This is a genomic window from Agrococcus jejuensis, assembly GCF_900099705.1.
Classification (GTDB): Bacteria; Actinomycetota; Actinomycetes; order Actinomycetales; family Microbacteriaceae; genus Agrococcus; species Agrococcus jejuensis.
On the sequence record NZ_LT629695.1, the window covers coordinates 2,584,513 to 3,400,078 of the forward strand.

General features: G+C 72.6%; 810 protein-coding genes, 12 tRNA genes, 3 rRNA genes, 1 other RNA gene, 5 pseudogenes and 2 riboswitches (1 of these 833 cut by a window edge). Of the genes and pseudogenes, 482 read left to right on the forward strand and 349 right to left on the reverse strand.

All coding sequences use genetic code 11. The features are described from left to right. Positions 1-723, forward strand: partial view of an LCP family protein gene (locus BLQ67_RS12160; protein WP_231945043.1) — the 3' portion only. The gene continues 657 nt to the left of window position 1, outside the view; the window shows 723 of its 1,380 coding nt (coding positions 658-1,380); its start codon lies off the left edge, out of view; the stop codon is at positions 721-723. A gap of 23 nt (positions 724-746) precedes the next feature. Here BLQ67_RS12160 and BLQ67_RS12165 read toward each other — a convergent pair whose 3' ends face one another. From BLQ67_RS12165 to BLQ67_RS12195, 7 genes are all read right to left on the reverse strand, one after another. Then, positions 747-2,444 (reverse strand): polysaccharide pyruvyl transferase family protein, encoded by a 1,698-nt coding sequence (locus BLQ67_RS12165; RefSeq protein ID WP_092505425.1) that lies wholly within the window; start codon positions 2,442-2,444, stop codon positions 747-749. Further along, on the reverse strand, positions 2,441-4,798 hold the full coding sequence (locus tag BLQ67_RS12170) for a glycosyltransferase family 4 protein (protein ID WP_157674829.1): 2,358 nt from the start codon (positions 4,796-4,798) through the stop codon (positions 2,441-2,443). Before BLQ67_RS12170 ends, BLQ67_RS12165 begins: the two co-directional genes overlap by 4 nt. A gap of 9 nt (positions 4,799-4,807) precedes the next feature. Continuing rightward, on the reverse strand, positions 4,808-5,782 hold the full coding sequence (locus tag BLQ67_RS12175; RefSeq protein WP_092505428.1) for a glycosyltransferase family 2 protein: 975 nt from the start codon (positions 5,780-5,782) through the stop codon (positions 4,808-4,810). After that, entirely contained in the window at positions 5,782-6,900 is a 1,119-nt protein-coding gene (locus tag BLQ67_RS12180; RefSeq protein ID WP_092505430.1) for a glycosyltransferase, read from the reverse strand. Before BLQ67_RS12180 ends, BLQ67_RS12175 begins: the two co-directional genes overlap by 1 nt. Then, positions 6,897-7,742 carry a dTDP-4-dehydrorhamnose reductase gene (gene rfbD / locus BLQ67_RS12185; protein WP_092505432.1) on the reverse strand — a complete coding sequence of 282 codons (846 nt, stop codon included), beginning with the start codon at positions 7,740-7,742 and terminating at the stop codon, positions 6,897-6,899. Before rfbD ends, BLQ67_RS12180 begins: the two co-directional genes overlap by 4 nt. A gap of 1 nt (position 7,743) precedes the next feature. Further along, entirely contained in the window at positions 7,744-8,727 is a 984-nt protein-coding gene (gene rfbB, locus BLQ67_RS12190; RefSeq protein ID WP_092505434.1) for a dTDP-glucose 4,6-dehydratase, read from the reverse strand. A 94-nt stretch (positions 8,728-8,821) separates the two neighbouring features. Beyond that, a complete protein-coding gene (locus BLQ67_RS12195) occupies positions 8,822-10,213 on the reverse strand; it encodes a cell wall-binding repeat-containing protein (RefSeq protein WP_172802323.1) in 1,392 nt (463 codons plus the stop codon). A 114-nt stretch (positions 10,214-10,327) separates the two neighbouring features. On the opposite strand from BLQ67_RS12195, the gene BLQ67_RS16630 reads away from it, so the two are divergent. Both BLQ67_RS16630 and rfbA read left to right on the forward strand, forming a co-directional pair. After that, entirely contained in the window at positions 10,328-11,257 is a 930-nt protein-coding gene (locus BLQ67_RS16630) for a glycosyltransferase (RefSeq protein ID WP_172802324.1), read from the forward strand. Positions 11,258-11,329: 72 nt separating this feature from the next. Continuing rightward, positions 11,330-12,193 (forward strand): glucose-1-phosphate thymidylyltransferase RfbA, encoded by an 864-nt coding sequence (gene rfbA, locus BLQ67_RS12205; protein ID WP_092505440.1) that lies wholly within the window; start codon positions 11,330-11,332, stop codon positions 12,191-12,193. Positions 12,194-12,244: 51 nt separating this feature from the next. Here the strand turns inward: rfbA and BLQ67_RS12210 are convergent, their stop codons facing one another. Continuing rightward, the gene (locus tag BLQ67_RS12210) at positions 12,245-13,156 is read right to left on the reverse strand and encodes a glycosyltransferase (RefSeq protein ID WP_092505441.1); all 912 of its coding nucleotides are present in this window, start codon (positions 13,154-13,156) and stop codon (positions 12,245-12,247) included. 132 nt (positions 13,157-13,288) lie between these two features. On the opposite strand from BLQ67_RS12210, the gene BLQ67_RS12215 reads away from it, so the two are divergent. The 6 genes from BLQ67_RS12215 (at position 13,289) to BLQ67_RS12240 (ending at position 22,631) form a co-directional block, all read left to right on the forward strand. Next, complete coding sequence (locus BLQ67_RS12215; protein ID WP_092505443.1) at positions 13,289-15,124, forward strand: rhamnan synthesis F family protein; 1,836 nt, start codon at positions 13,289-13,291, stop codon at positions 15,122-15,124. Continuing rightward, on the forward strand, positions 15,121-16,371 hold the full coding sequence (locus BLQ67_RS12220; RefSeq protein WP_157674831.1) for an acyltransferase family protein: 1,251 nt from the start codon (positions 15,121-15,123) through the stop codon (positions 16,369-16,371). Before BLQ67_RS12215 ends, BLQ67_RS12220 begins: the two co-directional genes overlap by 4 nt. Then, on the forward strand, positions 16,368-17,564 hold the full coding sequence (locus BLQ67_RS12225) for an alginate O-acetyltransferase AlgX-related protein (RefSeq protein ID WP_172802325.1): 1,197 nt from the start codon (positions 16,368-16,370) through the stop codon (positions 17,562-17,564). Before BLQ67_RS12220 ends, BLQ67_RS12225 begins: the two co-directional genes overlap by 4 nt. Before the next feature lie 76 nt (positions 17,565-17,640). Beyond that, positions 17,641-18,495, forward strand: coding sequence for an ABC transporter permease (locus BLQ67_RS12230; RefSeq protein WP_157674833.1), 855 nt, complete (start codon positions 17,641-17,643; stop codon positions 18,493-18,495). Continuing rightward, complete coding sequence (locus BLQ67_RS12235; RefSeq protein ID WP_092505449.1) at positions 18,495-19,694, forward strand: ABC transporter ATP-binding protein; 1,200 nt, start codon at positions 18,495-18,497, stop codon at positions 19,692-19,694. Before BLQ67_RS12230 ends, BLQ67_RS12235 begins: the two co-directional genes overlap by 1 nt. A gap of 96 nt (positions 19,695-19,790) precedes the next feature. Continuing rightward, positions 19,791-22,631 carry a hypothetical protein gene (locus BLQ67_RS12240; RefSeq protein WP_157674834.1) on the forward strand — a complete coding sequence of 947 codons (2,841 nt, stop codon included), beginning with the start codon at positions 19,791-19,793 and terminating at the stop codon, positions 22,629-22,631. 75 nt (positions 22,632-22,706) lie between these two features. Here the strand turns inward: BLQ67_RS12240 and BLQ67_RS12245 are convergent, their stop codons facing one another. The 3 genes from BLQ67_RS12245 to BLQ67_RS12255 are packed head-to-tail and all read right to left on the reverse strand — an operon-like array spanning position 22,707 to position 26,129. Beyond that, positions 22,707-23,552 (reverse strand): NAD-dependent epimerase/dehydratase family protein, encoded by an 846-nt coding sequence (locus BLQ67_RS12245; protein WP_092505453.1) that lies wholly within the window; start codon positions 23,550-23,552, stop codon positions 22,707-22,709. A gap of 46 nt (positions 23,553-23,598) precedes the next feature. Next, a complete protein-coding gene (locus BLQ67_RS12250; RefSeq protein WP_092505455.1) occupies positions 23,599-24,870 on the reverse strand; it encodes a hypothetical protein in 1,272 nt (423 codons plus the stop codon). Beyond that, on the reverse strand, positions 24,867-26,129 hold the full coding sequence (locus BLQ67_RS12255) for an O-antigen ligase family protein (RefSeq protein WP_092505457.1): 1,263 nt from the start codon (positions 26,127-26,129) through the stop codon (positions 24,867-24,869). The genes BLQ67_RS12250 and BLQ67_RS12255 overlap by 4 nt, the downstream gene beginning before the upstream one ends. A gap of 102 nt (positions 26,130-26,231) precedes the next feature. On the opposite strand from BLQ67_RS12255, the gene BLQ67_RS12260 reads away from it, so the two are divergent. Further along, positions 26,232-26,993, forward strand: a complete 762-nt coding sequence (locus BLQ67_RS12260) for a polyprenol monophosphomannose synthase (RefSeq protein ID WP_197674604.1) — start codon at positions 26,232-26,234, stop codon at positions 26,991-26,993. 37 nt (positions 26,994-27,030) lie between these two features. Next, a complete protein-coding gene (locus tag BLQ67_RS12265; RefSeq protein WP_157674835.1) occupies positions 27,031-29,058 on the forward strand; it encodes an acyltransferase family protein in 2,028 nt (675 codons plus the stop codon). On the opposite strand, the gene BLQ67_RS12270 is transcribed toward BLQ67_RS12265, so the two are convergent. Genes BLQ67_RS12270 through BLQ67_RS12280 form a run of 3 tightly spaced genes read right to left on the reverse strand, consistent with a single transcriptional unit; the run spans position 29,055 to position 32,194 of the window. Next, the gene (locus BLQ67_RS12270; RefSeq protein WP_092505460.1) at positions 29,055-30,743 is read right to left on the reverse strand and encodes a rhamnan synthesis F family protein; all 1,689 of its coding nucleotides are present in this window, start codon (positions 30,741-30,743) and stop codon (positions 29,055-29,057) included. The genes BLQ67_RS12265 and BLQ67_RS12270 overlap by 4 nt on opposite strands. Further along, complete coding sequence (locus BLQ67_RS12275) at positions 30,743-31,000, reverse strand: hypothetical protein (RefSeq protein WP_092505462.1); 258 nt, start codon at positions 30,998-31,000, stop codon at positions 30,743-30,745. The genes BLQ67_RS12270 and BLQ67_RS12275 overlap by 1 nt, the downstream gene beginning before the upstream one ends. Before the next feature lie 18 nt (positions 31,001-31,018). Beyond that, positions 31,019-32,194, reverse strand: coding sequence for an acyl-CoA dehydrogenase family protein (locus BLQ67_RS12280; RefSeq protein ID WP_092505464.1), 1,176 nt, complete (start codon positions 32,192-32,194; stop codon positions 31,019-31,021). An 81-nt stretch (positions 32,195-32,275) separates the two neighbouring features. Between BLQ67_RS12280 and manA the strand changes: the two genes are divergently transcribed. From manA to BLQ67_RS12305, 5 genes are all read left to right on the forward strand, one after another. Next, entirely contained in the window at positions 32,276-33,415 is a 1,140-nt protein-coding gene (gene manA, locus BLQ67_RS12285; protein ID WP_231945044.1) for a mannose-6-phosphate isomerase, class I, read from the forward strand. 127 nt (positions 33,416-33,542) lie between these two features. Further along, complete coding sequence (locus BLQ67_RS12290; RefSeq protein WP_092505466.1) at positions 33,543-33,875, forward strand: WhiB family transcriptional regulator; 333 nt, start codon at positions 33,543-33,545, stop codon at positions 33,873-33,875. An 84-nt stretch (positions 33,876-33,959) separates the two neighbouring features. Continuing rightward, positions 33,960-35,183: a glycosyltransferase family 2 protein gene (locus BLQ67_RS12295; protein WP_092505468.1), complete on the forward strand. Its 1,224-nt coding sequence runs from the start codon at positions 33,960-33,962 to the stop codon at positions 35,181-35,183. 60 nt (positions 35,184-35,243) lie between these two features. Next, positions 35,244-37,982 carry a glycosyltransferase gene (locus BLQ67_RS12300; protein ID WP_092505470.1) on the forward strand — a complete coding sequence of 913 codons (2,739 nt, stop codon included), beginning with the start codon at positions 35,244-35,246 and terminating at the stop codon, positions 37,980-37,982. After that, complete coding sequence (locus BLQ67_RS12305; protein WP_092505472.1) at positions 37,979-39,574, forward strand: DUF5719 family protein; 1,596 nt, start codon at positions 37,979-37,981, stop codon at positions 39,572-39,574. Before BLQ67_RS12300 ends, BLQ67_RS12305 begins: the two co-directional genes overlap by 4 nt. 15 nt (positions 39,575-39,589) lie before the next feature. Here BLQ67_RS12305 and BLQ67_RS12310 read toward each other — a convergent pair whose 3' ends face one another. Continuing rightward, positions 39,590-40,006 (reverse strand): metallopeptidase family protein, encoded by a 417-nt coding sequence (locus tag BLQ67_RS12310; protein ID WP_092505474.1) that lies wholly within the window; start codon positions 40,004-40,006, stop codon positions 39,590-39,592. Between the two features lie 29 nt (positions 40,007-40,035). Here BLQ67_RS12310 and BLQ67_RS12315 point away from each other — a divergent pair, with 29 nt between their 5' ends. The 5 genes from BLQ67_RS12315 to rrf all read left to right on the forward strand — a co-directional run bounded on the left by BLQ67_RS12315 (position 40,036) and on the right by rrf (position 47,460). Further along, positions 40,036-40,239, forward strand: a complete 204-nt coding sequence (locus tag BLQ67_RS12315) for a DUF3499 family protein (RefSeq protein WP_092505476.1) — start codon at positions 40,036-40,038, stop codon at positions 40,237-40,239. Positions 40,240-40,268: 29 nt separating this feature from the next. Further along, positions 40,269-41,669, forward strand: a complete 1,401-nt coding sequence (locus BLQ67_RS12320; RefSeq protein WP_092505478.1) for a phosphomannomutase/phosphoglucomutase — start codon at positions 40,269-40,271, stop codon at positions 41,667-41,669. A gap of 512 nt (positions 41,670-42,181) precedes the next feature. Next, a 16S ribosomal RNA gene (locus BLQ67_RS12325) occupies positions 42,182-43,705 on the forward strand. Between the two features lie 415 nt (positions 43,706-44,120). Beyond that, a 23S ribosomal RNA gene (locus BLQ67_RS12330) occupies positions 44,121-47,241 on the forward strand. 102 nt (positions 47,242-47,343) lie between these two features. Then, positions 47,344-47,460: ribosomal RNA gene (gene rrf / locus BLQ67_RS12335) — 5S ribosomal RNA — on the forward strand. The 16S, 23S and 5S rRNA genes sit together here, the layout of an rRNA operon. A gap of 103 nt (positions 47,461-47,563) precedes the next feature. Here rrf and BLQ67_RS16720 read toward each other — a convergent pair. After that, the gene (locus BLQ67_RS16720) at positions 47,564-48,913 is read right to left on the reverse strand and encodes a hypothetical protein (protein ID WP_197674605.1); all 1,350 of its coding nucleotides are present in this window, start codon (positions 48,911-48,913) and stop codon (positions 47,564-47,566) included. Between BLQ67_RS16720 and BLQ67_RS16475 the strand changes: the two genes are divergently transcribed. From BLQ67_RS16475 to ahcY, 3 genes are all read left to right on the forward strand, one after another. Further along, positions 48,863-50,005: a hypothetical protein gene (locus BLQ67_RS16475; RefSeq protein WP_197674606.1), complete on the forward strand. Its 1,143-nt coding sequence runs from the start codon at positions 48,863-48,865 to the stop codon at positions 50,003-50,005. The two genes, BLQ67_RS16720 and BLQ67_RS16475, sit on opposite strands and share 51 nt — an antisense overlap. Next, a complete protein-coding gene (locus BLQ67_RS12345) occupies positions 50,002-50,988 on the forward strand; it encodes an HAD-IIA family hydrolase (protein WP_092505480.1) in 987 nt (328 codons plus the stop codon). Before BLQ67_RS16475 ends, BLQ67_RS12345 begins: the two co-directional genes overlap by 4 nt. Positions 50,989-51,091: 103 nt before the next feature. Continuing rightward, a complete protein-coding gene (gene ahcY, locus BLQ67_RS12350; protein WP_092505482.1) occupies positions 51,092-52,537 on the forward strand; it encodes an adenosylhomocysteinase in 1,446 nt (481 codons plus the stop codon). A gap of 83 nt (positions 52,538-52,620) precedes the next feature. On the opposite strand, the gene BLQ67_RS12355 is transcribed toward ahcY, so the two are convergent. Together BLQ67_RS12355 and BLQ67_RS12360 are read right to left on the reverse strand one after the other, a co-directional pair. Further along, positions 52,621-53,259: a hypothetical protein gene (locus BLQ67_RS12355; protein ID WP_092505484.1), complete on the reverse strand. Its 639-nt coding sequence runs from the start codon at positions 53,257-53,259 to the stop codon at positions 52,621-52,623. A gap of 4 nt (positions 53,260-53,263) precedes the next feature. Next, entirely contained in the window at positions 53,264-53,767 is a 504-nt protein-coding gene (locus BLQ67_RS12360) for a MarR family winged helix-turn-helix transcriptional regulator (RefSeq protein ID WP_092505486.1), read from the reverse strand. Between the two features lie 145 nt (positions 53,768-53,912). Here BLQ67_RS12360 and BLQ67_RS12365 point away from each other — a divergent pair, with 145 nt between their 5' ends. The 9 genes from BLQ67_RS12365 (at position 53,913) to BLQ67_RS12405 (ending at position 62,497) form a co-directional block, all read left to right on the forward strand. Beyond that, positions 53,913-54,476 carry a small multidrug efflux protein gene (locus tag BLQ67_RS12365; RefSeq protein WP_092505488.1) on the forward strand — a complete coding sequence of 188 codons (564 nt, stop codon included), beginning with the start codon at positions 53,913-53,915 and terminating at the stop codon, positions 54,474-54,476. Positions 54,477-54,534: 58 nt separating this feature from the next. Next, positions 54,535-54,606, forward strand: a tRNA-Gln gene (locus BLQ67_RS12370). Between the two features lie 22 nt (positions 54,607-54,628). Then, positions 54,629-55,408: an alpha/beta fold hydrolase gene (locus tag BLQ67_RS12375; RefSeq protein WP_092505490.1), complete on the forward strand. Its 780-nt coding sequence runs from the start codon at positions 54,629-54,631 to the stop codon at positions 55,406-55,408. Further along, positions 55,405-55,923, forward strand: a complete 519-nt coding sequence (locus BLQ67_RS12380; RefSeq protein WP_092505492.1) for a hypothetical protein — start codon at positions 55,405-55,407, stop codon at positions 55,921-55,923. The genes BLQ67_RS12375 and BLQ67_RS12380 overlap by 4 nt, the downstream gene beginning before the upstream one ends. Before the next feature lie 180 nt (positions 55,924-56,103). Then, positions 56,104-57,582, forward strand: a complete 1,479-nt coding sequence (gene glmU / locus BLQ67_RS12385; RefSeq protein WP_092505494.1) for a bifunctional UDP-N-acetylglucosamine diphosphorylase/glucosamine-1-phosphate N-acetyltransferase GlmU — start codon at positions 56,104-56,106, stop codon at positions 57,580-57,582. Between the two features lie 7 nt (positions 57,583-57,589). Next, positions 57,590-58,567, forward strand: a complete 978-nt coding sequence (locus tag BLQ67_RS12390) for a ribose-phosphate diphosphokinase (protein ID WP_231945045.1) — start codon at positions 57,590-57,592, stop codon at positions 58,565-58,567. Between the two features lie 22 nt (positions 58,568-58,589). Next, on the forward strand, positions 58,590-59,942 hold the full coding sequence (locus BLQ67_RS12395) for a hypothetical protein (protein WP_092505498.1): 1,353 nt from the start codon (positions 58,590-58,592) through the stop codon (positions 59,940-59,942). Positions 59,943-59,950: 8 nt separating this feature from the next. Further along, a complete protein-coding gene (locus BLQ67_RS12400; RefSeq protein WP_092506928.1) occupies positions 59,951-61,072 on the forward strand; it encodes a methyltransferase domain-containing protein in 1,122 nt (373 codons plus the stop codon). A 72-nt stretch (positions 61,073-61,144) separates the two neighbouring features. Further along, positions 61,145-62,497, forward strand: a complete 1,353-nt coding sequence (locus tag BLQ67_RS12405; protein ID WP_092505500.1) for an APC family permease — start codon at positions 61,145-61,147, stop codon at positions 62,495-62,497. A gap of 110 nt (positions 62,498-62,607) precedes the next feature. On the opposite strand, the gene BLQ67_RS12410 is transcribed toward BLQ67_RS12405, so the two are convergent. Next, positions 62,608-63,972 (reverse strand): cation:dicarboxylate symporter family transporter, encoded by a 1,365-nt coding sequence (locus tag BLQ67_RS12410; protein WP_092505502.1) that lies wholly within the window; start codon positions 63,970-63,972, stop codon positions 62,608-62,610. Positions 63,973-64,104: 132 nt separating this feature from the next. On the opposite strand from BLQ67_RS12410, the gene BLQ67_RS12415 reads away from it, so the two are divergent. The 3 genes from BLQ67_RS12415 to BLQ67_RS12425 all read left to right on the forward strand — a co-directional run bounded on the left by BLQ67_RS12415 (position 64,105) and on the right by BLQ67_RS12425 (position 67,944). Further along, on the forward strand, positions 64,105-65,832 hold the full coding sequence (locus BLQ67_RS12415; RefSeq protein ID WP_172802326.1) for a sensor histidine kinase: 1,728 nt from the start codon (positions 64,105-64,107) through the stop codon (positions 65,830-65,832). Next, positions 65,829-66,515 (forward strand): response regulator, encoded by a 687-nt coding sequence (locus tag BLQ67_RS12420; RefSeq protein WP_092505506.1) that lies wholly within the window; start codon positions 65,829-65,831, stop codon positions 66,513-66,515. Before BLQ67_RS12415 ends, BLQ67_RS12420 begins: the two co-directional genes overlap by 4 nt. Positions 66,516-66,726: 211 nt before the next feature. After that, entirely contained in the window at positions 66,727-67,944 is a 1,218-nt protein-coding gene (locus tag BLQ67_RS12425) for a mechanosensitive ion channel family protein (RefSeq protein WP_092505508.1), read from the forward strand. Here BLQ67_RS12425 and BLQ67_RS12430 read toward each other — a convergent pair. The 4 genes from BLQ67_RS12430 to gndA all read right to left on the reverse strand — a co-directional run bounded on the left by BLQ67_RS12430 (position 67,934) and on the right by gndA (position 71,332). Beyond that, the gene (locus BLQ67_RS12430; protein WP_092505510.1) at positions 67,934-68,440 is read right to left on the reverse strand and encodes a phosphoribosyltransferase; all 507 of its coding nucleotides are present in this window, start codon (positions 68,438-68,440) and stop codon (positions 67,934-67,936) included. The two genes, BLQ67_RS12425 and BLQ67_RS12430, sit on opposite strands and share 11 nt — an antisense overlap. Positions 68,441-68,527: 87 nt before the next feature. Continuing rightward, positions 68,528-69,064 carry an RNA polymerase sigma factor gene (locus tag BLQ67_RS12435; protein ID WP_092506929.1) on the reverse strand — a complete coding sequence of 179 codons (537 nt, stop codon included), beginning with the start codon at positions 69,062-69,064 and terminating at the stop codon, positions 68,528-68,530. Beyond that, the gene (locus BLQ67_RS12440; protein WP_157674836.1) at positions 69,061-69,726 is read right to left on the reverse strand and encodes a hypothetical protein; all 666 of its coding nucleotides are present in this window, start codon (positions 69,724-69,726) and stop codon (positions 69,061-69,063) included. Before BLQ67_RS12440 ends, BLQ67_RS12435 begins: the two co-directional genes overlap by 4 nt. 163 nt (positions 69,727-69,889) lie before the next feature. Next, entirely contained in the window at positions 69,890-71,332 is a 1,443-nt protein-coding gene (gene gndA / locus BLQ67_RS12445; protein ID WP_092505514.1) for an NADP-dependent phosphogluconate dehydrogenase, read from the reverse strand. Positions 71,333-71,485: 153 nt separating this feature from the next. Here gndA and BLQ67_RS12450 point away from each other — a divergent pair, with 153 nt between their 5' ends. The 6 genes from BLQ67_RS12450 (at position 71,486) to BLQ67_RS12475 (ending at position 78,050) form a co-directional block, all read left to right on the forward strand. Then, positions 71,486-72,391, forward strand: coding sequence for an SMP-30/gluconolactonase/LRE family protein (locus BLQ67_RS12450; protein ID WP_092505516.1), 906 nt, complete (start codon positions 71,486-71,488; stop codon positions 72,389-72,391). Further along, positions 72,388-73,173 (forward strand): IclR family transcriptional regulator, encoded by a 786-nt coding sequence (locus BLQ67_RS12455; RefSeq protein ID WP_172802327.1) that lies wholly within the window; start codon positions 72,388-72,390, stop codon positions 73,171-73,173. The genes BLQ67_RS12450 and BLQ67_RS12455 overlap by 4 nt, the downstream gene beginning before the upstream one ends. After that, the gene (locus BLQ67_RS12460) at positions 73,170-74,657 is read left to right on the forward strand and encodes a sugar ABC transporter ATP-binding protein (RefSeq protein ID WP_092505520.1); all 1,488 of its coding nucleotides are present in this window, start codon (positions 73,170-73,172) and stop codon (positions 74,655-74,657) included. The genes BLQ67_RS12455 and BLQ67_RS12460 overlap by 4 nt, the downstream gene beginning before the upstream one ends. Next, on the forward strand, positions 74,654-75,793 hold the full coding sequence (locus BLQ67_RS12465; RefSeq protein ID WP_197674607.1) for an ABC transporter permease: 1,140 nt from the start codon (positions 74,654-74,656) through the stop codon (positions 75,791-75,793). Before BLQ67_RS12460 ends, BLQ67_RS12465 begins: the two co-directional genes overlap by 4 nt. Next, complete coding sequence (locus tag BLQ67_RS12470) at positions 75,790-76,965, forward strand: substrate-binding domain-containing protein (protein WP_092505524.1); 1,176 nt, start codon at positions 75,790-75,792, stop codon at positions 76,963-76,965. Before BLQ67_RS12465 ends, BLQ67_RS12470 begins: the two co-directional genes overlap by 4 nt. Before the next feature lie 128 nt (positions 76,966-77,093). Further along, the gene (locus BLQ67_RS12475; protein ID WP_092505526.1) at positions 77,094-78,050 is read left to right on the forward strand and encodes a TIGR03557 family F420-dependent LLM class oxidoreductase; all 957 of its coding nucleotides are present in this window, start codon (positions 77,094-77,096) and stop codon (positions 78,048-78,050) included. Between the two features lie 16 nt (positions 78,051-78,066). On the opposite strand, the gene BLQ67_RS12480 is transcribed toward BLQ67_RS12475, so the two are convergent. Further along, on the reverse strand, positions 78,067-78,945 hold the full coding sequence (locus BLQ67_RS12480) for an NAD(P)-dependent oxidoreductase (protein WP_092505528.1): 879 nt from the start codon (positions 78,943-78,945) through the stop codon (positions 78,067-78,069). Between the two features lie 98 nt (positions 78,946-79,043). Between BLQ67_RS12480 and BLQ67_RS12485 the strand changes: the two genes are divergently transcribed. The 16 genes from BLQ67_RS12485 (at position 79,044) to BLQ67_RS12560 (ending at position 94,981) form a co-directional block, all read left to right on the forward strand. Further along, entirely contained in the window at positions 79,044-80,087 is a 1,044-nt protein-coding gene (locus tag BLQ67_RS12485; protein WP_092505530.1) for a D-2-hydroxyacid dehydrogenase, read from the forward strand. Beyond that, positions 80,087-80,869, forward strand: a complete 783-nt coding sequence (locus BLQ67_RS12490) for an IclR family transcriptional regulator (protein ID WP_092505532.1) — start codon at positions 80,087-80,089, stop codon at positions 80,867-80,869. Before BLQ67_RS12485 ends, BLQ67_RS12490 begins: the two co-directional genes overlap by 1 nt. 93 nt (positions 80,870-80,962) lie before the next feature. Beyond that, complete coding sequence (locus BLQ67_RS12495) at positions 80,963-82,390, forward strand: MFS transporter (RefSeq protein ID WP_092505534.1); 1,428 nt, start codon at positions 80,963-80,965, stop codon at positions 82,388-82,390. After that, positions 82,387-83,181 (forward strand): SDR family oxidoreductase, encoded by a 795-nt coding sequence (locus BLQ67_RS12500; protein WP_092505536.1) that lies wholly within the window; start codon positions 82,387-82,389, stop codon positions 83,179-83,181. The genes BLQ67_RS12495 and BLQ67_RS12500 overlap by 4 nt, the downstream gene beginning before the upstream one ends. Continuing rightward, positions 83,181-83,939: a fumarylacetoacetate hydrolase family protein gene (locus tag BLQ67_RS12505; RefSeq protein WP_092506930.1), complete on the forward strand. Its 759-nt coding sequence runs from the start codon at positions 83,181-83,183 to the stop codon at positions 83,937-83,939. The genes BLQ67_RS12500 and BLQ67_RS12505 overlap by 1 nt, the downstream gene beginning before the upstream one ends. 29 nt (positions 83,940-83,968) lie before the next feature. Beyond that, complete coding sequence (locus BLQ67_RS12510) at positions 83,969-84,982, forward strand: zinc-binding dehydrogenase (RefSeq protein ID WP_092505538.1); 1,014 nt, start codon at positions 83,969-83,971, stop codon at positions 84,980-84,982. Between the two features lies 1 nt (position 84,983). After that, positions 84,984-85,508 carry a gluconokinase gene (locus tag BLQ67_RS12515; RefSeq protein ID WP_231945046.1) on the forward strand — a complete coding sequence of 175 codons (525 nt, stop codon included), beginning with the start codon at positions 84,984-84,986 and terminating at the stop codon, positions 85,506-85,508. A gap of 53 nt (positions 85,509-85,561) precedes the next feature. Continuing rightward, positions 85,562-86,977: a GntP family permease gene (locus BLQ67_RS12520; RefSeq protein ID WP_092505540.1), complete on the forward strand. Its 1,416-nt coding sequence runs from the start codon at positions 85,562-85,564 to the stop codon at positions 86,975-86,977. 11 nt (positions 86,978-86,988) lie between these two features. Then, positions 86,989-87,840 (forward strand): NAD(P)H-binding protein, encoded by an 852-nt coding sequence (locus BLQ67_RS12525; RefSeq protein WP_092505542.1) that lies wholly within the window; start codon positions 86,989-86,991, stop codon positions 87,838-87,840. A gap of 191 nt (positions 87,841-88,031) precedes the next feature. Further along, the gene (locus BLQ67_RS12530) at positions 88,032-88,679 is read left to right on the forward strand and encodes a 50S ribosomal protein L25/general stress protein Ctc (RefSeq protein WP_092505544.1); all 648 of its coding nucleotides are present in this window, start codon (positions 88,032-88,034) and stop codon (positions 88,677-88,679) included. 21 nt (positions 88,680-88,700) lie between these two features. Further along, a complete protein-coding gene (gene pth / locus BLQ67_RS12535; protein WP_092505546.1) occupies positions 88,701-89,276 on the forward strand; it encodes an aminoacyl-tRNA hydrolase in 576 nt (191 codons plus the stop codon). Positions 89,277-89,341: 65 nt separating this feature from the next. Then, entirely contained in the window at positions 89,342-89,836 is a 495-nt protein-coding gene (locus tag BLQ67_RS12540) for a hypothetical protein (protein WP_157674837.1), read from the forward strand. Then, complete coding sequence (gene mfd, locus BLQ67_RS12545) at positions 89,833-93,417, forward strand: transcription-repair coupling factor (protein WP_092505550.1); 3,585 nt, start codon at positions 89,833-89,835, stop codon at positions 93,415-93,417. Before BLQ67_RS12540 ends, mfd begins: the two co-directional genes overlap by 4 nt. Before the next feature lies 1 nt (position 93,418). After that, entirely contained in the window at positions 93,419-94,108 is a 690-nt protein-coding gene (locus BLQ67_RS12550; RefSeq protein WP_092505552.1) for a MazG family protein, read from the forward strand. Next, on the forward strand, positions 94,105-94,551 hold the full coding sequence (locus BLQ67_RS12555) for a hypothetical protein (protein ID WP_092505554.1): 447 nt from the start codon (positions 94,105-94,107) through the stop codon (positions 94,549-94,551). The genes BLQ67_RS12550 and BLQ67_RS12555 overlap by 4 nt, the downstream gene beginning before the upstream one ends. A gap of 52 nt (positions 94,552-94,603) precedes the next feature. Continuing rightward, the gene (locus tag BLQ67_RS12560; protein ID WP_092505556.1) at positions 94,604-94,981 is read left to right on the forward strand and encodes a hypothetical protein; all 378 of its coding nucleotides are present in this window, start codon (positions 94,604-94,606) and stop codon (positions 94,979-94,981) included. 29 nt (positions 94,982-95,010) lie between these two features. Here the strand turns inward: BLQ67_RS12560 and BLQ67_RS12565 are convergent, their stop codons facing one another. The 3 genes from BLQ67_RS12565 to ykgO all read right to left on the reverse strand — a co-directional run bounded on the left by BLQ67_RS12565 (position 95,011) and on the right by ykgO (position 97,491). Further along, positions 95,011-96,480 (reverse strand): HNH endonuclease signature motif containing protein, encoded by a 1,470-nt coding sequence (locus BLQ67_RS12565; protein WP_172802328.1) that lies wholly within the window; start codon positions 96,478-96,480, stop codon positions 95,011-95,013. Positions 96,481-96,608: 128 nt separating this feature from the next. Continuing rightward, positions 96,609-97,310, reverse strand: coding sequence for a Pr6Pr family membrane protein (locus tag BLQ67_RS16635; RefSeq protein ID WP_172802329.1), 702 nt, complete (start codon positions 97,308-97,310; stop codon positions 96,609-96,611). Between the two features lie 58 nt (positions 97,311-97,368). Then, the gene (gene ykgO, locus BLQ67_RS12570; RefSeq protein WP_092505560.1) at positions 97,369-97,491 is read right to left on the reverse strand and encodes a type B 50S ribosomal protein L36; all 123 of its coding nucleotides are present in this window, start codon (positions 97,489-97,491) and stop codon (positions 97,369-97,371) included. Between the two features lie 60 nt (positions 97,492-97,551). Between ykgO and BLQ67_RS12575 the strand changes: the two genes are divergently transcribed. Further along, a complete protein-coding gene (locus tag BLQ67_RS12575; protein ID WP_157674838.1) occupies positions 97,552-98,502 on the forward strand; it encodes a GTP-binding protein in 951 nt (316 codons plus the stop codon). Here the strand turns inward: BLQ67_RS12575 and BLQ67_RS12580 are convergent. Further along, positions 98,457-99,206 (reverse strand): Pr6Pr family membrane protein, encoded by a 750-nt coding sequence (locus BLQ67_RS12580; protein WP_092505564.1) that lies wholly within the window; start codon positions 99,204-99,206, stop codon positions 98,457-98,459. The two genes, BLQ67_RS12575 and BLQ67_RS12580, sit on opposite strands and share 46 nt — an antisense overlap. A 75-nt stretch (positions 99,207-99,281) precedes the next feature. On the opposite strand from BLQ67_RS12580, the gene BLQ67_RS12585 reads away from it, so the two are divergent. The 5 genes from BLQ67_RS12585 (at position 99,282) to BLQ67_RS12605 (ending at position 104,524) form a co-directional block, all read left to right on the forward strand. Then, positions 99,282-100,529 carry a histidine--tRNA ligase gene (locus BLQ67_RS12585; protein ID WP_092505566.1) on the forward strand — a complete coding sequence of 416 codons (1,248 nt, stop codon included), beginning with the start codon at positions 99,282-99,284 and terminating at the stop codon, positions 100,527-100,529. Positions 100,530-100,604: 75 nt separating this feature from the next. Continuing rightward, the gene (gene eno / locus BLQ67_RS12590) at positions 100,605-101,885 is read left to right on the forward strand and encodes a phosphopyruvate hydratase (protein ID WP_092505568.1); all 1,281 of its coding nucleotides are present in this window, start codon (positions 100,605-100,607) and stop codon (positions 101,883-101,885) included. A 19-nt stretch (positions 101,886-101,904) separates the two neighbouring features. Then, positions 101,905-102,453 carry an FtsB family cell division protein gene (locus tag BLQ67_RS12595; RefSeq protein ID WP_092505570.1) on the forward strand — a complete coding sequence of 183 codons (549 nt, stop codon included), beginning with the start codon at positions 101,905-101,907 and terminating at the stop codon, positions 102,451-102,453. Between the two features lie 69 nt (positions 102,454-102,522). Further along, complete coding sequence (locus BLQ67_RS12600; RefSeq protein WP_092506932.1) at positions 102,523-103,017, forward strand: DUF501 domain-containing protein; 495 nt, start codon at positions 102,523-102,525, stop codon at positions 103,015-103,017. A 70-nt stretch (positions 103,018-103,087) separates the two neighbouring features. Continuing rightward, positions 103,088-104,524 (forward strand): NAD(P)/FAD-dependent oxidoreductase, encoded by a 1,437-nt coding sequence (locus BLQ67_RS12605; RefSeq protein ID WP_092505571.1) that lies wholly within the window; start codon positions 103,088-103,090, stop codon positions 104,522-104,524. A 144-nt stretch (positions 104,525-104,668) separates the two neighbouring features. Here BLQ67_RS12605 and BLQ67_RS12610 read toward each other — a convergent pair whose 3' ends face one another. Continuing rightward, complete coding sequence (locus BLQ67_RS12610; protein WP_092505573.1) at positions 104,669-105,619, reverse strand: alpha/beta hydrolase family protein; 951 nt, start codon at positions 105,617-105,619, stop codon at positions 104,669-104,671. A 76-nt stretch (positions 105,620-105,695) separates the two neighbouring features. Continuing rightward, positions 105,696-107,192, reverse strand: a complete 1,497-nt coding sequence (locus tag BLQ67_RS12615; protein WP_092505575.1) for an MFS transporter — start codon at positions 107,190-107,192, stop codon at positions 105,696-105,698. A gap of 192 nt (positions 107,193-107,384) precedes the next feature. On the opposite strand from BLQ67_RS12615, the gene BLQ67_RS12620 reads away from it, so the two are divergent. Genes BLQ67_RS12620 through BLQ67_RS12630 form a run of 3 tightly spaced genes read left to right on the forward strand, consistent with a single transcriptional unit; the run spans position 107,385 to position 110,237 of the window. Beyond that, the gene (locus BLQ67_RS12620) at positions 107,385-108,530 is read left to right on the forward strand and encodes an alanine racemase (RefSeq protein WP_092506933.1); all 1,146 of its coding nucleotides are present in this window, start codon (positions 107,385-107,387) and stop codon (positions 108,528-108,530) included. A gap of 24 nt (positions 108,531-108,554) precedes the next feature. Further along, positions 108,555-109,850 (forward strand): D-arabinono-1,4-lactone oxidase, encoded by a 1,296-nt coding sequence (locus BLQ67_RS12625; protein WP_092506934.1) that lies wholly within the window; start codon positions 108,555-108,557, stop codon positions 109,848-109,850. A 24-nt stretch (positions 109,851-109,874) separates the two neighbouring features. Beyond that, on the forward strand, positions 109,875-110,237 hold the full coding sequence (locus BLQ67_RS12630) for a hypothetical protein (protein ID WP_092505577.1): 363 nt from the start codon (positions 109,875-109,877) through the stop codon (positions 110,235-110,237). 11 nt (positions 110,238-110,248) lie between these two features. On the opposite strand, the gene BLQ67_RS12635 is transcribed toward BLQ67_RS12630, so the two are convergent. Next, positions 110,249-111,457, reverse strand: a complete 1,209-nt coding sequence (locus BLQ67_RS12635) for a winged helix-turn-helix domain-containing protein (RefSeq protein ID WP_092505579.1) — start codon at positions 111,455-111,457, stop codon at positions 110,249-110,251. 95 nt (positions 111,458-111,552) lie between these two features. Here BLQ67_RS12635 and BLQ67_RS12640 point away from each other — a divergent pair, with 95 nt between their 5' ends. Both BLQ67_RS12640 and ilvA read left to right on the forward strand, forming a co-directional pair. After that, entirely contained in the window at positions 111,553-112,704 is a 1,152-nt protein-coding gene (locus tag BLQ67_RS12640; protein WP_092505581.1) for an AI-2E family transporter, read from the forward strand. Beyond that, on the forward strand, positions 112,701-113,948 hold the full coding sequence (ilvA, locus tag BLQ67_RS12645) for a threonine ammonia-lyase (RefSeq protein ID WP_092505583.1): 1,248 nt from the start codon (positions 112,701-112,703) through the stop codon (positions 113,946-113,948). Before BLQ67_RS12640 ends, ilvA begins: the two co-directional genes overlap by 4 nt. Before the next feature lie 66 nt (positions 113,949-114,014). Here ilvA and greA read toward each other — a convergent pair whose 3' ends face one another. Beyond that, positions 114,015-114,506, reverse strand: coding sequence for a transcription elongation factor GreA (greA, locus tag BLQ67_RS12650; RefSeq protein ID WP_092505585.1), 492 nt, complete (start codon positions 114,504-114,506; stop codon positions 114,015-114,017). 55 nt (positions 114,507-114,561) lie between these two features. Continuing rightward, on the reverse strand, positions 114,562-114,954 hold the full coding sequence (locus tag BLQ67_RS12655) for a DUF4307 domain-containing protein (protein ID WP_092505587.1): 393 nt from the start codon (positions 114,952-114,954) through the stop codon (positions 114,562-114,564). Between the two features lie 63 nt (positions 114,955-115,017). Here BLQ67_RS12655 and mca point away from each other — a divergent pair, with 63 nt between their 5' ends. Both mca and BLQ67_RS12665 read left to right on the forward strand, forming a co-directional pair. Then, positions 115,018-115,875, forward strand: a complete 858-nt coding sequence (mca, locus tag BLQ67_RS12660; RefSeq protein ID WP_172802330.1) for a mycothiol conjugate amidase Mca — start codon at positions 115,018-115,020, stop codon at positions 115,873-115,875. Between the two features lie 5 nt (positions 115,876-115,880). Then, on the forward strand, positions 115,881-116,153 hold the full coding sequence (locus tag BLQ67_RS12665) for a hypothetical protein (RefSeq protein WP_092505589.1): 273 nt from the start codon (positions 115,881-115,883) through the stop codon (positions 116,151-116,153). Between the two features lie 16 nt (positions 116,154-116,169). Here BLQ67_RS12665 and BLQ67_RS12670 read toward each other — a convergent pair whose 3' ends face one another. After that, positions 116,170-116,580: an Rv3235 family protein gene (locus BLQ67_RS12670; RefSeq protein WP_092505591.1), complete on the reverse strand. Its 411-nt coding sequence runs from the start codon at positions 116,578-116,580 to the stop codon at positions 116,170-116,172. A gap of 164 nt (positions 116,581-116,744) precedes the next feature. On the opposite strand from BLQ67_RS12670, the gene BLQ67_RS12675 reads away from it, so the two are divergent. Beyond that, positions 116,745-117,326: a hypothetical protein gene (locus tag BLQ67_RS12675; RefSeq protein WP_092505593.1), complete on the forward strand. Its 582-nt coding sequence runs from the start codon at positions 116,745-116,747 to the stop codon at positions 117,324-117,326. Between the two features lie 25 nt (positions 117,327-117,351). On the opposite strand, the gene BLQ67_RS12680 is transcribed toward BLQ67_RS12675, so the two are convergent. After that, on the reverse strand, positions 117,352-117,630 hold the full coding sequence (locus BLQ67_RS12680; protein ID WP_231945048.1) for a helix-turn-helix domain-containing protein: 279 nt from the start codon (positions 117,628-117,630) through the stop codon (positions 117,352-117,354). Between the two features lie 121 nt (positions 117,631-117,751). Between BLQ67_RS12680 and BLQ67_RS16480 the strand changes: the two genes are divergently transcribed. From BLQ67_RS16480 to BLQ67_RS12690, 3 genes are read left to right on the forward strand one after another with little or no spacing between them, the layout of a single operon-like run. Then, a complete protein-coding gene (locus BLQ67_RS16480; RefSeq protein ID WP_157674839.1) occupies positions 117,752-118,354 on the forward strand; it encodes an SAF domain-containing protein in 603 nt (200 codons plus the stop codon). Next, positions 118,351-119,580: an AAA family ATPase gene (locus BLQ67_RS16485; protein ID WP_157674840.1), complete on the forward strand. Its 1,230-nt coding sequence runs from the start codon at positions 118,351-118,353 to the stop codon at positions 119,578-119,580. Before BLQ67_RS16480 ends, BLQ67_RS16485 begins: the two co-directional genes overlap by 4 nt. A 5-nt stretch (positions 119,581-119,585) precedes the next feature. Then, entirely contained in the window at positions 119,586-121,067 is a 1,482-nt protein-coding gene (locus BLQ67_RS12690) for a sensor histidine kinase (protein WP_092505595.1), read from the forward strand. A gap of 119 nt (positions 121,068-121,186) precedes the next feature. Here BLQ67_RS12690 and BLQ67_RS12695 read toward each other — a convergent pair whose 3' ends face one another. After that, a complete protein-coding gene (locus tag BLQ67_RS12695) occupies positions 121,187-121,435 on the reverse strand; it encodes a WhiB family transcriptional regulator (protein ID WP_092505597.1) in 249 nt (82 codons plus the stop codon). 147 nt (positions 121,436-121,582) lie between these two features. Here BLQ67_RS12695 and BLQ67_RS12700 point away from each other — a divergent pair, with 147 nt between their 5' ends. Genes BLQ67_RS12700 through BLQ67_RS12710 form a run of 3 tightly spaced genes read left to right on the forward strand, consistent with a single transcriptional unit; the run spans position 121,583 to position 124,280 of the window. Beyond that, positions 121,583-121,996 (forward strand): hypothetical protein, encoded by a 414-nt coding sequence (locus tag BLQ67_RS12700; protein WP_092505599.1) that lies wholly within the window; start codon positions 121,583-121,585, stop codon positions 121,994-121,996. Then, a complete protein-coding gene (locus BLQ67_RS12705) occupies positions 121,993-123,669 on the forward strand; it encodes an ABC-F family ATP-binding cassette domain-containing protein (RefSeq protein ID WP_092505601.1) in 1,677 nt (558 codons plus the stop codon). Before BLQ67_RS12700 ends, BLQ67_RS12705 begins: the two co-directional genes overlap by 4 nt. Before the next feature lie 23 nt (positions 123,670-123,692). Further along, positions 123,693-124,280: a GNAT family N-acetyltransferase gene (locus BLQ67_RS12710; protein ID WP_092505603.1), complete on the forward strand. Its 588-nt coding sequence runs from the start codon at positions 123,693-123,695 to the stop codon at positions 124,278-124,280. 27 nt (positions 124,281-124,307) lie between these two features. Here BLQ67_RS12710 and bcp read toward each other — a convergent pair whose 3' ends face one another. Further along, positions 124,308-124,769: a thioredoxin-dependent thiol peroxidase gene (gene bcp, locus BLQ67_RS12715; RefSeq protein WP_092505605.1), complete on the reverse strand. Its 462-nt coding sequence runs from the start codon at positions 124,767-124,769 to the stop codon at positions 124,308-124,310. Positions 124,770-124,843: 74 nt separating this feature from the next. On the opposite strand from bcp, the gene BLQ67_RS12720 reads away from it, so the two are divergent. Continuing rightward, positions 124,844-124,919: transfer RNA gene (locus BLQ67_RS12720), tRNA-Lys, on the forward strand. A 208-nt stretch (positions 124,920-125,127) separates the two neighbouring features. Beyond that, positions 125,128-125,904 (forward strand): hypothetical protein, encoded by a 777-nt coding sequence (locus BLQ67_RS12725; RefSeq protein ID WP_092505606.1) that lies wholly within the window; start codon positions 125,128-125,130, stop codon positions 125,902-125,904. A 22-nt stretch (positions 125,905-125,926) separates the two neighbouring features. Here BLQ67_RS12725 and BLQ67_RS12730 read toward each other — a convergent pair whose 3' ends face one another. The 4 genes from BLQ67_RS12730 to BLQ67_RS12745 form a co-directional block, all read right to left on the reverse strand. Continuing rightward, positions 125,927-127,150 (reverse strand): pyridoxal phosphate-dependent aminotransferase, encoded by a 1,224-nt coding sequence (locus tag BLQ67_RS12730; RefSeq protein WP_092505608.1) that lies wholly within the window; start codon positions 127,148-127,150, stop codon positions 125,927-125,929. 131 nt (positions 127,151-127,281) lie between these two features. Next, positions 127,282-128,154: a carbohydrate kinase family protein gene (locus BLQ67_RS12735; protein ID WP_092505610.1), complete on the reverse strand. Its 873-nt coding sequence runs from the start codon at positions 128,152-128,154 to the stop codon at positions 127,282-127,284. 19 nt (positions 128,155-128,173) lie between these two features. Continuing rightward, the gene (locus BLQ67_RS12740) at positions 128,174-128,383 is read right to left on the reverse strand and encodes a hypothetical protein (RefSeq protein WP_092505612.1); all 210 of its coding nucleotides are present in this window, start codon (positions 128,381-128,383) and stop codon (positions 128,174-128,176) included. Positions 128,384-128,445: 62 nt separating this feature from the next. After that, positions 128,446-129,237 (reverse strand): sugar phosphate isomerase/epimerase family protein, encoded by a 792-nt coding sequence (locus BLQ67_RS12745; RefSeq protein ID WP_231945049.1) that lies wholly within the window; start codon positions 129,235-129,237, stop codon positions 128,446-128,448. 95 nt (positions 129,238-129,332) lie between these two features. Between BLQ67_RS12745 and ilvD the strand changes: the two genes are divergently transcribed. The 4 genes from ilvD to ilvC are packed head-to-tail and all read left to right on the forward strand — an operon-like array spanning position 129,333 to position 134,438. Further along, the gene (gene ilvD / locus BLQ67_RS12750) at positions 129,333-131,024 is read left to right on the forward strand and encodes a dihydroxy-acid dehydratase (RefSeq protein ID WP_092505616.1); all 1,692 of its coding nucleotides are present in this window, start codon (positions 129,333-129,335) and stop codon (positions 131,022-131,024) included. A 32-nt stretch (positions 131,025-131,056) separates the two neighbouring features. Then, positions 131,057-132,844 carry an acetolactate synthase large subunit gene (locus BLQ67_RS12755; protein ID WP_092505618.1) on the forward strand — a complete coding sequence of 596 codons (1,788 nt, stop codon included), beginning with the start codon at positions 131,057-131,059 and terminating at the stop codon, positions 132,842-132,844. Further along, positions 132,844-133,353, forward strand: a complete 510-nt coding sequence (gene ilvN / locus BLQ67_RS12760; protein ID WP_092505620.1) for an acetolactate synthase small subunit — start codon at positions 132,844-132,846, stop codon at positions 133,351-133,353. Before BLQ67_RS12755 ends, ilvN begins: the two co-directional genes overlap by 1 nt. A 59-nt stretch (positions 133,354-133,412) precedes the next feature. Further along, a complete protein-coding gene (gene ilvC / locus BLQ67_RS12765; protein WP_092505622.1) occupies positions 133,413-134,438 on the forward strand; it encodes a ketol-acid reductoisomerase in 1,026 nt (341 codons plus the stop codon). Between the two features lie 103 nt (positions 134,439-134,541). On the opposite strand, the gene BLQ67_RS12770 is transcribed toward ilvC, so the two are convergent. Further along, positions 134,542-135,720, reverse strand: coding sequence for an ROK family protein (locus BLQ67_RS12770; protein WP_092505624.1), 1,179 nt, complete (start codon positions 135,718-135,720; stop codon positions 134,542-134,544). A gap of 158 nt (positions 135,721-135,878) precedes the next feature. On the opposite strand from BLQ67_RS12770, the gene BLQ67_RS12775 reads away from it, so the two are divergent. From BLQ67_RS12775 to BLQ67_RS12830, 12 genes are all read left to right on the forward strand, one after another. Next, positions 135,879-136,637, forward strand: a complete 759-nt coding sequence (locus BLQ67_RS12775; RefSeq protein WP_092505626.1) for a sugar phosphate isomerase/epimerase family protein — start codon at positions 135,879-135,881, stop codon at positions 136,635-136,637. A 98-nt stretch (positions 136,638-136,735) separates the two neighbouring features. Beyond that, positions 136,736-138,040 (forward strand): extracellular solute-binding protein, encoded by a 1,305-nt coding sequence (locus BLQ67_RS12780; RefSeq protein ID WP_172802331.1) that lies wholly within the window; start codon positions 136,736-136,738, stop codon positions 138,038-138,040. A 56-nt stretch (positions 138,041-138,096) separates the two neighbouring features. Next, positions 138,097-139,089, forward strand: a complete 993-nt coding sequence (locus BLQ67_RS12785; protein ID WP_092505630.1) for a carbohydrate ABC transporter permease — start codon at positions 138,097-138,099, stop codon at positions 139,087-139,089. Beyond that, a complete protein-coding gene (locus BLQ67_RS12790) occupies positions 139,082-139,921 on the forward strand; it encodes a carbohydrate ABC transporter permease (protein ID WP_092505632.1) in 840 nt (279 codons plus the stop codon). The genes BLQ67_RS12785 and BLQ67_RS12790 overlap by 8 nt, the downstream gene beginning before the upstream one ends. 17 nt (positions 139,922-139,938) lie before the next feature. Then, positions 139,939-141,069 (forward strand): Gfo/Idh/MocA family protein, encoded by a 1,131-nt coding sequence (locus tag BLQ67_RS12795; RefSeq protein WP_331711972.1) that lies wholly within the window; start codon positions 139,939-139,941, stop codon positions 141,067-141,069. After that, entirely contained in the window at positions 141,066-142,166 is a 1,101-nt protein-coding gene (locus BLQ67_RS12800; RefSeq protein ID WP_269457084.1) for a Gfo/Idh/MocA family protein, read from the forward strand. Before BLQ67_RS12795 ends, BLQ67_RS12800 begins: the two co-directional genes overlap by 4 nt. Next, positions 142,163-143,188, forward strand: a complete 1,026-nt coding sequence (locus BLQ67_RS12805) for a sugar phosphate isomerase/epimerase family protein (RefSeq protein ID WP_172802332.1) — start codon at positions 142,163-142,165, stop codon at positions 143,186-143,188. Before BLQ67_RS12800 ends, BLQ67_RS12805 begins: the two co-directional genes overlap by 4 nt. Before the next feature lie 72 nt (positions 143,189-143,260). Continuing rightward, positions 143,261-144,262, forward strand: coding sequence for a DUF2332 domain-containing protein (locus BLQ67_RS12810; protein ID WP_092505634.1), 1,002 nt, complete (start codon positions 143,261-143,263; stop codon positions 144,260-144,262). A gap of 32 nt (positions 144,263-144,294) precedes the next feature. Further along, positions 144,295-144,711 carry a hypothetical protein gene (locus tag BLQ67_RS12815; protein ID WP_092505636.1) on the forward strand — a complete coding sequence of 139 codons (417 nt, stop codon included), beginning with the start codon at positions 144,295-144,297 and terminating at the stop codon, positions 144,709-144,711. Then, complete coding sequence (locus BLQ67_RS12820) at positions 144,708-145,190, forward strand: hypothetical protein (protein WP_092505638.1); 483 nt, start codon at positions 144,708-144,710, stop codon at positions 145,188-145,190. The genes BLQ67_RS12815 and BLQ67_RS12820 overlap by 4 nt, the downstream gene beginning before the upstream one ends. 8 nt (positions 145,191-145,198) lie before the next feature. Then, positions 145,199-145,498 (forward strand): cold-shock protein, encoded by a 300-nt coding sequence (locus BLQ67_RS12825; RefSeq protein ID WP_092505640.1) that lies wholly within the window; start codon positions 145,199-145,201, stop codon positions 145,496-145,498. Positions 145,499-145,636: 138 nt separating this feature from the next. Further along, the gene (locus tag BLQ67_RS12830; protein WP_092505642.1) at positions 145,637-146,908 is read left to right on the forward strand and encodes a malic enzyme-like NAD(P)-binding protein; all 1,272 of its coding nucleotides are present in this window, start codon (positions 145,637-145,639) and stop codon (positions 146,906-146,908) included. A 47-nt stretch (positions 146,909-146,955) separates the two neighbouring features. Here BLQ67_RS12830 and BLQ67_RS12835 read toward each other — a convergent pair whose 3' ends face one another. Beyond that, positions 146,956-147,351, reverse strand: coding sequence for a DoxX family protein (locus tag BLQ67_RS12835; RefSeq protein WP_092505644.1), 396 nt, complete (start codon positions 147,349-147,351; stop codon positions 146,956-146,958). A 42-nt stretch (positions 147,352-147,393) separates the two neighbouring features. After that, a complete protein-coding gene (locus BLQ67_RS12840; RefSeq protein ID WP_092505646.1) occupies positions 147,394-147,879 on the reverse strand; it encodes a YbjQ family protein in 486 nt (161 codons plus the stop codon). A gap of 123 nt (positions 147,880-148,002) precedes the next feature. Between BLQ67_RS12840 and serA the strand changes: the two genes are divergently transcribed. The 3 genes from serA to BLQ67_RS12855 all read left to right on the forward strand — a co-directional run bounded on the left by serA (position 148,003) and on the right by BLQ67_RS12855 (position 150,762). Beyond that, the gene (gene serA / locus BLQ67_RS12845; RefSeq protein WP_092505648.1) at positions 148,003-149,598 is read left to right on the forward strand and encodes a phosphoglycerate dehydrogenase; all 1,596 of its coding nucleotides are present in this window, start codon (positions 148,003-148,005) and stop codon (positions 149,596-149,598) included. 67 nt (positions 149,599-149,665) lie between these two features. Beyond that, positions 149,666-150,394, forward strand: coding sequence for an alpha/beta fold hydrolase (locus BLQ67_RS12850; RefSeq protein ID WP_092505650.1), 729 nt, complete (start codon positions 149,666-149,668; stop codon positions 150,392-150,394). Next, a complete protein-coding gene (locus BLQ67_RS12855) occupies positions 150,346-150,762 on the forward strand; it encodes a hypothetical protein (protein WP_092505652.1) in 417 nt (138 codons plus the stop codon). Before BLQ67_RS12850 ends, BLQ67_RS12855 begins: the two co-directional genes overlap by 49 nt. A 1-nt stretch (position 150,763) precedes the next feature. Here BLQ67_RS12855 and BLQ67_RS16975 read toward each other — a convergent pair whose 3' ends face one another. Then, positions 150,764-151,303, reverse strand: coding sequence for a TetR/AcrR family transcriptional regulator (locus BLQ67_RS16975; RefSeq protein ID WP_092505654.1), 540 nt, complete (start codon positions 151,301-151,303; stop codon positions 150,764-150,766). 45 nt (positions 151,304-151,348) lie between these two features. On the opposite strand from BLQ67_RS16975, the gene BLQ67_RS12865 reads away from it, so the two are divergent. Beyond that, entirely contained in the window at positions 151,349-152,914 is a 1,566-nt protein-coding gene (locus BLQ67_RS12865) for an MFS transporter (RefSeq protein ID WP_092505656.1), read from the forward strand. A gap of 18 nt (positions 152,915-152,932) precedes the next feature. On the opposite strand, the gene BLQ67_RS12870 is transcribed toward BLQ67_RS12865, so the two are convergent. Further along, entirely contained in the window at positions 152,933-153,322 is a 390-nt protein-coding gene (locus BLQ67_RS12870) for a VOC family protein (RefSeq protein ID WP_092505658.1), read from the reverse strand. Beyond that, positions 153,322-153,576, reverse strand: a complete 255-nt coding sequence (locus BLQ67_RS12875) for a DUF6458 family protein (protein ID WP_092505660.1) — start codon at positions 153,574-153,576, stop codon at positions 153,322-153,324. Before BLQ67_RS12875 ends, BLQ67_RS12870 begins: the two co-directional genes overlap by 1 nt. 198 nt (positions 153,577-153,774) lie before the next feature. Between BLQ67_RS12875 and BLQ67_RS12880 the strand changes: the two genes are divergently transcribed. The 4 genes from BLQ67_RS12880 to BLQ67_RS12895 are packed head-to-tail and all read left to right on the forward strand — an operon-like array spanning position 153,775 to position 157,693. Next, on the forward strand, positions 153,775-154,821 hold the full coding sequence (locus BLQ67_RS12880; RefSeq protein ID WP_092505662.1) for a 3-isopropylmalate dehydrogenase: 1,047 nt from the start codon (positions 153,775-153,777) through the stop codon (positions 154,819-154,821). A gap of 9 nt (positions 154,822-154,830) precedes the next feature. Continuing rightward, positions 154,831-155,928, forward strand: a complete 1,098-nt coding sequence (locus tag BLQ67_RS12885) for a branched-chain amino acid aminotransferase (RefSeq protein ID WP_092505664.1) — start codon at positions 154,831-154,833, stop codon at positions 155,926-155,928. Further along, positions 155,928-156,692, forward strand: coding sequence for a fumarylacetoacetate hydrolase family protein (locus BLQ67_RS12890; RefSeq protein ID WP_092505666.1), 765 nt, complete (start codon positions 155,928-155,930; stop codon positions 156,690-156,692). Before BLQ67_RS12885 ends, BLQ67_RS12890 begins: the two co-directional genes overlap by 1 nt. Before the next feature lie 8 nt (positions 156,693-156,700). Next, positions 156,701-157,693 carry a YeiH family protein gene (locus BLQ67_RS12895; RefSeq protein ID WP_157674842.1) on the forward strand — a complete coding sequence of 331 codons (993 nt, stop codon included), beginning with the start codon at positions 156,701-156,703 and terminating at the stop codon, positions 157,691-157,693. A 142-nt stretch (positions 157,694-157,835) separates the two neighbouring features. Here BLQ67_RS12895 and BLQ67_RS12900 read toward each other — a convergent pair whose 3' ends face one another. Then, on the reverse strand, positions 157,836-159,101 hold the full coding sequence (locus BLQ67_RS12900) for a glutaminase (protein WP_092505670.1): 1,266 nt from the start codon (positions 159,099-159,101) through the stop codon (positions 157,836-157,838). A gap of 117 nt (positions 159,102-159,218) precedes the next feature. Between BLQ67_RS12900 and BLQ67_RS12905 the strand changes: the two genes are divergently transcribed. Both BLQ67_RS12905 and BLQ67_RS12910 read left to right on the forward strand, forming a co-directional pair. Next, a complete protein-coding gene (locus tag BLQ67_RS12905; RefSeq protein ID WP_092506941.1) occupies positions 159,219-159,878 on the forward strand; it encodes a DUF937 domain-containing protein in 660 nt (219 codons plus the stop codon). A 142-nt stretch (positions 159,879-160,020) separates the two neighbouring features. Beyond that, positions 160,021-160,596, forward strand: a complete 576-nt coding sequence (locus BLQ67_RS12910; RefSeq protein ID WP_092505672.1) for a dihydrofolate reductase family protein — start codon at positions 160,021-160,023, stop codon at positions 160,594-160,596. Here the strand turns inward: BLQ67_RS12910 and BLQ67_RS12915 are convergent. Genes BLQ67_RS12915 through BLQ67_RS12930 form a run of 4 tightly spaced genes read right to left on the reverse strand, consistent with a single transcriptional unit; the run spans position 160,578 to position 163,048 of the window. After that, entirely contained in the window at positions 160,578-161,165 is a 588-nt protein-coding gene (locus tag BLQ67_RS12915; RefSeq protein ID WP_092505674.1) for a hypothetical protein, read from the reverse strand. The genes BLQ67_RS12910 and BLQ67_RS12915 overlap by 19 nt on opposite strands. Then, on the reverse strand, positions 161,162-162,307 hold the full coding sequence (locus BLQ67_RS12920; RefSeq protein WP_092505676.1) for a cytochrome ubiquinol oxidase subunit I: 1,146 nt from the start codon (positions 162,305-162,307) through the stop codon (positions 161,162-161,164). The genes BLQ67_RS12915 and BLQ67_RS12920 overlap by 4 nt, the downstream gene beginning before the upstream one ends. Position 162,308: 1 nt before the next feature. Next, positions 162,309-162,596: a hypothetical protein gene (locus BLQ67_RS12925; protein WP_092505678.1), complete on the reverse strand. Its 288-nt coding sequence runs from the start codon at positions 162,594-162,596 to the stop codon at positions 162,309-162,311. A 2-nt stretch (positions 162,597-162,598) separates the two neighbouring features. Next, positions 162,599-163,048 carry a hypothetical protein gene (locus BLQ67_RS12930; protein WP_092505680.1) on the reverse strand — a complete coding sequence of 150 codons (450 nt, stop codon included), beginning with the start codon at positions 163,046-163,048 and terminating at the stop codon, positions 162,599-162,601. A gap of 137 nt (positions 163,049-163,185) precedes the next feature. Between BLQ67_RS12930 and BLQ67_RS12935 the strand changes: the two genes are divergently transcribed. Beyond that, positions 163,186-164,310 (forward strand): sensor histidine kinase, encoded by a 1,125-nt coding sequence (locus BLQ67_RS12935; protein WP_092505682.1) that lies wholly within the window; start codon positions 163,186-163,188, stop codon positions 164,308-164,310. Continuing rightward, positions 164,307-164,981, forward strand: coding sequence for a response regulator (locus BLQ67_RS12940; RefSeq protein ID WP_092505684.1), 675 nt, complete (start codon positions 164,307-164,309; stop codon positions 164,979-164,981). The genes BLQ67_RS12935 and BLQ67_RS12940 overlap by 4 nt, the downstream gene beginning before the upstream one ends. Here the strand turns inward: BLQ67_RS12940 and BLQ67_RS12945 are convergent. After that, positions 164,933-165,187, reverse strand: coding sequence for an alpha/beta hydrolase (locus BLQ67_RS12945; RefSeq protein WP_269457114.1), 255 nt, complete (start codon positions 165,185-165,187; stop codon positions 164,933-164,935). The two genes, BLQ67_RS12940 and BLQ67_RS12945, sit on opposite strands and share 49 nt — an antisense overlap. Positions 165,188-165,189: 2 nt before the next feature. Here BLQ67_RS12945 and BLQ67_RS12950 point away from each other — a divergent pair, with 2 nt between their 5' ends. Genes BLQ67_RS12950 through BLQ67_RS12960 form a run of 3 tightly spaced genes read left to right on the forward strand, consistent with a single transcriptional unit; the run spans position 165,190 to position 168,382 of the window. Next, entirely contained in the window at positions 165,190-165,936 is a 747-nt protein-coding gene (locus tag BLQ67_RS12950) for a MerR family transcriptional regulator (protein WP_092505688.1), read from the forward strand. Between the two features lie 26 nt (positions 165,937-165,962). Continuing rightward, the gene (gene gltX / locus BLQ67_RS12955; RefSeq protein ID WP_092505689.1) at positions 165,963-167,468 is read left to right on the forward strand and encodes a glutamate--tRNA ligase; all 1,506 of its coding nucleotides are present in this window, start codon (positions 165,963-165,965) and stop codon (positions 167,466-167,468) included. Positions 167,469-167,470: 2 nt separating this feature from the next. Continuing rightward, on the forward strand, positions 167,471-168,382 hold the full coding sequence (locus BLQ67_RS12960) for an NAD(P)/FAD-dependent oxidoreductase (protein ID WP_331711973.1): 912 nt from the start codon (positions 167,471-167,473) through the stop codon (positions 168,380-168,382). A gap of 196 nt (positions 168,383-168,578) precedes the next feature. Here BLQ67_RS12960 and BLQ67_RS12965 read toward each other — a convergent pair whose 3' ends face one another. Then, positions 168,579-170,585 (reverse strand): acyltransferase family protein, encoded by a 2,007-nt coding sequence (locus tag BLQ67_RS12965; protein WP_092505692.1) that lies wholly within the window; start codon positions 170,583-170,585, stop codon positions 168,579-168,581. 119 nt (positions 170,586-170,704) lie between these two features. Here BLQ67_RS12965 and BLQ67_RS12970 point away from each other — a divergent pair, with 119 nt between their 5' ends. From BLQ67_RS12970 to BLQ67_RS12985, 4 genes are all read left to right on the forward strand, one after another. Further along, the gene (locus BLQ67_RS12970; protein WP_092505694.1) at positions 170,705-171,460 is read left to right on the forward strand and encodes a hypothetical protein; all 756 of its coding nucleotides are present in this window, start codon (positions 170,705-170,707) and stop codon (positions 171,458-171,460) included. Then, the gene (locus BLQ67_RS12975; RefSeq protein WP_092505696.1) at positions 171,457-172,251 is read left to right on the forward strand and encodes a hypothetical protein; all 795 of its coding nucleotides are present in this window, start codon (positions 171,457-171,459) and stop codon (positions 172,249-172,251) included. The genes BLQ67_RS12970 and BLQ67_RS12975 overlap by 4 nt, the downstream gene beginning before the upstream one ends. Continuing rightward, positions 172,248-172,973: a hypothetical protein gene (locus BLQ67_RS12980; protein WP_092505698.1), complete on the forward strand. Its 726-nt coding sequence runs from the start codon at positions 172,248-172,250 to the stop codon at positions 172,971-172,973. The genes BLQ67_RS12975 and BLQ67_RS12980 overlap by 4 nt, the downstream gene beginning before the upstream one ends. A gap of 77 nt (positions 172,974-173,050) precedes the next feature. Then, positions 173,051-173,122, forward strand: a tRNA-Gln gene (locus BLQ67_RS12985). Positions 173,123-173,493: 371 nt separating this feature from the next. Here the strand turns inward: BLQ67_RS12985 and BLQ67_RS12990 are convergent. The 6 genes from BLQ67_RS12990 to BLQ67_RS13015 all read right to left on the reverse strand — a co-directional run bounded on the left by BLQ67_RS12990 (position 173,494) and on the right by BLQ67_RS13015 (position 180,171). After that, positions 173,494-174,012 carry a hypothetical protein gene (locus BLQ67_RS12990; protein ID WP_092505700.1) on the reverse strand — a complete coding sequence of 173 codons (519 nt, stop codon included), beginning with the start codon at positions 174,010-174,012 and terminating at the stop codon, positions 173,494-173,496. Positions 174,013-174,097: 85 nt separating this feature from the next. Continuing rightward, a complete protein-coding gene (locus tag BLQ67_RS12995; protein WP_092505702.1) occupies positions 174,098-176,011 on the reverse strand; it encodes an FAD/NAD(P)-binding protein in 1,914 nt (637 codons plus the stop codon). Next, entirely contained in the window at positions 176,011-176,796 is a 786-nt protein-coding gene (locus tag BLQ67_RS13000) for an ABC transporter ATP-binding protein (RefSeq protein ID WP_092505704.1), read from the reverse strand. The genes BLQ67_RS12995 and BLQ67_RS13000 overlap by 1 nt, the downstream gene beginning before the upstream one ends. Beyond that, the gene (locus tag BLQ67_RS13005; RefSeq protein WP_092505706.1) at positions 176,793-177,893 is read right to left on the reverse strand and encodes a FecCD family ABC transporter permease; all 1,101 of its coding nucleotides are present in this window, start codon (positions 177,891-177,893) and stop codon (positions 176,793-176,795) included. Before BLQ67_RS13005 ends, BLQ67_RS13000 begins: the two co-directional genes overlap by 4 nt. Continuing rightward, entirely contained in the window at positions 177,890-178,954 is a 1,065-nt protein-coding gene (locus BLQ67_RS13010; protein ID WP_092505708.1) for an ABC transporter substrate-binding protein, read from the reverse strand. The genes BLQ67_RS13005 and BLQ67_RS13010 overlap by 4 nt, the downstream gene beginning before the upstream one ends. Before the next feature lie 56 nt (positions 178,955-179,010). Continuing rightward, positions 179,011-180,171, reverse strand: a complete 1,161-nt coding sequence (locus BLQ67_RS13015) for a peroxidase-related enzyme (RefSeq protein ID WP_092505709.1) — start codon at positions 180,169-180,171, stop codon at positions 179,011-179,013. Positions 180,172-180,297: 126 nt separating this feature from the next. Here BLQ67_RS13015 and BLQ67_RS13020 point away from each other — a divergent pair, with 126 nt between their 5' ends. Both BLQ67_RS13020 and BLQ67_RS13025 read left to right on the forward strand, forming a co-directional pair. Further along, complete coding sequence (locus tag BLQ67_RS13020; RefSeq protein WP_092505711.1) at positions 180,298-180,546, forward strand: type II toxin-antitoxin system Phd/YefM family antitoxin; 249 nt, start codon at positions 180,298-180,300, stop codon at positions 180,544-180,546. After that, a complete protein-coding gene (locus tag BLQ67_RS13025) occupies positions 180,543-180,950 on the forward strand; it encodes a type II toxin-antitoxin system VapC family toxin (RefSeq protein ID WP_092505713.1) in 408 nt (135 codons plus the stop codon). Before BLQ67_RS13020 ends, BLQ67_RS13025 begins: the two co-directional genes overlap by 4 nt. A gap of 122 nt (positions 180,951-181,072) precedes the next feature. Here BLQ67_RS13025 and BLQ67_RS13030 read toward each other — a convergent pair whose 3' ends face one another. Next, positions 181,073-181,957, reverse strand: coding sequence for an aldo/keto reductase (locus BLQ67_RS13030; RefSeq protein ID WP_092505714.1), 885 nt, complete (start codon positions 181,955-181,957; stop codon positions 181,073-181,075). Positions 181,958-182,034: 77 nt separating this feature from the next. Between BLQ67_RS13030 and BLQ67_RS13035 the strand changes: the two genes are divergently transcribed. The 6 genes from BLQ67_RS13035 to BLQ67_RS13060 all read left to right on the forward strand — a co-directional run bounded on the left by BLQ67_RS13035 (position 182,035) and on the right by BLQ67_RS13060 (position 186,125). Beyond that, the gene (locus BLQ67_RS13035; protein ID WP_092505716.1) at positions 182,035-182,439 is read left to right on the forward strand and encodes a DUF1304 domain-containing protein; all 405 of its coding nucleotides are present in this window, start codon (positions 182,035-182,037) and stop codon (positions 182,437-182,439) included. A gap of 47 nt (positions 182,440-182,486) precedes the next feature. Next, complete coding sequence (locus BLQ67_RS13040; protein ID WP_092505718.1) at positions 182,487-182,867, forward strand: DoxX family protein; 381 nt, start codon at positions 182,487-182,489, stop codon at positions 182,865-182,867. Further along, on the forward strand, positions 182,864-183,868 hold the full coding sequence (locus BLQ67_RS13045) for an aminoglycoside phosphotransferase family protein (protein ID WP_157674843.1): 1,005 nt from the start codon (positions 182,864-182,866) through the stop codon (positions 183,866-183,868). The genes BLQ67_RS13040 and BLQ67_RS13045 overlap by 4 nt, the downstream gene beginning before the upstream one ends. Before the next feature lie 79 nt (positions 183,869-183,947). Then, positions 183,948-184,523: an LURP-one-related/scramblase family protein gene (locus BLQ67_RS13050; RefSeq protein WP_092505722.1), complete on the forward strand. Its 576-nt coding sequence runs from the start codon at positions 183,948-183,950 to the stop codon at positions 184,521-184,523. A 62-nt stretch (positions 184,524-184,585) separates the two neighbouring features. Beyond that, positions 184,586-185,518: an NAD(P)-dependent oxidoreductase gene (locus tag BLQ67_RS13055; RefSeq protein ID WP_092505724.1), complete on the forward strand. Its 933-nt coding sequence runs from the start codon at positions 184,586-184,588 to the stop codon at positions 185,516-185,518. Between the two features lie 46 nt (positions 185,519-185,564). Further along, the gene (locus BLQ67_RS13060) at positions 185,565-186,125 is read left to right on the forward strand and encodes a hypothetical protein (protein ID WP_092505726.1); all 561 of its coding nucleotides are present in this window, start codon (positions 185,565-185,567) and stop codon (positions 186,123-186,125) included. Positions 186,126-186,204: 79 nt separating this feature from the next. Here the strand turns inward: BLQ67_RS13060 and BLQ67_RS13065 are convergent, their stop codons facing one another. From BLQ67_RS13065 to BLQ67_RS13095, 7 genes are all read right to left on the reverse strand, one after another. Then, entirely contained in the window at positions 186,205-186,993 is a 789-nt protein-coding gene (locus tag BLQ67_RS13065; protein WP_092505728.1) for an HpcH/HpaI aldolase family protein, read from the reverse strand. Continuing rightward, positions 186,978-187,784, reverse strand: a complete 807-nt coding sequence (locus BLQ67_RS13070; protein WP_231945052.1) for a 2-keto-4-pentenoate hydratase — start codon at positions 187,782-187,784, stop codon at positions 186,978-186,980. The genes BLQ67_RS13065 and BLQ67_RS13070 overlap by 16 nt, the downstream gene beginning before the upstream one ends. Next, positions 187,781-188,896 (reverse strand): 3,4-dihydroxyphenylacetate 2,3-dioxygenase, encoded by a 1,116-nt coding sequence (gene hpaD, locus BLQ67_RS13075; RefSeq protein ID WP_092505730.1) that lies wholly within the window; start codon positions 188,894-188,896, stop codon positions 187,781-187,783. Before hpaD ends, BLQ67_RS13070 begins: the two co-directional genes overlap by 4 nt. Positions 188,897-188,945: 49 nt before the next feature. After that, positions 188,946-190,436: a 5-carboxymethyl-2-hydroxymuconate semialdehyde dehydrogenase gene (gene hpaE, locus BLQ67_RS13080; protein WP_092505732.1), complete on the reverse strand. Its 1,491-nt coding sequence runs from the start codon at positions 190,434-190,436 to the stop codon at positions 188,946-188,948. Between the two features lie 25 nt (positions 190,437-190,461). After that, a complete protein-coding gene (locus BLQ67_RS13085; protein ID WP_092505734.1) occupies positions 190,462-191,133 on the reverse strand; it encodes a GntR family transcriptional regulator in 672 nt (223 codons plus the stop codon). Next, a complete protein-coding gene (locus BLQ67_RS13090) occupies positions 191,130-192,653 on the reverse strand; it encodes a fumarylacetoacetate hydrolase family protein (protein ID WP_407922472.1) in 1,524 nt (507 codons plus the stop codon). Before BLQ67_RS13090 ends, BLQ67_RS13085 begins: the two co-directional genes overlap by 4 nt. 92 nt (positions 192,654-192,745) lie before the next feature. Continuing rightward, a complete protein-coding gene (locus tag BLQ67_RS13095) occupies positions 192,746-193,708 on the reverse strand; it encodes an AraC-like ligand-binding domain-containing protein (RefSeq protein ID WP_092505738.1) in 963 nt (320 codons plus the stop codon). A 204-nt stretch (positions 193,709-193,912) separates the two neighbouring features. Between BLQ67_RS13095 and BLQ67_RS13100 the strand changes: the two genes are divergently transcribed. From BLQ67_RS13100 to BLQ67_RS13125, 6 genes are all read left to right on the forward strand, one after another. Then, positions 193,913-194,344 (forward strand): carboxymuconolactone decarboxylase family protein, encoded by a 432-nt coding sequence (locus tag BLQ67_RS13100; protein ID WP_231945053.1) that lies wholly within the window; start codon positions 193,913-193,915, stop codon positions 194,342-194,344. Next, the gene (locus BLQ67_RS13105; RefSeq protein WP_092505740.1) at positions 194,341-195,207 is read left to right on the forward strand and encodes an NAD(P)-dependent oxidoreductase; all 867 of its coding nucleotides are present in this window, start codon (positions 194,341-194,343) and stop codon (positions 195,205-195,207) included. The genes BLQ67_RS13100 and BLQ67_RS13105 overlap by 4 nt, the downstream gene beginning before the upstream one ends. Then, positions 195,204-195,746, forward strand: coding sequence for a TRAP transporter small permease (locus tag BLQ67_RS13110; protein ID WP_092505742.1), 543 nt, complete (start codon positions 195,204-195,206; stop codon positions 195,744-195,746). Before BLQ67_RS13105 ends, BLQ67_RS13110 begins: the two co-directional genes overlap by 4 nt. After that, entirely contained in the window at positions 195,736-197,076 is a 1,341-nt protein-coding gene (locus BLQ67_RS13115; protein ID WP_092505744.1) for a TRAP transporter large permease, read from the forward strand. Before BLQ67_RS13110 ends, BLQ67_RS13115 begins: the two co-directional genes overlap by 11 nt. Positions 197,077-197,129: 53 nt before the next feature. Then, positions 197,130-198,266, forward strand: coding sequence for a TRAP transporter substrate-binding protein (locus BLQ67_RS13120; protein ID WP_157674844.1), 1,137 nt, complete (start codon positions 197,130-197,132; stop codon positions 198,264-198,266). A gap of 259 nt (positions 198,267-198,525) precedes the next feature. Continuing rightward, the gene (locus BLQ67_RS13125) at positions 198,526-199,959 is read left to right on the forward strand and encodes an MFS transporter (RefSeq protein WP_092505748.1); all 1,434 of its coding nucleotides are present in this window, start codon (positions 198,526-198,528) and stop codon (positions 199,957-199,959) included. Between the two features lie 63 nt (positions 199,960-200,022). On the opposite strand, the gene BLQ67_RS13130 is transcribed toward BLQ67_RS13125, so the two are convergent. Next, positions 200,023-201,222 carry a RimK family alpha-L-glutamate ligase gene (locus BLQ67_RS13130; protein ID WP_092505750.1) on the reverse strand — a complete coding sequence of 400 codons (1,200 nt, stop codon included), beginning with the start codon at positions 201,220-201,222 and terminating at the stop codon, positions 200,023-200,025. 36 nt (positions 201,223-201,258) lie between these two features. Between BLQ67_RS13130 and BLQ67_RS13135 the strand changes: the two genes are divergently transcribed. From BLQ67_RS13135 to BLQ67_RS13145, 3 genes are read left to right on the forward strand one after another with little or no spacing between them, the layout of a single operon-like run. Further along, complete coding sequence (locus tag BLQ67_RS13135) at positions 201,259-201,747, forward strand: ATP-dependent zinc protease family protein (RefSeq protein WP_092505752.1); 489 nt, start codon at positions 201,259-201,261, stop codon at positions 201,745-201,747. Continuing rightward, on the forward strand, positions 201,740-202,690 hold the full coding sequence (locus BLQ67_RS13140; RefSeq protein WP_231945054.1) for a succinylglutamate desuccinylase/aspartoacylase family protein: 951 nt from the start codon (positions 201,740-201,742) through the stop codon (positions 202,688-202,690). The genes BLQ67_RS13135 and BLQ67_RS13140 overlap by 8 nt, the downstream gene beginning before the upstream one ends. Then, complete coding sequence (locus BLQ67_RS13145) at positions 202,687-203,739, forward strand: FUSC family protein (protein ID WP_092505754.1); 1,053 nt, start codon at positions 202,687-202,689, stop codon at positions 203,737-203,739. The genes BLQ67_RS13140 and BLQ67_RS13145 overlap by 4 nt, the downstream gene beginning before the upstream one ends. 72 nt (positions 203,740-203,811) lie before the next feature. Here the strand turns inward: BLQ67_RS13145 and BLQ67_RS13150 are convergent, their stop codons facing one another. Beyond that, positions 203,812-205,239, reverse strand: coding sequence for an aldehyde dehydrogenase family protein (locus BLQ67_RS13150; protein ID WP_092505756.1), 1,428 nt, complete (start codon positions 205,237-205,239; stop codon positions 203,812-203,814). Between the two features lie 264 nt (positions 205,240-205,503). On the opposite strand from BLQ67_RS13150, the gene BLQ67_RS13155 reads away from it, so the two are divergent. Further along, the gene (locus BLQ67_RS13155; protein WP_092505758.1) at positions 205,504-205,806 is read left to right on the forward strand and encodes an EthD family reductase; all 303 of its coding nucleotides are present in this window, start codon (positions 205,504-205,506) and stop codon (positions 205,804-205,806) included. Positions 205,807-205,845: 39 nt separating this feature from the next. Here BLQ67_RS13155 and BLQ67_RS13160 read toward each other — a convergent pair whose 3' ends face one another. Then, on the reverse strand, positions 205,846-207,147 hold the full coding sequence (locus tag BLQ67_RS13160) for an MFS transporter (protein ID WP_231945055.1): 1,302 nt from the start codon (positions 207,145-207,147) through the stop codon (positions 205,846-205,848). A 69-nt stretch (positions 207,148-207,216) separates the two neighbouring features. Here BLQ67_RS13160 and BLQ67_RS13165 point away from each other — a divergent pair, with 69 nt between their 5' ends. Beyond that, positions 207,217-207,810 (forward strand): TetR/AcrR family transcriptional regulator, encoded by a 594-nt coding sequence (locus BLQ67_RS13165; protein WP_092505762.1) that lies wholly within the window; start codon positions 207,217-207,219, stop codon positions 207,808-207,810. A gap of 3 nt (positions 207,811-207,813) precedes the next feature. On the opposite strand, the gene BLQ67_RS13170 is transcribed toward BLQ67_RS13165, so the two are convergent. Genes BLQ67_RS13170 through BLQ67_RS13180 form a run of 3 tightly spaced genes read right to left on the reverse strand, consistent with a single transcriptional unit; the run spans position 207,814 to position 210,268 of the window. Further along, the gene (locus BLQ67_RS13170) at positions 207,814-208,527 is read right to left on the reverse strand and encodes a type 1 glutamine amidotransferase (protein ID WP_092505764.1); all 714 of its coding nucleotides are present in this window, start codon (positions 208,525-208,527) and stop codon (positions 207,814-207,816) included. Further along, on the reverse strand, positions 208,524-209,786 hold the full coding sequence (locus tag BLQ67_RS13175; RefSeq protein WP_092505765.1) for a DUF1727 domain-containing protein: 1,263 nt from the start codon (positions 209,784-209,786) through the stop codon (positions 208,524-208,526). Before BLQ67_RS13175 ends, BLQ67_RS13170 begins: the two co-directional genes overlap by 4 nt. A gap of 11 nt (positions 209,787-209,797) precedes the next feature. After that, positions 209,798-210,268 carry a hypothetical protein gene (locus BLQ67_RS13180; RefSeq protein ID WP_092505767.1) on the reverse strand — a complete coding sequence of 157 codons (471 nt, stop codon included), beginning with the start codon at positions 210,266-210,268 and terminating at the stop codon, positions 209,798-209,800. 212 nt (positions 210,269-210,480) lie between these two features. Between BLQ67_RS13180 and BLQ67_RS13185 the strand changes: the two genes are divergently transcribed. Both BLQ67_RS13185 and BLQ67_RS13190 read left to right on the forward strand, forming a co-directional pair. Continuing rightward, the gene (locus tag BLQ67_RS13185) at positions 210,481-214,347 is read left to right on the forward strand and encodes a Pls/PosA family non-ribosomal peptide synthetase (protein ID WP_172802333.1); all 3,867 of its coding nucleotides are present in this window, start codon (positions 210,481-210,483) and stop codon (positions 214,345-214,347) included. A 9-nt stretch (positions 214,348-214,356) separates the two neighbouring features. Next, positions 214,357-215,679 (forward strand): M1 family metallopeptidase, encoded by a 1,323-nt coding sequence (locus BLQ67_RS13190; protein WP_231945249.1) that lies wholly within the window; start codon positions 214,357-214,359, stop codon positions 215,677-215,679. Between the two features lie 202 nt (positions 215,680-215,881). Here the strand turns inward: BLQ67_RS13190 and BLQ67_RS13195 are convergent, their stop codons facing one another. The 5 genes from BLQ67_RS13195 to BLQ67_RS13215 all read right to left on the reverse strand — a co-directional run bounded on the left by BLQ67_RS13195 (position 215,882) and on the right by BLQ67_RS13215 (position 219,135). Next, positions 215,882-216,358: a 4'-phosphopantetheinyl transferase superfamily protein gene (locus tag BLQ67_RS13195; RefSeq protein WP_092505773.1), complete on the reverse strand. Its 477-nt coding sequence runs from the start codon at positions 216,356-216,358 to the stop codon at positions 215,882-215,884. Further along, entirely contained in the window at positions 216,355-216,834 is a 480-nt protein-coding gene (locus BLQ67_RS13200) for a hypothetical protein (RefSeq protein WP_092505775.1), read from the reverse strand. The genes BLQ67_RS13195 and BLQ67_RS13200 overlap by 4 nt, the downstream gene beginning before the upstream one ends. Positions 216,835-216,889: 55 nt before the next feature. Next, positions 216,890-217,639, reverse strand: coding sequence for a sulfite exporter TauE/SafE family protein (locus BLQ67_RS13205; protein WP_092505777.1), 750 nt, complete (start codon positions 217,637-217,639; stop codon positions 216,890-216,892). A gap of 7 nt (positions 217,640-217,646) precedes the next feature. Beyond that, positions 217,647-218,342, reverse strand: a complete 696-nt coding sequence (locus BLQ67_RS13210) for an IclR family transcriptional regulator (RefSeq protein ID WP_092505779.1) — start codon at positions 218,340-218,342, stop codon at positions 217,647-217,649. A gap of 220 nt (positions 218,343-218,562) precedes the next feature. After that, complete coding sequence (locus BLQ67_RS13215; protein ID WP_092505781.1) at positions 218,563-219,135, reverse strand: TetR/AcrR family transcriptional regulator; 573 nt, start codon at positions 219,133-219,135, stop codon at positions 218,563-218,565. A 76-nt stretch (positions 219,136-219,211) separates the two neighbouring features. Here BLQ67_RS13215 and BLQ67_RS13220 point away from each other — a divergent pair, with 76 nt between their 5' ends. After that, positions 219,212-219,781: a dihydrofolate reductase family protein gene (locus BLQ67_RS13220; protein WP_092505783.1), complete on the forward strand. Its 570-nt coding sequence runs from the start codon at positions 219,212-219,214 to the stop codon at positions 219,779-219,781. A gap of 151 nt (positions 219,782-219,932) precedes the next feature. Here BLQ67_RS13220 and BLQ67_RS13225 read toward each other — a convergent pair whose 3' ends face one another. Continuing rightward, positions 219,933-220,565 carry an MBL fold metallo-hydrolase gene (locus BLQ67_RS13225; protein ID WP_092505785.1) on the reverse strand — a complete coding sequence of 211 codons (633 nt, stop codon included), beginning with the start codon at positions 220,563-220,565 and terminating at the stop codon, positions 219,933-219,935. Between the two features lie 59 nt (positions 220,566-220,624). Here BLQ67_RS13225 and BLQ67_RS13230 point away from each other — a divergent pair, with 59 nt between their 5' ends. The 4 genes from BLQ67_RS13230 (at position 220,625) to BLQ67_RS16905 (ending at position 222,544) form a co-directional block, all read left to right on the forward strand. Continuing rightward, positions 220,625-220,891 (forward strand): hypothetical protein, encoded by a 267-nt coding sequence (locus BLQ67_RS13230; protein ID WP_092505787.1) that lies wholly within the window; start codon positions 220,625-220,627, stop codon positions 220,889-220,891. Positions 220,892-220,900: 9 nt separating this feature from the next. Beyond that, positions 220,901-221,797, forward strand: a complete 897-nt coding sequence (locus BLQ67_RS13235) for a diacylglycerol/lipid kinase family protein (protein ID WP_092505789.1) — start codon at positions 220,901-220,903, stop codon at positions 221,795-221,797. Between the two features lie 121 nt (positions 221,798-221,918). Then, positions 221,919-221,994 (forward strand) — tRNA-Glu (locus BLQ67_RS13240). Positions 221,995-222,145: 151 nt separating this feature from the next. Then, positions 222,146-222,544 carry a TFIIB-type zinc ribbon-containing protein gene (locus BLQ67_RS16905; RefSeq protein WP_092505791.1) on the forward strand — a complete coding sequence of 133 codons (399 nt, stop codon included), beginning with the start codon at positions 222,146-222,148 and terminating at the stop codon, positions 222,542-222,544. A gap of 69 nt (positions 222,545-222,613) precedes the next feature. Here BLQ67_RS16905 and BLQ67_RS13250 read toward each other — a convergent pair whose 3' ends face one another. The 3 genes from BLQ67_RS13250 to BLQ67_RS13260 all read right to left on the reverse strand — a co-directional run bounded on the left by BLQ67_RS13250 (position 222,614) and on the right by BLQ67_RS13260 (position 225,148). Next, positions 222,614-223,813 carry a cobalamin-independent methionine synthase II family protein gene (locus tag BLQ67_RS13250; protein ID WP_092505793.1) on the reverse strand — a complete coding sequence of 400 codons (1,200 nt, stop codon included), beginning with the start codon at positions 223,811-223,813 and terminating at the stop codon, positions 222,614-222,616. A 64-nt stretch (positions 223,814-223,877) separates the two neighbouring features. Continuing rightward, the gene (locus tag BLQ67_RS13255; RefSeq protein WP_092505795.1) at positions 223,878-224,453 is read right to left on the reverse strand and encodes a PH domain-containing protein; all 576 of its coding nucleotides are present in this window, start codon (positions 224,451-224,453) and stop codon (positions 223,878-223,880) included. Between the two features lie 32 nt (positions 224,454-224,485). After that, positions 224,486-225,148, reverse strand: a complete 663-nt coding sequence (locus BLQ67_RS13260; RefSeq protein WP_231945056.1) for a TIGR00645 family protein — start codon at positions 225,146-225,148, stop codon at positions 224,486-224,488. 145 nt (positions 225,149-225,293) lie between these two features. On the opposite strand from BLQ67_RS13260, the gene leuC reads away from it, so the two are divergent. The 7 genes from leuC to BLQ67_RS13295 all read left to right on the forward strand — a co-directional run bounded on the left by leuC (position 225,294) and on the right by BLQ67_RS13295 (position 232,270). Beyond that, positions 225,294-226,733: a 3-isopropylmalate dehydratase large subunit gene (leuC, locus tag BLQ67_RS13265; protein WP_092505797.1), complete on the forward strand. Its 1,440-nt coding sequence runs from the start codon at positions 225,294-225,296 to the stop codon at positions 226,731-226,733. Then, on the forward strand, positions 226,733-227,341 hold the full coding sequence (gene leuD / locus BLQ67_RS13270) for a 3-isopropylmalate dehydratase small subunit (RefSeq protein ID WP_092505799.1): 609 nt from the start codon (positions 226,733-226,735) through the stop codon (positions 227,339-227,341). The genes leuC and leuD overlap by 1 nt, the downstream gene beginning before the upstream one ends. Positions 227,342-227,439: 98 nt before the next feature. Continuing rightward, a complete protein-coding gene (murA, locus tag BLQ67_RS13275; RefSeq protein ID WP_407922493.1) occupies positions 227,440-228,699 on the forward strand; it encodes a UDP-N-acetylglucosamine 1-carboxyvinyltransferase in 1,260 nt (419 codons plus the stop codon). A gap of 2 nt (positions 228,700-228,701) precedes the next feature. Further along, positions 228,702-229,442: a lysophospholipid acyltransferase family protein gene (locus tag BLQ67_RS13280; RefSeq protein ID WP_092505801.1), complete on the forward strand. Its 741-nt coding sequence runs from the start codon at positions 228,702-228,704 to the stop codon at positions 229,440-229,442. Then, positions 229,435-230,445: an NAD(P)H-dependent glycerol-3-phosphate dehydrogenase gene (locus BLQ67_RS13285; protein ID WP_092505803.1), complete on the forward strand. Its 1,011-nt coding sequence runs from the start codon at positions 229,435-229,437 to the stop codon at positions 230,443-230,445. The genes BLQ67_RS13280 and BLQ67_RS13285 overlap by 8 nt, the downstream gene beginning before the upstream one ends. Next, entirely contained in the window at positions 230,442-231,530 is a 1,089-nt protein-coding gene (locus BLQ67_RS13290; protein ID WP_092505805.1) for a D-alanine--D-alanine ligase family protein, read from the forward strand. Before BLQ67_RS13285 ends, BLQ67_RS13290 begins: the two co-directional genes overlap by 4 nt. Continuing rightward, positions 231,527-232,270, forward strand: coding sequence for a CPBP family glutamic-type intramembrane protease (locus tag BLQ67_RS13295; protein WP_092505807.1), 744 nt, complete (start codon positions 231,527-231,529; stop codon positions 232,268-232,270). Before BLQ67_RS13290 ends, BLQ67_RS13295 begins: the two co-directional genes overlap by 4 nt. Here BLQ67_RS13295 and BLQ67_RS13300 read toward each other — a convergent pair. Both BLQ67_RS13300 and BLQ67_RS13305 read right to left on the reverse strand, forming a co-directional pair. Beyond that, positions 232,267-233,424 (reverse strand): VOC family protein, encoded by a 1,158-nt coding sequence (locus BLQ67_RS13300; protein WP_092505809.1) that lies wholly within the window; start codon positions 233,422-233,424, stop codon positions 232,267-232,269. The genes BLQ67_RS13295 and BLQ67_RS13300 overlap by 4 nt on opposite strands. Positions 233,425-233,449: 25 nt before the next feature. After that, positions 233,450-233,719 carry an acylphosphatase gene (locus BLQ67_RS13305; protein ID WP_092505811.1) on the reverse strand — a complete coding sequence of 90 codons (270 nt, stop codon included), beginning with the start codon at positions 233,717-233,719 and terminating at the stop codon, positions 233,450-233,452. 91 nt (positions 233,720-233,810) lie between these two features. Here BLQ67_RS13305 and BLQ67_RS13310 point away from each other — a divergent pair, with 91 nt between their 5' ends. Next, positions 233,811-234,209 (forward strand): VOC family protein, encoded by a 399-nt coding sequence (locus BLQ67_RS13310; RefSeq protein ID WP_092505813.1) that lies wholly within the window; start codon positions 233,811-233,813, stop codon positions 234,207-234,209. After that, on the forward strand, positions 234,206-234,598 hold the full coding sequence (locus BLQ67_RS13315; protein ID WP_092505815.1) for a PPOX class F420-dependent oxidoreductase: 393 nt from the start codon (positions 234,206-234,208) through the stop codon (positions 234,596-234,598). The genes BLQ67_RS13310 and BLQ67_RS13315 overlap by 4 nt, the downstream gene beginning before the upstream one ends. Before the next feature lie 80 nt (positions 234,599-234,678). On the opposite strand, the gene BLQ67_RS13320 is transcribed toward BLQ67_RS13315, so the two are convergent. The 3 genes from BLQ67_RS13320 to BLQ67_RS13330 form a co-directional block, all read right to left on the reverse strand. Beyond that, positions 234,679-235,086, reverse strand: coding sequence for a Rid family hydrolase (locus BLQ67_RS13320; protein WP_092505817.1), 408 nt, complete (start codon positions 235,084-235,086; stop codon positions 234,679-234,681). A gap of 28 nt (positions 235,087-235,114) precedes the next feature. Further along, a complete protein-coding gene (locus BLQ67_RS13325) occupies positions 235,115-235,615 on the reverse strand; it encodes an AAA family ATPase (protein WP_231945057.1) in 501 nt (166 codons plus the stop codon). A gap of 108 nt (positions 235,616-235,723) precedes the next feature. Then, positions 235,724-236,407: a DsbA family oxidoreductase gene (locus BLQ67_RS13330; RefSeq protein ID WP_092505819.1), complete on the reverse strand. Its 684-nt coding sequence runs from the start codon at positions 236,405-236,407 to the stop codon at positions 235,724-235,726. A 138-nt stretch (positions 236,408-236,545) separates the two neighbouring features. On the opposite strand from BLQ67_RS13330, the gene ychF reads away from it, so the two are divergent. Then, positions 236,546-237,619: a redox-regulated ATPase YchF gene (gene ychF / locus BLQ67_RS13335; protein WP_092505821.1), complete on the forward strand. Its 1,074-nt coding sequence runs from the start codon at positions 236,546-236,548 to the stop codon at positions 237,617-237,619. Here the strand turns inward: ychF and BLQ67_RS13340 are convergent. Beyond that, positions 237,571-238,629, reverse strand: a complete 1,059-nt coding sequence (locus BLQ67_RS13340) for a LacI family DNA-binding transcriptional regulator (RefSeq protein WP_092505823.1) — start codon at positions 238,627-238,629, stop codon at positions 237,571-237,573. The genes ychF and BLQ67_RS13340 overlap by 49 nt on opposite strands. Before the next feature lie 72 nt (positions 238,630-238,701). On the opposite strand from BLQ67_RS13340, the gene BLQ67_RS13345 reads away from it, so the two are divergent. Genes BLQ67_RS13345 through BLQ67_RS13355 form a run of 3 tightly spaced genes read left to right on the forward strand, consistent with a single transcriptional unit; the run spans position 238,702 to position 241,996 of the window. Continuing rightward, positions 238,702-239,715: an alpha/beta hydrolase gene (locus tag BLQ67_RS13345; protein WP_092505825.1), complete on the forward strand. Its 1,014-nt coding sequence runs from the start codon at positions 238,702-238,704 to the stop codon at positions 239,713-239,715. Continuing rightward, on the forward strand, positions 239,712-240,680 hold the full coding sequence (locus tag BLQ67_RS13350) for an alpha/beta hydrolase (RefSeq protein WP_092505827.1): 969 nt from the start codon (positions 239,712-239,714) through the stop codon (positions 240,678-240,680). Before BLQ67_RS13345 ends, BLQ67_RS13350 begins: the two co-directional genes overlap by 4 nt. Before the next feature lie 38 nt (positions 240,681-240,718). Continuing rightward, entirely contained in the window at positions 240,719-241,996 is a 1,278-nt protein-coding gene (locus BLQ67_RS13355; RefSeq protein WP_092505829.1) for an MFS transporter, read from the forward strand. A gap of 21 nt (positions 241,997-242,017) precedes the next feature. On the opposite strand, the gene BLQ67_RS13360 is transcribed toward BLQ67_RS13355, so the two are convergent. Then, on the reverse strand, positions 242,018-242,563 hold the full coding sequence (locus BLQ67_RS13360; RefSeq protein WP_197674608.1) for an SMI1/KNR4 family protein: 546 nt from the start codon (positions 242,561-242,563) through the stop codon (positions 242,018-242,020). Between the two features lie 290 nt (positions 242,564-242,853). Further along, positions 242,854-242,997, reverse strand: a complete 144-nt coding sequence (locus BLQ67_RS16490; RefSeq protein WP_157674845.1) for a hypothetical protein — start codon at positions 242,995-242,997, stop codon at positions 242,854-242,856. A 123-nt stretch (positions 242,998-243,120) separates the two neighbouring features. Here BLQ67_RS16490 and BLQ67_RS13365 point away from each other — a divergent pair, with 123 nt between their 5' ends. Further along, positions 243,121-245,694, forward strand: a complete 2,574-nt coding sequence (locus BLQ67_RS13365; protein ID WP_092505833.1) for an excinuclease ABC subunit UvrA — start codon at positions 243,121-243,123, stop codon at positions 245,692-245,694. 2 nt (positions 245,695-245,696) lie between these two features. Further along, positions 245,697-246,290, forward strand: a complete 594-nt coding sequence (locus BLQ67_RS13370) for an IMPACT family protein (protein ID WP_092506948.1) — start codon at positions 245,697-245,699, stop codon at positions 246,288-246,290. Here the strand turns inward: BLQ67_RS13370 and BLQ67_RS13375 are convergent. Further along, the gene (locus BLQ67_RS13375) at positions 246,280-246,909 is read right to left on the reverse strand and encodes an FMN-dependent NADH-azoreductase (protein WP_092506949.1); all 630 of its coding nucleotides are present in this window, start codon (positions 246,907-246,909) and stop codon (positions 246,280-246,282) included. The two genes, BLQ67_RS13370 and BLQ67_RS13375, sit on opposite strands and share 11 nt — an antisense overlap. Positions 246,910-247,085: 176 nt before the next feature. Between BLQ67_RS13375 and BLQ67_RS13380 the strand changes: the two genes are divergently transcribed. After that, positions 247,086-247,487 (forward strand): GlcG/HbpS family heme-binding protein, encoded by a 402-nt coding sequence (locus BLQ67_RS13380; protein ID WP_092505835.1) that lies wholly within the window; start codon positions 247,086-247,088, stop codon positions 247,485-247,487. 30 nt (positions 247,488-247,517) lie between these two features. Here the strand turns inward: BLQ67_RS13380 and BLQ67_RS13385 are convergent, their stop codons facing one another. Genes BLQ67_RS13385 through BLQ67_RS13395 form a run of 3 tightly spaced genes read right to left on the reverse strand, consistent with a single transcriptional unit; the run spans position 247,518 to position 249,551 of the window. After that, positions 247,518-247,883: a hypothetical protein gene (locus BLQ67_RS13385; protein WP_157674846.1), complete on the reverse strand. Its 366-nt coding sequence runs from the start codon at positions 247,881-247,883 to the stop codon at positions 247,518-247,520. Next, positions 247,880-248,320 carry an alternative ribosome rescue aminoacyl-tRNA hydrolase ArfB gene (arfB, locus tag BLQ67_RS13390; RefSeq protein ID WP_092505839.1) on the reverse strand — a complete coding sequence of 147 codons (441 nt, stop codon included), beginning with the start codon at positions 248,318-248,320 and terminating at the stop codon, positions 247,880-247,882. Before arfB ends, BLQ67_RS13385 begins: the two co-directional genes overlap by 4 nt. A gap of 55 nt (positions 248,321-248,375) precedes the next feature. Continuing rightward, on the reverse strand, positions 248,376-249,551 hold the full coding sequence (locus BLQ67_RS13395; protein ID WP_157674847.1) for a N(5)-(carboxyethyl)ornithine synthase: 1,176 nt from the start codon (positions 249,549-249,551) through the stop codon (positions 248,376-248,378). A gap of 159 nt (positions 249,552-249,710) precedes the next feature. On the opposite strand from BLQ67_RS13395, the gene BLQ67_RS13400 reads away from it, so the two are divergent. After that, a complete protein-coding gene (locus BLQ67_RS13400) occupies positions 249,711-249,926 on the forward strand; it encodes a hypothetical protein (protein WP_092505843.1) in 216 nt (71 codons plus the stop codon). A gap of 15 nt (positions 249,927-249,941) precedes the next feature. On the opposite strand, the gene BLQ67_RS16495 is transcribed toward BLQ67_RS13400, so the two are convergent. The 4 genes from BLQ67_RS16495 to BLQ67_RS13415 are packed head-to-tail and all read right to left on the reverse strand — an operon-like array spanning position 249,942 to position 251,865. Further along, positions 249,942-250,112 carry a hypothetical protein gene (locus BLQ67_RS16495; protein WP_157674848.1) on the reverse strand — a complete coding sequence of 57 codons (171 nt, stop codon included), beginning with the start codon at positions 250,110-250,112 and terminating at the stop codon, positions 249,942-249,944. 53 nt (positions 250,113-250,165) lie between these two features. Further along, positions 250,166-250,504: a TraR/DksA family transcriptional regulator gene (locus BLQ67_RS13405; RefSeq protein WP_092505845.1), complete on the reverse strand. Its 339-nt coding sequence runs from the start codon at positions 250,502-250,504 to the stop codon at positions 250,166-250,168. A gap of 37 nt (positions 250,505-250,541) precedes the next feature. Beyond that, positions 250,542-251,336 (reverse strand): hypothetical protein, encoded by a 795-nt coding sequence (locus BLQ67_RS13410; RefSeq protein WP_092505847.1) that lies wholly within the window; start codon positions 251,334-251,336, stop codon positions 250,542-250,544. Beyond that, a complete protein-coding gene (locus BLQ67_RS13415; protein WP_092506950.1) occupies positions 251,329-251,865 on the reverse strand; it encodes an RNA polymerase sigma factor in 537 nt (178 codons plus the stop codon). The genes BLQ67_RS13410 and BLQ67_RS13415 overlap by 8 nt, the downstream gene beginning before the upstream one ends. 214 nt (positions 251,866-252,079) lie before the next feature. Here BLQ67_RS13415 and BLQ67_RS16910 point away from each other — a divergent pair, with 214 nt between their 5' ends. After that, positions 252,080-253,306 carry a CHRD domain-containing protein gene (locus BLQ67_RS16910; RefSeq protein ID WP_231945058.1) on the forward strand — a complete coding sequence of 409 codons (1,227 nt, stop codon included), beginning with the start codon at positions 252,080-252,082 and terminating at the stop codon, positions 253,304-253,306. Between the two features lie 69 nt (positions 253,307-253,375). Here BLQ67_RS16910 and BLQ67_RS13425 read toward each other — a convergent pair whose 3' ends face one another. From BLQ67_RS13425 to BLQ67_RS13440, 4 genes are all read right to left on the reverse strand, one after another. After that, positions 253,376-253,720, reverse strand: coding sequence for a hypothetical protein (locus tag BLQ67_RS13425; protein ID WP_157674849.1), 345 nt, complete (start codon positions 253,718-253,720; stop codon positions 253,376-253,378). A 177-nt stretch (positions 253,721-253,897) separates the two neighbouring features. After that, positions 253,898-254,233 carry a hypothetical protein gene (locus tag BLQ67_RS13430; protein WP_092505851.1) on the reverse strand — a complete coding sequence of 112 codons (336 nt, stop codon included), beginning with the start codon at positions 254,231-254,233 and terminating at the stop codon, positions 253,898-253,900. A gap of 108 nt (positions 254,234-254,341) precedes the next feature. After that, positions 254,342-254,665 (reverse strand): hypothetical protein, encoded by a 324-nt coding sequence (locus tag BLQ67_RS13435; RefSeq protein ID WP_092505853.1) that lies wholly within the window; start codon positions 254,663-254,665, stop codon positions 254,342-254,344. Positions 254,666-254,772: 107 nt separating this feature from the next. After that, positions 254,773-255,621 (reverse strand): SDR family oxidoreductase, encoded by an 849-nt coding sequence (locus BLQ67_RS13440; protein WP_092505855.1) that lies wholly within the window; start codon positions 255,619-255,621, stop codon positions 254,773-254,775. Positions 255,622-255,742: 121 nt separating this feature from the next. On the opposite strand from BLQ67_RS13440, the gene BLQ67_RS13445 reads away from it, so the two are divergent. The 5 genes from BLQ67_RS13445 (at position 255,743) to BLQ67_RS13465 (ending at position 261,097) form a co-directional block, all read left to right on the forward strand. Beyond that, complete coding sequence (locus BLQ67_RS13445; RefSeq protein WP_092505857.1) at positions 255,743-256,111, forward strand: winged helix-turn-helix transcriptional regulator; 369 nt, start codon at positions 255,743-255,745, stop codon at positions 256,109-256,111. 41 nt (positions 256,112-256,152) lie between these two features. Next, on the forward strand, positions 256,153-257,457 hold the full coding sequence (locus BLQ67_RS17020; protein WP_092505859.1) for an SRPBCC family protein: 1,305 nt from the start codon (positions 256,153-256,155) through the stop codon (positions 257,455-257,457). A 191-nt stretch (positions 257,458-257,648) separates the two neighbouring features. Beyond that, positions 257,649-259,793: a DEAD/DEAH box helicase gene (locus BLQ67_RS13455; protein ID WP_092505861.1), complete on the forward strand. Its 2,145-nt coding sequence runs from the start codon at positions 257,649-257,651 to the stop codon at positions 259,791-259,793. A gap of 90 nt (positions 259,794-259,883) precedes the next feature. Next, complete coding sequence (locus BLQ67_RS13460; protein ID WP_092505863.1) at positions 259,884-260,492, forward strand: ClpP family protease; 609 nt, start codon at positions 259,884-259,886, stop codon at positions 260,490-260,492. Beyond that, on the forward strand, positions 260,489-261,097 hold the full coding sequence (locus tag BLQ67_RS13465; protein ID WP_092505865.1) for a ClpP family protease: 609 nt from the start codon (positions 260,489-260,491) through the stop codon (positions 261,095-261,097). Before BLQ67_RS13460 ends, BLQ67_RS13465 begins: the two co-directional genes overlap by 4 nt. 18 nt (positions 261,098-261,115) lie before the next feature. On the opposite strand, the gene BLQ67_RS13470 is transcribed toward BLQ67_RS13465, so the two are convergent. Beyond that, complete coding sequence (locus BLQ67_RS13470) at positions 261,116-261,499, reverse strand: helix-turn-helix domain-containing protein (RefSeq protein ID WP_092506952.1); 384 nt, start codon at positions 261,497-261,499, stop codon at positions 261,116-261,118. A gap of 104 nt (positions 261,500-261,603) precedes the next feature. Here BLQ67_RS13470 and BLQ67_RS16505 point away from each other — a divergent pair, with 104 nt between their 5' ends. Then, positions 261,604-262,176, forward strand: coding sequence for a hypothetical protein (locus BLQ67_RS16505; protein WP_157674850.1), 573 nt, complete (start codon positions 261,604-261,606; stop codon positions 262,174-262,176). Positions 262,177-262,229: 53 nt separating this feature from the next. Further along, entirely contained in the window at positions 262,230-262,808 is a 579-nt protein-coding gene (locus BLQ67_RS13480; RefSeq protein ID WP_172802336.1) for a DinB family protein, read from the forward strand. Positions 262,809-262,812: 4 nt separating this feature from the next. On the opposite strand, the gene BLQ67_RS13485 is transcribed toward BLQ67_RS13480, so the two are convergent. The 3 genes from BLQ67_RS13485 to BLQ67_RS13495 all read right to left on the reverse strand — a co-directional run bounded on the left by BLQ67_RS13485 (position 262,813) and on the right by BLQ67_RS13495 (position 266,183). Next, a complete protein-coding gene (locus tag BLQ67_RS13485; RefSeq protein ID WP_092505871.1) occupies positions 262,813-264,210 on the reverse strand; it encodes an HNH endonuclease in 1,398 nt (465 codons plus the stop codon). An 80-nt stretch (positions 264,211-264,290) separates the two neighbouring features. Next, positions 264,291-265,346: a Glu/Leu/Phe/Val dehydrogenase family protein gene (locus tag BLQ67_RS13490; protein ID WP_092505873.1), complete on the reverse strand. Its 1,056-nt coding sequence runs from the start codon at positions 265,344-265,346 to the stop codon at positions 264,291-264,293. A gap of 261 nt (positions 265,347-265,607) precedes the next feature. Beyond that, the gene (locus BLQ67_RS13495) at positions 265,608-266,183 is read right to left on the reverse strand and encodes a CDP-alcohol phosphatidyltransferase family protein (RefSeq protein WP_092505875.1); all 576 of its coding nucleotides are present in this window, start codon (positions 266,181-266,183) and stop codon (positions 265,608-265,610) included. Between the two features lie 211 nt (positions 266,184-266,394). Here BLQ67_RS13495 and BLQ67_RS13500 point away from each other — a divergent pair, with 211 nt between their 5' ends. Beyond that, on the forward strand, positions 266,395-267,882 hold the full coding sequence (locus tag BLQ67_RS13500; RefSeq protein ID WP_092505877.1) for a DHA2 family efflux MFS transporter permease subunit: 1,488 nt from the start codon (positions 266,395-266,397) through the stop codon (positions 267,880-267,882). A gap of 42 nt (positions 267,883-267,924) precedes the next feature. Beyond that, on the forward strand, positions 267,925-268,650 hold the full coding sequence (locus BLQ67_RS13505; protein WP_092505879.1) for a hypothetical protein: 726 nt from the start codon (positions 267,925-267,927) through the stop codon (positions 268,648-268,650). Positions 268,651-268,653: 3 nt separating this feature from the next. On the opposite strand, the gene BLQ67_RS13510 is transcribed toward BLQ67_RS13505, so the two are convergent. Further along, positions 268,654-269,757 (reverse strand): LOG family protein, encoded by a 1,104-nt coding sequence (locus BLQ67_RS13510; RefSeq protein ID WP_092505881.1) that lies wholly within the window; start codon positions 269,755-269,757, stop codon positions 268,654-268,656. A gap of 93 nt (positions 269,758-269,850) precedes the next feature. Between BLQ67_RS13510 and BLQ67_RS13515 the strand changes: the two genes are divergently transcribed. Together BLQ67_RS13515 and BLQ67_RS13520 are read left to right on the forward strand one after the other, a co-directional pair. Then, positions 269,851-271,416 carry an APC family permease gene (locus BLQ67_RS13515; RefSeq protein ID WP_092505883.1) on the forward strand — a complete coding sequence of 522 codons (1,566 nt, stop codon included), beginning with the start codon at positions 269,851-269,853 and terminating at the stop codon, positions 271,414-271,416. Between the two features lie 33 nt (positions 271,417-271,449). Then, positions 271,450-271,929 (forward strand): glutathione peroxidase, encoded by a 480-nt coding sequence (locus BLQ67_RS13520; RefSeq protein ID WP_092505885.1) that lies wholly within the window; start codon positions 271,450-271,452, stop codon positions 271,927-271,929. 22 nt (positions 271,930-271,951) lie between these two features. On the opposite strand, the gene BLQ67_RS13525 is transcribed toward BLQ67_RS13520, so the two are convergent. Continuing rightward, positions 271,952-272,542, reverse strand: coding sequence for a hypothetical protein (locus tag BLQ67_RS13525; RefSeq protein ID WP_092505887.1), 591 nt, complete (start codon positions 272,540-272,542; stop codon positions 271,952-271,954). 224 nt (positions 272,543-272,766) lie between these two features. On the opposite strand from BLQ67_RS13525, the gene BLQ67_RS13530 reads away from it, so the two are divergent. From BLQ67_RS13530 to BLQ67_RS13575, 10 genes are all read left to right on the forward strand, one after another. After that, on the forward strand, positions 272,767-275,643 hold the full coding sequence (locus BLQ67_RS13530; RefSeq protein WP_092505889.1) for a Na+/H+ antiporter subunit A: 2,877 nt from the start codon (positions 272,767-272,769) through the stop codon (positions 275,641-275,643). Then, a complete protein-coding gene (locus tag BLQ67_RS13535; protein ID WP_092505891.1) occupies positions 275,640-276,185 on the forward strand; it encodes a Na(+)/H(+) antiporter subunit C in 546 nt (181 codons plus the stop codon). The genes BLQ67_RS13530 and BLQ67_RS13535 overlap by 4 nt, the downstream gene beginning before the upstream one ends. Then, positions 276,185-277,681 (forward strand): Na+/H+ antiporter subunit D, encoded by a 1,497-nt coding sequence (locus tag BLQ67_RS13540; RefSeq protein WP_092505893.1) that lies wholly within the window; start codon positions 276,185-276,187, stop codon positions 277,679-277,681. The genes BLQ67_RS13535 and BLQ67_RS13540 overlap by 1 nt, the downstream gene beginning before the upstream one ends. Continuing rightward, positions 277,681-278,223: a Na+/H+ antiporter subunit E gene (locus BLQ67_RS13545; RefSeq protein WP_092505895.1), complete on the forward strand. Its 543-nt coding sequence runs from the start codon at positions 277,681-277,683 to the stop codon at positions 278,221-278,223. Before BLQ67_RS13540 ends, BLQ67_RS13545 begins: the two co-directional genes overlap by 1 nt. Next, entirely contained in the window at positions 278,220-278,513 is a 294-nt protein-coding gene (locus BLQ67_RS13550; RefSeq protein ID WP_092505897.1) for a monovalent cation/H+ antiporter complex subunit F, read from the forward strand. Before BLQ67_RS13545 ends, BLQ67_RS13550 begins: the two co-directional genes overlap by 4 nt. Beyond that, entirely contained in the window at positions 278,510-278,845 is a 336-nt protein-coding gene (gene mnhG / locus BLQ67_RS13555; RefSeq protein ID WP_092505899.1) for a monovalent cation/H(+) antiporter subunit G, read from the forward strand. The genes BLQ67_RS13550 and mnhG overlap by 4 nt, the downstream gene beginning before the upstream one ends. A 63-nt stretch (positions 278,846-278,908) precedes the next feature. Beyond that, a riboswitch (glycine riboswitch) is annotated at positions 278,909-278,997 on the forward strand. A 67-nt stretch (positions 278,998-279,064) separates the two neighbouring features. After that, the gene (gcvT, locus tag BLQ67_RS13560) at positions 279,065-280,165 is read left to right on the forward strand and encodes a glycine cleavage system aminomethyltransferase GcvT (RefSeq protein WP_092505901.1); all 1,101 of its coding nucleotides are present in this window, start codon (positions 279,065-279,067) and stop codon (positions 280,163-280,165) included. After that, a complete protein-coding gene (gcvH, locus tag BLQ67_RS13565; protein WP_092505903.1) occupies positions 280,162-280,518 on the forward strand; it encodes a glycine cleavage system protein GcvH in 357 nt (118 codons plus the stop codon). The genes gcvT and gcvH overlap by 4 nt, the downstream gene beginning before the upstream one ends. After that, positions 280,518-283,331, forward strand: coding sequence for an aminomethyl-transferring glycine dehydrogenase (gcvP, locus tag BLQ67_RS13570; RefSeq protein WP_092505905.1), 2,814 nt, complete (start codon positions 280,518-280,520; stop codon positions 283,329-283,331). Before gcvH ends, gcvP begins: the two co-directional genes overlap by 1 nt. A gap of 92 nt (positions 283,332-283,423) precedes the next feature. Then, on the forward strand, positions 283,424-285,187 hold the full coding sequence (locus BLQ67_RS13575; RefSeq protein WP_157674851.1) for an ABC transporter substrate-binding protein: 1,764 nt from the start codon (positions 283,424-283,426) through the stop codon (positions 285,185-285,187). Between the two features lie 7 nt (positions 285,188-285,194). On the opposite strand, the gene BLQ67_RS13580 is transcribed toward BLQ67_RS13575, so the two are convergent. Beyond that, a complete protein-coding gene (locus tag BLQ67_RS13580) occupies positions 285,195-286,004 on the reverse strand; it encodes a CPBP family intramembrane glutamic endopeptidase (protein ID WP_092505909.1) in 810 nt (269 codons plus the stop codon). Next, complete coding sequence (locus BLQ67_RS13585; RefSeq protein WP_197674609.1) at positions 286,001-286,399, reverse strand: thiol-disulfide oxidoreductase DCC family protein; 399 nt, start codon at positions 286,397-286,399, stop codon at positions 286,001-286,003. Before BLQ67_RS13585 ends, BLQ67_RS13580 begins: the two co-directional genes overlap by 4 nt. Before the next feature lie 250 nt (positions 286,400-286,649). Here BLQ67_RS13585 and BLQ67_RS13590 point away from each other — a divergent pair, with 250 nt between their 5' ends. The 3 genes from BLQ67_RS13590 (at position 286,650) to BLQ67_RS13600 (ending at position 291,326) form a co-directional block, all read left to right on the forward strand. Continuing rightward, positions 286,650-288,482 carry an ABC transporter family substrate-binding protein gene (locus BLQ67_RS13590; RefSeq protein ID WP_231945059.1) on the forward strand — a complete coding sequence of 611 codons (1,833 nt, stop codon included), beginning with the start codon at positions 286,650-286,652 and terminating at the stop codon, positions 288,480-288,482. 129 nt (positions 288,483-288,611) lie between these two features. Next, positions 288,612-290,180 (forward strand): ABC transporter permease, encoded by a 1,569-nt coding sequence (locus BLQ67_RS13595; protein ID WP_092505913.1) that lies wholly within the window; start codon positions 288,612-288,614, stop codon positions 290,178-290,180. A gap of 3 nt (positions 290,181-290,183) precedes the next feature. Continuing rightward, positions 290,184-291,326: an ABC transporter permease gene (locus BLQ67_RS13600; protein ID WP_092505915.1), complete on the forward strand. Its 1,143-nt coding sequence runs from the start codon at positions 290,184-290,186 to the stop codon at positions 291,324-291,326. Between the two features lie 7 nt (positions 291,327-291,333). Here BLQ67_RS13600 and BLQ67_RS13605 read toward each other — a convergent pair whose 3' ends face one another. After that, the gene (locus tag BLQ67_RS13605; protein WP_157674852.1) at positions 291,334-291,936 is read right to left on the reverse strand and encodes a PH domain-containing protein; all 603 of its coding nucleotides are present in this window, start codon (positions 291,934-291,936) and stop codon (positions 291,334-291,336) included. 59 nt (positions 291,937-291,995) lie between these two features. Here BLQ67_RS13605 and BLQ67_RS13610 point away from each other — a divergent pair, with 59 nt between their 5' ends. Next, positions 291,996-293,693, forward strand: coding sequence for an ABC transporter ATP-binding protein (locus BLQ67_RS13610; RefSeq protein ID WP_092505917.1), 1,698 nt, complete (start codon positions 291,996-291,998; stop codon positions 293,691-293,693). Positions 293,694-293,871: 178 nt separating this feature from the next. After that, positions 293,872-295,788: a translational GTPase TypA gene (typA, locus tag BLQ67_RS13615; protein WP_092505919.1), complete on the forward strand. Its 1,917-nt coding sequence runs from the start codon at positions 293,872-293,874 to the stop codon at positions 295,786-295,788. 108 nt (positions 295,789-295,896) lie between these two features. On the opposite strand, the gene BLQ67_RS13620 is transcribed toward typA, so the two are convergent. Beyond that, the gene (locus BLQ67_RS13620; protein WP_092505921.1) at positions 295,897-296,784 is read right to left on the reverse strand and encodes an endonuclease domain-containing protein; all 888 of its coding nucleotides are present in this window, start codon (positions 296,782-296,784) and stop codon (positions 295,897-295,899) included. A 186-nt stretch (positions 296,785-296,970) separates the two neighbouring features. After that, positions 296,971-298,365 (reverse strand): LLM class flavin-dependent oxidoreductase, encoded by a 1,395-nt coding sequence (locus tag BLQ67_RS13625; RefSeq protein WP_092505923.1) that lies wholly within the window; start codon positions 298,363-298,365, stop codon positions 296,971-296,973. Between the two features lie 119 nt (positions 298,366-298,484). On the opposite strand from BLQ67_RS13625, the gene msuE reads away from it, so the two are divergent. From msuE to BLQ67_RS13655, 6 genes are all read left to right on the forward strand, one after another. Then, the gene (msuE, locus tag BLQ67_RS13630; protein WP_092505925.1) at positions 298,485-299,063 is read left to right on the forward strand and encodes an FMN reductase; all 579 of its coding nucleotides are present in this window, start codon (positions 298,485-298,487) and stop codon (positions 299,061-299,063) included. Between the two features lie 182 nt (positions 299,064-299,245). Continuing rightward, positions 299,246-300,298 (forward strand): PIG-L family deacetylase, encoded by a 1,053-nt coding sequence (locus BLQ67_RS13635; RefSeq protein WP_092505926.1) that lies wholly within the window; start codon positions 299,246-299,248, stop codon positions 300,296-300,298. Between the two features lie 96 nt (positions 300,299-300,394). Then, complete coding sequence (gene fdxA, locus BLQ67_RS13640) at positions 300,395-300,712, forward strand: ferredoxin (RefSeq protein ID WP_092505928.1); 318 nt, start codon at positions 300,395-300,397, stop codon at positions 300,710-300,712. A gap of 23 nt (positions 300,713-300,735) precedes the next feature. Continuing rightward, positions 300,736-301,827, forward strand: a complete 1,092-nt coding sequence (gene dapC, locus BLQ67_RS13645; RefSeq protein WP_092506955.1) for a succinyldiaminopimelate transaminase — start codon at positions 300,736-300,738, stop codon at positions 301,825-301,827. 24 nt (positions 301,828-301,851) lie between these two features. Further along, on the forward strand, positions 301,852-303,138 hold the full coding sequence (locus BLQ67_RS13650) for a citrate synthase (protein ID WP_092505930.1): 1,287 nt from the start codon (positions 301,852-301,854) through the stop codon (positions 303,136-303,138). A 47-nt stretch (positions 303,139-303,185) separates the two neighbouring features. Beyond that, complete coding sequence (locus BLQ67_RS13655; RefSeq protein ID WP_092505932.1) at positions 303,186-304,634, forward strand: NCS2 family permease; 1,449 nt, start codon at positions 303,186-303,188, stop codon at positions 304,632-304,634. Positions 304,635-304,646: 12 nt separating this feature from the next. Here BLQ67_RS13655 and BLQ67_RS13660 read toward each other — a convergent pair whose 3' ends face one another. Next, complete coding sequence (locus tag BLQ67_RS13660; RefSeq protein ID WP_092505934.1) at positions 304,647-305,312, reverse strand: Type 1 glutamine amidotransferase-like domain-containing protein; 666 nt, start codon at positions 305,310-305,312, stop codon at positions 304,647-304,649. Positions 305,313-305,375: 63 nt separating this feature from the next. On the opposite strand from BLQ67_RS13660, the gene BLQ67_RS13665 reads away from it, so the two are divergent. Then, positions 305,376-306,326 carry a hypothetical protein gene (locus BLQ67_RS13665; RefSeq protein WP_331711975.1) on the forward strand — a complete coding sequence of 317 codons (951 nt, stop codon included), beginning with the start codon at positions 305,376-305,378 and terminating at the stop codon, positions 306,324-306,326. Positions 306,327-306,350: 24 nt separating this feature from the next. Here BLQ67_RS13665 and BLQ67_RS13670 read toward each other — a convergent pair whose 3' ends face one another. From BLQ67_RS13670 to BLQ67_RS13680, 3 genes are all read right to left on the reverse strand, one after another. Next, on the reverse strand, positions 306,351-307,928 hold the full coding sequence (locus BLQ67_RS13670) for a hypothetical protein (RefSeq protein WP_092505936.1): 1,578 nt from the start codon (positions 307,926-307,928) through the stop codon (positions 306,351-306,353). Then, on the reverse strand, positions 307,910-308,671 hold the full coding sequence (locus tag BLQ67_RS13675; protein ID WP_092505938.1) for an ABC transporter ATP-binding protein: 762 nt from the start codon (positions 308,669-308,671) through the stop codon (positions 307,910-307,912). The genes BLQ67_RS13670 and BLQ67_RS13675 overlap by 19 nt, the downstream gene beginning before the upstream one ends. 75 nt (positions 308,672-308,746) lie before the next feature. After that, positions 308,747-309,685 (reverse strand): DapH/DapD/GlmU-related protein, encoded by a 939-nt coding sequence (locus BLQ67_RS13680; protein ID WP_092505940.1) that lies wholly within the window; start codon positions 309,683-309,685, stop codon positions 308,747-308,749. A 24-nt stretch (positions 309,686-309,709) separates the two neighbouring features. On the opposite strand from BLQ67_RS13680, the gene dapE reads away from it, so the two are divergent. The 3 genes from dapE to BLQ67_RS13695 all read left to right on the forward strand — a co-directional run bounded on the left by dapE (position 309,710) and on the right by BLQ67_RS13695 (position 312,262). Beyond that, positions 309,710-310,798, forward strand: a complete 1,089-nt coding sequence (gene dapE, locus BLQ67_RS13685; protein ID WP_092505942.1) for a succinyl-diaminopimelate desuccinylase — start codon at positions 309,710-309,712, stop codon at positions 310,796-310,798. Further along, complete coding sequence (locus BLQ67_RS13690; protein WP_092505944.1) at positions 310,798-311,961, forward strand: hypothetical protein; 1,164 nt, start codon at positions 310,798-310,800, stop codon at positions 311,959-311,961. Before dapE ends, BLQ67_RS13690 begins: the two co-directional genes overlap by 1 nt. 127 nt (positions 311,962-312,088) lie before the next feature. Further along, positions 312,089-312,262, forward strand: coding sequence for a DUF3117 domain-containing protein (locus tag BLQ67_RS13695; protein ID WP_092505945.1), 174 nt, complete (start codon positions 312,089-312,091; stop codon positions 312,260-312,262). 75 nt (positions 312,263-312,337) lie between these two features. On the opposite strand, the gene BLQ67_RS13700 is transcribed toward BLQ67_RS13695, so the two are convergent. After that, complete coding sequence (locus BLQ67_RS13700; protein WP_231945060.1) at positions 312,338-312,970, reverse strand: O-methyltransferase; 633 nt, start codon at positions 312,968-312,970, stop codon at positions 312,338-312,340. Positions 312,971-313,081: 111 nt separating this feature from the next. On the opposite strand from BLQ67_RS13700, the gene BLQ67_RS13705 reads away from it, so the two are divergent. The 3 genes from BLQ67_RS13705 (at position 313,082) to BLQ67_RS13715 (ending at position 316,319) form a co-directional block, all read left to right on the forward strand. Then, a complete protein-coding gene (locus BLQ67_RS13705; protein ID WP_092505949.1) occupies positions 313,082-313,465 on the forward strand; it encodes a Sec-independent protein translocase family protein in 384 nt (127 codons plus the stop codon). Positions 313,466-313,548: 83 nt separating this feature from the next. Then, positions 313,549-314,904 (forward strand): MFS transporter, encoded by a 1,356-nt coding sequence (locus tag BLQ67_RS13710; RefSeq protein WP_092505951.1) that lies wholly within the window; start codon positions 313,549-313,551, stop codon positions 314,902-314,904. Beyond that, the gene (locus BLQ67_RS13715; RefSeq protein WP_092505953.1) at positions 314,901-316,319 is read left to right on the forward strand and encodes a pyridoxal phosphate-dependent decarboxylase family protein; all 1,419 of its coding nucleotides are present in this window, start codon (positions 314,901-314,903) and stop codon (positions 316,317-316,319) included. The genes BLQ67_RS13710 and BLQ67_RS13715 overlap by 4 nt, the downstream gene beginning before the upstream one ends. 14 nt (positions 316,320-316,333) lie before the next feature. On the opposite strand, the gene BLQ67_RS13720 is transcribed toward BLQ67_RS13715, so the two are convergent. Genes BLQ67_RS13720 through BLQ67_RS13730 form a run of 3 tightly spaced genes read right to left on the reverse strand, consistent with a single transcriptional unit; the run spans position 316,334 to position 319,210 of the window. Continuing rightward, positions 316,334-317,416 carry an Mrp/NBP35 family ATP-binding protein gene (locus tag BLQ67_RS13720; RefSeq protein ID WP_231945061.1) on the reverse strand — a complete coding sequence of 361 codons (1,083 nt, stop codon included), beginning with the start codon at positions 317,414-317,416 and terminating at the stop codon, positions 316,334-316,336. Beyond that, entirely contained in the window at positions 317,413-317,985 is a 573-nt protein-coding gene (locus BLQ67_RS13725) for a DUF1003 domain-containing protein (RefSeq protein ID WP_407922473.1), read from the reverse strand. Before BLQ67_RS13725 ends, BLQ67_RS13720 begins: the two co-directional genes overlap by 4 nt. Further along, positions 317,978-319,210 carry a magnesium transporter MgtE N-terminal domain-containing protein gene (locus tag BLQ67_RS13730; RefSeq protein WP_231945062.1) on the reverse strand — a complete coding sequence of 411 codons (1,233 nt, stop codon included), beginning with the start codon at positions 319,208-319,210 and terminating at the stop codon, positions 317,978-317,980. The genes BLQ67_RS13725 and BLQ67_RS13730 overlap by 8 nt, the downstream gene beginning before the upstream one ends. Positions 319,211-319,286: 76 nt before the next feature. On the opposite strand from BLQ67_RS13730, the gene BLQ67_RS13735 reads away from it, so the two are divergent. Further along, entirely contained in the window at positions 319,287-319,826 is a 540-nt protein-coding gene (locus tag BLQ67_RS13735) for a general stress protein (RefSeq protein WP_092505955.1), read from the forward strand. Here BLQ67_RS13735 and BLQ67_RS13740 read toward each other — a convergent pair. Further along, positions 319,771-320,694 (reverse strand): LysR family transcriptional regulator ArgP, encoded by a 924-nt coding sequence (locus tag BLQ67_RS13740; protein ID WP_092505957.1) that lies wholly within the window; start codon positions 320,692-320,694, stop codon positions 319,771-319,773. The genes BLQ67_RS13735 and BLQ67_RS13740 overlap by 56 nt on opposite strands. Positions 320,695-320,778: 84 nt before the next feature. Between BLQ67_RS13740 and BLQ67_RS13745 the strand changes: the two genes are divergently transcribed. Continuing rightward, positions 320,779-321,423 carry a LysE/ArgO family amino acid transporter gene (locus tag BLQ67_RS13745; protein ID WP_092505959.1) on the forward strand — a complete coding sequence of 215 codons (645 nt, stop codon included), beginning with the start codon at positions 320,779-320,781 and terminating at the stop codon, positions 321,421-321,423. A 7-nt stretch (positions 321,424-321,430) separates the two neighbouring features. Here the strand turns inward: BLQ67_RS13745 and BLQ67_RS13750 are convergent, their stop codons facing one another. After that, entirely contained in the window at positions 321,431-322,921 is a 1,491-nt protein-coding gene (locus BLQ67_RS13750) for an aminopeptidase P family protein (RefSeq protein WP_092505961.1), read from the reverse strand. 69 nt (positions 322,922-322,990) lie between these two features. Here BLQ67_RS13750 and BLQ67_RS13755 point away from each other — a divergent pair, with 69 nt between their 5' ends. Together BLQ67_RS13755 and BLQ67_RS13760 are read left to right on the forward strand one after the other, a co-directional pair. Further along, positions 322,991-323,800, forward strand: coding sequence for an alpha/beta fold hydrolase (locus BLQ67_RS13755; protein WP_092505963.1), 810 nt, complete (start codon positions 322,991-322,993; stop codon positions 323,798-323,800). Continuing rightward, positions 323,800-324,513, forward strand: coding sequence for an esterase/lipase family protein (locus BLQ67_RS13760; protein WP_092505965.1), 714 nt, complete (start codon positions 323,800-323,802; stop codon positions 324,511-324,513). Before BLQ67_RS13755 ends, BLQ67_RS13760 begins: the two co-directional genes overlap by 1 nt. Before the next feature lie 118 nt (positions 324,514-324,631). Here the strand turns inward: BLQ67_RS13760 and BLQ67_RS13765 are convergent, their stop codons facing one another. From BLQ67_RS13765 to BLQ67_RS13775, 3 genes are read right to left on the reverse strand one after another with little or no spacing between them, the layout of a single operon-like run. Beyond that, positions 324,632-326,299, reverse strand: a complete 1,668-nt coding sequence (locus tag BLQ67_RS13765; RefSeq protein ID WP_092505967.1) for an FAD-binding oxidoreductase — start codon at positions 326,297-326,299, stop codon at positions 324,632-324,634. Then, the gene (locus BLQ67_RS13770; RefSeq protein ID WP_092505969.1) at positions 326,296-326,997 is read right to left on the reverse strand and encodes a lysophospholipid acyltransferase family protein; all 702 of its coding nucleotides are present in this window, start codon (positions 326,995-326,997) and stop codon (positions 326,296-326,298) included. The genes BLQ67_RS13765 and BLQ67_RS13770 overlap by 4 nt, the downstream gene beginning before the upstream one ends. Before the next feature lie 9 nt (positions 326,998-327,006). Then, complete coding sequence (locus tag BLQ67_RS13775) at positions 327,007-327,762, reverse strand: SDR family NAD(P)-dependent oxidoreductase (RefSeq protein ID WP_092505971.1); 756 nt, start codon at positions 327,760-327,762, stop codon at positions 327,007-327,009. A 78-nt stretch (positions 327,763-327,840) separates the two neighbouring features. Between BLQ67_RS13775 and BLQ67_RS13780 the strand changes: the two genes are divergently transcribed. The 3 genes from BLQ67_RS13780 to BLQ67_RS13790 are packed head-to-tail and all read left to right on the forward strand — an operon-like array spanning position 327,841 to position 331,773. After that, complete coding sequence (locus BLQ67_RS13780) at positions 327,841-328,644, forward strand: hypothetical protein (RefSeq protein WP_157674853.1); 804 nt, start codon at positions 327,841-327,843, stop codon at positions 328,642-328,644. Next, complete coding sequence (locus BLQ67_RS13785) at positions 328,641-330,935, forward strand: HAD-IB family hydrolase (protein ID WP_092505975.1); 2,295 nt, start codon at positions 328,641-328,643, stop codon at positions 330,933-330,935. The genes BLQ67_RS13780 and BLQ67_RS13785 overlap by 4 nt, the downstream gene beginning before the upstream one ends. 43 nt (positions 330,936-330,978) lie before the next feature. Further along, positions 330,979-331,773, forward strand: a complete 795-nt coding sequence (locus tag BLQ67_RS13790; RefSeq protein ID WP_092505977.1) for a ferritin family protein — start codon at positions 330,979-330,981, stop codon at positions 331,771-331,773. 231 nt (positions 331,774-332,004) lie between these two features. On the opposite strand, the gene BLQ67_RS13795 is transcribed toward BLQ67_RS13790, so the two are convergent. Continuing rightward, positions 332,005-333,012 carry an endonuclease/exonuclease/phosphatase family protein gene (locus BLQ67_RS13795; protein WP_092505979.1) on the reverse strand — a complete coding sequence of 336 codons (1,008 nt, stop codon included), beginning with the start codon at positions 333,010-333,012 and terminating at the stop codon, positions 332,005-332,007. Between the two features lie 53 nt (positions 333,013-333,065). Here BLQ67_RS13795 and BLQ67_RS13800 point away from each other — a divergent pair, with 53 nt between their 5' ends. Both BLQ67_RS13800 and BLQ67_RS13805 read left to right on the forward strand, forming a co-directional pair. Continuing rightward, positions 333,066-333,950 (forward strand): PHP domain-containing protein, encoded by an 885-nt coding sequence (locus BLQ67_RS13800; protein WP_092505981.1) that lies wholly within the window; start codon positions 333,066-333,068, stop codon positions 333,948-333,950. A gap of 89 nt (positions 333,951-334,039) precedes the next feature. Continuing rightward, complete coding sequence (locus tag BLQ67_RS13805) at positions 334,040-334,693, forward strand: suppressor of fused domain protein (protein ID WP_092505983.1); 654 nt, start codon at positions 334,040-334,042, stop codon at positions 334,691-334,693. Positions 334,694-334,759: 66 nt separating this feature from the next. Here BLQ67_RS13805 and BLQ67_RS13810 read toward each other — a convergent pair whose 3' ends face one another. Next, positions 334,760-336,238: a DEAD/DEAH box helicase gene (locus BLQ67_RS13810; protein WP_092505985.1), complete on the reverse strand. Its 1,479-nt coding sequence runs from the start codon at positions 336,236-336,238 to the stop codon at positions 334,760-334,762. Positions 336,239-336,371: 133 nt separating this feature from the next. Between BLQ67_RS13810 and BLQ67_RS13815 the strand changes: the two genes are divergently transcribed. Next, entirely contained in the window at positions 336,372-337,088 is a 717-nt protein-coding gene (locus BLQ67_RS13815) for a ferritin-like fold-containing protein (RefSeq protein ID WP_157674854.1), read from the forward strand. Between the two features lie 30 nt (positions 337,089-337,118). Here BLQ67_RS13815 and BLQ67_RS13820 read toward each other — a convergent pair whose 3' ends face one another. Continuing rightward, positions 337,119-337,412, reverse strand: a complete 294-nt coding sequence (locus BLQ67_RS13820) for a hypothetical protein (protein ID WP_092505989.1) — start codon at positions 337,410-337,412, stop codon at positions 337,119-337,121. Next, positions 337,412-337,630, reverse strand: a complete 219-nt coding sequence (locus tag BLQ67_RS13825; RefSeq protein ID WP_092505992.1) for a DUF3107 domain-containing protein — start codon at positions 337,628-337,630, stop codon at positions 337,412-337,414. The genes BLQ67_RS13820 and BLQ67_RS13825 overlap by 1 nt, the downstream gene beginning before the upstream one ends. 103 nt (positions 337,631-337,733) lie before the next feature. On the opposite strand from BLQ67_RS13825, the gene BLQ67_RS13830 reads away from it, so the two are divergent. Beyond that, positions 337,734-340,754, forward strand: coding sequence for a UrvD/REP family ATP-dependent DNA helicase (locus BLQ67_RS13830; RefSeq protein WP_231945251.1), 3,021 nt, complete (start codon positions 337,734-337,736; stop codon positions 340,752-340,754). Then, the gene (locus tag BLQ67_RS13835) at positions 340,751-343,921 is read left to right on the forward strand and encodes an ATP-dependent helicase (protein ID WP_172802338.1); all 3,171 of its coding nucleotides are present in this window, start codon (positions 340,751-340,753) and stop codon (positions 343,919-343,921) included. The genes BLQ67_RS13830 and BLQ67_RS13835 overlap by 4 nt, the downstream gene beginning before the upstream one ends. 4 nt (positions 343,922-343,925) lie before the next feature. Here the strand turns inward: BLQ67_RS13835 and BLQ67_RS13840 are convergent, their stop codons facing one another. Further along, complete coding sequence (locus BLQ67_RS13840; protein WP_092505998.1) at positions 343,926-345,011, reverse strand: phosphotransferase; 1,086 nt, start codon at positions 345,009-345,011, stop codon at positions 343,926-343,928. 66 nt (positions 345,012-345,077) lie between these two features. On the opposite strand from BLQ67_RS13840, the gene nudC reads away from it, so the two are divergent. Together nudC and BLQ67_RS13850 are read left to right on the forward strand one after the other, a co-directional pair. After that, the gene (nudC, locus tag BLQ67_RS13845; protein ID WP_092506000.1) at positions 345,078-345,980 is read left to right on the forward strand and encodes an NAD(+) diphosphatase; all 903 of its coding nucleotides are present in this window, start codon (positions 345,078-345,080) and stop codon (positions 345,978-345,980) included. Then, a complete protein-coding gene (locus BLQ67_RS13850) occupies positions 345,977-347,662 on the forward strand; it encodes an ATP-dependent helicase (RefSeq protein ID WP_092506002.1) in 1,686 nt (561 codons plus the stop codon). Before nudC ends, BLQ67_RS13850 begins: the two co-directional genes overlap by 4 nt. 726 nt (positions 347,663-348,388) lie before the next feature. Here the strand turns inward: BLQ67_RS13850 and BLQ67_RS13855 are convergent. Beyond that, entirely contained in the window at positions 348,389-349,765 is a 1,377-nt protein-coding gene (locus BLQ67_RS13855; protein ID WP_092506004.1) for a zinc-dependent metalloprotease, read from the reverse strand. Positions 349,766-349,849: 84 nt separating this feature from the next. Between BLQ67_RS13855 and BLQ67_RS13860 the strand changes: the two genes are divergently transcribed. The 4 genes from BLQ67_RS13860 to BLQ67_RS13875 all read left to right on the forward strand — a co-directional run bounded on the left by BLQ67_RS13860 (position 349,850) and on the right by BLQ67_RS13875 (position 354,705). Then, positions 349,850-350,914: a YlbL family protein gene (locus BLQ67_RS13860; protein WP_092506006.1), complete on the forward strand. Its 1,065-nt coding sequence runs from the start codon at positions 349,850-349,852 to the stop codon at positions 350,912-350,914. A 114-nt stretch (positions 350,915-351,028) separates the two neighbouring features. Beyond that, on the forward strand, positions 351,029-354,133 hold the full coding sequence (locus BLQ67_RS13865; protein ID WP_092506008.1) for a UPF0182 family membrane protein: 3,105 nt from the start codon (positions 351,029-351,031) through the stop codon (positions 354,131-354,133). 63 nt (positions 354,134-354,196) lie between these two features. After that, positions 354,197-354,273, forward strand: a tRNA-Met gene (locus BLQ67_RS13870). 90 nt (positions 354,274-354,363) lie between these two features. Continuing rightward, positions 354,364-354,705 carry a CHY zinc finger protein gene (locus BLQ67_RS13875; RefSeq protein WP_092506010.1) on the forward strand — a complete coding sequence of 114 codons (342 nt, stop codon included), beginning with the start codon at positions 354,364-354,366 and terminating at the stop codon, positions 354,703-354,705. 2 nt (positions 354,706-354,707) lie between these two features. Here BLQ67_RS13875 and BLQ67_RS13880 read toward each other — a convergent pair whose 3' ends face one another. After that, positions 354,708-355,307: a TetR/AcrR family transcriptional regulator gene (locus BLQ67_RS13880; protein ID WP_092506012.1), complete on the reverse strand. Its 600-nt coding sequence runs from the start codon at positions 355,305-355,307 to the stop codon at positions 354,708-354,710. Between the two features lie 86 nt (positions 355,308-355,393). Between BLQ67_RS13880 and BLQ67_RS13885 the strand changes: the two genes are divergently transcribed. Next, the gene (locus BLQ67_RS13885; protein ID WP_092506014.1) at positions 355,394-356,188 is read left to right on the forward strand and encodes a carbonic anhydrase; all 795 of its coding nucleotides are present in this window, start codon (positions 355,394-355,396) and stop codon (positions 356,186-356,188) included. A gap of 54 nt (positions 356,189-356,242) precedes the next feature. Here BLQ67_RS13885 and BLQ67_RS13890 read toward each other — a convergent pair whose 3' ends face one another. Both BLQ67_RS13890 and BLQ67_RS13895 read right to left on the reverse strand, forming a co-directional pair. Continuing rightward, positions 356,243-356,950: an AIM24 family protein gene (locus BLQ67_RS13890; protein ID WP_092506016.1), complete on the reverse strand. Its 708-nt coding sequence runs from the start codon at positions 356,948-356,950 to the stop codon at positions 356,243-356,245. After that, complete coding sequence (locus tag BLQ67_RS13895; protein WP_092506019.1) at positions 356,947-357,267, reverse strand: thiamine-binding protein; 321 nt, start codon at positions 357,265-357,267, stop codon at positions 356,947-356,949. Before BLQ67_RS13895 ends, BLQ67_RS13890 begins: the two co-directional genes overlap by 4 nt. 188 nt (positions 357,268-357,455) lie before the next feature. Here BLQ67_RS13895 and BLQ67_RS13900 point away from each other — a divergent pair, with 188 nt between their 5' ends. Continuing rightward, a complete protein-coding gene (locus BLQ67_RS13900; protein WP_092506021.1) occupies positions 357,456-358,277 on the forward strand; it encodes a carbon-nitrogen hydrolase family protein in 822 nt (273 codons plus the stop codon). A 17-nt stretch (positions 358,278-358,294) separates the two neighbouring features. Here BLQ67_RS13900 and BLQ67_RS13905 read toward each other — a convergent pair whose 3' ends face one another. Beyond that, positions 358,295-359,503 (reverse strand): aminotransferase class I/II-fold pyridoxal phosphate-dependent enzyme, encoded by a 1,209-nt coding sequence (locus tag BLQ67_RS13905; protein WP_092506023.1) that lies wholly within the window; start codon positions 359,501-359,503, stop codon positions 358,295-358,297. A gap of 92 nt (positions 359,504-359,595) precedes the next feature. Here BLQ67_RS13905 and BLQ67_RS13910 point away from each other — a divergent pair, with 92 nt between their 5' ends. Together BLQ67_RS13910 and BLQ67_RS13915 are read left to right on the forward strand one after the other, a co-directional pair. Then, a complete protein-coding gene (locus BLQ67_RS13910) occupies positions 359,596-361,239 on the forward strand; it encodes a S1C family serine protease (RefSeq protein WP_092506025.1) in 1,644 nt (547 codons plus the stop codon). A gap of 96 nt (positions 361,240-361,335) precedes the next feature. After that, a complete protein-coding gene (locus tag BLQ67_RS13915; protein ID WP_172802339.1) occupies positions 361,336-364,026 on the forward strand; it encodes a CDP-glycerol glycerophosphotransferase family protein in 2,691 nt (896 codons plus the stop codon). 18 nt (positions 364,027-364,044) lie between these two features. On the opposite strand, the gene BLQ67_RS13920 is transcribed toward BLQ67_RS13915, so the two are convergent. Beyond that, the gene (locus BLQ67_RS13920) at positions 364,045-365,109 is read right to left on the reverse strand and encodes a glycosyltransferase family 2 protein (RefSeq protein WP_269457085.1); all 1,065 of its coding nucleotides are present in this window, start codon (positions 365,107-365,109) and stop codon (positions 364,045-364,047) included. 64 nt (positions 365,110-365,173) lie between these two features. Between BLQ67_RS13920 and BLQ67_RS13925 the strand changes: the two genes are divergently transcribed. Continuing rightward, positions 365,174-366,466, forward strand: a complete 1,293-nt coding sequence (locus BLQ67_RS13925) for a CDP-glycerol glycerophosphotransferase family protein (RefSeq protein ID WP_092506030.1) — start codon at positions 365,174-365,176, stop codon at positions 366,464-366,466. A gap of 80 nt (positions 366,467-366,546) precedes the next feature. On the opposite strand, the gene BLQ67_RS13930 is transcribed toward BLQ67_RS13925, so the two are convergent. The 4 genes from BLQ67_RS13930 to BLQ67_RS13945 are packed head-to-tail and all read right to left on the reverse strand — an operon-like array spanning position 366,547 to position 369,757. Next, positions 366,547-367,446, reverse strand: coding sequence for a hypothetical protein (locus tag BLQ67_RS13930; RefSeq protein ID WP_092506032.1), 900 nt, complete (start codon positions 367,444-367,446; stop codon positions 366,547-366,549). Beyond that, positions 367,443-368,180 (reverse strand): ABC transporter ATP-binding protein, encoded by a 738-nt coding sequence (locus BLQ67_RS13935; protein ID WP_172802340.1) that lies wholly within the window; start codon positions 368,178-368,180, stop codon positions 367,443-367,445. Before BLQ67_RS13935 ends, BLQ67_RS13930 begins: the two co-directional genes overlap by 4 nt. After that, a complete protein-coding gene (locus BLQ67_RS13940) occupies positions 368,180-369,007 on the reverse strand; it encodes an ABC transporter permease (protein WP_092506034.1) in 828 nt (275 codons plus the stop codon). The genes BLQ67_RS13935 and BLQ67_RS13940 overlap by 1 nt, the downstream gene beginning before the upstream one ends. A 60-nt stretch (positions 369,008-369,067) precedes the next feature. After that, positions 369,068-369,757: a phosphocholine cytidylyltransferase family protein gene (locus tag BLQ67_RS13945; RefSeq protein WP_092506036.1), complete on the reverse strand. Its 690-nt coding sequence runs from the start codon at positions 369,755-369,757 to the stop codon at positions 369,068-369,070. Positions 369,758-369,947: 190 nt separating this feature from the next. Between BLQ67_RS13945 and BLQ67_RS16740 the strand changes: the two genes are divergently transcribed. From BLQ67_RS16740 to BLQ67_RS13965, 3 genes are read left to right on the forward strand one after another with little or no spacing between them, the layout of a single operon-like run. Beyond that, on the forward strand, positions 369,948-371,471 hold the full coding sequence (locus tag BLQ67_RS16740; protein WP_197674610.1) for an ABC transporter ATP-binding protein: 1,524 nt from the start codon (positions 369,948-369,950) through the stop codon (positions 371,469-371,471). Then, positions 371,447-372,889 (forward strand): hypothetical protein, encoded by a 1,443-nt coding sequence (locus BLQ67_RS13960; RefSeq protein ID WP_092506037.1) that lies wholly within the window; start codon positions 371,447-371,449, stop codon positions 372,887-372,889. The genes BLQ67_RS16740 and BLQ67_RS13960 overlap by 25 nt, the downstream gene beginning before the upstream one ends. Positions 372,890-372,893: 4 nt before the next feature. Further along, positions 372,894-373,166 (forward strand): DUF3039 domain-containing protein, encoded by a 273-nt coding sequence (locus tag BLQ67_RS13965; protein ID WP_092506039.1) that lies wholly within the window; start codon positions 372,894-372,896, stop codon positions 373,164-373,166. Positions 373,167-373,185: 19 nt separating this feature from the next. Here the strand turns inward: BLQ67_RS13965 and BLQ67_RS13970 are convergent, their stop codons facing one another. After that, complete coding sequence (locus tag BLQ67_RS13970; protein ID WP_269457086.1) at positions 373,186-374,475, reverse strand: nicotinate phosphoribosyltransferase; 1,290 nt, start codon at positions 374,473-374,475, stop codon at positions 373,186-373,188. Between the two features lie 35 nt (positions 374,476-374,510). Between BLQ67_RS13970 and BLQ67_RS13975 the strand changes: the two genes are divergently transcribed. Genes BLQ67_RS13975 through BLQ67_RS13995 form a run of 5 tightly spaced genes read left to right on the forward strand, consistent with a single transcriptional unit; the run spans position 374,511 to position 377,939 of the window. Further along, positions 374,511-375,074, forward strand: coding sequence for a GNAT family N-acetyltransferase (locus tag BLQ67_RS13975; protein ID WP_092506041.1), 564 nt, complete (start codon positions 374,511-374,513; stop codon positions 375,072-375,074). Between the two features lie 10 nt (positions 375,075-375,084). Further along, a complete protein-coding gene (gene murI / locus BLQ67_RS13980; protein ID WP_092506043.1) occupies positions 375,085-375,921 on the forward strand; it encodes a glutamate racemase in 837 nt (278 codons plus the stop codon). 3 nt (positions 375,922-375,924) lie between these two features. Then, entirely contained in the window at positions 375,925-376,647 is a 723-nt protein-coding gene (gene rph, locus BLQ67_RS13985) for a ribonuclease PH (RefSeq protein WP_092506045.1), read from the forward strand. Further along, the gene (rdgB, locus tag BLQ67_RS13990; RefSeq protein ID WP_092506047.1) at positions 376,644-377,243 is read left to right on the forward strand and encodes an RdgB/HAM1 family non-canonical purine NTP pyrophosphatase; all 600 of its coding nucleotides are present in this window, start codon (positions 376,644-376,646) and stop codon (positions 377,241-377,243) included. Before rph ends, rdgB begins: the two co-directional genes overlap by 4 nt. Positions 377,244-377,252: 9 nt before the next feature. Further along, positions 377,253-377,939, forward strand: a complete 687-nt coding sequence (locus BLQ67_RS13995; RefSeq protein WP_092506049.1) for a metal-dependent transcriptional regulator — start codon at positions 377,253-377,255, stop codon at positions 377,937-377,939. A gap of 381 nt (positions 377,940-378,320) precedes the next feature. Here BLQ67_RS13995 and BLQ67_RS14000 read toward each other — a convergent pair whose 3' ends face one another. From BLQ67_RS14000 to BLQ67_RS14025, 6 genes are all read right to left on the reverse strand, one after another. Further along, positions 378,321-379,688 (reverse strand): HNH endonuclease signature motif containing protein, encoded by a 1,368-nt coding sequence (locus BLQ67_RS14000; protein ID WP_092506051.1) that lies wholly within the window; start codon positions 379,686-379,688, stop codon positions 378,321-378,323. Positions 379,689-379,837: 149 nt separating this feature from the next. Next, positions 379,838-380,095, reverse strand: a complete 258-nt coding sequence (locus BLQ67_RS14005; RefSeq protein ID WP_092506053.1) for a hypothetical protein — start codon at positions 380,093-380,095, stop codon at positions 379,838-379,840. Positions 380,096-380,127: 32 nt separating this feature from the next. Further along, on the reverse strand, positions 380,128-381,402 hold the full coding sequence (locus tag BLQ67_RS14010) for a glycosyltransferase (RefSeq protein WP_092506055.1): 1,275 nt from the start codon (positions 381,400-381,402) through the stop codon (positions 380,128-380,130). A gap of 45 nt (positions 381,403-381,447) precedes the next feature. Then, positions 381,448-383,655, reverse strand: coding sequence for a glycoside hydrolase domain-containing protein (locus tag BLQ67_RS14015; protein ID WP_092506057.1), 2,208 nt, complete (start codon positions 383,653-383,655; stop codon positions 381,448-381,450). A gap of 99 nt (positions 383,656-383,754) precedes the next feature. Next, complete coding sequence (locus BLQ67_RS14020; RefSeq protein ID WP_157674855.1) at positions 383,755-384,510, reverse strand: DedA family protein; 756 nt, start codon at positions 384,508-384,510, stop codon at positions 383,755-383,757. A 76-nt stretch (positions 384,511-384,586) separates the two neighbouring features. After that, positions 384,587-384,670 (reverse strand) — tRNA-Leu (locus BLQ67_RS14025). 81 nt (positions 384,671-384,751) lie between these two features. Here BLQ67_RS14025 and BLQ67_RS14030 point away from each other — a divergent pair. From BLQ67_RS14030 to BLQ67_RS14040, 3 genes are all read left to right on the forward strand, one after another. Then, a complete protein-coding gene (locus BLQ67_RS14030; protein ID WP_092506061.1) occupies positions 384,752-385,498 on the forward strand; it encodes an SDR family NAD(P)-dependent oxidoreductase in 747 nt (248 codons plus the stop codon). A gap of 70 nt (positions 385,499-385,568) precedes the next feature. Continuing rightward, complete coding sequence (locus BLQ67_RS14035; RefSeq protein ID WP_197674611.1) at positions 385,569-386,288, forward strand: flavodoxin family protein; 720 nt, start codon at positions 385,569-385,571, stop codon at positions 386,286-386,288. 106 nt (positions 386,289-386,394) lie between these two features. Then, entirely contained in the window at positions 386,395-387,222 is an 828-nt protein-coding gene (locus BLQ67_RS14040) for an alpha/beta fold hydrolase (protein WP_092506065.1), read from the forward strand. A gap of 47 nt (positions 387,223-387,269) precedes the next feature. Here the strand turns inward: BLQ67_RS14040 and BLQ67_RS14045 are convergent, their stop codons facing one another. Beyond that, positions 387,270-387,950 (reverse strand): potassium channel family protein, encoded by a 681-nt coding sequence (locus tag BLQ67_RS14045; protein WP_092506067.1) that lies wholly within the window; start codon positions 387,948-387,950, stop codon positions 387,270-387,272. An 81-nt stretch (positions 387,951-388,031) separates the two neighbouring features. Between BLQ67_RS14045 and BLQ67_RS14050 the strand changes: the two genes are divergently transcribed. Genes BLQ67_RS14050 through BLQ67_RS14075 form a run of 7 tightly spaced genes read left to right on the forward strand, consistent with a single transcriptional unit; the run spans position 388,032 to position 392,543 of the window. After that, positions 388,032-389,264: a CpaF family protein gene (locus tag BLQ67_RS14050; protein ID WP_092506069.1), complete on the forward strand. Its 1,233-nt coding sequence runs from the start codon at positions 388,032-388,034 to the stop codon at positions 389,262-389,264. Continuing rightward, positions 389,261-390,121, forward strand: coding sequence for a type II secretion system F family protein (locus tag BLQ67_RS14055; RefSeq protein WP_092506071.1), 861 nt, complete (start codon positions 389,261-389,263; stop codon positions 390,119-390,121). The genes BLQ67_RS14050 and BLQ67_RS14055 overlap by 4 nt, the downstream gene beginning before the upstream one ends. Next, positions 390,118-391,053, forward strand: coding sequence for a type II secretion system F family protein (locus BLQ67_RS14060; RefSeq protein WP_092506073.1), 936 nt, complete (start codon positions 390,118-390,120; stop codon positions 391,051-391,053). The genes BLQ67_RS14055 and BLQ67_RS14060 overlap by 4 nt, the downstream gene beginning before the upstream one ends. Positions 391,054-391,098: 45 nt before the next feature. Next, positions 391,099-391,266, forward strand: a complete 168-nt coding sequence (locus BLQ67_RS16640; RefSeq protein WP_172802341.1) for a hypothetical protein — start codon at positions 391,099-391,101, stop codon at positions 391,264-391,266. Next, the gene (locus tag BLQ67_RS14065) at positions 391,266-391,658 is read left to right on the forward strand and encodes a TadE/TadG family type IV pilus assembly protein (RefSeq protein ID WP_172802342.1); all 393 of its coding nucleotides are present in this window, start codon (positions 391,266-391,268) and stop codon (positions 391,656-391,658) included. Before BLQ67_RS16640 ends, BLQ67_RS14065 begins: the two co-directional genes overlap by 1 nt. Further along, positions 391,633-392,082, forward strand: coding sequence for a hypothetical protein (locus BLQ67_RS14070; protein ID WP_092506075.1), 450 nt, complete (start codon positions 391,633-391,635; stop codon positions 392,080-392,082). The genes BLQ67_RS14065 and BLQ67_RS14070 overlap by 26 nt, the downstream gene beginning before the upstream one ends. Further along, on the forward strand, positions 392,079-392,543 hold the full coding sequence (locus tag BLQ67_RS14075) for a pilus assembly protein TadG-related protein (protein WP_157674856.1): 465 nt from the start codon (positions 392,079-392,081) through the stop codon (positions 392,541-392,543). Before BLQ67_RS14070 ends, BLQ67_RS14075 begins: the two co-directional genes overlap by 4 nt. Positions 392,544-393,007: 464 nt before the next feature. Here BLQ67_RS14075 and BLQ67_RS16510 read toward each other — a convergent pair whose 3' ends face one another. From BLQ67_RS16510 to BLQ67_RS14135, 12 genes are all read right to left on the reverse strand, one after another. Next, the gene (locus BLQ67_RS16510; RefSeq protein ID WP_157674857.1) at positions 393,008-393,895 is read right to left on the reverse strand and encodes a hypothetical protein; all 888 of its coding nucleotides are present in this window, start codon (positions 393,893-393,895) and stop codon (positions 393,008-393,010) included. A 615-nt stretch (positions 393,896-394,510) separates the two neighbouring features. Beyond that, the gene (locus BLQ67_RS14085) at positions 394,511-395,353 is read right to left on the reverse strand and encodes a hypothetical protein (RefSeq protein WP_092506081.1); all 843 of its coding nucleotides are present in this window, start codon (positions 395,351-395,353) and stop codon (positions 394,511-394,513) included. 78 nt (positions 395,354-395,431) lie between these two features. Then, a complete protein-coding gene (locus BLQ67_RS14090; protein ID WP_092506083.1) occupies positions 395,432-396,655 on the reverse strand; it encodes an MFS transporter in 1,224 nt (407 codons plus the stop codon). Between the two features lie 52 nt (positions 396,656-396,707). Beyond that, positions 396,708-397,094, reverse strand: a complete 387-nt coding sequence (locus tag BLQ67_RS14095) for a hypothetical protein (RefSeq protein WP_092506085.1) — start codon at positions 397,092-397,094, stop codon at positions 396,708-396,710. A gap of 115 nt (positions 397,095-397,209) precedes the next feature. Further along, positions 397,210-398,346: a hydroxymethylglutaryl-CoA synthase gene (locus BLQ67_RS14100; RefSeq protein ID WP_092506087.1), complete on the reverse strand. Its 1,137-nt coding sequence runs from the start codon at positions 398,344-398,346 to the stop codon at positions 397,210-397,212. Continuing rightward, positions 398,343-399,392 (reverse strand): hydroxymethylglutaryl-CoA reductase, encoded by a 1,050-nt coding sequence (locus BLQ67_RS14105; RefSeq protein WP_092506089.1) that lies wholly within the window; start codon positions 399,390-399,392, stop codon positions 398,343-398,345. The genes BLQ67_RS14100 and BLQ67_RS14105 overlap by 4 nt, the downstream gene beginning before the upstream one ends. Further along, the gene (gene fni, locus BLQ67_RS14110) at positions 399,389-400,459 is read right to left on the reverse strand and encodes a type 2 isopentenyl-diphosphate Delta-isomerase (protein ID WP_092506091.1); all 1,071 of its coding nucleotides are present in this window, start codon (positions 400,457-400,459) and stop codon (positions 399,389-399,391) included. Before fni ends, BLQ67_RS14105 begins: the two co-directional genes overlap by 4 nt. After that, positions 400,452-401,537, reverse strand: coding sequence for a phosphomevalonate kinase (locus tag BLQ67_RS14115; protein WP_092506093.1), 1,086 nt, complete (start codon positions 401,535-401,537; stop codon positions 400,452-400,454). The genes fni and BLQ67_RS14115 overlap by 8 nt, the downstream gene beginning before the upstream one ends. Next, positions 401,534-402,499, reverse strand: a complete 966-nt coding sequence (gene mvaD / locus BLQ67_RS14120) for a diphosphomevalonate decarboxylase (protein ID WP_092506095.1) — start codon at positions 402,497-402,499, stop codon at positions 401,534-401,536. The genes BLQ67_RS14115 and mvaD overlap by 4 nt, the downstream gene beginning before the upstream one ends. Further along, positions 402,496-403,446, reverse strand: a complete 951-nt coding sequence (mvk, locus tag BLQ67_RS14125; protein ID WP_157674858.1) for a mevalonate kinase — start codon at positions 403,444-403,446, stop codon at positions 402,496-402,498. The genes mvaD and mvk overlap by 4 nt, the downstream gene beginning before the upstream one ends. Positions 403,447-403,640: 194 nt before the next feature. Further along, on the reverse strand, positions 403,641-405,380 hold the full coding sequence (locus BLQ67_RS14130) for an L-aspartate oxidase (RefSeq protein ID WP_092506099.1): 1,740 nt from the start codon (positions 405,378-405,380) through the stop codon (positions 403,641-403,643). Further along, positions 405,377-405,778, reverse strand: a complete 402-nt coding sequence (locus BLQ67_RS14135) for an SIP domain-containing protein (RefSeq protein WP_092506101.1) — start codon at positions 405,776-405,778, stop codon at positions 405,377-405,379. The genes BLQ67_RS14130 and BLQ67_RS14135 overlap by 4 nt, the downstream gene beginning before the upstream one ends. Positions 405,779-405,889: 111 nt before the next feature. Between BLQ67_RS14135 and prfB the strand changes: the two genes are divergently transcribed. From prfB to smpB, 5 genes are all read left to right on the forward strand, one after another. Next, positions 405,890-407,011, forward strand: a complete 1,122-nt coding sequence (gene prfB, locus BLQ67_RS14140) for a peptide chain release factor 2 (protein WP_092506103.1) — start codon at positions 405,890-405,892, stop codon at positions 407,009-407,011. After that, the gene (locus tag BLQ67_RS16515; protein ID WP_172802343.1) at positions 407,008-408,423 is read left to right on the forward strand and encodes a 4-hydroxyphenylacetate 3-hydroxylase N-terminal domain-containing protein; all 1,416 of its coding nucleotides are present in this window, start codon (positions 407,008-407,010) and stop codon (positions 408,421-408,423) included. Before prfB ends, BLQ67_RS16515 begins: the two co-directional genes overlap by 4 nt. A 79-nt stretch (positions 408,424-408,502) precedes the next feature. Further along, positions 408,503-409,237 (forward strand): cell division ATP-binding protein FtsE, encoded by a 735-nt coding sequence (gene ftsE, locus BLQ67_RS14155; RefSeq protein ID WP_092506105.1) that lies wholly within the window; start codon positions 408,503-408,505, stop codon positions 409,235-409,237. Beyond that, positions 409,234-410,148, forward strand: a complete 915-nt coding sequence (ftsX, locus tag BLQ67_RS14160) for a permease-like cell division protein FtsX (RefSeq protein WP_092506107.1) — start codon at positions 409,234-409,236, stop codon at positions 410,146-410,148. The genes ftsE and ftsX overlap by 4 nt, the downstream gene beginning before the upstream one ends. A gap of 68 nt (positions 410,149-410,216) precedes the next feature. After that, positions 410,217-410,693: an SsrA-binding protein SmpB gene (smpB, locus tag BLQ67_RS14165; protein ID WP_092506109.1), complete on the forward strand. Its 477-nt coding sequence runs from the start codon at positions 410,217-410,219 to the stop codon at positions 410,691-410,693. A 15-nt stretch (positions 410,694-410,708) separates the two neighbouring features. Here smpB and BLQ67_RS16980 read toward each other — a convergent pair whose 3' ends face one another. After that, a complete protein-coding gene (locus BLQ67_RS16980; protein ID WP_092506111.1) occupies positions 410,709-412,139 on the reverse strand; it encodes a hypothetical protein in 1,431 nt (476 codons plus the stop codon). A gap of 138 nt (positions 412,140-412,277) precedes the next feature. Here BLQ67_RS16980 and BLQ67_RS14175 point away from each other — a divergent pair, with 138 nt between their 5' ends. The 3 genes from BLQ67_RS14175 to BLQ67_RS14185 all read left to right on the forward strand — a co-directional run bounded on the left by BLQ67_RS14175 (position 412,278) and on the right by BLQ67_RS14185 (position 415,050). Next, positions 412,278-413,306 (forward strand): 6-phosphofructokinase, encoded by a 1,029-nt coding sequence (locus tag BLQ67_RS14175; protein WP_092506113.1) that lies wholly within the window; start codon positions 412,278-412,280, stop codon positions 413,304-413,306. Positions 413,307-413,424: 118 nt separating this feature from the next. Then, positions 413,425-413,796: a transfer-messenger RNA gene (ssrA, locus tag BLQ67_RS14180) on the forward strand. A 108-nt stretch (positions 413,797-413,904) separates the two neighbouring features. Next, complete coding sequence (locus tag BLQ67_RS14185; RefSeq protein WP_157674860.1) at positions 413,905-415,050, forward strand: MBL fold metallo-hydrolase; 1,146 nt, start codon at positions 413,905-413,907, stop codon at positions 415,048-415,050. A 12-nt stretch (positions 415,051-415,062) separates the two neighbouring features. On the opposite strand, the gene BLQ67_RS14190 is transcribed toward BLQ67_RS14185, so the two are convergent. Further along, the gene (locus BLQ67_RS14190) at positions 415,063-415,353 is read right to left on the reverse strand and encodes a rhodanese-like domain-containing protein (protein ID WP_092506115.1); all 291 of its coding nucleotides are present in this window, start codon (positions 415,351-415,353) and stop codon (positions 415,063-415,065) included. A gap of 87 nt (positions 415,354-415,440) precedes the next feature. Here BLQ67_RS14190 and BLQ67_RS14195 point away from each other — a divergent pair, with 87 nt between their 5' ends. Then, positions 415,441-415,917: a VOC family protein gene (locus BLQ67_RS14195; RefSeq protein ID WP_092506117.1), complete on the forward strand. Its 477-nt coding sequence runs from the start codon at positions 415,441-415,443 to the stop codon at positions 415,915-415,917. On the opposite strand, the gene BLQ67_RS14200 is transcribed toward BLQ67_RS14195, so the two are convergent. The 3 genes from BLQ67_RS14200 to BLQ67_RS14210 are packed head-to-tail and all read right to left on the reverse strand — an operon-like array spanning position 415,859 to position 417,710. After that, positions 415,859-416,437, reverse strand: coding sequence for a hypothetical protein (locus BLQ67_RS14200; protein ID WP_092506119.1), 579 nt, complete (start codon positions 416,435-416,437; stop codon positions 415,859-415,861). The two genes, BLQ67_RS14195 and BLQ67_RS14200, sit on opposite strands and share 59 nt — an antisense overlap. A 1-nt stretch (position 416,438) precedes the next feature. After that, positions 416,439-417,209: an inositol monophosphatase family protein gene (locus tag BLQ67_RS14205; protein ID WP_231945064.1), complete on the reverse strand. Its 771-nt coding sequence runs from the start codon at positions 417,207-417,209 to the stop codon at positions 416,439-416,441. Positions 417,210-417,248: 39 nt separating this feature from the next. Beyond that, entirely contained in the window at positions 417,249-417,710 is a 462-nt protein-coding gene (locus BLQ67_RS14210; protein ID WP_092506965.1) for an Lrp/AsnC family transcriptional regulator, read from the reverse strand. Positions 417,711-417,804: 94 nt separating this feature from the next. Here BLQ67_RS14210 and BLQ67_RS14215 point away from each other — a divergent pair, with 94 nt between their 5' ends. Further along, positions 417,805-418,248 (forward strand): rhodanese-like domain-containing protein, encoded by a 444-nt coding sequence (locus BLQ67_RS14215; RefSeq protein ID WP_092506123.1) that lies wholly within the window; start codon positions 417,805-417,807, stop codon positions 418,246-418,248. 12 nt (positions 418,249-418,260) lie between these two features. Here the strand turns inward: BLQ67_RS14215 and BLQ67_RS14220 are convergent, their stop codons facing one another. Genes BLQ67_RS14220 through aroA form a run of 4 tightly spaced genes read right to left on the reverse strand, consistent with a single transcriptional unit; the run spans position 418,261 to position 421,562 of the window. Then, the gene (locus BLQ67_RS14220) at positions 418,261-418,761 is read right to left on the reverse strand and encodes a DUF3817 domain-containing protein (RefSeq protein ID WP_092506125.1); all 501 of its coding nucleotides are present in this window, start codon (positions 418,759-418,761) and stop codon (positions 418,261-418,263) included. Between the two features lie 20 nt (positions 418,762-418,781). Then, positions 418,782-419,210 (reverse strand): MarR family winged helix-turn-helix transcriptional regulator, encoded by a 429-nt coding sequence (locus BLQ67_RS14225; RefSeq protein ID WP_231945065.1) that lies wholly within the window; start codon positions 419,208-419,210, stop codon positions 418,782-418,784. Further along, positions 419,207-420,235: a ribosome small subunit-dependent GTPase A gene (rsgA, locus tag BLQ67_RS14230; protein ID WP_092506127.1), complete on the reverse strand. Its 1,029-nt coding sequence runs from the start codon at positions 420,233-420,235 to the stop codon at positions 419,207-419,209. Before rsgA ends, BLQ67_RS14225 begins: the two co-directional genes overlap by 4 nt. A gap of 16 nt (positions 420,236-420,251) precedes the next feature. After that, positions 420,252-421,562 carry a 3-phosphoshikimate 1-carboxyvinyltransferase gene (gene aroA / locus BLQ67_RS14235; RefSeq protein WP_231945066.1) on the reverse strand — a complete coding sequence of 437 codons (1,311 nt, stop codon included), beginning with the start codon at positions 421,560-421,562 and terminating at the stop codon, positions 420,252-420,254. A gap of 70 nt (positions 421,563-421,632) precedes the next feature. Between aroA and BLQ67_RS14240 the strand changes: the two genes are divergently transcribed. The 4 genes from BLQ67_RS14240 (at position 421,633) to BLQ67_RS14255 (ending at position 424,817) form a co-directional block, all read left to right on the forward strand. Beyond that, positions 421,633-422,202: a sigma-70 family RNA polymerase sigma factor gene (locus BLQ67_RS14240; protein ID WP_231945067.1), complete on the forward strand. Its 570-nt coding sequence runs from the start codon at positions 421,633-421,635 to the stop codon at positions 422,200-422,202. Continuing rightward, on the forward strand, positions 422,202-422,447 hold the full coding sequence (locus tag BLQ67_RS14245; RefSeq protein WP_092506133.1) for a zf-HC2 domain-containing protein: 246 nt from the start codon (positions 422,202-422,204) through the stop codon (positions 422,445-422,447). The genes BLQ67_RS14240 and BLQ67_RS14245 overlap by 1 nt, the downstream gene beginning before the upstream one ends. Positions 422,448-422,694: 247 nt before the next feature. After that, positions 422,695-423,759, forward strand: a complete 1,065-nt coding sequence (locus tag BLQ67_RS14250; protein WP_092506135.1) for a hypothetical protein — start codon at positions 422,695-422,697, stop codon at positions 423,757-423,759. Beyond that, positions 423,756-424,817 carry a hypothetical protein gene (locus BLQ67_RS14255; RefSeq protein ID WP_092506137.1) on the forward strand — a complete coding sequence of 354 codons (1,062 nt, stop codon included), beginning with the start codon at positions 423,756-423,758 and terminating at the stop codon, positions 424,815-424,817. Before BLQ67_RS14250 ends, BLQ67_RS14255 begins: the two co-directional genes overlap by 4 nt. A 23-nt stretch (positions 424,818-424,840) precedes the next feature. Here the strand turns inward: BLQ67_RS14255 and aceB are convergent, their stop codons facing one another. Continuing rightward, positions 424,841-426,451, reverse strand: coding sequence for a malate synthase A (aceB, locus tag BLQ67_RS14260; protein WP_092506139.1), 1,611 nt, complete (start codon positions 426,449-426,451; stop codon positions 424,841-424,843). Between the two features lie 55 nt (positions 426,452-426,506). Then, the gene (aceA, locus tag BLQ67_RS14265) at positions 426,507-427,817 is read right to left on the reverse strand and encodes an isocitrate lyase (RefSeq protein WP_092506141.1); all 1,311 of its coding nucleotides are present in this window, start codon (positions 427,815-427,817) and stop codon (positions 426,507-426,509) included. Between the two features lie 105 nt (positions 427,818-427,922). On the opposite strand from aceA, the gene BLQ67_RS14270 reads away from it, so the two are divergent. Further along, positions 427,923-429,401, forward strand: coding sequence for an XRE family transcriptional regulator (locus BLQ67_RS14270; RefSeq protein WP_092506143.1), 1,479 nt, complete (start codon positions 427,923-427,925; stop codon positions 429,399-429,401). Positions 429,402-429,567: 166 nt separating this feature from the next. Here BLQ67_RS14270 and BLQ67_RS14275 read toward each other — a convergent pair whose 3' ends face one another. Both BLQ67_RS14275 and BLQ67_RS14280 read right to left on the reverse strand, forming a co-directional pair. Further along, positions 429,568-433,377 (reverse strand): multifunctional oxoglutarate decarboxylase/oxoglutarate dehydrogenase thiamine pyrophosphate-binding subunit/dihydrolipoyllysine-residue succinyltransferase subunit, encoded by a 3,810-nt coding sequence (locus tag BLQ67_RS14275; RefSeq protein WP_092506145.1) that lies wholly within the window; start codon positions 433,375-433,377, stop codon positions 429,568-429,570. Positions 433,378-433,453: 76 nt separating this feature from the next. Further along, positions 433,454-433,960, reverse strand: coding sequence for an HNH endonuclease (locus BLQ67_RS14280; protein WP_092506147.1), 507 nt, complete (start codon positions 433,958-433,960; stop codon positions 433,454-433,456). Between the two features lie 139 nt (positions 433,961-434,099). Here BLQ67_RS14280 and BLQ67_RS14285 point away from each other — a divergent pair, with 139 nt between their 5' ends. The 5 genes from BLQ67_RS14285 (at position 434,100) to BLQ67_RS14305 (ending at position 440,848) form a co-directional block, all read left to right on the forward strand. Next, positions 434,100-435,650, forward strand: coding sequence for a bifunctional 3'-5' exonuclease/DNA polymerase (locus BLQ67_RS14285; RefSeq protein WP_231945068.1), 1,551 nt, complete (start codon positions 434,100-434,102; stop codon positions 435,648-435,650). Positions 435,651-435,703: 53 nt separating this feature from the next. Continuing rightward, the gene (gene guaB1 / locus BLQ67_RS14290) at positions 435,704-437,137 is read left to right on the forward strand and encodes a GMP reductase (RefSeq protein ID WP_092506151.1); all 1,434 of its coding nucleotides are present in this window, start codon (positions 435,704-435,706) and stop codon (positions 437,135-437,137) included. 179 nt (positions 437,138-437,316) lie between these two features. Further along, positions 437,317-438,639: a hemolysin family protein gene (locus BLQ67_RS14295; protein ID WP_092506153.1), complete on the forward strand. Its 1,323-nt coding sequence runs from the start codon at positions 437,317-437,319 to the stop codon at positions 438,637-438,639. Continuing rightward, positions 438,636-439,673 carry a hemolysin family protein gene (locus BLQ67_RS14300; protein ID WP_092506155.1) on the forward strand — a complete coding sequence of 346 codons (1,038 nt, stop codon included), beginning with the start codon at positions 438,636-438,638 and terminating at the stop codon, positions 439,671-439,673. The genes BLQ67_RS14295 and BLQ67_RS14300 overlap by 4 nt, the downstream gene beginning before the upstream one ends. A gap of 29 nt (positions 439,674-439,702) precedes the next feature. Next, positions 439,703-440,848 (forward strand): glycosyltransferase 87 family protein, encoded by a 1,146-nt coding sequence (locus BLQ67_RS14305; RefSeq protein WP_092506157.1) that lies wholly within the window; start codon positions 439,703-439,705, stop codon positions 440,846-440,848. Here the strand turns inward: BLQ67_RS14305 and metX are convergent. The 3 genes from metX to BLQ67_RS14320 all read right to left on the reverse strand — a co-directional run bounded on the left by metX (position 440,845) and on the right by BLQ67_RS14320 (position 444,696). Next, positions 440,845-442,041, reverse strand: coding sequence for a homoserine O-acetyltransferase MetX (metX, locus tag BLQ67_RS14310; RefSeq protein ID WP_092506159.1), 1,197 nt, complete (start codon positions 442,039-442,041; stop codon positions 440,845-440,847). The two genes, BLQ67_RS14305 and metX, sit on opposite strands and share 4 nt — an antisense overlap. Positions 442,042-442,154: 113 nt before the next feature. Next, positions 442,155-443,486 (reverse strand): bifunctional o-acetylhomoserine/o-acetylserine sulfhydrylase, encoded by a 1,332-nt coding sequence (locus BLQ67_RS14315; protein ID WP_407922494.1) that lies wholly within the window; start codon positions 443,484-443,486, stop codon positions 442,155-442,157. A 31-nt stretch (positions 443,487-443,517) separates the two neighbouring features. Further along, positions 443,518-444,696, reverse strand: a complete 1,179-nt coding sequence (locus tag BLQ67_RS14320) for an acyltransferase family protein (RefSeq protein ID WP_157674861.1) — start codon at positions 444,694-444,696, stop codon at positions 443,518-443,520. Positions 444,697-444,760: 64 nt separating this feature from the next. Between BLQ67_RS14320 and BLQ67_RS14325 the strand changes: the two genes are divergently transcribed. Both BLQ67_RS14325 and BLQ67_RS14330 read left to right on the forward strand, forming a co-directional pair. Then, positions 444,761-445,531 carry an SDR family NAD(P)-dependent oxidoreductase gene (locus BLQ67_RS14325; RefSeq protein WP_172802345.1) on the forward strand — a complete coding sequence of 257 codons (771 nt, stop codon included), beginning with the start codon at positions 444,761-444,763 and terminating at the stop codon, positions 445,529-445,531. A 46-nt stretch (positions 445,532-445,577) separates the two neighbouring features. Then, entirely contained in the window at positions 445,578-446,498 is a 921-nt protein-coding gene (locus tag BLQ67_RS14330; RefSeq protein ID WP_231945069.1) for a DMT family transporter, read from the forward strand. 189 nt (positions 446,499-446,687) lie between these two features. Here the strand turns inward: BLQ67_RS14330 and BLQ67_RS14335 are convergent, their stop codons facing one another. Beyond that, positions 446,688-448,172 carry an MFS transporter gene (locus BLQ67_RS14335; RefSeq protein WP_092506167.1) on the reverse strand — a complete coding sequence of 495 codons (1,485 nt, stop codon included), beginning with the start codon at positions 448,170-448,172 and terminating at the stop codon, positions 446,688-446,690. 66 nt (positions 448,173-448,238) lie between these two features. On the opposite strand from BLQ67_RS14335, the gene BLQ67_RS14340 reads away from it, so the two are divergent. Genes BLQ67_RS14340 through mutM form a run of 4 tightly spaced genes read left to right on the forward strand, consistent with a single transcriptional unit; the run spans position 448,239 to position 450,573 of the window. Continuing rightward, a complete protein-coding gene (locus BLQ67_RS14340) occupies positions 448,239-448,790 on the forward strand; it encodes a YceD family protein (RefSeq protein WP_231945070.1) in 552 nt (183 codons plus the stop codon). A gap of 2 nt (positions 448,791-448,792) precedes the next feature. Further along, positions 448,793-448,996 (forward strand): 50S ribosomal protein L32, encoded by a 204-nt coding sequence (rpmF, locus tag BLQ67_RS14345; protein WP_092506169.1) that lies wholly within the window; start codon positions 448,793-448,795, stop codon positions 448,994-448,996. Further along, positions 448,996-449,700: a ribonuclease III gene (rnc, locus tag BLQ67_RS14350; protein ID WP_092506171.1), complete on the forward strand. Its 705-nt coding sequence runs from the start codon at positions 448,996-448,998 to the stop codon at positions 449,698-449,700. Before rpmF ends, rnc begins: the two co-directional genes overlap by 1 nt. Before the next feature lie 12 nt (positions 449,701-449,712). Beyond that, positions 449,713-450,573 carry a bifunctional DNA-formamidopyrimidine glycosylase/DNA-(apurinic or apyrimidinic site) lyase gene (gene mutM / locus BLQ67_RS14355; RefSeq protein WP_092506173.1) on the forward strand — a complete coding sequence of 287 codons (861 nt, stop codon included), beginning with the start codon at positions 449,713-449,715 and terminating at the stop codon, positions 450,571-450,573. Between the two features lie 23 nt (positions 450,574-450,596). On the opposite strand, the gene BLQ67_RS14360 is transcribed toward mutM, so the two are convergent. From BLQ67_RS14360 to BLQ67_RS14375, 4 genes are read right to left on the reverse strand one after another with little or no spacing between them, the layout of a single operon-like run. Further along, positions 450,597-452,003, reverse strand: a complete 1,407-nt coding sequence (locus BLQ67_RS14360; RefSeq protein WP_092506174.1) for an aldehyde dehydrogenase family protein — start codon at positions 452,001-452,003, stop codon at positions 450,597-450,599. 10 nt (positions 452,004-452,013) lie between these two features. Next, positions 452,014-453,132, reverse strand: a complete 1,119-nt coding sequence (locus BLQ67_RS14365; protein ID WP_157674862.1) for a GNAT family N-acetyltransferase — start codon at positions 453,130-453,132, stop codon at positions 452,014-452,016. Beyond that, positions 453,129-454,214 (reverse strand): GNAT family N-acetyltransferase, encoded by a 1,086-nt coding sequence (locus BLQ67_RS14370; protein WP_092506177.1) that lies wholly within the window; start codon positions 454,212-454,214, stop codon positions 453,129-453,131. Before BLQ67_RS14370 ends, BLQ67_RS14365 begins: the two co-directional genes overlap by 4 nt. Further along, a complete protein-coding gene (locus BLQ67_RS14375; RefSeq protein WP_092506179.1) occupies positions 454,211-455,305 on the reverse strand; it encodes a GNAT family N-acetyltransferase in 1,095 nt (364 codons plus the stop codon). The genes BLQ67_RS14370 and BLQ67_RS14375 overlap by 4 nt, the downstream gene beginning before the upstream one ends. A 149-nt stretch (positions 455,306-455,454) precedes the next feature. On the opposite strand from BLQ67_RS14375, the gene smc reads away from it, so the two are divergent. Next, positions 455,455-458,937, forward strand: a complete 3,483-nt coding sequence (gene smc / locus BLQ67_RS14380) for a chromosome segregation protein SMC (protein ID WP_092506181.1) — start codon at positions 455,455-455,457, stop codon at positions 458,935-458,937. 6 nt (positions 458,938-458,943) lie between these two features. Here the strand turns inward: smc and BLQ67_RS14385 are convergent, their stop codons facing one another. The 3 genes from BLQ67_RS14385 to BLQ67_RS14395 form a co-directional block, all read right to left on the reverse strand. Then, the gene (locus BLQ67_RS14385; RefSeq protein WP_092506183.1) at positions 458,944-459,597 is read right to left on the reverse strand and encodes a hypothetical protein; all 654 of its coding nucleotides are present in this window, start codon (positions 459,595-459,597) and stop codon (positions 458,944-458,946) included. Positions 459,598-459,612: 15 nt separating this feature from the next. After that, positions 459,613-460,290, reverse strand: coding sequence for a hypothetical protein (locus BLQ67_RS14390; RefSeq protein WP_092506185.1), 678 nt, complete (start codon positions 460,288-460,290; stop codon positions 459,613-459,615). 91 nt (positions 460,291-460,381) lie between these two features. Further along, positions 460,382-461,710, reverse strand: coding sequence for an FAD-binding oxidoreductase (locus BLQ67_RS14395; protein ID WP_092506187.1), 1,329 nt, complete (start codon positions 461,708-461,710; stop codon positions 460,382-460,384). A gap of 42 nt (positions 461,711-461,752) precedes the next feature. Between BLQ67_RS14395 and BLQ67_RS14400 the strand changes: the two genes are divergently transcribed. Next, a complete protein-coding gene (locus tag BLQ67_RS14400; protein ID WP_092506189.1) occupies positions 461,753-462,859 on the forward strand; it encodes a class I SAM-dependent methyltransferase in 1,107 nt (368 codons plus the stop codon). Next, a complete protein-coding gene (locus BLQ67_RS14405; protein ID WP_092506191.1) occupies positions 462,852-463,757 on the forward strand; it encodes a DUF817 domain-containing protein in 906 nt (301 codons plus the stop codon). The genes BLQ67_RS14400 and BLQ67_RS14405 overlap by 8 nt, the downstream gene beginning before the upstream one ends. Before the next feature lie 126 nt (positions 463,758-463,883). On the opposite strand, the gene BLQ67_RS14410 is transcribed toward BLQ67_RS14405, so the two are convergent. The 4 genes from BLQ67_RS14410 to BLQ67_RS14425 are packed head-to-tail and all read right to left on the reverse strand — an operon-like array spanning position 463,884 to position 467,325. Beyond that, the gene (locus BLQ67_RS14410) at positions 463,884-464,306 is read right to left on the reverse strand and encodes an NAD(+)--rifampin ADP-ribosyltransferase (RefSeq protein WP_092506193.1); all 423 of its coding nucleotides are present in this window, start codon (positions 464,304-464,306) and stop codon (positions 463,884-463,886) included. Continuing rightward, positions 464,303-465,133, reverse strand: coding sequence for an SDR family NAD(P)-dependent oxidoreductase (locus BLQ67_RS14415; RefSeq protein ID WP_157674863.1), 831 nt, complete (start codon positions 465,131-465,133; stop codon positions 464,303-464,305). The genes BLQ67_RS14410 and BLQ67_RS14415 overlap by 4 nt, the downstream gene beginning before the upstream one ends. Before the next feature lie 60 nt (positions 465,134-465,193). Beyond that, a complete protein-coding gene (locus tag BLQ67_RS14420; protein WP_092506197.1) occupies positions 465,194-466,018 on the reverse strand; it encodes a DNA-3-methyladenine glycosylase 2 in 825 nt (274 codons plus the stop codon). Further along, a complete protein-coding gene (locus BLQ67_RS14425; RefSeq protein ID WP_407922474.1) occupies positions 466,015-467,325 on the reverse strand; it encodes a TerC family protein in 1,311 nt (436 codons plus the stop codon). The genes BLQ67_RS14420 and BLQ67_RS14425 overlap by 4 nt, the downstream gene beginning before the upstream one ends. Before the next feature lie 208 nt (positions 467,326-467,533). On the opposite strand from BLQ67_RS14425, the gene ftsY reads away from it, so the two are divergent. Continuing rightward, entirely contained in the window at positions 467,534-468,403 is an 870-nt protein-coding gene (gene ftsY / locus BLQ67_RS14430) for a signal recognition particle-docking protein FtsY (protein ID WP_092506199.1), read from the forward strand. On the opposite strand, the gene BLQ67_RS14435 is transcribed toward ftsY, so the two are convergent. After that, positions 468,400-469,089 (reverse strand): ASCH domain-containing protein, encoded by a 690-nt coding sequence (locus tag BLQ67_RS14435; RefSeq protein ID WP_092506201.1) that lies wholly within the window; start codon positions 469,087-469,089, stop codon positions 468,400-468,402. The genes ftsY and BLQ67_RS14435 overlap by 4 nt on opposite strands. Continuing rightward, a complete protein-coding gene (locus BLQ67_RS14440) occupies positions 469,089-470,252 on the reverse strand; it encodes a class I adenylate-forming enzyme family protein (protein ID WP_157674864.1) in 1,164 nt (387 codons plus the stop codon). Before BLQ67_RS14440 ends, BLQ67_RS14435 begins: the two co-directional genes overlap by 1 nt. Before the next feature lie 52 nt (positions 470,253-470,304). Here BLQ67_RS14440 and ffh point away from each other — a divergent pair, with 52 nt between their 5' ends. The 4 genes from ffh to BLQ67_RS14460 all read left to right on the forward strand — a co-directional run bounded on the left by ffh (position 470,305) and on the right by BLQ67_RS14460 (position 473,990). After that, positions 470,305-471,855, forward strand: a complete 1,551-nt coding sequence (gene ffh, locus BLQ67_RS14445; protein WP_092506205.1) for a signal recognition particle protein — start codon at positions 470,305-470,307, stop codon at positions 471,853-471,855. A gap of 39 nt (positions 471,856-471,894) precedes the next feature. Next, on the forward strand, positions 471,895-472,710 hold the full coding sequence (locus tag BLQ67_RS14450; RefSeq protein ID WP_092506207.1) for an LLM class F420-dependent oxidoreductase: 816 nt from the start codon (positions 471,895-471,897) through the stop codon (positions 472,708-472,710). 177 nt (positions 472,711-472,887) lie between these two features. Continuing rightward, positions 472,888-473,322, forward strand: coding sequence for a VOC family protein (locus tag BLQ67_RS14455; protein WP_172802372.1), 435 nt, complete (start codon positions 472,888-472,890; stop codon positions 473,320-473,322). Further along, positions 473,322-473,990, forward strand: a complete 669-nt coding sequence (locus BLQ67_RS14460; protein WP_092506211.1) for a winged helix-turn-helix transcriptional regulator — start codon at positions 473,322-473,324, stop codon at positions 473,988-473,990. Before BLQ67_RS14455 ends, BLQ67_RS14460 begins: the two co-directional genes overlap by 1 nt. 3 nt (positions 473,991-473,993) lie before the next feature. Here the strand turns inward: BLQ67_RS14460 and BLQ67_RS14465 are convergent, their stop codons facing one another. Next, positions 473,994-475,091 (reverse strand): YbdK family carboxylate-amine ligase, encoded by a 1,098-nt coding sequence (locus tag BLQ67_RS14465; RefSeq protein WP_092506213.1) that lies wholly within the window; start codon positions 475,089-475,091, stop codon positions 473,994-473,996. 204 nt (positions 475,092-475,295) lie between these two features. Here BLQ67_RS14465 and rpsP point away from each other — a divergent pair, with 204 nt between their 5' ends. The 12 genes from rpsP (at position 475,296) to dprA (ending at position 483,725) form a co-directional block, all read left to right on the forward strand. After that, on the forward strand, positions 475,296-475,748 hold the full coding sequence (gene rpsP / locus BLQ67_RS14470) for a 30S ribosomal protein S16 (RefSeq protein WP_092506215.1): 453 nt from the start codon (positions 475,296-475,298) through the stop codon (positions 475,746-475,748). Positions 475,749-475,751: 3 nt separating this feature from the next. After that, positions 475,752-475,988 carry an RNA-binding protein gene (locus BLQ67_RS14475; protein ID WP_092506217.1) on the forward strand — a complete coding sequence of 79 codons (237 nt, stop codon included), beginning with the start codon at positions 475,752-475,754 and terminating at the stop codon, positions 475,986-475,988. Beyond that, entirely contained in the window at positions 475,981-476,679 is a 699-nt protein-coding gene (rimM, locus tag BLQ67_RS14480) for a ribosome maturation factor RimM (RefSeq protein WP_092506970.1), read from the forward strand. Before BLQ67_RS14475 ends, rimM begins: the two co-directional genes overlap by 8 nt. Before the next feature lies 1 nt (position 476,680). Continuing rightward, entirely contained in the window at positions 476,681-477,400 is a 720-nt protein-coding gene (gene trmD / locus BLQ67_RS14485) for a tRNA (guanosine(37)-N1)-methyltransferase TrmD (protein ID WP_092506219.1), read from the forward strand. Between the two features lie 85 nt (positions 477,401-477,485). Continuing rightward, positions 477,486-478,064, forward strand: coding sequence for a hypothetical protein (locus BLQ67_RS14490; RefSeq protein ID WP_092506221.1), 579 nt, complete (start codon positions 477,486-477,488; stop codon positions 478,062-478,064). 152 nt (positions 478,065-478,216) lie between these two features. After that, entirely contained in the window at positions 478,217-478,564 is a 348-nt protein-coding gene (rplS, locus tag BLQ67_RS14495) for a 50S ribosomal protein L19 (protein ID WP_092506223.1), read from the forward strand. Positions 478,565-478,768: 204 nt separating this feature from the next. Then, a complete protein-coding gene (gene lepB, locus BLQ67_RS14500; protein ID WP_092506225.1) occupies positions 478,769-479,485 on the forward strand; it encodes a signal peptidase I in 717 nt (238 codons plus the stop codon). Positions 479,486-479,498: 13 nt separating this feature from the next. Continuing rightward, positions 479,499-480,155 (forward strand): ribonuclease HII, encoded by a 657-nt coding sequence (locus BLQ67_RS14505; protein WP_231945072.1) that lies wholly within the window; start codon positions 479,499-479,501, stop codon positions 480,153-480,155. Positions 480,156-480,165: 10 nt separating this feature from the next. Then, a complete protein-coding gene (locus BLQ67_RS14510; protein WP_092506227.1) occupies positions 480,166-480,489 on the forward strand; it encodes a DUF2469 domain-containing protein in 324 nt (107 codons plus the stop codon). 130 nt (positions 480,490-480,619) lie between these two features. Then, positions 480,620-480,982, forward strand: coding sequence for a YraN family protein (locus tag BLQ67_RS14515; RefSeq protein ID WP_092506229.1), 363 nt, complete (start codon positions 480,620-480,622; stop codon positions 480,980-480,982). After that, entirely contained in the window at positions 480,979-482,508 is a 1,530-nt protein-coding gene (locus tag BLQ67_RS14520) for a YifB family Mg chelatase-like AAA ATPase (RefSeq protein ID WP_092506231.1), read from the forward strand. Before BLQ67_RS14515 ends, BLQ67_RS14520 begins: the two co-directional genes overlap by 4 nt. Continuing rightward, a complete protein-coding gene (gene dprA / locus BLQ67_RS14525) occupies positions 482,505-483,725 on the forward strand; it encodes a DNA-processing protein DprA (RefSeq protein WP_092506233.1) in 1,221 nt (406 codons plus the stop codon). The genes BLQ67_RS14520 and dprA overlap by 4 nt, the downstream gene beginning before the upstream one ends. Positions 483,726-483,750: 25 nt before the next feature. On the opposite strand, the gene BLQ67_RS14530 is transcribed toward dprA, so the two are convergent. Then, the gene (locus tag BLQ67_RS14530; RefSeq protein WP_092506235.1) at positions 483,751-485,985 is read right to left on the reverse strand and encodes an LLM class flavin-dependent oxidoreductase; all 2,235 of its coding nucleotides are present in this window, start codon (positions 485,983-485,985) and stop codon (positions 483,751-483,753) included. Between the two features lie 71 nt (positions 485,986-486,056). Between BLQ67_RS14530 and BLQ67_RS14535 the strand changes: the two genes are divergently transcribed. Continuing rightward, entirely contained in the window at positions 486,057-486,548 is a 492-nt protein-coding gene (locus tag BLQ67_RS14535; RefSeq protein WP_092506237.1) for a MarR family winged helix-turn-helix transcriptional regulator, read from the forward strand. A 6-nt stretch (positions 486,549-486,554) separates the two neighbouring features. Here BLQ67_RS14535 and BLQ67_RS14540 read toward each other — a convergent pair whose 3' ends face one another. After that, positions 486,555-487,439, reverse strand: a complete 885-nt coding sequence (locus BLQ67_RS14540; RefSeq protein WP_092506239.1) for a bile acid:sodium symporter family protein — start codon at positions 487,437-487,439, stop codon at positions 486,555-486,557. Between the two features lie 131 nt (positions 487,440-487,570). On the opposite strand from BLQ67_RS14540, the gene BLQ67_RS14545 reads away from it, so the two are divergent. Further along, entirely contained in the window at positions 487,571-488,464 is an 894-nt protein-coding gene (locus BLQ67_RS14545; protein WP_092506241.1) for a metallophosphoesterase, read from the forward strand. Between the two features lie 20 nt (positions 488,465-488,484). Then, a complete protein-coding gene (locus tag BLQ67_RS14550) occupies positions 488,485-489,384 on the forward strand; it encodes a tyrosine recombinase XerC (RefSeq protein WP_092506972.1) in 900 nt (299 codons plus the stop codon). A gap of 5 nt (positions 489,385-489,389) precedes the next feature. Here the strand turns inward: BLQ67_RS14550 and BLQ67_RS14555 are convergent, their stop codons facing one another. Next, a complete protein-coding gene (locus BLQ67_RS14555) occupies positions 489,390-489,956 on the reverse strand; it encodes a murein hydrolase activator EnvC family protein (RefSeq protein ID WP_092506243.1) in 567 nt (188 codons plus the stop codon). 279 nt (positions 489,957-490,235) lie between these two features. On the opposite strand from BLQ67_RS14555, the gene rpsB reads away from it, so the two are divergent. The 10 genes from rpsB to BLQ67_RS14605 all read left to right on the forward strand — a co-directional run bounded on the left by rpsB (position 490,236) and on the right by BLQ67_RS14605 (position 498,256). Continuing rightward, positions 490,236-491,192, forward strand: coding sequence for a 30S ribosomal protein S2 (gene rpsB, locus BLQ67_RS14560; protein WP_092506245.1), 957 nt, complete (start codon positions 490,236-490,238; stop codon positions 491,190-491,192). 14 nt (positions 491,193-491,206) lie between these two features. Then, positions 491,207-492,031 (forward strand): translation elongation factor Ts, encoded by an 825-nt coding sequence (gene tsf / locus BLQ67_RS14565; RefSeq protein ID WP_092506247.1) that lies wholly within the window; start codon positions 491,207-491,209, stop codon positions 492,029-492,031. A gap of 126 nt (positions 492,032-492,157) precedes the next feature. Beyond that, positions 492,158-493,213, forward strand: coding sequence for a hypothetical protein (locus BLQ67_RS14570; protein ID WP_157674865.1), 1,056 nt, complete (start codon positions 492,158-492,160; stop codon positions 493,211-493,213). Between the two features lie 53 nt (positions 493,214-493,266). Next, the gene (locus tag BLQ67_RS14575; protein ID WP_092506251.1) at positions 493,267-494,310 is read left to right on the forward strand and encodes a hypothetical protein; all 1,044 of its coding nucleotides are present in this window, start codon (positions 493,267-493,269) and stop codon (positions 494,308-494,310) included. An 83-nt stretch (positions 494,311-494,393) separates the two neighbouring features. Then, a complete protein-coding gene (gene pyrH / locus BLQ67_RS14580; protein ID WP_092506253.1) occupies positions 494,394-495,113 on the forward strand; it encodes a UMP kinase in 720 nt (239 codons plus the stop codon). A gap of 42 nt (positions 495,114-495,155) precedes the next feature. Next, complete coding sequence (frr, locus tag BLQ67_RS14585; protein WP_092506255.1) at positions 495,156-495,710, forward strand: ribosome recycling factor; 555 nt, start codon at positions 495,156-495,158, stop codon at positions 495,708-495,710. A gap of 27 nt (positions 495,711-495,737) precedes the next feature. Next, positions 495,738-496,673 carry a phosphatidate cytidylyltransferase gene (locus BLQ67_RS14590; protein WP_231945073.1) on the forward strand — a complete coding sequence of 312 codons (936 nt, stop codon included), beginning with the start codon at positions 495,738-495,740 and terminating at the stop codon, positions 496,671-496,673. Positions 496,674-496,721: 48 nt separating this feature from the next. Continuing rightward, the gene (locus BLQ67_RS14595) at positions 496,722-497,267 is read left to right on the forward strand and encodes a DivIVA domain-containing protein (protein WP_092506257.1); all 546 of its coding nucleotides are present in this window, start codon (positions 496,722-496,724) and stop codon (positions 497,265-497,267) included. A 64-nt stretch (positions 497,268-497,331) separates the two neighbouring features. Then, positions 497,332-497,967: an aggregation-promoting factor C-terminal-like domain-containing protein gene (locus BLQ67_RS14600; RefSeq protein ID WP_092506258.1), complete on the forward strand. Its 636-nt coding sequence runs from the start codon at positions 497,332-497,334 to the stop codon at positions 497,965-497,967. 43 nt (positions 497,968-498,010) lie between these two features. Beyond that, a complete protein-coding gene (locus BLQ67_RS14605) occupies positions 498,011-498,256 on the forward strand; it encodes a hypothetical protein (protein ID WP_092506260.1) in 246 nt (81 codons plus the stop codon). A 51-nt stretch (positions 498,257-498,307) separates the two neighbouring features. On the opposite strand, the gene BLQ67_RS14610 is transcribed toward BLQ67_RS14605, so the two are convergent. After that, complete coding sequence (locus BLQ67_RS14610; protein WP_092506262.1) at positions 498,308-499,375, reverse strand: AI-2E family transporter; 1,068 nt, start codon at positions 499,373-499,375, stop codon at positions 498,308-498,310. 131 nt (positions 499,376-499,506) lie between these two features. Here BLQ67_RS14610 and BLQ67_RS14615 point away from each other — a divergent pair, with 131 nt between their 5' ends. Together BLQ67_RS14615 and BLQ67_RS14620 are read left to right on the forward strand one after the other, a co-directional pair. Then, positions 499,507-501,426, forward strand: a complete 1,920-nt coding sequence (locus BLQ67_RS14615; protein WP_092506264.1) for a hypothetical protein — start codon at positions 499,507-499,509, stop codon at positions 501,424-501,426. Continuing rightward, complete coding sequence (locus BLQ67_RS14620; RefSeq protein WP_092506266.1) at positions 501,423-502,373, forward strand: tetratricopeptide repeat protein; 951 nt, start codon at positions 501,423-501,425, stop codon at positions 502,371-502,373. The genes BLQ67_RS14615 and BLQ67_RS14620 overlap by 4 nt, the downstream gene beginning before the upstream one ends. Before the next feature lie 7 nt (positions 502,374-502,380). Here BLQ67_RS14620 and BLQ67_RS14625 read toward each other — a convergent pair whose 3' ends face one another. From BLQ67_RS14625 to BLQ67_RS16750, 3 genes are all read right to left on the reverse strand, one after another. Further along, positions 502,381-502,887, reverse strand: coding sequence for a TIGR03086 family metal-binding protein (locus tag BLQ67_RS14625; protein ID WP_092506268.1), 507 nt, complete (start codon positions 502,885-502,887; stop codon positions 502,381-502,383). A gap of 67 nt (positions 502,888-502,954) precedes the next feature. After that, on the reverse strand, positions 502,955-505,108 hold the full coding sequence (gene glgB / locus BLQ67_RS16745; protein WP_092506270.1) for a 1,4-alpha-glucan branching protein GlgB: 2,154 nt from the start codon (positions 505,106-505,108) through the stop codon (positions 502,955-502,957). Beyond that, a complete protein-coding gene (locus BLQ67_RS16750) occupies positions 505,105-507,153 on the reverse strand; it encodes an alpha-1,4-glucan--maltose-1-phosphate maltosyltransferase (RefSeq protein WP_407922495.1) in 2,049 nt (682 codons plus the stop codon). The genes glgB and BLQ67_RS16750 overlap by 4 nt, the downstream gene beginning before the upstream one ends. Positions 507,154-507,787: 634 nt before the next feature. Between BLQ67_RS16750 and glgP the strand changes: the two genes are divergently transcribed. Then, a complete protein-coding gene (glgP, locus tag BLQ67_RS14640) occupies positions 507,788-510,325 on the forward strand; it encodes an alpha-glucan family phosphorylase (RefSeq protein ID WP_092506274.1) in 2,538 nt (845 codons plus the stop codon). A 28-nt stretch (positions 510,326-510,353) separates the two neighbouring features. Here glgP and glgX read toward each other — a convergent pair whose 3' ends face one another. Continuing rightward, entirely contained in the window at positions 510,354-512,477 is a 2,124-nt protein-coding gene (gene glgX, locus BLQ67_RS14645) for a glycogen debranching protein GlgX (protein WP_092506276.1), read from the reverse strand. 22 nt (positions 512,478-512,499) lie between these two features. Between glgX and BLQ67_RS14650 the strand changes: the two genes are divergently transcribed. The 8 genes from BLQ67_RS14650 to BLQ67_RS14680 all read left to right on the forward strand — a co-directional run bounded on the left by BLQ67_RS14650 (position 512,500) and on the right by BLQ67_RS14680 (position 521,913). Continuing rightward, positions 512,500-513,627 carry a cysteine desulfurase family protein gene (locus BLQ67_RS14650; protein ID WP_092506278.1) on the forward strand — a complete coding sequence of 376 codons (1,128 nt, stop codon included), beginning with the start codon at positions 512,500-512,502 and terminating at the stop codon, positions 513,625-513,627. Between the two features lie 184 nt (positions 513,628-513,811). After that, positions 513,812-514,915 (forward strand): tRNA 2-thiouridine(34) synthase MnmA, encoded by a 1,104-nt coding sequence (gene mnmA / locus BLQ67_RS14655; RefSeq protein ID WP_092506280.1) that lies wholly within the window; start codon positions 513,812-513,814, stop codon positions 514,913-514,915. A 211-nt stretch (positions 514,916-515,126) separates the two neighbouring features. Next, positions 515,127-517,496 carry an NAD-dependent DNA ligase LigA gene (gene ligA / locus BLQ67_RS14660; RefSeq protein WP_092506282.1) on the forward strand — a complete coding sequence of 790 codons (2,370 nt, stop codon included), beginning with the start codon at positions 515,127-515,129 and terminating at the stop codon, positions 517,494-517,496. Beyond that, on the forward strand, positions 517,496-518,002 hold the full coding sequence (locus BLQ67_RS14665) for a mycothiol transferase (RefSeq protein ID WP_092506284.1): 507 nt from the start codon (positions 517,496-517,498) through the stop codon (positions 518,000-518,002). The genes ligA and BLQ67_RS14665 overlap by 1 nt, the downstream gene beginning before the upstream one ends. Beyond that, positions 517,999-519,138, forward strand: coding sequence for an AAA family ATPase (locus BLQ67_RS14670; RefSeq protein ID WP_092506286.1), 1,140 nt, complete (start codon positions 517,999-518,001; stop codon positions 519,136-519,138). Before BLQ67_RS14665 ends, BLQ67_RS14670 begins: the two co-directional genes overlap by 4 nt. 20 nt (positions 519,139-519,158) lie before the next feature. After that, the gene (locus BLQ67_RS16520; RefSeq protein WP_157674866.1) at positions 519,159-520,109 is read left to right on the forward strand and encodes a phosphotransferase enzyme family protein; all 951 of its coding nucleotides are present in this window, start codon (positions 519,159-519,161) and stop codon (positions 520,107-520,109) included. Positions 520,110-520,171: 62 nt separating this feature from the next. Then, on the forward strand, positions 520,172-521,359 hold the full coding sequence (locus BLQ67_RS14675) for an NAD(P)/FAD-dependent oxidoreductase (protein WP_157674867.1): 1,188 nt from the start codon (positions 520,172-520,174) through the stop codon (positions 521,357-521,359). Positions 521,360-521,463: 104 nt separating this feature from the next. After that, positions 521,464-521,913: a GyrI-like domain-containing protein gene (locus BLQ67_RS14680; protein WP_092506290.1), complete on the forward strand. Its 450-nt coding sequence runs from the start codon at positions 521,464-521,466 to the stop codon at positions 521,911-521,913. A gap of 18 nt (positions 521,914-521,931) precedes the next feature. Here the strand turns inward: BLQ67_RS14680 and BLQ67_RS14685 are convergent, their stop codons facing one another. Further along, positions 521,932-522,996, reverse strand: coding sequence for an Rv2578c family radical SAM protein (locus tag BLQ67_RS14685; RefSeq protein WP_092506292.1), 1,065 nt, complete (start codon positions 522,994-522,996; stop codon positions 521,932-521,934). Positions 522,997-523,056: 60 nt separating this feature from the next. Between BLQ67_RS14685 and BLQ67_RS14690 the strand changes: the two genes are divergently transcribed. The 6 genes from BLQ67_RS14690 to BLQ67_RS14715 all read left to right on the forward strand — a co-directional run bounded on the left by BLQ67_RS14690 (position 523,057) and on the right by BLQ67_RS14715 (position 528,941). Next, positions 523,057-523,983, forward strand: a complete 927-nt coding sequence (locus tag BLQ67_RS14690; RefSeq protein ID WP_092506293.1) for a YdcF family protein — start codon at positions 523,057-523,059, stop codon at positions 523,981-523,983. 31 nt (positions 523,984-524,014) lie between these two features. Beyond that, on the forward strand, positions 524,015-525,058 hold the full coding sequence (locus tag BLQ67_RS14695; RefSeq protein ID WP_092506295.1) for a YdcF family protein: 1,044 nt from the start codon (positions 524,015-524,017) through the stop codon (positions 525,056-525,058). Positions 525,059-525,135: 77 nt separating this feature from the next. After that, positions 525,136-525,435, forward strand: a complete 300-nt coding sequence (gatC, locus tag BLQ67_RS16755; RefSeq protein WP_092506297.1) for an Asp-tRNA(Asn)/Glu-tRNA(Gln) amidotransferase subunit GatC — start codon at positions 525,136-525,138, stop codon at positions 525,433-525,435. Next, on the forward strand, positions 525,432-526,946 hold the full coding sequence (gene gatA / locus BLQ67_RS14705) for an Asp-tRNA(Asn)/Glu-tRNA(Gln) amidotransferase subunit GatA (protein ID WP_092506299.1): 1,515 nt from the start codon (positions 525,432-525,434) through the stop codon (positions 526,944-526,946). The genes gatC and gatA overlap by 4 nt, the downstream gene beginning before the upstream one ends. After that, positions 526,943-528,457, forward strand: coding sequence for an Asp-tRNA(Asn)/Glu-tRNA(Gln) amidotransferase subunit GatB (gene gatB, locus BLQ67_RS14710; RefSeq protein ID WP_092506301.1), 1,515 nt, complete (start codon positions 526,943-526,945; stop codon positions 528,455-528,457). The genes gatA and gatB overlap by 4 nt, the downstream gene beginning before the upstream one ends. A gap of 208 nt (positions 528,458-528,665) precedes the next feature. Beyond that, the gene (locus tag BLQ67_RS14715; protein ID WP_092506303.1) at positions 528,666-528,941 is read left to right on the forward strand and encodes a GlsB/YeaQ/YmgE family stress response membrane protein; all 276 of its coding nucleotides are present in this window, start codon (positions 528,666-528,668) and stop codon (positions 528,939-528,941) included. 66 nt (positions 528,942-529,007) lie between these two features. On the opposite strand, the gene BLQ67_RS14720 is transcribed toward BLQ67_RS14715, so the two are convergent. Then, positions 529,008-529,913 (reverse strand): LLM class F420-dependent oxidoreductase, encoded by a 906-nt coding sequence (locus BLQ67_RS14720; protein WP_092506305.1) that lies wholly within the window; start codon positions 529,911-529,913, stop codon positions 529,008-529,010. A 57-nt stretch (positions 529,914-529,970) separates the two neighbouring features. Between BLQ67_RS14720 and BLQ67_RS14725 the strand changes: the two genes are divergently transcribed. From BLQ67_RS14725 to BLQ67_RS14735, 3 genes are read left to right on the forward strand one after another with little or no spacing between them, the layout of a single operon-like run. Then, a complete protein-coding gene (locus BLQ67_RS14725) occupies positions 529,971-531,005 on the forward strand; it encodes an LLM class F420-dependent oxidoreductase (protein WP_092506307.1) in 1,035 nt (344 codons plus the stop codon). A 2-nt stretch (positions 531,006-531,007) separates the two neighbouring features. Continuing rightward, a complete protein-coding gene (locus BLQ67_RS14730) occupies positions 531,008-531,847 on the forward strand; it encodes a DUF3097 family protein (RefSeq protein WP_092506309.1) in 840 nt (279 codons plus the stop codon). 54 nt (positions 531,848-531,901) lie between these two features. Further along, positions 531,902-533,152 (forward strand): MFS transporter, encoded by a 1,251-nt coding sequence (locus BLQ67_RS14735; protein WP_231945074.1) that lies wholly within the window; start codon positions 531,902-531,904, stop codon positions 533,150-533,152. Between the two features lie 14 nt (positions 533,153-533,166). Here the strand turns inward: BLQ67_RS14735 and BLQ67_RS14740 are convergent, their stop codons facing one another. From BLQ67_RS14740 to BLQ67_RS14750, 3 genes are read right to left on the reverse strand one after another with little or no spacing between them, the layout of a single operon-like run. Further along, positions 533,167-534,099 (reverse strand): cation diffusion facilitator family transporter, encoded by a 933-nt coding sequence (locus tag BLQ67_RS14740; protein ID WP_092506311.1) that lies wholly within the window; start codon positions 534,097-534,099, stop codon positions 533,167-533,169. Beyond that, positions 534,099-534,416, reverse strand: coding sequence for an ArsR/SmtB family transcription factor (locus BLQ67_RS14745; protein ID WP_092506313.1), 318 nt, complete (start codon positions 534,414-534,416; stop codon positions 534,099-534,101). Before BLQ67_RS14745 ends, BLQ67_RS14740 begins: the two co-directional genes overlap by 1 nt. A gap of 40 nt (positions 534,417-534,456) precedes the next feature. After that, positions 534,457-535,218: an SGNH/GDSL hydrolase family protein gene (locus BLQ67_RS14750; protein ID WP_092506315.1), complete on the reverse strand. Its 762-nt coding sequence runs from the start codon at positions 535,216-535,218 to the stop codon at positions 534,457-534,459. Between the two features lie 29 nt (positions 535,219-535,247). Continuing rightward, positions 535,248-535,356, forward strand: a riboswitch (TPP riboswitch). 20 nt (positions 535,357-535,376) lie between these two features. Here BLQ67_RS14750 and BLQ67_RS16925 point away from each other — a divergent pair. From BLQ67_RS16925 to BLQ67_RS14775, 5 genes are read left to right on the forward strand one after another with little or no spacing between them, the layout of a single operon-like run. Continuing rightward, the gene (locus tag BLQ67_RS16925; protein WP_092506316.1) at positions 535,377-536,000 is read left to right on the forward strand and encodes an ECF transporter S component; all 624 of its coding nucleotides are present in this window, start codon (positions 535,377-535,379) and stop codon (positions 535,998-536,000) included. Continuing rightward, positions 535,997-537,445 carry an ABC transporter ATP-binding protein gene (locus BLQ67_RS14760; RefSeq protein ID WP_231945075.1) on the forward strand — a complete coding sequence of 483 codons (1,449 nt, stop codon included), beginning with the start codon at positions 535,997-535,999 and terminating at the stop codon, positions 537,443-537,445. The genes BLQ67_RS16925 and BLQ67_RS14760 overlap by 4 nt, the downstream gene beginning before the upstream one ends. Beyond that, positions 537,442-538,221: an energy-coupling factor transporter transmembrane component T family protein gene (locus tag BLQ67_RS14765; RefSeq protein WP_092506318.1), complete on the forward strand. Its 780-nt coding sequence runs from the start codon at positions 537,442-537,444 to the stop codon at positions 538,219-538,221. Before BLQ67_RS14760 ends, BLQ67_RS14765 begins: the two co-directional genes overlap by 4 nt. Then, positions 538,218-538,694, forward strand: a complete 477-nt coding sequence (locus BLQ67_RS14770; protein WP_092506320.1) for a nucleoside/nucleotide kinase family protein — start codon at positions 538,218-538,220, stop codon at positions 538,692-538,694. The genes BLQ67_RS14765 and BLQ67_RS14770 overlap by 4 nt, the downstream gene beginning before the upstream one ends. Positions 538,695-538,732: 38 nt before the next feature. Further along, positions 538,733-539,758, forward strand: coding sequence for a Gfo/Idh/MocA family protein (locus tag BLQ67_RS14775; protein ID WP_092506321.1), 1,026 nt, complete (start codon positions 538,733-538,735; stop codon positions 539,756-539,758). 12 nt (positions 539,759-539,770) lie between these two features. Here BLQ67_RS14775 and BLQ67_RS14780 read toward each other — a convergent pair whose 3' ends face one another. The 8 genes from BLQ67_RS14780 to BLQ67_RS14815 all read right to left on the reverse strand — a co-directional run bounded on the left by BLQ67_RS14780 (position 539,771) and on the right by BLQ67_RS14815 (position 544,627). Next, positions 539,771-540,118 carry a metallopeptidase family protein gene (locus BLQ67_RS14780; RefSeq protein WP_092506976.1) on the reverse strand — a complete coding sequence of 116 codons (348 nt, stop codon included), beginning with the start codon at positions 540,116-540,118 and terminating at the stop codon, positions 539,771-539,773. Between the two features lie 41 nt (positions 540,119-540,159). Further along, positions 540,160-541,254 carry a fatty acid desaturase family protein gene (locus BLQ67_RS14785; protein WP_092506323.1) on the reverse strand — a complete coding sequence of 365 codons (1,095 nt, stop codon included), beginning with the start codon at positions 541,252-541,254 and terminating at the stop codon, positions 540,160-540,162. Between the two features lie 162 nt (positions 541,255-541,416). Beyond that, on the reverse strand, positions 541,417-542,493 hold the full coding sequence (locus BLQ67_RS14790) for a cell wall-binding repeat-containing protein (protein WP_092506325.1): 1,077 nt from the start codon (positions 542,491-542,493) through the stop codon (positions 541,417-541,419). Between the two features lie 83 nt (positions 542,494-542,576). Further along, positions 542,577-542,652: transfer RNA gene (locus BLQ67_RS14795), tRNA-His, on the reverse strand. Between the two features lie 36 nt (positions 542,653-542,688). Next, positions 542,689-543,327, reverse strand: coding sequence for an oligoribonuclease (gene orn, locus BLQ67_RS14800; protein ID WP_269457088.1), 639 nt, complete (start codon positions 543,325-543,327; stop codon positions 542,689-542,691). 10 nt (positions 543,328-543,337) lie between these two features. Beyond that, entirely contained in the window at positions 543,338-543,856 is a 519-nt protein-coding gene (locus BLQ67_RS14805) for a pyridoxamine 5'-phosphate oxidase family protein (protein WP_092506327.1), read from the reverse strand. A 43-nt stretch (positions 543,857-543,899) separates the two neighbouring features. Further along, entirely contained in the window at positions 543,900-544,553 is a 654-nt protein-coding gene (locus tag BLQ67_RS14810) for an HAD family hydrolase (protein ID WP_092506329.1), read from the reverse strand. Position 544,554: 1 nt separating this feature from the next. Further along, positions 544,555-544,627: transfer RNA gene (locus BLQ67_RS14815), tRNA-Arg, on the reverse strand. Between the two features lie 93 nt (positions 544,628-544,720). On the opposite strand from BLQ67_RS14815, the gene BLQ67_RS14820 reads away from it, so the two are divergent. Both BLQ67_RS14820 and BLQ67_RS14825 read left to right on the forward strand, forming a co-directional pair. After that, positions 544,721-545,416, forward strand: coding sequence for a DedA family protein (locus BLQ67_RS14820; protein WP_231945076.1), 696 nt, complete (start codon positions 544,721-544,723; stop codon positions 545,414-545,416). A gap of 181 nt (positions 545,417-545,597) precedes the next feature. Beyond that, the gene (locus tag BLQ67_RS14825) at positions 545,598-546,155 is read left to right on the forward strand and encodes a YceI family protein (RefSeq protein WP_092506331.1); all 558 of its coding nucleotides are present in this window, start codon (positions 545,598-545,600) and stop codon (positions 546,153-546,155) included. A gap of 129 nt (positions 546,156-546,284) precedes the next feature. Here BLQ67_RS14825 and BLQ67_RS16525 read toward each other — a convergent pair whose 3' ends face one another. After that, complete coding sequence (locus BLQ67_RS16525) at positions 546,285-546,524, reverse strand: hypothetical protein (protein WP_157674869.1); 240 nt, start codon at positions 546,522-546,524, stop codon at positions 546,285-546,287. Positions 546,525-546,744: 220 nt separating this feature from the next. On the opposite strand from BLQ67_RS16525, the gene BLQ67_RS14835 reads away from it, so the two are divergent. From BLQ67_RS14835 to BLQ67_RS14860, 6 genes are all read left to right on the forward strand, one after another. Continuing rightward, complete coding sequence (locus BLQ67_RS14835; RefSeq protein WP_092506334.1) at positions 546,745-547,266, forward strand: single-stranded DNA-binding protein; 522 nt, start codon at positions 546,745-546,747, stop codon at positions 547,264-547,266. Between the two features lie 136 nt (positions 547,267-547,402). Continuing rightward, complete coding sequence (locus tag BLQ67_RS14840) at positions 547,403-547,840, forward strand: DUF6993 domain-containing protein (RefSeq protein ID WP_092506336.1); 438 nt, start codon at positions 547,403-547,405, stop codon at positions 547,838-547,840. 63 nt (positions 547,841-547,903) lie between these two features. Beyond that, entirely contained in the window at positions 547,904-549,586 is a 1,683-nt protein-coding gene (gene ettA / locus BLQ67_RS14845) for an energy-dependent translational throttle protein EttA (RefSeq protein WP_092506338.1), read from the forward strand. Position 549,587: 1 nt separating this feature from the next. Beyond that, complete coding sequence (locus tag BLQ67_RS14850; RefSeq protein WP_092506340.1) at positions 549,588-550,058, forward strand: acyl-CoA thioesterase; 471 nt, start codon at positions 549,588-549,590, stop codon at positions 550,056-550,058. 73 nt (positions 550,059-550,131) lie between these two features. Beyond that, entirely contained in the window at positions 550,132-551,658 is a 1,527-nt protein-coding gene (locus BLQ67_RS14855; protein ID WP_092506342.1) for a CoA-acylating methylmalonate-semialdehyde dehydrogenase, read from the forward strand. A 160-nt stretch (positions 551,659-551,818) separates the two neighbouring features. Further along, positions 551,819-552,739, forward strand: coding sequence for a hypothetical protein (locus tag BLQ67_RS14860; RefSeq protein ID WP_092506344.1), 921 nt, complete (start codon positions 551,819-551,821; stop codon positions 552,737-552,739). Between the two features lie 3 nt (positions 552,740-552,742). Here BLQ67_RS14860 and BLQ67_RS14865 read toward each other — a convergent pair whose 3' ends face one another. Together BLQ67_RS14865 and BLQ67_RS14870 are read right to left on the reverse strand one after the other, a co-directional pair. Continuing rightward, positions 552,743-553,318 (reverse strand): GNAT family N-acetyltransferase, encoded by a 576-nt coding sequence (locus BLQ67_RS14865; RefSeq protein ID WP_197674613.1) that lies wholly within the window; start codon positions 553,316-553,318, stop codon positions 552,743-552,745. 2 nt (positions 553,319-553,320) lie between these two features. Further along, on the reverse strand, positions 553,321-554,184 hold the full coding sequence (locus BLQ67_RS14870; protein ID WP_407922496.1) for an acyl-CoA thioesterase: 864 nt from the start codon (positions 554,182-554,184) through the stop codon (positions 553,321-553,323). 104 nt (positions 554,185-554,288) lie between these two features. Here BLQ67_RS14870 and BLQ67_RS14875 point away from each other — a divergent pair, with 104 nt between their 5' ends. Further along, complete coding sequence (locus BLQ67_RS14875) at positions 554,289-554,903, forward strand: hypothetical protein (protein ID WP_092506346.1); 615 nt, start codon at positions 554,289-554,291, stop codon at positions 554,901-554,903. Between the two features lie 11 nt (positions 554,904-554,914). After that, entirely contained in the window at positions 554,915-555,484 is a 570-nt protein-coding gene (locus BLQ67_RS14880) for a hypothetical protein (protein ID WP_157674870.1), read from the forward strand. Here the strand turns inward: BLQ67_RS14880 and BLQ67_RS14885 are convergent. Genes BLQ67_RS14885 through pepN form a run of 4 tightly spaced genes read right to left on the reverse strand, consistent with a single transcriptional unit; the run spans position 555,477 to position 561,074 of the window. Further along, the gene (locus BLQ67_RS14885; protein ID WP_092506350.1) at positions 555,477-557,126 is read right to left on the reverse strand and encodes an FAD-binding dehydrogenase; all 1,650 of its coding nucleotides are present in this window, start codon (positions 557,124-557,126) and stop codon (positions 555,477-555,479) included. The two genes, BLQ67_RS14880 and BLQ67_RS14885, sit on opposite strands and share 8 nt — an antisense overlap. A gap of 9 nt (positions 557,127-557,135) precedes the next feature. Then, positions 557,136-557,537, reverse strand: coding sequence for a globin (locus BLQ67_RS14890; RefSeq protein ID WP_172802350.1), 402 nt, complete (start codon positions 557,535-557,537; stop codon positions 557,136-557,138). 1 nt (position 557,538) lies between these two features. Continuing rightward, positions 557,539-558,531 carry a mechanosensitive ion channel family protein gene (locus BLQ67_RS14895; protein ID WP_092506354.1) on the reverse strand — a complete coding sequence of 331 codons (993 nt, stop codon included), beginning with the start codon at positions 558,529-558,531 and terminating at the stop codon, positions 557,539-557,541. Then, positions 558,531-561,074 (reverse strand): aminopeptidase N, encoded by a 2,544-nt coding sequence (gene pepN, locus BLQ67_RS14900; RefSeq protein WP_092506356.1) that lies wholly within the window; start codon positions 561,072-561,074, stop codon positions 558,531-558,533. Before pepN ends, BLQ67_RS14895 begins: the two co-directional genes overlap by 1 nt. Before the next feature lie 77 nt (positions 561,075-561,151). On the opposite strand from pepN, the gene BLQ67_RS14905 reads away from it, so the two are divergent. From BLQ67_RS14905 to BLQ67_RS14915, 3 genes are read left to right on the forward strand one after another with little or no spacing between them, the layout of a single operon-like run. After that, positions 561,152-561,742 carry a mycothiol-dependent nitroreductase Rv2466c family protein gene (locus tag BLQ67_RS14905; protein WP_092506358.1) on the forward strand — a complete coding sequence of 197 codons (591 nt, stop codon included), beginning with the start codon at positions 561,152-561,154 and terminating at the stop codon, positions 561,740-561,742. Between the two features lie 10 nt (positions 561,743-561,752). Continuing rightward, positions 561,753-562,235 (forward strand): ribose-5-phosphate isomerase, encoded by a 483-nt coding sequence (locus BLQ67_RS14910; RefSeq protein ID WP_092506360.1) that lies wholly within the window; start codon positions 561,753-561,755, stop codon positions 562,233-562,235. 18 nt (positions 562,236-562,253) lie between these two features. Continuing rightward, positions 562,254-563,228 (forward strand): Fpg/Nei family DNA glycosylase, encoded by a 975-nt coding sequence (locus BLQ67_RS14915; RefSeq protein ID WP_092506362.1) that lies wholly within the window; start codon positions 562,254-562,256, stop codon positions 563,226-563,228. Positions 563,229-563,260: 32 nt separating this feature from the next. On the opposite strand, the gene BLQ67_RS14920 is transcribed toward BLQ67_RS14915, so the two are convergent. After that, the gene (locus BLQ67_RS14920; RefSeq protein ID WP_092506364.1) at positions 563,261-563,881 is read right to left on the reverse strand and encodes a hypothetical protein; all 621 of its coding nucleotides are present in this window, start codon (positions 563,879-563,881) and stop codon (positions 563,261-563,263) included. 78 nt (positions 563,882-563,959) lie between these two features. On the opposite strand from BLQ67_RS14920, the gene BLQ67_RS14925 reads away from it, so the two are divergent. The 3 genes from BLQ67_RS14925 to BLQ67_RS14935 all read left to right on the forward strand — a co-directional run bounded on the left by BLQ67_RS14925 (position 563,960) and on the right by BLQ67_RS14935 (position 566,638). Then, positions 563,960-565,357, forward strand: a complete 1,398-nt coding sequence (locus tag BLQ67_RS14925) for a GH1 family beta-glucosidase (RefSeq protein ID WP_092506366.1) — start codon at positions 563,960-563,962, stop codon at positions 565,355-565,357. A gap of 16 nt (positions 565,358-565,373) precedes the next feature. Then, on the forward strand, positions 565,374-565,862 hold the full coding sequence (locus BLQ67_RS14930; protein WP_092506368.1) for a hypothetical protein: 489 nt from the start codon (positions 565,374-565,376) through the stop codon (positions 565,860-565,862). A gap of 77 nt (positions 565,863-565,939) precedes the next feature. Further along, the gene (locus BLQ67_RS14935; protein ID WP_092506370.1) at positions 565,940-566,638 is read left to right on the forward strand and encodes a Pr6Pr family membrane protein; all 699 of its coding nucleotides are present in this window, start codon (positions 565,940-565,942) and stop codon (positions 566,636-566,638) included. A 35-nt stretch (positions 566,639-566,673) separates the two neighbouring features. Here the strand turns inward: BLQ67_RS14935 and BLQ67_RS14940 are convergent. From BLQ67_RS14940 to BLQ67_RS14955, 4 genes are all read right to left on the reverse strand, one after another. Beyond that, positions 566,674-566,744 (reverse strand) — tRNA-Gly (locus BLQ67_RS14940). Between the two features lie 78 nt (positions 566,745-566,822). Beyond that, entirely contained in the window at positions 566,823-567,362 is a 540-nt protein-coding gene (locus tag BLQ67_RS14945) for a hypothetical protein (RefSeq protein WP_092506372.1), read from the reverse strand. After that, positions 567,359-567,895: a hypothetical protein gene (locus BLQ67_RS14950; protein ID WP_092506374.1), complete on the reverse strand. Its 537-nt coding sequence runs from the start codon at positions 567,893-567,895 to the stop codon at positions 567,359-567,361. The genes BLQ67_RS14945 and BLQ67_RS14950 overlap by 4 nt, the downstream gene beginning before the upstream one ends. Beyond that, positions 567,888-568,571 (reverse strand): TetR/AcrR family transcriptional regulator, encoded by a 684-nt coding sequence (locus BLQ67_RS14955; protein ID WP_092506376.1) that lies wholly within the window; start codon positions 568,569-568,571, stop codon positions 567,888-567,890. Before BLQ67_RS14955 ends, BLQ67_RS14950 begins: the two co-directional genes overlap by 8 nt. 149 nt (positions 568,572-568,720) lie before the next feature. Between BLQ67_RS14955 and BLQ67_RS14960 the strand changes: the two genes are divergently transcribed. Genes BLQ67_RS14960 through BLQ67_RS14970 form a run of 3 tightly spaced genes read left to right on the forward strand, consistent with a single transcriptional unit; the run spans position 568,721 to position 571,238 of the window. Next, a complete protein-coding gene (locus tag BLQ67_RS14960) occupies positions 568,721-570,298 on the forward strand; it encodes a molybdopterin-dependent oxidoreductase (protein ID WP_092506378.1) in 1,578 nt (525 codons plus the stop codon). Between the two features lie 38 nt (positions 570,299-570,336). Beyond that, the gene (locus tag BLQ67_RS14965) at positions 570,337-570,816 is read left to right on the forward strand and encodes a MogA/MoaB family molybdenum cofactor biosynthesis protein (RefSeq protein ID WP_092506380.1); all 480 of its coding nucleotides are present in this window, start codon (positions 570,337-570,339) and stop codon (positions 570,814-570,816) included. Beyond that, positions 570,813-571,238 (forward strand): molybdenum cofactor biosynthesis protein MoaE, encoded by a 426-nt coding sequence (locus tag BLQ67_RS14970; RefSeq protein ID WP_092506381.1) that lies wholly within the window; start codon positions 570,813-570,815, stop codon positions 571,236-571,238. The genes BLQ67_RS14965 and BLQ67_RS14970 overlap by 4 nt, the downstream gene beginning before the upstream one ends. A gap of 27 nt (positions 571,239-571,265) precedes the next feature. Here the strand turns inward: BLQ67_RS14970 and BLQ67_RS14975 are convergent, their stop codons facing one another. From BLQ67_RS14975 to BLQ67_RS14990, 4 genes are read right to left on the reverse strand one after another with little or no spacing between them, the layout of a single operon-like run. After that, positions 571,266-571,499 (reverse strand): MoaD/ThiS family protein, encoded by a 234-nt coding sequence (locus BLQ67_RS14975; protein WP_092506383.1) that lies wholly within the window; start codon positions 571,497-571,499, stop codon positions 571,266-571,268. Then, the gene (moaC, locus tag BLQ67_RS14980; RefSeq protein ID WP_092506385.1) at positions 571,499-571,978 is read right to left on the reverse strand and encodes a cyclic pyranopterin monophosphate synthase MoaC; all 480 of its coding nucleotides are present in this window, start codon (positions 571,976-571,978) and stop codon (positions 571,499-571,501) included. Before moaC ends, BLQ67_RS14975 begins: the two co-directional genes overlap by 1 nt. Further along, the gene (locus BLQ67_RS14985; protein WP_092506387.1) at positions 571,975-573,207 is read right to left on the reverse strand and encodes a molybdopterin molybdotransferase MoeA; all 1,233 of its coding nucleotides are present in this window, start codon (positions 573,205-573,207) and stop codon (positions 571,975-571,977) included. Before BLQ67_RS14985 ends, moaC begins: the two co-directional genes overlap by 4 nt. Beyond that, positions 573,204-574,319: a ThiF family adenylyltransferase gene (locus BLQ67_RS14990; protein ID WP_092506389.1), complete on the reverse strand. Its 1,116-nt coding sequence runs from the start codon at positions 574,317-574,319 to the stop codon at positions 573,204-573,206. The genes BLQ67_RS14985 and BLQ67_RS14990 overlap by 4 nt, the downstream gene beginning before the upstream one ends. Positions 574,320-574,430: 111 nt before the next feature. Between BLQ67_RS14990 and BLQ67_RS14995 the strand changes: the two genes are divergently transcribed. The 5 genes from BLQ67_RS14995 (at position 574,431) to moaA (ending at position 578,734) form a co-directional block, all read left to right on the forward strand. Then, positions 574,431-574,823: a TOBE domain-containing protein gene (locus BLQ67_RS14995; RefSeq protein WP_092506390.1), complete on the forward strand. Its 393-nt coding sequence runs from the start codon at positions 574,431-574,433 to the stop codon at positions 574,821-574,823. A 3-nt stretch (positions 574,824-574,826) separates the two neighbouring features. Continuing rightward, the gene (gene modA, locus BLQ67_RS15000; protein WP_092506392.1) at positions 574,827-575,621 is read left to right on the forward strand and encodes a molybdate ABC transporter substrate-binding protein; all 795 of its coding nucleotides are present in this window, start codon (positions 574,827-574,829) and stop codon (positions 575,619-575,621) included. Further along, a complete protein-coding gene (locus tag BLQ67_RS15005) occupies positions 575,618-576,439 on the forward strand; it encodes an ABC transporter permease (protein ID WP_172802351.1) in 822 nt (273 codons plus the stop codon). The genes modA and BLQ67_RS15005 overlap by 4 nt, the downstream gene beginning before the upstream one ends. Continuing rightward, positions 576,415-577,530, forward strand: coding sequence for a sulfate/molybdate ABC transporter ATP-binding protein (locus BLQ67_RS15010; protein ID WP_092506394.1), 1,116 nt, complete (start codon positions 576,415-576,417; stop codon positions 577,528-577,530). Before BLQ67_RS15005 ends, BLQ67_RS15010 begins: the two co-directional genes overlap by 25 nt. Before the next feature lie 121 nt (positions 577,531-577,651). Beyond that, complete coding sequence (gene moaA, locus BLQ67_RS15015) at positions 577,652-578,734, forward strand: GTP 3',8-cyclase MoaA (RefSeq protein WP_092506396.1); 1,083 nt, start codon at positions 577,652-577,654, stop codon at positions 578,732-578,734. A gap of 176 nt (positions 578,735-578,910) precedes the next feature. Here the strand turns inward: moaA and BLQ67_RS15020 are convergent, their stop codons facing one another. Next, entirely contained in the window at positions 578,911-579,582 is a 672-nt protein-coding gene (locus tag BLQ67_RS15020) for a fasciclin domain-containing protein (RefSeq protein ID WP_092506398.1), read from the reverse strand. Positions 579,583-579,905: 323 nt separating this feature from the next. On the opposite strand from BLQ67_RS15020, the gene BLQ67_RS15025 reads away from it, so the two are divergent. After that, positions 579,906-581,363: an HNH endonuclease signature motif containing protein gene (locus tag BLQ67_RS15025; protein WP_157674871.1), complete on the forward strand. Its 1,458-nt coding sequence runs from the start codon at positions 579,906-579,908 to the stop codon at positions 581,361-581,363. A gap of 19 nt (positions 581,364-581,382) precedes the next feature. Here BLQ67_RS15025 and BLQ67_RS15030 read toward each other — a convergent pair whose 3' ends face one another. The 3 genes from BLQ67_RS15030 to sigK form a co-directional block, all read right to left on the reverse strand. After that, a complete protein-coding gene (locus BLQ67_RS15030; protein WP_092506402.1) occupies positions 581,383-582,042 on the reverse strand; it encodes a DUF6226 family protein in 660 nt (219 codons plus the stop codon). 97 nt (positions 582,043-582,139) lie between these two features. Then, entirely contained in the window at positions 582,140-582,937 is a 798-nt protein-coding gene (locus BLQ67_RS15035) for an anti-sigma factor (protein ID WP_092506404.1), read from the reverse strand. After that, complete coding sequence (gene sigK, locus BLQ67_RS15040) at positions 582,937-583,536, reverse strand: ECF RNA polymerase sigma factor SigK (protein ID WP_092506406.1); 600 nt, start codon at positions 583,534-583,536, stop codon at positions 582,937-582,939. The genes BLQ67_RS15035 and sigK overlap by 1 nt, the downstream gene beginning before the upstream one ends. A gap of 161 nt (positions 583,537-583,697) precedes the next feature. Between sigK and BLQ67_RS15045 the strand changes: the two genes are divergently transcribed. From BLQ67_RS15045 to BLQ67_RS15060, 4 genes are all read left to right on the forward strand, one after another. Beyond that, positions 583,698-583,772: transfer RNA gene (locus tag BLQ67_RS15045), tRNA-Pro, on the forward strand. A gap of 43 nt (positions 583,773-583,815) precedes the next feature. Continuing rightward, entirely contained in the window at positions 583,816-585,168 is a 1,353-nt protein-coding gene (tig, locus tag BLQ67_RS15050; RefSeq protein WP_157674872.1) for a trigger factor, read from the forward strand. Between the two features lie 125 nt (positions 585,169-585,293). Next, on the forward strand, positions 585,294-585,890 hold the full coding sequence (locus BLQ67_RS15055; RefSeq protein ID WP_092506410.1) for an ATP-dependent Clp protease proteolytic subunit: 597 nt from the start codon (positions 585,294-585,296) through the stop codon (positions 585,888-585,890). Continuing rightward, complete coding sequence (locus BLQ67_RS15060; RefSeq protein WP_092506412.1) at positions 585,887-586,549, forward strand: ATP-dependent Clp protease proteolytic subunit; 663 nt, start codon at positions 585,887-585,889, stop codon at positions 586,547-586,549. The genes BLQ67_RS15055 and BLQ67_RS15060 overlap by 4 nt, the downstream gene beginning before the upstream one ends. Positions 586,550-586,626: 77 nt before the next feature. Here the strand turns inward: BLQ67_RS15060 and BLQ67_RS16650 are convergent, their stop codons facing one another. Then, on the reverse strand, positions 586,627-587,343 hold the full coding sequence (locus BLQ67_RS16650) for a copper resistance CopC family protein (RefSeq protein ID WP_172802352.1): 717 nt from the start codon (positions 587,341-587,343) through the stop codon (positions 586,627-586,629). A gap of 114 nt (positions 587,344-587,457) precedes the next feature. On the opposite strand from BLQ67_RS16650, the gene clpX reads away from it, so the two are divergent. From clpX to BLQ67_RS15090, 4 genes are read left to right on the forward strand one after another with little or no spacing between them, the layout of a single operon-like run. Further along, positions 587,458-588,735 carry an ATP-dependent Clp protease ATP-binding subunit ClpX gene (gene clpX / locus BLQ67_RS15075; RefSeq protein ID WP_092506416.1) on the forward strand — a complete coding sequence of 426 codons (1,278 nt, stop codon included), beginning with the start codon at positions 587,458-587,460 and terminating at the stop codon, positions 588,733-588,735. 56 nt (positions 588,736-588,791) lie between these two features. Continuing rightward, the gene (locus BLQ67_RS15080; RefSeq protein WP_269457089.1) at positions 588,792-589,601 is read left to right on the forward strand and encodes an ABC transporter ATP-binding protein; all 810 of its coding nucleotides are present in this window, start codon (positions 588,792-588,794) and stop codon (positions 589,599-589,601) included. A 55-nt stretch (positions 589,602-589,656) separates the two neighbouring features. Further along, positions 589,657-590,631 carry an ABC transporter substrate-binding protein gene (locus BLQ67_RS15085; RefSeq protein ID WP_092506418.1) on the forward strand — a complete coding sequence of 325 codons (975 nt, stop codon included), beginning with the start codon at positions 589,657-589,659 and terminating at the stop codon, positions 590,629-590,631. Further along, a complete protein-coding gene (locus BLQ67_RS15090; RefSeq protein WP_092506420.1) occupies positions 590,628-592,706 on the forward strand; it encodes an iron ABC transporter permease in 2,079 nt (692 codons plus the stop codon). The genes BLQ67_RS15085 and BLQ67_RS15090 overlap by 4 nt, the downstream gene beginning before the upstream one ends. 6 nt (positions 592,707-592,712) lie before the next feature. Here BLQ67_RS15090 and BLQ67_RS15095 read toward each other — a convergent pair whose 3' ends face one another. Next, the gene (locus BLQ67_RS15095; protein ID WP_092506422.1) at positions 592,713-593,525 is read right to left on the reverse strand and encodes a helix-turn-helix transcriptional regulator; all 813 of its coding nucleotides are present in this window, start codon (positions 593,523-593,525) and stop codon (positions 592,713-592,715) included. A 48-nt stretch (positions 593,526-593,573) separates the two neighbouring features. On the opposite strand from BLQ67_RS15095, the gene BLQ67_RS15100 reads away from it, so the two are divergent. Further along, complete coding sequence (locus BLQ67_RS15100) at positions 593,574-594,032, forward strand: DUF6157 family protein (RefSeq protein WP_092506424.1); 459 nt, start codon at positions 593,574-593,576, stop codon at positions 594,030-594,032. On the opposite strand, the gene BLQ67_RS15105 is transcribed toward BLQ67_RS15100, so the two are convergent. Next, on the reverse strand, positions 594,010-596,040 hold the full coding sequence (locus BLQ67_RS15105; protein WP_092506426.1) for a M3 family metallopeptidase: 2,031 nt from the start codon (positions 596,038-596,040) through the stop codon (positions 594,010-594,012). The two genes, BLQ67_RS15100 and BLQ67_RS15105, sit on opposite strands and share 23 nt — an antisense overlap. 53 nt (positions 596,041-596,093) lie before the next feature. Here BLQ67_RS15105 and BLQ67_RS15110 point away from each other — a divergent pair, with 53 nt between their 5' ends. Together BLQ67_RS15110 and BLQ67_RS15115 are read left to right on the forward strand one after the other, a co-directional pair. Next, positions 596,094-596,891, forward strand: a complete 798-nt coding sequence (locus BLQ67_RS15110; RefSeq protein ID WP_092506428.1) for a methyltransferase domain-containing protein — start codon at positions 596,094-596,096, stop codon at positions 596,889-596,891. Positions 596,892-596,985: 94 nt separating this feature from the next. Continuing rightward, positions 596,986-597,621, forward strand: a complete 636-nt coding sequence (locus BLQ67_RS15115; RefSeq protein ID WP_092506430.1) for an ArsR/SmtB family transcription factor — start codon at positions 596,986-596,988, stop codon at positions 597,619-597,621. A 161-nt stretch (positions 597,622-597,782) separates the two neighbouring features. Here the strand turns inward: BLQ67_RS15115 and BLQ67_RS15120 are convergent, their stop codons facing one another. From BLQ67_RS15120 to BLQ67_RS15145, 6 genes are all read right to left on the reverse strand, one after another. Further along, complete coding sequence (locus BLQ67_RS15120) at positions 597,783-598,010, reverse strand: hypothetical protein (protein ID WP_092506432.1); 228 nt, start codon at positions 598,008-598,010, stop codon at positions 597,783-597,785. Positions 598,011-598,023: 13 nt separating this feature from the next. Further along, complete coding sequence (gene valS, locus BLQ67_RS15125) at positions 598,024-600,591, reverse strand: valine--tRNA ligase (protein WP_092506433.1); 2,568 nt, start codon at positions 600,589-600,591, stop codon at positions 598,024-598,026. 93 nt (positions 600,592-600,684) lie between these two features. Beyond that, positions 600,685-600,894, reverse strand: coding sequence for a hypothetical protein (locus tag BLQ67_RS15130; protein WP_092506435.1), 210 nt, complete (start codon positions 600,892-600,894; stop codon positions 600,685-600,687). A 39-nt stretch (positions 600,895-600,933) separates the two neighbouring features. Continuing rightward, the gene (locus BLQ67_RS15135) at positions 600,934-601,638 is read right to left on the reverse strand and encodes a maleylpyruvate isomerase family mycothiol-dependent enzyme (RefSeq protein ID WP_092506437.1); all 705 of its coding nucleotides are present in this window, start codon (positions 601,636-601,638) and stop codon (positions 600,934-600,936) included. Continuing rightward, positions 601,635-602,036 carry a hypothetical protein gene (locus BLQ67_RS15140; RefSeq protein WP_092506439.1) on the reverse strand — a complete coding sequence of 134 codons (402 nt, stop codon included), beginning with the start codon at positions 602,034-602,036 and terminating at the stop codon, positions 601,635-601,637. The genes BLQ67_RS15135 and BLQ67_RS15140 overlap by 4 nt, the downstream gene beginning before the upstream one ends. A gap of 45 nt (positions 602,037-602,081) precedes the next feature. Next, positions 602,082-603,413, reverse strand: a complete 1,332-nt coding sequence (locus BLQ67_RS15145) for an MFS transporter (protein WP_231945079.1) — start codon at positions 603,411-603,413, stop codon at positions 602,082-602,084. Between the two features lie 64 nt (positions 603,414-603,477). On the opposite strand from BLQ67_RS15145, the gene BLQ67_RS15150 reads away from it, so the two are divergent. Continuing rightward, positions 603,478-604,023 carry a TetR/AcrR family transcriptional regulator gene (locus BLQ67_RS15150; RefSeq protein ID WP_092506443.1) on the forward strand — a complete coding sequence of 182 codons (546 nt, stop codon included), beginning with the start codon at positions 603,478-603,480 and terminating at the stop codon, positions 604,021-604,023. Positions 604,024-604,134: 111 nt separating this feature from the next. After that, positions 604,135-604,992: a hypothetical protein gene (locus BLQ67_RS15155; protein WP_092506445.1), complete on the forward strand. Its 858-nt coding sequence runs from the start codon at positions 604,135-604,137 to the stop codon at positions 604,990-604,992. 12 nt (positions 604,993-605,004) lie between these two features. Here BLQ67_RS15155 and BLQ67_RS15160 read toward each other — a convergent pair whose 3' ends face one another. The 3 genes from BLQ67_RS15160 to BLQ67_RS15170 form a co-directional block, all read right to left on the reverse strand. Next, entirely contained in the window at positions 605,005-605,856 is an 852-nt protein-coding gene (locus tag BLQ67_RS15160; protein WP_092506447.1) for an aminotransferase class IV, read from the reverse strand. A gap of 31 nt (positions 605,857-605,887) precedes the next feature. Continuing rightward, positions 605,888-606,346 (reverse strand): hypothetical protein, encoded by a 459-nt coding sequence (locus BLQ67_RS15165; RefSeq protein WP_092506449.1) that lies wholly within the window; start codon positions 606,344-606,346, stop codon positions 605,888-605,890. A 68-nt stretch (positions 606,347-606,414) separates the two neighbouring features. Continuing rightward, entirely contained in the window at positions 606,415-606,972 is a 558-nt protein-coding gene (locus BLQ67_RS15170) for a hypothetical protein (RefSeq protein WP_092506451.1), read from the reverse strand. A 290-nt stretch (positions 606,973-607,262) separates the two neighbouring features. Here BLQ67_RS15170 and ileS point away from each other — a divergent pair, with 290 nt between their 5' ends. Genes ileS through ndk form a run of 4 tightly spaced genes read left to right on the forward strand, consistent with a single transcriptional unit; the run spans position 607,263 to position 612,881 of the window. Next, a complete protein-coding gene (ileS, locus tag BLQ67_RS15175; RefSeq protein WP_092506453.1) occupies positions 607,263-610,529 on the forward strand; it encodes an isoleucine--tRNA ligase in 3,267 nt (1,088 codons plus the stop codon). Then, the gene (locus BLQ67_RS15180; protein WP_092506455.1) at positions 610,526-612,103 is read left to right on the forward strand and encodes a bifunctional folylpolyglutamate synthase/dihydrofolate synthase; all 1,578 of its coding nucleotides are present in this window, start codon (positions 610,526-610,528) and stop codon (positions 612,101-612,103) included. The genes ileS and BLQ67_RS15180 overlap by 4 nt, the downstream gene beginning before the upstream one ends. Then, positions 612,100-612,444 carry a DUF4233 domain-containing protein gene (locus BLQ67_RS15185; protein ID WP_092506457.1) on the forward strand — a complete coding sequence of 115 codons (345 nt, stop codon included), beginning with the start codon at positions 612,100-612,102 and terminating at the stop codon, positions 612,442-612,444. The genes BLQ67_RS15180 and BLQ67_RS15185 overlap by 4 nt, the downstream gene beginning before the upstream one ends. 26 nt (positions 612,445-612,470) lie before the next feature. Then, positions 612,471-612,881, forward strand: a complete 411-nt coding sequence (gene ndk, locus BLQ67_RS15190) for a nucleoside-diphosphate kinase (protein WP_092506459.1) — start codon at positions 612,471-612,473, stop codon at positions 612,879-612,881. A gap of 76 nt (positions 612,882-612,957) precedes the next feature. On the opposite strand, the gene BLQ67_RS15195 is transcribed toward ndk, so the two are convergent. Next, a complete protein-coding gene (locus BLQ67_RS15195; protein ID WP_157674874.1) occupies positions 612,958-613,620 on the reverse strand; it encodes a vitamin K epoxide reductase family protein in 663 nt (220 codons plus the stop codon). 355 nt (positions 613,621-613,975) lie between these two features. Between BLQ67_RS15195 and BLQ67_RS15200 the strand changes: the two genes are divergently transcribed. Then, entirely contained in the window at positions 613,976-616,423 is a 2,448-nt protein-coding gene (locus tag BLQ67_RS15200; protein ID WP_331711979.1) for an Rne/Rng family ribonuclease, read from the forward strand. A 60-nt stretch (positions 616,424-616,483) separates the two neighbouring features. Here BLQ67_RS15200 and BLQ67_RS15205 read toward each other — a convergent pair whose 3' ends face one another. Continuing rightward, positions 616,484-616,747 carry a DUF4031 domain-containing protein gene (locus tag BLQ67_RS15205; RefSeq protein WP_092506465.1) on the reverse strand — a complete coding sequence of 88 codons (264 nt, stop codon included), beginning with the start codon at positions 616,745-616,747 and terminating at the stop codon, positions 616,484-616,486. Positions 616,748-616,801: 54 nt separating this feature from the next. Next, complete coding sequence (locus BLQ67_RS15210) at positions 616,802-617,905, reverse strand: DNA glycosylase AlkZ-like family protein (RefSeq protein ID WP_092506467.1); 1,104 nt, start codon at positions 617,903-617,905, stop codon at positions 616,802-616,804. A 158-nt stretch (positions 617,906-618,063) separates the two neighbouring features. On the opposite strand from BLQ67_RS15210, the gene rplU reads away from it, so the two are divergent. The 20 genes from rplU (at position 618,064) to BLQ67_RS15310 (ending at position 636,648) form a co-directional block, all read left to right on the forward strand. Continuing rightward, positions 618,064-618,372, forward strand: a complete 309-nt coding sequence (gene rplU, locus BLQ67_RS15215) for a 50S ribosomal protein L21 (protein WP_092506469.1) — start codon at positions 618,064-618,066, stop codon at positions 618,370-618,372. A 10-nt stretch (positions 618,373-618,382) separates the two neighbouring features. After that, a complete protein-coding gene (rpmA, locus tag BLQ67_RS15220; protein ID WP_092506471.1) occupies positions 618,383-618,640 on the forward strand; it encodes a 50S ribosomal protein L27 in 258 nt (85 codons plus the stop codon). An 82-nt stretch (positions 618,641-618,722) separates the two neighbouring features. Further along, entirely contained in the window at positions 618,723-620,303 is a 1,581-nt protein-coding gene (gene obgE, locus BLQ67_RS15225) for a GTPase ObgE (protein WP_092506473.1), read from the forward strand. Continuing rightward, entirely contained in the window at positions 620,300-621,100 is an 801-nt protein-coding gene (proB, locus tag BLQ67_RS15230) for a glutamate 5-kinase (protein ID WP_231945080.1), read from the forward strand. The genes obgE and proB overlap by 4 nt, the downstream gene beginning before the upstream one ends. Further along, complete coding sequence (locus tag BLQ67_RS15235; RefSeq protein ID WP_092506475.1) at positions 621,097-621,528, forward strand: GNAT family acetyltransferase; 432 nt, start codon at positions 621,097-621,099, stop codon at positions 621,526-621,528. Before proB ends, BLQ67_RS15235 begins: the two co-directional genes overlap by 4 nt. Before the next feature lie 9 nt (positions 621,529-621,537). After that, complete coding sequence (locus BLQ67_RS15240; protein WP_231945081.1) at positions 621,538-622,770, forward strand: glutamate-5-semialdehyde dehydrogenase; 1,233 nt, start codon at positions 621,538-621,540, stop codon at positions 622,768-622,770. 29 nt (positions 622,771-622,799) lie between these two features. After that, positions 622,800-622,985: a hypothetical protein gene (locus BLQ67_RS15245; protein ID WP_092506479.1), complete on the forward strand. Its 186-nt coding sequence runs from the start codon at positions 622,800-622,802 to the stop codon at positions 622,983-622,985. A gap of 11 nt (positions 622,986-622,996) precedes the next feature. Then, positions 622,997-623,593: a nicotinate-nucleotide adenylyltransferase gene (gene nadD / locus BLQ67_RS15250; protein WP_092506481.1), complete on the forward strand. Its 597-nt coding sequence runs from the start codon at positions 622,997-622,999 to the stop codon at positions 623,591-623,593. Then, positions 623,590-624,876, forward strand: coding sequence for a hypothetical protein (locus BLQ67_RS15255; protein WP_092506483.1), 1,287 nt, complete (start codon positions 623,590-623,592; stop codon positions 624,874-624,876). Before nadD ends, BLQ67_RS15255 begins: the two co-directional genes overlap by 4 nt. Positions 624,877-624,881: 5 nt before the next feature. Then, entirely contained in the window at positions 624,882-625,250 is a 369-nt protein-coding gene (gene rsfS / locus BLQ67_RS15260) for a ribosome silencing factor (RefSeq protein ID WP_092506485.1), read from the forward strand. Between the two features lie 123 nt (positions 625,251-625,373). Then, positions 625,374-626,363 (forward strand): LacI family DNA-binding transcriptional regulator, encoded by a 990-nt coding sequence (locus tag BLQ67_RS15265; protein WP_092506487.1) that lies wholly within the window; start codon positions 625,374-625,376, stop codon positions 626,361-626,363. Continuing rightward, positions 626,360-627,289 (forward strand): carbohydrate ABC transporter permease, encoded by a 930-nt coding sequence (locus BLQ67_RS15270; protein ID WP_092506489.1) that lies wholly within the window; start codon positions 626,360-626,362, stop codon positions 627,287-627,289. Before BLQ67_RS15265 ends, BLQ67_RS15270 begins: the two co-directional genes overlap by 4 nt. Then, positions 627,286-628,116: a carbohydrate ABC transporter permease gene (locus BLQ67_RS15275; RefSeq protein WP_092506490.1), complete on the forward strand. Its 831-nt coding sequence runs from the start codon at positions 627,286-627,288 to the stop codon at positions 628,114-628,116. The genes BLQ67_RS15270 and BLQ67_RS15275 overlap by 4 nt, the downstream gene beginning before the upstream one ends. Positions 628,117-628,139: 23 nt before the next feature. After that, a complete protein-coding gene (locus tag BLQ67_RS15280) occupies positions 628,140-629,432 on the forward strand; it encodes an ABC transporter substrate-binding protein (RefSeq protein ID WP_092506492.1) in 1,293 nt (430 codons plus the stop codon). Positions 629,433-629,479: 47 nt separating this feature from the next. After that, on the forward strand, positions 629,480-630,628 hold the full coding sequence (locus tag BLQ67_RS15285; RefSeq protein ID WP_092506494.1) for an ADP-ribosylglycohydrolase family protein: 1,149 nt from the start codon (positions 629,480-629,482) through the stop codon (positions 630,626-630,628). Beyond that, a complete protein-coding gene (locus BLQ67_RS15290) occupies positions 630,628-631,974 on the forward strand; it encodes an ADP-ribosylglycohydrolase family protein (protein WP_092506496.1) in 1,347 nt (448 codons plus the stop codon). The genes BLQ67_RS15285 and BLQ67_RS15290 overlap by 1 nt, the downstream gene beginning before the upstream one ends. Further along, the gene (locus tag BLQ67_RS15295) at positions 631,971-633,983 is read left to right on the forward strand and encodes a hypothetical protein (protein WP_092506498.1); all 2,013 of its coding nucleotides are present in this window, start codon (positions 631,971-631,973) and stop codon (positions 633,981-633,983) included. Before BLQ67_RS15290 ends, BLQ67_RS15295 begins: the two co-directional genes overlap by 4 nt. Continuing rightward, positions 633,980-635,167, forward strand: a complete 1,188-nt coding sequence (locus BLQ67_RS15300; RefSeq protein ID WP_092506500.1) for a CaiB/BaiF CoA transferase family protein — start codon at positions 633,980-633,982, stop codon at positions 635,165-635,167. The genes BLQ67_RS15295 and BLQ67_RS15300 overlap by 4 nt, the downstream gene beginning before the upstream one ends. Continuing rightward, a complete protein-coding gene (locus tag BLQ67_RS15305) occupies positions 635,164-635,967 on the forward strand; it encodes an HpcH/HpaI aldolase/citrate lyase family protein (protein WP_092506502.1) in 804 nt (267 codons plus the stop codon). The genes BLQ67_RS15300 and BLQ67_RS15305 overlap by 4 nt, the downstream gene beginning before the upstream one ends. 9 nt (positions 635,968-635,976) lie before the next feature. Then, entirely contained in the window at positions 635,977-636,648 is a 672-nt protein-coding gene (locus BLQ67_RS15310) for a hypothetical protein (protein WP_092506504.1), read from the forward strand. 4 nt (positions 636,649-636,652) lie between these two features. Here the strand turns inward: BLQ67_RS15310 and BLQ67_RS15315 are convergent, their stop codons facing one another. Genes BLQ67_RS15315 through BLQ67_RS15335 form a run of 5 tightly spaced genes read right to left on the reverse strand, consistent with a single transcriptional unit; the run spans position 636,653 to position 641,788 of the window. Further along, the gene (locus BLQ67_RS15315; RefSeq protein ID WP_231945083.1) at positions 636,653-637,501 is read right to left on the reverse strand and encodes a VOC family protein; all 849 of its coding nucleotides are present in this window, start codon (positions 637,499-637,501) and stop codon (positions 636,653-636,655) included. A 49-nt stretch (positions 637,502-637,550) separates the two neighbouring features. After that, positions 637,551-638,675 (reverse strand): bifunctional 2-methylcitrate synthase/citrate synthase, encoded by a 1,125-nt coding sequence (locus BLQ67_RS15320; RefSeq protein WP_092506506.1) that lies wholly within the window; start codon positions 638,673-638,675, stop codon positions 637,551-637,553. 25 nt (positions 638,676-638,700) lie between these two features. Continuing rightward, positions 638,701-639,621: a methylisocitrate lyase gene (gene prpB / locus BLQ67_RS15325; protein ID WP_092506508.1), complete on the reverse strand. Its 921-nt coding sequence runs from the start codon at positions 639,619-639,621 to the stop codon at positions 638,701-638,703. Beyond that, positions 639,621-641,129: an MmgE/PrpD family protein gene (locus tag BLQ67_RS15330; RefSeq protein ID WP_092506510.1), complete on the reverse strand. Its 1,509-nt coding sequence runs from the start codon at positions 641,127-641,129 to the stop codon at positions 639,621-639,623. The genes prpB and BLQ67_RS15330 overlap by 1 nt, the downstream gene beginning before the upstream one ends. Then, the gene (locus tag BLQ67_RS15335; protein WP_092506512.1) at positions 641,126-641,788 is read right to left on the reverse strand and encodes a GntR family transcriptional regulator; all 663 of its coding nucleotides are present in this window, start codon (positions 641,786-641,788) and stop codon (positions 641,126-641,128) included. The genes BLQ67_RS15330 and BLQ67_RS15335 overlap by 4 nt, the downstream gene beginning before the upstream one ends. A gap of 351 nt (positions 641,789-642,139) precedes the next feature. Between BLQ67_RS15335 and BLQ67_RS15340 the strand changes: the two genes are divergently transcribed. Beyond that, positions 642,140-642,676, forward strand: coding sequence for a hypothetical protein (locus BLQ67_RS15340; RefSeq protein ID WP_157674875.1), 537 nt, complete (start codon positions 642,140-642,142; stop codon positions 642,674-642,676). 34 nt (positions 642,677-642,710) lie between these two features. Here BLQ67_RS15340 and BLQ67_RS15345 read toward each other — a convergent pair whose 3' ends face one another. Further along, positions 642,711-643,181: an Lrp/AsnC family transcriptional regulator gene (locus BLQ67_RS15345; protein WP_092506516.1), complete on the reverse strand. Its 471-nt coding sequence runs from the start codon at positions 643,179-643,181 to the stop codon at positions 642,711-642,713. Between the two features lie 160 nt (positions 643,182-643,341). Between BLQ67_RS15345 and BLQ67_RS15350 the strand changes: the two genes are divergently transcribed. The 11 genes from BLQ67_RS15350 (at position 643,342) to BLQ67_RS15400 (ending at position 655,572) form a co-directional block, all read left to right on the forward strand. After that, positions 643,342-644,484 carry a thiamine pyrophosphate-dependent dehydrogenase E1 component subunit alpha gene (locus BLQ67_RS15350; RefSeq protein WP_092506518.1) on the forward strand — a complete coding sequence of 381 codons (1,143 nt, stop codon included), beginning with the start codon at positions 643,342-643,344 and terminating at the stop codon, positions 644,482-644,484. Continuing rightward, positions 644,481-645,533, forward strand: coding sequence for an alpha-ketoacid dehydrogenase subunit beta (locus BLQ67_RS15355; protein WP_092506520.1), 1,053 nt, complete (start codon positions 644,481-644,483; stop codon positions 645,531-645,533). The genes BLQ67_RS15350 and BLQ67_RS15355 overlap by 4 nt, the downstream gene beginning before the upstream one ends. Continuing rightward, positions 645,530-646,825: a dihydrolipoamide acetyltransferase family protein gene (locus tag BLQ67_RS15360; RefSeq protein WP_092506522.1), complete on the forward strand. Its 1,296-nt coding sequence runs from the start codon at positions 645,530-645,532 to the stop codon at positions 646,823-646,825. Before BLQ67_RS15355 ends, BLQ67_RS15360 begins: the two co-directional genes overlap by 4 nt. Before the next feature lie 14 nt (positions 646,826-646,839). Further along, a complete protein-coding gene (locus tag BLQ67_RS15365; RefSeq protein WP_231945084.1) occupies positions 646,840-648,447 on the forward strand; it encodes a carboxyl transferase domain-containing protein in 1,608 nt (535 codons plus the stop codon). After that, on the forward strand, positions 648,447-650,393 hold the full coding sequence (locus BLQ67_RS15370; protein WP_092506524.1) for an acetyl/propionyl/methylcrotonyl-CoA carboxylase subunit alpha: 1,947 nt from the start codon (positions 648,447-648,449) through the stop codon (positions 650,391-650,393). The genes BLQ67_RS15365 and BLQ67_RS15370 overlap by 1 nt, the downstream gene beginning before the upstream one ends. Then, the gene (locus BLQ67_RS15375) at positions 650,390-650,878 is read left to right on the forward strand and encodes a MaoC family dehydratase (protein WP_092506526.1); all 489 of its coding nucleotides are present in this window, start codon (positions 650,390-650,392) and stop codon (positions 650,876-650,878) included. Before BLQ67_RS15370 ends, BLQ67_RS15375 begins: the two co-directional genes overlap by 4 nt. Next, positions 650,875-651,759, forward strand: a complete 885-nt coding sequence (locus BLQ67_RS15380; RefSeq protein ID WP_269457090.1) for an HpcH/HpaI aldolase/citrate lyase family protein — start codon at positions 650,875-650,877, stop codon at positions 651,757-651,759. Before BLQ67_RS15375 ends, BLQ67_RS15380 begins: the two co-directional genes overlap by 4 nt. Further along, the gene (locus BLQ67_RS15385) at positions 651,756-652,979 is read left to right on the forward strand and encodes an acyl-CoA dehydrogenase family protein (RefSeq protein WP_092506528.1); all 1,224 of its coding nucleotides are present in this window, start codon (positions 651,756-651,758) and stop codon (positions 652,977-652,979) included. The genes BLQ67_RS15380 and BLQ67_RS15385 overlap by 4 nt, the downstream gene beginning before the upstream one ends. A gap of 70 nt (positions 652,980-653,049) precedes the next feature. After that, positions 653,050-654,492 (forward strand): YibE/F family protein, encoded by a 1,443-nt coding sequence (locus tag BLQ67_RS15390; protein ID WP_231945085.1) that lies wholly within the window; start codon positions 653,050-653,052, stop codon positions 654,490-654,492. Positions 654,493-654,595: 103 nt separating this feature from the next. Further along, positions 654,596-655,468 carry an ROK family protein gene (locus tag BLQ67_RS15395; protein WP_172802221.1) on the forward strand — a complete coding sequence of 291 codons (873 nt, stop codon included), beginning with the start codon at positions 654,596-654,598 and terminating at the stop codon, positions 655,466-655,468. 28 nt (positions 655,469-655,496) lie between these two features. Then, positions 655,497-655,572: transfer RNA gene (locus tag BLQ67_RS15400), tRNA-Ala, on the forward strand. A 42-nt stretch (positions 655,573-655,614) separates the two neighbouring features. On the opposite strand, the gene BLQ67_RS16535 is transcribed toward BLQ67_RS15400, so the two are convergent. Together BLQ67_RS16535 and BLQ67_RS15410 are read right to left on the reverse strand one after the other, a co-directional pair. Next, entirely contained in the window at positions 655,615-656,877 is a 1,263-nt protein-coding gene (locus BLQ67_RS16535) for a hypothetical protein (RefSeq protein WP_157674876.1), read from the reverse strand. Positions 656,878-657,042: 165 nt separating this feature from the next. Beyond that, on the reverse strand, positions 657,043-657,735 hold the full coding sequence (locus BLQ67_RS15410) for a type 1 glutamine amidotransferase domain-containing protein (RefSeq protein ID WP_092506534.1): 693 nt from the start codon (positions 657,733-657,735) through the stop codon (positions 657,043-657,045). Positions 657,736-657,781: 46 nt separating this feature from the next. On the opposite strand from BLQ67_RS15410, the gene BLQ67_RS15415 reads away from it, so the two are divergent. After that, a complete protein-coding gene (locus BLQ67_RS15415; RefSeq protein ID WP_092506536.1) occupies positions 657,782-658,123 on the forward strand; it encodes a YciI family protein in 342 nt (113 codons plus the stop codon). Between the two features lie 18 nt (positions 658,124-658,141). Here BLQ67_RS15415 and BLQ67_RS15420 read toward each other — a convergent pair whose 3' ends face one another. The 11 genes from BLQ67_RS15420 to BLQ67_RS16985 all read right to left on the reverse strand — a co-directional run bounded on the left by BLQ67_RS15420 (position 658,142) and on the right by BLQ67_RS16985 (position 666,886). Beyond that, on the reverse strand, positions 658,142-659,575 hold the full coding sequence (locus BLQ67_RS15420) for an HNH endonuclease signature motif containing protein (RefSeq protein WP_092506537.1): 1,434 nt from the start codon (positions 659,573-659,575) through the stop codon (positions 658,142-658,144). A 90-nt stretch (positions 659,576-659,665) separates the two neighbouring features. After that, positions 659,666-660,034 (reverse strand): DUF2200 domain-containing protein, encoded by a 369-nt coding sequence (locus BLQ67_RS15425; RefSeq protein ID WP_092506538.1) that lies wholly within the window; start codon positions 660,032-660,034, stop codon positions 659,666-659,668. Positions 660,035-660,071: 37 nt separating this feature from the next. Further along, positions 660,072-660,725 (reverse strand): HAD-IA family hydrolase, encoded by a 654-nt coding sequence (locus BLQ67_RS15430; protein ID WP_231945086.1) that lies wholly within the window; start codon positions 660,723-660,725, stop codon positions 660,072-660,074. Beyond that, positions 660,722-662,653, reverse strand: a complete 1,932-nt coding sequence (locus tag BLQ67_RS15435; protein WP_092506539.1) for a BglG family transcription antiterminator — start codon at positions 662,651-662,653, stop codon at positions 660,722-660,724. The genes BLQ67_RS15430 and BLQ67_RS15435 overlap by 4 nt, the downstream gene beginning before the upstream one ends. Beyond that, on the reverse strand, positions 662,650-663,300 hold the full coding sequence (locus BLQ67_RS15440; RefSeq protein ID WP_092506540.1) for an AAA family ATPase: 651 nt from the start codon (positions 663,298-663,300) through the stop codon (positions 662,650-662,652). Before BLQ67_RS15440 ends, BLQ67_RS15435 begins: the two co-directional genes overlap by 4 nt. 8 nt (positions 663,301-663,308) lie before the next feature. Then, positions 663,309-664,166: a class II fructose-bisphosphate aldolase gene (locus tag BLQ67_RS15445; protein ID WP_092506541.1), complete on the reverse strand. Its 858-nt coding sequence runs from the start codon at positions 664,164-664,166 to the stop codon at positions 663,309-663,311. A 50-nt stretch (positions 664,167-664,216) separates the two neighbouring features. Continuing rightward, on the reverse strand, positions 664,217-664,609 hold the full coding sequence (locus tag BLQ67_RS15450; protein WP_092506542.1) for a hypothetical protein: 393 nt from the start codon (positions 664,607-664,609) through the stop codon (positions 664,217-664,219). 22 nt (positions 664,610-664,631) lie between these two features. Beyond that, the gene (locus tag BLQ67_RS15455; protein ID WP_092506543.1) at positions 664,632-665,936 is read right to left on the reverse strand and encodes a PTS ascorbate transporter subunit IIC; all 1,305 of its coding nucleotides are present in this window, start codon (positions 665,934-665,936) and stop codon (positions 664,632-664,634) included. After that, on the reverse strand, positions 665,936-666,241 hold the full coding sequence (locus tag BLQ67_RS15460; protein ID WP_092506544.1) for a PTS sugar transporter subunit IIB: 306 nt from the start codon (positions 666,239-666,241) through the stop codon (positions 665,936-665,938). The genes BLQ67_RS15455 and BLQ67_RS15460 overlap by 1 nt, the downstream gene beginning before the upstream one ends. Before the next feature lie 67 nt (positions 666,242-666,308). Then, the gene (locus tag BLQ67_RS16540) at positions 666,309-666,758 is read right to left on the reverse strand and encodes a PTS sugar transporter subunit IIA (RefSeq protein ID WP_157674877.1); all 450 of its coding nucleotides are present in this window, start codon (positions 666,756-666,758) and stop codon (positions 666,309-666,311) included. Next, positions 666,755-666,886 (reverse strand): hypothetical protein, encoded by a 132-nt coding sequence (locus BLQ67_RS16985; protein ID WP_269457091.1) that lies wholly within the window; start codon positions 666,884-666,886, stop codon positions 666,755-666,757. Before BLQ67_RS16985 ends, BLQ67_RS16540 begins: the two co-directional genes overlap by 4 nt. 144 nt (positions 666,887-667,030) lie before the next feature. Here BLQ67_RS16985 and BLQ67_RS16545 point away from each other — a divergent pair, with 144 nt between their 5' ends. The 5 genes from BLQ67_RS16545 to BLQ67_RS15485 all read left to right on the forward strand — a co-directional run bounded on the left by BLQ67_RS16545 (position 667,031) and on the right by BLQ67_RS15485 (position 671,176). Next, the gene (locus tag BLQ67_RS16545; RefSeq protein WP_157674878.1) at positions 667,031-667,189 is read left to right on the forward strand and encodes a hypothetical protein; all 159 of its coding nucleotides are present in this window, start codon (positions 667,031-667,033) and stop codon (positions 667,187-667,189) included. Further along, on the forward strand, positions 667,147-667,485 hold the full coding sequence (locus BLQ67_RS15470; protein WP_092506546.1) for a GNAT family N-acetyltransferase: 339 nt from the start codon (positions 667,147-667,149) through the stop codon (positions 667,483-667,485). Before BLQ67_RS16545 ends, BLQ67_RS15470 begins: the two co-directional genes overlap by 43 nt. 110 nt (positions 667,486-667,595) lie before the next feature. Beyond that, a complete protein-coding gene (locus BLQ67_RS15475; RefSeq protein WP_231945087.1) occupies positions 667,596-668,171 on the forward strand; it encodes a PadR family transcriptional regulator in 576 nt (191 codons plus the stop codon). A 50-nt stretch (positions 668,172-668,221) separates the two neighbouring features. Then, on the forward strand, positions 668,222-669,913 hold the full coding sequence (locus tag BLQ67_RS15480; RefSeq protein ID WP_092506547.1) for an ABC1 kinase family protein: 1,692 nt from the start codon (positions 668,222-668,224) through the stop codon (positions 669,911-669,913). Positions 669,914-669,988: 75 nt separating this feature from the next. Next, complete coding sequence (locus BLQ67_RS15485; protein ID WP_092506548.1) at positions 669,989-671,176, forward strand: alcohol dehydrogenase catalytic domain-containing protein; 1,188 nt, start codon at positions 669,989-669,991, stop codon at positions 671,174-671,176. Positions 671,177-671,182: 6 nt separating this feature from the next. Here BLQ67_RS15485 and BLQ67_RS15490 read toward each other — a convergent pair whose 3' ends face one another. From BLQ67_RS15490 to BLQ67_RS15500, 3 genes are all read right to left on the reverse strand, one after another. After that, a complete protein-coding gene (locus BLQ67_RS15490) occupies positions 671,183-672,148 on the reverse strand; it encodes an SDR family NAD(P)-dependent oxidoreductase (protein WP_157674879.1) in 966 nt (321 codons plus the stop codon). A gap of 62 nt (positions 672,149-672,210) precedes the next feature. Beyond that, entirely contained in the window at positions 672,211-673,005 is a 795-nt protein-coding gene (locus tag BLQ67_RS15495) for an energy-coupling factor transporter transmembrane component T family protein (RefSeq protein WP_092506550.1), read from the reverse strand. Beyond that, complete coding sequence (locus BLQ67_RS15500) at positions 673,002-674,735, reverse strand: ABC transporter ATP-binding protein (RefSeq protein ID WP_092506990.1); 1,734 nt, start codon at positions 674,733-674,735, stop codon at positions 673,002-673,004. Before BLQ67_RS15500 ends, BLQ67_RS15495 begins: the two co-directional genes overlap by 4 nt. A gap of 90 nt (positions 674,736-674,825) precedes the next feature. On the opposite strand from BLQ67_RS15500, the gene BLQ67_RS15505 reads away from it, so the two are divergent. From BLQ67_RS15505 to BLQ67_RS15545, 9 genes are all read left to right on the forward strand, one after another. Beyond that, positions 674,826-675,308 carry a DUF1648 domain-containing protein gene (locus tag BLQ67_RS15505; protein WP_092506551.1) on the forward strand — a complete coding sequence of 161 codons (483 nt, stop codon included), beginning with the start codon at positions 674,826-674,828 and terminating at the stop codon, positions 675,306-675,308. Positions 675,309-675,381: 73 nt separating this feature from the next. Then, positions 675,382-676,575, forward strand: a complete 1,194-nt coding sequence (locus BLQ67_RS15510; protein WP_092506552.1) for an amidohydrolase family protein — start codon at positions 675,382-675,384, stop codon at positions 676,573-676,575. A gap of 138 nt (positions 676,576-676,713) precedes the next feature. Next, positions 676,714-677,655 carry a MaoC family dehydratase gene (locus tag BLQ67_RS15515; protein WP_197674614.1) on the forward strand — a complete coding sequence of 314 codons (942 nt, stop codon included), beginning with the start codon at positions 676,714-676,716 and terminating at the stop codon, positions 677,653-677,655. A gap of 110 nt (positions 677,656-677,765) precedes the next feature. Continuing rightward, positions 677,766-679,115 (forward strand): MFS transporter, encoded by a 1,350-nt coding sequence (locus tag BLQ67_RS15520; protein WP_092506554.1) that lies wholly within the window; start codon positions 677,766-677,768, stop codon positions 679,113-679,115. Beyond that, positions 679,112-680,119 (forward strand): MaoC family dehydratase, encoded by a 1,008-nt coding sequence (locus tag BLQ67_RS15525; RefSeq protein ID WP_092506555.1) that lies wholly within the window; start codon positions 679,112-679,114, stop codon positions 680,117-680,119. Before BLQ67_RS15520 ends, BLQ67_RS15525 begins: the two co-directional genes overlap by 4 nt. 14 nt (positions 680,120-680,133) lie before the next feature. Then, positions 680,134-681,822, forward strand: coding sequence for a thiamine pyrophosphate-binding protein (locus BLQ67_RS15530; protein ID WP_092506556.1), 1,689 nt, complete (start codon positions 680,134-680,136; stop codon positions 681,820-681,822). A gap of 37 nt (positions 681,823-681,859) precedes the next feature. Next, complete coding sequence (locus tag BLQ67_RS15535) at positions 681,860-683,062, forward strand: CaiB/BaiF CoA transferase family protein (RefSeq protein ID WP_092506557.1); 1,203 nt, start codon at positions 681,860-681,862, stop codon at positions 683,060-683,062. Then, entirely contained in the window at positions 683,062-683,778 is a 717-nt protein-coding gene (locus BLQ67_RS15540) for a GntR family transcriptional regulator (protein WP_092506558.1), read from the forward strand. The genes BLQ67_RS15535 and BLQ67_RS15540 overlap by 1 nt, the downstream gene beginning before the upstream one ends. After that, positions 683,775-685,193, forward strand: coding sequence for a xylulokinase (locus tag BLQ67_RS15545; RefSeq protein ID WP_092506559.1), 1,419 nt, complete (start codon positions 683,775-683,777; stop codon positions 685,191-685,193). Before BLQ67_RS15540 ends, BLQ67_RS15545 begins: the two co-directional genes overlap by 4 nt. Before the next feature lie 69 nt (positions 685,194-685,262). On the opposite strand, the gene BLQ67_RS15550 is transcribed toward BLQ67_RS15545, so the two are convergent. Further along, positions 685,263-685,832 carry a DUF3043 domain-containing protein gene (locus BLQ67_RS15550; RefSeq protein WP_197674615.1) on the reverse strand — a complete coding sequence of 190 codons (570 nt, stop codon included), beginning with the start codon at positions 685,830-685,832 and terminating at the stop codon, positions 685,263-685,265. Between the two features lie 64 nt (positions 685,833-685,896). On the opposite strand from BLQ67_RS15550, the gene BLQ67_RS15555 reads away from it, so the two are divergent. From BLQ67_RS15555 to ctaF, 5 genes are all read left to right on the forward strand, one after another. Next, positions 685,897-687,282, forward strand: a complete 1,386-nt coding sequence (locus BLQ67_RS15555) for a dipeptidase (RefSeq protein WP_092506561.1) — start codon at positions 685,897-685,899, stop codon at positions 687,280-687,282. 57 nt (positions 687,283-687,339) lie between these two features. After that, positions 687,340-687,711: a HesB/IscA family protein gene (locus tag BLQ67_RS15560; RefSeq protein WP_092506562.1), complete on the forward strand. Its 372-nt coding sequence runs from the start codon at positions 687,340-687,342 to the stop codon at positions 687,709-687,711. A 183-nt stretch (positions 687,712-687,894) separates the two neighbouring features. Continuing rightward, positions 687,895-688,818 carry an aa3-type cytochrome oxidase subunit II gene (gene ctaC, locus BLQ67_RS15565; RefSeq protein ID WP_092506563.1) on the forward strand — a complete coding sequence of 308 codons (924 nt, stop codon included), beginning with the start codon at positions 687,895-687,897 and terminating at the stop codon, positions 688,816-688,818. Further along, entirely contained in the window at positions 688,818-690,536 is a 1,719-nt protein-coding gene (gene ctaD, locus BLQ67_RS15570) for an aa3-type cytochrome oxidase subunit I (RefSeq protein WP_092506564.1), read from the forward strand. The genes ctaC and ctaD overlap by 1 nt, the downstream gene beginning before the upstream one ends. A 3-nt stretch (positions 690,537-690,539) precedes the next feature. Continuing rightward, positions 690,540-690,959: an aa3-type cytochrome oxidase subunit IV gene (gene ctaF, locus BLQ67_RS15575; protein ID WP_092506565.1), complete on the forward strand. Its 420-nt coding sequence runs from the start codon at positions 690,540-690,542 to the stop codon at positions 690,957-690,959. A gap of 60 nt (positions 690,960-691,019) precedes the next feature. On the opposite strand, the gene BLQ67_RS15580 is transcribed toward ctaF, so the two are convergent. Genes BLQ67_RS15580 through BLQ67_RS15585 form a run of 3 tightly spaced genes read right to left on the reverse strand, consistent with a single transcriptional unit; the run spans position 691,020 to position 692,038 of the window. Next, a complete protein-coding gene (locus tag BLQ67_RS15580; RefSeq protein ID WP_092506566.1) occupies positions 691,020-691,580 on the reverse strand; it encodes a P-loop NTPase family protein in 561 nt (186 codons plus the stop codon). A gap of 43 nt (positions 691,581-691,623) precedes the next feature. Next, positions 691,624-691,755, reverse strand: a complete 132-nt coding sequence (locus tag BLQ67_RS16990) for a hypothetical protein (protein ID WP_269457092.1) — start codon at positions 691,753-691,755, stop codon at positions 691,624-691,626. A gap of 37 nt (positions 691,756-691,792) precedes the next feature. After that, positions 691,793-692,038 carry a hypothetical protein gene (locus BLQ67_RS15585; RefSeq protein ID WP_172802222.1) on the reverse strand — a complete coding sequence of 82 codons (246 nt, stop codon included), beginning with the start codon at positions 692,036-692,038 and terminating at the stop codon, positions 691,793-691,795. Positions 692,039-692,078: 40 nt separating this feature from the next. Here BLQ67_RS15585 and BLQ67_RS15590 point away from each other — a divergent pair, with 40 nt between their 5' ends. Next, a complete protein-coding gene (locus BLQ67_RS15590; protein WP_092506568.1) occupies positions 692,079-692,540 on the forward strand; it encodes a MarR family winged helix-turn-helix transcriptional regulator in 462 nt (153 codons plus the stop codon). A 47-nt stretch (positions 692,541-692,587) separates the two neighbouring features. Next, positions 692,588-693,169: a hypothetical protein gene (locus tag BLQ67_RS15595; RefSeq protein ID WP_092506569.1), complete on the forward strand. Its 582-nt coding sequence runs from the start codon at positions 692,588-692,590 to the stop codon at positions 693,167-693,169. 14 nt (positions 693,170-693,183) lie between these two features. On the opposite strand, the gene BLQ67_RS15600 is transcribed toward BLQ67_RS15595, so the two are convergent. The 5 genes from BLQ67_RS15600 to ctaE are packed head-to-tail and all read right to left on the reverse strand — an operon-like array spanning position 693,184 to position 698,376. Next, complete coding sequence (locus BLQ67_RS15600) at positions 693,184-694,212, reverse strand: LLM class flavin-dependent oxidoreductase (protein ID WP_092506570.1); 1,029 nt, start codon at positions 694,210-694,212, stop codon at positions 693,184-693,186. A 7-nt stretch (positions 694,213-694,219) separates the two neighbouring features. Then, a complete protein-coding gene (gene qcrB / locus BLQ67_RS15605) occupies positions 694,220-695,839 on the reverse strand; it encodes a cytochrome bc1 complex cytochrome b subunit (RefSeq protein ID WP_092506571.1) in 1,620 nt (539 codons plus the stop codon). Then, complete coding sequence (gene qcrA, locus BLQ67_RS15610) at positions 695,836-696,912, reverse strand: cytochrome bc1 complex Rieske iron-sulfur subunit (RefSeq protein ID WP_231945088.1); 1,077 nt, start codon at positions 696,910-696,912, stop codon at positions 695,836-695,838. Before qcrA ends, qcrB begins: the two co-directional genes overlap by 4 nt. Positions 696,913-696,929: 17 nt before the next feature. Next, positions 696,930-697,727, reverse strand: coding sequence for a cytochrome bc1 complex diheme cytochrome c subunit (gene qcrC, locus BLQ67_RS15615; RefSeq protein WP_092506573.1), 798 nt, complete (start codon positions 697,725-697,727; stop codon positions 696,930-696,932). A 13-nt stretch (positions 697,728-697,740) separates the two neighbouring features. Continuing rightward, on the reverse strand, positions 697,741-698,376 hold the full coding sequence (ctaE, locus tag BLQ67_RS15620) for an aa3-type cytochrome oxidase subunit III (RefSeq protein ID WP_092506574.1): 636 nt from the start codon (positions 698,374-698,376) through the stop codon (positions 697,741-697,743). Positions 698,377-698,449: 73 nt separating this feature from the next. On the opposite strand from ctaE, the gene trpD reads away from it, so the two are divergent. Both trpD and BLQ67_RS15630 read left to right on the forward strand, forming a co-directional pair. After that, on the forward strand, positions 698,450-699,517 hold the full coding sequence (trpD, locus tag BLQ67_RS15625) for an anthranilate phosphoribosyltransferase (RefSeq protein ID WP_092506575.1): 1,068 nt from the start codon (positions 698,450-698,452) through the stop codon (positions 699,515-699,517). Between the two features lie 2 nt (positions 699,518-699,519). Next, positions 699,520-700,497: a hypothetical protein gene (locus tag BLQ67_RS15630; RefSeq protein ID WP_092506576.1), complete on the forward strand. Its 978-nt coding sequence runs from the start codon at positions 699,520-699,522 to the stop codon at positions 700,495-700,497. Between the two features lie 69 nt (positions 700,498-700,566). Here the strand turns inward: BLQ67_RS15630 and glpK are convergent, their stop codons facing one another. Both glpK and BLQ67_RS15640 read right to left on the reverse strand, forming a co-directional pair. Continuing rightward, positions 700,567-702,081 carry a glycerol kinase GlpK gene (glpK, locus tag BLQ67_RS15635; protein WP_092506577.1) on the reverse strand — a complete coding sequence of 505 codons (1,515 nt, stop codon included), beginning with the start codon at positions 702,079-702,081 and terminating at the stop codon, positions 700,567-700,569. Between the two features lie 107 nt (positions 702,082-702,188). Further along, positions 702,189-702,902: an MIP/aquaporin family protein gene (locus BLQ67_RS15640; protein WP_231945257.1), complete on the reverse strand. Its 714-nt coding sequence runs from the start codon at positions 702,900-702,902 to the stop codon at positions 702,189-702,191. A gap of 239 nt (positions 702,903-703,141) precedes the next feature. On the opposite strand from BLQ67_RS15640, the gene dhaK reads away from it, so the two are divergent. The 5 genes and pseudogenes from dhaK (at position 703,142) to BLQ67_RS15655 (ending at position 706,299) form a co-directional block, all read left to right on the forward strand. Beyond that, a complete protein-coding gene (dhaK, locus tag BLQ67_RS15645; protein WP_092506579.1) occupies positions 703,142-704,143 on the forward strand; it encodes a dihydroxyacetone kinase subunit DhaK in 1,002 nt (333 codons plus the stop codon). After that, entirely contained in the window at positions 704,143-704,754 is a 612-nt protein-coding gene (gene dhaL, locus BLQ67_RS16655; protein WP_172802353.1) for a dihydroxyacetone kinase subunit DhaL, read from the forward strand. Before dhaK ends, dhaL begins: the two co-directional genes overlap by 1 nt. Continuing rightward, positions 704,751-705,419, forward strand: coding sequence for a dihydroxyacetone kinase phosphoryl donor subunit DhaM (gene dhaM / locus BLQ67_RS16660; RefSeq protein ID WP_172802354.1), 669 nt, complete (start codon positions 704,751-704,753; stop codon positions 705,417-705,419). The genes dhaL and dhaM overlap by 4 nt, the downstream gene beginning before the upstream one ends. 32 nt (positions 705,420-705,451) lie before the next feature. Beyond that, positions 705,452-705,841 (forward strand): annotated as a pseudogene (locus BLQ67_RS17035) (acyltransferase domain-containing protein); the annotation flags it as partial. Positions 705,842-705,873: 32 nt separating this feature from the next. Beyond that, the gene (locus tag BLQ67_RS15655) at positions 705,874-706,299 is read left to right on the forward strand and encodes a hypothetical protein (protein ID WP_407922497.1); all 426 of its coding nucleotides are present in this window, start codon (positions 705,874-705,876) and stop codon (positions 706,297-706,299) included. A gap of 45 nt (positions 706,300-706,344) precedes the next feature. Here BLQ67_RS15655 and BLQ67_RS15660 read toward each other — a convergent pair whose 3' ends face one another. Next, positions 706,345-706,638, reverse strand: a complete 294-nt coding sequence (locus tag BLQ67_RS15660; protein WP_092506992.1) for a GNAT family N-acetyltransferase — start codon at positions 706,636-706,638, stop codon at positions 706,345-706,347. Positions 706,639-706,708: 70 nt separating this feature from the next. Further along, positions 706,709-707,410 carry an aspartate/glutamate racemase family protein gene (locus BLQ67_RS15665; protein ID WP_092506581.1) on the reverse strand — a complete coding sequence of 234 codons (702 nt, stop codon included), beginning with the start codon at positions 707,408-707,410 and terminating at the stop codon, positions 706,709-706,711. A 76-nt stretch (positions 707,411-707,486) separates the two neighbouring features. Between BLQ67_RS15665 and BLQ67_RS15670 the strand changes: the two genes are divergently transcribed. Next, entirely contained in the window at positions 707,487-708,368 is an 882-nt protein-coding gene (locus BLQ67_RS15670; RefSeq protein ID WP_231945089.1) for a LysR family transcriptional regulator, read from the forward strand. Positions 708,369-708,383: 15 nt separating this feature from the next. On the opposite strand, the gene BLQ67_RS15675 is transcribed toward BLQ67_RS15670, so the two are convergent. Beyond that, a complete protein-coding gene (locus tag BLQ67_RS15675) occupies positions 708,384-709,739 on the reverse strand; it encodes a protealysin inhibitor emfourin (protein WP_092506582.1) in 1,356 nt (451 codons plus the stop codon). Between the two features lie 141 nt (positions 709,740-709,880). On the opposite strand from BLQ67_RS15675, the gene BLQ67_RS15680 reads away from it, so the two are divergent. After that, positions 709,881-710,543 carry a DsbA family protein gene (locus BLQ67_RS15680; RefSeq protein ID WP_092506583.1) on the forward strand — a complete coding sequence of 221 codons (663 nt, stop codon included), beginning with the start codon at positions 709,881-709,883 and terminating at the stop codon, positions 710,541-710,543. 45 nt (positions 710,544-710,588) lie between these two features. Beyond that, entirely contained in the window at positions 710,589-710,873 is a 285-nt protein-coding gene (locus BLQ67_RS15685; RefSeq protein WP_092506584.1) for a DUF1905 domain-containing protein, read from the forward strand. An 18-nt stretch (positions 710,874-710,891) separates the two neighbouring features. Here the strand turns inward: BLQ67_RS15685 and BLQ67_RS15690 are convergent, their stop codons facing one another. The 6 genes from BLQ67_RS15690 to BLQ67_RS15715 all read right to left on the reverse strand — a co-directional run bounded on the left by BLQ67_RS15690 (position 710,892) and on the right by BLQ67_RS15715 (position 717,064). After that, the gene (locus BLQ67_RS15690) at positions 710,892-711,497 is read right to left on the reverse strand and encodes a DUF305 domain-containing protein (protein ID WP_092506585.1); all 606 of its coding nucleotides are present in this window, start codon (positions 711,495-711,497) and stop codon (positions 710,892-710,894) included. 23 nt (positions 711,498-711,520) lie between these two features. Next, on the reverse strand, positions 711,521-713,605 hold the full coding sequence (locus BLQ67_RS15695) for a copper-translocating P-type ATPase (RefSeq protein ID WP_092506586.1): 2,085 nt from the start codon (positions 713,603-713,605) through the stop codon (positions 711,521-711,523). 452 nt (positions 713,606-714,057) lie between these two features. Further along, positions 714,058-714,357: a DUF1905 domain-containing protein gene (locus tag BLQ67_RS15700; protein ID WP_092506587.1), complete on the reverse strand. Its 300-nt coding sequence runs from the start codon at positions 714,355-714,357 to the stop codon at positions 714,058-714,060. 18 nt (positions 714,358-714,375) lie between these two features. Further along, a complete protein-coding gene (locus BLQ67_RS15705; RefSeq protein ID WP_092506588.1) occupies positions 714,376-715,398 on the reverse strand; it encodes an NAD(P)H-dependent flavin oxidoreductase in 1,023 nt (340 codons plus the stop codon). A 25-nt stretch (positions 715,399-715,423) separates the two neighbouring features. Then, positions 715,424-716,677: a serine hydrolase domain-containing protein gene (locus BLQ67_RS15710; protein ID WP_092506589.1), complete on the reverse strand. Its 1,254-nt coding sequence runs from the start codon at positions 716,675-716,677 to the stop codon at positions 715,424-715,426. A gap of 66 nt (positions 716,678-716,743) precedes the next feature. Further along, positions 716,744-717,064 carry a hypothetical protein gene (locus BLQ67_RS15715; RefSeq protein ID WP_092506590.1) on the reverse strand — a complete coding sequence of 107 codons (321 nt, stop codon included), beginning with the start codon at positions 717,062-717,064 and terminating at the stop codon, positions 716,744-716,746. 124 nt (positions 717,065-717,188) lie between these two features. Between BLQ67_RS15715 and BLQ67_RS15720 the strand changes: the two genes are divergently transcribed. The 5 genes from BLQ67_RS15720 (at position 717,189) to BLQ67_RS15740 (ending at position 719,934) form a co-directional block, all read left to right on the forward strand. Continuing rightward, entirely contained in the window at positions 717,189-717,581 is a 393-nt protein-coding gene (locus BLQ67_RS15720) for a VOC family protein (RefSeq protein ID WP_092506591.1), read from the forward strand. Positions 717,582-717,654: 73 nt separating this feature from the next. Further along, positions 717,655-718,029, forward strand: coding sequence for a GntR family transcriptional regulator (locus BLQ67_RS15725; protein WP_231945090.1), 375 nt, complete (start codon positions 717,655-717,657; stop codon positions 718,027-718,029). Continuing rightward, positions 718,026-718,877, forward strand: coding sequence for an ABC transporter ATP-binding protein (locus tag BLQ67_RS15730; protein ID WP_092506592.1), 852 nt, complete (start codon positions 718,026-718,028; stop codon positions 718,875-718,877). The genes BLQ67_RS15725 and BLQ67_RS15730 overlap by 4 nt, the downstream gene beginning before the upstream one ends. Beyond that, the gene (locus tag BLQ67_RS15735) at positions 718,874-719,512 is read left to right on the forward strand and encodes an ABC-2 transporter permease (protein ID WP_092506593.1); all 639 of its coding nucleotides are present in this window, start codon (positions 718,874-718,876) and stop codon (positions 719,510-719,512) included. Before BLQ67_RS15730 ends, BLQ67_RS15735 begins: the two co-directional genes overlap by 4 nt. A gap of 8 nt (positions 719,513-719,520) precedes the next feature. Then, entirely contained in the window at positions 719,521-719,934 is a 414-nt protein-coding gene (locus tag BLQ67_RS15740; protein ID WP_092506594.1) for a DUF1801 domain-containing protein, read from the forward strand. Positions 719,935-719,937: 3 nt separating this feature from the next. Here BLQ67_RS15740 and BLQ67_RS15745 read toward each other — a convergent pair whose 3' ends face one another. The 3 genes and pseudogenes from BLQ67_RS15745 to BLQ67_RS16930 form a co-directional block, all read right to left on the reverse strand. Beyond that, a complete protein-coding gene (locus tag BLQ67_RS15745) occupies positions 719,938-720,465 on the reverse strand; it encodes a YdeI/OmpD-associated family protein (protein ID WP_092506595.1) in 528 nt (175 codons plus the stop codon). Positions 720,466-720,470: 5 nt separating this feature from the next. Continuing rightward, on the reverse strand, positions 720,471-721,577 hold the full coding sequence (locus BLQ67_RS15750; protein WP_092506596.1) for a hypothetical protein: 1,107 nt from the start codon (positions 721,575-721,577) through the stop codon (positions 720,471-720,473). Positions 721,578-721,698: 121 nt separating this feature from the next. After that, a pseudogene (locus BLQ67_RS16930) lies at positions 721,699-721,809 on the reverse strand (AraC family transcriptional regulator); the annotation flags it as partial. Between the two features lie 93 nt (positions 721,810-721,902). Here BLQ67_RS16930 and BLQ67_RS15755 point away from each other — a divergent pair. Further along, the gene (locus BLQ67_RS15755; protein ID WP_092506597.1) at positions 721,903-722,862 is read left to right on the forward strand and encodes a DNA-3-methyladenine glycosylase family protein; all 960 of its coding nucleotides are present in this window, start codon (positions 721,903-721,905) and stop codon (positions 722,860-722,862) included. A gap of 7 nt (positions 722,863-722,869) precedes the next feature. Here the strand turns inward: BLQ67_RS15755 and BLQ67_RS15760 are convergent, their stop codons facing one another. Next, a complete protein-coding gene (locus BLQ67_RS15760; protein WP_092506598.1) occupies positions 722,870-723,475 on the reverse strand; it encodes a GNAT family N-acetyltransferase in 606 nt (201 codons plus the stop codon). Between the two features lie 163 nt (positions 723,476-723,638). On the opposite strand from BLQ67_RS15760, the gene BLQ67_RS15765 reads away from it, so the two are divergent. Genes BLQ67_RS15765 through BLQ67_RS15780 form a run of 4 tightly spaced genes read left to right on the forward strand, consistent with a single transcriptional unit; the run spans position 723,639 to position 725,942 of the window. Then, a complete protein-coding gene (locus BLQ67_RS15765) occupies positions 723,639-724,196 on the forward strand; it encodes a dihydrofolate reductase family protein (protein ID WP_092506599.1) in 558 nt (185 codons plus the stop codon). Between the two features lie 51 nt (positions 724,197-724,247). Then, positions 724,248-724,904 (forward strand): hypothetical protein, encoded by a 657-nt coding sequence (locus BLQ67_RS15770; RefSeq protein ID WP_092506600.1) that lies wholly within the window; start codon positions 724,248-724,250, stop codon positions 724,902-724,904. Positions 724,905-724,910: 6 nt separating this feature from the next. Next, on the forward strand, positions 724,911-725,273 hold the full coding sequence (locus BLQ67_RS15775; protein ID WP_092506601.1) for a hypothetical protein: 363 nt from the start codon (positions 724,911-724,913) through the stop codon (positions 725,271-725,273). Between the two features lie 9 nt (positions 725,274-725,282). Beyond that, positions 725,283-725,942, forward strand: coding sequence for a dihydrofolate reductase family protein (locus tag BLQ67_RS15780; RefSeq protein WP_092506602.1), 660 nt, complete (start codon positions 725,283-725,285; stop codon positions 725,940-725,942). A gap of 15 nt (positions 725,943-725,957) precedes the next feature. Here the strand turns inward: BLQ67_RS15780 and BLQ67_RS15785 are convergent, their stop codons facing one another. Both BLQ67_RS15785 and BLQ67_RS15790 read right to left on the reverse strand, forming a co-directional pair. Beyond that, positions 725,958-726,287: a DHCW motif cupin fold protein gene (locus BLQ67_RS15785; protein ID WP_092506603.1), complete on the reverse strand. Its 330-nt coding sequence runs from the start codon at positions 726,285-726,287 to the stop codon at positions 725,958-725,960. Between the two features lie 61 nt (positions 726,288-726,348). After that, complete coding sequence (locus tag BLQ67_RS15790) at positions 726,349-726,789, reverse strand: hypothetical protein (RefSeq protein ID WP_157674880.1); 441 nt, start codon at positions 726,787-726,789, stop codon at positions 726,349-726,351. Positions 726,790-726,795: 6 nt separating this feature from the next. Here BLQ67_RS15790 and BLQ67_RS15795 point away from each other — a divergent pair, with 6 nt between their 5' ends. Together BLQ67_RS15795 and BLQ67_RS15800 are read left to right on the forward strand one after the other, a co-directional pair. Then, positions 726,796-727,554 carry a hypothetical protein gene (locus tag BLQ67_RS15795; protein ID WP_157674881.1) on the forward strand — a complete coding sequence of 253 codons (759 nt, stop codon included), beginning with the start codon at positions 726,796-726,798 and terminating at the stop codon, positions 727,552-727,554. Positions 727,555-727,607: 53 nt separating this feature from the next. Next, complete coding sequence (locus tag BLQ67_RS15800) at positions 727,608-728,159, forward strand: hypothetical protein (RefSeq protein WP_092506606.1); 552 nt, start codon at positions 727,608-727,610, stop codon at positions 728,157-728,159. Between the two features lie 282 nt (positions 728,160-728,441). Here BLQ67_RS15800 and BLQ67_RS15805 read toward each other — a convergent pair whose 3' ends face one another. The 4 genes from BLQ67_RS15805 to BLQ67_RS15820 all read right to left on the reverse strand — a co-directional run bounded on the left by BLQ67_RS15805 (position 728,442) and on the right by BLQ67_RS15820 (position 732,560). Beyond that, entirely contained in the window at positions 728,442-728,789 is a 348-nt protein-coding gene (locus BLQ67_RS15805; RefSeq protein WP_092506607.1) for a hypothetical protein, read from the reverse strand. Continuing rightward, positions 728,789-728,995, reverse strand: a complete 207-nt coding sequence (locus BLQ67_RS15810) for a hypothetical protein (RefSeq protein WP_092506608.1) — start codon at positions 728,993-728,995, stop codon at positions 728,789-728,791. The genes BLQ67_RS15805 and BLQ67_RS15810 overlap by 1 nt, the downstream gene beginning before the upstream one ends. Positions 728,996-729,029: 34 nt before the next feature. Beyond that, positions 729,030-731,393: an ATP-binding cassette domain-containing protein gene (locus BLQ67_RS15815; protein ID WP_092506609.1), complete on the reverse strand. Its 2,364-nt coding sequence runs from the start codon at positions 731,391-731,393 to the stop codon at positions 729,030-729,032. A gap of 108 nt (positions 731,394-731,501) precedes the next feature. Next, a complete protein-coding gene (locus BLQ67_RS15820; RefSeq protein WP_092506610.1) occupies positions 731,502-732,560 on the reverse strand; it encodes a trans-sulfuration enzyme family protein in 1,059 nt (352 codons plus the stop codon). A gap of 101 nt (positions 732,561-732,661) precedes the next feature. Between BLQ67_RS15820 and BLQ67_RS15825 the strand changes: the two genes are divergently transcribed. Next, entirely contained in the window at positions 732,662-733,576 is a 915-nt protein-coding gene (locus BLQ67_RS15825; protein WP_157674882.1) for a diacylglycerol/lipid kinase family protein, read from the forward strand. Further along, positions 733,573-734,676, forward strand: coding sequence for a phosphatase domain-containing protein (locus BLQ67_RS15830; protein WP_092506612.1), 1,104 nt, complete (start codon positions 733,573-733,575; stop codon positions 734,674-734,676). Before BLQ67_RS15825 ends, BLQ67_RS15830 begins: the two co-directional genes overlap by 4 nt. Positions 734,677-734,680: 4 nt before the next feature. On the opposite strand, the gene BLQ67_RS15835 is transcribed toward BLQ67_RS15830, so the two are convergent. From BLQ67_RS15835 to BLQ67_RS15855, 5 genes are read right to left on the reverse strand one after another with little or no spacing between them, the layout of a single operon-like run. Next, positions 734,681-735,706 carry an NUDIX domain-containing protein gene (locus BLQ67_RS15835; RefSeq protein ID WP_092506613.1) on the reverse strand — a complete coding sequence of 342 codons (1,026 nt, stop codon included), beginning with the start codon at positions 735,704-735,706 and terminating at the stop codon, positions 734,681-734,683. After that, positions 735,699-735,899, reverse strand: coding sequence for an LPXTG cell wall anchor domain-containing protein (locus tag BLQ67_RS15840; protein WP_092506614.1), 201 nt, complete (start codon positions 735,897-735,899; stop codon positions 735,699-735,701). Before BLQ67_RS15840 ends, BLQ67_RS15835 begins: the two co-directional genes overlap by 8 nt. Before the next feature lie 48 nt (positions 735,900-735,947). Beyond that, on the reverse strand, positions 735,948-736,886 hold the full coding sequence (locus tag BLQ67_RS15845) for a TAXI family TRAP transporter solute-binding subunit (protein WP_092506615.1): 939 nt from the start codon (positions 736,884-736,886) through the stop codon (positions 735,948-735,950). Beyond that, entirely contained in the window at positions 736,886-738,277 is a 1,392-nt protein-coding gene (locus BLQ67_RS15850; RefSeq protein WP_092506616.1) for a sensor histidine kinase, read from the reverse strand. Before BLQ67_RS15850 ends, BLQ67_RS15845 begins: the two co-directional genes overlap by 1 nt. Continuing rightward, positions 738,274-738,942, reverse strand: a complete 669-nt coding sequence (locus tag BLQ67_RS15855; RefSeq protein WP_092506617.1) for a response regulator transcription factor — start codon at positions 738,940-738,942, stop codon at positions 738,274-738,276. Before BLQ67_RS15855 ends, BLQ67_RS15850 begins: the two co-directional genes overlap by 4 nt. Positions 738,943-739,056: 114 nt before the next feature. Here BLQ67_RS15855 and BLQ67_RS15860 point away from each other — a divergent pair, with 114 nt between their 5' ends. Beyond that, positions 739,057-740,415: an MFS transporter gene (locus BLQ67_RS15860; protein ID WP_092506618.1), complete on the forward strand. Its 1,359-nt coding sequence runs from the start codon at positions 739,057-739,059 to the stop codon at positions 740,413-740,415. Between the two features lie 64 nt (positions 740,416-740,479). Here the strand turns inward: BLQ67_RS15860 and BLQ67_RS15865 are convergent, their stop codons facing one another. Both BLQ67_RS15865 and BLQ67_RS15870 read right to left on the reverse strand, forming a co-directional pair. Further along, positions 740,480-742,453 (reverse strand): S9 family peptidase, encoded by a 1,974-nt coding sequence (locus BLQ67_RS15865; protein ID WP_092506619.1) that lies wholly within the window; start codon positions 742,451-742,453, stop codon positions 740,480-740,482. Further along, positions 742,453-743,217 (reverse strand): SDR family oxidoreductase, encoded by a 765-nt coding sequence (locus BLQ67_RS15870; protein WP_231945091.1) that lies wholly within the window; start codon positions 743,215-743,217, stop codon positions 742,453-742,455. Before BLQ67_RS15870 ends, BLQ67_RS15865 begins: the two co-directional genes overlap by 1 nt. A 136-nt stretch (positions 743,218-743,353) precedes the next feature. On the opposite strand from BLQ67_RS15870, the gene BLQ67_RS15875 reads away from it, so the two are divergent. The 4 genes from BLQ67_RS15875 (at position 743,354) to BLQ67_RS15890 (ending at position 746,385) form a co-directional block, all read left to right on the forward strand. Next, the gene (locus BLQ67_RS15875) at positions 743,354-743,812 is read left to right on the forward strand and encodes an NfeD family protein (RefSeq protein ID WP_092506621.1); all 459 of its coding nucleotides are present in this window, start codon (positions 743,354-743,356) and stop codon (positions 743,810-743,812) included. Positions 743,813-743,864: 52 nt separating this feature from the next. Then, positions 743,865-745,121 (forward strand): SPFH domain-containing protein, encoded by a 1,257-nt coding sequence (locus BLQ67_RS15880; protein ID WP_092506622.1) that lies wholly within the window; start codon positions 743,865-743,867, stop codon positions 745,119-745,121. Beyond that, a complete protein-coding gene (locus tag BLQ67_RS15885; protein WP_092506623.1) occupies positions 745,118-745,858 on the forward strand; it encodes a glycerophosphodiester phosphodiesterase family protein in 741 nt (246 codons plus the stop codon). The genes BLQ67_RS15880 and BLQ67_RS15885 overlap by 4 nt, the downstream gene beginning before the upstream one ends. A gap of 65 nt (positions 745,859-745,923) precedes the next feature. Then, positions 745,924-746,385 carry a VOC family protein gene (locus tag BLQ67_RS15890; protein WP_092506624.1) on the forward strand — a complete coding sequence of 154 codons (462 nt, stop codon included), beginning with the start codon at positions 745,924-745,926 and terminating at the stop codon, positions 746,383-746,385. A 33-nt stretch (positions 746,386-746,418) separates the two neighbouring features. Here the strand turns inward: BLQ67_RS15890 and BLQ67_RS15895 are convergent, their stop codons facing one another. The 10 genes from BLQ67_RS15895 to BLQ67_RS15940 all read right to left on the reverse strand — a co-directional run bounded on the left by BLQ67_RS15895 (position 746,419) and on the right by BLQ67_RS15940 (position 756,807). Beyond that, positions 746,419-747,147, reverse strand: a complete 729-nt coding sequence (locus BLQ67_RS15895; RefSeq protein ID WP_092506625.1) for a glycosyltransferase — start codon at positions 747,145-747,147, stop codon at positions 746,419-746,421. Next, complete coding sequence (gene lnt / locus BLQ67_RS15900; protein WP_092506626.1) at positions 747,140-748,693, reverse strand: apolipoprotein N-acyltransferase; 1,554 nt, start codon at positions 748,691-748,693, stop codon at positions 747,140-747,142. The genes BLQ67_RS15895 and lnt overlap by 8 nt, the downstream gene beginning before the upstream one ends. Beyond that, positions 748,690-751,128, reverse strand: coding sequence for a DEAD/DEAH box helicase (locus tag BLQ67_RS15905; protein WP_092506627.1), 2,439 nt, complete (start codon positions 751,126-751,128; stop codon positions 748,690-748,692). Before BLQ67_RS15905 ends, lnt begins: the two co-directional genes overlap by 4 nt. Continuing rightward, positions 751,125-751,928 (reverse strand): twin-arginine translocase subunit TatC, encoded by an 804-nt coding sequence (gene tatC, locus BLQ67_RS15910; protein ID WP_231945092.1) that lies wholly within the window; start codon positions 751,926-751,928, stop codon positions 751,125-751,127. Before tatC ends, BLQ67_RS15905 begins: the two co-directional genes overlap by 4 nt. A gap of 3 nt (positions 751,929-751,931) precedes the next feature. Beyond that, on the reverse strand, positions 751,932-752,135 hold the full coding sequence (locus BLQ67_RS15915; RefSeq protein WP_092506628.1) for a Sec-independent protein translocase subunit TatA/TatB: 204 nt from the start codon (positions 752,133-752,135) through the stop codon (positions 751,932-751,934). Positions 752,136-752,221: 86 nt separating this feature from the next. Further along, positions 752,222-753,169: a helix-turn-helix transcriptional regulator gene (locus BLQ67_RS15920; RefSeq protein ID WP_092506629.1), complete on the reverse strand. Its 948-nt coding sequence runs from the start codon at positions 753,167-753,169 to the stop codon at positions 752,222-752,224. After that, complete coding sequence (locus BLQ67_RS15925; RefSeq protein WP_092506630.1) at positions 753,169-754,167, reverse strand: helix-turn-helix transcriptional regulator; 999 nt, start codon at positions 754,165-754,167, stop codon at positions 753,169-753,171. Before BLQ67_RS15925 ends, BLQ67_RS15920 begins: the two co-directional genes overlap by 1 nt. Then, complete coding sequence (locus BLQ67_RS15930; protein WP_092506631.1) at positions 754,164-755,141, reverse strand: FKBP-type peptidyl-prolyl cis-trans isomerase; 978 nt, start codon at positions 755,139-755,141, stop codon at positions 754,164-754,166. Before BLQ67_RS15930 ends, BLQ67_RS15925 begins: the two co-directional genes overlap by 4 nt. After that, positions 755,138-756,142 carry a tRNA (adenine-N1)-methyltransferase gene (locus BLQ67_RS15935; protein WP_092506632.1) on the reverse strand — a complete coding sequence of 335 codons (1,005 nt, stop codon included), beginning with the start codon at positions 756,140-756,142 and terminating at the stop codon, positions 755,138-755,140. Before BLQ67_RS15935 ends, BLQ67_RS15930 begins: the two co-directional genes overlap by 4 nt. Further along, on the reverse strand, positions 756,139-756,807 hold the full coding sequence (locus BLQ67_RS15940; protein ID WP_092506633.1) for an HAD family hydrolase: 669 nt from the start codon (positions 756,805-756,807) through the stop codon (positions 756,139-756,141). Before BLQ67_RS15940 ends, BLQ67_RS15935 begins: the two co-directional genes overlap by 4 nt. 91 nt (positions 756,808-756,898) lie before the next feature. Here BLQ67_RS15940 and BLQ67_RS15945 point away from each other — a divergent pair, with 91 nt between their 5' ends. Next, entirely contained in the window at positions 756,899-757,837 is a 939-nt protein-coding gene (locus BLQ67_RS15945) for a PAC2 family protein (protein WP_231945093.1), read from the forward strand. Between the two features lie 4 nt (positions 757,838-757,841). Then, positions 757,842-758,828: a phosphotransferase enzyme family protein gene (locus BLQ67_RS15950; RefSeq protein ID WP_157674883.1), complete on the forward strand. Its 987-nt coding sequence runs from the start codon at positions 757,842-757,844 to the stop codon at positions 758,826-758,828. Between the two features lie 18 nt (positions 758,829-758,846). Here BLQ67_RS15950 and BLQ67_RS15955 read toward each other — a convergent pair whose 3' ends face one another. Genes BLQ67_RS15955 through BLQ67_RS15965 form a run of 3 tightly spaced genes read right to left on the reverse strand, consistent with a single transcriptional unit; the run spans position 758,847 to position 762,196 of the window. Next, positions 758,847-760,061 (reverse strand): cysteine--1-D-myo-inosityl 2-amino-2-deoxy-alpha-D-glucopyranoside ligase, encoded by a 1,215-nt coding sequence (locus tag BLQ67_RS15955; RefSeq protein WP_092506634.1) that lies wholly within the window; start codon positions 760,059-760,061, stop codon positions 758,847-758,849. Continuing rightward, the gene (locus BLQ67_RS15960) at positions 760,058-760,888 is read right to left on the reverse strand and encodes an undecaprenyl-diphosphate phosphatase (protein ID WP_092506635.1); all 831 of its coding nucleotides are present in this window, start codon (positions 760,886-760,888) and stop codon (positions 760,058-760,060) included. Before BLQ67_RS15960 ends, BLQ67_RS15955 begins: the two co-directional genes overlap by 4 nt. After that, positions 760,889-762,196, reverse strand: coding sequence for a M20/M25/M40 family metallo-hydrolase (locus BLQ67_RS15965; RefSeq protein ID WP_092506636.1), 1,308 nt, complete (start codon positions 762,194-762,196; stop codon positions 760,889-760,891). Between the two features lie 134 nt (positions 762,197-762,330). Here BLQ67_RS15965 and BLQ67_RS15970 point away from each other — a divergent pair. From BLQ67_RS15970 to BLQ67_RS15985, 4 genes are all read left to right on the forward strand, one after another. Next, positions 762,331-762,416, forward strand: a tRNA-Leu gene (locus BLQ67_RS15970). 106 nt (positions 762,417-762,522) lie between these two features. Then, on the forward strand, positions 762,523-762,942 hold the full coding sequence (locus tag BLQ67_RS15975; RefSeq protein ID WP_092506637.1) for a hypothetical protein: 420 nt from the start codon (positions 762,523-762,525) through the stop codon (positions 762,940-762,942). A gap of 97 nt (positions 762,943-763,039) precedes the next feature. Further along, entirely contained in the window at positions 763,040-763,279 is a 240-nt protein-coding gene (locus BLQ67_RS15980; protein ID WP_092506638.1) for a PspC domain-containing protein, read from the forward strand. 29 nt (positions 763,280-763,308) lie between these two features. Further along, the gene (locus BLQ67_RS15985; protein WP_231945094.1) at positions 763,309-763,779 is read left to right on the forward strand and encodes a hypothetical protein; all 471 of its coding nucleotides are present in this window, start codon (positions 763,309-763,311) and stop codon (positions 763,777-763,779) included. Between the two features lie 13 nt (positions 763,780-763,792). Here the strand turns inward: BLQ67_RS15985 and dinB are convergent, their stop codons facing one another. Then, positions 763,793-765,025 (reverse strand): DNA polymerase IV, encoded by a 1,233-nt coding sequence (gene dinB / locus BLQ67_RS15990; protein ID WP_231945095.1) that lies wholly within the window; start codon positions 765,023-765,025, stop codon positions 763,793-763,795. Between the two features lie 105 nt (positions 765,026-765,130). Between dinB and BLQ67_RS15995 the strand changes: the two genes are divergently transcribed. After that, positions 765,131-765,925, forward strand: coding sequence for an SGNH/GDSL hydrolase family protein (locus BLQ67_RS15995; RefSeq protein ID WP_092506639.1), 795 nt, complete (start codon positions 765,131-765,133; stop codon positions 765,923-765,925). A 6-nt stretch (positions 765,926-765,931) separates the two neighbouring features. On the opposite strand, the gene BLQ67_RS16000 is transcribed toward BLQ67_RS15995, so the two are convergent. Further along, complete coding sequence (locus BLQ67_RS16000) at positions 765,932-767,173, reverse strand: D-alanyl-D-alanine carboxypeptidase family protein (protein WP_092506640.1); 1,242 nt, start codon at positions 767,171-767,173, stop codon at positions 765,932-765,934. Then, positions 767,170-767,973, reverse strand: a complete 804-nt coding sequence (locus BLQ67_RS16005; RefSeq protein WP_092506641.1) for a TrmH family RNA methyltransferase — start codon at positions 767,971-767,973, stop codon at positions 767,170-767,172. Before BLQ67_RS16005 ends, BLQ67_RS16000 begins: the two co-directional genes overlap by 4 nt. A 50-nt stretch (positions 767,974-768,023) precedes the next feature. Between BLQ67_RS16005 and BLQ67_RS16010 the strand changes: the two genes are divergently transcribed. Next, entirely contained in the window at positions 768,024-768,845 is an 822-nt protein-coding gene (locus tag BLQ67_RS16010) for a Sir2 family NAD-dependent protein deacetylase (RefSeq protein ID WP_092506642.1), read from the forward strand. Between the two features lie 13 nt (positions 768,846-768,858). On the opposite strand, the gene BLQ67_RS16015 is transcribed toward BLQ67_RS16010, so the two are convergent. Together BLQ67_RS16015 and BLQ67_RS16020 are read right to left on the reverse strand one after the other, a co-directional pair. After that, a complete protein-coding gene (locus tag BLQ67_RS16015) occupies positions 768,859-769,926 on the reverse strand; it encodes a glycosyltransferase family 4 protein (RefSeq protein WP_092506643.1) in 1,068 nt (355 codons plus the stop codon). Then, positions 769,923-770,804: an alpha/beta fold hydrolase gene (locus tag BLQ67_RS16020; RefSeq protein WP_092506644.1), complete on the reverse strand. Its 882-nt coding sequence runs from the start codon at positions 770,802-770,804 to the stop codon at positions 769,923-769,925. Before BLQ67_RS16020 ends, BLQ67_RS16015 begins: the two co-directional genes overlap by 4 nt. Positions 770,805-770,866: 62 nt before the next feature. Here BLQ67_RS16020 and BLQ67_RS16025 point away from each other — a divergent pair, with 62 nt between their 5' ends. Beyond that, positions 770,867-771,751, forward strand: coding sequence for a 3'-5' exonuclease (locus BLQ67_RS16025; protein WP_331711980.1), 885 nt, complete (start codon positions 770,867-770,869; stop codon positions 771,749-771,751). Further along, positions 771,748-772,338, forward strand: coding sequence for a uridine kinase family protein (locus BLQ67_RS16030; RefSeq protein ID WP_231945096.1), 591 nt, complete (start codon positions 771,748-771,750; stop codon positions 772,336-772,338). Before BLQ67_RS16025 ends, BLQ67_RS16030 begins: the two co-directional genes overlap by 4 nt. A gap of 90 nt (positions 772,339-772,428) precedes the next feature. Here the strand turns inward: BLQ67_RS16030 and BLQ67_RS16035 are convergent, their stop codons facing one another. The 3 genes from BLQ67_RS16035 to glgA form a co-directional block, all read right to left on the reverse strand. After that, positions 772,429-772,677: a type B 50S ribosomal protein L31 gene (locus BLQ67_RS16035; RefSeq protein ID WP_092506645.1), complete on the reverse strand. Its 249-nt coding sequence runs from the start codon at positions 772,675-772,677 to the stop codon at positions 772,429-772,431. A 148-nt stretch (positions 772,678-772,825) separates the two neighbouring features. Further along, positions 772,826-773,608, reverse strand: coding sequence for an ABC transporter ATP-binding protein (locus tag BLQ67_RS16040; protein WP_092506646.1), 783 nt, complete (start codon positions 773,606-773,608; stop codon positions 772,826-772,828). Positions 773,609-773,666: 58 nt separating this feature from the next. Next, a complete protein-coding gene (gene glgA, locus BLQ67_RS16045) occupies positions 773,667-774,863 on the reverse strand; it encodes a glycogen synthase (protein ID WP_092506647.1) in 1,197 nt (398 codons plus the stop codon). A gap of 76 nt (positions 774,864-774,939) precedes the next feature. On the opposite strand from glgA, the gene glgC reads away from it, so the two are divergent. Together glgC and serB are read left to right on the forward strand one after the other, a co-directional pair. Next, positions 774,940-776,178 (forward strand): glucose-1-phosphate adenylyltransferase, encoded by a 1,239-nt coding sequence (glgC, locus tag BLQ67_RS16050; RefSeq protein WP_092506648.1) that lies wholly within the window; start codon positions 774,940-774,942, stop codon positions 776,176-776,178. Next, on the forward strand, positions 776,175-776,828 hold the full coding sequence (gene serB, locus BLQ67_RS16055) for a phosphoserine phosphatase SerB (RefSeq protein ID WP_092506649.1): 654 nt from the start codon (positions 776,175-776,177) through the stop codon (positions 776,826-776,828). The genes glgC and serB overlap by 4 nt, the downstream gene beginning before the upstream one ends. Before the next feature lie 415 nt (positions 776,829-777,243). Here the strand turns inward: serB and BLQ67_RS16060 are convergent, their stop codons facing one another. Next, positions 777,244-778,365 carry a benzoate/H(+) symporter BenE family transporter gene (locus tag BLQ67_RS16060; protein ID WP_231945097.1) on the reverse strand — a complete coding sequence of 374 codons (1,122 nt, stop codon included), beginning with the start codon at positions 778,363-778,365 and terminating at the stop codon, positions 777,244-777,246. A gap of 90 nt (positions 778,366-778,455) precedes the next feature. Next, a complete protein-coding gene (locus tag BLQ67_RS16065) occupies positions 778,456-779,160 on the reverse strand; it encodes a beta-ketoacyl-ACP reductase (protein WP_092506651.1) in 705 nt (234 codons plus the stop codon). Positions 779,161-779,246: 86 nt separating this feature from the next. Between BLQ67_RS16065 and BLQ67_RS16070 the strand changes: the two genes are divergently transcribed. From BLQ67_RS16070 to BLQ67_RS16080, 3 genes are read left to right on the forward strand one after another with little or no spacing between them, the layout of a single operon-like run. Further along, positions 779,247-779,507: a DUF3099 domain-containing protein gene (locus BLQ67_RS16070; protein WP_092506652.1), complete on the forward strand. Its 261-nt coding sequence runs from the start codon at positions 779,247-779,249 to the stop codon at positions 779,505-779,507. Next, positions 779,504-779,740 (forward strand): hypothetical protein, encoded by a 237-nt coding sequence (locus BLQ67_RS16075; protein ID WP_407922475.1) that lies wholly within the window; start codon positions 779,504-779,506, stop codon positions 779,738-779,740. Before BLQ67_RS16070 ends, BLQ67_RS16075 begins: the two co-directional genes overlap by 4 nt. After that, positions 779,740-780,555, forward strand: a complete 816-nt coding sequence (locus BLQ67_RS16080; RefSeq protein WP_092506654.1) for an SURF1 family cytochrome oxidase biogenesis protein — start codon at positions 779,740-779,742, stop codon at positions 780,553-780,555. The genes BLQ67_RS16075 and BLQ67_RS16080 overlap by 1 nt, the downstream gene beginning before the upstream one ends. Positions 780,556-780,569: 14 nt before the next feature. Here BLQ67_RS16080 and BLQ67_RS16085 read toward each other — a convergent pair whose 3' ends face one another. Beyond that, positions 780,570-781,238, reverse strand: coding sequence for a trimeric intracellular cation channel family protein (locus tag BLQ67_RS16085; protein ID WP_092506655.1), 669 nt, complete (start codon positions 781,236-781,238; stop codon positions 780,570-780,572). A gap of 37 nt (positions 781,239-781,275) precedes the next feature. Continuing rightward, on the reverse strand, positions 781,276-782,886 hold the full coding sequence (locus BLQ67_RS16090; RefSeq protein WP_092507002.1) for an ABC-F family ATP-binding cassette domain-containing protein: 1,611 nt from the start codon (positions 782,884-782,886) through the stop codon (positions 781,276-781,278). A 157-nt stretch (positions 782,887-783,043) separates the two neighbouring features. Between BLQ67_RS16090 and BLQ67_RS16760 the strand changes: the two genes are divergently transcribed. The 6 genes from BLQ67_RS16760 (at position 783,044) to BLQ67_RS16120 (ending at position 788,874) form a co-directional block, all read left to right on the forward strand. Further along, on the forward strand, positions 783,044-783,646 hold the full coding sequence (locus tag BLQ67_RS16760; RefSeq protein WP_092506656.1) for a PadR family transcriptional regulator: 603 nt from the start codon (positions 783,044-783,046) through the stop codon (positions 783,644-783,646). Between the two features lie 41 nt (positions 783,647-783,687). Further along, positions 783,688-785,220: a DHA2 family efflux MFS transporter permease subunit gene (locus BLQ67_RS16100; protein ID WP_092506657.1), complete on the forward strand. Its 1,533-nt coding sequence runs from the start codon at positions 783,688-783,690 to the stop codon at positions 785,218-785,220. A gap of 87 nt (positions 785,221-785,307) precedes the next feature. Further along, on the forward strand, positions 785,308-786,165 hold the full coding sequence (locus BLQ67_RS16105) for an ABC transporter ATP-binding protein (RefSeq protein WP_092506658.1): 858 nt from the start codon (positions 785,308-785,310) through the stop codon (positions 786,163-786,165). Next, a complete protein-coding gene (locus BLQ67_RS16110; RefSeq protein ID WP_092506659.1) occupies positions 786,162-787,019 on the forward strand; it encodes an ABC transporter permease in 858 nt (285 codons plus the stop codon). Before BLQ67_RS16105 ends, BLQ67_RS16110 begins: the two co-directional genes overlap by 4 nt. A 59-nt stretch (positions 787,020-787,078) precedes the next feature. After that, positions 787,079-788,245, forward strand: a complete 1,167-nt coding sequence (locus BLQ67_RS16115; protein WP_157674884.1) for a sensor histidine kinase — start codon at positions 787,079-787,081, stop codon at positions 788,243-788,245. Continuing rightward, positions 788,242-788,874, forward strand: a complete 633-nt coding sequence (locus BLQ67_RS16120; protein WP_092506661.1) for a response regulator — start codon at positions 788,242-788,244, stop codon at positions 788,872-788,874. The genes BLQ67_RS16115 and BLQ67_RS16120 overlap by 4 nt, the downstream gene beginning before the upstream one ends. Positions 788,875-788,883: 9 nt before the next feature. Here the strand turns inward: BLQ67_RS16120 and pnuC are convergent, their stop codons facing one another. Further along, positions 788,884-789,588, reverse strand: coding sequence for a nicotinamide riboside transporter PnuC (gene pnuC / locus BLQ67_RS16125; RefSeq protein ID WP_231945098.1), 705 nt, complete (start codon positions 789,586-789,588; stop codon positions 788,884-788,886). A gap of 116 nt (positions 789,589-789,704) precedes the next feature. On the opposite strand from pnuC, the gene BLQ67_RS16130 reads away from it, so the two are divergent. The 4 genes from BLQ67_RS16130 to BLQ67_RS16145 all read left to right on the forward strand — a co-directional run bounded on the left by BLQ67_RS16130 (position 789,705) and on the right by BLQ67_RS16145 (position 793,614). Further along, entirely contained in the window at positions 789,705-790,301 is a 597-nt protein-coding gene (locus tag BLQ67_RS16130) for a biotin transporter BioY (RefSeq protein WP_092506662.1), read from the forward strand. A 28-nt stretch (positions 790,302-790,329) separates the two neighbouring features. Beyond that, a complete protein-coding gene (locus tag BLQ67_RS16135; RefSeq protein WP_157674885.1) occupies positions 790,330-791,244 on the forward strand; it encodes an alpha/beta hydrolase in 915 nt (304 codons plus the stop codon). Between the two features lie 47 nt (positions 791,245-791,291). Further along, entirely contained in the window at positions 791,292-793,115 is a 1,824-nt protein-coding gene (locus tag BLQ67_RS16140) for a DEAD/DEAH box helicase (RefSeq protein ID WP_092506664.1), read from the forward strand. Positions 793,116-793,257: 142 nt separating this feature from the next. Then, positions 793,258-793,614 (forward strand): tryptophan synthase subunit alpha, encoded by a 357-nt coding sequence (locus BLQ67_RS16145; protein ID WP_092506665.1) that lies wholly within the window; start codon positions 793,258-793,260, stop codon positions 793,612-793,614. 75 nt (positions 793,615-793,689) lie between these two features. Here BLQ67_RS16145 and BLQ67_RS16150 read toward each other — a convergent pair whose 3' ends face one another. Genes BLQ67_RS16150 through sufB form a run of 5 tightly spaced genes read right to left on the reverse strand, consistent with a single transcriptional unit; the run spans position 793,690 to position 797,735 of the window. Continuing rightward, the gene (locus BLQ67_RS16150; RefSeq protein ID WP_092506666.1) at positions 793,690-794,022 is read right to left on the reverse strand and encodes a metal-sulfur cluster assembly factor; all 333 of its coding nucleotides are present in this window, start codon (positions 794,020-794,022) and stop codon (positions 793,690-793,692) included. After that, on the reverse strand, positions 794,022-794,780 hold the full coding sequence (sufC, locus tag BLQ67_RS16155; protein ID WP_092506667.1) for a Fe-S cluster assembly ATPase SufC: 759 nt from the start codon (positions 794,778-794,780) through the stop codon (positions 794,022-794,024). Before sufC ends, BLQ67_RS16150 begins: the two co-directional genes overlap by 1 nt. Next, the gene (locus BLQ67_RS16160) at positions 794,777-795,136 is read right to left on the reverse strand and encodes a non-heme iron oxygenase ferredoxin subunit (protein ID WP_092506668.1); all 360 of its coding nucleotides are present in this window, start codon (positions 795,134-795,136) and stop codon (positions 794,777-794,779) included. Before BLQ67_RS16160 ends, sufC begins: the two co-directional genes overlap by 4 nt. Then, the gene (sufD, locus tag BLQ67_RS16165) at positions 795,133-796,317 is read right to left on the reverse strand and encodes a Fe-S cluster assembly protein SufD (RefSeq protein ID WP_092506669.1); all 1,185 of its coding nucleotides are present in this window, start codon (positions 796,315-796,317) and stop codon (positions 795,133-795,135) included. Before sufD ends, BLQ67_RS16160 begins: the two co-directional genes overlap by 4 nt. Continuing rightward, positions 796,317-797,735, reverse strand: coding sequence for a Fe-S cluster assembly protein SufB (gene sufB, locus BLQ67_RS16170; RefSeq protein WP_092506670.1), 1,419 nt, complete (start codon positions 797,733-797,735; stop codon positions 796,317-796,319). The genes sufD and sufB overlap by 1 nt, the downstream gene beginning before the upstream one ends. Positions 797,736-797,919: 184 nt before the next feature. On the opposite strand from sufB, the gene BLQ67_RS16175 reads away from it, so the two are divergent. Together BLQ67_RS16175 and BLQ67_RS16180 are read left to right on the forward strand one after the other, a co-directional pair. Further along, positions 797,920-798,816 (forward strand): COX15/CtaA family protein, encoded by an 897-nt coding sequence (locus BLQ67_RS16175; RefSeq protein WP_231945099.1) that lies wholly within the window; start codon positions 797,920-797,922, stop codon positions 798,814-798,816. Between the two features lie 34 nt (positions 798,817-798,850). Then, positions 798,851-799,771 carry a Ppx/GppA phosphatase family protein gene (locus BLQ67_RS16180; RefSeq protein ID WP_092507004.1) on the forward strand — a complete coding sequence of 307 codons (921 nt, stop codon included), beginning with the start codon at positions 798,851-798,853 and terminating at the stop codon, positions 799,769-799,771. A 33-nt stretch (positions 799,772-799,804) separates the two neighbouring features. Here the strand turns inward: BLQ67_RS16180 and BLQ67_RS16185 are convergent, their stop codons facing one another. Next, on the reverse strand, positions 799,805-800,716 hold the full coding sequence (locus tag BLQ67_RS16185; RefSeq protein WP_092506672.1) for a heme o synthase: 912 nt from the start codon (positions 800,714-800,716) through the stop codon (positions 799,805-799,807). Between the two features lie 146 nt (positions 800,717-800,862). Between BLQ67_RS16185 and tkt the strand changes: the two genes are divergently transcribed. Genes tkt through pgl form a run of 6 tightly spaced genes read left to right on the forward strand, consistent with a single transcriptional unit; the run spans position 800,863 to position 808,927 of the window. Beyond that, complete coding sequence (tkt, locus tag BLQ67_RS16190; RefSeq protein WP_092506673.1) at positions 800,863-802,998, forward strand: transketolase; 2,136 nt, start codon at positions 800,863-800,865, stop codon at positions 802,996-802,998. Positions 802,999-803,003: 5 nt separating this feature from the next. Next, positions 803,004-804,119: a transaldolase gene (gene tal, locus BLQ67_RS16195; RefSeq protein ID WP_092507005.1), complete on the forward strand. Its 1,116-nt coding sequence runs from the start codon at positions 803,004-803,006 to the stop codon at positions 804,117-804,119. Next, the gene (locus tag BLQ67_RS16200) at positions 804,116-805,705 is read left to right on the forward strand and encodes a glucose-6-phosphate isomerase (protein ID WP_092506674.1); all 1,590 of its coding nucleotides are present in this window, start codon (positions 804,116-804,118) and stop codon (positions 805,703-805,705) included. Before tal ends, BLQ67_RS16200 begins: the two co-directional genes overlap by 4 nt. After that, on the forward strand, positions 805,702-807,237 hold the full coding sequence (zwf, locus tag BLQ67_RS16205) for a glucose-6-phosphate dehydrogenase (RefSeq protein ID WP_092506675.1): 1,536 nt from the start codon (positions 805,702-805,704) through the stop codon (positions 807,235-807,237). The genes BLQ67_RS16200 and zwf overlap by 4 nt, the downstream gene beginning before the upstream one ends. Further along, positions 807,234-808,211, forward strand: a complete 978-nt coding sequence (locus tag BLQ67_RS16210) for a glucose-6-phosphate dehydrogenase assembly protein OpcA (RefSeq protein ID WP_092501421.1) — start codon at positions 807,234-807,236, stop codon at positions 808,209-808,211. Before zwf ends, BLQ67_RS16210 begins: the two co-directional genes overlap by 4 nt. Further along, a complete protein-coding gene (pgl, locus tag BLQ67_RS16215) occupies positions 808,208-808,927 on the forward strand; it encodes a 6-phosphogluconolactonase (RefSeq protein ID WP_092506676.1) in 720 nt (239 codons plus the stop codon). Before BLQ67_RS16210 ends, pgl begins: the two co-directional genes overlap by 4 nt. A gap of 75 nt (positions 808,928-809,002) precedes the next feature. Here pgl and BLQ67_RS16220 read toward each other — a convergent pair whose 3' ends face one another. From BLQ67_RS16220 to BLQ67_RS16260, 9 genes and pseudogenes are all read right to left on the reverse strand, one after another. After that, positions 809,003-809,362, reverse strand: a complete 360-nt coding sequence (locus BLQ67_RS16220) for an RNA polymerase-binding protein RbpA (protein WP_092501422.1) — start codon at positions 809,360-809,362, stop codon at positions 809,003-809,005. Then, positions 809,362-809,613 carry a preprotein translocase subunit SecG gene (gene secG, locus BLQ67_RS16225; protein WP_092501423.1) on the reverse strand — a complete coding sequence of 84 codons (252 nt, stop codon included), beginning with the start codon at positions 809,611-809,613 and terminating at the stop codon, positions 809,362-809,364. Before secG ends, BLQ67_RS16220 begins: the two co-directional genes overlap by 1 nt. Before the next feature lie 78 nt (positions 809,614-809,691). After that, positions 809,692-810,474, reverse strand: a complete 783-nt coding sequence (gene tpiA, locus BLQ67_RS16230) for a triose-phosphate isomerase (RefSeq protein WP_092501424.1) — start codon at positions 810,472-810,474, stop codon at positions 809,692-809,694. Then, a complete protein-coding gene (locus BLQ67_RS16235; RefSeq protein ID WP_092501425.1) occupies positions 810,468-811,679 on the reverse strand; it encodes a phosphoglycerate kinase in 1,212 nt (403 codons plus the stop codon). Before BLQ67_RS16235 ends, tpiA begins: the two co-directional genes overlap by 7 nt. Further along, positions 811,679-812,682: pseudogene (gene gap, locus BLQ67_RS16240) on the reverse strand (type I glyceraldehyde-3-phosphate dehydrogenase). The gene BLQ67_RS16235 and the pseudogene gap overlap by 1 nt, the downstream one beginning before the upstream one ends. A gap of 75 nt (positions 812,683-812,757) precedes the next feature. Then, complete coding sequence (locus BLQ67_RS16245; RefSeq protein WP_092506677.1) at positions 812,758-813,375, reverse strand: superoxide dismutase; 618 nt, start codon at positions 813,373-813,375, stop codon at positions 812,758-812,760. 88 nt (positions 813,376-813,463) lie between these two features. Then, positions 813,464-814,432: pseudogene (gene whiA, locus BLQ67_RS16250) on the reverse strand (DNA-binding protein WhiA); the annotation flags it as partial. Position 814,433: 1 nt separating this feature from the next. Continuing rightward, a pseudogene (gene rapZ, locus BLQ67_RS16255) lies at positions 814,434-815,260 on the reverse strand (RNase adapter RapZ). Between the two features lie 29 nt (positions 815,261-815,289). Next, the coding region (locus tag BLQ67_RS16260) for a helix-hairpin-helix domain-containing protein (protein WP_231945100.1) at positions 815,290-815,566 on the reverse strand (277 nt) is incomplete at its 5' end.

Below are 815,566 nucleotides of genomic sequence, written 5' to 3' on the forward strand. Positions count from 1 at the left end.
TTCCCCGAGGGCTCGATCATGGCGTCGCAGTACCCGGACGGCTTCATCTGCGCCGACGGCGACCCCGCGTTCTGCTACATCAACGCCGCGTACACGTACGGCGAGAGCAACCCCGAGCTGTTCCCCGACGCGGAGGCGGAGGGCTCGAGCCCCGGTATCGAGGCGACGCGCGAGGCGGTCGAGGGCGCGACGGGCATCCCCATCCAGTTCTTCGTCATCGTCGACATGCAGGGCTTCGACGACCTCGTCGACGCGCTCGGCGGCATCACGATCGACATCCCCTACGACGTGCCGATCGCCATCGAGGGCGGCCCCGTCGAGGAGTGGATCCGCGCGGGACAGGGCGTGAGGCTCGACGGCTACCACGCGCTCTGGTACGCCCGCAGTCGCGCGGGTGCGAACGACTACGAGCGCATGGAGCGGCAGCGCGTCGTGCAGGAGGCCGTCATCGCCCAGTTCACGCCGCAGACGCTGCTCACGCAGTACGCCGCGCTGTCGACGGCCGGCCAGGACCTCGTGCAGACCGACATCCCGCAGTCGATGATCGGCACGCTCACCGACCTCGCCGAGCGCACGCGCACGCTGCCGATCACGAACCTCGAGCTCGTGCCACCGCAGGTCGTGACGTACGACCCCGACTTCCCGGCCGTGCACGCCATGGTGGCCGAGGCGATCGCGACGGCCGCGACCGTCGACGATCCGAGCCCGTCGCCGACGCCGTAGCGTCGGCGACGAGGCCCTCGCGGTCAGCGCCCGCGCATCGCGCGGTACGCGCGGCGTGCGCCGCTCGTCCAGCGCATCATGCGCGTGCTGAGGACGGCTGCGAGCTCGGCCTCCATGAGGTTGCGCTGCACGAACGCCTCGTCGCGCTGCGCGATGGCGTAGGCGAGCTCCTCGCCGGGCAGGTGACGGCGCGAGCGAGTCTGCGCCCACATGCGCTCGATGACGGGCTCCGCGACGTCGCCGAGCCGCTCGTGCGCCGCCGTGAGCGCCTGCTCGTGCTCCTGGGCGCGCAGCACCGCCTCGACGCGAGCGGCCTCTGCCTCGCCCAGCGCGTTCTCGAGCACGCGCACGCGCTCGGTGTGGCGAGCGAGCACCCGCTCGAGGTCGTCGGCGATGAGCAGCGAGCCGACGAGCGCCTGCGACTGGTGCCGCTGCCACGCGGCGAGGCGGTCGACCTCGGCGCGCAGCGCCTCGTCGACGACCGGCAGGTGCTCGGCGTACGCGATCGACGGGGCGGGCACGTCCTCCGTCGCGGTCGCGGCGACCGCATCCCACCAGCGCTCCATCTCGGCGCGGGCGTGCTCGCCGCGGGCGACGAGCTCGGCGCGGTCGATGGCCATGGCGGCGTCGACGATCGCGGCGGCGTCGCCCGTCGCGGCGGCGATGACGGGCACCGTGAGGTCGCCGAGGCCGTGCGCCTCGAGGGCGCCGGCGATCTTCGTCTCGGTGTACTCGTCGACCGTGACGCCCACCGAGGGGATGCCGGAGGCGAGGCCGAAGACGACGGGGTGGTAGCGGGCCGACACCACGAGGCTCGACGCGGCGACGACCGCGGCGGTCTGCGCGGGCTCGACGGGGCCGAGCGAGGTCACGCGCTGCGCGTGCCGCATGGCGCCGACGACGTCGGCGTGCGTCGCGGCGTCGGCGTCGAGCGATCCGTCGAGCGGTGCGACGTGCGGCACGAGCACGACGTCGAGGTCGTGGCGCTCGACGACGTGGTCGAGCAGGGCGGCCATGGCCTCGACGACGCGGTCGCGCGGCCACAGGCCCGTGCTGGGCGGCACGGTCGCGGCGCAGAAGCGCTCGGGGAGCCCCGCGGGCGCCTCGCCCGCGATGGCCAGGGCGTCGTCGTACGTCGCGGCGGGCGCGAGTGCGTCGTCGAGGCGGGCGAGGAGCGCGGCGGATGCGGCCTCGCGCACGCCGACGAGGCGCGCGGCGCGCAGCATCTCGCGCACGAGCGCGCCGTGGCGCTCGGAGAGCGTGGGGCCGACGGTCTGGCCCGAGACGACGACGGGGCGCGACAGCGCCGTGGCGATGCGCACGATCGCCGCGCGCTCGTAGACGTGGTGCGGCCAGAGCGACGACAGGTTGCCGGCGCCGGCGACGACGACGAGGTCGCACGTCGCGACGGCGTCGAGCACCGCGTGCGCCGGGTCGTCGCGCTGCAGCGCGCCGCGCTCGCCCTCGCCGGCACGCGTGAGCGCGTCGAGGCGAGCCTCGAGCTGCGTCTCGTCGGCCTGGCGCGCGAGCGAGAAGCCGAGCCTCGGCAGGGCGACGACGCCGTAGCGGGCGGCGGTGTCGTCGGGCGTCGACGACACCGCGAGCACCTCGGTCGCGCCGCGGGCGCGCAGCTGGCGCACGGCCTCCGCGAGCATCGCCTCGTCGCCGGCATGCAGCGCGCCATCCTGCACGCCGACGTCGCCGATGATCAGGACCCTCATGTCGTCTCCTCGCCGAGCAGCAGCGAGGCGATGGTCGCCGCGCTCCGCTCGAGTCCGTGGTTCGCTCGGATGTCGTCGATCGCACGCTGCGCGATCGACGTCTGCAGGCTGCGGTCGTCGAAGAGCCTGCGCATCGCAGCCGAGGCGGCCGCGACGTCGGGATCGGCCCAGACGGCCGTCGGCGAGTACGGGTCGGCGCCGCGGCCCACCTCGCGCAGCTCGTACGGCACCAGCAGCGCCGTCTCGTCGGTCTGGAAGTCCATGTTGCCGGAGTAGGCCGTCGCGATCACGGGGGTGCGGCGCGCCATGGCGTCGGCGAGGTTGAGGCCGTAGCCCTCGGCACGGTGCAGCGAGACGTAGCAGTCGGCGAGCTCGAGCATGCCGAGCATCTGCGCCGACGACAGGTAGCCGTCGACGAACAGCACGTCCTTGCGGCCGCGCGCATGGGCGCGCACCCGTTCGGCGGCGTCGGGCTGCAGGGCGCCGTTGATCGACTTCACGATGAGCGCGGCACCATCGTCGGGGCCGAAGGCGTCGACGTACGCGTCGATGACGGCCGTCGGGTTCTTGCGCTCGGGCACCGAGAGGTAGTCGAAGCTCGCGAGCAGCACGAAGCGGTCGTCGGGCATGCCGAGCACGCGTCGCGTGAACGACGTGGGCTCGTCGGGCACGGGGATCGCGAGGGGCGCGACGTGCACGGGGAGGTCGGTCACGGCGGCGATGGCGTCGCGCGTGAACGTCGTGGCCGTCCAGATCTCGTCGACCGCCGTGAGGCCCGGCGCATCCTCGGGGAACTCCGCGAGCTCCCAGAACCAGTAGCCGATGTGCTTGCCCTCGATGCGCTCGAGCTGCAGGCGATCCGAGAGCATCGCGACCTGGTCGGCGTTGACGCACGTGATGACGTTCTCGAACCCGCGATCGCGGCGCACGGTCGCGCGCGGCACGTGCTTGCGGCGGGATGCGCTGCCGAACGACGTCGCGATGAGCTCGGTGGGCAGGCCCGTCGCGCGCATCGACGCCGACACGCGCCTGCCGGCCTCGCCGACGCCGAGCTCCGACGCCGCGTAGGCGACGACGCTCCAGCCGAAGCGCCGCAGCGACTCCTCGACCGTCGCGACGGGCGTCTGGCCCTGCGCGATGTCGCGCAGGCGCTCGGCCGTCGCCGGGTCGTGCTGGCACCAGCTCGAGAACGCCTCGGCGTCGCGGCCGAGCACGTCGGGGAACGCTGCCTGCAGGTCGACGCGCACGCTCCACGTCGCATGCGCCGCCCGCGACAGGCGCACGGGGCCGTCGCCGATCTCGGGCTCCGAGAGCCACGCACGGAACGCGGTGGGGTCGCTGAACGGCATGGGCACGCCGCCCCACTCGTCGCCGCGCGCGATGGCGTCGATCCACGTCGAGCGCACGAGCCTGCGCAGCACGGGGTCGAGGCGCAGGCCGTCGGGCAGCTCGTCGAGCCCGTACGCCTGCGTGCGGGTCTCGAGGTGGCCGACCTCGCGCAGCTCGTCGCCGTACGCCGTGCAGAGCTCGTGGAGCTCGGGATGCGCGCTCAGCAGCGTGCGCGGTCGGTCGCCCATGTGCTTCGACAGCATCCAGCCGCGCGTCGGGTCGTAGCCCGAGAAGTGGTAGAACCGCAGTCGGTCGGGGCCGGCGTGCCAGACGCCGTCGACGCGGTGGATCGGGCGCTCGTGCACGTTCCAGTAGGCGGCGTTGAGGCCGCGGTCCTTGAGGATGACGTGGCCGAAGAGCGACGGGGCCCAGTCCATCCACCGCTGGTCGGTGAAGAGCGCGTTCGCGAGGTCGACGACGGCGTCGGTGCGCAGTCGCTCGTGCCACCACGACGTCGCCGCGAGGGCGCGGGCGCCGATGCACACGAAGCCGAGGTTGTAGATGCCCGACACCATGATGTCGCGCTCGTCGAGCCTGCGGCCGTCGCGCGGCATGGGGTCGAGCGTGTGGGGCGTGAGGGCGATGCCCTCGCGCTCGGCGGCCTCGAAGACGTCGTCGATCGCGTCGTAGAAGCGGATGTCGGGGTCGATGTACGCAGCGGAGCGCGCGCCGCCGCGCAGCAGCATTCTGAGCGTCGCGGGCTTGAGCGCCGTCGCGAGCTCCATGACGTCGTAGATCGTCTGCATGAGCTCGAGCTCGCGCGGATCGAGGCCGATGTCGACGGGCAGCAGCACGTCGCCGACGCCCTGCAGGTCGCGATCGCGCTCCTCGCCGTCGATGACGAGGGTCGAGAACCCGACGTCGGGATGGTGCTCCTGGAACGATCGGGCGAGCACGCGAGCCTGGCCCGTGTAGTTCCTCGCGACGATCGTCACGGCATGGCGACGAGGGGGGCGACCGGGCATCCTTGTACCCTACTCAGCGCTTCCTGGGCGATCCCTACGCTCGAGGAGGTCTCGGGCGACGTCGAGCGTGCCGCGCGACAGGCGGGCGTACCGGCCGCGCGCGACGCCGGCGAGGATGCGCGGGATGCGCAGCGCGCGAGCGCGCGGCAGCCCGGCGCGCAGGCGCTCGTGCTCGGCCTTCTCGTCGAGGATGCGGCGCTGCTCGGGGGTGCCGAGCCCGCGCTCGTGCGCGACCCGAGCGAGCGACTCGGCGCGGCGCGCCTTGCGGTCGTGCGAGCCGTCGTCGTCGGCCAGCAGTCGGCCGACCTTCTGCGCGAGGCCGAGCCTGCGCACGCCGATCTGGTTCGCGCCGTGCTGGCGGTAGTCGATCGTCGCGTCGGGCACGAGACGCACGCCGCCGCCGATCGCCGCCGTCATGGCGAGCCACTCGTCGTGGATCCAGCCGTCGGGCACCGGCAGGGCCGCGACGGCGGCGGAGCGGCGCACGATCGTCGTCGCGCCCGTGACGAGGTTGCGGCGCAGCAGCGCCTCGAACGCGCCGCCGTGCGCCATCCGCTCGCGCTCCCACGGCGAGGCCTCGAGCGAGTCGAGCAGCGTCGCGCCGGTCGGGCGACCGTCGGCGTCGACGAGCCTGGCGTCGGAGTGCACGAGGTCGACGCCGTCGAGCGCGGCGACGAGCGTCGCGATGCGGTCGGGGTGCCACACGTCGTCCTGGTCGCTCAGCGCGACGACGTCGCCCGTCGTGCGGGCGATGGCGTCGGCGAAGTTCGCGGCCACGCCGAGCGGCGGGTCGTGCCGCACGACGGCGACGGGCACGTCGGTCTCGGCGGCGATGCGCTCGATCGTCGCGATCGTGCCGTCGGTCGACGCGTCGTCGCCGACGACGATCTCGGCCACGGGATGCGTCTGGGCGAGGATGCTGCGCAGCTGCTCCTCGACGTACCGCTCGCCCTCGTGCGTGCAGAGCGCGACGCTGACGCGCATCAGAGGTCTGCGTGCAGCCGCCAGAGCTGCGACGCGGTCGTCGTCCAGTCGAAGGCGCGCGCCCGGTCCTGGCCGAGCAGCGCGAGCCGCGCGCGGAGGTCGTCGTGCTCGACGAGGTGCGCGAGCGCGTGGGCGAGCCGATCGGGGTCGGAGTCGTCGCCCGTGAGGGTCACGGCGAGCGAGGCCTCGGCGGCGATCTCGTCGGACGCCGCGGTCGAGGGGTGCACGACGGGCGTGCCGTGCGCGAAGGCCTCGAGCATCGGCAGGGCGAAGCCGAGCTCCTCGCCGACGAGCAGCAGCGCGTCGGCGCGCGAGACGACGACGGCGCGGTCGGCGGCGTCGAGCTCGCCGAGCGGCACGATGCGCGACGGCGGCAGGCCCGCCTCGACGGCCATCTGCGCGAGCGTGACGTCGCCCCAGGCGACGGGACCCGCGACGACGATCGGGAGGTCGGGCATCGCCCCGCTCGCGACCGTCGCGACGAGCCGGTCGGCGCGTGCTCGGCGGCCGCGGTCGGTCGTGGCGAGCAGGTATCGGGCGGGCAGCCCCAGCCGCGTCGCACGCGCGTCGGCGTCGGCGGGCACGACCGACGCCGGGTCGACGCCCGCTCCGACGACGCGGATGCGGTCGCCGAGGTCGTGCAGCTCCTGCAGCCGCGCGGCGGTGGCGTGCGTGGGCACGACGACGGCGTCGGCATGCTTCCACGCGCGGCGCAGCGCGCGGCGGAACCAGCGGGCCGTTCGCGAGTCGCGCTCGAGCGCCTCGAGCCCGTGCACCGTCACGACGACCTGCCTGCCGGCCTCGCGGTCGTCGCCGCGCATGGGCGCGAGCAGGCTCGAGCCGTGCAGCAGGCCGTCGAACGCGGTCGTCGAGAACGAGTGCAGCCACGCCTCGCGCAGCTCGCGCCTGGGCATGCGGGCGAACTCGACGCCGTCGAGCCGCTCGAGCGTCGTCGTCACGTGCGCGCGCGCCTCGGCATCCGAGCCCGCGGCGAACGCGACGACGTCGATGCCGCGCGGTGCCGTCGCATGCATCGCCTGCGCGAGCTGCAGACCGTACCTGCCGACGCTCGAGGCCTGCTCGCCGACCCCGTCGAGGACGACGCGCAGCGTGGTCATGCGTGCAGATCCCCGCGTGCGACGGCGTCGGCGAGCGCCTCGCGCCAGTCGCGGATGGGGGAGAGGCCGTGCGCGGCCCACGCGTCGTGGCCGAGCACCGAGTAGGTGGGGCGCGGCGCCGGGCGCTGGAACGCCGTGGAGTCGGTCGGCAGCACGCGCTCGGGGTCGAGGCCCGCCTCCTCGAAGATCGCGCGAGCGAAGCCGAACCAGGTCGTCTCGCCCGACGACGTGCCGTGCAGCACGGCGCGCTCGACGCCCGCGTCGATCACGGCGGCGATCTGCTCGGCGAGGTCGCGCGTGTACGTCGGCTGGCCGCGCTGGTCGTCGACGACCTGCAGGGTGTCGCGCTCGCCCGCGAGGCGCAGCATCGTGCTGGCGAAGCTCGAGCCGTTGCGGCCGTAGAGCCACGCCGTGCGCACGACGACCGTCTTGTGGTTCGCGGCGAGCGCGCGCACCTCGCCGTCGGCCTTCGAGCGGCCGTAGGCGGAGAGCGGGTTGCGCGGCGCGTCCTCGGGGTAGGGGCTCGTGGCGGTGCCGTCGAAGACGTAGTCGGTCGACACGTGCACGAGGCGCGCACCGGCGGCGGCGGCCGCGAGCGCGAGGTGCTCGGGGCCGTCGCCGTTCACGGCGCGGGCGCTCGTGTCGTCGGCCTCGGCGGCGTCGACGCCGTTCTCGGCGCTCGCGTTGACGATGACGTCGAAGCCCTCGGCGGCGGTGACGCACGCGGCGGCGTCGCGCACGTCGAGCTCACGGCTGCCGACGGGCACGACGTCGTGGTGCTCGAGCGCGCCACGGAGGTCGTGGCCGAGCATGCCGTTCGCGCCGACGAGGAGGATCCTCATCTCAGAGGGCCGCCCGCTCCTTGAGCGGCTCCCACCATGCGCGGTTGTCGCGGTACCACTGCACGACGTCGGCGAGGCCCTGCTCGAACGGCACCTGGGGCTCGTAGCCGAGCTCGGCGCGGATCTTCGAGATGTCGACCGAGTAGCGCAGGTCGTGGCCGAGGCGGTCGGCGACGCGGTCGACGTACGACCAGTCCTTGCCCGTCGCGTCGAGCAGCAGCTGCGTGAGCTCCTTGTTCGTCAGCTCGGTGCCGCCACCGATGTTGTAGATCTCGCCGGCGCGGCCCTTGACGAGCACCATCGCGATGCCGCGGCAGTGGTCGTCGACGTGCAGCCAGTCGCGGATGTTGTTGCCCTCGCCGTAGAGGGGCACGTGCTTGTCGTCGATGAGGTTCGTGACGAAGAGCGGGATGACCTTCTCGGGGAAGTGGTACGGGCCGTAGTTGTTGCTGCAGCGCGTGATCGACACGTTGAGGCCGTGCGTGCGGTGGTACGAGCGTGCGAGCAGGTCGGAGCCCGCCTTCGACGCCGAGTACGGGCTGTTGGGCTCGAGCGGGCGCTCCTCGTCCCACGAGCCCTCGGCGATCGAGCCGTAGACCTCGTCGGTCGACACGTGCACGAAGCGCTGCAGGTCGTGGCGCAGGGCGGCGTCGAGCAGGCGCTGCGTGCCGACGACGTTCGTCTCGACGAACACCGAGGCGTCGCGCACCGAGCGGTCGACGTGGCTCTCGGCGGCGAAGTGCACGACGGCGTCGACGGTGGGGATGAGGCGGTCGAGCAGCGCGTTGTCGCGGATGTCGCCGTGCACGAACTCGAGGCGCGGGCTGTCGGCGACCGGCGCGAGGTTGGCCTGGTTGCCCGAGTACGTCAGCGCGTCGAGGACGACGACCTCGGCACCCTCGAGCCCCTCGTACTGGTCCTGGAGCGTGCGACGGACGAAGTTGGAGCCGATGAATCCGGCTCCGCCGGTGACGAGGATCTTCACTGCTGCTGGTCTCTTTCGTGGTCCGGGCGCGCCGCATCGACGGGCGCCTGCGAGAGTCTACCGATCCGCGCGCCGGGCACGGCCCTCCGGTCGGTCAGCCGCCGAAGTTCTGCGTCCAGTACCAGCGGCCGTCGGTGCCCTGCGCGATGCCGACGCCGATGTACGTGAGGTTCGGGTTCAGGATGTTGTTGCGGTGGCCCTCGGAGTTCATCCACGCGTTCATGACGCCGCTCGCGCTGGGGCTGCCGGTGCGGGCGATGTTCTCGGCGCAGCGGCGGAAGCCCATCTGGAACGTCTGGTCGCAGAACGTCGTCGAGTGCACCATCTGCTGCTGCGACGCCATCTGCTGGCTCCACGAGCCCGCCATGGACATGAGGCCGCCGTGGGCGGTGAGGGCGCCGACGCCGGCAGCGGCGCGCTGCTGGTTGACGAGGCTCACGAGCTCCCACTGGATGGCGCCCAGATCGGGGCAGCGCTCGAGCTGCGCCGAGATGTTCGTGACGGTGCCGGTGCCGCCGATCACGGTGGTGTCGCGGATGCCGAGGCGCGAGGCCTCGCTCTGCACGCCGCCGTCGAAGTGGCACGCGCGCGGCACGAGGTAGAGGGGGTAGCCCTGTCGGCCGGCCAGCACGCTGGCGACGAGGCCGTCGGGGAACGTCTCGCCGCTCGCGAGCAGCATCCGGTTGCTCGTGGCCCACCCGGTGAACGCCGAGTTGATGACGACGGACGTGGCGAAGCGGTTCGCGCCGGCGTAGCGCACGGTCGAGACGAGGCTCGAGGCGAGCTGCTCGACGTCGGTGCCGACCGACGACGGGCCGCCTGCGATGTCGATGCGGTTCACGCCGCCGAGGCGCTCGCGCAGCATCTGCGCGAAGGCGGGATCGGCGCCGTTCGTCAGCACGATGCCGTGGCGCAGTCGCGCGGCGACCGCTCCTGCGGCGAGCGCGTCGGGGAACGAGGAGGCGCTGACGATCCACACGTGCGTGGGCTGCGTCGTGCGGCGCAGGCGGTCGAGCAGCAGCATCGACGTCTCGATGCGGTTGCCGCCCGCGATGCGCGTCACGGTGCCCGCGAGCGATGCGGCCTCGGCGCGCACGGCGTCGTCGAGCGTCGACTCGCCGCCGACGATGACGATCTCGCGCGGGGCGACGCGACGGATCTCGGCCGCGATGACGTCGGGGATGTCGTTCGGCTGCGAGAGCAGGAGCCTGCCCGACTCTGCGGCCGCGACAGGGGCGGCGGCGAGCGCGTCGGGGAACGAGAGGCCGCTTGCGAGGAACACGACGCCGCCGGAGCTCGTCGGCAGCGCACGCGACACCTGCACGGCGGTCGCGAAGCGGTCGGCGCCCGCCATGCGGTCGATGGCCGCCTCGGCGGCGGGTGGCTGCTGCACGGCGACGAGCGTCGTGGCGATCGACGCGATGGCGATCGCGAGGCCGGCGATGCGGCGGTGGCCGCGACGGTGCTGCTGCGTGTGCTGATGCACGGCGTGCTCCCCAAGGTCGAGCGCAGGGCCCGGTCCTCGGCGGTTCCTGAGCGCGTTCGTACCCCATGCATAGCCGGTCTGGGGTACAGGAGCAAGCCCCCTAGGCTTTCTGGCGTGGACCTGCTCGATCGCCTCGGACGTGCCGTCGGTCGATCCGCTCGCCGCATCCGCACCGCGGTGGCGCGCAGGAGACACGGCGACGCCTTCCGCTACGACGACGCCCCGAACCCCGAGGTCGTCGCCCGCATCGACTGGCTGCGCCGTCGCAACCGCACGTCGCACGAGCCGGTCGTCGACGCCGCATCCGACGTCACCGTCACCATGACGACGTTCGGCAGGCGCCTGCGCACGGCGTGGACGTCGCTCGAGGCCATCGCCGACGGCGACGTGCTGCCCGGGCGTCTCGTGCTCGCCCTCGGCCCCGCCGACGCCTCCCGACTGCCCGCGAGCATCCGCAGGCTGCAGCGACGGGGCCTCGAGGTGCTCGTCGTCGAGCGCGAGCAGGAGCTGCGCGTGCACACGAAGTGGTACCCCGTCGCGCAGACGATCGCCGGGCCGCTCGTCACGAGCGACGACGACCAGGTCTACCCGCGCGAGTGGCTCGCCGACCTCGTGCGTGCGCACGCAGCGCATCCCGACGACGTCATCGCGCACCGCGCCCATCGTGTGGGCATGGACGACGGCGTGCTGCGGCCCTACACGCACTGGATGCCGTGCATCACGACCGAGCCGAGCGCCCAGCACTTCGGCACGTCGGTGTCCGGCCAGCTGCTGCCGCTCGCGGTCGTGCAGGAGGCGACGGCGCACGGCACGCGCTTCCTCGAGGTCGCCCCGACGGCCGACGACGTGTGGCTGCACCGGTCGGCGCTCGCGGTCGGCGCCTCGGTGCGGCAGGTCGGCGACGCCCCGCAGAACTACCCGTTCGTGCCCGACACGCAGGACGGCGGGCTCTACCAGGTGAACGTCATGGGTGGGCGCAACGACGAGCAGATCGTCGCCACCTACGACGGCCTCGCACTGCAGCGCCTGCTCGCCGGGCCCTAGACTCTCCTGTCGGCGCGGCTCCGCACGACGGGCGCCCGCCTGCAGCACGTACGCGACAGAAGACGAGGGACCATGCGCGGCATCATCCTGGCCGGTGGCTCGGGCACGAGGCTCTGGCCCATCACCAAGGGCATCTCGAAGCAGCTCATGCCCATCTACGACAAGCCGATGGTCTACTACCCGCTGTCGACGCTCATGATGGCCGGCATCCGCGAGGTGCTCATCATCACGACGCCCGAGTACAACGACCAGTTCCGCGCGCTCCTCGGCGACGGCAGCGAGCTCGGCATGGACATCCAGTACGCCGTGCAGCCGAGCCCCGACGGCCTCGCGCAGGCCTTCATCATCGGCGAGGAGTTCATCGGCGACGAGTCGGTCGCGCTCGTGCTCGGCGACAACATCTTCCACGGCGTCGGCCTCGGTGCGAGCCTGCGCGCCAACGGCGAGATCCAGGGCGGCCTCGTCTTCGCGTACCACGTGGCCAACCCGAAGGCCTACGGCGTCGTCGAGTTCGACGCCGACATGCGCGCCATCTCCATCGAGGAGAAGCCGACGCAGCCGAAGAGCAACTACGCGGTGCCCGGCCTCTACTTCTACGACAACGACGTCATCGAGATCGCGAAGTCGATCCGCCCGAGCGCGCGCGGCGAGCTCGAGATCTCGACGGTCAACGAGCGCTACCTCGCGGCGGGCCGCCTGCAGGTGCAGATGCTCGACCGCGGCGTCGCCTGGCTCGACACCGGCACCTTCGAGTCGATGATGCAGGCGAGCGAGTACGTGCGCGTCATCGAGGACCGTCAGGGCTTCAAGATCGGCTGCATCGAGGAGATCGCCTGGCGTGCCGGCTGGATCGACGACGCCCAGCTCGCGCAGCTCGCCGCACCGCTCGTGAAGAGCGGCTACGGCGCCTACCTGCAGAGCCTGCTCGAGGGCTGACGCCCCCGTCGATCGAAGGCTCCGTCGCGCTGCGGCGGGGCCTTCGCCGTGCTACCAGCCGCCCGTGAGCAGCAGCGCGCGCAGCGCGATCCGGTCGCGCGCGCTCCTGCGCAGCTGCGGCACGCGCGCGGCGAGCGCGCGGCGGGATGCGGGGGATCCGTCGCCCAGCAGGTGCGCGAGCGCGAGCAGCTCGTCGCGCCGCCCGTCGTCGGCGACGCGCGCCGCGATCCTCGTGATGTGCGCCGCCTGCCTGCGGAACTCGCCGCTGCGCAGCTCGCCGAGCCGCGCCGACGCCTCGCGCACGCCCACGTTGGCGCCGCGCACGTTGGCGCCGTGCTGCCGGTAGTCGACGAGCGACGCCGAGTCGATGTGCCACGTTCGGCCGCTCGCGCGCACGAGGGCGTAGATGAGCCAGTCGTGGATCGCGGCGTCGACGACCTCGGGGTCGTGGTCGACGACGTCGCGCACGAACGCGAACGTCGACGCGCTGAGCACGAACGTCGAGCCGGGCCCCGCCGACTCGAGCACGAAGTCGAAGTCGCGCTGCGGCTGCGCCTTGTCGATGCGCACGCGCCGCGAGCCGAAGACGGCCGTGACGTTGCCCGAGACGGCGTCGTACCGGTCGAGCTGCGCGAGCTGGCGCGCGAGCCTGCCGGGCGTCCACACGTCGTCCTGGTCGGAGAAGCCGATCGCGTCGGCGCCGTCGACGGGCGCGTCGCGCACGAGGCGCAGGAAGTTGGCGTGCGCGCTGCCGTGCACGCCGGCGGGCAGCAGCACGATGCGCGCGTCGTCGGCGGCGCGGCGCTCGAGCAGCGCGAGCGTGCCGTCGGTCGACCGATCGTCGGAGACGACGAGGCGCACGTCGACGCCCTCCTGGTCGAGGATCGAGTCGATCTGCGCGTCGAGGAAGGCGGCTCCGTCGTGGGTCGCCATGAGCACGGCGACCACGGCGCGATCGGTCACGCGTCCTCCCTCGACTGACGATCCAGGCTACCCCGGCGTCGAGGTGCGCCGCGGCGGGCCGGTACGCTGTCATGCGGTCGCGGCTCGTCCGTGACCATCGGACGTGGACGAGCAGCGAAGGGACAGCGAGGGATGCGTCGAGCCGTCTTCTATCTCGTCTACGACGGGGCGGGCGAGGTCGGCGACTACGCGCTGCACCACCTGCGCGCGATCCGCGACCACGCGGACCACGTGTTCGTCGTGTCGAACTCGCCGCTGTCGCCCGGCTCGCGCGTCGCGCTCGAGCGCGTCGCCGACACCGTGTGGGAGCGCGAGAACGTCGGCTTCGACGTCTTCGCCTACCGCGACGCGCTGCGGCACTTCGGGCAGGCGCGCCTCGAGGACTTCGACGAGATCATCCTCATGAACTACACGTTCTACGGACCGATCGGCTCGTACGCCCCGCTCTTCGAGCGCATGGACGCGCAGCAGGTCGACTTCTGGGGCGTCACCGACCACGCCGAGATCCGTCCGAACCCGTACACGCACACCGGCGTCATGCACCGCCACATCCAGTCGCACTGGATCGCCGTGCGCCGCCCCATGGTGCGCAGCGCCGAGTGGAAGGCGTACTGGGACGACATGCCGCCCGTGCGCTCGTACGCCGACTCGATCCAGCTGCACGAGTCGCGCTTCACGCACCACTTCGAGCAGGCGGGCTTCTCGTCGGCGACGGCGTTCCCCGCCGCCGACTACCCCGCGGTGCACCCGATCTTCGACCTGCCGGCCCGACTCCTCGACGAGGGGCTGCCGATCATCAAGCGGCGCCTCTTCTTCCACGACCCGCTGTACCACGACGCCCACGCGATCGTGGCGCGCGACGTCGAGGACCGGATGCACGACGCCGGGTATCCGATGCAGATGCTGTACGACGACCTGTCGCGCTCGGCGAAGCCCCGCGACCTCAACGCCGTGCTGTCGATGATGGAGATCCTCCCCGACGTCTCGGTCGGCGACGAGGACGTCAGCCACCTGCGCGTCGGCATCCTCGCCCACGTCTTCTACGACGACATGATCGACGAGATCGCCGACCTCGCAGAGGCGCTGCCGCAGGCGCGCCTCGTGATCACGACCGCCGACGAGGGGCGCAAGGCGCGCATCGAGGAGCGCCTCGCCGCGCGCGGCCGCGAGGCCGACGTGCGGGTGCTGCCCTCGAACCGCGGCCGCGACATCTCGGCCTTCCTGCTCGGCTGCCGCGACGTGCTGCTGTCCGGCGAGCTCGACCTCGTCGTGAAGCTGCACTCGAAGCGCAGCCCGCAGAACGGCTTCAGCGTCGGCCAGCACTTCAAGCGCCACCTGTACGAGAACCTGCTCGGCTCGCCCGGCTACGCCGAGAACCTGCTGCGCCTGTTCGTGCGGCACGAGACGCTCGGCATGGTCTTCCCGCCGATGATCCACATGGGCCTGCCCACGATGGGTCGCGCGTGGTTCGCGAACCGCGAGCCCGCGAAGGAGATGCTCGCGCGCCTCGGCCTGCGCGTGCCGCTCGACGACGTGAGCCCGCTCGCGCCGTTCGGCTCGATGCTCGTCGCCCGCCCCGAGGCGCTGCGGCCCCTGCTCGACGCCGACTTCCTCTGGGAGGAGTTCCCCGACGAGGGCGGCTACGGCGACGGCGGCATGGCGCACGTGCTCGAGCGCATGTTCGCGTACTCGGCCATCGGCTCCGGCCACCACGTGCGCACCGTCATGACGACGCGCAACGCGGCGATCTCGCACACGATGCTCGAGTACAAGCTCAACGCGATGGACGACGGCGTGCCCGGCGAGCAGCGCGAGCAGATCGCCTGGGTGCAGGACCGCGTCGCGGGCCGCATCGGCGTCGCGACCGTGAAGGCCGCGATCGTCGAGCGCAGCCCCGCGGCGGCGCGCGTGCTCAAGCCGATCTACGTCGTCGCCCGCGGCGTGCTCAGGAAGGTGCGCGGACGATGAGCGCCGCCGCCGTGCGCGTCGCGCCGCCGAAGGCGAGCATGCTCTCGGAGGTCTTCGACCCCCGTGCCAACAGCATCGGCTTCCTGCGCTGGCTCATGGCGTTCCTCGTGATCTTCAGCCACGCCGGCCCGCTCGCGGGCTTCTACGGCGGCGCCGACCTCGGCGTGCAGATCTCGAGCGAGCAGTCGATCGGCGGCGTCGCCGTCGCCGGCTTCTTCTTCTTCTCCGGCTTCCTCATCACGCAGTCGCGCATGGGGCGGTCGTCGATCTTCCGCTACTTCTGGCGCCGCGCGCTGCGCATCTTCCCCGCCTTCTGGGCGGCGCTGCTGCTCACGGCGTTCGTGCTCGCCCCCATCGCCTGGTGGCGCGAGACGGGATCGTGGGGCGGCTTCTGGTCGGCAGGCACCGACTCGCCGTGGACCTACTTCTCGAGCAACATGTGGCTCGAGCTCGGCCAGCGCAACATCGCCGAGATGGGGCAGTCGCTGCCGCTCGCGTCGCACGGCGGGTTCGACTGGAACGGCTCGGCGTGGACGCTGCGCTACGAGTTCCGCGCCTACATCCTCGTCGGCATCCTCGGCCTCGTCGGCGTGCTCGCGTACCGCTGGCTCACGACGGTCGTCGCGGTGGGCATCATCGTGCTCAACGCGCTGCAGTGGTCGGGCGCCGGTCAGGTGTCGACGTTCTTCCCGCGCCTGTTCGACGACCCGTTCATGCTCATGTTCCTGTCGCCCTTCGCGCTCGGCATGCTGTTCGCGATCTGGCAGGACCGCATCCCGATCGACGACCGGCTCGCGATCGCGGGCCTCGCGATCGCCGGCGCGACGTACGCGTTCGGCGGCTGGAACATCTGGGGCGTGTACGGCTTCTGCTACGTGCTCATGTGGTTCGCGATCCGCGCCACGCGCCTGCAGCACTGGGAGAAGCACGGCGACCTCTCGTACGGCGTGTACATCTTCGCCTGGCCGCTCATGCAGTTCGGGGCGTACTTCGACCTGCAGGGCGCGGGCTGGCTGGTCTACCACGTCGTCATCGTCGCGGGCGTGCACGTGCTCGCGTTCCTGTCGTGGCACGGCATCGAGAAGCCGGCCATGAGCCTCAAGGGATGGACGCCGCGCTGGCTCGCATACGTGTGGGATCGCGGCGTCCTGCCGACGTGGGACGCGGTCATGGACCGCGTCGTCGATCCGCGCTTCTCGTCGACGCGACGCGCGGCGGCGATGCGCGAGCGGAAGGCGGCATCGTGAGCGACTCCCTGCGCGAGCTGCCCCCGGACCAGGAGATCCGCGGCAGCCGCTGGAAGCGACTGCGGCTCGTGCCGCTGTCGATCCTCGTCGTGCTCGCCGTCGCCGCGGCCGCGGCCGGCGGCATCTGGCACGCGCAGCATCCGCTCGGCAGCGGCGTGCCCGTGTCGACGGGGGAGCCCGGCACGGGTCTGCCCGACGCGTGCACGCCCGCGTTCGACCGCGCGCTGCCCGGCGGCGACCCGTGGGGCGCCGACGCCGACGCGTCCGAGGCCGTCTTCCAGAGCCACGCCGCCGAGGTCGAGGGCCCCGCGGTCGCCGGCCAGGACGGCCAGTGGTTCTTCGGCGATGCCAACTGGCACGACTTCTCGCAGTCGCTCGGCCGCGAGCCGCTCTCCGACGAGCGCATCGAGGCCTGGTACGCCTACCTCAACAACATGCGCTCGGAGCTCGATGCGATCGACGTGCCGCTCTACGTCGTCGTCGCCCCGGCGAAGTGGGAGATCCTGCACGAGGACCTGCCCGAGTGGGCGCAGCCGCTGCGCGGCGAGGTGCGCATCGACCAGCTCATGCAGGCGCATCCCGACCTGCCGTTCGTCGACGTGCGCGCCGCGCTCGCCTCGGCGCAGCAGGAGACCGACACGTACACGCCGCTCAACAGCCACTGGACGCCGTTCGGCGCCTACGCGGCGTTCCAGACGGTCGCCGACTGCCTCGGTGCCGCCGACGAGCGCATGGACGCCATCCAGCCGCCGACGATCGAGGGCGTCACGTTCTCGAACGACTACGACGAGTTCGGCCCGCTCGGCCAGCAGGTCACGGTGGGGCAGGACTGGACGACGCCCATCTACGCGGAGTCGCGCGGCGAGATGACGGCGACGCTGAACGACGGCTCGGTGCAGCAGCTGCCCGTCGAGTCGCCGCTCGACATGCTGCAGCTGCCCGCGACGACGCAGAACCCGAACGCGCAGGTCGACCTGTCGGCGCTCATGATCCGCGACTCCACGGGCAACGCCATGGGCCCGATGCTGCAGGATGCGTTCGCCGAGACGACGCAGATCCGCCACTTCCTCGACGAGCCGGCGAACATGCCCGACGTCGTGCAGGCGGCCACCGACTCGGGCGCCGACGTCGCGATCCTCGTGCTCACGGAGCGCTACCTCGACATCGTGCCCGGCGTGGGCATGGCGCCGTGACGGTCGGAGCGCGGAGGACCTCGGTGGTACCGTCGGAGGCTGGCCGAGCGGCGTCGGACGACGCGGAGTGGGGATCATGACGTCGACGAGACAGGAGCGGGCCGCCGAGCGCGCGGTGACGCTCAACCTGCTGAAGAACCTGACGCTGCGCGAGATCCGCTCGCAGTACAAGCGCACGGCGCTCGGCCGCATCTGGTCGCTCATCAACCCGCTCGCGCAGATCGCGATCTTCTCGCTGGTCTTCGGATTCCTGTTCCAGATCCCGGCCCCCGTCGGCACGAACTCGGGCCTCGAGATCTTCCCCGTGTGGATCGGCATCGGCGTCATCACGTGGGGCTTCGTGTCCGGTGCCATCTCGGCGGGCATGGGCAGCCTCGTCGACAACGCGGGCCTGCTCACCAAGGTGTACTTCCCGCGCTCGGTGCTCGTCACCTCGACCATCCTCTCGAGCGCCTTCACGTACGCGACGGAGCTGCTCGTGCTCGTCGCCGTCGTCGTGAGCGTCGGCGGGCCGCAGGTGCTGCTGTACGTGCTGCTGCTCGTGCCGCTGCTGGCCCTCACGGTCTGCTTCGTGCTCGGCATCGCGTTGCTGCTGTCGGTCGCGAGCGTCTACTTCCGCGACCTGCGCCACCTGTGGGGCATCTTCACGCAGGTGTGGATGTACGGCTCGGGCGTCATGTTCCCCGTCGCGCTCGTGCGCCAGGCCGAGGAGCGCATCGCCACCGAGCAGGGGCTGTCGATCCCGCTCGTGACGATCTTCGAGGCGAACCCCGCCGAGCGGTTCCTGTCTGCGTACCGCAACGTGCTCTACGACTTCCAGGTGCCGCCGCTCGACACGTGGATCACGATCATCCTGTGGGCGGCGATCGCCCTCGTGGGCGGCATGCTCGTGTTCCGCCGCCTGGCCCGCGACATCGTCGAGGAGATCTGATGACCGACCCCGCCGTGCGCGTCGATGACGTGTCGAAGTCGTTCCGCGTCTACCGCGACCGCAACCAGTCGCTCAAGGCCACGATCCTGCAGCGCCGTCGCGCGCAGTTCGAGGTCTTCGAGGCGCTCAAGGGCGTGTCGCTCGAGGTGCCGGAGGGCACGACGTTCGGCCTGCTGGGCCACAACGGCTCCGGCAAGTCGACGCTGCTCAAGGTCATGGCGCGCATCCTGCGCCCCACGTCGGGCAGCATCACGACGCGCGGCCGCGTCGCGGCGATGCTCGAGGTCGGCTCGGGCTTCCACCCCGAGCTCTCGGGTCGCGAGAACGTGTACCTCAACGCGTCGATCCTCGGCATGTCGCGCCAGGAGGTCGACCGCAAGTTCGACCAGATCGTCGACTTCTCGGGCGTCGAGGCGTTCATCGACCAGCCGGTGAAGAACTACTCGTCGGGCATGTACGTGCGCCTCGGCTTCGCCGTGTCGATCCACGTCGAGCCCGAGGTGCTGCTCGTCGACGAGGTGCTCGCTGTCGGCGACATGGAGTTCCAGGACAAGTGCCTCGACAAGTTCGCGCAGTTCCGCGACGAGGGCCGCACCGTCGTCGTCGTGAGCCACGGCGTCGAGCAGATGAAGACGTTCTGCGACCAGGTCGCCTGGCTCGACCACGGCGTGCTGCAGGACGTCGGCGACGCGACGAAGATCGTCGAGAAGTACACCGACGTCAGCCACGAGGCCGAGCAGGTCGAGGGCGGCGGCACGCGCTTCGGCACCGGCGAGGTGCGCATCGACCGCGTCGAGCTCGTCACGGCCGACGGTCGCGTCGTCGAGGAGGCCCGCACCGGCGAGGCCGTGCGCATCCGCATGCACTACGAGGCATCCGAGAGCGTCGAGCGCCCCATCTTCGGCCTCAGCGTCGCCACGGCGGGCGGCAAGCACGTGTGGAGCCAGGACGGCCGCGTCTCCGAGACCGTGCCCGACCGCATCCCCGCCGGCTTCGGCCACGTCGACGTGACGGTCGACCGCCTCATGCTCATGCCCGACCTGTGGGACGTGTCGGTGTCGGTCACCGACTTCCACAAGACGCGCGTGATCGACAGCCACCAGCGGGCCATGCGCTTCGCCGTGCTGTCGGGTCACGAGAAGGCATCCGGGGGCTCGATCGTGCTCGACGCGCGCGTGCTCTCGCCCGTCGTCGACTGATCTCCGCATGCGACGCGTTGGCGCGGCGCACTCCGCTCTGCGCGAACTGTCTGTACCCTGAACCAGACCTGGATGGGTGACGGAGGGGATCGCACCATGGGCTGGATCCGACAGGACGGCCAGAGTCGTGCGCCCCGGCGTCGTGCGCCCCGGATCGCGGTCGCCGCCATGGCGGTGTTCGCGACGATGGCCTCGCTGCTCATGGTCGTCGCGTCGCCCGTCGTCGAGGAGGCCGAGGCCGCAGACGCGTCGGGCTTCCAGTCCGGGCTCATCGTCAGCGACGCGAACTTCTACGACGGCGGCGCGATGTCGGCGTCGCAGGTGCAGTCGTTCCTCGACGGCCAGATGCGCCAGTGCGCCTCGGGCTACACGTGCCTGCGCGGCTACGCGCAGAGCACCCCCACCATGGCGGCGAACGCGTACTGCGGCGCCATCCAGGGTCAGGGGAGCGAGTCGGCGGCGAGCATCATCGCCCGCATCGGCGCAGCCTGCAACATCTCGCAGCGCTTCCTGCTCGTGCTGCTGCAGAAGGAGCAGTCGCTCGTCACCTCCACGGCCCCCGTGCAGCGGCAGTACGACCGCGCGACGGGCTTCGCGTGCCCCGACACCGCACCCTGCGACTCGTCGTACGGCGGGTTCTTCTACCAGGTGTACTACGCGGCGCGGCAGTTCAACGTCTACAAGCGCTTCCCGACGAGCTACAACCACCAGCCCGCCGCGTGGAACAACGTGCTGTTCCACCCCAACGCGGCGTGCGGCTCGTCGCGCGTCTACATCCAGAACAGCGCGACGGCTGGCCTCTACAACTACACGCCGTACCAGCCCAACGGCGCGGCGCTCGGCAACCTGTACGGCACGGGCGACGGCTGCTCGTCGTACGGCAACCGCAACACGTGGCGCATGTGGACCGACTGGTTCGGCGACCCGTCGCGCGCGCAGGCCGCGGCGTTCATGCGCAACGCGTCGACGGGGCAGATCTTCCTCGTCGCCAACGGCCGCAAGCACTACGTCGGCGACCCCTCGCTCTTCACCGACTTCGTGCCCCTCTACGTCATCGAGACGCGCGACGCCTCGTACCTCGACGCGCTGCCGACGGGGGCGAACCTGTCGAACGTCGTGCGATCGACGTCGGGCGCGGTCTACCTCGTGCGCGCCGGCGTGCGGTACTACTTCCGCAGCTGCGCCGACATCCAGGCGTGGGGCTACTCGTGCGGCGACTCCGCGTACCTGAGCGACGACCAGATGACGCGCCTGCAGGCGGGCGGCGACGTCGAGATGACGGTGCGCGCCTCCGACGGCACGAACTGGCTCGTCCAGAGCGGGTCGCGCCGCCAGCTCTCCGACCTCGACCTGCCGCCGCAGTTCGGCTACTCGACGCGGACGCTGGCGCTCGCGCCGAACGCGATCGCGCACCTGCCCGTCGGCGCCCCCGTCATCGGTCAGGGCGACGTCGTGCGCAGCGCCGACTACTCCCAGTACCGCCTGCAGGCGTCGACCGGCACCTGGTCGGTGCCCGGCGCCACGATCGGCCTGCGCTTCCTGTGGTTCGCGCCCGTCTTCACGGCGGAGTCGCTGCGACTGCTGCCCGCGTCGGCAGGCACGCTGCCCATCCGCTTCGCCGACTCGTCGGGCGCGTACGTCATCGCCGACTCCGGCATCCTGCGCGTGCGCGAGTCCGAGTACGGCGGACTGCCCTTCACGCGCGTGCCCGACGGCACCGGCCAGTCGCTGCCCGCGACGTCGGCCGCGGCGACCGCGCCGCACTTCGCGACCGAGTACGGCGGCGACGGCCGCTGGTACCTCGTCGCGAACGGCACGCGCGCCCACGTGCAGAACATGGACTGGTACCGCCAGATCCAGGCGCAGCAGGGCGTGCCCTCGACGGTCTGGGTCGTCGCGCGCGGCGTGCTCGACGGCATCCCCGAGCGCTCGAGCTACTCGGACGGCACGCTCGTGCGCGGCCCGAGCGGCGCGGTCTACCTCATGTCGGGCGGCAACGGCATCCACGTCGCGAGCATGGACATCGTGTCGGCGCTCGGCCTGTCGACCTCGATCACCGAGGTCTCGCAGAGCATCATCAACGGCCTCGCGAGCCGCACGGGCGTGCTGAACGACTACGGCATCCAGTGCAACGGCGTCTCGTACCTCGCCGCGAACGGGCAGCTCATGCCCTACGCGTCGGCGGCCGTGCGCGCCGAGTGGGGCCGCACCGACATCGCGCTCGGGTCGCTGTGCTCGCGCCTCACGATCTCGTCGCAGGCCGCGGGCGTCTTCGCCTACGACCAGACCGGCCGCACGTACATGGCCGACGACGGCGCGCTGCGCTACATCGACTCGGCCGCGACGTACGCGTCGGTCAACGGCACGAGCGACCGCGTGCGCATCACGCGCGCCGGCGCCCTCGCCATCGGCCAGGGCCCGTGGGTGCGTCCCGTCTACCGCCCCGGCGCGCTCGTCTCGACCCCCGGCCGCAGCGAGGTCTGGATCGTCGACGGCACGACGCTGCGGCACCTCGGCAGCTTCGCCACCTCGACGTCGATGGGCCTCGGCACCGCCAACACGCAGGTGCCGAACGAGGCCATCGCCTCGTACGGACAGTGGAGCACGCTGCCGACCTCGCTCGTCGTGTGCGGCTCGACCGCGTACGTCGCCTCGGGCGGCAGGCTGCTGCCGATGTCGGCGCAGGTGCGCGCGCAGTTCCCCGCATCCGCGTTCACGAGCCTCTCGGGTGCGCTGTGCGGCGCGATCCCCGTGGGCTCGCAGGCGACGCAGCTCATCCGCGGCACCGACGGTCGCGTCTACTGGGTCGAGAACGGCCAGCGGCACTGGCTGGGCGGCGCGGCGCTGCAGCGCCTCGGCGGCTCGAACCCGCAGATCACGGCCGTCGACGCGACCGTGCTGGGCGCGATCCCCGTCGGCGCGACCTGGACGCAGTAGCGGCACCCACCGCACGACAGGAGGCCCGCAGCCATCGGCTGCGGGCCTCCTCGCGTCGTGTCGACGTCGTGGGGGTCAGGACCTCGCCATGAGCGCCTGGATCTCGGTCGCGTCGCCGTAGACGACCTTCGAGTCGTAGGGGCGGTCGGGGTATGCGCCGTACTGCAGCGCGATGTCGAGGCCGTGGCTCTCGATGAACCGCTCGACCTGCGTGCCGAGCGCGACGGGCTCGCCCGAGCACACGTTGAGCACGCCGTGCACCTCGTCCTGCAGCGCGACCGTGGCGATCTGGCGGCCGAGCTCGTCGACCTGGATGAAGTCGAACTGGGCCTTCCCGCTCGTGAACGGGAACGTCGTCTTGCCGGCCTCGGCGGCCTCGAGCAGCTTCGTGAAGATCGACTGGTTCTGCCGGTCGTCGCCGAGGATGTAGAACGCGCGCAGCCACTGCACGGTCGTCGTGGGCGCGATGTGCGCGAGCACCGCGCGACGCAGGGCGTCCTTCGCGATGCCGTAGAGCGACAGCGGGTTCGTGGGCGTCTCGGCCGTGATGGCGCCCTCGTGCCTGCCGATCTCGTGCATGGTGCCGAGCGCCGCGATGCGACCCACGCCCGCGCGCGAGAACGCGTCGAGCACGCGGAAGTGGTCGGAGAGCCGCAGCATGTGCTGCGGGGCGTTGTGGGCGAAGCCCGCCTCCCACGCGAGGTGCACGAGCGCGTCGGCGGGCGGCTCGAGCAGCGTCGACAGGTCGGACGCGGGGTCGAGGAGGTCGAGCTCGGCGATGCGAGCGCGCTCGTCGACCCGATCGCCGCGGCCCGGCCGCACGACCGCCGTGACCTCGGCGCCCGCGTCGAGCAGGGCGGTGACGACGTGCCTGCCGACGTAGCCGGCGGCTCCTGTGACGATCACGTGCTGCGCAGTCATGGCTTCCGATCCTAGCCCGCCGCGCCGATCCTCCCGGCCCCGCGGCTCAGCGGCCGGGCTCGAGCGCGCCGCGCCACGTGATCTGGTGCGAGGCCTTCACGGCGCACACGACGACGAGCAGCCAGCCGAGCTCGTAGAGCAGGATGCTCGACGCGAAGCCCGACACGATGACGACGGCGAGCACGAGCGCGGGCCACACGTAGACGACCGAGCGGCGGCGCGACGCGAGCAGCCACGACCGCGCCGCGGCGGCAGCGAGCGCGAGCACGAGCGCCGCGAAGCCGATGACGCCCACCTGCACGAGCGCGTCGATCCAGGCGCTCGAGGCGTCGACGACCTGGCGCGACTGCACGTTCGCGATCTCGGAGTACGGGGCGACGTCGAGGTTCCACCTGCCCACGAAGCCGCGGCCCTCGAGCCACTGCGACTGCAGGCGCTGCAGCGCGAGCACCTGGCGCCACACGTCGATGCGGTAGAGCGCCTCGGTCGTGCCGCCGAGCAACGTCACGATGGGCCAGCGCGCCGCGTAGGCGACGACGCCGACGGCGACGATGGCGAGCACGACGACGACCTGCCTGCTCGTGCGCAGCGCGGTGGGGGCGGCACGGATGAACGCGAGCGCGCCGTACGCGGCGATCGCGACGATCGCGAGGGCGATCGCCATCGACGAGCGGCTCAGCAGCAGCGCCGCGACGGCGCCCGCGATCCAGCCGAGCGCCGGCAGCAGGGGGAGCGAGCGCATCCGCAGCTCGACGACGAACGTCACGAGGGCGAGCACCGCGACGACGCCGAGCAGCTCCGCGCGACCCATGAGGCCCTGCACGGGGCCGAGGCGCAGCAGGTTGCCGTGCACGCCGAGGCCCGGCAGCGGCATGTCCAGCACGACGCCCAGCAGCATCTCGACGACGAACGAGGCGGCGAGCACGAGGCGCAGCACGGCGCCGAACGCGCGCACGATCTGCGAGATGTCGCGGGCGAGCGCGATGTACGCGCCGAGCACCGCGAAGGCGACGAGCTCGAGCACGCCGCCGAACGCCGCGGCCGGATAGCGCGACCAGACGATCGTGAGCGCCGCGTACACGACGAACGTCGCGAGCGTCACGGGCACGTGCCGCACCTCGAGCTCGAGCCGCAGCGACCACAGCGAGCCCGCGCACAGCAGCACGAGCACGGCGAGCACGCCCGCGAGCCCCGCCCATCCCGACAGGCGCACGATGAGCGGCGCGAGCACCGCGGTGCCGATCGCGACGGTCGAGAGCGCCTGCACGAAGCGGGCCTGGCCGAGCACGTGCTCGACGGTCTCGATCAGTCGTGTCATGCGGACGCCCGCTCCCGCTCGCGGACGGGCGTGCGCCCGACCGCGAGGGCGACGAGCAGCACGAAGCCGAGCTCGATGAGCGGGCGCGACTCGGCGAGGCCCTGCACGAGCAGGGCGACGAGCAGCAGCACGGGCACGGCGGCGAGCGCGGCGTCGCGTCCCGACGCGGCGGCGAGCCCGCGGCCGGCGCGCACGAACGCGACGACCTGCAGCGCCACCCACACGACGAGGCCGACGACGCCGAGCTGCATGAGCACGTCGAGCACGACCGAGTGCGCCTGCAGGTACTGCACGCCGTCGACGATCGCGAGCGTGTCGAACGGCGGCACCCACGGCTGCCAGTAGCCGAGCCAGCCGACGCCCACGACGGGGCTCGTCGACCACAGGTCGACGACGGCCGACCAGATGCCGAGCCTGCCCGTGAGGTCGGCGTCGCGGCCCACGAGGGCCAGCACCGTGTCGCGGGCGAGCACGAGCGTGAGCGCACCGGCGACCGCGGCGCCCGCGATGCCGACGACGAGCGCCCGCCGGTGCGCGCGCAGCCCGCGCCACGCGACGAGCACGAGCGCGACGGCGACGACGGCGGCGAGCGCCGCGAGCACCGTGGCCGAGCGCGTGAGCGCGATCGTCACGAGCGGCAGCGCGATCCACGCGGGCCACGCGCGCAGCCTGCCCGCGAGCGCGAGGCCGCACGCGAGCACGAGCGCGACGAGCGCCAGCATCGCGAGCAGGTTGGCGTTGCCGGGCAGGCCCTGGATGCGGCCGCCGTCGAGCAGCAGTCCGCGCGACCAGGCGAAGGCCGCAGGCACGTCGCCCGAGTAGTCCGCGCCCGGCGGCGGCACGAGCGGATACACGCGGCCCCCGACCGCGACGGCCACGACGAGCTCGAAGAGCAGCGACGCGGCGAGCACGCCCTGCAGCACGAGGTGCAGCAGCGCGAGCATCCGATCGCGCTCGATCGTCGCGAGCAGCAGGCCCGTCGCGATCGACGCGAGCTGGATCGCCGCGCCCAGCAGCGTCGCGGGCGGCGAGATGGCCCAGATCGCCGACAGCGGCATGAGCACGGCGAGCGCGAGCAGGGGACGGGGGAGCGCGAGCACGCGCACGCGAGCCTGCACGAGCGCGACGACGATCACGATGGCGCCGACGGCGCACAGCGCGCCCCACGCCGGGTAGCCGATGAGGTAGCGCACCCCGTCGCCGAGCGCGAGCACCGCGACGACGCACAGCGCGAGCGTCGTGCTCGTGCGCTGTCCCATCGTCCCATCGTGGCATGCGCGAACCTCCCATCCATCTCGACGCGACGTCACGGACACCTCGGTGCTGTACGGTGCAGCCGTCCGGCAGAAGGAGCCCCATCCGTGACGACGACGCTCGTGCTCATCCCGACCTACGACGAGGTCGAGTCGCTGCCCGTGACGCTCGCGCGGCTCTTCGCCGCAGCGCCCACCGTCGACGTGCTCGTGATCGATGACGCGAGCCCCGACGGCACGGGTGCGCTCGCCGAGTCGATGGCGGCCGACGACCCGCGCATCTCGGTGCTGCACCGGCCGGGCAAGCAGGGGCTCGGCGCCGCGTACGTCGCCGGGTTCCTCGAGGGTCTCGCGCGCGGCTACGACGTGCTCGTCGAGATGGATGCCGACGGCTCGCACCCGCCCGAGCGGCTGCCCGCGATGCTCGACGCCGTGGCTGCGGGCGCCGACCTCGTGATCGGGTCGCGGTGGATGCGCGGCGGCTCGGTCGTCGACTGGCCGCTGCGTCGCGAGCTGCTGAGCCGCGGCGCCAACGTCTACGCACGCGCCGTGCTCGCGACGCACGTGCACGACATGACCGCCGGCTACCGCGCGTACCGCGCCGACCTGCTGCGCTCCATCCCGCTCGACGAGGTGCGCAGCCAGGGCTACGGCTTCCAGATCGAGATGACGCTGCAGGCGCTCGACGCCGGCGGCAGCGTCGTCGAGGTGCCGATCGCGTTCCGCGAGCGCGAGGCGGGCGTCTCGAAGATGTCGGGCGCCATCATCGGCGAGGCGTTCACGAAGGTCGCCGGCTGGGGCGCGGGGCGCGCGCTCGCCCGCATCCGCGCGCTGCTGGGCCGCCCGGAGCGCGTCACCGCCCCTCGCTGAGCGCGGCCGGGTGCGCCCGGGTGGGACGATGGAGGCGATGACGTCTCCCGCGGCGCGGCCCATGCGCCGCGACATCCAGGTGCTGCGCGCCGTCGCCGTGGGCGTCGTGCTGCTGTACCACCTGTGGCCGAACCGGTTCCCGGGCGGCTTCGTGGGCGTCGACGTGTTCTTCGTCGTGTCGGGCCTGCTCATCACGTCGCACCTGCTGCGCGAGGCCGAGACGCCGCGGGGCATCCGCCCCGTCGCGTTCTGGGCGAACCGCGTGCGACGACTGCTGCCGCTCGCGGTCGTGGTGCTCGTCGCGACCATGCTGGGCGTGCTCGCGTGGGCACCGGCGTCGCAGGTCGCGCCGTCGATGCGGCACGCGATCGCCTCGATGCTGTCGGTCGAGAACTGGATGCTCGCCTCCGACGCCGTCGACTACCTCGCGCGCGATCAGCAGGCGCTGCCGACGCAGCACTTCTGGTCCCTGTCGGTCGAGGAGCAGTTCTACGTCGTGTGGCCGCTGCTGCTCGTCGCGGCCGTGGCCATCGCGATGCGCGCGCGGCGGGCGCGGGCGACGGCGCGTCCGATCGTCGCGCGCGACGCCGTGCGCGTGACGGTGCTCGTCGTGCTCGTCGCCTCGTTCGTCGCGAGCATCCTGCAGACGTGGCTCGCGCCCGGCCCGGCCTACTTCGCCACGACGACGCGCGCGTGGGAGCTCGCGGCGGGGGCGGCGCTCGCGGTCGTCGCGCACGACGGCGGCGCCCTGCCGGCCGCGGCGCGCGCTCGCGCCTGGCGCGCCGCGGCGTCGTGGGCTGGCCTCGCGCTCATCGTCGGCACGACGCTGCTGCTGCCCGCAGGCACGCCCTTCCCGGGGGTCGCGGCGCTGCTGCCGGTCGTCGCGGCCGTGCTGTGGCTCGTCGGCGGCGAGCACGACCGCTGGTGGTCGCCCGCCGCGCTCGGTCGCGTGCGCCCCGTCGTGTGGATGGGCGACGTGTCGTACGGCATCTACCTGTGGCACTGGCCGCTCATCGTGCTCGTGCCGTTCGCGATCGGCGCCGACCTCACGTCGCCGACCAAGGTCGGCATCGTCGCCGCGACGCTCGCGCTCGCCGGCGCGAGCGCCGTGCTCGTCGAGCGGCCGTTCCGCTTCGGTCGCGTGTGGCGCGCGCGGCCGTGGCGAGCGTTCGCGCTCGGGGCCGCGGGCGCGGTGCTCGTCGTCGCCGTCGCCGGCTCCTCCCTCGTCGCGATCGACCGCGAGCGGGCGGATGCGGCTGCCGCGGCCGAGCAGGCGCTCGCGGACTCCGACCTCGACCCCGGGCCGCTCGACGCCATCCCGCCCGCCGACCCCGACGCGACGCTCGTGCCGACGATCGCGGGCCGCGCCGACGACCGCGGCGTCATGTACGACTGCTTCGACAACGAGCACCTCGGTCCGCGCACGTGCACCTACGGGCCCGACGACGCCGACGTGCGCGTCGCGATCGTGGGCGACTCGCACGCCGCCCACCTCATCCCGGGCATCGTCGCGGCCGCCGACGCCGAGGGCTGGCGCGTCGAGACGTACGTGGGCAGGAGCTGCGACGCCGTGCTCGTCGAGGGCTGCACGGGCGGCGCGAGCATCCTCGCCGACCTCTCCGGCGGCGACTACGACCTCGTGGTCGCGTCGGGGTTCCGCGACACCTACCTCGAGCCCGCCGTGCTCGCCGAGTCGTGGCAGGCGCTGCGCGACGCGGGGCTGCCGCTCGTGCTCGTCGGCGACGTGCCGCTGCACCCGCAGGCGACGTTCGCGTGCGTCGACGCGTCGCAGGGCGACCCGGTCGCTGCGACGGCGTGCACCACGTCGCGCGCCGAGGCGATCGACGCGCTGCCGTCGACGCAGCTGACGTGGGCCGCGGAGCACGACGTGCCGACGATCGACCTCACGGCGCCGTTCTGCGATCCCGAGGCGTGCGCGAGCGTGCTCGACGGCGTCGTCGTCTACCAGGACTCGCCGTCGTCGCACCTCACGGCCACGATGTCGACGCGGCTCGCCCCGTTGTGGCGCGCCGAGCTCGGCGCGATCCTCGCCGCCGGCGGCTAGGCAGCGCCGGCGGCGCGCTCGCGCTCGACGCGCGCGAGCACCTGCGACAGGGCCTCGCCGTCGCTCGCGCCGAGGGCCTTCGCCATGCGCCGCAGCACGGCGTGCATGACCGAGAGCTCCGACTCGGCGCGGTCGACGGTCGTCGCGATGCGCGGCCGCAGCCCCGCATCCTGCACCGCGAGGGCGATGACGTCGCCCCACGCGTCGATGCCCATGCGCTCGCGCGAGCTGCCGAGACGCTCGGCGAGCGGCACGAGGCCGTCGCGGCGCACCCACGCCGTCGCGCCCTCGGGGCGCAGGGGAGCGGCGGAGCGGCTGCGGACCTGCAGCGCGAACAGCTGCTCGCCCGTCGCGACGCCCTCGTGGCCGAGCCTGCCGAACCAGCCACGATGCAGGGCGGGCGGCGCGACGAGCATGCCGAGCGCCGGCTCGTCGTCGAACGCGGCCGGCGCACCGCCGCGGCCGAGCGCGAGCGAGGCGACGAGCGCCTCGCGGCGCGAGTCCGCGTCGATGCCGAGCGGCGCATCCACGGGGAAGCCGTCGACGCCGAGCAGCAGCACGATCGGCTCGTCGACCCCGGCGACGGCCTCGACGTGGTGGTGCTCGACGATCGCCACGTCGACGCCGTCGAGCAGCGTCGCGGCGTCGCCGCGGGCGCGCAGCAGCTCGACGCGGTTGCGCGTGCCCGCCACGACGACGCGGTCGGCGCTCGACCGCGCGAGCGCGAGGCGCTCGACGAGGCGGTCGCCGAGCTCGACGATCGCGACCGACGCCTGCTGCGACACGGCCGCGTCGGGCAGCACGAGCCAGTCGTGCATCGTCTCGAGCGTCTCGCGCTGGTCGGCGGAGCGGGCGAGGTGCGCGTCGAGCACGCGCACGTCGTACGCGCCCGTCTCGCGCAGGAAGTCGTAGAGCTCGCGCGCGTTGCGCGTCGCGTGCTCGTCGAGCACGCTCGCGACGCCCGCGAACAGCGTCTTGCGCTTCACGATGGGGGAGCCGCGGCGGATCATCTCGACCGGCAGCGAGTTGAGCGGGTACAGCGTCGTGCCGAGCAGGTCGGACGTGTCGACGTAGACGTCCCATGTGAAGCCGATGCGCTCGAAGTGCTGCGTGAAGCGCGCCTCGTGCTTCGCGACGGCGTGCGCGTAGTCGGGGATGGGCGGCAGGTCGTCCCAGTAGGCGCGGAACACCTCGGAGGCGAGCATCGAGCGCCGCACGGCGATCCAATGCGACTGCAGGTGCAGCGGCAGGTAGGGCTGCTCGAGCAGCCCCCACGGGTCGAACGGGGCGCCGTGGTGCACCGTCACGCCCCAGTAGTCGAGGTCGCGCGCATCCATGTCGTCGAACATCGCGCCGAACGACGCCGTGGGCCCGAGGATCGTGAAGTTGAACATCACGAGCTCGTCGGTCTCGGCGAGCTCGTCCCAGCCGACGTGCTCGATGGCCGTCTTGTACGCCCACGAGTCGAAGCCCTCGTTCGAGCGCTGCACGACGTCGGCCCCCAATGCCTCGAAGCGGGCGCGGGATGCGTCGTCGAGCGCGCCGTTCACGACGACCACGAGGCGCGTGAGGTGCGGCATGACGCCGTCGAGCAGCGTGAAGACCGTCTCGTCGGCGACGCCGTCGGCGTCGTAGAAGAAGAAGACGCCCGTGCGACGCACGGCGTCGACGTTCGACAGCCGCATCAGCCTCTCCGCAGGCCCACGCGACGCAGGGCGCGGCCCGCGAGGCTGCGACCCTTGCGCAGCACGCGACGCGGCAGCGTCACGCGGGCGCCGAGGTGCGCGTGCGCCTCGTCGAGGTCGGCCTGCAGCGCGAGCGTGCGGCCCTGCGACGAGCGCAGCTGCGCCCGCTCGGTGGCCCGCTCGCGCTCGAGCCGCGACAGCTCGCCGCGCAACCGCTCGTTCTCGGCGCGCAGGGTCGCCAGCTCCGACTCGCTCATGCCCACGAGCCTACGGCGTCACGCGAAGGCGGCCCGCCCCGTGATGGCGCGGCCCACGATGAGCTGGTTCATCTGGAACGTGCCCTCGTACGAGTAGAGCGCCTCGGCGTCGGCGAAGAAGCGCGCGACGTCGTGGTCGGTGACGATGCCGTTGCCGCCGCACACCTCGCGGCACCAGCCCACGACCTCGCGCATGCGCGCGGTCGTGAACGCCTTCGCGAGCGCCGAGTGCGCATCCTCCTGGGTGCCCTCGTCCTGCATGCGCGACACCTGCGCGCACAGGGCGATGGATGCCGTGATCGCGCCGAGCGACTTCGCGAGCAGGTCCTGCACGAGCTGGTGGCCGGCGATGGGCTGGCCGAACTGCTCGCGCTCGCCCGTGTAGCGCACGGCGGCCTCGTAGGCGCCGGCCATGACGCCGACGGCGGCCCACGCGACCTCGGCGCGCGTGAGGCGCAGCACGCGCGCGGTGTCGCGGAACGAGTCGGCGCGCTGCAGGCGCAGCGACTCGGGCACGCGCACGCCCTCGAGCACGATGTCGGCGTTCTGCACCATGCGCAGCGCGATCTTGCGCTCGATCTTCGTCGCCGAGAAGCCCGGCGTCGTCGTGGGCACGATGAAGCCCTTCACCTGGTCGTCGGCGACGTCCTTCGCCCAGATGATGACGACGTCGGCGAACGTGGCGTTGCCGATCCACCGCTTCGCGCCGTCGAGCACCCACGCGTCGCCGTCGCGGCGCGCGGTCGTGCGCAGGCCGCGGGCCGAGTCGGAGCCCGAGAGCGGCTCGGTGAGGCCGAAGGCGCCGATGACCTCGCCCGACGCGAGGCGCGGCAGCCATTCGGTGCGCTGCTCGGGCGAGCCGCACGCGCCGATCGAGCCGGCGGCGAGGCCGTTCTGCACGCCGACGAAGGTCGAGAGGGACGCGTCGACGCGGGCCATCTCGAGCGCGGCCCAGCCGCGGTAGACGGCGGAGGCGGGGAAGGTCTGCGTCTCCTCCCACGAGTGCCCGAGCACGCCCGTCGCCGCGATGGCGGGGATGACGTCCATGGGGAACTCGTCGCGGTGCCAGTGCTCGTCGACGACGGCGCGCATGGGCTCCATCGCGGCGCGCAGGCCGGCGATGGCCTCCTGCTCGCGCTCGGTGAGCTGCGACTCCATCCCGTAGAAGTCGCTGGGCAGCTGGGTGAGGGTCATGGGGCTCCTTCGGCGCACGAACGGCTCGCAGCCTACGCACGGCGGCTGCGAGCGCGCACGCGTGTTGTAGCGTCGCTCACCATGAGCGACGGCACGTCCCCGGTCGGCTTGGCGCGCATCGCCAACGCGGTGCGCGACTACGCGTGGGGCAGCGAGACGCTCGTGGCCGAGTACCTCGGCACCGAGCCGTCGGGCGGTCCCGAGGCCGAGGTGTGGCTCGGCGCCCATCCCGCATGGCCCGCACGGCTCGACGACGGCACGCCGCTCGACGCGGCGCTCGCCGCCGCCGGCGCCACCCAGCCTGGCATCCTGCTGAAGGTGCTCGCGGCCGCGCACGCGCTGTCGCTGCAGGTGCATCCGTCGCCGGCGCAGGCGCGCGCGGGGTTCGCGGCCGAGGAGGCGGCGGGCGTGCCGCTCGACGCGTCGCACCGCTCGTACAAGGATCCGCGCTCGAAGCCAGAGCTCATCGTGGCCGTGACGCCGTTCGAGGCGCTCTCGGGGTTCCAGCCCGCGGCCCGCACGCTCGCGGTGCTCGACGCGCTCGCGGCGATCGACGTGCGCGTCGCCCCGTACGCCGAGCGCGTGCGCGCGTCGACGCGCGAGGCGCTCGCGTGGCTGCTCACGGGAGGCGACGACGTGGATGCGGTCGTCGCGGGCGTCGTCGCCGCCGCGCCGTCGCTGCCCGCCGAGCACGCCGCGGCCGCCGACACCGTCGCGCGCCTGCACGCCGACTACCCCGGCGACGCGGGCATCGCGACGGCGCTCATGCTGCACCGCGTCTCGCTCGCGCCCGGCGAGGGCGTGTTCCTGCCCGCCGGCAACCTGCACGCCTACCTCTCGGGTCTCGGCATCGAGCTCATGGAGGCGAGCGACAACGTGCTGCGCGGCGGCCTCACCCCCAAGCACGTCGACCGCGACGAGCTGCTGCGCATCGTCGACGTGACGCCCGTCGACGACCCGATGCTGCATCCCATCGCACTGTCGGGAGCGACGGCGTACCGGCCCGACGCGGCCTTCGAGCTGCGCCACGTCGAGGGCTCGCACACGGCGGATGGCGCGGCGTGCGCGATCGTGCTCGCGGCGTCGCCGACCGTCGTCGAGGTGGCGGGGGAGCGGCTGGCGCTCGCTCGCGGCGAGGCGGCGTTCGCCGCGGCACCGGCATCGATCCGGGTCGACGCGCCCGACGCATGGCTCGCCCTCGAGGTGCGCGACACGCCGTGAGCGCGGGCTCCCGGCAGTGTCGTCGGCGCGCCGTAGGATTCGCGACTTGACGCGAGGGGAATCACAACGGTGTAATTGTCCAATCACGCCGCAGGCCGAGCGGCGTCACTGGGAATTGGAGCACCGCATGCGCGACGCGAACCGCCGCAGCGTTCCCGAAGACTGGTTCATCGACCCCATCCAGCTGGGTGTGCCCGGATCCCCGCTCCGCCGGACCACACCCGTCGAGTCCGACGAGGATGGGCAGCTCGCATGGCAGGTCGACGCACTCTGCGCACAGACGGACCCCGAGGCGTTCTTCCCCGAGAAGGGCGGCTCGACGCGTGATGCGAAGCGCATCTGCGAGGGATGCGACGTGCGCGCGCAGTGCCTCGACTATGCGTTGCAGAACGACGAGCGCTTCGGCATCTGGGGCGGGCTCTCCGAGCGCGAGCGCCGCCGCCTGCGCCGTTCCGCCTGAGCACGTCGCAGCACCCTCCTCACCCGTGTCCCGCACCGGGGCACGAGGGCTTCGAGCGATGCTCAGCGCGCGTAGGCTGAGCGCATGCTGGCAATGACCATGATGGTGCGCGACGAGGCCGACGTCATCGCCGCCACCGTCGAGCACCATCTCGCGCAGGGGTTCGATCACCTCATCGTGACCGACAACGCCTCGACCGACGGCACCCGCGAGATCCTCGAGGAGTACGCGCAGCACGCACCCCTCACGCTCCACCACGACCCCGAGCACCGCAAGCAGCAGGCGCGGGTCGTCACGTCGATGGCGCGCGAGGCCGCGCGCATGGGCGCGACGTGGGTCGTGAACGGCGACGCCGACGAGTTCGTGCTGCCCGTCGACCGCTCGACGACCGTCGCCGCCGTGCTCGCCGCGATGCCCACGTCGCTGCGCGCGTTCACGGTGCCCGTCGTGAACATGGTCGGCCCGATCGCCGAGACCGGCTCGGGCATCGGCAGGCTGCGGATGCGCGACGAGCGATCGCTCGAGGCGCTGCAGGCGGCGGGCGTGCTCGCGCACCCCACGCCCAACGCCATCCACGTCGGCGACCCCGAGGTCGAGGTCGCGCACGGCAACCACTTCACGTCGATCGAGCAGCACGGGGAGGTGCCCGACGAGCTCGCGCTCGAGGTGCTGCACCTGCCGTGGCGCTCGGCGACGCAGTTCGCGCGCAAGACCGAGAACATGGGTCGCGGCTACGAGGCCAACCCGCAGCTGCGGCCGAGCGCCAACCACCACGGCATGCGCGACTGGCGTCGCATGCGCGCCGGCGTGCTGCTGCCGTTCCTCGCGCTGCGCATGCCCACGAGCGACGACCTCGCCCAGCAGGGCTTCGTCGAGGACGACGCGCTCGTGACGGCGCTGCAGCTGGATGGCGTGCGCCCCGGGCTGCTCGCGGCCGCGCTCGCCGACGGCGAGGCGTACGACGACGCCGAGATCGAGCGCCTGCGCGCGCTCGCCCACGTGCTGTCGCCGCTCGACGTCGAGGCGCAGCGCGACATCGTCGTGCTGCGCGAGGAGGTCGACGACCGCAACACGCGCCTCTACGAGGCGCAGCAGCGCATCCAGCAGCTCGAGATCGCGCTGGGCGTCGCCGCCGAGGACGGCCTGCGCGAGCGCATCGCGCTCGAGGGCGCCGTCGTCGACGCGCGCGGCCAGGCAGACCGGGCGCGTGCCGAGCTCGCGGGCGTGCAGCAGGCGCTCGAGGCGCTCGAGGCGCAGCCCGTCATGCGGGCGAGCCGCGCGGTGTCGCGGGCGCTGCGCTCGCGCTGACTTCGCGGCGCACCGACGTCGTTGCCGCTGCGCGCGCCCATGCGTGCCTAGCCTTGCCGGGTGCGTCAGCGTGTCCTCGTCGTGCTCGCCGTGCGGAACGGCGCCGACTCCCTCCAGCAGACGCTCGATGCGATCGCGGCGCAAGCCGTGACCCCCGAGCGCGTCGTCGTCGTGGACGCGCGCAGCACCGACGCGTCGCGCTCGCTGCTGCAGGCCGCGGGCAACGCGATCGTCGACGCGCCGTCGACCGCGTCGTTCGGCGACGCGGTGCGGGCAGGCGTCGCCGTGCTGCCCGAGGCTGCCGAGGGCGACTGGCTCTGGCTGCTCGCGCACGACTCCGTGCCGCATCCGCGCGCCCTCGAGGCGCTGCTCGGCACGGCGGAGACGAGCCCGTCGGTCGCGGTCGTCGGCCCCAAGGTCATGCGCGGCGCGCAGCCCGACACCTTCGCCGAGTACGGGCAGACCGTCACGCCGCTCGGCCGCAGCGTGCGCCTGCACGACGGCGAGCTCGACCAGGGCCAGCACGACGGCGACTCGGATGCGCTGGGCGTGGCCGAGGCGGGCGTGCTCGTGCGCCGCGACGTGCTCGACGCGCTCGGCGGCTTCGACCCCGCGCTGCCGAGCGTCGACGCGGGGCTCGACCTCGGCATCCGCGCGCGCCTCGCCGGGCACCGCGTCGCGCTGCAGCCGGATGCGCGCGTGCGGCGCGACGGCGGGCCCGAGCACTTCCGCCTGCGTCGCGTGTCGGAGGCGCGGCGCACGCGCATCGCGCGGTCGGCGCAGCTGCATCGCCGGCTCGCGTACGCGCCCGCGGCGCTCGTGCCGCTGCACTGGCTCGCGCTCCTGCCGCTCGCGCTCGTGCGCTCGCTGGGCCACGTGCTCGCGAAGCGGCCGGGCAGCATCCCGTCGGAGTGGGCGGCCGCCGCGACCGCGGCCGTGCGCCTCGGCCGCGTCGCGCGCGCCCGCCGCCGCATCCGCCGCACTCGCGTCGCGACGTGGAGCGACCTGCGGCCGCTGCGCGTCACGTGGCGCGCGCTGCGCGAGCACCGGCAGCGCGTGGGCGACGACGTCGACCACAACGCGCGCGTCGTCGACGAGCGCGTCGGCTTCGTCGAGGGGGCCGCGCTGTGGGTCGCGGCGCTCGCCGCGGTCGTCGGCGTGCTCGTGCTCGCACCGCTCATCGGCTCCGGCGGCCTCACCGGCGGGGCGCTGCTGCCGCTCGACGGCTCGGTCGCGCGCCTCTGGGCCGACGTGACGTGGGGCGTGCGCGACGGTGTGGGCTCGGTCGTGGGGCCCGCCGACGCGTTCGCGCTGCTCGTCGCGACGCTCGGCTCCCTCACGCCGTGGTCGCCGTCGGTCGCGATCATCGTGCTGCTGCTCGCCGCCGCGCCGCTGTCGGCCGTGACGGGCTGGGCCTTCGTGCGCTCGATCACGACGAGCAGGTGGATGCCGACGGCCGCCGCCGCGGTCTGGGCGTTCGCGCCGACGCTGCTGCTCGCGGTGCACGAGGGCCGCATCGGCGCCGTCGTCGCGCACGTGCTGCTGCCCGTCGCCGCGGCGTGCGCGCTGCAGGCGTGGTCGTCGTGGCGTGCGACGGGCGGCGCGGCGCTCGCGATCGGGCTCGTGGTCGCGGGGGCGCCGTCGCTGCTGCCCGCCGTCGCGGTGGGCGTCGTCGCGATCGCCGTCGTGCGGTGGCGCGCGCCGCGCGTGCTGCTCGCGCTCGTGCCCGCCCTGCTGCTCGTCGGCCCGACCGTGGCGTGGCAGTGGCTCGCGGGCACGCCGCTCGCCGCGCTCGCCGACCCCGGGGTGCCGCACGCGAGCGAGCAGGCGACGCCGTTGCAGCTGCTGCTGGGCATGCCCGTCGGCGACCTCGGCGGCATCGGCGTCGTCGCCGACGCCGTGGGCCTCGACGCCAGGTGGATCGCCGTCGTGCTGGCGGCGCCGCTGCTGCTCGTCGCGATCGCCGCGCCGTTCCTGCGCGCGCGCGCGCTGCTGCCGATGGCCGTCGCGGCGCTGGGCCTCGCGACCGCCATCGGGCAGACGCACGTCGCGGTCGCCTCCGACGGCACCGAGGTCGTGCCCCTGTGGGCCGGCAGCGGCGTGAGCCTGCTGCTGCTCGGCCTGCTCGCGTCGGCGACGCGCACGATCGACGTGCTCGACGCGCGCGGCGGCGTGCCGATGTCGGCCGTCACGCTCGTCGCCGCGGTCGGCGCCGCCCCCGCCGTCGTGCTCGGCATGCTCATGCCGGCGCTCGAGCCCGCGCCCGAGCGCTCGCTGCCCGCCTTCGTCGTCGCGGATGCCGACGCGAACGTCGGCACCCTCGTCATCACGCCCCTCGACGACGGCACGGTCGCCGCGCGCATCGAGCGCGGCGTCGGAGCGTCGCTGACGGATGCGTCGACGCTCGTCGAGACCGTGGGCGTCGGACCGCGTGCCGAGCAGCTCGCGGTCGTCGCCGCCAACCTCGTCGCTGGCGGCGGCGACGTCGACGCCGACCTCGACGACTGGTCGGTGCGCTACGTGCTGCTCGCCGACGGCGACGCCGCGCTCGGCGCCGTCGTCGAGTCGAGCCTCGCCGAGCGCGACGGGCTCGCGTCGATCGGCGACACCGCGCTCGGCGTGCTGTGGCAGCGCGACGTCGAGGTGGCGCCGGCCGAGCCGACGACGACCTGGTCGTGGGCGCTGCTCGCCGCGCAGCTGCTCGCGGTCGCCGCCGCGATCGTGCTCGCGCTGCCGTCGGCGCGCAGGGGAGCGCGCGGACGATCGCGACGCTCGAGGATCGTGAAGGACTGGGCATGAGCGACGACCGCACGGCACCCGACGAGCACGGCGACGAGCCCGTCGAGGAGACGCCCGCCGAGGCGGCCGCCGAGCAGGCGCCGTCCGAGGACGCGCCCGCCCACGACGCGCCGATCGACGAGACGTCCGCCGACGATCCGTCGACCGAGGAGACGCGCGGCGACGACGCCGACGAGCCGACCGTCGACCTCGCGACCGACGTCACCGCGACCGACCGCGAGGCCGCCGCGATCGAGGCCGCCGAGCGCGCCCGCGGCGTCGAGCCGCGCTCCGTCGGGCTCTGGGGCCTGCGGGCGACGGCCGGCGTCGCGGTCGTCGCGCTCGGACTGCTCGGCGTCGTCGCGGCACCGAGCCTGCCGATGGTGCAGGCCGACCCGCGCATCGCATCCGTCGCGCCCGACGCGCCCGAGGAGGTGCGCACGTGCGCCGGCCCGCTCCTCGCGATCGGCGACGCGAGCGGCGACGCCGGCGCCATCGGCGTGCTGGCCCAGGCGCAGCTGCAGGCGGCGTCCGACGAGCAGGACGCCGCGAGCGTCGCAGGCGTCGACGCGACCGCGACCGTGCTGCGCGGCACCGACGTGTCGGGCGCCGAGTGGCTCTCGGTCGACGACGACACGGCGTTCGGCGCGGCCGCGAGCGCATGCGTCGAGCCCGCGACGACGCAGTGGCTCGTCGGCGGCTCGACGACGACGGGCCGCTCGAGCGTGCTCACGATCGCGAATCCCGGCACGACCGCCACGTCGGTCGACGTCGAGGTGCACGGCACCGACGGGCGCATCGACGCCGTCGGCAGCACGGGCATCGCGATCGCGGCCGGCTCCGTCGTGCTCGTCGACCTCGCATCCCTCGCGCCGGGCGTGGCCTCGCCCGTCGTGCACGTGACGTCGACGGGCGGCCCCGTCTCCGCCCACCTGCAGCACCGGGTCGTCCGTACGCTGCAGCCGGGCGGCGTCGACGTCGTCGACCCGTCGCAGGCCAGCCGCTCCATCGCGATCCCGGGCGTGACGATCGGGGATGCGACGGGCCTGCAGACGCAGGCGGGCTTCGAGGATGCCGTGCCGGCGCTGCGCGTGCTGGCCGGCGAGTCCACGCAGGTCACGATCACGACGATCTCCGACGGCGGCGATCCCATCGCGTCGACGCTCGACCTCGTGGGCGATCAGGTCTCGGAGGTCGACCTCTCGGGCCTCGCGCCGGGCACGTACGCGTTCACGATCGAGTCCGACGTGCCGATCGTCGCCGCCGCGCGGCAGATCCGCGTCGACGGCGACCGCATCGACCTCGACTGGGTGCAGGGGCAGAGCGCGCCGATCGAGGGCTCGACGACCGTCGCGATCGCCGCGGGCCCGTCGCCGCGCCTCCACCTGCTCAACGTGGGCGACGACCCGCAGACCGTCACGATCGGCGGCGGCTTCGAGGTCGTCGTCGCGCCCGACGAGCTCGCGACCGTCGAGGTCGGCGGTGGCGTCACGACGACGATCGAGGCCGACGACGTCGTGGCTGCCGTGACGTACGCGGGCAGCGAGGGCATCGGCGGCTACGCCATCACGCCGCGCATCGCGGCGCGCGAGGGCATCGACGTCGTGCTCTGACGCGACGCCGACGCGTTAGTGGTGCCGGTAGCGGTCGGGCGCGATCTCCCACGGCTCGCGGCCGATGAGCTCGGCCGCCGCACGGAAGATGCACGACTCGATCGCCACGCGCTTGTGCCAGTCGTCGTCGACGTGCAGCTGCACGAGCCGTTGGATCGGCAGGCGGAAGACCGTGATGGTGCGCTCGCGGTGGTCGACCCACCACTGCGGCACCTCGCGCGCGAGCGGCGCGAGCTCCGACGGCGGCATGTCGGCCCAGCGGAACCGCACGCCCGCGAGCTCGTCGGGCCACTGGCCCATGAGGTACTCGGCGGCGTCGGCCAGCACGTCCTCGAAGCGCGTCTGCCGCGACTCGAGCAGTGGCAGCACGGGACCCGCGATCGACGATCGCGCCCCGCGATCGTGGCGTCGACGGGTGCGTGCTCGGGGCATGGCTCCATCGTACGAGTAGCCTGGGCCGGATGGACGGCAGGATGTGCTCCAGGCCCACGTGCCGCAACTACGCCGACCGCACGCTCACGTACGACTACGACGACCGGATGATGGCGATCGGACCCCTGCTCGACGCGCGGCAGGAGGGCGGCTACGACCTGTGCGACGTGCACGCCGCCCGCATCCAGCCGCCCGCGGGGTGGACGATCGTGCAGCACCGCGCCGACGCGTGACCGACCGCCGACGAAGGATTGGATCGACCATGACCGACGCCGACGCCCTCCACGCCATCGTGAAGGCCTACGACGTGCGCGGGCTCGTCGACGGCCAGCTCACGCCCACGGTCGTGCGCGCCCTCGGCGCCGCGTTCGCCGACGAGGTCGGCACCGAGGCTCCGATCGTCATCGGCTTCGACATGCGCCCGTCGTCGCCCGAGCTCGCGGATGCGGCCGCCGACGGCATCCGCGCCCGCGGCGGCGACGTCGTGCGCATCGGGCTGTGCTCGACCGACGAGTCGTACTTCGCCTCCGGCAGCCTCGCGGCGCCCGCGATCATGTTCACCGCCTCGCACAACCCGGCGGCGTACAACGGCATGAAGCTGTCGCGCGCCGGCGCGCAGGCCATGAGCCTCGACACGGGCCTCGCGGCGATCCGCGACCGCGCCGCCGCGTACCTCGAGTCCGGCATCCCGTCGGTCGACAGCCCCGGGTCGCTCGTCGAGCGCGACGTGCTCGGCGACTACGCGGCGCACCTGCGTGCGCTCGTCGACCTCTCGGGCATCCGCCCGCTCAAGGTCGTCGTCGACGCCGCGAACGGCATGGGCGGCATGACGGTGCCCGCCGTGCTCGGCACCGAGGCGGGGCTCGCGGCGCTGCCGATCGAGATCGTGCCGATGTACTTCGAGCTCGACGGCACCTTCCCGAACCACGAGGCGAACCCGCTCGAGCCGAAGAACCTCGTCGACCTGCAGGCCGCCGTCGTGCAGCACGACGCCGACCTCGGCCTCGCGTTCGATGGCGACGCCGACCGCTGCTTCGTCGTCGACGAGCACGGGGCCGCCGTGTCGCCGTCGGCGATCTCGGCGATCGTCGCGCTGCGCGAGGTGCGTCGCGTGCGGGCCGAGGGCGAGACCGACGTCGTCGTGCTGCACAACCTCATCTCGTCGCGCATCGTGCCCGAGACGATCGTCGCCGCCGGCGCGACGCCCGTGCGCACGCGCGTCGGCCACTCGCTCATCAAGGGCGAGATGGCGCGCACGAACGCGGTCTTCGGCGGCGAGCACAGCGCCCACTACTACTTCCGCGACTTCTACGGCGCCGACAACGGCATGCTCGCTGCCATGCACGTGCTCGCCGAGCTCGGCGCATCCGCCGAGCCCATGTCGGCGCTCGGCGACCGATTCACGCCCTATGCGGCGTCGGGCGAGATCAACTCGACGGTGCACGACGTGCCCGCCGCGTACGCCCGCATCGTCGAGGCGTTCGCGCACGATGGCGTGCTCGACGAGCTCGACGGGCTCTTCATCACGGCGCACGACGGCACGTGGTGGATGTCGGTGCGCCCGTCGAACACCGAGCCGCTGCTGCGCCTCAACGTCGAGGCGGAGGAGATCGCCGTCATGGAGCACCTGAGGGACGCCGCGCTCGAGCTGATCCGCGCCTAGACACGCCCGGGATGCGCCCGATTGGGCGAGAGCCCGGTCGGCACCGTACTGTTCTAACTCGTCACCCCAAAGGTGCCGGCCCCGGTAGGGGTCCGGGCCTCAAGTGGGGGCCACCTCTTCTGCAGCTCCTTCGCAGTCCGGACTCGTGCCGTGACGCTGGGTCGCCGCAGAGGAGAGTCACTCGACTGCGTCGAGGCTTCGCGTCGGTTCGTTCCGGCCGCAGGCCGCGACACGCCGGATTTGCTCCGGCCCGGTCGCGGTGGTAATCTTCTCAGGTTGCCATCTCGCGGAGAGTCGCGTGGCAGCCAAGTAGGGCCTCGATGCAATCCCGGGAGGGTGCGGTCGGGAGCGCCCGATCCTTGAGAACTCAACAGCGTGCACAATGTCAAATGCCAAATTACCTCGTCGTGTCTTCGGATGCGTTGAGATTCCTTTGGACACATTGAGATTGTCAGTGACAATCCACTTGTCAGATTCAAACTCGCTGCCACTTCGGTGGTATGCAAATTTTCTTTACGGAGAGTTTGATCCTGGCTCAGGATGAACGCTGGCGGCGTGCTTAACACATGCAAGTCGAACGATGAAGGGGGAGCTTGCTCCTCTGGATTAGTGGCGAACGGGTGAGTAACACGTGAGCAATCTGCCCCTGACTCTGGGATAAGCGCTGGAAACGGCGTCTAATACCGGATACGAGCCGAGCAGGCATCTGCATCGGTTGGAAAGAACTTCGGTCAGGGATGAGCTCGCGGCCTATCAGCTTGTTGGTGAGGTAATGGCTCACCAAGGCGACGACGGGTAGCCGGCCTGAGAGGGTGACCGGCCACACTGGGACTGAGACACGGCCCAGACTCCTACGGGAGGCAGCAGTGGGGAATATTGCACAATGGGCGCAAGCCTGATGCAGCAACGCCGCGTGAGGGACGAAGGCCTTCGGGTTGTAAACCTCTTTTAGCAGGGAAGAAGCGAGAGTGACGGTACCTGCAGAAAAAGCACCGGCTAACTACGTGCCAGCAGCCGCGGTAATACGTAGGGTGCGAGCGTTATCCGGAATTATTGGGCGTAAAGAGCTCGTAGGCGGTCTGTCGCGTCTGCTGTGAAAACCCGAGGCTCAACCTCGGGCTTGCAGTGGGTACGGGCAGACTAGAGTGCGGTAGGGGAGATTGGAATTCCTGGTGTAGCGGTGGAATGCGCAGATATCAGGAGGAACACCGATGGCGAAGGCAGATCTCTGGGCCGTTACTGACGCTGAGGAGCGAAAGCGTGGGGAGCAAACAGGCTTAGATACCCTGGTAGTCCACGCCGTAAACGTTGGGAACTAGATGTGGGGACCATTCCACGGTCTCCGTGTCGTAGCTAACGCATTAAGTTCCCCGCCTGGGGAGTACGGCCGCAAGGCTAAAACTCAAAGGAATTGACGGGGGCCCGCACAAGCGGCGGAGCATGCGGATTAATTCGATGCAACGCGAAGAACCTTACCAAGGCTTGACATATACGAGAACGCACTGGAGACAGTGAACTCTTTGGACACTCGTAAACAGGTGGTGCATGGTTGTCGTCAGCTCGTGTCGTGAGATGTTGGGTTAAGTCCCGCAACGAGCGCAACCCTCGTCCTATGTTGCCAGCACGTCATGGTGGGAACTCATGGGATACTGCCGGGGTCAACTCGGAGGAAGGTGGGGATGAGGTCAAATCATCATGCCCCTTATGTCTTGGGCTTCACGCATGCTACAATGGCCGGTACAATGGGCTGCGATACCGTAAGGTGGAGCGAATCCCAAAAAGCCGGTCTCAGTTCGGATTGAGGTCTGCAACTCGACCTCATGAAGTCGGAGTCGCTAGTAATCGCAGATCAGCAACGCTGCGGTGAATACGTTCCCGGGCCTTGTACACACCGCCCGTCAAGTCATGAAAGTCGGTAACACCCGAAGCCGGTGGCCTAACCCTTGTGGAGGGAGCCGTCGAAGGTGGGATCGGTAATTAGGACTAAGTCGTAACAAGGTAGCCGTACCGGAAGGTGCGGCTGGATCACCTCCTTTCTAAGGAGCTTCTCGCAGGATTCGTCTTGCGCAGAGCCACCATGGTCGCGAATGTCGACCGGTGGATGCTCATGGGTGGAACATTGACATTGGCGCTCCTCGAGCGCTGTTGCCTTCTAGTACGGCCGGCTTTGGTCGGCAAGGAACGAAGGCGCAGCGTAGACGGGGGCGCATGCACGCTGTTGGGTCCTGAGGGACCGGACGAGTCGCTTCGGCGATCCGTGCTGACCCTCGGACCATCATGATCCAGCCAGGAGGCTGTGGGAGTGGTGGGACCGACCGTATGTTGAGAACTACACAGTGGACGCGAGCATCTTAGAGCTTCCGGACTTTCGAGTTCGGATGTTCTGATCAAAATTATTTGGTGCACCTGCTCTTGGCGGGTGCTTCCGATGACCAACAATACTCATGTTGTGATCAAGTCTTTAAGAGCAAACGGTGGATGCCTTGGCATCTGGAGCCGATGAAGGACGTAGTAATCTGCGATAAGCCTCGGGGAGCTGATAAACGAGCCTCGATCCGAGGATTTCCGAATGGGGAAACCCCGCTGGGCGGCGTGCCGACCCAGTGACTCCCGCCTGAATATATAGGGCGGGTAGAGGGAACGTGGGGAAGTGAAACATCTCAGTACCCACAGGAAGAGAAAACAACCGTGATTCCGTTAGTAGTGGCGAGCGAAACCGGAAGAGGCCAAACCGATCATGTGTGATAGCCGGCAGGCGTTGCATGGTCGGGGTAGCGGGACCCTTCAGTCGATCTGCCGATCGGCAAGCATTACAGCGCGACATAGACGAACAGCTTGGAAAGGCTGACCACAGACGGTGACAGTCCGGTAGTCGAAATGTCGTTATGGTGCGAGGGGGATCCCAAGTAGCACGGGGCCCGAGAAATCCCGTGTGAATCTGCCAGGACCACCTGGTAAGCCTAAATACTCCCAGATGACCGATAGCGGACAAGTACCGTGAGGGAAAGGTGAAAAGTACCCCGGGAGGGGAGTGAAATAGTACCTGAAACCGTTTGCTTACAAACCGTCGGAGCAGCCCTGGTAGCTGTGACGGCGTGCCTTTTGAAGAATGAGCCTGCGAGTTAGCGATATGTGGCGAGGTTAACCCGAGTGGGGTAGCCGTAGCGAAAGCGAGTCTGAATAGGGCGATTCAGTCGCATGTCCTAGACCCGAAGCGAAGTGATCTATCCATGGCCAGGTTGAAGCGAGGGTAAGACCTCGTGGAGGACCGAACCCACTTAGGTTGAAAACTGAGGGGATGAGCTGTGGATAGGGGTGAAAGGCCAATCAAACTTCGTGATAGCTGGTTCTCTCCGAAATGCATTTAGGTGCAGCGTTGCGTGTTTCTTGCCGGAGGTAGAGCTACTGGATGGCCGATGGGCCCCAAAAGGTTACTGACGTCAGCCAAACTCCGAATGCCGGTAAGTGAGAGCGCAGCAGTGAGACTGTGGGGGATAAGCTTCATAGTCGAGAGGGAAACAACCCAGACCATCAACTAAGGTCCCTAAGCGTGTGCTAAGTGGAAAAGGATGTCGAGTTGCTTAGACAACCAGGAGGTTGGCTTAGAAGCAGCCACCCTTGAAAGAGTGCGTAATAGCTCACTGGTCAAGTGATTCGGCGCCGACAATGTAACGGGGCTCAAGCACACCACCGAAGTTATGGGATTCGCGCAACAGCTCGGCAGCCACTTGATGGCTGTCCAGGCGTGCGGATCGGTAGGAGAGCGTCGTGCAGCGAGTGAAGCGGCGGTGGAAACCAGCCGTGGATGCTGCACGAGTGAGAATGCAGGCATGAGTAGCGAAAGACATGTGAGAAACATGTCCTCCGAAAGACCAAGGGTTCCAGGGTCAAGCTAATCTTCCCTGGGTAAGCCGGGACCTAAGGCGAGGCCGACAGGCGTAGTCGATGGACAGCAGGTTGATATTCCTGCGCTGGCGAAGAACCGCCCAAGTCAATCCAGTGGTGCTAAGAGTCCGAATTCTTGGACCCGATCCCTTCGGGGTGACGGTCCTTGAGCTAGCACTCGACCCCATGCTGGTGCGGCTAGCGTATTAACAGGTGTGACGCAGGAAGGTAGTCGAACCGGGCCGATGGTTGAGTCCGGGCAAGGTCGTAGGGGTGCAGATAGGCAAATCCGTCTGCAACATTCCCTGAGAGCCGATGCCGAACCCTAGAGGGAAGTCGACGATCCTATGCTGCCGAGAAAAGCATCGACGCGAGGTTCAAGTCACCCGTACCCCAAACCGACTCAGGTGGTCAGGTAGAGAATACTAAGGAGATCGAGAGAATCGTGGTTAAGGAACTCGGCAAAATGCCCCCGTAACTTCGGGAGAAGGGGGGCCTGAGGCGTGATGGGACTTGCTCCCTGAGCGTTTGACGGCCGCAGAGACCAGTGGGAAGCGACTGTTTACTAAAAACACAGGTCCGTGCCAAGTCGCAAGACGATGTATACGGACTGACGCCTGCCCGGTGCTGGAAGGTTAAGAGGAGGGGTTAGCGCAAGCGAAGCTCTGAATTTAAGCCCCAGTAAACGGCGGTGGTAACTATAACCATCCTAAGGTAGCGAAATTCCTTGTCGGGTAAGTTCCGACCTGCACGAATGGCGTAACGACTTCCCAGCTGTCTCAACCGCGAACTCGGCGAAATTGCACTACGAGTAAAGATGCTCGTTACGCGCAGAAGGACGGAAAGACCCCGTGACCTTTACTATAGTTTGGTATTGGTGTTCGGCGTGACTTGTGTAGGATAGGTGGGAGACTGTGAAGCTTGGACGCTAGTTCAGGTGGAGTCATCGTTGAAATACCACTCTGGTCACTCTGGACATCTAACTTCGCACCGTGATCCGGTGCAGGGACAGTGCCTGATGGGTAGTTTAACTGGGGCGGTTGCCTCCCAAAAAGTAACGGAGGCGCCCAAAGGTTCCCTCAACCTGGTTGGCAATCAGGTGTCGAGTGTAAGTGCACAAGGGAGCTTGACTGTGACAGTGACAACTGGAGCAGGGACGAAAGTCGGGACTAGTGATCCGGCAGTGGCTTGTGGAAGCGCTGTCGCTCAACGGATAAAAGGTACCTCGGGGATAACAGGCTGATCTTGCCCAAGAGTCCATATCGACGGCATGGTTTGGCACCTCGATGTCGGCTCGTCGCATCCTGGGGCTGGAGTAGGTCCCAAGGGTTGGGCTGTTCGCCCATTAAAGCGGCACGCGAGCTGGGTTTAGAACGTCGTGAGACAGTTCGGTCCCTATCCTCTGTGCGCGTAGGAAGTTTGAGAGGATCTGACCCTAGTACGAGAGGACCGGGTTGGACGAACCTCTGGTGTGTCAGTTGTTCCGCCAGGAGCACCGCTGATTAGCTACGTTCGGGATGGATAACCGCTGAAAGCATCTAAGCGGGAAGCCGGCCTCAAGATGAGACTTCCATGCCTTCGGGCGAGAGGCCCCCAGCCAGACGACTGGGTTGATAGGCCGGATGTGGAAGCGGGGACTAACGACCCGTGGAGCTGACCGGTACTAATAGGCCGATGACTTGATAACTCATCACATGACTGTTGTGATGCTTGCGTCCACTTTGTGGTTCTCGATGGACGGTCGAGAACGAAGAATCCGCTAGGATTCAGACTGAAACATCCATAGTGTTTCGGCGGCCATAGCGTGAGGGAAACGCCCGGTTACATTCCGAACCCGGAAGCTAAGCCTCACAGCGCCGATGGTACTGCAGGGGGGACCCTGTGGGAGAGTAGGACACCGCCGGACTTCTTTTCGAAAGGGGCCCCAGCCATGACGCTGGGGCCCCTTTCGCTTTTTCGGGAGGATTGCCATGGCTGAGAGCTCGGACCGCGACCGTCGACGGGACGGATCACCGACCGGAGGCCGGCCCGATGGAGGCCGCCGCGACGGCTCGAGCCCGCGGCAGCGTGACGACCGCGACGGCGGCGGCCCGCGCCGCGACGGCGACCGTCGGTTCTCGCGCGAGAGCGGCGGTCCGCGCCGCGGAGCTCCGCGTGATGGCGAGCGTCGTCCGTACGAGCGCGATGACCGTCGTCCGCAGCGTGACGGCGAGCGTCGTCCCTTCAACCGTGACGACCGTGGTCCGCGCCGTGACGATGACTGTCGTCCGCAGCGTGACGGTGAGCGTCGTCCCTTCAACCGCGATGACCGCGGTCCCCAGCGCGATGGCGAGCGTCGCCCCTTCAACCGTGACGATCGCGGTCCCCAGCGCGATGGCGAGCGCCGTCCGTACCAGCGTGACGACCGCGGTCCTCGTCGCGATGACGACCGTCGTCCTCAGCGCGACGGCGAGCGTCGTCCGTACCAGCGTGACGACCGTGGCCCTCGTCGCGATGACGACCGTCGTCCCCAGCGCGATGGCGAGCGTCGCTCGTTCGACCGTCCCCAGCGAGACGGCGAGCGCCGTCCCTTCAACCGTGACGACCGCGGTCCCCAGCGCGATGGCGAGCGTCGTCCGTTCAACCGCGATGACCGTGGCCCTCGCCGTGACGACGACCGTCGTCCGCAGCGCGATGGCGAGCGCCGTCCCTTCAACCGTGACGACCGTGGTCCGCGTCGTGACGACGACCGTCGTCCGCAGCGTGACGGCGAGCGCCGTCCGTTCAACCGTGACGACCGGGGCGCCCAGCGCGACGGCGGTGAGCGTCGTTCGTTCGACCGTCCGCAGCGCGATGGCGAGCGTCGTCCGTTCAACCGTGACGACCGCGGCGCCCAGCGCGACGGCGGTGAGCGTCGTTCGTTCGACCGTCCGCAGCGCGATGGCGAGCGTCGTCCGTTCAACCGTGACGACCGCGGCCCTCGCCGCGATGACGACCGTCGTCCCCAGCGCGATGGCGAGCGTCGCTCGTTCGACCGTCCCCAGCGTGACGGTGAGCGCCGTCCGTTCAACCGTGACGACCGCGGCCCGCGTCGCGACGACGACCGTCGCCCGCACCGCGACGGCGAGCGCCGTCCGTTCGACCGCGACGACCGCGGTGCGCGCGGGGGCGACGACCGTCCGCGTCGGGCACCCGCGCGCGAGGGTCGCGAGGAGTACGGCTCGCGCGGCACCGGCACGGGCGAGAGCTTCCGCCAGGTGCGCGACGACTTCGACGCGCCGCTGCTGCCCGCCGACGTCGAGGCCAGCGACCTCGCAGGCGAGGCGCGCATGCAGCTGAAGACCCTCGACAAGGACAACGCCGACGTGGTCGCGCGTCACCTCGCGATGGTCGCCAACCTCATCGACGACGACCCGAAGGCCGCGCACCAGCACGCCCTCGCCGCGTCGCGTCGCGCCGGCCGCATCGGCGTCGTGCGCGAGACGCTCGCGATCACCGCGTACCAGCTCGGCGACTTCGCGCTCGCGCTGCGCGAGCTGCGCACGTTCCGCCGCATCACGGGCAGCGACGAGCAGCTGCCGCTCATGGTCGACTGCGAGCGCGGCCTCGGCCGACCCGAGAAGGCCCTCGAGCTCTCGCGCAGCGTCGACGCTGCGACGCTGCCGACGCCCGTCCGCGTCGAGCTCGCGATCGCCCGCTCGGGCGCCCGCCTCGACCTCGGCCAGACCCAGGCGGCGCTCGACGAGCTGCGCATCCCCGAGCTGCAGCGCGACGTCGCCCACTCGTACAGCCCTGCGCTCTTCGCGGCGTTCGCGACGGTGCTCGAGGATCTCGGCAAGGCCGACGAGGCTGCCGAGTGGCACGAGCTCGCCGAGCGCGCCATCGACGCGCTGCAGGCAGCCGCCGACCCCGGCGACGCCGAGACCGTGCACGTGTCGGAGGAGTGGATCGACGTCGACGACGACGCATACGACGTCGACGAGCTCGACGACGTCGCCGCGGTCGACGCTGACGCGGATGCCGACGCGGACGCCGACGACGCGTCGGTCGAGGTCGAGCCCGTCGACGAGCTGGAGCCCGCCGACGAGGTCGCTTCCCTCGAGGACGGCACCGAGCCCGACGGCACCGAGCCCGTCGGCACCGAGCCCGTCGGCACCGAGCCCGACGGCACCGAGCCCGACGGCACCGAGCCCGTCGACACCTCGGCTGCGGCGATCGAGGCCGAGGTCGAGGCGCTGCTCGCCGGCGTCGCGGACACGACCGACGACGCGGCCCAGGCGGGCGCGGACGTCGATGCGTCCGACGACCACGATGCGCTGTTCGCGATCGAGCCCGAGGATGCGGGGGAGTCGGCGAGCGACGTCGCCGAGTCCGAGGCGTCGCAGTCCACCGACGCGACGCCCGACGCGCCCGCGCACGAGGCCGACGCATCCGACGCCGACGCATCGGACGATCAGGCCCCGCGCGCATGACGACGCTGCTCGACGGCGTCGATGCCGTGCTGTTCGACCTCGACGGCGTCGTCTACGCGGGCCCCGCGGCGATCCCGCACGCCGTCGAGTCGATCGCGGCGATCGCGCAGCCGGTGCTGTACCTGACGAACAACGCGTCACGCACCGACGCGCAGGTCGCCGCGCACCTCAGCGAGCTCGGCATCGCGACGACGCCCGAGCAGGTCGTCACGAGCCCGCAGGCCGCGATGCCGCTCATCGCGAAGCACGCGAAGCCCGGCGACCCCATCCTCGTCGTCGGCGGCGACGGCATCACGGTCGAGCTCGAGGCGCGCGGCTACCGCGTCGTGCGCACCGCGGCCGAGCATCCCGTCGCCGTGATCCAGGGCTTCGCGCCGCACGTCGGCTGGAAGGACCTGGCCGAGGCGACGTACGCGCTGCACACGGGCATCCCGTGGGTCGCGACGAACATGGACTGGACGATCCCGCAGGCCGGCGGCATCGCTCCCGGCAACGGCACGCTCGTGTCCGCCGTGCACACGGCCGTCGGCCGCATGCCCGAGGTGGCCGGCAAGCCCGAGGTGCCGATCTTCACGGCGGCGATGGAGCGCGTCGGCGCGGCCACGGCCATCATGGTCGGCGACCGCCTCGACACCGACATCCGCGGCGCCAACCGTGCCGGCATCCCGAGCGTGCTCGTGCTCACGGGCATCGACCAGGCGCGCACGGTGCTGACCGCGATCGCCGAGGACCGTCCGACCCACGTGATCGCGGATCTGCGCGAGCTGCACACGGACTACCCCGAGACGCGCGAGACGTTCGAGCGGTCGACGGGCGCGACGTACGCCGAGGCCGGTCGTGCCGCGGTGCGTCGCCTCGGCGCCGAGCTGACGCTCGTGCGCGCGGGCGAGGGCGCCGACACCCTGCGTGCCGCGCTGCACCTCGTCGCGTCCTCGGAGTTCGGGCCGGCGGCGATGCGCATCGATCCCGCGCTGCTGGCCTGACGCAGGTCGATCGCCGAGCACGAGCGCGTCGAGCGCTGACGGACCCCGCCGAGCGCGGGGTCCGTCGTCGTCCGGGCACGCGCCGGGTGGGAGGATGGATGCCATGACCGTGGATGCAGCCAGCCGACTCGACTTCCAGGTGCGCGACCTCGCCCTCGCCGAGGCCGGACGCCACCAGATCCGCCTCGCCGAGCACGAGATGCCCGGCCTCATGGCGCTGCGCGAGCGGTATGCCGCCGAGCAGCCGCTCGCGGGCCAGCGCATCGCCGGCTCGCTGCACATGACCGTGCAGACGGCCGTGCTCATCGAGACGCTCGTCGCGCTCGGTGCCGAGGTGCGCTGGGCATCGTGCAACATCTTCTCGACGCAGGACGAGGCCGCCGCGGCCGTCGCCGTCGGCCCGACCGGCACCGTCGACGCCCCCGCTGGCGTACCCGTGTTCGCGTGGAAGGGCGAGACGCTCGAGGAGTACTGGGCCTGCACGCAGCAGATCTTCGCCTTCGAGGGCGGCCCCACGCTCATCCTCGACGACGGTGGCGACGCCACGCTGCTCGTGCACCGCGGCCGTGCGCTCGAGCAGGCCGGCCGCCTGCCCGAGACCGCCGACGACGCTGCCGAGGAGGAGCGCATCGTCGACGCCGTGCTCACCGCATCCATCACGGCGGACGACCGCTACTGGTCGCGCATCGCCGACGGCCTGCTCGGCGTCACCGAGGAGACCACGACGGGCGTGCACCGCCTGTACGAGCTCGCGAAGGAGGGGCAGCTGCTCTTCCCCGCCATCAACGTCAACGACGCCGTGACGAAGTCGAAGTTCGACAACCGCTACGGCATCCGCCACTCGCTGCCCGACGGCCTCAACCGCGCCACCGACGTGCTCATCGGCGGCAAGATCGCGTTCGTCGTCGGCTACGGCGACGTGGGCAAGGGCGCTGCGGAGTCGCTGCGCGGCCAGGGTGCGCGCGTGATCGTGTCGGAGATCGACCCGATCTGCGCGCTGCAGGCCGCGATGGACGGCTACCAGGTCGCCCGGGTCGAGGACGTGCTCGACGAGGTCGACATCTGGGTCACGACGACGGGCAACGAGCACGTCATCACGACCGAGCACATGCTCGGCATGAAGCACCTGTCGATCGTGTCGAACGTCGGCCACTTCGACAACGAGATCGACATCGCCGGCCTCGCCGCGACCGGTGCCGAGCGCGTCGAGATCAAGCCGCAGGTGCACGAGTGGCGCCTGCCGACGGGCCGCTCGATCCTCGTGCTGTCGGAGGGACGCCTCATGAACCTCGGCAACGCGACGGGTCACCCGTCGTTCGTGATGTCGAACTCGTTCTCGAACCAGGTGCTCGCGCAGATCGAGCTCGCGCAGCGCTCCGCCGAGTACGCGACCGACGTGCACGTGCTGCCGAAGGTGCTCGACGAGGAGGTCGCCCGCCTGCACCTCGACGCGCTCGGCGTGCAGCTGACGACGCTCACCGACCGCCAGGCGAAGTACATCGGCGTGCCGGTCGAGGGCCCGTTCAAGCCCGACCACTACCGGTACTGATGCTGCGCGTCCTGGTGTGACGCTGAGCGGGCCGTCGAGGGAGATCTTCCCTCGGCGGCCCGCTCTGCGTCACACGGTGCCCGTCAGCGCCACCACGGCCACAGCAGCGCTGGGGCACCGAGCGACGTCAGTCCCAGGAAGCCGAGCACGAGCACGGCGACCGTCGCGAGGGATGCGGCGACGCCGATCGCGACGGCGGCGCGCGGATGCCGCACGTCCCACGGGGCGTCGGCGGGTACGAGCGCCCGCATCCTCGCCTCGTGCAGCGACATCCATGTGCCGGGGAGCGCCCGACGCACGGCGCGGAGGTCGTCGGCCGCGAAGCCGCGACCGTCGATGCGCGCGACCGTGAGTCCGTCACGACCCACGAGCACCCAGCGTTCGACGTCGGCACCCGTGCGGATGCCGCGCGTCGTCGCGCCGGCGGTGCGCTGCACGATGCCGCCCGCGACGTCGGCGAGCGCGACGGTCTCCTGCGCGAGCGGGCCGTGGCGGAGGCGCGCATCAGGGCCGGGCGCATCCACGACGAGGCGACGTCGGGGGATGCGCCACGACTGCCACGCGAGCAGGCCCAGGACCGGCAGCCCGATGATGGCGCCGAGCGGGCCGATCGCGATGCCGATGGCGAGGATGACGAAGCCCAGGCCCGCGAGCGCGGCGGCGAATCGCGACGCGAAGAGGTGCCGCACGGCGCCGCGCACGTCGATCAGGTTCGCGGGCATGCGGTCAGGGGAGCGCGGGACCGGGCTCGAGGCCCTCGCCGACGGCGCGCAGCAGGCGCGCGAGGCGGCGGCGGTCGTCGTCGCTCATGCCCGCGAGCACGCGGTGCTCGGCGTCGAGCAGCGCGTCGAGCGCCGAGTCGACGCGGTCGAGGCCGTCGTCGGTGAGGCGGATGCGCGTCGAGCGGCGGTCGGAATCGTGCGCGATGCGCTCGACGAGGCCGCGGGCGACGAGGTTGTCGATGCGGTTCGTCATCGTGCCGCTCGTCACCATCGTCTGGGCGATGAGCTCCTTGGGCGTGCAGGCGCCGTCTGCGCGGCGGAGGGCGGCGAGCACGTCCCACTCCCACGCCTCGATGCCCGCATCCGCGAATGCCGCCGCCCGCACGCGCTGCAGTCGGCGGGCGAGGCGCGTGAGGCGCGAGAGCACCGCGAAGGGGGCGACGTCGGCGTCGGGGCGCACGTGCACCCACTGCGCGATGATCTCGTCGACCTCGTCGGGCGTGGGCATGCACCCGAGTCTGCCATCGGCCGCTGCGCGAGCGTCCCTCATCCCAGCGGACCGGCTCGACGCCGCTTGACTCGGCCCCGAGGGCACGGTCTGTGATGGATGCATCGAGCGCGATCGGCGCTCGCGATCGATCCAGGAGGATCCCATGTCCAGCCCGCTCGACGACCTCGTCGCAGGCTTCCAGCACCTCGCCGCCCAGGTGCCCGAGTGGCTGCAGCCGCTCGTGATCTCGCTCGCGGGCGCCGTGCCGTTCGTCGAGGGCGAGGGCTCGGCGGCGATCGGCGTCGTCGCCGGGCTGCATCCCGTCGTCGCGGGCGTCGCCGGCGTCATCGGCAACCTGGTGGCCGTGACGATCGTCGTGCTGCTGGGCTCGCGCATCCGCGAGGCCGCCGTCGCCCGACGTCGTCGCACCGCCGCCGTGCGCGAGCGCGAGCTCGTCGGCGCCGGCGGCGTCGCGGTGGCTCCCGAGCCGGCGAAGCCCGAGTCGAAGGGACGCCGCCGCGTCAAGCAGTGGCTCACGCGCTTCGGCGTGCCCGGCGCGAGCCTCCTCGCGCCCATCGCCCTGCCGACGCACTTCACGGCCGCGACGCTCGTCGCCTCCGGCGTGCCGAAGGGCTGGGTGCTGCTGTGGCAGGCCATCGCGATCGTGCTGTGGACGACGCTCGTCGTCGTCATCGCGTCGGGCGTGCTCGCGGCCGTCGCCAGCTGACCGCAGCGCTGGCCGCGGCACCCTGGATCGCGTCCTCCGCCTAGGCTGGAGGGCGCGATCCGCCATGGTGTAACGGCAGCACGCCGGCCTTTGGAGCCGTGCAGTCCAGGTTCGAATCCTGGTGGCGGAGCGCCTCTCGGTACCCTCGCAGCATGCGCATCGTGGGGGAGTCCGGACCGGTCGTGCTGCTGCTGCCCGGCGGCGCGGAGGCCGTCGAGGGCTTCTTCCCCGGCCTCGTCGAGGGGCTCGTCGCCGATCCCGGCTGCCGCGTGCTGCTGCACGATCGCCCGGGCGTCGGCACGAGCACCGTCGACGGCAGGCTCGAGGATGCGGCGGATGCGCTGCACGCCACGATCGCCGAGGCGGGCGTCGGCCCCGTGGTCGCGATCGGGCAGAGCCTGGGCGGCGCGACGGCGCTGCTGCTCGCGACCGCGCATCCGGGCGACGTCGCCGGCATCGTGCTGCTCGACGCGACGCCCATCAACGACCCGGCGCTCGCCGACATGGTCGAGACGCGGGCGACGCAGACCGTGCGGCTCGCGCAGGTGCCGGGCATCGGGGCCGCGGTGCGCGGGCTCCTGCGGCTCACGGCGCGACGGTCGGCTCGGCGGCACCGGGTCTCGGCCGAGGCGCGGGCGGCGTACGACCGCATGACCGACCTCGACTTCGCGCGGCTCGCCGACGCCGTCGTGGGCATCCGCGCCATCGGCACGACGTTCGACGAGGCCGCGATCCCCGTCGTGCCCGCCGCCGTCGTCACCGCCGACCGGAGGACGGCCGACCCGATCCGCGCCGCGCACCAGCGCCTCGCCGACCGGCTCGGCGTGCCGCTGCGTTCGTGGCCCGGCGCCGAGCACGCCGTGCACCTCACGCACGAGCGCGAGGTGCTCGAGGTCTGCCGCGACGTCGTGCGCCGCGTGGCCGCCGCATGAGCGACGACGCCGTCGACGGCGTGCGCGCCGCGATCGCGGATGCCGTGCGTCGCCTCGCCGCCGCGGGCGCGCGCGAAGAGTGGCTCGGCGAGGTCGTGGTGCCGCGGCGCGTGCTCGGCGTCGGCCGGCCCCCGCGCATCGATCGGCGCGGCACGGTGTGGCGCGTCGGCACCCTGCTGATCGCCCGCGACGGGGCCGTGCACGCGACCGGGACGACGACGCGCGTGACCGATCCGGGACGACCGCAAGGACTCACGGCGTCCGTCGAGCTGCGGCGCGCAGAGCGAGCCGCCGCGCTCGCGGGCGGCTTCGCGCTCGGCGAGGTCGTGAACCACGGCACGGCGCCCATCGCGATCGACGCATCCCTCGTCGACGCGCCCGCCGATGCCGTGCTCGCGATCCGTGACGGCGTGGCCTGGGTGCGGTGGGGCCGCACGCCCGCCGAGCGCACCCGCCTCGACGCGTACCTCGCCGACCAGCTCGACCTGCTCGAGCATCCGCCGCAGGGCGCCTGACCCGCCCACGGAACGTGACTGGTCGCAGTTGCACCGGACTGGTCGCAGTTTCGGTGCAATAGCGACCAGTCATGCGTGCATCTGTGACCAGTCGAGTGCATCTGTGACCAGTCGGACCGCGTGCCGCAGCGCACGCGCGGAGCGGTACGGTGGAATCCGGTCTGACGAGGGAAGGTGCGGATGCCCGAGATCGCCGTCGTCGTGCTCGCCGCAGGCGCAGGCACGCGGATGCGCAGCGCGACCCCGAAGCCGCTGCACGCGCTCGCGGGACGCTCGCTCATCGCCCACGTGCTCCACACGGCGCACGAGCTGCAGCCCGCGCACCTCGTCGCCGTCGTGCGGCATGAGCGCGACCGCCTCGTCGAGGAGATCGCCCACCACGCGCCCAGCGCGCGCATCGCCGACCAGGACGACGTGCCCGGCACCGGCCGCGCCGTCGAGGTCGCCATCGCGCAGCTGCCCGCCGACTTCGACGGCCTCGTCGTCGTGCTCTCGGGCGACGTGCCCCTCATCGACGCCGACACGCTGCGCGAGCTCGTGCGCGAGCACGAGACGGCGCAGAACGCCCTCACCGTGCTGTCGACGCGTCTGCCCGATCCGACGGGCTTCGGTCGCATCATCCGCAACCGCGCCGGCCACTTCCAGCAGATCGTCGAGGAGCGCGACGCCGACGCCGCGACGAAGGCGATCGACGAGGTCAACGGCGGCATCTACGTCTTCGGCGCGGCGCAGCTGCGCACGGCGCTCGCGGCCATCGGCCTCGACAACGACCAGGGCGAGAAGTACCTCACCGACGCCGCCCTCGGCATCCAGGCGTCGGGCGGCCGCATCGAGGCCGTGCCGATCGACGACCACTGGCTCGTCGCCGGCGTCAACGACCGCGCCCAGCTGAGCGACATCGCGCTCGAGCTCAACCGCCGCATCGTGCGCCGCCATCAGCTGGCCGGCGCGACGATCGTCGACCCCGCGTCGACGTGGATCGATGCCGACGTGTCGCTGGAGGAGGACGTCACGATCCTGCCGGGCACGCAGCTGCACGGCGCCACGAGCATCGCGCGCGGCGCGACCATCGGCCCCGACACGACCGTCACCGACACCGAGGTCGGCGAGGATGCGGTGATCCGCCGCTCCGACGTGACCCTCGCGGTCGTCGGCGCCGGCGCATCGGTCGGCCCGTTCTCGTACCTGCGCGCGGGCACGATCCTCGGCGCGGGCGGCAAGATCGGCGCCGCCGTCGAGACGAAGAACGCCGTGATCGGCGACGGCTCGAAGGTGCCGCACCTGTCGTACGTCGGCGACGCCGAGATCGGCGAGGGCGTGAACCTCGGCGCCGGCCTCATCACCGCGAACTACGACGACGTCAGCAAGCACCGCACGATCATCGGCGACCACGTGCACACGTCGTCGCACACCGTGCTCGTCGCGCCCGTCGAGCTCGGCGCCGGCGCGAAGACCGCCGCGGGCGCCGTCGTGCGCAAGGACGTGCCGCCCGGCGCCCTCGCGATGACCGTCGCACCCCAGCGCAACGTCGCCGGCTGGGTGCAGGAGAAGCGCGCAGGCACGGCCGCCGCCGCAGCGGCCGATGCCGCCATCGCCGCCCAGCAGGCCTCCCAGACCCCGGCAGATCCCGCCGGCCCCACCGACGCACACCAGCAGTAGGAGCATCGTGTCCTCGATCGTCGCCAAGAACCGGAAGCACCTCGTGCTCCTCTCCGGTCGCTCGCATCCCGCCCTCGCAGAGGCGGTCGCGCAGGAGCTCGGCACCGACCTCGCAGGCATGGACGCCCGCACCTTCGCGAACGGCGAGATCTACGCCCGCATGATGGACTCGGTGCGCGGCGCCGACGTGTTCGTGCTGCAGTCGTACGGCAAGCCCGTGAACGAGTGGCTCATGGAGCAGCTCATCATGGTGGATGCGCTCAAGCGCGCCTCCGCGAAGCGCATCACCGTCGTGATGCCGTACTACCCGTACTCGCGCCAGGACAAGAAGGGCCGCGGCCGCGAGCCCATCTCGGCCCGCCTCGTGGCCGACCTGTTCAAGACGGCCGGCGCCGACCGCATCATGTCGGTCGACATCCACGCGTCGCAGATCCAGGGCTTCTTCGACGGCCCCTTCGACCACCTGTTCGCGATGCCGGTGCTGCTCGAGCACTTCCGCGACACCCTCGACCCGTCGACGCTGACGGTCGTCTCGCCCGACATGGGTCGCGTGCGCGTGGCCGACGTCTGGTCGGACAAGCTCGGCGCGCCGCTCGCGATCATCCACAAGCGTCGCGACCCGCTCGTGCCGAACCAGGTCTCGGTGCACGAGATCGTCGGCAACGTCGCGGGCCGCACGTGCCTGCTCGTCGACGACATGATCGACACGGGCCGCACGATCCTCAAGGCCGCAGAGGCGCTCAAGGCGAACGGTGCGACCAACGTGATCGTCGCGGCGACGCACGCGATCTTCTCGAACCCCGCCGCCGAGCTGCTCGGCTCGGGCGTCATCGACAAGGTCGTCGTCACCGACTCCATCCCGCTGAGCGACGATCAGCGCTTCGACTGCCTCGAGGTGCTGTCGATCGCGCCGCTGCTCGCGCGCGCGATCCGCGAGGTGTTCGAGGACGGCTCCGTCACGTCGATGTTCGACGGCGCCGCCTGATCCGGATGCGTCGGGGCCGCCCGTGACCCGCATCGCGCCGGCGCCGATGACGCCGGCGCTCGCGGTCGCCGTGGGCGTCGGCGCGCTCACCCGCGGCGCGCTCGTCGTCGTCGGGCTGTGGCTCCTCGTGGGCGTCTTCATCATGGTGGGCGTCGAGGAGATCGTCGGCACGCTGCCCGGGCCGGTCGACGTCGCGTCTCGCGCGACGATCGCCGGCCTCGGCGCGCTCGTGGTGGTCGGCGGCGTCGGCGAGCCGCTGCGGCTGTCGCTCGAGCGTGGGTTGCGGATGCGCTCGGCGCGTCGGCTCGCCGCTGCCGGCGCACCGATGCCGCCCGCGGCCGAGCGCGCACAGCTCGTGCGCGGCGCGATGGGACCGCTGCGCGTCGTGCTCGGCATCGTCGGCGGCACGTGCCTGCTGATCGCGCCGCTGCTGCTGGCGTTCGCCGACGACGAGACGAGCATCAGGATCGCAGGCGTCGTGCTGCTCGTCGCGGGCCTGCTGCTCGTGCCGTCGGCGATCTGGCTGCTGGCGCCGGCGTCGCGCCGGTGGCGCGAGCACATGGCGGAGCTCGAGCGCGCGTGGCCGCGGTTCCATCGCACCGATCGGCCGATCGGCGTCCGCATGGCGCGCGAGCGTCGCGCGCAGGTCGGGGCGGCGAGGGCCGCGGGGTCCTCGGTGCCTCGGCAGCGCCGCACGCTCGCGCAGCGGCTGGATGCCGCGCTCTACGCGGGGCTGGGCGTCGCGTTCGCGATCGTGCTCATCGGACTCTTCCTGCGCCAGCAGTGCCGACGCTGCGAGCCGGTCAGCTACGACCCGTGGGGCGAGCGCCTCGTCGACGGCGTCGCGACGGTCGGGCTCGTGCTGTTCGCCGGCACCGTCGCGCTGCTCATGCTGCGTGGGCTCGCGTCGATCGTCGAGCACGCCGTGCGAGAGGTGCTCGCAGCGCGGGCCGCCGACCGTGGCACGCTCCGCCGATCGGCGTGGCTCGATGGCGCCGTGGGCTCGGCGTCGTCGCTCGAGCTCGTCGCGCTCGTCGTCGGCGTCGTCGGCATGGCGGTCGCCGGCCTCGTCGTCGCGTCGGGCATCGACCCGGAGGTCATGAGCGAGCGCGAGGACCAGCTCGTCATCGTGCGAGGCTGGGCGGCGCTCGCGCCGGCGGCGGCCGTGCTGCTCGGTGCCGCAGCCATGCTCGGCATCGCGGGCGCCGTCGTCACTCGCGCGTGGCGGGCCGTCGTCTGGCCGCATCTCGGGGCCGACCCGTTCGCGGGACGCCTCGACGGGGCGTCGGGTAGCGGGTCGGGCAACGATGCGGATGCCGGCGGGAGCCTCGACCGCGGCGGCGACGGCGATGGCGGCGGCGGAGGCGACTCGTGACGACGCCGATGCTCGCCCCCGCCCTCGACTGCGCCTACCACCGCGCAGGGCTCTGCGACTCGTGCACGCGCATCGACACCGGATACGACGCGCAGCTGGCGCGGAAGCAGGCGGGTGCCGAGGCGGCGGTGCCGGATGCGGCGTGGCTGCCGCCGCACGCGTCGACGGTCGAGGCGTTCCGCAACAAGGCGAAGATGGTCGCCGGCGGCACGATGGAGGCACCGACGCTCGGCATCCTCGACGGCGAGCGCCTCGGCGTCGATCTGCGCGCGTGCCCGCTGCACGAGCGGCCCATCCGCGACGCCCTGCCGCACCTCGCGGAGCTCGTGCGCGAGGCGCGCATCCCGCCGTACTCCGTGCCCGACCGGCGCGGCGAGCTCAAGCACGTGCTCGTGACGTCGAGCCCCGACGCCGAGCTCATGGTGCGGTTCGTGCTGCGGTCGACGGAGGCCGTGCCGCGCATCCGCAAGCGCCTCGACTGGCTGCGGGAGCGCATCCCGGGCCTCGTGGTGGCGTCGGCGAGCATCCTGCCCGAGCACAAGGCCGTCGTCGAGGGTGACGTCGAGGTGCCGCTCACCGAGCGGCAGACGCTCACGATGCGGCTCAACGGCGTGCCGCTCGCGCTGCAGCCCGGCGGCTTCTTCCAGACGAACTCGGCCGTCGCCGCCGCGCTGTACCGCGAGGCGGCGGCGTGGATCGACGACGTCGACCCCGCCTCGGTCGCCGACCTCTACTGCGGCGTCGGCGGCTTCGCCTTCCATGCGGCGCGGCCGGGCCGCGACGTCGTGGGCGTCGAGACGAGCGCCGAGGCCATCGCGGGCGCCATCGAGACGGCGGCGGCCATCGGCTCGTCGGCGCGCTTCGCGGTGGGGGATGCGACGGCCGCCGACGACACGGCGGTCGACGCCGAGGTCGTCGTCGTGAACCCGCCGCGCCGCGGCATCGGCTCGCTCGCGGCCCGGCTCGAGGCATCCGCCGCGCGCCACGTCGTGTACTCGAGCTGCAACCCGACGACGCTCGCACGCGATCTCGCGGCGATGCCGTCGCTGGAGCCCGTGCGGGCGCGGATGTTCGACATGTTCCCGCACAACGACCACGCCGAGGTGCTCGTGCTGCTCACGCGGCGCTGACGCGGGTCGCTGGGCGTCGCGCGTCACGTCGCCCTGCTAGCGTGCGCGCGTGCCGAACCTCCGCTTGACCTCGTGACGACCCTCGAGCGCCGCCTCGGCGTGCCCGGCGCCATCGTCGTCGGATTGTGCGCGATGCTCGGCGCCGGCGTCTTCTTCGTGTGGACGCCCGCCGCGTTCGTGGCGGGGGAGTGGCTGTGGCTCGCCCTCGTGCTCGCGGCCGTCGTCGCGATCGCCAACGCGCTCTCGACGGCGCAGCTCGCGATGCGCCACCCCGTGTCGGGCGGCGGCTACGCGTACGCGCGCGCCGAGCTGTCGCCGACGGCGGGCTTCGCAGCCGGGTGGCTGTTCCTCACGGGCAAGACGTGCTCGGCGGCGGCGATCGCGCTCGTCGCCGCGTCGCACCTGTGGCCCGGATGGGAGCAGCCCGTCGCGATCGCCGCGGTCGTCGTGCTCGCGCTGCTGAACGCGCAGGGCATCCGCACGACGGCGTGGGTGTCGTGGGTCGTCGTGTCGCTCGCGCTCGCGGGCATCGCGACGGCGGTCGTGTGGTCGGTCGTGGCCGGGCCGCAGGTCTTGTCGTTCGGGTGGACGGCGTACGCGCCGCTGTCCGACGAGGTCTTCGTCACGAGCGGCGGCCAGACGTGCTCGTTCGGCGGCATCGGCGGATCGGATGCCGCCGCGGCCGCGTGCAGCGACGTGGGCGCGCTCGCGACGCCGCCCGGCCCGCTCGCCGTGCTGCAGGGCGCGGGACTGCTGTTCTTCGCGTTCGCCGGCTACGCGCGCATGGCGACGCTCGGCGAGGAGGTGCGCGACCCGCGCCGTACCCTGCCCATCGCGATCCTCGGCGCGCTCGGCATCGTGCTCGCCCTCTACGCGCTCGTCGCCTGGGCCACGACGACCGCCTACGCCGACGCCCTCGTGTGGCCCGAGACGCCCGTCGCGTCGCTCGTCACCGACCCGATCGCGCACCGCGTGCTGCTGACGATCGGCGCGATCGCGTGCCTCGGGTCGCTCATGGGCATCCTCGCTGGCCTCTCGCGCACGAGCCTCGCGATGGCGCGCGACGGCGAGCTGCCCGGCGTGCTCGCGCGCATCTCGCCGCGCACGCACGCGCCCGCCGTCGCCGAGGGGGCGATGGCGGTGCTCGCGATCGCGCTCGTGCTCGTGGCGCCGCCCGTGCTGCTCGTGGCGCTGTCGTCGACGTCGGTGCTCGCGTACTACGCCATCGGGCACGTCGGGGCGCTGCGGATGCGGCGCGCGGCGCCCGAGGAGTCCTGGGTGCCTCGGTGGGTCTCGATCCTCGGCCTCGCGCTGTGCACGCTGCTCGTCGTCACGCTGCCCTGGTACGGGGTCGTCGCATCCGCGCTCTGGCTCGGCATCGCGCTCGCGATCCGCGCCATCCGCCGCCGCACCGCATCCCGCTGAGAACGCCGATTGGGCAGTAGATGCTGTCCCGACGGCGTGTCGGGAGCATCTACTGCCCAATCGATCGCATCGACTGCCCAGTCAGGGGGAGAGCCTCTGGAGGGACGGGATCAGCGCTTGACGCCCGCGCTCACGCGCACCGCCTCCGTGGCGGTCTGCGGGATCTCGGTGCCCGAGCCGTGCGTGTCCTCCATCGTCGTCTCGTCGAACGGGTCGCGCTTCGCGAGCACGTTCGTCACGCGACCGTGGTCGATCTGCTTCGTCCACGTGCCGATGAGCACCGTCGCGACCGCGTTGCCCGTGAAGTTCGTGAGCGCACGAGCCTCCGACATGAAGCGGTCGATGCCCACGATGACGCCGACGCCGTCGACGAGGTCGGGGCGGTAGGTCTGCAGACCGGCGGCGAGGGTCGCGAGACCCGCACCCGTGACGCCCGCGGCACCCTTCGACGCGATGATCATGAAGAGCAGCAGGCCGATCTGCTCGGGGATCGACATGGGCACGCCCATGCCCGTCGCGATGAACAGCGACGCCATCGTGAGGTAGATCGCCGTGCCGTCGAGGTTGAACGAGTAGCCGGTCGGCACCGTGATGCCCACGACGGGCTTCGAGACGCCGAGGTGCTCGAGCTTCGCCATGAGGCGGGGGAGGGCCGACTCCGACGACGACGTCGACACGATGAGCAGGTACTCGCGGCCGAGGTAGGCCATGAGCTTGAAGATGTTCACGCGGGCGACGACCCACAGCAGGGTGCCGAGCACGCCGACCACGAACACGATGCACGTGGCGTAGAAGGCGAACATGAGCGTCGCGAGGGCGCCGATCGCGGCCCAGCCGGTCTCGCCGACGACGCCGGCGATGGCGCCGAACGCGCCGACGGGCGCGAGCCACAGGATCATCGTGAGGATGCGGAACACGAGGGTCTGCACGAGCGCGAGGCCCTCGAGCAGCGGCTTGCCGCGCTCGCCCATGCGCTGCAGGGCGAAGCCGACGAGCAGCGCGACGAACAGCACCGGCAGCACGTGCGTGCCCGTGAAGGCCGACACGAGCGTCGTCGGGATGATGCCGAAGAGCGGGCCGCCCTCCTCGGAGGCCGGCGCCTCGTACTCGGCCGACGCGATGTTGAGGCCCTCGCCCGGGTGCACGAAGTTGCCGACGACGAGGCCGATCGCGAGGGCGAACGTCGACATGACGATGAAGTAGCCGAGGGCGAGGCCGCCGACCTTGCCGACGGTGGCGGCCTTGGCGATGGAGCCGATGCCGAGCACGATGGTGCAGAAGATGACCGGCGCGATCATCATCTTGATGAGGGCGACGAACGCGGTGCCGATGGGCTTGAGCGCGACGCCGACCTCTGGCCAGATGAGGCCGACGGCGGCGCCGAGCACGACGGCGATGATGACCGCGACGTACAGGCCGTGGGTGGCGAAGCGCGAGTGGCGCTTCGATGTGCTGGTGGTGGGCGACGTCGCCATGGTGCTCCTCCTGGGCGCGTCGCCACGATGCGACGCTGCTTCGGATGCGAGCATCCTCGCCGGCGCACGACGATGCCTCCTTTCGTGCATAGTGTTCGCAGCGGACGACGGTCTGCGGCGAGGGGGAGCGGCATGCGCCGACGGTGGCGCGATGCGAGCATCGCGACGCGGCTGTTCGTGCAGTCGACCGTGCTGCTCGTCGCCAGCGCCGTCGCGGCGTTCGCGCTGCTCGCGTTCGACGCGCAGGCGGATGCGGAGCACGAGGCGACGGTGCTGAGCCGCGACGTCGTGCTGGCGCTCGCGACCGATCCGACGATCGAGACGGCGACGGCTGCGGCGTTCGCGGAGTGGTCGGTCGACGAGGATGCCGCGATCGCGGATGCCTCGGCGCAGCTGCAGCCGTACGCGCTCGAGGTCGTCGACCGCACGCGGCTCGACTACGTCACGATCATGCATCCGTCGGGCATCCGCTACACGCATCCCGACCCCGACCAGATCGGGCAGCGCTTCCTGGGATCGACGGCGGAGGCGCTCGCGGGCGGCGTCGTGACCGAGACGTTCGAGGGCACGCTCGGCCCGTCGGTGCGCGCCGTCGCACCCGTCGTCGTCGACGGCGAGGTCGTGGGACTCGTGTCGGGTGGCGTCACGATCGCGCAGGTGACGAGCGAGGTCGTGACGCGGCTGTGGGTCGTGGCGCTCGTGCTGCTGGGCGCCGTGGTGCTCGCGGCCGTCGCGGCGTGGCTGCTCGCGCGCAGGCTCAAGGTCGCGACGGGCGGTCGCGGCGTCGAGGAGCTCGCACATCTCTTCGCGGCGCACGAGGCCGTGCTGCACTCCGTCGACGACGGGCTGCTGCTCGTCGAGGGCGACGCGATCGTGCTCGCGAACGACCGCGCGCGCACGCTGCTGGCCCTGGGCGACGTCGTGCTGCCCATCGCGGTCGCCGACGCGGCCCTGCCGCGCACGGTGCGCCGCGTGCTCGCGCAGCCGGGCGACGGCGTCGCGCCCGTGCTCGTGGGCAGGCGCTCGCTCGTCGTCGAGCGCGAGGCGGCCGACGTGCCGGGCGCGCGTCGGGCGGGCACCGCGACGATGCTCACGATCCGCGACCGCACCGAGCTCAGCAGGATGGCCGGCGAGCTGGATGCGGTGCGCACGCTCGCGACGGCGCTGCGGGCGCAGACGCACGAGTTCGGCAATCGCATGCACACGATCGCGTCGCTGCTGTCGCTCGGCGAGCCCGAGCGCGCCCTCGAGGTCGCGGCGTCGGAGCGCGACCTGGGGCAGCGCCTCGCCGACCGCGTCGTGGGCGCTGACGAGGAGCCCGTGATCGCGGCGCTGCTGCTCGGCAAGACGGCGCAGGCGCGCGAGCGCGCCGTCGACCTGCACTTCGAGACGCGCCTCGACCCCGGCACGCACTGGGTCGACCCCATCGACTTCGTCACGATCCTCGGCAACCTCGTCGACAACGCGATCGACGCCGCCGCATCCGCCCGCGCCCGCACCGGGGCGACGTCGCGCGAGCTCGGCGAGCGCTGGGTCGCCGTCTACCTCGGCGCCGACGACGACGGCGCCATCGTCATGCAGGTGTCGGACTCGGGCGAGGGCGTGCCCGACGACGCGCGCGAGCTCGCGTTCGAGCAGGGGTGGACGACGAAGGAGCACGGCGGCGACGGCCGCGGCTTCGGCCTCGCGCTCGTGCGGCAGACGGTCGAGCGGCTCGGCGGCACGATCGAGCTCGGGCGCGAGCTCGGCGCGGTCGTCACGGTGGTGCTGCCTCGGCCCGACGCCGAGCCGCCCGCCGACGACGACGCCGACGTGCGCACGTCGACCGACCGCAGCCTGCAGCCGCGGAGGCGCTCGTGATCCGCGTGCTCGTCGTCGAGGACGACCACGGCACCGCCGACGCGCACGCCGCCTACGTCGGCAGGTGCGAGGGCTTCGAGGTCGCGGGCGTCGCGCACTCGGCGACCGCCGCCATCCGCGCGCTGCGGGATGCGCAGCAGGGCACCGACCGCATCGACCTGCTGCTGCTCGACATGAACCTGCCCGACGGGCACGGCCTGCAGGTGTGCCGCGAGCTGCGCGCGGCCGGCCTGCTCGTCGACGTCATCGCCGTCACGGCGGTGCGCGAGCTCGACATCGTGCGCGAGGCCGTCGCCGTGGGCGTCGTGCAGTACCTCATCAAGCCGTTCGGCTTCGCGGTGTTCGCCGAGCGGATGCGGCAGTACCGGGCGTACCGCGACGAGCTCGAGGGCGCGTCGAGCCTCACGCAGCAGGAGGTCGACCGCGCGATCGCCGCGCTGCGCACGACGAACGCGCCGGGCCTCGCCAAGGGACTCTCGGCCGAGACGCTCGAGTCGGTGTCTGCGCTGCTCGCGTCGGCGGGCGACGCTCGCAGCGCCACCGAGGTCGCCGCCGACCTGGGCCTGTCGCGCGTCACGGCCCGCCGGTACCTCGAGCACCTGGCGGATGCGGGCGTCGCCGAGCGCAGCCCCCGCCGCGGCACGCGCGGCCGCCCCGAGCTCGAGTACCGCCGCCGCGCCTGACCCGCCCCGCTCCCCCGACATCCGGGTTTGCGTTCTGCAGGCGATTCCGCCTCTTGAGGGGAATGTTCCCTTGAAGGACGGAATCGCCTGCACAACGCGATCCACCGAACCCGCGACACGGCTTCGCGCACCGCGGAACCGACCCGCCGGGATACCTCGCTGACACGTTCGCGTGGCATCGTGGCCCGCTCCACGAGGAGGGAGTGGCTCCATGCCCGAGGTCGTGTCCGAGGACGTGACGCAGTCCATCGACCTGCTGCTGCAGCTGGCGATCGCCGCCGGCATCGCGGTCGTCGCCGCCATCGCCGCGAGCATCGTGCTCGTCGGAGTCGTCGCCGCCATCACGCGGTCGCGCACGCGGATCGTCGCCGTGCGCCGGCCGCTGCGCTGGCCCGTGGCGACGCTCGCCGGCACGATCGCCTTCGCGATCGCGTTCGCGTCGCTCGGCATCCAGACCGAGCTCGGCACGGCGGGCGACGTCATCGCCCACGCGCTGCTCATCGCCACGATCGCGCAGGGTGCCTGGCTCGTCGTGCGCATCCTGGGCGTCGCGGGCGATGCGGTGCTCGCGCGCTACGGCGCGACCGAGGGCGACCGCCACCGCCGCAAGGTGCACACGCAGATCGCGATCATGCGCCGCGTGCTCGTCGTCGTGATCGTGGTCATCGCGATCGGCGCCGCGCTCTTCACGTTCGAGGGCGCCCGCGTGGCCGGCACGAGCCTGCTCGCGTCGGCGGGCGTCGCGTCCCTCGTCGCCGGCCTCGCCGCGCAGTCGGTGCTCGGCAACGTCTTCGCCGGCCTGCAGCTCGTCGGCTCGGATGCGCTGCGCGTCGACGACGTCGTCGTGGTCGAAGGGCACTGGGGCACGATCGAGGAGGTCACGCTCACGTACGTCGTCGTGAAGATCTGGGACGACCGTCGCCTCGTGCTGCCGTCGACGTACTTCACGTCGACGCCGTTCGAGAACTGGACGCGCACGTCGAGCGAGCTGCTCGGCGGCGTCGAGCTCGACGTCGACTGGCGGGTGCCGGTCGATGCGATGCGCGCCGAGCTCGTGCGCGTCGTCGAGGGCAGCGAGCTGTGGGACGAGCGCCTGCAGCTGCTGCAGGTCACCGACGCCGTCGGCGGCATGGTGCGCGTGCGCGTGCTCGTGTCGGCGGTCGACTCGGCGGCGCTCGCCGACCTGCGGTGCCTCGTGCGCGAGCGGCTCGTCGACTTCCTGCGCGCCGAGCATCCCGAGGCCCTGCCGCTGCAGCGCATCGAGGTGGCGCAGCAGCGCGCGCCCGAGCCGCGGCGGTCGGAGCCGGCGACGGGCGACGTGCCCGGCCTGTTCTCGGGCGACGCGGAGGCGGAGGCGCGGCGCGAGGAGTTCACGCATCCCATCGACATCGTGCGCCCCGAGAGCGCCGACGCCGACGTCAGGCGGTGACGGGCGGCAGCGCCGACCAGGGGAACACGATCCACCGGTCGGTGCGCCGCCACACGAAGTCGGGGTCGACGACCGACGTCGGCTTGGCGTAGAGCACGGCCGACCGCGCCTCGGCGCCCATGCCGCGCAGCAGGTCGAGCACGAGCGCGAGCGTGCGGCCCGAGTCGGCGACGTCGTCGACGACGAGCAGGCGGCGGCCGCGGATGGCCTCGACGTCGAGCATGGGCTCGAGCAGCACGGGGTCGGGCAGCGTCTCGTGCACGTCGGTGTAGAACTCGACGTTGATGGCGTCGGCGAGCTTGAGGCCGAGCGCGTACGCGAGGTGGCCGGCGGGCAACAGGCCGCCGCGTGCGACGGCGATCACGATCTCGGGCCGATACCCGTCGGCCGCGATGGCGGTGGCGAGCTCGCGCCCGGCGTCGCCGAAGCCCTGCCAGGTGAGCACCTCCTTGTCGGGCTCCGCGAGGTCGGATGCGTCGGCGTGGAAGGCGCTCATCCCTCGATCGTGCCACGCACGGCGGGTGCGGGCGGCAGGCGCACGAGCACGGCGCCCGCCGCCGCCCACGCGTCGCGCACGCCGTCGTCAGCGGGCATCGTGCGCCGTCTCGAGCGCATCCGTGCGCGCGGCGCCCGACGGCGGCTCGAGCGCCGCCCGCAGCAGCGCCTTGGCCCGCGCATGCCTGCCGCGCGCCGTGGAGGCGGGGATGCGCAGCAGCGTCGCCGCCTGCTCGAGCGAGAGGCCGTCCCAGTGCACGAGCCGCACGAGCTCGGCGAGCTGCTCGGGCAGCGTCTCGAGCGCGGCGCGCACGTCGCGCGCGTCGTCGCCGTCGGCGGGCGCGGGTGCGGCGGCGAGCGCCTGGCCGAGCGCGACCGTCGCGGCCGTACGGCGGCGGTGCGACCGCTCGTGGTGCCGCAGCACGTTGCGCGCGACCCCGAAGAGCCACATGCGTGCCTGCTCGTCGTCGGCAGGCATCCGTCGTCGGGCCCGCCAGGCGGCGACGAACGTCTCGCTCACGAGGTCGGCGGCGTCGTGCGGGTCGGTCGTGCGGCGCACGAAGTAGCCGAGCAGCGTGGGCGCCGCAGCCTCGAGCACGCGCTCGACGTGCCCAGCACCGGTCACGGCTGGTCCACCGTCGGCGCCGACGTGCACTGCGTCTCGAATGCTGCGCCGAAGCCGCCGGGCAGGGCCTCGGGATGCTCGTCGAGCAGCTGCGTCGCGAGCGGCGTCTGGATGGTCTGCATGAGCGCGTCCTGCAGGATGCGCTCGACGGGGTAGATCGACGCGTCGACGAGCTCGCCCTGGTGCTGCACGTCGAAGTCACCGGGCTCCGCACCCGCGACGAGCGTGCCGATCTCGTCGAGCCTGCCGATCGAGTTCAAGCCAGCCGCGATCGCCTCCGGGTCGGGATCCATCGTCGCGACGTCGAGCGCGTCGAAGTACGCGACGGCGTCGGCCCGCACCTCGTCGGGCAGCTCCTGCGTCTCGAGTCGGCTCTCGCACGTGCCGATGGGCGTGCCGTCGACGGCGAACCAGTCGCGAGCGACGACGAGGTCGGGATCCTCGAGCGTCCACGGCCCCCACTGCGTCGCGGCCACGGCGACGGGTGCGGCCAGCACGAGCACGGCACCGAGGCCGATCACGGGGGCGAGGTGGCGGCCACGGCGACGCGGACGGGTCGTGCGCGCCTCGGCGACGACGGCGTGCAGCGCCTCCTCCGTGGCGTCGTCGTCGATCGCGACGCGGCCGGCGTCGCGCAGTCGCGCCTCGAGCGGATCGGTCATGGTGCGCCCCTTCCTGAGCATCTGCATGTGCATGCCCGCTCGGCGGCGATCCGTCCACGCATCCGTCAGATTCGTGGATGCGCGCGGCGAGACTCGAACGGCGCGCCGCCCGCGAGGGGCGACGCGCCGCGCGTCAGGAGTCAGCGACTCGGTGCTGGCCGAGTCAGTGCGTGTCCTCGGCCTCGATCTCCGAGCGGTCGCCCGACCACAGCGTGTGGAAGGTGCCCTCGGCGTCGATGCGCTTGTACGTGTGCGCGCCGAAGAAGTCGCGCTGGCCCTGCACGAGCGCCGCGGGCAGGCGCGGGGCGCGCAGGCCGTCGTAGTACGCGAGCGACGACGCGAACGCGGGGATCGGGATGCCCGACTGCGCCGCGCCGGCGACGATGCGGCGCCACGAGTCCTGCGCCGTCGCCATGACGTCGGCGAAGAACGGTGCCGTGACGAGGGCGACGAGGCCCGGGGCGGCCGCGTACGCCTCGGTGATGCGGTTGAGGAAGCGGGCGCGGATGATGCAGCCGCCGCGCCAGATCTTCGCGACCTCGCCCTTGTCGATCGCCCAGTCGTGGTCGAGCGCGCCCTGGATGATCGCGTCGAAGCCCTGCGAGTACGCGATGACCTTCGAGGCGTAGAGCGCGAGGCGCACGTCCTCGACGAACGCGTCGGCATCCTGCACCGACCACGGCGACGACGGGCCGGGCAGCGCTGCGCCGGCGGCGCGCTGCGCGGGCTTCGACGACAGCGAGCGAGCGAAGACGGCCTCGGCGATGCCCGACACCGGCACGCCGAGGTCGAGGGCGGTCTGCACCGTCCACGCACCCGTGCCCTTGGCGCCGGCGGCGTCGAGGATGACGTCGACGAGCGGCTGGCCCGTCTTCGCGTCGACCTGGCGCAGCACCTCGGCGGTGATCTCGATGAGGTACGACTCGAGGTCGCCCTCGTTCCACTCGGCGAAGATGTCGGCGATCTCGGCCGGCGACTTGCCCGTGGCGTGGCGGATGAGGTCGTACGCCTCGGCGATGAGCTGCATGTCGGCGTACTCGATGCCGTTGTGGATCATCTTCACGAAGTGACCCGCGCCGTCGGCGCCGACGTGCGTCACGCACGCCTCGCCCTCGGCGACGGCGGCGATCTTCTCGAGGATCGGGCCGAGCGTCTCGTACGACTCGACGGTGCCGCCGGGCATGAGCGACGGGCCGTTGAGCGCGCCTTCCTCGCCACCGGAGATGCCGCAGCCGACGAAGTGGATGCCGGTCTCGCGCACCTTCTTCTCGCGCGCGATCGTGTCGGTGAAGAGGGCGTTGCCGCCGTCGACGATGATGTCGCCGGGCTCGAACACCGAGACGAGCTCGTCGATGACGGCGTCGGTGGGGCGGCCGGCCTTGACCATGATGATCGCGGTGCGCGGCGTCTGCAGGCTGTCGGCGAGCTCCTGCATCGTCGCGGCCTTCACGAACTCGGCCTCGGGGTGGGCCTCGATGAGGGCGTCGGTCTTCGCGGTGGTGCGGTTGTAGACGGCGACGGTGTTGCCCTCGCGGCTCGCGAGGTTGCGCGCGAGGTTCGACCCCATGACGGCGAGTCCGACGACGGCGATGTTGGCGGTGGGCATGCTGCTCCAGTCCTGTAGCGGGGATGCCTCCCCAGGCTACCGAGGGCGCGATGCCGTTCCGAGAGGGCTCCGAACGTCGTCCAGGATTTCGAACGCCCCGCTTTGTTCGACCCAGTGGACGTGGTTTCCTGTGCTGAACGCAAGGAGGCGGTCATGGCAACGACGCCGAACCACCCGCAGCACGTCGACGAGACGCTCGTCGCCATCGACGCCGAGCTCGAGCAGCTCGCGAGCGGTGCGACCTGGAGCGAGGGTCCGCTGTGGATCCCCGACGCACGCGTCGTGCGCTGGAGCGACATCCCCGGCGATCGCATCCTCGAGTGGGATGCCGCGACCGGCGAGCAGCGCGTGCACCGCACGGGCGTCGAGTTCACGAACGGCCGCGCGCTGCTGGCAGACGGCGCCGTCGTGCAGTGCTCGCACGGCCGCCGAGCCCTCGAGGTGGAGCGCGCAGGCGCCGTCGAGACGCTCGTCGATCACCACGGCTTCGCCCAGCTGAACTCGCCGAACGACGTGCTGGTGCACGACGACGGCAGCATCTGGTTCACCGACCCGCCCTACGGCATCGTGCAGCCGCACGAGGGGCACCCCGGCGAGCAGGAGTACGGCGGCTGCGCCGTCTTCCGGCTGCACGAGGGCGTGCTCGCCGTCATGACGCTCGACATCCTGCGCCCCAATGGCATCGCATGCTCGCCGGACGGACGCACGCTCTACGTCACCGACACGTCTGCGGCGCTCGACGACGGCCCGGAGCACTGCATCTGGGCGTTCGCGATCGTCGGGGACGGCGCCGACGTCGCGCTGCGTGACCGTCGCGTGCTCGCCGAGATCGTCCCGGGCGTGCCCGACGGCATCGCGGTCGACGTCGCCGGCCGCATCTGGTCGTCGGCGGGCGACGGCGTGCACGTGCTCGCGCCCGACGGCACCGAGCTGCTGCGCATCCCGGTGCCCGAGGTCGTCGGCAACGTATGCTTCGGCGGCGACGACGGCGACGAGCTCTTCATCGCCGCCACGACGAGCCTCTACCGCATCCGCACGACCACGCGGGGCCTGCGATGATCGCGCGCACCGACCTGCGGCGCGGCGCCATCCAGGCGACCGACACGCCGGCGCCGGCGGCGTTCCGCGCCGTGCAGGTGCTCGACGTGCTCAGCCAGTCGCCGGAGCCGATGACGCTCACGGCCACCGCCGTCGCGACGGGCCTGCCGAAGTCGTCGGTCGCGAACCTGCTCGTCACCCTCGAGGCGACCGGCATGGTGCGCCGACGCGGCTCGGGATGGGTCGTGGGCTATCGCGCGATCGAGATCGGGCAGTCGGTGCTGACGCACACCGACGTCGTCACCGAGTTCCGGCGTCGTGTGCGCACGCTGCCGACGCTCGCGGGCGAGACGGTGCTGCTCGCCGTGCGCGACGGCCTGCAGATCGTCTACGTCGCCAGGCATGACGGCGCGCAGACCGTGCGGCTCGCGAGCGACATCGGGCAGCGCATGCCCGCCGTCGTCACGAGCCTCGGCAAGGCGATGCTCGCGCAGCTGCCCGACGACGAGCTCGACGCGCTGCTGGCCACGCTCGGCGAGCTGCCGCGGCCCACGCGGCAGTCGCATGCGACGGTGGCGGCGCTGCGCACCGACCTCGTCGCGACGCGCGAGCGCGGCTTCGCCGTCGACTTCGAGCAGAACACCATCGGCATCTCGTGCGTCGGCGTCGCCGTCGACGATGCCGCGGTGCCCACCGCGGTCTCCACCACCTTGCTGTCGCAGCGCATGAACCCCGGCCTCCACGCCAGGCTCGTGGCCGACCTGCGCGATCTCGCGGCGACCCTCGCCGTCTACGCCCGATGAACGCCCGGCTGCTCGAGGTCGAGCACCTCGACAAGCGCTTCTTCGCCACGCACGCGGTGCGCGATGTGTCGTTCGCAGTCGACGAGGGCGAGATCGTGGCCCTGCTCGGCGAGAACGGTGCAGGCAAGTCGACCGTCATCAAGATGCTCGCGGGCGTCTACCGACCAGACGAGGGCAGCATGCGACTGCTCGGCGACGACATCGCGACGAACGCCGCGCGCTCGTCGGTCGCGTTCATCCATCAGAACCTCGGGCTCGTCGAGTGGATGACGGTGGCCGAGAACATCGCGCTCGCGATCGGCTATCCCCGCCGTGCGGGCTTCATCTCCCAACGGGCCATGCGCGCCCAGGCGGAGCGCGTGCTGGACGCCGTGGGCGGCGGCATCGACCCCGATGCGCGCATCTTCGATCTCCCGCGCACCGAGCGCAGCCTGCTCGCGATCGCACGCGGGCTCGTGCAGGAGCCGCGGCTGCTCGTGCTCGACGAGCCCACGGCGTCGCTGCCGCAGGCCGACGTCGAGCGCCTGTTCACGGTGCTGCGGCGGCTGCGCGACGACGGCGTCGGCATGATCTACGTCTCGCACCGTCTCGACGAGATCTTCTCGATCACGTCGCGCGCCGTCATCATGCGCAACGGCGCGAAGGTCGCCGACCGGGCCGTCGACGACCTGAGTCACGGCGAGCTCGTCGACCTCATCGTCGGCCGCGAGACGCACGTCGCCGCCTTCGCCGAGCCGAACGCCGACGAGGCGCTGCGGCTGGACGGCGTCACGGCAGGCGGCGCTGGCCCCGTCGACCTCACGGTGCGCGGCGGCGAGGTCGTCGCCCTGTGCGGGCTGCGTGGCAGCGGCCAGGACGCGATCGGCCGAGCCATCGCGGGAGCGCTGCGCATCGACGGCGGCGCCATGCGGCTCGACGGCGAGCCGTACGCCCCGCGAGACCCGCATGGCGCGGTCGCACGCGGCGTCGGCTTCGCCACCTCGAATCGCGAGGCCGAGGCCGTCGCGGCGGGCATGTCCATCCGCGAGAACCTGTTCCTCAACCCGCGCGTGTGGGGGAGTCGACTGTGGTCGACCCTGCTGCCCGGGGCGGAGCGGCGACGCGCGGCCGAGATCGTCGACCGGTTCGACGTGCGGCCCCGCGATCCCGAGATCGCCCTCGACACGCTCTCGGGCGGCAACCAGCAGAAGGTGATCCTCGCGCGCTGGTTCGGCGTCGGGCGCCGGCTCGTCGTGCTCGAGGAGCCGACGATGGGCGTCGACGTCGGCGCGAAGGCCGACATCTACGGCATCCTCCGCGACGCCGCGGCCGACGGCACGGCCGCCGTCGTGGTGTCGACCGACATGGAGGAGGTCGCACGCATCGCGCACCGGGCGATCGTGTTCGGGCGCGGACGCATCGTCGCCGAGCTCTCTGGCGACCGCCTCACCATCGCCGCGCTCGTCGCCGCGGCTTCCGACCTCGATCGACAGGACGCAGCATGACGATGAACACCTCGGTGCGCTCGACGGCGCTCGAGCCGGGCAAGGGCGCCTCGCTCTGGAACCGCATCACCTCGAACTACGGCATGGTGATCCTCACCCTCGCGCTGTTCGCGGTGTTCGCCGCGCTCCGGCCCGACACGTTCGCGTCGCTGCTGAACTTCCAGCTGCTCGCCTCCGGCAAGGCCGTGCTGCTCGTGCTCGCCCTCGCCGTGACCATCCCGATGGTCGCAGGCAAGATCGACCTGTCGATCGGGTACGGCGTCGGCATGTGGCAGGTCATGAGCCTGTCGTGGCAGCTGCAGGGCCTCGACTACCGCCTCGTCATCGTGCTGAGCCTCGTCGGCGGTGCCGTGGTGGGACTCCTCAACGCGCTGCTCGTCGAGCTCGCGCAGGTCGATGCGTTCATCGCGACGCTCGCGACCGGCCAGGTGATCTACGCGATCACGTACTGGTACACCGGCGGGCGCCAGATCACCGACGCCTCCGGCGATCGCGCCGCGGCGTTCGATGCCATCTCGACGTGGTCGCTCGGCCCCATCCCGGGCCCGTTCATCATCGCGATGGCGTTCGCGGTCGTGCTGTGGCTCGTGCTCGACTTCACGCCCGTCGGCCGCTACCTGTACGCCGTCGGCGCGAACCCCGCGGCGGCGCACCTCACGGGCATCCCGCGGCGTCGCTTCGTCGTCGGCGCCATGATGGCGTCCGGCGTGCTGACCGCCGTCGCCGGCATCCTGCTCGCCTCGCGGCAGGCGGGCGTCGCGCAGGCGAACATCGGCCCGGAGTACCTGCTGCCGGCGCTCGCCGCCGCGTTCCTCGGGTCCACGACGATCCGGCCCGGCCGCGTCAACGCGCTCGGCACGATCCTCGGCGTCGCGATCGCGACGATCGGCATCTCGGGCCTGCAGCAGCTCATCCCCGGCCAGTTCTTCCTCGAGCCGCTGTTCAACGGCCTCACCCTCGTGGCGGCCATCACGATCGCGTCGGTCGCCTCGCGGCGACGCGTGCAACGCGCGGATGCCGTGCCGGTCGCCGATCCAGGAGCCGGCTCCGCCGCATCATCCCCAGACCCGGGCGCACCGATGCCCGACCCCGGCCACGACGACGTCGAGGCCGCTGCAGAGAGGAACCCATCATGATCCGACGTCATCGCATGCTCGCGATGCTGGCGCTGCCACTGGCAGCCGGCGTCGTCCTCAGCGGATGCTCGAGCGAGTCCGTCGGCGGCGACGACGCCCCCGACGCCTCGGGCGGCACGAGCGACACGGGCGACTTCGCCTCGATCATCCCCGACGGCGACATCGTCGCCGCGAGCCAGGAGATCGTCGACGCATCGCTCGACGCGACCGAGGGCTTCACGCCGCCGTCGGAGGGACCGCAGGCCCAGCAGTCAGGTGCCACGATCGCGTTCGTCGGCAGCGACCTCACGAACGGCGGCATCAACGCCGTCGCCGAGGGCGTCGAGGAGGCGGCCGAGGCGATCGGCTGGACGGTGAACGTGTACGACGGCCAGGCGACGGCGCAGGGCCGCTCGGACGCGATGGCGCAGGCGATCGCCTCCGGCCCCGCAGCCATCGTGGTCGGCGGATTCGACCCGACCGAGCAGGCGACTGCGATCCAGCAGGCGGGCGACTCCGACATCCCCGTCGTCGGCTGGCACGCCGGCGCCGAGGCCGGTCCGGGCAACGGCCTGTTCACGAACGTCACGACCGATCCGCTCGACGTCGCGCAGCTCGCAGGCGCCTACGTGGTCGCCGACTCCGACGGCACGGCGGGCGTCGCGATCTTCACCGACGGCCAGTACGACATCGCGGTGCTCAAGGCGGATGCGATGCAGGCGTACGTCGAGGCGTGCGACGGCTGCCAGGTGCTCGACTACCAGGACTCGCCCATCGCCGAGAGCGGCCAGCGCATGCCCGGCCTCATCTCGAACCTGCTCCAGACGCACGGCGACGACCTCACCTACCTCATGGCCATCAACGGCAACTACTTCGGCGGTGCGCAGCAGGCGCTGAGCGCGGCGGGCACCGACCCGGCGGGTCCGCCGTACGCGGTGGCCGCCGGCGACGGCGACGCGGCGGAGTTCCAGCGCATCCGCAACGAGGAGTACCAGGCCGCGACGGTCGCCGAGCCCCTGTACCTGCAGGGCTGGCAGATCGTCGACGAGGTGAACCGTGCCCTCGCGGGCGAGGACCCGTCGGGCTTCGTGCCCGCTCCCGGGCTCGTGACGGTCGAGAACGTGCCCGACGGCGACGTCTTCGACCCCGACTCCGGCTACCGCGACGTCTACCGCTCCGTCTGGGGCGTCTGACGACAGACTCGCGGCGGGGAGGCGAGTTCCGGTGCGACCCGGGCCTCCTCGCCGCGACCCACGTAGCGGCCGCGGTCGCTCGGGTCCACCCCGAGCGGCCGCGGCCTCCCGCTGCATAGCGTCCAGGCATGCAGATCGGATACAAGCTCTTCGCCGAGGACGTCGCTCCCAAGGAGCTCATCCACCGAGCCGTCGAGGCCGAGCGGGCCGGCTTCGACTTCGTCGAGATCAGCGACCACTTCCACCCGTGGCTCCCCGAGCACCAGCACTCGTCGTTCGCCTGGGCGATCCTCTCTGCGATCGCCGCGCAGACGACGACGCTGCGGCTCGCGACCGGCGTCACCTGCCCGTCGATCCGCTACCACCCGGCGATCGTCGCGCAGGCGGCGGCGACGCTGCAGATCATCTCCGACGGCCGCTTCACGCTCGGCGTCGGCGCGGGCGAGCGGCTCAGCGAGCGCATCGTGGGGGAGGGCTGGCCGGAGGTCGGCGATCGGCACGCGCGCTTCCGCGAGGCGCTCGAGATCATCCGACTCCTGTGGTCGGGCGGCACGCACTCGTACCGGGGCGAGCACCTGCGCCTCGAGGACGCCCGCGTCTACGACCTGCCCGAGCGGCTGCCCGAGATCGTGGTCGCGGCGGGCGGACCGCAGGCGGCGGCGCTCGCGGCCGAGCTCGGCGACGGGCTCTTCTCGACCGACCCCGACGCGTCGCTCGTCGAGGCGTGGACGTCGGCCGGCGGCAGCGGCCCCCGCTACGCCGAGGCGCCGACGGCGTACGCGGCCGATGCGCGCGCGGGCGCCGAGGCAGCGCACCGCCGCTTCCGCTTCGGGTCGCTCGGCTGGAAGGTGCTCGCCGAGCTGCCCGATCCGGCCGCCTTCGACCAGGCGACGCAGGCCGTGCGCGTCGAGGACATGCAGGAGTCGTTCGCGTGCGGACCCGACGTCGAGCGGCACGTCGAGGTCGTCTCGCAGTTCGTCGACGCCGGCTTCGACCACGTCGCGCTCATGGATGCGAGCGAGGACCCGGATGCGTTCATGACCTTCTTCGCCGACGAGCTCGGGCCGCGGCTGCGCGGGCTCTGACTGTCTCGCGCCCGGCTCAGCGCTCGGCGACGAAGCGGCGCGCGACCGAGAGGTCGTCGTCGCCGAGGCCCGCGTCGACGAGCTCGACGTAGGCGGCGCGCAAGGCTGGCAGCAGCGTGGCGTGCGTGCCGGTCGCGTCGGCGACGTCGGTCGCGAATCCGAGGTCCTTGACCATGTACCTGGCCAGCCCGCCGGGCTCGTAGTCCTCGTCGACGAGCCTGCGGTGGTTCGCGCGCAGCAGGTTCGACCCCGCGTAGCCGCCCTGCAGCAGCGTCCAGAGCGCGTCGACGTCGATGTCGGAGCGCTCGGCGAGCACGGTCGCCTCGGCGATCGCGAGCATCGTCGCGCCGACGACGAGCTGGTTCGCGGCCTTCGCGACCTGGCCCGCGCCGAGCGGACCGAGGTGCACGGCCGTGCCGCAGGGCGCGAGCGCGGCGGTGGCCTCGGCGGCGTCCGTCTCCGACCCGCCGAGCATGATCGAGAGCGTGCCGTCGGTGGCGCCGCCGACGCCGCCGGACACGGGGCAGTCGACCACCCGGACCCTGCCGCCGGTGTCGCGCGCGAGTCGCTGCGCGAGCTCGCGCACGCCCGTCGGCGACGACGTGGAGGCGACGAGCAGCAGCAGGGGGCGCTCGGCCGCGAGGATGCCGTCGGGTCCGTCGAGCGCGGCCTCGAGCTGCGGCAGGTCGGGCAGCATCGACAGCACGACGTCGACGTCGGCGGCGAGCGCGCGCGGCGTGTCGGCCCACGTGGCGCCGAGCGCCTCGAGATCCTCGTGTCGGCGCGTGCGTCCCGTGATCACGAGGCGCCCGTGGGCGCGGAGGAGATGCTCGGCCATGGGTCGCCCCATCGCGCCGAGCCCGATCACGCCGACGGCGGCGTCGTGCTGGCTCATGCGTCCAGGATACGGGCGTCCACTGGGCAGAACCATGTCCACAGTGCTGGATGGTCGGTAGGCTGGACGGACGTGCCACCGATCGAAGGGGATGGGCCATGGATCGACTCCGCGTCGCGATCATGACGGGACTGCCGGAGGCGCTGTGCGCCAGGATCACCGAGCTCGAGCCACGCGTCGAGCTCCTGCGCGACGAGCGGCTCGCTCCGCCTGCGCGCTCGATCGCCGAGTGGGCACGCCCGAGGTGGCCGGAGCGATCGGCTGCCGACCAGGCTGCCTTCGAGGCGATGGCTGGGGAGGCGGATGCCCTGTTCGGCATCCCGGACTCGCCTGCGACCCTCGCGCGCGTGCTCGCCGCATCCGACTCCGTGCGGTGGGTGCACACGATGGCTGCGGGTGGTGGCGGTCAGGTGAAGGCGGCCGGCCTCGACGCCGACACGCTCGAGGAGGTCGTCTTCACGACGAGCGCGGGCGTGCACGGCGCCCCGCTCGCCGAGTGGGCCGTGCTCGGCGTGCTCGCGGGCGCGAAGGACGTGCCGCGCCTCGAGCGCCAGCGCCGCGAGCGCAGCTGGGACGACGGCTGGGCCATGCGCCACGTCGAGGACATGACGGTGCTCGTCGTGGGCCTCGGCGGCATCGGGCAGCAGGTCGCCGCGAAGCTCGGCGCGCTCGGCGCGACCGTCTGGGGCACGACGCGCTCGGGCGAGCCCGTGCCGCACGTCGACCACCTCGTGGCTGCGGACGACCTCGCGGCCGCGGCAGCCCAGGTCGACGCCATCGTGCTCACGCTGCCCGGCACGGCGCTCACCGAGCGGCTCGTGGGCGACGCCGTGCTCGCGAACGTGCGCCCGGGCACGATCCTCGTCAACGTCGGTCGCGGCACCGTCGTCGACGAGGGCGCGCTGCTGCGTGCGCTCGACGACGGCCGCATCGGCTACGCCGCCCTCGACGTCACCGCCGTCGAGCCGCTGCCCGCCGACAGCCCGCTGTGGAGCCACGAGCGCGTGCTGCTCAGCCCGCACACTGCGGCCCTGCATGAGGATGAGCCCGCGCGCATCGCCGCGCTCTTCGCGGACAACGCCCGGCGCCTGCTCGACGGCGAGCCCATGCGCAACGTCGTCGACACCGTGGAGTTCTACTGATGGCCGGCGACGGCGCCGATCAGCGCGATCCGGCTCCCGCGGTCACGCGCGGCCTCGGCATCCTCGGGCTGCTCGCGGCGTCCGACGGCCCCATGACGCTCACCGAGCTGTCGAAGGCGCTCGGCATCGCGAAGTCGTCGGCGTCGAACCTGTGCCTCGCGCTCGAGGCCGGCGGCGTCGTCGAGCGAGTCCCGCTCGGCTTCCGGCTCGGACGGGGCATCGCCGAGCTCGGTGCGGCCTACACGTTCCAGTTCAACCAGGTGCGCGAGCTCTTCTCGGTCTGCGAGCGCTCGACCGTGCTGCGCCGCGAGGTCGTGCAGATCGCGATGCTGGCCGACTCCGACGCGCTCTACCTCGCGCGACACGAGGGACGCGCCCACGGCCGCATCGGCACGCCGCTCGGCTCGCGACTCCACGCAGGCCTGTCGGCGACGGGCAACGCGCTGCTCATGGCCCTCGACGACGACGAGGTGCGGGCGCTCATGCTCGCGGCTCCCGCGCCGAGGCTCACGGCGCGATCGGCCGGCGACGTGGATGCGGTGGTCGCCAAGGTGCGGCGTGCGCGCGAGCGCGGCTACGCGGTCGACGAAGGGCAGTCGTTCGAGGGGATCACGGGCGTCGCGGTGCCGCTGCCCGCGTGGACGCCGAGCGATCCGGCGCTCGCGATCGGCGTGGCGCTGCCCGCCGACGTCGCGACGCCGGAGCACGTCGCCGCGGTGGGGCTGGCGCTGCAGCAGGCGGCGACGGCGCTCACGAACCCGCTGGGGCGTCCCGCGCGCTGACCTGTTCAGCAGGTTGGACTCTGTTCACCATGCTGCTACCGTGACCTGCACGAGCGTCCCCGGAGCGGTGGACGCGGGCTCGAAGGAGAGATCGTGACCGACGCGCACACCCCGGCGCAGGCGAACCCCGCCGCCCGACCCAGCGACGACCCCGAGTACGCGGCCAACCTGCGCCGCGCCACGCTCGCCTCCAGCGTCGGCAGCGCGCTCGAGTACTTCGACTTCGCGCTCTACGGCCTCATGACGGCCCTCGTCTTCAACGTGCTGTTCTTCGACCAGACCGACCCCGCCGTCGGCCTCGTCGGCGCGTTCGCGATCTACGGCGTCGGCTTCGTCGCTCGCCCCATCGGCGGCCTGGTCTTCGGCATCCTCGGCGACCGCCTCGGCCGCAAGTGGGTGCTCGTCGTCACGATCGTGCTCATGGGCGGCGCTTCCACCGCCATCGGCCTGCTGCCGACCTACGAGCAGGTCGGCCTCCTCGCACCGATGCTGCTCGTGCTCATGCGCATCCTGCAGGGCTTCGGCGCCGGCGCCGAGCAGGCGGGCGCCACGGTGCTCATGGCCGAGTACGCGCCCGTCGCGCGCCGCGGCTTCTTCTCGGCGCTGCCCTTCGTCGGCATCCAGGCGGGCACGCTGCTCGCGGCGCTCGTCTTCTCGGGCATCGCGCTGCTGCCCGAGGAGCAGCTGCTGTCGTGGGGCTGGCGCGTGCCGTTCCTCGGCTCGTTCGTGCTCATCCTCGTCGCGCTCTTCATCCGCCTGCGACTGCGCGAGACGCCGACGTTCGTCGAGCTCGAGCAGCACGACCAGATCGCCGAGCGTCCGCTGCGCGAGATCTTCACGCGCGGCCTGCCCGGCGTCATCACGGGCATCGGCCTGCGCATGGCCGAGAACGGCGGCTCGTACATCTTCCAGAACGTCACGCTCGCGTTCGTCGCGACCGCGGGCGCCGGCGCGTTCCTCGCGAGCCCCATCGACCGCGGCGTCGCGACGTGGGGCGTCACGGTCGGCTCGCTCATCGGCATCTTCTCGGTGCCGCTCACGGGCCACCTCTCCGACCGCTTCGGCCGCAAGGCGGTGTACCGCTTCGGCGCCGTCTTCATGCTGCTCTACGCGTTCCCGGCCTGGTACGCCCTGTCGCTCGGCATCGGCTGGCTCGCGATCGCGGTCATCGCGATCGGCATCGGCGTGGCCGTCAACTCGATGCTCGGCCCGCAGTGCGCCATGCTGCCCGAGCTCTTCGGCAATCGGCACCGCTACCTCGGCGTCGCGATGGCGCGCGAGATCTCGGCCGTGCTCGCCGGTGGCCTCGCGGGCGTGCTGGGCGTGTGGCTGCTCACCCTCACCGACGGCACGTGGCAGGTCATGGCGCTGTACGTCGCGACGATCGCGGCCATCACGACCGCGGCGACCTTCCTCGTGCCCGAGACTCGAGGCAGGGACCTGCTCCGCATCGAGGATGCCGTGCGCATCTCGACCAGCGAGGAGCACACGGGCGTCATCATCACGGAGGCACGCGCATGACCGCAGACCACGATCGACCCGCAGGGCTCGCCGCGTTCGACCTCACGGGGCGCGTCGCGCTCGTCACGGGGTCGAGCCAGGGCATCGGCCGCGCGCTCGCCGAGGGGCTCGCCGGCGCGGGCGCCACGGTCGTCGTGCACGGCCGCGACCGGGCGAAGGCCGAGCGCGCCGCCGCCGAGATCGCCGCGGCGACCGGCTCGCCGACGCACGTGTCGACGTTCGACGTCACGGATGCCGCGGCGGTGGATGCGGGCATCGGCGCGCTCGAGGCCGAGCTCGGCACGCCCGACGTGCTCGTGAACAACGCCGGCATCCAGCGGCGGAACCCCATCGCCGACTTCACCGACGACGACTGGCACGCCCTGCTGGCGACGAACCTCACGAGCGCCTTCCTGCTCTCGCGCCGCGTCGCGCGCGGCATGATCGCGCGCGGCTCGGGCCGCATCGTGTCGATCGGCTCGGTGCAGTCGCAGCTCGCGCGCCCGTCGATCGCGCCGTACTCGGCGACGAAGGGGGCCATCGTCATGCTCACGAAGGGCCTGTGCGCCGACCTCGCACCGCACGGCATCACGGCCAACGCCATCGCGCCGGGCTACTTCGCGACCGAGCTCACGGCGCCGCTCGTCGCCGACGAGCAGTTCTCGTCGTGGGTGCGCGGCCGCACGCCCGCCGGTCGGTGGGGCGACGTGCGCGACCTCGTGGGCGCCGCGGTGTTCCTCGCCTCCGACGCCTCCGCGTTCGTCAACGGGCAGACGCTGCACGTCGACGGCGGCATGACGGCGGTGGTGTGATGCGCATCGCACGCACGCTCGTCGACGGCGTCGCCACCTGGATCGGGGCGGAGGGGCCGGATGCGCCGTGGCGACCGATCGCCGATCCCTACGCGGCGTTCGCCGCCGGCGCCGACCCCGCCCCGCTCGGCGAGGCGCTCGCCGGCGTCGCGGCGGACGGGCCCGAGCTGCTCGCACCGTGCGCGCCGCTCGCCATCGTGGGCATCGCGCAGAACCGCACGCAGAACGACCACCCGCTGCCCGTGCAGGGCTGGCTGAAGTCGCCCCGCACCGTCGTCGCGAGCGGCGTGCCCGTCGACGCGCGCCGCGACGCCGGGCGCCTCGTCGTCGAGGCCGAGCTCGCGCTCGTCGTCGGCAGCGACCTCTTCCAGGCGAGCGTCGACGAGGCGATGGCGGGCATCCTCGGCTACACGGCCGTGAACGACGTGTCGTATCCCGACCGCTCGCTCGTCGACCAGCGCAACTTCGAGGCGAAGGGCGGCATCGGCGCGACGCCGCTCGGACCGTGGATCGAGACGGGTCCGATCGGCGACGTGCCGATCCGCATGACGGTCGGCGGCGTCGACGTCGTCGACACGACGAGCGGCGCGCTGCCCGTGTCGCTCGCCGAGTGCGTCGCGTACGTGTCGCACTGGCTGCCGCTCGGCCCCGGCGACGTCATCATGACGGGCGCGCCGTTCTCGAACGCGCCCGCGCAGCCCGGCGATCGCGTCGACATCCGCGTGGGCGACGTCTCGCTCACCACGCAGCTCCACTGACCCCACCCGCACCGAGCATCCGAGGAGCCATGGCCAGCATCGCCGTCGTCGCCCACGCCGCATCCGACGTCCGCGTCGAGGAGGTGCCCGAGCCGACGCCGGCCGCCGACGAGGCGGTCGTCGCCGTCGCGTACGGGGGCATCTGCGGCTCCGACCTGCACTACTGGCAGCACGGGGCGGCGGGGGAGTCGATCCTGCGCGAGCCCATGGTGCTGGGCCACGAGGTCTCGGGCGTCGTCGCCGTCGCGGCGGCGGATGGCTCGGGGCCGGCGGTCGGCACGCCCGTGACGGTGCACCCCGCGACGCCCGACTCGTACCTGGGGTCGGCGGCGCGACTGCCGCACCAGGACGGCGCGTTCGCGACGCACGTCGCGCTGCCCACGCGGATGCTGCGCCCGCTGCCCGTGGGCCTCGACCTGCGCACGGCGGCGCTCGCCGAGCCCGCCGCGGTCGCCTGGCACGGCGTGGGGCAGGCGGGCGACGTGCAGGGCCTCCGCGCCCTCGTGATCGGCTCCGGCCCCATCGGCGCGCTCGCGGTCGCGGTGCTGCGGCACCACGGTGCCGCCGAGGTCGTCGCGAGCGACCTGCACGAGCTGCCGATGCGCATCGCCCGCGAGGTCGGCGCCGACCGCACGATCGACGCGCGCGACGCCGAGGCGCTCGCGGCCGTCGAGGCCGACGTCGTCATCGAGTCGTCGGGCACGCTGCCGGGGCTGCACTCCGCCATCCGCGCCGCCCGCCGCGGCGGCACCGTCGTCATGCTGGGTCTGCAGCGCTCCGGCGAGGTCGCCGTGCCGATCGCGACCGCCATCACGCGCGAGCTGCGGCTGGTGGGCTCGTTCCGCTTCGTCGACGAGATCGACGACGTCGTGGCCGCCCTCGCCGACGGCTCGCTCGCCGTCGCCCCCGTCATCACGCACGTACTCGATGCGGCAGCCGCCGTCGAGGCCCTCGACGTCGCCCGCGACGCCTCGGCATCCTCGAAGGTGCTGCTGCGCTTCGCCGCCGCCGACACCGCTGCCGACGACGACCCGAGAGGCTGACATGCCCGTCACCTACCCGCCCATGATCGTGATGGGTGCGCAGGGCACCGGCAAGTCGACGATCGGCGCCGCGCTCGCGGCCCGCCTGAACGTGACGTTCCTCGACGGCGACGACCTGCACCCGCCCGCCAACAAGCAGAAGATGGCGGGCGGCACGCCGCTCACCGACGAGGATCGGGTGCCCTGGCTCAAGACGATCGGCGAGCGCATCGCCGAGGAGCGCGCCGCCGGCCGCATCGTCATCGTCGCGTGCTCGGCGCTCAAGCGCTGGTACCGCGAGCTGCTGCGCTCGAGCGTGCCCGACCTGCTCTTCGTCCACCTGGTCGGCGACCGCGACCTCCTCGCCGAGCGCCTCGCAGGCCGCGACCACGAGTACATGCCGACGACGCTGCTCGACAGCCAGCTCGAGACGCTCGAGCCGCTGGCGGACTGGGAGGGCGGCGTGCGCGTCGACATCGAGCGCACGCCCGAGCAGATCGTCGACGACCTGCAGCGTCTGCTGCAGCGCCGCGCTCGCAGCGACTGACGCCGCGCCCCGCGCGGGCATCCACGCACGACACGACACGGAACGAGCAGCACATGACCGACCTCGTACTCGCATGGGACCTGGGCACGGGAGGGCTGCTGCTGCTCGCCGCAGCCTCCGTCGCCCTGCTGCTCGTGCTCATCATGGCGCTCAAGGTGCACGCGTTCCTCGCGCTCATGCTCACGAGCATCCTCACGGCGATCGCCGCCGGCATCCCGTTCGAGCGGCTCGTCGAGGCGCTCGGATTCGGGTTCAACTCGACGCTCGGCACCGTCATGCTGCTCGTCGCGCTCGGCGCGATGCTCGGGCGCATGATCGAGGCGTCGGGCGGCGCGAAGGTGCTGTCGGATGCGATGATCGCCCGGTTCGGCGAGCACCGGGCCGGACTCGCCCTCTCGGTCGCGAGCCTGCTCATGGGCTTCCCGATCTTCTTCGACGCGGGCCTCGTCGTGATGATGCCGATCATCTACGCCGTCGCGCGCCGCGTCGGCGGATCGTTCCTGTCGATCGCGTTCCCCGCCGCCATCGCCTTCTCGGCGATGCACATCTTCGTGCCGCCGCACCCCGGCCCCGTGTCGGCCTCGGCGATCTACGGCGCCGACGTGGGCCTCGTGCTCATCCTCGGCCTCGTCGTCGCGCTGCCCATCTGGTACGTCGCGGGCGTCGTCGTGGGCTCGCGCATCGGCAACCGCTTCGACATCCCGGTGCCGACGATCCTCGACGCGACGGCGGGCGACGACGATGCCGACGCGTTCCGCTCGTCGCCGTCGGTCGGCCGCATCGTGGGCCTGCTGCTGCTGCCGCTCGTGCTGATCCTGCTGAACACGGGCCTCAACATGGCCGCGTCGTTCCAGCCCGACCCGGATGCGTTCCTCGCGCAGCCGCTCGTCGCGGTGCTGCGCTCGCTCGGTGAGACGCCCATCGCGCTGCTCATCACCGTGTTCGTCTCGATGGGCGTGCTCGGCTGGGGCATGGGCAAGCCCGGATCGCTCGTCGAGCGGCTCGCCGACTCGGCGCTCGGCCCCATCTGCTCCGTCGTGCTCGTGACGGGCGCCGGTGGCATGTTCGGCGGCGTGCTGCGCGCGACCGGCATCGGCGACGCCGTGGCCGAGTCGATGGGCGCCATCGGGCTGCCGGCGATCGTCGCCGCGTTCCTCGTGTCGCTCATCGTGCGCATCGCGCAGGGCTCGGCGACCGTCGCCCTCACGACGGCGGCGTCGCTCATGACGGGCGTCGTGGCCGCGGGCGACTACACGCCTGTGCAGATCGCGGCGATCGTGCTCGCGACCGCGGCCGGATCCGTCGGCTTCAGCCACGTCAACGACTCCGGATTCTGGCTCGTGAGCCGCTTCTTCGGCATGGACATGAAGCAGACGCTGTCGACGTGGACGCTGCTGCAGGGCCTCATGGCCGTGCTCGGCTTCGGCCTGTCGCTCGCGATCTACGCCGTCGGCGGGCTCGTGGGGTAGAGGATGAGCGCATGACCTCCCCCTCCGCGGCGCACGAGCGCGGCGTCCTCGCACTGACGGGCGTCACCGGCACGCTCGGCGGCCTCGTGCTCGAGCAGCTCGCCGACCTCGCTCCCATCGTCGTCGTGCGCGACGCGGCCCGCGCGCCCGAGGGCTTCGAGGTGCGCGTCGCCGCCTACGCCGACGCCGACGAGTGCCGCGCGGCGTTCGCGGGCGTCGAGACGCTGCTGCTCGTGTCGGCATCCGAGTCGCGCACGCGTCGCCTCGACCACGCCACGGTGATCGCCGCCGCCGCCGCGGCGGGCGTCGGGCACGTCGTCTACACGTCGTTCCAGAGCGCGGCGCCCGACGCCACGTTCACGCTCGGCCGCGACCACCACGACGCCGAGCAGGCGCTGCGCGCATCGGGGATGCGGTGGACGTTCCTGCGCGACGGGCTCTACCAGGAGTCGCTCGTGCGGTTCGCCGACGCCGACGGTCTCGTGCGCGGCCCCGCGGGCGACGGGCGCATCGCCGCCGTCTCGCGGCAGGACATCGCCGACGTCGCCGCCGCCGTGCTGCGCGACCCCGCGCCGCACGCAGGGGAGACGTACACGCTCACGGGCCCCGAGGCGCCGACGATCGCCGACGCCATCGCGCGCGGCGGCGTCGCGACCGGGCGCACCCTGCGCTACGAGGACGAGACCGTCGAGGATGCGTACGCGTGGCGCCGCGACGCGTGGGGCGCCGAGGACTGGCAGCTCGACGCGTGGGTCACGACGTACACGGCCATCGCCGACGGCTCGCTCGGCGAGGTCTCGCCCGACGTCGAGCGCGTGCTCGGCCGCCCCGCGCGCTCGATCGAGCAGACCTTCGCGGGCTGAGCGCGGCTGCCGCATCCGACCCGCGACACGCCCGGCACGTCGTCGCTGGTAGCATCGTCGGTCGAGACCTCGGCGAGGGGCGCCCGGCGCGCCCGTGATCGACGCGGTGGCGAGCCACAGGCTGCCTCCCGCGTGCGAGTCGAGGACCGACGACCACCCGGCCCATCGGGTCGAAGACAGGGAGCATCACCATGAGCAGCGACGACAACACGCTCGCCACCGAGATCCGCACGCAGTTCGGCAAGGGTGCGGCCCGCCGCCTCCGCGCCGCAGGCAAGATCCCCGCGGTCCTCTACGGCCACGGCACCGAGCCGCGCCACCTGGCGCTCGACGGCCACGCCGTCTTCCTCCTCGTGCGCAAGGCCAACGCCGTGCTCGACCTCCAGATCGAGGGCGAGTCGCAGCTGGCGCTCGTGAAGGACATCCAGCGCAACCCCGTGCTCCAGGGCATCCCCGCGCTCGAGCACCTCGACCTCATCGTCGTGCGCCGCGGCGAGAAGGTCCAGGTCGACGTGCCCGTGCACGTCGAGGGCGAGTCGGCTCCCGGCACGATCCACAACCTCGAGAACACGACGCTGCTGCTCGAGGTCGAGGCGCTGCACATCCCCGAGAACGTCGTCGTCTCCGTCGAGGGCCTCGAGGAGGGCGCGCAGATCCACGCCTCCGACGTCGCGCTGCCCAAGGGCGCCGAGCTCGTCACCGACCCCGAGACGCTCGTCGTGGGCGTCACGGTGCCGCCGGCCCCCGTGCTCGAGGACGAGGACGCCGCCGAGGCGCCCGCCGAGGGCGAGACGGCCGAGGCTGCCGACGAGGCCGCCGAGTCGACGGACGCCGAGTAGCACTCGTCTCGCACGACGCGCATGGCTGACGCGTGGCTGGTGGTCGGGCTCGGGAACCCCGGGCCCGACTACCAGCGCACGCGCCACAACGTGGGCGTCGACGTGCTCGACGAGCTGTGCTCGCGAGCCGGCGTCACGCGTTCGCGGCACCGCAAGGCGGTCGCGAGCGTGGGCGAGCGCCGCATCGTGGGAGGCCCGAAGGTCGTCTTCGCCTTCCCCGAGACCTACATGAACCGATCCGGCGGACCTGTCGCATCGCTCATGGACTACTACTCGGTGCCCATCGAGCAGGTCATCGTCGTGCATGACGAGCTCGACCTGCCGCTCGGCACCGTGCGCCTCAAGCGCGGCGGCGGCGCCGGTGGCCACAACGGCCTCAAGGACGTCATCGCCGCCCGCGGCGCCGACTTCATCCGGGTGCGCGTCGGCATCGGCCGCCCGCCCGGCAGGCAGGATCCTGCCGACTTCGTGCTCAAGCGCTTCAGCGGCACCGAGCAGCAGGAGCTGCCGTTCATGGTCGACGCCGCCGCCGACGCCGTCGAGCACGTGCTGCGCGACGGGCTCGTGCCGGCGCAGCAGGCCCTGCACTCGCCGTAGCGGCGACTCGTCGTCGGTGCATCGCGGCCGCGACTAGCATGGAGCGTCGACCGGGAGGGGATCGGATGCGTCTTCGACAGCGTGCGGTGCGCGGCATCGCCGCGTCCGCTGCCGCAGCGGCGCTCGTCGTCGGGCTCGCCGGCTGCGTGGGCGGCGACACGAACGACGGACCCACGGGGCCCAACGGCTACGACCTCGGTGCCACGATCGGCGACGACGTGCGCGTGTGGTGGGACGTCAGCGAGACGACCGGCACGACCGACGTCATCCTCGAGCGCGCGGGCGAGTCGCAGCCGCTCGGCGTGTGCCTCGGCTCGAGCGGCACGATCTGCGTCATGGGCGACCCGGCCGTCGAGCCGTACGTCGCGTTCTTCGGCCCGCAGGGTGCCGCAGCGCAGATGTCGTTCAACGGCCAGGTCATCGACATGGCCGTCGTCGAGGGCACGCCCGCCGACGGTGCGGGCATCTACGTCGCGGCCGGCCTGCCGGTCGACCCGTCGACGCTGCAGCTGGGCTTCACGATCACGGACGCTGCGGGCGCGGTGGTCTGGCAGCAGTGAGCCTCGCGCCACTGCTCGCCGTCCTCGAGGAGACGGCGCTCGCCGACGCTCGTCGCCGCATCGCGGTCGGTGGTGCGTTCACGGTCGCGGAGGGCATGCGCTCGCCGCTGCTCGCCGCGATCGCATCCACCGATCGTCCGCTGCTCGTCGTCACGTCGACGAAGCGCGAGGCGGATGCGCTCGTCGCCGAGCTCGGCGCGTGGGTGCCTGGCGCGACGGTCGTGGGCTTCCCCGCGTGGGAGACGTTGCCGCACGAGCGGCTGAGCCCGAGCCCCGAGACGGTCGGCCAGCGGTGGCGGGCGCTGCACGACGTGCGCACGCGGCCGGCGGGCACGCCCGCCATCGTCGTGGCCTCCGCCCGTGCGGCGCTGCAGCCGACGCCCCTCGGCCTCGCCGACACGCAGGCGATCGTGCTCGAGTCGGGGCAGCGCGGCGTCGACCTCGCCGACCTCACGCGTGCCCTCGTCGCCCACGCCTACCAGCGCGTCGACATGGTGACGCGGCGCGGCGAGTTCGCCGTGCGCGGCGGCATCCTCGACGTCTTCAGCCCCGCCGAGGAGCACCCGATCCGCGTCGACCTGTTCGGCGACGAGGTCGAGCAGCTGCGGTGGTTCCGCGTCGCCGACCAGCGCTCCGATCCCGAGGTCGTGCCGCTCATCGAGCTGCCGCCCGCGCGTGAGCTGCTGCTCACCGACGACGTGCGCGCCCGCGCCGAGCGGCTGCAGCGCGAGCTGCCCGCGATGGAGGGCATGCTCGAGAAGATCGCGAACGGCATCGTCGTCGAGGGCATGGAGTCGCTCGCGCCGCTGCTGCTGCCGCAGCTCGTGCCGCTCACGCACCACCTGCCCGACGTCGCGGTCGCCGTGATCGGCCCCGAGCGCGTGCGCGACCGCGTCGCGATCCTCGACGACACGAACCGGGAGTTCCTCGAGGCCGCGTGGTCGGCGGCCGCGGCGGGCGCGCAGGTGCCCGTCGACCTCGCAGCCGGCGGCTTCCTCGAGCTCGGCGACCTGCGCGACGCCGCCGACGGCCCCTGGTACGCGCTCTCGGCGTTCGGCACCGACCTCACCGACGACGGCGCCGAGCTCATCGCGAGCATCCCGAACCCCATCGGCCAGGGCGCGGACGCCGCGGTCGACGCCGTCGTCGCGCTCGCACGCGACGGCTGGCGCGTCGTCGTGACCGCCGCCGGCCACGGCACGGGCGAGCGCGCCGCATCCGTGCTCGCCGAGCGCGGCGTCGCCGCCCGCCAGGCCGACGAGCTGCCCGCCGACCTCGAGGCCGGCGTCGTGCACGTGGCGAAGGCGAACGTCGAGCACGGCTTCCGCGTCGCCGACGCACGCATCGCGCTCGTGAGCGAGGCCGAGCTCTTCGGCCGCGCCGTCGGCGTCGACTCCCGCGCCCCGCGCCGCCTCGCGACACGCCGCGGCACCGTCGTCGACCCGCTGCAGCTGAAGCCCGGCGACCTCGTCGTGCACGAGACGCACGGCATCGGCCGCTTCATCGAGCTCACGCAGCGCACCGTCTCCTCCGGCGGCCGCAACCCCACGCAGACGGTGCGCGAGTACCTCGTGCTCGAGTACGCGGCGTCGAAGCGCGGCCAGCCCGGCGACCGCCTGTCGATCCCCACCGACCAGCTCGACCAGCTGTCGCGCTACGTCGGCGGCGAGAGCCCGCAGCTGTCGCGCATGGGCGGCAGCGAGTGGCAGGCCGCGAAGTCGAAGGCGCGAAAGGCCGTGCGCGACATCGCCGTCGAGCTCGTGAAGCTCTACGCGGCGCGCATGGCGTCGAAGGGCCACGCGTTCGGCCCCGACACCCCGTGGCAGCACGAGCTCGAGGATGCGTTCCCGTACGCCGAGACCCCCGATCAGCTGACGACGATCGACGAGGTCAAGCGCGACATGGAGCGCGAGGTGCCCATGGACCGCCTGCTGTCGGGCGACGTCGGCTTCGGCAAGACCGAGGTCGCCGTGCGCGCGGCGTTCAAGGCCATCCAGGACGGCAAGCAGGTCGCGATGCTCGTGCCGACGACGCTGCTCGTGCGCCAGCACCACGAGACGTTCACGGCGCGCTTCGCCGGCTTCCCCGTGCAGGTCGCGGCGCTGAGCCGCTTCCAGACGAACGCCGAGGCGAAGGCCACGATCCAGGGGGTCATCGACGGCACCGTCGACATGGTCGTCGGCACGCACCGCATCCTCACGGACGCCGTGAGGTTCAAGGACCTCGGCCTCGTCATCATCGACGAGGAGCAGCGCTTCGGCGTCGAGCACAAGGATCTGCTCAAGCAGATGAAGACGAACGTCGACGTGCTGTCGATGTCGGCGACGCCCATCCCGCGCACGCTCGAGATGGCGGTCACGGGCATCCGCGAGATGTCGACGCTCGCGACGGCGCCCGAGGCCAGGCACCCCATCCTCACGTTCGTCGGTGCGCACTCCGACCAGCAGGTCGCGGCCGCCATCCGCCGCGAGCTGCTGCGCGAGGGCCAGGTGTTCTTCGTGCACAACCGCGTCTCGTCGATCGCCCGCACGGCGGCGCGCATCTCGGAGCTCGTGCCCGAGGCGCGCATCGCCATCGCGCACGGCAAGATGAACGAGCACCAGCTCGAGCAGGTCATCGTCGACTTCTGGGAGCGTCGCTTCGACGTGCTCGTGTCGACGACGATCGTCGAGACGGGCCTCGACATCCCCAACGCGAACACGCTCATCGTCGACCGCGCCGAGCGCTACGGCCTCAGCCAGCTGCACCAGCTGCGCGGCCGCGTCGGCCGTGGCCGCGAGCGCGCGTACGCGTACTTCCTCTACGACGCCGAGACGCCGCTGTCGGAGACGGCGCACGACCGCCTCGAGACCATCGCGGTGCACAACGAGCTCGGCGCCGGCATGCAGGTCGCGATGAAGGACCTCGAGATCCGCGGCGCCGGCAACCTGCTCGGCGGCGAGCAGTCGGGCCACATCGCGGGCGTCGGCTTCGACCTGTACCTGCGGATGGTGGGCGAGGCGGTGTCGACGTTCCGCGGCGACGCCGAGGACGCGCCGCGCGAGCTGCGCCTCGAGCTGCCCGTCGACGCCGTGATCCCCGAGTCGTACCTCGACGCCGAGCGCCTGCGCCTCGAGGCGTACCAGAAGCTCTCGGCCGCGGCATCGTCGGCGTCGGACACCGCGATCGACACGGTCGCCGACGAGCTGCAGGACCGCTACGGCCCGCCGCCGCAGCAGGTCACGACCCTGCTCGCGATGGCGCGCCTGCGCCGCCAGGCGATGCAGGCGAGGCTCTCGGAGGTCATCACCGTGGGCCCGAACCTGCGCGTCGGCCCCGCCGACCTGCCCGAGTCGCTGCAGCTGCGCCTGCGCCGCATGTACCCGACGGCCAAGTGGAACGCCTCCGCGCACTCGCTGCTCGTGCCCGTGCCCACCGCCGGCGGCGGACGGCTCGCGGGCACGCAGGCGCAGCCGCTGCCCGACGCCGAGCTCATCGACTGGGTGTCGCAGCTGCTCACGGCGCTCTTCCCGCCGCCGAAGGCAGACGCGCCCGTGCGGCTGGACGCCGACGGGCACCCCATCGAGGCCGAGGAGCGCTGACGTGACCGACGACGCGACGACGGATGCCGTGCCCGGTGCGGCGGAGGCGTTCGGCGAGCTCGTCGACGTCGTCGCGCGGCTGCGCAGGCCGGGCGGCTGCCCGTGGGATGCGGAGCAGACCCACGAGAGCCTCGTGACGTACCTCGTCGAGGAGGCCTACGAGCTCGTCGACGCCATCGAGTCGGGCGACGTCGCGGGCATCCGCGAGGAGCTCGGCGACGTGCTCTACCAGGTGCTCTTCCACGCCGACATCGCCGCGGTCGACGAGGGCTTCGACGTCGCCGACGTCGCGCGCGACACGGCCGAGAAGATGCGCTCGCGGCATCCGCACGTCTTCGGCGACGCGCAGGTGTCGGGGGTCGACGACGTCGTGGCGTCGTGGGATGCGCTGAAGAAGGCCGAGAAGTCGCAGCGCGAGAGCGCGCTCGACGGCATCCCGCCGGGTCTGCCCGCGCTGGCGCTCGCGCAGAAGACGCTGCAGCGGGCGCGCAAGGGCGGGCTCGTGACGCCGCCCGAGGCTTCGACTGCCGCGCCGGCGACCGAGGCCGAGCTCGGCGCCGCGCTGCTCGCGATCGTCGAGCAGGCGGGCGCCCACGGCCTCGACGCCGAGCGTGCGCTGCGCCTCGCGGTGCGTGACCGCGACGCGGCGCTGCGGGCGCAGGAGCGCGCCGCGCGCACCGCCGAGGCATGACGCCCGAGCGAGCGCGAGCGCTCACGATGCGCGCGCACGCGGCGTTCGTCGTGTGGATCGCGACGTGCGGCCTGCTCGTGCTCGTGGCGGTGCTCATCGTCGCCTCGGTGCTCGCGGGATCGATCCACACGCCGCCGGCGACGTTGCTGGCCGCGCCCGCGCTCCTGTGGATCGCGACCTGGGTGGGTCTGACGTTCGGCACCGTGTGGTGGTATCGCCGGGGCATCGCCGCAGCGGCGGCATCGCCCGACCTCGAGCAGCGCGAGCGCGCGGGGCGGCTCATGCAGGTGCGACCGATCTTCGTCGGCAGGAACCTCTCGGGCGTCGACCTGGCGGGGCTGCCCGAGACGCGCGTCGCGCGGTGGCTGCACTCGTGGTGGCCGATGGTGTGCCATCTCGTCGGCCTCGCCCTCGTGCTGCTCGCGGCGGCTGGCTCGCGCTGACGGCGCCCGGGCGCGCTCGCTAGGGTCGGTGGACCGAACGGGGGAGGCGCGGATGCCGTGGCTGGAGGTGCTGCTCGCCGTCGTCGGCGGCGTCGCGCTCGGCGGCCTGCTGCTGCTCGGCCGCACGCGGCTGTCGCGCAACGGCATCGGGCTGGCCTGGATCCTCGTCGCCTTCGGCGGCGCCATCGTCGTGCTCGCGTTCGCGTCGCAGCCGCTGCTCGTCATGCTCGTCGCGACGGCCGTCGCCGCCGTCGTCGCGCTCGTCTGCGCGCCGTGGGCGGTCGGGCTGGTCGATCCCGAGCTGCGCGCCCTGCCGTACTGGTCGCGCCTGCGCACCGACGCGCGCCTCCGCGCCGACGAGATGCGCCGTGCCGCGCGCCCCGAGCACGACCTGCCCGAGCGCCGCGACCTCTCGACGCCCGACGACTGAGTCGGCGGCTCGCGGGTTGCGGGCCGCGATCACCTGCGCAGGGGTGTGCGGGTGCGGTGCCGCCTGGGGTAGGCAGAGGTGACGCGCCAGCGTCGGGGCCGGGTGCGTGGTCGGCGGCCACGTGTGGTCGGCGGTGTCGACGGGTCGGTGGGGTGGTCGGCGGGCTCGGTGATCGTCGGCTGCGGTGCGCGCGTGATCGTGAGGGCACCGCGGTGGAGCTCGGTGTGGTGGTGCTGGCAGAGCAGGATGCCGTTGTCGACGTCGGTGTCGCCGCCGTACGACCACGGTGTGACGTGGTGCGTCTCGCACCATCCCGGCGGCGCGGTGCAGCCGGGGGCTCGGCAGTGGCGGTCGCGAGCGACGATCGCGCGGCGTTGGGACTTGGAGAACAGGCGCCGCTTGCGGCCCATCCGCAGCGGCTGACCGGCGTCGTCCTGCACGAGGATCTGCACGAAGGAGTCGCAGAGGTATCGGGCGGCGATCGAGACCGGCACCGTCTCGCCGGTGCGGGACAGGGTCGGGAGGTCCTCGAGCGTCGTCGCGGGCTGCCCGGCGAGGACGTCGGCGGCGACGGTGATCGTGAGCGTGGGCGCCTCGCCGCAGATCCGCGGCGCGGACGCCTCCGCGTGCCGGTTCACGATCGCGACGAACGCGTCGAGCCGCCGCTGCTCCATCGTGCGGTCGTCGATGGGCTGCTCGATCGGGTTGCCGTCCGCATCGAGCACGGGCTCGTCGGTCGCGCCGCACGCGTCCTCGAACACGACTCGGCGCGGCTTGACCTCCGCGTCGAAGCACGCCGCGATGACCTCCTGCTGGTCGTCGGTGCAGTGCCCGCGAATGTCGTACCCGCCACGACTCGACCTGGTGAAGGCGAGGTAGCGGTCGGCGAGCTGCTGCTCGTACCGGGGCTCGTCGCCGTCGGGGTCGATGTGGTCGAGGCACCGCTTCGCCAACACGGTCAGCGTCTCGGGGACGGCCGGCTCGACATCGTCGACGTGCGTGCCGCAGCCGACGGACACGAGGAGGCGCTCCGCATCCTCGACGTCCTCCGCCGACGCGCGACCGTGGTGCTTGTCGAGGCCCGACGTGATCGCGTGCGCCTGCGGCACCGACAGCCACCCCTGTGCCAGCGCTGCCGCGACCTCGGGGTACCGGATGGGGATCGTGCCGCCGGAGATCGCGACCATCTCGCTCGTCGCCGACGCCACGGCACGCAGCTGCTTCGCCTCCGACCAGCGCACGCCGATCTTCGCCTGCAGCATCCGCTCGACGGAGCCGTAGCCCGCGCAGCGCACGAGGGACTCGTCGGCCGGCCGGTGGTCCGATCTCGCGGCGGCCTCCGCGGCAGCGCGCACGATCGCGGCGTCGATGGCGCGGCGGCGAGCAGCGAGCTCATCGATCGCGACGAGCAGCTCGGCGTCGGGCAGCGACGCGAAGGAGGCTTCGAGGGCGATCAGCGCGTCGACGACTCCCGTCTCGACCTGCCCCTGATCGCGCATCCCGACACCGCCTTCCGATGCCTCCAGTATACCATCGAATCGAAGATATGTTCGAAGGATCGGGCTCTTGTGGACAACGCAAGGCGACCCGATTCCAGGTGTCCTGCACCGATCGGGGATCGGTCGCGTCAGTCCGAGGCCGACGCCCCGACCCCGATGCGCGGCACCGGCCGCTCGAGACCCTCGCGCGGCCGCCAGCGCGCCCGCCCGACGATCGCGACGAGCGCGATGCCCACGACGAACGCGAGCAGCACCTGCCCGGTCGGCACGACCAGCTCGCCGATGCCGCCGTGCACGGCCGGGTCGAGGAACGGGTAGGGGATCCATCCGTCGAGCAGCCCGCCGCGCACCCACGACAGCGCGAGGTACGCGATCGGGTACGCCATCCACGCGGGGATGCAGCGGCCCACGCGCAGCGGCCGCTGCGTCGGCACGAGCAGCCAGTCGAGCGCCATGAGCACCGGGATGAGCCGGTGCTGCACGAAGCTCGGGTACTCGACGGTGAAGCCCAGCGCCTCCTCGGGCGACGCGAGCAGCACGGCCCACACGAGGCCCGTGAGCACGATGTACGCCGTCGTGGCGCCGCGCAGGGCGTCGAACCAGCGCGGCCGACCCTCGGGGCGCAGCAGCATCCAGGCGACGACCGCGAGCACGAGCAGGTTCGACTGCACCGTGAAGTAGCCGAGGTGCTCGCTGATGCGCTCGCCCTCGCCGGCGACGGTCACGAGGTTCCAGACCTCGGCCGAGATGCCGGCGAGCAGCACGGTGGTGCGCAGCGCGACGACGAGCGTCGAGCGGTCGGTGAGTCCTCGCGACGTCGTCGTCATCATGCGCTCATCGTGGCACGCGCGACGGCGATCGCCGCGTCACGCGCACCCCGACTCGCGCCTAGCCCTGGCGGCCCTTCATGCGCGGGTTGCGCTTGTTGATGACGAAGACCGTGCCGCGGCGGCGCACGACCTGCGCGCCGGGCTGCTTCGCGAGCGACTTGAGGGATGCGCGCACCTTCACGAGTGCCTCCGATTCCGTGTCATGATGAGAACGGTTATCAGTAAAGCAGGTGGAGCCAGCATGCATCCCGACGTCGCCGTCATGGTCCTCGGCGTGAGCGACGACGTGCGCGCACGGCACGCCACGAGGCTCGCCGCCGCCACGAGCACGCCGCTCGTGCCCGCGCTCGCGATCGAGCACGCCGCGATCGACGGCATCGCCGAGGCGCTCGTGCCCGGGGGAGGCGTCGTCGTCGACGTGCCCACCGACGTGCAGCCGATGCACGTCGTCGGGATGCTCGCCGACGCCGACCAGCCCGGCGCGATCGAATGCGTCGTCGACGCCCCGACGCTCGTGCGGCTGCTCGGCCTCGACGGCGGGCCGCCGTGCGGCTGCGGCCGCGCCCAGCGGCTCGTCGAGCAGCTCGAGCAGGCCACCATCGCGACGATCGTCGGCTGGCACCCCATCGACACCCCGATGCTCAGCACGATCATGGCGCTCGTCGCGCACGTCGCGCCCAGGGCGCGGCTGCGCCTCGACCGCGGCGTCGTCGACCCGCCCGCCGGCACGCGCATCCGCGCCGTGCACGACCATCCGGGGTGGACGTGCGTGCTGAACGGCGACCACGACCCGCACATGACCGACCCGCGCGTCGCCGCGATGCGCTTCGAGCACGTGCGCCCGCTGCATCCCGCCCGCCTCGTCGCCGCGCTCGAGGCGCTCGGCAGCGGTCGGCACGGCGTCGTCGTGCGCTCGGCCGGCTTCGTGGCGCTCGCGACCCGGCCCGGGCGCACGGGGTGGTGGGATCAGGCGGCCGGCTCGTTCGCGGTGCACGCGCTCGAGACCGACCCCGACGACCCGCTCGCGCTCGGCCAGGACCTCGCGATCATCGGCGTCGACCTCGATCACGCAGGCGTCGCCGCGATCCTCGCGGCGGCGGCGCTCACCGACGACGAGCTCGCCGCAGGCCCGCATGCGTGGGCCCGCTACGCGGATCCGCTGCCGGCGTGGACGCCGGCCTCGACCGGCTGAGCCGGCGCGGCCTGGTCCTCGGGCGGCACGGCGGGGCCCGCATCCCGCGTGCGCAGCCGCGTCGTCGGCCCCGACCCGGGTGGCCCGAGCAGCGCCACGAGCACGACGAGCCCCATGAGGATGCCGAGCACGCCCGTCGTCTGCACGGCGACGCCGAGCCAGCCGTCGGCCGCGACGGGGTTGAGGAACGGGTAGAGCCACGCGCCGATCTGCTGCGCGACGATGACGGCGACGACGGCGTAGATCGCCGGGTAGATGAGCCACGTCCACGCGCGACGCCGCCTCGTGCGCGTGCGACCGGGCGTCAGCGCCCAGTCGAGCACCATCGCGAGCGGCACGAGCTGATGCTGCACGAGGCTCTGGAACGGCTCCGCCGGGTTGAGGAACGACCCCGGCTCGAGCACCGTCACGTACGTGACGCCCGCGAGCAGCACCCACGTCGTCACGGCCGCGCGCAGCCAGTCGAACCACGCCGGGCGATGCGTCGCGGGCTGCGCCACGAGCCAGATGGCGACGACGCCCGACAGCACGCTCGCCTGCGTCGTGAAGTACGAGAAGTGCACGACGAGCGAGGCGCCCAGGTCGAGCAGCACGCCCACGCGCCGCGCCTCCGCCGCCACGACCATGCCGACGATCGCGAGCCGCAGCAGCTGCGACGCGACGCCGTGGTCGCGCAGGAGCGGTCTGCGGAGGCGGAAGGCCATCCCTCCATCCTTGCAAGGTCTCGGCGGCTCCGCAGACGGCGCGGGTCGGATGCGGGATGCGGGAGGATGGAGCACGTGGCATCCCAGGTGAACCCTCCCCGCGGCATGCGCGACATGCTCCCCGCCGAGCAGCGTCGCCGTGCGCACGTCGCCGACGTCATCCGGGGCGCGTTCTCGGACCACGGGTTCGAGGAGATCGAGACGCCCGTCGTCGAGCTCGCGGAGCGTCTGCATGCCGGGCTCGGCGGCGACAACGAGAAGCTCGCGTTCGGCATCCAGCGCCGCGGCCTCACGGTCGACGACCTGCGCGGCGCCGAGAGCCCGGCCGACCTCAACGACCTCGGCCTGCGCTTCGACCTCACGGTGCCGCTCGCCCGGTACTACGCGACGAACCGCGCCGAGCTGCCCACGGTGTTCCGCTCGATCCAGATCGCGCCGGTGTGGCGCGCCGAGCGCCCGCAGGCCGGCCGCTACCGCCAGTTCGTGCAGTGCGACATCGACATCGTCGGCGAGCCCGGCATCCAGGCCGAGCTCGAGCTCGTCGCCGCGACGGGCGACGCGCTGCAGCGCCTCGGCCTCGCCGACGCGTTCGTGCGCGTCAACGACCGCCGCATCCTGCACGCGATGCTCGAGGCCGCGGGCGTCGCCGACGGTGCACGCGACGGCGCGCTCATCACGATCGACAAGCTCGACAAGATCGGCCGCAACGGCGTCGCGACCGAGCTCGACGGCCACGGCATCGACGGCGCCGCCGTGCTGGCGCAGATCGACGCGGTCGCGGCGGGGGACTGGTCGAACCTGCCCGACGAGGCGACCGAGGCCATCCGCACCCTGCTGGCCGTCGACGCCGCCGACCTCGGCGTGCGCCTCGAGCTCGACCCGTCGCTCGTGCGCGGCATGGGCTACTACACGGGCGTGATCATGGAGATCGCGCACCCGGCCGTGCCGTACTCGATCGGCGGCGGCGGCCGCTACGACGGCATGGTGGGCCGCTTCCTCGGCACCGACGTGCCGGCCGCGGGCATCTCGTTCGGCTTCGAGCGCCTCATCGACCTCGTCGACCTGTCGGCGGATGCGGACGAGGAGGTCGTGGGCATCCTGCACGACCGCGACGTCACGCCCGCGCAGCTCGTCGCGGCGAAGCGCCGCATCGTCGCCTCGGGCCGCGCGGTGCGCGTCGCGAAGCGCACGAAGAACGTCGCGCGCGTGCTCGACGCGCTCGCCGCATCCGGCGCCACGCACGTGCTGACGCTGCGTGCCGACGCCGACCCCGCGGGCGCGCTCGACGTCCAGCCGGTGCGCCCCGCAGACCCGACGACGTAGGCTCTCATCGGGTCACGCGCAGGCTGGTGCGAGACCCGCGAGAGAGACACCACCACCCCAAGCAAGGAGTCCCACGTGGCATCCATCGACGCACTGCTCGCCCGCGAGATCCTCGACTCGCGCGGCAACCCGACCGTCGAGGTCGAGGTGCTGCTCTCCGACGGCGCCGTCGGCCGCGCCGCCGTGCCGTCCGGCGCATCCACCGGTGCCTTCGAGGCCTACGAGCTGCGCGACGGCGACAAGGACCGCTACCTCGGCAAGGGCGTCGAGCAGGCCGTGGAGTTCGTGAACGGCGAGATCGCCGACGCGATCGAGGGCCTCGCCGCCGACGACCAGCGCATCATCGACCAGACGCTCATCGAGCTCGACGGCACCGCGAACAAGTCGCGCCTCGGCGCCAACGCCATCCTCGGCGTCTCGCTCGCCGTCGCGAAGGCCGCCGCCGACTCGGCTGCGCTGCCGCTCTTCCGCTACCTCGGCGGCCCCAACGGCCACGTGCTGCCCGTGCCGATGATGAACGTCATCAACGGTGGCGCGCACGCCGACACCGGCGTCGACATCCAGGAGTTCATGATCCTGCCGATCGGCGCGCCCACGTACCGCGAGGCGCTGCGCTGGGGCACGGAGACGTACCACACGCTCAAGAAGATCCTCAACGAGGGGGGCCTGTCGACGGGCCTCGGCGACGAGGGCGGCTTCGCCCCCGACCTGCCCACGAACCGTGCGGCGCTCGAGCTGCTCGTGCGCGCGATCGAGAAGGCCGGCTTCACCCCGGGCAAGGACATCGCCCTGGGCCTCGACGTCGCCGCGAGCGAGTTCTACGAGAACGGTGCCTACCAGTTCGAGGGTCAGTCGCGCACGAGCGCCGAGATGGCCGAGTACTACGCCGACCTCGTCGCGTCGTTCCCGCTCATCACGATCGAGGACCCGCTCGACGAGTCCGACTGGGACGGCTGGGCGCAGATCACCGAGCTGCTCGGCGACAAGGTGCAGCTCGTCGGCGACGACCTGTTCGTCACGAACCCCGAGCGCCTCTCGGAGGGCATCGCGAAGGGCGCGGGCAACGCGCTGCTCGTGAAGGTCAACCAGATCGGCACGCTCACCGAGACGTTCGACGCCGTGCGCATCGCCACGGCGGCGCGCTACGCGTCGGTGCTGTCGCACCGCTCGGGCGAGACCGAGGACACGACGATCGCCGACATCGCGGTCGCCCTCAACGTCGGCCAGATCAAGACGGGCGCCCCCGCGCGCTCCGACCGCGTCGCGAAGTACAACCAGCTGCTGCGCATCGAGGAGGACCTCGCCGAGGCCGCCGTCTACGCCGGCGCCGCGGCGTTCCCGCGCTTCCAGGGCTGAGGCTCGTAGCCTGAGCCCCATGGACGACCGGCCCGGCGGCATCCGCGGCCTCGGACGAGCCCTCGCCTCCACGGCGAGGGCTCGTGCCGAGCGCCGCGGCGCCGAGCCGCGCCGTGCGTCGGATGCGCAGGTCGGCCGCCTGCGCGTGTCGTGGACGCTGCTCGTCGTCGCGAGCCTCGTCGTCGTGGGCGCCTTCACGCTCGCGCCGTCGATCGGCCTGCTGCTCGAGCAGCGGCAGACGATCGCCGACCTGCAGCAGCAGGTCGCCGACCAGCAGGACTCGGTCGACGACCTCGGCGACCAGGTCGCCCAGTGGGACGACCCCGCGTACATCGAGGCGCAGGCACGCGACCGCCTCTTCTACGTCTACCCGGGCGAGACCGCCTACGTCGTCATCGACGACCGCGGCCCCGCCGAGTCCGTCGAGCAGGCGCCCGCCTTCACGACCGACCTCGTCGAGTCCCAGGGCGACTGGGTGCAGGCTGGCATCGCCTCGGTCGTGCTCGCTGGCCTCACCGACGCCGGCGCCGACGACCTCACGTCGGGCACGCCGCTCGACGCGCGCTGAGCCGCGCGCATCCCCCCTTCCTTGGAGCACCTCGTGATCGAGCACGCCACCGACGCCGACATCCAGGCGATGACCGAGCAGCTCGGCCGACCCGTGCGCGACGTCATCGGCGTCTCCGCGCGCTGCGGCTGCGGCAAGCCCGCCGTCGTCGTCACGAAGCCGCGACTGGCGAACGGCACCCCGTTCCCCACGTTCCACTACCTCACGCATCCCGACGCGACCATCGCGATGTCGCGCCTCGAGGCCGCGGGCGCCATGGTCGAGCTGCAGGAGCGGCTCGCCGACCCCGAGGTCGCAGCCGCCTACCAGCGGGCGCACGAGGCGTTCCTCGCCGAGCGCGCCGAGCACGGCGACGTACCCGAGATCGACGGCATCAGCGCCGGCGGCATGCCGACGCGCGTCAAGTGCCTGCACGCGCTCCTCGCCCACAGCCTCGCGGCCGGGCCGGGCGTCAACCCCATCGGCGACGCCGCCCTCGCGATGAGCGACTGGCAGCCCGAGACCTGCACGTGCAGCCGCCCCACGGCGGCGGGCGAGGCGGATGCGGTAGAGGGCGCGTCCTGAGCCGCTCGCCAGCAGGAGTAGCATCGTCAGTGCTGTCGCAACCCCTCCCGAGCAAGAGAGCTACTGCATCGTGACCACTCGCATCCTCATCGTCGGCGGTGGCTACGCCGGCTTCTACACCGCACGCGGCCTCGAGAAGATCCTCGGTCGTGGCGAGGCCGAGGTGACCGTCGTCGACCCGCTGCCGTACATGACGTACCAGCCGTTCCTCCCCGAGGTCGCGGCCGGCTCGATCGAGGCCCGCCACTCCGTCGTCTCGCTGCGCAAGCACCTGAAGCGCACCGCCGTCATCACCGCCCGCGTCACGGCGATCGACCACACGGCCAAGGTCGCCACGGTCACGCCCGAGGACGGCGACGAGTTCCAGCTCGAGTACGACGAGCTCGTGCTCACGGCCGGCGCCGTCTCGCGCACCTTCCCGATCCCGGGCGTCGCCGACGTCGCGATCGGCATGAAGACGATCGAGGAGGCTGCCGCCGTGCGCGACCGCCTCATCGCGAACTTCGCCCGCGCCTCCGTGCTGCCCGAGGGTGCCGAGCGCACGCGCCTGCTCACCGTCACGGTCGTCGGCGGCGGCTTCGCGGGCATCGAGGTCTTCGCCGAGCTGCGCTCGCTCGCGACGAGCCTCGTCGAGCTGTACCCGTCGATCGTCATGGACGACATCCACTTCCACCTCATCGAGGCGATGGGCCGCATCATGCCCGAGGTCAGCCTCGAGACGGCGAAGAAGGTCATCGCGCAGCTCGAGGCGCGCGACGCGCACGTGCACCTCGACACGCAGCTGAAGTCGGCCGTCGACGGCGTCATCGAGCTCTCGACCGGCGACACGTTCGAGTCGGACCTCATCATCTGGACGGCCGGCGTCATGGCCAATCCGATGGTGCGCAAGACGGGACTGCCGCTCGACGAGCGCGGCCGCGTCGCGGCGAACACGCACCTGCAGGTCGTCGACGGCGACGAGGTCGTGGCCCACGCGTGGACCGCAGGCGACGTCTCGGCCGTGCCCGACGTCTCGAAGACGCCCGGCCCCGGCGGCTTCTGCGTGCCCAACGCGCAGCACGCCGTGCGCCAGGGCAAGCTGCTGCCGAAGAACATCGTCGGCTCGCTGCGCGGCGAGGGCACCCGTGCCTACGTGCATTCGAACCTCGGCGCCGTCGCGGGCCTCGGCCTCGGTCAGGGCGCGTTCCAGAAGGGCAAGATCGGCTTCACCGGTCCGCTCGCCTGGATGGCGCACCGCGGCTACCACGGCATGGCCATCCCCATGTGGGAGCGCAAGCTGCGCGTGTTCGGCGGCTGGTGGAACAACTTCTTCCTGGGCCGCGACGACGTGCAGCTCGCCATGCGCGAGACGCCGCGCGAGGTCTTCGAGGAGTTCGCCTCGCGTCCGAAGCCCGCAGCCGACGCCGTCGAGGCGCCGAAGGCTGCCCCGGCCGTCGAGCCGGCGACCGCTGCCGAGCAGAAGGTCGCGGCCGACGCCGCCGACGAGAAGGCCGAGTCGAAGGCCTGATCCGCTCCTGACGACGAAGGGCCGGCACCGCGAGGTGCCGGCCCTTCGTCGCGTCCGGCCGGATGTGACGCTCAGCGGCGCACCGAGGGCGATCTTCCCTCGAGGGCTCGCTGAGCGTCACATCCTGCCCGCGCGGGCCGCGTCTCAGCGTCGCTGCTCGGCCAGGAACGACGCGACGAGCGGCAGGTAACCGGGCGCGAGCTGCGAACGGCGGTCGACGCCCTCGATCGGCTCGGCCACGAAGAGCCCGTGGTCGGCTTCCGGCAGCACCGCCGCGCCCGAGCGGGCGTTGGGCGGCAGCAGCCGCGAGTAGCCCTCGATGCTCGCGCGCACGGGGATGATCGGGTCGGCAGCGCCGAGCAGCACGAGCAGCGGGCACCGCACGAGCGGCAGCACGTCGGCCGGATCGAAGTCGAGGATGCCGCGCAGGAATCGCAGCGATGGCGCATCGTCGTACGGGTAGAGCGTCGGCGCGTACCAGGGCTCGCGCGCATGGGTCTGCTGCACGGCGATGACGTCGGCGATCGGCGCGTCGCTCGTCACGAGCCGCGCGCGCTCGTCGACCCACGCCATCGCGTCGTCGAGCTGGTGCCCCTCGAAGCCCTCGCGACGCAGGGTGCGCTCGAGCCGGTCGCGCTCCTGCGCGGCCGGCGTCGTCGCGGGCGTCGACTGCACGATGACGAAGTCGATGGCGGCGGGCTCCATCGCGGCGGCGAGCATCGCGACCCAGCCGCCCTGGCTCACGCCGTAGAGGCCGACGGGCTGCCCCGCAGTGGCAGGCCGACCGCGCAGCGTGCGCACGGCGTCGAGCGTCTCGCGGGCGCGGTCGTCGAGCGTCTGCGCCATCCAGTCGCCCGGCGAGCCGCCGCAGCCGGGCTTGTCGTGGCGCAGGACGACGGCGCCGGCGTCGGCGAGCCAGGTCGGTCGCCCACCCCACGCGTTGCGGTCGCCGTCGCCCGATCCGTCGACGAGCACGAGGCCGGGGAGGGGCGTCCCGTCGGGCACGCGGATGATCGCGTTGAGGTCGCCCATCTCGGTGGGCACGACCGCGTGGAGCTCATGGGCGTCGTCGACGACGCTCGCGCTGGCGCGCATGATAGGCACGCTATCAGCGCATTCGGCCCGCGCACAGAGGTCGTCCAGGATCGTCCCCCGGGGCGTTCCGCACCGGTCAGTCGCTGCGGCGCGACGATCCCGGCTCGGCGTCGTCGGGCGTCACGCCCTCCTCGGCCTCCTGCACGAGCGAGAGCGGCGACGTGACGTCCTCGAGCGACCGCCCGGCCGCGCTCACCCCGAAGATGCCGCAGATCACGCCGCCCGCGATCATGACGCACGACCCGAGCACGTAGCCCCAGAAGAGCGGGTCACGGTCGGTGCCGTCGCCGATGAGCGCGCCGTAGAGGGCCGGGGCAGCAGCGCCGACCAGCTGTCCGATCGAGAAGACGTACGAGATGACCTGGCTGCGCAGCTCGAGCGGGAAGATCTCCGAGACCGTGAGGTAGGCGGCGGATGCGCCTGCCGACGCGAAGAAGAACGAGGCGCACCAGAAGATCGTGTGCGTCGTCGCATCCAGCACGCCCTCGCGGAAGAGGAACGCCGAGACGAGCAGGATGAGTCCGGCGAGCACGTACGTGCCGAACAGCATGCGCCGCCGGCCCCAGGTGTCGAAGAGCCGACCGAGCACGAGCGCACCGGTGAGGTTGCCGACCGCGAAGGCGATGAAGTACTGCGAGGCCGTCGCAGGCGGGGTGTCGTAGAAGTTCTCGAGCACGAGCGCGTACGTGAAGAAGATCGCGTTGTAGAGGAACGACTGCGTCACCATCATCGTCACGCCGACGAACGTGCGGCGCGGGTACTCGCGGAACAGCACCTTCGCGATCGTGAGGAAGGGCACGCGGCCGATCTCGCGCACCGTGATGGCCTTCGACTCGTCGACGTCGGGGATCTGCTTGCCCTCGGCGCGGATGCGCTCCTCGATGTCGTCGACGCCCCGCTCCGCCTCCTGCTCGCGACCGTGCGTCATCTGCCAGCGGGGGCTCTCGGGGATGTGCCGACGCAGGTAGATGAGCGCGAGACCCAGCACGGGGCCGATGAAGAACGACAGGCGCCAGCCGACGTCCTGCGCGAAGAGGTCGGTGTTCAGGAACACCGAGGATGCGACGGCGCCGAGCGCCGCGCCACCCCAGTAGGTGCCGTTGATGGCGATGTCCACGCGACCGCGGTACTTGGCGGGGATGATCTCGTCGATCGCGGAGTTGATGGCCGCGTACTCACCGCCGATGCCGGCGCCGGCGACGAAGCGCCACAGGTAGAAGAACCACGGCGCGAACGACAGGCCCGCGATGGCCGAGCCCAGCAGGTAGACGCCGAGCGAGATGAGGAAGAGGTTCTTGCGGCCGAGGCGGTCGGCGAGCCTGCCGAAGAACAGTGCGCCGAACACCTGCCCCAGCAGGTAGAACGTGCCCGCGAGGCCCACCTGGGCCGCATCCATGCCGAGCGTCTGCGCGTAGCCGTTCGCGGCGACGATCTGCACCTCGAGGCCGTCGAGGATCCATGAGAACCCGAGGCCGACGACGATCATCCAGTGGAACCGCGACCACGGCAGCCGGTCCATCCGGGCCGGCACCAGCGACCGGTGCTCCTTCGGCTTCGCGCTCGTCGGCGACATGCGTCTCCCCGTCCTCTCGGCGGGCGTCGCCGGGCAGCGGCGTCCTCGTCTGTCCTATCGGGAGGGCACGGATGCGCGGCGGGGCGTTGACCGGGCGCTGGCGACAGGAGTAGGGGCGCGCGGGCGTAGGGTGCGAGGGTGCTCGACCTCGCCTCCGCGTCGCCGTTCGACGCCGCCGCGCACTGGCCGTCGATGGATGCGGCGACGCGGGGGCTCGACGCGCCCCTCGCCGCCCTGTCGCTGCCGGCGCTCGCCGCCAACGCCGCCGACCTCGTGCGCCGCGCGGCGGGCGTGCCGATCCGCGTCGCGTCGAAGTCGGTGCGCTGCCGCGCCGTGCTCGACGCCGTGCTCGCGCAGCCGGGCTGGCGCGGCATCCTCGCGTACACGCTGCCCGAGGCGCTGTGGCTGGCCGAGACGTGCGACGACGTCGTCGTGGGATACCCGAGCGTCGACCGTGCCGCGCTCGCCGCGCTCGGAGCATCCGAGGCGCTCGCGCAGCGCGTCACGATCATGGTCGACGACCCCGCGCAGCTCGACCTCGTCGACGCCGTCGTCGCGCCGAGCGCGCGGGCGACGATCCGCGTCGCGATCGAGCTGGATGCGTCGTGGCGCGGCCCGCTCGGGCACATCGGCCCGCGCCGCTCACCCGTGCACGCCGTCGCCGACCTCGAGGCGCTCGCGCGCGTCGTCGCCGACCGGCCCGGCTTCGACCTCGTGGGGCTCATGGCGTACGAGGGGCAGATCGCGGGCGTGGGGGATGCGGGCAGCCCGGTCGTGCGCGCGATGCAGCGCGCGTCGGCCGCCGAGCTCGCCGAGCGTCGCGCGGACGCCGTCGCCCGCGTGCGCGCCGTCGCCGACCTGCAGTTCGTGAACGGCGGCGGCACGGGCTCGCTCGAGCGCACGAGCGCCGAGCCCGCCGTCACCGAGGTCGCCGCCGGCTCCGGCCTCTTCGGGCCCGGCCTCTTCGACGGCTACCGCGGCTTCCAGCCCGCGCCCGCCCTCGGCTTCGCGTTGCCGGTCGTGCGCCGCCCGACGGCCGACGTCGCGACGCTGCAGTCGGGCGGATGGATCGCCTCGGGACCCGTCGGCGCCGACCGGCAGCCGACGATCGCGTGGCCGACGGGCCTGCGCACGCTCGCGCGCGAGGGCTTCGGCGAGGTGCAGACGCCCGTGCAGGGCGCCGCGGCGCGCGACCTGCGCATCGGCGATCGCGTCTGGATGCGCCACGCGAAGGCGGGCGAGGTCGCCGAGCACGTGGATGCGCTGCACGTCGTCGACGGCGGCGACGTCGTGGACACGATCCCGACCTACCGCGGCGAGGGCCGCACGTTCCGATGAGGCGCGCGTGACGTGGCGCACGGCATGATCTGGCGCAACTGGGGCAGGTCGCAGCGCTCGACGCCCACCGCCGTGCTCACCCCGGTCGACGCCGAGGAGGTCGCGGGCATCGTGCGCTCGGCGCACGAGCGCGGGCTGCGCGTGAAGCCCATCGGCGCCGGCCACTCGTTCTCGGCCGTCGCGGTCGCGCCCGGCATCCAGCTCGACCTCGCGAGCCTCTCGGGCCTCCTCGCCGTCGACGCGGCGACGCGCGAGGCGACGTTCGCCGCCGGCACGCCGCTGCATGCCGTCGGCGACTTGCTCGCCCCGCACGGCCTCGCGTTCGAGTCGATGGGCGACATCGACCGCCAGACCATCGCGGGCGCCGTCTCGACGGGCACGCACGGCACGGGCCTCGCGTTCGGCTCCATCGGCGCCACGATCGCGGCCGCGACGCTCGTCACCGGCACGGGGGAGGTGCTGCGCGTGAGCGCCACCGAGCACGCCGACCTGCTGCCCGCCGTGCGCCTCGGCCTCGGCGCGCTCGGCGTGCTCGTCGACGTCACGCTGCGCTGCGTGCCCGCGTTCACGCTCCACGCCGTCGAGCGCGTCGAGCCGCTCGAGGAGGTGCTGGAGGCGTGGCGCGAGCGCGCGGCGGGCGCCGACCACATGGAGTGGTACTGGTTCCACGGCACCGACCGCGCCATCACGATGACGCGCACGCGCGGACCCGCCGACGCCCCGCGCATCGGCCCCGGCCGCATCCGCCACCTCGCCGAGCGCGAGCTGCTCGCCAATGGCGCGTGGGGCGCGCTCTGCGGGGCAGCGTCGTCCGTGCCGGCGCTCGCGCCCGGCATCGCGCGCATCGCCGCGACGCAGTTCGCCGGCCCCGAGGTGCGCGACCGCTCCGACCGGGTCTTCGTCGCACCGCGCCGTGTGCGCTTCCGCGAGATGGAGTACGGCATGCCGCTCGACGCCGTGCCGAGCGCGTTCCGCGCCATGCGCGCGCTCGTCGAGCGCCGCGGCTGGCGCATCACGTTCCCCGTCGAGGTGCGCGCCGTCGCCGCCGACGACGCGCTGCTGTCGACGGCCCACGGCCGCGAGACCGGCTACCTCGCCGTGCACCGCTACTGGCGCGAGGACCCGCGCGAGCACTTCGCCGAGGTCGAGCGCATCCTGCTCGACCACGACGGCCGCCCGCACTGGGGCAAGCTGCACACGCAGACCGCCGCCGACCTCGAGCTGCGGCTGCCGACGCTCGCGGCGTTCCGCGTCATCCGCGACCGGCTCGACCCCGATCGCACGTTCGACAACCCGTACCTGCGCCGCACGATCGGCTGACGCGTCGCCGGTAGCGTGGTGCGCATGATCGATCCCGTGACCCTGACCTTCACGATCGTCGGCGCGGCTGTGGCCGTCATCGTGCTCGCGCTCGTCGTGTGGATCGTGCTCGGCGCCCGCAAGGTGGGGCGCGCCGTCACCGAGATCGAGCGGTCGCGCGCCGCGCTCGCGACCGCCCGCACGCAGCGCGACGCGGCGACGGGCACCGAGGTCGCCGCGGCCGAGGACGCCGTGCAGGCCGCCCGCCGCGCGAGCAATGCCGCGACGCGCGAGGGCGAGGCGCTGCGCCGGCGCTTCCCGACGTCGATGTTCGCCGGCCGCATCCCCGCAGCCGCATACGAGGAGTCGGGCGGCGGCACGGCCGAGCCGCCCCGCATCGCGTTCTAGTCGGGCCGCCCTCAGACGGTCAGCGCCGCCCGCACGTCGGCCGCCCACGTGCCCGGCCCCGTCACGTCGACGGCGCCCAGCCCCTGCCACGCCGCGGCCTCGTGCACGCGCGGCGCGATGCGCGCCGCGAGCTCGCCCGAGCGGTCGGCGAACGCCGGCTCGACGTGCGCGTGCTGCACGCGCAGCACGCCCGCGCGCCGATCGCTCTTGAGGTCCATGCGCCCCACGATCTCGTCGCCCACGACGACGGGCAGCACGTAGTAGCCGTGCTCGCGCTCCTCGGGCGGCGTGTAGATCGAGATCCGGTAGTGGAAGTCGAACATGCGCAGCGCGCGCGGCCGATGCCACGCGATCGGGTCGAACGGCGACAGCAGCGCCGTCGCATCCATGCTGCGCGGGATGCGCTGGCTCGCGTGCAGATAGGCGGGCGCACCCCAGCCGGCCACCGTGACGGGCAGCAGCTCGCCCGCGTCGACGAGCTGCTCCACGGCCCGCTTCGCATCGGCGAGGTAGGCGAGGCGGTGGTAGTCGCGCAGGTCGTCGACCGTGCCGACGCCGAGCGCGATCGCCGCGCGCCGCACGAGCTCGACCGTCGCCTCCTCCTCGGGCACGACGTGCTGCAGCGTCGCGGGCAGCGCGCGCTCGGCGACGTCGTACACGCGCTCGAAGCGCCGACGGCCCAGCACGACGAGCTCGCCGGCCCGGAACATCGCGTGCACCGCGTGATACGCGTCGCCGCGGTCCCACCAGCCGCCAGGGCCGCGCACGTTCGCCGGATGCTCGAGCTCGCCGACCGTCGACGGCCCGCGGTCGCGGATGATGGCGTGCAGCTCGGCGACGAGCGTCGCGTGGGCGTCGAACCACGCCGCGTGCTTCGCGCGGAACCGGTCGGCGCGGAAGCGCAGCAGCGGCACGTCGTCGACCGGCACGATCGCCGCCTCGTGCGCCCACAGCTCCGTCGTGCGACCGAGCACGCGCGGCCTGCGGTCGTGCGTCACGAGCCGATCGAGCAGGGCGCGGTCGTACGTGCCGAGGCGCGCGAGCATCGGCAGGTAGTGGCTGCGCTCGAAGACGTTGACGGTGTCGAGCTGCAGCAGCCCGAGCCGTGCGAACGCGCCGGAGAGCTGTCGCGTGCCGACGACGGGCGGGGGAGCGCCGAAGCCCTGCGCCGCGAATGCGATGCGTCGTGCCTCCGCCGCCGACAGCCGTGCTCGAGCCATGCATCCGACCCTACGGCGACCCTCCGACGCCCATCGTGCGCGCACAGCGGACGCATGTGCCGATCGGGGCACCCGCGTCGCTAGGCTCGACCCCCATGAGGCTGTTCGGCGGGCGCGAGCGACGCGACGTCGACGTGCGCCCGACCGCCGACGCCGTGCCGCCCGCGCTGAAGATCGCCAGCGCCTGGTCGTGGCGGCTGCTCGTCGTCGCCGCGGCCCTCGCCGTCGTCCTCTTCCTCATCGCGCAGCTGCGCATCATCGTCATCCCGCTCATGGTCGCGGCCCTGCTGACGGCGCTCATGATCCCGCTCGTCGAGTGGCTGCAGCGGCACCGCTGGCCCCGCGGCCTCGCGGTCGCGCTCGCCGTCGTGCTGCTGCTGTCGGTCGTCACCGCGCTGTTCTGGCTCGCGGTCTCGCAGATCCGCGACGGCTATCCCGCGCTGCAGCAGCGCGCGATCGACTCGTACGCCGGGCTGCGGCAGTTCCTGCTCGAGTCGCCCCTGCACCTCACCGAGCGCGACATCTCGCGCTACACCGACGCGCTCGTGCAGGCGATCCAGCAGGACACGCAGCAGATCCTCTCGGGCGCGCTGTCGGTCGGCTCGTCGCTGGGCCACCTCGTCGTCGGCCTGCTGCTCACGATCTTCGCCACGATCTTCCTGCTGTTCGACGGCGCCCGCATCTGGCGCTGGATCGTCGGCATCTTCCCGCGCCGCGCCCGACCGGCCGTCGACGGCAGCGCACGCGCCGGCTGGGTCACGCTCGGCAACTTCGTGCGCGTGCAGCTCGTCGTCGCCGCGATCGACGCCGTCGGCATCGGCCTCGGCGCGTTCATCCTCGGCCTCTTCTACGGCGGCATGCCGCTCGTCGTGCCCATCGCGGTGCTCGTGTTCCTCGGGTCGTTCATCCCCGTCGTCGGCGCCATCGCGACCGGCACGATCGCGGTGCTCGTCGCGCTCATCGCCCTCGGGCCCATCCCGGCGGTCATCATGCTCGGCATCGTGCTGCTCGTGCAGCAGATCGAGGGGCACGTGCTGCAGCCGTTCATCATGGGCACGGCCGTCAAGGTGCATCCGCTCGCCGTCGTGCTCGCCGTCGCCGGCGGCTCGATCGTCGCAGGCATCCCCGGCGCGCTCTTCGCCGTGCCGGTCGTCGCCTTCCTCAACGTGGCGATCAAGACCGTCGCGACGGGCTCGTGGCGCACGAATCCTCGACCGACCACGTTCTCGGAGGTCCCGAACGCATGACGTCGCTCGACGCGCTGGGCACGATCCCCGGCCCCACGCTCGCGGAGTTCCGCGAGGCCCAGGTCACGGTCGCGGCGGCGATCCAGCGCACGCCGCTCGAGCTCTCACGACACCTGTCGGGCATGCTCGGCTCGACCGTGCACCTCAAGTGCGAGAACCTGCAGCGCACCGGCGCGTACAAGCTGCGCGGCGCGTACAACATGCTGTCGAAGCTCACGCCCGAGCAGCGCGAGCGCGGCGTCGTCGCCGCCTCGGCGGGCAACCACGCGCAGGGCGTCGCGTTCGCGGCCTCCGAGCTCGGCATCCAGTCGACGATCTTCATGCCCATGGGCGCCGCGCTGCCCAAGGTGCAGGCGACGCGCGACTACGGCGCTCGCATCGAGCTGCGCGGCCTCGACTTCCAGACGGCGCTGCAGGCGGCCATCGCGCACGTCGCCGAGACCGGCGCCACGTTCGTGCCGCCGTACGACCACCACGACATCATCGCCGGCCAGGGCACGCTCGGCCTCGAGATCCTCGACGAGCAGCCCGACGTCGAGACGATCCTCGTGCCGATCGGCGGCGGCGGCCTCGCCGCGGGCGTCGCGTCGGCCGCCAAGCAGCGCGCCGCCGAGCTCGGCCGCGACATCCGCGTGATCGGCGTGCAGGCAGAGGGTGCCGCCGCCTACCCGCCGTCGCTCGCGCACGGCGGCCCCACGACCATCCAGACGCTCCCGACGATCGCCGACGGCATCGCCGTCGCGCGGCCAGGCGACCTGCCGTTCGAGATCATCCGCGCCTGCGTCGACGACGTCGTCACGGTCGCCGACGACGACATCGCCCGCGCGATCATCGCGCTGCTCGAGCGTGCGAAGCTCGTCGCCGAGCCCGCTGGCGCCGTGACGACCGCCGCGATCATGACGGGTGCGGTGCGGGATGCGGGCTCGACCGTCGCGATCCTGTCGGGCGGCAACGTCGACCCCATGGTGCTCGAGCGCGTCATCGGCCGCGGCCTCGTGGCGTCGCAGCGGTATCTGCGCATCCGCATGGACCTGCCCGACCGTCCCGGCCAGCTCGCGATCATCGCGCAGATCCTCTCCGACGAGCAGGCGAACGTCGTCGAGGTCATGCACACGCGCCACAACGAGTGGACGCAGATCAACGACGTCGCGATCGAGCTGTCGGTCACGACGCGCGGCCCCGAGCACGCGCAGCGCCTGCTCGCCGCGCTGCGTCGTGCGGGCTACGAGCCGCACGAGGTCTGACCCCGCGCACGACGAAGGGCCGCCCGCGATGCGGGCGGCCCTTCGTGCTGCTGCGGGGGAGGCGCGTCAGGCGCCGCGGTACGTCTCGACGTCGAGGATCTCGACGGCGATCTCCTTGCCGCTCGGCGCCGTGTACGTCGCGGACTCGCCGATCTTGAGGCCGAGCACGGCTGCGCCGATGGGGCTCGACTCCGAGTACACGTCGAGGTCGTCGCCGGCCTCGTGGATCTCGCGGTTGCCCACGAGGAAGGTCTGCTTCGAGCCCGCGATCGTCGCCTTCACGACCGTGCCGGCCTCGACGACGCCGTTGGCCGCGGGGGCCTCGCCGACCTTGGCCGTGCGCAGCAGGTGCGTGACCTGCAGGATGCGCGCCTCGATCTGCGCCTGGTCGTCCTTGGCGGCGTGGTAGCCGCCGTTCTCCTTGAGGTCGCCCTCGTCGCGGGCCTCCTCGATGCGCTTCGCGATCTCGACGCGCACGGGCCCCGTCAGGTTGTCGAGCTCGGCCTGGAGGCGGTCGAACGCCTCCTGGCTCAGCCAGGTCTCCGTCGTGTCGGGCATGAGGTCTCCTGATATGCGGGAAGCCGGCCCGAGCGGGCCGGCAGTGCCCGCGAGCCTATCGCAGCCAGCAGCGGTAGACCAATCCGCCGATGGCCTCGTCGGCGGTGCGCACGACCACGCTCTGCGGGGTCGTCCACTGCTCCGAGGGGTCGACGTCGAGCTCGACCCAGCCCACGGTGGAGTGGTGCCGGTCGAAGGCGTTGACGGCGCAGCGCACGGGCGTGCCGGGCTCGACCGTGACGGTGAAGTCGATCTGGATCGAGTGCGCGTCGATGCGCGTCGAGCCGGTGTCCTGCGTGTCGATCGTGCCGCGCGGGTCGGCGAGACCGCCCCAGATCACCCACGCGAGCATGACGACGACGATGCCGGCGGCGACCGAGATGCCGATGATCCGGTCGCGACGTCGACGCTCGGGCGTGCGGCCGTAGCGGGCGGCGAGGTCGGTCATGTCGGCGGTTCCGTGGGAGGATCGATGGGTCCCGTGACCAGCCTACTTCCGAGCGGAGGAGCCATGCGCCGCCTGCTGAGCGTGCACGCGCATCCCGACGACGAGTCGAGCAAGGGAGCGGGCACCGTCGCCAGGTACGTCGCCGAGGGCGCGCAGGTCACGGTCGTGAGCTGCACGGGTGGCGAGTCGGGCGACATCCTCAACGAGGGCTTCGTCGACACCGTGCACGCGGCCCGCGACATGGCGGGGCTCCGCCGCGTCGAGATGCGCCGCGCGCAGGAGGCGCTCGGCGTCGACCACCTCTGGCTCGGCTACCTCGACTCGGGCCTGCCCGACGAGGGCGAGCCCGTGCGGCCGCTGTCGTTCGCGACCATCCCCATCGAGGTCTCGGGTCGCGTGCTCGCGCGCATCATCCGTCGCCTGCGCCCGCAGGTCGTCGTGACGTACGACGAGCGCGGCGGCTACCCGCACCCCGACCACATCCGCTGCCACGAGATCACGATGTGGGCCGTCGAGCACGCCGCCCGCGCCGACGATCCCGAGCTCGGCGAGCCGTGGACGGTGTCGAAGGTCTACTACGACCGCATGTCGTCGTCCGACAAGGTCTCGGCCTTCCTCGCCGACTACGAGCTCCACGACCCCCACTCCGACCGCCTCGAGGGCATCCGCGAGATGGCGGAGTGGATGAAGGGGCGCACGCCGCGCATCACGACGCGCGTCGACGTCAGCGACCACCTCGACGCCCGCGACGCCGCGCTGCGCGCGCACGCGAGCCAGGTGGCGCCCGACACGCCCTTCTTCTTCTGGCCGCACGACGTCATCCGTCGTGCGTGGCCCACCGAGGACTTCGAGCTCGTGCGCTCGACGGTCGGCGAGGCCCTGCCCGAGACCGACCTGTTCGCAGGGATCGACGAGGAGTGACCCCCATGCTCGCCATGCTCGCGCAGGCTGCGCCCGCCTACGATCCCGAGTCGGTGACGCCGGGCGTCATCGGCTTCGCGGCCACGGCCATCGTCGCGATCGCGGTCTGCTTCCTGCTGTTCGACATGAACCGCCGCGTGCGCCGCCTCAAGTATCGCGAGGAGGTGCGCGCCGAGATCGCCGCCGAGCAGGCGGGGTCGGCGGAGGATGCGACGGGCGAGGCGGATTCGTCGGTGAGCGAGGCCACCGCTCCCGAGCAGGGCGAGCAGCAGCGCTGAGCGCCGCCGTGCTCGGTCAGAGCACGTGCACCGCGGTGGCGCGCCACCGGTCGTCGAGGCCTTCGAGGCGCATGGCGACCGCGCGGGTGCGGCCGGGGGAGCGCACGATCGCCGTCGCCTCGACGATGCCGTCGGCGGGATGCGTCACGACGAGCGGCCCGATCTCGTAGTGCGCCCGGATGGGCTGCTGCTTGCGCAGCGCCCGGGTGCGGCGGGCGGCGATCGACCGGCGGGCGAGGTGCAGGTAGGTGTCCTCGGTGACCCAGCGCGCGACCTGCTCGACCTCGCGGGTGCCGAGCAGCACCTCGATGACGCAGCGCGTGAGGTTGTCGACGAGCGGCGTCGGGTCGGGCAGATCCCGGGTCGAGCACGGCTGGTAGTCGAAGTACTCGTCGACCTCGGCGGTCGACATCCTCGCGCGTGCCATGGCCTGTGCTCCCTGTCCGGATACCGTGCCGGCAACCGTAGACCGGCATGAGTTCCCTGGGAATGGGCAGAACTCCCCATCTGTGGAGAACCCCGACCTGTGGCATGGCGGCGGGCTGTGGACAGCGTGCTGGCCACGCGCGCGCGTGGGGCTACCGTCGGCGCGTGCGCTTCGACGACCTGTTCGACGACCTCGAGAGCCAGCTCGAGGCCGAGCTGGGCGCGCACGAGCGGGACACGCTCGCCGAGGAGGAGCGCTTCCGGGTCGGCAGGCTCGAGCTGCAGGAGCGGCTGCGCGCCGCGCCGAGGTCGCTCGACCTGCGGCTGCGCTCGGGGGAGCGGCTGCGCATCGAGCGGCTCGCGATCGGCAAGGACTGGCTGAGCGGCACGATCCGCGACGGCGCCGCCGACGGCGCGGGCTGCATCGTGCCGACGCGCTCGATCGCGGGCGTGCGGCTCGACGAGGACGCTGTCGTGCGCTCGCTCGAGTCGGCGGAGCCGCGACCCGGCGAGCAGCCGTCGCTCGCCGCCCGGCTGAGCCTCGGCTTCGCGCTGCGCGACCTGTCGCGGCGGCGCACGCCCGTCGAGCTGCGCTGCCCGGCACGGCTGCACGGCACGATCGACCGCGTCGCGCGCGACCACCTCGACCTCGCGATCCACGAGCCCGGCACGTCGCGGCATCCGCGGCACGTCACGGGCGTGGAGCTCGTGCCGTTCGCCGCGATCGACTGGGTGCGACTGCCGTAGCGGTCGCGCGCTCCTCTGCCGCGCGTCAGCGGCGCTTGAAGTGACCGAAGAGGTCGGCGATCGACGCCGTCTGCGACTCCTGCCACAGCGCGCCGCGGCGCTGCGCCTCGTACTGCTCGTCGATCCACGACTGCAGCACCGAGAGCTCGATGCGCCAGCCGCCGGCCACCCGGATGCCGGGCAGCGAGCCGGAGTCGACGAGGTCGACGACCTCTCGCGGCTCGACGCCCAGCACCTCGGCAGCGTCTGCTGCGCTGAGGAAGCGTCGCTCGTTCACGGGGTCCATGATGCTCTCGGTCGCCATGGGCGCGATCCCTGCCTGTGGAGAGTCGGTCTCCTGTGGAGAGCGGGGGCCGCCGCCGCGCGGCATCTGCCACGGTACCTGCACGCACCCGGCCGGGTGCACGGATTCCCAGGAGGTTCGGATGCGACGCGCGTGGCTCGACCCCAGGCTCGCCATCGGCGCCGTGCTCGTGGTCGTCTCGATCGTGGGCGTGTGGCTCGTGATCCAGTCGACGAGCCGATCCACGACGGTGTGGGTCGCGAGCGAGACGCTGCTGCCCGGCGACGTCATCGGCGCCGGCGACGTCGAGGCCGTCGAGCTGCGCATGGAGGGCGCGACGGATGCGTACCTCGCGGGCGAGGCGACGCCCGAGGGGCTCGTGGTCGTGTCGCCCGTGGGTGCGGGGGAGGTGCTGCCGCTCACGGCGCTGGGCGACGCCGACTCCGTCGACCTCGCGACGGTCGTGCTCGCGCTCGACGGCGGCATCGCGTCGACGGTGGCCGAGGGCAGCGTCGTCGACGTGTGGGCCGCGCCGCCGGGCGAGCAGGGCACGTTCGAGGCGGCGACGGTGCTCGTGGGCGACGCGATCGTCGTGGGGCTCGTCGCCGACGAGGGCATCATCGCCGACGACGCCGTGCGGCTCGAGGTGCTCGTGCCGCGCGAGGACGTCGCGGGCGTGCTCGACGCCGTCGCCAACGCCCACGCAGTGCACGTCGTGCCCGTCGCGACGCCGGTGACGCCGTGACGGTCTTCGCGATCTCGGCGCCGCTCGAGCGCGAGGATGCGCTCGCCGACCTCGCGCAGCGCCACGGCCACCGCGTCGCCGTGCGGGCGGCGCGGGCGAGCGAGCTCGTGCAGCGTCTCGCGCACGTCGAGGTCGACGCCGTGCTCGTCTCGCCGGACGAGCCGCACCTCGACGCCGAGCTCGTGCGCGTCTGCGATGCGGCGGGCGTGCGCGTCGTCGCCGTGGTCGACGACGCGGCGCAGGCGGGCAGGGCTCGTGCGCTCGGCGTCGAGTCGGTGCGGTTCGCCGACGGCTTCCCCGCGATCGAGTGGGCCATCGTGACGCCGACGGCCGAGCGCGAGCAGCGCCCGCGGGGCCGCGTGCTCGCCGTCTGGGGTCCCGCGGGCGCCCCGGGCCGCACCACCGCCGCGATCGGCCTCGCGACCGAGCTCGCCGCACGCGGCCAGCGCGTCGCGATCGTCGACGCCGACAGCCACGCCGCATCCGTCGCGCCCGCGCTGGGCCTGCTCGACGAGGCGCCGGGCTTCGCCGCCGCCGCGCGTCTCGTGCGCACGGGCAGCCTCACGGTCGACGAGCTCGATCGCGTCGCGCAGACCGTCGAGTCGTCGGTCGGCACGCTGCGCGTGCTCACGGGCATCACGCGCGCCGGCCGCTGGCCCGAGCTCGCCGCGGATCGCGTCGCGGGCGTGCTCGAGGCGTGCCGCGACTGGGTGGACTGGACGGTCGTCGACGTCGCCGCGAGCCTCGAGCGCGACGAGGAGATCTCGAGCGACGTCTTCGGCCCGCGGCGCAACGCCGCGACGATCGCGGCGCTGCGTGCCGCCGACCGCGTCGTCGCGCTCGCCGGCGGCGACCCCGTCGGCATGATGCGGCTGCTGCGCGCCTACCCCGACCTCGTCGACGTCGTGCCGTCGGATCGCATCTCGGTCGTCGTGAACAAGGTGCGCACGGGCGCGTCGGGCCTCGCGCCCGAGACGGGCGTCGCGCAGACGTTGCAGCGCTTCGGGGGCATCGCGCCCATGGCGCAGTGGCCGCTCGACCAGGGCGCCGCCGACGCGGCGCTGCTGTCGGCCAGGCCGCTCGTCGACGTGGCGGGCCGCTCGCGCCTGCGTCGTGCGATGCAGGCGACGGCCCTCACGCTGCTGCCCGCCGAGCCGACGCGCGCCGCGGCACGCGCCGCATCCCGCGCGACGCGCAGGAGAGGGCTGCGGTTCGCACTACGCTGACGGGGGTGACCACCCTCGCGACCCTCGTCGAGCAGCACGCCCGCACCGATGCGCCGGACGTGCCCTGGTTCCACCGTCTCGTGGGCGACTGGCAGCTCATCGCCGACCTCGCGTTCGCCGACGTCGTGCTGTGGCTGCCCACCCAGGGACCCGACGGCTTCATCGCCCTCTCGCATGCCAGGCCGTCGTCGTCGGGCACGCTCTTCTACCGCGACTTCATCGGCCAGCCGGTGCGGAACGCGTGGCGCGGGCAGGTCGACGACGCGTTCTCGTCGCACCGCATCGTCGAGGCGACGCATCCCGAGCCCGGCACCGACGGCGACACGCGCGTGCGCGCCGTGCCCGTCGCCCGCCGCGTGGGCGGCGACCTCGTGACGGTCGCGGTCATCACGACGCACTCGAACGTCGCCGAGCGCACGCCGAGCCGCCAGGAGCTCACGTTCAAGCAGTGCGCCGACGACCTGCTGCGCATGATGACGGTCGGCGACTACCCCGACGAGTCGGCGCCCACGGGCCCGCGTCGGGGCGCGCCCCGCGCATCGGACGGCCTCATCCGCCTCGACAGCGCCGGCGTCGTGACGTTCGCGAGCCCCAATGCCCTGTCGGCGTTCGTGCGCCTCGGGTTCCGCGAGGAGCTAGAGGGCCGGTCGCTCGCCGAGGTCACGACCGAGCTCATCGACGAGTCGCACGACGTCGACGAGACGCTGCCGCTCGTCGTCACGGGCCGCGCGCCGTGGCGCACCGACATCGAGACGCACGCCGTCACGATCTCGCTGCGCGCCGTGCCGCTGCGCAGGGGAGGCGACCGCATCGGCGCGATCGTGCTCGCGCGCGACGTCACCGAGCTGCGGCACCAGGAGCAGTCGCTCATCACGAAGGATGCGACGATCCGCGAGATCCACCATCGCGTGAAGAACAACCTGCAGACCGTCGCGGCGCTGCTGCGCATCCAGGCGCGCCGCACGCACTCCGACGAGGCGCAGCAGGCGCTCGTCAACGCCGAGCGTCGCGTCGCCTCGATCGCGGTCGTGCACGACACGCTCTCGGAGGGGCTGAGCCAGTCGGTCGACTTCGACGCCGTCTTCGACCGCACGCTCAAGCTCACGAGCGAGGTCGCCTCGGTGCACAACGCGACGGTGCGCACCGAGCGTCGCGGGTCGTTCGGCGTGCTGCCGTCTGCCTACGCGACGCCCCTGGCGCTCGCGCTCACCGAGCTCGTGACGAACGCCGTCGAGCACGGCCTCGAGGGCCGTCGCGACGGGCTCGTGCGCATCAACGCCGACCGCGACGACGACACGCTCACCGTGCGCGTGTGCGACAACGGATCGGGGCTGCCCGCCGGTCGCGTCGGCTCCGGTCTCGGCACGCAGATCGTGAAGACGCTCATCACGGGCGAGCTCTCGGGCGCGATCGACTGGGGTCAGCGCGTCGATCAGGGCACCGAGGTCACGATCTCGGTGCCGCTGCGCTTCCTTGACCGCGACTAGACGCCGCGATCGGGGGACGCGCGCGGCTCGACCGTGCCGAGAGCGGTGCTCTCAGCAGGCGCAGACGCGACGACGGGCCGACCCCGTGGGGTCGACCCGTCGATCGTGCGTGCGTCGCGTCAGCTGGCGCGGCGAGCGCGGGCGGCGCGGCGCTTGAGCGCGCGACGCTCGTCCTCGCTCAGCCCGCCCCAGACGCCCGAGTCCTGGTTCGTCTCGAGGGCGTACTGGAGGCACTGCTCCGTCACGGGGCAGCGAGCGCAGACGGTCTTGGCCTTCTCGATCTGGTCGATCGCAGGACCCGTGTTGCCGATCGGGAAGAACAGCTCCGGGTCGACCGTCAGGCATGCGGCGTCATCGCGCCAATCCATAGAGGCACTCCTTGTAATGTGGTGAGAGGTGTACGCGTGCGCGAACGCACGTCAAGACTCAGATGGGGCGGCGTCTTCGCCAGCGACCCAAGGAGCGATTCTCCCACACCGGTCGAAGGCAGGGCAAGAGGTCTGATGGATGCAGCGATGAGCGAACGGCCGCGGGCGGCGGGGATCCTGGCGATCATCGTCTTCCTCGAGGCCGTCGCGGTGCTCGGCGTGGCGATCTGGTCGGTGGTCACGGTGATCGGCGGCGAGGCGCGCGAGGTCACGGCGGGGCTGTTCTGGGGCGCGTGCCTCGTCGGCCTGTCGTTCTTCCTGCTGCAGGCCGGGCGCGGCGTGCTCGACGGCCGCTCGTGGTCGCGCGCGGCGGTCGTCGTGTGGCAGGTCCTGCAGCTGGGCATCTCGTTCGGCACGTTCAACGGCGCCGAGGGCCCCGTGCCGCTCGCGCTCGCGATGTTCGTGCCGGCGCTCGCCGCCCTGATCATCGTCTTCCGCAAGCCCACGCGGGAGTGGCTGGCGCGCGAGCGCCAGGAGAAGCTCGACGGCGACGCCGGATGAGCGCGCGCCTCGTCGCGAAGGAGCTCGCGGGCGGCCACGGCCACCGCACGCTGTTCGAGGGGCTCGACCTCACGGTCGCGCCCGGCGACGTCGTGGGCGTCGTCGGCGCGAACGGTGCCGGCAAGTCGACGCTGCTGCGCATCCTCGCCGGCGTCGACGCGCCGCAGGCCGGCTCGGTCATGACGGATCCGGCGGATGCGTTCGTCGGCTGGCTGCCGCAAGAGCACGAGCGCGTCCTCGGCGAGACCGTCGCGGAGCACGTCGCGCGCCGCACGGGCTGCGCGCAGGCGACGGCAGAGATGGACGAGGCCGCCGCGGCGCTCGGCGACGCGACGCCGCGCGCGGACGGCCGCGACGCGAACGACGTCTACGCCGTCGCGCTCGACCGCTGGCTCGCCTCGGGCGCCGCGGACCTCGACGATCGCCTGCCCGAGGTGCTCGCCGACCTCGGACTCGCATCCGGCGCCGGCGTCGGCCCCGACTCGCTCATGACGGCGCTGAGCGGCGGCCAGGCGGCGCGCGTGGGACTCGCGGCGCTGCTGCTGTCGCGCTTCGACGTCGCCCTGCTCGACGAGCCGACGAACGACCTCGACCTCGACGGCCTCGATCGGCTCGAGCGCTTCGTGCAGGAGCAGCGCGGCGGCATCGTGCTCGTGAGCCACGACCGCGAGTTCCTCGCGCGCTGCGTCACGAAGGTGCTCGAGCTCGACATCGCGCAGTCCACGAACCGCGTGTACGGCGGCGGCTACGACGCGTTCCTCGAGGAGCGCGCGACGGCCCGCAGGCACGCGCGCGAGGCGTACGACGAGTTCGCCGACAAGAAGGCCGACCTCGTGGCGCGGGCGCGCACGCAGCGCGAGTGGTCGAGCCAGGGCGTGCGCAACGCGATGAGGAAGGCGCCCGACAACGACAAGATCCGCCGCAAGGCCGCATCGGAGTCGAGCGAGAAGCAGGCGCAGAAGGTGCGCCAGATGGAGTCGCGCATCGCGCGGCTCGACGAGGTCGAGGAGCCGCGCAAGGAGTGGCGGCTCGAGATGTCGATCGCTGCCGCGCCGCGCGGCTCGAGCGTCGTGTCGACGCTGTCGAGCGCCGTCGTGCGGCAGGGCTCGGGCGACGACGCGTTCGAGCTCGGCCCGCTGACGCTCGAGGTGCGCGCGGGCGACCGCATCGGCATCACGGGGCCGAACGGCGCCGGCAAGTCGACGCTGCTGCGCCTGCTGCTCGGGCGCCAGGAGCCGGATGCGGGCTCGGCGTCGCTCGGCGCATCCGTCGCCATCGGCGAGATCGACCAGGCGCGTGCCGTGCTCGCGGGATCCACGCCGCTCGCGGACGCGTTCGAGGCCCAGGTGCCCGACTGGTCGCAGGCCGACGTGCGCACGTTGCTCGCGAAGTTCGGCCTGCGCGCCGATCACGTCGGCCGCCCCGTCGACGAGCTGTCGCCCGGCGAGCGCACCCGTGCGGGCCTCGCGCTGCTGCAGGCGCGCGGCGTCAACGTGCTCGTGCTCGACGAGCCGACGAACCACCTCGACCTGCCTGCGATCGAGCAGCTCGAGCAGGCCCTCGAGTCGTACGCGGGCACGCTGCTGCTCGTGACGCACGACCGCCGCATGCTCGAGGCCGTGCGCGTCGACCGCCGCTGGCGCGTCGAGGACGGTCGGGTCGCCGAGGCCTGACGGACGGCGGCTAGCGTGGTGCCGTGAGGATCGCATCCGAGGACGTGCGTATCCGTCCGCGATCCGCGCGCGACGTCGATCCGCTGATCGAGGTCCTCTGGGCGCAGCAGCCCGCGACCCGGTACCCGGTGCGCAGCAGCCTGCCGTTCCCTGCCTCGCAGTTCCTGCATGCCGACGACGCCGTGGCCGCGTGGACCGCCGAGGTCGAGGGCCGGCCCGTCGGCCACGCCTGCTGGCTCCGATCGCTCGACGCCGCCGCGCAGGTGGGCGTCGACCGCGCCACGGGACGCTCCTCGACGGCTGCCGAGGCGTGCGCGACCGCCCATGGCTGCACCGTCGACGAGCTCGGATGGGTGTCGGCGCTCTTCGTCGACCCCGCGGTGCGCGGTCTCGGCGTCGGCTCGCGACTGCTCGCCGCGGTCGTGGCCGACATCCGACGCTCCGGCATGCATCCGTGTCTCGAGGTGGTGGACCTCAACGAGGCAGCGCTGCGGCGCTACCGCGCTGACGGGTGGCGGGAGGTGCTGCGAGCGCGGCCGGCCTGGCTCGCCGAAGCGGTCGACGATGCGGCGGTCGGGACCACGACCATGGTGCTGCGCTCGGCCGCCTGAGCGAGCGCGAGCGCCGCAGCGCGCCCGTCAGAAGCCGAGGCGCTTGCGCAGCATCTCGACGTGGTTCTTCGCCTTCGTGTTGTAGAACGCGTGCTCGATGCGGCCCTCGGCGTCGACGACGAGCGTCGTGCGGCGCACGCCCTGCACGGTCTTGCCGTAGAGCTGCTTCTCGCCGAACGTGTCATACGCGAGGTGCACCTGCAGGTCCTCGTCGCTGAGCAGCGGGAACGGGATCGCGTCGCGCTCCGCGAAGCGCGTCAGGCGCTCGACCTTGTCGCGCGAGATGCCCAGCACCGTGAGGTCCTCGGCGGCGAGCGCCTCGATGGAGTCGCGGAACCCGCACGCCTGCTGCGTGCATCCCGGCGACATCGCCTCGGGGTAGAACCAGAGGATCACGCGCTGGCCGCGCAGGTCGGACAGCCGCACCTGCGAGCCGTCGTGGGCGGGGAGGACGAAGTCCGGAGCGAGGTCACCGACGGCGAGAGGCATGCATCCATCTTCGTGGTCCGACACGCCCTCCGTGTCGTGCTAGTGTGATTCCTCGGTTCGCAGTGATGCGCCGAGCACCTCTAGCTCAATTGGCAGAGCAGTTGACTCTTAATCAATTGGTTCCGGGTTCGAGTCCCGGGGGGTGTACCAACGAAGAGGCCTCGTCGACAGACGGGGCCTCTTCTGCGTCTCCAGTGTTGAGGATTTCGGCCCGATGTGACCTCGCATCGGGCCGAAAACCTCAACTCTGGCGGATGCTGGAGGGGTGCGGACGGTTCGAGCAGGTGTCGCGGTCGCCCTGGCGATCGTGCTCTCGGCGTGCGCGAGCGGAGGCGGCGACGGCGGGACGAGCGGGGGCATGGGTGCCTCGGAGACCCAGGACCCGCCCGCGCTCAGCGCCGAGATCGTGCAGGAGCGCGGCGACGTGCGCGACGGGGTCGTGGGCATCGTGGTGACGAACGAGTCCGACGTCGACGTCGTCGTCGACCACGCCGAGTACCGCTCGTCGGCGCTCGTCGAGCCGCTCGTCGGCGGCGACGACTCGAGCATCCCCGCCGGCGCCACGCGGGCGTTGCGCGGCGAGCTGCCCACGCCGACGTGCGACGACGGCCCGATCGTCGACGAGGTCGTCGTCGTGCTCGACGACGGCACCGAGGTGACGCTCGACCCCGGCGACCCCTACGACCAGATCCCGACGCTCACCGAGGCGCCGTGCACGCGCCTCGACGTCGAGGCGGTCGTCGACGTCGAGTGGCTGCCCATCGAGGTCCCAGAGCCGGCGCTCGGCGCCGACGCGACCGTCTCCATCCGTCTCACGCCGACGGGTGCGGGCGAGCTCGCGGTGCAGTCCGTCGACGCGACCGTGCTGCTCGCGGTCGTCGACGCCGCGGGGGAGCGGGCCACGACCGTGCCGCTCGGGGCGACGATCACGGCAGACGGCGACGCGCAGACCATCGCCTTCACCGTGCGCCCTGGCCGCTGCGACGCGCACGCGATCGCCGAGGACAAGCAGGGCACGATCTTCGTCTTCCAGGTCATGGTCGACGGCGAGCCGCGCACGCTGCAGCTGCCGAGCGACGACGCGACGCGCGACGCCCTGCTCGGCTACGCCGCCGCATCCTGCGGGCTCGACTGAGCCCGCACGACGCGACAGCGCGCTACTGGCGGTACGACGCCAGGAAGTTGCCGATGCGCTCGACGGCGACCGTGAGGTCGTCGGCGTAGGGCAGCGTCACGATGCGGAAGTGGTCGGGCTGCGGCCAGTTGAAGCCCGAGCCCTGCACGACGAGGATCTTCTCGCGCAGCAGGAGGTCGAGCACGAGCTGCTGGTCGTCGTGGATCTGGTGCACCTCGGGGTCGAGGCGAGGGAACACGTAGAGCGCGCCGCGCGGCTCGACGACCGAGACGCCCGGGATCGACCGCAGGCCCGTCACGGTGGCGTCGCGCTGCTCGAGCAGGCGTCCACCGGGCTCGATGAGGTCCTCGATCGACTGGTGGCCCGTGAGCGCCGTCTGGATGCCGTACTGCGACGGCACGTTGGGGCACAGGCGCGTGGAGGCGAGCAGGTCGATGCCCTGCAGGAATCCGCCAGCGTGGTGCTTCGGACCCGAGATCACCATCCAGCCGGCACGGAAGCCGGCGGCGCGGTAGGTCTTCGACAGGCCGTTGTACGTGATGCACAGCAGGTCGGGCGCGAGCGACGCGATCGACGTGTGCTGCGCGTCGCCGTACAGGATGCGGTCGTAGATCTCGTCGGCGAGCAGCAGCAGCGAGTGCTTGCGGGCGAGGTCGACCATGCCGCGCAGCACCTCGGGCGTGTAGACGGCGCCCGTGGGGTTGTTGGGGTTGATGACGACGAGCGCCTTCGTGCGCGGCGTGATCTTGGCCTCGAGGTCGGCGAGGTCGGGCTGCCAGCCGTTCTGCTCGTCGCACAGGTAGTGCACGGGCGTGCCGCCGCCGAGGCTCGTCATGGCCGTCCAGAGCGGGTAGTCGGGGGCGGGGATGAGCACCTCGTCGCCCTGGTCGAGCAGCGCCTGCATCGTGATGGTGATGAGCTCGGAGACGCCGTTGCCGAGGTACACGTCGTCGACGGTGAGCTGCGGGAAGCCCGGCACGCCCTCGTAGCGGGCGACGACGGCGCGGCGTGCCGAGAGGATGCCCTTCGACTCCGAGTAGCCCTCGGCGTTGCGGATCTCGGCGATCATGTCCTGCACGATCGTCTCGGGCGTCTCGAAGCCGAACGGCTTGGGGTTGCCGATGTTGAGCTTGAGGATGCGGTGGCCCTCTGCCTCGAGCCGCGCGGCCTCCGCGTGCACGGGTCCTCGGATCTCGTAGAGGACGTGCTTCAGCTTCGACGACTGGTCGAGGGACTTCAGAGCCATTGCACCATGCTAGGTCGGCGCGGATGGCGGGATGCGCGACCACTGGTGGGTCGGCGGACCGGCGGGCACCTTTCGAGGCTCGCTTCGCTCGCACCTCAAGGAGCGGTCCTCGGGCGGACCGCAGCGCCGCGTCAGCGGGCGGGCAGCTGCAGCAGGCCGCCCTCGACGCGGCACGTCGCCGCCGCGATCGCCATGGCGTCGTCGAGCACCTCGCGCCACCAGTCCTCGCCCACGTCGGTGCCGGTGATCTCGGCCTCCGCGAGGGCTGCCGCGACGGCGGCGATCGTCGCGTCGCCCGCGCCGATCGTGTCGACGATCGGCGCGTCCATCGCGTGGATGGGGGCGTGGATGCTCGCGGTGCGCGCGTGCGCCGTGGCGCCGTCAGGCCCCTCGGTCACGAGCACGGCGGCGGCGCCGAGCGACAGGAGGCGCGAGGCGACGGCGTGCGGCTCGGTGCCCCACACGAGCTCGGCATCCTCGTCGCCCACCTTCACGACCCGCGACCGGGCGCCGATGCGCTCGACGGCCTCGCGGAAGCGCACGACGTGCTCGGGCGTCGGCAGGTAGCCGGGGCGCGGGTTGGGGTCGACGACGAGGCGGCGCTCAGGCTCGGCGATGCGCAGCAGCGGCTCCGCCTGGCTCGCGTCGTCGAGGGCCATGCACGACACGACGACTAGGTCGGCTGCGTCGAGCAGGGGCAGCAGAGGCGTCACGTCGACGTGCCGGCGCACGCCGGCCTCGTTGAAGACGTAGCGCATGGTGTCGCCGTCGCGCGTCGCGGTGGCGGTCGCGGTGCCGAGCGGCGCGGGCGTGGGCGCGAGCCGCACCCCGTGGGATGCGGCGTGCGCCACGAGCAGGCGGCCGGGCTCGTCGTCGGCGACCATCGCGACGAGGTCGACGTCGGCGCCGAGGCGCGCGAGGCCGACGGCGACGTTGAGCGCCGCGCCGCCGGGCACGCTGCGGCCGTCGACCACGTCGACGAGCGCGTCGCCGACGACGGCCATGCGAGTCACTGCCAGAGCCCTACAGGCCCAGCGAGCGGTCGAGCTCCTCGGCCCGCACGCGCTTGTCGTCGTCGATCACGGCGCCGACCGCGAGGGCCACGCCGATGCCCCACGACGCCCACAGCAGGCCGAGCCGCCAGTCGCGCGGCCCCTCGCGCGTCATCTTCACGACGCCGATGCCGCTCGCGACGGCGGCGATGAACCCGGGGTTCAGGATGAACTTGCGCACGAGCCCACGCTACCCGGCGAAGCCTGCGCACCCACAGGGGTCGCGCGACGGCCGAGCGGCGACTAGGCCTGGCCCAGGTGCTTCCTGGCGAAGTCGATCGTCTCCTGGATGAGCGCGCGGCGATCCTTCTCGGTGCGCACGTTGCGCGTCTTGATCTCGGCGATGATCTGGCCGCCGAAGTCGGTCGCGGCGAGCATCTGCAGCACCTCGGCGACGGGCTCGTTGCCGCGGCCGGGCACGAGGTGCTCGTCGGAGGTGCGGTTCGACTTGCCGCCGATGCCGTCGGTGAGGTGCAGGTGGCGCAGGCGCGAGCCGAGGTCGTTCGCGAGCTCGAGCGAGTTCCGACCGGCGAGCGCGCAGTGCGAGAAGTCGAGCGTCGCGTGCCGCACGTCCATGAGGCTCGGGTCGATGCCCGGCAGGTACGCCTTGCGGTCCTTGCCGCCCGTGCGCCACGGGAACATGTTCTCGACGGCGATCGCGACGTCGTACTTGTCCTCGGTGCGGCGCACCGACTCCTCGAACGTCGCGGCGTACTTGCCCTGCCAGCGGAACGGCGGATGCACGACGACCGTCTCGGCGCCCGTGTCGACCGCGAGCTGCGCGGAGCGCTCGAGCTTCACGAAGTGGTCGTTGCCCCACACGAACGACGTGAGCAGCAGCGTGGGCGCGTGGATCGCGAGGATCGGCTGGTCGTACGCCTTCGCGAGCACCGTGAGGCGATCGGCGTCGCGCGTGCGCGCATCCGTCGTCACCATCACCTCGACGCCGTCGTAGCCGCACTCGGCGGACAGGCGGAAGCCGTCCTCGAGCGGTCGAGGGAAGACGCTGATGGTGCTGAGTCCGACGGGGATCACTCGCGCCACGCTAGCGCCATCGCGCGTCGCGCACGTTGCGGGGGTGGGACGCGCGGATGCCATGGAGGGTTCGCGACGCTCATAGACTCAGGCGCATGGCGATCGACATCAAGCCGCGTTCGCGCGCGGTCACGGACGGCATCGAGGCGACGACGAGCCGAGGCATGCTTCGCGCCGTCGGCATGGGCGACGACGACTGGGAGAAGCCGCAGATCGGCATCGCCTCGTCGTGGAACGACATCACGCCGTGCAACCTCTCCCTCGACCGGCTCGCGCAGGGCTCCCGCGAGGGCGTGCACGCCGGCGGCGGCTACCCGCTGCAGTTCGGCACCATCTCCGTCTCCGACGGCATCTCGATGGGCCACGAGGGCATGCACTTCTCGCTCGTGAGCCGTGAGGTCATCGCCGACTCCGTCGAGACCGTCGTCATGGCCGAGCGTCTCGACGGCACCGTGCTGCTCGCCGGCTGCGACAAGTCGCTGCCCGGCATGCTCATGGCCGCAGCCCGCCTCGACCTCGCCTCCGTCTTCGTCTACGCCGGCTCGATCGCGCCGGGCTGGGTGAAGCTCTCGGACGGCACCGAGAAGGAGCTCACGATCATCGACTCGTTCGAGGCGGTCGGCGCGTGCAAGGCCGGCACCATGAGCGAGGAGGACCTCAAGCGCATCGAGTGCGGGTTCGCCCCGGGCGAGGGCGCCTGCGGCGGCATGTACACCGCCAACACCATGGCGTGCGTCGCCGAGGCGCTCGGCATGAGCCTGCCCGGCTCGTCGACGCCGCTGTCGGCCGACCGCCGCCGCGACATGTACGCGCACCGCTCGGGCGAGGCCGTCGTCGAGCTGCTGCGCAAGGGCATCACGGCCCGCGACATCCTCACGCGCAAGGCGTTCGAGAACGCCGTCACCGTCGCCATGGTGCTCGGCGGCTCGACCAACGCCGTGCTGCACCTGCTCGCGATCGCGCACGAGGCCGGCGTCGAGCTGACCCTCGAGGACTTCCGCGAGATCGGCGCACGTTCGCCGCACCTCGCCGACGTCAAGCCGTTCGGCCGCTTCGTCGCGCAGGACTTCGACCGCGTCGGCGGCATGCCCGTCGTCATGGCCGCGCTGCTCGAGGCCGGCCTGCTGCACGGCGACGCCCTCACGGTCACGGGCAAGACCGTCGCCGAGAACCTCGCCGAGCTCGCGCCGGCCCCGCTCGACGGCACCGTCGTGCGCGCGATCGACGACCCCATCCACGCGACCGGCGGCCTCACGGTGCTGCACGGCTCGCTCGCCCCCGAGGGCGCCGTCGTGAAGACGGCCGGCTTCGACGCCGAGATCTTCGAGGGCCCCGCCCGCGTGTTCCAGCGCGAGCGCGCCGCCATGGATGCGCTCACGAACGGCGAGATCGAGAAGGGCGACGTGGTGGTCATCCGCTACGAGGGCCCCAAGGGCGGACCCGGCATGCGCGAGATGCTCGCCATCACCGCCGCCATCAAGGGCGCAGGGCTCGGCAAGGATGTACTACTGTTGACGGACGGACGATTCTCAGGCGGCACAACCGGCCTGTGCATCGGACACATCGCGCCCGAGGCCGTGGACTCCGGTCCCATCGCCTTCGTTCGCGATGGCGACACCATTCGCGTCGACATCCCGGCTCAGCGCATCGACCTACTGGTCGATCCTGCAGAGCTCGCATCCCGCCAGGAAGGCTGGGAGCCGCTTCCGCCGCGCTACACGCGGGGAGTCCTCGCAAAGTACGCCCGTCTCGTGCGCTCCGCCGCACAGGGGGCCGTCACGGGCTGACGCTCGCATCCGCGTCGCCCAGGGAGATCGCCATGACCATCGCGCCACGTCCGACCCCACCGAGGGTGCAGGGACCTGAGGTCCTCACCGGCTCGGGGGCAATCCTCCGCTCGCTCGAGCTGCTCGGCGTCACCGACGTCTTCGGGCTGCCCGGCGGCGCCATCATCCCCTTCTACGACGAGCTCATGCAGCAGTCGGCCGTGCGCCACGTGCTCGTGCGCCACGAGCAGGGCGCCGGCCACGCCGCCGAGGGCTACGCCTCGTCGTCGAACAAGGTCGGCGTCGCCATCGCGACGAGCGGCCCCGGTGCCACGAACCTCGTGACCGCGATCGCCGACGCCTACATGGACTCCGTGCCGTTCGTCGCCATCACGGGGCAGGTGTTCAGCCACCTCATGGGCACCGACGCCTTCCAGGAGGCCGACATCACGGGCATCACGATGCCCATCACGAAGCACTCGTTCCTCGTGACCGACGCCGCCGACGTGCCGAGCGTGCTGCAAGCGGCCTTCCACATCGCCTCCACGGGCCGGCCCGGCCCCGTGCTCGTCGACGTGACGAAGGATGCGCAGCAGCAGTCGGCGCCGTTCGTGTGGCCCGACCGCGTCGATCTGCCCGGCTACCGCCCCGTCACGAAGGCGCACGGCAAGCAGATCCAGGCTGCGGCCGCGCTGCTCGCGCAGGCCGACCGCCCCGTGCTCTACGTCGGCGGCGGCGTCATCCGCGCCCAGGCGTCGCAGGAGGTGCGCGAGCTCGCCGAGGCGATCGGCGCGCCCGTCGTGACGACGCTCATGGCGCGCGGCGCCTTCCCCGACTCGCACCCGCAGCACCTCGGCATGCCCGGCATGCACGGCACGGTGCCCGCGGTGCTCGCGCTGCAGGAGTCCGACCTCATCCTCGCCCTCGGCGCGCGGTTCGACGACCGCGTCACGGGCAAGGCATCCGAGTTCGCCCCCGGCGCCAAGGTCATCCACGTCGACGTCGACCCCGCGGAGATCTCGAAGATCCGCACGGCCGACGTGCCGATCGTGGGCGACGTGCGCGACGTGGCCTCCGACCTGTCGGTCGCGTTCCAGGACGCCGTCTCGGATGGCCGCCCCGACCTCACCGACTGGTGGGAGCGGCTGCACGGCCTGCAGGCGGAGTTCCCGCTCGGCTTCGCGCCGACGACCGACGGCAAGCTCGCGCCGCAGCAGGTCATCCAGCGCATCGGCGAGCTCACGGGCCCCGAGGGCATCTACGCGGCCGGCGTCGGCCAGCACCAGATGTGGGCGGCGCAGTTCATCAAGTACGAGCGCCCCAACGCGTGGCTCAACTCCGGCGGCGCCGGCACGATGGGCTACGCCGTGCCCGCCGCCATGGGGGCGAAGGTCGCCGAGCCGCAGCGCCACGTGTGGGCGATCGACGGCGACGGCTGCTTCCAGATGACGAACCAGGAGCTCGCCACGTGCGCGCTCAACGACATCCCCATCAAGGTCGCCATCATCAACAACTCGTCGCTCGGCATGGTGCGCCAGTGGCAGAACCTCTTCTACGAGGGTCGCTACGCGTTCACCGACCTCGAGACCGGCGACGACGCCCGCATGATCCCCGACTTCGTGAAGCTGGGGGAGGCGTACGGCTGCCTCGCCATCCGCGTCACGAGGGAGGACCAGATCGACGACGCGATCCGACTCGCGCTCGAGACGAACGACCGACCCGTCGTCATCGACTTCATCGTGTCGAAGGATGCGATGGTGTGGCCGATGGTGCCGCAGGGCGTCTCGAACTCGTTCGTGCAGTACGCCAAGGACCACAGCCCGGAGTGGGGTGACGAGTGATGACGACCCACGTGCTCTCCCTCCTCGTGGAGGACAAGCCCGGACTGCTGACGCGCGTCGCCGGGCTCTTCGCCCGACGCGGCTTCAACATCGACTCGCTCGCGGTCGGCAAGACCGAGATCCCGGGGCTCTCGCGCATCACGGTCGTCGTGGACGTCGACGAGCTGCCGCTCGAGCAGGTCACGAAGCAGCTGAACAAGCTCATCAACGTCGTGAAGATCGTCGAGCTCGAGCCCGCGGGCTCGGTGCAGCGCGAGCACATGCTCATCAAGGTGAAGGTCGACCACTCGACCCGCTCGCAGATCCTCGAGGCCACGAACCTCTTCCGCGCCCGCGTCGTCGACGTGACGACAGATGCGCTCGTGATCGAGGTCACCGGCGACTCCGCGAAGTGCCAGGCGCTGCTGCGCCTGCTCGAGCCGTACGGCATCAAGGAGATCGCCCAGTCGGGCCTCCTCGCCATCGGCCGCGGCGGCAAGTCCATCTCGGAGCGCGTGCTGCGCGCCTGAGCGCCGCCCGCATCCATCCAGACCATCCAGAACCAGAACACATCAAGGAGCGATCCCCCATGACCGAGGTCATCTACGACGACAAGGCCGACCTGGGCCTCATCCAGGGCAAGAAGGTCGCCGTCATCGGCTACGGCTCGCAGGGCCACGCCCACGCGCAGAACCTGCGCGACTCGGGCGTCGACGTGCGCATCGGCCTCAAGGAGGACTCGAAGTCGCGTCCCAAGGCGACCGAGGCCGGCTTCACCGTCGGCACGAACCGCGAGGTCGCCGAGTGGGCCGACGTCATCGTCATCCTCGCGCCCGACCAGCACCAGCGCGGCATCTACGCCGACGACATCGCCCCCGTGCTGACCGAGGGCAAGACGCTGCTCTTCAGCCACGGCTTCAACATCCGCTTCGACTACATCCAGGCGCCCGAGGGCGTCGACGTCGTGCTCGTCGCCCCCAAGGGTCCGGGTCACACCGTGCGTCGCGAGTACGAGGCCGGCCGTGGCGTGCCCGTGATCGTGGCCGTCGAGGTCGACGCGACCGGCACCGCGTGGGACCTCGCATGGTCGTACGCCAAGGCGATCGGCGGCCTGCGCGCCGGCGGCATCAAGACGACGTTCACCGAGGAGACCGAGACCGACCTGTTCGGCGAGCAGGCCGTGCTCTGCGGTGGCACCTCGCAGCTCGTGCAGTACGGCTTCGAGACGCTCATCGAGGCCGGCTACCAGCCCGAGATCGCCTACTTCGAGGTGCTCCACGAGCTGAAGCTCATCGTCGACCTCATGTGGGAGGGCGGCATCGCCAAGCAGCGCTGGTCGATCTCCGACACGGCCGAGTACGGCGACTACGTCTCGGGCCCCCGCGTCATCAGCCCCGACGTGAAGACGAACATGCAGGCCGTGCTCGCCGACATCCAGTCGGGCGCGTTCGCGAAGCGCTTCATCGACGACCAGGACGCCGGTGCTCCCGAGTTCAACGCGCTGCGCGAGAAGCAGGCCGGCCACCCCATCGAGGCGACCGGCAAGCAGCTGCGCTCGCTCTTCGCGTGGGAGCAGCCGGACGCCGACTACACCGACGGCTCGGCGGCTCGCTGACGCTCGCGCTCACCTGAGAGCAACGATCTGAGGTTTTCGGCCCTTTCTGACATCAGAAAGGGCCGAAAACCTCATATCTGTGTGCGCGGCGGGGCGCGCGCGGTCAGCGGGCGAGGTGGGCGTCGACGAGGGCGGGGGAGAGCACGTGCTGGCGCACGAGGATCGCCGCGCCTCGGGCACCCGCGAGGGCGCCGCCCTGCGACTGCACGATCGACAGGTGCTGCGTCGCCAGCGGGATCGAGCGCCGGTAGACGACCTCGCGCACGCCCGCGAGCAGCTGCTCGCCCGCGCGGGCGATCGAGCCGCCCAGCACGATGACCGCGGGGTTGTGCAGGCTCACGACGAGCGCGAGCGCCTCGCCGAGCACGCGGCCGGCCTCGCGCGTGATGTCGAGCGCATCCGCATCCCCGGCGCGCAGCAGCGCCACGACGTGGTCGCTCGACGTCGCCGCGATGCCGCGCGCGACGAGCGCCTCGGCGATGGCCGTGCCGCTCGCGATCGCCTCGAGGTCGCGCTCGTCCTCGGGCGTGCGCAGCGGCGACGGGCTGTAGGGCACGCGGATGTGCCCGAGGTCGCCCGCAGCGCCGTCGGCGCCGCGCTGCAGCACGCCGCCCGCGATGATGCCGGCGCCGATGCCCGTCGCGACCTTCACGTACACCAGGTCGTCGTGGCGGCCGCCGCTCGCGGCATGCTCGCCGAGGGCGAGGATGTTCACGTCGTTGTCGACGAGCACGGGCACGGGGAACGCGCGCTGCACGTGCGCGGGGATGTCGAAGCGATCCCAGCCGGGCATGATCGGCGGGTTCACGGGTCGGCCGGTGGCGTGCTCGACGGGGCCGGGCACGCCGATGCCGACGCCGACCACGTGGCTCGCGTCGCGGCCGGCGGTCTCGAGCAGCGTGCGCGCGTGCGAGCAGGCGGCGTCGAGCGCCGCGACGGGGCCGTCGGCGATGTCGAGCGCGAGCGACACGGAGGCGACGGCCGTCGCCGAGAGGTCGGTGATGGCGATGTTCGCGTGCCGGGCGCCGAAGTCGAACGCCACGATCGTGCCGCCGGAGGGGTCGAACGCGAGCATCGACGGCGGACGTCCGCCCGTGGACGTCGTGGCGCCGGCGGCGCGCAGCAGGCCGGCGGCGGCGAGGGCGTCGATGCGCGCCGCGACCGTCGCGCGGCCGAGGCCCGTGGCCTCGACGAGCTCGGCACGCGTGCGGGCGCGGCCGTCGAGGAAGTGCTGCAGCAGCACGCCCGCGCTCGTCGGATGCGGGGGGATCGCCAGCGACATCCGGCCTCCTCGCCTGGCGTCGCAGGGATGCGACGGGCTTCCACGCTACTGCACGCGACTTGAGTCCGCTTCATGTTCGACTTTTGCTTGGTGAGCAGCAGAAGTGGTGCTACGTTCATCCCGAACCCGGAGCAATCTCGATGAGGAGACCCGAGCCGATGAGCGACATCGCACTGCAGCTGTACTCGATCCGCGAGCGCATCGAGAGCGACGGGCTCGCCCCGTCGCTCGCGCACGCCGCATCCGCGGGCTTCGACCGCATCGAGCTCTACAACCTCATGGGGTGGGCCGAGGAGCTGCGCACCGAGCTGCCCGCCAACGGCCTCACGGCGACCACGGCCCACGCCCGCCTGCTGGGCGAGGACCAGTCGGCGATCTTCGCCACGGCGGCTTCGCTCGGCGTCGAGACGATCATCGACCCGTACACCGACCCCGCGCTCTGGACGACGCGCGACGACGTGCTGCGCATCGCCGACCACCTCAACTCGTCGGCAGCCGGCGCGCGCGAGCACGGCCTCGCCCTCGGCTACCACAACCACGCGTGGGAGGCCGCGGCCCTCGGTGACACGACGGCCCTCGAGGTGCTCGCCGACGCGCTCGACCCCGAGGTCGTGCTCGAGGTCGACGCGTACTGGGCCGCCGTCGGCGGCGCCGACGTGCCCGCCCTGCTCACGGCCCTCGGCAGCCGCGTCGTCGCGCTGCACCTCAAGGACGCGCCGCTCGTCGACGGCGCCCTCTCGCAGGACCGCCACGACCAGCTGCCCGTGGGCGAGGGCGCCATCGAGTGGACGTCGATCCTCGACGCAGCCCCCACGGCACGCCTCCTCGTCGTCGAGTTCGACGAGTTCCGCGGCGACATCTACGACGGCGCAGCCACCAGCCTCGCCGGCATCCGCACGCTCACCACCGCGCGCTGACCAGACAGACCCATCACCACATCGTCGGCTCGCCGACACCCGCCCGCCCGGCTGCGTCGCCGGGAGGGATGCACGCACCACAGGACGAAGGAGTTCCGATGACGCGCATGAAGACCATCGCGGGGGCAGCAGCCGCCGCAGCCGTCGTACTCGCCGCGAGCGGCTGCTCGGCAGGCGGCGACGCCGGCGCCGAGGGCGGCTCGATCACCTGGTGGGCCACCCAGCAGACCGCCACGATCGGCGACTCCGAGGCGGCGTACCAGGCGGCGATCGACCGCTTCACCGACGAGACCGGCATCGAGGTCGAGTTCGAGGTCATCCCGTGGGCCGACCTCTACAACCGCATCCTCACCGCCGTCTCCTCGGGCACGGGTCCCGACGTGCTGAACATCGGCACGACGTGGACGGGCTCGCTGCACGACACGGGGGCGCTCTCGACGATCGAGGGCGAGTCGCTCGACTGGCTCGGCGGCTCCGACCGCTTCGTGCCCGCCGTCTACGAGGCCGCGCAGGTGCCCGGCGAGACGCAGGATGCCGTGCCGTTCCTCTCGAACGTGTACTCGCTGTACTACAACCCCACCCTCTTCGCCGCGGCCGGCATCACCGAGCCGCCCGCGACGTGGGAGGAGTTCGTCGAGGTCGGCCAGCAGCTCACCGTCGACACCGACGGCGACGGCGCGATCGACCAGTGGGGCTACTCGGGCGCCGCGGCGAACGTGCAGCAGAACGCGCACATGGCCTTCATCCTCGGCCAGCAGTTCGGCGGCGACTTCGTCGATGACGAGGGCGAGTCGACGCTCGACAGCGACGAGCAGGTCGAGGCCGTCGAGGCCTACGTCGGACTCATGACCGACTCGCAGATCATGGCACCGTCGAACGCCGAGATCGACCTCGGCGCCGACGCCGTCGACCAGTTCATCAACGGCGACGCTGCGATGATCCTGCAGCAGAACCCCATCGAGCAGTTCACGTCGCGCGACTTCGCCGACTGGGCCATCGCACCCACGCCCGTGCTGTCGGACGGCGAGGACGTGGAGTCGATGATCGCCGGCACGAACATCACGGTGCTCGTCGACTCGCCCAACCAGGAGCAGGCGTTCCAGTTCGTCGAGCACATGACGAGCGTCGAGGAGCAGGCCGAGCTCGCCTCCGCCTTCGGCCTCCTGCCCGTCGTCACCGACGCGTACGACGAGCCGCTGCTCGCCGACTCGGGCGACACGACCCTCGAGGTGCGCCGCGACGCACAGGCCAACGCCTCCGCCCCGTTCCCGCTCGTCGGCAACATCGGCGAGATCGAGGCAGCCGTCGGCAACGCCGTGCGCGAGTCGTTCCAGGCGTACGCGACCGGCGGCGACGCCGACGTCGCCGGCCGCCTGGCCGCCGCCAACGGGCAGGTCCGCTGACACCACCCCGCCGGGGCCGGCGCGCGAGCGCCGGCCCCGACCGGGAGGTCCGCACCATGACCACCACCGCCACCCGCCCCGACACCGCGGCGCCCTCCCCGGCACCCGCGAAGTCGCAGCTGCCGCGCCGCGGCACCCAGCAGCGCAAGGACCGCAGGCTCGCGTACCTGCTGATCCTCCCCGCCGTGCTGCTCGAGCTGCTCATCCACATCATCCCGATGGTCCTGGGCGTGTGGATCGCCTTCATCGAGCTCGACCAGCGCTCCCTGCGCAACTGGCTGCAGGCGCCGTTCATCGGCCTCGACAACTTCATCCGCGGCCTCGACCCCACGAGCGCCATCGGCTCCGAGTTCCTCGGCTCCGTCGGCCGCACCGCGTTCTACGTCGTGCTGACGCTCGGCGTCTCGTGGGTGCTCGCCATGGCCGCCGCCGTGTTCCTCACGTCGAGCTTCAAGGGCCGCGGCCTGCTGCGCACGCTCTTCCTCGTGCCCTACGCCATCCCCACGTACGTCGGCACCCTCGCCTGGGGCTTCATGCTCAACCAGCAGGACGGCGTCGTGAACCAGGTGATCGTCGACGTGCTCGGCCTCACGAACGACCGGCCGTACTGGCTCATCGGCGACAACTCGTTCATCTCGCTCGTCGTCGTCTCGATCTGGTCGATGTGGCCGTTCGCGTTCCTCATGCTGCTCGCGGCGCTGCAGAACGTGCCGACCGAGGTCTACGAGGCCGCGTCGCTCGACGGCGCCTCGAACTGGAAGCAGTTCTGGACGATCACGCTGCCGATGATCCGCCACGCCAACGCAGCCCTCGTGCTCATCCTCGGCCTGTGGCTCTTCAACCAGTTCAACATCCCGTACGTGCTGTTCGGGCCGCAGTCGCCCGGCCAGGCCCTGCTCATCTCGCCGCTGATCTACCAGAACTCGTTCCTGCTGTGGGACTTCGGCGCCGGCGGTGCCATGAGCTTCCTGCTGCTGCTCGCGCTGCTCGTCGTGTCGGTGTTCTACATCCGACTCGTGCTGCCGAAGGGAGGCGAGCTCGATGATTGAGACTCGCGGATTCAAGATCGCGCGGGCGATCACGCTCACGCTGCTGTCGATCTTCGTGCTCGTGCCGCTGTGGGTCATCGTGACGACGGCGTTCAAGCCGCTCTCCGACGTCTCGGGCACGTTCGTGTGGTTCCCGACGACGTGGACGATCCAGCCGTTCATCGACATGTGGTCGACCGTGCCTCTCGCGCGCTACTTCACGAACTCGCTCGTCGTCACCGTCGTCGCCACGGCGTTCTCGGTGATCGTGTCGATCCTCGCGTCGTACGCCCTCGCGAGGCTGTCCTTCCGCGCCAAGCGGCCCTTCAGCCTCGTGATCCTGTCGACGCAGATGTTCCCCGGCATCCTGTTCCTGCTGCCGCTGTTCCTGATCTTCACGCAGATCCAGCGCACGATCGGGCTGCAGCTCACCGGCAGCCTGCTCGGCATGATCGTCACCTACATGACGTTCACGCTGCCGTTCTCGATCTGGATGCTCACGGGCTACATGCGGGCGATCCCGCAGGCGCTCGAGGAGGCGGCGATGATCGACGGCACCGGCAGGCTCGGCGCCCTGTTCCGCGTCATCCTGCCCGTCGCACGGCCCGGCATCGTCGCGGTCGCGGTGTACTCGTTCATCACGGCGTGGGGCGAGGTGCTGTTCGCCGCGGTGCTCTCGAGCAACGCGACCCGCACCCTGCCCATCGGCCTCCAGGCGTACTCGTCGGAGTCCGACGTGCTCTGGAACCAGCTCATGGCGGCGTCGATCGTCGTCTCGATCCCCATCCTCGTCGGCTTCCTGCTCGTCCAGCGGCACCTCGTCGCCGGACTCTCGGCAGGAGCCGTCAAGTGACCGCAGAAGGAGGCAGCGTGGCGCTGCAGACCCCCGTCGGCATCGGCTTCATCGGTGCGGGCATGATCAGCGAGCAGTACCTCACGAACCTCGCGCAGTACCCCGACGTGCGCGTCGTCATCCTCGGCGACCTCGACGTCGACCGCGCGAGGGCGCAGGCCGACAAGCACGGCGTGCCCTTCGCGGGCACGCCCGCCGAGGTGCTCGCGCACCCCGACGTGCAGCTGATCGTGAACCTCACGATCCCGGCGGCGCACGTCGAGGTGTCGCTGCAGGCGCTCGAGGCCGGCAAGCACGTGTGGAGCGAGAAGCCCATCGGCGTCGACATCGCGTCGGCCCGCGGGCTGCTCGCGCGCGCCGACGAGCTCGGCCTGCGCGTGGGCATCGCGCCCGACACCGTGCTGGGCCAGGGCGTGCAGAGCGGCCTGCGGGCGATCGAGCGCGGCGTCATCGGCACGCCGATCGGTGCGACGACCGTCATGCAGTACGCGGGCCCCGACCTGTTCCACCCGAACCCGGAGTTCCTCTTCGCGCCCGGCGCGGGGCCCGTGTTCGACATGGGGCCGTACTACCTGACGACGCTCGTGAGCGCTCTCGGCGCCATCCGTCGCGTCTCGGCGGTCGGCCGCACGCCGCAGACGACCCGCACGATCAAGGTCGGCGACCGAGCGGGGGAGTCGTTCCCCGTCGACGTGCCCACGCACGTGCACGTCAACATCGAGCTCGAGCGCGGCGTCGCCCAGTCGACGTTCTCGTGGGACACCGCCTACCGTCGCGCGGGCATCGTCGAGATCTCGGGCTCCGAGGGCACGCTGCGCATCCCCGACCCCAACATGTTCGAGGGCGACCTCGAGGTCACGCGCGTCGGCGAGGACTTCCGCGCCGACTCCGCATGGGAGCCCGTCGAGGTCGAGGGCGCCGTCGGCGGCCGGGGCATCGGCATCGTCGACATGGTGCGCGCCATCCGCGAGGGCCGGCCGCACCGCGCGTCGGGCGAGCTCGCGCTGCACGTGCTCGAGGCGATGATCGCGATCGACGAGTCGATCCGCACGGGCCAGCCCGTCGCGCTCGACTCGTCGGTCGAGGCCATGGTGCCCGTCGAGACCGACTTCGACCCGACGGCTGCGCACGAGGCGGTGCGAGCGTGAGCAGCGCGCCGAGAGTCGGCATCCTCGGCGGCGGGTTCATGGCGCGCGTGCACGCGCACGCCGCCCGCTCGGCCCGCGCGGAGCTCGTCGCGATCGCGTCGTCGTCGGCGGCTCGTGCCGCCGACGCGGCCGCCGCGCTGGGCGTCGCGCAGGCGCTGCCGGATGCCGCATCCCTCGTGGCCGCCGACGTCGACGTCGTGCACGTGTGCACGCCGAACACGACGCACGCGTCGTACGCGGCGCAGGCCATCGCGGCCGGCCGCCACGTCGTGTGCGAGAAGCCGCTCGCGACGTCGGTCGACGAGGCGCAGGCGCTCGTGGACGCGCTCGACGAGGCCGGCCTCGTGGGCGCCGTGCCGTTCGTGTACCGCTACCACCCGATGGTGCGCGAGGCGCGAGCGCGCCTCGCGGCCTCGGGCGAGGCGCTGCTGTCGGTCGACGCCGCCTACCTGCAGGACTGGATGCTGCTGCCCGACGACGAGAACTGGCGCGCGGGCGCCGAGCTCGGCGGCCCGTCGCGGGCGTTCGCCGACATCGGCTCGCACCTGCTCGACCTCGTCGAGTTCGTCGCGGGTCAGCGCATCGTGTCGCTCTCGGCGACGACGCGCACGGTCTTCGACCAGCGCGGCGACGCGTCGGTCGCGAACGAGGACATCGCGGCCGTGCTCTTCCGCCTCTCGGGCGGCGCCGTGGGCACCGCGCTCGTGACGCAGATGGCGCCCGGACGCAAGAACGCCCTCACGATCGAGTGGCACGCGGCCGACGCGAGCTACCGCTTCGAGCAGGAGCGGCCCGACGAGCTGTGGATCGGCGAGCGGGCAGGGTCGCGGCTGCTGCAGCGCGATCCCGAGTCGCTCTCGCCCGACGCCGCGCGCCTGTCGCGCGTGCCCGGCGGCCACCCCATGGGCTACCAGGATGCGTTCGACGCGTTCGTCGCCGACGCGTACGCTGCCATCGCAGGCGCGGCGCCCGACGGGCTCCCCACCTTCCACGACGGCGTCCGCGCCGCCGTGCTCACGGACGCGGTGCTGCGGTCGGCGGCCTCCGGCGAGTGGATCGACACGACCGCACGAGCGCGACGGAGCGTGGCCGCATGACCGACGGATCCTTCCAGGCACGACACCCCGTGACCCTGTTCACGGGGCAGTGGGCCGACCTGCCGTTCGAGGAGGTCGCTCGCCTCGCCGCCGAGTGGGGCTACGACGGGCTCGAGATCGCCGCATCCGGCGACCACCTCGACCTCGCGCGCGCCGACGAGGACGACGCGTACGTGCAGTCGCGCCTCGACATCCTCGACCGGCACGGCCTGCAGGTCTTCGCGATCTCGAACCACCTCGCGGGCCAGGCGGTGTGCGACGACCCGATCGACTTCCGTCACCAGGCGATCCTGCGCGACTACGTCTGGGGCGACGGGGATGCGGAGGGCGTGCGCCAGCGCGCCGCGGAGGACATGCAGCGCTCGGCGCGCGTCGCGCGCAAGCTGGGCGTCGACACCGTCGTGGGCTTCACCGGCTCGTCGATCTGGCAGTACGTCGCGATGTTCCCGCCCGTGCCCGCCGACCGCATCGACGCCGGCTACGAGGACTTCGCGAAGCGCTGGAACCCCATCCTCGACGTGTTCGACGGCGAGGGCGTGCGGTTCGCGCACGAGGTGCACCCGAGCGAGATCGCGTACGACTACTGGACGAGCGTGCGCACGCTCGAGGCCATCGACCGCAGGAAGGCGTTCGGGTTCAACTGGGATCCGTCGCACATGCTGTGGCAGGGCGTCGACCCGGTCGCGTTCATCTGGGACTTCCAGGACCGCATCTTCCACGTCGACTGCAAGGACACGCGCCTGCGCCCCGCCAACGGCCGCGCGGGCATCCTCGGCTCGCACCTGCCGTGGGGCGACCCGCGCCGCGGCTGGGACTTCGTGTCGACGGGCCACGGCGACATGCACTGGGAGGACGCCTTCCGCGCCCTCTCGGCGATCGGCTACGACGGCCCCATCTCGATCGAGTGGGAGGACGCCGGCATGGACCGCCTGCACGGCGCGGCGGAGGCCGTGACGCGCATCCGCGAGCTGCTCTGGAAGCTGCCCACGGCATCCTTCGACGCGGCGTTCTCGAACCAGTAGGGCTCTGCACAGTTGAGGGTTTCGGCCCGATGCGACCTCGCATCGGGCCGAAACCCTCAACTACGTTGGGGCGTGGAGGACGAGACTGCCGAGGCGGTCATCGCGACGCGGTGGCTGTGGTTCGCCGAGGTCGAGGGCGACCTGCGCAGCCCGCGGTACGCCGACTGGGCGCGTGGGCTCGCGGGCGACGAGGACCTGCTCGCGAGGCTCGCACCGCTGACCCGCATCGAGCAGCAGCCGAACCTCGTGCTGTCGGCCATGCGCTTCGCGGGCGTCGACCCGCTGCTGCCGTGGACGTGGGCGCAGGCGGTCGTGCACGAGCGGTGGGATGCGATCGAGGCGTGCGTGCGCACCCGCCGCACGCAGACGAACGAGGCACGGCGCCTCGCGACGCTGCTGCCGGCGTTCGCGTCGCAGCCGCAGCCGCTCGCCATCGTCGAGGTCGGTGCATCCATGGGGCTCTGCCTGCAGCCCGGCCGCTGGTCGTACGCCTACGAGACCGCGGCGGGGGAGCGTGTGCTCGGCGACCCGGCCGCGCCACGGCTCGAGGCGCGCCTCGACGGAGCCGTGCCGCGCATGCCCGACATCGCTTGGTCGGCCGGCCTCGACATCCACCCGCTCTCGGCGGCGAGCGACGACGACGTGCGCTGGCTCGAGACGCTCATCTGGCCGATCGGCGACGGCGAGCCCAACGCCGAGCGGCTCGACCGCCTGCACGCGGCCGTGGCGATCGCGCGCGCGCACGGCCCGACGGTGCGCGACGGCGACCTGCTCGACGGCACGATGGCGCTCGTCGACGAGGCGCGCGACCGTGCGGCGACGACCGTCGTGTTCCACACCGCCGTGCTCGCCTACGTCGCCGCCGAGGGCCGCGCGGCGTTCGCCGAGACGATGCGCGGCAGCGATGCGACGTGGATCTCGAACGAGGGCCTCGGCGTGCTGCCCGAGGTCCGTGTACGGCTCGACGCCCTCGACGCGGGCCCGGGTGCCGCCGACTTCTGCATCGCGGTCGACGAGCAGCCGTTCGCGCTCGCCGACGCGCACGGCGGATGGGTGCGCCTGCTCGAGCGGTGAGCGGGCATAGCGCCGAGCGGTAGGGTTCCCGGGTGCCCGACGACGATCGCGATGCCCTCAGCTGGGACGGTGACGCCGACGACGAGACGCTCGTGACGAACGAGCCGGAGGCGCCCGCAACCACCGCCGCAGCGGCGAGCGCAGCTCCTGCGGCCGTCGCGATCGCCGCCGACCCCGCCCAGCGCATCCGGGCCGTCGCCGGCCTGCTCTTCCTGCTCATCGCCATCGCCGCGGCGGTCGGCTGGGTCGTCGTGATGCTCGAGAACCCCGCGCAGCAGCAGACGATCCTCGGTCTCGCGATGTACCAGCTCGGCGAGCTGCTCGCCGTGCTCGCGCCCATCGGCTGGTGGCTCGCCGCGCGCCGCCTGTCGACGCAGCCCGTGCCGTGGTGGATCGCCGGCGTCGTCGTGACGGCACCGTGGCCGCTGCTCGTGGGGGTGCTCGCATGACCGACCGCGCCGAGACGAACGAGCCCGAGGGGGCCGAGGTCGTGGAGCCCGAGACGCCCGTCGCCGACGACGTCGAGACGGATGTCGACGAGGTCGACGAGCCGAGGGATGCCGCGGACGAGCAGGCGGAGGACGACGAGTCGACCGAGCGCGTCGAGCGTCGCAGCGACGTCGTGATCGTGATGGCGGTCTTCGTCGTGCTGTTCGGCTACCAGCTGTACGCGGCGGTCTCGAACCTCATCGGGTTGCCCGAGGTGTACGCGGCCGCCGGCATCACCGATGCCGTGCCGTGGGCGATCCTCGTCGCCAACGTGGCCGCGCCGGCCGTGGCGTTCGCCGCAGCCTCCGCCGTCGCGCGCGGCCGCCGGCTCGCGGCCCGCGCGGGCATCCTGCTGCTCGGCTTCGGCGTGAGCGCGCAGCTGAGCCTGCTCTGCGAGGAGCTCGCGCGGCAGGCGGCGATCGCCGCCTTCTCGCACTAGGCGGGCCCGTGATCGCCGATGCCCTCGCCACCGTGCAGGAGTGGCACGCGGACGAGCGATGGGGACGCGTCGTGGTCGAATCCGGCGATGCGGTCTGGGTGCACTTCTCGGCGATCGAAGGCCGTGTCCTCGGTGCGCTGGAGGTCGGCGAGCAGGTGCGCGTCTGGTGCGAGCCCGGACTGCAGCAGGGCGAGCATCAGGCAGAGCGCGTCGTGCCGATGACGGGCTACGACCCGAATGCGACGAGGCCGACGCCGCCGAGCGAGGCCTACCGATCCAGCCTGACGATCGTCGACGACCCGGAGTAGGGCCGCCGTCCGGTGGCGCGCGAATCGCGCGTTGGCCGTTTCCTGAACGAGCCGAAGGATGGGCGATTCTTTCGCCGACGCCGTGACGCCGCGAGGTCGACCCGCCTGATCGACTGCTCGGTGGAGAGGCGAACACCGATGACGATGGATCTGCACGAGGCCGCACTGGCCTATCACCAGCACCCCAGGCCGGGGAAGATCAGCGTCGAGCTGACGAAGCCGACCGAGGACGCCCGCGACCTCGCACTCGCCTACAGCCCCGGCGTCGCGGCGCCCGTGCGCGAGATCGCGAAGGATCCCGAGAACGCATACCGGTACACCGGCAAGGGCAACCTCGTCGGCGTGATCACCGACGGCACCGCCATCCTCGGCCTCGGCGATCTCGGTCCGCTCGCGAGCAAGCCCGTCATGGAGGGCAAGGGCGTGCTGTTCCGCAGGTTCGCGGGCATCGACGTCTTCGACATCGAGGTCGACGCGCGCGATCAGGACGCGTTCATCGAGACGGTCGCGAGCATCGCGCCGACGTTCGGTGGCATCAACCTCGAGGACATCGCCGCCCCCGCGTGCTTCGAGATCGAGCGCATCCTCAGCGAGCGCTGCGACATCCCCGTGTTCCACGACGACCAGCACGGCACGGCGATCATCGCTGCCGCGGCGCTGCTGAACGCGCTCGAGCTGACGGACCGTGCGATCGCCGACGCTCGCGTCGTCTGCGTCGGCGCCGGGGCCGCCGGCATCTCGACGCTGCGCCTGCTCACGGCGCTCGGCGTGCGCGCCCAGAACCTGCTGCTCGTCGACTCCCGCGGCGTCGTGCACGCGGATCGCACCGATCTCAACGCGTACAAGGCCGAGTTCGCGCATGCGGGCCCCGAGCGCACGCTCGCGGATGCGCTCGCCGGTGCCGACGTCTCCATCGGCGTCTCGGGCCCCGGCATCCTCACGCCCGAGCTGCTGCGCTCCATGGCGCCGGCCCCGATCGTGTTCGGGCTCGCGAACCCCGACCCCGAGATCGACCCGAGCCTCGCGCACGCGACGCGTGCCGACGTGATCATGGCGACGGGGCGCAGCGATCACCCCAACCAGGTCAACAACGTGCTCGGCTTCCCGTTCATCTTCCGCGGCGCCCTCGACGTGCGCGCCGCCCGCGTGAACGAGGAGATGAAGCTCGCGGCCGTGCATGCGATCGCGGCGCTCGCGAAGGAGCCCGTGCCCGCCGAGGTGCGCGCCGCGTACGGCGGCGTCGAGCTCGCGTTCGGCCCCGACTGCATCATCCCCAAGCCGCTCGACCCGCGCCTGCTGGGCGTCGTGTCGGCCGCGGTCGCACGGGCTGCGGTCGACTCGGGCGTGGCCAGGCGTCCGTATCCGAGCCACTACCCGCTGACGTCGTTGGAGGACATCGTCTACCACTGACGGCGGGGCGCCACCGGGTCAGCGCGGCACGAAGGCCCGCGCCCGCATCAGATGGCGGCGACCAGCACGAGCGCCGCGAGCACGACCTGCCCGATCGCGCGCGGCACGAGCGGCACGGCCATCGGGCCGAAGCGGTCGGGGTGACGCGCGGCGTAGGCGTTGGCCGGGAAGACCGCGATGAGCAGGGCGATGAGGCCGATGCCGGCGGCGAAGCGCACGGGCATCCACGGCGCGAGCAGGCCGATGCCGCCGAGGATCTCGGCGATGCCCGAGATGATGACGAGCGAGCGCGCCGAGCGGATGCCGGTGCCCTTGATGCCCGGCGGGATCATCGCGCCCATGCCGCGAGCGACCTTCGGCACGAAGTGCAGCGCGCCCATGGCGACGAAGACGACGGCGAGCACGATCCGCAGCACCCACTGCACGACTTCGAAGGCATCCATCGCCTCCATCCTCCCGCACGCGGGGAGGCGCGGAGACCAGGGTCAGCGCGGCGGCATGGGCGCGCCGGGCGGCGGCCACGGCACCTGGCCCTGCACGGGCGGCACCATCTGCGGGGCGCCGTAGCCGTGCGCGGGCGGCTGCGGCTGCAGCTGCGGCACGGGCTGCGCCACGAGCTGCTGCGACTGCGCCGTCGAGCCGGGGCCGTCGGCGATCGGCTCGACCGTCACGGCCGTGCCGTACGCGCAGATCTCGGTCCACGCGCTCGCGATCTCGTTGGCGTCGAAGCGCATCGCGAGGATGGCGTTGGCGCCGCGGCGCTGCGCCTCCTCGACCATGCGCCCCATGACCTGCATGCGCGACTCCACGAGCATCTGCGTGAACTCGGGGATCTCGCCGCCGCCGATCGCACGCCATCCGGCGACCCAGTTCGTGGCGGCGTCGCGGCTGCGCACCGTGAGGCCCATGACCTCGCCGTGCACCGCGAGCACGCGGAAGCCGGGGAGGTCGTTCGTGGTGACGATGATCATGCGCCCGAGTCTGGCGCGTGACGCTGCGAGTCCGCCATGCCTCGAGGCGCCGCGGATGCTCGGTAGGCTCGTCGAGGCACCGCGACGTGCCGAGCCCCCGCCACGCAATCGAGGAGCATCCGCGTGTCCAAGCCCGTCGTCCTGATCGCCGAGACGCTCTCGAGCGCCACCATCGACGCCCTCGGCCCCGACTTCGAGGTCCGTCACGTCGACGGCACCGATCGTCCCGCGCTGCTGTCGGCGCTCGCCGACGCGAACGCGCTGCTCGTGCGCTCGGCGACGCAGGTGGATGCGGAGGCCCTCGCGGCCGCGCCGCACCTGCAGGTCGTCGCCCGTGCCGGCGTCGGCCTCGACAACGTCGACGTGCCCGCCTCGACGAAGGCCGGCGTCATGGTCGTGAACGCGCCGACGTCGAACATCATCTCGGCTGCCGAGCTCGCGATCGCGCACATCCTCGGCCTCGCCCGCCACCTGCCCGAGGCGCACGCCTCGCTGAAGGCGGGGGAGTGGAAGCGCAGCCAGTTCACCGGCGTCGAGCTGTACGAGAAGACCATCGGCATCGTCGGCCTCGGCCGCATCGGCGTGCTCGTCGCCGAGCGCCTCGCCGGGTTCGGCGTCAAGCTCGTCGCCTTCGACCCCTACGTGAGCCCCGCGCGCGCCGCGCAGCTGGGCGTCGAGCTGCGCACGCTCGACGAGCTCATGGCCGAGTCGGACTTCATCACGATCCACATCCCGCGCACGCCCGAGACGACGGGCCTCATCGCCGCGCCGCAGCTCGCGCTCGCCAAGCCCACGCTGCGCATCGTCAACGCGAGCCGCGGCGGCATCGTCGACGAGGCTGCGCTCGCGGATGCGCTGCGCGAGGGCCGCATCGCCGGCGCCGGCCTCGACGTGTTCGTCTCGGAGCCGCCGAAGGACGACGCGCTCACGTCGCTCCCGACCATCCAGGTCACGCCCCACCTCGGCGCCTCGACCGACGAGGCGCAGGAGAAGGCGGGCGTCGCCGTGGCGAAGTCGGTGCGCCTCGCGCTCGCCGGCGACCTCGTGCCCGACGCCGTCAACGTCGCCGGCGGCATCATCGACCCGTACGTGCGCCCGGGCATCGGCCTCGCCGAGCAGCTCGGCCAGTTCGCGGCGGGCCTCGCGGCCGGCCCCGTGGAGTCGGTCGACGTCGAGGTGCACGGCGACCTCGCCCAGTACGACGTGAAGGTGCTGCGCCTCGGCGCGCTCAAGGGCTTCTTCTCGCGCATCGTCAGCGAGCAGGGCGTCACGTTCGTCAACGCGCCCGTCATCGCGCAGGAGCGTGGCGTGACGAGCGAGCTCACGGTCGACGAGCGCAGCGACGAGTACCGCAACACGGTCTCGGTCGTCGCTGCGACGAGCGACGGCCAGCGCGTCTCGGTCACGGGCACGCTCACGGGCCCGAAGCAGGTCGCGAAGATCGTCGCGATCAACGGCCACGACGTCGAGGTGCCGTTCGCGTCGCACCACGTCGTCATGACGTACGAGGACCGTCCCGGCATCGTCGCGATCTACGGTCGCGCGCTCGGCGAGGCCGACATCAACATCGCCGGCATGCAGATCGCGCGCACGAACGCGGGCGGCAAGGCGCTGTCGATCCTCACGATCGACCAGGCCGCGCCCGAGGCGCTGCTCGCGGAGATCGGCGAGGCCATCCAGGCCGACTCGATCCGCGAGATCGACATCGTCGAGCTCTGACCCGCGCCGCGCCGCGTCGGGCTGCGTGCCTGGCGCGGTGTCGGAGGTCGCGGCTAGCGTCGCGGGCATGACCTCCACGCAGACGGATCAGCACTCCTCGGAGAACGACCAGGCTCGCATCGTGCTCGTCCCGGGCTTCTGGCTCGGGGCATGGGCGTGGGACGACGTCGCCGAGCGGCTGCGCGCCGCGGGGCACGAGGTCGTCGCGCTCACCCTGCCGGGGCTCGAGCCCGGCAGCGACCCTTCGACGGTCACGGTCGAGAGCCACGTGCAGGCGATCCTCGACGCCGTCGGCGAGGGTCCGGCCGCGCTCGTGTCGCACTCGGGGTCGGCGTTCGCGGCGACGGCCGCGATCGATCGTGCACCGGATGCCGTGCGCCACGTCGTGTGGGTCGACACGTGCCCCGTCGTCGACGGCGCGGCGATGGATGCGAGCCTCGAGGGCCCTGGCCTCGCGATCGACGCGGTGTGGGACGACGAGCTCGAGGGCGGCTCGATGCGCGACCTCACCGACGAGCAGCTCGCCACCTTCCGCGAGCGCGCGGTGCTCGAGCCGGCCGCGATCGTGCGCGACCCCGTCGCCCTGCACGACGACCGCCGACTCGACGTGCCGCAGACGCTCGTCGCGACGGCGTTCACGGGAGACGAGTACCGCGCGTACGCCGAGCAGGGCGTGCCCTTCCTGCGCGGCCTCGGCGAGCAGCGCGCGCTGACGATCGTCGACCTGCCGACGGGCCACTGGCCCATGTGGTCGAAGCCGGCCGAGCTCGCGGCGCTCATCGCCGAGCGCGCCTGACGGAGTCGTCGATGCGCGCGGCGGTCGCGACGATCATCGTCGCCGTGCTCGCGTGCGGCCTGCTCGCCGGGTGCGGAGGCTCGGATGCCGAGGCGCCCACCGTCGCTCGCTACGAGCCGAGCGGCGAAGGCGGTGACGCCGCGCTGCTCGGGGGAGTCGTGCGCATCGAGCACGGCTGCCTGGTCATCGAATCCGATGGCGCGCTGCACCTGCCGATCTTCGCGACGACCGACGTTCGCCCCGATGGCTGGGAGGACGGTGACGCGGTCGAGCTCGGCGGCGGGTTCGCGCCAGGCGTCGACGCGACGGTGCCCGACGCGTGCGCGGGGCTCGGCCTCGATCGCTTCGTCGTGGCCGCGCCGGAGTGAGTCAGTCGCGGGCGCGGCGCACGATGTCGTCGACGGCCGCGACGATGCGCTCGACGTCGTCGTCGCTCGGCGCCCATGCGGGGTCGAGGCCCGACCGCAGGTAGATGCCGTCGCTCATGAGCGCGACGACCGGGGCGAGGTCGTCGCCGATCGCGTCGGCGATGACGCCGCGGTAGCCGTCGTCGACGCGCTGCAGCGCCTCGCGCAGCGACGGGTGCTGCTCCGACTGGATGAGGCGGAACGCCGCGACGAACGCGCGGTCGATCGCCGTCTCGCGCACGATCGAGCCGCGGATGAACCGGGCGACGGGATCCGCCTCGCCGCGCAGCGCCTCCGCATCCTCGGCGCCCAGCGCATCCAGGCGCTCCGCGAGCCCCTCGACGAGGGCCTCGCGCGAGCCGAAGTGGTACAGCAGGCCGCCCTTCGAGACGCCGGCGTGCTCGGCGACGGCCTGCAGCGTCGCGGCGCGCTCGCCCTGCTCGACGACCACCTCCACGAAGGCGTCGAGGATCGCTTCGCGGGCGGTGGGTCGCTCGGGCATGCCTCCAGCATACGTTGCCAACTGTACCGTCTGGACGGTACAGTGATGGCCATGTCCACGATCCAGACCCAGACCTCGCGTGCCGGTGTGCGTGAGTGGATCGCGCTCGCCGTGCTCATGCTGCCCGTGCTCCTCGTCGCGATCGACAACACCGTGCTCGCCTTCGCCCTGCCCGAGATCGCCGGAGCGCTCGAGCCCACCGGCGCGCAGCAGCTCTGGATCGTCGACGTCTACCCGCTCGTGCTCGCGGGCCTGCTCGTGCCCATGGGCGTGCTCGGCGACCGCTTCGGCCGGCGCCGCCTCCTGCTCATCGGCGCCGTCGGCTTCGGCGTCGTCTCGGTGCTGTGCGCCTTCGCGCCCACCGCCGAGCTGCTCATCGCCGGCCGCGCCCTGCAGGGCCTCTTCGGTGCGACGCTCATGCCGTCGACGATGTCGCTGCTGCGCAGCCTGTTCGTCGACCGCGTGCAGCGCCGCCTCGCCATCGCCATCTGGGCGACGGGCTTCTCGGTCGGCTCGGCGGTCGGCCCCGCCGTCGGCGGCCTGCTGCTCGCCCACTTCTGGTGGGGCAGCATCTTCCTGCTCGCGATCCCGCTGCTGCTGCCGATGCTCGTGCTCGTGCCGCTGCTCGTGCGCGAGAGCCGCGACCCGAAGGCGCCGAAGGTCGACCTCGTCGGCATCGTGCTCGCGATGCTCACGCTCACGCCGCTCGCCGCGGCCGTGAAGCACGTCGCGACCGACGGCGTCGATGCCGTCGCGATCGGCCTCGCGGCCCTCGCCACCGCATCCGGCGTGCTGTTCGTGCGCCGCATGCAGCGCGTCGAGCACCCGATGCTCGACCTCGCGCTGCTGCGCGACCGCGCGTTCTCGACCGGCGTGCTCGTGAACCTGCTGTCGGTCGTCGCGCTCGTCGGCTTCCTGTTCTTCCTCACGCAGCACCTGCAGCTCGTCGTCGGCATGTCGACGCTCGAGGCGGCGCTCGTGCTGCTGCCGGGCACCGCCGCGATGATCGTCGCGGGCCTCGGCTCGGTGCGGCTCGTGCGTCGCATCCGTCAGGAGGTCGTCATGGTGGGCGCGCTCGTCGCGTCGACCATCGCGTACGTGACGGTGGCGGTGCTCGGCGCCGACATCTCGGTCGCGGCCATCGCGGCGGCCTTCGCGCTGCTCGGCGCCGGCATCGGCGCTGCCGAGACGCTGTCGAACGACCTCGTGCTCGCGAGCGCACCCGTCGACAAGGCCGGTGCCGCGGCGGGCGTCTCCGAGACGGCCTACGAGCTCGGCGCCGTGCTCGGCACCGCCGTGCTCGGCGGCATCCTCACGTCCGTCTACCAGTCGACGCTCGTCGTGCCGAGCGGCATCGCCGCCGACGACGCCGCGCGAGCGGGGGAGACCCTCAGCGGCGCGCTGCACGTGTCGGATGCCGTGGGCGGCGAGGCGGGACTCGCGCTCGCCGAGGCCGCGCGCCACGCGTTCGACGCCGGCGTCGTGTGGACCGCGGGCGCCGGTGCCGTGCTCATCGCATCCGCCGCCGTGCTCACGTGGTGGCGCCTCGTGCGCGGGCGCAGCGGCGGGCCGACGACGGCCGCCGTCGCGATCGCCGCGGCCGAGCGCTGACCGGGCCGTCGGGCGCGCTCAGGCTCCGACGAACAGCTCGAGCGCGACGCCGTCGGGATCCTTGAGGCTCAGCGCCGACCCGTACTCCACGTCGACGATGCCGTCATGGGCGATGCCGACGGCGTCGAGGTGCTCCACCCACGCCTCGAGGTCGTCGCGCGACGCGACGCCCAGGCCGAGGTGATCGAGGCCCGGTCGGAACGGGCTGAAGTCGCCGTCGGCCCGTGTCTCATGCTGCGTGAGCCCGAGGTTCGTGCCGCCCGGCAGTGCGAAGAGCCGGCGGAGGAGCCCCTCGCCTGCGAGCGAGGCGACGGGTGGTGCTCCGAGCAGGCGCTCGTAGAACGCGACGCTCGCGTCGAGATCCCGCACCGTGATGGCGACGTGGTGGACGCCGTCGATCGTCGGCATCAGACGACGTCGTCGCGGCGCTCGACGCGGTCGACCCTGGCACCCGTGCCGGGGTCGACGCTCGTCGAGCGCACGGTGCGCGAGCCGCTGCGGCGCGCCATCTGCACGGCGCCTGCGATCGTGACGAGCAGTCCGGCACCCATGAGGATGTAGCCGATCAGCATCCAGTCGACGCCCGGCACCTGCGCCAGGCCGGGCACGGCGAACGCGACGATGGCGCCCGCGGCGAGCAGGAAGATCCCGAATCCGAGCATGGGTGACTCTCCGTTCCCGTCGAGCTGGGGATGGGGGAGCGCTCGACGATCGACGCCCGACGCTAGCCCGAGCGGCGCATCCGCGTCCGGCCCTGGACGCCACCGCATCCGGTGTGCTTGCCTCGCCGCCACTCGCCGCGAACCGGCGTGCTCGCGCGCACGCACGCCGCCGATAGGCTCGGAGGTCGGGAGGTACGTGTGGAGCAGCTGCAGCTCGCCGTCATCGGCGGGGATGGCATCGGACCCGAGGTCACGGGCGAGGCGAGGAAGGTGCTGCGCGCTGCGCTCGCAGGCGCCGTCGACCTCGTCGAGACGGAGTTCGCGCTCGGCGCGGCCCACTACCTCGAGACCGGCGAGATCCTCCCCGAGGACACCATGGCCGAGATCGCGACGCACGATGCGATCCTGCTGGGTGCCGTCGGCGGCGATCCCACGGATCCGCGCCTCGCGGGCGGCATCATCGAGCGCGGGCTGCTGCTGAAGCTGCGCTTCGCGTTCGACCACTACGTCAACCTGCGCCCCACGGTCGTGCACCCCGCGGTCGAGAGCCCGCTGCGCGAGCCCGGCGACGTCGACTTCGTCGTCGTGCGCGAGGGCACCGAGGGCCCGTACGTGGGCAACGGCGGCTCGATCCGCGTCGGCACGCCCCACGAGATCGCGAACGAGACGAGCGTCAACACCGCCTACGGCGTCGAGCGCGTCGTGCGCTTCGCGTTCGAGCTCGCCGAGACCCGTTCCAAGCGCGTCACGCTGGTGCACAAGACCAACGTGCTCGTGAACGCCGGAGGCCTGTGGCGTCGCATCACCGACGCCGTGGCCGCCGACCACCCCGACGTGTCCGTCGACTACCTGCACGTCGACGCCGCGACGATCTTCCTCGTCGACCGGCCGAGTCGCTTCGACGTCATCGTCACCGACAACCTGTTCGGCGACATCCTCACCGACCTCGCCGGCGCGATCGCCGGCGGCATCGGGCTCGCAGCCTCGGGGAACATCAACCCCGACGGCACCTTCCCGAGCATGTTCGAGCCCGTGCACGGCTCCGCGCCCGACATCGCGGGCACCGGCACGGCCGATCCCACCGCGGCGATCCTGTCGGCCGCCCTGCTCGCAGAGCACCAGGGCTACGCCGACGCCGCGAGGCGCATCCGCGACGCCGTCGATCAGGACGTCGCGAGCCGCCCGGCATCCACCACCACCTCCGCGACCGGCGATCGCATCGCCGCACTCGTCGCAGCAGCGTAAGGAGCCACCATGGCCCTGCAGTTCACGACCACCGCATCCACGAGCGCGAAGTCGGAGGCCGAGCGCGCCGCCGTGCTCGCCGCCCCCGGATTCGGCAAGCACTTCACCGACCACATGGCCGTCATCGACTGGACGGTCGAGGACGGCTGGCACGACGCGCGCATCCAGCCGTACGGCCCGTTCTCGGTCGACCCCGCCTCCGCGGTGCTGCACTACGGCCAGGAGATCTTCGAGGGCCTCAAGGCGTACCGCCGCGAGGACGGCTCGGTGTGGACGTTCCGCCCCGACCAGAACGCGGCCCGCATGCAGCGCTCGGCGCAGCGTCTCGCGCTGCCGCAGCTGCCGACCGAGGACTTCGTCGAGTCGCTGCGCCAGCTCGTCGGCATCGACGAGGCGTGGGTGCCGACGGGCGGCGAGGACTCGCTGTACCTGCGGCCGTTCATGATCGCCAACGAGGTCTTCCTCGGCGTGCGCGCGGCGCAGACGGTGCTGTACTCGGTCATCGCGAGCCCCGCGGGCCCGTACTTCCCGGCCGGCGTGAAGCCCGTGTCGATCTGGCTCTCGCGCGAGTACGCGCGTGCAGGCAAGGGCGGCACCGGCGCGGCGAAGTGCGGCGGCAACTACGCCGCGAGCCTGCTGCCGACGCAGGAGGCGTTCGCGAACGGATGCGCGCAGGTGCTCTTCCTCGACGAGTCGGGCGACGCGAACCTCGAGGAGCTCGGCGGCATGAACGTCGTGCTCGTGAAGGCAGACGGCACGCTCGTGACGCCGAAGTCGGAGTCGATCCTCGATGGCATCACCCGCAACTCGCTGCTCGAGATGGCGCGCGACCTCGGCCACGCCGTCGAGCACCGCACCGTGACGCTCGCCGAGTGGCGCGACGGCGTGGCTTCCGGCGAGATCGTCGAGGCGTTCGCGTGCGGCACCGCCGCCGTCATCACGCCCATCGGCGCCATCAAGGCGAAGGACGCGGCGGATGCGTTCGGCGACGCCGACGCGCCTGCGGGCCCCGTGACGCTGGCGCTGCGTGCGGCGCTCACCGACCTGCAGTACGGCCGTGCCGACGACCCGCACGGCTGGATGACGCAGCTCACCGAGGCGCGCTGATGCGGATCGTCCGCGCGTCGCACGACGGCCGCATCGTGTTCGGCGTCGTCGACGAGACCGACGTCGTCGTGCTCGCCGGCGACCCGCTCTTCGCTGGGTTCGACACGACGGGGGAGCGCATCCCGCTCTCGCAGGTGCAGCTGCTCGCACCCGTGATCCCGCGCTCGAAGGTCGTCGGCATCGGCCGCAACTACGCGGCGCACGCCGCCGAGCTCGGCAACGACGTGCCCGAGTCGCCGCTCGTGTTCCTGAAGCCGAACACGTCGGTGATCGGCCCGGGCGACCCGATCGTGCTGCCGCCGGAGTCGACGAACGTGCACTTCGAGGGCGAGCTCGCGCTCGTCGTCGGCCGCGTCTCGCGACGCGTCGCGAAGGCGGATGCGCTCGACCACGTGTTCGGCTGGACGATCGCGAACGACGTGACGGCGCGCGACCTGCAGCAGTCCGACGGCCAGTGGTGGCGGGCGAAGGGGTTCGACACGTTCTGCCCGCTCGGCCCGGGCATCGAGACCGACCTCGACGTCGCGGACGTGCTCGTGGAGACGCGGCTCGACGGCGAGACCAAGCAGTCGGGCTCGACGAAGGACCTCATCTTCGACATCCCGACGCTCGTCGAGCACGTCACGGCGGCCATGACGCTGCTGCCGGGCGACGTCATCCTCACGGGCACGCCCGCGGGCGTCGGCCCCATGGTGGCCGGCCAGACCGTCGAGGTGTCGATCGCCGGACTCGGCACGCTGCGCAACCCCGTCGTGCAGGGCTGACGCGCCCCGTGGCGCTCGTGCCGCGGTCGGCGCTCGCCGGCGTCGCCGCGTGCGTCGGCGTCGCGCTCGCGGGGCTCGGCATCCACCACGCCCTGCTCGCGGCGGGCGTCGACGTGCCGTGGCTCACGCTGTCGGTGCTGCTGGGCCTCGCGCTGGGGCAGACGCCGCTCGCGGCGGACGCGCGGCTCGTGCCGGGTGCGAAGGTCGCTGGTCGCACGCTCATGCGCGCGGGCATCGTGCTGCTGGGCCTGCAGGTCGTCGTGGCCGACGTCGTGGCGCTCGGGCCCGTGCTCATCGTCGCGGTCGTCGCGCTCGTGGGCGTGGCGTTCGTGCTCACGTGGTCGCTCGCGCGGCTCGCGGGGATGTCGGCGGATCAGCGCGTGCTCATGGCAGCGGGCTTCTCGATCTGCGGCGCCTCGGCGATCGGCGCCGTCGCGCAGGCGCGCGGCGCCTCGGAGCGCGACCAGGCGACGCCCGTCGCGCTCGTGACGCTGTGCGGCACGGCGGCGATCGGCGTGCTGCCGCTGCTGCGCGTGCCGCTGGGCCTCGATGACGCCGCGTTCGGCGCGTGGACGGGCGCCAGCGTGCACGACGTCGGCCAGGTCGTCGCGACGGCGGCGATCGCGGGGCCGGGCGCGCTCGCGCTCGCCGTGGTCGTGAAGCTCGTGCGCGTCGTGACGCTCGCGCCCATGACGGCGCTCGTCGCGGCGCAGCGCCGCCGCTCGGGCGACGGCGCGGGCGAGCGACCGCCGATCGTGCCGCTCTTCGTCGTCGGCTTCCTCGTCGCCGTCGCCGTGCGCGCGCTCGTGCCGCTGCCCGACGCCGTGCTCGACGTCGTGGGCTTCGTGCAGCAGCTGCTGCTCGCATCCGCGCTCGTCGGCCTCCTGTCGCGCGTGCGCATCGTCGACCTCGTGCGGCAGGACTGGCGCGGCGTGCTCGTGGCGGTCGGCGCATCCACGGGCATCGCGGCGATCGCGCTCGCGATCGTGCAGCTCGTCTAGCCTCTGCGGTCGCCCGGCTCAGCCGTCGATGGGCCACCTTCTGCGCGATTGGCCACCTTCTGCGATCGATTGGCCAGCTTCTGCGCCTTGGAACGGTCCATTGGCGCACATCGGCGCCAATCGATGACCCGGCGCTCGCGCGTCAGGGCCGGGAGTCGCGCTCGCGCATCACCTGCGCCTCGGGGCCGTCGCCGACGTCGATCACGCCCGCGTCGCCAGTCTCGAGCATGTCGTCGGGATCGACGAAGGTCACCGAGTGACCGTCGAGGACGAGGCGCCTGGCACCCTCGAGCAGCATGCGACGACCGACGTCGCGCACCTCGTGCACGCGGGCGAGGTCGAGCACGATCTCGCGCGCACCCTCGTCCTCCTGCTCGAGCTCGACGAGCAGCCGCTCCATGCCGACGAAGTCGACGGACCCCTGTAGCTCGTACACCGACTCCGTCTCGCCGTCGCCGTCGTGGTCGGCGGATGCGTGCCCGTGCGTGAGCGGGCGCGCGGCGGGCGGCACCTCCATGAGGTGCATGCCCATGTCGCCCGAGAGGCGCTCGAAGATGCGCACGCCCCGCGTCGAGTTGCCGTGCCGATCGAGGCGCGGCGACAGCGCGGCGAAGCCGCCCTTGCCGGGGAGCGCGCCGATGAGGCCGCCCGAGACGCCCGACTTCGCGGGGATGCCGACGGTCGTGAACCAGTCGCCGGCCGCGTCGTACATGCCGCACGTCGTCATCACCGCGAGGGTCTGGCGCGCGACCCAGCGCGGCACGACCTGCTCGCCGGTGACGGGATGCGTGCCCGCGTTCGCGAGCGTCGCGGCCATGACGGCGAGGTCGCCGACGTCGACGAGCAGCGAGCACTGGCGCGTGTAGCCGTCGACGACGGCGTGGGGGTCGGCGTCGATGATGCCGTGGTTGCGCAGCATGTAGGCGATGGCGTGGTTGCGGTCGGCGGTCGCGAGCTCGGAGGCGTAGACCTGCTCGTCGACCTCGAGGTCGCGGCCCGCGAAGGCCGCGAAGCCCGCGGCGACGCGGTCGGCGTCGAGCAGCGAGTGCACCGTGATGGCACCGGCGTTGATCATGGGGTTCAGCGGCCGGTTCGTCGACGGGTCGAGCGAGATCTCGTTGAACGCCTCGCCAGACGGCTCGACGCCCACGTGCTCGAGCACGGCATCCAGCCCGTGGTCGACGAGCGCGAGCGCGTACGCGAACGGCTTCGAGATCGACTGGATCGTGAAGCGCACGTCGGCGTCGCCGACGGCGTAGCGCGTGCCGTCGGGCGTCGCGAGCGCGAGGGCGAGCCGCGACGGGTCGGCCTCGGCGAGCTCGGGGATGTACGCGGCGAGCTCGCCGTCATCCTCGTCGGAGCAGGCCTCGAGGACCTCGGTCATGTAGTCGGGCAGCGGTGAGCGCACGCATCCACCCGACCACACTCCCGGTCGACGTCGCCATGTCGGGGCTGTCGGCGCGTCGAGCGCCGGGGCTATCCTGACCGCGTGCCGGCGCCGGCGCCGCACGGAGAGGTGGCGATCGTGTCCGAGATCCAGGAGCTCATGGCGCAGCTGCCCGTCGCGCAGATCGCGCGGCAGGCGGGCGTCGACGAGGCGGATGCGCAGCGCGCGATCCAGTCGGTGCTGCCGGCGCTCGTCGGCGGCATGCAGGCGAACGCGCAGGACGACGCGGGTGCCGCGTCGCTCGAGCGGGCGCTCGGCAAGCATGCGGGCGCGCTGGATGCGCGGCTCGGAGGCGACGTCGACGCCGATGACGGCGAGCGCATCGTGCAGCACGTCTTCGGCGGCCAGACCGACCAGGTCGCTGCGGCGCTCGGCGGCGCGAGCGGCGGCGGCGCGATGGGCGACATCGTGAAGAAGATCCTGCCGATCGTCGCACCCATCGTGCTCGCGTGGCTCGCGCAGAGGCTGTTCTCGGGCGGCGGCCAGGCCCAGACGCAGCCGTCGGGAGGCGGCGCCGCGCTGCCGACCGGCGGCGACAACCCGTTCGCGAACTCCGGTGGCGGCGCCGGTGGCACGCTGCCGCGGACGAGCGGGCAGGCTCCGCAGCAGTCAGGCGGTGGCGGCCTGGGCGACCTGCTCGGCGGCATCCTCGGCAATGGCGATGGAGGCCAGCAGCAGGCTGGCGGGAACATCCTCGGCGATCTGCTGGGCGGGCTGCTGGGCGGCGGTCGCCGCTAGTCGGGGCCGGCTCGCCGTGCGCACGCGGCGAGCGCGACACGCCCGGGATGCAGCGTGCTCGGCCGCCGTCGATCCGCGCGCGGCAGGGTCGACGCATGAGTGAGGCGTCGAGTCGCGATGCCCGAACCAGAGGACACGAACCATGGCACGCGAGCTCGTCTACACCGGCTTCATCACCGTCGACGGATCCATCGACTCCCCGGGCGGCACCGCCGAGGGGCACCCGAACGGCGGCTGGGTCTTCGAGACCCCGTTCTCGCCGGAGGCCTACTCGCTGAAGGGCGAGGAGCTCGGCGAGACGAGCGCACTGCTCTTCGGGCGCCGCAGCTACGACGCGTTCTCGCGGTTCTGGCCCGGCTCCGAGGACCACGCGGCGTACAAGGCGCTGCCGAAGCACGTCGTCTCCTCGTCGCTCGCCGAGGCCGACCTCGTCGACGGATGGGGCGAGCAGACCATCCTGCGCTCGCTCGACGACGTCGCGGCGCTCAAGGAGACCGACGGCGGCGCGATCTTCATCCACGGCTCCGGCGACCTCGCCCGCCAGCTCGGCGCCGCGGGGCTCATCGACCGCTACAACCTGCTGATGTTCCCGTTCCTGCTCACGGGCGGCAGGAGCATCTTCGGCGACGCCGCGCAGTCGCGCACCGACCTGCGGCTGCGCGACTCCGCCGCGTACGACAACGGCGTCGTGAAGCTCGTCTACGACGTCGTGCGCTGAGCGCTCGCGCGCTCCCGATGCGTCCAGTCGAGCATCGGGATGCGCGCTCCCCGCAGCGCCAGCAGCCATACGAGCTGCAGCGCGACGCCGAGCGCGAGCGCGACGGGCAGCACGGCGTGCAGCACGGCGGTCGCGAGGGGCGACGATGCCGCCTCGGGCGACCACGGCGGAGGTGCGCCGGACGCCCAGGCGAGCGCGACGGCGCTCGCGACGAGCGCTGTGCCGCACCCCTGCACCGCGGCACCCGCCGCGACGAGCAGCCGCCAGCCCGCTCCCGGGCCGAAGCGCGGACCGAGCCACAGCCCGGCGTCGCGCACCACCCACCCGACGAGTGCGACGGTCGCGGGCACCGTGATCCACGGCACGAGCGCGTGGAGCCCCGGCCCCACGAGCCCGTGGGCGGCGCCGAGCAGCCCGATCGTCCACAGCTCGCCCGCGAGGAACCCGGCGCCGAGCGCCGTGAGATGGCGGGCACCTCCCGGCGCGAGCCCCGCGAGGCACCTGGCGATCACGCATCCCTCGACGACCACGGATCCGGCGGCGAGCGCCGCGAGCAGCGCGATCGTCACGACGGCGCTGCCAGCGCGTCGACCGCGAGGGGCGTCACGCGGTCGACCGCGAGGATGCGGTGCATCGCGACCCACGCGAGCACCGTCGCCGCGATCGAGATCGCCATGAGCACCAGCCCGCCGGGTACGAGCGCCCACGCGGGCGCGAGCGACGCGGCGTCGGCGGTGCGCACGACGCCGACGACGAACCACGGCTGCCGCGCCTCCTCGCGGTACACCCATCCCATGAGCGTCGTCGCGAGCGGCACCCACACGAGCGCGACCATGCAGCGTTGCAGCCATCGTGCGCGAGCGATCGCCGTGCGCACGAGCATCGGCACCATGACGAGCCAGGTGGCGCCGAGCACGAGCACCCCCACGAGCATCATGAGCGCGAGCAGCAGCCCCCACGCGCCCTCCTCGGCCTCGGTCGCGCCGACGCGGGCCACCGCGAACTGCGCGAAGCCCGCGACGATCGCCACGGGCGCGCCCAGCGCGACCTGCCAGACCCCGGCGCGCACGAGCGTTCGCGCCACCTCGAAGTCGGCGCGCCGCAGCATGAGGTGGGCAGCGGCGGCGGCGATCCAGAAGCCGCCGACGACGGCGGACGCGCCGGCCACGTGCCAGGTCGCCGCGACGCCCGAGGGGTTCAGCAGCATCGCGACGGGGTCGACGAGGGCCCCGTCGGCCGCGACGCCCTCGGGGCGATGGAGGGAGCCGTTGGCGGCGAGCACGATCGCCGCGGATGCGTACGCCGCGACCGCGACGCCCCACAGCAGCAGCGCGCGCACGCCCGCCGGCCACCGGCCGGCCGACGCGAGCCAGAGCCCCAGCAGCGACGTCTCGACGAAGAAGGCCAGCACCGTCTCGATCGCGAGGGCCGTGCCGATCGCGTCGTACGCGCCCGACGGCCCGCCCGACCAGTTGAGGCCGAGCTGCACCTCGACGACGATGCCCGAGACGATGCCGAGCCCGTAGCCGACGACGTAGAGCCTCGCGACGTGGTCGGTGGCACGCGCGAGGTGCGAGCGGCCCGTCGCGGCGTGCGCCGTCGAGAGCAGCGCGAGCATCGGGGCGAGACCGAGCGTCGTCGCGACGAACAGGAAGTGCAGCCCCGCCGACACCCCGAACTCGACGCGGGCGAACGTCAGCAGCGCATCCACGTCAGCGACCGGGATCCCGGGCCTCGCCGATCCGCGCCTCGCCGCTGTCGTGCGTCGGGCGGCGGGCGAGCGTCAGCACGACGCCGAGGCCCGCTCCGAGGAGGGCGCAGACGGGCACGACGAGGGCGATGCCGACCGCTGCTGCGAGCGACAGGTCACCGGCCGCGACGAGCGCGGAGGCGACGAGATCCTGCACGACGACGCCCGCGAGCCCGCCGCCGACGAGGCCGAGCACGGCCGCGCCGATCGTGCCGAGCACCGAGGGGCGACGCGGCTCGTCGACCTGCACGATCAGCGCCCCATCGGCGTCACGACGCGACCCTGCGACGCCCGCGGTCGACGCATGCGCTGCACGAGCAGCGCGAGCGCGCCGGCGACGAGTCCCCACACGGCGTTCATGAGCAGCATCGGCACGATGGTGATCGGGTTCGCGATCGGACCCTGCAGCGTGCCGGTGAGCACGGGGGAGAGGATGGCGCTCGCGACGATCGCGAGCACGGCGTAGGTGACGCCGGCGAGCATCAGCGTCGGGATCGCGGGCGCGCGGGTGAGGCCCACGACGACGATCCAGACGAGCGTGACGACGATCGTGAGGCCGATCGCGAGCACGGGGCCCGCGTCGGCACCGAGCTGCGACTCGAGCGTGCGAGCGAGTGGGCGCACGAGCGCGAAGGCGCCGAGGGCGACGCCCAGACCCCAGGAGGGTCGGAGACGGGATGCGGGTGCGGGTGCGGTGTCCATGCCGACGAGCGTCGTCGCCGGCGGGCTTCCGCACGTCCGTCGCCGGGCGCGTTCGACGTCGCCTCGCGTCTCGACCCGCCTACGTCGAGAGGCGACGATCCCGCCCACCGCGCCGATCGCGAACCTAGGGTGGGGGCGTGGCCGCCGCACCGCGTTCGATGCGCCTGGCCGACGTCGCGCTCGCGATCGTCGTCGCCGGGGCGCTCGCGCTCGTCGTGGCGCTCGCAGGCGCCGCGTCGCCCGTGGCGTTCGCGCTCACGACGGGCCTCGGCGCCCTCCTGCTGCTGCGCCGGCGCCTGCCGCGCACCGTGCTCGCGCTCAGCGTGCTCGCGACGTGCGCGTACTACACGCTCGACCAGCCGGCGATGGGCGTCGCCGTGCCGGTCGTCGCGGCCGTGTGGGCGGCCTCCCGTGCAGGGCACGTGCGCACGTCCGTCGTCGCATCGGCGGCGCTGCTCGCGCTCGCGACGTTCTTCCGCATCCGCGACGGCGTGGAGCCCGTCGGCGTGCTGCTGGGCTACGAGACCGTGTCGAACCTCGCGCTGCTCGCCGCCGCGATCGCGCTCGGCGCCGCGATGCGCAGCCGTGCGATCGCGGATGCGCAGCGCGCACGCATCGACGAGCTCACGCGTGCGCAGGCGGAGCGCGAGGCCGACGAGCTCGTGCGGCTCGAGCGGGCCCGCATCTCGCGCGACCTGCACGACACCGTCGGGCACGCCATGGCGGCGATCGCGATGCAGGCGAGCGTCGGCGAGGAGGCGGTGGGCGGCGACGACGACGCTGCTCGCGCTGCGCTCGGACGCATCCGCCGGCTCGCGTCGCGGTCGCTGCGCGACGTGCGGCAGACCGTGCGCGCCGTGCGCGACGACGACGCGCCCGCGCGCACCGCGACGCTCGCGGCGCTCGACGACGTGCTCGACGTCGTGCGGTCGGGGAGCGTCGCCCTGCGCGCCGAGGTACGCGGCGATCTGGATGCGCTGCCCGCTGCGGTCGACGCGGCCGCCTTCCGCGTGCTGCAGGAGGCGCTCACGAACGTCGTACGGCACGCGAGCGCCCACGCGGTCGAGGTGCTCGTCGAGGTGCTGCCGACGTCGGTGCACGTGCGGGTCGCCGACGACGGCGTCGGAGCGAGCGGCGTCGCGGCGGGTGCGGGCCTCGCCGGCATGCGCGAGCGCGTGCGGCTGCTCGGCGGCACCCTCGAGACCCGGGCGGCCGACGGCTTCGTCGTCGACGCGCGCATCCCCGTGGAGCCGACGCCGTGATCCGCGTCGTGGTCGTCGACGACCAGGCGGTCGTGCGCGAGGGACTACGGGCGATCGTGCAGCGCGACGGCGACGTCGAGGTCGTCGCCGAGGCGGCCGACGGCCGCGCCGGCGTCGAGGCCGTACGCGCCCATCGGCCCGACGTCGTGCTCATGGACCTGCGCATGCCGCGCATGGACGGCGTCGCCGCGACGCGCGCGCTCGTCGACGACGCGCGGCTGCCCGACGTGCGGGTGCTCGTGCTCACGACGTTCGACGACGAGCCCGATGTGCTCGCCGCGATCCGCGCCGGCGCCGCCGGCTACGTGCTCAAGGACGTCGCGCCCACTGAGCTGCGGCAGGCCATCCGTGCGGTGGCGGCCGGCGGGGCGACGCTGTCGCCCAGCGTCGCGACCACGGTGCTCGGCGAGGTGGCGGGCTCGCCGACCGCGCGCATCCGGCCCGAGCTCGTCGACGGGCTCACCGAGCGGGAGCGCGAGGTGCTCGTCGAGGTCGGCCGTGGGCGCACGAACGACGAGGTGGGCCGCGCGCTGCACATCAGTCCCGCGACGGCCCGCACCTACGTGTCGCGGCTCCTCGCACGGCTCGGCGCCCGCGATCGGTCGGCGCTCGTCGCCATCGCCTACGAGGCAGGGCTCGTGCGCCCCGGAGCGGGGACGTTCGAGCCCTGATCGGCGTCGCTGCCCGTGCTGGCAGGCGACCCCTCGTCGGGCAGCGTGCCGTCGACGAGGGCGGCGGCCACGCTCGCGTCGGCGCACGGCGTCATGCCACCGAGGATCGTCGTGCGCTCGTGGCCCTCGACGGTCAGCAGGGGGCTGTCCATGCGCAGACCACGCCGTGCCCTCGGGGCACGCTCGAGCGGCGTGGGACCCTCGATGCATGGCGTGGAGCACGAGGGAGCTCGCGGAGCTCGCGGGCACGACCCTCAAGACCGTGCGGCACTACCACTCGGTGGGGCTGCTGCCCGAGCCCGAGCGGCGCGTGAACGGCTACAAGCAGTACGGCGCGGCGCACCTCGTGCGACTGCTGCGCATCCGCAGGCTCGTCGACCTCGGCATCCCGCTCGCCCGCATCGGCGACATGGTCGACGACCCCGGCAGCGGCACGGATGCGCTGCGTGCGCTCGACGAGGAGCTCGGCGAGCAGATCGCCAGGCTGCAGCGCGTGCGCGACGAGGTGTCGTCGATCGTCGAGCACGGCGCGCCCGCCGACCTGCCGGAGGGCTTCAGCTCGGTCGCCGGCAACATGAACGCCGCCGATCGCGCGCTCATGCTCGTGTACTCGCGGCTGTACGACGACGAGGGCATGCAGCAGATGCGCGAGATGGTCGGCGCGCTGGGGCGCACGCCGCTCGACGACGAGCTCGAGGCGCTGCCCGACGACGCCGACGACGCGACGCGGCAGGAGCTCGCCGAGCGGTTCGCGCCGTACCTCGCCGACATCCGTGCGCGGTGGTCGTGGGTCAACGATCCGAGCTCGCACGCATCCCGCAGCCCCGCCGAGATGCAGGCGACCGTCGTGCGCACGATGCTCGAGATCTACTCGGTGGCGCAGCTCGACGTCATGGCGCGGGCCGACGCGATCCTGGGGGAGCAGCAGCCGGAGGCGGCTGCCGACGACGCATAGGCGGTGCGGCACGCCCGCCGCCTAGGATGGAGCACGCCATGAGCGTCCCCTTCTCCACTGCCACGGGCGCCGACGTGCGCGTCCGCTTCTGCCCCTCTCCGACCGGCACCCCGCATGTCGGCCTCATCCGCACCGCCCTGTTCAACTGGGCGTATGCGCGGCACACCGGCGGCAAGCTGGTGTTCCGCATCGAGGACACCGACACGGCGCGCGACAGCCAGGAGTCGTACGAGCAGCTGCTCGAGGCGATGCGCTGGCTCGGCATCGACTGGGACGAGGGCGTCGAGACCGGCGGCCCGCACGAGCCGTACCGCCAGTCGCAGCGCGGTGACATCTATCGCGGCATCATCGACCGCCTGGTCGAGGCCGGCCACCTCTACGAGTCGTACGCGACCGCGGAGGAGATGGAGGAGCGCAACCGCGCCGCCGGCCGCGACCCCCGCCAGGGCTACGACAACCACGAGCGCGACCTCACCGATGAGCAGAAGGCCGCGTTCAAGGCCGAGGGCCGTCAGCCGAGCCTGCGCCTGCGCGTGCCCGACGAGGACCTCTCGTTCACCGACCTCGTGCGCGGCGAGATCACCTTCCCCGCCGGCTCGTCGCCCGACTTCGTCGTCGTGCGCCCCAACGGCCAGCCGCTCTACACGTTCGTGAACCCCGTCGACGACGCGCTCATGGGCGTCACCCACGTCCTGCGCGGCGAGGACCTCCTGTCGTCGACCCCGCGTCAGATCGCGCTCTACCGCGCGCTCGCCGACGTCGGCGTCGTCGACGCCATCCCGAACTTCGGCCACCTGCCCTACGTCATGGGCGAGGGCAACAAGAAGCTGTCGAAGCGCGACCCGCAGTCGAACCTGTTCCTGCTGCGCGAGGCCGGCTTCATCCCCGAGGGCCTGCTCAACTACCTGTCGCTGCTCGGCTGGGCGCTGTCGGCCGACCGCGACGTCTTCACGCGCGACGAGCTCGTCGCCGCGTTCGACGTCGCCGACGTGCTGCCGAACCCGTCGCGCTTCGACGCGAAGAAGGCCGAGTCGCTGAACGGCGACCACGTGCGCGCCCTCGAGCCCGCCGACTTCGCGCAGCGCCTCGTGCCGTACCTCGGCGACGCGCTCTCGACGCCGCCGACCGAGGCCGAGCTCGCGCTGCTCGCCGAGGCCGCACCGCTCGTGCAGGAGCGCATGCAGCTGCTCGGCGAGGCCGACGGCATGCTGCGCTTCCTCTTCCTGGGCGCCGAGGAGCTGCACTACGAGGAGGACGCGCTCGGCTCGCTGCGCGACGACGCGCACGCGACGCTCGCCGCCGCATCCGCCGCGCTCGCCGACGAGTCGGTGCCGTTCACGATCGAGGACGTCGAGCGCGTGCTGCGCGAGGTGCTCATCGACGGGCTCGGGCTCAAGCCGCGCCTCGCGTTCGCGCCGCTGCGCGTGGCCCTCTCGGGTCGCCGCATCTCCCCGCCGCTGTTCGAGTCGATGGTGCTGCTCGGCCGCGACGAGACCGTCGCGCGCCTGCAGCGCCTCATGGGTCGCATCTGAGCGTGGACGTCGACGTCGTCGTGATCGGCGCCGGGCCCGCAGGGCTCGCGGCGTCGCTCAACCTCGCGCGTGCGCACCGCCGCGTGGCGCTGCTCGACTCCAACCGTCCGCGCCACGCGGCGACGCTCGTGAGCCACGGCTTCCTGAGCCGCGACGGCATCTCGCCGCTCGAGCTGCGCACGCTCGGCCGCGACGAGGTGCTCGCGTACCCGACCGTCACCTACGAGCGCACGATCGTGCACTCCATCTCGCCCGTGCCGGGTGGATTCGTGACCGTGGCGAAGCGCCCGGGCAGCGACGAGCAGACCGAGGTGCACAGCCCCGCCGTGCTCATCGCCACCGGTCTCACCGAGGCGCTGCCGCTGCCGTCGATGGTGCGCGCCTGGTACGGCACGAGCCTGCACTCGTGCATGGACTGCGACGGCTACGACAAGCGCGGCAAGCCGCTCGCCCTCATCGGCGAGACCGACGACCTCGCCGAGCGAGCGCTCGTCATCCGCAGGCACACCGACGACCTCGTCGTCTTCACCAACGGCGTCGGCGACGTGTCGGCCGACGACGAGGCGCGCCTCGCCGCCCTCGGCATCCCCGTGGAGCGCGCGCCGATCGCGGCGATCGAGGGCGACCGCGAGGGGATGCAGGCGGTCGTGCTCGACGACGGCCGCCGCTCGACGCGCACGGCGGGCTTCGTGCGGCCGCAGTGGCACGCGAGCATCGGCTTCGCCGATCTGCTCGGCCTCGAGCGCGACGCCGACGGCCTCGTCGTCGTCGACGGCTCGCAGCGCACGAGCGTCGCCGGCATCTACGCCGCAGGCGACATCACGCCCGGCTTCCGCCAGCTCGCCGTCGCGGCGGGCGAGGGCACGATCGCGTCGTCGGTGATCAACCGCGACCTGATCGCGGCGGGGCGGTAGCTCGTCGCGTCTCACGGGTGCGGTGCGCATCCGATGGGTCACTTCCTGCCGCTGATCGGTCACTTTCGCCCGCTGAGGGGTCAGTACCTGCCGAAGTGAGCGGCGTGTCTCGGCAACAAGCGACCCCTCCTGTACGGAAGTGACCACTCCCCGTCAGGAAGTGACCACTCCTGTCGATGTCGTGGGGTCGGTGAACTCAGGCCAGCGCGTCGCGCGCCGCTGCGCCGACGAGCGGCGCGAGCGCCTGCGACGCCATCCACGACAGGTGCGAGCCGTCGGCGGTCACGAGCATGCCGTCGATCGTCGCGGGGCACACCGCGGAGTCGTCGGCGCACAGCCAGTCCCGAGCGTCCACGAACGTCGTGCCCGGCAACGTCGCGGAGGCGGCCGCGAGCGCGTCGACGCGCGCGTCGAGCGCCGTGCCGTCGACCGTGCAGCGAGCGGTCGCCGACTCGAGCGCATGCGGCGTCGCGCACGCGGCGAGGGATGCGAACGGCGGGGGAGCGTCGAGCCAGAGGATGCGCGCGCCCGCGTCGGCGAGCGGCGCGAGGCGCTCGGCGGTACCGGCGGCAGCGGCGATCGGCCCCGCACCGGCGGGCACGACGCCGTCGGCATCCACGAGCCGCTCCGACCGCAGGCCGTTCGCGACGACGACGAGGTCGGGCGGGTCGGCGAGCAGCCGCTCGGTCGCCCAGTCGCCGTGCGCCGCGCAGGCGTCGCGGGCGATGTCGGGCACGTCGGTCGTCACGGTCGAGAAGGCGCACGAGCCCATCGTGAGCACCTGGATGCGCGCGTCCGGCAGCCCGAGCCGCAGCGCCGGCATCCACGAGATCGCCTGCGAGTCACCGACGACGGCGACGTCGAGCGTCGCGTCGGCGGGGCCGTAGACGCAGCGGTCGGCACGGTCGGGGCCGGCGTCGAGGCAGTCGTCGACGACCCACTCGGGCGCCTGCGATGCGCTGCCGATCGCCTCGGTGCCCGCGAAGGATGCGCCGGCGAGCGTCGCGTCGATCGCGGCCTGCGCTGCGGCGGGGGAGTCGATGCGGGCGACGTGCGCCGACGCGGGCGAGGCCGCGCCGACCGTGACGACGGCGACGAGCGTCGCGGCCGCCGCGACGGGCGCGAGGAGGCGCGACGGTCGCCAGCGGGCGAGCAGGTCGAGGCCGTGCAGCACGTGCTGCGAGAGCCACGCGAGCGCGACGCCGCCGGCGACGAGCAGCAGGCCGTCGACGAGCGGCGTCGCCGACGCGCGGTCGGGCGCCATGAGCCGGTAGGCGACGAGCAGCGGCCACGACCACAGGTACAGCCCCCACGAGAGGCCGCCGAGCACCACGAGCGGTCGCCAGCCGAGGGCGCGGGCGACGACGGTCGGCGCGCCGGCTGCGCCCGCGACGAGCACGGCGACCGCGCCTGCGACGGGCACGAGCGCGATCGCGCCCGGGTAGGCGCCGAGCGTCGAGAGCGCGCCGGCACCGAGCACGAGCGCGATGCCCGCGCCCGCGAGCGCCGTGCGCGCGACGGATGCGAGCCGCAGCGACGGCGCGAGCAGGCCGGCGAGCGCGCCGACCGCGGGCTCCCACAGGCGAGCGGCGGTGTCGAAGTACGCGGCATCGGGCTCGAGCGCCACGTGCACCTGCGCCCACGCGAACGAGGCGAGGCCGACGCATCCCACCGCCGCGAGCACCCGCCGCCGCGCACCCGCGCGGGCACCGACGAGCGCGGCGGCCAGCACGACGAGCACGAGCGCGATCGTCGCCTGCAGCTGCACCGACGTCGCCCACAGGTGCTGCACGGGCGAGGCGGTCGCGGTCTGCGCGAGGTAGTCGGTGCTGCGATCGACGAGCCGCCAGTTGATGGTCCACGTCGCCGCCGACAGCACGTCGAGCAGCACGCCGCGGCGCAGATGCGGCGGCCACAGCGTGAGCACCGCCAGCGTGACGACGCCCAGCACGAGCCCGGCGAGCGGCAGCTGCCGCACGATCGCACGCCGCACCGTCGACGCGGCCGCGCGCGGCCCACGGTCGGCGATGGCGGCGACGAGCGGCGGCACGAGCAGGAATCCCGCGACGACGAAGAACACGTCGACGCCGCCCGACACCCGCCCCGGCCACACGTGGTAGATCGCGACGAGCAGCGACGCGACCGCGCGCATCCCCTCGACGTCGGGGCGTCGGATGCGGGGGCTGGGCTGCTGCGATGCCATGCGTGTGCGCCCATCGGCCGGGCACGTGGACGATAGCGGCGGCAGGCATCCGGCAGGTGAACGATCCAGGGCGCTCTCGGGCGCCGCTGGTATCGTGGACTGCCCTGGGGAGGTGTGCGATGACGCTGCTGGACGAGCGCGAGACGAGCGCCTCGAACGACGTTGCGATGAGTCCGCAGGAGCGCAAGGCGCGCCGCGCGCGCATCCGCCGCTGGATCTTCCCGGCAGTCTCGCTCGTCGTCATCATCGGTGTCGTCGTGACGACGGTGCTGCTCATGAACAGCGGCATCACCGAGGATCGTCCGCCGACCGCCGACGAGATCTCGGCCGACAACACGTCGCAGATGACGGATGCGGGACGCGCGTACATCGCGCAGCGGCAGACGGCGTCGTTCAACCTCTCCGACCTGCCGCTCACGGCCGACGAGGTCGGCATGGCCGACGACGACACGGTCGTCGCGTCGAGCAGCATCGGCCTCATCCAGACGACGTTCTTCGTCGGTCGCGGCGGCGGCATCGACGGCGAGGGCTACTTCCGTTCGCTCATGCGCCAGATGACCGTGACGACCGAGGGTGGCGTCGTGACGAGCATCGCCGCCGAGCTCGACACGTTCGGCTGGGCGGAGTTCCCGGCGATCGTGCGTGCGATGCAGGACGGCACGACGCAGTTCGGGTGGGAGTTCACACCCGCGATGCAGGCGCAGCTCGAGGACGAGGTCGGCGCCGCGGTGCGCGACGGCGAGTCGTACGCGACGTCGTTCGACGCCGGCACGGCGATGGGCATCCCCGTGGGTGCCGAGGTCGCGTGCGACGGCGGCGGCAACTGCAGCCTCGTCTACGTGCTCGAGCCGACCGAGGTGGCGACGGGGTCATGATCGCCGAGCTCGAGGGCCGCGACGCGCAGCAGCGCGATGCTGGCGAGTCCTCGAGTCGGAGGTGGCGGCGACCACGCCGCGAGCTGTCACCGCAGCAGCTGCGTGCCCGCCGCGAGCGGCGCAGGGGATGGATGATCCCGTTCGGCGGCCTGTTCGGCGTCGTGGGCGCCTACGTGACGTTCGTGCTCGTGACGGGCGCCGGCACGCACACGGTCGAGCCGCCGACGCCCGACGAGGTGTCGGCCGCGGGCACGACGCAGTTCGGCGAGGCGGGGCTCGCGTACGTGCGCGAGTGGCGCATCGTGCACGTGAACCTCGAGCACGGGCCGCTCACCGCCGACGACGTGGGGCTCGACGACGACGCGACCGCCGTGGCCGAGGCGCCGCCCGGGCAGGTCTGGGCGATGGTCGTGGGCATGGATCAGGGCGGTCTCGCGGGCGACGGGGCCATCCGCCTCGTCGTCGACAGCGTGGCGGTGACGACGGAGGACGGCATGGTGACGAGCCTCGACGTGGCCCGTGCGCCGTACGTCTGGGCGTCGTATCCGACGGTCATGAACGATCTGCAGCAGGGCGTCGCGGCGTTCGGCTGGCAGTTCGATCCCGAGGTGCGTGCGGAGATCGACGACATCGTGGGCGACGCGGTGCGCGCCGGCGAGGCCGTGACGGTCGCGGTCGATCCCGGCATGGTCTCTGGCGTCGAGGTGGGCGCCGAGATCGTCTGCCGCGACGATGGCCACTGCGGCATCACGTACGTGCTCGATCCCTCGGTGACGGCGACGACGACATGACCGTGCTCGCGCCTCCTCGACCGCCGCGCGCGGCGGAGGTGCGGCGCGGCCTCTCCGCCCCTGAGCGGCGCACGCGGCGCCGGCTCGTCGTGCGGTGGGTGTCGATCGGCGTCGGGCTGCTGCTCGTGGCCGCGACTCCGGTCGTGACGAGCATCCTCGCGAGCCATGCGCTGCAGGAGGCGTCGGCGCCACCGTCGCTCGCCGAGGTGTCGCGGCTGGGGCAGACCCAGATGACGCCGGCGGGCATGGCGTACGCGCAGCTGCACCAGCAGGCCTCGTTCAACCTGCTGCACCTGCCGCAGCCCGCATCCGAGCTCGGCATGCAGGAGAACGCGACCGTCGTGCTCGAGCCGTCGGCCGGCGGCATCCAGACGACCGTCGTCGGCCCGTCGGGCGGCGTGGAGGCGTGGGCGTCGAGCATCGCGGCGACGAGCGAGCGCGGCGACTGGGTGCGGCTCGAGGTCACCGAGGATGCGCTGGGCTTCGGCGACTTCACGCGCCTCATGCAGCGCGTCGACGTGCTCGCGCAGATGCTGGACTGGCGCTGGTCGGATCGACTGGCGGATGCAGCCGCGTCCGCGGTCGCGGAGGGTGTGCGCACGGGGGAGACGACGCTCGTGACGGTCGAGGGCAGCGACGCGTTCGGCGTGCCGACCTCCGGCCGCATCGAATGCACCGCTCAGGGCGCGTGCACGCTGACGACGGTCTTCGACGTCGGCTGACGCGCGCCACGCGGGCCTGCGCCGATTCGCGCGAGGGCCGTGCGTCGGCTATGCTCGATCACTGGCCCGAGGGCCATTGGGGTATGGTGTAATTGGCAACACGGCGGTTTCTGGTTCCGTTGTTCTTGGTTCGAGTCCAGGTACCCCAGCAAGCGAAGCGTCACCCGAGAGGGTGGCGCTTCTCTCGTTCTAGGGGGACCAGCGGAGCCCGACGTGTCGCTCAGCGCGCACGACGGGGATCTCGCCTCGGCGTCGGGCTGTTGTAGTGAGTGCCGAGGTTCGACTCGGTCGTCGTATCGTCCTCGGTCTCGTCGGGATCGTCATCGTACTCAGGACGGCTCATGGGGCTCCTCAACTCGAGTCGCTCGAAGACCGCTGATGTTGGAGTCGCCGGAATGGGTGAGCTTTGTGACGTTTCCATCGGCTGAGGTATCGGCGCCGAAGTAGGCATTGTCGATCGAAGTGCCTACTTCGACGTCGGAAACGTCCTCGGCGTCGTACTCGAAATCTGGACGTCCCACTAGCGCGCTCCCAACAGCTCCGCGCTGAACACTGCAGCGAGGCAAACAGCCGCGACGGCGCTCGCGCCAAATCCGGCCAGCACCCAACGGCCACGGTTCTTCAGATCGTCCTCGATTGCGTCGAGCACGGTTGCTTTGTCCCTCACGATCTCTGTCTCGACGTGCGCTGCGAGGTGATCGCAATCGATGTGTCGGTCCACGAGTCGGCGAGCGTTGATCCCAGGACGCGTGCCCGGACGAAGCGCGATTGCGGCGCATGCAAGCGCTGCGCAGGCAAAGCCGAGCGAGACCACTCCGTAGAGCGGTGCCTGCGTCCACAGTTGGACGGTGGCAGCAGTGAGCAAGATTCCCGCCGTTACGGCGAGGAATGAGCCCTTGTTGCTCACGCCAGCAGACCTCGTGGCCGCGTCCGTCGACAACCGATCCAACTCTTCGTTGAGAAGCCTGACCCGATCGAATCTCTTCTGAGCGCGCGCGGCATTGCGCTTAGCTTCGGCCTTCGCTCTCCGCTCTTTCACCTTCTCAGGCTAAGGAGAGCCACTGACACGCCAGCGCGCCACGCGCGTGAGCCGCATCGTCCGTTGGTTCCGTTCCCCAATGAAATCAGCGGCGGAGGAGGATCTGCTTCGCCGCGACGTCGGCCCCTGCGAGCAGGGGCGAGGGTTTGCCTGGGGTAGCGCCGATCGCTGAGCCCGGCTGCGTCGTCGAGGCAGGGATGCCGAGGACGACGACCGACGGGTCGAGGTCGCCCGACGCGCTGACCAGGTTGTGACCCGTCGAGGACTCCTCGTCCACAAGCGCGGGGGAGGTGTCGAGGCCGTCGCCCTCCACGCCCGCGAAGGCGTGCAGGCGGGCTGCGCCGCGGGCGAGCAGCGACTGGAGCAGCGGGTCGGAGGTCGAGCCCACGCGGCCCTTCGACATGCGGGTCTCCACGAGCACCGGCGCTGACTCGCTGCGGCCCGAGATCGGGGAGGTCGCCACGAACAGGCCCGACGACTCGTCGCGCTCGATCGTCAGCTCGGGGCCGAGCAGGTCGAGCACGCCCGCCTCGATGAGGGCGAGCACTTCGCGGGTGCGGCCAGCGGGCGGGCCCGACGCCAAGAACAACCCGTCACCGTCGAACCAGCCGAAGACGTCGTGCACCGCGGACTTGCCGGTGAGGGCGCCGCGCAGCGCGAGCCGCACGACCTGGCCGCGCAGCGCCTGCATCATGCGGTTCACCGCCGCGCGCGGGCTCATCGCCGACTCGGTCATCGAGGCGAGCTCGTCGTCGACGTGGCGCTGCACGATCTCGGCCCAACCCTCGGCCGAGACAGGCTTGCCGCGCGTCGGACGGCGCAGCCAGTCGACGTGCCACAGCTCGCGCTCGTCGAGCGTCCACTCGCCGAGCACCCGCTCGATCGAGGGGAGATCCGTCGCCGCATCGAGGGCGTCGAGCCAGCCGGGTGCGACCGCATCCGGGCGAGCGCGGGCGAGCGCGTCGAGGTGGGCGAACGCGAAGTCCCGCGCCAGCACCGGCCACACGTCGCGGCGCAGGTTGAAGCCCGTCGACGCCTCCCAGCGGGCGAAGCGCTCGGGCGTCGCGTAGCGGGGCGTGCCCGGCGCGACGCGGCCGCCGTCGGGCTTCGCACGGTAGGGGAGGCCGCGGCCCGAGCTCGCGACGAGGCGCGGCTCGCGGCCGCTCGGCACGTAGCGGAGGCGGCCGTGCGGGTCGCCGGGCACCGCAACGAACGAGCCGCCCCACCGCCCCACGAGGTCGCCGACGACATCGAAGAACGTCGCGCCCAGGCCGCGCACGAGCACGACGGGCCGTTCGGTGCCGGGAGCAGCAGACGGCACGAGCGTCCAGTCCTGCTCGCCCGGCATCCCCGGCCCGACGTAGGCGAGCCCGTGCCGCTCGGCGAACGCCGTGAACGCCGCGACCTCGGTCGTCGGCTGCGCCTGCACCATGCCCTGCGCGAGCACGACGGTCGGCGCCGACAGCTCGCGACCGTCCTCGAGCACGACCGTCGCACCGCCGTCGTGCGAGCGCACGTCGATCGCGAGACCGATGGTCTCGTCCACCGTCACGCGGCCGGAGGCGATCGCCGCATCGAGCTGGTCGCGGAAGTACGCGCCCTGCAGCCGTCGGGTCGGGAAGTCGTCGCCGTGCAGCGTCGCAGCCTCGTCGACGACCCACGCGCCCGTCGCGTGCTCGCCCGCGTCCACCACCGATGCCGCCCACGCCACGAGGTCCGGGCCGGGCGCCGCCGGACCTGACATGGGCGTCGACTCGTCGGGATGGATCGTCGTGGTCGCCGCCGTCGTGTTGTTCAGGTAGGCGGCGGGCTGGTCGGTGCGCCACGTCGCCCCGGCGCCGATCTCGACGGCGTCGACGATGGCGACGCGCACGGGCGGCGCATCCGAATCGACGCGCGCCGCGAGCCGCAGCACCGTCGCGACGCCGCGCGGGCCACCGCCCACGATCACGGCATCGAACGACGCAGCGCCGTCCGCCGACCCCGCAGACGCAGCCATCAGATCTTGTACTCGATGGCGTCGTCGACCGCCGGTCGCACCTCCACCGAGCCGTCGCGCTGCTCGACCGTGATCGGCAGGCCGTAGACGTCGGTCAGCGCATCCGCCCGCAGCGCCTCCTCGGGCGTGCCATCGGCGACGATGCGGCCACCGTGCAGCAGCACGATCTGGTCGCAGTAGCGCGCAGCGTGGTTGAGGTCGTGGATGGCGATGAGCGCCGTGACGCCCTTCTCGCGGGTCAGGCGGCGCACGAGGCGCAGCGTCTCGATCTGGTACCGCAGGTCGAGGGCGCTCGTGGGCTCGTCGAGCACGATCACCGGGGTGTCCTGCGCGACGGCGCGGGCGATGAGCGCGCGCTGCGCCTGGCCGCCCGACAGCTCGGAGACGTTGCGGTCGACGAGGTCGCCGAGGTTCAACAGGTCGATCGCCTCCTCCACGTGCTGCCAGTCGATCGCCCGCGGCGCGAGGCCGAAGTGCGGCGTGCGGCCCAGCAGCACCGCCTCGCGCACCGTGAGGTCGAACGGCGCCTCGCCGCTCTGCGGCACGTACGCCACTGTGCGCGCGTGGCTGCGGCGGTCGAGGCTCGACGCATCCGTGCCGTCGAACGCGATCGCTCCGCCGGAGGCGCGATGCACCTGCGCGAGCACCTTCACGAGGGTCGACTTGCCGGATCCGTTCGGGCCCAGCAGGGCGCAGAACGATCCGGAGTCCACCTCGAACGAGACGCCGCCGAGCACCTCGCGCTTGCCGTACGAGAACCGCACGCCATCGATCGTGAGGGTCATCGCAGCGACGTCTTCCTGGTGAGGATGAGGTTGATGAAGATCGGCGCGCCGATGAACGCGACGACGATGCCCACGGGCACGACCGCCGGCGCGAGCACCGTGCGGCCCACGGTGTCGGCGACGAGCAGCAGCAGGCCGCCCGTGAGCACCGAGAACGGCACGAGGGATCGGTGGTCGGCGCCGATCACGAGGCGCGCGATGTGCGGCCCGACGAGGCCGACGAAGCCGATGACGCCGCAGAACGACACGATGACGGCGGCGAGCACGACCGCGACGACGACGAGGCCGACGCGCAGCTGCGTCACCTTCACGCCGAGCGACCGGGCGGCGTCGTCGCCCGCGAACGCGATGGCGTTGAGGTCCTTCGCGAACCACAGCGTGATCGGCACCGCGAGGGCCACGATGATGCCGACGACGCGCACGTCGTCCCAGTTCGCGTCGTTCACCGATCCGAACGTCCACCGCACGATCGCCTGCAGCGTGTTCTCGCTCGCGAGGAACTGCAGCCCGGCCGTCATCGCCTCGAACAGCTGCGTCACGGCGATGCCGAGCAGCAGCAGCGTCGCGACGGCCATGCGCTTGATCGTCGCGACCGACAGCACGATCGCCGACACCGCGAGCGACACGACGAGCGCGCTCGCGATCGTCGCGATCGGCGGCAGCGTCGTCGTGCCCGCGATCGTGATCGCGAGGGCGGCGCCGAACGCGGCGGCGGGGGAGACGCCGAGCGTGAACGGGCTCACGAGCGGGTTGCGCAGCAGCCCCTGCATGATGACGCCCGACACCGACAGGCCGGCGCCCGCGAGGAACGCGAGCAGCACGCGCGGCAGACGCAGCTCCTGGATGATCGGGTAGTACGTCGTCATGTCGCCCGAGATCGTGCCGCCGAAGGCGCTGAGCCACACCGTCTGCGCCACGTGCCCGAGGTTCGCGCCCGACGTGCCGATGATCACGGCCGTCGCGAGGGCGAGCACGCTCACGGCGGTGCCGCCGATGAGCAGCACCGCCTTCGCGCCGCCCCGACGGCGGGCGTCGGCGACGAGGTCGTCGTCGACGCCCGGCGCGGGGCTGGGAGTGGTGGATGCGGTGGTCGTCACTGGCCGAACGGTCCCTGCACGTAGGCGTCGGCACCCTCGAACTCGGTGTCCTGGAACTCCGTGACCCACCGCTCGAGGTACGCGTCGGCATCCACGTCGGCGAACGCATCCGGGTGCAGCCACGTCGCGAGGTAGAGCGCGCCGAGCGACTTCGCGAGCGCGCTCGTCGCCCAGCCGTTCGTCACGTAGATCTGGCCGTCCTGCACCGCCTGCACGCCCGCGAAGCCGGGGCGCGCGGCGACCTCGTCGGCGATCGTCTGGAAGCGGTCGACCGGCGCGGCGCTCGGCTCGAACTCGTGCAGGATGACCGCGGGGTTGCGCGTGACGATCTCGGCCGGGTCGACCGTGATCTCCTCCTGCGCGTCGCCGCCCGCGGCATCCGCGAACACGTTCTCGCCGCCCGCGGCCTCGATGAGCGCGTGGAAGCCGGATCCGGGCAGCACGCTGAGGTACGGGTCGACGGTCTCGAGGTACACCGACACGGGCTCGAGGCCCTCGGTGCGCTCGGCGAGCAGGTCGTCGATCTCGGTGTGGAAGGCGAGCAGCTCGTCGGCACCTTCCTGGGCGCCGAAGACCTCGCCGAGCAGCTCGACGGTCTCGTCGAACGCCGAGTAGTCCCACGCGGTCGCGACGACTACGGGGATGTCGAAGCCGTCGAGCTGCTCGACGGCCTCCTGCCAGACGGCGTTGCGCGGCAGCACGACGACGTCGGGGTCGAGCTCGGCGATCGCCTCGTAGTTCAGCTGGTCGAGGCCCTCGGCGATGACCGCCGAGTCGTCGACGGGCAGGTACGGCAGGCGCGTGAGCGACGTGCGGTCGACGCCCACGACGGTGTCGCCGGCGCCGATGGCGCGCACGAACTCGTTGGCGTAGCTGTTGAGCACGACGGCGCGCTCGACGGGGCCGGCGATCTCGACCTCGCGGTCCTGGTCGTCGACGACCGTGAAGGCGCCGTCGGCGTCGCCCGTGGGCTCCTCGACCGTGACGGTGCCGCAGCCCGTGAGCACGAGGGCGGCGGCCGTGAGGGCCGCGAGGGCGGGGATGCGTGGACGTGCGTGCATGGTGGTGCTCCTGATGGGAGGGGTGGTGCGGGAGGGGAGGGGGATGCGGGCGGCGCTCAGCGCGTCGCGGGCACGGGGAGCGCGGGCTCGCCGAGCGTGAGCATGAGGCGGTTCGCCCAGGCGAAGAACGCCGTGGCGTCGACGAGGTCGCCGAGCGCGGCGTTGTCGACGCCGAGCGCGCGGAGGCGGTCGAGGTGCGCGGGCGCGAGGCTCGGGCGCAGCGTCGACAGGTGCGCGGCGGCGTCGACGATCGCGGCCCAGCGCTCGTCCTGCCCGGCGCTCAGCGGGGCGACGTCGGTCGGCTGCCAGTCGGCGTCGCGCTCGAGCTCGGCGGCGAGCAGCAGGTCGACGTCGTCGGAGCGCTTCGACTGGAACGTCGCCTTGCGAGCGTGCACCGACGCGCAGTAGATGCAGTCGTTGACCTTGCTCGCGACGGCGGCGGCGAGCTCGCGCTCGGCGCGCGGCAGGCCGTGATCGCCGAGGAAGACGGCGTTGTCGATCGCGGAGCGCGCCTTGAGCACGGCGGGCACGCGCGACAGCAGTCGGAAGTAGACGCTGTTCGTCGTCGCCTTCGCGGCGAACGAGTCGACCTGCTCGGGCGTGAGATCGTCCTCCTCGGGGGCCGCGACCCACGGGATCCACCGCAGCTGCTCCTGCGTGTACGCGATGGGCTTCTGCTCGCCGCCGATCGTGCGGCCACCGAGGTCCTTCTCGCGGCCGCGCGTGTGCGGCGTGCGGGCCGGGGCTGCGGCCTCGGGCAGCGTGCGGCCGTCGATGGCGGCGTAGCCGGCGAGGACGCGGACGACGTGGCTCGTCGCGGCGACGAGCTGGCTGATGAGCACGATCTCGTCGGGCGTGATGCCGCCGATCGCGAGCACGTGCTGGTCCTCGTGCGTGCCGAGCGCCGGCGCGACGGTGACGATGTCGAGGTGCTCGACGAGCAGGCGCAGGCGGGAGTCGGCGGGCAGGTCGTCGCCGAGCAGCGCCGGGTCGGCGCCCTGCGCGACGTGCCAGTCGGCGAGTGGGCCGCTGCCCTGCCAGCGCGCGACGATCGCCGCGAAGGCCTGCAGCGTCGCGGTGGGCAGCACCTGCGGCGTCGCGAAGAGGCCGTCGTAGGCGGCCTGCGTCTGCGCCACGACCTCGGGTCGGGCCGCGCGCGCGGCAGCGGTGGAGGGGCTCGCGGCGAGCAGATCGCCGAGGACGTCGCGAGTAGACATGGTTATGGGGGCTCCAAGCAGAGGTTTGAGCCAACCCTAGTCGACCGTCGACACTGCTCCCGACCATGTGACGGGGCGTGACGGCGATGCGCGGTACGATGTGCCTACCGTAGGTACGGAGGTGCGATGACCACGATCACGAGTCGCGAGTTCAACCGCGACGTGTCGGCCGCGAAGCGCGCCGCCGAGCACGGACCCGTCACGATCACCGACCACGGGCGCCCGTCGCACGTGCTGCTGACGGCTGCCGAGTTCGCCCGGCTCTCGGGTGCGCTCGAGGCCGTCGGCGATCGCCTCTGGGCGCGCGACGGCATCCAGATCGACCTCGACCTGCCCGCCCGCACGGTCGAGCCGCCGCGCGAGCTCGACCTGTGAGGCACCTGCTCGACACGAACGTGCTCAGCGACGCGCGCCGACGCCGCTCGCCGAGCCTCGAGACCTGGATCGCGGCGCAGCCGGTGGGTGAGCTCGCGATCAGCGCCGTCACGATCCTCGAGCTCGAGCGGGGCATTCGCCGCCTCGAGCGCACGGACGCGGACGGAGCGCGACCGCTGCGACGCTGGCTCGACGACGACGTCGTGCCGCTGTTCGACGGTCGCATCCTGCCGGTCGACGCCCGCGTCGCCGCGGCTGCGGCCGCACTGCACGTGCCCGACCCGATGCCCGAGATGGATGCGCTCATCGCCGCGACGGCCCTCGTGCACGACCTCACGCTCGTCACCCGCAACGTCGGCGACTTCCGTCGCACGACGCTGCGGGTGCTCGACCCGTCGGCGTAGGGCTGGCCGTTGCGAGGTGCGCTTCTCGCGTTGAGGTGCGGTTGTAGCCGCACCTCAACGCGAGAAGCGCACCTCGCAATCACGAAGCGCACCTCAACGCGAGAAGCGCACCTCCGAACGGGCTACGCCTCGGGGATGGGGCGCAGCATCTCGGGCGTGAACTCGCGCTCGGGCTCAGGGCCGCTCGGCGAGCCCGTGTCGAGCGCGTCGATGCTCGCGAGCTGCGCATCCGTCAGCGCGAACCCATCCACGTCGAGGTTCTGCGCGATGCGCTCGGGGTTCGTCGACTTGGGGATCGCCTGGCGACCCTGCTGCACGTGCCAGCGCAGCATCACCTGCGCAGGCGTGACGCTGTGCTCGGCGGCGATGGCCTGCAGCGTCTCGTCGTCCATGACGCTGCGTCGGTCGCCCCACGGCCCGGGGTAGAACGTGATGCCGCCGATGGGCGACCACGCCTGCGTGAGGATGCCGTGCTCACGGTGGAACGCCTGCAGCGCCGGCTGCGAGTGGTACGGGTGCAGCTCGACCTGGTTGAGGTGCGGCACGACCTCGGTCGCGTCCATGAGCTGCTCGAGGCGGTGGATGGGGAAGTTGCTGACGCCGATCGCCCGCACGCGGCCGTCGGCGAGCAGCCGCTCGAGGGCCTCGTAGGAGGCGATGGTGCGGTCGAAGAGGTTGGCGGCGACCTGGTGCAGGATCAGCACGTCGAGCTGCTCGAGGCCGAGCTTGCCCGTGGCCTTGTCGAACGCGTGCAGCGTCTCGTCGTAGCCGTAGTCGGTCGCCCAGATCTTCGTCTCGACGACGACGTCGGCGCGGTCGACGCCTGAGGCGCGCAGGCCCTCGCCGACCTCGCGCTCGTTGCCGTACGCGGCGGCGGTGTCGACGTGTCGGTAGCCGACGCGCAGGGCGGTCTCGACGGCCTCGGCCGTCTCGGCGGGGCTCGACTGGAAGACGCCGAAGCCGATGGCCGGCAGCGTGACGCCGTTGGAGAGCGTGAAGGTGTCCATGCCCTCGACGCTACGGATCGGCGCGATGCCGGAGGAGGGTGCGTCGGTACCCGTCTCGACGGGAATAGGGTCGGGCCATGATCGTCGTCGCCGCCGTGCTCGCCGCCCTCGCGGCCCTCGTGCACGTCTACATCTTCGTGCTCGAGACCATCCGCTGGACGGAGCCCGCGACGCGGCGCATCTTCGGCACGACCGAGGAGACCGCGGCGATCACGAAGCCGCTCGCCGCGAACCAGGGCGTCTACAACCTGCTGCTCGCGATCGTCGCGGCCGCTGGCGTCGTGCTCGTGCTCGTCGCCGACCCGACGTCGGGGGAGCGCGCGGCGGGGGATGCGCTGCTCACGGCCGGGCTCGGATCCATGCTCGTCGCCGCGCTGTACCTCGTGACGACCGACCGGTCGAAGCTGCGCGCTGCCGCTGTGCAGGGCACGTTGCCGCTGCTCGGGCTGCTGGCGCTGCTCGTGGCGACGCTCACCGCATAGGCGCAACCCGATGCCGTCGCCGGGCGCGCGCGGGTAGCGTGGCCCGCATGCGTCGCGCCGCCAAGGTCCTGCTCGGTCTCGCCCTCGTCGGGGCGGGCATCAGTCACCTCACGGTGGCCCGGCGCGAGTTCCAGGCGCAGGTGCCCGCCGCGATCCCGATGGATGCCGACGACGTCGTCGTGTGGTCGGGCGTCGCCGAGATCGCGCTCGGCAGCGCGCTCGTGCTCGCCCCGGCACGCGCCGAGCGCACCGTCGGCACGGTCGCGGCGGGGTTCTTCACCGCGATCTTCCCCGGCAACGTCGAGCAGTTCGCCGACGGCCGCGACGGCTTCGGGCTCGACACCGACGGCAAGCGCTTCGCGCGGCTGTTCTTCCAGCCGGTGCTCATTGCATGGGCGCTGTGGTCGACCCACGGCCCGCGCCGGTGACGGACGGGCGCCTGACCGTCGACCATCGCGCGCGGTGGACGAGCGACGCCTGGCGCGCCGACATGCACGCCTGGATCCGCGACGCGCTCGCAGCCCGCGGCGAGACCGTGACCGCGATCGCCGAGCATCGCGTGCGCATCTGGTCGGCGGTGCTGCGCATCGAGACGGATGCGGGCGTGCGATGGGCGAAGGAGAACCACCCGGGGTCGGCGAGCGAGATGGCGGCGACGGCGATCGCGCATCGCGTCGCGCCGACGCTCGTGCTCGAGCCTCTCGCGGTCGACGCCGCCCGCGCGCGGATGCTCACGGCGGATGCTGGGCTGCTGCACGAGGGCGGCGAGGCGCCGCTCGCGACCCGCATCGAGCTCGCCGAGACCGCCGCGGCCCTGCAGCGCGCGCTCGTGCCGCACGCCGACGAGCTCGTCGCGGCGGGCGTGCCCGACATCCGACCCGAGCGGCTCGTCGAGCACCTGCGCGAGCGCGTGGCGCAGGCGGGCGCGCTGCCGGTCGAGCATCCGCTGCACCTCGACGCCGGCGCCCGTGTGCGCATCGCCGCGCTCGAGCCGCGCATCCACGACCTCCTCGCGGAGCTCGCCGACGCGCGCGTGCCTGCGAGCCTCGAGCACGACGACCTGCACCTCGGCAACGCGTTCGAGGTCGACGGACGCATCCGCATCGGCGACCTCGGCGATGCCGTGGTCGCGCATCCGTTCGGCACGCTGCGCGTCATGCTCGGCGTCGCCCGCGCTCGCGACGTGCCCGCCGACGATCGCGCCCGCATCCGCGCCGCCTACCTCGACGGGTTCGCCGACCTCGCCGACCGGGCGACGCTCGAGCGCGCTGCCGACGCGGCGATCGCCCTCTCGGGCGTGCAGCGGTGGGAGGCGTGGTGGCGCCTCATGCGCGACGCACCCGTCGCCGCGATCGACGAGTACCGCCCGTTCGTGCAGCCGCTGCTGCGCACGCTCGGCGACGTCGACGCCGCGATCGCGAACCACTGATCGCGGCGCCCCGATCGCTCCAGCGTCCTGCCAGCGCGCCCTCAGGATGGGATGCCGCCAGCCGCATACGCTCGCGAGCGTGACCGACTCCCAGCAGTACGACCGCATCACCGTCCGCCAGAAGCTCAGCCTCACGGTGAACCGCTTCGAGATCCGCGGAGGCGGCAAGGACGGGCCGATCCTCGGCATCGCCCAGCAGAAGCGCCTGGCGCTCAAGGAGCAGGTGACCTTCTTCGCCGACGAGGCGCGCACGCAGCCCGTGTTCGCGTTCAAGGCCCGCCAGATCATGGACCTCGGCGCCACCTACGACATCACCGACGGCGCCGGCAACCCCATCGGCTGGTTCCAGAAGGACTTCGGCAAGAGCCTGCTGCGCTCGACGTTCAACGTCGGCGTGCCGAGCCAGGGTCTCGAGGGATCGGGCCACGAGCGCAACCAGGTGCTCGCGATCCTTCGTCGCGTCATCGACATCGGTTGGCCGATGCACTTCGACTTCGCGGCCAACGACGGCACGCCGATCCTCTCGGTCGAGCGCGCGTGGGCGGTGCGCGACGTCTACGACGTGCAGCTGCCCGCCGCACCCAACGGCGCGCGCCTCGACTGGCGCGTCGGCGCGGCCCTCGCGGTGGGCCTCGACGTGCTGATGCAGCGCTGACGCAGCCTCGACAGCACGACGGCACCGGCACCGTCGCGTCGACCTCTGCGAGGATCGACGACATGAAGGTGCTGGTGCCGTCGTCCGTCTCCCTCGACCTGCCTGGTCACGACGTCGTGGTCTTCGACCCCGCCGAGCCGATCCCGGTCGAGCATCGGGATGCGGAGGCGCTCGTCGAGTGGGTGCTGCCCGCCGACCGGCTCGCCGAGGCCGCGCGCGACCTGCCGCGCCTGCGGCTCGTGCAGACGCTGTCGGCCGGACCCGACGCCATCGCCGGTGCGGGCTTCGGCGCCGACGTCGCCCTCGCATCGGGCCGCTCGCTGCACGACGCGACGGTCGCCGAGCACGCGCTCGCGATGCTGCTCGCCCTCGTGCGCGACCTGCCGCGCCTCGCCGCTGCGCAGGCCGAGGGGCGGTGGGACGACGCGTACCGCACCGACCAGGCCGACCCCGAGACGGGCGGATGGTTCACGCTCGACGGCGCGCACGTCGCGATCTGGGGCTTCGGCGGCATCGCGCAGCGCCTCGCGCCCATGCTCGAGGCGCTCGGCGCCCGCGTGACGGGCGTCGCCCGCTCGACGGGCGAGCGCGGCGGCTACCCGGTCGTCTCGCACGACCTGCTGCCCGAGCTGCTGCCGCGCGTCGACGTGCTCGTGTCGATCCTGCCCGCGACGGCCGCGACCGACGGCGTCGTCGACGCCGGCATCCTCGCGGCGCTGCCCGACCACGCGCTCTTCGTCAACGTCGGCCGCGGCGCCGTCGTCGACGAGCCCGCGCTGCGCGCCGCGCTCGAGCAGCGCAGCATCCGCGCCGCCGCGATCGACGTCACGCGCGTCGAGCCGCTGCCCGCAGGCGACCCGCTGTGGACGACGCCGAACCTGCTCATCACGCCGCACGTCGCGGGCGGCCGGCCGCGCGGCGCCGCAGCACTGGTGCTCGAGAACCTCGCGGCGATCGCCGCCGACGAGCCCGTGCGCAACCGCGTCGAGCGCTAGAGCGGCGGGCGGCGTTCATCCCAGCCTCGCTCCGTAGGGTGCAGGCATGACTCGACGCGACGTCGCCCTCGCCGCTGCCGCACTCCTCGTCGTGACCCTCGCCGGCTGCTCGAGCACCGACCATGACGGGGTCCCCGCACCGACGCCGTCGCCGAGCGTCGCACCGATCGAGGTGCCCGTCGAGCCGACCCACGTGCAGTACGTGCCGTCGGACCTCACCCCGCCGGGCGTGCAGGGGCCGGGCATCTGGAACGGCGATCAGGCGCAGGTGGTGATCGCTGCGAGCATCGACGGCCTCGCGCTGCCGCTCCCGCCCGGCGCCGAGTACGACTTCGACGACATCGACGCCGACGTGGGCTGGGAGATCGGCACACTGGAGTCGGCCGTCGCGTTCCAGTGGCACTGCGCGTGGCTCGCGGAGTGGGACGCCGCTCGCGATGCCGGCGACGACGCCCTCGAGGCCGAGATCGCCGCCCTCACCGACCGGTTCTGGACGCTGCCGCACATCGACCTCCTCGAGGTCGACGGCGTCACCTTCCGCGACCAGCAGGTCGAGGCGGCTCCCGAGGGCGCCGACCTGCGGGTCTGGTCGCTCCGCAACTGCTGACGGCGCAGGATCCGCACATGACAGGGGCCCTCAGGTGCAGCGCGCACCTGAGGGCCCTGTCCCGCGCAGGTCCGACGCGTCAGTACGTGCCGGTCTCGCCGTCGGTCGGCACGAGGCGGCCCACGGCGGCGCGGGCGCTCGCGGCGAGCAGCGTGACGTCGGCCGCGACGACCACGAACGCGGCGCCGGCCGCGAGGTAGTGGTCAGCGTCGGCGGGCGCGAAGGCGTTGACGCCGACGGGCGTGCCCGCCGCACGACCGGCCTCGATGACCGAGACGACCGCATCTCGTACCTCGGACGCGGGCGGGAAGCCCATCGACCCTGCGAGGTCGGCGGGGCCGACGAAGATCGCGTCGACGCCCTCGACCGCCGCGATGGCGGCGGCGTTCGCGACGCCCTCCACGGTCTCGATCTGCACCGCGAGGGCCACGAGCTCGTGCGCCGTCGCGACGTAGTCGGGCACGGCCGACCAGCGGGATGCGCGGGCGAGCATCGAGCCGATGCCGCGGATGCCGCGCGGCGGGTACCGCATGGCCTGCACGGCGGCGATCGCCTCGGACTCCGTCGACACCATCGGCACGACGAGGCTCTGCGCGCCCGCATCCAGCACCTGCTTGATGATGACGGCGTCGTTCCACGGCACGCGCACGACCGCGGTCGCGTCGTACGGCTCGATCGCCTGCAGCACGCCCATGAGGCCGTCGATGCCGATGGGGGAGTGCTCGCCGTCGACGAGCACGAGGTCGGCGCCCGACCCGGCCATGATCTCGGCCGTGATGGGGCTCGACGCCGCCGTCCACACGCCCACGAGCGCGCGGTCGGCGCTCGTCAGGCGATCGGCGAACGTCGGCTTCAGTCGAATCGGCACGTGATGACTCCAAGATCGCGGTAGTCGCAGGCGATCTCGTCGCCGCGCTCGACCCACATGGGCTTCGTGAACGATCCTGCCAGCACGATCTCGCCCGCCTCGAGCCGGTCGCCGTGCGCGCCGACCTTGCCGGCGAGCCACGCGACGCCGCGCGCGGGATGCCCGAGCACGGCGCCCGAGACGCCCGAGTCCTCGATCTCGCCGTTCCTCGACAGCATCGCCCCGACCCAGCGCAGGTCGACGTCCGCCGGACGCACGCGCGTGCCACCCACGACCATCGCGCCGAGCGCCGCGTTGTCGCTGATGGTGTCGACGATCGTGCGCCCCTCCATCTGGATGTGCGAGTCGAGCACCTCGAGCGCCGGCACGACCCACTCGGTCGCGGCGAGCACGTCGGCCTCCGTCGCGCCCGCGCCGAGGGGCGCGCCGAGCACGAACGCGAGCTCGACCTCGATGCGCACGTTCGAGTACCGGTCGAAGTCGAGCACGGATCCCGACTCGAACACCTGGTCGTCGAAGATCACGCCGTAGTCGGGCTCGGTGATGCCGGTCGCCACCTGCATGACCTTGCTCGTGAGCCCGATCTTTCGACCCACGACGCGGTGGCCGTCGGCCTCGCGCCGCGAGCGCCAGATGCGCTGCACCGCGTACGAGTCGTCGACCGTCATGCCCGGATGCCGTGCCGAGAGCCGCTCGACCGTGCCGCGCGTGCGCGTGGCCTCGGCGAGCTCGTCGGCGAGCGTCGTGACGGTGGCGTCGTCGAGACCCCGGCCCGAGGCGGGCGTCGTCACAGCTGGTTGCCGATCTTGAAGCCCTTCGACGCCTGGCCGCGGTACGTGCCGTCCTCGTCGTCGGCGCGCGTGTACGAGAAGCCGTCGGCGCCGATCGTCACCTCCATCTCGGAGGAGTCCGTGCGCTCCACGGTCTCGACGACGTTGCCGTCGAGGTCGAGCACGAACGAAGCCTCGGTGTACCAGGACGGCACGACGGGGTTGCCCCACCAGTCGCGGCGCTGGTTGTCGTGCACGTCCCACGTGATCGTGGGGTTGTCGGGGTCGCCCGTCCAGTAGTCCTGGGTGTAGATCTCGATCCGGTGTCCGTCGGGGTCGGTGATGTAGAGGTAGAACGCGTTCGAGACGCCGTGGCGGCCGGGGCCGCGCTCGATGTGGTCGCTCATGCGCAGCGCGCCGAGCTTGTCGCAGATCTGGATGATGTTGTGCTTCTCGTGCGTCGAGAACGCGACGTGGTGCATGCGCGGGCCGGCGCCGCCCGTGAGCGCGGTGTCGTGCACGGTGCCCTTGCGGTGCATCCACGCGGCGTACGTGACGCCCTGGTCGTCCTTGATGTCCTCGGTGACGCGGAAGCCGAGGTCCTCGAGGTAGCCGCGGCCGCGCGGCACGTCGGGCGTGACCTGGTTGAAGTGGTCGAGGCGCACGAGCTCGCCGGCCGAGTACAGGTCGTAGCGCATGTGCAGGCGCTCGACGTGCTCGACCTCGTAGAAGAACTCGTAGGGGAAGCCCAGCGGGTCCTGCACGCGCACGCTGTCGCCGAGGCCCTTGACGAAGCCGTCGCGGCGGCGCTCGGTGCGGCATCCGAGCTCCTGGAACCACGCCTCCGCCTTGTCGACGTCCTCGGGGGTGCGCACGCGGTACGAGAACGCGGCGACGGCGGCGACGGGACCCTTGCGCAGGATGAGGTTGTGGTGGATGAACTCCTCGAACGAGCGCAGGTAGATCGCCTCGTCGTCCTCCTCGGTCACGTGCAGGCCGAGCACGTCGACGTAGAACGCGCGGCTGGCGGCGAGGTCGGTGACGACGAGCTCCATGGATGCGCAGCGCACGATGTCGGGCGCCGGAGCCGTGGGCGTGGGGATGGGGTTCGGGTTGGCCGTGATGGCGGTCATGGTCTGCTCCTCTTCGAGCGGGATTCGCGGGGTCGGTGGCGCCGAGGCGTCAGTGGGCGCCGAAGCGAGCGGTGTGCACGTCGCCGAGCGTGATGTGCACGGCCTGCTGGTCGGAGTAGAAGTCGAGCGAGCGGTAGCCGCCCTCGTGGCCGAGGCCCGATGCCTTCACGCCGCCGAATGGGCTGCGCAGGTCGCGCACGTTGTGGCTGTTGAGCCAGACCATGCCGGCCTCGATCGACTGCGCGAACGTGTGCGCGCGGGTGAGGTCGTTCGTCCACACGTAGGCGGCGAGGCCGTAGCGCGTGTCGTTCGCGAGGGTGAGCGCCTCCTCGTCGGAGTCGAACGGCGTGATGCCGACGACGGGGCCGAAGATCTCCTCCTGGAAGATCCTCGCGGTCGGTGGCACGTCGGCGAACACCGTGGGCGCGACGTAGTTGCCGGTGTCGAGGCCCTCGGGGCGGCCGCCGCCGGCGACGAGGCGACCCTCGCCCCTGCCGATCTCGACGTACGACATCACCTTGTCGTAGTGCTCGGGGTGCACGAGCGCGCCCACCTCGGTCCTGGGGTCTGACGGGTCGCCCACGACGATGCGCTTCGCGCGCTCGGCGTAGCGCTCGACGAACTCGTCGTACACGGCACGCTCGACGAGGATGCGGCTGCCTGCGGTGCAGCGCTCGCCGTTCAGCGAGAAGACGCCGAAGAGCGTGGAGTCGATCGCGGCGTCGAGGTCGGCGTCGGCGAAGACGACGGCCGGGCTCTTGCCGCCGAGCTCCATCGACATGGCCTTGAGGTGCTCGGCGCAGTTGCGGAAGATCAGCTGGCCCGTCGACGACTCGCCCGTGAACGAGATGAGCGGCACGTCGGGGTGCTTCACGAGCGCGTCGCCCGCATCCTCGCCGATGCCGTGCACGAGGTTGAAGACGCCGTCGGGCAGACCCGCCTCGGCGAAGATGCCCGCCCACAGCGAGGCAGACAGGGGCGTGAACTCGGCGGGCTTCAGCACGACGGTGCAGCCGGAGGCGAGCGCGGGCGCCAGCTTCCACGACTCGAGCATGAAGGGCGTGTTCCACGGCGTGATGAGGCCCGCGACGCCCTTGGGCTTGCGGTTGACGTAGTTCAGCTGCTGCCCGGGCACCTTGTAGGCGTCGTCGCGCTGGGCGACGATGAGGTCGGCGAAGAAGCGGAAGTTCTCGGCGGCGCGCTGCGCCTGGCCCTTCGCCTGCGTGATGGGCAGGCCCGAGTCGAACGACTCGTACTGGGCGAGCTCCGCGTCGCGCGATGCGACGACGTCGGCGATGCGCATGAGGATGCGGGCGCGCTCGCGCGCCTTCATGCGCGGCCACGGCCCCTCCTCGAACGCGAGCGTGGCCGCGGCGACGGCGGCGTCGACGTCGGCCTGCTGGCCGGCGGCGGCGGTCGCGTAGGGCTCGTTCGTGACGGGGTCGATGACCTCGAACGTCTCGCCGCCGATCGAGTCGACGGCCTTGCCGCCGATGTGGTGCTGCAGGTGGGTGGGCAGGTTCGCAGGACGGTTCGTCATGGCTCCTCTTCCGTGAGGCGTGGGGTCAGTGGATCTCGGGCGCGCGGGCGTCGTCGCTCGTGCGGTCGAGGTAGGCGTGGAGGGAGGCGAGGCGGTGCTCGCGCACGGCGAGCTCGACGTCGTGCGCGGGGGCGCCGGTCTCGAGCAGGTGCAGGATGCGCTCGTGCTCCTCGACGGAGTCACGGGCGCGGCCGGGCACGAATCCGAACGTCGACTGGCGCAGGCGCGAGAGGCGCCGCCAGCCGTCGTCGACGAGCCCCTTGAGCTGCTCGTTGGGGCACGGGTCGGTGAGCGTGCGGTGGAAGGCCTCGTTGAGGCGCGTGAGCCGCACGGGGTCGAATGCGGCGAGGCTCTCGCGCATCTGCTCGTTGAGCGAGCGCGCCTCGGCCACGTCGGCCTCCGACAGCGACGACACGGCGAGGCCGATCGCGGCGCCCTCGACCATCGCGAGCGTCTCGGTGGTGTCGTGCAGGTCGGCGGGGTCGATCTCGGTGACGCGGGCGCCGACGTTGCGCTCGAACGTCACGACGCCCTCGGCCTCGAGTCGGCGCAGCGCCTCGCGCACCGGCACGACCGACATCTCGAGCTCGCGCGCGATCGCGTCGAGCACGAGGCGGTAGCCGGGGCCGTACACGCCGCGCTCGATGCGCTCGTGCAAGTGCTCGTACGCGCGCTGCGACTTGCTCGACTCGCTCATGCGCCGGCCCCCTCGGTGCTGGACTGCTCGGTGCTGGCCCGCTCGGTGCTGGCCTGCTCGGCCTCGAAGCGCGCGCGCCACGACGCATCCATCGGGAAGAGCCCGTCGACCGGGTGGCCCTCCTCGACCATGCGGGCGATGAACGCCTCCTCGGCCTCCTGCACCTCGGCCTCGTCGACGAGCTCGCCGATGATGGCGGGCGGGATCACGAGGATGCCGTCGTCGTCGGCCACGATCACGTCGCCGGGCTGCACCGTGGTGCCGCCGCACGCGATCGTCTCGTCGACGCCCCACGGCACGTGCCAGCGGCCGAGCACGCTGGGGTGCGCGCCCGAGTGGTAGGTCGGGATGCCGATCTCGGTCACGGCGCCGAGGTCGCGCACGCCGCCGTCGGTCACGATGCCGGCGGCGCCGAGCGTGCGGGCGCGCAGGGCGATGATGTCGCCGAGCGTGCCCGAGCGGGTCTCGCCGCGCGCATCCATGACGAGCACCTCGCCGGGCTGCAGCGAGTCGACCGCGCGCTTCTGCGCGTTGTAGCCGCCGCCGTGGGCCGTGAAGAGATCCTCGCGGTTCGGCACGTAGCGCAGCGTGCGAGCGACGCCCGTCATGCGGGTGCCGGGCTGCGACGGGTGGAGGCCGTCGATCGTCGCGTTCACGATGCCGCGCTTGCGCAGCAGCGACGACAGCGTCGCGGTGGCGACGCGCTCGATGCGCGCGATGAGGGCGTCGTCGAGCACCGGTGCGGTGGGTGCCTGGAAGTCGGCGACGGGACGGCCGGATGCGTCGGCCCACTGCTCGGGCGTGGCCTTGGGCTGCGCCGAGTAGGCGGGCAGGGGAGCGGTGCCCTGCACCGCGGTGGTCGTGAGCCGACCGGTGGTCAGTCCGCCGCCCGTGACCTCGACCTCAATGGTCTGGCCGGGTGCGAACGTCGACGCGCCCGCGGGGGTGCCGGTGAGGATGACGTCGCCGGGCTCGAGCGTCATGAGCTGCGAGAGGTCGGAGACGATCTGGGGCAGCGAGAACAGGAGCGTCGAGGTGTCGTCGGCCTGCACGAGCTCGCCGTCGCGCCACACGCGGATCTCGATGGCGTGCGGGTCGAGGTCGGCGGCGGGCAGCAGCGCGGGGCCGACGGGCGTGAAGCCGTCGCCGCCCTTCGAGCGCACGTTGGCGCCCTTGTCGGCCCAGCGCAGGTCGAAGACGCCGAGGTCGTTCGCGGCGGTCACGAACGCGACCGCATCCCACGCCTCCGCCTCGCTCACGCGGCGCACCTCGCGGCCGATGACGAGGGCGATCTCGCCCTCGAAGCCGAGGATCTCGCAGCCGGCGGGCAGCTCGACGGCGCCGCCGGTCGTGAGCGACGTCGCGGGCTTGAGGAAGTAGCCGGGCGCCTCGGGCGTGCGACCCTTCTGGGCCGCGCGGGCGGCGTAGCCGATGTGCATCGCCACGACCTTGCCCGGCTTGGTGCCCAGCAGGTCCCATGCGGCGCCTGCGGCAGCCGCGCTCGTCGTCGAGTCGCTCATGTTCGTCATCGTATACGATCCGGCGATCCGCGCAAGGGGCGAGTCGCGCGCTGCGCGGATCGTCGAGTCGCGTGCGCTCGGCGACAGGCGCGTCAGCCGGCGAGGCGCCGCAGCTCGCGCGGCGACGCGCCGAACGCGGCCTTGCAGACGCGGCTGAAGTGCGCCGCATCCGTGAAGCCCCATCGGTGCGCGATCTCGAGCACCGACGTCGACTGCTGCGCCGCATCCTGCAGGTCGGTGCGGCACCGTTCGAGCCTGCGCTCGCGCACCCACGTCGACACGGTCGTGCCCTCCTCGCTGAAGAGATACTGCACCGTGCGCGACGAGAGGAAGCACGCGCTCGCGACCTGCGCCGTGTTGAGGCCCGCGTCGCCCAGGTGCTCCTCGACGTACGAGACGCAGCGCTCGAAGTCGCGCCGCGTGCCCGCGACCTGCCGGTCGAGCTCCGCAGAGATGAGCGCCGTCACGAGGTCGAGCGCGCTGCGCAGGATGCGCACGCCCGCTGCGCCGCGCAGCTCGTCGAGGTGCGCCGCCATGTGCTGCATGAACGGGCAGATCACGGTGCCGATGCCCTCGTCGCCAGGCAGGCGCACGGCGGTCATGCGGTGGATGTGCTGGGCCGAGAGCCCGAGCATGCGGTGCGGGAACATCATGACGAGCGAGCGCGTGCCCGTCTCGAACTCGAGCGTGTACGGGCGCGACGTGTCGTAGATCGCGACGTCGCCTGGCTGCAGCACCGCCTGCCTGCCGTCCTGCGCGACGATGCCCGTGCCCTCGAGCTGCAGCGTGAGCTTGAGGTGGTGCGGGTCGTCGGGGCTGATGCGCGTCGCCTCGCGTTCGACGCGGTGCGGGTCGGCGACGATCTCGGTGACGCACGAGTCACCGACGTGCAGCGCGCGCAGCGTGCCGTGGAAGGCGCCGGCGGGCGACGAGATGTCGAGCGGCACGAAGCGATTGCTCACGAGCTGCCGCCACTGCTCGAAGGTGCGCGCCTCGCCCGTCTCGAGCGTGCCCGAGCCCGACGGCTCGCGGCGCAGGATCGTGGTGGGCTCCATCGCCGACCTCCCGTCGCATCCCCGCACGGTCGTCGTCGACCGAGGGTGCGGCGAGCGTAGCAGCGGCCTCACGCGCGCCGGGCGGCTCGGCGAGGGAGCGTGCGCCGAGGGTCGGCTGCGCTGCGCGCTCGGTCAAGAACCGAGGGAAGCTCCGCCGACAGGATGGGCGCACGGCCCACCGTGGTGCCGCAGCAGGAGGATCCAGTGCTCTACGACGACCTGTACGACGTCGGCATCGCCCAGCGCCGCCGCATGTTCGGCCCCGAGGGTGCCGAGGGGCAGACCGAGGCGACCACCGACCTCGACGACAAGCTGCAGGAGGTCGTGACGCGCATCTGCTTCGGCGACATCTGGCAGCGCGAGGGCCTCGCGGTCGTCGACCGGTCGAAGATCACCGTCGGCATGCTCGTGGCGCTCGGCAAGGCGCACGAGATCCGGGTGCACCTGCGCGGCGCGCTCGCGAACGGCGTCTCGCCGGTCGAGCTGCGCGAGATCGTGCTGCACGCGTTCCTGTACGCGGGCATCCCCGCCGCCGTCGAGGGCATGCGCGCCCTCAAGGAGGTGCTCGCCGAGCGCGGCGTCGACCTCGACGTCGAGGGCGGCCTCGCTGCCGCCACGAGGGAGGCCCGCGCATGACCGTCGTCGGCTTCATCGGGCTCGGGGTCATGGGCGACCCCATGTCGTCGAACGTCGCGAAGGCGGGCTTCGACCTGCGCCTGCACGACGCCGACCCGCAGGTGTCGGCGGCGCTCGCCGAGCGCATCGGGGCGACGGCCGTCGACCGCGACGGGCTCGCCGCGTGCGACGTCGTCGTCTGCATGCTGCCCACGAGCGCCATCGTGCGCGCGGTGCTCGTCGACGGCGACGCGCTCGCGGCACCGCTGCGACCCGGCACCGTCGTCGTCGACATGTCGTCGTCCGACCCGTCGGAGACCGTCGAGACCGGCCGCGCCCTCGCCGCCCACGGCGTCGTGCTCGTCGACGCGCCCGTCTCGGGCGCTCGCGAGCGCGCCGTGGCCGGCACGCTAGCGATCATGCTCGGCGGCGACGACGAGGATGCCATCGCACGGGCCATCCCGGTCATCGAGGCCATGAGCTCGACGATCACGCGCACGGGTGCGCTCGGCACCGGGCACGCGATGAAGGCCCTCAACAACTTCGTCGCTGCCGCTGCCTACGCGGCGTCCTCGGAGGCGCTCGTCGCCGGCGAGCGCTTCGGCCTCGACCGCCGCGTCATGCTCGACATCCTCAACGTGTCCACGGGCATGAGCTGGGTCACCCAGAACGTCACAGGCCCGCAGATCCTCGACGGCGCGTTCGCGTCGGGCTTCGCGCTGCCGCTCATGACGAAGGACGTGCGCATCGCCCAGCAGGTGCAGCGCGCCGTCGGCCACGAGGCGCCCGTGTGCGACGCCGTCGCAGGCGCGCTCGGCGACGCGCTCGACGCGCTCGGCACCGTCGACCACACCCGCGCCTACGAGTTCTGGGAGCAGCGATGACGACCTCGGCCGTCGAGCGCATCGTGCGCCCCGTGGACCGCGTCGTGCGCCGCATCGCCAGCGCCCTCGCGGTGCTCGCGGCGCTCGCGATCGTCGTGCTCATGCTCGCGATCTGCGCCGACGTCGCCGTGCGCACCGCGACGGGCGCCAGCCTGCCCGGCATGGTCGAGCTCGCGGAGTCGAGCCTCGTCGTCGCCGTCTACCTCGCGATCGCCTGGGGGCTCGTGCGTGGCGAGCACGTCGTCGTCACGCTGCTCACCGACCGCCTCGGCCATCGCGCCAACCACGTGCTCGCGATCATCGCGGGCGTCGCCGTGGTCGTGCTGCTCGCGTGGGCGACCGTCGCGACCGCCGAGCGCGCCGCCGAGGCCACGCGGGTCGGCGAGGAGCGCTTCGGCCTCGTGCGCTGGCCGCTGTGGCCGCTGCGCTGGGCCATCGTCGTCGGCTTCGGCGTCACGCTCGTCGTCGCCCTGGTGCAGCTCGTCGACGCCGTCCGCGGCCGCCTGCCGCATCGCGAGGGGGTGCAGCATGACGCCTGAGGCAGGGGTCGCGACCCTCGTGGTGCTCGTCGTGCTCATCGGCGCGCTCGCCATCCGCATCCCGGTCGCGTTCGCACTCGGCGGCGCGGGCCTCGTCGGACTCGTGCTGCTGCGCGACGTCGACTACGCGACGAGCGTGCTCGGCGCGACGCCGTTCACGACCACGGCGAGCTTCTCGCTCACGATCGTGCCGATGTTCATCCTCATGGGCATGTTCGCCGTGCGTGCCCGCATCGCCGAGCACGTGTTCGCGATCGCGAACCGCACCGTGCGCCGACTGCCAGGTGGCCTCGGGGTCGCCACGGTCATGGCCTGCGCCGGCTTCTCGGCCGTCTCGGGGTCGAGCATCGGCACCGCCGCGACGATGGCGAGGCTGTCGGTGGGGGAGATGCGCAAGGCCGGCTACCCCGCGCACCTCGCGACCGCGCTCGTCGCCGTCGCGGGCACGCTCGGCGTGATGATCCCGCCCTCGACGTTCCTCGTGCTCTACGCGATCATGGCGAGCCAGTCGGTCGCGCAGATGCTCGCCGCCGGCATCGTGCCCGGCCTCATGTCGGCAGCCGCCTACATGGCGTACATCATGCTCATCGGCTCGCGGCAGGTGCGCACGCCCGAGACGCTCGAGGATGCCGTCGCCGACGCCGCATCCGGTGCCGCGCGTCCGCGGCTGCCGTGGCGCGGCCTCGTGCGCGTCGTCATCCTGTTCGCCATCGTCATCGGCGGCATGTACTCGGGGCTGTTCACGTCGACGGAGTCGGCGGCGATCGGCGCGGTCGCCGCGCTCGCGATGCTCGTGCTCGAGCGTCGCCGCGACGGCGGCAAGGCCATCCTCGAGCACCTGCGCGGAGCCCTGTCGGAGGCCGGCTCGACGACCGCGATGGTGTTCCTCATCATCGTCGGCTCGGCGATCCTCTCGGCGTTCTTCGTCGTCGCTCGCGTGCCCGACGCCATCACGGCGGCGGTCACCGACCTCGCCCTGCCGCCGATGGTCACGATGGCGCTGCTGCTCGTGTGCCTCATCCCGCTCGGCATGGTGCTCGAGTCGCTGTCGATCCTCGTGATCACGGTGCCGATCCTGCTGCCGATCGCGGATGCGCTCGGGTTCGACGCCATCTGGCTCGGCGTGCTGATCGTCAAGCTCATCGAGATCGGCATGGTCACGCCGCCCGTCGGCATCAACTGCTTCGTCGTCGCGGGCACGACGGGGGAGCGGCCCGAGACGGTCTTCCGTGGCGTCGCGCCGCTGTTCGGCGTCGACCTCGTCGTCACGACCATCCTCTTCCTCTCGCCGGCGCTCGTGCTCTGGCTGCCATCCCTCGTGCGGCAATGACCGCCGTCACCGACCAGCACCCCACCACCCAGCACCTCACGGAAGGACGAACGATGACGTTCACCCCCACCACCCGCGCCACCCGTCGCGCGACCATCGCGGTCGCACTCGTGGGCGCCCTCGCGCTCGGCGCCTGCTCGAGCGGCGGCGGAGCATCGGCCGACGGCGGCGACGACGCCATCGAGCTCACGCTCGCCACGTCTGCGATCGCAAGCACCCCGAACGCGGCGGCGCAGGACTGGTTCCTCGACGCCGTCGAGGAGGCGACCGACGGCTCGGTCACGTTCGACCGCACGGCGCCCGAGGCCATCTGCACCGCGGCCGAGATCGTCGAGTGCCTGCGCGACGGCCGCGCCGACGTCGGCGTGACGATCCCCGACTACACGCCCCAGTACTTCCCGACCGTCTCGGTCGTCGGCATCCCGTTCGTCGGCCAGAACTCGGCGGCCATCACGGCGAGCCTGTACGACGTGCACACGAACGACGAGCAGGCGATCGCGCTCATGGAGCAGAACGGCCTGCACTTCGTGAGCGCGTGGCCGGTCGGCCGCCTGCTGCTCGGCACCGATGCGCCCGTCGAGTCGGTCGCCGACCTCGAGGGCATCTCGGCGCGCGCGTCGGGGCCCGTCGTGCAGCAGGTGCTGTCGGATGCGGGCATGGCGATCACGGCTGTGACGGCGAGCGAGTCGTACGAGGCCGTCGAGCGCGGCGTCATCGACGGCGTCGGCGGCGCGATCGACTTCGCCGTGAACTACCGGATCATGGAGCTGCTGCCGTACTGGACGGATCCGGGCATCGGGCAGTACTCGACGTTCGGCATGTGGTTCTCGGCCGACGCGTGGGACCGACTGAGCGCTGAGCAGCAGGAGGCGATCTCGGCCGTCGAGCAGGAGTTCAACGACGGCGCCGCCGTCGAGGCCTTCAACGCGCAGGCCGCCGAGCAGTGCGACGCCATGCTCGAAGCGACGACGGTCGAGGACCTCTCGGCGTGGAGCGACGACGCGACCGCGGAGTGGGTCGACCAGGTCGGCGACACGGCGCGCGACACGTGGACGAGCGTGGCGGGCGACTTCGGCCTCGACGACCCGGACGCATTCCTCGACGCGTACGAGTCGGCGCTCGACGAGCACGCCGACCTCGAGTACGTCGACGCGACGACGTCGTGCGTGGAGGCGTTCGCAGACCGCTGACGCGCCGCACGCGACGCGGCCGCCCGGGAGACCGGGCGGCCGCGTCCTGCGTGCCCCGCGTGGTTGCGGATGCGCGCACGGGTCTTGACGGATCGTGCACACGATCGTATATGCTCGCGCCGTCGGGCCTCGGCCCGGCGAAGGACGAGGGCGTCACGAGCGATCGGGCCGCCTCTCGGCAATTCCTGACCGATCGTTCGGGAAGTGGGCTAGGCTCCCGCTTGGTCGATGACGATCCCTCACGGACGAAGGAGTCCACGTGTCCAGCACATCCCACGCGCGCACCTCAGCGCGTGAGCGCAACAAGGTCCTCGGCGCAGTCGTCGTCGGCACCACCATCGAGTGGTACGACTTCTTCATCTACGCCTTCATGGCGAACCTCGTGTTCGCCCAGCTGTTCTTCCTGCCCGCCGGCCCCGACGTCGCCTCGATCCTCTCGCTCGTCACGATCGGCATCTCGTTCCTCTTCCGCCCGCTCGGCGCCTTCCTCGCCGGCCACTTCGGCGACAAGATCGGCCGCCGCCCGATGCTCGTCATCACGCTGCTGCTCATGGGCCTCGCGACGACGCTCGTCGGTGCGCTGCCGACCTTCGAGCAGGCGGGCGTGCTCGCGCCGATCCTGCTCATGCTGCTGCGCATCCTGCAGGGCCTCTCGGCAGGCGGCGAGTGGGGTGGCGCCGTGCTCATGGCCATCGAGCACGCGCCCGCCAACCGTCGCGGCATGTACGGCTCGTTCGTGCAGGCGGGCGTGCCGCTCGGTCTCATGCTCGCGACCGGCATCCTCGCCGCGATCCGCGCGCTGTTCCCGGGCGACGCCTTCCTCGAGGTCGGCTGGCGCATCCCGTTCTTCGTCTCGATCCTGCTGGTCGTCATCGGCTTCGTCGTGCGCCGCTCGGTCGACGAGTCGCCCGTGTTCCAGGAGATCAAGGAGACGTCGCAGGAGCAGTCGGCACCCATCGTGCAGGTGTTCCGCAAGTACGGCCTCATCGTGCTGACGTGCGCCATGATCTTCTGCGCCAACAACGCGGCCGGCTACATGACGACCGGCGGCTACGTGCAGGGCCTCGCCTCGCGGCCCACCGACGGCACCCCGCCCGGCCTCGGCTTCGACCCGGTCGGCGTGCAGCTCGCCGCGTTCGCGGGCTCGGTCACGTGGCTCGTCTTCACCTTCCTCGCCGGCTACCTCTCCGACCGCATCGGCCGCAAGCGCGTCTACCTCGCCGGTTGGATCGTGCTCGCGCTCGGCATCCTGCCGCTGTTCGAGCTCGTCTACACGGGCGTCGAGGGCGTCGCGATCGCGACGATCCTGCTCGGCGTCGGCCTCGGCCTCACGTACGGCGCGCAGGCGGCCTGGTACGCGGAGTCCTTCCCCGCGTCGGTGCGCTTCTCGGGCGTCTCGATCGCGTACGCGCTCGGCGCCATCATCGGCGGCGCGTTCGCCCCGACGATCGCGCAGGCGCTGCTGCAGTCGACGGGCACGACGTGGGCGATCGTGGGCTACCTGCTCGTGACCGTCGTCGTCTCGATCGTCGGCACGCTGCTGACGAAGGACCGCACCGGCATCCCGCTGTCGGTCGAGTTCGAGCGCTCGGGCAAGTGGGATGGCTGGCGCCGCGGCGACGCCGTCGACGCCACCGACCTGTCGGCCGTCGACCGCGAGGCCATCGCGCAGGCGGAGGCCGTCTCGAAGTAGGCGACCGCATGCACGGAGCCCCCGTCGACCATCGGTCGGCGGGGGCTCCGTCGTGCGGGCCGCTCAGTCCTCCTGCAGCGACTCCATCGCGTCCTTCGGCAGGCGCTTGACGCGCTTGCGACGCTTGGGGCGCTCAGGGATCATCGAGCGCATCTCCTCGAGGCGGCCGAAGCACAGCAGGCGGTCCTCGGCCTCCAGCACCTCGCGGCCCTTCGCGTTGGGGATGACCGACGTGCCGCGGTGCACCGTGAGCACCGTGATGTCGCGCTCCCAGAGGCCCGACTCCTTGATGGTCTTGCCCACGAGCTCCGCGTCGCCGTGCACGACGAGCTCGGCGACGCCGTAGCCGGTCGAGATCGACAGGCGCTCGCGCACGTCGATCTGCGGGAACGCCACCTGGTCGCCGATGTAGTCGACGATCGCGCCCGCGATGTCGAGGTTCGTCGCCCGCTCGATGCCCTCGAGGCCGGGGGAGGAGTTGACCTCCATGACGAGCGGTCCGTCGTTGCCCTCGAGCATGTCGACGCCGGCGACCTTGAGACCCATGATCTGCGCGGCGCGCACGGCGACGCGCTCGTACTCGGCATCGAGCGTGACGGCCTCCACCGATCCTCCGCGGTGCACGTTCGAGCGGAACTCGTCGCCCTGCGCCACGCGACGCATCGCCGCGACGACGCGGTCGCCGACGACGAGGGCGCGGATGTCGCGGCCCTTCGACTCCGTCACGAAGCGCTGGATGAGCACCTGCTGCCGCGTCGACTGCAGCGTCTCGATGATGGCCTCCGCCACCTTGATCGTCGGCGCGAGGATGACGCCGATGCCCTGCGTGCCCTCGAGCAGCTTCAGCACGACGGGCGCGCCGCCGACGCGCTCGATCGCCGGGATGACGTCGGCGCGGTCGCGCACGAACGTCGTCGCCGGCATGCCGATGTCGTGGCGGGCGAGGATCTGCGTCGCGCGCAGCTTGTCGCGCGAGTTCGTGATGCCGTTGGCCGTGTTCGGCGTGTAGACGTCCATCTGCTCGAACTGCCGCACGACGGCGGTGCCGAAGTACGTGATCGAGTTGCCGATGCGCGGCAGGATCGCGTCGTAGTCGCGCAGCTGCCGACCGCGGAACTGCAGATCGGGCGCGTCGCCGGACAGGTCGATCGAGAACCGCAGCGTGTTGAGCACCTTGACGTCGTGGCCCCGATCCACGGCCGCCGCCCGCAGGCGTCGGGTGCTGTACGAGCGCGGGGCGCGGGAGAGGATCGCGAGCCTCATCGAATGTCCACCTGGCTTCCCTGGTTGGATGGATGCATGACCGCCGACCATCCTGCCAGCCCCCTCGCGGCCGGCTGGCGCGAGTGGGTGGGGTTGCCATCGTTCGGCGTCGAGCACGTGAAGGCGAAGCTCGACACCGGCGCCCGCTCGTCGGCGCTGCACGCGTTCGACCTCGAGGAGCACGAGGTCGACGGCATCGCGCGCGTGCGCTTCGCGATCCACCCGTGGCAGCGCTCGACGAGCGACTCCGTCGACGTCGACGTGCCGATCCACGACCGCCGGATCATCCGATCGTCGAACGGCACCGAGCAGGAGCGCATCGTCATCGTGACGCCGATCCGCCTGCTGGGCCGCACGATCGAGACCGAGATGACGCTCACGCGCCGCGACGAGATGGGCTTCCGCATGCTCGTGGGCCGCGAGGCGCTGCGCCAGGGGTTCCTCGTCGACTCGGCGAGCTCGTACCTCGGCGGGCGCCCGTCGCGCGACGTGCGCTCGCGGAACCGGAGGCGCGAGGGTGCGTGAGTCGTTCGCGATCGGCACCGTGCGCGTGCGGGCCGGTCAGCGGCAGGAGGTCGAGCTGCCGATCACGCGGCTCGTGACCGGCGGCGACGCAGGCCTGCCCGTGCTCGTCGTGCACGGCCGCGAGCCCGGACCCACGGTGTGGGTGGACGCGGCGATCCACGGCGACGAGGTGCTGGGCGTCGAGATCGTGCGCCAGGTGCTCGCGCAGGTGTCGCCGAAGACGCTGCGCGGCACGCTGCTGGCCGTGCCGGTCGTGAACGTGCTGGGCTTCATGACGGGCGACCGCTACCTGCCCGACGGCCGCGACCTCAACCGCTCGTTCCCCGGGTCGGCGCGCGGGTCGCTCGCGAGCCGCATCGCGCACCTGCTCATGACCGAGGTCATCAGCAAGTCCGACGTCGGCATCGACCTGCACACCGCGTCCGCGCGCCGGGCGAACCTGCCGCAGATCCGCGCCGACCTCGAGGACGCCGAGACGCGCAGGCTCGCCGAGGCGTTCGGCGCACCCCTCATGCTGCACGCGCGGCTGCGCGACGGCTCGCTGCGCCAGGCCGCGCGCGAGGCCGGCGGCACGGTGCTGCTGTACGAGGCGGGCGAGGCCATGCGCTTCGACGACGAGTCGATCGCGGTCGGCGTCGCCGGCGTGCTGCGCGTGCTCGCGGCGCTCGACATGCTCGACGGCGAGAGCTTCGACGACGAGCCGCCGCTCGCGAGCTTCTCGAGCGGCTGGGTGCGGGCGCGCGGCTCGGGCATCCTGCGCATGGAGGTCGACCTGGGCGCGCTCGTCGAGGAGGGGCAGCGGCTCGGTCGCATCGCCGACGCGTTCGGCAGCAACGCGCGCATCGTGCGCGCCGACCGCGACGGCATGATCATCGGGCTCACGCGGGCCCCCATCGTGCAGGCGGGCGACGGGCTCGTGCACATCGCGGCGCTCGGGGAGTGACCGCCGTGCCCGGCCCGCTGCACCACGTGCGCGGGGTGCTCGGCGAGAGCGTGCGGCTCGGCCCGGCACCGGGGGCGCACCGCGTCGCGATCCGCGGCGCCATCGTGCTCGCCGTCGCGCTCGGCACGCTGCTCGCGGTCGACCGACTCGACCTCGGCATCGCAGCGGCGTTCGGCGCGTTCGCGTCGATCTACGGCGGGCGCCGGCCGTCGCGCACGCGCTGGCGTGCCCAGGCGTGGATGGGCGCGCTGCTCACCGCGACGGCTGCGGTGGGCGCGCTCGTGGGCATGACGCCGTGGAGCACGTGGCTCGCGATCCCGCTCGTCGCGGTCGTGGCGGGGCTCGCGACGTGGGCGTCGGATGCCCAGGGCTGGCGCCCACCGGGCCCGTTCTTCCTGGTCTTCGCAGCCGGGGCGTGCGCGTCGGTGCCCTTCGCGCCCGCCGACGTGCCGCTCGTGCCGCTCGTGTCGGCGGCGACCGCGGCGCTCGCGGTCGGGCTCGGCGCGCTCGAGCAGCTCGTGCTGCCGACGCGCAAGGCGCCCCCGCCCGCGCCGCCGCGGGATCCGGCGATCCGCTGGCAGGTCGCGCGCGCCGTCGTCGGCGTCGGCGCCGCGGGTGCGCTCGCGACCGCCGTGTCGGGCTGGCTGCCCGGCGGCGACCATCCGTACTGGGCGATGCTCTCGGCCGCCGTCGCCTTCGCGGTGCCGCACGTGCACGGGCAGCTCGCGCGCGGCGTGCAGCGCGTCGTCGGCACGTTCGTGGGTCTCGGCGTCGCCTGGCTGCTGCTGTCGGCGGGGCTGCCGCCGCTCGCGACCATCGCGGTCGTCGTCGCGCTGCAGTTCGTGATCGAGCTCGTGATCGGTTGGAACTACGCCATCGGCCTCGTCGCCATCACGCCGCTCGCGATGCTGCTCGTGCACCTCGCGGCACCCGCACCGATCGACGCGCTGCTGCTGTCGCGCCTCGTCGAGACGGCGCTCGGCGTCGCCGTGGGGTCGCTCGCGATCGTGGCGATCCGGCCGCGGGGACGCGGGCGCGGCACGAGGTGACGCTGAGGATGCCTTGGGCTGCGATCTGCAGACGAACCCACCCTCAGCGTCACCTCGTGCCGGGTCCCGGCTTCAGCCGTTGATGACGTGCGGCACCGCGACGGCCTTGAGGCCCTCGACGCCGAACTCGAGCCCGTAGCCCGAGCCCTTGATGCCGCCGAACGGCACCATCGGGTGCACGCCACCGTGCGAGTTGATCCACACCGTGCCGGCCTGGATGCGCGCGGCGATCTCGCGGGCTCTCGCGGCATCCGCCGACCACACGGAGGCGCCGAGGCCCACGTCGAGCCCGTTGGCGAGGCCGATGACCTCGTCGAGGTCGGAGTAGCGCACGATCGGCAGCGCCGGGCCGAACTGCTCCTCGACGACGAGCGGCGCGTGCGCGTCGATGTCGGCGACGAGCGTCGTCGGGTAGAAGTTGCCCGCTGCGGCGCGGTCGGGTTCGCCGCCCAGCACCACGCGGGCGCCGCCGGCCTTCGCGTCCTCCACGAGACGGTCGACGATCGCCAGCTGGTCGGCGGTCGTGAGCGGGCCGAGCGCGCTCGACTCGTCGACGCCGTAGCCCATCGGCACCTGCGCCGCGACGGCGCGCAGCGCCTCGACCACGTCGTCGTAGACGTCGTCATGCACGTACAGGCGCTTGAGCGCCGCGCACGTCTGACCCGTGTTGATGAACGCGCCCCAGAACAGATCCTGCGCGATCGCCTGCGCATCCACGTCGGGCAGCACGATGCCCGGGTCGTTGCCGCCGAGCTCGAGCGTGAGGCGCGGCAGGTTCGCGGCGCTCGCGGCCACGATCGCCTTGCCCGTGCGGGTGGAGCCCGTGAACATGAGCTTGCCGAACGCGTCGTGGCCGGTGAGGGCGACGCCGAGGTCGCGGTCGCCCGACAGCACGGTGAGCACGCCCGCGGGCAGCACCTGGTTGAGGATGGCCCCGACGGCGAGCACCGAGAGCGGCGTGTGCTCGCTGGGCTTCATGATCACGGCGTTGCCCATGCGCAGCGCCGGAGCGAGCTGCCACGCGGCGATGAGCGCTGGCCAGTTCCATGGGCCGATCGCGCCGACGAGGCCGACGGCGCGGTACGCGATCGTGGCGCGCGGCTCGTCGAGCAGCGTCTCCTCGGACAGCTCGGTCGCGGCCGCGGTGCGCAGCCACGCCGAGACGCCGCCCGCCTCGAACCGCGAGCCCGGCCCGTTGAGGGGCTTGCCCTGCTCGCGCGAGATGAGCTCGGCGAGCGCTGCGGCCGACCGGTCGACGGCATCCGCGGCCCCGACGAGGATCTCCGAGCGGCGCGCGTGGCCGAGCGCCTCCCACGCGGGCTGCGCTGCGCGCGCCGCCGCGACGGCCGCGTCGAGGTCGGCAGGCGTCGCGATCGGCGCGTGCGCGATGACCTCGTCGGTCGCCGGGTCCGTCACGGGTGCGCCGTCGGCGACCGAGATCGCGGCCAGCAGGCCCTCGTACGTCTCGAGCGACCCGGTGGTCGTCTGCTCCAGGGTCATGGCCCCACCTCTCCATCGAACGGGGTGCGCGCGAGGGCGCCGATGCCCGAACCGTAGCCGCGGAGGCGCCCGTGCGTCGCGGGCACGGGCACCATGCGGCGCGAGCCGACAACACGGCAGCGCCGTGCGTCAACTCGTGCCGTCGTGGCCGCGCGACTTGACCCTCGGCGCCGAGGACATGGCGCGGAGTGCACGGTCGGCTCGGTGCGCCCGCGCTCGTGCCACGCTGGCCGTGCCGCATGCCCGAGACCGCAGGAGCCTCCGATGCACCGACTCGTCGTCCTCTACCCGCAGCCGATCGATCCCGCCGCCTTCGCCGACCACTACGTGTCGACGCATCTGCCGCTCGCCGACCGGCTGCCCGGACTCCTCGCATCCCGATACAGCCTCGAGGTGCACGGCGAGGGCAGCCCGTACTTCGCGGTGTTCGAGGCTGACTTCGCCGACCCCGCCGCGATGGCCGCCGCCATGGCATCGCCGGAGGGGCAGGCGGTCGCAGCCGACGTGCCGAGCTATGCGACAGGCGGCGCGGTCGTCATCGACTATCCGGTGACCGAGCGGACGTAGCCGCACCATCCGGCAGCGACCAAGCGCCGCTCGCTCGGCTCACGAGCCGACGACCGTCGAGGTGGCTGCGGGCGACGCTGCGAGGCTGGTCGCATCGACCGTCGCACCCGGGTGCCGCGCCGCATCCACGATGTGCGCCCGCAGCACGACGACGATCGCGACGACCATGATCGCGGCGCCGAGCCAGTAGGGGGCGGCGTGGCTGACGCCGGCGTAGAGCGCGCCGGCGACCAGCGGGGCGATGGCGCCCATCGCGGCGCTCACCGACTGCGTCGAGCCGCCGAGCCATCCCTGCTCGTCGTCGGCGACGGCGTTCGACATCGCGCCGTCCATCGTCGCCTGCGATGCGCCCTGGCCGGCCGCGAGGGCGAGGGCGCCGAGGATGAAGAGCCACGGCTCCGACACCGCCGAGGCGACGATCGCGAGGGCGGCGAGGCCGAGCGTCTGCGCGACGATGCCGGCGACGATGACGCCGCGCTCGCCCATGCGCGGCAGCAGCAGGCCCAGCAGCACGCCCTGCACGACGATGTCGATGATGCCGACGGAGGCGATGAGCAGGCCGATGGCCGTCGGGCCCCACGAGATCGCGTCGAGCGCGAGCACCGAGAAGTTGTTGACGAAGAAGCCGAACGGCAGCGCCAGCAGCGCGAACGCGAGCATCAGGCCGCGCAGCTCGGGGCGGCGGAACGCCATCGACACGGCGGCGAGCGGGTGCACGTCGCGCAGCGCGATGCGCTCGATGCGCTTCGCGGCGGGCAGCGACTCGGGCAGCAGCACGAGGCTCAGGATGGCGATGACGAGCGAGATGCCTGCGGTGACGAGCACGGGCAGCTGCACGCTCACGGCGGCGAGCAGGCCGCCGACGGCGGGGCCGACCATGGTGCCGATGCCGGCGAGGGCGCCGAGGAGGCCGAAGCGCTTCGCGCGGTCCTCGGGCTTCGTGATGTCGGCGAGGTAGGCGAAGAGGGCGGGGAGGTCGCCGGCGGTGAGCCCCTGCACGATGCGGGCGAGCAGCAGCACCCACAGCGAGCCGCCGAGGCCGAAGAGCGTCATCGAGAACGCGGCGCCGAAGGCGGCGACGACGATGACGGGGCGGCGGCCGAAGCGGTCGGACAGGCGGCCGAGGAAGGGTGCGACGAGGAATGCGCAGAGGCCGTTGACGGCCTCGAGCACGCCGACCCACACGGCGAGCTCGTCCTCGCCGCCGACGTGCTCGAGCACGACGAAGGGGAGCACGGGCAGCACGACCGTCATGCCGGCGGTCGTGAGCGTGGTGAGCACGATGAGCATGGCCCAGGCGCGGCGGGCGTCGCGCGGGGCGAGGGTCTGAGGTGAAGTCACGCCAAAACTGTACTCACTACAGTTTCGGTGTCAAGTCATGAATGGAGCGAATTCGGATAGGGTGTGCGCATGAGCACGACGGAGCCCCTCGGCAGGCGCGAGCGCAAGAAGGCAGCCACCCGCAAGGCGATCTCCGACATGGCGACGCTCATGTTCATGGAGCACGGCTTCGACGCCGTGAGCGTCAAGCAGGTCGCCGACGCGGCCGACGTGTCGCCGACGACGGTCTTCGCGCACTTCCCGCAGAAGGAGGCGCTCGTCTTCGACGAGGACGACGAGCAGCGCGAGCAGCTCGTGACCGCCGTGCGCGAGCGCGAGCCGGGCACGAGCATCCACGACGCCCTGCGCGCCTTCTACGACCGCGAGATCCGCATCAACCTCGACGAGCACCGCGACGAGGGCACGAAGCGGTTCCTCGCGCTGCTCGACGAGACGCCCGCGCTGCGCGACTACGGCGCGCGCATGTGGCTGCGGCACGAGGACGCGCTCGCCGACGTCATCGCCGACGAGCTGGGGGCGGATGCGCCGAGCCCCGCCGTGCGCGTGTACGCACGCTTCGTGCTGCAGATGCAGACGCTCGTCTCGGCCGCCGACGATCCGCTCGCGGTGCTCGCCGCCGGCTTCGACCTGCTCGCGCCGGGCTGGGCGGCCGTCGAGGGCTGACGGTCAGCGAGGGCGCTTCGCCGCCACCTCGGCGGCCTGCAGCGCGAGCGCGTCGTCGAGCGGCGCGAGCTCGCCCGAGTCGCCGCGGCGCTCGAGCGCGCGGCGCAGCAGCTCGTCGGCGAACCGCGGCGACTTCGCGAGCACGGGCCCGTGCAGGTACGTGCCGAACACGTTGCCCTGCACGCATCCCTCGGTCGAGTCCTGCCCGTCGTTCCCGCGGCCGGGCACCGTGCGCGCGAGGGGCGTCGCGGCGGAGCCGAGCGTCGTGAGGCCCGAGTGGTTCTCGTAGCCCACGAGGCGACCCCAGTCGGAGTCGACGGCGTGGTTGCCGATGAGGCGCGTGTCCGAGCCGTTCGTCACGACGTCGAGCACGCCGACGCCGGCGATGCGCGCGCCGCCGATGGTGTTGAACTCGTGGCCGAGCAGCTGGTACGCGCCGCAGATCGCGAGCATGACGACGCCGTCGTCGGCCGCCGCGCGCAGGTCGGCGCCGCGGCGCTGGAAGTCCTCGCCGATCTCGCCCTGCGCCGCATCCTGGCCGCCACCGCCGAGGATGAGGTCGACATCGGTCGGCAGCGCATCGCCGACGCCCACGGGCACGATCTCGACGGGCAGGTCGCGCCACTCGAGGCGCTTGCGCAGCACCACGACGTTGCCGGTGTCGCCGTAGATGTTCATCTCGTGCGGGTACAGGTGCACGATGCGCAGCGGCGTCATGCGCGCACCTCCTTCGCGCGGGCGACGAGGTGCCGGTGCAGGCCCCACATCGCGGTGTAGGTCGAGAAGATCAGCAGGCGCTCGCCCGGGGCCGTCGCGGCGAGCGCGCGGTCGACGGCCGGCGCGAGGGCGGCGTCGACCGCGGCAGCCTCGACGCCGTCGTAGCGCAGGCGCACGGCCATGTCGGCGGCGCGCACGCCGGCGGTCGACACGGGCACGCCATCGGCAAGGCCCGTGAAGTCGACGTCCCACAGCCACGACACGTCGCGGCCGTCGGCGTCGTCGTCGTTGATGACGATGCAGATGCGCGCCGGGTCCTCGACGCGGGCGGCGGCGAGCGACTGGCGGAAGCCGGCCGGGTTCTTCACGAGGTGCAGCGACACGTCGCGCCCGTCGATCTCGAACGACTGGCCGCGCCCGAAGGCGGGCTCGACGGCGCGCAGGCCGCGGAAGATCTCGTCGGGCGTGAGGTCGAACGTGCTCGCGATCGCCGCGGCGGCCGTGGCGTTCTGCGCGTTGTGGGCGCCGGATGCGCGCAGCGGGAAGGTCTGCTGCGTCTCGCCGATGCGGATGGTCGTGGCCTGCGCATCCCACGCCACGAGCTCGGCGGCGGCGCCGTCGGAGGCGCGGGCTGCGCGCGAGGCGCCGCCGTAGAGCTCCTCGTCGGTGGGGAAGAGGTGCCGCAGCTCCTCGGCGACCTGGTACCAGACGGGCTCGGCGTCGATCGTGCCTGCGATGGCCGCGATGCGGGCGTCGTCGCGGTTGAGGCCGACGGCGACGGTCGCGGCGCTCGCGACCTTCTGCAGCAGTCGCGCGGTGTGGTCGATCTCGCCGAAGCGGTCGAGCTGGTCGCGCATGACGTTGAGCAGCAGCACGCGCTCGGGCTCGTACCGCTCGACAAAGCGCACGGCGTGGGCCTCGTCGAGCTCGAAGACGGCGACGTCGGCGTCGAGCCGGCCGGTCCACGTCGACGACGAGACGGCGGCGCCGATCGTGCCGCGCACGAAGTTCGAGCCCGTGTCGTTCGTGAGCACGCGGAACCGCTCGGCGAGGATCGCGGCGACCATCTTCGTCGTCGTCGTCTTGCCGTTCGTGCCCGACACGACGACGACGCCGTGCGGCAGCGCGGCGAGGGTCTTCGCGAGGTACTGCGGGAACAGCCGCTCGACGACGAGGCCGGGCAGCGCGTTGCCGCTGCGGCCCAGCAGTCGGAGGCCCGCGAGGGCGAGCTTGCCGGTCACCACGGGGAGCATCGCCATGGTGCTCGAGTCTACGAGGGCTCGGCGGGGTCTCCTGCGGCGCTCGGCTGCGCGTCGCGTGCCCGATGCAGCGCCGGCACGACCGCGAAGGCTGCGACGAGCGTCGCGGCACCGGCGAGCAAGGCGTGGTCGAGGTAGACGACGCCCTGCGCGAGCCCGATGACGAGCACGGCCGCGGCGTTGACGACGACGCCGATGGCGCACGCGACGAGCACCGCGACGCGACCCGGCCGTGGCCGACCGCGCCGGGCGCGCATGCCGAGCACGACGAGCGCGACGATCCACGCGCCGAGGCCGACGTCCATGAAGAGGAACAGCAGGCGCGCGCCCTCGAGGAACCCGGCGAGGCGGTCGTCGAGCACCACGGCATGCCACGCGGTGAGCAGCACGAGCGCCCCGACGATCGTGAGCACGACGTCGAGCGCGAGCGTGGTCGCGTGCCGCCGCGTCATGCCGGCGGCGTCGCTCGGAGAGGTCGCCATGGATGCCGAGTCTACGAACGCACGCTCGTCGTCCCGCCGTTGACGATGTGCGTTTTGCAGGCGATCCGGGGTGGCAGAGGGGTATCTTCCCTCCGACCCCCACGATCGCCTGCAAAACGCACATCGTCGACGCGCGCACTGCCCACATGGACGGCAGATGACCGGCAGGTGACCGGGCGGATTCGCGCTCGCGCGTGGGGAAGGATGGGCACGTGAGCAGCCCGAGCATCCCCGACGCGTTCCTCGCCTCGCACCTCGCGGCACCCGAGCGCACGCTCGCCGACGTCGTCGCGGCGACGGCCGAGGCGCATCCCGACGCGCTCGCGCTCGACAACGGCTCCGAGCAGCTCACGTACGCCGAGCTCGTCGACGCGGCGCAGGCGTTCGCCGACCGGCTCGCCGAGCAGGGCGTGGGCCGCGGCGACCGCGTGGGCATCCGCATCTCGTCGGGCACGACCGACCTGTACGTCGCGATCCTCGGCACGCTGCTCGGCGGCGCCGCCTACGTGCCGGTGGATGCCGACGACCCCGACGAGCGCGCCGCGACCGTCTTCGGCGAGGCGGCCGTGCAGGCCGTCGCGGCGACGGGCCTCGAGGTCGCGCTCACCGAGCACGCGCGCGGCGACGGTCCGCGCGACGTCGCGCCCCCGACGCCCGACGACGACGCGTGGATCATCTTCACCTCCGGCTCGACGGGCACGCCGAAGGGCGTCGCGGTGACGCACCGCTCGGCGGCCGCGTTCGTCGACGCCGAGTCGCGCCTCTTCCTGCAGCACGAGCCCATCGGTCCGCACGACCGCGTCATGGCGGGCCTCTCGGTCGCGTTCGACGCGTCGTGCGAGGAGATGTGGCTCGCGTGGGCGCACGGCGCGTGCCTCGTGCCCGCGCCGCGCTCGCTCGTGCGGTCGGGGGTCGACGTGGCGCCGTGGCTCGTCGCGAACGGCCTCACGATCGTGTCGACGGTGCCGACGCTCGTGTCGCTGTGGCCCATCCAGTCGCTGGATGCGGTGCGCATGGTCATCCTCGGCGGCGAGGCCCTGCCGCCCGAGCTCGGCCAGCGTCTGCAGCGCCCCGGTCGCGAGGTGTGGAACACGTACGGCCCCACCGAGGCGACCGTCGTCGCGTGCGCTGCGCTCGTCGACGGCACGGATCCCGTGCGCATCGGCCTGCCGCTCGACGGCTGGGACCTCGCGGTCGTGGATGCCGACGGCCAGCCCGTCGGGGTGGGGGAGACGGGCGAGCTCGTCATCGGCGGCGTCGGCCTCGCCCGCTACCTCGACGCCGCGAAGGACGCCGAGAAGTACGCGCCCATGCCCACGCTCGGCTGGCAGCGCGCGTACCGCTCGGGCGACGTCGTGCGCAACGACCCCGCGGGCCTCGTGTTCGGCGGCCGCGCCGACGACCAGATCAAGCTCGGCGGCCGCCGCATCGAGCTGGGCGAGATCGACGGCCAGCTGCTGCGCGTGCCCGGCGTCGTCGGTGCTGCCGCGGCGGTGCGCTCGACGTCGGTCGGCAGCCAGGTGCTCGTCGGCTACGTCACGGTCGACGAGACGTACGACGCCGGCGTCGCCATGACGCTGCTGCGCGAGCGCATGCCGGCCGCGCTCGTGCCGCGCCTCGCGATCGTCGACGACCTGCCCACGCGCACGTCGGGCAAGGTCGACCGGGATGCGCTGCCCTGGCCGCTGCCGTCGGCCGCCGCCGCGCACGACGGCTGGAGCGAGACGCAGACCTGGATCGCCGCCATCTGGCGCGACGTGCTCGCCGCCGACCCCGAGCGGCTCGCCGCCGACTTCTTCGACCTCGGCGGCGGCTCGCTCACCGCCGCCCAGGCCGTGGGCCGCATCCGCGAGCGCCACCCGGAGGTCGTCGTCGGCGACCTGTACCAGCACTCCACGGTCGGCGACCTCGCGGGCCACCTCGACTCGCTCGGCGCCTCCGCCGCGCGCACGAACGCCGAGACCCACCCCATCCGCCCGCGCACGCAGGTGGCGCAGGCGCTCGCCGCCTACCCGCTGCACGCGCTCGCCGGCGCGCGGTGGATCGCGTGGCTGCTGCTCGCGAGCGCGCTGCTGCATCCGCTCGCCGCCTGGCTGCCCGCGCCGCCGTGGCCGCTCGTCGTCGTGCTGGTCGCCGTGTTCGTCGCCCCGCCCGGGCGCATGCTGCTCGCCGCGTCGATCATCCGCGTCGCGCTGCGCGGCGTCACGCCCGGCACGTACCCGCGCGGCGGTCGCGTGCACCTGCGCATCTGGCTCGCCGAGCAGGTGCAGTCGCAGCTCGCCGCGACGTCGCTCGCGGGCGCCGCGTTCATGCCCTGGTACGCGCGCCTGCTGGGCGCGAGCGTCGGCCGCGACGTGCAGCTGCACGCGCTGCCGCCCGTCACGGGTCTCCTGCGCCTCGCGCGCGGCGCCTCCGTCGAGTCGGAGGTCGACCTCTCGGGCACGTGGATCGACGGCGACGTCGTGCACGTCGGTGCCGTGCGCATCGGGCGGGATGCGCGCATCGGCGCCCGCTCGACGCTCGGCCCCGGCGCGCGCGTCGCGGCCGGTGCGGAGGTCGCGCCCGGCTCGTTCGTCGGCGACCGCGTGAAGCCCGGCGCGCTCGTGTCGGGCTCGCCCGCGGTGCGCGTGGGCAAGGCGCGTGGCGCGTGGGAGGGCCGGCACGCGCCCGGGCCGCGCCGCTGGGCCGCGATCTATGCGCTCTCGGGCGTGCTCGTCGCCGGGCTGCCGTGGATCGCCGCCGCGATCGGCGCACTCGTGGCGCTGCCGGCGCTGCTCGACGCCGAGTCCGCCGCGGATGCCGTGCTCGCCGCGGCGCCGTGGCTGCCCGTCGCCGCGGTCGTCGGCTACGTCGCGCTCATGCTGCTCGTGCTCGTGATCGTGCGGCTCGCGGCGCTCGCGATCCGCCAGGGTCCCGTGCCCGTGCGCTCGGCGGCGGGCCTCGCCGCATGGCTCACCGTGCGCGTGCTCGACGACGCCCGCGCGTGGCTCTACCCGCTCTACGCGGGCGCGCTCACGCCGTGGTGGCTGCGCGCGCTCGGCGCGAAGGTCGGCCGCGGCGTCGAGGCCTCGACCGTCGTGATGATCCCGTCGCTCACCGAGATCGGCGACGAGGTCTTCCTCGCCGACGACACGCTCGTGGGCGGCTACGAGCTCACGGGCGGCTGGCTGCGCGCCGAGCGCGTCAAGGTCGGCAAGCGCGCCTTCCTCGGCAACTCGGGCATGGCGGCGCCCGGCCGCCGCATCCCCAAGGCGTCCCTCGTGGCCGTGCTCTCGGCGGCGCCGCAGCGCGGCACGGCGAAGGCCGGCTCGTCGTGGATCGGCAGCCCGCCGACGCAGCTGCGCCGCACGGCCGACGAGGTGGATGCGAGCCGCACCTACGCGCCGTCGACGCGCCTCAAGGTGCTGCGGGGCCTCGTCGAGACCGGCCGCGTCGTGCCGATGCTGCTCGCCGTCGCGCTGCCGTTCGGCGCCGCTGCCGCCCTGATCGCGCTCCTCGGCGACGCGTGGACGTGGGCCGGATTCGTCGCCGCCGCGCTCGTCGCCCCGCTGCTGCTCATGGCCGTCGGCATCGTCTCGGCGCTCGTCGCCGTCGCCGCGAAGTGGGCGCTGGTCGGCCGCATCCGCGAGGGCGAGCATCCGCTGTGGAGCGGCTTCGTGTGGCGCAACGAGCTCGCCGACACCTTCCTCGAGCTGCTCGCCGCCCGCTGGTTCGCGGGTGCTGCATCCGGCACCGTCGCCATGGTCGTGTGGCTGCGCATGCTCGGCGTGCGCGTGGGCCGCGGCGTGTGGTGCGACACGTACTGGCTGCCCGAGGCCGACCTCGTCGTGCTCGGCGACGGTGCGACCGTCAACGCAGGCTGCGTCGTGCAGACGCACCTCTTCCACGACCGCGTGCTGTCGCTCGGCACCGTCACGATCGACGCGGGCGCGACGCTCGGGCCGAACTCCGTCATCCTGCCCGCCGCCACCCTGGGCCGCCATGCGACCGTCGGCCCCGCATCCCTCGTGATGCGCGGCGAGCTCGTGCCGAGCCGCACGCGCTGGCTCGGCAACCCCATAGGTCCCTGGGAGGACTGAGACGTGGGCATGATGGAGGGGATGCTGCACCACGCCGACCCGTACATGCCGGGCCACGGCGACCTCTCGTACGACGTCGAGCACGCGAGCGTCGACCTCGACTACCGGCCGTCGTCGAACCTGCTCGAGGGCTCGGCGACGCTCACGATCGTCGCGGCCGAGGCCGTGCGGCGCATCCGCCTCGACCTCGCGCACCTGCGGGTCAGCAGGGTGCTCGTCGACGGCGCTCGCGCGAAGCACAGCCACGTGACCACGCACCTCACCGTGACGCTGCCCGCGCCCGTCGACGCCGGCGCGCGCCTGACGGTGCAGGTCGACTACCGCGGCAACCCACGACCGCTGCGGATGCGCGCGTTCGGCGAGGCCGGATGGGAGGAGCTCGAGGACGGCGTCATCGTCGCCGCCCAGCCCCACGGCGCGCCCACGTGGATGCCCTGCAACGACCGCGCCTCGTCGAAGGCGACGTACGACCTGTCGGTGAAGGTGCCGTCGGAGTACGCCGTCGCCTGCTCGGGCGAGCAGACCGGCGTCGAGCGGCGCGGCGCATCCCGCACCTTCCGCTTCGCGCAGCGCGCGCCCATGGCGTCGTACCTCGCGACCGTGCAGATCGGCCGCTACCAGGAGGTGCGGCAGCAGTCGTCGGTGCCGATGCGCGTGCTGCGGCCCACGGGCATGACCGGCGCCGCGTACGAGGCGTCGTTCGGCCTGCAGCCGCAGATGATGGCGTGCTTCGAGCACGAGTTCGGGCAGTACCCGTTCGACGACTACACGACGGTCGTCACCGACGACGAGCTCGAGATCCCGCTCGAGTCGCAGAGCCTGTCGACCTTCGGCCGCAACTTCTGCCGCCCTGAGTGGGATGCCGTGCGGCTCATCGCGCACGAGCTCGCGCACCAGTGGTTCGGCAACGCCGTGACGGCGCGCACGTGGCGCGACATCTGGCTGCACGAGGGCTTCGCCTGCTACTCGGAGTGGGTGTGGTCGGAGGCTGCCGGCGGGCTCACGATCGACGAGCAGGCCGCGCTGCACCACGCGCGCCTCACGGGGCTGCCGCAGGACCTCGTGCTCTCCGACCCCGGCGCCGCCGACATGTTCGACGACCGCGTCTACAAGCGCGGCGCCCTCACGCTCGTGGCCCTGCGCCGCACGATCGGCGCCGACGCCATGCGCACCCTGCTGCACGCGTGGGTCGACGAGCACTCGGGCGGCACGGTCGAGACGGCCGACCTCGTCGCGCTCGCGTCGCGGGTCTCCGGGCAGGACGTCGCGCCGCTGCTGCGCGCCTGGCTCGACGAGCCGGCGCTGCCGGCGCTCCCGCCCGTCGCGGGCTGACGGCTCTCGGCGCCCCTGGGGATTGCGTTTCGCAGGCGATTCCGGGTCTTGAGGGGAATGTTCCCTTGAGAGGCGGAATCGCCTGCACAACGCAACGGCTCGGGATGCGGTCGGTTGCGTTTCGCAGGCGATCACGGGTGGCAGAGGGGTATCTTCCCTCCGCCCACCCTGATCGCCTGCGATACGCGAGCCTCGGAGCGCGTCAGGACGTCGCGCGGCCCGTGCAGACCGCCGCCACGTAGCCTGCGGGGGCCGGGATGCGGTGCACCGCGAAGTCGGCGACGCGGATGCTCGCGGGGTCGGTGCGCAGGCCGGTGCCGAGGTGCTTGAGGATCGCCTCCTTCGCGACCCACGCCCACAGCGGCTCGAGGTCGGCCTCGGAGGGGTGCAGCACGACGGCGGCCTCCACCAGCGCATCCGCAGGCTCGACGTCGACGCCGAGCGCCGCCGCACCGGGACGGGTCGCGACCACGAGGTGCGCCCCGGCGCGCGACGCCGACGCCGCCACCGGCGCGCCCGCGACGCGCGCCCACGGCCGCCCGTGGTCCGAGCCGCCGCAGCGCGGGCACACGTGGCCCGCGGCATCCGCATCCGTGGCGAGCAGCGCATCCACCGTCGCGACCGACGACGGCAGCCACGCCACCGCGACGTCGTCGGGCAGCGACGCCCGCGCGGTCACGCCGAGGGCTCGGGGAACGTCAGCGGCTGCCACGACGCGCGCAGCCAGTCGAGGTCGCCGGGGAAGCCGGTCACGCGGGCGAGCAGGCGCCCGAGGCGCTCCTCGTCGAGCGGGCCGTCGGCCTCCTCGGGCAGGGGAGCACCCGTCTCGTCGGCCAGCGCGCCCTGGCTCCACACGATGCGGCGCTGCGCGCCCGGCACGTCGAGCTGGAAGAGCCACGTGTCGCTCGTCGAGCCGAACAGGGCCGTCGCGACGGGGTGGCCGATGCCGCTCGCGACGCGCTCGCCGAGGTCGATCCACGCGTAGCCGGCGTCGAGCAGCACCGTGTGCGCGTCGTGCTGCAGCGCCGAGAGCTCGGCGCGCGACGACGTCGCGACGTCGCCCGGGATGGGCATGCCGGTGGGCCGGTAGCCGAGCGGCGCGAGGTCGGCGACGCGCGCACCTCGCACGACCATCACCGCCACGTTCACGCCCACGGCGCCGACGGTAGCAGCGGCGTCGCCGCGCTCGCTGGGCGTGCTGCGAGCCGCGTCAGGACGCGAGGCCGACGATGCCCGTCACGAGCACCGCGATGCCCGACAGCAGCGAGAACACGATCACGGCGCGGCGGGCCATCGCCTGGTCGATGCGCGCCGCGATGCGCTCGCCCGCGAGCACGCCCACGAGCACGGGAGCGATCGCGACGAGCCACATCCACCACTCCCACGGCGGCGCGCCGCCGGGTGCGACGAGCTGCCGCGAGACGACGGTCGAGAGGCTCAGCAGGATCCAGAACGGCTGCATCGTCGCGGCGAAGACGCGGTGGTCCCACTTCGACAGGATCGCGAACATGCCGATGACGGGCGCGCCGAGGCCGACCGACGAGTTCAGCGCACCGACGAGCGCGCCCGACGCCATGCGCAGCGGCGGCCCGTCGAGCGACCGCTCGGTCTTCGCGAAGCCCGCCGACACGACCACGCCGACGAGCGCGAGCACGCCCACGGCGACCTTGAGCGCATCCGCATCCGACGCCTGCGCCAGCAGGATGCCGGGGATCGTGAGCGCGATGGCCGGCAGCACGAGCCAGACGAGGCCGCGCCAGTCGATGTCGCGCCACACGCGGCCGATGATCATCGCGCACGCGACGATGCCGAACACGTTGACGACGAGCACGGCCTCGACGGGGCCGACCGCGAGCACCATCGTCGGCGTGACGACGAGGCCGAAGCCCATGCCGACGGTGCGCTGCGCGAGCGCCCCGATCGCGAGGGCGACGAGCGCGACGACGAACGACCACTCCACGGGCGGCTCAGCCCAGGTCCGCGGCGATGGCGCGGGCCGCGTCGGCGGATGCGGCGCCCAGAGCGTCGAGGTCGGCGGCGCCGACGGTGACCACGCCCACGGCGGCGCGCGGCGGCAGCGGATGCCGGATGGGCGCGGCGACCCCCGAGAGCCCCGGCACGACCTCGTCGGTGCTCGTCGCGTAGCCGCGCTCGGCGGCGATCGCGACCTCGGCGCGCATGGCGTCGTCGTGCCCGAGCGCAGCCCACTCGCGCGCCGACAGCAGCGTCTGCAGCGCGATGCCGGGCGCGCCGAGCGCGAGCGGATGCCGCGTGCCGGGCCGCTGCGCCACCGACGCGCGGGCGCCGCGCGACTCGACGCTCACGAGCGTCACGACGTCGTCGCCGTCCTGCACCGCGACGAACGCCGTGCATCCCGTCGTCTGCGCCAGCGCCGTGAGGTGGGGGAGCGCAGCGCCGCGCAGGTCGCGGTCGACGGACTGCGCGAGCACCGCGAGCTGCGCGCCGAGCTCGAGCCGGCCGCCCGCATTCCGCACCACGAGCCGGTGCGCCTCGAGCGTGCGCACGATGCGGTAGGCGATCGAGCGGTGCACGCCGAGCTCGTCGGCGAGCTGCTGGATGGTCAGCGGCGACTGCTCGGCGAGGATCTCGAGCGCGCGGATGCCGCGCGACAGGGTCTGGGCTCCTGCGAGCTGCTCGGCCACGAATCCTCCGTCGGTCGTCCTGCTCGAGCATAGGTCGCGACGTTCACATGGCGAACGTCGGCGCGTGGTCGTGTGGCGCCGCGTCGGCCTGCCGCCGAGTGGTCACTTTCGTGCGATGAGTGGTCACTTCCTGCCGCCGAGTGGTCACTTGCGTGCGATGAGTGGTCACCTGATGCCGCGACACGCCGCGCGAAGCGGCAGGAAGCGACCCCTCCTCGGGTCACGAGGCGGGCAGGAGCCGCTCCACGAGCGCATCCATCGCGGCGTCGACGGGGATCGTCGGGTCGATGGAGGTCGTGAGCCGGTCGAGCATGAGCCCGTCGACCGCGTAGTGCAGCAGCGCGATCTCGAACGCGCCGCCCGGCAGGCCGGCCGCCTCGTTGAACGCGACGTCGCCTGCGAATCCCTCGCGCATCCATGCCCCGAGCGTCTCGGCGACCTCGGGGCGTCGCGCGGCCTCGAGCCGCAGCTCGAGCAGCGCGAGCGTGATGTCGCGGGATGCGGTGAGCCTTGTGACGATCTCGCGGATGTGCGCGGCGAAGCGCTCTCGGTCGGGCACGCGCGCGGCGAGCTCGGCCTGCACGGCGGCGTCGGGAGCGAGGCGCTCGCCGATGCGCGCGACGAGCAGCGCCACGAGGTCGGCGCGCGTGCGGCAGTAGTTGGAGGTCGTGCCGGCGGGCACGCCGGCCTCGGCATCGACGGCGCGGTGGGTGAGGCCGCGCGCGCCCTCGCGAGCGAGGATCGCCAGCCCGGCGTCGCCGAGCGCGCGGCGACGGTCGTCGTTGCGTGCCATGGCGAGAGGCTAGCGCATCCACGACATCTGTCGTAGTCTCATCGCAACCACGACAGCCATAGTGAATGGAGCGACCATGCGCGAGCTCACCTACTGCGTCGCTACGAGCCTCGACGGCTGCATCGCCGCGCCCGACGGGTCGTTCGACGCCTTCCCGATCGAGGGCGACCACATGCACGTGCTCATGCACGAGTTCACCGACACGATTCCGGCGCACGTGCAGCGAGCGGTGGGCGTCGAGGCCGACGCGTCGCGCTTCGACACCGTCGTCATGGGCTGGCGCACGCTCACGCCGGCGCTCGACGTCGGCATCGCGAGCCCGTATCCGCATCTGCGGCAGATCGTCGCGACCCGCCAGGAGCGCGAGGTGGATGCGGCGATCGCGCTGACCGCGGATCCCGTCGCGACCGTGCGCGCGCTCAAGCGCGAGTCAGGCGCCGGCATCTGGCTCGCGGGCGGCGGTGAGCTCGCGGGTGCGCTGCTGCCCGAGATCGATCGACTGGTGCTCAAGGTGAACCCGCTCGCGTTCGGCTCGGGCATCCGCCTCTTCGGCGACGCGGGCTACGACCCCACGGCGTTCGTGCGCACCGCGGTGCGCTCCTTCGACTCGGGTGTCACGATCCTCGAGCTCGAGCGCCGCCGCTGAGCGAGAGGCCACTTCCGTGCCGGGGAGTGGTCACTTCCTGACGGCAGTGGTCACTTCCTGCCGCGACACGCCGCGCACAGCGGCAGGAAGTGACCCCTCATGCGTTCGGAAGTGACCAGTCGGCGGCAGGAAGTGGCCAATCGGCGAGCCGTCACACCGTCAGCACCGACCCCGGCTCCACCACGTGGTGCGTGCCGCCGCCCTGCTCGACGGCCCAGCGGATGCGGTCGTTCGCCATCTGCCTGCCGAAGTCGGAGATCGGCTGCTCGTGCGTCGCGAACGTGGCGCGCGGCGCGACCTCGAGCACGAAGTCCATCGCCTCGCCGATCTTCAGCCACGGTGCACCGCACGGCGTCGCGAGCAGCGCGACGGGCCGATCGGGCACCGCGTACGAGTCGCCCGGGTAGTAGAGGGCGTCGTCGACCATGACGCCGACGTTGTCGACGAGTGGGATCGACGAGTGGATCTCGGCGTGCGTGCCGCCGAAGAACCGCAGCGCGAACGACCCGAGCGTGCGCTCGTCGCCCGCATCCACGACGTCGACGTCGAAGTCGGATGCGGCCGCCGCGACCCCCGCGGGGCCCACGATCGGCACGCCCCCGGAGGCGTCGAGCAGCCGCCGGAGGTGCTCGGGCGTCCAGTGGTCGGCGTGCTCGTGCGTCAGCACGATGCCCACGAGGCCGTCGACGTCGAAGTCGGGCGTCAGCACGCCCGGGTCGACCACGAGGGTCTCGGCACCCTTGCGGATCGTGAGGCAGGCGTGCACGTGCTTCGTGATCTCCATGATCGTCACGCTACGCCTGCGTGGGGTGGGCATCCAGCGGTCGCAGCCATGCTCCGTGCATGACCTACGACCCGCTGCGGATCCCGACCCCGACCGATCTCGCGACCGACGGTCCGGTGCCCGACCATCCCTTCGATCGATCGACGCTGCACTGCCCGGTCTACGGTGCGCAGCGCTTCCGCTGGAACCGCATGCAGCAGTTCCTCGACGACCAGCGCTTCACGGAGTTCGAGCTCGCCGCGCAGCGCCTGTCGTTCGAGCTCGCGATCTGCACGCACTGCCGCCACGTCATGTGGTTCGAGGCGTCGTGGCATCCGGGCACATAGGCTCGCCCCGTGCTCGTCGTCGTCGCCTCCAATCCGCAGGCTCGCTTCGGCCGCTCCGGCCCCGTGGGGGAGCGCGTCGTGCAGGCGCTGCGCGCCGCCGGCCACGAGGTCGTGCACCGCACGGCCCCCGACTTCGCCGCGCTGCAGCGAGCGGCGCGCGCCGCGGCGCAGCGGGCGGATGCGCTCGTCGTCGTGGGCGGCGACGGCATGGTGCACCTGGGCGTGAACGCGGTCGGCGGATCGTCGACGCCGCTCGCGATCGTGCCGGCGGGCAGCGGCAACGACTTCGCGACCGAGATCGGCATGCCGGGCGTCGAGGAGGCCATCGCGGGCCTGCCCGCGCTGCTCGAGACCGAGCCGGCGCGCTGCGACCTCATCCGCATCCGCCACCCCGACGGGGAGGCGTTCGCAGCCGGGATCGTGTCGGTGGGCTTCGACGCCGACGTCAACGTGCGCTCGTTCCGCATGACGCGCGTGCCGGCGCGGCTGCGGTACCAGGCGGCGATCCTCGCGACGCTCGCGAGCCTCACGCACCGCACGTTCCGCATCCGCATCGACGGCGGCGAGGAGCGCACGTGGCGCACGGTGATCGCGGCGATCGCGAACCATCGCGTGTTCGGCGGCGGCATCCCGATCGCGCCGACGGCGTCGACGGTCGACGGGCGCCTCACGGGCATCCTCGCCGACGAGCTCTCGCGGCCGCAGTTCCTCGCGCTGCTCGCGAAGGCGCTCAAGGGACGCCACCTCGCCGACCCGCGCGTGCACGTCGAGGACATCGGCACCGTGACGATCGCGAGCGACGACGCGACGGTGCTCGCATGCGCCGACGGCGAGATCGTGGGGCGCCTGCCCATCGAGTGCAGCGTCGCCGTGGGAGCGCTGCGAGTGTTCGGCACGCCTCGCTGAGGGCGTTCGACGGGTGTGCGAGACCCCCGGGATTCCGGGGCGACACGCCGTGCTGACCGGCGAGCATGCCTCGTTTTGCATCGCGGGTCAGGCGTGTGGCATCCTTGTCAGGTTGCAATGCGGCCCCATCGTATAGCGGCCTAGTACGTCGCCCTCTCACGGCGGTAACGCGGGTTCGAATCCCGCTGGGGTCACCAACATCCACGAAGGCCCGGGCTCCCATGCCCGGGCCTTCGTCATGTCCGGGATGCGCGTGCTCGAGGCGCGCGTCGGCCGACATAGGTCGCGCATGGGATGCCCCGTCACGATGACCCTCGGCCCGCTTCCGGGCCCCGAGAGGAGACCCTCATGCAGTGCCCCACCGACGGCGCGACGCTGGTCATGAGCGAGCGCAGCGGCATCGAGATCGACTACTGCCCCGACTGCCGGGGCATCTGGCTCGACCGCGGCGAGCTCGACAAGCTCATCGAGCGCTCGTACGGCGAGCCCGAGCAGCCGGCGGACTCGTGGCAGCAGCGCCAGAGCCAGCAGCAGTGGCCCGGCCAGCCGGTCATGGGCGGCCAGCAGGGCTACGGGCAGCAGCAGGGCTACGGCCAGCAGGGCGCGGGCCAGAGCGGCACCGCCGCGATGGTGGGCAAGGTCGCCGATCAGGTCATGAGGCAGGTGCAGAAGCGCTCCGGCGGCCAGCAGCACGGCTACGGCCAGCAGCAGGGGCGCCGTAGCTGGCTCGGCGACATCCTGCGCTGACCCGCCGTCAGCAGCGTTGAGGGTTTCGGCCCGATGTGACCTCGCATCGGGCCGAAACCCTCAACTGCGTCAGGGGCGGGCCAGCGCGGCGCCCTCGCCGATCGCCGCGAGCTTCGCCCACGCGATCTCGGGATGCACGCGGCCGCCGAGCCCGCAGTCGGTCGAGGCGACGACGCGCTCGGGGCCGACGATCGCCGCGAGCCGCTCGATGCGGTCGGCGACGAGCTGCGGATGCTCCACCACGTTCGTCGCGTGGCTCACGACGCCCGGCAGCAGCCGCACGTGGTCGGGCAGCGACACGCGCTCCCACACGCGCCACTCGTGCTCGTGCCGCACGTTCGCCGCCTCGAACGAGATGGCGCCCGCGCCGATCTCGAGCACCTGGTCGACGATGTGCTCGAGCCCGAGGTCGGTGACGTGCGGCCCGTGCCACGATCCCCAGCACACGTGCAGCCGCACGCGCTCGGGCGGGATGCCGCGCAGCGCGTGCCGCAGCGCATCCACGCGCACCTGCAGCCACGCGCGGTAGTCGTCGACCGACGGCTCGGGCGAGATCTGATCCCAGCTCTCGGCGAGCGACGGGTCGTCGACCTGCACGGTGAGGCCGGCGTCGACGATCGCGAGGTACTCCTCGCGCAGCACGTCGGCCCACGCCCACACGTGCTCCTCGTCGGTCGCGTAGTGGTCGTTGGCGACGCGCGCGCCGGAGCCGGGGGAGAGCGCCGTGAGGAAGCCGTCCTCGACGCCCGCCGCATCGACCGCGGCGCGCAGCGCGCGCGCATCCGCAGCGACGGCCTCCTGCCCGACGTACGAGAGCGCGCCCGTCGTCGCGGGGAACTGCACTGCGCGACGGCCGGCGAGCACGCCGTCGGCGTCGCCGTACGCGCCGGGGAACAGCACGCGGTCGCGGCGATGCGGGAACGACGTCAGGCGGATGCGGCCCGGCTCGCTCTCGACGTGCGCCGACCGGTACACGTCGTCGTCGGTGAGCGAGAGCCCTGCGACGCGCTGGAACGCGTACGACCACCATGCGCCGTAGTCGACGGCCGTCGACATGGCCTTGCCGTACTCGCCGTCGTTCACGAGGCGGATGCCGGCGTCGCGCTGCCGCACGACGACGTCGGCGACGGCTGCGGCGACGAGGGCGTCGTGCTCGTCGGAGCGCTCGAGCGTGAAGCCGTCGTCGGCGACGCGCCGCGCGGCGTTCGCGGCGAGCAGAGCGGGCGTGCGCGGGAGCGAGCCCGCGTGGGTCGTGAGGATGTCGGCCATCGTCGCCAGCCTCGCACCGGCGCCGCGCAGCGCGCCAGCGTGCGACGCCGCGTGACGGCGGCGGTCAGCGGCGCTGCGGCACGACGCGGCCGGCCGTGCCCGCTGCGACGGCGTTCGCGAGCGCGGCGATGCCCGGCTGCATGCCGACGGCCCCGAAGGCGAGCCCCTTGGACGCCACGATCCGTCGGTGGCGGTGGGAGAGGTCGCCCACGAGGGCGCTCGCGTCGACGTCGAGCCGAAGCACCTCGCTGCGACCGGCGCCCGTGATGCGAGCGCCGTGCACCGCCGACCACGGCACCTGCACGCGGCCGACGGGCAGCTGCATCCGCATGCCGGACCCGTCGGCGACGACGCGCTCGCCGATCGACCGCAGCACGCCCCACTGGTACGCCGTGAGCGCCAGGAACGCCGCCACGAGCACGACGAGCACGATCGACAGCGCCGCCATGCCGACGGCGATGCCGACCGCCGCCCCTGTGGGCGACGCGAGCGACTGCCCGACGAGCACGCCGGCACCGACGACGACGAGCGACACGAGCACGACGGGCACGACCATCACGATCACGAGCGGTCGGTAGACCCGGTCGATCGCGGCGCGGTCGGTCGTGATGACGAGAGGAGCGGCCTCGGATGCGTGCACGAGCCGATCGTCGCGCATCCTGGCTGGGAGCGTCAGGCTCCGGGCGTCTCGCCCGACGACCCTGCCGCGGCGTTCGCCATCCCGCGACGCGTCGGCGGCACCGCATCCGCCGGGATCATCTTCGCCACCTGCATGCGATCGATCACCGCGAGGGCGACGGCCGACAGGATGAACGTCAGGTGGATGATCACCTGCCAGAACGCGCCCTCCGACGTGATGCCCTGCGCCTCGCCGTCGACCATGGGTCCGACCTCGATGAAGGTGCGCAGCAGGTGGATCGACGAGATGCCGATGATCGCCATCGCGAGCTTCACCTTGAGGATGTTCGCGTTGACGTGGCTGAGCCACTCGGGCTCGTCGGGGTGCTCGCGCAGGTCGATCTTCGACACGAACGTCTCGTAGCCGCCGATGATCACCATGATGAGGAGGTTCGCCACCATCGCCACGTCGATGAGGCCCAGCACCGAGAGCATGATCGTGGCCTCGTCGATGTGGCCCGTCTCGAGCAGCTCGTGCCACGTCTCGTCGACGACGAGGTGGTAGAGGTCCACGACGAACACGACGACGTACACGAGCTGCGCGATGACGAGGCCCGCGTAGATCGGCGCCTGCAGCCATCGGCTCGCGAAGATGAACCGCGCGATGGTGCGCGCGAACGGCTTGTCGTTGTAGCGGATCGGGGTGCCGTCGGACACGGATGCTCCTGGATGCGTCGGCCGGGGGAGAGCGTCAGGATATCGGCGCTCGCCGGGGGCGCCGCATCCGTCGAACGGCGGACCCCAACGGGCACGGATGGGGTGCGGGCGTAGACTGGCGGACTGGAGCAGGAGGGAAGGGTCGATGGGCAGGACGCTGGCTGAGAAGGTCTGGGACGACCACGTCGTCGTCAAGGGGGAGGACGGCTCGCCCGACCTCATCTACATCGACCTCCACCTCGTGCACGAGGTCACGAGCCCGCAGGCCTTCGACGGCCTCCGCCAGGCCGACCGTCCCCTCCGTCGTCTCGACCTCACGGTCGCGACCGAGGACCACAACACCCCGACGATCGACATCGACAAGCCGATCCAGGACCCGACGAGCGCGAAGCAGATCTCGACGCTGCGCGAGAACGCCGCCGAGTTCGGCGTGCGCATCCACTCGCTCGGCGACAAGGAGCAGGGCATCGTGCACGTCGTCGGCCCGCAGCTGGGGCTCACGATGCCGGGCATCACCGTCGTGTGCGGCGACTCGCACACGTCGACGCACGGCGCGTTCGGCGCGATGGCGTTCGGCATCGGCACGAGCGAGGTCGAGCACGTCATGGCCACGCAGACGCTGCCGCTCAAGCCGTTCAAGACCATGGCGATCACGGTCGAGGGCGAGCTGCGTCCCGGCGTGACCGCGAAGGACATCATCCTGGCCGTCATCGCGAAGATCGGCACGGGCGGCGGCGCCGGCTACGTGTTCGAGTACCGCGGCTCGGCCATCCGCGCGCTGTCGATCGACGGCCGCATGACGATCTGCAACATGTCGATCGAGGCCGGCGCCCGCGCGGGCATGGTCGCGCCCGACCAGACGACGTACGACTACATCCAGGGCCGCGACCACGCGCCGAAGGGTGCGGACTGGGATGCGGCGGTCGCCTACTGGGACACGCTGCCCACCGACGACGACGCGGTGTTCGACGCCGAGGTCTTCATCGACGCGAACGAGCTCGAGCCGTTCGTGACGTGGGGCACGAACCCCGGCCAGGGCTCGCCCCTGTCGGAGGCCGTGCCGGCGCCGGAGTCGTTCAGCGACCCCATCGACCGCGCCGCTGCCGAGAAGGCGCTCGCCTACATGGATCTCGCACCCGGCACGCCTCTCAAGGACGTCAAGGTCGACACGGTGTTCATCGGCTCGTGCACCAACTCGCGCATGGAGGACCTGCGCGCCGCCGCCGACATCCTGCGCGGCAAGCGCAAGGCCGAGGGCCTGCGCGTCATGGTCGTGCCCGGCTCGGCGCGCGTGCGCCTCGAGGCCGAGGCCGAGGGCCTCGACCAGGTGTTCAAGGACTTCGGCGCCGAGTGGCGCTTCGCAGGCTGCTCGATGTGCCTCGGCATGAACCCCGACCAGCTCGCGCCCGGCGAGCGCTGCGCATCCACCTCGAACCGCAACTTCGAGGGCCGCCAGGGCAAGGGCGGGCGCACGCACCTCGTGTCGCCGCTCGTCGCGGCCGCGACCGCGATCCGCGGCACGCTCTCGAGCCCGTGGGACCTCGCGCAGGACGACCTGCGCGCCGCAGAGGAGGCGGTGGCCTGATGGAGAAGATCTCGACCCTGACCGGCCCGATCATCCCGCTGCGGTCGTCGAACACCGACACCGACCAGATCATCCCGGCCGTGTTCCTCAAGCGCGTCACGAAGACGGGCTACGACGACGCGCTGTTCTACCACTGGCGCCAGGACGAGTCGTTCGTGCTGAACCAGGAGCCGTACCGCCACGGCGGCATCCTCGTGACGGGCCCCGACTTCGGCACGGGCTCGAGCCGCGAGCACGCCGTGTGGGCGCTGCGCGACTTCGGCATCACCGCCGTGCTCAGCCCCCGCTTCGGCGAGATCTTCCGCGGCAACTCCGGCAAGCAGGGCCTGCTCACCGGCATCATCCCCGAGGAGGCCGTCGAGCGCCTCTGGGCGGCCGCCGAGGCGAACCCGGGAATGCAGACCACCGTCGACCTCGTTGCTCGTACCGTGACGATCGGCGACGAGACGATCGACTTCCAGATCGACGACTACACGCGCTGGCGCCTCCTCGAGGGCCTCGACGACATCGCGCTCACGCTGCGCGACGAGGAGCGGATCACCGCCTTCGAGGCCTCCCGTCCCTCGTGGATGCCGAGGACCCTGCCGGTGCAGACGGGAACCAAGTGAACGCCGACCAGCTCTCCGCGACCTCCGCACGCGCCATCGGCCTCGACGTCGACGCGCTGACCGTGCGCGGCGGCAAGCCGCTCGACGGACGCATCGAGATGAAGGGCGCGAAGAACCTCGTCACGAAGGCGATGGTCGCGGCGCTGCTCGCCGACACCCCGTCCGAGCTGCGCTCGGTGCCCGAGATCAGCGACGTGCGCGTCGTGCGCGGCCTGCTCGAGATCCACGGCGTCGCCGTCGAGACGCTCGGCGACACCATGCGCCTCGACCCCGCGAACGTCGAGCGCGCCCACGAGACGTCGATCAACGCGCACGCGGGCTCGAGCCGCATCCCGATCCTCTTCTGCGGACCGCTGCTGCACCGCCTCGGCGAGGCGTTCATCCCCGACCTCGGCGGCTGCCACATCGGCGACCGCCCCATCGACTACCACCTCGAGGTGCTGCGCAACTTCGGCGCCGTCGTCGACAAGCTGCCCACCGGCATCCGCATGACGGCGCCCGACGGCCTGCACGGCGCCAAGGTGCGCCTGCCGTACCCGTCGGTCGGCGCGACCGAGCAGGTGCTGCTCACCGCGACGCGCGCCAAGGGTCGCACCGAGCTGTCGAACGCGGCCGTCGAGCCCGAGATCCTCGACCTCATCGCGATCCTGCAGAAGATGGGCGCCGAGATCCAGGTCGACACCGACCGCACGATCCGCATCGAGGGCGTCGACCACCTCGTCGGCTACAGCCACACGGCGCTGTTCGACCGCAACGAGGCCGCATCGTGGGCCTGCGCGGCCCTCGCGACCGGCGGCGACATCTTCGTCGGCGGCGCGCGCCAGCAGGAGATGACGACGTTCCTCAACGTGTACCGCAAGGTCGGTGGCGCGTTCGAGATCGAGGACGACGGCATCCGCTTCTGGCACCCGGGCGGCGACCTCAAGCCCGTCGTCGTCGAGACCGACGTGCACCCGGGCTTCATGACCGACTGGCAGCAGCCGCTCGTCGTGGCGCTCGCGAAGGCCAAGGGCATCTCGATCGTGCACGAGACCGTCTACGAGCAGCGCTTCGGATTCACGGAGGCGCTCGTCGACATGGGCGCGACGATCCAGATCCACACCGAGTGCCTCGGCAGCCACGCGTGCCGCTTCGGCCAGCGCAACTACCAGCACTCCGCCGTGATCGCCGGTCCCGTCTCGCTGCGCGGTGCGGACATCGTGGTGCCCGACCTGCGCGGCGGCTTCAGCCACCTCGTGGCGGCGCTGACGGCCGAGGGCGAGTCGCGCATCTCGAACGTCGGCATCATCGCGCGCGGCTACGAGCGCTTCATCGAGAAGCTGCAGGTGCTCGGAGCCGACTTCGACGTCGACGGATGACCATGCCCCGCCGCAGCGAGCGCACGCCCGCGTTCCGGGTGCTCGCCGGCGCGGTCGTGCCCTTCATCACGGCCGTCGCCGACGTGCGCCTGCATCACGCGGAGCGGCTGCCGCAGACGGGCGCGTTCGTGCTCGCGCCGAACCACTTCAGCGAGATCGACCCGCTCGTCATCGGCACTGCCGTGTGGAAGGCGGGGCGCGCGCCGCGGTTCCTCGCCAAGGAGAGCCTGTTCCGCGTGCCGGTGCTGGGCCGCATCATGCGCGCCACGGGGCAGATCCCCGTCGACCGCGGCGGCATCGCTCGCGGCGCCGACCCCATGGCCGCCGCGCGAGCACTCGTCGCCGACGAGCTCGCCGTCATCATCTACCCCGAGGGCACGCTCACCCGCGACCCGGAGCTGTGGCCCATGCGGGGCAAGACCGGTGCCGTGCGCATGGCGCTGCAGGCCGGCGTGCCCGTCATCCCGGTCGCTCACTGGGGCGCCCAGGAGCTCATGCCCAGGTACGCGAAGGGCATCCGACCGTTCCCGCGCAAGCGCATCGACGTCGTCTTCGGCGAGCCCGTCGACCTCGACGCCTTCCGTGGAGGACCTCTCGACCAGGCGACGCTGCTGCGCGCGACCGAGACCGTCATGCAGGCGATCACGCGCATGCTCGGCGAGCTGCGCGGCGCCGAGCCGCCCGCCGAGCGGTGGGACCCCGCGAAGCGCGGACAGAGCGAGACGGGACGATTCGATGGCTGACGTCGCGGTGCTCGGAGCCGGATCGTGGGGCACGACGTTCGCGAAGGTGCTCGCCGACGGCGGCAACGCCGTGACGATGTGGGCGCGCAGGCCGGAGGCGGCGCGCGAGATCGCCGAGTCGCGGCGCAACACGCGGTACCTGCCCGGCATCACGCTGCCCGACTCGCTCACGGCGACGTCGGACGCGGCCGCCGCGGTCGCGGGTGCGCAGCAGATCTACCTCGCGGTGCCGAGCCAGCAGCTGCGCGCCACGCTCGCCGACCTGCTGCCGGTGCTGCCAGACGGCGTGCCGCTCGTGAGCCTCATGAAGGGTGTCGAGGCCGGCTCGCGCCTGCGCATGAGCGAGGTCATCGCCGAGGCCGCGCACGTCGGCCCCGAGCGCGTCGCCGTCGTGTCGGGCCCGAACCTGGCGCTCGAGATCGCGCAGGAGCATCCGACGGCCGCCGTCGTCTCGTGCAGCGACCTCGACACCGCCATGGCCGTCGCCCGCGTCGCCCGCAACGACTACTTCCACTCGTTCGTCAACGACGACGTCATCGGCACCGAGTTCGGTGGCGTGCTGAAGAACCTCGTCGCCGTGGCCATCGGCATCGTCGACGGCGTCGGCTACGGCGAGAACACGAAGGCGTCGATCATCACGCGCGGCCTCGCCGAGCTCACCGCCTTCGCCGTCGCGCACGGCGCGAAGCCCGAGACCATGCAGGGGCTCGCCGGCCTCGGCGACCTCATCGCCACCTGCGCGTCGCCCCTGTCGCGCAACTTCACCGCAGGCCGCCTGCTCGGCCTCGGCTACTCGAGGCAGGACGTCGTCGCGCGCATGAACCAGGTCGCAGAGGGCCTGTCGTCGATCGCGCCCGTCGCCGAGCTCGCCGCCGCCCGCGGCATCCCGATGCCCATCCTCGAGCAGGTGCGGCTCGTGATCGACGAGGCGATGGACCCCAAGGACATCGCCCCGCACCTCACGACCGACGACGCCGAGCCCACCCTGGAGATGCTCTCGTGACCGACCGCATCCGCGTCGCCCTGCTGTTCGGCGGCCGTTCGAGCGAGCACGCGATCTCGTGCGCCACCGCTGGCAGCGTGCTCGCCCACATCGACCGCGACCGCTTCGACGTCGTGCCGATCGGCATCACCCGCTCGGGCGCGCTCGTGCTGCAGCCCGACGCCCCCGAGTCGATGACGCTCGACCGCATGCCCGAGGTGGGCGACGGCGACCGCGTGCTGCTACCCGCCACGACCGACTCGCGCGAGCTCGTCGCCGTCGATGCCGAGGGTGCGCTGCGCTCGCTCGGCGACGTCGACGTCGTGTTCCCGATCCTCCACGGCCGCTTCGGCGAGGACGGCACCGTGCAGGGCATGCTCGAGCTCGCCGGCATCCCGTACGTCGGCAACGGCGTGCTCGCGAGCGCCGTCGGCATGGACAAGCACTTCACGAAGACCGTGCTCGCCCACGCGGGCATCACGGTCGCGCCGTGGATCACGGTGCAGCGACGCGAGTGGGACGCCGACCCCGAGGCGATCCGCACGCGCCTGGGCGACCTCACGCTGCCGCTGTTCGTGAAGCCCGCCCGTGCCGGCTCGAGCGTCGGCGTCTCGCGCGTCACGTCGCTCATCGACCTCGACGGCGCGATGCGCGAGGCGTTCGCCGAGGACTCCCGCGTGCTCATCGAGGCCGGATGCCCCGGCCGCGAGGTCGAGGTGGCCGTGCTGCAGGGCCGCGACGGCGCGATGCCGCGTGCGTCGCTGCCCGGCGAGATCGTGCTGCGGCCCGGCGAGTTCTACGACTTCGACGCGAAGTACGTCGACCCCGACCGTGCGAAGGTCGTGTGCCCCGCCGACCTCGACGAGCACACGCTCGCCGCGGTGCAGCAGACGGCGATCCGCGCGTTCGAGGCCATCGAGGGCTCGGGCCTGTCGCGCGTCGACTTCTTCGTCTCCGACGAGCACGGCGTCGTGGTGAACGAGATCAACACCATGCCCGGCTTCACGACGATCTCGATGTTCCCCCTCGCGTGGGGCGCGTCGGGCATCGGCTACGGCGAGCTCATCACCGAGCTCGTCGAGCTGGGGCTCGCGGAGGAGCGATGAGCCCCTGGTGGGCGGTCGCGACGTACGTCGTCGCGCTGTTCACGGCCGGCGGCCTGCTGCGCCTCGTCGATCCCGTCGCGCCGACGGGATCGCCGTCGCTGCTGTGGCTCGCACCCGCGATCGCCGCGGGCCTGACGTGGCTCGTCGGGCGCCGAGCGCTCGGCATCATGCTGCCGGCGCCCGTGCGACGCCAGCAGGTCATCGCGCACACGATCCTCGGCGTCGCCGCCGCGGGCCTGCTCGTGGCGCTCGTCGCCCTCGGCGTCGTGCTGCTGCCCGGCGACGACGTCGTGATGGGCCCGACCCTGCAGACCCTGGCGCTCGCCGTGCCGCTCGCGTTCGCGCTCGAGCTCGGCTGGCGCGGCGTGCTGCAGCCGCTCGTCGAGTCGCGCATCGCCCGCATCTGGGCGTGCGTCGCCGTCGGCGTCGTGTGGGCCGCATGGCGGCTCGAGGTCGACGACGAGGCGACGAGCATCGTCGGCACGCTCGTCGCATCCATCGCGCTGTCGGTGCTGCTCGGCTACCTCGGCAACGGCTCGTGGTGGCAGCGCTGGATCACGGCGGGCGTCGTGCAGTCGATCCTGTCGATCGGCCTGGCGCTCATCGCGGGCACCGACCCCACCGGCTCGGCATCGCTCGTCGTCGCGGGCGCGTCCGTCGTCGTCGCGGTGGCGTGGATGCTCATGTTCCGCGCCGCGCAGCGACGCCGGGCGGCGCGGGCGGTCGAGCAGGGCTCCTAGCCCGCGACCACGACCGCGATCGCGCCGTCGGCGTCGGCGATCGTTGCGCGCCCGTCGCGCTGCTCGAGCACCCGCCCGCCCGCCGCGACCACCGCGTCGAGCCGCGCCTCGAGCGCGTCGGCAGGCACGAGCACCTCGACCCGCACGCGTGGCCGCTGCGCGCGGCGCTCGGCTTCGTGCGCATCCATGTCCTGCACGAAGAGCACGTGGCCGAGGCCGAGCGGGTCGACGAGGTCGGTGACGTGCTCGCGCGGGTCGCGCTCGGCGGCGAGCACCGCGCGCCAGATCGCGCGGGAGCCGGCGACGTCGACCGCGTCGAAGCCCAGCTGCACGAAGCGCAGGTCGGCGGGCAACGACGCCGCGCCGAGGTCGTGCGCTGCCCGCTGGATCGCGGCGGCGAGCGCGACGAACGCTGGGCGGGCACCTGCGTCGTCCTCCCACGCGTCCTTGCCCCCGTCGAGCGTGACCGAGCCGGGGCGCACGTCGATGCCGAGCCGCTCGTCGGCCTCGTCGGCGAGCCCGGCGGCTCGCTCGGCGAGCGCCACCGTCTGCTCGGTCGTCGTGGCGTAGCGGGCGACGGCGGCGAAGAGCGTCCACCAGTCCTCGGCGCCGGCGAGCGGCTCGCCTGGCACGGCGTCGACCTCGATGCCGTCGGGGTCGGCGTGCCGAAGCCCGTACGGCCCCGACGCGGGGCCGAGGGCGTCGACGATCGTCTGGATCGCCGCCGCCGGGCGCACGACGTCGACGTGGATGCGGTCGCGCAGCGGCCGCGCCTCGCGGTCGTGCTCGAGCACGAGCGGCAGGTCGCGACGCCACGGATCGCGCAGCACGGCCCGGTCGCGGTCGTAGCCGAGCGCGAGCGCCCAGAACGGCGCCGCACGGTCGGGGTCGGGCGTCTCGAGCACGACGCGCAGCGCCTGCAGCGACGCGGGAGCGGGGGAGAGGCCCAGGTCGTCGGCCGCCGCGGAGATGGCGGGCGCGAGGCTCGCATCCTCGCGGTCGAGCCGCACGCGCACGCCGCCCGCGCGCACGTCGACGTCGACGACGCGCCCCGCCATCGCGACGATGCGCGGCAGCAGCGCGGCACCCGCCGAGTGCGTCGGCGCCGCGAACCACGCGTTCAGCCGGTCGTCGATCGTGCGCCACGCATCCATGCGAACCTCCTCGATCCGACCGCGCTCAGGCGATCGTGAACCCCGTCGCGCCTCTCGGCGCCTCGTCGACGACGTCGACGTGCGAGACGCGCGCCGACGGCGGGCCGAGCCGCAGCCAGGCGACCATCGCGTCGACCGCATCCGCCTCGCCCTCGACGACGGCCGCGACCGTGCCGTCGACGAGGTTGCGGGCGCTGCCCGCGACGCCGAGGCGCTGCGCCTCCTGCTGCGCCGACCAGCGGAAGCCGACGCCCTGCACGCTGCCGTGCACCGTCACGCGTCTGCGGGTCGCCATGCCCCCGACCCTAGGCCTCGGCGCCGACACGGTCGCAACAGGTTGCGCGTCGCCGCCTGCAAGGGGAGGGTCGAGGCAGGAGGTGGCTCCCATGCCCGACTACATCGAAGGCTTCAGCGGCTTCGCCGTGCCCGACACCGACGCCGCAGCGACGTTCTACCGCGACGTGCTCGGCCTTGTCGTGAAGGAGGACCACGGCATGCTCATGCTCGCGCTGCCGGGCGGCGGGCACGTGCTCGCGTACCCGAAGCCCGACCACGAGCCGGCCGCGTTCACGATCCTCAACCTCGTCGTGCCCGACCTGCCCGCCGCGATCGACGACCTCGTCGCGAAGGGCGCGGAGTTCCTGCGGTACGACGGCTTCCATCACGACGAGCGCGGCATCGTGCACGGCGGCGGCCGGGGCCCCGACATCGCGTGGACGACCGACCCGGCGGGCAACGTCATCGGCGTCATGGAGGGCTCGCAGGAGCCCGAGGGTGCTGCGTGAGCGGCATCCGCATCCCGGATCAGGCGGCCGACCTGCTCGACGAGCCCAACGTCGCGGCCCTCGCGACCATCGAGCCCGACGGGTCGCCGCAGGTGACGGCCGTGTGGGTGGGGCGCGACGAGGACACGCTGCTCATCCCCATGAAGCGGCACCTGCGCAAGACGCAGAACATCCGCCGCGACAACCGCGTCAGCGTGCTCATCACGTCGCGCGTCGACCCCGAGCACTTCCTCGAGGTGCGCGGCACGGTCGAGCTCGCCGACGACCCGACGTCGTCGCTCGCGACGCAGCTCGCCGTGAAGTACGACGGCGAGCCGCTGCCGCCCGACGACGAGGGGCATCTGCGCATGATCGCGCGCGTCACCCCGACGCGCGTGCGGGTGGGCTAGCCCGTCGAACCTGCACGGCAGCGGGGCCTCAGGTGCATCCTGCACGCGAGGCCCCGCTCACGTGCAGGTTCGATCAGGGGTCAGTCGACGACCGCGGCGACGGCCTCGATCTCGACGAGCTGGTCGTCGTAGCCGAGCACCGTCACGCCCAGCAGCGTGCTCGGCGGATCGTGGTCGCCGAACGCGTCGCGCACGACCTCCCACGCGGCGACGAGTTCGGCCTGGCTCGTCGTCGCGACGAGCACGCGCGTGCTGATGACGTCGTGCAGCGTCGCGCTGGCTGCTGCCAGCGCCCGCGTCAGCGTCTCGACGCACGCGGCCGCCTGGCCGGCGACGTCGCCGACCGCGGCCGTCGAGCCGTCGTCGCGCAGCGGGCACGCGCCGGCGAGGAAGACGAGCCGCGCCTCCTTCGGCGCCGTCGCGGCGTACGCGTACTCGGCGACGTCGGACAACGTGGACGCGCGGATGAGCTGGACGGCGCTGGGCATGCCCCGATGGTGCCAGCGCCGGCTGCGATCAGGCTCGATCCGAGCCCACCGCGATGGTGAGCACCGCGGCCACGACGACGTCGAGCGGCTGCGTCGCGTCGATCTCGTGCGTCGCGCCGGCGCGCAGCAGCGGCTCGACCTCGGCGAGGTCGCGCAGCACCTGCGCGCGCTCGTCGGCGTGCTTGCCGAAGTCGTTCGTCGTGCGGGTGCGCAGGCGCTCGAGGATGACGTCGGCGGGCGCGGACAGCAGCACGATCGCGTCGAAGCGGTCGTACAGTGCGCCCTGGTTCGCGACCGTGCCCTGCACGACGAGGGGCTGCGAGCGGGGCTGGTCGAGCAGCGCGCGGATGCGGTCGAGTCGCCAGAGCGGCTCGCCGTCGACCGTCTCGATCCAGGCCCCATCGGGGCCGGGCTCGTCGGTGTCGACGGCGTCGCACCCCAGCCCGGCGAGCGCGCGGAGCACCGTGGACTTGCCGGTCGCCGACATGCCCGTGACGAGGGTCGTGCGGTGCGTCATCGCTGTGGGCATGCGTCGAGGGTAGGGGCCGCGCCTGCACATGGCGCGCCGTGACGCTGAGCGGGCCGCCGAGGGAAGAAACCCCTCGGCGGCCCGCTCAGCGTCGCATCGTGGCGGCGATCAGGCGCAGCCGTCGGGGCCGCACACCTCGCCGTCGGCGGCGCCGACGGTCTGCAGCGGGTGGGCCTGGGTGAGGGCGTTGAGGAAGACCTCGGTCGGCTGGGCGCCCGAGACGCCGTACTTGCGGTCGAGCACGACCATCGGCACGCCTTGGATGCCGAGCGCGCGCGCCTCGGCGATGTCCTGCTGCACCGCGGGGATGCGCGAGCCGGAGCTGAGCTCCTGCTTGATCGCATCCGCAGGCACGCCCTCGGCCGACGCGACGCACTCGAGCATCTTCTCGTCGCCGATGTCGCGGCCCTGCTCGAAGTGGGCGGCGAGCAGCGCCTCCTTCACCTCGGACTGCACGCCGTGCTCCTTCGCGAGGTGCAGGATCTGGTGCGCCTTCATGCTGTTGGCGACGACGAGCGCCTCGAAGTCGTAGGCGAGGCCGACGGTGCGCGCCTGCTGCGTCACGTGGGCGAACATCTGCTCGGCCTGCTCCACGGCGATGCCCTTGCGGCTCGCGAGGTACTCGGCCTCGGTGCCGTCGTAGTGCTCGGGCAGCGTCGGGTCGAGCTGGTACGACTTGTACGACACCTCGACGTCATCCCGGTGCGGGAACTGCGCGAGCGCCTCCTCGAAGCGGCGCTTGCCGATGTAGCACCACGGGCACGCGATGTCGGACCAGATCTCAACCTGCATGTCGTCAGTCAACAGGGGTCAACCTGTGAGCATTCCTCGCGATTCCGTGTCGCAACACGGGTTGCGCCCGCTGGCGCCGGACCGGAGCTTCGCACGCGCGTCTGCATGCGCGCGGTGCCGCCGGTAGGCTCGACCCTCGTGGCACTCACGATCGGCATCGTCGGACTCCCCAACGTGGGCAAGTCGACCCTCTTCAACGCACTGACCAAGAACCAGGTGCTCGCCGCGAACTACCCGTTCGCGACGATCGAGCCCAACGTCGGCGTCGTCGAGCTGCCGGATGCGCGCCTCGACCGGCTCGCCGAGATCCACGGATCCGCGAAGATCCTGCCCGCCACGGTGTCGTTCGTCGACATCGCCGGCATCGTGCAGGGCGCGTCGGAGGGCGAGGGCCTCGGCAACCAGTTCCTCGCGAACATCCGCGAGGCCGACGCGATCGCGCAGGTCGTGCGCGGCTTCGCCGACGGCGACGTCGTGCACGTGGCGGGCGCCGTGAACCCGGCGAGCGACCTCGAGACGATCAACACCGAGCTGGCGCTCGCCGACATGCAGACCCTCGAGAAGGCGATCACGCGTCTCGAGAAGGAGGTGCGCGGCAAGAAGGCCGACCCGGCCGTGCTCGCTGCGGCTGAGGCAGCGAAGGCTGCGCTGGATGCGGGCACGCTGCTGTCGGCGGCCGACGTCGATCTGACGCTGCTCAAGGAGTTCGGCCTCATGACGGCCAAGCCCATGCTCTTCGTCTTCAACGTCGACGAGGCCGTGCTCACCGACGACGCGCGCAAGGCCGAGCTGGCCGCGCTCGTCGCGCCGGCGACGGCCGTCTTCCTCGACGCGAAGGTCGAGTCGGAGCTCGTCGACCTCGAGCCCGACGAGGCGCTCGAGCTGCTGCAGTCGCTCGGCCAGGACGAGTCGGGCCTCGACCAGCTCGCCCGCATCGGCTTCGACACGCTCGGCCTGCAGACCTACCTCACGGCGGGTCCGAAGGAGTCGCGCGCCTGGACGATCCGCAAGGGATGGACCGCCCCGCAGGCGGCCGGCGTCATCCACACGGACTTCGAGAAGGGCTTCATCAAGGCCGAGGTCGTGTCGTTCGACGACCTGGATGCGGCCGGCACGATGGCCGACGCGAAGGCCAAGGGCCGCGTGCGCATCGAGGGCAAGGACTACACGATGGTCGACGGCGACGTGGTGGAGTTCCGCTTCAACGTGTGAGGTTCGTGCGGCGTCGCCTCACGCCCACCCGTGCTCTCCCGCACCACGAGCGACGGCACGAGATCGACGCGGCGCACCGCCGCCCCCGTGCCGGCGATCGCGCCGAGCAGCAGGTCGAGCGCTGCGCGGCCCGTCTCCTCGAGCGGCTGGCGGATGGTCGTGAGGCCCATTCCCGCGGCGAGCGGGCCGTCGTCGTAGCCGACGATCGCGACGTCGTCGGGCACCGACAGCCCCCGCGCTGAGAGGCCCCGGTACGCGCGTGCCGCGAACTCGTCGTGGTTCGCGACGATCGCCGTCGGCGCGCGTGACCCCCGCAGCGCGTCCAGCAGCACGGGCGTGGGATCGGCGGCCGGGTCGCAGCGCACGACCTCGACGTCGACGTGCTCCGACAGCCCGCGGATGCGCAGCATCCCAGCCGAGATGTAGTCCTCCGAGCGCTGCGGCTCGCCGAGGAACAGCACGCGCTCGTGCCCGCGCTCGCTCAGGTGCGCGCCAGCGAGGCGTCCGCCCTCCTCGTCGTCCACGAGCACGACCGGCACGTCGTCGCCCACCGGGCGGGCGCGCAGCACGTCGATGAGCACGAGCGGCAGCGCCGCCTCGCGGCTCGCGCGCAGCGCGGCGCTGCCCAGCGGCACGCCCATGACGATGAGCCCGTCGATGCCGCGACGCGCCGGGAGCGCGTCGAGCAGGGGAGCGGCGGCGCTCGCCGCCGAGTCGAGGTCGTGCGCCGTGAGGTCGATCGCCGTCTCGCGAGCGCGCACGAGCATCCCCGAGAAGCGACGGAAGTACGTGGCGTAGCTGCTGAACGGCGCAGCGACCGCGACGCGCGTGCCCGCGGTCGGCCCCGTGCGGTCCCGTCCGCCCGTGCGGTAGCCGAGCGCTCCCGCCGCGGCGACGACTCGGGCGCGCGTCGCGTCGCTCACGCGGTGCGGCGCGTTGATCGCGAGCGACACCGTCGAGATGCTCACGCCGGCCTTCTCGGCGACGGTGTAGATGGTCACCTTCGACATGCGAAGAAAGTACTTCATCGAAGTGCTTCGACGCTCGCATGATGGTCGACAGACCGAAGGAGGTCGTCGACGATGACGTACACGAGACCGCGACTCGACGCGTTCGCCGCAGCCGTGGATGCGCGCCTGAAGCCCCTGGCGCCGAAGCAGGGGAAGACGGCGCAGGCCCGCCGCGCCGACGCCGAGGCGTTCGATCCGATCATGTGCCGCGAGCTCGGCATCGAGCCCGTCGACGTCGCGACCGAGGAGCACACGCTCACCGTGCCGAACGCGCCCGACGCCCGCCTGCGTGTCTACTGGCCCACGCCCGAGCGCGCCGCGGCCGCCGACGCGGGCGGGCTGCCCATCCTCGTCGAGTTCTTCGGCGGCGGCTTCGAGATCGCCGGCATCGACTGGGTGTGGTGGGATGCGCACTTCCGCGAGCGCGCACGCGACGCGGGGATCATCGTGGTCGCGGGGGAGTACTCGCACGCGCCCGAGGTGCGCTTCCCGGCGCAGCCCGAGCAGTGCTGGAGCGTCTTCGAGTGGGCGGCGGAGCACGCTCGCGAGCTCGGCGGCGATCCCGAGCGCATGGCGATCGGTGGCGGCTCCGCGGGCGGCAACCTCGCCGCGGCCACCGCGATGATGAACCGCGACCGCGCGAGCCGGCCGGTGCGCCTGCTGCTGCTCGAGGTGCCGCTGCTCGACCTCACGACGCAGCACCTGGGGAGCCAGCCGGGCGTGCCGAGGCTCGTGCTCCGCCAGCTCGCCAAGACGCTCGTGCGCCAGTACCTCGGCCCCGATCGCGCGCTGCGCCGCAACCCGTACGCGTCGCCGCTGCGGGCCACGTCGTTCACGGGCATGCCGCCGACCGTCATCTACACAGCCGAGCTCGACGCCCTCCGCGGCGACGGCGAGGCCTACGCCCGCGCGCTCGGAGAGGCGGGCGTGCCCGTGTCGTGCATGCGCATGATCGGCCAGAGCCACGGCTCCGCCGGCTACCGCAGGGCCGTGCCGATGTCCGACCACCAGCACCGCGACGTCGTCGCCACCCTCCGCACGCTCCACGACGCCCCCGTCGACTACCCGAAGGCAGCCTCACGATGACCGCACTCACCGACCTCGACCTCGAACCCGGCATCCAGCACTGGGTGCGCCGCATCGGCGAGCTCGCCGCCACGCTGCCCGACATCGCCTCGCCGGACCCGACGGTGCAGCGCGTCGCGGCCCGCGAGCTCTCCGACCTCATCGCGATCGAGTGCACGCTGCCCATCCCCGACGGCATCGAGCTCGAGGACTTCGAGATCGAAGGACCCGGCGGCACGCTCGTGCTGCGCCGCTACCGCCCGACGGGCGCATCCGGGCCCCTGCCGACGCAGGTCTGGCTGCACGGCGGCGGGTTCTACGCCGGCGCGATGGTCGAGATCCTCAACGACCGCCTGTGCGCTCGCCGCACGCTCGAGAGCGGCGTGCAGCTGTGCTCGCTCGAGTATCGGCTCGCGCCCGAGCACCGCTATCCGGCACCCATCGAGGATGCGATCGCTGCGCTGCGGGCGCTCGCAGACGAGCCCGAGCGCTTCGGCGTCGACGCCTCGCGGCTCGGCATCGGCGGCAACTCGGCGGGTGCGGCGATCGCCGCGAGCACCGCGCTGCACCTGCGCGACGTCGCGCATCCGACGCTGCACCACGTCGACCTCGAGGTGCCGCCGACGGCGATGCGCAAGGTCGGCGCCTCGAGCGTCGACTTCTCGCAGGGCTTCGGCCTCGACGAGATGGAGACGATCGTCGACCTGTACCTCGGCCCCGACGGCGCGACGGATGCGTACGCGTCGCCCCTCGACGTCGAGGACCTGACCGGGCTGCCGCCGACGCTCATCATGGCGGCGGAGTTCGACCCGCTGCGCGACGCCGGCGTCGAGTACGCCGAGCGCCTGCGCGAGGCGGGCGTGCCCGTCGAGCTGCTCGTCGTGCCCGGCCACCTGCACGGCTCGCCCGGCCAGACCGCCGCATCCCCTGCCGCGTTCGCCTGGCAGCAGGAGCACTCCCGGCGGCTCGCCGCCGCCTACCGCTGACCCGCACCTCCACCCCGCACCCACGTCAGGAGACGACGATGTCCCAGACCACAGCCCTCGACCCGATCGGTGCCGTCGGACCCGACGAGATCCCCGGATCGCCGCAGCCGCGCGGCTTCCTGCCGCTGTTCGTGCTCGCCTGGTTCGGGCTCAGCATCGTGCTCGGCACCCTCGGCAGCGCGTCGATCCCCAAGGTCTTCGCCTTCCTCGACGACGCGACGAAGGGCCTGCACCTCTCGATCGTCGCCGCGATCGGCGGCATCGTCGTCATGGTCGTGACGCCGCTGTTCGGTCGCATGAGCGATCGCACGATGTCGCGCCTCGGCAAGCGTCGCCCGTGGATCCTCGGCGGTGCGATCGCGGGGCTCGCCGGCGTGCTCGTGCTCGCGGTCTCGACCGAGCTGTGGCAGGTCATCGTCGGCTGGTCGATCGTGCAGATCGGCTACGGCGCCACGAACTCGGCCGTGCACGCCCTGCTCGCCGACCAGATCCCGAAGCGCACGAGGGCGCGCGTCTCGGCAGCGGCCAGCGCGGCGAACGCGTTCGCGCTCATCGCCGGATCGCTCATCATCGCGGCGCTGCCGAACGACCAGCAGTGGGCGTGGTTCGTCGTGCCGGGTGCGATCGGCAGCGTGTGCAGCGCGCTGCTCTTCCTGCGGCTGCGCGACATCGTGCGCACCGACCCGCCCGCGCCGTGGCACTGGAGCGACGTGCTCTCGACGTACTGGCTGAACCCGCGCGTCTACCGCGACTTCTTCTGGGCCTTCGCGTGCCGGCTGCTCGTCACCATGTCGATCGTCACCGTGACGCTCTACCTGCTCTTCATCATCATCGACCGGCTCGGGGTGTCGAAGGAGGAGGCATCGGCGTCGTTCGCGACCATCCTCATCCTCTTCACGCTCTCGAGCATCGTGACGTCGATCGCGTTCGCGATCGTGTCCGACCGCACGGGCCGTCGCAAGGCGATCGTGTGGGTGTCGGCGCTGCTGTCGGCGGGCGGGCTGGTCGTGGCGCTCATGGCGCCCGACATGTCGGTGTTCCTCGTCGCGATGGCGCTCGTGGGCGCCGCGCAGGGTGCGTTCGTGTCGGTCGACGTCGCGATGATGACGGAGGTGCTGCCGACGTTCGACGAAGCGGGCAAGGACCTCGGCATCGTGTCGCTGTCGTACCAGATCCCGCAGGTGCTCGTGCCGGTCGTCGCCATCCCACTGCTCGCGATCGGCGGCGGCGAGAACTACTCCGCGCTGTTCGTCGCCGCGATCGTGTTCGGCGTGCTCGGCGGTCTGGCAGTGCTGCCGATCAAGGGCGTGCGGTAGCGGCTCGCGGGCGCGGCGGCGTCAGTCGGCGGGATCGACCTCGCCGTTCGCGAGCCGCTCGGCGACGTCGACGAGCCACGCCCCGTACGACGGTGCGACCGGCGCGGGCGTCGGACCGTCGATCGGCAGCCAGATGACCTGACCGCGCGTCCCCGCGGGCAGCGGATCGAGGTCGATGGCGTGGCCGGAGCCCTGGAAGTCGGTGAACGGCAGCCAGCCGCGGCTGTTCATGACCGTGCGCACGCGGTCCGGCGTCATCCACTCGATCGGCTCGTCGCCGTCACCGAGCGCCGAGAGGCGCAGCGCGTGGGCCTCGAGCATCGCGTCGACGCCCAACCAGCTCAGGACGTCGTGGATGCCGAGCTGCCAGGCAGGGTCGTCCTGCCCGTCGTGGATGCGCAGGCTCGCGACGAGGTCGTCGGGCAGGTCGCCGACGACGGCCGCGAGCCGGGCCAGCTGCTCGTCGGTCGCGGGTGGACGCAGCGAGGCGGCGATGTCCGGCCGCTCGGCCTCGAGCACGGCCTCGATCGTTGCCCACGCGCGTGCGACGTCGGAGGCATCCGTCACGCGCGGCCCTGCTCGTCGTGCTGCAGCGCGGGCGTCAGTTGTAGCCCGGGATGCAGATCGTCTCGGTGGGCGGCTCGGTGCCGACGGGCAGCGGGCCGGTGCGGGCATCGAGCAGGGCGTCGAGCTGATCGAGGTCCATCGGCGTCCATCCATTCGTTCCGTGTCGTGCGCGATCGGTGCGCCCAGTGTGGCGGGCGATCGCAAGCGAAGCCTCCAGCCTGCCCGGCGAGTCTCGGTCGCACGCGGCGCGGACCTCTGCATCGCCTACGAGAAGCGGCGCGCAGCGCGCGTCAGCTCGTCGGCGACTGGAACTCGTCGGGCTCGACGTCCTCCTCGCCCTCCGGCGTCTCGGGCTCGGCCGTCTCGGGATCGGTGGGGAAGTCGGGGTCCGAGCTCGTCGGGTCGCCGATGCTGCCGCTGATGGTGTCGCTCATGCTCGTCAGCGTGGGGGATGGGCATCGAGCGCGCCAGGCGGTTGACGACGTCGGGCCGCGCGGTCTCGCCTCGCGCGCGTAGCGCACGCGAGCCGCGTCGTACGGGTCGGAGAGACTGGATGGATGGCATCCTCCGACTCGACCGCGACAGGCGACCTCGGGCGCGTGCGCATCCGCGGCGCGCGGGAGCACAACCTCCGCGACGTCGACCTCGACATCCCGCGCGACGCGCTCGTGGCCTTCACCGGCGTCTCCGGCTCTGGCAAGAGCTCCCTCGCGTTCGGCACGATCTACGCGGAGTCGCAGCGGCGCTACTTCGAGTCCGTGGCCCCCTACGCGCGCCGACTCATCAGCCAGGTGGGCGTGCCCGACGTCGACGTCGTGGAGGGGCTGCCGCCGGCGGTCGCGCTGCCGCAGCAGCGCACCGGGGGATCGGCGCGATCGACGGTCGGCAGCGCGACGACGATCGCCAACGTCGTGCGGATGCTCTACTCGCGCGTCGGCACGTACCCGGAGGGTGCGCCGATGCTGTTCGCGGAGGACTTCTCGACGAACACGGTGCAGGGCGCGTGCCCGACGTGCCACGGCCTCGGCCGCGTCTACGACGTGCCCGAGGAGCTGATGGTGCCCGACGACGGGCTCTCGATCGACGAGGGTGCGCTCGCGGCATGGCCCACGGCGTGGCACGGCAAGCAGCTGCGCGACAGCCTCATCTCGCTCGGCTACGACCCGCACGTGCCCTGGCGCGACCTGCCGGCCGAGCAACGCGAGTGGGCGCTGCGCACCGACGAGTCGCCGCAGGTGCCGATCTTCCGCGACCTCACGCCCGCTCAGGTGCGCGCAGCGGTCGCGAACGGGCGCGAGCCCTCGTACATGAGCACCTTCCTCGGCGTGCGGCGCTACGTGCTCGACACGTTCGCGAGCTCGAAGAGCGCTCGGATGCGCGAGCGCGCCGCCTCGTTCATGCGGAGCGTCGAGTGCCCCTCGTGCCACGGCAGGCGACTCAAGGCCGACGCGCTCGCCGTGACGTTCGAGGGTCTCGACATCGTCGAGCTCGCCGCGATGCCGCTCGACGACGTCGCCGACGTGCTGCGGCGCGCGCAGGATCCCGACTGGGGCACCGGATCCGCCGCGTCCGTCAGCGCCGAGCGACGACTCGCGGCGCGGCGCCTCGTCGACGAGGCGCTCGCGCGGCTCGCGCCCATCGCCGACCTCGGCCTCGGGGCGCTGTCCCTCGACCGGCCCACGTCGACGCTGTCGGCGGGCGAGCTGCAGCGGATGCGCCTCGCGACCCAGGTGCTCTCGCAGCTGTTCGGCGTCGTGTTCGTGCTCGACGAGCCGTCGGCGGGGCTGCACCCTGCGGACGCCGAGTCGTTGCTCGGCATCCTGCGGCGCCTGCGCGACTCCGGCAACACCGTCTTCTTCGTCGAGCATTCGCTGGGCGTGATCCGCGAGGCCGACTGGATCGTCGACGTCGGGCCGGGCGCCGGATCGTCGGGCGGTCGCATCGTGCACTCGGGTCCGCTCGAGAGCCTGCGCGACGTGGACGAGTCGGTCACCCGCCGGTACCTGTTCGAGGCGCCTCCCGCCCACGACACGGCGCGCGCACGGCGCGCGCCCGACGGCACCATCGAGCTCGTCGACGTGCACCGCAACAACCTCCACGGGCTGACGGTCTCGATCCCCGTCGGCGCGCTCACGGCCGTGACGGGGGTGTCGGGCTCCGGCAAGTCGACGCTCATCGATCAGGCGCTGCCTGACCTGCTGCAGGCGGGCGGGGCGAGCGAGATCGACGCCCACGCGTCGGGCGTCGACACGCAGACCGCCCCTGACGACCCGTTGGCCGAGGCTGCGGCGATCGTCACGCGCGGCGACGCGACGGCACCCGCAGACCGCCTGCGCCGGATCGTGCAGGTGAGCCAGCGCCCCATCGGGCGCACGCCGCGCTCGAACGTCGCGACCTACACCGGGGTGTTCGACCGCATCCGCGCCGCCTTCGCCGCGACGCCCGAGGCGCGCAGGCGTCGCTACGGCGCGAGCCGCTTCTCGTTCAACGTCGCTGCGGGTCGCTGCCCCACGTGCAAGGGGGAGGGCACGGTCGAGGTCGAGCTGCTCTTCCTGCCGTCGGTCTCGTCGCCGTGCGCGACGTGCGGCGGCACGCGGTACAACCCCGAGACGCTCGAGATCGAGCTGCACGGGCGCACCATCGCCGACGTGCTGGCGATGAGCGTCGAGGATGCCCGCGCGACGTTCGACGGCGACGTCGAGATCGAGCGGCACCTCGATGCGCTGCTCGACGTCGGACTCGGGTACGTCGCGCTCGGCCAGCCGGCCACCGAGCTGTCGGGCGGTGAGGCGCAACGCGTGAAGCTCGCGTCCGAGCTGCGGCGCGCGCAGCGCGGCGACACGCTCTACCTGCTCGACGAGCCCACGTCGGGGCTGCATCCCGCCGACGCCGATCGACTCATGGCGCACCTCCAGCGCCTCGTCGACGGCGGCAGCACCGTCGTCATGGTCGAGCACGACATGCGCGTCGTCGCCGAGGCGGACTGGGTGATCGACATGGGCCCGGGATCCGGCGAGGCCGGTGGACGTATCGTGGCCGAGGGCACGCCCGAGGAGGTCGCGGCGTGCGACGCGAGCCGCACGGCGCCCTTCCTCGCGGCGGCGCTGCAGCGCCGAGCGTCGTCGAGCTGACGATGCCGGTCTCTCTCGCGGGCGTCGCCGACAGCGAGCTCGTCATCAAGAAGAGCCGCTTCCTCGGACGCATCGAGCCCGTCGCCGGGCGCGACGAGGCCGTGGGCATCGTCGGCGACCTGCGCGCGCGGCATCCGGATGCGGCGCACGTGTGCTGGGCGCTCATCGCGGGCGGGGAGTCGGCGGCGGTCGACGACGGCGAGCCCTCGGGCACGGCCGCGCGCCCGATGATGGACGTGCTGCGCCACAACGACCTCGAGGGCGTGCTCGCCACGGTCGTGCGCTACTACGGCGGCGTGAGGCTGGGAGCGGGCGGGCTCGTGCGCGCCTACTCGACGGCCGTGTCGACGGCGCTGCAGCAGGCGACGCTCGTGCCCATGCGTCGCACGGTCGACCTCGTCGTGACGGTGCCGTACGCCCTCGAGGGCGCCGTACGACGCGAGCTCGACGCGCACGACGCGACGCTCGGCGACGTCGCGCACGGCAGCGACGTGGCCATCGCGTTCACGGTCGACGAGGACGCGGCCGCCGCGATCCGGTCGCGCGTCGACGACCTCGCGCAGGGCGGCGCGGTCTGGGGATCGCCTACGGCGTGAACGCCGTCGCGTGCTCGCGCGCCGCGGCGAGCGCCGCATCCAGCTCGACCTGTGCGAGCTCGGCGTCGAACTCGGGCTTCATCGCTGCGATCGTGCGGTTCGTCGCGATCGTCGACACGTGCATGCCGAGGCCGCGCTCGAGCACGATGCGCACCGGCGGGATGGCGTGGTCGAGCAGCGCGAGCGACTCCTCGTCGTAGACGGCGCCGCGCGCCGTGACGAGCACCGCCGTCTTGCCGGCGAACGGCTGCGGGTTGCCGTCCGACGGGGCCGTGAGGCCGGGCACGTGCACGAGGTCGAGCCACGACTTCAGCTGCGACGGCAGCGAGAAGTTGTACATCGGCACGCCCACGAGCAGCACGTCGGCCGCCTCGATCTCGGTCAGCACGCGCTGCTGCAGCGCCTCGTGGTCGGCGGGCGCCTGCATGTCGCCGCGCAGCCGCTCGGGCCAGTGCAGCGCCGTCGACGTCAGATGCGGCAGCGGGTCGGCGACGACGTCGCGCACGTGCACCGTCCACTCCGGCCCGCGTGCCCGCCACGCGTCCTCGAACGCATCCGCGATGGCACGCGTGCGGGACTCGGGGCTGATGGATGCGTCGATGCGCAGCAGGTGGGGCACGCATCCATCCTCGCGCAGCGTGCGCGCGTCGGTCGATGCCACTGCCTCGCGCGCGTGCCGCCGCCGGACGACACGCGCAAGGCGTCGCATCCGAACGCATGGCTCGCGACCCTGGTTGCGCAACGCATCGGTGCGGGGCCCCGCCTCGCACCGGAGCATCCGACGAGAGGAGCATCATGCACACCGTCACCCTCGAGGACGCACGCCGCATCGTCGCGGCCGCAGAGGCCAAGGCAGACGAGCTCGGGCAGCCCATGAACGTCGCCGTCGTCGACTCGGGCGGCAACCTCGTCACCCACGTGCGGCAGGACGGCGCCTGGATCGGCAGCATCGCGATCGCGCAGTCGAAGGCGTGGACGTCGCGAGCGTTCGACATCTCGACGCACGATCTCGCGAGCAACGCGCAGCCGGGCCAGCAGTTCTACGGCATCCACACGACCAACGGCGGCGAGGTCGCGATCTTCGCCGGAGGCGTGCCGCTCGAGCGCGACGGCGCCATCGTCGGAGCCATCGGCGTGAGCGGCGGCACGGGCGATCAGGATCAGGCGGTCGCCGAGGCGGGTGCCGCGGCGCTCTGACGCGGGACGGGAGGGCCGGCGGCCCTCCCGTCAGCGATCGTCCGGTGCGCGCCGCTGCTCGGCCGCCCACGTGTGCTCGGCGATCGCGCCGCCGACGGCGTCGCGCCAGGCACGCCCATCCTCGCCACGGTGCAGGTCGCGCGCGTGGAAGCGCGAATCCTCCCGGTACGGAGCACTGTGGTGGATGCGCTGCGCGAGCCGCGTCATCGCATCGTGCCCACCCTCGGCGTACGCGCGCCGCTCGGCGTCGTCGAGGCGGATGAGCGCGGAGTCGTCGATGACGGCGCTGTACGAGTACCGCGCGTCGAGCAGCAGGTCGTCGCCGTGCTGGGCGACGAGGAACCACATGCCCGGCTCGTGGTCGACGTACCGGAGGCCGCTCGTATCGTCGCTCACTCCGACCCCGGCCTGCCGCGCCCGCGCTTCACCTCGGCGCGACGGCGCTTCTCGTCGAGTCGGCGGCGACGCGAGCCGAGCGTCGGCCGCGTCGCGCGCCTGGGCGTCGCGGGCATGATCGCCTCGCGCAGGAGCGCCGTGAGTCGCTCGCGGGCGGCGACGCGGTTCTGCCGCTGCGAGCGCTGCTCGGCCGCCGCGATCGTGAGCATCGAGCCCGCGAGGCGTGGCTCGAGCCTCGCGAGGGCACGGGCGCGCTGCGTGTCGGTGAGCGCGCTCGTCGTCGCGAGGTCGATCGACAGCTGCACGCGCGAGTCGGTCGTGTTCACGCCCTGTCCGCCGGGACCCGAGGCGTGGGAGAACTGCTCGCGCAGCTCGGCCGCGGGGATGCGCAGGCCGTGCGGTGCGCCCGGGCCGGGCGGCACGTGCAGATCGTCCATGGTTCGAGCATGCACCACCCGCGCCGCGGCCCGCCGCCGCGCACCGCTCGGTCCGCTAGGCGGCGCCGACAAGCGGGTGCGGGAAGGCCGCCTGCCGCCCCTGGAAGTCGAGGATGCTCGGGTTCACGACGACGCCGTCGCGGATCTCGATCGCCCGAGCGATCGTGCGATCCTCCGCCCACGCGTCGGGACCCTCGAGCACCGTGCGCAGGAACGGCAGCAGCGCCTCGCTGATCTCCCACGTCGCCGAGCTCCACAGGTACGACGGGCTGTGGTCGACGGCGTAGTAGTGCACGCCCTGGCCGACGGTCAGCATCGGCTCGTCGAACGTCGTGGGCGTCGCCCACTCGAACCCCATGCCCTCGTCGCACGAGACGTCGACGATGAGGCTGCCGGGCGCGAAGCCGGCGAGGTCGACGGTGCGCAGGTACGTGAGGGGCGCGGCGACGTCCTGCAGCGTGCAGTGCACGACGATGTCGTGCGACGCGAGGAACTCGGGCAGCAGCACCTGCCCGCCGGGCGTGAGCACCGTGCTGCGATGCAGCGGTCCGTCGTCGGCGTGCAGCTGCACGATGTTCGCGGCGTGGATGGGCGAGCTCACCGCGGCGATCTCGCGCTGCGTCAGCACCTGCACGTCGTGCACGCCGCTCGCCCGCAGCGCCGTGACCGCGCCGCGCGCCGTGGCGCCGAAGCCGATCACGACGGCGCTGAGTCGCGGGCCGTAGTCGCCCGTGGCGCCGACGAGCTGCATGGCGTGCAGCACCGAGCAGTAGCCGGCGAGCTCGTTGTTCTTGTGGAACACGTGCAGGCCGAACTCCCCGCGCCGGTTCCAGTGCTGCATCGCCTCGAACGCGATGAGCGTGAGCCTGCGGTCGATCGCCGTCTGCGTCACGACGGCGTCCTGCACGCAGTGCGGCCAGCCCCACAGCACACGGCCCTCTGGCAGCGCGGCGACGTCGTCGGGCTGCGGCTTCGGCAGCAGCAGCACGTCGGCCGCCTCGAGCACCTCGGCGCGCGTGCCCATGCGGCCGACGCGCGATGCGACGTGGTCGGGGGCGAGCTGGAAGTCCGCGCCGTAGCCGTGCTCGACGATCATCGCCGCGCGCACGTCGGCGTCGATGCGGTCGAGATGCTGCGGATGGATGGGCAGCCGCTGCTCGTGCTCCATCGACGACGTCGCGAGCAGCCCGAGGGTGCGCAGGGTGGTGGTGGATCGGGTCGAGCCGGGCATCCGGGCTCCCATCGTCGGGGAACCTCGTGGACCAGCTCCTGCGTCGAGCGTACGCCGCCCGCCTATGCACGACGACGTCCGGTCGGCGAGACGCGTCCGCCGACGCCCGCGCGACGGCGACCGGTCGGCGCGTTCCGCGCGACCTGTCATGCTTCGCAGATGGGCGACCACTACGACACACGCGACCAGGCAGTCGAGGCGCTCCACAGGCAGCTCGCCCGTCTGGGCTTCGACCACGCACGCATCGACCTCCCGGCGCTGGAGTCGGAGGTGCTGCGCACCGACCTGCGCCGGCCTGCACGCACGCCGGGGTGGACGTTCGACCCCACGCGCGGCGAGCCGCTGCGCCGCATCGCCTCGCGACATCGGCGCTGACGCGCGCCGCTCGGCTCAGTCGCCGCGACCCTCGCGGTCGTCCTCGCGCATGGCCTCGAGGTCGGGCATGATGCCCTGGGCTCGCAGGGCCTCGGCGCGCTCGTCGACCGCGGCGTCGTCGGTGCCGCCGAGGCGTGCGTCGTCGGGATCGTGCTCGGGCTCGGTCGGTCGTGCGTCGGTGGACATGCGACGACGGTAGGGGAGTCGCGGTGCCATCCGCGCGGGGTGGACAGCGGCGATCAGGCCGCGCACTCCACGCACGTGCGCGCATGCGGACGCGCCGCGAGCCGGCCGGCCGGGATGGGCGCGCCGCAACGCACGCACGTCGGCACCTCGCCGCGCGCGGCGGCGGCAGCGGCCGCATCCAGCTCGGCGAGCGTGCGCACCGCTGACTCGCGCAGCCCCTCGAGGCGCGACCACTCCTCCGACAGCGGCACGCCGTCGGGGTCGTGCTCGTCGTCGTCGGACTCGCCCGACCGCAGGGCGCGCAGGTCGACGAGCTGCTGCTCGAGCGACGCGAGGCGCGTGGCTGCGGCCACGCGCTCGGCGGCGATCCGCTCGGCGTGCGTCGGCTCCATCACGCCAGCGAACCACCGACCGCCGACACCGACCGACTCACACGTCGACGACGTCGGCGTGGGCGATCTCGTCGCCGGAGGCCGCGCGGATCTCGACCGCCGCCACGTCTTCGCGCAGCACGGCCGCGTTGAGGCGGCAATCGATCGTCACGTCGCTGCCGAGCATCGCGCCCGACTCGTACTCCGTGCCGTCCTCGCCCACGACGACGACCGTGAACGCCTCGCCGGCAGGCAGGCCGTCGATCGTCAGCACCGTCTCGGTGCCCCACGTGTGCGCCACGAGCGCGCCTGTGATCGCGAGCCCGGCGGGCGCCCCGACGAATGCGACGTCCTCGACGGCGCCGAGCGTGCCGGGCGGGCCTTGCACGACGGGCACCGGTCGCTCGCCGAACGCCGCGGCGCCGATGCCGACGCCGATGGCGAGGCACGCAGCGGCCCCCGCTGCGAGCGGCAGCAGCAGGCGGCGGCGACGGCGACGCGCGTCGAGGGATGCGGGCGGCGCGACCGGTGCCGACGCTGCGACGGGGCGCGTGGCAGCGTCGTCGGTGGCGCGACCGGGCGCGGCCGACGCGACCGACGCGACCGACGGAGCCGCCTCCGCCGCGCCGATCTCCGCGATCCGTGCCTCGAGCTCCGCCGACGGCTCCACGTCGCTCCACGCATCCACGCCCGAGAGGCGCGCGACGAGCGCCTCCATGTCGGCGCGCTCGGCGGCCAGGTCGGGGTGCGCGGCGTCGAGCGCTGCGAGCTCGGCCTCCTCGGCTGCCGTCAGGTCGCCGGCGAGCGCCGCGGCGATGAGCGCCTCGTGCCGGTCTGCGGTGTCGTCATGCATCGTTCGTGTCCACCTCGTCGAGGATGCCGCGCAGCGCGCGGAGTGCGGAGAAGACGCGGGTGCGCAGCGTCGCGGCGGGCACGCCCGTCGCCGCCGAGTGCTCCGCGTACGAGACGCCGTGCAGATGGATGGCGACGATCGCCTCCCGCTGCGGGGCGCTGAGCCGGGCGAGCGCCTCGACCATGCCGAGCCGCTCGAGCGGGTCGGCGACGTGGGCGATGGGCTCGGGATGCTCGTCCTGCGGCACGAGCCGGGGCCGCCGGGCCCGCGCGCGATGCGCGTCGATGACGACGCGGCGCGCGATCGCGAACAGCCAGGTGCGCTCGCTGCCGCGCTCGCCGTCGAACGTCGCCCGGGCGCGCCATGCGCGCAGGAACGTCTCCTGCACGCAGTCCTCGGCGAGCGGTCGGTCCTGCAGCGCGTTGACGGCGAAGCCCAGCAGTGCCCCGCCGTGCGCCGCGAACGCCTCCTGCGCGTCGAACGACGCGGCAGCGACGGCGGGCGCGGCATCGGCGGGTCGCTCGTGCATGCGCCCCCATCCGACCGTCCGTCGCGGCATCGCGATCGTCATCGCCGCCTCCTCACCAGGGTGCCACGCCGTGCAGCACGTCCGCAGGGGGATACGTCGCGCGAGCCTCGCGCGTTCACGACGGATCCGAGATCGCGATGAACGCACGCGCCTCCGCCGTCGTATCCCCTCGCGAGGGCCGCATCCGGGCGGCCCCGAGTCGAGGGAGCACGGCATGTTCGACCGCAGACCCATCCGCGCGATCGCGATCGGCGGCATCGCCGCTGCCGCGCTCGCCATGACGACGCCCGTCGTGGCGCAGGCGGCGACCGACGTCGCCGAGCCGAGCGAGTTCACGAGCGCGTTCGTCGTCACCGCGACGCCCGCGACCGTCATCGCCAACGACGGCACGCCCACGCCCGGCCAGGAGGGCGCGACCGGCCGCTTCGAGTACCGCGTCAACGCCGACGAGGAGATCATCTGCTTCGCGATCCGTCTCACGGGTGTCACGGGCGACTATCAGAGCCCCGCGCTCACGGCGACGCACATCCACGAGGCCGAGGCCGGCCAGCCCGGCCCGCCGCGCATCGCCTTCCCCGACCCGGTCGACGACGGCTCGGGCGTGCGCGTGAGCGAGGGATGCCTGCAGGGCCCGTTCGAGACGGGCGTGCTCGACGACGCCGGCGTCGACACGGGCGAGGGCTTCTCGCTCGCCGAGCTCGAGGCGAACCCCGCGGGCTTCACGAGCGACTCGCACACGGTCGACTTCCCCGCGGGCATCGTGCGCGGCCAGCTCGCGCGGGGCGCGCTCGAGGTCGAGGAGCCGGATGCGTTCACGAGCGCGTTCTCGGTGTCGGCGACGCCGGATGCGGTGATCGCGAACGACGGCACGGCAGCGCCGGGCGAGCCGGGGGCGACGGGCGACTTCCAGCTCCGCATCAACGCCGACGAGGAGATCATCTGCTACGCCATCACCCTCACGGGCGTGACCGGCGACTACCAGAGTCCCGCGATCACGGCGACGCACATCCACCAGGCGGCCGAGGGTGCTGCGGGTCCGCCGCGCATCGCCTTCCCGAACCCCGAGGGCTCCGGCGACACGCGCACGAGCGAGGGCTGCCTGCAGGGCCCCTTCGCGACGGGCGTGCTGAGCCCCGAGGGCGTCGACACGGGCACGGGCTTCACGCTCGCCCAGATCGAGGCCGACCCGGCCGGCTTCACGGGCGACTCGCACACGGTCGACTTCGTGCCGGGCGTCGTGCGCGGTCAGCTCGCCGAGGTCGACCTCGGCGAGGCGGCGCCCGCACCGTCGGAGGCCGAGGACGCGCTCGACGAGGCGGCGGGCTCCGACGCCGACGGCGCCGGTGCGCCGATCGGCATCGTCGTGGCGATCGTCGCCGCGCTCGCAGCGATCGTCGCGATCGCGATCGTCGTCATCCGTCGCCGCGGCGCGCGCGGCTGACGCAGCACGGGATGGGGGAGTCCGCCGCGAGGCGGGCTCCCTCGTTCTCGTGGTGGGCGCCTCGAGGCGTCAGGCGCCGCAGCGCCGCCGGCTCGTGTGCTCGTGCGCGCCGCGTACGCGACGCGGCGAGCGCGGCAGGTGCAGCACCTCGGCGAGCTGCTCGGTGACGGCCGCGGTGGCCACGGCATCGTGCTCGACGCTCGCGAGGCGCACGGGCAGCGAGCGCACGAGGCGCTCGAGGTCCCGGCGGGCGGCGGGGTCGACGTCATCGTCGTCGAGCGCTCGAGAGAGCAGCTCCACCGCGTCCCACAGTCCTGCGAGGGCGAACGCGACGGCCTTGTCGGGGTCGCGCTCCGCCCGCATGCGTCCCATCGAGCGCTCGCGGATCTCGCGAACGGTCAGTTGGGTGCTCATCGGAAATACCTCCTGCGACATAGGGTTTTCCGTTGGCGTCGATCGTACGCCCCTCGAACCACCCGGGCACTCGGCTCGCGTCCAGACGCGACGATCGTGACCCGATCGTGCACAGACGACTGCACAGACGACGATGCCCGGACCGCGAGGGTCCGGGCATCGGCGGGAAGCAGGGGGTCAGGCGGCGAAGCGCTTGCGCACGCGCTCGGCGTCCTCGGGGCCGAGGCTCCAGTGCTTGTGCTTCGTGTGGCCGAACGAGGGGCCGCCGTCGTCGGGCTCGCGCAGGAAGGCGCGGATGCGGCGGTCGGGCTGGCCGAGCTCGCGACCGAGCTCGCGCGGCGTGATGCCGTCGCCCGAAGAGGCGCGTCCACGCGAGTCGACGGCGATGGCGATCTCGTCGAGCGCCGCCCAGATGCCACGCATGGCCTCGGTCATCTCGTCGGACATGTCGCCGCGCAGCGCGCGTGCAGCGGTCTCCTCACGGATCGCCTGCAGCTTCTTGGCCGTGGACACTTCGCCTCCTCAAGTGGAGCATTCGTCATGCTTCGGAGCGATCGTACGATCCACAGGGTGAGAGGCCCGCTACCACCTCACGGGTGCGTGTCGTGGTGTATGGCCATGTCATGTCCGCGACGACTGTCGACCGACGCGCGCGACCGTGCTCGGCTCGCGCTCGCCGGGCGGCGGCTTCATCGGCACGAGCGTCGTCGCCGCGCCGCCGAGCGGTCGCCCGGTGCGCCGCTCGAAGAGCGCGAGCACGCCGCGGTGCGCCTCGTCGGGCGACGCCCAGTAGCCGATGAGGGTGCGGCGCGACCGCTCGGGCTCCGGCGTGACGGCTCGCGCGTACCACTCCTTCCGTGGCCCGAGGGCGACGACGCGGAGGATGGCGATGAGGTCGCCGGAGACCGGGTGCCGGATCTCCCACTCGACGGGCCGCATCGTCATGGGCGCGAGCGTAGGCGCAACCGTCGACACGACCGACTCGTTCGACGATCGAACGATCTGGGTGCGGGATGCGCCTGCGACGCATCCCGCATCCCACCCGATCCGGGTCAGGCGATGGCGCGCAGGCCCTCGACGAGCGGCGTCGTGGGACGGCCGATGAGCTGCGCGAGCGTGCCGTCGGTCGAGTCGAGCGCGCCCTGCGCGATGCCGGCGTCGAGCGCGGCGACGAAGCCCGCGGTGCCGGCGTCGAGGCCGGCGGCCTGCAGCGCGGCGACGTGCTCGTCGGTCGTGAGGTGCACGTACGTGACGTCGCGGCCGACGACCTCGCCGATCGCGGCGGCGAGCTCGTCGAAGGTCCACGCGACGTCGCCGGCGAGCTCGTAGGTCGTGCCCGCGTGCGCGTCGTCGAGCGCGACGACGGCGGCGGCGTCGGCGTAGTCGACGCGGCTCGCGCTCGCGACGCGACCCGTGCCTGCCGAGCCGGCGATCTCGCCGGTCTCGCGGGCGCGCGCGACGTCGGCGACGTAGTTCTCGGTGTACCAGTCGTTGCGCAGGATCGTGGCGGGGATACCCGATGCGGCGAGCAGCGCCTCGGTCTCGACGTGCTCGGGCGCGAGGGGCAGCGGCGAGGCGTCGCCGCCGTAGATGCTCGTGTAGACGATGCGGCCCACGCCTGCGGCGACGGCGGCGTCGATGACGGCCTTGTGCTGGGGGACGCGCTTGCCGGGCTCGGAGGCCGAGACGAGCACGACGGTGTCGACGCCCTCGAGCGCGGGGGCGATGGTCTCGGGGCGGTCGTAGTCGACGACCGCGGTGCGCACGCCCTCGGGGGCCTCGACGCGCTCGGGGGAGCGCGCGCCGGCGACGACGTCGGCAGGGGCTGCGCCGCGGGCGACGAGGCGCTCGACGATGAGGTGGCCGAGCTGGCCGGTGGAGCCGGTGACGAGGATGGTCATAAAGAGTCCCTTCGATGAGGCGAGCCGCGCGGTCTGCTGGCGGTCCATCGGCGTCCAGCGACGCAGCGGCACACAGCATTCCCGATCGGTGGTACCCACCTTCTGGTACGGTACTGACCCGATGGTGAGTCTTGCGGAGATCCGGGCCGAACGGCCGGGTGCGTTCACGCACGCGTGCCCGACGCGCACGGTGCTCGACCACGTCATGAGCCGCTGGGGCGTGCTCGTGCTGTGCGAGCTCGGCGAGGGAACGCGGCGCTGGAGCGAGCTGCGTCGCGAGGTCGACGGCATCAGCGAGAAGATGCTCGGCCAGACCCTGCGCATCCTCGTCGCCGACGGGCTCGTCGAGCGCGAGTCGCGCCCCACGGTGCCGCCGCACGTCGACTACCGCCTCACGCCGCTCGGGCGCGAGCTCGTCGACCGCATGCTGCCGCTGCTCGCGTGGATCGGCGACAACGCCGACGCGATGCTCGTCCCCAGCCGCGACTGACCGCAGCCGCCGCAGCCGTCTCGCTGCGTAGGCTCGATCGCATGGACGAGCGCATCGTGCACGCGTCACGCGTGGTGCAGGCACCGGCGGCGACGATCTTCGAGCTCATCGCGGATCCCGCGCGCCAGCCCGAGTGGGACGGCAACGACAACCTCGCCATCGCAGCGCCCGGCCAGCGCGTGCACGCCGTCGGCGACGTGTTCGTCATGACGATCTCGAACGGCGCCGACCGTGAGAACCACGTCGTCGCGTTCGAGGAGGGGCGCGCGATCGCATGGCGGCCGTCCGAGCCGGGTGCGGCGCAGCCCGGGCACGAGTGGCGGTGGGACGTCGAGGACCTCGGCGACGGCACGACCCGCGTGACCCACACCTACGACTGGACCGACCTGCACGACGAGCAGCGCATCCCGCGTGCGCAGGCGACGACGAGCGAGCGGCTGCTCGCGTCGGTCGAGCGGCTCGCGGCGCTCGCGGAGGCGATCGGGGATGCGGATGCCTCGGCATGGACCGAGGGCACGTCGACCGGCCCGACCACCCTCGCGCGCATCGTCGTGCTCGTGCCCGCCGACGACGCCGACGTCGTCGACGTGCTCGTGCCCGAGCTGCTCGGCACCGCCGAGGGTGCGGAGCTCGACCTCGAGGTCGTCGTCGTGCCGTCGTCGACGGTCGTCGCCGACGCGGCGAATGCGCACGCGGCCGACGACGAGCGCGTCGACGTCGCGCCGGTGCCGGTCGCATCCATCGCCGCGACGACGCTCGCCCGTGCGCTGCGCGAGGCGGCGCCGCGCGCCGACGTCGTCGTGACGGTCGGCGCCCATGGCCGCAACGATCCCGCCGAGCTGCCCGCGCTGCTCGTGCGGCTCGACGAGGGCGACGTCGACGTCGTCGTGGGTCGCGGCCTCGCGCAGGCGGCGGCACCCGGCTACGTCGCCATGCGCGCGCCCGCGGCCGCGGCGATCGCGAGCCGCGTCTCGGGCGGCGTCGGGCGCATCCCCGTGGTCGCCGCCTCGCTGGGCCTCGCGGTCGCGGGCGTCGACGTCGAGGATCGGGATGCGGGCGCGCTCGACGACGTCGTCGACGGCTGGCACGAGTGGCACGACCGCGTCGTGCTGGGTCTCCTCGACCGCCGCGTGCTGCGCATCGTCGCGGCGGTCGGCGTCGTGCTGCTCGTCGCCGGCGTGCTGCTGGGCCTCGCGCTCATCGTGCCCGCGATCCTCGGGCTCGGGGTGCTGCACGGCGCCATCGCCGCGGCGGCGCTCGTCGTCGTGGGCGTCGTCGTGACGGCGACGGGGCTCGGCCTCGACGCCGTCCGCGTCGCAGGGCGCATGCGCTCCCGCGACTCCTGAGCGATGCTGCGGGCATTCCCGACCGCGACGCGGTAGCATGGCGGCAGCACCGGCGTCCGGCCGGTCGTCGCCGTCATCTCTGGCACGACCGATCCCGCCCCTCGCCCGTCGCAGCACTCGCCGATCCGCTCCTCGCGGATCCGCCGGGCATCGACGGCGATCTCGACGCCCAGTGCGGATCACGACGACGCATGCGCGTCGAGAGGAGAGCAGTGGCAGACAGCCAGGGTGCAGGCACTGCGACGGCCGAGCGGCCGGAGCAGCGTCAGCAGCAGCAGCAGCGCCGCGAGGGCGGCATCATCCCGAGGCTCGCGCGTGCCGCGCGCGAGGTCGAGGGCAGCGTGCAGCGCGGTGCGGCGAGCCGCAGCGCTCGCGCCAAGCTCCAGGCCGCCGCGATGCTCGTGCGCGAGGAGCGCGCCCGCGTCAAGGCCGATGCCACGCTCGGCCACGAGCGCCGGGCCGAGGAGCTCAAGCGCCTCGACGGCGTCGCCCTCATCCTCGGCAAGGCCGCGTCGCGCGACCCCTCACTGCTGCCCCTGCTCGGCGAGGGCGCCCCGCCGTCGGCCGCTGCGCAGGACGCGCGCCGCACGATGCTGCAGGCCGCGGGCATCGAGGTCGAGCCCGAGCCGCAGCCCGAGCCCGACCCCGTCGTCACGATCGAGCTCGAGCGTCAGGTCGTGCCGACGTCGGTGACGGCGCAGCAGCTCGCGAACCCGTTCCTCGCGCCCGACCTCGACTCGCCGCGTCGCGCGCCGAAGCCCGACCGGCTCGCGGGCTTCGACCTGCTCGACCCGCTGTTCCACTCGTTCGAGTACGGCGCCGACGGCACGGCAGCGACGATGGAGCTGCCCGACCGGGTCGACCGCTTCACGCCGCGCGGCCTCGAGCTCATGCAGCACCAGGCGCAGCTCATCGGCGCCGTCTCCGACGGGCACCGATCGTTCCTGCTCGCCGACGAGCCAGGCCTCGGCAAGACGGCGCAGGCGCTGCTGTCGGCCGAGGCGGCGAACGCCTTCCCGCTGCTCGTCGTGAGCCCCGCCGTCGTGAAGATGAACTGGGCGCGCGAGGCCGAGCGCTGGATCCCGGGTCGCACGGTCTCGATCGTGCAGGGCGACGGCGCGGCGCTCGACGGCTTCGCCGACGTCATCGTCATCAACTACGAGGTGCTCGACCGTCACGTCGGCTGGCTGCGCAAGCACGGCTTCCGCGGCCTCGTCGTCGACGAGGCGCACTTCATCAAGAACACCACCTCGAAGCGCTCGCGCCACGTGCTCGACATCGCCTCGTCGATCCGCGCCCGCCACGCGCAGCCGCTGCTCATGGCGCTCACGGGCACGCCGCTCATCAACGACATCGAGGATTTCCGCGCCATCTGGCAGCTGCTCGGATGGATCGACGGCCGCCAGCCGAACGCGCAGCTCACCGACGCGCTCGAGGCCACGCACCTCACGCCGATGGACTCGGCGTTCTACCGCGCCGCCCGTCACGCGGTCGTCGACATGGGCATCGTGCGTCGCCGCAAGGTCGACGTCGCCGCCGACATCCCCGCCCGCACGATCGCCGACCTGCCCGTCGAGCTCGAGGCGGCAGCGGCGCGCTCGATCCGCGAGGCCGAGCGCGAGCTCGCCGCGCGCCTCGTGCAGCGGTACGACCGGGCGGTCGCGAACCGTGCCGAGCCGACCCACGGCATCGATCACGACCTCGTGCGCCGCATCGCGACGAGCGAGGTCGACGGCGACGACGGTGCCGGCACCGGCGAGAACGTCTTCCGCCTCGTGCGTCAGATCGGCACGGCGAAGGCGGCCCTCGCGGCCGACTACGCCGCGCAGCTCGCGCGCAGCGCCGGCAAGGTCGTGCTGTTCGCGAAGCACGTGGATGCGATGGACATCGCCGAGCGCACGCTCGCCGAGCGCGGCATGAAGACCGTGTCGATCCGCGGCGACCAGACGCCCACGGCTCGCCAGGCGGCGATCGACGCGTTCGTGAACGACGACTCGGTCTCGGTCGCGGTGTGCTCGCTCACGGCTGCCGGCATCGGCATCAACCTGCAGGTCGCGTCGAACATGGTGCTCGCCGAGCTCTCGTGGACCGATGCGGAGCAGACGCAGGCGATCGACCGCATCCACCGCATCGGCCAGTCGATGCCCGTCACGGTGTGGCGCATCGTCGCCGCGCACACGGTCGACACCCGCATCGCCGAGCTGCTCGACTCGAAGGCCGGCCTCGCGCAGGCAGCGCTCGACGGGATCGAGCAGGACGCGACGAGCGTCGACATGCGCCTCGAGACCCTCGTGGGTCTGCTCGAGCAGTCGCTGCGCGAGCGCGGCGACGCCTAGCCGCAGCCTCCTCGCTGCTCAGGGCTGCGCACCGCAGCCCTGAGCAGCGCCGGGTGGATGCGCACGCCCGGCCCGCGCGAGCGTGGGCGCATGGCAGACGCATCCAACCCCGCATTCTCGCCGCAGCTGCGCGCGCAGCTGCTCTCGCGCCGCGTGCTCGTGCTCGACGGCGCGCTCGACGACGACGACGGCGCCATGCTGCAGGCGCAGCTGCTGCAGCTCGCGTTCGACGATGCCCGCGCCGACATCGCCCTGTGGATCCACTCGCCCGGCGGCTCGGTGCCGTCGATGCTCGCGATCCGCGACCTCATGCGGCTCGTGCCGAACGACGTCGCGACCGTCGCGCTCGGGCTCGCGTGCTCGGCCGGGCAGTTCCTGCTGTCGGCGGGCACGCCGGGCAAGCGCATGGCGCTGCCGCACGCGCGCATCCTCATGCATCAGGGCTCGTCGGGCATCGGCGGCTCCGCGGCCGAGGTCGACGTGCAGGCCGACGACCTGCGGCACATCCGCGACACCGTGCTCGCGTGCATCGCCGACGACACGGGCCAGCCGATCGAGCGCATCTTCGAGGACTCGCTGCACGACCGCTGGTACACGGCGCAGCAGGCGCTCGACTACGGCTTCGTCGACCGCATCGTGACGTCGATCGACGAGCTGCGCCTCGATCGGGCGCCCATGGGCATCGGAGGTGCGCGATGAGCACGTACGCCATCCCGAACGTGATCGCCGAGAGCCCGCGCGGCGACCGCGTGCTCGACGTCTACTCGCATCTGCTCGCCGAGCGCATCGTCTACCTCGGCACGGGCATCGACGCGGGCGTCGCGAACGCGCTCATCGCGCAGCTGCTGCACCTGGATGCGGTCGGCGCCGAGCGCGAGATCCAGCTGTACGTGAACAGCGAGGGCGGCGACCCGCAGGCGGCGCTCGCCGTGTACGACACGATGCGGTTCGTGCGCTCGCCGATCGCGACGACGTGCGTCGGCCAGGCCGTCGGCCCCGCGGCAGTGCTCCTCGCGGCGGGCACGCCCGGGCGGCGCGCGGCGCTGCCGCACGCGCGCATCGTGCTGCACCAGCCGGCGACGAGCGCGCGCGGCACGATCCCCGACCTCATCCTCGAGGCCGACGAGCTGGGCCGCGTGCGCGGCGACCTCGAGGCGATCCTCGCCGAGCACACGGGGCAGGATGCGGCGGCGCTGCGGCACGACACCGATCGCGACCGCGTGCTCACGGCCGAGCAGGCCGTCGCGTACGGCGTGCTCGACCGCGTCGTCGAGCGGCAGGCGACGCGCGGCGTCGACCCATAGGAGGCGGGTACGGCGCGGTCAGGCGGCGAGCGCCAGCACGGCGCCGCCGCCGGCCTGTCGCGGCGCGGCGATCGGCGGCAGGGCGCGCACGGGCCGGGCGGCGAGGTCGAGCACGACGGCGCCGGCCCGCTCCGCCTCGAGCGAGCGGGCGACCTGCACCGTGAGGTCGAGCAGCGTGACGCCGAGCGCGCCCGCGATCGCCGCGACCATCTCGCTCGACGCATCCTTGCGGCCCCGCTCGACCTCCGAGAGGTACTGCGGTGCGATGCCGGCGCGGGCGGCGACGTCGGCGAGCGTCGCACCGCGGCGGATGCGCAGCGCTCGCATGCGCCTGCCGAGCACCTCGCGCCACAGCGCCTCGCGCTCGTCGGTCGCCGGGCCGTGGGTGAGGTGCGCGCTCATGCGCTCATCCCACCAGGGCGGGCGCGCGATCGACCAGTGCATCCGCTCTGAGCAGAAGGCGGCTTCGCCAGCGCCACGACGACGTTTGGTGCACGATTTGGTCCATGAGGTTCTTCGATCACTACTTCTCGGGAGATAGGCGTCGCACGCGTGAAGCAGTGAGACGTGAACGATTCGAGAGAGACCACGAGGCCGCGACGGCGCAGCACTACAGGACGGGGCCGTACACCGAGGCGCTAGTCGCAGCGAGTCATTCGCTGCGATGGTCGCTCCCGCTTGATTCTGGAACCTTTGGGCTCCTCAACTTGTCACGCGAGCGAGGGCACGCAGCAGCAGCGCTAGTGCAAGCCGCGTACTCCATCCTCTACGAGGATGGTTGGGAAGATGAGGCGTCTCGAGCGGTTCTCAGAGAGCTCACGTCGCCGGATCTGATCGAAGCGCAGCTTCTCCTTCCTGCGTTCGATGACTACGCGGATGAAGAGCTCGAGCTCCTAGCGCAGGGGGTTATTTTCTACCGGGCTGGTCAGATCCCGCTCATGGTTTCAAAGAACTCACGTGCCGCCGATGCTGAAGAGCCCGGGTTGGCGGTCCTCGTGCGCGTCGCACGCCACTACGGCCACGACGAGTTCGCGCAGAAAGTCCTCGCCTACTTCAGGCGCCTGCTAGTGGGTTACTAGGAGTCTCGACCGTCTGTGGACCGCGCGTCGGTGGCATGCGGCATCCTCGACGCATGGACGACGAGAAGGCGACGCTGCACCGCTACCTCCGCACGCATCGCGAGGCGATGCTCTGGAAGCTCGAAGGCGTCTCGGAGCGCGACGCGCGCATGCCGCGCACGGCGACGGGCTCGAACCTGCTCGGCATCGTGAAGCACACGGCGTCGGTCGAGGCGGAGTACCTGGGGCTCGTGTTCGACCGGCCGTGGCCCGAGCCCATGCCGTGGATGGACGGTGGACCCAACGAGGACATGTGGGCGACGCCCGACGAGACGATCGACGTCGTCGTCGACCGCTGGCGACGCATCCACGCGCACGCCGACGCGACGATCGACGCCCTGCCGCTCGACGCGGTCGGCCGCGTGCCGTGGTGGGGCGACGACGGCATGGACGTCACGCTGCACCGGATCCTCGTGCACCTCACGTGCGAGATGGCGCGGCATGCGGGCCACATGGACATCCTGCGCGAGGAGATCGACGGCGCCGCGGGCTTCCGCGTCGACGCGCCGAACCTGCCCGGCGAGGGCGCCGACTGGTGGACGGGCTACGTCGCGCGCCTGCGCGAGGTCGCCGAGGCTGCGCCGGCCGACTGACCGTTCAGTACCCGAGTTCTGCCCGGCGCCGAAGCTTGCTCGGGTCGGGCTGCACGGCGAGGCCGGCGGCGACCTGAAGGTCATCGATCCGCTGGAGTTCCTCACGCAGCGGGTCATCTTCGCCGACGCGCTCCCAACGAACCTTCGTCCTTAGATCCGGAGTGATCGTGAGGTATCCAGTGTCGAATGCTCGATCCACGAAGGTCGACAGGCAAATGCCGTTCGATGGGTCAGCGCGGACCTGGTCGTCCTTGCTCCAGGGAATGATGTGCGAGGCGACGAGAAACTCCTTCGTGCCGATTCCCGTCACCGCGCAACGCCAACCGAAGTTGCTCTTCACCATTCGCGCGAACACTGCCTGAGTGCTCCCGCGAACTTTCGTCGTTGCGAACCGGTCTGGGACCGAGAAGTCTCCTCCGTCTACCCGGGCCTGGATCTCGGCGACGAGTACCGGGTCGAACTCAGAGCGCTCGGCGAGTTGGTCATCGTCAACGGCCAACGATGCAACCTCGAAGGCATACGCGCCCTGACCGTCGAAGGTGATCGAATCGGAAAGCCGGCGGTGGACCCAGACGGCATCGTTCGAGACGTCGTCTGCTCGCTGGAAGACTCCGAGGAACTTGTAGTAGCGCCGGCCGCTGCGAGGCTTCACGTGCCCGAAGGCGATGACAATGTCTCGATTGCGTTGTTGCATCACATCCGAGAAGCGTCCGTTCTCCCGGGGGCGCATCTCGATCTCATTGCCATCGGAGGTGAGGACGTTGTCCCAATCGCCGTTCGGGTAGATCTTCGGGAACCAGAGGTCGACGTTGGCGTCGATGGTGATGATTGCCCGCTGGTGACCGGCGTAGTCCCGCCCGAAGAGGCGCGCGACTTCGACGTGCGTGGGAAAGGGAACGTTGTCGTCTACGTGGAGGACGCCGCGATCGAGCAGATCTCCGATCCATCGTTCGTCAGTCCTGGTCCTCAACTCATGCTCGGGGGTGAGCGTCGGTCGGCCACCGTCGATCGGCAGTCGATCAGCGAACATCTTGTAGCACTCCCAGCGATCGAGCGCCGCTTGCTGTTCGACGTCTTCCAGCGTGGCCGTCCGGATGCGAGGGGCGCGAAGGTATCCATCACCGATCGTTCCGTTCTTGCGAACGCACAACGCGGAGAGCGAAGGCTGCCCGTGTGCGACGGCGATACCCGCGACGTCCTCGAGCACACGCCCGATCCAGCTGGGGAGCCGCTTTCGCGTGAACAGTCCGGTCTCACGCTGGATCTCGTCGGCGAGCTCGGCGTACGTGATCGTCCGGTTGTACTGCCTGGCGATGGCGGTCAGGCGAGTGTGCGCCGCAAGCGCCCAGGCATCGAACGCTTGAGCTTCCGGGACTTGCGTTCCATCGAGTCGTTCCGCCACTGACTACGCTCCCTCGTCGAGCAACACCGTGTTGCTCGGTCGAAGGTAGCGCGCAAAATCGTTGATTGCCTGGGCGCTCGTCAGGCGTGCACGAGGCGCGCAGCCTCGATGCGCTCGCGCGCGATGGTCTCGGCCGCCTCGAGCGGCGTGATGCCTCGCTCCCGCGCGGTGGCGAAGACGCGCCGCGCCGTGTCGCCGATGCCGAGCAGCCGCTGCTCGACCTCGACAGCAGGTGCGCCCGCGTCGAGCAGGGTGAGGTGGATGACGCCGCCCGCATTGACGACGAAGTCGGGCGCGTAGACGATGCCGCGCTCGGCGAGCTCGAGCGCGCCGACGCGCTCGTCGAGCGGGTTGTTCGCCGGGCCGACGACGGCCCGCACGGGCAGCGTGCGGATTGCGGATGCCGTGAGCACGCCGCCGAGGCCGGCGGGCACGAAGACGTCGGCGGGCGTCGTGAGCGCGTCCTCGGGCGCGATCCAGCGAGCGCCGAGCTCGTCGGCGAGCGCGCGCTTCGTCGGCACGACGTCGGTGACGATGAGGTCGGCGCCGGCGTCGGCGAGCATCCGCGCGAGGCGGCCGCCGACCTGGCCGAGGCCCGAGACGACGAACGAGCGGCCGGCGATCGTCGCGTCGCCGAACGCCTCCTCGAGCGTCGGCGCGACGGAGGCGAAGACGCCGAGCGCCGTGCCGACGGCCGGTTCGCCGACGCCGCCGGCCTCAGCGGGCAGGCCCACGACGTGGGCGGTGCGCTCGCGCACCACGAGCATGTCGTGCTCGGTCGTGCCAACGTCCTCGGCCGTGCGGTAGCGGCCGTCGAGCGTCTCGACGAGGTCGCCGAGGTCGAGGAGCGCCGCGCGGCGCAGGTCGTCGCTCAGCACCGTGCCCATCGGCAGCGCGATCACCGACTTGCCGCCGCCCGCATCGAGGCCCGCCGCCGCGTTCTTCAGCGTCATGGCAGCCGACAGCCGCAGCGCATCCGCCTGCCCATCCGCCCATGTCGGGTAGGTCCACATGCGGCAGCCGCCGAGGGCGGGGCCGAGGACCGAGGAGTGGAGGGCGACCGTGATGGCCAGGCCCGACCTCGATCCGGATGCGGTGACGACGTGCTCGTGGGCGAGCTCGGGGATGGCGCTCATGGCGTTCGCTCCTGGTGCTTCGGGTCGCCGCGGATCGCGCGGCGTGCACCCATCGTGGTCCCGCCATGCCAGGCGCGCAATCGAGGCGCGCCGGAGTGTGCAGGATGCGCCGCAACCCTGACCGCGCGACGCATCCTGCGCATCCTCAGCGGGTCGTGACGGCTCCAGCGTCGTGCACGACCTCGCCGCCCACGATCGTCGCGCCCACGCGCACCTCCGAGCGGCTGCAGCGCGTCGCCCGCGCGCTCGAGGAGTGACGCGTCAGCGCGCGGCGGCGCGACGGGCGATGCCCTGGCGCACGGCGGAGATGCTGTAGCCGACGGTCGAGATCACGTGCAGCACGAGGCCCACGACGAGCAGCACGTACGCCGGGATCGTCAGCCACGGCAGCACCGTGACGGCGGCGACGAGGAAGACGAGGCCGAAGAACAGCACGGCCGTGCGGATCTTGCCGATCCACGTGACCGGCAGGCGCCCCTCGGCCGCCGCCTTCACGCCGAGGATCGTCGCGAGCAGGTCGAAGGCGATGAGCACGGCGAGCATCCACCACGGCAGCGCGCCGATGACGGCGAGCGTCACCGCGATGACGGCGGTGCCGAGGCGGTCGACGAACGGGTCGAGCTTCGCGCCGATCACCGACACCTGATCCAGACGCCTGGCGAGCTGCCCGTCGATCCAGTCGGTCGACGCCCACACGCCAAGCAGCACGACCGGCAGCCAGTCGCCCTCGCCGCCCTGCAGCAGCACGACGACCACGGGCACGATGAGCAGGAACCGCATCACCGTCACGAGGTTCGGGATCGTGGCCCAGCCCGCATCGCGCTGCGTCGACTCCATGGCGCCAGTCTGGCAGCATGGGGCACCTGCCTGCGGCACGTGCCGCGGACCGTGTCGCCCGATCTCGGCGACAGGGGAATGCTCGCCGCCGACGCCGCGTTGCCCCACCCGTCGTCGCGCGCGCCCTCGTGCGTCGACCCCGGCACACCGAACCAGGCGACCGGCCCCACGCATTCGACGCTCGCGCGTCGCCCAGCCCCGCGGAGCATCCATGGCATCCACCGACGCCCCCGTCACCGGCTCGCAGCCGACCCAGGCGCGGCTCGATCCGCGCGACAAGGTCACGATCACGGTGCTGCTGCTGTCGGCGTTCGTCGTGATCCTCAACGAGACGGCGATGAACGTCGCGCTCGACGCGATCATCGACGACCTCGGCATCACCGAGCGTCTCGCGCAGTGGCTCACGACGGGCTTCCTGCTCACGATGGCCGTCGTCATCCCGATCACGGGATGGCTGCAGCAGCGGCTCACGACGCGGCAGACGTACGCGCTCGCGATGGGCCTGTTCGTGCTCGGCACGATGGTCGCCGCGTCGTCGTTCGGCTTCTGGATGCTGCTCGCCGGTCGCGTCGTGCAGGCGGCGGGCACGGCGATCGTGTTCCCGCTCATGATGAAGACCGTCATGGACCTCGTGCTGCCCGGCCTGCGCGGCCTCGTCATGGGCAACGTGTCGATGGTCATCGCGTGCGCGCCCGCGCTCGGCCCCACGCTGTCGGGCGTGATCCTGCAGCACCTGCACTGGCGGTTCGTGTTCATCGTCGTGCTGCCGATCGCCATCGGCTTCGCCGTCGTCGGCCTCTCGCGCCTCCGCGACGTCAACGAGGTGCGCGCTGCGCGTCTCGACTGGCCGTCGGTGCCGCTCGCCGCCCTCGGCTTCGGTGGCGCGGTCTACGCGCTCGCCCTCATCGGCGACGGCGAGGCGCCCGCGTGGGAGCTGCCACTCGCGGCCGTCGTCGGCGTCGCGGCGCTCGTCGCCTTCGTGCTGCGGCAGCGCATGCTGCAGCGCACCGACGAGGCGCTGCTCGACCTGCGCACCTTCCGGTACCCGCTGTTCACGCGCGCCCTGCTCGTCATGGCGATCGCGATGATGGCGATGTTCGGCGCGATCATCGCGCTGCCGCTCGTGCTGCAGCGCGCGCTGGGCTTCGACCCGCTGCTCGTGGGTCTCATGACCCTGCCGGGTGCGCTGCTCATGGGCCTGCTGGGACCGATCGTGGGCCGCATCTACGACCGCCGCGGCCCGCGCATCCTGCTCGTGCCCGGCTCGGTCGTCGTGCTCGCCGCGCTCGGGGGCTTCGCGCTCCTGCTGTCCGTCGACATGCCGCTGTGGATGGTGCCCGCGCTCCACATCACGATGAGCCTCGGGTTCGCAGCCACGTTCCCCGTGCTGTTCACGGTGTCGCTCGGCGCCGTGCCACGCCGGCTCTATGGCTACGGCTCCGCGATGGTGTCGACGCTGCAGCAGGTCGCGGGCGCCGCCGGTACCGCGCTGTTCGTCACGGTGCTGGCGAGCCAGTCCACCGCGCTGCAGGCGACGGGCATGCCGTTCGACGAGTCGTTCGTCGCTGGCGCGCGCATGGCCTTCCTGGGCGCTGCGGCGCTCTGGGTCGTGGGCATCGTGCTCGCCATGACCGTGCGTCGCCCCGACGACGTCGTGGCAGACCTCGACCATCCCGCCGAGGAGCCCGTGCGGGCGTAGCGCCGGGGCATCCGTGGAGGCTGCGGGGCTAGGGTCGGCGGCGTGGATGGCTTCTTCGACTTCCTCGGGAACTACTGGTGGCTCGTGTTCCCGTTCGGCGGGTTCATCTGGGCAGGCATCGGCGGCATCGGTCACTACCTCGAGCGCGGGCGGCGCGAGCGCCACGAGCTGCGCATGGAGCGGCTGCGCCTGCGGCACGGCGTCGCCTCGGGGGCGCCCGTGCCCGCCGTCGGGGTCGCGAACGCGCCCGCGCAGACGTCCGACGGTGCGGCGCGCGAGCTCGAGCGCGTGGTGGCGCAGCACGACGCCGTCTCGCGCCGCTGGCTCGACCACGAGCTCGACGCGGCGAAGGTCATCGACTTCCCGCTCATGACCGACATGCGCGAGCCGCTCACGCGCGACTTCCACCGTGCGAAGCGCAAGGCGGATGCGCTGCGCCCCGACGAGGCCGACCAGCTCGACGCGGCGCAAATCGCCGAGTACCGGGATGCGGTCGAGCGGTTCGAGGACGCGTTCGAGGTCGCGCTCGCCGAGGCGCGCAGACGGGCGCAGCACGACTTCACCGACGTCGAGCGCAAGCGGCTGCAGACGGCGCGCATGCTCGTGGGCATCGCCGTCGACGACGCGGCGTCGTCGGCCGAGCGGCAGAGCGCCTACCGCCGCGCTCGCGCCGAGCTCGACGGCCTCATCGTGCTGCCCGACGCCACCGCCGCCGACATCGAGCAGCGCATCGCGGGCGCGATCGAGCGCGGCACGACGACGGCCTGACCCTCACCGCTCCAGCCGCAGCAGCGTGTCGACCGCCTCGTCGACCGTGTCGACGAGCGCGATGCCCTGCGCGCCGGGGCGGCCGAGCATGACGGCCTCGAGCAGCTGCCACGCGGGGTAGCGCTCGGTCCAGTGGTCGCGGCCCACGAGCACGATGGGCGTCCACCCGGCCTCGTCGGCGTACGACACCTCGCACGCATCCTGGAAGATCTCCTGCACCGTGCCGCCCTCGCCGGGCAGCACGACGAGTCCCGCCGTCGCGACGCGCAGCAGCAGGTCCTCGCGCACGGAGTTCTGGAAGTACTTCGCCGCCACGGTCTGGAAGACGTTGGGCGGCTCGTGGCCGTAGTGCCACGTCGGCACGCCGAGGGTGTCGGATGCGGGCGCGAGCAGCGCGCGGGCGTCGAGCCCCGTGCGCAGCCAATCGGCCATGGCGCCGGCGTACGACGGCACCCGCGCGACGATCGCGAGGGCCTCGGCGAGCACGGCATCCGAGACGCCCGCCGATCGCGCGCCGAGGTTCGCGGCCTCCATCGCGCCGGGTCCGCCGCCCGTCGCGACCGTGCGGCCGGCGAGCGTGAGCGCGCGCCCCATCCGTGCAGCATCGGCGTACGCCGGCTCGTCGCGCTGCACGCGATGCCCGCCCATCACCCCGACGATGCGGCGGCGGCGCACCCACGCCGCGAGCGCGTCGTCGATCGCGTGGTCGTGCATGGCGGCTGCGAGCGCGTGGGCGACGTCGCGCGAGCGCTGCCGCGACCACGCGTACACGCGCGCGTCGAGGCTGCGCTCGTAGTCCTCGGGCGCGACGTCGAGCAGCTCGTCGGGGGAGTAGAGCGTCGACCGGTACGCGTTGAACGGCGTCTCGGGCACGTCGCGGAACACGAGCGCGCCGCCCGCGACGAGCCACGACTCCTGCGCCGGCGTGAGGTCGCAGCCCAGCAGCACGGCGCCGCGCGGGTCGAGCTGGCGCAGCTGCGCGTCGCGCTCGCGCAGGTCGAGGTCCTGCAGGCGCCAGCCGCTCATCGCCCGGGCGCCGCGCACGAGCAGTCGATCGAGCTGGTCGAGGGAGTCGACGTCGACGATCCGTCCGTGCTCGGCGCGCATGGGCGCGAGCCTAGCGATGGGGGACCGTGCACGAGCCGAGGGTGCTCGCGCCGATCGAGGGTGCAGAATCGGCACACGAGCGAAGGAGGCGCCATGTCGGCATCCGACGAGCCCACGAGCGCAGCGGCACCCGCGACGGAGCCCGAGCGCGGCGGCAAGGGCCTCAAGGCCAACGCCATCGGCTTCTGGGACGGCCTCGCGATCGGCCTCGACTCCACGGCGCCCGCGTACTCGCTCGCCGCGGTGCTCGGCTCGATCGTCGTCATCGTGGGCGTCAAGGCGCCCGCGGTGCTGCTCGTGTCGTTCATCCCCATGTTCCTCATCGCGGGCGCGTTCTCGTACATGAACCGCGCCGACCAGGACTGCGGCACGACCTTCTCGTGGGTGACCCGCGCCATGGGGCCGTGGGTCGGATGGATGGGCGGCTGGGCCATCTTCACGACCGGCGTGCTCGTGATCGGCGCGCAGGCCGACGTCTCGGCGTACTACCTGCTCGACATCGTGGGCCTCCACGACCTGCGCGACACGCGCTGGATCGTCGTGGCGCTCGCGGTCGTGATCATCGTGGTCATGACGCTCATCTGCGTCATCGGCACCGAGCTGTCGGCGATGGTGCAGCGCGTCATGGTGCTCGCGCAGGTCGGCGCCGTGCTGCTGTTCGCGGGGCTCGGCATCGCGGCGATGGCGACGGGCAACGTCGCCGCCGACGCGCCGACGTTCTCGCTCGACTGGCTCAACCCCGTGGGCGTCGAGCCGAGCGCGCTCATCGCCGGCATGCTGCTGGGCGTCTTCATCTACTGGGGCTGGGAGTCGGCGGTCAACCTGTCGGAGGAGTCGAAGGACTCCGCGACGGCGCCGGGCCTCGCGGGCGTCGTCTCGACGGTGCTGCTGCTCGTCACCTACCTCACGACGGCGATCGCGATCATCGGCGTCGCGGGTCTGTCGGCCGTCGAGGCGTACGACGACGACGCCGGCCTCTTCGGCGCCGTCGCGAGCCAGGTCATGGGGCCGTTCGGCTGGATCCTCGTGCTGTCGATCATCATCTCGGGGCTCGCGTCGACGCAGACGACGATCCTGCCCGCATCCCGCACGTCGCTGTCCATGGCCGTCGCCGGCGCGTTCCCGAAGGCGTTCGGCAAGGTGCACGAGCGGTTCGAGACGCCCGCGTTCGGCACGTGGGTCATCGGCATCGTCGCGATCGTCTGGTACGTCGTCGCGTCGATCGTGAGCGAGAACTTCCTGTTCGACTCGCTCACGGCGCTGTCGATCGTCGTCGCCTTCTACTACGCGCTCACCGGCATCGCGTGCGTCATCTACTGGCGCCACGCGCTGCTGAAGAGCGTGCGCGGCTTCCTGCTCGTCGGCCTCGGGCCGGCGGTCGGCGCCGTGACGCTGCTCGTGCTGCTCGTCGCGGCCGCGATCGAGCAGGCCGACCCCGAGGCGTCGTACTCGGGCACGCCCATCCTCGGCGTCGGAGCCCCGCTCGCGATCGCGATCGGGCTCTTCCTCATCGGCATCGTGCTCATGATCGTCTGGTACCTCACCGAGGGCCGTGCGTTCTTCGCCCGCAGGGGAGGGGAGGCGGTGTCGCAGGAGGTCGCGACCGCCGCGCTCGGCCCCATCGAGCTCGCGAGCTCGGGCACGCGCGACCGCGCATAGGCGACGCAGAGGAAGCGGGAGCAGGCTGGCGCCATGACGACGATCGCGGACTTCAGCATGACCAGGAACGACGGCACCGAGCAGCCGCTCGCCGAGCTCGAGGGCAAGGTCGTGGTCGTCGTGAACACGGCCTCCTCGTGCGGCTTCACGCCCCAGTACGAGGGCCTCGAGCAGCTGTACAAGCAGTACGGCGAGCAGGGCCTCGTCGTGCTCGGCTTCCCCTCCGACCAGTTCAAGCAGGAGACGGGCGACGACGCGGCCATCGCGGAGTTCTGCCAGGTCAACTACGGCGTCACGTTCCCGCTGTCGAAGAAGGTCGCGGTGAACGGCAAGGATGCGCACCCGCTGTTCCAGTGGCTCCGCAAGGAGAAGGGCGGCATCCTCGGCGACGCGATCAAGTGGAACTTCACGAAGTTCCTCGTGGGTCGCGACGGCGCCGTCGTGAAGCGCTACGCGCCGACGGTCGAGCCGAAGGACATGGCGGCCGACGTCGAGCGCGCGCTCGCGGCCTGACGCGCGCTCGACGCGGCGCGCGTCACTCCGAGAAGGGGAACTCCCGCACGTCGTCGCCGTAGCGCGAGATGACGAGGAACGACCCGCTCGTCGTGCCCGCAGGCACCGCGACGATCGCGCGGCCCTCGGTGAACGACTCGCTGAGGAAGTACGTGTCGTTGACGGCGGTGACGCCCGACGAGGCCTCGTCGCCCGAGCTGTAGGTGCCCGACGCCGTCACGACCTGCACCTCGAAGCACGTGTTGAACGACGCGGATCCCGCGTCGTGCGTCGCGTCGATGAGCAGCGACACGGCCTCCATGCCCGCGGGCACGGATCCCGACTCGATCTGCGTCGGCAGCTCGTAGCCCGTGACCGTGTAGGTCCAGGTGTCGCCTGCACCGTCGTCGACCGTGAACGGGCCGAGGCCACCCGCGCCGGGATCGGGCTCGTCGGTCTGGGTCTCGGTCGGCGTCGGTGCCGCGGACGTCTCGGGCGCGCTCGACGTCGGCGCGGCCGAGGTCGGCGCCGGCGATGACGCGACTGGCGCGATCGAGGGCAGCTGGATGCAGCCGGCGAGCGCAGCGGTGAGCACCGCTGCGAGGCCGACGGCGAGGACACGGCGCTGGGACATGGCGCCTCCTTCCACGCGGATGAGCGAAGCGTACGACCGTCGAGCGCACGACGCACAGGGGTTGGCGAGGAGGCGCGTCCCCCGGTGCGGCTCGCACGGGAATGCGTCGTTCGCCAGGAGCGTGCCGCGATCGCCGCGCTGTCCGTCCGCTCGCATGCCGCTGACGGTATGCTGGGAGGACACTCCGACCCCATCCGCGTCGTGCAGACGCGAGAGAGGCCGCCGTGCTCGCACTCGTCGCCGCCTACGCCATCGTCGCGTTGCTCGCGAGCGCGCTCAGCGCACGGCTCGGCCGACGGGTGTTCCTGGTCCCGGCAGCGCTCAGCGCGGCTGGTGCCGCGTGGTTCGCCATCCAGGCGCCCGCCGTCGCAGCCGGCGAGGTGCTGCAGGAGCGGCTCGAGTGGATGCCGACGCTCGGCATCGCCCTCGACCTGCGACTCACGCCGCCCGCGTGGCTGCTCGCGATGGTCGTCACGGGCGTCGGTGCCCTGATCTTCGCGTACTGCGCCTGGTACTTCCGCTCGAAGACGCTCGCGCCGCGCACCGTCGGCCTGCTCACCGGATTCGCGGGCAGCATGCTCGGGCTCGTCCTCTCCGACGACCTCGTGCTGCTCGTCGTGTTCTGGGAGCTCACCACCGTCTTCAGCTACCTGCTCGTCGGCCTCAACCACCACGTGCGCAAGACGCGCATCGCCGCCCACTCGGCGCTCGTCGTCACGACGATCGGCGGCCTCGCGCTGCTCGTCGGCGTGCTCATGGTCGGCCACGAGGCCGGGTCGCTGTCGCTGGCCGCCGTGCTCGCCGACGCGCCCCAGACGACCGTCGCGTCGATCGGCATCGCCCTCGCCGTCGTGGGTGCGCTCGCGAAGTCGGCGATCGTGCCGTTCCAGTTCTGGCTGCCGGGCGCCATGGCGGCGCCCACGCCCGTCTCGGCCTTCCTGCACGCGGCCGCCATGGTCAAGGCCGGCGTCTTCCTCGTCGCCGTGCTCACGCCCGCGTTCGCCGACCTGCCGTGGTGGCGTCCGTCGCTCATCGTGCTCGGTGCCGCGACCATGCTGCTCGGCGCGGCACGTGCGCTGAAGCAGACGGATGCGAAGGTGCTGCTCGCCCACGGCACCGTCAGCCAGCTCGGCCTGCTCATCACGATCCTCGGCATCGGCACGGCGCAGGCGATGCTCGCGGGCCTCGCGATGCTCGCGGCGCACGCGATGTTCAAGGCGGCGCTCTTCATGGTCGTCGGAGCCGTCGACCGCACGTACGGCACGCGCGACCTGCGCAGGCTGGGCGGCGTCGGTCGCGAGCACCCCGCGCTCGCCGTCGCGGCGTTCGTCGCCGCCGCCGCCATGGCGGGCGTGCCTCCGGCCCTCGCGTTCGTGGCGAAGGAGTCCGGCCTCGCCGCCGCGGAGCACGCATCGCACATGGACGGTCTCGACCCGTGGGTCGGCTACGTCGCGCTCGTCGCGCTCGCCGTCGGCGCCGCGATGACCGTCGCCTACACGCTGCGCCTCACCGTCACGGTCTTCCTCGGTCGTCGACGCGACGACGCCACGGTGTCGGGCGACCTCGCGTGGCCCATGATCGCGTTCCCCGCGACGCTCGCCGCCGCCGGCCTCGCGCTCGGGTTCGCGGGCGAGGCCGTGACGCGCGTGCTCGAGCCGGCCTTCCAGCCCGCGCTCGGCGCCGACGACATCGAGCGCCTCGCGCTCTGGCACGGCGTCACCGTGCCGCTGCTGCTCACGCTCGCCGCGCTCGTCGTCGGCACGCTCGTCTGGCTCAGCCTCGGCCGTCGCCTCCGCGAGCACGAGCTCGTCGACCCGTTCGAGCTCGGCTTCCGCGGGCTCATCCGCGGCATCGACCGCCTCGCCGTCGAGGTGACGGGTCGCACCCAGACGGGCTCGCTGCCCCTGCACGTCTCGACGATCCTCGGCGCCGTCGTCGCGCTGCCCGGCGTCGTCGTGCTCGCCACGGGGTCGTTCATCCAGCCGGTGCGGCTCGCCGACAGCCCGGGGCAGCTCGTCGTGGTCGCCGCCGTCGTCGTTGCGGCGATCTTCGCCGCCAACACGCGCGGCCGCCTCAAGACGTTCATGCTGCTCTCGGTCGTCGGTTACGGCGTCGCGCTGCTCTTCCTGCTGCACGGCGCGCCCGACCTCGCGCTCACGCAGGTGCTGTGCGAGACCGTGCTGCTCGTGCTGCTCGTGCTCGTGCTGCGCCGACAGCCGAAGTACTTCACGAACCGTCCGCTGAAGTCCGGGCGCTGGCTGCGCGCCGCGCTCGCCGTCGGCGTGGGGGCCGTCGCCTCGCTCATCGCCGTCGCGGCGGCGGGCTCGCGCATCGACACCCCCATCTCCGATCGCTTCTACGAGCGCGCGTACGACTTCGGCTACGGCTCGAACATCGTCAACGTCACGCTCGTCGACATCCGCGCCTGGGACACGCTCGGCGAGATCGCCGTGCTGCTCGTCGCGGCGACCGGCGTCGCGAGCCTCATCTTCATCCGCACGCGCTCCGCCGATCCGCGCGGCACCCTGCGCGGCGACCGCGGCCGGCCGGATGCGAGCGGCGGCCGAGCCAGCGCGTTCCTGCGCGGCGGCAACGGCATCGACGCGTCGGAGGCCGCGCCCGTGCTCGAGATGATGACGCGGCTCATGTTCCCCGTCATGATCGTCGTCTCGATCTACCTGCTGCTCGTGGGCCACAACCTGCCGGGCGGCGGCTTCGCTGGCGGCCTCGTCGGCGGTCTCGCCATCGCGCTGCGATACCTCGCAGCGGGCCGCGACGAGCTCGCGAACGCCGCGCCGTTCGACGCGGGTCGACTGCTCGGCGTCGGCATCGCGACCGCCGCCGCGAGCATGCTGTGGCCCGTGCTCCTCGGTGGACGCATCGGCGAGTCGTACCGGATCGACCTCGACCTGCCCGTGCTGGGCGAGTCCTACCTCGTGACGACCGTCGTGTTCGACGTCGGCGTCTACCTCATCGTCGTCGGCGCGATGCTCGACTTCGTGCGCAGCCTCGGCGCCGGCATCGACGTGCAGGTGCGCCAGGGCGTCGCGCCCGTGCCCGTCGCATCGTCCGATCGAGCCCGGACGGGAGAGTCGTCGTGATCCCGAGCCTCGCCCTCGTCGTCGCAGGCGGCGTCCTCATCGCCAGCGGCGTGTACCTCATCCTCGAGCGGTCGATCCTGCGCATCATGGCGGGCGTCATCCTCGCGTCGAACGGCGTCAACCTGCTGTTCCTCGTCGCGAGCGGGGCAGCGGGGCGCGCGTCCATCATCGGCGAGGGTCGCGACGAGATCGCCGACCCGCTGCCGCAGGCGTTCGTGCTCACGGCCATCGTCATCTCGCTCGCGGCGAGCGCCTTCATGCTCGCCCTCTCGTACCGTTCGTTCCAGCTCGACGGTCACGACGAGGTCGCCGACGACGTCGAGGACGCGCTCGTGCGTCGTCGGGCCGAGGCGGACCTGACGTCGGCGTCGTTCGCAGAGCGGCCCGGCGTCGACGACGACACCGAGTCCGGAGGCGTGCAGGCGCCCGACGCCGTGCCCGAGGACCCGCTGCCCGACGACGCCACCGACGAGCACCTGCCCGAGCAGGGCGCGGACCACAGCGACAGCGACCACACGATCGAGCCGGAGGGGAGAGGCTGATGGATGCCGTGAACCTCATCCCGCTGCCGGTGCTGCTGCCGCTCATCGGCGCCGGCATCGCCATGTGCTTCCCGCGCAGCCCGCGCGTGCAGCGCATCGTGTCGGCGACGTCGCTGACGCTCGTGCTCGTCGTCGCCGCGCTGCTCGTGTGGCAGTCGACCGAGGGACCGCAGGCGCTCTGGGTCGGCGCGTGGCCCGAGGGGCTCGGCATCGTGCTCGTCGCCGACCGGCTCTCGTCGCTCATGGTGCTCGTCTCGAGCATCGTCACGATCACGGTGCTCGTGTTCGCGACGCGGCAGGACCAGGATGCGGGCACGTCGCAGGCGCCGGTCTCGATCTTCCACCCCACGTACCTCGTGCTCTCGGCCGGCGTCGCGAACGCCTTCCTCTCCGGCGACCTCTTCAACCTCTTCGTCGGGTTCGAGATGCTGCTGTTCGCGTCGTACGTGCTGCTGACGCTCGGCGCGCCCCGAGAGCGCGTGCGGGCCGGCAGCACCTACATCGTCGTGAGCATCGTCTCGTCGACGCTGTTCCTCATCGCGATCGCCGTGGTCTACGCGGCCGTCGGCACGGTGAACTTCGCGCAGATGTCCGAGCGGCTGCCCGAGCTCGGCGAGGGCATCCAGCTCACGATCCAGCTGCTCCTGCTCACGGTGTTCGCGATCAAGGCGGCCATCTTCCCGCTGTCGTCGTGGCTGCCCGACTCGTATCCGACGGCCCCGGCATCGGTCACGGCGGTCTTCGCGGGTCTGCTGACGAAGGTCGGCGTGTACGCGATCATCCGCCTGCAGACGCTGCTCTTCCCCGACAGTCCGCTCACCGACCTGCTGCTGTGGGCCGCCCTGGCCACGATGATCGTCGGCATCCTCGGTGCCCTCGCGCAGAACGAGATCAAGCGACTGCTGTCGTTCACGCTCGTGAGCCACATCGGCTACATGGTGCTCGGCATCGGCCTCGCGAGCGAGGCGGGGCTCGCGGGCTCGATCTTCTACGTCGCCCACCACATCCTCATCCAGACCGCGCTGTTCCTCGTCGTGGGGCTCATCGAGCGCGCTGGCGGGTCGACGTCGATGTCGAAGATCGGCGGGCTGGCGGCCGTGCCGGTGCTCGCGGTGCTGTTCTTCGTGCCGGCGATCAACCTCGCCGGCCTGCCGCCCTTCTCCGGCTTCCTCGGCAAGGTCGCGCTCTTCCAGGCGGGCATCGCCGAAGGCACGCCGCTCGCGTACGCGCTCGTCTTCGGCGGCATCGCCACGAGCCTGCTGACGCTGCTCGCGATCATCCGCGTGTGGCACCGCGCGTTCTGGGAGCCGGAGCGCGAGGAGCACCCCGAGCACCGCAGGCTGCCCGCGTCGTGGCTCGTGACCGCGGGGGCGCTCGTCGCCATCACGTGCGCGATCTCGGTCGTCGCCGGACCGCTCTCGACGTTCGCGACGGATGCGGCCCACGACCTCCGCGACCAGACGTACGTCACCGCCGTCGAGGAGGCGATGCCCTGATGCGACGCGTGCACAGGCGCCTGAAGGCGCGACTCTCGTGGACCGCCACCATCGGCCTCACGATCGTGTGGATGGTGCTGTGGGGCGATCTCTCGATCGCCGCCGCCGCGCTCGGGCTCGTCGTCGCGCTCGTCGTGCAGGTCGCGTTCCCGCTGCCCGACGTGCCCGAGATGGAGCGGTTCCGGCCCTTCGCGCTGCTGCGGCTCGTCGCCTGGGCGGGCTGGGGCCTCATGCGCGCGAGCGTCGTCGTGTCGATCGGCGTGCTCGCGGTGCGTCGACCGGTGCAGCACGCGCTGGTGCGCGTGCCGCTGCACAGCGACAGCCCGTTCGTGAAGGCCATGACCGTCGAGGTCGTCACGCTCATCCCCGGCTCGGTCATCGTCGACCTCGATCGGCACGAGCTCGTGATGCACGTGTTCGACGCGTCGAGCCCCGAGTCGATCCAGCGGGCTCGCGACGAGGTGCACGAGGCCGAGCGGCTGCTCGTGCGCGCGTTCGCGTCGCGCGAGGAGCGCGCACGCTACGAGGAGGTGACCGCATGAGCACATGGGTGCTCGTCGTCGCGGGCGTGCTGCTCGCCATCGCGGCCGTCATGGCCATCATCCGTCTCGTGCGCGGCCCGTCGCCCATCGACCGCGTGCTCGCGACCGACGTGCTCATCGCCGTCGTCGTCGGCGTGCTCGCCATCGAGGCAGCCGTGTCGCAGCACTCGTACACCGTGCCCGTCATGCTCGTGCTGTCGCTCGTCGCGTTCGCGGGCACCGTCGCGATGGCGCGCTTCGTCGCCGGTCGTGCCGCGGCCGTGCGCGGCCGCGAGGAGGATGACGCATGAGCCCGCTCGACACCGTGCTCACCGTCGCAGGCGCGGTGCTCATCCTGCTGGGGGCCGTGCTCACGGTCGTCGCCGCCTTCGGCCTCCTGCGCCTGCCGGACGCCCTCGGCCGCATGCACACGGCGTCGAAGCCGCAGACGCTCGGCATCGCGCTCATCGCCATCGGCCTCGCCCTCGAGCTGCGCGACCCGCTCGCGACGGGGATGCTGCTGCTCGTGGCGCTGCTGCAGCTGCTCACGGCGCCGGTCGCGAGCCAGATGATGTCGCGGTCGGCGTACCTCGCAGGCCAGTACCGCAAGGACCTGCTCGTGGAGGACGAGACGCAGGACTGAGCACGGGTCGGCGCGAGCCCGACCGTCGGCTACGATCAGAGCACAACTGCAGAACCGGCCGTCGCAGCCCATGCGGAAGAGCCGCCTCGAGCGGCACCGAAGGAGCAAGCACTCCCCGCCAACCTCTCAGGTCCGAAGACCGCATGCGCAGGCCGCTCAGGAGCATCGTCGACCGATGCGACTGAGGGGGAGTCCCGACCCTTCACGACCCGAGGACTCATGCCCGAGATCTTGCACACCCCGCTCGAGGCCCGGCACACGGCCGCCGGCGCGCAGCTCACCGAGTTCGGCGGCTGGATGATGCCGCTGCGCTACGGCTCCGACCTCGCCGAGCACGCCGCCGTCCGCGAGCAGGCCGGCCTCTTCGACCTCAGCCACATGGCCGAGCTGCGCGTGCGCGGCGCCGAGGCCGGGGCGTTCCTCGACCACGCGCTCGCCGGTCGCCTCTCGGCGCTCGAGCTGGGCCAGGCGCGCTACACGCTGCTGCTCGCCGAGTCGGGCGGCATCCTCGACGACCTCATCGTCTACCGCCTCGGCACCGCCGAGTGGCTCGTCGTCGCGAACGCCGGCAACCGCGCCGTCGTCGTCGACGCGCTCACCGAGCGCATCGCGGGCTTCGACGCGACGCTCGTCGACGAGACCGACGACACGGCGCTCATCGCCGTGCAGGGCCCGGCGTCGCAGGCGATCGTCGAGGCGATCGGTCTCGAGTCCGAGCCGCTCGACGACCTCGGCTACTACCGCATCCTCGAGGCGATCTTCGAGGGCGAGGACGTGCTCGTCGCCCGCACGGGCTACACGGGCGAGGACGGCTTCGAGCTGTACGTGCCGAACCACGCTGCCGAGGACCTGTGGGACGCGCTCGTGCGCGTCGGCACGCCGCTCGGCCTGACCTACGCGGGCCTCGCCGCCCGCGACACCCTGCGCCTCGAGGCGGGCATGCCGCTCTACGGTCACGAGCTCTCGACCGAGACGCTGCCCGCGCAGGTGGGCGTCGGCCGCTCGGTCGCGCTCAAGACCAAGGGCGACTTCGTCGGCCGCGCCGCCGTCGAGGCCGGCCCCGCCGCCGACGCCCCCGTGCTCGTGGGCCTCGTCGCCGAGGGCCGCCGCGCCGGTCGCGCGGGCTACGCCGTCGTCGACGGCGACGCCGAGGTCGGCGTCGTCACCTCCGGCGCGCTGTCGCCGACGCTCGGCCACCCCATCGCCATGGCGCTCGTGACCCCCGGCCACTCCGGGTCGCTCGCGATCGACGTGCGCGGCACCCGCATCCCCGTCACCATCGTCGACCTCCCCTTCTACCGCCGTCAGGAGCGAGCATGACCACGCAGTACACCGCAGACCACGAGTGGGTGCGCGCCGAGGGCGACGTCCACGTCATCGGCATCACCGAGCACGCGCAGCAGCAGCTGGGCGACGTCGTCTACGTCGACCTGCCCGAGGTCGGCCGCACGTTCGCGGCTGGCGAGGCGATCGGCGAGATCGAGTCGACGAAGTCGGTCGGCGAGCTCTTCGCGCCCGCCGACGGCGAGGTCGTCGAGGCGAACGACTCGGTGTCCGACGACCCGACGCTCGTGAACCAGGACGCCGAGGGCACGGGCTGGCTCGTGAAGGTGCGCTTCACGTCGGAGCCCGAGCTGCTCGACGCCGCCGCCTACCAGGCCTCGCTCGCCTGATGCGGGCCTTCCGCGACCGCCACATCGGCACGGGAGCGGCGGCGCAGCAGACGATGCTGCAGCTGCTCGGCCACGACTCGCTCGAGGCGCTCATGGATGCGGCGGTGCCCGCAGGCATCCGCTCGACGCCCGAGGGCATCGGCGCGGCGCTCACCGAGCGCGAGGCGACCGAGCGGCTCAAGGAGCTCGCGGGCCGCAACACCGTGCGCCGCAGCGCGCTCGGCCTCGGCTACCACGGCACGATCACGCCCGCCCCGATCCGCCGCAACATCCTCGAGAACCCGTCCTGGTACACGGCGTACACGCCGTACCAGCCCGAGATCTCGCAAGGCCGCCTCGAGGCGCTCATCAACTTCCAGACGATGGTGTCCGACCTCACGGGCCTCGACACGGCGAACGCGTCGATGCTCGACGAGTCGACGGCGGTCGTCGAGGGCATGCTGCTCGCCCGCCGCGTGTCGAAGTCGAGGTCGAACGTGTTCCTCGTGGATGCGGATGCGCTGCCCCAGACGAAGGCGCTGCTCGCGCACCGTGCGGAGGCCGTGGGCATCGAGCTCGTCGTCACGGCGTTCGGCGACGACCTGCCCGAGTGCTTCGGCGCGTTCGTGCAGTACCCGGGCGCCTCGGGGCGCGTGTGGGATCCGCGCCCGGTCATCGACGAGGTCAAGGCATCGGGCGGCGTCGTCGTCGCCGGTGCCGACCTGCTGGCCCTCGCGGTCATCGAGTCGCCCGGCGAGCTCGGCGCCGACATCGCCGTGGGCTCGACGCAGCGCTTCGGCGTGCCGATGGGCTTCGGCGGCCCGCACGCCGGCTACCTCGCGGTGCGCTCGGGCCTCGAGCGGCAGATGCCGGGTCGCCTCGTGGGCGTCTCGAAGGACGCCGACGGCTACCCTGCCTACCGCCTCACGCTGCAGACGCGCGAGCAGCACATCCGCCGCGAGAAGGCGACGAGCAACATCTGCACCGCGCAGGTGCTGCTCGCCGTCATGGCGTCGATGTACGCCGTCTACCACGGGCCCGAGGGCATCCGTCGCATCGCGGAGGACGTGCACCTCGCCGCCCTGCGCCTGCAGGCCGCGGCCCGTGCGGCGGGCGTCGAGGTCGTGCACGACGACGTCTTCGACACCGTGCGCCTGCGCCTGCCCGGCCGCGCGCGACAGGCGGGCGAGCAGGCCCGTGCCCGCGGCGTGCTCGTGCACGTCGTCGACGAGGACACGCTGCAGGCGTCGGTCGACGAGGTGTGGGCCGAGACGGGCATCGGCGACCTGCTCGCCGCGCTCGACCTCGAGGACGCCGGTGCCGTCGCGCCGTCGATCGCGATGCCGCGCACGACCGAGTACATGACGCACGAGGTCTTCGCGACGCACCGGTCGGAGACGTCGCTCATGCGCTACGCCAAGCGCCTCGCCGACAAGGACTACGCGCTCGACCGCGGCATGATCCCGCTGGGCTCGTGCACGATGAAGCTCAACGCGGCGACCGAGATGGAGCCCGTCACGTGGCCGGCGTTCGCCGAGCTGCACCCGTACGCGCCCGTCGCGGACGCTGCGGGCACGCTCGCGATGATCGACGAGCTGTCGTCGTGGCTCGCGTCGCTCACGGGCTACGACGTCGTCTCGCTGCAGCCCAACGCGGGCAGCCAGGGCGAGCTCGCGGGCCTCCTCGCGATCCGCGGCTACCACCGCTCGCGCGGCGACGAGGCGCGCGACGTGTGCCTCATCCCCGCATCCGCGCACGGCACGAACGCCGCGTCCGCGGTGCTCGCGGGCATGCGCGTCGTGGTCGTGGCGACCGACGAGTCGGGCGACGTCGACCTCGCCGACCTCGAGGCGAAGGTCGCGCAGCACGCCGAGCACCTGTCGGCGCTCATGATCACGTACCCGTCGACGCACGGCGTGTACGAGGCGAGCGTGCGGCGCGTCTGCGACGTCGTGCACGAGGCGGGCGGCCAGGTCTACATCGACGGCGCCAACCTCAACGCGCTGCTCGGCCACGCGTCGTTCGGCGACGTGGGCGGCGACGTGAGCCATCTCAACCTGCACAAGACGTTCTGCATCCCGCACGGAGGTGGCGGCCCCGGCGTGGGCCCCGTCGCGGCGAAGCAGCACCTCGCCGAGTTCCTGCCGCGCGACCCGCGCGAGGCGCCGATCACGGTCGACGGCCTGACGCTGGGCGCCCAGCCGGTGTCGGCGGCGCCGTGGGGCTCCGCGTCGATCCTGCCGATCTCGTGGAGCTACGTGCGCATGATGGGCACCGAGGGCCTCACGGCGGCGACGGGTGCCGCGGTGCTCGCGGCGAACTACGTCGCGGCGCGCCTGCGCGAGCACTTCCCCGTGCTCTACGCGGGCCCGGGCGGCCTCGTGGCGCACGAGTGCATCCTCGACCTCCGTCCGCTCAAGGAGGCGACGGGCGTCACGAACGACGACGTCGCGAAGCGCCTCGTCGACTACGGCTTCCACGCGCCGACGATGTCGTTCCCCGTCGCGGGCACGCTCATGGTCGAGCCGACGGAGTCGGAGGACATCGGCGAGCTCGACCGGTTCTGCGACGCGATGATCGCGATCAAGGCCGAGGCCGAGCTCGTCGCGGCGGGGGAGTGGGAGCTCGAGTCGAGCCCCCTGCGTCGCGCGCCGCACACGGCGGGATCGATCGTGCGCGACTGGGACCGCCCGTACACGCGCGAGCAGGCCGTCTTCCCCGTGCCGGGCGTCGAGCACGCGAAGTACTGGCCGCCGGTGTCGCGCATCGACCAGGCGTTCGGCGACCGCAACCTCGTGTGCGCGTGCCCGCCACCGGAGGCGTTCGCCGACTGAGCCGCAGGCTGGCAGCCACCGTCAGGGTGCGTCCGTAGGATCGACGGCGCACCCTGGCGAGGCACGCCGGGATGCGAGAGGTGGAGGTCGCCATGCGCCGTGCGCGCCCGCTCGTCGCCATCGTGGCGGCGTCCCTGCTGCTCACGGGATGCGGCGCCTCGCTGCCGCCGTCGGTGATCGCGGGCTCGGAGATCGCGATCGGCTGGCAGGGCGAGCTCACGAGCGTCAACGCCGCGTCGCGCGAGGGTGCGACGGCGGCGAACCTCGACGTCGCGGCGGCGACGCGGTCGCAGTTCGCGTCGATCGCGAACGACGGCACGCTCGCGCCGAACCGCGACCTCGGCGAGGTCGAGATCGTCGACGACGCGCCCTTCACGGTGCGCTACGACCTGGCCGACGACGTCATGTGGTCGGACTCGGTGCCGCTCGACGCGGCCGACCTGCTGCTCGCGTGGGCGGCGGGCTCGAACGCGCTCGCGCCCGAGGGCTTCGACGCCGACGCGGCGATCGACGACGCGGGCGAGCTCGCGGTGCCCGAGGGCGTCGCGTGGTTCGACGTCGCCGACGCCGGCGGGCTCGCGCTCGCCGACGGCCTGCCGGAGGTCGACGAGTTCGCCCGCGCGATCGAGGTGCCGCTGTCGGCATCCGTCGCCGACTGGCAGACGATGCTCGACGTCGCGGTGCCCGCGCACGTCGTCGGCCGCCTCGCGCTCGGCATCGAGGACCCCATGGAGGCGAAGCAGGCGGTGCTCGAGGCCATCCGCATCGGCGACCCCGAGCGGCTCGCGGCGATCGCCGACGCGTGGAGCACGGGCTTCACGGTGTCGGGCTCGCCGGATGCGTCGCTGCTCGTCTCGAGCGGCCCGTACGTCGTCGACGCGGCCGACGAGGGCGGCGTCACGCTCGTCGCCAACCGTCGCTACGCCGGCACGACGCCGACGATCGAGACCGTCGAGCTCGCGGCGCTGAGCCCGGACCGGCTGCTCACGGCCGTCGGCTCCGACGTCGAGGCGGTCGAGGTCGTGCCGACGGAGGAGAACTGGGAGGCGATCCGCGACCTCACGCGCGACGACTTCGTGATGACGGCGACGCAGACCGGCCGCATCTGGACGATGCAGTTCCGCGGCGATCGCGGCGTGCTGCAGTCGACGCTCGCACGGCAGTCGCTGCTGCACGCCATCCCGCGCAGCGACGTCGTCGCCGCGGCGACGGGCGCGTGGAGCGCCGAGATGTCGTCGACCGACTCCGTGCTGTTCCCCACGAGCAGCGACGGCTACACGATCTCGCTCCAGGACTCGGGGTTCGACGACCGGTGGGGCTCGCCCGACCCCGAGGTCGCCGCCGTCGAGCGCGACCAGGCGGGCGTGCAGGCGGGCACGGCCGTGTGCGTCGTCTACGACCGCGACGAGCCCTACGCCGTACGTGCCTTCCAGGCGATCGCGGCGGGCATCGCCGAGTCGGGCTGGGCCGTGACCGACTGCGGCGCCGACGACCTCGACGCGCGCATCGCCGAGGGCGGCTGGGACGCCGTCATCACCCAGGTCGCACTGCCGACGAGCGCCGCCGAGGCGGCTGCGCAGTGGGGCACGGGCGGCGCAGCGAACCTCACGGGCATCGGCGACGCCGCGCGCGACGAGGCGATCGCGGCCTCGGGGGCGGCGACGGAGACGAACGACGTGCGCGACCAGCTCGTGCTCGCCGAGACGTCGATCGTGGCGCAGGGCGTCGTGCTGCCGCTGTCGAACGTCGTCGTCGCCGACGTCGTCGCGCCGGGCATCGAGGGCGTGCAGCCCCGCAACGGCCCCGACGCGCGGCTCACGTGGCAGCTGCCTGCCTGGGCGCTGCCCGAGGAGTAGACCGGGCTCAGTCGAGACCGAAGAGCGCAGGCCAGGCGCCCGCCGCGAGCGGGTAGCCGACGAACGCGACGACGTCGATGAGGATGTGCGCGATCACGAGCGGCAGCAGGCGGCCGAAGCGCGTGTAGAGCCAGCCGAACAGCAGGCCGAGCAGCAGGTTCGAGAAGAACCCGCCGACGCCCTGGTACAGGTGGTAGGTCGCGCGCAGCACGGCGGCGGCGACGATGATCTGGTACCTGCCCCATCCGAGGCTCCGCAGGCGCTCGAAGAGGTAGCCGATCACGATGACCTCCTCGGTGACGCCGGCGCGGAACGCGGCGATCAGCAGGATCGGCACCGTGAACCACTGGGCGTCGAGGGGGCTGGGCGCGAGGGCGGCCGTGACGCCGAGCGCGCGGCCGGCGGCGAAGATCGCGAGGCCCGGGATGCCGACGACGAGCAGCAGCACGCCCGCCCAGCCGAGGTCGCGGCCGGGGCGGTCGAACGTGATGCCGAGGCGGGCGAGGTGCGGACGGCGCGCGCGCCACAGCAGCCAGCACACGAGCACGACGGGCACGAGGTCGAGCAGGTGCCCGGTCAGCTGGTACGCGAGGTCGAGCCACGCCCGATCGCTGCGCGAGGGGTTGAGCGACACGACCTGCTCGCCGATCGGGTCGGGGCGCGTCGCGAGGTCGGCGATCTGGATGATCGAGTAGATGGCGCTCGCGCCGAGCGACACGAGCAGCACGCACGCGATCTCGACCCAGCGCGAGCGGCGGGAGCCGACGAGCGGGTCGACGACGGGGAACCAGGTGCGGGCATCCGTCGTCGTGGTCACGAGGCGTCCCCCTTCGCGTCGGGCGCGGGGAGCGCGCACGCGGGCGTGCCGCCGGGCAGCTCGTGCCGATGCGCCGAGATCCAGTCGTAGCCGAGCGCCGCGACGTCGCGCACGCCGGGGGCTGCGAGCACGGCGCCTGCGAGGCGGGGGAGCGCGCCGCGCTGCCCGCGCAGCAGCGCCGCGAACGTCTGCGCGCCGTGCCAGCGGCGCCCGGAGGCGCGGTCGACGAGCCACGCGTACGTAGTGACGTCGTCGATCGTGAGGTCGAGGGATGCGAGGTCGAGCCGCTGCCACGGCTGCGCCTCCGGGAAGCGGGGGAGCACGGCCCGAAGGCGGTCGACCGTCGTCGTGCAGAAGCCGCAGTCGCCGTCGAACACGAGCAGGGCTGGGGTCACGAGCGCCAGTCTAGGCGCGTCCCCGCGCGCGCAGCCTGATGCATCCAAGCGTCGCGGATGCGCATAATGCGCGCGAACCCTGCGCAGATCGCAACGATCGTGCATAGCCTCCAGAAAGGCTGCAGCCGTTCGGATACGCCTTGGTAACGATCATCCATCTGTGACGCAGCGCTCAGTCACCCATCCCTACGCTTGGGGCATTCATGGACGCGCGGCCTCGGCCGTGCGCCCACCCTGCACAGGAGGAACAGTGAGAATCAACCGATTCGCAGTGGGCGGTGCCGCACTGGCCGTCGGCGCACTGGCGCTCTCCGCCTGCACCCCCACTCCCGGGGGTTCGGGCGAGGAGATCGTCGAGGGCTCGTCGATCACCGTCGCGTGGAACCAGCCGTTCTACTCGGCGAACGGCAACACGTCGTTCGGCAACGCGACCGCCAACAACAACATCAACTACATGACGTACGGGGGGTTCAACTTCTACGACGCGACCCCCGAGCTGCAGCAGGACGAGTCCTTCGGCACGTACGAGCTGCTGTCGGATGACCCGCTCCAGGTGCAGTACACGATCAACGAGGGCGTGCAGTGGTCCGACGGCGTGCCCGTCGACTCCGCCGACATGCTGCTCAACTGGGCGGCGCTCTCGGGCTTCTACAACACCGAGGACTTCGACGCCTCGGAGTTCCAGGACCCCGAGACCGGCGAGTTCACCACCGAGTTCCCCGAGAACACGGTGTTCTTCGACTCCGGCGCATCGCCGACCGAGGGTCTCGGTCTCGTGCAGGAGGTGCCCGAGGTCAACGAGGACGGCCGCGGCGTGCAGCTGAACTACTCGTCGTTCTACGTCGACTGGGAGCTCGCCTTCCAGGCCGGCCTGCCCGCGCACGTCATCGGCCAGCAGGCGCTCGGCATCGAGGACCCCGAGGAGGCCAAGGCCGCCGTCGTGACGGCGATCCAGGATGGCGACCTCGAGGCGCTCTCGGCGATCTCGGCCTTCTGGAACAACGGCTTCAACTTCACCGAGATGCCCGAGGACGAGTCGATCCTCGTCTCGAGCGGTCCGTACCAGATCACGGACTTCGTGCTGAACGACTACATCACGCTCTCGGCCAACGAGAACTACGTGGGCGACCACCAGCCGCAGGTCGAGCAGGTCACGGTCCGCTTCATCACCGACCCGCTCGCCGCCGTCCAGGCGCTCCAGAACGGCGACGTCGACGTCATCGCACCGCAGGCCACGGCCGACGTGCGCCAGCAGCTCGACTCGCTCGACGGCATCACCGTGCAGTACGGCGACGATGCGACGTACGAGCACGTCGACCTGCAGTTCGACCAGAGCCGCAACCCGGGCGTCTTCTCGACGCTCGAGGCGCGTCAGTCGTTCCTGCACACGATCCCGCGTCAGGAGATCGTCGACACCCTCATCGTCCCGCTGAACCCCGAGGCCACCGTGCGTGACTCGGCCGTGTTCCTGCCGGGTGCCGAGGGCTACGACGAGTCGGTCGCGAACTCGGGCATCGACGCGTACGCAGAGGTCGACATCGACCAGGCGATCGCGCTGCGCGAGCAGGCCGGTCTCGCCGAGGGCACGGAGGTCTGCCTCCTGTTCGCATCGACGAACCCCCGCCGCGTGCAGGAGTTCCAGCTCATGCAGCAGTCCGCTGCGCTCGCCGGCTGGAACCTGACCGACTGCTCGAGCCCCGAGTGGGGTGGCCTCCTCGGCACGCCCGGCGCGTACGACGCGTCGCTCTTCGGCTGGCAGTCGACGTCGCTCGGCGTCGCCTCGTCGGGTCCGAACTTCTCCACCGACGGCATCAACAACATGTCGTTCTACTCGAACCCCGAGATGGACGACGTCGTCACGCAGCTGAACGGCGAGGCCGACCCGGCCGAGCAGCTCCGCCTGCAGCAGGAGATCGACCGCATCCTCGTCGAGGACGCATTCGGCATCACCATCTTCCAGTTCCCGGCAGTGTCGGCCTGGAGCGACCGCATCACGGGTCTCGACCCGTCGCCGCTCGCCCCGACGATCTTCTGGAACATCTGGGATTGGGAGCCGACCGAGACGAACGTCACGGAGTCCTGACCGACACAAGAGGGGAACACGACCCTGCTAGGGTCTGACCTCTGACACGGGGAGGCGCTGGGCTGCACCCGCAGCCCAGCGCCTCTTCGCGTGAACACTGAACTGAATCTCTCCAACAGAGAGGCCTTCATGGCGACCTTCATCATCCGGCGCCTCATCGCAGCGATCCTCATCCTGCTCGCTGCCACGTTCCTCGTGTACAACATGGTCGCCCTCTCGGGTGACCCCCTCGAGGATCTCCGAGGCTCCCAGGCGCCGAACGTCCAGCAGCTCATCGAGGCGCGCATCCGCCTCCTGCACCTCGACGTTCCGCCGCCCCTTCGATACTTCATCTGGCTCAGCGGCATCGGTGGATGCTTCATCGGCCAGTGCGACTTCGGATTCACGATCCAGCAGCAGCCCGTCGTCGTGCTGCTCGAGGCCGCGATGGGTCAGACCATCCAGCTCGTGACCATCTCGAACGTCGTCGCGATCATCCTCGGCATCGTGATCGGCATCACGACCGCCCTGCGCCAGTACAGCGCGTACGACTACGGCATCACGTTCGTGTCGTTCCTGTTCTTCTCGCTGCCGATCTTCTGGGTCGCGGTGCTGCTGAAGGAGTTCGGCGCCATCGGCCTGAACGACTTCCTGCAGGACGGTGGCACGGTCTCGCCGGTCTTCATCGTCGTGTTCACGGTGATCACGGGCCTCATCTGGGCCTCGCTCATCGGCGGCGACCTCAAGCGCAAGGCGGCGACGTTCGCCATCTCGGGCGTCGCGACCGCCGGGGTGCTGCTCTACATGAGCACCACCGGCTGGTTCCTCGACCCGCGCTTCCGCATCGGCGGCGCCGACCTGTCGATCGTCATGGTCGGCGCGTTCATGATCGCCGCCGCCGTCGGCGTCACCGCGATCCTCTCGGGCTTCAAGCGCAAGCGTCCGCTCATCATCGGCCTCGCCGTCGCGGCCCTCGGCATCGTGCTCTACGTGCCGCTGCAGTACACGCTGCTGAACCCGTCGGTCTTCGTCATGTCGATCCCGTTCCTGCTGCTCCTCGCGGTCGTGACGGTGCTCGTGGGTGTCGCGATCGGCTGGATCTTCGGAGGCGAGCAGCGCTCGCAGACCATGAAGATCGGTGGCTGGGTCGCATTCCTCGGCGGGTTCGTCATCATCGTCGACCGCATCCAGCAGGTCTGGATGCCGTACTCGGAGTCCGGCCGCATCCGCGGTCGCCCGATCGCGACGATCGGTGCCTCGACGCCGAACATCGAGGGCTCGTTCTGGGTGCTCAGCCTCGACACGCTCACGCACCTGCTGCTGCCGTCGATCGCCCTGCTGCTCATCTCGTTCGCGGGCTTCACGCGCTACACGCGCGCGTCGCTGCTCGAGGTGCTCAACCAGGACTACATCCGCACGGCACGCGCCAAGGGCCTCACCGAGCGCACCGTCGTCGTGCGTCACGCCTTCCGCAACGCCCTCATCCCGATCGCGACGATCATCGCGTTCGACATCGCCGGCCTCATCGGCGGCGCCGTCATCACCGAACGCGTCTTCGGGTGGAACGGCATGGGCACCCTCTTCCAGACAGGATTGGACAGGACGGATCCGAACCCCGTGATGGCGTTCTTCATCGTCACGGGTGCGCTCGCGCTCCTCTTCAACCTCATCGCCGACCTGGCCTACGCGGCCCTCGACCCCCGGATCCGGGTGAGCTGAGCCATGACACTCCAGACCCAGCCCAACGAGCCCCACGCCACCGACGCCGAGTCCAACCTCGAGCTGAAGGAGGTCGAGGGCCTCAGCCAGGGGCAGATCGTCCGCAAGCGGTTCTTCCGCCACTTCGGCGCCGTCGCGGCCATGGTCGTGCTCGCGCTCGTCATCGTGCTCGCCTTCACGTCCGTCGGCATCTCGCTGTGGGGCATCCGCATCCCCGGCTGGTGGCAGTACAGCTGGAACGACATCCCGCCCGTCGTCGACGGCGGACGTCCGTCGCCGCAGCACCCGTTCGGCCAGGACACCGTCGGCCACGACATCTTCGCCGTCGTCATGCGCGGCACCCAGCAGTCGCTCATGATCATGGTGATCGTCGGCGTCATCGGCGCCACGATCGGCATCGTGCTCGGCTCGCTCTCCGGCTTCTTCCGCGGCTGGGTGGACTCGCTCATCATGCGATTCACCGACGTGATCATCACGATCCCGTTCATCATCGCGGGTGCCGTCATCGGTGCCACGTTCGGCAACCTCGGTGCCGCGATCCTCGGCCTCGTGCTCGGACTGTTCTCGTGGACGGGCCTCGCGAGGCTCGTGCGCGGCGAGTTCCTCACGCTGCGCGAGCGGGAGTTCGTCGATGCGGCACGCGTCGCAGGCGCCTCGAACGGCCGCATCATCTTCAAGCACATCCTGCCGAACGCCATCGGCGTGATCATCGTCAACACGACGCTGCTCATGGCCGGCGCGATCCTCGCCGAGACGGCTCTGTCGTACCTCGGCTACGGCGTGCGCGCACCCGACACGTCGCTCGGCCTCGTCATCTCCGACAACCAGACCGCGTTCCAGACGCGTCCGTGGCTGTTCTGGTGGCCCGGCCTGTTCATCATCATCATCGCCCTGTGCATCAACTTCATCGGCGACGGTCTGCGCGACGCGTTCGACCCGCGCCAGAAGCGCATGCCCTCCGAGCGTGCGATGCGTCGCCGTGCGAAGGTCGCGGCCGACGCGGCGGTGCTGCGCGGTCACGAGTCCGACGACCCGGCGCAGGCCGCGGTCGACGAGTCGGTCGTCGACGAGACCCCCGCCGAGGCGGGCGGCGACGACGGCGAGCCGCCGATCGTGCGCGGCGACGACCCCGCGACGGGTCGCTAGGAGCGGATCAGTGGAGCAGCTGACCGACGAGCGCGAGCACGCCGAGACCGGCGAGCGCGGCGATGATGCGTGGATGCCACGTGCGCGTCGCCCGCTCGCCCTCGGCGAGCTCGCCCGCGTCGCGCAGCTCCTCCCAGTGGGTGCGCGTCACGTGGGCGGCCGCGCCGGAGATCGACTCCACGGAGTCGCCGGGGCGGATCGAGTCGCCGACGAGCGACGACTCGCGCGCGAGGCGGATGTCGTCGCGCGTGACCTTCGCCACGCCGTACCGGCTCGGTGCGGGAGCGGCGAAGGCCGTGACGCGACCCTGCTCGGTCGTCAGCTCGAGCGCCCACTTCGTGTCGATGCGCTGGATGGCGCCCCACGGCACATGCCACGTGGACACGAGGTTCACGACCTCCACGCCGCCGTGGTCGACGACCACGTGCGGACGCCACATGATCGCCCACGTCAGGACCGCCGCGAGGATGGGCGTCCAGACGAGGCACACGCTGCCCCACAGGTCGTTGGTCGCGACGATCGCGCCGACCGCCGCTGCCATGAGCACGGCCATCACGACCGTCATCACACGTCCGAACACCGAGCGGAACACCGCTCTCGAGTAGGCCATGCCGTCGAGTCTCCCAGAGTCGCGACGACCCGCCTGCCAGGCATGGAAGGAGCACGGCTGTGACCCAGTCCGTCCCCACCGCATCCGCACCGAAGTCGACCGAGGTCGTGCTCGAGGCGTCGAACCTCAACGTCGACTTCTGGGTCGACGGCACCTTCTACCCGGCCGTCAAGGACGTGTCGTTCGAGGTGCGCCGTGGCGAGGTGCTCGCGATCGTCGGCGAGTCCGGCTCCGGCAAGTCGACGACGGCGATGGCGCTGCTCGGCCTGCTGCCGTACAACGCGCGCGTCTCCGGCTCCGTGCAGCTGCTCGGCCGCGAGATCCAGGGCATCGACCCCAAGGAGCTCCGCAAGGTGCGCGGCAACGAGATCGCCGTCATCTTCCAGGAGCCCATGACGGCGCTCAACCCCGTCTACACGATCGGCTTCCAGATCGTCGAGGCGCTGCGCAGCCACTTCGACCTGAACCAGGCGCAGGCCAAGGAGAAGGCGATCGAGCTGATCACGGCCGTCGAGATCCCCGACCCGCCGACGGCGTTCAACAAGTACCCGCACCAGCTCTCCGGCGGTCAGCGCCAGCGCGCCATGATCGCGCAGTCGCTCGCGTGCGACCCGGTGCTGCTCATCGCCGACGAGCCGACGACGGCGCTCGACGTGACGGTGCAGGCCGAGATCCTCGAGCTCATGCGCAAGCTGAAGGACGACTTCGGCTCCGCCGTCATCCTCATCACGCACGACATGGGCGTGGTCGCCGACCTCTCCGACCACATGATCGTCATGAAGAACGGTGCCGTCGTCGACCGCGGCACGTCGCTCGACATCTTCCAGCGGCCGACGCACGAGTACACGAAGGAGCTGCTCGCATCGGTGCCGTACCTCGGCATCGACGAGGACCGCACGGGTCGCCTCGTCGAGGCGACGAAGGAGATCGAGGGCGTCGAGCCCGTGCTCCACTTCGACAACGTGGTCATCGAGTACCCGAAGCGCGGCCGCGTGCCCGCCTTCCGTGCGGCCGAGGACATCGACCTCAAGGTGTTCCCCGGCGAGATCGTCGGCCTCGTCGGCGAGTCCGGCTCGGGCAAGACGACGCTCGGCCGCGCCGCGATCGGCCTGCTGCCCATCACGTCGGGCCGCCTCGTCGCCGCCGGCGTCGACATCTCGGCAGCCACGATGAAGGAGCTGCGCCCGCTGCGCCGCCGCACCGGCATCGTCTTCCAGGACCCGTCGTCGTCGCTCAACCCGCGCATGCCCATCGGCGAGTCGATCGGCGAGCCGCTGCTGCTCGCCGGCGAGCTCAAGGGCAAGGCGCTCGACCAGCGCGTGCAGGAGCTGCTCTCGAGCGTCGAGCTGCCCACGTCGTACCGCAACCGCTACCCGCACGAGCTCTCCGGCGGCCAGAAGCAGCGCGTCGGCATCGCCCGCGCGCTCGCGCTCGCGCCCGAGCTGCTCATCGCCGACGAGCCCACGTCGGCGCTCGACGTGTCGGTGCAGGCGCGCTTCCTCGAGCTGCTCACCGGCATCCAGCAGGAGCTGCAGTTCGCGTGCCTCTTCGTGACGCACGACCTCGCCGTCGTCGACTCGCTCGCGCACCGCATCGCGGTGATGCGCAAGGGCCGCATCGTCGAGCAGGGCACGCGCGACGACATCCTGCGGCGCCCGCAGGACCCCTACACGCAGCGCCTCATCTCGGCCGTGCCGCTGCCCGACCCCGTCGCGCAGCGCACCCGCCGCGAGGAGCGCATTCGCGCGAAGGGCTGACGCCCCGCGCGGCCATGCCCTGCATCCCTGCCTCGACGCGGTAGCATCGAGGCAGGGATGCGTGCGTCGGCGCGCCGTCCCGACATCCGTCCCGCAGCGAACTCCGCGCGGCGGTGCCGCCCGCGACCTCGTCGCGACGGTGCCCTGCGAGCCGCATCCCGAGCCCGAGAGGCTGAGCATGGCCACTGCCACGCGTCCAGACATCCGCAACGTCGCCATCGTGGCGCACGTCGACCACGGCAAGACGACCCTCGTCGACGCCATGCTCAAGCAGACGAACTCCTTCGCCACCCACGGCACGGTCGACGACCGCGTCATGGACTCGAACGAGCTCGAGCGCGAGAAGGGCATCACGATCCTCGCGAAGAACACGGCGGTCCGCTACGCGGGCAAGCACGTGCCCGCGGGCGCCGACGGCGTGACGATCAACGTGATCGACACCCCCGGCCACGCCGACTTCGGCGGCGAGGTCGAGCGCGGCCTCTCGATGGTCGACGGCGTCGTGCTGCTCGTCGACGCCTCCGAGGGCCCGCTGCCGCAGACGCGCTTCGTGCTGCGCAAGGCGCTCGAGGCGTCGCTGCCCGTCATCCTGCTCGTCAACAAGACGGACCGCTCGGATGCGCGCATCGACGACGTCGTCTCCGACAGCCAGGACCTGCTGCTGGGGCTCGCCTCCGACCTCGCCGAGGACCGCGAGGACCTCGACCTCGACGCCGTGCTCGACGTGCCCGTCGTGTACGCGTCCGGCAAGGCCGGCCGCGCCGACGGCGTGAAGCCCGCCGACGGCGAGCTGCCCGCCAACGAGGACCTCGAGCCGCTGTTCGAGGCGATCCTCGAGCACATCCCGGCGCCGACGTACGACGACGAGGCACCGCTGCAGGCGCACGTCACGAACCTCGACGCGTCGCCGTTCCTCGGCCGCCTCGCGCTGCTGCGCATCTTCAACGGCACGCTGCGCAAGGGCCAGACGGTCGCGTGGGTGCGCCACGACGGCTCCGTGCAGTCGGCGCGCGTCACCGAGCTGCTCGTGACGAAGGCGCTCGAGCGCGTCCCCGCCGAGTCCGCATCCGCGGGCGAGATCGTCGCCGTCGCCGGCTTCTCGGACATCACGATCGGCGAGACGCTCGCCGACCCCGAGGACGTGCGACCGCTGCCGCCGATCTCGGTCGACGACCCCGCCATCTCGATGACGATCGGCACGAACACGTCGCCGCTCGTCGGCAAGGTGAAGGGCTCGAAGCTCACGGCCCGCATGGTGAAGGACCGTCTCGACCGCGAGCTCATCGGCAACGTGTCGCTGCGCGTGCTCGACATCGGCGCGCCCGACTCGTGGGAGGTGCAGGGCCGCGGCGAGCTGGCCCTCGCCATCCTCGTCGAGCAGATGCGACGCGAGGGCTTCGAGCTCACCGTCGGCAAGCCGCAGGTGGTCACGAAGCACATCGACGGCCAGCTGCACGAGCCGTTCGAGCACCTGACGATCGACGCGCCCGAGGAGTACCTCGGCGCGATCACGCAGCTGCTCGCGGCGCGCAAGGGCCGCATGGAGACGATGTCGAACCACGGCACCGGCTGGATCCGCATCGAGTTCACGGTGCCGAGCCGCGGCCTCATCGGCTTCCGCACCGAGTTCCTCACGGTCACCCGCGGCACGGGCATCGCGAACGCGATCTCGGCTGGCTACGAGCGCTGGGCGGGCGTCATCGTGACCCGCAACTCCGGCTCGCTCGTCGCCGACCGCTCGGGCCCCGCGACGTCGAACGCCATCATGACGCTGCAGGAGCGCGGCGAGTTCTTCATCAAGCCCGGCGACGAGGTCTACGAGGGCATGGTCGTGGGCGAGAACTCGCGCGGCGACGACATGGACGTCAACATCACCAAGGAGAAGAAGCTCAACAACATCCGGTCGGCGACCGGTGACGAGCTCGAGCGCCTGACGCCTGCGCGTCTGCTCTCCCTGGAGGAGTCGCTGGAGTTCGCGCGCGACGACGAGTGCGTCGAGGTCACCCCGACGGCGGTGCGCATCCGCAAGGTGGAGCTCGACCAGACGCTCCGCGCGCGTGCGGCCTCGCGCCTGAAGAAGCAGTCCCAGTCCTGACCCGATTGGTCACTTCTGAACGATGAGTGGTCACTCCCTGTCGGGGAGTGGCCACTTTCGTTCGATGAGTGGTCACTTGATGCCGCGACACGCCGTGTGGAGCGACAACTACTGACCACTCCTCGCACGTGCCGCGCGAACGAGCGGGAGGATGCGCTGCCCGCGGTCGAGGATGTCATCGTGCGTGACGCGAATCACGCGCCAGCCCAGCGCCTCGAGCCTCGCGTAGCGAGCGATGTCGTAGGTGAACTGGCTGCGCTCCATGTGATGCGCTCCCTCGTACTCGATGCCCACGAGGCGGTCCGGGTACGCGAGGTCGAGCGTGCCCACCAGCCGACCGCTGCCATCCCGGACCTGATGCTGCAGCGTGAGCTCGGGGAGGCCGGCCCTCCGCAGCAGCAGGCGCGTGCGCGTCTCTCCCGGCGAGTCGGCACCGACGCGGATGAGCGGCACGGCCGCGAAGACTGCAGCCATGCCCCGCGCTCCGGCGAACTCGCGAGCGCGTAGCAGCAGGTCCGCGGTCGTCAGTCGTCGCTCGCGCTTCGGATGCACGATCCAGTCGCCGACCTCCACGAGCTCGGGCAGCGACAGCACGCTCGTACCGAGATGCACGAACGTGTCGGCGATGCTCTCGACGCGGACACCGCCGACCTCGACGACCTCGGCCTTGATGCGATGCCCGACCACCCCCTTTCGTCGAACTCGAACGGTTCGCGTCGGGGACGCGAGATGGATCGGTCCGTCGTCGAGCCGAGCCGGCAGCGGCATCCCGTGCAGTCGCGCGGCGGTCGTGTGCGAGAAGAACTGGTCTCGTCGCGCGAGCAGACGAAGCGAGTCGACGAGGGCTGCGCGCGGATCCGCCTCGTGGCGCAGGAGGCCGATTCGCACGCCGCGCGTGGGCGTCACGAGGTCGGGACCTCTGAGCCGACGTGCGGTGAGGCCGAGGTCGAGCGCATCGCGAGCGAGCATCGGGTCGGACAGGGGATCGAAGTGCATGCGCGCATGGTGGTGCGCCGTGCCGACCTCGTCGGCGCACGATCGCTCGGCTGTGGACGGATCCGACCTGTGGAACCGCCCTCGCCCTGGGGAGGGGTCACTTCCTGCCGCTTCGTGCGGCGTGTCGCGGCAGGAGATGACCTCTCAGCGGTCGGAAGTGGCCCCTCAGCGGCAGGAAGTGACCAATCAGGTGGGGGAGGCGCTGGTGGCCGCGGGGACGAAGCGGTAGGCGGCGGCTCGGTGCGTGTCGGGGACGCGCGGGCCGGCGCCGTGCAGCTTCTCGCGGAGGGTGCCCGGAGCGTATGACGAGGGGTAGGCGCCGCGAGCGCGGAGCACGGGGATGACGTGCTCGATGACGTCCTGCCACGTGCCCGGGGTGACGGCGTAGGCGAGGTTGAAGCCGTCGACGTCCGTCTCGTCGACCCACGACTGCAGCTCGTCGGCGATCTCCTCGCCCGAGCCGACGATCGTGGGGCCGAGGCCGCCGATCGCCGAGTGGCGGCCGAGGTCGCCGACGGTCCACTCGCGGCCGAGCGCCGCCTCCTCCTGCAGGTGCTGCACGGTCGACTGGATGGCGTTCGACTCGACGTCGCCGACGGGCTGGTCGGACTCGTAGGCGGCGAGGTCGACGCCCATCCACCCCGACAGGAACGTCAGCGCGCCCTCCTCCGACGCGTACGAGCGGTAGTCGGCCTCCTTCGCCACCGCCTCCTCGTGCGTCGCCGCCGTGATGACCGTCAGCAGCGTGTAGATCCTCGCCGAGTACCGGTCGCGCCCCTCGGCCTCGAGCGCGTCGCGGATGCGCGCGACGGTCGACGCGAGCACCTCCTTCGAGCGCGCGGCGACGAAGATCGCCTCGGCGTTGCCCGCCGCGAACCGGATGCCGCGCGGCGACGCGCCCGCCTGGTAGATCACCGGCGTGCGCTGCGGCGACGGCTCGGAGATGTGGATGCCGAGCACCTTGAAGTGCTTCCCCTCGTGCTGGATGGGGTGCACCTTCGCCGGGTCGGTGAAGATGCCGCGCTCGCGGTCCTCGACGACGGCGTCGTCCTCCCACGAGCCCTCCCACAGCTTGTAGAGCACCTCGAGGTACTCGTCGGCGTGGTCGTAGCGGTCGTCGTGCGCGAGCTGGTCCTCCTGGCCCATGTTCCGCGCCGCCGACGGCAGGTAGCCCGTGACGACGTTCCAGCCGACGCGACCGTTCGTGAGGTGGTCGAGCGTCGTGAGTCGGCGTGCGAACGGGTACGGATGCTCGAACGCGGTGCCGGCGGTGATGCCGAAGCCGAGGTGCTCGGTGACGGCCGCCATGGCCGACACGAGCAGGATGGGGTCGTTGACGGGCACCTGCGCGCCGTTGCGGATCGCCGCCTCGTTCGTGCCGCCGTACACGTCGTAGGTGCCGAGCACGTCGGCGATGAAGATGCCGTCGAACGTGCCCGACTCGAGCAGGCGGGCGAGCGACGTCCAGTACTCGATCGTGTTGTAGTGCCGCGAGCGGTCGTCGGGGTGGCGCCACAGGCCCGAGGACTGATGGGCGACGCAGTTCATGTCGAACGCGTTGAAGCGGATCTGCCTGGTCATGCAGGCATGCAAGCGAGGTGCTGCGAGCCTGTCGACCCCCGACCGTCGCATGACGCAATGCGTCGTCACACGACGCAACGCGCGCGCATCCGACCCGTGCGCCGACCTAGCCTGCCTGCATGAGCGACCTCCCCGAGACCCCGCTGCGCGTCGTCGGCGTGAACGGCAGCCTGCAGACCGTGTCGAAGACCGGTGCGCTGCTCGACGCCGTGCTCGCGACGATCGGCGACCGCACGTCGGTCGACCTGCGCCGCATCGACCTCGCGACGATCGCGTCGGGCTTCGCAGGTGCCGTCGACCGCACGCAGCTGTCGGTCGAGGTCGAGGATGCGCTCGCGGCCGTCGAGGAGGCTGACGTGCTCGTCGTGGGCACGCCGGTCTACCGCGCGTCGTTCACGGGGCTCTTCAAGCACTTCTTCGACTTCGTCGAGCAGCGCGCGCTCGTCGACACGCCCGTGCTGCTCACGGCGACGGGCGGCAGCGATCGGCACACGCTCACGATCGAGCACCAGCTACGGCCGCTGTTCGGCTTCTTCCAGGCGCTCACGCTGCCGACGGGCGTCTACGGCTCGTCGGCCGACTTCGCCGACGGCCGCGTGGCGTCGCCCGACCTGCTCGCGCGCATCGACACGGCGGTCGATCGCTCGCTGCCGTTCGTGCTGCAGCGGGTGCGACCCACGGTGCCCGCGCGCTGGTAGCGCCCTCCTCGGGCAGGAGGGGTCGCTTCCTGCCGCTGCGCGCGGCGTGTCGCGGCAGCAGGTGGCCACTGATCGCACGGAAGTGACCACTCCGCGTACGGAAGCGACCTCTCGTCGGCGGATGGGCGGCGGCGGGGAGGTGCGCGCACGAGCGGGCGCCGCACGGATGCGAGGATGGTGCGATGGACCTCGGCGAGCACGTGCTCTTCGTGCATGCGCACCCCGACGACGAGACGCTCTCGACCGGCGCGGCGATCGCGACGATCGCGCAGGCCGGCACCGCGTCCGTGCTGACGCTCACGCTGGGGGAGCGCGGCGAGGTGCGCCCCGAGCGCGCGCAGGCAGCCCAGGACGCCGGCAGCCTCGCCGCCCTGCGCAGCGTCGAGCTCGACCGCGCGATCGTGGCCCTCGGCGCGACGCGCGTCGAGCCCGAGGCTCGCTTCGAGGACTCGGGGATGGCGTGGGTCGACGGGGTCGCGGCCCCGTCCGCCGACGTCACGGTGCACGCGCTGACGTCGCAGCGCGACTCCGACGTCGAGCTGCTCGTGCTCGACGCCGTGCAGCGCGTGCGCCCGGCGGCGCTCGTCACGTACGACGAGGACGGCGGCTACGGCCACCCCGACCACCGCGCCGTGCACCGCGCGGTCGTCGCGGTCGGCCGCGACCTGCGCATCCCCGTCTACGTGCGCGCGCAGGAGCCCGCCGACGTCGCCGTGCCGCTCGCACCCGTCGCCGATCGCGTGCGCGAGGCGCTCGCGGCCCACGCCAGCCAGCTCGCCGTCGACGGCGACGCCGTCGTGCACGTGGGCGGGCAGCGCGAGCCGATCGCGCAGGTCGAGCACTACCGCGCCGTGCGCTCCTCGACGCCGCTCGGCTGGGGCTCGACGGTCGTCGTGGGGCTCGTCGCCCTCGTCGTCGGCACCGTCGGCACGTTCACGTTCCGCGCCGTCGAGCCGTGGGGGCTCGTGCTCGCGCTCGCGGCTGCGGTCGGCATCGTCGTGGGCCCGCGCCTGCTCGGCTCGCGCATCGCGTCGATCGCTGCGTCGGTGGGCGTGCTCGTGCCGATCGCGATCGTGGCGCTCGACCCGTTCCGCACGGCGGGCAGCGCCGGGCTGCTCGAGGCGGACCTCGCCGGCTGGCTCTGGGTGCTCGTGCCCGCAGCCGCCGCGCTCGTCGCGATGGGCTGGCCCACGGAGGCGGGCATGGCGCGCATCCGCGAGGCCGCGCGCGGCTGACGCCCGCCGAACGTCGCGACACGCTGCGTCGCGACGCGCCTTGGTCATCGACGGCATGCGCCGCCGGTAGTCTGGATCGGTCGGAAGGACCCCCTCGTGACCTACGTGATCGCGCTCCCATGCGTCGACGTGAAGGACCGCGCGTGCGTCGACGAATGCCCCGTCGACTGCATCTACGAGGGCGAGCGGATGCTGTACATCCACCCCGACGAGTGCGTGGACTGCGGCGCGTGCGAGCCCGTGTGCCCCGTCGAGGCCATCTACTACGAGGACGACGTCCCCGAGGAGTGGGCCGAGTACTACGACGTCAACGTGCAGTTCTTCGAGACGCACGGGTCGCCGGGCGGCGCCGCGAAGGTCGGCGTGATCGCCGACGACCACGCGGTCGTCAAGGCGCTGCCGCCCCAAGCCTGATCTGCGCAGGCACCAACCGAAGGATCCTCGTGGACCAGCTGCCCGCCTTCCCCTGGGACTCGCTCGCCGACGCGAAGGCCACGGCCTCCGCGCATCCCGGCGGCATCGTCGACCTGTCGGTCGGCTCGCCCGTCGACGCCACGCCGCAGGTGATCCAGGATGCGCTCGCCGACGCGACGAACGCCCCGACGTACCCGACGTGCTGGGGCACGCCGGCGCTGCGCGACGCGATCGTCGACTGGTTCGCACGCGTGCGAGGCGTGCCTGGGCTCGGCCACCCCAACGTCATGCCGACGGTGGGGTCGAAGGAGACCGTCGCGGGCCTGCCGTTGTGGCTGGGTCTCGGCCCGGGCGACGTCGTCGTGCACCCGACGGTCGCGTACCCGACGTACGACATCGGCGCGCGCGTCGCGGGCGCGACGCCGTGCCCCGCCGACGACCCCGACGACTGGCCAGAGGGCACGCGCCTCGTGTGGGTGAACTCGCCGTCGAACCCCACGGGCGACGTCGCAGGCGTGGATGCGCTGCGCCGCATCGTCGAGCGTGCGCGCGAGATCGGCGCCGTCGTCGCGAGCGACGAGTGCTACGCGCTGCTGCCGTGGGACGCCGACGAGGTGCCGTCGATCCTCGACCCGCGCGTCGCGGGCGACACGCGCGCGAACCTGCTCGTCGTGCACTCGATGTCGAAGCAGTCGTCGATCGCCGGCTACCGCGCCGCGTTCGTCGCCGGGTGCGCGAAGGTCGTCGGCCAGGTGCTCGAGGTGCGCAAGCACATCGGCCTCATCCCGCCGGCGCCCGTGCAGCACGCCATGACGGTCGGCCTCGCCGACGACGCGCACGTGGCCGAGCAGCGCGAGCGCTACCGCGCCCGCCGCGCCACGCTCAAGCCCGCGCTCGAGGCCGCAGGCTTCACGGTGCGCGGCGAGGCGGGCCTGTACCTGTGGTCGACCGACGGGCGCGACGCGCGCACGCAGGTCGATGCGCTCGCCGAGCACGGCATCCTCGTGGCCCCCGGCGACTTCTACGGCGACGCCGACCACGTGCGCGTCGCGCTCACGGCATCCGACGAGCGCATCGCCGAGGCCGCGCGCCGTCTCGCCGGTTTTCGACGCTGACTGCGTACGCCATAGGGTGTGAGGGTGACCCATGCTGACGAGACGCCCAAGACGGCGAACCTGACGGTCGATGGTCGCACTGTCGAGCTGCCGATCCTCCCCTCCACCGAGGGACGTTCGAGCATCGACGTGTCGAAGCTGATGCGTGAGACGGGCCACACCACCCTCGACTACGGCTTCGTGAACACGGCGGCGACGCAGAGTGCGATCACCTACATCGACGGCGACGCAGGCATCCTGCGCTACCGCGGCTATCCCATCGAGGAGCTGGCGGAGCAGAAGTCGTTCCTCGACGTCGCCTACCTGCTGATCTACGGCGAGCTGCCGAGCGCCGACGAGCTCGGCGAGTTCGACACGCGCATCCGCCGCCACACGCTGCTGCACGAGGACCTGCGACGGTTCTTCGACTCGCTGCCGCGCGACGCGCACCCGATGAGCGCGCTCTCGTCCGCGGTCTCGGCCCTGTCCACGTACTACGCGGCCGACCACGACCCGCACGACCCGCGGCGCGTCGAGCTGCAGACGATCCGTCTGCTCGCGAAGCTGCCGGTCATCGCGGCGTACGCGCACAAGAAGTCCATCGGCCAGGCGTTCCTCTACCCCGACAACTCGCTGTCGTTCGTCGAGAACTACCTCAAGCTGAACTTCGGCCTCATGGCCGAGGAGTACGAGCTCAACCCCGTGATGGTGAAGGCGCTCGAGCGCCTGCTCATCCTGCACGCCGACCACGAGCAGAACGCGTCGACCTCGACCGTGCGGCTCGTGGGCTCGACCGAGGCGAACCTGTTCGCATCGGTGTCGGCCGGCATCCACGCGCTCTCGGGCCCGCTGCACGGCGGCGCCAACGAGGCCGTGCTGACGATGCTCCGCTCGATCCAGGAGTCGGGCGAGGGCGTGCAGCGCTTCGTCGAGCGTGTGAAGCGCAAGGAGCAGGGCGTGCGCCTCATGGGCTTCGGCCACCGGGTGTACAAGAACTACGACCCGCGCGCGAAGCTCGTGAAGTCGTCGGCCGACGAGGTGCTCGAGGCGCTCGGCGTCTCCGATCCGCTGCTCGACATCGCGAAGGAGCTCGAGCAGGTCGCCCTGAACGACGACTACTTCATCGAGCGCAAGCTCTACCCGAACGTCGACTTCTACACGGGCGTCATCTACAAGGCGATGGGCTTCCCCGAGCGGATGTTCACGGTGCTGTTCGCGATCGGTCGCCTGCCGGGCTGGATCGCGCACTGGCGCGAGATGATCGACGACCCGCAGACGAAGATCGGCCGCCCGCAGCAGCTCTACGTGGGCCCGGGCGAGCGCCACATCTAGCCACCACATCTGCCGCAGCGACGCGGTCCGTTCCGAGGAGAGACACCATGGCGCGCACCGCGATCGCTGGCAGGCTCGACGGGTACTTCAAGATCCGCGAGCGCGGGTCGACGATCCCGCAGGAGGTCCGCGGCGGCCTCGTGACGTTCTTCGCGATGGCGTACATCATCGTGCTGAACCCGCTCATCATCGGCGGCTTCTCCATCGATCAGGCGGCGGTCGACGTCGAGGGCGGCTGGCTGCCCAACGGTCAGGTCGCGGCCGTGACCGCGTTGATCGGCGGGCTCATGACGATCGCGATGGGCGTCGTCGCGAACGTGCCGTTCGGCCTCGCGGCCGGCCTCGGCATCAACTCGTTCCTGGCGTTCACGCTCGTCGGCGAGCTGACGTGGCCCGAGGCCATGGGCCTCGTCGTCATCAACGGCGTCCTCATCGTCGTGCTGAGCGTCACGGGGCTGCGGCGTCGCATCTTCGACGCGATCCCGGCGGAGCTCAAGAGCGCCATCGCGGTGGGCGTCGGCCTCTTCATCGCGTTCATCGGCTTCGTCGACTCGGGCTTCGTTCGTGCGACGGGCAACCCGTCGCCGCCGCTGCAGCTCGGTGAGGGCGGCTCGATCGTGTCGTTGCCGACGGGCATGTTCCTGCTCGGCGTCGTGCTCATGGGCATCCTCGTCGCGCGCAAGGTGCGCGGCGCGCTGCTCATCGGCATCGTCGCGACGACGGCGGTCGCGATCGTGCTCGAGGCGATCTTCCAGGTCGGGCCGTCGCTCGGCCAGGACCCGAACGCGTGGAACCTCAACGAGCCGGTGCTGCCGACGACGCTGCTCGCCCTGCCCGACCTGTCGCTCGTGGGCCAGGTGGATCCGTTCGGCGCGTTCGCGCGCATCGGGCCGGTCGCGGCGTCGATGCTCGTCTTCACGTTGTTCTTCCTCAACTTCTTCGACGCCATGGGCTCGATGACGGGCCTCGCCAAGCAGGCGGGCATCGCCGCGCCCGACGGCACGTTCCCGGGCCTCAAGCGCGCGCTCATCGTCGAGGGCGTCGGCGCCGTCGCCGGCGGTGGCGCGAGCGCCTCGTCGAACACGGTCTTCATCGACTCCGCCGCGGGCATCGGCGAGGGCGCCCGCACGGGCCTCGCGTCGGTCGTGACGGGCGTGCTGTTCCTCGCGGCGATGTTCCTCACGCCGCTGACGCAGGTCGTGCCGCTCGAGGTCGCCGCGGCGACGCTCGTGATCGTGGGCGCGCTCATGATGAGCCAGATCCGCGAGATCGACTTCAGCGACTTCCGCGTCGCACTGCCCGCGTTCCTCACGATCGTCGTGATGCCGCTGACCTACAACATCGCGAACGGCATCGGCGTGGGCTTCATCGCCTGGGTGCTCGTGCACGCCGTCTCGGGTCGCGCGAAGACCATCAGCCCGCTGCTGTGGATCGTCGCGGGCCTCTTCGTCGTGTTCTTCGTGCGCGGTCCCATCGAGGCGCTGCTCGGCCTGTAGGGCCGCGCCGCGTCAGGCGGGGATGCGCTCCCAGCGTCCCTCCGACACGACCTCCACCGCGTCGCCGTCGACGACGATCGCCGTCGCGTCGTCGATCGCGTACGCGTCGCACGGCACGTCCCTCGCCCACGCGCGGATGGCGTCGATGCGGGTGTCGTCCATGTCGGGATCCTCGAGGTGCGGGTACGGCGCCAGGTCGACGAGACCCAGCGGTGCCTCCGGCCCCGTCGGGTCGAGGTCGCGGTCGTTGTACGACAGGCCGAGGCTCGCGCCCACCGCCTGGCTGCCCGCCGAGAGGCCGACGTACACGAGGTCGTCGCCCAGGGTCGGCAGCGCGTCGACGAAGCCGGAGCGGCGCATCCAGCCCGCGAGGTAGGTCGGGTCGCCGCCGCCCACGAGCAGCACGTCGGTCTCGCGCAGCCGTGGCAGCCACGCGTCCTCGGGGATCGTCGGCAGCGCCGTGAGCTCGAGCACGCCGATCGAGCGCCAGCCGAGCGTCGTCATCTGCCCGCCGCGCGCATCCGTGAGCAGGTTCGAGGCGATGCTCGCGTCGAACCAGTGCCCGGCGGTGGGGATGACGAGTGCCGAGCACTCGGCGATGGGCCGGGGGAGCAGCCGCTCGAGCGCGGATCGGATGCTGGCGTTCGTGACGCCGGAGGAGGTGAGGAGGAAGCGCATGCCCGGACGCTACCGCGCACCCCCGTCGCCGAGCGCGTCGGTGGGGCGTCGTACCCTTCGGGCATGGACATGGATGCGCGCGTGACCGACTGGCTGCTCGAGGGCGACCCTGGCGTGCGATGGCAGGTGCTGCAGGACCTGCTCGACGCCCCGGCCGACGAGGTCGCCGCCGAGCGCGCGCGGGTCGAGCACGAGGGCGTCGGTGCTGCGCTGCTCGCGGCGCGCGGCGACGACGGCCTGTGGGCAGGCGGTGCGTGGGCGCCGAAGGGCTGGTCGTGGGACGACGGCACGCCCCAGGCGTGGACGGCGACGTCGTGGGTGCTCGAGTCGCTGTGCGACGTCGGCATGCCCGCGGACGCGCCCATCATGGCCGAGACCGTCGCGCTCATCGCTGCCAACGGGCGCTGGGAGTACCACGACGGCCCGTTCTGGGATGGCGAGGTCGACTCGTGCATCAACGGCCGCACGATCCGCGCGGGTGCGCGGTTCGGCGCCGACGTGTCGGCGATCGTCGCCTACTGCGTCGAGGATCAGCAGCCCGATGGCGGCTGGAACTGCTTCCGCCTCGAGGACGAGGGCTCGTCGCGATCGTCGTTCGCGAGCACGCTCTCGGTGCTCGAGGGGCTGCTCGAGCACGAGCAGCGCACGGGCGTCTCGTCGGCCGACATGCGCGCGAGGGGCGTGGAGTTCCTGCTCGAGCGCTCCCTCATGCGCGGCCTGCGCTCTGGCGAGATCGTCGACGAGCGGTACCTGCGCTTCCCGTTCCCGCCGCGATTCCGCTACGACGTGCTGCGCGCGCTCGACCACCTGCGCCTCGCGGGCGTCGCCCCCGAGCCGCGCATGCGCGAGGCGGTCGAGGCCGTCCGCGCGAAGCGGCAGGCGGATGGGCGCTGGCTCGCCGAGTACGACGACCCGGGCGCCGAGACGTTGCGACTCGACGCGCCCGTCGGCGAGCCGAGCCGGTGGACCACGCTGCGTGCCCTGCGCGTGCTGCGCTGGGCCGACGAGGGCTGACCCGAGCGCGCTCGGCGCGCAGCCTCAGTCGCTCGACACCGCCGCGAGCACCTCGGGCCACGCCCGATCGAGCCGGTCGCCGCCGATGCGGATGCCGAGCCACACGGCGACGCCGCCGATCGCGAGGCCGGCGGGCAGCGCGAGCCAGCCGAGCCACGGCATCCACACGACGCCGAGCACGGCGAGCACCGTCGCCGGCGCACCCGCCACGGCGATGACCGGCAGCATGATGCCCATCGCGGCGAACGACTGGGCGCCGCCCGACGAGCCACGGCCGAACGGCCCCTGCTCGGGTGCGGGCGCCCTGCCTGGCAGGAACGCGCCGACGGCGATGCCGACGCCCGCAGCGACGAGCGACGTCGAGACGGATGCGCCGAGGCTCGCGGGCAGCAGATCCCAGCGGCCCGTGATCCCCGACACGAGCACGCTCGCGAGCACGATCGACGGCCCCAGCACGATGGCCATCGCGAGCAGCCGGCCGGCGCGGTCGGCGCGCCCGGGGACGCCCGTGAGCACGTGCAGGGCCAGCGCATCCTTGTCGTAGGCGAGCGCCAGCTGGGCGATCTGGCCCACGATGAGCGCCATGATGAGCGGCAGGAACGCCGCGAGCTCGGGCACGAGCACGCCGGAGGCGACCTGCGTGCCGACGAGGATGAGCGGCAGCACGAGCGTCGCGATCGCGTTGAGCAGGTGCCGGGGGTCGCGGCGGAAGAGGCGGATGCTGCGCGCCGCGACGGCGCCGGTGGGCGTGGCGGGCACGAGGCGGTCGACGATGCCGCCAGACCGCACGCGGCCGCCGCCGGAGGCCTGCACGGGCTCCACGAGGCGAGCGGCGAGCTGCGCGCCCCACGCCCACCACAGCAGCGCGACGGTGCCGAGCGCGATGACGAGGCGGATGCCGGCCGCGAGCCAGTCGCCCGTCGCGATGGCGGCTGGCACGCCTGCCGTGGCGCCGAGCGGCGTCCACGCGAGCACGCCGGCCGCCTGCTCGAGCAGCGCCTGCACCGACGCCGACTCGGCGATGGCGCGTGCGACGACGCTGAGCAGCAGACCCGACGAGATGAGCAGCACCATGAGCACGACGGTCGCGACGTCGCGCGTGCGGCGCGACGCGAGCGTGCGGGCGAGCACGCCCGACAGCACGCGGGCGCCGAGCATGCACGTGAGCAGCGCGACGGGCAGCATGACGATCGCGGCGACGAGCGCGGGCACGGAGGCGCTCCACGCGATGAGCAGCAGCGCGAGCGCGATGGCGGTGGCGACCCCGCCGATGCCGAGCAGCTGCGCGAGGGCGAGCCCCGGCAGCAGCTGCCGCGCGCGCACGGGCAGCAGGGCGAAGCGCTCGGGGGCGAGCGACTCGTCGGTGCTCGACAGCAGCGCCCCGACGGCCCAGCCGACGACGGCGACGCTCGTGACGAGCACGAGCACGAGCGGCGCGACGCCCTCGGGCGCGAGTCGCAGCCCGACGGCGCCGACGGCGACGAGCCCGAGCATCCACAGGGCGCCGAGCGCGCCGAAGACGAGCCCCACGATGTGCCACGGGCTGCGCGTCAGCGACCGCCCGAGCTGCTTGAGGCGCAGGCCTACGAGGAGCGCAGCCACGAGAGCGTCCCCTCTCCGAGCTCGTGCACGCCGACGAGCTGCAGGAAGCGCTGCTGCAGGGACTCGCCCGCGCGCACCTCGTCGAGGGTGCCGTCGGCGAGGATGCGGCCCTCGGCGACGATCGCGACGCGGTCGCAGAGCGACTCGACGAGCTCCATGACGTGGCTCGACAGCACGACGGTGCCGCCCGAGCCGACGAAGCCGCGCAGGATCGAGCGGATCGCCTCGCCCGACACGGGGTCGACGGCCTCGAACGGCTCGTCGAGCACGAGGAGGCGCGGTGCGTGGATGAGCGCGCAGGCGAGGCCGATCTTCTTGCGCATGCCCGCCGAGTAGTCGACGACGAGCGTCGAGCCGGCCTCGTCGAGGCCGAGGGCGGCGAGCAGCTCGCCGGCGCGGGCGGTCACGTCGGCCTCGGCCATGCCGCGCAGCAGCCCCGTGTAGCGCAGCAGCTCGGCGCCGGTGAGGCGGTCGAACATGCGCACGCCGTCGGGCAGCACGCCCATGCGCGCCTTCGCCGCGGCGGGATCGCGCCACACGTCGACGCCGAGCACGTGCGCCGTGCCGCCGTCGGGTCGCAGCAGCCCCGTCGCCATCGACAGCGTCGTCGTCTTGCCGGCGCCGTTGGGGCCGAGGAGGCCGAGCATCGAGCCGGCGGGCACGTCGAGCGACAGCCCGCCGACGGCCACCTTCGGCCCGAATCGCTTGTGCAGGGATCGCAGGGACAGCACGGGATCGGTCATGCATCCATCCCACCAGCGACACCCTGGACGCGTCATCCGTCGCCAGGGGGATGCCGAGCGACGGAGGCGACCGCCCTAGTGCAGCGCCGCGTTGAGCGCGACGCCCGCGCCGGTGCGGGGGAGCACCTCGACGGCGCCCGTGACCGAGTTGCGGCGGAAGAGCAGGCCGGGCACGCCCGAGAGCTTCGCCGCCTTCACCTGCTCGTCGGCGCCATCCGGGCCCGTGCCCAGCACCGTGACCTTCGTGCCCGCCGTGACGTAGAGGCCGGCCTCGACGATCGAGTCGTCGCCGATCGAGATGCCGACGCCCGCGTTCGCGCCGAGCAGCACGCGCTCGCCGATCGTCACCCGCTCGGTGCCGCCGCCCGAGAGCGTGCCCATGATGGATGCGCCGCCGCCCACGTCGGAGCCGTCGCCCACGACGACGCCCTGCGAGATGCGGCCCTCGACCATCGAGGTGCCGAGCGTGCCGGCGTTGTAGTTCACGAAGCCCTCGTGCATCACGACGGTGCCCGGTGCGAGGTGAGCGCCGAGGCGCACGCGCGACGCGTCGCCGATGCGCACGCCCTCGGGCAGCACGTAGTCGGTCATGCGGGGGAAGCGGTCGACGAGCTGCACCTGCACGCCCGCGGCGCGCAGCGCCGGCACGTTCGCGCGGGCGTGCTCGGGCGTCGTGGGGCCGTGCGTCGTCCACGCGACGACCGGCAGCAGGCCGAAGACGCCGTCGAGCACGATCGTGTTCGGCTGCACGAGGCGGTGGCTCAGCAGGTGGAGGCGCAGGTGCACGTCGAGCGCGTCGACCGGGGTGGCGTCGAGGTCGATCTCGGTCGTCACGACGCGGCGCTCGACGCCGAGCGCGGCGACGGGGCCGGCGTGCTCGTCGAGCGAGCGTGCGGCGAGCCAGCGGGCGTCGCCCTCCGGGGCCGCTCCGAGGGCGGGTGCGGGGAACCAGGCGTCGAGCAGCTGGTCGCCTGCGAACGTCGCGAGGGCATGGCCGTGGGCGAGGCGGGTCATGCCCTCCAGCCTAGGCTGGGAGCCATGGCTGCCCTGACGCTCGACCTCTCCGCATCCGCCGTGGATCTCACACGGCAGCTGCTCGACATCCCCTCGGTCTCCGACGACGAGGGCCCGCTCGCCGACGCGATCGAGGCGGCGATGCGCGACGTGCCGCATCTGCACGTCACGCGCGTGGGCGACACGGTCGTCGCCCGCACCGACCTCGGTCGCGACCGCCGCGTCGTCATCGCCGGCCACATCGACACCGTGCCGATCAACGACAACGTGCCGTCGCGCTTCGAGACGCTCGGCGCCGTCGACTACCTGTGGGGCCGCGGCGCCGTCGACATGAAGTCGGGCGTCGCCGTGCAGCTGCTGCTCGCGGTGCAGCTCGCCGAGCCCACGCTCGACGTGACGTGGATCTGGTACGACCACGAGGAGGTGGGCGAGGACCAGAACGGCCTGCGCCGCCTCGCGGCCGAGCGTCCCGACCTCATGCAGGGCGACTTCGCGATCCTCGGCGAGCCGTCGAACGGCCACATCGAGGGCGGCTGCAACGGCAACCTGCGCTTCGAGGTGCGCACGCGCGGCGTGCGCGCGCACTCGGCGCGCTCGTGGGTGGGTCACAACGCCATCCACGACGCCGCGCAGGTGCTGCAGGTGCTGCAGGACTACCGGGCGCGCGAGGTCGACGTCGACGGCCTCGTCTACCGCGAGGGCCTCAACGCCGTGGGCATCGTCGGTGGCGTCGCCGGCAACGTCATCCCCGACGAGTGCCGCGTCCACGTGAACTACCGCTTCGCGCCGTCGCGCACGGTCGCGGAGGCCGTCGAGCACGTCACCGAGCTCTTCGAGGGCTTCGACGTCGAGGTGCTCGACTCGGCGGAGGGCGCCCGCCCGGGCCTCGACGCGGCGCTCGCGAAGGAGTTCGTGGAGGCCGTGGGCGTCGAGCCGCGCCCCAAGTACGGCTGGACCGACGTCGCGCGCTTCTGGAGCCTCGGCATCCCCGCCGTGAACTACGGCCCCGGCGACCCGCTCAAGGCGCACGCCGACGACGAGCGCGTCGAGCTGCAGCAGATCGTCGACGTCGAGCGCGGCCTGCGGGCGTGGCTCACGGGCACCACGGCCTGATGCGCCTCTGGGCGCGGCTCCCGTGGTGGGGGCACGCGCTCGCGATCTGGGCGGCGAGCCGCGTCGTGTCGACGGCGCTGCTCGTCGCCTTCGCCGCAGCGCAGCCCGCGAACGTCTACACGGGCGCGTCGCCGTCGTTCGTCGACTTCTCGACGATGTGGGATGCGCGCTGGTACGAGCACGTCGCGACGCACGGCTACCCCGACGTGCTGCCGCGCGACGCGTCGGGCGCGATCGACGACAACGCGTGGGCGTTCATGCCCGTGTACCCGATGCTCATCCGTGCGCTCGTGCGCGTGGGCGTCGACTGGCAGGTGGCGGCGCTCGTCATCGCGTGGGCGGCGTCGGCGGCGTTCGCGGTGCTCGCGTACCGACTGCTGCGCGAGACGATCCCGCAGCACGCGGCGTTCGCCCTGGCGCTCGTGCTGCTCGGGCCCGTGTCGCCGCTGCTGCAGGTCGGCTACGCCGAGTCGCTGCACCTCGCGCTGCTCGCCGGCGCGCTGCTCGCCCTGCGGCATCGGCGGTGGGGGATGCTCGCGGCGCTCGTGCCGCTCATGGCGCTCACGCGGCCGTCGGGCCTCGCGTTCGCGCTCGCGCTCGGCATCGTCGCCGCGTGGGCGTGGTGGCGCGAGCGGCCGGCGTGGCCGGCGCGCGACCTGCGCATCCTCGTCGCCCTCGCGGCGTGGGCGCTCGCGTGGGGGCTCGCGTGGCCGGCGTACGCGGCGCTCCGCACGGGGGAGCCGGGCGCGTACGTCGCCACGGAGCTCGGCTGGCGCGCCCCGTACGTCGGCGCGATGCAGCTCGTGCCGGGCACGGGCTGGGTCGCGGGTGCGCAGTGGTGGCTCGGCGGCGTGGGTGTCGGGTTGCTCGTGCTCCTCGTCGGCGGCCTCGTCTGGGTGCTGGCGCGGCGCACGAGCCGGGAGGCGATGGGGGTCGAGGCGTGGGCGTGGACGATCGCGTACCTGCTGTACCTGCTCGCGGTGTGGTTCCCGCAGTCGTCGACGTTCCGCATCCTGCTGCCGGCCTTCGCGCTCGCCACGGTCGTCGCGGTGCTGCCCGGCCGGTGGTGGCGTCCGCTGGTGCTCGCGCTCGGCGTCGCGGGCCAGGTCGCGTGGCTCTGGGCGTGCTGGTGGCTCATGGGCGTCGACTGGACGATCCCGTAGGCACCCCCGTGGAGGCCTCGCTGGTCACGGTCCGCCATCGATTCCGTGACGATCATGTTGCGAACCCAGGGTCCGCTCCCAAGGACATGGGATACTGGAGGTCTTGGGAACGAGAGGGGAACCCCTGATGGCTGCGATGAAGCCTCGCACTGGTGACGGTCCGCTGGAGGCAGTGAGGGAGGGACGGCTCATCGTCGTGCGCGTCCCCCTCGAAGGCGGCGGTCGCCTCGTCGTGTCCGTGAACGATGCCGAGGCGGCGGAGCTGCACGCTGCGCTGAGCGAGGTCGTCGTCTCGGCGTGATGCGTCGAACGTGAGGAAGGGCGGGCCTGCGGGCCCGCCCTTCGTCGTCGCTGGGCGCGGTCGCGCCGCGGATGCCTACGGCTCGGGCAGGCGCGTGACGTGCAGCAGGCCGTCGCTCGCGGGGCTCACGGCGATCGCGACGGCGTCGGATGCGCTGAGCTCCTTGAGCAGCGCGCGGGCGTCGGCGACGACGTCGCCGCGCTGCGCGGGGTCGGCGACGCGGCCGCCGAGCAGGGCGTGGGCGACGAGCACGGTGCCGCCGACGCGCACGAGGCGCAGCGCGTGCTCGACGTGCTCGATGCGGTCGGCGGGGTCGGCGTCGACGAGCACGACGTCGTAGCTGCCCTCGTTCATGCGCGGCAGGATCTCGTTCGCCGAGCCGGTGATGAGGCGCACCTTCGCCTGCGCGTACCCCGCGCGCGTGAATGCGGCGCGAGCGTGCTGGTGGTGGTCGAGCTCGGTGTCGATCGACGTGAGCGTCGCGGCGGGGGCGCCCTTGAGCAGCCAGAGGCCGCTGACGCCCGTGCCGGTGCCGATCTCGAGGATCGCGGAGGCGCCGAGCGTCGCGGTCGTGAGCGCGAGCAGCGCGCCGACCGACGGGGCGACGGTCGTCACGCCGAGCTCGTCGGCCGCGTCGCGTGCGCCGGCGACGATCGCATCCTCGATCGCGAGCTCGTCGATGTACTTCGACGTCAGTGCAGTCTCCACGTGGGCCTCTCCGGCTCCGAGGCTAGCCGCGCGCATGACGCCCGGCGTCGCGCCGCGCCGCGCACCCTGCGTGCGCAGGTACGCTGGAATCCCCGTCGAGAGGAGAGGGTCGTGACGTTCCTCGGGTTGACCCTCGACAAGCTCATCGTCATCGGCGTCATCGCGGCGATCATCCTCGGCCCCGAGCGCCTGCCGGCGGCCGCCGAGCGGCTCGCAGGGCTCGTGCGCGGCATCCGCGACCTCGCGAACGGCGCGAAGGATCGCATGCGCGAGGAGATGGGGCCGGAGTTCGACGACGTCGACTGGCGCAAGCTCGACCCGCGCCAGTACGACCCGCGGCGCATCGTGCGCGAGGCGCTCATGGACGACGCGCCCAAGGCTGCGGCAGCCGCGAGCACCGTCGCCGCGACGGCGGCGGCGGGGCGTGCGCGCCGGCGCACGACGCCGCGCGATCCGCTGCCGGACGGCGCCCCGTACGACGTCGAGGCGACCTGACGCGCGGCGCGCTCGCAACACGGGTTGCCCCCAGCGACGCAATGTCGTGACGATGTCTCAACTTTTGCCGTAGAGTCACCTGCATGCCGCAGGACCGGATCCCCTCCTCCACGGTCGTGCGCTACTCCACGGGAGCGCTCGGCACGGGAGGCTTCAGCACGCTTCCCGGACTCGTGCTGCTCTACTTCATGACCGACACGCTCGGCATCGCCGCGCTCTGGGCCGGCCTCGTCATCGGCGTCGTGCGCGTGTGGGACGTCGTCGCCGACCCCGTCATCGGCGCGCTCTCCGACGACGACGACGCCCGCACCGGCTCGCGCCGCCGCTGGATGCTCGTGGGCGGCATCGCCCTGCCCGTGCTGTTCGTGCTCATGTTCGCCGTGCCCGCCGACCTGCCGCCCATCGCATCCGTGCTCTGGGTCGGCATCGCGTACCTCGGCGCCGCGACGGCGTTCAGCGTCTTCCAGGTGCCGTACATGGCGCTGCCCGCCGCGATCTCGCACGACTACGACGAGCGCACGCGCCTGCTGACGGCCCGCGTCATCGTGCTCACGATCGCGATCCTCGCGTTCGGCGGCGGCGGCCCCGCGCTGCGCGGCATCGTCGACGACGCCCACGTCGGCTACCTGCTCATGGGCATCGTGTGCGCGATCCTGCTCGCGATCGGCTGCCTCGTCGCCGTGCCGAGCGCGCCGCGCCACGCGCCCTACGCCGCGCAGCGTCGCTCGATCGCCTCGATCTATCGCGAGACGTGGGATGTGCTCGCGCACGGTCCGAGCCTGCGCGCGCTCGTCGTGCCGTTCTTCCTGCAGGCCCTCGCGACGGGCCTCATGCTCGCCGGCGGCCAGTACGTCGCGACGTACATCCTGCGCGACGAGGACGCCATCACGTTCCTGTTCGTCGCGCTCATCGCGCCCGCGATCGTCGCGGCGCCCGGCTGGCAGTGGCTGTCGGCGCGCACGTCGAAGCGCTTCGCGTTCCAGCTCTCGTCGATCGTCTTCATCGTCGGCGGCGTGCTGCTCGTGCCCGCGCTGCTCGTGCCCGACGGCTGGGTCTACGCGCCCGTCGCGCTCGCGGGCCTCGGCTACGCCGGCATGCAGTCGCTGCCGATGGCGATGCTGCCGGATGCGATGGCGCACGACCGCAAGCGCACGGGCATCGACCGCTCGGGCGTCATCGGCGGCGTGTGGACCGCCATGGAGACGACGGGCTTCGCGCTCGGCGGCCTCGTGCTGTCGCTCGTGCTCGCCGCGACCGGCTACGTCGCGAGCCGCGGCGGCGCCGAGCAGCCCGAGGGCGTCCTCGTCGGCATCGCCGTCGCGTTCAGCGTGCTGCCCGCCCTCGTCGTGCTCGTGTCGCTCGCGCCGCTGCGCGGCTACCGCCTCACGCGCGCCGTCGTCGACGCCGACGTCGCACCCCAGCAGGAGACCCAGGCATGACCTTCGCCATCCAGCCCGACGAGGTGCTCGCGCGGCTGCGCTCGCTGCGCGCCGACCGCGACGCCCCCACGAAGGGTGGTCGCGTGCTGTCGTACGTCTACGACCCGGGCGTGCCCGAGCTGCACCGTCTCGTCGAGGAGTCGGCGCTCGAGGTGCTGCACCTCAACGGCCTCGACCCGTTCGTGTACGGCTCGCTCGCCGTCGTCGAGCGCGAGATCGGCGCGACGATGAAGCAGCTGCTGCACGGTGGCGAAGACGTCGTGGCCACCTGCACGTCGGGCGGCACGGAGTCGGTCATCCTCGCCGTGCTCGCCGCCCGCGAGGCGAACCCCGGCAAGCGCCGCATCGTGGCGCCCTCGACGCGTCACCCCGCGTTCGCGAAGGCCGCGCACCTGCTGGGCATGGACCTCGAGGTCGTGCCCGTGACGCCCGACGGGCGTGCCGACGTGGATGCGTTCGTCGCAGCCCTCGGCGACGACGTCGCGCTGGCCGTCGTGTCGGCCCCCAGCTACCCGCACGGCGTCGTCGACCCCATCGCCGAGATCGCCGCCGCGTGCGCCGAGCGCGGCATCGACGTGCACGTCGATGCGTGCTTCGGCGGCATGGTGCTGCCGTTCCTGCCGGACGTGCCCGCGTGGGACCTCGCGGTGCCCGGCGTCACGTCGATCTCGGCCGACCTGCACAAGTACGGCTACGGCCCCAAGGGCGCGTCGGTGCTGCTGCAGCGCGGCCCCGACCGGCAGCGCGGCATGATGTTCGCCGACGCCGACTGGCCCGGCTACCCCGTCGCCACCTCGACGCTGCTCGGCTCGCGCCAGGCCGCAGGCCTCGTCGCCGCGTGGGCCGTGCTGCAGTCGCTCGGCACCGTCGGCTTCGGCGAGCTGCAGTCGCAGTGCAGGCGCATCTCCGACGCCATCCGCGCGACCGTCGAGGGCATCGACGGCCTGCGCGTCGTCGGCGACCCCGTGGGCGTCGCCCTCGCGATCGCGACCGACGACGCATCCGACTCGCTCGTCGACCCGCTGCGCCTCGGCGACGCGCTCATCGCACGCGGCTTCCTCGCCCAGGCGCAGCCCGGCCTGCGGCAGCAGGGCCAGCCCGACCTGCCGTCGACGCTGCACCTCACGGTGACGCCCGCGCTCGGCCAGCACCTCGACGCGTTGCTCGAGGCGCTCGTCGAGGCGTCGGAGGAGGTGCGCGGCGTGCCGAAGGCCACGGGCGAGGCCGCGGCGCCGCTGCAGGCGCTCGACGGCGTGCCGCTCGACTCGGCGACGGCGGGCGCGATCCTCGCGCAGGTCGGTGCCGAGGACCTCGGCGCCGAGCGCGCCGAGCTCATCGCGATCATCGAGGCCACGCCTCGCAGCGTCATCCACCGCCTGCTCGTGGAGCTGCTCGCGCGCGAGCTCGGCGACTGACGCCGGCTCGGCGACTAGGGCGTCGAGAACGGCAGCGCGCGGCCCGCGAGCCCGCGGCCGCCGCGCAGCCGCTGCGCGAGCGCCGCGATCGCCTGCGCCGCCGGATCGTCGGGATGCGTGACGACGACGGGGCTGCCGGCGTCGCCGTCCTCGCGCAGCGCCATCGACAGCGGAACGCTCGCGAGCAGGTCGACGTCGAGGCGCGCGGCAGCCTCAGCGCCGCCGCCCGAGCCGAAGAGCTCGAGCACCGAGCCGTCGGGCTGCACGAGCCCCGCCATGTTCTCGACGACGCCCACGACCCGCTGCCCCGTCTGCCGCGCGACCTCCGCCGAGCGCTCGGCGACGTCGGCCGCCGCGCGCTGCGGCGTCGTCACGACGACGACCTCGGCGTGGGGGAGCAGCTGGCCGAGCGAGATCGCGACGTCGCCCGTGCCGGGCGGCATGTCGATGAGCAGCACGTCGAGGTCGCCCCACCACACGTCGGTGAGGAACTGCTGCAGCGTGCGGTGCAGCATGGGCCCGCGCCACGACACGGCGCGGTTGCCCTCGACGAGCATGCCGATCGACACGACGTGCACGCCATGCTTCGACGGCGGCATCATGAGGTCGCCGACGCGCGTCGGCACGTCGTCGACGCCGAGGATGCCGGGGATCGAGTAGCCGTGCACGTCGGCGTCGACGAGCCCGACGCGCAGGCCCGACTGCGCGAGCGCGACGGCGAGGTTGGCCGTGAGCGTCGACTTGCCGACGCCGCCCTTGCCGCTCGTGATCGCGAGGATGCGCGTGAGCGAGTCGGGCCCGAACGCCATCGTGCGCTTGCCCCGCAGCCGCTCGACGAGCGCCTGCCGCTCCGAGGGCGTCATGACGCCCACGGCCACGTCGACGGCGTCGACGCCGGCCACCGAGAGCGTCGCGGCGCGCACGTCGGCCTCGATGCGGTCGGCGGCGGGGCATCCGACGATCGTGAGTCGCAGGTCGACGTGGGCTGCGCCGTCGACGAGCGTGACGTCGCCGACCATGTCGAGCTCGGTGATGGGCCTGCGGATCTCGGGGTCGACGACGCGCGCGAGCGCCCCGCGGATCGCGTCGGTGCTCACGGCCTCGGCTCGGACGCGGCGTCGGGCTCGCCGGCCGCCGCCTGCGCCTCGGCCTTGCGCTGGTCCTCCATGTCGTCGAGCAGGCTCTTGAGCTCGGCGCGGATGAAGTCCTTCGTCGCCATGTCCTTGATGGCGAGGCGCAGCGCGACGACCTCGCGGGCGAGGTACTCGGTGTCGTTGAGGTTGCGCTCGGCGCGCACGCGGTCCTGCTCGATCTGCACGCGGTCGCGGTCGTCCTGCCGGTTCTGCGCGAGCAGGATCATGGGGGCCGCATAGGACGCCTGCAGCGAGAGCGCGAGCGTGAGCAGCGGGAATCCCTGGTCCTGCGGGTCGAACTGCGCGTCGTGCGGCGCGATGGAGTTGAAGCCGAGCCAGAACACGACGAAGACCGTCATGCCCACGAGGAACCACGGCGTGCCCATGCCGCGCGCCATGGCCTCGCTGAAGCCGCCGAAGCGGTCCTTCGACTCGCGCTTGCCGCGGCGTCGCCCCAGCAGCCCACGGCCGGCGCCCTTCGGCGTCGCGAGGCGGTCCTGGCGCTCGTCGCGCTCGTCCCTGCGGTCAGCCACGGCGTACCTCGTCGTCGTCGCGACGCCAGTCGTCGGGGAGGATGTGGTCGAGCACGTCGTCGACGGTCACGACGCCCACGAGCCGCGACGCGTCGTCGACGACGGGCACGGACACGAGGTTGTAGGTCGCCATCGTGCGCGTGAGCGCCGCGGCCGACTCGTCGACCCGCACGGGCTCGATCGCCGGGTCGAGCAGCGTGCCGAGACGCTCGTTCGGCGGGTAGCGCAGCAGCCGCTGGAAGTGCACGACGCCGAGGAACGCGCCGGTCGGCGGCTCGTACGGCGGCAGCGTGACGAAGACGGCGGCGGCGAGCGCCGGCGCGATCTCGTGCTTGCGGATGGTCGCGAGGGCCTCGGCGACCGTCGCGTCGGACGCGAGGATCACGGGCTCGGTCGTCATGAGTCCGCCCGCGGTGTCCTGGCCGTACGCGAGCAGCATGCGCACGTCCTCGGCCTCCTCGGGCTCCATGAGCTCGAGCAGCGCCTCGCCGCGCTCGGCGGGCAGCTGCGCGATGAGGTCGGCGGCGTCGTCGGGCTGCATCTGGTCGAGCACGTCGGCGGCGCGGTCGTCGCCGAGGGCGTCGAGGATCGCGACCTGGTCGTCCTCGCTCATCTCCTCGAGCACGTCGGCGAGGCGCTCGTCGGGCAGGTCCTCGGCGACCTCGAGCATGCGCTGCGACGGCAGGTCGAGCAGCGCCGTCGCGGCGTCGGCGGCGTTGAGGTCCTGCAGCTGGGCGAGGATGTGGTCGGACTCCTGCTCGCCCGCGTGGTCGTGCACGACGTCCATCCAGCGCGCGAGCGTCGTGGGGCCCTTGCCGAACGGCGACGTGCGGGGCTTGCGCAGGAAGACCTGGTCGACGAGCCACTCGCCGGGCGCCTGCTCGACGATCGAGAGGTCCTCGAGGCGCGCCTCGGTGCCGTCGCGCAGCGTGACGCCGCGACCGAGCACCTGGGCGAGCACGAGCTGCTCGCCGCCGCGCTGCTCGAACCGGCGCAGGTTGATGAGGCCCGTCGTGATGAGCTGGCCGCCGCCGATCGACATGACGCGGCCGATCGACAGGAACACGCGGCGCTTGCCGGTGACCTCGACGACGAAGCCGACGATGCGCGGCGCCGCGGTCTCGCGCGGCACCATGACGACGTCGCGGACCCTGCCCACCTTGTCGCCCTGGGGGTCGAAGACGGGGCAGCCCACGAGCCGTGCGACGAACGCCTTGCTGCTCACGGTGCAACGCTACCTGTGGGCTTCGCGGGTCGCGAACGCCCCACGCGGGCGAGCGTCGACGTGGGACCATGGAGACGTGAGCATCCTCCAGCCCTCCGACCGCGGCGAGCAGCGTCTGCCCGACGGCGTGGTCGTCGCGTCGTTCGCCACCTACGCCGAGGCGCAGGCTGCGGTGAACAAGGTGTCGGAGGCCGAGGCGGAGATCCGCGGGCTCGCGATCGTCGGCAACGACCTCAAGCTCGTCGAGCGCGTCATGGGCCGCCTGACGTGGGGCAAGGTCGCGTTCAACGGCATGCTGCGCGGCCTCATGTTCGGCGTGTTCTTCGGCCTCGCGATCTACCTGCTCATGCCGGAGTCGCTGCAGTCGGCGTTCATCCTGCCGCTGCTGGGTGCCGCGATGGGCATCATCCTCGCCATCGTGACGCACGCGATGACGCGCAAGCGCCGCGAGTTCTCGAGCGTGCAGCAGGTCATGGCGACGCGCTACGACATCGTCGCGCCGCAGACGATCGCGGGCAAGACGATGCACGTCATCGGGCAGCGCGCGGCCGCCGCGCCGGTCACGACCCCCGCGGAGGCGCCGGTCGTGCCCGCGCCGGAGTCGCCGCAGGCGTAGCGACGATGTCGGTCGCCTCCTTGGCGGCCGCGACGACGGCGTCCGTGATGGCGTCGAGCAGCGTCGACGACAGGTTCCACCGCTGCCAGTGCAGCGGCACGTCGATGGGGTCGCCGTCGAGCGCGACGAACGCGCCCGTCTCGAGCTGCGACGGCAGCAGCATGCCCCAGCCGAGGCCCAGCTCGATCGCGTGGCCGAACTCGGCGGATGCCGAGACGAGGTGGCGCGGCGGCGTCCCCGTGACGCCGCGCGCGGCGAGGTGCCGTGCCTGCAGCACGTCGGAGTCGTCGAAGTCGACGTAGGGCGCGCGGGCGAGCTCGTCGGCGGTGCCGCCGTCGGGCAGCCAGCGCGCGGCGAACGCGGGGCTCGCGGCGGCGACGTAGCGCATGCCGCCGATGGGGGAGGAGACGCAGCCGGGCACGGGCTCGCGCTGCGCCGTGACGGCGCCCATGACCGTGCCCGACTCGAGCAGGGCCGCCGTGCGCTCCTGGTCCTCGCGGTGCAGCTCGACGACGACGTCGTGGTCGCGGGCGACGGCGGCGACGGCGGGCAGGAACCAGCTCGCGAGGGAGTCGGCATTGACGCCGAGGCGCATGGTCGCGGTGCCCTGCTCGGCGCCGAGCTCGGTGAGCGCCTCGTGCTCGAGCAGCGCGAGCTGCCTGCCGAGCCGCAGCAGCACCGTGCCGTCGGGCGTGGGCCGCACGGGGCGCGTTCGGGTGAGCAGCACGCGGCCGAGCTGCCGCTCGAGGGCGCGGATGCGCTGGCTCACGGCCGAGGGGGTGAGGGCGAGCGCCTGGGCGGCGCCGTCGAGCGTGCCCGCGTCGACGGCGGCGACGAGGGTGCGCAGCAGGTCGCGAGGCAGCTCCATGCCTCGACGCTACCTGAAGCGATGCTTCAGGTCATGCAGGAACGTGCGCTGGTGCTGCAGGTCGCCTGGCCGTAGCGTCGACGCGTGCTCTCCTTCGCCGCCTTCCTCGCCGGACTCGCCATCTGCCTCGGCCTCATCACCTCGATCGGGGCGCAGAACTCCTACGTGCTGCGCCAGGGCATCCGTCGCGAGCACGTCGGCGCGATCGTCATCGCGTGCATCGCGAGCGAGATCGTGCTGCAGACGGCCGGCGTCGCCGGCGTGGGCGTGCTCGTGACGCACGTGCCGTGGCTCGACGGCGTGGCGCGGTGGGCGGGCGCGATCTTCCTCGTCGGCTACGCCTTCGTGTGCGCGCGACGCGCGTGGCGCGGTGGCGGGTCGCTCGTCGCGGCGCCCGACGAGACGGCAGCGGGCGAGGGCGGCGTCGCCGTGCGGCAGCGCACCTCGCGGCGCACGGCCGTGCTCACGATCCTCGCGCTCACGTGGCTCAACCCGCACGCGCTCATCGAGACGACCCTCGTCATGGGGTCGATCGCCGCGACGCACGGCGACGCGCGCTGGTCGTTCCTCGTCGGCGGCCTGCTGGCCTCCGCCATCTGGTTCGTCGGCTTCGGGTACGGCGCGAGGTTCCTCGCGCCGATCATGCGCACCGAGCGCGCGTGGCGCATCCTCGACGGCGGCATCGCCGTCGTCATGCTCGTCATCGCGGTCGCGCTCGTGGCGCTGTAGCCCCGGGCTACGCGCGCAGCGACGCCATCCACGCCTCGACCTCGTCGACGGTGCGGGGGATGCCGCCCGAGAGGTTGCGCACGCCGTCGGCGGTCACGACGACGTCGTCCTCGATGCGCACGCCGATGCCGCGCAGCTCCTCGGGCACCGTGAGGTCGTCGGGCTGGAAGTAGAGGCCGGGCTCGATCGTGAAGACCATCCCCTCCTCCACGATGCCGTCGTGGTAGAAGTCGCGACGCGCCTGGGCGCAGTCGTGCACGTCGAGGCCGAGGTGGTGGCTCGTGCCGTGCACCATCCACCGGCGGTGCAGCTGGTTCTCGGGCTCGAGCGACTCCTCGGCGCTCATCGGTAGCAGGCCCCACTCGGCCGTGCGGCGCGCGATGACCTCCATGGCGGCGGCGTGGATCTCCTTGAACACGATGCCGGGGCGCGCGACGGCGAACGCGGCGTCGGCGGCCTCGAGCACGGCCTCGTAGACCTTGCGCTGGATGGGGCTGAACGTGCCCGAGATCGGGAGCGTGCGCGTGATGTCGGCCGTGTAGAGGCTGTCGACCTCGACGCCGGCGTCGAGCAGGATGAGGTCGCCGTCGCGCACGACGCCGTCGTTGCGCGTCCAGTGCAGGATGCACGCGTGCGCGCCCGACGCCGCGATCGTGTCGTAGCCCACGGCGTTGCCGTCGATGCGAGCGCGGCGGTGGAACGTGCCCTCGACGACGCGCTCGCCGCGCGCGTGGGCGCGGGCGGCGTCGAGGTCGCGGATGACGTCGTCGAACCCGGCCTTCGTGGCGTCGACGGCGCGCTGCACCTCGGCGATCTCCCACGCGCTCTTCACGAGGCGCAGCTCGGCGAGGTCGCGGCCGACGACGTCGTCGCCGTCTGCGGAGGCGTTGGCGTGGTCGCCGAGGCGGTCGACGATCGCGGGGTCGCCCTCGCTCGTCACGAGCACGGGCACCGAGGCGTCGGCGAGCACGGCCTCGACGTCGGCGAGGTCCTTCGTCGCGAGGCCGAGGTCGGCGGCGACGTGCGCGAGCGAGGGGCGGGCGCCGATCCAGAACTCGCCGATCTCGGCGTTCGCGAAGAACTCGGTCGTGTCGCGGCCCGCGGGCTGGCGGAAGTAGAGCGTCGCATCGTGGCCATCGGCGGTCGGCTCGAGCACCAGCACGGAGTCGGGCTCGGCGTCGGCACCCCAACCGGTGAGGATCGCGAAGTCGGGGGCGGCGCGGTACGGGTAGTCGGTGTCGTTCGAGCGCTGCTTGCGCGGGCCGGCAGGCACGACGATGCGCGCCCCCGCGTGCTTCGCCGACAGGGCGGCGCGACGGGCGGCGGCCTCGGCGGCGGCGGCGCGCGGCTCGGGCAGCACCTCCTCGCGGTCGGCCCAGCCCTGCTGCACGTGCTCGACGAAGCGGCTCGACAGCGGCGTCGTCGACCGGCCGGCGTTGCGCTCGCTCGCCTGCGGCTCCGCGGTGGTCTCGGCTGCGGTCGTCTGCGTCTCGCTCATGGCATCCATCCTCCCACCGCGCGCGCCGCCGTGCAGGGTGAGCGTTCCTCGCCGACCTAGGATCGAACGGTGGCAGACGGCACGCGACTCGGACGACGCTCGTGGCGCGTCGAGAACCGCGGTCGCGACGGCGGCGTCCGCAGCGAGCACCGCTTCGGCGAGGACGTCGTGGTCGCCTGGACGTGGCACGCCGGCCACGAGCGCACGGTCGTGCTCGTGCACGGCATCGGCATGGGGCAGCAGTACTTCGGGCTGCTGCGCGCGGAGCTCGCGAAGACGTTCGACGTCGTCGCGGTCGACCTGCCCGGGTTCGGCGAGTCGCCGGAGCCCACGAAGGCGGCGAGCATGGAGGAGTGCGGCGCCATCGTGGGCGGCGTCATCCGCGACCTTCGCCTGGCCCCGGTCGTCGCGGTCGGGCACTCCATGGGCACGCAGGTCGTGAGCGAGCTCACGGCGCAGCATCCCGAGCTCGTCGACGCGCTCGTGCTCATCGCCCCGACCGTCGACCGCAAGCGGCGCAGCAAGCGCACGCAGTCGGCGCGCCTCCTGCTCGACCTCGTGAACGATCCGCCGATCGTCGGGCTCGTGGGCCTCAGGATGTACGCGCAGGCCGGGCCGCGCTGGTTCCTCAAGCAGTTCGACATGATGCTCGCGCACCGGCTCGAGACGATCGCGCCGCGCATCCAGCGTCCGACGCTCGTGATCCGTGGGTCGCGCGACGTCGTCTGCCCGCGCCGCTGGGTGCGCGAGATCGCGGGCCTCATCCCCGACGCCACCTTCCGCGAGGCGAAGGGCAAGGGACATGAGGCGATGATCACCGGTGCCGAGCCCGTCGCCGACATGATCGCCGAGTTCGTCGCCGCTCGGTCGGAGGACTGATGCGCCGCGTGCTCGGTCGCGCGGCGACGTGGGCGCGCGACTACGTGGATGCGACGCGCGGTCAGGCTCGCGCGTTCGTGCGCCGGACGACGCCGCTCGACGTCCCAGCGCCCGACGGCGGCGTGACGGTCGTGCTGCTGCCGGGCGTGTGGGAGCCGTGGCGCTACCTCGAGCCGCTCGCACGCCGACTCGCGGCGCGCGGCCTCGGCGTGCGCGCCGTGCCCGCGCTCGGGTGGAACCTCGCACCGTTCGTGGACGCCGTGCCGCTCGTGCGCGCGGCGATCGACGACCTGCGCGGTGACGTCGTGCTCGTCGCCCACTCGAAGGGCGGGCTCACGGGCAAGCACGTGCTCGTCGACTGGGCGCGCGACGCGATCGCGGGCACGACGCCCGCCGGTGTGCGGCTCCTGGGTCTCGTCGCGGTGGCGACGCCGTTCGAGGGCACGGCGAGAGCGCGGCTGGTGCCGTGGTGGCGGTCGCTGACCGAGCTGCGCGACGGCTCGCCGGCGCTCGTGGCGCTCGCGGCCGAGACGGCGGCGAACGCGAGCATCGTCGAGCTCGTGCCGTCGTGGGATCCGCACGTGCCGTCGCACGCGCCGCTCGCGGGCTCGGAGGTCGTGCGGCTGCGCGCCGCCGGCCACTTCTCGAGCCTCGAGTCGCGCGAGACGTTCGACGAGGTGCTCGCGGCGATCGCGCGCCTGCGCGCCCGCTGACGCGCCGCGGTCATCCGGGCATCTGCGTTGTGCAGGCGATCAGGGGTGGCGGAGGGAAGATACCCCTCCGACCCCCGTGATCGCCTGCAAAACGCAAACGGCGGAGAGCGTCAGTCCGTCAGTCGGCGACGATCGCGCCCGGGTTCAGGATGCGCTGCGGGTCCGACGACGCGAAGAGGCCGCGCATCACCGCGACGCCCTCGGCCGAGATGTCCTGCTCGAGCCACGGCGCGTGCTCGAAGCCGACGCCGTGGTGGTGCGAGATCGCGCCGCCGTGGTCGACGAACGACTGCTGGATCGACGCCTTCACCGTCTCGTACTCGGCGATCTCGTCGCCGCCCGCGACCCACGCGAACGTGAAGTACAGGCACGCGCCCGAGTGGTACGAGTGCGACAGATGGCACATGATCCAGCCGGGCTGGCCGATCTCGTCGTACGCGGCGTTCGCCGCGGCGACCGTCGCGTCGTAGAGCTCGAGCAGGCGCGACCAGGGCGCGACCGTCTCGGACACGTCGGCGACGGCGCCGCGGTCGAGCAGGAAGTCGCGCAGGTAGGGCGTGTCGAACTTCTTCTGGTCGTAGAGCACGCCCGGACCGGTGCCCACGCCCATGCCGCCGTACGCCTTGACGATCTTCTCGACGGCGGCGCGCTGACGGCGCACGTGCGCGGGGGAGCCCTCGTAGCCGATGAACGACATGCAGATGTCCTCGAGGTCCCAGCCCTTGGACTTCATGATCCTGGGCAGCACCTCCTCGGCGAGGATGCGCGACGTGCCCGTGCGCACCTTGCTCGTCGACATCGAGAACGCCGTCTCTCGCGCATCCGACACGCGCGTGATCGACGGCGCAGCATCCGACGCCGCGATGGCCTGCATCGCGCCGAGCGCCACGTTCCACCTCGGGAAGAAGTACGCGTGGATCACGCGCTCCTCGGGCACACGGTGCACCTGCACCGACACCTCGGTGATGATGCCGAGGCGGCCCTCGGAGCCGAGCACCATCTCGCGCACGCTCGGACCCGTGGATGCGTTGGGCATCGGGCGGATGACGAGGGTGCCGTCGGGGCGCACGACGCGCAGTCCGCGCGTCATCTCGGCGATGTCGCCGTACTTGTCGGACTGCATGCCGCTCGAGCGCGTCGCGACCCAGCCGCCGAGCGTCGAGTGCGTGAACGAGTCGGGGAAGTGGCCGAGCGTCCAGCCCTTCGCGTTGAGCTGCGCCTCGAGGTCGGGGCCGAGCGCGCCGGCCTGGATGCGGGCGATCTGCGCGGGCTCGTCGATGTCGACGAGCAGGCGCATGCGGCCCATGTCGACGGAGATGATCGGGCGCGTCTCGGTCGCGGTCGGCTCGAGCGAGCCTGCGATGTTCGAGCCGCCGCCGAAGGGGATGAGCACGGCGTTCGCGGCGCTCGCCACCTGCACGATGCGCGTGACGTCGTCCTCGTCGCCGGGGTAGGCGACGACGTCGGGGATGCGCGGCAGGATGCCGGCGCGCACGCGGATGAGGTCGCGGATCGACTTGCCGTAGGTGTGCACGACGCGGTCGAGGTCGTCGACGACGACGTGCTCCTCGCCGATCGCGCCGCGCAGCTCGCCGAGCAGCGCATCCGGAGCCTGCGACGCGGGCACGTCGATGTCGGCGAAGTCCGGCGTCGCGACCGCGGGCGCCGAGTGCAGGTCGAGGCCGACCGCGTGCTCGACGAACGGGGCGAACGCGGGCTTGTCCTCGAAGTGGAATCCGACGCCCTCGCGGCCCCAGCCCCACCACTTCATGTGCTCGACGGTCATGCGGGCAGCTCCTTCGCGTCAGGACCGCCGTGGACGGTCACGAGTCTCACGACCTCCGCCTGCACGCGGGCGGTGAGGTCACGGGCGTTCTCGCCCTCGATGGGGGCGATCGGGTCGCCGAAGACGACCGTCACGGGCAGGCGTCCCGGCTTCGGCCACGACGAGCCGCGGGGATGCGCGTGGTGCGCGCCGATGAGCGCCACGGGCAGGATCGGCACGTCGAGGGTCGTGGCGAGCGCCGCGGAGCCGGGGCGGAAGTGCGCCATGCGTCCCGACTTCGAGCGCGTCCCCTCTGGGAAGAGCAGCACGGGGATGCCGCGCTCGAGCAGGCTCCGTGCGGAGACGACCTGCTTGCGGCGGCCGGAGCGCTGCACGGGGAAGGCGTTGAAGAACAGCGCGGTGAGGCCGCGGCGCCACCACACGTCGAAGAAGTAGTCGGCGGCGGCGCCGATCGCGAGCGTCTTGGCGATGCGCCAGGGGAGCGCCGAGAGGATCGACGGCGCATCGAGGTGGCTCGAGTGGTTCGCGACGAGGATGAAGGGCTTGCCCTCGAGCGCTGCGGCCTTCTCGGAGTCGACGGCGGTGAGCGTCACCGTGGCGTGCACGGCGGTCTTCAGCACGCCGCGTTGCGCGCCGAAGCGAGCGACCTCATGCGCCTTCGAGTCGAAGCGGTCGCGGGGATGCGGGGCGTCTGCCACCCGTCGACCCTACCGATCGCGCCGGGATCGGAGTGCACGCGACACTGCCCGCACGCCGGAGCGCGGCATGATGCGCAGCAATCCCGCGAAGGCCTTGTATCGAACGCTCGGTATGGACAGCACCTTGCCGCGATCGACGTCGCGAAGACATGCGGCCACGACGGCGTCGGGCTCGAGCCACAGCACGTCGGGCAGCCCGGAGGCGGCCATGCCCGCGCGCTCGTGGAACTCGGTGCGCACCCAGCCGGGCAGCAGCGCCGTCACGGTGACGCCCGAGCCGTGCAGCTCGTTCGCGAGCCCCTCGGTCATGGTCGTGACCCACGACTTGATCGCGGCGTACGCACCCATGGCCGTGAGCCCGGCGGTCGACGACACCGTGATGATCGCGCCCTCGCGGCGCGGGCGCATCGTGCGGGCGGCCGCGGCGGCGAGGCGCTGCGTCGCGCGACCCATGACCTCCCACGCGCGGTCGTGCTCCGACGGGTCCTCGGAGAGGATCTGCGCATGCATGCCGAATCCGGCACACGTCACGACCATGCCGATCGGCGACGCCTCGGACTCGATCCTGGCGGCGACGCGCTCCTGCTCGTCGCGCACCGACAGGTCGGCGGGCAGCACCTCGACATCGACCGGCAGCTCGGCAGCCATGGCCTCGAGTCGGGATCGGTCGCGAGCGACGAGGACGAGGTCGTGACCTCGGGCGGCGAGGGCACGCGCGAAGGCGGCTCCGATGCCGGAGGACGCACCGGTGACGAGCGCACGCATGCGCCCCACCCTAGCCGCGGCGACGCGCGGCGCGGCGCAGCCCCGGAGAGCCATGCCGACGCGGGTATCGTCGAGACGATGAGCCGCACCACTGCCCCCGAGCGGGCCTTCGACGTCCGCGCCTTCGCGCGCGACGCGCGCGGCAGCCACCGCGACGCCCTCGACCTCGCCGCCTTCGTGGACGCACCCCTCGACGACGTCGCGCTGCGCCTCGTCGCGGTGCTGCACCACGTCGAGGCCGCCACGATGGGGCGCCTGCGCGACATGCTCGTGACCGCGACGCACAAGGACGCCCGAGTGACGGCGTTCCTCGTGACGTGGGCGTACGAGCGGTTCTGGATCGCCGACGCCTTGAAGGCGATCCTCGACGCGCACGACCACCCCACCGAGCTGCACGGCCGCACCCGCTTCCGGCCGCGCGAGCTCGCCGAGCGCCGCGGCCCCGTGCGCCGCGCGATCCTCGCGAACCTCACCGGCACCGACGTCATCGCCGTGCACGCATCCACGGGGCTCGTCGACGAGTGGATCATCGGCGAGGCGTTCGGGGCGCTCGCACGCCACGCGAAGCACGCGACGGTCGACGTGCTCGCCGGCATCGTCGACGACGTGCAGTCGCGCCACCTCGAGTTCCTGCAGCAGGAGGCCGAGCGCCGCCTCGCCGCCTCGCCCCGCGCCCGTCGCCTGTCGAGGCGCGCGATCCTCGGCGGCGCCTGGCCCATCGGCGCCATCCACGTGCCGGCCCGCGCCCGTCACCTGCTCGAGCGCCTCACCTTCGCAGGCGCCCACGGCCGCCTCGCGCTCGAGCGCGTGCGCGACCGCGTCGCCGCACTGCCGGGCATGGATGCGACAGCGACGCGTCTGGCTGCCAGGCTGGTCGCATGAGCCCCACCCCGAAGCCGCACGACCTCGGCGACGCCCACGTCCTCCTGACCGGAGCCACGGGATTCGTCGGCCAGGCCATCCTCGAGCGGCTGCTGAGCTCGTTCCCCGACACGACGATCGCGATCCTCGTGCGCGGCAAGGGCGACGAGACGGCCGAGCACCGCGCGGCGGCGCTGCTGCGCAAGCCCGTGTTCGACGCGTGGCGGGCCAAGGTCGGCGACGAGGTCGCGGATGCTGCGATCGGCACGCGCATCACGGTCATCGACTCGGGGCTCGACGAGGTCGCCCCGCTGCCGACGGGGCTCGACGTGGTCATCCACTCGGCGGCGAGCGTGTCGTTCGACCCGCCGATCGACGAGTCGTTCGACACGAACCTCGGTGGCGCCGTGGGCCTGTACGAGGCCGTGCTCGCGACGGGTGCGAACCCGCACGTCGTGCACATCTCCACCTGCTACGTCGGCGGCCTGCGCAAGGGCGTCGCGCTCGAGCAGAGCCTCGACCACGACGTCGACTGGCGCCTCGAGCACAAGGCTGCGCGCCAGGCCCGCGAGCGCGTCGAGATCCAGTCGCGCATGCCCGAGCTGCTCACGGGGTTCCTCGACGCCGCCCGCGCCGAGCACGGCAAGGCCGGCCCCCTCGCCGTCGCGTCCGCGAGCGAGGAGGCGCGTCGCGCCTGGGTGACCGAGCAGCTCGTCGAGGCCGGTCGCACGCGTGCGCAGAGCCTCGGCTGGACCGACGTCTACACGCTCACGAAGGCGTTCGCCGAGCGCGCCGCCGAGCAGCTGTGGGGCGCCGAGCGCCGCCTGTCGATCGTGCGCCCGTCGATCATCGAGTCGGCCGCGCAGCACCCGTACCCGGGCTGGATCGACGGCTTCAAGGTCGCCGACCCGCTCATCGTCGCCTACGGCAAGGGCCAGCTGCCCGAGTTCCCCGGCTCGCCCGACTCGGTGCTCGACGTCATCCCCGTCGACCACGTCGTCAACGCGGCGATCGCGGCGGCGACGCAGCCGCCCGCCGCAGGCAGCCCCGCCTACTACCAGGTGGCCTCCGGCCGTTCGAACCCGCTGCCGTACCACGAGATCTTCGAGGCGGTGCGGACGTACTTCACGGCCCACCCCATGCAGCAGGGCGACGCGCCCGTGATCGTGCCCGACTGGACGTTCCCCGGCGGCATGCGCGTCGACCGCCGGCTCGCGCAGCAGCAGCGCCTCGTCACTGCGGCGCAGAGCGCCCTGGGCGTGCTGCCTACCACCGACCAGACGCGCCGGTGGAAGACGTCGACCGACAAGGCCGTGCGCGACATCGGCCGCCTGCGCCAGTTCATCGCGCTCTACAAGGTCTACGTGCAGTCGGAGATCATCTTCGACGACGCGAACACGAAGGCGCTGCACGCCTCCCTGCCCGCCGAGATCGCCGCCGACCGCGGCTTCGACATCACGGCGATCGACTGGGACCACTACCTGCAGCGCGTGCACCTGCCGGCCGTCACCGAGCTCGCGACGTCGTTCTCGGCGCGCCGCCGCGCCAAGGCGAAGGCTGCGATCGCCGAGTCGGCAGCCGGCCTGCCGCAGCGCTCCGACGTGCTCGCGGTGTTCGACCTCGAGGGCACGCTCATCGACTCGAACATCGTCGAGCAGTACCTGTGGGTGCGCACGAACGGCGTGCGCCGCACCGCGTACCCGGCCGAGGTCGTGCGCATGCTGCGCGACGTGCCCCGCTACCTCGCGGCCGAGCGCCGCGACCGCGGCGAGTTCATCCGCGAGTTCATGCGCCGCTACGAGGGCGTCTCGGTCGAGCGCCTGGAGCGCATCGTGCAGGGCGCGGGCTACCGCGACCGGATGCTGTCGCACGCGAGCGCCGACGCCATCGAGCGCGTGCTGCAGCACCGCGCCGCCGGCCACCGCACCGTGCTCGTCACGGGCTCGTTCGATCGCCTCGCGGCGCCCGTCGCGGCGCTGTTCGACGAGGTCGTCGCCGGCAGCATGCACGAGCGCGACGGTCGCCTCACCGGCTACCTCGCGACGCCGCCGCTCGTCGACGAGGCGCGCGCGTCGTGGCTCGCGCAGTACGCCGACGAGCACGGCGCCGACCTGTCGGCGTCGTACGGCTACGGCGACAGCCACGCCGACCTGGAGTGGCTGCAGCTCGTCGGCACGCCGACGGCCGTCAACCCGGACTCGCGACTCGCCACGGAGGCGGACCGTCGTGGGTGGACGTCGGTACGCTGGCGTCGAGGTCCGGCAGTCCGTTCGCGGTCGCTGCTCCGAACCATCCCGGAGACGACCGCCTAGGGCGGTCGCCGCATCATCTAGAGGGGAACGGGCGAGACCGCACATGGCCTTCGACATCGACAGGTACACGAAGCAGTCCGAGGGCGTCGAGTGGGGCGACCTCGACCTCGACGTGTTCGACGAGCAGCCGCTCGACGAGCCGACGCTGCGCACGCTGCGCTACATGTGCGACGTCGAGTACCACACGGTCTGCTACCTGCGCGATCTGCTCACGACGCCGTCGCACAAGGAGCCCGAGGTGGGCGCCTTCATGACGATGTGGAACCGCGAGGAGTTCTGGCACGGCGAGGCGCTCGCCGCCGTGCTCGCGAAGCACGACATCACCGTCGACTACGACGTGCTCAAGGCGCGCCGCGTGAAGCTGGGGTGGAAGGACCGCCTCGACCCCATCAAGCAGTCGCTGCTCGGCAACGTCGTCGGCCACGACTTCGTCGCCGTGCACATGACGTACGGCGCCGCCAACGAGTACTCGGCGAACGCCGCGTACCACCGCCTCGCGAAGATGGTCACGCATCCCGTGCTCACGCCGCTGCTGAAGCGCATCGCGATCCAGGAGTCGAAGCACATCGCCTTCTACGCGACCCAGGCCCGCAAGCGCCTCGAGGCGTCGAAGAAGGCGCGCGTCATCACGCGCTTCGTCATGTCGAAGGTGTGGCAGCCCGTGGGCTCCGGCATCAACTCCGACGACGAGGTCACGCACGTGATGACCCACCTCTTCCAGGGTCCCGACGGCCGCAAGCTCATCCGCGACCTCGACACGAAGATCTCGGCCCTGCCGGGCCTCGAGGGCCTCAAGATCGTGGAGAGGTCCATGGACAACCGGGGCGTCCCGGCCTGACCCGCCTTCGGCGCGTCAGGCCGGGACGCGCCGGTCGGCGACGCGTTCTTCATGCTGACGGCTGCACTCGCACCACCTGGCCTCGACGCAGCCCGGCGAATGGTCGACCGCTCCTGCGTGCGCCTCTGCGGGGGTGCTTCGAGAGACCGGTCCTTGAGGTGCGAGCGGAGCGAGCCTCGAACGGTGCCGTCGTGAGCTGCTGCTCCGCGGGGCGTCCCCGCCCGACGGCGCCTAGCGCTGGCGCAGCACCGCGACCACCGGACGGTGGTCGGTGCCGAGGTCGTCGTAGCCCGTGAGCACCTGCGCGTCGACCGCGCGCCAGTCGGGGGAGGCGACGACGTGGTCGATCTGCGCGCCGAGCCACGCGGGCGCCCACGTCGGCCACGTGCCGACCGCGCCCGAGCCCGCCGCGCCGGCCGCATCCACGCACGTGCCGAGGTCGCCCGTGCCGACGCCGAGCGACGTCCAGTGGTCGAGCGTCGAGTTGAAGTCGCCGCCGACGATGATCGACTGCCCCTGCGTGCACAGGCTCGCGACGAACGCGAGGTCCTCGCGCCAGTTGCGCATCTGCTGCGGGATGGGCGCGACGGGATGCGTCGCCACGAGGATCGGCCCCTCGCGGTCGTCAGGCGTCGCGATCACGGTCGGCAGCGTGTTCGTCTGCCCCACGTCGACCGACGGCTGCGCCGTGTAGGTGCCCATCGACGTCGACACGAGCATCGTCGTGTTGAGCGCGCCGTACTCGGCGTTCGCGAAGTCGGTCGTGAGCGCGAAGAACGGGTTGCCCTGCGCGCCGAGCAGCACCGCGACCTCCGTGCCCATCTCGATCGTCGTCTCGGGCAGCATCACGACGTCGGCGCCCGAGTCCTGCACGACGCCCGCGATCGCCTCGGCGCCCGGCGCATCCCCGAGCGTGTTCCACGTCAGCACGACGACGTCGCCCTCCTCGGCGACGGCCGTCGAGTCGTCGACGCCGCGGCTCAGGTGGATGCCCGACGACGCGACCATGAACACGAGCAGCAGCACGACGACGGCGCCTGCGAAGCGGCGGAGGCGTCTCGCGCCCAGCATGAGCAGGAACACGACGGCGAGCACGGCGGCGATGCCGACGACGCCCATGCGCATCGAGACCACCTGCGCCACGATCGGCGCCTGCTCGAGCCCAAACGTCTGCGGCCACGCCGCGATCAGCAACGCGGCGGCGACCGCGATGCCGAGCAGCCAGCCGAGCACCTTCATGCCCTCCAGGGTAGGTGCCGCTCCTATGCGTCCGCGGCTCCTACGATGGAGGGATGAGCGCCGCCGACACGTCCCGAGCAGGCGCGTCGTGGGGCCGCATCGACCTCCATGCGCACTCGACGGAGTCCGACGGCACGGAGTCGCCGCGCGAGCTCGTGCTGCAGGCGCACGCCGCCGGCCTCGGCACCGTCGCGATCACCGACCACGACACGACGGCCGGCTGGGCGGATGCCGCCGCAGCGGCCCGAGAGGTGGGCATGGGGCTCGTGCCCGGCGTCGAGTTCTCGGCGCAGCAGCAGTGGGCCAGCGTGCACGTGCTCGGCTACCTGCTCGACCCCGCGGCACCCGCCTTCCTCGCCGAGCGCGAGCGCATCCGCGTCGAGCGCGTCGAGCGGGCGCAGCGCATGGTCGAGCGCATCGGCGCCGACTACCCGCTCACGTGGGCGATCGTGCAAGACCATGCGGCGCCCGGCGCCACGATCGGTCGCCCGCACATCGCCGATGCCCTCGTGTCGCTCGGCATCGTCGCCGACCGCTCGGCCGCGTTCGACGGCATCCTGCACTGGCGCGGCGGCTACTATCAGCCGCACCGCGCTCCGGCGCCGACCGAGGCCGTGCGCATCATCCGCGCCGCCGGCGGCGTGCCCGTCATCGCGCATCCCGCCGCCCGCGGCCAGGCGACCATGGACGAGCGCGTCATCGCCCAGCTCCTCGACGCCGGGCTCATGGGCCTCGAGGTCGAGCACCGCGACAACCCGCCCGAGGCGCAGGAGTGGCTGCGCGGCCAGGCGCGCCTCCACGGCCTCATCACGACGGGCTCGAGCGACTGGCACGGGCGCGGCAAGCCCAACGTGTTCGGCGAGCACACGACGACCGCCGAGGCGCTCGACGCGATCGTCGAGCTCGGCACGGGCGCCGAGCCGATCCTGCCCGCCTGACCCCACGCCGCACGCCCCGGGGTACGAGCCGGGGCCGATCCCTCGATAGCCTGGCGAGCACGCACCCGCCTGAGAGGACTTCACTGCACATGGACGACCTCCGAGCGGGCGACCTCCACGCGCAGGCCCTCATGGGCCACCTCGCGCAGCACCTGGGCGAGCCCTCGACCGTGCTGGCCGAGGCCGTGCCCGACGAGCTGCGCATCGACCTCGTCGTCTACCCGCCCGCCGAGGGTCGTCCGTTCGTGACGCTCGCGACCGTCGGCATGTCGGCGCTGCCGATGCACGTGCCGTCGGAGCTCGAGGACCGCGCGCTGCAGGAGCTGCTCATCGGCCTGCCCGCCGACTGGCCGGGGCTCGCGGATGGCGTCGCCGACATCGAGGGCGCGCTGCAGGACGACGCCGCGTACTGGCCCATCCGCCTGCTCAAGGGGCTCGCGCGCTACCCGCGTCGCAGCAGCACGTGGGTGTCGTGGGGCCACACGATCCCGAGCGGGTCGCGCTTCCACGACGACGTGCCGTTCTCGACGGCGCTCGTCGCCCCGCCGCTCGGCCTGCCCGCCGAGGTCATGACGGCGCACACGCCCGCGGGCCGGGTGGCGTACCTCGCGGTCGTGCCGATCACGGATGCCGAGACGCAGCTCGCGAAGTCGACGGAGCGCGGCTCCGACGAGCTCATCGACCGTCTCGAGGCCGCGGGCGTGACCATCGCGGTCGATCCGGGCCGCGCCTCCGTCGCCTGACGCGGCACCCCGCACGCACGAGACCCCCTCGACCGGATGGTCGAGGGGGTCTCGTCGCTGGATGCGTCACGCCTGCGGTGCCGCAGCGGCGCCTGCGCCGCCCGAGCCGCCGCCGGAGCGGCGGCGACGGCGCCTGCGGCGCGCGGGCGCCGCGTTCCCGTCGTGGTGCTCGGTGCCGCCGCCGTCGTGCGTGCCGCGGCCCTCGGCGGGCTTCGCCTCGGTCGCGGACGCGTCGGCGCGGGGAGCGGAGTCGCGGCGCTCGCCGCCGCGGCCGCCACCCTGACCACCGCGTCCGCCGTCACGGCCGCCGCGGCTCGAGCCGCCGCGTCCGCCGTCGCGCCGCGCACGCTCGCGGTCGCGCTCGACCTCGCGCTTGGCGATGCGGTCGGGCGGCGTCGCGCGCAGGCGACCCTTCGAGCCGGCCGGGATCGACAGGTCCTCGAAGAGGTGCGGCGACGACGAGTACGTCTCGGCGGGCTCGGCGATGCCGAGCTCGAGCGCGCGGTCGATGAAGACCCACTTGTGCAGGTCCTCCCAGTCGACGAACGTCACGGCGATGCCCGTGCGACCGGCGCGGCCCGTGCGGCCCACGCGGTGCAGGTACGTCTTCTCGTCCTCGGGGATCGTGTGGTTGATGACGTGCGTCACGTCGTCGACGTCGATGCCTCGCGCGGCGACGTCGGTCGCGATGAGCACGTCCTTCTTGCCGGCCTTGAACGCGGCCATGGCGCGCTCGCGCGCCTCCTGGCTCATGTCGCCGTGCACGGCAGCGGCCTCGAAGCCGCGGTCGATGAGCTCCTCGCACAGGCGCGACGCCGCACGCTTCGTGCGCGTGAACACCACGGTCTTGCCGCGGCCCTCGGCCTGCAGGATGCGGCCGATGACCTCGTCCTTGTCGAGCGAGTGCGCCCGGTACACGAGGTGGCGGATGTTCGCCTGCGCGATCGTGTCGTCGGGGTCGGTCGCGCGGATGTGGATGGGGCGCGACATGAAGCGACGCGCGAGCGCGACGATCGGGCCGGGCATCGTGGCCGAGAACAGCATCGTGTGGCGCACGGGCGGCACGAGCGAGAAGATGCGCTCGATGTCGGGCAGGAAGCCGAGGTCGAGCATCTTGTCGGCCTCGTCGAGCACGATCTCCTGCACCTTCGAGAGGTCGAGGATGCGCTGGTTGGCGAGGTCGAGCAGGCGTCCGGGCGTGCCGACGACGATCTGCGCGCCTGCCTTGAGCTGCTCCACCTGGCCCTCGTAGGCCTTGCCGCCGTAGATCGAGGCGATCTGCGTCGGGCGGTTGCCGGTGATGAGCACCATGTCCTCGGTCACCTGCACGGCGAGCTCGCGCGTCGGCACGACGACGAGCACCTTGACGCCGGGCTCGGGGTCGGCACCGATGCGCTGCGCGATCGGCAGGCCGAACGCGAAGGTCTTGCCGGTGCCGGTCTTGGCCTGGCCGATGATGTCCTGACCCGACAGACCGAGGGGGATGGTCTGCTGCTGGATCGGGAAGGGGTCGTGGATGCCGTGGGAGGCGAGGGCCTCGACCATGTCGGCATCGATGTTCAGTTCTGCGAACGTCAAGTCTGGTCCGTCTGTCGGGAAGCGTCGTATTCCCCGCCAGTCTACCGGCGGGTCGCCTGGATGCCGGGCGACGGCACCGGGGATGGCTAGGCTCGTCGCCGTGGTCCGATGGTTCGATCGCACGCCGCGCGAGGTGACGAGGTCGCTGCTGCGACCCCGCAAGGTGGTCGCCGAGGGCGATCGGGTGCTCCTGCAGGACCTCGAGCCGCGCCTCGACCAGTACCTCGGGCAGCTGCTCGCGCTGCAGCTCGTCGTGCTGCAGCAGGCGGGCCAGGCCGTCGCGGAGGCGCCGACGCTCGCCGCGAAGGCGAACCTCGTCGAGGCGCTGCGCATCGTCTCGACGCGCTACCGCGACCTCGTCGAGCTGCTGCCGCGCGACGTCGAGCCGCTCGTCGCGATGGAGCCGTTCTACGCGTCGAGCGAGCGCTTCGCCAAGGAGGTCGCGGGCGCCGACTGGTACGAGCAGGTGCTGTCGCTGCACGTCACGACGGGGCTGCTCACCGACTTCTTCGCCGCGTACGGCGGCGGACTGCACGACGACGACCGCGACGCGGTGCTGCGCGTGCTCACGCGCGAGACCGGCCAGCCGCTGCTCGCTCGCGAGCTGCAGCGAGCCATCCAGCAGAACCCCCGCCTCGCCTCGCGCATGGCGCTGTGGGGGCGTCGCCTCGTGGGCGACACGCTGCTGCAGATGTACCTCGCGGTGCACGGACCCGAGGATGCGTCGCCCGCCCCGGCGCAGCGGCTGGAGCCCGCGTTCAACGACATCGTCGCGGCGCACACGCGCCGCATGGATGCGCTGGGCCTGACGGCCTGACAGCCCGCCGAGCCGCGATCGCGGCTGCGATCAGCGGGTCGCGAGCAGCTGGTGCAGGCGCTGCTCGTCGCGCGCCGGGCGCACGCGAGCGAGCACGAGGGCCGCGATCGTGCACGTCACGATCGGGGCGACGAGCGCGAGCGTCCAGATCCACGGCTCGCCGAGGCTCCAGCCGGTGACGACCATGACGACCCACGCCGTCGCGGTCGTGACGGCGCCGAGCGCGGGGAGCAGCAGCAGGCCGTGCGTCTCGCGGCCGGGGATGACGTAGCGCAGCAGCGCGCCGACGGCGGCGCCGAGCACCGGCATCCAGATGAGCTCCATCAGGCCACGAACCCGACGCGCCGCGTGGACTCCGAGCCGATCTCGACGTAGGCGATCTGCGCGCTCGGCACGAGGTAGCGGCGGCCCTTGGCGTCGTCGAGCGACAGGTGGCCGCCGTCGAACGCGGCGGTGACGGCCTGCTCGACCTCGGCGACGGTCTGCGCGGAGTCGAACGCGATCTCGCGCGCGGTGTCCTTGATGCCGATGCGGATGTCCATGTCGTCAGGATATGGGATCGACATGCTCGCTTCGTGCGCGTTCGCCGACAGCGGCGGGGCATCGATCCATGTCGGCGGAGCGCCCTAGCGTCGAGGGGTGCCCATGACCCTCGACGCCTCCCAGCGCGCCGTGCTCGACCTGCCCGACGACGCGAGCGCCATCGTGCTGGGAGTCGCGGGCGCCGGCAAGACCACGACCGTCGTCGAGCTCGTGGCCGAGCGGATCGCGCGGCCCGGGTGGACGGGTGGCGACGTGCTCGTGCTCGCCGGATCGCGCGCGGCGGCGACGCGGCTGCGCGACCGGCTCGCGGCGCGCGTCGACGTCGTGACGCCTGGTCCGCTCGCCCGCACGGCGGCGTCGTTCGCGTATGCGCTGCTGGGCGAGCAGGCGCTCGCGCTGGGCGTCGACCGGCCGCAGCTGCTCTCGGGCGCCGAGCAGGACGGCATGCTCGCCGACCTGCTCGAGGGGCACGTCGACCTCGGCTCGGGGCCCGCGTGGCCCGAGCACCTCGGCCCGGGCGTGCGCGAGCAGCAGGGCTTCCGCACCGAGCTGCGCGACGTGCTCGCCCGGGCGAGCGAGCAGGGCCTCGACCGCTCGGCGCTCGAGGCGCTCGCGCGCGAGCACGACCGCCCGGAGTGGGCGGCGGCGGGTGCCGTGCAGCACGAGCTCGACCAGGTGCTCGCGCTCGCGCACCGCGACGGCGTGGGGGCCGTCGACGCCGCGAGCCTCCTCGCGCGCGCCGCCGAGATCGTCGCGACGGGGGAGCGGCGGCTGCGCCTGCTCGTCGTCGACGACGCGCAGGAGCTCACCGAGGGCGCCACGCGCCTCGTCGCGGCCCTGCACGCCACGGGCACGGCCGTGATCGCGTTCGGCGACCCCGACACCGCCACCGACATGTTCCGTGGGGCCGACCCGTCGATCGTCGGCTCGCTCGGCGCTCGGCTCGGCTTCTCGCGCCGCATCGACCTCGCGATCGACCACCGCCACGGCACGGCGCTGCGCGCGGCGATCGGCGACCTCTCGGCGCGCATCGGCACCGCGCTGGGCGGCACGCATCGCGCGGCCGAGGCCGCGGGCGGCGACGGCGCGATCGCGGTGCACCGCGTCGACGGCGCCGTCGAGCAGGCCAGGCGCATCGCGCGCATCCTGCGCCGCAGGCACCTCGTCGACGGCGTGCCGTGGGGCGAGATGGCCGTCGTGACGCGTTCGGGCAGGCTCGCGGCCGAGCTCGAGCGCTCGCTCGCCGACCTCGAGGTGCCCACGCTGCGCGAGGGCGGCGGCTCGGCCGTGCGCGGCTCGAGCGTCGCCGACGACCTCGTGGCGATGCTCGCGGTCGTCACGGGCGTCGAGACCATCGGCCCTGAGCACGCGCGCCGCATCCTCTCGTCGCCGCTCGTCGGCCTCGACGCCGTGGGCCTGCGCAGGCTGCGCCGTGCCGTGCGGCACCGGGCGATCGCCGAGGAGCGCGTGCCCGGCTCGGGCGACGAGCTGCTGGCCGAGGCGCTCGCCGACGACGCGGCGCTCAACGGCGTCGGAGGGCCGGAGGCGCGCATCGCTCGCGCGGTCGGCTCGCGGCTGCGGTACGCGGCCGAGCTCGCGGCGTCCGACGACCCCGACACCGCCGTCGAGCTGCTGTGGCGGCTGTGGGACGGCGCGGGCGTCGCGGATGCGTGGCGCGAGGCGGCGCTCGGCGGCGGCAGCGACGCCGCGTGGGCGCATCGCAGGCTCGACTCCGTCGTCGCGCTGCTCGACCATGCCGCGCGGCACGCCGAGCGGCACGCCGACGTGCGCGCCGACGAGTTCGTGCGGTCGTGGCGCTCGGCGGCGCTCGAGCTCGACTCCCTCGCGGGCCGCCAGGTCGCGGCGTCGGTGCGCATCGGCACGCCCTCGCAGCTGGTGTCGGTCGAGCTCGACACCGTCGTCGTCGCCGGCGTGCAGGAGGGCGCGTGGCCCAACCTGCGGCCGCGCGGCTCGCTGCTGGGCGCGCAGCTGCTGGGCGCCCACGCGCTCGGTGGCGTCACGACCGTGACCGACGTCGCCGACGACGAGCTGCGCATGCTCGTGCACGCCGTCTCTCGCGCTCGCGCCGTCGTGCACGTCGTCGCGATCGAGACCGAGGAGGAGCGGCCGGCGCGCTGGCTCGCCGTGCTGCCCGACGCACCCGACGAGGTGGATGCGCGCGGCCGCACGCTGCGCGAGCTCGTCGGCACGCTGCGCCGCCTGCTCGTGGACGACCAGGCGGCGGCGTCGACGCGCGCCGACGCGGCGGCGGCGCTCGCACGCCTCGCCGCCGAGGGCGTGCCGGGTGCCGACCCCGCGCAGTGGGCCGGTCTCGCAGACGCGACGACCGACGCGCCGCTCGTCGACGAGGGCGAGCCCGTGCGCGTCTCGCCGTCGGCGCTCGAGGGCTTCGAGTCGTGCGCGGTCGACTGGGCGGTGAGCAGGCTCGCGCCGACGGGATCCGCGACGCCGCAGGCGATCGGCACGATCGTGCACGCCGCGGTCGAGCACGCCGATGCCGCGGATCCCGCCGCGCTGCTCGCGGCCGTCGAGGCGCGATGGGCCGAGCTCGCGTTCCGCTCGCCGTGGGAGTCGGCGCGCGAGCGCGGGATCGTCGAGCAGATCGTCGTCGCGATCGCCGACTACGTGCGCACCGAGCGCGCCCTCGGCTGGCGCATCGACGTCGGCGACCACGAGCGCCGGTTCGAGCTCGCGATCGGCGACGTCGTCCTGTCGGGCTCGATCGACTGGATCGAGCGGCGCGGCGACGAGGTGCGCATCGTCGACCTCAAGACCGGCAGGGCGAAGCCGAGCGGTCCGGCGATCGCCGAGCACGCGCAGCTGCGCGCCTACCAGCTCGCCGCCGACCGTGGCGCGATCGCGACCGTCGCGCCCGAGACGACGTCGGCGGGTGCTCGCCTGCTGTACCCGCGCGATCCGAAGCCCATCGGCGACCAGGCAGCCCTCGACGCGACAGAGCTCGCCGAGTTCGAGACGCGCGTCGTCGACGTCGCCGCCCGCATGGCGGCGGCGACCTTCACGGCGGTGCCGCTCGAGCACTGCCTCAACGAGTTCGCGCACGGCCAGTGCGAGATCCATGTGCGACGGCAGGTGACGGAGTGACCCCCGACGAGACCGCGACGAGCGTCGGCACCGCGCTGATCACCCCCGCCGAGATCGCCGAGCGCCTCCACGAGGCCTCGGGCGCCGAGGGCAGCGCGCGCATCCCCACCGACGAGCAGGCGGCCGTCATCACGGCGCCGCTCGAGCCCGCGCTCGTCGTGGCGGGCGCCGGCTCCGGCAAGACCGAGACGATGTCGATGCGCGTGCTGTGGCTGCTCGCGAACGGCATGGTCGAGCCCGAGCGCATCCTGGGGCTCACGTTCACGCGCAAGGCGGCGAGCGAGCTGCGCGTGCGCCTCGTCGAGCGCATCCAGCAGCTCGTGCGCGCGGGCCTCGTCGACGAGGCAGCAGCGGCAGTCGAGCCCACGGTGTCGACGTACAACGCGTTCGCGAGCCAGCTGTACCGCGAGCACGCGCTCGTGCTGGGTCGCGATCCCGACGCCGACCTGCTCGGCGACACCGCCGCGTGGCTGCTGGCGCGCGACGTCGCGCTCGGCAGCGACGACCTGCGGCTCGCGGCGCTGCGGTCGAGCGACGTCGTCGTCGACGGCCTGCGACGCCTCGCGTCGGAGCTCGGCGACAACGCGCTCGAGCCGAGCGTGCTCGACGGCTTCGGCGACGCGTTCGAGCGCATCGCGGCGATGGAGGTCGGCAAGGGCCAGATCGGCATCGGCCGCGAGCGCGACAAGGACGTGCTCGCGATGCGCGCGCTCGAGCCGCTCGCGGCGCTCGCCGGCACGTACGACCGTCGCAAGCGCGAGCTGGGCGTCATCGAGTTCAGCGACCAGGTGCGGTTCGCGCTGCAGGCGCTGCAGGCCGCGCCGCGGCTCGTCGACGAGGTGCGCGCGCGCCACGGCGTCGTGCTGCTCGACGAGTACCAGGACACGTCGGTGTCGCAGGTGCGGCTGCTCACGACGCTGTTCCGCGGCGACCCCGTCATGGCGGTCGGCGACCCGAACCAGTCGATCTACGGCTGGCGCGGCGCGAGCGCCGGCACGCTCGCGCGCTTCCACGAGGACTTCGGCGGCGCCGAGCGCTTCGCGCTGTCGACGAGCTGGCGCAACGCCGCGGGCGTGCTCGACGTCGCGAACCGCATCGCCGCGCCGCTGCCCGCCCACGGCGTCGAGCGGCTCGCACCGCGACCGGGCGCCGCCGCCGGCGAGGTGGCGCTCGAGCTCTTCGAGACGCAGCACGACGAGGCCGAGGCGCTCGCGACGTGGATGGCCGAGCGCGGCGCGGGTCGTGTGCCCACGACCGCGGCGGTGCTGCTGCGCGTGCGCGGCCGCATGTGGACGTTCGCCGACGCGCTCACGCGCCGCGGCATCCCGTGCCACGTCGTGGGCACCGGCGGCCTGCTCGCAGAGCCCGAGATCGTCGACATGCGCTCGGCGCTGTCGGTGCTCGCCGACCCGCGCGCAGGCGGGCACCTGCTGCGACTGCTCGCGGGCGCGCACTGGCGCGTCGGTCCGCGCGACCTCGCGGCCCTTCGCGACCACGCGCGCATCGTCGCGACGCGCTACGTCGCCCAGCGGGCGCGCGAGGCCGACCGCGAGTCGACCGACGACGACGCCGCGGCGTCGCTCGTCGACGCGCTCGACGACCTGCTCGACCTCGGCGCCGACGCCGCCGTCTGGCAGGCGCTCTCGGAGGCCGGCGCCGAGCGGCTGCTCGCCGCCGCCCGCACGTTCCGCCGGCTGCGGTCGCAGCGCGCGCTGCCGCTGCCCGAGCTCGTGCGGCTCGTCGAGCGCCAGCTGCGGCTCGACGTCGAGGTGCTCGCGAATCCCGCCCGCGCACCGCGCCGCTCGCTCGACGCGTTCGTGGCCGAGGTGCAGCAGTTCGCGCTCACCGACCCGGCCGCGACGCTCGAGGCGCTCGTCGGCTGGCTCGAGCGTGCCGCGCGCGACGACACGCTCGACGCGCCCGCACCCGAGCCCGAGCCCGGCGTCGTGCAGCTGCTGACGATCCACGCGTCGAAGGGCCTCGAGTGGGATCTCGTGGCCGTGCCGTCGCTCACCGAGGGCACGCTGCCGATGCAGCGGCAGGATGCGCGCGGCTGGCTCTCGGTCGGCGCGGTGCCGTACGCGCTGCGCGGCGACGCGAGCGAGCTGCCGCACTTCGACCCGCGCGGCGTCGCCGACCTCAAGGAGTACGGCGTCGAGCGGTCCGCGTACGTCGACGGGCTCGCCGACCAGTTCCACGCGGAGGAGCGCAGGCTCGCGTACGTCGCCGTCACGCGCGCCCGAGCGTCGCTGTGGATGTCGGGCGCGTGGTGGATCGGTCGCAACAAGCGCATCGCGAAGCCGTCGCGCTTCCTGCGCGACGGTGCCGACGTGCTGGGCGTCGAGCTGGCCGACGCGCCCGAGCACGCCGAGAACCCGACGGTGCTCGAGCTCGAGCAGTCGGTGTGGCCGCCCGATCCGCTCGGCGCCCGGCGGAGCGCGGTCGAGCGCGCCGCCGAGGCCGTGCGCACGGCCGACGCCGCCGCATCCACGCGCTTCGACGACGAGATCGCGCTGCTGCTCGCCGAGCGCGACGCGCCCGCGCACGCCGTCGCACCGAGCCGCATCTCGGCGTCGACGGCGAAGGACTGGCTCGCCGATCCCGCAGCGCAGGCGCTCGCGCGCGTGCGACCCATGCCGCGTCGGCCGTTCCGGGCCACGCGCCTCGGCACGCTCTTCCACCAGTGGGTCGAGCGCCGCGGTGGCACGGGCCTCGCCGATCTCGTCGACGGTGACCTCGACGACGAGCTGGGCGGCGACCTCGTGGCCGTCGACGTCGAGCGCCTCGAGCGGCTGCAGGCGACGTTCCTCGCGTCGCCGTACGCGCGCATGGAGCACGTCGCGACCGAGCTCGAGGTGCACCTGCCGCTCGGCTCGACGTCGGTGGTGTGCCGCATCGACGCCGTGCTGCGCGACGGCGACCAGCTCGTGCTCGTCGACTGGAAGACGGGTGCGCTGCCGCGCTCGCGCGCCGACGTCGCCGAGCGAGGGCTGCAGCTCGCGCTCTACCGCGCCGCGTACGCGCTGCACGCCGGCATCGACCCCGAGAGCGTGCGCGCCGAGCTGTACTTCGTCGAGCACGACGAGGTCGTGCGGCCCGAGCACGTGCTGAGCCTCGACGAGCTGCGCGAGGCGTGGGAGGCGGCGCGGGCGACGCTCGAGGGCTGAGCGACTAGGTGCGGGTCGACGAGGGCAGGTCGGCGTCGATCTCGACCGTCTCGTCGTCGAACGCCGACTGGCCGCGTCGCTGCGACTCCTCGCGCGCGACCGACGTGCCGCGCTCGTCGAGCATGTGCTGCACGTCGGCGAGGTCCATCGTGTGGAGGCGCTCGGGCTGCAGCGCCGTCGTCGAGTCGTCGTCGGCGACTCGGTCGGCGAGGCGCGCGAGCATGCCCTCGGCATCCGTCACGACCGCGGCGTCGCCGGCGTCGACGCCGTGCAGCAGCCAGCGGGCGACGTCGAGCTCGGCATGCAGCATGGCGCGGCGGCGCAGCTGGCGGTCGGCGCCGCGCACGCCGGCGTAGGCGACGAACGCCTCGTCGACCGACGAGCCGTGCTCGTTGCCGAGCAGCCAGGCGAGGTCGACGGCGGGGTCGCCGAGGCCGAGCGCGTGCCAGCCGTCGATGCCCGTGATCGTGGAGTGCTCGCGGCGGAACGCGGGGGACTGGAGGTCGCCGTGCACGACGCGCGGCTGGAACTGCCACAGCGCGGCATCCTCGAGCGCGACCTCCCAGCGGGCGAGCAGCGGCGCGGGCACGCGGCCCGTGGCGGCGACGCGGTCGAACACGGCCGTGAGCGACTCGCGGATCTCGGCGGTCGAGCGGTGCGGCAGGCCCGCGTCGAGCACGATGCTCGTCGGCAGGTCGTGCAGCGCGGCGATGGCCTCGCCGATGGATGCCGCGAGGCCGACGTGCGCGGGCGACACGTCGGCCAGGCGCAGCGTCGTGCCTCCCAGACGCGTCGACACGACGACGGCGGTGCGCTGCAGGGGAGCGGTGCCGAGCGTCTCGGGCACCTCGAACGGCAGGCGGTCGCGCACGGCGTGCGTGAAGACGTGCAGCGTGACCGCCTGGTCTCGCAGGCGCTTCAGGGCGTCGGGCGTGCGGGGCACGACGACGCGCACGACGCGGCCGTCGGAGGTGCGTGCCGCGACGGCCTCGAGGTCGTCGCCCGAGCCGTCGTCGACGGCTCCCACGACCTCGATGCCGGGCACGGCGGACGTCGCCAGCGCGGCTAGAGTGAACGGGTTCGCAGCCATGATGCGAGGGTACGGCGGGCATCGCCGCCTCCCGCGTCGCCACGCGCTGCGACGGGAAGGACGCTCGTGACCGACTCGCCCGCCATCCCGCCCCTCTCGCGCGCCTCGCTCGATCGCGACCACGCATCCCGCATGCGCGAGGGGTCGCTCGAGCAGGCGCTCGCCGATGCGTCGACGCGCGTCGTGCTCGTCGACGGCGACCGCACGCTCGTCGCCGACGGCGCGATCGTGCGCGTGCCCGTCGATCGCGTGCCGCACGGCGCGCGGTTCGCGTGGCTCGGCCGCTCGGCGGGGCACCTCGACCAGCAGCAGGGCGCGGTCGTGCTCGCCGCGACGGTCGACGGCGCGGTCGTCGATGGCGCGGGCGACGGCCGCGAGCTGGGCGACTGGCGCAGCCTGCGCGAGGTCGGCGCCGAGCTCGACGACGAGGATGCGGGCATCCTCACGCAGGCCGTCGCGCTCGCCAGGTGGCAGTCGCAGACGGCGTTCTCGGGCGTCGACGGCTCGCCGGTCGCGTTCGAGCAGGGCGGCTGGGTCGGCGTCGACGCCGCGGGCGCGCAGCACTTCCCGCGCATGGACCCCGCCGTCATCGTGCTCGTGACCGACGCGACCGACGATCGCATCCTGCTGGGCCGCAACGCGGCGTGGACCGACCGCTTCTCGCTCTTCGCGGGCTTCGTCGACCTCGGCGAGTCGTTCGAGGCGACGGTCGTGCGCGAGGTCGCCGAGGAGTCGGGCGTCACGGTCGAGGATCCGACGTACGTCGCGAGCCAGCCGTGGCCGTTCCCGCGCAGCATCATGGTGGGCTTCGAGGCCGTCGCGCTCGACCCCGAGGCGGCGCGGCCCGACGGCGAGGAGATCGTCGAGGTGCGCTGGCTGACGCGCGACGACGTGCGGAACGGCGTCGTGGGCCTGCCCGGCAACGCGTCGATCGCGGCGTACCTCATCCAGCGCTGGCTGGATCGGTGACGCCCGACGCGATCCTCGAGCGCCTCGACGACCAGCAGCGCGAGGTCGCGCTCGCCGTGCAGGGCGCCGTGTGCGTGCTCGCCGGCGCCGGCACCGGCAAGACGCGTGCGATCACGCACCGCATCGCGTACGGCGTGTCGGTCGGGGTCTACGACCCGCGTCGCGTCATGGCCGTGACCTTCACGACGAAGGCTGCCGGCGAGATGCGCACGCGCCTGCGGGCGCTGGGCGCCGAGGTGCAGGCGCGCACGTTCCACTCGGCGGCGCTCGCGCAGCTCGCGCACTTCTGGCCGCGGCTCGCGGGCGGGCGCATGCCGGAGGTGCTGCCGACGAAGGCGCGCACCATCGCGGACGCCGCGCTGCAGCTGAAGCTGAGGGTCGACACGGCGCAGCTGCGCGACCTCGCCGCCGAGGTCGAGTGGCGCAAGGCGCGCGCGCTGACGCTCGAGCAGTACGCCGCGGGCGCGCACGGCCGCGCGCTGCCCGGCGACATGCCGGTCTCGACGATGGTCGAGCTGCACGAGACGTACGAGCGGCTGAAGGACGACCGCAGGCAGATCGACTTCGAGGACGTCATCCTCGCCACGACGGGCATGCTCGAGCGCGAGCCCATCGCGGCCGACACGGTGCGCGGCCAGTACCGGCACCTGACGGTCGACGAGTACCAGGACGTCTCGCCGCTGCAGCAGCGGCTGCTGGATGCGTGGCTCGGCGGACGCGAGGAGGTGTGCGTCGTCGGCGACCCGAGCCAGACGGTCTTCGCGTTCGCTGGCGCGAACGCGCGCAGCCTGCCCGAGTTCATCGGCAGGCATCCCGACGCGACGGTCGTGCGCCTCGAGCAGTCGCATCGCTCGACGGCGCAGGTCGTGGGCGCGGCGAACCGACTCATGCGCGGCCGCGACGCCATCCACCTCCGCACCGAGCGCACGGGGCCCGAGGTCGAGGTGTCGATGCACCCGTCGGATGCGGCGGAGGCACGCGCGGTCGCCGAGCGCTGCCGTGCGCTCGTCGCGCGCGGCGCGAAGGCATCGGACATGGCGGTGCTCGTGCGCTTCCACGCGCAGTCCGCGGGCGTCGAGCAGGCGCTCGCCGACGCAGGCCTGTCGGTGCGGCTCGCGGGCTCGCAGCGCTTCTTCGAGCTGCCGGCCGTGCGGCAGGCGATGCTCATGCTGCAGCAGACGCCCGACGACGGCCGTCCGCTGTTCCAGGCCGTCATCGACGTCGTGCATCCCATCGGCTACTCGCACGAGCCGCCCGCGACGCAGGGCGAGGAGCGTGCGCGCTGGGATGCGCTGCACGCGCTCGTGACGCTCGCGGAGGAGGCGCCGCCCGGCGCGACCGCCGCGGGCTTCGCGGGCGAGCTCGCTCGTCGCGCCGCGACGGATCACGAGCCGGGCGTCGAGGCCGTGACGATCGCGACGCTGCACGCGGCCAAGGGCCTCGAATGGGAGCACGTGCACATGGTGGGGCTCTCGGAGGGGTTGCTGCCGATCTCGTACGCGACGAGCCTCGACGCCATCGACGAGGAGCGCCGCCTCTGCTACGTCGGCATCACGCGGGCACGCACGACGCTGCACCTCTCGCATGCCGCCGCGTCGGGTCGGATGCCCCGGACGCCGTCGCGCTTCCTGGCAGAGCTCGACAGCCGCACTGCGGGTGCGGGCTCCAGCGCTCGGCGCTGAGCGCCCCCGAGTCGAGGTCGATGCTCGCGCCGACGCCCGCCTCGGCGAGGCCGAGGGCGTGCAGGTTCACGAGCACGGCGACGTGCGCGACGGTCTGCGCCACGGCGGCGGCGGGCACCTCGCGGATGGGCGGCAGACCCTGGGGCACGGCCGCGTGGGTGTCGGCGAGGTCGGCGCAGCGCGGGCACGCGCCCTCGCCGGGCACGGTCCACGGGCCGACGACGATGCGCTGATCGCCGACGATCACCGGCACGTGCACGCGGTCGCGGCGCAGCAGCCGCTGCCGCTCGAGGTCGGGCAGCCGCCAGTCTGCGACCGAGATCGCGACGTCGAGGCGGCGCTGCGCGATGCGGTGCCCGTCCTCCTCGAGCACGCGCCGCACGGTCCCGGCGACCGGTCCCGCGCCGCGCACCTCGACGCGCAGCCTGGGGCGCTCGCGGTGGTCGAGCGCCGGGGCCAGCACGGCGAGCAGCGCGGCGGCGCGCTCGTCGCCGAGCACGACGGCGGGCTCGGTCGGCACGACGCCGCGCTGCATGCGGTCGAGCAGCGCGGCCGTGTCGTCGTCGACGTCGTCGAGCGTCGCGATGGCCCGCTGCGCGCCGAGGCGCACGCTCCTGGGCGACGTCCAGATGATCGGCAGGGCGGGGTCGAGGCGCAGCATGCCCGAGAGGATGCCGTCGCGGGCGACGGGCGGTGCGCGACTGTCCACAGCCGCGCGGGCGGGCGTCAGTCGGCGGTGCCGTCCTCGCGCTCGTGGGGGCGGTCGTCGCGGTCGTCGGCGAGCAGGTCCTCGAGGGCGCGGTCGACGTCGTCGGGCTCGGGCGTGCCGCCCTGCAGCACGGCGATGATGCGCGACGGGTCGTCGATGTCGTCGCTCGTCGGCAGCAGGTCGGGATGCGCCCACAGCGAGTCGCGCGCCTCGGCGCCCACGGCCTCCGTCACCTGGCGCCAGAAGGCGGATGCCTCGCGCAGGCGGCGCGGGCGGATCTCGAGGCCGACGAGCGTGCCGAACGCGCGCTCGGCGGGGCCGCCGGTCGCGCGGCGACGGCGCACGGCCTCCGCGATCGCGTCGCGGCGGGGAAGCCGGGCGGTCGCCTCGGTCGTGACGGCGTCGACCCATCCCTCGACGAGCGCGATCGTCGTCTCGAGGCGGGCGAGGCTCTGCAGCTGCTCGTCGGTCTTCGGCGGGATGAGCGAGCCCGACGAGAGGGCCTCGCGCAGCGCCTCGGGATTCTGCAGGTCGCTCATGTCGAGGTCGGCGGCGAGCTCCTCGAGCCGCTCGACGTCGATGCGGATGCCCTCGGCGTACTCGCGCACCTGCGACAGCACGTGCAGACGCAGCCACTTGGCGTGGTGGAAGAGGCGTGCGTGGCCGAGCTCGCGCACCGCGAGCCAGATGTGCACCTGGTCGGCGGGGATCTCGAGGCCCTCGGCGAGGCCCTGCAGGTTGACGGGCAGCATCGCCGCCTGCTCGTCGAGCAGCGGGAAGCCCACGTCGCCGCCCGAGAGCACCTCGCTCGAGAGGCGGCCGACGACCTGGCCGAGCTGCATCGCGAAGAGCGTGCCGCCGACGTTGCGCAGCAGCCGCGAGGCGCCTGCGATCATCTCCTGCGCCTCCTCGGGCGCCTGCTGCCGCATGGCGTCGGTGAGCGCGTCGGCGATCGAGGACGCGACGGGCTCGCTCATCTCCTGCCAGACCGGCATCGTCGCCTCCGCCCACTGCTGGCGGGAGAGGAGGGTGATCTCGGAGATCGTGCCGATGTCGGTGGCCTCGTCGAGCCAGATGGCGCCGAGGCGCGCAGCCTGCTGCACCGCCTCCCGTTCCTCGGCCGAGACGGAGCCGGGGTCGCGGCTGATGACCTGCAGCGCCTGCTGCCGCGCGACCGACCAGTCGATGCCGTCGCCCGTGCGCTGCAGCGCGCTCTGCAGCTGCGCCATGAGCTGCTGCAGCAGGGCCGGATCGGCGGGGATGCCCGCGGCAGCGCCGAGCTGCTGCGGGTCGATCTGCCCGCCGAGGAACTGCTGCAGCATGTCGCGCAGCTCGGCCTCGGGATCGCGGTCGTCGTCGCGGTCCGGGCCCTGGTCGGGGGACTGATCGGCCATGCGACTACGCTAGCGCCGGGCTCGCGCCGGGCGGGCCGATCGTGGGCATCGGAGCCTGCGCCGACGGCGAACAGGAGGCCCACGATGCTCTTCCCGCGTCGACGCGATCGTGCAGCGTTCGGTGGCTGGGCCGCCGTCTTCGTGTCCCTCGGCGCGCTGCTGGGCATGGCCTTCCTGCCGTCGCCGTTCGTCGTCGAGCAGCCGGGCCCGACGTTCGACACCCTCGGCGAGACGGATGCGGGACCGCTCATCACCGTGCCGGCCGACCTCGACCATCCCGACACCGAGGGCTCCCTCACGCTGCTCACGGTCTCGATCGCGGGCAACCCGCAGCGACCGCTCACGTGGGTCGACGTCGCCGGCGCCTTCCTGGACCCGGCCGACGAGATCCTGCCGATGGACCTCGTCTACGCGCCGACCGAGACGATCGAGCAGTCGAACGAGGCCGGGCGCATCGAGATGGAGTCGTCGCAGGCGGCCGCGATCGCCGCGGCGCTGCTGCACGAGGGCTACGAGATCGACGCGGAGGTGACGATCGCCGACGTCCTCGCCGACAGCCCCGCCGACGGCGTGCTCGAGGAGGGCGACCGCATCCTCTCGGTCAACGGCGACCCCGCGTACGACGTCTCCTCGATCCGCGAGTCGATCGCGGCCGTCGACGGCGCCTCGACGTTCGACATCGAGCGCGACGGCCAGCCGATGACAGTCACGGTCGAGCCGATCGAGTCGCAGGGCCAGCGGCTCGTGGGCATCGTGCCGCAGAACGCCTTCACCTTCCCGATCGACGTGTCGATCGAGCTGCCGAACGTCGGTGGCCCCAGCGCCGGCATGATGTTCGCGCTCGGCATCGTCGACCGCCTCACCGAGGGGTCGCTCACGGGCGGCGTCGAGTGGGCGGGCACGGGCACGATCTCGGCGACGGGCGACGTGGGCCCCATCGGCGGCATCGAGCAGAAGATGCACGGCGCGCTCGCGGCGGGCGCCGAGTGGTTCCTCGCCCCGGTCGAGAACTGCGGCGAGGTCGTGGGCAACGTGCCCGACGGCCTGCACGTCGTCGCGGTCGACACGCTCGACGACGCCATGACGGCCATCGAGACCGTCGCGTCGGGCGGCGACACGAGCGCGCTGCCCACCTGCACCGCGGGCTGACGCGAGGCTGCCGGATCCCTCACGGGATCCGGATGCGCCGTGGGCGGACGCACCGGGGGAGGCCATAGCCCCCGCGGGTAGGATGCGTGGACCCCCCGTCGACCCTGGAGACTCGTGTCCGACACCGCTCGTCCTGCGCAGACCGCTCTGCGCCGCTCGCCCCTCATCATCACGCTCGCGGTCGTCGCGGCCATCGTGGTGGGCTTCATGCTCTTCTCCGGCTTCTACGCCGACGTGCTCTGGTTCGACCAGCTCGGCTTCGTGCAGGTGCTGCAGGTGCGCTGGGTCGCGATGGCGGCCATGTTCGCCATCGGATTCCTCGCCATGGCCGTGCCGCTCGCCGTCGCGATGCAGGTCGCGTTCCGCTCGCGCCCCATGTACGCGCAGCTCTCGAGCCAGCTCGACCGCTACCAGGAGCTCGTCGCACCGCTGCGCCGCCTGGCCATGTGGGTCGTGCCGGCCGTCTTCGGCCTCTTCGCGGGCCTCGCGTCCGCGTCGCGCTGGGACACGGCGCTGCTGTGGCTCAACCGCCAGTCGTTCGGCGAGACCGACGCCCAGTTCGGCCTCGATGCCGGCTTCTACGTGTTCGAGCTGCCGATGTACCAGGAGATCGTGTCGTTCGCGCTCGCGGTGCTCTTCGCCTGCGGCCTCGCGACCGTCGCCACCGCCTACCTCTACGGCGCCGTCCGCATCACGGGTCGTGAGCTGCGCATCTCGCGCAGCGCGCGCATCCAGATCGGCATCGTCGTCGCGCTGTGGATGGCGACGTTCGCCGTGAGCCAGTGGCTCGCGCAGTACATGACGATGACGTCGACGTCGCTCGGCGGCGAGGTCTACACGGGCCCCGGCTTCACCGAGGCGAACGCCGGCATCCCCGGCATGCAGATCCTCGCGGGCATCGCGGCGCTCGTGGCCATCTTCTTCATCGTCACGGCCGTCATCGGCCGCTGGCGCCACTCGATCGTCGGCACGGCGCTGCTCGTCGTCGCCTCGGTCATCATCGGCTTCGGCTACCCGGCGATCATCCAGCGCATCCAGGTCGACCCGTCGGCCGGCACGCTCGAGCAGCCGTACATCCAGGACAACATCGACGCGACGCGCTTCGCGTACGGCGTCGACGCCATGACCGAGGTCGACGTCGACATCGCGACGAACCCCGAGGCGGGCGCGCTCGCGGCCGACCAGGCGACGACCGCGAGCATCCGTCTGCAGGACCCCGAGGTCGTGGGCGTGACGTTCTCGGCGCTGCAGGGTCTGCGCCAGTACTACGCCTTCGACGAGTCGCTCGACGTCGACCGCTACGAGATCGACGGCGTGACGCAGGATGCCGTCGTGGCGCTGCGCGAGCTGAACCCCGAGTTCCTCGCGGAGCAGGACTGGTACAACCAGCACATCATCTACACCTACGGCTACGGCCTCGTGGGTGCGTACGGCAACCAGCGCGCCGCCGACGGCCGCCCCGTCTTCCTGCAGTCGGGCATCCCGGCGCAGGGCGAGCTGGGCGACTTCGAGCAGCGCATCTACTTCGGCGAGAACAGCCCCGAGTACTCGATCGTCGGCGGTGGCACGCAGGAGGACGAGACGGCCGAGGCGGTCGTGCCCTCCGACGAGCCCGTGCCGTCGGACGATCCCGCGGCATTGGAGGATCCGGCGGCGTCGGACGACCCGGCGGCGTCGGAGGACCCGGCCGCGTCGGAGGACCCCGCTGCGACCGACGCACCTGCGACGGATGGCGCAGAGGGCAACATCGGTGCAGGCACGGTGACGCCGTACGAGGGCGAGGGCGGCCCCGAGGTCGGCGGCTTCCTGTCGCGCCTCGTGTACGCCATCAAGTTCCAGTCGGAGCAGATCCTGTTCTCGAACGCCGTCGCGGACGACTCGCAGATCCTCTACAACCGCGACCCGCTCGCGCGCGTGCAGCAGGTGGCGCCGTACCTGACGCTCGACCAGGACCCGTACCCCACGGTCGTGGACGGCGAGATCGTGTGGATCGTCGACGGCTTCACGACGACGGCGCAGTACCCGGGCTCGTGGCAGACGTCGATCGCGAGCGCGATCCAGGACTCGTCGAACACGAACCCGACGCCAGGCGCCGGCGACACGATCAACTACATCCGCAACTCGGTGAAGGCCGTGGTCAACGCGTTCGACGGATCGGTCACGCTCTACGCATGGGATCCCGAGGACCCGATCCTGCAGGCGTACGACCAGATCTACCCCGGCACGCTGCAGCCGATCAGCGAGATGTCGGGCGAGCTCATGGCTCACGTGCGCTACCCGGCCGACCTGTTCAAGGTGCAGCGGGCGATCCTCGGGCAGTACCACGTGACGAGCGCGAGCGAGTTCTACTCGGGCACCGACGTGTGGCGTACGCCCGACAACCCGACGAACCCCGACGGCGACGACACCGCGCAGCCGCCGTACTACCTGACGATGGCCGTGAACGGCGAGGCGCCGGCGTTCTCGCTGTACTCGACGTTCATCCCGCCGTCGACCGGCCGTGAGCTGCTCTACGGCTACCTGTCGGTGAACTCCGACGCCGGAGCGACGGCTGGGGAGGTGTCGGAGTCCTACGGCCAGCTCACCTTGCAGAACATCCCGGAGGATCAGCAGATCCCAGGGCCGGGCCAGGCGCAGAACAACTTCAACACCGACTCCGCCATCGGCCAGGTGCTCAACCTGCTGCAGGACGGCCAGTCCGACGTGGTCTACGGCAACCTGCTGACGCTGCCCGTGGGTGGCGGCATGCTCTACGTGCAGCCGATCTACCTGCAGTCGACGTCGGGCACGACGTTCCCGGTGCTCGACAGCGTGCTCGTGTCGTTCGGCGATGCGATCGCGTTCCAGCCGACGCTCGACGAGGCGCTCGACGAGCTCTTCGGCGGCGACTCCGGTGCGCAGGCGGGCGACGAGGGCGTGCAGCCGATCGACCCCGAGACGGGTCTGCCCATCGAGGGTGGCGGCGACGGCACCGGCGGCGATGCGGGCTCGGGCACCGGCTCGGGCGAGGGCGACCTGCAGACGCAGCTCGCCTCGACGCTGCAGGCCGCGGCGACGGCGCTCGACGAGCGTGAGGCGGCCTACGCGGCCAACGACCTCGTGGCGGCCGCGGAGGCCGACGAGCGCCTCCAGGAGGCCGTGAACCAGGCGAACACGCTCATCGGGCAGATCACGAGCGCTGGCGACGAGCCCGCGCCCAGCGAGGAGCCTTCGCCCTAGGCGAACCCATCCACCCCGTGGTTCGAGAGGGCCTCGAAGCCGTGCTAGAGTCATATCTCGTGCCGCGGGGTGGAGCAGTTCGGTAGCTCGCCGGGCTCATAACCCGGAGGTCGCAGGTTCAAATCCTGTCCCCGCAACCAGTGTGAATCAGAAGGCCCGCCAGATGGCGGGCCTTCTGCATTGGCGCAAGGGTCCTCGAGGGCCTGGATCTCGGTCGGACGGGGGAGCGGATGTCGCAGCAGCGCCCGCCCGTGCTCGGTCCGGTCGTCGACGACGAGACCCGCTGCATCCACTGGTCGTCGCCGCTCGACGTCGTCGCGATGCGCTTCGCATGCTGCCGCGCGTACTACCCGTGCGACGCCTGCCACGAGCAGGCTGCCGACCACCTCATCGCGACGTGGCCGGCGGATGCGCGCGACGAGATCGGTGCGATGTGCGGCGTCTGCGGCCACGAGCTGACGATCGCGGAGTACGGCCTCGCGGCGGCCTGTCCGGCTTGCTCGGCGCCGTTCAACCCGGGCTGCGCCTTGCACTGGCCCCGGTACTTCGACGGCCCGCCTCCGGCCGCCTGAGCTCAGTCCTCGGCGACCACGACCCGCAGCGAGGCGAGGAAGCCGTCGACCGTGATGGCATCGTCGGCGCCGGTGCGGATCACGAAGGCGCGCGCCGTCGTGACGATGCCGGCGATCGCGAGGTCGACGGCGGCCGTCGGCGTCGGGGCGTCGGCATGCTCGCTCCACGGTGCGAGCATCGCGGCGAGGTGCGCGCGGATCTCGGCGAGGTGCGCCTCGATGGCCTGGGTGAGGGCGGGGTCGACCGTGCCGGGCGTCGACAGCTGCGCCATCGCGGGCAGGTAGGCGCGGCGGGCATCCAGCCGCTCGACGAGCCAGCGCGTGAGCGCCGCCGGCGTCACGACGGGGCCATTGGCCGTGCGCTGCTCGCCGAACGCCTCGAGGTCGTCGAGCAGCACGCGGTGGGCGCGCTCGACGACGTAGCGCGCGAGCGCCTCCTTGCTCGCGAAGTGCGAGTAGACCGAGCCTGCCGACAGCCCCGACTCGGCGAAGACGTCGGCCATCGTGAGCCGCGCCCAGCCGCTGCGCTGCATGACGCGGAGCATGCTCGTCGCGATCGTCGTCCTGCGTGCCTCGCGGGTGACGTCGGTGAGGCGAGGCATGCGCCGATCGTATCGCCGCTCGGTTCATACGGAATGAGTATTCTGCTTGCGCGTCACCATCGACGCGACCCAGCAGAGAGGCACCCATGCATCGCTCCATCCGTCTCGTCGCCCCGTCGGCGCTCGCCGTCGCCGTCGCGCTCACCGGCTGCGCCGCATCCGGTGACGACTCGACCGCCGTCGAGGAGTCCCCGGCGGCATCGGCCGTCGCCGTGCACTGGTCGTACGAGGGCGAGGAGGGGCCCGACCACTGGGGCGAGCTGTCCGCCGACTTCGGCATGTGCCAGGACGGCACGCAGCAGTCGCCGATCGACCTGCACGCCGACGATCAGGCCGGCACCGACGAGCTGTCGGTCGACTACGGCACGATCGCCGAGCACGTGCACGACACGGGCCACACGTTCCAGATGGATGCCGACGACGACGCGACCCTCGAGTACGAGGGCACGGAGTACGCGCTCGTGCAGATGCACTTCCACGACCCGTCGGAGCACACGGTCGACGGCGAGGCCGCGCCCGTGGAGTTCCACTTCGTGCATGCGGACGACGACGGCGACCTGCTGGTCGTGGGCGTGCTCGCGGTCGAGGGCGCGCACGCCGCGGCGTTCGACGACTTCATCGCGGCGACGACGCAGGAGGGCGACGTCGCGGGCGACATCGACGTCGCTGCGATGCTGCCGACGTCGACGGCGCACTACGCGTACGAGGGCAGCCTCACGACGCCGCCGTGCTCGGAGGGCGTGCAGTGGCTCGTCATGCAGGAGGCCATCGAGCTCGACGCCGAGCAGATCGCCGCGCTCGAGACGGCCTACGCCGGCAACGCGCGCCCCGTGCAGGAGCTCGGCGGGCGCCTCGTGACGAGCGTGGCGTCGCTCGGCTGAGCCGAGCCGACGCAGCGCGCGTCGCCGGCGCATCGCCGGGCGACGCGCGCCCCCTCAGCCGAACAGGCTGACGCCGCTCGAGCCTCCGCCGTTCTGGCCCGACGTCTGCGGGCGGCCTTCGGAGGGCTGCACGATGACGAAGCCCGGACCGTGGAAGGCGAGCTGGAACGCCTCGCCCGTGCCGCCGCGCAGCAGCGATCGCATGTTCATGGAGTTCACCACCTGCGGCTGCAGGTTGGCCGACCAGCACACGGCGGCCTGCGGGTCGACGAACGTGGGCTGCACCGAGCAGTCGAGCAGCAGCGGCTCGCCGTCGCACGTGACGGCGACGGTGCCGTTGCCGCCGATCTCGAGGTTGAAGAGGCCGCCGGCCATGAAGCCGCCGCCGCGCAGCATCTTGATGTCCCACTGCAGCGTGTGGTCGAACGCGAGCAGGCTCTCGCCGTTGACCGTGAGGCCCTCGTTCTCGAGCGTGACGGTGAAGATGTTCTGCGCGTCGCGCGCGAGGAACACCTCGCCCTGGCCCTGCATGCGCATGAGCGGCGCGCCCTCGCCCGTGAGCGCCTTCTTCAGGAACTTCTCGACGGATCCGGCACCCTCGTGGTGGAACTGGATCTGCCCCTGGTACGCGACCATCGAGCCCTTGGCGGCGATGACGTCGGTGCCGGTGACGTTGACGCGCATCATGCGGTCGGACTGCTTGACCCAGCGCTCCTGGGTCTGCTTCTCGTGGTACGCCTGCGCGAAGAGCTCGCTCTTCATCGGTCCTCCTCGTGTGCGGGCTCCTCGAGCGCCTGCTCGAGTCGGTCGACCTTGCCGTCGAGCTCTCCGGCCCATCCTGGCCGGATGTCGGCCTTCAGCACCAGCGATGCGCGGGGCGAGGCCTCGAGGATGGCGTCGGTCGCGGCCTTGACGACCGCCATGACCTCGTCCCACTCGCCCTCGATGGTCGTGAACATGGCGTCGGTGCGGTTCGGCAGGCCGGACTCGCGCACGATGCGCACCGCCTTGGCGACGGCGTCGTGCACGGATCCGTCGGGTCCCGCCGTGCCGGGCGCGACCGAGAATGCGACGAGCATGTCGCTCCCTTCGTGTGGTTCGCGCTCATCCTCTCGCGCCGGGTCTGGGAAGGAGAGGTCACTTCCGGCCGCTGCACGCGGCGTGTCGCGTACGGGAAGTGGCCACTCATCGCACGGAAGTGACCACTCCGCGTTCGGAGGCGACCACTGCAGGTGGATGGGGGAGTCCGCTGCATAGGCTGGGGCGCATGGCCACGCCGTCGACCCTCCTCGCCGCCGCCGTCCAGTGGGCGCCCGGCGCCGACCCCGCTGCGAACCGTGCGGAGGTGGCGCGGCTCGTCGCCGAGGCGGCGCAGCGGGGCGCGCGGCTGATCGTGCTGCCGGAGTACTCGCAGGCGTTCGACGCCGACATGGCGGCGCTGGCGCCGACGATCGCCGAGCCGCTCGACGGCCCGTTCGTCGTGACGCTGCAGGAGTCGGCCGCCGCAGCGAGCGCCGTCGTCGTGGCGGGCATGGTCGAGCGCCTCGACGACGACGCCGACGGCACGCCCCGCGTCGCCAACACCGTCGTCGCGGTCGACGGCGAGCGCGTGCTCGCCGCGTACCGCAAGGTGCACCTGTACGACGCGTTCGGCGCCCGGGAGTCCGACTGGCTCACGCCCGGCGACCCCGCGCAGCGTCCTGTGATCGACGTCGACGGCCACGCCATCGGCCTCCAGACCTGCTACGACGTGCGGTTCCCCGAGCAGTCGCGCCTGCTGGTGGATGCAGGTGCTGACGTGCTCGCGGTCCCCGCCGAGTGGGTGCGCGGGCCGCTCAAGGAGCACCACTGGGTCACGCTCGTCACGGCGCGCGCGATCGAGAGCACCGTGCACGTCATCGCGGCCGACCACGCGCCGCCGATCGGCGCCGGCCGATCGCTGATCGTCGACCCGATGGGCGTCGCGCTCGCGCAGCTCGGCGAGGCCGAGGGCATCGCGGTGGCTCCGATCGATGCCGCTCGCACGGCGAGCGTCCGCGAGCGCAACCCGTCGCTCGCGAACCGTCGACACCGCGTCGTCGGCGGCTGACGCCAGCGGACGCGCGGCTATGCCGTCGGCGCCTCCGCGAGCCCGCGCAGCGCGCCGAGGCGGTCGACGGCGTCGCGCAGCACCTCGTCGCGCTTGCAGAACGCGAACCGCATCCACGGCTTCAGGTCGTGGCGGGAGGCCCGGGCGAACGGCGCGAGCGGCACGCCCACGACGCCCGCGAGCTCCGGCAGGCGACGCGCGAGGTCGGTGGCGTTCGCGAACCCGAGGCCCGAGCCGTCGGCGAGCACGAAGTAGCCGGCCTGCGCATCCGGCACCGTGAGGCCCACCGAGCGCAGCCCGCGCGTCAGCAGGTCGCGCTTGCGGGCGAACGTGGCCGCGAGGGTGTCGAACGCCTCGTCGTCCATGCGCAGCCCCGCGGCAATCGCCGGCTGGAACGGCGCGCCGTTCACGAACGTCAGGTACTGCTTCACCGACAGGATCTGCGTGACGCGCTCGGGCGTCGACACGAGCCAGCCGACCTTCCAGCCGGTGGTCGAGAACGTCTTGCCACCTGAGCCGATCGACACGAGCCGATCGCGCGCGCCGTCGATGGATGCGATGGGCACGTGCCGTCCGTCGTACACGAGGTGCTCGTAGACCTCGTCGGTCACGATGAGCGCATCGCGGCGCTCGGCGCAGCGCACGACCTCGCGCAGCACGTCCTCGTCGAACACGACGCCCGTGGGGTTGTGCGGCGAGTTCACGATCACCATGCGCGTGCGCGACGTGAAGGCGCGCTCGATGCGGTCGACATCGGGTTCGAACGTCGGCGGCGACAGGGGGATGGGCACGATGCGCGCGCCCGCGAGACCCGCGATCGCCGCGTAGGCGTCGTAGTACGGCTCGAAGACGACGACCTCGTCGCCCGGCTCGAGGTAGGCGAGCATCGTGGCGGCGAGCGCCTCGGTCGCGCCGGCGGTGACGAGCACCTCGGCGGTCGTCGTGCCGAGGCCGTACCAGCGGCGCTGATGCTCGGCGACGGCCTCGAGCAGCTCGGGGTGCCCGCGGCCGGGGGAGTACTGGTTGACGCCGTCGCGGATGGCGCGCTGCGCCGCGTCGAGCACGACGGCGGGGCCGTCGAAGTCGGGGAAGCCCTGCCCGAGGTTGATGGCGCCCGTGCGCGTCGCGAGGGCCGTCATCTCGGCGAAGATCGTCGGCGCGATCTCGCCCGTCGAGCCCAGCAGCCCTGCGGCTGCCGCCGTCCTCCGCCACGGTGCATCGGTCATGCACCCCACGGTAGCCGACGTGCAGGGGGCGCTCAGGTTCCGAATCCGCGTCTTGGACAGCGCATAGGGATCGCACTGACTCGAGGCGTGACATGGTGCCCATGACGAACGACGAGCGCGGCCAGGTGCCGCCGGACCACGCGACCGGTTGGCCGCACGAGCCTCAGCAGGAGGCCGCCTGGGGGCAGGCCTCGCGCGAGGTGCCCCCGCCGCCCACGGCGCAGCAGCAGTCCGCGGCCGCGCCCGAGCAGTCGGCACCGCAGCAGGCATCGCCCCAGGCAGCCCAGCCCGCGGCATCCGCGCCGCAGGCGCAGCCCGGCCCGTCGGTGCCGCAGGCGCCGCAGGTGCCGCAGGTGCCGAACCCGTGGCAGCAGTCGGCCACCGCGCCCCAGCCGCAGGCGCAGGGCCACGTGCCCAACCCGGCAGCGCAGGCGCACGCGACGGTCCAGCAGCCTGCCTGGCAGCAGCCCGCATCCACGCCCTTCGGCCCGCACGCCCCGCAGGGCGCGCACGCCGGCTCGGCGTTCGCGCAGGCTCCCGGCACCGGCGCGTCCGCACCCGTGAAGCCCCGCAGGCGCCGCCGCCCCATCGCGGCGCTCGCGCTCGCGGGCCTGCTCGGCGGCACGGTGCTCGGCGGCGCGGCGGGCGCGACGGCTGCGACCCTCGTGGCGCAGCACGGCGGCTCGTCGACGTCGGCAGCGAGCGACGTGACCATCACGGGCGCCTCGGCGACCGACCCGCAGACGATCGCCGACGTGGCGCAGACGGCGTCGCAGTCGGTCGTCACCGTCGAGGCCGTGTCGTCGGCCGGCTCGGGCACGGGCTCGGGCGTCGTCGTGGGCGACGGCGGCATCATCGTCACGAACAACCACGTCGTCACGCTCGACGGCGCCGCGTCCGACGCGACGATCACGGTCGAGACCTCGGATGGCCAGCTGCTCGAGGCCACCGTCGTCGGCACCGACCCGACGGTCGACCTCGCCGTGCTGCGCGTCGACGCCGACCTGCCCGTCATCACGTTCGTCGACTCCGACTCGGTGTCGGTCGGCGACACGGCGATCGCGATCGGCGCCCCGCTCGGCCTGTCGAACTCCGTCACCGACGGCATCGTGTCGGCGGTCGACCGCGGCCTGCAGATCTCGCCGAGCGCGACGCAGGACGACAGCTCGGCGCAGTCGCAGCAGTCGCCCTTCGGCTTCTGGAGCCAGGGCGGCGCCCAGGCGGCGCAGGAGACCATCTCGATCCCCGTGATCCAGACGGATGCGTCGATCAACCCCGGCAACTCCGGCGGTGCCCTGCTGAACGCGGCAGGTCAGCTCATGGGCGTCAACGTGGCCATCGCGTCGATGTCGTCGAGCGACTCGTCGTCGCAGGCGGGCTCGATCGGCATCGGCTTCGCGATCGAGGCGTCGCTCGTGCAGCGCGTCGTCGACGAGATCGTGTCGACCGGCACGGCGACGCACGGCCTGCTCGGCGCCTCGGTGGGCGACGTGACGGACGCGAGCGTCGGCCACACGGGCGCGCAGCTCGCCGACATCACGGCGGATGGCGCGGCGGCGGCCGCCGGCCTGCAGTCAGGCGACGTCGTGACGGCCGTCGACGGCACGCCCGTCACGAGCGCGACCGACCTCACCGCGCAGATCCGCGCGGAGGCGGGCGGCGCGTCCGTCACCCTCACGATCCTCCGCGGAGGGTCGGAGCAAGACGTCGACGTGACGCTCGGCACGCTCTCGTAGCGCGCCGCTCCATGACGCGGCGCGTCCCACCATCCGGTGGGACGCGCCGCGTCCTCGTATGCTGGCGGCATCGCACTCCAGGTCTCGCGGCGCACGTTGCGCACGCTGCTCGCCCTGCCGGCCGTCGCGCTCGGCGCAGCGGCATCGCTCGTCGTCGCGCGCGACCGGCACCGCTGGGTCGTCGGCTGCGGCTCGGGCGTCGGCGAGGGCGCGCTGCCGCTCGCGCTCGCGGCGCAGGCGCGCGGCGACGACGTCGCCTGGGTCGTGCGCACCGACCGGGATGCGGCCGACGCCGCCGCGCACGGCATCCGCACCGTGCGGGGCTGGGGCGCGTTCGTCGCGACCCTCCGCGCGGGCGTCGTCGTGATCACGCACGGCTTCGGCGACGTGTCGCGCGCCGGCGTGCACGGCGCGTACCTCGTGCACCTGTGGCACGGCATCCCGCTGAAGCACCTGCACCGGGATGCGCCGGGCTGGCTGCGCATCGCGGGCGTGCCCGACGTCGCGCCCGTGCGGCGGCTGCTGCGCGAGGCGCATCGACGCTCGGCGTCGCGCATCCGCCTGCTGCCCGTCGCGTCGGAGCGGGCGGCGAGCCGCATGCGCTCGGCGCTGGGCCTCGGCGCCGAGACCGTGCGCGTGCTCGGCGATGCACGCGTCGACGTGCTCGCCCGTGGCGACGAGCCCGCGGTGCGTGCGGCGGCGACGGCGCTGCTCGACCGGTCGGGTGCGCTCGGCCGCGCGACGGTGCTCTACGCGCCGACGTGGCGCGACGGCAAGCCCGACCCCGCGGTGCCGACGGCCGACGAATGGCAGCGCATCGCCGCGTGGCTCGAGGCGCACGACGCGCGCCTCGTCGTGCGCTCGCACCCGCACGGCCTCGGCGACTACGCCGCAGGCGCGGCGACGAGCGATCGCATCGGCCTGCTCGGCCACGACCGGCTCGCCGACGTCACGCCCGCCCTGCCGGGCGTCGACCTGCTCGTCACCGACTTCTCGTCGATCGCGTACGACGCCGCGACCCTCGACATCCCCACGCTGCTGCTCGCCCCCGACGTCGCCGCCTACGCCGCCTCGCGCGGCCTGTACGACGCGTACGCGACGTTCTCGGGCGGGCGCCACGAGCGCACGTGGGATGCCCTGCTCGCGTGGGCGAGCGACGTCGCCGAGCCGGGTGCGGCGCGCGACGAGCGGCTCGCGCACGCGCGCGTGCTCGTCGCCGACCACGTGACGGCGTTCGGGGGGTCGACGCAGCGCGTGCTGCAGGCGATCGACGCGGCGCTCGGCCACGGCGAGCCGCCGGCGGAGCCGTCGGCACCCGCGTCGGTCGTCGCCGCGTGGCGCGACGGCGAGCGGCTGCGGCTGCGGATCGACGCGGGCGCGACGACGCCCGTCGCGGTGCGGCTGCGGGGTGCTCGCGAGACGATCGCCGGCGAGCTCGCGGTCGGCGAGACGATCGAGGCATCCGTGCCGCTCACGCGCTCGCGGTGGGGCGGCCCGAGGCTCGTGCTGCCGAGCGACGCGTACGTCGTCGAGGTGCTCGACGTCTCGGGAGCCCGCATCGAGCTGGCGCCGCCCGCATCCCTGCCCAAGCCGGAGCTCGCGCTCGATGCGCGCATCGCGATCGAGCCGCGCGAGGCGTCCCTCGCCGTCGTGCTCGCCCCGCCGCTCACGGATGCCGAGCGTGCGCCGGGTGCGCAGCGCGCGCTGCAGCGCCGCCACCTCGGCAGCCCCGAGCCGCAGCGCGCCGTCATGCTCGAGGCGTTCTACGGCACCGCGGCGTCGTGCAACCCAGCAGGCATCGACCACGCGCTCGCGACCATCGCGCCCGACGTCGTGCGCGCGTGGTCGACCGTCGACGGGTCGGTGCCGATCCCCGAGGGCACCGTGCGCGCCGTCGAGGGCACCGAGGCGTGGTGGCGCATCCGTGGCGGTGCTCGCGCGCTCGTCGTGAACGACTGGCTGCGCAAGCGCCACCGCCGCATGACGCATCAGAAGGTCGTGCAGACCTGGCACGGCACGCCGCTCAAGCGCCTCGCGCTCGAGCGCGGCGGCCAGAGCCTGCGCACGCGCATCGCCTCGCGGCTCGAGGGCCGCCGCTGGGACGTGCTGCTGGCGCAGAACCCGTTCGCCGCCGAGCACCTGCGCGCCGCCTACGCGTTCCGCGGCGACGTGTGGCAGCTCGGCTACCCGCGCGGCGACGTGCTGCAGACGGGCGACCGCGCAGCGATCCGCGCCCGCCTCGGCGTGCCCGCCGACGTCCGCGTCGCGCTCTACGCGCCCACGTGGCGCGACGACCGCATCGCCGTGGTCGACCACGTCGACGTCGCTGCGCTCGCTACCCGGCTGGGGGATGGGTGGCGCGTCGTCGTGCGCGGCCACGCGCGCTCGCACGCGGGCGGCGGGCTCGAGCTGCACGGCGAGGGCGTCGTCGACGCCACGACGTATCCCGACGTCGCCGAGCTGCTCGTCGCCGCCGACGTGCTCGTGACCGACTACTCGTCGGTCATGTTCGACGCCGCGGGCCTCGAGCTGCCGACGGTCTTCGCGGTGCCCGACCTCGACGACTACCGCGACCGCCTCCGCGGCTTCACGTTCGACCTCGCCGAGCTCGCGCCCGGTCCGTTCGCGCGCACGCTCGACGAGGTCGAGGACGCCGTGCTCGCCGCAGGTCCCGGCGACGGCTGGGACGAGCGCAGGCGGGCGTGGCGCGAGCGCTTCGCCCCGCTCGACGACGGGCACGCGGGGGAGCGGGTCGTGCAGCGGATGCTCGCGGAGGGCATCCTCTAGACCGGTCGGTCGACCGGCTCAGGCCGTGAGCCCGCCCTCGCTGCGAGACGTGTCGCGGTTCGTGCCTGCACCGCGCACGACGCCCTGCAGGAATCCGGTGCCCCACGCGAGGTGCATGACGGCGACGACGCCCGCGAAGCGCAGACGGTCGCCGAGCGAGCCGGGCGTCGTCACGACGGCGCCGAGGAGCAGCACGAGGTAGGCGGCGGGCGCGAGGCCCAGCAGCGCCGAGATGACGGCGAGCCACGTCGGCACCGTGGCGACGAGCGCGACGAGCGCCGTCGCGAGGCCCACGAGCACCGACAGCGCGACGGCAACGACGAGCGCGGGCGGCACGAAGAAGCGGATGCCGTTGCTCGCACCGATGCGGCGCACGAGCTCGCCGCGCCACACGCCCGTCGAGTGGAACTGGCGCGCGAGCTTCGGCCACGTCTCGCGCGGCCAGTACGTGACCTGCAGCGCGGGATCGAACCACACGAGGTGGCCCGCCTGGCGCAGACGGTAGTTGAGCTCCCAGTCCTCGCCGCGGCGCAGGGACTCGTCGTAGCCGCCGACGGCCTCGAGCGCGTCGCGGCGGAAGACGCCGAGGTAGGCGGAGTCGGTCGGACCGGCCTCGCCACCCAGGTGGTACGAGCCGCCGCCGAGGCCGATGCGCGAGCGGTAGCCGCGCGCCACGGCGCGCTGCAGGGGCGTGTCGCCCGTCGCGAGCATGAGGCCGCCCACGTTGGCGGCGCTCGACGTCTCGAGCGCGCGCACCGCGAGGCGCGTGTAGTCGGCGGGGATCTGCGTATGCGCGTCGACGCGCACCACGACGTCGTGGCGGCTGGCGGCGATCGCGAGGTTGAGGCCGATGGGGATGTCCATGCCCGGGTTCGGCACGAGGCGGATGCGCGCATCCTCGGCCGCGAGCCGCTCGGCGACCGCGTCGGTGCCGTCGGTCGAGGGGCCGAGCGCCAGCACGAGCTCGCGCTCGCCGGGGTAGTCCTGCGCCATGACCGTCGCGACGGCGCCGGCCAGGTAGCGCTCCTCGTTGAGCACGGGCATGACGTAGGAGACGCCCGGCCATGCATGCTCGTCAGTCACCGAGCAAGCATGGCAGAGAGCGCCCGTGCGATCGCTCACCGGCGACCGCCGTAGGCTGGAGACCATGCCGCTGCGCCGCGACCTCGCCGCTGCCCGCCGTCTCTTCCGGAACGGGCTCACCTCCCGACGGAACCGGGCGGAGGTCGCGCGCATCCGAGCGCAGCACGAGACGACGCATCCGGGCGACGTCGAGATCGTCGTCTACTACGCCGACGGCCCCGTCAACATGTACCAGCTGCGCCAGTGGTACGAGCCGCTGCGCGAGCTCGCGAAGACGCACCCCGTCGGCATCCTCGCGCGCAGCCCCGGCGCCGCGCTGCAGCTGTGGCAGGAGACCGACCTGCCCGTGTGGTCGGTGACGCAGGTCGGCGACATCGAGGCGTTCCTCGAGCACCGCGGGCCGCGGCTCGTGCTCTACGTGAACCAGAACGCCAAGAACTTCCAGATGCTGCGCTACGGGCGCATGTGGCACGTGTTCATCAACCACGGCGAGTCCGACAAGATGTACATGACCACGAACCAGTTCAAGGCGTACGACTACGCGCTCGTCGCCGGACAGGCCGCGCGCGACCGCCTCGGCGCGAAGCTGTGGGACTACGACCTCGAGCGCCGCACGCTCGAGATCGGCCGCCCGCAGGCCGACCACTTCGCCGCGCCCGTGCCGTACCCGTCGGATGGGCGACGGGTCGTGCTCTACGCGCCCACGTGGGAGGGCGACCGGCCCGCCGCCGCGTACGGGTCGATCGCGACGCACGGCGTCGACGTCGCCACCGCGGTGCTCGCGAGCGACCAGCACCGGCTCGTGTACCGCCCGCATCCGCGCTCGGGCGTGCGCGACGAGGCGTACAAGGCGGCGCACGAGCGCATCGTCGCGATGATCCAGGCGGCGAACCGCCGCGACTCGAGCGCCCACCACGTCTACGACGACGGCCCGCAGCTCGGCTGGCAGCTCGCCGACGCCGACGTCGCCATCACCGACGTGTCGGCGATGGTCTACGACCGCCTCGCGGTCGGCCGCCCCATCCTCATCACGCGCCCCGCGGCCGAGGAGGCCGACGTCGACGAGCGCGGCTACCTCGGCGCGTGCGAGTGGCTCGAGGCGGGCATCGCCGACCCGCTCCCCGAGATCGACCGCGTCGCCGAGGACGGCGAGGCGCTCGCGCGGCTCGAGCGCTGGAGCACGCACTACTTCGGCGACACGACGCACGGCAGCGCCACGACGCGCTTCCACGCGGCGATCGAGCGGCTGCTCGCCATCTGGGCGCAGCACGCCGAGCGCCACCGCACCGACGCCTTCGAGGTCGAGGTCGACGACGACGAGCCCGCGGTGGGCGAGGAGGACGGCCCGACGCCGTAGCCTCGGGCGCTGCCGAGGTCGACGACGACGAGCCCGCGGTGGGTGAGGAGGACGGCCCGACGCCGTAGCGCCGACCCGACCTACTGCGTGGGCTCGTCGCCCGGCTGGTCGCCCTCGGGCGCGCCGTCGTCCTTCGGCTTCCGCCGCAGGCGCTCGAGCGCTCCGCCGAATCCCGGCTTCCTGTTCGCGTCGTAGCCCTGCTGCATCCGATCCCGCGCCGAGCGGGGGAGGCGCTTGGGCCGCTGCGCCTTCGGCAGCGGCTCGAGGTCGGGGTCGTACCAGGCGGGCGGCGGGCCGAACGCGTCGCGCGCGTTGCGCACGATGTGCCGGCCGAGGATGTGGTTGCCGACGCCGCCGACGACCGCGCCGATGCCGAACGGCAGCGCGCGGCCCAGCATCGACTTGCCGGTCTGCGCCGTCATGCGCTTGAGGAACGCGCGCTTGAGGTAGTCGACGATCGTGTTCGCGACGAAGCCCGACGGCAGCGTCGTCGTGATGAGCTGCCCCCAGAACGCGTCGTTCGCGGCACCGCGACCGAGCGACTGCTCGGTGACGCGGCGCACGAGCGACGAGCCCTCCGAGCCGAGCATGAGCGACATCACGAGCGCCTTCGAGCGCTCGGGGTCGCGCACGTGCAGGCCGTGCACCTCGGTGACGGCCTGCGCGAAGAACGCGCTGGCCTCGAGGAAGGCCACCGTCTCGGCGACCGTGAGGCCGAGGGAGGCGGCGGTGCCGACGCCCGGCGCGACGGCGGAGGCACCGACGGCGGCGCCCGACGCCGACACGGCGGCGAGGTACTGCTTCTCGAGCCGCGCGATGAGCTGCTCGGGGGTGATGTGCGGGTTGCGCCTGCGCACCTCGCGCAGATGGTTGACGACGAGCGGCCGCTGCTTCGCGACCACGGCGTCGATCGTCTTCACGAGCCAACCCATGTCCTGCTGGGCCTGCGGCTCGTGCTGCTGGTGGCGTCCGTCGGTCATGCCTTCCCCCCGTGCTCTCGTGCGTATCGCTCCAGCACATCCTCGATGGGACCGTCCACGACCAGACCCCCCTTGTCGAGGTACAGCCCCCTGGTGCAGAAGCGCTTGAGGTCGCGCTCGTTGTGCGAGACGAGGAAGAGGGTACGGCCTTCGGCCAGCAAAGCCTCGATGCGGCGGTAGCACTGCTCTCGGAATGCCTTGTCGCCCACGGCGAGCACCTCGTCGACGAGCAGGATCGGCTCGTCGAGGCGCGAGACGACCGAGAACGCGAGGCGCACCTTCATGCCGCTCGACAGGTGCTTGTAGGGCGTGCCGACGAAGTCCTCGATGCCGGCGAAGCCGATGATCTCGTCGAACGCCGCGTCGATCTCGGCCTTGGTCATGCCGTGCAGGCCGGCCGTGAGGTACACGTTGTCCTTCACCGTGAGGTCCTGCACGAAGCCGCCGGTGATCTCGATGAGCGGCGCGACGCCGCCGTGCACGTCGACGGTGCCCTCGTCGGGCAGCACGACGCCGGCGACGAGCTTGAGCAGCGTCGACTTGCCCTGGCCGTTGCGGCCGACGACGCCGATGGCCTCGCCCGCCTCGACCCGGAACGTCACGTCGCGCAGCGCCCAGAACTCGCCGGGCCGCGTGCGACGCGCACGGCCGGCGAAGAGGTCCTTGAACGAGCGCCGCGACGAGCGCGTGCGCTTGAACCGGATGCCGAGGCCTGCGACCTCGATGACAGCCATCAGACCTCCTTCAGCACGGCGTGGATGCTGCGCCGGAAGACGAGCGTGCCGACGACGAGCAGCAGCGCGGTCACGCCGGCCGAGATGCCGACGGCCGTCCAGTCGAGCGCCTCGGGGAAGAACGTCGCACGGTAGAGCGACAGGATGCCCGCGAGCGGGTTGAACGCTCCGAGCGTCTGGAGGTTCGCGGGCAGGTCGCCGAGGTCGTAGACGATGGGCGTCGCGTAGAACGCGAACCGCAGCACGAGCTTCACGGCGCGCTCGAGGTCGCGGAAGAAGACCGTGAGGGGCGCGACGATGAGGCCGATGCCGAGCACGAGCGCCGCCTGCAGCACGATGCCGAGCGGGAAGAGCACGATCTCCCAGCCGACGTGGACCTTGTCCCAGCCGAGGGTGATCCCGGCGACGATCGCGAAGAGCGCGAGCACCGGCAGCGATGCGACGAACTCGATGCCCTTCGCGAGCGTGAGGCGCGCGACCCAGATGGTGGGCGGCACCTTCGTCGATCGGATGAGCCGCGCCTCCTTGATGAAGGCGCGCGTCGAGTCCGAGATCGCCCCGCTCATCCACATCCACGGCAGCAGGCCGCCGAGGAGGAAGAGGATGTACGGCTCGAAGCCCACGTCGCGTCGGAAGACGACCGTGAACACGAAGAAGTAGATCGCGCTCATCGCGAGCGGGTCGAGCACCGACCACAGGTAGCCGAGGAACGACGTCGAGTACCGCACGCGCAGGTCGCGCGACGTGAGCAGCCAGAGGCTGTGGCGGTAGCGACGGGCCCGAGACCAGGAGTCGCGGGCGTGCGTCGGAGCGGTCACGCTCGTCATCCTAGGTCGCCGGACACGCAGCGACGCCGGTCGCCACGAGGCGACCGGCGTCGGATGCGATCAGACGTAGAGGTTCGCTCGGTCGAGGTCCTCGGCGAAGTCGACCTCCACCGCGAACAGGTCGGAGATGTCGAGCGGCTGCACGCGGATGCCGGCCTCTGCGATCGCCGTCTCGATGCCGCGCTCGAAGTAGTCCTGCGCGTCGCAGCGCTGCAGGTGACGGATGAGCGTCGCCTTGTCGGTCGACGAGATGAAGTTGATGCCGATGGCCTCGCCGAGGCCGCCCTTGACGACCTTCGACAGCTCCGCGATGTTGCCGCGAGCGTCGAGCGTGTACTTGACCTCCTCGTCGGAGACCTTCGAGGTGTCGACGGCGACGGTCGACTGGTCGGCGGCGACGCGCTCGGCGACGCGGGCGAGCAGACCGGGGTGGAAGACGACGTCGCCGTTCATCCACAGCACGCCGCCGGGCTTCGACGCGCGGAGCGCGCGCAGCAGCGACTTCGACGTGTTCGTCACGTCGTACTCGTCGTTGTAGACGTACGTGTTCTCGGGGAACGCGTCGATGATGTGGTCGGCCTTGTAGCCGACGACGGTGGTGATGCGGGCGTCGTCGAACGCGGCGTGCACGTTCTCGACCTGCTGCTGCATGATGGTGCGGCCGTCGTTGAGCACCGTCAGGCTCTTGGGCAGCGAACGGCCCAGGCGCGAGCCCATGCCTGCTGCGAGGATCACGATCTGCGTGGTCATTGCCTTCTCCAATGCGGTGGTGCGGGACGGCCCCAGGATGGCCTGTTCCCCTGACGTTCACCCAGGTCACACCTGGGAGACACCTCACTGTGCCGTCCTCCAGAGTACCAAACGCTCGTTCAGCAGGTCCAGGACGTGTGGATGGGGATCGTTCCGTGCGCTCGCGCGAGCCCTTGCGTACGCTCGATCCATGGAGCCGGTCGACGGGCAGCAGCACGGCGTGTCGCAGCCGCGCGGGCTGCGTGGCGCATGGCGGTCGCTCGTGTCGGGCCGCGGCGGCGGTGCGTCGCCGGGCGTCCAGGCGGAACCCCATACGGTGGATGGCGTGGGTGCCGGAGATCAGAGACGACCGTTCGCGGAGCTGAGTCCGGAGGAGCAGGCCGAACGTCGCCGCGAGGCGGCGCGCAAGGCTGCCGCGACGCGGGCTCGCAATCGTGCGCGCCAGGCGACGCAGGCGAAGGCCCAGGCGCACGCGCAGGCGGCCGCGCAGGCGGCGCCGCAGCCTGTCGTGGAGGCACCCGAGGCACCCCTCGAGGTCGAGCCCGAGGCGCCCGTCGAGGTCGAGCCCGAGGCGCCCGTCGAGGTCGATGCATCCGACGAGGTCGAGTCGTCGGTCGCCGGCGAGCCCGAGGTCGTCGTCGAGCACGTGCAGACGGCGGAGCCCGAGGCCGTCCCTGAGCCGGAACCCGAGCCCATCGTCGAGCCGGAGCCCATCGTCGAGCCGGAGCCGGAGCCGGAGCCCATCGTCGAGCCGGAGCCGGGCCCGGAGGCCGAGCCGATCCCTGAGCCTGAGCCTGAGCCCGAGCCCGAGCCCGAGCCAGCACCCGCCGTCGACCACCTCGACGACGCCGCCGACGAGCCCGTCGAGGTCGTCGGCGTCCAGTCGGCCGACGACGAGCAGCCCGTCGCCACCCCGGCGACGACCGCCGTGCCCGCATCCGCGAGCACCGCATCCGCCGACCCGTCGGTCGTGCTGCGCCTCTCGGGCGTCACGCGTCGGTTCGGCTCGACGCTCGCGGTCGACGACGTGCACCTCGAGGTGCGCGCGGGGGAGTGCCACGGCATCGTGGGCCCCAACGGCGCTGGCAAGTCGACGACCGTGTCTCTCGCGGGCGGCCTCATGCGCCCCTCGTCGGGCACCGTCGAGGTGGGCGGCGCCGACGTGCGCTCGCGCGGCGTGCAGACGCAGCTCGGCGTCGTGCCCGACCGCATGCGCCTCTTCGACCGCCTCACGGGCCGCCAGCTGCTCGTGCACGCCGCGCTGCTGCGCCGCGTGCCGCGCAAGGAGGCCATCGTGCGCGCCGCGACGCTGCTCGAGCGCTTCGACCTCGCGCCCGACGCCGACCGCCTCGTCTCCGACTACTCCATCGGCATGCAGCAGCTCGTGGGCATCGCCGCCGCCCTCATCCATGCGCCTCGCGTCGTCGTGCTCGACGAGCCGTTCGAGTCGATCGACCCCGTCGCGACCGACATGATCCTGTCGATCCTCGGCGACCTGCGCCGCCGCGGCGGCGCCGTCGTGCTCACGAGCCACGACATGGCGCTCGTCGAGCGCGCGTGTGACCACGTCGTCGTGCTGCAGGACGGCGTCGTGCGCGCGTCCGGCGCCATCGACGACGTGCGCGACGGCCTGAGCCTCGAGGACCGCTTCACCCGACTCGTCGGCTCGTCGCCGCACCAGGAGCTGCCGTGGCTCTCGCCGTCGCTCGACTGAGGCTCGCCGCCGTCGCGGCGCTGCGGCACGACCCTCGCGGGGTCGTGCGCGCCGTGCTGCCGTGGCTCGTCGCGCTCGTGCTCGCCGCCGCGGCCATCGCGCTCGCCGTGCGCTCGACGTTCCCGTCGGTGCTCGCGACGACGCTCATCGTCGTCACGGCAGCGGGCGTCGGCCTCGTCGGGGCGAAGGACGCCGCGCTCGATCCGCGCGCATTCCGCGGCATGGCGACGCCCGGCGCCGTCGCGCTCGGCACCGCGCTCGGCGCGCTCGTCTCGCCCCTCACGGTCGTGGCGCTCGGCGTCGGCATCGCCTGCGGCATCGACCAGGGCACCGGGCTCGCGGCGATCGCCGCGCCGCTGCTCGCCACCACCATCGCGCTCGTGCGGCTCGTCGCCGACGTCGGCGCCGCTCGTGACACCTGGCCCTGGACGGCGGGCGCCGTGCTCGTCGTCGTCGCGATCCTCGCGCTCGCGCCGCTGCTCGGCGGCATCGACGCCGGCATCGCCTCGCTCGCCGCGTCACCCTTCGCCGCCGCGACGGCGTGGATGCTCGTGCCCGAGCGCATCCTCGTCGCCCTCGGCACCGTCGTCGTGCTCGCCGCCGCGTGGCTCGCGATCGTCGCGTCGCGCATGAGCCGCGTCGGCCGCCCGCGCCTGCGCGACCACCTCGGGCTCCTGCGGGCCGCGCCCGCGCAGCCGTGGGCCGTCGTCGTCGCCCGCACCGTCACCGGCTGGGCGCGCGACCGCCGCTACCAGGCCAATGCCGTCGTCATCGTCCTGCTGCCGGTGCTGCTCGCGATCCCGCTCTGGCTCGCCGGCCTGCCGCGCGAGACGTGGACGCTGCTGCCCGTCGGCGTGCTCGCGCTCTTCGCCGGCTGGTCGATCCACGACGACACCGCCTACGACGGCTCGGCGTGGTGGATGCACCTCGCCGCGCGCGTGCCCGGCTGGCAGGACCGCCTCGGCCGCGTGCTGCCGCTCGCGGTCGTCGCCGCCGTGCTGGTGACCGGCGCCGCCGTGCTCGGCGTGCGGCTGCACGGCGATCGCGACCTGCTCGCGCCCGTGCTCGGCGCATCCCTCGCGCTGCTCGGGTCGGCCCTCGCGGTGTCGTCGGTCGTGAGCGCGCGTTGGCCGTACGCCGTCTCGGGTCCCGAGGCGAGCGTCTTCCAGGCGCCCGCGGCGCAGACGTGGACCGCGCCGCTCACGCAGGCGGGCGCGCTGCTCGCGTCGGCGGCGCTGTCGGCGCCGATCCTCGTGCCCGTCGTGCTCGAGGCCATCGACGTGCAGGTGCCCGACTCGCAGTGGGGATGGATGGGTGCGGGCTACGCCGTGCTCGTCGTCGCCGCCGGCATCGCGCTCGGTGGCTGGATCCTCGACCGTCGCGGGCCCGAGGTGCTCGCCGCGGCCATGCGAGACTGAGCACATGAGCGATCCCTCGACCCCCGGCACGCCTGGTGGCACCGACGTGCTCGACCGCGAGCTCGAGGAGCTGCTGCGCCAGGAGCAGGTCGACGACGGCGATCACGACCGCTTCTCGCACTACGTGAAGAAGGAGAAGATCCTGCAGTCGGCGCTCACGGGCAAGGCCGTGCGGGCGCTGTGCGGCAAGAAGTGGACGCCGGGGCGCGACCCCGAGAAGTTCCCGATCTGCCCCACGTGCAAGGAGATCTACGAGGGGCTCAAGGGCGACGACTGACGCCCTCGGGGCGCCCGCGTCAGCGGAAGACCGTCGGGATGACGGGCTCGCCACGAGCGAGGCGCGTCGCGTCGCTCGGCAGCTCGGCGATCGCCGCAGCGCAGCGCTCGCGGGCGGCTGCGACGCCGGCCGCACCGCGGTGCTCGTCGACGATCGCGCCCTGCTGCACGAGCGGCACCTGCAGCGCGCGGCCGATCGACGCATCCGCGTTGCCGCCCACGAACACCGTCTCCTCGGTGGCGACGCCGCCCACGAGGGTGCGCACTGCCGTCTTCTCGCCGCCGTGCGACGCCTTGCCGTCGGAGCGCTTCGCGACGTCGACCCACGAGCCGTCGTCGGCCTGGTGCGCCACGAGCTTGTAGACCATGCCCGCGGCGGGGGAGCCGGAGCCCGTCACGACGCTCGTGCCGACGCCGTACGCGTCGACGGGGCTCGCGCCGAGACCCGCGATCGCGTACTCGTCGAGGTCGCTGGTGACCGTGATGCGCGTGTCGGTCGCGCCGAGCGCGTCGAGCTGCGCGCGCACGCGCTGCGCCGTCTCGACGAGGTCGCCCGAGTCGATGCGCACGCCGCCGAGGCCCGTGCCCGCGACGCGGATGGCCGTGTCGACGCCCTGCTCGATGTCGTACGTGTCGACGAGCAGCGTCGTGCCGACGCCGAGCGCGTCGATCTGCGCCTGGAACGCCTCCTCCTCGCTGTCGTGCAGCAGCGTGAACGAGTGCGCGGCGGTGCCCATCGTGGGGATGCCCCACGCGGCACCCGCTGCGAGGTTCGACGTGGCGCGGAAGCCTGCGATGTACGCGGCGCGGGCGGCGGCGATCGCCGCATCCTCGTTGGCGCGGCGCGAGCCCATCTCGGCGAGCGGGCGGCCCTTCGCGGCCTGCACCATGCGCGTCGCGGCGTTGGCGACGGCGGAGTCGTAGTTGAGCACCGACAGCGCGACCGTCTCGAGCACGACGCACTCGGCGAACGAGCCCTCGACGACGAGCAGCGGGCTGCCGGGGAAGTACGCCTCGCCCTCGCCATAGCCGCGCACGTCGCCCGTGAAGCGGTAGTCGGCGAGCCAGTCGAGCGTCGCGTCGCTCACGACCCGCTCCGACCGCAGGAACGCGAGGTCGGCGTGGTCGAAGCGGAACTGCTCGATCGCATCCAGCAGCCGCCCCGTGCCTGCGACGACGCCGTAGCGGCGCGCGCCCGGCAGGCGACGTGCGAACACCTCGAAGACGCTGGGCCGCAGCCCCCGCCCGTTGGCGAGGGTCGCGTCGATCATCGTCAGCTCGTACCGGTCGGTCTGCAGTGCCGTGGTCACGGGGCAAGCCTATGCATGCCTAGGCTGGATCGGTCATGCATGCGTCGCCCTCCGTCGAGCCCCTCGTTCCCTCCGTCGAGACCCTCGACCCCGCCGACGCCGCCGCGTGGGCGCGGTTCGTCGCGATCCAGCGCGCGCGGACGTACGAGGGCATCGTGCACGACGGGTTCCTCGAGGGGCTGCTCGCGCACCTCGACGGCGAGGCTGCGGAGATCCGCGAGGAGCTCGCATCCGGCGTCGGCCGCTACGCCGTCGCCTGGCTCGACGGCGCGATCGTCGGCGCGGCGTCGTCGACGGCCGTGCCCATGGCGTGGGAGGAGGGGCTCGGGTTCGGCCCCGTGCCCGCCGAGCGCGCGCTCGACGCCCTCTACGTCGCACCGTCGGCGCACGGCTCGGGCCTCGCCGACCGCCTGCTGACGCTCGTGCTCGACGACGCCCCGACGATGCTGTGGCTCATCTCGGGCAACGAGCGCGCCCGCCGCTTCTACGAGCGCCGCGGCTTCGCGATGTGGGGCGACGAGCACTCCACCGGACCGACGTGGAACCACGTGCCGATGCGACGGATGCTGCGGGCCGAGGCGCCCGCGGCCCGCGGCTAGGCTGGTCGGCGTGCAGCAGCGCCCGATCGGAGTCTTCGACAGCGGGCTCGGCGGCCTCACCGTCGCCCGCGCGCTCATCGACCAGCTGCCGAACGAGTCCATCACCTACATCGGCGACACCGCGAACGGACCCTACGGCCCGCGCTCGCAGGACGACGTGCGACGCCTCGCGCTCGCCGCGCTCGACACGCTCGTCGAGCAGGACGTCAAGATGCTCGTCATCGCCTGCAACACCGCATCCGCCGCGATGTTCGACGTCGCGCACGAGCGGTACGAGCAGGGGATGGGCATCCCCGTCGTCGAGGTGATCCAGCCCGCCGTGCGCGCGGCGATCCGTGCGACGCGCACCGGCGCGATCGGCGTCATCGGCACCGTCGGCACCATCGGCAGCCACGCGTACCAGCGCGCGTTCGCGACCGCGGGCATCCACCACGTCGACGCCGAGGCGTGCCCGCCGTTCGTCGACTTCGTCGAGTCGGGCGTCACGACCGGCGACGACGTGCTCGCCGCGGCCCGCGAGCACCTCGAGCCGCTGCGCAGCGCCGGCATCGACACGCTCGTGCTCGGCTGCACCCACTACCCGCTGCTCGCAGGCGCGATCGGCTACGTCATGGGACCCGACGTACGCCTCATCTCGAGCGCCGAGGAGACCGCATCCGACGTGTATCGCCGGCTGTCCGACACGGGGCTGCTCGCTCCGCCAACGACGCAGGCCACCTACGCCTTCGAGGCGACGACCGAGGCGCAGGAACCCTTCCTGCGTCTCGCTCGTCGCTTCCTCGGCCCCGAGGTGACGCACGTCGAGTTCACGCAGACGGGGGTCATCGAGCTCCCGGAGAGGATCTGACGCATGGCACGCAAGGACGGCAGGACGGCGGATGCGCTGCGCCCCGTGACGATCGAGCGCGGTTGGTCCGCGCAGGCCGAGGGCTCCGCGCTCATCTCGGTGGGGAGCACGAAGGTGCTGTGCACCGCGTCGGTGCAGCCGACCGTGCCGCGCTGGATGGCGGGCAAGGGCAAGGGCTGGGTCACCGCCGAGTACTCGATGCTGCCCCGCTCGACCAACGAGCGCATGGACCGCGAGTCGGTGAAGGGCCGCATCGGCGGCCGCACGCACGAGATCTCGCGCCTCGTCGGCCGCTCGCTGCGCGCCGTCGTCGACATGAAGGCGCTCGGCGAGCTGTCGATCGTCGTCGACTGCGACGTGCTGCAGGCCGACGGCGGCACGCGCTGCGCATCCATCACGGGTGCCTACGTCGCGCTCGCCGAGGCCATCGAGTGGGCGAAGGCGCAGAAGCGCATCCCCGCATCCGCGAACCCGCTCATCGACTCGGTGTCGGCCATCTCGGTCGGCATCGTCGACGGTGCGCCGATGCTCGACCTCGCCTACGTCGAGGACTCCAAGGCCGAGACCGACATGAACGTCGTCGTCACGGGCCGCGGCCTGTTCGTCGAGGTGCAGGGCACCGCCGAGGGTGCGCCGTTCGACCGCACCGAGCTCGGTGCGCTCCTCGACCTCGCCACGGGCGGCTGCGACGAGCTCGCCGCCATCCAGCGCTCGGTGCTCGCATGAGCGGCGCGCTCGGTCGCGTCGTCGTCGCGACGCACAACGCCCACAAGGTCGCCGAGCTGCAGCGCATCCTCGCCGAGGACCTGCCTGGCGTCGTGCTCGAGGCGTACGAGGGCCCGGAGGCCGTCGAGGATGGCGTGACGTTCGCCGAGAACGCGCTCATCAAGGCGCGCGAGGCGTTCGAGGAGACGGGCGTGCCCGCCATCGCCGACGACTCGGGCATCGCCGTCGACGCGCTCGACGGTGCGCCGGGCATCTTCTCGGCGCGCTACGCGGGCACGCGCGACGACCGCGACAACCTCGAGCTGCTGCTCACGAACATGCAGGGCGTCGCCGACCGCGGTGCCGCCTTCGTGTGCGCCGCCGCGTACGTCGACGGCGAGCGCGAGCTCGTCGAGCTGGGCGTGTGGCGCGGCTCGGTGCTCGAGGCTGCGGCCGGCGAGGGCGGGTTCGGCTACGACCCGATCTTCCAGCCCGACGACGCCCCCGTGTCGGCGGCGGAGCTGACGGCGGAGCAGAAGGATGCGCTGAGCCACCGACGCCGTGCGTTCCGTGCGCTCGCGGCGACGCTCGCGGCTCCAGCCGTCTCGCAGGGCTAGCCTCCTCGCATGCAGACCACGGCCGTCGAGGACTACGTGAAGGCGATCTACGCCTACACGGAGTGGCAGCCCGAGCCCGTCACGCCGTCTCGCCTCGCGACGAACCTGGGGCTCGCGGCGTCGACCGTCACCGAGATGGTGAAGAAGCTCGCGGCGCAGGGGCTCGTCGACCATCGGCCGTACGGCACGATCGCGCTCACCGACGAGGGGCGTGCGCTCGCGCTGCGTCAGGTGCGCAGGCACCGCCTCATCGAGACGTGGCTCGTCGAGCAGCACGGCTACTCGTGGGACGAGGTGCACGACGAGGCCGAGGTGCTCGAGCACGGCATGAGCGACCGACTCGTCGAGTCGATCGCGCACGCGCTCGGCGATCCCGAGCGTGACCCGCACGGCGACCCCATCCCCGCGGCCGACGGCACGACGCGGCAGCCGTCGGCGACGCTGCTCGCCGATGCCCATGACGGCTACCTGGGCACGGTCGTGCGCATCTCGGATGCCGACCCCGAGCTGCTGCGCTTCCTCGCCGACCAGGGCGTCGAGCTCGACGAGCGCATGCGCTACGTCGGCCGCGGCCGATTCACCGGCGGTCTGACGATCGAGGTCGACGGTGCCGAGCACACGGTCGGCGACGACGTGGCGGCGTCGATCTGGCTCTCGGCGCCGTGCCAGGAGACGTCGCACCACCACGAGGGCTGACCGACGTTGCCCGCGATCTCGTGCTCGTGCACGGTGCGGGGCGGGCAGGCACCGCAGCGTGGCGACAGCGATGCGCTGGGGATGCCGGTGCTGCGCGCGTGGTGCTGCCCGGTGCTGGTCACCGGCCGCACGACCTGCCCGCGTTCACCGACGTGGTCGAGCGCATCGCAGGCTGAGCGATCCGTCGCTCGACGGAGGCGGGGCGCGTCCGGCGCCCGTAGCGTCGACCGTATGGACCCCGTCTCGATGATCATGGGCGGCGCGATCGCGTCGATCTTCTGGATCGCGATCTCGGCGAACCGTGCGAAGCCCGCGCCCGAGCCGTGCGCGCGGGAGCACGTCGACGACTGAGCGCGGCGGGACGGCGCGCCCGGGGAAGCGTCAGAACGGTGCGTCGGAGGGCGGGGCAGCGCCATGGCCCCGGGTACCGTCGTCAGGTGGCGGGATGACTCCTTCGCGTGGAGCTGCCTCGACGAATCGCGGTCCGATGGGCGGTGGTCGGTCGACGTAGTCGTGGCCGAGCGGCGAGCGCCAGTGGAGCACGCCGGGCGTCGGTTGGCTGACCGTCCAGGCGGTGGCGTGCTTGAGGGTGTGGTGTCGGCGGCAGAGGTGGGCGAGGTTGCCCAGCGAGGTGCTGCCGCCGTCCTCCCACGCGATGGTGTGGTCGGCGTCGTCGTCGCGAGCCTTGGCGCCGCAGCCGGGGAACCGGCAGTGCTGGTCGCGGGCTCGTAGGAGTCGGCGCTGCGCCTCGGTGGGTGCGTGGGTGTCGACCTCGACGACGGTGCCTCGGATCGGGTCGGTGAGGAGGCGCTGCCAGGTGGCGGCGACGCCGGCGAGGATGCGCGCCGTATCGGCATCGACCGGCTGCGCACCGTCGAGCGATCCGGGCGCCGCGCTCGCACCCGTGAGCGTCGTCACCGGCATCGACACCTGCACGATGGGCTTGATCGTCGACAGCAACCCCGCGTGCTCGACCTCGGCGCCGCCGGGCGTGCGCTCGATGGTCGGCTGACCGGAGCCGGCGAGCAGCAGCTCGCAGAACGCGTCGGCCTGCCACTGCTGCATGCTGCGCGGGTCGTCCTTCGACTTCGCCTTCGCACCCGCCCGGAACCGCGCCTGGATGCCGTGCGCCAGCACCGATGGCACGAGGGCGCCGATCCACGACATCCCGTCGTCGAGGTCCTCGCACGTCACGCGACGGTCGTCACGGGCTGCGCGATGGCGTTCGACGAGCGGCTCGGTCAGGTGCTTGTCGGCCTCTCGGCGGGCGACCTTCTTCACACGGGCAGGCGTGGTGGTCTCGGCGAGCGTCACCATCGCCGTCTCGAACTCGGCACGCTGCTCCGGAGTCACGTCGCTGCTGGCAAGCACGCCACCGGCCTCGGTGATCGCCCGCACGTGCCCGCGCCCGATCCGGCCCTCGGCGAACGCCTCGAGCAGCACGGGCCAGGAGTCGACGAGGGTCATGGCGTCGCCGATCTGCCGCTCGACGGTGCGATCGGACACGCGAGCCTGCAGGCCGATCTCGGCGGCGACCACGCGCATCTCCATCGCGATTCGCTCGCTCGACCGGCCACCCGAACGCTCGACAGCGAGATGGCCGAGGGATGCGAGGAGGCGGAGGCGGTGCGCCTCGAGCGCCTGCATGCCGGCGTCGACCGCGGTGAGCTGCGACAGGGCGTTGGCTTGGGTGGCGTCGAGCGCGGCAGCGTCGGGACCCTGTCCCGTGCCTGCGATCTCCTGCGCCATGTCCTGACTCTGCCACCAACCACTGACACGAAAGGCGGCGGTCGCGGGCTGGGTAACGAGGGTCGGGTGCCCCTTTCGAGGCTCGCTTCGCTCGCACCGCAAGGAGCGGCTCGGAGAAACGACGGAGCGAGGCCGGCAGCTCGCAGTCCTCAGCGCGGCGGCGCAGCCGCCGGTGGGGCCGAGGCATCCGGCGCCACCGTCACCGCGGGCGCGGGACGGAACGCCACGCTTGCCACCATCCACGCGATCCCGAACAGCGCGAAGATGCCGGCCATCTCGATGTGGCGCGCGCCGTCGGCCTCGACGCTCACGTCCAGGACGCCGCGGACGCCGAAGCCTGCCATGAGCACGAACACGCCGGAGATCGCCATGGCGAGCACCCCGAGGACCAAGCAGACGATGCGCATGCGCCCACGGTAGCCCTTCGCGCTGGACGCCCCTACGCCGGCTGCAGCACCCGCTCGAAGAGGTGGTCGAACACCGCGAGCCGGTCGAAGCGCATCGCGTACGCGCGCGCCCGCACGACGTGCGCGGCGAGCTCGCTCTCCGACATCGACAGCGCCTCGTCCAACGCGGTCGCGATCGCCGCCGACGATCCCGCCTCCACGATGATCGCCGTGTCGCCGACAGCCTCGAGCGTGCCGCCGCAGTCGGTCGTGATCACGGGCCCACCGCCGGCGAGCATCGACTCCACGAGGGTGATGCCGAACGTCTCGACGAACTGCTCCGTGGGCTTCGTCGCGAGCACGTACGCGGCCGACGCCGACATGATGTGCGGCTTCTCGGCATCCGACACGTCGGTGAGGAAGTGGATGCGCGAGGCAGCCGGCGACGCGGCCGCGACGGCACGCAGGTCGGCCTCCGACGGCCCGCGCCCCACGATGGCGAGGTCGAGCCCTGCGGCCGACTCCGACGACGAGAACCCGGCGATGAGGTCGTCGATGCCCTTCGCGGGCATGAGGCGCGACAGGGACAGCACGTAGCGCCCGGCGGTGAGGCCGTGCCGGGCCAGGACACGGGACGTCTCCGCCGGGTCGAGCGCGAGCCACGACGTCGTGTCGATCGCCGGGTACGAGATCGAGATGCGGCGGCGGCACTGCTCGGCGAAGTCGGTGCCGTGGCGCGCATCCACGGCCGCGGCCTCCTCGATGATGACGTCGCGCGTGTACTCCGACACGGCCACGGGCACGTCCTGCGAGAGGTACGACGCCAGCACCTGCGCGGCGGCGCCGAAGCGGTCGTCGGCGACGGCGGCGCGCACGACGTTCGTCACGTCGCTGCCCACGGCCTCGGCGATCGTCGCGAGCCGCACGGGCAGGCCCGTCGACTGCGCGATGCGCACGGCCTCGGCGACGCACAGCGTGTGCGGCGACAGGTACAGCGACATGCAGACGGTGGGCACGCCGTCCGTGAACAGCTCCACGAGACGCCCCACGACGCCCGACGTGTAGCGGCCGTCGACGATCTTGTAGTCGCCGATCGGCGCCGGGCGCTCGACCGTGATGCCGGGCGAGTAGGGCGAGATCGTGTCGAGCGGCTTGAGCGGCAGCCCCGCCGACTCGAGCAGGTCGATGGGCCACGTGACGATGCGCACGTCGTCGAATCCGCGCTGCAATGCGGCCTCGGCGAGGTTGCGGGCCTCGACGGAGTGGCCGCAGATCACGGGATCGGCGCGCACGACGATGACGAGGCGGCGGTGGGTCTGGTGCGACATGGGTTCCTCCTGTGGGTCGGAAGGAGCGGGTGACGGGTGGATGGGTCAGGCCGTGTCGGGTCTCGACGGCGGTCGGTGCACGGTGCCCCAGCCATTCGGCTCGGGTCCGAGGTCGATGCGCAGCCGACCACCGCGGTGGAGGGCGCGCGTGGAGATCGAGGAGCCGCGCAGCTCGACCCCGTCGAGGTGCACGGCCTGCACGTGCTGCGCGGGGGAGTCGCGGGTGGGCTCGACGAAGCCGGTGGTCTCGAGGTGCAACGCGCCGCCCGGCATCTGCATCGTCGCCTCGCGCACCGACGGCGTCGACAGCAGCGTCACGTTCTGGCCGGCGACGGGCAGCAGCCCGAGCGTCGCCCACACGTACCAGCTCGAGATGCCGCCCGAGTCGTCGTTGCCCGGCAGACCGCCCGGCCCGGTGCCGAACTGGTGCTCGAGCGCCGCGTGCACGACCTCGGCCGTGCGGTCGGGGCGGCCGGCGTAGTGGTACGCCCACGGCGCATCCATGTCGGGCTCGTTGTTGAGGCCCTCGAAGCGGCCGAGGGCATACCCGGCGAGCAGCTCCTCGGCGCCGGGCGCGACGCCCGGCTGTCGCACGGCATCGCCTCCGAATCCGAAGAACCGGTCGAGCAGGCCGACGAACGGATCGTCGCCGCCCGCGATCGCGATGCGCGCGGCCATGTCGTGCATGAGGCGGAACGAGTAGTTCCACTTGCCGCCCTCGTAGTACGTCGAGTCGACGGCGAGACCGGTCTGCGGGTCGTACGCGTCGACCCAGCGCGCGGCGACGTCGTCGAGCTCCCTCGCGAGCCGACGGTCGCCGCGCAACCGCGCGACGCGGGCCGTGCAGTGGTAGCCGAACGCGAGGTCGAGGTGGTGCGTGATGGGATGCGCGACGCCGCCGCGCAGCAGATCCTCGCCGTAGCCGCGACGCAGATCGGCGAGCATGTGCACGATCGCCAGCTCCCAGTCGACGCCCTCGAGGCCCAGCTGGGCGAGGTCGGCGATGAACGTGTGCGCGAGCGCCGAGCCCTGCCTCGCGAAGCGGTCGGCGCCGCGTGCCATGCGGTAGCCGATGGGGAAGTTGCCCTCCTCCTCGGCCGTGACGATGAGGGAGTTGGCGAGCGCGATCGCCCGGTCGGGTGCGAGGGCCGTGAGCAGCGGCAGCTGCGTGCGGTAGATGTCCCACATCGTGCACAGGTCGAACACGAAGTCGCCGTCGCGCGGCGAGAAGGGGTTCTCGTCCTCTGCGAACGCGGGCTTCACGAGCGAGTGGTAGAGCGCGGTGCCGAAGATCTGCTCGCGCCGCTGCGTGCCCGCGTCGATCTCGATGCGGCCCAGCGCATCCGACCAGAGCGTCTCCGTGGCGGCCAGTCGCTCGTCGAAGCGACCCTCGAGCGTCGTGCCGCAGTCGGCGTAGAGGTTGGCGCGCGCCTGCTCGGGGCCGCGCAGCGAGAAGCCGATCGCGACCTCGATCTGGTCGCCCTGCTCGGTCGGACCGGCCCACATCATGCCGAACGGCCGCAGCGTCGTGGGGCGGATGGAGTCGAAGTCGAGCCGCGAGCCGCCGGGCATGAGGCGGCGGTCGTACCAGAGCAGCTGCCGCCAGCGGGGGCTGCGCACCTCGACGTGCACCACGAGCGGCGCGCCCTCGACCACGATCTCGCCCTGCGCGACGCCCGGGGCGACGAGCTGCAGGTGCGCGCGCAGTGGCACGGTCTCGCCGAACGGGATCTGCAGGCCGCCGATCGAGCAGTCGATGACGACGCGCGCATCCTTGTGCCTGGGGAACGTGTACCGGTGCACGACCGACTTCGGTCCCGCGGTGAGCTCGGCGAGCACGCCGTTGTCGAGGCGTGCCGAGTAGCGGCCGGGGGAGGCCTGCTCGTCGAGCAGCTCGAACTGGCGGCCGAGGCCGTCGAGCGGCTCGGTCAGCGGCGTGACGCGGAAGTAGTTGTAGTACTTGCGGATCGCACCCGTGCCCGACTGCTGGAAGTGCGTGAATCCGCTCGCGACGTGGTCGGGGCGGATGGCGGGCGGGATGCCCTCGGTCGACAGGTCGAAGCGGCCGTAGCCCGTCGGGTACGCGCCCGAGTAGGCGCACGCCGACACCATGCCGAGCGGTGCCGTGGCGCCGGGATGCGTGTTGCCGATCTGCGGCTTCGGCCACCACCACGTGGCGGCGAGGCCCGACGGCGCCGGCAGGTCCGTCGGCGCTGTCCCGAGGAAGGGGTCGACGTCGGCGATGCGCACCATGGAGTCACTGTGACCCGTGGCTGTGTCGCTCGTGTTACGTGGGCATGACCATCTGGAGCGCCCCGGTCGGAGGGTCCTGTGAAGGTGCGGGGAGGCGCGTCAGGCGCGCTGGTCGCCGGGCTCGTCGCGCTCGCGCAGCACCGGGTCGACGCGCACGTCGTCGCTGAGGTCGAGCGTCGCGACGTGGCCCGAGTCGGTGCCCGAGCGGCGCTCCTCCTGCACCTCGCGGCGCGACTGGATGGCGTGGACCACGATGAAGCACAGCGCGATCGCCACGACGCCGATGAGCACGAGGTCGATGTACTGCGTCACGATGTCGGCGACGCCCGGGATGTGCGCGACCGCCCAGCCGAGGAACGTGAGCCCCGCGCCCCACAGCAGGCCGCCGACGATGTCGTAGCGCAGGAACCGCCGGTACGGCATCCGCCCCACGCCTGCCGCGACGGGCATGAACGTGCGCACGATGCCGATGAAGCGGGCCACGATGACGGCCCACGGCCCGTACTTCGTGAAGAAGCCGTTCGTGCGGGCGATGGTCTTGTGCGAGAAGAGGCCCGAGGACTTCCGTTGGAAGATCGGTGGCCCCGCCTTGTAGCCGATGTAGTAGCCGAGCTGGTCACCGGCGACGGCGCACAGCCAGATCGCGAGCATGCACAGCCAGACGGGCTGGTGGATGACGCCCGAGTACGACAGCACGCCCGTGATGATGAGCAGGGTGTCGCCGGGCAGCAGGAAGCCGACGAGCAGACCGGTCTCGACGAACACGATCGCGCACACGAGCACGAGCGCCCAACCGCCGGCGCCCGTGATGAGGCCCTCGACGTCGAACAGCGCGTTGGCTGGCAGGTGGTGCACCCCGACTCCTTCGACGTTGGATGCTGGCGGCTGTCCGTCGTCGCGTGGCGGACGGCGGTGGTGGTGCGGCAGACCGTGCGGGAGAGGGGACTCGAACCCCCACGCCCGTCAGGGCACAGGAACCTAAATCCTGCGTGTCTGCCAGTTTCACCACTCCCGCGGTGATGGCTCATCGTATCGGCGATCCCTCTGCCTTCCCTATGGCGGCGCGCGCTCGGGATGGGCCTGGTTCGATGGACGGATGCGTCACACCGCCTTGGTCACGGGAGCGTCGTCCGGCATCGGGCTCGCGATCGCTCGAGAGCTCGCCCGCGTGGGCGTCGACGTCGTGCTCGTCGCCCGCGACGAGGGGCGGCTGCGCGAGGTCGCGGCATCGCTCGACACCGGCACCGAGGTGCTCGCAGCCGACCTGCTGACGCACGAGGGGCTCGAGGCCGTCGCCGAGCGCGTGGCGCTGCCGGATCGGCCGATCGACATCCTCGTGTCGAACGCGGGCTTCGGGCTCGCGGCGCCCTTCCACGAGTCGTCGATCGAGGACGAGCGCCGGCTGCACGAGCTGCTGTCGTTCGTGCCCCTTCGGCTCGCGCACGCGGCGCTGCCCGGCATGCGGGCGCGCGGGCGGGGCTGGATCCTCACGGTCGCGTCGTTCGCGGCGTTCATCCCGTACGGCTCGTACTCGGCGTCGAAGGCGCACGCCGTGAACCTGTCGCGCTCGATCCGCTCGCGCTACGCCGGCGACGGCATCCGCGCCACCGCGCTGTGCCCGGGCTTCGTGCACACCGAGTTCCACGAGCGCATGGGCATCGACGAGGACGGCCCCGACTGGATGTGGGCGAGCGCCGAGGACATCGCGCGCAAGGGCGTGCGCGGCCTGCGCCGCAACCAGCCCGTCGTGCACTCGAACCTCGCGTTCGCGGCGATCGCGAAGGGGCTGCAGCTCGTACCCGACACGTGGCAGGGATCGCTCATCAACTCGTACCGCGACTGAGACGCCGAACCATCTCGCGCGATCCGTCAAGGCCGCGCGGGGTGGCGGTCGAATGAGCGAGCGTGGAGCCATGGCATCACGCTTCGACGGACTGAAGGCCCTCTACATCAACGGCACGCTCACCCCATCGCCTGCGGAGAGCCACACCGACACGCTCATCGAGGCGAGCGCGCACGTGCTGCGCGAGCAGGGCGTCGAGGTCGACGTCGTGCGGCTCGTCGACCACCACGTCGCGCCGGGCGTGCAGCCCGACATGACCGAGCACGGCGCCGAGCGCGACGACTGGCCGCAGATCTGGCAGCGTGTGCAAGCAGCCGACATCCTCGTGCTCGCCGGCCCGATCTGGCTCGGCGACAACTCCAGCCAGACGCGCCTCGCGATCGAGCGGCTCTACGCGCACTCCGGCGAGCTGAACGACAAGGGCCAGGCCGTGTTCTACGGCAAGGTCGGCGGCGCGCTCATCGGTGGCAACGAGGACGGCCTGAAGCACTGCACCGGCGTCATCCTGCACGCGCTGCAGCACCTGGGCGTCGCGATCCCGCCGAACGCCGAGGCCGGGTGGATCGGCGAGGCCGGTCCCGGGCCGTCGTACGGCGACGAGCTCGACGACGGCACGCGCGCGGGCTTCGACAACGACTTCACGCAGAAGAACATCACCTTCATGGCGTGGAACCTCATGCACCTCGCCGCGATCCTGCGCGACGCGGGCGGCATCCCCGCCGAGGGCAACCTGCCCGAGGAGTGGGAGCAGGGCTCCCGCTGGGGCTTCCAGAACCCCGAGTACCGCTAGCCCGTACTCGCGCGACGGTGCACGGTCAAGGCCTCGGGGCCCGCCAAACCCCGTGCGCGCCCGGCACGAACCACCCCAGACCCATCCATCCGGAAGGAGCATCACCATGACCGATGTCCGACTCCACATCACCGACTCCGGCGGCGAGGGCCGCCCCGTCGTCCTCATCCACGGCTGGCCCCTGTCGGGCGAGTCCTGGAAGGCGCAGCGCCGTGCGCTGACCGCTGCCGGCTACCGCGTCGTCGACTACGACCGCCGCGGCTTCGGCGAGAGCGACAAGCCCGAGACGGGCTACGACTACGACACGTTCGCCGACGACCTGCAGTCGGTGCTCACCGACCTCGACCTCGTCGACGTCACGTTGGTCGGCTTCTCGATGGGTGGTGGCGAGGTCGCCCGCTACCTGTCGCGCCACGGCGAGAGCCGCGTGCGCTCGGTGGTCTTCGCAGCCGCGGTGACGCCGTACATGCACAAGACCGACGACAACCCCGATGGTCCGCTCGACGACGAGCTGTACGGGCAGCTGCGCGGCGGCCTCGTGGAGGATCGCGACGCGTTCTTCGACGACTTCGTGCACGGCTTCTTCTCGGTCGGCGACGACCTGAAGGTCGGCGACGGCGAGATCAAGGACGCCAGGGAGCTCGCGCAGCAGTCGTCGCAGACGGCCGCCGTGGGCGCGATGGATGCATGGGCGACCACCGACTTCCGCCCCGACCTGCCGCTCGTGACGGTGCCGACGCTCGTCATCCACGGCTCCGGTGACGGCACCGTGCCGTTCGAGGGCTCGGGTGCGCGCACGCACGCGGCGATCCCGCACTCGCAGCTCGTCGTCATCGACGACGCGCCGCACGGTCTCAACGTGAGCCACGCCGATGAGTTCAACGCGGCGCTGCTCGCGTTCCTCGGCGACGAGGCGCCCGGCGTCGACGCATAGCGACGACGTTCGACCGAGGGCGGCGACCTGCGGGTCGCCGCCCTTCGTCATGCGTCGCTGCGTTCGAGGGCGGCATCCCCCTCGGCTCGCTGCGCGCGACCGATCTGCTCGACGAACCACGATGCGAAGGTCGCGGTGACGGATCCGATGAGCGCGATGCCGGCGATCATGAGGCCGACGGCGATGAGGCGACCCGCCCCGGTCACGGGGTAGAAGTCGCCGTAGCCGACGGTCGTGATGGTCACGAACGCCCACCAGATGGCGTCGGCGAAGGTCGTGATGTTGGCGCCCTGGGCGTTCTGCTCCGCATCCAGCACCGCGAGGCCTGCGATGAGCACGAGCAGCCCCGCGGAGGCGACGACATAGAGCGTCACGCGTCCGCGGAACGCCCACCCGGCGGCGCGCTGCAGCACGGTGACGACCGTGATGAGGCGGAGGAGCCGGAGCGGGCGGAGGAACGGGAGGACCACGATCGCCAGCTCGTGCAGATGGCGCACGAACCAGCGTCTGCGGGGCTCGGCGAGCACGAGGCACACCACGTAGTCGACCGCGAACGCTGCCCAGACGGCGACGAGCGCGATCTCGATCGGCATCGCATCACGTCCCTGCAGATTCCCGATCACGGAGATCGCGTAGAGCACCACGAACACGACCGCGAGAGCGAACATCGGCCACTCGAGCGCCGCCTCCCAGCGCGCGAGACGGGCACCGTAGCGAGGGGTCTGCACCCCCGCATTCAAGCAGCGCCGCCACGTCGCCTGTGGACAGATGAAGCCTGCTCACCCGGCTCTGTGCTGTGCTCTCGTGCCATGAGCCGGGCCGTGGTCGCGATCACCGAGATGGTGCGCGACCGTGTGCGGCGCGACGGGGTCGACCTGCGAGCGGGCGGCGACCTCGCCGATCGGTACGTGCGGGATGCCGTGCGCAACTACTCCGAGCGGGCGCTCGGCGGCGCGCATCCGCTGCTCGACGACGAGCAGGCCGCGACGCGGTCGGTGCTCGCCGCCATCACGGGCTTCGGGGTGCTGCAGCCGTACCTCGACGACCCGGCGATCGAGGAGCTGTGGGTCAACCAGGGCTCGCGCGTCTTCGTCGCGCGCGGCGGCGCGAGCGAGGAGCTCGACGTGCGCCTCACGCCGCAGGAGACCCGCGACCTCGTCGAGCGGATGCTCTCGACCACGGGCCGCCGCGTCGATCTCTCGATGCCGTTCGTCGACGCCTCGCTGCCCGACGGCTCCCGACTCCACGTCGCGTCGGGAGACGTGGCACGCGGGGCGATGAGCATCAACATCCGCAAGTTCTCGCGGCGCCTCGCCTCGCTCGAGACGCTCGTCGAGCTCGGCACGCTCAGCCATCAGGCGGCGACCTTCCTGCAGCGGTCGGTGCTCGCGGGCGCGAACATCCTCGTGTCGGGTGCGACGCACTCGGGCAAGACCACGCTGCTCGGCGCGCTCATGGGCGCCGGCCGGCCCCGCGATCGCGTCGTGACGGTGGAGGAGACGTTCGAGCTCGACCCGCAGGTCGCCGACGTCGTCGCCCTGCAGTGCAGGCAGCCGTCGCTCGAGGGCACGGGCGAGATCACGCTGCGGCAGCTCGTGAAGGAGTCGCTGCGCATGCGTCCCGATCGCCTCGTGGTCGGCGAGGTGCGCGGCGCCGAGGCGCTCGACCTGCTCATCGCCCTGAACTCGGGCGTCGCCGGCGCGGGCACGATCCACGCGAACACGGCGCGGGATGCGCTGCAGAAGCTCACGACGCTGCCGTTGCTCGCCGGACGCAACATCGACGCCGGCTTCGTCGTGCCGACCGTCGCCGCGTGCGTCGACCTCGTCGTGCACTGCGCGATGGATGCGCGCGGCAACCGCCGCGTTACCGAGATCCTCGCGCCCACGGGCACGACGCACGGCCATGTGATCGAGGCGTCGCAGATCTTCCACACGGTTGGCAGCCTGCTGCGGCCCACGGGCGGGCACCCGTCGCGGCTCGCGAAGTACGAGGCGGCGGGCATCGACATGCCGGCGCTGCTCGCGAGGGACGACGCATGACGTGGGTGCTCGGCGCGCTGCTCGGACTCGGGCTCGTGCTGTGCGCGTCGCCGTGGCTCTGGCCGCGCACCGAGCGCGCCGAGACCGAGGAGCGGCGCGCGTCGCGCATCCGCGACCGGCTCACGCAGGCGGGGCTGCACGAGGTGCCGCTCGCCGCGCTCATCGTCGTCGCCGTGCTCGCCGCCGTGGTGGCGGCGGGTGTCGCGCTCGCGGTGAGTCCCGTCGTGCCCATCGCGATCGCCGCGGGCCTCGCCGGGCTCGCGACGCCGTTCGCGGCGGTCGCCTGGCGCGCACGTCGGCGGCGCCGCTCCCGCTCGCTCGTGTGGCCCGACGTCGTCGACCACCTCGTCTCCGGCGTGCGCAGCGGGCTCGCGCTGCCCGACGCCGTCGCGGCGCTCGCGACCTCCGGACCGGCGCAGACGCGCGATGCGTTCCGCGCGTTCGAGGCCGACCACCGGGCGACGGGCTCGTTCGCCTACGCGCTCGACCGCCTCAAGGACCGGCTCGCGGATCCCGTCGCCGACCGCATCCTCGAGACCCTGCGCATGGCGCGCGACGTCGGCGGCTCGGAGGTCGCGCACGTGCTGCGCGACCTCGCCGCGTACCTGCGGTCGGACCTCGCGGTGCGCAGCGAGCTCGAGGCGCGGCAGTCGTGGGTCGTCAGCGCGGCCCGGCTCGGCGTCGTCGCGCCGTGGCTCGTGCTGCTGCTCCTGTCGTCGCGCCCGGAGGCGGCGTCGGCGTACAACACCGCAGGCGGCCTCGCGATCGTCGCAGGCGGCCTCGTGGTCACGATCGTCGCCTACCGAGCGATGGTGCGCCTCGGTCGGCTGCCCGAGGACGGGCGGTGGTTCGCATGACCGGCGAGGTCGGCCTGTCGCTCGTGCTCGGCGCGACGCTGGGGCTCGGGCTGTGGATGCTCGTGAGCCTCGTGCCCATCCTGCGCCGCCCGCGGCTCATGCATCGCGTCGCCCCGTACGTGCTCGACGTCTCGGCCGGCGCTCGCGACCTCGTCGCGCGCCGCGTCGTCGATCCGACGCGCGTCGTCGGTGTCGTCGCGGCACCGGTGAGTGACCGCCTGGCACCGGTCGTGCACGCGATGCTCGGCACGCCCGCGACCGTCGCCGCGCGCCTGCGCCGTGCGCGCAGCCCGCTCACGCTCGAGCGCTTCCGCGCGCGACAGCTCGTGTGGGGCGTCGTCGGCGCGATCGTGGGGGGACTCGTCGGCACGCTCGCGGTCGTGCGCGGCGCATCGCCCATCGTGCCCATCGCGCTGCTGGTGGTGACGGCAGCCAGCGGTGCGCTGCTCGCCGACTGGCTGCTGCAGCGCGCCGTGCGGCAGCGCATGGCGCGCATCTCGAGCGAGCTGCCGACCGTGCTCGAGTTCCTCGCGCTGAGCCTCGCGGCGGGCGAGGGGCTCGCGGATGCGCTGCGCCGCGTCGCGCGCATCGGCACGGGCGAGCTGGCGCGCGAGCTCGGCACTGTCGTCGCCGACGCTGCATCCGGCACCTCGCTGTCCGATGCGCTCGAGCGCCTCGGTGGCGAGCTCGACCACCCGGGCGTCACGCGCTGCGTCGACCAGATGCGCGGCGCGCTCGAGCGCGGCACGCCGCTGGCGCAGACGCTGCAGGCGCAGGCGCAGGATGCGCGCGATGGTGCGCGGCGCGACCTGCTCGAGGCCGCGGGCAAGAAGGAGATCGCGATGCTCGTGCCGCTCGTCTTCGGCCTGCTGCCGACGACGGTCGCGTTCGCGCTGTGGCCGGGCATCCACGTGCTGCAGGTGGGGTTCTGACGGCCGTGCGCTCGCGCGGTCGAGGTTCGAGGAGAGGAGGCGGCGATGCGCCGCATGTGGAGTCGACTGGTGGAGGAGGAGCGCGGCGACGTCCCCGGCTGGGTGCTCGTGACGCTGATGACCGCGGGTCTGGTGATCGTGATCTGGGGCGTCGCGGGGCCCGCGCTCACGCAGGTGTTCCAGCAGGCCATGGAGCGCGTGACGGGATTCTGATGCGTCACGTGAGGTCGCTGCGCCACGATCGCGGCTCGGCGGTGGCCGAGTTCACGATGGTCGTCGGCCTCCTCACGCTCGTCGTGCTCTCGGTCATGCAGCTCGCGCTCGGGCTGCACGTGCGCAACGTGCTGCAGGATGCGGCCGCCGAGGGTGCGCGCTACGGCGCGCTCGCCGGGTCGTCGCCCGCCGCGGGCGTCGACCGGGCGCAGACGCTCATCGAGACGGCGATCGGCAGCGACTACGCGCAGTCGATCACCGCGGCGACCACGACGGTCGCGGGGCATCCGGCGCTGCAGCTCACGGTGCAGGCGCCCCTGCCGGTGCTCGGGCTCATCGGCCCGACGACGTTGGAGGTGCAGGGCAGTGCCGCGCTCGAGACGCTGGACTGAGCTCGCCGCCGACGAGGGCTCGGTGTCGATCGAGTTCCTCACGGTCGGCATGCTGCTCACCATCCCGCTCGTCTACCTCGTGCTCGCGATGGCGCAGCTGCAGGCCGCGACGCTCGCGACCGAGGGGGCCGCGCGCCAGGCGGCGCGCATGGTCGCGACGGCCGACTCGCACGGCGAGGGACTCGCCGCGGCGGATGCGGCGATCGCCGTCGCGCTCGCCGACCTCGGGCTCGAGCCGACGGCGGTCGACGTCGCCTGCGGGCCGACGCCGTCCGACTGCACGACGCGCGGCGGCACGGTGCAGGTCGCCGTCGAGGTGACGGTCCCGCTGCCGCTCGTGCCGCCGGTGCTCGACCTCGACGTGGGACTGTCGGTGCCGATCACGGCGCAGGCGGCGCAGCCCGTGTCGGAGCTGCGGCCGTGAGCGGGGGATCGGTGCGCACCCGGATGCGCTCGCTCGCCCACGACGACGACGGGTCGACGCTGCTGCTCACGATCTTCTACGGCGCGCTCGCCCTGGCGCTCATCGTCGTGGTCGTGGGTGCGACGGCCCTGCTCGTCGAGCGCCGTCGCCTGTTCACGCTCGCCGACGGCGCGGCGCTGCACGCGGCGGAGTCGTTCGCGCTGTCGCAGATCGCGTTCGACGGCGAGCAGCCGTCGCCGCAGCTCGCCGACGACGCTGTCGAGGCCGCAGCGGCCGACTGGATCGCCGCATCCCCGACACCGCTCGAGGGCGTGCAGCTCGTCGACGCGCAGTCGCTCGACGCGCAGACCGCCGAGGTCACGGTCGCGGCCGTGTGGCGCCCGCCGATCGTGTCGTTGCTGCTGCCCGAGGGCATCCCGCTCGACGTGACGGTGACGGCGCGGTCGGTGTTCGTCGATTGACGTACTCGCCGGGGGCCGCGCTACTGCAGCGCGATGAACGACGTGCGTCTGGCGGCCGTGATGGCCAGCACGCGCTCCGGGCGGCGCGATGTAGGACGCCCACACATACCCGATCGACGCATACGCGGGCGTCGTCGTCCCACGGCCGTGCTGATCGACCACGATACGCCCGGGCGGCTAGACCAGGGCCCGTGAGCACCGTTGCCTCGGCGTAGAGGTTCGCCGAGGACGGCACCACCAACCACCATTTGGTTCGAGGGCTACGACGATCGACTCTCGAACGAGGGCAATGAGCTCGAAGTGCGATTACCTTCCGGCAGACAAGACTTGAGGAACGGATGGACCACATACAGCAGCCCGAGCGACGAAGGGGTAAGGCGACGCGCTCGCGCGGCGGCGGACACGCGGCGGCTCGTGCTGGACGTGCGTCTCGACGATGAGATCACGTCGAAAACCCGGGCAGTTTACGGCAGCCGTGCTGCGCGCTCAATTGCATCCTTCACAGCACTCGCGTCTTGAGGGCCTTGCCACCGGACCGCGACAGCCGAATATTCAGCCGCTTCCGCCTCGGTTAGCGCTGGCTCAATCGGGGTGACCAGCACGTATCGTTCGTCAGTTTGGTTCCTTGCGCGTAGGCGCCGAAGCACATCGAGGCTGACCTGGCGCAGTCGATTGGCATCTCGGACCATCTTGATTTCAATGACGACCCTTCGCTGCCCGACGTTCACCACGCCGTCCGCCTCTCTACCGTCGTAGAGCATGCCCGGCCACTCGAAAGAGAACGTCGGATCACGCCATGCCAGTGCCATGAGTGACTTCGCGAGCTCATTCTCGTAAACGACTCCCTCGGCGATCGATGAGGAAGCAGCGGTGTCACGACTCGTCGCGACATAGGAAGCGAGCGCGCGGACGGAAGAACCGGTCTTGCCTTCAGGGTCTGAGGCTGTCAGATCGATGGCTGGTGTGATGCTCTCACTCAGTGAGTCGATCACGCGTGCACATGCAGTGCGTTGGATTTCCGTCGTGGCTTCGTCCGCAAGTCGTTCGAGTGTCGCGATTGTCACGCTCGGAGGAAGCGGCTGGTCATGTCGGCTCGCCGGGAGTGCTCTGTCGGCCGCCCACTCGAACATCGACCACCACGAGTTGGCCTTCGCCGTTTCCTCCTGGTGAGTGAGCTGACCACGGGACACTGCCACTTGAGAACTGATTCCGCCGAACGCGATGGCCGCGGCGATGACCGCCGCGACACCCGCAGCTCCAGGACTGCGGAGGAAGTCCCGCGACCACTGGCCAGCATTCTCAAGATTGGCCGATGCCAATGAGAGCGTCAGGAGCACGGTGACGACGGCCACGAGCGCGCATACCGCAAGCATCCATCGGACCGGTACCGCACGTCGTCGAGGCATTGGCTCAGCCATTGAGCCACGCTAGCGCATGGCGAAGAGGGCAAGGCGGATGGCCGTCGCGTTCCTCACGCCGTGCTCCGATTCTGACGCGCTTGCTTGCGGAGAATTATGGTGCGACGCCCGGTGTAGTCTTTCTCGTCGCTGGCTGGCGATGCTGGACGCGCCTGAATAGCGCGGGCTCGGTGCCCGGTTCGCTACCGCAGTCGGATCAACGCGTGAGGCTGGCCGTGGTGATCGACAAGACGCTCACACATCGATGGTCGACGCGCTGGCCGCAGTCGTCGACACTTGCACGACCGTGCTGAGCCCGCCGCTGGCGATGACCACCGATTCCGCGTCGAGCTTGGTAGCGGAAACGATGACCGACTACTCGCCGCCCATGAGATCGGCGCCGAGCGGGAACGGAGTGCCTGCCCAGCCTTCCTCGCCAGTGGCCGTGATCGGGCGGACGTTGTCAGTCGCGTCGGGGCTTCGGCGGTCGGGTCTTGGGTTGGGGCCGACACGTCGGCGGTCGGCTGCGCTGTTCAGCCCGAGCACGGCGACGGCGCGTGTCGAGGCCTCCTAGAAAGGCGCGTCGTCTCGATTGAGGATCTCGGCAGTCATGAGTGTCTGATTTAGTTCGTCCGCGTCAGCCTCGGGGTCCAACTCGACCACTCGAGCAAGAACCTCGCGCGCCCAACGATCGAACTCAGTAGAAGTCGAATCCGTGATCACGCTCGACATATCAGCCGGGGAGAGGGCTCCACGACGAGCCGCCCGATCTGCAATGGTTCTCAGGGACCGGTTGTCCGCGCTGCGGGTGATGGAAGAGGCGGATGAAGGCCGCGAGGGGTTGCTCCGTGAAATGCTCCTGCGAACCTCGACCGCGAGGGCATCGATAGCTTCGATGACTCGGACGTTGCTCTCCGCGACCGGGTCAGTGCTCTCGGTGACTTGCGCAAACCTCGACGCAGACGTGAGCGGGTTCTCGACCTTCTCGGGCGAGGTAGTCGCGAAGTGAGCTGAGTCCTTCAATCGCTTCTGAGCGGCCTCAAGATCATCAGGGTCCGCGAGGTTATACCTCACGATGCGCATATCCTTAACGTCGAACGCAGCTCGCTCACCATTCTTTTGAATGTGCACGGTTGGCTTGGCGTATCCGTGAGCGATGGCTAGTTCGTAGTAGACGTTCGGATTGAAACCGCTCAGATCGGCAACGACGAGATCAGCTTCCATGATCGAAGCAACAATGGTTGGGGTAATAGCTCCAGGGTTCGAATCGCCGTCGCTGCGGCGTACGTCGTACTCGCTCCCGATCGCCTTCCGAATCAAATGCTTGATGACCTTGTCGGCGTCCGACCGTTGCTCGCTACCGTCTTCACCAATCGGCGAGATGACGAAACAGACGCGCTTCTCGTCAGCCATGTCCCGTGGGTCCTTCCTCGCTGTTGTCGGCAGCCTACGGTTGGCATCGGCAGCACGGTCCTGCGACACGCTGTCTGCCTAGCCGCCCGGCTTGCCGCGCGGCAGCGTCTTCACGAGCACCACGACGCCGATCGCGCACGTCGCCACGAGGGCGAAGCCCGCCGTGACGATCGACGACGCCTGGATGAGCGCCGCGACCCCGAGCGGTGCGATCGCGCCGCCCGCGTTCGTCGTGAGCCTCCACGCACCGAGGAACGGCGCGGGATTCATGCGGTCGGCGAGGTCGGCGCCGAGCGTCATGAGGATGCCCGACGACATGCCGTTCGCGACCGCGAGCAGGCCCGCGCCCACGAGCAGGCCGACGAGCGCCGCCGTGCCGTCGTGCGTCGCCGCGAGCGTCGCGAATCCGGCGCCCATGAGGATGAGCGACGGCACCACGGCCCACAGGCGGCCGAACCGATCCATCACGAGCCCCGACACGAAGAAGAGCAGGAAGTCGACGGCGCCCGCGATGCCCACGATGAGGCCGGTGGTCGCGGCGTCGACGCCGATCGACACGGCCCACAGCGGGATGATGACGTCGCGGCCCTTGCGCGCGAGCGCGAGCATCGCCGCACCGACGCCGACGGTGCCGAGCGTCTTCGCGTAGCGCCGCAGCGTGTCGCCGAGGCGCACGGTCTCGCGCTCGACGGTCTCGGCACCCTCGTGGCCCTTGCCGGACTCGAACGTCGACTGCGGGTCGGGCAGGAAGAAGAGCACGACGACCGCGGCGAGGCAGCCGCCCACGAAGAGCCAGATCGTGACCTGCACCGGCGCGCCGAGCGCGATGATGCCGGATGCGAGCAGCGGCCCGATGAACAGGCCGAGGCGGAAGGTGCCGCCGAGCGCCGACAGCGCCCGCGCGCGATAGCGGTACGGCACGTACGTCGTCATGAACGCGTGCCGCGCGAGCGCGAAGATCGCCGTCGCGACGCCCGTGACGAGGATCGCGAGGCCCAGCATCCACGGCTCCGTCGCGAACCACGCCAGCGACAGCGCGAGGATCGTCGCGAGGCCCGCGTAGATCATCGTCGCCCGCTCGCCGAGGCGCCCGACGAGCATGCCGCCGGGCACGCTGCCCGCGAGCTCGCCGACCGTCATCATCGCCGCGACGAGGCCTGCGACCGCGAGGCTCGCGCCCAGGTCGCCCGCGATGACCGGGATGTACGGGATGATCGCGCCCTCGCCGATGGCGAAGAGGATCGTCGGCAGGTACGCCGCGACCGCGACCTTCTTGAAGGGGAACCGCTCCGCGTCGCTCACGCGGCCGAGCCCTGCACGAGGGCGTGCGCGATCGACGCCGGCGCCACCCGGCTCAGCCGCCGACGGCGGGGGAGAGCAGCACCACGAGGCCCACGAGCGCCATGCCCGCGAGGTTCGAGCAGATGCCGATGCGGATGGAGTGCTTCTTCTGCGTGTACGCCTGGTCGACCGTGTACGCCATGACGGGGCAGCCCGCCCACATCAGCAGGCCGAGACCCGCGGTCGCGACGAGCGTGCCGATCCAGAACACCAGCTCGACGCCTCCCGACAGGTCGGCGGGTCGCCAGCCGGCCGCGACGAGCGGCCCGAGACCCAGCACCGGCGCGAGCATGCCCGCGGCCGTCCAGATCGTTCCCGTGCGCATGATGCGCTGCACCTCGACGGGCACGGAGTCGACGGTCGTGACCATCTGGCTCTGCTGCTCGACCTGATCGCCCATGGAGACTTCCCGTCAGAATCGGTAGAACTTGCAGTGACTGCACGATGCTACTCCTCCTCGACGGATGCTCATGACCGGTTCGCCGACAGCGAGCCGGGGTGATACGGCCCCGGGCTCAGACCCGCTCGTAGCGGCGCGCGCCGCCCTCGACGCCGGCCATGCGGAACGGCCCCGTGGTGACGCGCGGCAGCGTGCGATCCTCGCTCGACGCCGAGTGCTCGGCGTGCAGCTGCTCGTACGTCGCGACGTCGAGCGGCACGCGGCCGTCGATCGCGCGGCGCACGCCCGCGTCGTGCACGCCCGCATCCGCGCGCACGACGCCCGTCATCCACTCGCCGACCGAGCCCGAGCCGTACGAGAACATGCCGACGCCGTCGCCCGAGCGGTCGCCCGACTCGAGCAGGCCCGCGAGCGCGCCCGGCAGCGACGCCGAGTAGGCGTTGCCCAGCTGCGCGCCCACGTCGAGCGAGGCCTCGTCGAGCGCGCCGATCTCGCCGTCGACGAGCGAGGCGAGGCGCGCGTGCGCCTTGCGGGCCATCTTCGTGAACGGCTGGTGGTACAGCAGGTGCGCGACGTCGGCGAGCGAGCGCCCACCGCGCGCGACGAGGTCGCGCCACGCGCCCTCGAGCGAGTCGAGGTACGCGGAGGTCGACAGGTGCCCGTCGACGAGCGCGGTCGTGCGGTCGTTCGGGCGCCAGAAGTCGTCGACGTCGAACGTGTGCAGGCCGCTGACGGCATCGAGCTCGACGAGGCGCGGGTTCGCCGACACGAGCATCGCGACGGCGCCGGCGCCCTGCGTCGGCTCGCCTGCGGATGCGAGGTCGTAGCGGGCGACGTCGGTCGCGATCACGAGCGCGAGGTCGTCGGGCCGCCGCGCCACCTGGTCGGCGGCCAGCTGCACGCCGGCGATGCCGCCGTAGCAGGCCTGCTTCAGCTCGACGACGCGCGTCGTCGAGGGCAGGTCGAGGAGGCGGTGCACGAACACGCCCGCCGCCTTCGACTGGTCGACGCCCGACTCCGTCGCCACGAGCACCGAGCGGATGCGGCTCGCGTCGACGCGCTCCACGATCGGCGCGGCGGCCGCAGCAGCCATCGTCACGATGTCCTCGTCGGGCGCGAGCACGCTCATCGCGAGCTGCCCGAGCCCGATCGACAGCTTCGCGGGCTCGATGCCGCGCGCCTCCGCCAGCAGCGACATGTCGAGCACGTGGTGCCCCGTCGCGATCTGGATGTCGTCGATGCCGACGCTCATGCGGTCCTCCGCTCTCCACGCTCCAGCACGCGATGCGTCGCCATGAGCTCTCCCGGATTGGTCTGGGCTGCCAGCAGCGACAGCTCGCCGCACAGCACGGTCGCGCCGATGAGCGCGGCCAGTCGGCGCGCGTCGGCGCCCGGCTCGCCGCCCGAGCGGCAGCCGATGCGCTGCAGCGCATCCTCGACGACGGGCAGCCCGCCGCCCTTGCCGTTGCCGACGGTGCCGACGATGAGGTTCGGCATCGTGCACGAGAAGTACACGCCCGCCTCGCGCGCCTCGACGTAGGTGATGCCCTGCGAGCCCTCGACGATGTTCGCGGCGTCCTGGCCGGTCGCGAGGTAGAAGCCCAGCAGCATGTTCGCGTAGTGCGCGTTGGCCGAGCGCAGCGCGCCCGCGATCGTCGAGCCCACGAGGTTCTTGCCCGTGTTGAGCGCCTCGAGGCGCTCGGGCGTCGTGCGCAGGCCCGTCTCGACGAGGTCGCGGGGGATGAGGATGTCGGCGACGACCGAGCGGCCGCGGCCGAGGATGCCGTTGACGGCCGTGGCCTTCTTGTCGGAGCACCAGTTGCCCGAGATCGAGCCGTACTCGAGCTCGGGCGAGAACGCGAGGATCGCCTCGATGAGCGACTCGGCGGCCGCGGTCGCCATGTTGTGGCCCGAGGCGTCGCCGGTCGAGAACGCGAAGCGCACGAACAGCAGGCTGCCCACGACCTCGGTGTCGACGTCGATGAGCTTCGCGAACCTGCTCTGCGCCTCCACGACCATCCGCAGGTCGTCGATGCGGTCCGTGATGGTGCGCGACGCGGCGACGGCGGTGGCGGCGTCGTCGGCGCGCAGCAGGATCGAGCGCGTCATGCGCTCGTCGACGACGGTCACCTGGATGCCGCCCTCGACCTGGCGCGAGATGCGCGCGCCGCGACCCACCGAGGGCCACAGTGGCGACTCGTACGTCGCGAGCGGCACGGTGACCTCGTCGGTCACGGCGTTGCCCGAGATGCGGATGGGCCCGACCCACGACGTGGGGATGGGCGTGAAGTCGGTCATCGGAGCCTTCCGTCGACGGCGCGGCGGCGCGCCAGGGTCGTCACGTCGATGCCGCGCAGCTCGGCGAGCTCGCGCAGTCGGCCGCGCACGAGCACGTCGGCGTGCACGGCGTCGGCAGGGGATGCGGCGCCCACGAGCGCGAGGATCGCCCGCACGTGGTCGCGCCACAGGCGCATCTCGTCGACGAGCGCCTGCTCGCCGCCCTCGACCGCGACGGCGAGGAAGCGGCTCGCGACGCCCACGGCGCGGGCGCCGAGCGCGAGGGCGCGCACGACGTCGAGCGGATGCCGGATGCCGCCGGATGCGAGCAGCGGCAGCCCCGCATCCTGCGCGTCGAGCAGGCACGCGGGCGTCGAGAGGCCCCAGCCGCCGAGGTAGGCGAAGTCGCGGGCGGCGCGGCGGTCGTTCTCGACGCGCACGAAGTCGGTGCCGCCCGTGCCGCCCACGTCGGCGACGTCGACGCCGAGGTCGCGCAGGCGGGCGACGGTGCGTCCCGAGAGGCCGGCGCCGACCTCCTTCACGATCACCGGCACGTCGACGGCCTCGCAGATCGCGGCGATCGACGGCGCCCACGTGTCGAAGCGCGTCGAGCCCTCTGGCATCACGAGCTCCTGCGCGGCGTTCAGGTGCACCTGCAGCGCATCCGCGTCCAGCAGCGCGACCGCGCGACGTGCGTCGTCGGCCGAGCGGTCGGCGCCGACGTTGGCGAGCACGAACCCGTGCGGGTGCTCGTCGCGCAGCACGCGGAAGTACGGGGCGCGCGACGGGTCGTCGAGCGCGATCGACACCGAGCCGGAGGCGATGGGCAGGTCGGACTCGCGCGCCGCGATCGCGAGCGTGCGGTTGACGTCGCCCGTGTGCGCCGTGCCGCCGGTCATGCCGTTGACGTAGACGGGGGAGCGCCACGCCATGCCGGCGACGTCGATGTCGAGCGTCACCCGCGCGGGATCGATGCCGTCGAGCGCGTGGTGCACGAGCTCGACGTCGTCGAGATCGCTCGGCCTGCCGCGGCGGTCGCGCTCGTGCTCGAGCGCGATGCGCACGTGGTCGTCCTTGCGCTCAGCCATCGACGTCGCTCCGCGGCGGCGTGACCGAGATCGTCAGGTGCCGCACGTCGTCGGCCTCCCACGCTCGATGCATCGCCTGCACGTCGGCGTCGGGTGGCGCGAGCGCGATGCCGCAGTCGCCACCACCCGCACCCGACGGCTTCGCCGCGGCGCCCGCGCGCTCTGCGGCATCGCAGAGGGCCCGCAGGCGGTCGGTCTCGATGTCGATGCCGGCAGCGTCGCCGAGATCGCGCAGCAGGGAGCGGCAGGAGCGGATGGCGTCGAGCGCCGTGGGCACGTCGTCGGTCTGCAGCGCCGTGGTGAGCAGGGTGACCTGGTCGCGGCTCGCGGCGAGGAAGTCGCGGTGCACCTGCGCGCCGGTCTCGCGCATCACGAGCACGCGGTCGACGAGGCGCTCCGTGGATGCCGGCGCACCCGTCCAGCCCACGAGCAGCCGCGCCGAGGCGGGCGGCTCGATGCGCGTGACGTCGAGCCCCTCCCACGGCTCGGCGAGCAGCTCGCCGATCGGGGCACCGCTGCGCAGGCGCCGCACGAGCGCCTCGCGGTCGGGGGAGGAGTAGCCGATCCAGCCGCCGAACGTTGACGCCGCGAGGTCGCCGCCCGACGCCGTCGGCACGACCGAGACCGTCGCGAGCATCGCGAGGCGGAAGCGCTGCATCGCCGTGAGGCGCAGGTCGTAGAACTCGTCGAGCGCCGCGACGGTCGCGACCGTCACGGCCGCCGACGAGCCGAGCCCGAACTTGCGCCCGCCGCGGTCGTCGAGCTCGCTCGAGATGCGCAGGTCGAAGAACGAGTCGCGCCTGCCGAGCTCGGCACGCAGCCGGTCGACGAGCGTGATGGTCGCGAGCACGTAGTCGTACGGCGTCTTGCGGTCGATGCGCACGCCGGTCGCGTCGCGCGTCCACGTCACCGGCAGCTGGCCGTACGCCTCGGAGTGCACCTGACCGAACGCATCCGACTGGTCGACCGACACCGTGAGGAAGCGGTCGACGGCGACGAGCACCGACGGCTGCCCGGGCTCCACCACCGCGTACTCGCCTGCGACGAAGAGCTTGCCGGGCGCGCGCGTCGTGATCACGCGACCGCCTCCACGAGGCGGGCGCCGGGGCCGGGGCGCGCGACGACGGTCGAGGCGACGGCAGCGAGGTCGTCGGCGATGCGCGGCGCTTGCGCGGGGTCGCACAGCACGACGACGTTCGGGCCGGCGTCGATGGTCGCGTAGGCGAGCACGCCGTCGGCGCGCAGCGCCTCGATGCGGTCGAGCACCGTGAGGCTCGCGCTCGTGAGGTATCGGATGGGCGGGTCGCACGACTGGATGAGCGCGTGCATGCGCAGCGCGTTCGTCTCGGCGATGCGGCCCACGAGGTCGAGGTCGCCCGCGGCGCACGCGTCGACCATGCGCTCGAGCGTCTCGGCCGTGCTCGTGACCCACGCGGGGTAGAACGGCGACGTCTCGGCGGTGCGCACCATGGCGACGCGGCTCGAGACGGGCTTCTCGCGCTCCTCGACCGTCGCGATGACCATCGCCATGTCGGGGGCGGCGGTGGGCTCGGCGAACGACGTCTCGTCGTCGTCGCCCGCGTGCCACACGGCGACGCCCGACACGATCGAGCGGGATGCGGATCCCGAGCCCCGGCGCGCGAGGCGCGAGAGCTCGCGCGGCGTCAGGTCGAGGCCGTACGCGGCGGAGGCGGCGACGGCGAGCGCCGCGAAGCCCGATGCCGACGACGCGAGGCCCGCGCCCGTGGGGACCGCATTCGTCGTCACGACGCGCGCGTGCGCGCTCGCGCCCGCGAGACCGCGCACGATGTCGAGGAAGCGCGCGACGCGGTCGAGCGGCGTGCCCTCGAGCGTGCAGCCGTCGAGCTCGAGCGAGTCGGCGGCGAGGGTCTCGTCGACCGTGACGGTCGTCGTGGTGGGGAAGACGTCGAGCGTCATCGACAGGCTGCCCGTCGCGGGCAGGTTCATCGTCGCGTCGCGCTTGCCCCAGTACTTCACGAGCGCGATGTTCGGATGTGCGACGGCCGTGGCCTGGGTCATGTCGTCTCCACGGTCGCGGTCCACGTCGCGCGCGCGCCGGCGGCGCGCATCGCGGCCGCGATCGCGGGAGCGTCGTGCACGGTGGGGGCGAGCGCGAGCACGCATCCGCCACCGCCTCCGCCCGTGAGCTTCGCGCCAGCGGAGCCCGCAGCCATCGCGGCCTCCACGAGGGTATCGAGGTGGGGCGTGCTCACGCCCAGGCCGCGCAGCTCGACGTGCGCCGTCGACATCGCGGTGCCGAGCGCCGCGACGTCGCCCGTGGCGAGGCCCTCGGCGAAGTCGTGCACGACCTGCGTGAGCGTGGCGATCGCGGCGTCGAGGTGGGCGGGGTCGGTGCGGCGCAGCTCGGCGACGTGCGCGACCATCTCGCGGGTCGAGCCGCGCGAGCCGGAGTCGGCGACGACGATCGTGACGGGCGCGCCGACGGGCAGCGGGCGGGAGGCGCCGGACTGGAACCAGATGGGGCCGGCGGCGACGACCGTGCGGGCGTCGAGGCCCGACGGGCGGCCGTGCGCCACCTGCTCGGCCTGGTGCACGAGCGACTGCAGCGTGGCGTCGTCGAGGTCGACGTCGGCGCACCGGGCGATGGCGCGCACGATCGCCGCGGCGGTCGCGGCGCTCGAGCCGAGCCCGGCCGACAGCGGCACCTCGTTGCGCACCTCGACGTCGAGCGGCGCGGCGTGCACGTGATCCATCGCGAGGCGCACGGCCGCGACCGTCGGCGCGAGGCCGACCGGTGCGTCGTCGAGCGCACCCGTGTAGTCGTCGGTCGTGAGCGTCGTCACGCCATCGCGCGCGAGCGATGCCGTCGCCGTGATCGTGAGGGCGTCGAGCGGCGTCGCGATCGCAGGAGCGCCGTGCACGACCGAGTGCTCGCCCACGAGGATCGCCTTCGCGTGCGCCGTGGCGGTCGCGGTGTCGCGGACGCCGCTCGAGACGTTCGTCATGCGATGCCACCGACGACGGACGCGCCCGACGTGCTCCGGAGGGCCGGGACGAGGGCGACGCAGTCGCGGATGAGGTGGTGCATGCGAGTCGAATCGTAGCGCGCGGTGCATTGCCCACCGCATGTGCCTGCGGTCGGTGCGACCGCGGTGTATGTCCGGACCCCGAGGCCGCATCGGATGGTTCGACGAGCGCGCTACTCGACGAGCTTGCCGGCGACCGAGACCTCGCGCATGAGGCCGCCGATCTCGGCGGGCACGTCGGGGATCGGCTCGTGCACGATCGACCCGTCCGCCGACCACACGAGGTTCACCTGCAGCGACGGATCGGTGTCGGGGAAGTCGCTGCGGTTGTGGCAGCCGCGCGTCTCGCGCCGCTCGCGCGCCGCCTCGAGCGTCGCGCGCGCCGCGAGCGCCGACGACCTCAGGTCGAACGCGTGCGCGAGCGCCTGGTACCCCGACACGTCGGGGTGCACGCCCACGTCGCCCATCGCGGCCTCGACGTCGGCGATCGCCGCGATGCCGGTCGTGAGGCCCTCCTCGTCGCGCACGACGCCCGCGTGCTCCGTCATCGCGTTCCGCAACGAGCGCTGCAGCGAACGCACGTGCTCGGGGCCGTCGACGGCGAGCAGCGCATCCACCTCGTCGCGCGCCTGGGCCACGGCATCCGCCGACCGATCCTGCGCGGGCAGCGACGCGGCGTGCCGCGCGGCGGCCTCGCCGACGATGCGCCCGTAGACGAGCAGCTCGATGAGCGAGTTGCCGCCGAGGCGGTTGGCGCCGTGCAGGCCGCTCGATGCCTCGCCGATGGCGTAGAGGCCCTCGACGCCCGTGCCGTGGTCGTCGGGCCGCACCCACACGCCACCCATCGAGTAGTGCGCCGTCGGCGCGATCTCGATCGGCTCGCGCGTGATGTCGCGCATCTGCAGGTCGAGCACCGTCGCGTAGACGCGCGGCAGGCGGTCGACGATGCGCTGCCTCGGCAGGTGCGACACGTCGAGCCACACGCCGCCCTTCGCGGTGCCGCGACCCTCGCGGATCTCGGTGAACGCGGCGAGCGCGACGCGGTCGCGCGTCGACAGCTCCATGCGCTCGGGGTCGTACCGCTCCATGAAGCGCTCGCCGACCGCGTTGCGCAGGATGCCGCCCTCGCCGCGCGCCGCCTCCGAGATGAGCGTGCCGGCGTGCGCCTTGGGCTCGAGGATGCCCGAGGGGTGGAACTGCACGAGCTCGGGGTCGCGCAGGCGCCCGCCGGCCTCGACGGCGAGGCGGAAGGAGTCGCCCGTGTTCTCGTCGCGGCGCGACGACGTGCGCCGCCAGATGCGGTTGTGGCCGCCGGCGGCGAGGATGACGGCGTCGGCGTGGATGCGCTCCCGCGTGCCGTCGACGAGGTCGAAGCCGTACGCGCCGAACACGGCGCCGCCCGACACGAGCAGGCGCGTGACGTAGACGCCGTCGAGGATGGTGATGCCGAGCTGCTCGGCGCGGCGCACGAGCGTGCGCTGGATCTCGAGGCCCGTGTAGTCGCCTGCGAAGGCCGTGCGGCGGTAGGTGTGCGCGCCGAAGTAGCGCAGCGAGATGCGGCCGTCGCCCTCGCGCGCGAACGGCATGCCATAGCGCTCGAGGTCGGCGATGCCGCGCTCGGCGCCCTCGCACACCGTCTGCACCGTGTGCGGGTTCGCGAGCATGTAGGACTCGCGGATGGTGTCGGCCGCGTGCTGCTGCCACGTGTCCTCGTCGTCCATCGTCGCGAGGGCGGCGTTGATGCCGCCGGCCGCGAGCGACGTGTGCGCGTCGTGCCGCGGGCGCTTGCCGAGCAGGAGCACGTCGACGCCGCGCTCGGCGAGCTCGATGGCGGCGCGCAGGCCCGAGCCGCCCGAGCCGATCACGAGGACGCTCGTGGAGCGCAGCCGCTCGGGTGCCCGAGTGCCGATCATCGGGCGTCCCCCTCGCCGCTGAGCGCGGCCTCGTGCGACTCCGGGTGCTCGCCGCCGCAGCCGCAGCGGGGGAGCGCGCCGCCTGCGACGGCGCGCACGCTGCGGCCGATCCACACGAGGCGGGGCATGAGGGAGTCGTGGCCGGCGTCGTGCATCCACTCGGCCGACCACGTGCGCACGGCGACGGCGGCGCGGGCGCCGACCTCCTCGCCGTCGCGGCGCAGCAGCCACGACACGGCCATGCGCTCGGGGGCGGGGATGGCGTGGACGGTCTCCGACGCGGTCTCGACGTAGACCTGGCCGTACTGGTCGGCGGGCAGGTCGGCGAGCACGGCGCGCAGCGCCGGCAGGTCGCGTTCGGCGGCGACGCACAGCAGCACCGAGTCGGGGCTCGTCATCCGGTCTCGCACCGTGGAGCCTCTCGTCGTCGGCAAGGTTAGGCAAGCCTAACCAAACATCGACACGGAACGCGAGTGGAGGCGACGCGCGCATCGGTAGGCTGGGCGATCATGGCCGACCTCGACATCGCCGGCGAGATCGCCGACCTCCGCAGCACCCACTCCGACATCGCCACCGTCGCCGACCTCCCGCGCCTCGAGCGCGAGATCGCCGTGCTCAGCGAGCAGGCGGGCGCGCCCGACATCTGGGACGACCCCGCGAAGGCGCAGCAGGTCACGACCGCGCTCAGCCACCGCCAGTCGCGCCTCAAGCGCATCGAGGGCGTCGCGAGCCGCATCGACGACCTCGAGGTGCTCGTCGAGCTCGCGAACGAGGAGGACGACGAGGACTCGCGCACCGAGGCGCGCAAGGAGCTCGCCGCCCTGCAGAAGGTCGTCTCCGAGATGGAGGTGCAGACGCTGCTCGACGGCGAGTTCGACGAGCTGCCCGCCGTCGTCACCATCCGCGCCGGCGCCGGCGGCGTCGACGCCTCCGACTTCGCCGAGATGCTGCTGCGCATGTACCTGCGGTACGCCGAGCAGCACGGCATGAGCGTGACGGTGCACGACACCTCCTACGCCGAGGAGGCGGGCATCAAGTCCGCATCGTTCGAGATCGACGCGCCCTACGCGTTCGGCAACATGTCGGTCGAGGCCGGCACGCACCGCCTCGTGCGCATGAGCCCGTTCGGCGCCGCCGGCAAGCGTCAGACGTCGTTCGCCGCCGTCGAGGTCGTGCCGCTCTTCGACCAGGTCGACGAGGTCGAGGTGCCCGAGGGCGACATCCGCGTCGACGTGTTCCGCTCGTCGGGCCCCGGCGGCCAGTCGGTGAACACCACCGACTCCGCCGTGCGCATCACGCACCTCCCGACCGGCCTCGTCGTGTCGATGCAGAACGAGAAGTCGCAGATCCAGAACCGTGCCGCTGCCATGCGCGTGCTGCAGTCGCGCCTCATGCTGCTGCAGCGCGAGGAGGAGGCTGCGCGCAAGAAGGAGCTCGCCGGGAACATCACGGCGTCGTGGGGCGACCAGATGCGCTCGTACGTGCTCGCGCCGTACCAGATGGTGAAGGACCTGCGCACGGAGCACGAGGTCGGCAACCCCTCGAACGTCTTCGACGGCGACCTCGACGGCTTCATCGCCGCGGGCATCCGCTGGCGCAAGCAGCAGCAGCAGGAGCAGGCCGACTCGTGACGGCCGGACCGCAGACCGGAGCCGAGTACCTCGCGTCGCTCGGAGACGGTCGTGCGGTCTTCCTCGACGGTGAGCGCGTCGATGCGGTCGCCGGGCACCCCGCGCTCGCGGGCACGGCAGCGACGATCGCGTCGCTCTACGACCGCCTGCACGGCCCCGACGCCGACGTGCTGCTCGCGACGACGCCAGACGGCGTGCGCACGCATGCGTTCTCGGCCATCCCGCGCTCGCGCGACGACCTGCGGGCGCAGCGCGAGGCCATCCGCGCCTGGCAGCGCGAGACCCACGGCTGGCTGGGCCGCACGCCCGAGATGCTGGCGTCGGTGCTCACGTCGATGGGGGCCCACGCGTCGTTCTACGGGGCGCAGGCGGATGCGGTGCGCTCGACCCTCGCCGCGCACCAGCAGCACGTGACGCACTACGCGCAGGCGCTCGTGAACCCGCCCGTCGACCGCGACCTGCCGCCCGACGAAGTCGGCGACGTCTTCCTGCACGTCGTGCGCGAGACTGCGGACGGCCTCGTGCTGCGCGGCGCGAAGGCCGTCGTCACCGGCGCTGCGACGGCGCAGCGCCTGCTCGTGTCGCACTTCGGCGGCGAGGTGCAGACCGACGGCTTCGCCATCGCCTGCACGGTGCCCGTGGGTGCGCCGGGCCTGCGGCTCTACGCCCGCACGGTGCCGGCACGCGCCGACCAGCCGCTGGCGACGCGCTTCGCCGAGCACGACGCGCTCGTCGTGTTCGACGATGTGCTCGTGCCGTGGCAGGACGTGCTCATCCGCGACGCCGCGACGATGCTCGGCCACAATCGCGGCGCCGTCGGCTGGAACGCGCGCCTGGCCTTCCAGTCCGCCACGCGGCTCGAGGCGAAGCTCGAGTGGATCGCGGGCCTCGCCGTGCGCGCCACCGAGATCATGGGCACCGCCTCCATCCGCGGCGTGCAGGCGGCGCTCGGCGAGACCATCGCGTTCCGCCACGTCGTCGCCGGCATGCGCGACGCCATGATCGAGCAGGCGGCACCTGTCGGCGACGAGGACCTCCTCGGCGGCCGGGCATGGGGTCCGGGCGTCGAGCCCGCGCTCGCATTCTCGGCCTACGCGCCCGACGCCTACAGCCGCATGCGCGTCACGCTCGAGACCGCCGTCGCCTCGGGGCTCGCGCACCTGCCGATCCCCGCCGACGGCCTCGGTGCGCATCCCGAGCTCGCACCGCTGCTGCGCGGCTCCGGCGGCGCCGACGCCGACGAGCGCCTCGCGATCATGGGCGCGCTGTGGGATGCGGTCGGCACGGGCTTCGGCGCCCGTCACGAGCTGTACGAGCGCAGCCACTGGGGCCAGCCCGAGCGCACGCACGTCGGCATCCTCGGGCTCGCGCAGGCGACGGGTCGCGTCGCCGAGTGGCGCGCCCGAGGCTGAGACTCCCTCGACGCACAGCATCCACGCCGCGCCGACGCGGTGCCGGGGTACGGCGCGCACCCGGTCGTAGCCTCGACGAGTGATCCGGTTCGACGCGGTCTCCAAGACCTACCCCCGCTCGGCGCGGGCGGCGCTCACCGACGTCTCGCTCGAGGTGGCGAAGGGCGAGTTCGTCTTCCTCGTCGGCGCCTCCGGGTCGGGCAAGTCGACGCTCATCCGCATGGTGCTGCGCGAGGAGCAGCCCTCGAAGGGCGAGATCCACGTGCTCGGCCAGCGCCTGCGCTCCATCCCGAGCCGCAAGGTGCCGTACTTCCGCCGCAACCTCGGCGTCGTCTTCCAGGACTTCCGCCTGCTGCGCTCGAAGACCGTCTACGAGAACGTCGCCTTCACGCTCCAGGTGCTCGGGAAGAGCCGCGGCTTCATCTCGGAGGCCGTGCCCGACGTGCTGAAGGTCGTCGGCCTCGCCGGCAAGTCGTCGCGCCTGCCGCACGAGCTGTCGGGCGGCGAGCAGCAGCGCGTCGCGATCGCGCGCGCCGTCGTGAACAAGCCGCCGATCCTGCTCGCCGACGAGCCCACCGGCAACCTCGACCCCGCGACGAGCGCCGGCATCATGGCGCTGCTCGCGCGCATCAACGAGAGCGGCACGACCGTCGTCATGGCCACCCACGACTCGTCGATCGTCGACGCGATGCAGAAGCGCGTCGTCGAGCTCGACGCCGGCCGCGTCATGCGCGACGAGCTCGTCGGCTCGTACACGACGACGTCGCCCGTGCCCGTCGTCTCCGAGCCCACGAGCCTGGGGGTCGCCCGATGAGGGTCGCGCTCGTGCTGCAAGAGGTCTGGACCGGCCTCCGCCGCAACATGTCGATGGCCGTCGCCGTCGTGCTCGTGACGTTCATCTCGCTGACGTTCGTCGGCGCCGCGGTGCTGCTGCAGATGCAGATCAACCAGATGAAGGGCTTCTGGTACGACCGGGCCCAGGTCGCCGTGTACTTCTGCAACGACATCGACCAGACCGAGACGTGCTCGCAGGCCGCTGCGACGCCCGAGCAGATCCAGGCCGTCGAGGATGCCCTCGCGGGCGCCGCGGTCGCGCAGTACGTCGACGGCGTGGAGTTCGAGGACCGCGACGCCGCCTACGCGCGCTTCATGGAGCAGTTCGGCGGCACGACGACCGCCGAGTTCGCGACGGCCGACACCATGAACGAGGCGCTCTGGGTGAGCCCCGTGACGCCCGCCGACGCCGACGTCATCGCCGAGGCGACCTCGGGGCTGCCCGGCGTGCTCGAGGTGCGCGACCAGCGCGCGCTGCTCGAGCCGATCTTCTCGGTGCTCAACACCGCGAGCCTCGCGGCCGTCGGCATCGCCGTGCTCATGCTCGTCGCGGCCGTGCTGCTCATCGCCACGACCATCCGACTCTCCGCGTTCTCGAGACGCCGCGAGCTCGGCATCATGCGCCTCGTGGGCGCGTCGAACCGCTTCATCCAGACGCCGTTCATCCTCGAGGGCGTCGTCGCGGCGCTCGTGGGATCCGTGCTCGCGGCGGGTGCCATCGTCGCGCTCGTGCAGGGCGTGCTGCAGGGCTACGTCGCGCAGACGCTGCGCACGGTCGCGGTCGTGGGCCTGGACGACGCGCTGCTCGTCGCGCCGGGTCTCATCGCGTTCGGCGTGCTGTTCGCGGGCCTCGCGGCAGCCGTCGCCATCCGCAGGTACCTCAAGGTCTGACCCGCGGCGAGCGCTCGCCTGCGTGCTAGGCTGACGGGCTGCCCACCAGTCGATTCCAGGAGGCGATCATGGCACGCGAGCAGGGTCAGAAGGTCGTCGCCCAGAACAAGAAGGCCCGCCACGACTACACGATCGAGGACCGCTACGAGGCGGGCCTCGTGCTCACCGGCACCGAGGTGAAGTCGCTGCGCGCCGGCCGTGCATCGCTCGTCGACGGCTACGCGTACGTCGACAGGGGAGAGGCGTGGCTCGACGCCGTGCACATCCCCGAGTACGGCCAGGGCACGTGGACGAACCACACGCCGCGCCGCAAGCGCAAGCTGCTGCTGCACAAGCACCAGATCGAGAAGCTGCAGGCTGCGGTGTCGCAGGGCGGCTACACGCTCGTGCCGCTGTCGCTGTACTTCCTCGACGGCCGCGCGAAGGTCGAGCTCGCGGTCGCGAAGGGCAAGCGCGAGTACGACAAGCGGCAGACGCTGCGCGAGCGCCAGGACAAGCGCGAGGCCGACCGCGCCATGCGCACGCGCAACCGGATGGGCGAGTAGCCAGACCCTCGCGGGTCAGCCGCGTGCCGCCGAGGCGGCGTCGCGGATCGTCTGGCCCTCGGTGCGCACGAGTGCGGCGATGGCGCCGAGCATCGTCGACGAGCCCGTGGCCGACGACGTGGCGTCCGACGCCGAGGCGTAGGCGGTCTCGTCGCCGCTGATGAACGCCTCGAGCGCGGCCGTCGCATCGGGCGCGGGGATGGTGTCGCCACCGTAGGCGGCGCCGCCCGTCACGTCCTCGTCGCGGTAGGCGGCGCTCACGGCGCTGGCGAGCTGCACGGCCTGGTCGTGCATCCCCGCCCACGCGTCGCACGTCGACTGCAGGTCGGCGGTGGGGCAGTGGTCGCGGTACGACTGCGCCATCGACTGGTTGTAGGCCACGAACGCCGCGTCCCACGCCGTCGCGGCGTTCGCCCGCGCCGCGCGGTCGACGAACGACGCGCAGCCGATCGGCGCGTTGCACGTGAACTGGATGTAGCGAGACGCGTCGACGTCGAAGCGCTCCGTGCCGCCCTGCGCCAGCGTGAGCGTGGCGAGGTAGTCGGCATACGCGGTCGTGAAGGCAGCGTCGGCGTCGGCCTGCGCGAGCACGAGCGAGCACGCGGAGCCGATGGCGTCGAACGGGCCGGCGACGGCGTCGGCGAGCCCAGCAGCGGCCTCGTAGCGGGCGCCGTCGGCCGCTGCGGCCGCAGCCGCCTGCGCGTAGGCGTCGTTGCGCTCGCCGCCATCGACGACGCGCAGCGCGGGCGCCGACGCCGTGAGCATCGCCGCCTGGCCCGAGAGGCCGCTCATGGCGTCGCACGCGGTGCGCACGCCCGACGCATCCGCGGCGACCTCGTCGTACGAGCCGGAGCCCATGCTCGGTGCCGCCGTCGCGAGGCCCGTGTCGAAGGATGCGGTGTCGAGCTCGGCGAGCGGCTGCAGCGCGGCGTCGGAGTAGACCGACTCCCACTCGGCGACCTGGGCCGCGTAGTCGTCGGCCGCCGCCTGCGCGTCGCGGTCGAGCAGCACGCCAGGCACGACGAACGCTGCGACCACCCCGCCGATCGCGAGCATCGCGACGGGGATCGAGATGCCGAGGATGAGGCCGAGGCGCGGGCCGCGGCGCTGGCCGGGCTGCGGCTGGCCCTGGGGAGGGGGCGTGAACTGCGGCTGCGGCTGCTGCATCCACGGCTGCGGCGGCTGCACGGGCGTCGGCTGCGACGGCGTGCTGAGCGGACGTCGCGGCTGCGGGTAGGCGCCGCCGGGCGCGGCGCCGTCGCTCGGGTGCACCTCGACCGTCCACGACCCGTCGGGGTTGCGCACGGGCGCACCGGGCTGCGGTGCCTGCGGCACGGGAGGGCCCTGCGGCGGCTGGCCCTGCTGCGGGGCGCCCTGGCCGGGCTGCTGCTGGCCGTTCCACGGGTCGTACGCGGGGCTCGGCCCCGGTGCGTGCTCGTCGGCCATGCGCATCCATCCGTCGGGGCCGCGACGGCGGCCGGGTGATCCCACCAGGCTAGGCAGGTGCCCCTGCGAGCGCGATGGGGAGAAGTGCCCGTGCCGCGCCGGTTCGACACGCTCGCTGGCGCAGGGTTGGATGGACCCATGCGCATCGGCATCCTCACCTCCGGCGGCGACTGCCCGGGTCTCAACGCCGTCATCCGAGCAGCGGTGCTCGGCGGCATCAAGCAGCACGGGCACGAGTTCGTGGGCATCCGCGACGGCTGGCGCGGCCTCGTCGCCGGCGACGTGCGCGTGCTCAACCGCTCGTCGGTGCGCGGCATCTCGCGCGTCGGCGGCACGATCCTCGGCACGAGCCGCACGAACCCCTTCGAGGGCGACCAGGGTGGCCCCGCGAACATCGCAGCGACGATGGAGCGCCTCGGCATCGACGCCGTGCTCGCCATCGGCGGCGAGGGCACGCTCGCGGCGGGCAAGCGCCTGAGCGACGCCGGCATCCCGATCGTGGGCGTGCCGAAGACGATCGACAACGACCTCGACGCCACCGACTACACGTTCGGCTTCGACACGGCCGTGCAGATCGCGACCGAGGCCGGCGACCGCCTGCGCACGACGGGCGACTCGCACATGCGCTGCATGGTGCTCGAGGTCATGGGCCGCCACGTCGGCTGGATCGCGCTGCACGCCGGCATGGCCGTGGGTGCGCACGCCATCCTCATCCCCGAGCAGCCGCGCTCGATCGACGAGATCTGCGACTGGGCGCAGCAGGTGTACGACCGTCGCCGCGCGCCGCTCATCGTCGTGTCCGAGGGCTTCCGCCTCGAGGGCATGGAGGAGGCGCACTCGCACAAGGGCCTCGACGCGTTCAACCGTCCGCGTCTCGGCGGCATCTCCGAGCTCATCACGCCCGAGATCGAGGCCCGCACGGGCATCGAGTCGCGCTCGACCGTGCTCGGCCACATCCAGCGCGGCGGCGCCCCCACGGGTGCCGACCGCGTGCTCGCGACCCGCTTCGGCCTCGCGGCCATCGAGGCGGTGCACCAGCAGGCGTGGGGCCAGATGGTGTCGCTGCGCGGCACCGACATCGTGCGCGTGCCCTTCGCCGACGCCCTGGTGGGTCTCAAGGTCGTGCCCGAGGAGCGCTACCACGAGGCCGAGCTGCTCTTCGGCTGAGGGCGGACACGCCGTCGTTGCCCCGCGGCGGCCGAGCCCCGTAGCATGGAGGGCTGCCGCAGGTCGAGAGGTCGAGGCGGCTTGGCAACTCCACAGCGCGTGACACGCACCGCAGCACGGGGATGATCGGTTTCGACATCGCCTCAGTCGCTGCGGGAAGCGAGTCGAGGACCCAGGGTCATCTCGTCAACGATCCCTGGAACACCATAGGTGCCAACGCAAAGCGCACCGACTTCGCCCTCGCTGCCTAAGCGAGCCTGAAGTCCGTCGAACCAGGTCTGCCCCCGCCCTGGACCTCGGCGTCATCTAGGGGGATTGCTGCGAGCTTGCGTCACAGGGACTCGTGGGACTTGCACTGTGACTGGGCCCGTCTACCTAGATGTCTGGGGCAAAGGTAGGGGCCGAGCAGAACGACCAAGCTCAGACTGCACTCGGAGAAGCCGCACGGTCCGAGCGATGGACGGGGGTTCGATTCCCCCCATCTCCACCACTCAGCCGGTGCGTGTCACGCGTAGGAGTCCACGAAGGGCCCGCAGACCTCGGTCGCGGGCCCTTCGTCATGCAGGAAGCCTCGCCGGGCCGCTGCGATCATGGACAGATGTCCGCGATCACATCAGTCCGCATCACGCAGTGGGGCGTCGGACACGGTGGCTTTCACACTCAGTCGATCGACGTCAAGGGTGAGCGGGTTCACGTGGTGTACGACTGCGGGAGTTCGGATTCTGCGCGTCGAGTGGAAGACGCTGCCGACGAGTACGCGCGATCGATCGCGGGCGAGAGAGTGGAGCGCCTGGTGCTCTCCCACTTCGATGACGACCACATCAACGGGCTCAGGTACCTTGCCGATGCGTTCCGCAAGAATGACGTCACGGTGGGTCGCATCGTCGCCCCGCTCCTGACCCCACTTGATCGCCTAGTGCTTGCCCTCGCCTCAGAAGGCGACCGATCACTTCGCCGGCTGATACTTGAGCCTGAAGCCGTTCTCGGCGAGGAGTTCGGTGCAGAGATTCAGTTGGTCGCAGGGAACGACCTGGGCCCTGTCAACAACGCACCGCTGGGCAGCGACAGCGATTCGACTGGGCGTCGAGTACGCGGTCGGGTCGATGGTGGCTTCGATGTCAACGAGGATGCGGGTACGCCGAGTCTGGTCTGGGAGGTCGTGCCTTACGTGTACCCGGCGATATCGAATGAACGCGGCCGTTACTGGTCCCGTCTCTGTGAGAAGCTGCCGGACCTGAGCGACGTCGGGGTGCCATCGAACGCTGATGTCAGCATGGTGTTGACCGAACACATCAAGGTAGCTCGCGAGACACGGCCGAATTCAAGGAAGTCCGACTGGACGAACTTCTCCTCGATCACGCTGTACTCCGGGCCAACTGGACCGTCTACCGTCGGCTGGATTCACGCCCCTCGAGGAAGGCCGATCGCCGGCGCCATTGGCTGGCTCGGGACCGGCGACTCGCGCTATGGCCAGAAGCGAACTGTGGACGCAATGAGTAATGCGCTCGGGCTGCACCGTCTGAAGAACGTTGGCGTGGTCGGGGCCCCTCATCATGGTTCGGCGAAAAACTCGTCCGCACACTTCTGGAGTCAGCTGCCCAATGTGATGGTGGCGACGTTTCACGCATCAGGTAGGCACGGGCACCCGACCATCCAAGCCATGCGGCAGGCAGCGGACTCAGGGGCCGCTGTCGTCCCCGTGAACGACCGATCGTACGAGCAGTGCGCAGTTACTTTGCGGTAGCTGCGCGAGCGGTCAGCGGGCGACGTCGTGGCCGGCCGCGATCCACGCCGACGTGCCGCCGACGACGTTCGCGGCCGTGTAGCCCTGCGACTCGAGGTACTGCACGACGCGCGCCGAGCGGCCGCCGGAGTGGCAGATCACGGCGACGCCGTCGGGCACCTCCGAGAGGCGCTCCACGATCTCGCCCATCGGGATGTGGATCGCGTGCGGCACGTGCCCCGCATCCCATTCGTCCTGCTCGCGCACGTCGACGACGGGCACGGCGGTGTCGGCGGCGATGGCGTCCACGGAGATCTCGCGCATGCCTTCGACCCTAGCCGCGCGTCGGCGGCCGGGCGTACGCTCGCGAACGCACGGGCACCACGGCTCGGCATGCGAGAGGGGTCCACGATGACGAGGGTCGCGACGAGCCTGTGGTTCGACGGAGGCATCGAGGAGGCGGCGGCGCTGTACGTGTCGCTCATGCCGGGCAGCGAGATCCTGCACACGAGCAGGTACCCCGACGACGCCGCGTTCCCCGGCGACATGGCTGGGCAGGCGCTCACGGTCGACATGACGATCGGCGGGCACTCGGTCACGCTGCTCAACGGTGGGCCGGCGTTCCCGCTGACGGAGGCGGTGTCGCTCGTGCTCGAGGTCGAGGGGCAGGCCGAGATCGACCGGCTGTGGGATGCGCTGCTCGAGGGCGGTGGGCGCGAGAGCCAGTGCGGGTGGCTCGTGGATCGGTTCGGCCTGTCGTGGCAGATCGTGCCGACGGCGATGGGTCAGCTGATGTCGGGGCCGAACGCGGGCGCCGTGACGGCGGCGCTCATGACGATGGCGAAGATCGACGTCGGCGAGCTCGAGCGGGCGAGCGCGGGTTCGTGACGACCTTCCGCGGCGTCGGCACGGGGAGCGCCGCCTCGGCGGCAGCCTTCGCCGCGACGTCCTCGACGGTGCGCCACCTCCACCAGACGTAATGCCCCTCGTCCTCCGTGACGTCGTAGCGCTGCCCGCAGGCCGTGCACGCGCAGATGCGTCGCGGTCGCCAGGGGCTCCCGCCGACGATGACGGGGATCTCCTCGACGAGGGTGACGTGGCCGAACGCCACCTCCTGCGCGGGGTCGTACATCTCGTGATCGCGGTATGCCCGACACAGGCACTCGCCCCGCCAGTGCATGCGCACGCGGTCGATGGCGTGCGTCACGTGGCGCCCGTTGCTCGCGAGCATCCCACCGAGGTCGACCTCGTCGACGGCGTCCTCGACCTCGGCGAGTCGCTTCCGGACCGCGTGCAGCGCGGCGTCGTCGCGCGCGCGGATGATCGCCCACACGGCATCGAGGATGCGGGAGCGGTCGCGCGACAGGAGGTCGTCGACGAGCGCGGGCCCGTCGCGCGCCTCGGCCACGTCAGCGCGCCAGACGCCCGAGCAGCTCGTCGTGCAGCACGCCGTTCGTCGCGAGGGCCGAGCCGTGCCAGGGGCCCGGCTGGCCGTCGATCGACGTGAAGCGGCCGCCGGCCTCCTCGACGATCGGCACGAGCGCCGCCATGTCGTACGGCTTGAGGTCGAACTCGCCCACGACGTCGAGCGCGCCCTCGGCGAGCAGCATGTAGCTCCACGCGTCGCCGTACGAGCGGGCACGCCACACGTCGCGCTGCAGCGCGACGAGCTCGTCGAGGTAGCCTGCGCCATCCCAGCCCTGGATCGAGTTGTACGAGATCGCGGCGTCGGCGAGCGCGCCGAGCGCCGAGACCTGCAGGCGCTGCTCGCCCGGCGACGTCCACGCGCCCTCGCCGCGCGCCGCCCACCAGCGGCGGCCGAGCGACGGCATCGAGCAGACGCCGACGACGACCTCGCCGTCGACCACGAGGGCGATGAGCGTCGCCCACACGGGCGCGCCGCGCAGGAAGTGGGCGGTGCCGTCGATGGGGTCGACGATCCACTGGCGCGGGCTGTCGCCCGTCGTGCCGGTCTCCTCGCCGAAGAAGGCGTCGTCGGGGCGCTCGGCCTCGACGAGCTCGCGGATGCGCGCCTCGACGGCCTTGTCGGCGTCGGTCACATGCGTCGCATCGGGCTTCGTCGTCACGTGCAGGTCGCTCGCGCGGAAGCGATCCATGGAGATCGCGTCTGCGGCGTCGGCGATGCGGAGGGCGAGGGCGAGGTCGTCGGCGTGGCTCACGGCATCCACGCTACCGACCGGCGGCGTGCGTCGGGCGAGTCACGTGGGCGGCAGCACCGCGCGCGACGGCAGCGGCGACGAGTAGACGACGCTCGTCGTGACGCTGCCGAGCGTGCCGACGCGGCCGCTCACCTGCTCGAGGTGGCGCATGCTCGTCGCGACGACCTTCATGATGAAGCAGTCGTCGCCCGTGACGTGGTGCGCCTCGACGACCTCCGGCAGGTCGGCGATGAGCGCGTGCAGCGGCTCGTACACCGAGCTGGGGTAGCGCAGCCGCAGGTAGGCGAGGATCGCGTAGCCCAGTCGCTCGGGGTCGACCTGCGCGCCGTAGCCCGTGATGACGCCCGACTCCTCGAGTCGGCGCATGCGCTCGGCGGTCGCGCTGTGGCTCATGCGGATGCGACGCGCGAGGTCGGCGATGCTCTGCCGGCCATCGCGCTGGAGGGCGTCGAGGATGGCGGTGTCGACCGAGTCGGGCTCGAACGGGATCTTCGCGGGCATGTGGCGATGATTCCACGAGATCGACGGCATGGTGGCGAGAACGCCGTGGAACTCCTCTGGATCGGCGTCGATCGTCGGCATATCGTCTCCTTCCATGACGACAGCACCCTCCGCGAGCGACCTCCGCGTCGCCCACTTCGCCTCCCGCCTCGCATTCGAGACCGACGCCTCGGACGTGCACGCCGACCAGGAGGCGGGCGCGCGCTTCGTGCTGCTCGACTCCCGCGCCGAGGTCGCGTGGCTGCAGGGCCACGCCGTGGGTGCCGTGCACATGCCGACGGCGCAGATCGCTGCGCGCGCGCCGCTCGAGATCCCCATCGACGTTCCCGTCGTCGCCTACTGCTGGGGTCCGGGTTGCAACGGTGCGACGCGCGCGGCGCTCGAGCTCGCGCGGCTCGGCTACGAGGTGCGCGAGATGCTCGGCGGCTTCGAGTACTGGGCGCGCGAGGGATACCCGGTCGAGGATGCGCACGGACCCGTCGTGCGCGAGAAGGACCCGCTCACGGCGCCGCTCGGCGCCGTCGCCTGCGCCTGCTGAGACGCCGTGCGATCAGTGCTCGCCGCCTCCGGGCGGGCCGACGACGAGCAGCGCGACGAAGACGACGACCACGAGCGCTGCGGCCGCGAGGCCGAAGGCGATCGGATGCCGCAGCAGCGTGCGCACGGCGCGGTCGAGCGGGCGCTGGTCGCGCGGGTCGCTCGTCGCCTCGAGGCGCCAGGTGCCCGCGAGCCGACCGGAGCGGCTGAGCCACAGCTCTGCGGGGATCGTGGCGAACGGCACGATCGCCGAGCCGATCGACAGCGCCCACGTGCCGGCGGCCCAGCGCTGGTGGATGCCCACGAGCACGACGGTCGCGACGTAGGCGAGGAACACGAATCCGTGCACGCCGCCGCCGATCGAGACGCCGATGCCCTCGCCCGTCACCGCGCGCAGGATCATGCCACCGATGAGCAGCGCCCACGTGATCGCCTCGGCGATCGCGACGACGCGGAACAGCGCGAGCGGGGTGGAGAGCGGGGATCGTGAGGCGGTGGGCGCGGCGGCGGTCATGCCTTCAGTCTAACTGAAGGTCAGGCGTCGGCGTCGATCGGCGTGTCCGCCGTCGGCGGACGCGCCGCCGCGAGGGCGGCGGCGAGCGCCGGCTGCTCGGCGGCGAGCGCCGCGTCGAGGGTCGCGACCCGCTCCTGCGCCTCGACGAGCGCCGCGCGGCCGCGCTCGGTGAGCCGCAACGCCGACCGCGCGCCCGCGTGCGCCGTCGCGTCGTCGACGAGCCCGTCGGCGGCGAGCTGGCGCACGGCCGTGTGCGCCGACTGCACCGTGATGCCCGTGCGGCGCGCGAGCTCCGAGAACGACAGGTCGGGGAGTGCGTCGAGGTGCGCGAGCAGGCCGAGCCTGCGCGTCGTGAGGCCCAGGTCGCGCAGGTCGGCCGTGAGCCGCGCCTCCCACGATCCTGCGGACGCGATCAGCGCGACCACGGGGCTCGGGCGTCGCTCGGTCACCAGCGGTCCTCGACCGTGAGCGTGCCGAGCAGGCCCTGCACCGACTCGACGCGCGTGCGGTCGAGCTCGCCGCGGTCGGCGGCCTCCTGGATGGCGCAGTCGGGCGCGTCGGCGAGGTGCGTGCAGCCGCGCGGGCAGTCGTCGCTCGCTGCCTGGATGTCGGGGAACGCCTTGAGGATCGACGCGACGTCGATGTGGCCGAGGCCGAACGAGCGCACGCCGGGGGTGTCGATGACCCAGCCGGAGCCGAGCCGGTACGACTGCGTCGACGACGACGTGTGGCGGCCGCGGCCCGTGACGGCGTTGACGTGGCCGACGGCGCGGCCCGCCTCGGGCACGAGGGCGTTGACGAGCGTCGACTTGCCGACGCCCGAGTGGCCGACGGCGACGGTCACGTGGCTGTCGAGCCGCTCGCGCAGCGCCGCGGCGGGCGGGTCGTCGGAGCGCGAGCGCCACGTCTCGATGTCGAGGCCCTCGAAGTGCGCGAGCAGGGGCGCGGGGTCGGCGAGGTCGGTCTTCGTCACGACAAGGATGGGGGTGATCCCCGCGTCGTACGCGGCGACGAGGTAGCGGTGGACGAGGCGAGGGCGCGGCTCGGGATCGCGTGCGGCGACGACCATGAGCATGAGGTCGGCGTTCGCGACGATGACGCGCTCGAACTCGTCGGAGTCGTCGGCAGAGCGCCGCAGCACCGTCGTGCGCGGCTGGATGCGCACGATGCGCGAGAGGGTCCCCTCGTCGCCCGACGTGTCGCCCACGACGTCGACGCGGTCGCCCGCGACGATCGCCTGCTTGCGCAGCTCGCGCGCGCGCGTCGTCGTGATGATCGCCTCGTCGGGCTGACCGTCGCGCACGACGACCGTGTAGCGGCCGCGGTCGACCGCCGTCACGAACCCGTCGACGGAGTCGGCGTGCTCGGGCCGGATCTTCGTGCGCGGTCGGTTCGCCTTGGGGTTCGGTCGCTCGCGCACCGAGTCGCCGTACTCCTCGTACGGGTCGTCGGGCTCGTCGCTGAGCCAGCTCATGCGCGCGCCGCCCGCATCAGCCGGCCAGCATCCGCTGCCAGAGCTCGGGGAACTCCGGGATGGTCTTGGCGGTCGCGGCGATGTCGTCGACCTCGACGCCGGGCACCGCGAGGCCCAGCAGCGCGCCGGCCGTGGCGATGCGGTGGTCGGCGTACGCCGCCCACGGGCCGCCGTGCAGCGCGCCCGGCTGCACCGTGATCGACTCCGCGTCGCCCGTGGCCGAGCCGCCGAGCAGCGCGAGGTCGTCGACGAGCGCGTCGATGCGATCGGTCTCGTGGCCGCGGATGTGGCCGATGCCGTCGATCGTGAGGGGCGCGTCGGCGAAGACGCCGAGCGCCGCGATCGTCGGCGACAGCTCGCCCGCGTGGGCCATGTCGATCGTGCCGCCCGCGAGCGGCGCGACGGCGACGCCCGCGCCGCCGTCGACGGTGCAGCGGTCGCCGTCGATCGAGACGGATGCGCCGAGCCGCGTGAGCAGCGCGGGCAGCTCGGCGCCCACCTGGGTCGTCGACGCGGGCCAGCCGGCCACCGTGACGCGGCCACCCGCGACGAGCGCGGCGGCGAGGAACGGCGCAGCGTTCGAGAGGTCGGGCTCGATCGCGACCTCGAGCGCCGCGATGGGGCCGGGCTCGACGCGCCACACGCCCTGCTCGGGCGACGACGCATCCACGCCGCGCGCGCGCAGCGTCGCGATCGTCATGTCGATGTGGGGCAGCGACGGCAGCCGCTCGCCCGTGTGGCGCAGCGTGAGGCCCTGCGCGAAGCGCGGCGCCGCGAGCAGCAGCGCCGACACGAACTGGCTCGACGCGCTCGCATCGATGGCGAGCTCCCCGCCGCGCACCGCTCCCGTGCCATGCACCGTGAACGGCATCGTGCCGGTGCCGCCGTCCTCCACGCGCACGCCGAGCGCCCGCAGCGCCTCGATCGTCGTCGCGTTCGGCCGCTTGCGCGCATGCGGATCGCCGTCGAAGTCGACCGCGCCCGTCGCGAGCGCCGCGACGACCGGCAGGAAGCGCATGACCGTGCCCGCGAGGCCGCAGTCGACCGAGGCCGCGCCGAGCGGTCCGGGCGTCACGCGCAGGTCGGGTCCGAACGGTCCCGAGCCCACCTCCTCCACGCCCACGCCCAGCGCGCGCAGCGCGTCGACCATGAGCGCGGAGTCGCGCGAATGCAGGGGAGCGCGCAGCAGGCCGGGCCCGTCGGCGAGCGCCGCGAGCACGAGCTCGCGGTTCGTCAGCGACTTCGAGCCGGGCAGGTGCACGGTCGCGTCGAGCGGGCCGGTGGCCACCGGAGCCGCCCACGCGCGGGAATGCGGCGCCTGAGTCATCGGTTCCATCCTACGAAGGGGAGGGTGCATGACCAGGACCAGCGTGCTGACGCGCGTAGGATCGTCGCCGATGGCAGACGACTCCGACGCGTTCATCGCCGAGGCCCTCGAGTACACCGACCAGCTGTACGCGGCCGCGATGCGCATGACGCGCAACCCGCAGGATGCGGCAGACCTGGTGCAGGAGACGTACGCGAAGGCGTACGCCGCCCGCGACTCCTTCACGCCCGGCACCAACCTTCGTGCCTGGCTGTACCGCATCCAGACGAACACGTACATCAACCAGTACCGCAAGAAGCAGCGGCAGCCCTTCGAGGCGCCGCTCGACGATCTCGAGGACTGGCAGATCGGCGTCGGCGAGTCGACCACGGCCACCCGGTCGCGGTCGGCGGAGGCCGAGGCCATCGACCGCATGCCTGCAGGCGTCGTGCGCGACGCGCTGCAGTCGATCCCCGAGGACTTCCGCATGGTCGTCTACTGGGTCGACGTCGAGGGCATGTCGTACGCCGAGACGGCGGAGATCATGAAGACGCCTGTCGGCACCGTGATGAGCCGCCTGCACCGTGGCAGGCGACAGCTTCGCGAGCTGCTGGCGGACTACGCCCGTGAGCAGGGCATGACGGCAGGGGAGAAGCGCTGATGGGCGACTGCGGTTGCGACAAGGCCAAGGCCGAGCTCGAGGAGTACCTGCACGCGGAGCTGTGCAAGGAGGATGCGGCGGACATCCGCGCGCACCTCGACGGCTGCACCGACTGCGCCGACGAGCACACCGTCGGCGTGCAGCTGACGATGGCGCTCAAGCAGGCGTGCAAGGAGACGGCGCCCGAGCAGCTGAAGGACCAGGTGCTCGCGCGCCTGCGCGCCGTGCAGGCGACGCACGGCTGAGGCGAGAACCCTCCACCTTCACGTCGTCGTCGAGACGACTTGGCACCCGCCTCTTGCGGTGCCGCGGACGCGGCCCCATGATGATCGAACCTCCTTCGGGAGGCGCCCCTCACCAGAAGGGCCCAGGCCTCGGCCAGGGCGCTGGAGACGGGGCGAAGGGCCCCGGCGACTCATGCTCTCCGGGGCCCTTCTCCATGTGCGGGCGGCGCGGCCGAGGCACGCGGTCGCGCGGCCATAGGCTGACGGGATGCGCGGCATCCACGTGGGCAGGACGCGGTTCGACGGTCGTCGCGCCGAGGTCGACGTCGACGTCGCCGGCAAGCGCATGACGATCGGCATGACGTCGCTCACCGGCCGCGTGCGCCGCCCGCGCGCCTTCGGCGACGTGTGGCTGCCGCTCGCGATCTTCCCCGCCATGCGGCTCGGCCTGCCCATCACGCTCGAGGATCCCGTCTCGCCCGTGCGCAGGCACGGCATGCGCGAGGTGCAGCGGCTGCTGGCCGTGTGGGATCCCGAGCTGCAGGTGCAGCCCATCGACGCACCCGTCGCGGCGCGCGGCTGGCGCCGCACCGCACCGCCCATGCAGCTCATGACGGGCGGCGTCGACTCGGCGCATGCGTTCCACGCGCGGCCCGAGGTCGCCGACCTGCTGTACCTCCACGACCTCGACCACGAGCCCGCCGCGGTGCGCGCCGAGGTGACGACGATGCTCGCGTCGCTCGAGTCCGAGACGGGCAGACGCGTGCGGCGCGTCGAGAGCGACGCGCGTCGACTCGTCGAGCCCTACGGCGAGTGGGGCACGCAGACGCACCTGGCGGTGCTGGTCGCCACGGCGAGCCTCGTCGCCGGCGCTCGTCGCCGGCTGCACGTGCCGTCGACCCTGCCGTACGGCGCGCTCGTGCCGTGGGGCTCGCATCCGATGCTCGATCCGCTCTACTCGAGCGACGACGTCGCCGTCGTGCACGTGGACGCCCATCTCACCCGGTTCGAGAAGGTGCGGGGACTGCGCGACGCCGACGTGCTGCTGCGGCACCTGCGCGTCTGCTACCGCTCGCAGGACAGCCTCAACTGCGGTCGGTGCGAGAAGTGCGTGCGCACGATGGTCGCGCTCGACCTCGTCGGTGCGCTGCCGCGCGCGACGGCGTTCACGGAGCCGCTCACGATCGACGCGATCCTCGCGCTCGACGTCCACGACGACGTGCAGCGAGCGTTCGAGGCCGACGTGCACGCAGCGGCCGTCGCGGCCGGTCGGACCGACGTCGCCGACGCGATCGCGACCGTCCTCGCTCGGTACGACGAGCGCGCCGCATGACGACGGTCCACGTCGGGCGCACGCGCGTCGACCGCCGCAGCGCGGCGACCGTCGTCGACGTCGCCGGGCACCGCATCCCCGTCGGCATGCGCGTCGTGGGCGACCGCATCCGCCCGCCGCGCGCCCTCGGCGACGTGTGGCTGCCGCTCGCCATCTTCCCGGCGATGCGGCTCGGGCTGCCGATCGTGCTCGAGGATGCGGTCTCGCCGACGCGGCTGCACGGCATCCGCGAGGTGCAGCGACTGCTCGCCACCTGGGATCCCACGCTGCAGGTGCAGCCGATCGAGGCCCCCGTGTCCACGCGCGGGTCCCGGCGCTCCGCGCCACCGATCCAGCTCATGACGGGCGGCGTCGACTCCGCCTTCGCCCTGCTCGACAACCCCGAGGCCACCGACCTCGTCTACATGCACGACCTCGACCTCGAGCCCGCCGCGGTGCGCACCGAGGTGGCGACCATGCTCGCGTCCCTGCAGCGCGAGACCGGCAGGCGCGTCCTGCGCGTCGACAGCGACGTGCGCCGCGTCGTCGAGCCGTACGGCGACTGGCTCACGCAGACGCATCTGGCCGTGCTCGCGTCGGTCGCGACGTTCGTCGCCGGCGCCCGCCGCAGCCTGCATGTGCCGTCGGCGCTGCCGTACGAGTCCGTCATCCCGAACGCCTCGCATCCGATGCTCGACGCGCACTACGCGACCGACGACCTGCGCGTCATGCACGTCGGCGCGCATGTCGACCGCTTCCAGAAGGTGCGCGCGCTCTCGCGCGACGACGTGCTGCTGCGCCACCTGCGCGTCTGCTACCGATCGCACGACGCGCTCAACTGCTCCGCCTGCTTCAAGTGCACGCGCACCATGGCGTCGCTCGAGGTGTGCGGCGTGCTCGACCGGGCCGTCACCTTCACGCGACCGTGGACGCCCGAGCTGCACGCGAGCCAGGAGGTCTTCAACGACGTGGCACGCGCCTTCGAGGTCGAGATCCGCGACGCGGCGCGCGACGCGGGGCGCACCGACGTCGCCGACGTGAGCGACGCCGCGATCGCACGCTACGACGCCCGGGTCTGACGACCCGGGCGTCGCGTGCGCGCTCACGCCGCGATCGGCGTCTCCTCCGCGAGCGGCGACAGGTACCGCTCGGTGCCGGCGAGCGTGAAGAACGCCGGGTACGTCGGCCGCAGCGCCACCTCGTGGAACAGCGTGACGGCCTCGTCGAAGCGGTCGCCGTCGAAGCGCTCGAACGACGCCGACAGCTCGCGCACGATGCCCTTCACGCGATCCCGCGAGATCGTGTGGCCCTCGACGGTGCGCGCCTCGACGTGGATCCACTGCCACACCTGCGAGCGCGAGATCTCGGCCGTCGCCGCGTCCTCCATGAGCGAGTGGATGGCGACGGCGCCCTGGCCGCGCAGCCACGCCTCCATGTACCGGATGCCGACCTCGACGTTGAGCCTGAGGCCCGCCTCGGTGATGTCGCCGGGCGTCGTCGACAGGTCGATGAGCGCCGCCTCGTCGGGCACGACGTCGTCGCGGCTGCGACCCAGCTGATGCGGGGCGTCGCCCAGCACGGCGTCGAACTCGGCCTGCGCCGTCTCGACGAGGCCGGGGTGCGCGACCCACGAGCCGTCGAAGCCGTCGGCCGCCTCGCGGCGCTTGTCCTCGGCGACCTGCGCGAGCGCGACCTGCGTCGCCTCCGGGTCCTTGGCGCTCGGCACGAACGCCGCCATGCCGCCGATCGCGTGCGCACCACGGCGGTGGCACGCGCGCACGAGCTGCTCGGTGTACGCCCGCATGAACGGCGCCGTCATCGTGAGCGCCGAGCGGTCGGGCAGCACGAAGTCGGGCCCGCGGAAGCGGAAGGCGCGGATGATCGAGAACAGGTAGTCCCAGCGCCCAGCGTTGAGCCCAGACGAGTGCTCGCGCAGCTCGTAGAGGATCTCCTCCATCTCGAACGCGGCCGAGATCGTCTCGATGAGCACGGTCGCGCGGATGGTGCCGCGGGGGATGAGCAGCATGTCCTGCGCCGCGACGAACACGTCGTTCCACAGTCGCGCCTCGAGGTGGCTCTCGAGCTTCGGCAGGTAGAAGTACGGGCCGCGACCCGACGCGATGAGCGCGTCGGCGTTGTGCAGCATGTGCAGGCCGAAGTCGACGAGCGACGCGCTCATCGGCTCGCCGTCGACGAGGATGCGGCGCTCGTCGAGGTGCCAGCCGCGCGGCCGCACGACGATCGTCGGCGTGCGCTCGGCCGTGACGCGGTACTCCTTGCCCTGCGGGCTCGTGAACTCGATGGTGCCGCGGATGGCGTCCTGCAGGTTCGCCTGGCTCGCGATGACGTTCTCCCACGTGGGGGAGGAGGCGTCCTCGCAGTCGGCGAGCCACACGCGGGCGCCCGAGTTGAGCGCGTTGATGGTCATCTTGCGCTCGATGGGGCCGGTGATCTCGACGCGGCGGTCCTCGAGCCCGGGCGCGGGCGGCGCGACCTGCCAGGTGGCGTCGTCGCGGATGTGCCGCGTCTCGGGCAGGAAGGTGGGCGTCGCGCCGTCGGCGAGCGCCGCGCGACGGGTGCGGCGCAGGCGGCGCAGCTCGCGGCGGCGTCGCTCGGCGAGGTCGTGCAGCGACAGCAGGAACTCGAGGGCCTGGGGCGTGAGCACGCGCTCCTGGCCTGGGGCGTGCTCGGTGATGCGGATGCGGTCGGTCATGGTCGTCTCCGATTCATGGTGGCCGTCGCCGCTGCGGGCGGCGGCAGCCAGAGGATCAGTGGAACTGCGCGGTCTCGGTGGAGCCGGCGAGGGCGAGGGTCCCCGAGTCGGGGTTGAGGGCGGAGGCGACGAGGTCGAACCATCCGGTGCCCACCTCGCGCTGGTGGCGCGTGGCGGTGTAGCCCTGCGACTCGGCAGCGAGCTCGCGCTCCTGCAGGTCGACGTAGGCGGTCATGTGCTGCTCGGCGTAGCCCTTGGCGAGGTCGAACATCGAGTGGTTGAGCGCGTGGAAGCCGGCCAGGGTGATGAACTGGAACCGGAATCCCATCGCGCCGAGCTCGCGCTGGAACGACGCGATCTGGTCGTCGTCCAGGTGCTTGCGCCAGTTGAACGACGGCGAGCAGTTGTACGCGAGCAGCTGGTCGGGGAACTCGTCCTTGATGCCCTCGGCGAAGCGGCGGGCGGTGTCGAGGTCGGGCTTCGACGTCTCCATCCACAGCAGGTCGGCGTACGGGGCGTACGCGCGGCCGCGGGCGATGCACGGATCGATCCCGTTCCGCACCTCGTAGAAGCCCTCTGCCGTGCGGCCGCCGGTGAGGAACGGGCGGTCGCGCTCGTCGACGTCGCTCGTGATGAGCGTCGCCGCCTCGGCGTCGGTGCGAGCCACGATGACGGTGGGCACGCCCTCGACGTCGGAGGCGAGCCGCGCCGCGTTGAGGGTGCGCACGTGCTGCTGCGTCGGGATGAGCACCTTGCCGCCGAGGTGGCCGCACTTCTTCTCGGACGCGAGCTGGTCCTCCCAGTGCACGCCCGCCGCGCCGGCGGCGATCATGCCGCGCTGCAGCTCGAACGCGTTGAGCGGACCGCCGAAGCCCGCCTCGGCATCCGCGACGATCGGCACGAGCCAGTCGTCGACCGAGCGGGTGCCCTCGGCGTGCTCGATCTGGTCGGCGCGCAGCAGGGCGTTGTTGATGCGGCGCACCACGTTCGGCACCGAGTTCGCCGGGTAGAGGCTCTGGTCGGGGTAGGTCTGGCCCGCGAGGTTCGCGTCGGCGGCGACCTGCCAGCCCGAGAGGTAGATGGCCTCGAGGCCCGCCTTCACCTGCTGCACCGCCTGGTTGCCGGTGAGGGCGCCGAGCGCGCGCACGGGCTCGGGCTGCTGCAGCCGCTCGAAGAGGCGCTCGGCGCCGCGGCGGGCGAGCGTGCGCTCCTCGACGATCGAGCCGCGCAGCCGCACGACGTCGGCGGCCGAGTAGTCGCGGGCGACGCCGGTCCAACGCGTGTCCGCATCCCACTCGAGCTGCAGCGCCGCTGCTGCCTGCTCCTGGGTGTGCTGGTGCTGGTGCTGGTGCTGGTGCTCGGTCATCGATGGCCTCCTCCGTCGGGGTCTGGCACCACTCTCATCGCAGGACTGCACTCCTGGATCGGATTCATCGCGTGAAGTTCTGCACTCCTGCCATATGCTGCAGCGATGACGATGTCGTCCTGGAATCGCTCCACGAGCGCCCCCGAGCCGCCGGATGCCGACGCGACGGATCCGCTGCAGCTCGGCAAGGCGATCCGGCACCATCGCAAGGCCGCGGGGCTCACGCTCGACGCGGTGCACGACGCCATCGGCCTCGCACCCTCGCAGCTCTCGGCGATCGAGACCGGCAAGCGCGAGATCCGCTTCCAGACGCTGCAGCGCCTCGCCGGCCTGCTCGGCGTCTCCCTCGACGCCCTCACGGGCGAGGCGCCGCCCAGCGAGCGCGCCGCGCGCGAGCTGCGGCTCGAGCGCGCGATGCGGTCGCCGCTGTGGGTGCAGAAGCAGCTGCCCACCATGCGGGTCGGCCCGCGCACGCCCGACGACGTGCTCGAGACGATGCTCGCGCTCGTCGACGAGCTCGAGCGGCAGGCGGAGGAGCGCATCGCGACGCCCGAGGAGGCGCGGCGCGCCAACGCGCAGCTGCGCGGCGAGATGCGGGCGCGCGACAACCACTTCCCCGAGATCGAGCGCGAGGCCGCCGGCATCCTCGCCGACGTCGGCTACGCGCAGGGGCCGCTGTCGCAGCACCTCATCGCCGCGATCACCGAGCGTCTCGGCTTCACGGTGCACCACGTCGGCGATCTGCCGCACTCCACGAGGTCGGTCACCGACCTCAAGCGCCGCCGCATCTACCTGTCGCGCTCGACGCGCGGCGACCACGATCCGCGCTCCGTGCTGCTGCAGGCGCTCGGCCACCACGTGCTCGGCCACGACGTGCCCAGCGACTACGGCGCCTTCCTGCGCCAGCGCGTCGAGACGAACTACTTCGCCGCAGCGCTCCTCATGCCCGAGGCGACGGCCGTGTCGTTCCTCGCCGACGCGAAGGCCGAGAGGCAGCTCGCCGTCGAGGACCTGCGGGATGCGTTCGCCGTCTCGTACGAGATGGCGGCGCACCGGCTCACGAACCTCGCGACGAAGCACCTCGGCATCCCGCTGCACTTCCAGAAGGTGCACGAGTCGGGGATCATCTACAAGGCGTACGAGAACGACGGCGTGACCTTCCCCGCCGACCACACGGGCGCGATCGAGGGCCAGCCGGTGTGCAAGCGATGGACGAGCCGCGAGGTCTTCGACGTGCCCGACAAGGTCAACGCGTTCGAGCAGTACACCGAGACGCCGGCTGGCACGTTCTGGTGCACGGCCATGACGGAGCGCTCGGCGCAGGGGGAGTTCTCGCTGTCGATCGGCGTGCCGTTCGCGCAGGCCCGCTGGTTCCGCGGCCGGGCGACGAAGGAGCGCTCGGCGTCGCAGTGCCCCGACCCGTCATGCTGCCGCACGCCGCCGACGGAGCTCGCGGATGCGTGGGCCGGCCAGGCGTGGCCCAGCGCTCGCGCGCACTCGCACCTGCTGGCGGCGCTGCCGCCCGGCGCCTTCCCCGGCGTCGACGAGACCGAGGTCTACACGTTCCTCGCGGCGCGCGACTGATCAGCTCCCCGCGGGCTGTTCGCGCATTGCAGGCGATCAGGGGTGGCAGAGGGGTATCTTCCCTCCGACCCCCGTGATCGCCTGCGAAACGCAGACGACCGTCCCCTCAGACGCGAGAGAGCCCGCCGTCACCAGCGGTGACGACGGGCTCTCGACGCGGCAGGCGTCAGGCGCCCAGCGCCTCGTCGAGGATCTGCGCCAGCTCGGCGGCCGAGCGCTTCGGGGAGCCCGTCGCGGGGCTCGCCGACGCGGCACGACCGATGGCGCGCAGCGTGCGGCCGTGGTGCAGGTGGCGCGGCAGCGTGTAGTGCACCGATGGCCATGCGCCCTGGTTGAGCGGCTCCTCCTGCACCCACACGAGCTCGGCGCCGTCGTAGCGGTCGAGCGCGGCGTTGAGGGCGTCGACGTCGAGCGGGTACAGCTGCTCGAGGCGCACGAGCGCCACGTCGTCGATCTCGCGCTTCGCCATCTCGGTCGCGATGTCGTAGTGGATCTTGCCCGAGTGGATGAGCACGCGGCGCACCTTCGACGAGTCCACCTTCGCGTCGTCGATGACGGGCTGGAAGGTGCCGGTCTCGAAGTCCTCGACCGGGCTCACCGCGTCGCGCAGACGCAGCATCGCCTTGGGCGTGAACACGATGAGCGGACGACGCGGGCGCTGGTACGCCTGGCGACGCAGCAGGTGGAAGTACGACGCGGGCGTCGACGGACGCGCGATGATCATGTTCTGCTCGGCAGCGAGCTGCAGGAAGCGCTCGATGCGCGCCGACGAGTGGTCGGGTCCCGCACCCTCGTAGCCGTGCGGCAGCAGCAGCGTCAGCGACGAGAACTGGTTCCACTTCTGCTCGGCGCTCGAGAGGAACTCGTCGACGACGATCTGCGCGCCGTTCACGAAGTCGCCGAACTGCGCCTCCCACAGCACGAGCGCGTCGGGGCGCTCGACCGAGTAGCCGTACTCGAACGCCATCGCGGCGTACTCCGACAGCAGGGAGTCGTAGATCGACAGACGCGCCTGGTCCTCGGAGAGGTTCGCGAGCGGCAGCCACTCCTGGCCGTTCACCTTGTCGTGCATGACGGCGTGGCGCGACACGAACGTGCCACGGCGGGCATCCTGGCCAGCCATGCGCACCGCCGTGCCCTCCATGAGCAGCGAGCCCAGGGCGAGCAGCTCGCCGAACGCCCAGTCGACGCCGCCATTGCGGCTCATGTCGAGGCGCTTCTTCAGCACCTGCTGCACCTTGGTGTGCACCGTGAAGCCCTCGGGCGAGTTCGCGTGCGCGTCGCCGATCGCCTCGATCGCAGCGCGCGAGATGCCGGTGTCGGCGGGCGTGCCGACCATCGTGGCCTCGGGCGTCTGCGTCGGGATGGGCATCGAGCCCGTCGCGGCGGCGTGGGTCTCCATGAACGCGCGCTCGAGGCGGTCCTGGAAGTCCTTCTGCGCGTCCTCGTACTCGTCCTCGGTGATGTCGCCGCGACCCACGAGGTTCTCGGCGTACAGCGTGCGCACCGAGCGCTTGCGCTCGATGAGCGAGTACATGAGCGGCTGCGTCATCGTGGGGTCGTCGCCCTCGTTGTGCCCGCGGCGGCGGTACGTGATGAGGTCGATGACGACGTCGCGCTTGAACTCCTCGCGGTACTGGAACGCCAGCTCCGCGACGCGCACGACGGCCTCGGGGTCGTCGCCGTTCACGTGGAACACGGGGGCGCCGATCGCCTTGGCGATGTCGGTCGAGTAGATCGACGAGCGCGACTCCGACGGCGGGGTCGTGAAGCCGATCTGGTTGTTGACGACGAGGTGCACCGTGCCGCCGGTCGTGTAGCCGCGCAGCTGCGACAGCTGCAGCGTCTCGAACACGACGCCCTGGCCCGCCATGGCGGCGTCGCCGTGCACGAGCACGGGCAGCACCGAGCGACGACCGTCGCCGATGCGGTCCTGCTTCGCGCGGGCGATGCCCTCGAGCACGCCGTTGACGGCCTCGAGGTGCGACGGGTTCGCGGCGAGGTACACGGGGATCTCGGAGCCGTCGGCAGCCACGAAGGTGCCCTCGGTGCCGAGGTGGTACTTCACGTCGCCCGAGCCCTGCATGACGGCGGCGCCCTCGAACTCCTGGAAGATCTGGCCGTACGTCTTGCCCGCGATGTTCGTGAGCACGTTGAGGCGGCCGCGGTGCGGCATGCCGATCACGACCTCCTCGAGGCTCGCCTCCGCAGCGCCCTGGATGAGCGCGTCGAGGAAGGCGATCATCGACTCGGAGCCCTCGAGCGAGAAGCGCTTCTGGCCGACGTACTTCGTCTGCAGGAACGTCTCGAACGCCTCGGCCTCGTTGAGCTTGCGCAGGATGCGCATCTGCTCGTCGTGCGTCGGCTTGACGTACGGCACCTCGAGGTGGTCCTGGAACCACTTGCGCTGCGCCGGGTCGGCGATGTGCATGTACTCGACGCCCATCGTGCGGCAGTACGTGTCGCGCAGCACGCCGAGCACGTCGCGCAACTGCGCCGAGCGCCGGCCGCCGAAGCCGCCGGTGACGAACTCGCGGTCGAGGTCCCAGAACGACAGGCCGTGCTGCTCGATCTCGAGGTCGGGGTGCGTGCGCTGCACGTACTCGAGCGGGTCGATGTCGGCCATGAGGTGGCCGCGCACGCGGTACGAGTTGATGAGCTGCGCGACGCGAGTCTGCTTCGACAGCTCGTCGGACTCGTGCACCGAGACGTCCTGCGCCCACGCGATCGGCTTGTAGGGGATGCGGAGGTCGGCGAAGATGCCCTCGTAGAAGCCGTCCTGGCCCTGCAGCAGGGCGTGCACGACCTTCAGGTACTCGCCGGAGCCCGCGCCCTGGATGACCCGGTGGTCGTACGTCGACGTCAGCGTGATCGTCTTGCCGATGCCCGCATCCGCGAGACGCTCGACGCTCGCACCCTGGAACTCGGCCGGGTAGTCGAGCGCGCCGGCGCCGATGATGCATCCCTGGCCCTGCATGAGGCGCGGCACGGAGTGCACGGTGCCGATGCCGCCGGGGTTCGTGAGCGAGATCGTCGTGCCTGCGAAGTCGCCGGCCTCGAGCTTGTTCGCACGAGCCTTCTTCACGAGCTGCTCGTACGCGCCGATGAACTCCGCGAAGTCCATCGTGTCGGCCTGCTTGATGCTCGGCACCAGCAGGGCGCGCGTGCCGTCGGGCTTCGGCAGGTCGATCGCGATGCCGAGGTTGACGTGCGGATGCGCGACGAGCGACGGCTTGCCGTCCACCTCGGCGTACGACACGTTCTGGCTCGGGAACGCCTTGAGCGCCTGCACGAGCGCGTAGCCGATGAGGTGCGTGAACGAGATCTTGCCGCCGCGCGTCCTGCGCAGGTGGTTGTTGATCACGATGCGCTGGTCGATCATGAGCTTCGCGGGCACCGTGCGCACCGACGTGGCGGTCGGCACGGCCAGCGAGAGGTCCATGTTGTGGGCGAGCGCCTTCGGCATGCCGCGCAGCGGCGTGACGGTGGGCTCGTCGGCCTTCGACTCGGCCTTCGCGTCTGCCTTGTCGCGGTCGGCGGGGACCGGCGCGGGCTTCGCGGGGGTCTTCGTCGTGCGCGCGGCGATCGTGCCGTCGGGTCGCTGCGCCGGCTTCGCCGGTGCCGGGGGAGCGGGCGGTGCCGACTGCGCGGGGGCCGCGCCGGCGTTGGCCGGAGCCGCGGGGGCCGCGCTCGGCGCCGTCGGCGCCGAGGGGGCGGCGGGCGGCGGTGGCGGGGTCGCCGGCTGCGCGGGAGGCGCTGCGGGCGTCTCAGCCACGGGCGGCGCCGTGGTCGTCGCGGTGGTGGTGCCGCCTCCCAGCTGCGCTGCATAGCGCTCCAGGATCGGCCACCAGGACTGGGCCACCTTCGACCTGTCCTGCTTGAAGAGCTCGTACTGCTCCTCCACCAGCCATTCGTTCGCTCCGAAGTCGCTGCTCGCGGCTGCCACGGATCCTTCGCCTCTTCTCACCGGGGGCATGCTTGCGTGTCGGTCATCGACACCGTCGTCCATCCTACGCGCCGAAGATGGCGCTGGGTGCCTTCTGGAGGTTGTGTCAACGCGCGAGGCCGAGCGCGACGAGGTCGACCCCCGCCGCCTCGACCGCGAGCATCACGACCTCGCGTCGCCAGACGACGCGCGGCTCGAACTGCAGCGGCATCGACGCCTCCGTCGGCGTGCGGTTGCCCTTGCGGCCGTTGCAGTCGACGCACGCCGTGATCGTGTTGAGCCACGTCGACTCGCCGCCTCGCGACACCGGCTGGATGTGGTCGATCGTCGAGCCCGCGCTGCCGCAGTAGGCGCAGCGTCGGCGGTCGCGCTCGAGCACGCCGCGGCGCGTCCAGGGCATGCGATCGTACATGCGCGTGTGCGGCACGGCGACGTAGTCGTTGAAGACGACGACCTTCGGCACCGGCATCTCGAAGCTCTCGGAGCGGATCGTGCCCTCGGACGCGAGCATGATCTGCGCGCGCTCCTTCACCACGAAGGCGACAGCGCGCTGCAGGGAAGCGACGCCGATCGGCTCGAGCGTCGCGTTCAGCACCACCACCTGGGCCTGCATCGCGCCTCCTTGACCCCATCGTGCACCACGAAGGGTTCGGAATCACGGCATTGCGCGGATGCGTTCACGGCGTGTTCACCGGGCGTGTCCCCTTCGCGACGGTCGGGGGACGTCGGTGGTGCCGCCTAGCGTGGGAGCCGTGGATGCGGTGATCGCGCCGGTCGGCGACGCATGGGAGGTCGCGGTCGTCGGCGACGACGGCGCCGTGCGCGACCGTCGCACGATCGACGATCTGCCGGCCGCGGTCGCCGCGCTCGAGCCCGAGCGGCCGCGCTGGGTGTGGCAGGACTCGACGCGCGTCGCGCCCGTGCTGCTCGCCGCGGGCGTCGCCGTCGAGCGGGCGCGCGACCTGCGCCTGAGCCACCGCATCCTGGCCGACGCCGGCCGCATGCCGCTCGACGCGCGCTGGCTGCGGCGGCTGCGCGCACCCGACGGCGCGCTGTTCTCGATGGACGAGGCACCCGAGCCCGTCGACGCGCTCATCGCCGAGCTCGCGCGGCAGGAGGCCGCGGTCGGCGACGACGCGTCGCTGCGCCTGCTGCTCGGCGCCGAGTCGACGGGCGCGCTCATCGCCGAGGAGCTGCTGCACGTGGGCCTGCCGTGGTCGTCGGCCGAGCACGACCGGCTGCTCGCCGACGCGCTCGGTCCGCGGCCGATGGCGGGCCGGCCCGCGCTGCTGCAGGCGCTCGCCGACGACGTCGACCGCATCCTCGGCCACCGCGTGAGCATCGACTCGGCCCCCGAGCTGCTGCGCGCGCTGCGCGGCGCCGGCCTCGACGTGCGCTCGACGTCGCGGTGGGAGCTGCGCGAGATCGACCATCCCGTCGTCGAGCCGCTCATCGCCTACAAGCGGCTCTACCGGCTGTGGACCGCGAACGGGTGGCAGTGGGCGGACGAGTGGGTGCGCGACGGGCGGTTCCACGCCGAGTACGTGCCCGCGGGCGTCGTCACGGGTCGATGGGCGACGGCGGGCGGCGGCGCGATGCAGATCGCGAAGCAGGTGCGCGGCGCCGTCGTCGCCGATCCTGGCTGGCGGCTCGTCGTGGCTGACGCGGCCCAGCTCGAGCCGCGCGTGCTCGCGGCCATGGCCCGCGACGAGGCGCTCGCCGAGGCCGCCGTCGGCGACCTCTACGAGGGCCTCGTCGACGACGGCGTCGTCGAGTCGCGGCCCAAGGCGAAGGTCGCGATGCTCGGCGCGCTCTACGGCGGCACCTCGGGCGACTCCGGCAGGCTCGTGCCCGCGCTGCGGCGCGCGTACCCGCGGGCCATGCGCGTCGTCGACGACGCGGCGACGACGGGGGAGCGCGGCGGCGTCGTGCGCACGTGGCTCGGCCGCACGAGCGCGCCGATGCCGCCCGCGCGCTCGGGGATCGCCGACCGGGATGCCGTGTCGCGCGAACGCGCGTGGGGCCGCTTCACGCGCAACTTCGTCGTGCAGGGCTCGGCCGCCGAGTGGGCGCTGTGCTGGATGGCGCTCCTGCGTCGCAGCCTGCGTGCGGGCGGCGGCGAGCTCGTGTACTTCCTGCACGACGAGGTCATCGTGCACGCCCCGGCCGAGCGCGCTGAGGCCGTCGCCGACGAGATCCGTGCGGCCGCGGCGGGCGCCGGCCGCATGCTCTTCGGATCGTTCCCCATCACGTTCCCCGTCGACGCACGCATCGTCGGCGACTACGGCGCCGCGAACGACTGACGCCCGTGGCGGACACGCGCCTCGCGCGAGCGCGCGCGGCGTAGCGTGGAGGCATGCGCTTCCTGCAGCCGCCGCCTCCGCACGACCTCACCTACTCGGACGTGTTCCTCGTGCCGAGTCGCTCGGACGTCGGCAGCCGCATGGCCGTCGACCTCGCGCCCGACGACGGCACGGGTGCGACGCTGCCGATCGTGGCGGCGAACATGAACTCCGTCACGGGTCCGCTGCTCGCCGCGACCCTCGCACGACGCGGCGGCCTCGCGGTGCTGACGCAGGACCACGAGATCGACGACACCATCGGCGCGATCGCGTGGGTGAAGGAGCAGCCCGTCGACCTGTCGTCGGCGCAGCTCGCGACCGAGGACGAGCTCGTGGCCGACGTGCTGCTGCGCGTGCCGGCCGTCGAGGGCCACGGCATCGTCGTGGTGCGCGACGACGTCTACGTCGGCGCCATCGGCGCGCGGCGACTCGGGCAGGCGCTGCCGGATGCGCGCATCGGCGACCTGCTGCACGGCACGATCGAGCCGCTGACGCCCGCCGACGTCGTCGATGCCCGCACGGCGTTCGACGCCGTGCACGCGCGCGGCGTCGACTTCGCCGCCGTCGTCGACGACGGTCGCGTGCTCGGCACCGTGAGCCCGCGCACCGCGCTGCGCTCGGCGCTGTACCAGCCGGCGCTCGACGCCCAAGGGCGTCTGCGCGTCGCCGTCGCCGTCGGCATCAACGGCGACCCGGCCGCGAAGGCGAGCGCGCTCGTCGACGCCGGTGCCGACGTCGTCGTCATCGACACCGCCCACGGCCACCAGGGCGGCATGCTCCGCGCGATCGAGGCCGTGCGCGGCGCCGTCGACGTGCCGATCGTCGCGGGCAACGTCGTCACGGCATCCGCGGTGCGCGACCTCGTGCAGGCGGGCGCCGACATCCTCAAGGTCGGCGTCGGCCCCGGCGCCATGTGCACGACGCGCATGATGACGGCCGTCGGCCGCCCGCAGCTGTCGGCGGTGCTCGAGACGGCCGAGGAGGCCATCGGCCTCGGCGCGCGCGTGTGGGCGGACGGCGGCGTGCGCTACCCGCGCGACGTCGCACTCGCGCTCGCCGCCGGTGCGTCGAGCGTCATGATCGGCTCGTGGTTCGCGGGCACGATCGAGGCGCCCGGTCGCCTGCAGCGCGACGAGCAGGGCCGCCTCTACAAGGAGTCGTGGGGCATGGCGTCGACGAAGGCCGTGCGCGGCCGCTTCGGCGACCTGCCGGCGTTCGAGCTCGCGACGAAGACGCTCTTCGCCGAGGGCATCTCGTCGTCGACGATCCTGCTCGACCCCAACCGCCCGAGCGTCGAGGACCTGCTCGACATGATCACGTCGGGCGTGCGCTCGTCGGCGACGTATGCGGGCGCCTCGTCGATCGCGGAGTTCCGCGAACGCGCCGTCGTCGGCGTGCAGTCGGCGGCGGGCTACGAGGAGGGCAAGGCGCTGCCGGTCTCGTGGTGACCACGACGCCCTGATCGCCCACGGCGAGCAGGCAGCGATCCGTAGGGCCCGCGGCTGTACGATGCTGCGGTGAGCGACGAGCACCATAGTCCTTGGGGCGCCAGCCCGAGCCCTGACCGGCACCGCGGCACCAGCCCCAGCCCCTGGCACCAGGCCCTCCTGCCCATCGGACGCATCCGATGATCGAGCAGCTGCCCTGGCTCTTCATCCTGATCGGCGTCGTCCTCACGGTCGGCACCGGCTACTTCGTCGCGAGCGAGTTCTCGCTCGTGAACCTCGACCGCTCCGAGCTCGAGGCGCAGCAGGAGCGCGGCGAGGGCAACCACCCCGGCGTCATCGCGGCCCTCAAGCAGACGTCGACGCACCTGTCGAGCGCGCAGCTCGGCATCACCCTCACGACGCTGCTCACGGGCTACACGATGGAGCCGGCGATCTCGCACCTCCTCGCGCCCGTGCTCGAGGGCTGGGGCATCCCGGATGACATCGCGCCCGCGGTCTCGCTCACGATCGCCATCGTGATCGCGACGCTCCTGTCGATGATCGTCGGCGAGCTCGTGCCCAAGAACTTCGCCCTCGCCGTGCCGCTGCGCACCGCGAAGATCGTCACGCCGTTCCAGCGGGCCTTCACCTTCGTCATGAAGCCCGCCGTGCTGCTGCTCAACGGCTCGGCCAACGGCATCCTGCGCTCCATCGGCATCGAGCCGAAGGAGGAACTCTCGGGCGCCCGCACCGCCGACGAGCTGTCGTCGCTCGTGCGCCGCTCGGCGCTGGAGGGCCTGCTCGACGCCGACCAGGCGACGCTGCTCTCTCGCACGCTGCGCTTCTCGGAGCTCACGGCCGGCGACGTCATGACGCCCCGCCCGCGCGTCGAGGCCATCGACCGCGAGCGCACCGTCGCCGACGTGCTCGAGCTCTCGCGTACGACGGGCCTGTCGCGCTTCCCCGTCATCGACGACGACCTCGACCGCGTCGTCGGCATCGCCCACGTGAAGCAGGCCGTGTCGGTGCCGCGCGACCGCCGCGCCGACGTGCCCGTGCTCGCGATCGCCGAGGAGCCGCACCGCGTGCCCGAGACCGTCGGCCTGCCGCAGCTGCTCGCCGACCTCAAGGAGCGCGGCTACCAGATGGCGATCGTCGTCGACGAGTACGGCGGCACCGCCGGCCTCGCGACGCTCGAGGACCTCGTGGAGGAGATGGTCGGCGAGGTGAGCGACGAGCACGACCGTCTGCGCCCCGAGATCGTGCACGCACCCGGATGGGTCGCGTTCCCCGGCCTGCTGCGCCCCGACGAGCTGCGCGAGCGCGCCGCCGTCGAGATCCCCGACGACGGCCCGTACGAGACCGTCGCCGGCTACGTCGTCGCCGAGCTCGGCCGCCTGCCGATCGTCGGCGACGAGGTCGCGATCGACGGCGGCGTGCTGCGCGTCGAGCGCCTCGACGGCCGCAGGATCGACCGCATCCGCTACGTCGTCACGACCGAGTCCGAGGAGGTGGCCCGATGAGCTCCGACTGGGTGGGCCTGATCTGGCTCGTGGTGCTGCTCGTCATCAACGCGTTCTTCGTCGGCGCCGAGTTCGCCGTCATCTCCGCGAAGCGCTCGCAGGTCGAGCCGCGCGCCGAGCGCGGCTCGCGCGCCGCGAAGATGGCGCTGTGGGCGATGGAGCACGTCTCGCTCATGCTCGCGATGTGCCAGCTGGGCATCACGGTGTGCTCGCTGCTCATCCTGCTCGTGAGCGAGCCGGCCATCCACCATCTGCTCGCCGTGCCGCTCGGCGCCGTCGGCCTGCCCGAGGTGGCCGTCGACGGCATCGCGCTGGGCCTCGCGATCCTCATCGTCACGTACCTGCACGTCGTGTTCGGCGAGATGGTGCCGAAGAACGCCGCGTTCACGCTGCCGACGGCCGCCGTGCTGCTGCTCGCGCCGCCGCTCGTGCTCATCTCGCGCGTGTTCAAGCCCGTCATCTGGGTGATGAACTGGATCGCGAACCACATCCTGCGCCTGTTCCGCGTGGAGCCGAAGGACGAGGCGGCGAGCGCGTTCACGCTCGACGAGGTCGAGACGATCGTCGAGACGTCGAAGCGCGAGGGGCTGCTCGTCGACCCGACGGGCGCGATCTCGAAGATGTTCGAGTTCACCGAGCGCACCGTGGGCGACGTCGCGATCCCGCTCGACGGGCTCGTGACGCTCAGCGACGAGGCGACGACCGACGACGTGGAGGCGGCGGTGCGCGAGCACGGCTTCTCGCGCTACGTCATCGTCGACGAGGCGGGGGAGCCGACCGGCTACATCCACCTCAAGGACGTGCTGACCGCCGAGGATCCCGAGGCGCAGATCCCCGCGAAGCGCATCCGCCAGCTCGCGTCGCTCTATGCGGGCGGCGAGCTCGAGGATGCGATCCAGCGGATGCGCTCCTCGGGCAGCCACGTGGCGCGCGCGTTCGATCAGTCGGGTGCGACGACGGGCGTGCTGTTCCTCGAGGACTGCATCGAGGAGCTCGTCGGCGAGGTCCGCGACGCCACGAGGCGGCTGAGCTGACGCTCCGCGCGGCGCTGCGGTCGCCCTGGATGCTGTGGGCCGCCTTCATGGCGGTCCACGGCCTCGTCGCGGCCCTCAACCATCCCGAGGTGTCGACGGCGTTCGGTGACGTGCGCGGCGTCTACCCCTGGTGGGTGTGGCGTGCCGAGCAGGGCGACGTCGTCGGCATCGACGAGCCGTGGGTCTACCCGATCCTCGCGTGGCTGCCGATCGCGGCGTCGGCGATCGCGGGTGCGGCGGCGCTGCCGGGCACGTGGCTCGTGGTCGTGACGGTGCTCGACGGGCTCGCGTTCTGGCTGCTGCTGCGGCATCCGCGGGGCGTCGCACCCGCGTGGACGTGGCTCGCGCTCATGGCGCTGCTCGGACCCATCGTCGTCGGCCGCATCGACTCGATCACGATGCCGATCGCGATCGCGGGCGTCGTCGCCACGTGGTCGGGACGCCATGCGCTCGCGGCGCTCGCCTTCACGGTCGGCGCCTGGACGAAGATCTGGCCGGGCGTGCTGTGGATCGCGCAGCTCGTCGTGCGTCCCGGGCGGCTCGTGACGCTCGCGGTCGGCGCGGCCGTCACCGCGGTCGTGATGCTCACGGCGCTCGCCCTCGGCTCCGGCGGCAACGTGCTGTCGTTCCTCACGTGGCAGGGGGAGCGCGGCCTGCAGATCGAGGCGGTGCTCGCGACGCCGTTCCACTGGGCGGGCGCGCCGCTCGGCTACGACGACGTGCAGCTGACGTACGAGCTGCAGACCGAGGCGGCGGATGCGGTCGCGGCCGTCGCGACGCCCGTGCTCGTCGTCGTGACGCTGCTCGTCGCGGCGCTCGGCGTGCTCGCGGTGCGACGCGGTGCGGATCGCGACGTGGCGGGCGCATGGCTCGCGACGGCGATGGTCGCCGCGCTGATCGTGACGAATCCCGTCGGCTCGCCGCAGTTCGCCATCTGGCTCATCGCGCCCGCGCTGCTGCTCGTCGGCATCCGCGCGTGGGAGGGCGTGGCCGTGATCGTCGTGCTCTGCGGCCTCACGCAGCTCTGCTATCCCTGGCTGTACGGCGAGGTCGTGGGGCAGGAGCCCATCGGTCTGCTCGTGCTCACGCTGCGCAACGCGGGCTACGTCGTGCTGCTGGGCCTGGCGGCGTGGCGGCTGGTGCGGCTGCCCGACCGGGTCGCGGTCGCCGTCTAGCCCACGAGCTCCCGCAGCAGCGCGCCCACCGCATCCGTCTCGATGAGGAAGCCGTCGTGGCCGAACTCGCTCGACAGGACGACGGGCGCGTCGCCCGACACCGACGTCGACAGCCCGGCGGCGATGCGCTGCTGGTCGGCGACGGGGAAGAGCCGGTCGGAGTCGATGCCGACGACGAGCGTCTCGGCGGTGATCCTCGACAGGGCGGCCTCGACGCCGCCGCGGCCGCGGCCGAGGTCGTGCGACGACATCGCGAGCACGAGCCGCACGTAGCTGCCGGCGTCGAAGCGGCGGGTGAAGCGGTTGCCGTGCACGTCGAGGTACGACTCCACCTGGTACCGGCCGCCGTGGTCGGGGTCGACCGACGACTGCCACCCGCGGCCGAAGCGGCGGTTGAGCTCGTCGGGGGAGCGGTAGTTCACCATCGCCATGCGGCGCGCGAGCGCGAGGCCCTTGTGCGGCCCCTGTCCGTCGGGCTGGTCGTAGTACTCGCCGCCGAGCCAGTGCGGGTCGGACTGCACGGCTTCGAGCTGCAGGCCGTTGAGCGCGATCTGGTCGGCGCTCGAGATCGGCGGCGCGGCGAGCACGGCAGCCTTGCCGAGGCGCTCGGGATGCGTGACGGCCCACTCGAGCACGTGCATGCCGCCCATCGAGCCGCCGACGACGGCGTGCCAGCGGTCGATGCCGAGGTGGTCGGCGAGGCGGCGCTGCGCCTCGACCTGGTCGCGGATCGTGACGCGGGGGAAGCGCGAGCCGAGCTCGCGGCCGTCGGGTCCGATCGTCGCGGGACCCGAGGAGCCCTGGCAGCCGCCGAGCATGTTCGGGGCGACGACGAACCAGCGGTCGGTGTCGAGCGGCAGGCCCGCACCGACGACGCCCGCCCACCAGCCGCTCGTCGCGTGCCCGGGGCCCGCGGCGCCGACGACGTGGCTGTCGCCCGTGAGCGCGTGGTTCACGAGGATGGCGTTGTCGCGCGCCTCGTTGAGCGTGCCCCACGTCTCGTACGCGACGACGGTCGAGGGGATGGTCGCGCCGTGCTCGGTCGTGAGGTCGCCGAGCCGCGCGAACAGACGCTCGCCGGGGTCGTCGCCCGGACGCCAGGCGCCGGTGACGGGCACGGGCGTGGGGTCGAGCAGCAGGTGCGCGGGGACGCGGGCCGACGGCTGCACGTCGTCGCTCAGCTGCCAGTCCATGCATCCATCCTCGCCGGTCTCGGAGCCGTGTTACGACATCCCCCGGGTGTCGAGCCCGTGGACGACGGATGCCCCGCACCCGACGTGGGCACGGGGCATCCGACGGACGATCGTCAGGCTGCGGCGCGGTTCGTCGCCTGCACGGCCTCGAGGCCGGCCGAGAGGTCGGCGATGAGGTCGTCGACGTTCTCGATGCCCACCGACAGGCGCACGAGGCCGGGCGTGACGCCCGTCGTGAGCTGCTGCTCGGGCGTGAGCTGCGAGTGCGTCGTGGATGCGGGGTGGATGACGAGGCTGCGCACGTCGCCGATGTTCGCGAGGTGGCTGAACAGCTGCAGCGACTCGACGAACGCGCGACCCGCGGCGACGCCGCCGACGAGCTCGAACGACAGCACGGCGCCGACGCCCTTCGGGGCGTAGCGGTCGGCGGCGCCCTTGTAGGGGCTGGAGTCGAGGCTCGCGTAGTTGACGCTCGCGACGGCCGGGTGCGCCTCGAGGAAGCCGGCGATGCGCTCGGCGTTCTCGACGTGGCGCTCGATGCGCAGGCTCAGCGTCTCGAGGCCCTGCAGGATCTGCCACGCGGAGTCGGGCGAGATGGATGCGCCGATGTCGCGCAGCAGCTGCACGCGCGCCTTGATGACGTAGGCGATCTCGTCGCCGACGGCCTGCGCGAAGACGGCGCCGTGGTAGCTGGGGTCGGGCTCGGTGAGGCCGGGGAAGCGGTCGGACTCCGACCACTTGAACCTGCCACCGTCGACGATGACGCCGCCGATGACGGCGCCGTGGCCGCCGATGAACTTCGTCGCCGAGTGCACGACGATGTCGGCCCCGTGCTCGAGCGGACGGATGAGGTACGGCGTCGCGATCGTGTTGTCGACGATGAGCGGCACGCCCGCCTCGTGCGCCACCGACGAGACGCCGGCGATGTCGAGGATGTTGATGCGCGGGTTGCCGATCGTCTCGGCGAAGAACAGCTTCGTGTTCGGGCGCACGGCGCGGTGCCACTCGTCGAGGTCGTCCTGGTCCTCGACGAACGTCACCTCGATGCCGAGCTTGCCGAGCGTGTACTTGAAGAGGTTGTAGGTGCCGCCGTAGATCGACGTCGACGACACGATGTGGTCGCCGGCCTGCGCGATGTTCAGCACCGCGAACGTCTCGGCGGCCTGGCCCGACGACACGAGCAGCGCTGCCGTGCCGCCCTCGAGCGCGGCGACGCGCTGCTCGACGACGTCCTGCGTCGGGTTCATGATGCGCGAGTAGATGTTGCCGAACTCCGACAGGCCGAAGAGGCTCGCGGCGTGCTCGGTGGAGTTGAAGACGTACGACGTCGTGCGGTAGATCGGCGTGATGCGTGCGTTGGTCGTCGGGTCGGGCTGCGCACCCGCGTGGACCTGCTTCGTCTCGAATGCCCACTCGCTCATGGCTGCCTCCTCGGTGCCGTCGATGCCTCGACCGTACGGATGGTGTCGCGGCGCCTCAACGCGCCGCGTCACCATCCGTCACAGTCGTGGCCGGTGCTGCTGGTGCTGCGGATGCCTCTGCACCGGCGGATGCTGCGGGCTGCGCGGGCAGCGTGCCGGTGCGTGCCGCATCCTCGTCCTTGTCGCGCCTGCGCATGAGCCATCGCACGTTCGGCTCGACGAGCCAGCGCGTCGCGACGCGCACGGGCTTCGTCGACAGCACGACCGTGAGCAGGAAGCCGCCGACGAGCGTCGCGGGCAGCGCCCACCACTCGTCCGCCACGTCGCGCAGCCAGTCGAACTCGCGCGGCCAGTAGAGCACGAACGTGTGCAGCAGGTAGATGAACATCGTCGCCGAGCCCCACGCCGTGAAGAACGTCTTCCGACGCGGCACGAGCACGAGCGCGGCGGCGATGAGGATCGTCGTGACCGCCATGATCGCGAGCCGCACGGTGCCGTAGTACCAGGCGACGCCGCTCTCGCCGATCGCGGGCACCTCCGCGTACGCGCGGTCGAGGAACAGCCAGTGGCGGATGGCGATGTCGCGCCACAGGTCGGGCAGCAGCGCGACGACGGCGGCGACGATCGCGAACGCGGCGACGGCGGCGATGCGCGGGCCGACGATGCTCGGCCGGTCGAGCCAGGCGCGCATCACGTCGCGGCGCCGCAGCTCCCAGCCGAGCACGAAGAACGGCAGCATCTGGATGGCGCGCATCATCGAGAAGGTCTGGTCGACGTCGTCGAAGTAGCCGATGACGATCGCGAGCAGCACCGTCCACAGCAGCGGCCAGCGCAGGCGCGCGAGCACGGGCAGCACGATGCGGAAGCCCGCGAGCGCCAGCAGGAACCACAGCGTCCACGACGGCGTCACGGGGTTGAACGAGGGCGTGCCGGTGACGAGCGACTCGACGACCGACCAGATGGTCTCGAAGATCACGTACGGCACGAGCAGGTCGCCGATGACGCGGCCGTACTGCTTCGCGCCGGGCTTGTCGGTCGTGAAGTAGCCCGAGATGACGCCGAAGAACGGCATGTGGAACGCGTAGATCACGAGGTACGGCACGAGCGCGAGGTCGTTGTCGAGCGCGATCGGCTGGATCGTGTGGCCCACGACCACGAGCACCATCGCGAGCCACTTCGCGTTGTCCCAGTAGGGCACGCGGCGCTTGGGCTTCGCCTGGGGAGCGTCGGTCACGCATCCATCCTGACAGCGGATCGGCTCGCCCTCCGACGGCTTGCGACCGTGATTGCATGGGGGCATGGAGCAGCGGATCGTCGTCACGGGAGCATCGAGCGGCATCGGACGGGCGGTGGTCGAGCACGCGGTGCGCCGCGGCTGGCACGTGCTCGCCGTCGCACGCCGCGAAGAGCGGCTCGCGTCGCTCGCGGCCGACACCGGCTGCGAGACGATCGTCGCCGACCTCACCTCCGACGACGACGTCGCCCGCCTCGTCGACGCGGCGACGGCCTTCGGCGCCAACGGCCTCGTGCACGTCGCCGGTGGTGCGCTGGGCGTCGGATCGGTGTCGACGACGACGCTCGACGACTGGCAGGGCATGTTCGACATGAACGTGCTCTCGACGAAGCGCGTGCTCACGGGCCTGCTGCCGCAGCTGCGTGCCTCGACCGCCGGCGGCACGTACGCATCCATCCAGGTCGTCACGTCGATCGCCGCGACCATGCCCTACGTGGGCGGCTCGGGCTACAACGCGGCGAAGGCGGCCGAGAAGGCGCTCGTCGACGTGCTGCGCCTCGAGGTGCACGGCGAGCCCATCCGCGTCATGGAGGTGCGCCCCGGCATGGTCTGGACCGAGGAGTTCTCGCTCGTGCGCTTCAAGGGCGACCAGTCGAAGGCCGACGCCGTGTACGAGGGCGTGCAGGATCCGCTCACGGCCGACGACGTCGCGCAGGTGATGACGGACGCGCTCGCGCTGCCCGGGCACGTGTCGATCGACGAGGTCGTCATCAAGCCCGTCGCGCAGACGCACGCGTGGATGGTGCACCGGGGGCCGCTGCAGGCCAAGTCCTGACGGGTGGATGCCCGCGCGCGTCGGTGGTGCGCGGGACGATGAGCGGGTGACGTCGCCCGCCCCTGCCTCCTCCACCGCCGCCCGCCCGCTCGTGCTCGTCGCCGCTGCGGTGACGGTGCTGCTGTGGGCGTTCGCGTTCGTCGCGATCCGCGCCGTGGGCGATGAGCTGTCTCCCGGTCCGCTCGCGCTCGTGCGGCTGGGATCGGCGCTGCCGGTGCTGCTCGTGATCGCCGCCGTCGTGCGCCCGGCGTTCCCGCGCGGGCGCGGCCTCGCGCTCGTGCTCGCGTACGGCGTCGCGTGGTTCGCGGCGTACACGGTCGTGCTCAACTGGGCCGAGCACCACCTCGACGCCGGCACCGCTGCGATGCTCGTCAACGTGGCGCCGTTGCTCGTCGCCGTCGTCGCGGGCTTCACGTTCGGCGAGGGCTTCCCTCGGCCGCTCGTCGTCGGGCTCGTCGTCGCGTTCGCGGGCGTCGTGCTCATCGCGCTCGGCTCGCGCGGCGCCCCCACGATCGACGGGCTCGGCATCGCGCTCGGCCTGCTCGCCGCCGTGCTCTACGCCGCGGGCGTGCTCACGCAGAAGGTCGCGCTGCGCACCGTCGAGCCCGTCGCGGCGACCTGGGTCGGCTGCGCCGCGGGGCTGCTCGCGACGCTGCCGTTCGCGCCGCAGGCGTTCGGCGAGCTGCAGTCGGCGTCGACGGGTGCGATCGTGGCGGCCCTCGCGCTCGGCGTCGGCTCGACGGCCATCGCCTTCTCGACGTGGGCGTACGTGCTGCAGCACTCCGGCGCGGGCCCCGCCGCGGCGACGACCCTCGTCGTGCCTGCGCTCGCGACGCTCATCGCGTGGCTCGTGCTCGGCGAGGTGCCGACGCTGCTCGCGCTGATCGGCGGCGCGCTCGCGCTCGGCGGCGTGACGATCTCGCGGCTGCGCCCACGGCGTCGTGCGCGCGGGGTCGTCGCGCCCTGAGCCGCCCGTTGGCCCCCACCAGCTGGTCGAGGAGGCCCCGAGCCCTAGGGCGAGGAGCCGTTACGAGACCACGCGACGTGCTCGCTCGAAGCGACCACGCGCATGGCTGGGCAGGAGCGGCGTTCGCGTGGTCTCGTGACGCGTGCTCGCTGCGCTCGCACGCTCCTCGACCGGCTGGTGGGGGGACGGTCAGCGGGCGGGCGTCGCCGCGGGCGGCTCCTCGGCGGCCTCGGCGACCGGCTCCGGGTCTGCGAACGCCAGGCGAGGCACCGCCACGAGCGCTGCCGCCGCGATGAGCGCCGTGACGCCGCAGACGATCCACACGGTCACGTAGCCGCCGATCGACGCTGCAGTGCCCACGGCACCCGCGGCGAGCACGATCGCGAAGATCGACGACGCGAACGAGCCGCCGATGGTCTTCGTCGTGTTCGTGAGGGCCGTCGCGACGCCCGTCTGCCCACGCGGTGCCGCAGCCGCTGCAGCGGCGGGCATGGCGCCGACGAGCGCACCGCATCCGATGCCCGCGACGACGAGGCACGCGAGCACCTCGACGAGCGTGCCGTGGAAGGCGACGAGGGCGAGGTAGCCGACGCCGACGAGCGCCGCAGCGACGATGAGCAGCAGCCGCGGGCGGATGCGCCTCGAGAGCACCGCGAGCAGGATCGCGCCGACGATGAGCGCCAGCAGGTACACGCCGATGACGATCGACCGGCCGCTCGCGTCGAGGCCGAGGCCGTAGCCGACCTCGTCGGGGTCGGTGCCTGCGTACGTCGCGAGCGGCGTCTGCGCGCCGAGCAGGCTCACGCCCACGAGGCCGGCGGTGAGCTGCACGGGCCACATCTCGGGGCGTCGCAGCACGCGCAGGTCGATCGCGGGGTCGGGGCGACGCAGCACCCACCGACCGAAGGGCAGCACGAGCAGCAGGCCGACGCCCACGAGGATCCACGGCACGGGGGAGCCCGCACCCATGAGGCGCAGGAACGTGAGGCCCGACGTGACGGTGAGCAGCGACAGGGCGAGCAGCGAGAAGCCGACGGCGTCGAGCGACCGGTCGGGGAGGGGCTCGGACTCCGGCACGCCGAACCAGATCGCGGGCAGCAGCAGCGTGACGAACACGGCGGGCACGAGCAGCGTCGGCACCATCGCCTCGCCGAATGCCGCGTGGGCGCGCGCGGCGCCGAGCGCGCCGAGGATCGCGCCGGTCTCGAGGCCGACGACGAGCAGGCCCGCCGCGCGCCGCGTCTCCGACGCGGCACGGCCCGTACGGCGTCCGCGATCGAAGATGAGCGCGATCTCGAGCGGCAGCCACACGGCGTAGATGCCCTGCAGCGAGAAGGCGATGAGGTAGCTCCAGAAGTCGCCAGCGAACGCCATCCACCAGCTCGCGCCCGCGACGACGATCGTCGAGCCGAGCAGCACCTTCTTGTGCCCGTGCATGTCGCCGAGCTTCGCGAGCACCGGCACCATGAGCGCCGACAGCAGCAGCTGCCCGGCCTCGAACCAGTTGAGGTCCGCATCCGCGATCGACAGATGCCGGGCGATCTCCGTCGAGATCGTCACGTAGTAGCCCTGCAGCATGCCGCTGACGAGCTCCACGCACACGAGCCAGCCGACGAGCGCGACCGGGATGGCGGTGCGGAGCGACGATCCCCGCAGCGACGTGCCCCTCACCATGCGCGCATCCTCGCACGCCGTGCGGCGGTGCACCTGGAAGGGCGCGCGGCCTCGTAGGCTGGTCACGTGTCCGCACATGCAACGCCCTTCCAGATCGGCATCCGCGATCTCGTCGGCAAGCCGGGCCAGATGCGCGAGCACGAGCTCGAGGCTGCATTCGCCGACCGCGTCGGAGAGGGGCTCGCCGCCGTGGCGACCTCCGAGACCGTCGCGATCGACGTGCGTCTCGAGAGCGTGCACGAGGGCATCCTCGCCACCGGCGTCGCGAGCGTGACGGCCGATGCCGAGTGCTCTCGATGCCTGGTGCGATTCCGCCTGCCTGTCGAAGTCGACTTCATCGAGCTGTTCGCGTATGATCGCTCGGAGGATTCCGAGTTCCAGGTAGTCGATGATGCCATCGACCTGGAGCAGGTCGTCCGGGATGCGGTGGTGCTGGCACTGCCGTTCAACCCCGTCGACCGGCCTGACTGCGCAGGTCTCGACCCCGTCACGGGGGAGCGACTCGCGCCTGGGACGGAATGGAGCCCGCCCGAGCAGCTCGACCCGAGATGGGCTGCCCTGGCTGGACTCCTCGATGACGAAGAGGCCGCGCAGACGCGCGCGCCCGAGAAGGAGTAGCCATGGCAGTTCCCAAGCGGAAGAAGTCGCGTGCCAACACGCACTCGCGCCGTTCGCAGTGGAAGGCTTCGGTCCCCACGCTCGTGAAGACGGTCGAGAACGGCCGTACGGTCTACAGCCTCCCGCACCGCGCCCGCGTGGTCGAGGACTCGGCTGGCACGCCGCTCTTCATGGAGTACAAGGGCCGCAAGGTCGCCGACGTCTGATGACGTCTGATCGGGTGGACGCCCACGCCGATCTCCACGCCTGGCTCGGGGTCGACATCGACCCCGAGCTCTTGGCGTTGGCGCTGACGCATCGTTCGTACGCGTTCGAGCACGGCGGCATCCCGACGAACGAGCGTCTCGAGTTCCTCGGCGACACGATCCTCGGACAGGCGATCACGATCGAGCTGTTCGATCGGCACCCCGACGTGTCGGAGGGCGAGCTCGCGAAGCGCCGCGCCGGCGTCGTGTCGACCGTCGCGCTCGCCGACGTCGCCCGCACCATCGGCCTCGGGCAGCACCTGCTGCTCGGCCGCGGCGAGGAGACGACGGGCGGTCGCGACAAGTCGTCGATCCTCGCCGACGCCCTCGAGGCGATCTTCGGCGCGGCGTTCCTGTCGCTCGGCCACGAGGCGTCGGCGCAGCTCGTGCTGCGCCTCGTCGGGCCGCTGCTCGACGACCCCGAGCGCTCGGGCGCCGCGCTCGACCCGAAGACGCACCTGCAGGAGCTCGCCGCCCGCCTCGAGCGCGGCAGCCCCGAGTACGCGATCGACGCGACGGGTCCCGATCACGCGCGCACGTTCACGGCGACGGTGAGCCTCGACGGCGAGCCGATCGCGACGGGTGCGGGCACGAGCAAGAAGGCCGCCGAGATGTCGGCTGCGCTCACGGCGTGGACGCAGCTGCACGACGCCGTCGACGCGTGAGCGTCGGCCAGCATGCCTGAGCTGCCCGAGGTCGAGGTCGTGCGCCTCGGGCTCGCTCCCGCAGTCGACGGCGCGACCGTCGCGGGCGTCGAGGTGCTCGACGACCGCTCCGTCGCCCGCCACGACTCCGGCGCACGCGACTTCGAGGCGACGCTGCTCGGCCGCACCATGGCGACGCCGCAGCGTCGCGGCAAGTTCCTCTGGGTGCCGCTCGACGACGACCGTGCGCTCTCGATCCACCTCGGCATGTCCGGTCAGGTGCTGCTGCGCGAGCCCGGCGCTCCGCTCGATCGGCACACGCGCGTGCGGATGCTGCTCGAGCATCCGCTGCACGGCACGCTCGCGGTGCACTTCGCCGACCAGCGCATCTTCGGCTCGATGTCGGTGCGCCCGCTCGTCGACGGCGTGCCCGACCACGCGACGCACATCGCGCTCGACCCGCTCCACGCCGACTTCGACGCGGATGCGGTCGTCGCGCGACTGCGCACGCGCAGGCAGGGCGTGAAGGCGGCGATCCTCGACCAGCAGCTCGTGTCGGGCGTCGGGAACATCTACGCCGACGAGGCGCTGTGGCGTTCCCGTCTGCACTACCTGACGCCCGCCGAGCGGCTCACGCGCGGCCGGGCGCGCGAGCTGCTCGCGGAGGTGCAGGGCGTGCTCGAGCGCGCGCTCACCGAGGGCGGCACGTCGTTCGACGCGCAGTACGTCAACGTGAACGGCGAGTCGGGCTACTTCTCGCGCAGCCTGCAGGCGTACGGCCAGGAGGGCCGCCCGTGCGCGCGCTGCGGCACCCTCATCGTGCGCGAGTCGTGGTCGAACCGCTCGTCGTACCGCTGCCCGCGCTGCCAGCGCCGGCCGCGCGGCATCGCCTGACGACGCGCAGAGCCGGACACGCGTCAGCGGCGCAGCAGCAGCCTGCGGATGACCTCGCGCTTGCCGTCGGTGATCGGCGGGAAGACGAGCGCGAGCGTCTCGGGGTGCGTCGGCTTCGCCAGCACGGCCTTCGCGTGGCTGAAGAGGTCGAACGAGCGACGGCCGTGGTACGCGCCGTGGCCGCTCGCACCGACGCCGCCGAACGGCAGGCCGCGCACCATGATGTGCGCGACCGCGACGTTGCGGCCGAACGCGCCCGACGTCGTCACGCGCTCGAGGCGATCGAGCACGCTGCGGTCGCCGAACGCGTACAGGGCGAGCGGCTTCGGGCGCTCGCGCTGCAGCGCGACGAACGCATCCACGCCCGCGAGCGGCACGATCGGCAGGATCGGGCCGAACGTCTCCTCGGTGACGGCGGGCGCGTCGAGCGCGACGTCGCCCAGCAGCGTCGGCGCGACGTAGCGGTCGGCGGCGTCGACGTCGCCGCCCACGATCGCCGTGCCGTCGCCGAGACGCTCGGCGACGCGCTCGAGGTGCGCCTGCGACACCATGCGGCCGTAGTCGGGGGAGGTGCGCGGCTCGGGATGCTGCTCGGCGATCGCCGCACGCAGCTCGGCGACGAGCGCATCCCGCACCGAGGCGTCGACGAAGACGTGGTTCGGCGCGACGCACGTCTGACCGGCGTTGAGCAGCTTCGCCCACACGATGCGTCGGGCGGCGATCGCCAGGTCGGCCGTGCGGTCGACCCACACGGGGCACGCGCCGCCGAGCTCGAGCACCGTCGGCGTGAGGTGCTCGGCCGCGGCATGCGCCACGATGCGGCCCACGCGCTCGCCGCCCGTGTAGAAGATGTGGTCCCAGCGCTGCGCGAGCAGGGCGGATGCGACGTCGGCGCCGCCCGTGACGACGCGCACGGCGCGCTCGTCGAGGTAGGCGGGGGCGAGCTCGGCGAGCAGCTGCGCCGTCGCGGGTGCGAGCTCCGACGGCTTCATCACGACGGCGTCGCCGGCCGCGAGCGCACCGACGACCGGCGCGAGCTGCAGCTGCAGCGGGTAGTTCCACGGCGCGATGATCAACGCCACCCCGAGTGGCTCGGGTCGCACGTGCGCGAGCGCCGGCTGCAGCGAGAGCGGAGCGACCACGGGCTTCGCGCGCATCCACCGACCGACGTTCGCACGCGCGTGGCGCGCCTCGTCGAGCACGAGGGCCACCTCGCTCACGTGCGTCTCGTCTGCCGACTTGCCGAGGTCGGTCGCGAGCGCGCGCTCCCACAGCGACAGGTTCTGCGTGAGCATGCGCGTCAGGCCGTCGAGCTGGGCGCGACGCCACGCCGCAGAGCGCGTGCGACCGCTCGTCACCGCCTCGCGCAGGTCGGCCGCGAGGGTCGGCGACACGGGCGGCGCGGCGGGGGCGGGGGCCTTCGGCGTCATGGCGACGATGCTAGGCGGCGCTGCCCTGCGCAGCCTGTGTCCCGGCGGGCGGCGACGCGGCGACGCGCTGCCAGCCCGCCTCGTAGCCGATGGCGCGGAATCCCATCGCCTCGTTGACGGCGAGCATCGGGCGGTTCTCCTCGGCGTTCCACGTCATGACGCGCGCGCGCTGCGGCTCGGCCGCCACGACCTGGCGCAGGTTCGCGATCTTCACGAGCATCCCGAGGCGGTGCCCGCGGTGCTCGGCGTGCACGAGCGTGTCCTCCTGGTCGATCGGCCGCTCGGGCTCGACGGGCGTCGACAGCGACGAGTAGGCGGCGAGCACGCCGGATGCGCGGTGGCGCGCGACCGTCGTCCACATCGTGCGGCCCTGCGCCGCATCCGCCGCCTCGGCGCGCACGAGCCGGTCGGCATCCCACGCCTCCTCGTCGACGTCGAGGTCGGCGCTCGGCGCATCCGTCGACATGCGGGCCCGCAGCGCCGCCATGGCGTCGCGATGCTCGGGCGGCGTCGACCCGCGCCAGGCGAGGAGGTCGTAGTCGGTGGCGTGCGGCCGGGCCGCGGCCTCGAGCGCGTCGAGGTCGGCCGCGCCGTCGAGCCGCAGCTCGCTCACCCGCTCGACCTGCTCGAGGCGGAAGCCGCGCGCGAGCGCGAAGCGCGTCTCCGCCGCGTCGGCAGGGATGGCACCGAATCCCGTCGGCGGCGCGATCGTCGCACCCGTCGCCGGACGGTGATCGATCCACGCCTGGATCGTCGTGCGCCCCTCGGCCTCGAGCCGCGCGAGCGCCGCATCCCACAGCGCCGCGCCCACGCCGCGACGGCGCGCGCTCGGCAGCACGAGGATGCTCGCCGAGCCCACGTGCAGCCCCTCGTGCACGCCCCACGACAGCACGGCGCGGCCCACGTGCTCGCCATCGAGCCACGCGCCGAGGAACACGAGCCGCTCGTCGTCCTGATGCTGCGCCTGTCCCAGCGACTCGGCAGGCGTGAGGATGAGCGCGTCGTCGCCGTGCCACGTGTCCACGACGACGGCGTTGCGCACTGCGATGGATGCGCGCAGCTCGCGCCCCGCAGCCGACTCCTCGTCCCACGTGGCGGGCAGCGCGAGCTCGCGGACCTCGATCGTCACGGCGTGCCTCCCCGCACGAGCTGCCATGCGCCGCCGTACCCGATCGCGCGGAAGCCGAGCGACTCGTTCACGCCGAGCATGGGGCGGTTCTCCTCGGCGTTCCACGTCATGACGCGGGCGCCGTGCGGCACGCGCTCGGCGAGCGCGAGCAGGTTCGCGACCTTCACGAGCATCCCGAGGCGACGGCCGCGGTGCTCGCCGTGCACGAGCGTGTCGTGCTGGTAGACGGGGCGGTCGGGGCTCGCGACGACGAGCGTCGTGAACGCGACGAGCTGCCCCGTCGCCTCGTGGATGGCGACGGCGCGCAGCATGTCGCGACCGCGGCGCTCCTCGATCTCCTCGATGCGCTCGACGCGTCCCGCATCCCACGCCTCCTCCTCGTGGTCGAGGCCCGCGGCCGGCGCGTCGGTCGACATGCGCTGGTGCAGCACGGCGAGCTGCTCGAGCAGCTCGGGCGGCGTGCGACCCGTCCACGTGCGGATGGCGTAGCCGCGGGCGTGGGGGAGCGCGTCGGCCCGCAGGCGCTCGAGCTGCTCGATCGCGTCTCCGAGACGCAGCTCGCTCATGCGCTCCACCTGCTCGAGGTGGAACCCGAGGCCGGCGAGGAATCGCACCTCGGGGGCGTCGAGCGGCACGCTGCCGAAGCCCGTCGGCGCCTCGAGCACGGGACCGTCGGCGGGGCGGTGGTCGACCCACGCCTGCACGGTCGTGCGCCCGTCGGCGTCGAGGATGCCCTCGATCGCGCGCCACACCGCCGTGCCGACGCCGCGGCGGCGCGCGTCGGGCAGCACGAGCACGTCGACGCCCGCGATGTGCAGCGCCTCGCGTCGCGACAGCTCGACGTAGCCGCGAGCGACGAGCCTGCCGTCGAGCCACCCGCCCAGGTAGACGAGTCGCTCGTCGACCTGGCTCGACGCCGTGCCGAAGGCCTCGCGCGGCGTGATGGCGTGCGTCGTGTCGCCATCCCACCGGTCGGCGATCACGGCGTTGCGCACGCCGATCATCTCGGCGAACGTCGCCCACTCCTCGGTGCCGTCGTCGTAGGCGGCGGGCACCGCGAGCTCCCGGACCTCGATCGTCACGACTGCTCCTTCGACTGGCGCCGCTGCCACACGGCCTCGTACGCGATGGGTGCGAAGCCGACCGCCTCGTTCGTGGCCAGCATCGGTCGGTTCTCCTCGGCGTTCCACGTGGTCACGCGGCGGTGGCGTGGATGGTGCGTGGCGAGCTCCGCGAGGTTCGCGAGCTTCAGCAGCATCCCGAGCCCGTGCCCGCGGTGCTCGCGCACGACGAGGGTGTCGTGCTGGCGTGCGACGTCGCTGTCGCCCGCGAACAGCCGCGAGTAGCCCACGAGCTCGCCGTCGGGCGTCGCCGCGGCGACGGTGCGGATCGTGCGCCCGCCGCGCGTCTTCTGCTCCTCGAACTCGGCGAGCCGCTCGTCGCTCCAGATCTCGGGCTCGAGCGCGAGGTCGCCGACGGGTGCATCCGTCGACATGCGCTCGTGCAGCGCGCGCACCGCGGCCCGGTGCTCGGCGGGGGTCGCGCCCTCCCAGGCGACGACGCGGTAGCCGGCCGATCGCTCGTGCGCGGCGGCGAGCCGCTCCGGCAGGTCGGGCAGCGCGTCGAGGTCGACGAGGCTCACGCGGTACACCTGCTCGAGCGCGAAGCCCGCCTCGACGAGCGGCGCGGCCTCGGCGTCGGCCGGGTCGGCGGCGCCGAATCCCGTCGACGCCGCGATCGCCGCGCTGCCGGGCGCAGCCGTCGCGAGACCCGGCGAGCCGCCCATCACGACGATGCGCCCCTGCGCCTCCGCCATCGCGAGCACGTGCGCGACGAGCGTGCGGTGCACGGCGCGGGCCTCCGCGGCGTCGAGCGCGGGGTCGGATGCGGTGCCGAAGTCGAGCACGTCGGTCGACTCCTGCATCGGCAGCCACAGGTCGGCAGCGCCGAGCAGGCGGTCGCCGTCGACGGCCTCGAGCCGCACGTGGCGCTCGCTCGGCGACGAGGCCCACGCCGCGAGGCGCTCGTCGGGCCGCAGGTCGAGGACGCCGGGCGCGTATCGGGCGTCGGCGACGCGGATCGCGAGCTCGTGATGGCGACGGAAGCGGTCGCCGCGCTCGCCGACCTCGTCGGCAGCGTCGGGGAGGTCGACGGTGCGCACCTCGACGGTCATGGCTGTGCCCTCTCGCCGCACCGCGATCGCAGGGCAGCCTTGCAGCGTAGCCCGCACCGGCTCGCGCGGCAACGCGTGCCCGGCCCGCCTGCGCGGCAACACGCCCGGTCGGCGCTACCTTGGGAGCGATCCATCCACCCGGGAGCCGCGTGTACCTCAAGAGCCTCGACGTCAAGGGCTTCAAGTCCTTCGCACGCGCGACGACGTTCCGCTTCGAGCCGGGCGTCACCGCGGTCGTCGGCCCGAACGGCTCGGGCAAGTCGAACGTCGTCGACGCCCTCGCGTGGGTCATGGGCGAGCAGGGTGCCAAGACGCTGCGCGGCGGCAAGATGGAGGACGTCATCTTCGCCGGCACGGCGACGACCGGCCCGCTGTCGCGCGCGCACGTCGAGCTCACGATCGACAACGCCGACGGTGCGCTGCCCATCGAGTACGCCGAGGTGCAGATCTCGCGCACGCTGTTCCGCAGCGGCGGCAGCGAGTACGCCATCAATGGCGAGTCGTGCCGTCTGCTCGACGTGCAGGAGCTGCTGTCGGACTCGGGCCTCGGCCGCGAGATGCACGTCATCGTGGGGCAGGGGCAGCTGGATGCGCTGCTGCAGGCGAGCCCCACCGATCGCCGCGGCTACCTCGAGGAGGCCGCGGGCATCCTCAAGCACCGCCGGCGCAAGGAGAAGACGCTCCGCAAGCTCGATGCGATGCAGCAGAACCTCACGCGTCTCTCGGACCTCGCGGGCGAGCTGCGCAGGCAGCTGAAGCCGCTCGGCCAGCAGGCCGAGATCGCGAAGGAGGCGCAGTCGATCCAGGCGGCCGTGCGCGAGGCGAAGGCGCGGCTCATCGCCGACGAGGTCGTGCGGCTGCGCGACTCGCTCGCGTCGGCGGCGCGCAGCGAGTCGGAGCGCAAGAGCGAGCGCATCGTGCTGCAGGAGCAGCTCGACCAGGCTCGCATGCGCGCGACGCGGCTCGAGGAGACGATGGTCGGCGACGACGTCGACCGCGCGCGCCAGGTCGTGCACGGTCTCGAGCGCGAGCGCACCCGCCTGCATTCGCTCTCGACGCTCGCGCACCAGCGGCTCGCGCTGCTCGGCGAGCCCGTCGAGGCGCAGGATGCGTCGCGGCTCGTGACGGCCGACCAGGTCGAGGCGGTGAAGGCCGAGGCGCAGTCGCTCGTCGAGCGCGTCGGCACGAGCGAGCGCGAGCTCGGCAGCCAGGCGGCGAAGGTCGCCCTCGCGCGTGCAGCCCTCGACGCCCTCGACGAGGAGATCGCCCGCCAGTCGGCGCTCGTGTCGAAGCACGACCTCGAGCTCGCCGCGCACCGCTCGCGCGTCGACGTCGCCGCCTCCACGCGCACGGCGCGCACGACCGAGGTCGAGCGCCGCGGCGAGGCGCTCGCGAACGCGGAGGCCCGCATCGTCGAGGCGCAGCAGGCGGTGGATGCGCTGGGCGACGACGAGGTCGAGGCCGGCGACGCCGAGACGCTCGGCTCGCGCTGGCGCGCCGCCGACGAGGCCGTCTCGGGCTTGCAGGCCGCGCTCGAGCAGGCCCGCGACACCCTGCACGCCCGCGAGCGGGAGCGCGAGTCGCTCGCCGCCCGCTCGACGGCCCTGTCCCTCGCGCTCGACGCGCAGAACGCCTCCGCGGCGCTCGCGAACGCGGGCCTCGACGGCGTCGACGGCATCGTCACCGACCACGTGCGCGTGCGCTCCGGCTACGAGGCCGCGATCGCCGCCGCGCTCGGCGCGCTCGGCGAGGCGCTGCTCGCGTCGACCCGCGACGCGGCGATCGCCGCCGTGGCCCACGCGCGCGACGGCGGCCACGGCCGCGTCGACGTCGTCGTGGGCGACGCGTCGCGCGGCGCCGTCTCGCTGCCGGCCGTCGCGGGCGCCACGCTCGCCGTCGACGTCGTCGACGCGCCGGCCGGCGTGCTCGGCATCCTCGCGCGCACCGTGATCGTCGACGATCTCACCGCAGCCGCATCCGTCGTGGGCGAGCTCGCCGCCGCCGATGCCCTCGCGACGATCGTGACGCGCGACGGCGACGTCATGACCGAGCACCGCCTGCAGGGCGGATCGAAGGATGCCGCATCCCGGCTGGAGCTCATCGCCGACCGCGATGCCGCGCTCGAGCGGCTCGAGGCGCTCAGCGCCGAGATCGAGCGCGAGGCGGGCATCGTCGAGGAGCAGCGCCAGTCGCTGCAGACCGGCCGCAGGGATGCGCAGGAGGCGCTCGAGGCGCTGCGCGCGCACGACGCCGAGTCGGCCGCGCGCGGCCAGGAGCGCTCGCGCGTGCGCACGCGGCTCGAGGCCGCGACGGCCGAGCGAGAGCGCGCCCAGGCTGCCGTCGCCGAGGCGCAGGCGGGCCTCGCCGAGGCCGGCACGGCGTTCGAGGCCGCCGAGCGGCGGCTCTCCGACTTCCAGGAGACGCCGCGCCCCATCCTCGACGCGTCGGCACGCGACGGGCTCGTCGAGGAGATCGACGCCGAGCGCGGCATGGAGACCGAGCTGCGCATCGACCTCGAGACGGCGCGCGAGCGCGTGCGCGTCGAGCGCGAGCGCGCCGCATCCCTCGAGCGCGAGATGGTCGCGCAGCGCCAGGCGGCCGAGGAGGCCGCACGGCGCGCCGTCATCCGCGAGCGCCAGCGCGCAGCCGCCGAGCGCGTCGCGGGCGCGCTGCCGCCCGTGCTCGAGGCCGTCGACCGCTCGCTGTCCGAGGCACGCCTGCGGCTCGCGGAGCGCGAGACGTCGCGCCGCGAGAACTCCGAGGCCCTCGGCACGCTGCGCCGCCAGGAGACCGAGCTGCGCGACCGCCTCCACGCCCTCACGGAGCGCGTGCACGGCCTCGAGATGGAGACGTACGAGCAGCGCCTGCACCTGTCGTCGCTCATCGAGCGCGCCGCCGCCGAGCTGGGCGTCGACGAGGACGTGCTCGTGGCCGAGCACGGCCCCGACGACGACTTCGACCGTCCGACGTGGCAGAAGGCGCTCGCCGAGGCCGAGCGCAAGCTCGCGCGCCTCGGTCGCGTGAACCCGCTCGCGCTCGAGGAGTACGCGGCGCTCGAGCAGCGCCACGCCTTCCTCACCGAGCAGCTCGCCGACCTCGCGACGACGCGCAAGGACCTCGAGCAGATCATCGCCGACCTCGACGAGCGCATGGAGGGCATCTTCGCCGCCGCGTTCGAGGACACGAAGGCCGCGTTCGCCGAGATCTTCCCCGTGCTCTTCCCCGGCGGCTCCGGCAGCCTCGCGCTCACGGATCCCGACGACATGCTCGAGACGGGCATCGAGGTCACCGTGCGCCCCGCAGGCAAGAAGATCGACCGCCTGTCGCTGCTGTCGGGCGGCGAGCGCTCGCTCGCGGCCGTCGCGCTCATGGTCGCGATCTTCAAGGCCCGGCCCAGCCCGTTCTACATCATGGACGAGGTCGAGGCGGCGCTCGACGACGCGAACCTCGGCCGCCTGCTGCAGGTGTTCGAGCAGCTGCGCGAGACGAGCCAGCTCATCGTCATCACGCACCAGAAGCGCACGATGGAGATCGCCGACGCGCTCTACGGCGTCTCGATGAAGCAGGACGGCGTCTCGGTCGTCGTCGGCCAGCGCACGACGCGCGATGTCGAGGAGGCACAGGCCTCCTAGCCGGCGTCAGCGCGTGACGTCGACGAGCGCGCTGCGCACGTGCACGACGTCGGTGCCGTAGACCCCGTCGAGATGCTCCTGCAGCGAGCCGTCGTCGTAGAGCACGAAGAGCTCGAGCCTGCCGTCCTCGGGGAAGCTGCCGAGCCAGCGGTCGCCGAGCGGATCCCACAGCAGCTGCTGGATCTCGTCGAGCACGGCCTCGTCGGTCGTGCCGGGCGCGAGCGGCTCTTCCGAGACCGGCATCGGGTCGTAGAGCGCGAGCATGATCGGCGGGCTCGTCACCGCGAAGCGCGTGCCGTCGAACGTGCCCTGCACGGCGTACGAGCCCCATCGCGAGCCCGACGACTCCTCCCAGCCGTCGATCGTCGACCAGTCCCAGCCGTCGATCGCGGGCCCGCTGCACTGCGGCGGGTACGACTCGGCGATGGCGCCGAGGCACAGCTCGGGGCCGTCGCCGCGATCGATCACGGTGCCCTGCCCGATGACCTCGCCGAGCGGGATCGCCTCGGGCAGCGTGCCGAGGTCGGCGGCGGGGTCGGCGGAGGCGGGTGGTTGCGGAGCATCGCTGCCGGCGCCCGTCGGGGTCGCCGCGCATGCGACGAGCGCGAGGGACGCGGCGAGCGCGACGACGATGCCGGAGGCGAGGGGAGTGCGGCGCACGATGGTCTCCTTCGATCAGTCGATGGGCTGCAGGGCGCTGACGACGTGCACGACGCCCGGACCGTAGACCCCGTCGAGGTGCTGCTGCACTGTGCCGTCGTCGAACACGACGGTCGTCTCGAGATGCCCGTCGGCGACGCCGCTCGAGAGCACGCGATCGCCGAGCGCGGCGTGCAGCACCTGCTGGATGCGCTGCAGCTCGTCGCCGCTCGTCGTGCCGGGCGTCGGCGCGGGCTGGTCGATCGGCGCCGGGTCGAAGAGCGCGAGCGAGACGGGGTCGCTCGTCACCGTGAGCGACTCGCCGTCCCACGTGCCCTGCACGGCGTAGGAGCCCCAGCGCGTGCCGCCGCGCGACTCCCAGCCGTCGAGTGCCGCCCAGTCCCAGCCGACGAGCGGCTCGCCGCCGCATGTGGGCGGCAGCGAGGCGCCGACGTCGCCGAGGCAGAGGATGGGCGTGCCCGCATCGAGCACGAGGCCCTGACCGAGCACCTCGCCGGCCGGGAGCGGCTGCGGCACCGTGCCGAGCTCCGTCGTCGGATCGGGCGTGCCCGGGCCCTCGGTCGGGGCATCGGACGCGGTGGGCGTCGGCGTCGGCTGCGTCGCAGCCGACGTCGCGCATCCCGACGTGCTCGCGAGCGCGAGCGCGGCGAGCGTCAGCGCTGCGATGCGTGCGACGGGGAGCGTGCGGTGCATGCCTCGATCCTGCTCCGGCCGTCGCCCGAGCGCGACACAACCGCACCCGCGACTGGTTCGTCAGCCTCCGTCGCCAGGGTCGTGCCGGGCCTCAGCGCGGCAGCCTGCTGGGATGCAGCACGTCGCCGCCGTGGGCGTCGCGCCACGCGTGCAGCTCGGCGACCGCCGCGGGCGGCAGCGCCCGCGACAGCGGCCCGCCGGCGAGGAACGTCGGCAGCGTGCGGTCGTTCGTCACGGGCGCGAGGCGGTCGGCGAGGCTCGCCACGGCGGCGCGCTGCGCCTCGCCGTCGGTGCCGGGCGGCATGGGCGCGATCGACGAGAGGATCCACGGCTCGCTCGGCTGCGGCACGAGCGACGGGCGCTCGGGCGCCGTGCCGCCGAGCAGCCGCACCTCGATCGCGACGACGGGTGCGAGGGCGGGCTCGGCGCGGGCCGCGACGAGCGCGTCGATCGTCGCGTCGTCGAGCCGCGGCACGAGCGCCGACCATCCCGTGCCGGCGCCGGGCTGCTCGGGGTCGCCCGCGATCGTGTGGAGCGCGCCGGGCGCGATCGGGGCGACGTCGTCGCGGAGGGGCTCGGGGACGGCGCGCAGCGGCGCGAGCGCCGCCTCGTCGACGTCGGCGAGCACGACGTGCACGCTGCACCAGCTGCGGCCGCGGATGGCCTCGGGCAGCACGGGGGAGTCGGGCATCGCGAGCAGCGCGACCGACAGCGCGAGCCCCGGCGCGGCGTCGACGAGCGTGGCCGCGGCGCGCAGCATCGCCGCCGAGTGCTCGATCGGCACGTCGATCGTGCCGCCGCGGAGGTCGGCGACGGGCTGCAGCGCGAGCTCGAGCTCCGTTGCGACGGCCACGAGCCCGGCGCCGCCGCGCAGCAGGCGCAGGGCCTCGTCGTCGTCGGCGATCCAGGCCGTCGTGCCGCCGGGCAGCACGACGTGCGCGCGCACGAGCCACTCGCCGCCGAGCCCGCCGAGCCGCGAGAACCAGCCCTGGCCGCCGCCCAGCACGAGACCCGCGACCGACACGATGCGGCTCGACCCCGACGGCCCCACGAGGCCCGTGCCGTCGAGCGCTGCCAGCAGGTCGCCCACGAGCACGCCTGCGCCGACGCGGGCCGTGCGCGTCTCGGCGTCGACCACGATCGCGTCGAACGCATCCATGCGCAGCACGATCGCGCCCTCGAGCGCATCGACGGCCCCGTGGCCCGTCGGCTGCACCGCCACGGTCGCGCCATGCTCGCGTGCGACGGCGAGCACCGCGGCGACGTCGTCGGCGTCGACGGGCGATGCGACGGCCGCCGGCCGCTGGGCGACGGCGCGCGCCCACGGCAGCCTCGCCTCCGCCCACGCCTGGTCGGCGGCGGCCACGACCGCACCCTGCATCCGATCTCGCAGCGCTGCGACGAGCGCGATCTCATCCATGCGGACGACGGTAGCCCCCACCCCGACGCCTACGCTGGAGGGATGCTCGACCTCGACGCCCTGCGCCGCTGGCCCGACGTCGAGTCGCCCGACCTGCAGGCGCACGACTCGGCCGACGCGCTCATCCTCGCCGAGGCCACCGCCGTGCCGGAGGGCGTCGCCGGCCGCGAGGTCGTCGTGATCGGCGACCGCCACGGTGCGCTGACGCTGGGCGCGCTCGACGCGGGTGCGACCCACGTGCGCGTGCACCAGGACCCCATCACGAGCGAGCGCGCGCTCGACGCCAACGCCGATCGCGTGGGTCTCGACGGCTTCGCCCACCACGCCCTCGACGCCGACCTCGTGGCGGATGCGCACCTCGTGCTGCTGCAGCTGCCGCGCTCGCTCGACGCGCTCGACGAGATCGCGGGCCTCGTCGCCCGCCACGCGTCGCCCGACGTGCGCATCGTCGCCGGCGGCCGCGTCAAGCACATGACGCGCACGCAGAACGACGTGCTCGCGCGGCACCTGGGGACGGTGACCGCGACGCTCGCGCACCGCAAGGCGCGCGTGCTGCACGCGAGCGCTCCGCGCCCCGACCTGCCGCCCCTCGACTGGCCGCGCAGCGTGCGCCACGACGACGTCGGCCTCGCTGCCGTCGCGCACGGCGGCGTCTTCGCAGGCTCGACCGTCGACCGCGGCACGCGCCTGCTGCTCGACCGCATCCGCGATCTGCCCCGCGCGGATGGCGTGCTCGACCTGGGCTGCGGCTCGGGCCTGCTCGCCACCGCGGTCGCGCTCGCGCAGCCGCACGCCACGGTGACGGCGACGGATCGGTCTGCCGCCGCCGTGCGCTCGACCGCCGCGACCGCCGCGGCGAACGGCGCGACGGTGCTGACGCTGCGCGACGACGCTGCCGCATCCGTGCCCGACGCCTCGATCGACGTCGTGCTGCTCAACCCGCCGTTCCACGCCGAGTCGGCCGTGCACACGGGCCTGGCGCACCGCATGTTCGAGGCCGCCGGCCGGGTGCTGCGGCCCGGCGGCGAGCTGTGGTGCGTGTGGAACGGGCACCTGCGCTACCGGCAGGCGCTCGAGCGGGCCGTCGGCGCCACGCGGCAGGTGCATCGCGACGCCACCTTCACGGTCACGGCGTCGACGCGTGCCTGACCGGGCACCGCGCGGCGACGCTCGCGAGTTCACCGCCGTCGAGCGGTGGATCGACGACCGAGCCAACGCGGTGCTCGCGCGCGGCTCGGGCCGCTGGCGCCCGTGGGTCGTCGACGCCGTCGTCTTCCTGCTCAAGCAGGCGTGGGCGTGCGTCTTCGGGTTCCTCATCCTCGTCGCGATCGTCGCCGTGCGCCTGTGGTGGCCCGCCGACGCGGCCGTCGCGCCGAACGACGCGCTCGTGCTCATCGCCGTCGGCATCCAGGTGGGGATGCTCGTCGCGAGGCTCGAGACGGTGCGCGAGCTCTGGGTCGTCGTGCTCTTCCACGTCGTCGGCACGATCATGGAGCTCTTCAAGACCGACGTGGGCTCGTGGACGTACGCGGCCGACGGCATCCTGCGCATCGGCGGCGTGCCGCTGTTCTCGGGCTTCATGTACGCGGCGGTCGGCTCGTACATGGTGCGGTCGATGCGCATGTTCGACCTGCGCTTCACCCGCTACCCGCCGCTGTGGGCGACGGTCGTGCTCGGCGCCGCGATCTACGCGAACTTCTACACGCACCACTTCGTGTGGGATGCGCGCTGGGTGCTCGTCGTGGCGGTGCTCGTGCTGTGGGCGCGCACGGTCATGCACTTCCGCGTGCACGTGCGCGTGTGGCGCTGGCCGCTGCTCGTGCCCTTCGTGGGCGTCGCGGCGTTCATCTGGATCGCCGAGAACGTCGGCACCGCCGTGGGCGCCTGGACGTATCCGAACCAGGCCGACGGCTGGGAGCCGGTCTCGCCGCAGAAGGTCGTGTCGTGGTTCCTGCTCATGATCATCTCGGTCGTGCTCGTGACGCTCGTGCACCGTCCGCGCACGCCGGATGCGGTGGCTGCGCCGGGCGACGCTCGCGCCCGCTGACGCGCGTTCGCCGACACGCCGCCGACCGTCCACGCCCGCGTCATGCGGGCACGGCACGCTGGCAGCAGTCCCGGCCGGGACATGAGCCGGCCGGGGCTTTCGCATGTCCGGCCGGCGCCGGCCGCGTCAGTTCAGGATCTCGCCGCGATCCTCGGGCGCCTTCGCCACGATGCGCTCGCGCCAGGCGTGCAGCGCCTCGGGGCTCAGCCGCGTCCAGTCATCGACCTCGCGCACGATGCGCACGGGCTCGGTCGTGCGGAACGACCGCGTCGGGTTGCCCGGGAACCTCGTGTCGGTGACGTTCGGGTCGTCCTCGAGCGCGCCCGTGGGCTCGACCTCGTACACGTGCGGCGTCGCGCCGCGACCCACGAGCTCGGCCGCGAGCTCGGCGGCGAGGCCCGCCCCGTCCCGCTGCGCCGTCACGTAGACGTGGCGCATGACGACGTCGGGTCGGTAGTTCGAGCGGAACCCGGCCGTGAGCATCGCGCCAGGAGGCAGCTCGGCGGCGGTGCCGTGGAAGAGCGGGCGGTCGTCGATCGGCGCGGTCACCCGGACACGGTACTGCCGCGCGCCGCGAGGCGCTCGGCGGCGACGGGCGCGATGCCCGCGAGCGCACCGCCCACGCGCGACCACCACGGCGCCACGATGCGCGGCCGGTCGACGATGGCGCCGAGCACGAGGGTCGCGGCCTCCTGCGCGCTCAGCGATGGCATCCGCGAGCCCGCGTACGACGACGCCATCGCCGTGCGCACGAGCGGCAGCCGCACGCTCGTCACGGCGACGCCGCGGCCGCGCAGCTCGGGCGCCGCCGACGCGAGCCACGCCTCCATGCCCGCCTTCGACGCCGCGTACGCCGCCCAGCCGGGCGTCGGCACGACGCTCGACGCCGACCCCACGTGCACGAGATGCCCGCCACCTGTGCGCGCCATGGCGTCGACGATCGGCAGCGCGAGCGCGACGGGACCGAGCAGGTTGACGCCCGCGAGCCTGCGCAGGTCGTGCGCCCGGTCGACGGAGTCGGCGAGCGAGCGGCGGATGCTGTGCCCCGCGTTCGAGACGAGCACGGCGGGGGAGCGCGCGGCGAGCGCGTGGGCGGCGGCGTCGGTCGCGTCGGCGTCGCGCAGGTCGAGGGGCAGCGTCGTCGCCGTGCCGCTGGCAGCGCGCACGGCCTCCGCGGTGCGTTCGAGTCCATCGACGCCGCGTGCCACGAGCACGACGTCGGCGCCCGCGAGCCCCAGCACCCGGGCGACCTCGGCGCCCACGCCGCGCGACGCGCCCGTCACGACGACGGTGCGCCCGGCGACGCGGGCTCGCAGGCGCGGCAGCGACACGGGGCGACCGACGGTGCCGGCGAGGTGGCGCGCGAGCGAGGTCACGAGCGTCACCCTAGGCTGCGCTCCCGAGCGGCGACCGGCTGGCGAGCGACCGCGCCGGCGTCAGGCCGACGCGCGCCAGCAGTGCAGCATGAGCTGCGTGCGCCACGGGGTGACGTCGGCCGCGAGGCCGGGCAGGTCGTCGATGCCGAGTCGTCGCGCACCCGCGCGCACGGCGGAGTCGCCCAGCAGCAGCACGTCGGGGTCGCCGAGCCGCAGCGACACGTAGCCGGCCGTCCACGGCCCGATGCCCTTGAGCGCGACGAGCTGCGCGCGCATCCGCTCGAGGTCGACCCCTTGCTCGACCACGACGGTGCCATCGTCGAGCGCCGCCGCGACGCGAGCGACCGCCTCGGACTTCGCGACCGGGCCGCGCAGCACGTCGACGGCGCCGGCCGCGACCTGCGCGTCCGTCGGGAACACGCGGTCGAGCCCGTCGACCGGCGAGGGCAGCACGTCGCCGAGCGTCGCGAGCAGCCGCAGCTGCCCCGTCGCGGCGGCGACGGAGATCTGCTGGCCGACGACGGCGCGGAACACCATCTCGTGCGGGTCGGCGCAGCCGGGCGCACGCAGCAGGGGAGCGGCGGCGACCGACGCCGCGAGCAGCGGCACGTCGTGCCGTTCCGCGGCCCAGACGAGCCGCGCGTCGGCCTCGGCCGTGTCGAGGTCGACCGCGAAGACCGCGCGCATCGCCGCCTCGGCATCCGCCCCGCCATCCAGCGAGACGCCGGACGCCGAGCCGGCGTCGACCGCGGCGGAGGCCACGGCGACGCCGCTCGGCGTCAGCAGGGTGCGTCGGTAGCCCGACGCGTCGACGTGCTCGATCCCGGCGATCGCGCGCGGCGCGAGCCACGCGAGGATCGGCGCGGGATCGAGCGCCGTCGTCATCGGCGCGAGTCGGACCCGTCGTCGGTCACGGCGTCGGCCGCGGCAGCGCCGTCGGCGCGGTCCTTGGCCTCGAACTCCGCAGCGGCGTCGTCGCGGATCGCGGCGCGCGCCTCCTCGGGCATGTCCTCGACGGCGGCCTCGCGCAGCACGTCGCGGTCGAAGTCCGTGATCGGCGCGTGCTTGCCGTCGGCATCCACGACCATGAGGCCCTGCGTGCGGGGCTCGATCGTGAGCGGACGTGCGAACGACGAGCCGGCGGCGTCGACGATGTGGAAGTGGCCGTCCTCGCCGAGCTCGGCACCCGAGGGGCCGATGTGCAGCGAGCCGTCGCCGCCCTTGCGAGCATCCATGCGCAGCTTGATGAGCGACGCGACGACCGAGACGACCATCGACACGAGGATGACGAGCAGCGAGTGCCACGTCTCGATGTGCGGCACCCAGGCGATCGGCTCGCCGCTGTTGATGAACGGCAGGTCGTTGGCCTCCATGGCGTGGAAGACGAGCTTGACGCCGATGAAGCCGAGGATCGCCGCGATGCCGTAGTGCAGGTACACGAGGCGGTCGAGCAGGCCGCCGAGCAGGAAGTACAGCTGGCGCAGGCCCATGAGGGCGAAGATGTTGCACGCGAAGACGAGGAACGGGTCGGTCGTCACCGAGAAGATCGCGGGGATCGAGTCGATCGCGAAGAGCAGATCGGTCGTGCCGAGCGCGACGATCACGAGCAGGAACGGCGTCACGTACTTCACGCCGTTCTGCGTGATGGTGGCCTTGCCGCCGTTCCACGTGTCGGTGACGTTGACGCGCCTCTTGAGGAGGCGCGTGACGAGGTTGTCCTTCTCGCCCGCGTCGTCCTCGCCGCCGAACGCCTGCTTGTACGCGACGTACACGAGGTAGGCGCCGAAGATGTAGAAGACCCACGAGAGCTGCTCGACGAGCTGCACGCCGACGAGGATGAAGATGCCTCGCAGCACGATCGCGATGAGGATGCCGATCATGAGCACCCGCTGCTGCATCTCCTTCGGCACCGAGAAGCGCGCCAGGATGATGATGAAGACGAACAGGTTGTCGATCGACAGCGAGTACTCGAGCAGCCAGCCCGTCACGAACTCGCCTGCGTGCTGGGCGTCGCCCATGAGCAGCAGCACGCCCGCGAAGACGAGCGCGAGCGACACGTAGAGCACGACCCAGCCGGTCGCCTCCTTCATCGACGGCACGTGCGGGCGCTTGACCACGATGAGGAGGTCGGCGACGAGGATGGCGACGAGGAGCGTCAGCGAGACGATCTCGAAGATCTGATACGGGGTCACAGAGGGCCTTTCGAGAGGCGTGAGGGTGCGTTCGTGTGACGAACGTCTCTCCCACGTGCTGACGCACGCCGCCGTGACCGGAGCCCCGGGGCTCGTACTGACGAATCACGGCGAAACCGGGATACTCCCCTTCGCATGGACGATCGTACCGCCTCGCGCGGCCCCTGCGCGCGACCTGTGCACGAATGCGACCGCCTACGATCGAGGCATGGCACAGCGATGGTCGATCTCGAACGCGCTCCGAGGCATGTTCCAGCGCGAGACGATCACCGACGAGACGTGGGACGACCTCGAGACGGCGCTCATCACGGCCGACTTCGGGCCCGACATCGCCGAGGAGGTCGTCGAGGCGCTGCGCGCCGACGTCGACCGGCTCGTGATCGACGACCCGCGCGAGCTCAAGCGGATGCTGCGCGAGCGGCTCGAGGAGCGCTTCGCCGCCTACGACCCCACGCTCACGCTGCAGGAGCGCCCCGCGGTCATCCTCGTCGTCGGCGTCAACGGCGTCGGCAAGACGACGACGATCGGCAAGCTCGCGCGTCTCCTCGCGAGCCACGGCCAGTCGGTCGTGGTCGGCGCTGCCGACACGTTCCGTGCCGCAGCCGTCGAGCAGCTCGCGACGTGGGCGCAGCGCGCCGGCGTCGAGCTCGTGCGGCCCGAGCGCGAGGGGCAGGATCCCGCATCCGTCGCCTTCCAGACGGTCGAGCGGGCGAAGACGGGCGACATCGCGATGTGCATCGTCGACACCGCCGGCCGCCTGCAGACGAAGGGCGGCCTCATGGACGAGCTCGGCAAGATCCGCCGCGTCGTCGAGAAGCAGGCGCCCGTGTCGGAGGTGCTGCTCGTGCTCGACGCGACCACCGGGCAGAACGGCGTCGCGCAGGCGCAGGCGTTCATCGAGCACGCGGGCGTCACGGGCCTCGTCATCACGAAGCTCGACGGCTCGGCGAAGGGCGGCTTCGTGCTCGCCGTGCAGGAGCGCACCGGCATCCCCATCAAGCTCATCGGCCAGGGCGAGGGCATCGACGACCTCACGGGCTTCACGCCGCACGTGTTCGTCGAGCAGCTCGTCGGCTAGGCGGTGCGCTTCGGCGCCATGGCCGTGACCCGGAAGCACACCACGTCGAGCACGGCGTCGTCGGGCATCCGCGGGTAGTACCGCGAGCGCAGGAGGTCGACGTACTCGCGCATGTCGGTGCCGTTCGGCGCGTGCACGGCGGCAGGCGTCAGGTCGGCGATCGCGACGCGCGTCACCGACCGCACGTGGGCGGCGACCCGCTCGTCGCCGCCGTCGAACGTCAGCGTCGCCGGCCCTGACGCGATGGGCTCGCGCCAGCGCACCGTGACCGCCTTCGACCCGTCGAGCACCGCGTCGCGATGGCGGGCGGCGAACGCGATCGTCTGCGGTGCGACCGTCGCGAGCAGGTGGGCGACGAGCGCGTCGAGATCGATCGGTGCGCGGAGTCGGGGATGGTGCGCGGCAGCGAGTCCCGACGCCACGACCTCGAGGCTCGGCGCCGCGACGCCCCGCTCGGCGCACAGCTCGCGCAGCGCCTCCAGGTACGGCTCGACGAGCTCGGTCGCCGCAGCGGGCTCGACGGCGAACGCATCCGCGACGAGCATCGCCATCGACGGCCCGGGCCCGCCGTACGCGCCTGTCGCGACGATCTCGGTCGCCGACGCCTCCGCGAGGTCCTGCCCGGCGGCCAGCAGCAGCTGGCGGTAGTGGTCGCGGGGGATCGCGACGGCGGCGGGAGCGGGCATCAGGTGCCGATCGCCAGATCGTCCTCGGGCGACATCCGCCCGAGCAGCGTGAGTCGACCGTCGTCGATGCGACCGCGGTCGTCGGTGATGACCGTGCGGCCCGCGCCGCGCAGCCACACGCGACCCTCGGCATCCGACCCCCTCGCGTGCCCGACGATGCCGATCTCGGTGCCGGGCAGCGGTCGACCGACGGATGCGGGATGCGCTGCGACCTCGTCGGGGCTCGCGACGGCGACGGTGCCGGTCTCGGTCGTGCCGTACGCGTTCATGACGATGGGCCCCCACGCGGCGTGGAGGCGCACGACGAGCTCGGGCGTCAGCGGCTCGGAGCCCGCGACGATGCGGCGCAGGCTCGGCGCCTCGCCCGACTCCTCGACGTAAGCCACGAGGCGCTCGAGCTGCGTCGGCACGCCGCTCACCATCGTCGCGCCGCGCTCGCGCATGAGCCGCACCCGCGTCGCCGGGCGCGTGTACGGCGACGACACGAGCGTCGCGCCCGTCATGAGGGTCGCCGCGAGCAGCTGCAGACCGTGGCCGTGGTGCAGCGGCGAGCAGCCGAGCACGGTGTCGGTCGACGCGATGCCCACCCGGCGGTGCAGCCCCTCGAGCTGCCGCATGCCGCGCACGCCGAACGGCTTCGTCACGTGGGGCGCCGGCGTGCCGGTCGTGCCCGCCGTCATGAGCACGAGGCGGCCGATGCGGCGCGTGCCGGCGAGGCGCGGCTGCGGCACCCGCGCCTGCTCGAGCGCATCCTTCGCGGCGACGGTCGGCCCCGCGTGCCACTCGGGCGCGTCGCCCTGGTGCACGAGCAGCGCGTCGCGCGGGATGACGCGGTCGAGCGCCGTGTCGCGGCGCGGGTTCGCGAGCCACGCGTCGAGCCCCAGGCGACCGGCGGCGAGCACCGACAGCACGAGCGACGGCCCCTCGCACGCCGCCACGACGGCGCGCGGATGGTCGAGCACCTCGCGATGCCAGTGCGCCGCGAGCCGCTCGGCGTCGCCCCACAGATCGGCGAACGACCACGCTGCATCGCCCACGACGAGGGCCGTGCGCGACCCGAACCGATGGGCGCCCGCCTCGGTGAGCGCCGCGAGCGTCGGCCCCCTCCGACGCAGCGCTCGGGCGAGCGCGCGAGCGTCGCGCGGCGACAGGGGGAGGCGCATGCGGTCAGGGTAGCGATGGCACATGGGCGACGCCGGTACCATCGGAGGCACCATGGCAGCGTTCGGCTCTCTCTCCACCCGGCTCACCGACTCCCTCGCGAAGCTGCGCACGAAGGGCAAGCTGACGCCGTCGGACATCGACGGCACCGTCCGCGAGATCCGACGTGCGCTGCTCGACGCCGACGTCGCGCTCGACGTCGTCAAGGACTTCTGCGCCCGCATCCGCGAGCGCGCCCTCGGAGCCGAGGTCGCGTCGTCGCTCAACCCGGCGCAGCAGGTCGTGCAGATCGTCAACCAGGAGCTCGTCGCGATCCTCGGCGGCGACCAGCGCCGCCTCGAGCTCGCGAAGACCCCGCCGACCATCATCATGCTCGCGGGCCTGCAGGGTGCCGGCAAGACGACCCTCGCGGGCAAGCTCGCGAAGCACCTCGCGGGCGAGGGGCACACGCCGATCCTCGTCGCCGCCGACCTCCAGCGCCCCAACGCCGTCACGCAGCTCGAGGTCGTCGCCGGCCAGGCCGGCGTCGCCGTCTACGCGCCCGAGCCCGGCAACGGCGTCGGCGACCCCGTGAAGGTCGCCCGCGACGGCGTCGCGCTCGCGAAGAGCCGCCAGCACGACATCGTCATCGTCGACACCGCCGGCCGCCTCGGCGTCGACGCCGAGCTCATGCAGCAGGCCGCGAAGATCCGCAAGGCGATCGACCCCGACGAGGTGCTGTTCGTCATCGACGCGATGATCGGCCAGGACGCCGTCGCCACCGCCAAGGCCTTCCAGGAGGGCGTCGACTTCACGGGCGTCGTGCTCACGAAGCTCGACGGCGACGCGCGCGGTGGTGCCGCGCTGTCGATCCGCGGCGTCACGGGCCGCCCCATCCTCTTCGCCTCGACGGGCGAGCGTCTCGAGGACTTCGAGCCGTTCCACCCCGACCGCATGGCGAGCCGCATCCTCGACCTCGGCGACATCCTCACCCTCATCGAGCAGGCGCAGAAGTCGTTCGACGAGGAGGAGGCGCGCCGCGTCGCCGAGGCGATGCTCACCGACTCGTTCACGCTCGAGGACTTCCTCAAGCAGCTGCAGCAGGTGCGCAAGGCCGGCAACTTCAAGCAGATGCTCGGCATGCTGCCTGGCGCTCGCGGTCTGAAGGATGCGATCGACGGGTTCGACGAGGGCGAGTTCGCCCGCACGGAGGCGATCATCCTGTCGATGACGCCGCGCGAGCGGAAGCAGTCGAAGATCCTCAACGGCTCGCGTCGTCTGCGCATCGCGAAGGGTGCCGGCACGACCGTCACCGAGGTCAACCAGCTCATGCAGCGGTTCGACCAGGCCGCGAAGATGATGAAGACCGTCGCGAAGGGCGGCATGCCGAACATCCCCGGCATGGGTCCCGTCCCCGGTGCGCACGGCATGGGCAAGCGCCAGCCGAAGCAGCAGGTGTCGAAGGGCAAGCGCTCGGGCAACCCCGCGAAGCGCGCCGCGACGCCGGTGCAGGCACCGGCGCAGCAGGGCTCCGTGTTCGGCGGTGGCCAGGCCGCGCCCGACCTCGCGAACATGAGCCCCGAGGACCAGGCTGCCCTGCAGAAGATGCTCGGCGGCGGGCGCTAGCCCTCCAGCGACCCGCGGTGGCGCGCCTAGGCTGAGGCCATGGTCGCCACCGACATCCCCACCCGCATCGGCGTGCAGGTCTCGCCGCAGCACGCCACCTTCCAGCAGTCGATCGACGCCGTGCGTCGCCTCGAGGACATGGGCGTCGACGCCGTGTTCAACTGGGATCACTTCTACCCCCTGTCCGGCGAGCCCGACGGCGCGCACTTCGAGTGCACGACGCAGCTCGCGGCGTGGGCGCAGGCGACGGAGCGCGTCGAGCTCGGCCCGCTCGTGTTCTGCAACTCGTACCGCAACCCCGACCTGCTCGCCGACGTCTCGCGCACGCTCGACCACATCTCGTCGGGCCGCTTCATCCTCGGCATCGGCGCCGGCTGGTTCGAGCGCGACTACGACGAGTACGGCTACGAGTTCGGCACGCCCGGCACGCGCATCGGCGCGCTCGCCGAGGCCATGCCGCGCATCGAGGCGCGGTTGGCCAAGCTGAACCCGGCGCCCGTGCGCGACATCCCCGTGCTCATCGGCGGCGGCGGCGAGCGCAAGACGCTGCGCATCGTCGCGCAGCACGCCGACATCTGGCACTCGTTCGCCGGCCCCGACGAGCTGCAGCACAAGCTCGACGTGCTGCAGGGGCACGCGGATGCGGTCGGTCGCGACATCTCCGACATGGTCGTGTCGAACGGCGCCAGCATCCGCCAGGGCGTCGGCGGCCGTGGCTGGGAGCGCCTCGAGGCGCTGCACGCAGCCGGCACGCGCTTCTTCACGCTGTCGATCTCGGGCGACGACGGCCCCGACGGCTACGGCGTCGACGCCATCCAGCAGTTCGTCGACTGGCGCGACGCGAAGAACGCCTGACGCGACGCGACGGGATGTGCGCGAATCCGGGCACTCGAGGCGCTCAGCGTCACGAGGCGCTGGATTCGCGCACATTCCACCGCGCCGCCTCTTGACGAGTTACTTGCTTTTTGCAAGCATCGTGGCAGACGACCCGACGACGGGCCGCTCGACCCGATCGGAGCCCCCGTGTCCACGATGATCTTCGTCAACCTCCCCGTCACCGACCTCGACCGCTCGAAGGCGTTCTACGAGGCGCTCGGCTGGAGCATCAACCCGCTCTTCACCGACGAGAACGCCGCGTGCGTCGTCGTGTCCGACGAGATCTACCTCATGGTGCTGCGTCGCGACTACTTCCAGACGTTCACGACGAAGCAGGTCGCCGACCCCGCCACGACGGCGCAGGCGCTGCTCGCGATCAGCCAGCCGTCGCGCGAGGCCGTCGCCGACATCGCAGGCAAGGCGCTCGCCGCGGGCGGCAGCCAGGCGCGCGAGCCGCAGGACTACGGCTTCATGGTGCAGCACGCCGTGCAGGACCCCGACGGCAACGTCTTCGAGTTCATGTGGATGGACCCGAAGGCCGCCGAGCAGGGCCCCGAGGCGTACATGGCCGAGGGCGGCCAGGAGGGCTGATGGCTGCCCGTTCCTACGGGCAGCACGACGGCGTCACGAGGGCTCTCGAGCTCGTCGGCGATCGATGGGCGCTGCTCGTCGTGCGCGACCTGCTCGTGGGCCCTCGGCGCTACGGGGATCTGCGCACGGGCCTGCCGCGCATCCCCACGAACATCCTCGCGACTCGGCTCGCCGAGCTCGTCGAGGCGGGCGTCGCCGTGAAGACGCCCGTGAAGCGCATGGGCACCGTCTACGAGCTCACGCCGCTCGGCCGCGACCTCGAGCCGATCGTGCTCGGGCTCGCGCGATGGGGGATGCGGTCGCTCGCCGAGCCCGCGCCCGACGAGGTCGTGACGTCGGACGCGCTCACGACGGCCCTGCGCGCCGCGTTCGTGCCGGGCGACGCGGCGTTCGTCGTCGACGTGCTCGCCGACGGGGTCGCGCTGCGCGTGCGCGTCGCTGGCGACCGCCTCGACGTCGCGACCGTCGCGCTCGAGCGCCCCGAGACGGGGGAGGCGGGCGTCGCGGCCCGCGCGCTGCGCGAGCTCGCCCCGGATGCGGTGCTGCGCGCGACCGACGCGCTGCAGCGCGCGCTGGCGGGCAAAGCGGCGATCGACGACGCGCTCACGCTCGTCGAGGGCGACGAGAGGGTGCTGCGGGCGTTCACGACGGCGTTCGCCCGGGCCTGATCCCTACGCCCGCATCGTCTCCACGAGGTGCTCGAGCACGCCCTCCATGCCGCCGGCGATCATCGCCTCGCGCTGCTGGGCAGCGGAGCCGCCGTCGGCGAGCACCTGCACCGCCGCGGCGATGCCCTCGGTCGCGCCGAGCTCCTCGGCGATCGGCTCGAGGCGCTCGAGCGTCGAGTGCAGCACCTCGGCGACGCGCATCGTCGCGCCGTCGGCCGTCGTGATCATGACGGCGTCGAGCCCGAAGCGCGCGGTGCGCCAGCGGTTCTCGCGCACGAGCCACGACGGGATGCGCTCGGGCGCGTCGCCGGCGTCGATCGCGCGCATGCGCTCCTCGACGAGGCAGTGCGTGAGCGCCGTGACCGCATGGATGTGGGCGAGCGACGGTGCACCGTCGGCGATGCGCGCCTCGACGGTGCCGAGCCGAGGCGACGGTCGCACGTCCCACCGCAGCTCCGTGAGCCCATCCGCGGCGCCCACGTGCACGAGGTCGTGCGCGACGCGCTCCCACGTGGCCCAGTCGGGCATCTCGGGCGGCAGGCCCGCGTTCGGGATCTGCTGGAAGAGCATGGCGCGCTGCGACGCGTAGCCCGAGTCGTGGCCCGCCCAGTACGGGCTCGACGCCGACAGCGCGAGGATGAGCGGCAGGTGGTCGAGCAGCGCATGCAGCACCGGGATGGTCTGCCGCTCCGGGCGATCCATGCCGACGTGCGTGTGCACGCCGAAGATCAGCAGCCGCTCGGCCCACGAGCCGCCGTGCTCGATGAGCCTGCGGTACCTGGGGGAGTCCGACACGGGCTGGCCGCGCCACTGCGCCGTCGGGTGCGTGCCCGAGCCGATCACGTCGACGCCCTCGGCATCCGCCGCGTCGAGCACGAGGTCGCGCAGCTCGCGCACCTCGGCGATCGCCGACTCGGTGGAGTCGTGGATGCCCGTGACGAGCTCGACGGTGTTCTGCAGGAACTCGCCCTTCACGCGCTCGTCGTCGATGCGCGCGAGCACCGCGGGCGCTGCGGCCACGAGGTCGCGCGACGACCGGTCGACGAGCTGCAGCTCCCACTCGACGCCGAGGGTGCCACGCTTCGAGGGGGCGAAGTCCATGGCGCCAGCGTAGGGGCGCGCGTGCCCGGCGACGCACGGTGCGCGTCACGGGACGCAAGGATGGCCCCGGATGTGCCAGAATGGTGGGTCGAGTCCGGTCCTTCCACCCTCTACGGGAAGGGCGGGCTCCCACCGCCTTCCCTCCCCACGTCCCCGCCGTGGCCCGAGGGGTGCACACACCTCACGAGAACCACCAGGAGAACTGTGGCTGTCAAGATCCGACTCAAGCGCCTCGGCAAGATGCGCGCGCCGTACTACCGCATCGTCGTGGCCGACTCGCGCACCAAGCGCGACGGCCGCGTGATCGAGGAGATCGGCCTGTACCACCCGACCGAGAACCCCTCGCGCATCGAGGTCGACGGCGAGCGTGCGCAGTACTGGCTCGGCGTCGGCGCGCAGCCGACCGAGCAGGTCGCCGCGATCCTCAAGCTCACGGGCGACTGGGGCAAGTTCCAGGGCGACGAGAACGCCGTCTCGACCGTGCAGCAGCCCGAGGCCAAGGTCGCGTTCGTCGCCGACGAGAAGAAGGCCACGGTCCTCAAGCCCAAGGCCGAGAAGAAGGCCGAGCCCGTCGCCGAGGAGCCCGCGGCTCCCGCCGACGACGCTGCAGCCGACGAGGCGACGGCCGACGCCGACGCCGAGACCAAGGGCGAGTAGCACATGCTCGCTGCGGCGCTGAAGCACCTCGTCTCGGGCATCGTCGATCGCCCGGACGAGGTCGCCGTCGCGTCGCGCGAGACCCCGCGCGGCGAGGTCCTCGAGGTGCGCGTGCACCCCGAGGACCTCGGCCGCGTCATCGGCCGTGGAGGCCGTACCGCGACCGCGCTGCGCACCGTCGTCGGTGCGCTCGCGCAGGGGCGCCGCGTCCGCGTCGACGTGGTGGACACCGATTCCTGAGCGCACCCGCACCCAGCTGCGCGTCGGTCGCCTCGTCAAGGCGCACGGCCTCAAGGGTGCGCTGAAGATCGAGCTCTACACCGACGAGCCCGAGCGCCGCTTCACCGCTGGCGCCGAGTTCTCGCTGCAGGTGCCCACGTCGTCGAAGTGGCACCGCAAGACGCTGACGATGACCGACTTCAAGGTCTTCAACGGCAACCCCGTCGGCTTCTTCGAGGGCATCGACGACCGATCCGAGGCCGAGACCCTCGTGAAGGCCGTGCTCTGGGTCGAGCAGGACGCCACCGAGCTGCCCACCGAGCCCGACGCCTGGTACCAGCATCAGCTCGCGAACCTCGAGGTGTGGCGCGACGGCGTCATGGTGGGCCGCATCGCCCGCATCGACCCCATGCCTGCGCAGGACCTGCTCGTGATCGCCAACGGCGACACCGAGGTGCTGCTGCCGTTCGTGCGCGCGTTCGTGCCGACGGTCGACCTGCAGAACGGCCGCGTCGAGATCACGCCGCCGAACGGCCTCTTCGAGGACCCCGACCCTGCCGACGCCGAGCCGGAGCCCCAGGGCGCCGGTCGTCGCGCGGATGCGGCGGAGGCCGATGCGGATGCGCCCGCAGGCGACGAGCCCGAGGTGCCCGAGGCCGACACGGATGCCGACGCCGAGCCCGCGTCCGAGGCCGACCCCGCGAAGGACTGACGTGCGCATCGACGTCGTCACGATCTTCCCCGAGTTCTTCTCGGTGCTCGACGTGTCGCTGCTCGGCCGCGGCCGGCAGAAGGGCCTCGTCGAGACCCACGTACACGACCTGCGCGACTTCACGTACGACCGCCACCGCACCGTCGACGACACCCCGTACGGCGGGGGAGCCGGCATGGTCATGAAGCCCGAGCCGTGGGGCGAGGCGTTCGATCGCGTGCTCGGCGAGCACGACGAGTCCGCGCCGCCGTCGGAGGCGATCGTCGTGTTCCCCTCGCCCGCCGGCGAGCGCTTCACGCAGGCCGTCGCGCACGAGCTGGCCGACGCATCCCACCTCGTCTTCGCCTGCGGACGCTACGAGGGCATCGACTCGCGCGTCGCCGAGCACGTCGCGTCGCGCGCGATGGTGCGCGAGCTGAGCCTCGGCGACTACGTGCTGAACGGCGGCGAGGTCGCGGTCGTCGCGATGCTCGAGGCCATCACGCGCCTCGTGCCCGGCATGGTCGGCAACCCCGAGTCGATCGTCGAGGAGAGCCACGGCGACGGCGGCCTGCTCGAGTACCCGATCTACACGAAGCCTGCGTCGTGGCGCGGCCTCGACGTGCCCGACGTGCTGCGGTCGGGCGACCACGGCAAGGTCGCCGCCTGGCGCCACGCGCAGGCGGTCGAGCGCACGCGGCGCGTGCGGCCCGACCTGCTGCCGGGCGCCGACGCGTCGTGACCGCCGTTCGCCGGGCCTGCGCCTCATAGGTCGCTGAGGGCGAACGCACGGGCGCGCCGACGCCCGCGGTCGCTACGCTCGCGCCATGCGCCGCGCGTTCCTGTGGATCATGATCGCCTCGGTCGTCGTGCTGCCCGTCTGGGTGCTCGTGGGTCGAGCGCTGTTCGGCGCCCCGCTCGCGCAGGCGATCCTGCCGCTCGCCCTCCTCGCCCCGTTCCTCGCCGCGCAGATCGGCGTCGTGACGGGGCTCACGTACGCGCGCAAGGAGGTGCGCGGCCCCAAGGCCGTCACGTGGCACGACGTGCGCGTCGTCGGGCCGTGGCTCCTCGCGATCGTCGTGCTCGGCATGCTCGTCGTCGACGGCACGGGGGCGGGCGCCGCGAGCGCGCTCACGGCCCTCGTCGGCGCCGGCGCGCTCACGGCATCCAACGCCCTCGCGGCCGTGCTCGGCCTGCTCGTCGTGCTCGGCGGCCTCGTGATCGCCTACGTGCAGCTGCGCATGCTGCTGCTCGAGACGCGCGCCCGCGTGCAGGCCTACGTCGACGAGGTGTCGCACCGGCCGATCGTCGCGCCGGACGCCGTGTTCGAGAAGGCCACGTTCGAGCGCGCCGACGGCCCGCAGGCGGGGCGCACGATCCGCATCGAGCGCACCACCACCGACTGACTCGCGTCCGCGAGTGGCGACCGTGCGTCGCCGTATGGCAAGATGGACGCTTGTGCCATGCGCATCCTCTGCCACAGGGGAGCGAGCAGGCGCACTCTGACATCCACTCTCCTGAGCGGTCGACCTGTGGCGGCCGCGGATTGCGAACGATCATGCACATTCTCGACCACGTCGACGCGGCCTCGCTGCGCTCCGACGTCCCCGACTTCCGCCCCGGCGACAACGTCAAGGTGCACGTGAACATCATCGAGGGCTCGCGCTCGCGCGTCCAGGTGTTCCAGGGCCACGTCATCGCCCGTCAGGGCCGCGGCGTCGGCGAGACCTTCACGGTCCGCAAGGTGTCGTTCCAGGTCGGCGTCGAGCGTACGTTCCCCGTGCACTCGCCCGTCATCGACAAGATCGAGGTCGTCACCAAGGGTGACGTGCGTCGCGCGAAGCTGTACTACCTGCGCAAGCTGCGCGGCAAGGCAGCGAAGATCAAGGAGAAGCGCGACCGCTGAGTCGACGCAGCATCCACGAAGGGGGCCGGTTCGCCGGCCCCCTTCGTCGTGTCCGGGGGCTTGTGCGCAGGTCCGCGCGACGCGCCCGGATGTGAGCGATGCTCGAACAGCACGGTTGCGCAACGAAGTGGGCGGAAGCATGGTCGCGCCGTCGATCGTGCATGGGTTCCGGCCCTAGGCTTGGAGGCTGGCGAAGGGCGGGACATGGCGACGACTGCCGACAGGCGCGGATCCAGGACGATCGTCCTGTTCCTTCGAGACCTCGCGGTCATCTTCCTCGCGGCCCTGCTGATCTCCTTCCTCGTGAAGACGTTCCTCGTGCGGCCGTTCTACATCCCGTCGCCGTCGATGGCGACGACGCTCGAGGTCGACGACCGCGTCATCGTGAGCCTGCTCACGCCCGAGCTCGTGCAGCTCGAGCGCGGCGACGTCGTGGTGTTCGAGGATCCGGATGCGTGGCTGCCCGACCCGCAGGTCGACCAGCCCGACGGCCTCGCGGGCGGCGTGGACTGGTTCCTGACGTTCGTGGGCCTCGCGCCCGACGACAGCCACGGCTACCTCATCAAGCGCGTCATCGGCCTGCCTGGCGACCACGTCGTCTGCTGCAACGACTTCGGCCAGATCACGATCAACGACGTGCCGATCGACGAGACCGACTACATCACGCTCGACCAGGCGGGGCTGCCCGCGTCGGGCACCGACTTCGACGTCGTCGTGCCCGAGGGGCACCTGTGGGTGCTCGGCGACAACCGCTACCACTCGGCCGACTCGCGCGCCCACATCGACGAGCCCACGGGCGGCTTCGTGCCGATCTCCGACGTCGTCGGCCGCGCGATCGTCGTGTCGTGGCCCGTCGGGCGCTGGCAGTGGATCGACGACCACGACGACGTCTTCTCGGGCGTCGGCGCGGGCGGCCAGTGATCCTGAGGCACGCGTGAGCGTCGCCCCGACCCTCGAGGTCGAGACGGCGCTGTGGGATCGGCGTCCGCTCGTGATCGGCATGGACGAGGTGGGTCGCGGTGCCCTCGCGGGCCCCGTGAGCGTCGGCGCGTTCGCGCTCACGCGCTGCGACGTCGTGCCCGAGGGGCTGCGCGACTCGAAGGCCATGACGGCGAGGGCACGCGAGCGCACGGCGCCGATCGTGCGCGAGTGGGGGATCGCGGCCGTCGGGCACGCATCCGCCGCCGAGATCGACGCCGTCGGCATCATGGCCGCGTTGGCGATCGCCGGTCGTCGTGCGCTCGAGGAGCTGCACGCCGCGGGCGTCGACGTCGTCTCGAGCGCGCTGCTGCTCGACGGCTCGCACGACTGGCTCAGCCCGCGCCTGCGGCGGCCGCTCGCCATCACGCTGCGCCCGAAGGCCGACCGCGACTGCGGCTCGGTCGCGGGCGCCGCGTGCGTCGCGAAGGTCGAGCGCGACGCGCTCATGGTCGCGCACGACGCCGAGCATCCCGGCTACGGGTGGGCGTCGAACAAGGGGTACGCCGCCGCCGTGCACATGGATGCGATCCGCACGCTCGGCCCCACGCGCCTCCACCGTCGCACGTGGCTGAAGTCCGATGGTGCCGTGAGCGCCTCCGCCGCCGCGTAGGATCGACTCCGTGGAGCCAGAGGACATCGACGACTACGACCGTGAGGTCGAGCTGCAGCTCTTCCGCGAGTACCGCGACGTCGTCGGCACGTTCAAGTTCGTGGTCGAGACCGAGCGCCGGTTCTACCTCGCGAACGACGTGAAGCTGACCCGCCAGGACGCGGGCAACGACTTCTACTTCGAGCTCGAGCTCACCGACGTGTGGGTGTGGGACATCTACCGCGCCGACCGCTTCGTGAAGAACGTGCGGGTGCTGACGTTCAAGGACGTCAACGTCGAGGAGCTCTCGGACCGCGACCTCGAGCTGCCGAAGGACCTCGCGATCGAGGGCTGACGCTCCGGCGTCTCCGCACCTGCGCCCCCACGGCCCGACTGGGCGAGCGCGGTTCCACAACGCGTGATCCGCGCGCCCCGCGCACACTCGCGCCGGGGCAGCGGTCCCGCGGTCGGCGGCGCACGGTGGGATGCTCGGCATGCATCCCAAGGATCGACTCGGACGAGCGGGCGAAGACGCGGCCGCCGACCTGCTGCGGCAGGCCGGCATGCGCATCGTCGACCGCAACTGGCGCTGCCGGCAGGGCGAGCTCGACGTCGTCGCACGCGACGGCGTCACATGGGTCTTCGTCGAGGTGAAGACGCGGCGCGGGCGGCGCTACGGGCATCCGCTCGAGGCCATCACGCGCGAGAAGCTGCGCAGGCTGCGCACGCTCGCGACGCTGTGGATGCAGGCGCACGACGTGCGCGGACCCATGCGGCTCGACGCCATCGCGGTCGACGCACCCCACGACGCGCCCATGCGCCTCGAGCACGTGCGAGGCATCCGATGACTGCCATCCTGCGCGTCGTCGGCGCCGCTCGCACCGTGGCGCTGCAGGGCCTCGCCGGCCGGCGCGTCGACGTGGAGGTCGACGTCGCGAGCGGGCTGCCGAGCGTGCGCGTCGTGGGCATGCCGGATGCGGCGATCCGCGAGGCGCAGCACCGCACGCAGTCGGCGATCGAGACGTCGGGGTTCGAGTTCCCCAGCACGCGCGTCGTCATCAACCTCACGCCCGCGTCGCTGCCGAAGGCCGGCACGCACCTCGACCTGCCGATGGCCATCGCGGTGCTGCGCGCCATCGGCGTCGTGCCGCCCGAGCGCGACGCCGCCCTGTTCGGCGAGCTGGGCCTCGACGGTCGCCTGCAGCCGTTGCGCGGCGTGCTGCCGCTCGTGCGCGCCGCCGCGCTCGACGGGGCCGAGGAGGTGCTCGTGCCGCACGCGAACGCCGACGAGGCGTCGCTCGTCGAGGGCGTGCGCGTGCGCGCCGTCGCGAGCCTGCGCGAGGCCGCGATCGCGCTCGGCGCCGAGGTCGAGCCGGTGCCCGTCGAGCCCGCCACGTTGCGCGTGCCGCCCGAGACGACGCGGGCCGTGCCCGACCTCGCCGACGTCATCGGCAACCTCCACGCCGTCGAGGCGCTGCAGGTCGCCGCCGCCGGCGCGCACCACATGCTCATGCTCGGCCCGCCCGGCGCAGGCAAGACCATGCTGGCCTCCCGGCTGCCGGGACTGCTGCCCGAGCTCGACGTCGACCAGGCGCTCGACGTCGCCTCCATGCGCTCGCTCTCGGGCATCGCGTGCGCGACGCTCGATCGCACGCCGCCGTTCGAGGCGCCCCACCATTCGGCGACGGCCGGTGCGCTCGTCGGCGGAGGTGGGGCGCTCATCCGTCCCGGGGCCGTGTCGCGGGCATCGCATGGCGTGCTCTTCCTCGATGAGAGCCCCGAGTTCTCCCGTGTCGTGCTCGACGGGCTGCGCGAGCCGCTCGAGTCCGGCGTCATCGAGATCCATCGCGCGTCGGCGACCGCGGTGTTCCCGGCGGCGTTCCAGCTCGTGCTCGCGGCGAATCCATGCCCGTGCGGGCACCACGGCACCGGCCAGTGCCGATGCGTGCCGCAGCAGCGCCGCCGCTACCTCGGCAGGCTCTCGGGCCCGCTGCTCGACCGCGTCGACCTGCAGGTGACCGTCGACCGCGTCAGGCCGGTCGAGGCAGCCATGCGTGCCGACGAGCCGCGCACGTCGACCGCCGTCGCCCGCGAGCGCGTCGCCGCTGCCCGCGAGCGGGCGGCGCACCGGCTGCGTGGCACGCCGTGGCGGGCGATGGGGCAGGTGGATGGGCCGTGGCTGCGCCGCACGCATCCGCTGCCGCCCGCCGTCGTCGGTCCGCTCGACGACGCCCTCGCGCGCGGCGCGATCTCGATGCGCGGGTACGACAGGACCCTGCGCGTGGCCTGCACCGTCGCCGACCTCGACGACGCATCCGTGACGCGCGAGCACGTCGGCCGCGCGCTCTTCTACCGACAGGGAGTGCCCTCGTGACCCGATTCCGCCTGCCGGAGGCCACCATCCGCGAGCTCGTCGAGGGCGTCGCGCCGCCGAGCCTCGAGCAGCTCGACGGCGACGCGGCCGTGCGGCTGTTCGCCGCGGCGGCGTGGTCGTGCATCCCCGAGCCCGGCGACGCCGTCGCCGGCACCGCGCGCGAGGCGCTCGGCGACGTGCGCGCGCTCGAGCTGCTCGTCGACGGCGCAGCGCCGTCACGGTGGCTCGCCGAGGCCGGCGACGTGGCGCCCGACCTCGTGCGGCACATGGATGCGGCGGTCGATCGCTGGCGTCCCCGGCTCGACGACGCCCGCGTGCGGCGCGCGTTCGAGCAAGGTGCCGCGTGGGGCCAGACGCTGCTGTCGCCGCTCGCCGACGAGTGGCCCGCCGGCCTCGACGACCTCGGTCCGCACGCGCCCGCGGCGCTGTGGGTGCGCGGATCGCTCGCGGCGCTCGCCGAGACCCGGCGATCGATCGCGCTCGTCGGCTCGCGCGCGGCGAGCGGCTACGGCGAGCACGTGGCGATGGAGGCCGTCGAGGGGCTCGTGCGCCACGGCTTCGCCACGGTCTCGGGCGCGGCGTACGGCATCGACGCGTGCGTGCACCGCGCGACGATGGCCGTCGGCGGCACGACCATCGCGGTCATGGCCGGAGGCCTCGACCGGCTCTACCCGCCCGGCAACGACGACCTGCTGCGCCGCGTCGAGCGCGAGGGTGCCATCGTGGCCGAGGTGCCGTGCGGGTCGACACCCTCGAGATGGAGGTTCTTGGCGCGAAACCGCTTGATCGCCGCGCTGGCGCAGGCGACGGTCGTCGTCGAGGCGAGCGTGCGCTCGGGCTCCATCAACACCGCGGGCCACGCAGCGACGCTCGGCCGTCCGCTCGGCGCCGTGCCCGGCCCGGTCACGAGCGGCGCGAGCGCCGGCTGCCACCGGCTCATCCGCGACTACGGCGCGCAGCTCGTGCAGGGTGCTGACGAGATGCGCGCGCTCGTCGACGGCGACGCGATGCCCGTCGGCCTGGATGCGCGCGCGGGCGCCGAGGAGACGCGCGTGCTCGACGCCCTCAGCATCCGTCAGCCCCGCGACGCCGACGACCTCGCCGCCCGCGCCGGCATGTCGCTCGCCGAGGTGCGCGCGACGCTCGGCCTGCTCGACCTCTCCGGCGTCGTCGAGCAGCGGGGGAGCGGCTGGGTACGCCGGGCGACGCCGGCGTGACGCGGCTCGGTCGGCCTGGGGCGACTCAGGCTGCGTCGCTCGCCGCCGCCGCCTCGACGCCCACGAAGAAGTTGTCGCGGAAGAGGCCTGCCGGGTCGACCTCCGCCTTGATCGCACGCAGGCGCGCGAGCGTGGCGGGCGGGAAGGCGCGCTCGAGCAGGTACTGGTCGGTGCGCTGCTCGAAGCTGAGGTAGAGGCCGTCCATGACGTCCTCGAGCTCGGTCCAGAGCACGTCGAACGTGCCCGAGGCGCCGATCGCCGTGATCGAGAAGCGCGCCTCGCGATGTGCGAAGGCCGTCGCGTCGGCGGGCACGCCCTCCGTCGCCCCGCCCATCGAGCGGATCTGGAACCACGGCGTCGAGCCCGAGCCGACGAGCGCCGCCGATCGGCGCGCGACCTCTCCGCCGAGCGATGCGACGAGCCCCGAGCGGAACCGCGGCTCGCCGACAGCGGGCGCGCGGTCGCCGACGAACGTCGCCATGACCTGGTCGTACGTCGCGAGCACGACCTGCTGGCTCACGAGCGGCGCGAGCGCCGCGAACGCGTTGAGTCGCTCGAGGATCGTGTCGGGGTCCTCGGCGTCGACGACGCCGTAGACCTGCGCGATCGCCGGTCGGCCCTCGCCCGCGCGTCCGAGCGTCGCGAAGAGGGTCGTGTCGCGCGGGGATGCCTCCATCGTGCGGCCGAAGTCCTCGAGCCAGCCGGCGACGTCGTCGATCTGGAACGCCAGCTGCGCGAACCCCACCTGCCCCACCTCGGCGGCGCGCACGTCGAACGACGTCACGACGCCCACGTTGGCGCCGGCGCCGCGGATGGCCCACAGCAGCTCGGGTCGCTCGGTCTGGGACGTGCGCACGACCGAGCCGTCGGCGAGCACGACCTCGGCGCCCACGACCGAGTCGATCGTGAGGCCGTGCGCGCGCCCCATGAGGCCGACGCCGCCTGCCGTCGCGAGCCCGCCCACGCCGACGCCGCCGTAGTCGCCGCTCGAGATCGCCCAGCCGCGGGGCGCGAGTGCCGCGGCGACGTCGACCCACGTCGCGCCCGGGCCGAGCCGCACGATGCGCTCGGCCTCGTCGATCACCTCGATGCTCGCGAGCGCGCCGACGTCGAGCACGATGCCGCCGTCGTTCGTCGACCGCCCGCTCACCCCATGCCCGCCCGAGCGGATGCCGAGCGGCACGTGCGCGTGCTCGCGGGCGAACGCGACCGCATCCACGACCTCGGCGACCGACTGCGGGCGCAGCACGAGCCCGGGGGAGCCGCCGCGCATCGCCGACGACCGCACGCTCGCGTACGCGAAGTCGCCCGGCTCGACCGCGTGCTCGCGCAGCGACTCGGGCAGCGCGTCGTACGCGATGCCGTCGCGGCGCGCCGCGAGCGCCACCGACGAGCGACCCGGCGCCTGCACGCCCGACGCGGCTCGACCTGTGGCGACGGCGTCGCGCAGCGCGGCGCCCGTGCCCTCGGCGAAGCCGCGGATCGTGCGCTCGTCGTCGGCCATGACGATGAACGTCGAGACGCCGTCCTCGAGCGCCAGGCGCACGAGCTCGTCGAGCGGCTCGTCGCCGCGGATGTTCAGCAGCCGGCGGATCTCGCGCGGGTCGCGGCCGACGCCCTCGGCCGCAGCGTCGATGCGCGCGTTGCCCGCGGCGACGTCGCCGGGCTGCATGTACGGCAGCGACGGCAGCCAGCCGTCGCCGACCTCGCCCGTGAGGCGCAGCATGCGCGGCTTGTACGCGCCGACGTGGATCGGGATGCGGTGCGCGGGCGCGGGCCCGCGCTTCGCGCCGGCGACGGGGTAGTGCTCGCCACCGCGCACGGCGCCGCGCCCCTCCGCGTCCCACAGCTCGCGGATGAGGTCGATCCCCTCGCGCAGCGCATCGATGGACTCGCCGGCCGTCAGTCGGCGCCCGCCCATCGCGGCGATGGCGTCCCAGAACCCGCCTGCGCCGATGCCGAGCTCGAATCGGCCGCCCGACAGCAGGTCGAGCGATGCGGCGGCGCGCGCAGTGACGGGCGCGGGGCGCAGCGGCAGGTTGAGCACGTTGGGGGAGAGCAGCACGCGCTCGGTCTCGGCGGCGACGAACGACAGCAGCGTCCACGTGTCGAGGAAGGCCGCCTGGTACGGGTGGTCCTGGAACGTCACCATGTCGAAGCCGGCGTCCTCGCTCGCCTGCGCGAGCGCCACGACGCGGTCGGGATGCGCTGCCGTCGGCGTGATGAACGTGCCCAGCTGCAGCGGGTGGCCGTAGTCCACGGGATGCCTCCTCGATTCGTGTTGTGAGACAACCTATCTGCCGAGCCACGCATTCCCGCTAGCATCGGGGCATGGCGGACGACCTCGAGCTCGGATGGTCGCTCGGCGTGCTCTTCCGCGAGTGGCAGCGGCGCGCGCAGGAGGCGACGGCGTCGGTGCCGCACGGCCCGCGCGGCTTCCAGATCCTGCAGACGCTCGATGGCGCGACGCCCAGGCAGGGCGCGCTCGCCGCGCACCTCGGCATCGACCGCACGGTGCTCACCTACGTCGTCGACGACCTCGTCGCAGCGGGGCTCGTCGAGCGTCGCGTCGATCCCAGCGATCGGCGGGCGCAGCTGTGCGCGCTCACCGAGCTCGGCGCATCCACGCTCGCGACGCTGCGCGATGCCGTCGCCGCGAGCGAGCGCTCGCTGCTCGACGGCGCGACGGGCGACGAGGCGGCGCTGCTCGAGCGCCTCGTGCGCCAGGCGGCCATCCGCCTCCACGCGGGCGACGATCGCGACGCATGTCGCGTCGTCGAGGACGTCGTCGACGTGCTCGGCGCCGCGCCGCAGCGCTCGTAGGCGGGACTAGGCCGCGACGGGCTCCGCCGCGTCGCTCGCCGCGCGCCGGTCGCGGATGAGCCAGCCGAAGCCGCCCGCGATGAAGAGCATGAGCACGCCGTAGACGCCCGCGGGCAGGCTGACCTCGATGGATCCGAGCACCGTCTGCGCGATCACGATGGCGAGCACGGCGTTGTGGATGCCGATCTCGAACGACGACGCGACGGCCTGGCGTCGGCCGACGCCGAGCCAGCGCGGCACGAAGTAGCCGATCGCAAGGCTCGCGACGCAGAAGAGCGCCGTGATGAGCGCGAGGCTCGCGACGTTGGCGACGAGGATGTCCCAGTTCGAGATGACGGCGCCTGCGATGACGACGACGAGCACGACGAACGAGCCGACGCGCACGGGCTTGTCCATGCGGTCGGCGAAGCCCGGGGCGAGGCGTCGCACGAGCATGCCGAGCGCCGCCGGTCCGAGCACGACGAGGAAGACCTCGACGGTCTTCGACAGCTGCAGGCCCAGCTGGTCGTCGAACGGGTCGAAGATCGCGATCGCGAGGTTCGTGATGAGCGGCAGCGACACGACGGCGATGACGGAGTTGATCGCGGTCAACGAGATGTTCAGCGCGACGTCGCCGCGGAACAGGTGGCTGTAGAGGTTCGCGACGGTGCCGCCGGGCGATGCGGCGAGCATCATCATGCCGACGGCGAGCAGCGGCGGCAGCTGGAAGAGCGCAACCAGGCCGAGGCAGATGGCGGGCAGCACGAGCAGCTGGCAGGCGAGGGCCACGATGACGGCGCGCGGATGCTTCGCGACGCGAGCGAAGTCGGCCAGCGTGAGCCCGAGGCCGAGCCCGAACATGATGATGCCGAGCGCGACCGGCAGGCCGACGGTCGTCAGTGCAGATCCCATGGGGACAGTGTGCGGCAAACGGTGAGGGATGCTCGGCGCACGCGCCGTACCTGTGGAGAGCGCGTGCGGACACGCCGCACTCGGCAGCGAGCCGCGACTCCGTGACGGAGGGGCCGCCATAGCCTGGGGGCATGCACGACGGACTGGGGCAGCATCCCGCGCCGACGCACGTCGTCGCCCATCTGAGCGACACGCATCTGCTCGCGGGCGGCGCGCTGCTCGGGGGCGCGATCGACACGGCCGGGCACCTGCGCGACGCGCTCGCTCGGCTCGAGCTCGCGGCGCCGAGCGCCGACGCGCTCGTCGTCTCGGGCGACTGCACCGACCTCGGCGAGCCCGAGGCGTACGCGCTGCTGCGCGAGCTCGTCGAGCCCGTCGCCGAGCGGATGGGTGCGACGATCGTGTACGCCGCCGGCAACCACGACGAGCGCGCGCCGATGTGGCGAGCGCTGCACGACGTCGAGTCGGCCGCGCCGTACGACCACGTGCACGAGGTCGCCGGCCTGCGCATCGTCTCGCTCGACACGAGCCTCGCGGGCTTTCACCACGGCGCCTTCGACGACGGCCAGGCCGAGTGGCTCGCCGACGTGCTCGCCACGCCCGCCGAGCACGGCACGCTGCTCGTGATGCACCACCCGCCGCTGCCGTACCGCGCGCGCATCATGCAGGTGCTCGAGTTCCGTGACGAGCCGCGCCTCGCCGAGGTGCTCGCCGGCTCCGACGTGCGCGCGATCCTCTCCGGCCACCTCCACGTCAACGGCTCGGGCACCTTCGCGGGCATCCCCGTGATCCTCGCGAACGCCACGTCGTACGCCGACGATCTCGCCGCCGGCCCGACGGGCTTCGAGGGCGTCGACGCCGCGCAGTCGGCGAACGTGCTCGAGGTCTACCCGCACACGATCGCGCACTCGGTCGTGCCCGGTCGCGCGCACGCGTCCCTCGCACCGCTGCCCGCCGACCTGCACGCGCAGCTCGCCGCGCTCGACCCGCAGGGGCGCACCGACCGGTTCAGCAGGAAGCCCTGACGCTCGTGGCCGTCGCGACGATGCGCGTCGAGGAGGCGATCGACGCCTACCTCGCGCACCTCGAGCGCGAACGCGGCGCGAGCCCCCGCACGGTGCGGTCGTACGGCGCCGACCTGCGCAGCCTGCGCGCGCACTGCGACGCCGCGGGCGTCGACGACGTCGCCGCGCTCGACCTCGAGGTGCTGCGCGACTGGCTCTACGCGGCGAGCGAGCAGGGGCTCGCGAAGTCGACGCTCGCGCGGCGCAGCTCGACCGTGCGCGGCCTGGGCGCGTGGCTCGAGCGCGAGGGCGTCGCGATCGGCGCGTCGCGCCTGCGCACGCCCAAGCGCGACGCGCACCTGCCGCGCGTGCTCTCGCGCGGTGCGATCGACGGCATCGTCGCGCGCCTCGAGGACGCCGCCGAGACGGGCGATCCCGTGGCGAGGCGCGACCTCGCGATCGTCGAGCTGCTCTACGCGAGCGCCCTGCGCGTCTCGGAGCTCGTGGGCCTCGACGTCGACGACGTCGACCTCGAGCGCCTCACGGTGCGCGTGCTCGGCAAGGGCGCGAAGGAGCGCGTCGTGCCGTTCGGCGTGCCGGCGCTCGATGCCGTGCACGACTGGATCCGCATGGGGCGACCCGCCCTCGCCTCCGGTCGCGAGTCGCGGGCGCTGCTGCTGGGCGTGCGCGGCGGGCGGATGGGGCAGCGGGCGGTGCACGCGCTCGTCGCGCGCCTGCTCGAGGACGTGCCCGGCTCGGGCCCTGCGGGCCCGCACGCGCTGCGGCACACGGCGGCGACGCATCTGCTCGACGGCGGCGCCGACCTGCGCGCCGTGCAGGAGCTGCTCGGTCACGCGAGCCTCGGCACGACGCAGATCTACACGCACGTGTCGCTCGAGCGGCTCACGGAGTCGTACCGCACGGCGCACCCTCGCGCGTAGGCGGCTCATCCCGAGCCGCGCGCGAGCGGCAGCAGCACGGCGCGCTCGGCGCCGAGCAGCGCCATGGGGTTCGCGTACGCGTCGTCGATGCGCACGCCGAGGTGGATGCACGCACCGCATGGCCGGTGCCCGCCCACGACCGTGCCGATCGGGTCGCCGGCCTCGACGACGTCGCCGGCGGCGACGAGCGGCGCGACGGGCTCCGCCGTCACGAGCACCTCCCACGGCACGCCATCCATCCGCACCGTCACGACCGGCCGATCGACGACCGTGCCCGCGAACGTCACGGTGCCCGACGTCGCGGCGACGACCGTCTCGCCGGGTGCGGCGGCGACGTCGATGCCGCGATGCCCGGCGCCCCAGCGCGTCGATGGCGCCGCGAACGCGCGCAGCACCTGTGCCTGCGGCACGGGCCACGCGAGCGACCCCTCGAGCTGCTCGGGCACCTCGGCGGCGGTCGTGCCACCGCCGCGGTCGTCGGTCGCGGCGGCGGGAGGCGCCCCGCCCACGACGAGCACCGCGCAGAGCGCTGCCAGCACGAGTCGCGATGCGGGCATGCGGCGGTCGGACATGCGTCGACCCTCCACCCGACGAGAGCCGGCGCGATGCCGCGCGCGACCACCTGGGGATGGCGCAGTCCTGTGAGGGAGCCGCGACCCGCGACCGCGCGCGCGTCCGCAGGCTCCGAGCGTGTAGCATTGCCGGAGCACCTCCGCTTCGGGGGTGACTTCGCGCGTCCGCGAACGCGACAGCCTCCACATGGTCCGGCACTGCCGGCGGGGCTCTCGCAGGACGCCAGGGGAGCGGTCGCCGATCGCTCCGCCAACCGCAACAGAATCAGGAGATGGCTCATGGCCGTCGTCACCACTCGCCAGCTGCTCGACAGCGGCGTCCACTTCGGGCACCAGACCCGTCGCTGGAACCCCAAGATGAAGCGCTTCATCTTCACGGAGCGCTCGGGCATCTACATCATCGACCTCCAGCAGTCGCTCGCCTACATCGACAAGGCGTACGACTTCGTCAAGGAGACCGTGTCGCGCGGCGGCTCGATCCTCTTCGTCGGCACGAAGAAGCAGGCGCAGGAGCAGATCGCCGAGCAGGCGACCCGCGTCAACCAGCCCTACGTGAACCAGCGCTGGCTCGGTGGCCTCCTCACGAACTTCCAGACGGTCTCCAAGCGCCTCGCGGTGATGAAGGAGCTCGAGGAGATCGACTACGAGAACGTCGCGGGCTCGGGCTTCACGAAGAAGGAGCTCCTCCTCAAGCAGCGCGAGCTCACGAAGCTGCAGAAGTCGCTCGGCGGCATCCGCAACCTCCAGCGCACGCCGTCGGCCCTGTGGGTCGTCGACATGAACAAGGAGCACCTCGCGATCGACGAGGCGAAGAAGCTGGGCATCCCGGTCATCGCCATCCTCGACACGAACTGCGACCCCGACGACGTGCAGTACCCGATCCCGGGCAACGACGACGCGATCCGCTCGGTGGGCCTGCTCACGAAGATCATCGCCGACGCCGCGGCCGAGGGCCTGCGCGAGCGCCACGAGGGTTCGTCGGACGCCGACGTCGAGCCGATGGCCGAGTGGGAGCGCGAGCTGCTCTCCGAGGGTGCTGCCGCTCCCGAGGCGACCGAGGTCGTCGCGGAGCAGGCTGAGGCCGCCGCGACCGAGCCCGCCGCCGAGGAGGCTGCGGTCGAGGCCGAGGCTGCTGCCGAGACCACCGAGGCCGCCGTCGAGGCGACCGAGGAGCCCGCCTCGGAGGCGACGCCCGCCGCCGAGACCGAGGACGCCACCGCGTCCGCCAAGCAGTAAGGACCAGTCACCACATGGCAGTCAACATCGCTGACCTGAAGGCGCTGCGCGAGCAGCTCGGCACCGGCATGTCCGACACCAAGGCAGCGCTCGAGGAGGCCGGCGGCGACGTCGAGAAGGCCACCGAGATCCTGCGCCTCAAGGGTGCGAAGGGCAACGCGAAGCGTGCCGACCGCACCACGAGCGAGGGCCTCGTGGCCGTCGCCGAGGGCACCGGCTCGATCACGATGATCCAGCTCGCCTGCGAGACGGACTTCGTCGCGAAGAACGACAAGTTCATCGCGCTCGCCGACAAGGTCGTGGCTGCGGTCGCCGCCGCTGGCGCGTCGACGCTCGAGGAGGCCCTCGCGGCCCCCGCCGAGGGCTCGACCGTCCAGCAGGTGATCGAGGATCAGGCTGCGACGATCGGCGAGAAGATCGAGCTCGCCAAGGTCTCGACCCTCACGGGCGACGCGTTCGCGACGTACCTGCACCGCACGAGCAAGGACCTGCCCCCGCAGGTCGGCGTGATCGTCGCCTTCTCGGGCGACGACGCGGAGACCGCTCGCGCCGTGGCGCAGCACATCGCGATGTTCGACCCCACGGTCGTCAGCCGCGACGACGTGCCGGCCGAGCAGGTCGAGAAGGAGCGCGCGCTCGTCACCGAGATCGCGCTCGGCGAGGGCAAGCCCGAGGCTGCCCTGCCGAAGATCATCGAGGGTCGCCTCACGGGCTTCTTCAAGCAGATCGTCCTGGTCGACCAGGACTACGCACGCGACAACAAGCAGTCGGTCGGCAAGGTCCTCGAGGCCGCCGGTCTGACGGTGTCGGCGTTCTCGCGCTTCAAGGTCGGCGCGTAGCCAGCACCTGAGAGCCACGATGCACCTCGAAGGGGGCCGGAGCGATCCGGCCCCCTTCGTCGTGTCCGGCGGTCGTCGTGTGACCCCGGCGCGGTGCCGGACATGACGGGCAGACCAGGAGGATCCGTGACCCGAACCCGCGCCATGCTCGCGCTCCCCGCCGCCCTCGCAGCGCTCGTCCTCGTCGGCTGCGCCGACGCCGTACCGGCGCCGTCGCCGACGCCCAGCGCGAGCGAGAGCCCGACCCCCATCCCGACGCCGACCCCCGAGCCGCTGACGCGCGAGCAGACGCCGATCAACTGCCTCAACGTCGTGTCGGCGGAGCTCCGCGCGCATCTGCTGGGCGCGACGGCGACGACCAGCGTGACCGGCCGTTCCGGCCCCTGGCCGATGGGGGCCGTCGGCGGAGAGCTCCCGCTGCCCGAGCAGACGCGATCGACGGCGTGCGGGTTCGCGATGCCCGACGGCTTCGTCGAGGGCGTGACCTACATGGAGTTCTCGCGGTCGGACACCGCGCAGCTGCTCGTCGACCTCGCGGACTTCGGCGACCGCGGCGAGATCTCCCAGCCCCCGGGCACGGACCTGGTGCTCGAGCCTGCTCCCGGAGTCGAGGCTGCGCAGCAGCTGGTCATCCCGTTCGACGGATACGTGAAGGCGTGGATCGTCGGCGATGGCTGGATGCTCGCGCTCGACACGGCATCCGGGGTCGACGCGCTCGCGGCATCCGCTCCGGATGCGACGGTCGATGCCGCGATGCTCACGGACCGCTTCCCGCCGCTCGATCAGACGTGCGAGCCGGTGCTACCGATCCCGACCGCCGACCTCGACCTCATGGCGCGTCACGGGTTGGGCAGCGGGACCACCGTCGCGTCTCGGGACACGCCCATCTGCCACGCGAACGAGGCGAGCGGCTACGAGCGCGTGCTCTGGTGGGAGGACGTGACCGCTGCCGACCGCGAGCAGCTGCTCGACGATGCGGCGGCCGGCGTCGACGGCATGCGCCTGCAGGGCTCGACGCTCGACGGCGGCGGTGCGATCGTCGCGCTCGCCGACGACACGCGGCTCGTCGTCTTCGACGCCGTGGTCGTGCACCTCGCGATCCCCATCGACGGTGAGCTGGCGCTGCAGCTCGCACGGCACGTCCACGCCCCCGCGTGGCTCGACGTGCCGCCCGTCGCATGACCTCCGCCGCCGACGCCGCTGACGTCCAGCACCGCCCACGAAGGATGGTCCCCATGCACCCACGCCACGCACTCGCCCTCGCCGCACTCGTGCTCGCGACCACCCTCGCCGGCTGCAGCACCGCCTCGCCGACGCCGGCGTCGAGCGGCTCGCCGCCCGCGACGGCATCCGCCGAGCCGACGCCGTCGCCCGAGCCGCTCGCCTACGACGAGGTGCCGGTCAACTGCCTCAACGTGCTCTCGCCCGAGCTGCGCGAGAGGCTGCTCGGCATGACCGACGTGGCCGTCGCGAGCGTCACGACGCGGCAGGGGCCGTACGGCACGTCGTCCGAGCTCGGGTTCGACGCGTTCGATCGCTGGGTCACGTGCGAGCTGACGTCACCGGATGCGGTCCTCTCGACGGGCGCCGTGAGCATCCAGATGTACGAGTTCGACCCGTCGCAGACCGCGTCGGCGGCCGCCGCGCTGCTCGCCGGCGTCGTCGAGGGCGACGGGGTCGAGGTCGGCACGGTCGACGGCATCGCCGACAGCACCCTGGTGCGCATGACGGGGGAGGATCGGGAGTACGTCGGCATCGTGCTGCCCGGGCGCCGCTTCGACATCGGGGGCGCACCGGTCGTCGAGTGGTACGTCGCCGAGACGCCCGACCCGACGTTCGACGCGGCGGCCTTCATGGCGGCCCTCGGACCCGTCGGACAGGACTGCGCGACGATGCTCCCGCAGGACGCCGGCGTCGGCACGGACGCGTCGGGCGCGGCGTGGCTCCTCACCGACTCCTACGGCACGGGCCCGTATCCGCTGTCGTGCCTCGGTCAGGTCGCCGGAGGGTTCACCGAGGATGCGCTGTCGTGGTCGCCCCTCGATGCGACCGCCCGCGACGCGCTGCTCGCCGACGCCGATGCAGGCACCGACGGCATGGCGAGGCAGGGCACGACCGACGACGACGAGGGCGAGCTCGTCACGAGCGCCGGCGCCGTGCTCGTCGCGTTCGACGACGCGCTCGTGTCGCTCACGCTGCCCGTCGACCAGTCCACGGCGCTGACGATCGCCAGGGGCCTCCACGCCCCCGCGTGGCTCGACGTGCCGCCGCTCGCCTGAGCGCATCCGCACGCCCTCGGCGCGGTAGGGTCGATGGCGGCCCTGGCACGACCTGCTGGGCTGCACGACTCGACGGAGGACCCATGACCGACGCCCCCCGCACGAATCGCCGACGCGTCCTGCTGAAGCTCTCGGGCGAGGCGTTCGGCGGCGGCTCCCTCGGCGTCAACCCCGACGTCGTGCAGGGCATCGCGGCGCAGATCGCCGATGCCGCGAAGGACGTCGAGATCGCGATCGTCGTCGGCGGCGGCAACTTCTTCCGCGGCGCCGAGCTCTCGCAGCGCGGCATGGATCGCGGACGCGCCGACTACATGGGCATGCTCGGCACCGTCATGAACGCGCTCGCGCTGCAGGACTTCCTCGAGCAGGCGGGCGCGGCGACGCGCGTGCAGTCGGCGATCCAGATGACGCAGGTCGCCGAGCCGTACATCCCGCTGCGCGCCGAGCGCCACATGGAGAAGGGCCGCGTCGTGATCTTCGGCGCCGGTGCCGGCCTGCCGTACTTCTCGACCGACACCGTCGCGGCGCAGCGCGCGCTCGAGATCGGCGCGGCCGAGGTGCTCGTCGCCAAGAACGGCGTCGACGGCGTGTACACCGCGGATCCGAAGAAGGACCCGACGGCGACGCGCATCGACGACATCACGTACCAGGAGGCCCTCGTGCGCGGCCTCAAGATCGTCGACGCGACGGCGTTCAGCCTCTGCATGGACAACGCGATGCCGATGCTCGTGTTCGGCATGGAGGGCGACGCCATCGCGCGAGCCATCCGTGGCGAGCGCCTCGGCACCGTGGTCCACGGCTGACCCGCGCGCACACCTAGACTGCAAGAGACGCTTGGAGGCGCCATGATCAGCGACGTGCTCACCGAGGCCAAGGACAAGATGGCCCAGTCGATCGAGGTCGCGAAGGATGACTTCGCGACGGTGTCGGCGGGACGCGCCAACCCGGCGCTCTTCCAGAAGCTGCTCGTCGAGTACTACGGCACGCCGACGCCGCTCGTGCAGCTCGCGGGCTTCCAGCAGCCCGAGGCGCGCGTGCTCGTCATCACGCCGTTCGACAAGTCGGCGCTCAAGGACATCGAGAAGGCCATCGTCGGCGCACCCCACCTGGGAGTGACCCCGAACAACGACGGCCAGCTCATCCGCATCACGATGCCCGAGCTCACGGCCGAGCGTCGCAAGGACTACGTGAAGATCGTGCGCGACAAGGCCGAGGCCGCTCGCGTCGCGATCCGCAACGTGCGTCGCGCGGGCAAGACCGACCTCGACGCCCTCACGGGCGAGGTGAGCGACGACGAGATCGCACGCGGCGAGAAGGACCTCGACGCGGCGACGAAGGCGGCCGTCGAGCAGATCGACGAGGCGCTGAAGAAGAAGGAAGCCGAGCTGCTCGAGGTCTGAGCGACCCGACGTCGAGGAGAGGCACGCGTGGCAGAGCGCGACCCGCATCGGATCGAGGCGCAGATCCAGGCGCAGATCCACGCGGCCCGTGAGCAGATCGAGGCTGCGAACGAGCGCGCCAACGCGCGCGCCGGTCGCAACCTCCCCGTGGCGATCGGTCTCGGCGTCGTGCTCGGTGTGCTGCTGCTCGCGAGCCTGCTGCTCTTCAAGGGCCTCTTCGTCATCTTCTGCAGCGTGCTCGTCGCGTTCACGCTGTACGAGCTCGCGAGCGCGCTGCGCTTCGCCGGTCGCGACGTGCCGCGCATCCCGCTCGTCGTGCTCGGCGTGGGACTGCAGGGCGCGACGTGGTTCTGGGGCGCTGCCGGCCTCTGGTACGGCACGCTGCTGGCGATCGCCGTCATCGCGCTCTACCGCCTCGCCGAGGTCGCGGTCGCGCCGTCGACGCGCACGGGCGCACGCGCGATCGCGACCGACATCTCGGCGAGCGCCTTCTGCATCGCCTACTGCGGCGTGCTCGGCGCGTTCTCGGTGTTGCTCACGAAGCAGGAGCACGGCGAGTGGTGGACCCTCGGGTTCCTCGTGCTCGCGATCGTGAACGACACGGGCGCGCTCGCATCCGGCGTGCTGTTCGGTCGCACGAAGCTCGCGCCGCGCATCAGCCCCGGCAAGACGTGGGAGGGCTTCGCGGGCGCAGGCGTGCTCGTGGTCGCCGCCGCGATCGCCTACGGCATCCTCGCGCTCGACGTGCCCTGGTGGTACGGCGTCATCATCGGCCTCGTCATCCTCACGACCGCGACGGTCGGCGACCTCGCGGAGTCGCTCATCAAGCGCGACCTCGGCATCAAGGACATCGGCACGTTCCTGCCTGGCCACGGCGGGTTCCTCGACCGTCTCGACTCGAGCCTGCCGAGCGCCGTCGTCATGTACGCGCTCTACGAGATCGCGCGCCTCGCGGGCCTGTGATGCGGTCGGGCGGCGGCGACGCATGACGATCGTGAGAGGATGCGAGGCATGAGCGCCACGTTCCCGAAGGTCCGTCGTGGGCAGCTCGGCTACGACATCGAGCAGGTCGAGGACTTCCTCGAGGATGCACGCCGCGCCTACGCGAGCGACTCGCCGACCGCCCTCGACTCCTCGCAGATCCGCCAGGCGTCGTTCGCCCTCGCGAAGTCGGGCTACTCGCCCGCGCACGTCGACGCCGCGCTCGAGCGGCTCGAGGAGGCGTTCGCGAACCGCGAGCGCGAGCGGGGGATCGCGTCGAAGGGCGAGGCCGCCTTCTTCGAGGGCATCCGCACGCAGGCGGAGGAGACGCTCGCGCGTCTGAAGCGCGTCGACGGCGAGCGCTTCCGCCGCGTCGGCTCGCTCACGAAGGGCTACCGGGTCGCCGAGGTGGATGCGTTCGCCGCACGCCTGGCCGACTACCTCGAGGACGGGCCGGAGATCACGCCCCGAGAGGTGCGCACGGTGCAGTTCACGGCGCAGCGCGGCGGATACGACGAGGATCAGGTCGACCTCGTGCTCGACTCCGTCGTCTCGCTCATGCTCGCCGTGCGCTGACCGACGCTCGCGAGCCGAGGCCGGGCTGGGCCGTCGTTACCTGGTCGTGATAGTCTCGACCCCCATGTTCTCTCGTACCGATGCCCCTGCGCGCCGCACGCGGACGCGCGGCATCGTCTCGATCGCTGCGCTCGTCGCCGCGAGCGCCTTCGTGGCCGTCTCGATCGTCGACCCGAACGTCGCGTCGTACGCCGAGGACAGCGGCCTCGCGAGCGAGAACCAGCTCGCGCAGGGCATCGGCGAGGTCACGGGCTCCGGCGACGCCGTGCAGCGCGACGACCTCGTCGTCGAGAGCCCCACGCCGACCCCGACGCCCACACCGACGCCGACGGCCGCGGCATCCACCGGATCCTCGTCGGCCTCGACCTACGTGCTGCCAGCCGTCGCCGCACCCGACCCGGGCTCGGCGCAGGCCATCGCCCGCGACATGGTGCTCGCGCGCGGCTGGGGCGACGATCAATACCAGTGCCTCTACCTGCTGTGGCAGCGCGAGTCGAACTGGAACGTCTACGCCCACAACGTCTCGAGCGGTGCGTACGGCATCCCGCAGTCGCTGCCCGGCTCGAAGATGGCCACGGCGGGCGCCGACTGGCAGACGAACCCCGCCACGCAGATCACGTGGGGCCTCGGCTACATCGCCGGCCGCTACTCCACGCCCTGCGGCGCGTGGGCGCATTCGCAGTCCGTCGGCTGGTACTGAGGCCGTGGCCGGGCGCAGGCCCAGGCGTTGTCCGACCGATCACGTGCCGCTCGACGTCGACCGCATCCTGCTCGGCTCCCTGCGCACCGAGACCCGCATGGGGTTCGCCTGGAAGGTGCAGCCGATGAGCGCGTCGAACGCGCAGAAGGCGTACCGGTGCCCGGGCTGCGAGCAGCTCGTCGAGCCCGGCACGGCGCACGTCGTCGTCTGGCGCGACGACAGCCTGTTCGGCGACCGCGCGGTCGAGGACCGTCGGCACTGGCACAGCGCCTGCTGGCGCATCGCCTGACGCCGACGGAGCACGAGCGCGTCGGAGCGCACGAGCGCCCGCAGGGGAGCGCTAGAGCGCGTCCTGGCGTGGGATGACGACTTCCTTGAGGATGAGCTGGATCGCCGCGGCGACCGGGATGGCGACGAGCGCGCCGAGGATGCCGAGCAGCGTGCCGCCCGTGAGGGCCGCGAGCACGACGACGACACCCGGCACCTTCACGGCGCGGTTCATGATCTGCGGGCTCAGCACGTACGCCTCGAACTGCATGTAGACCGCGTAGTAGATCGCGACGGGCAGCGCCGTCTGCGGGCCGTCGAGCAGCAGCACGAGCAGCGAGATCGTGACCGAGGCCGTGATGGTGCCGACGAGCGGGATCGTCGAGGCGAGGAAGGCGATGAACGCGTAGACGACGGCGAGCTCGGAGCCGACGATCGACAGCATGACGAACGACAGGATGCCGTTGCAGAGGCCGAGCGCGAACTGGCCCGTGACGAACTTGCCGACCGCCGACATGATCTGCTCGGCGATGCGGATGAACGTGGGGCGCTTCGACGCGGGCACGAGGCGGTACATCGCCGACTTCAGCGCGGGCAGCGAGCCCATGAAGTAGAGCATGAGCACGAGCACGATGAAGCCGCCGAAGAGCGCGGCGACCGTGGCGCCGACTGCGCCGATGACGGTCGTGACGACGCTGCCGAGCTGCGGCGGCAGCGACGCGTACGTGTTGGGGTCCTGCAGCGCCTGCAGGGTGTCGTCGATCATGCCCTGCCAGTCGACGCCCGGGAACGTCGTCTGCGCCCAGTCGAGCACGTCGTCGAGCAGGCCGGCCTGGAACGTCGCGACGACGCCCTGGATCAGCGTCGAGAACTGGTCGACGATGCGCGGCACGATGAGGAAGACGATGCCGACGAACGCGCCGAGGATGGCGACGATGACCGTGAGCACCGCGAGCCACCTTGGGAAGCGGTGGCGCGTGAGGAACTGCACGATCGGGTCGACGCCGAGGGCGAGGAAGATCGCGGCGAAGGCGTAGACGAGCACGGACGAGATCTGCCCGACCGCACCGGCGATCGCGATCGCCAGCAGCACGCCGAGCCCGCCGAGCAGGCCGATCTGGAATGCACCCTTCACCCTCATCCCGCCAGCATAGGTGGCGCATGCCGGGTGCTCGGCGCATGCCGACTGGAACGCGCCGGTGGCCCTCGGGTACCCTGGATGGTCGGACGTGCGCGGCTCGACGGATCGGTCGCCGCGCGGAGGGAACCTGCATGCGATATCTGCTCTCGGTGATCAGCCTCGTGCTCGCCGTGGCCTGCTTCGCGCTCGCCATCGGCCAGCGCACGATCTGGGCACCGCCGCAGACGATCACCGAGCAGCTGCAGCAGGCGGTCGACTCGCCCGTCGTGGTGCTCGGCGGCGACGTGCTCGCGACCCATGAGGGTCGCCAGACCATCACGATCACGGGCGACGGCGCCATCACGGCCGTCGTCGGCCGCACGAGCGACGTGCTCGGCTGGATCGGCGAGGCCGACCACGCCGTCGTCGTCGACCAGGACGGCGAGCTCGGGCTCGACGTGACGAACGGCGGCGAGGAGTCGGTGCCCGCCATCGCGGGCAGCGACCTGTGGGTGCAGGAGGCGACGGGCGAGGGCGAGGTCTCCCTCGAGCTCGCTGCGCCGCTCGACTACTCGGTCGCGATCGTGTCCGACGGCACGGCCGCCGCCCCGAGCGACATCCGCGTCGAATGGCCCAACGAGCGCTCCATGCCGTTCTTCGGTCCCCTCATGACCGCGGGCTTCGTGCTCGCTGCCCTCGCGCTGCTCCTGCTGCTGCTCGCGGTGCGCAGGCACCGCAGGCACCGCGGCCCGCAGCGACGCCTGTCGCCGGCGCCGTCGCGTCGTGAGCGGCGCGAGATCCAGCGCGGTGCGAAGCGCGGCCTGCCCGTCGCGCCGCCGCAGCAGGCGATCGAGGCCGGCTCGGCACCCGATCCCGATGACGCCGCCTCCGGCGAGACGGCGACCGACGCGTCGACGACCGGCGAGACGCCGGCCACCGACGCACCCGAGACGCCCGCCGACGACGCCCGCCGCACCGAGCGCCGCGCGACCCCGCGCCGCCGCGCGACGCTGCGCCGTGTCCGCCTCGTCGTGCCCATCGCGATGGGCGCCGCGCTGCTCACGGGCTGCGGCCCGCAGTACTGGCCCGACCTCGCGCAGCCCTCGGCGACGCCGTCGGGCTCGCCCGAGCCGACGAGCCTCGAGGACACGCTGCCGCCGGCCGCCGTGACCGTGCGCCAGTTCGAGCGCATCCTCGCCGACACCCGCGAGGTCGTCGCGCAGGCCGACTCGACGCTCGACGCGAACCTCGCAGCAGAGCGCCTCGGCGGCCCGCAGCTCGACGCGCGCACCGTCAACTACACGGTGCGCGGGCAGGACGGGAGCATCGCCGCCGCGACGGGCATCCCCGACGGCGACATCCAGCTGCTGCTGCCGCAGCAGAGCGAGGTCTGGCCGCGCTCGGTCATGGCCGTCGTCGGCTGGCAGGACGAGACGCAGGCGCAGTCGGCGCTCGTCTTCGTGCAGGACTCGCCGCGCGAGGACTACCGCCTCGTCTACCAGTTCCGTCTCGAGTCGGGCAACCAGCTCACCGGCGCCTCCGCCGACGTCGGCGCACCGGGCCTCCCGGCGAACACGCCGCTGCTCGAGGTCGCGCCCGAGTCCATCGCCGCGGCGTACGGCGACGTGCTCATCAGCGGCCCCAACTCGTCGTGGGCGCCGCGGTTCCCCGCCGAGAACGACTCGCTGCAGGAGCAGGTCGGCTACGACGACAAGCAGGAGACGCTCGCGCTCGAGACGAGCCAGACGGTCGACATGACGTTCGCCGACGCCGAGGACGACCAGGCACCCGTGACGCTCGTCGCGGACGCCGACGGCGGCGCGTACGTCGCGACGTCGTTCGTCGAGTCGACCACGTCGATCCCGCGCGAGGAGGGCGTCACTGTGCGCCCCGGCGTGGGCGCCCAGACGGCGCTGTCGCCCGTCGAGAGCTCGACGACCGGCCTCACGGCCTCGTACCAGATCCAGGCGCTGTTCTACGTGCCGCCGAAGTCCGACGACGGCTCCGAGCAGCCGCTCGTGCTGCTCGGCTACGCCTACGCGCTCATCGACGTCCAGGAGGTCCAGGGATGACCGATCGTCTGCCCGCGTCGATGGCCGGCGCCGTCGACCTCTCCGGCCTCGCGGCGCGCCACGCGCGTCCGGCGGCACCGCAGCAGGCAGCACCCGCCGACGGCACCGCGGCACCGCAGGGCGGCGTCGGCGTGATCGTCGACGTCGGCGACGCCGACTTCGCGCAGATCGTCGAGCTGTCGCGCACCGTGCCCGTCGTCATCGACATCTGGGCCGAGTGGTGCGGGCCGTGCAAGCAGCTCACGCCGATCCTCGAGCGGCTCGTGACCGAGTACGCGGGCCGCATCGTGCTCGCGAAGGTCGACGCCGACCAGAACCCGCAGCTCGTGCAGGCGTTCCAGGCGCAGTCGATCCCGACCGTCGCCGCCGTCATCGGCGGCCGACCCGCCGCGCTCTTCACGGGCGCGATCCCCGAGGCGCAGGTCGTCGACGTGCTCGAGCAGGTGCTCGCGTTCGCGGCCCAGGAGGGCGTCACCGGCCGCCTGCCCGTCGGCGAGCCGGGCGAGCCGCCCGAGGAGCCCGCGGAGCCGCCGCTGCCGCCGCTGCACCAGGAGGCGCACGACGCGCTCGACCGCGGCGACCTCGCCGCGGCAATCGACGCGTTCGAGCGGGCGATCGTCGCGAACCCGCGTGACGGCGAGGCCGTCGCGGGCCTGGCGAACGTGCGGCTGCTCGAGCGCCTGCAGGGCACGACGGCCGACGGCATCCGCCAGGCGGCCGCCGAGGCACCCGACGACGTCGCGGCGCAGATGCTCGTCGCCGACCTCGACGTCTCGGGCGGTCACGTCGACGACGCGTTCGCGCGCCTGCTCGACCTCGTCGCGGCGACGACGGGGGAGCAGCGCCAGGACGTGCGCCTGCGCCTCGTCGACCTCTTCGAGATCGTCGGCGCCGACGACCCGCGCGTCGGTGCGGCGCGTCGCCGCCTGACGACGCTGCTCTACTGAGCGCGGCCTAGGCGCTGCGGCCCGCGAACGCCGCGAGCCTGCCGTACGCATCCGCGTCGGCAGCGGGCTCGACGGCGGGAGCGAACGCCGAGCCGCGCCGCTCGTCGGTGAGGTTCGCCGAGACGAACGCGAGGCCGCGCTCGGCCGCGGCCGGGTCGAGGTCGCTCGTCGACGTGCCCGTCGCTGCCGCGAGGTCCCACGCGTGCGTCGCGAGCTCGCCGAGCTGCCAGTCGACCTGGGCGTCGAGGCCGTCGGCGTAGGCGGCGCGCAGGTCGTCCGCTGCCTCGGCGAACGCGGCCGCGCGGTCGTCGTTCGTCGCCGTCGCGGCCGCCCAGTCGACCTCCTCGCCGCGCATCCCCGCGGCGAAGTTGCGCAGGTCGACGACGAGGTGGTCGACGAGCGCGCCGGCATCCCACTCGGCGCACGGCGTCGCCGCATGCCAGTCGTCGACCGCGCCGATCATGCGCTGCAGGTCGTGCAGCAGTCCGTCGAGGGTCGCGTCGATCGTCGTCATGCCGCGATGCTGCACCCGACCGCCGACGCGGCGCCAGCCCTTGGCGCGACGTCGGCGGTCGTGTGCGTCAGCGAGCGGGCGTGAGGAGCAGACCGGCGAGTGGCGGGATCGTGAGCGTCGCAGACGCCGGACGGCCGCCGAACGCCTCGTCGGTGGCGTGCACCGTGCCGAGGTTGCCGACGCCCGAGCCGCCGTACTCCGTCGCATCCGAGTTCACGAGCTCCGTCCACGCGCCAGCCTCGGGCAGGCCGATGCGGTAGTCGTGCACGGGCTTGCCCGAGAAGTTGTGGATCGCCGCGATCGGCCGGCCGTCGTGACCGTGGCGCAGGAACGCCACGACGTTGTCGGACGAGTTGCCGCCGTCGATCCACTCGAAGCCCGCGGGCTCGGAGTCGCGACCCCAGAGCGCCTCGTGCTCGCGGTAGACCCGGTTGAGGCGCCCCACGAGTCGCAGGAGGCACTGGTGCGCCGGCTGGTCGAGGATCCACCAGTCGAGGCCGCGCGCCTCGCTCCACTCGCTCGGCTGCCCGAACTCCTGCCCCATGAAGAGCAGCTGCTTGCCGGGATGCGCCCACATGAACGTGAGGTACGCGCGCACCGACGCGAGCTGCTGCCAGTGGTCGCCGGGCATCTTGCCCAGCAGCGAGCCCTTGCCGTGCACGACCTCGTCGTGGCTGATCGGCAGCGTGAACGCCTCCGAGAACGCGTAGAGGAACGAGAAGGTGATGTCGTGGTGGTGGTGCGACCGGTACATGGGGTCGACCTGCATGTACCGGAGCGTGTCGTGCATCCAGCCCATGTTCCACTTGAGCCCGAAGCCGAGCCCGCCCTGGTCGGTCGGCCGGGTGACGCCCGGCCACGACGTCGACTCCTCGGCGATCATCACGATGCCGGGGCAGCGCTTGTACGCGGTGGCGTTGACCTCCTGCAGCAGCGAGATCGCCTCGAGGTTCTCGCGCCCGCCGTGCTCGTTGGGCAGCCACTGCCCCTCGGCGCGCGAGTAGTCGAGGTAGAGCATCGATGCGACGGCGTCGACGCGCAGGCCGTCGACGTGGAACTCCTCGAGCCAGAACACCGCGTTCGCGACGAGGAAGTTGCGCACCTCGCTGCGACCGAAGTCGAAGACGTTCGTGCCCCAGTCGAGCTGCTCGCCGCGGCGGGGGTCGCCGTGCTCGAACAGCGGCGTGCCGTCGAAGCGCGCGAGCGCCCACTCGTCCTTCGGGAAGTGCGCGGGCACCCAGTCGACGATGACGCCGTAGCCGGCGCCGTGCAGGCGGTCGACGAGGTACTTGAGGTCGTCGGGATGCCCGAACCGGCTCGTCGGCGCGTAGTAGCCCGTGACCTGGTAGCCCCACGAGCCGCCGAACGGATGCTCTGCGAGCGGCAGGAACTCGACGTGCGTGAAGCCCGTCTCGTCGAGGTAGGCGATGAGCGGATCGGCCATCTCACGGTACGAGAGGCCGGGGCGCCACGAGCCGAAGTGCAGCTCGTACACCGACATGGGGCCCGTGTGCGGGTCGGACTGCGCGCGAGCGTGCATCCACTCGTCGTCGCTCCACTCGAACGTCGAGACGCCCGTCTTCGACGCCGTCGCGGGCGGCACCTCGGTGAAGCGCGCGAACGGGTCGGCGCGGCGCACCCAGCCGTCGTGCGTGAGCAGCTCGTACTTGTACGCGTCGCCGGGGCCGACGCCGGGCACGAAGAGCTCCCAGATGCCGCTCGCGCCCATCGAGCGCATCGCGTGCATCGTGCCGTCCCAGCCGTTGGCGTCGCCGATGACGCGCGCCGCGCGCGCATTGGGCGCCCAGACCGCGAACGACGTGCCCGCGACGCCCTGGTGCTCGCGCACGTGGCTGCCCAGCACCTCCCACGCCTGCTCGTGCCTGCCCTCGTGCCACAGGTGCGCGTCGAGCTCGCCGACGGTCGGCAGGAAGCGGTACGGATCCTCGGCCTCGTGGCCGACGCCGTCGTCGTACGTCGTGCGCACGCGGTACGGCACGACGGGGCCGGGCACGGTGCCCTCCCACACCCCGTGGGCGACGTGCGTGAGCGGCACGGCATCCGCGCCCTCGGGCAGCGCCTCGACGGTGCGGGCGAGCCTGCGCACGACGCGCACGACGTGGTCGTCGCCGTCGGGATGCGCGCCCAGCAGGTCGTGCGGCGCGGGGTGCGAGCCGACGCTGAGCTGCTCGAGCGTGGCGTCGTCGATCGTCGTCGTCATGGGTGCCTCACGTGCAGGATGTGGACGGGCTCGACGAAGGCGTCGAGGCGCACGAACGCGTCGTCGCCCCACTCCCACACCTGATCGGTCACGAGGTCGTGGACCTCGAAGGTCGAGCCGGGCTCGAGGCCCAGGGCGGCGAGGTCGAGGTGCACCATCGTCTGCCGCACCGAGTGCGGGTCGACGTTGGCGACGACGACGATGGTGTCCGGCTCGCCCGACGGGGTGAAGCGGCCGTCGAGATGCTTGGAGAACACGAGCACGCCGTCGTCGTCGCTCCAGTGCACCGTGAGGTTGCGCAGCTGCTGCAGCGCGGGATGCGCGGCGCGGATGGCGTTGAGTCGCGTGAGGTACGGCGCGATCGACGTGCCGAGGCGCTCGGCCCTGGCCCAGTCGCGCTCCTTGTACTCGTACTTCTCGTTGTCGACGTTCTCCTCGGAGCCGGGGCGCGCGACGTCCTCGATGAGCTCGTAGCCGGCGTAGACCGCCCACGACGGCACGGCCGTCGCGGCGATCGCCGCCCGGATCTTGTACGCCGGCACGCCGCCGAACTGCAGGAACTCCGTGAGGATGTCGGGCGTGTTCGTCCAGAAGTTCGGGCGGAACCACGCCGCCTGCTCGCCCGACACCTCGGCGAGGTACTCGGCGAGCTCCTCCTTGGTGTTGCGCCACGCGTAGTACGTCACCGACTGCTGGAAGCCGACCTGTGCGAGCGTCTGCATCATCGCAGGGCGCGTGAACGCCTCGGCGTGGAACATGACGTCGGGGTGGCGGTCGGTCATCTCGCGGATGACCCACTCCCAGAACCACACGGGCTTCGTGTGCGGGTTGTCGACGCGGAAGATCTGCACGCCGCAGTCGACCCACTGCTCGAGCAGGCGCACGGTCTCGTGCGCGATGCCGGCGGGGTCGTGGTCGAAGTTGACCGGGTAGATGTCCTGGTACTTCTTCGGCGGATTCTCGGCGAACGCGATCGTGCCGTCGGGCAGCTGCGTGAACCAGTCGGGGTGCTCGACGACCCACGGGTGGTCGGGTGCGCACTGCAGCGCGAAGTCGAGCGCCACCTCGATGCCGTGCGCCTGCGCCTCGGCGACGAAGTCGCGCAGGTCGTCGATCGTGCCGAGGTCGGGGTGGATGGCGTCGTGGCCGCCGTCCTTCGAGCCGATGGCCCACGGGCTGCCGGGGTCGCCGGGCGCCGGGGTGAGCGTGTTGTTCGGTCCCTTGCGGTTCACCTCGCCGATCGGGTGGATCGGCGGCAGGTAGAGCACGTCGAAGCCCATGGCGGCGACGCCGGGGATGCGCGCCTTCGCGGTCTGGAAGGTGCCGGACACCCATCCGTCCGCCGTCTTGCGCGCGCCCTCGGAGCGGGGGAAGAACTCGTACCAGGAGCCGACGAGCGCCTTCGTGCGCTCGACCTTGAGCGGCACCTCGTCGGAGGCCGAGACGAGCGCTCGCGGCGGATGCGCCTGCAGCTGCGCGCGCACGGTCGCGGTGGTCGCGGCGGCCCAGCGGTCGTCGGGCACCTGCGTCTCGTCGCGCAGCACGGCGGCGACGTCGGCGAGGCTCGCGGGGCCGTCAGCCTCGGCGATCGATCGCTCCATGAGGCGGGCGCCGATCTCGAGCATGAGCTCGACGTCGATGCCGGCGCCGATCTTGATCTCGGCGTCGTGCAGCCACGTGCCCCAGTCGTCGCTCCAGCCCTCGACGTGCCACGTCCACATGCCCTGCTCGTCGATCGCGGCGAGCGCCGAGTAGCGGTCGGTGCCGGGCGCGACGAGGTGCATGGGCTCGCGGTGCACGGCGCCAGAGGGGGCCGTGAGCACGAGCGTCGCGCCGATCTGGTCGTGACCCTCGCGGAACACCGTGGCCGAGAACGGCACGACCTCGCCGACGACGGCCTTCGCCGGATGCGGCGAGCCGGGGATGACGGGGAACAGGTCGCGCACGGGGATGCGGCCCGTGTGCACCTGCGTGCGCGGGTCGGGCGAGGCGGCGGGCGCGGCTGTCGTGGCCCCGGACGCGGGCCGCGGTGCCGACGGCGGCAGCGGCGCCGAGGCGTAGGCGGGCGGCGTCGGCGCCGAGATGGGCTCGTCGTCGGCCGGGGGCAGCGCCGCGACGGCATCGGTCACGGTCGTCGGCGGTGCCGGGGCCGATGCCGGGGGAGCGGGCGGGGCGCTGGGCGTCGACGGCGCAGCGGGCGGCACGGGCGTGCTCGGCGGCTCGGTCGCGGGCGGCAGCGGCGTCACGGGCTCGGCGGGCACGCTCGGCTCGGCGGGCACGGGCGGCAGCGACGACGCGGCGGTCGTCGCGGTCGAGGCGGGGCGCGGCGCCGATCCGGGGCGGCGCAGGCCGAGCGTGGGCTTCGGCGGCTCGACGAGCGCCGGCGGCTCGGCCGGCGCGGGGGATGCGACGGATGCCGGGGGATCGACGAGCGAGGGCCTCGGCGGCTCGACGAGCGCGGGCGGCTCGGCTGACGGCTCCTGCGCCTGCACGGGCTCCGGTGCTGCTGCCCGGGGCGGCACGGCCGCATCCTCGGGCTTCCTCCTGCTGAACGCGCCTCGGCGCTTCTCCTTCGCCACGGAGCCCACGCTACCGAAGCCGCGCATCCGCCCGAGCACCGTCTCGGGGGATCGCGAGTCGCCATCGCCTGTGCTATCCCGGCGTCGCTACGCTGCACTCGTGAAGGCCATCCGCACGTTCACCGTCCGATCGTCGCTGCCGGAGTCGCTGCGCCCCCTCGAGGCGCTCGCGACGAACCTGCGATGGTCGTGGCACGAGCCCACGCGCGAGCTGTTCCGCGAGGTGTCGCTCGACGCCTGGCGCGGCGCCGGGCACGACCCCATCCAGCTGCTCGGACGCGTCGGCCAGGAGCGCATCGCCGAGCTTGCCGCCGACGAGGGATTCGTCGGCCGCGTGCACGCACTCGCGCAGGACCTCGACGACTACCTCAGCCAGGCGCGCTGGTACCAGTCGCTCGACGGTGCCCCGCGCTCGATCGGCTACTTCTCGCCCGAGTTCGGCATCACGAGCGCCCTGCCGCAGTACTCCGGCGGCCTGGGCATCCTCGCCGGCGACCACCTGAAGGCCGCGAGCGACCTCGGCATCCCCATCGTGGGCGTCGGCCTGTTCTACCAGGCGGGCTACTTCCGCCAGGCGATCTCGAGCGAGGGCTGGCAGCAGGAGTCGTACCCCGTGCTCGACCCCGATGGTCTGCCGCTCACGGTGCTGCGCGGCGACGACGGCGCCCCCGTGCTCGTCACGCTCGCGCTGCCAGGCGGTCGCACGCTGCACGCGCGCATCTGGGAGGCGCGCGTCGGCCGCGTGCCGCTGCTGCTGCTCGACACGAACGTGCGCGACAACGCCCCCGAGCTGCGCGGCGTCGCCGACCGGCTCTACGGCGGCGGCGGCGAGCACCGCCTCGTGCAGGAGCTGCTGCTGGGCATCGGCGGCGTGCGCGCGCTCGCGGCCTACGCCGAGCGCACGGGCGGCGAGATGCCCGAGGTCTACCACTCGAACGAGGGCCACGCGGGCTTCCTGGGGCTCGAGCGCATCGGCGCGCTCGTCGCCGACGGCCTGTCGTTCGCCGAGGCGCTGCGCGTCGTGCGGGCGGGCACGGTCTTCACGACCCACACGCCCGTGCCCGCCGGGATCGACCGGTTCGACGCATCCCTCGTGCGCGCGCACTTCGCCACCGGCGAGCTCGTGCCCGGCATCGACGCCGACGACGTGCTCGCGCTCGGCGCCGAGGCGACCGAGGGCGTGTTCAACATGGCGCACCTCGGCTTCGCGCTCGCGCAGCGCGCCAACGGCGTCTCGAGGCTGCACGGCAGCGTCTCGCGCGAGATGTTCGGCGCGCTGTGGCCGGGCTTCGACGCCGACGACGTGCCGATCGGCTCGGTCACGAACGGCGTGCACGCCGCGACGTGGACGTCGCCGCACCTCAAGCGCCTCGCCGCCGAGGTGCTCGGCGCGAGCGACACGACGAAGGCCGACTGGGGCTCGGAGGCGCTCGCCGACGACATGCTGTGGGCCGTGCGCCGCGACATGCGGCAGCAGCTCGTCACCGAGGCGCGCACGCGCACGCGGCGCCAGCACGAGCGCAACCAGGGCGCCGCGCCGGCGTGGGTCGACCGGCTCCTCGACCCCGACGTGCTCACGATCGGGTTCGCGCGCCGCGTGCCGACGTACAAGCGGCTCACGCTCATGCTCCACGACCGCGAGCGCCTGCGGGCCCTGCTCACGCATCCCGAGCGCCCCGTGCAGCTCGTCATCGCCGGCAAGTCGCACCCTGCCGACGAGCAGGGCAAGCAGCTCATCCAGGAGCTCGTGCGGTTCGGGCAGGACCCGGCGGTGCGCGAGCGCATCGTCTTCCTCGAGGACTACGACATCTCCATGGCGAAGACGCTCTACCCGGGCTGCGACGTGTGGCTCAACAACCCGCTGCGGCCGCTCGAGGCGTGCGGCACGAGCGGCATGAAGGCCGCGCTCAACGGCTCGCTCAACCTGTCGATCCTCGACGGCTGGTGGGACGAGTACCACGACGAGCAGAACGGCTGGGCGATCCCGTCGGCCAACGAGCGCGTGGATGCGGCGACGCGCGACGCGCTCGAGGCGACCGCGCTGTACGACCTCATCGAGCACCAGGTGGCGCCGCGGTTCTACCGCCGCGACGAGCGCGGGCTGCCGCGCGACTGGATCGCCTCGATCCGCCACACGCTCGAGACCATGAGCCCCGAGCTGAGTGCCGAGCGGATGCTGCAGCAGTACGTGCGCGACCTGTACGCGCCCGCCGCGGTGGCAGAGCGCGCCGTGTCGGCCGATGACTACGCGCCTGCGCGCGAGCTCGCGGCGTGGACGGCTCGGGTGCGCGACGCGTTCGGCGGCGTGCGCGTGCTGCACGTCGAGATCGACGGCGTCGACAGCCCGCCGGTCGTGGGCGACTCGATCGACGTGCGCGCCTACGTCGAGCTGGGCACGCTGCAGCCCGACGACGTGCGCGTCGAGGTCGTGGGCGGCCGCATGGGCGACGGCGGCGAGCTCTACGACACGCGCCGCTTCGCGCTGGCGCACGAGGGCGCGTCGGCCTCGGCCGACCGCTTCGCCGCCACGCTGCCGGTGCTGCGCGCCGGCACGTTCGGCTACGCCGTGCGCGTCGTGCCCGCGCACGACCTGCTGTCGTCGCCCGCCGAGCTGGGGCTCGTGGCGGTCGCGGGCTGACGGTCGGGCCGGTCCACCTCGACCGGCGTCAGCCGATCGTCGGCGGCGGGGGAGGCGGCGGCGTCGACCGCGAGCGCATGACCACGAGCTCGGCCTCGGGCTCGCCCGACTCGGGCACGCCATCCACGCGGTACACGCGCAGGCTCATCGGCTGCACCGTCACGGTGTCGCCCGGCACGTGCACCTCGCCGTCGTGGCGGTCGTCGGCGCTCGACCACAGCAGCTCGAAGCCCTCGACGCCGTCGGCGTTCGGCACCGTGACCTGCGCGTCGCGCGGCGAGCCGTGCAGCACGACGAGCACGCGCGAGTACGGCTCGTCGATCGGCGTCGACTCGGCCATGTACTGCACCGTGCGGTCGTGGGCGTGGTCCCAGTCCTCGATCGTCATCGGTGCACCGAACGCGTTGAACCACTCCATCTGGCTCGACCCGGCGACGCGGAGGTCATCGCGGCCGAACTCGAGCGGACGCAGCGCCGGATGCTCGCGGCGCAGGCGGATGAGCCTGCGCGTCTGCTCGAGGAACTCGTCCTGCCACGGCTTGCGCAGCCACGGCATCCACGTGAGCGCCGAGTCGATGCAGTACGCGTTGTTGTTGCCGCGCTGCGTGCGGCCGAACTCGTCGCCCGCCGTGATCATGGGGATGCCCGCCGACACGAGCAGCGTGCCGAGCACGTTGCGCATCGAGCGGCGGCGATCGAGCTGCACGTCGACGTCCTCGGTGCGGCCCTCGACGCCGTGGTTGTACGAGCGGTTGTCGCTCGTGCCGTCGCGGTTGTCCTCGCCGTTCGCGAGGTTGTGCTTCTCGTCGTACCGCACGAGGTCGGTGAGCGTGAAGCCGTCGTGCGCGGTCACGAGGTTGACGCTCGCGAGCGGGCCGCGGCGGCCGGTGAACGACCCCTGGCTGCCCGAGATCGCATGCGCGATGGGTCCGACCGACGTCGTCGCAGCATCCCCGTGCCGCAGCCTGCGGTGGTCGGCGAGCCAGAACTCGCGCACGCGGTCGCGGTAGCCGTCGTTCCACTCGCTCCAGCCGTCGCCGAACTGGCCGACCTGCCAGCCGCCCATGCCGACGTCCCACGGCTCGGCGATCATCTTCACGCCGCGCAGCGTCGGATCGGTCGCGATCGCGCGCAGCAGGGGGTGGTCGGGGGAGAACGACGCATCCTCGCCGCGTCCGAGCGTGACGGCGAGGTCGAAGCGGAACCCGTCGATCTGCACGTCGTGCGCCCAGTACCGCAGGCTGTCGAGCACGAGCGCCTGCGCAGCGGGCAGCGAGTAGTCGACGGTGTTGCCGCAGCCCGTGACGTCGATGTAGTGGCCCTCGTCGGTCTGCCGGTAGTACGAGGCGTCGTCGATGAGGCGCAGGCTCTGCGCGGGGCCGCCGGGGCCCTCCTCGGCCGTGTGGTTGTAGACGACGTCGAGGTAGACCTCGAGGCCTGCCTCGTGCAGCAGGCGCACCATGCCCTTGACCTCGCGCAGCACGCCGCCCGTGCCGTCGAGCCGGTTGGCGCGCGACGCGTAGTCGCTGTGCGGCGTGAGCCACGAGAGCGTGTTGTAGCCCCAGTAGTTCACGCGACCCTGGCCGAGCAGCCGCTGCTCGGAGAGGAAGTAGTGGATGGGCAGCAGCTGCACCGCCGTGACGCCGAGGTCCTTGAGGTAGGCGATGGTGCTGGGATGCGCGAGGCCCGCGTACGTGCCGCGCAGCTCGGCGGGCATGTGGGGCGAGAGGCGCGTGAGGCCCTTGACGTGCGCCTCGTAGATGACGGTCTCGTCGAGCGGCGTCGCCGGGCGCCTCGAGTCGCCCCAGTCGAAGGTCGAGTCGATGACCGTCGCGCGATGGTCGCCCGAGCGGGTGCGCTGGATGCCCTTCGCATGCGGCGGCAGCGCGTGCCTGCTGGGGTCGAAGCGATGCGTGGGGCCGCTCGGGCCGTCGACGCCGATCGCGTACGCGACGCCCGGCTGCAGCAGGTCGGACTCGACGCTCCACACGTCGCCGTCGTGCCGCACCATCGGCACGCGGTGGGTGACGAGGTCGAGGTCGTGCGCGTCGAAGATGCGCAGCTCCATCGACGTCGCGTTGCGCGACCACACGCGCAGGCTGTGGCCCTGCTCGGTCTGACGGAGACCGAGGTCTCCGACGAACCCATCCATGCTCCATAGGCTAGGCGACGCCATGCGGTACCTCGACCACGCTGCCACGACGCCCCTGCGGCCGTCGGTGCTCGCAGCCATGGCCGAGGCGCCCGCGCTCGCGAATCCCGCATCCACGCATCGTGCGGGCCAGCGGGCGGCGGCGCTGCTCGAGGAGGCGCGCGAGCGCATCGCCGAGGCGCTCGACGCGCACCCCACCGAGGTCGTGCTGACGTCGGGCGGCACGGAGTCGACGAACCTCGCGCTGCAGGGCATCGCGAGGGTGCGGCCCGGTGCGCTCGTCGTGCCCGATGGCGAGCATCACGCGACGCTCGACACCGCCGAGGCGCTCGCGGCCGCGGGGCGCGAGGTGCGGTGGGTGCCGATCTCGTCGTCGGCGGTCGTGGACGCGTCTGCCTTCGCTCTGGCGTTGGAGGGGGCGGCGCTCGCGACCACGATCTGGGTGTCGAACGAGATCGGCACGGTGCAGGACGTGGCTCTGCTCGGTTCACTGGCTGCTGCCGCAGGCGTGCCGATGCACGTGGATGCGGTGCAGGCGCTCGGACACGTGCCGCTGTCGGCGCGATCGCTCGGACTGGGCGCCGCGGGGGTCACGACCATCGGGCTCTCGGCGCACAAGGTCGGCGGCCCCGTCGGCGTCGGCGTGCTGCTCGTCGCGCGCGACGCGCCGATCGCGCCCATCGTGCACGGCGGCGGGCAGCAGCGCGGGCTGCGCTCGGGCACGCAGGACGTGCTCGGCGTCCACCTCGCGTCGATCGCGATCGCGGAGGCGGTGGACGAGCTCGCGTCGGAGTCCGCGCGTCTGGCTGCGCTGCGGGATCGGGTGCTCGCGGCGGGGACTGCGGTGCCGGGCGTGCGGGCGACGGCTGCGGGCGTCGAGTGCGCACCGCACATCGCGCACCTGGCCCTCGCCGACGTCGATGCCGAGACCGTCGTCTTCGCGCTCGACCGGCTCGGCTTCGCGGTGTCGAACGGCTCCGCCTGCACCGCGGGCGTGCAGGAGCCGTCGCACGTGCTGCGGGCGATGGGCCTCGGTCACCTTGCGCCGCTGCGCGTCTCGCTCGGCCGTACGACGACCGCCGACGACGTCGACGCGCTGTGCGCCGCCCTCCCGCCAGCGATCGCGACGGCGCGCGCGGCGTCGGCGTAGGCAGCGCCTCCGCTCGCCGCGTCCGTGACTGGTCACAGATGCACGTGACTGGTCGCAGTTGCACGTGACCGGTCGCAGATGCGCGCATGACTGGTCGCTATTGCACCGAAACTGCGACCAGCGTGGTGCAACTGTGACCAGTCCTGGCTTCGGAGGGACGCGCGCGGCTCGGTACCGTGGAGGCATGCAGGTGCTCGCAGCGATGTCGGGCGGCGTCGACTCCGCCGTCGCCGCTGCGCGCGCCGTCGAGGCCGGCCACGACGTCGTGGGCGTGCACCTCGCCCTCAACCGCAACGCGGGCACGCTGCGCACCGGATCCCGCGGCTGCTGCACCGTCGAGGACGCGATGGATGCGCGCCGTGTCGCCGACCGCCTCGGCATCCCCTTCTACGTGTGGGACTTCTCGGAGCGGTTCCAGGAGGAGGTCGTCGACGACTTCCTCGGCGAGTACGCCGCCGGCCGCACCCCGAACCCGTGCCTGCGCTGCAACGAGCGGATCAAGTTCGCCGCGCTGCTCGACCGGGCGATCGGGCTCGGCTTCGACCGCGTCGCCACCGGCCACTACGCGCGCGTGGTCGATACGGCATCCGGCCCCGAGCTGCACCGCGCCGCCGACTGGGCGAAGGACCAGTCGTACGTGCTCGGCGTGCTTGACGCCGAGCAGCTCGCGCACTGCATGTTCCCGCTCGCCGACACCCCGTCGAAGGCCGAGGTGCGTGCCGAGGCCGAGCGCCGCGGCTTCACCGTGGCGTCGAAGCCCGACAGCCACGACATCTGCTTCATTCCCGACGGCGACACGCGCGGCTTCCTCGCGGAGCGGCTGGGGGATGCGCCGGGCGCGATCGTCGAGCGCGACGGCACGGTGGTCGGCGAGCACGCCGGCGCGCACGGCTTCACCGTCGGGCAGCGTCGCGGCCTGCACCTGGGCGTGCCGAGCCCCGACGGGCGCCCGCGCTTCGTGCTCGAGGTCAAGCCGGCGACGCGCGAGGTCGTCGTGGGTCCGCGCGAGGCGCTCGCGGTCGTGGAGCTCGGCGGCCGCCGCATCTCGTGGGCGGGGGAGCAGCACCCTGGCCTGGCGAACGGTCTCGCGGTCGAGGTGCAGATCCGCGCGCACGCCGACCCGGTGCCCGCGACCGCATCCCTCGTCGGGGCTGAGCTCGTCGTGCGCGTCGAGGAGCCGCTCTCTGGCGTCGCGACCGGCCAGTCGGCCGTGCTGTACCTCGGCACGCGCGTGCTCGGCCAGTGCACGATCGACCGCACGGTCGCCGCGGAGCCCGCGCCTGTCTGACGCTCGCGGCTGCCCTGGATCATGACTGGTCGCAGTTGCACCACACTGGTCGCAATTTCGCTGCAATGGCGACCAGTCATGCGTGCATCTGCGACCAGTCGCGTGCATCGCTGACCAGTCGAGGTGCAACTGCGACCAGTCCCGGCCCGACATCGGCGCGGGCGTCGCAAGGGGCCGGATGCGTGTGGGCGGATGACGGCAGGATGGGGGCATGACGACGACGCTCGACGCGGCCAACGACCGCGCACAGCAGCTCCGCGAGCAGATCGAGCGAGCACGCGACGCCTACTACCAGCAGGACGCGCAGGTGCTCTCCGACGCCGAGTACGACGCGCTCGTGCACGAGCTCGAGGCGCTCGAGGCCGAGCATCCCGAGCTGCAGTCGCAGGACTCGCCGACGCAGACCGTCGGCGGCACCGTCTCCGCGCTCTTCGACCCCGTCACGCACGCCGAGCGGATGCTGAGCCTCGACAACGTCTTCTCGATCGACGAGCTGCGCGAGTGGGCGGCCAAGACCGTGACCTCGGCCGGCCGCGAGGGCGCGTGGCTGTGCGAGCTGAAGATCGACGGCCTCGCGATCGCGCTGCGCTACGAGCACGGCACGCTCGTGTCGGCGGCGACGCGCGGCGACGGCCGCGTGGGCGAGGACGTCACCGAGAACGCGCTGCGCGTCGCGGGCATCCCGCGCGAGCTCTCGGGCACGGGCCATCCCGCGCTCGTCGAGGTGCGCGGCGAGGTCTTCATCCCGTCGGCCGAGTTCGAGGCGCTCAACCAGCTGCAGGAGCGGTTGCGCGCGCGCCAGCTCGACCTCACGCGCGAGCGGTGGGCATCACGCCCCGAGGCGAGCCGCGGCGAGTTCGACGAGCAGAAGGCCATCGACTCGGCGCTGCGCCGCTTCCCGGCGTTCGCGAACCCGCGCAACGCCGCATCCGGAGGCCTGCGCCAGCAGCTCGACAAGAAGGACGGCCTCGACCGCGAGGCCGGCGACGCGCGCGTGCAGGCGCTGCGCCTCTACGTGCACGGCATCGGCGCGTGGCAGGACCCGCCCGTCGCGACGCAGTCCGAGGTCTACGGCCTCCTCGCCGGCTGGGGTCTGCCCACGAGCCCGTACCTGCGCGTCGTCGACGACGTGGATGGCGTGGTCGAGTTCGTCGAGCAGTACGGTCGCGAGCGGCACTCGGTCGAGCACGAGATCGACGGCATCGTCATCAAGGTCGACGAGCTCGCGCTGCACGACGAGCTCGGTGCCACGAGCCGCGCGCCGCGCTGGGCCATCGCGTACAAGTACCCGCCCGAGGAGGTGCACACCAAGCTGGTCGACATCGTCGTGAGCGTGGGCCGCACCGGCCGGGCGACGCCGTTCGCGATGATGGAGCCCGTCAAGGTCTCGGGCTCGGTCGTGCGGCAGGCGACGCTGCACAACCAGGACGTCGTGGTCGCGAAGGGCGTGCTCATCGGCGACACCGTCGTGCTGCGCAAGGCCGGCGACGTCATCCCCGAGGTGCTCGGCCCCGTGGCCGAGCTGCGCGACGGCTCCGAGCGCGCCTTCGTGATGCCGAAGGAGTGCCCCGACTGCGGCACCGAGCTGCGCCCCATGAAGGAGGGCGACATCGACCTGCGCTGCCCCAACGCGCGGTCGTGCCCCGCGCAGGTGCGCGGTCGCGTCGAGCACATCGGCAGCCGCGGCGCCCTCGACGTCGAGGCGCTCGGCGAGGTCACCGCGGCCGCGCTGACGCAGCCCGAGGTGCCCGCCGAGCCGCCGCTCGAGACCGAGGCGGGCCTGTTCGGCATCACGCTCGAGCAGCTCGTGCCGATCGAGGTCGTCGTGCGCGACGGCGAGACGGGCGAGCCCAAGCGCGACCCGAAGACCGACGAGATCGTGCGCCGCGCGCCGTTCCAGCGCAACCCGACCGCCGCCGAGCGCAAGGAGGGGCTCGAGGGCAAGCAACCGTCGAAGCAGGCGCTCACGCTCGTCGCCGAGCTCGAGCGCGCCAAGACCGCCGACCTGTGGCGCCAGCTCGTGAGCCTCAACATCCGCCACGTCGGCCCCGTCGCGTCGCGGGCGCTCGCCGGCTGGTTCGGCTCGCTGCAGGCGATCGAGGACGCGACGCGCGAGCAGCTCGCCGAGGTCGAGGGCGTCGGCCCGATCATCGCCGACGCCTTCAAGGACTGGCTCGAGGTCGACTGGCACCGCGAGATCGTGGCGCAGTGGCGTGCCGACGGCGTGCGCTTCGCGACGCCCGACCACCCCGGACCGGGCGCCGCCGCTGCCGCGGGCGGCGTGCTCGCGGGCCTCACGGTCGTCGCGACGGGATCGCTCGAGGGCTACAGCCGCGAGGGCGCGCAGGAGGCGATCATGAGCGCCGGCGGCAAGGCCGCGTCGAGCGTGTCGAAGAAGACCGACTACGTCGCCGCGGGTCCGGGCGCCGGATCGAAGCTCACGAAGGCCGAGACGCTCGGCGTGCGCATCATCGACGCCGCGCAGTTCCACCTGCTCGTGACCGAGGGGCCGGATGCGATCGCGCTGCCCGACGAGGCGGGCGAGGCCGACGCAGCGTCCACGACCGACGAGGAGGCCTGATGGACGCCATCGCCCTGCTGCACGAGCTCTACGGCCGCATCCCCGGCGAGGTGCGCCGCGCCGTCGAGGGCCTCACGCCCGAGCAGCTCGTCGCGCGCCCCGCCGATGGCGCGAACACCATCGGCTGGCTCGTGTGGCACCTCACGCGCGTGCAGGACCACCACGTGTCCGAGCTGCTCGACGAGCCCCAGCTGTGGCAGTCGGGCGACTGGGCCGCGTCGTTCGGCCTCGACGCCGACCCGCACGACACGGGCTACGGGCACGACGCCGCCGACGTCGCCCGCGTGCGCCCCGCATCCGCCGACGCCGCGCTCGCGTACTTCGACGCCGTGCACGCTCGCACGACGGCCTACCTCGCGACGCTCGCCCCCGCCGACCTCGACCGCGTCGTCGACGAGCGGTGGGATCCTCCCGTCACGCTCGGCGTACGGCTCGTGAGCATCGCCGACGACGACGTGCAGCACGCCGGCCAGGCCGCCTACGCGCGGGGGCTGCTGGGCGCATGATCCGCCGCCTCGCGATCGACGGGTACCGGTCGATCCGGTCGCTCGTCGTCGACCTCGGCGACCTCACGGTCGTCACGGGCGCCAACGGCAGCGGCAAGTCGAACCTCTACCGCGCGCTGCGACTGCTCGCCGACTGCGGCGAGGGTCGCATCATCGGCTCGCTCGCGGCCGTCGGCGGCATGGATGCCGTGCGCTGGGCCGGCCCCGAGCAGGGCTCGAGCCGCGGCCGCGCCGTGCAGGGCACCGTGCGCTCGGGGCCCGTCGCGCTGCGGCTGGGCGTCGCGACCGACGAGCTCGGCTACGCCATCGATCTCGGCATCCCCGTCGCCGCGCGCAGCGCCTTCGACCTCGATCCCGAGATCAAGCAGGAGCACGTCTTCGCCGGGCTCGATCCGCGACCGGCGGGCGTGCTCGTCGAGCGCGTGCGGGGCCTCGCCCGCATGCGCGGCGACGACGGCTGGCAGCAGCTCGCCACGAACATGCATCCGTGGGCGTCGGTGCTCGACGAGCTCGCCGGCCACGAGGAGGCCGCCGAGCTCGCGGGCACCAGACGCATGCTGCGCGGCTGGCGGTTCCACGACGCCCTGCGCACCGACCGTTCCGCGCCCGCGCGACAGACGCAAGTCGCGACGCGCGCCGTGCGGCTCGACGACGACGGGGCGAACCTGGCCGCCGTGCTGCAGACGGCGATCGAGGCCGGCTGGGATCGCGAGGTGCACGCCGCGATCGACCGCGCGTTCCCCGGATCGCGGCTGCGCCTGCCGATGGCCGACGGCCGCATGAGCGTCTCGCTCGAGCAGCCCGGCCTCTTGCGTCCGCTCGCGGCGCCCGAGCTCTCCGACGGCACGCTGCAGTACCTGCTGCTCGTCGCCGCGCTGCTGTCGGCCGAGAAGCCGAGCCTCGTCGTGCTGAACGAGCCCGAGCGCAGCCTGCACGTCGACCTCGTCGAGCCGCTCGCCGCGCTCGTGCGGCAGGCCGCCGAGGCGACGCAGGTCGTGGTCGTCACGCACCAGCAGCGGCTGGCGGATGCGCTCGGCGGCACGCGCGTCGAGCTCGAGAAGCACGACGGCGAGACGCTCGTCGCCGGCCGCGAGGGGCCGCTCGACCGACCGGCCTGGCACTGGCCGAAGCGCTGACGGCCCGTAGCGTGGAGCGCATGAGCGTCCACGCGAGCGTCAGCGCAGCCTTCGGCACGCACGTCACGATCGACGGCACCGACTCCATCCATGCATACGCGCTCGTCTGGTGGGCGCGCGTGCACGGGCCGGAGGGCGATGTCCCCGCGGTCGTGAAGCGCACCTGGGGCTCGGGGCAGCATGCCCTCGAGGCGTGGCAGCGGGCGCTCGTGGCGCGCGGCATCCGCACGGTCGAGCCGCTGCTGTCGCCCGTCGCGGTGCAGGTCGACGGCGACGACGAGGCGCGCACCGAACGGTGGGTCGCGTACCCGCGGCTCCACGGACGCGGCTGGGACGGATCCGTCGACGACGTCCGGGCGGCCGGCAGGCTGCTGGGCGCCATGCACGCCGCATCCGCCGACCTGGTCGTCGACGACTTCCCCGCCTTCGAGTGGGGATCGGATGCGCCGGCGTCGATCGCCGACGACGTCGAGGCCGTCCGTGCGTCCGCCGCGGAGCATTGGCCGAGCGCCGACCCTGCCGCATGGATCGCGGCGCTGCGCCGATTCCCGACGACGCTCGCGACCGTGCGAGACGCCGCGCTGCCGCTCATGCCCTGCTCGCTCGACCACCGTGCCGCGAACCTGCTCTTCGATGCCGAAGGTGCGCTGACGTTCGACCTCGAGAACGCTGCGCTGGCACCGCGGATCCTCGACCTCGCGGTCGCGGTGCTGCTGTTCCCGCTCGAGGACGCGGGCTCGGCGGGGCGGTCGCTCTCACGAGACGAGTGGCGCGCGTTCCTCGCCGCCTACCTCGAGCGAGCGCCTCGGCTCACGAGCCTCGAGCGCGACCTGTGGCCGATGGCGGTCGAGTACATGCGGCTGGAATGGGGCACGTGGCACCTGACCGAGGGCGTCGAGCCCGAGCCGGCGAACCTCGGCTACCTCGAGGACCTGCTCACGCTCGACGGCGACCGGTACGCCCTGCCCTGAGGTCGCGGCGCGACTGCGTCAAGGCCGCGCGCGCCGAACGGCATCGCCGTAGCGTCGCGGAGATGGCAACGCATCGACATGACGTCCTGGTGATCGGCGCCGGCAACGGCGGACTCGCGACGGCGGCACGGCTGCGACGCAAGGGGTGCCCTGACGTCGGGCTCGTCGAACCGTCGACGCGGCACGTGTACAAGCCGCTGCAGAACTACGTGGGCCTCGGCCTCGCGGATGCGAGCGAGCTCGAGCGCCCGCAGGCCGACCTCATCCCCGATGGCGTGACGTGGCATCGCACGGCGGCGGTCGCGATCGATCCCGTGACGCGCGTCGTGACGTGCGCGGACGGCACCGAGGTCGCGGGCGCCGACGTCGTGCTGGCGCCCGGCATGGCGATCGACTGGGATGCGATCCCCGGCGCGGCCGAGGCGCTGCAGCAGGGCTGGGCCATCTCGACGTTCGACGACGCGCTGCTCGATCGCGCATGGGAGCGCATCCGCACGATGCAGCGCGGCACCGCGATCTTCACCCTGCACGGCCAGCCTGCGTCGGGCCGCGAGACGGCGATGAAGCCGCTGCTGCTCGCGTGCGACCTCTGGCGACGCACGGGCGTGCTCGACGCCATCGACGTCACGCTCGTGCACGACGAGCCGCAGCTGCACGCGATCGCGGCGATCGACGCCGAATGGCGCAGGCACCTCGACGACCTCGGCGTCGAGGTGCGGCTCGGCACACGCGTCGCGGCGATCGAGGGCGACGAGGTCGTGCTCGCGACCGATGGCGTCGAGACGCGGCAGCACGTCGACCTGCTGCACCTGCTGCCGCCCTACGTCGCCTCGCCGCTCGTCGCGGCATCCGGGCTCGATGCCCCGAGCACCGACGGCTTCGCCGACGTCGACCCCGAGACGCTGCGGCACCGCACGCATCCGCGCATCTGGACGATCGGCGACACCGCCGCGCTCGGCGACGCGCGCACGGGCGGGGCGCTGCGGCACCAGACGCGCATCGTGGTGGAGAACATCCGCCGCCAGCGTGCCGGCGACGACCTCGACCGGTACGACGGCTACACGGTCGCACCGGTCGCGACCGCGAAGGGCCGCCTCTCGTTCGCGGAGTACGACCGCAGCGGTTCGCTGCGCAGGTCGCTGCCCGCGCGCGTCCGCGACGAGCTGCGCGCCCACCGCGCCTGGTACGTGCTCGACCGGCACGTGCTGCCGCGGCTCTACTGGCGCGGCATCGTGCGCGGCCGCGCCTGACCGTCGATGCGCCTGACCGTCGATGCGCCTGACCGTCGACGCCCCTGAGCGCCGAGGCACCGCGCGCGATCGCTAGCCTGGCGGCACCGAAGGAAGGTGCCCGCGTGGCCGACATCGACATCCGCCCCCTGCCCGCCATGCGCATCGCCGCGGCGACCGACGTCGTGCCCGTCGATGCCGTCGCGGGCGTCGTCGAGGCGCTGTTCCAGGAGGTGCAGGCCGTCTTCGGGCATGCGCCGGGTGCGCAGGACGTGCCGATCGCGACGTACGCGTTCGACGGCGACCGCATGCGCGTCGCCGCCGGGTACCTCGTGGGCATGCTCGTGCCGGAGGGGCTCGAGGACGTCGAGCTCGACGCCGAGGAGCAGGTGGCGACGCTCGAGCACCACGGCCCGATGGCGGGCGTGACGGCGACGTGGGAGGCGCTGCACGGTGCGATCGCCGAGCGCGGCCTCGTGCCGAGCGGCGTCGCCCGCGAGCGGTACGTGCGCGCCGCCTCCGCGGATCAGGCCGACTGGATCGTCGAGCTGCAGCAGCCGGTGCGCCCCGCCTGAGTCGGTGGCCTGCGAGCCTCAGAACAGGGGAGCGGGTGCGTCGACGGGCTCGACGGGCCGTGACGGCAGCTGCTGCGCGCCGCGTCGGGGCGCGTTGCGCACGAAGTTCGTGCCCAAGCCCTCGGACATGCGCGTGCGCAGCAGGCCGTGGCGCCGCGCGAGCGGCACCGTGCGCTCGCGCAGCCAGTCGCGATACTCACGGCACGCGTACGCGCCGCCGCCGTAGATGCGGCGGTACTGGTCGACGAGGTGCGGGTGCTCGGCCTCGAGCCACTGCAGGTACCACTCGCGCGCGCCGGGACGCAGGTGCAGCGACGTGGTGGCGACGCCCGTGGCACCCGCATCCGCGATCGCCGCGTACGCGCGCTCGAGGTGCGCGCGCGTGTCGGTGAGCCCGGGCAGCACGGGCATGAGGAAGACCTCGCAGTCGAGCCCCGCCTCGCGCACGGCGCGCACGGTCGCGAGCCGCGCCGACGTCGAGGGCGTGCCGGGCTCGACCGACTGCTGCAGCGCGTCGTCGAACACCGCGATCGACATGGCGATCGACACGGGCACCTCCTTCGCGAGCTCGGCGAGCAGCGGCACGTCGCGTCGCAGCAGCGTGCCCTTCGTGAGGATGGCGATGGATGCGCCGTGCTCGGCGAGCGCGCGCAGGATGCCCGGCATGAGCCGGTAGCGGCCCTCCGCCCGCTGGTACGGGTCGGTGTTCGTGCCGAGGTGCACGCGGTCGACGTCGCGCCTCGTGGTGCGCAGCTCGCGCTCGAGCACCTCGACGACGTTGGCCTTCACGACGATGCGCGAGTCGAAGTCGCGGCCCGAGTCGAGGTCGAGGTACCGATGCGTGTCGCGGGCGAAGCAGTAGACGCACGCGTGCTGGCAGCCGCGGTACGGGTTGATGGTCCACGCGCCGCCCATGAACCCGCCGCCCGCGACGTGGTTGAGCGCGCTGCGCGCCGTGACCTCCATGAACGCCATGCCGTCGAACCCGGGCGTCGGCCACGACTCGAGCGTCGCGCTGCGCTCCTCGAATCCGGGCAGCGCGTCGGCGTCGACGTGCGTCGCCTGCTGAGCCTCCCACCGCATGGCAGCGATTCGAACATACGTTCGAACGATGCGCAAGGCGGCGCGCCGTAGGCTCGACGGGTGCTGGGGCGACGCTTCGAGGTGTGGGGCGTCGCCGTCGCATTCGCCGTCGCTGCGCTCGCCACCGCGATCGGCGTGCGCGACGGCTGGACCGGCGTCGTCGATGCGGCGGCGTGGATCTCGGCGGTCGCGACCGTGCCGACGCTCGGCGTCGCAGGCTTCGCGCACGCGATCGCGATGCGGCGCATGCAGCGCGTCAAGGTGCACGACCTCGCGATCGCGGGCGTCGGCATCCTCGCCACCGCGATCGTCGTCGTGGCCATCGTGCTCGCGCCGACGCGCCCCGATCTCGCGACGGGGCTGCTGCACTGCTGCTGGCCCGCGTGGATCCTGGGCCTCGCGTTCGCGGCGTACCTGCTGCACGCCGCGACCTCCCGGCCGCTCGCACCCGGCATGACGCCGCGCACGATCGTGGTGCTGGGTGGCGCCCTCAAGGGCAGGCACGTCGGCCCGCTGCTGCGCCGGCGCGTCGAGCGCGCCGCGACCCTCTGGCACGCAGGAGACGCGAACGTGCGGATGGTCGTGTCGGGCGGGCAGGGCCGCGACGAGCCGCGCAGCGAGGCCGAGGCGATGGCCGAGCACCTCGTGGAGGCGTGCGGCGTGCCCGAGGATGCGATCGACCTCGAAGACCGGTCGACGTCGACCGAGGAGAACCTCGCGCTCACGCGTGCGCTCGGCGCCCCAGAGCCGTGGCTCGTCGTGACGAGCGAGTACCACGTGCCCCGCACGCGCGTGCTGCTGCAGCGTCTCGGCATCGCGGGCGACGCGATCGACTCGTGGTCGAGCCCCGTCTACCGACCCGGCGCGCTCGTGCGGGAGCTCGCCGCGACCGTGCGGCCCGCGCGCGGCACGCTGCTCGTGCTCGGCGGCCTCGCGGTCGCGACGACGATCGTCGGCGTGGCCCGCACGGCCGGGCTCGTCGGCTGACCGGCTGGCACGGCGACCGTAGGCTGGACGGATGCCCGGGCCTCTCACGCTGGCGCTCGCGATCGTCGGCGTCGTGCTCGCCGCACGCGACGCTCGCCGGCTCGCGCCCGGCATCCTGCTGACCCTCGCGGCGACGTCGCTCGTCACGACGCTGGCCTCGACGTTCGTCACGGCCCTCGGCGACGTCGGCGACGTGCTGGGGGTCGACGACGGCACGAACCTGCTCGTGCAGGCGGCGCTCGTCGTGGGCGTGCCCGCGCTCGCAGGGCTCGTGCTCGGCGCGGCGCTCGTCGTGAACGGCGTGCTCATGCTGCTGCGCGAGCGTCGCTCGCCCGCGCACCTGCTCTCGCTCGCGGGCGGCGTCGCGATCCTCGCCCTCTACGCGCTCGGCTGGGTCACGATCGCCGGCGAGCTCGGCGGCGTCGTCGTGCTCGTGGTCGTGCTCGCCGCGCCGATCGGGTACCTCGGCCTCGTGCTGCTCGCCTACCTCCTCTGGTCGCTCGTCTACGCACGCATCGCCTCCCGCGCGCCCGTCGCCGCGGCGGTCGTCGTGCTGGGCGCGGGCCTCGTCGACGGTCGCGTCTCGCCGCTGCTCGCCGCCCGCGTCGCGCGCGGCGTCGCGCTCGCCGACGAGGACCCGCGCACGCTGCTCGTGCTGTCGGGCGGACAGGGGCCCGACGAGCCGCGCAGCGAGGCGTCGGCGATGACCGAGCACGCCGAGTCGCTCGGCGTCGCCCGCGAGCGCATCCTGCTCGAGGATGCGTCGACCACGACCGAGGAGAACCTGCGCCTCACGAAGGCGCTGCTCGAGCAGCGCGGCGTGCTCGGGCCGATGACGGTCGTGACGAGCGACTACCACGCGTTCCGCGCCGCGACGCTGCTGCGCACGCTCGGCATCCGGGGCCACGCGCGCGGTGCCCGCACGGCGCGCTACTACCTGCCGAGCGCGCTGCTGCGCGAGTACGTCGCGCTGCTGCGCGACCACCTGCGCGTGCACGCCGCGATCGTCGGCGTGCTGCTCGTGCCGTTCGCGGCGCTGCTCGTGCTGACGCTCGTGCGCCTCGTCGGCGGCTGACGCCGGCACGACGCCGCGACCGTCGACGCGATCCGCTCGTAGGATGGACGCATCCCCTTCCTCCGAGCTGGAGACGCATGTCCGACATCACCCGCGAGCAGGTCGAGCACCTCGCCGGCCTCTCGCGCATCGCCCTCACCGACGAGGAGATCGAGAGCCTCACGACCGAGCTCTCGGCCATCGTCGACGCCATCGCGACCGTCTCGGAGGCCGTCGGCGACGACGTGCCCGCGACGAGCCACCCCGTGCCGCTCGCGAACGTGACGCGCGCCGACGTCGAGGGCGCGACCCTCAGCCACGCCGAGGCGTTCGCCGGGGCGCCGAGCCACGACGGCGAGCGCTTCCGCGTCTCCGCGATCCTGGGGGAGGAGCAGTGACCTCGCAGGACCTCACGCGCATCTCCGGCGCCGACCTCGCCGGCCTCCTCGCCGCGGGCGAGGTGTCGAGCGTCGAGGCGACGCAGGCGCACCTCGACCGCATCGCCGCCGTCGACGGCGAGCTGCACGCCTTCCTGCACGTCAACGCCGGCGCCCTCGACGAGGCGCGCGCGATCGACGAGCGCCGCGCGGCCGGCGAGCAGCTGCACGAGCTCGCGGGCGCGCCCGTCGCCATCAAGGACGTGCTCTGCACGATCGGCATGCCGTCGACGTCGGGCTCGCGCATCCTCGAGGGCTGGGTGCCGCCGTACGACGCGACGCCCGTCGCGCGCCTGAAGGCCGCGGGCCTCGTCGCGCTCGGCAAGACGAACATGGACGAGTTCGCCATGGGCTCGTCGACCGAGCACTCGGCGTACGGCCCCACGCGCAACCCGTGGGACCTCGAGCGCATCCCCGGCGGCTCGGGCGGCGGCTCGGCCGCAGCCGTCGCCGCCTTCGAGGCGCCCTTCGCGCTCGGCTCCGACACCGGAGGCTCGATCCGCCAGCCCGCTGCAGTCACCGGCTCGGTCGGCGTGAAGCCCACGTACGGCGGCGTGAGCCGCTACGGCGCCATCGCGCTCGCGTCGAGCCTCGACCAGGTCGGCCCCGTGTCGCGCACCGTGCTCGACTCGGCGCTCATCCACGACGTCATCGGCGGTCACGACCCGCACGACTCCACGTCGCTGCAGCGCGAGTGGCCGTCGTTCGCCGCCGCCGCACGCGAGGGCGCCGCATCCGGGTCGCTCGCGGGCCTCAAGGTCGGCGTCATCCGCGAGCTCGACACCGACGGCATCGCCTCCGACGTCGCACAGCGCTTCCACGAGACCGTCGCGCTCATCGAGCGCGCGGGCGGCGAGGTCGTCGAGGTGTCGATGCCGAGCGTCGAGCACGCCGTCGCCGCGTACTACCTCATCCTCCCCGCCGAGGCCTCCTCGAACCTCGCCCGCTTCGACTCCGTGCGCTTCGGCCTGCGCGTCGAGCAGGGCGGCACGGTCGAGGACGTCATGGCCGCGTCGCGCGAGGCCGGCTTCGGCCCCGAGGTGAAGCGCCGCATCATCCTCGGCACGTACGCGCTGAGCGCCGGCTACTACGACGCCTACTACGGCTCGGCCCAGAAGGTGCGCACGCTCATCCAGCGCGACTTCGACGCGGCGTTCGCCGCCGCCGACGTGCTCATCTCGCCGTCCGCGCCGACGACGGCGTTCAAGCTCGGCGAGAAGATCGACGACCCGCTCGCGATGTACGCCAACGACATCACGACGATCCCCGCGAACCTCGCGGGCATCCCCGGCATGTCGATCCCCATGGGCCTCGGCGACGACGGCATGCCGGTCGGCCTGCAGCTGCTGGCACCGCACTTCGAGGACGTGCGGCTGTACCGCACGGGCGCGACGATCGAGGCGCTGCTCGCCGAGCAGTGGGGCGGCATCCTCGCCGCGAAGGCACCGGAGCTGACGGAGGTCGCACGATGAAGGACCGCCTGATGGACTTCGACGAGGCCCTCGAGCGCTACGAGCCCGTGCTCGGCTTCGAGGTGCACGTCGAGCTCGGCACGCGCACGAAGATGTTCTCGGCCGCGCCGAACCCCGCGCATCCCGACCACCACGACGCGGCGCCGAACACGCTCATCGACCCGCTGAGCCTCGGCCTGCCCGGCAGCCTGCCCGTCGTGAACGACGAGGCCATCCGGTACTCGATCTCGCTGGGGCTCGCGCTCGGCTGCGAGATCGCCGAGTCGAGCCGCTTCGCGCGCAAGAACTACTACTACCCGGACACGCCGAAGAACTACCAGATCTCGCAGTACGACGAGCCCATCGCGTTCGAGGGCTCCGTCGAGGTGCAGCTGGCCGACGGTCGCCTCATCGACATCCCGATCGAGCGCGCGCACATGGAGGAGGACGCCGGCAAGCTCACGCACGTCGGCGGCGCCACCGGCCGCATCCAGGGCGCCGAGTACTCGCTCGTCGACTACAACCGCGCAGGCGTGCCGCTCGTCGAGATCGTCACGAAGCCGATCATGGGCGCCGAGCACTCGGCACCCGAGATCGCGAAGGCCTACGTGGCGGCGGTGCGCGACATCGTGCTGTCGCTCGGCATCTCCGAGGCACGCATGGAGCGCGGCAACCTGCGCTGCGACGCCAACGTGTCGCTGCGCCCGCGCGGTCAAGAGAAGCTCGGCACGCGCACCGAGACGAAGAACGTGAACTCGATGCGCTCCGTCGAGCGCGCCGTGCGCTACGAGATCCAGCGGCAGGCCGCGATCCTCGCCGCCGGCGGCTCGATCCGCCAAGAGACGCGCCACTGGCACGAGGACACCGGCACGACCAGCCCCGGTCGCCCGAAGTCCGACGCCGACGACTACCGGTACTTCCCCGAGCCCGACCTGCTGCCCGTGCAGCCGAGCCGCGAGCTCGTCGAGCAGCTGCGCGCCGCGCTGCCCGAGCAGCCCGCCGTGCGTCGTCGCCGTCTGCAGGCCGACTGGGGCTTCACCGACCTCGAGCTGCAGGACGTCGTCAACGCCGGCCTGCTCGACACGATCGAGGCGACGGTCGCCGCGGGCGCGACGCCCGCTGCGGCGCGCAAGTGGTGGACGGGCGAGCTCGCTCGCGTCGCCAACGAGCGCGGCGTGGATGCGTCGAGCCTCGTGACGCCCGAGCACGTGGCCGAGCTGCAGCGGCTCGTCGACGAGGGCACGCTCACCGACCGACTCGCGCGCCAGGCGCTCGAGGGCGTCGTCGCGGGCGAGGGCTCGCCGACGGAGGTCGCCGCCGCCCGTGGGCTGCAGGTCGTCTCCGACGAGGGCGCGCTCGTCGCCGCCGTCGACGAGGCCCTCGCGGCCCAGCCCGACGTGCTCGCGAAGATCCAGGACGGCAAGGTGCAGGCCGCCGGCGCCGTCATCGGCGCCGTCATGAAGGCGATGCGCGGGCAGGCCGACGCCGCCCGCGTGCGCGAGATCGTGCTGGAGCGCGCCGCGCAGTCGTAGCGCGCAGCGCATCCGCGCACCGATGGGGCCTCGGCGACACGCCGAGGCCCCATCCGCGTCTCGTACGGGTTCCGAACCACCTTCTTGCGTGTTCGTCAAGGGCCTCCGCCCGCTTCGTCATAGGCGGCGCCAAGGTGCGAGGGTCGTCTGTGACGGGGCACCCCCGAGCGGCTCATGAGGCCGCGGCCCCCAACGGAAGGAACGCACCATGGGAATCATCGGTTGGATCGTCCTCGGCCTCGTGGCCGGCGCCATCGCGAAGCTGATCCTCCCCGGCAAGCAGGGTGGCGGCTGGATCGTCACCCTCATCCTGGGCATCGTCGGAGCGCTCCTCGGAGGCTTCCTCGGCTCCGTGCTCTTCAACGCACCGCTCGAGGACTTCTTCTCGATCCAGACGTGGCTGCTGGCCATCGGCGGCTCGATCATCGTGCTGCTGATCTACGGCCTCCTCACGCGAGGCAGCCGCGGCAAGACGCGCGCGTAGCCTGCAGAGCACGAAGGGGGTCGACCGGATGGTCGACCCCCTTCGTCGTGTCTGGAGCGCGTCTGCTCAGGCGAGCGCCGCCAGCTCGTCGACCATGTCGAGGTCGGTCATGTCGAGGCACTGCAGGTAGACGCGCTCGGCCCCCATCGCGCGCACCTCGGCGAGACGGTCGGCGGCCTCGGCGGGCGTGCCGGCGATGCCGTGCTCGCGCAGCTCGGCGGGCTCGCGGCCGATGGCGGCGGCGCGGCGCACGAACTGCTCCTCGGTCTGGCCGATGCACGCCACGAGCGCGACCGAGTACGTCATGGGCGCCGTGCGCTCGGCGGCCTCGACCGCATCCCGCACGCGCGCGAACGTGCCCTCGATCGCGTCGAGCTCGGGGAACGGGATGTTGAACTCCGTCGCGTACCGCGCCGCGATCGCGGGGGTGCGCGTGGGGCCCTGGCCGCCGACGAGCACGGGCACGGGCGACTGCACCGGCTTCGGCAAAGCGGGGGAGTCGGTGAGCGAGTAGTGCTCGCCCGCGAACGAGAACGTCTCGCCCTTCGGCGTCTCCCACAGGCCCGTGACGACGGCGAGCTGCTCCTCGAGCAGGTCGAACCGCTTCTTCGGGAAGGGGATGCCGTACGCCGCGTGCTCCTGCTCGAACCATCCGGTGCCGAGGCCCAGCTCGACCCGGCCGCCCGACATCGCATCGACGTTGGCCACCTGGATCGCGAGCACGCCCGGCAGGCGGTACGTCACCGACGACACGAGCGTGCCGAGGCGGATCGTGGAGGTGTCGCGCGCGAGGCCCGCGAGGCTCGTCCACGCATCCGTCGGCCCGTAGCCGGGGTCGCCGTCGCCCATCCGCAGGTAGTGGTCGGAGCGGAAGAAGGCGTCGAACCCGGCTGCCTCGGCGCGCAGCGCGATGGCGAGCAGCTCGTCGTACGAGGCGCCCTGCTGGGGTTCGGTGAAGATGCGGAGGGTCATGCTTCGAGCCTAGGCGCGCCCCGTCGCGCGCCGAGCCGGCGGCCATACGCTGGTCGGATGGAGTTCGGCTACTCGATCGGCTACTGGCGCCAAGGACCGCCGCCCAAGGCTCTCGAGACGATCCAGGCTGCGGAGCGGCTCGGGTTCGACTCGGTGTGGACGGCGGAGGCGTACGGCTCGGATGCGTTCACCCCGCTCGCGTGGTGGGGTGCGGGCACGTCGAGCATCAGGCTCGCGACGGGCATCGCGCAGCTGTCGGCGCGCACGCCCGCCGCGACGGCGATGCAGGCGATGACGCTCGACCATCTGTCGGGCGGCCGCGTGATCCTGGGCGTCGGCGCCTCGGGGCCGCAGGTCGTCGAGGGCTGGTACGGCCAGCCGTATCCGCGCCCGCTGGCCCGCACGCGCGAGTACGTCGCGATCCTGCGCGCCGTCATGGCTCGCCAGGCGCCCGTGACCGCGCCCGGTCCGCAGCTGCCGCTGCCGCTCGCGGGCGAGGGCACGACGGGGCTCGGCAAGCCGCTGCTGTCGACGCTGCATCCGTCGCGCGAGCACATCCCCATCCACCTCGCTGCCGAGGGACCCAAGAACACGGCCCTCGCGGCCGAGATCGCCGACGGCTGGCTGCCGTTCCTGCTGTCGCCGGCGCTCGACGGCGAGGCGCGGAGCAACCTGGCTGAGGGGTTCGCGCAGCGCGACGCCGCGCTGCCCGGCCCCGAGGCGTTCGAGGTCTCGCTGCCCGTGCCCGTCGTCGTCGACGACGACGTCGAGCGCGCCGCCGATCAGGTGCGGCCGATGATCGCGCTCTACGTCGGCGGCATGGGCGCGAAGGGGCAGAACTTCCACCTCGACGCCGTCGCGCGCCTCGGCTACGAGGCCGAGTGCGAGGTCATCCAGGAGCGCTACCTCGCAGGCGACAAGGCCGGCGCGATCGCGGCCGTGCCCACGCGGCTCGTCGAGGAGATCGGGCTCGTCGGTCCGCTGGCGAAGCTGCGCGACGACCTGCAGCGCTGGGAGTCGACCGTCGTCACCCGCATGCTCGTGCAGGGCGACGTCGCCGCGCTCGAGGCCGTCGCCGAGCTGCGCTCGTGACGATGGACTGGGGCGCGTGGGGCGGCGACGTGCTCTCGCCCGAGGCGAAGGCCGCCCGCGCGCCCAAGGCGCCGAGGCAGGTGCCCGCCGACCGCGACCTCGTCGTCGAGACGGGGGAGGGATTCGTCGGCGCCGTCGTGGGCATCGAGACCGGCCACGTGCAGCTCGAGGATCGCCGCGGCAAGGTGCGGCTCTTCCCGCTCGGCCTCGGCTTCCTCGTCGACGGCGAGGCGATCGAGCTCGTGAAGCCCCGCGCCGCCGCGACGCAGGCGCCGACGCGCACGGCATCCGGCTCGCGCGCCGTCGTCGACCATCGCGCACGCGTGGCGCTGCCGAGCCGCATCCTCGTCGAGGGCACGCACGACGCCGAGCTCGTCGAGAAGGTGTGGGGCCACGACCTGCGCGTCGAGGGCGTCGCGGTCGAGCCGCTCGGCGGCATCGACGACCTCGCGGCCCTCGTCGCCGAGCACCGTCCGAGCGCCGAGCGTCGCCTCGGCATCCTCGTCGACCACCTCGTGCCCGGCTCGAGGGAGTCGCGCATCGCCGCCGAGGTCGAGCGCGGCCCGCACGCCCGACACGTGCGCATCGTCGGCCACCCGTTCATCGACGTGTGGCAGGCCGTGAAGCCCGCCCGCGTCGGCCTCGAGCGGTGGCCCGACGTGCCGCGCAGCGAGGACTGGAAGCGCGGCACGCTGCGCCGCCTCGGCCTGCCGCACGACGACCAGGAGGACGTCGCGCGCGGCTGGCAGCGCATCCTCGCGCGCGTGCGCGACTGGAACGACCTCGAGCCCGTGATGCTCGCGCGCGTCGAGGAGCTCATCGACTTCGTCACCGCGCCCTGACGCCGCCGCCGCTCGCATGCATCGCGAGCGGCGGATCGGGTGCATGCTGAGCACGTGACCGTGCCCGCAGCCGCAGCGACGTCGCCTCGCGCGATCCAGGCGACCTACCTGGGCCTCACGGCGTCGACGACGCTCGCCACCAGCATGATCTGGGGCATCAACACGATCTTCCTGCTCGACGCCGGGCTCACGAACCTCGAGGCGTTCGCCGCGAACGCGTTCTACACCGTCGGCCTGCTGCTGTTCGAGATCCCCACGGGCGTCGTCGCCGACCTGCGCGGCCGGCGCCTGTCGTTCCTGCTCGGCTCGGCGGTGCTCGCCGCATCCACGGCCCTCTACGTGCTGCTGTGGGTGTGGGAGTCGCCGTTCTGGGGCTGGGCGGCGGCGTCGGTGCTGCTCGGCTTCGGCTACACGTTCTTCTCGGGCGCCATCGAGGCGTGGGTCGTGGATGCGCTGCGCTCGGCCGGCTACGAGGGCTCGCTCGACGGGGTGTTCGGGCGGGCGCAGGCGGCGTCGGGCGCCGCGATGCTCGTCGGCTCGGTGCTCGGCGGCGTGCTCGCGCAGGTCGCGGGGCTCTGGCTGCCGTTCGTGCTGCGGTCGGCGCTGCTCGTCGTGAGCCTCGTCGCCGCGGCGATCTGGATGCACGACCTCGGCTTCTCGCCCATGCGCGAGCGCGCGGGCGCCGCGATGCGCGACCTGCTGCGCGTCTCGGTCGACGTCGGCCTGCGCGACGGCAGGCTGCGGTGGCTCATGCTGGCGGGCCCGTTCATCGGCGGATCGATGGGCTACGTGTTCTACGCGGCGCAGCCGTACCTGCTCGAGCTGTACGGCGACGACCGCGCCTTCGCGCTCGCGGGCATCGTCGCGGCGCTCGTCGCGGCCGCGCAGATCGTCGGCGGCATGCTCGCGGCGCCGCTGCGTCGCGTCGTGCACCTGCGCACGACGCTCATGCTCGCATCGCTCGTCGTGTCGACGGCTGCGCTCGTCGTCGCGGGACTCACGTCGTCGTTCTGGGTCGCCGTCGCCGCCCTCGCGGTGTGGGGCCTCGCGCTCTCCACGCTCATGCCGGTGCGGCGCGCGTACCTCAACGCGTGCATCCCGTCGCAGCAACGCGCGACGGTGCTGTCGTTCGACTCGCTGCTGGGCAGCGTCGGCGGCTTCGTGCAGCCTGCGTTCGGGCGCGCGGCCGATCTGCAGGGCTACGGCGTGACGATCGTCGCGTCGTCGGTGCTGCAGGCGATGGCGCTGCCGTTCGTCGTCGCCACGAGGCGCCGGCGCGATCCCGTGGATGCGGGCGAGGTCTAGCCAGGCCGGCACCGCTACGCGTGCGCCTCGGGCTCCCGGTGGCTCACGGGCTCGACCTGGATCGTCGAGTGCTCGACGTCGAAGTGCTCGGCGATGCACGTCTGCACCTGCGCGAGGATCGCGGCGCCGTGCCCGTCTCGGAAGCAGCCGTCGGCCACGACGACGTGCGCCGTGAGCACCGGCAGCCCCGTGGCGATCTGCGACGCGTGCAGGTCGTGCACGGCCGTGACGTGGTCGAGCTCGAGGATGTGGCTCCGCACGGCGTCGAGGTCGATCGCGTCGGGCGTCTCCTCGAGCAGGATGCGACCCGACGCCCGCAGCAGCATCGCCGCCCTCGGGATGATGAGGCACGCGACGACCATCGCGGCGAGCGCATCCGCCTGCAGGAAGCCCGTGAGCGCGATGACGATGGCCGAGACGATGACGGCGACCGAGCCGAGCGCGTCGTTCACGACCTCGAGGAACGCGGCACGCAGGTTGAGGTTCGCGTCGCGCGCCGACACGAGCACGAGGATCGCGATGACGTTGGCGACGAGGCCGAGGATGCCGAAGACGAGCAGCGGGCCGCCCTCGACCTCGGGCGGGTCGAGCAGGCGGCGCACGCCCTCGATGAGGGCGAAGACGCCGATCGCCAGCAGGATGCCGGCCTGCGCGGCGGCGCTCAGCACCTCGGCGCGGGCGAAGCCCCACGTGCGGCGCGACGTCGGCGGGCGCATCGCGAGGGTCGCGGCGACGAGCGAGAGCGCGAGCCCGCCGACGTCGGTGAGCATGTGGCCCGTGTCGACGAGCAGCGAGAGCGAGCCGGTGACGACGGCGCCGACGGCTTGGATGACGAGCACCGCCGCCGTGATGCCGAAGGCGATCGCGAGGCGGCGGCGGTTGGCGACGGCGCCGTGCGCATGCCCGTGATCGTGGCCGCCGTGGCCGTGGCCGTGCCCGGCGCCCATCAGGCGGCTCCGTGGTGGTGCTCGGCGTCGCCGTCGACGCGGGCGGCGAGCGCTGCGGCGGCGTCGAGCAGCACCGTGACCTCGTCGGGAGCGACGATCGAGTGCCACGAGGCGCGGCCCTCTGGCCTCGACGTCACGAGCCCGCAGTCGCGCAGGCACGCGAGGTGCGCGCTCACGGTCGACTGCGCGAGGTGCAGGTGGTCGGTGAGGTCGCGCACGCGATGCTCGCCCTCCATGAGGTGCGTGAGCAGGCGGATGCGGCCGGGGTCCGAGAGCGCGTGCAGCACCGTGGCCACGCGCATCCGATCCATCGTCATGTGGCGATGATAGCGCCAGTGGACGATTCGACGGAAGGAGTCAGGCGAGCGGCTCGACCTCGACGGGCAGCGCGATCTTCGCCGTGCGGCCGTCGCCCGACGAGCGTCCCGTGAGCCGGCGACCGATCCACGGCAGCACGTGGCGGCGGTAGTAGAGGGCGTCGCGTCGCCCCTCGGCGGTCGTGACGGGCACGAGGTCCTCCCACGCCGCCGGCGCGTCGACGCCGAGCGCGTGCAGGAAGGTCGTCGCTGCCCGCGCGTGGCCCGCGGCGTTGAGGTGCAGCCGGTCGTCGGTCCAGAAGCGCCCGTGCTGCAGCTCGACGTCGGTCCAGTTGTCGACGAACGGCACGTCGAGCGCATCCGCCCACGAGCGCACCGCGTCGCGCAGCGCATCGCCGCGCCGCAGCATCACGCCGCCGCCCGCCATGACCGCCGACGGGTTCGCCCCCGACACCATCACGGGCACGATGCCGGCGTCGAGGATGCGGTGCACGGCCGTCTCGAGCTGGCCGCTCACCCAGTCGATCGTGACGCGCGGGCGCAGGATGTCGTTGCCGCCGCCGTTGATCGACAGGTGGCTCGGGCGCAGCGCGATCGCGGCGTCGAGCTGCTCGTCGAGGATCGGCCCCAGCTTGCGGCCGCGCACGGCGAGGTTCGCGTACTCGATCGACTCGCCCTGCGCCGTCGCGAGCCCCACGGCGGCGAGGTCTGCCCAGCCGCGCACGGCATCCGATCCGGCGACCACGTCGCCGTAGCCCTCCGTGAACGAGTCGCCGATCGCCACGAGCCTCGAGACATGCACGACCCCAGGCTAGGCCGGGCGTAGCATGGGCTTCAAACCACGGGAGTCCGGTGCGCCGGGCTGAGAGGAAGGCCGAAGCCTTCGACCGTCGAACCTGATCCGGGTCATGCCGGCGCAGGGAGCGATCTCACCCGTGCCCTTCCCTCGAGAGGCACACCATGTCCACCATCACCGCGCCGTCGGGCGCTCCCACCGTGTCGCGCTTCCGCTGGCGCGTCGTCGACATCGTCACCGCATCCGTGCTCGCCGTCGCGTGCGGCCTGCTGTTCGTGCTCTGGAACGGCGTCGGCGGCGCCTGGTTCGCGGTCGCGGATGCGTTCACGCCCGGCTTCGGCGGCATCGCCGTGGGTCCGTGGCTGCTGGGCGGCGTCATCGGCGGCCTCGTGATCCGCAAGCCCGGCGCTGCGATCTTCGTCGAGGTCGTCGCCGCCAACGTGTCGACGCTGCTCGGCAGCCAGTGGGGCATCGAGACCGTGTACTCGGGCCTCGCGCAGGGCATCGGCGCCGAGCTCGTGCTCGCCGTGCTGCTGTATCGCCGCTTCGGCGTCGTCGCCGCGATGGCGACGGGCATCGGCGCCGCCGTCGGCGCATGGACGCTCGAGCTCTTCCTCTCTGGCAACCTCGCGAAGGGTCCGGAGTTCCTCGGCATCTACCTCGGGTCGCTCGTCGTCTCGGGCGCGCTGCTCGCCGGCCTCGTCGGCTGGCTGCTCGTGCGCGGCCTCGCCGCGACCGGCGCGCTCTCGCGGTTCGCGGCCGGGCGCGAGGCGCAGCGGCGCGCGTGACCGCCGCCTCGATCCGCGCCGACGGATGGGGCTGGCGACACGCTGCCCGCACCCGTCCGGCGGTCGCGGGCCTCTCCTTCAGCGTCGAGCCGGGGGAGCGCGTGCTGCTGCTCGGGCCCTCGGGCGCGGGCAAGTCGACGCTGCTCGCGGGGCTCGCGGGCGTGCTCGGCGACGCCGAGGACGGCGAGGAGAGCGGATCGCTCGCGGTCGACGGCGCGCATCCCGCGACGACGCGCGGCACGGCCGGGCTCGTGCTGCAGGATCCGCAGGCGAACACGATCCTGTCGCGCGTCGGCGACGACGTGGCCTTCGGGGCCGAGAACCTGCGCGTGCCGCGCGACGAGATCTGGACCCGCGTGCGCGAGGCGCTCGACGCCGTGGGCCTCGCCGTCGACCTCGAGCGCTCGACGGCGGCGCTGTCGGGCGGCCAGCGGCAGCGGCTCGCCCTCGCGGGCATCCTCGCCATGCGCCCCGGGCTCGTGCTGCTCGACGAGCCGACGGCGAACCTCGACCCCGAAGGCGTCGTCGAGGTGCGCGACGCCGTCGTGCGCATGCTCGACGCCACGGGGGCGACGCTCGTCGTCGTCGAGCACCGCGTCGACACGTGGCTGCCGGTCGTCGACCGCGTCGTCGTGCTCGACCCGGGCGGCGGCGTGCTCGCCGACGGGCCGGCGGATGCGGTGTTCGCGCGCCACGGCGACGCTCTCGCCGAGTGCGGCGTGTGGGTGCCTGGGCACCCCGTCTCGGTCGAGCGCCGCGAGGTCGCGGCGGGCGACGAGCTGCTGCGTGCGTCGGGCCTCGTCGTCGGCCGCGACGCGCCCGTGCGCCCGCCCGTCGACCTCGCGCTCGCCGCGGGCACGTCGACGGTCGTCACGGGGCCGAACGGCGCGGGCAAGTCGACGCTCGCCCTCACGATGGCGTCGCTGCTGCCGCGGCTCGGCGGTACGCTCGCCGCGTCGCCGACGCTCGCGGGCGGCCTGTCGCCCGACCCGGGGCGGTGGCGCTCGAGCGCCCTCGCGACGCGCATCGGCACGGTGTTCCAGGAGCCCGAGCACCAGCTCGTGGGCCGCACGGTGCGCGAGGAGCTCGGCATCGGCCTGCGCGCCGTCGGCGTGCCGCGCGCCGTCCACGCCGCGCGCATCGACGCGCTGCTGCAGCGCCTGCGCCTCGACCACCTCGCCGACGCGCATCCCTTCACGCTCTCGGGCGGCGAGCAGCGCCGCCTGTCGGTCGCGACGGTGCTCGCGACGGGCCCGCGCGTCGTCGTGCTCGACGAGCCGACGTTCGGGCAGGACCGCCGCACGTGGCGCGAGCTCGTGACGCTCATGGCCGACCTCGTGGCCGACGGCGCCGCGCTGCTGTCGGTGACGCACGACGCCGACGTCGTGCGCGTGCTCGGCACGTCGACGTCCACCGACCGCGTCGTCGGGCTGGACGCCGCATGATCGGCACCCGTCGCGTCGCGCCGCCGACGCACCTCGATCGCGTGAACCCCGTCACGCCGTTCCTCGCCGCCATCGTGCTGTCGCTGCCGCTGCTCGTCACGATCGACGTCGTCAGCGCCTCCGTCGCGCTCGTGCTCGGCATCGCCGGGCTGCTCGCCGCCGGGCTCCGACCCGGCACGATCGTGCGCCGCACGTGGCCCGTGCTCGTCGCGGCGCCGCTGTCGGGCATCAGCATGCTGCTCTACGCGCAGCCCGCAGGCCGCATCCACCTGCGCGTGTGGCTCGCCGTGATCAGCGACGACTCCATCGCCCTCGCCGTCGCGATCGTCGTGCGCGTGCTCGCGATCGGTGTGCCGACGCTCGCGATCCTCGCCGGCATCGACGCGACGCGGCTCGGCGACGGGCTCGCGCAGGTGCTGCGCCTGCCCGCCCGATTCGTGCTCGCGGCGCTCGCGGGCATCCGTCTCTTCGGCGTGCTGCGCGAGGACTGGGATGCGCTCGCCGCCGCCCGCCGTGCGCGCGGGCTCGGTGACGGCGGCCGCATCCGCCGCTGGCTCGGCATGGCGTTCACGGTGCTCGTCATCGCCGTGCGCCGCGGCGGCAGGCTCGCCACCGCGATGGAGGCGCGCGGCTTCGGCCACGGCGAGCGCACGTGGGCGCGCGAGTCGCGGCTCGGTCGCGCCGACGCCGTGCTGCTCGGCGCCGCCGTGCTCATCGTGGTCGCGGCGCTCGGCGCCGCCATCGCGACGGGATCGTTCCGGCTGGTGGGCACATGAGCCGCATCTGGCTGCTCGACGGCCGGTCGGGCTCGGGCAAGACCGTGCTCGCCGACGCCCTCGCGGTCGAGCTCGGCGGCACCGTCGTGCACATGGACGACCTCTACCCGGGCTGGGGCGGCCTCGACGCGGGCTCGGCGTACGCGCTCGAGCGCATCGTGCTGCCGCTGTCGCGCGGCGAGGGCGCCGAGTGGCGCCGCTGGGACTGGGCCGCGGATGCGCGCGCCGAGCAGCACCGGTTGCCCGCGGGATCCGCGCTCGTGCTCGAGGGATGCGGTGCCCTGTCGCGCGCTGCCGCCGCGGTCGCGGAGCGCGCGATCTGGCTCGAGTGCGACGAGCGCACCCGCCGCGCTCGGGCGCTCGCGCGCGACGGCGCCGACGACTGGTGGGAGGCGTGGCGCGACCAGGAGGACGCGTTCTACGCCCGCGAGACGTCGGCGGCGCTCGCGTCGGAGGTGCGCGGCTGCCGCTGAGCCCGCCACGGCGGGCGCAGCCGTGCCACGATGGCGACATGGCTCAGCGACGACTGCCGACCGCCCGCACGATCGACCCGCGCGACGCGCCCTCGTTGCGCTGGGGCATCCTCGGCCCCGGGTACATCGCCGCCGAGATGGTCGCGGCCCTGCAGCAGGGCACGGGCCAGCAGGTCGTCGCCGTCGGTGGCCGATCCGCCGAGCGCGCCGCGGCGTTCGCGACGCAGCACGGCATCCCCGCCTCGGGCGACCAGGACTGGCTGCTCGCGCAGGACGTCGACGCCATCTACGTCGCGTCGCCGCACTCGGCGCACCACGAGCAGGCGCTCGCCGCGATCGCCGCTGGTCGCAGCGTGCTCGTCGAGAAGGCGTTCACGCGCAACGCGGGCGAGGCCGTCGAGGTGCTCGAGGCCGCACGGCACGCGGGCGTCTCGGTGGCCGAGGCGATGTGGTCGCGGTTCCTGCCCGGCTACGACGTCGTGCGCCAGGCCGTCGAGCAGGGCGTGCTCGGCGAGCTGCGCTCGGTCACCGCCGACCACGGGCAGCTGCTCTGGCCGAACGGCCCCGCGCGCCTCGCCGAGCCGTCGCTCGCGGGCGGTGCGCTGCTCGACCTCGGCGTCTACCCCATCCACCTCGCGGCCATGCTGCTGCCGAAGGTCGAGGCCATCCACGCCGTCGGTGCGCGCACCGACCTCGGCGTCGACGAGCAGGAGGTCGTGACCCTCGCGGGCGCCGGCGGCGTGCTCGCGACGTGTCAGGCCTCGATGTCGGCGAAGAGCCCCACGACCGCCGTGATCGCGGGCACCCAGGCGCGGCTCGAGCTCGCGGGCGACTTCTACCGGCCCACGACCATCCGCCTCGTCGCGCCCGACGGCGACGTGCTCGACACGTACGAGCCCGAGGAGCGCGAGCACGGCCTGCGCTACGAGGCCGTCGCCCTCGCCCGAGCGATCGCGGCGGGGGAGCAGGAGACGCCCGAGCTGCCGTGGAGCGAGACCCTGCGCGTCATGCGCATCATGGACGACGTGCGCGCGCAGCTCGGGGTCGTGCTGCCGGGGGAGTAGCGCCCGAGCCGCTCAGGCCCAGCCGAGCCGGTGCAGCTCGTCGTCGTCGATGCCGTAGAAGTGCGCGATCTCGTGCACGAGCGTCGTGTGCACCTCGTCGCGCAGCTCGTCCATCGTCGAGCACCGCTCGAGGTGCGCCTCGCGGAACACGACGATGCGGTCGGGCAGCTCGCCGAAGCCGTAGGTGCCGCGCTCGGTGATCGCGACACCCTCGTAGATGCCGAGCAGGTCCTCCGTCTCGTAGCGGTCCTCGACGAGGAACACGACGTTGTCCAGCCCGTCGACCATGTCGTCGGGCAGCTCGTCGAGCTCGTCGGTGACGATCGCCTCGAACTCCTCGGGGCTGATCGGGTAGGGCATCGGCATCCCCGTCACGCTACCCGGCTGCGCAGCGCGCCGCGTCAGCGGCGACGGAACCGCTGCACGAGCGGGCAGTCGAACGGGTCGCGCGCCTGCAGGCCGACCTCGTTGAGGTAGCGGATGACGATGGCGTACGACTCGACGAGGTTCGCCTCGGTGTACGGGATGCCGTGCGTCTTGCAGTGCGCGCGCACGAGGTCGCGCGTCTTCGCCAGGTGCGGGCGGGGCATGCTCGGGAAGAGGTGGTGCACGACCTGGTGGTTGAGGCCGCCGAACAGGGCCGTGGCCCACCAGCCGCCGCGGATGTCGCGCGAGGTGCGCACCTGCTTCGTGAGGAAGTCGAGACGCTCGTCGGCGCCCACGAGCGGCATGCCCTTGTGGTTCGGCGCGAACGACGCGCCCATGTAGACGCCGAACACGGCCAGCTGCACCCCGAGGAACGCGAACGCCATGCCGATCGGCAGCATCGTGAACAGGGCGCCGAGGTACAGCGCCCAGCGCGCCGCCATCATGCCGAGCTCGATCCAGCGGCCCGTCACGGGCTCGCGCGACACCAGCAGCTGCAGGCCGCGGAAGTGCAGGTTGGCGCCCTCGAGGGTCAGCAGCGGGAAGAACAGCGCACCCTGCCTGCGCGTGAGCGCTGCGAGGAAGCCGGTCTGGCGTGCGGCGTCCTCGGGCAGGAACGAGACGGTGTCCCACTCGACGTCGGGGTCGTGACCGCGTCGGTTCGGGTTCGCGTGGTGGCGCGTGTGCTTCGTCATCCACCAGGCGTAGCTGATGCCGACGATGCCGACGGCGAGCACGCGGCCGAGGCGGTCGTTCGCGGGACCCGACGCGAGGATCTGGCGGTGCGAGGCCTCGTGGCCGAGGAACGCGAACTGCGTCAGCAGGATGCCGAGCGCGCCGGCGACCGCGAGCTGCCACCAGGAGTCGCCCAGCAGCACGAACGCGACGCCGAGGCCGACGAGCGCGAGGCCGAGGCCGGCGCACAGCAGCACGTAGAACGTTCGGGTGCGGTTCAGCAGGCCGCGATCCTGCACGCTGGCGCGCAGCGACGAGAACGTGGACGGGCCGCGGGCAGCGCCGCTGGCCTTCGTCGTGCGGACGGGCCCGAGGCCGTCGAGTGCGATCGTCATCCGTGGGCTCCCGCCGGTCGGTTGCACCGATCCGATCCCCGCCGAGCCGATGGCTCCACGGTACGCGACTGCGTATGCCCTACGCAGACTGCATCGCCGATGCATGGCGGATGCATGGGTGCGCGTCGCGACGCCGGTCGGTCTCCTGCGGGCGCCGTCGCGTCAGGGACGCGGGCGGATCGGGCTCGGCGCCGGCGCGAGGATCGGGCAGTCGAGCATCGCCGTGGCGTGCAGCCCGAGCGCGGAGTCGTCGCCCAGGGCGAAGACCGTGTGGATCGCTCGCTCGTCGCGCTCGGTGCGCAGCATCGCCGCGACCTCGGTGTTGCACGCACGCGGGGCGAGGTAGAGCGGCGTGTGGCCGTACGCGGCGAGCACGGATGCGGCCATCGCGTCGGGGAAGGACTCGCCCGTCGCGAGCAGCATCGTGCCGTTCCACGTCTGCTGGGAGAACTGATCGTGGATCCGTCGCGCGGTGTCGTACCGGTTCTCGCCCGCGTACCGCCAGACGCCCGCGGCGCCCGTGCCGCGGATCCAGTCCGCCGCCGCCTGCGACACCGACGGCCAACCGCCGGCGATGTTCACGCCGATCCCCTGATAGGCGGGCCGCACGCGATCGATCCATCGGAGCAGATCCGCCTCCGACGAGCCGTGATAGCTCAGCACGATCGCGCCCCGGTTGCGGCCGGCGACGGAGCCTGCGACGAGGGCGTCGGCGAACGACCAGCCCGAGACGACCCAGATCTCGCTCACGGGGCCGCTGCTGCGCAGGCGGTCGAGCAGCCGCATCGACGTGTCGACGCGGTCCACGCCAGCGATCCGGTCGACCTGGTGGCCGGCATCCGCGAGCTGCTGCCGCACCGCATCCGAGATCGATGCCTCGCCGCCGACGAGCACGATCGGGATGGGCGTGACGGGCGAGAGGCGCGCGAGCTCCTCGAGCACGACCTGCGGCACGTGGCCGCGCGCCGTGAGCAGGAGGCGAGCCTGCTCTGCAGCCGCCACGGGGCCGGCGGCCAACGCGTCGGCGAAGCCCTCGCCCGACGCGAGGAAGACCGTGCGCGACTCGTACGGGGTGCGCTGCGAGACCTGCACGGCCGTCGCGTAGCGATTGGAGCCGGCGATGCGCTGCACCTCGTGCGCCTCGGCAGGCTGCGCTGGCGCGAACGGGGCGAGCACGCTCGCGGCGATGGCGACCACGGTCGCGACGACGAGGATGCGAAGGTGAGCGCGCAGCGCCATGGGGATCCGTCTCGATCGAACGACGCCCGCAGCCGAGTGGCTGCGGGCGGGGCGTCGACGACCGGTCCGACGGGGTCATGCAATGGGGTGAGTAACGGGGCTTGAACCCGCGGCCTCCTAGACCACAACCAGGCGCTCTACCAGCTGAGCTATACCCACCATGCGCCGCTCCCTCGCGGGAACAACCAGGACAGTCTACGACAGATCCGAGCCCTTCGATGACAGTGCCTCCGCGAACGACGCGACGACCTCCTCGGAGGCCTGACGAGCCGACTCGCTCGTCACGTCGTCCTGCGTGAACACGGCCTTGCGGTAGTACTGCAGCTCGCGCACCGACTCGAGGATGTCGGCGAGCGCGCGGTGGCCACCCGCCTTCTCGGGCGACTGGAAGTAGGCGCGCGGGTACCAGCGACGCGACAGCTCCTTGATGCTCGACACGTCGATCGAGCGGTAGTGCAGGTGCTTGTCGACGCGCGGCATGTAGCGCGCGAGGAACGTGCGGTCGGTGCCGATGGTGTTGCCGCCGAGCGGGGCCGAGCGCTCGAGCGGCACGAACCGCTGGATGTACTCGAGCACCTGCGTCTCGGCCTCCTCGAGCGCCATGCCGTGCGGGATGAGCTGGTCGAGGCCGCTCGTCGCGTGCATGTTCCGCACGAAGTCGTCCATGTTCGCCATCGCGGCGTCCGACGCCTTGATGACGAGCTCGATGCCCGGGTCGATGACCTCGAGCTCGAAGTCGGTCACGAGGACGGCGACCTCGACGAGCTCGTCGATCGACGGGTCGAGGCCCGTCATCTCGCAGTCGATCCAGACGATGCGGTCAGCGGCAGGCACGTCGACGAGCCTAGTCGCCGCCTGCGAGCCGGAACCGCGTGCAGTCCCTGGGGAAGTCGAACCATGCGAGCGCCCGGTGCGGCGTCACGACGCGCAGGCCACCGCCATCGTCGCCCGACCACGCATCCGCCTCGGGCGCGTAGCCGTCGTCGTGGTACTTCGCGAACGCGGCGGCGAGCCGGGCGCCGACCCCGTCGGCATCGGCGCGCGTCGCCGTCGACCGACCCTCGACGATCACGACCTCGGTGCCCGACTCGAGCGTGAGGGTGACCGCCGGGTTCGCCTCGGCGTTGCGCGCATGCCGCGTCGTCGGCGCTCCGTCGTACCAGAACGCGCCGTCGACCCACACGCCCCAGCGGGGCACGACGTGCGGCGTCGCGTCGGGCCGCACGGTCGCGAGCCAGTAGTGCTTCGACGCGACGAGCCGCTGCTCGACCGCCGACCACGGCAGCACGCCCTCGGTCGTCTCGGGCAGCCCGTAGCCCTCGGGCATCGTCGGGCGATCGGCGGTCGGGCTCGCTGCGCTCATGCGCGCATCGTCGCAGCGACCACCGACAGCGGCGGGGCTGTGCTCAGTCGCGCGCTGCGAACGCCGCGAGCACGTCGTCGACCGTGACCTCGGCGAGCGATGCGACCGAGTGCGTCGGCGCGAACCCCGGATCGGGGGAGTGGCTGCGCACGAACCACAGCGTCATGCCCGCTGCGACCACCGCCGCCGAGCCGGGCCCCGAGTCCTCGACGCCGATCGAGCGCTCGGGGTCGACGCCGAGCAGCGCCGCCGCCGTGAGGTATGCCTCGGGGTGCGGCTTCGGATCGGTCACGTCGTCGCTCGTCACGACCACCTCGAGCGAACCCGCAGGCGCTGCGCGCACGAGCGCGTCGGCGTTCGCGCGCGCGGCGTTCGTCACGAGGGCCGTGGGGATGCCGGCGTCGGCGAGCGCCACGAGCAGCTCGTGCGCGCCGGGCAGCCACGGCACGTCGTCGCCGACCGCATCCGCCACCATGCCCACGGCGCGCGCCCGCAGGTCCGCGTCGCTGCCCGGCATGCCGCGCGAGCGCATGTCGGCCGTCCACCACTCCATGGGCTTGCCCACGTAGCGATCGCAGTCGGCCTGCGTCCACTCCACGCCCTCCGCGGCGCACATCGCCATGAGCGATGCGTGCCACACGGGCTCGGTGTCGACGAGGGTGCCGTCCATGTCGAAGCAGATGCCGCTGCGTGTCATGCGCCCCCGGCGCGACTCGAACGCGCAACCGTCGGATTAGAAGGCCGATGCTCTATCCATTGAGCTACGGGGGCAGTGCCTCGATCCTACGAGTCGCCGATGCACGGTGGCCGCGCGCCGCGCGTGCCCTTCGGCCTGCGCATAGGGCGCTCGCCTAGGGTTGCCGCGTGCTGATCACGACGCTCGCCGCCGCCTCGACCGCCGCATCCGACGAGCTCACGGGCGTCGCCGCGTGGGCGGTGGGTCTCATGGAGACCATCGGTGCGCCCGGCGCGGCGGTCGCGATCGCCGCCGAGAACCTCTTCCCGCCCATCCCCAGCGAGGTCATCCTGCCGCTCGCGGGCTTCACGGCCGCGCAGGGCGGGTTCTCGCTCGCGGAGGCGCTCATCTGGACCACGGTCGGCTCGGTCGTCGGCGCCCTCGCGCTCTACCTCGTCGGTCGCATCCTCGGCCACGACCGCGTCGTGTGGGTCGCCGAGAAGATGCCGCTCGTGCGCGCCGACGACGTGCACAAGACCACGGCGTGGTTCCGCAAGCACGGCGGCAAGGCCGTGCTCCTCGGGCGCGTGCTGCCGATCTTCCGCAGCCTCATCTCGATCCCAGCGGGCATCGAGCGCATGCCGATCTGGAAGTTCCTCGCACTCACGACGATCGGCTCGGGCGTGTGGAACACGATCTTCGTCATGGCGGGCTTCACGCTCGGCCGCAACTGGCACGCGGTCGAGCCGTACGCCGACGTGCTGCAGTGGGTCGTCATCGTCGCCGTCGTCGCCGTGCTCGCCGTGTGGGTGCTGCGCCGCGTGCTCGACGACCGCAGGCGCCGCACGGCCGGCCTCGACCCGGAGACCGGCGAGCCGGTCTGATCGGCGCCGCCGGCGCACCGGTCTGAGTCCGGGCTCGGACACGCCCGGCCACGCGCTCGGAAGTTCTTCGCGCGGATCGGGAATGGATGCGCCGCATCCTGAGTTGTTCGAATTCGAAGCAGATGGCGGCGCGCCCCGCGTTCGCCGCCGCTCCCACCACGAACCCCCTCGAGGAGTCACCATGACCGACACCATCACCGTCGCGCAGATCCCCGGCTACGTCGCAGGCACGTACGCGATCGACGCCAGCCACTCGACCGTGAGCTTCTCGGTGCGCCACGTCGTCGCCAAGGTGCGCGGCGTCATCGAGCACATCGACGGCACCATCGTGCTCGCCGACGACCCGGCCGCCTCGACGGTGACCGCGAACGTCGACCCCGCGACGATCAACACGCGCAACGCCGACCGCGACGCGCACCTGCGCTCGGGCGACTTCTTCGCCACCGACGAGCACCCGCAGTGGACCTTCCGCTCGACGGGCGCCCGCGTCGTCGACGGCGAGTACCTCGTCGACGGCGTCATCCAGCTGCGCGGCATCGAGCGCGAGATCACCCTCGCCCTCGAGCTCGGCGGCTTCGGCATCGACGGCTTCGGCAACCCGCGCGTGGGCGCCACGGCCACGTTCACGATCAGCCGCGACGAGTACGGCATCTCGTTCAACACGACGCTCGAGACCGGTGGCCTCATGCTCGGCGACGACGTCAAGGTCGAGGTCGAGATCTCCGCGGTCAAGCAGTAGCGACCAGCGAGCCGGCGCATCCGGCGACCGACGCCCGGCAGGCTCGCCCTGCCGGGCGTCGTGCTGCCCGAGACGTCAGCCCTGCCCGCGGCGTCAGCCCTGCCCGCGGCGTCAGCCCTGCCCGCGGCGTCAGCCCTGCCGGAAGCAGTCGATCGCGTCGTCGATCGACCAGAACTCGCCCAGCGAGAGGTACCGGTGGCTCCGCGGCAGCAGCCGGCGCGCGCGGAAGCGATCGCCGTCTGCGCCCGGCAGGCGCTCGATGTGGCCGACGACGTCGCCGCTCGCGCGCGACACGCGCCACATCGACTCGTTGACCTGCGCCATGGCGATGCCGAAGCGCGCGGGCAGATACGCGGTGGTGGTGGACATCCCTGCCTCCTTCGTGATCGCCGGCCGGCCCCGGATGCCTCGAACGTAGGTGCGACCACCGACACGCCGAGCGCGACCGTCGCGCGGTGCGGCGCTGACGGACGCCTCGGCGTGCGATGCCGCGCCGGCGCGCGGCGATCGCGGCTCCACAGCCGGCGCCTCTCCACAGCCATCCCGGCGGCGTCGCCCGACCGTCGGCGCCGACCGCGATGGTGCTCGCATGACCGATCGCATCACCATCGAGGGCACCGCCGGCTCGACGCCGCAGCTGCGCACCATCCCGTCCGGACGCCAGGTCGCGAACCTGCGCGTCGCATCCACCCTGCGCAAGCAGGATCCGTCGACGGGCCAGTGGTCCGACGCCGGCACCAACTGGTACTCCATCGCCGTGTGGGGCGACCTCGCCGCGCACGTCGCGCAGTCGATCCGGCAGGGCGACCCCGTGCTCGTCACGGGCAGGCTCCGCATCACGACGTGGGGCGACGACGATCGCCCCGCGACGACCGTCGAGATCGAGGCCGACGCCATCGGCCACTCGCTGAGGTGGGGCACGACGGCGTTCCAGCGCGCGTCGCGCGCGGCGTCGGAGTCCGCGAGCGTCGCCGCGCCAGCGGCCGCCGCCGCGCCGGCCGTCGATGCGCAGGGCTGGGCGACGCCCGGCGCTGCCGCGTCCGCGACCGACGTCGAGCCCGCCGCGCTCCAGCCGGTGCTCGCCGGCGTCGACGACGACGTGCCCTTCTGACCCCCGCGCGCCGACGTGGCAGGCGCGTCGGCGCGCGGGTCCTCCCGGCGCGGCGTCGATAGGCTGGCGCGGGTCGCATCGCGACCGCACGGCCGTCGGGGAGACCGCGCCGTGCCACGGACTCAGGGGGAGCGCGATGCGTCGCCAGGCAGCACTGCTCGCAACCGGGATCGCCGCGGTGCTCGCGCTCGCAGGATGCGGCGGCGACGCTGCACCGGCGCCGTCGCCCAGCGCCTCCGCGGCGCCGAGCGAGTCGGCACCACCCGCCGAGGAGCTCACGGGAGCGGCCGCGCTGCAGCAGCAGTTCGCCGACGTGCTCGCCGCGAACGACGTCGCCGGCCAGCCCGATGGCGAGGCGCTCGTCGCCGCGCTCGTCGCCGCCGGCTTCGACCAGGCCGCCATCGAGCGCAGCGACGACGTCGACGTGCAGGGCAACCCCGTCGCGCTCATGACCGTCGCCGTGCGCGTCGACCAGGAGTGCCTGCTCGGTCAGGTCGGGCACGGCGCACCGACGTCGACGATCGTGCCGGTGCTCGGCACGGGCACGTGCCTCGTCGCACCCTTCACGCCCTGACGCATCCCCGCGCGACCCCGGCCGCGGCATCCGAGCCCCTCGCGGGCCCGTAGACTCGACACCATGGCCGAGTACGTGTTCTCGATGGTGCGCGCCCGCAAGACGGTGGGCGACAAGGTGATCCTCGACGACGTGACCACGGCGATCCTGCCGGGCGCGAAGATCGGCGTCGTGGGTCCCAATGGTGCGGGAAAGTCGACGATCCTCAAGATCATCGCGGGGCTCGACCAGCCCTCGAACGGCGAGGCCAGGCTCTCGGCCGGCTACTCCGTCGGCATCCTCATGCAGGAGCCCGAGCTCGACGAGTCGAAGACCGTGCTCGAGAACGTCCAGGAGGCGTTCGGCGAGATGCGCGGCAAGATCGACCGCTTCAACGAGATCTCCGCCGAGATGGCGAACCCCGACGCCGACTTCGACGCCCTCATGACCGAGATGGGCACGCTGCAGGAGGAGATCGACGCCGCCGACGCGTGGGACCTCGACTCGCAGCTCGAGCAGGCGATGGATGCGCTGCGCTGCCCGCCCGGCGACTGGTCGATCGAGAACCTCTCGGGTGGTGAGCGCCGCCGCGTCGCGCTGTGCAAGCTCCTGCTCGAGAAGCCCGACCTCCTGCTGCTCGACGAGCCCACGAACCACCTCGACGCCGAGAGCGTGCAGTGGCTCGAGCAGCACCTCGCGAAGTACCCCGGCGCCGTCATGGCCGTCACGCACGACCGCTACTTCCTCGACCACGTCGCGACGTGGATCTGCGAGGTCGACCGCGGTCGCCTCTACCCCTACGAGGGCAACTACTCGACGTACCTCGAGAAGAAGCAGGAGCGCCTGCAGGTGCAGGGCAAGAAGGACGCCAAGCTGCAGAAGCGCCTCTCGGAGGAGCTCGAGTGGGTGCGCTCCAACGCCAAGGGCCGCCAGGTCAAGTCGAAGGCGCGTCTCGCGCGCTACGAGGAGATGGCTGCCGAGGCCGAGCGCACGCGCAAGCTCGACTTCGAGGAGATCCAGATCCCCGTCGGCCCGCGACTGGGCTCGCTCGTGCTCGAGGCGAAGGGCCTGCAGAAGGGCTTCGACGACCGCATCCTCATCGACGGCCTGTCGTTCTCGCTGCCGCGCAACGGCATCGTGGGCGTCATCGGCCCGAACGGCGTCGGCAAGTCGACGCTCTTCAAGACGATCGTGGGCCTCGAGCCGCTCGACGGCGGCGACCTGAAGATCGGCGAGACCGTGAAGATCTCGTACGTCGACCAGGGCCGTACGAACCTCGACCCGCAGAAGACGCTGTGGGAGGTCGTGTCCGACGGGCTCGACTTCATCCAGGTCGGCGCGACCGAGATCCCCAGCCGCGCGTACGTGTCGCGCTTCGGCTTCAAGGGCCCCGACCAGCAGAAGAAGGCCGGCGTGCTGTCGGGTGGCGAGCGCAACCGCCTCAACCTCGCGCTCACGCTCAAGCAGGGCGGCAACCTGCTGCTGCTCGACGAGCCGACCAACGACCTCGACGTCGAGACCCTCGGCAGCCTCGAGAACGCGCTGCTCGAGTTCCCTGGCTGCGCGGTCGTCGTGACGCACGACCGGTGGTTCCTCGACCGCACGGCGACGCACATCCTCGCCTACGAGGGCACCGACGACGACCCGTCGAACTGGTACTGGTTCGAGGGCAACTACGAGGCGTACGAGGAGAACAAGATCGAGCGCCTCGGTCCCGACGCTGCGAAGCCGCACCGCTCGACGTACCGCAAGCTCACCCGCGACTGACATGGGCGAGCCCGTCGGTGCGCGCATGCGCGTCGCCGTGCCGATGCGGTGGCGCGACCAGGATGCGTTCCAGCACGTCAACAACTCGACGATGCTCACGATCCTCGAGGAGGCGCGCGTGCGCGCGTTCTTCCGCACGGGCGACGAGGATGCGCCGCCGACGGCGATCCTCGACCCGGGCCTCGACGCGGGCACGCTCACGCTGATCGCGAGCCACCACATCGAGTACCTCGCGCCCGTGCCGTACCGGCGAGCGCCGCTCGAGGTCGAGATGTGGTTCTCGCGCATCGGCGGCTCGAGCGTCGAGCTCTGCTACGAGGTGCGCGACGAGCCCGCGGGCCGCATCGCGGTGCGGGCGGCGTCGACGTTCGTCATGGTCGACGTCGACTCGGGGCGGCCGCGCCGGCTCACCGACGACGAGCGCGCCGCGTGGGCGCCCTTCGTGGGCGAGCCGCTCGCGTTCCGGCGCTGACGCGGCGACGCAGACCCGCTACGCGGCGTCGGTGCGGCCACTACGCTGGCGAGCACCGACGGAAGGATCCGCGATGACCCAGACTGCCGAGCAGGCCGCGTCGACGACGACGATCGAGCCCATCCCGCATTGGATCGGGGGCGAGCCGCGCATCGCCACGGGTGGGCGCACGGCGCCCGTGTTCGATCCGGCGCTCGGCAGGCAGATCCGCGAGGTGCCGCTCGCGTCGGCCGACGAGCTGGGCGAGGCGGTCGCAGTGGCGAAGGCTGCGGCTGCCGAGTGGCGCGACACGTCGGTCGCGAAGCGGCAGCAGGTCATGTTCGCGTTCCGCGAGCTCGTGTCCGCACGTCGCCAGCAGATCGCGGAGCTCATCACGAGCGAGCACGGCAAGGTCGTGTCGGATGCGCTCGGCGAGGTCGCGCGCGGCCTCGAGGTCGTGGAGCTCGCGACGGCGTTCCCGCTGCTGACGAAGGGCGAGTTCACCGAGAACGTGTCGACGGGCGTCGACGTGTACTCGCTGCGCCAGCCGCTCGGCGTCGTCGGCATCATCTCGCCGTTCAACTTCCCGGCCATGGTGCCGCTGTGGTTCGCGCCCGTCGCGATCGCCGCGGGCAACGCCGTCGTGCTGAAGCCGAGCGAGAAGGATCCGTCTGCGGCCGTGCTGATCGCCGAGCTGTACCGCGAGGCGGGGCTGCCTGACGGAGTCTTCAACGTCGTGCACGGCGACAAGGAGGCGGTGGATGCGCTGCTGACGCATCCCGACGTCGCGGCGATCTCGTTCGTCGGCTCGACGCCCATCGCGCAGTACGTCTACGAGACGGCGTCGCGCGAGGGCAAGCGCGTGCAGGCCCTCGGTGGCGCGAAGAACCACATGCTCGTGCTGCCGGACGCCGACCTCGACCTCACGGCCGACGCCGCGGTGAACGCGGGCTTCGGCTCGGCGGGCGAGCGCTGCATGGCGATCTCCGTCGTCGTCGCGGTCGAGTCGATCGCCGACGAGCTCGTCGAGCGCATCGCCGCGAAGATGGCGGGCATCCGCACGGGCGACGGTCGCCGGTCGTGCGACATGGGCCCGCTCATCACGCAGGTGCACCGCGACAAGGTCGCCGGCTACCTCGACGTCGCGACGGCCGACGGCGCGACGCTCGTCGTCGACGGCCGCGAGGCGGAGTTCGACGGCGAGCCCGACGGCTTCTGGCTGGGCCCGACGCTCGTCGACCACGTCGAGCCGTCATCGGCCGTCTACCGCGACGAGATCTTCGGCCCCGTGCTGTCGGTCGTGCGCGTCGCGTCGTACGAGGAGGGCATGGCCCTCATCGCGTCGAACCCCTACGGCAACGGCACCGCGATCTTCACGAACGACGGCGGCGCCGCGCGGCGCTTCCAGCACGAGGTCGAGGTCGGCATGGTCGGCGTCAACGTGCCGATCCCCGTGCCCGTCGGCTACTTCTCGTTCGGCGGCTGGAAGTCGTCGATCTTCGGCCAGGGCAAGGCGTACGGCCCGCACGGCTACCAGTTCTTCACGCGCGAGAAGGTCGTGACGAGCCGCTGGCTCGACCCGAGCCACGGCGGCCTGAACCTGGGCTTCCCGCAGAACTAGCGGGGTCCGCCGGCCGCGGTCGTACGACCGCCGTCGGGGGACGAGGGCGGCCGCGTGCGCAGCCCGCTCTCGACGGCGCCGTACGCCGGTGGCAGGGTGACACCACGCCGGGCGGACCTTCGACGCATCGCGCCGACCGACCCGACATGAGGACGGGCTCATGGTCGAGGACACGCCAACGCACGCACGGCACGAGCCGGCACCGCACGAGGGGCCGCACGACGTCGATGCCCACGCGGTCGCCGTCGACCTCGTCGACGCCGACGACGCCATCCACCTGGAGCTCGAGCGCGAGCTGATGATCGACCCGTCGAACGTCGAGGCCGTCACCCGCCTCCGCAAGCAGACGTTGGCGCTGCTGCGCCCTGCGCCGCTGCGCTCGTATCGGTGGCCGGACTCCTGGTACATCCCGGGCGGGGCCGACTACCGCGAGCATTGGATCCTGCCGCCGGAGCTCGACCACCGATACGCCTGGCAGGCGAAGAACCTCATCGGTGGGCAGTCGGCGGGGAGCTTCGGGGATGCGCAGTCGGGTGCGGTGTTCGGATGGAGCAACGCGTCGAGCCTCGACGCAGACACGATCGGATTCGGCCGGGTCGGCGCCTACGTGCGGCCCGCGACCACCCTCGCGACCTACGAGCTGTCGGCGAGCATCGAGGCCCTGAGCGAGTGGAGGTGGCAGTTCCTGCCGAGCGCGGGCGCGAGCCCGTGGGCGAGCTTCCACTACCGATGCACGGCGTACGTGCTCGCGTGGCTCGTGAGCCCTGTCGACGGCAGCTGGGAGCTGCTGCGACCGTTCGGTGCGCGCACGCTCCTGCGGCAGCAGGCGAGCGGCCAGGGGGAGTTCGCGGTGCAACGTCGGTCGCACGCGTTCTCCGACCTCAGCGTGCGCGTGCAGCTCGAGGGTGGTCGCACCTACGCGGTCGGCGTCTCGTTCGAGGCGCAGGCGACGCCGTCGGTCGTCGATCGGGACGGGAGGCCCTACGTGCGGCGGCCGGAGGACAGGACGCTCGCGTACGCGGGACTGTCGGGCCGCGTGCCGAGGATCGTCGCGCGTCGCGTGGTGACGCACATCGCGTAGCGCTCAGCGCTCGCGCTCGAGCACCGCCCAGATCTCGGTCGAGCCGTACTCGCCCGTGAAGCCGTTGACGCCGTCGTCGACCATGACGGCCTCGCGGCGCATGCCGAGGCGCTCGGCGATGCGCGCCGACGACTGGTTCTCGTGGTCGAGCACCGCGGTGACGCGGTGCGCGCCGATCGCCCACGCGAGCTCGAGCGCCGCGCGCCCGGCCTCGGCGGCGTAGCCGCGGCCGCGGTGCTCGGGCGCGAGGATCCAGCCGATCTCGGCCTGCCTGCCCGCGGCATCGGTCAGCTTCACGACGGTCTCGCCCACCAGGGTGCCGTCGTGCTCGATCGCGATGCCGTACGCGTCGCCGTCCTTCGCGAGCGCTGGCGTCTCCGACATCCGGGCGCCCATCTGCTCGGGCGTGAGGATGGGCCGCCACAGGTACCGCACGGTGTCGGGGTCGGACTGGTACGCGCGGAACGCATCGAGGTCGTCGGTCGTGAACCGGCGCAGCACGAGCCGCTCGGTGCGCAGCGGCAGCGCAGCGTCGATCGTCGCGGTCGCGACGGCGGGGTCGATGGGGGAGACGGGCACGCTCACCCCTCGACGGGCAGGCGCACCATGCCCTCCTGCGCGATCGTCGCGACGTGGGTGCCGTCCTGCGCGTGCACGCGCGCGAGCGTCAGGCCGCGGCCGCCGCCGGTCGACGACACCTCGAGCGACATGAGCAGCCACTCGTCGACGCGCACGGGGCGGTGCCACCACACGGCGTGGTCGAGGCTCGCGACCTTGATGTCGCGCGACGACCAGCCATACCCGTGCAGGCGCAGCACCGGCTCGAGGATCGCGTAGTCCGACAGGTAGGCGAGGGCGGCGCGGTGGATGGCGTCGTCGCCGTCGAGCGGGCCGATCGCCCTGATCCACACGTGCTCGACGCCCGAGCGCGGGCGGTCGCGGTCGTGCAGGTACACGGGGCCCTCGACGTGGCGGATGTCGAACGGGCGCCCGCGCGACCAGTGCTGCGCGACGGGGTGGTCGATGCCGCCGAGCAGCTCGGCCGCCGACGGCAGCGACTCGGGGTCGGGCATGCCCTCCGGCATGGGCGACTGCGACTCGGCGCCGCCGTCGTCGTCCTGGAACGACGCGATCATCGACAGGATCGGCACGCCGCCCTGGTAGGCCTGCGTGCGCCGCGTGGCGAACGAGCGGCCGTCGTGGATGCGGTCGACCGAGAACGTGATCGGCTGTGCGACGTCGCCGGGGCGCAGGAAGTAGCCGTGCACCGAGTGGATGCGACGGTCGTCGGCGACGGTGCGCTGCGCGGCGACGACGGCCTGCGCCATCACCTGCCCGCCGTACACGCGGCCGAGCGGCATCCAGTGGCTGGGACCCGTGAAGATGTCCTCGCTCGTGCGGGCGCCGGTGTCGACGAGGTCGAGCGTCTCGCGCAGCAGGGCCATGGGGTCGGCCGGGGGAGGCGGGGGCATCTCGGGGGCGGCGCTCACGGCTGCCAGCCTAGCCAGCGCGCGGGCGCGCCCAGGACGCGCGCGCGTACGCTGGAGCCATGCCCTCCCTGCTGGCGGTCGACGACCGTGCTCGCGCCGACGTGCGCACGCTGCTGGGCCGCGCCGGCCGCTTCGGCGAGACGAGCGTGCGGCTCACGGCGCACGGCGACGTCGTGCTCGTGACCGTGCCGCTCACGGTGTCGAGCGGCCTGCTCGACGCAGGCCCGACGATCCTCGGCATGCGCGCCGTGCGCATGCGCGACGCGGCGGAGTTCGACGCCGTCGTGCCGGCCGACGCCGTGATGGATGCGCTGGGCGAGGGCGCGGACCTCGACGTGCCGGCCGCGGCGACCCTGCCGGCCTGGGCGTCGCTCTCGGCGCCGCGAACGGGCTGGCAGCCGCTCGGCGACGTCGCGGCCGACGACGTGCGGCTCGGCGCGAGCGCCGCCGCCGCCCGCGTGGAGCGCGAGCTGCCCGCGAGTCCCGGCGACGCCGTGGTGCGCAAGGTGCGCCGCTCGGTGTGGAGCCAGGGCCTCGACGGCCACCCGCTCACGCTCGGCCACTGCGCGGCGCTCGAGGGCCTCGGCTTCCTCGGCACCGACCGCGTCGCCGTCACGGGCGTCGGTGCCTGGACGCGCGCCTCCACGCGCCTCGGCGACGTGCTGGTGCGCTGATGCGCTCGCTGGTGCCCGACCCCACGAATCCGTGGCCGCACGACATGGTGCTGCGCAGCGCGCGCGCCGAGCCGCAGGTGCTCGCGACGCTCGCTGTGGCGGAGGCGTGGCGCATCGACCTCGGCATCCCCGCGCTCGTGCCGGCACCGATCGGGGTGGTCGTGGGGGACCGTCCGCTCGATGCGGCGCCCAGGGCGCTGACGGCCTGGCGCGACGCACTCGTGCCGACGCGGCTGCCGGGCGTCGAGATGCCGTACGGCGTGCGCGGTCTCGGGATCGGTGACGATCGGCTGCGGGCGCTGGGGGTCGACGTCGACGCCCTGCATCGCTGGACGGCGAGCATGCCCGCCGAGCGTGACGACGTGCCGCTCGACGAGCAGCCCGAGCGCCGCGACATCCCCTCGACGGTGCTCGCGTGGGAGGCCGGCCTGGTCGACGTGCTGACGTTCCCGCTGGGTGGCGGCTGGGCGGCGCGCGCCGACTCCACGCTGCTCGTCGACGAGACGACGCGCCGCGACCCGGCCCGCTACGTCGACGTGCTGCTCGCGTTCGCGGGCGACGCGCTGCCGCGCATCAGCTGACGCGAGCCTCCCGCACGATCGCACGCCCGGCCCGCAGGCCCGAGTGCAGGCATCCGCCGAGGAACGTGCCCTCGAGCGAGCGGTAGCCGTGCACGCCGCCGCCGCCGAAGCCCGCGGCCTCGCCGACGGCGTAGAGGCCGGGGATGGGCCCGGTCGTGCCGTCGGCGCGGGCGCTGAGCACGCGCGAGTCGAGGTCGGTGAGGATGCCGCCGAGCGACTTGCGCGTGACGGTGCGCAGGCGGAAGGCGACCATGGGCGCGTGGCCCTCGTCGGTGAGCCGGTGCGGGGGAGCCGTGCGGATGATCCGCTCGCCCACGAGCTCGCGCGCCCGCTCGATCGCCACGATCTGCGGGTCGGTGCCCGGCGCGTCGATGCCGCGGTCGCGCTGCGCGACGGCGCGGCGCACGCGGTCGGCGTCGAGGCCGGGCTCGAGCGCGCGCATGCCGTCGAGCAGCGCGTCGAGGTCGGGCGCGACGACGACGTCCTCGCCGTGGTGCAGGAAGCCCTGCACGCCCACCGACCCGTTGCGGATGCGGTCGAGCACGAGCCGCAGGCTGCGATCCGAGAAGTCGGGGTTCTGCTCGGAGCCCGACAGCGCGATCTCCTTGCGCAGGATGGTCGAGGTGAGCACGAACCACGAGTGCTCGTGGCCGCCGTGCCGCAGGTGCTCGAGCGTCGAGAGCGTGTCGAAGCCGGGATAGAGCGGCGCGGGCAGGCGATCGCCGACCGAGTCGACCCACAGGCTCGACGGGCCGGGCAGGATGCGGATGCCGTGGTGCGGCCACACGGGATCCCAGTTGGCGAGGCCCTCGGTGTAGTGCCACATGCGGTCGCGGTGCACCACGGAGGCGCCGGCCGCCTCGGCCACGTCGAGGCCGCGGCCGTCGACGTGCGCCGGCACGCCGACGAGCGGCGCGGTCGGCATGGCGCCGAGGCGCTCGGGCCAGTCGCGGGCGACGGAGGCGAGCGCGCCGCCCGTGCCGCCCGTCGCGACGACGACGTGGTCGGCCGTGAGCGCGAACTCGCCCACGACGTCGCGGCTCGACGACTCGCCGCGCACGGCGACGTCGGGCGCGAGCACCGCGCCGCGCGCACCCGTCACGCGGCCACCGTCGACGGTGAGCGCATCCACGCGGTGGCGCATGCGGATCGTCACGAGTCCCGCATCCACGCCGTCGCGCACGGCGCGCGTGAACGGCGCGACGACGCCCGGCCCCGAGCCCCACACGATGTGGAAGCGCGGCACGGAGTTGCCGCGTGTGCCGTCGCCGCGCTCCGCGTGCCCGATGACGGGGAAGAACCGCACGCCCAGGCCGTGCAGCCACGGCCGCGCCTCGCCCGCTGCGAACTGCAGGTACGCCTCGGCCCACTGTCGACCCCACTCGTCGCCCGCGTCGTCGAAGCCCGCGGTGCGGAACCAGTCGTCGCGCGCGAGCTCGAGCGAGTCGCGGATGCCGAAGCGCCGTTGCTCTGGCGAGTCGACGAGGAAGACGCCGCCGAACGACCACCACGCCTGCCCGCCGAACGACGCGGCGGGTTCCTGGTCGACGATCGTGACGGTGCGGCCGGCGCGCACGGCCTCGCGCGCGACGACGAGGCCGGCGAGGCCGGCGCCGATGACGAGCACGTCGCTGTGCGGCACGGCAGGCTCCTAGAGGGTCGCGGGCGGGTCGGCGCGGAACGCGGGGTTGCGGTTCACCATCGCGTGGGCCGCACGGTCGAGGTAGTCGAGCAGCTCCTCGCGCAGCAGCGGCGGCGGGCCCGCGACGTCGACGGCCGCACGCATGTGGTGCAGCCAGCGGTCGCGCGCCTCGGGGCCGATGGGGAAGGGCGCGTGGCGCATGCGCAGACGCGGATGCCCGCGCTCCTGCGAGTACGTGCCGGGGCCTCCCCAGTACTGCTCGAGGAAGCCCGTCAGCCGCTCCTTCGCCCCGTCGTAGTCATCCTGCGGGTACATGGGCCGCAGCAGCTCGTCGGTCCACACGCCCTCGTAGAACGCGTCGACGAGTCGCTCGAAGAACGCGCGTCCGCCGACCTGCTCGTAGAACGTCACGTCAGTCCTGCCTCGGCAGCTCGGCGGTGCGCGGCGGGCGGGCGCCCGAGACGCTCGCCGCACCCTCCATGCCCTCGAGCACGACCTGCTCGAGGGAGGGGAGCGGGATGCCGGCGGCGCGCAGGTCGCGCGTGAGACGCGCGCGCAGCTCGCGAGCGACGTCGTCGCGCGACGCCGTCTTCACCTTCATCGTCACGCGCACGACGATGACGTCGGCCGACACCGACTCGATGCCCCACAGCTCGGGGTCGCCGATGACGCTCGCCGTCCACTTCGGCTCCTCGGCGAGGCTCCGCGCCGTGCGCAGGATGCGCTCCTGCGCACCGTCGACGTCAGCCTCGTACGGGATGCCGAGGTCGACGACGACGCGGGCCCAGCCCTGCGACATGTTGCCGACGCGGTTCACCTCGCCGTTGCGCACGTACCAGAGCGTGCCGTTGACGTCGCGCACCTGCGTGACGCGGATGCCCACCTGCTCGACGACGCCCGTCGCCATGCCGAGGTCGACGATGTCGCCGATGCCCAGCTGATCCTCGAGCACCATGAGCAGGCCCGTGAGCACGTCCTTCACGACGTTCTGCGCGCCGATGCCCAGCGCGGCGGCGAAGAGGCCGGCGGCGGTGATGAGCGCGGAGCCCGAGATGCCCAGCAGCGACAGGATCGCGATGATCGTCACGATCACGATGACCCACGCTGCGACGGTGCGCAGCACGCCACCCATGGCCTTCGTGCGCTGCACGATGCGCACGTGGTACAGCGGCGAACGCTGCAGCGCCTCGGTGTCGGCGACCGATGCCTTCCGCTTCGCGCCCGAGACGATGTTCTTCACGACGCGGTCGATCGCGCTCCGCACGATCCACCACGCGAGCGGCGCGAGCAGCAGCACGACGACGATCGCGACGAGCTGCCACCACACGCCGAGCGCCTGCTGGGCGAGGCCCAGCAGGTCGCTCGGCGAGTCGGGGTTCGCGGCCAGCGCGAGCGATGCCGTCATCAGACCCGGTCTCGCTCCTGTACGCGCAGCGCGCGCTCGACGCCGGCGAGCTGCTCCTGCACGAGGCGGCGCAGCGCGGGCACGTCCTGGTGCTCGGCGAGCCACTGGCGCGTGGCGGCGGCGAGCTCCTCGGTCGCGACGACCGACGGGTAGAGGCCCACGATGAGGCCCTCGGCGATCTGGTACGTGCGCGACTCCCAGATCGGGATGAGCGCCGCGTGGTACCGCTCGATGAGCGTCGCGAGATCGGCGGGGTCGTTGACGTGCTGCAGACCCATGCCCGTGTAGCGCACGATGAGGTTCGAGGCGCCCGCGGCGTCGGCGACCGACGCGAACGCGCGCTCCTTGGCCTCGGCCGTGGGGATCGTCGCCCGTGCACGCGCGGCGAACTGGCGACCCGTCGCCGTGTCGTCGGTCGCGAGCAGCGCGTCGATCTCGGCGTCGCCCGCGGCGCCGTTCAGCACGACGCCGTCGAGGATCTGCCAGCGCAGGTCGGCGTCGACCTCGAGGCCCTTGAGCGCGACGGAGCCGTCGAGCAGCCCCTGCAGCGCGGCGACGTGGCTCGCCGACGACGCGAGCCCTGCGAACGCCTGCACGAGCTGCAGCTGCAGGTCGGAGCCGGCCTTCGCGGCGTTCGCGAGCTCCCACAGGCGGTCGCCCGTCGTCTCGATGAGGCCCGCGCGACGCTCGGGGGCGACGTACGTGCGCACCGACTGCGCGAGCTGCGCGAGCGCGAGGCGCACGGTCGTCGACTCGGTCTCGGCGCCGATGTTCGCGAGCACGAGCTCGACGTAGTCGCTCGCCGGCGTCTCGCCGTCACGCGTCGCATCCCACGCGGCACCCCACACGAGGGCGCGCGCCAGCGGGTCCTCGATCTTCGACAGGCCCGCGAGCGCGACCTTCGTCGACTGCTCGTCGAGGCGGATCTTCGCGTACGCGAGGTCGTCGTCGTTGATGAGCACGAGGTCGGGGCGCTGGTGGCCGACGAGCTGCGGCACGGCCGTCGAGGCGCCGTCGATGTCGAGCTCGACGCGGTGCACGCGCTGCAGCTTGCCCTTGCGCTCGGCGTAGAAGCCCACGGCGATGCGGTGCGGGCGCAGCGTCGGGTAGTCGGCCGTCGCGGTCTGCGCGATCGCGAACGACGTGATGATGCCGTCCTGCGTCGTCTCGAGCTCGGGGCGCAGCGTGTTGACGCCCGCCGTCTCGAGCCACTGCGACGCCCAGCCCGACAGCTCGCGGCCGCTCGCCGCCTCGAGCTCGACGAGCAGGTCCGACAGGTCGGTGTTGCCGTACGAGTGCTTGCGGAAGTACTCGGCGAGGCCGCGCATGAACGCTTCCAGGCCCACCCAGGCCACGAGCTGCTTCAGCACCGAGCCGCCCTTGGCGTACGTGATGCCGTCGAAGTTGACCTGCACGTCCTCGAGGTCGCGGATCTCGGCGACGATCGGGTGCGTCGAGGGCAGCTGGTCCTGGCGGTACGCCCAGGTCTTCTCCATGGCCTGGAACGTCGTCCAGGCGTGGGTCCACTCGGTCGCCTCGGCGGTCGCGAGCGTCGACGCCCACTCGGCGAACGACTCGTTGAGCCACAGGTCGTTCCACCAGCGCATCGTCACGAGGTCGCCGAACCACATGTGGGCCAGCTCGTGCAGGATCGTGACGACGCGACGCTCGCGGATGGCGTCGGTCACCTTGGAGCGGAACACGTACGCCTCGGTGAAGGTCACGCAGCCCGCGTTCTCCATGGCGCCGGCGTTGAACTCGGGCACGAAGAGCTGGTCGTACTTGTCGAACGGGTACGGCGTCTGGAAGTGCTCCTCGTAGAACGCGAAGCCCGCCTTCGTCGTCGCGAAGATCGCGTCGGCGTCCATGTGCTCGGCGAGGGAGGCACGGCAGAAGATGCCGAGCGGGATGTCCTGGCCGGATGCGCTCGTGAGCGAGTCGCGCGTGACCCAGTAGGGGCCGGCGACGAGCGCCGTGATGTAGGAGGAGATGCGGGGCGTCGCGCCGAAGCGCCACGTGCCGGTCTCGCCGTCGATCGTCGGCTCGGGCGTCGGCTGGTTCGAGACGACCTGCCAGCGCGCGGGCGCCGTGATCGTGAACGTGAACTCGGCCTTGAGGTCGGGCTGCTCGAACACCGTGAAGACGCGGCGCGAGTCGGGCACCTCGAACTGCGAGTAGAGGTAGACCTCGCCGTCGACGGGGTCGACGAAGCGGTGCAGCCCCTCGCCCGTGTTGACGTAGAGCGCGTCGGAGACGACGGTGAGCTCGTTCTCGGCCTGCAGGTCGGCGAGCGCGATGCGCGGGCCGTCCACCACCGACGCGACGTCGAGCTCGACGCCGTTGAACGTCACCGAGAGCACCTCCCGGGCGATGTGGTCGATGAACGTCGACGCGCCCGGGGTGTGCGCCTGGAAGCGCACGGTGGTCGTCGAGCGGAACACCTCGTCGCCGGTCGTGAGGTCGAGGGCCACGTCGTACGACTGCACGGCGACGAGCGCGGCGCGCTCCTGGGCCTCCTGGCGGGTGAGGTTCTCTCCGGGCACGCTCGTCCTCCATTGCTTCGTGGGCGTGCTTGCCAGCGTAGTCGCGCGGATACGCTTGCCCTGTGACTCAGGTACGCATGTGGTTCGATCCCACGTGCCCGTGGGCGTGGATGACGTCGCGGTGGCTCGGCGAGGTGGCCGGCACGCGAGGATTCGACGTCGACTGGCGCGTCATGTCCCTCGCGATCCTCAACGAGGGTCGTGATCTCCCCGAGGAGTACGCGAGGCGCATGCCGCGCTCGCTGCGCCTCACGCGGCTCGTGATCGCCGCCCGCGAGACCGCGGGCGAGCAGGTCGTGAAGCCCCTCTACGACGCGCTCGGCTCGCGCATCCATCCCGGCGAGCAGCGCGACTTCGACGCGATCGTCGTCGAGGCGCTCGCCGAGGTCGGCCTCGACCCGGCGCTCGCCGAGGAGACGGATGCGTACGACGCGCAGCTGCGCGCGAGCCACCAGGAGGCCATCGACCTCGTGGGCGACGACGTGGGCACCCCCGTCGTGTCGGTCGACGGCGTCGCGTTCTTCGGTCCCGTCGTGAGCCCCGCGCCGACCGGCGACGAGGCGCTGCGCCTCTTCGACGGCATCGTGGCCGCGGCGAGCGTGCCCGGCTTCTTCGAGCTGAAGCGCTCGCGCACCGTCGGCCCGCTTCTGCATGAGGGTGCACGGTGAGGGGGGCGCAGTGAGGATCCACGTCGCCACCGACCACGCGGGATTCGAGTACTCGAAGACCCTCGTCGCCCACCTGCAGGCCGCCGGTCACGAGGTGCTCGACCACGGCCCCACGGCATACGACGGCGACGACGACTACCCGTCGTTCTGCATCGCCGCCGCACAGGCGGTCGTCGCCGACCAGCGCGCGGGCGTCGAGGCGCTCGGCGTCGTCTTCGGCGGCTCGGGCAACGGCGAGCAGATCGCCGCGAACAAGGTCGAGGGCGTGCGCGCTGCGCTCGTGTGGAACGTTCCCACGGCCGAGCTCGCCCGCGAGCACAACGACGCGAACGTCATCGCGATCGGCGCCCGCCAGCACGACGAGGCCGAGATGCTCGCGCTCATCGACCGGTTCATCGCGACGCCCTTCCCGGGCGTCGAGCGGCACGCGCGGCGCATCGCGCAGCTCGCCGAGTACGAGACGACGGGCCGCATCGCCGGCCTGCTCGACTGACGCCGGGCCGCACGCAGCATGCCCGAGGGCCATTCCGTCCACCGCATCGCGCGGCAGTTCGACGCGAACTTCGTCGGCGACGCGTGCGCGCTGTCGTCGCCGCAGGGGCGCTTCGCCGACGGCGCAGCATCGCTCGACGGCCGCACCATGACGGCGTCGCGCGCGATCGGCAAGCACCTGCTGCTCGACTTCGACGGTCGCTGGCTGCACGTGCACCTCGGCATCTACGGCGCGTGGGACTTCGCGGGCCGCATCGCCGAGGACGCCACGCTGCGGTCCGCAGGCGGCCGCGCCGGCCAGACCGGCATGCGCGGCACGGTCGCCGACGGTGGGTTCGAGCACTCGCTCTCGTCGATCGGCGCCCCGCGGCTCGCGAGGCTGCGGATGGGGGAGTCCGAGTCGACGCTCGAGGTCGACGAGTTCCCGCCCCCGCCCGTCGGGGCGGTGCGCGTACGCATCCTCACCGCCACGGCCGTCGCCGACCTGCGCGGCCCGACGGTGTGCGAGGTGCTCGATCCCGACGAGGTCGAGGCCGTCGCCCAGCGCCTCGGCCCCGACCCCGAGGCGCTCTTCGAGACGAAGGCCGCCGCCGAGCGACGCTTCGTCGAGCGCGCCGGCCGCTCGCGCCAGCCCATCGGGCAGCTGCTCATGGACCAGGCGGTCGTCGCCGGCATCGGCAACGTCTACCGCGCCGAGCTGCTCTTCCGCGCCCGCATCTCGCCGCACCGCACCGGGCAGTCGCTCGACGGCGACGAGCTGCGCGGGCTCTGGAAGGACTGGGTGCGGCTGCTGCGCATCGGCGTCGAGACGGGGCAGATGCTCACGATCGACGGCCTGCGCGGCAAGCGCCTCGAGCTCGCGATGGCGAGCCGCGCCGACCGGCACTGGGTCTACAAGCGCGAGGGGCTCCCGTGCCTGCGCTGCGGCACGACCGTCGCGCTCGAGGTCATGCAGCAGCGCAAGCTGTACTGGTGCCCCGGCTGCCAGTCATGACCGCCTGCCAGCTCTAGGCAGCGTCCGCCGGGTCAGCGGAAGCGGTACTCGCTCGTGCCGTCGCCGATGACCCACGAGCCCTCCGGCGCGTTCTCGGGCACCTGCACGACGATCTCGGCCGTCACCGACTCGCCGATGAAGATCTCGGGGTAGTAGCCGAGGTCGTCGGGCGCCGCGATGAGCGCGCCCGAGTTCTGGTCGTACCGGGGCGCGTTGTCGGGCTGGTACGCGAACGCCATGTCGTAGTACGGGTGCGTCGTGACGACGCCGACGTTGCGGATCGTGAGCTCGAGGATCACGGCGCGCTGCCCCTGCGTCGGCTGGTAGCCGTTCGCCTGCACGATCGAGTCGGCGGGGTCGATCGACTGCAGCGGCGTGATCTCCCACGTCGTGCCCTGATCGGTGTGGATCGTGATGGTGTCGCCGTACGTGAACTCGCCGGGCGCGGTCGTGGGCACGGGCGGGATGCTCGGGCCCGCGGTCGTCGGCGGGTTCGTGAGGTTCGGGAACGCGGGCGTCGACGACGCGCCGGGGATGTCGGGGTCGCTCGGCGCGACGACGGGCGCGGGCACGCACGCGACGATGAGGCCCACGGCGACGGCGACGATGCCGAGTCCTGCGAGCCGGCTGCCGGCGGACGGGCGGGTGCTCACGCTCACATGCTCCAGACGTTCGTGGGCCGTCGCGATGCGCGACTGCCCGCCTCCACGATAGGTGGGTAGCCTGAGCGCGTGCGTCAGCTTCCTGAGGACTTCACGCTCGGCGTCGCCACGGCGGCCTATCAGATCGAGGGGGCTGCGACCGAGGGTGGTCGCACCGACTCGATCTGGGATGCGTTCGCCCGCGTGCCGGGCGCCGTGATCGACGGCCACGACGGCGCGGTCGCGTGCGACCACTACCACCGGTACCGCGACGACGTGCGGCTCATGGCCGACATGGGCGTGCAGTCGTACCGCTTCTCGACGAGCTGGTCGCGCGTGCGCCCCGACGGCGGCGACGTCAACGAGGAGGGCCTCGACTTCTACCGCCGCCTCGTCGACGAGCTGCTCGAGCACGACATCGCGCCGTGGCTCACGCTGTACCACTGGGACCTGCCGCAGGCGCTCGAGGCGAAGGGCGGCTGGACCTCGCGCGACACCGTCGAGCGCTTCGTCGAGTACGCGACGAGCGTCGTGGAGGCCGTCGGCGACCGCGTGCCCACCATCACGACGCTCAACGAGCCGTGGTGCTCGTCGTTCCTCTCCTACACGGCGGGGGCGCACGCGCCCGGCCGCCGCAGCGTGCGCGACGGCCTCGTCGCCGGCCACCACCTGCTGCTGGCGCACGGCCTCGGCGTCGACGTCATCCGCGGCTCCGCCCCCGACGCGTGGGTGGGCGTGACGCTCAACCTCACGGTCGCCGATCCCGTCGACCCGTCGAGCGAGCGCGACCGCGACGCGGCCCGCCGCATCGACGGCCAGTTCAACCGGTTCTTCCTCGACCCGATCTTCCGTGGCGCCTACCCCGACGACCTCATGGAGGACGTCGGCCACCTCGGCCTCGCCGACGCGATCCAGCCCAACGATCTCGGCTCGATCTCCGCGCCGATCGATCTGCTGGGCGTGAACTACTACCACGGCGACGCCGTCTCGTACGAGCCGCCTGCCGTGCCGCTCGAGCAGGATGCGCCGACGTCGCGCGAGGTGGGCTCGCCGTATCCGGCGGCGGATGGCGTGCATGCGCATCCGCGCGGCCTGCCCGTGACGTCGATGGGCTGGGAGGTGCAGCCCGAGGGGCTCACGCGCCTGCTGCAGCGCGTGCACGAGGAGTACGCCGGCCCCGCGCTCGTCGACCTGTGGGTCACCGAGAACGGTGCCGCGTACGACGACGTCGTGGCCGAGGACGGCGCGGTGCACGACGGCGAGCGCGTGCAGTTCCTCGAGGCGCACCTCGGCGCGATCCTCGACGCGGTCGACGCCGGCGTGCCCGTCGAGGGCTACTTCTACTGGTCGATGATGGACAACTACGAGTGGGCGTGGGGCTATCACAAGCGCTTCGGCCTCGTGCGGGTCGACTACGAGACGCAGCAGCGCACGCTCAAGGACTCGGCGCTCGCGTTCCAGCGCATCGCGCGCGACCGGGCGCTCTGACGCGATCGAGCCTGCCGTGACGGTCGTGCTCGTCGAGGGCGAGAGCGACCACGTCGCGCTCGAGGCGGCTGCGAGCCTGCTCGGGCGGCCGATGCCGCGCGTCGTCGTGCTGGGTGGCGCGCACGCCGCGCGCCGCGTGACGGCCGAGCTGCGGTCGTCGGCACCCGGCGAGCGGCTCGTCGCGCTCGTCGACGCCAACGAGCATGATGTCGTCGCGCCGTGGGTCGACGTCGTGCACGTGTGCGATCGCGACCTCGAGGACGAGGTCATCCGGGCGCTCGGCGTCGAGCGGGTGCTCGCGGTGCTGGATGCGGCGGGGGAGCGGGAGAGCTTCGGCACGCTGCAGCGGCAGCCCGCGCAGCGCGATCGCTCGACCGTCGACCAGCTGCGCCGCTTCCTCGGTGGACGCAGCGGCAACAAGGCGCGCTACGCGGCGCTGCTCGTCGACGCGCTGGCGCCAGACGAGGTGCCTGCGCCACTGAGCGCGGTGCTCGACGAGCGCTGACGCCCGCGGTCGAAGATCGTTCATCCGCTGCACGCGTCCGTCACGGGATCGACGCATCCGCGGGCTATGGTTCCCCCATGACGTCCCATGCCGCCGCGAGCTCCACCTCGCGCACGCTCGCCATCGTCCTGCGCCTCGGCGGTGCCACCCTCTCGATGTTCGCGATGCTGTACCAGCTCTTCGCGATCCACATCCCGGCCGGCTACAGCGTCGTGAACTTCTTCGTGTACTTCACGAACCTCAGCAACATCATGATCTCGGTGGTGTTCGTCGTGAGCGCCATCCGCCTCATCAACGGACGCACCGACCCGTCGTCGACCGACGTCGCCATCCGCGGCGGCATCGTCGTGTACATCGCGTTCGTCGGGCTCGTCTTCAACACGCTGCTCACCGACGCCGACCTGGGCGACCTGCTGCCGTGGGTCAACGGCATCATGCACTTCCTGCTGCCGGTCCTCGGCATCGTCGACTGGATCCTCTGGCCGCCGCGTCGACGCCTGCCGCTGTCGGTCGTCGGCTGGTGGATGATCTGGCCCGCGTTCTACGCGATCTTCTCGGTCGTGCGTGGCGCCATCGACGGCTTCTACCCGTACCCGTTCTTCAACCCCGCCGCATCGGGCGGCTACGGCGGCGTCGCGCTGCTGTGCCTCGCGATGGTCGTCGGCTTCCTGGTGCTCGCGTTCGGCGTGCGCGCCATCGGCAACTGGCTGAGCGCACGTCGCTGGCAGGACGAGGCCGAGGAGACGCCCGAGGACACGGTGGCGGGTCTCGCTTGAGGCAGGGCCAGCGCGGCACTCGCGCGGCCATTCGGAGGGGGTGACGGGAATCGAACCCGCGCCACCAGTTTGGAAGACTGGAGCTCTACCATTGAGCTACACCCCCGGCGCTGCGCAGCCAGGCTGCGCGACCTCTCAACGGTACACGGTCGGCGGCGCGCCGTGGCCACCGTCGCGCGTCGGCTCACGACGACGCCGCCGGATCGGTCGGGCCGAGTGCTCTGTCGATGCGGCGCACCGCCCAGAGCTTCGCGACGATCCTGCCCGTGAGCGAGGCGGCGACCGCGTACGGTGCCGTGAACGTGAACATGCCGAGGCCGCCGAAGATCGTGCCGAGCAGCCACGCGCCGAGCAGTCCGGCGGCGAGGAACGCTGCGAGATGCACGGGCTCGCAGCGCACCCGTCGCAGCAGCATCGAGAGACCGATCGCGACGGGGATGCCGAAGATCGTGAGCACGCAGCCGCCCGCGACGATCATGATCACCGCCCATGCGACACCCCCGCCAGGATCGCCGCGGACGACCCCGTGCACGAGCGCGACGACGGCGAGCGCCATGAGCGCTGCCACCCAGCCGACGCCGATGTCCGACGGCGTCCATTCGTTGCGGCGCGGATCCGGCCAGCCGTAGCGCTCGGCGAGGTCGGCGTGCGTGGTCTCGGGATGGACGTCGTCGCGGTCGTACGCATCCTCGTGCCACGCGTCGTCGCGCGCGCGGCCGCTCACGGGGCGTCGCCTCGCGCGACGAGGCGCTCGCGCAGCGCGCCGTCGCGAGCGATCGCGAAGCGCTTGCCGGCGAGGCGACCCACGACGGCTGCGACGATCGCGTACGGCAGCACCTCCAGGATCGGCCTGTCGACCAACGACGCCGCTGGCCACGCGACGATGGCGCCGAGCGCTGCGAAGCACGCGAGGTGCACGACCTCCCATCGCATGCGCAGCACCGAGAGCAGCACCGCCAGCGCGACGGCGGCGGGCACGCCGTAGATCGTCAGCGGCACGCCGCCGATGACCACCGCGAACATCGCCGTGAGCCCGGCGCCGCCGAGCGACTCGACGGCGAACTCGCTCGCGACGCCGAGCGGCGCGATCGTCGTGACGATGGCGGTGACCGCGAGCGACATGATCGCGACGACCCAGCCCACCGCGACGTCGAGCACGGTGCACTGGTTCCTGCGCGGGTCGAGGCCGACCGCGAGCCCCAGCAGGGCGAGCGCCGGATCCTCGATCCAACGCAAGCCTCCGTCGTGCTCACGCATCGCCGAGCTCCCTCGCCATGCGCGCGAGCGCCAGCACGCGGCGGGCCTGGCCGCGCAGCACCGGCAGGCGGCTCGCGCGGGCGAGGTCGTCGACGAGCGGCACGACCTCGGCCACGAGGGCCCTGGTGCGGCGCTGGTCGTCGCTGCGATCCATCGACCACGCGAGCATCACGGCCATGACGGCGGCCCAGAGCAGCTCGGGCAGGGCCTCGAGCACCTCGGCGTCGGCGCGCAGGTCGGAGCCGGCGACGACGGTGCCGAGGGCCGCGATCATGCGGTCGCGCGTCTCGGCGCTCGCGTCGCCGAACGGGCTCGTGGGGGAGGCGGGGTCGAGGGATGCGCCGAGCATCTCGACCGCGACGGCGTGGTGCGGAGCGATCTCGTCGAGCACGATCGTCATCGCCGCGTCGAGGCGGCGGGCGAACGCACGCGTCGTGCCGAGCTCGCTGGCGAGCCGCTCGACGATGCGCTCGGTGACGGCGTCGTAGACGAGGTGCACGAGGTGCGCCTTCGAGGGCACGTAGAGGTAGATCGTGCCGGGCGCGACGCCCGCGCGCTGTGCGATGCGCCGCATGGAGGCAGCCGCATATCCGTCCTCCGCGAGCGTCGCGAGCGCTGCCTCGACGACGCGCGCGCGGGTCCGCTCGCCTTTCGTGTCCCGCCCGTCCGGTGTCATGGCATCACCATACCTGAACGTGTTCAGTTGTGACGGAGCACGTGTCGCGAGCACCCAGGGCCGGCGCCGAGGTGCACGATGGCCGCATCCGTTCGTCGCGCGGCTCCGAACCCTTCGAAGGGCCGACAGCGGCAGGGAGGCGGCACATCATGGCGAGGCACGGCAGCGGCATCGAGGGCAAGCGCTTCATCGCCTGGGCGGCACTCATGGGCGTCGCGAGCGGCGCGGTCTTCCTCGGCGTCGCCGAGCTGATCGCGTGCCTGTTCGCGCGCACGGCGAGCCCGATCCTCGCGGTGGGCTCGTTCGTCATCGACATCGTGCCGCAGCCCCTCAAGGAGTTCGCGATCGCGACGTTCGGCGAGGACGACAAGGTCGTGCTGCTCGGCAGCCTCGGCCTCGCGGTCGTCATCGCCTCCGCGCTCGGCGGCGGGCTGCAGCTCATCCGGCCTCCGCTCGGCGTCGCCGTCGTGCTGCTGGCGGGCGCCCTCGCGACGGCGGCCACCGTGACACGCACGGGCGGCTCGCCGCTCGGCTTCCTTCCACCGGTCGTCGGCGCGATCGCGGGTGCCGTCCTGCTCCTCATCCTCGCTCGTCGCCTGCGCGCATGGCGCGACGGCGCGGGCACCGGATCGCAGCGTTCGACGCCCGGCTCCGCGGTCGACCGTCGCCAGTTCTTCCTCATCGCCGGCATCTCGAGCGTCGCGGCCATCGCGGTCGGCGTCGGCGCGCGCGTCACGTCCGCGGCGACGGCGTCGCTCGAGGCCATCCGCGACGCGCTGCAGCTGCCGACGCCGAACAGCACCGTCACGATCCCCGACGGCGCAGAGCTCGACGTCGAGGGCGTGTCGCCGCTCTTCACCCCCAACGAGGACTTCTACCGCGTCGACACGGCGCTCACGGTGCCCGAGGTCGACCCCGAGACGTGGACGCTCGTGATCGACGGCATGGTCGATGAGCGCGTCGAGCTGACGTTCCAGGACCTCCTCGACATGGGGGTCGACGAGTACGCCATCACGCTCACGTGCGTGTCGAACGAGGTCGGCGGCGGCCTCGTCGGCAACGCGAAGTGGCTCGGCGTGCCCATCCGCGACGTGCTCGCGATGGCGGGCGTGCAGGACGGCGCCGACATGGTGCTGTCGACGAGCGTCGACGGCTACACGGCCAGCACGCCGCTCGAGGCCGTGACCGACGAGAACCGCGACGCGATCCTCGCGATCGCCATGAACGGAGAGCCGCTGCCGCTCGAGCACGGCTTCCCCGTGCGCATGGTCGTGCCCGGCCTCTACGGCTACGTCTCGGCCACGAAGTGGGTCACCGAGCTCACGGTCACGACGTTCGCCGACGATGAGGCGTACTGGACGCCGCGCGGCTACAGCGCCGAGGCGCCCATCAAGTTCTCGTCGCGCGTCGACACCCCGAAGTCGGGCACGCCCGTCACGGCCGGCACGGTGCCGATCGCGGGCATGGCGTGGGCGCAGACGGTGGGCATCGACCGCGTCGAGGTGAGCATCGACGACGGCGACTGGCAGCAGGCGACGCTCTCGACGGCCGTCAACGACGACACGTGGGTGCAGTGGTTCCTCGAGTGGCAGGCGGAGCCCGGCACGCACTACATCGCCGTGCGCGCCGTGAACAAGGCGGGCGAGACGCAGATCGAGGAGCGCGCACCCATCGCGCCCGACGGCTCGGCCGGCTGGCACCGTCCGCTCATCACGGTCACCGGATGACCGGCGCGCCCCGCGCCGTCGCCGCGTAGGGTGAGCGCATGCCGACCACCGTCGCCGTCATCACCGTCTCCGACCGCTCCGCGAGCGGCGCTCGCCGCGACGCGGGCGGCCCGATCGCCGTCGAGGCGTTCCGCGCGGCCGGCTTCGACTGCCCCGACGCCACGATCGTGCCCGACGGCGCCGAGAGCGTGGCGGATGCGCTGCGCACGGCGATCGCCGCGGGCGCTCGCGTCGTCGTGACGACGGGTGGCACGGGGCTCGCGCCGCGCGACGAGACGCCGGAGGGCACGGCGCTCGTGCTCGAGACGCACGTGCCGGGGATCGCCGAGGAGCTGCGCCGCATCGGCACCGCCGAGCTGCCGCAGGGCATGCTCTCGCGCGGCCTCGCGGGCATCGCGCAGGGCGCCCTCGTCGTCAACCTGCCGGGGTCGCCGAACGCCGTGACCACGGGCATGCCCGTCGTGCTGTCGGTCGCGGCGCACGTCGTGCACCAGCTCGACGGCGCCGACCACCCGTGAGCGTGCCCGTCGCCCGCGTCGTCGACGCGCCGCTCGACGTCGCGGCCCACCTCGACGCCGTCGACCAGCCCACCGCGGGCGCGACGACGTCGTTCGTCGGTCGCGTGCGCGACCACGACCCCGATGCCGCAGGTGCCGTCGTCGGCCTCGAGTACTCGGCGCATCCCGACGCTGAGGCGACGCTGCGGGCCATCGCCGAGCGTGCGATCGGCGACACGCAGGCGAGCGTCGCCGTGAGCCACCGCATCGGCAGGCTCGGCGTGGGCGACGTCGCCGTCGTCATCGCCGTGTCGTCGCCGCACCGCGCGGAGGCCTTCGAGGTGTGCCGTGCCGTGATCGAGACGATCAAGACCGACCTGCCGGTGTGGAAGCGCCAGATCGAGGCCGATGGCACGACGGCGTGGAAGGGCATCGGCGGCTGAGTCGACCCGGGCGTCAGCGCCGGGCCGTCACCCGCCCGCGAAGGGCGGCAGCACGTCGACGAGCACGTCGTCGGCGAGCGGCGTCTCGTCGCCGACGCGCGCGCCATCCACCAGCACGGCGCAGCGCGGCAGGATGCCGCCGAGGCCGGGACGCTCGGACGCCAGCGCTGCGCGCAGCGCCCCGAGCGTCGGCTCGTGCCGCTGCTCGCTCGCGGTGCCGGCGAGCTCCTCGGCCGCGGCGAAGTAGCGCACGCGCGCCATCAGGCCTCGTCGTCCTCGCGCGTCCACGAGCCGGAGCGGCCGCCCTCCTTGGCGGTGATGCGCAGACGCTCGATCGACGTCGAGCGATCCATGCCCTTCACCATGTCGACGATCGCGAGGGCCGCGACCGACACGGCCGTGAGCGCCTCCATCTCGACGCCCGTGCGGTCGGCCGTGCGCACCGTCGCCGCGACCTCGACGCCCTCGTCGACGATCTCGAGGTCGACGACGGCGCCGTGCACGCCGATCACGTGCGCGAGCGGCAGCAGCGTCGCCGTGTGCTTCGCGGCCTGGATGCCGGCGATGCGCGCGACGGCGAGCACGTCGCCCTTCGGCGCGGTGCCGTCGCGCAGCGTCGCGATGACGGCGGGGGAGCAGCGTACGAAGCCGCGTGCGGTCGCCGAGCGCACGGTGGGCTGCTTCGCCGTGACGTCGACCATGCGGGCGTGGCCCGCGGCATCGAGGTGCGTGAGGCTCATGCGACCAGCATGACATCGACGAGGTCGCCGACCGCGACGGCCTCGACATCTGCGGGCACGATCGCGTACGCCTCCGCACGTCCGAGCCCGCCGGCCATGTGCGAGCCGGATCCGCCTGCCGTCGCGGGCGCGACCGTCCAGCGTGCGGGATCCGAGCGGTCGATCGCCGCAGGCAGGTATTGACGGCGTCCGGGAGGCGTCCGCCACGCGGCGGATGCGGGGAGCACGATGCGCGCGCGCTCGCCGCCGACGCGGCCCTGCATCGCCAGGAGCGCCGGTCGCACGAACGTCTCGAACGACACGGCCGAGCTCACGGGGTTGCCCGGCAGCCCGAAGAGCAGCGTCCCGTCGGGCAGGCGCCCGAAGCCCTGCGGCTTGCCGGGCTGCATCGCGACGCGCACGAACGCCATCGCTGCGGCGAGCTCGGTGCGCACGACCTCGTACGCGCCCGCGCTGACGCCGCCCGAGAAGACGATCGCGTCGACGGACTCGAGGTCGGCGAGCAGCGCATGCAGCGACGACCCCTCGTCGTCGATCGACCCCCGGTGCACGACGATCGCGCCCGCGTCGGTCGCGAGGGCAGCGAGCAGGATGCCGTTGGAGTCGGGGATCTGCCCGCGGCGCAGCGGCGTGCCGGGCTCGACGAGCTCGGAGCCGGTCGAGACGATCGCGACGCGCGGCGCCCGCGAGACGACGACGACGTCGACGCCCGAGGCCGCAGCGGCGGAGCACTGCAGCGGGCCCATCCATGTGCCCGCCGCGAGCACCTCGTCGCCGCGGCGCGCATCCTGGCCGCCGCGGCGCACGAAGACGCCGGCCGCGGCGGGAGCCGCGACGACGGTCGTCGTGCCGAGCGAGTCGGCGAGCCCGCCGACGGTGTCCTCGAAGGGCACGATGGCGTCGGCGTCGGCGGGCACGGCGGAGCCCGTCATGATGCGCGCCGCCTGCCCGGCCGCGAGCCGCGGGTCGTCGGGGCTGCCCGCGGGGAGGTCGGCGACGACGGCGAGCGTCACGGGCGCATCCTGGCTCGCCGTCGCGACGTCGGCGAAGCGCACGGCGAAGCCGTCCATCGCGGAGTTGTCGAACGCGGGGATGTCGTTGGCGGCGAGCACGGGTGCGTGCAGCACGCGGCCGTGCGCCTCCGCGATCGCGACCGTCTCGGCGGGGAGCGGTGCGACGGCGGCGAGCACCTCGGCGAGCTGCTCCTCCACGGAACGCATCGCGCTCATGCCGGGTCCTCCTCGGGTCGCAGGGCGTCGTCGGGCCGCAGTGCTTCGATGCCGCCCGCGAGCACGGATGCCTCGACGCCGAGGTCGCGCAGCGCGCGCGCCGCCTGCAGCGCCCTCGCGCCGCGCTGGCACACGACGACGACCGGGCCGTCGCCGACGGCGGCGGGGTCGGCGAGCAGGGTGTCGAGCGGCAGCAGCACGGAGCCGGGGATGCTGCCCGCGGCGGTCTCGTGCGGCTCGCGCACGTCGAGGATCGTGGCGCCCGCGGCGCGCGCCGTCGCCGCGTCGGCGGGCGTGAGGTGCGGCACGGGCGCGGGCGTCGTCGGCGTCGCCGCGGGCGTGGCGCCGGCCGCGCGCAGCGGCACCTCGGTCTGGCGTGCACGCAGCGCGTCGATCACGGCGACGCGGCCCAGCAGCGGCTCGCCGATGCCCGTCACGAGCTTGACGGCCTCGAGCGCCATGAGGCCGCCCACCTGCAGGCACAGCGCGCCGAGCACGCCCACCTGCGCGCACGTCGGCACCTCGCCCACGGTGTCCGGCGGGTAGAGGTCGGCGAGCGTCACGGGCGACGCGTCGACGGGCGGGGCGGACCACAGCACGGTGACCTGCGCGTGGAACTCCTGCACGACGCCCCAGACGAGCGGCACGCCCAGCCGCTCGCACGCGGCGGCGACCGCCGCGCGCGTCGCGAACGTGTCGGTGCCGTCGACCACGACGTCGGCGCCGGCGAGCAGCGTCGCGGCCGAGTCGGCGTCGACGCGGCGGCGCACGGCCTCCACCCGCGTCTCGGGCGAGAGGTCGGCGGCGGCGCGCACGGCGGAGTCGACCTTCGGCCGGCCGACGTCGGCGAGTCGGTGCAGCACCTGGCGCTGCAGGTTCGACGCCTCGACGACGTCGTCGTCGAGGATCGTGATCGTGCCCACGCCTGCGGCGGCGAGCGCGAGGACGACGGGGGAGCCGAGCCCGCCGGCGCCGACGACCGCCACGTGCGCCGCGGCGAGCCTGCGCTGCCCGACCTCGCCGAACCCGGCGAGCACGGCGTGCCTGGCCGTGCGCAGCTGCTCCTCGGCGCTGAGGTGCTCGACCGGCTCGACCAACGGGGGGAACGGCATGCTGCCCAGGCTAGGCCGCGGTCGCTGCGGGCCGAGGGACGCGCCGGAGATCGCCGCAATCGCGGAGTTCGACGGCTCCGAACCCCGTGCATGCGGATACGCTCACGAACCATGGACACGTTCCGCGTCGCCGAGGCCGCCCGACTGCTCGGCGTGAGCGACGACACCGTGCGCCGTTGGATCGACCACGGCACGCTGCCGACGACCGGCGACAGCCCCGCGCGCATCCCCGGCGCGGCGCTCGCGGCGCACGCCGTCGAGCTCGCGAAGGCCGCCGACGATCCGTCGTCGACGCTCTCGAGCGCCCGCAATCGGTTCGTGGGCCTCGTGACGCGCGTGCAGCGCGACGGCGTCATGGCGCAGGTCGACATCCAGGCCGGCCCGCACCGCGTGGTGTCGCTCATGTCGGCGGAGGCCGTCGACGAGCTCGCGCTCGCCCCAGGATCCCTGGCCGTCGCAATCGTGAAGGCCACCACCGTCATCGTCGAAGCACCGAAGGGCTGACCCATGCGCATCTCCCGACTCTCCTCGGCAGGCATCGCCCTCGCTGCCCTCGTGCTCGCCGGCTGCGCCAGCGGCGACGCGGCGCCCGACGGCTCCACCGAGCCGGCCGCATCCGACGATGGCCTCTCTGGCGAGCTCACGATCTTCGCCGCCGCGTCGCTCACCGCCGCGTTCGACGAGCTCGCCGTCGAGTTCGAGGCGCTGCACCCCGGCGTCGACGTGCAGCCCATCACCTACGACGGGTCGTCGACGCTCGCGACCCAGATCGAGGAGGGCGCGCCCGTCGACGTGTTCGCCTCGGCCGACGAGGCGAACATGCAGCGCGTCGTCGACGCGGGCCTCGCCGCCGACCCGCAGGCGTTCGCGACGAACACGCTCGTGCTCGTCGTGCCCGCGGGCAACCCCGGCGGTGTGGAGGGGCTCGAGGACCTCGCCGACCCCGACCTCACGGTCGTGCTCTGCGCGCCCGAGGTGCCCTGCGGCGCCGCCTCCGAGCGCCTGCTCGAGGCCGCGGGCGTCACGGCGGCCATCGACAGCGCCGAGCAGAACGTCACGGCCGTGCTCACGAAGGTCGCGACGGGCGAGGCCGACGCGGGCCTCGTCTACGTGACCGACGCCGCCACGACCGACGACGTCGAGACCGTCGAGACGGAGGGCGCCGACGCCGTCGTGAACACCTACCCGCTCGTCGCGCTCGACGACGCGGCCAACCCGGATGCGGCTGCCGCGTTCGTCGAGTTCGTGCGCAGCGACGAGGGCCAGGCCGTGCTCGCCGAGCTCGGCTTCGGCGCACCGTGAGTCGCGCCGAGCGCGACGCGAGCGTGCCGCGCGGCTTCGTGCCGCAGGTGCTGCTCGTCCCGGCCGCGCTCGGCCTCGCCCTGCTCGTCGTGCCGCTGCTCGCGCTCGTCGGACGCGTCGAGTGGTCGACGCTCGTCGCCGACGTCACGGCGCCCGCCGCGCTCTCGGCGCTCGGGCTCTCGCTGCAGACCGGGCTCGTCGCGACGCTGCTGTGCGTCGTGCTGGGCGTGCCCATCGCCCTCTGCATCGCACGATCCGGCGACCGCGTGGCGGCGCTGCTGCGCGCGGTCGTGACGGTGCCGCTCGTGCTGCCACCCATGGTCGGCGGCGTCGCGCTGCTCTTCCTGTTCGGCCGCACGGGCTGGCTCGGCCCGCTGCTCGCCGAGTGGGGCATCCGCATCCCGTTCTCGACGCCCGCCGTCGTGCTCGCGCAGACGTTCGTCGCGCTGCCCTTCCTCGTGCTCGCGGTCGAGGGGTCGCTGCGGTCGGTCGGCGTCGGCTACGAGCAGGCGGCGGCGGCGCTCGGTGCTGGTCGCTGGCGCATCCTGCTGCGCATCACCCTGCCGCTCGCGGCGCCCGGCCTCGTCGCCGGCGTCATCCTCTGCTTCGCCCGCGCGATCGGCGAGTTCGGCGCGACGGCGCTCTTCGCAGGCAACGCACCGGGCACGACGCAGACGATGCCGCTCGCCATCTACACGGCGTTCAACGGCGCGGGCGTCTCGCAGGGCACGGCGGTCGCGCTGTCGCTGCTGCTGCTCGCCACCTCGGTCGCGGTGCTGCTGCTCGTGCGCGCGTGGCGTCCGGGAGCCGCGCGATGACGGCGGCGGCGCTCGACGCGCACGTCGTCGTGGCGCGGCGCGAGTTCACGCTCGACGCGGCGATCCGCGTCGACGCGGGCGAGGTCGTCGCGGTCATGGGACCGAGCGGCGCAGGCAAGTCGACGCTGCTCGGCGCGCTCGCGGGGCTCGTGCGCCCGACGGGCGGTCGCATCCGCCTGGGCGACGCGGTGCTCGACGACGGGACGCGGCGCGGGCACGTCGCGCCCATGCACCGCGGCGTCGTGCTGCTCGGCCAGGACCCGCGGCTCTTCCCGCACCTCACGGCGCTCGAGAACGTGGCGTTCGCGCTGCACGTCGGCGGCAGTCGCGGCGCACGGGCGAGGGCGGATGCCGCGACGTGGCTCGAGCGCGTCGGGCTCGGAGGGGCTGGAGACCGACGGCCCGATCGGCTGTCCGGCGGGCAGCAGCAGCGCGTCGCGCTCGCTCGCGCCCTCGCGGCGGCGCCGCAGGCGCTGCTGCTCGACGAGCCGCTGACGTCGCTCGACCCCGAGACGGCCGCCGACATCCGCTCGGTGCTCGCCGAGCAGGTGCGTGCGACGGGCAGCACGACCGTCGTCGTGACGCACGACGCGATCGACGCCGTGACGCTCGCCGACCGGCTCGTCGTCGTGGAGGGCGGGCGGATCGTGCAGCAAGGCGCGGTGCGAGTGGTCCTCGGGGCACCCGCGACGCGCTTCGCCGCCGCGATCGCCGGCGTGAACCGCCTCGAGGGCGTCGCGCGCGGCGGAGGATGGGCGTCGGCCGCGGGCGACGTCGCGCTGCCCGCGGTCGACGGGGCGCGCGTCGACGCTGCCGTGCAGGAGGGGCAGCCGCTCGTGGCGGTGTTCGCGCCCTCGGCAGTGGACGTGCGGACGAGGGTCGACGCCTCCGCCGACGATGCGTCCGCGTGGCCTGCGCGCGTCGCGCGGCTCGAGGCGACGCTCGGCGGCGTCCGCGTCGTGGCGGATGCCCACGGCCAGCTCGTGTCGGCCGAGCTCGCCGTCTCGCACGCTGCCGACCTGGGTCTCGCGCCCGGCGTCGCCGTGACGTTGTCGGTCGACCCGCGGGCGGTGCGGCTCCTCGCGGCGTGACGCGCTGCGGAACGACCGGGCGACCGGATTGCCGGTTCTGCCATCGGCGGAAGCCCCGCCAGCCTCTCGTCGCCATGCGACTCGGCCAGTAGCGTCGGAGGATGCAACAGGAGCGCCGCCCGTGACGGCGACGCCGGTCTCGATCGGGCGTCGCCCCAGCATCCTGCCCGGCGACGAGGGCGCCTCCGGACCGCTCGTCGACGGCTTCGGCCGCGTGCACCGCGACCTGCGCATCTCGCTCACCGACCGCTGCTCGCTGCGCTGCACCTACTGCATGCCCGAGCAGGGCATGGAGTGGCTCGCCCGTACGAGCATCCTCACGCTCGACGAGATCGAGCGCGTCGCGCGCGTCGCGGCCGCCGCGGGCATCACGACGCTGCGGCTCACGGGCGGCGAGCCGCTGCTGCGCCCCGACATCGTCGAGGTCGTCGACCGGCTCGCGCGCATCCGCGGCGTCGACGGCGAGCCGCTGCACGTGGCGATGACGACGAACGGCATCCGCCTCAAGGAGCTGCTGCCGTCGCTCGTCGACGCGGGGCTGCGCCGCCTCAACATCTCGATCGACACCATCGATCGCGAGCGGTTCGCGACGCTCACGCGACGCGATCGGCTCGACGACGTGCTCGAGGGCATCGAGGCCGCGCGCGCGTCGGGACTGCGTCCGCTCAAGCTCAACGCCGTCGCCATGCGCGGCGTCAACGACGACGAGCTCGTCGACCTCGTCGCGTTCGCGATCGCGCACGACGCGCAGCTGCGCTTCATCGAGCAGATGCCGCTCGACGCCGGCCACACGTGGGATCGCGCGACGATGGTGACGCGCGAGGAGATCCTCGAGACGCTCTCGGCGCGCTGGGACCTCGAGCCCGTGCCCGGCCGCGGCGGTGCTCCCGCGGAGCGCTGGACGCTCGCGGGGGAGACGACGAGCGACGGCGAGCCCTGCACCGTTGGCGTCATCGCCTCGGTCACGGCCCCGTTCTGCGGTGACTGCGACCGTCTGCGTCTCACGGCCGACGGCCAGCTGCGCAACTGCCTGTTCTCGACGAGCGAGTACGACCTGCTGCCGGTGCTGCGCGGCGACGCGTCCACCGACGCGGCGATCGACGCCGTGCTGCGCGCCTGCATCCGCGGCAAGCTGCCCGGCCATGCCATCGACGACCCGGGCTTCCTGCAGCCCGCGCGTGGCATGAACGCCATCGGCGGCTGAGCCGCGCGCATCCCCGCCCGTCCTTGCCACGCGAGGACGGCATCCGCCTGCCCTTCGGCCGCCCGCGGATGCCGCCGCACGCACGAACGACGGGGCCGGCCCGAAGGCCGACCCCGTCGCATCTCCCGTGTCGATCTGACGATCGATCCGAACCGATCCGAGGATCGGGTGCCCGATCACATCGGGGGCATCAGCACCGAGTCGATGAGGTAGACGGTCGCGTTCGCCGTCTGGACGCCGCCGCAGATGACTGCCGCGGTGCCGTTCACCGTGATGTTGTCGCCCGAGCCCTCGACCGTGAGGGTCGCGCCGTTGACCGTGGTGTGCTCGCCGTCGATGTCGTCGGGAGCGATCTGGCCGGGGATGACGTGGTACGTCAGCACCGAGGTCAGCGTCGCAGCACCCTCGGGCGTCTGCAGCGCAGCGACCGTGTCAGCCGGCAGCGCCGCGAAGGCGTCGTCGACCGGAGCGAAGACGGTGAACTCGTCGCCGTTGAGCGTGTCCACGAGGTTGACGTCGGGGTTCAGGCCACCCGACACGGCCGCCGTGAGCGTCGTGAGGAGCGGGTTGTTGGAGGCCGCGACCGCGACCGGGTCCTGGGCCATGCCCTCGACCGAGCCGGAGCCGTCCGGCACTGCCTCCGCGTACGCGGCGCAGCCGGAGCCGACGAGGTTCGCTGCGGGGTCGGCCGCGGCCGACGTCTCAGGAGCCTCCGAGGCCGAGGTCTCGGGGGCCGACGACTCGGACGAGCCGCTGTCGGAGGTGCCGGTCGAGCAGCCGACGAGCGCGAACGTCGCGACGCCTGCCAGCACGAGTCCTGCGGTGAGCGGGTTCCTACGGGTGAGCATCACAGCTCTCCTTCCACTGTCCATCACTGGAACGGTCTCCCGACGTTCGCCGGGGCTGTGAAGGCTTCGTCACGCACGGCGACATGGATTGGAATGATCCGGGGTCCGTCTGCGTTCGCGCGCGGGATCCATCCTCGGTGCGTCGGGCTCCGAAGGACTGATGCACGGCGGGGATGCCTCCTGTCCTCGCGTCCCCGTCGTGCTTGGCCTATGCGTCCTCGCCTCCCGAGTGCCGGCTCCATCGCGTTCTCCACACCCGCCAGATGCTTCGAACATATGTTCGAATCGATGGTATCCTGGATGCATCGGAAGGCGGTGACGGGATGCGCGATCAGGGGCAGGTCGAGACGGGAGTCGTCGATGGCCTGATCGCCCGCGAGATCGCCTTCTCGTCGCTGCCGGATGCCGAGCTGCTCGTCTCGATCGACGAGCTCGCCGCTCGCATTCGCGCGCTGGATGCCGCGATGGTGCGGGCTGCTGCGGAGGCCGCCGCGAGGTCGGAGCACCGCCCGGCGGACGAGTCGTTGGTGCGTCGTGCCGGCTACGGGTCGGTCGAGCGGATGCTGCAGTCGAAGATCGGCGTCCGTTGGTCGGAGGCGAAGCGGCTCTGCGCCGTCGCTGCCGCCACGAGCGAGGCCGTCGCGATCTCGGGTGGATCGATCCCGGTCCGGTACCCGTCGGTCGCCGATGCGCTCGCGCAGGGGTGGCTGTCCGTGCCGCAGGCGCACGCGATCACGTCGGGCCTGGACCGCGATGGCGGTCGTGCGTCGGTGGAGGACGTCGAGGAGGCCGAGCGGCTCCTCGTCGCGGTCGGCTGCGGCACGCACGTCGACGACGTCGAGCCGGCCGTGCCTGAGACGCTCGCGCTGCTCGCGAAGCGGTGCCTCGACCACATCGACCCGGACGGCGACGAGCCGCGGTTCGAGCAGCAGCTCGCCGACCGCTTCCTGCGCATGGGGCGGCGACGCGATGGCATGTGGAAGGGCGAGTTCCTGGCCACCGCCGAGCAGGGCGAGGTGATCGCGGCGTGCTTCGACGCCGAGGTCAAGCCTCGCCGCGTCACCTTCGACGACGCCTGCGGCGCGACCGACGAGCCCACGGCAGACGTGCCCGCGCTCGACGCCGACGGCAGCCCCGTCGAGCAGCCCGTCGACGACCGCAGCATGGGCCAGAAGCGCCTCGACGCGTTCGTGGCGATCGTCAGCCGCCACGCCGAGTCGTCGGCACCGCGCGTCTGCGGCGAGGCTCCGACGCTCACCATCACGGTCGCGGCCGGCGTGCTCCGCGGTGAGCCCGCGACGACGCTCGACGACCTCCCGACCCTGTCCCGCACCGGCGACACCGTGCCCGTGTCGATCGCTGCCCGGTACCTGTGCGATGCGTTCGTGCAGACGGTCGTGCAGGACGAGCAGGGGCATCCGCTGCGCATGGGACGCAGGCAACGACTCTTCACGAAGTCGCAGCGTCGCGCGATCGTCGCGCGCGACCGCCACTGCCGAGCCCCGGGCTGCACCGCCCCACCCGGCTGGTGCGAGACGCATCACATCGCTCTCTGGTCCCACGGCGGCCATACCGACGTCGACAACGGCATCCTGCTCTGCCAGCACCACCACACCGAGGTGCACCGTGGTGCGCTCACGATCGAGCCCGCACCGGATGCCGACGCGCACGAGCCGCCCGCGCCACCGCGCCAGCGATGTCCCCGCACCCGTCAGCGCCGGTGGCGCGTCACCTCCTCGTACCCGCGCCGTCCCCGCACGAGAGCACCGATGCGCACATGACCGCCGCGGTCGCGGTCGATCACACCGCCGAGTCGCTCCCAACCGTGCGAGGAGGCCACGGCAGCCACCGATCGCCGGCGCGTGCTGCGAGGCGCGCCCGAGCCGCGCGCCGTCGAGCCACGTCAGGGCCCGTCGCCGAGCCCCAGCCGCTCGCGACCTCGGCGCCCGTGGCGTCCTCGATCGCGTACCCGATGCCGCGATCCATCGACTCCTGCAGTCGACCCTCGGCGACGGCGAGCACGAGCTGCTCGAGGTCGTCGGCGGCTCGCTCCCACGGCTCGTCACACGCCTCGCACCCGCACACCGGGTAGTGCCCGCCGTGCGCTGCACCCGCGCGCACGAGGATGCCGGGGTAGTCGCTCCACGCGATCGCGATCGGCGCCGCATCGCGTGCGGCCGGCTCGAGGTGCACCGCTCGAAGCACATCCGGCCCGCCGCCCGCGAACCACGACCGTGCGTCGTCGAGCGCATCCACGACGCTCGCTTCGTACGTCGCGGCGAGGTGCACGACGAGCGCGTCGGCGATCGCATGCAGCGGAGCGAACCGCTCGGGGTGCGCATCGACCGAGTACGCGTCCTCCGGCGGCGCATCCATGCCCCAGCGCTCGCCGAACGGGATGGGCACGCCCTCGGCGTCCACGATCCGCGGCACGTCGAGGGCAGGGCGGGCGTAGGGCATGTCACATGGTCGCAGTCGAGGCTCCACTCCTGCACGACGACGCCCCCGGTCGGCGAGGACCGGGGGCGTCGGATCTGTGCGTCGCTGAGCGCGGCTGCTAGGTGAGCATCACGAGCAGCGGCTGCGTGGTCGGCTGCTCCGAGCCGCCCTCGGGCTCGACGGTGATGGCGACGCCGTCGCCCTCCTCGAGCGTGCCGTCGAGCGCGTGCACGACGCTGCCGTCGCCGCCCGCGAACGTGCCGGCCGGGATCGGGTCGCCGTCGGCGGGCATGAACCACGCCTGGTAGACCTGCTCGGCCTCGAGTTGCGACAGCCCCTGGAAGACGAACGCCGCCTCACCCTGCTCGTCGGACCACATGAGCGTGGCGCGCGACCCGTCGGCGAGCGACGCCGTCTGCGTGCGCACGTCGGCGGCGTGCACGAGCGCCGACACCGGGTCGGGCGTGCGGATGGCCTGGCCGATGCCGATGCCGCCCACGAGCAGCACGACCGCTGCCGCGGCAGCGCCCAGCAGCGAGCCGGGACGCTGGAACCAGCGACGGCGCGCCGCGAGCTCGCGCGGACCGGCGACCGTCGAGCCGCCGCCAACGAGCGCGGGCTCGCGGTCGTCGAGCGTCTCGGCGTCGACCGTGTCGTCCGACTCGACGGCGGCCAGCACGGGCGTCGTCTCCTCGGCCGTCAGCTGCTCGGTCGCAGCGACCTGCTCGAAGATGCGGGCACGCAGATCCGCAGGCGGCGCCACGGCGACCGCATCGGCGAGTGCCGCCGCGGTCTGCTGCATGTCGGCCAGCTCGGCGAGCGTCGCCTCGTCCGCCTCTGCGTCGAATCGTCGACGCTCCTCGGTCTCGAGCGCATCGAGCGCCCGAGCCGCGATGTCTTCACGGTGCTTCATCATCACGACACCCCCAATGCCGCGCGGAGACGGATCATGCCGTCTCGCAGTCTCGTCTTCACGGTCCCGAGCGGCGTCTCCAGCCGCTCGGCGATCTCGGTCTGCGTGAGCCCGCCGTAGTAGGCGAGCACGATCGCCTCGCGATGCGCCTCGGTCAGCGTCGCGAGCGCCTCGCGAACGCGAGCACCCTCGACCTTCACGTCTGCGGACTCGCTGACGACGTCGAACGGCGCCACGGAGTCGCGGATGCCGATGCGCTCGTCGCGGTCGCGCTGCGCCTGCGACGACCGCACGCGGTCGACCGCCTTCGAATGCGCGAGCGCGAGCGCCCACCCGACCGAGGAGCCCCGGGCAGGGTCGAACGTCTTGGCCTTGCGCCACATGTCCACGAACACCTCCTGGGTCACCTCCTCCGCCTGCGAGCGATCGACGAGCACGCGCAGCACGAGTCCGAAGACTCGTGCCGACAGCGCGTCGTACACGACCGCAAATGCCTCGCGATCGCCGCCGGCGACGCGCACGAGCGCATCGTCGACGTCGGTCGCACGCCTCGTAGGCGTCACAGGGCTCGACTCAGGGACTGCTGGCACATGTACCAGCATCCCACGTGGGCTCCGAGACACCGGTCGGTGCCACGGCGTTGCGATCGTCGTCACGAGTGTGCTTCGGAACCCCTCCCGAGACGGATTGCCAGTCTCCAACGGGGGACACGCCCGGTTGGGCTAGACTCGCTCGGTGCGCCTCTGCCAGGGCTGGGCGCCCACGGGGCGTAGCTCAGCCTGGCTAGAGCACCCGCTTTGGGAGCGGGAGGCCGCGGGTTCGAATCCCGCCGCCCCGACCCCCACAAGAACCACCCGAATCCGAATCCAGGAGACGACCACGTGAAGACCACGGTCGAGCAGCTCGAGCCCACGCGCGCGAAGCTCACCATCGCGGTGACGCCCGAGGAGCTGCGTCCCGCCATCGACGCCGCCTACAAGGAGATCGCGGAGCAGATCCAGATCCCCGGCTTCCGCAAGGGCAAGGTCCCCGCGGCGATCATCGACCAGCGCATCGGTCGCGACCAGGTGCTGAGCCAGGCCGTGTCCGAGTCGATCGACGAGCACTACCGCGCCGGCGTCGCCGAGTCGGGCATCAAGCCCCTCGGTCGCCCGAGCGCCGACATCGCCACGTGGCCCGAGGCCAAGGACTACTCCGGCGACCTCGTGCTCGAGATCGAGGTCGACGTGCGCCCCGAGTTCGACATGCCCGCCCTCGAGGGCCGCACGGTCGAGGTCTCGCCCGTCGCGATCGGCGACGAGGCGATCGACGCCGAGCTCGACACGCTGCGCTCGCGCTTCGGCACGCTCGTGACGGTCGACCGTCCCGCTGCCAAGGGCGACTTCGTGACCCTCGACCTCGTCGCCACCATCGACGGTGCAGAGGTCGACCGCGCCGCGGGCGTGTCGTACGAGGTCGGCTCGGGCGAGCTGCTCGACGGCATCGACGACGCCGTCGAGACCCTGACGGCCGGCGAGGACACCACGTTCACGTCGACGCTCGTCGGCGGCGAGCACGCAGGTGCCGACGCCGAGGTCGCCGTGTCGGTCACGGCCGTCAAGGAGCGCGAGCTGCCGGCCGCCGACGACGACTTCGCCCAGATGGCGAGCCAGTTCGACACCATCGCCGAGCTGCGCGACGACCTGTCGACGAACGTCGCCCGTCGCGAGACGCTGCGCCAGGCGCAGGACGCTCGTGCGGCGCTGCAGGAGGCCCTCGTGGCCGACGCCGAGATCCCCGTGCCGACGCAGGCCGTCGAGGACGAGGTGCACCGCCACCTCGAGGGCGAGAACCGCCTCGAGGACGACGTGCACCGCGCCGAGGTGACCGAGGAGACGCAGAAGCAGATCCGCTCGGGCATCCTCTTCGACCGCATCGCCGAGGAGCAGGACCTGCAGGTCTCGCAGACCGAGCTCTCGCAGTACGTCATGCAGATGGCGCAGCAGTACCAGATGGCGCCGCAGGAGCTCGTCGAGATCCTGCAGCAGAACGGCCAGCTGCCGACGATCCTCGCCGACCTGCTGCGCGGCAAGGCACTCACCTGGGCCCTCGGCCAGGTCGAGGTCAAGGACACCGACGGCGCCGTCGTCGACCTGTCCGAGTTCACGCAGACGGAGCCCGAGACGACCGAGAGCGACGTCGAGGCCGCCATCCGTCAGGCCGAGGCGCGCATCGCCGCCGAGGCGCAGGACTGATCCGATCGAAGGGGCCCGACCGCATGCGGTCGGGCCCCTTCGTCGTCCCCGCACGCCTGCGGCGAACAGGGCCCGGCGCGTGCGTTGCACCCCCATAGGGTTGATCCCGACCGAAGGAGCATGACGTGGCTGAAACCGGCTTCCCGCCCACTGTCTTCGACCGGCTGCTGCGCGATCGCATCATCTGGCTCGGCGAGGACGTGCGCGACGACAACGCGAACGAGATCTGCGCGAAGATCCTGCTGCTCGCAGCCGAGGATCCGAACAAGGACATCTACCTCTACATCAACTCGCCCGGCGGCTCGGTCACCGCGGGCATGGCGATCTACGACACGATGCAGTTCGTGCCGAACGACATCGTCACCGTCGGCATCGGCATGGCCGCCTCGATGGGGCAGCTGCTGCTCACGTCCGGCACGATCGGCAAGCGCTACATCACGCCGAACGCGCGCGTGCTGCTGCACCAGCCGCACGGCGGCTTCGGCGGCACCTCGTCCGACATCCAGACGCAGGCGCAGCTCATCCTCGACATGAAGCGCCGCCTCGCCGAGATCACGGCCGAGCGCACCGGCAAGACGGTCGAGCAGGTCAACGCCGACGGCGACCGCGACCGCTGGTTCACGGCGCAGGAGGCGCTGGAGTACGGCTTCGTCGACCACCTCCGCGAGTCGGCGACCGACGTCGCGGGCGGCGGCGGCACCGATCAGGAGGAGAACCGATGACCCCGACCTTCGAGGCGGGCGGGCAGTCGCTCGCGCTGCCGCAGTCGCGCTACATCCTGCCGCAGTTCGAGGAGCGCACGCCCTACGGCTTCAAGCGCCAGGACCCGTACAACAAGCTGTTCGAGGACCGCATCATCTTCCTCGGCGTGCAGGTCGACGACGCGTCTGCCGACGACATCATGGCGCAGCTGCTCGTGCTGGAGTCGCAGGACCCCGAGCGCGACATCGTCATGTACATCAACTCGCCCGGCGGCTCGTTCACGGCCATGACGGCGATCTACGACACGATGCAGTACATCCGTCCGCAGGTGCAGACGGTGTGCCTCGGCCAGGCGGCGTCCGCCGCCGCCGTGCTGCTCGGCGCCGGCGAGCCCGGCAAGCGCCTCGCGCTGCCGAACGCGCGCATCCTCATCCACCAGCCGTCGACGTCGGATGCGTCGCGCGGCCAGGCCTCGGACATCGAGATCCAGGCCCGCGAGGTGCTGCGGATGCGCTCGTGGCTCGAGCAGACGCTCGCGTCGCACACGAAGAAGGACGTCGAGCAGGTGTCGAAGGACATCGAGCGCGACACGTTCCTCTCGGCCGAGGAGGCGCTGGAGTACGGCCTCATCGACCAGGTGCTGACGTCGCGCAAGACGCAGCCCGCGCTGCTGGGCTGAGCCGAAGGCCACGCACGAAGGCCCCCACCCGATCGGGTGGGGGCCTTCGTCATGCGCGGCGCGACGGGCGCAGCGGGTCAGCGCGCGTCGGGGTCCCGGGGCTCGTCGGGATCCTGCGGCTCGTCGCGGTCGCTGAGCTCCTTGCGCAGCCCACGGCGGTACGTGGCGATGATGACGCCGGCGACGGCGGCGAGCAGGGCGATGCCGATGCCGACGTACGCGAGCGCGGGCAGGCCGCCCTCGCCGTCGCCCTCCTCGGGAGCGCCCGTCGGGGCCGTCGACGGCGCGGTGCTCGACGACGGCGGCTCGGAGCTCGCGGTCGGCTCCGCGGACTCGGTGGGCTCGGCCGTCGGCTCGGGCGTCGGCGTCTCGCTGGGCGTCGTCGCCCCGCACGTCGGCGCGGAGGACTGGCCGGGCACGGCTGCGGCGTCGTCGCCGGGCTGCCACGCGAAGTCGACGACGCCCTCGATCGGGTGGCCGTCGGCCGAGACGAGGCCGTAGCGCATCGTGTAGACGCCCGCCTCGCCGAGCGTGGCTGCCGTCGAGAGCGTCGGGCCCGAGGCGGTGGTGCAGCCGTCGCCGTAGTAGAGGCCGGCCTGGTCGGTGATGAGGATGACGTTCGACGTCGAGCCCTCGACGGCGAGCACGTCCTCGCTCGCCGTCACGGTGAACGTCTCCGGCAGCGTCGTGATCGTCGCGCCGTCCTGCGGGTTCGTGTCGACGATCGAGGCGTGGGCGGGCAGCGGCAGCACGAGGGATGCGGCGGCGGCCGCGAGCGCGAGGGTCTGGATCACGCCTCCACGGTAGCCGCGCGGATGCACCGGTTCTCGACGCCACGCGTCACGCTGCACGTTCCTGTCAGCGCGCGACGCTAGGCTCTGTGGCACCGATGGGGAAGGAGCGGTGCCATGGCACGACTCGGAGAGAGCGGTGACCTGCTCAAGTGCTCCTTCTGCGGCAAGAGCCAGAAGCAGGTGCAGCAGCTCATCGCCGGCCCTGCCGTGTACATCTGCGACGAGTGCGTCGAGCTGTGCAACGAGATCATCGAGGAGCGGCTCGCCGAGGCAGGCGAGACGGCACCCGAGAACGACATGCCGCTGCCGAAGCCGAAGGAGATCTTCGACTTCCTCGAGGAGTACGTCGTCGGCCAGCGGCCCGCGAAGCGCTCGCTGTCGGTCGCGGTCTACAACCACTACAAGCGCGTGCAGGCCATGCAGTCGCTGTCGAGCGCCGAGGTGGCGCGCGAGCAGGTCGAGCTGCAGAAGTCGAACATCCTCATGGTGGGCCCCACCGGCTGCGGCAAGTCGTACCTCGCGTCGACGCTCGCCCGCAGGCTCGACGTGCCGTTCGCCGTCGCCGACGCGACGGCGCTCACCGAGGCCGGCTACGTCGGCGAGGACGTCGAGAACATCCTCCTGAAGCTCATCCAGGCAGCCGACTACGACGTGAAGCGCGCCGAGACCGGCATCATCTTCATCGACGAGATCGACAAGGTCGCCCGCAAGGCCGAGAACCCGTCGATCACGCGCGACGTGTCGGGCGAGGGCGTGCAGCAGGCGCTGCTGAAGATCCTCGAGGGCACGGTCGCGTCGGTGCCGCCGCAGGGCGGCCGCAAGCACCCGAACTCTGAGTTCATCCAGATCGACACGTCGAACGTGCTGTTCATCGTCGCCGGTGCGTTCGCGGGCCTCGAGGACATCATCGCGGGGCGCGCCGGCAAGCGCGGCATCGGCTTCGGCGCCGAGATCTCGTCGGCGAAGGCGGACCTCGACATCTTCAGCGAGGTGCTGCCCGAGGATCTCCACAAGTTCGGGCTCATCCCCGAGTTCATCGGTCGACTGCCCGTCATCGCCACGGTCTCGCCGCTCGACCGGGCTGCGCTCGTCGACATCCTCAGCGAGCCGAAGAACGCGCTCGTGAAGCAGTACCAGCGCATGTTCGAGCTCGACGGCGTGCGCCTCGACTTCGAGCCCGCCGCGCTCGACGCGATCGCCGACCTCGCGGTGCTGCGCAAGACGGGTGCGCGCGGCCTGCGCGCGATCCTCGAGGACATCCTCGCGCCCGTCATGTTCGAGGTGCCGTCGCACGAGGGCGTCGCTCGGGTGATCGTGACCGAGGAGTCGGTGACGGCGGGGGAGATGCCCGTCATGCTCACGGCCGACGACATCGAGCAGCTCTCGGCCTGACTCGTGAGGCGGGCGTGGTCGCGCCCGGCATGCAGGTGAGGGTAGCCTTACCTCTCGTGACGGATCCGCAGCGCCTCTCCGCGACCGACCTCCGCCTCGCCTACGGCAGGCAGGACGTCGTGCACGACGCGTCCATCACGCTCGAGCCCGGCCGCGTGACGGTGCTCGTCGGCCCGAACGGCAGCGGCAAGTCCACGCTGCTGCGCGGCCTCACGAGCCTGCACCGCCCCTCCGACGGCGCGATCGTCTACGGCGACGGCATCATGGCCGCCGACCTCAGCGAGCGGCAGCTCGCGCAGCGCGTCGCGATGCTGTCGCAGTCGCGCCCGACCCCGTCGGGCGTGACGGTGCGCGAGGTCGTCGAGTACGGCCGCTTCCCGCATCGCGGCCGCCTGCGCCGCCGCGACCCCGAGGGCCCCGGCGTCGTCGACCGTGCGCTCGCCGCGACGGGCGTCGTCGAGCTCGCCGACCGCCCGGTCGCCGAGCTCTCGGGCGGCCAGCGCCAGCGCGTGTGGCTCGCCTCGTGCCTCGCGCAGCAGACGGGCATCGTGCTGCTCGACGAGCCCACGACGTACCTCGACCTGCGCTTCCAGGTCGAGATCCTCGACATCGTGCGCGACCTCGCCGACGACGGCGTCGCCGTGGGCGTCGTGCTGCACGACCTCGACCAGGCCGCCGACGTCGCCGACGACGCCGTGCTGCTCGTCGACGGCCGCATCGTCGCCGCGGGCGCGCCCGCAGACGTGCTCACGGCCGAGCGGCTCAGCGCCGCCTACGGCGTCGCGATCGACGTCGTCACCGACGAGGACGGGCATCTGCACGTCCGCCCTGCGCGCCGCTCGCGGCGCACCCCTGCCGCCGCCTGATCGGGCGACGACACCGACTGGGTGCGCTGTCGCGCGCCCGCAGAGAGGATCCGACATGCGTCGAACCCTGGCCGTCACGGCGATCGCCGCCGCAGCCGCCATCGCGCTCGCAGGCTGCGGCACGACCGAGGCCCCCGAGGAGGAGGGCGCGGCATCGGGAGAGTCCATCACCGTGACCGACGCTCGCGGCGTCGAGGTCACGATCGAGGGCCCTGTCGAGTCCGTCGTCGCCCTCGAGTGGGTCGCCGTCGAGCACGTGCAGACCGTGGGTCTCGAGCTCGCGGGCGTCGCCGACGTCTCGGGCTACGAGGACTGGTCGGGCACGGGCGCGCCGCTCGAGGGCGACCCGGTCGACGTCGGCACGCGCGGCGAGTCGAGCGTCGACGCCGTCGCCGAGATCGCCCCCGACCTCATCATCGGCGTCGCAGGCGGCACCGACGAGCAGGTCGAGCAGATGGAGGCCATCGCGCCCGTCGTGATCCTGCAGGCGGCCGACGCGTCGGCGCCGCTCGACACGATGCTCGCCGACCTGCGCCTCGTGGGCGAGGCGACGGGTCGCGAGGATGCGGCCGAGACGGCGATCGCCGAGTTCGAGACGCACCTCGACGAGCTGACGTCGACGGTCGAGGAGGCGGGTCTCGCCGGCACGCCCATCGGCCACCTCGACGGCTACGAGAACGGCGGCCAGGTCGAGATCCGCACCTACGAGCGCGGCTCGCTGCTCGCTGCCGCCGCGGAGCGCATCGGCTTCACGACCGCCTTCACGGGCGAGGGCGACGAGCAGTACGGCCTCGGCATCACCGACGTCGAGGGCCTCACCGACCTGCCCGACGATGCACGCCTCGTCTACATGACCGTCGGCGACGACGACGTCTTCGCGGGTGCGCTGCAGTCGAACGCCATCTACACGGGCCTCGCAGCCGTGCAGCAGGGGCACGTCACGCGCCTGTCCGACGGCATCTGGCTGTTCGGCGGCGTGCACTCGGTGTCGTCGTACCTCGACGAGCTCGTCGCGGCAGTCCAGGCATGACCCTCGCGACCGCGAGCACGCCGACGCCGGCCGCGACGCCCGCGCGTCGCACCGGCGCGGGCGTCGTCGTGCTCGCGGTCGCGCTCGTCGTGCTCATCGCGCCGCTGTCGATCTGGCATCTGTCGCAGGGCACGACCTCCCTCGGCCTCGCCGACGTCGTCGCGTGGGCGCTCGGCGACGCGCGCCACGACGCGATCCTGCAGGACGGCCGTGTACCGCGCCTCGCCGCCGCGCTCGTCGTGGGCGTCGCCCTCGGCGTCGCCGGATACGCGATGCAGTCGCTCGTGCGCAACCCGCTCGCGTCGCCCGACACCCTCGCTGTCAACGCGGGCGCCGCAGCGGCGCTCGGGCTCACGGCGGCGTTCGGCATCACGCTGCCCTTCCTCGGCGGCGCTGCGCTCGCGTTCGTCGGCGGCATCGCCGCAGCCGCCATCGTCGTGGCGATCGGCCGCGGCAAGGGCCAGAGCACGCGGATGATCCTCGTCGGCACCGCCCTCGCGCTCGCGCTGCAGAGCGTCGTGACCGTGACGATCCTGCTCGCCGAGCAGCAGACGCGCGGCCTCTTCGCCTGGGGCGTCGGGCAGCTGTCGCAGAACGGCATCGGCACCGTCGTGCAGGCGCTGCCGATCGTCGTCGGCGGCATCGCCGTGCTGCTCGTGCTCGCCAGGCGCCTCGACCTCCTCGCGCTCGGCGAGGACACCGCCTCGCTGCTCGGCGTCGGCGTGCGCTCCCTGCGCCTCACGACCCTCGTCGCCTCGGTGCTGCTGGCAGCGAGCGCCGTCGCGATCGCCGGCCCCATCGGCTTCGTCGGCCTCGCAGCCCCGGCGGCGATCCGCCTCGCGGGCTCGCGCATCGCCGGCCTCCACCGCCACATCCTCGCGCTGCCCATCGCGGGGCTCGCGGGCGCGGCGCTCGTGCTCGTCGCCGACGTGCTGCTGCGCGCCGTGCTGCAGGGCCGGGCGTCGCTCGACGTGCCGACGGGCGTCGTCACGAGCATCGTCGGCGCCGTCTTCCTCGTCGTGCTCGCTCGCACGCTGCCGGGCGCGAACCAGGCGGAGCCGATGTCGGCGCTCGGCGAGCGCTCGACGTTCCGCCGGGCGTGGATCCCGATCGCCGTCGCGGCCGTCGCGCTGCTCGCCGTCGTGATCACGGGGCTGCTCGTCGGCGGCCGACCGATGCTGCTCGGCGACGTCATGAACTGGCTGCAGGGGCAGGCGGGCAGGCAGGTCTCGATCGCGCTCGACGCCGGCGCGCCGCGCGTCGTCGCGGGCGTGCTCGCCGGCGCTGCCCTCGCCCTCGCGGGCTCGCTCGTGCAGACCGTCGCCCGCAACCCGCTCGCCGACCCGTACCTGCTCGGCGTCGCGAACGGCGCAGGATTCGGCGCCATCACCGTCATCACGCTGTCATCGGCGGCATCCGGCTGGCTCATCGCCGGCGGGGCGCTCGCCGGCGGCATCGTCGCGGCGGGCATCGTGCTCGCCGTCGTCGGCTGGCGCATGCTCGGCGCGCTGCGGCTCGTGCTCACCGGCATCGGCGTGAGCGCGGCGTTCGGCGCGCTCACGAGCATGCTCATCACGACGACCGACCCGTGGAACGCCGCGAAGGCCATCACGTGGCTCGGCGGCAGCACCTACGGCCGCGGCTTCGAGGACTCGCTGCCCGTGCTGGGCGCGCTCGTCGTCTGCGGCGTCGTCGCCTGGGGCATGCGCCACGACCTCGACCTCGTGCAGCTCGACCAGGACACCCCGCGCCTGCTGGGGGTGCGCCTGTCGCACGTGCAGCTGCTCGCGCTCGTGCTCGCGGTGCTGCTCACGGGCACCGCCGTCGCCGCCGTCGGCGTCGTCGCGTTCGTCGGCCTCATCGCGCCGCATGCGGCCCGCGCGCTCGTCGGGTCGGCGCACCACCGCTTCGTGCCGCTCGCGATCCTGCTCGGCGCGACGCTCGTGGGGGTCGCCGACCTGCTCGGCCGTCGCCTCATCTACCCCGAGCAGCTTCCCGCGGGCATCATGACGTCGCTCGTCGGCGTGCCGTACTTCATCCTGCTCGTCCTGCAGTCGCGGCGCCGCGCCCAGTAGGCCGCGTCAACCGGCGAGCGCCCGCAGCGACCGCACGTAGGCGGCGGGCGTCACGCCCGCGACGGTGCGCAGGTCATTCGTGAGGTGCGCCTGGTCGGCGTAGCCGAGCGCCGACGCGACGTCGGCAGGCGTCGCGTCGGGGAGCGCGAGCAGCCGCGCGGCCTCCTGCAGGCGGATGCGGCGAGCGACGGCCTTCGGTCCCATGCCGACCGTCGATGCGAGGGCACGCTGCACCGCGCGATCGCTGCTGCCGGCGAGCACGCCCGACGAGCGTGCGCGCACCGCATGGGACATCGCGGCGACGGCGGCGTTCGCCGTCAGGCCCTCGCGCGTCGGCACACGGTCGGCAGTCGCGGCGAGCAGCGCCGCATCGGCGGCGCGGAGGCGCCCGTCGAGCGAGTCCGCCGCGGCGACGGTCGCGAGGATCGCGTGCAGTCGGGCGTCGGCCTCCGCGTCGACGGCGGTCGTGCCCGGGGCGCCGATCGGCACGTCGGAGACGACCGCGAGCCCCGCGGGCCGCAGGCGGATGCCCAGCACCTCGCCGGCGCCGCGGATCGTGCGCGTCCACGCTCGCGGCCCCGGCGTCGTGCGCACGAGCGGCCACGGCACGTCGCCGTGCTCGACGGACACGGTCACGGCCGGCGCCTCGATGATCCGCTGCTCGACGACCTCGTCGCCGAGCGACCACGCGACGTGCCAGTACGTCTCGACGACGTTCGCGAGTCCGGGATGCGGCGCGTGCCAGGTCGCGGCGAACCGGGCAAGGTTCGCGGGCTCGAGCACGCCCGACCGCTCCTCGGGATCGATGGGCTCGGCCATGTCGCGATTCTGCAAGACGGATGCTGGACATCGCGCGAGGATCGCAGCATGACGACGAACTACGCAGGCGCCTTCATCGAGGTCGCGCCCGACTCGACCGCCGCAGGCCCAGAGGTGCCGCCGGCACGCGCGACCCCGAGCGTCGCCGAGCTGCAGCACGCGCTGCTCGCCGAGCATCCGTACCGGTACACGTCCGACGAGCTGCTCTTCGAGGTCCACGCCATCCGCTCGAGCATTGCGGACGCCGACCGCGACGCCGCGCGCGCGGCGTTCCTCGCGAAGGACCAGGCGTGCCTGCGCGCGTCGCCGCTGAGCAAGCGCTACGGCTGGGGCACGCACCACGACTCCGACGGTCGCGTCGCCCTCGTCGGCGTCGGCACCGCGGAGTACGCGGCGCTCGCCGCCGACCCGACGCTCGAGCACCGCCAGGCGATGCGGTCGTCGCGCGCCTGTCCGGGGTCGACCAGGCGCGCGACGCCGCGGGTCACTCCAGGCCGCGGCGCGTGAGGAGGGGAGCGAGGTCGGCGTCGCGTCCGCGGAAGTCGCGGTACGCCTCCAGCGGGTCCTTCGAGCCGCCGACGCCCAGCAGCCGCTCGCGGAAGCGCTGGCCGGACTCGCGCGTCGCGCCGTGCTCCTGGAACCACTGCACGGTGTCGGCGTCGAGCACCTCCGACCAGATGTACGAGTAGTAGGCGGCGGAGTAGCCACCCGAGAACACGTGCTGGAAGTAGCCGGACGAGTAGCGCGTCGGCACGGTGTCGAGCAGCAGCCCGACGCGCTCGAGCGCCGCACGCTCGAACGCCGCGACGTCGTCGACGGACTCGCCGGGCGCGAGCGTGTGCCACGCCTGGTCGAGCAGCGCCGCCGCGAGGTACTCGCTCGTCGCGTGCCCCTGGTCGAACGTCTCCGTCGCGCGGATGCGCTCGAGCACGTCGGCGGGGATGGGCTCGCCGGTCTCGACGTGGCGCGCGTACTGCTCGACGATGCCGGGCCACAGCATCCACATCTCGTTCACCTGGCTCGGGAACTCGACGAAGTCGCGCGGCACGTTCGTGCCGGCGACGCTCGGGTAGCCGACGATGGCGAAGAGGCCGTGCAGCGCGTGGCCGAACTCGTGGAAGAGCGTGTTCGTCTCGTCGAACGTCAGCAGCGTGGGGGAGCCGGCGGGCGGCTTCGGCACGTTGAGGTTGTTCATGACGACGGTCGGCTGGTCGAGCAGGCGGTTCTGCGAGATGAGCGGATTCATCCAGGCGCCGCCGCGCTTCGAGTCGCGCGTGTAGAGGTCGAGCAGGTACAGGCCGACCTCGCTGCCGTCGGCGTCGTGCACCTCGAAGACGCGCACGTCGGGGTGGTAGCCGTGCAGGTCGTCGCGCTCGGCGAACGTCACGCCGTAGATCTGCGTCGCGGCGGCGAAGACGCCGTCCTGCAGCACGCGCTCGGCGGGGAAGTACGGCTTGAGCGCCTGCGTGTCGACGTCGTAGCGGGCCGTACGCAGCCGCTCGGTCCAGAACGCCCAGTCCCACGACGCGAGCGCGTAGTCCTCGCCCGCCTCGTCGACGAGCGCCTGCAGGTCGGCGGCCTCGGCCTGCGCGTTGCGCGCGGCAGCCGGTGCGAGTCGCGACAGCATGGCGTCGACCGCCTCGGGCGTCTTCGCCGTCGCATCCGCCGTCACGACGTGCGCGTGCGTCGGGAAGCCCAGCAGCGCGGCGCGCTCGGCACGCAGCGCCACGATCTCGAGGATGACTGCGCGGTTGTCGTGCGCGTTGCCGCGCGTGCCGCGCGCGAGCGACGCCTCCATGACCCGCTGGCGCAGGGCACGGTTCGTGAGCTGCGAGAGCCACGGGTGACCAGAGAAGAGCGGCAGCGTGATGAGGTGCTTGTCGTCGAGCCCGCGGTCGGCCGCAGCCTGCGCGGCCGAGGCGATGTCGCCTGCCGAGAGGCCGTCGAGCTCCTCGGCGGTGTCGACGACGACGGCGAGGTCGTTCGTGTCGGCCTGCAGCTGCTGGTCGAACGTCGTCGTGAGCGTGGCGAGGCGCTGGTTGAGCGCCTTGAGGCGGGTCGTGCTCGCCTCGTCGAGCGCCGCGCCCGCGAGCGTCATGCGCAGGTGCCACTGCTCGACGACCCACGACTGCTCGGGCGTCCACGACGCGTCCGGGTGCTCGTGCAGGTGGGCGATGCGCGCGTAGAGCGCCGGATCGAGCTCGATGGCGTCCGAGTGCGCCGCCCAGCGCGGCGCGATCTCGGCCTCGAGCTCGTCGAGGAACGGCGTCGTGTCCGACGACGACAAGGCGAAGAACACGTGGCCGACGCGGCCGAGGATGGCGCCGGATGCCTCGAGCGGCGCGATCGTGTCGTCGAACGTCGGCGTGCCCGGCTGCGCCGTGATGGCGGCGATCTCCTCGAGCTGCTGCGCGAAGCCCGCGTCGAACGCGGGGCGGTAGTGCTCATCGCGCACGTCGGCGAACGGCGGCAGCTGGTAGGGCAGGGAGGACGGCTCGAAGAACGGGTTCTGCATGTCGCCAGCCTAGGTGCGTCGCACGGGTCGCGGGCTGGCTAGGCTCGGCTGTCGTGAGCGACGTCGTCTACTCCCACGGCCACCACGAGTCCGTCACGCGCGCGCACGCCGCGCGCACGGTCGAGAACTCGGCCGCGTACCTCGTGCCGTACCTCGAGCGCGGCCAGCGCATCCTCGACGTGGGCTGCGGGCCTGGCTCGATCACGATCGACCTCGCGCGCCGCGTCGGCGACGGCGAGGTCGTGGGCATCGACGCGAGCGCGCAGGTCGTCGAGCAGGCGCGGGCGCTCGCCGAGGCGTCGGGCGTCACGAACGTGCGCTTCGAGGTCGGCGACGCGTACGCGGTCGACGCGGCCGACGGGTCGTTCGACGTCGTGCACGCCCACCAGGTGCTGCAGCACCTCGGCGAGCCCGTCGCGGCGCTCGCCGAGTGGCGGCGCGCATCGCGCGGCATCGTCGCGGCGCGCGACGTCGTCTACTCGGCGACGGCGATCCACCCCTTCAGCGAGGGGCTGCGCGAGTGGCGCCGCATCATCGTTGCGCTGCAGGATGCGAACGGCGGCGAGGCCGACGCGGGCTCGCACCTCAAGGCATGGGCGCGAGCCGCGGGCTTCACGGACATCGCGACCGACGTCGAGACCTGGTGCTTCGAGTCCGACCAGGCGCGCACGTGGTGGGGCCACCAGTGGGCCGAGCGGGCGATCGCGTCGAGCTTCGCGACCGGCACCGATGAGCACGGGCTCGCGACGCCCGCGGACCGCGAGGCGATCGCGGAGGCGTGGACCGCGTGGGCGGCCGATCCCGACGGCTGGATGTCGATGATCCACGGCTGGATCGTCGCGCGCGCCTGAGCCGGTCGTGGCTGCGCGGGGCAGCGAGCACGCTCGGCGCGAACACGCCGAGGATCCTTTGCAAAGACATCTTTGCATTCGGTAGGCTGACGGCATGCCCGTCGCCGACGATGGTCGGCGCGCATCCGTCGACCTGCCCTCGCTCAAGGCCCTCGCGCACCCGCTGAGGGTCGCGCTGCTGCACGCGCTCACGACGCACGGGGCCCAGACCGCCTCCGCGCTCGGCGCCAGGCTGGGGGAGTCGAGCGGCTCGACGAGCTACCACCTGCGCCAGCTCGAGCGCGCCGGCTTCGTGCGCGAGGTCGAGGGTCGCGGCACGGCGCGCGAGCGTTGGTGGGAGCGCGCCGTCGGCGACGTCGACGTGTGGACGCCCGAGCTCGCCGCGATGCAGGAGGGCCGTGCCGCCGCCGCGGCCGTGCTCGGTGCCTGGAGCGCCGAGGGTACGCGCCTGCTGCAGGAGTTCATCGACCACGGCGAGGACGACTTCGCCCCCGAGGTCAACGACGCCGCGCGCGTCGCCACGCTGCACGGCCACCTCGCCGTCGACGAGCTGCGCGCACTGACTCGCGACGTGGAGGCGCTCATCGCCGAGCGCCTCGCCGCGTCGCGCACGCACGAGGGCGACGAGGACGCGTTGCGCGTGCTCGTGCAGCTCCACGCCTTCCCGGTGGCCGACCGGGCGCCAGCCGCGTCTCCTGCCAGGGACGCACCTACGAGAGGAGCTCCATGAGCAAGCACGAGCAGCCGGTGACGCGACCCATCGCGATCGTCAACGACACGTTCGTCGTCGCGCAGATGGTCATGCGCCCCATGCGCTGATCCGAGGAACGAGGAAGGCCCCCGCTCGCGCGGGGGCCTTCGTCATGTCCGGAGCGATGCGGATGCGTCGCGTCAGTCGCGCTCCACGAGCACGCCGTCGCCCGCGAGGGTGATGCGCGTGCCGTCGTCGCACTCGACGATCGGCGCGCCCTCGAGGTACGTGAGCGTCCAGCCCCAGCCCGTCGTGTCGGCGCCGAGGTCGACGAGCGCTCGCTCCTCGGCGGCGATCGCCTCGCGCACGACGGGCGGCAGCGACGCGGGAGCGTCGCCGCCGACCGGCCAGCGCGAGCCGATGTTCATCGACGGCCCGCGTTCACGCCTGCTGCTCGCCTTCGGGCGCGAGCTCGATCGAACGCACCTCGAGGGCGTCGCCCGCGACGAGCTCGAGCCGCTCGATGCGGCCCACGTCGGCGAGGTCGCGCGCCGCCTGCTCGAGCAGGCCGAGCTGCGTCGACGGCGCCGCGAGCACCGCGTGCGTCACGGGCGTGCGCTGGCTGGCCTTCGCATCCGACTTCGCACGGCGGATGCCGATGAGCGCCTCCGACACCGCGGGCAGCAGGCCCGTGGGGCCGGCGCTCGTGGGCAGGTCGCTGCGCGTCGGCCAGGCGGCGACGTGGATCGAGCCCTCGTGCGTCCACGACCACACCTCCTCGGTCGCGAACGGCAGCACCGGCGCGAGGAGGCGCAGCAGCACGTCGATCGCGGCGCGCAGCGCGCCGATGGCCGACGCACGGCCGATCTCGTCGCCCTGGTACGCGCGCTGCTTCACGACCTCGAGGTAGTCGTCGCAGAACGTCCAGAAGAACGTCTCGGTGAGCTCCAGCGCACGCGCGTGGTCGTAGCGCTCGAGGGCCGCGGTGGCCTGGTCGATGACCTGGCCGAGCTCCGCGAGCATGTCGATGTCGATCGGGTTCGCGATCTCGCCGGGCTCGCCCTCCATCTGGTACACGAAGCGCGCCGCGTTGAGCACCTTCATCGCCAGGCGACGACCGATCTTGATCATCTTCGGGTTCTGCGGGTCGAGCGTCGCGTCGACGCCGAGGCGCGACGAGAGCGCCCAGTAGCGCACGCCGTCGGCGCCGTGCTCCTCGAGCATGCCGAGCGGCGTGACGACGTTGCCCTTCGACTTCGACATCTTCTTGCGGTCGGGGTCGAGGATCCAGCCCGAGATCGCCGCGTGGCGCCACGGAGCCTTGCCGCCCTCGAAGAGCGCGCGCAGCGCCGTCGAGAACAGCCAGGTGCGGATGATGTCCTGGCCCTGCGGGCGCAGGTCGAACGGCGCCACGAGGTCCCAGAGCTCGTCGTCGACGCCGCCCCAGCCGCCTGCGAGCTGCGGGGTGAGCGACGACGTCGCCCACGTGTCCATGATGTCGACCTCGCCGACGAAGCCGCCGGCCACGCCGCGCTGGTCGGCCTCGAAGCCGTCGGGCACGTCGGTCGACGGGTCGACCGGCAGCTGCGACGGGTTCGGCAGCAGCACGTCGTCGAAGAGGGTCTCGCCGTCCTCGCCCACGCGGTACCAGACGGGGATGGGCACGCCGAAGTAGCGCTGGCGCGAGATGAGCCAGTCGCCCGCGAGGCCCTGCACCCAGTTCTCGTAGCGCACGCGCATGTGGTCGGGGTGCCACTCGATGCCGCGGCCGAGCTCGAGCAGGCGCTCGCGCAGCTCTGCGTCACGGCCGCCGTTGCGCACGTACCACTGGCGCGTCGTGACGATCTCGAGCGGCTTGTCGCCCTTCTCGTAGAACTTCACGGGATGCGTGATGCGGCGCGGCTCGCCGACGGTGCGCTCGGCGGCCGTGAGCGCGGCCACGAGGGCCTCCTTGGCGCTGAACACCGTCTTGCCGGCGAGCTCGGCGTAGAGGGCCGTGCCCGCTGCCGAGGCGATGGCGGCAGGCGCGTCCGGCAGGAAGCGACCGTCGAAGCCGATGACCGGGCGAGCGGGCAGGTCGAGCTCGCGCCACCAGATCACGTCGGTCATGTCGCCGAACGTGCAGACCATCGCCACGCCGGTGCCCTTGTCGGGCTGGGCGAGGTGGTGCGCCAGGAACGGCACCTCGACGTCGAAGACGGGCGTGCGCACCGTCGTGCCGAAGAGGTGCTGGTAGCGGGCGTCGTCGGGGTGCGCCACGACGGCCACGCACGCCGGCAGCAGCTCGGGGCGCGTCGTGTCGATGCGCAGGTCGCCGTCGCCGCTCGTGAAGAGCAGCGTGTGGAACGTGCCGGGCTGCTCGCGGTCCTCGAGCTCGGCCTGCGCGACGGCCGAGCGGAACGTCACGTCCCACAGCGTCGGCGCGTCGGACTGGTACGCCTCGCCGCGCTCGAGGTTGCGCAGGAAGGCGCGCTGGCTCGTGGCCCGTGCGTGGTTCGAGATCGTGCGGTACGTCTGCGACCAGTCGACCGAGAGGCCGAGCGTGCGCCAGAGCTCCTCGAACTTGCGCTCGTCCTCCTCGGTGAGGCGCTCGCAGAGCTCGATGAAGTTCTGGCGCGAGACGGGCTGCTGCTGGGCCTTGGCCGGGGCGTCGCCGTCGAACGGCGGCGTGAAGTCGGCGTCGTAGGGCAGCGTCGGGTCGACGCGCACGCCGTAGTAGTTCTGGACGCGGCGCTCGGTCGGCAGGCCGTTGTCGTCCCAGCCCATCGGGTAGAAGACCGTGCGGCCGCGCATGCGCTGGAAGCGCGCGATGACGTCGGTGTGCGAGTACGAGAAGACGTGCCCGACGTGGAGCGATCCGGAGGCGGTGGGCGGCGGCGTGTCGATCGAGTAGATCGTGTCGCGGCTCTGGCCCGTGCGGTCGAACCGGTACGTGCCCTCCTGCTCCCAGTGGGCGTCCCACTTCGTCTCGAGTCCCTCGAGGGCGGGCTTCTCCGGCATGGCGCTCATGGCGTCCCCTTCTCGCTCTGCGCGGCATCGTGTCCGTGGATGCCTGGTTGTGCAGTCGAGTCTATCGATCCCTGATGGATCCGACGATCGTGCTCAGGGCGCGTCGTCGCTCGCAGGCGGGTCGGGGTAGCGCCGCTCGCGGCTGGGCTTGATGACGAGGAGGAACGCGAGCACGAGGGTGCCGATCGACGCCATGAGCAGGATGTCGCGCACGAGCATGTGCTCCATCGTCATGCCGACGAGGCCGAGCACGGCGGCGAAGGCCACGAGGATCCAGGTGGCGCGGGGGATGCGGCGCAGCATGCTCCGAGCGTAGCCAGCGATCCGTCGGTCCGGCGCGCGTCAGGGTGCGAGCGGCAGCGCCAGCACCGCGCGACCGGCGGCGACGTCGCCCGACCAGCGCAGCCGATCGTCGTCGGCGGGGATGCGGTGCCACAGCGCGAGCGCGAGCGCCGCGGGCTCGCCCTCGAGCGTCGCGGCCGCCTCGCTGCCGAGCAGCCACGCGCCACCGCCGTCGGCGACGAGCGCGAGACCCGCGGTCGGCTCCTCGACGCGGCCGAGCCGCAGCTGCCTCGGCCACATGGTGCCGACGATCTCGTCGATGCCGTCGGCGGCGAGCTCCGCGTCGAGCGCAGGCACGTCGCCGAGCGCCGCCGCGGCATCCCACGCGTGGATCGCGTGCTCGTGCGCCTGCCTGCGGATCCAGAACCCGACGGTGCGGGGCGGCGCGATGGTCCACGCGTGCGTCGCCGCGTCGACGGCGAGGGCCTCGAGCAGCGCCTGCGCCGAGTCGGCGAGCCAGGCGGCGAGCCCGGCGTCGTCGGGCACGCGCGGCGCGGGCGCGTCGCCGTCGCCGTGCGCGAGCGCGTGCAGCACCCAACGCTCGATCTCGCCGACGTGCGCGACGAGGTCGCGCAGCGTCCAGCCGGGGCACGACGGCACGGGCGCGGACCACGCGCCCTCGTCGACGGCGCGGCGGGCGAGTGCGACCATCGTCCGCACCTCGCGGGCGAGGTGGATGCGCAGGTCGGTCGTCTCGAGGGTCATCGTGCCGCCCAGCGTACGAGCGCGCGCTCGACGGCTGCGCGCACGCGCGGCACGGCGTCGTCGCGCAGCGCCTCGACCGCGGGCAGCGCCTCGTCGACGCCGCGCGCGACCGCGACGGCGACGGCCATGGCGCGCACGCGGCCGTGCTCGTCGTGCAGCGCGAGCAGCACGGTGGCGTCGGCGCCGTCGCCCCACGCGTAGCGCAGGCCGCGCACGCCCCACTCGCGCTGCCAGTGCGCGGGCCAGTCCTCGGTGCCGCCGAGGAACGCGAGCGGGTGCCGCGACTCGGCGCCGGCCACGAGCTCGCCGCACCAGTCGACGACCGCCTGCTCGCCGAGCGCACGCACGGCCGCGGCCACGGCATCCCTCGGATGCGCGTCGGGCAGCGGGAGGCTCACGCTCTGCATCGTGCCACCCGCCGCCGACGAGACGCGAGGCCCCGATCAGACGGTCGCGGGCTCCCGCGCGGGCGCGGCCTGCGCCGCATCCGCCTCCTCGTCGCCGAGCTTGCGCATCGAGCGCGCAGCGAGCGAGCCGACGAGCGTCGCGACCGACAGCACGGCGAGCACGATGCCCGGGTGCCACCACGCGTTCGCCGTCGCGTCGCCGAGCGCGTCGGTCACGAGCGGGATGAAGCCCGAGATCACGGCGGCGATCGCGTACGCCATCGACAGCGCCGAGTATGCGTGGCGACCGCGGAACAGCTCGCTCATCGTGCCGCCGAGCGCCGCCCACGACGCCGTGGGCAGCACGCCGCCGACGAGCATCATCGTCACGAGGAACCCGAACGTCGCGCTCGAGAGCAGCCAGTACATGGGGAAGGCGATGAGCAGCGTGCCGATCGCACCGATCGCGACGACGGTCGGCGAGCCGATGCGGGTCGCGAGCCAGCCGAAGGCCGGCACCGTCACGAACTGGAGCAGGCCGCCGATCGTCGCGGCGAGCAGCAGCTGCATGGGGTCGAAGCCGAGCGACTCGGCGCCGTAGTCCATCGTGTACGTGTTCATCAGCGAGTACGAGCCGATGCCCAGCAGCGCCGTGAGGATCGCGACGACGAACGCAGCGGGCTGGCTCGCGATCGCGGCGAGCGCGGGCACGCGCTGGCGCTCGCCGCGCTGCTCGAGCGCCTTGAAGACGGGCGTCTCGTCGACCGACGCGCGCAGGTACAGCGAGACGGCGATGAGCGGGATCGCGACGAGGAACGGGATGCGCCAGCCCCACGCCGAGACGGCCTCGGGGCCGAGGCCGAAGAACAGCGCGAGCATGAACCCGCCGGCGGCGACGGAGCCGATGGGGGAGCCGAGCTGCGGCAGCGACGCGAAGAACGGGCGACGGCGGGCGTCGGCGTGCTCGGTCGCGAGCAGGATCGCGCCGCCCCACTCGCCGCCGAGCGAGAGGCCCTGCACGACGCGCAGCAGCACGAGCACGACGGCGCTCATCGCGGCCCACTCGGTGCCGGTGGGCAGCAGGCCGACGAGGCCGGTCGCGACGCCCATGAGCGTGACGGTGAGGATGAGCGTGCGACGGCGGCCGAGGCGGTCGCCCAGGTGGCCGAAGATCACGGCGCCGATGGGGCGCACGACGAAGGCGATGCCGATCGTCGCGAACGCGGCGAGCTGCGCCCCGGCGGCGCCGAGCGCGGAGAAGAAGAAGGGGCCCGCGAAGAACGCGGCGAAGTACGAGTAGACGTAGAAGTCGTACGACTCGAGCGCGGTGCCGATCGTGGCGGCCGCGGCGACGCGGCGGGGGCTCGAGGTGCGCGAGGTGCTGCTCACGGATGCTCCAAGGAATGATGGATCGGGTCCAGGAACGCCTGCGACCCTCGCATACTGTAGTCCCATGGCAGCAGGCGTCCGCGGCAGACCGCGCTCCTCGTCGGTCGCGGACCTCGAGGAGGCCGCGGTCGAGCTCTTCCTCGAGCAGGGCTACGAGTCGACGTCGATCGACGACATCGCCCGCCGCGCCGGCATCTCGCGCAGCGCGTTCTTCGGCTACGTGGGCGCGAAGTCCGACCTGCTGTGGCACGACGTCGACCAGGTGGTCGTGCGCGTGCGCCTCGTCGACGGCATGCAGCGCGCCGCGGTCGTGGAGTCGATCGCGGTCGCGCTCGAGCCGTGGGCCGATCGTGTGCCGTGGATGCTGCGCGAGACGGCGATCATGGGCACGGATGCCGTGCTGCGGCAGTCGGCGTTCGAGCGCCTCGAGCCGCTCGTCGCCCGCGTCGAGCGGGCGCTGCGCGGCAGCGAGGGGCGGGCGGCGCTGCCCGCTGCGGCCGGTCTCGTCGCGGCCATCGCGACGGGCATCGTCGAGTGGAGCCACGACGGCCGCTCGCGAGGCTCGGCGGCCGACGCCGCGAGACGTGCCGCTCGCTGCATGGACGGCTGAGCGCCGCGCGAGCGCTGCGATCGACCCGGGATCGTCACGATCCGATCACGACGACCGGATGCACGGTGGGCGCAGGGCGTTCCCACAGCATGCCTCCATGAGCATGGACTCGTGCGCATCCCCGCCCTCCTCGCAGCCGCTGCTGCCGTCGTCGTCCTCACCGCCTGCGCTCCGAGCGCGCCCGTCGTCGAGACGGAGACCGTCGGCGCCGATGCGCCCACGACGCCCGTGCCGACGTCGGTCGTCGTCGCCGAGCCCGCAGACGAGGCGGGCGATGCAAGCATCGTGCGCGACGACGTCGTGGTGACGCAGCCCGCGTCCACGCCGACCGCGAGCCCGAGCGCAGCGCCGACCGACGGGGTGTGGGACGACGTGAGCCCCGCCGAGCCCACCGTCTGGGCGGAGGACCTCTCGAGCCTCTTCGTGACGGCCGACGACGTCGCGGCGGTCGAGTGGGTCGATGCGTTCCAGCAGCAGCGCTCCAGCCCCTGGGTCACGGCCTGGGCACCAGCGTCCACCGAGCTGTTCTCGCTGCGCTGGTCGCTCGACTCCGCCGCCGGCTCCGGCCAGGCGTGCTCGCCGCTCTTCGCCGAGGCCGCGCAGATCCCCGTCGTCGCCGCGTACTCCACCGGGCTCCAGACGCCCGACTACGCGCTCGACTACGTCTACGAGCTCTCGCTCACGCGCATGCAGAGCGCCGCCGACGCGCAGCGGATGACCGACCTCTACGCGCAGGGCTCCGCGCTGTGCCCGCTCGCGAGCTCGCTGCCGACCGACGTCGTCGTGACGGGCCGCAGCCCCGACGTTCCCGGAGGCGCGGCGTTCCAGTACTACGTCGGCCACACGGCGTGGGAGACGCAGGCCGTCGCCGTCGGCGACCTGCTCGTCGAGCTGCGCTACATCCAGGAGGTCACGTACCTCGGCAGCCCGCCCGTGCTCCAGGCGCAGCTCGCGGCGCTCGGCGCCTGACGCGCAGCGCCGTCAGGACGCGCGCACCTCGAGCACCGTGAACAGCGCGTCGTGCAGCGGCGACGCCGGGTAGGCGACGCCGTCGATCGACGTGATGGCCGACGCGAGCCTGCCCGACGAGATGAGCCAGCCGCCGCGCGCTCGTGCGAGGTCGTCGCGCGTGAGCGGCGCGTGCCGCACCGTGAGCCCGTGGGCGGGCGCGTCGCGCTCGAGCTGCTCGAGCGTGATCGACGCGAGGATGCCGTCCTGCTCTGGCGTGAGCAGCTCGCCGTCGACGTCGAGCACGAGCGTCGACGTCGGTCCCTCGAGCAGGCGCCCGGACGGCGCGACGAACAGCACGTCGTCGGCGCCGTGCTCGTGCGCGTACCGCTTCGCCGCCATGTTGATCGAGTACGACAGGCTCTTCGCGCCGGGCAGCAGCCACGGCATCGCCGCGACGACCTCGCCGTCGAAGCCGCGGTCGAGCAGCAGCACGCGCACGCCCGTCGTGCGCTCCGCGATCACCGCCTCCGAGAGGGCCTGCAGCAGCACGTACGCCGTCGGCGGGTGCCCGCCGCCCTCCGGGCCGCGCGTCAGCACGAGCCTCGCGACGGCCTCGGGCGCCGCATCCCAATCCCACGCCTCGACGAGCGCGGCGATCGCACGCCGGTAGCCGTCGCGGTCGGGAGCGGGCAGCGCGAGGATCTCGGCCGACCGCGCGAGGCGGTCGAGGTGCGCGTCGGTGTCGCGCAGCTCGCCGTGGCGCACGAGCGTGGCGTCGAAGACGCCGTCGCCGCGCACGACGCCCAGGTCGTCGGCTCGGATGATGGGGGTCGCGACGTCGACGATCGAGCCGTCGAGCAGCGCGAGCAGGGGAGCGCTCATGCCGCCAGGCTACGAGCGATCCCGCGCGGGGTCACTGCGCCGCGCAGTACTCCTGCAATGCCGTGACGGCGGGCTGCACGTCGGTCGCCGCCTGCGACAGCGCGTCGATGGCGCCCTGCGTGTCGCCTTGCGCGATCGCCGACTGCGCATCCTCGACCGCGGTCGTCGCGACCGACGTGATCGAGTCGACGTGCGCGGCGAGCTCGGGGTCCGTCACCTGGTCGCCGAGCGTCGTGACGCGGTCGACGATGCCGGGCACCGAGGCGAGCGCGCCCAGCGGGTCGCTGCCGAAGCGCGTCGCGAGCTCCGACACGTCGGCCATGAGCTGCTCGGCGTCGGAGAGCACCTGCTCGCACTGCGACGCGGTCGACGCCTCGGCCGTCGGCGACGGCGAGGCGGAGGCCGAGGGATCGGTCTGGCCGCCGCCGGAGCATGCGGTCAGCATCGCGATCGCCGCGAGGGCGAGGGGGAGTCCGGTGCGGATGCGCATGATCGCCAGGATAGGACGCGTTCCCATGCGTCGCCTTTGACGGGAACAGCGTCAGCCGACGTCGCAGGTCAGCCGAGGTCGCAGGGCAGCACGACGCCCGCGGCGGCGTAGAGGATGTCGAGCGAGTACGGGATCGTGCCGAGCAGCGACACCTCGTCGTCGTCGCGCCTCGCCACGACGCCCGCCGCATCCGTGATCGCCGTGTCGAGCGCGGGCGCGGCCGAGAGCAGCACGGGATCGGTGGTCGCGGCGAGCCACGCGTCGTACTGGGCGCGGATGTCGGCGATCACGACGTCGGCCGTGGCCCAGTCGTTGACGTCGTCGCCGGGCACCGCGGCGTCGAGCGCGCCCGTCGTCTCGATGATGCGCGCCATCGCGGCGTCCGACGCCTGGCACTGGGCGGCGTCGGGCTCGGGCTGCACCTCGGGCGTCGCCGAGGGCGTCGTCGTCGGGGTCGCGCTCGGCGTGGGTGCCGCGCTCGGCGTCGGGGTGGCCGAGGGGAGCGGCTCGGCCGGCGTCGTCGCCGCCGGCATCGCGGGCGGCAGCACGACGCAGCCGGCGAGCACCGCCGTCGCCAGCACCGTCAGCAGCGTCGACCGCATCGCTCGTGCTCGCGTGGTGCGCATCGCGGACCTCCCCGTCGAGCGTCGACGCTAGACGTGTCGCCTGGACGCGGCATGCGCGGGCCGCGGCGAGCGCGTACGATGGCAGGCACAGACGTCGATCCGGCCATCACCGGGGAGTCCTCGGCAGAACCGTCGAAGCCCGCGAGGGTGGAGGCGCAGTAGATCCGAGCGGGTCCGGCCCGTCACAGCCGAAGAGCGAGCGGCAGCCTCCACGAGGCTGCAAGCCGGGTGGTACCGCGCGAGAGCGTCCCGGCTCTTCAGAAGCAGCAGCAGCTGGATAGAGGAGTCGAGTGGACGAGCAGCGCTACCCGAGGCACGGCGGCACCGTCGTGCCCAATCCGTCGTTCCCCGCGGTCGAGGAGGGCATCCTCGCGTTCTGGAAGGGCGACGACACCTTCCAGGCGTCGATCGACCAGCGCGACGGCTGCGAGGAGTGGGTCTTCTACGACGGGCCGCCGTTCGCGAACGGCCTGCCGCACTACGGCCACCTGCTCACGGGCTACGCGAAGGACGTGTTCCCGCGCTACCAGACGATGCGCGGCAAGCAGGTGCAGCGCCGCTTCGGCTGGGACACGCACGGCCTGCCCGCCGAGCTCGAGGCGATGAAGCAGCTCGGCATCACCGAGAAGGCCGAGATCGAGGCCATGGGCGTCGACGTCTTCAACGCGAAGGCGCGCGAGTCGGTGCTCGAGTACACGCGCGAGTGGCAGGACTACGTCACGCGGCAGGCGCGCTGGGTCGACTTCGAGCACGACTACAAGACGCTCGACGTCGGCTACATGGAGTCGGTCATCTGGGCGTTCTCCGAGCTCTACGCCAAGGGCCTCGCCTACGAGGGCTACCGCGTGCTGCCGTACTGCTGGCGCGACGAGACGCCGCTGTCGGCGCACGAGCTGCGCATGGACGACGACGTGTACCAGGAGCGCCAGGACCCGTCGGTGACCGTGACGTTCCCGCTCGAGGGCGACGCGGCGGATGCCGCGGGGCTCGCGGGCGTGCGGATGCTCGCCTGGACGACGACGCCGTGGACGCTGCCCACGAACATGGCCCTCGCGGTCGGACCCGGCATCGCGTACGTCGTCGTGGCCGCAGGCCCCGCCGGCGCGGCCGACGGCGGCGTCGCGGGGGAGACGCGATACCTGCTCGCCGCCGACACGCTCGGCGCGCACGCCAAGGTGCTCGGCTACGACGAGGGCGCGCCCGAGGTGCTGCGCACCGTCACGGGCGCCGACCTGGGCGGCCTTGCCTACCGGCGCCTGTTCGACGACTTCGCCGACGCCGACGAGTGGGGCACCGGCACCGCCTGGCGCGTGCTCGTCGACGACTACGTCGCGACGGGCGAGGGCACGGGCATCGTGCACCAGGCGCCCGCGTACGGCGAGGACGACCAGCGCGTCACGGCCGCCGCCGGCATCCCCACGATCCTGTCCGTCGACGACGGCGGCCGCTTCCTGCAGCTCTTCGCGACCGGCGAGCTCGCCGAGATCGCCGGCGTGCAGGTGTTCGAGGCGAACCGCACGATCATCCGCGCCCTGCAGGCGAAGGGTCGTCTGCTGCGCGAGGCGTCGTACCTGCACCCGTACCCGCACTGCTGGCGCTGCCGCAATCCGCTCATCTACAAGGCGGTCTCGTCGTGGTTCGTGCGCGTCACGGACATCAAGGACGACCTGATCGCGGCGAACGAGCGCATCAACTGGGTGCCCGAGAACGTGAAGCACGGCCAGTTCGGCAAGTGGCTCGAGGGTGCGCGCGACTGGTCGATCAGCCGCAACCGGTACTGGGGCAGCCCCATCCCGGTGTGGAAGAGCGACGACCCGAACTTCCCCCGCATCGACGTGTACGGCTCGCTCGACGAGCTCGAGCGCGACTTCGGCGTGCGGCCCGCCGACCTGCACCGCCCGTACATCGACGAGCTCACGCGGCCGAACCCCGACGACCCGACCGGGCGGTCGACGATGCGCCGCATCCCCGACGTGCTCGACGTGTGGTTCGACTCGGGCTCGATGCCGTTCGCGCAGGTGCACTACCCGTTCGAGCAGCAGGAGTGGTTCGACACCCACAGCCCCGCCGACTACATCGTCGAGTACATCGGGCAGACGCGCGGCTGGTTCTACGTGCTGCACGTGCTCTCGGTGGCGCTCTTCGGTCGCGAGGCGTTCCGCAACGTCATCAGCCACGGCATCATCCTCGGCGACGATGGCTTCAAGGCCTCGAAGTCGCGGCGCAACTACCCCGACGTCAACGAGTCGTTCGACGCGTACGGCTCGGATGCCGTGCGGTGGAACCTGCTGCAGGGCTCGATCCTGCGCGGCGGCAACTTCATCGTGTCCGAGGAGGGCATCCGCGAGGCGCTGCGGCAGTTCCACCTGCCGCTGTGGTCGACGTGGTACTTCCTCACGACGTACGCGAACCGTGCGAAGGACGGGCAGCCGTACGTCGCGACGCCGCGCGCCGACTCGACCGACGTGCTCGACCGCTACGTGCTCGCGAAGCTGCGCGAGACCGTCGAGGCCGTGACGAGCGCGATGGATGCGCTCGACGCGACGGGCGCCACGCTCGCGCTGCGCGAGTTCACCGACACGCTCACCAACTGGTACGTGCGTCGCTCGCGCGACCGCTTCTGGGCCGGCGTGACCGACGATCCGCGCTCGACGGAGGCGTTCGACACGCTCGCGCTGGTGCTCGAGACGCTCACGACGATCGCGGCGCCCCTCGCGCCGCTCGTCGCGGAGGAGGTCTGGCGCGGGCTCACGGGCGGTCGCTCGGTGCATCTCACCGACTGGCCCGACGCATCCGCGCTGCCCGCCGACCCGGCGCTCGTCGCGCAGATGGACGAGGCACGCGCCGTCGTCAACGCACTGCACGGCATGCGCAAGCAGCGCAGGCTGCGGGTGCGCCTGCCGCTCGCCGAGGCGACGATCACGAGCCGCGTCGACCTGTCGGCGTTCGCCGATCTCGTGCGCGACGAGGTCAACCTCAAGGCCGTGCACGTCGTGCACGTCGCCGACGACGAGGAGCTGCCGGGCCTGTCGAAGACGGCGCAGATCGTCTCGAAGGTCGCCGCGCCGCGCCTGAAGGGCGACTTCAAGCGGGTCTTCGCGGCGATCCGCGCGGGCGAGTGGACCGTCGACGGCGAGCGCCTGCTCGTCGACGGCGTCGTGCTCGAGCCCGGCGAGTTCGCGCTGCTCGACGAGCCGACCGAGTCGGCGTACGAGGGCGGCGAGACGACGCTGCTGGGCCACACGCACCTCGACCTCGACACGGCCACGACGTCCGCGCTCGAGGCCGAGGGCCTCGCGCGCGACGCCGTGCGCGCGATCCAGGATGCGCGCAAGCAGGCCGACCTCGACGTCTCCGACCGCATCGTGCTCGTGCTCGGCAGCGACGCGCACGGCGTCGCGGCGCTCGAGACGCACCGCGACCTCGTGGCGGGCGAGACCCTCGCGACGACGCTGACGATCGAGCGCGTCGACGACACGGCAGGCGAGGCGGCCGACGCCGCCGACGTGCGCGTCGGCGACGGCTCCCCGCTGACGATCCGACTGGAGCGCGCATGAGCGACGACCGCGACCCGCGGCACCCCGAGCCGACCCGGCGCAACGCCGACGGCGACGAGATGAACGCGTGGGACGACGCGTACGAGGAGGAGGTCGACGTCGACGGCGAGGCCATCGACCTCGACGACCTCGAGTCGGGTGGGGGCATCCCGTTCCCGTCGGCCGACGCCGACGAGGATGACGAGGGCGCCGAGCAGGACGCGACCGACGAGCGCATCCTCGACTCGCTCGAGGACCGCGAGGCCGCCGACGCCGCGTACGCGCAGCTGCTCGAGCGCGCGGGGGAGACGGCGATCGAGCCGCGCCTCGCCGCGACGGCGCGCGCCGTGGAGCTGCTCGGCGACCCGCAGCGCTCGTACGGCGTCGTGCACGTGACGGGCACGAACGGCAAGGGCTCCACGGCCCGCATCGCCGAGTCGCTGCTGCGCGCCCACGGGCTGCGCACGGGCCTGCTCACGAGCCCGCACCTCGAGCGCGTGACCGAGCGCATCCTCATCGACGGCGAGCCCGTGTCGGATGCGGTGTTCGCGCGCGTGTGGGACGAGATCGCGCCGTTCCTCGACCTCGTCGACGGCGAGCTCGAGCAGGGCGGGCAGCGTCGACTCACGTTCTTCGAGGCCATCACGGTGCTCGCCTACGCGATCTTCGCCGACGCGCCCGTCGAGGTCGCGGTCGTCGAGGTCGGCATGGGCGGCACGTGGGACTCGACCAACGTCGCCGACGGCGACGTCGCCGTGCTGACCCCCATCGCGCTCGACCACACGAACCGGCTCGGCTCGACCGTCGAGGCGATCGCGACCGAGAAGGCGGGCATCGTGAAGCCCGGCGCCATCGTCGTCACCGCGGAGCAGGAGCCCGGCGTCCTCGCGATCATCGAGGCGCGTGCCGCCGAGGTCGGCGCGTCGCGCGTGCTCGTCGAGGGCCGCGACTTCGAGCGCGAGAGCACCCTCGCGGTCGGCGGCCAGCTCGTGACGATCCGCGGCCTCGCCGCCGCGTACGAGGACCAGCCGCTGCCGCTGCTCGGTCGTCACCAGGGCCAGAACGCCGCGCTCGCGCTCGTCGCGGTCGAGGCCTTCCTCGGCGGCGGCACGCGACCGATCGCGCAGGACGTGCTGTCGACGGCGTTCGGCGCCGTCACGTCGCCCGGCCGGCTCGAGGTCATCGGCACCGACCCCAGCGTCGTCGTCGACGCCGCGCACAACCCACACGGCGCGCAGGCGCTTGGCGTGGCGCTGCAGGAGGTGTTCGCGTTCGAGCACGTGCAGCTCGTCGTCGGCATGGTCGAGGGCAAGGACGTCGCAGGCGTGCTGCGCATCCTCGAGCCGCACGTCGAGGAGGTCGTCGTGACGCAGTCCGACTCCGAGCGCGCCGTGCCCGCCGACGACCTCGCCCGCGTGGCCGTCGAGGTGTTCGGCGCCGAGCGCGTGTCGGTCGAGCCGGTGCTCGAGCGCGCCGTCGAGGCGGCGCGCGAGCAGGCGGAGGATCGCGGCGGCGCCGTGGTCGTGACCGGCTCGATCACGCTGCTCGGCGCCGTGCAGGCGAAGGCGCGCGCCGAGCGCTGGATGCACCGATGACCGCCGCAGCTCGCCGCGAGCGCGGCCTGCTCGAGAAGCTCCTCACGATCGTGCACGGCCTCGAGGTGCTCGCCCTCGCGTTCGGCGCCCTCGCGGTGTGGGGCGTCACGCGCGACTGGCCGGCGCCGACGGCGTTCGCGGTCGTCGCCGTCGTCCTCGTGCTCAGCCTCAAGGTGCTGCGCTACCGGTGGGGATGGGTGGCCAGCCTCGTCGCGCAGGCGCTCATGGCGTGCCTCGCGCTCGTCGAGCCGGTGACGATCGGCGTCTCCCTGGCGTTCATCGCGATGTGGATATTCTGCTTCGTGCGCGCGCGCCAGATCGAGCGCGGCGCGCAGCAGTGAAGCAGTACAGCGAAGGAAGTCATTCGATGCAGCAGACCCTCGTCCTCGTGAAGCCCGACGGCGTCGCCCGTGGACTCACCGGCCAGATCCTCAGCCGGATCGAGGCGAAGGGGTACCGCATCGCCGACCTCCGGCTCGTGCAGCCCGAGCGCGCGCTGCTCGAGGAGCACTACGCCGAGCACGACGGCAAGCCGTTCTTCGAGCCGCTCGTCGAGTTCATGCTCTCGGGCCCGTCGGTCGCGGTGCGCCTCGAGGGCGACCGCGTCATCGAGGGCTTCCGCTCGCTCGCGGGCACGACCGACCCGACGACGGCGGCGCCCGGCACGATCCGCGGCGACCTCGGCCGCGACTGGGGCCTCAAGGTGCAGCAGAACCTCGTGCACGGCTCGGACTCCGAGGAGTCGTCGGCGCGCGAGCTCGCGCTCTGGTTCGCCTGAGCCGCATCCACCCAGACGACGACGCCCCCGGCCATGCGGCCGGGGGCGTCGTCGCGTCTGCGGGTCGTCGGTGGGGTCAGTAGCCCAGCAGCAGGTACCGGGGGATGTCGGGCAGGCGCACGACGATGACGAGCACGACGACGAGCGCGAGCACGATGCTCAGCACCCACGACCACTCGCCCCAGCGCGCGGCGAACGCGCGCAGGCCGGCCGGCGCCACCATGGCGCCCGAGCCGATCGACCACGTCACGAACGTCGGGGCCATCGCCGACATCGCCATGTAGACGAGGAAGCACCAGGGGCACACGAGGCCGAGCTCGAACACGCTCTGCTGCCAGAGCCACAGCGCGAACGCCAGGCCGCCGAGCACGCCGACCGTGAACGTCGACCACACCCAGCGCGGCATGCGCACGAGCGCGAGGGCGAGCACGCCCATCACGATGACGATGGGGAAGGCCATGAGGCCGATGAAGGGGTTCGGGAAGCCCAGGAGGCTGCCCTGCCACGACTCCATCGCGCCGGAGCAGCTGACGAACGGGCTGATGTCGCAGCCGAGACCCTCGTCGGGGAACTGCAGCAGGTGGATCCGCTCGATCGACAGCGTGAGCGCTGCCGTGAGTCCTGCGGCACCCGTCACGATGAGCAGGATGCCGAGCCACCGCGGCGGCGTGAACCCGGCGGGCGCCGGCACGGCGTCGTCCTTCGCGGGCGCTGCGCGCTCGGTCTGCTTCGTGGCCATGTCCACCCCTCGGCTGCGGGCATCGCGGTCGCGCATGCCTCGGCATGAGCATCCCACCAGCAGACCCTATGCATCGGCCGACCGGTCAGCGGACGCGGCGACCAGGTCGTGCGTGGTCGTGAGCGCCGCTCACGGACGACACGCCGACCGTGGGGTATCGTGGGTGACGGCGCACCAGCGCCGCAGATTTGACCGGGCACACCGGGCCGCTCCCGCGAGGGGGTGTCGGATCGCCAGCTCCGAGCAGACGAACAGGTGCCGTGCGACACCGCACGCACCCACAGGGATTCGCGGCGGGCACTGCCAGCCGCGCGAGAGTCGCCCGGCGATGCCGGGCCTGAGGAGTACGCCAGCGATGGTGGATGCACACGACGCGTCGGCAGACGCGAACCACGACGAGACCAGCACCGAGATCGCGACGCCCGTCGCCGAGATCGAGACGACCGGGCAGGCCGAGGTGGCCGAGCAGGCTGCCGAGCAGCCCGCCGTCGAGCAGGAGCAGCCCGCCGAGGCGCCCGTCGCCTCCGACGGCGAGCCCGAGCCCGGCCACGAGCCGGGTCTCGAGGGTCCTGCCGAGCTCGCGCTGCCCGAGCGCGGCGAGGATGCGCTGCCGTTCGCGATCCAGTTCTTCGCGCCCGACATCGCGAGCCTCGCACCGCTGCCGCCGCTGCCCTCGCAGCGCCGCGACCCGGTCGACGACGACGAGGACGACGACGAGCCCCGATCGAACCGCCGTCGCCGGCGCAGCGGCCGCAGCCGCGAGGAGCGTCAGGCCGAGCGTCCGCTCATCACGGAGCCGCAGAAGGTGCAGGGCTCCACGCGCCTCGAGGCGAAGAAGCAGCGCCGCCGCGAGGGCCGCGACGCGGGTCGTCGTCGCGCCGTCGTCACCGAGAGCGAGTTCCTCGCCCGCCGCGAGGCCGTCGAGCGCACCATGGTCGTGCGCTCGCGCCACGACCGCGTGCAGCTCGCGGTGCTCGAGGACGGCATCCTCGTCGAGCACTACGTCGCCAAGTCGTCGGAGACGAGCCTCATCGGCAACGTCTACCTCGGCAAGGTGCAGAACGTGCTGCCCAGCATGGAGGCGGCGTTCGTCGACATCGGGCGCGGCCGCAACGCCGTGCTCTACTCGGGCGAGATCGACTGGGAGGCCGCGGGCCTCGAGAACCAGCCGCGCAAGATCGAGCTCGCGCTCAAGCCGGGCGACACCGTGCTCGTGCAGGTCACGAAGGACCCGATCGGTCACAAGGGCGCTCGCCTGACGAGCCAGATCTCGCTGCCCGGTCGCTACCTGGTCTCGGTGCCCGGTGGCTCGATGAGCGGCATCTCGCGCAAGCTGCCCGACACCGAGCGCGCGCGCCTGAAGAAGATCCTCAAGGAGGTGCTCCCCGAGGGCATGGGCGTCATCGTGCGCACCGCCGCCGAGGGCGCCACGCAGGACCAGCTCACGCGCGACGTCGAGCGCCTCGGCCGCCAGTGGCAGTCGATCCAGGACCAGACGGCGAAGGGCAGCGCACCCGCGCGCCTGCACGCCGAGCCCGACCTGCTCGTCAAGATCGTGCGCGACGTCTTCAACGAGGACTTCCAGCGCATGGTCATCCAGGGCGACGAGGCGCTGTCGACCATCCGCGAGTACCTCGGCGCCATCGCGCCCGACCTGCTCGAGCGCATCGAGCCGTTCGAGCTCGAGGTCGACCCGTTCGAGCACTTCCGCGTCTCCGAGCAGATCGACAAGGCGCTCGACCGCAAGGTCTGGCTGCCGTCGGGCGGCTCGCTCGTCATCGACCGCACCGAGGCCATGACGGTCATCGACGTCAACACCGGCCGCTTCGTCGGCCAGGGCGGCAACCTCGAGGAGACCGTCACGAAGAACAACCTCGAGGCTGCGGAGGAGGTCGTGCGACAGCTGCGCCTGCGCGACCTCGGCGGCATCGTGGTGATCGACTTCATCGACATGGTGCTCGAGTCGAACCGCGACCTCGTGCAGCGACGCCTCATCGAGTGCCTGTCGCGCGACCGCACGAAGCACCAGGTGGCGGAGGTCACGAGCCTCGGCCTCGTGCAGATGACGCGCAAGCGCCTGGGCCTCGGCCTGCTCGAGGCGTACTCGGAGACGTGCGAGGTGTGCGCGGGCCGCGGCCTGATCGTGCACCACGAGCCCGTGTCGCGCTCGTCGCGCGGCGGCGGCAACGGCGGCTCCGAGGGCGGCCGTCGCCGCGGCGGCAAGCGCCAGGAGCCCGCGGCGAGCGCCGGCGGCAACCAGGGCGGCCAGCAGCACTCGCAGCAGCAGGGCACGCACGGCATCACCGACGACGCCCGCAAGGGCCTGTCGCAGATGGCGGCGGCATCGAAGGGTCGCGAGCACGGCCACGACGACGAGCACGGCCACGAGCACGGCGAGGAGTCGGCTGCCCCCGAGCAGGCGGCCCCCGCGGCGCAGCGTCAGCAGCAGCAGCCCGCGCGCGAGCAGCAGCCGCGTCGCAGCCGCCGAGCCTCGAGCCGCGGTGCTCGCGACGGCCAGCAGCAGCAGACGCAGCAGTCGCAGGGTGCACCCGCTCGCCAGCAGGAGTCCGCGCCCGCGCGCCAGCAGGAGCCGGCGGCCGACGCCGTCACGATCCTCGACATCCCCGTCGCGGCGAAGCGCGACGAGCCCACGGCACCCGCACGCTCGAACGACGTCGAGGGTCTGCTCTCGGGCGCGCTCGACGCCCTCGCGGCACCTGCGGCCGGCACAGGCAAGGCGGCGCGCCGCAGCCGTCGTGCGTCGAGCGGCGGCATCGTCACGGCGCAGCCCGACGCCCAGTAGGCATCCACGCACGAGGCCCCGCGACCATCCGGTCGCGGGGCCTCCTGCGTGCGCGGCGTCTCAGCGGTCGCGCGGTTTGACGCGCAGCCCGCTCGCGAGCAGCCGGCGCACGAGCTCGCGGCCAGGCACGGCCTCGGCGCCGAGCGCCACGAGCTCGTCGATGCGCTCGGCGGGCACGTCGTAGTGGTCGCGGTCGAAGCCCCGCTCCGGCAGTCCGGCGCGGCGTGCGAACGCGTGGAGCTCGTCGAGCGACGCGTCGCTCACGAGATGCGCCCACGTCGTGCCGTGCTTCGGCCACCGGGGCTCGTCGACGAGGATCGCCATGCCAGCGACGCTACTCCCGATCAGCGCAGCCCGTGCCTCAGGGCAGCCCGTGCCTCATGGGAGCTCCGTGCGCACGCCGAGGAACGCCGCCATGCCCGCGAGCTCGTCGGCGACGGCGTCGCGCAGGCGCGCGTCGGGCTCGACGTCCCAGTGGATGGCCGCGACGCGCAGCGCCCCGGCGTCGCGGTCGCGCCGCGCGTCGACCTTGGCCACGAGCGCGTCGCCGTCGAGCACGGGCAGCGCGAACGCGCCCCAACGCCGCTTCGCGGCCGGCGTGTACTGCTCGAGCGCGTAGTCGAACGCGAAGAGGTCGCGCATGCGCTTCCGGTCGAAGATGAGGCGGTCGAGCGGCGACAGCACCGCGACGCGGCCCGCGAACCCCTCCGCCGACGCGTCGGCGGCCAGGCGCCACTCGCCGCGCGTGCCCTCGACGCGCACGGGCTCGCCGACGCCACCCACGGCGCGCGGACGTGCGAGCCCCAGCGATCCCAGCACGCGCTCTTGCCGGCGTCGCTCCGCGTCGTCGGCCGGCAGCGGCTCGGCGGGCGGCAGCACGCGCTCGGCGAGATCCCACACGCGCTCCGAGCCCACCCGCTCGACGACCGCGACGACGCCCGAGCACTGCAGGAACTCGAGCAGCATCGCGACGTTCCTGTTGGCGTTCCAGCCGCTCGAGTCCCACGGCCACTCGGCGGTGTCGGGCACGTCGCGCTGGGGGAGCGGCCCGTCGTCGCGCAGCAGCGCGAGCACACGGACGTGGAAGCCCCGATTGTCGGAGACCCACTCCGCGACCCGCGGGTGCTCGTCGGCCCACGCGAGCATGGGCGGCAGCAGCTCGGGCAGCAGCGACGTCGGCCGCAGCGAGATCGCGAGCGGCTCGATGGGCGTCGGCTGCCCCAGGTGCTCGAAGAGCCGCTGCTCGACCTCGACGGCGCGCCGCACGTCGCCGTACGCGAGCTCGTCGCCGAGCCGCGTCCACGCCACGTGCTCCGCCGACGGCATGACGATGTCGGTCACGTTCGCCTGCAGCATCCCCAGGTGCTCGACGACCGTGAGCAGGTCGGATGCGCCGCGCGCGTCGAGCAGCTGCGCCCGCACCGCGATGCGCCGCGCGTCGACGATCGAGAGCTCGCGGAGCGTCGCTGCACGGGTGGCCATGCAGCAGACCCTAGACTGGGGGTCGGACGCGATGGCTCGCGGCGCGTGTCGCCGTTTGACCGGGTGCCTGGTCACCCTGTATCGTCGTCCGTTGGCGCGGTCGCGAACGCATTCGTGCGCGCCAGAGACTTTCCATCCATACCGAGTGAGGGATTCACGTGGTCTACGCAGTTGTGCGCGCCGGCGGGCGTCAGGAGAAGGTCGAGGTGGGCTCGGTGCTCGTCGTCGACCGCATCGCCCCCTCCGAGGACGGCACGGTCGAGCTCGCTCCCGTGCTCCTCGTCGACGGTGACACCGTCACGTCCGACGCGAAGAGCCTCGCGAAGGTCACGGTCACGGCCGAGTTCGTGAACGACCTCCGCGGCCCGAAGATCGTCATCCAGAAGTTCAAGAACAAGACCGGGTACAAGAAGCGCCAGGGCCACCGCCAGGACCTGACGCGCCTCAAGGTCACCTCGATCAAGTAGGAGCGCAGCAATGGCACATAAGAAGGGCGCATCGTCCACCCGCAACGGTCGTGACTCGAACGCGCAGCGCCTCGGCGTGAAGCGCTTCGGCGGCCAGGTCGTCAAGGCCGGCGAGATCATCGTCCGCCAGCGCGGCACCCACTTCCACCCCGGCGCCGGCGTCGGCCGCGGCGGCGACGACACCCTGTTCGCCCTGCAGGCGGGCTCGGTCGAGTTCGGCCAGAAGGGCGGCCGCAAGGTCGTCAACATCGTCGAGGTCGCTGCGTAGTCCTCGAGGACTCGCACACGAACCACTTCACGCGAGGGGGCGGGCTGATGCCCGCCCCCTCGCTGCATCCCAGGAGGACCCGATGGCGACGTTCGTCGACCGCGTGACGCTGCATCTGACGGCGGGCAACGGCGGACACGGCTGCGTGTCGGTGCGCCGCGAGAAGTTCAAGCCGCTCGCAGGCCCCGACGGCGGCGACGGCGGCGACGGCGGCGACATCGTGCTCGTCGCCGACACGCAGGCCACGACGCTGCTCGAGTACCACCGTCGCCCGCACCGCTCGAGCGCCAACGGCGGCCCGGGCATGGGCGACCACCGCACCGGCTTCACGGGCGGCGAGCTCGTGCTGCCCGTGCCGGTCGGCACCGTCGTGACCGACGCCGACGGCGAGCTGCTCGCCGACCTCGCGTACGCGGGCATGCGCCTCGTCGTCGCGGAGGGCGGTCAGGGCGGCCTCGGCAACGCACGCCTCGCGTCGTCGAAGCGCAAGGCGCCCGGCTTCGCGCTGCTCGGCACCGAGGGCCAGGCGCACGACGTGCAGCTCGAGCTCAAGACCGTCGCCGACGTCGCGCTCGTGGGCTTCCCGTCGGCGGGCAAGTCGAGCCTCATCGCCGCGATGAGCGCCGCGCGCCCCAAGATCGCCGACTACCCCTTCACGACGCTGCACCCGAACCTCGGCGTCGTCGAGGCGGGCCAGACGCGCTACACGATCGCCGACGTGCCCGGCCTCATCGAGGGCGCGAGCGAGGGCAAGGGCCTCGGCCTCGAGTTCCTGCGCCACGTCGAGCGCTGCAGCGCGCTGCTGCACGTCGTCGACTGCGCCACGCTCGAGCCCGGCCGCGACCCGCTCACCGACCTCGACGTCATCCTGCGCGAGCTCGGCGCCTACCCGGTGCCCGAGGGGCAGACGCCCCTGCTCGAGCGTCCGCAGCTCGTCGCGCTCAACAAGGTCGACGTGCCCGACGCCGCCGAGCTCGCCGCGTTCGTGCGCGCCGACCTCGAGGCGCGCGGCTATCGCGTGCTCGAGATCTCGACCGTCGCCCGCACGGGCCTGCGCGAGCTGTCGTTCGCGCTCGCCGAGCTCGTCGAGGCCGACCGCGCGCAGCGCGCCGCCGTGCCCGAGCCCGAGCGCATCGTGCTGCGGCCGCGCGCGATCGACGACGCCGGCTTCACCGTCAAGACCGAGGGCGGCACGCACGGCACGCTCTACCGCATCCGCGGCGCGAAGCCCGAGCGCTGGATCCAGCAGACCGACTTCCGCAACGACGAGGCCGTGGGCTACCTCGCCGACCGCCTCGCGCGCCTCGGCATCGAGGATGCGCTCGTGAAGGCGGGTGCCGTGCCCGGCTCGACCGTCGTGATCGGCCCCGGCGACGGCATGGTCTTCGACTGGGAGCCCACGATGACGTCGATGGCCGAGCTCGGCGACCGCGGCACCGACGCGCGCCTCTACGGCGCGGGTCGGCAGACGACGGCCGAGCGACGCGCCGGCTACCACGAGCGGATGAACGCCAAGCAGGCCGCGCGCGACGAGCTCGCGCGCGAGCGCGCGGCAGGCCTGTGGGTCGACGACGAGGGCTTCGAGATCGAGCAGTCGCGCCGCGAGCGGCTCGCCGAGGAGGCCGTGGACGCCGCCCAGCGCACCGACGAGGACGACGCGTGACCGACGTCGCGCACGTCGACGAGGTCGCCGTGCCCGAGCGCATCGTCGTGAAGGTCGGCTCGTCGTCGATCTCGGGCGACAACCGCGGGCAGATCGAGACGCTCGTCGACGACATCGCCGCACTGCGCGCGCGTGCCGACGTCATCCTCGTGTCGTCGGGATCGATCGCGACGGGCCTGCCGTTCCTGGGCCTCGAGCAGCGTCCCGCCGACCTGCCGACGGTGCAGGCGGCCGCGGCGATCGGGCAGAACGTGCTCATGAACCGCTACCAGCGCAGCCTCAACCGCTTCGAGATCGTCGCGGCGCAGGTGCTGCTGTCGGCGAGCGACATGAGCGTCGACCAGCACCGCGTCAACGCGTTCAACGCGCTCGAGCGCCTGCTGGAGCTCGGCATGCTGCCGATCGTCAACGAGAACGACACCGTCGCGACCCACGAGATCAACTTCGGCGACAACGACCAGCTCGCGGCGCTCGTCGCGCGCCTCGTGCACGCCGACCGCCTCGTGCTGCTCAGCGACGTCGACGCGCTCTACACGGCCCCTCCCGGCACGCCCGGCGCCGAGCGCATCGCGCACGTCGCGCACGGCGACGCCCTCGACGGCGTCACGTTGGGCGTCTCGCAGAGCCTCGTGGGCACCGGGGGAGCGGGCACGAAGGTCGACGCCGCCCGCCTCGCTGCCGACGCGGGCGTCGAGGTGCTGCTCACGGCCACCCGACTGTTCGCCGGGGCCCTCGCGGGCGAGGACCACGGCACGGTGTTCGCGCCGCGCGCGCAGGCTGCGATTCGCACGGCATGAGCGCAGCCGACGCGGTGCCCGACGTGCGCGAGCTCGTCGCCACCGACGTCGACGCCATCGTGGCGCTGTGGCACGAGGCGGGCCTCACACGGCCGTGGAACCCGCCGCACGACGACGTGGCCCTCGCGCTCGCCGGGCCCTCGTCGACGATCCTCGGCATCGACGTCGACGGCGTGCTCGCCGCGACGGCGCTCGCCGGGCACGACGGCCACCGCGGCTGGCTGTACTACGTGGCCGTGGCGGATGCGCACCGCGGCACGGGCCTCGGACGCGCGGTCGTGACGGCGGCGGAGGCGTGGCTGTCGCGCCGCGACATCCGCAAGGTGCAGCTCATGGTGCGCGCGGGCAATCCCGCTGCCGGGCTCTACGAGCACCTGGGCTACGAGCGCCAGGACGTCACGGTGCTGGGGCGCTGGCTCGACGCCTAGGATCGGATCGTGACCGACCTCGCGACGCTGCTGCACGCCTCTCGACGCGCCGCGAGGGTGCTCGCCGTGGCGGGCACCGAGCCGCGGAAGGCGGCGATCCTCGCGATCGCCGACGCGATCGACGCCTCCGTCGACGCGATCGTCGCCGCGAACGCCGAGGACCTCGAGCGGGGCCGCGGCACGCTCGCCGACGGTCTGCTCGATCGCCTCGCGCTCGACGCGACGCGCGTCGCCGCCCTCGCCGCCGCCGCCCGCGAGCTCGCCGACCTGCCGGACCCCGTCGGGGAGGTGACGCGCACGCGCACGCTCGAGAACGGCCTCGAGCTCACCGAGGTGCGCGTGCCGTTCGGCGTCGTCGGCGCCATCTACGAGGCGCGCCCCAACGTCACGGTCGACCTCGCGTGCATCGCGCTCGGCTCGGGCAACGCCATCGTGCTGCGCGGCGGCAGCGCCGCCGAGCAGACGAACGCCGTGCTCGTCGAGACGATGCAGCGCGCCATCGCCTCCGTGGGCCTGCCCGCGGAGTCCGTGCAGACGATCGACCGGTTCGGCCGCGCGGGCGCCACCGAGCTCATGCGCGCCCGCGGCCTCGTCGACCTGCTCGTGCCGCGCGGCAGCGCCTCGCTCATCGAGACCGTCGTGCGCGAGTCGCAGGTGCCCGTCATCGAGACGGGCGCTGGCGTCGTGCACGCGTTCGTCGACGCCGCCGCCGACCTCGAGCAGGCCATCCCGCTGCTGCTCAACGCCAAGACGCAGCGCACGAGCGTGTGCAACTCGCTCGAGACCGTGCTCGTGCACCGTGCGATCGCCGACGAGGCCGTGCCCGTCGTCGTCGACGCCATGCGCGCCGCCGGCGTCACGGTGCACGCCGACGGCGACGTCGAGGGTGCCGCGCCGCTGGGGCCCGAGGGCTGGGCGACCGAGCATCTCTCGATGGACGTCGCCGTGCGCGTCGTCGACGACCTCGATGCCGCGATCGACCACATCGAGCGCTTCGGCACGCACCACACCGACGTCATCCTCACCGAGGATGCGGCGGCAGCCGAGCGCTTCCTCGCCGAGGTCGACTCGGCCGTCGTCATGGTGAACGCGTCGACGCGCTTCACCGACGGCGGGCAGTTCGGCTTCGGCGCCGAGGTGGGCATCTCGACGCAGAAGGCGCACGCGCGCGGGCCCATGGGCCTGCCGGAGCTCACGAGCACGAAGTGGCTCGTGCGCGGCACCGGCCAGGTGCGCGCCTGAACCTCGATCCCACGGGTAGGATCGGAGGCATGGACCTCCTCCTCGCGGCGACCGAGCACCACAGCGATCCCGGCATCATGCCGTACATCGTCGGCGGCATCGCCGCGGCGGTCTTCGTGATCCTCGGCATCGTGACGCACTCGTACCGCGACGTCGCGAACCGGCACAGCCACAAGTTCGACCAGAGCACGCAGAACACCTCCGGTCACCACTAGGCCGACGCCGCATGGCACCTCGCCGTCGCCGCCTCGGCATCATGGGCGGCACGTTCGACCCCATCCATCACGGCCACCTCGTGGCCGCGAGCGAGGTCGCGCAGCACTTCGAGCTCGACGAGGTCGTGTTCGTGCCCACGGGCACGCCGTACCTGAAGTCGGATGCGAGCCCCGCCGAGCACCGATATCTCATGACGGTCGTCGCGACCGCCTCGAACCCGCGGTTCACCGTGTCGCGCGTCGACGTCGACCGCGACGGTCCGACGTACACGATCGACACGCTGCGCGACATGCGCGCGCTGCATCCCGACGCCGACCTCTTCTTCATCACGGGGGCCGACGCGTTCCAGTCGATCGTGGGCTGGAAGGACGTCGGCGAGCTCTGGGATCTCGCCCACTTCGTCGCCGTGTCGCGGCCCGGGCACCAGCTCTCGGTGCGGGGGTACCCCGATGACGCGGTATCCTCGTTGGAGGTTCCCGCGCTCGCCATCTCGTCCACCGACTGCCGAGCCCGTGTGGCAGCCGACTACCCGGTGTGGTATCTGGTCCCCGATGGGGTGGTTCAATACATCACCAAGCACGCTCTGTACAGGATGATCGACGCATGACCGACTACGACGGCCCGCCGCTGACGCGCCGCGAACGCAAGGAGCGCGAGCGCCTCCTTGCCGAGACGACCGGCCAGACGCCGGCCGTCGATGCGCCGATCGCGGACGGAGCGGCCGTCGAGGCGGAGCCGGTCGAGTCCCAGGTCGTCGAGCCCGAGGCCGTCGAGCCCGAGCAGAGCGCGACGCCCGTCGAGGCCACGGTCGTGGACGAGGAGCCCGTCGACGAGGCGCCCGCCGAGCGTGCGCCCGAGCCCGACGAGACGCAGGCGATCGACGTCTCCGAGCTCATCGCAGACCTCAAGCCCCAGTCGACGCCGGCCCCCGACGCCGCCGTCGCAGGCGTGCCCGCCGCCGGCGAGGCGCGCGTGCAGGAGGCCATCGGGGCCGACGCCGCCGCCGAGGAGGCGCCTGCCGATGTGCCCGCGCCGTCGGGCTTCGGCCGATTCTTCGGTCGCCGTGGCCCCGCGCAGGAGGCGCAGGCCGAGCCCGCCGCCGAGCAGTCGGCGCCCGAGTCGATCGCCGACGTGCTCGCCGACCTCCAGGGCGACCGTGACGAGGCTGCAGCACCGAGCCAGCCCATGCAGCGCATCGAGGTCGACGACCTCGACCCGGTCGACGACGCCGAGATCGATCGCCTCGAGATCGACGAGGTCGATGTGCCGTCGGCACGCGTCTCGTCGCGACGCATCGCCGACTCGACGCCCGCAGAGCTCGAGGACCGCCGCGCGCTGCTCGAGGATGCCGACGACGAGACCGACGACGAGGTCGAGGTGCAGGCGGGTCCGTCGCGCGCCACCGGCCGCATCCCCGTCATCGTCAACGTGGTCGAGGACACCTCGCGCCACCACATCGCGGACCTGCGCGAGGACACGAGCGCCATCAGCGCGTCGAGCGTCGGCACCGGCACCTCCACGATCACGGCCAACGCGCTCGTGCTGCCCCTCTCGGGCGCCAACGAGCCGATCACGGTCGAGACCGCCGACGGCGTCATCGTCACGGGATCGATCGACCTGCCGGAGGGCTTCGCATCGTCGGGCCGCAGCCGCGGCACGATCGACACGGCCGAGGTCGACGCCGTCGACGACGCCGGCGAGGTGCGCAGCCCCGAGACGCAGCCCGTGCGCGCGAGCCGCGCCGTGTCGTCCTACGCCAACGCTCGCGTGCGCATCGCACCGCAGCGCCGGTCGCGCAACGCGACCCCCATCGTCATCGGCGTCGCGGGAGGCATCGGCATCGTCGCCGTCGGTGCGACCGTCGTCGCCTTCATCGCCGGCTGGATCTAGATCACTTGACTGCAACCGCACGTACCATCGAGCTCGTCCAGGCAGCGGCCAAGGCCGCCGACGGCGTCATGGGCACCGACCTCGTCGGCCTCGACGTCTCGGAGCGCCTGCCGCTCACCGACGCGTTCCTGCTCGCGACCGGCTCGTCCGAGCGCCAGGTCTCGGCCATCGCCCGCGCGATCGAGGACGACCTCTTCGAGCTCGGCGCGAAGCCGCTGCGCCGCGAGGGGCGTGCCGACGGTCGCTGGGTGCTCATCGACCTGGGCGACCTCGTCGTGCACGTCTTCCACGAGGACGAGCGCCAGTACTACCAGCTCGAGCGGCTCTGGCGGGACTGCCCGGCCATCGCGCTCGACCTGCCCGCCGCGGACTGACCTCCGGCTCGCCGCACCGCTTGCGAGCGGTGCGGTTCTCGGCTACCGTCGTGCTGTAAACGTTTCCAGTTCGGTTGCAGATCGGACGGATGGAGACGCCGACGAGGTGCGAGGGAGCACGCGATGGCCGAGGGATCGACGCTCGCCGCCGTCGCCGCACGCGCAGGCGTCTCGATCGCCAGCGCCTCACGCGCCCTGAACGGCGGCATCGCCTCGACCTCGACGATCGCCCGCGTGCAGCAGGCCGCCGACGACCTCGGCTACCGGCCCAACCTCATGGCGCGCGGCCTGCAGTCGGGCCGCACCGGCCAGGTCGCGATGCTCGTGCCCGACGCCGCCAACCCCGTCTACGCGCGCATGATGAGCGCGCTGCAGTCCGAGCTCGACGCCCACGGCATCCGCCTGCTCATGCAGCAGGTGCCCGCGGCGCCCGTCGACGCCGTCGCCGCGCTGAGCGCCGGGCTCGTCGACGGCGCGATCGTCGTGGCCCTGCGCGTCACCGACGACGTGGTCGCCGCCGTGCGCACCGCCGCCGTGCCCGTCGTCGTGCTCGGCCTCGTCGAGACGGCGGGCGTCGACAGCGTGCGCGCCGACTCCCACGCCGGCATGGGCCTGCTCGTCGACCACCTCGTCGCGCAGGGTGCGCGCCGCATCGGCCTCATCGTCGGCCCCGTCGACACGACCCCTGGTCGCACGCGCCTCGACGGCTTCGTCGCCGCGTGCGAGCGCCAGGGGATCGCGGCCGACCTCGTCGAGGTCGCCGACGACTTCACCCACGCCGCCGCGCGCCCGGCCGCTCGCGCGATGCTCGACGGCGGCGTGCCCGACGCCATCGTCGCCGCCAACGACGCCATGGCCCTCGCGACGCTGCGCGAGTGCGCGACCCGCGGCCTGCGCGTGCCGCACGACCTGCTGCTCGCCGGTCTCGACGACACCGAGCCCGCCGAGCTCTCGGTGCCGAGCCTCACGAGCATCGACCTCGGCGCCCACGACCGTGCCCGCATCGCCGCGCGCACGCTGCTGTCGCGCATCGACGGCGCCGCGCCGACCGGCCAGCAGGCCGTCGCGCCCCGCCTCGTCGTGCGCGAGTCGACCACGAAGGAGACCGCATGACCGCCGTCGCCACGCGGCCGGAGGCACCGACGCCTCCCCGGCCGCAGCGCCGAGGTCGTCGCGGGCGACAGGACTGGAGCGCCTACCTCCTGTTCGTGCCCGCGATGATCCCGATCCTCGCCTTCAGCGTGTACCCGCTGCTGCAGGGCATCCTGCTGGGCTTCACCGACTCGCAGTCGGGGCTCAACGCCGTCACCTCGTTCACGGGCATCGACAACTACGTGCGGCTGCTCGACTACGGGCTGTTCTGGCAGTCGTTCGGCATCGGCCTCATCTGGGCGTTCTCGGTCACGATCATCCAGTTCGTCGCCTCGCTGTGCCTTGCGCTGCTGCTCAACGCCAACCTCTGGGGCCAGGGGATCGCGCGCACGATCGCGCTCATCCCGTGGGCCATGCCGCCCGTGATCATCGCCATCATGTGGCGCTTCATGCTGCACCCCACCTACGGCGCCATCAACGGCGGCCTCGGCGCGCTCGGCCTGCCCGACGACACGAACTGGCTCGGCACGGCGCAGTGGGCGCTGCCCGCCGTCATCGTCGTGGGCGTCTGGGCGGGCATGCCGCAGACCACCATCACGCTGCTCGCGGGCCTGCAGGGCATCGACGACCAGCTGCACGAGGCCGCGCAGCTCGACGGCGCCGGCGTGTGGCAGCGGTTCTGGAACATCACCATCCCGGGCCTGCGTCCCGTGATCGTCGCGATCACGACGCTCGACTTCATCAACAACTTCAACTCGTTCGCACTGGTCTACGTGCTCACGGCGGGCGCCTACGGCACGATGCTGCCGATGCTGTTCGCCTACAACGAGGCGTTCCGGTACGGCAACTTCGGGCTCGCGAGCGCGATGGGCAACGTCATCGTCATCGTCATCGCGGCGTTCCTCTTCGTGTACCTCCGCGCGCAGGCGAAGGCGAGGACCGCATGACCCGTCGTGTCTGGCGCGTGCTGCAGTACGTCGCCCTCGTGCTCTTCGTCGTCTTCCTCGGCTTCCCGCTGCTCTTCCTCGTCACGGCGGCGTTCAAGACGCAGCAGGAGCTGCAGTCGCCCGACCCGCAGCTGCTGCCCGCGCAGTGGAACCTCGACAACTTCGTCGGCGCGATCGAGCGCGCCGGGCTCGGGCAGGCGGCGCTCAACAGCCTCGTCGTCGCCCTCGCCACGACGGTCATCGTCGTGCTCGTGGCGCTGCCGGCCGCCTACGCGCTCGCGCGGTTCCAGACGCGGCTGCGGGGGCTCGCGACGGGCTGGATCCTGCTGAGCCAGGTCTTCCCGTTCATCCTCATCATCATCCCGCTGTTCCTCATGCTGCGGCCGATCGGCCTCAACAACACGCTCGCGGGGCTCGTCGTCGTGTACGTCGTCTGGTCGTTGCCGTTCGCGCTGTGGATGCTGCGCGGCTACGTCGCCGCCATCCCCGGCGAGCTCGAGGAGGCGGGCGCCATGGACGGCGCGTCGCGGTTCCGCGTGCTGCGGTCGATCATCATGCCGCTGCTCGGCCCCGGTCTCGTCGCCACGAGCCTCTTCGCCTTCATCGGGTCGTGGAACGAGTTCTTCTTCGCGCTCGTGCTCATCAAGGACGAGGCGCTGCAGACCCTGCCGCAGCGGCTCGCGCTCTTCGTGGGATCCGAGGGGCAGGTGGCGCTGGGGCAGCTCGCCGCCGGCAGCCTGCTCGCGTGCATCCCCTCGCTCGTCTTCTTCGCCATCATCCAACGTCGTCTCACGTCGGGCCTGCTCTCGGGCGCCGTCAAGGGATGACCCCTCATCGAAAGCGGGACACCATGCACCGTTCCATCCGCGCGATCGCAGGCATCGGCGCCTGCGCAGCGCTGCTCACCGGCTGCGCCTTCGGCGGCGGCGGCGCCACCGAGGCGACGACCGACCCCGACGAGGACGTCACGCTGACGTTCCAGTCGCTCGCGTTCCAGGACGCGACCATCCAGGCCACGCAGGACATCGTCGACGCGTGGAACGCCGAGCACCCCGAGACGCAGGTCGACGTCGTGCAGGGCTCGTGGGACAACGTGCACGACCAGCTCGTGACCCAGTTCCAGGGTGGCGAGGCGCCCGACATCATCCACAACGAGGCCTCCGACATGACGGGCTTCGCGCAGGACGGCTACCTCGCCGACCTCTCGCCCTACCTCTCCGACGACGTCGTCGACTCGGTGGGCCAGGGCATCTGGGACTCCGTGAGCATCGGCGACGAGGTCTTCGCGGCCCCCACCGTCATGCAGTCGTACGTCGTCTTCGCGAACACGGCCGCCTTCGACGCCGCGGGCGTCGCAGTGCCGACGGGCGACGAGCTGTCGTGGGATGCGCTGCGCGAGACCGCGCAGCAGCTCACGACCGACGGTGCCTTCGGCCTCGGCTGGGGCCTGCGGCAGCCGACGGCGCCGTTCATGAACCTCGCGCTCGGCTTCGACGGCACGTTCTTCGACGTCGCCGACGACGGCAGCGCCACGATCGACGTGGGCGAGGGGGAGCTCGCCGTGCCCGAGGCCGTGCACGCCATGGCGTACGACGACGCGTCGCTCGACCCCATCACGCTCACGCAGTCGGGCGGCGACGTGCTGCCGGGCTTCCTCGGCGGCCAGTACGCCATGTACGTCGGCGGCTCGTACCTCGCGCAGCAGATCGCCGACTCGGCGCCCGAGGGCTTCGAGTGGACGGTGCTGCCGCCTCTCGCCGGGTCGAACGGCAGCGCGCAGGGCACGAGCCCGCAGACGCTCTCGGTGCCTGCGGAGTCCGAGCACGTCGATCGCGCCGCGGCGTTCATCGACTACTTCATGCAGGCCGACAACCTCGCCGCGATCGGCGAGGGCGACTGCCTCATCCCCGCGAGCGAGGCCGCGCGTGCCGAGCTCGAGACCGCGACGGAGGGGCAGACGGGCTGGGCCGAGATGCTCGCGTCGGGCGCGACGCTCGAGGCTGCGCCGTTCCAGCTCGCGGCGGACTACCCGCAGTGGAAGGACCAGTACGCGACGCCCGCGTTCCAGGAGTACCTCGCGGGCACCATCACGCTCGAGCAGCTCGAGCAGCGACTCGCGGACGGCTGGGACCAGGTCGGCTGACCTGCCTGACGCATCCATCACGCACGACACGACAGGAGCAGGACGCAGTGGCACGATCGATCGAGGACGCCGCGACGGGCGCGCTCGCAGGCTCGGCGGTGGGCGACGCCCTCGGCGGCGCCGCCGAGGGCAACACGCCGGAGGTCATCCAGGAGCGCTACGCCGGCACGATCGAGGGCATCGTGCCCCCGTTCCACGCCGACTGGCGCACCGCGAGGCCCATCGCGCCGTACCACAAGGGCGACGGGCACGTCACCGACGACACCCTCATGACGAGCCTGCTCGTCGACGTGTACGCCGAGGTGCGCAGGCACCTCACGGCGCACGACGTCGCCGAGCACCTCGTGCCGCGCATGATCGGCGAGGTGCGGTGGATCCCCGAGCTCGAGGCGGAGGCGCTGCCGCTGCAGCGCGTGTTCCTCGCCGAGAAGTGGCTCGTGGCACGCCTGCACTACGGCCACGTGGATCCGCGCGAGGCAGGCGTCGGCAACGTCGTGAACTGCGGCGCGACGATGTACGTCGCGCCCATCGGCCTCGTGAACGCCGGCGATCCGGCCGGGGCGTACGCGGAGGCGATCGACGTCGCCGGTGCGCACCAGTCGAGCTACGGCCGCGAGGCGGCGGGCGTGTTCGCCGCAGCGGTCGCGGCGGCGACGGTGCCGGGCGCGTCGGTCTCCGACGTCGTCGACGCCTCCCTCGCCCTCGCGAAGGACGGCACGCGCGCTGCGATCGAGGCGGTCGTCGACGCCGCGTCGCGGCTCGACGGCTGGCGCGACGGCGGCCTCGCGGTGCTGCGCGACGCCGTGCGCCCGTTCGACACCGTCGGCGACACGTACCGGCAGCCGGCGATGGATGCGCGGCTGCCGAGCCGCACGAAGGCCATCGAGGAGCTGCCGATCGCGTTCGGCATGCTCGTGGCGTGCGGCGGCGACTATCGCGAGGCCGTGCTGGGCGCCGTGAACTACGGCCGCGACTCCGACTCGATCGCCGTCATGGCCGGCTCGGTCGCAGGCGCGCTCGGCGGCGAGGATGCCGTGCCGGCCGAGTGGATCGACGCCGTGGGCGAGGCGTCGCGGCTCGACCTGCGGGCGCCCGGAGCCGTCATGGCCGAGGTGGCGCGCGAGGTGCTCGTCGCCGACGAGGCGCGGCTCGCGTCGCGTCGTACCGTGGCGGAGCGCCTCGGGATCGCCGCCTGATGCTGCGGCTCACCTGGACGCAGCCCGAGGACCTCGCCGCCCACGCCCTCGCGGCCGCGCGACTCGACGGCGTCGACGTCGCCGACCTCGAGGCCGAGCTCGTCGCCGCGGGCGGCTCGCTCGAGGCCCCGGCGTCGGGGGCGACGCCGGAGCGCGGCTCGGACGCGCTGCGGGCCGTCGCGACGCGCGTGACGGCCGAGGCGTGCGCGCGGCCGCGACCGCGGGCGCTGCTCGACGCCGAGCCCGACGACTGGGAGGCGATGGCGCTCGCGCCGGCATCGCTGCCCGTCGCACCGGGCCTCGACGACCGCCTGCGCGGCGCCTGGCTCGGCCGTGCGGTCGGCTGCCTCGTCGGCAAGCCCGTCGAGAAGATCCCGCGCGCCGGCATCCGCGCCATCGCCGAGGCGACGGGCCGCTGGCCCGTGCGCGGCTACTTCACCGAGGCGGGCCTGCCCGCCGACGTCGCCGCGGCCTGGCCGTGGAATCGACGATCGCGACCCACGAGCCTCGACGGCGTCATCGACGGCATGCCCGAGGACGACGACCTGAACTTCGCCGTGCTCGCCCTCGTCGCGCAGGAGCGGCATGGCGACGCGCTCACGACCGACGACGTCGCACGCCTGTGGCTCGAGCAGCTGCCCGCCGGCCGCATCTTCACCGCCGAGCGCATCGCGCTGCGCAACCTGCTCGCGGGCGAGGAGCCCGACGTCGCCGGCGAGGTCGCGAACCCGTTCGTCGACTGGATCGGCGCGCTCATCCGCGCCGACGCGTACGGCTGGGCGCACGCGGGCGACCCCGCGACGGCCGCGCATCTCGCCGTCGTGGATGCGCGCCTCACGCACCGCCGCGCCGGCGTGCACGGCGCCGCCTGCATGGCGGGCGCCGCCGCGGCGGCCGTCGCGGGTGCGACGCCCGCCGAGGCCATCGAGGCCGGGCTCGCGTGCGTGCCCGAGGGCTCGCGGCTCGCGGAGGCCGTGCGCCTCGGCCGCGACCTCGCCGCATCCGACCTCGACGACGAGGCCGCGATCGACGCGCTGCACGAACGGTACGGCCACCTGCACTGGGTGCACGTGCTGCACAATGCCGCCGTCATCGCCTTCGCGGCGATCCGCGGCGCCGACGACCTCGGCCGCGCCGTGGGCCTCGCCGTCTCGGCGGGCTGGGACACCGACTCCGCCGGCGCCACCGTCGGCGGCCTCGTGGGGGCGCAGGGCACCGTTGCGATCCCCGCGCACCTCGCCGAGCCCATCCACGGCGTCTACCGCACGACGCTCGCGGGCTTCGACGGCGTCGCGTTCGACGACCTCGCCGACCGCACGCTCGCGCTCGTGCAGGTGCCCGCATGACCGTGCAGCTCGCCGGCCACGACCCCGACGAGGCGGCCACGAACACGCTCGACCCGCTCGTGCCGCGGCCCATCGACCGCGCCACGATCGTGCCGGCCGACGGCGTCGTCGACGCCGCGACGTTCGACGTCGCGAAGATCCTCGCGGCTCCCGACGACCCCGCGGACTGGCCCGCGTGGCGCGACGCCATCCGTGCGCTCGCCGCCGACGCCCGCGAGCGCCTCGACCACGACGACGCCGCCTACGACGCCGTGCCGTGGGCCTCGCGCTGCCGCACGGCCGCGCAGATCTGGCTGTGGGACGAGCGCCTCTACGACTGGCACGCGCGCCGCTTCACGCCCGATCGCCTGCTCGCCGCCTACGACGACGTCGGCGGGCTCGACGGCCTCGTGCTGTGGCACGCGTACCCGTGCATCGGCATCGACGGCCGCAACCAGTTCGACTGGTACCGCGACGTGCCCGGGCTGCGCGAGCTCGTCGCCGACCTGCAGGCCCGCGGCGTGCGCGTGTTCGTCGACTACAACCCGTGGGACACGGGCACGCGCCGCGAGACGGATGCCGCCGGTCGCGCCCTGTCCGACGGCGAGGCGCTGCGCCGCACGGCCGACGCGCTGGGCGTCGACGGCGTCTTCCTCGACACGCTCAAGCACGCCGACGCGGACTTCCTGCGGTGGATGGGCGCGACCGACGAGCAGCGGCCGCTCGCGCTCGAGGGGGAGTCGCGTGCGCCGAACGAGCGCCTGCGCGACCACGTCGTGTCGTGGGCGCAGTGGTTCGCCGACTCCGAGGCCCCGGGCGTCATGCGCGCGCGGCTCGTCGAGCGGCGCCACATGCTGCACTCGGTGCGGCGCTGGAACCGGCAGCACGCCGAGGAGCTGCAGTCGAGCTGGATGAACGGCGTCGGCGTGCTCGTGTGGGATGCGGTGTTCGGCGTCTGGGTGGGCTGGAACGCCCGCGATCGCTCGACGCTGCGGCGCATGGCGCGCGTGCAGCGCGCTGCCCACGACGTGCTGGAGTCGGGGGAGTGGACGCCGCTCGCCGGTGCCACGTCCACTGCTGCGGCCGACGGCGTGTACGGCTCGACCTTCCGGCTCGGCGACGTGACGCTCGTCACGCTCGTGAACCGTGCCGACGTCGATGGGGAGGGCGCGTACCTCGCGCCGGAGCTCGCGGGCCCCATCGGAACGGACGCCGCCGCCGCGTGGGACGTCACCGCCGGCACGCGCCTCGACGGCACGACCGTGCGCATCCCCGCGCACGGCATCGCCGGCGTCGTCGTCGTGCACGGCGACGAGCCCGCGTGGCTCGCGCCGCTCGTCGCCGCCGCGGCCGCGGATCCGCACGAGGCCGACGCGACGTTCCCGGCACGCGACGCGGCGCTCGTGCCGCACGCGCGCTCGACCGGAGCAGCGCCGGCCGACGCCATCCGCATCCGCCCCGGCACGCGCACGCACACGATCGAGTGGCGACGTCGCGAGACGGGGCTCGAGGGCGAGGCGCCGTACGTCGAGGAGTGGAAGCCGCTGCCGCCGCGCCTGCACGACGTGCAGCGGCACGAGCGCACCGTCACGCTCGGCGCCGTCGCCGTCGCGGCGCAGCCCGTGACGGCCGGCGAGCTCGCCGACTGGCGCGGCGAGCCTGCGCCCGCCGAACCGCACGCGGCCGCGACGCGCATCGACCTCGATGAGGCCCGCGCCTTCGCCCGCGATCGCGGCGCCCGACTGCCGACCGACGCCGAGTGGCGCGAGGCTGCGGCCGACGCGACGTTCGCGCGCCCCGCGCCGAGCCCGTGGGAGTGGACGGAGACCGAGCGCACCGACGGCGTGACGCGGCGCGTGCTGCTCGTCGGCGGCAGCGGCGTCGTCGTGGAGGGCTCCGACTGGTACGCCGACGGCGGCCCCCAGCCGCCCGAGCGCGTGCTGTCGTGGCTGCGCACGGGGCTCGACCGCTCCGACGCCATCGGGCTGCGGCTCGCCTGGGATCTGCCGACAGAGGAGACGATCCGATGACCGGTCCGCTCGACGGCGTGCGCGTCCTCGACGCGTCGACGCTCTTCGCCGGCCCGCTGGCCGCGACGTTCCTCGGCGACTTCGGCGCCGACGTGACGAAGATCGAGCATCCGCGCCGCCCTGACGCCGCTCGCGGCCACGGGCAGGCGAAGGACGGCGTGAACCTGTGGTGGAAGACGCTCGGCCGCAACAAGCGCGCCGCGACGATCGACCTGTCGAGCGACGACGGCGGCGACCTGCTCGTCGACCTCGCGACCGATGCCGACGTGCTCATCGAGAACTTCCGGCCCGGCACGCTCGAGCGCTGGGGCATCGGTCCCGAGCGGCTGCTCGAGGCCAACCCGCGCCTCGTCATCGCCCGCGTCACGGCGTTCGGGCAGACGGGTCCGCTCGCGAGGCAGCCCGGGTTCGGCTCGATCGCCGAGGCCATGAGCGGCTTCGCGGCGCTCACGGGCGACCCCGACGGCCCGCCCATCCTGCCGCCGTTCGGGCTCGCCGACGGCATCACGGCCCTCGCGACCGCGTACGCGTGCAGCATCGCCCTGCGGCATGCGGAGCGCACGGGCGAGGGGCAGGTGATCGACATGGCGATCATCGAGCCCATCCTCATGCTGCTCGGCGGCGGCATCACCGCCTACGACCAGCTGGGCTACCTGCAGCCGCGCACCGGAAACCGCTCGGTGAACAACGCGCCCCGCAACGTCTACCGCACGCGCGACGGACGCTGGGTGGCGGTGTCGACGTCGTCGCAGTCGATCGCCGAGCGCGTCATGACGCTCGTCGGCCGCCCCGACGTCGTCGCCGAGCCGTGGTTCGCGACGGGGCGGGAGCGCGCGGCGCACGGCGACGAGCTCGACGCCGCCGTGGGCGCGTGGATCGCCGAGCGCGATCTCGCGGAGGTCGAGGCGGCCTTCGCGCGCGTCGAGGCGGCGATCGGCGTCGTCGACGACGTCGCGGGCGTCATGGCGAACCCGCAGTACGACGCGCTCGGCACGATCCTCGAGATCGACGACGACGAGCTGGGCCGCATGCGCATGCAGAACGTGCTCTTCCGGCTGTCGGCGACGCCCGGGGCCGTGCGGCACACGGGCAGGCAGCACGGCGCCGACACCGCCGCGGTGCTCGCCGAGGTGGGCGTGACGCCCGAGCAGCTCGCGGCGCTGCGTGCGCGGGGCGTCGCATGACCGTCGCGCTGTACGTGCCCGGCGACCGCGCCGACCGCTTCGCGAAGGCCGTCGCGACGGGTGCCGACGTCGTGATCCTCGACCTCGAGGACGCCGTCGCCGCCGACGCCAAGGATGCGGCGCGCTCTGCCGTGGACGCCTGGTTGCGCGAGCACGGCCCCACGGGCCTGCAGGTGCGCGTCTCGGCGGGCTCGAGCGAGGACCTCGCGATGCTCGCGCGCCACGACGTGGCGGTACGGCTGCCGAAGGTGCGCGGTGCCGCCGACGTCGACGCCGTCGTCGACCGGCTCGATCGGTCCAGGCGCTTCGTCCACGCGCTCGTCGAGGACGCGGCAGGGCTCTCGGCGCTCGACGAGATCGCACGGCACCCCGCGGTCGCGTCGCTCGCGATCGGCGAGGCCGACCTGCGCGCCGACCTCGGCGCGACGAGTCCCGCGATGCTGCAGCACGCGCGCATCCTGCTCGTCGTCGCAGCGCGCGCCGCGGGGCTGCCGGCGCCGCTCATGGCCGCCTACCCCGACATCCGCGACTTCGACGGGCTTGCGGCCGACTGCCGCGCAGGCGCTGCGCTGGGCTTCGGCGGGCGCACGGCGATCCACCCGAGCCAGGTCGACCGCATCCGCGCCGCGTTCGCGCCGACCGACGCCGAGGTCGCGTGGGCGCGCGACACCCTCGCCGCCCTCGGCGACGCGGGCGTCGCGACGCTCGCCGACGGGCAGATGGTCGACGAGGCGATGGCGCGCCGCGCCCGTGCGACGCTCGCCCGGCTTCCCAGGGACGAGCGCACAGCAGACGGATAGCATGCGGCCATGAGTGCCGCACGCGTCACGCGTCCCAAGCGTCCCCGGCCGCGTCTCACCCTCAAGGTCGTGCTGCTGCTCGTCGCGATCGCCGTGCTCATGCCGGCCGTGACGGCGCTCGGCTCCTGGATCGCGACCCTCTACGCCGGCCCCGACGGCCTGCTGCAGACGTACCAGTTCCAGCTCTGCCGCCGCGGGAGCTGCCTCGGCGACGGCATCCAGCGCGGGCCGTCCGAGGTCGCGACCGCCGGCGCGATCCTGGGCCTGCCGTGGATGGTCGCCGCCGTCGGTCTCGGGCTGTCGCTGCTGCTGCGTCGGCGCGGCTGGATGACGATCCCGCTCACGATCGTGCACGTGCTGTTCGCGCTGACGATGTGGAACCAGATCGCCTACGCGATGGCGGGCGGCGCCTGGTGGGGCCAGATCATCCTCGTCGTGTTCCTGCTCGGCCTGCCGCTGGCGATGCTCGGCCTCGGCGAGCTCGCGATCCCCGTGCACCGCAAGCCCAAGGCGCGCACGCCCGAGCGGGTCGCGCTCGCGCAGTCGGATGTCGCGCTGGCCGCGCAGGCGAGCCGCGGCCCCGCGTGGCAGCCGCCGCCCGCCGCCGATCCGCGCCTCGCAGGCCTCGGCACGCTCGCGCAGTCGTACCCGAAGGTCGAGGCGCAGCGTGTCGGAGGCTAGCCCCTCAGCTGAGGCGGATGCGGTTGCCCCACGGGTCGTCGAACGACAGCGTGCGGCCGTCGTCGGCCGTCTGCACCCCGCGCGCCGTGAGGCGTTCGCGCGCCGCGCCCAGGCCGTCCGCGCCCGGTACGACGATGTCGACGAGGCCGAGGCCCAGCGTGTTGGCGCGGCGACCCGCGCCGGCCGAGTTCCACGTGTTCATCGCCATGTGGTGGTGGTAGCCGCCCGCGCTCACGAACACGGCCTGCGCGCCGTACGCCGCGGTCTCGGCGAAGCCGAGCGCATCCACGTAGAACTGGCGCGCCGTCGTCACGTCGCCCACCTGCAGGTGCACGTGGCCGACCGTCGCACCGGTGGGCGTGCCGGTCGCATCGCCCGAGCCGAGGTGCTGCGCCACGAACGCGCTGGGGTCGAAGCCCTCGGTCGTCATGTGCACGCGGTCGCCCTGCCACTGCCACGCCGAGCGCGGGCGGTCGACGTACAGCTCGACGCCGTTGCCGTCGGGGTCGACGAAGTAGAACGCCTGCGACACGTGGTGGTCGCCGACGCCGGCGAAGACCATGCCGGGGATCTGCGTCATGCGCACGACGGCGGCGGCGAGCGACGTGTGGTCGGGGTAGAGCACGGCCGTGTGGAAGAGGCCCGCGTCCTGCGGGTTCGGGCCGCGCAGGTCGGGGGCGGCCTCGAGGCGCACGAGCGTGCGGCCGTCGACGCCGAGCTCGACGACGCCGGGCGACTCGGCGACCTGCACGAGGCCGGGGCCGGCCTGGTACCAGCGCTCGAGGCGCGCGAGGTCGGCGGTGCGGAGGGTCACGGGACCCATGTGGGTCGCGTCGGGCAGCAGATCGTTCACATTCGAAGGAACCGCGTCGCCCGCCTCCGCATTCCGCCGACCCGTGCCGCTACGCGTCGACGCCCGGCACGTGCCGCTCGTCGGGCCCGTCGTACGCCGAGAGCGGGCGGATGAGCGCGTTCGAGGCCGCCTGCTCCATCACGTGCGCCGTCCATCCCGTGATGCGCGATGCCACGAACAGCGGCGTGAACGTGGGGGTGTCGAAGCCCATGAGGCGGTACGCGGGGCCCGAGGGGTAGTCGAGGTTGGGGTGGATGCCCTTGCGCGCGACGAACTCGCGCTCGAGCTCCTCGTAGAGCGCGAGCATGTCCTGCGCGCCGTAGTGCTCGACGAGCTGGTCGAGCGCGGCGCGCATCGTGGGCACGCGCGAGTCCCCGTGCTTGTAGACGCGGTGGCCGAAGCCCATGATCTTGCGCTTCTCGGCGAGCGCCGCATCCAGCCAGCCCGACACCTTCGACGCGTCGCCGATCTCGTCGAACAGGTGCATGACGGCCTCGTTCGCGCCGCCGTGCAGCGCGCCCTTGAGCGCGCCGATGGCACCGACGACCGCCGAGTACAGGTCGGACGTCGTCGACGTGATGACGCGCGCCGTGAACGTGGAGGCGTTGAACGAGTGCTCGGCGTAGAGCACCATCGAGCGGCGGAACGCGTCGACGACGATCGCGTCGGGCTCCTCGCCGAACGTCATCCAGAGGAAGTTCGCCGAGAAGTCGAGGTCGTCGCGCGGCGCGACGATGTCCTGGCCGCGGCGGCGGCGCTGGTCGTACGCGACCATCGCCGGGATGCGCGCGAGCAGGCGCACGGACTTGTCGAGGTCCGACGTGGGCGATGCGTCGTTCGCATCGGGGTCGTTCGCGCCCGTCGCCGAGACGGCGGTGCGCAGCACGTCCATGGGATGCGCCGTGTCGGGGGAGCGGTCGATGAGCTCGCGCGTGAGCGGGTCGAGCGCGCGGTCGCCGCGCTCCTGCTGCATGAGCGCGTCGAGCTCGGACTCGGTGGGCAGCTCGCCGTGCCACAGCAGGTGCGCGACGGCCTCGAACGACTGGGTGTCGGCGAGCTCCTGCACGGGGTAGCCGCGGTAGAGCAGGCTGTTCGTGTCGGGGTTGACCTTCGAGATCGCCGTCGTGTCGACGACGACGCCCGCGAGGCCCTTCTTGATGTCCTGGTCGGTCATGCTGGCTCCTTCGCCTCGGTGCTGCTCAGTCCTCGGTGCGCGCGGGGTCTCCGGGCACCTGGAAGTCGAACACGCCCGCGTCGAACGACGCGTACGCCTCGTAGTCGTTGAGCTCGTAGAGCCTGGCCCGAGTCTGCATCGTCGGCACCTGGCTCGCCAGGGATCCCTCGTCGACGAGCGCGTCGAGCGCGCGCTCGATCGCGCCGAACGCGACGCGCAGCAGCGACACCGGGTGGATGACCATGCTCACGCCGACGCTCTCGAGCTGCTGCGCCGTCCACAGCGGGCTCTTGCCGAACTCGGTCATGTTGGCGAGGATCGGCACGTCGACGGCGGCCCGGATCGCGGCGAACTCGTCGAGCGAGGCCATGGCCTCGGGGAAGATCGCGTCGGCGCCCGCATCCTGCAGCGCCTTCGCACGGTCGACCGCCGCGTCGAGACCGTCGACGCCGCGCACGTCGGTGCGCGCCATGATGACGAGGCCGGGGTCGCGGCGGGCGGCGACGGCGGCGGCGATGCGCTGCGTCGCGGTGGCGAGCGACACGACCTCCTTGCCGTCGAGGTGCCCGCACCGCTTGGGGTTCACCTGGTCCTCGATGTGCAGGCCCGCGACGCCCGCATCCTCGAGCTCGTGGATGGTGCGGGCGACGTTCATCGGCTCGCCGAAGCCCGTGTCGGCGTCGACGAGCACGGGCAGCGACGTCTGCCTCGCGACCTGGTGGGCGCGCTGCGCGACCTCGGTGAGCGTCGTCAGCCCGATGTCGGGCAGGCCGAGCTCGGCGGCCATGACCGCGCCAGACAGGTAGACGCCCTCGAAGCCCTTCTGCTCGATCAGCGCCGTCGAGAGCGGCGTGAACGCGCCGGGGAAGCGCTGGATGCGCCCCGACGCGAGCCCGAGGCGGAACGCCTGCCGCTTCGCGCGGGCGTCGATGGGGGAGGAGAGCACTAGAACAGTCCCTGCGTCGTGTCCGGCACGATGAGCCCACTCGGCGCGACGACGTTGAGCGACCGCACCTCGTCGGCGCTGAGCTCGGGCAGGCGCTCGGCGAGGCCGATGAAGCGGGCGAGCTCGGCGGGGTCGATGACGCCGTCGGCGAGCGTGTGCAGCTTCTCGAGGTACTGCGCCCGAGCGAACGGGCGCGCGCCGGCGGGGTGCGCGTCGGCGACGGCGATCTCGTCGACGATGCGCTCGCCGCTCGCGAGCTCGATCTCGATGCGGCCGCCGAACGCCTTCACGTCGGGGTCGGGGTCGTGGTAGCGCGCGGTCCACACGGGGTCCTCGACGGTCGTGACCTTCTGCCACAGCGCGACGGTGTCGGGGCGACCGGCGCGCTCGGGCGCGTACGAGTCGACGTGGTGCCAGCCGCCGTCCTGCAGCGCGACCGTGACGATGTACGGGATCGAGTGGTCGAGCGTCTCGCGGCTCGCCGTCGGGTCGTACTTCTGCGGGTCGTTGGCGCCCGAGCCGATGACGTAGTGCGTGTGGTGGCTCGTGTGCAGCACGATCGACGCGACGTTCGCCGGGTCGCGCAGCTCGGGGCGCTCGGTGCCGAGGCGGCGGGCGAGGTCGATCCACGCCTGCGCCTGGTACTCGGCCGAGTGCTCCTTCGTGTATGTGTCGAGGATCGCGCGCTTGGGCTCGCCCGCGACGGGCAGCGGCACCTCGTAGCGCGCGTCCCAGCCGCCGAGCAGCCACGGGATGACGCCGTCCTCGCCCTCGTAGATCGGCGTGGGGCTCGTCTGGCCGCGCATCGCACGGTCGACGGCCTCGACGGCCATCTTGCCCGCGAACGCGGGCGCGTGCGCCTTCCACGTCGAGATCTCGCCCTTGCGCGACTGCCGGGTCGCCGTGGTCGTGTGCAGCGCCTGGCCGACGGCCTGGAAGATCGTCTCGCGGTCGAGGCCGAGCAGCGTGCCGATGCCCGCGGCGGCCGAGGGGCCGAGGTGCGCGACGTGGTCGATCTTGTGCTCGTGCAGGCAGATGGCGCGCACGAGGTCGACCTGGATCTCGTAGCCCGTCGCGATGCCGCGCACGAGCGCCGCACCGTCGGCACCCGTGTGCTGCGCGACGGCGAGGATCGGCGGGATGTTGTCGCCGGGGTGCGAGTAGTCGGCGGCGAGGAACGTGTCGTGGAAGTCGAGCTCGCGCACGGCGACGCCGTTCGCCCACGCCGCCCACTCGGGGCTCACGCGGTCATCGATGCCGAAGACGGCTGCTCCCGGTCCGAAGGGGTGTCGCTGCGCCTGCTCGCGCGCCGCCGTGACGGGGGCGCGCGTGAGGCTCGCGATCGCGACCGATGCGTTGTCGAGCACGCGGTTCACGATCATCTCGGTGACGTCGGCGTCGACGGCGACGGGGTCGGCGGCGACCTCGGCGATGCGCCACGCGAGCTGCTGCTCGCGGGGCAGGTGCTCGGCGCTGCGATGGGCTCGGAGGTTGTGGAGCTCGGTCATCGGATCCTCTCGGGCGTGCGGTCGGTCGTGGCGGGCGCGAGCGTGCGCTCGATGCTCGCCAGGGCGTGGTGCAGGTGCACGTGGGTCGCGTGCGCTGCGAGGTCGGGGTCGCCGGCGGCGATGGCGCGGGCGATGAGCGCATGCTCGCCCGCCGAGGCGCGCAGGCGCTCGGGCCGGTCGCTCGCGAGGCGGCGCACGCGGCCGAGGTGCGCGCGCACGGGCTGCAGCGAGCGGGCGAGGAAGTCGTTCGCGACGCACGCCTCGATCGCGGCGTCGAGCTCGGCGACGCGCGCGTAGTAGGCGGCGACGTCGTCGGTGGCGTCGGCGCGCTCGAACGCCGCCGCGAGGGCGGGGAAGGGGTCGCGCGCGTCGGCGGGCTGCACGGCCGCGAGGCGTGCTGCGGACTCCTCGAGCGCGCGGCGCACGGCGAAGAGGTCGCGGATCTGCGCGAGGTCGACGTCGGCCACGACCGTGACGCGCGGGCTGCGCTGCACCGCGAGGCCCTCGGCCTCGAGCCGGTCGAGCGCCTCGCGCAGCGGCGTGCGGCTCACGCCGAGGCGGGCGGCCTGCTCGACCTCGGCGAGCACGGCGCCGGGGGAGAGCACGCCCTGCTGGATGTCGTCGCGCAGCGTGCGGTACACCCGCTCGCCTGCGCGCATCGCATCCTCCGTCGGTCGCTGGATGCCCTCAGTGTATGCACTCGGTACTTCGATGTACTAGACGGGGCATCGCGGACTTCGCTATGGATGCAGAAGTTGCTACGACGACGCCGACGCCGACCAGTGCGCCAGCGCGCCGACGAGGAAGCCGGCGAGCATGACGCCGATGCCGGCGACGACGGGGTGATCGGGCCGTAGCGCTCGTGCGCGGACCGTGCGTCGGTGCCGGCCCAGTCGCTCGCGCTCGCGACGTCAGCGGCGCGGCCTTGGCGCAGTCTGCGGCCGCCCGAGCGATAGTCTGTCGCAATGCGTTCCGTGTCGGGAGCGACGGCCTGTCGGGAGCGACGGAGCATGACTGCAGTGGTGTCGACGGGAGAGCGCATGACGACGAGGACGAGATGGTCGCTGGTCGCCGCGTGCTCGATCCTCGTGCTGACCAGCACGGGATGTGTCGTCTCCCCTTCCAGCGTCGCCATGACCAGTCCCAGCGACGCCATCGCCACGCCCGCAAGCGAACCCGACGCCGCGTCGCCGGACGACGTCGCTGCTCCGGACCTCTGCGACACGTCGACCGCGGAGACGATCGCACTGTTGGATGCCGCGCTGGATCGGATCGACAGGGCCACGTCGTCGGATGAGATCGACGCGGCCTCGCAGTCGATGTCGGAGCTGTTCAGTCAAGCCGGCACGGACATGGGGCAGCATTGCGGGCTCGAGCGCGTAGGTGAGGCGGCCTCGGAACTGATCGTCTGGGCGTCCTCGGCCGCAAGCAGTCGGCCACCCGTGAGCGCGAGCTTTGCGGAGGGCTTCCTGGGCTCCGTCTGCGAGCTTGACGTGGAGCTCGGCGTCGACTTCACGCCGCCCGCCCAGGTGGCGTGCGCCGGCTGAGGGACGTGCGCGACGAGACGACGCGCCGGCGCCGTCAGGCCCCGAGGTCGCGCTCGAGCACGGGCGCGAGGCGGAAGGGGATGAGCTCGCCCATCGACAGCCACGTCTCGGTGCGCTCGACGCCGTCGCACTGCAGCACGAGCTTGTTGACGCGGTAGAGATCCTCGGCGTCCTTGCAGACGCAGCGCACGAGCACGTCGGCCTGGCCGGCGATGCCGTGCGCCTGCACGACCTCGGGGATCTCGCGCAGCTGCGCGACGACGTGGTCGATCTTCGGCTGGTCGACGTGCGTCGCCATGAACACCGTGAGCGGGTAGCCGAGCGCCTCGGCGTGCAGCCTGCGGTCGAAGCCCTGCAGCGCATCCGACGCCTCGAGCGCCTGCACGCGCGCCTGGACGGTGTTGCGGGCGAGGCCGAGCCGCTCGGCGATCGCGACGATCGTCGAACGGGGGTGCTCGGTCATGGCGAGCAGGATCTTCCGATCGGTGTCGTCGACGATGCGCATGCACAGCATCCTATGCGTCGAGGATGGATGTGCGAAGCATTCTGCGCAATGCCGCGCGTCGGCATTGCTCGATCTGCTCCGCATCGCTAGCGTGGCTGCACGCGGACCCGCACCCAGGACCGCGAGCGCCCACGAGGCGCGTGGACGAGGAGGTCCAACCATGTCGTTGACCGAGAACAGGTCGCTGACCGTACCCGCGCCGAACCCGGCGCTCGCTGCCGGCCTCGACGAGCCGCTGACCGTGCTGCACCCCGACGGGTCGCGGCACGCGAACGAGCTGCTCGACGCCCACCTGGGCGACGTCGACGAGCACGCGCTCACCGACCTCTACGTCGACCTCTCGATCCTGCGGCGCATCGACGCGGAGGCGTTCGCGCTCACGCGTCAGGGCGAGCTGCTGCTGTGGCCGCCGGCCCAGGGCCAGGAGGCCGCGCAGATCGGCTCGGGCCGCGCGCTGCGCGACACCGACTTCGTCTTCGGCTCGTATCGCGAGCACGGCCTCGCGTACCTGCGCGGCGTCGACCAGGGCGAGGCGATGCGCGTCTGGAAGGGGGTGCAGCAGTCGGGCTGGGACCCGATGGAGCACCACCTCGCCACGCCGCAGATCATCATCGGCGCGCAGTCGCTGCACGCGACCGGCTACGCGATGGGCGCGAAGCTGGACGGCACCGACGACGTCGCCGTCGCCTACTTCGGCGACGGCGCGACGAGCGAGGGCGACGTCAACGAGGCCATGGTGTTCGCGAGCGCGTTCCAGGCGCCGGTCATCTTCGTCTGCCAGAACAACCAGTACGCGATCTCCGAGCCCGTCGCGGTGCAGTCGGGCTTCCCGCTCGCGCTGCGCCCCACGGGCTTCGGCATCCCCGCGATCCGCGTCGACGGCAACGACGTGCTGGCCGTGCTCGCCGCGACCCGCATCGCCGTCGAGCGCGCTCGCTCGGGCGGCGGCCCCACGTTCATCGAGGCCATGACCTACCGGATGGGTCCGCACACCTCGACCGACGACCCCAAGCGCTACCGCTCGGAGGACGAGGTCGCGTCGTGGCGCGAGAAGGACCCGATCGTGCGCCTCGAGCGCCAACTCGAGCAGACGGGCGCACCGATCGAGCGCATCCGCGAGGAGGCGAGGATCCGCTGCGACGCCGTCGCGAAGGAGCTGCGCGCCGCCGTCACCGCCGTCTCGGTGCCCGACCACCGCACGCTCTTCTCGAACGTCTACACGACGCCCACGAAGCGCCTCGAGCGCCAGCTCGCCGAGCACGATGCGTTCGTCGCATCCATCGAGGGCGAGGTGGACGCATGACCGCGGTCGACACGAGCGCGCAGACCACCACCGAGACGCTGCAGCTCGGCAAGGCCATCGGCGCCGCGCTGCACGACGCGCTCGAGGCCGACGAGAAGGTCTTCCTCATGGGCGAGGACATCGGCCAGCTCGGCGGCGTCTTCCGCGTGACCGACGGCCTGCAGGCGACGTTCGGCCCGCAGCGCGTCATCGACTCGCCGCTCGCGGAGTCGGCGATCATCGGCACCGCGATCGGCATGGCGTACCGCGGCTACCGGCCCGTCGTCGAGATCCAGTTCGACGGCTTCATCTACCCGGGCTTCGACCAGATCGTCGCGCAGGTCGCGAAGCTGCACTACCGCACGAAGGGTCGCGTGCGGATGCCCATGGTCATCCGCGTGCCGTACGGCGGCGACATCGGCTCGGTCGAGCACCACTCCGAGAGCCCCGAGTCGTACTTCGCCCACACCGCCGGCCTGCGCGTCGTCACCGCGGCGACGCCGCAGGAGGCGTACTCCACGCTGCGCGCCGCGATCGCGAGCGACGACCCCGTGCTGTTCTTCGAGCCGAAGTCGCGCTACTGGTCGAAGGGCGAGGTCGACCGCTCGATCGTGCGCGACCTCGACACCGCGACGGTGCTCGTGCCCGGCCGCGACGTGACGGTCGCGACCTACGGCCCCGTCGTGCAGACGGCGCTGCAGGCTGCCGAGGCCGCCGCCGACGAGGGCATCGAGATCGAGGTCATCGACCTGCGATCGATCTCGCCGCTCGACGTCGACACCGTGATCGCGAGCGTCGAGCGCACCGGCCGCCTCGTCGTCGCCCACGAGGCGCCCAAGGAGGCGTCGGTGTCGTCGGAGCTCGTCGCGAGCGTCGTCGAGCGCGCGTTCGCGTCGCTGCAGGCAGCGCCCGAGCGCGTGACCGCCTACGACACCCCGTACCCGCCGAGCGCGTTCGAGGAGTCGTACCTGCCGAGCGTCGACCGCATCCTCGATGCCGTCGACCGTGCGCTCGGTCGCCGCCACTCGCGCTCGGATGCGCAGACCACGCTGCAGGGAGGCGCCCGATGACCACCTTCAAGCTGCCCGACCTGGGCGAGGGGCTCACGGAGTCCGAGATCGTGCGCTGGCTCGTCGCCGAGGGCGACACGGTCGAGCTGAACCAGATCCTTGCCGAGGTCGAGACGGCGAAGGCCGTCGTCGACCTGCCGAGCCCGTACGCGGGCGTCGTGCGCAGGCTGCACGCCGCCGAGGGCGAGACGATCGCCGTCGGCGCGCCGCTCATCGAGTACGACGTCGAGGGCGCGGAGCCCACGGATGCGCCGGCCCCGGCCGCCGAGGCGCCCGAGCCCGAGGAGCAGCCAGCGCCGGCGCGGCCCGTCGAGGAGCGTGCGCCCGCGCAGGAGCGCGTCAGCGTGCTCGTCGGCTCGGTGAAGGTCGGATCCGGCGCGCGCGCCACGCGTCGCCGCCGCACGTTCGAGCCGACGCCGTTCGTGCGCGACGAGCGCCGCCCGGCCCGGGCGTTCCCGCCCGTGCGCGCTCTCGCCCGCCAGCGCGGCATCGACCTGTCGAGCGTCGAGCCGACAGGGGAGGACGGCGTCGTGACGCGCGCCGACCTCGACCGGCTCTCGATCCCGGCGGCGGCCCCCACCGCCGCGCCCGCTCGCGCATCCCGTCGCGAGCGCGTCACGGGCCTGCGCAAGCACACGGCGAAGGCCATGACCGACTCGGCGTTCTCGGCGCCGCACGCCGCGGTGTTCCTGCAGGTCGACGTCACCGAGACGACGCAGCTCGTCGCCGACCTCAAGGCGCGCGCGCGTGGCGGTGCAGCACCGACGTTCCTGTCGATGGCGTGCCGCGCCATCCTGCTCGCCGCCGCGCGCACGCCCGAGGTCAACAGCACGTTCCACGCCGACGCGAACGAGATCGAGGTGCACGGCGCCGTCCACCTCGGCATCGCCGTCGCCACCGACCGCGGCCTCGTGGTCGCGAGCGTCGACGACGCCGACCTGCTCGACGCCACCGACCTCGCCGGCCGCATCCGCGAGCAGGCCGAGAAGGCTCGCGAGGGTCGCCTGAGCCCTGCCGAGCTCACGTCGTCGACCATGACGGTGTCGAACGTCGGCGTGTTCGGCGTCGACGGCGGCGTGCCCATCCTCAACCCCGGCGAGTCCGTCATCCTCGCGCTCGGCACCGTGCGCCGCACGCCGTGGGAGCACCGCGGCGAGATCGCGCTGCGCGACGTCATGCAGATCACGGTGTCGTTCGACCACCGCGTGCTCGACGGCAAGGAGGCGAGCGCGTTCATCGCCGACGTCGGCGCGCTGCTCGAGCACCCCGGCCTGGCGCTCGCGCGCAGCTGACCCGAAGGAGATCCGTGGACCGGCTCACGACGACCGTCGACGCCGCCTCGCCCGAGGGCGCGGCGCGCGCCGAGGCGATGGATGCGCTCGTCGACGACCTGCGCGAGCGGCTCGAGCGCGCGGCGCTCGGCGGCCCCGAGCGGTCCCGCGAGCGGCACGTCGCACGCGGCAAGCTGCTGGCGCGCGACCGCGTCGAGCGGCTGCTCGACGTCGGCAGCCCCTTCCTCGAGGTCGCGCCGCTCGCCGCGACGGGCATGTACGACGACGAGGCGCCCGCCGCCGGCGTCGTCGCGGGCATCGGCCTCGTGTCGGGCCGCCACGTCATGGTCGTCGCGAACGACGCGACCGTGAAGGGCGGCACGTACCTGCCCATGACGGTGAAGAAGCACCTGCGCGCGCAGGAGATCGCCTCCGAGAACCGCCTGCCGTGCGTCTACCTCGTGGACTCGGGCGGCGCGTTCCTGCCGATGCAGGACGAGGTGTTCCCCGACAAGGAGCACTTCGGCCGCATCTTCTACAACCAGTCGCGCATGAGCGCCGACGGGATCGCGCAGATCGCGTGCGTCATGGGCTCGTCGACCGCAGGTGGCGCGTACGTGCCCGCCATGAGCGACGAGACGGTGATCGTGCGCGAGCAGGGCACGATCTTCCTCGGTGGCCCGCCGCTCGTGCAGGCCGCGACGGGCGAGGTCGTGTCGGCCGAGGACCTCGGCGGCGGCGAGCTGCACACGACGGTCTCGGGCGTCGCCGACCACCTCGCCGCCGACGACGAGCACGCGCTGCGCATCGTGCGCGACATCGTCGCGACGCTGCCGGCGAGCCCCGCGCCTCCGTGGGAGGTGCTGGCCGCGTCCGCGCCCGCCGTCGATCCCGCGACCCTCGGCGCCGCCGTGCCCGCCGACCTGCAGACGCCGTACGACGTGCGCGAGATCATCGCCCGACTCGTCGACGACTCGGCGTTCCACGAGTTCAAGGCCGGCTTCGGCACGACGCTCGTGACGGGCTTCGCCCGCATCTGGGGGCATCCCGTCGGCATCGTCGCGAACGACGGCGTGCTGTTCTCGGAGTCGGCGCAGAAGGGCGCGCACTTCATCGAGCTGTGCGACCAGCGCGGCATCCCGCTCGTCTTCCTGCAGAACATCGCGGGCTTCATGGTCGGCAGCGAGTACGAGCGCGGCGGCATCGCGAAGCACGGCGCGAAGATGGTCACCGCCGTGGCATGCGCGCGCGTGCCGAAGCTCACCGTCGTCGTCGGCGGCTCGTTCGGCGCCGGCACGTACTCGATGTGCGGCCGCGCGTACTCGCCGCGATTCCTGTGGCTGTGGCCCAACGCGCGCGTCTCGGTGATGGGCGGCCCGCAGGCCGCATCCGTGCTGTCGACCGTGCAGCGCACGAACGTCGAGGCTCGCGGCGAGACGTGGTCGGCCGAGGAGCAGCAGGCGTTCGAGGCCCCGATCCGCGAGCAGTACGAGCGACAGGGCTCGGCGTACTACTCGACCGCGAGGCTCTGGGACGACGGCGTCATCGACCCCGCCGACACGCGCCGCGTGCTCGGCCTCGCCCTCGACGTCGTCGGCCAGGCGCCGATGCCCGACGTGCGCTACGGCGTCTTCAGGATGTGATGGCAGTGCTGCAGAAGGTCCTCATCGCCAACCGGGGCGAGATCGCCGTGCGCATCGTGCGCACGCTCGACCGCCTCGGGATCGCGTCGGTCGCCGTGTACTCGGACGCGGATGCCGGCGCGCCGCACGTGCGCGCTGCGGGGGAGTCGGTGCGGCTCGGCCCCGCCGACGCCCGTCAGTCGTACCTCGCCATCGACCGCGTCATCGCGGCGGCGCGCGAGACCGGTGCCGACGCCATCCACCCCGGCTACGGCTTCCTCGCCGAGTCCGCGGCGTTCGCGCGCGCCTGCGCAGATGCCGGCATCGTCTTCATCGGCCCGACGCCCGAGGCGATCGACACCATGGGCGACAAGATCCGCGCCCGCGCCGCGGTCGAGGCGCGCGGCGTCGCGACCGTGCCCGGCATCGCCGAGCCGGGACTCGACGACGCCGCGCTCGTCGCGGGCGCCGAGCGCGTGGGCTACCCCGTGCTCGTGAAGCCCTCCGCCGGTGGCGGCGGCAAGGGCATGCACCGCGTCGACGACCCCGCCGACCTGCCCGCCGCGCTCGCGCAGGCGCGCCGCGAGGCCGCGGCGGCGTTCGGCGACGACACCCTCTTCGTCGAGCGGTTCGTCGCGAACCCCCGCCACGTCGAGGTGCAGGTGCTCGCCGACGAGCACGGCCACGTCATCCACCTCGGCGAGCGCGAGTGCTCGCTGCAGCGCCGCCACCAGAAGGTCATCGAGGAGGCGCCGAGCCCCCTGCTGACGCCCGAGCAGCGCGCCGCGATCGGCGAGGCCGCGTGCGAGACCGCGCGGTCGGTCGGCTACGTCGGCGCCGGCACCGTCGAGTTCATCGTGTCGGGCGACCGCCCCGACGAGCCGTTCTTCATGGAGATGAACACGCGCCTGCAGGTCGAGCACCCCGTGACGGAGGCCGTGACGGGCATCGACCTCGTCGAGCAGCAGCTGCGCGTCGCCGCCGGCGAGCCCCTCGCGATCCGGCAGGAGCACGTGCGGCTCGACGGCCACGCGATCGAGGCGCGCGTCTACGCCGAGGACCCGGCGGCGGGATTCCTGCCGACGGGCGGCGAGGTGCTCGTGCTGCAGTGGCCGGTCGCGACGCGCGTCGACGCCGGCATCGAGCAGGGCTCGGTCATCTCGTCGAGCTACGACCCGATGCTCGCGAAGGTCGTCGCGCACGGGCCGACGCGCGCCGACGCCATCGCCCACCTCGACGCCGCGCTCGCCGAGACGCACGTGCTGGGCGTCACGACGAACGTGCCGTTCCTGCGCGCGCTGCTCGCCGAGCCCGCGGTCATCGCCGGCGACCTCGACACGGGGCTCATCGACCGCGAGGCCGAGCGCCTCGCCGCCCGCCCGGTGCCGAGCGCGGTGCTCGCGCAGGCGGCGCTCGTGCTGCTCGACCGCGCGCCGCGCGGCGAGCGGGCGTGGGCATCCGACGGCTGGCGCGTCGGCGGCGCGCGCGGCGCGTCCGTGCGCCTCGCCGACGGCGACGGCGTCGCGACCGTGACGCTGCTGCCGGGCGGCGGCCGCGCGCTGCGCGTCGAGCGTGCTGGCGCCGAGGCGTTCGTCACCGTGCTCGATCCCGTCGTGCCCTCGGCATCCCACGTCACCGGCGACGGCGACGTCTGGCTCTCGACGGACTCCGGCGACTGGCTCGTCGAGCACGCGCGACCCGCCGTGCGCGTGCGGGCCGGGGCGGCCGCGACGCCCACGCTCGCCTCGCCCATGCCCGGCACCGTCGTCGCCGTGCACGTCACCGACGGCGACGACGTCGCCGAGGGCCAGGCGCTCGTGAGCGTCGAGGCCATGAAGATGGAGCACGTGCTGCGCGCGCCCTCCGCGGGTGCCGCCCGCATCCACGTCATCGTGGGGGAGACCGTGCGGCGCGGCCAGGAGGTCGCTGCCGTCGAGACGCGCACACCGACGGAGGTCCCGGCATGACCGAGCGCCGCATCCGACAGCGAGGCCTGTGGTTCGAGGAGCTCGAGCCCGGCACGATCTACGAGCACCGCCCCGGCCGCACGATGACCGAGGCGGACAACGTGCTGTTCACGACCCTCACGATGAACACGCAGTCGCTGCACCTCGATGCCGCGTGGGCGGAGTCGACGGAGTTCGGCGAGCGGCTCGTGAACTCGATGCACACGCTCTCGACGCTCGTGGGCCTCTCGGTGGCGCAGCTCACGCAGGGCACGATCGTGGCGAACCTCGGCTTCGGCGAGGTGCGCTTCCCCGCGCCCGTGCGGCACGGCGACACGCTCTACGCCGAGACGCGCGTGGTCGACGCGCGGCCGTCGTCGTCGAGGCCTGGACAGGGCATCGTGACGCTCGAGCACACCGGCCGCAACCAGCGCGGCGAGGTCGTGGCCGTCGCGACGCGCTCGGTGCTCATGCAGGGGCGGCCGACGGACGGGAGCGAGCAGTGATCTTCGAGATGGGCCCCGCCCTGCTGTTCTGCCCCGGCGACCGCCCCGACCGGTTCGCGAAGGCGGCGGAGCGTGCCGACGCCGTGATCCTCGACCTCGAGGACGCCGTCGGCCCCGACGCGAAGGCTGCGGCGCGCGAGGCGATCGCGAGCGCATCCCTCGATCCGGCGATGACGATCGTGCGCGTCAACGCGATCGGCGAGGGGATGCTCGAGGCCGACCTCGACGCCGCACGCCGCGCGGGCGTCACGACGATCATGCTCGCGAAGGCCGAGTCGCCGAGGCAGCTCGATGCGCTCGACGGCTTCGCGGTCATCGCGCTGTGCGAGACCGCCGCGGGCGTCGTGCACGCCGTCGACATCGCCGCGCATCCGAACGTCGTCGCGCTCATGTGGGGCGCCGAGGATCTCGTCGCGTCGCTCGGCGGCACCTCGAGCCGCGACGAGACGGGCGCCTACCGCGCCGTCGCGACCCACGCGCGCAGCCACGTGCTGCTCGCCGCCGCCGCGAGCGGCAAGCGCGCGATCGACGCCATCCGCACCGACATCGCCGACGTCGACGGCTGCCGCGTCGAGGCGATCGACGCCTCCGCGTCCGGCTTCTTCGCCAAGGCGGCGATCCATCCCGCGCACGTCGCACCCATCCGCGAGGCGTTCGCACCGTCGGCCGACGAGGCCGCGTGGGCAGAGCGCGTGCTCGCTGCCGCCGCCGAGCATCCCGGCGTCTTCTCGTTCGAGGGACGCATGGTCGACGAGCCCATCCTGCGCCATGCGCGCAGCGTGCGCGCTCGCGCCGCATCCGACCCCCTGCCCACCAGGCAGGACCCCGCTGAGCCCGACGAGGGCACCGACGCGCCACGAGCGCACGAGGAGGCATCATGACCGCCATCGACCACCACGTGACGTCGAGCGAGCTGCCCGTCGACGGCACCGAGCTGCTCGACCCCGAGCTGCAGCGCCTCGCCGCCGAGGTGCGCGCGTTCGCCGACGACGTCGTCGCGCCCGCGAGCTACGAGTACGACACGCAGCGCCGCCTCCCGATCGAGATCATCCACCAGATGGGCCGCATGGGCCTGTTCGGCCTGCCGCTGCCGACCGAGTACGGCGGCCAGGGCAAGTCGTACATGCACCTGTGCGTCGCCGTCGAGCAGCTCGCGCGCGTCGACCAGTCGATCGCCGTCACGCTCGAGGCCGGCCTCGGCCTCGGTGCCATGCCCATCTACCGCTTCGGCACCGAGGAGCAGCGCCGCACCTACCTGCCGAGCCTCGCGCGCGGCGAGGGCCTCGCGGCGTTCGGCCTCACCGAGGCCGGCGCGGGGTCGGATGCGGGTGCCACGAAGACCACCGCGACGCTGTCGGACGGCTGGTGGACGATCGACGGCACGAAGCAGTTCATCACGAACTCCGGCACGCCCATCACGAACGTCGTCACCGTCACCGCCGTGACCGGCGAGGTCGAGAAGCGCGACGGCACGCGCGGGCCCGAGCTGTCGACGATCATCGTGCCCGTGCCGATCGACGGCTTCACGGCGCTGCCCGCCTACGACAAGGTCGGCTGGCACACGTCGGACACGCATCCGCTCGTGTTCGACGGCGTCAAGGTGCCCGAGGCGAACCTGCTCGGCGAGCGCGGCCGCGGCTTCGCGAACTTCCTCTCGATCCTCGACGAGGGTCGCGTGGCCTTCGCGGCGCTGTGCGTCGGCGCGGCGCAGGGCTGCCTCGAGCAGGCGATCGCCCGCGCGAAGGAGCGCGTCGTGTTCGGCCGGTCGATCGGCGACAACCAGCACATCGCGTTCACGATCGCGCGCATGCAGTCGCGCGTCGCCGCCGCTCGTGCCGTGATGCACGACGCCGCGCGCCGCATCGACGCAGGCATCCCGTTCACGAAGGAGGCGTCGCTCGCGAAGCTCATCGGCTCGGAGGCCGCCATGGCCAACGCCGCCGACGCGACGCAGATCTGGGGCGGCTACGGCTTCATGAACGAGAACGTGGTCGCGCGGCACTACCGCGACGCACGCATCCTCACGCTCGGCGAGGGCTCGACCGAGGTGCAGCTCGCGATCATCGCGAAGCAGCTCGGATTCGACAAGTCGTTCGGATAGCAGGGCTCGTTCAACTCGGCGCGCTGCGCCTCCCCACCGCGGCGACGATGCTTCGGTATCGTCGCCGCGGATGAGCGAGGAGCGCATGGGACGGCACGGCGGGCTGCAGCACGGACCTCGACACGACGACGAGGACGTGCACGACAGCGACCCCGTGCTCGACGCGGAGGTGCGGCGGCGCGAGCGGCTGCGCGATCGGCTATTGCGGCGCGAGCAGCGCGACGAGCATCCGCACGACCACGCGCACGGGCACTCCCACGGCCCTGTCGCGCCGACGACGCCGCGCACGCGCCTCGTGCTCGCGGCGCTGCTCGGGCCGATGCTGCTCATCGCGCTCATCGGCATGGCGGTCCTGTGGCCGCATGCCGACGAGATGCCCGAGTCGCTGCCGTTCGCGGCGGCGGGCGCCGACGTGCTCGAGGTCGAGGCGACCGGCTCGCCCGACCCGGCGACGCAGATCGTCGATGCGACGCTCGACGGCGAGGCGATCACGGTCACGGTCGCACCCGAGGTCATCGACTCGATCCACGCCGGCGATCGCCTGCGCGTGCTCTACATCCCCGAAGCCGAGATCTACGGCAGCCCGTACGTCTTCGTCGACTTCGCGCGCGAGATCCCGCTGTGGATCCTCGCGGCGCTCTACATCCTCGTCGTCGCGCTCGTCGCTCGCTGGCGCGGGCTCGCGGCCATCGTGGGCCTCGTCGGCGCCGGCGCGATGATCCTCGTCTTCACGCTGCCTGCGCTGCTCACGGGGCAACCCGGGCTGCCAGTCGCGCTCGTGACGGCCGCCGTCGTGATGTTCATCGTCCTGTACGTCGCGCACGGGTTCACGGCGCGAACGTCCACGGCCTTGCTGGGCACGCTCATCGGCCTCGCGTTCACCGCCGGCATCGGCTGGCTCGCGACGCAGGGCACGAGCATCACGGGCACCGCGACCGAGGATGCGCGCCTGCTGCTCATCCGCGCCGACCTCGACCTGCAGCAGGTCTTCCTCTGCGGCCTCGTGCTCGCCGGCATGGGCGTGCTCAACGACGTCACGATCACGCAGGCGTCGGCCGTGTGGGAGCTGCGCGCCGCGTCGCCGCTCGCCTCGCGTCGTGAGCTCTTCGGGCGCGCGATGCGCATCGGTCGCGACCACATCGCCTCGACGGTCTACACGATCGCGTTCGCCTACGTCGGTGCCGCGCTGCCCGTGCTCATGATCATGGTGCTCACGGAGGCGCCCGGGAACGTCGGATGGACGACGGGGCAGGTCGCCGAGGAGATCGTGCGCACGCTCGTCGGCTCGATCGGCCTCGTGCTCGCGATCCCGATCACGACGGCGATCGCCGCCGTGGTCGTGCCGTCGCCTGCCGAGCTCGAGGAGGTCGAGGAGGAGGCCGCCGCGGATGCGTCGGGCGAGATCCCCGTCGTCGACGTGCTCGCCGGCGTCGAGGTCGGCGACCACGACGGCCTGCGCGACGACGAGCGTCCGGACCCGGCGGCCGAGGACGAGGTGCGGCGGCAGCGCTGAGCGCGTCGCGCATGCCGCGCGCGTCGGCCGTCGGCGGCGCGCACCCGCGGTCTACGATCGTGACGGCTGGTCGCCGCGGGTGCGACGGAGATGGGGTCGCGCGGTGACGCAGCAGCAGGTCGTGCCGGTGCTCGAGATCGGTGGCACGCACGTGACCGCCGCGCTCGTCGACCTCGCGTCGCACGGCGTGCTCGCGGAGCACCGCGGGCATCCCGATGCGCAGGGCTCCGCCGACGCGCTGCTGTCGGGCTGGATCGAGACGGCGCGCCTGCTGGGCGACGTCGAGGGCGACTGGGTCGTCGCGATGCCCGGCCCGTTCGACTACGACGCCGGCATCGGCCGGTTCCGCGACGTCGGCAAGTTCGACAGCCTCGACGGCGTCGACGTGGGTGCCGCGCTGCGCGAGGCGCTCGGCGCCGACGTGCGCTTCGTGAACGACGCGGATGCGTACGGGCTCGGGGAGTGGTTCGCCGGTGCTGGCGAGGGATCGTCGCGCGCGGTCGTGCTGACGCTCGGCACGGGCCTCGGCAGCGCGTTCGTCGCCGACGGCGCGCCCGTGTCGTCGGGCGACTCGGTGCCGCTCGACGGCGAGATCCACTTCGAGGAGCTGCGCGGCCTGCCCATCGAGGACGTCGTCTCGCGCCGTGCGCTCATGGCTGCCGGCCTCGCGGCGACGGGGGTCGAGCGCGACGTGCACGAGCTCGCCATCGCCGCCCGCGCGGGGGAGCCGGCGGCGGCGGCCGTCCTCGCTGCCGGGTTCTCGGCGGTCGGCGAGGTCATCCGCCCGTGGCTCGACCGCTTCGGCGCCGAGGTGCTCGTCATCGGCGGCTCGATGTCGCGCTCGTGGGATCTCGTCGAGCCGGCCGTGCTCGCGGGCCTCGACGGCTGGGCCGGACGCCTCGAGCGAGCGGCGCTCGGCGACACGGCACCCCTGCTCGGAGCGGCGTGGTTCGGACGAGGCTCTCGAGTGGTGTAGGCTTGCAGGGTTGCTTCGGCAGCGAAGAGGGTCTGTGGCGCAGCTGGTAGCGCACCTGCATGGCATGCAGGGGGTCGGGAGTTCGAGTCTCCCCAGATCCACCAAGGGAAGCCCCGCCGGACGGCGGGGCTTCTGTCGTTCCCGGCCTACAGGACGTCGACACGTGTGACGTCGTGGTAGCGCCGCAGTTCGGTTACGTACGAGGGGTCGAGGTCGAGATTGCCCTGCGCTGTCACCATCGAGGTCGTCCACGCCTTCTGGTGATCGCTGGACGGTGTGAGAAGGACGCCTGTAGTGCGGTATCCCTCCCACCCGCTCTCGAGACCGAAATCGTGGTGCAGCAGCTCCGCACGCGTCCGGAAGACCGCCTCTGAAGTTGGCGTGAGCTCCGACGCGGCCATGAACATCAGTGGTCCGTCGACCCCAGCGCTGCGAGCACTGCCGGGGAGAATGACACGGGTCCGCGTGGCGAGGGTCGCGCGTCGCCACTTTCTGGTGGCGTCGACGAACTCGAGGACGCGCCGTCCCACCTCGACCCTTAGTCCAACCGGGATGCCGTCAAGATGTCGTAGGACTTCGAGTCGCTCAAGCTCCCGTTCACGGCCGATCTCGGTGCGGCCAATGTCTTCCTGCACACTTCGCAGTAGGAAGTGTGCCTCTGTCTCCGCGTGACCAGCTGGCTCTAGCGGGGCTCGCCCGGCCCAAGCATGTGTCCGGCCGTTGGCTCCCCAAGCGGGCAAGTCGCCAGCATCGGCAAGGTCATCAGACGCGGCAATCTCGTAGTACCGGACCGGCTCTCTGCCGAGTTCGAATGGTTCGCCAACAACTCGATCCAAGTAGTCGAGCACCCAAGTTGCGGATCGAAGGTGGTCGAACAGAAACTCCCAGTCGCCTCGCGTCAGAACTACCGCGCGTTCCTCTCCGGAGTCGGGTGTGTAGCCTGCCGGCACTTCATCGTGGTCGATCAGCACTACCGTGAGCCAGTCGATCTCGTCACCGTGCACCTCGACTGAGTTGCCTCTTCGATTCGACATAGTGCGAGATCTCGACCGGAGTGCGCGCACGGAGCCAGCTGCCTGACGGAGGGCTCGAGCGATGTTCTTATCGAGCCAGCCACGTTCGCGATCCGCCTCGCCGCTTGACTCCGCACGACTCTTTGATTGCAACATGATTGCCCTCGTGCCCAGGAAGATGATCCCGTCGCTGACCTCGCGACTGCGTCCGGCCGCTGACTCCTCGAGCGGTTCGAGGACAAAGTCGGGCAGACCCCAGATCTCCACTGCACGTCGAGACGCGTCTTCCGCAGCCACCCCGCGCGGGCGATCCGCTGCCAAGGGTGTCGGCGGTGTGATCTCGCGAAGGATCGTCCCCGAGTCGGTTTCGACGACAAGCAGCAGATTCTCATGCACGCAGGAAGGCTAGCCGTCCCCTGCGACATGGTCTCGCTTCGCCGACGTTAAGCTAGTGGCAACGTCTTGGATCGACCAGGCTGCGGGTCTCAGAATCAGTGACGAACTCTCGCGTTCGATATGTAGTCCCGGAATGCCTTCGCGCCGTGCACGAGTATCGCGGTGCTACTCGGCAGCGAGCACCTCGACGACCCTCTTCGCCGTCGCCTTCGCCGACGCGGGGTTCTGGCCCGTCACGAGGCGGCCGTCGCTGACGACGTACGGCACGAACGGCAGCACGGCCTTCGCGTAGCGCGCGCCGCGCGCCTGCAGCGCCGCCTCGGCGTCGAACGGCACGAGCTCGGTGACCTGCGCGAGGCGCTCCTCGGTCCACGAGAAGCCCGTGAGCCGCTTGCCGTCGACGAGCAGCGAGCCGTCGGGCAGCGTGACGTCGAGCAGGCCGCAGCAGCCGTGGCACACCGAGGCCACGACGCCGCCGTGCGCCCAGATGCTCGCCGCGAGCCGCTGCAGGCCCTCGTCCTCGGGGAAGTCGAACATGACGGCGTGCCCTCCTGTGTAGAGGATCGCGTCGAAGTCGCCCGCGTCGATCTGGCTCGGCTTCGCCGTACGCTGCAGCAGCGCCATGCGAGCGGGATCGGCGTGCCACGCCTTCGCCGTCGCGTCGAGGTTCGGGAACGCGAGCGAGCGCGGCTCGAGCGGCACGGCGCCGCCGGTGGGGGAGACGAGCACCTGCTCGAACCCGGCCGCCTCGAAGACCTCCCACGCGTGCGTGAGCTCCGAGAGCCACAGGCCCGTGGGCTCGTCGGAGTCGCCGTAGCGGTCGACGTTGGTGACGACATGGAGCACGCGCTTCGCCATGGCACCATCATGCCCACCGATGCGCCGGCAGGCGTAGCGTGCAGCCATGACGTTCTACTTGATCTCGTTCCCCAGCGGGGAGATGCAGCTCGACGAGGGTGGCCTCGAGCAGGCGAGCATCGACTCGCACCAGGTCATCCGCGACGCGAAGGCCGCCGGCGTGTACGTGTTCGGCGGTGGCATCAACGAGGGCGTGCCGCCCGTGCGCGTCGCCGCCGACGGCACGGTCGAGGAGGGCACGTACGCGCAGACCGCCCGCCTCGAGGGCGGCTACACGATCCTGAACCTGCCCGATCGCGCTGCTGCCGAGGAGTGGGCCGCGAAGATCGCCAAGGCGTGCCGTTGCCGGCAGGAGCTGCGGGAGTTCTGGTTCGACGAGGAGTCGTAGGAGCGTTCGTCGGGCTCGTCACGTACGCATCGGTGCGCGCGGTGGTGATCCGCGCAGCCTCGACCGGCGCCGGTAGGCGCTCGTGACGCGCCAGCGCCGACGCGTCGCCGATGCCAGCCGCGGTGCGGTCGTGCCGACCTCATCGGGTTCAGCATCGATCGCGGCGGCGACCGTCAGCGCTCCGCGATGCACCTCGGCGTGGTGGAAGCGGCACAGCAGGATGCCGTTCGCCACGTCGGTGCGGCCATCGTCGGCCCATCGCACGACGTGGTGCGTCTCGCACCACGCCGGCGGCGCGGTGCAGCCCGGTGCTCGGCAGCGCCGATCGCGAGCGACGATCGCTCGACGCTGCGACATCGAGAACAGCCTCCGACGTCGGCCGAGACGCAGCGGCTCGCCATCGGCGCGTTGCACGACCGTCTGCACGAAGCCGTCGCAGAGGATGCGGGCCGCGACATGCACCGGCACGGGCAGCCCGGATCGCTGCAGCGTCGCGAGATCGGCGAGGCGGTCGGCACGCCCGTGCAGCGCGTCCTCGGCGACCGTGATGACGAGCGTCGGCGCCTCGTCGCAGACCTTCGGCGCCTCGGTCGCGGCGTAGTGGGCGGCGACGTCGGCGAGCGCATCGATGCGGCGCTGCTGCGGCGTGCGCTCGTCGGCGGGCCGCTCGACGGCATCCGACTCGTCGGCGCCGCAGGAGTCCTCGAACACGACTCGGCGCGGCATCACCATCGCGTCGAGGAGAGCCTCGAACGCGTCGCCCTGCTCGGGCATCGCCAGGAACTCGCCCTTGAGCATGCCGTCGCGCCGCCTGCTCGTGCGCAGGTACCGCTGCGCCAGCTGGTCGTCGTGGCGCGGCTCCTCGCCGTCGGGGTCGAGGTGCGCGATCCAGCGTCTGGCGACGGTGGCGAGGTCCTCGGGCACCATGGGCGCGCCGTCGTCGGCGGGATCGGCGCCGCACGCGTGCGCCACGAGGTCGAGCTCGGCGATCTCGAGGTCGTCGGGCGCGATGCGCGCGCTCGAGGCGACGAGCGGCTCGACGATCGCGTGCGCCTGCGCGATCCCGATCGCTCCCATGGCAAGCGCCGCCGCGACGTGCCGATGCGGCACGGGGATCGTCGCGCCGGACAGGCCGAGCCGCGAGCGCGTCGCATCGGCGACTGCGCACAGGGTCGACGCCTCGCGCGAGCGCACGCCCACGCGGTGCTGCACCAGCTCGCGCACCGACCGGTGACCGGCGGCACGCGCGAGGGAGTCCTCGGGCGCGAGCCCGTCGGACCGAGCGGCGATCTCGCCGGCCACCCGCACGAGCGCCGCGTCGATCGCCCGCCGACGGGCCGCGAGCTCGTCGAACGCGACGATCAGCTCGGCGTTCGGCAGCGCACCAGGCGACAGGGAGCCGGCGACGAGCGCGTCGGTGACCGCCGTCTCGACCGTCTCGTCGTCGCGCATCCGTCACCGCCTCGTTCGACCTCCAGGATACCACCAGATCGAACATACGTTCGAAGCGGTCCGGGCCTGTGGAGAACGCGGCTGGCGCGATCAGGACGCGGCGGGAACCTCCCAGCGCAGCACCTTCGCCATGGGCTTGCCCTTCGCGAGCTCGTCGACGAGCTTGTCCATCCAGCGGATCTGCTGCATGAGCGGATCCTCGATCTCCTCGACGCGGATGCCGCAGATCATGCCGCTGATCGACACGGCGGCGGGATGCATCGCCGGCGCGTCGGCGAAGAACGTGCGGAACGACCGATCGTCGGCCACGGCAGCGGCGATGCCCGCCTCGTCGTAGCCGGTGAGCCAGGTGATGACCTCGTGCAGCTCGGCGACCGTGCGGCCCTTGCGCTCGACCTTCGTGACGTAGTGCGGGTACACGCTCGCGAACGGCATCGCGAAGATCCGGTGCTCGGCCATGCGCCCATCCTGTCGCAGCCCGCCGCGCAGAGCGACCTCAGCCCGCGACGCGCACCGTGAGCCAGCCGTCCTCCGACGTCGTCACGTCGAGCGCGGCGACGGCATCCACGATCGCGATCGCCGACGACAGGCGCGACGCCGGGTACGTCCCGACGACTCCGATCGCTCGCATCCCGGCCGCCGCAGCGGCCTCGAGGCCTGCGGGCGCATCCTCGACCACGACGCAGTCCGCGGGCTCGAGCCCGAGAGCCCGCGCAGCATGCAGGTACGGATCGGGCGCGGGCTTGCCGGGGATCGGCAGCGACGACGTCACGAACACGTCGGGCACCGGCAACCCGGCGGCGGCGATGCGTCCGCGCGCGAGGGGCTCGCTGCCCGAGGTCACGATCGCCCAGGCCGAACCAGGCAGCGACGACACGAGCGCCACCGCCCCCGGCAGCGCCACGACGTCGGCCGTGTCGCCGACCTCGAGCTCGACGATGCGCGCGAGCGACGCCGCCACGCGGTCGGCGGGCACGTGCTCGGCGACGATGTCGCGCGCCGGCCGCCCGTGCTCGACGATGCGGAAGCCCTCGATGCCCTCCTCGGCCGCCCACGTCGCCCACGACCGGTCGACGGCGGGCGTGGAGTCGACGAGCGTGCCGTCGAGGTCGAGCAGCAGCGCTCGCGCGCGCAGCGTCAGATCGGTCACAGCACCCTCAGCAGTCCCTGGATGAAGCCCTCGTACGACGTGCCCTCGTCGACGAGGGTGCGCACGTTGTCGGCGCTCACGAGCGCGTGGATGAAGCCCTCGAACAGCGGCCCCATCGTCTCGCGCTGCGCGCGCGTGAACGCGAACATCGCCACGAGCCGCACCTGCTCGCCCGCCCAGTCGATGGGCTCGTCGCACACGTGCACGGCGATGCCGGGCCGCACGGCATCCGTCGTGAGGGCATGCGGGATGGCGGCGCCGCTCGAGAACGACGTCGGCGACATGCGCTCGCGCTCGCGCACGTCGTCGACGAAGCCGTCGACGACGTAGCCGGATGCCGCGAGCCGGTCGGCGAGGATGCCGAGCAGCGCGTCGCTGCCGACGCCGGCGTCGCCGCGCGAGAACAGCGCGGGGTCGAACATGTCGACGAGCTCGGTCGCGACCCGGGAGCGCAGCTTGCGCCGCGCGATGCCGCGCACGGCGTCCGAGAGCGCATCGAGCTCGGCGACGGTCGGGATGACGCCGACGCGCAGCACCGCGAGGCCGGCGGCGTCGAGCGGCACGGTGCTGACGACGGCGTCGACGTCGACGCGCGCCCAGTCGGTCGTGGGGTCGGTGACGACGACGTCGACCTTGCCGATGCCGTCGATCGCGTCGTCGACGGCGCGCGACAGGGCGCGGTGCACGTCGTAGTAGCGCGGCACGTGCACGGCCACGCTCACGCGGCGGTCGCGCTCGTGCAGCCCCTGGAATCGGGCGCCGACGTGGAAGGACAGCAGCGCGATCTCCTCCTGCACCACCGCGATGTCGAGGGCGTGCTGCAGCTGCTGCGCCACGAAGACGGCGATCTCGTAGACGAGCGGATGCGTGTCGCGGATCGAGAGCCCCTCGGGCACGGTGCTCGACGTGCGCGAACGGGCGCGAGCGTCGAGGTGCTGCACGTGCATGGCGAGGAACCCGACGAAGCGGTCGCCCGAGAGGTCGATGTCGTAGACGTCGCGCACGCGGTCGACGATCGTGCGCACGAGGGCGACGTAGCGGTCGTCGACGAAGGGGGCGCCGTCGTCGTCGCCGTCGGAGAGCCGGTCGGGAAGCGCGTTCTCGGCGAGCAGGAAGCCGAGGTAGTGCACCTCGGGGTCCGGCAGGTGCACGTCGAAGAGCTCCTCGACGACCTTCGAGAGCCGCTCGCGGGCGAGCTCGAGCGACGGCGACTCGCGCACGTCGGGCACGCCCACGACCGTGTGGCCCTGGCGCACGCGGTCGGCCATGACGGCGATGTGCGTCACGAGCACGTCGGTCGACGCGGCGTTGACGCCGAGGCCGGCCTGCTCGAGCACGGCGTGGATGCGGTCGCGCAGCGAGCGCACCGCCTCGCCGCCCCAGGCGGTCGCGAGGTCGTCGACGTCGATCGCCTGCGTGCGGGCCGCGACGTCGTCGACGAGCAGGCGGCGCACGGCGCGGCGCAGCGCGAGCTCGGCGCCCTGCGCCGACACGTCCGCGCGCGAGCGCACGAGCCGCACGTCGTGCTCGGCGAGGATCGCGCGCGCCTTCACGAGGTCGCTCTCGATCGTCGAGTCGCTCACGTGCAGCGCGTCTGCGAGGTCGTGGATGCTGCACGGCGCCGTCGCCGTGATGATCGTGCGCACGAGCCACGCGAGCCGCTCGGAGGGCGTCGCCGGCGCGCGCGCCGCGTCGCGATCGGTCGCGCGCTGCGCCGAGCGCGCCGCCCAGTACGCGTCGACGTCGAGCCGGTAGCCGTCGCGCGTCGTCGCGACGACGTCGCCGAGGGCGCGGCGCGCGGCGACGACGTAGGTGCGCACCGACCGCGTCGACACCTGCAGGCGCTCCGCGAGCTCCGCGGCGGTGAGCGTGCCGGAGGGGGCGTCGACGAGGGCGTCGAGCAGCCGCTGCTCGCCTGCTCTCGTCATGCTCGCCCCTCGCGCGCGGTCGTGGTCGCATCCCGCCGCATCCGCGCGACGATCCAGTCGACGATCGCCTCGGTGTCGACGGTGGCGAAGTCGGTGGTGTCGACCTCGAGCGTCGGCCCGAGCTCGAACGTGCCGTAGCCCCGCTCGTCGTAGCGTCGGCGGAACTCCTGCCTCGTCAGGATGCCAGGTGCGCTCGCGCGGTCCAGCACGTCGTCCCCGGCTGAGTACGTGTCGAGCACGAACGACGGATGGCGCGACGGGTCGAGGTCGCGGGCGCGCTGCCGGTCGAACAGCACGTCGAACTCGGCGACGAGCCGCACGGTGCACGGGTCGTAGCCGTGCCGCGCGCAGAGGTCGACGAGCTGCGGGCGCTGCTTGTCGCTGAACGGGTAGTCCGAGAGCACGGGCACGCCGGTCGCCATCGTCGCGTCGAGCGCGGCGAGCCAGTCGTCGAGGGCGCGGCGCTCGTGCTCGGCCTTCTCAGCGGCGTCCGCGAAGCCGTACCGCTCGTAGCGGGCGAGCTTCGCGTCGTCGAGCGCCACGGTGACGATGCCCGGCACCCGCCGCTCCACGGCGGCGCCGAGCACGCTCTTGCCCGTGCCCGGGTAGCCGGCGAGGAGCAGCAGGGTGCCGCGCGTCGTCGTCATCGTCGTGCCTACGCGGCCTGCGCCACGGGCGTCGAGCCGAGGAAGAGGCCCGCCTTGCGGCGCACGACCTCGGCGACGGCGTCGTTCGCCGGCACGATGTTGTTGCGCAGCGACGTGTGGTCCTCCGTCGCGCCGAACGTGCGCTTCGCGGCGCGGGTCCACGCGACGATGAGCTCGGTGCCGACGTTGAACTTGCGCACGCCGCGCGCCGTGAGCGCGGTGTAGTCGGCCTCGTCGACGCCCGTGCCGCCGTGCACGACGAGCGGCGTGGGCACGGCCTCGTGGATGCGCTGCAGCAGGTCGAGGTCGATCGCCGTCTTCCCCTTGTACGAGCCGTGGTGCGTGCCGATGCTCACGGCGAGCGCGTCGGCCTGGACCTGCTCGACGAACGCCGCCGCCTCCTCGGGCTGCGTCAGCTGCCCGTGCGCGACCGAGATGCCCTCCTCGGTGCCGCCGATCGTGCCGATCTCGACCTCGACCGAGACGCCCTTCTCGCGGGCGAACTCGATGACGCGGCGCGAGGCGGCGACGTTCTCGGCGAACGGACGCGACGAGCCGTCGAACATGACCGACGAGTAGCCGGCGTCGATGGCGTCGCGGATGTCGGTGAGGCTCGTGGCGTGGTCGAGGTGCAGCACGACGTCGACGATCTCGTCCTCGGCCATCGACCTGCAGACGGCGACGAGGTTCTTCATGCCGACGTAGCGGGCCGTGCCCGGCGACGTCTGGATGACGATGGGCGCGCCGATGTCGCGGGCCGCGGCGATCATGGGCGGCACCATCTCGAGGTTGTGGGCGTTGAACGCGCCGACGGTGTAGCCGACGCGCTGGGCCTCGGCGAGCACGGGGGCGAGGGTCGTGTACATGGGGGAGTGACCTCCTGGTCGGTGGTGGGATGCGGGACGCCGGATGGCGTTCAGTAGTTGGAGCGCAGGATGCGCTTCGAGACGGCCATGTGGTCGTCGATCCTCGCGATCCACCGGTCGAGGCCCTCGCGGTCCTTCGCGGTCGCCGCGGCGGACCGCTTCGCCTCGAAGAGCTCGAGCAGCGCGTGGTACGCGGGGCCGTAGACCTCGCGCTCGGCGAGGCTCGCCTCGAAGTGGCCGATCGCGGCGTCGAGGTCGCCCCGCGCCCGCTCGGCCGCACCGAGGCGGTCGAGCAGGGCGGAGCGGCCGTCGGCGTCGGCGGCGCCGAGCTGCTGCTGCAGGTCGACGATCTCGGCGTCGAGCTCGGCGAGGCGCTCGGGCGTCGGGCCCGTCTCGACGGGCGCGGCTGCCTCGGGCTTGGGCTTGCGGCTGAAGAGTCCCATGGTCTCGCTCCTTCCCGGGCGCCTAGAGCGCCCGCATGATGGGGCCGACGATGAAGGCGAAGAAGAGCGCGGCCACGATGGTGTCGGAGTCGGTCGCCGACAGGTTCGGGAAGCCGAGGCTCAGGAACGCCGTCACGAGCAGCGCGGGCAGCAGCGTGATGAACAGGCCGTGCACGACGCCACCGACGATGGCGCCGCGGCGACCGCCGACGGCGTTGCCGAAGATGCCGGCCGTGCCGCCCGCGAAGAAGTTCGTGAGCATGCCGGGCACGATGACGGCGAAGCCGAGCAGCGGCAGGCCGAACATGGCGATGAGCGTGCCGACCGTGGTCGTGATGAAGCCGATGATCACCGAGTTCGGTGCGTACGGGAACAGCACGGGGCAGTCGAGCGCGGGCTTCGCGTTCGGCACGAGGCGCATCGAGATGCCGCGGAACGCGGGCACGATCTCGCCGAGCATGAGGCGCACGCCCGCCATGAGCACGTACACGCCGACGACGAACTGGATCGACTGCATGAAGGCGTACATCACGAAGTCCGTGTCGCCCGTGAACTCCGTCACGGCATCCGGGCCGGCGACGATCGCGGTGATCGTGAACAGCGGCACCATGACGACGGCGAGGGACATGTACGTGTCCTGCAGGAACTCGAGGCTGCGGGGCAGCTTCAGCTCCTCCCACGACGACTGCTTGCCGCCGTCGCGCTCGACCTTGCGGTCGCGCACGGCGTAGGCGACGCCCGCCTCGACCATGTAGCCGACGGTGCAGAAGTGGCCGAGGGCGATGGAGTCGTTGCCGGTGATCCTCCGCACGATCGGCTGGGCGATCGCGGGCATCGCGACGGCGAAGATGCCGCCGACGATGCTCGAGACGACGATGACGGCCCAGCTGGGCAGGCCGGCGGCGCTGGCGAAGATCACCGTCATCGTCGCCATCCAGAGGATGGCCTGGCCGGTGAGGAAGATGTACTTCCAGGGCGTGATGCGCGCGAGCAGGATGTTCACGACGAAGATGCCGAGGAACGTGAGCGCGATCTCGCCGCCGAGGCCGAGGTCGTTCGTCGCGAAGCCGTTGACGGCCTCGATCGAGGGCACGATGCCCGTGAGGCCGAACGCCGACTCGAAGACGACGCCGAAGTACGTCAGCGTGCCGACGATGATCGACGAGCCGGCGGCGAGCACCTGGAAGCCCAGGAGCGTCTTGAACGTGCCGATGATCGTCTCGCCCGGCCCCTTGCGCTGCAGCAGCAGGCCGAGGAGCGCGACGGACGCGATGACGATCGACGCCTGCGTGAGGACGTTGGCGATGATCCAGTCGATGACGGGCATCAGTCGGCTGCCTTCGCCTGCACGACGGGCAGGAGGCGCTCGGCGATCTCGCCCTTGTCGACGATGTTGCGGAGGTACACGACGTCGATCGCCGGGTCGAGCTCGTACTTCTCGATCTGCGAGCGGAAGTTCTCGGCCGACACGATGATGTCGGTCCGCACGCTCGCGACGGCCGAGATGCCGTCGTGGTGGAGGCGTGCGTCGACGCCTGCGGCGCGCAGCACCTCCTCGGACTCCATCTGGCACGCGAGGCTCGAGCCGAGCCCGGCGCCGCAGATGAAGGTGATGTCGAGTCGACGTGCCATGGCACGCTCCTTTCGATGGGCCGCACGCAACCCTGCGTGGGCGGTTCGGTGGTGATGCGGGATGGGTCTACGGGGTCAGCAGGGCGCGCAGCTCGTCGACGGTCGTCGCCTGCTCGATGCGGGCGACGCGGTCGGGGTCGCCGATGATCGCGACGAGGCTGCGAAGCGCCTCGAGGTGGGTGTCGGCGTCGGGGGCTGCGAGGCACACGACGACGCCGACGGGGTCGTTGTCCTCGCTGCCGAACGCGACGGGCGGCTCGATGGTGGCGACGCTGATCGCGAGGCGGTGCACGCTGCCGTCGGGGCGGGCGTGGGCGAGCGCGACGCTCGGCACGAGCACGAAGTAGGGGCCGTACTCGAGCGCGGCGGCGACGATGGCGTCGACGTAGGCGGCGTCGATGCTGCCGTCGGCCACGAGCGGCTCGGCGGCGGCGGCGACGGCGGCCTCCCACGTGCCGGCGGCGACGCGCAGGCGGATGCGGTCGTCGGTGACGAGCTCGGCGAGCTGGCCGCTCACAGCGCGGCTCCGGTCGCGTTCGTCGTCGCCGTGCTCGTGCGGCGCGTGTGCGGCGTCATCATCGTCGGTGCCCTCTCGACCTCGTCGTCCTGCGTGTGCGGCAGCGCCGAGGTGAGGCAGCGCTGCACGGTTCCCATGCTCGGCCGGGCGGTGGGGCGCCCTCCAACCGACGTGCTTCCGCGTGCGGGCGTCGAGGCGGAAGCGCGGCTGGGCGGGCCTGTCGTGGCGGGCTGGACCGGGCGTGCGGGGCGAGCCGGTGGCACGCTCGAGGCATGAGCGACGCCATCCGCATCGCGCCCGCGACACGCGCCGACGCCGACGCGATGCGCGCGCTCGTCGTCGCTGCGTACGGCCACTTCGTCGAGCGGATGGGCAAGGAGCCCGGCCCATGCGCGCCGATGCCGCCGAGCTCGCCGCCTCGGGCGACGTGACGCTCGCGTGGCGCGGCGATGCGCTCGTCGGGATGATCGTGATGCGGATGCAGGCGGATGCGGTGCACGTCGGCACCGTGGCCGTCGCGCCGAGCGAGCAGGGGAGCGGCCTCGGCTCGCGCCTCCTCGCGCTCGCCGAGCAGCGCGCCGTCGACGCCGGCACGCCGGTCGTGCGCCTCTTCACGAACGCGCGCATGACCGAGAACCTCGCGTACTACCCGCGCCGCGGCTACGTCGACACGCACCGCGCGACCGACGACGGCTTCGACCGCGTGTTCTTCGAGAAGCGGCTCTGACGCGCCCTTCGCCGAGCGCGAACCCCCTATCGCTCGACGCGCTCAGCGACATATCGTCGACACATCGCCGACGGTCGCGCACCGCGACGTCCACGGCGGGAGGGAGCATCATGCACGGCTACCAGGACCAGTTCGGATTCGGCGGGGGCGCAGGTCGCGACTTCCGCCTCGGCCGCCACGGCGGCGGCATGTGGGAGGCGATGGAGCACCTGCGCAGCCAGTTCGAGCGCAAGGCGCCCGGCGGCCGCATGGGCCGCGGCGACGTTCGCCAGGCGGTGCTCGCGCTGCTGCGCGAGCAGCCCATGCACGGCTACCAGCTCATCACCGAGATCGAGCAGCGCTCCGGCGGCGCGTGGCGCCCGAGCCCCGGCTCCGTCTACCCGACGCTGCAGCTGCTCGCCGACGAGGGTCTGATCGTGGCCGAGGAGGCGGGCGGTCGCAAGACCTACGCGCTCACCGACGCGGGCCGTGTCGTCGCGGATGCCGCTGCCGAGCAGGCCGCGCCGTTCGCGACCGACGACGAGCCGGCCGGCCCCGGATTCTCGGCGCTCCCGAAGGCGGGCTTCGAGCTGGCCCAGGCCGCGGCGCAGGTCGGTCGCACGGGCACGCCGGAGCAGGTGCAGGAGGCCGTCGACATCCTCGACGACGCCCGCCGTAGGCTCTACTCGATCCTCGCTCGCGACTGAGCGCGGACCTGAGCACGACGCCCCGGCCTGCCGGGACGCGGGGAGGTGCGATGGCCGAGTCGACGCCCTCCCGCGCCCGATACCGCCGCATCCTGCGCTTCGCCGCCCGTCAACTCGCGGTGACGTGGTGGTTCGAGATCGCGATGCCGCGCATCGGCCTCGCCCGCCTCGCCGCGCGCAGCCGCTCGCGTCGCATGACGCGGTTCGCGCGCAGCTTCCACAACTTCGCCGTCGAGCTCGGCGGCCTCATGATCAAGGTCGGCCAGTTCATGTCGTCGCGCCTCGACGTGCTGCCGCCCGAGATCACGAAGGAGCTCGAGGGGCTGCAGGACGAGGTGCCCGCCGTGCCCGGTCCAGCGATCCGCGCCGCGGCCGAGGGCGAGCTCGGCACGGCCCTCGCGCGTGCGTTCGCAGCCGTCGACGACGCGCCGATCGCGGCGGCATCCCTCGGCCAGGCGCACCGTGCCACGCTCACGGATGCCGACGCCGACATCGCGGGGTTCCGCGACGCCGTGCTCAAGGTGCAGCGGCCCGGCATCGCCGAGATCGTCGCGACCGACCTCGCCGCGCTGCGTCGGGTCGGCGGCTGGCTCAGCCGCTTCCGCCTCGTCTCCGACCGCGCCGACATGCCCGCGCTCGTCGAGGAGTTCGCGCGCACGAGCGAGGAGGAGATCGACTACCTGCACGAGGCGCAGTCGGCCGAGCGCTTCGCCGAGATCTTCGCCGACGACGACGGCGTCGGCGCCCCCGACGTCGTGTGGGAGCGCACCACGAGGCGCGCGCTCACGCTGCAGGACGTCACGGCGATCAAGATCACCGACCACGACGCGCTGCACGCCGCCGGCATCGATCCGAGCGCCGTCGCGCACCGCTTCGCGACGACGATGTTCGCGCAGCTGTTCACGCACGGCTGGTTCCACGCCGATCCGCACCCCGGCAACGTCTTCGTGACGCCGCTCGAGGGCACGGATGCCGAGGGCCGCCCGCGCTGGCGGCTCACGTTCATCGACTTCGGCATGATGGGCGCCGTGCCGCCGACGACGCGGCGCGGCCTGCGACGCATGCTCATCGCGGCGGCGGCGCGCGACGGGAAGGGCCTCGTCGACGGCATCCGCGACATCGGCGTGCTGCTGCCGTCGGCCGACACCGCCGAGCTCGAGCGCGCGATGACGCAGGCGTTCGCGCGCTTCGGCGGCATGGGCTTCGCCGAGCTGCGCGACGTCGACCCTCGCGAGTTCCGCGCGTTCGCGCTCGAGTTCCAGGAGCTGCTGCGCACGCTGCCGTTCCAGCTGCCCGAGGACATGCTGCTCGTCATCCGCGCCATGTCGCTCACGTCGGGCGTGTGCTCGTCGCTCGATCCCGCGTTCAACATCTGGGATGCCGTCGAGCCGTACGCGAGCCGGCTGCTGCAGGAGGAGCGCGGCAACGTCGTGCAGGACGTCGCGCGGCAGGCGCTCGAGACGGCGCGCGTGGCCGCGACGCTGCCGCAGCGCATCGACGCCGCCGTCACGCGCATCGAGGAGGGGCGGCTGCAGGTCGCCGTGCCGCGCGTCGAGCGCCGGCTCGAGCGCCTCGAGCGCGGCCAGGGCCGCGTCGTGTCCGCGGTGCTGTTCGCGGGCCTGCTCGTGGGCGGTGCCGTGCTGCACGGCGACGGCATCGGCATCGGCACCGTGCTCATGGTCGTCGCGATCGCGCCGCTCGCGCACGCGGTGCTCGGCGGGCTGCTCTCCCGTCGGCGCTGACGCGCCCGCGTGGCACATGTCGGCGCGGCTGTCCACGCCCTCCTCGCAGCACGGCTGCGCACGTAGCGTCCGAGCATGCGAGCACTAACCTGGCACGGCATCGAGGACGTCCGAGTCGCCGAGGTGCCCGACCCCGTCATCCAGCTGCCGACCGACGCGATCATCCGCGTCACCTCCGCCGCGATCTGCGGCTCCGACCTGCACCTGTACCGCGTGCTGGCGCCCTACCTGACCCAGGGCGACGTGCTCGGCCACGAGACGATGGGCGTCGTCGAGGAGGTCGGCTCCGACGTGACGAGGCTGCAGGTCGGCGACCGCGTCGTCATCCCCTTCGTCATCGCCTGCGGTGCGTGCTTCATGTGCGACCGCCAGCGCTTCTCGCAGTGCGAGACGACGCAGGACCGTGACCAGGGCACGGGCGCCTCGCTCTTCGGCTACACGTCGATGTACGGCGCCGTGCCCGGCGGGCAGGCCGAGCGGCTGCGCGTGCCGTTCGCCGACGTCGGCCCGATCGTCGTCGGCTCCGAGCACCCCGACGAGCGCTACCTGTACCTCTCCGACATCCTGCCCACGGCGCACCAGGCGCTCGAGTACGCCGACCTCGCCGCCGGCGAGACCCTCGGCGTCATCGGCCTCGGCCCCGTCGGGCAGCTCGTCGTGCGCCTCGCGATGCGCCGCGGCATCCGCGTGCTCGGCACCGACCCGCAGCCCGAGCGTCGTGCGCTCGCCGAGGAGTGGGGCGCGACGGCCTTCGACGTCGACGACGCGGTGGAGGGGATGCGCGACGCGACGGGCGGGCGCGGTCCGGACGCCGTCGTCGAGGCGGTCGGGATGGAGGCGCACGGCAACCCCGTCGCGTCCGCCGCCATCAGCCTCGCGAGCCGACTCCCGAAGGGGATCGCACAGCAGGCGATCGAGCACGGCGGCATCGACCGGCTCTCGGCGCTCATGACCGCCATCGACGTCGTGCGCCGCGGCGGCACGCTCTCGATCTCGGGCGTGTACGGCGGCGCCGCCGACCCGATGCCGCTGCGGGTCATGTTCGACAAGGGCATCGCGGTGCGCTTGGGGCAGTGCGACGTGCGGCGCTGGATCGACGACCTGCTGCCCATCGTCGAGGAGGAAGGCGACGTGCTCGGCCTCGAGTCGCTCGCGACCCATCGCCTGCCGCTCGACGACGCGCCCGGCGCGTACCGCACGTTCCAGCGCAAGGAGGACGGCTGCATCAAGGTCGTGCTCAAGCCCGAGCTGCGTCGGGCCTGATCGCCGTCAGCGGCCGACGCGCGTGCCGAGGCGCCTCGCGGCCGCCGTGCCGAGCGCGGTCACGGCGCGCGTGACGGGGGAGCGTCGCACCAGGCGCCCCTCGACCGGACCGGACGGGTGCGGGCCGGGCCCGGGCAGCAGCCTGCCGACGATGCCGGCGGCGCGCACCGTGGTCGCGGGAGCGAGGCCGTGCACGCGCATCGCCACGTGCGTCCACCACGGCAGACGCACGTGGGTGCGTCCGGCCAGCACGCCGTCGACCATGGCGCGTGCTGCGCGCTCGGCCGACGTCGACACGAGCGGCAGCGACGCGCCCGCGCCGAACCACGCCGCCTCGCGGCTGGGGTCGCCGCGGTAGCGGGCGACCTCGTGCGAGCCCGTGCGCATGAGGCCGGGCACGATCGTCGTCGCCGTCACCCCCGTGCCCGCGAGCTCGGCCGCGAGGCCCTCCGTGAACCCGATGGCTCCGGCCTTCGCCGCCGTGTACGGCAGCAGATGCGGCACCGCGACCGAGCCGCCGATGCTCGTGACGACGCCGATGCGGCCGCGCCGGCGTCGACGCATGGCGGGCAGCACGGCCCACGCCAGGTGGATGGGGCCGCGCAGCATGACGTCGATCGCGAGGTCGAAGTCCTCGACGCGCATCGCCTCCGCCGGACCGACGTCGATGACGCCCGCGACGGCGAAGGCGGCGTCGACGGGGCCGAGGTCGCGCTCGACAGCCGCGATCCACCGCTCCACCGAGTCCGCGGATGCCACGTCGCAGACGCTCCCGTGCATGCGGGCCGAGCCTCGTGCCGCGCCCTCGAGCCTGCGCAGCGCGTGCTCGACGCCTGCCTCGCCGCGCGCGGAGACCGCGACGCTCCACCCGCGGCGCGCGAGGTCGAGCGCGACGAGGAGCCCCAGGCCCCGCGATCCGCCGGCGACGACGGCGACGCGTGGCGAGCGGGTGGACGAGCGAAGCATTCCCATCGGGCGACCGTACGCGTCGCGAGGGTGCCGAGCGCAGTCCCTTGACGTCGCGGGATGCCGCCTCAGGCGAACGCGTGCACGGCGAGCCATGCCGTGAGCGCGAGGCCGACCACCACGACGACCGTGTCGCGCACGCGCCACCGCAGCCGGTGGCGCTCGGTGCGGCGCGCCGTCGCGCCGAACGCGCGCGCATCCATCGCGAGCGCCACGCGGCTCGCGTGCCGCAGCGCGCCGACGAGCAGCGGCACGACGTAGCCCATCCACCGGCGCGCGACGGCGAGCGGACCGCGCCCGCCGGCCATGCCGCGCACGCGGTGGGCGGCGCGGATGACGTCGAGCTCGTGGCCGAAGCGCGGCACGAAGCGGAACGCCGCGAGCGCCGTGTAGCCGATGCGGTACGGCACGCGCAGGTGCTGCACGAGCGCGCGCGTGAGGTCGGGGCCCGACGTCGTGAGGCCCGAGACGAGCGAGAGCGCCACGAGGGCGGCGATGCGGGATGCGGTCGCGAGGCCCACGAGCCACTGCGCGACGGTGAACGGACGGCCGAGCGCCGTCCAGAGCACGTCGGACGGCGGCAGGCGGTCGGCATCCACCCACACGCCGAGCGTCACCGACAGCAGCGCGACCGCGAGCGGCAGCGCGACGAGCAGCGCGACGAGCGTGCGCCAGCCGAGCCGTGCGCCGACGACGAGCAGCACGACGGCGGCGGCGAGCGCGACGAGCGGGGTCACGACGTCGCGCGACAGGAGCACGACCACCATGGCGGGCAGGGTCGCGGCGACCTTCGACAGCGGGTCGAGGTGGTGCAGGAACCGCAGCGGGGACGCGGTGCGCTCGGCGTAGGCGTCGACCGTCACGAGGCGCCGCCTGGCAGGTCGTGCATGCGGGCGACGCCGCGCCACGCGTCGTGGTGGCGCAGCGCGCGCATGGCGTCGGCGAGCGGCGGGCGGCGCAGGCCGGCGTCGACGAGCGCATCGCCCGCGAGCACGGCCTCCGCGCGATCGAACGCGGCGATGCGACCGTCGGCGACCACGCACACGTGGGTCGCCACGTCGGCGACGAGCTGCATGTCGTGCGTCACGACGAGCACGGTCGTGCCCTGCGCGCGCATGCCGGCGAGCAGGGCGACGAGCTCGGCGGCGCGGGCGCGATCCTGCCCGAACGTCGGCTCGTCGAGCGCGAGCACCTCGGCGCCCGCGATGAGGGACGTGCCCACCGAGAGGCGACGCTTCTGCCCGCCCGAGAGCAGGAAGGGATGCTGCTCCCGCAGCTCGGCGAGCCCGAAGCGCTCGAGCATCGCGTCGACGCGCGGCGCGATCGCGGCGGCGTCGAGTCCCTGCACCTCGAGCCCGTGCGCGAGCTCGGCGGCGACGGACTCGCGGATGAGCTGGTGCTCGGGGTTCTGGAACACGAACCCGATCGTGCGGGCGAGCGCGCGCACGTCGGCCGTCGCCGGGTCGAGCCCCGCGATCGTGACGGTGCCGCGCGGTGGGGCGTCGACCCCCGCGATCGCCTGCAGCAGCGTCGACTTGCCCGCGCCGTTCGTGCCGACGATCGCCACGAACGCGCCGCGCTCGACGTCGAGCGACACGTCGTGCAGCACGTCGCGCGCGTGGCGTCCACGCCCCCGCTTCACGGAGAGCCCGCGCACCTGCACGACGGGGTCGTCGGCCCCGGGGGCTGGCGAGGGACTCGCGGGCAGCGCGGGCAGCGTCGGCTTCGCGTCGAGCGCCGCGGCGAGCTCGGCGGGCGTCACGGGCATCGGCTCGAGCACGAGGCCCGCCTCGCGCAGCCGCCGAGCGGCGAGCGTCGCGACCGGCATCCACACGCCGAGCGCGGCGAGCTCGTCGTGGCGAGCGCGCAGCACCGCGTCGACCGTGCCCTCGAGCGCGACGGCGCCGGACGCATCCAGCACGACCATGCGATCGACGAGCGCGATGGCGTGGTCGAGGTCGTGCTCGACGAGCACGATCGCGCGATCGCCGGCCGCGACGACGTCGGCGAGCGCGGCGTAGACGCCCTCGATGCCGGCGGGGTCGAGGTTCGCGGTCGGCTCGTCGAGCACGATGAGCGGCGTCTCCATGGCGAGCGCGCACGCGATCGCGAGCCGTTGGCGGCCGCCGCCCGAGAGCAGGTCGGGGCGGTCGTCGCGCCGCTCCCACAGCCCTACGCGGCGCAGCGCCCGCTCGGCGCGCTCGAGCACCTCGGCGACCGGCACCTCGAGGTTCTCGGGCCCGAAGCACACCTTGTCGAGCACCGTGCCCGTCACGATCTGCGCATCCGGATCCTGGAACACCATCGCGACGTGCGCGCTCAGCACGCCCACGGCGTGCTCGCGGGTGTCGAGGCCGTCGACGACGACCGAGCCCGCCATCGTCGCCGGGACCGCGTGCGGCACGAGGCCGTCGAGCGCGAGCGCGAGCGTCGACTTGCCGCAGCCGCTCGGCCCCGACAGCAGCACGACCTCGCCGGGCGCGACCGAGAACGAGACGGATGCGGGGCGGGCGACCGTGGCGCCCTCGTGCCGGATCGACACGCCGTCCACGACGAGCGGCATGGGCGCGGGCGGCTGGTGCGGCGCGGGCATGGGCTCCTCGACGTGGGGCGATGGCGCGGCGGCCCGCGGCAGCGCCACCTTACCCGCGGGCGCGCAGGCTTCCCTCGATAGCGTCGAGGCATGGCAGCGCGCACCCGACCGGCATGGCAGCACGGCAGTGCACCGGGTGTCCGCGCACTCCGCATCGCGACGCTCGTGGCCGCGGCGGTCGGCATCGTCGCCGCGCTCGTCGCCTTCCCGACCCTGCCCGCGGTCATCCCGACGCACTTCGGCATCACGGGTGAAGCGGATGCATTCGGACCGCGCTGGACGCTGCTGCCGCTGCTCGCGCTCTGGGCGGCGCTGCAGCTGCTGTTCGCGTGGGTGTCGACCCATCCCGAGTGGGGCAACCTGCCCGTGGCGATCACCGAGGCGAACGCGCAGCGGGTCTACCGCGAGACCGAGCGCATGCTCGTGCTGCTCGGCGCCGCGCTCGTCGTCGTGTTCGGGGGCATCGTGCTCGCGATCGTCGGCCTGCCGGGGCAGCTCGTGCTGGGGATCGGGGTCGTCGCGGTGCTCGTCGTCACGGTCGTCGGCATCGTGCGCATCGTGCGCGCCGCCTGACGCCCGCTCGTAGGCTGGATGCGGTCGTCCGCGACGCCGCGGTACGACGGCAGGACCCGCAGGAGGAGCGCGCATGACCGGCCACGAGACCACCCCCATCACGAGGCTCGCGAACGTCCGACCCTGGGGCGGCGGAGCGGTCGACCTCGACGTCGACGGCACGACCATCGCTGCGGTCCACCCGCACGGTCAGGCACCGAGGCACGAGGGGGTCGTCGTCGACGGCCAGGGGCTGTGCGCCCTGCCCGGCCTCGTGAACGCGCACGCGCACGTCGACAAGTCGTGGTGGGGCCTGCCGTGGCAGTCGTACGGCGGCGAGGGTGGCACCGACGGCCGCATCCAGCACGAGCGCGCGCGGCGCGGCGAGCTCGGCATCCCGTCGACCGGCATCACGGGCGCCGTGCTGCACGAGATGGTGCGCCACGGCACGACGGCGATCCGCACGCACGTCGACGTCGACCTCGGCATCGGCCTCGCGGGCATCGAGGCGGTGCAGGAGGCCGCGGCGGCGTACGGGGGAGCGCTCGACGTGCAGATCGTGGCGTTCCCGCAGGACGGCGTGCTGCGCCGCCCCGGCGTCGACCGCCTGCTGCGCGATGCGGTCGAGGCCGGCGCCGTGCATGTCGGCGGGCTCGACCCCGCCTCGATCGACCGCGACCCCGTCGGACAGGTCGACCTCATCCTCGGGCTCGCGGCCGACACGGGGGTCGGCGTCGACATCCACCTCCACGATCCCGCCGAGCTCGGCGTGTTCCAGATCGAGCTCGTGCTCGAGCGCGTCGAGCGCCTCGGCCTGCAGGGTCGCGTCGTCATCGCGCACGGCTTCGCCGTCGCGCAGCTGCCGCCCACGCGGCGCGCCGAGCTGCTGCAGCGCATGGGCGAGCAGGGCGTCGGCATGACGAGCGTCGCCCCGCTGCGCCTGCCGCAGCTGCCCATGCACGAGCTCGCGGATGCGGGCGTGCGCCTCGGGCTCGGCACCGACGGCATCCGCGACCTGTGGAGCCCCTACGGCGATGGCGACACCCTCGCGATCGCGCGTCAGTACGCGAGAGCGTCGAGCCTCGTGCGCGACGAGGACCTGCTGGCCGCCGTGCGCCTCGCGTCGACCGACGGCGCGTGGGCGGTCGGCCGCGACGTGCACGACCTCGTCGAGGGCGCTCGCGCCGACGTCGTGCTCGTCGACGCCGAGCACGCGATGGATGCGCTCGTGCGGCTGCCGGAGCGCCGCATGGTGATCGCGGGCGGCCGGATCGTCGCGACCGCCTGAACCAGGCATCGGGTCGGCGCATCGGCGCGCCGATCCGTGCACGACCCTTGACGTCGGCGCTGCACCCGTCTACGTTCTCATCTAGTCGTCTAGACGACTTGGTACGAGGATGTGACGAGAGGAGCGACGATGGCGTCGTTGAAGGAAGCACGGTTCGAGCTGGTCGAGGTGCCGGAGCGGTTCGGCCCCGTCGAGGTGCTCGTCGACCGACGCGCGGTGCTCGACCACGCGTTCGCCCAGGATGACTTCCGCGACTGGTACTTCGTCGACTCGCCCTTCGGTGGACCGGTCGCCCACCCGCTCGTGCTCGCGAACGAGCTGCTCTTCCTCTTCTACCAGGGGTACGACGGCAACACGGCGCAGGGACTCCACACCCACGAGCACCTCACGTTCCGCTCTCCGATCCGCCACGGCGAGACCGTGACGATCGACGGCGGGTACACCGAGAAGTACGAGCGCCGCGGCCAGGGCTACGTCACGCTCGAGGCCACCGCGACCGGAGCCGACGGCCGCGTGCTCGTCGAGCACGTCGGCCGCGAGATCATGCGCACCGTCGCAGGCGACGTGGTCGGCGGTCGACGCTCCGAGGGCGAGCCGCGACCCCGAACCGTGCTCGGCACGGTCGACGCGTCTGCGCCGATGGCCGAGCGCGCCGCGCACGGGCTGCCCGAGCGCGCCGCCCTGCCGTCGCGCACCACGACCTTCACGCAGGACCAGATGTCGGTGTTCTCGTGGGCAGGCCGTGGCTTCGCCAACGTGCACACGAGCGTCGAGAAGGCGGCGCAGTCGGGCCTCGACCGCACGATCGTGCAGGCGCAGCAGCAGACCGGCCACGTGCTCGCCAACCTCGTCGACGTCTTCGGGGCCAGCTGGTTCACGAGCGGCGACCTCGACCTGCGCTTCGTCTCGCCCGCGTTCGTCGGCGACGCACTCACGACCTCGGGAGCCGTGCTCGGCGAGACCGACGGCCGGCTCGAGGTCGAGGTCTGGGTCGAGAAGGCCGATGGCACGCGCACGGCCGTCGGCTGGGCCTCCGCCGCGATCGACGACGACGACCGACGGCCCGCCAGCATCCTCTGATCCCACCGGCTCGCGGTCCCGCGAGCCCCACGAACGCTCGGCGTCGGGCGCCTGCGAGCCTCGGCGCCGAGCATCCCCATCCGGCAGCCCCATTCGACGAAGGAGTCACCATGGCCGCCACCATCCCCACCAATCAGAGCGAGCGCACGAACCTCGCGCGCCGCGCCGCCGTCGCGAGCCTCGTCGGCACCGCCGTCGAGTGGTACGACTACTTCATCTTCGGCACGGCATCCGCGCTCGTGTTCGGACGCCTGTTCTTCCCCAGCGACGGGGATCCCATCTACGGCACCCTCGCGTCGTTCGCCGTGTTCGGCGTCGGCTTCTTCGCTCGCCCGCTCGGCGGCATCGTCTTCGGGCACTTCGGCGACAAGTTCGGTCGCAAGGCGGCGCTCGTCACGACGCTCATGATGATGGGCATCGCGACGTTCCTCATCGGCCTCCTGCCGACGACCGACCAGATCGGCATCGCGGCGCCGATCCTGCTGGTCGTGCTGCGTCTCATCCAGGGCTTCGGCGTCGGTGGCGAGTGGGGCGGCGCCTCGCTGGTCGCGGTCGAGTACGCGCCGGAGGGCAAGCGCGGCGCGTACGGCAGCTTCCCGCAGATCGGCAACGCCGTCGGCCTCGTCATGTCGACGACCATCTTCGCCATCGTCTCGACGCTGCCCGACGAGCAGCTGCTGTCGTGGGGCTGGCGCCTGCCGTTCCTGCTGAGCGCCGTGCTCATCGGCGTCGGCCTGTTCATCCGCTTCAAGCTCACCGAGACGCCGACGTTCCAGGCGGCGCAGGAGGCGCTCGAGGCGAAGGCCGACGCCGACAAGCCCAAGGAGCAGCTGCCGATCGCCGAGCTCTTCCGTCGCTTCAAGCGCCCGCTGCTGCTCGCGATGGGCATGCGCTTCGGTGAGGCGGTGTTCGGCTACATCATCCTCACGATCGGCCTCACCTTCGCGACGAACTACACCGACGTCCCGCGCACCGACGTGCTCATCGCCTCGGCGATCGCCGCGGCCATCGCGATCTACACGTACTACTTCTTCGGCAGGCTCAGCGACCGGATCGGACGCCGCAAGGTCTTCATCCTCGGCGCCGTCGTGGGTGCGGTGGTGTCGTTCCCGTTCTTCTGGATCCTGGACGCCGGCAACATCCCGATGATGTACGTCATCTACGCGGTGGCGTACGCGATCGGCGTCGGCGCCGTCTACGGGGTCGAGCCATCGTTCTTCTCCGAGCTCTTCGGCACGAAGGTGCGCTACACCGGCGTCTCGCTCGCCGCGCAGCTGCCTTCGGTGCTCATCGGCCTGTGGCCGCTCGCTTCGACGGCCATCTTCGCCGCGACGGGCGGCGACCCGTGGCCCATCGCGCTCATCACGGTGCTCGCGCTCGCGCTCGGTGGCCTGTGCGCGTACCTCGCACCCGAGACGAACGGCGCCGACATGAACGCGATCGGCGAGGAGACGCGATGACATCGCATCGCGACCTCACCGATCCGCGTCGCGCCGCCGACGTCGACGACCTCGAGGCCGGCCTCAAGGAGCCCGAGTTCGAGCGGCTCGCGATCCCCGAGGCCCTCGGACCCGCGACGGTCGTGGTGGACGACCACAAGATCAAGCGCTTCGCCTTCACGCAGGACGACCACCACCCGTGGCATCTCGACGCGAGCCCGTTCGACGGGCGTCGCATCGGCCACGCCTCGCTGCTCGGCAACGACCTCGTGCAGCTGTTCACGACCGTCTACGCCGCGAGCCGCGTCGTCGGTCTGCACACCGAGGAGCAGCTCTGGTTCGACTCGCCGGCCTTCCTCGACGAGGAGGTGACGCTCGCCGGCACGTACACCGAGGCCTACGAGCGGCGGGGGCAGGGCTACGTCGTCATGGAGGCGACCGCGGTCGGCGCCGACGGTCGCAGCATCCTGCGCCACCGCGGCATCGAGATCCTGCGCACGAGACCCGGCGACGTCGCGGGGCGCGGCAGCGCGACACCTGCGGACGCGGACGAGCGCGTGACCGGCGAGGTGCCCGATGGTGCGCCCGCGTTCGACGCGGATGCGCCGGCGGTCGGGCAGGTGCTGCCGACGCTCGCGAAGACGTTCACGACCGAGCAGGCCGCCGTGTTCTCGCGCATCGGCGAGTACGTGCGCAACATCCACAACGACCTCGCGCTCGCGCGGGAGGGCGGGATGCGCGTGCCGATCGTGCAGGGCCAGCAGCAGTACGGCGCGATCGCCGAGCTGCTCACGCGAGCGTTCGGCACGAGGTTCCTCGCGGGCGGATGGCTGCGCGTGAAGTTCCTGAAGACCGTCGACGTGCACGAGCCGATCGCCGTGAGCGGCATCGTCACGGGCGTCGACGACGACCGCGTGCACCTGCAGGTGTGGGTGCGCAGAGCCGACGGCGCGCTCAGCGCCGCGGGATGGGCGAGCGCGCCCATCCCGTCCGAGACCAGCGTCTCGACAGAGACCGGGAAGTGAAGAGGAAGACGGACATGACGAACGAGATCACCGGCGGCAAGCTCGTGGTGCAGATGCTCGAGTCGCTCGGCATCACGAAGGTGTTCGGCGTGGTCGGCGGGCAGACGCTCGCGATCACCGACGCCATCATCGACAGCCCCACCATCGAGATGGTGCACACACGACACGAGAACGCGGCCGCGGTCATGGCCGACGCGTACGGGCGTCTCACCGGGCGTCCCGCGGTCGCGATCGCGACCACGGGGCCCGGCGCGACCAACCTGCTCACGGGGGTCGGCGGCGCGTTCCGAGACTCGAGCCCTGCGTTCATCGTCACGTGCAACAACAACGGCGAGAACATCCACAAGGACGACGCGCAGAACGCCGACCACGTCGAGATCTTCAAGCCGTTCACGAAGTGGTCGCGCCTCGTGGCTCACCAGACGAGCATCGTCCAGGCGATGGGCGAGGCGTACGTCAACGCGATGACGGGCAACCCCGGTCCCATCCACCTCGACTTCGCCCGGGACACGATCGAGCAGACGTTCGACGCGCCGACGGTGCCCGAGGTGCATCCGCTGCGCTCGTGGGTCGGCACGCGCCCCGTCGCCGCGTCGGATCGCGTCGCCGAGGTGGCTGCGCGCGTGCTCGCCGCCGAGCGGCCCGTCATCTGGGTCGGCAACGGCGCGAACCGCGCCCAGGCATCCGACGACGTGCTCGCGCTCGCCGATGCGCTCTCGATCCCGGTCATCACGACGTTCAACGGCATGGGCGCCGTGCCGACGACGCACCCGCTCGTCTTCGGAGCGCTGAGCCGCATGGGCACGAACCTGTCGACGCGCGTCATCGGCGACGCCGATCTCGTGCTCGCGCTCGGCAACAGCCTGAATGCCGTGTCGACGACGCGCTGGCGCCGCGCGCTGCCCGACGTCGTGCAGGTCGACGTCGACCCCGCGATGATCGGTCGCTACTACGCGGAGGTCACGACGGGCGTGGTGGGAGACCTCGGCGCCTTCGCGCGCGACCTCGTCGCCGCCACGGTCGACGACGCCGCGGGAGCGCGGGAGGCGCGCGCTGGCTGGATCGCCGAGCTGCAGCAGGCGGAGCGCGAGTGGTGGGCCATGTCCGACGACCTCAGCCCCGAGAACGAGGGCTCGATCTCGCCAGCGGTCGCCGTTCGCGCACTGCGCTCCGTGACGCCCGAGGATGCCGTGCTCATCCCCGATGCGGGCAACCCCGGCGTGTGGTCGTACCTGTGGGAGATGGCGAAGCCGTACCGCTACATCAAGCCCGTCGGCTTCGGCAACATGGGCTTCGCCCTGCCCGCCACGGTCGCCTCGGTCGTCGACGACCCGTCGCGTCCCGTGCTCGCGCTCATCGGCGACGGCTCGCTCGGCATGAGCCTCGGCGAGCTCGAGACGCTCGCGCGCGCAGGCGGCCCCGCCGTCGTCGTGGTGCTCAACGACTCGTCGTACGGCAACATCCGCCAGGAGCAGGTGCTGCACTTCGACGGTCGCACGATCGGCGTCGACTTCCTCGACGTCGACTTCGCCCAGGTCGCGCGCGGCATGGGCGTCGAGGGCGTGCGCGTCACCGACGTCGACGCACTCGTCGCCGCGGTGCGCGACGGCTTCGCGAGTGGCCGGCCGCTGCTCGTCGACGTCGTGCTCGACCGCGCGGCAGACGCGTGGACGTACCCTGCATTCGCACCGCACGCGGGCTGACGCACGGACCGAGACGACACGAAGGGAGGCTGCGACGATGCAGACCTCAGGACACCCGACCGGACCGCTCGACGGCGTGAAGGTGCTCGACCTCTCGAGGTTCATCGCGGGCCCGCTGTGCGCGCAGATCCTCGGCGACTTCGGCGCCGAGGTCGTCAAGGTCGAGCGCCCTCGTGGCGAGGACTCGAGGCACCACGGGCCCTACTGGCAGGGCGAGAGCATCTACATGTTCCTCTACCACCGCAACAAGCAGGCGGCGTCGCTCGACACGAGGCACCCCGAGGCGCTCGGCATCCTCGAGGATCTCGTGCGGTGGGCCGACGTCGTGGTCGAGAACTATCGGCCGGGCACGCTCGAAGCCATGGGCCTGGGCTACGAGCGGATGCGCGAGCTCAACGACGACGTCATCCTCGTGTCGATCTCGGGGTTCGGCCAGACGGGACCCGACTCGCGCCGGGCGCTGTTCGACGCCATCTCCCAGGCGTCGTCGGGCCTCATGAGCATGACGGGGGAGCCCGACGGCAAGCCGACCCTCTCGGGCACCTACATCGCCGACTACACGACGGGCTACCAGGGCGCGATCGGCGCGATGGCGGCGCTCATGCACCGCGATCGCACGGGCGAGGGGCAGCTCGTCGACGTCGCGTCGTACGACACGATGTTCTCCGCGCTCGGCACGCGGCTCATCGCCGAGCTCATGCTGGGGCTCGAGATGCCGCGCTCCGGATCGCGCGACCTGCTCACGGCACCCGTCAACGTGTACGAGGCCGCGGACGGCCCGATCTACATCCAGGCGGGCACGGCGTCGCTGTTCCCCAAGCTGTGCGCGGTCATGGAGCGCGACGACCTCGCCGCCGACGAGCGGTTCGCGACGGTCGAGGGCCGCATGGCGGAGCAGGAGCACCTCGAGTCGGCGATCCAGGACTGGGCGGGGTCGCGCACCTGCGCCGACATCGCCGCAGCGCTCGACGAGGTCGGCGTGCCCTACGCGAAGGTCGCATCGGTCAAGGAGGTCGCGGCATCGCCGCAGATCGCTGCGCGCGGCATGGTCGTCGAGGCCGAGCATCCCAAGCTCGGCACCATCCGCATGCCGGCGAATCCGATCCACATGGAGAAGTCGCCGCCGACGGTCCGCAAGGCGCCGCCTCGCGTGGGAGAGGACAACGACCACGTCTACCGTGACATCCTCGGTCTGTCGGCCGACGACGTCGAGCGGCTGCGAGCGGAGGGCGCGATCTGATGCAACGGGCTCCGAGGTACTCGGTCATCCACGACGACATCGTCGAGCAGGTGCGCACCGGCACGCTCGAGCCGGGGATGCGCCTGCCGAGCGAGTCCGACCTCGCCAAGCGCTACGGCGTGAGCCGCATGACCGTGCGGCAGGCGCTCGACCTGCTGGCCTCCGACGAGATCGTGGTGCGCAAGCACGGCAGCGGCACCTTCGTGCGCGAGCAGTCGCGCCAGGGCCGCCACATCGATCGCCTGCGGTCGTTCGCGGCGGAGCTCGCCGACGTCGACGTCGTCGTCGGCAGCGAGGTGGTGCGGGCGGAGCTCGTGGATGCCCCTGCTGACGTCGCCGAGGCGCTCGGGCTCGAGGCGGGGGACCCAGTGCATCGGCTGACGCGCGTGCGCACGGTCGACGGCGTCCCCGCAGCGCTCCAGGACACGTGGATCCCATCGCACGTGGCGCCGAGCCTCACGCGCGAGCCGCTCGAGGGCGGCTCGCTGTACCGCACCCTCGCGGAGCGGCACGGCGTGCGGCTGCGCTGGGCCGACCAGTCGATGACGGCCGAGCTGCTCGGTGTCGACGAGGCGACGCTGCTGCGCGTCGAGCCCGGCGGCGCCGTGCTGCGCGGCATGCGCACGACGTACTCCGACGCCGACGAGCCTGTGGAGTTCACGCACGGCTGGACGCTGCCGAGCTTCCCGCTGCTGCTGCGGATCGACGCCGAATGATCGCGCTCGATCGAGCCGTCGTCGCCGTCGACGTCGGCACCTCCGCCGTGCGCGCCGCGCTCGTCTCGGTCGACGACGGCATCCTTCGCGCCGTGCGCGTGGCACGGACCGAGGGCGTCGGCGGCGCGACCTACGTCGCCGACGCCCTCCAGCGCGACGTCGAGGGCGCGGTCGCAGCGCTCGAGGTCGATGGGCGACCCGCGGCGCTGGCGATCGCGGCGCACATCGGTGCCGTAGCCGTCGACGATGCGCTGCAGCCGGTCGTAGCGCCCGGATCGTGGTCGGATGCGCGCGGCCTCGAGCTGCTCGCCGACATGACGGAGCCGATCCTGCGGCACGTGCTCGCTGCGTCGGGCCGTCCTGCGCCCGCGGGTGGCGGACTCGCGCTCGCAGCCTCGCTCGTCGGCACGGATGCGGCGCGGCGCGTGGCGAGCGTGCTGAGCCCGAAGGACCTGCTCGTCGCGCGCCTCACGGGTCACGTCGGCGCCGACGTGGTCGACGCCGCGTACACGCTCGCGTTCGACGTCGCCGCCGCACGTTGGTCGGACGCCGCCGACGCGCTCGGCGTGCCGCGGGGCTGGCTGCCACCCCTCGCCACGCCCGATGCCCTGGTCGCGACGCTCGACGAGCACGCGGCGGCGCGGTGTCGTCTCGCACCGGGCACGTCCGTCGTGTCCGGAGCGCCCGATGGCTCGGCGGGCATCGGCATCCTGCTCGGCACGCGCACGGATGCGATCGCCGACGTCGCGGGCACGACCGACGTGCTCGGCCGTCTGCTCGTCGACCTCGCCGACGCGCCGCGCGGCAGCGTGCGGAACCCGGCGCTCGTGCCGAGCCGTTGGATCGCCGGAGGAGCGACGGGCATGACCGGGGGAGCCGTCGCCAGGTGGCGCGCGCTCGTCGGTGCCGTCGACGAGCACGCCATCGCCGACGTGCCCGTCGGGGCGCGGGGGCTGCAGGTCGTGCCGGGCATGTCCGGCACGCGGTTCCCGCGCTGGCGTGCAGACGATCTCGGCGCGCTCGTCGGTCAGACGCCGGCGCACGGCGCGGCCGAGATCCTGCGTGCTGCGCAGGAGGGCGCGAGCCACGTCGTGCGCGAGGGCGTCGACGTGCTCGATCCGTCGGGCTCGCTGCCCGTGGTCCTCGCAGGTGGCTCCACGCGATCGGAGCACGTCGTGCGCATGCGCGCCGCGATCCTCGGGCGGTCCGTGCTCGTCTCGAGCGATCCCGACGTCACCCTCGCGGGGGCCGCCGGACTCGCGCTCGTCGGAGCGGGGCTCGTGGACGATCTCGACGAGGCACGAGATCGACTCGGGATCGCGCTCCGGCACGTCGATCCGGACGCACGCGACGTGACGGCGTACGCCGAGCAGCACGAGGCGTGGCGTGCGACGTGCGACGCGCTCGTCGGCTGACCTGCACCGCACGACGAAGGGTCGCCCACCTGCACGGTGGGCGCCCCTTCGTCGTTCAGCGACCGAGGGTCACTCGGGGAAGTTGAAGAGCTTGACCTGCGGCTTCGGCATGCGCATGAAGGGCAGCTGCGCGGCGCGCATCGACGCGTACCAGGCGACGCCCTTCGTCTTGCCGGGGCCGAACTTCGCGGTGATGCGGCGCTTCACGAGGAACGACAGCAGCAGGCAGTCGAGCACCGCGACGGCGATGAACGCCCACAGCACGACGTTGGCGATGAGGCGCACGTCCATCGACTCGAAGAACGTGAGGATGATGACGACGATCATCGCCGGGATCATGAGCATCGCGACCGAGAGGCGAGCGTCGACGTAGTCGCGCACGTAGCGCTTGACCTCGCCCTTGTCGCGGGCGGGGAGGTAGCGCTCGTCGCCGCGCTCGAAGCCGAGGCGCTGCTCCTCGCGGAGCTTCGCCATCTGCTCGCGCGACTCCTTCTTCGCCTCCTTGCGATCCGTCGGCACGAGCGGGCGCTGGTTGCGCGCGACCTGCTGGCTGCGCTTGGGGGTCGCCGCGCCCTTGCCGTTCGCCTTCGTCGGCTCCGGCTGCACGACGACGTCCTTGGGCTTCGAGAAGAGAGGCACTGCGATCCTGACGTCGATTCGGAACCCCCATGGTACCGCCGACGCCGCTCGTAGGATCGGATGCATGGCATCCGCAGATCTCGACCAGCTCCGCTCCGCCGTCGACGGCGGCTTCGACCGCGCCGTCGGCGACCTCAAGGACCTCGTGCGCATCCCGAGCGTCTCGTGGTCGGCGTACGACCGCGCGCACGTCGCGGCGAGCGCCGAGGCCGTGCGCGAGCTCGTCGCGGGCACGGGCCTGTTCGACGAGGTGCGCATCGAGCAGGTCGACGACGAGCAGGGCCGCGAGGGCCAGCCGGCGGTGCTCGCGCGACGTCCGGCACGCAACGGCGCACCGACGGTGCTGCTGTACGCGCACCACGACGTGCAGCCGTGGGGCGACGAGGCGCTGTGGCGCACGCCGCCGTTCGAGCCGACCGAGGTGGGGGAGCGCCTCTACGGTCGCGGCGCGTCCGACGACAAGGCGGGCGTCATGACGCACGTCGCCGCCCTCCGCGCCCTCGCCGAGACGCATCCCGACCCCGACCTCGGCGTCGTCGTCTTCATCGAGGGCGAGGAGGAGTTCGGCTCGCGCTCGTTCGGCCGCTTCCTGCAGACGCACGCCGAGACGCTCGCCGCCGACGTCATCGTCGTCGCCGACTCCGACAACTGGTCGACCGAGGTGCCCTCGCTCACGGTCGCGCTGCGCGGCAACGTCACGTTCCGCCTCGGCGTGCGCACGCTCGAGCACGCGAGCCACTCCGGCATGTACGGCGGTGCCGTGCCCGACGCGATGCTCGCGGCCATCCGCCTGCTCGACACGCTGTGGGGTGCCGACGGCTCCGTCGCCGTCGCAGGCCTCACGAGCCACGACGCCGCGACGCCCGAGCGCAGCGAGGAGCAGCTGCGCGAGGAGGCGGCGCTGCTCGAGGGCGTGCAGCCGATCGGCTCGGGCAGCGTGCTCTCGCGCATGTGGTTCCAGCCGTCGATCACGATCACGGGCATGGATGCGCCGAGCGTCGCCGACGCCTCCAACACGCTGCTGCCCGAGGTCGCCGTGCGCGTCTCGGCGCGCATCGCCCCCGGGCAGAGCGCGCAGTCGGCGTTCGACGCGCTGCGCACCCACCTCGAGGCGCACGTGCCGTTCGGCGCGCACGTCGAGATCTCCGACGTCGACCTCGGCGAGCCCGTGCTCGTCGACGTCGACGGCTGGGCGGCCGGCGAGGCGCAGGCTGCCATGGCCGATGCGTGGGGCGCCGAGCCGGTCCTGCAGGGCATCGGCGGGTCCATCCCGTTCATCGCGTCGCTCGTCGCGCAGTTCCCCGAGGCGCAGATCCTCGTGACGGGCGTCGAGGACCCCGAGACGATGGCGCACAGCCCCAACGAGTCGCAGCACCTCGGCGTGCTGCGCAAGGCGATCCTCGCCGAGGCGGCGCTGCTCGCTCGCGCGAACGCGCGCCCGGTGCGATGATCGAGGCAGTGGAATGACCGACGCGCATCGCGCGTTCGATCTCCTGAAGGGGGCATCATGACCGACACCACCACCACGACCCCGGAGGCCGTCGAGCACGAGCACGGCGTCGCGCTCACCGACGCGGCCGCCGACAAGGTGCGCCGCCTCCTCGAGCAGGAGGGCCGCGACGACCTGCGTCTGCGCGTGGCCGTGCAGCCGGGCGGATGCTCGGGCCTCATCTACCAGCTCTACTTCGACGAGCGATACCTCGACGGCGACGCCGTGCGCGACTTCGACGGCGGCGTCGAGGTCATCGTCGACCGCATGAGCGTGCCGTACCTCGATGGCGCGACCATCGACTTCGAGGACTCGATCCAGAAGCAGGGCTTCACCCTCGACAACCCCAACGCGCAAGGTTCCTGCGCCTGCGGCGACAGCTTCCACTGATCCATCCACGAAGGCCCCGGCGTCCGCGCCGGGGCCTTCGTCGTGCCCGGCGCCGTGCGACACGCCCGGCCCCGACCCGAACCTGCCCCTGGGCGTCTCGCGACACCCATCGGCCGGTCCTCAGCGGTTCCTGGGCGCGTACTAGGATTGAGCCGCACAGCACGCATACGTAAGGAAGCAGTCTTGCGCACTCGTCGACCCCTCCGTTGGCTCGCGATCCCCGTGGTCGGCGTGCTCTCGCTCGCACTCGCGGGCTGCACGCAGGAGCAGCTGCAGGGATGGCTCCCGTCCACCCCCGGCGTCACGAACCACGTCGACCGCATCGTCGGCCTGTGGGTCACGTCGTGGATCGTCCTGCTCGCGGTCGGCGTCATCACCTGGGGCCTCATGCTCTGGGCGGGCATCGCCTACCGTCGCCGCAAGGGCCAGACCGGCTTCCCCGTGCAGCTGCGCTACAACATGCCGATCGAGGTCTTCTTCACGGTCGTGCCCGTGATCCTCGTGGTCGGCTTCTTCGCCTTCACCGCGCGCGACCAGGCCGCCATCGAGGAGCCGATCGACGACCCCGACGTCTCGATCACCGTCTTCGCCAAGCGCTGGGCGTGGGACTTCATGTACGAGACCCAGCAGGCCTCGAACGGCGAGGCCTCCGACGCGGTGTACTTCCAGGGCATCCAGGGCCAGGAGCTCGAGGGCGGTGGCGTCTCGACCGAGGAGCTGCCGACGCTCTACCTGCCCGTGAACTCGTCGATCGAGATCACGCTCGAGTCGCGCGACGTCGCGCACTCGTTCTGGATCGTGGACTTCCTCTACAAGAAGGACACGCTGCCGGGCGTCACGAACCACTTCTACTTCGAGACCGGCGACGTCGAGGGCGTCTTCATGGGCAAGTGCGCCGAGCTCTGCGGCGAGTACCACTCCCTGATGCTCTTCCAGGTCGAGGTCGTGTCCCAGGCGGAGTACGACGCCTACCTCGAGAGCCTCGAGACCGAGGGCAACGTGCTCTCGGGCACCGATGAGATCGAGCAGTTCGGCGAGGGCCTCAACCCCGTCGTGAACCCGTCGAGCCCCGTGGGCGGCTCCGAGTCCGAGGAAGAGGGTCACTGATGGCCACCGCCACCGTCACCGAGGAGCGCATGGGCTCCACGGGCTTCGAGCGCAAGGGCAACGTGCTCGTCAAGTGGATCACCTCCACCGACGCCAAGACCATCGGGTACATGTACCTGATCACGTCGTTCATCTACTTCGCGATCGCCGGCGTCATGGCGCTCATCATCCGTGCGCAGCTCTTCGAGCCCGGTCTCGAGATCGTGCCCACGAAGGAGCAGTACAACCAGCTGTTCACGATGCACGGCACGATCATGCTGCTCATGTTCGCGACGCCGCTCTTCGCCGGCTTCGCCAACGTGCTCATGCCGATCCAGATCGGCTCGCCCGACGTCGCCTTCCCGCGCCTCAACGCGTTCGCCTACTGGCTGTACTCGTTCGGCTCGCTCATGGCCGTCGCCGGCTTCCTCACGCCGCAGGGTGCCGCCTCCTTCGGCTGGACCGCGTACGCGCCGCTCAGCGACGAGACGTTCTCGCCAGGAGCGGGAGCGAACCTCTGGTTCCTCGGCCTCGCCTTGTCGGGCTTCGGCACGATCCTCGGTGGCGTGAACTTCATCACGACGATCATGACGATGCGCGCACCGGGCATGACGATGTTCCGCATGCCGATCTTCACGTGGAACATCCTCATCACGTCGATCCTCGTGATCATCGCCTTCCCCGTGCTCGCGGCCGCGATGTTCGGCATGGCCGCAGACCGCCTCTTCGGCGCCCACATCTACGACGCGGCCAACGGCGGCGTGCTGCTGTGGCAGCACCTGTTCTGGTTCTTCGGGCACCCCGAGGTGTACATCATCGCGCTGCCGTTCTTCGGCATCATCTCCGAGATCCTGCCGGTGTTCTCGCGCAAGCCGATCTTCGGCTACAAGACGCTCGTCTACGCGACGATCGCGATCGCGGCCCTCTCGGTCGCGGTGTGGGCGCACCACATGTACGTCACGGGATCCGTGCTGCTGCCATGGTTCGCGCTCATGACGATGCTCATCGCGGTGCCGACCGGCGTGAAGATCTTCAACTGGATCGGCACGATGTGGCGCGGCTCCATCACGTGGGACTCGCCCATGGTGTGGTCGATCGGCTTCCTCGTGACCTTCGTCTTCGGTGGCCTCACGGGCGTCATCCTCGCCTCGCCGCCGCTCGACTTCCACCTCTCCGACGGCTACTTCGTCGTCGCGCACTTCCACTACGTCGTCTTCGGCACCGTGGTGTTCGCGATGTTCGCGGGCTTCTACTTCTGGTGGCCGAAGTGGACCGGCAAGATGCTCAACGACCGTCTCGGTCACGTGCACTTCTGGTTCCTCTTCATCGGCTTCCACATGACGTTCCTCATCCAGCACTGGCTGGGCGTCATCGGCATGCCGCGTCGCTACTACAGCTACCTGCCGGAAGAGGGCTACACCTGGATGAACCAGGTCTCGACCGTGGGCGCGTTCATCCTCGCGTTCTCGATGGTGCCGTTCCTCTGGAACGTCTACATCACCGCTCGCCACGGCGAGAAGGTCACGGTCGACGACCCGTGGGGCTCCGGCCGCTCGCTCGAGTGGGCCACGAGCTGCCCGCCGCCGCGTCACAACTTCACGTCGATCCCGCGCATCCGCAGCGAGTCGCCCGCCTTCGACCTGCACCACCCCGAGGTGGGCCCGCAGGTGGGCGTGGGCCCGTTCAAGGATGCTCCCGAGGCTCCCGTGCTCGACATCTCCGAAGGCAAGGTGAAGTAGCCGATGCGCGCCAACATCGCGATCCTCTGGACGCTCTCGGTCTTCTTCCTGCTCTGCGCAGCCGGCTACACGATCTGGCACATGCTCGCCTACGCGGGCGAGGTCGAGTGGGTGGGCACGATGGGCATGGGCCTGTGCGCCATCCTGGCCGCGTTCATCGCCGCCTACATGGGCATCGTGCACCGCACCTCGGGCGGCGTGCTGCCCGAGGACGACCAGTCGGCCCTCATCGACGACGGCGATCCCGAGCTCGGGCACTTCGCGCCCTGGTCGTGGTGGCCCATCGCCCTCGCTGGTGCGCTCATGCTCACCTTCATGGGCCTGGCGATCTCGGTCTTCCTGCTGCCGATCGGTGCTGCCCTCGTGGTCATCATGCTCGTCGGCTGGGTCTACGAGTTCTACCGCGGCAACTTCGGCCGCTGACCCGAGCCACGCCCGAACGCCCCGACCGCGAGGTCGGGGCGTTCGTCGTCTGCGGCACGGTCAGGATCGGGATGCGGCGAGCGTGCGCATCCACCGGTCCGTCTCGCCCTGGCTGCGCAGGCGCACGAGCGTGAGGTGCGGATGGCGTGCGGCGGCGACAGCGGGCAGGTCGCGGTACTTGGCTCGCGTGCGCCACGCCCAGCGCACGATGTGGTCGCGATCGGTGACGAACGTCCACAGCGCAGGTTCGACGTTGCCGTGCCAGAGCTCGATGCGCTGCAGCCGTCGGCGCAGCGTGCGGCGCACGACGCGCTGCATCGAGACGGCGACGGGGTAGTCGAGCCAGACGAGCAGGTCGGCGCGCGCGGCGAGACGCTCGCGCGCGATGCGGTACTGCCACTCGGTGACCCAGCGATCGCGAGCGACGAACGCGTCGACGTCGTCGGAGAACGACGGGCGCGGCGTCCAGTCGGCGCCCCAGTGCAGCCCGTCGATCTCGACGTGGTCGATGCCGAGCGCGTCGCCGATGCGTCCGGAGAGCGTCGTCTTGCCCGTGCCTGCGGTGCCCGCGACGATGATGCGGTCGGGCCGGCGGGGGAGCGGGTCGTCGGGTCCGAGCACCCGATGGACGCTACCAGCGCCCTCCTGGGCGCCCCGGGGCGCATCAGGCGTCGCTGCGACGCGGCTCGAGCAGCGACGGCACCTTGGCGTCGATGAGCCGGTAGAGGCCCGCGAGCACGCCGGCGAGCACCAGCACGAGGATCGCGTTCACGATCGCGGGTCCGAGGCCGAGCACGGTGACGTCCAGGAACGGGTACGGATACCAGGCCCGATCATAGGTCGGCGGTCGCCGCCGGCGGGCACACGAGCTTGGCGCGTCCGAGCACGTGCAGCGTCTCGTGCCCGTCCCACGCCTGCCCGCACTCGGGGCAGCCGCGTGCGGTCGCGCGGCCCTCGCGGTCCTCGCCCCAGGCGCCGAGCTGCGCGGGCCCAGCGAGACGCACGAGGCGCGCGTTCCACCAGCGGTAGAAGCCTCCCGCGGCGCGGATGCGCGATCGCAGCGATTCCCTTCGTGCCATGATCATCAGTGTACTCACGAATGCGTGGCAGGATGGCTGCATGAGCCGACGCGACGACCTCCTGCTGCTCGACGAGCAGGTCTGCTTCGCCATCGTCACCGCGGCGCGCAACGTCGTCGCGATCTACCGGCCCATCCTCGAGCCGCTCGGTCTCACGCATCCGCAGTACCTCGTCATGCTCGCGCTGTGGGAGCGTGCACCTCGGTCGCTGCGGGACCTCGCTGCCGCCGTCGCCCTCGAGCCCGCGACGCTGTCGCCGCTCGTGCGGCGGCTCGAGGCGCAGGGGCTCGCGACGCGCATCCGCAGCATCGTCGACGAGCGTGTGCTCGACATCGGGCTGACGGATGCGGGGCGTGCGCTGCGCGAGCAGGCGCTGCGCGTGCCCGAGCAGGTCATGGCCGCGACGGGCATGTCGGCCGAGGCCCTCGTGGCGCTGCGCGACGCCCTGGGACCGTTCGCCGGCACCCGCAGCGAGGACCGCGCGACGGCCGACGGGTCCTGAGTGACGTAGCCTGGCAGGTGGACCACTTCCTAGGAGGACACCCCAGCATGCCCGACCTCGCCAACGGCAAGTACGTCTCGCAGTCCGATGCGCTGCGCCAGTGGACGCCAGCCGCGCGCGACGTGCTCGTCGAGACCGCCGGCGTCTACGGCGCCTGGGTGACGGAGCAGGAGGTCGGTCACCGCGTGCAGTCCGCGACGGGCATCACGACGAAGCAGCCGGCCGACGAGTGGGTGGGCGCCCTGCTCGCGCGCGTGGCGGCGGATGCCGTGACGCGCGACGAGCCGCGCCTCGCGTCGCTGTGCGTGCGCGCCGACCTCTCCGTCGGCGACCACGCGGGCTCGGCGCCCGGCGAGGGCGTGCAGGCGCGCGAGCTGCAGGCTGCGCAGGACCGGCTCGAGTGCTACCGCGCCTTCGGTGCGACGCTGCCCGAGGACGGCGGCCAGCCGCAGCTCACGCCGCGCCGATCGGTGGCCCGCGCAGCCGCGCCGGCCAAGCGGGTGGCGCGCGAGCGCACGCCGCGGCCCGCGCCCAACGGCACGATGCGCGTCGTCGTCTGCACGAGCTGCTTCATGGAGGTGCCCGCGGGCACCACGTGCCGCGACTGCGGCGCGACGCTGTCCGCCTGACGGGCTGCGACTGCCTAATCGCCGAGCGCCGCGCGCACGCGCGGCATGACCTCGGTGCCGAACAGCTCGATCGTGCGCAGGTTCGCGGCGTGCGGCGTGCCCGAGGCGTACTTGAGGTCGAAGCGGTCGAGGCCGAGGTCGCCGACGGCGCGCACGATCTTCGCCGCGACGGTCTCGGGCGAGCCGACGAACAGCGCGCCGTCGTCGCTCGCGGCGTCGTCGAACTCGCGCACGCTCGCGGGACCCCAGCCGCGCTCGGCGCCGATGCGGTTGCGCTGCGCGATCCAGTGCGGGCGCAGCAGCTCGCGCGCCTCGGCATCCGTCTCGGCGACGAGACCGGGGGAGTGCAGGCCCACGCGGCCGCCCTCGTGCTCGAAGCGCTCCATCGCATCGCGGTAGAGGCTCGCGAACGGCGCGAACGCCTTCGGGCTGCCGCCGATGACGGCGAGCATGAGGTCGAAGCCGTACCTGGCGGTGCGCACGACCGACTGCGGCCTGCCGCCCACGCCGACCCACACGGGCATCCGGCCGCCCGCGACCGACGCCTGCGAGCGCGGCCACACCTGCTGGTCGGCGAGCGACGCGCGCAGCGTGCCGCTCCACGTGACGGGCTCCTCGGCGACGAGCGCCGCGAGCAGCTCGAGGCGTTCCTCGAAGAGGGTCTCGTAGTCCTCGAGCCGGAAGCCGAACAGCGGGAACGACTCGACGAACGACCCGCGGCCCACGATGAGCTCCGCGCGGCCGTTCGACAGCCCGTCGATCGTCGCGAACTGCTCGAACACGCGCACGGGATCCGCCGACGACAGCACCGTGACGGCGGTGCCGAGGCGGATGCGCTCGGTCGCGGTCGCGAGGGCGCCGAGCACGATCTCGGGCGCCGTCAGCGCGAAGTCGGCCCGGTGGTGCTCGCCGAGGCCGAGGAAGTCCACGCCGACGCGGTCGGCGAGCACCCCCTCGGCGACGACCTCGCGGATCGTGCGGGGATGCGCGTCGGGCTCCGCACCCAGGACGTCGCCGAAGGTGTGGAGCCCGAACTGCAGCATGTGCGGATCAGTGGTGCGAGGCGCGCTCGACCTCGGCCTTCGTGACCGGCTCGATCCGGTCCTCGAAGAACCAGCGCGAGAGCGCTGCGCGCACGTGGGTGCCCGTGGTGATGCGGCCGCGCTCGTCGGGGCGCACCATGGTGGGCTCCGGCGACTCGAACGACTTCAGCTTCCACGACTCGTACTCGTCGAGGCCCTGGTGCACCTCGATGTACTCGCCACCCGGACGGCGCACGATGCGGCCCGACTCGAAGCCGTGCAGCAGGATCTCGCGATCCTTCTTCTGCAGGCCCAGCGCGACGCGCTTCGTCACCCAGAAGGCGATGATCGGCCCGAGGAAGATGAGTGCCTGCAGCACCCACGTGACCTGGAACACGTTGAGGTGGAAGTGCGTGGCGATGAGGTCCGACGAGGCACCCGCCCACATGACCGCGTAGAACACGACGCCGGCGGCACCGATGGCCGTGCGCGTCGGAGCGTTGCGCGGACGGTCGGCGAGGTGGTGCTCCCGCTTGTCCTGCGTGACCCACTGCTCGATGAACGGGTAGAACATCACGAGCACGATGAAGAGTCCGAGGACCGCCATCGGGATGAGGATGTTCCACGAGAACGTCAGGCCGAACAGCTCGGTCTCCCAGCCCGGCGCGAGGCGCAGGGCGCCGTCGGCGAAGCCGATGTACCAGTCGGGCTGCGTGCCAGCCGAGACGGGGGATGGGTCGTACGGGCCGTAGTTCCAGATCGGGTTGATCGTGAACGTCGCGGCGATCGCCATGATGACGCCGAAGACGAGGAAGAAGAAGCCACCGGCCTTCGCGGCGAACACCGGCATGATCGGCACGCCGACGACGTTCTCGTTCGTGCGGCCGGGGCCGGCGAACTGCGTGTGCTTGTTGAGCACGAGCAGCACCATGTGCATGCCGAGCAGCACGATGAGGATCGCGGGCAGCAGCATGATGTGCAGCACGAAGAGCCTGGGGATCACGTCGACGCCGGGGAACATGCCGCCGAAGAGCAGGTACGAGATCCAGCCGCCGACCAGCGGGATGGCCTTGACCATGCCGTTGATGATCGCGAGGCCGTTGCCCGAGAGCAGGTCGTCGGGGAGCGAGTAGCCCGTGAAGCCCTCTGCCATCGCGAGGATGAAGAGCAGGAAGCCGATGACCCAGTTGAGCTCGCGCGGCTTGCGGAACGCGCCCGTGAAGAACACGCGCAGCATGTGCAGGCCGATGGACGCCACGAACAGCAGGGCTGCCCAGTGGTGCACCTGACGCATGAGCAGGCCGCCGCGGATGTCGAACGAGATGTCGAGCGACGACGCGTAGGCGATGGACATCTCGATGCCCTTGAGCGGCACGTACGAGCCCTCGTAGGTCGTGTGGCCCATCGACGGGTCGAAGAAGAACGTCAGGAACGTGCCCGAGAGCAGGATCACGACGAACGAGTAGAGCGCGACCTCGCCGAGCATGAACGACCAGTGGTCGGGGAAGATCTTGCGACCGAGGTACGCCGTGACGCCCGAGATGCTCGTGCGCTCGTCGAGGTAGTTGGCAGCCCACGACGTGAACGTCTTGCGCTGCTGCGGCGCCTGCGACGCGGGCGCTGCGCTGGGGGACTGGGTGGTGGTCATGCGCGCTGCTCCGTGGTGGTGCCGGCGACCTGCACGTGCTCATCCTCGTCGACGTCGTGGAGACGCTCGAAGTACGAGGGGCCGATGGGCTCGGTGAAGTCGCGCTGTGCGATGAGGTAGCCCTCGTCGTCGACCGTGATCGGCAGCTGGGGCAGGGGGCGCTTCGCGGGGCCGAAGATCACCTTGCAGTGGTTCTTCACGTCGAACGTCGACTGGTGGCACGGGCAGAGCAGGTGGTGCGTCTGCTGCTCGTACAGGGCGACGGGGCAGCCGACGTGGGTGCAGATCTTGGAGTAGGCGACGATGCCGTCGTACGACCAGCCTGCACGCTCGGGGGACTCGTTCAGCGCGTCGGCGGGCAGGCGCATGAGCAGCACGGCTGCCATGGCCTTCTCGTCGAGCGGGTGGTGCGACTCCTCGAGACCCTCGGGGATCACGTGGAACGCGGAGCCGTAGGACACGTCCTCGGCACGGATGGGGGTGCCCGTGGGGTCGAGGCACAGTCGCGTGCCCGTCTCCCACATGGTGTGGGCGAACACGTCCGTCGGCACCTCGTCGGCCGGCGCGAGGTCGCGGAAGAGCACGACGGCGGGCAGCGGCACGACGGCGAGGGCGCCGATGAGCGAGTTGCGGATGAGCGAGCGGCGCGAGAAGCCCGACTCCTGGTCGCCGAGCGTGAAGACCTCGACGGCCTTGGCACGGGTCGCGTCGGAGCCGCGCGTCGCGTGACGCGGGTCGACGTGCTCCTCGTCGCTCATGAGCTGCTTCGACCAGTGCACGGCACCGATGCCGATCGACAGCAGCGCGAGCGCGATGCCGAGGCCCAGGAGGAGGTTGTTCATCCTGGTGGTCGTGAGGTCGCCCGGCGTGATCGGCACGGCGATGTACGCCGCGACGGCGATGATCGAGCCGAGTGCCGACACGAGGAACCACGTGAAGACCGTGCGCTCGGCGCGCTTCGCCTTCTCGGGGTGGAGGTCGGTCTGGCGCTTCCGGTGCGGGGGCAGCCCAGGGTTCTCGAACTCGCTCGATCGCTCGAGCGCCGCGTCGCGGTGGAGCTCGACGTCCTGCATCTTCGTCTCCTCGGACATCAGTTGGGCTTCGCCGTCAGCCAGACCGTGATCGCCACGATGCCGCCGAGGCCGAAGATCCAGATGAACAGACCCTCGGACACGGGGCCGAGCGAGCCCAGGTCGAAGCCGCCGACGCTCGGGTTCTCGTCGAGGAAGTGGAGGTAGGCGATGATGTCGGCCTTCTCCTCGGGCGAGATGTTGTCGTCGTTGAACACCGGCATGTTCTGCGGGCCCGTGAGCATGGCCTCGTAGATGTGCGCGGCGTCGATGTCGTGCAGGTCGGGGGCGAACTTGCCCTCGGTGAGCGCACCGCCGGCGCCGGCCACGTTGTGGCACATGGCGCAGTTGATGCGGAAGATCTCGCCACCGTTCGCCACGTTCGCGTCGGCGGTGTCGAGCACCTCCTCGCTCGGCACGTCGGGTCCGGGCGCCATGGCGGCGATGTACTCGCCCATCGCGTCGGACTGCTCCTGCGAGAACTGCGGCGTGCGCGCCATGCCCTGCGGGCCGGAGAACGCGAGCGGCATGCGACCCGTCATGACCTGGAAGTCGACCGAGGCCGCGCCGACGCCGATGAGGCTCGGGCCCTCGGGCGTGCCCTCGGCGTTGACGCCGTGGCAGGAGGCGCAGTTCGCCTGGAAGAGCTGCTCGCCGTCGTCGACCGTGAGCTGCGTCGTCGCCTGCGACGACGCGTCTGCGGATGCGACCTGCCCGACGAACGTCGAGACGCCGCCTGCTGCGACGAGGCCGAGCACGAGGAGACCGAGGCTCGCGAGCGGGTGTCGCCTGCCGGTCTTCTTGCTGCGGTGTGCCAAGAGAAGCGCCCTTCTAGCGGAGCCAGTAGATGATGAGGTACAGGGCGATCCAGACCACGTCGACGAAGTGCCAGTAGTACGACACGACGATGGCGCTGGTCGCCTCCTTGTGACCGAAGTGCTTCACCGCGTAGGCGCGCCCGATCACGAAGAGGAAGGCGATGAGGCCGCCCGAGACGTGGAGGCCGTGGAAGCCCGTGGTGATGTAGAACGCCGAGCCGTACGCGCTGGTCGCGAGCGTCACGCCCTCGTGCACGAGGACGGCGTACTCGAACACCTGCAGGATGATGAAGACGGCGCCCATGGCGTAGGTGAGGAAGAACCACTCGACCATGCCCCAGGCCTTGACGTTCCACAGCGCGCCCGTGCGCTCCTTCTGCAGACGCTCGGCCGCGAAGACGCCGAACTGGCACGTCACCGACGACAGCACGAGGATCGTCGTGTTGATCGTCGCGAACGGCACGTTCAGCAGCGAGGACTCGTTCTGGAACAGGTCGCCGGTGGTGGAGCGCAGGGTGAAGTAGATCGCGAAGAGAGCCGCGAAGAACATGACCTCGCTGCCCAGCCACACGATGGTCCCGACCGCGACGCTGTTGGGTCGACGCACGAGCTGCGTCGTCCCAGGGTGGGAGAGGGAGGTGCTGGTCACAGGTCCATCCTAGGCGACTCTCGGGGCGCTCTCGGCGGCAGGTGCCAGGCGTGGCGTCGATAGGCTGTCGCCCATGGAGCCCAAGTCCTGGCCCGGCGTCCTCGAGACGCTGCTGACCCCCGATGATCTCACGATCGGGCAGGCGGAATGGGCGATGGACCAGGTCGTCACCGGCCGCGCGGAGCCTGCGCAGCTCGGCGCGTTCCTCGCGGCCCTCCGCGCCAAGCGGGAGTCGGTCGACGAGCTCGTCGGATTCCGGGATGCGATCCTCGCGAACGCCGTGGATCTCCCGGGCGAGTCGCTCGTGCTCGACATCGTCGGCACGGGCGGCGACCGTCACGGCACCGTCAACGTCTCGACCATGGCGTCGATCGTCTGCGCCGCGGCCGGCGTGCCGGTGCTGAAGCACGGCAACCGCGCCGTGTCGTCGCTCACGGGCGCGTCCGACGTGCTGACGGAGCTCGGCGTCATCCCCGACGACGACGACCCCGCGGTCGTGCGGGCGATCCTCGACGAGGCCGGCATCTCGTTCGCGTGGGCCATGCGCTTCCACCCCGGATTCCGACACGCCGGACCCGTGCGTGCCGCGATGGGCGTGTCGACGGTGTTCAACCAGCTCGGCCCGCTCGTGCACCCCGCGCGTCCCGAGGTCACGGCGTGCGGCGTCGCCGACCGCTCGCGCATCCAGAACTTCGTCGGCGTCTTCGCGACGCGCGGCGGCACGGCGTTCGTGTTCCGCGGCGAGGACGGTCTCGACGAGCTCACGACCACGGGCCACTCCGAGCTGTGGGAGGTCGTGCGCGGCGACGTCGTCGAGCACGACGTCGACCCGCGCGAGCTCGGCATCCCGCTCGCGACGATGGGCGACCTCGTCGGCGGCGACCCCAAGGCCAACGCCGACACCGTGCGCCGCACGATGGCAGGGGAGCAGGGGCCCGTGCGAGACATCGTGCTGCTCAACGCCGCCGCAGCCCTCGCGGCGTGGCGCGTGCACGCCGACCCGCGTCAGGGCGACCGGTCGCTGCGCGAGCGCATGGCCGAGACGCTGCTCGTCGCCGCCGACGCCATCGACTCGGGTGCGGCCGCGACGACCCTCGAGCGCTGGCGCGCCGCCGCGGCGCGCACCCGAACGGGCGCCTGAGCGTGGAGCGGCGCGTCGCCGAGCAGGCGCTGGGCGCCGGCCCCATGGCGACGCTGCTCGAGGACCGCACCGTCGAGGCGCGTCTCGGCTCCCGCGACACCGTCGAGCCGTGGCGGCGCGCCGACATCCGCTGGGGCGACCACGGCACGCGCTCGCTGCTCGTCACGGCGCTCACGTCGGGCGCCGTGCTCGTCGCCTACGGCATCACGCTGCTGCTCGAGCAGCCGCCCGCGCTCGAGGCGCTGCTCGCGCTGCGCGTGCTCGGCATCGTGCTGCTCGTGCTCGCCATCGCGCTCGCGCCCGCATCCCGCGACGCGCGCCTGCTCGCGAGCTGGGCGCTCGTGCTGCACGCGCTCGTCGCCATCGCGGGCACGGTCATGGTGTCGACCGACGTCTTCGGCAGGCTGCGCATCGGCGCCGTGTCGGCCGTCGAGTTCGCGGGCTTCATCACGTGGGTCGCCGTCATGCTGCTGCTGCGCATGCGGCATCCGCTCACGATCCTCACGAGCCTCATGGGCGGCTGCCTCGCCGGCCTCGCGTTCTTCGGCCGCGTGCTGCCGCTCGTGCGCGAGCGCTTCGCGGAGGAGGAGGGCGGGCAGGTCGCCGTGCTCACGGTCGACGACGACGCCATCGCGAGCCTCGTGATCGTGGGCGTCGGCGTGGCGCTCGTGGTCTTCGCGTGGTGGATCGACGGATGGGCGCGCGTGCTGCTGCCGCTCGAGGCGCCCGACGCCTCGGTGCCCGCGCGCAGCGAGCGCGACCGCATCCGCCTCGCCGGCATCCTGACGGCGTGCATGCTCGACCCCGTCGCGATCGTGCTGCTGCACCTCGCGAAGCAGCCGACCGCCGAGTCGCGGCTCGACCCCGACGAGGACTGGTTCGCGACGGCGCTGCTCGTCGTCGCCTACGCGAAGCTCACGATCTGCTGGGTCGCCGTCACGACGGTCGCGATCTGGCTGCTCGACCCCACCTGGTCGTAGCGGGCACGCAGCGTCCCGGACAGCACGGAGGGGGCCGGCGATGCCGACCCCCTGCTTCGTGCTGACGCCCTACTGCACGTCGTCGTCGACCCAGTCGAGGGTCTTCTGCACGGCCTTCTTCCAGTTGCGGTAGGTGCGCTCGCGCTCGGCCTCGTCGAGCTGCGGCTCCCAGCGCTTGTCCTCCTGCCAGTTCTTGCGCAGGTCGTCGAGCCCGCCCCAGAAGCCGACCGCGAGGCCGGCGGCGTAGGCGGCGCCGAGCGCCGTCGTCTCGGCGACGACCGGGCGCACGACCGCGACGCGCAGGATGTCGGCCTGGAACTGCATGAGCAGGTCGTTCGCCACCATGCCGCCGTCGACCTTGAGCTCGGTGAGGTCCACGCCGGAGTCGGCGTTCACCGCATCCACGACCTCCGCCGTCTGGAACGCCGTCGACTCGAGCGCCGCGCGGGCGATGTGGCCCTTGTTCACGTAGCGCGTGAGGCCCACGAGCGCACCGCGGGCGTCTGGACGCCAGTACGGGGCGAAGAGGCCCGAGAACGCCGGCACGAAGTACGCGCCGCCGTTGTCGTCGACGCTCGTCGCGAGCTGCTCGACCGCAGGAGCGCTGTCGATGATGCCGAGGTTGTCGCGCAGCCACTGGATGAGCGAGCCCGTCACGGCGATCGAGCCCTCGAGCGCGTAGTGCGTGGGCTCGTCGCCGATCTTGTAGCCGACGGTCGTGAGCAGGCCGTTCTTCGAGTGGACGATCTCCTCCCCCGTGTTGAAGATGAGGAAGTTGCCCGTGCCGTAGGTGTTCTTCGCCTCGCCCTTGTCGAAGGCCGCCTGGCCGAACGTCGCCGCCTGCTGGTCTCCGAGGATGCCCGTGATGGGCGTCTCGCGCAGCAGGCTCGCGTCGCTCGCGACGCCGAACTCGCCCGACGACGACTTGATCTCGGGGAGCATCGAGGCCGGCACGCCGAAGTCGGCGAGGATCGACTCGTCCCACGAGAGCGTCTCGAGGTCCATGAAGAGCGTGCGGGACGCGTTCGTCACGTCGGTCGCGTGCACGCCGCCGTCGACGCCGCCCGTGAGGTTCCACAGCACCCACGTGTCGGTCGTGCCGAACAGCAGGTCGCCCGCCTCGGCCTTCTCGCGCGCACCCTCGACGTTCTCGAGGATCCACACGATCTTCGTGCCGGAGAAGTACGTCGCGAGCGGCAGGCCCACCTTGGCCTTGTAGCGCTCGACGTCGCCGTCGGCGAGCCGGTCGACGATCTTCTGCGTGCGCGTGTCCTGCCAGACGATGGCGTTGTACACGGGCTCGCCGGTGGTCTTGTCCCAGACGACGGCGGTCTCGCGCTGGTTCGTGATGCCGATGGCCTTCACGTTGTGGCGGGTGACGTTGGCCTTCGAGAGCGCCTGGCCGATGACCTCGCGCGCGTTGTTCCAGATCTCCTTCGGGTCGTGCTCGACCCATCCGGCCTGGGGGAAGATCTGCTCGTGCTCGAGCTGACCCGTCGAGACGATGCTCCCGGCGTGGTCGAACAGGATGGCTCGCGTCGAGGTGGTGCCCTGATCGATCGCGATGACGTAGTCGTCGGCCATTGTCACTCCTTCGTGGTGGGTTCTTCGCTGAGGCTAGGGGGAGCCGCTGTGCACGGCCCATGGGGTGGCGATGGAGGGGGACGCGCCCCCTCCATCGCCGGGGTGGATCAGGCCATGCCGCTCGCGAGCAGCACGGGCGCGAGGAGGCCGGCGAGCGCGCCACCGATGAGCGGTCCCACGACGGGCACCCACGCGTAGCCCCAGTCGCTGTCGCCCTTGCCCTTGATGGGCAGGACGGCGTGGGCGATGCGGGGCGCGAGGTCACGGGCCGGGTTGATGGCGTAGCCCGTGGGGCCACCGAGCGAGGCACCGATCGCGACGACCGTGAAGGCCACCGCGAGGGCGCCGAGCGGGCCGACGACCGTCGCGTCGCCGCCGCCGCCGTTGAGGCCGAACGAGAGGATGACGAACACGAGCACGAACGTCGCGATGATCTCGGTGACGAGGTTCCAGCCGTACGAGCGGATGCCGGGGCCGGTCGAGAAGGTGCCGAGCTTCGCGCCCGGGTCCTCCTCGGCGTCGAAGTGCTGCTTGTACGCCGCCCAGGCGAGCACGGCACCGATGAAGGCGCCGACGAACTGGCCGAGGATCGAGATCATGTACGCGGCCCACGGCACCTCGGCGCCCGTGGCGAGGCCGTTGGCGATGAGGCCGACCGTGACGGCCGGGTTGAGCTGCGCACCCGAGTAGCCGGAGACGAGGACGCCTGCGAAGACCGCGAGTCCCCAGCCGAAGTTGATCATGAGGAAGCCGCCGCCGAAGCCCTTCGTCTTCGCGAGGACGACGTTCGCGACGACGCCGGCACCGAGGAGCAGCAGCATCGCCGTGCCCACGGTCTCCGACAGGAAGACCAAACCGAGATTGTCCAACTGGAACCTGCTTTCCACATCGACGCGGGCGGTCACCCGGGCCCTCGCCAGCGAGGGCAGCGCCAGCCTATGCCTGCGCCATGCGCTGCGACAGGTGTGACACGTGAAGCGTCGCGGGACATCGCTGGCCGCGGTCGAGGCTGCGGGCGTAGGTTGGCCGTGACGTCCACCCCCGATGGAAGTGGGAGACCATGAAGAAGCTCATCAACGACCCGTCGAAGGTGGTGGACGAGGCCGTCGCAGGCATCGCCGCGGCGCACCCCGAGCTGCGCGTGATCGTCGATCCGCCCTACGTCATCGCACGCGGCGACGCGCCCGTGCAGGGCAAGGTCGGGCTCGTGTCGGGCGGTGGCTCGGGCCACGAGCCGCTGCACGGCGGCTTCGTCGGCTACGGCATGCTCGACGCGGCCGTGCCCGGCGCGGTCTTCACGTCGCCGACGCCCGATCCGATCGTCGAGGCGACGAAGGCCGTCGACGGCGGGGCGGGCGTGCTGCACATCGTGAAGAACTACACGGGCGACGTGCTGAACTTCGAGACGGCCGCCGACCTCGCGCTCGCCGAGGGCATCGAGGTCGAGGCCGTCGTCATCGACGACGACGTCGCCGTGCAGGACTCGCTCTACACGGCCGGGCGTCGCGGCGTCGCAGGCACGCTGCTCGTCGAGAAGATCGCCGGCGCCGCCGCCGAGCGCGGCGACGCGCTGGCGCAGGTCGCGGAGATCGCCCGCACCGTCAACGCGAACGTGCGATCGATGGGCATGGCGCTGTCGCCCTGCACCGTGCCGCACGCGGGCGAGCCCTCGTTCGACCTGGGCGACGACGAGATCGAGATCGGCATCGGCATCCACGGCGAGCCCGGCCGCGCCCGCATCGCGATGGAGCCGGCCGACGCCATCGTCGACCGCCTGCTCGCGCCGATCCTCGACGACCTGCCGTTCGCATCCGGCGACCGCGTGCTGCTGTTCGTGAACGGCATGGGCGGCACGCCGCTCGTCGAGCTCTACGTCGTCTTCCGGCGCGCGGCCGAGGTGCTCGCGTCGCGCGGCATCGAGGTGGCGCGCACGCTCGTGGGCAGCTACGTCACGAGCCTCGAGATGCAGGGCTGCTCGATCTCGGTGCTGCGTCTCGACGACGCGCTCACCGAGCTGTGGGATGCGCCGGTGCAGACGCCCGCGCTGCGCTGGGGTCGCTGATGGCGCTCGACGCCGACTGGACCCGGCGCTGGATCGCGCTCGTCGCCGACCGCATCGCCGAGCGCAAGGCAGAGCTGTCGCACCTCGACCGCGACATCGGCGACGGCGACCACGGCGAGAACCTCGACCGCGGCTTCACCGCCGTGCGGTCGAGGCTGGCCGACCTCGACGCCGACGCGACGCCGGGCGCGATCCTCAAGCTCGTCGCGACGACGCTCATCTCGACCGTCGGCGGCGCGAGCGGGCCGCTGTACGGCACGGCGTTCCTCAAGGCCGCGATGGCCGCTGGCGACGCCGCGACGCTCGACGACGACCTCGTGGCCGTGCTCGCCGCGGCGCGCGACGGCATCGTGGCCCGCGGCAAGGCCGAGCCCGGCGACAAGACGATGGTGGATGCGTGGACGCCGGCGGTCGACGCCGCGGCAGCCGCGCCCGACGCCGTCGCAGCGCTGGCCGCTGCCGCCGACGCCGCCGAGGCGGGCGCGAAGGCGACCGAGCCGCTCGTCGCCCGCAAGGGCCGTGCGTCGTACCTGGGCGAGCGTGCGATCGGGCACCGGGACCCCGGCAGCGAGTCGACGGCGCTCATCCTGCGCGCGGCGGCCGACGCGTGAGCGTCGGGCTCGTCGTCGTCTCGCATTCCGCGCAGATCGCCGCGGGCGTCGTGGAGCTCGCCGGCCAGATGGCCGGCGACGTCGCGATCGAGGCCGCGGGCGGCACCGACGACGGCGGCATCGGCACGTCGTTCGACCTCGTGATGGCGGCCCTCGACGCCGCGGACTCCGGCGACGGCGTCGTCGTGCTGTGCGACCTCGGCTCGGCGGTGCTCACCGCCGAGACGGCGCTCGACCTGCTCGACGACGACGCTCGCTCGCTCGTGAGGATCGCGGATGCGCCGATCGTCGAGGGCGCCGTCGCGGCCGCCGTCGCGGCGCAGTCGGGCGACGGGCTCGAGGCGGTGCTGGCGGCGGCGGAGTCGGCGGCCGGGTCGACTGCCCCTTCCGCTGCTGCCCCCGTGCCCGCCGGCCCGTCGCGCACCCTGACGCTCGTGAACGCCTCCGGCCTCCACGCGCGCCCTGCCGCCGACCTCGTGCAGCTCGTCGCGACCTTCGACGCCGACGTGCTCGTGAACGGCGTCGACGCGCGCAGCATGCTGCGCATCCTCGGCCTCGGGCTCGATCGCGGCGCCACGGTCGAGGTGTCGGCGACGGGCGTGCAGGCGCAGGAGGCCGTCGACGCCGTCGCGGCGCTCGTCGAGCGCGGCTTCGGGGAGTCGTGACGGCGAACGTCGCGCCGCTCGACGTCGACGCCGTGCGCACGCGGCTCGCAGCCGCGCCGCTCGACGCACTCGATCTCGACGCCGTCGATCGCGCGCTCGTCGTCGACGCGATCGAGGCCCTCGACGATGCGAGCGCAGGGGTCGTGGCGGCCGCTGCCACGGCGCTGCTCGACCGCGTCGGCGCCGTCGACGGCGCACCGCATGCGTTCCGCGGCATCGCGCGACGCGACGGCGACCCGCCCGGCCTGCTGCCGATCCTCGCGCTCGTCGCGACGGCCGCCGACGTCGTCGCGTGGCTGCAGGATCGCGGGCTCGACGCCGCGACCCCCGCGTCGGGCGTCGCCGACCTCGGACAGCAGCTGCGCGTGCACCGGCGCGCGACGGGCATCCCGGGCACGGATGCCGCCGACTGGCTCGCGACGCCCTGGACGGGCTCGCTGCTGCGGCACGGGCGCTGCAGGTCGAGCACACGCTGCACGAGCGGCTCGGCTGGGTGCGCTCGCTGCACATCCCCGACGGTGCATCGGTCGACCGCGACGCCGTCGACGCATCCCTCGCCGCGTCGGTCGTCGCGGGTGCGAGGGCCTTCCCCGAGCGGACGACCGACGTCGTGCACTGCGCGTCGTGGCTGCTCGACCCGTGGCTCGTCGACGCGCTGCCCGGCTCGCGGCTCGCGGCGTTCGCCGCGCGCTTCGACCTCGTCGGCGACGAGCCCGACGACGAGGGGGCCGACGACGTGCTCTGGTTCGTCTGGGGTCGCAGGCCCCCGTGGCCCGACGTCGCCGACCTGCCGCGCGACACGCGGCTGCGCGCCGCGATCGCCGAACGCATCGCGGCGGGCGGCCGACCCACGAGCCGCGAAGGCGTGCTCGCACGCTGAGCGCTCGCCGCCCAGGCTCAGGTGCTTCGCGTCAGGTGCTTCGCGTCAGGCGACGAGCGCGCCGTACTCGGCGGGATGCTGCTGCACGACCGCGCGCACGAACGGGCACGACGGCACGACCGAGCGGCCCGCGGCGACGGCCTCGTCGAGGGCGGCGCGCACGACCTGCGTGCCGTACCCGCGACCGCCGAACTCGGGATACGTCTGCGTGTGCGGGAAGGCGCGGCGACCGTCGTGGTCGGCGTAGTCGACGAAGCTCACGAGCTCGCCGCCGACGCGCAGCTCGAAGCGGCCCTGCTCGGCTGCGTCGACGATCTCGACCTCGGGCGACTCGCTCATGCAGCCAGGGTAGGGCGGCGCGCGGCGCGACACGAGGGGCTGGCGCGAATCGGCCGCGTCGGTCGTGCCGTCAGGCGGCGACGGGTGCGAGCGCATGGCTCGCGATCGCCTCGGCGTGCGCCGCCATCGAGTCGATGACCGGCACGGCCACGTCGGAGTCGCCGAGCAGCAGCTGGATCTCGGTGCACGCGAGCACGATGCCGTCGGCGCCCTGCGCCACGAGCCGGTCGACGACCGCGAGGTACGCGGCGCGCGACGCGTCGGTCACGACGCCGCGGGTCAGCTCGTCCCAGATGATGCGGTCGACCACGACGCGGTCGTCGGCGCTCGGCATGACGGCGGCGACGCCGTGACGGGCGAGGCGCTCGGCGTAGAACGGCTCGCGCATGACCCAGTCGGTGCCGAGGATGCCCAGGCGCGAGACGCCGCGGTCCTGCGCCGCCGCGGCGACGGCGTCGCCGATGTGGTCGAGCGGCACGGCGATCGCGGCCTCGACGGCCGGCGCGACCTTGTGCATGAGGTTCGTGCAGATCGCGACGCGGTCGGCGCCGGCGGCCTCGAGGCGGCGCGCCTCGGCGGCGAGGAGCGAGCCCGCCGCATCCCAGTCCTCGCGCACCTGGCAGTCGCGCACCTCGGCGAAGTCGAGGCTCGAGAGCAGGATGCGGGCGGAGTGGTGGCCGCCGAGCGCTTCCGCCGTGCGCGCGTTGATGGCACGGTAGTAGTCGAGCGTCGAGTGCCAGCTCATGCCGCCGATGAGGCCGATCGTGTCCATGCCTCTACGACAGCAGCCCGCGCTGCCATTGGCTAGCCTTCTGTTGCCTCGGTGATCCATCACGTATGCTTATGTCATGGACATCGATCCGCGCCGCGTGCTCATCTTCCGCGCCGTCGCGCGCGCCGGCTCCGTCTCGGGCGGCGCGCGCACGCTCGGATGGACGCAGCCGGCCGTGAGCCAGCACCTCCGCACGCTCGAGGGCGAGCTCGGCACGGCGCTGCTGCTGCGCGGCCCGACGGGCGTCACGCTCACGGAGGCGGGGGAGCGGCTGCTCGCGCGCGCCGACGCGATCGAGGCCGCGCTGCGCCAGGCCGAGGCCGAGCTCGCCGAGCTCGCCGCCGGCGGTGGCACCGTGACGCTCGCCGCCTTCCCGTCGGCGATGGCCGACCTCGTGCCGCGCGCGATCGCCTACCTGCTGCAGGAGGCGCCGCAGGTGCAGGTGCGCGTCGTCGAGTCCGAGCCACCCGAGGCCCTCGCGGCCGTCGCGGGCAACGACGTCGACCTCGCGGTCGTGTTCGAGTACGCCGAGTCGCACGACGACGTGGGCCTCGAGCGCGTCGCGCTCGGCGACGACCCGAGCCTCATCGTCGTGCCCGACGGGCACCGGCTCGCGGGCAGCGACGCCATCGCGCTCGCCGATCTCGCCGAAGAGCGCTGGGTCGCCGGGTGCCCGCGGTGCCGCTCGCACCTCGAGATGCTCGCCGACAAGGCGGGCTTCGCGCCCGACGTGCAGCACTCGACCGACGACCTCGTCGCCGCGCAGTCGTTCGTCGCCCGCACCGGCGCGGTCGCGCTGCTGCCCGCCATGGCCGTCGCGGCGCACCAGCGCCCCGACGTGGTGGCGCGGCCGCTCGCCGACGGCTCGGGCCGCGCCCTCGCCATCCGGCACCGCACCGGGGCCGACCGCGTGCCCGCGATCCGCGCGGTCGTCGAGGCGATCGCCGCCGTCGTCTGACGCGCGGCCGCGCCGCTAGCGGCGCTCTCCGAGCTCGAGGATGCGGTGCAGCAGCACGAGCACGTCGTCGGGCAGCGCGGGCTCGACGAGCGTGACGTCGATGCGCGTCTCGACCGTGATGCGCCACACGTAGCCGTCACGCACGCGATCGTCGTCGCCGGCCGCGAGGCCCGCGAGCTCGCCCGAGTCGATGAGCGACTCGAGCGCGCGCTGGTCGCGGCTCGGCAGCGCCGACTCCGGCAGCTCGCCGACGCGCTCGCGCCCCAGCAGCCCGCCCGAGCGCTCGACGCGCACGGTCTCGACGCCGTCGGCGTCGGTCGTCGTCGTGGGCGCCTGCTCGCCCGTCACGCCCACGGCATCCCACGCGTCGGCGATCGCCGCGCGCTGCGTCGAGTCGGCGCCGAAGCGCGTCTCGGCCGCCGCGACCGTCGCGGCGGCGAACGCCGAGAAGTCGGCGCGCACGTCGATCGACCCGTTCGTGAGCACGTCGAGCCACACGAGCCCAGCGCCCTCCCACGCACGCCCGCCGATCGCCGTCGCGGCGAGGTAGAAGGCGTGGTTCGGGATGCCCGAGTTGATGTGCACGCCGCCGTTGTCGCTCGTGGTCTCGACGTAGTCGGCCATCGTCGCCGGCTGCGGATCCTTGCCGAGCACGTCGTCGTCGTACGCCGTGCCGGGCGCGCGCAGCGACCGCAGCGCGACGCCCTCGACGCCCGGCGCGAAGAGGCCGGCGCCGACGAGCCAGTCGGCCTCGTCGGCGGTCTGGCCGAGCGCGTGCTGCTTCGCGAGCGAGCCGATGACGTCGGCGACCGACTCGTTGAGCGCACCCGACTGCCCCTGGTAGACGAGGTCGGTCGTCGACTGCACGAGCCCGTGCGCGAGCTCGTGGCCGATGACGTCGACCGCGCCGGTGAAGCCGAGGAAGACCTCGCCGTCGCCGTCGCCGAAGACCATGCGCTCGCCGTTCCAGAACGCGTTGTCGTAGGCCTCGCCGTAGTGCACCGTCGCGAGCAGCGGCATGCCAGCGCCGTCGAGCGAGTCGCGGCCGAACGCCTCGTGCAGCAGCGTCCAGGTGATGCCGAGCCCGTCGTAGGCCTCGTCGACCGCGACGTCGCCCGTGGGCTCGTCGCCCTCGTTGCGCACCGTCGTGCCCGGCAGGCGCATCGTGCGCTGCGCATCCGCGATCGTGCGACGCGGCTTCGCCTCGCCGGCGACGAGCCCGCGCTCGGGTGCCGCGATGGGCGGTGCGGCCCGGCGCGTCGTGCGCACGGCCTCGTCGAGCGTGAGGGTGCGCTGGGCGCAGCGCGCGACGGCGGCCGTCGGGTGGTCGCCGAGGCGCTCGAGCAGGAACGGGGGGACGATGCCGTGCATGCGTTCGACCCTACGAGGGAGGGCCGACACGACGCTCGGGGGTTGTGGATGGCGCGCCCGGCGACCATCGGACTTCCATAGGAGCGCTGCATAGGCTCGCGACATCCCCCTGACACCTCGACGACCGAGAGGCCGCCGCCCATGACCGCCAAGACCTGGAACATCCTCGGCATCGTCGCCGCAGCGCTCGTGATCGTGGGCATCACGATCGCGCTCGTCGTGCGCCCCTGGGAGCAGGCGGTCAGCGCGCCCGAGCCCGCGACCGACGTCACGGCCGCCGACACGCTCGCCGACGACACGCACATCCTCGACGACGCAGGCGAGGGCGCCCCGGTGGTCGTGGAGTTCCTCGACTTCGAGTGCCCGTCGTGCGCGCTCGTCTACCCGACGATGGAGACGCTGCGCGCCGAGTACTCCGGCGAGGTCACCTTCGCCGTGCGCTACTTCCCGCTCGCGTCGCACCAGAACGCCTTCCCGGCGGCGCTCGCCGCCGAGGCCGCCGCGCAGCAGGGCGAGTTCGAGGCCATGTACCAGCGCCTCTTCGAGACGCACTCCGACTGGGCGGGCACCGACGACGCCGCCGAGGCCTTCCGCGGCTTCGCCGAGGACCTCGGGCTCGACATGGATGCGTATGACGCCGCCGTCGCCGACCCCGCGACGGGCGACCGCATCGAGGCCGACTACGAGGCGGGCGTCGCGCTGGGCGTGCAGAGCACCCCGACGATCTACATCGACGGCCAGCAGCTCGAGCTGAACCATGTCGACGACATCGGGGCGGGCATCGAGGCGGCGCTCGCCGACTGAGCGTCGCACGGTCGTGCGAGGATGCCGCTCGACGGAAGGGGCGGCATGGACGTGACGATCGAGGGCGACGTGTTCGAGTGGCGCGGTCCTGCGCCGTTCCACTTCGTGCGCGTGCCCGACGCCGAGGCGGAGGCGATCCGCGAGCTGTCGACGATCGTGTCGTACGGCTGGGGCGTCATCCCCGTGCGCGGCTGGGTCGGCGACACGGAGTTCACGACGTCGCTCTACCCGCGCGACGGCGGCTACCTCGTGCCGCTCAAGGATGCCGTGCGTCGCGCGGAGGGCGTGGCGCTCGACGACCGCGTCGCGATCCGCCTGCGGATCGGCTGACGCGACCGGCGCGCGGGCTCAGAGCTCGTCGAGCAGCGCCCGCATCTCGTCGATCTCGGCCTGCTGCGTCGCGACGATCGACTCGGCGAGCGCCAGGGCGTCGGGGTCGCTGCCGTCGGCGAGCTGCTGCTCGGCCATCGTCACGGCGCCCTCGTGGTGGGCGATCATGCCCTCGAGGAACAGGCGCGACGCCTCGGCGCCATCGGCGGCCTCGAGGTCGGCGAGCTCGTCGTCGCTCAGCATGCCGTCGTCGCCGTGCTGCATCCCCGCGTGGGCATCGGCATCCTCGCCCCACGCCGCGAGCCAGCCCTCCATCGTCGCGATCTCGGGCGCCTGCGCGTCGCGGATGCGCGTCGCGAGGTCGGCGACGCGCGCGTCGAGGTCGGGCTTCGCGAGCACGATGTCGGCCATCTCGACCGCCTGCTCGTGGTGCGGGATCATCATCGCCGCGAACATGACGTCGGCGGGTGACGCGCCCGACGACGACTCGACGCTCGGCTGGGCGCCCGGGTCGGCGCCGTGACCGTCGTGGCTCGAGCCGGCGTCGGTCGCTGCGCACCCGGCGAGCGCGACGGCGGCGGCGGCGGCGAGGACGGCGGACGTGGATGCGATGCGACGACGCATGATGCTCCTTCGGTGGGGTCGGCTCAGCGCGCGCCGAGCACGGCGGCGACGCTGCGGTCGGGGCGCAGGTCGAGCCTGCGCAGCAGCTGGGCGTTGGCGGCGACGACGAGCGTCGACAGGGACATGAGGATGGCGCCGACCGACATGGGCAGCACGAAGCCGATCGGGGCGAGCACGCCGGCGGCGAGCGGCACCGACAGCAGGTTGTAGCCGGCCGCCCACCACAGGTTCTGGCGCATCTTCGCGTATCCGGCGCGCGAGAGCTCGACGACCGAGACGACGGAGCGCGGGTCGGAGCCGGCCAGGATCACGCCCGCCGAGGCGATCGCGACGTCGGTGCCCGCGCCGATCGCGATGCCGACGTCGGCGCGGGCGAGCGCGGGGGCGTCGTTGACGCCGTCGCCGACCATGGCCACCGTGCGGCCCTCCGCCTGCAGCCGCGCGATCTCGTCGGCCTTGTCCTCGGGGCGCACGCCGGCGACGAAGCGGTCGATGTCGAGCGTGCCTGCGACGCTGTGCGCGACGGGCTCGGCGTCGCCCGTGAGCATGACGACCTCGATGCCCAGCGCGTGCAGCGCCCGCACGGCATCAGCCGACTCCGGGCGGACCTCGTCGGCGAGCCGCAGCGCGCCGATCACGGCGTCGTCGCGCACGACGTGCAGCACGGTCGAGCCCTCGGATGCCCAGGCATCCGCCTGCGCGACGGGCTCGAGGCCTCGCTCGGCGAGCATCCGGGGGCCGCCGACGTGGATGCGCGCACCCCCGACGGTCGCGGCGACGCCGACGGCGGGCGAGGAGGTGGCGTCGGTCGCAGTCTCGTGCGCGAGGCCGCGCTCGTCGGCGGCGCGCACGATGGCGCGGGCGAGCGGATGCTCGCTGTCGGCCTCCGCGGCGGCGGCGAGCGCGAGCACGGCGTCGTCGTCGAGGTCGCCGGACGCGGCGACGTCGAGCACGGCGGGCTCGCCGCGCGTGAGGGTGCCGGTCTTGTCGAGCACGACGACGTCGACGACGCGCATCCGCTCGAGCGCGAGGCGATCCTGCACGAGCACGCCGCCGCGCGCGGCGCGCTCGGTCGAGATCGCGACGACGAGCGGGATCGCGAGGCCGAGCGCGTGCGGGCACGCGATGACGAGCACCGTGACCGTGCGCACGACGGCGTCCTCGGGCGTGCCCAGCACGAGCCACGCGACGGCAGTGATGGCGGCGGCGCCGAGCGCGAACCAGAACAGCAGCGCCGCGGCGCGGTCGGCGATGCGCTGCGCCCGCGACGTCGACGCCTGCGCGTCGGCCACGAGCCTGCGGATGCCGGCGAGCGCCGTGTCGTCGCCCGTCGCCGCGACGCGGACGCGCAGGCTCGAGTCGGTCGCGACGGTGCCGGCCGTCACGAGCTCGCCGGCGGCCCGCTGCACGGTGCGGGACTCGCCCGTGACCATCGACTCGTCGATCGCCGCGGCGCCCTCGACGATGCGACCGTCGGCCGGGATCGCCGCGCCGGGGCGCACGAGCACGACGTCGCCGACGCGCAGGTCGACGGGTGCCACGTGCTCGATGCCCGCGTCGGTGATGCGCTCGGCCGAGTCGGGCAGCAGCGCCGCGAGCGCGTCGAGCGCCGAGGTCGTGCGCGCGAGCGACCGCATCTCGATCCAGTGGCCGAGCAGCATGATGACGACGAGCAGCGCGAGCTCCCACCAGAAGTCGAGATGGTGCGGCGCGAGACCCAGCGTCGCCGCCCACGACGCGACGAACGCGACCGTGATCGCGAGCGCGACGAGCAGCATCATGCCGGGCTGCCGCGAGCGGACCTCGTCGACGGCGCCGCGCAGGAACGGCCAGCCGCCCCATGCGAAGAGCACGGTGCCGAGGATGGGGGAGACCCATGCGAGCAGGGGTGCCTCGGGGATGACGTAGCCGAGGATCGAGGCGAACATGCCCGACAGCGCGACCGTCGGCACCGCGAGCACGAGCGCGAGCCAGAAGCGCGAGCGGAACTGCGCGACGTGGTCACCGTGGCCCGTGTGCCCCGCATGGCCGGCGTGCGCGTCGTGATCGGCGTGCGCATCGTGGTGCGCGTGCTGGTGCTCGGCGTGCTGCTGCGTGTCGTGGTCCATGACTCCTCCGTCGATACCCCACTGGGGTATCTCGCGGACGACGATACCCCTCTGGGGTATCGAGGTCAACGCCGTCGATGCATCGCCGGGACGCCCCCGACGCGCCGTGGGGTGGCAAGGATGCTGCCGTCGCGACGCTCGCAGCGGCATGCGAAGCGCGATCCTGCATCCACAGGGAAAGAACTCGTGAACTTTCTCCCTCGCGCTCCCGTCGAGACGGTGCATGCGGGCGCATCCTGAGAGGACGAGCCGGTGACCATCGGCTCGTGCGACCGCCGCAGCGATCCCCATCCGGATCGCGATCGGCAGCACGAGGGGAGCGACCCATGGCAGACCGCGACCGCGACAGCGACACGCAGGCAGGGTGGCCCGACGAGCCTGTGGAGGCGCCGTTCGGCCAGTGGCTCGGCCTCATCAACCACGGCGACTGACGCCCGCGGTCGTCGGCCGCGTCAGTGGTCGACGAGCTCGACGACGACGCCGCGCACGAGCGCGTCGAGCGTCAGTCCCTCGGCGTCGCGCACCGCGCGCTTGACGGGCAGCACGTACGTGCCGTCGGCGCCGGGGAAGATCGACGTGCGGAACCTGGATGCGCCGATGCGCGCATCCACGCGCACCGATCCGAACCCTCCCGTGAGCGAGCCGACGACCTCGCGGATCTCGCGGCCGGCCTCCGCCGGCAGGTCGACGAACGTCCACAGCTCCCGCCTGGCGGTCCAGCGGTAGAGCACGGCATCGAACTGGTAGCGCACCGTCAGGCATCCATCCGTTCAGGGCTCCAGGTCGTCGAGGATGTCGGCGATCGGCGCGTCGCGACCCGCGCGCCAGGCCTCGCCCGCCCAGAGGTGCACGAGCGACGCATCGCCGGATGCTGCGGCCGCGGCACGCATCGGCCGCGTGAGGTGGTGCAGCGCCGGGTAGCCCGATGGCGCGTCGCGGTGCGCCTCGACGAACGGGGTCACGAGCGCGCGGGCCGGGCGCCCGGTGAACGCTCGCGTGAGCTCCGTCCGGTCGAAGGAGGCATCGGCGAGCGCTGCGCGATGCGTCGCCGACGTGCCGGCCTCCGTCGCTCGCAGCGCGAGCGTGCCGATCGCGACGGCATCGGCGCCCGCATCGATCACGCGCCGCACGTCGTCGCGCGACGCGACGCCGCCCGCGGCGACGATCGGCAGGGGCGTCGCGGCACGCACGCCTGCGACGAGCGTCGGCAGCGGCACGTCGGCAGGCAGCGCGTCGCGCGTCCAGATGCCCGAGTGACCGCCGGCGGCCGACGCCTGCACCGTCAGCGCATCCACACCCGCGTTCGCCGCGGCGAGCGCCTCGTCCTCCGAGGTCACGGTCTGCAGCGTGAGGATGCCCGCGGCGCGCAGACGCGCGAGCACGGCGTCGTCGGGCAGGCCGAACGTCAGGCTCACGACGGGCACGCGAGCCTCGACCACGACGTCGACCTTGGCCTCCCAGTCGTCGTCGTCCTCGACCAGCGGCGGCACGGCTGCATCGGGCACGACTCGGGCCACGTCGGCGGCGATCGCCCGCCCGTACGCCTCGTAGTCGGACGGCGCGATGCGGTGCAGGTTCGGCACGAAGAGGTTGACGCCGAAGCGCGACGCGCCGAGAGCGCGCGTCTCGGCGATCCGCGCCCGCAGCGCCTCCGCCGTCAGATAGCCGGCGGCGAGCTGCGCGAACGCACCGTGCGCCTCGACTGCGGCGACGAGCGCGGGCGTCGTCGCGCCGCCCGCCATCGGTGCGACGGCGACGACGCGGGCGTGCTGCAGCGCGAGAGGGAGCATCATGCATCCATCCTCGCGCGCGGCACCGTCAGTCGACGACCGCCGCGCTCGCCGCCGCGACGAGCCGCAGGTTGTGCGGCAGCGCTCCGTCGAAGCCCGGCGTCGACATCGTGAGGATCACGGTGTCGGCGCGCGGGTTCACGACGAACTTCGTCGAGAAGAAGCCCTGCCACGAGTACGCCCCCGGCCCGCCGAGGTAGTGCTGCGAGCCGGCGGGCGCGTTCTCGCCCTCCTGCACGTCGACCATGTAGCCCCAGCGGTTCTGGGTGAGCTGCCAGTTCGTGAGGTCGCCGATCTGGTTCGTCGTCATGAGGCGCACGGCGGCTGGGGAGAGCACGCGCACGCCGTCGAGCTCGCCCATGTTCAGCAGCATCTGCGCGAATCGCAGGTAGTCGCCCGTCGTCCCGTGCAGGCCGCCAGCACCCATCGTGAGCGTGCGGTGCTCGCTGAACGAGTACTCGGGGCCGAGCATGCCGGCGCCGAGCGGCGCATCCTCGAGCTGCCGCTCGTCGCGGCCCGCCCAGTAGACGGCCGCGATGCGGTGCTGCTCGGACTCCGGCACGAAGAACCACGTCTCGTCCATGCCGAGCGGCTCGAGCACGTTGCGTCGCTGGTAGGTGTCGAAGTCGAGCCCCGAGACGACCTCGACGAGTCGGCAGAGCACGTTCACCGAGTTGTTGGAGTAGTCGAACATCGTGCCGGGCTGCGCGATGAGCGGCACGGTCGCGAGCCGCTGCACGACCTCCTCGAGCGTCGTCGCCGGCGTCTCGAACGTGTCGACGACGCCCGCATCCTTGAGCAGCTGCGGCACGACGCCGTAGACCGACGGCTCGAACATGCGATGCCACCACGTGTTGGTGTAGCCGGCCGTCATCGTGAGCAGGTGGTGCACCGTGATGGGGCGCTCGGCCGATGCGAGGCGCGTGACGTTCCAGTCCTCGACGACCGCGACGCGCGGGTCGGCCAGCTCGGGCAGCCACTGCGCGACGGGGTCGTGGAGGCCGAGGAGGCCGCGCTCCCAGAGCTGCAGCACGCAGGCGGCGGCGACGGTCTTCGACATCGACGCGAAGCGGAAGATCGCCTCGGTCGTCATCGGCACGCCCTCGTCGGCCTTGCCGAACGCCTCGGCGTACGCGACCTTGCCGTGACGCGCGACGGCCATGACGGAGCCCTGGTACGCGTTCGCGGCGAGGTTCGCGCGCTGCAGCGAGCCGAGATGCTCGAGATGCCTGCCGGACATGCCGACGTCCGCTGGATCGACCTGCTGCTGGAGCGTGCTCATCCGTTGCCTCCTCGCCACGGTGCGTGGCCGCAGCCTAGCCCTGGGGGCTGGGGACGCGAGGCTCGATCAGTCGTGCATCTCGAAGACGTAGTAGTGATGGCCGGGCGCCTCGATCTGCGCGACCTTGCCGCGCGGGACGTCCGAGATGCGCGACGCCGTCGCACCCTTCGCCGCGATCCAGGCATCCACGTCGTCGACGAGGTACATCGGACCGGCGCCGCCCCAGCCGGGCACGTCGTCGAGCATGAGCTGCGGCTCGGCGCCGGGCATCTGGAACGCCACGGTGTGCTCGCCCTCGCGCCACGCCTCCTCCCAGCCGAGTGCCGCGTAGTGCGCGGTCGCAGCGGCGAGATCGGTGACGGGCTGGAAGAGGAACGACAGCTGCATGGATGCTCCGGTTCGGGTGGTGGAAGGGGTCGGCTGATCCTATGGATGCGGTGACGCGGTGTCGCTCCGCGGCGAACGCCCATGCGCTGGATCGGGGGACGCTCGGACTGGGTAGCGTGCTGCCATGACGATCGTGCGACAGGTGCAGGTGACGTTCGACTGCGCGGATCCCGTGCGCGTGGCGCGGTACTGGTGCGCGGCGCTCGGGTACGAGCTGCCTGCGTCGGTGTCGGAGGGCGACGGGTCGTGGGCGGTCGCCGAGGATCCGACGGGCTCGGGCCCGCGCCTCTACTTCCAGCGGGTGCCCGAGGGCAAGGTCGTGAAGAACCGCGTGCACCTCGACGTGCGCGCGGCGACGGGGCTCGTCGGCGAGGAGCGCGTCGCGGCGCTCGAGGCGGAATGCGCGCGGCTCGTCGAGGCGGGCGGCACGCGGCTGTGGCTGCTGCCGGCGAACGACGAGGACGAGTCGTGCCTCGTGATGCAGGACCCCGAGGGCAACGAGCACTGTCTGGACTGACGACGCGCCGAGGGGTCGACAGGCTCCAGCGCTCTCGCTACTGTTCTGGTGTACACGAACAGATGGAGTGAAGGTGCACGTCGTCCTGTCGACCGACTCGGCATCGCCGATCTACGAGCAGATCAAGGTGCAGATGCGCGCCGCGATCCTCTCGGGCGCGATCGCCGCCGGTGGCACGCTGCCGTCGCTGCGGCAGCTCGCCGCCGACCTGCGCGTCAGCGTCGTCACGGTGACGCGGGCCTACAACGACCTCGTCGCCGAGGGCCTCGCCCGCAACGAGCACGGGCGCGGCTTCGTCGTGCTCGCGGTCGAGGCGGACGTCGCCCAGCAGGCGCTCGACGCCACGCTCGACGACCTGCTGCGACGCCTCGTCGTCGCGGCGGGCCACGCGGGCGTCGATCTGCCGGCACTCCATCGCCGACTCGACGACCAGTGGAGGAGCGAATGACCGAGCTGATCGCGCAGATCGACGACCTGCGCATCCACCGACCCCGATTCGAGCTCGACGGGGTGAGCCTGCAGGTGCCGCGCGGCGCCGTCGTGGGGCTCGTCGGCCCCAACGGCGCCGGCAAGACCACGACCATCCGGGCGATGCTCGGGCTCGTCGCCGCGGACTCCGGCCGCATCCGCGTGGCAGGGCATGCCCCAGGCGATCCCGCGGGCCTCGCCCGCGTGGGCGTCGTGCTCGACCAGCCCGCCGCGGCGCCCGAGTGGCGCGTCGCCGCGCTCGGCAGGCGGCTCGCGCCATTCCACGCGCGCTGGGACCACGACCTCCTCGCACGCACCCTCGACCGACTGCGCGTGCCGACGGGCGGGAGGGTCGGCGAGCTGTCGCGCGGCCAGGGTGTGAAGCTGTCGATGGCGCTCGCGCTCGCGCAGCAGCCCGAGCTGCTCGTGCTCGACGAGCCGTCGAGCGGTCTCGACCCGGCTGCGCGACGCGAGCTCGTCGACGTCATCCGCGAGTTCATGCTCGACGAGACGCACGGCGTGCTGCTGTCGACGCACATCACGACCGACCTCGACGACCTCGCCGACGCGCTCGTCGTCATCGCCGACGGTCGCGTCGCCCACGCGGATGCGATGCCCGACGCCGTCGAGGCGTTCGCCATGGCCCGCGGCGCGGGCGCGCCGCCGACCGAGCACGTGCTCGGCGTGCAGCGCGCCGGTGCGCAGTGGGCTGGGCTCATCCGCATCGACGACTCGGCGGCGTTCGGCCCCGACGTCGTCATCGACCCCGCGACGATCGACGACCTCGTCATCCACCTGGCGGGCGAGCGCGCGGAGGTGGCGGCATGATGATGCTCTCCTTCGCCCGCTTCGACCTGCGCTCGTGGCTGCCGCGCACGCAGACGCTGCTGCCGCTCGTGCTCGTCGCCGTCGCCGGCGTCGCGGTGCCCGTGTCGGGCATGTCGATCGTCGCCGCAGCGCTCGTGACGTCGCTGCTCGCGTCGGTGCCGTTCCTCACCGACGAGCGAGCGCGGCTCGACACGCTCTACGGCGTGCTGCCGGTGTCGCGCGCGACGGTCGTCGCGGGGCGGGCGCTGGCGATCGTCGCCTACGGCGCCCTCGCGATGGCGGTCGGCGTCGTGGCGACGCTCGTCGTGCCGCTCGTGCGCGGCACCCAGCTCGACGCCGCGTGGGTGGTGACGTTCGTCGGCCTCGCCGCGGGCTTCGTCGGCGTGTCGCTGTGCATCCAGCTGCCCGTGCTCTTCGCGGTGGGCTACTCGCGCGGTCGGCTCGTCGCGTATGCGCCGGCGTTCGTCGTCGCGGGCCTCGCGTGGATCGCGCAGGCGCTCGGGCTCACGGGCGGCGTCGCCTCCGCACCCCAGCCCGTGCCCATCCTCCTCGGCGGGCTCGCCCTCGGTGCGCTCGGCATCGTCGTGGGCGCCGTGCTCGCGACGCGGGCGTATCGTGCGAGGGAGATCCGATAGGAGCGGCCATGGCAGCGGAGCCCGCGATGCGACCCACGGGGGAGCCCCTCGCCGAGGTGCTCGACCGCGCGACCGGTGCGCGCCGCATCGAGGCCGACGAGCTCGTCGCCCTGCTCGCCGAGGTGAGCGGCGCGGATCCGGTCGTCTGGGCCGGGCGGATCGTGGGCTTCGGCGCGCACGAGTACCGCTACGAGACGGGGCACGGCGGCGTCGCCCCGCTGCTGGCGTTCGCACCGGGTCGTGCGCACCACACGCTCTATCTCGAGAGCGGCTTCGCCGAGCGCTGGGGAGACCTCGTCGACGCGCTCGGCCCGCATCGCTCGAGCGTCGCGTGCCTGTACGTCACGCGGCTCGCGAACGTCGACCGCGACGTGCTGCGCGCCATGCTCGAGCGGTCCGTGGCCGAGACGCTCGCTCGCTGACGCTCAGTCCGCGACGAGTCGCCCGCTGCGGGCGAGCTCGGGGTCGGTGCACGACGAGAGGTCGAAGCAGCACGGGCGGCTGCTGCCGGCGTCGAGCTTCGAGATGCTCACCTCGACGCGGCGGCTGCGTGTCTCGGGGTTGCGGGTCGCGCCGACCCAGCGCACCCACTCCCACCGCGCCATCGGCGTGATCGCCTGCCAGCGGGCGGATGCCGTGGTCGAGTCGTCGAGCGCGCCGCCGAGGTCGGCGGGCACGGTCGGCTCGGGCCACTGCTTCGAGGGCAGCACGGCGAGGTCGACCTTCACGGTGTCTCCCTGGGCGGCGCCCGCGTCGAGCCAGTGCCCCTTCTCACCGTCGGGCTCGACGACGGTCACGGCGTCGACGCCGCCGATGCTGCCCGTGACGGCGACCTGGCCGCGCGAGGGGAGCGTCGCGCTCACGTCGGCGGGCACGCGCACGATGCGCCGGTCGCCGACCTGCACGACGTCGCCGTCGAAGCGGATCGCGACGGGGGATGCGGTCTTCGCCATCTTGCCTAGCTCTCGTTGCTGTCGGCGTCGGGCTCGGTCGCCGAGTCCTCGCCCGGCGACTTCGGCTTCCGCCTGAACAGCGAAGCGGCTCGTCCTCCGACGGCTGCCGCGCGATCCCCGACGGCACCCGCTGCGCCCGCGACAGCCGAACCGACTCCTCGGGCCGCGGTGAGCGCACGAGGATCATCTGGGATGCCATCGCCGTCCAGGTCGACAGAGCGGAACGCTTCTGTGGCCTTGCCGACCTTGCCCCACACATCGTCGCCGAAGTCCTTCGCGCTGCTGGACGCAGCATGCAGCGCTTTGGTCGCGCGCGATGGCTCAAGAGACTTCTCAGGCTTCTCGAACTGCTCCAGCCACGCCGGGAATGTGCGCGGAGGCTCGGGAAATGCGACTCGCGCTGCCTTCACTACGTCGCGCCCGAAGTAGAAGCTGCCTACGCCTCCGATCACGGCACCGACACCGAAGGGCACGGCCTTTCCGAGCGTTCCTGCGCCGAGCTTGCCGCTGGTCTTGAGAGCCTCCCTAGCGATGACGACCGTCAACGGAGCGAGTGCGGAGTCCGGGAGTTGCTCTGTCAGCACCTCGCCCCATCCCTTCGGCAACGTCTTCGCGACGACTCCAGTCGCGAGCGAACGAGCCTGATCGACCCCGCCGGCGCCCGCGGCTGCTAGGACCAGCTTGCTGACCTGTCCCTGCGACTTCTGGCCAAGCAAGGTGCCGAGCACGAGCGGTCGAGCGCGTTCCGCATCGTCGACCGCGACGCCATGCAGCTCGGCGACGGCGAGAACGTACAGCGCGCTCGTCTCGTAGAAGAACAGGAGGTCGGCGACGCCGAGCCCAAGAGCGATGGGGATGCCGACACCAGGGATCGCGGCCGAGGCGCCGACGCCGGTGCTCGTCGCTGTCACAGTGGCGACATAGCGAGAATCAAGCTCCTTCAGCAGATCCGCGGCGTCAGCGTTCGGCTTGCTGCGACGGAGTCCGCGCAGGTACTCGAGCACGATCGGACGCTGGACGGCGATTGCGCCGTAGATGCGGTCCTGGAACTCCAGCGCTCTCGCAAACTCTCCCGGCTCGAGGCCTTCGGTGCTCTGGTCATCGTTGCTCATGCCGACTCCTTCGACCACTAGGTAGTGGTGCCAACCTCATCTTGCACCGTGCGGCGACGTAGAGTCACAACACGCTTGTGCGGCGAGGCGGAGGCGGGCGCATCCGCCCGCCATCGCTCGCTCAGGCGCGCTCGACGGGAAGCCAGAGCTCGCACGTGGCAGTGCTGAAGTCGTCGGCTCGGTCCAGGATGGCGACGATCGACGGCCCCGGCCGCGGGCGCCACGGGTTCGCCTTCGATGCTCGTCGGAGGCGCGCGCGCACCCGATCATCGCTGTTCGATGCGATCGGCGCGTGGGTGGCGGTGGTCGGCCGTAGGGTCGCAGCGTGCCCGCCCTCGACCTGCCCACGGTGCTGCCGACGCCCGATGCGCGCGTCGAGTGGGTGCCGCGGCACGCGACGTCGGTGCGGCTGACGCTCGGTCGCGCGCAGCAGGGCGGGGCGGACCCGACGCAGCAGCGTGCGCGCGACGGTGCGGTCTGGCGCACCATCCGCACGCCGTCGGGCTCGGCGGTCGCGCGGTTCGACCACGTCGGCGACGCGGTGCGGTGCCTCGCATGGGGCGAGGGCGCCGAGCACGTCGCGACCACCGCGCCCGCGCTGCTCGGCGACGCCGACGACCCGAGCGGGTTCGTGCCCGCGCATCCGTACCTCGAGGTCGCGCACCGGCGCCATCCGGGCATGCGCATCGCCGGCAGCGGCGACATGCTGCACGGCATGGTCGGCGCGATCCTCGAGCAGCGCGTCGAGTCGCTCGTGGCGTTCACCTCGTGGACGCGGCTCGTGCGACGGCTGGGCGAGCCCGCGCCGGCCCCTGCGCCGGCGGGCATGCGCATGTTCCCGTCGGGGGCGGCGTGGCTCGGCGTCGAGCAGGGGGAGTGGCGCGCCTTCGACGTCGACCTCGGTCGCGCGACGGCGATCCGCTGGGCTGCGGCACGCGAGCGCAGCCTGCAGCGGCTCGTCGACGAGGGCCGCGACCTCGCATCCGTCGATCGGGCGCTGCGGTCGTTGCCGGGCGTCGGCGTCTGGACGTCGGCGGAGGTGCGGCAGCGCGTGCTCGGCGATGCGGATGCGGTGTCGGTCGGCGACTTCCACCTCGCGACGGTCGTGGGGCAGACCCTCGCGGGGCGGGCGTTCGACGACGCCGAGCTCGTCGAGTTCCTCGAGCCGTGGCGCGGGCACCGGTACCGCGTCGCGCGACTCGTGTACGCGGGCGGGTTCGAACGGGCGCCGCGTCGTGCCCCGCGTCGGTCGCCGGGCCCGCAGCCGCGCGCGGCGGGCTGGTGAGGCGCGGCTAGCGCAGCGCGTGCTCGACGCGCGGCTCGCGCCACATGCCCACGGGGAAGCCGCCCGGTGCGATGCCGATGCGCGAGCGCAGCGTGAAGCCGTGACGCTCGTACAGTCGCTGGCTCGCCGCGGTCGTCGCCTCGAGGTAGGCGGGGCCGTCGAACCGCGCGAGGCCGTGGTCGATCAGCGCCGCGCCGATGCCCAGCCCGCGAGCCGGCTCGGCGACGGCGACGTCTGCGAGCAGCCAGTGCGGCTGCGTCGGGCGTGCCCGCTGGCGCGTGCGCAGCACTCGCGCGGCGCTCACGGCGTGGGCGATGCCGACGGCGTGCACGTAGAGGGGCGCCTGGCGCAGCGTCGCGCGCATGTCGTGGCACGGGTCGGGCTCGACCCAGGCGGCGACGCCGACAATCTCGTCATCGACGACCGCGACGTCGACGTGGCCGTGCATGAAGCCGCCGAGGCGCAGCTCGGCCTCGTAGAGGCTCGTCATGCGGCGCAGGCGGTCGTGCCTGCTGCGTACGGCGCGCACACCGACGGGGTCGTGCAGCAGCGCTGCGGCGACGATGCCGGCGCACTGCCGAGCCTCGTCGAGCGTCGCAGGGCGGATGTGCACGGGTCCTCCAAAAAGTGAGTCTGATTCACCATAACGCGTGTTGCATGAACGGCAAGGATCGACGCGCGTGTCGGGGGACGCGCCTTCACGCACGCCGTCGCTTGCGCACGACGCCGCATCCGCGCGACCGTGGTCCTCGACGACCCACGGGAGGGAGCACGCGATGGCGCGGCTCGTCTACGGCATGATCACCTCGCTCGACGGCTATGCCGTCGCGGCGGAGGGCGACCTCGGCAGGGGAGCGGAGGACGAGGAGGTGCACACGTACGTCGGCGACCTGTTCCGCGACGTCGGCACCTACCTGTACGGCCGGCGCATGTACGACACGATGGTGTTCTGGGAGACGGCGCACGAGCTGCCCGATGCACCGCCGCACATCGTCGACTACGCGCGCGACTGGCAGCGTGCCGAGAAGGTCGTCTACTCGACGACGTTGCAGGAGGTCCCGAGCGAGCGCACGCGCATCGAACGGGACTTCGACGTGGATGCGGTGCGCGCGCTGAAGGAGTCCGCGACCGCGGATCTCACGATCGATGGGCCGACGCTCGCCGCCCAGGCCATCCGCGCCGGGCTGGTCGACGAGTTCCATCAGTTCGTCACGACGAGCGTCGTGGGTGGCGGCACGCGGTTCTGGCCCGACGACGTGCGGCTCGACCTCGACCTCGTCGAGCAGCGGGCGTTCGCATCGGGGCTCGTGCACCTGCACTACGCGCGACGCTGACGGGCGGCGCGACCGAGGACTCCTCCCAGGCGTCGTCGGTACCGTCGCAGCATGCTGCGACACCGACTCTCGATCCTGCCTGCGCTCGCCGTGCTGACGCTCGTGGGCTGCGCGGCATCGGGCGATCCCGGCGCCGAGGGCGATGCCGCGTCGCAGCCGACGCCCGAGCCCTCGGTCGAGGCGGTCGAGCTCGACGAGCCGGTGCTCGACCCAACGGCCTGGCCGGCCCGCGTCTTCACCGATGGCACGATGCCGGAGGCCGACGCCGCGGGGCAGGCGCAGGCGGACGCGTGGCTCGCCGGCGTCGTCGTGCCGGCCGGGGCCGTGCGGCTCGACGAGCGCCCGCGCGACGTGGCGTTCCTCGGGCTCCAGGAGCAGGGATGGTGGTGCGCGCCCATGGGGCTCGCGGCCGGCTACTGGCAGGTGCCCGACATGGACGTGATCGAGACCGTGAACTGGCTCGCCGCGAACCCTGGGCCCGGGCTCGTCAGCTCGATGCCCGAGCCGTACGCCGACGACGGCGCGCACGTCGACGGCGCCTCGGTCGGCCTCGTGCCCGAGCTCGGCGCGCTCGAGGGCATGGCGCTCACCGCCGCGGTCGCGCCCGGCGGCGTCGTCGTGCGCGCCGAGGTCGGCGCGTTCGGCGACACGACGGTGTGCCCGACGCCTCCGCCGGGCGAGATGCTCGGCGGGCCAGGTCAGGGCTGATCCTCGGTGCTCGACCCGAGTGCTCCGCCTGCGATCGCGATCCTCGTCGTCGTCACGGCCGTGCTCGCGGTCGCGCTGCCGATCATCGTGGTGCGGCGCAGCGCGCGACCCGAGCACCTTCGCGAGCGCATCCTGCTCTCACGACCGCGCTGGGTCGAGGCGGGGTGCGCCGGCAGCATCGTCGTGCAGGTGATCTGCGCCACGGGGTTCGCGGTGCTCGCTGCGGTCGCGCATCCGATCCTCTGGGGCGTGGTGGCACTGTCCGCGAGCTCGATCGTCGCGACGTCCCTGCACCTCCATCGCTACCGGCGTGCGCTGCGGGCCCTCGAGGCCGAGATCGCGGATGCCGACGGCGACCTCCGGGTCTAGCGTGAGCGCATGACGAAGCTGCGCGTCCACAACCTCGCCATCTCGCTCGACGGGTTCGCGACGGGGGAGGGGCGCACGTTCGAGGCGCCGTTCGGCCACGCGGGCATGCGGCTCATGGGCTGGTTCTTCCCGACTCGCACGTTCGTGCAGGGCACGGGCCACGAGGACGAGGCGGTCGGCTCGGGCACGACGGGCGTCGACGACGCGTTCGCCGCGCGCACGCACCACGGCATCGGTGCCGAGATCATGGGTCGCGGCAAGTTCGGGCCGCAGGAGGGGCCGTGGGAGGACCTCGAGTGGGAGGGCTGGTGGGGCGACGAGCCGCCGTTCCACAGCCCCGTCGTCGTGCTGACGCACCACGAGCGGCCGGACATCACGCTGGGGGAGACGACGTTCACGTTCCGCGATCTCCCGCCGGCGGAGGCGCTCGCCCTCGCAGCCGAGCTCGCAGGCGGCCTCGACGTGCGGCTCGGCGGCGGCCCGACGACGGTGCGCGAGTTCCTGCAGGCCGACCTCGTCGACGAGATGCACCTCGTCGTCTCGCCCGTCGTGCTCGGGCGCGGCGTGCGGCTGTGGGATGGCCTCGAGGGCCTCGAGGAGCAGTTCGACATCGCGTCGACGGCGTCGCCGTCTGGCGTCGTGCACCAGATCTTCACCCGCCGGTCGTAGCCGGCGGGCGCATCCTCAGTCGACGATGAAGAGTCGCGCGCCCGTCGTCGTCGACGACCGGTGCGCCTCCATGTCGGTGCCGACCGCATAGCTCTGGCCGGGGCGCAGCGTCACGGTGCGACCGTCGTCGAGCTCGGTCGTGAGCTCGCCGTCGAGCACGAGCAGCACGTGGCCGCGCGAGCACCAGTGATCGGCGAGGTAGCCGGGGGAGTAGTCGACCATGCGCACGCGCGTCGTGCCCATCGTCTGCGTGCGCCAGAGCGCCTCGCCGGTCTCGCCCGCATGGCGCTCGGGAGCGATGGCGCTCCAGTCGGTCGTGTCGAAGGGATGCGTCGAGAGGTCCACGGTCGCAGCGTATGCGCGGCGAGGATCTGCGGCGGCCGACCACCGCGCGATCGGTGGCCGATCAATAGGCGACGTAGCGGCGGATCGGTACGTTGCGCCGCTTCCCGAAGAGCACCGGCGGTACCGCGAACGCGTACGTCGAGCGCCGGCGCCCATCGGCGAGGCGCACCGTCACTCGCATGCCGAGCCAGCTCGGATGCTCGATGATGTGCCCAGCGATCGTCGCCTCCATGAGCGCCGTCGCCATGGCGATGCCGTCGTCGTCGTAGGTCACGGAGAAGTGCCCCGTGTCGCGTCCGAGCATCACCAGGAGTCGATCCTCGGAGGAGATGGTGATCGCTCGAGCGTCGGGTCGGCTGGGCGTCACCTCGAGGACGTCCCAGTCGTATCCGATCTCGGATCGTTCGACCGTGCCGCGGTCTCCGACGACCTCGCGCACACGGCGTTCGAGCACGTCGAGCACGCGAAGGCGTGGTCCAACGCGAGTCGGGTCGAGGGTCACGTGCCCATGATGTCGCAGAGCGCACGCGGTTCTGGGCGGTCGCCCGCGGCGCGCTCCGCGAGGCGATCCACGAGGAGCGGCTGGCGAGAGTGCGACATGATGCATCTCATGGACGACGCGACGCACCGCATGGCGATCGACGCCGCACGGGCGCGATTCGATGCCGGCGAGCACCGTGCCGCGTGGGATCTGCTGGGCGCGCGGGCGCGTGCGCATCCGACCGTGCCCGCGTACCGTGAGGCGCTCGCCGACCTGCATCGACGGGTGGACCATCCCGATCAGGTGGGGCGCTGGGGTGCGCACGACGTCGATCGGTTGACGGATCGCGAGCGGCGGGCGCTGCGGCGATCCCTGGTCGGGTTCCGCAGCGAGGCGGCGGTGCGCGACTACCTCGTGCTCGACGGCGAGCTGCCGACGATCGTGCGGGACCACCTCGCCGACGTGGGGGAGCAGGAGGTCGAGGACCGCATCGAGGGCACGAAGTTCGCGGGGCACACCGTGGCAGCGCTCGGAGCGCTGACCCTCGCCGTGGGCCTCGGCACCGTCGGCTACCGGGCGTTCATCGGTGCCGACGACGTGCAGCGCGTCGCGCAGACGTACGCGTGCTTCCTGCTCGGCGAGGTGATCCTCGCCGGACTGGCGTACGCGACGTTCGCGTGCTTGCGCCGGCGCTGGGTGCTCTGCGGGCTGATCGCGGTCGTGGTGGTCGCCGCGATCGTGCTGCTCGGGCGGGCCGATCTCACAGCGCCGATTCCGTTCGGCTGACAAGCGGCCCGACTAGGCTCGGTGGGCACATCGCGTCGCGACGAGGAGGCACCATGGCCGGCAAGCCACCGCTGCTCAAGGGCCGCGGCTTCCAGTTGATCGGCGCTGGCATCGGTCTGGTGGTCGGGGTCGGCGCCGTCGTCATCGTCCAGTTCGCGTCGGGCTGGCATCTCGAGCCGCTCCTCGTGGTCATCGCGATCGTGGTCACGGTCGTCGGGGCGGGTGTCGGCGTGCTCGTCGGGTTGCTGGTGGGGCGGCGCGCGTTCGGGCAGCGCCTCGAGGTCGCGATGCGCCCGGCGGGGGAGCGCCGGTGGCAGCACGGACACATCGAGGTGGCGCCCGGGCGGTTGCGGTTCCACCGCTACCGATGGCAGGTGCGCTTCGTGCTGGGCGATCCGGTCGACTTCGCCGTCACCGCCGTCGGCCCCGACCTCGGTCGGCGCCCGTCGAAGCGCCAGCTGCTCACCGTGAACCCTTCCTTGCACATCATCGACGTCGAGACCGACCGCGGCACCATGGAGCTCGGTCTGCAGGCACATCAGGTCGACGCCGTACGGCGGAGCCTGCAGCCGGATGACGCGACGCACGGCCGCGAGGTTCGCTGAATGGAGCAAAGCAGTGGATCTCCGGTGGCGTTGCCATCATCATCTTCACGCTGGGCATCATCTCGATCACGGTCGTAGGCGAGACCGTTCCCGCGTTCGCGCCGGCCTTGCTGATGTTCGTCGGCGTCCCGCTCGGGCTGGCGGGGCGCCTCGCCTACGCGCGCCCTCGAGCGATACGAGCGGCTTCGGATCTGGCCACCGACCGTGCGAGCAGGGGGTCGCGTTCGCTTCGATCCGACATAATGTGCATTATCGGCGTTGCGTCGTGTCGCGGAAGCGGGCTCAGCGCAGTGCGATCGTCTCCCAGGCGCGGAGCGACGACTGCACGAATCGCACGGCGTCCGCCGTGGTCGTCAGGCCCTGTGCCGCGCAGCGCTCATGGATCGACTGCGCGTTCGCGAGCGCCTCGCGACGGAAGCCTGCGCCGACCTCGTCGAGCTGCCAGGTGCGCGACCCAGCGAGCGACGCATCCAGCACCAGCACGTCGGCGGCGATGTCCACGAGGTCCTGTGGGACCTCGGGACCCCACGGCGGCATCGGCAGCTCGATCGACGGCATGAGCGCATGGCTGCGCCGCCAGATCTGTCGCTGCAGCCGCTTCGCAGCCATCGACTCGACGAATCCAGCCATCAGCGTGACTCGTCGATGGCGTCCTCGACGTCCTCGTCGGACTCGTTCTCGTCGCGCGTGCGCACTGCGAGCACGACGAACGTCGCCGCGATGGGCATGCAGACGATCCAGAGCGCCTGGCCGAGTGGCAGGAACACGAACGTGAGGATGCCGAAGAGCGCCGCGAGCGGCAGGAACGCCCGCGAGATCCCCGTGCGCTTCGTCATCACTCCCCCGAACCTGTGAGAATCCTGAATGCCATCAGGCGCCCACGTACTCGGCGAGGTGCTCCCCCGTGAGCGTCGAGCGCGCGGCGACGAGGTCGGCGGGCGTGCCCTCGAAGACGATGCGGCCGCCGTCGTGGCCGGCGCCGGGGCCGAGGTCGACGATCCAGTCGGCGTGGGCCATGACGGCCTGGTGGTGCTCGATGACGATGACGGTCTTGCCCGAGTCGACGAGGCGATCGAGCAGGCCCAGGAGGTGCTGCACATCGGCGAGGTGGAGGCCGGTCGTCGGCTCGTCGAGCACGTACACGCCGCCCTCCTCGGCCATCTGCACCGCGAGCTTGAGGCGCTGACGCTCGCCACCCGACAGCGTGTTGAGCGGCTGCCCGAGCTTGATGTAGCCGAGGCCCACGTCGGCGAGGCGCTCGACGATCGACAGCGCCGCCGGCACCTTCGACGCCGGTGCGGCGAAGTACGCGCGCGCCTCGGCGACCGACAGCCCCAGCACCTCGCTGATGTCGAGGTCGCCGAGCGTGTACTCGAGCACCGACGCCATGAAGCGCTTGCCGCCGCAGTCCTCGCACGTCGTCGACACCGTCGACATCGGGCCGAGGTCGGTGAAGATGAGGCCGGCGCCCTTGCACGTGGGGCACGCGCCCTCGGAGTTCGCGCTGAACAGCGCGGGCTTCACGCCGTTGGCCTTCGCGAACGCCTTGCGCACGGGCTCGAGGAGGCCCGTGTACGTGGCCGGGTTCGAGCGGCGCGAGCCGCGGATCGACGTCTGGTCGATCGTCACGACGCCGTCGCGCGTGCCGATGGAGCCGTGCACGAGCGACGACTTGCCCGAGCCGGCGACGCCCGTCACGACCGTGAGCACGCCGAGCGGCACGTCGACGTCGACGCCCGAGAGGTTGTTCGCGGTCGCGCCGCGCACCTCGATGGCGCCCGACCCGGAGCGCACCGCATCCTTGAGCGCCGCACGATCGTCGAGGTGCGTGCCCGTGAGCGTGCCCGAGCCGCGCAGGCCCTCGACCGTGCCCTCGAACTGGATCGTGCCGCCGTCCGAGCCCGCCCGCGGGCCGAGGTCGACGACGTGGTCGGCGATCGCGATCGTCTCGGGCTTGTGCTCGACGACGAGCACGGTGTTGCCCTTGTCGCGCAGCTGCAGCAGGAGATCGTTCATGCGCTGGATGTCGTGCGGGTGCAGACCGATCGTCGGCTCGTCGAACACGTACGTGACGTCGGTGAGCGCCGAGCCGAGATGACGGATGAGCTTCGTGCGCTGCGCCTCTCCCCCGCTGAGCGTGCCCGACGACCTGTCGAGCGACAGGTAGCCGAGGCCGATCGCGACGAACGAGTCGAGCGTCGCTGACAGCGCCTGGATGAGCGGCGCCACCGACGGATCGTCGATCGAACGCACCCATGCGACGAGGTCGGAGATCTGCATGCGGCACGCATCCGCGATCGACAGCCCCGCGACCTTCGACGAGCGTGCGGGCTCGGCGAGGCGCGTGCCGTCGCAGTCGGGGCACGACTGGAAGGTGACTGCACGGTCGACGAACGCGCGGATGTGCGGCTGCATCGACTCCTTGTCCTTCGACAGGATCGACTTCTGGATCTTCGGCACGAGCCCCTCGTACGACATGTTCATCGACTCGACCTTCACCTTCGTGAGGTCGCGGTAGAGGAAGTCGTGGCGCTGCTCGGCGGTGAAGTCGCGGATGGGCACGTCGCCGGGCACGAACCCGGAGGCGACGAAGATCTTCACGAGCCAGCCGTCGGCCGTGTAGTTGGGCACGGTGATGGCGCCCTCGAGCAGCGACTTCGAGTCGTCGAACAGCTGCGTGAGGTCGATGTCGTTGATGCGGCCGAGGCCCTCGCAGCGCGGGCACATGCCGCCGAGCATCGTCTCGGCGCGCTCGATCGACTCCGACGCTCCCCCGCGCTCGATCGTCATCGTGCCCGACACCTTCACGCTCGGCACGTTGAACGAGAACGCGTTCGGCGAGCCGATCGCCGGGTCGCCGAGCCGCGAGAAGAGGATGCGCAGCATCGCGTTGACGTCGGTCGCGGTGCCGACCGTCGAGCGCGGGTTCGCGCCGAGCCGCTCCTGGTCGACGATGATCGCCGTCGTGAGCCCCTCGAGCCGGTCGACCTCCGGCCGCGCGAGCGACGGCATGAAGCCCTGCACGAACGCCGGGTACGTCTCGTCGATCATGCGCTTCGACTCGGCGGCGATCGTGCCGAACACGAGCGACGACTTGCCGGAGCCCGAGACGCCCGTGAACACCGTGAGCCGGCGCTTCGGGATGTCGACCGAGACGTCCTTGAGGTTGTTCTCGCGCGCACCCTGCACGCGGATGAGGTCGTGGCTGTCGGCGGGATGCTGCGCGGCGGTCATGGTGCTCCGTCGGTCGAGTCGACGCGCCGCGGATCCCTCGACGCTCGATCAGCCTAGGACCGACCTCCGACCGGTGCATCCTCCGCCGACGGAGCGTCGGCGACGTCGCTACGCGTCGAGCGCCTGCAGCAGGTCGGCGATGACGTCGTCGGCGTGCTCGATGCCGACCGAGAGACGGATGAGGCCCTCGGGGATGCTCTTCGACTCGCTCGCCCAGCGGCGCCGGCGCTCGAGCGTCGTCTCGACGCCGCCGAGGCTCGTCGCGTGGCGCGCGAGCTGCACGGCCGCGACGACGCGATCGGCACGCTCGGCCGACTCGACCTCGAACGAGACGACGGTCGAGAAGCCCGGGTACCGCACGCGCGACACGGCGGGGTGCGCCTCGAGCGCTGCGGCGACGGCCTTCGCGGTCGCCTGCGCGCGCTCGAGCCGCACGTCGAGCGTACGCAGGCCCCGCAGCACGAGGAACGCCTCGAACGGCCCCGGGATGGCGCCGTGCAGCGAGCGGTTGCCGTGCAGACGCGTGAACCAGTCGTCGTCGTTCGTCACGACGGCACCCATGATGACGTCGGAGTGGCCCGACATGAGCTTCGTGGCCGAGTGCACGACGACGTCGGCGCCATCCTCGAGCGGCCGCTGCAGCAGCGGCGTCGCGAACGTGTTGTCGACGGCGACGGGCACGCCCGCCTCCTTCGCCGCGGCGACGATGCGCGCCAGGTCCGCGACCTCGAGCGCCGGGTTCGTGGGCGTCTCCATCCACACGAGCGCCGCGCCGGGGATCGCGGCGACGACGGCGTCGACGTCCTCGACGTCGACGAGCACGGGCTCGATGCGGCCGGCGACGCGGTGCTGCTCGAGCAGGCCGAGCGAGCCCTGGTACGCGTGGCGCGGCACGACGACGCGGCCGCCGTGCGGCACCTGGTCGAGCACGGCGGCGACGGCGGCCATGCCCGATGCGAACGCGAGCGCACGGCCGCCCTCGAGCTGACCGATCGTCTCCTCGAGCGCCGACCACGTCGGGTTCTGGAAGCGCGCGTACTCGAGGTCGCCGCCTGCGATGAACGACGACGCGAGCATGATCTGCGCGTTGAGCGGCTGATCCGACTCGGCGGGCGGGCGGCCTGCCGTGACGGCGATGGTGGCGGGGTGCTGGCTCGCGTGGGTCACGGCTCCACGCTATTCGCTCGCAGGAGCCGCGCCATGCATCCACCCGCGTGCTCGCGGCCCGCTGAGCGCGGCCTCCAGCAGGCGGGGCTAGCCTGGCGCGCGTGCCGGTCGTCATCGCGAACCCGATCGCGCGCGCATCGGTGCGCGGCGTGCGCGCCCTCGAGGCGCGCGGCGCGCTCGACGTGCGATGGACGGGCGAGCGACGAGCGGATGCGCTCGCACGCGACGCGATCGGCGAGGGCGCGGATGCCGTGATCGCCGTGGGCGGCGACGGCACGATCCGCGACGTGGCCGACGTGCTCGCCGGCACGGGCGTGCCGATGGGCATCGTGCCCGCCGGCACGGCGAACCTCTTCGCCCGCAACCTCGACCTGCCGCTGCGCGACCTCGCGCGCGCGGCGGCGATCGCGCTCGACGCCGCTCCCCTGCCGACCGACCTCGGGCGCGTGGTGCTGCACGCCGATGGCCGCGAGCACGCGCCGCGCGTCTTCCTCGTCGTCGTCGGCATCGGCCACGACGCCACGGCCGTCGAGGCGGCATCGCTCGCCCGCAAGCGCCGTCTCGGGTGGGGCGCCTACGTCGTCGCCGGCATGCGCCGGTTCGCGCATCCGCTGCACGCCGTGCGCGCGCGGCTCGACGAGGAGCCGTGGATGCGCACCGAGGCGTGGACGGTGCTCGTGCACAACACGGCCCGCATCACGCTGGGCCTGCGCGTCGTGCCCGACACGCGGCCCGACGACGGCCTGCTGCACGTCGCCGCCGTGTCGCCGCGCCGCATCGCCCACTGGGGGCGCATCGCCGCCGCCGGCATGGGCCTCGCGCGCGCCGAGGGCGTGCTGTCGCATCGCACGGGCCGGCGCGTGCGCCTGGAGGCGGACCGCATCCCCGTGCAGCTCGACGGCGACGCCCACGGCCGCATCACCGCGCTCGACGCGTGGATCGACCCCGGCGTGCTGCTCGTGCGGCGACCCGCTGGCGACACGACTCGAGCAGACCGCTCAGGAGGAGACCGATGACCGACGCCCGCTCGCGCATCCTCGCCACGCTCGCCCGCGCCGACGACCTCGACGCCGTGCTGACCGGCTTCGACCTCGACCGGCTCATGCGCGCGTTCGACGGCCCGCTGCTCGCCCGCGATCGGCGCGCGGAGCTCGCGGCGCTGCTGTGCCTCGACCGCGCCCGCGACCTCTCGGCCGCCGTGCTCGCCGACGTCGTGCACGCCATGCGCTCGCTGCGCAACCGCGGCACGTTCTCGGGGTCGATCCGCGGCGTGTTCGACTCCCTCGAGGGCGAGGAGTTCCGCGACTTCAAGTACCTGCTCAACGCGACGGGCGACCGCCACGACCTCGAGCACGTCGTCTTCGAGCGCCTCACGTTCGTCGACCGGCACCACGTGCTGCGCCGCATCCGCGAGGAGGCTGCCGGGCTGGAGCATCACGAGCTGCGCATCCTCAGCGACATCGACGACACCGTGAAGGCGATGCTGCACGACCGCCGCTTCGTGCGCGGCAGCGTCTACCCGGGCGTCGTGGCCTTCCTGCGCGAGCTCGACGACGGCGCCGCGGCCGAGCCCGGCCGCCCGGGCGACCTCACGTTCGTCACCGCGCGCCCCGAGGGGCCGCGAGACCTCATCGCGCAGTACACGCGCGACGCGCTCGAGCCGCTGGGCCTGCCGCCGCACACGGTGCTCGGCGGCTCGTTCCTCAACATCGCGACGAAGGCGTCGATCGCGGCGCGCAAGCTGCAGAACTTCGAGCACGAGCGGCAGCTCTTCCCCGAGTGCCGCTACGTCTTCGTGGGCGACTCGGGCCAGGCCGACCCGCAGGTCGGTGCCGCGATGGTCGCTCGAGCCCCGGAGTTCGTCGCGCGCGTGCTCATCCACGACGTCACGGGCGTCGCCGCCGATCGCCGCGAGCGGTGGTCGCAGCAGGGCGTGTCGACGTTCCAGACGTACTCGGGCGCCGCGCGCATCGCGCACGGGCTCGGCCTCGTCTCCGAGGCGGGCGTCGCGCGCGTGCACGCCGCCGTGCTCGAGGGGCTCGACTCCGACGTCGTGAAGCCGGGCCATCGGGATGCGCTCGTCGCGACCGCCGAGCGCGAGGTGCAGGCGGCCTAGCGGGTCAGTCCTGCTCGGCGTCCTCGAGCTGCTGCGCGAGCCAGGCGTGCCCAGCCTCCATCGCCACCGCAGGCGTGCTCGACGAGCGGGCGAGCAGGTCGTCGGCGACGGCGCGGGCGCGCTCGACGAGCCACGACGGCCAGCCGTGCGACACCGACCTGGCCGAGAACTCGTCCTCGTCGTCGATCCACGCGGGCAGGCCGCTCGCCGGCACGACGAGGTCGAGGTCGAGGTCGACGTACTCGACGATCCAACCCTCCCCCGACTCGTCGCGGCGCACGGTCGGCGGCGTCGTCACGTCGACGTACGCGTCGACGTCGGCGCGATCCCACCAGCCCGGCAGCATCCACGAGCCGTCGTCCCACGCGATGGTCGTCGGCGGCACGAGCCGCACGAACGCGTGGCCCGTGAGGTACTCCTTGCGCCAGCCCTTCTGCACCGTCGTGCCGGCGTCGACCCCGATCCACAGGCCGTGCTCGTCGGTGCCGAGCACGCGGGCGTCGTAGCGCCAGTGCGGCTTGCCGTTCCACTTCGCACCCTCGACGCGCACGGCATCGCCCGGCTGCGGTGCGCCGCCCGCGAGGCGGTCGAGCGCGCCGAGCACGTCCTCGGCGCTGAAGTCGTCGTCGGATGCGCGGATCTCGTCGGCCGTCCACCAGCGGTGGGCGAGGATGTCGTCGAGCTCGTCGGCCATGCGGTGGTCGTCGACGGGCGTGAAGCGCGGCGTCCGCCAGAGGAACGTCACGGCGTCGGTCGCCGAGTAGGGGTGGCCGTCGGGATGCGGCACGCGCGCGTGGCCGATCGGGCCGACGAGGTCGCGCTTGCGGATGCGCTGGCCCGTCTCCTCGAAGAGCTCGCGCACGGCAGCCTCGCGCTCGGTCTCGCCGGCCTCGATGCCACCGCCGGGCGTGAGCCAGCGCGGTGGCAGCAGCTCGAGGTCCCACCGCGTGTGGAACAGCAACGTCGCACCGGTCTCGTCGACGCACAGCACGCGCGCCGTGCGGCGCACGCCCCTGGCGTCGTCAGGCATCCGTGGGGCCGGTGCCCGTGCCGTCGGCGTCGGTGGCCGCGGGCTCGGCGGCGGCATCCTGCGCCTTGCGGCGGCGCGAGACGAGCAGCACGATGCCGCCGACCACGACGATCGCGACGGCGATGAGCGCGATCGCCCACGAGGCGATCTCGGTGGCGGTGACGGGCAGCTGATCCACGGCGAGGGCGTCCACGGACACGATCCTACGGTGGCGAGGGGTCGCGTCGAGGGCGTGTCGACGTCAGCCGTAGCGTTCGCGGTAGCGGCGCTGCGCGGCGGGATGCAGGGGCACGGGATCCGCGTCGATCAGGTTCGACGCCGTGAGGTACTGCACGCCCACGGAGTCGTCGGGCACGAGCGCCTCGGCGTCGTCGACGAGCGCGTCGACCAGGCGGGCGGCGACGTCGTCGGCGAGGTCGGGGCGGGCGAGCAGCAGGTTCGAGACGCCGATCGCGGGGATGGGCCCGGGCGTGTCGTAGACGCCGCTCGGCACCGACGTGGAGGCGTAGACGCCGGGATGCGCGGCCGTGAGTGCCGGCAGCGTCGCCGTGAGGTCGACGAGCGTCACGGCGACGTCCTGCTGCAGGCGCAGCACCTCGGGGATCGGCACGCCGCCCGACCAGAAGAACGCATCGATCGTGCCGTCGCGCAGCGCGTCGACCGCCTCCGGCAGCAGCAGCGCGATCGGCACCACCCCGTCGGCTCCCGTCGCGAGCCCCGCGACGTCGAGCACGCGCGCGGCCGTGAGCGCAGCCCCCGAGCCGGGCGCACCCACCGCGACCGGTCGACCGGCGAGGTCGGCGAGCGTCGCCACGGGGCCCTCCGCACGCACGACGCACTGCAGGTAGTTCTGGTAGACCCGGCCGATCGCGACGAGCTCGCCGTCGTGCTCGGCGACGGCGTCGGCGAGGGCGATCGCGAGGTCGGCATCGCCGGCTGCGAGCATCGCGAGGTTGTCGACGCTGCCGCCCGACTCGAGCACCTCGAGCGTCGCGGTGCCGCGGTCGGCGAGCACGGCGCGCAGCAGGTCGCCGAACTGCACGTACGTGCCGCCGCGCTCGCCGCACGCCATCGCGAGGCGCGTCGGCGCCTGCCCGAGCGTGCAGCCGGCGAGGGCGGATGCGAGGGCCGCCGCCGCGCCGACGAGCACGGTGCGGCGCGCGAGGGTCGCGTCGGCCATCACGACGCGGCTCGCAGGCCGAGCGTGACGGCGAGCCCGCCCTCGTCGGCGACGCCGACCGTCGCGGTGGCGTCGTTCGCGCGGGCGAGCTCGCGCAGGATCGCGAGCCCGAGCCCCGTGCCCGGCAGCCCGCCGTGCGCCGACGCGCGCCAGAAGCGCGTGCCGGCGCGCGCGAGGTCGTCGGCCTCGAGGCCGGGCCCGTCATCGGCGATCGTGAGCACGACGCGCTCGCCGGAGCGTGCGAGGCGCAGCCGCACCGTCGCGCCCTCCCCCGCGTACTTGCGTGCGTTGTCGATCGCGATCTCGACCATCTCCTCGAGGTCGCTGCGCCGGCACGCAACGGCGAGCTCGTCGTCGCCCTCCACGACGAGGTGCTGGCCCGTGCCCGCGAGCCTGCCCATCCACGGCTCGGCGAGCGCCACGGCCGACGTCACGTGCGCTCGCGGCGACGCCTCCGCGAAGCCGGAGCGCCGGCCGCTCGCCTCGGCCGTCGCGCGATGCTCGGCGTCGGCGAGGTCGAGCATGCGGTCGACGGTACGCTCGAGTCGATCGAGGTCGCCGTCGACGGCCGCGAGCATCTCGGGGTCGGGCGCGTCGCGCGACGAGGCGTCGAGCCGCAGCCGCACGGCCGCGAGCGGGTTGCGCAGCTGGTGCGAGGCGTCGGCGACGAACCCGCGCTGCTGCTCGAGCGCATCCTCGACGCTCGACGCCATGCGGCGGAACGAGTCGGTGAGCGTGCGCAGCTCGGGCGGCCCCGACTCGGCGCGCAGGTCGGGATCCCGATGCTCGGCGAGCGCCGTCGCCGCGGCGTCGAGCGCGCGCACGGGGCGCAGCACCCACCGCGTCCACTGCAGGGAGGCGACGAGCAGCGTCGCGAGCCCGAGGAGCCCTGCGAGCGCTACGAGCAGCCACGACCGCACGACGTCGGCGCGCGCCGACGTGAGGTCGACGGCGAGCACGACGGCCGCGACGGGCACGCTCGCATCGGCGAGCACGGGCTCGGCGACGAGCGCCACGTCGGGGCTCCACGGCACGACGGTCGGCAGCGACCACTGCGGCACCGCGCGGGATGCCGTGAGCATGAGCCGCTCGACCTCGGCGCCGCGCCCGATGTCGCCCGCCGAGGCGAGCACGTCGCCGCCCGCGTCGACGACGAGCACGGCCTCGCCGTACGTCGAGTGGAGGCGGTCGAGGTAGCGGGCGAGGTCGTCGGCGTCGTCGTCGCGCACGGCCGCGGCGGCGCGCTGCACGATCTGGTCCATCGCCGTCGCCCGCTGCAGCGTGAGCTGCTGCGTGCGCGACACCGCGATGCCCTCGGCGACCGGCACGACGATGGCGCACACCGCGAGCAGGCCCAGCACGAGCAGCGGCAGCAGCACGCGCAGCCTCACGCGGCGTCGCCCTCCTCGAGGCGGCAGCCGAAGCCGCGGATCGTCGTGATCGTGAGCCCGGGCAGCTTCTGCCGCACCTGCGCGAGGTGCACGTCGTACGAGCGCGACGTCGCCGCGTACGCGTCGCCCCACACCTCGTCGAGGATCTGCTGCCTGCTCACGGCCACGCCCACCCGGCGCGCGAGCACCGCGAGCAGCGCGTGCTCCGTCGGCGTCAGCGCGACGTCGCCGGCCGGCGTCGAGACGCGGTGCGCAGCGAGGTCGATGCGCACGTCGCCCACCATCACGGCGTCGGCGGCGCCGGCATCCCGCGTCCCGCGCCGGCGCGCGACGGCCTCGATGCGCGCGAGCAGCTCGTGCATGCGCACGGGCTTCACGAGGTAGTCGTCGGCGCCGAGGCGCAGCGCGCGCACGGTCGAGCGCTCGTCGCCGCGCGCCGTCACGACGATGGCGGGCACGTCGCTCACGGCCCGCAGCCTGCGCAGCGCCTCCAGGCCGTCCATGTCCTCGAGGCCGAGGTCGAGCAGCACGAGCTCGGCGTCGCGATGCCGCAGCAGCACGTCGCCGCCGCGGGCGACGCCCGTCGTCTCGTGGCCGGCGCGCGCGAGCACGGCGGCGAGCGCCCCGGCGACCGAGGCGTCGTCCTCTGCGATGAGCACACGCACCCTGCATGGTAGGCATGCCGCGGCCCCCGGGCCGTGCAGGGCGAACGTAAAGGCCGCGTAAGGATCCGCTCCCGCACACCGCTGCAGGCCTCGCCCGACCCCAGGATGGAGCGCATGTCGACGACGACCCACGCTCCCGCGAGCCTCCGCAGATCCGTCTCCAACACGTTGAAGGGCTCGGCGGGCAACCTCGTCGAGTGGTTCGACGTCTACGTCTACTCGGTCTTCGCCTCGTACTTCGAGTCGCAGTTCTTCGCCGAGGACGACCAGAACTCCGGCATCTACATCTGGGCGATCTTCGCCGTGACGTTCCTCATGCGCCCGCTCGGCTCGTGGTTCTTCGGCCGCCTCGCCGACCGCCGCGGCCGCCGCTACGCGCTCACGGTGTCCGTGTCGCTCATGGCCGCGTGCTCGTTCGTCATCGCCATCACGCCCACCGCCGCCGTCATCGGTGCGGGCGCCGCCGTCATCCTCGTGCTCTGCCGCCTCGCGCAGGGCTTCGCGACCGGCGGCGAGTACGGCACGTCGGCGACGTACATGTCGGAGGCCGCGATCCCCGGCCGCCGCGGGTTCCTCTCGTCGTTCCACTACGTGACGCTCGTCGGCGGCCACGTGCTCGCGCAGGCGACGCTGCTCGTCATGGTGCTCACCCTCGACACGACCGCGATCTCCGAGTGGGGCTGGCGCGTCGCGTTCGGCATCGGCGGCGTCGCCGCCGTCGTCGTGTTCTGGCTGCGCCGCACGATGGACGAGTCGCTCACCTCCGACACCCTCGACGCCGTGAAGACGGGCGAGTCGCGCCAGTCGGGCTCGATGAAGGAGCTGCTCGTGCATCAGTGGCGCCCGCTGCTGCTGTGCTTCCTCGTCACGATGGGCGGCACGGTCGCGTTCTACACGTACTCCGTCAACGGCCCGAACATCGTCAAGGGCGCCTTCGCGGGCGACTCCGTCGTCACCGGCACCGTCATCAACCTCATCGCCTTGACGATCCTCATGCTGCTGCAGCCGCTCGGCGGCTGGATCTCCGACATCGTCGGCCGCAAGACGCTGCTCGTCTTCTTCGGCGTCGGCGGCGTGCTCTACACGTGGTTCCTGCTCACGTGGCTGCCGCAGCAGACCAACGCGGTCGCGGCGTTCGCGATCCTCGTCGGCGGCTTCGTCATCCTCACCGGCTACACGTCGATCAACGCCGTCGTGAAGGCCGAGCTGTTCCCGACCCACATCCGCGCGCTCGGCGTCGGCTTCGGCTACGCGCTGGCGAACTCGATGTTCGGCGGCACCGCTCCCCTGCTCTACACCGCGGCGAACGGCGCGGGCCAGGTGCCGCTCTTCATCGGCTACGTCACGATCGCCATCGGCGCGTCGCTCGTGGTCTACGTGCTCTTCCTCAAGAACAAGGGGCAGAACTGGCTCGACGACGAGCACGGCATGCGCGAGCGCATCGCCGAGCGCGTCGGCGCCCGCAAGGACTGACCCGCGATGCGCACGAGGCCCCGCACGCGCATGGCGTGCGGGGCCTCGTGCTGCGTGCAGCCGATCAGGCGGGGATGTGCCTGCCGAACCAGTCGAGCACGGCGTCGAACCGCTCGATGCGGTGGCGCGGCTGCCCCGAGCGCGTCAGCTCGTGGTCCTCGCCGGGGAAGACGAGCAGCTCGGCCTCGGTGCCCTGCCGGTGCAGCGCGGCGAAGTACCGCTGCGCCTGCTCGAGCGGGCAGCGCAGGTCGCGCTCGGAGTGCACGACGAGCGTCGGCGTCGTCACCTGCGACACGACCGCCATGGGGCTCTGCGACGCGACGAGCTCGGGGTCGGTGCCCACGTACTCGTCGCCGAAGAACGAGCCGATGTCGCTCGTGCCCACGAACGCGTCGGGGTCGAGGAAGCCGCGCTCGACGATCGCCGCGCGGAAGCGGTCCTCGTGCGCGATCGTCCATGCCGTGAGGTACCCGCCGTACGAGCCGCCCATGATGCCGACGCGGTCGGCGTCGAGCGACGGATGCGCAGCGAGGGCGCCGTCGAGGAAGTCGAGCACGTCGTGCAGGTCGACCGTGCCCATGCGCTGCCGGATCGACAGGCCGTGCGCACGGCCGTAGCCGGCCGAGCCGCGCGGGTTGCACTGCACGACGGCGTAGCCCGCGTCGACCGCGACCTGCGCCTCGTCGAACACGTGCACGCCGTACTGCGCGAACGGGCCGCCGTGGATGTTGAGCAGCACGGGATGCGGCCCCTCGCCCTCGGGCATCCAGACCCAGCCGTGCACGCGGGAGCCGTCGCGCACGACGAGGTCGTGCTCGGTGGGCACCGTGATGCCCGCTTCCTGCAGCGCTGCGCCGAAGTCGGTGAGGATGCGCACGGAGCCGTCAGCCTCGACGATGCCGAGCTCGCCGAACGACGTGGGGGTCTGCACCGTGACGACGACCTGGTCGCCGAACGTCGCGACGCCCGTCGCCTCGGTCGCATCCGTCGTGCGCCTCGTGACGCCGTCGATGCCGACGTGCAGCACCTGCACGCGGCCGCGCGTGCGGTCCTGCACGAGCACGCCGTCCTCGACGATCGTGAGGTGGCCCTCGGCGAGGTCGACCGTCTCCTCGTCGGTCCGCCGCTCGGCGGCGCCGCCGACGACGCGGTAGAGGCTCGCGCTGCGGGCGACGAAGTCGATGCCCGAGTCGGTGACGTCCTGCGCGATGGCCCACACGCCGTGCGCGTCGGCAGCGATCTCGCCGAGCGACAGGTTCGCGTCGGTGCCGAGCACCTCGCGCTCGTCGCCGCCGTCGACCGGGATCGCGACGATGGCGCCGCGCAGGTCGGTCACGGGGCCGAGGTCGACGCGCATCGCGAGCACCTCGGAGCCGTCGGCGCTCCACACGGCGCCGACGTGCTCGACGTCGCCCGACGTGAGCGTCGTGGCCTCGGGGATGCGCGAGCCGGGCTTCGCAGGCGCGTCGGCGCCCGCGTCGCCCGGGGCGGGCGCGCGCTCGTAGTCGGGCTCGGCGCCCACATCGAGGATCGGCGCGACCGCCACGCGGCTGCGGGCGTCGATGCGGTAGCCGACGCCGTTGCGCTGCGCGTGCAGGTCGACGATGCGGCGGGGCGACTGCGCCTCGGCCGTGAGGCCCTCGACCGTGCCCGCGCGGCCCGGCTCCACCTCGCGCACCGTGAGCGCCAGACGCGTGCCGTCCGGCGAGATGCGGAAGCTCGTCACGCCGCCCGGCGCATCCGTCGTCTGCACGGGCTCGCCGCCGTCGGCGGGCATGACCCACACCTGCGGGCGGCCCTTGGCGTCGGCGCGCGTGAAGAGGATGCGCGTGCCGTCGGGCGTCAGCTGGGGTGCGCCGTCGGCGACGCCCTGCGTGATGCGCGTGCGGCTGCCGTCGGCGAGCGAGACGCGCCAGAGCTGCCCCACGCGTCGGTTGGCGGCGACGTCGGGCCGGGAAGCGGCGACGACCGCCCACCCCGAGGGGTGGACGGCCGGCCGGGAGAGCTCGACGAGGTGCTCGATGTGCTCCGAGCGCATCAGCGGCCCTGGAATCCGGAGACGTCGCCCACGAGGCGCGTGTGGTCGTGCGGCACGGGGTCGACGACGGCCTGCGCCACCTCGGCGGCGAACTCGTCGACGTCGTACAGGCGGCCGGCGTCCTCGCGGCGACCCGCGATGGCGCCGGGGTTCGCGCGCTCGAGCAGCGTCGCCGTGATGGTGCCCTCGATCATGTCGCCGGACACGACGACGAACTCGATGCCGCGGGCCTGCAGCTCGACGATGCGCTCGCGCAGCGCGTCCTCGCCCGCACGCTTCGACAGCGCGACGGCCTCGTACTCGGGCATCGTCGGCGTCGTGCGGATGAAGTGCGCCTGGTGGCTCGTCACGAAGACGACGCGCGAGCCCGCGCGCAGCACGGGCACGGCGGCCTCGAGCAGCGCGACCTGCGCGTCGCGGTTGAGGCGCATGGCGTAGTCCTCGCCGAGGCCCGCCTCCATGCCGCCCGAGGCGTTCATCACGAGCACGTCGAGGCCGCCGTAGGCGTCCTTCGCGGCCTGGAACATCGCCTCGACGCTCGCGGGCTCGGTGAGGTCGGCCTGCACGACGAGCGCCTGCACGCCCGCCTCGCGCGCGGCCGCCGCGACCTTCTCGGCACGCGGCGCCTTGTTGCGGTAGTTCACGACGACGTCGGCACCGGCACCGGCGAGGTAGGCGACCGTCGCGGCACCGATGCCACGGCTCGATCCGGTGACGAGCGCGGCCTTGCCGGCCAGCGATGCCGGCTGCAGCGGGTTCTCCACGAGTGCTCCTTCTTCTCGACCCTCGACCCTACCTTCGGGGGACATCGCGCACACGCATCGCCGCGGCTCCGAACCCTCCGAGCGCGCCCAGGGATCGCCGGGATGCGCTGACTACGATGGGCAGCGAGGAGGGTGGATGGACATTCTGATGTGGGCGTGGGTCGGCTGGCTCGCCGTCGCCCTGATCTGCCTCGTGATCGAGCTCATCACGCTCGAGCTCACGTTCCTCATGCTCGGCGCCGGGTCGCTCGTCGGCATGGTCGCGAGCCTCACGGGCCTGCCGCTGTGGGCGCAGATCATCATCGCGGCCGTCGCCGCGGCGCTGCTGCTGTTCCTCGTGCGCCCCTCGCTCCTCGAGCGCCTGCACCGATCCGGGCAGGGCGCGCGCACGAACGTCGACGCCATCGCGGGCCTCGGCGGCGAGGTCACGAAGCAGTTCGTGCGCCTCGTGGGAGAGGTCACGCTCACCAACGGCGAGACGTGGACGGCCCGCCTCTCCCCCGTCACCCGCCCGCGCGACCTCGACGTCGGCGAGCGCGTCGTCGTCACCGCCGTCGACGGCGCGACCCTCGTCATCGTGCCCGCCGAGCGCTGACGCCCCCAGACACCCGAGAACCACCGACACCGAGCAGCTAGGAGACAAAGGAATGGACTTCTTCGGCCTCGGCCTGGCCGTGATCATCGTCGCGATCGTCCTGATCGTCGTCATCGTGATCATCGCCAGATCGATCCGCATCGTCAAGCAGGGCTTCACCGGCATCGTGGAGCGCCTCGGCCGCTTCCACCGCGTGCTCGGGCCCGGCCTCAACATCCTCGTGCCCGTCATCGACCGGCTCGCGTACAGCGTGGACATGCGCGAGCAGGTGCGCACCTTCCCGCCGCTGTCGGTCATCACCGAGGACAACCTCAACGTGGCGATGGACACCGTCGTCTACTTCCAGGTCAACGACCCCCGCTCCGCGACCTACGAGATCGCCGACTACCTCTCGGCGGTCGAGCAGCTCACGGCGACGACGCTCCGCAACGTCGTCGGCTCGATGAACCTCGAGGAGGCGCTCACGAGCCGCGACGTCATCAACTCGCAGCTGCGCGCCGTGCTCGACCAGGCGACCGGCAAGTGGGGCATCAAGGTGACCCGCGTCGAGCTGAAGTCGATCGACCCGCCCCAGTCGATCCTCGAGCCGATGGAGAAGCAGATGCGCGCCGAGCGCGAGCGTCGCGCCTCCATCCTCACGGCCGAGGGGCTCAAGCAGTCGCAGATCCTCGAGGCCGAGGGTCAGCGCCAGTCGACGATCCTCCGTGCAGAGGGTGACGCGAAGTCGCAGGTGCTCCGCGCCAAGGGTGACGCCGAGGCGCAGGTCGTGCTCGCCAAGGGTGAGTCGGAGGCCATCGAGCGCGTGTTCGCGGCCATCCACGCGGGCGACGCCGACAACAAGCTGCTGGCCTACCAGTACCTGCAGACCCTGCCGAAGCTCGCCGAGGGCGACGCGAACAAGCTCTGGATCATCCCGTCGGAGCTCACGGACGCGCTGCAGGAGATCGGCAAGGGCTTCTTCGAGGGCAAGGCCGAGGTTCCCTTCAAGGCCACCAAGTCGTTCTCGGACAACCAGGGCCCGTCGATCCTCGACGAGACCTTCGAGCCCGACTCGGTGAGCGACGTCTCCGTGCCGTCGATCGCCGAGACGCTGCAGGACTCGGGCATCGACCCGAAGGGCGCAGGCGAGACCCCGACCATCTCGTCGGGCACGTCGATCGCCGACGAGACGCCCGGCGTGGGCCTCGAGGATGCGCTCGACTCCGTGCGCGAGGCGGAGCAGGAGGTGCCGGGCACGGCGCCCCAGCCGCCGTCGACGCCGCAGCCGCCCTACCCGCCGCAGCAGCCGCCGTACCCGCCGCAGCAGTGACGTTCCTCGAGGGGCCTCGGCCGCGCATCCTCGCCCATCGCGGGCTGGCGACCGAGGCTCCCGAGAACACGCTCGCCGCGTTCCACGCGGCCGTCGCCGTCGGAGCCACCCACGTCGAGTCCGACGTGCGCGTGAGCGCCGACGGCGTCGCCATGCTCGTGCACGACGCCACGCTCGAGCGCGTGTCGCAGGATGCGACGCGCATCGAGGAGACGTCGTCGGAGGCGCTGCGGACGCTCGACCTCGGCGGAGGCCACGGCGTGCCGACGCTCGCCGAGTGCCTCGCCGCGCTGCCAGAGACGCGCTGGAACCTCGATCTCAAGGTGCCGGAGGCCGTCGAGCCGGCCGCGCGCGCCATCCTCGAGGCGGATGCCGTCGGCCGCGTGCTCGTGACGTCGTTCGACGACGCGACGCGAGCGCGAGCGGTCGCAGCGCTGCCCGGCGTCGCCACGAGCGCGTCGCGCGGCGTGATGGCGCGTGCGCTCGTCGCGGTGCGCCTGCGGCGTCGTGCTGCGCTCGCCCGCATCCTCGACGGCATCGCCGCCGTGCAGGTGCCCGAGCGGCTCGGCCGCATCCGCATCGTCGACGTCGCCTCGGTGGAGGCGTTCCACGCGGCGGGCGTCGAGGTGCACGTGTGGACGGTGAACGAGCCGTTCCACATGCGCAGGCTCGTGTCGCTCGGCGTCGACGGCGTCGTGACCGACCGCGCCGACCTCGCGGTGACGACGCTGCGCTGACCCTGCCGCGCGCTCCTGTCGGTCGTCGTCGGTAGCGTCGCGAGCGACGGAAGAGGGAGGACGCCATGTCCATCGAGCTCCAGGTGACCTTCGACGCGCACGACCCCGCCGCGCTGTCGCTGTTCTGGCGCGACGCGCTCGACTACGTGCACCCGCCGCCGCCCGGCGTCGAGCTCGCGCCCGGCGACGATCCGCTCGCGGCGTGGGATGCGTTCCTCGAGCGCATGCAGGTGCCCCTCGAGCGGCGCAACGACTCGTCGGCGCTCGTCGATCCCGACGGCGCCGGCCCGCGGATCTTCTTCCAGCGGGTGCCGGAGGGCAAGACCGCGAAGAACCGCGTGCACCTCGACCTCCGCGCCGCCGCCGGCGTGCCGCCCGAGGGTCGCATGGACGCGCTCGAGGCCGTGTGCGAGCGCCACGTCGCCGCCGGTGCCACGCGGCTGCGCAGGCACGAGCCCGCTCCCCCGCTCTCGCTGGGGTTCATCGTCATGCAGGATCCCGAGGGCAACGAGTACTGCCTCGACTGACGCTCGTCGTCGGCTGGGACCGGCGAGGTCTCGCTACGGCTTCGTGCGCGGACGCGCGCGGATGCCGTGCACGCCCCACTGCGTCACGCGACGGAGCGTGCCGAGCACCATGCCCACGTCGGTCTTCGACACGCCGACGGCGCGCTCGGTGAACTGCACCGGCATCTCGACGATCCGGCCGCCTGCCTGCGCGACGCGCACGGCGAGCTCGATCTGGAACGCGATGGAGTCCGACCGCATGCGATCGAGCGGCATGCGGCGCAGCACGCGTGTCGAGTAGACGCGGAAGGCCGAGGTCAGGTCCTGCACGTCGGTGCCGAGCACTGCGCGCGCGTACCGGTTGCCGACCTGCGACAGCACGCGACGTCGGCCGGCCATGGCGCGCACGTCGCCGCCCGGCACCCAGCGCGACGCGATCACGAGGTCGACCTCCTCGCCCACGGCCTCGAGCATCTCGCCGAGCAGGCCCACGTCGTACGAGCCGTCGGCGTCGATGACCGCGATGGCGTCGACGCCTGCGGCGATGCCGCGACGGAAGCCCTCGCGCACCGCCGAGCCGTAGCCGCGCTCGGTGCGGTGCAGCACCTCGATGCCCGCGTCCTCCGCCGCGAGGCGGTCGGCGAGCTCGCCGGTGCCGTCGGGGCTCGCGTCGTCGACGATGAGCACGCTCGCATGCGGCACCGACTGGCGCAGCCTGCCGATCGTGCGCTCGAGGCTGTCGACCTCGTCGTAGGTGGGCACGACCACGAGGGCACTAGGCACGTCGTCTCCTCACGAGGGCGAGACCCAGCAGCGCGCCGAGCGTCGCGATGGCGATCGCGCGCTCGATCCAGGCACCCGCGGCCATCGCTGGCGTCACGGTGTCGCTGAGCGGCAAGGTCTCGATCATGGCTCCAGGCTCGTACTGCGGCAGCCTATCGACCATGGTGCCGTCGGGCAGCACCATGGCGCTCGTGCCGACGGTCGACACGTTCACGAGCGCCCGTCCGGCCTCCTGCGCGCGCAGCTGCGCGATGGCGAGCTGCTGCACGTTCTCCCATGAGCCCTCGCCGAAGTCGGCGTTGTTCGTGGGCGCGAGGATGATCTGGGCGCCGTGGTCGGCGACCATCTCGCGCACGAGGCCGTCGTCGATGATGTCGAAGCAGATCGCGAGTCCGTAGGCGATGCCGTCGACGTCGAAGGCGTTCTCGCTCGTCGGGTCGAGCGAGTAGTCGCGCGGGATGAGGTCGAGGAATCCGAGCGCGTCGAGGATCGGGCCGAAGAAGTCGCGCTCGGGCAGGTACTCGGCGAACGGCACGGGGTGGCGCTTGTGGTAGTCGGCCCGCACGCCCTCGTCCCACAGCAGCAGGGAGTTGTACGAGAGCGTCTCGTCGCCGTCCTGCTCGTAGGTGACGGCCCCGAGCACGATCGGCGCGTCGACGAGCTGCTGCACGTCGTCGATGATGCGCGTCGACGACGGCGAGTCCTGCGGCTGCTGCTCGCCGGCGTTCTCGGGCCACACGAGCAGGTCCATCTGCTCGCCCGCGAGCAGCTCGGTCGCCTCGGCGTGCTGCCGGATGATGTCGCCCTCCACGTACTGCGCGAGCAGCCCGGCCTCGCTGTCGCCCTGCACGGCGCCGATGCGTACGGTGCCGGTCTCGGTGACGGGGAACGCGGGGATGGCGACGAGGCCCACCGCGATGGCGGCGCCGATGACGACGCGACGTCGCACGAGCATGCCGCGGGCGAGCACGAGGCATGCGAGGATGCCGGCGACGAACGCGAGCAGGAACGAGAGGCCCGAGGCGCCGACCCACGACGACGTGTCGCCGATCGGGCTCGACGCCTGCGAGTACGCGAGGCGACCCCACGAGAACCCGCCCCACGGGATGGTCGACGACAGCGACTCGCGCAGCATCCACACGCCCGCGAGCAGCGCGGGCAGCAGCACGAGGCGCGCCCACGGTCCGCGCATCCGCTCCCCCAGCCGCCAGGCGAACGTCAGCAGCATGCCGCCGAGGCCCCACCACAGCGCCATGAGGCCGGTGAGGCCGACGAGCGGCAGCGGGCCGAGGTAGACGGTGATCCACTGGATGTGCACGCCGAAGAACGCGGCACCGGCGAGCGCGCCGATGCCGAAGGCCGCCGACATGCGGCGTCCGCGCAGCGCGACGAGCGACAGCGCGACGCCGGGCAGCACGAGCGGCCACCAGTCGAACGGCTGGAACGACAGCACGAGCAGCGCTGCGCCGCCGAGCGCCGAGAGCACCGATCCCCAGGCGGGCAGCGGCGCGCGCAGGCGCAACGGCCGTGGCTTCGTCGTGGTCACGAGGCCTCCTGCCCCAGGTCGACGACGCCCCGGCGGATGCGCTCGACGGCGTCGCGGGCGGTGCGGCGGATGCGGGCGGTGCCGACGTCCTGCAGCTGCTCGAGCACGTCGACCGTCTGTCGCACCCAGCGCACGAAGTCGCCGGCGGCGAGGTCGGTGTCGCGCAGCACGACGTCGAGGTGCGCGCCGCGCGCCCAGCGGTGCATCGCGACCGACAGGCCGGTCTGCGGCGGCTCGGAGCCGGGCAGGCGCTTCGCGCGCTCGAGGTCGTCGAGCTCGGCCCACAGCGTCGTCGTGGCCGCGAGGGCGTCGCGGAACGGGCCGCCGGGCAGGTGGCGCTCCGACGCCTGCTCGCCGCGGCGCGGCTCGAACACGAGCGCGCACACGAGGGCGGCGAGGTCGGCGGCGTCGAGCTGGTTCCACAGCCCGCGGCGCAGCGACTCGGCCACGAGCAGGTCGCGCTCGCCGTAGATGCGGCGCAGCCGGTCGCCGGCCTCGGTCACGTGGGACTCGCCGTCGTCGCCGGCCACGACGTACTCGAGCGTGCGCAGCACGTCGCAGATGCGGTCGAAGCGCTCGGCGACCTGGCCCGTACGGCGCGAGATCTGCCGATCGGCCTGGTCGACCTCGCGGCGCAGCCGCCAGTAGCGTTCGCCCCAGCGGGCGTGGCTCTCGCGGTCGGGGCACGCGTGGCACGGGTGCGAGCGCATGAGCGCGCGCAGGTCGCGCAGGCGGTGCTGCAGCTCGTCGCGCTCGGCGTGGCTCGTGCCGCCGCGCTGGCTCTCGCGCTCGAGGTCGCTCGACTCGCGGCGCAACGCGGCGTACTCGGCGAAGTCGCCCAGGTGGCACGCCATCGACTCGGCGTAGCCGTCGAGGCTCGCGCGCTGGTCGACGACCTTGCGGGCGAGCTGCACGACGGACCGGTCGGCCTGGAACTGCGCGAACGACGTCTCGAGCACGCCGCGCGTGCGGGCGACGCCGAAGCGGTCGATGAGGTTCACGGCCATGTTGTAGGTCGGTCGGAAGCTCGACTGCAGCGGGTACGAGCGGCGCGAGGCGAGGTTCGCGATCTCCTGCGGCGTCTGCTCGCCCGTCCACGCGATGACCGAGTGGCCCTCGGTGTCGATGCCGCGACGGCCCGCGCGACCCGTGAGCTGCGTGTACTCGCCGGGCGTGATGCGCACGCGAGCCTCGCCGTTGAACTTCTCGAGCTGCTCGAGCACGACGGTGCGAGCCGGCATGTTGATGCCGAGCGCGAGCGTCTCGGTCGCGAACACGACGCGCAGCAGCCGGCGCTGGAAGAGCTCCTCGACGATCTCCTTGAACACCGGCAGCAGGCCGGCGTGGTGGGCGGCGACGCCGCGCTCGAGCCCGTCGACCCACTCCCAGAAGCCCAGCACGGCGAGGTCGGCCTCGTCGAGCCTGCGCGTACGCTCCTCGACGAGTGCGCGGATCTCGCCGCGCTCCTCCGCCGTCGTCAGCGAGACGCCGCCGCGCAGCACCTGCTCGACGGCGGCGTCGCATCCCTTGCGCGAGAAGATGAAGCAGATCGCCGGCAGCATCGCCGCGTCGTCGAGCAGCTCGATGAGGGCCGTGCGGTCGACGCGTGCCGGCCGGCGATCGCCGCGCCACGAGAACGAGTCGCGGGCGACGGCACCGCGGCGCTGCCCCTTGCGGCCCTGCTGCCCGCGGCCGACGTGCCGGTTGTGGCCGCCGCGGTCGCGGTGCCCGTGCGCGGCCGAGCCGTCGCTGCCGCGCGTGCGCTCCACGAGCTCGCGGCTCGGGCGGTGGTCGTCGGCGTCGCCGCGCGAGTCGAACAGGTCGACGAGCGCGCCGCGCACGAGCACGTGGCCGTCGAGGGGCACCGGCCGGTGCTCGCTGACGACGAGGCTCGTCTCGCCGCGCACGGCCTGCAGCCAGGCGCCGAACTCCTCGGCGTTCGACACGGTCGCCGAGAGCGACACCATGCGCACGTGGCTCGGGAGGTGGATGATGACCTCCTCCCAGACGGCGCCGCGGAAGCGGTCGGCGAGGTAGTGCACCTCGTCCATGACGACGTGCTCCAGGTCCGAGAGGTCGCGCCCCTCGTAGAGCATGTTGCGCAGCACCTCGGTCGTCATCACGACGACGCGGGCGTCGCCACGGATCGAGGAGTCGCCCGTGAGCAGGCCGGCGTCGTCGCCGTAGATCGCCTGCAGCTCGCGGAACTTCTGGTTCGACAGCGCCTTCATGGGCGTCGTGTAGAAGACGCGGCCCGTGGGCGCTGCGAGCGTCATGTGGATGGCGAACTCGGCGACGATCGTCTTGCCGGCACCCGTGGGCGCCGCGACGAGCACGCTGCGGCCCTCCTCGACGAGCTCGCACGCCTGCCGCTGGAACGGGTCGAGGCCGAACGGGAGCGCTGCGCCGAAGGCCTCGGTCGCGGGATGCGTCACGCGGCCCCGACCGACGAGTCCGCGGCGAGGCGCTTGGCGCGGCGGCGGTCGTTGAGCACGGCGATGCCGGCGGCGCCGAAGTACAGCACGATGATCGGCCCTGCGATGAGGAACATCGACAGCAACTCGCCCGCGGGCGTGACGCACGCGGCGAAGAGCGCGATGCCGAGCACGGCCCAGCGCCAGCCCTTGAGGATCGCGGCGCCCGTGATGGCGCCGGCGAGGTTGAGGAAGACGAAGACGACCGGCACCACGAATCCGAGGCCGATCGCGACGACGAGCTTGAACGAGAAGTCGAAGTACTCCTGCGCCGACAGGAACGAGGTGAGGCTGTCGGGCGCGAAGCCGACGAAGAGCTGGATGATGCGCGGCAGCAGGAACCAGCCCATGGTGCAGCCGCCGAGGAACAGGGGCACGGCGGCGAGCAGGAAGCCCCACACGTAGCGGCGCTCGCCCTTGTGCAGGCCGGGCAGCAGGAACGCGAGCAGGTGGTACAGCCACACGGGGCTCGACGCGATGAGCCCGACGAGCAGGCCGATGCGCATCTTGATGTCGAACGCCTGCGTGACGTAGGTGATGTTCAGCTCGACGAGCCTGCCCTGCTCCTGCAGGGTCGTGAGCGGTGCCGACAGCAGTTCGAGCACGAAGTCGGACACGAAGAAGCCGCCGATGCCGAGCACCGCGATCGCGGCGAACGAGATGACGAAGCGCCTGCGCAGCTCGCGCAGATGCTCGATGAGCCGCATGCGCCCCTCGGGGTTCGCTCCCCCGCGCTTCGCGGCTCCGGCCGTGACGGCCATGCGCTACTTCGAGTCGCGCGTGTCGCTCGACGTCGTCGTCTCGTCGTCGGCAGCGGGTGCGTCCTTCTTCACCTCGCGCTTGAAGACGTTGATCGACTCACCGATGCCCTTCGCGAGCTGCGGCAGTCGCGTGGCGCCGAAGATCAGCAGCACGATGATGAGGATGACCCACCAGTGGGAGGCCAGGTTCCCGGCGAATCCGCCCATGATCGATTCCTCTCGATGTCGTGTCCAGGCTACCGCGCGTGCGCCCACCTGGGGTTCGCTGCGGCGCGTCCGCCGGATGTGTGTCGCTATGCGTCGACGACGCCCTCGCCGGCCAGCAGCGCAGCCTCGGCGAACCGTCGCATCGCCGCACGCGCCGAGGCCGGGCGCAGCACGACGGCATCGCCGCCGAGCGACGCGACCTGCCGCAGCACCGCATCCGCGTTCCACACCCGGATGTCGACGATCTCGTGGTCGCCGTCGACGCGCGAGGGGCCGTCGGCGTAGTCGGCCAGCAGCGCGGCCGCGGCGGGCGTCGCGCGCACGACGATCGTCTCGTCGGCGTCGATCCGCTCGCGCGTCGCGGCGAGGGCGGCGTCGGGGAACGTGACGTCGGCGTGCGCGACGGCCTCGGTGCGGTCGAGGCGGAAGCGACGCTCGGCGGCGCGGTCGAGGTCGTAGCCCACGACGTACGCCTGCCCGTCGCGCAGCTCGAGCGCCGTCGGCGCGATCGTGCGGCGCTCGGTGGCGGCGCCGGGCTTGCGGTAGTCGAGGTGCACGACGATGCGGTGCTCGATCGCATCGCGCACGGCGCGCGCCGACGAGTCGGCCACGGGTGCGTCGACGCCGAGCGTCGCGGCAGCCGGCACCGCTGCACGACCGAGACGCGCGGCGAGGGCTGCCACGGCCTCGTCGTCGACGCCCTGCACGCCGGCGATGAGGCGCAGGCCGGCGATGATCGCGCCCATCTCGCGCGGCGCGAGGCGGATGGCGTCGCCGTCGAGCGTCGGACGATAGCCGAGCTCGATCGTGTCGTGGTCCTCGAACGCGTCCACGTTGAGGTCGAACCGGTCGAAGTCGCCGAAGCCGTCGGGCACGCCCGACATGAAGATGAGGCGCACGGCGTCGCGGATGCTCGCCTGCGGCACGTCGAAGTGGTCCGCCGCCTGCGCCACCGTCACGCTGCCCTCTGCCGAGAGGTACGGGATGAGCGCGACGAGCAGCGCGATCGACTGGCGCTGACCCTTGCCGGCCATCAGGCGACTCCCTCGCGGTCGGATCCGGCGAGATCGGCGTGCGCGTCGCGGATGCGCTCGAGCCGCTCGCGCACGAGCTCGGCGAGCAGCGGCGGGTGCAGCACGACGACCTCGGCGCCGTAGCCCGCGAGCTCGTCCGCGAGCAGGTTCGTGTCGGCGTGGTGCAGCGTGAGCTCGTCGCCCTCGACCGTCGTGTCGCGGCGGCGCGCGAGGCGCACCTCTGCGTCGGAGCCGGGCAGCACCCGCACGCGCGCCGTCGCCGACGCCCAGATGCGCTCGAGGTCCTCGAGCGCGGCGTCGGCGGCGCCGTCGGGCACCGCGAACGGCTCGCGCGGCCGCGACGCCTGCACGTCGCTCACGATGCGACGCATGAGGAACGTGCGCGTCTCGCCGCGGTCGACGTCGAAGCCGTGCAGCATCCACCGGCTGCGGAACAGCAGCACGCACCACGGCTGCACCGTGCGGCGCATGGCCTCCCGCTCCCCCGGCTTCAGGTAGGCGAACTGCACGACGGCGCCGCGCTCGGTCGCGCGCTTGAGCGCCTGGAAGGCGCGGTCGACGGCCGACTGCGTCGGCGACACCGCATGCGCGAGGCCTGCGCGGTACTGCGGATGCGCGCGCAGCTTCGTCGTCGCGAGCTGCGACTCCTCCGTGAGCCCACCGTCGCGCCACACGCGCAGCGCGAGGTCGATGAGGGTGCGCTCCGACTCCGAGAACGCGAGGTCCTCCGGCGTGCCCACGACGGCGTCGAGCAGCCGGTACCGCGACTCCTGGTTGTTGTCGTGCTCGGCGGGCGGCGTGAAGACGTCGATGACGAAGCCCTGCTCGCGCAGGTCGTCCTTGTCGCGCTCGAACTGCCGCTCGAGCGCCGCGTCGATCGGGCGCCCCTGGTAGCCGGCGACGCGCTCGAAGAGCTCGCGCTTCGTGGCACCGTGCGCAGCGTGCAGGAGCGCGAGCGTCAGCGAGAACTGGCGCTCCGACACGCTGACGTCGCTCACGGCGCCTCGGCGTCCAGGATGTCGATGACGAACACGAGCGTGCGGCCGTCGCCGTAGCCGAGGTCCGGCGGCACGACCGCGACGACCTGGCTGCCGACCTTCTGGCCGATGACGGCCTGCTGGAAGCCCGGGATGAGGCCCGAGAGCTCGAAGGTCGCGGGCGCGGAGCCCCACGTCGTCTCGGTCACGGTCGTCGCATCCCACTCGAGGAGCGTGTACTGCACGACGACGGTGTCGGTCTCCCCGACGACGCGGCCGCTGCCGCCGATCGTCGTGCCCACCGTGAGCTCCGTCGGCGCCGCGGCGCCCGAGAACGTCACGCCGGGCGTGCCGTCGGTCGCGAGCGCGATGGCGGGGATGCCGCCGACCGCGGGCTGCGGGAAGCCCTCGGCGCGGCCGGGGAACGCATCCTGCACGTCGAGCAGCAGCACGGCGGTCGACTCGGGGTCGACGCCTGCCTGGGCGACCGAGTCGCCGAAGAGGTCGAGGTAGGGCGCGACGAGCGCGACGGTCGAGCCGGCCGTGGCGCACTCGAGGCCCTGCGACAGCACGGTCTCGCCGCCGGTGCGCAGCGTGAGCTGCTGCGAGGCGGGCTGGATCTCGTCGCCCGACTCGGCGGCGAGCGCGCGCAGCAGCGTCGAGTCGGTCGACTCGAGCACCTCGCCCGTCGTGCCGTCGTAGAGCGTGTAGTCGGCGATCACGACGTCGCCGGCCTGCGCCGGGTCGTCGCCCGCGTTCGTGATGCTCGCCTCGGGGCCGTCGATCGCGAGCGGCGTCTGGAACGGCACGTCGGTCGGCGTGGCATCGATGCCGGTCGTGGCGCGCACCGTGTTCGAGGCGCCACCGGGCTGGATCGAGGGGGTGCAGCCCGCGACGGACTGCTCCGACGGCACGACGTGGCATGCCGTGAGGGCGGTGCCGACGATCAGGAGGGCTGCAGCCGCCGTGATGGGGCGGCGGAGGGACTTGGTCACGCGTCTTCCTCAGGTCGGGAGTCGGAGTCGATCGTACCGGCGGCGAGGCGGTCGGCCTGCCGCTGGGCGTCGCGCACGACGCGACGCAGGCGCTTGTCGCTCTTCTCGCGGTCGCCGACGGCGCCGGGCGTCCAGGCCTCGACGTCGGCGTCGGTGTAGGAGGCCTTGTTCGAGCGGCGCTTGAACGACGGGATCTCGAGGTCGTCGGCGACGCGGCGAGCCGTCATGAGGAAGCCCGTGTGGGCGACCATGCGGTGGTCGGGGCGCACGGCGAGGCCGTCGACGTGCCACGAGCGGATGAGCGTCTCCTGCGACTGCGGCTCGGCGAACCGGCCGTCGTCGCGCACGGCCTCGACCGTGCGCGAGAGCTGCGTCACCGTGGCGACGTAGGCGAGGAGGATGCCGCCGGGCTGCAGCGCCGTGGCAGCCGCATCCACGCACTCCCAGGGCGCGAGCATGTCGAGCACGACGCGGTCGGCCGTCTGGTCGGGCACGTGGTCGCCGAGCGTCTCGGCGAGGTCGCCGACGGCGGTGCGCCAGTTGGCGGGGCGCTCGCCGAACCATCCGGCCACGTTCGCCTCGGCGATGTCGAGGAACTCCTGGCGGCGCTCGAACGAGACGAGCTCGCCCTGGCCGGCGAGGGCGCGCAGCAGCCACAGCGACAGGGCGCCCGAGCCGACGCCGGCCTCGACGACCGTGAGGCCCGGCTGGATGTCGGCGTACGTGAGGATGTGGCCGGCGTCCTTGGGGTAGACGATCGCGGCGCCGCGCGGCATCGACATGACGTAGTCGTGCAGCAGCGGCCGCACCGCGAGGTACGCGTGCTCGCCGACGTGCACGATCGAGCCGTCGGGCTGGCCGACGATCTCCTCGTGCGGCAGGGCGCCGTGCTGCGTGTGGAACGTCGAGCCCTCGGTGAGCACGATCGTGTGGAGGCGCTGCTTCGGGCCCGTGAGCTGCACGGGGTCGCCGAGGCGCAGCGGGCCGGTGCGCGGCGTCATGCGCGCACCCCCACCAGGCCGCGCACGTCGTCGACCGTGCGGTCGACGAGGGTCGGCCACAGCGTGATGCCCGCGACGTCGCCGAGGTCGGCCTCGTGCGGGATGCCGACGGTGACGAGGCCGGCGTCGCGCGCCGACGTCGAGCCGGGGATGGAGTCCTCGAAGGCCACCGACGACGCGGCGCGAGCGCCGAGCGCCTCGAGCGCCTGCAGGTACGGGTCGGGGTGCGGCTTGCCGCGCGGCACCTCGTCGCCCGTGACCGAGACCGTGAACGGCTGCACGCCCAGCTGCGCCTCGCTCGACGCGAGCACGAGCTCGACGAGCGCGCGCGTCGACATCGTCACGAGGGCGAGCGGCACCTGCGCCGCCTTGAGCGACGTCAGCAGCTCGGCGGCTCCTGGACGGAACGGCACGTGCTCGCGCAGCTGGTCCATGACCTCGCGGTCGAGGCGCGCGACGATGTCGTCGGGCTCCATCGCGACGCCGCGGCCCACCATGTACCTGGCGCCGTCCCACAGGTCGACGCCCACGAGGGCGGCTTCGTCGTCGAGGGTCCACTCCACGTCGAACTCGGCCACGAGGCGCCGCTCTGCGACGCGCCAGTAGGACTCGCTGTCGATGAGGGTGCCGTCGAGATCCCACAGCACGGCATCCAGATCGCTCACCGCACCATCCTACGTTCCGCGAGCACGTGCGAACGCCCGGCCACCCAGGTGCGCGGGCGTAGGGTGGACGCCTGATGAGGGGACGCAGGACGTGACCACGGGACCGATCGTCGGACGCATCATGCTCGTGGCGTTCGAGGGCTGGAACGACGCGGGCGAGGCGGCATCGACGGCCGTGCGCCGCGTGATCGAGGCGTGCGAGCTCGAGCCGTTCGACGAGATCGAGCCCGACGAGTACCTCGACTTCACGTTCGCACGCCCCGTGCTGCGCAGGCTCGAGGATGGCTCGCGCGCCCTGTCGTGGCCCGCGACGATCGCATACGCCCCGACGCGATCGAGCGAGCGCGAGGCGATCGTCGCCGACGCGGGCCTGTCGGTGTCGACGGGCGCCGACGGCGAGCTCTTCGCGCTCCTCGGCGCCGAGCCGAGCCGCAACTGGATGGACTTCGCCGAGCAGGCGGTCGACATCGCCAGGCAGTGCGAGGTCGACGCGATCGTCTTCGTCGGCGCCATGCTCGCCGACGTGCCGCACACGCGTCCGACGCCCACGAGCGTCACGAGCGAGTCGGCGTCGCTGCGCCACCGCCTGGGCGTGCAGCAGAGCGAGTACGAGGGCCCGACGGGCATCATGTCGGTCATCGCGATGGCGGCCGAGCAGGTCGGCATCCAGACCGCGAGCGTGTGGGCGTCGGTGCCGCACTACGTGCACGCGACGCACGTGCCGAAGGCGACGATCGCCCTGCTCGACCGGCTCACGGAGCTGCTCGACGTCACGGTGCCGCTCGGCGAGCTGCCGCGTCTCGCCGGCGAGTGGGAGTCGGGCGTCGACGAGCTCGCGGAGCGCGACGACGACATGCGCGCGTACATCGGGCACCTCGAGCAGCAGCGCGACACCGTCGAGAGCCCCGAGGCGTCGGGCGAGGCGCTCGCGCAGGAGTTCCAGCGGTTCCTCGAGACGCAGCACCCCGACGACGAGCCCGGCGACGAGGGCGAGGGCGACGATCGCCCCGCTCCCCCGCCGCCCGTCTGAGCGCGTGACCTCCTACGCCGACCTGCCCGAGGCCGAGCAGGTCGCGCTGCTGCAGGCGGTCGCGGCGGAGGCGCTGCCCGCGTTCGGGCTCGAGGGCGCCGTCATCACGCCCGTGCTGCACGCCTACAACTCCACGTACCGCGTCGACCGCGACGGCGCCTCGTGGGCGCTGCGCATCCTCGTCGGGTCGAAGGCGACGCCGGCGAACATCGCGGCGCAGCAGGCGTGGCAGCGTGCGCTCGCCTCCGAGGCCAACGTCGTCGTGCCCGTGCCGCTGCCGACGCTCGACGGTGCGTGGTGGACGGGCGTGGCGAGCGACGGCTTCGGTCGCACGGCGATCGTCACGGTCGCGGGATGGCTCGACGGCACGGCGATCGACGACGCGCTCGACGTGCCGACGGCGAGGCTGCTCGGCGCGGCGATGGCACGGATGCACGTGCACGCAGCCGACTGGGCGGTGCCGGTCGGGGCGTCGCTGCCCGTCTTCGACGACGTGCTCTTCGGCGACCACGACGCGCTCGCCGACGTCGACGACCTCGACGCGCCGTCACGAGTCGTGCTCGACGAGGCGCGGGCCAGGTCGCAGGCCCTGCTCACGCGACTGCACGGGCTCGGCGGCGTGCGTCCGCTGCACGCCGACCTGCATTCGGGCAACCTGCTGCGGTCCGCCGACGGCCTGCAGCTGCTCGACTTCGACGACGCCGGCCTCGGCGTGCCCGCGCTCGACCTCGCCATCGCACGCATCTCCGCCGACGAGCCCCAGATCCACGCGGCGCTCGCCGACGGCTACGCATCCGTCGCTCCCCTGCCCGACGCATCCGAGCCCGACCTGCACGCCCTCGCCGCCGGCCGGCAGCTGCTGCTCGCCAACGACCTGCTGTCGTCGACGACGGCCTCGCTGCGCGCCGACGCCCGCACCTACGTCGACACGGCCGTGCGTCGGCTCGCCGCCTGGCTCGACGCCGGCACGTTCACGCGACGAGTCGACTGACCGACGCGACCAGCTGCCTCAGCGCAGCCGCACGCCCAGCAGCGCGTCGATCGCGTCGATCGACACGTCGTCGGCCGGTGCGCGCCCGACGAACGCGTCGACCGCCTGCAGCGCCGCGGGGGTGTCGAGGTCGTGGTGCAGCGTGTACCGCAGCCACTCGAGCACCGAGTCCTCGTGCGAGGGGTCGTCGGGCAGCACCTGCGCCCACGCCGTCCAGCGGTCGAGGCGCTCGTTCGCGACGGCGAGGTCGTCGTCGGTCCACTCCCAGTCGCTGCGCCAGTGGTGCGCGAGCAGCGCGAGGCGGATGGCTGCGGGGCGCACGCCGGCGTCGAGCAGCACCCGCACCTTCACGAGGTTGCCGAGCGACTTCGACATCTTCTCGCCCTGATAGGCGACGAGCCCCGCGTTCGCACGCGCGACGCTGAAGAGCGACGCGCCGAGCGCGAGCGCGTGGTGCGCCTGCATCTCCTGGTGCGGGAAGCGCAGGTCGATGCCGCCGGCCGCGACCGTGAACGGCGCGCCGAGCTCAGCCATCGCGATGACGGTGCACTCGACGTGCCAGCCGGGGCGTCCGCGACCCACGGGCGACTCCCACGCGGGCTCGCCTGGGCGCTCGGCGCGCCACAGCAGCGGGTCGAGCGGGTCGCGCTTGCCGGCACGATCGGGGTCGCCGCCGTGCTCGCGAGCGAGGTGCAGCATCGTCGCGCGGTCGGTGCGGCTGCCGAAGCCCAGCGGGTATGCGCGCTCGCGCGTCGTGTCGAAGTAGACGTCGGCGTCGACGAGGTACGCGTCGCCGGAGTCGAGCATGGCGGCGACGGCGGCCGCGATCGCGTCGATCCGCTCGGTCACGGCGATCCACGAGTCGGGCGGCAGGATGCGCAGCGCCGCCATGTCGGCGCGGAACACCTCCTGCTCGCGCTCGGCGAGCGCGCGCCAGTCCACGCCGTCGCGCGTCGCGCGCTCGAGCAGCGGGTCGTCGACGTCGGTCGAGTTCATGGCCGTGCGCACGTCGAGGCCCGCGTCGAGCCACACGCGCGTGAGCGTGTCGCTCGCGAGGTACGTCGCGGCGTGGCCGATGTGCGTCGCGTCGTACGGCGTGATGCCGCAGGTGTACAGCGACGCGTCGCCGTCGGTCGGCACGACGAGCGGTGCGTCGGTCTTCGCATCGTGCAGCGCCGGATGCGGGCCCGTGCCTGGCAGCCGAGGCGTGGCTGCGCGCTCCCACGTCCTCATGCTGCGATCCAGCCGGCGCCGAGCGCGACGAGCAGCACGGTGCCGAGCGCGACGCGGTAGACGACGAACGGCAGGAACGAGCGCTTCGAGATGTAGGCCATGAGGAAGCGGATGACCGCGAGGCCGACGCCGAACGCCACGACGGTCGCGAGGATCGTCGGTCCCCAGCCGTAGCCGACGTCCGACGGCTCGGTGAGCGCCTGGTACGTCTCGTAGAGGCCCGCGCCGAAGACGGCGGGGATCGCGAGCAGGAAGGCGTACTTCGCTGCCGCAGGGCGCTCGTAGCCGAGCGCGCGCCCCATCGTCGTCGTCGCGCCCGAGCGCGAGACGCCCGGGATGAGCGACAGCACCTGGGCGAGGCCCACGAGGATGCCGTCGCGGTACGTGATCTGCTGGAGCCCCTTGTCGCGGCGGCCGAGCAGGTCGGCGGCGCCGAGGATGAGGCCGAAGACGATGAGCACGGTCGCCGTGATCCACAGCGAGCGCAGCTGGTCGCGGATGAGGCTCTGGAAGAGCACGCCGGCCACGACGATCGGCACCGTGCCGATGATGACGAGCCAGCCCATCCGCACGTCGGGGTCGTCCTTCGGCACCGTGCCGCGCAGCGCACCGAACCAGCGCTGCACGATGCGCACGATGTCGCGCCAGAAGAACAGCACGACCGCGAGCTCGGTGCCGATCTGGGTGATGGCCGTGAACGTGGCGCCCGGATCCTCGGCGCCCGGCAGGAACAGGCCCGCGATGCGCAGGTGCGCGCTCGACGAGATCGGCAGGAACTCGGTCGCGCCCTGGAGGATGCCGAGGAGGATAGCCTCGATCCACTGCATCTACAGCTCCTGCAGCAGGTCGGCGAGCACGGCGGTGCCGAAGTCGAGCGCGTCGAGCGGCACGCGCTCGTCGACGCCGTGGAACATCGCCGCGAAGTCGAGGTCGGGCGTCAGGCGCAGCGGTGCGAAGCCGTAGCCGGCGATGCCGAGGCGCGAGAGCGCCTTGTTGTCGGTGCCGCCCGAGAGCATGTACGGCAGCACGGGCGCGTCGGGGTCGTGGCGCTGCAGCGCGGCGACCATCGCCTCGACGGCCTCGCCGCCGAAGGGCACCTCGAGACCCACGTCCTGGCGCACGATGTCGAGCTCGACGTCGTCGGCGGCCTCGGCGACGATGCGGCGCGCGACCTCGAGCGCCTCGTCCTCGCGGCCGGGGAGCGTACGCATGTCGATGCGCGCCTCGGCGGTGCCGGGGATGACGTTGTGCTTGTAGCCGGCGTCGAGCATCGTCGGGTTCGCCGTCGTGCGCAGGCTCGCGCGCAGGAAGCGCGACATGCCGCCGGTGCGCAGCGCGATGTCGTCGGGGCCGAGCTCCTCGACGTCGACGCCGAGCAGGCCGGCGACCTCGTCGACGAGCTGCCGCGTCGTGTCGGTGAGCTCGATCGGGAAGTCGTGCTCGCCGAGCGCCGCGACGGCGCGCGCGAGCTTCGTCACGGCGTTGTCGCGCATGACCTGCGAGCCGTGCGCTGCGGTGCCCGTGGCACGCAGACGGACCCACAGCAGCGACTTCTCGGCCGTCTGCAGCAGGTAGGCGCGACGACCGTCGAGCGTGACGGAGAAGCCGCCGACCTCACTGATCGCCATCGACGCGCCGGCGAAGAGCTCGGGGTGGTGCTCGACGAGCCAGTGCGCGCCGTACGCGCCGCCATCCTCCTCGTCGGCGAAGAAGCCGAGGATCAGGCGGCGGCGGGGCTTCGTGCCCGACTCGACGAGCTGCCGCACGGCCTGCAGCATCATCGCGACCATGTCCTTCATGTCGACGGCGCCGCGGCCCCAGAGCATGCCGTCCTTGACGACGCCCTCGAACGGGTCGACGCTCCACTGCGCCGCGTCGGCGGGCACGACGTCGAGGTGGCCGTGCAGCACGAGGGCGGGCAGGCTCGGGTCGGCGCCCTCGAGCTCGGCGACCACGCTGTGGCGGCCGGGAGCAGCCTCGAACGTGCGGCTCTCGATGCCGAGGTCGGCGAGGAACCGCGTGACGTACGCGGCCGCGTCGGCCTCCCCGTTCGAGCGTCCCTCGCCGTAGTTCTGCGTGTCGAACCGGATGAGGTCGCGAGCGATGGCAGCGGTCTCAGAGAGCTGGTCGGTCACCGTCCAAGGCTAGTCGCGACCGGCGACGTCCATCGTCATCCGCGAGCACGACGCACCGTGCCCCGGGAGTGGTCATCGACCCCCTCGAGTGCGTGCTAGTGTCTTCCTCGGTCCTGCAGAGGATCCGACACCTTGCGCGGGTGGCGGAATTGGCAGACGCGCTAGCTTGAGGTGCTAGTGCCCGTATTAGGGCGTGGGGGTTCAAGTCCCCCCTCGCGCACGAACGGCCCGGAGCCCATGGCTCCGGGCCTTCTTCGTTCCCGGACGAGATCCCGTGGCTGTCGAGCCCCTGTCCGCCGTCGGCGGCGCGCCGTACCGTGCCGGGCATGGCACTCGACGAGACCGCTCGACAGCACCTGCTCGCCCAGCCCCTCACGCCGATCCTCGCGATCGAGCGGCCGGGCCATCCACCCATCGCCGTGCCGGTGTGGCACCAGTACTCCCCCGGCGGCGACGCCTGGATCCTGGTCGGCGACGACTCCGAGAAGGCGCGGCTGCTGCGCGAGGCGGGCAGCGCGACGCTCGTCGTGCAGGAGGTGCAGCCCCGCACGCACTACGCCTCCGCCGCGTGCGAGGTCGTGGAGGAGCACCCGGCGACGGATGCCGAGCGCCGCGAGCTCGCCGAGCGGTACCTGCCCGGCGCGGCCGTCGAGCAGTACCTCGAGGTCGCGGCCGAGTTCGGGCCGGAGGTGGTGTTCCTGCTCCGTCCCGTCGCCTGGCGTGCGGCGGATCTCACGATGTCGTGAGGTCGGTACCCCGAGCGTTCGCCGTCGGCGGACGCTGCGGAGTCCCGCTGCACCCGCGACTGGGCGACGGCACAGGCGCGCCGCCTACCGTCGAGGCATGAGCATCTTCGACTCCATCCGCAAGACCGGCTTCCGCCGCGGCCCGAAGCGCATCCTGGGCGGCCTCGCAGGCGGCATCGCGGCGAGCATCGGCTGGAACGTGTGGATCGTGCGCCTCGTCGTGCTGCTGTCGTTCCTGCTGCCCGTGCTCGGCTGGGTCGCCTACGCGATCGCCTGGGCGCTCACGCCGTGGCAGGACGGCTCGATCCCCGTGGCCCGCTGGCTCGGGCGCCGCTGAGGTCCAGCCGGCATCGCCAGGATGGCGGCGTGACCGACGCCACGCCGCAGCCCGGCGACCGCATCCCGAGCCTCGACCCAGCCGCCGAGGTCGTCGCCCGCCTCGACGCGCTCTCGGATGCGTCGCGCGACGCGCCGCAGGATCAGTCGGCGCTGACCGCCCTCTGGCGAGCGGTGCTCGGCCTCGAGCGCTGGATCCTCATCGCCCGAGGCACGCCGGAGCAGCCGCGCCCCTTCGCGGTGTCGATCCCGCAAGGCCCGGTGCTGCTCGTCTTCTCGACGGCCGAGCGCGCTCGCGTCGGCGGCATGGCAGCCGGGCTCACGCAGGAGGAGGCGTCGCGACTCATCGCGACGCCGCTGCCCGCAGCGATCGAGTGGGCCGCGTCGTTCCAGGCTGTCGGCGTCGTGGGCATCGCGCTCGACCACGGCACGACGGGCGCGTGGACGCCGCTGGCGAACCTCGTGCCGATGCGCGACCACTTCGCCGCGAACCCAGCGTGAGGTCGGCGCCGGCCTAGCTGCCGGTGTCCTCGCGCTTGCGCTCGCGTCGCAGCATCGACGCGGGCGTGACGGCGAGCTGGCCGAAGCGGTCGTGCACGGCGTCGACCGCGCGCTCGGCGCTGCCCCAGTCCTCGCTGTCGTCCCACAGCAGTCCCGCGTCCGACGGATCGGAGAGCTGCGACATCTGCACGCCCAGCAGGCGCACGGGCGTGGGGTCGTCGAGCTCGTCGAGCAACTGCCACGCGGTCTCGACGACGACGCGCGTCACGTCGGTCGGGTCGGCGAGCGTGCGCGAGCGCGTGATGGTGCGGAAGTCGTGGAACCGCACCCGCAGCGTGACGGTGCGGCCGACGGCGCCCGCGGCGCGCAGGCGACGGCCGACGCCGGTGCCGAGGCGCAGGATCTCGCTGCGCAGGTCGTCGCGGTCGGTGACGTCGCGGCCGAACGTGTGGTTGTGGCCCATCGACCGCTCGCGCGGGCGCTCCTGCACGGCACGCACGTCGCGCGCCCATGCGAGTGCGTGCAGGTGCCTGCCAGAGGCCTGGCCGAACCATCCGACGAGCGTCGACTCCGCCGTGTTGGCGACGTCGGCGACCGTGCGCAGGCCGTAGCGCTCGAGCTTCTCCTGCGTGCGCTCCCCCACGCCCCACAGGGCGCTGACGGGCTGCGGATGCAGGAAGCCCAGCACGTCGTCGGCGGGCACCACGAGCAGGCCGTCGGGCTTCGCGCGGCCAGAGGCGAGCTTCGCGATGAACTTCGTCGACGACGCGCCCACCGACGCGATGAGGCCCGTCTCGGCCTGCACGCGCTCGCGGATGCGCGTGCCGATCGCGACGGCACCTCCGAGCAGTCGCCTGGCACCCGTGACGTCGACGAACGCCTCGTCGATGCCGAGCCGCTCGACCTCGGGCGAGAAGTCGTCGAGGATCGCCATCGTCTGCTGCGAGAGGCGCTGGTAGAGCGCGAAGTCGGGCTCGAGGATCACGGCGTTCGGGCACAGCTGCAGCGCACGCCCCATGGGCATGGCCGAGTGCACGCCGAAGCGGCGCGCCTCGTACGTCGCCGCCGTCACGACCGAGCGCGACGAGTCGTGCCCGATGACGACGGGAAGGCCACGGAGGTCAGGGCGCGCGATGAGCGACGCCGTGGCGAAGAACGCGTCGAGGTCGACGTGCAGGATCGTCGCCGACGCGTCGTCGACGTCGGGGCTCGACACCATGCGGTTCGAGCCGTCCTGCTTGCTCACGTGCCCATCGTCGCAGCAGCCGCCGACACCGCGGACACGGCTCGCCAGGTCCTCCCAGCGATGTCCGACCAGAGGTGGATGTGGCGCTGTCACCACCGTGCCAGCATGAGAGGCATGCAGCACCCCTGGACCCGGTACGTCGCCATCGGGGACTCGTTCACCGAGGGCGTCGGCGACGACGAGGCGAGCCTGCCGAACGGCGTGCGCGGCTGGGCGGATCGCGTCGCCGAGGAGCTCGCGCGCACGAACCACGACATGGCGTACGCCAACCTCGCCATCCGCGGCCGCCTGCTCGACCAGATCGCGTCCGAGCAGATCGACGCGGCGCTCGCGCTCCAGCCCGACCTCATCTCGATCTCGGCGGGCGGCAACGACCTGCTGCGCCCCGGCGCCGACCCCGACCGCGTCGCCGGCCGCCTCGAGCGCGCGATCGAGCGGCTGTCGGTCGACGGCGCGACCGTCGTGCTCTTCAACGGCCCCGACATCGGCATGACGCCCGTGCTGCGCTCGATCCGCGGCCGCGTCGCGATCTACAACTGCAACCTCGCCGCGCTCGCCCGCAGGCACGACGCCATCGTCGCCGACATGTGGGCTGCGACCGAGCTGCAGGACGCGCGCATGTGGGCGCCCGACCGGCTGCACTTCTCGCCGCTGGGCCACCACCGCATCGCCATGGTGGTGCTCGACGCGCTCGGCGTCGAGCACGACCTGCACCCGCAGCATCCCGAGCCCATGCCGCAGCGCACGTGGCGGCAGGCGGCGAGCGACGACATCCTCTGGGCGCGCGAGTACTTCGGCCCGTGGGTCGTGCGTCGCCTCACGGGGCGCTCGTCGGGCGACGCGATCCACGCGAAGCGCCCCCTCGCCGAGCCGGTGCTGCGGCAGCCCGACGAGGCCTAGCTGCGCTCAGGCGTCCGCGAGCCCCAGCAGCACGAACGGGTTCGACAGGCGCCACAGCAGGTCGGGCTCGGCGATGCGCCGCGCGGTGACGGTCGTCGTGAGCTCGGTGCCGGCGACCGTCACGGTGCCGACCTCCATCGAGCCGACGCCCGTGCGCACGGGTTCGACGTCGATGACGACCTCGAGCGGCTGCGCGATCCACGCGAGCGACGTGAGCGCGGCATCCGTCGTCGCCTCCGACTCGGCACCCCACGCCGCCGTGCTCGTGGCCACGACGCTGCCCACCGGCAGCACCTCGCGCGTCTGCACGTTCTGCCACAGGCTGTCGACGAGCGCGATGGTCGCGGCGTCGCGGTCGTCCTCCGACACCTGACCGGCGACGACGGCGACGGCGCGCAGCGTCTGCCCGTCGACCGTCGCGGTCGCCGACACGAGCAGGTTGCGACCCGAGACGAACAGCGCGCCGGTCTTGCCGGCGTCGATGCCCGAGACGCCCAGCAGCGGGTTCGTGTTCGGCTGCACGCCGAGGCCCGTGACCGTCACCGAGCGCTGGCCCATGGCGGCGCCGACGATCGGGTCCGCGACGGCGAGCGCACCGAGGCGCACCATGTCGGCGGGCGACGCGACGGAGTCGAGCGAGAGGCCTGCGGCGTCGGCGACGACCATCGTCGTCATGCCATTGCGCTGCGCCCAGTCGTTCGCGGCCTCGAGGAACGCGTCGATCGATCCGAAGCCCCAGCGCGCGAGCGTCATCGACGCGTTCGCCGACGACGCGACGACCGAGGCCTCCACGAGGTCGCCCTGCGTCACGGTCTGGCCCGTGCGCACGGGGTAGTACGGCGCGGCCTCGTCGAACGCGGTCTGCATGAACGCGACGTCCTCGGCGCCGATGGCGATGTCGGCGCCCTCGCCGCCGTCGATCGGATGCGCCTCGAGCACCACGAGCATCGTCACGAGCTTCGTGATGCTCGCCATCGGCACGGCCGCGTCGCCCGTCGCACCCGACGCGCCCTCGACGCCCTCGATCGCGAACGCCGCGGCACCCGATGCGGGCCACGCGACCTGCGCCTCGCCGACCGCGGGCGACTCGATCGGCGCATCCTCGCTCGCGATCGCGGGCAGCGGTGCGAAGACGAGGTACGCGGCGCCGCCGACGAGGGCGACGAGCACGAGTACGACGAGCGTGCGCACGAGGTGCACCCACGCGGGAGTGCGCGCCTGCGTGTTGGCCGTGACGTAGCGGCTCATGCGTGCAGCGCCGCCCAGAGCACGACGGCGCTCGTCGCCGCGACGTTGAGGGAGTCGACGCCGTTGTGCATCGGGATGCGCACGACGACGTCGGAGGCGGCGAGGGCGTCGCGGCCGAGGCCGTGGCCCTCGTTGCCCAGCACCACCGCGACGCGCTCCGGCCGATCCCGACGCCAGTCGGCGAGGTCGACGGCGTCGTCGGCGAGCGCGAGCGAGGCGATCTGGAAGCCGGCGTCGTGCAGCATCGGCGCCGCCTCTCGCCACTCGGGGATGCGCGTCCACGGCACCTGCAGCACCGTGCCCATGCTCACGCGCACGGCGCGGCGGTACAGCGGGTCGGAGCACGTGGGCGTCACGAGCACGGCGTCGGCGCCGAGCCCCGCGACCGAGCGGAACGCGGCCCCGACGTTCGTGTGGTCGACGAGCCCGTCGAGCACGACGACGACCTTCGCGTCGCGCAGCACGTCGGCGACCTCCGGCAGCACGGGGCGCTGCATCGCGGCGAGCGCACCGCGGTGCAGGTGGAAGCCGATGAGCGTCGACAGCTGCGACTCCTCGCCGAGGAACACCGGGATGTCGAGGTGGCCGACGAGCGTCTCGACGTCTGGCAGCCACCGCTCGCTCACGAGCACCGATCTGGGCACGTGGCCCGCGCGCAGCGCCCGCCCCAGCACCGTCTGCGACTCCGCCATGTAGAGGCCGCGCTCGACCTCCTTGCGCGTGCGCAACTGCACGTCGGTGAGCCCGACGTAGTCGGTGAGGCGCGGGTCGTCGAGCGACCCGATGCGCACGATCTCCATGGGACTCCCTCCGTGCCGATCCAGGCTACGGGCGTCCGTAGGATCGGAGCGTGCTCGACACTGCCATCGCGAGACTCGGACTCGGACCGATCGCCGTCATCACCGGTGCGGGGATCTCGACGGACTCCGGCATCCCCGACTATCGCGGGGCAGGCGCGCCGCCGCGCAACCCCATGCAGCTCGACCGCTTCCTCGCGTCGGAGCACGCGCGGCGCCGGTACTGGGCGGGCAGCCACCTGGGCTGGAAGGCGTTCTCGTCGACACAGCCGAACGATGGCCACCGGGCGATCGCGCGCCTCGACGCCGCGGGGCTCGTGACGGGCGTCATCACGCAGAACGTCGACGACCTGCACGAGAAGGCGGGCAGCCGCGACGTCGTGCATCTGCACGGCGCGAACGCCACCGTGACGTGCCTGCAGTGCGCGTCGCGCTTCCCGCGCCAGGTCGTCGCGGATCGCATCGCCGAGCAGAACCCGTGGATCACGGTGCCCGACAGCGTGCGCATGAACCCCGACGGCGACGTGTCGCTCGACGGCGATCAGGACTTCGTCGTGCCGGTGTGCTTCGTGTGCGAGGGGATGCTGAAGCCCGACGTCGTGTTCTTCGGCGAGCTCGTGCCGAGCCACGTCTTCCACGAGGCCGACATGGCGGTGCGCGCTGCGAGCGTCGTGCTCGTCGCAGGCTCGTCGCTCGTCGTGAACACGGCCGTGCGACTGCTCGAGATCGCGCGTCGTCGCGAGGTGCCGATCGTGATCGTGAACCGCGGCCCGACGAAGTGGGACAAGCGCGCGAGCGCCCGCATCGACGCCGGCACGTCGGAGACCCTCACGGCGTTCGCCGACGCGCTCGCGCCGCTGCCGCACGCGTCCTGACGCGCGGTCCGGGTCAGACCCGGCGCGCCGCCACGGTCGCCTCCAGCGCCGCGTGCAGCGCGTCGGCCGAGGCATCCCACGAGAAGGTCGCCGCCTGCGCTCGGGAGGCTGCTGAGCGGGCGGCCCACTCCCCCTCGAGCCGCAGCACGGCATCCGCGAATCCCTGGGCATCGCCCACGGGCGCGTACACGCCAGCGTCGCCGGCCACCTCGCGGAAGATCGGGATGTCGGAGGCGACGACGGGCACGCCGAGCGCCATCGACTCGAGCAGCGGGATGCCGAAGCCCTCGTCGTGGCTCGCGTGCACGAGCGCCGTCGCCGAGCGCAGCGCCTCGGCGTACTCGGCGTCGGTGACGCCGTCGTGCACGACGATGCGTGCGTCGGGCGCGATCGCCCGCAGGCGCGCCTCCTCGCCCGCGGGCATGCGACTGAGCAGGTGCAGCTCGTGGTCGGGCAGCAGCGCCGCCATGCGCACGAGGGTGTCGACGCCCTTGTAGGGCATGAACGAGCCCATGTAGACGAGCCGCCTCGTGGGCGGCGCCGTGTGGGTCACGGGCTCGCCGAGCGCGTCGGCGGCGTTGCGCACGACGTGGATGGGCTTGGACGTCAGGTGGTGCTCGCGCACGAGCTGCGCCGTGGTCTCGGAGACGACGACGGTCGCATCGGCGCCGCGCAGCAGCAGCCGCTGCGGCCCGTACGACAGGTGATACAGCCGCCAGAGCGCGCGCACGGGCGCCGGCAGGTCGCGCGGCGGCATGGGGTGGCGGTAGTAGATGAGGTCGTGCACCGTCGTGACGAGCGCCGTGCGCCGCCCGAGGGAGCCGATGGTCTGCATGGGCGAGTAGACGACGTCGACGTCGACGTGCCGCATGCGCCACGTCGCGAGCGGCTCGAGCGGCCCGGTCGGGCTCGGCCCCAGCACGTGCGGCAGGTCGGGCAGCATCGCGAGCTGCGCGGGATCGTGCACGAGCATCGTGACGGCGGCGCGCTGCCCGAGCCTCGCCACGAGCTCGGCGGAGAAGCGCGAGATGCCGTCGTGCCGCTCGGTGCGCACGTAGCGGCAGTCGAAGAGCACCCTCATGCGGCGGGCGCCTCGGCGAGGAAGCGGCGGATGCGCGCCGCCACCTGGTCGGGCTGCTCGTAGTGCACGAGGTGGCCGGTGCCGTGCAGCACGGCGACGCGAGCATCCGGGAACCGCGTCGCGAGGTCGCGCTGCGCCGCGAGCGGCGTGATGTCGTCGCGGTCGGCGACGACGAGCAGCACGGGCTGGGCGATGTCGGCGGCGTAGTGGCCGACGTTCGTCGAGATCGACGTCTCGAAGCCGCCCACGACCGACTCGCGCGATGCGAAGGCCGAGAAGTACCGGTCGTGCTGGTCGTGGATCCAGCGCCGCATGGCCCTGTCGCGCGACTTCGTCATGACGAGGCTCATGCCGCGCACGATCACGGGGCTCGAGAGCATGGCGTGGCCGACGGCCTCCGGCGCGGCTGCGGCGGCGCGGTACCAGCCGAGCGTGAAGCGCGACAGGATGCGCTGCGGACCCTCGAGGGCCGGCTGCGCGATGGGGTTCACGAGCACGATGCGGTCGGCGTCGAGGCCCGCGGCCGCTGCGGCGGCGACGACGATCGAGCCGAACGAGTGGCCGAGCACGGGGGCTCCGGGCGCCTCGGCGGCCACGAAGGCGACGAGCCACGACGCGTAGGCGTCGATGCCGGTGTCGGCTGGCGCAGCCGACTCGCCGAAGCCCGGGAGGTCGGGCACGATGACGCGGTGGCCGGCGAGGTGCGCAGCGATCGTCTCGAGCCCGTGGTGGTCGCCGCGGTAGCCGTGGACGAGCACGATCGGCGGTGCCGCGGGGTCGCCGTACGCGAACCAGACGGTGCGGATGCCGTCGATCACGCGCTCGTCGCGTGCGACGGGCGTCGCATCCAGCAGCTCCTGGAACGGCGAGTCGACCATGGTCACGAGCCTACGGGGCGCGCCTGCCCGCTCGTGTCGGAGGCCGCGGCTAGCGTGGCGCCATGATCGAGATCCAGAGCCCGCGGCCGGGCGACTCGGGAGCGATCGACGACCTCGTGACCCAGGCGCTGGCGCTCGACGCCGGCGGCAGCGAGCCCGTCGCGCCCAGCAGCCCAGCGTCAGAGCCGATGCCCGAGCCGATGCCCCTGCGCACGGTCGACGCCGCCGTCGCCGTCGCGCACGAGGTGCAGCAGCAGGGCTGGGCGTCGCGCCTGGCCGTCTTCGACCTCGAGACGACGGGCGTCGACACGTCGACGGCCCGCATCGTCACGGCATTCCTCGGCGTGCTCGACGAGCACGGCGAGCTGCTCGAGCAGCACGCGTGGCTCGCCGACCCTGGCGTCGAGATCCCCGAGGGCGCTGCGGCGATCCACGGCATCACGACCGAGCGCGCTCGTGCCGAGGGCGCTCCGGCGCAGCAGGTCGTCGCCGCGATCGTCGCCGAGGTCGCGAACCTGCTGCGCGCGGGCACGCCCGTGGTCGCGTTCAACGCCGCGTACGACTTCACGGTGCTGCACCACGAGGCGCTCCGCCACGGCATCGCGCCCGTCGAGGCCCCGGCGCCCGTCATCGACCCGCTCGTGCTCGACAAGCACGTCGACCGCTACCGCAAGGGCAAGCGCACGCTCGGCGTCACGTGCGCCCACTACGGCGTCGAGCTCGAGGGGTGGCACGAGGCGTCGGCCGATGCCATCGCCGCCGGCCGGCTCGCGCAGGCGATGCACGAGCTGTTCCCGCAGCTGCAGGTGCCCGCCGACGAGCTGCACGCCTCGACGGTCGACTGGGCGACGCAGCAGGCGGAGTCGTTCGCCCGCTACATGCAGCAGCGCGACCCCTCGTTCACGGCCGACCGCGGCTGGCCCATCCGCGAGGCGCGCACGGCGTGACCGACGCACGCCTGCTCGGCCTCGAGGGGCTCGTCGCACGCGTCGAGACGCTCGCCGCCGCGACCGGGCGACCGATCGTCGTCGGCATCTCGGGCGTCGGCGGCGCGGGCAAGTCGACGCTCGCTCGAGCGCTCGTCGACCGCGTCGACGGCGCCGTGCGCATGTGCGGCGACGACTTCCTCTCCCCCGCTCGCTCGCACGAGCGATCGACCGACTGGGACGGCGTCGAGCGCGAGCGGCTCGTGCGCGACGTGCTCGTGCCGTTCCGCGAGCGTCGCGCATCCACGTTCCAGCGCTGGGACTGGCACGCCGGCGCCCTCGCAGCGCCCGAGCCCGTGCCGACCGGCAGCGTGCTGGTCGTCGACCTCATCGGCCTGCTGCATCCCGAGGCGCTCGGCGCGCTCGACCTCACGGTGTGGTGCGACGTCGACGTCGCGGTCGCCACCGAGCGCGGCATCGCCCGCGATCGGGCCGCGGGCAACGATCACGATGCGCTGTGGCGCGACGTGTGGGTGCCGAACGACGCCGACTTCGTGGCCCGCTTCGCGCCGCGCGACGGCGCCGACGTGCTCGTCGCGACCGGCTGATCCGCCCCACTCCCCACGCACGACGAAGGCGGGCACCCGATGGGTGCCCGCCTTCGCGGTGTCAGCGTTCCCTGACGCGGGGGTTGGCGATCAGTTGCCGAAGCCCTTGAAGCGCTTGTTGAACTTCTCGACGCGGCCGGCCGAGTCCATGATGCGCTGCTTGCCCGTGTAGAACGGGTGCGAGGCGCTCGAGATCTCGACGTCGATGACGGGGTACTCGACGCCGTCGAGCTCGATCGTCTTGTCGGACGTCGTCGTCGAACGCGTGAGGAACGTCTCGCCCGAGGCGAGGTCGCGGAAGACGATGTCGCGGTACTCGGGGTGGATGCCGGTCTTCATGGTGGAACCTTCGGGATGTGGATGGAAGTCGTCGGCGCGATGCGCACCAGCGAATGACTCTACCAGAGTCCGATCCCGATGGTCGGGTCCGGCTCCGGTCGGCGCGTCAGCGTGCCAGGCCGTGCGCGCCATCAGGTCGCGGAGGCCGTCAGGCCGCGCGAGCCGTGAAGCGGTCGCCGTCCCGCGACACGCGCAGCGGCGTGCCGAAGGTCGACGTGAGGTTGGCGTCGGTGAGCACCTCGGCGATGGGGCCGGCCGCCGAGACCTTGCCGTCGGCGAGCAGCAGCACGTGCGTGAAGCCCGGCGGGATCTCCTCGACGTGGTGGGTCACCATGACGAGGCCAGGGGCAAGGGGGCTCGCGGCGTACTCGGCGAGCGAGCGCACGAGGCCCTCGCGCGCGCCGAGGTCGAGGCTGCCTGCCGGCTCGTCGAGCAGCATGAGCTCCGGGTCGGTCATGACGGCGCGGGCGATCTGCACGCGCTTCTGCTCGCCGTCGCTCAGCGTGCCGTAGGCGCGCTTCGACAGTCGGGTGAGCTCCCAGTCGTCCATGACGAGGGCTGCACGCTCGAGGTCGACGGCGTCGTACTGCTCGTGCCAGCGCCCGGTGACGGCGTAGGCGGCGGTGAGCACGGCGTTGCCGACGCTCTCGTGCGGCGGGATGCGACGGCCGAGGCTCGTCGCGGCGATGCCGATGCGCGTGCGCAGCTCGAAGACGTCGACGCGGCCGAGCCGCTCCCCCAGCACCTCGACCGTGCCCGACGTCGGGTGCATCGACGCCGACGCGAGCGCCAGGATCGTCGACTTGCCCGCGCCGTTGGGTCCGAGGATCACCCAGCGCTCGCTCGAGTCGACGCTCCAGCGCACCGAGTCGAGGATGCGGTTGCCGTTCCGGACGACGCTGACGTCGTCGAGGTCGAGGACACGCGTCATGCCCTCGACCCTATCCGCGCGGGTGGGGCCCGCCGGTCATCCGCGCGGGCGCGCCGCGTCAGTCGGCGCGCTCGGCGATGACGGTCGCGTAGAGGGCGCGCGTCTCGTCGGCGATGCGGCCCCAGTCGAAGTGCGTCGCCGCACGGGCGCGGCCGGCCTCGCCCATCCGTCGCGCAGCCTCGGGGTCGGCGACGACGCGCGTGAGCGCCGCGGCGAGGTCGGCGACGTAGCGGTCGGGATCCGTCGGGGTGCCCGTGCCGTCCTGCACCTGGTCGATGGGCACGAGCACCCCCGTGACGCCGTCGTCGATGACCTCGGGGATGCCGCCGGTCGCCGAGCCGACGACGGCGGCGCCGCACGCCATGGCCTCGAGGTTCACGATGCCGAGCGGCTCGTAGATGCTCGGGCACACGAAGGTCGTGGCGTGGCTCAGCAGCACCTGCATGTCGGCGCGCGGCAGGTGCTCGTCGATCCACACGACGCCGTCGCGGGTCTCGCGCAGCTGGTCGACGAGGCCGCGCACCTCCGCGAGGATCTCCTGCGTGTCGGGCGCGCCCGCGCACAGCACGAGCTGCACGTCGTCGGGCAGCGAGCTCGCGGCGCGCAGCAGGTACGGCAGGCCCTTCTGGCGCGTGATGCGACCGACGAACACGACCGACGGGCGGTCGGGGTCGAGGCCGAGCTCGCGGGCGCGCTCGGGGTCGTCGACCCGCTGCCACGCGTCGAGGTCGATGCCGTTCGTGATCGTGACGACCTTCGCGGGGTCGAGGCTCGGGTACGAGCGCAGGATGTCGGCGCGCATGCCGTCGCTCACGGCGATGACGCGGTCGGCAGCCTCGTAGGCGCGACGCTCGACGTCGCTCGAGATGCGGTAGCCGCCTGCGAGCTGCTCGGCCTTCCACGGGCGCAGCGGCTCGAGCGAGTGGGCGGTGACGACGTGCGGGATGCCGTGCAGCTCCTGCGCGAGCCTGCCCGCCTCGTTGGCGTACCAGGTGTGCGAGTGCACGACGTCGGCGCCGGCGACGGCATCCGCGATCTGCAGGTCGACGCCGAGCGTCTGCAGCGCCGCGTTCGCGTCGGCGAGCTCGGAGGGCACGTCGTACGCGGTGACGTCGGCCTCGTCGCGCGGGGCGCCGAAGCAGCGCACCTGCACCTCGGTGTCGCGGCGCAGCGCCTTCACGAGCTCCGTCACGTGCACGCCGGCGCCTCCGTAGATGGCCGGCGGGTACTCCTTGGTCACGAGGTCGACGCGCATGCCGTCAGCGTACGCGCCGCGTACCAGACCCACGAGACCCCTGCGTTTCGAGCCTCGCGCCGGGTAGGTTTGGGTCATGGACAAGAAGGTCTTCGGGATCGTCCTCGCCGGTGGCGAGGGGAAGCGGCTCATGCCCCTGACCGTGGACCGGGCCAAGCCGGCCGTCCCCTTCGGCGGCACCTACCGTCTCATCGACTTCGCGCTGTCGAACCTCGTGAACTCGGGCATGCGGCAGATCGTGGTGCTGACGCAGTACAAGTCGCACTCGCTCGACCGCCACATCTCGCAGATGTGGCGCATGGCGCCGCAGCTCGGCTCGTACGTGGCCTCCGTGCCCGCGCAGCAGCGACTCGGCAAGCGCTGGTTCCAGGGCTCGGCCGACGCCATCCTGCAGTCGCTCAACCTCATCAAGGACGAGAAGCCCGACATCGTCGTCGTCGTCGGCGCCGACCACGTGTACCGCATGGACTTCCGCGACATGATCGAGGCGCACGTCGCCTCGGGCGCGAAGATGACGGTCGCCGGCATCCGCCAGCCGATCGCCCTCGCCGACCAGTTCGGCATCATCGAGGAGTCGCCCGACGGCTCGGGCAAGATCGACGCGTTCCGCGAGAAGCCGAGCGACCCGAAGCCGCTCAACGACTCCCCCGACGAGGTGCTCGCGTCGATGGGCAACTACGTGTTCGACGCGGATGCGCTCGTCGAGGCCGTGAAGGCCGACGGCGACTTCGAGGACTCGAACCACGACATGGGCGGCGACATCGTGCCGTACTTCGTCGACCGCGGCGAGGCGTTCTTCTACGACCTGCAGTCGAACACCGTGCCGGGCATGACCGACCGCGACAAGTACTACTGGCGCGACGTCGGCACGATCGAGTCGTTCTTCGACGCGCACATGGACCTCATCGCGGCGCTGCCGATCTTCAACCTCTACAACCGCCGCTGGCCGATCTACTCGGCGCAGTACAACGAGCCGCCTGCCAAGTTCACGCGCGACGAGCACGGCCGCCCCGCCGAGATCGTGGAGTCGATCGTGTCGTCGGGCTCGGTCATCCAGGGCGCATCGGTCGTGCGCAGCGTGCTCGCGCCGTGGAACCGCGTCGACTCGGGCGCCTCGGTGTCGGATGCGGTGCTGTTCGACCAGGTGCACGTGGGCGCCGGTGCCGTCGTGCGTCGCGCGATCCTCGACAAGGAGGTCGTCGTGGGTCCGGGCGTGAAGATCGGCGTCGACCACGACCACGATCGCGCCCGCGGCTTCTCGGTGTCGGACACGGGCATCGTGACGGTGCCGAAGGGCGAGCAGGTGCTCGCGTGAGGCGAGTCGTCGTCACCGACGTCGACTCCACCCTCATCCGCGACGAGGTCATCGAGCTCATCGCCGACGCCGTCGGCCCCGATGCGCGTGCGCACGTCGAGGCCGTCACGACGCGGGCGATGCGGGGCGAGCTCGACTTCGCCGCCTCGCTCGTCGAGCGCGTGCGCATGCTCGAGGGCGTGCCGGTGTCGGTGCTCGACGACGTCGCGCGCTCGGTGACCGTGACCGACGGCGTGCAGGAGCTCGTGGACGCCGTGCACGCTGCGGGCGGCATCGTCGGCGCCGTCTCGGGCGGGTTCCACGAGGTGCTCGACCCGCTCGCCGAGCGACTTGGCCTCGACCGCACGCTCGCGAACCGCCTCGGCGTCGACCGCGGGCTCCTCACGGGCGAGGTCGTCGGCCCGATCATCGATGCGGTCGCGAAGCGCGAGGCGCTGCACCGCTGGGCGGGCGAGCACGGCGTGCCGCTGTCAGCGACCGTCGCGATCGGCGACGGCGCGAACGACCTGCTCATGCTCGAGGACGCCGGCATCGGCGTCGCGTTCTGCGCCAAGCCGCTCGTGCGCGAGCGCACGTCGGTGCACGTCGACGAGCCCGACTTCCGCCACGTGCTCGCGCTGCTGCAGGAGTCGAGGGAGCCGGCGGCGTAGCGATCGCCCGGTCGGCTGCTCGGCGAGGTGCCTCGGACGGCTCCGCCTCGAATCGTCGGCCTCGCCACCACCAGCTGGTCGAGGAGGCCCCGAGCGCAGCGAGGAGCCGTCACGAGACCACGTGACGCACCCGCTCGACGCGACCTCGCGCATGGCTGGGCGGGAGCGGCGGTCGCGTGGTCTCGTGACGCGGGCTCGCTGCGCTCGCGCGCTCCTCGACCAGCTGGATGGGTGCCAGCGGCGGCTCCGCTCTCCCCTCGACCAGCGGTCCATGCCGCTGCCGATCACCGTTCGGACTCGACCAGGTCGATGGACCACCGCCTGTCGGGCCGAGGTTCGTCGAGGTGCTTTCCCACCGACGTCGATCCGCCGCCAGCACTTCCGTTCTGACGTCGTCAGGCGGCGTCTCGACCGGTCAGCCCGCGCGCTTCAGCCCGTGCAGCACCGCACGCAGCAGGATGCCCACGACGAGCGCCCAGAACGCCGCGCTCACGCCCGCGACGGCGATGCCCGACGCCGCGACCGCGAAGGCGGCGACCGCGGGGATGCGATCAGCCGCGTCGTCGAGCGCCGCGTGCAGCGACGACGCGAGCGTGCCGAGCAGCGCGAGCCCCGCGACGGCCGCGACGACGCCCTCGGGTGCGAGACCGACGAGCGTCGCCAGCGCGCTCGAGCCGATGCCGAGCACGACGAGCAGCGTGCCCGACGACACCGACGCGAGCCAGCGACGCGAGCGGTCCTCCCCCGCATCCGGACCCGCGGCGAGCGCCGCCGAGATCGCGGCGAGGTTGATCGCGTGGCCGCCGAGCGGTGCTGCCAGCACGGTGCCGGCACCCGTGACGAGCATCGACCGTCGCCACGGCACCTCGAAGCCGAGGCCGCGCATCACCGCGACGCCCGGCACGTTCTGCGAGGCCATCGTGACGAGGAAGAGCGGCACGGCGATGCCGACGACGCCGGCGAGCGTGAACGTGGGCGTCGTGAGCGCGACGTGCGGCACGAGCGACGACGCAGCGGGCGCGGCACCCGACGACACGAGGTGCACGGCGATCACGACGGCGGCGGCGACGAACGCGAGCGGCGCCGCCCACCGCGGTGCGAGGCGCAACGCGACGATCCACACGAGCACGACGGGTGCGACGGCGAGCGGGTTCGCCGCGAGCCCCGTGACGACGCCGAGGCACAGCTGCAGCAGCACGCCCGCGAGCATCGCCTGCGCGATCGACGTCGGGATGGCTGCGATGACGCGTCCGAGCCGCGGCACGAGCCCCGTGAGCAGCACGAGCACGCCGGTCACGACGAACGCCCCGACCGCGGCGGGCCAGCCGCCATCCACGACGCCCGTCGAGACGAGCAGGGCAGCCCCGGGCGTCGACCACGCGACGGTGATCGGCAGTCGCGTCGAGAGGGCGAGCACGATGCTCGCGAGCCCCATGCCGATCGTCACCGCGAGCAGGCCGGAGGCCGCCTCGTCGGGCGAGGCACCCACGGCCGCGAGGCCCTGCAGCACGACGACGAACGCCGACGTGAAGCCCACGAGCCCCGAGACGATGCCGGCGGCGACCGGCGTGGTCCACGGGCCGCGCGCCGCAGCGCCGACCGGCGACCGCGGCGGCGTCGCGGCCGTCTAGTGCCCCATCCCGAGGCCACCATCCACGGGGATGACGGCACCCGACACGTAGGCCGCGTCGTCCGACGCGAGCCACGTGATGACCTTCGCGACCTCCTCGGGGCTCGCGAAGCGGCCCGCGGGGATCTGCGACCTGTACTGCGCCTGCTGCGCCTCGGGCAGGGCATCCGTCATGTCGGTCTCGATGAAGCCCGGCGCCACGACGTTCGCCGTGATGCCGCGCGAGCCGAGCTCGCGCGTGATCGAGCGGGCGAGGCCCACGAGGCCCGCCTTCGACGCCGCGTAGTTCGCCTGGCCAGCGCCGCCGAAGAGGCCGATGACCGACGAGACGAGGATGACGCGACCGAACTTCGCTCGCAGCATGCCCTTCGACGCGCGCTGCACGACGCGGAACGAGCCCGTGAGGTTCGTGTCGACGACGTCGGAGAAGTCCTGCTCGCTCATGCGCATCAGCAGGGTGTCGCGCGTGATGCCCGCGTTCGCCACCACGATCTCGACGGGGCCGAGCTCGGCCTCGATCTGCGTGTACGCCGCGTCGATCGAGGCGCTGTCGGTGACGTCGGCGCGCACGGTCAGCGTGCCCTCGGGACCCTCGCCCGAGCGGGCGGTCACGGCGACGCGGTAGCCCGCGTCGACGAAGGCGGTGGCGATGGCGCGGCCGATGCCGCGATTGCCGCCGGTCACGAGCACGGTGCGGGACATGGAGACCTCTCGAAGTGCGTTCGACGCCGCGGTGCAAGGGCGTCCTCGACAACCCTAGCCAGGCGTACCCTTGGTCTCAGGAACCCATGCAGCACGACGAGCCGTCCATCACCGACCTGCCTGTGTCGCCGACCGAGGATCGACGCAGGCGTACGAGGACGTACCTGATCATGATGGGCATCCGCATGGTCTGCATCGTGCTGTTCATCGTCCTTCCCGATTGGTGGAAGGTCGCGCCGGCCATCGTCGCCGTCGTCATCCCGTGGATCGCCGTCGTCGCAGCCAACGCATCCGCGTCGCTCGCGACGAAGACCGACCGCGTCACGCGCAGGCAGATCGAGTCGTGAGCATCTTCGACCTGGGCCGGATGGCCGACGCTCCCGAGTGCTCGTCGGCGGGCTGCCACGACGCGGCAGCGTGGACGATCGCGTGGCGCAACCCGCGCATCCACCCCGAGACCCGGGTGAAGGAGTGGGCGGCGTGCGACGCGCACCGCGACCACCTGCGCGACTGGCTCGCGAGCCGCGACTTCCCCGTCGAGGTCGTCGCGTTCGGCACGACGGTCGAGCAGGTCGGCTGATGCTCGCACTGCTCCGCACCCGCCGCTGGCTCGGCTACCTGGGCCTCGTGCTCGTCTTCGCGACCGTCTGCGTCGCGCTCGGCTCGTGGCAGTGGCACCGCCGCGAGGAGGCGCTCGCGGCCATCGCACGCCTCGACGCCAACTACGACGAGGCGCCCGTGCCGCTCGCCGACGTGCTCGCCGAGACGGATGACTACGAGATCGACCAGCAGTGGTCGGTCGTCGAGGTGTCGGGCGAGTACCTCGCCGACGAGCAGCTGCTGCTGCGCGGCCGCGTCCGCGACACCGCCGTCGGCTTCGACGTCGTCGTGCCGTTCCGCACGGATGCGGGCAGCATCCTGCTCGTCGACCGCGGTTGGGTGCCGCCGGGCTCCACGTCGGCGGCGCCCGACTCCGTGCCGGCGCCACCGGAGGGCGACGTGACGATCGTCGTGCGCCTGCGCGAGGACGAGGGTGAGATCGCCGGTCGCGGCGCCCCGGAGGGGCAGATCGCGTCCGTCGACCTCGACGCGATCGCCGCGACCCACGACGAGCCCGTCTACACCGGCGCGTACGGCCTGCTCGCGACCGAGGACGGCGAGGTGGCCGACGACCTCGGCCCGTTCACGCGCCCCGTGCTCGACGAGGGTCCGCACCTGTCGTACACGCTGCAGTGGTTCGTGTTCGCGATCATGGGCTTCGTCGGCTTCGTGTGGGCGCTGCGCCGCGAGGCTCGCGGCGACGAGGAGCTCGAGGAGCCGCGCGAGCCGAGACGCCCGCGGCGCCAGTCGGATGCCGACATCGAGGACGCCATCCTCGACGGCGCCGACCGCTAGGGCTCGATCGCGCGCTACGGCGCAGGGGTGCCGTCGCCGCGAACCACGGGCAGCACCGTCGTCGACAGCGCAGGCACGCGCCAGCGGAAGCGCTCCGCGAGCAGGCGGAACGCGATGACCGCGGCACCGATGCCCACGAGCACCCCCGTGGAGGCGACGCCGAGCTCGACGAGCAGCGCCGTCAGTGCCGAGCCCGCGAGGGCGGGCAGGAGGTAGAGCCGCGACTCGCGGCGCATCACGGTGGGGATGTCGTTGCCGAGCACGTCGCGCAGGATGCCGCCGCCGACGCCCGTGAGCATGCCGACGATCGCCGCGCCGACGGGCCCGATGCCCGCGTCGATCGCCACGATCGTGCCCTCGACGCAGAAGATGCCGAGGCCGATGGCGTCGAAGACGAGCACGGGGCGCGCGAGGTGCGCGATCCACCGGTGCAGCGCGAACACGATCGCGGCGCCTGCGATCGCGACGCCCACCATCCACACGTCCACGAGCACGACGGGCGTGCGCCCGACGAGCAGGTCGCGCAGCATGCCGCCGCCCGTCGCCGTCACCACGGCGAGGAAGGCCATGCCGACGACGTCCATGCGCTTCTCGGCGGCGAGCTGGGCGCCGGAGATCGCGAACGCGAGCACGCCGAGGCCCACGAGGGTGGCGTGCACGGCGCCGAGCCAGCCGTCGATCATGCGTCGACCCTAGGACCTCGAGGGATGCGCGAGCGGACTACGCGAGCTCGATGAGCTCGAGGTACTCGGCGTTCCAGAGGTCCTCGGTGCCGTCGGGCATGATGAGCACGCGGTCGGGATGCAACGATTCGACGGCGCCGGCATCGTGGCTCACGAGCACGACGGCGCCCTCGAACGTGGCGAGCGCACCGAGGATCTCCTCGCGGCTCGCGGGGTCGAGGTTGTTCGTCGGCTCGTCGAGCAGCAGCACGTTCGCCGCCGACACCACGAGCGTCGCGAGGCTCAGGCGCGTCTTCTCGCCACCCGAGAGCACGCGCGCGGGCTTGTGCACGTCGTCGCCCGAGAAGAGGAACGAGCCGAGCACGCGGCGCGCCTCCATCTCGGAGATGTCGGGTGCCGACGACACCATGTTCTGCAGCACGGTGCGGTCGACGTCGAGCGTCTCGTGCTCCTGCGCGTAGTACCCGATGCGCAGGCCGTGGCCGCGCTCGATCGCGCCCGTGTCCGACTCGGAGACGCCGGCGAGGATGCGCAGCAGCGTCGTCTTGCCGGCGCCGTTCAGGCCGAGCGCGACGACCTTCGTGCCGCGGTCGATCGCGAGGTCGACGGCCGAGAAGATCTCGAGCGAGCCGTACGACTTCGACAGGTCGTGCGCCTGCAGCGGCGTCTTGCCGCACGGTGCGGGCTTCGGGAAGCGCAGCTTCGCGACCTTGTCGTCGGCGCGCACGGCCTCGAGTCCCGACAGCAATCGGTCGGCGCGCTTCGCCATCTGCTTGGCGGCGACGGCACCCGACGCGCGGGCACCCATCTTCGCGGCCTGCATCTGCAGCACGCCGGCCTGGCGCTCGGCGTTCGTGCGCTCGCGCTTGCGGCGGTCGGCATCCTGCTCGCGCTGGCGCAGGTAGTGCTTCCAACCCATGTTGTAGATGTCGATGACCTGGCGGTTCGCGTCGAGGTAGAAGACGCGGTTCACGGTCTCCTCCACGAGCACGACGTCGTGGCTGATGACGATGAGGCCGCCCTGGTAGCCCTTGAGGAACTCGCGCAGCCACACGACGGAGTCGGCGTCGAGGTGGTTGGTCGGCTCGTCGAGGATCATCGTCTCGGCACCGGAGAAGAGGATGCGCGCGAGCTCGATGCGGCGGCGCTGACCGCCCGAGAGCGTCTCGAGCGGCTGGTCGAGGATGCGCTCGGGCAGCTGCAGGTTCGACGCGATCGCCGCGCCCTCGGCCTCGGCCGCGTAGCCGCCGAGCCCGAGGAACGTGTCCTCGGCGCGCGAGTACGCCTTCATGGCGCGCTCGCCCTCGGCGCCACCGAGCGCCATGCGCTCGGTCGCGGCACGCATCTCCTCGAGCACCGAGCCGATGCCGCGGGCGTCGAGGATGCGCGTGCGGGCCGTCTGCTTCGGGTCGCCCGAGCGGGGGTCCTGCGGCAGGTAGCCGATCTCGCCGGAGCGCTCGATCGAGCCTGAGAAGTCGTGGCCGTCGCGGTCGTCGGTGACGCCGGCGAGCACCTTCGTCATCGTGGTCTTGCCGGCGCCGTTGCGGCCGACGAGGCCGATCTTGTCGCCCTTCTCGACGCGGAAGGAGACGCCGGACATGAGGGTGCGTGCGCCGACGGACAGGTCGAGGTCGGTGACGGAGATCATGGCGGTGCCCAGCGGGTCGGGAGCGGGTGGCTGCGGCCGACGGTGGCCAGCCATCCAATGTACCGTGCGGCGCGCCGATCGACGCACCGGTGCTGGCGCAAGTCGGATGGTCGTGGCAGACTATTCCGCGCGGAATAGTCGATACGGAGGCCCGCACATGCTCACTCCCCTGCAGATCGCCACGCTCGGCGTGCTCGCCGAGGAGCCCAGGCACCCCTACGACTGCTACCGCCTGCTCATGCACCGCCGTGCAGATCGCGTCGTGCGCATCAAGACCGGCACGCTCTACCACTCGATCGCGCGCCTCGAGGCCGAGGGCCTCGTCGCCGAGGTCGGCACCGACCGCGAGGGCAACCGGCCCGAGCGCACCACGTACCGCATCACCGACGACGGCCGATCGGCGCTCGAGGCGCAGCTGCGCACGATGCTCGCCGAGCCCGTCGAGGAGCACCCGCCGTTCCGGCTCGCGATCTCCGAGGCGCACAACCTGCCGCGCGACGCCGTCGTGGCTGCGCTCGGCGAGCGCGTCGCAGCCCTCGAGGCCGCCGCGACCGAGATGGCCGACGCCGCCGACGACCTCGGCAGCACCGACCTGCCCGAGGCCGTCTGGCTCGAGCTCGCGCTCGAGCTGCGACTCACGCGCGCCGAGGCCGACTGGACGCGCGAGACCGCCGCACGCATCGACTCCGGCGACATCCCCTGGGATCTCGTCTTCTCCCCCGAGCGCCGCGCTGCCCAGCAGGCCGCGCTCGACGCCTGAACCCCGCGCTCCCCCGAGCCATCCCCTTCGAAGGAACCGTCATGTCCGACGCTGCTGCAGCACCTCGATCCCCCTGGCCGGCCCTCTGGGCGCTCGTCATCGGGTTCTTCATGATCCTCGTCGACTCGACCATCGTGTCGGTCGCGATCCCGCACATCATGTCCGGCCTCGACGCCGGCATCAACGAGGTCATCTGGGTCACGAGCGCGTACCTGCTCGCGTACGCCGTGCCCCTGCTCATCACCGGCCGCCTCGGCGACCGCTTCGGCCCGAAGCCCGTCTATCTGACCGGCCTCGCGGTCTTCACGCTCGCGTCGCTGTGGTGCGGCCTCGCCGACTCGATCGCGATCCTCATCGTCGCCCGCGTCATCCAGGGCCTCGGCGCCGCGCTCATGACGCCGCAGACGATGGCCGTCATCATGCGCACGTTCGCGCCCAACGCCCGCGGCGCCGCCATGGGCCTGTGGGGCGGCGTCGCCGGCCTCGCGATGCTCGTCGGCCCGCTGCTCGGCGGCGCGCTCGTCGACAGCCTCGGCTGGGAGTGGATCTTCTTCATCAACGTGCCCGTCGGCATCGTCGGCTTCGTGCTCGTCATGCGCCTCGTGCCGCGCCTGCCGCTGCACGCGCACTCGTTCGACTGGCTCGGCGTCGTGCTGAGCGCCGCGGGCATGTTCCTGCTCGTGTTCGGCATCCAGGAGGGCGAGACGTACGACTGGGGCACGATGCCGATCCTCGGCGTCGAGGTGCCGCTCGTCGGCATGATCGTCGCGGGCGTCGTGCTCATGGTCGCGTTCGTCGTGTGGCAGGCCGTCAACCGGCGCGAGCCGCTCGTGCCGCTCGGCATCTTCCGCGACCGCAACTTCACGCTCGCGAGCATCGCGATCGCCACGATCGGCTTCCTCGTCACCGCGATGGCGGTGCCGATCTTCCTCTACGCGCAGGGCGTGCGCGGCCTGACCCCGACCGAGTCGGCGCTGCTCATGGTGCCGATGGCGATCGGCGCGGGCATCCTCTCGCCCTTCACGAGCCGCTTCCTGCAGGCGCGCGACCCGCGCCTGTTCACGGCCGCGGGCATCCTCGGCATGGGCGCGTCGGTCGCCTGGTACGGCATGTGGGTGCAGTCGGAGACCGACGTGTGGCTCTTCCTGCTGCCCGGCGCGCTCATGGGCGTCTCGAGCGCGTTCGTCTGGGGTCCGCTCGGCATCGTCGCGACCCGCAACCTCGACCCGCGCCTCGCGGGCGCAGGCTCGGGCGTCTACAACACCGTGCGCCAGATCGGCGCCGTCGTCGGGTCGGCGGCGATCGCCGCCGCGATGTCGTGGCGCATCGACGCCGAGCTCGGCGCGGGCTCGAGCGACCAGGTGTCGGGCGCATCGTTCGGTGGACAGCTGCCCGAGCAGATCGCCGGACCCTTCTCGGCGGCGCTCGGCCAGTCGCTGCTGCTGCCCGCGGCGGTCACGGCGCTCGGCGTCATCGCGGCGCTGTGCTTCGCGAAGCCGAAGGCGCAGGGGCAGCAGCCGCCGGCGCTCGCCGCCGACGACGCGGCAGCCGCCGCGGTCGCGACCGCGGAGTGAGCCGAGGCCCGGCGTCCACCGATCGGTGGACGCCGGGTCCCCCGCACGCCCGTCCCGTCGGCGCCGACGCACGACCACGCTGAGAGCATGGCGAATCGACTGGTCGAGGTCCAGCACCTCCGGAAGTCCTACGGGGAGCACGTCGCGATCGACGACGTGAGCCTCCACATCGACGAGGGCGAGACCCTCGCGTTGCTCGGCCCGAACGGCGCTGGCAAGTCGACGACGATCGAGATCCTCGAGGGCTACCGCGTGCGCTCCGGCGGCGAGGTGCGCGTGCTCGGCGAGGATCCGCAGCACGCGGGCATCGCATGGCGCGCGGCGCTCGGGATCGTGCTGCAGTCGAGCGGCGAGGCATCGGTCGCGACCGTGCGCGAGGAGCTGCGCGGTCTCGCCGCCCTCTACCCCGACGCTCGCGCCGTCGACGAGGTGCTCGCGGTTGTCGGGCTCGAGGAGCATGCCGGGCGGCGCATCGCGTCGCTGTCGGGTGGGCAGCAGCGTCGCGTCGACGTGGCGATGGGCATCGTCGGGCGTCCGCGACTGCTCTTCCTCGACGAGCCGACGACCGGCTTCGACGCCGAGGCACGTCGCGGCTTCTGGGCGCTCATCCGCTCGCTGCAGACCGACGGCACGACCATCCTGCTCACGACGCACTACCTCGAGGAAGCCGCGCAGCTCGCGGACCGCATCGTCGTGATCGCCGACCGGCGCGTCGCCGCAGAGGGCACGCCGGCCACGATCGGCGGCGCGGATGCACGCGTGCCGATCGTGCGCTGGCGCGAGGGGGACGCGGTGCGCGAGCAGCGCACGCGCGAGCCGGGCGCACTCGTCGCGTCGCTCGCCGCGCGACTCGGCGAACCCGAGGCGCTCGAGGTCGTGCGGCCGAGCCTCGAGGACGTCTACCTCGACATCGTGCGCACCGACCGCGGGATGGTGGCCGCATGACCGTCACGACGGGCTCGCTGCCCGCCACCCTGTCCCCTGCCGGGCTCGCTCGCACGATCCGCATCGCGCTCGGTCGCGTCGGGTACGAGGTGCGCACGTACTTCCGCCAGCTCGACCAGGTCTTCTTCACGTTCCTGTTCCCGGTGCTCATGCTCGGCATCTTCGCGTCGGTGTTCGACACCATGACGTTCCCCGACGGCCGGGGCGGGACGACCGACATCGCCGCCGCCGAGTACTACCTCCCCGCGATGCTCGCCTCGGGCATCCTGCTCTCGGGCGTGCAGAACCTCGGCGTCGACGTCGCGGTCGCGCGCACGAACGGCACGCTCAAGCGCCTCGCGGGCACGCCCATGCCACCGGTCGCCTTCCTCGTCGGCAAGCTCGGCCAGGCGTTCGTGACGGGGCTCGCACAGGCCGTCGTGCTGCTCGGCGTCGGCGCCATCGTCTTCCGCGTCGGCCTGCCGACCGACGCCGGCTCGTGGGCGACCTTCGCGTGGGTCTTCGTGCTCGGCACCATCACGAGCGCGCTGCTCGGCGTCGCGCTGTCGCGCGTGCCGCGCTCGGGGCGCAGCGCGACGGCGGTCATCATCCCGATCGTGCTCGTCGTGCAGTTCGCGTCGGGCATCTTCATCCAGTTCTCGCTGCTGCCCGAGTGGATGCAGCAGGCGGCGCAAGCGCTGCCCGTGGCGTGGATGGCGCTCGGCATGCGCGCCGCGCTGCTGCCCGATGCGTACGCGATGCTCGAGGTCGGCGAGACGTGGAACCTCGCAGGCGTCGCGCTCGCGCTCGGCATCTGGCTCGTGGTCGGGCTCGTCGCCGTGCGGCTGACGTTCCGGTGGATCCGACGGTCATGAGCGGGCGGGCGGACGCGACACCCTCGCCCGGTGCAGGGGCGCTGCGTCAGGATGGCGTCGTGGACCCCAGCGCAGCGCGCTCGCGCGTCGACCCGTCGCGGTCGACGCGCTGGGCCGACCTCGCGGTCGTCGTGATGATCGGCGTCGTGGGCGTGCTGCTCGTCGTGACGCCCGTCGACGCCGTGCACCGGGTGATCGGCGCAGGCGCGATGGCGCTGCTCGCCGTCACCTGGATCGTCATGCGGCGCGACCTCGAGGTCGGCCTCGCCGGCTCGGCCGCGCGCACCGCGGCGCTCGCCGCCGTCGGGTTCTGCTGCACGCTCGCGGCGCCGTGGCTCGCGATCGCGCAGGCGATCCTGCATCCGCTCGTCTGGCTCGGTGGAGCGCGCCGACGCTACGGCATCGTCGGCTCGGCCGCGCTGTGCGCGGCCGTCGCTGCCGGATGGATCGTGCGGGAGCCCAGCGACTGGTGGGCCGCGGTGGCGGTGCAGCTCGGCTCGTGGGGCTTCTCGGTCTGGTTCGGGCTGTGGATCGCATCGATCGACCGACTCAGCACCGAGCGCCAGCAGCTCGTCGAGGCGCTGCGGGCGACGCGCGACGAGGTCGCGGCGCTCGCAGGCGAGCAGGGCGCGCGCAGCGAGCGAGATCGCATCGCGCGCGAGATCCACGACACGATCGCGCAGGACCTCGTGGGCGTCGTCATGCTGCTCGAGGGCGTGCGCGCCGGCGCATCCGGAGCGGATGCCGTCGCGCTGGAGCGCGCGGAGCTCGCTGCGCGGCGCTCGCTCGCCGACGCACGCGCCCTCGTCGCCGGGGAGATCGCGATCGAGGTCGATGGTCGCAGACTCCACGCCGCCATCCGCGAGGTCGTGGGCCGTTGGTCGATCGACACGGGCATCCCCGCGACCGTGGCCCTCGAGTCCGCGGCGCTCGGCAGGGAGGCGCAGGTGGTCGTCGTCCGCAGCCTGCAGGAGGCGCTGTCGAACGTCCGTCGCCATGCGCATGCGCGTGCCGTCGCCGTGACGCTCCACGTCGACCGCGACGCCGCGGTGCTGCACGTCGACGACGACGGGACGGGCATCCCCGAAGCACCCGACGACCCGGGGTTCGGGCTCGCAGCCATGCGGCGTCGAGCGGCCCTTGCTGGTGGGTCCGCGAGCACCGCGGCCTCGCCGACCGGTGGTGCGCGCGTCGAGATCCGCGTGCCGATCGAGGAGGCGTCGTGACCGCTCCCATCCGCGTGCTCGTCGTCGACGACCACGAGGTCGTGCGCGCAGGGATCGTCGCCCTGCTCGCCGCAGCCGAGGGCATCGAGGTGATCGGCGAGGCGTCGGACGGCGCGGCCGCCGTCACCCGCGCCGCCGCGCTCCGGCCCGACGTGACGCTCATGGATCTTCGGATGCCGGGCACGAGCGGCGTCGAGGCGACGCGGGCGCTCGTCGCGGCCGACCCGCAGGCGCGCGTGCTCGTGCTCACGACGTACGAGTCCGACGACGACATCCTCGGCGCGATCGCGGCGGGAGCCGCCGGCTACCTGCTCAAGGCTGCGCCGGCCGCCGAGGTCGTCGCGGGCATCCGCTCGGTGGCGGCAGGCGAGACCGCCATCGCGCCGTCGGTCGCCAGGGCGCTCGTGCGTGCCGCGCGCGAGCCCGAGGCGCCGGAGGTCGCGCTGTCCACGCGCGAGGCGGAGGTGCTCGCACTCGTCGCCGAGGGACTCACGAATCGCGACATCGGCGCGCGGCTCTTCGTCGGCGAGGCCACGGTGAAGACCTACCTCGCGCGCGTGTTCGACAAGCTCGGCGTCTCGGACCGCACGCGGGCCGTCACGCGAGCGCAGGAGCTCGGGCTGCTCTGACGCGTCCGCTCAGCGCGCGTCGTCCTGCAGCCGCGGGTCGGGCAGCAGCGTCTCGACGGCCGGCTTGCGACCCTGCGCCCGCCACCACACGACGAAGCCGATCGCGGTGAAGACGCCGTAGAAGACGTACATCGCGGCCGTCGCGTAGTAGCCGGCGGAGACGAGCAGCGGCACGCCCACGACGTCGACGGCGATCCAGACGAGCCAGAACTCCGTCCACCCCTTCGCCATGCCGTACGTCGCGACGAGCGAGCCCATGAACGTCCACGCGTCTGCCCAGACCGGGTCGTAGGAGCCGAGCGCCGTGAAGAGCGGCGTGAGCGCGACGGTGCCCACGAGCAGCACGAGCACGATGCCGATGCGCTCGCGCCCGCTCGCCCAGCGCGGGCGGATCTGACCGGCGCCGTCGCGCGCCTGGCGCCAGCGGATCCATCCGTAGATCGCGACGGCGATGAACATCACCTGGCGGCCGGCCTGGCCGAGCAGCGCGGGCAGCGAGTGCGCAGGGTCGACCAGCGAGGCGACGAAGACGCTGAGCAGCAGGAGGTTGCCCACGATGCCGACGGGCCACGCCCAGATGCGCCGCGCCATGCCGCCGAGGGCGCTCGCGAGGCCGAACACGTTGCCGACGACCTCGCGCAGCAGCAGCGACTGCCCGCCGGGCAGCGGGATCTGCGCGGTGTAGGCGTCGATGAGCCATGCGAGGGGGTCCACGGGGTCCAGCGTGGCACGGCGGCGGCGTGTCGTGACGCATGGGAGCGTCATGTGCGGACACGCGCTCGCTCGTGACCCTATGCTCGGTCCAACCCGTCCCGACGACTGGAGCTCGCATGACCTCGATCGCCGCCCCCACCGTGCTCGCCGACCGCCTCGTCGCCCAGCGCTCCGTCGTCACCGACGTCGCGCTCGTGGCCGCTGGCGTGGCCCTCACGGCGCTGCTCGCGCAGGTGGCGATCCCGCTGTGGCCCGTGCCGGTCACGGGTCAGACGCTCGCGGTGCTCGTCGTCGGCGCCTCGCTCGGCGCCGTGCGCGGCGCTGCCTCGCTCGCGGTCTACGCGGTCCTCGGTGCCGCTGGCCTGCCGATCTTCTCCGAGCAGACCTCGGGCCTCGCGATCCTCGCCGGCCCGACGGGCGGCTACATCGTCGGCTTCGTGCTCGCCGCCGCGCTCACGGGCTGGCTCGCCGAGCGCCGCTGGGACCGGAGGTTCCTCGGCGCCGCCGTCGCCATGACGGCCGGCACGCTCGTCACGTTCGCGATCGGCCTGCCCTGGCTCGCCTTCGCGACGGGCGGCTCGCTCGAGCAGGTGCTCGCGTGGGGCCTCGTGCCCTTCATCCCCGGCGGCATCGTGAAGGCCGTCATCGCAGCGGCGATCCTGCCGCTCGCATGGAAGGGCGTGCGCGCCCTCGACGCTCGCCGCGGCGAGTAGCGCCCAGGCCCGGCCGAAGGTGACGTCGGTGCGCCGTCGTGCGCTCGCGCTCGCGAGCGTGGCTGCCGCCGTGGTCGCGGCGCTCGTCGTCACCGGCGCCGTGCTGCTGCCGACGATCCGCGAGCAGCGGCCCGCCGTCGTCGCCCGCGATGCGACGGGCGTCACGATCGTCGACGCCATCGCCTACGGCGTCGACCCCGCCCAGCGGATCGACGTGTGCATGCCGCGTGCCGAGACGACCGTGGCCCGCGCGGCGATCCTGCTCGTGCACGGCGGATCGTGGGCGCGCGGCAGTCGCACCGACCCGATGTGGCGCGACACGTGCATCTGGCTCGCGCAGGCCGGCTACGTCGTCGCGAACGTCGACTACCGACTCGCGCCCGCGCATCCGTTCCCCGCGGGCATCGAGGACGTCACCGCCGCGCTCGACTGGCTCCGCTCCCCCGAGACGCTCGCGACCTACGCGATCGATCCCGAGCGCATCGGCGCGTTCGGCGGCTCGGCGGGCGGCAACCTCGCGTCGCTGCTCGCGACGTCCGGCACGGGCGACTGGGACGCCGCCGGTCGCGTCGCCGCCGTCGTCACGATGTCGGCGCCGCTCGACCTCACGGGCGCCGACGTGCGCGACGACTTCGTCGAGCGGCAGCTGGCGTACCTCGGCTGCGACGCGTTCCTCGGCTGCGACGCCGCCGCGCTCGCGAGCCCCGCGACCTTCGCCGACGAGACCGATCCGCCGTTCCTCGTCGTGCACGGCGACGACGAGATGATCCCGCTCGCGCAGGCGGAGCGCTTCGTCGAGGCGCTCGAGGACGCCGGCACGCCCGTGCAGCTGGCCGTCGTGCCCTCGCAGCACCACTCGATCGGACTGCTCGACGAGCCCGACGTGCGCGACGCGATCCTCGCCTTCCTCGCCGCCACGCTGGTCGATCCCGCGCTCGCCTGACGGGCATGTGGCGCGCGCGGGCCCCAGGGCCGCGTACCGTTGATGCCATGACCGACTCCGAGCCCACCGAGGCTGCAGACGCCGAGCGCACGACGTTCGCAGACCTGGGCCTGCCGCCCGCCCTCCTCCAGGCGCTCGCCGACGTCGGCTACGAGACCCCCTCGAGCATCCAGGCCGCCACGATCCCGACGCTCCTCGAGGGTCGCGACATCATCGGCCTCGCGCAGACCGGCACGGGCAAGACGGCCGCGTTCGCGCTGCCGGTGCTCGCCGCCGTCGACGTCGAGCGGCGCGAGCCGCAGGCGCTCGTGCTCACGCCGACGCGCGAGCTCGCCGTGCAGGTGTGCGAGGCGTTCGAGCGCTACGCGGCGCACCTCGGCGGCGTGACGGTGCTGCCGATCTACGGTGGCCAGGGCTACGGCGTGCAGCTGTCGGCGCTGCGTCGCGGCGTCCACGTCGTCGTCGGCACGCCCGGCCGCATCATGGACCACCTCGACAAGGGCACGCTCGACCTCTCCGGCCTCAGCCACGTCGTGCTCGACGAGGCCGACGAGATGCTGCGCATGGGCTTCGCCGAGGACGTCGACCAGATCCTCGCCTCGACGCCCGAGGACAAGCAGGTCGCGCTGTTCTCGGCGACGATGCCGCGCCAGATCCTCGCCATCTCGAAGAAGCACCTGCGCGACCCGCAGGAGATCTCGGTGCAGGGCGGCGCGAAGACCTCGGCGAGCATCCGCCAGCGAGCGATCCTCGTGTCGTACCAGCAGAAGCTCGAGGCGCTCACGCGCGTGCTCGAGGTCGAGCCCTTCGACGGCGCCATCGTGTTCGTGCGCACGCGCTCCGAGACCGAGACGGTCGCCGAGCGCCTCCGCGCCCGCGGCTACACGGCCGCGGCGATCTCGGGCGACGTCGCGCAGCCGCAGCGCGAGAAGACCATCGAGCAGCTGCGCTCGGGCTCGCTCGACGTGCTCGTCGCGACCGACGTCGCCGCGCGCGGCCTCGACGTCGAGCGCATCAGCCACGTCGTGAACTACGACCTGCCGATCGACACCGAGTCGTACGTGCACCGCATCGGCCGCACGGGCCGTGCCGGTCGCACGGGCGACGCCATCAGCTTCGTGACGCCGCGCGAGCGCCGCATGCTCGGCGCCATCGAGCGCACGACGGGCGGCACGGTCGAGGAGATCCCGATGCCGTCGGCCGGCGAGGTCAACGCCTCGCGCCTGTCGAAGTTCGACGACGCCATCACGACGGCGCTCGACGCCGAGTCGGCGCGCGTCGAGCGCTTCCGCGACATCGTCGCCCACTACGTCGAGCACCACGACGTGCCCTACAACGACGTCGCCGCGGCCCTCGCGGTCGTCGCGCAGGGTCCGACGCCGCTCCTGCTCGACGAGCAGGACGACCTGGCGCTGCGTGCGCCGAAGCGCGGCCCGCGCGAGCGCGACGACGACCGTGGTGGCGAGGACCGCGGCCCGCGCCGCGAGCGTCGCACGCCCGAGGGCGCGACGACGTACCGCCTCGCGGTCGGCTCGCGCAACCGCGTCGAGCCGCGCCAGATCGTCGGCGCCCTTGCGAACGAGGGCGGTCTGGGCCGCGACGACTTCGGTCGCATCCAGATCCGCTTCGACTTCACGCTCGTCGAGCTGCCCGAGCTCACGGGCGAGCAGCTGGGCCGTCTGTCGCAGACCCGCATCCTCGGCAAGCCGATCGACATCCAGGTCGACACGGGCGGGCGTCCCGAGCGCGGCGACCGCCCGCGTCGCGACCGCGACGACCGCGGCGGCTACGACCGTCCCCGTCGTGACCGCGACGACCGTCCGCGTCGCGACGACCGCGACGACCGCAAGCCGCGGCACCGCCGCGACTGACGCGCGTTCGACGACTCGAGGGCGGCACCCGTGCGGTGCCGCCCTCGTGCGTCCTGCGAAGGGGCCATGCGTCGGACGCGCCCGGGATTCGCGCAGCGCGGACACGCCCGACCGCGTCGCACGCCGCGCGTAGGCTGGTTCGGTGACCCAGCAGCCCGCACCGCACCCGTCGCCGCAGCGACGCGCGAGCCTCGAGGTGCTGCGGGCAGAGGCCACCGACGAGCGCTCCGTGCTCGTCGAGGAGCGCCTCCGCGCCGGCGAGGACCCCTGGGACTTCATGGCCGACCTGCCGACGGTCGACGAGCTCGTCGTGCTGCTGCTGCGCTCCGAGCGCATCCTGCCGCCCGGCGCCGTGCGCCCCGACGAGGACGTGAGCGACGTCGTGCTTCGCCGCATCGCCGCCGACTACCCGCCGCTCGCGACCACCGTGTGGACGATGCTGTCGGAGGCGGAGTCCGTGCGCGCGTGGGCGCCGAGGATCCGGCGCGTCGGGCGCTGACGGAGCGATCCCCAAGACGTGCAGAACGGCGCAGCACCCAATGGTGCTGCGCCGTTCGTGGCGTCGGGAGGATCTCTAGATGGTGAAGCCCAGAGCCCTCATCATCTCCCTGCCGTCCTCCGTGATCCGCTCGGGACCCCACGGCGGCATCCACACCCAGTTGATGCGGAATCGGGCGACGATGCCGTCGAGCTTGTCGGCGATCTCCTGCTCGATGACGTCGGTCAGCGGGCAGCCCGCCGACGTCAGCGTCATGGAGATCACGAGCGCCTCCTGCTCGTCGTCCCACGCCAGGTCGTAGATGAGGCCCAGGTCGACGATGTTGACGTCGAGCTCGGGGTCGACGACGCCCTTGAGGGCCTCGCTCGCCTCGTCGAAGAGCTTCGGTTCGAGTTCGGTGACTGCCATCAGACTCCTGCCTTCAGGTACCGATCGTAGCCCTCGTCCTCGAGACGCTCGGCGAGCTCCTTGCCACCCTGCTCGGCGACCTTGCCGTCGACGAAGACGTGCACGAAGTCGGGCTGGATGTAGCGCAGGATGCGCGTGTAGTGCGTGATGAGCAGCACGCCCATGTCGGTCTTGCCCTTCACGCGGTTCACGCCCTCGCTGACGATGCGCAGCGCGTCGACGTCGAGGCCCGAGTCGGTCTCGTCGAGCACCGCGAGCCTCGGCTGCAGCAGCTCGAGCTGCAGGATCTCGTGGCGCTTCTTCTCGCCGCCCGAGAAGCCCTCGTTGACGTTGCGCTCCGAGAACGACGAGTCCATGCGCAGCTCGCCCATCGCCTCGCGCACCGACGAGATCCACGGACGCAGCTGGGGAGCCTCGCCGTCGATCGCCGTCTTGGCGGTGCGGAGGAAGTTCGACACCGTCACGCCCGGGATCTCCACGGGGTACTGCATGGCGAGGAACACGCCGGCGCGGGCGCGCTCGTCGACCGACATCTCGAGCACGTCCTGGCCGTCGAACGTGATCGAGCCGCCGTCGACCTGATAGCGGGGGTGGCCGGCGATCGTGTACGCGAGCGTCGACTTGCCCGAGCCGTTCGGGCCCATGACCGCGTGGATCTCGCCCGAGTTGATCGTCAGGTCGACGCCCTTGAGGATGGGCTTTGAGCCCTCCTGAGTCTCGATCGAGACCTGCAGGTCCTTGATCTCCAGGGTGCTCACGTCAGCTCCTTACCGTCGGCCATGAGGCCGGACACGTCGATGGGGTTCGTCACGTCGACGAGCACGTCGTCGCCGTCGATCGTCACCGGATACACCGGCACCGGCTCGTACGCCGGGAGGTTGAGGGGTCGGCCCGTGTGCAGCGAGAACTGCGATCCGTGGGCCCAGCACTCGAGGGTGTCGTTCTCGACGAAGCCCTCGGACAGCGAGATGTCGCCGTGGGTGCAGCGATCGCCGAGCGCGTGGATCTGGCCCGCCGAGTCGCGCACGATCGACACGGCGATGCCGTCGATCTCGACCTTGCGCGGCTCGGACGTGGAGATCTCGCTCGCCGAGCAGGCGCGCGTCGCGGTCATGCCCCCGCCCGCGACGCGGGCGCGAGGCCGGCGCCGCGTGCGATCTCGGCCTCGATGTCGGCGGCGAGCCGCTCCTCGAGGGCCGGGATGCCGATGCGCTGCACGATCTCCATGAGGAAGCCGACCACGACGAGGCGTCGCGCCTGCTCCTCGGGGATGCCGCGAGCCTGCAGGTAGAACAGCTGCTCGTCGTCGAAGCGACCCGTCGCCGATGCGTGGCCCGCGCCGGCGATGTCGCCCGTCTCGATCTCGAGGTTCGGGATCGAGTCGGCACGCGTGCCGTCGGTGAGCACGAGGTTCTGGTTCTTCTCGTACGAGTCGGTGCCCGTGGCGTCCTGGCCGATGAGCACGTCGCCGATCCAGACCGTGCGTGCGCCCTCGCCCTGCAGCGCGCCCTTGTAGAGCACGTCGCCCTTCGTCGAGACGCCCTCGTGGTGCATGTAGACCTGCGACTCGAGGTGCTGGCCGGCGTCGGCGAACGCGAGGCCGAGCATGTCGCCCTCGGAGCCCTCGCCCGCGAGGCGCATCGACGGGTTGACGCGCACCGCGCCGCCGCCGAACGTCACGACGATGTGCTTGAGGTACGCGCCGGCGCCGACGACCGCCTGGTGGGCGGAGGCGTGCACGGCCGTGTCGTCCCACTCCTGCACGGAGACGACCGTGAGGCGGGCGCCGTCGCGCACGAGGATCTCGACGTTCTGCGCGTACGCAGCTGAGCCGGAGTGCTCGAGCACGATCGTCGCGTCGCTGCCCGGCAGGGCCTCGAGCACGATGTGCGCGTTCGCGTGCCGGCCCTCGCCCTGCCCCGCGATGCGGGCGACGAGCGGCTCGGCGACGGTCTCGCCCTCGGGGATGCGCACGTGCAGCGCGTTGGCGCAGCGCTTCCACGCGATGGCGGCGACGACGTCCTCGGGCTCGAAGATCTCGCCGCGCGGCGCCACGTCGTGGCCCGTCGACTCGACGAGGTACGACTCGATCGCATCCACGTCGTAGGTGACGGCGAGGTCGTCGCCGACCTCGGTCTCCTCGTCGACGAACAGCGGCGCGAGACGGCGCACGTCGGACAGCTTCCAGTTGACCTCGCGGCCCGTGGGCGTGCCGAAGTCCTCGGGCTCGAACGACGTGGGTCGCTCGGAGCGGGTCTGGACGGGGACGAAGGGGGTGCTCTCCACCACGGTCATCAGCCGACGGATCCTTCCATGCTCATCTCGATGAGCTTGTTGAGCTCGAGCGCGTACTCCATGGGCAGCTCGCGAGCGATGGGCTCGATGAAGCCGCGGACGATCATCGCCATGGCCTCGTCCTCGGGCATGCCGCGGCTCATGAGGTAGAACAGCTGCTCCTCGGAGACCTTCGAGACCGTGGCCTCGTGGCCGAGCACGACGTCGTCGACGCGGATGTCGATCGCCGGGTACGTGTCGGAGCGCGAGATCGTGTCGACGAGCAGCGCGTCGCAGCGCACGGTGTTGGCCGAGTGGTGCGCGTTCGCATCCACCCGCACCTCGCCGCGGTAGCCCGCACGACCGCCGCCGCGGGCGATCGACTTCGAGACGATCGACGACGTCGTGTGCGGCGCCATGTGGATCATCTTCGCGCCGGCGTCCTGGTGCTGGCCGGGGCCCGCGAACGCGACCGAGAGCGTCTCGCCCTTCGCACGCTCGCCCGCGAGGTAGATCGACGGGTACTTCATCGTCACCTTCGAGCCGATGTTGCCGTCGATCCACTCCATCGTCGCGCCCTCGTGCGCGATCGCACGCTTGGTGACGAGGTTGTAGACGTTGTTCGACCAGTTCTGGATCGTCGTGTAGCGAACGCGGGCGTCCTTCTTCACGATGATCTCGACGACGGCCGAGTGCAGCGAGTCGGACGAGTAGATCGGGGCCGTGCAGCCCTCGATGTAGTGCACGTACGAGCCCTCGTCGGCGATGATGAGCGTGCGCTCGAACTGGCCCATGTTCTCGGTGTTGATGCGGAAGTAGGCCTGCAGCGGGATCTCGACGTGCACGCCCTTCGGCACGTACACGAACGAGCCGCCCGACCACACGGCCGTGTTCAGCGCGGCGAACTTGTTGTCGCCGGAGGGGATGACCGAGCCGAAGTACTCCTCGAAGAACTCCGGGTGCTCCTTGAGGGCCGTGTCGGTGTCCATGAAGATGACGCCCTGGTCCTCCAGCTCCTTCTGGATGGAGTGGTAGACGACCTCGGACTCGTACTGCGCGGCGACGCCGGCGACGAGGCGAGCGCGCTCGGCCTCGGGGATGCCGAGGCGGTCGTACGTGTTGCGGATGTCCTCGGGGAGGTCCTCCCACGTCTGCGCCTGCTTCTCGCTCGAGCGCACGAAGTACTTGATGTTGTCGAAGTCGATGCCCGACAGGTCGGCACCCCACGTGGGCATGGGCTTGCGCTCGAAGAGCTGCAGCGCCTTCAGGCGACGCTCGCGCATCCACGCCGGCTCGCTCTTCAGGTCGGAGATCTCCTCGACGACCTGCGGGTTGATGCCGCGCTTGGCGATCGCACCCGCCGCATCCGAATCGTGCCAGCCGAACTCGTACTGGCCGAGCCCCTCCAGCTCCGGTCGGTCGATCAGCACATCTGCCATCGCTCCCCCTCACCTCTTCGAAGTCTGCAAACGGATGGGACCACCTCGCCATTCCGCGCACACCGACGAGCGGTGGCAGACTGGGAGGGCTGGTGGGCGCAGCCCGAACGGGCGTCATCCGTGTCCCCAGCCTATCGTGACCCGCCCATGCGCACGGGACCCCATTGCGCTGAGAGAGAGCACCGTGACCCGCGGCATCCGCATCGCCAGCGTCGCCACCCTCGTGACGCAGATCCTCATCGTCGGCACGGGCGGCGCCGTGCGCCTCACCGGCTCGGGCCTCGGCTGCACGACGTGGCCGAACTGCACCCCCGAGTCGTTCGTGCCCGTCGCCGAGCAGGGCGTCCACGGCATCATCGAGTTCTCGAATCGCGTCATGGGCGGCGTCGTGCTGCTCGTCGCGGCGATCATGCTCGTGCTCGCGATCGTGCACCGTCGCAGGCACCCCGGCGTGCTGCCGCTCGCGATCGCCATCGTCGTCGGCACGATCGCGCAGGCGCTCATCGGCGCCGTCGTCGTGTTCCTGCACCTGCGGCCCGACACCGTCGGCATCCACTTCTCGCTGTCTGCGCTGCTCGTGGGCGTCGCGGCCTGGATGGCGTGGCGCGTGTTCCGCGGTCGACGTGCGCGCTGGGGCGGCACGCTCGCGCAGCGCGCCCTCATGCTCGCGACGGCGGTCATGGTTCCCGTCGTCGTGTACGTCGGCATCCTCACGACGGGCTCGGGCCCGCACGCCGGCGACGGCGGCGCAGCGCGCAACGGCCTCGATCCCGCGCTCATGCAGCACGTGCACGCGTTCCCCGCCTACGCGCTGCTCGCCCTGGCGATCGGGCTCGTGCTCGTCGGCTGGCGCCTGCGACCCTTCGGCATCTGGGCCGGCACGCTGCTCGCGCTGCTCGTGACGCAGGCGACGATCGGCATCGTGCAGTCGAACCTCGGCCTGCCGATCGCGCTCGTCGGCTCGCACATGGTGCTGTCCGTCATGATCGTCGCCGCGACCGTCGTCGCCGCCCTCTCGCTGCGCGTGCCTGCCGCAGCGGGCGTCGAGGTCGACGACGTGCGGGAGACCGTGACCGCCTGAGCGGCGCCGATCCGGCAGGATCGACCCCATGAGCATGCGACTGGGCGTCCTCGACGTCGGCTCCAACACCGTGCACCTGCTCGTCGTCGACGCGGGGCCCGGTGGGCGACCCATCCCCCACCAGTCGCACAAGGTGACGATGCGCCTCATGCGCTACCTCGTCGACGGCGCGATCAGCGACGAGGGCCAGGAGGCGCTCATCGCCGCGATCCGCGAGTGCGTGGAGGTCGCGGAGTCGGTGGGGCTCGAGCAGCTGCTCGTCGTCGCGACGTCGGCGGTGCGCGAGGCCGAGAACGGCGAGGCCGTCATCGCGCGCATCGAGGCGGAGACGGGCGTCGAGCTCGACATCCTCTCCGGCGAGGACGAGGCGCGCCTCACGTTCCTCGCCGTGCGCCGCTGGTTCGGCTGGGCCGCCGGGCGCATCCTGCTGCTCGACATCGGCGGCGGCTCGCTCGAGATCGCCGTCGGCGCCGACGAGGAGCCGCAGGTCGCCCTCTCGGTGCCGCTCGGCGCCGGCCGATCGACGGTCGCGTTCCTCACCGACGACCCGCCGACCGCCGCGCAGCAGCGCGCGCTGCGCACCTACGCCAAGGGCGTGCTCGACGACGTCGTCGGCACCGTGCGCGGTGCGGGCCGTCCCGACCACGTCGTCGGCTCGTCGAAGACCATCCGATCGCTCGCACGCCTCGCGGGCAGCGTCGTGCCCGGCCTCGGCGGCGACGACCGCGTCGTGCTGCGCCGCAAGGACCTCGACGACTGGGTGCCGCGCATCGCGCGCATGGATGCCGACTCGCGCCACGCGCTGCCGGGCATCACGCCCGACCGCACGTTCCAGATCGTCGCGGGCGGCATCGTGCTGTCGGAGGCGATGCGCGCGTTCGGCGTGCGCGAGCTCGACGTGTCGCCGTGGGCGCTGCGCGAGGGCCGCCTGCTGCGGCACCTCGATCGCCTGTAGCGCGTCCGCCTGCTGGCGGATCGCCGAGCCCGGCTAGAAGGGCAGCAGCGTGTCGACCGCGACCGCGATGAACACGAGCGTCAGGTACGTGTTCGACGCGTGGAAGACGCGCATCGCGCGCGCCTCCGCGCCGCGCACCGCACGGGCGTGCAGGCCGTGCGCCTCGGCGACGAACCAGATGCCGGCGCCCAGCGCGACGACCATGTAGACGATGCCCATGCCGGCGACGGGGATGAGCAGCAGCGTGCAGGCGAGCGACGCCCACGCGTAGAGCACGACCTGGATGCCGACCGTCGTGCGGCCGCGCACGACGGCGAGCATCGGCACGTCGGCGGCGGCGTAGTCCTTGCGGTACTTCATCGACAGCGGCCAGTAGTGCGCAGGCGTCCACAGGAAGATGAGCGTGAACAGGATCCACGCGGGCCAGTCGAGCGTGCCGGTGACGCCGGCCCAGCCGATGAGCACGGGGAAGCAGCCTGCGATGCCGCCCCACACGATGTTCTGCTCGGTACGGCGCTTGAGCAGCAGCGTGTAGATGAAGACGTAGAAGCCGATGGCCGCGAGCGACAGCACGGCGGCGAGCCAGTGCGCGAACACTGCGAGCACGGCGGTCGAGACGACGGTGAGCGTCCACGCGAACACCGTCGCCTGCCGCGGCGTCAGTGCACCCGTGACGAGCGGACGCCCCTGCGTGCGCTGCATGACCGCGTCGATGTCGCGGTCGATGATCATGTTGAACGCGTTCGCGGCGCCAGCCGAGAGGAAGCCACCGACGAGCGTCGCGACCAGCGTGACGGGGTTCGGGATGCCGTCGGCAGCGAGGAACATCGTCGGCAGCGCCGTGACGAGCAGCAGCTCGATGACCCGCGGCTTCGTCAGTGCGACGTACGCCTTCGCGCGGTCGGCGAGACGCGCTCGATCGGAGCGGTGGGCGGTGGCGGTCATGACCCTCGGATGCGTCGCAGGCGGCATGTGACGGTCCGAGTCTATCGGGCCGCAAGGGCCACTCGTGAGCATGCCGCGGTCACTATGCTCGAACACGTCGCACCACCAGAAGCATCGGCCCTGCCACGCCGTGGGGCCGCTCCCGCATGGAAGGGCCCGCATTGACGCTCGAATGGACTGAGACCGACGCGAAGGCCGTGGACACGGCCCGCATCCTCGCCGCCGACTCCGTGGAGAAGGCCGGTCACGGCCACCCCGGCACGGCGATGAGCCTCGCACCGGCTGCGTACCTGCTGTTCCAGAAGGTCATGGACCGCGATCCCGCCGACCACGCCTGGCTCGGCCGCGACCGCTTCATCCTCTCGGCCGGCCACTCGTCGATCACGCAGTACGTGCAGCTGTTCCTCGCAGGCGACGGCCTCGAGCTCGCCGACCTGCAGGCGCTGCGCACGTGGGGCTCGAAGACCCCCGGCCACCCCGAGTTCGGCCACACCGCCGGCGTCGAGATCACGACCGGCCCGCTGGGCCAGGGCCTCGCCTCCGCCGTCGGCTTCGCCTACGCGCAGCGCTTCGAGCGCGCGCTGCTCGACCCCGACACGGCCGACGGCGAGAGCCCGTTCGACCACTACACGTACGTGATCGCCGGCGACGGCGACCTGCAGGAGGGCGTCACGAGCGAGGCCGGCTCGCTCGCAGGCCGCCAGGAGCTCGGTCGCCTCATCGCGATCTACGACTCCAACCAGATCTCGATCGAGGACGACACGGACGTCGCGTTCACCGAGGACGTCAAGGCTCGCTACGAGGCCTACGGCTGGCAGGTGCTCGAGGTCGACTGGCGCTCGGGCGACCCGGCCGACGACGCCGACTACCACGAGGACCTCCCGGCCCTCCACGCCGCGATCGAGGCCGGCAAGGCCGAGACCACGAAGCCGACGCTCATCGTGCTGCGCACGATCATCGGCTGGCCGGCCCCCACGAAGCGCAACACGGGCAAGATCCACGGCTCGAAGCTCGGCGCCGAGGAGCTCGCGGCGACGAAGGAGCTCGTGGGCTTCGACCCCGAGCAGCACTTCGCGCTGCCCGAGGGCGTGCTCGAGCACTCGCGCGGCAACGCCGCCGAGCGCGCGAAGGCCGCACGTGCCGCATGGCAGCCGCGCTTCGACGCGTGGGCTGCCGCGAACCCCGAGGGCAAGGCGCTGCTCGAGCGCCTCGAGTCCGGCGCGCTCCCCGAGGGCGTCGAGGATGCGCTGCCCGTGTTCGAGGCCGGCAAGGACCTCGCGACGCGCGCAGCGAGCGGCAAGGTCATCAACGCCCTCGCCGGCGTGATCCCCGAGCTGTGGGGCGGCTCGGCCGACCTCGCCGAGTCGAACAACACGACGATCGAGGGTGGCGGCTCGTTCCTGCCCGCGGGCTCGGGCACCAAGGAGTTCCCGACCGCCTCGTTCGCAGGCCGCACGCTGCACTTCGGCATCCGCGAGCACGCGATGGCGGCGATCCTCAACGGCATCGTGCTGCACGGCCCGACGCGTCCGTTCGGCGGCACCTTCCTGATCTTCAGCGACTACCAGCGCCCCGCGCTGCGCCTCGCGGCCCTCATGGGCGTGCACCCCATCCACGTGTGGACGCACGACTCCATCGCCCTCGGCGAGGACGGCCCGACGCACCAGCCGATCGAGCAGCTCGCGACGCTGCGCGCGATCCCCGGCTTCGACGTCGTGCGCCCGTCGGACGCCAACGAGACCGCGTGGGCGTGGAAGACGATCCTCGAGCGCAAGCACAAGCCCGTCGGCATCGCGCTCACGCGCCAGCCGATCCCCACGTTCGAGCGCGGCGAGGGCGCGGCGACCGCCGACACGTTCGCAGCCGCGTCGAACGTCGCGAAGGGCGCGTACACGCTCGTCGATGCGTCGACCGAGACCCCTGAGCTCATCCTCATCGGCACGGGCTCCGAGGTGCAGATCGCCGTGGCCGCCCGCGAGGTGCTCGAGGCGGAGGGCATCGGCGTGCGCGTCGTCGCCGCTCCGAGCCTCGAGTGGTTCGCCGAGCAGTCGGCCGAGTACCGCGAGTCGGTGCTGCCGAAGGCCGTGAAGGCGCGCGTGTCGGTCGAGGCCGGCTCCGTGCTGACCTGGGCGGGCATCGTCGGCGACGCCGGCCGCTCGGTGGGCATCGACCACTTCGGCGCCAGCGCCGACTACCAGACCCTGTTCCGCGAGTTCGGACTCACGCACGAGGCCGTCGTGGCCGCCGCGCGCGAGTCGCTCGCCGCCACCAAGGAGGCGTGAGCACCATGACCGAATCCACGAAGGCACTCAGCGACGTCGGCGTCAGCATCTGGCTCGACGACCTGTCGCGCGAGCGCATCGAGACCGGCAACCTGCAGGAGCTCATCGAGACGCGCGACGTCGTCGGCGTCACGACGAACCCGTCGATCTTCGCCGCAGCGCTCGCGAACGGCGAGCGCTACGCCGCTCGCCTCGCCGAGCTCAAGGGCGAGGGTGCAGACGTCCACGAGGTCATCCGCGCCCTCACGACCGAGGACGTCGCCGCCGCGTGCGACATCTTCCAGCCGATCTACGCCGCGACGAGCGGCATCGACGGCCGCGTGTCGATCGAGGTGTCGCCGAACCTCGCGTTCGACACCGAGGGCACGGTCGCGGAGGCCAAGGAGCTGCACGAGCGCGTCGCCAAGGAGAATGTGCTCATCAAGATCCCCGCGACGAAGCAGGGCCTCGAGGCCATCGCCGCGACGATCGGCGCCGGCATCAGCGTCAACGTCACGCTGATCTTCTCGCTCGACCGCTACCGCGACGTCATCAACGCCTACCTCACGGGCCTCGAGCGCGCGCAGCAGGCGGGCCACGACCTCTCGACGATCCACTCGGTCGCCTCGTTCTTCGTGTCGCGCGTCGACACCGAGATCGACAAGCGCCTCGACGCGATCGGCACCGAGGAGGCCACGGCGCTCAAGTCGAAGGCGGGCGTCGCGAACGCGCGCCTCGCCTACGGCGTCTGGCAGGAGGCGTTCTCGTCGGAGCGCGCGCAGACGCTGCTCGCCGCCGGCGCCAACGCGCAGCGCGCGCTGTGGGCCTCGACGGGCGTCAAGGACCCGTCGCTGCCCGACACGCTGTACGTCACGGAGCTCGCAGCGCCCGAGACCGTCAACACGATGCCCGAGAAGACGCTCGAGGCGCTCGCCGACCACGGCGTCGTGACGGGCGACGAGATCACGGCCAACGTCGAGTCCGCACAGGGCGTGCTCGACGCCGTCGAGGCGCAGGGCGTCTCGTACGTCGAGGTCACCGAGCTGCTCGAGCGCGAGGGCGTCGACAAGTTCATCGCCTCGTGGGACGAGCTCGTCGAGACCGTCCGCGGCCAGCTCGCGCAGGCGGGAGGTGCGGCATGAGCTTCGTGCTCCACGCCACCGGCGCCGCGCAGGAGGCCATCGACCGCGTCGTGCCGCAGCTCGTGGCCGACGGCGTCGCGGGCCGCATCGCCGCGAAGGACTCGACGCTCTGGGGCGAGGCCGCCGAGGCCGAGGCATCGAAGCGCCTCGGCTGGATCGACGCCGCCTCGAACACGCGCGGCCTCGTCGACGACGTGCTCGAGCTCAAGGCCGACCTGGCGGCGAAGGGCGTCGACCGCTTCGCCCTCGCTGGCATGGGCGGCTCGTCGCTCGCGCCCGAGGTCATCACGCGCACGTTCGGCGTGCACCTCACGGTGCTCGACTCGACCGAGCCCGGCCAGGTGCTCACGGCCCTGCGCGACGAGCTCGAGCGCACCGCGATCGTCGTCTCGTCGAAGTCGGGCTCGACGCTCGAGACCGACTCCGCGAAGCGCGTCTTCGAGCAGTGGTACCGCGAGGCGGGCATCGACCCGACCGAGCGCATCATCGTCGTGACCGACCCGGGCAGCCCGCTCGACGGCGCCGCGCGCGCGGCGGGCTACCGCGTCTTCAACGCCGACCCGAACGTCGGTGGCCGCTACTCGGCGCTCACGGCCTTCGGCATCGTCCCGTCGGCCCTCGCGGGCGTCGACGTCGCCGAGCTGCTCGACGAGGCGGAGGCGGCCCTGCCGCTCGTCTCGGAGGACGACGAGTCGAACCCGGGCCTCCAGCTCGGCGCCGTGCTCGCCGGCACGAAGCCGCTCAAGGACTACATCGGGATCGTCGCCGACGGCACGCACATCGTCGGCTTCGCCGACTGGGCCGAGCAGCTCATCGCCGAGTCGACGGGCAAGCAGGGCACGGGCGTGCTGCCCGTGGTGCTCGACGTCGACGCAGCCGAGCTCGGCGAGGACCTCGCCGACCTGCAGGTCATCCGCGTCGTCGGCTCGCGCGCCGAGGCGCGCGAGGTCGCTGCCGGCGAGGTCGAGGTCGCCGGCACGCTCGGCGCCCAGCTGCTGGTGTGGGAGTTCGCGACGGCCGTCGCCGGACGCCTGCTCGGCATCGACCCGTTCGACCAGCCCGACGTCGAGTCGGCCAAGGACGCCGCGCGAGGCCTGCTGGAGGACCTCGCTCCCCCGGCGCCCGCGACGGTCGTCGACGGCTCGATCGAGCTGCGCGGCTCCGTCTCGGGCGACACGCTCGAGTCGTCGCTCGACGCGCTGCTCGCCGCGATCCCCGCCGACGGCTACCTCGCGGTGCACACGTACCTCGACCGCCTCGGCGAGGAGCGATTCGCGACGCTCCGCGACCTGCTCGCGGCACGCACGCAGCGCCCCGTCACGTTCGGCTGGGGTCCGCGCTTCCTGCACTCGACCGGCCAGTACCACAAGGGCGGCAAGCCCGTGGGCGTGTTCCTGCAGATCCTCGGCACCCCCGCCGAGGACCTCGAGATCCCCGAGCGCCCGTTCACGTTCGGCCAGCTGCTGCAGGCGCAGGCTGGCGGCGACGCCGCCGTGCTCGCGGGCCACGACCGCCCCGTGCTCACGCTGACGCTGACCGACCTCGACGACGGGTACCGCCGCCTGGCCACCGCAGCCGCCGCATGAGCGCTCCGGCGGGCTGGTCGAATCCGCTGCGCGACGCGTCGGACCTCCGTCTGACGCGCATCCCCGAGCCGAACGCGCTCGTGCTGTTCGGCGTCACGGGCGACCTCGCGCAGAAGAAGCTGCTGCCGGCGATCTACGACCTCGCCAACCGCGGCCTGCTGCCGCCCGGCTTCTCGCTCGTCGGCTACGGCCGTCGCGAGTGGGATGCCGAGGCGTTCCGCGGCGTCGTCGAGAAGGCCGTGCGCGCCCACGCGCGCACGCCCTTCCGCGAGGACGTGTTCGCGCAGCTCGCCGAGGGCTTCCGCTTCGTGCAGGGAGACTTCGACGACGACGCGGCGTTCGACCGGCTCGCCGAGACGCTCCGCGAGCTCGACGACGCGCGCGGCACCATGGGCAACTACGCCTTCTACCTGTCGATCCCGCCCGGGCAGTTCCCGGTCGTGACGCAGCAGCTGAAGCGCTCGGGCGTCGCGACGAGCGACGAGTCGTGGCGCCGCGTCGTCATCGAGAAGCCGTTCGGCCACGACCTCGCCTCGGCGAGGGACCTCGCGTCGGTCGTCGACTCGGTCTTCCCGCCCGACAGCGTGTTCCGCATCGACCACTACCTCGGCAAGGAGACGGTCCAGAACATCCTCGCCCTCAGGTTCGCGAACAACCTGTGGGAGCCGATCTGGAACGCCAACTACATCGACCACGTGCAGATCACGATGGCCGAGGACATCGGCGTGGGTGGCCGTGCGGGCTACTACGACGGCATCGGCGCCGCGCGCGACGTCATCCAGAACCACCTGCTGCAGCTCTTCGCCCTCACGGCGATGGAGGAGCCGGTGTCGTTCGACGCCGTCGACCTGCGCACCGAGAAGGAGAAGGTGCTCTCGGCCGCCCGCATCCCGGGCGACCTGGACGCCTCGACCGCACGCGGCCAGTACGCGGGCGGCTGGCAGGGCGGCACGCAGGTGACGGGCTTCCTCGACGAGGACGGCATGGCAGAGGACTCGGCCACCGAGACCTACGCCGCCATCACGCTCGAGGTCGACAACCGCCGCTGGGCGGGCGTGCCCTTCTACCTGCGCGCCGGCAAGCGCCTCGGCCGACGCGTCACCGAGATCGCGATCGTCTTCAAGCGCGCGTCGCAGTACCTGTTCCCCGAGACGGCGACGCAGTCGATGGGCGAGAACGCCCTCGTCATCCGCGTGCAGCCCGACGAGGGCACCTCGCTGCGCTTCGGCTCGAAGGTGCCGGGATCCGGCATGCACGTGCGCGACGTCACGATGGACTTCGGCTACGGCCACGCGTTCACCGAGGAGTCGCCCGAGGCGTACGAGCGCCTCATCCTCGACGTGCTGCTCGGCGACCCGCCCCTGTTCCCGCAGGCGCGCGAGGTCGAGCTGTCGTGGGCGATCCTCGACCCCGTCGAGGAGCACTGGGCCGCCGTCGGCAGCCCGCTCGAGCAGTACGCACCGGGCTCCTGGGGGCCCGCGAGCGCCGACGCCATGCTGCGTCGCACCAACAGGCATTGGAGGCGCCCGTGATCGTCACGCTCGAGGGCACGACGACGAGCGCGATCCAGCGCCGACTCATCGAGATCCGCGAGGAGGGCGGCGTGCTCGCCCTCGGGCGCGTGCTCACGCTCGTCATCCACACGCATCTCGGCGAGGAGGAGGACGCGATCGCGGCCGCCAACGAGGCGAGCCGCGAGCACCCCATGCGCGTGCTCGTCGTGTCGCGGTCGATCGACGAGATCGCCGCGACCGAGGAGCCGCGCCTCGACGCCGAGATCCGCGTCGGCGGCGACGCCGGCGCCAGCGAGGTCGTGCTGCTGCAGTGCTACGGCGAGGTCGGCGCGCACCTCATCGGCGTCGTGCAGGGCCTCCTGCTGCCCGATGCGCCCGTCGTCGCGTGGTGGCCGCACCGCATGCCCGAGCACCCCGCATCCGCGCAGCTCGGCGCGCTCGCGCAGCGCCGCATCACCGACTCGGCACGCCAGGAGGACCCCCGCACGGTGCTCCGCGGCCTCGCCGAGGGCTACGAGCCCGGCGACACGGACCTCGCGTGGACGCGCGTCACGAACTGGCGCGCCCAGCTCGCGGCCGTGCTCGACCAGCCGCCGTACGAGCCCGTGATCCACGCGCGCGTCACCGGCGCGCTGCGCAGCCCGTCGGTGCACCTCATGGCGGCCTGGCTGCGCCTGCGCCTCGGCGTCGACGTCGACGTGTCGTCGCGCGCCGACGGCCCGCTCGGCTCGAGCGGCCTGTCGTCGGTCACGCTCACGCGGGCGTCGGGCGACGCGACGCTCACGCGCATCCGTCCGTCGACGGGTCTGCTGCAGATCCCCGGCCAGCCCGACCACGAGGTCGCGTTGTCGCACCGGCAGCTGCGCGACCAGCTCGCGGAGGAGCTGCGCAGGCTCGACCCCGACGAGATGTACCACCAGGTGCTCGAGGCGATCCGCATCTCGGGCACGGCGGGCACGAGCGTGCCCGCGCCCGAGGGAGGCAGCCGATGAGTCGCGAGCTCGTGATCCACGCCGACCGCGCCGCGCTCGTCGCCGAGACCGCCGACCGCTTCGCGGCGACGATCACGGCGGTGCTCGCCGAGCAGGACGAGTGCCACGTCGCCCTCACGGGCGGCTCCGTCGGCATCGAGCTGCTCGCCGCGCTGCGCGGTCGCGCGCTCGACTGGGCGCGCATCCACTGCTGGTGGGGCGACGAGCGCTTCGTCGCCGCCGCCGACGGCGACCGCAACGCGCTGCAGGCGCGCGAGGCGCTGCTCGACCACGTCGACATCCCCGCGGCGAACGTGCATGAGCTGCCCGCATCCGATGCGGGGCTCGACCTCGACGCCGCGGCGATCGCTGCGACGGCCGAGCTCGGCGATCGCGTGCTCGACCTCGTGCTGCTGGGCATGGGACCCGACGCGCACGTCGCGTCGCTCTTCCCCGGCCACGACGGCACCGACGTCGAGGGGGCGGGCGTCATCGCCGTGCGCGACTCCCCCAAGCCGCCGCCCGAGCGCCTGAGCCTCACGTTCGACGCGCTCAACCGCGCCCCGCGCGTGTGGCTCGTCGTCGCGGGCGACGACAAGGCGTCGGCCCTCGCCCTCGCCATGTCGACGGCCGACCGGCACGAGGTGCCCGCAGCGGGCGTGCACGGCACGCGCGAGACGCGCTACCTCGTCGACCGCGCCGCGGCGTCGCTGCTCCCCGACGGCATGCTCGACTGAGCACCGTCCATCCGGACACGACGAAGGCCCCGCATCCAGCGGATGCGGGGCCTTCGTCGTTGCGCGTGACGCGGGTCAGGAAGCCTGACCGCGGCGGGCGCGCAGCTTCTGCAGCGCCTCCTCGAGCAGCTGCTCCGCCTCCTCGGGCGTGCGGCGCTCCTTCACGTACGCGAGGTGCGTCTTGTAGGGCTCGGCCTTCGAGACCTGCGGGGGTGCATCCTTGTCGCGGCCGGCGGGCAGACCCGTCGACGGCGAGTCGATGACCTCGGGGATCTCGTCCTCGGGCAGGTCGGCCGCGAAGTAGCGCACCGTCTCGTTGCCCGCGGCGTCCCAGTAGGACACCGCCACGCGCTCGGCGTGGAAGCCGCGGTCCTGCTCGCCCATGGGGCCCGCGCCGACGCGCGAGCCGCGGATGGCGCTGCCGCCGGAGGCCATCAGCCGGCTCCGTTGAAGCGCGTGATGACGCCGAGCACCGTGATCGACGTGATCCAGGTGAGCACGAACGTCACCGTCAGGATGTTCAGGTTGCGCTCGGCGACGCCCGACGAGCCCATCGACGACGAGATGCCGCCGCCGAACATGTCGGACAGGCCGCCACCGCGGCCCTTGTGCAGCAGGATGAGCAGCGTCAGCAGCACCGACGTGATGCCGAGGATCACCTGCATGATGATCTGGAGGATCTCCACGTTCACCTCTCGTGGGAAGTCTGGACGATCGGTCAGTCTACCGCAGTGCCGGGGTCTCCCCCGGCGCCGCGGCGCGCGTCACGTGCCGACGTGATGCGTGAAGCGACTGATGGCGGCGAACTCGACCGGGTCGAGGCTCGCACCGCCGACGAGCGCGCCGTCGACGTCGGGCTGGCGCATGAAGCCTGCGATGTTCGCCGACTTCACCGAGCCGCCGTAGAGGATGCGCGTCGACTCGGCTGCCTCGGCGCCGCGGACGTCGGCGATGGCGGCGCGGATCGCGGCGCACACCTCCTGCGCCTGCTCCGCCGTCGCGGCCTGGCCGGAGCCGATGGCCCACACGGGCTCGTACGCGACGACGACGTCGCCTGCGGGCAGGTCGGCGAGGATCGTGCGGATCTGCTGCACCGGCACCGCGGAGGCGCCGTGCTGCTCGAGGTCCTCGGCCGTCTCGCCGATGCAGATGACCGGCGTCACCCCGTGGCGCAGCGCTGCAGCCGACTTGCGGCCGATGAGCTCGTCGGTCTCGCCGTGGATCTGGCGACGCTCCGAGTGGCCCACGAGCACGTACTGGCAGTCGAGACGCGCGAGGAACACGGGGCTGATCTCGCCCGTGTACGCGCCGGAGTCGTGCTCGGACACGTCCTGGCCGCCGTAGGCCAGATCGAAGCGCTCGGCCGCGACGAGCGACTGCACGCTGCGCAGGTCGGTGAAGGGCGGGAAGACCGCGACCTCCGCGTCCTTCGTGTCGTGCTTCGCGTCCTGCAGCGTCCAGGCGAGCTTCTGCACCACCCGGATCGCGTCCAGGTGGTCGAGGTTCATCTTCCAGTTGCCTGCGATGAGCGGGGTACGGGTCACCATCCGAGTGCCTCCAGTCCTGGCAGCCGCTTGCCCTCGAGGAACTCGAGGCTCGCACCGCCGCCGGTCGAGATGTGGTCGAAGTCGGAGTCTGCGAAGCCGAGCCTGCGCACCGCGGCCGCGGAATCCCCGCCGCCGACGACTCCGAGGCCATCGACCTCGGTGAGCGCCTGCGCGACGGCCTTCGTGCCCGCTGCGAACGCCGGCATCTCGAACACGCCCATCGGGCCGTTCCAGAACACCGTGCGGGATGCCGCGATGCGGGCGGCGAAGTCTGCGGCCGTGGTCGGGCCGATGTCGAGGCCGATGCCGGCGGCGCCGAAGGCGCTCGACTCGATGGCGGAGGCTTCGACGGTCTCGTGCGCGGCGTCGGCGTCGAACGCCTCCGCGACGACGACGTCCGTCGGCAGCACGATCTCGACGCCGGAGGCCTCGGCCTGGTGGAGGTAGCCGCGCACGGTCTCGAGCTGGTCGACCTCGAGCAGGCTCTTGCCGACGCCGTGGCCCTGGGCCGCGAGGAACGTGAAGAGCATGCCGCCACCGACGAGCAGCTGGTCGACGCGCGGCAGCAGGTGCTCGATCACGCCGAGCTTGTCGGAGACCTTCGAGCCGCCGAGCACGACCGTGTACGTGTGCTCGGGCGACTCGGTGAGGCGCGACAGCACGTCGAGCTCGCCCGCGACGAGGAGGCCGGCGGCGCTCGGCACGAGGCTCGCGACCTCGTAGACGCTCGCCTGCTTCCGGTGCACGACGCCGAAGCCGTCGGACACGAACGCGTCCGCGCCGTCGACGAGCTGCGCGGCGAAGGCCGCGCGTTCGGCCTCGTCCTTGCTCGTCTCCCGCGCGTCGAAGCGCAGGTTCTCGAGCAGCACGATGCCGCCGTCGGTCAGCGCGGCGCGCTTGGCGGCCGCATCCTCGCCGACGGTGTCGGTCGCGAACGCGACCGGGGTGCCGAGCAGCTCGCCGAGCCGCTCGGCGACCGGCGCCAGCGAGAACGCCGGGTTCGGCGAGCCGTCCGGACGCCCGAGGTGGGACATCGCCACGACCTTCGCGCCGGCATCCAGCAGATGGCGCAGCGTCGGCACGGAGGCCGCGATGCGGCCCTCGTCGCCGATGACGCCGTCCTTCAGCGGCACGTTGAGGTCGCACCGCACCAGCACGGTGCGGCCGGCGAGGTCCCCGAGGGACTCGAGCGTCCGGACCGGCATCAGAGCTTCGCGCCGACGTAGCTCGTCAGGTCGACGAGGCGGTTCGAGTAGCCCCACTCGTTGTCGTACCAGGACGACACCTTCACGAGGTTGCCGATGACCGACGTCAGGCCCGAGTCGTAGATCGACGAGTGCGGGTTGCCCTGGATGTCGCTCGAGACGAGCGGCTCGTCCGAGTACTGCAGGATGCCCTTGAGCGGGCCCTCGGCGGCGGCGCGGTACGCGTCGTTGATCTCCTCGACCGTGAGGCCGTCGCGCGTCACGAGCGTCAGGTCGACGATCGAGCCCGTGGGCACGGGCACGCGGTACGACGAGCCGTCGAGCAGGCCGTTGAGCTGCGGCAGCACGAGGCCGATGGCCTTCGCGGCACCCGTCGACGTCGGCACGATGTTGATCGCGGCGCCGCGTGCGCGACGGAGGTCCTTGTGCGGGCCGTCCTGCAGGTTCTGGTCGGCCGTGTAGGCGTGCGCCGTCATCATGAAGCCGCGTTCGATGCCGAAGGCCTCGTGGAACACGCCCGCGAGCGGTGCGAGGCAGTTCGTCGTGCACGAGGCGTTCGAGATGACGTGGTCGTTGGCCGGGTCGTAGTCGCCCTCGTTGATGCCCATGACGAACGTCGGGGCCGGGTCGGACGCCGGGGCCGAGATGATGACCTTCTTCGCGCCGGCCTCGATGTGCTGGCCGGCCTGGCCACCTTCGTGAAGATGCCGGTCGACTCGATGACGACGTCGGCGCCGAGGTCGCCCCACGGCAGCGCCTTCGGGTCGCGCTCTGCGAGGGCCTGGAACGTCTGGTCGCCGACCGTGATCGACGAGCCGTCGCTGTGGACGGGGACGTCGAGGACGCCGCCGACGGAGTCGTACTTGAGGAGGTGCGCGAGCGTCGCGTTGTCGGTGAGGTCGTTCACGCCGACGATCTCGATGTCGGCGCCCTGCTCGAGCGCCGCGCGGAGGAAGTTGCGACCGATGCGGCCGAAGCCGTTGATGCCAACCTTGGTGGTCATTCCTGCTCCCTGGGGGTGGGGTGGGGGTGATGCGGGAGGCCCGGCTCTCTCGTTCCGAGCCTCCCGCGGGGTGGTTCAGAGGGTGATGAGGCCCTGGGTCTTCGTGCGAGCGGCCTCGAAGCGCGCCTGCGCGTCCTGCCAGTTCACGATGTTCCAGAACGCCTTCACGTAGTCCGCCTTGACGTTGAGGTAGTCGAGGTAGAACGCGTGCTCCCACATGTCGAGCATGAGGATGGGCTGCGTGCCGACGGGCACGTTGCCCTGCTGGTCGAACAGCTGGAACACGTTGAGGCGCTCGGCGAGCGAGTCCCACGCGAGCACCGACCATCCGGAGCCCTGGATGGCCGTGGCGTTCGCGGCGAAGTGCGCCTGGAACTTCGCGTAGTCCCCGAAGAACTCGGCGATCGCGGCCGACAGCTCGCCCTCGGGCTCGCCGCCGCCGTCGCCGGCCAGGTTGTTCCAGAAGATCGTGTGGTTCGTGTGGCCGCCGAGGTGGAACGCGAGGTCCTTCTCGAGCTTGTTGATGCCACCGAAGTCGCCGGCGTCACGCGCAGCGGCGAGGCCGTCGAGGGCCGCGTTGGCACCGTCGACGTACGCCTTGTGGTGCTTGTCGTGGTGCAGCTCCATGATCTTGGCGCTGATGTGCGGCTCGAAGGAGTCGTACGGCAGCTCGGGCAGGGTGTAGACGGTCATGCGTGTCTCCTTCGATCGTCGATGGGCATTCGCGTACGTCTCGTACAGCGATCCTAGTCGCGCGGATGTTCCCGCGACGGGGCCTTGAGATGCGGCTCAGTCGAGCTCGGGGACGCGCCTCGGTGTCGGGGATGCCCCGATCCTCGGCCGTCTTGTCGGCGAGCGCGAGCAGGCGACGGATGCGGCCGGCGACGGCGTCCTTCGTCATCGGCGGGTCGGCGCGACGACCGAGGTCGTCGAGCGACGCGTCGCGGTGGTCGAGACGCAGGCGACCCGCGTACGCGAGGTGCTCGGGCGTCTCGTCGCCCAGGATCTCGAGGGCGCGCTCGACGCGCGCGCACGCCGCGACCGCCGCCTGCGCGCTGCGGCGCAGGTTCGCGTCGTCGAAGTTGACGAGGCGGTTCGCGTTCGCGCGCACCTCGCGCTGCTGGCGCAGCTGCATCCACGACTCGACGGTGTCGCTCGCGCCCATGGCGGAGAGCAGGCGCGAGATCGGCTCGGTGTCGCGCACGATGACGCGGTGCACGCCGCGCACCTCGCGCGACTTCGCGGGCACGCCGAGGCGCTGCGCGCGCCGACGATGGCCATGGCCGCCTCGCTGCCCGGGCTCGCGATCTCGAGCGCCGCCGATCGGCCGGGGTCGGTGAGCGAGCCGTGCGCGAGGAACGCGCCGCGCCACACGGCGGCGAGGTCCTCGAGCGAGCCCGTCGTGAGGCGGTTCGGCAGGCCGCGCACCGGGCGACGGCGAGCGTCGAGCAGGCCCGTCTGCCGGGCGAGCGTCTCGCCCTGCGCCACGACGCGCACGAGGTACGCGCGCTGGCGCGAGCCGCCCGAGATCACCGCGATCTCGGCACGCACCCCGTAGAGGTCGAGCAGGTCGCGTCCCAGGCGGCGCGCGATGGCGGCGGACTCGACCTCTCTCCACCGCCACGCGGCCGGAGATGACGTGGAGCCCGCCCGAGAAGCGCAGCAGGGAGGCGACCTCCGCTGCTCGCGCTTGCGGTCGCTGCACGCGCACGCGTGCGAGCTCCTCCTTGACGTCGTGCGTCAGGGTCACGTCACTCCCTTCCCAGGTCTCGGTGCTGCACCGTCACCGACACGCCGGAGTCGGCGAGGCGGGCGGCGAGATGCTCGGACATCGCCACGGAGCGGTGCTTGCCGCCCGTGCATCCGATGCCGAGCACGGCGTATCGCTTGTTCTCGCGGGCGTAGCCGGCCAGGACCGGCCGGAGCGCCTCGAGGTACGCGTCGGCGAACTCCGACGCGCCCTCCTGCGCGAGCACGTAGTCACGGACCGCCTCGTCGAGGCCCGTGTGCGACTTGAGCTCCGGCTGCCAGAACGGGTTCGGCAGGAAGCGCATGTCGGCGATGAGGTCGGCGTCCGGCGGCGTGCCGTACTTGAAGCCGAAGGAGAGCACGGTCAGGCGCACCTGATCCTCGCGGTCGCGCGAGAAGCGATCGCGCACGCGGTTCGTGAGCTCGTGGACGTTGATGTCGCTCGTGTCGAGCAGCACGTCGGCGACGTCGCGGATGCCCGAGAGGCGCGCGCGCTCGGTGCGGATGCCGTCGAGGATCGTGCCGTCCCCTGCAGCGGATGCGGGCGGCGCACGGCCTCGAAGCGGCGCACGAGCGTCGCGTCGGAGGCCTCGAGGTACACGACCGTGATCGGCATCTCGGTGCGGAGCGTCTCGATGAGGCGCATGGCGTCGTCGAAGAGCACGCCACCGCGCACGTCGACGACGATCGCGAGGCGCTGCAGCTGCTCGGACGCGGCGGGCACGAGATCGACGAGCTGGCGCAGCATGACGGGCGGCAGGTTGTCGACCACGTAGTAGCCGAGATCCTCGAGTGCGTTCGCGACAGTGGATCGACCAGCACCCGACATGCCGGTGATGATGAGCACCTCGCGCGCAGTCACGATCCCCCTCGTCCTTCGTCCTCCACCGTATCGGTTCTCAGGGAGGTGAAGACCTGCTCGGCGAGCCCCGGACCGAAGCCCTGCACCTCGGCGATCTGCTCGGGCGAGGCTGCACGGACCCGCTTCGCGGAGCCGAAGTGCTTGAGCAGCCTGCGCACGCGCTCCTCCCCCAGGCCCGGGATCGCCGAGAGCTCGCTCTGGATCGCGCTCGAGCGCTGCTGGCGCTGGAACGTGATGGCGAAGCGGTGCGCCTCGTCGCGCAGGCGCTGCACG

Bases quoted from the DNA above. Each gene is read 5' to 3' on its own strand.
- BLQ67_RS12560 (WP_092505556.1), top strand. From the start codon at position 94,604: ATGCCGTGGCTGGAGGTGCTGCTCGCCGTCGTCGGCGGCGTCGCGCTC.
- BLQ67_RS15720 (WP_092506591.1), top strand. From the start codon at position 717,189: ATGACGATCGTGCGACAGGTGCAGGTGACGTTCGACTGCGCGGATCCC.
- BLQ67_RS12375 (WP_092505490.1), top strand. From the start codon at position 54,629: ATGCGCATCGTGGGGGAGTCCGGACCGGTCGTGCTGCTGCTGCCCGGC.
- BLQ67_RS15705 (WP_092506588.1), bottom strand. From the start codon at position 715,398: ATGATGCTCCCTCTCGCGCTGCAGCACGCCCGCGTCGTCGCCGTCGCA.
- BLQ67_RS15815 (WP_092506609.1), bottom strand. From the start codon at position 731,393: ATGACCGCCGCGCAGCATCCCGCCGACAGCCACGACCTCATCCGCGTG.
- BLQ67_RS14490 (WP_092506221.1), top strand. From the start codon at position 477,486: ATGCGCCGCGCGTTCCTGTGGATCATGATCGCCTCGGTCGTCGTGCTG.
- BLQ67_RS15555 (WP_092506561.1), top strand. From the start codon at position 685,897: ATGGCATCCGCAGATCTCGACCAGCTCCGCTCCGCCGTCGACGGCGGC.
- BLQ67_RS16065 (WP_092506651.1), bottom strand. From the start codon at position 779,160: ATGTCCCGCACCGTGCTCGTGACCGGCGGCAATCGCGGCATCGGCCGC.
- BLQ67_RS12930 (WP_092505680.1), bottom strand. From the start codon at position 163,048: ATGGACACCGCACCCGCACCCGCATCCCGTCTCCGACCCTCCTGGGGT.
- BLQ67_RS14255 (WP_092506137.1), top strand. From the start codon at position 423,756: ATGACGACGGTCCACGTCGGGCGCACGCGCGTCGACCGCCGCAGCGCG.
- rfbD (WP_092505432.1), bottom strand. From the start codon at position 7,742: ATGAGGATCCTCCTCGTCGGCGCGAACGGCATGCTCGGCCACGACCTC.
- BLQ67_RS12500 (WP_092505536.1), top strand. From the start codon at position 82,387: ATGACCGCAGACCACGATCGACCCGCAGGGCTCGCCGCGTTCGACCTC.
- BLQ67_RS14575 (WP_092506251.1), top strand. From the start codon at position 493,267: ATGCACCCACGCCACGCACTCGCCCTCGCCGCACTCGTGCTCGCGACC.
- BLQ67_RS14825 (WP_092506331.1), top strand. From the start codon at position 545,598: ATGACCGACACCATCACCGTCGCGCAGATCCCCGGCTACGTCGCAGGC.
- BLQ67_RS14175 (WP_092506113.1), top strand. From the start codon at position 412,278: ATGCGCATCGGCATCCTCACCTCCGGCGGCGACTGCCCGGGTCTCAAC.
- BLQ67_RS15505 (WP_092506551.1), top strand. From the start codon at position 674,826: ATGGCAGCGCGCACCCGACCGGCATGGCAGCACGGCAGTGCACCGGGT.
- BLQ67_RS15310 (WP_092506504.1), top strand. From the start codon at position 635,977: ATGAGTGCCGCACGCGTCACGCGTCCCAAGCGTCCCCGGCCGCGTCTC.
- BLQ67_RS14460 (WP_092506211.1), top strand. From the start codon at position 473,322: ATGGCTGCCCGTTCCTACGGGCAGCACGACGGCGTCACGAGGGCTCTC.
- BLQ67_RS15410 (WP_092506534.1), bottom strand. From the start codon at position 657,735: ATGGCGAAGCGCGTGCTCCATGTCGTCACCAACGTCGACCGCTACGGC.
- BLQ67_RS12270 (WP_092505460.1), bottom strand. From the start codon at position 30,743: ATGCGGCTGTCGAACGTCGACGCCGTGCGTCGCACGGGCGTCTTCTTC.
- BLQ67_RS14950 (WP_092506374.1), bottom strand. From the start codon at position 567,895: ATGCGTGAGCACGACGGAGGCTTGCGTTGGATCGAGGATCCGGCGCTC.
- BLQ67_RS15150 (WP_092506443.1), top strand. From the start codon at position 603,478: ATGGCAGCAGGCGTCCGCGGCAGACCGCGCTCCTCGTCGGTCGCGGAC.
- BLQ67_RS14220 (WP_092506125.1), bottom strand. From the start codon at position 418,761: ATGACCGCCGCCGCGCCCACCGCCTCACGATCCCCGCTCTCCACCCCG.
- BLQ67_RS15165 (WP_092506449.1), bottom strand. From the start codon at position 606,346: ATGCGCATCCGCACCGGACTCCCCCTCGCCCTCGCGGCGATCGCGATG.
- ahcY (WP_092505482.1), top strand. From the start codon at position 51,092: ATGACCGTGGATGCAGCCAGCCGACTCGACTTCCAGGTGCGCGACCTC.
- BLQ67_RS13715 (WP_092505953.1), top strand. From the start codon at position 314,901: ATGACCTTCGCCATCCAGCCCGACGAGGTGCTCGCGCGGCTGCGCTCG.
- tsf (WP_092506247.1), top strand. From the start codon at position 491,207: ATGGCAGTCAACATCGCTGACCTGAAGGCGCTGCGCGAGCAGCTCGGC.
- BLQ67_RS16740 (WP_197674610.1), top strand. From the start codon at position 369,948: ATGGAGCCGGTCGACGGGCAGCAGCACGGCGTGTCGCAGCCGCGCGGG.
- BLQ67_RS14715 (WP_092506303.1), top strand. From the start codon at position 528,666: ATGGGAATCATCGGTTGGATCGTCCTCGGCCTCGTGGCCGGCGCCATC.
- BLQ67_RS15795 (WP_157674881.1), top strand. From the start codon at position 726,796: ATGATGTCGCAGAGCGCACGCGGTTCTGGGCGGTCGCCCGCGGCGCGC.
- aceA (WP_092506141.1), bottom strand. From the start codon at position 427,817: ATGACCGAGCACCAGCACCAGCACCAGCACCAGCACACCCAGGAGCAG.
- BLQ67_RS14785 (WP_092506323.1), bottom strand. From the start codon at position 541,254: ATGACGATCGCACTCGACGGCCTCGGGCCCGTCCGCACGACGAAGGCC.
- BLQ67_RS12470 (WP_092505524.1), top strand. From the start codon at position 75,790: ATGATCCGACGTCATCGCATGCTCGCGATGCTGGCGCTGCCACTGGCA.
- BLQ67_RS12805 (WP_172802332.1), top strand. From the start codon at position 142,163: ATGACCGACGGATCCTTCCAGGCACGACACCCCGTGACCCTGTTCACG.
- BLQ67_RS15995 (WP_092506639.1), top strand. From the start codon at position 765,131: ATGAGAGGCATGCAGCACCCCTGGACCCGGTACGTCGCCATCGGGGAC.
- BLQ67_RS15595 (WP_092506569.1), top strand. From the start codon at position 692,588: ATGCCCGACCTCGCCAACGGCAAGTACGTCTCGCAGTCCGATGCGCTG.
- BLQ67_RS13285 (WP_092505803.1), top strand. From the start codon at position 229,435: ATGGCTGACGTCGCGGTGCTCGGAGCCGGATCGTGGGGCACGACGTTC.
- BLQ67_RS12380 (WP_092505492.1), top strand. From the start codon at position 55,405: ATGAGCGACGACGCCGTCGACGGCGTGCGCGCCGCGATCGCGGATGCC.
- BLQ67_RS12245 (WP_092505453.1), bottom strand. From the start codon at position 23,552: ATGACTGCGCAGCACGTGATCGTCACAGGAGCCGCCGGCTACGTCGGC.
- BLQ67_RS13355 (WP_092505829.1), top strand. From the start codon at position 240,719: ATGTCCCAGACCACAGCCCTCGACCCGATCGGTGCCGTCGGACCCGAC.
- BLQ67_RS14540 (WP_092506239.1), bottom strand. From the start codon at position 487,439: ATGGGATCTGCACTGACGACCGTCGGCCTGCCGGTCGCGCTCGGCATC.
- BLQ67_RS12980 (WP_092505698.1), top strand. From the start codon at position 172,248: ATGACCGTGCTCGCGCCTCCTCGACCGCCGCGCGCGGCGGAGGTGCGG.
- BLQ67_RS15640 (WP_231945257.1), bottom strand. From the start codon at position 702,902: ATGCTGCTGCTCCTCGGTGCCGGCGTCGTCGCGAACGTCGTCCTCGCG.
- BLQ67_RS13875 (WP_092506010.1), top strand. From the start codon at position 354,364: ATGTCGCAGCAGCGCCCGCCCGTGCTCGGTCCGGTCGTCGACGACGAG.
- BLQ67_RS14295 (WP_092506153.1), top strand. From the start codon at position 437,317: ATGATCGAGCAGCTGCCCTGGCTCTTCATCCTGATCGGCGTCGTCCTC.
- BLQ67_RS13760 (WP_092505965.1), top strand. From the start codon at position 323,800: ATGCGCCGCGTGCTCGGTCGCGCGGCGACGTGGGCGCGCGACTACGTG.
- BLQ67_RS15420 (WP_092506537.1), bottom strand. From the start codon at position 659,575: ATGCGCGACGACGAGACGGTCGAGACGGCGGTCACCGACGCGCTCGTC.
- BLQ67_RS14745 (WP_092506313.1), bottom strand. From the start codon at position 534,416: ATGACGATGGATCGGATGCGCGTGGCCACGGTGCTGCACGCGCTCTCG.
- BLQ67_RS16235 (WP_092501425.1), bottom strand. From the start codon at position 811,679: ATGCCGGTCCGGACGCTCGAGTCCCTCGGGGACCTCGCCGGCCGCACC.
- BLQ67_RS16640 (WP_172802341.1), top strand. From the start codon at position 391,099: ATGCGCCGCATGTGGAGTCGACTGGTGGAGGAGGAGCGCGGCGACGTC.
- BLQ67_RS13510 (WP_092505881.1), bottom strand. From the start codon at position 269,757: ATGCGCGCCGAGCACGGACGGATCGTCGACGTCGACTCCCTCGACCAG.
- BLQ67_RS13940 (WP_092506034.1), bottom strand. From the start codon at position 369,007: ATGACGAGCGTGACCGCTCCGACGCACGCCCGCGACTCCTGGTCTCGG.
- BLQ67_RS13380 (WP_092505835.1), top strand. From the start codon at position 247,086: ATGCACACCGTCACCCTCGAGGACGCACGCCGCATCGTCGCGGCCGCA.
- BLQ67_RS13115 (WP_092505744.1), top strand. From the start codon at position 195,736: ATGACGCCTGAGGCAGGGGTCGCGACCCTCGTGGTGCTCGTCGTGCTC.
- BLQ67_RS14335 (WP_092506167.1), bottom strand. From the start codon at position 448,172: ATGGTGAGGGGCACGTCGCTGCGGGGATCGTCGCTCCGCACCGCCATC.
- BLQ67_RS13085 (WP_092505734.1), bottom strand. From the start codon at position 191,133: ATGAGCGAGTCGAGCAAGTCGCAGCGCGCGTACGAGCACTTGCACGAG.
- ligA (WP_092506282.1), top strand. From the start codon at position 515,127: ATGACGACGACGCTCGACGCGGCCAACGACCGCGCACAGCAGCTCCGC.
- BLQ67_RS13110 (WP_092505742.1), top strand. From the start codon at position 195,204: ATGACGACCTCGGCCGTCGAGCGCATCGTGCGCCCCGTGGACCGCGTC.
- glgA (WP_092506647.1), bottom strand. From the start codon at position 774,863: ATGCGCGTCGACCTCGTGACCAAGGAGTACCCGCCGGCCATCTACGGA.
- BLQ67_RS13175 (WP_092505765.1), bottom strand. From the start codon at position 209,786: ATGGCGATGCTCCCCGTGGTGACCGGCAAGCTCGCCCTCGCGGGCCTC.
- BLQ67_RS14245 (WP_092506133.1), top strand. From the start codon at position 422,202: ATGGGCGACTGCGGTTGCGACAAGGCCAAGGCCGAGCTCGAGGAGTAC.
- rdgB (WP_092506047.1), top strand. From the start codon at position 376,644: ATGAGCGGCGCGCTCGGTCGCGTCGTCGTCGCGACGCACAACGCCCAC.
- BLQ67_RS16200 (WP_092506674.1), top strand. From the start codon at position 804,116: ATGAGCTTCGTGCTCCACGCCACCGGCGCCGCGCAGGAGGCCATCGAC.
- BLQ67_RS15510 (WP_092506552.1), top strand. From the start codon at position 675,382: ATGACCGGCCACGAGACCACCCCCATCACGAGGCTCGCGAACGTCCGA.
- BLQ67_RS15460 (WP_092506544.1), bottom strand. From the start codon at position 666,241: ATGGCACGTCGACTCGACATCACCTTCATCTGCGGCGCCGGGCTCGGC.
- BLQ67_RS15680 (WP_092506583.1), top strand. From the start codon at position 709,881: ATGACCGCCAAGACCTGGAACATCCTCGGCATCGTCGCCGCAGCGCTC.
- BLQ67_RS15290 (WP_092506496.1), top strand. From the start codon at position 630,628: ATGCTGCGGCTCACCTGGACGCAGCCCGAGGACCTCGCCGCCCACGCC.
- BLQ67_RS15780 (WP_092506602.1), top strand. From the start codon at position 725,283: ATGACGAAGCTGCGCGTCCACAACCTCGCCATCTCGCTCGACGGGTTC.
- BLQ67_RS14095 (WP_092506085.1), bottom strand. From the start codon at position 397,094: ATGGGCGATCAGGTCGAGCAGCAGAGCCAGATGGTCACGACCGTCGAC.
- BLQ67_RS16020 (WP_092506644.1), bottom strand. From the start codon at position 770,804: ATGGTCGACTCGCCGTTCCAGGAGCTGCTGGATGCGACGCCCGTCGCA.
- BLQ67_RS15335 (WP_092506512.1), bottom strand. From the start codon at position 641,788: ATGCGCGCAGGCGAGCGGGTGTACCGCACGCTGCGCGACGACATCCAG.
- BLQ67_RS13405 (WP_092505845.1), bottom strand. From the start codon at position 250,504: ATGGAGCCGACGCACGCCGAGCGGATCGCCGCCGAGCGCGTGGCCGCA.
- BLQ67_RS15440 (WP_092506540.1), bottom strand. From the start codon at position 663,300: ATGACGACGACGCGCGGCACCCTGCTGCTCCTCGCCGGCTACCCGGGC.
- BLQ67_RS13300 (WP_092505809.1), bottom strand. From the start codon at position 233,424: ATGGATGCGTGGCGCACGATCGACGACCGGCTGAACGCGTGGTTCGCG.
- BLQ67_RS14275 (WP_092506145.1), bottom strand. From the start codon at position 433,377: ATGCCCCCGGTGAGAAGAGGCGAAGGATCCGTGGCAGCCGCGAGCAGC.
- BLQ67_RS12725 (WP_092505606.1), top strand. From the start codon at position 125,128: ATGGGTGCCTCGGAGACCCAGGACCCGCCCGCGCTCAGCGCCGAGATC.
- BLQ67_RS14725 (WP_092506307.1), top strand. From the start codon at position 529,971: ATGGAGTTCGGCTACTCGATCGGCTACTGGCGCCAAGGACCGCCGCCC.
- BLQ67_RS16545 (WP_157674878.1), top strand. From the start codon at position 667,031: ATGAGCGACGCCATCCGCATCGCGCCCGCGACACGCGCCGACGCCGAC.
- BLQ67_RS13040 (WP_092505718.1), top strand. From the start codon at position 182,487: ATGCGTCGCGCCGCCAAGGTCCTGCTCGGTCTCGCCCTCGTCGGGGCG.
- BLQ67_RS13930 (WP_092506032.1), bottom strand. From the start codon at position 367,446: ATGACCGACGGACGCCACCAGCAGCACGAGCCGCAGGCCCAGCAGGAC.
- BLQ67_RS13695 (WP_092505945.1), top strand. From the start codon at position 312,089: ATGGCTGCGATGAAGCCTCGCACTGGTGACGGTCCGCTGGAGGCAGTG.
- BLQ67_RS15100 (WP_092506424.1), top strand. From the start codon at position 593,574: ATGACGACGAACTACGCAGGCGCCTTCATCGAGGTCGCGCCCGACTCG.
- BLQ67_RS15800 (WP_092506606.1), top strand. From the start codon at position 727,608: ATGGCCGGCAAGCCACCGCTGCTCAAGGGCCGCGGCTTCCAGTTGATC.
- BLQ67_RS15160 (WP_092506447.1), bottom strand. From the start codon at position 605,856: ATGAGCGCTCCCCTGCTCGCGCTGCTCGACGGCTCGATCGTCGACGTC.
- BLQ67_RS13000 (WP_092505704.1), bottom strand. From the start codon at position 176,796: ATGACCCTCACGATCGATGGCGTGCGGTTCTCGTACGGCAAGCGCGAG.
- BLQ67_RS16925 (WP_092506316.1), top strand. From the start codon at position 535,377: ATGTCCACCATCACCGCGCCGTCGGGCGCTCCCACCGTGTCGCGCTTC.
- BLQ67_RS14620 (WP_092506266.1), top strand. From the start codon at position 501,423: ATGACCGATCGTCTGCCCGCGTCGATGGCCGGCGCCGTCGACCTCTCC.
- BLQ67_RS12950 (WP_092505688.1), top strand. From the start codon at position 165,190: ATGGCGTGGAGCACGAGGGAGCTCGCGGAGCTCGCGGGCACGACCCTC.
- BLQ67_RS12465 (WP_197674607.1), top strand. From the start codon at position 74,654: ATGACGATGAACACCTCGGTGCGCTCGACGGCGCTCGAGCCGGGCAAG.
- BLQ67_RS15735 (WP_092506593.1), top strand. From the start codon at position 718,874: ATGATGATGCTCTCCTTCGCCCGCTTCGACCTGCGCTCGTGGCTGCCG.
- BLQ67_RS13805 (WP_092505983.1), top strand. From the start codon at position 334,040: ATGGACGACCTCCGAGCGGGCGACCTCCACGCGCAGGCCCTCATGGGC.
- gatB (WP_092506301.1), top strand. From the start codon at position 526,943: ATGAAGGACCGCCTGATGGACTTCGACGAGGCCCTCGAGCGCTACGAG.
- BLQ67_RS12510 (WP_092505538.1), top strand. From the start codon at position 83,969: ATGGCCAGCATCGCCGTCGTCGCCCACGCCGCATCCGACGTCCGCGTC.
- BLQ67_RS14520 (WP_092506231.1), top strand. From the start codon at position 480,979: ATGACTGCCATCCTGCGCGTCGTCGGCGCCGCTCGCACCGTGGCGCTG.
- BLQ67_RS13765 (WP_092505967.1), bottom strand. From the start codon at position 326,299: ATGACCGTCGAGCACATGAAGTGGTGGGGCTGGGGCCGCGAGGGCGTC.
- BLQ67_RS15305 (WP_092506502.1), top strand. From the start codon at position 635,164: ATGACCGTCGCGCTGTACGTGCCCGGCGACCGCGCCGACCGCTTCGCG.
- hpaD (WP_092505730.1), bottom strand. From the start codon at position 188,896: ATGACCGCCATCACGGCCAACCCGAACCCCATCCCCACGCCCACGGCT.
- BLQ67_RS15845 (WP_092506615.1), bottom strand. From the start codon at position 736,886: ATGGCCGACGCGACCCTCGCGCGCCGCACCGTGCTCGTCGGCGCGGCG.
- BLQ67_RS15120 (WP_092506432.1), bottom strand. From the start codon at position 598,010: ATGAACATCGGCTCGCGCTGGCCGGTCGGCGGCGACGCTCCCGCGTCG.
- BLQ67_RS15480 (WP_092506547.1), top strand. From the start codon at position 668,222: ATGGCCGAGTCGACGCCCTCCCGCGCCCGATACCGCCGCATCCTGCGC.
- BLQ67_RS12565 (WP_172802328.1), bottom strand. From the start codon at position 96,480: ATGCGCGATCAGGGGCAGGTCGAGACGGGAGTCGTCGACGCGCTGATC.
- BLQ67_RS12215 (WP_092505443.1), top strand. From the start codon at position 13,289: ATGCGTCGAGCCGTCTTCTATCTCGTCTACGACGGGGCGGGCGAGGTC.
- BLQ67_RS14870 (WP_407922496.1), bottom strand. From the start codon at position 554,184: ATGGCCCTGCTGCGCGAGACGCTCGACCTCGTCGACACCGGCGCCCGC.
- BLQ67_RS12875 (WP_092505660.1), bottom strand. From the start codon at position 153,576: ATGCTCGGATTCGGGATCTTCCTGCTCGCCGCGGGCGCCATCGTCGCG.
- ctaD (WP_092506564.1), top strand. From the start codon at position 688,818: ATGGCCACCGCCACCGTCACCGAGGAGCGCATGGGCTCCACGGGCTTC.
- BLQ67_RS12885 (WP_092505664.1), top strand. From the start codon at position 154,831: ATGGCCCTGCAGTTCACGACCACCGCATCCACGAGCGCGAAGTCGGAG.
- BLQ67_RS14130 (WP_092506099.1), bottom strand. From the start codon at position 405,380: ATGATCGGCACTCGGGCACCCGAGCGGCTGCGCTCCACGAGCGTCCTC.
- BLQ67_RS13220 (WP_092505783.1), top strand. From the start codon at position 219,212: ATGCGCGAGCTCACCTACTGCGTCGCTACGAGCCTCGACGGCTGCATC.
- BLQ67_RS13600 (WP_092505915.1), top strand. From the start codon at position 290,184: ATGACACTCCAGACCCAGCCCAACGAGCCCCACGCCACCGACGCCGAG.
- fni (WP_092506091.1), bottom strand. From the start codon at position 400,459: ATGGCTGAGCGCAAGGACGACCACGTGCGCATCGCGCTCGAGCACGAG.
- BLQ67_RS15770 (WP_092506600.1), top strand. From the start codon at position 724,248: ATGCTGCGACACCGACTCTCGATCCTGCCTGCGCTCGCCGTGCTGACG.
- BLQ67_RS15435 (WP_092506539.1), bottom strand. From the start codon at position 662,653: ATGACGAGAGCAGGCGAGCAGCGGCTGCTCGACGCCCTCGTCGACGCC.
- BLQ67_RS14475 (WP_092506217.1), top strand. From the start codon at position 475,752: ATGCTCGCTGCGGCGCTGAAGCACCTCGTCTCGGGCATCGTCGATCGC.
- dhaL (WP_172802353.1), top strand. From the start codon at position 704,143: ATGGCGCTCGACGCCGACTGGACCCGGCGCTGGATCGCGCTCGTCGCC.
- qcrB (WP_092506571.1), bottom strand. From the start codon at position 695,839: ATGACCACCACCCAGTCCCCCAGCGCAGCGCCCGCGTCGCAGGCGCCG.
- rplS (WP_092506223.1), top strand. From the start codon at position 478,217: ATGCACATTCTCGACCACGTCGACGCGGCCTCGCTGCGCTCCGACGTC.
- BLQ67_RS13060 (WP_092505726.1), top strand. From the start codon at position 185,565: ATGACTCGACGCGACGTCGCCCTCGCCGCTGCCGCACTCCTCGTCGTG.
- BLQ67_RS13180 (WP_092505767.1), bottom strand. From the start codon at position 210,268: ATGGCGACCTCTCCGAGCGACGCCGCCGGCATGACGCGGCGGCACGCG.
- BLQ67_RS13055 (WP_092505724.1), top strand. From the start codon at position 184,586: ATGAAGGTGCTGGTGCCGTCGTCCGTCTCCCTCGACCTGCCTGGTCAC.
- BLQ67_RS15660 (WP_092506992.1), bottom strand. From the start codon at position 706,638: ATGAGCGAGTCGCCCGAGGTCGAGATCGTCGACGCAGCCGAGCAGGGC.
- BLQ67_RS12175 (WP_092505428.1), bottom strand. From the start codon at position 5,782: ATGCGCGTCAGCGTCGCGCTCTGCACGCACGAGGGCGAGCGGTACGTC.
- BLQ67_RS14790 (WP_092506325.1), bottom strand. From the start codon at position 542,493: ATGGCGCTGCGCGCTCACCTTCGCATCCTCGTCGTCGCGACCGTGGTC.
- BLQ67_RS13910 (WP_092506025.1), top strand. From the start codon at position 359,596: ATGGTGCCCATGACGAACGACGAGCGCGGCCAGGTGCCGCCGGACCAC.
- BLQ67_RS13410 (WP_092505847.1), bottom strand. From the start codon at position 251,336: ATGCATGACGACACCGCAGACCGGCACGAGGCGCTCATCGCCGCGGCG.
- BLQ67_RS14985 (WP_092506387.1), bottom strand. From the start codon at position 573,207: ATGAGCGCGATGCGTTCCGTGGAGGAGCAGCTCGCCGAGGTGCTCGCC.
- BLQ67_RS14840 (WP_092506336.1), top strand. From the start codon at position 547,403: ATGCGTCGCCAGGCAGCACTGCTCGCAACCGGGATCGCCGCGGTGCTC.
- BLQ67_RS14555 (WP_092506243.1), bottom strand. From the start codon at position 489,956: ATGTCCGACCGCCGCATGCCCGCATCGCGACTCGTGCTGGCAGCGCTC.
- BLQ67_RS13135 (WP_092505752.1), top strand. From the start codon at position 201,259: ATGACCGCCGACCATCCTGCCAGCCCCCTCGCGGCCGGCTGGCGCGAG.
- BLQ67_RS12665 (WP_092505589.1), top strand. From the start codon at position 115,881: ATGCTCGCCATGCTCGCGCAGGCTGCGCCCGCCTACGATCCCGAGTCG.
- BLQ67_RS15085 (WP_092506418.1), top strand. From the start codon at position 589,657: ATGCGTCGAACCCTGGCCGTCACGGCGATCGCCGCCGCAGCCGCCATC.
- BLQ67_RS15185 (WP_092506457.1), top strand. From the start codon at position 612,100: ATGACCGCCGCAGCTCGCCGCGAGCGCGGCCTGCTCGAGAAGCTCCTC.
- BLQ67_RS15745 (WP_092506595.1), bottom strand. From the start codon at position 720,465: ATGGCGAAGACCGCATCCCCCGTCGCGATCCGCTTCGACGGCGACGTC.
- BLQ67_RS14675 (WP_157674867.1), top strand. From the start codon at position 520,172: ATGGCAACGCATCGACATGACGTCCTGGTGATCGGCGCCGGCAACGGC.
- BLQ67_RS13325 (WP_231945057.1), bottom strand. From the start codon at position 235,615: ATGCCCACAGCGATGACGCACCGCACGACCCTCGTCACGGGCATGTCG.
- BLQ67_RS15350 (WP_092506518.1), top strand. From the start codon at position 643,342: ATGTCGTTGACCGAGAACAGGTCGCTGACCGTACCCGCGCCGAACCCG.
- BLQ67_RS15740 (WP_092506594.1), top strand. From the start codon at position 719,521: ATGGCAGCGGAGCCCGCGATGCGACCCACGGGGGAGCCCCTCGCCGAG.
- BLQ67_RS12505 (WP_092506930.1), top strand. From the start codon at position 83,181: ATGCGCATCGCACGCACGCTCGTCGACGGCGTCGCCACCTGGATCGGG.
- BLQ67_RS15280 (WP_092506492.1), top strand. From the start codon at position 628,140: ATGCACCGTTCCATCCGCGCGATCGCAGGCATCGGCGCCTGCGCAGCG.
- BLQ67_RS13020 (WP_092505711.1), top strand. From the start codon at position 180,298: ATGACCACGATCACGAGTCGCGAGTTCAACCGCGACGTGTCGGCCGCG.
- BLQ67_RS15880 (WP_092506622.1), top strand. From the start codon at position 743,865: ATGGACTTCTTCGGCCTCGGCCTGGCCGTGATCATCGTCGCGATCGTC.
- BLQ67_RS16520 (WP_157674866.1), top strand. From the start codon at position 519,159: ATGAGCGTCCACGCGAGCGTCAGCGCAGCCTTCGGCACGCACGTCACG.
- BLQ67_RS13130 (WP_092505750.1), bottom strand. From the start codon at position 201,222: ATGAGGCTCGCGATCCTCTCCCGCGCCCCGCGCTCGTACAGCACCCGA.
- BLQ67_RS15020 (WP_092506398.1), bottom strand. From the start codon at position 579,582: ATGCTCACCCGTAGGAACCCGCTCACCGCAGGACTCGTGCTGGCAGGC.
- BLQ67_RS12525 (WP_092505542.1), top strand. From the start codon at position 86,989: ATGACCTCCCCCTCCGCGGCGCACGAGCGCGGCGTCCTCGCACTGACG.
- BLQ67_RS15370 (WP_092506524.1), top strand. From the start codon at position 648,447: ATGGCAGTGCTGCAGAAGGTCCTCATCGCCAACCGGGGCGAGATCGCC.
- rfbA (WP_092505440.1), top strand. From the start codon at position 11,330: ATGCGCGGCATCATCCTGGCCGGTGGCTCGGGCACGAGGCTCTGGCCC.
- BLQ67_RS15130 (WP_092506435.1), bottom strand. From the start codon at position 600,894: ATGCTGCGCCGCATCCCCCGCGCCACCTGGATCCTCGTGGCCTTCGCC.
- BLQ67_RS15670 (WP_231945089.1), top strand. From the start codon at position 707,487: ATGGACATCGATCCGCGCCGCGTGCTCATCTTCCGCGCCGTCGCGCGC.
- BLQ67_RS15835 (WP_092506613.1), bottom strand. From the start codon at position 735,706: ATGCCTGACGACGCCAGGGGCGTGCGCCGCACGGCGCGCGTGCTGTGC.
- BLQ67_RS13280 (WP_092505801.1), top strand. From the start codon at position 228,702: ATGCCCCGCCGCAGCGAGCGCACGCCCGCGTTCCGGGTGCTCGCCGGC.
- mutM (WP_092506173.1), top strand. From the start codon at position 449,713: ATGCCTGAGCTGCCCGAGGTCGAGGTCGTGCGCCTCGGGCTCGCTCCC.
- BLQ67_RS12540 (WP_157674837.1), top strand. From the start codon at position 89,342: ATGCGTCTTCGACAGCGTGCGGTGCGCGGCATCGCCGCGTCCGCTGCC.
- BLQ67_RS14895 (WP_092506354.1), bottom strand. From the start codon at position 558,531: ATGACGGCATCGCTCGCGCTGGCCGCGAACCCCGACTCGCCGAGCGAC.
- BLQ67_RS13465 (WP_092505865.1), top strand. From the start codon at position 260,489: ATGAGCACGTACGCCATCCCGAACGTGATCGCCGAGAGCCCGCGCGGC.
- BLQ67_RS15135 (WP_092506437.1), bottom strand. From the start codon at position 601,638: ATGACCCTCGAGACGACCGACCTGCGCATCCACCTCGCCCGCGAGGTG.
- BLQ67_RS15860 (WP_092506618.1), top strand. From the start codon at position 739,057: ATGTCGACGACGACCCACGCTCCCGCGAGCCTCCGCAGATCCGTCTCC.
- BLQ67_RS12965 (WP_092505692.1), bottom strand. From the start codon at position 170,585: ATGGCATCGCAGCAGCCCAGCCCCCGCATCCGACGCCCCGACGTCGAG.
- pgl (WP_092506676.1), top strand. From the start codon at position 808,208: ATGAGTCGCGAGCTCGTGATCCACGCCGACCGCGCCGCGCTCGTCGCC.
- BLQ67_RS14435 (WP_092506201.1), bottom strand. From the start codon at position 469,089: ATGCCCGCTCCCGCCGCCGTCGCGATCCCCCGCGACCACTACCGCCAG.
- BLQ67_RS12600 (WP_092506932.1), top strand. From the start codon at position 102,523: ATGACCGAGCAGCTCGGCCGACCCGTGCGCGACGTCATCGGCGTCTCC.
- BLQ67_RS13350 (WP_092505827.1), top strand. From the start codon at position 239,712: ATGACCGCACTCACCGACCTCGACCTCGAACCCGGCATCCAGCACTGG.
- ilvA (WP_092505583.1), top strand. From the start codon at position 112,701: ATGACGTCGCTCGACGCGCTGGGCACGATCCCCGGCCCCACGCTCGCG.
- BLQ67_RS15865 (WP_092506619.1), bottom strand. From the start codon at position 742,453: ATGCGCTCGGAGCACATCGAGCACCTCGTCGAGCTCTCCCGGCCGGCC.
- BLQ67_RS13170 (WP_092505764.1), bottom strand. From the start codon at position 208,527: ATGACGCCGCTGCGCATCGTGCACCTGTACCCGCACGAGATGAACATC.
- BLQ67_RS12455 (WP_172802327.1), top strand. From the start codon at position 72,388: ATGATCGCGCGCACCGACCTGCGGCGCGGCGCCATCCAGGCGACCGAC.
- BLQ67_RS17020 (WP_092505859.1), top strand. From the start codon at position 256,153: ATGGACGAGCGCATCGTGCACGCGTCACGCGTGGTGCAGGCACCGGCG.
- BLQ67_RS12610 (WP_092505573.1), bottom strand. From the start codon at position 105,619: ATGCGCGCCAGCGCGAGCGTCGTCGACGACGCCCATGAGCTCCACGCG.
- BLQ67_RS13455 (WP_092505861.1), top strand. From the start codon at position 257,649: ATGCGCGTCGAGAGGAGAGCAGTGGCAGACAGCCAGGGTGCAGGCACT.
- BLQ67_RS12180 (WP_092505430.1), bottom strand. From the start codon at position 6,900: ATGACCACGCTGCGCGTCGTCCTCGACGGGGTCGGCGAGCAGGCCTCG.
- BLQ67_RS14270 (WP_092506143.1), top strand. From the start codon at position 427,923: ATGACGATGTCGTCCTGGAATCGCTCCACGAGCGCCCCCGAGCCGCCG.
- BLQ67_RS16070 (WP_092506652.1), top strand. From the start codon at position 779,247: ATGCAGCACGACGAGCCGTCCATCACCGACCTGCCTGTGTCGCCGACC.
- valS (WP_092506433.1), bottom strand. From the start codon at position 600,591: ATGAGCGCCATGCCGGAGAAGCCCGCCCTCGAGGGACTCGAGACGAAG.
- BLQ67_RS15730 (WP_092506592.1), top strand. From the start codon at position 718,026: ATGACCGAGCTGATCGCGCAGATCGACGACCTGCGCATCCACCGACCC.
- BLQ67_RS16100 (WP_092506657.1), top strand. From the start codon at position 783,688: ATGTCCGACGCTGCTGCAGCACCTCGATCCCCCTGGCCGGCCCTCTGG.
- msuE (WP_092505925.1), top strand. From the start codon at position 298,485: ATGAGCGACCTCCCCGAGACCCCGCTGCGCGTCGTCGGCGTGAACGGC.
- BLQ67_RS12700 (WP_092505599.1), top strand. From the start codon at position 121,583: ATGAGCGAACGGCCGCGGGCGGCGGGGATCCTGGCGATCATCGTCTTC.
- BLQ67_RS15425 (WP_092506538.1), bottom strand. From the start codon at position 660,034: ATGGCCGAGCACCGGATCTTCGCGATGCCGTTCGCGAGCGTGTACCCG.
- gndA (WP_092505514.1), bottom strand. From the start codon at position 71,332: ATGCCCACCGCCAACATCGCCGTCGTCGGACTCGCCGTCATGGGGTCG.
- frr (WP_092506255.1), top strand. From the start codon at position 495,156: ATGATCAGCGACGTGCTCACCGAGGCCAAGGACAAGATGGCCCAGTCG.
- BLQ67_RS13155 (WP_092505758.1), top strand. From the start codon at position 205,504: ATGCACCGACTCGTCGTCCTCTACCCGCAGCCGATCGATCCCGCCGCC.
- BLQ67_RS13575 (WP_157674851.1), top strand. From the start codon at position 283,424: ATGCGCCGTGCGCGCCCGCTCGTCGCCATCGTGGCGGCGTCCCTGCTG.
- BLQ67_RS12290 (WP_092505466.1), top strand. From the start codon at position 33,543: ATGCGCGACGCGAACCGCCGCAGCGTTCCCGAAGACTGGTTCATCGAC.
- BLQ67_RS15810 (WP_092506608.1), bottom strand. From the start codon at position 728,995: ATGACGAAGCGCACGGGGATCTCGCGGGCGTTCCTGCCGCTCGCGGCG.
- BLQ67_RS15975 (WP_092506637.1), top strand. From the start codon at position 762,523: ATGGCACTCGACGAGACCGCTCGACAGCACCTGCTCGCCCAGCCCCTC.
- rsgA (WP_092506127.1), bottom strand. From the start codon at position 420,235: ATGAGCTGGCTCAGCGACGAGCCCGACGACCCGTACGAGGAGTACGGC.
- BLQ67_RS12630 (WP_092505577.1), top strand. From the start codon at position 109,875: ATGATCGATCCCGTGACCCTGACCTTCACGATCGTCGGCGCGGCTGTG.
- glgB (WP_092506270.1), bottom strand. From the start codon at position 505,108: ATGACGACGACGATCGACGACGCCACGCTCGAGCAGCTCAGCGTCGGC.
- glgC (WP_092506648.1), top strand. From the start codon at position 774,940: ATGGACAAGAAGGTCTTCGGGATCGTCCTCGCCGGTGGCGAGGGGAAG.
- BLQ67_RS15295 (WP_092506498.1), top strand. From the start codon at position 631,971: ATGACCGTGCAGCTCGCCGGCCACGACCCCGACGAGGCGGCCACGAAC.
- BLQ67_RS15955 (WP_092506634.1), bottom strand. From the start codon at position 760,061: ATGAGGACGTGGGAGCGCGCAGCCACGCCTCGGCTGCCAGGCACGGGC.
- BLQ67_RS15330 (WP_092506510.1), bottom strand. From the start codon at position 641,129: ATGACCGAGCTCCACAACCTCCGAGCCCATCGCAGCGCCGAGCACCTG.
- BLQ67_RS15830 (WP_092506612.1), top strand. From the start codon at position 733,573: ATGACCGACGCCCGCTCGCGCATCCTCGCCACGCTCGCCCGCGCCGAC.
- rpmF (WP_092506169.1), top strand. From the start codon at position 448,793: ATGGCAGTTCCCAAGCGGAAGAAGTCGCGTGCCAACACGCACTCGCGC.
- BLQ67_RS12670 (WP_092505591.1), bottom strand. From the start codon at position 116,580: ATGGCACGCGCGAGGATGTCGACCGCCGAGGTCGACGAGTACTTCGAC.
- BLQ67_RS12615 (WP_092505575.1), bottom strand. From the start codon at position 107,192: ATGTCGCCGACGAGCGCGAAGCCGAAGGAGCACCGGTCGCTGGTGCCG.
- BLQ67_RS13470 (WP_092506952.1), bottom strand. From the start codon at position 261,499: ATGAGCGCGCACCTCACCCACGGCCCGGCGACCGACGAGCGCGAGGCG.
- BLQ67_RS15265 (WP_092506487.1), top strand. From the start codon at position 625,374: ATGGCCGAGGGATCGACGCTCGCCGCCGTCGCCGCACGCGCAGGCGTC.
- BLQ67_RS15545 (WP_092506559.1), top strand. From the start codon at position 683,775: ATGATCGCGCTCGATCGAGCCGTCGTCGCCGTCGACGTCGGCACCTCC.
- BLQ67_RS12995 (WP_092505702.1), bottom strand. From the start codon at position 176,011: ATGGCTGCGTCTGCGGGGTCGGCGGACGGCGCTGCGTCGTTCGATGCC.
- BLQ67_RS12490 (WP_092505532.1), top strand. From the start codon at position 80,087: ATGGCCGGCGACGGCGCCGATCAGCGCGATCCGGCTCCCGCGGTCACG.
- BLQ67_RS14935 (WP_092506370.1), top strand. From the start codon at position 565,940: ATGACGTCCCATGCCGCCGCGAGCTCCACCTCGCGCACGCTCGCCATC.
- BLQ67_RS13900 (WP_092506021.1), top strand. From the start codon at position 357,456: ATGGCCACGCCGTCGACCCTCCTCGCCGCCGCCGTCCAGTGGGCGCCC.
- BLQ67_RS16495 (WP_157674848.1), bottom strand. From the start codon at position 250,112: ATGTCCACCGACGCACGACCGACCGAGCCCGAGCACGATCCCGACGAC.
- BLQ67_RS13675 (WP_092505938.1), bottom strand. From the start codon at position 308,671: ATGACCGATCCCGTGCTGTCCCTGCGATCCCTGCACAAGCGATTCGGG.
- BLQ67_RS12830 (WP_092505642.1), top strand. From the start codon at position 145,637: ATGACGATGGATCTGCACGAGGCCGCACTGGCCTATCACCAGCACCCC.
- BLQ67_RS14420 (WP_092506197.1), bottom strand. From the start codon at position 466,018: ATGACGACGGCGCTCGATCCCGCGCCGATCCTCGCGTGGCTCGCGCCG.
- BLQ67_RS15375 (WP_092506526.1), top strand. From the start codon at position 650,390: ATGACCGAGCGCCGCATCCGACAGCGAGGCCTGTGGTTCGAGGAGCTC.
- BLQ67_RS15765 (WP_092506599.1), top strand. From the start codon at position 723,639: ATGGCGCGGCTCGTCTACGGCATGATCACCTCGCTCGACGGCTATGCC.
- BLQ67_RS12415 (WP_172802326.1), top strand. From the start codon at position 64,105: ATGCGCCGACGGTGGCGCGATGCGAGCATCGCGACGCGGCTGTTCGTG.
- BLQ67_RS15390 (WP_231945085.1), top strand. From the start codon at position 653,050: ATGAGCGAGGAGCGCATGGGACGGCACGGCGGGCTGCAGCACGGACCT.
- rpmA (WP_092506471.1), top strand. From the start codon at position 618,383: ATGGCACATAAGAAGGGCGCATCGTCCACCCGCAACGGTCGTGACTCG.
- BLQ67_RS13625 (WP_092505923.1), bottom strand. From the start codon at position 298,365: ATGACCAGGCAGATCCGCTTCAACGCGTTCGACATGAACTGCGTCGCC.
- BLQ67_RS13440 (WP_092505855.1), bottom strand. From the start codon at position 255,621: ATGACCATCCTCGTCACCGGCTCCACCGGCCAGCTCGGCCACCTCATC.
- BLQ67_RS15520 (WP_092506554.1), top strand. From the start codon at position 677,766: ATGGCCGCCACCATCCCCACCAATCAGAGCGAGCGCACGAACCTCGCG.
- BLQ67_RS15470 (WP_092506546.1), top strand. From the start codon at position 667,147: ATGCGCGCCGATGCCGCCGAGCTCGCCGCCTCGGGCGACGTGACGCTC.
- aroA (WP_231945066.1), bottom strand. From the start codon at position 421,562: ATGACTCAGGCGCCGCATTCCCGCGCGTGGGCGGCTCCGGTGGCCACC.
- greA (WP_092505585.1), bottom strand. From the start codon at position 114,506: ATGCCCGACACGACGGAGACCTGGCTGAGCCAGGAGGCGTTCGACCGC.
- BLQ67_RS14730 (WP_092506309.1), top strand. From the start codon at position 531,008: ATGGACTGGGGCGCGTGGGGCGGCGACGTGCTCTCGCCCGAGGCGAAG.
- BLQ67_RS14855 (WP_092506342.1), top strand. From the start codon at position 550,132: ATGACCCAGACTGCCGAGCAGGCCGCGTCGACGACGACGATCGAGCCC.
- glgX (WP_092506276.1), bottom strand. From the start codon at position 512,477: ATGGATGGGTTCGTCGGAGACCTCGGTCTCCGTCAGACCGAGCAGGGC.
- BLQ67_RS13015 (WP_092505709.1), bottom strand. From the start codon at position 180,171: ATGTCTACTCGCGACGTCCTCGGCGATCTGCTCGCCGCGAGCCCCTCC.
- BLQ67_RS14305 (WP_092506157.1), top strand. From the start codon at position 439,703: ATGCTGTGGGCCGCCTTCATGGCGGTCCACGGCCTCGTCGCGGCCCTC.
- BLQ67_RS16105 (WP_092506658.1), top strand. From the start codon at position 785,308: ATGGCGAATCGACTGGTCGAGGTCCAGCACCTCCGGAAGTCCTACGGG.
- BLQ67_RS16035 (WP_092506645.1), bottom strand. From the start codon at position 772,677: ATGAAGACCGGCATCCACCCCGAGTACCGCGACATCGTCTTCCGCGAC.
- BLQ67_RS13230 (WP_092505787.1), top strand. From the start codon at position 220,625: ATGACCTACGACCCGCTGCGGATCCCGACCCCGACCGATCTCGCGACC.
- BLQ67_RS14015 (WP_092506057.1), bottom strand. From the start codon at position 383,655: ATGGTGCGCATCGCCGACGTCGACCCCTTCCTCGGGACAGCGCCGACG.
- BLQ67_RS13500 (WP_092505877.1), top strand. From the start codon at position 266,395: ATGGCATCCACCGACGCCCCCGTCACCGGCTCGCAGCCGACCCAGGCG.
- BLQ67_RS14915 (WP_092506362.1), top strand. From the start codon at position 562,254: ATGCCCGAGGGCCATTCCGTCCACCGCATCGCGCGGCAGTTCGACGCG.
- BLQ67_RS15340 (WP_157674875.1), top strand. From the start codon at position 642,140: ATGACTGCAGTGGTGTCGACGGGAGAGCGCATGACGACGAGGACGAGA.
- BLQ67_RS13365 (WP_092505833.1), top strand. From the start codon at position 243,121: ATGGCATCCTCCGACTCGACCGCGACAGGCGACCTCGGGCGCGTGCGC.
- gatC (WP_092506297.1), top strand. From the start codon at position 525,136: ATGTCCGACATCACCCGCGAGCAGGTCGAGCACCTCGCCGGCCTCTCG.
- BLQ67_RS15445 (WP_092506541.1), bottom strand. From the start codon at position 664,166: ATGTACACGACCCTCGCCCCCGTGCTCGCCGAGGCCCAGCGCGTCGGC.
- leuC (WP_092505797.1), top strand. From the start codon at position 225,294: ATGGGCAGGACGCTGGCTGAGAAGGTCTGGGACGACCACGTCGTCGTC.
- BLQ67_RS13665 (WP_331711975.1), top strand. From the start codon at position 305,376: ATGGACATGGATGCGCGCGTGACCGACTGGCTGCTCGAGGGCGACCCT.
- BLQ67_RS14195 (WP_092506117.1), top strand. From the start codon at position 415,441: ATGACGAGGGTCGCGACGAGCCTGTGGTTCGACGGAGGCATCGAGGAG.
- BLQ67_RS13165 (WP_092505762.1), top strand. From the start codon at position 207,217: ATGAGCACGACGGAGCCCCTCGGCAGGCGCGAGCGCAAGAAGGCAGCC.
- BLQ67_RS14440 (WP_157674864.1), bottom strand. From the start codon at position 470,252: ATGCGCCTCCCCCTGTCGCCGCGCGACGCTCGCGCGCTCGCCCGAGCG.
- BLQ67_RS15385 (WP_092506528.1), top strand. From the start codon at position 651,756: ATGACCGCCATCGACCACCACGTGACGTCGAGCGAGCTGCCCGTCGAC.
- BLQ67_RS15060 (WP_092506412.1), top strand. From the start codon at position 585,887: ATGACCCCGACCTTCGAGGCGGGCGGGCAGTCGCTCGCGCTGCCGCAG.
- prfB (WP_092506103.1), top strand. From the start codon at position 405,890: ATGGCCGACCTCGACATCGCCGGCGAGATCGCCGACCTCCGCAGCACC.
- tatC (WP_231945092.1), bottom strand. From the start codon at position 751,928: ATGGCCGTCACGGCCGGAGCCGCGAAGCGCGGGGGAGCGAACCCCGAG.
- leuD (WP_092505799.1), top strand. From the start codon at position 226,733: ATGGAGAAGATCTCGACCCTGACCGGCCCGATCATCCCGCTGCGGTCG.
- ilvN (WP_092505620.1), top strand. From the start codon at position 132,844: ATGACGACCCACGTGCTCTCCCTCCTCGTGGAGGACAAGCCCGGACTG.
- BLQ67_RS14850 (WP_092506340.1), top strand. From the start codon at position 549,588: ATGGGCGAGCCCGTCGGTGCGCGCATGCGCGTCGCCGTGCCGATGCGG.
- pth (WP_092505546.1), top strand. From the start codon at position 88,701: ATGGCTGACGCGTGGCTGGTGGTCGGGCTCGGGAACCCCGGGCCCGAC.
- BLQ67_RS13295 (WP_092505807.1), top strand. From the start codon at position 231,527: ATGAGCCCCTGGTGGGCGGTCGCGACGTACGTCGTCGCGCTGTTCACG.
- BLQ67_RS15675 (WP_092506582.1), bottom strand. From the start codon at position 709,739: ATGCACGGCATCGTCCCCCCGTTCCTGCTCGAGCGCCTCGGCGACCAC.
- BLQ67_RS13345 (WP_092505825.1), top strand. From the start codon at position 238,702: ATGACGTACACGAGACCGCGACTCGACGCGTTCGCCGCAGCCGTGGAT.
- BLQ67_RS13795 (WP_092505979.1), bottom strand. From the start codon at position 333,012: ATGAAGGTGCTCGGCTGGCTGCTCGGCATCGCGGTCGCCGCCGCGTTG.
- BLQ67_RS12780 (WP_172802331.1), top strand. From the start codon at position 136,736: ATGACGCGCATGAAGACCATCGCGGGGGCAGCAGCCGCCGCAGCCGTC.
- BLQ67_RS14610 (WP_092506262.1), bottom strand. From the start codon at position 499,375: ATGAGGGTGAAGGGTGCATTCCAGATCGGCCTGCTCGGCGGGCTCGGC.
- BLQ67_RS14135 (WP_092506101.1), bottom strand. From the start codon at position 405,778: ATGACGAGCCCCGACTCGGTGCTGCTGTGCGTCGCCGCCGAACGCGAC.
- BLQ67_RS15920 (WP_092506629.1), bottom strand. From the start codon at position 753,169: ATGGCCGGCAAGGGTCAGCGCCAGTCGATCGCGCTGCTCGTCGCGCTC.
- BLQ67_RS15345 (WP_092506516.1), bottom strand. From the start codon at position 643,181: ATGCGCATCGTCGACGACACCGATCGGAAGATCCTGCTCGCCATGACC.
- mca (WP_172802330.1), top strand. From the start codon at position 115,018: ATGCGCCGCCTGCTGAGCGTGCACGCGCATCCCGACGACGAGTCGAGC.
- manA (WP_231945044.1), top strand. From the start codon at position 32,276: ATGAGCGACGGCACGTCCCCGGTCGGCTTGGCGCGCATCGCCAACGCG.
- BLQ67_RS12475 (WP_092505526.1), top strand. From the start codon at position 77,094: ATGCAGATCGGATACAAGCTCTTCGCCGAGGACGTCGCTCCCAAGGAG.
- BLQ67_RS16140 (WP_092506664.1), top strand. From the start codon at position 791,292: ATGACCGACTCCGAGCCCACCGAGGCTGCAGACGCCGAGCGCACGACG.
- BLQ67_RS12165 (WP_092505425.1), bottom strand. From the start codon at position 2,444: ATGAGGGTCCTGATCATCGGCGACGTCGGCGTGCAGGATGGCGCGCTG.
- BLQ67_RS14360 (WP_092506174.1), bottom strand. From the start codon at position 452,003: ATGACGCCGAAGGCCCCCGCCCCCGCCGCGCCGCCCGTGTCGCCGACC.
- BLQ67_RS15195 (WP_157674874.1), bottom strand. From the start codon at position 613,620: ATGGCCACGAAGCAGACCGAGCGCGCAGCGCCCGCGAAGGACGACGCC.
- BLQ67_RS13490 (WP_092505873.1), bottom strand. From the start codon at position 265,346: ATGAGCGCCATCCCCGAGCTCGCCCACGAGCACGTCGTCACCGCATCC.
- BLQ67_RS13340 (WP_092505823.1), bottom strand. From the start codon at position 238,629: ATGTCGAAGGTGACCATCTACACCGTCGCCGAGAAGGCCGGCGTGAGC.
- BLQ67_RS13830 (WP_231945251.1), top strand. From the start codon at position 337,734: ATGACCCTCGACGCCTCCCAGCGCGCCGTGCTCGACCTGCCCGACGAC.
- ndk (WP_092506459.1), top strand. From the start codon at position 612,471: ATGCAGCAGACCCTCGTCCTCGTGAAGCCCGACGGCGTCGCCCGTGGA.
- BLQ67_RS12240 (WP_157674834.1), top strand. From the start codon at position 19,791: ATGGGCTGGATCCGACAGGACGGCCAGAGTCGTGCGCCCCGGCGTCGT.
- BLQ67_RS12450 (WP_092505516.1), top strand. From the start codon at position 71,486: ATGGCAACGACGCCGAACCACCCGCAGCACGTCGACGAGACGCTCGTC.
- BLQ67_RS12555 (WP_092505554.1), top strand. From the start codon at position 94,105: ATGACGCCCGAGCGAGCGCGAGCGCTCACGATGCGCGCGCACGCGGCG.
- BLQ67_RS14300 (WP_092506155.1), top strand. From the start codon at position 438,636: ATGAGCTCCGACTGGGTGGGCCTGATCTGGCTCGTGGTGCTGCTCGTC.
- BLQ67_RS13435 (WP_092505853.1), bottom strand. From the start codon at position 254,665: ATGACGATGCGGCCCGTCGAGTGGGAGATCCGGCACCCGGTCTCCGGC.
- BLQ67_RS14955 (WP_092506376.1), bottom strand. From the start codon at position 568,571: ATGACACCGGACGGGCGGGACACGAAAGGCGAGCGGACCCGCGCGCGC.
- BLQ67_RS13120 (WP_157674844.1), top strand. From the start codon at position 197,130: ATGACGTTCACCCCCACCACCCGCGCCACCCGTCGCGCGACCATCGCG.
- tal (WP_092507005.1), top strand. From the start codon at position 803,004: ATGACCGAATCCACGAAGGCACTCAGCGACGTCGGCGTCAGCATCTGG.
- BLQ67_RS15455 (WP_092506543.1), bottom strand. From the start codon at position 665,936: ATGCCCGTCATCGACTGGATCATCGCCAACGTCCTCACGCAGGCGTCG.
- BLQ67_RS13895 (WP_092506019.1), bottom strand. From the start codon at position 357,267: ATGCTCGTCGCATTCTCGGTCGCGCCCGGCACGGCGGGACCCGACGGA.
- BLQ67_RS13250 (WP_092505793.1), bottom strand. From the start codon at position 223,813: ATGGCCGACATCCTCACGACCCACGCGGGCTCGCTCCCGCGCACGCCC.
- BLQ67_RS13190 (WP_231945249.1), top strand. From the start codon at position 214,357: ATGATGGAGGGGATGCTGCACCACGCCGACCCGTACATGCCGGGCCAC.
- BLQ67_RS14670 (WP_092506286.1), top strand. From the start codon at position 517,999: ATGATCCGCCGCCTCGCGATCGACGGGTACCGGTCGATCCGGTCGCTC.
- BLQ67_RS14515 (WP_092506229.1), top strand. From the start codon at position 480,620: ATGCTCGGCATGCATCCCAAGGATCGACTCGGACGAGCGGGCGAAGAC.
- BLQ67_RS15035 (WP_092506404.1), bottom strand. From the start codon at position 582,937: ATGATGAAGCACCGTGAAGACATCGCGGCTCGGGCGCTCGATGCGCTC.
- BLQ67_RS13105 (WP_092505740.1), top strand. From the start codon at position 194,341: ATGACCGTCGTCGGCTTCATCGGGCTCGGGGTCATGGGCGACCCCATG.
- BLQ67_RS12850 (WP_092505650.1), top strand. From the start codon at position 149,666: ATGACCTCCACGCAGACGGATCAGCACTCCTCGGAGAACGACCAGGCT.
- BLQ67_RS14240 (WP_231945067.1), top strand. From the start codon at position 421,633: ATGGCAGACGACTCCGACGCGTTCATCGCCGAGGCCCTCGAGTACACC.
- BLQ67_RS15490 (WP_157674879.1), bottom strand. From the start codon at position 672,148: ATGGGAATGCTTCGCTCGTCCACCCGCTCGCCACGCGTCGCCGTCGTC.
- BLQ67_RS12705 (WP_092505601.1), top strand. From the start codon at position 121,993: ATGAGCGCGCGCCTCGTCGCGAAGGAGCTCGCGGGCGGCCACGGCCAC.
- BLQ67_RS14650 (WP_092506278.1), top strand. From the start codon at position 512,500: ATGCGGTACCTCGACCACGCTGCCACGACGCCCCTGCGGCCGTCGGTG.
- BLQ67_RS16980 (WP_092506111.1), bottom strand. From the start codon at position 412,139: ATGGCCGACGAGCACGCACCGGGGCCGAGCCCCGCGTACGACCCGTGG.
- BLQ67_RS12315 (WP_092505476.1), top strand. From the start codon at position 40,036: ATGGACGGCAGGATGTGCTCCAGGCCCACGTGCCGCAACTACGCCGAC.
- BLQ67_RS15450 (WP_092506542.1), bottom strand. From the start codon at position 664,609: ATGGGACTCTTCAGCCGCAAGCCCAAGCCCGAGGCAGCCGCGCCCGTC.
- ftsY (WP_092506199.1), top strand. From the start codon at position 467,534: ATGGCACAGCGATGGTCGATCTCGAACGCGCTCCGAGGCATGTTCCAG.
- BLQ67_RS14860 (WP_092506344.1), top strand. From the start codon at position 551,819: ATGGTCGAGGACACGCCAACGCACGCACGGCACGAGCCGGCACCGCAC.
- BLQ67_RS14975 (WP_092506383.1), bottom strand. From the start codon at position 571,499: ATGGCGCGCGTGCGCTACTTCGCCGCGGCCGAGGAGCTCGCCGGCACC.
- BLQ67_RS15205 (WP_092506465.1), bottom strand. From the start codon at position 616,747: ATGGCGATCCTCGTCGACGAGCCCCGGTGGCCGAAGCACGGCACGACG.
- BLQ67_RS12520 (WP_092505540.1), top strand. From the start codon at position 85,562: ATGACCGACCTCGTACTCGCATGGGACCTGGGCACGGGAGGGCTGCTG.
- BLQ67_RS14040 (WP_092506065.1), top strand. From the start codon at position 386,395: ATGACCGATGTCCGACTCCACATCACCGACTCCGGCGGCGAGGGCCGC.
- BLQ67_RS12910 (WP_092505672.1), top strand. From the start codon at position 160,021: ATGGCACGCGAGCTCGTCTACACCGGCTTCATCACCGTCGACGGATCC.
- BLQ67_RS16635 (WP_172802329.1), bottom strand. From the start codon at position 97,310: ATGATGACGACGACGTCGCGAGGACTCACCGACCGCTCGACGCTCGTC.
- ettA (WP_092506338.1), top strand. From the start codon at position 547,904: ATGGCCGAGTACGTGTTCTCGATGGTGCGCGCCCGCAAGACGGTGGGC.
- BLQ67_RS15090 (WP_092506420.1), top strand. From the start codon at position 590,628: ATGACCCTCGCGACCGCGAGCACGCCGACGCCGGCCGCGACGCCCGCG.
- dhaK (WP_092506579.1), top strand. From the start codon at position 703,142: ATGAAGAAGCTCATCAACGACCCGTCGAAGGTGGTGGACGAGGCCGTC.
- BLQ67_RS13370 (WP_092506948.1), top strand. From the start codon at position 245,697: ATGCCGGTCTCTCTCGCGGGCGTCGCCGACAGCGAGCTCGTCATCAAG.
- BLQ67_RS14765 (WP_092506318.1), top strand. From the start codon at position 537,442: ATGATCGGCACCCGTCGCGTCGCGCCGCCGACGCACCTCGATCGCGTG.
- BLQ67_RS14720 (WP_092506305.1), bottom strand. From the start codon at position 529,913: ATGACCCTCCGCATCTTCACCGAACCCCAGCAGGGCGCCTCGTACGAC.
- BLQ67_RS15525 (WP_092506555.1), top strand. From the start codon at position 679,112: ATGACATCGCATCGCGACCTCACCGATCCGCGTCGCGCCGCCGACGTC.
- smpB (WP_092506109.1), top strand. From the start codon at position 410,217: ATGGCACGCGAGCAGGGTCAGAAGGTCGTCGCCCAGAACAAGAAGGCC.
- BLQ67_RS13710 (WP_092505951.1), top strand. From the start codon at position 313,549: ATGCCGCAGGACCGGATCCCCTCCTCCACGGTCGTGCGCTACTCCACG.
- BLQ67_RS12625 (WP_092506934.1), top strand. From the start codon at position 108,555: ATGATCTGGCGCAACTGGGGCAGGTCGCAGCGCTCGACGCCCACCGCC.
- BLQ67_RS16185 (WP_092506672.1), bottom strand. From the start codon at position 800,716: ATGACCGCCACCGCCCACCGCTCCGATCGAGCGCGTCTCGCCGACCGC.
- BLQ67_RS12430 (WP_092505510.1), bottom strand. From the start codon at position 68,440: ATGAGCGCCTTCCACGCCGACGCATCCGACCTCGCGGAGCCCGACAAG.
- BLQ67_RS15685 (WP_092506584.1), top strand. From the start codon at position 710,589: ATGGACGTGACGATCGAGGGCGACGTGTTCGAGTGGCGCGGTCCTGCG.
- BLQ67_RS13595 (WP_092505913.1), top strand. From the start codon at position 288,612: ATGGCGACCTTCATCATCCGGCGCCTCATCGCAGCGATCCTCATCCTG.
- BLQ67_RS16975 (WP_092505654.1), bottom strand. From the start codon at position 151,303: ATGCCCGAGCGACCCACCGCCCGCGAAGCGATCCTCGACGCCTTCGTG.
- BLQ67_RS16000 (WP_092506640.1), bottom strand. From the start codon at position 767,173: ATGAGCCGCTACGTCACGGCCAACACGCAGGCGCGCACTCCCGCGTGG.
- BLQ67_RS15585 (WP_172802222.1), bottom strand. From the start codon at position 692,038: ATGGCACGAAGGGAATCGCTGCGATCGCGCATCCGCGCCGCGGGAGGC.
- BLQ67_RS12530 (WP_092505544.1), top strand. From the start codon at position 88,032: ATGAGCAGCGACGACAACACGCTCGCCACCGAGATCCGCACGCAGTTC.
- aceB (WP_092506139.1), bottom strand. From the start codon at position 426,451: ATGACCGACCGCATCCGCATCACCGAGCACGCCCCAGGCCAGGAGCGC.
- BLQ67_RS15875 (WP_092506621.1), top strand. From the start codon at position 743,354: ATGGACATTCTGATGTGGGCGTGGGTCGGCTGGCTCGCCGTCGCCCTG.
- BLQ67_RS15360 (WP_092506522.1), top strand. From the start codon at position 645,530: ATGACCACCTTCAAGCTGCCCGACCTGGGCGAGGGGCTCACGGAGTCC.
- BLQ67_RS15105 (WP_092506426.1), bottom strand. From the start codon at position 596,040: ATGCAGAACCCGTTCTTCGAGCCGTCCTCCCTGCCCTACCAGCTGCCG.
- BLQ67_RS15270 (WP_092506489.1), top strand. From the start codon at position 626,360: ATGACCGCCGTCGCCACGCGGCCGGAGGCACCGACGCCTCCCCGGCCG.
- metX (WP_092506159.1), bottom strand. From the start codon at position 442,041: ATGGACTGGCAGCTGAGCGACGACGTGCAGCCGTCGGCCCGCGTCCCC.
- BLQ67_RS16110 (WP_092506659.1), top strand. From the start codon at position 786,162: ATGACCGTCACGACGGGCTCGCTGCCCGCCACCCTGTCCCCTGCCGGG.
- BLQ67_RS16005 (WP_092506641.1), bottom strand. From the start codon at position 767,973: ATGGAGATCGTGCGCATCGGGTCGCTCGACGACCCGCGCCTCACCGAC.
- sigK (WP_092506406.1), bottom strand. From the start codon at position 583,536: ATGCTGGTACATGTGCCAGCAGTCCCTGAGTCGAGCCCTGTGACGCCT.
- obgE (WP_092506473.1), top strand. From the start codon at position 618,723: ATGGCGACGTTCGTCGACCGCGTGACGCTGCATCTGACGGCGGGCAAC.
- BLQ67_RS12275 (WP_092505462.1), bottom strand. From the start codon at position 31,000: ATGAGCGAGTCGGAGCTGGCGACCCTGCGCGCCGAGAACGAGCGGTTG.
- BLQ67_RS13525 (WP_092505887.1), bottom strand. From the start codon at position 272,542: ATGTCCCAGCGCCGTGTCCTCGCCGTCGGCCTCGCAGCGGTGCTCACC.
- BLQ67_RS13095 (WP_092505738.1), bottom strand. From the start codon at position 193,708: ATGGAGCCCACCACGATCCTGCGCCGCGAGCCGTCGGGCTCGGGCACG.
- BLQ67_RS13215 (WP_092505781.1), bottom strand. From the start codon at position 219,135: ATGGCACGCAACGACGACCGTCGCCGCGCGCTCGGCGACGCCGGGCTG.
- BLQ67_RS14600 (WP_092506258.1), top strand. From the start codon at position 497,332: ATGTTCTCTCGTACCGATGCCCCTGCGCGCCGCACGCGGACGCGCGGC.
- BLQ67_RS13225 (WP_092505785.1), bottom strand. From the start codon at position 220,565: ATGGAGATCACGAAGCACGTGCACGCCTGCCTCACGATCCGCAAGGGT.
- BLQ67_RS12730 (WP_092505608.1), bottom strand. From the start codon at position 127,150: ATGGCTCTGAAGTCCCTCGACCAGTCGTCGAAGCTGAAGCACGTCCTC.
- BLQ67_RS13550 (WP_092505897.1), top strand. From the start codon at position 278,220: ATGAGCACATGGGTGCTCGTCGTCGCGGGCGTGCTGCTCGCCATCGCG.
- BLQ67_RS14695 (WP_092506295.1), top strand. From the start codon at position 524,015: ATGCCCGGGCCTCTCACGCTGGCGCTCGCGATCGTCGGCGTCGTGCTC.
- typA (WP_092505919.1), top strand. From the start codon at position 293,872: ATGGCCACTGCCACGCGTCCAGACATCCGCAACGTCGCCATCGTGGCG.
- BLQ67_RS12635 (WP_092505579.1), bottom strand. From the start codon at position 111,457: ATGGCTCGAGCACGGCTGTCGGCGGCGGAGGCACGACGCATCGCATTC.
- mnhG (WP_092505899.1), top strand. From the start codon at position 278,510: ATGAGCCCGCTCGACACCGTGCTCACCGTCGCAGGCGCGGTGCTCATC.
- rpsB (WP_092506245.1), top strand. From the start codon at position 490,236: ATGGCCGTCGTCACCACTCGCCAGCTGCTCGACAGCGGCGTCCACTTC.
- gcvT (WP_092505901.1), top strand. From the start codon at position 279,065: ATGCCCGAGATCTTGCACACCCCGCTCGAGGCCCGGCACACGGCCGCC.
- BLQ67_RS14780 (WP_092506976.1), bottom strand. From the start codon at position 540,118: ATGCCCTACCCGATCAGCCCCGAGGAGTTCGAGGCGATCGTCACCGAC.
- ilvD (WP_092505616.1), top strand. From the start codon at position 129,333: ATGGCGATCGACATCAAGCCGCGTTCGCGCGCGGTCACGGACGGCATC.
- BLQ67_RS16015 (WP_092506643.1), bottom strand. From the start codon at position 769,926: ATGAGGGTGCTCTTCGACTGCCGCTACGTGCGCACCGAGCGGCACGAC.
- BLQ67_RS13775 (WP_092505971.1), bottom strand. From the start codon at position 327,762: ATGCGTGCGCTCGTCACCGGTGCGTCCTCCGGCATCGGAGCCGCCTTC.
- BLQ67_RS16475 (WP_197674606.1), top strand. From the start codon at position 48,863: ATGCAGCTGAAGACCCTCGACAAGGACAACGCCGACGTGGTCGCGCGT.
- ilvC (WP_092505622.1), top strand. From the start codon at position 133,413: ATGACCGAGGTCATCTACGACGACAAGGCCGACCTGGGCCTCATCCAG.
- BLQ67_RS13480 (WP_172802336.1), top strand. From the start codon at position 262,230: ATGGACGACGAGAAGGCGACGCTGCACCGCTACCTCCGCACGCATCGC.
- BLQ67_RS15235 (WP_092506475.1), top strand. From the start codon at position 621,097: ATGAGCGCAGCCGACGCGGTGCCCGACGTGCGCGAGCTCGTCGCCACC.
- ctaF (WP_092506565.1), top strand. From the start codon at position 690,540: ATGCGCGCCAACATCGCGATCCTCTGGACGCTCTCGGTCTTCTTCCTG.
- BLQ67_RS12580 (WP_092505564.1), bottom strand. From the start codon at position 99,206: ATGGCCTTCCGCCTCCGCAGACCGCTCCTGCGCGACCACGGCGTCGCG.
- BLQ67_RS14770 (WP_092506320.1), top strand. From the start codon at position 538,218: ATGAGCCGCATCTGGCTGCTCGACGGCCGGTCGGGCTCGGGCAAGACC.
- BLQ67_RS13660 (WP_092505934.1), bottom strand. From the start codon at position 305,312: ATGCGCTTCCTCCTCACCTCCTCCGGCGTCACGAACGCCAGCATCCGA.
- BLQ67_RS14775 (WP_092506321.1), top strand. From the start codon at position 538,733: ATGGCTCAGCGACGACTGCCGACCGCCCGCACGATCGACCCGCGCGAC.
- BLQ67_RS14455 (WP_172802372.1), top strand. From the start codon at position 472,888: ATGATCTTCGTCAACCTCCCCGTCACCGACCTCGACCGCTCGAAGGCG.
- BLQ67_RS14010 (WP_092506055.1), bottom strand. From the start codon at position 381,402: ATGTCGCACCAGACCCACCGCCGCCTCGTCATCGTCGTGCGCGCCGAT.
- BLQ67_RS12310 (WP_092505474.1), bottom strand. From the start codon at position 40,006: ATGCCCCGAGCACGCACCCGTCGACGCCACGATCGCGGGGCGCGATCG.
- arfB (WP_092505839.1), bottom strand. From the start codon at position 248,320: ATGGACGATCTGCACGTGCCGCCCGGCCCGGGCGCACCGCACGGCCTG.
- qcrA (WP_231945088.1), bottom strand. From the start codon at position 696,912: ATGCAGGACGTCGAGCTCCACCGCGACGCGGCGCTCGAGCGATCGAGC.
- gcvH (WP_092505903.1), top strand. From the start codon at position 280,162: ATGACCACGCAGTACACCGCAGACCACGAGTGGGTGCGCGCCGAGGGC.
- BLQ67_RS15475 (WP_231945087.1), top strand. From the start codon at position 667,596: ATGCACGGCTACCAGGACCAGTTCGGATTCGGCGGGGGCGCAGGTCGC.
- BLQ67_RS12775 (WP_092505626.1), top strand. From the start codon at position 135,879: ATGAGCGACATCGCACTGCAGCTGTACTCGATCCGCGAGCGCATCGAG.
- BLQ67_RS12595 (WP_092505570.1), top strand. From the start codon at position 101,905: ATGGACGACCGGCCCGGCGGCATCCGCGGCCTCGGACGAGCCCTCGCC.
- BLQ67_RS13790 (WP_092505977.1), top strand. From the start codon at position 330,979: ATGGCCTTCGACATCGACAGGTACACGAAGCAGTCCGAGGGCGTCGAG.
- BLQ67_RS13820 (WP_092505989.1), bottom strand. From the start codon at position 337,412: ATGGAGCTCATCTGGATGCCGGTGCTCGGCGCCGCCGTCGGCGCGCTG.
- BLQ67_RS13880 (WP_092506012.1), bottom strand. From the start codon at position 355,307: ATGCCTCGCCTCACCGACGTCACCCGCGAGGCACGCAGGACGACGATC.
- BLQ67_RS14875 (WP_092506346.1), top strand. From the start codon at position 554,289: ATGCCCTCCCTGCTGGCGGTCGACGACCGTGCTCGCGCCGACGTGCGC.
- rph (WP_092506045.1), top strand. From the start codon at position 375,925: ATGGCACGCAAGGACGGCAGGACGGCGGATGCGCTGCGCCCCGTGACG.
- gltX (WP_092505689.1), top strand. From the start codon at position 165,963: ATGGAGCACGCCATGAGCGTCCCCTTCTCCACTGCCACGGGCGCCGAC.
- BLQ67_RS12680 (WP_231945048.1), bottom strand. From the start codon at position 117,630: ATGGCGACCGAGAGCATCATGGACCCCGTGAACGAGCGACGCTTCCTC.
- BLQ67_RS15415 (WP_092506536.1), top strand. From the start codon at position 657,782: ATGACGTTCTACTTGATCTCGTTCCCCAGCGGGGAGATGCAGCTCGAC.
- BLQ67_RS15980 (WP_092506638.1), top strand. From the start codon at position 763,040: ATGAGCATCTTCGACTCCATCCGCAAGACCGGCTTCCGCCGCGGCCCG.
- BLQ67_RS12295 (WP_092505468.1), top strand. From the start codon at position 33,960: ATGCTGGCAATGACCATGATGGTGCGCGACGAGGCCGACGTCATCGCC.
- BLQ67_RS13925 (WP_092506030.1), top strand. From the start codon at position 365,174: ATGCCGCTGCGCCGCGACCTCGCCGCTGCCCGCCGTCTCTTCCGGAAC.
- BLQ67_RS16150 (WP_092506666.1), bottom strand. From the start codon at position 794,022: ATGGCAGTCACCGAACTCGAACCGAAGCTCTTCGACGAGGCGAGCGAG.
- BLQ67_RS13330 (WP_092505819.1), bottom strand. From the start codon at position 236,407: ATGCAGGTTGAGATCTGGTCCGACATCGCGTGCCCGTGGTGCTACATC.
- BLQ67_RS15485 (WP_092506548.1), top strand. From the start codon at position 669,989: ATGCGAGCACTAACCTGGCACGGCATCGAGGACGTCCGAGTCGCCGAG.
- BLQ67_RS12695 (WP_092505597.1), bottom strand. From the start codon at position 121,435: ATGGATTGGCGCGATGACGCCGCATGCCTGACGGTCGACCCGGAGCTG.
- BLQ67_RS14960 (WP_092506378.1), top strand. From the start codon at position 568,721: ATGGCGAGGCACGGCAGCGGCATCGAGGGCAAGCGCTTCATCGCCTGG.
- BLQ67_RS15530 (WP_092506556.1), top strand. From the start codon at position 680,134: ATGACGAACGAGATCACCGGCGGCAAGCTCGTGGTGCAGATGCTCGAG.
- BLQ67_RS13090 (WP_407922472.1), bottom strand. From the start codon at position 192,653: ATGAGCGACTCGACGACGAGCGCGGCTGCCGCAGGCGCCGCATGGGAC.
- BLQ67_RS16525 (WP_157674869.1), bottom strand. From the start codon at position 546,524: ATGTCCACCACCACCGCGTATCTGCCCGCGCGCTTCGGCATCGCCATG.
- trpD (WP_092506575.1), top strand. From the start codon at position 698,450: ATGGAGCCCAAGTCCTGGCCCGGCGTCCTCGAGACGCTGCTGACCCCC.
- BLQ67_RS13400 (WP_092505843.1), top strand. From the start codon at position 249,711: ATGGGCGACCACTACGACACACGCGACCAGGCAGTCGAGGCGCTCCAC.
- BLQ67_RS16160 (WP_092506668.1), bottom strand. From the start codon at position 795,136: ATGACCGCGACGCGCGCCTGCTCGGCGAGCGAGATCTCCACGTCCGAG.
- BLQ67_RS12785 (WP_092505630.1), top strand. From the start codon at position 138,097: ATGACCACCACCGCCACCCGCCCCGACACCGCGGCGCCCTCCCCGGCA.
- BLQ67_RS16180 (WP_092507004.1), top strand. From the start codon at position 798,851: ATGCGACTGGGCGTCCTCGACGTCGGCTCCAACACCGTGCACCTGCTC.
- BLQ67_RS16910 (WP_231945058.1), top strand. From the start codon at position 252,080: ATGTTCGACCGCAGACCCATCCGCGCGATCGCGATCGGCGGCATCGCC.
- BLQ67_RS16085 (WP_092506655.1), bottom strand. From the start codon at position 781,238: ATGATCGACGGCTGGCTCGGCGCCGTGCACGCCACCCTCGTGGGCCTC.
- BLQ67_RS12820 (WP_092505638.1), top strand. From the start codon at position 144,708: ATGACCGACCGCGCCGAGACGAACGAGCCCGAGGGGGCCGAGGTCGTG.
- BLQ67_RS14965 (WP_092506380.1), top strand. From the start codon at position 570,337: ATGCCGACCACCGTCGCCGTCATCACCGTCTCCGACCGCTCCGCGAGC.
- BLQ67_RS16480 (WP_157674839.1), top strand. From the start codon at position 117,752: ATGCGACGCGCGTGGCTCGACCCCAGGCTCGCCATCGGCGCCGTGCTC.
- BLQ67_RS15710 (WP_092506589.1), bottom strand. From the start codon at position 716,677: ATGAGCACGCTCCAGCAGCAGGTCGATCCAGCGGACGTCGGCATGTCC.
- BLQ67_RS15030 (WP_092506402.1), bottom strand. From the start codon at position 582,042: ATGCCCTACGCCCGCCCTGCCCTCGACGTGCCGCGGATCGTGGACGCC.
- BLQ67_RS12320 (WP_092505478.1), top strand. From the start codon at position 40,269: ATGACCGACGCCGACGCCCTCCACGCCATCGTGAAGGCCTACGACGTG.
- BLQ67_RS13445 (WP_092505857.1), top strand. From the start codon at position 255,743: ATGGTGAGTCTTGCGGAGATCCGGGCCGAACGGCCGGGTGCGTTCACG.
- guaB1 (WP_092506151.1), top strand. From the start codon at position 435,704: ATGCGCTTCCTGCAGCCGCCGCCTCCGCACGACCTCACCTACTCGGAC.
- BLQ67_RS12220 (WP_157674831.1), top strand. From the start codon at position 15,121: ATGAGCGCCGCCGCCGTGCGCGTCGCGCCGCCGAAGGCGAGCATGCTC.
- BLQ67_RS13540 (WP_092505893.1), top strand. From the start codon at position 276,185: ATGGATGCCGTGAACCTCATCCCGCTGCCGGTGCTGCTGCCGCTCATC.
- BLQ67_RS15960 (WP_092506635.1), bottom strand. From the start codon at position 760,888: ATGCAGTGGATCGAGGCTATCCTCCTCGGCATCCTCCAGGGCGCGACC.
- sufD (WP_092506669.1), bottom strand. From the start codon at position 796,317: ATGACCGTGGTGGAGAGCACCCCCTTCGTCCCCGTCCAGACCCGCTCC.
- BLQ67_RS13965 (WP_092506039.1), top strand. From the start codon at position 372,894: ATGAGCGATCCCTCGACCCCCGGCACGCCTGGTGGCACCGACGTGCTC.
- BLQ67_RS12970 (WP_092505694.1), top strand. From the start codon at position 170,705: ATGACGCTGCTGGACGAGCGCGAGACGAGCGCCTCGAACGACGTTGCG.
- BLQ67_RS14100 (WP_092506087.1), bottom strand. From the start codon at position 398,346: ATGAGCGTCGGCATCGACGACATCCAGATCGCGACGGGGCACCACGTG.
- BLQ67_RS13780 (WP_157674853.1), top strand. From the start codon at position 327,841: ATGAGCCGCACCACTGCCCCCGAGCGGGCCTTCGACGTCCGCGCCTTC.
- BLQ67_RS13945 (WP_092506036.1), bottom strand. From the start codon at position 369,757: ATGACCACGCAGATCGTGATCCTCGCAGCAGGCATGGGCTCGCGCCTG.
- gcvP (WP_092505905.1), top strand. From the start codon at position 280,518: ATGCGGGCCTTCCGCGACCGCCACATCGGCACGGGAGCGGCGGCGCAG.
- BLQ67_RS14615 (WP_092506264.1), top strand. From the start codon at position 499,507: ATGCGATATCTGCTCTCGGTGATCAGCCTCGTGCTCGCCGTGGCCTGC.
- BLQ67_RS14215 (WP_092506123.1), top strand. From the start codon at position 417,805: ATGACGACAGCACCCTCCGCGAGCGACCTCCGCGTCGCCCACTTCGCC.
- BLQ67_RS13425 (WP_157674849.1), bottom strand. From the start codon at position 253,720: ATGAGCACCCAACTGACCGTTCGCGAGATCCGCGAGCGCTCGATGGGA.
- BLQ67_RS15275 (WP_092506490.1), top strand. From the start codon at position 627,286: ATGACCCGTCGTGTCTGGCGCGTGCTGCAGTACGTCGCCCTCGTGCTC.
- BLQ67_RS14250 (WP_092506135.1), top strand. From the start codon at position 422,695: ATGCGCGGCATCCACGTGGGCAGGACGCGGTTCGACGGTCGTCGCGCC.
- BLQ67_RS14390 (WP_092506185.1), bottom strand. From the start codon at position 460,290: ATGCACCGCACGCTCCCCGTCGCACGCATCGCAGCGCTGACGCTCGCC.
- BLQ67_RS12355 (WP_092505484.1), bottom strand. From the start codon at position 53,259: ATGCCCGCGAACCTGATCGACGTGCGCGGCGCCGTGCGGCACCTCTTC.
- BLQ67_RS13395 (WP_157674847.1), bottom strand. From the start codon at position 249,551: ATGCCCGGCTCGACCCGATCCACCACCACCCTGCGCACCCTCGGGCTG.
- BLQ67_RS13690 (WP_092505944.1), top strand. From the start codon at position 310,798: ATGCGCCTCTGGGCGCGGCTCCCGTGGTGGGGGCACGCGCTCGCGATC.
- BLQ67_RS14030 (WP_092506061.1), top strand. From the start codon at position 384,752: ATGCGTCACACCGCCTTGGTCACGGGAGCGTCGTCCGGCATCGGGCTC.
- BLQ67_RS13885 (WP_092506014.1), top strand. From the start codon at position 355,394: ATGCATCGCTCCATCCGTCTCGTCGCCCCGTCGGCGCTCGCCGTCGCC.
- BLQ67_RS12265 (WP_157674835.1), top strand. From the start codon at position 27,031: ATGACGTCTCCCGCGGCGCGGCCCATGCGCCGCGACATCCAGGTGCTG.
- BLQ67_RS15715 (WP_092506590.1), bottom strand. From the start codon at position 717,064: ATGCAGCTGTCGTTCCTCTTCCAGCCCGTCACCGATCTCGCCGCTGCG.
- BLQ67_RS16905 (WP_092505791.1), top strand. From the start codon at position 222,146: ATGCAGTGCCCCACCGACGGCGCGACGCTGGTCATGAGCGAGCGCAGC.
- BLQ67_RS13655 (WP_092505932.1), top strand. From the start codon at position 303,186: ATGGCGCGCACCGCGATCGCTGGCAGGCTCGACGGGTACTTCAAGATC.
- BLQ67_RS12280 (WP_092505464.1), bottom strand. From the start codon at position 32,194: ATGACCCTCACCCAGCTGCCCAGCGACTTCTACGGGATGGAGTCGCAG.
- BLQ67_RS15245 (WP_092506479.1), top strand. From the start codon at position 622,800: ATGGACCTCCTCCTCGCGGCGACCGAGCACCACAGCGATCCCGGCATC.
- ftsX (WP_092506107.1), top strand. From the start codon at position 409,234: ATGAGGGTCGCGCTCGTGCTGCAAGAGGTCTGGACCGGCCTCCGCCGC.
- BLQ67_RS14810 (WP_092506329.1), bottom strand. From the start codon at position 544,553: ATGACACGCAGCGGCATCTGCTTCGACATGGACGGCACCCTCGTCGAC.
- BLQ67_RS14550 (WP_092506972.1), top strand. From the start codon at position 488,485: ATGCGCGTCGAGGAGGCGATCGACGCCTACCTCGCGCACCTCGAGCGC.
- BLQ67_RS14050 (WP_092506069.1), top strand. From the start codon at position 388,032: ATGAGCCGGGCCGTGGTCGCGATCACCGAGATGGTGCGCGACCGTGTG.
- BLQ67_RS14465 (WP_092506213.1), bottom strand. From the start codon at position 475,091: ATGGACTTCGCCCCCTCGAAGCGTGGCACCCTCGGCGTCGAGTGGGAG.
- BLQ67_RS12255 (WP_092505457.1), bottom strand. From the start codon at position 26,129: ATGGGACAGCGCACGAGCACGACGCTCGCGCTGTGCGTCGTCGCGGTG.
- BLQ67_RS12410 (WP_092505502.1), bottom strand. From the start codon at position 63,972: ATGGCGACGTCGCCCACCACCAGCACATCGAAGCGCCACTCGCGCTTC.
- BLQ67_RS15115 (WP_092506430.1), top strand. From the start codon at position 596,986: ATGCCCGTCGCCGACGATGGTCGGCGCGCATCCGTCGACCTGCCCTCG.
- BLQ67_RS13620 (WP_092505921.1), bottom strand. From the start codon at position 296,784: ATGCACTTCGATCCCCTGTCCGACCCGATGCTCGCTCGCGATGCGCTC.
- BLQ67_RS14400 (WP_092506189.1), top strand. From the start codon at position 461,753: ATGCTCGACCTCGACGCCCTGCGCCGCTGGCCCGACGTCGAGTCGCCC.
- BLQ67_RS15590 (WP_092506568.1), top strand. From the start codon at position 692,079: ATGAGCCGACGCGACGACCTCCTGCTGCTCGACGAGCAGGTCTGCTTC.
- BLQ67_RS14685 (WP_092506292.1), bottom strand. From the start codon at position 522,996: ATGCGGTGGGAGGCTCAGCAGGCGACGCACGTCGACGCCGACGCGCTG.
- BLQ67_RS12865 (WP_092505656.1), top strand. From the start codon at position 151,349: ATGGCCATGTCCACGATCCAGACCCAGACCTCGCGTGCCGGTGTGCGT.
- BLQ67_RS13605 (WP_157674852.1), bottom strand. From the start codon at position 291,936: ATGGCCTACTCGAGAGCGGTGTTCCGCTCGGTGTTCGGACGTGTGATG.
- BLQ67_RS13785 (WP_092505975.1), top strand. From the start codon at position 328,641: ATGAGCCCCACCCCGAAGCCGCACGACCTCGGCGACGCCCACGTCCTC.
- BLQ67_RS15500 (WP_092506990.1), bottom strand. From the start codon at position 674,735: ATGCCCGCGCCGCACCAGCCGCCCGCGCCCATGCCGCTCGTCGTGGAC.
- BLQ67_RS12480 (WP_092505528.1), bottom strand. From the start codon at position 78,945: ATGAGCCAGCACGACGCCGCCGTCGGCGTGATCGGGCTCGGCGCGATG.
- BLQ67_RS15200 (WP_331711979.1), top strand. From the start codon at position 613,976: ATGGTGGATGCACACGACGCGTCGGCAGACGCGAACCACGACGAGACC.
- BLQ67_RS12655 (WP_092505587.1), bottom strand. From the start codon at position 114,954: ATGACCGACCTCGCCGCCCGCTACGGCCGCACGCCCGAGCGTCGACGT.
- BLQ67_RS13905 (WP_092506023.1), bottom strand. From the start codon at position 359,503: ATGACCGATGCACCGTGGCGGAGGACGGCGGCAGCCGCAGGGCTGCTG.
- BLQ67_RS15255 (WP_092506483.1), top strand. From the start codon at position 623,590: ATGACCGACTACGACGGCCCGCCGCTGACGCGCCGCGAACGCAAGGAG.
- BLQ67_RS12790 (WP_092505632.1), top strand. From the start codon at position 139,082: ATGATTGAGACTCGCGGATTCAAGATCGCGCGGGCGATCACGCTCACG.
- BLQ67_RS15890 (WP_092506624.1), top strand. From the start codon at position 745,924: ATGTCCATCGAGCTCCAGGTGACCTTCGACGCGCACGACCCCGCCGCG.
- BLQ67_RS15600 (WP_092506570.1), bottom strand. From the start codon at position 694,212: ATGCTGCAGTTCGGGCTCCACACCTTCGGCGACGTCCTGGGTGCGGAG.
- dapE (WP_092505942.1), top strand. From the start codon at position 309,710: ATGGCTGCCCTGACGCTCGACCTCTCCGCATCCGCCGTGGATCTCACA.
- BLQ67_RS14060 (WP_092506073.1), top strand. From the start codon at position 390,118: ATGACCGGCGAGGTCGGCCTGTCGCTCGTGCTCGGCGCGACGCTGGGG.
- BLQ67_RS13515 (WP_092505883.1), top strand. From the start codon at position 269,851: ATGTCGGCATCCGACGAGCCCACGAGCGCAGCGGCACCCGCGACGGAG.
- BLQ67_RS12735 (WP_092505610.1), bottom strand. From the start codon at position 128,154: ATGGCCGTCGTCGGCGACGCGCTCGTCGACGTGGTCGACGGCCGCAGC.
- BLQ67_RS14395 (WP_092506187.1), bottom strand. From the start codon at position 461,710: ATGGATGAGATCGCGCTCGTCGCAGCGCTGCGAGATCGGATGCAGGGT.
- BLQ67_RS16080 (WP_092506654.1), top strand. From the start codon at position 779,740: ATGCTCGCACTGCTCCGCACCCGCCGCTGGCTCGGCTACCTGGGCCTC.
- BLQ67_RS13750 (WP_092505961.1), bottom strand. From the start codon at position 322,921: ATGAGCGAGACGCAGACGACCGCAGCCGAGACCACCGCGGAGCCGCAG.
- BLQ67_RS13975 (WP_092506041.1), top strand. From the start codon at position 374,511: ATGCATGCGTCGCCCTCCGTCGAGCCCCTCGTTCCCTCCGTCGAGACC.
- ffh (WP_092506205.1), top strand. From the start codon at position 470,305: ATGGCAGCGTTCGGCTCTCTCTCCACCCGGCTCACCGACTCCCTCGCG.
- bcp (WP_092505605.1), bottom strand. From the start codon at position 124,769: ATGCCTCTCGCCGTCGGTGACCTCGCTCCGGACTTCGTCCTCCCCGCC.
- BLQ67_RS16490 (WP_157674845.1), bottom strand. From the start codon at position 242,997: ATGAGCGACACCATCAGCGGCAGCATCGGCGACCCGACGAGCTCGGAC.
- BLQ67_RS12230 (WP_157674833.1), top strand. From the start codon at position 17,641: ATGACGTCGACGAGACAGGAGCGGGCCGCCGAGCGCGCGGTGACGCTC.
- BLQ67_RS16130 (WP_092506662.1), top strand. From the start codon at position 789,705: ATGACCTCGATCGCCGCCCCCACCGTGCTCGCCGACCGCCTCGTCGCC.
- BLQ67_RS12770 (WP_092505624.1), bottom strand. From the start codon at position 135,720: ATGTCGCTGGCGATCCCCCCGCATCCGACGAGCGCGGGCGTGCTGCTG.
- BLQ67_RS15180 (WP_092506455.1), top strand. From the start codon at position 610,526: ATGAGCGACGACCGCGACCCGCGGCACCCCGAGCCGACCCGGCGCAAC.
- BLQ67_RS14085 (WP_092506081.1), bottom strand. From the start codon at position 395,353: ATGGCTGACGAGAAGCGCGTCTGTTTCGTCATCTCGCCGATTGGTGAA.
- BLQ67_RS13035 (WP_092505716.1), top strand. From the start codon at position 182,035: ATGATCGTCGTCGCCGCCGTGCTCGCCGCCCTCGCGGCCCTCGTGCAC.
- BLQ67_RS15915 (WP_092506628.1), bottom strand. From the start codon at position 752,135: ATGGGCGGATTCGCCGGGAACCTGGCCTCCCACTGGTGGGTCATCCTC.
- BLQ67_RS14065 (WP_172802342.1), top strand. From the start codon at position 391,266: ATGCGTCACGTGAGGTCGCTGCGCCACGATCGCGGCTCGGCGGTGGCC.
- BLQ67_RS12235 (WP_092505449.1), top strand. From the start codon at position 18,495: ATGACCGACCCCGCCGTGCGCGTCGATGACGTGTCGAAGTCGTTCCGC.
- BLQ67_RS12360 (WP_092505486.1), bottom strand. From the start codon at position 53,767: ATGCCCACGCCCGACGAGGTCGACGAGATCATCGCGCAGTGGGTGCAC.
- tpiA (WP_092501424.1), bottom strand. From the start codon at position 810,474: ATGGTGACCCGTACCCCGCTCATCGCAGGCAACTGGAAGATGAACCTC.
- BLQ67_RS12515 (WP_231945046.1), top strand. From the start codon at position 84,984: ATGCCCGTCACCTACCCGCCCATGATCGTGATGGGTGCGCAGGGCACC.
- BLQ67_RS13935 (WP_172802340.1), bottom strand. From the start codon at position 368,180: ATGGCTGTCATCGAGGTCGCAGGCCTCGGCATCCGGTTCAAGCGCACG.
- BLQ67_RS14665 (WP_092506284.1), top strand. From the start codon at position 517,496: ATGGACGCCATCGCCCTGCTGCACGAGCTCTACGGCCGCATCCCCGGC.
- BLQ67_RS15935 (WP_092506632.1), bottom strand. From the start codon at position 756,142: ATGACGCCGCGCACCGGCCCGCTGCGCCTCGGCGACCCCGTGCAGCTC.
- BLQ67_RS13305 (WP_092505811.1), bottom strand. From the start codon at position 233,719: ATGGCGACCCGCAGACGCGTGACGGTGCACGGCAGCGTGCAGGGCGTC.
- BLQ67_RS13840 (WP_092505998.1), bottom strand. From the start codon at position 345,011: ATGGCTGCGAACCCGTTCACTCTAGCCGCGCTGGCGACGTCCGCCGTG.
- BLQ67_RS14835 (WP_092506334.1), top strand. From the start codon at position 546,745: ATGACCGATCGCATCACCATCGAGGGCACCGCCGGCTCGACGCCGCAG.
- BLQ67_RS12250 (WP_092505455.1), bottom strand. From the start codon at position 24,870: ATGACACGACTGATCGAGACCGTCGAGCACGTGCTCGGCCAGGCCCGC.
- BLQ67_RS13460 (WP_092505863.1), top strand. From the start codon at position 259,884: ATGGCAGACGCATCCAACCCCGCATTCTCGCCGCAGCTGCGCGCGCAG.
- BLQ67_RS13520 (WP_092505885.1), top strand. From the start codon at position 271,450: ATGACGACGATCGCGGACTTCAGCATGACCAGGAACGACGGCACCGAG.
- pyrH (WP_092506253.1), top strand. From the start codon at position 494,394: ATGACCGACGCCCCCCGCACGAATCGCCGACGCGTCCTGCTGAAGCTC.
- BLQ67_RS14035 (WP_197674611.1), top strand. From the start codon at position 385,569: ATGGCATCACGCTTCGACGGACTGAAGGCCCTCTACATCAACGGCACG.
- BLQ67_RS15665 (WP_092506581.1), bottom strand. From the start codon at position 707,410: ATGGACACGATCGGCCTCATCGGCGGCATGAGCTGGCACTCGACGCTC.
- mvaD (WP_092506095.1), bottom strand. From the start codon at position 402,499: ATGACCCAGGCCACGGCCGTCGCACATCCGAACATCGCGCTCGTGAAG.
- BLQ67_RS16245 (WP_092506677.1), bottom strand. From the start codon at position 813,375: ATGACCGTCTACACCCTGCCCGAGCTGCCGTACGACTCCTTCGAGCCG.
- mnmA (WP_092506280.1), top strand. From the start codon at position 513,812: ATGCAGGTGCTCGCAGCGATGTCGGGCGGCGTCGACTCCGCCGTCGCC.
- BLQ67_RS13740 (WP_092505957.1), bottom strand. From the start codon at position 320,694: ATGGAGCTGCCTCGCGACCTGCTGCGCACCCTCGTCGCCGCCGTCGAC.
- BLQ67_RS16760 (WP_092506656.1), top strand. From the start codon at position 783,044: ATGCTCACTCCCCTGCAGATCGCCACGCTCGGCGTGCTCGCCGAGGAG.
- BLQ67_RS13415 (WP_092506950.1), bottom strand. From the start codon at position 251,865: ATGCACGAGCGACCCGCCGATGCCGCGCCCGCCGTCGCTGCCGCGTCG.
- glpK (WP_092506577.1), bottom strand. From the start codon at position 702,081: ATGGCCGACGACTACGTCATCGCGATCGATCAGGGCACCACCTCGACG.
- BLQ67_RS14595 (WP_092506257.1), top strand. From the start codon at position 496,722: ATGAGCGCCACGTTCCCGAAGGTCCGTCGTGGGCAGCTCGGCTACGAC.
- BLQ67_RS14905 (WP_092506358.1), top strand. From the start codon at position 561,152: ATGTGGTTCGATCCCACGTGCCCGTGGGCGTGGATGACGTCGCGGTGG.
- BLQ67_RS16220 (WP_092501422.1), bottom strand. From the start codon at position 809,362: ATGGCCTCCGGCGGCAGCGCCATCCGCGGCTCGCGCGTCGGCGCGGGC.
- BLQ67_RS14280 (WP_092506147.1), bottom strand. From the start codon at position 433,960: ATGCAGGCCCAGGTGGTGGTGCTGAACGCGACGCTCGAGCCGATCGGC.
- BLQ67_RS14995 (WP_092506390.1), top strand. From the start codon at position 574,431: ATGGACACGTTCCGCGTCGCCGAGGCCGCCCGACTGCTCGGCGTGAGC.
- BLQ67_RS16040 (WP_092506646.1), bottom strand. From the start codon at position 773,608: ATGACGCGTGTCCTCGACCTCGACGACGTCAGCGTCGTCCGGAACGGC.
- BLQ67_RS12870 (WP_092505658.1), bottom strand. From the start codon at position 153,322: ATGCCGACGATCGACGGCGTCCACCACGTCGCCATCACGGTGCGGGAT.
- rnc (WP_092506171.1), top strand. From the start codon at position 448,996: ATGACGTCTGATCGGGTGGACGCCCACGCCGATCTCCACGCCTGGCTC.
- BLQ67_RS14740 (WP_092506311.1), bottom strand. From the start codon at position 534,099: ATGGGCGCCGGGCACGGCCACGGCCACGGCGGCCACGATCACGGGCAT.
- BLQ67_RS12365 (WP_092505488.1), top strand. From the start codon at position 53,913: ATGTCCAGCCCGCTCGACGACCTCGTCGCAGGCTTCCAGCACCTCGCC.
- BLQ67_RS12170 (WP_157674829.1), bottom strand. From the start codon at position 4,798: ATGCCCGGTCGCCCCCCTCGTCGCCATGCCGTGACGATCGTCGCGAGG.
- BLQ67_RS13890 (WP_092506016.1), bottom strand. From the start codon at position 356,950: ATGAAGAGCGAGCTCTTCGCGCAGGCGTACCACGAGAAGCAGACCCAG.
- BLQ67_RS15690 (WP_092506585.1), bottom strand. From the start codon at position 711,497: ATGCGTCGTCGCATCGCATCCACGTCCGCCGTCCTCGCCGCCGCCGCC.
- BLQ67_RS13010 (WP_092505708.1), bottom strand. From the start codon at position 178,954: ATGCACGCACGTCCACGCATCCCCGCCCTCGCGGCCCTCACGGCCGCC.
- BLQ67_RS15355 (WP_092506520.1), top strand. From the start codon at position 644,481: ATGACCGCGGTCGACACGAGCGCGCAGACCACCACCGAGACGCTGCAG.
- BLQ67_RS12460 (WP_092505520.1), top strand. From the start codon at position 73,170: ATGAACGCCCGGCTGCTCGAGGTCGAGCACCTCGACAAGCGCTTCTTC.
- BLQ67_RS14805 (WP_092506327.1), bottom strand. From the start codon at position 543,856: ATGAGCGCAGCGAGCCCGACCGCCGATCGCCCGACGATGCCCGAGGGC.
- BLQ67_RS14450 (WP_092506207.1), top strand. From the start codon at position 471,895: ATGGTCGCCACCGACATCCCCACCCGCATCGGCGTGCAGGTCTCGCCG.
- BLQ67_RS12575 (WP_157674838.1), top strand. From the start codon at position 97,552: ATGCATCCCGACGTCGCCGTCATGGTCCTCGGCGTGAGCGACGACGTG.
- BLQ67_RS14000 (WP_092506051.1), bottom strand. From the start codon at position 379,688: ATGGCGCAGGAGATCGCAGGCACGGGACAGGGTCCCGACGCTGCCGCG.
- BLQ67_RS13495 (WP_092505875.1), bottom strand. From the start codon at position 266,183: ATGGAGTCGACGCAGCGCGATGCGGGCTGGGCCACGATCCCGAACCTC.
- BLQ67_RS15210 (WP_092506467.1), bottom strand. From the start codon at position 617,905: ATGGCCACCCGTGCAGCGACGCTCCGCGAGCTCTCGATCGTCGACGCG.
- BLQ67_RS12755 (WP_092505618.1), top strand. From the start codon at position 131,057: ATGACCATCGCGCCACGTCCGACCCCACCGAGGGTGCAGGGACCTGAG.
- hpaE (WP_092505732.1), bottom strand. From the start codon at position 190,436: ATGACGAACCGTCCTGCGAACCTGCCCACCCACCTGCAGCACCACATC.
- BLQ67_RS16025 (WP_331711980.1), top strand. From the start codon at position 770,867: ATGATCGAGATCCAGAGCCCGCGGCCGGGCGACTCGGGAGCGATCGAC.
- nadD (WP_092506481.1), top strand. From the start codon at position 622,997: ATGGCACCTCGCCGTCGCCGCCTCGGCATCATGGGCGGCACGTTCGAC.
- BLQ67_RS12620 (WP_092506933.1), top strand. From the start codon at position 107,385: ATGGATGCGGCGACGCGGGGGCTCGACGCGCCCCTCGCCGCCCTGTCG.
- BLQ67_RS14105 (WP_092506089.1), bottom strand. From the start codon at position 399,392: ATGACCGACTTCACGCCCATCCCCACGTCGTGGGTCGGGCCCATCCGC.
- BLQ67_RS15540 (WP_092506558.1), top strand. From the start codon at position 683,062: ATGCAACGGGCTCCGAGGTACTCGGTCATCCACGACGACATCGTCGAG.
- BLQ67_RS14625 (WP_092506268.1), bottom strand. From the start codon at position 502,887: ATGACGACGATCGACGCGACCCTCGACGGACTGCTGCACGACCTGCAG.
- BLQ67_RS12485 (WP_092505530.1), top strand. From the start codon at position 79,044: ATGGATCGACTCCGCGTCGCGATCATGACGGGACTGCCGGAGGCGCTG.
- BLQ67_RS14990 (WP_092506389.1), bottom strand. From the start codon at position 574,319: ATGCCGTTCCCCCCGTTGGTCGAGCCGGTCGAGCACCTCAGCGCCGAG.
- tkt (WP_092506673.1), top strand. From the start codon at position 800,863: ATGGAAGGGCCCGCATTGACGCTCGAATGGACTGAGACCGACGCGAAG.
- modA (WP_092506392.1), top strand. From the start codon at position 574,827: ATGCGCATCTCCCGACTCTCCTCGGCAGGCATCGCCCTCGCTGCCCTC.
- BLQ67_RS14535 (WP_092506237.1), top strand. From the start codon at position 486,057: ATGGCGGACGACCTCGAGCTCGGATGGTCGCTCGGCGTGCTCTTCCGC.
- BLQ67_RS13150 (WP_092505756.1), bottom strand. From the start codon at position 205,239: ATGACCCTGGAGCAGACGACCACCGGGTCGCTCGAGACGTACGAGGGC.
- BLQ67_RS13810 (WP_092505985.1), bottom strand. From the start codon at position 336,238: ATGGTCGAGGCCCTCGCCTCCCACGGCATCCACGACCCCTTCCCGATC.
- BLQ67_RS12975 (WP_092505696.1), top strand. From the start codon at position 171,457: ATGATCGCCGAGCTCGAGGGCCGCGACGCGCAGCAGCGCGATGCTGGC.
- BLQ67_RS12305 (WP_092505472.1), top strand. From the start codon at position 37,979: ATGAGCGACGACCGCACGGCACCCGACGAGCACGGCGACGAGCCCGTC.
- BLQ67_RS15320 (WP_092506506.1), bottom strand. From the start codon at position 638,675: ATGACCGACCAGGACATCAAGAAGGGCCTCGCGGGCGTCGTCGTCGAC.
- BLQ67_RS15095 (WP_092506422.1), bottom strand. From the start codon at position 593,525: ATGGCCGAGCCCATCGATCCCGAGGAGCGGTCGGGCGTGCTCGAGCCC.
- sufB (WP_092506670.1), bottom strand. From the start codon at position 797,735: ATGGCAGATGTGCTGATCGACCGACCGGAGCTGGAGGGGCTCGGCCAG.
- BLQ67_RS15805 (WP_092506607.1), bottom strand. From the start codon at position 728,789: ATGGCTGGATTCGTCGAGTCGATGGCTGCGAAGCGGCTGCAGCGACAG.
- BLQ67_RS12835 (WP_092505644.1), bottom strand. From the start codon at position 147,351: ATGGATGCCTTCGAAGTCGTGCAGTGGGTGCTGCGGATCGTGCTCGCC.
- lepB (WP_092506225.1), top strand. From the start codon at position 478,769: ATGGCGACGACTGCCGACAGGCGCGGATCCAGGACGATCGTCCTGTTC.
- BLQ67_RS15695 (WP_092506586.1), bottom strand. From the start codon at position 713,605: ATGGACCACGACACGCAGCAGCACGCCGAGCACCAGCACGCGCACCAC.
- clpX (WP_092506416.1), top strand. From the start codon at position 587,458: ATGGCACGACTCGGAGAGAGCGGTGACCTGCTCAAGTGCTCCTTCTGC.
- BLQ67_RS13030 (WP_092505714.1), bottom strand. From the start codon at position 181,957: ATGGACACCTTCACGCTCTCCAACGGCGTCACGCTGCCGGCCATCGGC.
- BLQ67_RS15025 (WP_157674871.1), top strand. From the start codon at position 579,906: ATGCGCGATCAGGGGCAGGTCGAGACGGGAGTCGTCGATGGCCTGATC.
- BLQ67_RS15750 (WP_092506596.1), bottom strand. From the start codon at position 721,577: ATGAGCAACGATGACCAGAGCACCGAAGGCCTCGAGCCGGGAGAGTTT.
- BLQ67_RS15170 (WP_092506451.1), bottom strand. From the start codon at position 606,972: ATGCGCACCACGCGAGCACGAGCGATGCGGTCGACGCTGCTGACGGTG.
- BLQ67_RS14005 (WP_092506053.1), bottom strand. From the start codon at position 380,095: ATGCGCATCGTCTGCTTGGTCCTCGGGGTGCTCGCCATGGCGATCTCC.
- BLQ67_RS13680 (WP_092505940.1), bottom strand. From the start codon at position 309,685: ATGACCCGCCTCGCCCACGGCCATGCCCTCGCGACGTTCGCAGGCGAC.
- BLQ67_RS12640 (WP_092505581.1), top strand. From the start codon at position 111,553: ATGAGGCTGTTCGGCGGGCGCGAGCGACGCGACGTCGACGTGCGCCCG.
- mvk (WP_157674858.1), bottom strand. From the start codon at position 403,446: ATGACGAACGTCTCGAGCGGCGTCCGCGACACCGCGACCGCCACGGCG.
- glmU (WP_092505494.1), top strand. From the start codon at position 56,104: ATGCCCGAGATCGCCGTCGTCGTGCTCGCCGCAGGCGCAGGCACGCGG.
- BLQ67_RS13800 (WP_092505981.1), top strand. From the start codon at position 333,066: ATGAGCGCCGCCGACACGTCCCGAGCAGGCGCGTCGTGGGGCCGCATC.
- BLQ67_RS13310 (WP_092505813.1), top strand. From the start codon at position 233,811: ATGCCCGACTACATCGAAGGCTTCAGCGGCTTCGCCGTGCCCGACACC.
- murA (WP_407922493.1), top strand. From the start codon at position 227,440: ATGAAGGGCGCGAAGAACCTCGTCACGAAGGCGATGGTCGCGGCGCTG.
- BLQ67_RS16090 (WP_092507002.1), bottom strand. From the start codon at position 782,886: ATGATCTCCGTCACCGACCTCGACCTGTCCGTCGGCGCACGCACCCTC.
- BLQ67_RS14055 (WP_092506071.1), top strand. From the start codon at position 389,261: ATGACGTGGGTGCTCGGCGCGCTGCTCGGACTCGGGCTCGTGCTGTGC.
- BLQ67_RS15560 (WP_092506562.1), top strand. From the start codon at position 687,340: ATGACCGACACCACCACCACGACCCCGGAGGCCGTCGAGCACGAGCAC.
- BLQ67_RS13995 (WP_092506049.1), top strand. From the start codon at position 377,253: ATGCAGACCACGGCCGTCGAGGACTACGTGAAGGCGATCTACGCCTAC.
- BLQ67_RS13855 (WP_092506004.1), bottom strand. From the start codon at position 349,765: ATGGCCGATCAGTCCCCCGACCAGGGCCCGGACCGCGACGACGACCGC.
- BLQ67_RS13545 (WP_092505895.1), top strand. From the start codon at position 277,681: ATGCGACGCGTGCACAGGCGCCTGAAGGCGCGACTCTCGTGGACCGCC.
- BLQ67_RS14190 (WP_092506115.1), bottom strand. From the start codon at position 415,353: ATGCGCGAGATCTCCGTGGACGCCATCGCCGCCGACACCGCCGTGCCC.
- BLQ67_RS14185 (WP_157674860.1), top strand. From the start codon at position 413,905: ATGTCCGCGATCACATCAGTCCGCATCACGCAGTGGGGCGTCGGACAC.
- BLQ67_RS14545 (WP_092506241.1), top strand. From the start codon at position 487,571: ATGCACGACGGACTGGGGCAGCATCCCGCGCCGACGCACGTCGTCGCC.
- BLQ67_RS13860 (WP_092506006.1), top strand. From the start codon at position 349,850: ATGCTCTTCCCGCGTCGACGCGATCGTGCAGCGTTCGGTGGCTGGGCC.
- BLQ67_RS14325 (WP_172802345.1), top strand. From the start codon at position 444,761: ATGGAGCAGCGGATCGTCGTCACGGGAGCATCGAGCGGCATCGGACGG.
- BLQ67_RS12440 (WP_157674836.1), bottom strand. From the start codon at position 69,726: ATGACCGATCCGCTCGAGGCGCGACTGCGCGACGCCGGCCGCGTCGCG.
- BLQ67_RS15300 (WP_092506500.1), top strand. From the start codon at position 633,980: ATGACCGGTCCGCTCGACGGCGTGCGCGTCCTCGACGCGTCGACGCTC.
- BLQ67_RS12345 (WP_092505480.1), top strand. From the start codon at position 50,002: ATGACGACGCTGCTCGACGGCGTCGATGCCGTGCTGTTCGACCTCGAC.
- BLQ67_RS14375 (WP_092506179.1), bottom strand. From the start codon at position 455,305: ATGACCGTCGAGGTGCGCACCGTCGACCTCCCCGACGCTGCCGACGAG.
- BLQ67_RS16505 (WP_157674850.1), top strand. From the start codon at position 261,604: ATGAGGTTCTTCGATCACTACTTCTCGGGAGATAGGCGTCGCACGCGT.
- moaC (WP_092506385.1), bottom strand. From the start codon at position 571,978: ATGAGCCTCACGCACCTCGATGCCGCGGGCCACGCCCGCATGGTCGAC.
- BLQ67_RS13635 (WP_092505926.1), top strand. From the start codon at position 299,246: ATGGACCTCGGCGAGCACGTGCTCTTCGTGCATGCGCACCCCGACGAC.
- BLQ67_RS13825 (WP_092505992.1), bottom strand. From the start codon at position 337,630: ATGGACATCCGCATCGGCATCAAGGACACCGCGCGCGAGATCGCGTTC.
- BLQ67_RS12890 (WP_092505666.1), top strand. From the start codon at position 155,928: ATGCGGATCGTCCGCGCGTCGCACGACGGCCGCATCGTGTTCGGCGTC.
- BLQ67_RS15535 (WP_092506557.1), top strand. From the start codon at position 681,860: ATGCAGACCTCAGGACACCCGACCGGACCGCTCGACGGCGTGAAGGTG.
- BLQ67_RS14210 (WP_092506965.1), bottom strand. From the start codon at position 417,710: ATGCCCGCGAAGATCCCGTTCGAGCCCGACTCGGTCGACACCGCCATC.
- zwf (WP_092506675.1), top strand. From the start codon at position 805,702: ATGAGCGCTCCGGCGGGCTGGTCGAATCCGCTGCGCGACGCGTCGGAC.
- BLQ67_RS13320 (WP_092505817.1), bottom strand. From the start codon at position 235,086: ATGCCCAGCGCCGTCCAGCTCATCCGCGCGTCCACGTTGTCCGACGTC.
- BLQ67_RS12425 (WP_092505508.1), top strand. From the start codon at position 66,727: ATGCCCGAGGTCGTGTCCGAGGACGTGACGCAGTCCATCGACCTGCTG.
- BLQ67_RS12400 (WP_092506928.1), top strand. From the start codon at position 59,951: ATGCTCGCCCCCGCCCTCGACTGCGCCTACCACCGCGCAGGGCTCTGC.
- BLQ67_RS12840 (WP_092505646.1), bottom strand. From the start codon at position 147,879: ATGATCATCGTCACCACGAACGACCTCCCCGGCTTCCGCGTGCTCGCG.